The following is a 922746-nucleotide window of genomic DNA, read 5'->3' as shown; positions in this document are numbered from 1 at the left end:
TCGGGAGGCATGCTGCTGGTGCCCCCGACGGACGTCCCCGACGGTCCGCGGGTCGCGGTGATCCGGGATCCCCAGGGGGGCTCCTTCGGGATCCACCGCGCCGGTGCCGAGGGCTGACCGGCGTCGACTCGGGTCCGGACGCGCGCCGATGACGCCTCGTCACCCGGCGACCCTTGCACTGTCACACGATTGGCTGCCTGTTCGTCGTTTCACCACATTCCGGGGATGAAGTGCGCGTAATGTCCGGCTGTGCACCAATGGGTGGCATTGCGTGTCAAGAACAGGAGACCCCCTATGTCCACGACCGAAAACCTCGTGGCCCGAGGTAAAGAGCTCGCGGCCGGCGCGGGCGCACTGGCCGCAGCCGTCGCCGTCGGTGCGACGCTGTTCGCGGCCCCGGCCCAGGCGGCGCCCGGACCCCTCAAGCCCTATGGCGTCGTCACCGCCAAGGCGGGTCTGAGTCAGCGTCAGTACCCCAGCACGGACTCCTCCGTGCGGGGTTACCTCCGTCACCGCGCGCAGGTCGGCCTGGTGTGCAAGGTGCGCACCCAGAACGTCCGCGGCAACTCCGTCTGGTATCTGACGCGCAGCGAGCGGCCGGCCTGGGTCTCGGCGAAGTACGTGACCAACAGCGGATTCGTCAAGTACTGCAAGGACGTGCAGCACCATCGGCTGCAGCCGAGCAACCCGGCGAAGCACGCCGTGGGCTGATGGAGCCCGGGGAAGGCCCGGTCCGGTGCCGCGGAGGTGCCGGGCCGGGCCTTCGTGTGTCCGCGGCCGGTCCGCGCACCCTTCCGTATTTCTGGAACAAGTTCTACTGTGCCCCTCGATCCGGCAGCCGACGACCCGTCAGCTTCCCGGGCCGCCCCCGGGCCGGACGACCGGAGCGGACGAACTGGAGGGGCCGTGCACCTCGAATACACCCCCGAGCAGCAGCAGTTGCGCACCGAACTGCGCACGTACTTCGCCCGGCTGGTGCCGGAGGACGCCGCGGCACGGTATGCCGCCCCCGCCGCCCAGAAGCGCTTCTACCGTGAGACCGTGCGAAGGCTGGGGGCCGACGGCTGGCTCGGCGTCGGCTGGCCCAAGGAGTTCGGCGGCCGCGGGATGTCCCCGATGGAGCAGTTCCTCTTCTTCGACGAGGCCGCCCAGGCGGGTGTGCCGCTGCCGCTGATGGCGCTGAACACCGTCGGGCCCACGCTCATGCAGTACGGCACCGACGAACAGAAGGCGTACTTCCTTCCCCGGATCCTCTCCGGGGAGCTCGACTTCGCCATCGGCTACAGCGAACCGGACGCCGGCACCGACCTGGCCGCCCTCAAGACCCGCGCCGTCCGCGAAGGCGACGAGGCGAGCGGCCACTACGTCGTCGACGGGCAGAAGATCTGGACGACCAACGGCGACACCGCGGACTGGGTGTGGCTCGCCGTACGCACCGACCCTGACGCCCCGCCCCACAAGGGCATCACCATGCTGCTGGTCCCCACCAGCGACCCCGGCTACTCCTGCACCTTGATCAACACCCTCGCCTCGCACGACACCACCGCCAGCTACTACGAGCACATCACCGTCCCGGCCTCCCGCCGCGTCGGCGAGGAGAACAAGGGCTGGCGGATCATCACCAACCAGCTCAACCACGAGCGGGTCACCCTCGCCGCCCACGGCACCATGGCCATCCGCGCCCTGCACAACGTCCAGCGCTGGGCCGCCGGCACCAAGCTCAGCGACGGCCGCCGGGTGATCGACCTGGGCTGGGTGCGTGGACGGCTGGCCCGTACCCACACCAGACTGGATGCCATGAAGCTGCTGAACTGGCAGATGGTCGACGCGCTCCAGCACGGCACCCTGACCCCGCAGGACGCCTCCGCGGTCAAGGTCTACGGCTCCGAGGCCCGGCGGGACGCCTACGCCTGGCTGATGGAGGTCGTCGGGTCCGCGGGCCCGCTCAAGGAGGGCTCGGCCGGGGCGGTGCTCCACGGCGAGCTGGAACGTGGCTACCGCTCCGCCGTGATCTTCACCTTCGGCGGCGGCAACAACGAGATCCAGCGCGAGATCATCTCGTGGCTCGGCCTCGGGATGCCCCGCGTACGGCGCTGATCCGGCAACGGGAGGTGAGCTGAGGTGTCCACGGACGACCCGGGGCTGTTCGGGCCCCGCTCGGTGACCTGGCAGCTGCACGGCGACCCGATGATGTGGATCGCCGGCGTCCGCGCGCTGTACCTCCAGGCGCTGCACCCCCGCGCGGTCCGCGGCGTGCTGCAGAACTCGGACTTCCGCCGCGACGCCTGGGGCCGGCTGCTGCGGACCGCCGATTTCGTCGGCACCGTCACCTACGGCACCACCGAGGACGCCGAACGGGCCGGCGCCCGGGTCCGCCGGATCCACCGCCGGCTGACCGCCGCCGATCCGGCCGGCGGCGCACGCTACCGCGTCGACGAGCCGGAACTGCTGCTGTGGGTGCACTGTGCGGAGGTCGACTCCTATCTCCACGTCCTGCGCCGCTCCGGCTGCCCGGTCGGCGACGACGCAGCCGACGCCTACCTCACCGAACAACGCGAGAGCGCCCGGCTCGTCGGCCTCGACCCGGCCGCCGTACCGGGCGACCGGGCCGCACTCGCCGCCTACTTCGCCCGCGTACGGCCCGAGTTGGCGCTCACCCCGGAGGCCCGCGAGGTGGCCGCCTTTCTGCGCCGGCCGCCGACCCCGGCGGTGCTTTGGCCGGCCCGCGCACTGCTGTGGCAGCGGGTGGCCCGCCTCGCCTACGGCGCACTCCCGGCGTACGCACACGACCTCTACGGGCTCCCCGCACCCCCGCCCGCCGCCGTCACCCGCCGGCTGTGCGCCACCGGCCGCCTGCTGCGCGCTCTTCCCGCAAGGCTCCGCTGGCAGCTCCCGCCCCGGCACATCCTGCGCGCCGTCCGGCGACTCGGCCCCGACACCCGCCCAGCGCCCTACAAGCTCCGCCGTTCCCCCGCCATACTGGACGGGCAGCGGGGCACGCAGGGGGAGCTGCGCGGCTGACCGCGGAACGGGGACGGGGGCGGCGATTCACGGTGGCAGAAAACAGACTGATCCAACGGCGGTACCGACTGCTCGACACCATCGGACGCGGCGGCATGGGGGAGGTGTGGCGCGCCCGCGACGAGTCGCTGGGCCGGCAGGTCGCTGTCAAATGCCTCAAACCCCTGGGCCCGGAGCACGAACCCGCGTTCCTGCAGGTACTGCGCGAACGTTTCCGCCGTGAGGCCCGGGTCGCGGCCGCGCTCCAGCACCGCGGCATCACCGTCGTCCATGACTTCGGGGAGGACGACGGCACCCTCTTCATCGTCATGGAGCTGCTCAGCGGCCGTAATCTCAGCCAGCTGCTGGACGACAACCGGCGCCAGCCGCTGCCCATCCCGGACTTCATCGAGATCGCCGAACAGGTCACCGCCGCGCTCGCCTACACGCACGAACAGGCCATCGTGCACCGCGATCTCAAGCCGGCGAACATCGTCCGGACCGCCGACGGCACGGTCAAGATCTGCGACTTCGGCATCGCCCGGCTCGGCCACGACATCGGGTTCACCGCCCGGCTGACCGGCACCGGCATCGCCATGGGCAGTCCGCACTACATGTCGCCCGAGCAGATCGGTGCCCACGGCGTCGACCACCGCAGCGATCTCTACTCGCTCGGCTGTGTGCTGTACGAGATCGCCACCGGCGTGCCGCCGTTCGACCTGGGCGACACCTGGGCGGTGCTCGTCGGCCACCGCGACCGGGCGCCCGAGCCGCCGCGTACGCTCCGCCCCGACCTGCCGGAGAGCTACGAGCGGATCATGCTCGAACTCCTCGCCAAGGATCCCGACGACCGGCCGCGTGACGCCGATGAGCTGGGCAAACGCCTCGCCGATGCCCGTGCGCCGCAGCTCGCGCACCGCGCCGTGGCCGACCCGGACGAGGTGACCGTCCCGGCCCGCCCGCTGCCCTCCTGGACCCACGGCATGACCCCCGGCTCCGCGGCACACCTCGCCCGGCGGTCGTACCGCCCGGCACCGGACCGGGCCGCCACGGTCCTCACCGACGCCTGGACCGGCGGGAGCGACACGCGGCGGGACGATGCCTCCCCGGCGGCCGGCGTCACCGGCCCGCCGCTGCCCGACGACCGCCGCACCGCCCTCGCCGCGCTGGCCGGTCGGCACACCGCCGCGCTGGACCTCGGCCGGCTGGGCCGATGGGCGGAGTCGGGCGAGGCACATCGCGCGCTCGCCGCGGAGCGGGCCCGGCTCCTGGGCCCCGACCACCCCGACACCCTCACCAGCCGGCTGGAGGCCGGCCATGCGCTGGGCCGCCTCGGCCGGCACTTCGAGGCGCACCAGCTCTACGCCGAGGTGCTCGGCGGACGCGACCGTGCGCTGGGCCCCGACCACCCCGACTCGCTGAGCTGCCGCCACCATGTCGCGCTCAACCTCGGCCGGCTGGGGCGGCTGGAGGACTGCCACACCATGACGCGGGACGTGGCCGAGGCCCGCGCCCGGGTGCTGGGTCCGCTCCACCCCGACACCCTCACCACCCGCACTGAACTCGCCTTCGTGCTGGGCAAGTTGGGCATGTGGGCGGCGGCGCTGCAGGTCTACCAGGAGGTCGCGGTGGCCCGCTCGGCCGTGCTCGGCCCCGACCACCCCGAGACCCTGGCCGCCCGCTACGAGGTCGGTATCGGCCTCGGCCGGCTCGGCCGCAGCGCGGAGGCGCTGGCCCTCTACCGGGAGCTGGTCGCGGCCCGCAGCCGGTCCCAGGGCGCCGACGACCCGGAGACCCTGCGCGCCCGGCACGGCCTGGTCGTCAACCTCGGCCGGCAGCACCGCTGGCAGGAGGCGCTGGTGGAGGCCCGCGAAGTGGCCGCGGCCCGCGCCCGGGTGCTGGGTGAGGACCACCCCGACACCCTGGTCAGCCGCCGGGAGACCGCCGTGGCACTGGGCTGGCTCGGCCGCTGGGGCGAGGCACTGGACCACTACCGCCGGGTCGCCGACGCCCGCGAGCGGGTCCTGGGCGCCGGCCATCTCGACGCACTGGCCAGCCAGAGCGACCTCGCCCAGTGCCTGGAACAGCTGGGCCGCACGGACGAGGCCGCCGCCGTCCACCGCCGGCTCGCGGCACGGCGCCAGGAGCGCGCCGTACGCCGACGGCAGTGAACGGGCGACCTGCGGCGGGTCCGCCGGCCCGCCGGCTCAGCCCGGGGTGACCCGGTAGAGCACCGTGCTGTGCGGCGGCACGTCCCGCGCCACGATGGTCCCGTCGCTGTGCGTCCGGCGGCCGGTGACCAGATCGTGCAGCCGGTAGGACCCGGCATCCGGCAGACCGGCCGCGGCGGCCGTGACGGACAGGGTGCGCGGCGTGTCGCCCGAGTTGAACAGCGCGATCGCCCCGTCGCGGTTCTTCAGTGGCTTGGCCAGCACCGTCGAGCCGCCGTCCTGTTGCACGACACGCCCCTGGACGCCGAGCGCGTCCTGGTCGACGGCGATGACCTTCTTGTTCCCGAGCACCTCTCGCGCCTGCGGGGACAGCCGGGCGATGTCCGTGCTGGAGATCAGCGGCGCGGCCATCATCGCCCACAGCGACATCTGGCTCTGGATCTCCTCGCGCGTCAGGCCCGTGTCGCCGGCCAGCAGGAAGTCCGGGTCGTTCCATCGGCCCGGCTTCTGGAGGTCGGCCAGCTTCGCGTTGTAGCGGAAGTTGTAGAGGATGGAGGACCACTTCGCGGCCGGGGTGTGCTGCTGGAGCGCCACATCCCGCCCCTCGCGCCACAGGTTGCCGACCTCGGCCGACCAGCCGATGACCCGGTGCCAGACGCTGTCCCCGTCGTACTGGAAATAGGCCGGTGCCGACACCGAGAAGGTCATCGGCCGGCCGGAGTCCCTGAGTGCCCGGCTCATCTGCCCGTACAGATCCCGGTAGGTCTCCTCCTTGGTGTGCCCCGCCGCCACCGGCACGTTGCAGCCGTCCGCCTTGACGTAGTCCACCTTCCACTGGGCGAACTGCCGTGCGTCCTGGGAGAAATGGCCGAGACTGCCCGGGAACTTCTCACACGTGAGGGTGCCGACGTCCGTATAGATTCCGAACTTCAGTCCCATACGGTGCAGCTTCCGCCCCAGATACGCCATCCCGTGCGGGAACTTCTGCGGGTCCGCCACCAGCTCGCCCCGGGAGCCGCGCGCTTTGCTCATCCAGCAGTCGTCGACGGTGACGGTGCGGTAGCCCCTGTCCGCCAGCCCCGTACGGACCAGCGCCCGCGCATTGTCCAGGACCGTCTTCTCGTCGATCCGGCACATGTAGTAGGACCAGTCGTTCCAGCCCATCGGGGGTCTCGGGGCCAGATTCGGGTACGTCCCGGTGGCCTGCGCGGCGCCCGGCGCGCGGGCCGGATCGGGGGCGGCCGAGGCCGGCGCGGGAGCCGCGAGCAGCCCGGCGGAGCAGGCGGCGACGGCGGTCAGTCCGGCGAGGGTACGGCTGGTGCGGGGTACCGGGGAACGGGACACGGGTCACCTCACGGGTGGGCGGGACAGCTGAGGGGAGGACGGCCGCGGGCGGTGCCGGGGCGGAGCACGGCCGGACGCTAGGAGCACCCCCCAGCCCGGTCAAGAAGCCGCACCGACCGGGGAGAAGGTTTCAGCCGCGTGCACCTGGCGACCCTGATCGGCGCGTGCTACCAAGAGGCATGCCGGATAGGACTTCGTATGACGCGGTCATCGTCGGCGGCGGGCACAACGGACTCGTCGCCGCCGCCTACCTCGCACGCGCCGGGCGCAGCGTGCTGGTGCTGGAGCGGCTGGACCACACCGGTGGTGCCGCCGTGTCGACCCGGGCGTTCACCGGGGTCGACGCCCGGCTGTCCCGCTACTCCTACCTCGTCAGCCTGCTGCCACCGAAGATCGTGCGGGACCTCGGGCTGCGCTTCGCGGTCCGCAAACGCACCGTCTCCTCCTACACCCCCGCCGTGCGCGACGGCCGCCCCACCGGACTCCTCGTCGGCAAGGGCGAGGCCCACACCCGTCGGGCCTTCGCCGAACTCACCGGATCCGACCGGGAGTTCACCGCCTGGCAGAGCTTCTACGGCGCCACCCGGCGGCTCGCCGGGCGGGTCTTCCCCACGCTGACCGAGCCGCTCCCCACCCGCGAGGCGCTCCGCGCCGTCATCGACGACGACGCCCTCTGGCACGCCCTGTTCGAACGCCCCCTGGGAGAGCTGGTCGAGGAGACCTTCACCGACGACCTGATCCGCGGTGTGGTGCTCACCGACGCCCTCATCGGCACCTTCGCCGGCGCCCATGACCCGTCGCTGCGGCAGAACCGCTGCTTCCTCTACCACGTCATCGGCGGCGGCACCGGCGACTGGGACGTCCCCATCGGCGGCATGGGCGCCCTCACCGATGCCCTGGCCGACGCCGCCCGCCGGGCCGGCGCGGAGATCGTCACCGACTGCGAGGTGACCGGTATCGCGACGGACGGCCGGACCGCGGAGGTCAGCTCCGCGGCGGGTACGATCGGCGCCCGCCGGGTCCTGGTCAACGCCGCCCCGCGGGAGCTGGCCCGCCTCCTGGGCGAGGCCCCGCCGCCACCCGCCGAGGGCGCCCAGCTCAAGGTCAATATGCTGCTCACCCGGCTGCCGCGGCTCCGGGACACCCGGGTGGACCCCCGCGAGGCGTTCTCCGGCACCTTCCACATCGCCGAGGGCTACCGCCAGCTGGAGGACGCCTACCGGCAGGCCGCGTCCGGCGCGCTGCCCGCCGCCCCGCCCTCGGAGATCTACTGCCACTCGCTGACCGACCCCTCCATCCTCGGCGCCGACCTGGTCCGCCAGGGCTACCAGACGCTCACCCTGTTCGGGCTGCACACCCCCGCGCGCCTGTTCACCGCCGACACCGCCGAGAAAGCCCCCACCCGCGACCGCCTCCTGGCCGCCACCCTCGCCGAACTGGACACCCATCTCGCCGAACCGCTCGCCGACTGCCTGGCGTACGACGCCGAGGGCCGCCCCTGCATCGAGGCCAGGTCCCCGCTCGACCTGGACCGCGAACTGGGCCTGCCGGGCGGCAACATCTTCCACCGCGACCTGGCCTTCCCGTACGCGGATCCGGAGGGCGAGCAGGCCGTCGGCGCACCGGCCCGCTGGGGCGTCGCCACCACGCACCCCACCGTCCTGCTCTGCGGCGCGGGCGCGGTGCGCGGCGGGGGAGTGAGCGGGATCCCGGGGCACAATGCGGCGATGGCGGTGCTGGAGGAGGGGTGATCCCCGGGAATACCACCAGCCTCCACCCCGTTGTGGCCCCGCAGGGGGCCCTCGTGACCCTTACGGGATCTGTTCCCCCAAGCCCTAGAGGACGCCCTTCGGGCACCCCCTGGCCGGCTCCCACCACTTTCTGACGCTGCATCAGGAAATCTCTTCCCTCACACGGCCCGCTGCGGCATTCTTCGCGCATGCAGACGGAGCTGAGCAACACGCTGGGGATCGAGCACGCCGTCTTCGGGTTCACGCCCTTTCCCGCCGTCGCCGCCGCGATCACCCGGGCCGGCGGGTTCGGGGTGCTCGGCGCGGTCCGCTACACCGCCCCGGACGCGCTGGCCCGCGACCTCGACTGGATGCAGGACCACACCGAGGGGCTGCCGTACGGGCTCGATGTGGTGATGCCCGCCAAGAAGGTGGCCGGCGTCAGCGAGGCCGAGGTCGAGGCGATGATTCCGGAAGGGCACCGCCGCTTCGTCACCGAACTCCTCGACACCCACGGGGTACCGCCGCTCGCGGAGGGCGAGGCGTCCGGCTGGCGGATCACCGGGTGGATGGAGGAAGTCGCCCGCACCCAGCTCGATGTGGCCTTCGACTATCCGATCAAGCTGCTCGCCAACGCCCTCGGCTCCCCGCCCCCCGACGTCGTCCGGCGCGCGCACGACCACGGCATCCTGGTCGCCGCGCTGGCCGGCAGCCCCCGGCACGCCCGGCACCACAAGGACGCCGGCATCGACCTCGTCGTCGCCCAGGGATACGAGGCGGGCGGCCACACCGGCGAGATCGCCACCATGGTCCTCACCCCGGAGGTCGTCGCCGCCGTCGACCCGCTGCCGGTGCTCGCGGCCGGCGGCATCGGCACCGGCGAGCAGATCGCCGCCGGGCTCGCCCTCGGCGCGCAGGGCGTCTGGCTCGGCTCGGTCTGGCTGACCTGCCAGGAGGCCGAGCTGCATTCCCGGCGGCTGACCGCCAAACTGCTCGCCGCCGGGCCCGGTGACACCGTCCGCTCCCGCGCCCTGACCGGCAAACCCGCCCGCCAGCTGCGCACCGCATGGACCGACGCCTGGGACGACCCGAACGGCCCCGGCCCCCTCCCGATGCCGCTCCAGGGCCTGCTGGTCGCCGAGGCCAACTCCCGTATCCAACGGCACGAGGTCGAGCCGCTGCTGGGCACCCCGGTCGGCCAGATCGTCGGCCGGATGAACAGCGAACGCAGCGTGCAGGCGGTCTTCGACGACCTCACCCGCGGCTTCGAGCGGGCCATCGACCGCATCAACCGCATCGCCGGACGCGCATGAACCCGAGGAGGACAGCGGAATGACCCCAGGCTCCCCACCGCCCAACGGCTTCTGGGCGCAGGCCACCGCCGCCCCGGACCGCACGGTCCTGATCACCCCGGACGGCGAGGAATGGACCGCGGGCCGGCTGCACGCCGCGAGCAACCAACTGGTCCACGGGCTGCGTGCGGCGGGCCTGGAGCGCGGCGACGCCTTCGCCGTGGTCCTCCCCAACGGCGTCGAACTCTTCACCGCCTACCTCGCCGCGTCCCAGGCCGGTTTCTACCTCGTCCCCGTCAACCACCATCTGGTCGGCCCGGAGATCGCCTGGATCGTCGCCGACTCCGGGGCGAAGGTGCTGATGGCGCACGAGCGGTTCGCGACGGCGGCGCGGCAGGCCGCCGACGAGGCGGACCTGCCGGCCGGACAGCGCTATGCCGTCGGCGACATCGACGGCTTTTGCCCCTACGCCGAACTCCTCGACGGACAGCCGGAGTCCGCGCCCGCCGACCGCACCCTGGGCTGGGTGATGAACTACACCTCCGGCACCACCGGACGCCCCCGCGGCATCCGCCGCCCGCTGCCCGGCATCCCGCCCGAGGAGACCTACCTCGGCGGTTTCCTCGCCATCTTCGGCATCGAACCGTTCGGCGACAATGTCCATCTGGTCTGCTCGCCGCTCTACCACACCGCCGTTCTGCAATTCGCCGGTGCCTCCCTGCACATCGGCCACCGCATCGTCCTGATGGACAAGTGGACGCCGCAGCGGATGCTCGCCCTGATGGACGCGCACCGCTGCACCCACACCCACATGGTCCCCACCCAGTTCCACCGGCTGCTCGCGCTGCCCGCCGAGACCCGGGCGGCGTACGACGTGAGCGCCATGCGGCACGCGATTCATGGCGCCGCGCCCTGCCCCGACCACGTCAAACGCGCCATGATCGACTGGTGGGGCGGCTGCGTCGAGGAGTACTACGCGGCGAGCGAGGGCGGGGGCGCCTTCGCGACCGCCGAGGACTGGCTCAAGAAGCCCGGAACGGTCGGCAAGGCCTGGCCGATCAGCGAGCTGGCCATCTTCGACGACGACGGCAACCGGCTGCCCGCGGGCGAACTCGGCACCGTCTACATGAAGATGAGCACCGGCGGCTTCCGCTACCACAAGGACGAGGACAAGACGCAGCAGAACCGGATCGGGGACTTCTTCACCGTCGGCGACCTCGGCCACCTCGACGAGGACGGCTTCCTCTTCCTCCGCGACCGCAAGATCGACATGATCATCTCGGGCGGCGTGAACATCTACCCCGCCGAGATCGAATCCGCCCTGCTCGGCCACCCCGCGGTCGCCGACGCGGCCGCCTTCGGCATCCCGCACGACGACTGGGGCGAGGAGGTCAAGGCCGTCATCGAACCCGCCGAGGGCCACCGGCCGGGCCCCGAGCTGGCCGCCGACATCCTGGCCCACTGCGCGCGCCGGCTCGCCGGCTACAAGCGTCCCCAGTCCGTCGACTTCATCACCGTCATGCCGCGCGACCCCAACGGCAAGCTGTACAAGCGCCGGCTGCGTGATCCGTATTGGGAGGGACGCGAGCGCGCCGTCTAGTGGTGGCGGGACGCGAACGCGCCCTCCAGCGGCGCTCGCCGGCGGCCGGGTGCCTTGACCCCGGGTGGGACGCGGTCGAGGATCGCGCCATGATGCGAGCGCGGAGCAATACGGTCGACGGAGTCCTGCGGCGCAGCGCCCGCCGAGTGCCCGGGCGGACCGCGGTGCGTTACGGGGCGCGCGCCTGGACGTACCGGGAGCTCGACGACGCCGTGACCGCCGCGGCCCGGGTGCTGCTGGCGGACGGCCTGCGGCCCGGCGACCGGGTCGCGTCCTACGGGCACAACTCCGATGCGTATCTGATCGGCTTTCTGGCCTGTGCCCGCGCCGGCCTGGTACACGTGCCGGTCAACCACGGCCTCACGGGCGAGGATCTGCACTACATCCTGGACCAGTCGGGCAGCGCGCTGGTGCTCACCGACGCCGCACTGGCGGACCGGCTGCCGGACTCCGTACGCCGCATGCCGCTGTACGGGAGCCCCGACGGGCTGCTGGAGCGGCTCGCGGCCGACGGGGCGGCCGAGGACGCCGGCCCGTTGCCGCCGGCCGAGGTGCCCGACGACGCCCTGGTCCAACTCCTCTACACCTCGGGGACCACCGCCCTCCCCAAGGGCGCGATGATGACGCACCGTGCGCTGGTGCACGAGTACACCAGCGCCGTCGTCGCCCTCGACCTGAAGGAGACGGACCGGCCGCTGCACTCGCTGCCGCTCTACCACTCCGCGCAGATGCATGTGTTCCTGCTGCCGTATCTGGCCGTCGGAGCGGAGAACACCATCCTGGACGGCCCCGACCCGGACCGGATCTTCGACCTGGTGGAAGCGGGCCTGGCCGACAGCCTGTTCGCGCCGCCGACCGTATGGATCGCGCTGGCGAACCACCCCGGCTTCACCACTCGTGAGCTGAGCGGACTGCGCAAGGCCTACTACGGCGCCTCGATCATGCCGGTCCCCGTACTGGAGCGGTTGCGCGCCCGGCTGCCCCAACTCGCCTTCTACAACTGCTTCGGGCAGAGCGAGATCGGGCCGCTGGCCACCGTCCTCGGCCCGGACGAACACGAGGGCCGGATGGATTCCTGCGGGCGGCCGGTGCTGTTCGTCGAAGCACGGGTGGTCGACGAGGCGGGCCGGGAGGTGCCGGACGGCACCCGGGGCGAGGTCGTCTACCGCTCCCCGCAACTGTGCACCGGCTACTGGGACAAGCCGGAGGAGACCGCGGAGGCGTTCCGGGACGGCTGGTTCCACTCCGGGGACCTCGCCGTCCGCGACCCGGAGGGCTATTTCACGGTCGTCGACCGGGTCAAGGACGTCATCAACTCCGGCGGCGTCCTGGTCGCCTCGCGCCAGGTGGAGGACGTGCTCTACGAGCATCCACAGGTGGCCGAGGTCGCGGTGATCGGACTGCCGGACGAGCGCTGGATCGAGGCGGTGACCGCGGTGGTGGTACGGCGTCCGCACGGCGCGGGCGGCGCCGGGAGCGCGGACGGCGGCACCGGGGTGGTGGGGGAACAGGAGCTGATCGAGGCGGTCCGCGCCCGCCTCGCGCCGTTCAAGGCCCCCAAACGGGTGATGTTCGTGGACGCGCTGCCGCGCAACGCCAGCGGCAAGGTCCTCAAGCGCGAGCTGCGCGCACGGTTCGGCGCCCCCTGAGCCGACCGGGCGCGGCCGGCGTGAAGGGCGATTGTCAGTGCCCCCTGCCATGCTGAAAAACGGCGGGAACCAGCCCTGCACGTCACCATCGCGCAACGGAGGACCACCCATGCTGACCACCAACTACGTCCCGGGCACACCGAACTGGCTCGACCTCGGGGCCCCCGACATCGACGCCGCCGTCTCCTTCTACTCCGCCGTGTTCGGCTGGACCTTCCAGTCCGCCGGCCCGGATGCCGGCGGATACGGCTTCTTCCAGCTGGGCGGCAAGACCGTCGGTGCTGTCGGCCCGCTGATGGAGGAGGGCGCCTCCTCCGCCTGGACCGTCTACTTCCAGACCCCCGACGCCGACGCCACGGCCAAGGCGGTCGAGCAGGCCGGCGGCGCGGTGCGGGTGGCGCCGATGGACGTCTTCACCTCGGGCCGGCTGGCGGCCTTCACCGACCCGACGGGCGCCGACTTCGCCGTATGGCAGCCCGGCGACGTCCAGGGCCTCGACACGGTCATGGAACCGAACACGCTGTGCTGGACGGAGCTGTACACCACCGATGCGGCCAAGGCGAAGGACTTCTACGGCTCGGTCTTCTCCTGGGCGTACCAGGACATGCCCATGGGCAGCGACGCGGTCTACTCCCTCGTCTCCGCACCGGGTGGAGGCAAGGCCGACGACACCGGACACGGCGGCATCATGCAGCTCCAGCAGGAGAATCTGCAGGCCGGTTCGACGTCGGAGTGGCACCCCTACTTCGCGGTCACCGACTGCGACGCCACCTTCGCCGCGGCCACCGAGCACGGCGCCACGGCCATGATCTCGCCCACCGATGCCCCGGGCGTCGGCCGGCTGGCCATGCTCATGGACCCGGCAGGCGCCCCGTTCGCCCTGATCAAGGGGGAGCCGACGACCTGACCTGAACCGAACCGCAGTCCGTCGCACGCCGCCGGTCGCACGCCGCCGGTCGCGGGCCGCCGAGGGCGACCCGTCCGCCCTGCGGGGAAAATGCCACGCCCCCAGTGGTCCTCACGGCCTACCGTCGTGCCCCGGGGCAGCGGAATGCACGACGGAGAGAGCGGACGCGGTGGGTGCACAACACCAGGAACGGTGGACGGCGTCGGGAGTCAGGCTGCGCCAGGTCACCTCGGGTGCCGGGCGTGGCAACTGGCTGTTCGTGCCCGGCGGGCCGGGGCTGGGATCCGAGTTCCTGCTCGGCCTGGTGGAGGCGGCTCAGGTGCCCGGAGCCGCCTGGCTGGTCGATCTGCCCGGCGACGGCTCCAACCGTGGCGTTCCCGCGCTTCCCGCCGAGCCGTACGCCCACTGGCCCGGATCCCTTGCGGAGGCCGCACAGGCCCTGGACGAGGTGATCATGGCCGGCCACTCCACCGGAGGCATGTTCATGCTCTCCGTCCCGGAACTCGAAGGCCTGCTGACCGGCATGGTGCTGATCAGCAGCGCCCCGCATGCCGGCTGGCGTCCCGGCTTCGCCCGCTACGCCGAGGATCACCCGCTCCCCGATGTCACCACCGCCGCCGAGCGCTACGCCCGGCAGCCGGACGATCACCACCTCCGTGCCCTGACACTCGCCGCCGCGCCATGGAACTTCCGCCCCTCCGCGCTGGCCGACGGCCGGGCGCTGCTGGCGGACCTCGCCTACTGCCATGACGCGGTGGCCTGGGCCGATGCCCACTTCGACGACGGCTACCGGGCCCGCTGGCAACCGGAGACCCTCCCCACCCTGATCCTCGGCGGTGCCCAGGACCACGTCGTCGACCAGCGGATCTGGCAGGACCAACCCTGCTTCCACGGCCCGCACATCCTGCACCGCCGGATCGCGGACGCCGGCCACTTCCCCTGGGTCGAGAACCCCGGCGCGGTCCGCACGGCCTTCGCCGACCTCGCCGCCCGCCTGGACCTCCCGGGCTGAACGCCCGCCCGATGGAGCCGTGCGTACAACTGGGGCGTGTCGTTCGGATCATGGCGGGCTCGCCCTGATCCAAACGGCATCCCCTAGCCCCGGTCCCGCGGCCGGGCGTCCACGATGCGCTTGATCTTGCCGACCGAGCGCTCCAGAGTCTCCGGATCGACGATCTCGACCGCGACCGAGACGCCGATTCCGTCCTTGACGGCGCGGGCGATCAGGCCGGCGGCTGCCGTGCGCTCCTGGAGGGTGGCGTCCGGCCGGGCCTCGGCGCGCACGGTCAGCTGGTCCAGCCGCCCCTCGCGGGTCAGCTTCAGCTGGAAGTGCGGGGCGACGCCCGGAGTGCGCAGCACGACCTCCTCCACCTGCGCCGGGAAGAGATTGACCCCACGCAGAATGATCATGTCGTCGCAGCGGCCGGTGACCTTCTCCATCCGGCGGAAGGCGGGGCGCGCGGTGCCGGGCAGCAGCCGCGTCAGATCACGGGTGCGGTAGCGGATGACCGGCATTGCCTCCTTGGTGAGCGAGGTGAACACCAGCTCGCCGTGCGTCCCGTCCGGCAGCACCTCGCCGGTGATCGGGTCGACGACCTCCGGGTAGAAGTGGTCCTCCCAGATGTGCAGCCCGTCCTTGGTCTCCACGCACTCCTGGGCGACGCCGGGCCCCATGACCTCCGACAGGCCGTATATGTCCACGGCGTCGATGGCGAACCGCTCCTCGATCTCGCGGCGCATCTCCTGTGTCCACGGCTCGGCGCCGAAGATGCCCACCCTGAGCGAGGTCGTACGGGGATCGATGCCCTGCCGCTCGAACTCGTCCAGCAGGGTGAGCATGTAGGACGGGGTGACCATGATGATCTCGGGGCGGAAGTCCTGGATGATCTGCACCTGCCGGCTGGTCATCCCGCCGGACGCCGGTACGACCGTGCAGCCGAGCCGCTCCGCGCCGTAGTGCGCGCCCAGACCGCCGGTGAACAGGCCGTAGCCGTAGGCGATGTGGACGGTGTGCCCCGGCCGTCCGCCGGCCGCGTACAGGGAGCGGGCGACGACATCCGCCCAGCGGGAGAGGTCACCTTCGGTGTAGCCGACGACGGTGGGGCGGCCGGTGGTGCCGCTGGAGGCATGGAGACGGCGTACCTCCGCCCTGGGGACGGCGAACATTCCGAAGGGGTACTGGGAGCGCAGATCGTCCTTGACGGTGAAGGGGAAGCGGGCGAGATCGTCGAGCGAGTGGCAGTCCTGCGGGTGCAGCCCGGCGCGTTCGAAGGACTCCCGGTAGAACGGGACGTGGTCATAGGCATGCTGCAACGAGGCGCGCAGCCGGGTCAGTTGCCGCTCGCGCAACGCGTCCAGGGAGAGCCGTTCCGCCTCGTCGAACGTCTCACTGCCCTCAGCCGCTGCCGGCATGGAGTTCACCGCCTCATATCCCTACCGATCATTCGGTAGTCGCGTGCTGATCCAAGTAATCAGCGCGCGGCGAACACGTCAAGGGGCGTGGCGCGGCCGGTGCGCGGGTAGCGTCCGCGCATGAGTGACGTCCGGAAGGTGCAGGTCGGTGAGGTCCAGCTGGCATATCGGGTGTGGGGTGAGGAGGACGCCCCGCCCGCCGTGCTGCTGCACTGTCTCGGGGAGGACGGCGAGGACTGGCGCGGTGTCGTCGGCCGGCTCGCCGGCACCCATCGTGTCTTCGCCCTCGATCAGCGCGGCCACGGCCACAGCGACTGGCCCGGGGAGTACGGCTTCGCGCGGTGGCGGGACGACGCCATCGGGTTTCTGCAGGCGCTCGGCCTGGAGCGGGTGATCCTCATCGGGCACTCGCTGGGCGCGGTGGCCGCACTGCTGGTGGCCGCGGACCGGCCCGAGCTGGTGGACCGGCTGGTCCTGGAGGAGGCCGTCCCGCCGCGGCCCGCCGACCCGCCCCAGGAGGTGCCCGAGCAGCCGGAGGGCCCGGAGCCGTTCGACTGGCAGGCCAAGCTGGCGGTGGCGGCGGAGCGCAATGGGCCCGATTCCGCGTGGTGGGAGGCGGTGGCACGGGTCACCGCGCCGACCCTGGTCATCGCCGGCGGCGAGACCGGCCAGGCCCCGCAGGGACACCTCGCCGAGCTGGCCGAGCGGCTGCCCGATGGCCGCCTGGTGACGGTGGAGGGCGCCGGTCACCTCGTCCACGAGGAGCGCCCCGGGGAATTCCTCGCCGCGGTCAACTCGTTCCTCGCGCCGCAGTCTTAGGGAGGGGGCGGGGCGTACCGCCAGGGAGGGGTCGGACCGTTCCGCCGGGGAGGTGTGCACCGTTCCGCTGGGGAGCAACGCACCGTTCCGCCGGGGAAGGTCCGCACCGCTACACCTGGCCCTGCCGGGCGGACGACGGGCCCCGCGTCCACACGTACCGGCCGTGCCGCACGGAAAACGTACCGGCCGTGCCGCACGGAAATGCCCCTCGGCGCGACGATTGCCCGGTCTTGCCGGCGGCGCGGCCATACGCTGACCGGGACTTCCCCCGGAGTCCCGGAGGCCCGGGGATCGCGAGAAAGGCCCATCGTGCAGCTGACCCCCTCGATACGGAGCGCCCTGGCAGCCGGCGCCGCCGTGACCGTCCTGTTCGCCGGAGCCGGGGCGGCCGCCGCGGCCCCAGCCGCCCCGAAGGCCCCGGCGACCGCCCCGGCCGCCGCCACCGCACACTCCCCGTACGCCCAGCTCCGGCCGCTCGCCACGTTCTCGGCGGAGCGGCTGGCCACCGCCGATCTGGTGGCCGCGGCGAAGTGGGGTACCGGCAGTCCGATCGACGACCCGGCCCGTGAGCAGGAGGTGCTGAAGAGCGTGGCGGAGCAGGCCCGGCAGCTGGGCGCCGATCCCGCGGCGACGACGCGGATCTTCCGGGACCAGATCGAGGCCAACAAGGTCGTACAGCGCGGGCTGTACCGCCAGTGGGACGCGAACCCGGCGCAGGCGCCGACCGAGCGGCCCGATCTCCAAGAGGTGCGTAAGGAGATCAACCGCGTCAACGGCGAGCTGGTGCGGGCCATCGCCGCCTCCCCGCACGCCCGCTCGGCGCCGTCCTGCACCCCGCTGCTGACCGTCGCCGCCGCACAGGTCCGCGCGGAGCGGCAGCTGGACGGGCTGCACACGGTGGCGCTGGCCCGTTCGCTGCCGTCGGTCTGCGCCGGAGCCTGAGCCCCGCGGCAGCCCGCCCGGCGGCGGACGGCCCGGCAGGCGGCGGACGGCCCGGCAGGCGGCGGGCGGACCGGCAGGCTCAGGCCGTCCGTTCGCCCGCTGCCACCGCCTTCGCCCAGCGGTAGTCCGCCTTGCCGCTGGGGGAGCGCCGGATGTGGTCGGTGAAGACGACGGCGCGCGGAATCTTGTAGCCCGCCAGCCGGGCCCGGCAGTGGAGCTGTATCGCCGCGAGGTCCAACGGTGCGGCTCCCGGCCGTAGTTGGACCACGGCCGCGACCCGGTTGCCCCACCGTTCGTCCGGCACGCCCGCCACCAGCGCGTCGTAGACGTCCGGGTGGGCCTTCAGGGCCTGCTCGACCTCCTCCGGATAGATCTTCTCCCCGCCGGAGTTGATGCACTGCGAGCCGCGGCCGAGCACGGTGACGATGCCCGCCTCGTCGACGGTGGCCATGTCGCCGAGCAGCACCCAGCGCTCACCGTGCGCCTCGAAGAAGGTCTCGGCGGTCTTCTTCGGGTCGTTGTAGTAGCCCAGCGGCACGTGCCCGCGCTGGGCGAGCCGTCCCACCTCGCCGACCGGAACCGGCTCGTTGGTCGCCGGGTCCACCACCGCCGTACGGGCGTTGACCTGAAGCCGGAATCCCTTGTCGGGGCCGGAGTCGGCGGTGGCGGTGCCGTTGAAGCCGGATTCGGAGGAGCCGAAGTTGTTGAGCAGCAGGGCGCCCGGGACCAGCGCGCTGAACTGGGCGCGGACGGTCTCCGAGAGGATCGCGCCGGAGCTGCTGACGGCGAACAGCGAGGAGCAGTCGGTGCCCGATAACGGCCCGGCGAGCGCGTCGACCAGCGGGCGCAGCATGGCGTCACCGACCAGGGAGACGCTGGTGACCCGCTCCCGCTCGATGGTCCGCAGCACCTCCTCGGGCACGTACTTGCGGTGCAGGACGACCTTCTGCCCGAAGTGGAAGGCGATGAACGCGGTGAGGGTCGAGGTGCCGTGCATCAGCGGGGGAGTGGGGAAGAAGACGAGACCGGCGCCGCCCTCGCCGCCGGCCGCGACCCGCTCGGCCAGTTCCTGCGGCCGCCGAACCGGCTCACCGGTCGGAGCCCCGCCGCCCATCCCGGAGAAGAACAGGTCCTCGTGGCGCCACATCACGCCCTTGGGCATGCCGGTGGTGCCGCCGGTGTAGATGACCATCCGGTCGTCGGCGGAGCGCGGCCCGAAGCCGCGCGCGGGGGAGCCGCCGGCCTCGGCGTCCGCCAGCGCGACGGGTGTGATCGACGGTTGCCGAGCGCCCTCGGGCGGGGTGCCGACCCGGACCAGATGCCGCAGCCGGGGCGCCCGCGGAAGGGCGGCGGCCACCCGCGCGGTGAACTCCGCGTCGAAGACCAGGGCCGCCAGGTCGGCGTCCCGGTAGAGGTAGACCAACTCCTCTTCCACATAGCGGTAGTTGACGTTGACCGGGACGGCGCGGATCTTCAGACAGGCGTAGAGGGCCTGGAGGTAGCCGACGCCGTTGTACAGGTGCAGTCCGACGTGCTGACCGGGTCCGATGCCGTGGTCGGCGAGGTGGTGCGCGAGACGGTTGGCGGCGCGGTCCAGTTCGGCGTAGGTCAGCCGTCGTTCGGCGCCGGAGCCCGGATGGTCGACGTACACCAGCGCCTCGCGGTCCGGCACCGTGTCGACGATCGACTCGAAGAGGTCGGCAAGGTTGAACTCCACGTCTCCTCCAGACCGGGCGGCGTCGGCTTGGCGGTCATTAGAGCGCCGGCCGGAGGAGCTGGGAAGGGCCGCAGCCAAGAAATCTGACTGCCTGTCAGAAAAGCCTTGAAGTCGCCGTGCGGCTCCTGCACCCTGTTCTGCGTCGTGAGACGGGAGGCCCTCATGGGCGGGACGGAACATCTGACTGTGGCGCGCACCGGCGCGACCCTGGTGCTCACCCTCAACCGGCCGGAGGCGAAGAATGCCCTCTCGCTGCCGATGCTGGTGGGCCTGTACGACGGCTGGGTCGCCGCCGACGAGGACGACGCGATCCGCTCCGTCGTCCTCACCGGCGCCGGCGGCACCTTCTGCGCCGGAATGGACCTCAAGGCCCTGGCCGGTGACGGCATGGCCGGTGAGCAGTACCGCGACCGGCTGCGCGCCGACCCCGATCTGCACTGGAAGGCGATGCTGCGCCACCACCGCCCCCGCAAACCCGTGATCGCCGCCGTCGAGGGCCACTGCGTCGCCGGCGGCACGGAGATCCTCCAGGGCACCGACATCCGCGTCGCCGGCGAGAGCGCCACCTTCGGGCTCTTCGAGGTCCGGCGCGGGCTGTTCCCGATCGGCGGCTCCACCGTCCGCCTCGCCCGCCAGATCCCCCGCACGCACGCCCTGGAGATGCTGCTCACCGGCCGGCCCTACCCCGCCCACGAGGCCGCCCGCATCGGCCTGATCGGCCAGGTGGTGCCCGACGGGACCGCGCTGGACAAGGCCCTGGAGATCGCCGCACTCATCAACGGCTGCGGCCCGCTGGCCGTCGAAGCCGTGAAGGCATCCGTCTACGAGACCGCCGAGATGACCGAGGCCGACGGACTCGAGGCCGAACTCGCCCGCGGCTGGCCGGTCTTCGACACCGCCGACGCCAAGGAGGGCTCACGGGCCTTCGCCGAGAAGCGCCCACCCGTCTTCCGGCGCGCCTGACCCAAGGAGAACCGCATGCCACAGGTGCCAGAGGTCCTCACGGCGCCCCTCGTCGTGGAATTCCCCTTCACCCGCTCGCTCGGCCCCGTCCTGAGCGCCTTCCTCACCGGACTGCGCGAGCGCACCGTCCTCGGTGTGCGGGCGGGCGACGGGCGGGTGGTGGTCCCGCCGACCGAATACGACCCGGTGACCGCCGAGGAGCTCCGTGAGCTGGTCGAGGTCGGCAGCAGCGGCACCGTCACCACCTGGGCCTGGAACCCCTCCCCGCGCCGCGGCCAGCCGCTGGCCACCCCCTTCGCCTGGGTCCTGGTCCGGCTCGACGGCGCCGACACCGCACTCCTGCACGCACTGGACGCCCCCGGCCCCGACGCCGTACGCACCGGGATGCGGGTCCGCGTCCGCTGGGCCGCCGAGCGCACCGGCGCGATCACCGACCTCGCCTGCTTCGAACCGGACGACGGCCCCGCCCGCGACGCCCGGCCGGCCGGGCACAGCGGGGAGTTCGCGGACCCCGTCGCCACCCTCACCGCCCCCGCCCGGCTCGACTACACCTACGCGCCCGGCCGCGCCCAGTCCCGCTACCTCCAGGCGCTCGCCGGCCACCGGACCGTCGGCGAACGCTGCCCCTCCTGCCGCAAGGTCTACGTTCCACCCCGCGGCGCCTGCCCCACCTGCGGCGTCGCCACCGGCACCCAGGTCGAGGTCGGCCCCCGCGGCACCGTCACCACCTTCTGCATCGTCAACATCAAGGCCAAGAACCTGGACATCGAGGTCCCCTACGTCTACGCCCACATCGCCCTGGACGGCGCCGACCTGGCCCTGCACGCGCGCATCGGCGGCATCCCGTACGACCAGGTCCGCATGGGCCTGCGGGTGGAACCCGTGTGGACCGAGGGCGGCCGCTTCCCCGACCACTACCGCCCCACCGGCGAACCCGACGCCGACTACGACAGCTACAAGGAGCTGATCTGATGCGCGAGGTCGCCATCGTCGCCTTCGGTCAGAGTGTGCACGTCCGCGACAGCGCGGAGACCTCCGAGGTCGAGATGCTGATGCCGGTGCTCCACGACGTCCTGGCACAGACCGGCCTGGCGGCCCGGGACATCGACTTCACCTGCTCCGGCTCCTGTGACTACCTCGCCGGCCGTGCCTTCTCCTTCACCATGGCCCTGGACGGCGTCGGCGCCTGGCCGCCGATCTCCGAATCCCATGTCGAGATGGACGGCGCCTGGGCGCTGTACGAGGCCTGGGTGAAGATCCTCACCGGCGAGGCGGACACCGCACTGGTCTACGCGTACGGCAAGTCCTCGCCCGGCGACCTCCGCGAGGTCCTCACCCGCCAGCTCGACCCCTACTGCGTGGCCCCGCTGTGGCCCGACTCCGTCGCGCTCGCCGCCCTCCAGGCCCAGGCGCTGATCGACGCGGGGCTGACCGACGAGCGGGCGCTGGCCGGTATCGCGGCCCGCAGCCGTACGGCCGCCGAGTCCAACCCCCACGCCCAGCTGCGCGGCGCCGGGCCCGCCGGGGAGCCGCTCGTCGCCCCGCTGCGGACCGGCGACTGCCCGCCCATCGGCGACGGCGCCGCCGCCGTCGTCCTCGCCGCCGGCGACGCCGCGCGCCGGCTTACCGCCCGCCCCGCCTGGATCCGCGGCCTCGACCACCGCATCGAGGCGCACAGCCTGGGGGTGCGCGACCTCACCGACTCCCCGTCCACCCGGCTCGCCGCCGAGCGCGCCGGCGCCTTCGAACGTCCCCTGGACACCGTCGAGTTGCACGCCCCCTTCACCTCCCAGGAAGTCGTGCTGCGCCGCGCCCTGGACCTCGACGCGGCGGACGGCACGGTCCGGATCAACCCCTCCGGCGGCGCGCTGGCCGCCAACCCCGTCATGGCCGCCGGCCTGATCCGGCTTGGCGAGGCCGCCGCCCGTATCCACCGGGGCGCATCCGACCGCGCCCTCGCGCACGCCACCTCGGGGCCGTGCCTGCAGCAGAATCTGGTCGCCGTCCTGGAGGGTGAGTGATGAGCAAGGAGCCCGTGGCCGTCACCGGCATCGGCCAGACCGCACACGTCGCCGCACGGCGCGATGTCTCCCTCGCCGGACTCGTCCGGGAAGCGGCCCGACGCGCCCTGGACGACGCCGAGTTGACCTGGGCGGACATCGACGCCGTGGTGATCGGCAAGGCCCCCGACTTCTTCGAGGGCGTCATGATGCCCGAGCTGTACCTCGCCGACGCCCTGGGCGCGGTCGGCAAACCGATGCTGCGGGTGCACACCGCCGGTTCGGTCGGCGGCTCCACCGCCCTGGTCGCCGCCAACCTCGTCGCGGCCCGGGTCCACCGCACCGTCCTCACCCTCGCCTTCGAGAAGCAGTCCGAGTCCAACGCCATGTGGGGACTGTCCCTCCCCATCCCCTTCCAGCAGCCCCTGCTGGCCGGCGCCGGCGGCTTCTTCGCCCCGCACGTCCGCGCGTACATGCGGCGCACCGGCGCGCCGGACGCCATCGGCTCCCTCGTCGCCTACAAGGACCGCCGCAACGCCCTCAAGAACCCCTACGCCCACCTCCACGAGGAGGACATCACCCTGGAGAAGGTCCAGGCCTCGCCGATGCTCTGGGACCCGATCCGCTACTCCGAGACCTGCCCGTCCTCCGACGGCGCCTGCGCCATGATCCTCACCGACCGCGCCGGAGCCGCCCGCGCACCGCACCCGGCGGCCTGGGTGCACGGCGGGGCGATGCGCAGCGAACCCACCCTCTTCGCCGGCAAGGACTTCGTCTCCCCGCAGGCCGGCAAGGACTGCGCCGCCGACGTCTACCGGCAGGCCGGCATCACCGACCCGCGCCGGCAGCTCGACGCGGTGGAGATGTACGTCCCCTTCAGCTGGTACGAGCCGATGTGGCTGGAGAACCTGGGCTTCGCCGAGGAGGGCGAGGGCTGGAAACTCACCGAGTCCGGCGTCACCGAACTCGACGGCGATCTCCCCGTCAACCCCTCCGGCGGGGTGCTGTCCACCAACCCGATCGGCGCCTCCGGGATGCTGCGCTTCGCGGAGGCCGCCCTCCAGGTACGCGGCCGGGCCGGCGACCACCAAGTCGACGGCGCTCGGCGGGCGTTGGGCCATGCCTACGGCGGCGGCTCCCAGTTCTTCGCGATGTGGCTGGTCGGCGCCGACGCACCGGCCACCTGACACCCCCGGGGGAGGAGCGCACCGGCCCCGCTGCGCCCCTCCCCGGACCACCACTCCACCGCCGCGCCACGTGCCCTGTCCGTCCCCGGACACACTGGCTAGGCTGACCGCGGACGACGAACCGGGAGGAGCGGGAATCGTGGCCGACAGCATCACCGAGCAGCGGCTCGCGGGCGGGCCCAGGCCCGACCTCGACCTTGCGCAGGCCGAATGGCAGTCGAGCACCCAGGGCGTGGGCGATGTACAGATCGCCTTCGTCGAGGGCTATATCGCGATGCGCAACCGCCGCAGTCCGGAGATCCCGGCACTGATCTTCACCCCCGCCGAATGGCGCGCCTTCGTCCTCGACGCCCGCGAGGGCGCATTCGATCTGACCTGACCTGGCGCCGTCGTGCCGCGTGCCCCTGCTCAGGCGTGACCGCCGGCAGCCGGCATCAGGGCGCAGCGCTGTCGATCGAATCGAGAAGTCCGACTTCTTCCGCTGTCAGATCGAGTGCGCCTGCCGCCAGGTTGTCGATGAGGTGGTCCGGGTTGCCAGTGCCCGGGATGGCCAGGACGTGTTTGCCCTGCCGCAGCGTCCAGGCCAGGCGCACCTGCGACGGCGACACCCCGTGCGCCCGGGCGACGGTGCGGACCTGTGCGTGCTCGGCGCGGACGGCGCCTGCCTCACGCCCCTCCCCGGCGAGGGAGAAGAAGGGCACGAACGCGATGCCGTGTGCGGCGCACGCCCGGAGCATCTCTGCGCCGGCCCGCGCGTCGACGCCGTAGCGGTTCTGTACGCAGACCACGGGGGCGACCGCCCGGGCCTGGGCCAGGTGGGCGGGGCGGGCATTCGAGATGCCGAGATGGCGGATGAGCCCGGCCGCACGCAGCTCGGCGAGGGCCCCGAAGTCCTCACTGATCGAATCCTGACCCATGACACGCAGGTTGACCACGTCGAGGTGGTCGCGGCCGAGCTGGCGCAGGTTCTCCTCGACCTGGCCGCGCAGCTGATCGGGACGCGCCGGGGCGGTCCACTCGCCGGACGCGTCCCGTACGGGGCCGACCTTGGTGGCGATGACCAGGTCGTCCGGGTAGGGGGCCAGCGCCGAGTTGATCAGCTCGTTGGCGGACCGCAGCCGGGAGAAGTAGAACGCCGCGGTGTCGAGGTGATTGACGCCGAGGTCGACCGCCCGGCGTAGTACCCGGATCGACTGGCCGCGCTCGCGCGGGGTGCCCTGGTGGAAGGCGGCGCTGCCGGTCAGGCGCATGGCACCGAAACCGATCCGGTTGACCGTGCGGTCTCCGAGCACCCAGGTGCCCGCGGCCCCCGCACAGACTGTCTCCGACGTCATCTCCACCCTCAGCTCCTTCGGAACGGCCCCGCGCCCGGTGGCGGTTCGGGGCGCGGCAGGCGTGGAGTATGCCCAGGTGAGAGCGGTGACGAGAAGGCACCTGGCGGCGGAGGAATGTCACAGCGAAACCGGGAATCCGTGCCCGGCCCAGCACGTTCTCACTGGTGACGCGTTCCCGTACCGCCCCGGGCCCAAGGCTGCGACTATGGAACCTGCAAGCGCGCTGAAGCCTTGCGGCTGCGGCGCCGGAACATCGGACGGACGGGCACCCTCCACATCGGGTCGAACGGGACGAGTTCACAGCCCCGTTGAGGGTGGCGCTCTGTGCATCGTCCGATATGTGTGCAGCGGGGGAGGACGGCAAATGACCACAGGAGCGCCGGCGGCTGCGGGGCCGGATGACGAAGGGCGCGATCCAGAACCACGTCAGCTGAATGATGCCGAAGGCGATGCGGGCGCATTACGCGACGCCGCAGCAGCATCTCCCTCAGCAGCACATGAGAATGAGGAACCGTCACCGGACCTGGACGGGGCTTTTGGGGCTTCCGGAACTTCCAGGGCTGCCACCAACACCACCACAGAGCCCGGGAACGATGAGGAATCATCCTCCCGACCCACCATGGGCCGGCGCTTTCGACGGTGGCTGGGCACGGTGCCAGGGCTGGCCGCGTCCACGGTGGTCACGACGGCATGCGCGGCAGCCACGACCGCTGCGTTCACCGGCGGGGTCCATCTGTGGTCGGAGCCGGCGTCCGTCTCCACCACCGTGGAGACCGATCCCTTGCGCATCGACGCCGAAAAGACTCTCGTACAGCTCATTCCCGCTGACCGATTCGATCGCACGAGACCCGACAAAGGGTGCGCGGGATTCTGGGACTGGGCACGGAAACGGGGCGCGGTGGACGACGGAAGCACGATGCTGCAACTCACCGTGACCAACAGCGGGTCCAATGCGGCACTGATCACCGGAATGCGGGCCGAGGTGCTCTCCCGGACCCCTGTTTCCCACATGGTCGAGGCCACGTGTCCGACACAGGGTGAAGCCCAGGTGTACGCCGTGAACATGAATCTCGACGAACCGCAGCCGGTCGGCGTCTATCAAAAAGAGGGAAAGCATCATCCACTGGACTTCACCGTCGCGGCAGGAGAGCTGGAGACCTTTCTGGTGACGGCCGACATCACGCACGGCGCATCGAAGTGGAAACTCGCTGTCGATGTGGTGGAGGACGGCCACAAGCGGACTCTCGTGGTGGACAACGACGGCAAGCCCTTCGCTACAGCGGCACGCCCGAAGGGAATTGAGTCCTGGACGCTGGATCCTCACGCCAACGGTGACTGGCACGCAGCGGGGCATGTGGAAAGCGCCTCGGGTCGTCCGCAGGGCCGGACATCGTGAACGGACCGTTGCGCTCTGCATCGGGGGCCGACCCCGGGCAGCAGGTCGGCAAGCGGGCCCTGAGCAGGCCGGCAATCATTGCCGTGCTGGCGCTGGCGGCGACGGTCGGCATCCTGCTTGCCCTGCTGGTCTTCCCCGCTGAATCCGGCACGGGCGCCGGCGGTGCGGGACACCTGGGAAAGACCCCTGCGCAGTTCATCGCTCCCCATCCCGCGCCACTCCGCACGGTCGTAGCGGGGCAGCCCGTCACCCGGGTGGCCGCGGGCCTCCATTCGCTGGCCTATGGCACCAACACCGGCGGGGTCTATCTCGAGTCGGGGCGCTCGGGGTTACGGCGGATTGCCGTACTCACCCGGCCCGTGGAAGTGCTTTCCTTTGACTCCACCGGCCGCTGGCTCGCCGCTGCCGACACCGCTATGCAGCTCGCCGTGGCAGACACCCGCCACCCCCAGGCCCCGGTCCTCAGACAGCGATTGCAGGTGGCGTCCCGCTATTACAGCGGTCTGCCTCCGCGGATGCTCGCGATCGATACCACCGGCAGCCACGTCGCGGTGCAGACGGACATGATCGCCGTTTACAGTCTGCGGGACCACCGCCCCCCGCACTGGCTGGACTTCAGCAACCCGTGCGATTCCCCCGATGACCTCGCCTTTGTCAAAGGCGATCTCATCGCGGCAACTCAGGGTTGCGTCAACGTGTGGAATTCCTCAACTCTGCGACTGTATCGCCGGGCTTACCCGCCCACCACCGGCAAAGCACGCATCGGTCACGGACGCGTCCTGTACGGCACCTTCAGCCACGTCTTTCTGCTGAACTACCGCGCGACCGACCCGCTGCCCCACCCGCCCGTCCCGGGCCCCGAAAACCCCAAGCCCGAACTGGGCCGTGTCATCGCCGACAAGACCATCAGCAGCCGGCGAAGTCCGGTACAGCCCCTCGCTGACGACGGCCGGATCGCTGCCGCCGAACAGGATTTCCGCCTGACATTCTGGGATACCGTTTCCCACCGAATCCTGGGCCACACACCTCTGCCCGTCTCGCCCTCGTGCGCAGCGGACAAAAAGCAGGCTACCGCGCAGTTCTACTCCTCCCTCTCACCGGACAACAAAACATTGACGGTAACCGCCGTTTGTGGTCCGGCACGCACGGGATTGGCCCCTGAAGAAGAACAACGCCGCACCACCTACCATCACTGGGAAATCGCCTATCCGACACCGTGATCGGATCGGGAGCGTACGGCGCTGCATGTCCGTTGCCACTGCCCGGCCGGCTCGACCCCACCCGTGCGGTCGAGCCCGTCAGGTCAGGTGAGGACCACACACCCCTTCTCCCGTAGTGCCAGGACCGGTTCCGCCGTGTCCTCCACCGCGTTCCAGCGCAGATCCAACTTCTCCAGCGACGGGAGCAGCGCCATCCAGGGCGGCACCGCCTCGATCCGGTTGCCGCGCAGGTCGATCCAGCGCAGCAACGGCAGCCCGCACAGCGCTTCGGGGACGGCGGGCAGGGCGTTGTTGCGAGGCCGTCGAGCGGCCCGCTGGCGGTCACGGTCGGGCGGTATCGGCACCGTACCCCCCTCCTGCGACCCCCCCGCCCCGGCCGCCCACCACCACGAGACGCCGCACACGCCGCACCGCCCCGTAGGCTGGCCGACATGACCGGCGAACGTGATCTGAGGACCTTGCTGAGCGGAATGCGGCCCGAGCTCAACGCCGGCCGCTACGTCTTCACCACCGTGCCCGGCGCGGTCCCCGAAGGGCTGACACCGGTGGTCACCGTCACCGAGCCCGAGGGCCGCACCCTGGTCGTCCACCAGGAAGAGGCCGACCGGGCGGGCCTGGCCTACGACTATGTCGCCGCCTGGATCACCCTGCGGGTGCACTCCGCACTGGACGCCGTCGGACTCACCGCCGCCGTCGCCACCGCACTCGCCCAGGCCGGTTTCAGCTGCAATGTCGTCGCCGGTTTCCACCACGATCACCTCTTTGTGCCGTATGCCGCGGCCGACGAGGCGCTGCGCCGGCTCCGCGCGCTGGCCGACCAGGCCTGACCAGCGGCAGTACGGCGGCCGACGGCGCTGCGACGGGGCGTCGCCCGCCCCCGACGTCGGCGCGGCGCGCCCGCCCGGGCCACGTACGATGGCGGCATGTCCTTCCTCCGCCGCCGCAGCTCAGCCACGCCCGCCGGGCCTGACTTCGACGTCCTCGCCATGGACCCCGGGGACTGGCCGGGCAACCTCGGAGCCGGGCTGCTGCCCGCGCCCGACGGCACCTGCCAGGGCGTCTTCCTCCGTTACGACCTGTTCGGCGGCCGCGGCCCCGCGATGATCATCGGCAATCTGCCGGAGGGCTCCCCGGCCCGCGAGCTGGCGGACGACCAGGTGCCCTTCGAGGTGGCACAGCTGCTGGCGGCGCTCGGCAACGACGAGCCGGTGACGGTCGTCGAGAGCGAGGACACCCCCGTGATGCACGAGGACAACCTGCTGATCGTCAAGCGCATCAAGTGCTCCGAGAGCCGGATCTCCTGCGCCCAGTTCGACCGCAGCGACGGTGTGCTGGTCACCATCGCCAGCTGGGACCGGCCGATCACCGACGACCTCTACGCCCTGCTCAAGCCGCTGCCGGCGGAGCTCTTCCAGCAGGGCTGACCTCCCGGCGCAGTACGGAGCGGACACGATCGCGCCCGGTGGACGGATTCCGTCCACCGGGCGCGAGGCGTTCACCCGACCGGTACCCGGTCGTCGCAGCCCCAGTTGCACCCCTGGGTGTCCTGCCCTAGGAGCCCGAGCGCCGCACCTCGACATCGGCCGCCCGCACATAGCCGACCCGGTGCCCGAGCTGGATCTCGTAGTAGACGTCCTCGCCGCGCACGATCGCGTGCTTGGACAGGTCGAAGGTAGGGGCGTAGAAGTAGTCGCCCCGCATCCGGCCCCCGACGGCGTACTCCTGGCCGGCGGCGATCTTGTACGGCAGCGGGGCGACCGACTGGTACGGCACCCCGGCCGGATAGGCCTCCTTCTCCGGGTACGCGCGGCCGTAGACCGGGATCTCCGAGCGGCCGTCCTTCGGCGTCGCGACCAGCCCCTTCGCGTTCACCGCCACCCGGTGGCCGTGCGGATTGCGGAACCACGCCCGCTGCCCGAGGTACCAGATCGCCGTCCAGTCGCCGTCCCGGTCCGCCACCGCGAACTGCTGGCCCGTCGTGGCCCGGGCACCGGTGTCGTTCACCCCGGTCGTCGAGTCGCTGCCGTCCGGATGCAGCCCGATGTCCCTGACCAGGGGCGCGCTCTCGCTGGGCGCGGTGTACAGCCGGACCGCCGTGGAGCCGTGCGGCGCACAGGCCTCTCCGGGCTTCTCACAGCCGGTGTACGCGGGCTGGTTCCGGTCGTAGTCGGGGCGGATGGTGACCAGCCCGCCCCGCGCGCCCGCGGTGGCCCGGAACGGCTTGCCCAGCAGGGTGAAGTAGTGCGCCCAGTCCCAGTACGGCCCGGGGTCGGTGTGCATGCCCGGGATCGTGGCCGGGGTCGTGCCGGGCACGTTGTCGTGGCCCAGGATGTGCTGGCGGTCGAGCGGTACGTCGTACTTGCGGCTCAGATACTTCACCAGACGGGCCGAGGCACGGTACATCGCCTCCGTGTACCAGGCGTCCGGCGCGGCGAGGAACCCCTCGTGCTCGATACCGACGGAGTGCGAGTTGATGTACCAGTTGCCCGCGTGCCAGGCGACGTCCTTGGTGGGCACATGCTGGGCGATCAGCCCGTCCGAGGAGCGGATCGTGTAGTTCCAGGACACATAGGTCGGGTCCTTGATCAGCTTCAGCGTGGTCTCCCACGATCCCTCGGTGTCATGGATGACGATGGCGCGCACCCGCTGGTCCTCGGGCCGGTCCGCCTTGTCGTGGTTGCCGTAGTCCCCGTCGCCGAACTCCTCGTACGGCGCCGGCACCGACTCGCAGGCGACGGTCCACGGGCACTCCAGCTTGCGCGCTGCGGCCCGGTCGGACGGCGTGCCGAGACGTTTCTGCTGCGCGGCATCGGGGGCCAGCCGCGGCGATGCGGCCAGCGTGACCCGCTGCCCCGCGTCGGTGGTGCGCGACTGGCCGCGGCGCATCACCTCGTACACCTCGTCCGCGAAGGCCTGGCCGGCGCGGGCATCGTTCTGGCCGCCGTAGCGCGCCACGGCCGTGTACCACCGGGCCGGATCACCGGACGCGGACCGCCCCAGCTTGTGCTGCTCCGCAGCGAGCAGCGCGGCGCCGCCGAGCACGTTCGCCCCGGGGTCGGTCCGCAGCTTCTCGGCCGGCAGTCCGGTCAGCTCGGCGGCCGTCGCCAAGGTACGCAGCCGGGCGGGGAGTTCGGCGGGCAGCGCGGCCCGCTTCGCCGGGGCGGCCGGCCTCTTCAGCGGCCGGGAGTCGTCACCGCGGGCGTCCTCGTCCCCCGTGCTGAACTCCGGCGTCCGGGCCAGGGCCGTACGGGCGTCGGTCAGATGCATCGGGCCGTAGCCCCCGGAGACGCTGGGCGCGCCGCCGTGGCCGTCCCAGCGGGACTCCAGGTAGGAGACGCCGAGCAGCACACTGCGCGGCACATGGAAGTGGGCGGCGGCATCCGTGAACGCCTGCTGGAGCCGGTCCGTCCGGGGCTGCCCGGCAGTGGCGGACGGCGTTCCCGAGAGCGGCAGCAGCAGTACCGCCGCCGCGACGGCGGTGACGGATCTGCGCAGGGCGGGGCGGTGGAATCTCTTCTCGTCTTCCGGGGCGGATCCTCGCAAAGCAACCTCCTCGAGCCGGCCCGAGCCGGGGCGGTGTGACGGTGGGTGCGCAAACGGCCGCACGGGCGGGACCCGAGACTAGAGCCCCCGTCGACCCAGAGCTATATCTGTGCCGACGGTCCGTCAATCACCATGCCAGGTCGGGATGTCGCATGTCGGGGCGTCTCACGAGGAGTCTTCCCGGACCCGTGCCGGGCCTGCGCGGCGTCAGTGGAATGGACCAATGACCGGGCGCGGGGAGGGCCGAAAAGAGCGCCGACCGGACCGGCGCACATGGCTGAGCGGCGCGTCCCGTGCCCGGACGCGCCGCTCACCATCCCCCGAGGGGGTGCCGGCACAGCCCCGTTCATCCGCTCGCAGAGCGAGCAGGGCGGGGCTGTGCCGGCACCCCCTCGACGGTCAGCGGGTGCCGACCGCCGCCCGTACCGCACGGCGTGCCATCTGGCAGTCGTCGTGCAGCCGGCGCAGGAGCAGCCGCTGCTCCTCGCCCGCCGCGGGCATACCGGGTTGTCCCGGGCCCGGTGTCCCCGTCGGCGCGGGTTCGTGCATGGTCCGCTGGACCGCGGTCTCATAGCGCCGGATCTCGCGGGTGAGCACCAGCATCAGATTCACCAGGAAGGCGTCCCGCGAGGCCGGGCCGGCGTTCTGCGCGAGCTGGCTGATGTGGCGGCGGGCCACCGGCGCGTCACCGAGCACCGACCAGAGCGTCGCCAGGTCGTAGCCCGGCAGATACCAGCCCGCGTGGTCCCAGTCGAGCAGCACCGGGCCGGCGGGGGACAGCAGCACGTTGTTGAGCAGCGCATCGCCGTGACAGAACTGGCCCTGGGTGTGCGAGAGACCGTGCAGCAGCTTCTGCAGATCGCCCAGGTCCCGGTCGGTGAGCAGCCCGAGGTCGTGGTAGCGGCCGATCCGGCCCGCGTAGTCCAGCGGGGCGTCGAACAGCCCGGCCGGCGGACGCCACAGGTTGATCCGGCAGATCGCACCGAGCGCGGCGCGGACGTCCGCGCGGGGAGGCGCTTCGGACGGGTGCCGGGTCAGGGCGGCGACCCGGCCGGGCATCCGCTCCACGATCAGGGTGCAGTTGTCGGGGTCGGCCGCCACAAGCCGCGGCACCCGAACCGGCGGACGATGCCGGACGAATGCGCGGTATGCACTTATTTCCTGCCGGAAGCGTTCCGCCCATGCGGGGGACTGGTCCAGTAAACACTTGGCGACTGCGGTCATCCGGCCCGTGGTGCCCACCAGCAGGACGGATTTGCCGCTCCGGCGCAGCACCTGCACCGGATTGAACTCCGGGCAGATGCGGTGCACCGAGGCGACGGCGGCGCGCAGCTGGGCGCCCTGGGGGCCGGACAGATCGAGCCTCCCGCTGAGCGGCTGGGTCCCCGTTCCGTACGCCCGCCGGGTCCGGCCGCCGGGGAGGCCGGTGACCGTCCCCGCGGAAGGGGCGGGGTCGAGATACGGCCCGCTTCCGGTGGGGTGCGGACGGTGCGGCCGGGTGGGGGCGGTCACGGCGGACGATGCTGCATACATGGGTGAAACAGATCCCTTCGTGCGCCGGCGAGTTGCGTGCGCTCCCCGGCCCGGTGGTGGGAACCCGTGAACGGGCCCCGTGCAGGAGGCCGATCCAGGGTCCCTGTGCAGGGCGCGCACCCTGGGGAATGCGGTCCCGCCACCAGGCCGGGGGCGGCACGTCTACAGAACACGTGGCGGCGGGTGGCAGACCATCTGGCGCACCCTGGCGAACCCTGGCGAATGCCCACAGCCCCTGTCACCGGCCGTTACTGTCAACTCAGTCGAGGAACCTGGGGGCTTGACGTGGACAGGCAGCCGAACACCCGTCTCGCGGACCTTTTCGGTCTGGCCGGCTGGTCCAAAGGCGAGCTGGCGAGACTGGTCAACCGGCAGGCGGCGGCCATGGGCCATCCGCAGCTGGCGACCGACACCTCGCGAGTGCGGCGCTGGATCGACATGGGGGAGACCCCGCGCGATCCGGTGCCCAAGGTTCTGGCTTCCCTGTTCACCGAGCGCCTCGGCCGTGTCGTAACCATCGAGGACCTCGGGTTCGCAAGAACCGGTCGCTCGGGGAAGCGGCAGGCCCTGGACGGTCTGCCGTGGGCTCCCGAACGGACCGCTGCGGTCCTCACGGAATTCACGGGAATGGACCTCATGCTCAACCGACGCGGCTTGGTGGGTGCGGGCGCCGCACTCGCCGCGGGCTCCGCACTCACCGGCGCCATGTACGACTGGCTGCACACCGACCCGGCCCCGGCCGGTGCCCCCCGCCCCACCCACCCGTTCGCCACCGAATCCGCCGACGAATTCGACCAGATCGGCCTCGACCGCTACGAGGCGGCCCCCGTGGGGTCCCAGGAGATCGATGCGCTGGAGCGCTCGGTCGAGGTGTTCCGCGCCTGGGACGCGGCCCGCGGTGGCGGGCTGCAGCGCAAGGCCGTGGTGGGCCAGCTCAACGAGGTCGGCGGGATGCTCGCCTACCGCCACCCCGACCATCTGCAGCGCCGGTTGTGGGGGGTGGCCGCCAACCTCGCAGTACTGGCCGGCTGGATGTCCCACGACGTGGGCCTGGAGCCCACCGCCCAGAAGTACTTCATCATCGCGGCGCATGCGGCGCGCGAGGGCGGCGACCGCCCACGCGCCGGTGAGGCACTCTCCCGCGCCGCCCGTCAGATGGTCCATCTGGGCCGCCCCGACGATGCGCTGGACCTGATGAAGCTGGCCAAGTCCGGCTCCGGCGAAGAGAACCTGCCTCGCACCCGCGCCATGCTGCACACCATCGAGGCCTGGGCGCAGGCGTCCAAGGGCCACGGCCAGGCGATGCGCCGCACCCTGGGCGAGGCGGAGGAGCTGTTCGTCTCGGACAAGGGCGATGTGCCGCCGCCGTGCTGGATGCAGATGTTCGACGAGGCGGATCTGCACGGCATGCAGGCGCTGGCGTTCCGTACCCTCGCCGACCACGATCCTGCCGCCGCCAGGATCGCCCAGCACCACGCCAAGCAGGCGCTGCGGCTGCGGGAGAACGGCCGTCAGCGGTCCCAGATCTTCGACTACATCTCGATGGCATCGGCCTGCTTCATCGGCGACGACCCCGAGCAGGCCGACCGCTACGCCCGGCTGGCGCTGGTCTCCATCGGGGAGAACTCTTCCCATCGCACCTGGGACCGGCTGCGGGAGATGTTCCGGCTCACGGGCCAGTATGCGAATTTCGCCAAAATCCAGGACCTGCGTGAGGAGCTCCAGCATGTCCTGCCGAAGGCGAAGCCGAAGACCAAGGGATCGGGTCTGGGCCCCGGCATCGGAACGGGCCTCAGCGGGAACTTCTCGGCCTGAGACGGCAGGTGCCCGCGAGGGTGCCGCTGCGTCATCCGTGCGCCAGGAGGACGGGAGAGAGGACGGAGCGTGCTACGCCCCGCCGTCTCATCCGTCGCCGCCCCATCCGTCCACCGAGGGTCCGCCCGCCGAGGCTTCCGGGGCGGCCGGCGAAGGATCCGCCGGGCCGTCCTCAGCCGGTGGGGTGTGGGTCAGTCGCCGACCCGGGCGATCAGCACACAGGCGTCGTCCTCGCGCTCGGCGCTGCCGAACTCCTCGACGACGATGCGGACACTGTCCTGCGCACTGCGGGCGGCGGCGAACCGAGGCGCCAGGGCGAGCAGCCGCTCGGCACCCTCATGGGCGGCCTCCCCGCCCGGTGCACGGCGCGGCACGAGACCGTCGGTGTGCAGGACGAGCAGGTCGCCGGGCTCCAGTTGCTCGGTGTGCTGGGTGTAGGCCGCACCCGAGGTCGCCCCGAGGAGTACGCCCTCGGGTGGGTCCAGCGCGCGCCCCGTGCCGCGGCGGAACAGCAGCGGTGCGGGGTGTCCGGCCTGGGCCCACTCCAGCGTGCGCGTCTCGGGGTCGAACCAGCCGCACACCGCGCTGCCGAGGGCCGGCTGGGCGGCGGTGTCCAGCAGTTGATTGAGGAGAGCCATCAGGGGCCCCGGCCGGTGACCGGCGACCGCCATCCCGCGCAGCGCGCCGAGCACCATCGCCATTCCGGACGTGGCGGTGACGCCATGCCCGGTGAGATCGCCGACGCTTAACAGCGTCTGGCCGTCGGGGAGTTGCAGTGCGTCGTACCAGCCGCCGCCGATCAGGGCGGGGGTGCCGGACGGCAGATAGCGCCCGGCGAGGTCGAGGGCGACCGGACCGCCTTGCGGGAACCGCAGGGAGCCGCGCCATGGCGGTAGCACGGCCTCCTGCAGCTCGACCGCAAGCCGGTGCTCGGTCTGCGCGATCTGCCGCTGGCGGTGGAGCGAGTCACGGGTCTCGCGTACCGCCTGCTGGCTTCGGCGCAGCTCGCTGACGTCCCGCAGCACGGCCCACATGCATGCGGTACAGCCGTCGGCGTCGAGCACCGGCTCGCCCACCATGTGCACCGTGCGCCGGCTGCCGTCCGGCCGCACGATGCGGAATTCGCCGTCGATCGGCCGGCCGTCCACCAGACAGTCGGTGACCATGGCGGCCAGCCTCTCCTGGTCCTCGGAGTGCACCAGGGACGGCAGCTCGTCGAGGGTGAGCGGGCCGTCGGACGGGGCCCGGCCGAACATCGCGAACAGTTCGTCGGACCAGCTGACCTCGTCGGTGAGCAGATTCCACTCGGCGCTGCCGACCCGGCGCAGCAGCGCGCCGCGCTCGTGGGGCGCAGGCTCCGGTGGGGCGGCCGGCAGCTCGGCCTCCGGGGTGCCGTCGTCGTCACTCTCGGTGGGCAGGCCCTCTCTCAGCTGGTCGAGATGGCCCCCGAGGTCGTCGAGGTGGTGCGCGGCGAGATCGCACAGCGCCCGCTGCCAGCGCAGCTGCGGGTCGGGGGCGAGGCCGGTGTCCACCGCGGACTCCCGGCGCACCGCGTCGAGACCACCGCGCAGGCGGCGGGCCTGCGTGATGAGTGCCTCGACCGCGTCGCGCTCGGGGGGCCGGTCTGCTGAGTGATCCGCGAAGAGAGGGGACGGCATAACGTACTCCGTGATCAGGCGGCGCCGGGCTGAAGGCCGGTAACGACTGTTGCACAGGCAGCGACCGTCCGTAAGGGATTTGGCACTACCCGATACGGTGGTGCACCCGGCATATGCCCCCGGCGTTTCGGGGTATCTCCGGCTCGAATCGGCGGAATGACGGCTTCCAGGCTAGGCTTCGGCCGCCGTACGCCAGGTGTTCTCCCCGATCCATGGTGGGAACGAGGCATACGGCCCGTGGTCACCGGCAAGAATGCCGGTCAGCGGAAATCCCGTTGCCAGCCCGCCCCCCGCACCGGATGCTGACCTCATGTTCGATCCAGACATAGCGCCCAGTGGCACCCTGCTCGGCCTCCTGCAGCGAGGCCGCGGCGACGGGACCCTGCATGCCCTCGCGGCGCCGCGGGCCGAGGCGCTCGCGGCACTCAACGACAGCGTGCTGCGCGACCCCCGCCGTGACTGGCAGGTCGAGAACCGCTCGCTCTACTACGCGCGCCTCTACATGCAGCTCGACGGCGGGCTCGAGGAGATCGAACGCCACCTCTTCCACCCCGACGACCTCGTCGACACGGGCGAGGAGCGCACCGGTCTGGCCCTCGCCGTCCTCGGCCACCTCGCCGCGTACGGCCGGGACGCCGCCCGTCTGCTGCTGCGCAGCTACGCCGCGGCCGGCAGCAACTGGCGCTGGGCCCTGGACGAGCTTGCGCTGCGTGACGACGACGCCGGGCTGATGACCCTCGCCCCCGCCGTCCTCGCCCGCTTCCCCGAGACCGAGGAGGGCGAGGCCGAGCTGGCCGCCGCGGTCCGCGACGCCTTCGAGCCTCGGCCCTGGCGGCTGTGGGCCGAGGATCCCCGTTACGGTGCGCGACTGGCCGCCGCCGGGGAACAGGGGTCCTTCGACCGCTGGCAGCGGCAGCTGCGGCCCCGCGGGCCGCGCCCCGGCTGGAGCGTGTCCGAGATCCTCCAGTGGGCCCAGGAGGGGCTGGAGCTGGAGCCCGAGGAGCACCGGTACCGCGCCGCCGCCCGTTGCCTGGGCGCCGTCGCCGGGCCCGAGGACCGGCCCGACCTGCTGCGTGCCGCCCGTACTGCACCGGACGCGGCGCGCGCCGCCGCGCTCCACCACCTCGCCGCGTGCGGCGAGGTGGAGGCGCTCGATCTGATCGAGGCCGCGGTCGGCTGCCCCCTCTCCAGTGAGCTGCTGGTCTCCGCCGCCCTCGCCTCGTTCGCGCGGATGCGCAGCGTGGCCGTGGTCGAGCGGGCCCGCGGCTGGGCGGCGCGCGGGGACCGGCTGGGTGCGTCCGCCGCCGCGATGCTCGCCCGCCGCGGCGGGCTCCACGACACCGAACTCGTCCTGGCCGCCTTGCGCCGTACCGTGCGCGAGGAGGGCCCGGACGCGGACGGCCTGTGGGAGCTGGTCGACGGCACCGGACGGCTCGGCGTCGGCTGCGCCGCCCCCGTCCTGCGGCACATCTACCGCGAAACGTCCTCCTCCCACCTCCGCGGCCGGGCCGCCGCCGCGCTCGCCGCCACCGATCCCGGGTTCGCGGCCGGCTTCGCCGTCGAGTGCCTGTGGGACTGCGAGGAGACCACCCGCGAACTGGCCGCCCGGCACGCTGCCACGGGCGACGACCGGGTCGTCGAACAACTCCGCCGCCTTGCCGCCGACCCGGCGGAGGAGGCCGAGGTACAGACGGCCGTCCGCAGCCGAATCGGACCAGAGTCCTAGGGTCCTCCCACGTTGTCGGCTTTCCCGCCGTGGGTGTTGCTCGCCGTTGCGCTTTGCGGCGCCGCCGCACGTTGTCGGCTGTCCCGCCGTGTTTCGTCTCGCCGTTGCGCCTGCGGCGGGCTGGGTGGGTGTCGGGTGCGGTGACGGGCCTCCGGGGCCGGTGTGTGGGACTGCTTCGCTTTACGTCCCACACACCGGCCCCTCCGGCCCGTCCCCTCCCGTGGATGGAGTGAGTGACGGTGGGTGGGGGCTGGCCACTCGTAGCCAGTTCGCTGCGACCGACGAGGCGCACCAGACCACCTACAAGCACCCCCACCGGCCTGTTTCCTCCCACTCACGGGAGGGGCCGTGCCGCAGGACGAAGTCCGGAGGAGCGGCACCGCACCCGACCACCCACGCCCGCCGCCAGGCGCAACGGCGAGCCACACCCACGGCGGGACAGCCGAAAACGTGCGGGCGCGCCGCAAAGCGCAACGGCGACAAACCACCACGGCGGGAAAGCCGACAACGTGCGGCGGCGCCGCAAAGCGCAACGGCCGCCAGGCGACAACGTGCACGGGACGTTCCCCGGCTGGAAAGATCCCCTTGGTCCCCTCCACGCACGGCACGCCGAGAACAGCCGTATGCGTGTCGCCCTCGTCACCGAATCCTTCCCGCCCGATGTCAACGGCGTAGCCCACTGCGCCCTGGAAACCGCCCGGCACCTCGTCCGGCGCGGTCATGATCCGCTCGTCATCGCACCGCTCGGCGGCGCCGCGCCGACCTCCGCTACCCAGGAGAGCCCCTGCCCCGTGGTCCGCGTGCCCTCGGTGCCGCTGCCCGGCTATCCGCAGGTGCGGATCGCGCTCCCCGGACGGCGGCTGTCCGCCGCGCTCGCCGAGCACCGCCCCGACGTGGTGCACCTCGCCAGTCCCTTCGTCCTCGGTGCCCGCGCGATGGCCGCCGCCACCCGGCAGCGGGTGCCCGCGATCGCCGTGTACCAGACCGACCTGGGCCGTTATGCCCGTACCTACCTCGGCGGCGGTGCGGCCACGGCCTGGCGGCGCATCAAGGCGGTGCATGCCGCCGCCGACCGCACCCTGGCGCCGTCCAGCGCCGCCCTGCTGGACCTGACCGAGCACGGTGTGCCGCGGGTGCATCTGTGGCCGCGCGGTGTCGACTCCGAACGGTTCCACCCCGGGCGGCGCGACGCGGTGCTGCGCAGCTCGCTGGCCGCGGGGCGGGAGCTGCTGGTGGGCTACGTGGGACGGCTGGCGCCGGAGAAGGACGTCCGGCTGCTGGCCGAGACCTCGCGGCTGCCGGGCGTCCGTACCGTCGTCATCGGCGACGGCCCCAGCGCCGCCGGGCTGCGGGCCGCGCTGCCGGAGGTCCGCTTCATGGGCCGCCGCACCGGCGACGAACTCGCCCGCCTTTACGCCTCGTTGGACGTTTTCGTGCACACCGGGCCGTATGAGACCTTCTGCCAGACCGTGCAGGAGGCGATGGCCTCGGGTGTGCCGGTGGTGGCGCCGCGCGCGGGCGGCCCGCTCGACCTGGTGGACCACGGCCGTACGGGGCTGCTGGTGACACCGGGCGACGGCGCGGCCTTCCGGGACGCGGTGCGCTTCCTGGGGGGCAGCGCCGAGCTGCGCGCCCGGTACGGTGTCGCGGCCCGCAGCGCTGTCGCGCAGCGCACCTGGGAGGCGGTGGGCGACCAGTTGCTGGCCCACTACGAGGCCGTGCTCAGCGACCGGACGGCGGTGGCGGCATGACCGCGCGGCACGGCTCCGGCCTGCGCATCGTCCGGATCGCCAACTTCGTCACCCCGGCCTCCGGCGGGCTGCGCACGGCACTGCGCGAACTCGGCGCGGGTTACCGGGCCGCCGGCCACGAGCCGGTGCTCATCGTGCCCGGACCGCCGCGGCCGGACGGGACGGGCACGACGGCCCGGATCCACGACGAGGACACCGCACAGGGGCGGGTGATCACCCTGCCCGGGCCGGAACTGCCGGGCAGCGGCGGCTACCGCATGCTCACCGACCGCCCCCGGCTGCAGCGGCTGCTGCACGCGCTGGCCCCCGACCGGCTGGAGGTCTCCGACCGTACGACGCTGCGCTGGACGGGGGAGTGGGCGCGCCGGGCCCGGGTGCCCGCGATGATGGTCTCGCACGAGAGCGTGGATGGGGTGCTGCGGACCTGGGGCGTCCCGCAGCCGCTCGCCCGGGCCGCCGCGGACCGGCTCAACACCCGTACGGCGCACGCCTACAGCCGGGTCGTGTGCACCACCGAGTGGGCGGCGGCGGAGTTCACCCGGGTCGGCGCGCGCAACGTGGTGCGCGCACCGCTCGGGGTCGATCTCGACGCCTGGCACCCGGACTGCCGCAGCGCCGCGCTGCGCCGGCGCAGCGCGGGCCGGGCGGAGGTCCTGCTGCTGCTCTGCTCCCGGCTGTCGCAGGAGAAGCGGCCGGGGCGGGCCCTGGACGCCCTGGCCCAGCTCCGCCGGCGTGGGGTCGACGCGGCCCTGGTGGTGGTCGGTGACGGGCCGCTGCGCACCCGTCTGGAGGCCCGGGCCCGGGACGAGCGGCTGCCCGCGGCGTTCCTCGGGCACCTCGCCGATCGGCCCCGCCTCGCCGCGCTGCAGGCCGCCGCCGATGTCGCGCTGGCGCCCGGACCGGCCGAGACGTTCGGGCTGGCCGCCCTGGAGGCGCTCGCCTGCGGCACGCCGGTGGTCGCCAGCGCGGCCTCGGCGCTCGCCGGTCTCGTCGGCAGCGGCGGCGACACGGCCCTCGACGACGGGCCCTCGTACGCCGATGCCGTCCAGCGGGTGCTGGCCCGGCCCGAGCCCGCCCGGCGCGCGGCCGCCCGCCGGCGGGCCGAGGGCTACGGCTGGCAGCCCGCCGTCGACGCCTTCCTCGCGGCGCACGATGCGCCCGCACCGCTGGCGCGTCCGCTCGCCGCCGCGGCCGCGCCGTACCCGGCCGGTCCGAGGGGCGGGTGGCGACGGTGAGGTGGGAGGGGCCGGCGGCCGGCGACCGCTCCCCGGCCCCGGCCCGTTTCGTCGCGCTCGGTGACTCGCTGACCGAAGGGCTCGGCGACCCCCTGGCGGACGGCGGCTGGCGCGGCTGGGCCGCCCTGCTCGCCGGGGCGCTGGGGGAGCGGCCGGGCGGTGTGGAGCTGGTGAACCTGGCGTGCAGCGGCGCACAGACGGCGGACGTGGCCGAGCGGCAGCTGCCGCTGGCACGCGAGCTGCGTCCGCGGTTCGCCTCACTGATCGTCGGGGCGAACGACACCCTGCGCGCCGCCTTCGCCATCGAGCGGGTCACGGCCGCGCTGGACCGGGCCCATGGCGCGCTGAGCGCCGACGGAGCCGTGGTGCTGACGGCCTGTCTGCCCGACCCCGGCCGGATGCTGGGGCTACCCGGGCCGCTGGCCCGTCCGCTCGCCCGCCGGATGCATGCGGTCAACACCGTGGTCCATGCGGTGTCCGCCCGCTACCAGGGCGTGCATCTGCACCTCGCCGACCACCGCTGGGTCGCCGAGCGGGCCTCGTGGAGCGTGGACCGGCTGCACCCCAGCGAGCGCGGCCACCGGCTGCTGGCCCGCGGCTTCCATGCGGCGCTCGCCGCCGCCGGCCTGCCCGTCGGCCCGCCGCCCCCGCTCACCCTCGACGGCCCGCCGCCGACCCGCGCCGGATCGGCCGTGTGGATGGCGACCCGCGGCACCCGCTGGGTCGCCGACCGGTGCACGGACCTGCTGCCCGGCCTGCTCGCCCTGGCCCTGAAGGAGTGCCGGCACGGGGTGGCCGGCTCCGGCCGGCTGCTGGACGCCGCGGCCGAGCGCGCCACCCGTACCGCGCTGGCCGCCCTGACCGAGCCGGGCGGCGCGGCGCTGGGGAAAACCGCCGGGACCGTGAAGGGCGCTGCGACAATGGCAGGATGACCGGGCGCTGGGAGTTCTGGATCGACCGCGGCGGCACGTTCACGGACGTCGTCGGCAGGCGGCCGGACGGGCGGCTGGTCACCGGCAAGCTGCTCTCGCACCACCCCGAGCGCTATCGGGACGCCGCGGTGGCCGGCATCCGGATGATGCTGGGGCTCGGCCCGGACGAACCGGTGCCCGCCGAGCGGGTCTCCGTCGTCAAGATGGGCACCACCGTCGCCACCAACGCCCTGCTGGAGCGCAAGGGCGAGCCGACCGTCCTGCTGACCACCGAAGGCTTCCGGGACGCCCTGCGGATCGCCTACCAGAACCGGCCGCGGATCTTCGACCGGCACATCGTGCTGCCCGAGGCGCTCTACGACCGGGTGATCGAGGTACCGGAGCGGATCGGCGCACACGGCGAACTCGTGCGGCCGCTGGACGCCGCCCCCGTCCGCCGGGCGCTGATCCGGGCCCGTGCGGACGGCCTGCGCAGCGCCGCCGTCGTGCTGCTGCACGGCTACCGCCACACCGACCACGAGCGGGCCGTCGCCGAGCTGGCCAGGCGCGCCGGCTTTGCGCAGGTCAGCTGCTCGCACGAGGTCAGTCCGCTGATGAAGCTGGTGCCCCGCGGGGACACCACCGTCGTCGACGCCTACCTCTCCCCGATCCTGGGCCGGTACGTCGACGAGATCGCCGCCGAACTCCCCGGTATCCGGCTGATGTTCCTGCAGTCCAATGGCGGGCTGCGGCAGGCCGCGCACTTCCGCGGCAAGGACGCGGTGCTGTCCGGCCCGGCCGGCGGTGTCGTCGGCATGGCCCGCAGCGCCGCCGAGGCCGGCGGCCACGACCGGGTGATCGGCTTCGACATGGGCGGCACCTCCACCGATGTCTCGCACTACGCGGGCGAGTTCGAGCGGGTCTTCGGCAATGAGGTCGCGGGCGTGCGGATGCGCGCCCCGATGATGAACATCCACACCGTCGCGGCCGGCGGCGGCTCCGTACTCCACTTCGACGGCCGCCGCTACCGGGTCGGCCCCGACTCGGCCGGCGCGGACCCGGGGCCGGCCTGCTACCGCCGCGGCGGACCGCTCACCGTCACCGACGCCCAGGTGATGCTCGGCCGCATCCAGCCCGCCCACTTCCCCGCGGTCTTCGGACCGGACGGCGACCAGCCGCTGGACGCCGAGGTGGTCCGCGCCCGCTTCGCCGAGCTCGCCGCGCGGGCCGCCGCCGAGACCGGGGACGACCGCGGCCCCGAGCAGGTCGCGGCCGGCTTCCTCGACATCGCCGTGCTCAACATGGCCAACGCCGTCAAGAAGATCTCCGTCCAGCGCGGCCGCGACATCACCCGCTACGCCCTCACCAGCTTCGGCGGCGCCGGCGGGCAGCACGCCTGCGCGGTCGCGGACGCGCTGGGCATCGGCACGGTGCTCATCCCCCCGCTGGCCGGGGTGCTCTCCGCGTACGGCATCGGCGTCGCCGACGCCACCGCGATGCGCGAACAGGCCGTCGAGGCGGAGTTCACCGACCCCGACGCGCTGAGCCGGGTGCGCGAGGTCTGCGACGCGCTCGCCGGACAGACCCGGCGCGAACTCCTCGACGACGGGGTCCCGGACGAGTCGGTCACCACGCGGGCCCGGGTGCTGATCCGCTATGCCGGGACCGACTCCACCATCGGCGTCCCGCTGGCCGACGCCGACACCATGACCGCCGACTTCGTCCGGGCACACCGCACGCGCTACGCCTTCACCATGGACAAGCCGCTGGTGGCCGAGGCGGTCTCGGTCGAGGCGCGCGGCACGGCCGGCGGCGCACGCGGGTACGAGGCCGGATCCGGCGGCCGGGAGGGGGAGCTGCGGCCCGCCGCGACGGTCCGGATGTACACCGCCGGAGGGTGGCAGGACACCGGCCTCTACCGGCGCCCTGACCTGCGCCCGGGCGATGTCCTCACCGGCCCGGCGATCATCGCCGAGCAGGACGCGACCACGGTCCTCGACCCCGACTGGCAGGCCGAGACGGGCGAGGCGGGCCACCTCCTGCTGACCCGGACCCGGCCGCGTGCCGACCGGGTCGCGGCCGGCACGGAAGTCGACCCGGTGATGCTGGAGGTCTTCAACAGCCTCTTCATGGCCATCGCGGAGCAGATGGGCGTCCGCCTGGAGAACACCGCACACTCCGTCAACATCAAGGAGCGGCTCGACTTCTCCTGTGCCCTCTTCGACGCCGACGGCAATCTGATCGCCAATGCCCCGCACATTCCGGTGCATCTGGGCTCGATGGGGGAGTCCATCAAGGAGGTGCTCAGGCGTCGTCGCGGGGAGATGCGGCCGGGCGACGTGTATGCGGTCAACGACCCGTACCACGGGGGCACCCACCTCCCGGACATCACCGTCGTCACCCCCGTGTTCGACCAGGACGCGCCGGACGGTCCCGCCGGCACCCCTCCCGAGCTGCTCTTCCTGGTGGCCTCCCGCGGCCATCACGCCGAGATCGGCGGCATCACCCCCGGCTCGATGCCCGCCTTCAGCAGCACCATCCAGGAGGAGGGCGTCCTCTTCGACAACTGGCTGCTGGTCCGCGACGGCGCATTGCGCGAACGCGCCACCCGCGACCTGCTCACCGCCGGCCGGTACCCCTCCCGCGCCCCGGACGCCAACCTCGCCGATCTGCGGGCCCAGATCGCCGCCAACGAGAAGGGCATCGAGGAACTGCGCCGGATGACCGAGCAGTTCGGTCTGGACGTCGTCCAGGCCTATATGGGGCACGTCCAGGACAACGCCGAGGAATCGGTACGGCGGATCATCGCGGGGCTGTCGGACGGCAGCTGCCGCTACGAAACCGACAGCGGGGCCGAGATCCATGTCGCGCTGAGAGTCGACCGCGCCGCCCGCAGCGCCGTACTCGACTTCGCCGGGACCTCACCCCAGCTGCCCGGCAATGCCAACGCGCCCACCTCGGTGGTGATGGCGGCCGTCCTGTACGTCTTCCGCACCCTGGTCGCCGACGACATCCCGCTCAACAGCGGCTGCCTCAAGCCCGTACGGGTGCGCATCCCGGAGGGCTCGATGCTCGCCCCCGTCTTCCCGGCGGCCACCGTCGCGGGAAACGTGGAGACCTCCCAGGCGGTCACGGGCGCCCTCTACGCCGCTCTCGGCGTCCAGGCCGAGGGCTCGGGCACCATGAACAACCTGACCTTCGGCAACGACCGGGTGCAGTACTACGAGACCGTCGCCAGCGGCTCGGGCGCGGGCGACGGCTTCCACGGCGCGGACGCCGTCCAGACCCATATGACCAACTCCCGGCTGACCGACCCCGAAGTGCTGGAATGGCGCTACCCCGTCCGGGTCGACGCCTTCACCCTGCGCGCCGGCAGCGGCGGCAGGGGCCGCTGGCACGGCGGCTGCGGCGTCGAGCGCCGGCTGCGCTTCCTGGAGCCGATGACCGTCGCCCTGCTGACCAACCACCGCCGGGTCGCGCCGTACGGCATGGCGGGCGGCGCCCCGGGGGCGCTGGGTGTCAACTCCCTTGAGCGGGCGGACGGTTCGCGAGAGGACCTGGCGGGCTGTGACGCGGCGGACGTCGGGGTGGACGACGTACTGGTGATGCGTACACCGGGCGGCGGGGGATACGGGACGCCGGACGAGGGCTGACGGGCGGCCCGGCAGGGACCTGAGCGCGCCCGGACGGCACCCCTAGGGGGTGTCTCTTCGATCTCCGTGGATCAGCCTGCGGTGCCAGCCGTCGCAGGCTCACGGAGATCGGAGACCCCCTAGCGCATCCGGAGGAACCGGACCGGTGTCCCGGGTGCCGCCTGTGCCGCGGGGGCCAGGAAGCGTTCGGGGACCACGCCGATGACCGGGTAGCCGCCGGTGGTCGGGTGATCGTGGAGGAAGAGGACCGGCAGGCCGTTCGGCGGGACCTGGAGGGCGCCCAGCGCCATGCCCTCGCTGGGGAGTTCACCGGCCCGGGCGCGCTCCAGGGGCGGGCCCTCGGTGTGCAGCCCGATGCGGTTCCCGGCCGGGGAAACCCGGAAACGGCCGGTGACCAGGGTGCGCCGACCGGCGTCGGTGAACCAGTCGTCGCGCGGGCCGGGCAGGAACGGCAGCAGCAGCTCGGCCACCGGGCCCGGGTGCGGGACGGCGTCCGCGGTGGCCGGCGGGCCGTGCGGATCGCCCAGGGGGAGCACCGCGCCCTCGGTGAGCGGGTCGGGACCCAGACCGGAGAGCAGATCGGCGGCGCGGCTGCCGAGGACCGGCTCGGTGGCGATGCCGCCGGCGAAGGCGAGGTAGGAGCGCAGCCCGTGGGTGGCCGGGCCCGCGTCCAGCACGGCGCCCGCCGGGACGCGTACCGGGGCACCCCAGGGGGCGGGGCGGCCGTCGACGGTCACCGGGCAGGGGGCGCCGGTGACGGCCACGGTGGTGGCCGTACGGACCCGCAGCGCACAGCCGGTGAGCGTGGTCTCCAGGGTGGCGGCGGACTCGGGGTTGCCGGCCAGGCGGTTGGCGAGGCGGTGTGCGGGGGCGTCCAGGGCGCCGGCGCGCGGCACCCCGAGGTGGGCATGGCCGGGCCTGCCGAGGTCCTGGACGGTGGTGAGCGCTCCGGCCCGGACGACCGAGAAGGCGCGATCGGTCATCAGGCGGTCTCCTGCGGGACGAAGCGGACGCGGGTGCCGGGGACGAGCAGCGCCGCCGGCTCCCGGCGCGGGTCCCACAGGACGGTGTCGGTGGTGCCGATCAGCTGCCAGCCGCCGGGGGAGGAGCGGGGATAGACCCCGGTGTACGGGCCGGCGAGGGCGACCGAGCCGACCGGGACCTTGGTGCGGGGGGTGTCCCGGCGCGGCACGTGCAGCGGCTCGGGCAGCCCGGTCAGATAGCCGAAGCCGGGGGCGAAGCCGCAGAAGGCGACATGGAACTCCGTGGCGGAGTGCAGCCGTACGACCTCCTCGGGGGTGACGTCCCACAGGGCGGCGACATCGGCGAGGTCGGGGCCGTCGTAGCGGACCGGGATCCGCACGGTCGGGCGGTCGCCCGCGGTGAGCGGCGGAATGTCCCAGGCGGCCAGTTCGGCGAGCAGCCCGCGGGGGTCGGCGAGGCCGTCGAGGAAGACCGTACGGGCGGCCGGCACGATCTCGCGCAGCGGCGGCAGCGCACCGTCGGCGGCCCGCCGCAGCAGTTCGGCGTGCAGGGCCTCGACCTCCTCCGCGCTGTCCAGCTCGATCAGCAGCCCGTGTTCCCCGACGGGCAGCGGTTTCATACGAAGCTCCGGATGTGGACGCCGGACGCGGTGAGTTCGGACCGGACCCGCCGGGCGAGGTCGGCGGCGCCGGGGGTGTCGCCGTGCAGGCACAGGGAGCGGGCCGTCAGGGCGACGCGGGTGCCGTCGCGGGAGGTGACGGCGTGGTCGCGGGCCATGCCGAGGGCGCGCTTGACGACCTCGTCCGGGTCGTGGATCACCGCGTCCGGCTCGCGGCGGGGCACGAGGGTGCCCTCGGGGGTGTAGGCACGGTCGGCGAACGCCTCGCCGACGACTGGGAGTTGGGCCGCGCGGGCGGCCTCGTGCAGCCGGGAGCCGGGCAGTCCGAGGACCGGCAGGGCGCCGCCCGCGGCGCGGATACCGGCGATGACGGCGTGGGCCTGCTCCTCGTCGTGGACACAGCGGTTGTAGAGCGCGCCGTGCGGCTTGACGTAGCCGACGCGGGCGCCGGCGGCGCGGGCGAAGACCTCCAGCGCGCCGATCTGGTAGGTGATCTCGTCGGCGAGTTCGTCCGGCGGGACGTCCATCGCGCGGCGGCCGAAGCCGGCCAGATCGCGGTAGGAGACCTGGGCGCCGATCACGACGCCGTGCCCGGCGGCCAGGTCGCACACCCGGCGCATCGTGGACGGATCGCCGGCGTGGAAGCCGCAGGCGACATTGGCGCTGGTGACGACGGCGAGCAGGGCCTCGTCATCGGTGAGCTGCCAGCGGCCGAAGCCTTCCCCGAGGTCGGCGTTGAGATCGATGACGCAAGGAGCCGCTGGGTCGCTCATGTCTGTCCGTTCCGGGGTGCTCGGTGCCGGTGGGATGCGGGCGCGGGCGGCCCGTGGGCGGGTGGGGGCGCGCGGTTCGTCCCGGCCGGCCCGGTATCCGCAGTGGTGCTCCCCCGAGGGCACGCGAGTCGACCGTCGTCGGGGACAACGTAGGGGATCGTTGAACGATCCGACAAGGGGTGGGCTGCATCCGGCGGCGGATGCGTTGTTTCGTCCTCCTGTCTGGGATTGACTTCCGCTCATACGACGCCGGGGTGCCGCGCAGGCCGCCCCGGTACGGCACGAGAGCGGGGAGCGGCATGACCGGCGGCGCGGCGAAGAACGATCAGGGGCGGCTCACCGAGGTCGCCGGCTTGGAGCAGGACCGCGCCCAGCTGGGGCGCTCCAGTACGGCCGAGCGGGTCGCCGACATCCTGCGCGACCGGATCACCGAGGGCTACTTCCCGCCCGGCGCCCGGCTCTCGGAGGAGAGCATCGGTGGTGCGCTGGGCGTCTCGCGCAACACCCTGCGGGAGGCCTTCCGGCTGCTGACCCATGAGCGGCTGCTGGTGCACGAGCTCAACCGCGGGGTGTTCGTACGGGTGGTGACGGTCGAGGACCTGGACGACATCTACCGGGTGCGCACCCTCGTGGAGTGCGCGGCGGTACGGAGCCTGGGGGAGGGGCCCTACGGCGCCGCGGCGACCGAGGCCATCGCGGCGATCGAGGCCGCCGTACAGGCCGGTGAGGCCGCCTCCGAGGCCCGGGAGTGGCAGGACCTTTCCACGGCAAATATCCGCTTTCATCAGGGAATCGTGGCCCTGGCCGGCAGCCCGCGCACGGATGAGCTGATGCGGGGGGTGCTGGCCGAGCTCCGGCTCGTCTTCCACGTCATGGCGGACCCCCGGCGCTTCTACGCGCCCTACCTGACCCGCAACCGCCAGATCGTCGAAGTCCTGCAGTCGGGCGACGCCCCCGAGGCCGAACGGCTGCTGCGCGCCTATCTGGAGGACGCGCGCCGCCAGCTGTCGGGCGCCTACGCCGAGCGCATCGCGGAGGGATGAGGCCCGCGGTGTGCGCCGCCGCGCGGGGTGTCCCGGAGATCCGCCGGACATCCGTTCCCGCAGACCCCTTGTCGGATCGTTGAACAATCGCCTAGCCTCCGCTGCAATCTTCTCCCTCTCCTCACGGACTCCTCGAGTCCCCGTACGCGGAAGGCGGACCCATGATCGTGCTCCTCGGCGTGCTCCTGGTCGTGATCGGCTTCGCCACGAAACGCAACCCCCTCCTGGTCGTGGGGGTGGCCGGCATTGCCACCGGCCTTCTTGGCGGACTGTCACCGGGCAAGGTCCTCGCCGCGTTCGGTACGGGCTTCGCCGGCAGCCGGGCCGTGACCATCTTCGCGATCGCCCTCCCGGTCATCGGCCTCCTGGAGCGCTACGGCCTCCAGGAACAGGCCCGCAACCTCATCGCCCGCTTCGCCCGGCTCACCACCGGCCGCTTCCTCGCGCTCTACCTGGGCCTGCGGCAGATCGGTGCCGCGGTCGGGCTCACCAACGTCTTCGGCCACGCCCAGACCGTCCGTCCGCTGGCCGTCCCGATGGCCGAGGGCGCGGCGGAGCGCAGGTTCGGTGAACTCCCGGACCGGACACGGGAGAAGGTCAGGTCCTTCTCCGCCAGTGCGGACAACGTCGGCCTGTTCTTCGGGGAGGACGTCTTCCTCGCCGTCGGCTCGATCCTGCTGATCACCGGCTTCGTCAACACCACCTACGGCACCCACCTCGAACCGCTGCAGCTCGCGCTGTGGGCGATCCCCACCGCGGTGTGCGCCTTCGTGGTCCACGGCTGGCGGCTGCTGCGCCTGGACCGCCACCTGGAACGCGAACTGCTCACCGCCAACGTCCCGGACCATGCCGTAGTGGAGGCCGCCAAGTGATCAAGGCAGAGTGGTTCTACTGGCTGGTGGGCCTCAGCTTCCTGGTGATGGCGGCCCGGATGGTCACCGACCGCAGCAACCCCAAGCGCCTGGGCACCGGCGCCTTCTGGGGCCTGATCGGCGCCGGCTTCATCTACAGCAGCTGGGTCCTCACCAAGCAGGCGCCGGCCGAGCCGCTGGGCGTCGCCGTTCTCCTGATGGCCGCGCTGGCCGGCTTCGGCTTCACCGGGCGCGGCATCCCGCGCACCACCACCCCCGAGGAGCGCACCGCCAGCGCCGCCCGCCTCGGCAACAAGCTGTTCGTGCCCGCGCTCACCATCCCCGTGGTGGCCATGGCCTGCGCCATCGGCGTCAAGCACCTCTCCTTCGGGGGGCAGCCGGTCCTCCAGGAGGGCAGCGAGACCATTCTGGGCCTGGGCATCGGAGCCGTCGTGGCCCTCGCCGTCGGCATGATCATGCTCCGTGAGAAGCGGATCTCCGTGCCCGTGGAGTCCGGCCGCTCGATGCTGGAGACCATGGGCTGGGCCATGCTGCTGCCGCAGATGCTGGCCACGCTGGGCGCCATCTTCCAGGTCTCCGGCGTCGGCGACCAGGTCGGCAAGCTCACCACCTCCGTGCTGCCCAAGGACTCGCTCTACATCGCGGTCGTCGTCTACTGCGTGGGCATGTTCGCCTTCACCCTCATCATGGGCAACGCCTTCGCCGCCTTCCCCGTGATGACCGCGGCCGTCGGCTGGCCCGTGCTGATCGGCCACTTCGACGGCAACCCCGCCGCCGTCCTGGCCATCGGCATGCTCGCCGGATTCTGCGGCACGCTCGTGACGCCGATGGCCGCCAACTTCAACATCGTGCCGGCGGCCCTGCTGGAACTGAAGGACCAGTACGGACCCATCAAGGCGCAGCTGCCCACCGCGGGTGTGCTGCTCGGCTGCAACATCGTGCTCATGGCGCTGTTCGCCTTCTGAGCCGGCGCGCCGCCGCCGCACCCTCCCGCACGGTGGCCCCGGCCACCGTGCCCCGCCTCCGCCCCCGGACGACCGCACCGAGGATGACCGAATGACCCGGGTACTGCTGACCGGATTTGCACCGTTCGAGGGCGAATCCACCAACCCCTCCTGGCAGGCGGTTCGGGCCGCCGCGGCCGATCCGCCGGCCGGCCTCGCGGTGTCCGCCGTCGAGCTGCCGTGCGTCTACGGAGCCTCGATCGCGGTGCTGCGCGCCGCGATCGAGGAGACCCGGCCCGACATAGTGGTGTGTGCCGGACAGGCGGGCGGCCGTCCGGACATCACGGTCGAACGCCTCGCCATCAACCTCGACGACGCCCGTATCCCCGACGCCGCCGGCGCCGAGCCCATCGACGAGCCGATCGTGCCCGGCGGCCCCGCCGCGTACTTCTCCACCCTGCCGGTCAAGGCCTGCGTGGCCGCGGTCCGTGCCGCCGGGCTGCCCGCCTCCGTCTCGCACACCGCCGGCACCTTCGTCTGCAACCACGTCTTCTACGGCCTCGCCCATCTCATCGCCACCGAACTGCCGGGCCTGCGCGGCGGTTTCGTGCACGTCCCCTACGCACCGGAACAGGTCGTCGACCGCGCCCAGCCGTCGCTCCCGGTCACCGCCGTCACCCGGGCCCTGTGCGAGATCGCCGTCACCGCCGCACACACCCGCACCGATATCCGCGCGGCCGGAGGCACCACCCACTGACCTGGCAGCCGGCCGCGCCGAGCCGCGTCGTAAACTGGTGCGTCGGCCGGCGGGCGGCCCGTCAACGGATCCACCAGCGGTTCCACCCATGCACGGATCCGCGCCGTTTCGTCCGTTGTCAGTGCGAGCGCCTACTCTGTGCGACGTGACTTTTCCCGCCCCGGGGGCCGCTGCGCCCCAGCTCAACGGCCCTCAGCGGCCCGCGCCGGGCCCGGCCGCCGACGAAGGCCTGGCCCGCCGGCTGCGCGCCCTCGCGTGCACCGCGCCGCTGCACGACCTCGACGTGCGCAAGGCCAACCTCGCGGGCGAATACGGCGGCTACGCCATGGCGGAGGTGGCGCTCGCCGTCATCGATCTGGTCACCCTCAACATGGACTTCGACACCGGCGCCGACCACGAGGAAATAGTGGCGAAGGTGCTCCCGAGGGTCGCCGCCCAGGCCCCCCGCCGCCCCGTGGGTGAGCACGAGCGGGTGGCCCGCTGGGTGCTGGAGAATCTGATCAACGTCGGCAGCGTGGACCGCGGCTTCCGCGCCGTCTACGGCACCTTCACCACCGACGGCGCATACGTCCGCCGCGACTACGACTTCAAGCTCATCGAGGAGGTCCCCGGCAGCGGCGGCAGCGTCTATCTGCGGGCCACCGACGAAGCGGTCAACGTCCTGGTCGGCGCGCTCGACACGGACGTCACCAGCGCCCAGATCGCCGCCGAGGTCAAGCTGGAGGTGCTGATCAACCGCGGCCGGCTGGCCGACGCCCAGCTCGCCGCCGAACAGGCCCGCTACCGCACCGTGCAGTACGCCGAGACCCTGCGCCGGACCCTGGACGCCACCCGCCGCAACGTCCGCGCCGTGGACTGGCTGGAAACCGTCCCCGACATGATCAACGAAGCGCTGGACCACGTCGCGGACCGCTACCGCCACGAGAACGCCATCCTCACCAACATCCGCAAGGCCCGCGACGAGACCGAGGAGCCCGAGCACAAGCGCCGCGCCGCCGAGCTCGTCGACATCGTCAAGGACTGCATCCGCCGCCACACCCAGCTCCAGTCCCGGCTGCTGGAGGCCGGCCCGCTCTTCCGCGCCGAGCAGGACCGGCAGGCCTTCGCCACCCCCGTCGCCCGCTCCGGACTCGATCTGTACGGCCAGCTCGTCGCCCCCCTGCTGCCGCTCCCCGCCGAGCAGGCCATCCGGGTCACCGACGCCTTCTTCAGCCACGGCACGGGCCTGCGCACGCCCTCCGCCGTCCGCGTCGGCGACCTCGTCGAGGTGCTGCTCACCCCGCCCGTGGAGCGCGAGCACCTCGGCGCCGAGATGCCCGAGCCCGACCTGGTGACGACCCCCGACGACAGCCGCTTCAGCGAGGCCCAGCTCGACGCGGCGATGGCGCTGCTCACGCTGCCCGCCGACGCCCCGCGACGGCTCTCCGGCCTGCTCGCCGAGGCCCGCCGCGGCGATCCCGAACTCCCCTACCTCGTCGCCCTGCTGGCGGTGCACGCCGCCAGTCCGCCGGTCGGTACGGCCTACCGCCAGGGCGAGCAGCAGCTGCTCTTCGCCGTCGACGACGGCACGGAGCTGATAGACCCCGAATTCGGCGGCGCCGACCTCATCGTCGGCACGGCTCTGCTGGACGCCGCCGGCATGGCCGCGGACCGTTCGGAGGTGGCCTGATGGCCCGCGACCGGGGCGACCGGCCGACCGGCGGCACCACCCGCCCGGCCCGGCCCGGCCGGACCGGAGCGCGCCGGGCCGCCGCCCGGCGTCGCGCCGGCCAGAGATGTCCCAGACCGTCCCCCGCAAGGAGCTTGTTCCGTGACCCCGTACGACGACGCGCCGCAGCCGGACCCGGTGTCCGGGGCCGGTGAGCCGGGCTGGGGCGCGCCCACCGCCGACGCCGGTCCGGCCGCCGCGGCGGGGCCCGCGCCCGTCACCCCCGCCGATGCCGCGGACGCCGCCCGGCTGGTCTCCTTCGGCCTCCAGCCCAAGCTGCTGCCCGCTCGCGACGCCGAATACGGCGAACTCCTGCGCCGCTACCGCGACGAGCCCGCCTTCGCCCGGCTCGCCGACGCCGTCGCCACCGGTCTCGGCCTGGTCGTCCTGGAGGTCTCCACCCGCGCCGGGATGGCCGTCACCGCCGCCGAGGACTCCGTCTTCGCCGTACGCATGGGGGAGTACGCCCGCCGTGCCTCGGCCGACTCCGCCGACCGCTTCCTGCACGGCCTGGCCCATCTCGCCGTCGCCGCGCTGGCCTTCCCGCGCCCCGAGGACCTCGCCGACGACGGCTATATCGGCCGGATCACGGTCAACGGCGTGGACGCCTTCGTCCGGCAGGCCTGCCGCCGGCTGGAGGAGCGGGCCGAGCAGGAGGGCGAGAACACCGACCCGGCCACCGATGCCCCCGGCCTGGAATCCGCCTGGCGCATCTACGCCCGGCGCAGCGCGACCGGTGCCACCAAGGACGCCAGACGGCTGGCCGGTTCGACCACCGGGATCATCGCCAAGGCCGTCACCTTCCTCGTCGACTCCGGCTTCCTCCAGCGCACCGGCGACGATGCCGGCGGCGCCTACCGCACCACCGCCCGCTACCAGCTCCAGGTCCGCGACATGGCCGGCAGCGCCGCCATGGCCGAACTCCTGGAGTTGGGCATCGTCCCCGTCGCCGACGGCAGCGCCGCACTGCTGCCGGGCGAGGACACCGACGACCTCGACCTGGTCTCGGACGCCGGCCTGCCCTTCCACTCGGGCTGAGGGGAGCGGCGCCCCTGCCCGACCTCCCCGCCCCCAACCCCTCCCCACACGACAACGAGAGTCCGCCATGTACGAGCTGTCCCGGGTCCGCCTCTACTCCATCGGGCCCGCCGGTGCGCGCTATGCCGACACCGTGCTGGACCTGCGCGGAGTCGGCGCCCCCGTACCCCACCCGGCCCCGGCGCAGGCGGACTTCTTCGAGGACGAACCGGTCGGCCCGCCGCGCCGCCCGGCCCCCGCGGGCGTCCTGTTCCTGGAGAACGGCGGCGGCAAGTCCGTCCTGCTCAAGCTGATCTTCTCGGTGATGCTGCCCGGCCACCGCAACACCCTCGGCGGTGCCAGCTCCGGCGTGCTGCGCAAGTTCCTGCTCGCCGACGACTGCGGCCATGTCGCCCTGGAATGGCAGCACGTCCTCACCGGCGAGAGCGTGGTCGTCGGCAAGGTCAGCGAATGGCGCGGCCGACAGGTCTCCAACGACCCCCGGAAGTTCGCCGAGGCCTGGTACAGCTTCCGGCCCGGCCCCGGAATGAGCCTGGACTCGCTCCCCGTCGCCGAGGCCACCGTCATCCGCCCCCGGCAGGGGGACGGTGAGGGCAGCTCCGGCGCCCAGGGCCGCCGCCGCACGATGAAGGGCTTCCGCGACGTCCTCACCGAGGCCCAGAAGAACTACCCCAACCTCGACGTCGTCTGGGAAGAGATCCACGAGCGCTGGAACGAACACCTCGGCGAGCTCGGCCTGGACCCGGAACTCTTCCGCTACCAGCGGGAGATGAACGCCGACGAGGGCGAGGCGGCCGGCCTGTTCGCGGTCAAGAACGACTCGGACTTCACCGATCTGCTGCTGCGCGCCGTCACGGACACCCGTGACACCGACGGCCTCGCCGACCTGGTGCACGGCTTCGCCCACAAGCTCGGCCGGCGCGCCGAGCTCACCGCCGAGCGGGACTTCACCGCCGGGTCGCTCGATCTGCTGTCGCGCATCGCGGACGCCGCCGAGCAGCGGGAACGCGCCCGCGAGGTGCATGCCGGCGCCGAGCGCCGCACCCGCGCCCTGGCCCAGCGGCTGCACGCCCGCGGCACCGAGGAGCGCGGGCGCGCCGCCGAACTGGCCGAGCAGGTCGCCACCGCGGCGCATCGCGTCACCGACGCCGAGCGGATCCGCGAGCGCCGCTCCCTGGTCTCCGCCGAACTCGCCTACCGGCACGCCTCGCTGGCGCTGGCCGCCGCGGAGAAGGGCGCCGCCGCCCAGCGCCGCGAGCTCAACGACGCCCGTACGCTGCACAGCGCCTGGCAGGCCGCCGAGACCGCGCTGCGGCACCGCGCCGCCGCCGACCGCTCCGCGCGGGTCGCCGCCGCCATCCGCGAGGCCGAGCGGGACGCCGCCCCGGCACTCGCCGCCCGCGCCACCGCCGCCGCCGACCTCGTGCGCGCCCTGCATGCGGCGGCGGAGGCCGGGGAGAGCATCGCCAACGAGGAGGAGGAACGCTCCGCCGCCCTCCAGGAGGCCGGCGAGTCCGCACACCGCGACGCCACCTCGGCCGCCACCCACGCCCAGCGCGCCCGCAGCGAGGCCGATCACCTCAAGCAGCGGCTGGCCGAGGTCGCCGAGGAGACCGCCGAGGCCGTCCGGGCCGGCTGGCTGGACGACAGTGCCCCCGACGCCGACCCGGCCCGCGCCGCGCTCGCCGCCTCGGACGCCGAGAAGACCGCCGTCGAGGCCTGGGACGCGGCCCGGGAGACGGCTCGGCAGGCCACCGACCGCGCCCGCGAGGCGACCTCCCGGCACTCCGCCGCCGAGCTCGCCGCGGCCCGCGCCGAGGACGCCGCCGAGGCCGCCGGGCGGGCGTACGACGCCGAGCGCCGGGCGGCCGAGTCGATCGGCGCCGAGCAGCGGCTCGCCGACCTCCTCGGACTCCCGCAGTCCGAGGCGAAGTCCGTCGGCGTGCCCGCGCCCCGCACGGCCGCACCCGGTACGTCCGGGGCGGACCAGAGTGTCCCGCGCCGTCCCGTCGCCGGCCCGCTGACCGCCGAGGAGCTGGACCGTAACGCCGACGGGCTGCACGAACTCCTGGAGGAGGGCGTCGCGGCCGCCGAACGGCAGCTGTTCGACCTGCGGACGGCCGCCGCCGACGATGCCCGCATCCTGGGCGCGCTGGGTGACGGCGGCCTGCTGCCGCCGGGGCCCGATGTGCTGGCGGCGGTGGAGTATCTCGGCGAGCACGGCGTGCCCGCGCTGCCCGGCTGGCGCTATCTCGCCCAGTCCGTCGACCCCGCCGACCACACCCGGGTGCTCGCCGCCCGCCCCGAGCTCGTCGACGGCGTGATCATCACGGACCCGGAGACCCATGCCCGGGCCCGCGAGGTGCTCGCCCAGGCCGCCCTGCTCCCGCGTTCGGCCGTCGCGGTCGGTACCGCGGCCGCGCTGCTCGCGCCCACACCCGCCTCTGACGAGCGGGAATCCGGCGTCTTCCTCGTACCGCCGAACCCGGCGATGCACGACGAGTCCGCCGCGGACGAGGAGCGGCAGGCGCTGCGGGCGCGCGCCATAGAGCGCGACGAGGAGATCCGGGCGCTGGCCGCCCGGCTCGCCGGGGACCGGGCACTGGCCGCCCGGCTCGGCTCGTGGCGTACGGGCTGCCCGGCCGGCCGCCTGGCCGAACTCGCCGCCGCGGCGGACGGGACGCGGGCGGCCGCCGAGGAGGCCGCCGCCGAGCTGACCGAGGCCCGTGCGGCCCGGGACGCAACCGACGAGGCCGCAGCCGAGGCCACCCGGGTGCGCGACGAGCGGCAGGAGACCGCCCAGCGTGCCCGCCGCGCCGCCGATCTGCTGGCCGGGCTCGCCCACCGGCTGCGCGAGCGTGCTTCCTGGCAGTCCCGGATGCGGGAACTCGCCGACGAGGCAGCCGAGTTCGAGGCCCGCGCCGAGGAGTGCGTGGACCGCGCGCGGGCCGCCGACGAGGACCGCAGGGCCGCCCAGCGCGCCGCCGACGACGCCCGCCGCACCGCCCGCGCGCTGCGTGCCGAGCGCGCCGAGATCGCCGGCGTCCCGGACGACCTGGGGGAGGCCCCCGAAGGGGCGAGCGCCTCGCTGCCGGCGCTGCGCGAGGCCTACCGCGCCGCCTCCCAGCTCTACGAGAAGGTCGGCGTCGGCGCCGATCTGCGCGCCGAACAGGCCCGCGCCGAGGGTGACGAGAGCGCTGCCCTGGCCGAGCTCAACCGCCTGACCAACAAGGTCCGCACCCGTGCGGAAGCCCTCCTGGAGAGCCCGGACGCCGCCGACGGCCCGTCCCGGCAGGCCGCCGCGTCCCGCGCCGAATCCCTGGTGCACATGCTGGAGACGCGCGCCTCGGCCGCCAGTGAGCAGCTCGGCCGGCTGCGCGGCGAGGCCGAACGCCTCGCCCCCACCGACGGCGAGGCGCACACCGAGCTGCCGGACGAGCTGGTGCCCGCCGACGCGGAGCGCGCCAAGGAGCTGCTGCGCACCGCCGCCGGTGAACTCGCCACCGCCACCGAGGCGTTGGAGGGCGCCCGGGTGCAGCACGAGGAGCTGCTGCGCGCCCACCGCGGAGCCGAGGACGCGGCCGGCGGCTTCGACGAGACCGCCGCCCTGCTGCGCGATCTGCTGCGCGACAACAACGACGCCGAGGACGCGGCGGACGAGCCGATCGAGCCGTACGCCGGCGCGCTGCCGCAGGCCCGGCAGGCCGCCGCCGAATCCCGCCGCTCCCTGCGCGGCTGCGCCGCCGACCTGTCCACCGCCGAGTCCGCGGTGCGCGAGGCGAGCGACATCCTCGTCCGGCACGCCAACTCCACCCGGTACGAACAGGTCCGGACCCCGGCCCGCCAGCAGATCCGCGAGCTGCCCGCCTCGGCCCTCCCGGACCACGCCGTCAAGTGGGCGGACGCCTTCGCCCCCCGGCTGCGGGTGCTGACCGACGAGCTGGAGCAGTTGGAGCGCAATCGCGACTCCATCGTCGACCGGCTCCGCGGGCTGGTCGAGTCGTCGCTGACGACGCTGCGCTCCGCCCAGCGGCTGTCCCGGCTGCCGGAGGGGCTGGGCGAGTGGTCCGGGCAGGAGTTCCTGCGGATCCGCTTCGAGGACCCCGACCAGGCCACGCTCACCGAGCGGCTGGGCGACGTCATCGACGAGGCGACCCGCGCGGCCGTGAAGAAGAACAGCGATCTGCGGCGGGACGGGATGTCCCTGCTGCTGCGCGGGGTCAGCGCGGCGCTCCAGCCCCGCGGGGTGGCCGTGGAGATCCTCAAGCCGGACGCGGTGCTGCGCGCCGAGCGGGTACCGGTCGGGCAGATGGGCGATGTGTTCTCCGGCGGCCAGCTGCTGACCGCCGCCATCGCGCTGTACTGCACGATGGCGGCGCTGCGCAGCAACGACCGGGGCCGCGACAAGCAGCGGCACGCCGGCACGCTGTTCCTGGACAACCCCATCGGCCGCGCCAACGCGACCTATCTGCTGGAGCTGCAGCGCGCGGTCGCCGATGCGCTCGGCGTCCAGCTGCTCTACACCACCGGCCTCTTCGACACCACCGCGCTCGCGGAGTTCCCGCTGGTCATCCGGCTGCGCAACGATGCCGACCTGCGGGCCGGCCTGAAGTACATCAGCGTCGAGGAGCACCTGCGGCCGGGCCTGCCGCAGCCGGACCCGTCCGGCGAGGCGGTGCACGGCCAGATCACGGCGACACGGATGTACCGCCGTCCGGAAGAGTCCGCGCCCGAGGAGCCGGCGGACGAGACCGCCGGGTGAGCCGAGGCGCGGGGGCCCTGCGGACGGTCAGACCACGACGACCGACCGCAGGACCTCCCCGCGCTGCATCTTCGCGAAGGCCGTTTCGAGGTCGTCGAGCGCGATGGTTTCGCTGATGAACCGCTCCAGATCGAGCTTGCCGCTCAGGAACAGATCGATCAGTACGGGGAAGTCGCGGCTGGGCAGACAGTCGCCGTACCAGGACGACTTCAGGGCGCCGCCGTGCGAGAAGAGATCGAGGAGCGGCAGGTCGATGCGCATGTCCGGGGCGGGCACCCCGACCTGGACCAGCGTGCCCGCCAGATCGCGCATGTAGAACGCCTGCCGGTAGGTCTCCGGGCGGCCGACCGCGTCGATCACCACGTCGGCGCCGTGCCCGCCGGTGAGCGCACGGACCGCCTCGACCGGGTCCGTGCCGCGGGAGTTGACGGTGTCGGTGGCCCCGAACCGCTCGGCGGCGTCCAGCTTTCCGTCGTCGAGATCGACGGCGATGACGCGTCGTGCGCCGGCCCGGGAGGCGCCCGCGATGGCGGCGTTGCCGACCCCGCCGCAGCCGATGACCGCGACGGTGTCCCCGCTGCCCACCCCGCCGGTGTGCACGGCGGCGCCGTAGCCGGCCATCACCCCGCAGCCGATCAGGCCCGCCGCCTCCGGGCGTGCCGACGGATCGACCTTCACCGCCTGCCCGGCGGCCACCAGGGTCTTCTCGGCGAAGGCGCCGATGCCCAGGGCCGCGGTCAGCTCCGTACCGTCCATCAGGGTCATGGCCCGGTCGGCGTTGCGCGAGGCGAAGCAGTACCAGGGGCGGGCGCGGCGGCAGGAGCGGCACTGTCCGCAGGGCGCCCGCCAGGCGAGCACCACATAGTCGCCGGGCGCCAGGTCCGTGACGCCGGGGCCGACCTCCTCGATCACCCCGGCCGCCTCATGGCCGAGCAGATAGGGGAAGTCGTCGCCGATCGCGCCGTCGCGATAGTGCAGATCGGTGTGGCACACCCCGCAGGCCTGGACCGCCACGAGCACTTCGCCCGGGCCGGGATTGGGTACGAGGATCGGCAGCACCTCGACGGGGGCGCCCTTCTTGAGGGCGACGACGGCGCGGGCTTCGTGCGGCATGTCTCACTCCTAAAACAGCGCCTGCGGTGGCGGCAGGGGCGGGTAGCACGCGTGAGGTGGCACGGATGCCTGTGAGGGGTTGGAGTGGTGCGCGGTGAGCGGTGGGGACAGCGGCGGCGGGCGGCCCACCCCTGTCTCCGTGTTGCCTATAGCGCGATTGGTTGCGCTATAGGAGACATGCTGGAAGTCCGCAAGGGATCCGTCAAGGGGGGATTTTCCGCAAGCCGCCTCAACCCGCGTACCCCATGCGGCGGGAGAGTTCGGCGGCCGCCTTCGCGGACCGCTCCGCCAGCTCGGGCAGCAGCTCCCGCTCCATGCGGTACGCCGGCCCCGAGAGGCCGATCGCCCCGATCACCGCACCGTCGTGTGCCCACACCGGTGCCGCCACCGCGTTGAGCCCGATCTCCAACTCCTCGCTGGTGCAGGCGAATCCGTCCGCGAGCGCGGCGGTCAGCTGCTCGCGCAGGCCGGCCGCCGTGGTCAGGGTGTGCTCGGTGAACCGCGGCAGCTTGCGGGTCACCAGGGCCTCCCGGCGCTGCGCCGGCAGATGCGCCAGCAGCACCTTGCCGCTGGCGGTGGCGTGCAGCGGGGTGCGGCGGCCCAGCCAGTTGTACGCGGTGACCGCCGCGGAGCCCCTGGCCTGCATGATGTTGACCGCCGCATCGCCGTCCAGCACCGCGATGTTGGCGGTCTCCCCGGTGTCCTCGGCGAGCGCCCGGCAGACCGGCTGGCCCTCCTGCGAGATGTCCAGCCGGATGGCCGCGGCGCCGGCCAGCCGCAGCACCCCGGCGCCCAGGTAGTACTTGCCGCGCTCCTTCTCCTGCTCCACCAGACCGCGGTTCTCCAGCACCCCGAGGATCCGGAACGCGGTCGATTTGTGGACGCCCAGCTCCTCCGAGATCTCGGTCACCCCGGCCTCGCCCAGCTTGGCCAGGATCTCCAGCACGCTCACCGCGCGGTCCACGGACTGGACGGATCCCGCCCCGGCGCGCCGTTCCTCGGACCGGTCGTCTGCCGCATCGTTCGTGTTCGACATGGGTCTTTGTGTCACCACCCGGTGGCCCCTGCGGGGCACGTCTGAAGGCATCTGCCGGGAAGCCCTTGACGGCTCGCTCCCCGGCTTGGATTCTGTTGCGCATCGCGCTCTGCGATGCGTTATTCAGAACACATGATACCGATCAGCGAGAGGGGGGCCAGATGATTCCCGTCTGCCGTATCGAGGACCTGCCCGAGGGTGAGTCCGTACGGATCGAGATCGACGACACGACACCGGCCATCGCGGTCTTCCACGCCGAGGGCGGTTTCTACGCCGTCGACGACACCTGCAGCCACCAGGACGCCTCGCTCTCCGAGGGCTGGGTCGAGGGTTGCTTCGTGGAATGCCCGCTGCATGCGGCCCTGTTCGACCTGCGGACCGGAGCCGCGGCCTGTCTGCCCGCCCGCCGGCCGGTGCGCACCCACGACGTCAGCGTCCTGGACGGCATGATTCATGTACGGCCCGCCGTACGGGAAGAGGCCGTCGTCGCGTAGATCCCGGGCCCGCCGCCCGGCCGTTTCACGCCGCCGTGCGCGGGGCCCGCGACGGGCCCTCCCGTGACTCCCGGCGCTGCTGCCGCCGCGCGCGGCGCCGCTCACGGCGCAGTTCCCGGGCCGTCGAGCTCGGCTGCGACTGCACGCCGTTGCGCTGCACCCACACCTGCCGGGTGACCCAGACGTCCAGCACCGCCCAGGTGGCGACCACGGTGCTGGCGACCGTGCTGAGCACCGCGGGGAACGCGAACCAGGAGCCCGCCAGGGTGCACAGGAACGCCACCATGGCCTGAATCAGGGTGAGGGCCACGATGATGACGGCACGCACCGCGGCGGTGCGCACCGGATCCGCCATCCGGTGCCGGGTCGCCGGCTCCTCCTGCCACAACGGCCGTCTGCCGGTGTCCATGAACGCGTCACCCTCCCCGCGCGTGCCCCGTGTCCGACTCCTTGGGGACTGCCCGCATTTCGCCCGGTACATGCCCCTGGTGTCGTACCCCGTACCCCTCCATGGTCACGCACCGGAGCCGCACAGGGTTACCCGGGGTAGAGAAAAACCGGCCAACCGTCCGGCAGGTCGTCGGACACCGAGGTGCGGACCAGGTCGCCGCACGCGGGGCGGGTTGTCCGGGAATCGGGGGACAACTCATGACGATCCCGCGCGGCCCGGCTCCCCGGGGTCACGAGAGGCCTTCGGCTAGGTCACCCGAGAGTAGTAGGCTCGCGCCGTTTGTTGACGGAACACCACCCCCGTGCGCCGGGGTTGACGTAGGGGAGGCCATGCGCTTTCGCGGAAAGTCGGTCCGCCGGAAGATCGTGGCGTTGCTGCTCGTACCACTGTTGTCCCTGACGTCCTTGTGGGCGTTCACGACCTACCTCACCGGTCGTGAGGCCAACCAGCTGCTGGACGTCGGCAACGTCGTACAGCATCTCGGCTATCCGGTGGAGAACGTCATCCTGACCCTCCAGGACGAGCGCCGGCAGAGTCTGCTGTACCTCGCCGACCGGCGCGACGCCGACGCACTGGACGCACTCCGCCGGCGGACCCGGGCCACCGACGAGGCCGTCACCGCGCTGCGGGCCGACACCGACACCCGAGACGCCCGCGAGGACCTCTCCGGCGAGGCCGGCGACCGGATGCACGGCATCCTCAAGGGCCTGTCCTCGCTCGGCTCGCTGCGCACCCAGGTCCAGGACAACACCGTCACCCGCGACGAGGCCCTGGAGAGCTACAACTCCCTTGTCGATCCCGGCTATGACTTCCTTTCCGCACTCCACGCGCTGGAGAATGTGGAGATGGACAAACAGGCCCGGGCACTGGTCGCCCTCGCCCGTGCCCGGGAGACCCTCTCCCGTGAGGACGCCCTGATGTCCGCGGTGCTGGCCTCCGGCAGCATGAGCGCGCGCGATCTGCGGTCGGTGTCCGACCGGGTCGCCGAGCGCCGGCTCCTCTACCGCACCGGCCTGCCCGTCCTGCCCGCCCGGGACCGCGGCGGCTACCAGGACTACTGGCACTCGGCGAAGGCGCGCGAGCTGACCTCGTACGAGGACCGGGTGATCGCCGCCGGCGCGAAGGACGGACCGCACGCGGTCAACGCCGAGCGGTGGAACGCCGCGGCGCAGCGGGTGCTCGGCGACCTCCACCGGATGGACAAGGACGCCGCCGACCGCTACCAGGACCGGGTGGCCCCGGTCGCCACGCACATCCTGCTCAAGGCGGCCATCGCGGGCGTCCTCGGCTTCGTCGCGCTGCTGGTCTCGGTCGTCGTCTCCTTCCGCGTCGGCCGCCGCCACGTCCGGGACCTGGTCCGGCTGCGCAAGACCGCCCACGAGGTGTCCGGCGTGCGGCTGCCGAGCGTGATGCGCCGGCTGGCGGCCGGCGAGCAGGTCGATGTGGAGACCGAGGCGCCCCGGCTCGAATTCGGTCCGGACGAGACCGGCCAGGTCGGCCAGGCGCTGCACACCCTTCAGCGGGCCGCGATCGAGGCCGCCGTCAAGCAGGCCGAGATGCGCCGCGGCGTCTCCGAGGTCTTCGTCAACCTCGCCCGCCGCAGCCAGGTTCTGCTGCACCGCCAGCTGACCCTGCTGGACGCCATGGAACGGCGCACCGAGGACACCGACGAACTCGCCGACCTCTTCCGGATCGACCATCTGACCACCCGTATGCGGCGGCACGCGGAGGGTCTGGTCATCCTCTCCGGCGCGGCCCCCTCCCGGCAGTGGCGCAAACCGATCCAGCTGATGGACGTGGTGCGCGCGGCGGTCGCCGAGGTGGAGGACTACGAGCGGATCGAGGTGCGCCGGCTGCCCCGGCTCGCGGTGGACGGTCCCGCGGTGTCCGACCTCACGCACCTGATAGCCGAACTCCTGGAGAACGCCACGGTCTTCTCCCCGCCGCACACCGCCGTGCAGGTGCTGGGCGAGCGGGTCGCCAACGGCTTCACCCTGGAGATCCACGACCGCGGCCTGGGCATGGCCCCCGATCTGCTGCTGGAGGCCAACCTCCGGCTCGCCGAGACCCCCGAGTTCGAGCTGTCCGACACCGACCGGCTCGGGCTGTTCGTGGTCAGCCGGCTCGCCCGGCGGCAGGACGTACGGGTCTCCCTGCAGCCCTCGCCGTACGGCGGCACCACCGCCGTCGTCTTCCTCCCCGGGACGCTGCTCACCGAGGGCGGCCGGGCCGACGACGAGGGCGCCTCCGACGGTCTGTCCGGCGGCCCCGTCGGCAATGAACTGGAGCATGCGGCGGGCAAGCTGGCCGCGCTCTCCCAGGCGCCGGGCCCGCTGCCCGTACGGCAGCGGCGCGAGCCGGCCGTCATCGACGGACCGGTCGAACTGGAGGCGCCACTCGACCGGGACGAGCCGGCTCCCGCCGATGACGCGGACGGCCCCTTCAGGAAGCGGGAGCGCGGCCGCGACCGCAAGGGACCGTCCTCCGCACCGCGCAGCATCGCCCCGGTGCCGCCCGTGCCCGACGGCGAGCAGCACCAGCAGACCCAGGACCAGGCGCCCGGTGGCGGGCTGGCGCCCCTGCCGCGCCGCCACCGCCCGCCGGTGCTGGTCTCCGACCACGGCAGAACGGTCGACGACCGTGACGCGGCGGGCAAGCGGGGCGCCGAGCGCGCCCGCTCCGGGGAAGGTGACGCGAGCGGCTCCGAGTCCGGCCCACCGTCGTCCACCGCGCCGCAGGACCCGCCGCCCCCGGCCGGCCCGCGGCCCGTCGCGGACCACGACCCGTCCGGGCCGACCACGGCCCAGGGCCTGCCCCGCCGGGTACGGCAGGCCAGCCTCGCGCCGCAGCTGAAGAAGGACCCGGCGGCGGAGGCGGAGCAGGCACCGGCGCAGCATCCGGCCGCGGACGACCGCGACGCCGAGGCGGTCCGCGCCCGGATGGCCTCGCTCCAGCGCGGCTGGCAGCGCGGCCGCCGCGACAACGGAGAGAACCCGCGCGAAAGCGCACCAGCACCGGGCGAGGACCCGGCCACCACCGGCCCGGAGGACACCACAGTCTCCGGCGACCGTGCCGCCGCCAGGCACGACGGCGACGCCACGGGCACCACCGCACCACCAGGAACCACATCGGGAGGGGACGGTCCATGACCGCACCGAAGGCAGCAGCTTCCACCGCACCGGTCTCGGCGAAGGGATCCGGTGAGCTGAACTGGCTCCTGGACGAACTGGTCGAGCGGGTCGGCTCCATCCGCAAGGCACTCGTGCTGTCCAGCGACGGGCTGGCCACCGGGGCGTCGAAGGACCTGACCCGCGAGGACGGTGAGCATCTGGCCGCCGTCGCCTCCGGCTTCCACAGCCTGGCCAAGGGCGTCGGCCGGCACTTCGACGCCGGCCACGTCCGGCAGACCATGGTCGAGCTCGACGAGGCGTTCCTGTTCGTCAGCGCGGCCGGCGACGGCAGCTGCCTGGCCGTGCTGGCCGACGCGGACTCCGATGTCGGGCTGATCGCCTACGAGATGACGCTGCTGGTCAAGCGCGTGGGCACGCACCTGGGCACCGCGCCCCGGTCCGGCCCGGCCAGCTGAGCGCGACGATGGTGACGCCATGAGCGAGCGCAGCGAGCTCATCGTCCAGAGGTGCGCGCCTCGCGGGTGCGAGGGCGAGGGCGAGGTTCAGGCATGAGCGAGCAGGACGGCCGGGCGCCGCGGGACGAGACGGCCCGCTGGTTCGACGACGACGCGGGCCCGGTCGTCCGCCCGTACGCGATGACCCGCGGCCGTACCCGTACGGCCGCCGAGGGACGCCTCGATCTGATCGCGCTGGTGATCGCCGAGAGCCGCGCGGACGAGGCGGTCGACGATCAGATGCTGTCGCCCGAGCATGTGGAGATCGTGGAGCGGTGCCGGCAGGAGCCGCTGTCGGTCGCCGAGGTGGCGGCCGGACTCGACCTGCCGGTCGGCGTCGTACGGGTCCTGATCGGGGATCTGCTGGATGCGGACCTGGTCCACGTCAGCCGGCCGGTACCGCCGGCCGAGCTGCCGGACGAGAAGGTGCTGCGCGAGGTGATCGACGGCCTGCGCGCGCTGTGAACTCCCCGCGGTCCGGTGGCCGCCGCCCGCCGGCTCGTTCGGTCGGGGCGGCGGCCCTTTGAACTCCCGCAGGGCCGGGGCGGATACCGGTTCCCGTCGTGCCGTCCGCGGGCAGGGGCTTCGTCGAGCACGACGCAAACGCCGGGGTACGGTGCCTGTTGAGCAGCTGTCAACAGGAGGAGACGCGTCGCCATGGCCACGGACGAGACCCCGGAACCCTTCGAACGCCTGGAGATCCAGGCCGGCCCGCACACCTACGACGCACTGGCCTGCGGGCCCGCCGACGGGGAGTTCGTGCTGCTGCTGCACGGCTGGCCCGAGTTCGCCGATTCCTGGAGCGAGGTGCTCCCCGCCCTGGGCACGGCCGGCTACCGCGCCGTCGCCGTCGACCAGCGAGGCTACTCCCCGCGCGCCCGCCCGCCGCGGATCGCCGACTACGCCGTACCCGAACTCGTCGCCGACGCCCTGGCCTTCGCCGATTCCCAGGGCGCCGACCGCTTCCACCTCGTCTCGCACGACTGGGGCGGCATGGTCGCCTGGGCGCTGGCCGGCGCCCACCCCGAGCGGCTGAAGTCCCTGACCGTGCTGGCCACCCCGCACCCGGACGCGCTCAACCGCGCCGCCGCCACGGATGCCACCCAGCACGACCGGCTCGACTACGTCCGCTTCTTCCGCCGCGACGACGGCGCCGCGGAGTCCGCGCTGCTCGCCGACGACGCCGCCCGGCTGCGCGCCGCCTATGCCGGCAAGGTTCCCGACGCCCTCGTGGACGGCAATGTCCGCCGGCTCTCCGCACCGGGCGCGCTCACCGCCACCCTGAACTGGTACCGCGCCCCCGAGTCGGTCATCTCGATCCCGGCCGGCCGGATCAGCGTCCCCACCCTCTTCCTGTGGGGCAGCGAGGACACCGCCCTGGGCCGCGGCGCAGCCGAGTCGACGGGGGAGTGGGTGGACGGCCCCTACCGCTTCGAGGCCCTGGACGGCGCCAGCCACTGGCTGCCCGAAGAGGTCCCCCACGTGGTCGCGCCCAAGATCCTGGACCATCTGGGGCAGTACGCCTGAGCCCGGGACGGGCCGGGACCCCTCGGCGGCCCCGGCCCGCCGCCGTACACTGCGCGCATGTCGGGCAGACGCACCACCCGACTCACCTCCGATCAGCGCAGGGAGCAACTGGTCGGCATCGGGCTGGAGATGCTCGCCGACCGCTCCCTGGACGAGCTGTCCACCGATGAGGTCGCCCGGCGGGCCGGGATCTCCCGCGGACTGCTCTTCCACTACTTCGACTCCAAGCGCGACTTCTACCGCGCGGTGGTCCGCGCCGAGTGCGACCGCTTCACCGCCGCGACGGAACCGGACGGCTCCCTGGAACCGGTCGCCTGGATGCGGGCCTTCATCGCGGGCTTCGTGGCGTACGTCCTGGAGCACCGGCAGGCGTACCTCGCCCTGGTACGGGGCGCCGCCGGCAGCCACCCCGCGGTCGCCGACATCGTCGGCGTCACCCGGGAGACCGTCGCCCGCCGGGTGCACGACGGCAGACGGCGCCTCGGTATGCCGGACGCCCCGCAGGCCGAACTCGCCACCCGCGCCTGGATGGCGTTCGCCGAGGAGGCGGCCACCACCTGGCCGGCGGAGCAGCCCGGCGCCCGGGACGAGCTGTGCGCCTTCATCGAGTCCAGCCTGGTGCAGCTGCTGGGGCTGCTCGACCGGCCCCAGGTCCTCACCCCGCGCTGAGCGCCCGCCGGAGCCCGGTCCACCCGCGCCAACGACCGTGCATGGCGCCCTTTTGGGCAGGTTGGCGGCCTTGGACCCCTGGTGTAACCGGGGCGTGATGCATCTCAAGTGGGACCCGTGCTGAGCACGTTGTACCGTTCCCTTGCACGTGCCGCCTCGTGCGCCGACGCCCGGGGAGCAAGCGTGAGCTCCACCCGCACACCCGGCAATTCAGGAGAAGAATCCCATGGCCTTTGGGCGTTCCGATCGTCGCCGCCGGTCCGCCGCCGCCGAGCCGGTGACGCTGAAAATCCTGGTCGCGGGCGGCTTCGGGGTCGGCAAGACCACCCTGGTCGGTGCCGTCAGCGAGATCCAACCGCTGCGCACCGAGGAGCGGCTGACCGAGGCGGGCCGGCCGGTCGACGACCTCGACGGTGTGGAGGCCAAGACGACCACCACCGTCGCGATGGACTTCGGCCGGATCACCGTCAACGAGGGGCTGGTGCTCTATCTGTTCGGCACCCCCGGCCAGGACCGCTTCTGGTTCCTCTGGGACGAACTGGCGCGCGGTGCGCTCGGCGCCGTGGTGCTCGCCGACACCCGCCGGCTCGCCGACAGCTTCTCCGCCATCGACTACTTCGAGCGCCGCGGGCTGCCCTTCACGGTCGCCGTCAACTGCTTCGACGGCGCCGACCGCTATCCGCCGCAGGCCGTGCGCGAAGCCCTGGATCTGGCCCCCGAGATCCCGGTGATGCTGTGTGACGCCCGGCTGAAGAACGACGCCCGCGATGTGCTCATCTCCGTCGTCGAGCACGCGAGGGAGGCCGGCGCCGGCCGGCGGGAGCCCGCGCTTCCCTGACGGGGCGCAAAAGCACGGCCCGTACCCCGCCGTCCGGGGTACGGGCCGTACGTCTCTCCTGTGACGAGCCCTAGGACTCCGCCGAACCGTCCGGTGCCAGCCAGCCGAAGCTGCGCTCCACCGCCTTGCGCCACTGGGCGAACTCGCGGTCGCGGGTCGGCCCGTCCATCCGCGGAGCCCACTCCTCGTCGCGCTGCCAGTGGGTCCGCAGCTCGTCCAGGTCCTGCCAGACACCGGTCGCCAGCCCGGCTGCGTACGCCGCCCCCAGACAGGTGGTCTCCGAAATCACCGGGCGGATCACCGGTACGCCCAGCACATCCGCCTGATGCTGCATCAGCAGGCTGTTGGCGGTCATCCCGCCGTCGACCTTGAGCCGGGTGATCCGCACCCCCGAGTCCTGGAACATGGCGTCCACCACCTCACGGGTCTGCCAGCTGGTCGCCTCCAGTACGGCGCGCGCCAGATGCGCCTTGGTGACGAAACCGGTCAGACCGGTGATCACCCCGCGGGCGTCGGAGCGCCAATAGGGCGCGAAGAGCCCGGAGAACGCCGGGACCACATACGCCCCGCCGTTGTCGGGGACGCTCGCCGCCAGCGGCTCGATCTCCTCGGCCGAGGCGATGATGCCGAGCTGATCGCGGAACCACTGCACCAGGGCGCCTGTGATGGCGATCGACCCCTCCAGGCAGTAGACCGGTGCCTCGCCGCCGAGCTGGTAGCCCATGGTCGTCAGCAGCCCGCTCTTGGACGGGACCGGGCGGTTGCCGGTGTTCAGCAGCAGGAACGAGCCGGTGCCGTAGGTGTTCTTGGCCTCGCCGACGCCGTAACAGGTCTGGCCGAAGACGGCCGCCTGCTGGTCGCCGAGCGCGGCGGCCACCGGCACCCCGTGCAGCTGCCCGACCGCCGTGCCGTACACCTCGGCCGACGACCGGATCTCCGGCAGCATCGCGGCCGGCACGTTCATCGCCGACAGGATCGCCGGATCCCACTGCAGGGTGGAGAGGTTCATCAGCATCGTGCGGCCCGCGTTGGTCACATCGGTGACATGCACCCCGCCGTCGGTGCCGCCGGTCAGATTCCAGATCAGCCAGGAGTCGATGGTGCCGAACGCGATCTCGCCGCGCTCGGCCCGGGCCCGCAGCCCCGGCACCTCGTCCAGCAGCCAAGCCGCCTTCGGCCCGGAGAAGTAGCTCGCCAGGGGCAGCCCGGTGGCCTCCCGGAAACGGTCCTGGCCGTCCGCGCCGCCCAGTTCCGCGCACAGCTGGGAGGTCCGGGTGTCCTGCCAGACGATCGCATGGTGCACCGGCCGGCCGGTGGCGCGGTCCCACAGGACCGTGGTCTCCCGCTGGTTGGTGATGCCCAGCGCACTGAGCTGGTCCGCGCGCAGCCCCGCCTTGGTCAGCGCACCCGCCACCACGGCCTGCACCTTCGACCAGATCTCGGTGGCATCGTGCTCCACCCAGCCCGGCTTGGGGAAGATCTGGCGGTGCTCGCGCTGGTCGACGGCGACGATCGCCCCGCCGTGGTCGAAGATGATGCAGCGGCTGGAGGTGGTGCCCTGGTCGATCGCGGCTACATATTTCTCGGTCTTCCCGGTGTGCTCCGTCATGCCGTCACGCCTCCTGGCGTCCTGGTGAGTGGGTGCAGCGGGGCTGGGGCCGTCCGTGCGACACGCCGGGGTCAGAACGCCAGCCGGAAGACCAGGCCGGACAGCACCGCGCCGATCAGCGGTCCGGCCACCGGTATCCAGGCGTAACCCCAGTCGGAGGAGCCCTTGTTGGGTATCGGCAGCACGGCGTGCACCAGGCGCGGACCGAGGTCCCGCGCCGGGTTGATGGCATAGCCGGTGGGCCCGCCCAGCGACAGCCCGATACCGACCACCAGCAGCGCGACCAGCAGCACATTGATCCCCGAGCCGTAGACCCCCGCCTGGGCGCCGGGGACCTGGCCGATGCCGATGCCCTTGTTCTGCCCGAAGCACAGCAGCGGCAGCACCAGCCCGGCGGTGGCGATGACCTCGGTGACGAGATTGGCGGCCGGCTTGCGTATCTCCGGGCCGGTGGAGAAGATCCCCAGCGTCGGCTGGGCCGTGGCCCGCTCCGCGTTGGCGGCGAACTGCGCGTAGTACAGCGCCCAGGCGAGGACGGCTCCGACCGCCGCGCCGATCATCTGCGCCAGGACGTACAGCGGCACCTTCGACCACGGGGTGCCGCCCGCGATCGCGGAGCCGACCGTCACCGCGGGGTTGAGATGCCCGCCGGACAGCGGTGCCGCGGTGTAGGCGCCGGCCAGCACGCCCATGCCCCAGCCGAAGGCGATCACGACCCAGCCGGCGCCCTTCGCCTTGGAGTGGTGCAGGGTGACGGCGGCGCACACACCGGCGCCGAAGAGAATGAGTATCGCGGTACCGATCACTTCACCGACGAAGATGTCCCCATTGGTATACATGGCGGCTCCTAGGCCCTCGCCCGGGGGACGTCCCCCGGTCCTGCGTGCAGGGTGCGTGCCACCGGCGGGCAGCGGGCAGCGCTGCCACCGGGCCGGGGTGCCTGAGTACGGCAGTGCCGACTGGCATCCGGAAGTGTTCACCGGTGCTGAGGGGGCGTCAAGGTCGCGTGCGGCAGAGGTTGTTGATGTCTGGGGACGGCGACGCGACGGGCCCGGGCGCACCCGTCAGCCGCCCGCTCCCGCACCCTCCTGGACCGCACTCACCGCACTCACCGCACCGCCACTACCGCCGACCCGTGCCCGAACAGCCCCTGATTGGCGGTCATGCCCACCCGGGCGCCGGGCACCTGACGGCCGCCCGCCGCTCCCCGCAGCTGCCAGGTCAGCTCACAGACCTGGGCGATCGCCTGGGCCGGCACCGCCTCGCCGAACGAGCTCAGACCGCCGCTGGCATTCACCGGCAGCCGCCCGCCCAGCGCCGTCACCCCGTCCCGCAGCAGCCCGGCACCCTCACCCGCGCCGCACAGCCCCAGATCCTCGTACCACTCCAGCTCCAGCGCGGTGGACAGGTCGTAGACCTCGGCCAGCGAGAGGTCCTCGGGGCCGATCCCGGCCTCCTCGTAGGCGGTGCGCGCGATCGAGGCCCGGAAGCCGGTTGCGGGCTCCGGTACGGCGGCCGCGGAGTCGGTGGCGATGTCCGGCAGGTCCAGCACGGTCCGCGGGTACTGCGGGGTGGCCGTGGAGACCGCGCGGATCCGCACCGGATCGGCCGCGCCGTGCCGCTGTGCGAAGTCCATGCTGGTCAGGACGAGGGCGGCGGCGCCGTCGGAGGTGGCGCAGATGTCCAGCAGCCGCAGCGGATCGGCGACCACCGCCGAGGCCGCGACCTCCTGTGCGGTGACCGGCTTGCGGTAGCGGGCGTACGGATTGACCGCGCCGGCCGCCGCGTTCTTCACCTTCACCTGTGCGAAGTCGTCGGCCGTATCGCCGTACAGCGCCATCCGGCGGCGTGCGTACAGTCCGAAGTACGCCGGGTTGGTGGCGCCCAGCAGCCGGAACCGCAGCCAGTCCGGATCGTCGGGCCGGTCACCGCCCGCCGGGGCGAAGAAGCCCTTGGGCGCGGCGTCGGCGCCGACCACCAGGACCACGTCCGCCAGGCCCGAGAGGATCTGCGCCCGCGCGGTGCCGATGGCCTGGGCGCCGGAGGCACAGGCCGCGTAGACGCTGGTCACCCGGGCGCCCTGCCAGCCCAGGGCCTTGGCGAAGGTCGCGCCCGCCACATAGCCGGGGTAGCCGCCGCGCACCGTGTCCGCCCCGACCACGCTCTGCACGGCACACCAGTCGAGCCCGGCGTCCGCGAGCGCCGCCCTGGCCGCCTTGGTGCCGTACTCGATGAAGCTGCGGCCCCACTTGCCCCAGGGGTGCATTGCGGCGCCCAGTACGGCTATGTCGTGGGGTGGGGGGACTGGGGGGCTCGGGGGGGTTTGGGGGCGCCTTCTGGCTTGGGGTTGGGTTGCGCCGGAGGTTTTTTCCCCGGAGGTTTTTTCCCCGCCGCCCACCCCCCTTCGGGGGGTGGGCGGGTGTAGCGGTGAGGTTTTCGCGCCAACGCCTCCGCCCCCCACCCCCCGCCCCACCCCCACCGGCCGCCACCGCCACGTGATCCAGCTGTGCGCGTCATCCTCGTCGAGCACCCCGGGCACCAGCTCCACCCGGGTGCCCACGGCCAGGTCCGCGACACCGACGCCCGGCGCGGCCTGCCCGAGGACCACCATCCGCTCCGCCGCCAGCTCCACGGCGACCAGGGCGTACGGCTGCCACTCGGTGTCCGGGTCGGAGACATACGGGGCGGGCGGTCGATAGCGCGCATCGGTGTACGACCAGACGGTGCCGTGCCGGGACAGTGGCACCTCCTCCAGCTCATCGCCGCCGCACGCGGGATTGCGGCAGAAGGTGTCCTCGCGGGGGAAGAACACCGCGCCGCAGGCCCGGCACCGGGTACCCAGCAGCCGGAAGTCCGCCGCGTCCTGATCGAACCACCCCGGCACCGCCGGCTTCCGCGTACGTGTCACGGACCCTCCCCAAGTGCGGACCGGGACGGCGGGCCGGCAACGGCGAGCCGGACGGCAGTGGACCGGCGGCCGGCCCTCCCGGAACCCCAGAACTGACGGGACGTCAGGAGTGTGGCACGGTGCCGCCCGGCACGGAACCCCGGTACAGTCCGGGCGATCACGTCGTTCACGAGGGGGAGCGCCCGTGGCTGAAGCCGCCCGCCCTGACGTCCGCACCGACGACCGGCCCGTCCGCACGGCCGCCGCACCCGCCGTACGGCTCACCGCCGTGCGCAAGGAGTTCGGCTCGGTGTGCGCCGTCGACCACGCCGAACTCGCCATCCACCAGGGGGAGTTCTTCTCCCTCCTGGGCCCCTCCGGCTCCGGCAAGACCACTCTGCTGCGGCTGATCGCCGGCTTCGAGCGGCCCACCTCGGGCCGTATCGAACTCACCGGCCGCGAGGTCACCGCACTCCCGGCCGCCCGGCGCGACGTGCACACCGTCTTCCAGGACTATGCGCTCTTCCCGCACATGACCGTCGAACAGAACGTCGCCTACGCGCTGACCGTCGCCGGGGTGCGCAAGTCCGAACGCCTCGCCCGCGCCCGCGAGGCCCTGCGCACCGTACGGCTCGACGACCACGGCCCGCGCCGCCCGGCCGAGCTCTCCGGCGGCCAGCGCCAGCGCGTCGCCCTGGCCCGCGCGCTGATCGACGGTCCGGGCCTGCTGCTGCTCGACGAGCCCCTCGGCGCGCTCGATCTCCAGCTGCGCCAGGAGATGCAGCGCGAACTGGTGCGCATCCAGCGCGCCACCGGCGTCACTTTCCTCCTCGTCACCCACGACCAGGAGGAGGCGCTGACCCTCAGCGACCGCCTTGCCGTCCTCGACCGCGGCCGGATCGCGCAGACCGGCCCGCCGCTGGAGATCTACGAACGCCCGGCCACCGCGTTCGTCGCGGGATTCGTCGGCACCACCAACCTGCTGAGCGGCCCGGCCGCGATCCGCGTCGTCGGCGCCCCGGGCACCTTCAGCATCCGCCCCGAGCGGATCCGGATCGCCGCTCCCGACGGCCCGGACGGCACCCCGGGGCCGGGGGAGCGGAGCGTGCCCGGCCGGATCACCGAGATCGTGCACGCCGGCGCCCACCTCCGCTGCGTGGTCCACCTCGACGGCGGCGACGACCGGCTCACCGCACTGCGGCTGAACTCCGGGCCCCTGCCGCCGGCCGTCCGTCCGGGCGCCGCCGTGCACCTGATCTGGCGCGCCGAGGACGCGTCCGCGGTGCCCGGCTGACCCCCCGTCGGGCACCGCACCGGTGGGCCCGCCGGCGAGGCGCTCTGGTGGCAGATGGTCAACTTCCGGATACTGACGGTGCTCGACAGCCGTGTGCGACAGCGGGAGTTCACCATGCGCAACGCGAATCCGTGGAAGGCCGCTCTGGCGGCCGGAGTACTGCTGCTGGCCGTGGCCTGCGGCTCCGGCGGGGGGAGGGGCGGCGGGGGAGCCGCCGAGCAGAAGAGCGTCGGCAAGGGCGAGGGCCGGGTCGACCTCATCGCCTGGGCCGGATACGCCGAGGACGGCTCCAACGATCCCAAGGCCGACTGGGTGCACCCGTTCGAGAAACAGACCGGCTGCAAGGTCAACACGAAGATCGCCGGGACCTCCGACGAGATGGTCTCGCTGATGAAGACGGGGCAGTACGACACCGTGTCCGCATCCGGCGACGCCACCCTGCGGCTGATCGCCGCGGGGGACGTGGCGCCGGTCAACACCCGTCTGGTCCCGAACTACCGCGACATCTTCAGCGGCCTCAAGATGCGCCCGTTCAACTCCAAGAACGGGAAGATGTACGGCATCCCGCACGGTCGCGGCGCGAATCTGCTGATGTACCGCACCGACAAGGTCTCCCCGGCCCCCGACTCCTGGAAGGCCGTCTTCGACGGCGCCGCCAAATACTCGGGCAAGGTCACCGCCTACGACTCCCCGATCTACATCGCCGACGCCGCCCTCTACCTCATGAAGACCCGCCCCGCCCTCGGCATCAAGGACCCCTACGCCCTGGACCGCACCCAACTCGACGCCGCCGTGACCCTGCTGAAGAAGCAGCGGCACAACATCGGCGAATACTGGAGCGACTACCAGAAGGAAGTCACGGCCTTCAAGGGCGGCGACAGCGTCATCGGCACCACCTGGCAGGTCATCGCCAACACCGCCACCGCGCAGAAGGCCCCCGTCAAGGCCGTCCTCCCCAAGGAGGGGGCGACCGGCTGGTCCGACACCTGGATGGTCTCCGCCAAGGCCGCCCACCCCAACTGCGCCTACAAGTGGCTCAACTGGATCGTCTCCCCGAAGGTGAACGCCCAGGTGGCCGAGTACTTCGGCGAGGCACCCGCCAACGCCAAGGCCTGCCGGGAGACCGCCGACCCCCACCACTGCGCCGTCTACCACGCCGACGACGAGGCCTACTACCGCCGGGTCCACTTCTGGACCACCCCCGTCCCGCAGTGCCTCGACGGCCGCAAGAACGTCAAGTGCACCGACTACGCGCAATGGACCCGCGCCTGGACGGAGATCAAGGGCTGAGCCGGGGCACGCCGGTGTCCGTCACCGCACGCGAGCCGGGCGCCCGGGCCCGGCTCGCCGCACTCCTCGCCCCGCCCCTCCTCTGGCTGATCCTCGCCTACCTCGGCTCCCTCGCCGTCCTCCTCCTCTCGGCCTTCTGGACCACCGACCCCTTCACCTCGGACGTCGTGCACTCCTTCACCGCCGACAACTTCCGGGAGATCCTCACCGACCCCGTGTACCGCACCGTCGCCCTGCGCACGCTCGGCATCGCCGTCGTCGTCACGCTCCTCGACGCCCTGCTCGCGCTACCCATGGCCTTCTTCATGGCGTGGGTGGCGACCGGCCGACTGCGCCGTGCCCTCCTGGTGGCCGTGCTCACCCCGCTGTGGGCCGGCTATCTGGTCAAGGCGTATGCCTGGCGGGTGATGCTCGGCGAGCACGGCATCGTCAATGCGGTACTCGCTCCGCTGGGCCTGCGCGGACCCGGATACGGCACGACCGCCGTCGTGATCGTGCTGGCCTACCTCTGGCTGCCGTACATGATCCTGCCGCTCCACGCCGCCCTGGAGCGGCTGCCCGCCCACCATCTGGAGGCGTCCGCCGACCTCGGTGCGGGCACCCTGCGCACGCTGCGCTCCGTGGTCGCCCCCGCCGTCCGCCCGGCGCTCCTGGCCGGCTCCGTCTTCACCTTCTCGCTCAGCCTCGGCGACTACCTCACCGTGCAGATCGTCGGCGGCCGCACCCAGCTGCTGGGCAATGTCATCGCCTCGCAGGTCACCCTCGATCTGCCGCTCGCCGCGGCGCTCTCCGCGGTCCCCGTCGTCCTCGTCGTCTGCTACCTCGCCGCGGTCCGCCGGGCCGGCGCGCTCGACTCGCTCTGACCGGTCCCGCAGGAGGCAGCCGGATGCATCTGACCCGCACCGCCCGCATCGTCCTCGGCTGCATCACGGCCGCCGGCCTGGCCCTGATCTACGTCCCGCTGCTCCTGGTCCTGCTCAACTCCCTCAACGCCGACCCCTCGTTCGCCTGGCCGCCCGGCGCGCTGACCGGTGAGTGGTGGCGGCGCGCCCTGCACAGCGCGGGCGCCCGCGATGCGCTGTGGACCTCGCTGCAGGCGGGCCTGTGGGCCACCGCCCTCGCCCTGGTCCTGGGCTCGCTCGCCGCCTTCGCCGTGCACCGCCACCGCTTCTTCGGCCGGCAGACCGTCTCGTTCCTGATCGTGCTGCCGCTCGCGCTGCCCGGCATCGTCACCGGCATCGCCCTCAACGCGGCGTTCCGCACCGTCCTGACGCCGCTGGGTATCGGCTTCGGCCTGTTCACGGTCGTCGTCGGCCATGCGACCTTCTGCGTCGTGATCGTCTTCAACAACGTCGCCGCGCGGCTCCGCCGGATCGGCCCGTCGCCGGCCGAGGCCTCCGCCGACCTGGGCGCCCGCCCCTGGCAGACCCTGCGCCACGTCACCTTCCCGGCGCTGCGGCCCGCGCTGTTCGCCGGGGCGCTGCTGGCCTTCGCGCTCTCCTTCGACGAGGTCGTGGTGACCACCTTCACGGCGGGCGCGGGCACCCGGACCCTCCCGATCTGGATCTACGAGAACCTGGCCCGCCCGCACCAGGCGCCGGTCGTCAATGTGGTGGCCGCGCTGCTCATCGCCCTGTCCGTCCTCCCCGTCCGGGCGGCCCAGCGGCTCTCGTCGGACCCGGCCGGCGGCCGCCTCTGAGGGCACCGGCGAGACAGGGGCATCAGCCGAAGGGACGACTTCGCAGTCCGGTGTCAACCGGACGCGGCCGGCCCGCGTCCCTCACAGCAGGGTTCGGGGCACGGGATCCACGGGGGTGGTTCCGTGTCCCCGGACCATCACACCCGGTAACGAGCACGCGGGGTTGCCCGACCACCACAGGCCCGACCACCACAGGCCCGACCACCACAGGCCCGACCACCACAGGCCCGCCCGACCAGGCCCGCCGACCGGCCTCCCCGACAAGGGGCCCCGGTCACTGCACCGGAAAGTCGAAGTAGGTGTCCGGAAAGGTCTCCGGCGTGAAGGTGAAGTGCCACCACTCCTCGGGGAGATTCACGAAGCCGGCCCGCTCCAGCCCGTGCTTGAGCAGCAGCCGGTTCGCCCGCTGCCGCCCGTGGATGCGCGGATCGAGGGTGTGCGCAAGCGTGTCGAAGCAGTCGAAGCCGGTCCCCATGTCGAGCGAGTTGTCCGGGAACCGTCCGGCCCGCGGCCCGTAGCAGGACGTCAGCGGCTCGCCCGGCACATACGGGCGGGTCGGCACGGCCGGCAGCCGCACCAGCGTCACATCGAGCGTACTGCCCCTGCTGTGCCCGGACTTGGCCGCGATATATCCGTCGTCGAACAGCTTCGCCTTGTCCTCGCGCGGATAGAACTCGGCCTTCATCCGCTGGTCGCCGAGGTCCTTGGCCCACCGTACGAAGTGATCCACGGCGCGCTGCGGCCGGTAGCAGTCGTACACCTTGAGCGACAGCCCGCGCCGGAGGAAGGAGCGCTGGGCCCGGTGCAGCGCCCGTGCGGCGTCCCGCGTCAGCAGGCACACCGGCCTGCGGTAGCCGTCCACCGGTAACCCCATGAAGTTGTGCGGGGTGGGGTAGCGCATCTCCTGGATGATCGTGGGGTCCACCTCGCGCAGCGCGACGAACTCCTTCGGCATCCCGGACGACGGCACCGGCCGGCGGGCGGCCTCCGCGGCGGACGACGGCACCACGGTGACGGTCAACAGGGCGGCGGCAGCGACGGCCAGGCCGCGCAGTGCGGCAGCAAGTCTCGGCATGGCCCTCCGTTTACCAGGCGCGGCACCCGGAGCGGAAGCCCCTACGCATGCCCGGCCACTACCCGTCCGTCAGTCCCCGCACCCGCACCGGATACCCCACCGCGCCCCCGTCCCGCCGTTCCACGACCACCCGGTCGCCCTCCCGCCGCGAGGTGAAGCGCTCCACCGTCGGCCGCTGCCAGCCGTCCCCGGCATCCGGCACCACCAGCCCGCTGCCGCCGCGCCCGGCCGCCGGTGCCCACACCTCCAGCTCCGTCCCACCGTCCGACCCGGCCACCGGCACCACCGCACCGGCCCGTGCCAGCACCGGAATCCGCGACAGCGGCGCCTCCACCCACACCTGCCCGGGCCCGTCGTAGGCCCGCCCGGTCGCGGTGTCGTACCACCGGCCGCGCGGCAGCCGCACCGGCCGCCGGGTCACCCCCGCCGCCAGCGCCGGCGCCACCAGCAGCGCGTCCCCCAGCAGAAAGGCGTCCTCGCAGTCCCGCAGCGCCCGGTCCCGCGGCGTGCTCCACCACACCGGCCGCACATACGGCGCCCCGGTCAGCCGCGCCAACTGGCCCAGCGTCTCGAAATAGGGCAGCAGCCGCTGCCGTTGCCCCAGCGCCGTACGGGCATGCTCCAGCACCTCGGCCCCGAACTCCCACGGCTCCCGCCGCCCCGCCCCCAGCGCCGAGTGCGTACGGAACAGCGGTAGGAAGGCGCCCAGTTGGAACCACCGCAGATACAGCTCCGGGGACGGCCGTGCGGTGAACCCGCCGATATCGGGACCGCTGTACGGCACCCCGCACAGCCCCAGCCCCAGCACCAGCGACAGCGAGGCCCGCAGCCCCGGCCAGTCCGTCGCCACATCGCCCGACCAGGTGCCGCCGTAGCGCTGCATCCCCGCCCACCCCGAGCGGGAGAAGAGGAACGGCCGCTCGTCCGGGCGCAGTTCGCACAGCCCGTCGAAGCCGGCCCGCGCCATCGCCAGGCCGTAGACGTTGTGCGCCTCCCGGTGGTCGCCGCCCCGCCCCTCCAGCGCATGCCGCGCCGAGCGGGGCAGCGTCCGCTCCCCGAACGCGGCAAACGAGACCGGCTCGTTCATGTCGTGCCAGAACCCCCCGAAGCCCTGCGCCAGCCGCTCCGCGTACAGCCCGCCCCACCACTTGCGCACCCGTGCCTCGGTGAAGTCCGGGTACATCGACTCACCCGGCCACGCCAGCCCGCGCACCTCCCGCCCCCGCGCGTCCCGTACGAAGGCGTCCGCCGCGGCCCCGCCCTCGTACACCGCGTCCCCCGGCTCCGCCTTCACCGCGGGATCGACGATCGACACCAGCCGCACACCCTCCGCACGCAACTCCCGTGCCAGACCCGGCAGATCGGGATAGCGCTCCGGATCGACGGTGAAGACCCGGTGCCGGTCGTGGTGATCGATGTCCAGATGGACGGCGGACAGCGGAAGCCCGCGCTCCGCGTAGCCGGCGACCACGCTGCGCACCTCGTCCTGGCCGGCGAATCCCCACCGGGCGTGCTGATGCCCCAGCGCCCACAGCGGCGGCAGCGCGGGCGCCCCGGTCAGCGCCGTCCAGCCCTGCAGCACCCGGGCCGGGGTGCCGGCCAGCACCCAGTAGCGCAGCGGCCCGCCGTCCATCCGCAGCTCACAGGTGCCCGGCCGGTCATGACCCGAGCCCGCCCCCTCCGCGCCCTCGCGCAGCGTCACCCGGCCGTCCCAGGAGTTGTCGTGGAAGACCAGATGGGTACCGGCGTCCGCCACCACCAGCTGAACCGGCATGGTCAGCGACAGCGGATCGTCACCCGGCGCGAAGGCACCGCCCGGGTCCGTGTTCCACAGCCGGTACACCCCGTCCCGCAGCCGCGGCCCGTGCGCCCGGCCGCCCAGCCCGAAGAACCGGGCGTCGGCCGCGACCTCCGCGCGCTGCACCCAGCGCGCGGCGCCGGCACCCTCGGGCGGTCCGGCGCGCCCCTCCGAGCCGTCCTCGCTCGCCCTCTCCCACCAGCGCGGCGGCAACTCCCGCCGCAGCACCGCCCCGCCGGGCGTCCGCACCTCCACCGCACCGTGCCGGGAGACCACCACCAGCACCCGCTCGGAGACCACCCGCCAGCCGCCCTCCGTATCGGGTTCCAGCACCACCCGCGCATCCACCTCGGGACACGCCCCCGCCAGCGCATACGACGGCTCCGGCGCGGCGCCGTCCCAGCCGCAGAACACCGCACCGCCCGCCGCCACCCGAACCCGCAGCGACGACCGCGCGAAATGGATCACCCCGCCGCCCGGCTGGGGCTCGGCGCCGCGCGCCGCCCCCGGCACCCGCGCCCGCTCCGCCACCCGCCGCGGCAGCGCCAGGGCGTCCGCCCGCCGCGACCGCCACGCCGCGCGCACGGACCGCAGCCCCTGCGCCGGCCCGACCGCCTTGATCATCCGTACCGACCGCACCAGATCCCGCCCGTCCATGCCGGTCAGCCTGCCATTGACGACCGGGTGCGCGGGCACCGTTCAACTGCCGTTCACCTGCACTGGGTCACGCTCGGCCACCTTCGGGCCCGCGGATCGCCCCGCCATGGCCGGATTCCGCCGCGTCCCGGCACCCGTTGGCCGGACCACCTCCGCCACACCCCGAATGTGGCCGGCCCACCCTGGTGCAGGAGTCGATCACATGGCATCGTCCAGGCGAACCGTGTCACGCGCACACGACAGGGCGGGGGACCCCCACCGTCGTGTGCGCCCGACGCACACGACGCGTACCGTCCGGGAGCCCATCATGACCACCGCACCGCAGTCCGCCCCACAGCCGGAACCCCTCTGGCAGCCCGGCCCGGACCGCATCGCCGGCGCACAGGTCACCCGCTTCCACACCTGGGCGGCCGCCCACCACGGCGCTCCCGCCCCCACGTCCGGCGACCCCGCAACGAGCTACGCCGACCTGCACCGCTGGTCCGTCGACGACCTCCCCGCCTTCTGGCAGGCCACCGCCGAGTGGTTCGACGTCCGCTTCGCCACGCCCTACGAGGCCGTGCTCGCCGACCGCACGATGCCCGGCGCCCGCTGGTTCCCCGGCGCCACCCTCAACTACGCCGAGCACGCCCTGCGCGCCGCCGAGGACCCGGCCCGCGCCGACGCCCCCGCGCTGCTCCATGTCGAGGAAACCCATGAGCCCACGCCCGTCACCTGGACGGAGCTGCGTGCCCAGGTCGGCTCGCTGGCCGCCGAGCTCCGCCGCCTCGGCGTCCGCCCCGGCGACCGCGTCAGCGCCTACGTCCCCAACATCCCGCAGGCCGTCGTCGCGCTGCTGGCCACCGCCGCGGTCGGCGGGGTGTGGACCTCCTGCGCCCCCGACTTCGGCGCCCGCAGCGTGCTGGACCGCTTCCAGCAGATCGAACCGGTCGTCCTCTTCACCGTCGATGGTTACCGCTACGGCGGCAAGGAGCACGACCGCCGCGACACCGTCGCCGAACTCCGAGCCGAACTCCCCACCCTCCGGGCCGTCGTCCACATCCCGCTGCTCGGCACCCCCGCCCCCGAAGGCGCCCTGAACTGGTCGGACCTGACCACCCAGGACACCGAACCGGTCTTCGAACAGGTCGACTTCGACCACCCCCTCTGGGTCCTGTACTCCTCCGGCACCACCGGACTGCCCAAGGCCATCGTCCAGTCCCAGGGCGGCATCCTGCTCGAACACCTCAAGCAGACCGGCCTGCACTGCGACCTCGGCCCCGACGACCGGTTCTTCTGGTACACCTCCACCGGCTGGATGATGTGGAACTTCCTCGTCGCCGGCCTCCTGGTGGGCTCGACGATCGTGCTCTACGACGGCAGCCCCGGCCACCCCGACATCTCCGCCCAGTGGCGGGTCGCCGAAGCCACCCGCGCCACCGTCTTCGGCACCTCCGCCGCCTACGTCATGGCCTGCCGCAAGGCCGGTATCCACCCGGCCCGCGACCTCGACCTCTCCGCCATCACCTGCGTCGCCACCACCGGCTCCCCGCTCCCGCCGGACGGCTTCCGCTGGCTGCACGACTGCTTCGCGGAGAGCGGCGCCGACCTCTGGACGGCCTCGGTCAGCGGCGGCACCGACGTCTGCAGCTGCTTCGCCGGCGCCGTCCCCACCCTCCCGGTCCACATCGGCGAACTCCAGGCCCCTTGCCTCGGCACCGACCTGCAGGCCTGGGACCCCCAGGGCAAGCCCGTCATCGACGAGGTCGGCGAACTCGTCGTCACCAACCCCATGCCGTCCATGCCCACCCGCTTCTGGAACGACCCCGACGGCACCCGCTACCACGACAGCTACTTCGACATGTACCCCGGCGTCTGGCGGCACGGCGACTGGATCACCGTCACCTCCCGCGGCAGCGTCGTCATCCACGGCCGCTCCGACTCCACCCTCAACCGCCAGGGCGTCCGGATGGGCTCCGCCGATATCTACGAGGCGGTCGAACGGCTCCCCGAGATCCGCGAATCCCTCGTCATCGGCCTGGAACTCCCCGACGGCGGCTACTGGATGCCGCTCTTCGTCCACCTCGCCCCCGGTGCCACCCTCGACGACGCCCTCCGCGACCGCATCAAGCGCACCATCCGCGAAGAGCTCTCGCCGCGGCACGTCCCCGACGACATCATCGAAGCCCCCGGCGTCCCGCACACCCTTACCGGCAAGCGCATCGAGGTCCCCATCAAACGCCTCCTGCAGGGCACCCCGCTCGACAAGGCCGTCAACCCCGGCTCCGTCGACAACCTCGAACTGCTCCGCTTCTACGAGCGGGTGGCCCGCGACCGCGCCGCAGACGGCGCATCGTAGGTCGGCGGGAAGGCGGGAAGGCGGGAAGGCGGGAAGGCGGGAAGGCGGGAAGGCGGGAAGGCGGGAAGGCGGGAGGGACCGGTCCGGGCGCCGGACTCCAGGCACCCCAACGTTCCCGGCGCCGGAGACCCATTGTCAGACCCCCCGATTACTCTCGGTGACGAGTGGAGTGCGACCGGCGCACCCACTCGGAGCACACCCAGGGGGAATCATGACCTTCACATCCCGGCCCACCGACCGGTCCGCCGCCCGCCGCACCCTCCGCCGCGAGGTTCCCAGCACCGCCGCCATCCTGGCCGACGAGCAGGACTTCACGGCCATGCGCCGCTACCGCACCTTCCCCTTCGACGACCACAGCAGCTACCTCCGGCAGATGGAGACCCTGCTGCGCTCCCTCACCTCCCAGGGAGTGGTCACGACCGTCGGCCTCTTCGACCCGGTCGCCTACGAGAAATACTGCGCCCACCTCGCCCTGGACCCGGATCGTCCCGACAGCCGCAGCCGCTATACGGCCGAAGCTGCCCGCACCGGCACCACCCTGCTCTACGAAGGCGGGCCGCTGAGCCGGCTGCTCCCGCTCCTGGTCGAAGAGGCCGACCGCCGGGCGCACTGGGACCACGCCTCCGCCCTGCTGGCCCGCGCCGGCACCTGCGAGGAGTGCGGCGAAGACCTCTCCCGTGCCGCCTTCAGCCGCGCCACCCACGCCGTCCGCCAGCTCCTGACCTCCCTCGGCGAGGGCACCCACCACCTCGTCTGCTCCCTCGCCGCAGGCGAGCCGTCCCTCCTGGCGGTGCTGCACACCACCGCCCGCGACGGCGCCCGCCCCCAGCTCGCCGAGCACGAGACCGTCGTCTTCTGCACGGTCCTCGCCGCCGGCCTCGCCCTGCGCACCCCCGGCGGCATCGTCTCCCGCACCACCAGCGGCCCCACCGGCCGGAACACCACCGAGGATGCCGCCCGTGAGACGGTCCGCGGCTGGTCCCTGCGCGACTCCTGGCCCCGCCCCCTGAGCGCCGCCGAGGTCTTCACCGCCTACTGCACCGACGCCGACACCGGCGAACCGATCCCGCCCGAGCCCGGCGTCGACTACGCCTCCGGCCTCCCCCTGACCCCGCCACCCGACCCCCACGACCACCGTTGACCGCCTCACCGCAGCCGCCCGTGCATGCACGACGGCCGCCCCGCCAGAAGGGCGGGACGGCCGTCAAAGCTCCTGCGGCGCCCAGCGCCGCGCGGGATCACTCCCCGGAGAGCACCGCCTGCGCGGCGGCCCGCGCATCCTCGGCGGTGTCCGCGGCGCGCGCCGCGGCCGCCGCACGCTCACACTGCGCCAGCGTGTGCTTGGACAGCGCCGCCCGCACATAGGGAATCGACGCCGCACCCATCGACAGGCTGGTGACCCCGAGCCCCGTCAGCACGCACGCCAACAGCGGATCGGAGGCCGCCTCACCACAGACACCACAGCTCTTGCCCTCGGCCTTCGCGGCCTCGGTCGACAGCGCCACGAGGTCCAGCAGCGCCGGCTGCCAGGGGTCCTGCAGCCGGGAAACGGCCCCCACCTGACGGTCCGCCGCGAAGGTGTACTGAGCCAGGTCATTGGTCCCCAGCGAAAGGAACTCCACCTCCTGCAGAATCGACCGCGCCCGGAGCGCCGCGGAGGGGATCTCCACCATCGCGCCGAACTTCGCCCGCAGCCCGGCCTCCCGGCAGGCATCCGCAAACGCCTTGGCGTCCGTCCGGTCCGCCACCATCGGCGCCATGACCTCGAGGTAGACCGGCAGCCCCTCGGCCGCCGTCGCCAGCGCCGAGAGCTGAGTCCGCAGCACCTCGGGGTGATCGAGCAGCGTCCGCAGCCCCCGTACACCGAGCGCGGGGTTCGGCTCATCGGCCGGCGTCAGGAACTCCAGCGGCTTGTCGGCACCGGCGTCGAGCACCCGCACCACGACACGCCCCTCGGGGAACGCCGCCAGCACCGTGCGGTAGGCCTCCACCTGCTTCTCCGCGGACGGTGCCTTCTTGCTGTCGTCCAGGAACAGGAACTCCGTCCGGAACAGGCCGACACCCTCCGCCCCGGCCCCGACCGCCGCGGCCACATCGCCGGGCCCGCCGACGTTCGCCAGCAGCGGCACCTTGTGCCCGTCGGAGGTGGCACCCGGACCGGACGATGCGGCCAGCGCCGCCTTCCGCTCCGCGGCCGCCCGCTCCATCTCCGCACGCTTCTCGGCGCTCGGCTCGACGAAGATCTCCCCGGTGCTGCCGTCGACGGCGATGACCGTGCCCTCGACCAGCTCACCGGCGCCCGGCAGCGCGACGACCGCCGGCACCCCCAGCGCACGCGCAAGAATCGCGCTGTGGCTGGTCGGCCCGCCCTCCTCGGTCACAAACCCGAGCACCAGCGTCGGGTCCAGCAGCGCGGTGTCGGCCGGCGCCAGATCCCGCGCGATCAGCACATACGGCTCGTCACTGTCCGGCACACCCGGCATCGGCACACCCAGCAGCCGCGCGACGATCCGGTTGCGCACATCGTCGAGGTCGGCCACCCGGCCCGCGAGGTACTCACCGGCACCGGCCAGCAGCGCCCGGTAGGCCGCGAACGCGTCGTACACAGCGCGCTCGGCGGTACTCCCGACGGCGATCCGCCGGTCGACATCGGCCATCAGCTCAGGGTCCTGAGCCATCAGGGCCTGTGCCTCCAGCACGGCCTGCGCCTCACCACCCGCCAGATTCCCCCGCGCTATCAGGTCCGCAGCAACAGCCTCCACGGCCTGGCGGGCACGCCCCTGTTCGCGCTCCGCCTCATCCGCCGGAATCTGCTTGGCCGGCGGCTCCAGGACCGCCGTCCCCATGTGCCGCACCTCGCCGATCGCCACACCGTGACTCACGCCGACGCCTCGCAGCGTTGTCTCCATTGCACCCGCTCCCGATGATGCGACGGCCTGGCCGCCGCGATGGATGTCGTACCTGCCGTACGGGACGGCGCCCGGCTACTGCCAGGAGAAGAGCTGGTCGCCGGCCTTGACGTCGCCGTCTTCGCGGACCTCACCGAGCGAGTCCGCCGTGGCCTCCAGCGCGACAACCGGGCACACCGGCGACTTCCCGGCCTCCTCGACCGCCGCCGGGTTCCAGCGCACGACCTCCTGACCACGGGTGACGGTGTCGCCCTTGTTCACGAGCAGCTCAAACCCCTCACCGTTGAGCTGAACGGTGTCGATCCCCAGGTGGGTGAGTACGCCGTGCCCCTCGGCATCGACGACCACGAACGCATGCGGGTGCAGCGAGACCAGCACACCGTCCACGGGCGAAACCGCAGCAGACGGCTCACGAATCGGGTCGATGGCGGTACCGGGACCCACCATCGCTCCGGAGAACACCGGGTCGGGCACGGCCGCGAGTCCGATGGCGCGTCCGGCAAGAGGGGACGTCACGGTGGTCATGGGAAGCCTCCCAGGGGTGAAGATTCATCAGGCCGCCGTCACTACCTGTCCGGGACGGCGCACCGTTCAGAAGCGTAAGTCATAAGAACTGACTGTTCCGCATGAGAGACGCCAGAGTCGACCGCGAGTCCTGCCGAATCGATTTGCCTCGCCCACGGCAGAGCTGTACTGTCTGACATCTGCCCCGGACAGCCAGGACGCCATCAACCGCGTCCGGTTGAGGTGGGTGGCACTCCCAGCGTCTTGATCGCGACTCAAGAATTGCGCGCTTCTGCATGTCTGCAGAAAAGCAGCGGTTCGAAAGCCGGAAAAGGCCTGATAGAGTGTGAAACACCGAAGGGAAGCGCCCGGAGAAAACCCGAGAGGGAATCCAAAGGAAGCGTCCGTTCCTTGAGAACTCAACAGCGTGCCAAAAGTCAACGCCAGATATGTTGATACCCCGTCCACCTCGGTGGATGAGGTTCCTTTGAAAGTCCATCCCGCCCATGTGGTGCGGATGGCACACACAGCGAGGACGCTGTGAACGACCGGACCTATTCCGTCTGGTCGTTCCACTCTTCTCGTGTGTGTTTCACCCGATTACGGGTAAACATTCACGGAGAGTTTGATCCTGGCTCAGGACGAACGCTGGCGGCGTGCTTAACACATGCAAGTCGAACGATGAAGCCCTTCGGGGTGGATTAGTGGCGAACGGGTGAGTAACACGTGGGCAATCTGCCCTTCACTCTGGGACAAGCCCTGGAAACGGGGTCTAATACCGGATATGACACACGACCGCATGGTCTGTGTGTGGAAAGCTCCGGCGGTGAAGGATGAGCCCGCGGCCTATCAGCTTGTTGGTGGGGTGATGGCCTACCAAGGCGACGACGGGTAGCCGGCCTGAGAGGGCGACCGGCCACACTGGGACTGAGACACGGCCCAGACTCCTACGGGAGGCAGCAGTGGGGAATATTGCACAATGGGCGAAAGCCTGATGCAGCGACGCCGCGTGAGGGATGACGGCCTTCGGGTTGTAAACCTCTTTCAGCAGGGAAGAAGCGAAAGTGACGGTACCTGCAGAAGAAGCGCCGGCTAACTACGTGCCAGCAGCCGCGGTAATACGTAGGGCGCAAGCGTTGTCCGGAATTATTGGGCGTAAAGAGCTCGTAGGCGGCTTGTCACGTCGGATGTGAAAGCCCGGGGCTTAACCCCGGGTCTGCATTCGATACGGGCAGGCTAGAGTTCGGTAGGGGAGATCGGAATTCCTGGTGTAGCGGTGAAATGCGCAGATATCAGGAGGAACACCGGTGGCGAAGGCGGATCTCTGGGCCGATACTGACGCTGAGGAGCGAAAGCGTGGGGAGCGAACAGGATTAGATACCCTGGTAGTCCACGCCGTAAACGTTGGGAACTAGGTGTGGGCGACATTCCACGTCGTCCGTGCCGCAGCTAACGCATTAAGTTCCCCGCCTGGGGAGTACGGCCGCAAGGCTAAAACTCAAAGGAATTGACGGGGGCCCGCACAAGCAGCGGAGCATGTGGCTTAATTCGACGCAACGCGAAGAACCTTACCAAGGCTTGACATACACCGGAAAACCCTGGAGACAGGGTCCCCCTTGTGGTCGGTGTACAGGTGGTGCATGGCTGTCGTCAGCTCGTGTCGTGAGATGTTGGGTTAAGTCCCGCAACGAGCGCAACCCTTGTTCTGTGTTGCCAGCATGCCCTTCGGGGTGATGGGGACTCACAGGAGACTGCCGGGGTCAACTCGGAGGAAGGTGGGGACGACGTCAAGTCATCATGCCCCTTATGTCTTGGGCTGCACACGTGCTACAATGGCCGGTACAATGAGCTGCGATACCGCGAGGTGGAGCGAATCTCAAAAAGCCGGTCTCAGTTCGGATTGGGGTCTGCAACTCGACCCCATGAAGTCGGAGTTGCTAGTAATCGCAGATCAGCATTGCTGCGGTGAATACGTTCCCGGGCCTTGTACACACCGCCCGTCACGTCACGAAAGTCGGTAACACCCGAAGCCGGTGGCCCAACCCCTTGTGGGAGGGAATCGTCGAAGGTGGGACTGGCGATTGGGACGAAGTCGTAACAAGGTAGCCGTACCGGAAGGTGCGGCTGGATCACCTCCTTTCTAAGGAGCACTTCTTACCAACCTCTGGTTGGTCAGAGGCCAGTACATCGGCGAATGTCTGATGCTGGTTGCTCATGGGTGGAACGTTGACTATTCGGCGCACTTGGTTGGTTGTCACTAGTACTGCTTCGGCGTGGAACGTGGTGATGGATCGGGTGGGCCGGGCGCGCTGTTGGGTATCTGAGGGTACGGACTGTGGTCTGGACCTTCGTGATGCCGGCCCCAGTGAACTCAGCCTTCGGGTTGGGGTGGTGGGTGGCTGGTCGTTGCTTGAGAACTGCACAGTGGACGCGAGCATCTGTGGCCAAGTTTTTAAGGGCGCACGGTGGATGCCTTGGCACCAGGAACCGATGAAGGACGTGGGAGGCCACGATAGGCCCCGGGGAGCTGTCAACCAAGCTTTGATCCGGGGGTGTCCGAATGGGGAAACCCGGCAGTCGTCATGGGCTGTCACCCGCTGCTGAACACATAGGCAGTGTGGAGGGAACGCGGGGAAGTGAAACATCTCAGTACCCGCAGGAAGAGAAAACAACCGTGATTCCGGGAGTAGTGGCGAGCGAAACCGGATGAGGCCAAACCAGTCACGTGTGATACCCGGCAGGGGTTGCGTGGTTGGGGTTGTGGGATCTCTCTTCTGTTGTCTGCCGGCAACAGGACGAGTCAGAAACCGTTGATGTAGGCGAAGGACATGCGAAAGGTCCGGCGTAGAGGGTAAGACCCCCGTAGCTGAAACATTAGCGGCTCGTTTGAGAGACACCCAAGTAGCACGGGGCCCGAGAAATCCCGTGTGAATCTGGCGGGACCACCCGTTAAGCCTAAATATTCCCTGGTGACCGATAGCGGATAGTACCGTGAGGGAATGGTGAAAAGTACCGCGGGAGCGGAGTGAAATAGTACCTGAAACCGTGTGCCTACAAGCCGTGGGAGCGTCGCTGTGTGTGCTTGCACATGCAGTCGTGACTGCGTGCCTTTTGAAGAATGAGCCTGCGAGTTTGCGGTATGTTGCGAGGTTAACCCGTGTGGGGAAGCCGTAGCGAAAGCGAGTCCGAATAGGGCGTTGAGTAGCGTGCCCAAGACCCGAAGCGGAGTGATCTAGCCATGGGCAGGTTGAAGCGGAGGTAAGACTTCGTGGAGGACCGAACCCACCAGGGTTGAAAACCTGGGGGATGACCTGTGGTTAGGGGTGAAAGGCCAATCAAACTCCGTGATAGCTGGTTCTCCCCGAAATGCATTTAGGTGCAGCGTCGTGTGTTTCTTGCCGGAGGTAGAGCACTGGATAGGCGATGGGCCCTACCGGGTTACTGACCTTAGCCAAACTCCGAATGCCGGTAAGTGAGAGCGCGGCAGTGAGACTGTGGGGGATAAGCTCCATGGTCGAGAGGGAAACAGCCCAGAGCATCGACTAAGGCCCCTAAGCGTGTGCTAAGTGGGAAAGGATGTGGAGTCGCAGAGACAACCAGGAGGTTGGCTTAGAAGCAGCCACCCTTGAAAGAGTGCGTAATAGCTCACTGGTCAAGTGATTCCGCGCCGACAATGTAGCGGGGCTCAAGCACACCGCCGAAGTCGTGTCATTGCGATATTACCCCCAACGGGGATCGTGATGGGTAGGGGAGCGTCGTGTGCCGGGTGAAGCAGCCGCGGAAGCGAGTTGTGGACGGTTCACGAGTGAGAATGCAGGCATGAGTAGCGATACACACGTGGGAAACGTGTGCGCCGATTGACTAAGGGTTCCTGGGTCAAGCTGATCTGCCCAGGGTAAGTCGGGACCTAAGGCGAGGCCGACAGGCGTAGTCGATGGACAACCGGTTGATATTCCGGTACCCGCTTTGAAACGCCCAGTATCGAATCCATTAATGCTAAGGCCGTGAAGCCGGCCTGGAGTCTTCGGACAAAGGGACGTGGTGGAGCCGCCGATCCAAGGTGGTAGTAGGTAAGCGATGGGGTGACGCAGGAAGGTAGTCCAGCCCGGGCGGTGGTTGTCCCGGGGTAAGGGTGTAGGCCGTGTGGTAGGTAAATCCGTCACACGTTAAGGCTGAGACCTGATGCCGAGCCGATTGTGGTGAAGTGGATGATCCTATGCTGTCGAGAAAAGCCTCTAGCGAGTTTCATGGCGGCCCGTACCCTAAACCGACTCAGGTGGTCAGGTAGAGAATACCGAGGCGTTCGGGTGAACTATGGTTAAGGAACTCGGCAAAATGCCCCCGTAACTTCGGGAGAAGGGGGGCCATTTCCGGTGATGAGACTTGCTCTCTGAGCTGGGGGTGGCCGCAGAGACCAGCGAGAAGCGACTGTTTACTAAAAACACAGGTCCGTGCGAAGCCGTAAGGCGATGTATACGGACTGACGCCTGCCCGGTGCTGGAACGTTAAGGGGACCGGTTAGTCATGATTCGTCATGGCGAAGCTGAGAACTTAAGCGCCAGTAAACGGCGGTGGTAACTATAACCATCCTAAGGTAGCGAAATTCCTTGTCGGGTAAGTTCCGACCTGCACGAATGGCGTAACGACTTCTCGACTGTCTCAACCATAGGCCCGGTGAAATTGCATTACGAGTAAAGATGCTCGTTTCGCGCAGCAGGACGGAAAGACCCCGGGACCTTTACTATAGCTTGATATTGGTGTTCGGTTCGGCTTGTGTAGGATAGGTGGGAGACTTTGAAGCGGCCACGCCAGTGGTTGTGGAGTCATTGTTGAAATACCACTCTGGTCGTGCTGGATGTCTAACCTGGGTCCGTGATCCGGATCAGGGACAGTGTCTGGTGGGTAGTTTAACTGGGGCGGTTGCCTCCTAAAGAGTAACGGAGGCGCCCAAAGGTTCCCTCAGCCTGGTTGGCAATCAGGTGTTGAGTGTAAGTGCACAAGGGAGCTTGACTGTGAGACTGACGGGTCGAGCAGGTACGAAAGTAGGGACTAGTGATCCGGCGGTGGCTTGTGGAAGCGCCGTCGCTCAACGGATAAAAGGTACCCCGGGGATAACAGGCTGATCTTCCCCAAGAGTCCATATCGACGGGATGGTTTGGCACCTCGATGTCGGCTCGTCGCATCCTGGGGCTGGAGTCGGTCCCAAGGGTTGGGCTGTTCGCCCATTAAAGCGGTACGCGAGCTGGGTTTAGAACGTCGTGAGACAGTTCGGTCCCTATCCGCTGTGCGCGTAGGAGTCTTGAGAAGGGCTGTCCCTAGTACGAGAGGACCGGGACGGACGAACCTCTGGTGTGCCAGTTGTCCTGCCAAGGGCATGGCTGGTTGGCTACGTTCGGAAAGGATAACCGCTGAAAGCATCTAAGCGGGAAGCCTGCTTCGAGATGAGGACTCCCACCCCCTTGAGGGGTTAAGGCTCCCAGTAGACGACTGGGTTGATAGGCCAGATATGGAAGCGCCGTAAGGTGTGGAGTTGACTGGTACTAATAGGCCGAGGGCTTGTCCTCAGTTGCTCGCGTCCACTGTGTAGGTTCTGAAGTAACGACCTGTGTCATTGCCGGGTTGGTTAACTTCATAGTGTTTCGGTGGTCATAGCGTTAGGGAAACGCCCGGTTACATTCCGAACCCGGAAGCTAAGCCTTTCCGCGCCGATGGTACTGCAGGGGGGACCCTGTGGGAGAGTAGGACGCCGCCGAACAATTTTTGAAAAGCCCCGTGGGAACTTCGGTTACCACGGGGCTTTTTGTGTTTCCGTGATCTTGGGGACCCGCGGTACGGTGCGGCCGGCGAGGCAGGTAGGGTCAAGGGGCATCGTTGGTACATTTCCCCACAGGAGGCCTCGCGTGGAGGTCCAGGAGACGCGGGTCCAGACGGATCGTGTCCTCACCATCCCGAATATTCTGAGCATGGCTCGCCTCCTCGGCGTGCCGCTGTTCCTGTGGTTGGTCCTGTGGCCGGAATTCGGGGGTCCGAAGGTCGACGGCTGGGCGCTGCTGGTCCTGGCGCTGAGCGGCGTCAGTGACTACCTGGACGGCATGCTCGCCCGGCGCTGGAACCAGATCAGCAGCCTGGGCCGGATCCTCGACCCCGCCGCCGACCGCCTGTACATCCTTTCCACCCTGGTCGGTCTGACCTGGCGCGAGATCCTGCCGCTCTGGCTCACCGCGGCCCTGCTGGCACGGGAACTGATGCTGCTGATCGCGGTCGGATTCCTCGGACGCCACGGCTACGGGCCTCCCCAGGTGAACTTCCTGGGCAAAGCGGCTACGTTCAACTTGATGTACGCCTTCCCGTTGCTCCTGCTGAGCGACGGAAGCGGCTGGCTTCACACACTTGCTGCTGTTTTCGGATGGGCGTTCGCAGGATGGGGTACGGCGCTCTACTGGTGGGCAGGGATCCTCTACGTGGTCCAGGTCCGCCGACTCATCCGGGCGGACGCCACCGCCGACTGACCTCTCCGAAATGGCAGCTTGTGCCAAGAGCCGGCGCCCGTACGTGAAAGCAGCAACAGTGGGCGCTCTGGACAAGTGAAGTCGGCAAGACCGTCGTCTCTTAGAGGAGGACGCTTCCCACATGAAGGCCGTTGTGATGGCCGGCGGCGAAGGAACACGACTTCGCCCTATGACGTCCAGCATGCCCAAGCCCCTGCTTCCGGTCGCGAACCGGCCGATCATGGAGCATGTACTCAGGCTGCTGAAACGGCATGGTCTCAATGAGACCGTCGTGACCGTGCAATTCCTTGCCTCGCTCGTCAAGAACTATTTCGGCGACGGAGAAGAGCTCGGAATGGAGCTCACCTACGCGAATGAGGAAAAGCCGCTCGGCACCGCAGGCAGTGTGAAGAACGCCGAGGAAGCGCTCAAGGACGATGCCTTCCTCGTCATCTCCGGCGACGCCCTCACCGACTTCGATCTCACCGATCTGATCCGGTTCCACAAGGAAAAGGGCGCCCTCGTCACCGTCTGTCTCACTCGGGTCCCCAATCCGCTCGAGTTCGGCATCACCATCGTCGACGAGGCCGGCAAGGTCGAGCGTTTCCTGGAGAAACCCACCTGGGGCCAGGTCTTCTCGGACACCGTCAACACCGGCATCTACGTCATGGAGCCGGAGGTCTTCGACTACTTCGAACCCGATGTGCCGGTCGACTGGTCCGGAGATGTCTTTCCACAGCTCATGAAGGAAGGCAAGCCGATCTACGGCTATATCGCCGAGGGCTATTGGGAGGATGTCGGCACGCACGAGAGCTATGTGAAGGCTCAGGCCGATGTGCTCGAAGGCAAGGTCGACGTCGAAATCGACGGCTTCGAGATCTCGCCGGGCGTATGGGTCGCGGAGGGCGCGGAAGTGCACCCCGACGCGGTGCTGCGCGGTCCGCTCTACATCGGCGACTACGCCAAGATCGAGGCGGATGTGGAGCTTCGTGAGCACACCGTGGTCGGTTCCAATGTCGTCGTGAAAAGCGGCGCGTTCCTGCACCGCGCCGTCGTGCACGACAACGTCTACATCGGTCAGCAGAGCAATCTGCGCGGCTGTGTGATCGGCAAGAACACCGACATCATGCGGGCCTCCCGCATCGAGGACGGTGCCGTCATCGGCGACGAATGCCTGATCGGTGAAGAATCGATCGTGCAGGGGAACGTGCGGGTCTATCCGTTCAAGACCATCGAGGCCGGTGCGTTCGTCAACACCTCGGTGATCTGGGAATCCCGTGGCCAGGCGCATCTGTTCGGCGCCCGGGGGGTGTCCGGGATCCTCAACGTCGAGATCACGCCGGAGCTCGCCGTACGGCTCGCGGGCGCGTATGCCACCACGCTCAAGAAGGGCTCCACGGTCACCACCGCGCGTGACCACTCCCGAGGCGCCCGGGCACTCAAGCGTGCCGTGATTTCCGCGCTCCAGGCCAGCGCCATCGACGTACGTGACCTGGAGAACGTCCCGCTGCCGGTCGCCCGCCAGCAGACGGCCCGCGGCAGCGCCGGCGGCATCATGGTCCGTACGACGCCCGGCGTACCGGACTCCGTCGACATCATGTTCTTCGACGAGCGGGGCGCGGACCTCTCACAGGCCGGCCAGCGCAAGCTCGACCGGGTCTTCGCCCGCCAGGAGTACCGGCGAGCGTTCCCGGGCGAGATCGGTGACCTGATCTTCCCCGCCAGCGTCTTCGACTCCTATACCGGCTCCCTGCTGCGGGCCGTGGACACCACAGGCATCACCGACTCCGGGCTGAAGGTCGTCGTGGACGCCTCGAACGGCAGCGCCGGCCTGGTCCTGCCCAGCCTGCTGGGACGGCTCGGCGTCGACTCGCTGACGATCAACCCAGGGCTCGACGAATCCCGGCCGACCGAGACCGCCGACGCCCGGCGGGCCGGGCTCGTCCGGCTCGGCGAGATCGTGGCCTCGGCGCGGGCCGCCTTCGGAGTGCGCTTCGACCCCGTGGGCGAGCGGCTGTCCCTCGTGGACGAACGCGGCCGGATCATCGAGGACGACCGTGCCCTGCTGGTCATGCTGGATCTGATCGCGGCAGAACGGCGCACCGGCCGGGTGGCGCTGCCGGTGACCACGACCCGTATCGCCGAGCAGGTGGCGGCGTACCACGGGACGCAGGTGGAGTGGACGACGACCTCGCCCGACGATCTGACCCGTGTGGGGCGTGACGACGGCACGGTCTTCGGCGGGGACGGCATGGGCGGCTTCCTCATCCCCGAGTTCAGCAGCGTCTTCGACGGCGCGGCCGCGTTCGTCCGGCTGATCGGCCTGGTGGCCCGCACCCAGCTCACCCTGAGCCAGATCGACGCACGGATCCCGCGGGCGCACGTCCAGCGCCGTGACCTGGCCACCCCGTGGGCGGTCAAGGGACTGGTCATGCGGCACGTCGTCGAGGCGGCCGGCGACCGGGATGTGGACACCACCGACGGCGTCCGTGTCGTGGAGAGCGACGGCCGCTGGGTTCTGGTGCTGCCCGACCCCGCCGAGGCGGTCACCCACCTGTGGGCAGAGGGGCCGGATGACGCCTCCGCCCAGCAGCTGCTGGACGACTGGTCCGCAGTGGTGGACAGCGCAGGACGCTGACCCGGGCCCCACCGGCGCGCCGTGAACCGGCACGCCGGTGGGGCCATTGGGAGACTGTCCGACCGACGTGCGACGATGTGCGTCATGTCGCAGCAGCGCCCCGATCGGAGCAGCCCGAACGCGTCGTCCGCGCGCCCCGATGCGTCCATGTCGCTGCTGACCAACGTGATGGATCACAGCCTCGACGAGGGATATGCCGAGGCGGCCGCGCGGAAGTCGGAAACCGGAGTGCGTGGTCTGCCGCGTACCCTGCGCGCGAAGCTGGGTCTCGCCGCCGGTCTGGTGCTCGCCGCGGTCGTGGTGACGGTCGGGGCGGCGCAGGCGCAGATATCGGCACCGACGCTCGCCAAGGAGCGCGAAGAGCTGATCCACCGCATCCAGAAGGGCACCGGCGAGGCGGACCGGCAGCAGCACCGGGTCGACGCGCTGCGCGACGACGTCAGCAGGATGCAGCGCGAGGCGCTGAAGCAGCACGGCGCCGGCAAGGCCGAGCTGCTGGCGCTGCTGTCCGGTTCGACGCAGGTCACCGGGCCGGGGGTGAAGCTCGTCGTGGACGATGCCAAGGGCGCGGAGTCCAGCGGCGGCGGACCGCGCGAGAGCAGTGGTTTCTCGGACACCGGCCGGGTACGCGACAGGGATATGCAACGCGTGGTCAACGGCCTGTGGGCGTCCGGTGCGGAAGCCATCTCCGTCAACGGACAGCGGCTTACGTCACTCTCGGCGATCAGAGCCGCAGGAGACGCCATACTGGTCGACAACAAGCCGCTGGTGCCGCCGTACACGGTGCTGGCGGTGGGGGACGGGCAGCGGCTGAGCACCGCGTTCCAGGACAGCGCCGACGGTCAGTACCTGCATGTGCTGCAGGAGAACTACGGCGTGCGCACCAGGATTTCCGCGGAGAACGAGGTCACCCTGCCGCCCGCGCCCAGCTTGATCGTACGTACCGCAAAGCCGCAGGCCGGTGCCGCCAAGACGGACGGCGCCGACACAGGGAAGGGCACATCGTGATCGCCGTACTGGGCCTCATCGTGGGAGTCGTGGTCGGACTTGTCGTCCGCCCCGTGGTGCCGACGGTGGTCGAGCCCTACTTGCCGATCGCTGTCGTCGCGGCGCTGGATGCCGTGTTCGGCGGCCTGCGCGCGATGCTGGACGGCATCTTCGACGACAAGGTCTTCGTGGTCTCGTTCCTGTCGAACGTGGTCGTCGCCGCGCTGATCGTCTTCCTCGGCGACAAGTTGGGCGTCGGCGCCCAACTCTCCACGGGCGTCGTCGTGGTGCTGGGCATCCGGATCTTCTCCAACGCCGCCGCGATCCGTCGGCACGTCTTCAGGGCGTGAGACGGATGGCGACGGACGAGACCCCGCAGCCGGAGAAGAAGCCGGAGCAGCCGGAGACGGAGCAGGACCAGGGCCAGGACGAGAGCCAGGGTCAGAGCGAGGACCAGGGCCGGAGCCAGGAGCATGGCCAGGACCACGGCCGGAGTCAGGACCAGGGCCCGCCCGGCCGGCGGCCGATGCCGCCCGAGAGTCCGGGCGCCCCCGAGCGGGCGGAAGCCGATGAGGCGACCGAGGCTCAGGAACCGGACAGTACTGGACACAAGACGGACAAAGGGGCAGACTCCTCGACTCCGGAAGCGGTTGCGGAGGACGGGAGTGCAGCACGCCCGAAATCCGGTCGGGAGCGGCTCGTTGCGAGTCTGTGGCCGCCCCGCCTGACCCGGGCTCAACTGATCGTTGCGCTGCTGCTGTTCATTCTCGGCCTCGGCCTGGCGATTCAGGTACGTTCCACGAGTGACAGCAGTGCGCTGCGAGGTGCGCGCCAGGAGGACTTGGTGCGCATTCTGGACGAGCTGGACAACCGTTCCCAGCGGTTGACCGACGAACAGCGGCGACTGGAAGGGCAGAAGACCGAGCTGGCGAACAGCTCGGACCAGGCCGAGGAGGCCCGTAAACAGACCGTGGAGAAGGAACAGCAGCTGGGCGTGCTGGCCGGGACCGTCGCGGCGCAAGGGCCCGGCATCAACCTGACCATCGACGACCCGGCGCACTCCGTCGAGGCGGACAAGCTGCTGGACACCATCCAGGAGCTGCGGGCGGCCGGCGCCGAAGCCATCCAGGTCAACGATGTCCGGGTCGTCGCGAACACCTCTCTGTCGGACGTCCGCGGTGGCGTGGGGATCGACGGCAAGCGTGTCACCCAGCCGTACCGCTTCAAGGTGATCGGTAAGCCGGAGGATCTGGAACCGGCGCTGAACATCCCCGGCGGAGTGGTCCAGACTCTGGAAAAGGAGCAGGCCAAGGTGTCTGTGACCCGTGAAAAGAAGATCATTGTGGACGCCTTGCGAGAGGCGAAGCGGCCTGACTACGCTCGGTCGTCATCGCAGTGAGGCGTACAGGGATGTCGAGTGCCCGGCGAGGGCATGAGGTAGCGGGGGGTCGACGCACCGTGCGTGTGGTGTGTGGTGGAAACTGTCTGAAGGCCACGGACGTTCACAGGATGTCCGGATGGGCCGGTGTGTGCATCGAGGGTTCGTCCTGCCCCACGGGCGGGTCTGTTTCGTTCAAGGGGAATCGCCCGTGAAGTTGTTTGGAAAGCTGTTCGGCAAGAGCGCGCGCCAGGAGGGCGGCAGCGGCTCCGCGCGCCACCGCGCTCCGCGCCAACCCGACGAGAGCGGCGCTTCCGAGGACCGTCCGCTCTTCCGCGACGAGGTCAGCGGGCCGTCCGGGGGGCACGGCGCGGATTCTGTTGACCCCTCCGTGCCCGGCCGCATAGGTTCCCAGGAACCATCGGCCGCACGCACGGGTGGAGGGTCAGCCTTGCCGGTTTGTACGAGGTGTGGCAGCCGGAACGCTGAGGCGAGCCGGTTCTGCTCCAACTGTGGTGCGCCGCTGCGCGCGGGCGCTCAGCCCGAGCGGGCGTCCGAGACGACGTCGACCATCTCCATTTCGGGGCTGGAGGCCTACGACTCGGAGACGACGGGCCAGAACCTGTCGCCGTCGCTGTCCCCCGAGGCCCAGGCGGCCGTCGACGCCCTTCCTCTGGGATCGGCGCTGCTGGTCGTCCGCCGGGGTCCGAATTCGGGCAGCCGCTTCCTGCTGGACGGTGAGCTGACGACGGCGGGCCGGCATCCGCAGGGCGACATCTTCCTCGACGACGTGACGGTCTCGCGCCGGCATGTGGAATTCCGCCGGGGCCCGGACGGTCTCTTCACGGTCGCCGACGTCGGCAGCCTGAACGGCACCTACGTCAACCGTGAGCGGATCGACTCCGTCGTCCTCGCCAATGGCGACGAGGTCCAGATCGGCAAGTTCCGCCTGGTCTTCTACGCAAGCCAGCGAGGCGCCGGTATCTGACCGGCCGGGGAAGGCATATGCGCCATACACCGAAAGGCGGTGCCGGCCCGTCCGGCACCGCCTCCTCGGACGGTAAGCCGGTGAGCATCGGCACGGTGCTCACCCTGCTGCGCGAGGAGTTTCCCGAGGTCACCATCTCCAAGATTCGCTTCCTGGAGGCCGAGGGGCTGGTCGAGCCGAAGCGCACGCCTTCCGGATACCGCAAATTCACGCCGGCGGACGTGGAGCGGCTGGCGAACGTCCTGCGGATGCAGCGGGACCACTATCTGCCCCTGAAGGTCATCCGGGAGCATCTGGACGCCCTGGAGCGCGGCGAGCAGGTGCAGCTGCCGGCTCCGGCCACACCCTCGCGGGATCTCGTCGAGGGTGTCCACGACGCGGGCGCGGAGCGCCCTACGGCTGCCCGGATCGGCCGCGCCGAGCTGCTGGCCGCCGCGGAGGTGGACGAGGCGACGCTCGCCGACTGGGAGTCGTACGGACTCATCGTCTCCCATGCGGAGGGCGGATACGACATCGAGGCCGTCACGGTGGCCAAACTTGTCGCGGACCTGGGCCGTTTCGGTCTCGAACCGCGGCATCTGCGTGCGGTGAAGGCGGCTGCCGAGCGTGAGGCGGGCCTGGTCGAACAGGTCGTTGCACCCCTTCGGCGGCACCGTAACCCACAGACCAGAGCGCATGCCGAGGCGACCGCCAGGGAGCTGGCGACGCTGTCCGTACGGCTGCATGCAGCCCTCCTGCAGAGCGCCCTGCGGGTCCGGCTGTAGTGAGCAAACGAGTGCCCGACTACCCAAACCTGCCGGGCACGTCCTAGGGTTGCTGTGTGAACGAGCTCGACGTCGTGGGTGTCCGGGTGGAAATGCCTTCCAGCCAACCGATCGTGCTCCTGCGGGAGGTGGGAGGCGATCGTTACTTGCCCATTTGGATCGGGCCAGGGGAGGCCACCGCCATCGCTTTTGCCCAGCAGGGCATGGTCCCTGCCAGGCCGCTGACGCACGACCTTTTCAAGGACGTGCTCGAAGCGGTGGGCCAGGAACTGACGCAGGTCCGCATCACGGATCTGCGCGAGGGGGTTTTCTATGCCGAACTCGTCTTCGCGAGCGGAGTCGAGGTCAGCGCGCGTCCGTCCGACGCCATAGCGCTGGCGCTGCGCACCGGAACGCCGATCTTCGGTACCGACGGTGTGCTGGACGACGCGGGGATCGCCATCCCGGACGAGCAGGAGGACGAGGTGGAGAAGTTCCGCGAGTTCCTCGACCAGATCTCTCCCGAGGACTTCGGCACCAACAGCCAGTGATTTCGGCCGGTCGAACCGCCTGTTTCCGGCCAAACAATTAGCCGTTCCCCGTGCGGGGTCACGAGAAACCACTCGTAGGGTGATTATCACTCGGCGTGGCGAGCGCGGCGATCGTTGACGCACCCCGAGTGACTGCATACCGTCGATATGGCAGGTCCCGTCCGGGACGTGGAGGACGGAGGGCGGCGTGGCAATCACCGGCGACGGTATGGCGGCGGAAGGGGCGTTGCCGCTCCACTCGGGCGCGGCAGCGAACCATGCCCCGGCACCGGCCGCGGCGGTGTCGGGGGACTGCGAGGCGCAGAACATCGGCTATCGCGGCCCGACCGCCTGTGCGGCAGCGGGCATCACCTATCGGCAGCTCGACTACTGGGCGCGTACCGGCCTGGTGGAGCCGAGCATCCGGCCGGCGTACGGCTCCGGCACCCAGCGGCTCTACAGCTTCCGGGACGTCGTGGTTCTCAAGATCGTCAAGCGGCTGCTGGACACCGGGGTGTCGCTGCAGAACATCCGGACCGCCGTGCAGCATCTGCGGGCGCGGGGACTGGCGGATCTGACGCGGATGACGCTGATGAGCGATGGGGCGACCGTCTACGAGTGCACCTCGCCCGACCAGGTCGTGGATCTGCTCCAGGGCGGCCAGGGCGTCTTCGGGATCGCGGTGGGCGTGGTGTGGCGGGACGTGGAGGGTGCGCTGTCACAGCTCCACGGGGAGCGTGTGGACACCGGCGAGACGCTGGTCGGGAAGAACCCGCACGACGAGCTGGCGCGACGGCGCAACCGGGCCGGCTGAGCCCCCGGCGGTGAGCGCGGCCCGGCATCGGGCCGATTGTCAGTGGCATGGGGCAGCATCGGAGATGTGAGACCTGCGCCGACGATCCTGCATCTGGACATGGATGCGTTCTTCGCGGCCGCCGAACAGGCGGCCAAGCCGAGTCTGCGGGGAAAGCCCGTGGTCGTCGGCGGGATCGGGGCGCGCGGAGTGGTCTCCACGGCCTCCTACGAAGCCCGGGTGTTCGGCGTCCGCTCGGCGATGCCCACGGCCCAGGCGCGCCGGCTGTGCCCCAATGCCGCCTATCTGGCCCCTCGCTTCACGCTGTACCGCCAGGTGAGTGAGGCGGTGATGGAGCTGCTGCATGCGCTGTCACCGCTGGTGGAGCCGCTCAGCCTGGATGAGGCGTTCGTCGATCTGGAGGCCGGTGGGGTGCCGCCCCGGACCGAGGCCGTACGGGCCGTGGGGGAGCGGCTGCGGCGCGATATCCGGGTCACCACGGGGCTGACCGGCTCGGTGGGGCTCGCCGGGGCCAAGATGCTGGCGAAGATCGCGTCCGAGGCGGCCAAGCCGGACGGGCTGGTGGTCATCGAGCCCGGCACCGAGCGGGAGCTGCTGGGCCCGATGACGGTGCGGACGCTGCCCGGGGTGGGCCCGGCGACGGCCGAGACGCTGCGCCGGGCCGGGATCCACACCGTCGCGGAGACCGCGGAGGCCGGCGAGGCCGAGCTGGTGCGGCTGCTGGGCAGGGCGCACGGCGCCGGGCTCTACGCCATGGCGCTGGGCCGGGACGACCGCCCGGTGGTGGCCGAGCGGGACGCGAAGTCCATCTCGGTCGAGGACACCTTCGAGGTCGACCTGACCGACCGTGCGCGGGTGCGCAGCGAGGTGCTGCGGCTGGCCGACCGCTGCGTACAGCGGCTGCGGGCGGCAGGGCGCTCCGGGCGGACGGTGGTGATCAAGGTGCGGAACTACGACTTCTCGACGCTGACCCGCTCCGACACGCTCCGGGGGCCCACCGACGACCCTGCGGTGATCCGGGAGGCCGCCGTACGGCTGCTGGAGACGGTGGACACCACCGGCGGCGTCCGACTGCTGGGTGTGGGGGTCAGCGGGCTGGCGGACTTCACGCAGGAAGACCTGTTCGCCCAGGTGGCGACGGAGCGGGAGGCGGCGGAGACCGCGAAGGCGGCGGAGGCGGACGGTGGCGGGGCGCAGGTGCCGGAAGCCGGGGAGGAGCTGCCGAGGCGCTGGCACCCGGGCCTGGACGTCGTGCACGACGAGTACGGTGCCGGCTGGGTGCAGGGGAGCGGGGTGGGGAGAGTGACCATCCGCTTCGAAACGCCGTGGTCCGCACCGGGAAGGGTGCGGACCTTTGCTGTCGAGGACCCGGCGCTGCGGCCGGGGGAGCCCCTGCCGCTGGTGGGCGGGGGGCCGGCGGATGCTCAGTCGTCCGAGCCGGCGATCTTGCCGAAGTCGCTGTCGCCGGAACCGGGCGAGGACACCGGATCGGTGGGGGAGGAGATATCCAAGCGGTAGTGGTGGTAGAGCTGGAGCTCTTGCTCGGGGGAGAGATGGCGGCCCACGCCGAAGTCCGGCGCGTCCTTGATCAGCTTGCGGTCGTAGGGAATGTGCAGGCCCTCACCGACCATTTTGCTGGGCTCGAGGGGGACGAACGCGTCCCGGCTGAAAAGTCCGGTGCGCACGGCCGCCCACTCCGGTTCCCCCGTCGCGTCGTCGAGATAGACCTCGTCGATCGTGCCTATTTTCGCGCCGTTCCGGTCGAACGCTTTGCGGCCGATCAGGCTCCGGGGATCGATATCGGTTTGCACGGCCCCTCCAATTGGTCGCAACTGCCCTGTGACAACTACCAAACGGCACATTTCATGCCCCGGCCACTCGAAGGATCCCTCGAGTGCTGCGCTGGTAGGCTGGCGAATGGCCGTAGACCCCGTGCGGGAGAGTCCTTGTCGTTCGCGACCAGGGCGCCGAAGGAGCAAATCCTCCCCGGAATCTCTCAGGCACACGTACCGCATGGACGAGGTCACTCTGGAAAGTAGGGCGGGCCGCGGAAGGCACAGCTCCGGGACCCCTCCTCACCGACGGTGAAAGCCGGGCCGCCTCGCGCGGGCCGGTGAAGCTCTCAGGTTGAGATGACAGAGGGGGAGGCCGTCCGGGCACCCGCGCCGTGGTGCCCCTCGTAGGTCGCACCGACCAGGAGGCCCCCGCAGATGACCACCAATCGCATCTCCTTGACCGAGCTGGAAAGCGGCACCCCCTTCGCGCGCCGGCACATCGGTCCCGACCACGAGGCGCAGGCGAAGATGCTCGCGCAGGTCGGTTTCGGTTCGCTGGACGAACTGACCGCCACCGCCGTACCCGACGTGATCAAGAGCGCGGAGGCGCTCGGCCTGCCGCAGGCCCGTACCGAGGCCGAGGTCCTGGCGGAGCTGCGCGGCCTCGCGGACCGTAACCAAGTGCTGTCGTCCATGATCGGACTCGGCTACTACGGCACGTTCACCCCGACGGTGATCCTGCGGAACGTCATGGAGAACCCGGCCTGGTACACCGCGTACACGCCCTACCAGCCGGAGATCTCGCAGGGCCGCCTGGAGGCGCTGCTGAACTTCCAGACCATGGTCGCCGAGCTGACCGGGCTGCCCACCTCCGGAGCCTCCCTCCTGGACGAGGGCACCGCCGCGGCCGAGGCCATGGCGCTGTCCCGCCGGGTCGGCAAGGTCAAGCAGGGCGTCTTCCTGGTCGACGCCGACTGTCTGCCGCAGACCATCGCCGTGATCGAGACCCGCGCCGAGCCGACCGGCGTGGAGGTCGTCGTCGCCGACCTGAGCGCGGGGATTCCCGCCGAGGTCGCCGAGCGCGGCGTCTTCGGCGTGCTGCTGCAGTACCCGGGCGCCTCCGGCGCGGTCCGCGACCCGCGTGCCGTCATCGAGCAGGCTCACGAGCTGGGCGCGATCGTCACCGTCGCCGCCGATCTGCTGGCCCTGACGCTGCTGGCCTCGCCCGGCGAGCTCGGCGCGGACATCGCGGTCGGCACCACCCAGCGCTTCGGCGTCCCGATGGGCTTCGGCGGCCCGCACGCCGGCTTCATGGCCGTACGTGACCAGTTCGCCCGCAGCCTGCCCGGCCGCCTGGTGGGCGTCTCCGTCGACGCCGACGGCAGCAAGGCCTACCGCCTCGCGCTGCAGACCCGTGAGCAGCACATCCGCCGCGAGAAGGCCACCAGCAACATCTGCACCGCGCAGGTGCTGCTCGCCGTCATGGCCGGGATGTACGCCGTCTACCACGGCCCCGAGGGCCTGCGGACCATCGCCCGGCGCACCCACCGCTACGCGGCGATCCTCGCCGAGGGCCTGCGGGCCGGCGGCGTGGAGATCGTGCACGGTGCGTACTTCGACACGCTGACCGCGCGGGTGCCCGGCCGGGCGGCCGAGGTCGTCGCCGCCGCCCGGGAGGCCGGTGTCAACCTCCGGCAGGTCGACGCCGACCTGGTCGGTATCGCCTGCGACGAGACCACCGGACGCGCCGAGCTGGCCGGTGTCTGGGCTGCCTTCGGCGTGCAGGGCGACATCGAGCAGCTGGACGCGGCCGTCGCCGAAGCGCTGCCGCAGACGCTGCTGCGCGGCGACGACTACCTCAGCCACCCGGTGTTCCACCAGTACCGCTCCGAGACGGCGATGCTGCGCTATCTGCGCACCCTCGCCGACAAGGACTACGCGCTGGACCGCGGCATGATCCCGCTCGGCTCCTGCACGATGAAGCTGAACGCCACCACGGAGATGGAGCCGGTCACCTGGCCCGCCTTCGGCCAGCTGCACCCGTTCGCGCCCGCCGACCAGGCCGAGGGCTACCTCACGCTCATCCAGGAGCTGGAGGAGCGGCTGGCCGTCGTCACCGGCTACGACAAGGTCTCCCTCCAGCCGAATGCCGGATCGCAGGGCGAGCTGGCGGGCCTGCTGGCCGTCCGTGCCTACCACCGCGCCAACGGCGACGAGCAGCGCACGGTCTGCCTGATCCCGTCCTCGGCGCACGGCACCAACGCCGCCAGCGCGGTGATGGCCGGTATGAAGGTCGTCGTCGTCAAGACCGGTGAGGACGGCGAGGTCGACGCCGACGATCTGCACGCCAAGATCGACAAGCACCGGGACGAGCTCGCGGTGCTGATGGTGACCTACCCCTCCACGCACGGTGTTTTCGAGGAGCACATCACCCAGATCTGTGCGACGGTGCACGACGCCGGCGGCCAGGTCTACGTCGACGGCGCCAACCTCAATGCGCTGGTCGGCCTCGCCGAGCCCGGAAAGTTCGGCGGCGACGTCTCGCACCTCAACCTGCACAAGACCTTCTGCATCCCGCACGGCGGCGGTGGCCCCGGCGTCGGCCCGGTCGGCGTCCGCGCCCACCTGGCGCCGTATCTGCCCAACCACCCGCTGCAGCCCGCCGCGGGCCCCGAGACGGGCGTCGGGCCGATCTCCGCGGCTCCCTGGGGCTCGGCCGGCATCCTGCCGATCTCCTGGGCGTACGTGCGGCTGATGGGCGGCGAGGGCCTCAAGCGCGCCACCCAGGTCGCGGTCCTGAGCGCCAACTACATCGCCAAGCGGCTGGAGGCGCACTACCCGGTGCTCTACACCGGCCCCGGCGGCCTGGTCGCCCACGAGTGCATCATCGACGTCCGGCCGCTGACCAAGGCGACCGGCGTGAGCATCGACGACGTCGCCAAGCGGCTGATCGACTACGGCTTCCACGCGCCGACGATGTCGTTCCCCGTGGCCGGCACGCTGATGATCGAGCCGACCGAGAGCGAGGACCTCGACGAGCTGGACCGCTTCTGCGACGCGATGATCGCCATCCGGGCGGAGATCGAGAAGGTCGGCTCGGGGGAGTGGGACAAGGACGACAACCCGCTGCGCAATGCCCCGCACACCGCGGCCGCGCTCGGTGGCGACTGGGCGCACCCGTACACCCGCGAGGAGGCCGTCTTCCCGGCCGGCGTCGACGCCGCGGAGAAGTACTGGCCGCCGGTGCGCCGCATCGACGGTGCCTTCGGTGACCGGAACCTCGTCTGCTCCTGCCCGCCGCTGGACGAGTACGACAGCTGATATCGGCGAACAGCATCAAGGGCCCTCGGCAGGTGTGCCGGGGGCCCTGGTGTTTCGCGTTCCGGGCGGCCGCAGGTCAGGCGGCGGCGGTGGCCCGGGCCCGGTGCGGGGCGATGACCTGCCCGTTCGGTAGCAGTTCACCGGTGTCCTCGAAGAGCAGGACGCCATTGCAGAGCAGGCTCCAGCCCTGCTCCGGGTGGTGCGCCACGAGATGTGCGGCCTCCCGGTCGGTGGAATCTGCTGACGGGCAGGGCGGTTGGTGCTGACACATGGAAGTTGTCTTTCGCTGCGGTGTGGTGAACGTCGTCGTGCGGCGCGATGAGGTGTTCATGGCCGCTCCCCCGTTTCCTTCGGTCGGTCCCAGTGTTGCCCCACGGAGGGGATTCCGCAGGGATTTCGCAGCAGCGGTACTCACTCGATACTGACGCGTCACCCGTGCGGGCGGTTGCTCTCAATTGCACTCCTTCCCAAGAGGATTGGGAGTGGCATCCCTGGGCTAGTCCGCGTGGGTGAGCGCGACAGCGTGCCCCGTGGCCGGAAGGGGCCACGGGGCATGGACCGGCGGGACGGCGGGCGCCGGTTTTCCGCGTGCGGGCGGGGCCAGTGCGGTGTATCAGGCGGGTTCGCGCAGGAGCGGGGCCGGGGCGAGCCGCAGGGCGAGCCGGGGGAGCAGATCGGCGAGGCGCTGCGGGCGGTGCGCGGCGATCCCCGGCGGGGCGGGCGCCAGCGGCACCAGCAGGTCACCGGCCGCGGGCAGTCCCTCGGCGCCGTCGGAGGCGGTGTCGTGATGCAGCCACAGGGTGAGCATGTACAGCTCGGGGACGGACAGCAGCCGCGGCTGGAGGGGCGTGGTGAGCGCCTCGGCCTGGGCGAGGGCCTGCTCGGTCGCGGCGACGTAGGGGCCGCCGCAGAAGCGCGCGAAGGTCCAGCCGTCGGCAGTGAGCCGGGCCTCGGCGGTCGCCACGGCACGCTCTCCGCCGCGGACCAGGAACCGCCAGCCCACCAAATGGGTGTGCGGGGTGCCGCCGGGTCGGCTGATGTCGTCCCAGACGTGCACCGGCAGCGGGTGATCGGGGCTGAGCGGCCCCTGATGGGTGCGGAGTGCGGAGACCGGGGCCTCGCGGACCGCGCCGGGAGAGCCGAGGGCGGCGAGGACGCTGCGCAGGGCGGGCGCAGGGGCAGGGGCAAGGAGCAGCGGCATGATGGGTCGCCTCTCACTTCGAGACACGGTGCGGCGCGGCGGGTGCAGACGGCGCTGTCTGCGGGCGGGGTCAGAGCGTGGACGGCCGGGGCTGCGGCGCGGCGGGGTCAACCGCTGGGCCCCCGTGGCGGTGGAAACACCGGGACACTGGGCGCCAAGTCTCTGCCTCGTAAGCGGAGTTTATACGACGTATGTTCTGAAAGAGTTTCGGCTACCGGCCTTGCGGATTTTCGGCAAGGTGAAATCCAGACCCCTGCGCGAGGTGTTTTCCGCCGCTTTGTGCAGCGGATTTCTGAGGCCACCTCGTATTCCCTGACCGACGCGGTAGGCCGGATCTCGCCGGTGATTCTCACCGGAGAAATGCGGGGGGCGAGGACCGCCGAGATATGCCTGTGGGGCATGCCGGAGGCTGCACCACTTCGAGCCTATCGGCAGCCGCCCGTCCCCGACGCGTTATCGATCAGATTGCCGGGGCATCATCGACCGTAGCGCGAGCCCCGACGGTGTCGGGGACGGCCCCAAGCAGCCCGTGGTAGCGGGCCGTTCACTCGAGGAAGGACCCTTCGATGGGGGAGAAGGTCGCCGCGGACGGGATCGACCTGGCGGACCGGGAGCGTTATCGAAGAAAGCTTCACGAGTGCCTTGAGGGATTGCAGAGGCTCCTGCGCGAGAAGCGATTCGACCGTCCCAGGAATCTCATGGGGCTGGAGATCGAACTCAATCTCGCCGGCGCCGACGGGCTGCCCCGCATGATGAACTCTCAAGTTCTTGAACGCATCGCCAGCGGTGATTTCCAGACGGAACTCGCCCAGTGCAACCTTGAGGTCAACATCCTCCCGCACCGTTTGAGCGGCCGGGTGCTGGACCAGCTCGCCGAGGAACTCCGTACGGGTCTCGGCTATGCGGAACGAAAGGCCCGCGAGGTCGCCGCCAGGATCGTGATGATCGGTATTCTGCCGACCCTGCACGCCAATGACCTGACGGCCGCCAGCCTCTCCGAGAACGACCGCTACGTCCTGCTCAACGACCAGATGCGGGCGGCCCGGGGGGAGGATTTTGCGCTCGACATCCGGGGCGTGGAGCATCTGGTCTCCCGCTCGCCCTCGATCGCGCCGGAAGCCGCCTGTACGTCGGTCCAGTTGCACCTCCAGGTGACGCCGGGCCGCTTCGCCGCCGTCTGGAACGCGGCGCAGGCCATCGCCGCGGTGCAGGTGGCGGTCGGTGCGAACTCGCCGTTCCTCTTCGGCCGGGAGCTGTGGCGGGAGTCCCGGCCGCCGGTGTTCCAGCAGGCCACCGATACCCGCTCGCCGGAGTTGCAGGCCCAGGGGGTGCGCCCCCGTACCTGGTTCGGCGAGCGCTGGGTCGACTCCGCGTACGACCTCTTCGAGGAGAACGTGCGCTACTTCCCGCCGCTGCTGCCGGTGTGTGCGCCGCAGGAACCGTTGCGGGTCCTCGATGAGGGCGGGGTGCCCGACCTCGCGGAACTGACGCTGCACAACGGCACCGTCTACCGCTGGAACCGCCCCGTCTACGCGGTCGCCGACGGCGTCGCGCACCTCAGGGTCGAGAACCGGGTGCTGCCGGCCGGTCCCACCGTCGACGATGTCATCGCCAACACCGCCTTCTACTACGGCCTGGTGCGGGCCCTGGCCGAGGCGCCGCGCCCGGTGTGGAGCCGGCTTCCGTTCGCCGCCGCGGCCCGCAACTTCGACGCCGCCTGCCGGTACGGAATCGACGCCACCCTGGCCTGGCCGCGTCCCGGGCGGTCCGGCGGACTCGCCGACGTCCCGGCCGTACGGCTGGTACGCAAGGAGCTGCTGCCGCTGGCGGCCCGGGGACTGGACGCCTGGGGGGTGGAGCCGGCCGACCGTGACCACTATCTCGGCATCATCGAGGAGCGCTGCCGGCGACGGGTGAACGGGGCGTCGTGGCAGGCCGCGGCCTTCCATCATGCCCGGCGTCAGGGACTGGACCGGGATGCCGCGCTCGCCGCGATGACCCGGCGCTACGGCGAGCTGATGCACGCCGGGGCACCGGTGCACACCTGGCCGGTCGCCTGGGCGGTCGGCGGGCGGTCCGCCGTACCGGGGCAGCGGCAGGCGGCGACCGAGGCGGCGACCGAGGGGGCGTAGCGGAGCGCCGTAGTGGAGCGGGGGGAGCGCGGGGTGCTCAGCGGGGGCCCTTGCCGCCCGCTGTGATGATGGCCTTGAGGAGCACCCGGTGGAGCTGCGACGGGTCGTCGACCCGGTGTGCCGAGCCGCCGGTCGGTGCCACGATGCGGTCCAGCGCGGAGGTGTCGGCGTCCGGGCCGAGCGCGAGGGCGATGAGCGGCACCGGCCGCTTGGGGTCGGCCAGTTCCGTCAGCCGGGCGACCAGGCCGTCGAGACCGACGCTGCCGGCGTCCTCGTTGGCGCTGTCGGTGACGAGGACCAGCGCGTTGAACTTCCCGCTCGCATACGTCGTGCGGGCCTTCTCGTACGCGGCGAGCGTGGTGTCGTAGAGGCCGGCGCCGCTGCGGGCCTCCGGGGTCAGTGCGTCGAGCGCGGCGGTGAGCGCGTCCCGGTGGGTGGCGCCGTCCGTGTCCCGGTCGCCCAGGCGGGCGGTGGGCGCCACCTCGGCATAGTCCCGGGGGCCGTCCAGGAAGGTGGCGAACTTCCACAGCCCGAACTCGTCGTCGGGCGTGCAGGTGGCCAGCGCCTGGAACAGGGAATTCTTGGCGAGTTGCATCCGGGTCCGCCCGCCTTGGCTCGCTACCGGGGTGCCCATCGACGCCGAGGCGTCCACGACCGTGGTGAGCCGGGTGCTCTGCACGGTGATCGTCCACATGCCCATGAGCGCCTGGAGTTCCCGGACCGTCGGCGGATCGGCGGGGCCGGCGGCAAAGGGCTGGGGCGCGCGGCCGCCGGCGGTGCGGATCACCCTGGCGTCTGCCCGTCCGTTGCCGTCCCGGAAGCCGTGGGCGCGCAGGATGCGCTGTCCGGCGGCCTCGCCCAGCAGCGTCATGAAGCGGTTGGCGGCGCGGGTCTGCTCGGGTCTCATCTCCTCGTCGTCGACCAGGACGTACGGGTAGTCGAGGCGGGCCGCACCGTCCTGCGGATAGAAGAGGTCGAGGGAGGGCCCGCTGCCCGACTCGATGTTGTGGGCGTACGCCGCCTGCTCGGACAGCAGCAGCGCCCGGTTGCGGCTCGGATTGTCCCGGGCCGCACCGGAGTCGTCCTTCGGCAGGGTGGCCGTCACGCCTCTGTCGCCGTCCGCGACCCGCTGGTGGAGGAGCTTTGCCGCCGCGGCGGTGCGGGTCTCGGCATCGTCGCCCTCCTTGCCGCCGGTGGCGCTGGTGCGGGCCAGCGCGAGCAGCCCGGTGGCGCTGCGGGCCGGGTCGGCCATGCCCAGCCGCAGCGCGCCGGACGAGGTCGCGGCGCGGGTCAGCTCCGCCCAGCGGTACGTCTTGGCCGGCCAGCCCAGCGACGTGGCGGCCGTGGGGACGGCGCCCAGCACGATCGGGGACGAGGCGATGGTGCCGGCGGTGGTCAGGGGGGTGCCGCGCTCGGCGCCGACGCGATCCGTCCACAGGCTGGAATCCGGTATCCAGACCTGGAATTCGGGGTCGGCCGGCCGCTGTCCGAAGGCGTCGGCGAGGTCAGCGGCGGCGCGCGCGGTGATCCGGACGTCCAGACATTTGCCGTCGGTGCGTATCGCACCGTCGCGGGCCGTCCGGGCGACCGCTTCGAGCGCCGGGGCGATATCGGGCGCGGCGGCCACATCGAGCCGCGTCGAGTTGCCGTCGCACGGCCCCCCGAACGGGAGCAGACCGCTGCGCAGTGCCACGACCGAGCCCGCCACTACGGCGAGCGCGAGACCGGTGGCGAGGACGAGAGTGCGCCGGCGGGCCGGGGGACGGGACCCCGTGATCGCCGGTGCGGAGCCGTCGGGCAAGCTGTGTCGTCCCATTGCGGTAGCGCCTCTCCTGCTCGGGGCTCGATCGGCATTCGATGGGGAGAGGGCGGAGCGCGCCATGCGGAGGGCGCGCTTCCCCGGCCTGTCGCGCGCGATCTTCGTACCTGCTGTCGAGACCCTAGCGGGGCGGTGGAGACGAAGAGGCGGTAATGCGGAAGTGGAGGAAGCGTGCAGTCGGATACAAGTCCCGTGGCCGATGCGGACGTTCCGGGCCAAGGCTCCGGTACGGGGACGGAGGGAGCGCTGTCCCGGAGCATCCTGCGGAGCGAAACGCTGATCGTGCTGGCGCTTTCGCTGGGTGCCAGTGCGCTGTCGGCGCTGATCAGCTTCGTCGGCTCGGTGACCAAGCCGGGCGGCCTCAAGCACCAGGCGGCGACGCTCAACGCCTCCCATGCGCCCGGCCGGCCGTGGCTGGATCTGGCCTGGCAGCTGTTCGGGATCGCGACGGCGCTGGTGCCCGTGGCGCTGGTGGCGCATCTGTTGCTGCGGGAGCGGGCCGGCGGGCTGCGGGCGATCGGCTTCGACCGCCGGCGGCCCGGCTTCGACCTGAGCCGCGGGGTCGGGATCGCGGCCGTCATCGGCGGCAGCGGTCTGCTGCTGTACCTGGGCGCGCGGGCGGCCGGAGCCAATCTGACGGTGGTGCCCGAGGCGTTGCCCGAGGTGTGGTGGAAGATTCCGGTGCTGATCGCCTCCGCGGTGCAGAACGCCGTCCTGGAGGAGGTCGTGGTCGTCGGATATCTGCTGCGCAGACTGGGCCAGTTGGGCTGGTCGCCGATGGCGGCGCTCGCGGCCAGCTCGCTGCTGCGCGGTTCGTACCACCTCTACCAGGGCATCGGCGGCTTCTTCGGCAACATGGTGATGGGGGTGTTCTTCGTCCTGCTCTACCGGCGGTGGGGGCGGGCCGGGCCGCTGGTCGCCGCGCACGCCCTGATCGACATCGTGGCGTTCGTGGGCTACGCGGTGCTCGCGGGCCGGGTGGGGTGGCTGCCGACGAGGTGAGACGGGCGCGGCGCGGGGGGCACCTCCCGCGCCTCCCGCGCCGGCCGCGCCGCCCTGAAACTGCTGTTGCGGGCGCCGGATCAGCCGGTGACCAGCAGCTCGCCGTCGATGACCGTGACCGCCGAGCCGGTCAGCAGCGTCCGGTCGCCGCGCAGCTCGGTCCGTACGTATCCGGTGCGGGCGGCGCCCTGCAGACCGACCAGTGCGGCACGGCCCAGGCGCGCCGACCAGAACGGAGCGAGCGCGGTGTGCGCGCTGCCGGTGACCGGGTCCTCGTCGATGCCCACCGCGGGGAAGAAACAGCGCGAGACGAAGTCATGGCCGCCGGCGGGGTCGTCGGCGCGCGCGGTGGCGATCACGCCGCGGCCGCCGTGTCCGGCCAGCGCCTTGAGGTCGGGCGACAGCGCGCGGACGGCCTTCTCATCGGGGAGTTCGACCAGGAGGTCCCCGACATCGGGACCGGTGTCGTGCGCGGAGCGGATCTCGCAGCCCAGTGCCTCCGCGACGACCGGCGGCACCTCGACGGGGGTGAGCGGGGCGGTCGGGAAGTCCATCGTGATCGCGCCACCGGTGTCGGCAGTGGTGGTCAGCACCCCGCTGCGGGTGCGGAAGCGGACCGTACCGGTGGCCGTGCCGGTGGTGTGCAGGACATGCGCGGTGGCCAGCGTGGCGTGCCCGCACATGTTCACCTCGGCGGCGGGGGTGAGCCAGCGCAGCGCCCAGTCGGCGTCGCCGCCCTCGGGCAGCGGGTGGGCGAAGGCGGTCTCGGAGAGATTGACCTCGGTGGCGACCTGCTGGAGCCAGGCCGTATCGGGAAAGGCGTCGGAGTCGAGGAGTACGACTCCCGCGGGGTTGCCGGTGAAGGGACGCGCGCTGAAGGCGTCGACGATACGAATCCTCATGGCGGCGAGCGTAGAGGTGCCGCGAAGCCGCAGGCCAAGGCCAATTCGAGGGAATTGGACGGGGTGGGGTGGGGGCCGTCTTCGGCACCCGCCGGTTTGCCGCACGCCCACCGTCCCGTCTCGCCGAAGGCCGACCGGCCTCATCTGACCTTGGAGGCATGAGCCGGACGGACACCGCGCGCCGGGTCCCTCACTCCTGCGACGGTCTCGCGATCCGCTTCTCGAACCAGTGGTGGGCGTACGGCTCGTCGTTGAAGGCGGCGACCTCGCTGAAGCCGCAGGAGTGGTACAGGGCGATCGCGTCCGTGAGCGCCCGGTTGGTGTCCAGGCGCACGACGTCGTGGCCATGCTGGGCGGCCCGTGCTTCCAGCTCGGCCAGGATCCGGCGGGCGACGCCGAGGCCCCGGACGTGGGGTGCGACCCACATGCGTTTGATCTCGGCCGGGGCGCCGGGCGGCAGCTTGAGACCGGCGCAGCCGACGGGCTCGCCGTGCAACCGGGCGACCAGGAACAAGCCGTGCGGCGAACGGAGTTCACCTGCGTCGGGCAGCAGGCTCTGCGCGGGGTCGAAGCCTGTTTTGAAGCGCTCCTGCAGTTCGCTGAAGTAGCACCGCAGGCAGTGCTGGGCGTCGGGGTGGTCCGGGTCGAGGGCGTCCAGCGTGACCGTCGCGGCGGTCAGCAGCCGGTCGACCTCGGCCATGGCGGCGACCAGCCGGGCGCGCTGGGCGGTGTTCAGCGGCTCCAGCAGCGAGCCGGCCAGCTCGTCACTGCGGCCGTCGAGCACGGCGCGCTCCGTGCGGCCCGCGTCGGTGAGTCGGACGGTGCGCACCCGTTTGTCCCGCGGTTGCGGTTCCACCGTCACCAGGCCGTCGGCCTCCAGGGAGCGCAGCATCCGGCTGACGTACCCCGAGTCGAGCCCGAGGCGCTCGCGCAGCCGCCGCACGTCCTGACCCTGCTCGCCGATTTCCCAGAGGAGCCGGGCCTCACCGATCGGCCGGTCGAGCCCCAGGTAGTGGTCGTGGAGCACGCCCACGCGTTCGGTGACGGTGCGGTTGAACCGCCGCACCTGGTTGATCTGTGTCGCATCCATTCTCTGACTTTAGTCAGGGAATGGATGTAGGGCCAGAGGTGAGTGGTCAGCCGTCGATGAGACGTCGGTCAGGGTGCGAGGAGGCGGCACGCCCACTGGTATCGCGGCCCGCCCTCATGCTGCACGTCAGTCTTCGTCCGAGCTGGACAGCGCCTCGGTGATCAGGCGGGTGGCGAAGTCGTGGTCGTCGGCGATCCGGTTGACGTGCTCCGCGAGCAGGACGGTCGTGGCTTCCAGGGGATTCATCTCGGCCTCGGTCCAGCGTCCGTACTGCGCGCGCCACAAGTTGGGGCTCAGGTCGGTGGCCGCGGCGACGAGCAGGCCGGTCATGGTGGGGATGACCTCGGGGCGGAAGGTCTTGGGCATCATGCGCATCGTGGCCACAAGGGGCGGCACCGAGTACTCGATGACGTCCTTGCCGTGATCCTCGCAGGCCAACCGGAGCCACCTCATGAGCATGAAAATGAGCGTGCACGCGCCGTCCAGCAGCGCATCGATGCCCGTAGGGCCCAAGGACGCGGCGAACTGGTCGACCATTTGCTGCTGTTCGGGGTCGGTCTCGGTCTTGTTGTCGTAGACGGCCTTGAGTCGAGAGTCGATCATCATGAGCGCTGCGCCCACATCGCCGACGGGAGCGTACTTGGGGTCACAGGGCGATGGCACGGGACTCCTCCTCGTATGACTGCAGCGGGTAACGCGGCATGTTCGTACGGTAGACCGCCGATGGGGCGGGGGTCTGGCAAATCCCGATGGAGGGCTCTCTCGGCGGCGCAAACCCGTGCCGCTCACACTCCGGTGACGCGGCCTCGTATCCGTCAAAGGTCGGTGGTGCGCGGTCAGGGTTCGCTCGCACCGGACACCCCCTGGAATCGCTCAAGGGCTTGCTTCGGTGAATAGTCCCGATATATCGTTGAGGCATCGCGACCGATCAAAGAAGGAAATGGAGGACGTCATCATGCGTTCCCAAGGACATGAACACGGACATGAGCACAGGCATGAACACTGCGGACCCGGCCGGCACGGCGGCCGTGGGGACTTCCCGGGCGGCTGGGAGCGGCGGCGCTCCGCCTTCGGCCCGTTCGGGCCGCCTTTCGGGGGGCCGCCCTTCGGTGGCGGCCGGGGGCGCGGAGGGCCGCGCGGCCGGGCGCGGCGCGGCGATGTGCGCGCCTCGATCCTGGCGCTGCTCAAGGACCGTCCGATGCACGGCTACGAAATGATCCAGGAGATCGCCGAGCGCAGTGGCGGGGCGTGGAAGCCCAGTCCCGGCTCGGTCTATCCGACGCTGCAGCTCCTGGAGGACGAGGGGCTGATCGCCAGCGCCAGTGAGGGCGGCAAGAAGCTGTTCTCGCTGACCGAGGCCGGGCGCACCGAGGCCGACAGCGGTTCGGACGCCCCGTGGGAGGACGCCGGCCGGGGCGTCGACTGGGAGGCGATGAACGAGATCCGCAAGGCGGGCGGCGGCCTGGTCGAGGCGTTCCGGCAGGTGTGGGCCACCGGCAGTCCCGAACAGCGGGAGAAGGCCATGGCGGTGGTCAACAAGGCGCGCAAGGAGCTGTATCTGATCCTCGCCGAAGAGGACTGAGTGCGGGGTGAAAGGCCTGGTGGACGGCCTTCGGGGGGCAGAAGGAAAGCGTGGCCCCCGAAGGCTCAGGCCACCAGGGCGGCGAGGCCGCGCAGTGACTCGTGCAGCGCGGCGCCCGCCGAGTCCTTGAGTTTGCCGGCCATCAGGGAGACCGCGGCGCCGGTGAACGTCCCGTCTATCCGCACCGCCGTCGCCGGGCCGTCCGGGGTGAGTGCGTAGCGCATCGTGAGGGTGACGCCCATCGGGCCCTTGCCCTCGATGCCGAGCAGCCGCCCCGGCTCCAGCTCCCGCACGGTCCAGGTGACCTCCGCGGGGAAGCCCATCAGCTTCATGTGTTCCTCGTAGCCCGCGCCCACTTCGAGCGAAGAGGGGCCGCCCTGGGGGAAGGCGGTGTGCGTGGCGTTCCACTCGCCGTACGCATCGAAGTCGGTGAGCCGGTCCCAGACCGTGTCGGCCGGCGCTTCGATGCGGGCCTGTGCGGTGACTTCGGCCATGCGATCACCCCTTCGGTGACGGTCCCTGGCTGCTGCCGCGGAACGTAGCGGGGCGGGGGTGAAGGTTCAATACTGGCGCGGTCTCTTTCTGATGGCCCGTCAGTTAAGTGAGTCCGGGGTGCCCCGTCCTTCGTGTCCGACCTTCACCTTTCCTCCTCGTCTCCTCCGTGAGGATGAGCCGGGGACCGGCACGCCCAACCAGCGTGGGAGGTGCAAATGCTTCCCGCCGGGGATGCTTCGGCGTTTCGGGGCTGGTGGGGTGGATGCTGTGCAAAACCGTACTGCGTACAGCGCCGGTGACGGCTCCGCTCCGGAGGACCTCGGCGATCGGCTCACCGTAGAGCTCGCGTCGGTCGTCTCCGCTGCCCGCAGGAGGGCCTCCCGCGACGGCGACCGGCAGGTCGACACCGCACATCTGCTGCACGGCCTCCTGGAATCGGACCCCGCCGTGCGCGCGGCCTTCGACGGCGGACCGCAGGTCGCCCGGCTGCTCGGCTATCTCGTCCAGCGCAGCATCGGCTACGGACTCCGGTGGCACGGCGCCGTCGAGGACTCCGGCGCGGTCCCCGTCGTCGTCGAGGGCGGTGTCCCCGGCTGGTCACCGGCCGCGGCCGCCGCCTTGGACGGCGCCCTGGACCGGGCGCATGCGCGCTATGCCACCCGCGCGGGCTGTCTGGATCTGCTCGCCGCCCTGGTGGACGACCCCGAATCCCGGGCCGTCGAAGTGCTGCGGCGCGCCGGTGTCGACACCGGCGCGCTGGCCGCCCGTCTGGACGGAGAAACCCCCGGCCAGGAATGACAGGGGCATCGGGGGTGGCGCTGCTGACGCGGGCTGGTCATGATGACCCGATGCACGTGTCTTCGGGGAGCCCGGCAGGTCCATCGACCGGACCGGGCCAGTCCACTCCAGCGGCCCGGGGGGCCGGCCAGCCGTCGTCCGCCCTCAGGGCAAGCCGCCGCAGTGGTGCGACGGGCGGGCGCGGTGCCGGCCTCGGCATCGCCCTGCTGTCCGCCCTGGCCTTCGGAGGGTCGGGCGTCGCCGCCAAACCCCTGATATCCGCCGGCCTGGAACCGTTGCAGGTCACCTGGCTGCGGGTGGCCGGCGCCGCGCTGGTCATGCTGCCGATCGCCTGGCGCCACCGCGCACTGCCGCGCCGCCGCCCCGCCCTGCTCGTGGGGTTCGGGCTGCTGGCCGTCGCCGGTGTTCAGGCCTGCTACTTCGCCGCGCTCTCCCGCATCCCCGTCGGCGTCGCCCTGCTCATCGAATATCTGGCTCCCGCGCTGGTGCTGGGCTGGGTCCGGTTCGTGCAGAAGCGGCCGGTGACCCGTGCCGCGGCGGTCGGGGTGGTGCTGGCCGTCGGCGGACTGGCGTGTGTGGTCGAGGTCTGGTCGGGGCTGAGCTTCGATGCCGTCGGCCTGGCCCTGGCGCTCGGCGCGGCCTGCTGCCAGGTCGGTTACTTCGTCCTCTCCGATCACGGCTCCGACGGCGACGACGCGGCGGACCCGCTGGGTGTGATCGCGTACGGGCTGCTGCTCGGCGCCGCCGTCCTCACCCCGATCGCCCGGCCCTGGAGCATGCACTGGCAACTGCTCGGCGGCGGTGCGGACATGAACGGCACCCGGGTGCCCGCTGTCCTGCTGCTGGCCTGGATCGTGCTGGTCGCGACGGTGGCCGCCTACCTCACCGGGGTGGTGTCGATCCGCCGGCTCTCGCCCCAGGTGGCCGGCGTGGTCGCCTGTCTGGAGGCGGTCATCGCGACCGTCCTGGCCTGGTTCCTGCTCGGTGAGCACCTTTCCGCCCCGCAGCTCGTGGGCGGGCTGGTGGTGCTCACCGGCGCCTTCATCGCGCAGTCGGCCAAGCCGCAGACGACGGAGACGGTGCGGGTGGCCGGAGCCGGCGGGGCCGTCGGGGCCGGAGCCGGCGGGGCCGAGGACGGTGTGGGCGGGGGCGCCCCCGGTGGTGCCGTGTCCCCGGCGCTCTCCACCGCCCCGGCGTCCGGGGACCGCTCCGGGGACGGCTTGTCGGCCGGATCCCGGGCGACGTAGGGTGTCGATCATGCATTCGACTGTGCTGCCCCCTCCCGCCGCGTAACGCGGGCGGCGGCCTCCGAGGAAACCCGGCTCGGGCTGGTTCCCGAGCCGATTGTCGCTGCCTGCACACGGGATCACGCGACCATTCCACGGCGCCTTGCGCCGTCCTGGATTTCCCGGAGCAGCACTTCCATGCATGCCACTGTGTCCTCCGCCCTGCCCGTGGGCCGGGGGCTGTTGTACGTGACACTCGCCGCGACCGCCTGGGGCACCGCCGGTGCGGCGGCCGCCCTCCTCTACCGGGGCAGCGGACTGGGCCCCGTCGCCCTCACCTTCTGGCGCACCTTGGGCGGCCTGCTCCTTCTGCTCGCCGTCCGGGCGCTGCTGCGCCGCCGCTCCGGACCGGCCGCCGCACCCGCTCCGTACGAGCCGCTGCGCCGGCGCCTGACCCGGGTCGTGGTGACCGGCGTCGCCCTCGCCGTCTTCCAGGCCGCCTACTTCGCGGCCGTCGAAGCCACCGGGCTGGCGGTGGGTACCGTCGTCACCATGGGGGCGGGCCCCGTCCTCATCGCCATCGGGGCGCGCATGACGATGGGGGAACGACTCGGGCTGGGCGGGGTCCTGGCGGTCGCCGGGGCGCTGGCCGGGCTCACGATCCTGGTCCTCGGCGGCGACGGCGGGGCGAGAGTCCGTCCGGCCGGTGTCGGCTGGGCCCTGCTGTCGGCGGCCGGCTGCGCCGCGATGACGCTGGCCACCCGGCGGCTGGGCAAGGCCGGGGGCGGCGATCCCTACGCCTCGACGATCGGGGCCTTCGCGGTCGCTGCAGTGTGTCTGCTGCCGCTCGCGGCGGCGGAGGGGCTGTGGCCGGCGGCGCACGACCTGGGCCGCAGTCTCCTGCTGCTGGGCTATATCGCGGCGGTGCCGACGGCGCTGGCCTACGGGCTGTACTTCGCGGGGCTGGCGGCCGTCCGCGCCGCGACCGCGTCCGTGCTCTCGCTGATCGAGCCGGTGTCGGCGGCGGCCCTCGCGGTGGCGTTTCTGGGGGAGCGGCTCACGGTGGCGACGGCGACCGGAACCGGGGTGCTGCTGACGGCTGTTGCCGCCCTGGCGGTGACGGAGGCACGCGGAGCGGTGGCGGCCGCACGGTCGGCGGCGCAGGTGGTCGGCTGAGGACGGGGCCCGCCTGAGGACGGGGCCCGCCTGAGGACGGGGCCCGGCCGGCAGCGTCGGCCGGGCTCCCCGGGGCGGGTCGATCTGTGGCGCCGCCGGCCATGGGGCGCCTGTTCAGGAGCCGGGTGTCCGCAGGGGCCCCTCGGCCGTTGCCAGACGCCGCTGCTGATGGGCGCGGGCCGCCGCGTCCCCGGGACCGTCCCGTTCGGCGAGCCGCGCCGAGACACGGTGCTGGACGGCCTCGCTCCGCTTGCCCCCGTATTTGAACTTGGCGCGGACGTCCCGCACTTCGAGGCGCAGGCCACGGATGCCGGACAGCAGCCGCCCGTACGGCGCCTCGCCCGCGGCCACCGGGGCCGAGTCGCCGGCCGGCTGGAAGTGGCGCATCTGCCGTTGCAGCAGTGCCGCCTTCGCCGCCGGATCGTCCACGATGTGGGCCGTGCAGATCAGCTGGACCGCGGCGTAGAAGCTGGTGGGGACGCCGTGCTCGGGCGGCTGGTCCTCGTCCGCCTGCCAGGGGCCGGGGATGAAGGTGTAGTCGTCCACCACGCTCAGCACCACCGTGGGCCGGTGGTCCAGCGCGCTCCAGAGGGGATTGGGGCGGGCCAGGTGGGTGACGGCCTCGCGGCGGGCCGGGTCGTAGGCGAAGTGCAGCGGCTGGACCAGCGGCGGCTCGTCGGGCGGTCCGTTGGCCGCCAGCTGACCGAAGTCGTGCGCCGCGAGCCACTGTTGCCACTCGGCGTCCTCCGTGGGCGCGTCCCAGGGGTGGATCAGCACAGCGGCTCCTCAGCGGGCGGTCAGATAGGCCGGCTCGGGAGTGCCGGGCGCGAGATCGTCGGCGGGTATGGGGGCGCCGTACACCGGGGCCACGGGGAGCACGCCGCTCCAGTACGGCAGGGCGAGATCCTCCGGCTCGTCGTCCGGGCCGCCGGCCCGGATCTTGGCGGAGACCTCGCGCAGGTCGAGGCGGATCACGGAGGTGGCGGCCAGCTCCTTGGCGTTCCCCGGCCGGGAGTCCGCGGCGCGCCCCGGCACCACATGATCGACCAGCGCGTCCAGCGCGGAGGTCTTCTCCTCCGGGTCCGTGACCTGGTGGGCAGTGCCGTGCACCACCACACAGCGGTAGTTGATCGAGTGGTGGAACGCGGACCGGGCCAGCACCAGCCCGTCGACGTGCGTGACCGTGACGCACACGTCGAGGCCCGGGTCCGGCGCCGCACCGGCCATCCGCAGCGGGCGGGCTCCCGTCGAACCGTGCAGATAGAGGCGGTCGCCGACCCGGCCGTAGAGCGTCGGCAGGACGACCGGGGAACCGTCGCGGACGAAGCCCAGATGGCAGACGTAGCCCTCGTCGAGGATCGCGTGCACCGTCTCCTGGTCGTAGGTGGCGCGTTGGCGGGCGCGGGTGGGGGTCGTGCGCTCGGTCGGTTCGTACGACGCGGTTCGGGACGAGGCGGCCTGGGACATTGCGAACTCCATTGCACTAGTGCATAATCATGTTTGTGCTAGGAGAGTATCGGATCGAAGGGCGGCGCGCATCGGAGATTGCCGCAAGTGTCGAGCGAGCCGTCGGTGCGGGCGAGCTCCAACCGGGCGAAGTCCTGCCCCCGCTCAGGGAGTTGGCGGTCTATCTGGAGGTGAATCCCAATACGGTCGCGGCGGCATACCGCACACTCCGCGACCGCGGGGTGATCGAAACCGCGGGCCGGCGCGGCAGCCGGGTGCGCCCCCGCCCCGCGAGCACCCCGCGCGAGGCCCTGCGGGTGGAGGCGCCGCCCGGTGTCCGTGACGCCTCCGACGGCAACCCCGATCCCTCGCTGCTGCCCCCGCTCGAACGGGCGCTGGCCGAGGCCGCGGCGCACAGTGCGCGCCGCCCCGCGCTCTACGGCACGCCGGCCGTGGACGAGGAGCTGGCGGCGCTGGCCCGCGCGGCCTTCGCCGCTGACGGCGTGCCGGCCGGGCCGATCGCGGTCACCAGCGGCTCGCTGGACGCCATCGAGCGAGTGCTCGCCGCCCATCTGCGGTCCGGTGACACCGTGGCGGTGGAGGACCCCGGGTGGGGCAGCCTGCTGGATCTCATTCCGGCGCTCGGACTGCGCCCCGCGCCGGTCGAGGTGGACGACGAGGGCCCGCTGCCAGGGCAGTTGACGCGCGCCCTTCAGGACGGCGCCCGCGCGGTCGTCCTCACCGACCGGGCGCAGAACCCCACGGGCGCCGCCGTCAGCCGCGCCCGCGCCACCGAACTCCGCGCCCTCCTGGCCGGGCACCCCGAGGTCCTCCTCATCGAGGACGACCATGGCCATGGCATCGTCGACCTCCCGCTCCATCCGCTCTCCGGCGTCACCGACCACTGGGTTCTGGTCCGGTCGACGGCCAAGGCGTACGGCCCGGACCTCCGCCTGGCGGTGCTCACCGGGGACGCCCTGACCATCGACCGCGTGGCCGGCCGGCAACGTCTCGGCCCGGGCTGGATCAGTCATCTCCTCCAGGACACGGTCGCCCACCTGTGGCGGACGTCCGCGATCGATCCCGCCGCGGTGGCCGGAGCGTACGGCCGGCGGCGGGAGGCGCTGATACGCGCGCTGGCGGAGCGCGGAGTCGCCGCACGGGGCCGCAGCGGGATGAACGTCTGGGTACCGGTCCCGGACGAGACCGGCGCGGTGGCCCGGCTCCTGCACTCCGGCTGGGCGGTGGCCCCCGGCGCGCGCTTCCGCCTGCACTCCCCGCCCGGCATCCGTATCACCGTCTCCGGCCTCTCCGATGACGACATCGCTCCCGTGGCGGATGCCGTGGCCGCAGCAACGGGGCGGGGGGAGGCGCGACGGTACGAGTGAGCAGCGGGTGGCGGGGGCGGAGCGGGTGGCTGGCGGAGTCGGCGGCGGGGGGGAGCCGGCGGAACCGCCCACCGTCGTCCTCCGCAACGGCGTCGACGTCACCCGCAACCTCAGCCGCGGGGTGTGACGTTGGGCGGTCCGCTGAGCCGCGTCGCCCTCAGCAGCTGACCCTCTTGAGGTAGTAGTGCTCGTAGTGGCGCACCTGCACCCGGGGGCTGTGCAGGAGCCCCCGAGACCGGCTCGGGGGCTGGCGGACCTGTCGTGTGCCTGTCCGGGCGGGGTGTCAGTCGGCCGTGGAGCCGGGCCGTGGGCCGGACGTGTGGCGCGCGCGGGGCTTGCTCTGGGTGAGTGCGGCGCCGGCCAGCACGATGAGGGCGCCGACCGGGGTGTTCCAGCTCAGCCGCTCGTGCAGGAGCACCACTCCGGCCGCGGTGGCGATCAGTGGGACGAAGTAGGTGACCATCTGCGCGGTGGTGGGCCCGACCTCGTCCACCAGGCCGTACTGGAGGAGGAAGGCGAAGCCGGTGCCCAGCGCGCCGAGTGCGAAGACGGCGAGCAGCGGGATGAGGGGGAGGTGTGCCGGTGCGGTCGTGAACAAGGGTGTCACGATGGCCAGTTGGGCGGCTGCCAGGAGCAACTGGGCGCTGGACATGGAGAGGTGGGAGTGTCCGCCGCCCCCCAGGGTGCGGCGGACGTAGATCCAGCCGATGGGGTAGCAGAGCGAGGCGCCCAGGGCCATCGCGGTGCCCGTCAGATCCGTGCCGGCGAAGCCCTGCCAGGCGCCGAGCACGGTGAGCACGCCCAGGAAGCCGATGCCCAGACCCGCGCCCCGGCGCCGGGTGGGGCGGTCCTCGGAGAGCGCGACCACCGAGAGCGCCATGCCCCACAGCGGGGAGGTGGCATTGCAGATCCCGGCCAGCGTGGAGGGGATGGTCAGTTCGGAGTAGGCGAAGAGGGAGAACGGCAGCACGTTCAGGAAGAGCGCGGCGACGGCGAGATGGGCCCAGGTGCGCACGGAGCGGGGGAGCCCCTCGCGCTTGATCGCGAGCATGGTCAGCAGCACCAGCGCACCGAACGCCACCCGGCCCAGGGTGACTTGCAGCGGCGCGAAGCCCTGGGTGCCCACCTTGATGAAGAGGAAGCTGAAGCCCCAGATCAGGGAGAGGACGGCGAACCGGAACTGCCAGCCGCGGGCCCGGCCGGCGGGCTTCGCGGCCGCCATGGACGCAGCCGCCGCGGCGATCTGGCCGGCAGCAGGTTCGGCGGACGGGGGCTGGGAGGTCGCGGCATGGGCGGAGGCGGTGGACGCGCCGGCGGTGGTGCTCATGACGTACACGATGCGGGCTACAACTTCGTAGCACAAGCGAGATTTCTTGCCGGGTATCACTTAGCATTGCTTATATGTTGAACCTTGATCGCCTCCGGACGCTGAGTGCCGTCGCCCGCCATGGCTCGGTGAGTGCGGCCGCCGACGGACTCCATGTGACGACCTCGGCCGTCTCGCAGCAGATCGCCAAGCTGGAGCGGGAGACCGGCCAGCAGCTGCTGGCGAAGAACGGACGCGGGGTGCGGCTGACCGACGCCGGGCGGCTGCTCGCCGAACATGCCACCCGCATCCTGTCCCAAGTCGAGCTGGCCCAGGCCGAGTTGGAGGCACATCGCGGCCAGGCGGTGGGTGAGCTGCGGCTGGGCGCCTTTCCCACCGCCGCGCGGGGGCTCTTCCCGGCCGCGCTGGTCACGCTCGCCGCCGAGCACCCCCAGCTGCGCGCGCGGCTGACGGAGATGGAGCCGGATGAATCGGTACGCGGGGTGGTGCGCGGCGATATCGATCTGGCGGTCGTCCTGGACTGGTACAACCGGCCGCTGTCCCTGCCCGAGGGGCTGGCCAAGGCGCCGCTGCTGGACGATCCGGCCGACGTGGCGATGCCGTCCACCCACCCGCTGGCCGGGCGGCCGTCCGTGGAGCTGGAGGAATTCGCGGACGATGAGTGGATCTCCTGGCCGCAGGGGGAGTTCTGCCACGACTGGCTGATGTTCACGCTGCGCAGCAAGGGGATGGAGCCGCGGATCGCGCACATGGCCGAGGAGCATCACACCCAGCTCGCCCTGATCGCGGCCGGGCTGGGGATCGCGGTGGCTCCGCGGCTCGGCCGCGGGCCGGTGCCGGAGGGGGTGAGCGTGGTGCCCGTACCCCACACGATGCGCCGCCATGTCTATGCCATCTGGCGGGAGGATGCCGACCGCAGGCCCTCGATCCGGGCGGCGGTGGAGGCGCTCCGTGCGGCTGGAAGGAGCGTGGAGGGCTGCTGAGGCGGGGGTGGCCGGCCGCCTCACTCCCTTCAGGCCGGTGGGGCGATACCGCGGATGACGCCGAGGTCGAGGAGATCCTGCGGGCGGATGCGGAGTTGGTCGGCGGTGTCATGGAGCTGTGCCGGCTCGCGCTTGAGGATGGCCACGGCCAGCTCCGGGGCGATCACGGAGAAGTAGCTGTCCGGTGTGGCCCAGAGCCGGTCAGGCGCGGCCAGCGCCAGCGCGCCGCCCGAACCGCCTTCCCCGATGAGCAGGGACGTGACGGGCACCCGGGCGGTGGCCAGCGCTCCGAAGGTGTCGGCGATCGCCGCTCCGGCCCCGGCGCGCTCAGCCGCCGCGTCATTGGCGGCCCCCGGGGTGCCGATGAGCGTGAGGACCGGTATGCCGAACCGGTCGGCGAGCCGGATGAGGCGGGCGGCGGTACGGAAGCCGGCCGGGCGGGTGGCCGTGCCGCACTGGGCGGCGAAGGCGATCGTGCGCCCGTCTCGACGGCCGAAGCCGCACCGCATCCCGGGGTCGACGCCGCCACAGCGGTCGCCGCTGAGCTCCTCCCGGTCGTCGAAGTACGCCCGCAGATAGGCCTCGGCGCGCGGCCGCCGCGGCTCGCGGGCGCGGGCCACCGCGCCCCAGCCGGTCTCCGGCAGCCCCGGCACGCCGAGTGCGTACGGCAACGGGGCCGGCTCTACAATGTCGCCGCCCAACTCGCCTGATCCACCCAGGAGTTGCAACCAGTGCTGGAGCGTGGCGCGCAGCCGGTCGGCCGGGACGACGGCGTCGATATGGCCGGATGCCAGCTGTCCCTCGGCGGAGTAGGCGTACGGGTTGGCGTCCGCGGGGCGTACCCGTGAGCCCGCGAAGCCGACCTGGGCCCCGGGGAGCGCGAGGATGACATCGGCGGCCGCACCGAGGGTGGCCCAGCCGCCGCCGGTCGTCGGATCGCGCAGCACGGCGATCTGCGGCAGGCCCGCGGCGCGGGTGTGCGCCGACTGTGCGGCCACCCGCTGGAGTTGGGTGAGCGCGCGCATCCCTTCCTGCATCCGGCTGCCGCCCGTAGCGATCAGCGAGACGACCGGCAGGCCGCGCTCGCGCGCCAGACGGTAGGCGGCCTCCAGCCGGTCGCCGGTGCGCTCGCCCAGGGAGCCGCCTAGATAGCGGAACTCGAAGGAGAGCACGACCGTTTCCATGCCGCCCATCATGGCCAGGGCGGTGACCACCGACTCGTGCTCGCCGGTCCGGGCGTGGGCGCGGGCCCGCATATCGTCGTAGCCGCGCCAGCCGAGCGGGCCGTCCGGCGCGAAGGGTGCCGCGGCCGGCGCGCCGCTTCCCCCGGGCGTGGTCAGCTCGGTGTACGTCTCCGCGACCGCGGCAATTGCCTGACGGGCCGTCAGTCGCGCGCACGGCATCGCCTCTGCGGGAGGGCCGGCTCGGTCCCCGGCCTCGCCGCGCCCTTCGTCACGCACGGAGTTCACGCTTCAGCACCTTGCCCATGTCATTGCGCGGCAGGGCGTCCAGGAAGTGCACGGTGCGTGGCCGTTTGTGCGGCGCCAGCTGACGGGCGACATGATCCGCGAGCTCCTGGCCGGACGGCGCCGGGGCCGCGTCCGGACCGGTCCGCACCACGATCCAGGCGACGATCCGCTCGCCGAGGTCCTCGTCCGGGGCGCCGGTGACGGCGGCCTCGGCGACCCCGGGGTGCGTCAGGAGCGCATTCTCGATCTCCCCTGCGCCGATCTTGTAGCCGCCGCTCTTGATCAGGTCGGTGGCCTTGCGGCCCACGATGCGGTAGTTCCCGGCGGCGTCGCGGGTCGCCATGTCGCCGGTACGGAACCATCCGCCGTCGAAGGCGGCGGCGGTGGCATCGGGGCGGTTGAGGTACTCGACGAAGAGGTTCGGGCCGCGGACCTGGATCTCGCCGACCGTCTCCGCGTCGTCCGCCTCGACGGCCTGGCCCGCGTCGTCGACGAGCCGGACGTAGACCCCCGGCAGGGGCACCCCGACCGTGCCCACGGCATCCGGGCCGTCCGCCCGCACGCTGGTGTTCATGAGGGTTTCCGTCATGCCGTAGCGCTCGATCACCCGCCGGCCGCAGGCGGCCGCGATCCGCTCATGATCGGTCTGCGGCAGCGCGGCCGAGCCGGAGACCAGCAGCCGCGCCCGGGAGAGCGCCTTGGCGAGGACGGGATCCTGGCCGGCCTCCGCGGCCAGGCGGTGGTACATCGTCGGGACGCCGAACAGCATCGTCCCGTCCGCGGACAGCTCCCGCGCCACCGCCTCGGTGCTGAAGCGCCCCAGGTGGTGGACGCTGCCGCCGCGGCGCAGCGGGCCGAGGATGCCGAGGATCAGGCCGTGGACATGGAAGAGGGGCAGGGCGTGGACGAGGACGTCGTCGGCGGTCCACTGCCAGGCGTCCTGCAGGGCGTCCAGGGTGTGCGCGAGGGCGCGCCGGGGGAGGACGACGCCCTTGGGCGGCCCGGTCGTGCCGGAGGTGTAGACGATCAGGGCCGGCGCCTCGTCGCCCGGTTCGGCCGGCAGCAGGGCGGGTCCGGCGCCCTCGGAAGGCTCCGTGGCCTCGATGTCGACACGGGCGAGCGCGGCGAGCGGCCCCGGCAGATCGGCGCCCGGCTCGGCCAGGACGAGCGACGGCGCGCTGTCCGCCACGATGTGCGCCAGCTCGCTCTCGCCGATCTTCGGATTGACGGGCACCGCGGCCACCCCCGCGAGCAGCGCGGCCACCGCCCCGACCGAGGTTTCGAGCGTCGGCGTCGCCCAGAGGGCGATTCGGCTCTCGCCGGCGATCCGCTCGGCGAGCGCGCCCGCCACCGACGCCAACTGCTGATAGCTCAGCGCACGGTCGCCGAAGCGCAGCGCGGGGGCGGGCGAAGCATCCCGCAGCGCGGGGAAGAGCACGTTCACCGGATCTCCTTCGTCCTCGTCGGCGCCCGGCCCGTCACGGCCGGGCCGTCCGCTTCCGCACCCCTGCCGGCGCGAAACGGGCTGACCGACACCACTCTCGCAGAGACCACTGACAACGCGATCTCCCCACGGAGATCAACTTCAGCCGGTACGACTTTTCGAGAGAGGTGACATCTGATCTTGGTGGTTGACACCACCCTGAAGCCGTGCCGGATTTCTGCCGTGCCCGTGCCCGTGCCCGTGCCCGTTCCCGCGGCCCGCACAGCGCTAGCGTTGGGGCCCATGATCGTATGGCTCAACGGCACCCACGGCGCAGGCAAGACGACGACCAGCGCACTCGTGCAGCAGCTGATCCCGGATTCACGGGTGTTCGACGCCGAGAAGGTCGGCGAGACACTCATGGACATCACGCCAGGGCTGCCCGGGACGGACAACTTCCAGCACTGGCCGCCGTGGCGGCCGCTCGTAGTCGAGACCGCCCGCCGCGTACTCGACTACACCGGCGGCACTCTGGTGATGCCCATGACTGTCCTGGTCGAGGAGTACTGGCGCGAGATCAGCACGGGCCTCGCCCAACATGCCATTCCAGTACGGCACTTCGTCCTCCACGCTGACCAAGACACCCTCCGTGGACGCATCGAGGGGGACACTCTTCTTGGCCCCTCCCCATTCCGTCTCAAATATCTTGAGCCCTACGCCGAGGCGGCCCGCACGTGGCTGCACGGCGAGGCCGAGGTCGTCGACACCACGCACCTCACGCCCGCCCAGGCCGCCCTGCAGATCGCAGAGGCCGTCAAGAGTTGAGGTCCGCCCGCCACGCTCACCCAGGGATCTTGCGGAAGTCCCATGACGCGACGGACCGGGGTGTCAGACGCAGCCACGCGTGGCGGCCGTCGTGCGGCATCCGGGGCATTCCGAAGTACTTCTCGGCGAAGAGCCGCTCAGGGGCGTCCAGCTCAGGGCAGGGCTCGCCGGTGCGCGGGGACTCCCCGACGAAGTCCACCCGGCCGGTCAGCTCGGCGCCGCGCAGCTCGCCGTACTCGTGTCCGTCGTCGACGACCACCGCGATCCGCGGATCCTTGCCCAGCTGTGCCCACCGCCTGCTGCGAGTGATCGAATACAGCCACAGCGCCGTACCGTCCCAGACGAACCACAGCGCGCCGGCGTGCGGTGCGCCGTCGCCGCCGACCGTCGCGACCCGGCAGGTGCGCTGCGTCCCGAGGAACGCATCGAGCTCGCCGCGCGTCATCATGATCCGGCGCCCGCGCCGCTGTGTGTCGGCCATCCGTCCCCGCCCTCCGCCGTGTGGCAGCCCCTACTGCGGGCACCGCCCCGCTCACCCGATACTCATCCCACACACATCCATCAACTGACTGCGTGTCAGAAAGCATGCGGGCCCTTCCTGGCGTACGCAATGGCCGCTACTCTCACCCGTCGTGAACCGGCCCGTCAGGGAATCGGACCGCCAGAGGGGAATGCGATGCCTTCGCACGCCGCGCGGCTCGGCGCGCCACTGGACCCGGCCTCGACGGTGCTGCTGACCGTCGAGTGCCAGCGCGGTGTGGTCGGCCCGGACAGCGCTTTGCCCGAACTGGCCGAGGCGGCCCGCACGTCGGGCGCGCTGGTCAACGTCGCACGGCTGGTGGCAGCGGCCCACGACACCGGCGTCCAGGTGCTGCACGCGATCGCCGAACGCCGTCCCGACGGCCGCGGCGCCAGCCACAACGCCCGCCTCTTCAAGGCGGCCGAGCGGCTGCCCGTCCAGCAGTTCGCCGGGTCCACGGCGGTACGTGTCGCCGATCCGATTCCCGTGACGGAGGACGACCTGGTCGTGCGCCGGCTGCACGGCCTCTCGCCGATCGCCGGCACCGAGGTGGACGCGCTGCTGCGCAACCTCGGATGCCGCACGCTCGTCGTCACCGGGGTGTCGGCGAACGTGGCGGTCCCCAACGCCGTGTTCGACGCGGTCAACCTGGGCTACACGGCAGTGGTGCCCGCGGACGCCATCGCGGGGGTGCCCGCCGAGTACACCCCCGCGATGGTCCGCAACACCCTCGCCCTGGTCGCCACCATCACCACCACGGAGGAGGTCCTGGCCGGCTGGCGACAACTGCGCGGCGGCCGCTGACCTGGATGACGGGGGACCGGGCGGCGGCGCCCGTTGCTTCAGCCGAGGGCGACCGAACCGCCCTTGTCGTCCACCTTCGCGGGCGCCGGCCCCTTGGTGGCGGGGCCCTTCTCCACGCTGCCGTCGTTGATGTCGATCAGCAGCTCGGCGTGGGAGGGGTGGGTGTGCAGGACACAAGGGGACCGGGAACAGCTGAACGTGCAGGGGCACGGCCCAGTCGGATGCTGGACGTGGTTCCTCTTCGGTTTCCATCGGCACCGGGTTTGGGGCGCCCTCCTTGCGCTGGACGTCCACCTTCACCAGCGAGAAGAAGCGCATGCCGGCGGCGCGAATCGTCGGAATGTCCTTGGCACGCCCCGAGTGTCGGGGATGTCCCCAGGGGTTCGAATCAGAGGGCGCGGGCGTTGTGGGCAGCCGGGCGGTCACAGGCCCTGGCGAGGTGCGCTTCTGGCGGAGGGAGGAGTGACCGCGCTGGTGGCTGCCCTGGTAGCCGAGCGGGGCGATTCTTCCCGCTGCTTCCAGGCGTTGGTGCAGCCCACCAGGTCCGCCCCGACTCGGTTTGTCGTCCCACAGGTCGGGCAGGCTTTGACAACCATGTCCGAGATCTGTCTAACTTACGCCGCAGATCGGTCATGAGTGTCAGCGACAAGCCCTGGCTTGCTGACCGGCAACCCTCGCGCCGCGGTGGGGTGCCCCAGGTGACGACCGGACCGGAAGCCCTTCGGTAAGCGCGAGCCCCCATGGGGCCGGAACAGTGACGGTGACGGAATGTACGCAGCTTTCGAGACGGCCGCATGGCGGCGTCGCGGCTGCCTGCTGCTGTGCGCGAACCGGTCGGTCGATCTGCTCCGCGTCAGCAGCGCACTGTGTACCGGCACCTGCGCCTGCCGTGCCTGCTGCCAAGGCTGACGGTTTTCTGAATCTTTGATGCCACCGCTCTCGCGGTGTGCTCCCTTCCTGCCCAGCCCCCGTTCCGCGCATCCCCGCGCGCATCGTCACGCAGAGCCCTGCCGGCTCGGCCGTGCCGTTGCCGCGTCCGCGGTCCGGGGTGTCCGAATTCGCTGGAGCCCTCCATGAGTGAACCCCCTGGCGCTGTCGCATTCCTCGCCTCAGCGCCTCCTGCCGAGGAGACCCCCGAACCCTCCTCCGAGCCTCGTACCGTGGGTCCTGCCGAGGCCGAACGGCCCGGCGACGACACCGCACCGCGGCCACCGGCGGCACAGCGGGTGCTGCCGCTGCGCAGACCAGGTCGCTGGATCGCCACGGCGATCGTGCTGGTGCTGGTCGCCCAGTTCGCCCACGGACTGGTGACCAACCCCTTCTATCAGTGGGACCGGTTCTCGTACTGGTTCCTGCGTCCGACGATCCTCGACGGTCTGCTCGTCACCCTCGAAGTGACGGCGTACAGCGCCGTGTTCGGTCTGCTCGGCGGCATCCTGATCGCCCTGGGCAGGCTCTCCCGGAGCCCGATGCTGCGGGCGGTCAGCTGGACCTACACATGGCTGTTCCGATCGGTTCCGCTGATCGTGGTGCTGCTGTTCCTCTACAACTTCAGCGCGCTGTACAAGACACTGAGCCTCGGGGTTCCGTTCGGGCCCGCCTTCTTCACCTTCGACGAGTCCCGGCTCGCCACCGACGTCGTCGTCGCGGTCGTCGGACTCAGTCTGAACGAGGCGGCGTACGCGTCCGAGGTGGTGCGGAGCGGCATCCTCGCGGTCGACCAGGGGCAGCACGAGGCGGCATGGGCACTCGGCCTGCCGAAGAGCTATCAGTTCACGAAGATCGTCTTCCCGCAGGCTCTGCGGTCCATCACCCCGAACTACGTCAATCTGCTGATCAATCTGATCAAGAGCACCTCGCTCGTCTTCTACGTGTCGCTGCTCGATCTTTTCGGCTCCGCGCAGAGCATGGGCAGCACCTACCCGGGTGACATCGTCCCGCTGTTGCTGGTCGCCACCGTCTGGTACTTGATCCTCACGAGTGGGGTCTCCGTCGTGCAGTTCTACGTCGAGCGGCACTTCTCCCGGGGCGCGACGCGCACCCTTCCGCCGACGCCATTGCAGAAGGTGCGGACGGGACTGCGTGATCTGCGGGCCCGAGCCCAAAGGGAGGCGGCGATATGACCACCGAGACCGCTGAGAGCACCGAGCTGACTGAGATCACCGACACCACCGAGATACGACCTGCTGCGGTCGAGGTGCACGGCGTGCGCAAGTGGTACGGCGCCCACCGGGTGCTGGACGGCGTCGAGTTGACCGTGTCGCCCGGCGAGGTCACCGTGATTCTCGGGCCGTCCGGGTCCGGCAAATCCACCCTGCTTCGGGTGATCAACCACCTGGAGAAGCCCGAGGTCGGGTACGTCAGCGTGAACGGTGAGCTGATCGGCGTCCGCCGGCACGGCGAGCGCGGCGAGGCGGGGGTCCCCCCGTCCGCAGGCCGGGGGAGGCTCAAGGAGCTGAGCGAACGGGTCATCCTGGGCCAGCGCAGCCGGATCGGCTTCGTCTTCCAGCACTTCAACCTCTTCCCGCATCTGACGGCGCTGGACAACGTGGCCGCCGCTCCCGTGGCGACCGGGAAGCTGACCAAGCCCGAGGCGCAGGAGCTGGCCCGCGAACTGCTCGGCCGGGTGGGCCTGGCCGACAAGGTCGGCGCCTATCCGCGGCAGCTGTCCGGCGGCCAGCAGCAGCGGGTGGCCATCGCCCGCGCCCTCGCCCTCCGGCCGGGGGTCATCCTCTTCGACGAACCGACCTCCGCGCTCGATCCCGAACTTGTCGGTGAGGTGCTGGCCGTCATCAAGGACCTGGCCACCAGCGGCACCACTCTCATCATCGTCACCCACGAGATCGGCTTCGCCCGTGAGGTCGCCGACCAGGTCGTCTTCCTCGACGAGGGCCGGATCGTCGAACAGGGCCCGCCCTCCGAGGTGCTGGACCACCCGAAACACGAGCGGACCAGGGACTTCCTGAGCAAGGTGCTCTGACCTCCGCCGTACGTCCCACTGCCCGCGCCCCGCCCGGGCTCGTGCACCCCCACACCACCGCAGCCCCCCACACACGTCACCGAAGAACAAGCAGCACGTCACCGCAACCGTTCACCGAACCAAGGACCGCCATGCGCACCCTCAGCCTCCGCAGCAGACTCCTCCGCGGCCTCACCGCGGGCACCGCCGTCGCCACCCTCGTCACCGGCCTCGCCGCCTGCGGGGGCAACAGCGACGCGGCCGGCACGTCCGACAGCAAGCCGTCCGGGACGGTCACCGTGGGGGCCCTTTCCAACGGTGCCGCCAAGGAGACCGAGCTCAAGGTCTCCGAGGTCAAGTCCATCAGCGCCAAGCTGCCCAAGTCGATCGCCAAGAAGGGCAAGCTGGTCGTCGGCGTCGGCGCCCTGCCCACCGGCTCCGTTCCGCTGAACTTCGTCGGCGACGACCAGAAGACGCTCACCGGATCCGAGCCCGACTTCGGCCGACTGGTGGCCGCGGTCCTCGGCCTCAAGCCCGAGCTGAAGAACTCGACCTGGGAGAACCTGTTCGTCGGCATCGACAGCGGCAAGGTCGACGCGGCCTTCTCCAACGTCACCGACACCGAGGAGCGCAAGAAGAAGTACGAGTTCGCCACCTACCGGCAGGACAACCTGGGGTTCGAGGTACGTAAGGAAAGCACCTGGAACTTCGACGGCGACTACAAGAACCTGGCCGGCAAGACGGTCTCGGTGAGCCGGGGCACCAACCAGGAGAAGGTCCTGCTGGAGTGGAAGGCGAAGCTGAAGAAGGAGGGCAAGGACCTCACCGTCAAGTACTACCCGGACAACAACAGTGTCTACCTGGCGCTGAACAGCGGGAAGATAGATGCCCACTTCGGCCCCAACCCCAGCATCGCTTACCACACCACCCACACGGCGAATACCCCCAACGCGACCCGTAGCGCCGGCAAGTTCTCCGGCGCGGGCGCGAAGCTCCAGGGTCTGATCGCCGCGACGTCGAAGAAGGACAGCGGGCTGGCCAAGCCGGTCGCCGAGGCCATCAACTACCTGATCAAGCACGGCCAGTACGCCAAGTGGCTGGACGCCTGGAACCTCTCCAACGAGGCCGTCAAGACCTCCCAGGTCAACCCGCCCGGCCTGCCGCTCGACAACTCCTGATCAACGCTCGCACGGGCGTCTGCCGCCCGGGACTCCGGCGTCCCGCCGAGTCCCGGGCGCACCGGCCCACCATGTCCGCCACGGACGACACCGATGCCATGGATGCCACGGATGACACGGAGCCTGCTCACCGCTATGTCCACCAGCGTCTCTCCTTCCCCTGCGCAGAGCCCGGCCGAACCGCACGTCCTGGACAACGCCGTCTGGGCCGCGCTGACCGGCCCGCACGCCCGGATCGCCGAGCGCGTCGGCCGCGCCGCCCGCTACCCCCTGGACGTGTGCCCCTTCACCGCCCTCGCCGACCCGGCCGACCCGGGGGCCTGGGACGACCTGGCCGCGCTGGTCGGCCCGGACACCGAAACCGCCGTCACGGGAGCGCGGGCCGTCCCCGACGGATGGGAGATCGTGGAGACAGGGCAGGGTGTCCAATTGGTCGACACCGGGCTGCGCGCCGAACCAGCCCCCGAAGGGGTGCGGCTCGGGCTCGACGACATCCCCGAGATCCTGGACCTGATCGCCCTGACCAAGCCGGGCCCCTTCCGGCCCCGCACCGTCGAACTCGGCACCTACCTCGGCATCCGGCACCGTGGACAGCTCATCGCCATGGCGGGGGAACGCGTGCATCCGCCGGGCTGGACGGAGATCAGCGCCGTCTGCACCCACCCGGCACACCGTGGCCAGGGCCTGGCCACGCGACTGGTCCGGGCGGTGGCGGCCGGGATCAGGGAACGCGGGGAGACCCCCTTCCTCCACACACTCGCGAGCAACACCACGGCCATCCGTCTCTACGAGTCGATCGGCTTCACCCTGCGCCGCCGTACGAACTTCCTGCTGGTGCGTACCCCGGGCTGTCATCCGGCACCGGCGCCCTGAACAGGCGGCCGCCGTGCCCGACCACGCCGTGCCCGACCACGCCCAGACGCCGAAGGGAACCGACATGAGCACCCCCGAGAACCGCCCCGGCCGATCCTCAACGGCCGTTGCCGCCAAGAACGTTGCCGCCGACGACATACTCCGCCGCACCCTGCGGCGCCACGCAGCCGGAGTCACGGTGATCACCGTCCCGGGCCCGGCCGGCTTCACGGCCACCTCCTTCACCTCCGTATCGCTGCGGCCACCTCTCGTGTCCTTCTGCCTGGGCCTCGGCGCATCGACCGCGCCGGCCGTACGGGAAGCCGACCGGTTCGCCGTCCACCTCCTTGGCACCCAGAACGCGGAAGTGGCAGGGCAATTCGCGCGCAGTGGCGTCGACCGGTTCCAGAGCATCGCCTGGACCGAGCACGAGGACGGCCTGCCCGTACTCGACGACGTACCCGCCTGGCTCACCGCACGTGTGACGCTGCGTCAGTCCGTCGGCGACCACCTGCTGGTCGTCGGCGAGGTCGAGACCGGCGCGGTGCGTCAGGACGCGACGGCGTTGGTGCATCACGACGGAGCCTTCGCCGCGGCCCGTCGACTGCTCCCACAACCGATCCGCTGCGCTTCGTGAGCTGAACCCATTCCCTCCCGGTACGTATGTCCCCTCAGGAAGGACCCTCCACCGTGCCCTCATCATCCGCTCCGCTGCACCTGGCCGTCGCGCTCGACGGCGCCGGCTGGCACCCTGCCGCCTGGCGCGAGCCGGTGGCCCGCCCCCGGGACCTGCTCACCGCCGGCTATTGGGCCGATCTCGTCGCCGAGGCCGAGCGCGGCCTGCTCGACTTCGTGACGATCGAGGACTCGCTCGGATTCCAGTCCTCGCACCGCCTGGAACCGGACGGGCGTACCGACCAGGTGCGCGGACGGCTGGACGCCGTCCTCGTCGCCGCCCGCGTCGCACCGCTGACCAGGCACATAGGGCTCGTGCCGACCGTGGTGGCCACCCACACCGAGCCGTTCCACATCTCCAAGGCGATCGCCACGCTCGACTACGTGAGCACCGGTCGCGCGGGTCTGCGCGTGCAGGTGACGGCGCGCCCGAACGAGGCCGCGCACTTCGGACGCCGCACGTTCCCCAGGTTCGGCCTCGGGGACCTCGACAGCCCGGCGGTGCGGGAACTGACGGCCGACCTCCTGGACGAGGCCGCCGACTACGTCGAAGCGGTACGCCGGCTGTGGGACAGCTGGGAGGACGACGCGGAGATCCGGGACGTCGCCACCGGCCGCTTCATCGACCGCGACAAGCTGCACTACATCGACTTCGAGGGGAAGCACTTCAGCGTCAAGGGGCCCTCGATCACGCCCCGGCCGCCGCAGGGCCAGCCCTTGGTGAGCGCACTCGCACACGAGAGCGCGACCGGTGCCCCGTTCCGGCTGGTCGCCCGCTCCGCCGACGTCGGGTACGTCACGCCGCACGATCCCGAGCAGGCGCGCGCCGTCGTCGCCGCGGTGCGGGCCGAGCAGGACGCGGCAGGGCGTGCGGAGGAGCCGCTGCACCTCTTCGGCGACCTGGTGGTGTTCCTGGACGACGACCCCCACGCAGCGGAAGCCCGCCGGGAGCGCCTCGACGCCCTCGCGGGATACACGTACACCAGCGACGCCCGCATCTTCACCGGCACGCCCGCCCAACTCGCCGAACAGCTACTGGAGTTCCAGCAGGCCGGGCTGTCCGGCTTCCGGCTGCGCCCCGCCGTCCTCGGACACGACCTCCCCGCGATCACCCGGGGCCTGGTCCCCGAACTCCAGCGCCGAGGCGCTTTCCGGAGCTCCTACGAGGCCGACACCCTGCGCGGGCTGCTCGGCCTCGCCCGCCCCGCCAACCGCTACGCCACCGCCACCGCCACCGCCTGAGACGGAGGAACCCACTCATGAGCACGTCGTCAACGGACAAGCCGCTCAAGCAGATCCACCTCGCGGCGCACTTCCCGGGCGTCAACAACACCACCGTGTGGAGCGCCCCCGAGGCCGGCAGCCACATCGAGTTCAGCTCCTTCGCGCACCTGGCGCGGACCGCCGAGCGAGCCAAGTTCGACTTCCTGTTCCTCGCCGAGGGGCTCCGGCTTCGCGAACAGGGCGGACACATCTATGACTTGGACGTCGTCGGCCGCCCCGACACCTTCACCGTCCTCACCGCGCTCGCCGCCGTCACCGAACACCTCGGCCTGACCGGCACCATCAACTCCACCTTCAACGAGCCCTACGACGTCGCCCGCCAGTTCGCCAGCCTCGACCACCTGTCGGGTGGGCGCGCCGCCTGGAACGTGGTCACCTCCTGGGATGCCTTCACGGGCGAGAACTTCCGCCGCGGCGGTTTCCTGCCGCAGGAGGAGCGCTACTCCCGGGCCAAGGAGTTCCTGACCACGGCCCATGAACTGTTCGACTCCTGGCGCGGCGACGAGATCATCGCCGACCAGGCGACCGGCACCTTCCTGCGCGATGCCAGGGCCGGAGCCTTCATCCACCGGGGTGAGCAGTTCGACATCAGCGGACAGTTCAACGTCCCGCGCAGCCCCCAGGGACGCCCGGTGATCTTCCAGGCCGGTGATTCCGACGAGGGGCGCGAGTTCGCGGCCTCCAGCTCCGACGCGATCTTCAGCCGATACAGCAAGATCGAGGAAGGTCAGGCGTTCTACCAGGACGTCAAAGGCCGCCTCGCCCGCTACGGGCGCAGGCACGACCAGTTGCTGATCCTGCCCGCCGCGACGTTCGTCCTCGGCGACACGGACGCCGAGGCGCAGGAACTCGCCCACGAGGTACGGCGCCAGCAGGTCAGCGGCGCGACCGCGATCAAGTACCTGGAGCACATCTGGAACCGGGACCTGTCCGCGTACGACCCGGACGGCCCGCTGCCCGATGTCGACCCGATCCCCGGCGAAAACACCATCGCCCTCGGCCGGGCCAGCGTACGGCAGTTCCGTGACCCGCTCGCCGTCGCCGAGGAGTGGCGCGAGCGCGCCGAGGCGAAGCACCTCTCCATCCGTGAGCTGGTCATCGAGACCACCACCCGGCAGTCGTTCATCGGCTCCCCGGCCACCGTCGCCGAGACCATCAACGAGTTCGTCCAGGCCGACGCCTCCGACGGCTTCATCCTCGTCCCGCACATCACCCCCGGCGGCCTCGACGCCTTCGCCGACACCGTGGTTCCGCTGCTCCAGGAGCGCGGAGTGTTCCGTACGGAGTACGAGGGCACCACCCTGCGCGACCACCTCGGCCTGGACCACCCGGACGCCGAGGCGCAGGCCCGTCGGGTGGCCTCATGAACGCGCCCCTCGGCGTCCTCGACCTGGTCCCGATCTCGTCCGGCTCCACGGCCACCGAGGCACTCCGCAACTCCATCGACCTGGCCCGGCAGGCCGAGCGCTTCGGTTACGCCCGCTACTGGTTCGCCGAACACCACCTCAATCCGGGCGTGGCGGGCACCTCACCCGCCGTCGTCCTCGCCCTGACCGCCTCCGCGACATCGACGATCCGGCTCGGCTCCGGCGCCGTACAGCTCGGGCACCGCACCGCGCTGTCCACGGTCGAGGAGTTCGGCCTGATCGATGCGCTGCATCCCGGGCGACTCGATCTGGGCCTCGGACGCTCCGGCGGTCGCCCGCCGGGACCGCCCGCCGCCCCGCTGCCGACCGCGCCCCCCGTCGTCGACGGCCGCGCCCCCAACGGGCTGCGGATCCCGCCGCGCTTCTCCTTCGCGCACCTGCTCGGCTCACCGAGGGTCGCCCTCCAGCGCAAGCTGCTCCAGCAACCGGGCGCCGAGTCGCAGGACTACGGCGAGCAGATCGACGACATCCTCGCGCTGCTGGCCGGCACGTACCGGTCCGCGGACGGCATCGAGGCACACGCGGTCCCGGGGGAGGGCGCCGACGTACAGGTGTGGATCCTGGGCAGCAGCGGTGGGCAGAGCGCCGAGGTCGCCGGCCGCAACGGTCTGCGGTTCGCGGCGAACTACCACGTCAGCCCGGCCACCGTGCTGGAGGCGGCGGAAGGCTACCGAGCCGCGTTCGAGCCCTCCGACGTGCTCGACAAGCCGTACGTGAGCGTATCGGCCGATGTCGTGGTCGCCGAGGACGACGAGCGCGCGCGAGAACTCGCCACCGGCTACGGGCTGTGGGTCCGCAGCATCCGCACCGCCGAGGGCGCGATCGAATTCCCCACGCCCCAACAGGCCCGCTCCCAGGTGTGGACCGACGCGGACCGGGAACTGGTCGCCGACCGCGTCGAGACCCAGTTCGTCGGCTCACCGGGCCGTGTGGCCGACCAATTGGAGCAGCTCCAGGAGGCCACCGGCGCCGACGAACTGCTCATCACGACCATCACGCACGGCCATGCCGACCGGGTGCGCTCCTACGAACTGCTGGCCGAGGAGTGGCGGCGCAGATGAGCCGGGGGTCCGTGCGCGGCGGCGAGGCCGCCCACCGCGCACGGACATTCTCCGGCGCGATGCTCTGCGAGGCGCTCCTCAGGGGCTGTCTGCGGCTCCGATTGTGAACGGAATGCTGCGCCCGCATGGCGGGCGAACCAGAGAGTGAGACAAGGGCTGTCGTGTCATTGACGTGGCTGATTTTCGCTGCCAGCCTCCCCAGTGTGAACCACTCGGAGGATTTCACCGCACGCCTGCACGTCGATCTTCGACGCCAGGCCAGTGCCCTCTGTGCCGCTGGCTGCTAGAGCCGACCAGCGTCAGCTCCTGAGCAACCCTTGATTCCGGGGCACTTACTGGCCCGGGATTTCCCCGTCGCCTGGTGAATCTCGCCGCATACCCGCCTGGAATCTGCCGGGTTCGGTGCGCGTGCCGGTTTGTTTCACCGCACCATTCGCATTTCCTTTCCGTTTTCGCGCCTTGGGTTGTCTTCACGCCCCGGAAGAGAAAATGCGGCTCTTTCAGGCCACGGAGGGCTCCGCTCGGGCATCGGCCACCACGCACCGGTCATCGCAACCGCCCCGTAACCCCCGGTTCCTCCTACCCCTTTCACCTCGCGTCCGTAGCAGACGCGCCATACGCGTACCGCCGTGCTCCACCCACCGAGTCGAACAGGACCCCTTCCATGAGCTCCATAAGCAAGCTGACGACCCCATCGAGCCGACGACAGTTCCTCACCCTGCTGGGCCTCTCGGCGGTCGCGGTCAGCTGCGGCACCGGGGGTGGCGGCGCGGCCAAGGAACAGACCAAGACCCTGCGGTACCAGGGTTGGGCGGGGTCCGTCATCCTGCCCGAACTGGCCGAGGACCTCGGCTTCCTGGAGGACGTGAAGCTGAAGTGGGTCGGCAACACGATCAGCGGGCCGCAGGACATCCAGTCGGCAGCCACCGGGCAGGTCGACTTCGGCGGCGCGTTCAACGGAGCCGTCGTCAAACTCGCTGCGAGAAAGGCTCCCATTACGGCGGTCATCAGCTACTACGGCGTTGACAAGGCCGCCTACAACGGCTTCTACGTCCTGAAGGGCAGCCCGATCCACTCGGCCCGCGACCTGATCGGCAAGAAGGTCGGGATGAACACCCTCGGCGCGCACTCCGAGGCGATGCTCGATATCTACCTGCAACGCCACGGCCTGTCGCAGGCGGACATCAAGAAGGTCGAGCCGTTGGTGGTGCCCCCGGTCAACATCGAGCAGTCGCTGCGGCAGAAGCAGATCCAGGTGGGCGTCCTCGGCGACATCCTGCGCGACAAGGCCCTGGCGACCGGCGGCATTGAACCGCTGTTCACCGACTACCAGCTGCTCGGCAATTTTTCCGCCGGCACGTATGTCGTGAACGACCGGTTCCTGAAGGAGAACCCCGACACCGCGCGCACCTTCGTCACGGGCGTCGCGCGCGCCATCGAGTGGGCCCGCGCCACACCACGCGAAAAGGTCATCGAGCGGCAGATCGAGATCGTCAAGAAGCGTGGCCGCAACGAGGACACCACTCCGCTGAAGTACTGGAAGTCCTTCGGCGTCGCCGAGACCGCCGGGCGCATCGCCGACAAGGACCTCCAGCTGTGGATCGACTGGCTCGCCAAACGCGGTGACATCGAGAAGGGCCAGGTCAAGGCGTCGGATCTCTACACCAACGAGTTCAACGCGTATGGCCGGAAGGGCAATTCGTCCGCGGCCGAGCCGACCTCCAAGAGCGGGAGCTGACCCATGCCGGGATCCACCACAGCCAAGATCGAGTTCGAGCAGGTGCGCAAGACCTTTCCGGCCAAGAGGGGGAGGGCCCAGGGCCGTGGCTCGGCGCACGGGGACGGCGAGTTCAGCGCCCTCGACGGTGTCGACCTGCGGATCGACGCGGGGGAGTTCGTCGTCGTGGTCGGCCCCAGCGGATGCGGCAAATCCACGCTGCTGGACCTGCTGGGCGGGCTCGCCCGGCCGACCGGCGGACGGATCCTGCTGGACGGGGAACCGGTGACCGGGCCCGGCCTGGACCGCGGCATCGTCTTCCAGCAGTACGCCCTGCTGCCCTGGCGCACCGCCCTGGGCAACGTCGAATTCGGCCTGGAGGCGACCGGCGTGCCGCGGCGTGAGCGCGTCACGCGTGCCCGTGAGTACCTGGACCTGGTCGGGCTCTCCGGATTCGAGAACCGTCATCCGCACGAGCTGTCGGGCGGCATGCGCCAGCGCGTGGCCATCGCCCGCTCTCTTGCCTACGACCCCGACGTCCTGCTGATGGACGAGCCGTTCGCCGCGCTGGACGCCCAGACCAGGGAGTCGCTGCAGGACGAGCTGCTGCGCATCTGGCAGCGCACCGGAAAGACCGTCGTCTTCATCACCCATGGCATCGAGGAGGCCGTCTACCTGGGGCAGCGGGTAGCCGTCATGACCTCCAGGCCCGGTCGTATCAAGCAGGTCGTGCCGATCGGTTTCGACTCCCGCACGGCGACGGACGACCTGCGGTCCAGCCCCGAGTTCGCACGGTACCGACACGAGATCTGGACGCTTCTGCACGACGAGGTGACCAGGACCCAACTGCTGGAGAAGGAGGAGGTCTCCGTATGAGCCTCGCAAGCGGTTCGAGCACTCGGCGCAAGACGGCGGAGGAACTCAAGGCGGCGGAGGAACTCAAGGCGGCGGAGGAACTCAGGACGGCGGAGGAACTCAGGACGGCGGAGGAATTCAGGACGGCGGAGGAATTCGAGACCACGGAGGAACTCTCCGCGCCGGCCACCGGCACGCCGTCGTCGTCCGCCGAGGAGCCCGCGGCCGTCCTGCCCGTCGCGCTGAGCAGGCCGCCGCTCCACCGTGCTTCCGTGCTTCCCCGCATCCTGCGCGCGGCACTGACCGGCGTCACCAGGTCGGCGGCGATCGTCGCCCTGCTGCTCGCGTGGGAGCTGGCGCCCCGCTTCGGCCTGGTGGACCGGACTTTCCTGCCGCCGTTCAGCGAGGTCGCCCAGGCGTGGTGGGGACTCGTGGCCAACGGCCAGCTCGCCGACAACGCACAGGCGAGCCTGGTGCGTTCGTTCAGCGGATTCGGCATAGCCGTCGCCGTGTCCGTGCCGCTGGGCCTGCTCATCGGCTGGTACCGGCCCGTCGCCGATCTCCTCAACCCGTTGCTGCAGGTCTTCCTCAACACCGCCGCCCTGGCCCTGCTGCCGGTGTTCGTGCTGCTCCTCGGCATCGGCGAGACGTCGAAGATCTCCATCGTGGTGTACGCGTGCGCCTGGCCGATCCTGTTCAACACCATCAGCGCGGTACGCACCGTCGACCCCACCCTGCTGCGACTGGCGAAGTCCATGGACCTGTCCGCCCCGCGGCTGTTCCAGAAGGTGATCCTGCCCGCCTCGGTGCCGACGATCTTCACCGGAATCCGGCTGGCCGGGGCGGTGTCCATCGTCGTCCTGGTCGCCGCCGAGATGATCGGCGCCAAGGCCGGTCTCGGCTATCTCATCAACGCGTCCCAGTACAACTTCGCCATTCCGCAGATGTACGCGGGCATCGTCACGATCTCCGTCATCGGTGTGGCCTTCAACCAGCTGCTGGTGGCCGTGGAGAAGCGGCTCAGCTCGTGGCGCGTCCCCGCGACGAGCTGACGCCCGTACCCGCCCTGCGCAAGGACCCCAAAGGAACTCGGAGGAACCTTCCATGCCCGCAGCCGGCCCCCGCCGCCTTCATCTCAACGCCTTCCTGATGAACGCCGGCCACCATGACGCCGCCTGGCGCCATCCGCGTACCCAGCCCGAACGCGTCACCGACCGGCGCTACTTCCAGCACCTGGCCCAGACCGCCGAACGCGGAAAGCTCGACTCCCTCTTCTTCGCCGACGGCCTGGCCCTGTGGGGCAAGGTCAAACACAACGCGCTCGGCGGTTTCGAACCGCTCACGCTGCTGTCCGCCCTGGCGACGGTGACCGAGCACATCGGCCTGATCGCCACCGTCTCCACCACCTTCAACGACCCCTTCCACACCGCCCGGAAGTTCGCCTCCCTCGACCACCTCAGCGGCGGGCGCGCCGGCTGGAACATCGTCACCTCCGGCACGGTCGACGAGGCCCGCAACTTCGGGCAGGACGAACACCTCGAACACGGCCTGCGCTACGACCGGGCGCGGGAATTCGTGGAGGTCGCCACCAAGCTGTGGGACAGCTGGGAGGACGACGCCGTCCTGCTCGATCGCGTGCGCGGGATCTACGTGGACGCCGGCAAGGTGCAGCCCATCGACCACCGGGGGGAGCACTTCGCCGTACAGGGCCCGCTCAACGTGCCGCGCAGCCCGCAGGGTTACCCGCTGCTGGTGCAGGCCGGTTCGTCCGAGGACGGCAAGGAGTTCGCCGCCCAGTACGCCGAGGCCGTGTTCACCGCACAGCAGACCCTCGCGGACGGGCAGGCCTTCTACAAGGACGTGAAGAACCGCCTCGCCCGCTACGGACGTTCCGAGGACGACCTGAAGATCCTTCCCGGGATCTGCCCGGTCATCGGCTCGACGGAGGCGGAGGCCCGCGCTCTTGAGCAGGAGCTGACGGACCTTCAGGTGCCGGAGTACGGGCTCGCCCAGTTGTCGGGGATGCTCGGCACCGACCTGACCGGGCTGCCGCTGGACGGTCCGCTGCCCGCGCTTCCCGAGGAGCGGGACATCAACGGCAACAAGAGCCGATTCACGCTCGTCGCCGAACTGGCCCGGCGCGACGGCCTCACCCTGCGCGAGCTCATCGCGCGCCTCGGCGGTGGGCGCGGCCACCGGGTCTTCGCCGGGACGCCGGAGCAGATAGCCGACCAGCTCGAAGAGTGGTTCACGCAGGGAGCCGCCGACGGCTTCAACGTCATGCCGCCGCATCTGCCGGGCGGCCTGGAGGACTTCGTCGACCACGTCGTGCCGCTCCTCCAGGACCGGGGCCTGTTCCGCACCGAGTACACCGGACGCACCCTGCGCGAGCACTACGGCCTGCCTCGCCCCGCAGGCCGGCTCGCTCCCTCCGTCACCGCCGCCGAGGGACAGCCGGCATGACCGGGCCCGACCGCACCGCGGACGTCCCGGCGGTGGGCGGCGGCCCCGCCGCTCTCACCTCCTGAAACGGCCGAAACACCCGAGACTGCCGAACTCCTGAACTGCCGAAACTCCTGAAAGGAACCTGCACATGAGCACCAGCACCGGCTTCGACATCCGCCGGATCGGCGGACGCATCGGCGCCGAGATCGTCGGCGTCGACCTCTCCGCCGACCTCGACCCGGCCATCGTCACCGAGATCAACGCGGCTCTGCTGGATCACAAGGCGCTCGTCTTCCGCGGCCAGCAGCTGGACGACGCCGGGCAGCTGCGCTTCGCCTCCCTCTTCGGCGCACTCACCGCCGCCCACCCCACCGTCCCGTCCGTGGACGGGCAGCCCAACATCCTTCCCGTCGACGGGGACGAGGGCATCCGCGCCAACCACTGGCACACCGACGTCACCTTCGTCCGCACACCCCCGAAGGCGTCGACCCTGCGCAGCATCGTCGTCCCGCCCTACGGCGGCAACACGCTGATCGCCAACTCGGCCGGGGCCTACCAGGACCTGCCCGAGCCGCTGCGCGAGCTGGCGGACAAGCTGTGGGCCGTCCACACCAACGACTACGATTACGCCGCCCCGAAGAACGACAAGGCGGCCGAGCACCGCAAGCAGTTCGTCTCGCGCAAGTACCGCACCGCCCACCCGGTGGTACGCGTGCACCCGGAGACGGGGGAGCGCGGCCTGTTCATCGGCGGCTTCGCGCAGACCATCGAGGGCCTGGGCCCCTCCGAGTCCCGAGACCTGCTGCGCATCTTCCAGTCGTACGTGACGCGACCGGAGAACATCCTCCGGGTGGCCTGGACGCCAGGTGACCTCGTCCTGTTCGACAACCGCATCACCCAGCACTACGCCCCCGACGACTACGGCGACCTGCCGCGCCTGCTGCACCGGGTGACCGTCGCCGGGGACGCTCCGGTAGGTATCGATGGCACCTCCAGCCGCGCCATCGAAGGCGGTGACGCCGGCCATTACACCCCCGCCGTGGCCTGACGCCCACGGGCCGGTCGGGCGCCGCGGTCCATGCGGAGCACCTCCTGGGGGCGCCCCCAGGAGGTGCTTGGAGTACGCGGCTGAGCTGTACGCGCCACCGAGATCGATGACGACGTCGCCGAGGCGACGTTCCGTTCTGGGAGTTCGTCTCCGGACCGGGGGTGGCCCGGCACGCCCCCGTGATCAGTGCTGCGGGTGTGGGCGGACGTGGAACATGGGCCGGCGCCGCTTGGTGGTGGTGCCCTGGGTGAGGCGGCCGACTTCGATGCGCATCTTGATGGCCTGGAAGACCTCAGCCACGCCCAGGACGATGGCCATGATGCCCACCACCAGGGTCAGCGCGGCGATCGAGCTGAACGGCGACACGATCAGCACGATGCCTGCCAGAGTGGTGATGATCCCCAAGAACAGCTGCCAGCCGCGCGCCGGGGTGCCCTCGGCGGAGATCGCCGTGGCGGTCACCATGATGCCGCGCAGCAGCCAGCCGAAGCCGATCCACAGCGCGAGCAGCAGAATCGATTCCAGGGTGCCCCGGAAGCAGACCAGGCCCAGCAGGATGAAGAGTGCGCCCGCGACGAAATGCAACACCCGCAGATGCCGAGGGACGTGTGTGCCAAAGGCAGCGGCCAGCTGGAAGACACCGGTGGCCAGCAGGTAGATGCCGAAGAGCACACCGACGACCCGCAGGGTCTGGCTGGGCCAGGCCAGGACAAGCACACCCAGAGCGATCGCGGTCACGCCCATGGTGAGCAGGAATTGCCAGCCCATGTTCGCCAGGGCACTCAGGCCCTCGCCTGTGGAGACATCGCGTTGCTCGGTGCCGTGCGGAGGGCCGGTGCCTGAGGAATCGGAGGGGATTGTCATGCCGTCTGCCTCCTCCAGGAAAGAGCACGGTCAGATGGGTTCCAGTCCCATCGTCACCCGCCTGGCCCCGTCCCGCCTGGCAGGCGCTCTCAGGTCCCGTCGCCGACCGCAGAAGTCAAGCCTGAGTCGAAAGGGGGGGCGGGCGGCCCGGGACGCCCTTCTGGCAGCTATCGGCAGATAGCCGCACCCCATGTTGCCTGCGACAGCGGACGGCTGCTCGAAGGGCAGCGGGCTTGATTCTCCCCGGATTCTCCCCAGGGGCTTGAGCGGCGCCGACGACACCCGCCCGCCGGGACTTGAGCCCGGCGGGCGGCTGGGCGGCCGTGCCGTCAGCCGAGGGTGACCGAGCCGCCCTTGACGTCCACCTTGGCGGGGGCCAGCGCCTTGGTGGCGGGGCCCTTCTTCACGCTGCCGTCGTTGATGTCGAACTTGCTGCCGTGGCACATGCAGTTGATGGTGCCGCCGGAGACCTCGCCGACGACGCAGCCCGCGTGGGTGCAGATGGCGGAGAACGCCTTGATCTCGCCGTCCTGCGGCTGGGTGACGACCACCTTCTCGGCCTTGAAGATCTTGCCGCCGCCCTTGGGGATCTCCGAGGTCTTGGCGAGGGTGCTGCCGCTGCCCCCACCGCTGCCGCTGCCCCCGCCGCTCGCCCCTGAGGACGACTGCTCGCCGGCCGCGCTCTTGGAGTCGCCGCTGCCCGCGTCCATCTTGCTGCCGCCGCAGGCCGCGAGCGCCGCCGTCAGTCCGGCCGCGCCGACCGCCGCGACGACGGCCCGCCGTCCCGCCCCGCGCTCCGTCGCCGGGCCGGTCTCGTCCTCCGATGGGCCGGCCTCCTCCGTCGCCGTCACCGCTTCGGTCTCCGTCCGCTCCGACGCTGCCTGTCGAGCCATGGTGTGCCTCCGGTTCTTGGTGGTGCCTTCGGTGCGCGCTCTGCTCCATGGGCGTTGCACAGGGTCCATACGGAGGGACGGCCCGGGGTGTTCAACGCGGACGCGTTCCTTTCGCTGAGGTACAAATCCAGGCGCGAACGGGGCGGGAGGGCCCCGAAGGGAACGCCCCTCAATCCTCCTCGGTGCGCCCCTTCAGCGCCTCCCGCAGAAAATCCCGTTGGAAGAACAGCAGCTGCTCGTTGACCGCGTCATCGGCCGGCAGATGGGTGGCGCCGGGCAGCGGGAGGACGCTGTGCGGCTTGCCCGCGGCGAGCAGCTCCGCCGAGAAGCGCAGGGTGTGCGCGGCCGCCACATTGTCGTCCGCGAGCCCGTGGACCAGCAGCAGCGGGCGGCTCAGCAGATGGCCGTGGCCGATGAGGGAGCAGCGCGCGTAGTTCTCCGGCTGCTCGTCGGGGTGGCCCAGGAACCGCTCCTTCCAGTGGGTGTCGTACAGCCGCATGTCGGTGGGCGGCGCACCGGCGACCGCCGCATGGAAGACCTCGGGGTGGTGCAGCACCGCGCCCGCGGCCAGGAACCCGCCGAACGACCAGCCGCGGATCGCCACCCGCGCCAGGTCCAGGTCACCGCAGTGCCCCGCGGCCGCCCGCAGCGCATCGATCTGGTCCTCCAAGGCGGGCGTGAGCTGGTCGCCGTGGATGGTCTTCTCCCAGGCCGGGCCCCGGTTCGGGGTCCCGCGGCCGTCGACGACCAGCACCGCGAACCCCTGCTCGGCGAACCACTGCGACACACAGGTGAACCATCCGCGGGCGCGCCCCACCAGCTGCATTCCCGGCCCCCCGTACGGGTCGAGCAGCACCGGCAGTTTCCCTGTGCCCTCCTCGTGCCAGGACGGCAGGAAGAGAGCGCCGCGCAACTGCCGTTCGCCGAGGGTGAGATGGCGGGGCCGCGGGGTGACCGACGGCTCCTCGGCGAGCGAGCGGATGACCTCGTACGGCGCGTCCTGGTCCGTCTCCGAGCCGGCCGCCGGCTCCCGTAGGACGCGGGCTTCGGCGCCCCGTGGCGTCACCCCGGCCAGGACGACCGTGCCGCCCCGCCCCACGCCGGTGAAGCGGCCGGGCCCGCGGCTCAGCCGCCGGTTGCCGCGGCCCGGTTCATGGCGCCACACATGCGTCTCCAGCGGATCGTCGCTCGCCGTGAACAGCACCTGCTCGCCCTCCACCCCGAGGACCTCGCACAGCTGCAGCCCCCTGGGGGTGACCCGCCGGCCGCCGACGGTCAGATACCGGGTGTCGCCGTCGTCCTCGGAGAGCACCAGGTCGCCCGACGCCGTACGGGCGGGGGTGCCGTGGACGATCTCCACCCAGGCGGGATCGGTCCGCTCGTGCCGCAGCTCGGTGGCCCCGGTCGCCGGATCGACCGTGAGCGTCCGCAGTATGCGCTGGTCACGGCTCTGTACGGTGAGGAACGGGCCCTGTGCGTCCCAGCCGGCGGTGACGAGGTACTCATAGGCCTTGCGGTCCCACCGCACGTCGATCCGCCCGCCCTCCAGGGAGCGGAGCTGAACGGTGACCTCCGCATTGGGGGTGCCGGCCGCCGGGTAGGGAACCGCCCGCGGCGGCTTCGTCGGATCGGCCGGGTCCGAGGTGTAACGCCGTTCCACGGGGCCGGTGTCGACCCTGGCCACCAGGAGGTGGCGGCTGTCCGGCGCCCACCAGTAGCCGCGCATCCGGTTCATGGACTCCGCGGCGACATATTCGGCGAGCCCGTAGGAGACGTCCGGGCCCTCGGCGCGGGCCAGCTGCCGGTCGGCACCGGCCAGATCGACGACGTGCAGGCAGCGGCGGCTCACGTAGGCGACGTGCCGGCCGTCGGGGGAGGGGCGGGGGTCGACCACCGGCCCCGCCGCGGGGACGGAGAACGGCGCGCCACCGTCGGTCCGCACCGCCCACAGGGCTCCGGACAGGGCGAACGCCACCACCCGGGCCGCGTCGTCCGTCGCGTACGACACCACGCCCACCGAGCGCTCCCGGGCGCGCTCCCGGCGCAGCCGCTCCTCCTCGGGGACCTCCCCGGAACCGTTTCCCACCAGGAGCGCCGGATCGGCCAGCAGCTGTTCCTTGCCGTCCTCGAACTGCCACAGCCGGCCCACGGGATCGGTGCCCGAGCCCGTACGGACGAAGAGCACCCGGGAGCCGTCGGGGGAGACGGTGAATTGCCGGGGCACCCCGAGGGAGAAGCGACGGGTGCGGGCGAACTGGCGGGGAAATGCAGCAGAGTTCACGGTGTGCTCGACGTTCCGGGCACTGCTGTCCAAGGTGCTGTCCTCCGGGGGTGCGGGCGGCCCGGACGGCGCCGGTCCGGGATGACGATCTCTGTAGAGAAACTAGGCAGATCGAAGACGTCTGCGGAAGACCCGCCCGCGACGTGCTGCTTCGCGACGCCCGGCGGCCACGACGGAGAGCGGGGTCGGCGCCGGGGCGCATGTCGGCCGTTCCTGCCGACATGGGCTTTCCGTCAATTGCCCGCAGAGGCATCCGGCATCCGGCACCTTGCATCCGGTATCGCGTCCCGCCGAAATCCGGAAAGTGTTCTGCTGCAAATGAAGTCGGGCCGATTCGTACGTCGGCGTTCCCGTTTCGTCGATGACCCGGCCGCCCAGGCCACTTTTCCCCCGCCATACGCGCTGCCATTGCCCTGCGCGTGGCCATTGCCCTGCACGTGGCCATCGTTTCCGCATCCCTTTGCGGTGGGAACCGGAAGTTTCTCGCGGAGCTCCACGGGGCGGCGGTGGCCCTTGCGGAATCCCTTCCCGAGCCCTCCCCGCGCCCTCCCTCATGATCCACTCCAACCGAATGGCGCGCCGCACAGAATGCGGCAGGGGGGACGGCGATGACTCAAAGTCATTGAAGGGTCACATTGCGAAGTCATTACCGTGCCGTATCGCGTCATGAAATGGTCCGTCTGCCGGACCGGACGGAACTGCCCTACAATCTCCGGACACCTCCGCCGGCCGTCTGGTTATTCCCGTGACCCTTGAGAAAAGCTCCGCACCGCTCACCGAAACCACGGAGAAGTCACCTTCCCATTCCGTGATTTCCGGTGAGGCGTCCGCGCGGAACGGCCTGCGGAGCCGGGTGCGGACGCTGTGCCGGATGCGTCCGTGGTACACCGTGGTCCTCGATGCCGCGATCGCGCTGGGCTGCGCCCTGCTGGACCCCACCATCCGGGAAGGCTTCGCGCCGGGAGAGATCTACAGTCCGCTGTCGCCGTCCCTGTCCGGCTGGCTGACGGCAGCGGCGGGCCTGCTTCTGCTGTTCCGGCGCCGCTTTCCGGTCGCGGTGGCCGCCGTGGTGACCGGCGGTCTGCTGCTGGGAACCGGGTCCGTCCTGACGGTCACCGTCGCGTACTACTCGCTCGCTCGCTATACCCGGCCGATCCGCACCGTGGGCATCGCCGCACCCCTCGGGCTGGTCACCGTCCTCGCCGTCGCCGTGGTGCACCTTCAGCGTCTCGGCCCCCGCCATGGGATGGCCGGCCCGTACCGGGGGGTGCTGCTGACCGTGGTGCTGCTGGCCGCCGTCATCCTGCCGGTGCTCGTCGGGCTCCGCCCCCTGGGCCGGCACCCGGGCTGGTGGGAGAACCGGCGGGCGATGCTGTTCGACGTCTGTCTGGTGGTGCTGTTCCCGCTGGCCAACCCGGTGGTGGTGCTCACCTCGAATGAGGTCAACAACGACGTACTGCTGCTGCCGGTGCCGGTGTTCGCCGCTCTGGTGCCCCTGGCGGGCCTGACCCTCGTCCTGCGGCGCCGCTACCCCGCGGGGGTGGCCCTGGCCGCCGTCGTCCTGCTGCCGCTCGTCCTGCCGCCGCTCAGCACGCTGCCGGTCGCTCTGTACACGGTGGCCAAATACGGGCGCTCCCGCCGCCAATTGCTGATGATCTCCGGGGCGGCCGCGGCCATGCTCCTCGGCTGGGCGTACTTCACGAACCTGCAGGTGGTCACCCCCCTGGTGATGGTCCTGCTGGTGTCCATGGTCGGGGTGCCGGTCCTGCTCGGCATGTACCGGGGCGCCAAGCAGAGTCTGCTGGTGAACCTGCGGGAACGGGCGGAGCGCCTGGAACGCGAGCAGCACCTCAAGGAAGCGCAGGCCCGGATGCAGGAACGGGCCCGGATCGCCCGCGAGATGCACGATGTGGTCTCGCACCGGGTGAGCCTGATGGTGGTGCACGCCGGCGCGCTGGAAGCCGGGGCCGGCGGGGACAACGAGGTCGCCCGGAAGACGGGCGCACTGATCGGCCAGATGGGCCGCCAGGCCCTCAACGAACTGCGCGACGTGCTGAATGTGCTGCGGATGGACGGCGCGGACGACCAGGACCCGGCACCGTCGCTGCCGACGCTCGACGACGTCACCACCCTGGTCGAGGAGTCGCGCAGCACCGGGGCCCCGATCGCCCTCGACGTCACCGGCGACCCCCGTACGCTGCCCGCCGACCTCAGCGGCGCCCTGTACCGCCTCGTCCAGGAGGGCCTGACCAACGCCGCCAAGCATGCCTCCGGTGCCCCGGTCCGCGTCGGGGTGCGCTACCTCACCGACGCGGTGCGGGTACGGGTGGAGAACGACGCCCCGCACGGCCCGTCCGGCACGGAACTGCCCAGCGGCGGCCGCGGACTCGTCGGCCTGGGCGAACGCGTCACCGCCTTCGGCGGCACCTTCACGTCCGGGGGCCGGCCGGACGGCGGCTTCGCCATCGAGGCGACGGTTCCGCTCGACGGCCGTTGAGCGGCCGACAGCCGGGCGGCGTCAGCGGCCACGGCGGAGCCGTAGTCGCCGACAGGACCTCCAGGAAGCGCTGAGGGGGTGGGCGCCGGACGGTGCCGGCTGTTCGTGCTCGAACGCTGTCTGGCGTGGCGAGGCATTCGACACCGTCGGAGTCATGGCCCGTCATCTTCTCCGATCCGGCGGGGTTGCTGGAAAGCGGCGGCTGCGGTGTCGTCGTAGACGAGCAGGCCATCGGGGCGTAGCCGTAGTCCCGGCGTCGGTGGGTGGGGCACCAGCCGTTTGTCGTGCATCAGGTGCTGCACGGTGGCGTTCCTGGCCACGGTGGCGAAGTCGGCGATCAGGCGCCGGTGACAGCGCCACCAGACCGCCTCGCCGCACATCACCGTCGTGCGGGAACGAGAGGCTTCGTCGAGCAGTCGGTCCATCGCTGCCACGAACGCAGGCTCGCGCATATAGGCGGCATAGCCCCGGAATGAGGAGTTGCGCCAGACGACGTCCGGGGAGTCGGCGGGTGCTTTGCGAAAGCCACCCAGGTCCGGTTCCCATCGGTAGGCGATGCCGGCCTGCGGCAACCAGTGGGCGAGGCTGCTGCGGAACAGGTGAGGGCTGCGACGGCTGCCCGGCCCGATCCGTACGTCGACCACCGCCCGCACGTCCGCTCCGCGCAGCAGTTCGATCAACTGCGGTCGCTCCGCCGTGCTGTGACCGAATGTGACCAGCTCTGTGTTACGCATCCCGCCGCGGCTCGTTGCCGAGCTGCCTGGTCCACATGTCCGGTCCGCCGCCCTCCCGCTCGATCAGGCTGGGGGGACTCAGGGAAACGCGCTTGTCGTCGCCGTCGCTACCGGTTCGGCGCGGAAGCTGCATGAGAGCGGTCTCCTTCGCATCACGGGCTGGGACGCCGCCCAAGACGGTGCGCGACAGATCAGTACTTCAAGGGCGCACGTCTCGCTTACGCCCTCATCGGCCCCGCGCCTGCGGTCGCGGGGCTGAGGGACTGACCGTAGCCAGGAGGTATGAGCGAACGGACGCGGACGTGCCGGCCGGGCGGGACGGGGACCGTGGGGTGCGGTTACTGGCCGCGGCCGGTGACGTAGTCGCGGGCGCGGTCGACCAGGCCGAGCCCGGGTGCGAGGAGCTTGTTGGCCGGGGGCGTACTCGGTGCGGCGGGGTGCGGGCGGGTAGGGGCGGTCTTTTTCGCCGCGCGGACCTTTTCTCCCAGACTTTCGAGGACGTAGGAGTGCACGTGGTCGCGCAGTTGCGGGAAGAGGTGGTTCTCCTCGTCGTCGACATGCGAGGTGACCTCTGTCCTGAGCTTGACCACAAGGCGGTCGAAGTCGAGGTCGTCCGGCTCGCGCCCTTCGAGGTCCTTGAGGAGTTCTTCGACGCGGGCGTGGTCGGCGAGCTCCTTGTCCGCCAGCGCGTCGCCCTCCTCCAGGTGCTCACGCACGGCCGGGTAGAGGTGCATCTCCTCGGCGACCGCATGCCGCACCAGCTCGATGGTGAGGGCGTCGACCAGCCGCTTGCGGTCCGGGCTGCCCGGCATGGTGTCCTCGAACTGCCCGAACAGGTCGTCGACCTCACGATGGTCGGTGGTCAACTCCTCGATGACATCGCCGCCATGACCCACGATCTTCGCCTCCGCTCGCTGCGCACCTCGGTCGGTACCGGGTGCATGAGAGCACGGGTTCCCGACGAAGGGCGCGGTTAACGCAATGCGGACGAATTACCCCGGACGCTCGGCGGTGCCCTGGCTCGCCGGGCCGCGCTGCTGTCGCGGTCCGGCCTGCGCATTCTCGGCATCAGTCGCATGGTGGTAGCGGGGGCGGTCCGGAACAGCAGACCTCGTAGGGAGTGACGATGAGAGCTCTGACCTGGCACGGAAAGCGCGATGTACGCGTGGAGACCGTCCCGGATCCAACGATTCAGGAACCGACCGACATCATCGTGCGCATCACGTCCACCGGCATCTGCGGCTCGGACCTGCACCTCTACGAAGTCTTCGGCCCCTACCTCGACGCGGGCGACATTCTCGGCCATGAGCCCATGGGCATCGTTGCGGAGACCGGCAGCGACGTCACCGAGGTATCGGTGGGCGACCGGGTGGTGATTCCGTTCAATGTCGCCTGCGGCACGTGCTGGATGTGCCGGCGCGGTCTGCACTCCCAATGCGAGACCACTCAGGTCACCGACCGCGGCATGGGAGGCTCCCTCTTCGGGTTCACCAAGCTCTACGGGCACATCCCCGGCGGCCAGGCGGAGTTCCTTCGCGTGCCGTTCGGGAACACGCTCCCCATCAAGGTCCCCGACGGGCCGCCGGACCAGCGTTTCGTCTACCTTTCCGACGTCCTGCCCACGGCCCGGCAGGCCGTCGTCTACGCGGCCGTCCCGCCGGGCGGAAGCGTCACCGTACTGGGGCTGGGCCCGATCGGTGACATGGCTGCCCGCATCGCCCTCCACCAGGGCGCAAGCAAAGTCATCGGCGTCGACCTGGTCCCCGAACGCCTCGCCCGGGCCCGGGAGCGTGGTGTGCACACCCTTGACCTCAACGAATACGGCAAGGACGTAGCCGAGGAGATCCGGCGGCTCACCGACGGGCGCGGCACGGATTCCGTCATCGAGGCGGTCGGCATGGAGGCCCACGGCGCCCCGGTCACCCGAGCCGCCCAGAACTTGGCAGGGCTGCTGCCCGATGCCCTGGGCGAAAGGCTCATGGCACACGCGGGTGTGGACAGCATGACGGCCTTCAACACGGCCGTGGACGCTGTTCGTCGAGGTGGCACGATCTCCCTGGTCGGGGTCTATGGCGGTGCGGTCGATCCGGTCCCCATGCTGACCCTGTTCGACAAGCAGATTCAGCTGAGGATGGGCCAGGCCAACGTCAAACGCTGGATCGACGACATTCTTCCTCTCCTGAACGACGCGGACCCCCTGGGAGTCGACCACTTCGCCACCCACACCCTCCCTCTGGAAGACGGGCCCCAGGCCTACAAGGCGTTCCAGGCCAAGGACGACGGAATGATCAAGACGGTCCTCACCCCCTAGGACCAGCTCAGGCAACGACTTCTGACGGGAGTGCCAACGGCCGCCGCGGCCGTCGGCACTCCCACCAACGGCCGCCGCGGCGTCACAGGGCCGTCCGGGTCAGGGGGCGCGGATGGGGTCCTATGAGGATCACTGTGGTGGGTTCTCCGTACGGCGTCGGCCTCCCTTCCGTACGTGCCGGAAGCGATGTGCAGGGGGCGTGCGCCCGTGCTCGGTGCGCTTCTGGAGCCGGGCCCCGGCCGGGTACGGCGTAGACATATTCATGGGGGCGAAGTGGTCACGCTCGGTTATGATGCCCACTTTATGCCGGAGGCCGGATTCGAGGCGCGCGCGGCCACCGACGGGCTGCGCGGAAGAGAGGGGGAGCGGGATGCCAGTCGGAACTCCCCAGAGTCTCCCCGGGGTTGAGCGCGACGCTGACCTGGGGTGCACCTGTAGGGGATTGGCCGTGGATTGCAACGTAGATGAGTCGTGGAGACTGGGATCATGCTGACCGAAGTCGTGGCGACCCGCTATGTCACGCCCTTGCGTGAGGGCGGCTCGCTTCCGGGAATCGTCGAGGCCGACGATCTCGGTACCTACATCATGAAGTTCACCGGCGCCGGGCAGGGGCGCAAGACACTCGTCGCCGAGATCATCTGCGGGCAGCTGGGCCGCCGGCTCGGGCTGCGGGTGCCGGACCTGGTGCGGATGCAGCTCGACCCCGTCATCGGGCTGGGCGAGCCCGACCAGGAGGTCCAGGAGCTGCTGAAGGCCAGCGGCGGGCTCAATCTGGGCATGGACTACCTCCCCGGATCACTGGGCTTCGATCCGCTGGCCTTCGAGGTGACGCCCCGCGAGGCGGGCCGCGTGGTGTGGTTCGACGCACTGATCAACAACGTCGACCGGTCCTGGCGCAACCCCAATCTGCTGGTCTGGCACGGCGAACTGTGGCTGATCGACCACGGTGCGGCGATGATCTGGCACCACAACTGGCCCAGTGCGCAGAAGGCTTCGGCCCGGCCGTACAACGCCTCCGACCATGTGCTGGCCACGTTCGGTCCCGATCTCGCCGCGGCGGCCGAGGAGTTCGCCCCGCAGATCACGGAGGAGCTGCTGACCGGCATCGCGGCCGAGGTTCCGGACGAATGGCTGGCCGACGAGCCCGGTTTCGACTCCCCGGAGGCGCTGCGCCAGGCGTACGTGACCACGCTGCTGGCCCGCGCCCGGACCATCAGCGACCACATCACCCTGGGGGAACCGACCAAGGACAAGCCCTCGCAGGCACCGGAATGGCTGGCCGCACGGCTGGCACGGAGGGCAGTGAAGTGACCGGTCTGCACAACGGACGCGACGTCTTCGAATACGCCCTGCTGAGGGTCGTGCCCCGGGTCGAGCGCGGCGAGATGATCAATGCCGGGGTGGTCGTGTACTGCCACGCCCGGCGCTTCGTCGAGGCCCGGACCCATCTGGACGAGGCCCGGCTGCTGGCCCTGGACCCCACCACCGACGTGGCCGGGGTACGCGCCGCGCTCGGCGCCGTCGAGGGCATCTGCGCGGGCGGCGAGCGGGCCGGGCAGGCGGCGGGGGACGACGCGGGGCGCCGGTTCCGGTGGCTGGTGGCGCCGCGCAGCACCATCGTCCAGCCGGGACCGGTGCACACCGGACTGACCGCCGATCCCACCACCGAGGCCGCGCGGCTGCTGGAACTGCTGGTGCGCTGAGGACCGCGGATGCGCCGAGGGCGCCCGGTTCCGCCGTCGGGCGGGCCGGGCGCTCTGTCGTGCGGCGCGATGCCGCCGGTTCCCGGGCCGCCGCGCGGTGAGGTGGGCAACGGCGCAGTGGTGGGGCGTTGACAGCGCCCTGCCGGGCTTCTAGCGTCAGCCCTGCTCAGGCTACTAAGCGGTTGCTCACCCCGGAATCGGTGGGGCGGGCCGCTTGTCGAGGTTTCTAGGGTGAGGAGAACCCGCATGTCCACCACCGAGCAGCGCGTCGCCATCGTGACGGGCGCGGCCCGCGGCATCGGCGCGGCCACCGCCGTACGCCTGGCCGCCGAGGGCCGTGCCGTCGCCGTACTCGACCTCGACGAGGCGGCGTGCAAGGACACCGTCGAGAAGATCACCGCGGCCGGCGGCAAGGCCATCGCGGTCGGCTGCGACGTCTCCGACGCGGAGCAGGTCGACGCGGCGGTCGCGCGGGTCGCCTCCGAGCTCGGTGCGCCGACCGTCCTCGTCAACAACGCCGGCGTGCTGCGCGACAACCTGCTGTTCAAGATGAGCGAGATCGACTGGGACACCGTCATGAACGTGCATCTGCGCGGTGCGTTCCTGATGGCTCGCGCCTGTCAGAAGCACATGGTGGACGCCAAGTTCGGCCGGATCGTCAACCTCTCCTCCAGCTCGGCGCTCGGCAACCGCGGCCAGGCCAACTACTCGGCGGCGAAGGCCGGTCTGCAGGGCTTCACCAAGACCCTCGCCATCGAGCTCGGCAAGTTCGGGGTCACCGCCAACGCCGTCGCCCCCGGATTCATCGTCACCGACATGACCGCCGCCACCGCCGAGCGCGTGGGGATGGGCTTCGAGGAGTTCCAGGCCGCGGCCGCCACGCAGATCCCCGTGCAGCGCGTCGGCCGGCCCGAGGACATCGCGAACGCCATCGCCTTCTTCACCGGCGAGGCGGCCGGCTTCGTCTCCGGCCAGGTCATGTACGTCGCCGGTGGCCCGCTCAACTGACCGCCCCACCGACTTCAGGAGTACTGGACATGACCGAGCAGAACAGCGGCTTGCCCGAGCCTTCCGGCAAGGTGGCGCTGGTCACCGGCGCCAGCCGCGGCATCGGCTACGGCATCGCGGAGGCCCTGGTCGCCCGCGGTGACCGGGTCGTCATCACCGGCCGCAACGAGGACGCCCTCAAGGAGGCCGCCGAGAAGCTGGGCGCCGACCGGGTGCTCGGCGTCGCCGGTAAGGCGCATGACGAGGCCCATCAGGCCGTGGCCGTCGAGCGCGCCATGGAGACCTTCGGCCGCGTCGACTACCTCGTCAACAACGCCGGGACGAACCCGGTGTTCGGCCCCATCGCCGACCTCGACCTGGGCGTCGCCCGCAAGGTGTTCGAGACCAACGTCGTCTCGGCGCTCGGCTTCGCGCAGCGCACCTGGCACGCCTGGCAGAAGGACAACGGCGGCGCGATCGTCAACATCGCCTCGATCGCCGGCCTCTCCGCCTCGCCGTTCGTCGGCGCGTACGGGATCAGCAAGGCCGCGATGGTGAACCTGACGCTGCAGCTCGCCCACGAATTCGCGCCGGGGGTGCGGGTCAACTCCATCGCGCCCGCGGTGGTCAAGACCAAGTTCGCCGCCGCGCTGTACGAGAACCGTGAGGAGGAGGCCGCGGCCGGCTACCCCATGGCGCGGCTGGGCGTCCCGGAGGACATCGGCGGGGCCGCGGCCTTCCTGCTGTCCGACGCCGCGGGCTGGATCACTGGCCAGAACCTGGTCGTCGATGGCGGCCTGTCCCTCAACACCGGGGTCTGAACGCAGGGCTCTCTACGCAGGGCTCTCTACGCCGGGGTCCGACGGCATCGGGCCGGGCCCCGGGGAGGCCTCGCACCGGTGTGCGCTCCGAGGAGAATCCGTGGTGCCGGCCCCTCGCGGGGGCCGGCACCACGCGCGTCGGCGAACCCGCCGGGAAGGCATGGGATCCTGACAAGGCGGGTCGGCGCGGCCCGGCACCGCCCGCTGCCCGGCCACCGCCGCGGGAGGCCCGATCGGCCCGCAGACCGCGTTGTCAGTGGCCGCCGGTAGGTTCTGATGCTGAGAACGCAACGCACACCGGAGGTTGTTGACGTGGTGACCGACATGCTGCCCGAGTCCTGGCGCGAGGCCCTCGGCGAGGAGTGGGAGAAGCCCTATCTCAAGGAGCTCTCCGACTTCGTCGAGCAGGAGCGGGCCAACGGTCCGGTCTACCCGCCCCGCGAGCAGGTCTTCGCGGCGCTGGAGGCGACCCCTTACGACCAGGTGAAGGTGCTCATCCTGGGCCAGGACCCGTACCACGGCGCGGGCCAGGGCCACGGTCTGTGCTTCTCCGTGCAGCCCGGCGTCAAGACACCGCCGTCGCTGCGGAACATCTACAAGGAGATGAAGGAGGAGCTGGGCCACCCCATTCCGGACAACGGCTATCTGATGCCGTGGGCCCAGCAGGGGGTGCTGCTGCTGAACGCCGTCCTCACGGTCCGCGAGGCCGAAGCCAATTCGCACAAGGGCAAGGGCTGGGAGAAGGTCACCGACGCGGTGATCCGCGCGGTCGCCGCCCGGCCCGAGCCGGCGGTCTTCGTGCTGTGGGGGAATTACGCCAAGAAGAAGCTGCCGCTGATCGACGAGGAGCGGCATGCCGTGGTGCAGGGCGCGCACCCCTCCCCGCTGTCGGCGAAGAAGTTCTTCGGCTCCCGGCCCTTCACCCAGATCAATGCGGCGGTCGCCGCCCAGGGCCATGCGCCGATCGACTGGCGCATCCCCGACCTGGGCTGAGCCACCGGGCAGGTCCGGCGGCGCGGCGCGGTCAGGCCCGCCGCCCGGGCGCGTCGCGCACACCGCGCGCAGGTCCCGTCCGGCGGTTAGCGTCGAGGCAACGACGTTGGCGGTGGTGAACGATCCGGGAGTGCGCGGTGATGGAGAAGCGGCGGCAGGCGACGCCCGAGGACGGCGTGCTGACCCGGATCGGCCAGGCGATCATGTTGCACCGCGCCGGCGACCGGGAAGAGGCACGCAACCGCCTCTCGGCGCTGTGGCACGAGATCGGGCCGCAGGGCGACGCCTTCCACCGCTGCACCCTCGCCCACTACATGGCCGACACCCAGGACGACCCCCGGGACGAACTCGACTGGGACCTCAGGGCCCTGGAGGCGGCCGAAGGCTTCGTCACCGAGCGGCCCGCGGGCACCGCCGCCGCGCCCGTGGAGCCGAAGGTCGCCGACGGCCCCGGCCCCCGCCACCCCCTCATCGCGCTCCGGGCGTTCTTCCCCTCCCTCCATCTCAATATCGCGGCCGACTACGCCGCCCTCGACCGTCCGGCCGATGCCCGTGCCCAGCTGCGGCGGGCGAGGGCGTCGGCCAACGCCCTCGCCGACGGCGAATACCGCCAGGGCCTGCGGGACGCGATCGACCGGCTCCAGCTGCGGATCGACCGGGCGGCGGGGCATACGCCGTAGGGCGTCCGCGTCCGGGACGGCGGGTCTTCAGCCGACGAGATCGCCGGCCGGCGGCCGCCGGCCGGCACGTATGCTTCCGGCACGCCAGGCGCCAGGAACGCGGTACAACCCAGGGAGCATGAGTGAAGGTCGGCTGCATCGGACTCGGCGACATCGCCCAGAAGGCGTACCTCCCGGTCCTGGGCACACAACCGGGTCTCGAACTGCACCTGCACACCCGTACCCCGGCCACCCTCCAACGCGTCGGCGACACCCTCCGGCTGCCCGGCGCACAGCTCCACACCGACCTGGACGCACTGCTCGCCACCGGCCTGGACGCGGCCTTCGTGCATGCCGCCACCGCCGCGCACCCCGAGCTCGTGACCCGGCTGCTCGAAGCCGGCGTGCCGACATATGTCGACAAGCCGCTCTCCTACGACTTCGCCGTCTCCCAGCGCCTGGTCGCGCTCGCCGAGGACCGCGGCGTGGGCCTCACCGTCGGCTTCAACCGCCGCTTCGCGCCCGCCTACACCCAGTGCCGCGAGCACGCCCGCGAGCTGATCCTGATGCAGAAGAACCGCATCGGCCTGCCCGAGGACCCGCGCACGCTGGTGCTGGACGACTTCATCCATGTCGTCGACACCCTGCGGTTCCTGGTCCCCGGCGAGGTCGACCACATCGATGTGCGCGCCAGGATCCGGGAGGGGCTGATGCAGCATGTGGTGCTCCAGCTGTCCGGCGACGGCTTCACCGCCCTGGGCCTCATGAACCGCCTCAGCGGTTCGGCGGAGGAGGTCCTCGAGGTCTCCGGGCAGGACACCAGGCGTCAGGTCGTCAATCTCTCCGAGGTCATCGACCACAAGGGACAGCCGAGCATCCGGCGCCGCGGCGACTGGGTGCCGGTCGCCCGCCAGCGCGGCATCGAGCAGATCGTGCTGGCGTTCCTGGACGACGTACGGGCCGGCCGGCAGCCGTCCGCCCGGGACGCGCTGCGCACCCACGAACTGTGCGAACGGGTGATCACCGACGCCCTGGCGCAGGCCGCCTGCTGAGCGCCCGCAGCCCCGCGTACCCGCCGGCGAGCACCAGCGCGCCCACCGCCCCGTACACCGCCCAGTCACCGAACCGGGTGTACGGGCTGGTGCCCTCGGCCAGCGGCAGGTCGTAGACGGCCGCCGCGCTGCGGTCGGTGCCCAGCCGCGCGCCGATCTGCTCGCCGCGCGGGCCGTACACCGCGCTGATGCCGGTGAGCGTGGCATGCACCATCGGCCGCCAGTTCTCCGCGGCGCGCAGCGCGGCCAGTGAGGAGTGCTGTGCGGGCGCCCAGCTGTGCTGGAAGGTCGAGGTCGAGGACTGGGCGACCAGCACCCGCGCACCCTCCCGCGCCAGATGACGGCTCATGTCGGGGAAGGCGGACTCGAAGCACACCAGCGGCCCGATGCGCAGCCCGCCCGCGGTGGCCACCGGCAGCAGCACCTGACGGGTACCGCGCAGCCGGTCGGTGGTGGCCGCCTTGCCCACCCGGGTCGCCCAGCCCAGTACGGGCCGGAAGGGTATGTACTCGCCGAAGGGCACCAGCCGCATCTTGGCGTAGCGGTCACCGGTCGGCCCGTCCGGTCCGATCAGCACCGCGCTCTTGTAGATACCGGCCCGGCCGGCCTTGGGCGAGTCGGCGTTGACCAACAGCTCGGCGCCGGTCTGCCGGGAGAGGGCGGCGAGGCGGGCGGCGAGCGCCGGGCGGTCCGCCGGGTCCTCGTAAAGGCTGCTCTCCCCCCAGACGATCAGCCGTACCCCGCGGCCCGCCAGCGACCGGGTGAGCGCTTCGCTCCGGGCCAGCCGCGCCGACGGGGGCCCGGTCGGGCCGGGCTGGACGACCGCGAACCGCACCGTGCCGGCGGTGCGGGGGACCGGCGCCCAGAGCCACGCCGCGGTGCCCGCCAGCGCGCACACCAGCAGCCCCGAGACGGCCGGCAGCCAGGCCGCGGGACGGGCGATCAGCTCGGCCACCGCGGTGTTCACCGCCACGATCAGCAGGCTCAGCAGCCACACCCCGCCGACCGACGCCAGCCGCAGCGCGGGCGTCACCTGCCACTGTCCGGCGCCCAGCAGTCCCCAGGGCCCGCCCAAGTACTCCCAGGAGCGGACCAGTTCGACCATCAGCCAGCCCGAGGGCACCAGCACCAGCGCGGCGGCGTACCGCCGGCCCGTCGCCGGCCGCCTCGCGCCGCCCGCCGTTCCGTCCGGTCCGGGCGCGCCGCCCAGCAGCGCGCGCACCAGCAGCCCCCACGGCGCCCACAGCGCCCCGAGCAGCAGGGCGAGCAGGAGGATGAAGACGTGCAGGCTCGGCAGCAGCCATTGGTGGACGGCGAGCATGAAGCCGGTGCCGCCCAGCCAGCCGTCCAGCGCGGCCTGCCGGTACGTCGGCGCCGACCGCACCAGCAGCAGCCAGGGGACCAGCGCGACATACGCCAGCCACCACCACGACGGCGCGGGAAAGGTGAGGGCAGGCACCGCGCCGGCGAGGGCGGCGGCCACGCCCCGTACCCAGGGGGAGCCGAGCCACCGCGGCCGGTGGCCGAGCGCTCCGTCCATGCCGCCTCCCTCGTCCCGGTGTCCGCGGGCCGGACGGCCAGTCTGCGCGGGCCGGCGGATCAAGGAAAGGGGGTGTCGCCGCAACGGCCGATTCCGGACCGGGAGGGGAGCGGGACGGTCAGTCGCCGAGGGGACGCACCTGCCGCCACTTCTCGTGGACCACGACCCCGGTCAGCCGCCAGCCGTCGGGGGTACGGCGGGCGGTGAAGTCGTAGCGGCCGCCGCAGGTGTAATTGGGGGCGGTCGGGTCGTCGTCGCCGGCGTCCGCGGCGGGGCGGGCGAGCCGCATCGGGTTGAGGTAGTCGGCCTGGATGGTGGCGGTGTCGCCGGGTGCACCGTCGCGCCGGTTGAGCTCGATTCGGCGGTTGACGATCAGATGCTGCCGCATCGCGAACTGCCGCAGCATCTCGGCCAGCCAGGCCGCGATGTCCTCGGTGCCGGCTTCGATGCCGCCGGCCGAGCGGTAGTCGGCCCGTCCGTCAGGGGTGAACAGGGCCAGATAGCCGGGCCAGTCGCCGTCGTCCACGGCGCGGGCATAGCCGTTGATCAGATCGTCGAGGGCCAGGCGGTCCATGACCGTGGAGTGTTCCGCGCGCTGCGTCATCGCCTCAGTTTTCGGCATGGCACGGGCCCCCGCCAAGAGGCGGGGGCCCAGGGCGTGTCCGCAGAGTCCCGCCTGGCCCGCGACGCCTGGCACGCGCGCTCGCTGCGTTGTCGGATCGTCCACGTAGACCCACTACGAGGACGACCCTCCGCCTTGCGATCGCACGCACCAGACGCCGCGGGCCCCGCCCTGCGGGCGGACGACGGGACCCTGCGGACACGCCCTGGGGCGTGTCCGCCTCAGTTCGCCAGCGCCGACTCCGGCAGCAGATCCGGCCCCGCGTCCGGGCGGCCGGCTTCCTCCCCGGCGGCCTTCCGGCGGTCCTCCGAGTCGGCGAACTGGGTCCGGTACAGCTCCGCGTACCGCCCGTCGTCCGCCAGCAGGGTCTCGTGCGTCCCGCGCTCGACGATCCGCCCGTCCTCGACGACGAGGATCACGTCCGCGGCCCGTACGGTCGACAGCCGGTGGGCGATGACCAGGGCGGTACGGCCGTCGAGCGCCTCGGTGAGGGCTTCCTGCACGGCCGCCTCGGAGGTGTTGTCCAGATGGGCCGTGGCCTCGTCCAGGATCACCACCCGGGGGTGGGCGAGCAGCAGCCGGGCGATGGTCAGCCGCTGCCGTTCGCCCCCGGAGAGACGGTAGCCGCGCTCGCCGACGACGGTGTCCAGACCATCGGGAAGCCCGGCGATCAGCTCCTCCAGACGGGCTCGGCGCAATGCGTCCCACAGCTCGGCCTCGGTCGCCTCCGGCCTGGCCAGCAGCAGGTTCTCGCGGATCGAGTCATGGAAGAGGTGCCCGTCCTGGGTGACCATCCCCAGGACGTCGCGCAGCGAGGCCGCCGTCAGATCGCGGACGTCCACCCCGGACAGCCGGACCGCACCGGCATCGGCGTCGTACAGCCGTGGCAGCAGCTGCGCCACGGTCGACTTGCCGGCGCCCGAGGAGCCGACCAGGGCGACCATCTGGCCCGGTTCGGCGCGGAAGGAGATGCCGTGCAGGACCTCTTCGCCGCCACGGGTGTCGAGGACGGCGACCTCCTCCAGGGAGGCCAGCGAGACCTTGTCCGCGGACGGGTAGCCGAAGCGGACGGCGTCGAACTCCACCGACACCGGGCCGTCGGGCACCGCGCGGGCGTCCGGCTTCTCGGTGATCAGCGGTTTCAGGTCGAGCACCTCGAAGACCCGCTCGAAGCTGACCAGCGCGCTCATCACCTCGATATGGGCGCCGGACAGCGCGGTCAGCGGGGCGTAGAGCCGGGTGAGCAGCAGAGCGAGCGAGACGATCGCACCGGGCTCCAGCTGTCCGTGCAGGGCGAGGAATCCGCCCAGCCCGTAGACCACGGCCAGCGCCAGGGCGGAGACCAGGGTGAGGGCCGTGACGAAGTACGTCTGGACCATCGCCGAACGGACCCCGATGTCGCGCACCCGGCGGGCCCGGGTGGCGAATTCGGCGGACTCGCGCGCCGGCCGGCCCATCAGCTTGACGAGGGTGGCGCCGGGCGCGGAGAACCGCTCGGTCATCTGGGTGCCCATTGCCGCGTTGTGGTCGGCCCCCTCCCGGCGCAGGTCCGCCAGCCGCCGGCCGACCCGGCGGGCGGGCAGCACGAACACCGGCAGCAGCACCAGCGCGATCAGGGTGATCTGCCAGGACAGGCCGAGCATCACCACGAGGGTGAGCAGCAGCGTCACGATATTGCTGACGACCCCGGAGAGGGTGTCGCTGAACGCCCGCTGGGCGCCGATCACATCGTTGTTCAGACGGCTGACCAGCGCGCCGGTGCGGGTGCGGGTGAAGAACGCGATCGGCATCCGCTGGACGTGGTCGTACACGGTCGTCCGCAGATCGAGGATCAGCCCCTCACCGATGCTCGCCGACAGCCAGCGGGTCAGCAGCCCCAGTCCCGCCTCCGCGACCGCGATCACGGCGATCAGCCCGGACAGGCCGATGACCACGCCCGACGGGTCGCCGTTCACGATCGCGTCCACCACCCGGCCGGCGAGCAGCGGGGTGGCCACCGCGAGCATCGCGGTCACCGTGCTCAGGACGAGGAACCACAGCAGCCGGCGGCGGTGCGGGCGGGCGAACGCCGCGATGCGGCGCAGCGTGCCGCGGGAGAAGCGGCGCCGGCCCTGCTGCGCGGTCATCGTGCTGTGCAGCGCATGCCAGGCGGTGACTTCCATGTCCATCGTGGCCTCCAAGCCGTCGGGGTCGTCACGGGATCGCCGTGCGTGACCGGCGACATAAGAGCAACCTAGGACCTCAAGCAATGTTGAGGTCAATTGATTCCTCCACGCTCACTCACAAGGATCGCCGTTGGCCACCCGAGCCGCGGAAACCGCCTCGTGGGGAGCCCATCGACGAGGGCGCGGGCTCGTCAGAGCGGGCGTTCCCAGACCGTGAGGGCCTCGGTGTCGGCCGGGACGCTGACGGTCAGGCGTACCGCGGGGCGGCCGTCGGGGAGTGTGGCGAGGGTGTCCACGACGACCTCGGTGCGGACCGGGTAGGCCGCGGCGGAGACCGACGGGGCTGCCTCGGCCAGCGCCTTGGCCAGCGCCGCCAGCAGTTCCCGGCCGGCCTCGTCGTCGAGGCGCGCCTCGACCGGGCCGAGGAACTGCACCGACGGCCGGGTGCCGAGCACGGGGGTGGCGGCCGCGGCCTCCCGCAGTACGCGGGTACGGAGTCCGGGCACCGCGGCCGGCCCCTGCTGCAGCGCGATGATCGCCGACCTGATCTCCTGGATCGTCGCGTCCAGCTCGTCGACCGCCTGGCCGACCCCCTCCGCCACCTCCGGCAGCTGCGCCTTGCGCCGGGCGGTCTCCAGCAGCATCCCGGTGGCGAACAGCCGCTGGATGACCAGATCGTGCAGATCGCGGGCGATGCGGTCGCGGTCCTCGAAGACGGCGAGCTGTTCGCGGTCGCGGTGCCGGTCGGCGAGGACGAGCGCCACCGCGGCCTGGGCGGCGAACTGCGTCCCCAGGGTCCGCTCGGTGTGGCTGAAGCGGCGCTCGCCGGGCCTGCGGCACAGCGCGAGGGCGCCCAGCACCCGCCCGCTGCTGCGCAGTGGCAGCAGCATCATCGGGCCGTAGTGGCGCGAGAGCGGGGAGATCGAGCGGGGGTCGCCGCCGAAGTTGTCGGAGAACACCGCGAGCCCGGCGCGTATCTGATGGACGGCCGGGCTCTGCGGCGGGATCCTGGCGCGCTCGGACTCGACCCGTACCGCCTCGGGCAGCACGGTGGAGATCGCCACGATCTCCATACCGCCCTCGGGGTGCGGCAGCAGCACCGCGCCGGTGGCCGCCTCGGCCAGGTCCCGGCCCTGCTCCGCGACGACGGTCAGGGCGTTGGGTGTCGTCGAGCGGGTGTCGGGCTCGGTCAGCAGCGCCGTGGTCACGGAGGCCGTCCCGTCGATCCAGCGTCTGCGCTGCCGGGCGGCCGCGTGCGTCCGGGCATTGCTCACGGCGATGCCGGCTTGGGTGGCCAGCACCCGCACCAGGTGCAGATCCGCGTCGCCGAACCCCCCGCAACCGTCCTTCCCCGCCACGCACAGCGTGCCGAACAGCTCGCCCTGCACCTGTATGGGCACCTCCAGAAATGTTCCGGCGGGCTGCTCGGAGGCGGGGGAGGGGCCGTGGGTGATCAGCTCGCCGGGGCCGTCGCCGTCCTCGTCGAGGAGGCTGACAGCGGCGTGACGCGCTCCGGTCAGCGCGGCGGCGTTCTCGGCGATACGGTCCAGCGCACGGCGCAGATCATGATCGGAACCGACCGTCACCATCGCTTCCAGGAGCTGCGGGAGACGGGAGATCGGCCCGCCCGCCAGCGCGCGCAAGCTCCGCGCGGTGCGGTCGGGAAAATCTCCCGCGGGGTCCGACGGCTTCAGGGCACACCTCTCACTTCCGGCCGTTCGGACAGTCTAATTCGGTCGAAAGCGTGTTATCCGCGCCAAACGGACGGTATCTCCGGTTCGGCCGGGACATGGCCTGACCTGCGCGTGATCCATGCCGTCCAGGTCTACGGGAGCAGGTCGGTGGCGCGGGCGGGCGAGCAGGCCACCTTGGTCGGCGGGGTACGGGGCGCAGTAGGAGCAGCGGGCCTTGGTCGCCTATCCCGGCCACACCCGCCAGGGGCGACTTTGAGACAACCTGGAGCTGAGTCGTGCGCCGGGACTTGAGGCCCCCGAGCTGCGGGTAAGCCGTAGTCAACTACGGGCACAGCTGCAGAAACGCAAGGGCACAGCAGACACACCACCACACCACCAACGACCCGGAAACGGGCCGACCCGCCCGGATTGCGCCGGGCGCCCCCCACACGTTCCGAACATCTCCGCCGCAGACGCGTGGCCATATCTCGCGCCTCGGCATGAAAGTGGGCCGGGCCGATGGATGAAGGTCAGTACTACCCGAGACTCGTGGGACCCAGCCGTGCGGCGGGCGGCACCACCCTTCTCGAAATCCGCGGTGAGCTGGACATCCTCGCCGTGTCGGTGCTGTCCGACCGGCTGGACGACATCACCGGCGCCCAGGGCGTCGATCTCGTGCTGGACGTGCGCGCGGTGACGTTCATCGACTGCGCCGGACTGTCCCTGCTCAGCCGCGCCCGCCAGCGCATCCGGCAGCGGGGCGGCAGGCTACGGCTGAGCGGGGCCACCGGCGACGGGAGCGTCGCGCGGCTGCTGCGCATGACTGGGCTGACCGGCAGCTTCGACCTCGTCCCCGACGACGAGGGCGCCATGGACGCCCGGGCCGAGGCCACCGGGCCGGCCGGGGTCACGGACAGCGCCGGCAGCGCCGTCGCCTGACGGGCCCGGACGCCGCCGGCCCCACTCCTCGCCGGCCCGGTCCCGGACTCAGGCCGGCAGGGCCGCCTCGATGGCGCCGACCAGCTCCTCGGCCTCCGGGTCGGTGCGCGGCCGGAAGCGGCCCGCGACCTCGCCCCCGGCATCGATCAGGAACTTCTCGAAGTTCCACTGGATGTCACCGGCCGCGCCCTCGGCATCCTCGGTGGCGGTCAGCGCCGCATACAGCGGGTGCCGGTCCGCGCCGTTGACGTCGGTCTTCTCGAACAGCGGGAAACTCACGCCGTACGTCGCCGAGCAGAACGTGGCGATCTCCTCCGCGGTGCCCGGCTCCTGGCCCGCGAACTGGTTGCTGGGGAAGCCCAGCACAGCGAAACCACGGTCCCCGTAGCGCTGCTGCAGCCGCTCCAGGCCCGCATACTGCGGGGTCAGTCCGCATTTGGACGCCACATTCACCACCAGCAGGGCCTTGCCCCGGTAGTCGGCGAGGGAAGCGGGCTCACCGGTCAGGGTGCGCAGGGGGATGTCGTACAGGCTCACGGTCATGCTCCTCGTTACGGGTCCGCGGACAGGGACGTCCATCCTCCGTCCCAACAGCGGCGCCCGCCCTGATCTTCCCCGGATCGTCGACCGGCCAGGACACGACCGGCCGGAGCTCCCCCGAGCGCCACTCCTTGAGCAGCTGGTCGAAGATCGGCGTCTCCCCCTCGGCCGGGCGCCGTGCCTGGGGGTCGGGGGGCGGCAGCGGCGGCGGCCGGCGGGGGAGGGAGATGCGCTGGAAGGGGTGCGAGGCGGGCTTCTCGGCGTCCATGTCCGGACTCAACCGGAATTCGGCCCCCGAGTTGCGGGACGCGGCCGGGACGGCTCTCAGAAGCCCCTGCGGTGGTGACGGGCAGAAGATACGTTCGCGCCGCGAAGGGACCGGGGGACGTTCGGTCGGTCGCTTGTTGCTCGGCAGCCTCGTGCGCCCCGGGGTCCGGCCGCTGTGCGTCCCGCGCCGATGGGGGACGCTTCGTGTCGGCCCGGGGCGCCGGTGAGGAGGAACCGGTCGGCCGGGTACCGCTGAGCGGCCTGTCCGGCGGCATGTCATGGAGCCTCGTCCGGGACCTCAACGTCCGGGCCCAGTGCGGCCGTTGCAGGGGAGAGGAGACCGGTGCCGTGGCCCACCGGTGAAGTCCGCCGGGTCTCGCCCCGGCCCGGGCCCGGGCTGCGGGGCGGACCCGGCGCTGCCGGTGGCCCACCGGCGGCCGGACGCCGTCGGCCCGAGGACCGCGGTGACGCTCCGCGCATCCGGTGCGGAGGAGCACGACTGCGGCGGAGAGCGGCAGCCACTCCTGGTTGCCGCCGGTGCGTGAACGGGCCTGCCGGCCCCCGTGGTTGTCGGCCCGGGCCGAGGCGGCCCCGCGGAGCCGCTGTTCGGACCGGCCTCCCCGAACAGTCCCCCGTGCGGACGTCGTTCCCCGTCACCCACGCGGGCGGGAGGTGCCCGGCCTCCCCGACCGGCGGCTGACGGACGCCCGGAGGTCCCGGGAACGGCGGGGCGAGGCGCCGACCTGCGGCCCGACCACGACGGGTACCGGGATCCGTTCCCGGCGGGGTGGTTCCTCGCGTGCTCCAGCGGCACGGATGCGTACGGCAGATGGAGCACGGGTCCGCGGCCCCGGCTCTGTTCGATCACCGTTCACCTGCATGGCTCACAGATCTCGCGCCGCCCGTGGGTCCCGGCCACGATCGAATCCGGGACGCCCCCCGGACACCGGGCAGGCCGCCCCACCATCCGGCTCAGTCACCGGATCGCACCGGAACTGACGACGCACCACTGGGGCCACCGGGCCCCGAAGGAGATGCGTAGACGATGACAACGCTGTCGGAACGAATATCCCAGTCAGCCTTCGACGGCTCGCGGCTTCGGGTCGTGCTGCTTCTGGATCTCCACGAGGGAGCCCAGCAGCGCTTCATGGAAGCCTATGAGCACCTGCGCAATCAGGTCGCGTCCGTCCCCGGGCACATCAACGACCAACTGTGCCAGTCCATCGAGAACCCCTCGCAGTGGCTCATCACCAGTGAGTGGGAGAGCGCACCGCCCTTCCTCGCCTGGGTCAACAGCGAGGAACACGTCAAGATGGTCCAGCCGCTGCACAGCTGTGTGCGCGACACCCGGTCGCTGCGCTTCAGCGTCCTGCGCGAGACCTCGAACATCGCCAGCCTCGCCCCCGAGCCCCCCAAGGGCCGGCTGCAGGCCAACCCCCGCGTCGGCGACGGCGTCGTCCGGCACGCACTGACCTTCACCGTGAAGCCGGGCAGCGAATCGATGGTCGCGGAGATCCTCGCCGGCTACACCTCTCCGGAGGCCCGGGTCGACGACACCACGCGGCTGCGCCGCACCTCCCTGTTCATGCACGGCAACCGCGTCGTGCGCACGGTGGAGGTGCAGGGCGACCTGGTCGCGGCGCTGCGGCACATCTCCCAGCAGCCCGAGATCCGGGCCGTCGAGGAGGCCGTCAACCCGTATCTGGAGCAGGACCGCGACCTCAGCGACCCGAACTCCGCCCGGGTGTTCTTCACCCGCGCCGCCCTGCCCGCGGTGCACCACGTCGCGGCGAGCGGACAGCAGCCCGACGGCATCCGCCGGCACGCGCTGTTCTACCCCGCCAAAGAGGGGTGCGGGATGGCCCTGGCCAGGATGCTGGCCCACCAGGACGAGCTGGCCGCGGACGACCCGCAGTGCCCCATCACCGGCAGCACCGTCTTCCAGCGCGACGACGTGGTGGTCCGGCTCATCGATCTGCGGATTCCCCTCGACAGCGATCCCATGCTGGCGCTGGGTGTCCGCGGTCCCCGCAAGACGGCGGTGCTGCGGCGCCTCCTCGACACCGATGTGGCCGGCGGTCTGTCGAACGACCGCGAGGTGGCGCACTTCCTCGAGCGCTCCGACATGGCCCTCATCACCGACCGCCGGGCGCCGGACGCCTGAGCGCACCCGCCCGCAGCAGGTCCCGTCCCCCCTCAACCGCCGGCCCCACGCCCCTGGAGGAATCAGCCATGACCACGCACCGCCCACGCATCGTGGACCTCAGCGAGACCCAGCCCAACCGCCGGCGCGGAGGTGACCTGCGCGCCATGCTGACACCTACTGCGGTGGGCGCCACGAGCGGCTTCATGGGCATGGCACTCGTCCAGCCCGGCGAGCGCATCGGCGAGCACTACCACCCGTACTCCGAGGAGTTCGTGTACGTCGTCCAGGGCGCCCTCGAAGTGGACCTCGACGGGGAGGCGCACCCGCTGCGCCCGGACCAGGGTCTGCTGATTCCCCCTTATATGCGGCACCGCTTCCGCAACGTGGGGGACGTGGAGGCCCGGATGGTCTTCCACCTCGGTCCGCTGGCCCCGCGCCCCGAGCTCGGGCACGTCGACACCGAGGGCACGGAGGAGAGCACCCCCGCCGCACCGCCCGAACGCACGGAGCCGGTGTCATGACCCGCCGCGTGGCGGTCACCGGCGTCGGTATCGTCGCGCCCGGCGGTGTGGGGGTGCCCGCCTTCTGGGACCTGCTGTCCGCCGGACGTACGGCGACCCGTGGGATCACCCTCTTCGATCCGGAGGGGTTCCGCTCGCGTATCGCCGCCGAGTGCGACTTCGATCCCGCGGCCCACGGTCTGAGCAGCGAGCAGGTGGCCCGCTCGGACCGGTACGTCCAGTTCGCCATGGTCGCCGCGAGCGAGGCGCTGCGCGACGCCGGGCTGGACGCCGGGGCGGAGGATCCCTGGCGCATCGGGGTGTCCCTGGGCACCGCCGTCGGCGGCACCACGCGGCTGGAACACGACTACGTCGCCGTCAGCGGCCACGGGCAACGGTGGGATGTCGACCACCGTCCGGCCGGCCGCTATCTGGAGCGGGCGTTCTCCCCGAGTTCGCTCGCCTCCGCGGTGGCCGAGCAGGTCGGTGCGCACGGGCCGGTGCAGACCGTCTCCACGGGCTGCACCTCCGGCCTCGACGCCATCGGCTACGCCTTCCACTCCATCGAGGAGGGCAAGGCCGATGTGTGCATCGCCGGTGCGTCGGACTCACCGATCTCCCCGATCACGGTCGCCTGCTTCGACGCCATCAAGGCGACCTCCCCCAACAACGACGACCCCGCCCATGCCTCACGGCCGTTCGATGCCCACCGCGACGGGTTCGTGATGGGTGAGGGCGGCGCCGTCCTCGTGCTGGAAGAGCTGGAACACGCCCGCGCCCGCGGTGCGCACATCCACTGCGAGATCCGTGGCTATGCCACCTTCGGCAACGCCTACCACATGACCGGCCTGACCCAGGAAGGCCTGGAGATGGCCGAGGCGATCAACCGGGCCCTGGCCCACGCCAGGCTCGACGCCACTCAGGTGGACTACGTCAACGCCCACGGCTCGGGCACCCAGCAGAACGACCGGCACGAAACGGCCGCGGTCAAGCGGTCGCTGGGCGAACACGCCCGCAAGATCCCGATGAGTTCCATCAAATCCATGGTCGGCCACTCACTGGGCGCCATCGGCGCGATCGAGATCGTGGCCTGTGTGCTGGCACTCACGCACCAGGTGGTGCCGCCGACGGCCAACTACGAGACTCCGGACCCGGAGTGCGACCTCGACTACGTGCCCAAGACGGCACGGGAGCTGCCGCTGCGTTCGGTGCTCTCGGTCGGCAGCGGGTTCGGTGGTTTCCAGTCAGCGGTGGTACTGACCCAACAGGGTGGGAGGGCACGATGAGCTCCCCGAAGGAACGTCGCTCCGTCGTCACCGGCATCGGCGTCATCGCCCCCAACGGGGTGAGCACCGAGACCTTCTGGAAGGCGACCGTCGAGGGCATCAGCGTCCTCGACCACGTCACCCGCGACGGGTGCGAACATCTGCCGCTCAAGGTCGCGGGCGAGGTCCGCGGCTTCGACCCGGGGGATCTGATCGAGGAGCGCTACCTCGTCCAGACCGACCGGTTCACGCACTTCGCCATGGCGGCGGCCAACCTCGCGCTGGACGACGCCCGGATGGGCCGCGCCGACTACAACGACTCACCGTTCGCGGTGGGAGTCGTCACGGCCGCCGGATCGGGCGGCGGTGAGTTCGGCCAGCGGGAGCTGCAACGGCTCTGGGGCCAGGGCTCCCGTTACGTCGGTCCGTACCAGTCCATCGCCTGGTTCTACGCGGCGAGCACCGGCCAGATCTCCATCCGCGGCGGCTTCAAGGGGCCGTGCGGAGTGGTGGCCAGCGACGAGGCCGGCGGCCTGGACGCGCTGGCGCATGCCGCCCGCACCATACGGCGCGGCACCGATGCCGTCGTCGTGGGCGCCGCGGAGGCACCGCTGGCCCCCTACTCGGTCGTCTGCCAGCTCGGCTACGACGATCTGAGCCGGCTCGACGATCCGGCCCGCGCCTACCGCCCGTTCACCAGCGGTGCGTGCGGATTCGTGCCCGCCGAGGGCGGCGCGATGCTGATCGTCGAGGAGGAGGCGGCCGCCGTCGACCGCGGGGCGACCGTCCGGGCCGTGCTGGCCGGGCATGCCGCGACCTTCACCGGGGCCTCCCTGTGGGAGGAGTCCCGGGAGGGGCTGGCGCATGCGATCCGCGGCGCACTGCAGGACGCGCGGTGCGCCCCGGAGGAGATAGACGTGGTGTTCGCCGACGCGCTCGGTGTCCCTGCGGCCGACCGGGCCGAGGCGCTGGCGCTCGCGGATGCCCTGGGGCGGCACGCCGCGCAGGTCCCGGTGACGGCACCCAAGACCGGTACCGGCCGGGCGTACTGCGGTGCCCCCGTACTGGACGCCGCGGCCGCGGTGCTCGCCATGGAGCACGGCGTCGTGCCGCCCACCCCCAACGTCGTCGACGTCTGCCATGACCTCGACGTGGTGACCGGCCGGGCCCGCCCCGGCGAGTTGCGGACGGCGTTGGTGCTGAGCCGGGGACTGATGGGCTCGAACGCGGCGATGGTGCTGCGGCAGGGCTCCGGGTCCCCCTCGTGAGAAGGAGAACCCCGCATGAACGCTCAACTGACGCTCAATGAGCTGGCCGCGCTGATGAAGTCCGCTGCCGGCCTCACCGTCGATCCGAAGGAGCTGGCGAACCGGCCCGACGCGACCTTCGCCGAGTTCGGCCTGGACTCGCTCGGCCTCCTCGGCATCGTGGGCGAGCTGGAGAACCGGCAGGGCCGGCCGATGCCGACCGACGCCGAGCGCTGCAAGACGCCGCGCGACTTCCTCGACCTCGTCAACACCGCACCCGAATCCGTTCCTACGACAGGAGCCTGACATGTCCGGCCACACCGAGAACGACATCACCATCGCGGCGCCCCTCGACCTCGTCTGGGACATCACCAACGACATCGAGAACTGGCCGCAGCTGTTCAGCGAGTACGCCTCGGTCGAGGTGCTCTCCAGGGAGGGCGACAAGACCACCTTCCGGCTGACGATGCACCCGGACGACAACGGCACCGTCTGGAGCTGGGTCTCCGAGCGGACCGTCGACCGCAAGGGCCGCACGGTGCGCGCCCGCCGCGTGGAGACCGGTCCCTTCGCGCACATGGACATCCACTGGAAGTACGCCGAGATCCCGGGCGGCACGTCGATGCACTGGACCCAGGACTTCGCCATGAAGCCCGATGCGCCGGTCGACGACAAGGGCATGACCGAGCTCATCAACCGCAACTCCCGGATCCAGCTGGAGCTCATCCGGGACAAGATCGAACAGCGGGACCGCGAGCGTCGCTCCGCCACCGTCAGCTGACGGCCCGCCAGGCCGCGTCCGGACCGCCACCCGGCGGCAATGAAGGGACCCCCCTGATGCATCACGCTCTGATCGTCGCCCGCATGGCCCCCGGCTCCGCCCCGGACATCGCCGAGGTCTTCCGGGCCTCCGACCGTACGGAGCTGCCCCACCTGGTCGGGGTCAAGCGGCGGACGCTCTTCCAGTTCGGTGACGTGTATCTGCACCTCATCGAATCCGACCGGCCGCCCGGCCCGGAGATCGCCAAGGTGGCGGAGCACCCCGAGTTCCGCAACGTCAGCGAGCGGCTCTCCGCCTTCGTCAGCGCCTACGACCCGGAGACCTGGCGAAGCCCCAAGGACGCACAGGCCCAGCAGTTCTACAGCTGGCAGTGCGAGGGCAGCGGCTGACGCGTACGCGGAGCCGGGGTGATCCCCCGGCGTCCGCGCCGGCCCGGGCAGGGGCGAGGTCGCCTGGCGAGGAGCAGTCTCCTCGCCGGGCGACCTGCCGTGTATGCCCGGGCTCATTCGGGGACGGTGCACTCGAAGGCGTGCAGATACGGGTTGACGACGCGGAGCTCGCCGACCTTCAGTCCGGCGTCCGTCATCCGGCTCACCAGGCTGCCCCTGGTGTGCTTGGCGCCGCCGACGTTGAGGAGCAGCAGCAGGTCCATCGCCGTGGTGAACTTCATCGAGGGGCTGTCGTCGACGAGGTTCTCGATGATCACGACGCGGGCGCCGGGGCGGGCGGCCCCGACGACGTTGTGCAGCGTGCGGCGGGTGCTCTCGTCGTCCCACTCCAGGATGTTCTTGATGATGTAGACATCGGCCTGGACGGGGATCTCCTTCCGGCAGTCACCGGGCACGATCCGTACCCGCGAGGCGAGCGGGCCGCCGTCCCGCAGCCGGGGGTCCGGGTTCGCCACGACCGTGGGCAGATCGAGCAGGGTGCCCTGCATCGCGGGGTACTTCTCCAGCAGACTCGCCAGGACGTGCCCCTGGCCACCGCCGATGTCCGCCACCGACGACGCCCCGGTCAGGTCGAGCAGCTGGGCGATGTCCTGCGCCGACTGCTTGCTGGAGGTCGTCATCGCCCGGTCGAAGACCTCGGCGGACTCCGGTGCGTCCTGGTGCAGGTACTCGAAGAACCCCTTGCCGTAGAGGCCGTCGAAGACGTTGCGGCCGGAGCGCACCGCCTCGTCGAGCCGCGGCCAGGCGTCCCAGGTCCACGGCTCGGTGCACCACAGGGAGATGTAGCGCAGGCTGTGGGGGTTGTCCTCGCGCAGCAGCCGGGACATGTCCGTGTGGACGTACTTCCCGTCGTCGGTCTCCGCGAAGATTCCGTAGCAGGACAGGGTGCGCAGCAGCCGCTCCAGCGGCCGCGGCTCGGCCCGTACCGCGGTGGCCAGCTCCTCGGCGGTGGTGGGCCGGTCGCCGAGCGCGTCGGCGACGCCGAGGCGCGCCGCCGCCCGTACGGCCGCCGCACACGCGGCGCCGAAGATCAGCTCACGCAGCTGCATGGCCGGCTGGGGGGTGGGACTTACGGTGGTCATTCCGCCTCTATTCTCCCGTTGACGACGGGTGCATCCTGTGCTCCCGGTGCGGCCGTGGGCACAGTCCGGCCGGCTGCGAGGTACGGCACACATTCCGGAGGAACCGGTTGTGCCGGCCGGCGCGGTCCCGGTTGGCCAGGTCCACGGGCTTGTTGCGCAGCACGATGTTGTCGCTGATGACATTGCGCTCGTTGAGCGACTTCACGAAGCTGGGGAAGAGCACGACGCCGCCGGAGAACGGGGAGGCGCCGCGGTTCTCGCGGATCAGGTTGTGCCGCACCAGCGCCTGCTCGGTGCCGGTGAGCAGGACGCCGACCCCCTGGATGAACGGCAGGCGGCCATTGGCGGGGCAGTGCTTGTTGTTCTTGACGATGGTGTTGTCCCGTACCGTCAGCGCGCCCGCCCGGGGCCGGGACTCGTCGCCGACGATGAAGATGCCGCCGCAGTTCCCGGCGATGCTGTTGTGGGCGACCGTCAGGTTCCGGACGCGCTGGAGGGTGATGCCGATCCGGTTGTGGGACAGCCGATTCCCGGTGATCGTGGCGCCCCGGTTGTCGGTGGCGCCGCCCTCTTCCCCGACGACGTTCGCCAGGTAGATGCCGGAGTCGCCGTTGCCGGTGACGGTGTTGTCCCGGATCGCCGCCCGGGTGGACTTCTCCTGCGCGATGCCCCACACGCCGTTGTGCCGCGCGGTCACCTCGTGCACCGTCAGCCAGTCGGTGCGGGAGGCCCAGATGCCGGTCTTCCGGAAGCCCTGGACGGTCAGCCCGTGGAGCGTGACGTCATGCAGCCGCCTGCCCCGCTCACCGATGATGCAGATGCCGTTGCCCTCGCGTCCGCAAGCGTTCTGGGCCCGCTTGCCGGACGGGCCGAGCACCGTCCTGCGGCCCGCGCCGATCAGGCGCAGCCGCGGCTTGGTGATCAGCACGCTCCCCCGGTAGTGACCGGGCCGGATGAAAATGGTGTCGCCCGGCCGCGCCCTGTTCACCGCCTGCTGGATCGATTCGCCGGGGTGGACGACGTGGTGTCCGGCCGGTTCGCTCGGTGCGGCCGCGCCCAGTCCGCCGACCAGCATCGCGGCGACGCAGCTCAGGTATTTCATCTGTCGTAGCGCCATGAGGCGAAGCTATGGGCGATCATGCTCGCTCGCCACATGTGGTGAGCCGTTGATGACGGTGGGTACGGCGGCCGGTGTGCGACACGCCGTCAGGTCCGGTGCCCGGGCAGGCACCGGACCGCCCATCAGGGCCGGTCAGCGGGGTCCCGCACGCCCTCGTCGCCGGTGGGGGAGGCCTCGCCGCACGGCGCGGAGCCGGCGGACGGGGAATCAGCTGACCGGGTATCGGGCCGGGTGCCGGACGGAGCGTCGGGGCGGGCATCGGGGCCGGTGTCCGACGGGGCGTCAGCCGGCCCGTCCGGCCACACCTCGGTCAGGAATGCCGCGAGGCTGGTCGGCAGAAACCACGGTCGGGCGCGGAAAACGGTCACGGAGGAACAACGCGCCAGGCCCGGCCGACGACACCGGCCCGGGGGCAGCGGGGCTGCTTGATCACCCCAACGGCCGCGGGGGAGGCGGCCGCGGCGCGCCCCGAACGGACCGGAGGGCCCGGCCGGCCGCGGACGCCGGGTCCGCTGCCACCTGGTCCCCGCAGCGTCAGCCCGCCCGCTCCGCCGCGCTGCGCTCCACGCAGAACTCATTGCCCTCGATGTCGGCCAGGATCGCCCACCCGGTCCCGTCGGCCCGGCGGTGGTCGGCCACCAGGGTCGCGCCGAGCGCCAGCAGCCGCTCGACCTCCTCGTCCCGGCTCCGGTCCTGCGGCTGCAGATCCAGATGCACCCGGTTCTTCACGGTTTTGCCCTCGGGCACCGTGAGGAACAGCAGCGCACCGCCCGCGGCCGTGACCGTGGCCTCCGGATCGCCCGGCAGATCGTCCTCGGCCAGCGATCCACCCAGCACCTGTGCCCAGAAGCAGGCCAGACCGTAGGCGTCGGTGCAGTCGAACGTGGTGTGCCGTACCCATGAAGTCATGGACGTCACTATGTGGTTGAGGGGCGGAACTGTCCATCGGGAATCATCCGGCACGGAACGCGGTCCGCGCGGTTCCGGCGTCCGCCTTCGGCAATTACCATGAGGGAAGCAGCCGTTGAGCCGGACCGTGGCCGGCGGCGACCCGGCGGGGGCGCACCCGGGCGCCGGGAACATCCCGGGCAGGAGGTGTGTCCGGCACACCCCTGCAAGCCGCCCGTCCCCGTCGTCTACAGTTGCAGAATTCCGCAATTCAACAGATGACGCGACGGCCGGTCGGCCTGAACGCGGAGGACATGCGTGGGCGGTTTCGCCGAATCGGTAAGGGAACGAGTGCGCGTGACGCGGTCCGCGCCCCGTCCCGGGGACGGGGCGCAGCGGTGAACGGTGCCTGGGTTCCGCCGTGTCCGGCCGAGGCCGGCGCACTGCCCGCGGCCGACGGCGTGGGGGCGGCCTCGTGATCCGCCCGCTCCGTTCCCGGCACGGTGACCGGACCGGAACCCTCCGCTCGTCCTGCGACGGAAAAGGGTGAGCGCTGATGTCCGGCGCAGCAAGGCGTAAGGGGCCACCGCCGTGGCGGGCGGTCCGCTCCCGTACCTGCATACCCACGCCCTCCGGGCACGGCACCGTACGCCCCTGCCGCGGGCAGCCGCCCGGCCGGGGACCGCTGCGCACGGCACCCGGCCACGGCCGGGCCTGCCCGGAGAGCGCCGTACCTCGCGCCACCTCGCCGCGCTGCGGCATCCACCACTCCAGTACGGCCGCGGTCCGGCCCGGAACCCAGCTGGCGCGGCTGCCCGGCGCGGTGCTGCCCACCCACCGGGCCCCCCGGCACGGCCTGTGGCGACGGGTGTTGCTCCACATCGTCGTCACCCAGCTCCTGCTGCTCTTCCTGGCGATGGTCATCTATCTGGGGCGGCACGCCGGGACGTGACGGACCACGCGGGAACCTGCCGCGCACGGAGAGCCGGCAAGGCCGCCGCGCCCGCCTGCTCCCTGACCCGCCACAGCCACGCGACATCACGCCCGAACGACCACACCAGGAGCGCCAGCGCCATTGCCACCGCCGCGGCCGCCGAGGCCCTGGGCAGGATCCCGGCCCCGGCCACCACCAGCACGACGCCCTGCAGCGCCGCCACGGTCTTACGGGCCATGCTGTGCGGCAGCGCCCCGCGCAGCCACGGCAGCGCCCAGGAGGCCGCGACGAAGGCGTACCGCATGAGGCCGATGGCCAGTACCCAGGCGCCCAGCGGCAGCGCGAGGTGGATGCAGAGCACCAGGATCAGGAAGGCGTCGACCTCCATGTCGAAGCGCGCCCCGAGCGGGGTCGCCGTTCCGGTGTGCCGCGCCACCTTCCCGTCCACGCCGTCCAGGACCAGCGCCACGGCGGCGAACGCGATCAGCACGGCGACCGGTACGTGCCGGCCGAAGGAGTCCGCGACCATCGCCGTCACGCCGCCGACCAGGATGGTGCGGGCCAGCGTGACACGGTTGGCCGGGCCGAACGTCAGGGTCCACGACCGGCGCACCGCGACGGTGAGGACGGCCCAGGTGGCCACCGCGAAGACCAGACCCGTCAGCCAGCCCACCATGCTCAGGCCGACCGCGCGGCACAGCACCTCCAGCAGCAACAGCTGCAGGCCCATTCCTGCCGTAATGTCCGGTCCGAACGGCCTTGTGTCGTAGCGCTCTTGTACGGCCACCATGCCTCCCGTGACGTGTGGCGGAGTCGAAGGGTGTTGCGTATCGTGACGGCGTCCCCATGATCCCCAGCATTGTTGAACCATCCGCGTAGCGTCCAGGAGGATCCCTATGCCGCGCGTCGCTTGTGCCTTTTGGCTAAGCGTTTCAGGCCAGGGCGAAATCCGGACGGTGCCGGTCCCGGAGCCCCGGGACGACGAAGTCCTGGTGCGCACGGTCTGCTCCGGTGTGAGCCGTGGCACAGAGACCCTGGTCTTCCGCGGCGGTGTTCCGGAGAGCCAGCACACCGTGATGCGGGCGCCGTTCCAGGAAGGCGACTTCCCCGCGCCGGTCAAGTACGGCTATCTCAACGTCGGAGTCGTCGAGCAGGGGCCGTCCGCCCTGCTGGGCCGCACGGTCTTCTGCCTCTATCCGCACCAGACGCACTACGTCGTCCCGGCGAGTGCGGTCACCCCGGTACCGGACTCCGTGCCCGCCTCGCGTGCCGTCCTGGCGGGCACGGTCGAGACCGCGGTGAACGCGCTGTGGGACGCCGCGCCGCTGGTCGGCGACCGGATCGCGGTGGTCGGTGCGGGCATGGTCGGCTGCAGTGTGGCCGCGGTCCTCGCCCGCTTCCCCGGCGTCCGGGTGCAGCTGGTCGACGCCGACCCCGCACGGGCGGCCACCGCCGAGGCGCTGGGGGTGGACTTCGCGCTGCCGCAGGACGCCTTGGGCGACTGCGACCTGGTCGTCCATGCCAGCGCCAGCGAGCAGGGGCTGGCCCGCTCGCTCGAACTCCTCGCCCCGGAAGGCACCGTCATCGAGCTGAGCTGGTACGGCGACCGGCAGGTCAGCCTGCCGCTGGGGGAGGCCTTCCACTCCCGCCGGCTGGTCGTCCGCAGCAGTCAGGTGGGCGCGGTCTCCCCGGCCCGGCGCGCCCGCCGTACCTTCGCCGACCGCCTGGCGCTCGCCCTCGACCTGCTCGCCGACCCCGCTTTCGATGCGCTGATCACCGGCGAATCCGCCTTCGAGGACCTGCCGCGGGTGATGCCCCGGCTCGCCTCCGGCGACCTCCCCGCGCTGTGCCACCGCATCCGGTACACCCCGGCGGACGGCTAGGCGGGGTCCGCAGCGGCCCCCGTGGACCGCCTGAATTCGCCCTCTCGCGACACCGTCACTGAGACCGACATCACACCGGAGGAACGGCCTTGTTCAGCATCACCGTCCGCGATCACCTGATGGTCGCCCACAGCTTCCGTGGCGAGGTCTTCGGCCCCGCACAGCGTCTGCACGGCGCGACCTTCCTCGTGGACGCCACCTTCCGCCGGCCGGAGCTCGACGACGACAACATCGTCGTCGACATCGGCCTGGCCACCCGGGAACTCGGTGCCGTGGTCGGGGAATTGAACTACCGCAACCTCGACGACGAGCCCGCCTTCGCCGGCATCAACACCTCGACGGAGGCACTGGCCAAGGTGATTGCCGACCGGCTCGCCGACCGCATCCAGGCGGGCAACCTCGGCGAGGGCGCCCGTGAGCTGACCGGGATATCGGTCACCCTGCATGAATCCCACATCGCCTGGGCGACCTACGAGCGCACTCTGTGACCCGCACCGGCACCACGGCGACGGCGGAGCGCGTGGTGCATGTGGTCCTGCCCGGCGACGTCGATGATCCGGCGGCGCCCAGCGGCGGCAACACCTACGACCGTCGGGTGTGCCGCGATCTCCCGGCGGCGGGCTGGCGGGTGCACCCGTACGCCGCGCACGGAAGCTGGCCGCGGCCGGACGCCGCCGCCTGCGTGGGGCTGGCGCAGCATCTGGCGCAGCTGCCGGACGACGCCGTGGTCCTGCTCGACGGACTGGTCGCCTGTGGTGTCCCGGAGGTACTCCTGCCCGAGGCGGACCGGCTGCGGCTCGCCGTCCTGGTCCATCTGCCGCTGGCCGACGAGACCGGGCTCGATGCCGCGGTGGCGGCGGAGCTGGACGCCCGCGAACGCCGCACGCTGCACGCCGCGGGGGCCGTGGTGGCCACCAGCGACTGGGCTGCCCGCCGGCTCGTCGCGCACCACGGACTGCCGGCCGCGCGCGTCCATGTCGCCAGGCCGGGGGCCGACCCGGCGCCCGCCGCGTCCGGCACCGACGGGGCCACCGGACTGCTGTGCGTCGCGTCGGTCACCCCGCGCAAGGGCCAGCACCTCCTGGTGGAGGCGCTGGCGGAGGTCGCCGAGCTGCCCTGGAGCTGCACCTTCGTCGGCGGGCCCGGCCGCGACACCGGGTACGCCGACCAACTGCGCCGCCGGGTGACGGAGTGGGGCCTCGACGACCGGATCACCTTCACCGGGCCGCGGGCCGGTGCCGAGTTGGACGCGCGCTATGCCGCCGCCGATCTTTTGTTGCTCGCCTCGTACGCCGAGACCTACGGCATGGTCGTCACCGAGGCGCTGGGGCGCGGGATTCCGGTCCTGGCCACGGACGTGGACGGCGTACCGGAGGCGGTCGGCCGGGCTCCGGACGGCAGTGTGCCCGGTCTCCTGGTACCGCCCGGACGGCCGGCGGCGCTCGCCGGCGCGCTGCGTGACTGGCTCGGCGATCCGCAACTGCGCGGCCGGCTGAGGGAAGCGGCACGCGGGCGGCGTGCCATGCTGGAGGGGTGGGAGATGACGTCGCACAGTCTGGCCGGGACGCTCGAACGGCTTCGGCACGAGCCCCGGAGCGCCCGATGAACGCCCCTGACCGGCCCCGATTCGCCCCTGACTGGCTGGAGTTGCGCGAGCGCGCCGATGCCGCAGCGCGGGCTCCGGAGCTGCTGCGTCCGCTGCGCGAACGGCTCTCCGCGCAGCCGGCTGAGGCCGGCCCGGACGGCAGCACCCGGGGGCTGGTGATCCGTGACCTCGGCTGCGGCACCGGCTCGATGGGGCGCTGGCTCGCCGTCCGGCTGCCCGGGCCGCAGCACTGGATCCTGCACGACCATGACCCCCTGCTGCTAGAGCACGCCGGTGCGCGAATGCCGGTAACCGCCGCCGACGGCACGCCCGTTGAGGCCACGACCGCGCGCGGCGATCTGGCCGACCTCAGCGCCGCCGACCTCGCCGGCACCTCGCTGGTGACCGCCTCCGCGCTGCTCGACCTGCTCACCCGCGAGGAGGTGGAGGACCTCGCCGAGGCCTGTGTCGGCGCCGGCTGCCCGGTGCTGCTGGCCCTCTCCGTCGCCGGACGGGTCGAACTGACCCCGTCCGATCCCCTCGATGCCGAGATCGCCGAGGCCTTCAACGACCATCAGCGTCGTACGGACCAGGGCCGCGCGCTGCTCGGTCCGGATGCGATCGCGGCGGCGGTCGCGGCGTTCGAGCGGCGCGGTGCGACGGTCCTGGTGCGGTCCAGTCCCTGGCGGCTCGGCTGCGTCGAGTCGGCGCTGATCGCCGAATGGCTGCGCGGCTGGGTCGGCGCCGCGCACGCCCAGCGCCCGGAGCTGGCACCCGAGGCCGTCGCCTATCTGCGCCGCCGGCTGGAGGAGTGCGCGGCGGGCGACCTGAACGTCGAGGTGTACCACACCGATCTGCTGGCGCTGCCCCGGCCCGTGTCCGGGAGCGCGTGATGGACCGGTCCCGCTGGGCAGCGTGGCTCAGGATGCTCGCGGGGCTGGGCATCCTGGTGGCGCTGGTGTGGCATCTGGGATCCGACGCCTTCGTGTCGGGCCTGCGCCGGATCGACGCCGCCACGCTGCTGGCCGGGCTCGCCATCGGCCTGCTGACCACGGTGTGCAGCGCCTGGCGCTGGTCGTTGGTGGCCCGCGGTCTCGGACTGCGGCTGCCGCTGGGCCGGGCCGTCGCGGACTACTACCGGGCCCTGTTCCTCAACGCGGCCCTGCCCGGCGGCGTGCTGGGCGATGTGCACCGCGCGGTACGCCACGGCCGCACCTCCGGTGACCTGGGCCGCGGCGTGCGTGCGGTGGTCCTGGAACGCACCGCGGGCCAGCTCGTCCTGCTCGTCGCGGGGGCGGCGGTGCTGCTCGTGCGGCCCTCCCCGGTGCTGGCGCCGGTCGTCCGCTTCCTCACCTCGCCCGCCGTCGCGCTGTCCGTGGCCGCGGTGGCCGTGCTGCTGACGGCGGCCGCCCTCCGGCTGCGGGCGCGGCGGGGTGCCTCGCGGGCCGAACGCGCCGTCCGCGGCATGCTGGCCGAGGTACGGCAGGGCCTGCTCGGCCGTGGGGTGTGGCCCGGGGTCGCGCTCTCGTCCGTGGCGGTCCTGACGGGGTATCTCGGGATGTTCGTGCTGGCCGCCCGGGTGGCCGGAGCCACCGCGCCGATCGCCGAACTGGTGCCGCTGGTGGTGCTGGCGCTGCTGGCGATGGCGCTGCCGCTGAACGTCGGCGGCTGGGGCCCACGCGAAGGCGTCGCCGCGTGGGCCTTCGGCGCCGCCGGACTAGGCGCGGCGCAGGGGCTCACCACCGCCGTGATCTACGGCGTGCTGGCTTTCGTGGCGAGCCTGCCCGGCGCCGCGGTCCTGCTCGTCCGCCGCTCCGTCACCCGGCGCGGCGAGCGGCCGCAGGTCGAGCTCGAAGAGCGTGTCCTCGCCGAGCAGGGCGCGCCGCAGCGGCGGGCGTAGCGCCTCCCGCATCACCGGCGTTCCCGGAAAGCGCAGCCCGGGGACGCCGTCGCCGAGCAGCACCGGCGCGACCGTCACGTACAGCCGGTGCAGAGCCCGGTCCTGCAGGAACCGCGACACGGTGACCCCGCCGCCCTCGATCAGCACCCGGCCCAGCCCGCGCGCCGCCAGCGCGGCCAGCACACCCTCCGGAGCGAAGGCCGCCGCATCCGGCAGCACCAGCACATCGACCCCGACGGGCCGGGAGGCGGGGGTGACATCCGGCCCCACCACCCAGAGCGTCGGCGCGGCCCCATCGGTGAACACCCCGCTGTGCAGCGGCACCCGGCCCCGCGGGTCGAGCACCACCCGCACCGGATTGGTCCCCGGACAGGCGCGCACGGTCAGCCGCGGATCGTCCGCCACCGCGGTGCCCGCGCCGACGAGCACCGCATCGGCGAGCGCACGCAGCCGGTGCAGATGGCAGCGGTCCTCCGGGCCGGTGACGAAGTCGGCATCGCCCGTACGCGTCGCGATGAAGCCGTCCAGGCTCTGTCCGAGCTGGGCGAACGCGACCCGGGGGCCGGCCAGGCACAGCGGCAGATAGCGGGCGGTGAGCTCCACCGCCTCAGGGGTGGCGGGCCGTCCCCACCGCAGCCCGCCGTCGCCGTCGGCCACCATCCCGGCGGCGTGCGCCCCGGCCGTCGTACGGATGTCCCGCAGCCGGTCCCAGGCGGCCGCCGCGTCGAGTTCCTCAGTCATGGGCCGGTGTCCCCGCCCCGAAGAGTGCGGCATATTCGCCGAATGTCTCGGTCAGTCCGGCCAGCAATTCCCGCCCCTTCCGGGCGGATGCCAGTGACGGCCGTCCGATGACTCCGGATTCGGTATAGGCCGACATGCCCAGGGTCAGGAGGTGCTTCCGGTCATCGGCGACGCAATCCGCCGATTCATAGCCTTCCTTGACCAATTCGGGATGGGCGTGCAGCAGAATGGACGTCTCGGCCTCTCCCGCATGCATATCGGTGTGCCCGGACGTCTGCACCCCGGCCCGGGCGCGTGCCCGGTCCCAGTCGGCCGATCCGGGGAACAACGCCATCCGCACACCGCGCCCGGCGGATTCCTGAACGACATTGCGCAGCACGTAATTTCCGCCGTGCCCGTTGACGAGAATGAGGGTGTCGATACCGGACCGGCTCAGCGAATCGGCGATGTCCGTGACGACCGCATGCAGGGTGCGCGCCGAAATGCTGACGGTCCCCGGCCAGGCGGCGTGTTCGTGGGAACAGGACACGGTCAGCGGCGGCAGCAGCTGGACCCGATGGGCGGCCGCCAGCTCTCTGGCGATGGTGCAGGCAATCACCGTGTCGGTGGCCAGCGGCAGAAAGGCGCCGTGCTGTTCGAAGCTGCCGATGGGCAGCACGGCCATCGCCGGCTGCCGCGCCCGTACGTCCTCGGTGGTGTCGGCCGGCCACGGGCCGGGGGGCGAAGTCGGGTGTCCCGAAGCGGTCATGGTGTGCTGCGGCCTTTCGTCGCTGACTCACCGAGTCATGGACTTCGCAGCATACTTGTTGTGTTCTGAGTGAGTCCTGACGATCATTTCCTCACGCGGGTACGATCCACGCCATGATGGACCCCGACGACGATGCCGTGCGCAACCTCCGTGTCGCTTTCGACGATGCCCTGGGCCAAAAACCGGGCGTGGAACGGGTGGTGGAGGTCCGGCTGCCCACCACATACGGCGAATTCCGCGCCGTCGGTTATCTCGACCACCGCAGCGGCATCGAGCAAGTGGCGCTGGTCCACGGCGATGTAGCCGGCGAGCTGACGCTGGCCCGGATGCATTCGGAATGCCTGACCGGCGATGCCTTTGCGTCCACCCACTGCGAATGCGGCGACCAATTGTCCGCGGCACTGCGCGCGATCGTGGCGGAAGGACGCGGCATTCTGGTCTATCTCCAGGGTCACGAGGGCCGCGGGATAGGCCTGTTGGCCAAGCTCCAGGCGATGAAGCTGCAGGAGGGCGGGCTGGACACGGTGGAGGCGAATATCGCGCTCGGGCTGCCCGTCGATGCCCGCGACTACGGCGCCGCGGCCGAGATACTGCAGGACCTGGGCGTGCGGTCGGTGCGGCTGATGTCGAACAATCCGCGCAAGCGCGAGGCGCTGGTGCGGCACGGTATCCCGGTCGCCGAACAAGTCCCGCTGCTGATGCCGCCCCGTGCGGAGAACATCCGCTACCTCCGCGCCAAACGGGAGCGCCTCGACCACGATCTGCCGCATCTGGACGGCATCACCGGGCTGTCCTGAGCGACAGGACGGGCCGGGCAGGTCGCCACGCATGCCACGAGGGAGGGCCACGACCGTGTGGTCGCGGGCCCTCCCTCGGTGATCCGGCCGGCCGAGGCCGCCGGATCAGGAGACGGCGGCTGCCGCCTTCTCGGCCGCGGATGCGTCCTGCCCGGCCGGCAGGACGCGCTCCGCGAGATGACCGAAGACCAGCCCGAAGGCCGCCCACAGCACCAGTTGGATGGCGATCGCCGACAGCCGGAACTGCCAGAGCAGGGTGGCGGAGAAGTCGGCGGGCACCTCGTTGACGGCCGGCAGGAACGCGTACGCGAGGCCGACGGCCACCGCGAACGCGGCGCCGGCCGCGACCGTGGCGTTCCAGTTGCCCAGAGTCGGAGCCAGCCGCCGCCCGAGGATCGTGGCGGCGACGGCCAGCAGGACGCTGAGCAGCATCATCAGGAAATACAGGGTGGTGCGGGTGCCGATGGTGTCGGGGTCACCGACGGACGGCGGGTTGGCCGGGTACTTCAGGAACGGGACGAGGTAGACGGCCAGCAGCGCCGCTCCGGAGAGCAGCACTGCCGTGGCCCGGGCACCGAACCGGCCGATCCGCCCCAGCGCGAAGCAGAAGGCCAGCGCGGCGATCCCGCCCAGTGCCACGCCGTAGACCAGCACGCCGGTCGCCAGCCCCGCAGTGGACTGCAGACCGCGGCCGACGACCTCCATCTCGTGTTCGTGGCTGTGTGCTTCCTCGAACGCGATGGCGGCGTCCACCTGCGGTTCGCCCAGCAGAAAGGCGACAACCAGGGCCAGGACACCGGCTGCCAGACCGGCGAGCATCCCGCGCACCAGAAGGGCTCTGATGGTGACGGAGTTCATGGATGCTGCGTCCGATCAGTGGCAGGGGAAACCGAGGAGATGGCGCCCGTCATGGACCCACTCGTGGACTTCGGTACCGGAGAGCAGTGAGGTCGCGCCCTGCTCCGCGCCGATGAAGTACAGCAGCACGAGCATCAGGACGCCGAAGAACAGCGCCCAGGGGGCAAGGGCCTTGAGGGGGAGCGGGGCGGGGGTGACGGCGCCGGTGGCCGGGGGTGCGATGGTCTGAGCCATGGCAGAACCTCCTGTGCGGGGAACTCGCGTCCCTTGTCGGTGGAGTGCTGACGACATGCCGGGTCTGGCTCGCCCGGTCCCGGCCCTGCTGGGCTGGTGAAGACCGGACATACAGTGGCGCGACCGCGCCGGGATCCCACCGGCTTCCGTCATGTCGTCGTCAATATCATCGGGAAGGTACCGCGGACCGACCGCCGGGCCAAGGCCCCCGAGGGGGCGGAGAGGCGCAGGACAGGGCGCGCCGGACCGTCAACTCCCTTGTGGTGTCGAGAGGTTGCCGTCGCGGGCAGCAAGCGAAAGAAGAGGTCATGACAACTCGGGTGATGTTGGTCTCAGCGGCCGCGGGTCAGGCTCAGCATGAGGTGCGCTTCGACGACGACGGCCCGCTGAGCGAGGCCGGGCGGCGCCGGGCCCGGGTCGCCGCCGGAGCGCTGCCGCCCGTCGAGCGGAGCATGGTCTCGCCCTCCCTCCGGTGCCGGCACACCGCCGAGGAGCTCGGGCTGCCGGTCCGGTCCGCGCCGGAGCTGGCGGGCTGTGCGATGGGCGCCTGGCGCGGCCGGACCCTGGCCGAGGTCGCCGACGGCGATCCGGCCGCGGTGGCCGCCTGGCTCTCGGACCCGGACTTCGCGGCGCACGGCGGGGAGTCGCTGCGGCAGCTGTGCGCGCGGATCGCGGGCTGGCTGGCGCGGACGGCCCGGGACGGGGGCCGGGTGCTGGCCGTCGTCGAGCCGGACGTCGTCCGTGCCGCTGCGGTGTGCGCCCTCCGCGTCCCCGAGGAGGCCTTCTGGCGGCTGGACGTTCCGCCGCTGACCGTGACCGAGCTGAGCGGCCGTGACGGCCGCTGGAATCTGGGGCTGGGGAAGACGCTCGACCGCAGGTGAGGGCGGTTCGGCGGCACTGGTTCACAATTCACCTGTCCCCTCATCTACACATAAAGGCGACATAAGCGCAGAATAAAAAGTGCGTGGTTCCATGCCGCGCGGAAACGGCCAGCTTGCGAACGAAGGAGGCGAGTCGCATGGCCGACGTCTCACACCACAGGGGAGATCTCGCCGGTCACCCCGATGCATCGGAGATGCAGGCCCGGTACGACCGGGTACTCGGCGGGCGGGACGTGGTACTCGTCGACGGACCGGTGTTCCTGGTCGGCCTGTACTGTGCGGTCTCGCCGTGGATCCTCCACTTCACGGCCGCACAGCCGGCGCTCGTGACGCACAACCTCATCCTCGGTATCGCGATCGCCCTGCTGGCGGTCGGGTTCACCGTGACACCGGAGCGGATGTACGGCCTGAGCGGCGCGATGTGCGCGATCGGTGTGTGGATGATCATCTCGCCCTGGATCGTCGGCAGCGCTCCGGACGCCGGTGTCATCTGGAACAACATCGTCGTCGGCGCCCTGACGTTCCTGTTGGGTGCGATGTGCGTCGCCGCGGCGTCGAAGAGCCGCCGCGCCACCTGAGACGCGCTCCCCACGGGGGCGTGTGACCAAGCCGCCGACCGTACGCCCCTCGGGGCGAGCCGGCCGGCGGCTGTGCGTGCGGGCGCGCCGGGCCCCGGAGGCCGGCCGCCGCAGCGTCATCGAGGCCGCGTCCGGGCGCGGTGAACGGTGCGGTGAGGGGGTGCGCCCCGCGCCGGGTCCGCCCGCCCGCACGCATGCGGTAACCGGGTAAATTCGGTTAAATCGGTTGCATGGGTCCTCCGACTGTGGCCCCTCGCCCCGGAGAGGTGGCGTCCGTGACCGCTGTGCCCGTGGATGATCACGAAGACTTCGCCGACGCCGACCGCGGCTTCATCGCGGCGCTCGACCCGCCCGAGATCACCATGGACGACGGCCGGGTGGTCTGGAACGCCGAGGCCTACGCCTTCCTGGCCGGCAACTGCCCCGACACCGCGCACGAGAGCCTGTGGCGGCAGGGCCGGCTGGTCAGCCGGCAGGGTCTGTACGAGGTCACCGACGGCATCTACCAGGCGCGCGGTCTGGACCTGGCCAATATGACGCTGGTCGAGGGCGACCACGGCGTCATCGTCATCGACCCGCTCCGCTCCGCCGAGACCGCCGCCGCGGCCCTGGAGCTCTACCGCAAGTACCGCGGCGACCGGCCGGTCACCGGCCTGATCTACACCCACTCGCACGTCAACCACTTCTGCGGGGCCCGCGGCGTGCTGCCGCACGGCCACCACCCCGTGCCCGTCCTCGCGCCGGCCGGCTTTCTCGCGCACGCGGTCAGCGAGAACATCGACGCCGGCGTCGCGATGGCCCGGCGCGCCGTCTACCTGTACGGAACCGGGCTCCCCAAGGGGCCGGACGGCCAGATCGGCTGCGGCCTGGGCACCGCGCCCTCCACCGGCACCATGACCCTCATCCCGCCGACCGTGGACATCACCAGCACCGGCCAGGAGGAGATCGTCGACGGTATCCGTACCGTCTTCCAGCTCACCCCCGGCACCGAGGCCCCCGCCGAGATGAACTTCAGCCTCCCGGCGCATCAGGCGCTCTGCCTGGCCGAGAACGCCACCCACACCCTGCACACCGTCCTGTCGCTGCGCGGCGGCGCCGTCCGCGACACCCGGGCCTGGGCCCGCTACCTGGGCGAGGCGCTGGCCCTGTTCGGCGACGAGGCGGAGGTCGCCTTCGCGTCCCACCACTGGCCGACCTGGGGCAAGGAACGCGTGGCGGCCCTGCTGGCCGGGCAGCGCGACCTGTACGCCTATCTGCACGACCAGACGCTGCGGCTGCTCAACGAGGGGCTCACCGGCACCGAGATCGCCGAGGAGCTGCGGCTGCCGCCGGAGCTGGAGCGGGCCTGGGCCCACCACGGCTACTTCGGCTCGCTCAGCCACCACGTCCGGGCGATCTACCAGCGCCATCTGGGCTGGTTCGACGGCAACCCCGCCCATCTGTGGGAGCACCCGCCGGCCGAGCAGGCCCGACGCTACGTGGAGACCATGGGCGGCATCGAGGCCACGGTGGACGCGGGCAAGCGGTACGCCGCCGACGGCGATCTCCGGTTCGCCGCCACCCTGCTCAACCACGCCGTCTTCGCCGACCCCCACAACCTCCGTGCCCGGCGCGCACTCGCCCTCGTCTACGAACGGCTGGGCCACGGCTGCGAGAACGGCGCCTGGCGCAACTTCTACCTCACCGGTGCGAGCGAACTGCGCGGCACCCTCGCCGAGGCCCCGCCGGAGACCGCCGACCCCGAGCTGGCCCGGGCCCTGACCGTCGATCAGCTCCTCGACTCGCTCGCGATCCGCATCGACGGCCCCCGCGCCTGGTCCACCGCGCTCACCCTCGACCTCTACCTCCCCGACGAGGACCGGACCTGGCATCTGACGCTCTCCCACGGCGCCCTCACCCACCTCAGCTCGCCCGGCGCGCCCACCCCGGCCAAGGAGCGCACCCCGGACCTCACGCTGACCCTCACCAAGCCGCAACTGCTCGGCCTGCTCGCCGGCCACGAACCGGGCGAGCGCGCACAGGACGGCGAGACCGGCGCACTGCACGAACTCCTCGGCCTCCTCAGCACCCCGCGCCCCACCTTCCCCGTCGTCACCCCCTGACGGACCCGTCCGCGGGGCGGCCCGTCAACCTCGTGCCCCGGCGCGCTGACACCACCGGACTCCTCGGTACGCCGCGGCTGGGGCAAACTGGGCCGGTGGTGAGCAACATTCCCGAGGAGTCGACCACCTTCATCGGTCGACGAGCTGAACTGCACCGGATCGGCAACGACTTGACGGAGCACCGGCTGGTCACCCTGACCGGCCCCGGTGGTGTGGGCAAGACCCGGATCGCGATGCGGGCCGCGCGCGCGGCGGCGCCCCGATTCCGCGACGGGGTCTGCTGGGCCGACCTGTGGCCCCTGCAGGGTGACGGCCGGCTGGTGGCCGGCGTCTGCGATGCCGTGGGGCTGGCCGACCACTCGGCGCGGACCCCGGTGGCGGCGCTGTGCGAGTGGCTCGCGGACAGACGGCTGCTGCTGGTGCTGGACTCCTGTGAGCATCTCGTCGAGGCCTGCCGCGACCTCTTGGGCGATCTGCTGACCGCCGCCCCGGGCGTGACCGTCCTGGTCACCAGCAGACAGCCGCTGGACATCGTCGGCGAGTGGACCACCGAGATCGGGCCGCTGTCCTGCACCGGCGACAACGACGCGCTGGCCCTGTTCACCGAACGGGCCGGCACCGCGGCCCCCGGCCGGCGGCTCACCGCCCCGCGCAGCGTCGCGGCCGCCGCCGCCATCTGCCGGCGCCTCGAAGGCATCCCGCTGGCCCTGGAACTGGCCGGCGCCCAGCTGGCGCACAGCTCCGTCGAGCGCATCGCCGCCCGCCTCACCTCCCGCTTCGACGCCCTCGACGGTGACGGCCCGGTGCAGCCGCCGCGGCACCGGACCCTGCGCTGCGCCATCGGCTGGAGCCATGAGCTGTGCGCCCCGCTGGAGCGGCTGCTGTGGGCCCGGCTGTCCGTCTTCCGGGGCACCTTCGACGAGGAGTCCGCGAGCGCCGTGTGCGCCGGCGGGCCGCTCACCGGGCCGGGGGTACGCACCGCGCTGGCCGGGCTGGCCGCCAAGTCGGTCCTCAGCCGCGAGGGCACCCGCTTCCGCATGCTCGACACCCTGCGCGAGTACGGCCGGATGTGGCTGGCCGAACTCGCCGAGTCGAGGACCCTCGCCGACCGGCACGCCGCCCACTTCGCCGCCCTCGGCCGCCGGGCCGAGCAGGGCTGGCTGGGCCCCGAACAGCTCGCCTGGTACGGCCGGATCGCCGACGCCCATGTCGACCTGTGCACGGCACTGGACCACTTCCTGGCCACCGATCCGGAACAGGCCCAGGAACTCGGCGCCTCGATCGGGTTCTTCTGGAGCTGCTGCGGCCATCTGCACGAGGCCCGCGACTATGTGGCCCGGGCCCTCGCCGCCCACCCCGGCCCGGGCCCGGCCCGCACCAGGGCGCTGTGGACGCTGGGCGTCGCCGTGCTGCTGCAAGGGGAGTTGGCCTCCGCCGAGGCCCTGGGCCGGGAGTGCGCACGCGCCGCGCGGGAGTCCCGGGACACGGAGGCGGTGCTCCAGGCGGGCTATCTCATCGGCCTCACCCATCTGATGGCCGGCCGCCCGATGTCCGCGCACACCGTCGTGGCCCAGGTGCTCGGCCCGCCGCCGCACGCCCCGTTCGACTCTCCCGGGCGGCTGCGCTGTCACCTCGTACAGATCTTCGCGCTCACCGGTCTGGGCCGGCTCAGCGAGGCGCGCGCCGAGGCGACCGCGCTGCGCCGCGGCTGTGAGCAGCGCGGCGAGTACTGGACCCGCTCCTATACCGACTACCAGCTCTCGCTGATCTCGCTGTTCCAGGACCGGCCCGAGGAGTCGGCGGAGCACGCCCGGGCGATGCTCGCGGCCAAGCAGGGCATCGGCGACAAATTCGGGATCGCGCTCGGCCTGGACCTGCTCGCGGCCGCGGTGGCGGCTCAGGGCGACGGCGCGGCCGCCGCCCGCGTCTCCGGAAGCGGCCAGGCCGTCTGGCGCACCGTCGGGCACCCCCAGCGCGGCACCCCGGAACTGCGTGCGGTGCGCGCGCAGTGCGAACAGCGGGCCCGCGCCGCGATCGGCGACGAGGCGTATGCGGACGCCTTCCACCAGGCCAGCGAGGAGGGCCCGGGCACCGCCCTGCCCCGGATCCTGGCGGGCGACCTGTAAGGACCGGCGGCGGCCCCCGGCTCAGTCCGGGGACTCGCCGGCCAACGCGTACAGCAGGTCGTAGGCGGTGCCGGTCATCCGGCAGGTGCGGCCACGGCGGGTGGCCAGCGCGAGCACGCCGGTGTGCGACGCCCGGTGGTAGCCGAGGAACGCCTGCTGGCCGAAGGTCGCACCGACATGGAAGAGCAACGGTCCGCGCGGCGACGGGTGCTGATACCACGTCAGGGTGTGGGTGTGGCGCTTGCGCAAGCCGCGCCGCAGCAGCGGCACCTGGACGTCGCGCAGCGCCCCGGCCAGGGGAGTGCCGTCGGGGGCGAGGAGCGCCTCCAGGTAGGTGAGCAGATCGCCGGGGGTGGCGCGGACCGAGCCGGCGGCGACGAAGGCGCCCATCTCGGTGCTGCGCACCGGCGTCACGCCGTTCGCGCGGTGGCCGATGGCATCGGTGCCCGTGGTGCCGGGCCCCAGCGTCGTGCCGGTCAGTCCGAGGGGGCGCAGCACCCGGTCGGTGAGCAGGGTGGCGTAGCCGTCGCCCGCGGCGCGGGACATGGCCGGGCCGAGCAGCGCCAGCCCGAAGTTGGAGTAGCGCCAGCGGGTGCCGGGCCGGTTCCGCGGCCGGGTCCGGGCGAAGGCGCGCAGCAGCCGCTCGGTGTCGTAGCGGGCGTAGCCGTTGTCGTACGGCTTCACCAGCGCGCCGGGGATCAGATCGGCGGGGATGCGCGGCAGCCCGGAGGTGTGGGTGGCCAGATGCCGCAGGGTGATCCGGCGCGAGTGCGGATGCGCCAGCGGCAGCTGGGGCAGATGCACGGCGAGCCGGTCGTCCAGGGACAGCGCGCCGGCCCGGGCCAGGTCGGCCAGCAGCAGCACGGTGAACGTCTTGGACAGTGAGCCCAGTTCGTAGCGCAGCGCATGCCGTGGGGTGGGCGGCGCGAGGGCCGAGCCGCCGGTCATCACGGTCCGCCGGCCGTGCCGGGTGACGGCCACCACGACGTCGGGGGCGTCGATCAGGGTGACGGCGTCCGCCAGGCGGTCACCGAGCGCCGGTTCCACGAGGTCGGAGCCCATCAGACCGCGGACATGGCCCGGGAGGTGGCCATCGCGGAGGCGAACGCGGCGACCAGGGTGGGGTGGTGCACCTGATCGAAGACCTGGGCCGCGTCGCCCTGCGGCATCTGCTGGTGGATGGGCATCGCACCCTCGGGCGACTGTGCGGCGGCGTACCGCTCCCACAGCTCCGCGTCCAGGGCGGGCCGCGGCAGACAGGCGTCGACGACGAGCAGCTCGCCGAGCAGATCCCAGTGTTCGAGGTCCGCCCAGTCCTCCAGCCAGGCCGGCAGATACCGCGACAGGTAGTCGGCGACGGCCGGCGGGATGCGCTCGGGGAACTCGCCCCAGTTGGTGAGGTGGAAGACGGTGTGGGTGAGGTCGTAGGCGATGTGCAGCTGCACCGTCCACGGTTCGGCCAGCTGCCCCAGCCACGTACGGGCCATGGCCTGGTCGAAGTCGCTGCTGGGCGGCAGCCCCAGCTTGCGTTCGGCGTTGAGCACACCGAGCCGCCGGTTGGGCACCATCTCCAGCGTCGTCCAGGTGGTGGTACGCCGGCAGACCTCCAGCGTCGCCTCCAGCCCCGGGTGGCGGTGGCCCAGTTCGTGGAAGGTCGCATAGACCTCCACCGGCACGGGGGAGAGCGGCTCGTCGTGCTGGAGCCGGGCCAGCACATTGCCACCGTCCAGCAGCTCCCGCCAGGCGAAGTCCAGCAGCTGTCCGGCGCGGGCCTTCTGCCGGGAGCCGGCCACCCCTTCCCGGAACAGCACCTGCATATTGAGCGCCAGCTCCCCGATGGGCTTGAGCCGCTCGGTGACCGCGGTGTTGTCCGCGAAGTCGGCGGCGGTCAGCCGGAAGTGCTCACGGTGGTTGTCGAGCCAGGTCAGGGCCCGGTCGCCGACAGCGTGCAGCAGGGCGGGGGACGCGGCCGTCACGGTCACGGGGCATTCTCGCTTTCGCAGGGGGTCCGCCCGCCCACCAGCGCCGGATCCCCGGCCACCGGACCGGCCTCGGCCTCGTCGCAGGCGATCCGGGCGAGGGTGGCGGCGAACGCGGTCACCAGGGTGGAGTGGTAGCAGGCCAAGAAGGCCTCGGCCGGGTCACCCGAGGACGGCGCGGCGCCGATCTCGGGCACACTTCCGTCGGCCGCCTGGGCGGTGGCCAGCCGCTGCCAGGCCACCGGGTCGAAGGGGGCGGCGGGCAGGCAGGCCGTCACGGCCAGCAGCTCGCCCACCAGGTCCCACATCTCCTCCTCCAGCCAGGTGTCCAGCCAGGAGGGGAGCCACAGCCGCAGATAGCCGGCGAATTCGGGGGACAGCCGCTGCCGGTTGCGCCCCCAGTCGGTGAGGTGGAAGACGTCATGGGTCACGCCGTAGACCGACTTGCGGTCCAGCGTCCAGGGCTCCGGCAGCCGGCCGAGGCCGGTCAGCGCCAGTACGGAGGCGAAGTCGGCGTGCTGGCGGAGTCCGAGCCGCCGCTCCGCGTTGAGCACGTTGAGGGTACGGGTGTGATCCTCGCGGGCCACCCGCCAGCCGCGCAGCCGGGTCGTGGTCTGCACCAGCGCGTCCGCGTCCGCGTGCCGCAGCCCGGCCTGCGCGAAGGTCCCGTAGAGCTCCACGGGATAGGTGGCGAACGGCTCGCCGTGGATCAGCTCGGCGAACAGCTCACCGTCCCGGGTCTCGTTCCAGGCGAACGCGAACAGCCCGCGGGCTGCCTGACGGATCTCGTCCCGCGGGTGCAGTACCCCGATGAGCTGGGTCAGCTCGGCGAGCTCGCCGAGCGGTTTGAGGGTCAGATTCGGGTCGGCGTCCGTCGTCACGTTCGGGGGCAGCCGGAAGAAGCCGCGTGCTTCGTCCAGCCACCCCAGGCTGCTCCGGACCATCCGGTCCAGCAGCCCGGGGTCGCCCCGGCCGCCGGTCACCAACCCCGTCCGTAGAAGCGCTGAGCGGCCACGATGTGCAGCGCCACCCGGGGGTCCGCACCACCCATTTGGCGGACGAACGCCAGCCCGCTGTCGAGCCCCAGCGTCGGCGCCACGTCGGGCAGCCGGGACAGCCAGCGCCCCAGACCGGCCGCCTGCAGCCAGTCCCGGCGGCGGACCGCCCGGACGAAACCGCGGGACAGATCGTCGGTGCGCTCCGTCAGCTGCTCGGCGAGGCCGGGCGCCAGTCCGGGCAGCGCGAGCGCCGCGAGCTGGGACACGCGGTGGGAGAGCTTCGGCCAGGGCGAGCTGTCGACCCAGCCGGTCGCGGCCTCGGGCGGCGGCGGCCAGGGCTGGGCGCCCGCGGGCAGAAACGCGTGCGAGGCCTCGACCAGGCCCCGGTAGGTCCACCTCGATACCTCCGAGGCATCCGCCCCCGGTGGATAGGCCGCCAACGCCTGCCGGACCACCGCTTCGTCCTCGGGGCCGACGGGCGCCCCGCGGTGCTCCATGGCGTACGGCGCGAGCGCATCGGCGCCGAGCACCCGGACCGCCGCCGGGGTCAGCGCGTCGTTGTGCCGCAGAATGCCGGACAACGCATAAGGGCCGCCCTCACCCCGCAGGGCGAGGGCGACCCCGGTTGCGGCATCGGCAATCACAGCGCTGAGCGGGACTGCTCCCTGCGTCTGTTCAGCCAACGCTTTCCCCTCAGCCTTATCGGTTGTCAGTCTTGGGCCGGGGGGTGGGCGGCGAGATCAGCAGCAGTCCCAAGAACAGCAGTGCTGAGGTGCACTCGCGCGTATCGCGGTAAACGCCGTCGGCCTCGGCGGGTTCAAGCAGTCCCTCGACCTCGGCGGCCAGGGTGGCCGTCTCGACCGGCGCTGTGCGATCCGTAACCATGCGATCAACTCCTTCGACGAATGGGATACCAGATTCACATCGTCATTTATCGGATGCAATGGGAGAAATCGGACGAGTGCTCATCTTTCGGGCGACGGTGATGGCGTCTCAGCCCGCTGCCATGTCTCAACTCCCTTGTGGAAAAGGGGAGATAGTGATCATGGGGCCCGGTATCGATGGAGTAGAGCGGTGTGGTGCTCCGGGTGAGATTGTTGCCCCGATGGCGGAGCGAGCTGCTCTGTTCGGATGCATCCACGTGGCGGCGGCGCCTGCCGGGAGGGGAGTCGCGGCGGCTCCGGGGGGCGCCCTCACCGGCGGCATGACCGGCCGGTAGGTCTCCGACGGCCGGTGCCGTACGGAGCCCGTACGCCCCCGGCCCTACGAGCTTCCCCCGAGGCCGGGCTCAGCCGGTGGCGAGCGCGACCTCCGTCGACTTGATCAGTGCGGTGACCTCGGAGCCGGCCGTCAGGCCCAGGTCGTCGACCGCGTCCTTGGTGATGGCGGCGGTCAGCTCACCGCCCGCGACGGCCACCTTGACGCCGGCCATCGCGCCGCCGGCCGTGACCTCGGTGACGGTGCCGGGGATCCGGTTGCGGATGCTGACGCCGCCGAGCGTGCTGGTGGCGAGCGCGACCTCGGTGGATTTGATCAGGGTGCGCACCGCGGAGCCCGGTTCGAGGGCCAGTTCCCGCACGGCTTCCAGGGTGATCGCGGCGGTGATCTCCTGGCCGCCGTCCAGACGGACCTTGACGGTTGCCATGACCTCGCCGGGGGTGACGGAGAGAACGGTGCCGGGAATCTGGTTGCGGATGCTCAGGTTCATGGACAGTGCCTCACCGGGAGGGGAGCAGGGGGCTCTTGGCTTTTGTGGCGTATGTGCTGTTCTGTCCGCTGCACTCTAGCCGTCTTCCGTGCCGCCGACCGGGCGCGCGGTGCAGGCGGCAGGGGATATCCGAAGGGGGCGGGTACCGAGGAGGGCGGCGGAGTTCGTCCCGGCATTCGGGGCGGCCGGCGGCCGGACGCCGAGGTGTCGTCGGTTCCTCCGAGGGGCCTGACATCTGCCCTGGAGAATCGCCTCATGGCATTGCAAATGCGAGCCCGTGCTGCCTATCTTGCTGCACATGCAGTCCTACACGATCGGGCAGGCGGCGCGGCTCCTGGGCGTCAGCCCGGACACCGCCCGCCGCTGGGCGGACGCGGGAAAGGTCGCGACCCACCGCGACGAAGGAGGCCGCCGCCTCATCGACGGCCGTGATCTGGCCGCCTTCTCCATCGAGTTGGCGCAGAACGGCACCGGCGAGGACGACACCTCGTACACCTCCGCGCGCAACGCCTTCCCGGGCATCGTCACCGCCGTCAAGCTCGGCGATGTCGCCGCCCAGGTCGAGATCCAGGCGGGTCCGCACCGCCTGGTGTCGCTGCTCACCCGGGAAGCGGTGGAGGAACTCGGACTGGAGGTCGGCATGCAGGCGACCGCCCGCGTGAAGTCCACCAGCGTGCACATCGAGCGCACCTGACCCGCCACGGGCTGCACCCCAGCCGGACCACCGTCCCCCACCGGCAGGCTGCCTCACCTCAGCGGCGTCGCCCGTCCACGGCGCGGCTTTCCCAACCACCCGGACGACACCCGTCGTCCGCGTCCCAAGGAGTCCCGCCTCATGTCCCAGCTCTTCTCCGGGCGCCGCGCCGCCGCCGCGCTCGTGACCGCCGCCCTCCTCGTCCCGCTCACCGCCTGTGGTGGCAAGGACGATGCCAAGAAGGACGAGGGCGCCACGAAGTCCGGCAGCGCCGCCAAGGCGGACCTCACGGTGCTCGCCGCCTCGTCGCTGACCGACGTCTTCAAGAAGGCCGGTGCGGTCTACGAGAAGGAGCACCCTGGCACCAAGGTGAACTTCTCCTTCGCCGGCTCCCAGGAACTGGCCGCCCAGGTCAGGAACGGCGCTCCCGCCGACGCCCTGGTCACCGCCGACACCAAGACGATGGACGGGCTGAAGGCCGACGCCGGCAAGCCCACCGTGATCGCCAAGAACCGGCTGGTGATTGTGACCGGGGCGGGCAACCCGAAGAAGATCGCGCACCTCAAGGACCTCGCCGACAGCAAGCTGAAGGTCGTCCTGGCCGCCTCCCAGGTGCCCGTCGGCCGTTACAGCAAGCAGGTCCTGGACGCGCAGAAGCTGACGGTCAAGCCGGTCTCGCAGGAGCCCAACGTCCGTGCGGTGCTCAGCAAGGTCGAGCTCGGCGAGGCCGACGCCGGCCTCGTCTACAAGACGGACGCCGCCACCGCACCGGACAAGGTCGCCGCCGTCGCCATCCCCGACGCCCAGAACGCCGTCGCCTCCTACCCGGCCGCGACCCTCAAGTCCTCCCACCACAGCGCCGCCGCGGCCGCCTTCGTGACGTGGCTGAGCACGCCCGAGGCGCAGAAGATTCTGCACCGGGCGGGCTTCCAGAAGCCGTAACCGGCGGGGCGCGCACGGGAGTCCGGCCCAGCGGCGGACCCGTGCGCGCCCCCGGTCCGTCCCGATCCCAGGAACCCCGATGAGACGCCTCCGCATCACCGCCCCGGCCCCGGCAGGCGGGCCGCGCGCCCCCGGCAGCCGTGCCCCGCTCGCGCTGGCCGTGCCCGCGCTGATCGCCGTCGCGTTCCTGCTGCTGCCGCTCGTCGGCATCCTCGCCCGCACGACGTGGAGCGAGCTCGGCACCCATCTGAGCTCTCCCGGCGTCCTCGAAGCGCTCCGGCTGTCGCTGCTGGTGTCCTTCTGCGCGCTGGGGCTCGCCCTGCTGCTGGGCGTCCCGCTGGCCTGGCTGCTGGCGCGGGTCAACTTCCCCGGCAAGGCGCTGGTCCGCTCGCTGGTGCTGCTGCCGATGGTGCTGCCGCCGACCGTCGGCGGTGTCGCGCTGCTGCTCGGCTTCGGCCGCCGCGGACTGCTCGGCCCCTGGCTGGAGGACACCTTCGGCATCGTGCTGCCGTTCCACACCTCGGGCGCCGTGGTGGCGGCCACCTTCGTGTCGATGCCGTTCCTCGTCATCAGCCTGGAGGGCACGCTCGCCGGGCTGCGCACGAGCTACGAGGAGACCGCGGCCTCCCTGGGCGCCTCACCCGTTCGGGTCTTCTGCACCGTCACCCTCCCCCTGGTCGCTCCCGGCCTCGCCGCGGGCGCCGCCCTGACCTGGGCCCGTGCGCTCGGCGAATTCGGCGCCACGATCACCTTCGCCGGCAATCTGCCCGGCACCACCCAGACCCTGCCGCTGGAGGTCTATCTGCTGCTCCAGGACGCCCCGGAAGCAGCCACCTCGGTCTCCCTGCTGCTGCTCGTCATCGCCATGGCCGTGCTGATCTGTCTGCGGGGCCGCTGGACAGGCGCCACCGCCGACCGCCCGGCCCGCACCGTACGGCCGGCCGACGACACCGTCCTCCCGGCGCCGCCCGCCACCGGCCCTGCGGAGCCCGACACCGGGTCCGCGGCGCCCGGCGAACGCTGGCCGCTGCACGCCGAGGTCACCGGCTTCAACCAGCTCACCCTGGACGCGGATCCGGGCACCACCATCGCCGTCGTCGGCCCCAACGGCGCCGGCAAGACCACCCTGCTGCGCGCCCTGCTCGGCCTCACCCCGCGCGCCCGCGCCGCGCTGCGCCTCGGCGACACCGACGTCAGCGCGCTGCCACCGCACCGCCGCGGGGTCGCCTGGGTTCCCCAGGACGGTGCGCTGTTCCCCCATCTGACGGCGCTGACCAACACCGCCTACGGGCTGCGCGCCCACGGCACCCCGCGCGCCGAGGCCCGCCGCACCGCGCAGCAGTGGCTCGACCGGCTCGGCGTCGGCCCGCTCGCGCACCGCAAGCTCGCCCAGCTCTCCGGCGGCCAGGCCCAACGCGTCGCACTGGCAAGGGCGTTGGCCGCCCGGCCCCGGCTGCTGCTGCTCGACGAACCGCTCGCCGCGCTCGACCAGACCACCCGCGCCCACGTCCGGCACACCCTGCGCGCCCATCTCGCGGCCTTCGGCGGCGTCTGTCTGCTCGTCACCCACGACCCCGTCGAGGCGGTCTCGCTCGCCGACCGCGTGCTCGTCCTGGACGACGGCCGCGCACTCCAGGACGCGCCGCCCGCCGAGGTCACCCGGCATCCGCGCTCGCCCTGGGTCGCCCGGATGCTCGGCCGGAACGCCTGGCCGGGGACCGCCGACGGCGACGGCCTCGCGCTCACCGAGGGCGGCCGGCTGGTCCTCGCCGACCGCCTCCCCGAAGGCGTCCGGGCGCTGGCGATCATCGCCCCGGAGGCGGTGTCCGTCCACCTCGACAAGCCGGCGGGCAGCCCCCGCAATGTCTGGCCGGGCACCGTCCGCGAGATCACCTCCGCGGGCAGCCGGCTGCGGGTCCTGGTCACCTCCGACCGGGCCCCCGATCTGGTGGCCGAAATCACCCCCTCGGCCGCCCTCGAACTCGGCCTCGCCGACGGGGTGTCCGTATGGACCAGCGTCAAGGCCACCGAGGTCTCCGTCGTCACGCTCTGAGTGCCGACGGCGGTCCGGTCAGTGCGGGGCGGCCGCCGGCTCCAGCACGAACACCGGGATCTGGCGCTCGGTCTTCTCCTGGTAGTCGGCGTAGTCCGGGTAGGCCTCGACCGCGCGCGCCCACCACAGGGCCTTCTCCTCGCCAGTGACCTCACGGGCCGTCATGTCCTGGCGTACCGGGCCGTCCTGGAGTTCCACCCGGGGATCGGCCACCACGTTGTGGTACCAGACGGGGTGGCTGGGCGCGCCGCCCAGGGAGGCCACCACGGCGTACGTCCCCTCGTGCTCCACCCGCATCAGCGGGCTCTTGCGGATCTTGCCGCTCTTGGCACCACGGGTGGTGAGGACGACGACCGGCATCCCGCGCATCGTCGTGCCCTGGGTGCCACCGGAGCTCTCGTACAGCTCGACCTGGTCGCGCACCCACTGCGTCGGGCTGGGCTCGTACTCACCGAGGAGAGGCATGCTGTCCGTCCCTTCTACGAGGACCGGCGGGGCACCGGCCGCGGCCGGCGGGCCCGGCCTTGATCGTCCTGACCCTCCCTCAACCACCGGACCGGTGCCATCATTCCGGCCCGGCGCGCCGTCGCGGGTGTCCCGCTCCGGGCACGCCTGCCCGCCGCTCCGCGCGGCGGGCAGGCGCCCTGGTCAGGACACCAGCTCCACCGTCTGCCGGCTCCGGCGGTGCTGCTCGGCCCAGTTCGTCAGCGCGGCACCACAGGCGTGGTCGAGATGGCGCAGCCCGCTGATGTCGAGCTCCACATCCCGGTCCGCGGGCAGCGTCTCCAACTGGTCGAGGAGCTTGGGCAGCCGCAGGAACGTGGCGTTGCCGACGGCGCGTACCTGTACCGGCTCGTCCTCGTCGTCCGGGGTGTGGATCTCCAGGTGGACGTGGGAGGTCTCCCAGGCCGTCTTCGCGACGGCCAGCAGCAGACCGATGAGGACGCCCTCGAACATGTTGACCGTCACGATCGCGAGGGCCGTGACCATCAGGACGAGCGCCTCGCCGCGGTGCTCCCGCCACAGCGGACCCAGCTCCCGCACCGGGATCAGCTTCCAGCCGGCATGCACCAGTACGCCTGCCAGCGCGGCCACCGGCACCACGCCCAGCGCGGCCGGGAAGGCCGCGGCGAACACCAGCAGCCAGACCCCGTGCAGCACCCGCGACAGCTTGGTCTTCGCACCCGCCTGCACATTGGCGGCGCTGCGGACGATGACCGCGGTCATCGGCAGCGCACCGAGCAGACCGCACACGGTGTTGCCCGCGCCCTGCGCCATCAGCTCCTTGTCGTAGTCCGTACGAGGCCCGTCGTGCAAACGGTCGACCGCGGCGGCGCTGAAGAGCGACTCCGCGGAGGCGATCAGCGCAAAGGCGAGGACCGTACCGAGCACCCCCACGTCGGTGAGCTTGCCGAAGTCGCCGAGGCCCGGTGGCTGGATCGCGTCGAGCAGCCCGCTGACCTCGACCCGTGCGACGGGCAGAGCCAGCGCCCACACCGTGAGGGTGGAGAGGGCCACCGCGGCCAGCGGTGCGGGGAGGACCCGGGCGGCGCGCCGCCAGCGCGGCCACAGCACCAGGATGGCGATGGTGCCCGCACCTATGGCGAACGCGGACAGCGCGGTCCCCGAGCCCAGGGTGTCGCCCACCAGGCCGGGCAGCCCGGCGAGATTGCTCAGGCCGGTGCCCGGTGCCTTGGCGTCCGTGAGGGCGTAGAGCTGCCCGGCGATCAGGACCAGGCCGATACCGGCCAGCATGCCCTGGACGACGGCGACCGAGATCGCCCGGAACCAACGGCCCAACTTCAGTGCGCCCATGGCCAGTTGCAGGACACCGGCCGCCAGCACCAGCGCGCCGAGGGCGCCGAGCCCGTACTCCTTGACGGCCTCGAAGACCAGCACCGTCAGCCCGGCGGCGGGGCCGCTGACCTGAAGGCTGCTGCCGGGGAGCAGACCGGTGAGCAGTCCGCCGACCACACCGGTCACCAGCCCCAGTTCGGCCGGGACGCCGGAGGCGACCGCCACCCCGACACACAGCGGGACGGCCACGAGGAAGACGACGAGAGAGGCGGTGAAATCCGCCCCGAACGAGGGGAATCGCTTCATGAGAGGTACCCGCGCCTTCACAGCGGGAGGAACAGGTCGGTGGCCGGGTGATGTGCCGCCACCAGGCCGGTGTGCACTTCGTAGAACCAGCCGTGCAGCGAGACTTCACCGGCGGACAGCCGCTCCTGGACACAGGGGTAGCCGCGCAGTCGGTCGAGCTGTTCGCGCACATGCTGCTGCACCGCGGCGGAGACGGTGGAGTCCGCGTCCTGCGGCAGCCGGTCGGACACCTGCTGGGTCAGCCAGTCCCGGACGGCGGGCGCGCCGTTCAGGTCCTCGCCGCGGACCCGGGCGCCGACCGCACCGCAGTGCGAGTGCCCGCACACGATGATGTCGGCCACCCCCAGGACGCGCATCGCGTACTCGATGGTGGCGGCTTCCGCACAGGCCGCCATGTCCTCCTGGTAGACGGGAACGGCGTTGCCGGCGGTGCGGAGTTCGAAGAGTTCGCCGGGCCGTGCCCCGGTGATCAGGGACGGCACGACGCGGGAGTCGGAACAGGTGATGAACAGGGCGAGGGGCGACTGGCCGGCGGCGAGCCGGCCGTAGGTCTCCCGTTCGTCCTGCCGGTCGGCAATGCGGGCCGTCAGGTCCCGGGCATGCTGGATGAAGGTCTCCACGAGAAGGTCTCCTGCTGATGAGGGGGTGCCACCGTGGGGGAGCGGCGGGAACGTACGAGGCGTGACGGGTGGGGCGGTGCACCACCGGTCGTGCTCAGCAGAGGAAGGCGCAGTGCAGGACGGGGAGCTGGACCGTTCTGCCGACGGCCTTGGTGGAGTTGCCGGCCGCGGCGGTCCCGGACGGGAGTTCGAGAGGCGACGCCGTGGGCCCGCCCTGACCGGGCGGCAGCTGCCGGCCGGTGAGATGGGGGGCGCCGCCGGAGGCCCGGGCGGTGCGCCGGGGCTGGCCGCGCTCGGTCTCGTATTTGGTCTTCTTCTCGGTGTGGCCGTAGCCGGGCTTGAGGGCCGGCCGGGCTCCCGCGGACGTCGTGGCGAAGGGTCCGGCCGGTTCGTGCGCTACGGCGCCGGGCGCCGTGGCCAGGGTGCCCAACAGGAAGGTCAGGATCACCATCAGGGCGGTCAAGGGCAGGCGGCGCGGGCGCAGCGACGGTGCGCTGCCCGGTATGCCGGTGTCCGTCCGCATCATGGTCCCCCGTGTTTCGGCCATACGGTTACACCCTGCCCTGATAGTGCATCATCCAGGTTTCCTCCGTGATAACGAGAAATGACGCCAAGTTTCATGATCTGCCGAATTCGCCACCGGGAACCTCCGCGGGCCGCACGGCCGTTCACGTCCGTTCTGCTTCCGTACGGGGCGCCGCCGGGGCAGTGCGGGCGGGTGCCGGCCGGCGGGCCGCCCACCCGAGGACGGGTATCACCGCCAGCGCCAGCAGCCCGCCGGCCAGCGCCAGCGTCCGGTAGCCGCCCAGGACGACGACCAGCCCCGAGGACATGCCCCCGACCGCACCCGCGAGGGCGATCCCGACGTCCACCAGCCCCTGGCCCGAGGCGCGTCGGGCGGGCGGCAGTGCGTCGATGACCAGGGCGGTACCGCTGACCAGTCCGAAGTTCCAGCCGAGGCCGAGCAGTACCAGCGCCGCGGCGAGCGCGGGAACCGAGTGCGGCGGCGTCAGGGCGGCGAGCGCCCCGGCGGCCGCCAGCGTCACCCCGGAAGCGCCGGCGATCCACCGTCGGCCGAGCCGGTCGACGAGCAGACCGGTGAGCGGGGAGGGCAGGAACATCGCACCGACATGGAGCGCGATGACCAGCCCCGCCGCCTGGGTGCCGTGGCCGTGTGCCTGCATGTGGACGGGCGTCATCGTCATGATCGCGATCATCACGAGCTGGGTGAGGACCATGACCGTAGTGCCCACGGCCACCCCGAGCCGGTGCCCGGACGCGTCCGTCCGGCCGGTGTCCCCGTCCGCGGGGCCCTCGGCCGCGCCGTCGTCCCGTGCCGCCGCGGCCAACTGCTCGGCCAGCCGCAGCGGATCTGGTCGCAGCAGCGCGGCCAGGGCCACCGCGGCCGCCCCGAACGCGGCGAGGGCCAGCAGGAACGGCCCGGCGAGCCGGGGGATGCCCCAGGAGTGGGCCACCTCGCCCGTCAGCGCCACCAGGTTGGGGCCGACCACCGCGCCGAGCGTGGTGGCGAAGAGCACCGTGCTCACCGCCCGCCCGCGCCGCGCGGGCGTCGCCAGGTCGGCCCCCGCGTAGCGGGCCATCAGATTGGTGGCGGTGCCCGCCCCGTAGACCAGCAGGGCCACGAACAGCAGCAGCGCGCTGCCGAGGGCGGCGGCCACCACGACCCCGAGGCTGCCGAGCGCCCCGACGGCGTAACCGAGCGCGAGCCCGGGGCGCCGGCCGTGGCTCCGGCAGAGCCGGCCGATGCCGACGGCGCCGAGCGCGGCCCCGGCGGTGAACAGCGCACTGGGCACGCCCGCCAGACCGGTCGAGCCGAGCATCTCCTCGGCGAGCAGCGCGCCGACGGTGATGCCGGCGGCGAGACCCGCGCCGCTGAGGATCTGGGAGAAGACCAGGACCGCCAGGATCCGGCGCTGTTCCGGCACCTCGCGGGGGGCCGGGACACCGTGGGGAGCCCTCATGATTCCTTTCGGTTCGAGTCGGCGCCGGCCGGGCCGGCAGCGAGTGTCAGGCCGGCGCCGCCAGGGGTTCCAGCGCGGCGATCTCATCGAGGGACAGCCCCATCTGCTCATGGAGGAAGCGCACGATCGTCCAGTGCGGCAGCGCACCCTCGTCGAAGGGGCCGAATTCCCGGCAGTACAAGGGGATCCAGCGCAGGGCCTCTTCGAGCGCCTGCTCCCGGCCCGGTTCCTGCTGGTAGTCCTCGTAGGCGATGCTGCGGTGTTCGATGAAGAAGTGCCCCGGCAGCCGTTGCCCGCACAGCTCCCGGTATTCACGGGTCTGCAGAATGAGGTAGTGCCAGATCTCGTCGATGTCCTGCTCGACCGGCAGGAACAGGCCGCCGAGTTGGTCATGGTGCCGGGAGACGAGATACAGATAGCGCAGGCACTCGGTGACCTGGCGCTCCACGTATTCCCGAGGGGCGTCGCTCTTGTCCGCGAAATGCGTCACCACTTCGGTGTGCAGCGCCTCACCGAGCAGTTGCTTGAGATCGCCGGCGGATATCCACGGCTGGCTGGTCATGCTTCTCCTGTCCGGGAGGGGGCGTCGTCCGGGTCGGTGGCGGTCGTGAGCCAGGCGTACTTTCCCGACTTCCCGATGGGCAGGTGCCCGCGGTGCTCGGTGCGGCAGCGGCGGCCGGTCAGTGCGCCGATCGCTGCCGCCAGCGCCGCGGCCCGGTCGGGGTCGAGGGGCGTGCCCTGGAAGGTCGTGTACGCCAGGCGTCCTTCCGCAGCGCCGGTCAGCTGCAATTGGTAGACGAAGACGTGCGGTGATACCTCGGCGATGCACCGGTCGAGGTCGCCCTGTGCGACGGGTCCGTCCGGCGTGCTCAGCAATTCCTTCTGCCGGCCGCTGAATTGGGAGATCTTTCCCGGGTCCGGGGTGCCGTCCAGGGTGCGCACACAGTCGCCCGAGCGGTACCGGATCAGCGGCATATAGGGGTTGCGGACACTGGAGACGATGAGCTCGTAGAGGGTGCTGTCGGGCGCCACCGGGTGGAGTTCGACGGTCATCTTGTCGAGGTGTGGCCAATAGGTGCCACGGCGGTCGCTGAAGTAGAGATAGCCGAGTTCGGTGCTGCCGAACAGGTCGATGACCGGGCAGGTGAAGTGCTGGTGCAGAAAACGCCGGACGTTCGCCGGGGTGTATTCATAGGCGTGGATGATGCTGGCGGGCGGCGGGAAATCGTCCCACAGCCCCCATTCTCCGACCTTCCGCAGCAGATGCGCCAGGTGATACCCGGAGCAGTCGAGGTGGTACCAGCCGCGCGGATGCGCCTGCCGGGCGTCCTCGATCTCCTTGAGCATCCGCACCACCTCCGCGCGCTCCCACAGCGCCGGGTCGAGCTGCAGATTGAGATAGCAGGTCCGCTCGTCCAGCCACCGGTCGTCGAGGGCGGGCACCGGCTCCGGGTCGGCGCCGCGCCGTGCGGCATTGACCCGGGCCACGTGTTCCGTGGCCAGCACCGTGGTCAGCGAGACCCGCCGGCAGCCCGACTCCCAGGTGTCGCCGATATCGGGATGCGCGCGCCACAGCTGGTAATAGGAGTGCAGCAGGAAATACGGGGGCCGGATGATCTGCATCCGGGCGTGATGGGTGCCGGTGGAGAGGACGAACTCCGCGTCTCCGGATTCCAGCGCCGCGGCCAGCCGGGGCGTCATCCAGTTGTCGGGGAAGCCCCGCGCGATTTCCGGTTTGTCGAGCACGGGGAAGTGGCCCTTCGCCAGCGACTCGCGGTAGATCGGTATGTCGCGGATCTGCTCGATGACCTCGGGGGTCGGCTGCCCGTCCATGGAATCCTCGTCACTTTTCGGAATGCGATGCCCCACAGGGGGGTTCGGGCGGGGCCCGGAAGGGGCGGTGCCCGGGAGCGGCCGTTTGGCCGGCGGCAGGAGGTTCTCGCCGGCCCGCTCCCGGGCACCTCGGTGGCGCAGGGTCAGGAAATACAGCCGGCCTTGGGTGCGGCGCTGATGCAGCCGGACTTCGGCGTCGCGCTGATGCAGCCGTTCTTCGCCGCCTGCTGTGCGGAGTTGGCGGCGAGCCAGTTCTGCCAGACGCCGTCCTGGGCCATCTTCTTGATGAGCTGCTCCACGGGAACCTCCGATGAGTGCGGTAGACGGGTGGTACAGGTGCTGACCTGCACCGATGCCGGCACCACCGAAGGTAAAAGTATGACCAAGTAAATGTCAATGAAGGGCAATGCCTCTGAGGCGGGGAGGGGTGCCCGGCGCGCCAACTTTGGCGGGATTCCGTCGAGATGATCAACAGTGGAACTAAATGACGGCCCGTCAGCCCGTACCCGGGTCGCTGCCCGTCGGACCCGCATTGCGCCGCACGGCGGCCGTCGATCGGGTGACCCGGACGCACAGCCGGCGCCCCGCGGCCGCGGGCGGGGAACGCTCACGATCAGCCACCCGCCCATCGGTTCCAGCTCCAGGGGAGTCTGCCGTGCGCATTCTGCTCATCGCCGGCGCGTTCAACAGCCTGACGCAGCGCGTGTACGCCGAACTCGGCGATCGCGGACACCAGGTGAGCGTGGAGCTGGTGACCCGGGAGACGCCACTCGCCGAGGTCGTCCGCCGCCGTGCCCCCGACCTGATCGTGGCGCCGATGCTCAAGACGGCCGTCCCCCGGGAGGTGTGGTCCGCCCTGCCCTGCCTGATCGTGCACCCCGGCCCCGTCGGCGACCGGGGCCCGTCCTCGGTGGACTGGGCGGTGCAGCTGGGCGCGGACCGGTGGGGCGTCACCGTCCTGCAGGCCAATGACGAGATGGACGCCGGTGACATCTGGGCCGCGGTCGAGTGCCCCGTCCCCGGTGTGGGCAAGAGCGATCTGTACCGCAACGAGATCGCCGATGCCGCGGTCGAGGCGGTCCTGACGGCCGTCGCCCGGGTGGCGTCCGGCACCCATCGCCCGCAGCCACAGGGCGCCCTGCCCGCCGCCGCGAAAACCGGCCGCCCCCGGCCGCCGCTCCGCCAGGAAGCGCGCCGCGTCGACTGGCACCGCGACCCGACCGACACCGTCGTCCGCACACTGCGCGCCGCCGACTCACAACCCGGCGTGCGGGACGAACTGCTCGGCGACATCTGGTATCTGCACGGTGGTCACCCCGAGGACACCCTGACCGGCCGGCCGGGCGAACTGCTCGCCACCCGGTGCGGCGCGATCTGCCGGGCGACGGCCGACGGCGCGGTGTGGATCCCGGAACTGCGCCCGCCCCGCACCCCGGGGGAGCCCGGCACCGTCAAGCTGCCCGCCACACTGGCGCTGGGCGACCGCCTCCCGCCGCTCCCCGAGGTCCCCGCACCGCTCGACCCCGGCGACGGCCCCCGCACCTGGACCGACATCCGCTACCGCGAGGACGGCCCGGCCGGTTTCCTGGAGTTCTCCTTCCCCGGCGGCGCGATGAGCACCGACCACTGCCGGCGCCTGCTCGCCGCCTACCGCCACGCCTGCTCCCGGCCGACGTCCGTCCTGGTCCTCGGCGGTCGCCGGGACTTCTTCTCCAACGGCATCCATCTGAACGTCATCGAGGCCGCCGACGATCCCGCCGGGGAATCCTGGGCCAACCTCAACGCCATGGACGACCTGGTGCAGGCCGTCCTGACCACCACCGACCGGCTGGTGGTCGCCGCGCTCGGCGGCAACGCCGCGGCCGGCGGGGCGATGCTGGCCCTCGCCGCGGATGAGGTGTGGTGCCGCTCCTCCGTGGTGCTCAACCCCCACTACCGGCTGATGGGGCTCTACGGCTCGGAGTACTGGACCTACACCCTGCCTCGCCGTACGGGCCCCGAGGTCGCCGAGCAGCTCACCACCCGCGCCCTGCCGCTCACCGCGGCGACCGGGGCGCGGCTCGGCCTGGTCGACCGGATCCTCGACTGTGCCGCGCAGGACTTCGCCGCGCAGACCGCCCGCCTCGCCGTCCGGCTGGCGTCGGCGGCCTCGACCCAGGCCCGGATCGCCGCGAAGAAGGCCGACCGGGAGCGCGACGAGGCGGACCGGCCGCTCGCTGCCTACCGGGAGGATGAACTGGCGCGTATGCACCGCATCTTCTTCGACCCGGAGCAGCCCTACCACGCGCTGCGCCGGGCCTTCGTACGCAAGGAGCCGGCCGGCACCCCCGCCCATCTGAACTCCGCCGCGCCTGCCGGGACATGAGTCACGCCTGCCCGGACATGAGGCGGGCCTGCCGGGACATGAGGTGATATGCCCCGACCTTTTCGGCGAGCACCGAAATGCCTCGCCGCAGGGGCCGGTCCCCGCCATGGTGGAGCCCGAGCGCGGGCAGTCGTCCGGGCTCGGACCACACGGAACATCTCCGGGGGAAGGACTCCACATGATCCGCAGGATCTCCGCCGTCGTCGTGATGGGGGCCGCGGCCGCGGCACTCGCCCTGTCCGGTACGTCCGTTGCCGCCACCCGGGCCGACGGCCCGCCGGCCCCGGCGGCTCACGGACCGGTCAAGGCCCGCCCCGCCGCCGGCGCCCACCACGCCACGCACGGCCTGGCCAACGCCTGCTGGTACAGCGGCAGTCACTGGTGGTGCAACAACAGGCGCGGGGCGCCCGTCTACAAGCCCGGCAGCACGACGGTCGTCGGCTACATGAACTCCAACCCGTCCTGGTTCGTCTGCCGCAGCGACAACGGCGGTCACGTCGGCGGCCCGCACCCGAACCGGTGGGAGTGGACCCAGGCCGACAACGGGGCGTGGGGCTGGATGAAGGACACCGACATCTCCAGCGAGACCGACCCGCTGCCGGTCTGCTGAGGTGCACCCGGGGCCGGTGGCCGACACCCGTCGGCCACCGGCCCTTTGCTGTGCCGCCGGTGCGGCAGCGGTCCTACGGGGTGGGCTGGTACTTGTAGCCGATGCCGAACACCGTGGTGATGGCGTCGCGCGGGCCGGGCCCCAGCCGCCGGCGCACCCGCGCGATATGGACATCGACCGTACGGTTGCTGGACTGGCAGCTGGGCCAGACGGCGGCCATCAGCTGCTCCCGGGTGAAGGTGCGCTGGGGATGCCGCACCAGGTGGGCCAGCAGATCGAATTCCAGCCGGGGCAGCTCCAGCTGGCGCCCTCTGGCGAAGACGGTGCGGGCCGCGGTGTCGATCCGGATCGGCTCCGGCCGGGGCCGGCCGGCAGGTGCGGCATCGGGGGTCGGTTCCTCGCGCGGTGGCGCCAGGATGATGTGGACCTCGTCCGACGGCAGCCGGTGCACCGAGACCGGTTCCAGGTCGTGCAGGGTCAGTTGCCACGTGCCGTCGGGGAGCCGGTCGACCGCCAGCGGCGGCTCGTCGCCCGGCCCGGCCATGGGCGGCTGCCCGGGGCCGGCGTCCTGTCGTAACGCAAGCGGGGTCGTCGAGGAGTTCATAAACATGATCTGGGCCCATTCCTCTTGCAAAGCAGGCGTGTACGGACAGACATGGCGGTGCTCGACGTTCAGGGTGCTGAGGCGACGCAGCGATCGCGACGCGGTCCGGCGGTGCGGCGACCGGGCGCGTCTGCTGCAGGTGCGCCCAGCGGGGACGATCGCTCCGTTCGTACCGCGAGAACGCTCGCGCCCATGCCCGTACCCAGCCATGACGTGGTGCGAAGTCACGGCCTCCGGTCCGGATGAACGCTACATGTGATCGAGCGGTTCCGGAAAGTAGCTTCCGCGAATTCGGTTGCTCTTGAGCCGACTTTGTGATTCGTGGCGCCAACTCGGATGGCGGCCCGGCTCGTTGGGCGCGGCGGCCCGTCACGCCGCCCCGTCCGGCGTGGTGGGGAGGCATGTACGGACCCGCCGGGCGCGACGGGGGACGCCAAGCCCCTTCCGCTCGCCGCTGCCTCCGCGGCGTTCCCCGGCGCGCTCCGGGCCCGCAGGGGGTGGAGTCCCGGCCCCGGCGGGGCCGAACTGCGCGGGGCCCCCTTGCCATGCGCGATACGGAGGAGTAATAAGCGTCGATGCTCAGTTGTGGAGATGCCGTGAACGTGTGAATATGCCAAATAAATGCACTGTGACTAACGGTGCGTCAAAGTGGAGAGGTCCTGGAGGCCCTCCCGAAAAGTTGTTTCCTTTTCAATTTCATCGATAGACTAAAAGGTGCGGAACCAGATATTCCAGGCGGCTTGTTTTCGCGGGGAGTTGAGGGTGAGTAGGGTGTGGCCGCTGTCACTTGACCCGTGGCGGCGATCCAGCTGAATTCGGCACGGCTGGAATGCGATGGGGGATGACGCCTTCGTGACCGGGAGGGGACCATGGCGGCCGGCTCATTCGAGGGACAGTACGTGTGGAGTCCAGCAGCCAATGACCGGGCGCTGGCGCACGCGTGTATGGACGTCAGAACTGGACGGTACTTGAGCGCGCACGAGGTGCTGCGGGAAGCCCGGGAGGATTTCGAGGTACGGGCCCACCGGTCGCTGGTGCTGGCGTCCGTGGCGGCCGACTCCGACCTGGCGGAACGCTGGCTGGCCGAAGAGCCCGGCCCGGAGGCGGCGTTGCTCTGGGCTCGGGTGGCGATGCTCCGCGCCCTGCGCATGGCCGACGCCGGCGACCGGCGCCAGGGCGCCCTGGCGCGGATAGCGCAGACGGCGTGCGAGCGGGCCGCGAAGCTGCTCCCCGACGACCCCACCCCGTGGGTCGCCCAGCTCGCGCTGGCCCGCCTGGACCGCCCGCTGGACCCGGCGCCGCAGGGGCTGCTGACCGCGCCGCCCGGCCCCTGGTACCTCTTCGCCCATATCCTCCGGCTGGCTCCCTGGCACCGGGAGGCACACCATCGCTTCCTGTCGTTCTTCTTCACCCGCTACGGCGGTTCGTCCAGCGCGAGCTGGGACGTTGCCGCGTTCCTGAGCCAGCGGGCCCCGGCCGACTCGCCGCTGCGGCTGCTGCCGCTGGTGGCGCTGGTCGAGGACTACAACCCGTCCGCGCTGCTCGCGGACCGCACCTGGGAGCAGCCCCAGTGGATCACCACCGCAATGGGCATCTACCGCAACTGGTTCCCGCGGGTTGCCGATTACCGTTACACACCGGTGCTGGATCTGGCGTATCTGGCACATGCACTGTTCATGGCGAATCGCGAATTCGAGGCGCGGGAAGTCTTCACGGCAATGGGGCCGTATGCCTCGCGTATGCCCTGGAGTGCATTCGGTGATCCCGAGGATCAATTGACCAAGGCCAGACGTTCCTGCGGGCTTCCCGTGCCGCACGACGGCTGACGCACAAAAAGTGTCCGGTCGCGCCGGATTCATCGTCGCGCGGGACCGTTCATTCCCCCCAACCGTTCAATCAGCTCACCCCGACCCATTCCCCCGGTTTTTCAGAAAGGTTCGGTTGTGTCCGAGCGTACGTCGCCACCTCGCTCGAAATCCCCCCACGCGGCAGATTCCGTCACTCTCGACGATGACGCCACGCTCCACGCCATGGGCTATCCGCGGAAACTCACTCGCAGGTTCCGCGCGTTCGACAATTTCGCCATCTCCTTCACCATCATCAACATCATTTCCGGAATCTTCTCTTCCTTCGGCTTCGGGATGAACGCCGGCGGGCCGCTGGTCCTGATCTTCGGCTGGGTCGGCGTCTCGGTCATGGTGCTGTTCGTCGGCGCCGCGATGGGCGAGATCGCCTCCGCCTATCCGACCAGCGGCGCGCTCTACTTCTCGGCCGGCAAGCTGGCCAAACGCCACCAGGGCGCCTGGTCCTGGTACACCGGCTGGCTGAACTTCGTCGGCCAGGTCGGCGGCACCGCCGCCACCAACTTCGCCGCCGCCACGTTCATCCAGGCATTCCTCGCCATGCAGTGGCCGGACTACCAACCGACGCCACAGGAAACGGTCGGCATCACCGCGGCCATCCTTCTTCTCCAGGCGCTGGCCAACGCCTATACCGTGCAGCTGGTTGCGGTGGTGAACCGCATTTCCGTGTGGTGGCTGCTGATCGGCATGGTGGTGATCGTCGGCGCACTGACCGTGATCCCCGCCGACCATCGGTCGCCTTCGTTCGCGCTGCACTTCGTCAACAACACCGGCTTCACGCATGCGGTGTACGGCGGAATGCTGGGCCTGCTCGTCACCAGCTGGACCTTCACGGGATTCGACGGCAGTTTCCACATGTCCGAAGAAACCGTGAAGGCAACGGTCAACGCGCCCAGGGGCATCATGCGGGCGATCAGCTACTCCGCGCTCACCGGACTGCTCCTCATGCTCGCCCTCGTGTACGCGATCCGTGACTACGGGCATGCCGCGAGTGCCGACGCACCGCCGGTGCAGATTCTGGTCGACGCGCTGGGCCAGGGCACCGCGAAGTTCCTGCTGTTGATCGTTATCGGGGCCATGCTGTTCTGCGGTCTGGCCAACATGACCAGCAATACCCGGCAGATCTTCGCTTTCTCCCGGGACGGAGCGATGCCCGGTTCCCGCTGGTGGCATTCGGTGTCCGCGCGGACCCGCACCCCCGTCAAGGCCGTCTGGCTCGCCGCGGCCTGCCCCCTGGTGCTGGTGCTGCCCGGCTGGTGGTCCCACACCGCCTTCACCGCCGTGGTGAGCGTCAATGTCGTCGGGCTGTTCCTCGCCTACGCCGTGCCCATCTTCCTGCGGCTGCGGCTCGACGACTTCCAGGCCGGACCGTGGAACCTCGGCCGCTACGGCAAGCCCGTCGCGGCGATCGCGGTGGTCTGGATCCTGGTCAGCAACGTGCTGTTCATGCTGCCGCAGGCGTACCCGATCACCCCCGCCTCGTTCAACTACGCGCCCGTCGCGCTGGCCGTGGTGCTGATCATCGCCACCGTGTGGTGGTTCGCCACCGCCCGAGGGCGCTTCCAGGGTCCGGTCAGCTACGGCCGTCCCGACGAGGTCGCCGCCATGGACCTGATCTAGGGCCTTGGCTCGCGGGGCGGGCCGCGGCCTTGGCCTCGGCCCGCCCCGCGCACCGTCACCGGCCCTGCACCGCCCCCCCGTTCGCTCGCCCCCTGACCCCACCAGAAGGGACGAACTCCCGGTATGCCCACGCTCGGAAACGCACCGGACCCCCAGTCCGTCACCGGCGAACTCGCCGTCACCACCGCCACGTTGGACGACTGGCACCAGGTGGCCCAATGGGCCGCCGACGAGGAGTGGAACCCCGGACGCGGCGACACCGCCTGCTTCCACCCCATCGACCCCGCGGGCTTCTTCGTGGGCCGCCGCGCGGGCCGGACCGTCTCCGCCGTGTCGGTCGTCAACTACTCCGACGCCTATGCGTTTCTCGGCTACTACCTCGTCCACCCCGACCACCGCGGGCAGGGCCTGGGGCTCGCCACCTGGCGCGCCGCCGTCCCGCACGCCGGTGCCCGGACCGTGGGCCTCGACGCCGTCCCCGCCCAGCAACACACCTACGAGCGGGCCGGGTTCACCCCCGCGTACGAGACCGTCCGCTACGGCGGACGCCCCACCGGACCCGGCACACCGCCGCCGGAGGCCGTCCCGGTCACCGGGGCGCACCTCGACGCGGTGGCCGACTACGACCGGCGCTGCTTCCCCGCCGACCGCCGTGGCTTCGTCACCCGCTGGCTGAGCGCCCCCGGTCACACCGCCCGCGTGTATCTGCGCGACGGGGCGGTCGCGGGCTACGGGGTGATCCGTCCGGCCCGCACCGGCCATCGCATCGGCCCGCTCTTCGCCGACACCACCGAGGTCGCGGTGGCCCTCTTCGACGCCCTCGCCGCGACCGCCGGCCCGGCCGCCGAGGTCTTCCTCGACATCCCCGGGCCCCGGCACGCCGCCCACACCCTGGCCACCGCCCGCGGCCTGACCCCGCAGTCGCACACCGTCCGGATGTACACCGGCCCCCTCCCGCCGGCGGATCAGGAGCGCACCTTCGCGGTCACCAGCTTGGAGCTCGGCTAGGGCCGATCCACCGGATTGGCCCCGGGGCGCGCCCCGTTAGCCTTCCCCACCCGACACACCGGCCCGGGGGTGGGGAAGATGACGGCCCGTCAGGCGCCCACCGTCCCGTCGATGGCCTCCCGCAGGAAGTCCGCATGGCCGTTGTGGCGGGCGTACTCGTGGATCAGATGCAGCATCACCAGCCGGAGCGAGACATGCTCGTCCCAGCGGGGCTGGTAGCCCGTGACGTCGAGCGAGGCGGCCGCCTGCTCGATCCGGCGGGCGTGTGCCACCTCGGTCTGCCAGGCGTCGAACGCCTCCGCGCCGGTGGCCGTGCTCGCGTCGTACGCCACCTGGTAGTCGCCCTCGGCCGACCAGACCAGCGGGAGGTCCTCGCCGTTGATCACCCGACGGAACCAGCTGCGTTCCACCTCGGCCATGTGCCGCACCAGACCGAGCAGGGAGAGCGTGGACGGCGGGCTCGACCGGCGCCTGAGGTCCTCGTCGGACAGGCCGTCGGTCTTCATGGCGAGGGTGGCCCGGTGGAAGTCCAGAAAGGAGCGCAGGGTCTCCCGCTCGCCGGCGCGTACGGGCGGGGCGATGCGTTCGGTGGTCACGGTGGGGTCCTTTCCGCGGCGCGTACCCGGGCAGGGCACGGCCGGTGGGGTGTCAAGGTGCTGAGGGGGCAACGGTGCTGTGTGCCGTCTGCGGGGGGCCAGGACCTGGAGGAAGCGCAGTGGCCAGGGCGGCGGGACGAGCGTCCCGGGCGCGGGCAGGCGGCGGTCGAGAGGATCTTTGCGGGTGCCGCGGGCCGCCGCAAGGTGTTTACGGGATCCGGCGGGACGGTGGGCGGTGCTCAGCAGGTCGCGCCCCCGGGGGACGGCTGATCACTCGTACCGCCGGGTCCATGACGGCCCCGGGCCGGGTCCATGACGGCCCCGGAAAGGGCGGGCGGCCCGTTCCGCGGACGGTGCGCCCATGGCACACCGCACCGCGGAACGGGCCGCCCGGCGTTCCCGCCGCTCTCAGCCGCCGGCCGTCACGGCAGATACCGCTCGATGGCGCCGGGGCCTTCCTCGGCGATCAGGCGCCTGGCCCATTCCAGGCTCGCGGGGGTGGGTTCGCGCCCGGACACCTTCACCAGATCCTCCGGGTCGTAGGGCCGCTCGCTACCGGTGTACAGCTCGGCCGGCCGCCGATCGGCCGACTTCTCCCTGCCATTGGTCGTCACAGGTCCTCCTCTGTCCGCGCCCGCCGGGTCGCCGGGACCTCGCTTGGTTCCATCATGGGACCGCCTCCGAACACCCGCACGATGTGCGCCGGGCCGGTGCGGGCCCCGGACCGCCGCGGCCGGTCAGCCGTCCGGCCGCGGAGCCCCCGGATACCGCGGCGGAAACGCCTGCTCGGTCCAGATCGTCTTGCCGTACGGCGTGTAGCGCGTGCCCCAGCGCTGCACCAGCTGCGCGACGATGAACAGGCCCCGCCCGCCCTCGTCGTCACTGGCGCTGTACCGCAGGTGGGGCGAGGTGTGGCCGGTGTCCGACACCTCGGTCAGCAGGGTCTGATCGCGCAGCAGCCGCAGATGCAGCGGCCCGGATGCATGCCGTACGGCGTTGGTGACCAGCTCGCTGACCACGAGTTCGGTGGTGTAGGACAGCTCCTCCAGGCCCCACTCCGCGAGCTGCCGGGTGGCCAGCTCGCGGGCCCGGCCCGCGGCCGCGGGCTCCGTGGGCAGCTCCCAGGCCGCCACCTGCCGGGCGTCCAGCTCGCGGGTGCGCACCAGCAGCAGCGCCGAGTCGTCGGCGGCCGGCCCGTCCGGCAGCAGCTCGTCCAGCGCATGGTCGCAGAGCTCGTCCAGCGGCCGGTCGTGCTCGCTCAGCACCCGGCCCAGGGTCTCCAGCCCCTCGTCGACGTCCCGGTCGCGGGCCTCGACCAGCCCGTCCGTGAACAGCGCGATCAGGCTGCCGGCCGGCAGCTCGATCTCCAGGGACTCGAACGGCAGGCCTCCCAGACCCAGCGGCGGGCCTTCCGGCAGAGCAGGGAAGGACAGGCCGCTGTCCGGGGCGACGACGGCCGGCGGCAGATGGCCGGCCCGCGCCATGGTGCACCGCCGCGACACCGGGTCATAGACGGCATACAGGCAGGTCACACCGATGGTCACATCGTCCGGCGGGCCGCTGTCCCCGGCGGCCGTGGCGGGCCGGCCCTCCGTGGTCGGCCCCACCAGGTCGTCCAGCCGGCTCAGCAGCTCGTCGGGGGACAGGTCGAGCCGGGCCAGGGCGCGGACGGTCGTCCGCAGCCGCCCCATGGTCGCCGCGGCCTGGAGACCATGGCCGACCACGTCCCCGACGACCAGCCCGACCCGGGTACCCGACAGGCCGATCACATCGAACCAGTCGCCGCCGACCCCGGCCCGGTCGTCGCTGGGCAGATAGCGGTAGGCCAGCTCGACGGCGGACTGGGCCGGCAGATGCTGCGGCAGCAGATTGCGCTGCAGGGTCAGCGCGGCCTTGTGCTCCCGGGCGAAGCGGCGGGCGTTGTCCAGGCACACCGCCGTGCGGATGACCAGCTCCTCGGCGAGTTCGGTCTCCTCCTTGTCGAAGAGCGACGGATGGGAGTCACGGATGAAGGTGACCAGCCCCATCGGGGTGCCGCCGGTCCGCAGCGGCACGACCAGGGTGCCCTCGTCCCGCACCATCCCGCCCGAGGACAGGCTGCGGTACTGGAGCGAGCCGGGCGGGTACTCGACGCGGTGCGGCCCCGCCGGCGGGGCGTCCGAGGCGCCGTGGAGCGAGCGGGCCGCGACCCGCATCAGGGTGGGCACGCCGCCGTCGGCCTTCCCCGGCTCCTCGCCGTCCAGGACGGACCCGACCAGATCGACGGTGACCATGGAGGCGAAGTCCGGGACCGCCACCTCGGTGATCTCCCGCGCGGTGACGGTCATGTCGAGCGTGGTGCCGATCCGGGCACCGGCCTCCACCAGGAGGTTCAGCCGGCGCTGGGCCTGGTAGCGGCCGGTGATGTCGAAGGCGTCCTCGCACACCCCGAGCACCTGACCGCGGGCGTTCTGCAGCCGGTAGTAGGCGCAGGACCAGACGTGATCGACACCCGGGTCGGAGGGCAGCTGGCCGACGAGGTGCAGATCGAGGATCGGTTCGCCGGTGTCGATGACCTGGTGCATCACCGCGTCGAGGGTGCGCGGATAGCCGTCGGTCATGAACTCGGCGTCCGGGTACAGCTCGTCGGCCCGGGCGCCGAGGAACTCCCGCAGCGGCAGCCCGACCTCTCGGATGTACGCGGTGTTCGCCCAGGTCAGCCGCAACTCTGTGTCGTAGATGCCCAGGCTCACCGGGGACTGGGTGGCCAGACCGTGCAGCATCGCCTGGCGGGACTCCCACATCCGGTGTGCGCCCAGATCGGCCGCCACCAGCACCCGGGCCGGCACGGTAGCGGCGCCGTCGGGCACCTTGGCGAGCGCGCAGATGGCCACGGCCATCCGTAGCAGCCGGCCGTCGCGGTGCCGCACCGCACGTGACTGGGTGCTGCTCAGCGAGGCGTCCGGCGACTGTTCGGCCCAGGCGTCACCGGCCGGAACCAGCGTCTCCAGATGGCGTCCGATGATCTCCTCGGGGCGGTAGCCGAGCAGATCCTGGGCGGCCGGGCTCCACCCGACGACCGTGTCCTGGGCATCCAGAACCGCTGTGGCCGCCCTGGTGACGTCGAGGGGACCACGGAAGTCGGCACTCTCCGCCGCGTTCCATGCGTTCATGGCATCAACCCAGCCCGGTTCAGTACCTACAGCATCGAGCCGGATCAAGACCGGCACAACTGCGCTGCACCGGGACGCGCCCTTGGTGCGGCGGTGCCCCGTCGCTGGCAGAGTGGGAAGGGGTGGTGAGCGACAGGAGGCAGATGTGAGGTCGGCCCGTGGCCCCGTCACCGCGGTACGTGGCGCTCCGTGCTGGGTCAGCCTGATGGCTCATGATCTGGAAGCCGCCCAGAAGTTCTACTCCGCGGTCCTCGGCTGGCGGTTCCGCCCGGCCAGTCTCGGCGAGGAGTTCTGCGTCGCGGTGGCCGACGGGGAGCCGGTGGCCGGCATCGGTGCCCTCGCCCAGAGCTTCCAGGTCGCGGTGGCCTGGACGTCCTATTTCGCGGTGGAGAACGCCGATGAGACCGCGGACCGGATCCGCGAGCGCGGGGCGACGGTCGCCGTCGGCCCGCTCAAGCTCGGCCCCGGTCGCGCCGCCCTCGCCGCCGACCGCGACGGTGCCACCTTCGGCTTCTGGGAGGGGCAGACGCTGGCCTGGTCGGTGGGGCAGGGCAATGCGCCCGCCTGTCTGGAGCTTCGCACCCGCGATGCCTTCGCCGCCGCCATCTTCTACGCGGAGGTCTTCGGCTGGGCCTCCGGGAAGCCGGGTGGCTGCGACGTGACCTATGAACACGACCAGGTGATCGTCCGCGACGGCACCCACACCGTGGCCACCCTGCGCGGCGGTGGGGTGGAGTCCGCCCCGGACCCGCGGGTGCGCCCCCGCTGGCATGTCCACTTCCCGGTCAGTGATGTCGAGAAGGTGGCGGCCGCCGCGGTCGAGGCCGGCGGGACGGTCACTCCCGTCACACCGACCGAGGGCGGGGGCTGGCAGGCCGTCGTCCGCGATCCCGACGGCGGCCTCTTCACCATCACGTCGCCCTGAGGCCCCGGTCGCGCCGCAGCGCGTCAAAGACCCCGCGCCGCGCATCGGCCCCGCGCCCGTGCACGGTGGAAGGGGGCGGGGCCGAGGACACGGTGGGGTCTGGAGAGGTCAGTTCAGGGAATCACCGCTGCCCGCACCGGCGTCACCGCTGCCGCCGGCTCCCGGGTCCTGGGCACCCGTACCGGGGTCCTGCGCACCGGCTCCCGGGTCGTCCGCTCCGGTACCGGGGTCCTGGGCACCGCCGGCGGCTCCCGGGTCCTGCGAGCCCGCGCCGGCGCTGCCGGCCCCCGCGTTGCCGGCACCGGCGTTTCCCGCGCCCGCGTCGCCGCCGCCGGCGCCGTTGGCACCGCCCGCGCCCTTCGCACCGCCGGCGCCCTTGTCGCCTCCGGCGCCGTTGTCACCGCCGCCCGCGGCACCGCCCCCGGCGCCGATCTCCGCTCCGGTGGCCTTGAGCGCGTCGGTCACCGGCTGGAAGAAGGTCTCGCCGCCCTGGGTGCAGTCGCCGCTGCCGCCCGAGGTGAGGCCCACCGCCGAGTCATCGGCGAACATCGAGCCGCCGCTGTCGCCGGGCTCCGCGCAGACGTCCGTCTGTATCAGGCCGTTGACGATGTCGCCGTTGCCGTAATTCACCGTCGCGTCAAGGCCGGTGACGGTGCCGTCGTGGACGCCGGTGGTGCTGCCCGAGCGCTGCACCTTCATGCCCACGGCGGCCTCGGCGGCCTTGGTGATCTTCTGGGTGCTGCCGTTCCCCAGGTCGACCGAGCTCTCCGGCTTGGCAGCGGCGTCGTCGTACTTCACCAGTGCGAAGTCGGTCTTCGGGAACTTGGAGTCGGCGACCGTGCCCAGCGGCTGGCTGCCGCCCTGGTCGGCCGTCCAGGTCTTGGAGTCGTTGCCGCAGTGACCCGCCGTCAGGAAGGCGGGTGCGCCCTTGACCGTGACGTTGAAGCCCAGCGAGCAGCGTGCGTTGCCGCCGAAGATGGCACTGCCGCCGACCGGCCCCGCGGCCTGTCCGCCTCCGCCGCCGGCCCCACCGGCGTCGCCGGCACCGCCCGCCGCCTGCCCGCCTCCGCCGGAGTTGGCACCGCCGGAGTTGGCCGCGCCGCCGGACGCCGCGTTGCCCGCGCCGCCGGCCGCCGCGGCCCCGCCGGAGTCCCCGGCACCGCCCGCCGCCTGCCCGGCACTGCCGCCGGCCGCGCCTCCCGCCTCCCCACCGTCGTACCGCTTGAACTCGCCCTGGGACCGCTTGACGGTGACCATGCCGGCGCCCATGCCGCCCGTGGTCTTGGACAGCGTGGCCATCTTCGCGCCGGTGACCGTTCTGTCGGCGACCACCACGATCTTGTTGGTCTTCGGGTCGATCGACCAAGCGGTGCCGGGGATCGAGGCGTTGTCGCGCAGCGTCTTCGCACCGGCCTTCAGCGCGGTCAGGCTGTTCTGCACGACCTTGGCGACGGCGCCCTTGGCCGTGACGCTCGCGGCGTCGTCCTTCGACAGGACGTTCATGACCAGGTGGCCGTTGCCGCTGTCCAGGTACCACCCGGCGGACTGGTCCCCGAGATCGGCCTTCAGGGACGCCGCCAGCTGGGTGGCCGAGTGGGCGCTGAGCGTCTTCGGGGCCGCCGGCTGGTCCTGGCTCGCATTGGCGTTGGGGAGCAGGATCGCTGCGCCCGCGATGGCGACCGCAGCGGCGCCGGCGATGGCACCGGTCCGCTTGTTCACATGTCGGTGGCTCAATTCACTGACCTCCAGGGACGCACGGGAACGAGGCACACAGGAGGCGGCGGTGCGTCGCGTCGGCTCCCGTGTGGTTGCACTCAGTCCTACGTAGCCCCGTGCACCCGGGTCTCACGGCCACTCAAGCTGTGATGAATTCCGACGCTTGCGGTGGCGAACGTTTACACTCCCGGGCCCGCCTCGGCCGTCCGGAGCAGCCCGATGCCCACGCGCGAGTGGTTCCGCAGACCGGCAGGAACGTCTCGGGTCCGCCCGGCGAACGGCTCCGCCGGGCGGCCCGCTGACCTGGGCCTGATCAGTCCGGTGGCTGATTTCCTGCGGTTTCCGTGGTCCGTGTGAGGCCTGTGACCCCTGGAAACAGCGGGGCGTAAAGGGCAGCTGTGACCGCGCTTAAGAAAACCTCGATGGACCCGGGGGCCGAGGTAGGGAAGATTTCCTGGCGAAGATCGGGCGGCCGGCGCGTGCCCCCGGCAGGTCACGTACGTACGGGAGCCGTTGCGGTGAAGGCACTGGTCAAGCAGAAAGCAGAGCCGGGGCTCTGGCTCATGGACGTGCCGGAACCGGCCATCGGCCCGGGCGATGTCTTGATAAAGGTGCTGCGCACCGGCATCTGCGGCACGGATCTGCACATCCGCGCCTGGGACGGCTGGGCCCAGCAGTCGATCGCCACCCCGCTGACGATCGGCCATGAGTTCGTCGGCGAGGTGGTGGAGACCGGCCGCGACGTGGCCGACATCGAGGCCGGCGATCTGGTCAGCGGCGAGGGCCATCTGGTCTGCGGGAAGTGCCGCAACTGTCTGGCCGGTCGCCGCCATCTGTGCCGCGCCACCGTCGGCCTCGGCGTCGGCCGCGACGGCGCCTTCGCCGAGTACGTGGCGCTGCCCGCCACCAATGTCTGGGTGCACCGCGTCCCGGTCGACCTCGATATCGCCGCCGTCTTCGATCCGTTCGGCAACGCCGTGCACACCGCGCTGTCGTTCCCGCTGGTCGGCGAGGACGTGCTGATCACCGGCGCCGGGCCGATCGGCATCATGGCCGCGGCCGTCGCCCGGCACGCCGGCGCCCGCAACGTCATGATCACGGACGTCAGCGAGGCGCGCCTCGCGCTGGCCCGCAAGGTCGGCGTCAGCCTGGCCGTCAACGTCGCCGAGACCCCGATCGCCGAGGGCCAGCGCGCACTCGGCCTGCGCGAGGGCTTCGACGTCGGACTGGAGATGTCCGGCCGGCCCGAGGCGATGCGCGACATGATCGCCAACATGACGCACGGCGGCCGGATCGCCGTCCTCGGCCTGCCCGCCGAGGAGTTCCCGGTCGACTGGTCCCGGATCGTCACCTCCATGATCACCATCAAGGGCATCTACGGCCGGGAGATGTTCGAGACCTGGTACGCGATGTCCGTGCTGCTCGAAGGCGGTCTCGACCTCGCGCCCGTGATCACCGGCCGTTATCCGTACCAGGACTTCGACGCCGCTTTCGACGACGCCGCCAGCGGCCAGAGCGGCAAGATCATCCTCGACTGGACCGTCTGACGCACCTCTCCCGGCCCGCTCCGTCCACCCCAACTCCTGGAGAAAATCCTGATGTTCGACTCCGTACGCGAGGAACTGCGCGGCACCCTCGAAGAGATCCGCGCCGCCGGACTGCACAAGCCCGAGCGGGTCATCGGCTCCCCGCAGTCCGCCACCGTGGCGGTCACGGCGGGAGGCAATCCCGGCGAGGTGCTCAACTTCTGTGCCAACAACTACCTGGGCCTCGCCGACCACCCCGAGGTCGTCGCGGCCGCGCATGAGGCGCTGGACCGCTGGGGCTACGGCCTGGCCTCGGTGCGCTTCATCTGCGGCACCCAGGAGGTCCACAAGGAGCTGGAGCAGCGGATCTCCGGCTTCCTCGGCCAGGAGGACACGATCCTCTACTCCTCCTGCTTCGACGCCAACGGCGGGGTGTTCGAGACCCTGCTCGGCCCGGACGACGCGGTCATCTCCGACGCCCTCAACCACGCCTCGATCATCGACGGCATCCGCCTGTCCAAGGCCCGCCGCTTCCGCTACGCCAACCGCGACCTGGCAGATCTGGAGCGCCAGCTGAAGGAGGCCGGGAACGCCGGCCGCAAGCTGGTCGTCACCGACGGCGTCTTCTCCATGGACGGCTATGTGGCACCGCTGCGGGAGATCTGCGACCTGGCCGAGCAGCACGGCGCCATGGTGATGGTCGACGACTCGCACGCCGTCGGCTTCGTCGGCCCCGGCGGCCGCGGCACCCCCGAACTCCACGACGTCATGGACCGCGTCGACATCATCACCGGCACCCTCGGCAAGGCCCTCGGCGGCGCCTCCGGCGGCTATGTCGCGGCCCGCGCCGAGATCGTCGCCCTGCTGCGCCAGCGCTCGCGCCCGTACCTCTTCTCCAACTCGCTCGCCCCGGTGATCGCCGCCGCCTCGCTGAAGGTGCTCGACCTGCTGGAGTCGGCCGGCGAGCCGCGCGAGCGGCTGCACGCCAACACCGCGCTGTTCCGCTCCCGGATGACCGAGGAGGGCTTCGACGTCCTCCCGGGCGACCATGCCATCGCCCCCGTCATGATCGGCGACGCGGCGGAGGCGGCCCGGATGGCGGAGCTGCTCCTGGAGCGCGGGGTGTACGTCATCGGCTTCTCCTACCCGGTGGTCCCGCAGGGCCAGGCACGGATCCGGGTGCAGCTGTCCGCCGCGCACTCCACCGAGGACGTCAACCGCGCGGTCGACGCCTTCGTCGATGCGAGGGCCGCGCTCGGCGGCTGACGCGGCCCGCGGGCCGCTCCTGCGAAACTGGAAGCATGATCGAAGCACGACGGCTGCACATCCTCCGTGCGGTGGCCGACCACCGCACGGTCACCGCCGCGGCCGCCGCGCTCTACCTCACCCCCTCGGCGGTCTCCCAGCAGCTGGCCGCCCTGGAACAGGAGACCGGCCACCGCCTGGTGGAGCGCAGCGCCCGCGGCGTGCGGCTGACCGCCGCGGGCGACATCCTGCTCACCCACGCCAACGCCGTCCTGGCACAGCTGGAGCGCGCCGAGTCCGAGCTCGCCGCCTACGGCTCGGGCGAGGCGGGCACGGTGACCGTCGCGGCCTTCGCCACCGGCATCGGCCTGGTCGTCGCGCCCGCGCTCACCGCGCTGGCCCGTACCGCCCCCGGCATCCGGGTCCGCGTCCAGGACGCCGAGGGCGACGCCAGCCTGCTGATGGTCCTCGACCGCCAGGTCGATGTGGCGGTGGCCGTGGAGTACCGGGGCGCGCCCCGCGCCGACGACCCGCGGCTGACCCGCGTCCCGCTCTACGCCGAGCCGTTCGACGCGGTCCTGCCGCCCGGCCACCGGCTCGCGGAGGCGGCCCAGGTGGCCGTGGCCGATCTCGCGGGCGACCCCTGGATCGGCCCCTACTCCGGCAACCCCTGCCATGACGTGGTCGTCCTGGCCTGCGAATACGCCGGTTTCGAGCCGCGGCTGGAGCACTCCTCCGACGACTTCCGCGCCGTCGTCTCGCTCGCCTCGGCCGCGGCGGGGGTGGCCCTCGTCCCCCGCTCGGCGCTGCGCGACATGGACCTCACGGGCGTGGTGGTCCGTCCCGTCGACGGCGTGGCCCCCACCCGACGGGTCTTCGCCGCGGTACGCCGCGGAGCCGAGGACCACCCCCTGCTCCGCCCGGTCCTGGCCGCCCTGCGGGAGGCGGCGGCGCCGCAGGGGTGAGGGGGCGGTCACCGCGCCGCGCGGCCGTCCGGGCGGCACCTGCCCGGCCGCGCCGGACATGCCGACCCGGACCGCCCGTGGCAGGCTCGTCACGGCGGCGGCCCGGGCGGGCGCCGGGGCAACCCCGGTTCTCAGGGTCTGTCCGGTGGATCAGGGTCGGAAGGCCGTGGCGTCTGGTGTACTGCACTCGCTGCGCTCGCTCCGTCTCGGCTCCTTGATTCATCCTCCGGATGCCGAGCTGCATCGCAAGGCGCCGGAGCGTCCTCATAGCGGAGCTATGCGGACGTTTCGGCAACGCCGCGTGGGGGTCCCCCCAGCGTTAGCTGGGGGAGTGCCGCGCCAGGCGTCGCGGACCCGGCCATGATCCACCGGACAGACCCTAGGAGGCGAGGCGGATGTCGGTCGGTCCGGCCGGCTCGGTCGGCCCAGCGCAGGCCGGCGTGCCGCAGGATCCGTACGCGCCGGTGCGCGGCCGCGGATATCTCAAGCTCCTGCTGGTGGCGGCGGCGGTCGGCTTCCCGGTCTGCGCCCTCGCCTTCGGCTTCCTCGCGCTGGTCCACGTACTGGAACCGCTGCTCTACCGCGACCTGCCGCGGGCGCTCGGCTTCACCGGCACACCGATCTGGTGGCCGGTCCCGCTGCTCGTGGTGGCCGGCCTCCTGGTCGGGCTGACCGTCCGTCATCTGCCGGGCCACGGCGGCCACGAACCGGCCGACGGGCTGTCGCTCAGCGGCGCGCCCGCGCTCTCCGCGCTCCCCGGTGTCGTGCTCGCGGCCCTGGCCTCCCTCAGCTTCGGTGTGGTGCTCGGCCCCGAGGCGCCGCTGATCGCCCTCGGCGGCGGCCTGGCCGCGGGCGCCCTACGGCTGCTGCGCCGGGGAGTGCCCGACCAGGCGGCCGCCGCGGTGGGCGCCGCCGGCAGCTTCGCCGCGATCAGCGCACTGCTCGGCTCGCCGCTCCTGGGCGCGTTCCTCCTGATGGAGGTGTCGGGGCTGGGCGGCCCGATGCTGGGGATCGTGCTGGTGCCCGGCCTGCTCGCGGCCGGGATCGGTGCGCTCATCTTCACCGGGCTGGGGGACTGGACCGGCCTGGGGACGTACTCGCTCGCGCTGCACGACATCCCCAAGGCCGCGGGGCCGACGGTCCCGGAGTTCGGCTGGGCGCTGGTCATCGGGGTGCTCGCGGCGTTGGCTGCGACCGGTGTACGGCGGCTCGCGGTGTTCCTCAAGGGCCATGTCGTGCGCCATCGTGTTCCGGCGACGACGCTGATGGGACTGGTCGTGGGCGCCCTGGCGGTGGCCTTCGCCGCGGCCACCGGCAAGTCCGCCACGGAGATGCTCTATTCGGGCCAGTCGGCGCTGGGCTCGCTGTTCCATGACAGCGCCGGCTACACGGTGACGGCGCTGCTGATGCTGATTCTCTGCAAGGGCCTGGCGTACTGCGCGTCGCTGAGTGCCTTCCGGGGCGGCCCGATCTTTCCCGCGCTGTTCCTCGGTGCGGCGGGCGGTGTCGTGCTGTCCCATCTGCCCGGCCTGTCGCTCACCGCGGCCTTCGCGATGGGCGTCGGCGCGATGTGTGTCGCGATGCTCAAGCTCCCGATGACCTCGGTGCTGCTGGCCACACTGCTGCTGGGGCGCCCCGGTCTGACCGTGATGCCGCTGGTCATCGTCGCCGTGGTCGTCTCCTATGTCGTGGCGCTGCGGCTCACCCCGGCCCCCGCGGAAAGCGCCCCCGCGCCCGTACACCCGGCACCGCCCGACCCCGCACCCGGCACCGCCTGATCCCCCGTTCGCTCAGCGGCGCGGGGTGCGGCCCGTCCCGGTCCAGGTGGCCAACTGGCGCTCCGTCCAGGTGGTGATGATCCGGTCCGCCGGTACGCCGCACTCCTCGGCGCGGGCACAGCCGTAGATCTGCCAGTCCAGCTGGCCGGGGGCGTGGGCGTCGCTGTCGACGGAGAACAGGCAGCCGGCCGTCAGCGCCTGGCGGAGCAGCCGGCGCGGGGGATCGAGACGGTCGGGGCGGCAGTTGATCTCCACCGCGGTGTGCTGCTCGGCGCAGGCCGCGAACACCTCCCCGGCGTCGAAGCGGGACTCCGGGCGCGGTTTGCCGGTGATCTGCCGTCCGGTGCAGTGGCCGAGGACGTCCACGAGGGGATTGCGGACCGCGGCGAGCAGGCGCCGGGTCATCGGGCCTTCGTCCATCCGGAGTTTGGAGTGCACCGAGGCGACCACCACGTCGAGCTGCTCCAGCAACTCCGGCTCCTGGTCGAGCGAGCCGTCGTCGAGGATGTCGCACTCGATCCCGGTCAGCAGCCGGAACGGCGCCAGCTGCTCGTTCACCTCCGCCACCAACGACAGCTGCCGGCGCAGCCGTTCGGCGGTCAGCCCGCGGGCGACGGTGAGCCGGGGGGAGTGGTCGGTCAGCACACACCACTCATGGCCGAGGTCGCGGGCGGCACGGGCCATCGTCTCGACCGGACTGCCCCCGTCCGACCAGTCCGAGTGCAGATGGCAGTCCCCGCGCAGCGCCCGCCGCAGCCGCTGCCCCTGCTCCCCGTCGACCAGCGGGCCGCCCGCCTCCTCCTCCAGGTGCGCCAGATACACGGGCCGCACGCCCGCGAGCGCCTCCTCGACCACCCGGGTGGTCTTGGGGCCCAGCCCCTTGAGCCGTCCCAGAGAACCGTTGTGGGCGCGTTGGTGCAGCTCGTCGCGGGGCAGCGCGCCGATGACGGTGGCGGCCGTACGGAATGCCTGGACGCGGTAGGGCACCGCCCCCTGCCGCTCCAGCAGAAAGGCGATCCGCTCCAGCGCCTCGACGGGTTCCACGCGCGGCTCCTTCCCGGGGCGCCGGCCCCGCAGCGTTCTTTCACGGTGCCGCACGCGGTGGGCGACGGCCACCGGGGTGCCGGTGTTGTCGGCGGTAGCCGCGTATTACCGCCGAGTCCGAAGCCCCGCTGTTATGCGGTTATGTCCGTTCTCCGGTCACTCGATCCATTTCCATGCGAATAGCATGAGGAGGGTGCTGATGATTCCCTTCCATGCTTTCTGCGTATGCAATTGGGTCCAATAAGTCCGGGCGAATCGGTCACAGTTCATGATCGTGCAACATTCATGGCGGTGCGCCGGAAGCGTGTGCCGGAGTTCCCCGGCGCTGTCGCGGCCGGGTGCCGGAAAAACTGAAGGTCTTCAAAGGATCTGCACAGCGATCGCGCAGTCGGCACAGCCTCTCCGGTGTCGCGTCACCCCGCTGACCTGCGCATAAGCGGTTTGATGCGGGAATGTCCTGTTCGTCGAACGAGGCATTGCCGGGGTGTACGAAAGGAAACCGAAGAGGATGTGAAGAAGCTGCCACCAAGTCATGGATGCGCGTGCACGTCAGGTATTTCGACGGGGCGTTGGCGTCCGGATCAGCGGCCGTCCGATTAGCAGCGCAACCCGCCCGCATGCTTTGATCCTTCGAACTGCGGGAGTCACACCATCGGTTCCCGATTTCGGGTACCCGACTGCCGCTGCGCGCCCGGACCACCCCACCGGACGGTGCGGACGCAGTTGTTAGAGATATTCATCCGAAGGGAAACATCATGAACTCCACCCCCCAGGTCCAGACCCAGGAAATCTCCGACAGCGACCTGGACAACGTGTCCGGTGGCCTCCTCGGCAACGCGGTCGGCACCGCCGCCAGCACCGTTGACAGCATCGCCCCGGTCTCGGGCGCCGTCGGCACCGCGACCGGCCTGGTCGACGGCGCCACCGGCGTCAACACCTCCGGCGTTGTGGGCACCGCGACCGGCCTGGTCTCGGGTCTCTGAGCCCCTTCTGTGCCGCTAGCGGCACAGTCGGCTCAAGGTGACAACGGCAGGTCGGCGTCCCCTCCTTGCCGACATGCCGCGCCGGGTGCCCCGGACCGGCCAGGCCTTGCCCGGCCCCGGGGTACCCGGCAGCCACCGTCTGAACAGACCATTGCAGTTGAGGGAAGAGTGTCGTGCAGTTCCGCCAACAAGCCCTTTCCAAGCTGCAGTCGCCCGAAGAAATCGATCTGCCGGTGCGGTTCGCCCGGCCCCAGGGCTGGCTGGTGCTGACGGTCACGGTCCTCTTCGTGCTCGCCGCCTCCGTATGGGCGGTGACCGGCACCGTGTCGTCCACCCTGAACGCACCCGGAATCCTCACCCACGGCCAGGGCAGCTACGTCCTGCAGAGCCCGGTCGCGGGCCAGGTGACCGCCGTACTTGCCGAAGAAGGCAAACGGGTGGCCGCCAACACCCCCATTTTGAAGGTCCGTACCCCGCGGGGCAGCATCGTCGTCCGCGCCCTTGCCGCCGGCCGGCTGACCACCATGTCCGCCACGATCGGCACCGTCGTCACGACCGGCGCGGAGGTGGCCTCCGTGGAGCGCGTCGCCCATGACCGCGACCCCCTGACGGCGATGCTGTACGTACCGGCCGAGAGCGGCGCAACGGTGCCCGTCGGCGCCTCCGTCGACCTCACCGTCCAGTCCGTGCCGAGCCAGCAGTACGGCGTGCTGCGCGGCCGGGTCAAGGCGGTCGGCCGGACCGCGCAGAACCGCCAGCGGATCAGCACCTTCCTGGGCAGCAGCCAGCTCGGCGAGCAGTTCTCCCGGCACGGCCAGCCGGTGGCGGTCCTCGTCCAGCTCGACCGCGCCCCGCACAACAGGTCCGGCTACGCCTGGTCCACCTCCGACGGCCCGCCGTACGCCGTCGACTCCATGACCCTGGCCGACGGCGCCGTCCACCTGGCCGCGCAGCACCCGATCGATTGGCTGCTGCCGTGACCGCACCGCACGACTCCGCCGCCCCGCAGCCGCAGCTGCCGCCGCCCGGCCGCGGCCGCCACCGCCCGGAGGCCGGCCCCGGCGCGCGCCGTACCCGCCGCGCGGCACCGCCCGCCCCCAAGCCCAAGAAGACCCGGGCCGTCCGCACCCCCACCGTCCTCCAGATGGAGGCCGTGGAGTGCGGCGCCGCGTCCCTGGCCATGGTGCTGGCCCACTACGGACGGCATGTGCCGCTGGAGGAGCTGCGGATCGCCTGCGGTGTCTCCCGTGACGGCTCGCGCGCCAGCAACCTGCTCAAGGCCGCCCGCAGCTACGGCCTGCAGGCCAAGGGCATGCAGATGGAACCGGCCGCGCTCGCCGAAGTCCAGGCGCCGGCCATCCTGTTCTGGGAGTTCAACCACTACGTCGTCTACGACGGCACGGCCCGCCGCCTCGGACGCCGCGGTGTCCACATCAACGACCCCGACAAGGGCCGCCGATTCGTGCCGACGGAGGACTTCGACACCAGCTTCACCGGTGTCGCCCTGGTCTTCGAGCCCGGCGAGGACTTCCGCAAGGGCGGCCGCAAGCCCGGCATCCTCAGCGCCGTCCCCGCCCGGATGCGCGGAACGACCGGCACCCTGCTGGCCGCACTCCTCGCCAGCCTGCTGCTGGTCGCGGTCGGTGCCGCGGTGCCCGCGCTGAGCCGTACGTACATCGACATGTTCCTGATCGGCAACCAGACCTCGCTGCTGGGGCCGCTCTTCGCGTCGATGGCCGCGATGGTGGCGCTGACCGCCGTGCTGACCGGCCTGCAACAGGCGAACCTGCTGCGCGGCCGGATCATCTCCTCCACCCTCACCAGCGCCCGCTTCCTGCGCCATCTGCTCAGACTCCCGGTCACCTTCTTCGCCCAGCGCAGCCCGGCCGACCTGGTCCAGCGGCTGCAGTCGAACGACGCGGTGGCCGAGACCCTGGCGCGCGACCTCGCCGCCGCCGCGGTGGACGGCGTCGTCGTCATCCTCTACGCCTTCCTGCTGTGGACCTACGACCCCCAACTGACCGTCATCGGGGTGGGGATCGCGCTGCTCAACGTCGTCGCCATGCGCATCGTGGTCCGGCTGCGGGCCACCCACACCCAGAAACTGCGCGCCGACACCGCCCGGCTGACCAACACCGCCTACACCGGTCTGCAGCTCATCGAGACGATGAAGGCCACCGGCGGCGAGAACGGCTACTTCCGCCGCTGGGCCGGCCAGCACGCCGCCACGCTGGAGGAACAGCAGCGCCTCGGGGTGCCGAGCGCCTGGCTGGCCGTGGTCGCCCCGACCCTCGCCACGCTCAACAGCGCGCTGATCCTGTGGATCGGCGGTCTCCGGGCGGTCGAGGGCCATATCTCCATCGGTCTGCTGGTCGCCTTCCAGGCGCTGGTGACCCGCTTCACCGCGCCGATCACCCGGCTCAACGGAGTGGCCGGCCGTATCCAGGACTTCGCCGCCGACGTGGCCCGGCTCAAGGACGTCGAGAGCTTCCCCGCCGACACCCTCTACTCCCGCCCCGGCCCGGATGCCGACACCCGGCGCCTCAAGGGCCATGTGACGCTCGAAGACATCACCTTCGGCTACAGCCCGCTGGACAAACCGCTGCTCACCGGCTTCTCGCTGGCCGTCGGCCCCGGCCGGCAGGTCGCCCTCGTCGGCGGCTCCGGCAGCGGCAAGTCCACCGTCTCCCGGCTGATCTCCGGCCTCTACAGCCCCTGGGAAGGCGCCATCCGGATCGACGGGCAGCGGCTGGAGGACCTCTCCCGCAGCGCGCTCGCCGCTTCCGTCTCCTTCGTCGACCAGGACATCTTCCTCTTCGAGGGCACGGTCCGCGACAACGTGGCGCTGTGGGACCCCTCGATCCCCGACGACGCGGTCCTCACCGCCCTCAAGGACGCCGCGCTCTACGACGACGTCATCGCCCGGCGCCCCGACGGCATCCACAGCCGCGTCGAGCAGGACGGCCGCAACTTCTCCGGCGGGCAGCGGCAGCGGCTGGAGATCGCCCGCGCCCTGGTCCGGCGCCCCAGCATCCTGGTCCTCGACGAGGTCACCAGCGCCCTGGACGCCCGGACCGAGCAGCTCATCATGGACAACCTGCGGCGCCGCGGCTGCGCCTGCGTCATCATCGCCCACCGGCTGAGCACGGTCCGCGACAGCGACGAGATCGTGGTCCTCGACCACGGCGTGGTCGTCGAACGTGGCCGGCACGAGGACCTCGTCGCCGCCGGGGGCCCGTACGCCGAGCTGGTCAAGGAGCACTGACGTGTCATCCATGCCCCCGCCCGCGGTCGTGGGACCGGGCGACACCGACGCGGTGACCCAGGCGCTGGGCACTCTGGGCACGCCCGTCGACTGCACCGGGCTGCGCAGCGTTGCCCTGGAGGGCCCGCATGTGCTGTGGCTCGTCACGGGCGGCGCGCTGGACCTCTTCGCCGTCGACGCCGCCCAGGAGGGGCACTGGCACTTCCTCGGCCGGCTCGAAGCGGGCGCCCTGCTGCTCGGCCCGGTCGTGGGCCCGCAGCACACCCTGCTCGGCCGCCCGTCGCAGAACTGTCAGCTGCGCCGAATCCCGCTGCGCGAACTGGCCCGCCCCGAGTGGGAGACGGGGCAGTATGCGACCGTGGGGCAGTACGGCGAGCAGAGCCCGTACGGCTACGGGTACGCCGGCCACGGCGAGCCGGCGCCCTCCCCCCTGGAGCACGCCTTCGCCCTGGGCACCGCCCGCAGCCTGGGCGTGCTGTTCGAGGCCCCGCTCGACGGCCGGCCCGGCGACGAGGCGGTGGCCGACGACGACGTCCTGTGGATGCCGGTCCCGCCCGGCAGCGTGCAGTACGGCGCCTCCTACAGCGCGGAGGCGGCCGGCGATCTGCTGGTCGACCCCGGTCTGTGGCAGCAGATGGTCAATCAGCAATACCGGCTGCTGTCCGCCGTCGACCGGTGGATCGAGCAGCTGGAGCGCGCCCACGAGGACCGCACGGCGGCCGGCATCAAGGCCGGCGAGGCGGTCCGCGAGCGGGCCGACCAGGCGCTGCTGGCCTCCATCGGCCGCCCGGACCGGTCCGGGCGGGGGAGCGACGGGCCGGGCCGGGCCGGCGACGACGCCACCTTCGCGGTCTGCCGTACGGTCGCGGAGGCGGCCGGGATCACCCTCACCGAACCGCCGAAGGGCTCTGCCGTCAACGACCGCATCACCCCGGTCGAACGGATCGCGGTCAGCTCGCGGATCCGGACCCGCGCGGTCCGGCTCCAGGGCCGCTGGTGGCGGACCAACACCGGCCCGCTGGTGGGCCGGCGCGCCAAGTCCGGCGCCCCGGTGGCCCTGCTGTGGCGGCGCGGCCGCTACGAAGCGGTCAATCCGGCCTCCGGGATGCGGATGCGGATCGGCAAGGACAACGCCGAGGAGCTCGAACCGCGGGCCGTGATGTTCTACCGCCCGCTGCCGGAGCGGCCCATGAGCCTGTGGCGGCTGATGCGCTTCAGCCTGCGCGGCACCCGGATGGACGTCCGGAACCTGGCCCTCAGCGGGCTGGTGACGGTCGCCCTCGGCGCGCTCGTCCCGCTCGCGACCGGCAGGGTGCTCGGGGTGTACGTGCCCAGCGCCCAGAAGAGCCTGATCGTCCAGGTCGCGCTGGCCGTCATCGTCACCAGCATCGTCTCGGCCGCCTTCATGCTGATGCAGAACCTCACCGTCCTGCGGATGGAGGGCCGGATCGAGAGTGCGCTGCAGCCGGCCGTGTGGGACCGGCTGCTGCGGCTGCCGGCGAAGTTCTTCACCGAACGCTCCACCGGCGAGCTGGCCAGCGCCGCGATGGGCATCAGCAGCATCCGGCGGGTGCTGTCCGGGGTCGGCCCGGTGGCCGTGCAGTCCCTGACCATCGGCGCGATGAACCTCGTCATGCTGCTGTGCTTCAGCGTGCCGCTGGCACTGGCGGCGATCGGCATGCTGGTCGTCATCGGCGCGGTGTTCCTCGCCATGGGCCTGTGGGAGCTGCGCTGGCAGCGACGGCTGGTCAAGCTCGGCAACAAGCTCAACAACCAGGCGTTCCAGACCCTGCGGGGCCTGCCCAAGCTGCGGGTCGCCGCGGCCGAGAGCTTCGCCTACGCGGCCTGGGCCCGGGAGTTCGCCCGCACCCGCGAACTCCAGCAGAAGGCCGGCCGGATCAAGAATCTGACCACCGTCCTCAACGCGGTCTATCTGCCGCTCTGCTCGCTCATCATGTTCATGCTGCTGGCCGGACCCGCCCGCGGCAGCATGTCGGCCGGGTCGTTCCTCACCTTCAACACCTCGGTGACCATGCTGCTGACCTCGGTCACGCAGATCACCGGCGCCTTCGTCACGGCGGCCGCCGCACTGCCGATGTTCGAGCAGGTCAAGCCGGTGCTGGACGAGAAGCCGGAGGTGCGCGGCGCCAGCGCCCAGCCCGGTGCGCTCTCCGGCGCCATCGAGGCCAAGAAGCTCTCCTTCCGCTACACCGACGACGGCCCGCTCGTCCTCGACGATGTCTCGCTGCGGGTCCGGCCGGGTGAGTTCGTGGCCGTCGTCGGCCCGAGCGGCTGCGGCAAGTCGACCCTGCTGCGGCTCCTGATCGGCTTCGACAAGCCCACCGCCGGCAGCGTGCTCTACGACGGCCAGGACCTGGCGGCCCTGGACCAGGCGGCGGTGCGCCGCCAGTGCGGCGTCGTCCTGCAGAACGCCCAGCCGCTGACCGGCTCGATCCTGGACTGCATCTGCGGCGCGGAGGCCTTCACCCAGGAGGAGGCCTGGGCGGCCGCCGAGATGGCGGGCCTGGCCGAGGACATCAAGCGGATGCCGATGGGCCTGCACACCATGATCTCCGGCGGTTCCGCGATCTCCGGCGGCCAGCGGCAGCGCCTGATGATCGCTCAGGCGCTGGTCCGCCGCCCGCGGATGCTGTTCTTCGACGAGGCCACCAGCGCCCTGGACAACGAGACCCAGCGGATCGTCAGCGACAGCACCCGCAAGCTCAGCGCCAGCCGGCTGGTGATCGCGCACCGGCTGTCCACGGTCATGGACGCCGACCGCGTGATCGTCATGGCGGAGGGCCGGATCGTCGAGCAGGGCCCGCCGGCCGAGCTGCTCGCCGACACCGGCGGCGCGCTGCACGACCTGGTGCGGCGTCAGCTGACCTGACCGGCCGGGGCCCCGCCCGCCAGACGTCCCGCCCGCCGGGGGACGCCCGCCCCGCCCGCCAGGACGCCCGCACGCCGGGGACGCCGCCCCGCCCGCCCGGCCATTCCCCGTATCCCCGCAGCGCACCGCTTATCTTGCAAAGCAGTCAGCGGACGGAGAATGAGATGGCCAGAGCGAAAGACCTGTTCGACGCCATGCCACCCGACCGGCGCCGGCGGCTGACGGACATCGCCCGCCAGGTGTCGCTGCCACGCGCCACCCGCCTCTTCGAGGAGGGCCGGCGCGCGGACCGGTTCTGGATCATCCGCAGCGGACAGGTCGTGCTCGACCAGCGCGTCCCCGGCCGCCAGGCCGCGGTCGTGGAAACCCTCGGCCGCGATGAACTGCTCGGCTGGTCCTGGCTGTTCCCGCCCTACCTGTGGCATCTGGGCGCCCAGACCGTCGGCCCGGTCGACGCGGTCGAGTTCGACGCGGCGGCGGTCCGGGACCTGTGCGAGTCGGACCCTGTCCTCGGCCGGGCGATGTACCGCTATGTGGCCGAAACGGTGGCCGACCGCCTGCACGGCACCCGGGTCCGCCTGCTGGATCTGTACGGGCCCCAGGGGAGCGGGCTGGACCCGTGAGCTGCGCCGGCCCGTCCGGCTTGTGACCCGTGACAGCCCGCTCTGTGCCGCAGCACCATGAACCCGGGCCGGTGGCCGTCCGAGAATCGCCTCCATGAGCCTTCTCGCCTGGGACGACGAACAGGACTTCGCCGACGCCGACCGCGGGTTCCTCGCCCGCCTCGACCCCTGCCTCATCCGGGACGCCGACGGCCGCGTCGTCTGGGACAACGACGCCTATGCCTTCCTGGACGACGACTGCCCGCCCACCGCGCACCCCTCGCTGTGGCGGCAGAGCCGGCTCGTCGCCCGGCAGGGGCTCTATGAGGTCGTACCTGGGATCTACCAGGTGCGCGGCCTGGACATCTCGCACGTCACCTTCGTCGAGGGGGACCGCGGCGTCCTCGTCGTCGACCCGCTGATCAGTACCGAGGTGGCGGCTGCCGCGCTGGCGCTGTACCGCGCGCACCGTGGGCCGCGGCCGGTCACCGCCGTCCTCTACAGCCATTCGCACCTCGACCACTTCGGCGGGGTGCGCGGCGTGGTCGACGAGGCGGACGTGGCCGCCGGGCGGGTACCGGTGATCGCCCCGTCCGGCTTCCTGGCCCACGCGGTCAGTGAGAACGTCTTCACCGGTCCCGCGATGGTGCGCCGGGCCGGCTACATGTACGGCACCGCGCTGCCCAAGGGACCGGCCGGCCAGATCGGCTGCGGCCTGGGCCAGACGACCTCGACCGGCTCCGTCGGACTGATCGCCCCGACCCTGGACATCACGGAGACCGGCCAGGAAGAGGTGATCGACGGTATCCGGATGGTCTTCCAGCTGACGCCCGGCACCGAGGCGCCGGCCGAGATGAACTGTCACTTCCCCGAGCTGCGGGCGCTGTGTGTGGCCGAGAACGCCTGCCACACCCTGCACAACGTCCTCACCCTGCGCGGCGCGCTGGTCCGGGACCCCAGCGCCTGGGCCCGCTATCTCACCGAGACCCTGCGGATGTTCGCCGATTCCAGCGACGTCGTCTTCGCCTCCCATCACTGGCCCACCTGGGGAGCGGATCGTGCCGTCCGCTTCCTGGAGGAGCAGCGTGACGCGTATGCCTACCTGCACGACCAGTCCGTCCGGCTGATCAACGCCGGGCTCACCGGCGCCGAGATAGCCGAGGAGCTGCGCTTCCCGCCCGCACTGGAGCGTGCCTGGCACACCCGCGGCTACTACGGCACCCTCAGCCACAACGCCAAGGCCGTGTACCAGCGTTACATGGGCTGGTTCGACGGCAACCCGGCCCATCTGTGGCAGCATCCGCCGGTGGCCGCGGCCCGGCGCTATGTGGAGTTCATGGGCGGCGCCGACGCCGTGCTGGCCAAGGCCCGTCAGGCGTACGAGGACGGCGATCTGCGCTGGGTGGCCGAAGTGGTCAACCACGTCGTCTTCGCCGCACCGGATCACGCCGAGGCGCGTGCGCTCCAGGCCGACGCCTTCGAAAAGCTGGGCCGGGCCGCCGAGTCCGGCCCCTGGCGGAACTTCTACCTGATGGGCGCCGCCGAGCTGCGCGGCCCCGTCGCCGCCACCCCCGCGCACCCCGCGCCCGACCTTCTCGCCGCCCTCACCGCCGAGCAGATCTTCCAGTCCATGGCCGTCCGCCTCAACGGCCCCCGGGCCGGCGACCGGCGCCTCCTCCTGCGGTGGGAAATCGCGTCCGAGCCCGACGGCAGCGACCCGGTCGCCGTCCCTGAGATCTGGACCCTGCTGCTGTCCAACGGAGCGCTCACCCCCATGCCCGGCGACGCACCCCGCGACGAACGCCCGCACGCCACCCTGCGCCTGGCCCGCACCACCTTGAACGCGGTCCTCAGCGGCGCCACCACCTTCCTCGACGAGATCACCGCCGGCACCGTCTCCCTCGACGGCGACCCCGAGGCTCTTCTCACCTTCAGCACCCTGCTGGACAAGCCCGACTGGAACTTCCCGATCGTGACTCCTTAGGTGAGCTTCTTTACCCGGACCCGGGTTCGAGGAGGGCGTGACGGTCGGCCGCCGCGACCGCCGCCTCTTGTGAAGCGACGGTCGCGGCGCGGTGACTGCCACCGGCCGGCCGGCAGGTCACCCTGCCGGACCGAGTGAAGGACGGCCCGTCAGCCGTGGGTGCTGGGGACGTAGTCGTAGCAGTCGTGTCGCCATGTGCTGTCACCCTGAAGGTTGGCCAGCACGCTGTTGCCGGTCTGCTGGCCCACGACGCCGTCGGCGGAGACGCCGGAGGCGGACTGGAACTTCTTGACCCAGGTCCGGGTCCCGGACCCGAAGCCGCCGTCCACCGACAGCGGCCAGCCACGGCCGGTCCGCCACGCCCAGTCGTTGACGGCCTCCTGCACGCACTTCACGCCGTAGCCCTGGCTCCCGTACTGGAGTGTGGCCGCGGCGGGCGAGGCGTCCGCCGTCGTGGACAGACCGCCGGTGAGCACAGCTACGGCAGCGGCCAGCAGGCCGAGCCTCGTAGTCATTTTCCGAGTGGACATCTGCTTTCCGTTCGTTCGTCGGGTGGGAAGCAGTGGCTCGTGACAGCGGGGCCCGCGGCTGCGCCGGCTGGTCCCGCTCGTGCCACCGAACCCTGTCTAGCCCGATGTGGTTGTCCGGTGTCGGCGAGCCGGCACCGGACAACATCGTTCGGACAATGACGACGGAGCCCCGCAGGTCAGACGGGTGGGGCCGGTGCGCTCACCGCTGCCGGCCGCGTCAGGAACACGGCTGGTTCAGGGCCAGTTCGGGCACGTACTGATGCCACTGCCGTGCGGTGACACCGCCGATTGCGGCGCACAGCCGTCGGATCGCCCGGTCGGGGTCGAGGGTCCACAGTCGTACGGTGCGATCGTCGCTCGCGCTCGCCAGGGTATGGCCGTCGGGGCTGAAGGCCACGTCGTCGATCGGTCCGGTGTGGCCGACGAGAGCGGTACCCAGCTGGGACGGGTGGTCCGGGTCGGTGACGTTCCACAGGTCCACGGTGTGGTCGTCGCTGCTGCTGGCCAGGGTGTGACCGTCCGGGCTGAAGGCGACCGCGTACACGAAGCTGGTGTGGCTGGTCAGGGGCTCGGCCAGGGCCAGCGGCCGTGCGGGGTGGGTGACGTTCCACAGCCGTACCGTGTGGTCGACGTTGGCCGTGGCCAGGGTCCGGCCGTCGGGGCTGAACGCCACCCCGTACACACCGCCGCTCCGGGCGGCGAGGGGGTGGCCCAGCGGGACGGGCCTCGCCGGACGGGTCACGTCCCAGAGCCGGGTGGTGTCGTCCGCGGAGGCCGTGGCCAGTACGTGCCCTCGTGGGCTGAACGCCACGGCGGTGACGGGTCCGCGGTGGACGGTGATCGGCTCACCCAGGCCGGTGGCGTGCGCCGGCCGCGAGACGTTCCACAGGCGGACCTGCCCGTCGTGCAGGCCCGCGCTCGCCAGCGTCCGGCCGTCCGGGCTGAAGGAGACCGAGTTGACCTCACCCCGGTGGCCGGTGAGCGGCTGCCCCACGAGCGCGGCCCGCCCGGGGTTCCGGACGTCCCACAGCCGGATGGTGCCGTCCCGGCTGGCGCTGGCCAGGAGCCTGCCGTCGGGGCTGAACGCCAGTTTTCGTACGGCGTTGTGATGGCCGGTGAGAGGACGGCCGAGGGGGGTGGGCCGTGACGGGTCGGCGACGTTCCACAAGCGGACGGTGCTGTCGGTGCTGCCGCTGGCCAGGATGTGCCGTACGGGGCTGAACGCCACGGTGTTGACGTAGCTTCGGTCCGGCAGAACGGTGCTCGGGAGGTGCCAGATTCTGACGGTGTGGTCGGCCCCGGCCGACGCCAGGCTGCGCCCGTCGGGGCTGAAGGCCAGCCAGTAGACGTATTCGGTGTGACCGGTGAGGGGCTGCCCGATCGGGACGGGCGCGGAGGGGTCCATTACGTTCCACAGGCGGACGGTGTGGTCCGCTCCGGCGGTGGCCATGACTCGTCCGTCGGGGCTGAAGGCGACCGCGTACACCGTGTCGTGGTGAGCGGTCAGCGGCGCCCCGAGCGGCACCGGGGCGTCCGGGTCCGCGATGTTCCACAGACGGACGGTGCGGTCGTTGCCCACGCCCGCCAGGAGGCGGCTGTCGGGGCTGAAGGCGACGGCGTACACGGTGTCCTTGAAACCGGTGAGCCGTCCCAGACGCCGTGGGCCGGCGGGGTGGGTGACGTCCCACAGCCGAATGGTGTGATCGTGCCCCGCGCTGGCGAGGGTGCGGCCGTCGGGGCTGAACGCGGCCGAGGCCACGGCACCGTGGTCGTGGCCCTTCAGTGGTTGTCCGAGCCGCTGCGGGTGGGCCGGATCGGCGACGTTCCACAGCCGGACCGTACCGTCGTCGCTCGCGCTGGCGAGCGTGCGTCCGTCCCGGTTGAAGGAGACGGAGAAGACATAACTCCCGTGGCCGGTCAGCGGCTGCCCCCAGGGCGCGGGGTGTGCCGGGCGGGTGACGTTCCACAGCCGGACCGTGCGGTCGCGTCCGGCGGAGGCCAGGGTGCGGCCGTCGGGGCTGAAGGCGAGCCAGTAGACCCACTGGCTGTGGCTGGCGACGGGGCGGCCGAGTGGCACCGGGTCGGTCGGGTCCGCGACGTTCCACAGGCGGATCATGCCGTCCGCTCCCGCCGCGGCCAGGGTGCGGCGGTCGGGGCTGTAGGCCACCGCGTACACGGTGCCGCTGCCGGCGGCCAGGCGCCTGGACACCGGGGCGCCGGCGGCGCTGATCAGGTCGGTACGCAGCTCCGGCTGCGGGCGGATGCGGTAGGCGACGATGTCGAGTTGGGCGGCGAGCGAAGGATCGGTCTCCCGCAGCTGGCCGGCCTCGACCTGCACCTCTCCCGCGATGGCGTTGTTGCGCTCGGCCTGGGCGGTCGCGCTCTTCTTGAACGCCACGACGGCGGCCACGGACGCGACGAGCGCGAGCGCGCACACGGCGGCGATTCCGGCGCGGCGCAGCCGGGCCGCGCGGCCCGCGTGCCGGACGGATGCGGCGAGGAACTCCTCGACGCGGGGCCCGGGGACCAGCGCGTCGCCGCGGGTGGCGGCCCACTGACGCGCCGCGGCCAGGACACCGCCCCGGTACAGGGCGCCTGGATCGCGCCCCTGCCGTTGCCAGACGGCGGCCGCCTCGGTGATCTGCTGGTGCATGAGCAGACCGGCCCGGTCCTCGTCGATCCAACGGCGCAGCCTGGGCCAGGCGTGCAGCAGCGCCTCGTGGGTGATCTCGGCGCCGTCCCTGTCCAGGGTGACCAGCCGCGCCCGGGCGAGCAGTTCCAGCACGGCGTCGGCGTCCGGGCCGAGGTCCGCACGCGGTACGGGCCGTTTGGTGTCGTCGGTGCCCTCGCCGAGGGCCACCATCCGCAGCAGGACGGACCGGGTGAGCCGCTGCTGCTCGGCGGTCAACTCCTGGTAGAGGGACTCGGCGGTGTTGGCCAGGGCGTGCGCGATTCCCCCCGCGGCCTCGTAGCCGCTCAGGGCCAGGGTGTTGCCGCGGCGGCGTAGCCAGGTTTCCCGCATGGCGTGGGAGACCAGCGGCAGGACGTTGGTCTGTCCGGTGGCCTCCGCCACGACGCGGGCCAGCAGGGCTGTCTCCACGGCGCATTCGGAGCGGACGGCCGGCCGGCTGACGGCACGGCGAAGTTCCTCCGTCGACATGGGGCCGACGAGCAACTGGGCGTCCTGCAGGGCCGCGACGAGTTCGGGGTGTTCCGAGCAACTCGCGTAGAAGTCGGCCCGGACGCCGATGACCACGCGGGTACGGCTGTTGGCGGCCTGAGCCGCAGTGAGTAACGCGGTGACGAAGTGGTCGCGTTCGTCCTTGCTCCGGCAGAGGGTGAAGACCTCTTCGAACTGGTCGACGACCAGCAGCAGATCCGTGCCGTCGGGGCAGTCCCTTGTGGCCAGCGCCTGGAGCACCGCCTGGTGCAGGGCCCGGGGGTCGCCGCTCAGCTCCCGGTGCAGTGCCGGGGCCGTGCCTCCGGCGAAGGCCGCGAGACGGGCCGCGCACTCCTCCAGTGGATGGGCTCCCGGGCTGAACAGCAGGGCCGGCCACCCCGGGTCGCCGTCCGGGCCGCCCCCGCTCAGGCGCGGGACCAGACCGGCGCGCAGCAGTGAGGACTTGCCGGATCCCGACGCCCCGAACACCGCGACGAACCGGTCGGCGCGGACCCGGGTGACCAGGTCGTCCGTGAGCCTTTCGCGCCCGAAGAACCAGGAGGCGTCCTCCGGCTGGAAGGCGGCAAGGCCCACATAGGGGCATGGCCGGTCCTGTTCCGGGCCCGCGTGGTCCCGCCCGTTCGGCGACGCGGGGGCGAGGCCCGCGGCGACCTCGTGCCAGCGCGCCCGCCATTCCTCCTCGTCGCCCCCGCAGGCCCGGACGAAGGCGAGCGTGACCTCCAGACTGGGCAGCTTCCGGCCCCCGGCCGCGTCCGCGAGCGTTGTCGACGAGTAATGCGCCTTCGTCGCGAGCTGGCGGTAGGTGGGCTTCCCCGCTTTGTCCCGCAACAGGCGCAGCCCCGCGGCGAAGTCGGTCAGTGCGCTGCCGTCGTCCTCCAACGGCGTTTCTTTCCTCGGCACTTGTACTGCCCCCGAATCCGTGAGGTGTCGCGGCGAGCCTATTGTCCGGAGCCGGTTGTCCGGAGCTTCTTCGCCGACACCGGACAACGCGGCCTGCCGTAGAACCGACTTGGCGACGGCGGACGCGGGGGAGTCGCCGACGCCGACCCGGGGGAGCGGTCGTACGGCCGAAGCGAATGCCGTGTGAACGCTCTTCCCGGGTCTCGCCTTCTCTTCTCCCTGAACGTGAGGAGTTCCGAAAATGCTGACGAACGCTCCTGCAACCCGGCGTCCGATGCGACGCTCCCGGCGGGCTGCTGTCGGTCTGCTGACGGCCGCGGTCGCGGCCGGTGCCCTGGCGGTCGTGCCGGGCCAGGCTTCCGCGGCCATCTCGTCGACGGTCCGGCCGGCCGCCGCCTCGTCGCAGATCAAGCTGGCCCAGCGCGACCTGAACGGCCTGGCCTACAACGCCGGTGGCGTGGACGGTGTCGGCGGCCCCAAGACCAAGGCGGCGACGCAGTCCTTCCAGAGCGACCGGTGCCTCGGTGTCGACGGCGTCATCGGCCCGCAGACGCTTGCCGGCCTCACGTCCGTGGTCAAGCAGGTGCAGGCCAAGGCCGGAGCGCCGGCCAACGGCGACTACGGGACGCCCACGACCAGCGCGGTGAAGAGCTACCAGGCCGCCCACCACCTCTCGGCGGACGGCATCGCCGGAGAGCAGACGATGAAGGCCATGGGCATCGAGCGGCTCGTCAAAAGCTGCCACGCCACGACCGGGCTCCGGGCCAGGATCGTGAAGACCGCCAAGAGCCAGATCGGGGTCACGGCTGACTCCCACAAGTGCGTTCCCGGCAAGCCGTACAGCGTGTGCGACGAGTGGTGTGCGGCCTTCGCCACCTGGGTCTGGCGGCAGTCCGGTGCCGACATCCCCTTCCTGTCCTACGTGCCCCGCGTCTACGACTGGGCCGTCGCGCACCACAGGTGGGTCGGCACCAGCGGCCTCGGTACCGCGAAGCCCGGAGACCTCATCATCTTCGGCAGCGCGCACAACCGGTACCACATCGGCGTCGTCGACCAGGTCAGCGGTGGGACCGTGCGCGTCATCTCGGGCAACACGTCCAATCCCGCCCGTCCCGGCCAGCACGGCGTCTACGACAAGAGCTACCCGCTGTCCGGATCCGTCTTCTACGGCCTGGTGCGCCCGTAGCGGGCCACGCCCAGCCGTCCCGTCGGTCCCTGCCGGCGCCTCCGGTGCCGCAGGGGCCGGTGCACGGCGCCGCAGGTCCTGGAGGGCCCGCGGCGCCGGCCATGACCGACCACGGAACCAGAACGGAGAGACAGCGATGAGATATCCCCATGCCCGTGGCGGCGCGGTGCGCAGGGCCGGGTGGCGGGTCCGCGGTGCGGCGGTGCTCGCCGCCGGACTCGCGGCCCTGTGCATCGACGTCCACGGCGTGGCCCATGCGGACACCACCGAGGCCACCGGGGCGGCCCGGTCCGCGGCCCAGGTGCGCGGGCTCGATGTGAGCGGCCACAACCCCCATGTCGATTGGAAAGCGACGGCCGCCAAGGGCGCCGCCTTCGCCTACGTGAAGGCGACCGAAGGGGTCAGCTACACCAACAGCTACTTCTCACAGCAGTACAACGGGGCGGCCGGCGCCGGCCTGATCCGCGGCGCCTACCACTTCGCCCACCCGGACGCCTCCGGCGGACGTGCGCAGGCCGACTACTTCCTGGCCCACGGCGGCAAGTGGAAGCGCGACGGCAAGACCCTCCCCGGCGCCCTGGACATCGAGGCCAACGCGCACGGTGACACCTGCTGGGGGCTCAGCCGTAGCGCGATGACCAGTTGGATCGCGGCATTCGTGAACGAGTACCACGCCCGGACGGGTCGCCATCCGGCGATCTACACCGCCGGCAGTTGGTGGGCGACCTGCACCGGGAACTACCGGGGTTTCGGCAGGACCGACCCGCTGTGGATCGTCAACCAGTCCGGCACGCCCACCCCTCTGCCCGCCGGCTGGAACACCTACACCGTCTGGCAGACCGCCGCCTCGGGCGCCTTTCCGGGAGACCAGGACGTCTTCAACGGCAGCCTGAAGGACCTGAAGACGTTCGCCCTGGGTGACTACACGCCTCCGCTGCCGGCTCCCAGCTGGCCTCTGGTGCAGCAGGGGCAGGCAGGCCGGCAGGTGACCACCGTGCAGTACCTGCTCGGCGCCCACGGGGCGTCCCTCACGGTGGATGGCCGGTTCGGGGCGGGAACCCGGGATGCCGTGGTCTCGTTCCAGAGGGCCCAGGGGCTGACCCCCGACGGCGTCGTGGGGCCGAAGACCTGGCAGCACCTGATCGTCACCGTGCGGCACGGCGACACCGGCGCGGCCGTGCGGGCAGTCCAGGACGAGTTGAAGGCCCATGGCACCACTGTCACGGTGGACGGCCGGTTCGGGGCCGGAACCCGGGACGCAGTGATCACCTTCCAGAAGTCCAGGGGGCTGCCCCCGGACGGCGTCGTCGGCCCGAACACGTGGATGAACCTGGTGAGTTGATACGGCGTCCGAGTCGCTCAGTCCACCGACCCGATCCGCCCGGCCGGCGCCGACGCCTGGTCGTGGCGGATCGGGGCGTGGGAACAGACCGGGAGACGACGCTGGAAGGGCTCGACACCGCGGCCCGCAAGGGCAAGCACGGCGGCCGGCCACCGGGCATCACCAACGACATGGTCCACACCGTGCTCCGCAGGCGGGCGCTCGGCGAATCCGTCGAGCAATCCAGCCCCACCTGTGCATTCGCACCGGCAAGCGCACGGGCCAGAACACGTTGGCAGCAGCACAGCGCGGGCCGAGCCCGAAGCCTGGCCGGTCTTCGGCCGACCGTCACATGCGGGCGTGGTGCTCGATGTCCTCCCGGAAGGCGGTGAGTGCCTCGTCGGTGAGCGTGGGGCGGGTATCGGCGATGGCAGCCAGGTAGTCCTCGGTGCTGGCAGGCGCGCCGTGGGGGTCGGCGACCTCGCGTTCGAATGCGGTGTGGGCGCCCTTGCGGCCGGCGAACTCGATGTCGGCGGGGGTGAACATCTCGCTGGCCGCCACCAGCCGACGGAGCTCGACGCCCTTGGCGGCGGGGCCGAGGTAGCGCTGCCAGATCGCCGCTCGGGCGGCCTGGTCGGGCGGGCCGACGGGGATGACGTAGTCGAACCGGCCAGGGCGCAGGAACGCCGGATCGATGGAGCGCACGGAGTTGGTGGCGCAGATCAGCAGACGGTCGTCGTGGTCGCGGAAGCCCGGAATCAGCTTGAGCAGTTCATTGGTGACTCCGTGGCTGGGGTCGATGGCCAGGCCGGACCGGACACCGGCGATCTCCTCGACTTCGTCGATGAACAGCAAAACGGTGTCCAGCTCGGCCAGATCGGCGAATGTGTCCCGCAGTGCGGCGGCCAGGCCCCCCTCTTCAGTCGCCGCGAGCCGGGATGGGAAGAGTTCCACGAACGGCCACTCCAGCCGGGAGGCGACGGCTTTGGCGAAGCTGGTCTTGCCGGTGCCCGGGGGGCCGAAGAGGATGACCGCCTTTGGCGGCGTGACCCCGTGCTTCTCGGCCAGAGCGGGCTCGGCCAACGGCAGCACAACCCGCCGCTCGATGGCATCCTTCTCCTGCTCCATGCCCGAGAGGGCACTCCACAGACCCTGTGGCAGTACCCGCCCGCCGAGTTCCGCAAGCAGACCCGCGTCGCCGGCGCCGAGATGGTCTGCCTTCTCGTAGAAGACCAGTCCCTCCTGGGCCCGGTAGCCGGAGTTCTCCAGGGCTGTGGTTCCGGTGGCTCCAGGAGCGAGCAGCGCACTGATCCGGTATACGCCCCGTGCCCGCAGGCGTCGCTCGAGCTCGGCGATCAAGGCACTGCCGATCCCGCGGTTTCGCCACGCGCCGGCCAGCGCCACCAGCAGGATCCAGGCGCGCTCACCCCGGACCTGCGCCACCGCCATCCCCACGAGTTCCTCGCCGATCACCGCGACCACGGCGGGCCCGCCGGACCGGGCCACGGCCACTACCTCGGAGATGGGGAACGCGGGAGGAGACTTGTCCTCCCGTCGGTCGTCATCCCAGATCCGGATGGCACGGTCCAGATCATCGTCGTGGTAGTCCCGCAATCGCCACGTCGCCATCGTCACCACCTTGCCGGCCGGTCGGCGAACGCCCCACCGCGCCCGGCCAGGGCCGGCCAGGCGGCTGCCTGCCCTCTTCATTGTCCGCGCCGATCGCGCACTCGTCGAACCGGCGGCACCGGTTGCCGGGCGGCAGGGTGTGGTCATGGCGAGTGGGCGATGGCCGCATGGGACGGGCCGTCCCGCGCGACCAGCTACGAGCTGGCCTGGACAGGTCGTGGGCCTCAGCAGTCCGTACGCACGGAGTCCGGTGCGTAGTCCGCACCGGCTCCGCAGGACCGGTCCTCTTCCCCTTCCCCGGCGTCGCGCAGCAGCAGCGCCGCCAGTGCCAGGGTCGCGCCCCGGGGCGTCGAGAGGTCGAGCCCGGTCAGTGCGGAGATCCGGGCCAGCCGGTTGTCGACGGTGTTGGGGTGGAGGGTCAGCAGCCGGGCGGTGGCGCGGCGGTCCTGTGCCTGTTCCAGATGTGTGCGGAGGGTTTCGAGGAGTTCGGGCCGGCCGGCGACCGGGTCGAGCAGCGCGGCGATCCGGTCGCTGCCGGCGCTGGGGCGGGACAGCTGGTATTCCAACAGGACGTCATCGAGCCGGTGCAGCCCGGCCGGATGGCCACAGGCCCGGGCCACCCGGACGATCCGCGCGGCGGTCCGCGCCGCCTCCGGGATCTGCCCGCTCTGCTCCGCGGGCACGGCGGCGAGCCGTACGCCCGGACCGCCGGCCTCGGCGAGCCGCTCGGCGAGGCCGGCCGGAGGCTGTGCCCGGCCGGGCACGATCGCCTGGCCTCCGGCGCCGTCGAACAGGGTGAGCACCTCCCTGCCGAAGGCCCGGTCCAGCGCTGTCTGCAGCCGCCGTGCCACCCGCCGTACGGCGACCGGCGCCCGCGGGCCGTCCGGCAGCTGTACGGCCAGGACCAGCGACGGGCCGTCGAGTCCGCTGCCGGCCGGCGGGGCCGCGGTGCCCGCCAGCAGCCCGCGGACCTGGGCGCGGCGCTCCGCGCGCCGTTCGGCGGCGAGCGCCGCCTGCTCGTCGAGGTAGGTCTCGGTGACCGCGCCCACCACCCGCTGTTCGGCGCCGAGCAGATAGCCGGCCAGCTCGACCAGTGCGGCCTCCTCACCGGGCCGGGCGGCCTCCCGCAGCGCCTGCCACAGCACCCGGACGCCCGCACAGTGGGTGGTCAGCAGCAACTCCAGCGGCATGCCCTCCTCGGCCCGCTGGGCGGCGCGCTCGCGGAAGAACCCGGTGTCGTCAGGGCCGGTCCGCGGATCGTGCACCACCCGTTCCAGGAACAGCCGCAGCCCGTGCCGCGCGGTCGCCGCGATCTCCACATCCCTGACGTCGGCGGGGAGTTCGGCATAGCCGTGCAGCTGCGCGAAGGTGTCCTGGGACATCAGCCGCGCGAGCTCGTTCACCCGGGGCACACAGCGCGCGGCGAGCGACCGTACGGCTTCGGGCACCTCGGGGGCCGGCGCCCGCGGGTCCGTCGTGGCGGAAAGGTGTGCCGCGCCCGCCGCGTCCGCTGTCATCGACCGCCTCCCGGTGCCGGTGGTGACGCGTCACATTGTAGGGTCGGCGCTACTATCCTTGTTTCTTCCAGATTCCTCGTTTCATCCAGTTTCCTCGTAGGTCGTCGGTTTGCCCGTTGGCGGAGGTCTCGGCGGGCCCGCTGCCGGTGGAGGTGCTCTTCCCGGTGACGGCTTCGAACCAGGCCCGGGGGATGGTTGCAGGAGGTGCAGACCATGGTTCGGCGTTCGCGACTGCGGCCGGTGGGGGATGTGGCGGCGGCCGACTGGGTGGTGGCGAGGGTCGGGCCGTTCGGGTCCGGCGTGGGTGCTTTCGTGCCGCACGGGTTCGAGGCGTACGCGCGGATTCTGCATCCGGCGTCGGCGTCCGACGAAAGCCCCGTGACGTGGGCGGAGGTGGCCGCATGGTCGGGCCGGGTGGTGCATCCGCGGGTACAGTTCCGGGCGCTCGCCACTCCTGCGTCGGAGGTGCAGGCGGCGAAGCCTTGGGAGGAGGATCCCGACCCGGGCACGCTGCCTCCCGCCACGTTGGCGGCGCTGTGCGACGTCCTGGCCCGGCACACCACGTCGGGTGACCGCTGCTGGTTCTGCGCCTGGGACGGGTACGAGTCCACGTCGGACGGCCGCGCGACCCTCACTTTCACGTCGAAGGAGGGGGACGGGCCGCCGGAGCCGGGTCTGCTTCCACCGGAGTTTCCGTCGGGCATCGTCAAGGGCCCCCGAGTGGAGCTGCCGGAACGCAGCTATCTCCTGCTCGAGGGCCCGCTCGACGCTGCAGGGGAACTGGCGATGTCACTCTCTCCGCAGTCGCCCAACCTGTTCTGGCCCGACGACCGGTCCTGGTGTGTCGCGACCGAGATCGACCTCGACTCCACCTACCTCGGTGGCACGGCGGCGCTCGTCGCCGACGTGCTGGCGGATGAGCGACTGGAGGCCGTACCGGTCGAGGTGACCGATCCCGTGTGGGCGGACAGCGATGAGATCAATCGCTGATTCCCGGGGTCAGCACCGCGTGAGGTGCACCTTGGAGGTCTTGGCGGCCATGTTCGCGGTGTGCGGGTGGTAGCCGGGGGGCGCGGTGATCTGGGCGGCCGACTCGCCCTGGTAGTAGCCGGTCCGGCAGACGAGCGCCGCGTTGCCCCTGGCGGCGGCCCGCCCGACGCTCCCGTAGGCGTTGATCTTCGATCCGTGGTTGCTGAAGAGGCCGATCTTTGCGCGGATCATCCTCACCGGCTTGGTGCAGGTCACGCGGACCCGGACGTTGACCGTACCCGGCACGTGGCCGGAGTGGTGAGGCGCACCGTGGTTGGCCCCGATGAACACCATCTCGCAGTGGATGACCCTTGAGCTGGCGGCGGCTCCGCCAGGGTGCGAGGGGTAGAAGGCGAGTTCGGACTTGCCGAGGACCCGGCCCGAGCCCAGGTCGGGAGTCGCCGCTCCCGCCGTGGACACGGTGCCGACGACAGCGAGGGCTGCCGCGGCCCCCACGGCTCCCACTCGCTGCACGAGGCGAGACTTGGCGTCCCATCGACGTAACTTCATACTTTTGTCTCCTTCCGCTAGTACCGGTGCTCGGTCAGCACGTCAAACCCGCAAGTGATGTGGCCGACCGTTCCACCCGAGACGGCGTGGACCGTCCATCGCAGCATTCCGGTGCTCCGCAGCCCCCCGTCAGGAACTTCGAAAGCCTCTAATGGATGGACATGTCTGTCAACGGCCTGAACAGAGCCCGTAGTTGGAGCTTTTCTACGTAGCGTGGAGACATCGCCTTCAAGGAGAAGATCCTCCCGGACGGAAAACGGCGCCTCCGCCCCGGAACCGCCCCCGCCCTCGGGCCGACTACCTGTGCCGGGCCGTGACCGCGGCCCGCCGACCGCGGCCGCGGCGGTGAGACGGCCGGTGCACCGGCCGGTGAGCGTAGGGGAGAAGCACCATGCATGCTGGGAAGTTGTGCGGGATCGCGGTGGTCGTCGCGCTGGCCGCCACGGCGTGCGGCGGCAGCGGCGGCGGGGGAGCGGGCACGGACAAGGCCGCCTCCGGGGCCGGTTTTCCGGTGAAGGTTGCCGACTGCAAGGGCTCGCTCACCTTCTCGTCCGCACCCCGCAAGATCGTCACCAGCAATGCCGCCGCCCTGGAGATGCTGTTGCGGCTGGGCGCGGGTGACCGGGTCATCGGGACCGGGTTCCCGCCCGGCAAGGGGACGCTGCCGGGTGCGATGGACGGCGCGGCCCAGAAGGTGCCGGTGCTGGGCAAGTCCGTGATTCCCAAGGAGAAGCTGCTCGGTTCGGGCGCCGATCTGTACGTCGACACCTTCGCCTCGATGGACGCCATGGGCGGGGCCGGGGACGCGCCGACCGAGGAGGAGTACGCGGCGGCCGGCATCAAGCACCTCCATCTGACCTCCACCGCCTGCGCGCCGACGGCAGGCAAGGCGCAGGAGGATCTGTCCGGTGTGGAGAAGGACATCAGACGGCTGGGCGCGGTGACCGGTACCGGCAAGCGGGCCGACGGCCTGGTGGCGGGGATGCGGGCGAAGGTCGGCGCGGTGCACAAGGCAGTGGGTGACCTCGCCCCCGGCAAGCGGCCGACGTACTTCTTCTTCGACTACGACGCGGGCACCAAGCAGCCGGTGGCCGTCTGCCGCAAGCAGGTCGCCAACGCCGTGATCGGCCAGGCCGGGGCGCGCAACGTTTTCGACGGCTGCGACGGCGACTTCAAGCCGGTCTCCTGGGAGGACGTGGTCGCCAAGAACCCGGACTGGATCCAGCTCGGGGTGCGCGACCGGGGCAGTGCGGCGGCCAACGCCAAGGCCTTCGACGAGGCCGCGGCGTTCCTGAGGACCTTCCCCGCCACCAAGGACCTCGCGGCGGTGCGGAACGGGAAGTTCCTGCGGATCGGCTCGGAGCGTACGACGATCGCCGGGGTCGGCAATGCGGACACCGTCGAGGAGATCGCGCACACCGTCCATGCGGACCGGTTCAAGGCGGCTCGGAAGTGACGCAGACGGCTGTGGAGCCGGGCGTCCGGGCGGCGGACGACGGGCGGTCCGGGCGCCGCACCCCGCGCGCCGGACTGCTCGCCGCCGGGCTCGGGATCGCGCTGCTGGCGGCGCTGACCGCGGCGGTCTGCCTGGGCTCCACCGACATCGCGCCCGGGCATGTCTGGTCGGTGGTGCTCCGGCGGCTGGGCGGAGCGCCGCCCCGGCCGGGCACCGACGACCTGATCGTGTGGCAACTACGCGTGCCGCGTGCGCTGTTGGCGGCCCTGGCCGGTGCGGGGCTCGGGCTGGTGGGGACGGCGACCCAGGCGATGGTGCGCAATCCGCTGGCCGACCCCTACCTGCTGGGCATCTCCAACGGCGCCTCGCTCGGCGCCGTCGCCGCCATCGTGCTGGGCGCCTCGGCCGGCGACCTGCTGGGGCTGGGGCTCTCGGCGGCCGCGTTCGCCGGTGCGTTGGCCTCGTTCGCGCTGGTGTGGTGCATCGCCCGGCGGGGCGGCGGCTTCTCGCCGCTGCGGCTGGTGCTGGCCGGGGTCGGCATCGGCCAGTTCCTCTCCGGCTTCACCAGCTATCTGGTGTTGCAGGCCGGCGATGAACAACAGACCCGCAGCGTGCTGTTCTGGCTGATGGGCAGCCTGGGCGGGGCCACCTGGAGCGTCCTGGGGCTGCCGGCGGCCGCGGTCGCCGCCGGGCTGCCGGCGCTCCAGGCGCGGGCCCGTGCCATGAACGCGCTGCTCATGGGCGACGAGACCGCGGCCGGCGTGGGCGTGGACGTCACCCGGCTGCGCAGGGAGCTGTTCGTGGTGACCGGACTGCTGACCGGCGTCCTGGTCGCGGTCTCCGGTGCCATCGGCTTCGTGGGCCTGATGGTGCCGCATCTGTGCCGGCTGGTCATCGGCGGCGACCACCGCCGGCTGCTGCCGCTGTCCGCGCTGACCGGCGCGTTGCTGCTGGTGGTGGTGGACCTGGTGTGCCGTACGGCCATGGACTCCCAGGAGCTGCCGGTGGGCGTCGTCACCGCGATGATCGGGGCGCCCGTTCTGCTGTTCCTGCTGGACCGGCGGATGGAGGCGGGCCGATGACCGTCGAGATCGAGGATCTGCACGTCGGCTATGCGGGCCGCGACGTCGTCGCCGGAGTGCGGCTGATGGCGGCGGCCGGCGAGATCGCGGGGCTCGTCGGGCCCAACGGCAGCGGCAAGTCCACCGTGCTGCGGACCGTCTACCGGCATCTGCGGCCCACCGCCGGCCGGGTGCTGCTGGCGGGGACCGACCTGCGCACGCTGACACCGGGACAGACCGCACGGCAGGTCGCCGCGCTGCCGCAGGAGCGCGGCAGCGACTTCGAGCTGACCGTGCGCGAAGTGGTGGCGATGGGCCGTACGCCCTACAAGCGGGCCTTCGCGGGCGAGGACCGCGCCGACCGGGAGAGCGTGGCCGGCGCCCTGGCCGCCGTCGGCATGGCCGGGCAGGGCGCCCGCCGGTTCTCCGCGCTGTCCGGGGGTGAGCGGCAACGGGTGCTGCTGGCTCGTGCGTTCGCCCAGGACCCGGAGGTGCTGGTGCTGGACGAGCCCACCAACCACCTCGATGTCCGGCATCAGGTGGAGCTGCTCGCGCTGCTGCGGGCCCAGCGCCGTACGACGCTGATCTCCCTGCACGACCTGAACGCCGCGGCCTCCCTGTGCGACCGGCTGCATGTGCTGCACGCCGGGCGGGTGGTGGCGTCCGGCGACCCGCGGACGGTGCTCACGCCGCAGCTGCTGGCCGAGGTGTTCGGGGTGCGCGCCGCGGTCACCGCCCACCCGCTCACCGGTGATCCGCTGATCGCCTTCGACCATCGCGAGCCGTTGCCCGCCGGCGACGGCTGACGGGCCCGCCCGCCGCCTCAGCCGGCCGCGAAGTGGCTCGGCCGCCCCTGCCGCAGCACCGGGCGGCCGAGCCGCTCGGCGTCCGCGCGGTGCAGCAACTCGCGGCGCCCGTCGGCGTGTTCGAGCACGCACGAGTGCCAGGGCGTCATCCACACATCGGGTGCGTCCAGCAGCCGGATGCCGAACTTGGCCGAGCCCCGCGGCTGCGGATGGATGGACAGCCGGAACGCCCCCGGGTGGTGTGCCGCGATCAGCTCGCCCCAGGCGCGGCTGCGCTGCATCACCCCGTAGGCCCGGCGCCGGGAGCTGCGCTGCCGGGCCGACCGGGTCCCCGCGAACGAGCCGGAGTCCTCGAAGAGGAACCTGGTGATGCCCTGGTACAGCCGTCGGGTCGGCTCGTCGGTGCGCGTCAGGGACCGCAGGGTCTCCAGGGCCGGGGCGTAGCGCTCGTGGACCAGGGTCCGCTTGGCGTCGTGCGACAGCTCCCGCCCGTACACGTCCCGCAGGTCGAAGACGTCCAGCTGGGTCAGGCCCTCGTCGTGGAGCAGGGTGCGCAGGGCGTCGGCATAGGCATCGATGTCACGGTCCGGCACCTGGATGAGATCGCTGAAGACATGGCCGTCGGAGCAGATGATCATCCGCGCCCCGGGCGGATGGACGGCGGCGATCCGGGCGCACAGCCCGTCCAGGAAGCGCAGCGCCAGCCGTTCGCCCTCGTCGGGCAGGTGACCGAGCACCTTGGCCGGGTTGGGGGACTTGCACGGGAAGCCCGGCAGGGTGAAGACGATCGGCTCGCCCGCCGCCACCGGCCCGGCCAGCTGCCGCAGTTGGATGGGGAAGGCGCCGGGGGTGTCGCCGTGGCCGGCGTCCAGGGTGCGCCGGTGGGGCAGCAGGATGCCGAGCACCGCCGCACACACGGCCTGGACATCGACGCGCGCGCCGGGAGGCGCCGGTACGGTCAGCACGCGGCATCGGGCCCACTCGTGACGGGAGCGCGGCCCGCGCTGCCGTAGGCCACCGGCAGCCGGTCGACCCCGCGCGCCAGGACGGCCGGGATCCAGCTCAGCTCGCTCTCCGGGGCGGCCGGCCGCAGGCCCGGCAGTCGTCGCAGCAGGGTGCCCAGGGCGATCTGGAGTTCGATACGGGCGAGCGCGGCGCCGGGGCAGAAGTGGATGCCGTGGCCGAAGGCGAGGTGCGGGTTGGGGGAGCGGTCGAAGTCGAGGGTGTCCGGGTCGGGGAACCGCCGGGCATCGCGGTTCGCCGCGCACAGCGACACGATGACCGAGTCGCCCGCCGGGACCCGGGTCCCGTGCAGATCGGCGTCCTCGGCGAAGAACCGCCAGGTCGTCAGCTCGAAGGCGCTGTCGTACCGCAGGAGTTCCTCGACCGCGCGGGGCAGCAGCTCCGGATTGCCGGCCAGTGCCGCGAGGTGCGCGGGATGCCGCAGCAGGGTGACCAGGGCCGTGGTGATCTGGTTGGTGACCGGCTCCTGCCCCGCCACCAGCAGCTGGAAGATCATGGAATCCAGCTCCTCCGGACCGAGCGCACCGGCGTCGCGGGCGGCCACCAGCCGGGAGAGCAGATCCTCACCGCCCACCGCACGCTGGTGGCGGACCAGATCGGCGATGTACTGCTGCAGGCCGCGCAGCCGCGCCTCGTACGCCGGGCGGCCCGGGTCGGTGGGCCCCACGGGCTGGACCACCTTGCCCCAGTCCCGGTCGAAGCGGGCCTCGAACTCCTCGGGCAGACCGATGACCTCGGCGAGCACCCGGAAGGGGAAGCGGGCCGCGAAGGCCTCGACCAGATCGGCCTCGCCGCTCTCCGGGAGGCCGTCGAGCAGGGCATCGGCCATCGCCTGGAAGCGCGGCCGGAGCCCCTCGACGCGCTGCGGCGCGAAGGCGTCACCGAGCAGCCGGCGCAATTCGGTGTGCCGGGGCGGGTCCTGATGCAGCAGATGCACCTGGAGCTGGGAGTGCTGGGGCTCGGGCATGATCGAGGCGCGGGCCCGCCAGGCCGCGTTGCCCCGCGAGTGGTGCTTGCCCAGCCGGGTGTCCGTCAGCGCCCGGTGGGCGGCCTCGTAGCCGGTGACCAGCCAGGCGCACACCCCGCTGGGGAAACGCACCCGGTGGACGGGGCCGCGCTCGCGCAGCTCGGCGTACAGGGGATAGGGGTCGCGCTTGTACTCCGGCCCGTAGAGCTCCACGGGATCGGGATCGTACGGTCTGGACACGGCATCCTCCTCGGGTGACGGCGAACCGCGCCCGGACGGCACGGTGTTGGAGAGGTCGGGCACGGCGCGCGCCGAGTTCCCGTGGGTGGGGAGAAAATCGGCCGGAAGCGGGGGAGCGGGCCGGCGAAGCGGGCAGTGCAAACCCAGTTAGTCGGCTCCGGGGGCCGCACGGTTCCGGCGACGGAACGGGACAAACCTCACGTGCCAACGGGGCCCCGATCGCCCGCACCGCACCCTTTGCAGCTGCCACCATGACGCGATGCCCAGCTCTTCCGCCGACCCCGGTCGGCCCCCTCGTCGCCAGGCCGTCACCCGGCTGCTGCCCGCACGGTCGGTCCTCGGTTTCCTCGCGCTGCTGGTGGTGCTCGGCACCCTCGCGTACGCCGCCGGTAGCGCGGTCGGCCCGGTGGCCCCGGGGCTGCATCCGGCCGGCGGCAGCCGTACGGGAGGCGATGCGCCCGACGGCGGCGGGGACATGGGCGGGATGCACGGCATGGGCGCTGCGGCCCCCCGCCCGGTGGGAGCGTCCCGATGACGCCGCAGCCCCGCCCCGCCCCCGCGCCGCAGCAGGCCGACGAGCGCACCACCACCCTCACGGTCGGCGGCATGACCTGCGCCGCCTGTGTGGGCCGGGTCGAGAAGAAGCTCGGCCGGCTGGACGGCGTCGCCGCCTCGGTCAACCTCGCCACCGGCCGGGCCACGGTCAGCCACCCCGCGGCGGTGTCCGTCACCGACCTCATCGCCACCGTCGAGGCCGCCGGATTCACCGCCCAACTCCCCGAGCCCGACCCGGAGCCGGAAGCGGACGAGCGCCCGGCATCGGCCGGCCCGGACGACGCCGCCCGCGCCGAGCGCCACCGGCTGCTGGTGACCGCGCTGCTCTCGCTGCCCGTCCTGGTGCTGTCGATGGTGCCCGGCTGGCAGTTCCGCAACTGGCAGTGGCTGTGCTTCGTCCTGGCCGCACCGGTCGCCCTGTGGGGCGCCGCCCCCTTCCACGCCCGTGCGCTGCGCGGTCTGCGGCACGGCGCCGCGACCATGGACACCCTGGTCTCCCTCGGCGTCGCCGCCTCCTTCAGCTGGTCCGCCTATGCGCTGTTCCTCGGCGGGGCCGGTACGCCCGGGATGACCATGCCGTTCAGCCTGCTGCCCACGGCCGGCGACGGCGTCGCGCACCTCTACCTCGAAGCCGCCGTCGGCGTCCCGCTGTTCGTCCTGGCCGGGCGCCGCATGGAGGCCAGGGCCCGGCGCGGCACCGGCGCCGCGCTGCGCGCCCTGGCCGAACTCGCCGCCAAGGACGTCGCCGTACCGACGCCCGACGGCGAGCAGCGCATCCCGGTGAGCCGGCTGCGGGTCGGTGACCGCTTCCTGGTCCGGCCCGGGGAACGGGTCGCCACCGACGGCACCGTCGTCGAGGGCAGCTCCGCCCTCGACCTGTCCCTGATCACCGGCGAGAGCCGGCCGGTCGAGGTCGGCCCGGGCGCGGCGGCCGTCGGCGGCGCGGTCAACTCCGGCGGTCTGCTGGAGGTACGGGCCGGCGCGGTGGGCGCCGACACCCAACTCGCCCGGATCACCCGGCTCGTCGAGGACGCGCAGACCGGCAAGACCAAGGTCCAGCGGCTGGCCGACGCGGTGGCGGCGGTCTTCGTCCCCGCCGTACTGACCGTCTCGGTCACCGTCCTGGGCTTCTGGCTCGGCGCCGGAGCCGACCCGCAGGCCGCGGTGACCGCCGCGGTGGCCGTCCTGGTCGTCGCCTGTCCCTGCGCGCTGGGACTGGCCACCCCGACCGCGCTGCTGGCCGCCACCGGCCGGGGCGCCCAGCTGGGGATCCTGGTCCGCGGCCCGGAGGCGCTGGAGCGGCTGCGCCATGTCGACACCGTCGTGCTCGACAAGACCGGCACCCTCACCACGGGGCAGATGGGCGTCACCGCCCTCACCGCACGCCCCGGCGGCCTCGGCCCCACCGCGGTGCTGCGGCTGGCCGCCCTCGTCGAGCAGGGCTCCGAGCATCCGCTGGCCCGCGCGCTCACGGCCCACGCCCGCGAGCGGCACCCGGACCCGAAGCAACTCCTGCTTCCCGTACGGGACTTCACCGCGACGCCGGGCCACGGCGTCGAGGGCACGGCGGACGGGCACCGGGTGGCGGTCACCCGCCCCGGCGACCTCGACGGGCTCCCGGCTCCGCTCCCGGAGGCGGTGCGGTCCGCGGAGGCCGACGGCCACACCGCCGTCCTGGTCACCGTCGACGGCACCCCGGAGGCGGTGTTCGCGGTCGGCGACGCGCTGCGCCCCGACAGCTATCGTGCCGTCGACCATCTGCGGCGTCTGGGGCTGCGGCCGGTCCTGGCGACCGGTGACCGCGCCGCCACCGCCCGGGCGGTGGCCGGCCATCTCGCCGTCACCGAGGTCCACGCCGAGGCCCGCCCCGAGGACAAGGCCGACCTGGTCCGCACCCTGCAGGAGCAGGGCCGCCGCGTCGCCGTGGTCGGAGACGGGGTCAACGACGCGGCGGCGCTGGCGCTCGCCGACCTCGGTATCGCCATGGGCAGCGGCACCGACGCCGCGATCGGCGCCGCCGACGTCACCCTGGTCCGCGAGGACCTCCAGGCCATCGCCGACGCGGTACGGCTGGCCCGGCGCACCCTGGGCACCATCCGCACCAATCTCGGCTGGGCCTTCGGCTACAACCTGATCACCGTGCCGCTGGCCGCCGTCGGCCTGCTCAACCCGATGCTCGCGGCCGCCGCGATGTCCGCCAGCTCCCTGCTCGTCGTGGGCAACAGCCTCCGGCTGCGCGCCTGGCGCCCGCGCCGGGCCACCACCACCGCCCGCCGCCCCCACGGCCGACGGGCCCCGACCCGTTGGGAGACCACATGACGCGGCCGCCCGTCCAGGCCCTCGCCGTTCCGCTGCTCACCTGCCTGGTGACCCTCGGCATGCTCACCCTCTGGACCGCCGCCGGCAACGCGGGCACCCCCGCGCAATTGAGCGTCGCCGAGGGCCGGGTACTGATTCCCGCGGGGTCCGACGCCACCGCCGCCTTCTTCACCATCCGCAACACCGGCGGCTCCGACGACGTCCTGACGGGGGTCACTGGGCCCGCCGGCCACCGCGCGATGCTCAGCCGCACCGTCGACATCGGCGACAACGCCCGCAGCATGGCGATGGCCAAGGACGCCACCGTCCCGGCCGGCGACGCCCTGACGATGACCGCGACCACCCTGGACATCATGGTCAGCCCACCGCCCCGGCTCGCGCCCGGCGACCGGCTCACCTTCACCCTGCACTTCCGCCACAGCCCACCGCGCACCGTACGGGCCCTGGCCGTGGCGCCCGGCCGGTGAACCACCGCGACGGGGCCCATGGCCGTGTCCGCCCATGAGCCCCGTCGCCCCGCCGGTTCCGGCCCGTCAGGCCACCGCGCCCGCGAGATCCCGCGGCCGGCCGGCCGACTCGGGCCGCTCGGCCTCCGTCAGCAGCCCGACGAGCGTCTCGCGGGCCCGGGCCACCCGGGACCGCACGGTCCCCACCGGGCAGCCGATCACCCCGGCCGTCGCCGCGTACGGCAGCCCCAGCAGCTGCGTGAGGACGAACGCCTCCCGCCGCTCCGGCGTCAGCGCCGCCAGCAGTTCGGCCAGCGCGACGCCCTCGTCGAAGCCGGGCACCCCACGCGGCTGTACCCGCTCCGCGGCCGTCTGCCAGTCGTCCGTGGCGGCCAGCCGGGGCCGGACCGCATGGGACCGGATGCGGTCCGCCACCACCCGCCGGGCGATGGTCAACAGCCAGGTACGGGCCGAGGACCGGCCCTCGAACCGGGGCAGACTGCGCAGCGCCCGCACGTAGGTGTCCTGCACCAGGTCGTCGGTCGCCTGCGGATCGCCGCTGAGATGGGTCACATAGCGCCGCACATCGAGCTGGGTGGCCCGGACGAACTGCTCGACGGCCCGCTCGTCACCGCTGCGGGCGGCCAGCGCCCAGCCCGTCACGCTCTCGTCATCGCGCATCCCGGCACCGCCCCTCGCCGCCCGGCCGCGCTTCGGGGAGGATGGCCGCATGCTCTGCACGCGCATCCGTACGGCACTCTCCGCCCGCCTCGACGGCGAGGAACTGCCCCCCGGTCTCACCGCCCGCCGGCTCGAAACGCACCTCGCGGACTGCCGGGACTGCCGGCGCTGGGAGGCGCAGAGCCGCGCGCTGACGGCCGGTCTGCGCCGCGCCGCGGGGCACCCCGAGGACGACGTCGACGACCCGGCGGCCGCCGATGCCCTGCTCGCCCGGCTGCGGCCGGCTTCCGTACGGCCGGGGCCGGTATCTCCCGGCGGGGTGGACAGCGGCGGAAATCGGGCCGGTTGAGCCGGCCGGGGCGGTGGCGTACGGGCGCCCGCCGGCGCCGGCCGGGGTGCCCGAAGCGGACGCGGGCGGCAGCGCCACCGGCATCCGGACAGGATTCATCATCTGGAGTCCTTCGCATGACCCGGTCGCCGCACAGGGCGGGGACCGGTGAAGTCGGAGCCGGGCAGGGGCGCGAGCCCTCGGCGCCCGTGTGCCGGCTCGGGAATTCGACCGTGCTGTCAGCCGACAGCCGGCTCATACGGCGGACCCCGCAACGACCTCGCGTGGGCCAGCAGAAGTTGGTGCACCGCACGCCGCGGCTCCTGCCGGGCGGCCCGCACGGCAGGCGGTGCCGGGGGGAGGACGATCCGCAGGACCAGCACCAAGGGCGCGAACAGCCAGGCCGACACGCACCGCAGGAGCCGGAACGCGGCCCGCTCGCCGCCCCACAGCCACCCGGCGCTGAGCAGCGCGACCAGCAGATGGGCCGCGAGCATGCCGGTCGCACTGCCGTGCATCCCTGCCATGCCGGACGCACCGTCGTGCATCCCCGCCATCCCGTCCGTGCCGGCCATCCGGCTCATGTGGTCCATGCCGGGCATGGAGCCGGTGTACTCCCCCGGGGACCCGGCCGCCATCTGCCGGTGCATCAGCCGAATGAGCTGCGTGGCCCGGTCGTCCGGGAGCGGCGTTCCGTCGGCACCGCACAGCCAGGTGTCCGCCCACCGCTTCGCGAGCAGGCGCGGTGCGCCGCCCGCGGGCCCGGCGAGCGCCTGGCCGAAGGAGAACGCGGTGTGCAGCGCCGCTTGGGTGCCGACGGTCAGCAACCCCACCAGGAGCGGGCCGCGTTCCCGGCCCGCGCAGCACCAGGCGCCGGCCGCGGTCACCGCTCCGGCCGCGAGCAGCATCCACGCGGGCACCGCGGCATCCGACATCACCACGTGTCCCAGCGCGGCGAGCAGCACACACACCACCGCGAACACCGCGGCGCGTAGCCCCCTGAGAACCTGCCCCGCATCCATGACAGGCCCATCGTCGCACCCCGCTTCCGGGACGCGACGAGAGGGGCCCCGACCTGCGACGTCCGCCGTCGCCGCGGGACGCCCGCCCTCGTGGTCCGGGCGGGCGGTCGGCGGTGGCATACGGAACGGGGGGCACGGGCCGGCGCCGTCGGCCGCGGCATACGGAACGGGGCGCGGCCCCCGGCCACGCCCCGTCGGCTCCGTTCTGCGTCTCTGCGTACGGCCCCTACGGCCGGGGGCCGATGACCTTGGCACCGTCCCGCACCGTGAGGGCGAGCACCGGGCAGCAATCGGCGGCATCCAGCGCGCGTTCGTCCTCGTCGATCCGGTCGTGCAGCGGACGGGCATGGCTGCCGTCGAGCGCGAAGAGGTCCGGTGCGATGGCGGCGCAGGATCCCGAGGCGATGCACTGCCGGGGGTCGATCTCCACGTTCCAGGTCATCGGCTCACCACCCCACCGGCATCACCCGGGGCCCGCGCACCAACATCTGGCTCTTCCACTCCACATCGCCGGCCAGCTGCAGCCCCGGGAACCGGGTGAGCAGCGCGCCGAGCGCCTCCTGGAGCTCCAGACGGGCCAGTGGCGCCCCCAGACAGTGATGGACGCCGTGACCGAAGCCGAGATGCTGGTTCGCGGGCCGGGAGATGTCCAGCGTCCCGGGCGCCTCGAAGCGCAGCGCGTCCCGGTTGGCCGCGCCCATCGCGATCAGGACCGGGGTGCCGGCCCGCACCAGCGTCCCGCCGACCTCGACGTCCTCGGTCGCATAGCGGGGCTGCCCCGCGCCGCTGCCCAGCGGAACGAAGCGCAGCAGCTCCTCCACGGCATTGCCGATCAGCTGCGGCTGCTCGCGCAGCAGGGCGAGCTGGCCCGGGTGATCCAGCAGCGCCAGGACGAAGTTGGGGATCTGGGTGGCGGTGGTCTCGTGCCCGGCGACCAGGATCCCGACGCACAGGTCGACGAGTTCGAGCTCGGACAGCCGGTCGCCGACGTCCCGGGCATCGATCAGCGCCGTCATCAGATCGTCCTGCGGGGCCTGCCGGTGCTCCTCGATCAACTGCCCCATATAGGCGCGGAGTTCTTCGAGATTGGCGTCGAACTCCGCCGCCGTCAGGGAACTTGTCGACAATGCGGCATCGCTCCACACCCGGAAGCGCGGCCGGTCCTCGGCCGGCACGCCGAGCATCCGGCAGATCACGGCGACGGGGATGGGCAGCGCATAGCGGTCCACCAGATCGGCGGGCGGCCCGGCCGCCTCCAGCTCGTCGAGCAGCTCCCGTGTCAACTGCCGTACTTGCGGGCGGAGTTTCTCGACCTGGCGGACGGTGAAGGCCTTGGCCACCAGCGTCCGCAGCCGGGTGTGATCGGGTGGGTCCATGCCCAGGATGCCACTGTCGCGGCGCCCTTCGGACTGCCGGGGCTCGTCGTGCACGGCTCCCAGGGCGCGGCTGAAGCGCTGGTCCCCGAGGACGAACCGAGCCTCGGCGTAACGGGTCACCAGCCAGGCCGGCTCTCCGTAGGCCATCTGTACCTTCAGCAGTCCCGGGCGGTTGCGGGCCTGCTCGTACTCCTCGGCGAGCGCAAGGCTCTCGGCGAGATTGAACGGGTAGGAGAGGGGTGCTGTATCGATCGTGGTCATGGCGACCTCCCTTGTGTAAGCACCTGCTTACAAACGGTAGGCCGCTCCCTCGGGGCGGTCAACGACGCATTGTGGCCGTCCTGGTGACGGTCCGACGGAAAGGAAGCGTGGCGATGGCCAAGCCCCCGCAGTACGGCGCGGCGAGCGCGCACCGGCGGGACGCACAGGGCACGCGGCTGCGGCTGCTGGACGCCGCGTCGGAGCTGTTCGCCGAGCGCGGCTACGAACGCGCGACGGTGCGGGACATCGCGGCCCGGGCCGGGGCCAATCAGGCCCTGCTGTTCCGGTACTTCGGCTCGAAGAAGGCCCTGTTCGGCGAGGTCATGGCGCGTGGCGGGCAGGAGCAGCTGCGCACCACTCCCGCCGAGCGGCTGTTCGAGGTCGCGCTGCGCGGCATGCTGGCCGGCGGCAGGGACGGCGGCGACCGTTCGCTGGAGGTGTGTCTGCGCTCCATAGGCGGCAGCGACGAGATCGCCGATGCGCTGCGCGGACTGGGGGAGGAGTACGCGGAGGTCCTCGCGACGCTCTCGGAGTCCGACACCGGGGGGCTGCGCGGCGATCTGGCGCTGTCGTGGCTGCTGGGAATTGGCTTGATGCGAGTGGTGGTCGCCAAGGAGCCGCTGGCGAGCGCGGACCCGGACACGGTGTGCTCGCTCGTTCTGGGGGCCTTGGGAGGGCTGCTGGAGAGTCTGCCGAAGGATGGCCGGGGCGACGGGGAAGATGGCGGAGCCGGTGACGGCGGGGAAGCCGGTGAAGGCGCCGAAAAGGACGGGAATCCGGAGTGAACGGGCGGGAGCTCGGTGGGCCGCCGTGTCTCCTGCTGCGTTCCAGTGACTCTCCGGCGGGTCGCAAGTCGGGGAACATATGCCCCTTTATTGTCATGTTTGCAGAGAATATTCTTTTTCTGCGCAGTCGAGTGAAGGTGGAAACATGCTCCGTTCGATTCCTCGCGGCCTTGCCTTGGCCGGCCTGACCGCAGCTGCCCTGGTGGTGCCGACGGCTGGTGCCGCCACCGCCGCCGCAACCCCGCCCCCCAGCAGCTCGCAGCAGAGCACGATGTGCCTTCGCTGCGACCGGGGCCACCACCACTTCGGGCACCGCTACTGCAAGTGCCGCCACGACCGCCGCCACGGCCACCACGGCCGTTTCGGACACGGCGGCCATGACGGCTACGACGGCTTCGGCCGTGACGGCGGCCGTCGCGACGGCTACGGCTACGGCCGCGACAGCGGTTACGACCGCGACGATTACGGGCGTGACGATTACGGCCGCGACGGCTACGCACGCGATGGTTACGCACGCGACAGCCGTGACGGCCAGCGCCGGGACCGGGACCGGGACGGCCTGCTCGGCCTCGGACTGCTCGGCATCCTCTGACCCCTGTCGGTCGGTCATGCGGCGGGCCCGGGACATCCCTCCCGGGCCCGCTGCATGCTGTGCCGCCCCCGCCGCGGCAAGGGCCGCGCCCGGACGGGCCCGTCAAGAGGCCCAACGCCCTTCCGGCCAACGTGCGTTGCCATGACGGCGAGCGCTCCGGTGGCGGCCCTCGGGCCCCTGCCTCGACGGAATGCTCGCCTCCTGTTTTGGGATTCCAGGCAAACATTGTCATTGGCCTTGCTTGATGGCAGGATTAACCCGTCACATCGCGAATGGGGGATTTGCGGTCAATGGGGGACGGGGGAAGAGTCCCTTCTGCGTAGCGCACGCCTGACCCGTGTGCGCGGCCAACAAGCCCGTGGGATCTCGCTTCGGCGAGCACAGCTGCCTTGCGCTGCCCACTTTCAACGGTTTGGATTCTGGTGATAGCGGAAGAAGTGTATGATCTCGTGCTGGATGATCTCTTCATTCAGCTGGACCAACTGGTTCCGGGGAGTTCCGTTTTCCTGAAACTGGAAGGTCTCAATCCAGCTGGTTCGGTAAAGCTCAAGACGGCTGTCGCGCTGGTCGCGGCGGCCGAGAATGCCGGGCTCCGTTTTCCGCGGACCCGGCTGATCGAGTCGACGTCGGGAAACCTCGGCGTCGCCCTGGCGATGGTGTGCGCGGCGAAGGGCTATTCGCTGACCTGTGTCACGGACCCCAACGCCACCGTGCGCTCACGGCGCCTGATGGCCGTTCTCGGTGCCGAGGTCGTGGTGATCGAGGCCAGGGACGCCCACGGCGGCTTTCTGCAATCAAGGATCGACTACATCTCCGAGCGCCTGCGCCGCGAGCCCGACCTGTACTGGCTGAACCAGTACGCCAACCCGGCCGGGCCGCAGGCACACCGCGACCGTACGGGCCGCGCCCTCGTCGAGGGGCTCGGCCACATCGACTACGCCTTCATCGGGGCCGGCACCACGGGGACGCTGATGGGCTGCGCGGAGTACCTCCGCCGGCACAGCCCCGCCACCCGGATCATCGCGGTGGACGCCGTCGGCTCGGTGACCTTCGGCGGCCCGGCGGCCCGCCGCCACATTCCCGGACTGGGCACGAGCAGACGTCCGGAAATACTCGATACGAAGAACCTCGACGACATCGTGCTCATCTCTGAGGCGGATGCCGTCGAGATGTGCAGAACTCTCGCCCGGGAGCGGGGGCTGCTCCTGGGCGGCTCGACCGGCACGGTGCTGTGCGCCGTACAGGACGCCGCCAAGAATATCCCGGAAGGGAGTGTGGTGGTGGCGATTTCGCCGGACCTCGGGGACCGCTATCTGGAGACCATCTACGACGACGCATGGGTGGCCGAACGCTGGCCCGAGATAGTCGGCCACTAGTTTTCTCGGGCACCGGCCCGAGAGGGGGGAATTATTGTGTTCAATTTTGAGATAGTCGCCGGTGAAACGGTGCGCAATGTCCTGCACGGAAAACGGGGAGACGTGCTGGGCATTGTCAGCAGTGCCTATCGGGCACATGAGGCCGGGGATTCCGTCAACCCGGACAGCTACTTCCTCCGCTTCCCGGAGAAGCCGGATTCCCGGATCATTGCGCTGCCCGCCTACCTGGGCGCCGACGTCCAGCTCGCCGGCATCAAGTGGATCGCGAGCTTCCCGGGCAACACCCGGATCGGCGCCCCGCGCGCCTCGGCCGTCCTCGTGCTCAACGACTACGAGACCGGGTATCCGATCGCCTGCCTCGAAGCCGCGAGCATCAGCTCGGCACGCACCGCCGCCTCCGCGGCCGTAGCGGCCACCGCGCTCCGCCCGGACGGCTTCGAGGGGACCCGGATCGCCGTGGTGGGCGGCGGAGTCATCGCACGCAACATCTGCGACTACCTGAACGTCGCCGGCTGCGCCCCGGACGCCTACCTCGTCCACGATCTCGACGAGTCCTCCGGCCAGGCCCTCGCCGGCCATATCCGCACCACCCAGGACCGTCCGGCGTCCTTCACCGCCGACCTCGACGCCGCGCTCGCGGCCGACACCGTCGTCTTCGCCACCACCGCGCTAGAGCCCTATGTCACCGCGCCGTTCAGGCCCGGTCAGCTCGTTCTCAACATCTCCCTGCGCGATCTCGCGCCCGAAGTGGTCCTGGCGGCGGACAACATCCTCGACGACGTCGAACACTGCCTCAAGGCCAACACGTCACCGCATCTGGCCGAACAGCGCTCCGGTTCCCGCGAGTTCGTGACCGGCACCCTCGCCGGAGTGCTGAACGGTGAGGTGAAGCTCGCGCCGGAACGCCCGGTGATCTTCTCGCCGTTCGGCCTGGGCGTGCTGGATCTGGCCGTGGGAGCCTTCGTCCTCGGCGAGGCGCGCAAGGACGGCAGCACGATCGAGGTGCCCAACTTCTTCGGGGAGACGCGCCGGTGGTGAGCCACATACCCCTCTCCGTCGCTGTTGTCGGTGCCGGATCGCGGGGGCTGGGCGTCGTCGAGCGGCTGGTCGCGCACTGCCTGGAACGGCCGACTCCGCTCACCGTCCACCTCATCGATCCACGGCCCTTCGGCGCCGGATTCCATCTGTCCGACCAGCCGGACCACCTTCTGCTCAACACCGTCTGCGGCCAGCTCTCCGCCTTCGCCGACGCGCAGATGGTGGACGGCCCCGTACCGGTCCCCGGACCGTCGCTCCACGAATGGTGCCGGCGCCGGGATCTGCGGCTGGCCGACGACGGCTACACCGTGCGCGCCGGCGAGGGGCGGGAGATCCAGCCGAACGACTTCCTGCCGCGCCGGCTGCTGAGCGAGTATCTCGCCTGGGCCGCGGGGGAGATCACCGGCGCGGCCCCCGAGAGCCTCACCCTGATCCGGCACCGTACGACCGCCGTGGACATCCTCCCCGCAGGCTCCGGGAGCGAGACGGTCGTCCTCGCCGACGGCAGCCGCGTCGAGGCCGATGCCGTGTTCGTCACCGTCGGCCACCACTCGCTGTATCTGCCCGCGGCGCCGGCCCCCGATCCCCGACTGGTCACCCGCCCCTATCCGTTGCCCACGGCGCTCGACGGCATCGGACCGGGCGAGCGGGTGGCCGTCCTCGGCATGGGGCTGACCGCCATGGACGTCCTCGCCACCCTGACCCTCGGCCGGGGCGGCAAGCACCTCACGGACGAGGCGGGGATGCGCTATCTGCCCAGCGGACGGGAGCCGTCGATCGTCCTGACCAACCGCTCCGGGATGCCCTCGCGCAGCCGCCCCCGTCTCCGGCCGGGACGGGTGCGCTTCGCACCGCTGGCACTGACCACCGACCGCCTCGACGAGATCCGGGCCGGCACGCCGGACGGCCGCCTCGGCTTCACCCGCGACGTCCTGCCGCTGATCGAGGCCGAGATGGAACTCGCCTACTACCGCACCCTGCTGGCCCGCGAGTACGGCGACGCCACCGGCGCCGGACTGGAACTGGCCCGGCGCTGCGCACGCGACGGCCACGAGGCGCTGCTCGGCGAACTGCGGGCGCGGTTCGGCCCCTGCCCGGTGAGCGGCATCCTGTCCGCGGACCTCACCGACCGGCAGTGGACGGGGTACGACGCCTACCGCGACTGGTTCACCGCGGAGGTCGCCGCCGACCTGGCCGAGGCTCGGGAAGGCCTCGGCGCCGCCCCGCTGAAGGAAGCCCTGGAAGTGCTCCGTGACCACCGCGATGTGCTGCGCGCGGTCATCGATCCGCCCGGCGTCGACGACGCGTCGCTGGCCACGTTCTTCGGGGAGTTCGCCCCCACGGTGAACCGGCTGGTGATCGGTCCGCAGCTGGACCGGTCGGCGGAGCTGCTCTCGCTGCTCGACGCCGGGATCGTCCGGCTCGGCCCCGGCCCGCGGCCCAAGATCGTCGCACCGGCCGGTCAGGGACCCTGGCGGCTGGAATCCACCTGCCTGGACCGGCCGTTGCGGATCGAGGTCGACCACGTCGTGCAGGCGCACGTGAACGAGCCCGGCGCGGACCGGGTGGCCGGGTCCCTGCTGGGCACGCTCGTCGCCGCGGGCCGCGTCCGCACCCTCGCGCACCGCGGAACGGCCGTGCAGGGGCTGGACGTCACGCGGCAGGGCCAGGGCATCGACCGCACCGGCACCCCGCAGCCGCGGCTGTTCTTCCTCGGACCGCACACCGAAGGATCCAGCTACTACAACCACTACGTCCCCTCGCCCGGCGTGCCCTCCCGCGCACTGCTGGACGCCGAACTCGCCCTGCGTACCGCCCTGCCGTCTCTGATCACGAGGAAGCGATGAACACCAGCGACACCTACACACCGTGGACCCAGGAGTACCGGCCCGAGACCCGTGCCGCACAGGGCGACGGCTGGCGCTCTCCGACCACCGGCGCCGTGCCGCCCCCGATCAGTCTGGGCGCCACCTACGCCCGGGACGCCGACTACCGGGCACCGGCCGGGCTCGCGTACCTGCGCGACCAGGGCACACCGGGGTACGAGCAGGCCGAGCAGGTCGTGGCGGGCCTGGAGGGCGGCTCGGACGCGCTGCTCTTCTCGTCCGGCATGGCCGCCGCCACCGCCGTCTTCCAGGTACTGCCGGCCGGGGCGCGGGTCGTGGTCCCGCAGACCATGTACTTCGGTCTCACCAAGTGGCTGCGGGAATTCGGCCCGCAGCGCGGCCTGGAGGTCGTTCAGGTGCCGATGAACGACCTGGACGCGGTGGCGGCCGCCGTGGACGCGGCCCCGACCGCACTGGTCTGGGCGGAGTCCCCGGCCAACCCCACCTGGCTGGTGACCGACCTCGCCGGCTGCGCCGAGATCGCCCACCGGGCCGGCGCGCTGTTCGGCGTCGACAACACCGTCCCCACTCCGGTGCACGCCCGGCCGTTCGACCTCGGCGCCGATCTGATCATGCATTCGGGCACCAAGTACCTCAACGGCCATACGGATGTCGTCGCCGGACTGCTCGTCAAGGCGCCGCAGCGCACCGAGGCCCGGGACGCCATATGGGAGCGGCTGCAGCTGCACCGCCGGCTGACCGGCCCGATCCTCGGCCCGCTGGAGACCTACCTCCTGGTGCGGGGCATACGGACGCTCTTCCCCCGCATGCGCCAGATCTCCGCCACGGCGATGGCCGTGGCCGAGCACTTCGCCGCCCATCCGCTGATCCGGCGGGTCGCCTACCCGGGACTGCCCACCGACCCCGGACACGAGATCGCCGCCCGGCAGATGACCGGCGGATTCAGCGGCATGCTCTCCCTGCATGTCGACGGCCCGTGGCAGCAGTCCCTGCGCACCGCCAACCACTGCGAACTCTTCATTCGCGCCACGTCGTTGGGAGGTGTGGAGAGTCTGGTCGAACACCGCTATACCTTCGAGGGGCCGGACAGCACCTCGCCGAAGGACATGCTGCGCCTGTCCATAGGTCTGGAGAGCCCCGCAGACCTCGTCGCCGACCTCGAACAGGCCCTGGAAAAGGCCGTGAAGGAAGACCGTTGAGCGCACAGACCCCCACCCCCCACCCCGACGCCGCACCGCCGGACGCCACGAGCCCGCAGGGCGCAGCGGACGTGCCCCCGGACGGCGGACCCCGGCGCGGCTTCGTGCACGACGTCTCGCTGTCCGCGGTACTGGCCGGCTTCGTCGCCGTCGTCGTGTCCTACTCGGGCCCGCTGGTCATCGTGCTCGCGGCGGCCTCCGCCGGGCATCTGACCACCGCACAGACCAGCTCCTGGGTGTGGGCCATCTCCATCGGCAGCGGTCTGACCTGTATCGCGCTGAGCCTGCGCACCAAGATGCCGGTGATCACCGCCTGGTCGACACCGGGCGCGGCCCTGCTGGTGACGAGTCTGGGGGCGTACTCCTACGCGGAGGCCATCGGGGCCTTCCTCGTCACCGGACTGGTGATCACCCTGGTCGGTCTGACCGGGGTGTTCGGCTGGCTGATGCGGCAGGTGCCCACGCCCGTCGTCTCCGCGATGCTCGCCGGCATCCTGTTCTCCTTCGGCACCGGGGTGTTCACCTCGCTCAAGACCGCACCGCTCCTCGCCGGTTCGGTGCTGCTCGCCTACCTCCTGGCGAAGCGGTGGCTGCCCCGGTACGCCGTCCTGGTCGCCCTGGCGGTGGGTGTCGTGGCCAGTGCGGCCGGCTCCCGGCTGGACATCCATCTGGACCGGATCGAGCTCGCCAAGCCGGTCCTGACGACCCCGGACTTCTCGGTCGCCTCGCTCATCGGCATCGCCGTGCCGATGATCCTGGCGACGCTCGCCTCGCAGAACGCACCGGGCATGGCCGTGCTCACCGCGTCCGGCTACCGGCCCAAGGACCGCCTGCTGATCGGCTCCACGGGGCTGGTCTCCACGGCGCTGGCGCCCTTCGGCTCGCACGCCATCAACCTCGCGGCGATCACCGCGGCCATCTGCACCGGCCCCGAGTCCCACCGCGACCCGCAGCGGCGCTATGTGGCCGGGGTCTCCTGCGGAGCGTTCTACCTCCTCATCGGGGCGTTCGGCTCCACTCTCGTGGTGCTGTTCGCCGGGCTCCCCAAGGAACTCGTGGCGGCGGTCGCCGGCGTGGCCCTGCTCGGTGCCCTGGCCGGCGGTCTGACCGGGGCGGTGAAGGAGGAGAAGGACCGCGAGGCGGCCCTGATCACCTTCCTCGCCACCGCCTCCGGCGTCACCCTCTTCGGCATCGGATCCGCCTTCTGGGGGCTGCTCTTCGGCGTCCTCGCACACCTCGTCCTGACCCGCTGGCGCCGTACGCCCACGGCCGCCGCGGCCTGAGCCGAGCGGGCCGTTCGCCGGCGGCGCGGCACGCCGTGACCGGGTCCGCGCGGCCCGCCGGACACCTCCGGGTGCCCGGCGGGCCGCGCCGGACACCCGGGAGGCCGGACGGAACCGCCCGTGCGCTCAGGCGGAGCCGGACCCCGTCCCGTCCTGCTGCAGTTTCGTCACCTTCTGCGGCAGCGATCCCGCACCGTCGGCGAGCGGGGAGACGGTGCCGGAGGCGCTGGTCGCCTTCTTGAGGCTGTCGAGGATGGCGATTCCCTGGCCGACGATGCCGGAGACGATCTCGTTCATGCCGTCGGTGCCGTTGAGCACGGTCAGCCGGGAGCCGGCGATGCCCTCGGCGGCCGCCTGGGCGAGGGCCGGGAGGTTCTCGACGGTGCGGTTGGCGGCGATCAGCTCCTGGTTGCCGTCCCGGAGCGAGGCCGCGAGCGCCGTGTTCGCATCGGCCCGTGCCTGGGTCACGGCCCGTTCGGTGTAGGCGCGGGCGTCCGCCTCGAATCGGACCTGGTCCCGCCGTGCCTCCGCCAGGGTGCGCAGCCGGTAGGCCTCGGCGTCCGCCGGGCGGCGCACCTCGCCCTCCAGCCGCTGCGCGGCGAGCGAGGCCTGCCGCTGGGCCAGCGCGGTCTGCTCCTCGATGACCTCCTGCGAGGCCCTGGCCTGCGACAGCGGGCCGGCCTGCGCGGCGCGGGCGTTGTACTGCTCGGTCTCGGCGTGGAACCCGGCCCGTTTGATCGCGGTGTCCCGCTCGTACTCGGCCTTGAGCGCCGCCGCCTGCTGCTCCCGCTGGGTGGCCTCCTGGTCGGCCTTGGCCTGCGCGATCCGGGCCGCGCTGGCGACCGCCGCGGCGTGCGGGGCGGCGAGGTTGGTGATGTATCCGGAGGTGTCGGCGATCTCCTGGATCTGCAGGGCGTCGACGACGATGCCGAGCTTCTCCATCTCGGAGTGGCTGCCGTCCTTGACCTCCTGGGCGACGCGGTCCCGCTCCCGGATGATCTGCTCGACGGTCAGCCCGCCCACGATCGAGCGCAGATGACCGGCGAAGATCCGGCCCACCAGCTCCTCCATGGTGGCCTGCTCGTCCAGGAACCGGCGCGCCGCATTGGCGATCGACGTCGGGTCGTCCCCGACCTTGAAGACGGCGACCGCCCGGACCCCGATCCGGATGCCCTGCTGGGTGACGCAGTCCTCGGAGATCTCCGCCTCCCGCAGCGACAGCGACAGCAGGCTCGCCTTCTGCTTGACGGGCAGGACCCAGCTGCCGTGGCCCGTGACGATACGGAATTGCGCGTCCCCGGCCCGGCGCTTCGAGCCGGAGATCAACAGCGCCTCGTTCGGCGCCGGAACATGCCAGAACAACATTGCGGGACTCCCGGTCCGATGCGGCCGGCTCATCGTGCGTGTGCGGGCACGGCCGCGGGGGAAAGCCGGCTGACGGCCGGCCATGATCACCGGCCCGGCCAGGTCATGCGGGCAGCGGCGCGACGATCACCGACCGCGCCGAGGTGTGGTCCACCACGATGACCTGGGTATGCCGGTCGATGGGCACACGGGACCAGGCGGCGAAGGCCTCGGTGCCGCCGCGCACGGGCAGCAGCACCTCGCCCGGTCCGTCGGCCGGGATCGACACGGTCACCCGCCCGATCACCCCGATCGGGCTGAAGTCCGTGTCATCCGTCGCGCTCACCCGGGTTCCGTCGCTGGTCAAAGCCGCTGCCGGCGCGGTGGCCGGGCAGCGGGAACTCCTCGACAACTCAACGGTACTCCGGCCCCGGCGCCGCTTCAGCGCGCCGGTCCGGCAGCCGGTGGACGACGGCTTCAGGCGTCCAGACGGGCGGGACGCGCGGCGGGCACCGCCTTTCTCGGCGGCAGCACATCGGGCGCGCGGTGCGGCCGCAGGGCCGTGAGGGCGATCTCGGTCTCCTCCATCAGCGCGCGATAGGAGACCAGCCGCTGCCACTCCGGATCGGCGACCCCGGGCACGGTGCGCGCACGCTCCGTCCACAGCTTCGCCAGCCCTGCGTACACGGGGGTCTGTCGGACGATCTCCGCGGTGAGCCATCGCGGGACGGAGCCGGGGCGGGGGAGGGACGTCTGTCCGTGACCTGCGACGGTGCCGGAAGAGGGGACGCTCATGGCCGTAGAAACGATTCTTCCGGCATGTGGTCACGACGTATTTTTGCAGCCGCCGCAGTTTCCACCGCGGAGGCAGGGACGTCTGTCTCTCGAATCACCTTATGCAGTGATCTATAGCTGGGAAGCGGTCCAATACGGACGACGGGACGTTGTCGCAGTCATGGAACCCAGGGAGTTGTGGGAGCGCCACGCGGTCCTCGCACAGGCGTTTTGCAGCAGCGATGACGAGGTCCGCCGTACGCAGGGACTCCTCGACGAGGCCGAGGCCCGTCGTTCGCGGACCCTGGCCGCCTTCGCCGTGACGGTGGGCAGCGATGCGGTGGTGGCGGACCTGCTCGGCCTGGACGAGCGCGAAGTGCGCCTGGCCCGGCGCACGGTGGGCAAGGACGACGCCCGCGCGGTCGCCAAGAGCCTGCTGTCCCAGCCCGCGTGCGAGCCGGCCCCTGCGCAGCCGGCCGCCGCACCCCCTGCGGGCCCGTCCACCGCGAGCCAGCCCAGCGTGAGCCCACCGACCGCGGGTCCACCGGTCGCGGTTCCGCCCGCCCCGGCCCCGGCCCCTGCTCCGGTCCCCCCACCCCAGCCCGGCGCGCCCCAGCCCAACGAGCCGGCCTGGGCGCCGGCCCTGGACGCGGTCCTGATGAGCAGCTGGCAGGCCGGAGTCGACCTCACCGCCCTGGCCGCCGAACTCGGGCTGGATGTCCGGATCCTGGTGGCACGCGCCCAACAGCTGTCCGCCGAAAGCCGTCCCGCGCCGCCGGCGGACCGCATCGGCCGGCATCGCCGCCTCGTCAACGTCCCGCCACCCTCCCCGCAGACCGAGACTCCCCATACGGCCTGGCACGAGCGGCCGCCGCAGCCGCCACGGGAGCACTACGAGCAGGAACCCTGGAAGCAACACCCGTACCAGAACTACCCGGAGCAGCAGGAGTATCAGGAGTACCGGGTATACGAGCAGCACCCACAGCAACACCACTACCAGCAGCCCACCCAGGGCACCTGGGACGCCAACGCCATCACGGCCGCCCAGCACGACTGGGACGGCATCCTCAGCCAGTGGGAAGCCACCACCTCCACCACCCCACCCATCTCACCCGGCCACGGAGGCACCTGAGGGCGCGGACCGCGTCCGGTCGCGGACCGCGGCCGGAAACCCCCGCCCGTCCGGTGCTCCTCCGTATGATCGCCGAGGCAGTGGGCGACCCATACGGGAGGCGTGAACGACCATGGTGGAAGAGCGAGTTGTCCTCGTGACGGGCGGCGGTACGGGCATCGGTGCGGCCACCGCCCGACTGCTGCGGGCCGCCGGGCACCAGGTGGTGGTCTCCGGTCGCCGGCCCGAACCTCTGCACCGCCTCGCCGAGGAGACCGGCGCGCTGGCCCACCCGGCCGACACCGCCGACCCCGGGGCGGTGCAGGGCCTCGTCGAGGCGACCGTGTCCGCGTACGGACGGCTCGACGGGCTGGTGCTCAACGCCGGTATCGCCCGCAGCGGCGCGGTCGGTGATTTGTCCATGGAGGACTGGGAGGCCGTCATGGCCACCAATGTCACCGGCCCCTTCCTCCTGCAACGCGCCGCACTCCCGCACCTGTTGGCGAGCCGTGGCGCGGTCGTCGCCGTGGCCTCGGTCTCCGCGCTGCGCAACGGCAACGGCAACGCCGCCTACGCGACGTCCAAGGCGGCCCTGCTCCAGCTCTGCCGCTCGCTCGCCGTCGACTACGGGCGGGACGGGCTGCGCGCCAACATCGTCTGCCCCAGCTGGGTGCGGACCGAGATGGCCGACGGGCGGATGGTGCGCTTCGCCAAGGAGGCCGGGCTGGCGGGCGGGGTCGACGCCGCGTACGAGGAGGCCACCCGGCTGCTGCCGGTGGGCCGCCCCGGGGACCCGCACGAGGTCGCGGAGGCGATCGGCTGGCTGCTCTCGCCGGCCGCCTCCTTCGTCAACGGTGCGGTGCTGACCGTCGACGGAGGAGCGACGGCATGCGACCCGGGCGGTGCCGCGTTCCAGTACCGCATCGAGGCACGCGACGGCGCGGAGAGTTGAGGCACCGGATGAGCGGCAGCCTCTACCGGGACCGTTGGATCGAGTGCTCCGGCGACGCCCTCCGCATTCGTGGCTACTACTTCCCGTGGGGGACGAAGACCGTCCCGTACCCGTCCATTCGCGCGTTCCGGCGCGTGGAGATGGGGGTCTTCGGCGGGCAGCTCCGGATCTGGGGGACGGCGCACCCGCGGTACTGGGCGAGCCTGGACCCGGGGCGGCCCGCGAAGAGGGACGCGCTGATCCTCGATCTCGGCCGTTTCGTCCGCCCGTTCCTCACGCCGGACGACACCGATGCCGTGGAGGCCGTCCTGCGGGCGCATGTCCCCACTACGGACGACTGACGCTCGGGCGGCCCTCGCGGACGGATGGGCGGCGGTGCTGCCGGCTCCGGCGCGGAAGCCGGACGAGCTGCGCCGGGGCGGCGGCCGGGCGGGTCAGGCGGTGGCCGGCTGGGCGGCGCGGGCGAGTGCGCGGCGGTGCCGCATGAAGGGGCGCGGGCGGTTGAGGGCGAGGACCGCGGTGGGCTGCCCGTCGCGTTCGTAGCAGGCGAGGAAACTGCGGTCGTCGGCGGAGCCTTCGATGATGCGCGGGGTGTCGCCGGGCAGCCGCCGGCCGGCGAACTGGATGCGGACGCCGTACTGGTCGGACCAGAAGTACGGCAGGTTCCGGTGGGTCGCGACGGTACTGCCGGCCAGGAGGTTCTCCACCGCGGTGGCGGCCTGTTCGGTGGCGCTGGTCCAGTGTTCGGCGCGGGTGCCGGCCGCCCGGGCGACATCGCCGACGGCCACGACCTGCGGCAGCGGGGTGACGCCTCCCGCGTCGCAGCGGACCCCGTCGTCGAGCGGGAGTCCGGAGCCCGCCAGCCAGGCGGTGCGGGGCCGGACGCCGATGCCGGTGACGACCACGTCGGCGGGGAGCAGCCGGCCGTCGGCCAGCTCGACCCCGGTGACGTGGTTCCCGGCGCCGCCGCTGTGCAGACGGGCGACGCCGGTGCCGGTGAGCAGGGTGACGCCGTGGTCCGCATGGAGGGCGGAGCAGATTCCGGCCATGGTGTCGCCGAGTTGGGGGACGAGGGGGAGCGGGGCGGCCTCCACCACGGTGACGTGATGCCCGAGGGCCGTGCAGGACGAGGCGACCTCGGCGCCGATGAAGCCGCCGCCGATCACCACGACCCGGACCGGGCCGCGCGTCAGGTCCGCGCGCAGCGCCTGCGCGTCGTCGAGGGTGCGCAGGGTGTGCGAGCCGGCGGGCGGCGGGCCGGGGAGGCGGCGCGGGGCGGCGCCGGTGGCGATGACCACACCGTCGGCGGTCAGGGACCGGCCGCCGTCGAGGAGCACCGTGCGGCCGCCGGTGTCGAGGCCGGTGGCCGCGGTGCCCAGTAGCCATTCGGCGTCGAGTTCGGCGATCTCCTCGGCGTCGGCCAGGGCCAGTTGGTCCTGGCCGGTGTTGCCGGTGAGGAAGTCCTTGGACAGCGGCGGGCGGTCGTAGGGGCGGTGGTGCTCGTCCCCGACGATCACCAGCCGGCCGTCGAACCCCTGGGCGCGCAGGGCCCGGGCGGCGTACAGGCCGGCCAGCGAGGCTCCGATGACAGCGACCGACTTCATGCGGCGGTGCCCTCCTCGGCGGCGTGCTGGACGTAGATCATGCCGTCCTCGACGGTCACGGGGTGGGTGCGCACCGCCCGGCGGGCGGGCAGACAGGTGGGCGCTCCGGTGCGGAGATCGAAGGCCGCGGCGTGCAGCGGGCATTCGACCAGACACCCCTCCAGCCAGCCGTCCGCGAGCGAGGCGTCCTGGTGGGTGCAGGTGTCGTCGATCGCGTAGAGCTGCCCCTCGGCGTGGAAGACGGCGATCGGAGGCGCGGTGTCGAGGCGTACGGATTCGCCGGTGGGCAGATCGGCGAGACGGCAGACCGGAATCACAGGACCCCCTGGATCATCGAGTTTCGCGGTGCGCACGATGGAGCGCTATGCGCAACAGAATCCAATCGCTGGGCCCATGCGTCAAGCGGTCCGGAGAAATGCCCGCCACTGCGTGAAGAGCTCGCCCACACCCCCTTGACGGTGTCGATCGGCGTTCCCACTATGTCTCTCATCGCGCAACCAGTCGTGCAGTGCGCAACACTGAGGGGTAGGGCATGCCACACGAAGTCCATGCCGTCGTCGCGGCGAAACAAGGCGCGCCGGTCGAGCTGCAGACGATCCTGGTGCCGGATCCCGGCCCGGGAGAGGTCCTCGTCGCCGTCCAGGCCTGCGGGGTCTGCCACACCGACCTGCACTACCGGGACGGCGCGATCAACGACGAATTCCCCTTTCTGCTCGGCCATGAGGCGGCCGGCGTGATCGAGGCAGTCGGACCCGGGGTCACCGATCTCGCGCCCGGTGACTTCGTCGTCCTCGCCTGGCGGGCCCCCTGCGGCAGCTGCCGCTCCTGCCGCCGCGGACGGCCCTGGTACTGCTTCGACTCCCGTAACGCCGCCCAGTCGATGACCCTGCTTGGGGGCACCTCCCGGACGAAGTCTGGGGGAGGCACCCCGCTCAGCCCCGCGCTGGGCATCGGGGCCTTCGCCGAGAAGACCCTGGTCGCCGCCGGACAGGCGGTCAAGGTCGACCCCCATGCCCGCCCCGAGGCCGCCGGTCTCATCGGCTGCGGAGTGATGGCGGGATACGGGGCGGCCGTGCACACCGGCGCCGTCGGCAGCGGGGACACCGTCGCCGTCATCGGCTGCGGCGGGGTCGGCAACGCGGCGATCGCCGGCGCCTCGGTCGCCGGGGCGCGCCGGATCATCGCGGTCGACATCGACGACCGCAAGCTGGACGGCGCCACCCGCTTCGGCGCCACCCATACGGTCAACTCCCGCGGCACGGACCCCGTCGAGGCGGTCCGCGGCCTCACCGGCGGCCATGGCGCGGATGTGGTGATCGACGCGGTGGGCCGCCCCGAGACCTACACCCAGGGCTTCTACATGCGCGACCTGGCCGGGACTCTGGTCCAGGTCGGCGTCCCCGCACCGGACATGCGCATCGAGCTGCCGCTGATCGATCTCTTCTCGCGCGGCGGCGCACTGAAGTCCTCCTGGTACGGCGACTGTCTGCCCAGCCGGGACTTCCCGGTCCTCATCGACCGCTACCTCAGCGGACGGCTCGACCTCGACGGATTCGTCACCGAGACGATCGCCCTGGACGAGGTGGAGTCCGCCTTCGACAAGATGCGCGACGGCACGGTCCTGCGCTCCGTCGTGGTCCTGTGACGGCGTGCCAGGACCCCTGATCCGCCACGGCCGCACCCACCCGCTCGACCACCCCGACCAGCAACAGGAGGAGGGGCATGTCCCACACGCCCGCAAACCGTTCCCGTGTGGTTGTCATCGGTGCCGGCATCGTCGGCTGCTCCCTCGCCGACGAGCTGACCGCCCGCGGCTGGAGTGATGTCACCGTCCTCGAACAGGGCCCGCTGCCGGCCCCCGGCGGCTCCACGTCGCACGCGCCCGGCCTGGTCTTCCAGACCGGCCCGTCCAAGACCATGACCGAGTTCGCCGCCTACACGGTGCGGAAGTTCGCCTCCCTCGACGTCGACGGGCTGCCCTGCTTCCACCCCGTCGGCGGACTGGAGGTCGCCACCACCGCGGCCCGCTGGGCCGATCTGCACCGCAAGGCCGGACTCGCCGCCTCCTGGGGCGTACGCGGTGAACTCCTCACCCCGAACCAGTGCAAGCAGCTGTGGCCGATGCTGGACGAGACCCGGCTGCACGGCGGCTTCCACACCCCCGACGACGGCCTGGCCCGGGCGTTGCTCGCCTGCCGCGCCCAGATCGCCCGGGCCGCGCGGCGCGGCGCACGCTTCCTGGAGCGGCACACCGTCACCGGAATCGAGCGGGCGGACGGCCACGTCACCGGCGTGGTCACCGACCGGGGCACCTTCCCCGCCGACCATGTCGTCTCGGCCGCCGGCTTCTGGGGCCCGGTGATCGGCGCGATGGCCGGGGTGGACGTCCCGCTCCTCCCGCTGGCGCACCAGTACGCCACCACCGCACCGCTGCCCGAACTCGCCGGCGTCAACGACCCCGGCACAGAGGCGAGCAAGCCGATCCTGCGCTTCCAGGACCGCGACCTCTACTTCCGCGAACACACCGACCGGCTCGGCATCGGCTCCTACGCCCACCGCCCGATGCCCGTCGACCCCTTCACCGTCCCCGCCTACGACGACGCCCCCACCATGCCCTCGTCACTGCCCTTCACCCCGGACGATTTCGCCCCGAGCTGGCAGGACAGCATCGGACTGCTGCCCGCGCTGGCGGACTCCCGGGTGGCCGAGGGCTTCAACGGCGTCTTCTCCTTCACCCCCGACGGCATGCCGGTCCTCGGCGAATCCCGTGAACTGCGCGGATTCTGGCTCGCCGAGGCGGTCTGGGTCACCCACTCCGCGGGCGTCGCCAAGGCCGTCGCAGAGTGGATGACGGACGGCCGGCCCGCCATCGACATCCATGAGTGCGACCTCTACCGCTTCGAGGACGCCCAGCGCTCGCCCGCGTACATCGCCGACCGCGGGGCACAGAGCTTCATCGAGGTCTATGACGTCCTCCATCCGCTGCAACCCATGGACCAGCCGCGCCCGCTGCGCACCAGCCCCTTCTTCCCCCGGCAGCAGGAACTCGGCGCGTACTTCCTGGAGGGCGGCGGCTGGGAACGCCCGCACTGGTACGAGGCCAACGCCCCGCTCGCCGAGGGGCTCGAACTCCCCGCGCGCGACGCCTGGTCGGCGCGCTACTGGTCGCCGATCGCCGCCGCCGAGGCGAAGGCGACCCGCGAAAAGGTGGCCCTGTACGACATGACCCCGCTGCGCCGACTGGAGGTCACCGGCCCCGGCGCCCTCGCCTTCCTCCAGCGCATGACCAGCAACAACCTCGCGAAGAAGCCGGGCGCGGTCACCTACACCCTGCTCCTGGACGAGGCCGGCGGCATCCGCTCCGACCTCACCGTCGCCCGGCTCGCCCCGGACCGCTTCCAGGTCGGCGCCAACAGCGGATCCGACCTCGACTGGCTGCTGCGGCACGCCCCCGACGATGGGGGCCCCTCCCGCTCGAGCGAAGCCGAGAGTGGGGGAGTCCAGGTCCGCGACATCACCTCCGGCACCTGCTGTATCGGCGTCTGGGGCCCGCTGGCCCGCGACCTCGTCCAGCCGCTCACCCGCGACGACTTCTCCCACCAGGCCTTCGGCTACTTCAAGGCCCGGCACACCCACCTGGGCCACGTCCCGGTCACGGCGATGCGGCTCAGCTACGTCGGCGAGCTCGGATGGGAGCTGTACACCACCGCCGACCTGGGGCTCCGCCTGTGGGACACGCTCTGGGAGGCCGGGCAGGAGCACGGGGTGATCGCCGCCGGGCGCAGCGCCTTCAACAGCCTCCGCCTGGAGAAGGGGTACCGCGCCTGGGGCCATGACATGACCTGCGAACACACCCCGTACGAGGCCGGCGTCGGCTTCGCGGTCCGCCCCGCCAAGGGCGACTTCATCGGGCGGGCCGCGCTGGAGGGCAAGAGCGAGGACACCGCGCCGCGCAAGCTCAGCTGTCTCACCCTCGACGACCCCTCGGCCGTCGTGCTCGGCAAGGAACCGGTCCATGTCGACGGCGCCCCGGTCGGTTATGTCACCTCCGCCGCCTACGGCTACACCCTCGGCCGCGGGATCGCCTACGCCTGGCTGCCGGCCGGTGCGTCGGTCCCCGGCACCGCCGTCCACATCGAGTACTTCGGTGAGAAGATCCCCGCCACCGTCGCCCGGGAGCCGCTCTTCGACCCGCAGATGGAGCGCATCCGCAGGTAGGAACGGCCGGGGGAGTGCCGGCTATCCGCCCGCACTCCCCGAACGCAGGCACCCGCACCCCCGTACGCAGAAGCAACCGCATGGCTCCCAGCTACGACGTCATCGTCCTCGGCCTCGGTGGCGTGGAGGACGTCGAGCTGTTCGACCCCCGCCGGCCCGCCGCCGCGGCCGCCGCCTGAGGAGACCGGATATGACGACCACACCCATCGAGTCCGCGCCGGCCGCGGCCACCGCCCCCGCGGCCACACCCAGCCTGCTCGCCACCCTCGCCGGCCACCACTACACCGACCCGGAGATCTTCCGCCAGGAACAGGAGAAGATCTTCGAGCGCCTGTGGTTCTGCGCGGTCCGCAGCGCCGACCTGGACAAGCCCGGCGCCTTCCGCACGGTCCGGGTCGGCCGGGAGAGCGTACTGATCACCCGCAACCGCTCCGGCGCCCTGCGCGCCTTCCTCAACATCTGCCGGCACCGCGGCGCGCGGCTGTGCACCGAGGAGTCCGGCGAGGTCCGCCGCAACCTCCAGTGCCCGTACCACGCCTGGACCTACGACCTCGACGGCCGCCTGGTGGCCGCCCCCAACCTGCAGAAGATGCCGGACGTCGACCGCACCGAGCGCGGTCTGGTCACCGTCCCGCTGCGGGAGTGGCTCGGCTACGCCTGGGTGTGCCTGGCCGACGAACCCCCGTCCTTCGAGGACACCGTGGTCGGTGCGGCCATCGAGCGGCTGGGGGACACCGCCTCCCTCGACCGCTACCGCACCGAAGGCCTCGCCCTCGGCAAGCGCCTCACCTATGACGTGCACGCCAACTGGAAGCTCATCATCGAGAACTTCATGGAGTGCTACCACTGCGCCACCATCCATCCCGAACTCACCGAGGTGCTCCCGGAGTTCGCCGACGGCTTCGCCGCCCAGTACTACGTCGGACACGGTGCGGCGTTCGCCGAGGCGGCCACCGGATTCACCGTGGACGGCACCGAGGGCTTCGGCCGGCTCCCCGGCATCGAGGACACCCAGGACCGCCGGTACTACGCGATCACCGTCCGGCCCCAGGTCTTCGTCAACCTCGTCCCGGACCATGTCATCGTCCACCGGATGTTCCCGATGGCGCCCGACCGCACCGTCGTCGAATGCGACTGGCTGTATCTGCCCGAGGTGGTCGACTCCGGTGCCGATGTCTCGAAGTCCGTCGAGCTCTTCCACCGGGTCAACGCCCAGGACTTCGATGCCTGCGAGCGCACCCAGCCGGCCATGAGCTCCCGTGCGTACCGCGCCGGCGGGGTGCTGGTGCCCAGCGAGCACCACATCGGCGCCTTCCACCGGTGGGTGACCGACCGGCTGGCGGGGGAGGGCGCCTGACCCCCGGCCGCCGGCGGTCCGGGTTTCCCACCTCGCTCCCGGGGGACCCGGGGCCGCCGGTCCCGGGCGGTGACCCCTACCGCGGGGCCGCCGCCCGGCGCCAGGTCGCGGCGCGCAGCAGCCGCAGCCCGTTGAGGCCGACGAGGACGGTGGAGCCCTCATGGCCGAGGACGCCCAGGGGCAGCGGGAGTTCACCGGCCAGGTCCCACACCACCAGACCCGAGAGGAACACCGAGGCGAGGAACAGGTTCTGGACCACCAGCCGGCGGGCCTCCCGCGACAGCGCGATCACGGCCGGTACGGCGGCGAGTTCGTCCCGGACCACGACCGCGTCCGCGGTGTCCACGGCGAGGTCGGAGCCCGCCCGGCCCATGGCGATCCCGGTGTGCGCGGCGGCCAGCGCCGGGGCGTCGTTCACCCCGTCCCCCACCACCAGCACCCGCCGCCCGGCCGCTTCCTGCGCGCGGACGGCGGCCGCCTTGTCCTGGGGCAGCAGCCCGGCACGGACGTCCGTGATGCCGACGGCCGCGGCGAGACGGGCCGCGGCCCGCGGGTTGTCCCCGGTGACCAGCATCGGCGTCCGGCCGGTGAGCGTTTCGAGCAGGGCGACGGTGGCGGCCGCGTCCGGGCGCTGCCGGTCGGCGATGCCCAGCACCCCGGCCGGCACCCCGGCAGCCAGCACGAGGACCGCGGTGTGCCCGGCCTCCTCCAACTCCGCGACCAGGGCGCCCGCCCGGGTCGCGGCCGGATGGCCGGCGGGCAGCAGCCGGGCCGGGGCGCCGACCGCGATCCGGGTGCCGTCGACGGTGGCCCGTACGCCGGTGCCGGGAGTGGCGGCGAACTCCTCGGCGGCCGGCAGGGACAGCCCACGAGCGCGGGCGGCGGCCACGATGGCGCGGGCCAGGGGGTGTTCGCTGCCGTGTTCCGCCGCGGCCGCCAAGGTCAGCAGGGTCTCCTCGGTCCACCCCGGGCCGGGCAGCGGCCGCACGGCGGTCAGGTGCGGGGTGCCCGCGGTCAGGGTTCCCGTCTTGTCCAGGGCGACGGCGTCCACCTGGCCGAGGCGTTCCATCACGACGGCCGACTTGACCAGCACACCGTGCCGCCCGGCGGTGGCGATGGCCGACAGCAGCGGCGGCATGGTGGCCAGCACCACCGCGCACGGTGAGGCGACGATCATGAAGGTCATGGCCCGCAGCAGGGCTCGCTCAAGGTCCGCGCCACAGAGCAGCGGGAGGACGAACACCGCCAGGGTGAGCGCCACCATGCCGATCGCATAGCGCTGTTCGACCTTCTCGATGAACAGCTGGGTGGGCGCCTTGGTCCCGGAGGCCTCGGCGACCATGGCCACGATCCGGGCGATGACGAAGGCGCCGGCATCGCGCTCGACCTCGATGCGCAGCGCGCCGGTGCCGTTGCGGGTGCCGGCGAACACCTCGTCGCCGCACTCCTTGACCACCGGCAGCGGCTCACCGGTGATGGTGGCCTGGTCGACCTCGCTGGTCCCGTGCCGTACCCGGCCGTCCGCGCCGATCCGTTCGCCGGGGCGGACCAGGACGAGGTCGCCCACGACCAGGTCCGCGGTGGCCACCGTCTCCTCGCTGTCGTCCTCGGCCAGCCGGGTCGCGGTGCCCGGGGCGAGGTCGAGCAGACCGCGCACCGAGTCCTGGGTACGGGCGGTGGCCAGCGCTTCCAGGGCGCCGGAGCCGGCGAAGATGACGATCAGCAGCGCCCCGTCCCGCACCTGACCGATCGCCGCGGCACCGAGGGCGGCGACGACCATCAGCAGATCGACGTCCAGGGTTTTCTCCCGCAGCGCCCGCAGCCCCGACCACGCCGGCTCCCACCCGCCCGTCACGTAAGTGAGGACATAGAGCGGCCCCCAGAACCCGGCGGGTGCGCCGGTGAGTTGCAGCGGCAGCGCGACCAGGAACGCGACGGTGGCCGCGGCCGCCCAGCGGGCCTCGGCCAGGGCGAGGACCCGGGTGCGCCGCGGGGCGCCGGGGCGGGCGGCGGGCGCCCGGGGCGGACGCTGGAGGACGGCAGCAGGCATGGCAGAACAACCCTTCACGGGCGGGGAACCAGCAGGGTCACCACCGTACCGGAACAAATGAAGAGGTCTTCATCTATCATCGTTAAGATGGCTCCCATGGGCCACGGAATGGATGACAACCGCACCACCACCCGCGAGCGACTGGACGCCGTGGGAGCCGATGACGTCGCCGCGACCCTCCAGGCCCTGTCGACCCCCTCCCGACTGCGCATCCTCGCCCGCCTCCAGGAGGGCCCCTGCGCGGTCGGTGATCTCGCCGCCGCGGTCGGGATGGAGCAGTCCGCCTGCTCCCATCAGCTCCGGCTGCTGCGCAATCTCGGCCTGGTCACCGGCGAACGCAACGGCCGCTCGATCGTCTACGCGCTCTACGACCACCACGTCGCCGAACTCCTCGACCAGGCGCTCTTCCACGTCGAGCATCTGCGGCTCGGCCTCCATGACGCACCATCAGGGAGGGTGGACACCGCGGGTCGTTGATCCCCGCCCACCGTGTAGCCTTCGCATACAGGCGGTATGCGGTATCCCGTGGCGGGATGTCACGAGTGGGGAGAGCGGGCGATGCAGTCGGGGCGCGAGAAGGCCTACGCCTATCTCAAGGAAAGTGTGCTGACCGACCCGGCCATGCAGGACCGCTTCCTGTCCGAGCAGGAGATCGCGGACCGGATCGGCGTCTCCCGCACCCCGATCCGGGAAGCCCTGCTGCTGCTCGCCGCCGAGGATCTGGTGCGGCTGGTGCCCAAGCGCGGGGCGTACATCGCCCCGCTGTCCGGCCGCGAGATCGGCGAACTGATGGAGATGCGCGGTCTGATCGAGCGCTTCGCCGCACAGTGCACGACAGAGCGGGGCACCGCACCCGTCGAGGAGATGGCCGGCATCCTGGACCGGCAGGAGGCGCTGCGCGGCGAGGCCGGCGCCACGGAGTTCCTCGCCGCCGACCACCATTTCCACGCCACCCTCGTCGCCGCCGTCGGCAACACCCTGATGAGCCGTCAGCACGACGCGCTGCGCAGCCGTCAGACCAGGGCCGGCGTGCGGGCCCACTACCGCTCCGGCCACCGCCACGACGAGGTGCTCGCCGAACACCGGAAGATCCTCGACGGGTTGGCGGCCGGAGACGCCGCGGCCGCCTGCGCGGCCATCGACAGCCACCTCCAGGCGACCCGGCGCAGCCTCCTCGCCGCGTGACGGCCGGGTCCTACAGCCGCCGGTTGTCCAGCACCGCCACGGCCCGCCGTACCCGGAGCGCCTCCTCGGCGTCCACCTCCCCGACGAGCAGGTCCGGCGCGGCGCCGAGTTGAGCGCGCACGGTCCCGTCGGGACCGATCAGCGCGCTGTGTCCGACCCCGCTCGGCGTCTTGGTCGGCGCCTCCGGATCGGCCTCGGGGTCCGGGGCGGACTGGTCGACGGCCGCGACCCAGACCGTCGCGTCCAGGGCGCGGGCCCGCACCAGCAGGTCCCACTGCGCACGCTTGCCCGGCCCCGCGGCCCACGCGGCGGGCAGTACGGACACCGTCGCCCCGGCGTCCGCGTGCGCCCGGAACAGCTCGGGGAAGCGCAGGTCGTAACACGTCGCCAGGCCCACCCGGACCCCGTCGACGTCGATGGTCACCACCCGGCTGCCCGCCGCGATCGTGTCGGACTCCCGGAAACCGAAGGCGTCGTACAGATGGATCTTGTCGTAGGACTCCTCGACCCCGGGTCCGGTCGCCAGCAGGGTGTTCGCCACCCGCCCGCCGTCAGCCGGGGTGAACATGCCCGCCACCACCGTCACCCCCGACTCCCGGGCGACCGCGCGCACCCCCTCGGCCCAGGGCCCGTCCAGCGGCTCGGCCACCGCGCCGAGCGAAGCCCCGAACCGCACCATGGCCGCCTCGGGAAGGACCGCCAGCCGGGCCCCCTCGCGCGCCGCTCGGCGGACGTGGTCCTGCACCTCCGCGAGGTTCTGCTTCGGATCGGTCGATGCCGTCATCTGGCACAGCGCGATACGCATCCGGCTCTCTCTCCTTCGTGCCGATCGGTTTCCTGGCGACGGTCCGGATTCAGCCCCCGGACCCGGCCCACCCCACGCGCCGGACGGGCCCGGACGGGACGCCCGCCACCACGTGCCGGGACGACCCACCCAGGCCATCCTGCCTCCAGACAGCCCGGCACGGGCCGCCGGGCGCCCCGTAAAACAGTCCTGGTCACGCCGGGGACATCGCGGGTGCCCCGACGCGGCCGGACGAAGCAGCCACCCTCCCTTCCGGATCTGTAACGGTACTGACTCAAAGAGTGACTCTGACGTTTTCTCAGGTGCCTTTGTGGTGCACTTTTCGGACGTGAGGTCGTCTCATGTACGGGGGGAGCACATGACGCATTCGACAGCGTGCGCCGGCTGCGGTAAGGGCCTGGTCTCGGGGGCCGCATTCTGCGCCCACTGCGGTGCAGCCGTGGAAGCCGGCGATACCGCCCCGACGATTCCGGTGCTCTCCCGCTCTTTGCCGACTGCACCGACCGTGTCCATGGAACGGCTCAACCCAAGCGCCGCCCAGCGCCGCACCGCCGTACCGCGGTGGGGCAACGGCCGGGACGTGACCAGGTACATCTGCGCGGCCGCCTACCTGGACCGTGAGTACGCCAAGTCGCTCATCAAACAGCTCGCAGCCGAACCCCATCTGGGGGTGGTGGCCGCCCCGGCGTGCGACATTCCGGTGGCCCTCCGGCACGCCTACCTCGCCAACACTCGCCGCCACGGCCGGGACCTCGTACTCACCGTCCTGTTCCTGCTGGCTTTCGTCTTCACCTTCTGGGTCGGCGACGGCGGCATCACCTTGCTGGTGCTGTTCCTTTCCTGGGTGACCCTGTTCTCCTTCGAGCTCTCGACCAAGTACGGCCGCCATCTGCAAAGCCTGCGCCCGGACCGGTTCGACCCCGCGGCCGCGCCCACGCCGCTCAATGACGACATCGCGAGGCGCCTCCGCCAGATCGGCACCTACGCCGAGGGCAACGTCACCACCTACAGCGGCTATTCGCCGTTCATCGGGTACGGCTTCGAACGCAACCAGTGGTCCCTGACCTTCGACGTCACCACATCGGACCAGCCGGGGAGCAAGCCGCAGGAGTTCGACGTGGCGGATCTCTACGCCCACATCGCCGAGCGGGTCGGCTCCCTGGCTCTGCCCTGTCTGGAGATCGAGGAGCGTCTCTTCGTCGACGGCTCGACCATCCTGGAGGACCGGCGTTTCCTGTCCGATCCGCTCGGCCGGCCCGTCGCCCGGGTTCCGAACGAACAGCTGGATGCGCTGAAGCGGACACCCGAGGAGGGGGCCCGCCCCTACCTGGCCGTGCACTCCACCGGCTGGGGCGGCGAGGTGGTCACCTCACTCTTCCTGCGCTTCGTCCGCTCGGACTCCAACCTCTTCGTGGAGGCGGTCCCGACGGTGTTGTACCCCCTGCTCGACCGCTATCGGGTCATCGACACCCTCATGCCCCGCCCGCCCGTGCGCGAGGTCTTCAGCCTCCTGTCCGGGACCCTGATCAGCACCGTGTTCGTGCTGCTGGCCGCACCCGTGCGGGCGGTCGCGGGATTCGCCCCCGACTACGGGATGTCCTGGCGCATGCGGCGGCAGGACAAGCAGATCACCAGGCTGCGCAGATTCGACTACGGGGCGCGGCTGAGCGTGCGCCGGCATGCCGCGTCCGCGGGTCACCACCGCCACTTCCAGAATGCCGACAGCGGCATGGTCCTGAAGACGGTCGAAAAGCGGGTCCTGGACGCACTGGTCGAATTCGCGGTGGAGCGCGGCATCGATGTGGGCGAGCTGGTGCAGCGTCAGCAGATGATCATCAACAACGGCATCATCGCGGCCGGGGGAGCGCGGGTGGACTCCAGCTCGGTCGCCTCCGGCGAGAGGTCCCGTGTCTCCACGGTGCTCAACAAGATCCCGGGTCTCAACCTGGACTGAGAACCGAGAAGGCCGGGATGAGAGCCGCGAAGGCTGGACCGAGAGCCGAGAAGGCTGGACAGAGAGCCGAAAAGGCTGGACCGAGAGCTGAGAAGGCTGGACTGAGACCGAGAAGGGATGACGAATCGGAATGCAGAAGAACAACGGAATCATCGCGAACGGCGGCTCGAACGTCGTCGGCAGCGCCGTCGCCAGCGGCCGGAATGCGAGCGCCGAGGTCGGGGACAGTCAGCTGAACCAGACCGGCGGCGGGCAGTCGCACTCTCCCCAGGAGATCGGCGACCTGCTCTCCCGGCTGATCGAGGAGCTCGGCCGGTCCGACCACCCCGACCGCGCGGACCTGATCGAGGTCGCGGAGGATGCGCGCGAGGAAGTCGTCTCGCCGGCACCGCGCATGGGCAAGCTGAGGACGTACGCCAAGTGGCTCGTGGCCGCGGTGCCGGGGTTCACTGCTCTGACCGGCCTGGCGAAGACGATCGAAGAGGCGGTCCGCGGGCTGTAGGCGGGCGCCACACGAAGGCCAAGATCCGAAGAACGCGAAGAACCTCGGGGGGAGTTGACCATGCCATCCTGCATCTACTGCGGCGCGCGCTGTGAGGACCCCGCCGTGACCTCCTGCCCGAGCTGCGGAATGCCGCACGAGGGCAGCGCGCCACAGGACACGGACCGGCCCGCCGGGGCCGCCACCCGGTACGGCTACGTCCGCGTGGGGGCCACCGTCCTCCCGCTGTGGCTGCTGTGGCTGGTGGCGGCTCTGATCGTAGTGGGCGGCGTGACGGCGTACCTGCTGCCGGGCTCGTCCACTCAGACCGCGTACTCGGCGGTCGATACCGGTCCGTCGACCGAACCGCCTTCGGAGCCTGGCCCCGGCGTCGGCTCCGAGCCGCCGACCGACGAGTACTCTCCCACCGAGCCGGCGACCTGGCCGCCGACCGTCACCGATACTCCCACCGTGGCGGAGACCTCGCCCTCTCCCGAGGACGCGAGCGAGGTCGTGAAGGAGTTCTATCAGGACATCAACACCCGGAACTTCTCGGCTGCTTGGGACCTCGGTGGCAAGAACATCGGCGGCTCCTCGTTCTCGCGGTGGAAGTCGGGCTACGACACCACGGCGTACATCTCGCTCAGCGCGGTGAACACCGAGGACGCCGGGAAGGTCCGCGCCATTTTGAACGCGACCCAGAACAACGGTTCGGTGAAGGTGTTCCACGGGACCTACACGGTGTCGGACGGCGCCATCGTCAGCGCCGATATCACCGAGGACTGACTCTCTGCCGGCGGCCTCCGCACCGTTCGGCCGACCTCGTCGGTGGTGCGGCCGGCCGGGGGCCGGAAATGGGATTCTTCAAGCGTACTTGTGCAGATGCGCCTGCCAGGACGGCTCCGCGACCAGGGCGTCTGCCGCAGCTTTGGGCAGGCTGAGGTGAATCTCGCGGGAACCTTCCTTGGCAGTCGCAGTCCGCGTCGCCGCATCGGTACGTCAACGCCCGGTCAGTCGACGCAGGGCACGCCGTCCCCGCCCAGCGTTTTCGTGTCACCCGCGCTGCCGTCACCCGAGCCCGGGCGTGGTGAGGGGGGCGTGGGGGCTTCGCGTCCGCTGTGCGTGGACGGAGGGTTCGGTGAGGGGGCCGGACGCAGCAATTGCTGCACTTGCCGGCGCACCGTCGCGGGGTCGACGACATTCACGGATTCGCCCCGGTACGTGGCGAAGCCGTTGATCTTCAGCGTATGGAAGGCCACATTGCCGCCCGCCAGCTTCTTCATTTGGCCGGCCGCGTCCGTGAGGCCCCAGCCCTTGTCGATCACGATGTCGCGCTTGGCGGCTTCGAGCAGGGAGTAGGCGCGCCCGATCTTGTCGAGCGTGCCGCTGGCCTCCAATTTGTGGACGGCGGACAGCAGGAAGGCCTGCTGCCGGCGGGTGCGGTCGAGATCCCCGCTGGGCAGATTGTGCCGCTGGCGCACGAAGGCCAGGGACTGCCGTGCGTCGAGCGTCTGGCGGCCCGCAGGGAAGTCGGCTCCGGAATTCTTGTCCTTGGTCGGGTGTTTGAGGCACACGTCGACGCCGTTCAACGCTCCGGCCAGATCGTAGAAACCGGCCAGATTGACTTCCGCGAAGTGATCGATGGGCACGCCCAGGAAGTTGCGCACGGCCTGTATCTCCGTACGGCGGCCGGCTTCCCTGCCCTTGTTTTCCCGTTCGGTGCGGTCCTTCACCCCCTGCGCCACGAGCCTGTCCTCCTCGCGCGCCTTGGCAAGGCCGTACGCTTCCTTGATCTTCTGCTTTCCGAAGCCGGGGACATCGACGAGATCGTCGCGCGGCACGGACAGTCCCGTGGCCCGGCTTCCGTCGGCGGGCAGATGCAGCAAGATCAGGGTGTTGGTGTTGTAGCCGCCGACATCGCTGCTGGCTCCGGCGTGCAACTGCTCCAGGAGGTTCTTCGGCAGCGGATCGCCGTTGAGGTCCTTACGGCTGTCCAGGCCCATCAGCAGGATGTTCTGGTCGCCATGGGACGAGCCGGGGCCCTTGTCACCCAGCGCGTCCGAGGTCCGCACCCCATCGACGACCTGGGCGTAGACCCAGTACCCCACGGCGGCACCCACAACAAGCAGGCAGGCGACCGCCACGCCTATCAGCCGCGCCCACCGGACACGCCGCCGGCCCGTGGCTGCCCTCGTACGCCTTCGCCGCCCTGCCATCACTCCTGCACTCCTCCTCGCTCCGACCTCCGGGTGTGGACCGGAGATCTGCATGTGCACAGGAAGAGAAGGAATGCGGATCGGCAGTTCGGGTATTAGCCATGAATTAGGGCGATTGCTCGTATGTAAAGTTTTATGCCCATTTGGCCCTTGTGATCAGCGAATTCTTATCACTCGGTGCTCCCCGCCCGGACCGGGCGCCGGCGTCCCGGGCGGGGGCGCTGCGGCGCACGTGCTAGGGGGTGTCTCTTCGATCTCCGTGGATCAGCCTGCGGTGCCAGGCGTCGCAGGCCCACGGAGATCGGCACCCCCTAGTGCCCTGCCCCGTAGATGGGCCGCGGTGGGCGCTCTCGGACGGCGTGGTCACCCAGGGCGGGTTCGAGCTGGTCGAAGACCTGGGGGGCTTCGGCGGCGAGGGGCGCGGCGATGTGGTCGTGGTCGTGCCCGGCGAGCCCGACGTAAAAATGTGCGCGGGGCCCTGGCACGGCGTACGCTGCCTGCCCCAACTGCCCACCTGCCGTACCGTATTGAGGAGAACCCATCAACATCACCGCCTCCACCGTCTCCCTGACCGTCGACGATGTCGCCGCCTCCCGCGACTTTCTGCTCACCCACTTCGGCTATACGCAGGTCACGGCAGCGGAGGGCTTCGCCTCGCTGACGCGCGACGACGCCGCGGTCGATATCGTCCTGCTGGAGCGCGGCATCGAGGTCCTGCCTCCGGAACAGCGCGACCAACGGGCGTCCGGTCTGATCCTGGCCTTCACGGTCACCGACATCGCCGACCACGAGGAGCGCCTCCGCAAGGCGGGCGCACCCGTCACCATGCCCCTGCGCGAAGAGCCGTGGGGCGAGCGGCTGTTCCAGGTCACCGACCCCAACGGCATCGTGCTGCAGCTCGTCGAGTGGGCCTGATGGGGGGCCGGGGGGGCGCGGGGCATCACCAGGATTCTCCGTCACCCCTGAACCGGAGCCCCAACAGCCGGGGGCTGCGGCCCGCCGCCCCCGTGGCCCGGCACTCCGTGCGGGGTAGGCCCGACGCCTAAAATGTGAAGGGCAGGAGCGAAGGGGAGTACGGCCACCCTGAGAAGGTGCTATGCCACCCAGCGGTTCGGAGTCGAGTGCACCACCGGTCGGCACGGTGCGCACCGGCGGGACGTCGGAGCGTGACGAGGCTCTGCTCAGCGCCGTGGTCCGAGCCGTCGAGGTGACCGGGGCGCATGCGGGCAGCGTGTTCCTGGTGTCGCGCGACCGGCGCTCGCTCGTGCTCAGCGCGGTGTCCGGGACGCCGCCCTCGCTGCTCGGTGGCTGGCAGCGGATTCCGGTGAACAGTGCCATCCCGGTGGCGGTGGCGTACCGATCCGGGCGGACGGTTCATCTGGCCGGAGCCGACGAGACCATGCGGCGGTTTCCGCAGCTCGCCATGGCGTTGCCCTACGCGTTCGGATCCGCTTCCGTGCAGGTGAAAGCGGGGGATGCGGTCTTCGGAGCGATGGCCGTGGTGTGGGCTGCCGAACCGGAGGGGGAAGGGCTGTCGAAGGCGCAGCGACGACGGTTGCGCGCCACGGCCGATCGCCTCGGTGCGTCGCTCGCCGAGCTGAACGCACGCGGCGCACTGGGGGAGAGCGACGCGGGAGCCACCCCGGCGGTGGTCCCGGCGCGAGGGGCCCCCGCGGTACGGGTGGGGCTGTTCGACTGGGACCTCGACAACGGAACCCTCGTGGCGGACGACGAGCTCTGCGCGATCTTCGGGATCGCCCCCGCCGAGTTCGACGGGCAGGCGGCCACGCTGGCCGCCAAGATCGACGACGCCGGCCTTCCCGGCCTTCGGTCCGCCGCCCGCACCGCGGTGGAGGAGGGCCGTGTACTCGCGCATGCCCTGCACCTACGGGACGGCGGTGACCACCGCACCGTCGAATTGTGGGGCCGGGTACCGGGCGCTCCCGAAGACCGGCAGGCGCGCTCCCACCTGGTGGGCGCCGTCCTCGACGCCGGAACCGGAATGGCCGCCGTGGAGGCGATCGAACGGCTCGCGGACGGCTTCTTCGCACTCGCCCCGGACGGGCGGGTCACCTACGCCAACCACGGCCTCGAGCGCCTGCTGCAGGTCCGCCAGGACGAGCTGCTGGGCCACCGCCCCTGGGACGTGCTGCCGTGGCTGGCCGATCCCGCCTACGAGGACCGGTACCGGGCCACCGTGGTCTCCCAGCAGCCCGTTTCCTTCCTCGCCCGCCGGCCACCCGACCAATGGCTGGTGTTCTCCCTCCATCCGGGCTCGCACGGCATGACGGGCTGGGCGGCCCGTGTCCGGGGGCCGCTGCCGGCCGATGCCGCACCGGGCACACCGGTCGCGGAAGAAGTGGCGCTCGGCACGACGTCGCCCCGCACCCCTCGCCTGGGCACTCTCTACCGTGTGCTCCAGCTCGGCAGCGCGCTGACCGAGGCGGTCACGTCCCAGGAGGTGTGCGATGTGGTCGACGAGCTGCTTCTGCCCGCTTTCGACGGCCGGCGGATGGCGCTGTACCTCGTGACCGAGGGCCGCTTGCAGCTGCTCTCGCAGCGCGGCTACCGCAAGGGCTTTCTCGACCGGTTCGAGGGCGTGCCGCTCCGCCCCGGCCTGCCCGTGTCGGACGCGCTGATCTCCGGAGCTCCGCTGTTCATCGAGTCCCGGCAGGAGTTCGCGCGGGCCTATCCCGGAATCCACCCGAGCGAGTCCGGTTCCTGGGCGTTCCTTCCGCTCATCGCCTCCAGCCGCCCCGTGGGCGCCTGCGTGCTCGGCTTCGACGACGCTCGCCGCTTTCTGGGCGACGACCGCGATCTGCTGACCGCGTTGGGCGGGGTGATCGCCCATGCGCTGCAACGGGCCAGGCTCTACGACGCCGAATTCGCCGTGGCCCACGGTCTGCAGGACGCCCTGCTCCCGCACCGGCTGCCCGCGCTGTCCGACGTCCGCGTCACCGGCCGGTATCTCCCGGGAACGCGCGGTATGGACATCGGCGGCGACTGGTACGACGTCATACCCACCCGGGAGGGTGTCGCGCTCATCGTCGGAGACGTCGAGGGGCACAACGTCGCCGCCGCGGCCGTCATGGGCCAACTGCGCAGTGCGGTACGGGCGTTCGCCACCGCCGGCCACCGGCCGGGCGACGTCATCTCCAGTACCAACCGGCTGCTCCTCGACCTGGACCCAGGGCCCCTCGCCAGCTGCTGCTACGTCCGCCTCGACCCCGGCTCGGGCGTCGCGCGAGTGGTCCTCGCGGGCCACTGTCCGCCGTTGCTGCGCCGGCCCGGCGGACAGACGGAGGCGCTGGATCTGCCGTGCGGTCCGCTGCTCGGCGTCACGGGAGCGGCCAACTACCCGGAATCCGACCTGCACTTCCTGCCCGGATCGATCCTGGCGCTGTATACGGACGGGCTGGTGGAGCGACGCGGGTCGGACGTCGTCACGGGTATCGATCGGCTGCGGACCTCGTTGGCCCATGCGCGCGCGGCTTCCCTGGAGGAGCTGGCCGACGAGCTTCTGATGGATGCCCGTGGGTCCCCGAGCCGTACGGATGACATCGCGCTGCTGCTCAGCGAGTACGCGCCTGCTGCTCCGGTCCGCTGACCGGGAGGACGGGCGCCGCGGCGTGTTGTGGCGTCGAGGGCGGTACAGGCGGGCGGCCCGCCACCGTCGCCCGCCACCGCATCGCCCGCGGCGGCCAGGCCGACGCCGCTGGGTGCCCGGCCTCCGTCGACCACCACCGACTCGCCCAGCAGAACGCCGCCTTCACTGCGTGTCAGCTCGTTCACCATGTGTGCGCAAAGCGTCCGAATAGCGGGCGTTCACCTCCTGCGGGCATATGCCCCTTCACACTCTTGGGGCTCACCGAACGTCTCACGTAATGAACAGGCACGACCATGAGTCGGACAATCATCCGGTCCCCCCAGGATTCCCCGCAGGCAGCGCAGCACGGCGAGGCCGTGTTGTCGCACGGCCTCAAGCAGCGCCATCTGTCGATGATCGCGCTCGGCGGGGTCATCGGCGCAGGGCTCTTCGTAGGCTCCGGGGTCGGCATCGCCGCGGCCGGGCCGGCCATCGTCCTCCTCTTCGTGGCTACCGGCGCGCTGGTCATGCTGATCATGCGGATGCTCGGCGAGATGTCCGCGGCCCGGCCCTCCACCGGCTCGTTCTCGGTGCATGCCGAGGAGGAACTCGGCTCGTGGGCAGGCGCCACCTCGGGCTGGATGTACTGGCTGATGCTCTGCGCCGGCGTGGCCGCCGAGGCCACCGCGGCGGGCACGATCATGCACACCTGGGTGCCGTTCATCCCGGCCTACGGCTGGGTGGCGATCTTCATGGTGTTCTTCTGCGCCAGCAATCTGACCGCGGTCAAGAACTTCGGCGAGTTCGAATTCTGGTTCGCCGCCATCAAGGTCACCACGATCGTCGCCTTCCTGGTGCTGGGCGTGCTCGGCATCCTCGGGGTGTTCGGCGACGCGCCCGGCGCAAGCCATCTCACCGGCCACGGCGGCTTCTTCCCGACCGGCGCCGCCGGACTCGCCGCCGGCCTGCTGACCACCATTTCCGGGTTCGCCGGTCTGGAGACCGTCACCATCGCGGCGGCAGAGTCCGACGACCCGAGCCGGAATGTGGCCCGTGCCGTCCGTACCGCCGTCTGGCGCATCGCCGTCTTCTACATCGGCTCCATGGCCGTGGTCGTCACCCTGGTGCCGTGGAACAACCCGAAGGTCGCTACCGAGGGCCCGTACGTCACCGTCCTCGACCAGATCGGCATCCCGGCAGCCGGCACGATCATGCAGATCGTGGTGCTGCTCGCGCTGCTCTCGGCGATGAACGCCAACATCTACGGCTCGTCGCGCATGGCGTACTCCCTCGTCCATCGAGGCCAGGGCCCGCGTTTCCTGGGCAGGGTCACCCGGGGCGTGCCGGCGGCGGCCGTGGTGGCGTCCTGCCTGTTCGGCTTCGCCGCCGTGATCGCCGGGATCGTCTGGCCGACCACCGTGTTCGCCTGGCTGCTGAACATCGCGGGCTGCTCGGTGCTGGTCGTCTGGTCCATCGTCTGCCTCACCCAGCTGAAGATGCGCCGCCGTCTGGAGCGCGAGGCACCCGAGCTGCTCTCGGTGCGGATGTGGGGCTTCCCCTATCTGACCTGGGTGGCGTTCGCCGCCATCCTCGGCGTCTTCGCCGTCATGGCCGCAAGCGCAGACGGCCGTCAGCAGCTCGCCGGCACGGCCGCCGTGGTAGCGGTGCTGGCCGGCGCAGGACACCTCAAGCAGCGCCGCGACCGGCGGGCCGCCGTCACCGACTGAGCGGCAGTCATCCGGCAGCAGGTCCGGGGCCTCGACCGTGCGCGCGCACGGCCGAGGCCCCGCCCTTTCCCGTCACACCTGCTTCCCGTCACACCCGCCTGCTCAGCTCACGGCAGCGCCGAACCACTTCGGCAGGTGGCTGAGCAGTTCCTGCTGCTCCTCACCGACCCACGCCACGTGCCCGTCCGGCCGCAGCAGCACCGCGGGCACGTCCAGTTCCTCGCTGACGTCGACGACGTGGTCGACCCGGTCCGCCCAGCCCGCCACCGAGAGCCGGCCGGTCTGGTCGAGCAGCAGCCCACGGCCGCCGTGCATCAGCTCGTAGAGGCGACCGCGCTTCAGCCCCACGTCCCGCATCCGCCGGCCGAGCAGTGCGTGGCCCTCGCCGAAGTCGTAATGGACCCCGACCGCGGTGATCATCTCGGTCACGTACCGGTTCACCTCCTCGAAGTCCAACAGCTCCGAGAACAACTCCCGCAGCGCGGTCGTACCCGGATCGGTCCCCATCAGCGTGATCTGCGCGCGGGTGTTGTTCAGCACGGCGGCGCCCACCGGGTGGCGTTCGGCGTGATAGCTGTCCAGCAGCCCCTCCGGCGCCCAGCCGTCGACCTCGGCGGCCAGCTTCCAGCCGAGGTTGAACGCGTCCTGGACCCCGAGGTTGAGCCCCTGCCCGCCGGTCGGCGGGTGGATGTGCGCCGCATCGCCGGCCAACAGCACCCGGCCGACTCGGTAGTGCTCGGCCTGTCGGGTGGCGTCGCCGAACCGGGACAGCCAGCGCGGCGAGTGCGCGCCGAAGTCGGTGCCCGCGACGGCCCGCAGCTGCTGCTTGAACTCCTCAAGGGTCGGCGCGGTCGTCCGGTCCTCGGCCACTTTGTCGGCGGGCACGACGATGCGGTAGACCCCCTCGCTCCCGTCCACGTCGGGAATGGCGCCGAACCGCAGTTGGGTCTTGCGGACTTCCTCGACGACGGCGGCAATCGTCGCCCGGTCCTCGGTCACCTCCATGTCACCCAGCATCGTCTCGACCTTGGCGGGCTCACCGGGGAAGCCGATGCCGACCAACTTGCGCACCGCACTGCGGCCGCCGTCACAGCCGACGAGGTAGCGCGAGCGCAGCCGCGTGCTGCCCTCTCCCTCGGCGGCTACGCCCCGATGGGCCACCTCGACGGTCACCCCGTGCTCGTCCTGGCTCAGCCCGACCACTTCGCAGCCGCGCCGGATCTCGGCGCCGAGTTCGAGGGCGCGCTCGGTGAGCAGCCGTTCGGTGACGGTCTGCGGAGTGGCCAGGCCGTACGGGTGCGCGGTGTCCAAGCGGTCCGGCCACGGCTTCATCAAGCCCGCGAAGAGACTGCCGACCTTGAACTGCTCGCTGACCGCCTGGAACCGGTCGAGCAGGCCGCGTTGGTCCATCATCTCGACGCTGCGCGTGTGCAGGCCACGCCCGCGGGACTGCCGGGTCGGCTCGGTCAATTTCTCCAGCACGACCGTGCGCACCCCGGCCAGCCGCAGCTCGCAGGCGAGCATTAAGCCGGTCGGTCCACCACCGGCAATGATCACGTCGAACATCCCAATCCCCCTGTGTTTGTGCAGGTTATGGCTTCGGCGGGTGATTCTGCGGCACGACCGGGGCCTTGCCGCAAGCCCCCCTGTGCGCTATACCTTGAGAGTGGCAAGGAGTGGTTTTGACCTCCTTGCCTTTGTTTTTGCCGCGGCCGTTGCCGATGCGTTTGCCTCTGCCCTTTGTCGGCCGCTGTGCCTGCGCGGGGAGTTCGCCGTAACTCAGGAAGACGTCCGGTCGTCGGCACGTGGGACGGCGGCGAGGACTGCGGCGAGTGCGACGCCGGCGTCGAGGAGGGCACGGGAGCGAGCCGTGATGCTCGCGTCCCGGGCCGCGAGTACGGCTTCGACGTCTTTCGAACGGTGCCCGCGCCGCAGTTCCGGCATCAGTGCCCGGAGCGGGGCGATGCGGTACCCGGCGGTGCGCAGCTGGTGGACGATCCGGGCGTCCCGGGTGTGGGCCGGTGAGTACCGTCGCGTTCCTCGCGGGGAGAGTCGATCGGGAACCACCAGACCCTCGGCGTCCCAGTGCCGCAAGGTCGAGGGGCGCACTCCGAGCGCGGCGGCAAGTTCGGCGACGCTCATCGCATCCGAGGGGCGTACGTCGCCGATCGGCTCGGCGGAGATCGCCGCGGTGGCCTTCTTGGCGAGGGTGAGGTCCGTACGCTCCCGGTCGAGGCGGGCGTGTGCCGCGTCGAGGAGGGCAAGTACCTCCGCGGTCGGACACTCGTGCACGGCGCGAACGATCCGCTTGGCCTCCACCGGACCCGTGGCGGCCGCGAGGGTGCGGTAGGCCAGCGCGGAGTGGACGTGAAGCTCGCCGTAGCGCCGGTAGCCCGTGGCCGTGCGCGTCGCCGGCGGCAGTACACCGTCGCGTTCGAGATTGCGGACCTGTTGGACGGAGTACCCGGCGCGTCGCGCGACATCGACCGTACGCAGGGCCGACGACTTGAGAGTTGACACCCGCAGCTCCTCCGTCTTCCGGCGAAAGTCTCCACGAGCACCTTAATGAAACGCTTGAGCACATGACCATGGACGAGATCATCAGCTTTGTGGCAGGCCTCGACGGGGTCCTGGCCGTCAGGCCGGGACCGGACGACGGCTCACCGGAGATCAGCTGGGGGGATGCCTACTTCTTCTACTCTCCTGACGGCGTCGTACCGCCGGCGACCCAACCCTTCGCGACGATCGTGACCAAGGACTACCCGGGCGACGAGAGTTCGCGGCTGGACCGCCCGGATACGTTCCGCGTCAATATCGCCGCCGGGAAGGAATCCTTCCGCCACTGGACCGGCCACGCGCCGCGCGAACCAGCGGGCAACGAAGACCCCGGCGCCGCGGACGCCGTGCGGGCACACCCTGTCTACGGCTCCCTCGGCTGGCTCGCGGTGGTGAATCCGGGCCGCCGGACCGATACGGCGGTCCGCGAGCTGCTCCGCACGGCCCATCGCCTCGCACGCACGCGCGCTGAGCGGCGAAAGGGGGCAACGACGACGAGTTCGGAGGGGGAGGGCTGAGGCGGACTCAGTGCTGACGGACACATTCTGACGGCCCATCAGCTACTGGCCCGGGGGCCGTGGTGCGGGCCGGAAAGGGTGCCCCAAGGACGCCCGGAAGCCCGCCCGCGCTCACCCGTACACCATCCCCCGGGCATCGGCGTAGGCCTCCCGGATCCTGCGCCCGGGCGAATCATCGGCCGGTGCCGGCACCTCTCGGGCCGCGGCGAGCCGCCAGTGCGGCGGCTCGGGAGTGCCGGCGAGGGCCCAGGCGGCCTGGCGGGCCGCGCCCAGGGCGACGTACTCCTCGGGTTGGGGCACGGTGACCGGGGTCCCGAAGATTTCGGCGGCGATCTCGCCGACCACGGGGGCCTTGGCCGCTCCTCCGATGATGAGGACGCGCCGGGCGCTGACGTCCTGGGCGCGCAGCCGGTCGAGGGCGTCGGCCATGTTGCAGAGCATGCCTTCGACGGCTGCCCGGGCGAAGTTCGGGGGGTGCATGTTCGCCTTGCGCATGCCCATCAGACTGCCCGCGGCCTCGGGGAGGTTGGGGGTGCGCTCGCCGCCCAGATAGGGGAGCAGGACGAGGCCGCCGGCGCCGGGCCCGGCCTCGCGGGCGAGCGGGCCGAGGTCGTCGAGGGCGATGCCGAGCATGCGGGCGGTGGAGCTGAGGACCCGTGCGGCGTTGAGGGTGCACACCAGCGGCAGGAAGCGGCCGGTGGCGTCCGCGAAGCCGGCGACGGCGCCGGTGGGGTCGGCCGCGCAGCGGTCGGAGAGGGCGAAGGCGGTGCCGCTGGTGCCCAGCGAGATCACGACGTCGCCGGGCTCGATGCCCAGGCCCAGCGCCGCGCCCATGTTGTCGCCGGTCCCCGGTGCCACCAGGGCTCTGTGCGGGGTGCGGCCGGCCGCCTCGTACGGGCCGAGCACGCGGGGCAGTTCGGGGGTCCGGTCGCCGAAGGCGAGGGCGAGGAGGTCGCGGCGGTAGGCGCCCTCGGCCGGTGACCAGTAGCCGGTTCCGGAGGCGTCCCCGCGGTCGGTGACCGGCTCGGCGCGCGTGCCGGGGCCGCCGCACAACTGCCAGGTCAGCCAGTCGTGCGGCAGCAGCACCCGGTCGGTCCGGTTCGCGAGGTGCGGTTCGTGCTCGGCCAGCCAGCGCAGCTTGGCGACGGTGATGGCCGCGACGGGTACGGTGCCGACCGCCTCGGCCCATTTCTCCGGCCCGCCGAGGTCGGCGACGAGATCCGTCGCGGCCTGTGCGGAGCGGGTGTCGTTCCACAGCAGCGCGTCGCGCACCGGCCGCCCGGCCGCGTCGAGGGCCACCAGACCGTGCTGCTGCCCGGCCACCGCGAGGGCATCCACGTGTTCCAGCAGGCCGTTGCCCGCGTCAAGGAGCGCCTGCCACCACGCCTCGGGGGCGACCTCGGTGCCCTCGGGATGGGCGGCGCGGCCCCGGTGCAGTACCTCCCCGGTGTCGGCGTCGCAGACGACGACCTTGCAGGACTGGGTGGAGGAGTCCACCCCGGCAACTGTGGGCATGACGTCGTTCGCTTTCGCTTCCGTACAACGAGAGGAGATGGGAGGGGAGTTCAGGCCTGGGGGCGGAGCTGGATCTTGCGGCCGGAGCCGTCCCGGAAGGTCTGGAGGGCGGCGCCGAAGTCGTCCAGTCCGAAGCTGTGGGTGATCATCGTGTCGGCGTCGATGACCCCCTTCGCCATGAGGTCCACGGCCCGCCCGAAGCTGTGCAGGACGGCCATCGATCCGACGATGGTGATCTCGTCGTTGTACACGCGGAACGGGGAGAAGGAGGCCTTGGCGGCGGACGGTGCGACGCCGAACTGCTGGAAGGTGCCGCCGCGGCGCACCCGGGTCAGGCCGTCCTCGATGACGGGGATGACGCCGGTGCAGTCGATGACGGTCTCCCAGCCCTGCGGCCGGTCCAGGTCCGACGCGCTCGCCGCGGTGGCGTCCGCGCCGAGGCGTTCGGCGATCTCCAGTCGGTCCTTGTTGATGTCGACGACCGAGAGGGAGGCCGCGCCCGCGGCCTTGGCGAGCTGGAGCATCATCAGTCCCATGGTGCCCGCGCCGTAGATGAGGTAGTGGTCGCCGAGGCGGCGTGGCAGGACGTCGAAGCCGCGTACCGCGCACGACAGCGGCTCGATCAGCGTGCCCTGCGCGACGTCGACGCTCTCCGGCAGCCGGTAGCAGTTGGCGGCCGGCACCTTGACGTACTCGGCCATCGCGCCGTCCACGGTGTCGCCGATGGCGCCCCAGTTCTCGCACAGGTTGCCGTGCCCGATGGAGCAGTAGTGGCAGGCGCCGCAGAACAGGGACGGGTCGACGGCGACCTGTTCACCGGTGCGCAGACCGCTCACTCCGGCCCCCAGCGCGACGATCTCGCCGGTGAACTCGTGGCCGGGAATGATCGGGTACGGGGTGGGTGCGAACTCCCCCTGGACGATGTGCACATCGGTGCCGCAGATGCCCACCGCGGCGGGCGCCACGAGGACCTCACCGGGGCCCGGGGTGGGGTCGTCGACGGTGGTGACCTCGTAGTGCCCGGGGGTGTGGATGACGACAGCACGCATGGATCGGGGCCTTTCTCGGGGGTGCGCCGGGGGGTGCGTTCGGGGGCGGGGAGCCTCGGCTCGGGCCGGTTCAGCTCTGGGGTTCGACGGTGCGGACCTCGACGCCGAGGTCCCGGACGGGCTTCAGTTCGCGCTCCGGTGTTCCGGTGTCGGTGACCAGCAGGTCGTAGCCGCTGACATCGCCGTAGGCGTAGGTGGCGGTGCGGCCGAACTTGCTGTGGTCGACGGCGAGGACGGCGCGGTCGGCGGCCTGCAGATACGCCTGCTTGGACTCCGCGTAGGCGCGCACCGGATGGAAGAGCCGGCCGTCGCGGACCGAGGTGGCGGTGACGAAGGCGACGGTGGCGTGGATGTCCTCCAGCTGACGCCGGGTCTGGGGGCCCGCGCAGGACTCGAAGTCCTCGTAGAAGCGGTCGCCGAGCAGCGTCACCTCGGCCGGCGAGGCCGCCAGGAGGTAGGTGATGCGCAGCGAGTTGGTGATCACGCGGATCCCGTCGACGGTGGCCAGCCGGCGGGCGAGCGGGAAGAGGGTGGAGCCGCAGTCGATCAGCACCGTGTCACCGGGGGAGACCTCGTCCACGAGCGCGTCCGCGATGGCGTTCTTCACCGCGACATTGGTGTTCTCCCGGAACCGCAGCGCGCTCTCCATGGCGACGTTGGAGAAGGCCGTCGCCACTCCGCGGCCCTTGCGCAGCAGCTGCCGCTCGTGGAGGTTGTCCAGGTCCCGGTGCATGGTCATCACGCTGACGTGCATGCGCGCGGCGAGGTCGGCGATGCGGATCTCCCCTTCCTGGGCGACATGGCGCAGCACCGCCTGCCGGCGCTCCTCCACCTCGGCCTCGGAGCCGCGACTCGCTCTCATCGTGGGCATCCCCCGTTCGTTTTCCGCGACGGTCTTCCGCCGTGTTCTCACCCTAGAACATCACACACTTTATGTGAAGCTCTTGAAATTCTCTGTGAGGTTGTTCAGTCTGATGGCCATCAACGGGCGAACGCCCGGCCCCTCAGGAGGTCCCCGCTGTGCTGCGCACACCCCAAGAGCGCGATCCGTCGCTGCCCCGCCCCGCCGTCCTCGGGATCCCCCGAGCCCTCATATGGGGCTATATCGGCGTCCTGCTCTTCATGATCGGCGACGGGGTGGAGACCAGCTATCTCCCCACGTACTTCAAGACCGACCTCGGCTTCGCGGAGGCGGGCGTCGGCATCATCTTCACGGTGTACGGCGTCACCGCCGCGGTGGGTGCCTTCCTGGCGGGCGGGCTCTGTGACCTGTGGGGGCCGCGCCGGGTGATGATGACCGGCGCCCTGTGCTGGGCGGTCTGCCACACCCTGCTGCTCGCGGTCGCCATCCCCGCCCACTCCTACTGGCTGATCCTGTTCACCTACGGTCTGCGCGGCTTCGGATATCCGTTGTTCGCCTACGGATTCATGGTCTGGATCATGGCCGGCGCCCCGGAGCGTCAGCTCGGCAAGGCGCTCGGCTGGTTCTGGTTCTGCTTCACCATGGGCTACCCCGTCATCGGCTCCGCCCTGGTCTCCGCCCTCAAGCCCACCATCGGCTTCTACCGCACGCTGTGGGTGTCCCTCGCGATGATCGTCGCCGGCGCCCTGGTCGTCCTGCTCCTGCTGCGTGAACGCACCGGATTCCAGGGCCTGTCCAAGGGGCCGGAGCGGGTCGGCCTGCCGCGTACCTTCCTGGGCTGTTTCACCATCATGTTCGCCGAGCCGCGCGTCGGCATGGGCGCGGTGGTCCGGCTCATCAACACCACCTCGCAGTTCGGTGTGTGGGTCTTCCTCCCGCTCTTCCTCGTCGATCAGGTCGGCTTCCGCCCGCAGGAGTGGGCCTCCCTGCTGATCGTCATGATGGTCAGCAACCTCGCCTGCGTCGTCACCTTCGGTGCGCTCGGTGACCGGTGGAGCCGGCGCAAGACCGTCGCCTGGCTCGGTGGCGTGGTCTCGGCGCTCGCCTGTCTGGCGCTGTATTACGTGCCCGAGGCCGCCGGGCACCACTACCTCCTCGTCGCGATCGCGGCCGGCGCGCTGGGCGTCGGCATGGCCGGGTACGTCCCGCTGCCGCCGCTGATGACCTCGCAGGATCCGGAACGCAAGGGCCAGAGCATGTCGGCGTACACGCTGGGGGCCGGCGCCAGCATGGCCTTCGGGCCGCTCATCGGCACGGTCTTCATCGGCGTGATCGGCATCGGGGGCGTCATGTGGATCTATGCCGCCCTGCATCTGCTCAGCACCGTCCTCGTGCTGGGCATGAAGACGCCGTCCGAGCCGCAGCCGGAGCCCGGTGAGCAGGCCGATGCGCACCGGGCGGAGCGGCAGCCGGTGGGCGCGTTGACAGCCCCCTCCAGGGGACTTTAATGGAGAAAAGGTGCATGTGAGGCGTGCGCGCTCATGCGAGCACTGACGGCGCAGCGTCCAGAAAGGCCAGGCCTGCCATGCGTACCCACCACACCGGCCCGGAGTACCTGGTCCAGACGGCTGCGATGGCTCGGAGGTTCTACCTCGAAGGCAAATCCAAGATGGAGATCGCCGAGGAATTCGGCATCAGCCGGTTCAAGGTGGCCCGGACCCTGGAGACCGCCCTCCGCGACGGCCTGATCCGGCTGGAGATCCGGCTGCCCGCCGAACTCGACGCCGACCTCTCCGACGCCCTGCGCACGCGATTCGGCCTGCGGCACGCCATCGTCATCGACTCGCGGCAGGAGGTCCCGGACGACACCGTGGAGGCCACCCGCCGCCTCGGCGCGGTCGCGGCCGACCTGCTCGCCGAGATCGTCACCGAGAACGATGTCCTCGGGCTGGTCTGGGGTCCGGAGATCGAGGCCCTCGGTCTCGGGCTGACCACGCTCGCCCGGTGCACGGTCGTCCAGCTGTGCGGGGTGACCCCGCTGCGGCCCGTGAACAAGACGGCGGTGGAGGCGGTACGCCGGGCCGCCACCATCTCGCGCGGCGTCGTCCACCCCATTTACGCACCGCTGCTGCTGCCCGATGCGACGGTGGCCCGGATGCTGCGTGAGCAGCCCGGCGTGGTCGACGCGATCCGCCACTTCAGCCGGCTGACCAAGGCCGTGGTCACCGTCGGCGGATGGGGCCCGGGGCTCTCCACCGTGTTCGACGCGCTCAGTGACGCCGAACGTGAGGAGTACCGCAGCCGCGGCGTGTGCGCCGAGGTCGCCGGCCATTTGCTCGATGCGGAAGGACGCCTCATCGTCCCCGAACTCACCGAACGGGTCATTGCCATCAGCTTCGACGAATTGCGCAAGGTGCCCGAGGTGATTCTGCTGGCCGACGGCATCGAACGGGCAGTCGCTGCCTCGGCGGCGGTGAAGACCGGACTCTTCAACGGCGTGGTCACCGACGCCAGGGTGGCCGAAAGCTTGCTCTGAACGCGGGAACCGTGCGCTTGTCGTCCGCCGGCAGGGGCACGTTCGCGCCCCGAGGCGATAGACCTGGTGCGGCAGCAGCGGGCGGGGTGAAAGGTGCCAGCCGTGAGAGCACGACGCCGTGGTCGGGCCGGACGAGGCCGCCCCGGTCGCTTCGTCCGGCAGACCGCCGTGACGCTGGCCGTGGTGCTGGCGGCAGGCGGCTGCTATCGGGGCGCCGGCGATGTCGGCAACAGCGGCAAGAACACTCTCAACGTGCTGATGGTGAACAACCCGCAGATGGTGGATCTGCAGCGGCTCACGGCCGAGCACTTCACCAAGGAGACCGGCATCAAGGTGAATTACACCGTGCTGCCGGAGGACGATCTGCGCGACAAGATGAGCCAGGACTTCTCCAGCCAGGCCGGGCAGTACGACGTGGCCAGCCTGAGCAATTACGAGACGCCGATCTATGCCCGCAACGGCTGGCTGACCGATCTGGGGGCGCGGGCCGCCAAGGACCGCGCCTTCGACCAGGGCGACATCCTTCCGCCGGTCCGCGCCTCGCTGACCGCCGCCGACGGCAAGGCCTACGCGGAGCCGTTCTACGGCGAGTCGTCGTTCCTGATGTACCGCAAGGACCTGTTCAAGGCCGCCGGTCTGACCATGCCGGCCAAGCCCACCTGGCGCCAAGTTGCCACGATGGCGGCCAAGTTGGACGGCATCCGCAAGGGCGTCAAGGGGATCTGTCTGCGCGGGCAGCCCGGCTGGGGACAGCTGATCGCCCCCCTGACGACCGTGGTGAACACCTTCGGGGGGACGTGGTTCACCAAGGACTGGCGGGCGCAGGTCGACAGCCCCGCCTTCACCGCGGCCACCCGGTTCTATGTCGATCTGGTGCGCAAGCACGGCGAGCCGGGCGCCCCGCAGGCCGGCTACACGGAGTGCCTCAATGACATGCAGCAGGGCAAGGTGGCGATGTGGTACGACGCGACGGCCGGCGCCGGTTCGCTGGAGAGCGGCGAGTCCAAGGTCGCGGGCAAGGTCGGCTATGCCCCGGCGCCGGTGGAGAGGACGGCCGTCTCGGGCTGGCTCTACACCTGGGCGTGGGGTCTGCAGAAGGCCAGTAAGCACCAGGACGCGGCGTGGAAATTCATCTCCTGGGCCTCCAGCAAGAAGTACGAACAGCTGGTGGGCCGGGAGCTGGGCTGGTCGAAGGTGCCGGGCGGCAAGCGGGCGTCGCTCTACCGCAACCCGCACTACATCGCGTCCGCCCGGGCCTTCGCCGGCCCGACCGAGCGGGCGATCAGTACGGCCCGGCCCGACGACCCGGGGGTCCAGCCCCGCCCCGTGCCCGGCATTCAGTTCGTGGACATCCCCGAGTTCGCCAACCTGGGTACGAAGACCAGCCAGGAGATCAGTTCGGCCATTGCCGGCAAGCAGAGCGTGGCCGCCGCACTCCGTCACGGCCAGCGACTGGCAGCGGAGGTGGCTCTTGTCTACGCAGGCCACTGACGCCTCGGCGCCCGGCCCGCGCGGTGCCGTGGACGCCCGCGGTCGCGCGGCGATGGACCGGGCCACGGTCCGGGCCCGCCGGGCGCCCCTCCTCCCCGCCCTGGTCTTCCTCATCATCGTCACCCAACTCCCGTTCGTGACGACCGCGGTGATCTCCTTCCTCCGCTGGAACGCACTCGCCCCCCAGAACCGCGGCTTCGCCGGCTTCGACAACTACCGGGCCGTCTTCACCGACCCCGCGCTGCGCAGTGCGGTAGGGACCACGATCCTGCTGACGGTGACCGTGGTCCTGGTCAGTCTGCTGCTCGGGCTGGGCCTCGCGCTGCTGCTCGACCGGCGCTTCCACGGCCGCGGCCTCGTCCGCACCCTGCTCATCACGCCGTTTCTGATCGTGCCGGTCGCCGCGGCCCTGCTGTGGAAGCACGCCCTGTTCAACACCTCCTACGGCCTCCTCAACGGCGCCCTGACCTGGCTGTGGGGCCTGTTCGGCAGCGACAGCCCGCCGCAGCCGGACTGGATGACGAGTGCCCCGCTCGCCGCGGTGGAAGTGACGCTGATCTGGCAGTGGACGCCGTTCATGATGCTGATCCTGCTCGCCGGGCTGCAGAGCCGGCCCGCCGACGCCGTGGAGGCCGCCCTGGTGGACGGCGCCTCCGCGTTCGACATCTTCCGCTATCTGACGCTGCCGCATCTGCGCCGCTATCTGGAACTCGCCGCCCTGCTCGGGACGATCTACCTCGTGCAGAACTTCGACGCGGTCTTCACCCTCACCTCCGGCGGCCTCGGCACCGCCAACCTCCCCTACACGATCTACCAGACCTTCTACCAGGCCCACGACTACGGGCTGGCGTCCGCACAGGGCGTCGTCGTGGTGATCTGCTCCCTGATCGTGGCCGCCTTCGCGCTGCGCACCGTCTCGTCCCTGCTGCGCGAGGAGGGCATCCGATGACCGGCCTGCTGCGCGCCGTCCACCGGCTGCCGGCCGCCGCCCGGCGCCGGCGTCGCCGGCACACGTATCTGGTCCTGCTGGCCTGGCTGTGCGGACTGCTCTTCTTCGTGCCCGTCGCCTGGATGGTGCTCACCTCCCTGCACAGCGAGACGGATGCGGCGACCAACCCGCCCAGCCTCGGCGCGCCGCTCACCCTGCACGGCTACCGCGAATTCTTCGGCGCGGGCAGCGGCGTCAGCCCCTGGCCCCCGCTCCTCAACTCGCTGACCGCCTCGGTGGTTTCCACGCTCCTGGTCCTCGCCCTTGCCGTCCCCGCGGCCTACGCCCTGTCCATCAAACCGGTGCGCAAATGGCGCGACGTCCTCTTCTTCTTCCTCTCCACGAAGATGCTGCCGCTGGTGGCCGCACTGCTCCCGCTCTATCTCGTCGCACAGCACACCGGAATGCTCGACAACATCTGGCTGCTGGTCCTCCTCTACACCGCGATGAACCTGCCGATCGCGGTATGGATGATGCGCTCGTTCCTCGCCGAGATTCCGGTGGAAATGCTGGAGGCCGCCGCGATCGACGGCGCGGGCCTGGCCACGACGCTGACCCGGATCGTCGCGCCGGTCGCCCTCCCCGGCCTGGCCGCAACGGCCCTGATCTCCTTCATCTTCAGCTGGAACGAACTGCTCTTCGCCCGGGTCCTGACCGGCGTCGTCGCCGGCACCGCGCCGGTGTTTCTGACCGGCTTCGTCACCAGCCAGGGCCTCTTTCTGGCGAAGGTGTGCGCCGCCGCCACGTTCATCTCCCTTCCCGTGCTCCTCGCGGGGTTCGCCGCCCAGGACAAGCTCGTCCAGGGCCTCTCGCTCGGCGCCGTGAAATGACGTGGCGCGGCTCACCGGGCAGCGTCGAGCTGCTGCGCACCGTCACGAATTCCGGTCGGAATTGCTCGTCTGAGCATGACTTGCTCATGTTTCAAAAGAGGCCTCGAAAACCATTGACATCACCCTTTGCGGATCTTTAATGGGAGGTAATTGCATATATGAGCTGTGGATGCTCATCTGAGCAAAACGGAATGCTGCACACGCGGCCGGGTGGATCGCGCGCTTGCTTGTTTGAAGGGTTAAGGAAATGACTGCAGTGGCTGAATTCGCCATCCCACGGGATGTCGAACTTCCTTCTGTCTCGCTCACGTTGCCGGCAGTCCTGTCCTCCGCCAGGCAAGCCCGGAACTTCACCGCGGAGTCTCTGCGGTTCTGGGGTGAGAGCGAAGAACTCATCGATTCCGCCGTGCTGATCGTCTGCGAGCTGGCCACGAACGCCATTCGCCACGGAGCGCGGCTGCCGGCCCCCTACGGGTGCGAACGGGGGACGGATGCCGTGATCACTCTCCGGCTCGCCCTGCAGGCCGATGTGCTGCACATCGAGGTGCATGACGGGTCCATGATCCTGCCGGTCCAGCGCGCCGCCGGCCGTGACGAGGACTGCGGACGCGGCATGCAGATCATCGCGGCGCTCGCCGAGTCCTGGACCTGCGGCCGCGACCCCGAGGGCGGCAAGTGGGTCCGCGCGACCCTCTCGCGCGGGGGCGGGGCTGCCGGCGGGTGAGCCGGACGGCCTTTCAACTGCCCACGGTTCCGGACCGGCCCGCCCTCCGGCCCCCACCCGATATCAGACGTAAAATGCCCGTATGGGGATGCTTGGTGTGGCCGGTGCGGCGGGTCGTTGCCAGAGTTGGTCGGCCGGCTGATGCGCCGGGCGGTGGCGGTGGACCGGCAGGTCGGGACGAGTTGGGCGCAGATCGATGCCGTCCTGGAGATCGCTGCCGAGGCGGCGCGCAGTCGTTTCGGACGCGTACGGGCCGCCACCTTTCACGCCGGCGGGGGCGGGTGACGGCGGTGCAGGGTCTCTTCGGGGGCGCCGCAGCCGGGGGCTCCGACATGCTGCTGGAGGCTCCCTTGGTGCAGGCCGTGCAGGAGTCGGACGCCTCGGCGGGTCTGCTCTACCTGTTGCCCCCGGGCGCCGATCATCTGCAACTGACGGTGCTGACCGGGATCTCCCGGCGGATCGTCGCCCCCTGGGAGCAGGTGTGGCTGTCGGCCCGGGCTCCGGTGGCCGATGCCGTACGGGAGCGGCGCCTGCTCTGGCTGCACGACTACGAGGAGGTGGCGCGCCGGTATCCGCGGACCGCGCTGCTGCTGCCTGAAGCGTTTGCGCTGGCCATCGCGCCGATCACCACGGATGCGGCCGTTTGGGGCGGGCTGGCGTTGATGTGGCCCGGCGCGCACCCGCCGGAGCTGGCCCAGCAGGAGGCCGACGCGCTCCAATCCTGTTGCCGGCGCCTGGGGTTGCTGCTGGAGCGGGCCGCCGACAGTGACCACCCGGTACTGCCCGGCCGGGAGCCACGGTTGATCCCGACGCTCCGGGCCCGCGCTCCCGCGGCGGCCGAGGCGCTGGCCGCGTTCGACTTCGCCGAACGGCTCCCCGAGGGCTGCTGCGCGCTGGATCTGGACGGCCGGATCACCTTCGTCACCGCTGTCGCTGCCGAGCTGGTCGGCGCCGAGATCCCCGATCTGCTGGGCGCTCTGCCCTGGGAGGCCCTGCCCTGGCTGGACGATCCGGGCTTCGAAGACCACTACCGGGCCGCCGTGATCAGCCGTCGGTCCCTCTCCTTCACCGCGCTGCGCCCGCCGGACCGGCGGCTGACCTTCCAGCTCCATCCGGACGCCGGCGGTCTCAGCGTCCTGATCACCCCGGCCGCCGTGTCCGACTCCGCCGGCACCCCACCACCGCGTCATCCGCCCGAGCCCGCGGCCCCGGGCCGGGCGAACGTGCTGTACCACCTGCTGCACCTGGCCGCCACGCTCGCCGAAGCGGTCGGGGTCCGGGACGTGATGGAGCGGGTCGCCAGCCAGCTCATGTCGGCCTTCGACATCCAGGGCCTGGCATTGCTGACGGCAGAGGAGGGCCGGCTGCGCGTCATCGGCCAACGCGGCTTCACGGCAACGCTCATGGCCCGCTTCGACGCCACCCTCCTGACCGACGAGACCCCCGGTGCCCAGGCCCTGACCAGTGGCGTTCCCAGCTTCTTCGCGACCACGGAGGACCTCGTACGGGCCTACCCGCACGTGGTGGTCCTCGAGGACATCGCCGCGTGCGCCTTCTTCCCCCTGATCGCCTCCGGCTCCCCGGTCGGGCTGCTGGTGCTCGGCTACGACCGGCCCTTCCCCTGGACGCCGCAGGAACGGGCCGTGCTCACCTCTCTCGCCGGTCTCATAGCGCAGGCCCTGGACCGCGCCATCCTCTACGACGCCCAACACCACCTCGCCCGCAGCCTGCAAGCGGGCCTGTTGCCGGCCGTCCTTCCCGCCGTCCCGGGCCTGGACGTGGCCGCCCGCTATCTTCCCGCCGGCCGCACGATCGATGTCGGCGGCGATTTCTACGATCTGGTCCGCCTCGATGCCCACACCGCTGCCGCAGCCATCGGCGATGTCCAGGGCCACAACGTCAACGCCGCCGCCCTGATGGGCCAGGTACGCACCGCCGTCCACGCCACCGCCGGCGCACCCCCCGGCGAAGTTCTCGCCCGTACCAACCGACTGCTCACCGACATGGACGCCAGCCTGTTGACCAGCTGCCTCTACGTCCACCTCGATCTGGCGCAGCACCGCGCCCGCCTGGCCACCGCCGGCCACCTGCCGCCGATTTGCCGCCACCCCGACGGCCGCACCGAAGTCCTCACCCTGCCGCCCGGCCTGCTGCTCGGCGTCGACCCCGACGCCGACTACCCGACGATCGAAGTGCCCTTCCACCCCGGCAGCACGCTCGCCCTGTACACCGACGGACTCGTGGAAGCCCCGGGCTGCGACATCGAGGAGGCGATGAGCAGCCTTGCCGACCGCCTCGCGCAGTCGCCACCGGGGCCGATGAGTGCCCTCGCCGAGAACCTCGTCCAGCGGACCGAACCGTGCGCACCGCACACCGACGACATCGCCTTGCTCCTCATCCACCACACCCCGCACGAGACACGCCGGCCCGACAAGTGAGCTTCACGCGTCGCCGTTTGCGGCTCTTCTCGCTCACTCGCTCACTCGATCCCCAGGGGCCCGATGCCCAGGTCCGCACGCATGAGGTGACGCATCTGCGCCATGGCCGCGCGCCGTTGCGCTATCAGGGCCGCTGCCTCGGCGGAGCCGACCGCCACCCCCCGGGCGTAGGCGTCGCGCAGCGTGCGCAGGCAGTGAAACGCCTCGTTGCCCGCCGCCACGACCTGCGGCGGGCCCACGAGCCAGAGGCGTTCGCTCGCCGTGTAGATGCCGGTGCCACGGACGGCTTCGCGTACGGCCGCGTCCCGCGCCGACTCGGACAGGTGATCTCCCAAGGCGACGGCCCGGATTTCTTCCCCGGCGGCTTTGAGGGCGGACACGTACTCGGAGTACACCTCGCGCCGTACTTCCAGCGCGTGCCTGGCCTCCTCCCGCTGCCACCGGTTGCGATCGGCGAGCAGAGTGGCCGCGATGCCGATGACGGCACCGGTCAGTGTGGAGAGCAGGGGCATCCAGTCCATGTGCCGCAGCTTGTCCGAGTCATGGCGCCGGCACCAGTGGTCCGAGTCGGCGCACCGGACCACTGGCTCCTGCTGCGGAGGTGGATTACCTGGCGCCCCCGGTGCCCGCGATTTCCTCCGGCCGGAGCAGGGCCGCGAGGCGGTCGGCCGGCAACAGGCCCTGTTCCAAAACCAGTTCGGCGACGCCGCGGCCGGTGGCGAGGGCCTCCTTGGCGATCGCCGTGGCGGCGGTGTAGCCGATGTGCGGGTTGAGCGCGGTGACCAGGCCGATGGAGTTCTGCACGCTCGCGCGCAGGGTCTCGGTGTTGGCGGTGATCCCCGCCACGCAGCGCTCGGCGAGGGTGCGGCAGGCGGCGCCGAGGTGGGTGATGCTCTCCGAGAGGGAGTGCAGGATGACCGGCTCGAACGCATTGAGCTGGAGCTGGCCCGCCTCGGCGGCCATGGTGATGGTGACGTCGTTGCCGATGACCTCGAAGGCGACCTGGTTGACGACTTCCGGGATCACCGGGTTGACCTTGCCGGGCATGATGCTCGAACCGGCCTGTACCGGCGGCAGGTTGATCTCCGCGAGGCCGGCGCGCGGGCCGGAGGAGAGCAGCCGCAGATCGTTGCAGCTCTTGGAGAGCTTGACGGCGATGCGCTTGAGCACTCCGGAGAGATGGACGAAGGCGCCGCAGTCCTGGGTGGCCTCGACGAGGTTGGCGGCGGTGACCAGCGGCAGGCCGGTCAGGGTGGCCAGGTGGTCACGGGCCGCCTCGGCGTAGCCCTTGGGGGCGTTGAGGCCGGTGCCGATGGCGGTGGCGCCGAGGTTGATCTCGTGGATGAGCAGGACGGCCTCCGCCAGCCGGCTCTGGTCCTCCTCCAGCATCACCGCGTACGCCGAGAATTCCTGGCCCAGCGTCATCGGCACCGCGTCCTGGAGCTGGGTGCGCCCCATCTTGAGGATGTCGCGGAACTCCTCGGCCTTGGCTGCGAAGGCCTCGCGCAGGACGGTCATCGAGTCGAGCAGTTCCCGCACGGCGATGATCGTGGCGACGTTCACGGCCGTCGGGTAGACGTCGTTGGTCGACTGGCTGAGGTTGACGTGCTCGTTGGGGTGCAGATGGCGGTAGTCGCCCTTGTCGTGGCCGAGGATCTCCAGCGCCCGGTTGGCGATCACCTCGTTGGCGTTCATGTTCGTCGAGGTACCGGCACCGCCCTGGATGACGTCGACGATGAACTGGTCGTGCAGCCGGCCGCCGTCCCGGATCTCCCGGCAGGCGGCGGCGATGGCGTCGGCCCGCTCCCGGTCCAGCAGCCCGAGGTCCTCGTTGGCCCGGGCCGCGGCTTCCTTGACGGCGGCGAGCGCATTGATCAGGTGCGGGTAGGTGGCGATCGGCGTACCGGTGATGGGGAAGTTCTCCCTGGCGCGCAGGGTGTGCACGCCCCAGTACGCCTCGGCCGGTATCTCGCGGTCGCCGAGCAGATCGTGTTCGCGGCGGTGGCCGGCGGCAGTCATGGTGCTGAGGGTCCTTTGTGAAGGGGGAGGGGTGCGGAGGTGAGGTGATGGGGTGTCAGGAGAGCTGTGGTGCCGTGGTGTGCACGGCCCGGAGCGTGCCGACCGGTGCGCCGCCCCCGAGGACGGGGGCGGTGGCGAAGGGGGCGAGGACCTCGGGGTCGACGCCGCAGCGCGCCAGGGCCGCCGCCGTCACCGGCATCCGGGCGCGGTCGGCGCCGTCGGCTATCTTCACGCCGACGGCCCGGCCGTCCGGCAGCGCCGCGATCTGCACCCCCTCGAAGCCGTCCTTGGCGAGCAGACCGGGCACCGCCCGCACCAGCCGGGCGACGTCCCGGCTGCTGCCGGAGACCATCTCCGGGTGGGCGCGCATCGCCTCGGCGACCCGGCCCTCGTCGGTGCCGGGTGCCGCCGTCGCCAGCCGGGCGGCGGCCCGGGTCAGCCCGTGCAGCGAGACCGAGAACAGCGGGGCGCCACAGCCGTCGACGGTGACCCGGGCGATGCGCTGGCCGGTGAGGTCCTCCACGGTCGCGGCGAGCTCCTGCTGCAAGGGGTGCCCGGGATCGAGGTAGTCCTCCAGCCGCCAGCCCCGGGTGCGGGCCGTCAGCAGCATGGCGGCGTGCTTGCCCGAGCAGTTCTGCGCGAGGCGGGAGGGGGCGAGGCCGCGCCGGATCCACTCGTCGCGGACGGCCGGGTCGTACGGCAGGTCGGGGACGTTGCGCAGGTCGTCCTCGGCCAGCTCCGCGGCGGCCAGGATGCGCCGGGCGCCGGCCAGATGCCGTTCCTCACCGGAGTGGCTGGCCGCGACCAGGGCCAGCAACTCGTCGTCCAGCGGCGGCAGCCCCGCCCGCAGCAGCCCGACCGCCTGGAGGGGCTTCAGCGCCGAGCGCGGGTAGCACGCGACCTCGATGTCGCCCGCCTGGAACGCCACGCTCCCGTCGGCCGCCAGTACCACCACCGACCCGTGGTGGATGCCCTCGATCATTCCTCCGCGTACCACGTGGGCGACGGGTACGTGTGCCGGTTCGCGGACCGCGGGTGCTTCGCCCGGGGTGCGGTGCGGCCGGGTCATGCTCTGACTCATCATCAACTCTCGTTTGATTCACTGCTGTTGGGGCCTTCGCCAGGCCGGGGGTGGGGAATGGGGCCGGCGGCCACCGGTGCCCCGCTTTCGCGCGCCGCCGCGTCCCGCAGGGTGCCGACCCGGCCGCGTACCAGGAACCAGCCGCCGACCAGTGCCGCCACGATCACCGGGAGCGAGAGCACGGTGGTCCGGCCCGCTCCGCCGTCGGCCCACATCAGCACCAGGACGAGGGCGAGGAAGGCCAGCGTCACGCTCTCGGTCCACGGCGAGCCGGGCAGCCGGTAGCTGGGGCGTTCGAGCTCCCCGGCCCGGGTCATCCGCCAGAAGAGCAGATGACAGATCATGATCATCGCCCAGGTGCTGAGGATGCCGATCGCCGCGAAGTTCAGCACGATCTCGAACGCGTCGCTCGGCACGACGTAGTTGAGGCCCACGCCCAGGACACAGACTCCCGAGGTGAGCAGGATGCCGCCGTACGGGACCTGGCTGCGGCTCATCACGCCGGTGAACTTCGGCGCGGAGCCGGACATCGCCATCGACCGCAGGATGCGGCCGGTGGAGTAGAGGCCGGAGTTGAGGCTGGACATCGCGGCGGTGAGCACGACGAGGTTCATCACGCCGCCCGCGGCCGGCACGCCGACTCGGGACAGCACGGTGACGAAGGGGCTCTCGTCGGCGGAGTACGAGTTCCAGGGCAGCAGCATCGACAGCAGGACCACCGAGCCGACGTAGAAGATGCCCACCCGCCACATGATCGAGTTGATCGCCTTGGGCATGATCTTCTCCGGCTCGGCGGTCTCGCCCGCCGTGACGCCGACCAGTTCGACCGAGGCATAGGCGAACACCACGCCCTGGATGACCAGCAGCATCGCCAGCGTTCCGGTCGGGAAGACCCCGCCGTGGTCGGCGATCAGCGCGGGGCCGGGGGAGTGGCCGCCGACCGGGTGCTGGGTGACCAGCAGGAAGATGCCGATCAGCATGAAGACGACCAGCGCACTGACCTTGACGATCGCGAACCAGAACTCCATCTCGCCGAAGATCTTCACGGAGATGAGGTTCACGGTCAGCACGACCGCGAGGGCTATCAGCGCGATCACCCACTGCGGCACATCGGAGAACATGCCCCAGTAGTGCGTATAGGTCGCCACCGCCGTGATGTCGGCGATTCCGGTGGTCGCCCAGTTCAGGAAGTACATCCAGCCCGCGACGAACGCCCCCTTCTCGCCGAGGAATTCCCGGGCGTAGGACACGAACGCCCCGGAGGACGGCCGGTGCAGCACCAGCTCGCCCAGGGCGCGCACCACGAGGAAGGCGAACAGTCCGCAGAGCGCGTACGCCACGAACAGTGACGGCCCGGCGTCGGCGAGCCGGCCGCCCGCGCCCAGGAAGAGGCCGGTGCCGATGGCCCCGCCGATCGCGATCATGTTGACGTGCCGGGACTTGAGGGACTTTTGATAACCGGCGTCGCCGGCGTCCACATGCCCGCCCGCCGGCCGCCCTGCGGCGTCCTGTGGTGATTGTTGTTGCTGCCGTTCCGCCTGCCGGAGGGATTGCTCGCTCACGCGTGATCCTCGTCTTCCGTGGAGGGGGCCGTGCGGTGTTGGGGCCGCACGATGGTGGTCAGCGTCGTCTCGACGCGTGCGAGGTGGTGCGCCATGGCGTCCACGGCGTCCTGTTCGGAGCTGTCGACGAGGGCCTCGACGATCGCCCGGTGTTCCCGGTTGGACTGCTCGCGCCGTCCGCCGAGCTCATTGAGGAATGCCGACTGGCGGGCCAGTGCATCGCGGATCTCCTCGATGACCCGGCGGAAGACCGGATTGCGGGCCGCCTGGGCGACGGCGAGATGGAACAACGTGTCCATCGCCACCCACGCGGTGGTGTCGGTCTCCTGCTCCATCCGCTCCAGCAGATGGGTCAGGTGATCGAGGTCCTCCGGCGTACGGCGTACGGCCGCGTACCCGGCCACCGGGATCTCCACATGACGACGGACCTCCAGGAGGTCGCTCGCCGTGTAGTCGCCGAAGGTCGGATCGGCCGCCGCACCGTCGGAGACGACGAAGGTGCCCTTGCCGGTACGTGAGACCGTCAGCCCCATCGTCTGGAGCGCGCGCAGCGCCTCGCGGAGCACGGGGCGGCTCACTTCCAGCCGGCGGCAGAGCTCTGCCTCCGACGGGAGCTTGTCGCCGACCGCGTAGTCGCCCCGCTCGATGGCGTCGCGCAAATGGTGCAGCACCGCTTCCATGGCACTGATGCGCCGAGGGGTGCCGCCAGCTGTCTGGCTGTCTGACAGGTTCACTCGGGGATCGTCGGATCCGGCCGGGGGAGCTGTCAAGGGGTTGGGCCAGATCGTTTCCCCTGACGGGTCACGCAGGGAGCGGGCCGGGGGAGCCGGCCGGGGAACGGCCGTGCCCCGGTCAGTGGGCGCGTGTCCAGCGGTAGCGGTGTTCGGGGCGTCCGGTGTCGCCGTATTTGAGGGTCAGGGTGATGTGGCCGCTGCGTTCGAGGTGCTTGAGGTAGCGCTGGGCGGTGGAGCGGCTGACGCCGGAGCGTTCGGCGACCTCGTGGGCGGACAGCGGGTGCCCGGCCTGGTCCAGGACCTGGCGGATCAGGTCGACGGTCGCCGCCGAGTGGCCCTTGGGGAGCTCGGTGTGCGGGGAGTCGGCCGCCCGGAAGGCGCCGAAGATCCGGTCCACCTGCTCCTGGCCGGCCTCGCCGCGGCCCCCCACCCCCGCCACGGTCCGGCGCAGCGCCGCATAGCCCTCCAGCTTCGCCCGCAGCCCGGAGAAGCCGAACGGCTTGACGAGATACTGCAGCGCGCCGCTGCGCATCGCGTCCTGGACGGTGGCGACGTCCCGCGCCGCCGTCACCATGATCACGTCGGTGCGATGGCCGAGCTGCCGCAGCCGCCGCACCAGCGCCAGCCCCGTCTCGTCGGGCAGATAGTGGTCGAGCAGCACCAGATCGATCCGGGTGCGCTCCAATGTGGCCAGGGCCTGGGCGGCGGTGTGGGCGCGGCCGGCGACCCGGAAGCCGGGCACCTGGGACACGTAGGCGGCATTGATCTCGGCGACGTGGAAGTCGTCGTCCACCACAAGGACATCGATCATCGTGACGCTCCGCTCACCTGGTACTCCGCTGCTGTGATTCCGCGCTCGGCGCTCGCCCGGCCGACCCCGCTCGTTCCTGGCGCTCCCGGCGCCGCGACACCCCGCTCACCTGGGCTCTCCCGCGGTCGTGAGGGCACGTCCGGGGGAGTCGGCCGGCGGGGCGAGTGCCTCGGGCAGGACCACGGTGAAGACCGCGCCGCCGCCCGCGCGAGCGGTCACCCGGGCCATTCCGCCGTAGCGCTCGGCGAGCCGGCGCACCAGCGCGAGGCCGATGCCCCGGCCGCGGTGGAAGGCCACCGAGCGCCCGGACAGCCCGTCCGCGGGGGCCGGTGGGACGGCCTTGGTGGACCAGCCCTCGGCGAAGATCCGCTCCCGTAGCTCCGGCGGCACCCCCGCTCCGGTGTCCGAGACCCGCAGCACGGCCGTGCTGCCCTCGCCCTGCAGCTCCACCTCGACGAAGGGCTCGGACCGGCGGTGCCCGGCGGCGGCGTCCAGCGCGTTGTCGATGAGATTGCCCAGGACGGTCACCAGATCGCGCGGGTCGACCACCGCATCGGGCAGCAGCGTCGCGGGCGACACCCGCAGCGGTACGCCGCGTTCGGCCGCGATGGCCGCCTTGCCGACGAGCAGCGCGGAGAGCAGCGGGTCGTGCACCCGCTCCGCGATCTGTTCCGCGGAGGCCCGCTGGGCGCTGGTCACTTCGGTGACGAAGGCGACCGCCGTGTCGTGCCGGCCGAGTTCCAGCAGTCCGCGCAGGGTGTGCAGCTGATTGGCGTGCTCGTGGTCCTGGGCCCGCAGTGCGTCCAACAGCCCCTGGGTGCTGTCCAGTTCCCGCCCGAGCAGCTCCAGTTCGGTGCGGTCGCGCAGCGTCACCACCGCCCCGCCGTCCGGCGTCGGCATCCGGTTCGCGACCAGCACCCGCCCGCCGCTCACGGCCAGCAGATCCGCGCCCGCCACCCGCCCGGCCAGCACATCCGTCGTCCGGCCCGGCGCCAGCACCTCGTCCAGCGCCCGCCCCGCGGCCTGTCCGTCCAGGCCCAGCAGCCGTTCGGCCTCGTCATTGACCAGCCGGATCCGGCCGCGCCGGTCGAAGGCGACCACCCCCTCACGGATGCCGTGCAGCATCGCCTCCCGCTCGTCGAGGAGTGCGGAGATGTCGGCGAACGCCACCCCGTGGGTACGGCGCCGCAGCCCGCGGGCGAGGACGAGCGCGGCCAGGACGCCGACGGCCAGTGCCGCGCCCGCGTACCGCAGCACCGCGGGGATGGTGCCCAGCAGCCGGCTGTGGACGCTGTCGTAGGCGATGCCGACCGATACCGCGCCGACGATCCGGCCGTGGTCGTCGCGCAGCGGCACCTTGGCGCGGGCCGAACGCCCCAGCGTCCCGGTGTCGATCTGCCGGACCTGCCGTCCGGCCAGGGTCCGGCTGGGGTCGGTGGAGACGTGCCGGCCGATCTCGGCGGGGTTCGTGTGCGACCAGCGCACTCCGCGGGTGTCCATCACCACGACGTACAGCGCCCCGGTCGCCTTGCGGATCCGCTCGGCGTCGGCCTGCACCGGTCCGTGGGCGTCCGGCGCGGTGGCGGCCAGTTCCCGGGCGAGGTCCGGTTCGGCGGCGGTGGTCTGGGCGATGGACAGCGCACGGCGCATCGCCTGATCGTCCAGCTGGGAGCTGAGCGGGGCCAGGAACAGGCCGGTGGCCAGCACCATGACGCCGGTGGTGAGGGTCACTTGCGCGGTCAGCACCTGCGCAAAGACACGTCGGGGCCGGCGGATGCGCATGGGGCCTCCCTCGTCTCCGGCCCTCCGCTCGCTTGCGGAACCGAAACTTCCAGTTATCTCGCGGTGCACGCACGGTAAGCCGTGCGTGAGCAATTGCGCACCCCTTGATAAAGACTTAGCTGTTCTAGCGCGAGCAAAATGAGCACAACAGGGTTTGCGCGCAGAAAGCCGGCTTGCGCCCACAAGGCTGCCGCTGTGGCCCCGCTCACTCCTAGCCTCCCGGCCATGAACAGGCACACGAGCCCCGCTATCGAACTGCGGGGTACGAGCAAGGCATTCCGCACTCCCTCGGGGGCGCTGCACACCGCCGTCCGGGATCTGGATCTGGTCGTCGAACGCGGTGAGTTCGTCGCCGTCGTCGGCCCCACCGGCTGCGGCAAGTCCACCACGCTGACCCTGGTCAGCGGGCTGGAGGAGCCGACCGAAGGTGACGTGCTGGTCGCCGGCGAGCCGGTCCGGGGCATCGGGGACAAGATCGGGTTCGTCTTCCAGCAGGATGCGGTCTTCCCCTGGCGCACCGTGCTGTCGAACGTGATGGCCGGCCCGCGGTTCCGCGGCGTACCGAAGACGGAAGCCCGGCAGCGGGCTCGGGAATGGCTTGCCCGGGTCGGACTGGCGGCCTTCGAGGACCGCTATCCGCATCAGCTCTCCGGCGGGCAGCGCAAGCGCGTCGCCCTCGCCGCGACCTTCGTCAACGACCCCGAAATCCTCCTCATGGACGAGCCGTTCTCCGCCCTCGACGTGCAGACCCGGGCGCTGATGTCGGACGAACTGCTGGAGCTGTGGTCGGGCACCGGCGCCTCCGTCGTCTTCGTCACCCACGACCTGGAGGAATCCATCGCGCTCGCCGACAAGGTGGTGGTCATGACCGCCGGTCCGGCGACCGTCAAGGAGGTCTTCGCGGTCGATCTGCCGCGTCCGCGCAAGGTCGAATCGATCCGGCTGGAGCCGCGGTTCCTGGAGATCTACCGGGAGATCTGGTCCTCCCTCGGCGAAGAGGTCCGGATCACCCGCGAGAGGGGTGCCGCACATGTCGCCTGAAACCGTCACCCCCGTCACGTCCCGCACGGCAGCGGGCCGCACCGACCGCTCGCAGGCCAGGGCGCGAGCCGCCCGCAATCACAAGCTCCTGGTGTACGGCACCCGGGTACTGCTGCTGGTCGGGCTGCTCGTGCTGTGGGAGTGGCTGGCCCGCGCCGCCGTCATCGACCCCTTCAACTTCTCGATGCCCTCGAAGATCTGGGACCAGACGGTCCAGTGGGCGCTGCACGGCACTCCGCAGGGCACGCTGTGGGAGCAGGTCTGGTACACGCTCTACGAAGCGCTCTTCGGCTGGGTCATCGGCGTCATCGGCGGTGTGGTGCTGGGCATCACGCTGGGCCGGATCCGCTTCCTCGCCGATGTGCTCGGCCCGTACATCAAGGTGCTCAACGCCCTCCCGCGGATCGTCCTGGCCCCCATCTTCCTCATCTGGTTCGGCCTCGGACCGGCCTCCAAGGTCGCCTCGGCCGTGGTCCTGGTCTTCTTCCCGGTCTTCTTCAACGCCTTCCAGGGCGCACGGGAGGTCGACCGCAACCTGGTCGCCAACTCCCGGATCCTCGGCGCCAGCAACCGCCAGGTCACCTTGCAGGTGGTGATCCCCTCCGCCACCTCATGGATCTTCACCAGCCTGCACGTCAGCTTCGGCTTCGCGCTGATCGGCGCGATCGTCGGCGAGTACATCGGCGCGACCAAGGGGCTGGGCCTGCTGGTCGCGGCGTCCCAGGGCACCTTCAACGCGGCCGGTGTGTACGCCGCGATGGTGATCCTCGCCGTGGTCGCCCTGCTCGCCGAGGGGCTGCTGGCCTTCCTCGAACGGCGGCTCTTCCGCTGGAAGCCGGCCGACGCCGGCGACGGCCGCTGAGCCCCCTCCTGCCCCCACCCCCTCCTTTCCCCTGCCACCTCACAAGGACATGACCATGCGCACCCCACTGAAGATCTCGGCCGCCGTGGCCGCCGCCACCCTCGCCCTGACCACGCTCACCGCCTGCGGCGGCGGCTCCGCGGCCGCCGGCTCCGACGACAAGAACGGCAAGATCAAGATCATGGTGGGCGGCCTCGACAAGGTCATCTACCTGCCGGCCAGACTCACCCAGCAGCTCGGCTACTTCAAGGACGAGGGCCTGGACGTCACCCTGCTCACCGAACCGGCCGGTGTGCAGGCCACCACCTCGCTCGTCTCCGGCGACGTCCAGGGCGTCGTCGGTTTCTACGACCACACCCTCGATCTGCAGGTCAAGGGCAAGCAGGTGGAGTCGGTGGTGCAGCTCGCGCACGCCCCCGGTGAGGTCGAGGTGGTGTCCAACAAGGCGGCCGGTGACCTCACCTCGCCCAAGGACTTCAAGGGCAAGAAGCTCGGTGTCACCGGCCTCGGCTCGTCCACCGACTTCCTGACCAAGTACCTCGCGGTGAAGAACGGGGTGCAGACCAACGAGTTCACTCCGGTGGCGGTCGGCGCCGGCCAGACGTTCCTCTCGGCCCTCCAGCAGGGCTCGATCCAGGGCGGGATGACGACGGACCCGACGGTCGCGCAGATCGTGGACAAGAACCTCGGCAAGGTCCTCCTGGACATGCGCACCCCGGAGGGCTCGCAGAAGGCGCTCGGCGGGCCCTACCCCTCCTCCAGCCTCTACATGAACACCGACTGGGTGAACAGCCACAAGGAGACCGTGCACAAGCTGGCCGACGCCTTCGTGAAGACGCTCAAGTGGATGTCCACCCACACCGCCGAGCAGATCGCCGCCAAGATGCCGGCCGACTACGCCCAGGGCGGCAAGAAGCTGTACGCCCAGGCGATCAAGGACACCCTGCCGATGTTCACCAAGGACGGGGTGATGCCGGCCGACGGCCCGGCGACCGTCGAGCGGGTGCTGAAGTCCTTCAACCCCAACCTGAAGAACGCCACGGTGGATTTGAAGAAGACCTACACCACCGAATTCGTCAAGAAGTAGCAGGGCCGACCCGCCGGGAGTCCCCGGCGGGTCAGAACACAGCGGAGGGAATACGGCGGACGGGACGCGGCCCGAGGGCGCGTCCCGTCCGTGGTGTTTCCCGCTTCCCGTGAGGACGTGCGGCGGCCTCACTCCGAGGGGTAGATGTCTCCGCTGGCCATTCCGCTTTCCTGCTCGCTCTGGGACTGCAGCCTGCGGGCCTTCTCCTGGAGCCGCTTGCGCTCCTCGGGGTCGCCGGCGCGTTCCGCGGCCGCCTGCAATTCCTGGGCCTTGTCGCGCATCTGCTGGATTCGTCCGCGAGATTCTCCGGTAGCGCTCATGATCTCTCCTTGGGCGGTATGGGGGGAGAGCTGTGTTACCAGCGAATCAGGCCCGGCAGCGCCCAGCAACCCCCGCAAAGTCACACTCCGTGAGGAGGGATGTCCCGCTGTCGGTCCCGCTGTCAGGAGCACCGGGGAGGGGCGGGGCGCACCCGTGTCGCAGGGAGGGCCGGGCCGGGCCGGCGGGGTCCGGCCGAGTCCGCCGGTCCGCGGCCGCGGGGCGCGGCACGCCCGGGCGTCACGGCGTGTTTCCACCGGATGGCCTTCCTGAATGGCGAGGGCGGCCCGTAGGGACGTTGGCTGAAGCACAGCACGCTCACAGTCCGCCGAGTGTCAGCGCTTCTGGTGTTTGACGCTCCCCTCGTTCAGTGGAGTCCCTCCATGTCATCCGAACCAGCTCTTTGTGGGGGCGACGCCGAACTGTCCTCGACAGGAACCGGCGAGCACTTTCCGCCCATGACCCCTGAGAAAAACTCCGCCCGCACCCTTTTGTGGGAGGCAGTCACCAATCGGCCCTTGGAGGAAGTCGCCGCCCTTGTGGAGCTGCTCAAGCGCAGCGGCGACGTTCCCAACCCCGGCGATGAAGCGCTGCGTATGGCGGTCATTTCCCGTCCGGTGAGCGAGGTCGCTGCGCTCTTCGACATGCTCAGAGCCGCTCCGCACACCGCGGAGTCGAGCAATGACGCACTGCGCGCGGTGGCCGTCGACAGATCCGTCGAGGAGGTCGCCCAGCTGATCGAGCTGTTCGACCGTACGAAGGCCGGCGGCGGCGCGGACTACCCCATGGCCGACCCCTTCCCGCCCGGCCGCGGCGGACCTGGCGGCCCCGGCGGCCCCGGCGGACCCGGCGGGCCGGGGGGACCCTTCGAACCGGAGCCCACCGCGAACATGCACGTCCTCGACCCCGATGTCCGACCCCTGGGCCGCGACGGTCAGCCGCTCGCCCCCGGGCAGCGCGAGAACCCGGTCAACCAGCCGCCGAGCCGCCCGCCGTGGGCCCAGCGGACGGCCGGTATGCCGCAGAGCGGGCCGTGGTCCACGCCGGACGATGCGTCCCGCCAGCCGGGCTACGCGCATCCCGGCGTGCTGCGGTCCGTACTGCGCTGGCCGGCGGCCTTGGCCCTGGCGCTGTGCGGGCTGGGTCATCTGCCGGTGAACGCCGCGCATCTCCAGGGCGCGCCCGCGGTCGCCGGGCTCTCGATGGCCATCACCGTCATCTATCTGATGCTGGCCGGGCTGCTCGCGATGCGCGACACCGCCCTGGTCTGGACGGCGAGTGCCGCCGGGGCAATGATCATCATCGCTTTGCACGCCTTGTCCCGGGCCGGGGTCTTCGCCCCGCTGGGCAGCGGGCTGGGAGACACCGGCATGTGGCCCGAGATGCTCGCCGTGGCACTGGCGATCGTCACCGCCGGACTCGCGGGTGCCGCGCTGCTGACCCGTCCGCGCCGCGCCGGCACGGCCACCGCGGGGGCGTGACCGCGCACGCCTCAACGGCCGCCGAGGGCGCGGGCCGGGACCCCGACCAGGGAGCCGGCCCGCGCCCTTGGCGGCCTCGTCCCGTGTACGGCCGCCGGTGGGGCCGGTACGAGCCGGTGGCCCACGGTGTCCCGGCGCGGCGGGCATAGGCCCCTGCCGCCCGCTCACCGGATTCCTCCGAGGACGCACCGGCGTTTACGCCGGTGTGGGGGCACCTCCCGCTTGCGGGGGAGAATCGGACTCCTGCGGAGCAGGGCAGGAAAAGCCGAATCGCTGTCAGGGCGATTCGGTGTCCACCATCCCCGCAGGTGAGGGGCACTACGAAGGTCAATAGGGCTCAACTGTCAGTCCTGCCCGGTAGGTTGATGTGCATGGCTGCGGAAGCGAGGACGGAGGGTGCCGGGTGCGTCCGCTACACCTACCGTCTGCGTCTTTCCGCATCGGCCCGGCGTGCGCTGGAAAGCGAGTCGGACCGGTGCCGCTGGCTGTGGAATGAGTGCGTCGCGAAGTCCAAGGCCGTCCACCAGGCAGCGCAGGCGACCGGCGAGAAGATGACCTGTGGGCCGGCCCGGCTCGACAGGATGCTGACCGAGGCCCGCAGGGTGACGCCCTGGCTCGCCCAGGGCGCGAGCGTCCCGCAGCAGCAGCTCGTACGCGACTTCGGCAAGTCCCGCGCCAAGGCGTTGAAGGATATGAGGGACCGGTTGCCGATGCGGCAGCGGGCCGGGATGCCCCGCTGGAAGAAGAAGCGGGAGGCGGCGCCGACGCTGAACTACACGAAGCGGGGTTTCCGGCTCAAGGACGGCCGTCTGCATCTGGCGGGTGGGATCGTCGTACGGCCGGTGTGGTCGCGGCAGCTGCCCGAGGCGCCCAGCTCGGTGCGCGTGTACCGGGACAGCGTGGGCCGCTGGTGGGCGTCGTTCGTCGTCCCCGCGGTGGCCGAGGCGCTGGCGACCACCGGCCGCGTGATCGGCATCGACTGGGGCGTCAAGGAGACCGCGACCACCACCTCCGACGAGTACGACCTTCCCCACGCGCAGCACGGGAGGAAGGCGCAGGCGAAGGTGGGGCGGTACGACCGCATGATGGCTCGGCGCAAGCCGAAGAAAGGCCACGCCGCTTCGAAGGGCTACCGCGAGGCGAAGAAGCTGCGCGCCAAGACCTACAAGAAGGTCGCCCGCCAGCGGGAGGACACCGGTCGCAAGTGGGCCAAGTCCGTTGTGCGTGATCATGATGCTGTGGCGGTGGAGGACTTCCGTCCGAAGTTCCTCGCCAAGTCGACCATGGCGCGCAAGGCAGCGGACGCGGCGATCAGCGCCACGAAGAAGGTCCTGATCGAGATGGGCCGCAAGCACGGGCGGGACATCCGCCTCGTGCACCCCGCGCACACCACCATGGACTGCGCACAGTGCGGAGCGAGAACCAAGCACGCACTACCTCTCTCCGAACGAACATACGCCTGCACCGCGTGCGGAGCCGTCTCGCCCAGAGACAAGAACTCCGCGCGCGTGATGCTGGTCCGGGCTGGTCTTCAACCCGGCTAGTGCTGATCGTGTAAGACCTGTGCGCCCGCCGGGCCGCAGGCGACGTGAGCTAGGAATCCCCCTCGTTTACCAGGGGGAGGAGTCAATCCCTGGACGAGTACCGGTGCAGTACCCAGGCCGGCAGCGCGAACCAGCAGAGCATGAACCAGCCGACGAGACCCGCGACGACCCAGGGGACGGCGGAGTTGTTCATCGCGATGCGCAGGATCAGCAGCAGCGCGGAGGTGACCGTCGCCAGGAGGAGGACGATCCCCACCAGGGACAGGCGGGAGGCCCAGAGCACCGTCTCGGGCTTCAGCCGGTGGCCGGCGACCAGCCGGTGGAAGGTCACCGTGCCGACCAGTGCGCCGGTGGTGGCCGCGCCGAGCAGGACCGTCACCACGTAGATGGTCTTGTCGGTCTGTTGGAGGGTGGCGAAGCGCGGGGTGAACACGACGGTCAGCAGAAAGCCGAAGAGGATCTGCACACCGGTCTGGATGACCCGCACCTCCTGCAGCAGCTCGGCCCACCGCCGGTCGGCTCGCTCCTCCGGCGACTCATGGCGGCCCGGCGCGGTGTCCCGCGGCCCCAGCCCTCCCACCGGGCCTCCTACTTCTTCACGCCGGTGCTGAAGGCCAGCTCGTTGTCCTTGACCTCCACGCGCACCTGGTCCCCGGCCGACAGCGCACCGTCGAGCAGCAGCCGGGAGAGCGTGTTGTCGACCTCGCGCTGGATGGTGCGGCGCAGCGGCCGGGCCCCGTATTCGGGCTGGTGGCCGCGGTGGGTGAGCCAGTCCACGGCGCCGGGCGTGAACTCGATGGAGATGTCCTGGGCGCGCAGCCTGCGGCTGGTGCCGTCGAGCAGCAGACCGGTGATCTGCCGCAGCTGGTCGTCGGTGAGCCGGCGGAAGACGATGATCTCGTCGAGCCGGTTGAGGAACTCCGGGCGGAAGTGGTCGCGCAGGGAGCTCAGCGCACGTTCCCGCGCGCCGTCGCCGGCCTCCGCCCCGGAGATGTCCGGGCCGAAGCCGAGCACGCCGCGGCCGCCGCTGAGCGCCTCGGAGCCGAGGTTGCTGGTCATCACGATGACGGTGTTCTTGAAGTCGACCGTGCGGCCCTGCGCGTCGGTCAGATGCCCGTCGTCGAGGACCTGCAGCAGCATGTTGAAGACATCGGGGTGGGCCTTTTCCACCTCGTCGAGCAGCAGCAGCGAATAGGGGTGGTGGCGCACCGCCTCGGTCAGCTGGCCCGCGTCCTCATGGCCGACGTATCCGGGGGGCGCACCGACCAGCCGGCTGACGGCGTGCCGCTCCTGATACTCGCTCATGTCCAGCCGCACCATGCGCTCCTCGCTGCCGAACAGCGCCTCGGCGAGCGCGCGGGCCAGCTCGGTCTTGCCCACGCCGGTCGGGCCGAGGAAGAGGAAGCTGCCGATCGGACGGTTCGGGTCGGCCAGGCCGGCCCGCGACCGCAGAATCGCCTCGGAGACGGCCGTGACGGCGTCGTCCTGCCCGATCACCCGGGTATGCAGCTGCCCCTCCAGCCCCAGCAGCAGCTCCTTCTCCTGCTGGGTCAGGCTGCTCACGGGCACCCCGGTCTGCCGTGACACGATCTCGGCGATGTCCTCGGCGCTGACCCTGACGATCCGGCAGTCGCTCGGCGGCTCCCCCCGCTCGGCCTCGATCCGCGCGGTGACCTCGGCGAGCCGGTCGCGCAGCTCGGTGGCCCGTTCGTACTGCTCGGCGGCCACCGCCTGGTCCTTGTCCCGGGCCAGCTGCTCCACTTCGCGTTCCAGTTCGCGTACATCGGTGGCAGTGGCACCCGAACGGAGCCGCACCCGGGCGCCGGCCTGGTCGATCAGGTCGATGGCCTTGTCGGGAAGGAACCGGTGGGCGATGTAGCGGTCGGCGAGCTCGACCGCGGCGAGCAGCGCCTCGTTGGTGTAGCGGACCTGGTGGTGTGCTTCGTAGCGGTCCTGGAGGCCACGCAGGATCTCCACCGTGTCGGAGACGCTCGGCTCGGGCACCAGGATGGGCTGGAAGCGCCGGGCGAGCGCGGCGTCCTTCTCGATGTGCCGCCGGTACTCCTCCAGGGTGGTGGCCCCGATGACGTGCAGCTCCCCGCGGGCCAGGGCGGGCTTGAGCATGTTGCTCGCCTCCAGGGAACCGCCGTCCCCGCTGCCCCCGCCGGCGCCGACGACCGTGTGCAGCTCGTCGATGAAGACGATCAGCGAGCCGGGGTGGGCGCGGACCTCCTCGATGATGGCGTTCATCCGCTCCTCGAAGTCACCGCGGTAGCGGGTGCCGGCGACGACGGCCGTCAGATCCAGGGCGACGACGCGCCGGCCCGCCAGGGTCTCGGGGACGTCCCCGTCGGCGAGGCGCTGGGCCAGGCCCTCGACGATCGCGGTCTTGCCGACGCCCGCGTCGCCGACCAGCACGGGGTTGTTCTTCCCGCGCCGGGAGAGCACCTCGATGGTCTGCTCGATCTGCTCCGAGCGGCCGATGACCGGGTCGATCCGGCCCGCCCGGGCCAGGTCGGTCAGATCGCGGCTGTACTTGTCGAGGGTCGGCGTGTCGTGCTTCGGAGCGGCGCCGTGCTCGCCCCCCGGGTGCTGCGGCCCGTGACTGCCCTGCGGCGCGGCCGACGGTTCGAAGTGGGCGAGGTTGAGAATGCGCCCCGCCGCCGAGTCCAGGTTCGCGGCCAGGGCGTCCAGCACATGCTCCGGGCCGATGTAGGAGGCGCCGTTGTCCCGCGCCATCTCGTGCGCGCTCAGCAGCGCCCGCTTGACCGCGGGGGTGACCGCCACGCTGCGCTGCTTGGGCCCCGTACCGGCGCTGCGGTCGATCTCGGCCGCCAGCGTGTCGGGGTCGGTGCCGGCGTGCTGGAGCATGCTGCGGGTCGGTTCGGCGGCCAGGGCGGCGCGCAGCAGATGCTCGGTGCCGAGCTCCGGGCTGCCGTGCTCGGCGGCGTAGGCGGCCGCGGAGGTCACCAGGTCCCGGGCGGGGCCGCTCATCATGCGGGCGATGTCGGCCTGCGGGTGCGTGGGTTTGCCCGCCTTGCCGTTCGCGGACTGTGCGGCACCGAAGAAGCGCGCGAGGAAGTCACCGAAAGAGTCCGGGCCGTAACCCTCCGGACCCATGAATCCATTGCTCATGTGCGTCCGTTCCGCTGCCACGGCGCTACCGCGGCATGCTGCCTTACCGGGTTCCTTGTGCTGTTGGCTCGTGCCCTGGCGGTTGCCCGGGAGACGCGACGCCACACGTGACACACGGCTCCACTGCTTCAGGATCAGGGGCAACACCCCCGTCCGCACCCGGGCGGACCGGAGCCGGGGCACCCGGCAGCCGTCCCGCGGCGCCCGGCAGCCGTCCCGCGGCGCCCGGCACCGGCCCCGCGGCGCACCGCACCGGCCCCGCGGCGCACCGCACCGGCCCCGCGGCGCACCACACCGGCCTCACATCTCCTGGTGGATGCGGCTCAGATCGTCGGTGAGCGCGTCGAGCCAGATCACCGAGTCGAGGAGGAGGGCGGCGGAGACCGCGCGGCGCTCCCGGTCCGGGCCGTGGTGCGGCACGGGCGGGGTGAGGGCCAACAGGCCGCGGATGTCGAGCGGTTGGGGGCGTTCGTGCGGCATGCCGCGGTCGGCGCAGAGACGGTCGGCGAGGGCGCGGTAGTCGGCCGCGGTGCAGTCGGCCGCCCGGCGCAGCCAGGCTCCGACCTCGTGCGGCGCGATCCGGCCGGGGCGGCCGGGCAGCAGCCGCCCGCCGCGCCGCGCGTCCGCCCCGGCGACCAGCACCGTGGGCCAGTCCGGCTGCCCGGCGGCATTCTCCCGCGCCTCGCACTGGTACTGGGCCAGGCTCTCCCGCGCGAGGATCAGGGCGCGGTTGAGGGCGAAGATGTCGGTGCTGCCGGCGCGTTCGACGACCTGGGCGGTGGTCTGGCCGATGGTGTCGGCGATGGCGGAACACAGCCCCGCCATGCTCTTGCGCACCTCGCTGCCCGCGCCCCGCGGCCAGGCCACCAGACCACAGGCCAGCCCGATGACGCTGCCGACCAGCACATCCACCAGCCGTACCGGGGCCAGCTGCCAGGTCGACGGGGTGACCTGCGCGAACAGCGTGGCCACCACCAGCGTGAACCCGCCCTGGGCCCAGGCCAGCCCGCGCAGCGGCCCCGCGATGAACGCCGTCAGCATCACCAGCGGCAGGATCACCGCGTACACCGTGTCCCGGTCCTGGACCACCACCAGCAGCCCGGCGGCCACCACCGCGCCGACCAGGGTGCCCAGCAGTGCCTGCCGCACCGCGGACCAGGTCTCCAGGGTGGTGGTGCGGGTGAGCGTCAGCGTCGCCAGCAGCACCCAGAAGCCGTGCTGCAGGTCGAGGACCCCGGCGATGGCCCGCGCCGCGGCCAGGCCCAGCGCGAACCGGCAGGCGTTCTGGAAGATCACCGAGCGGGGGGTGAGGTGGAGGGTCAGCCGCTGCCACCACAGCCGCGGGGTGTGCACCCGCGCATAGGCGAAGCTGTGCCCGACCGGGTTCCGGTCGACGGTACGGTCGCCGAGCAGCAGCCGGGTGGCCAGCACGAGGACCACGGCGCAGTCGGCGGCCTGCACCACCTGCGACCGGCGGCGCAGATAGACCAGCCGGTCGTCGGCGCCCAGCCGGTCCAGGGTGGCCACCGCCCGGTGGGCGCGGACGGGGGTCAGCTCCTCCTGCAGGGGCGCGGCGGAGGGCCCCTCGCCGGGCCGCAGCCGCTTTCCCCGCCGCAGTGCGTCCGCCGTATCGCGCGCGGCGGCGCTGATGCCCTGGAGCAGCGCGACCGTCTCCGGGTGGTACGTGTGGTGCGGCCCGGTCGCCAGGGTGTGCAGCGTGTCCAGCCGGGCCAGCAGGGTGCGGACGGCCTCCGCGGCGTGCGCCATGGCCTTGTGGGTGAGGGTGGGGGAGGCGGGCAGGTCCGCGGGCGGGACAGCGGTCGGCCGGAGCGCCTCCCCGGCCCGGTGCGCCCGGGCCAGCGCCTGCACGGGAGTGGGCCCGCCGTGGTGGTCGGCCAGGTCCGCGGCGGCCTCGGCGGCGTCGGCCAGCAGCCGGCCGAAGGACGGGGTCTTCGGTTCGGGCATCAGGAACCGCTGCGCCAGCGCGAGCAGGAGGGCACCCAGCAGGAAGCCGGTCAACCGCTGGACCAGGTCCTGTGGGGCGTACGGCGGGAAGCACGGCAGGATGTAGAGCAGCTGCATGCCGGGCGCCGCCCCGGCGATCCGCGGCCCGGTGGTGCCCGCGTACGCCACCATGAAGCCGATGACGAGCATGCCGAGGACGGCCGCCCAGGTCTGCACGGCGAGCAGGGTGCCCAGCGTGATGAGCACGAGCCCGGCGGGGATCGCCATGACGGTGGTCTCGGCGCGCTGCCGCCCCGAGCCCGGGATCCGGGCGAGCGCGCCGAGCGACACCACGGTGAAGGTGGCGTAGACGGACATCACGGGCAGGTCGAGCGCATAGCGGCAGAGGTAGAAGGCGAGGCAGGAGGCGGCCGTCACCCGGACCGCATTGCCGACCACCGAGCGGTGTCCGCGCAGGCCGGGTACGCCGTGCACCCGCCGGTAGCGCAGTCTGCGCAGCAGCGCCCCGACGGGCCCGTCGGCCGAACGCCGCGGCCCGTACGGCGGGGAGGTTCCCTGCTGCTCACTCACCTTTCCACTATTGGGCAGGGGGTCCGGGTCCGCAGCGTACGGCCGGGGCGGGATGGGGCGGGCCGGAGCGGGCCGGGGGTGCCGGGCGTCCGGAGCCGCCGCCCCGGCCGCCCGGTTCCTCCGCCCGTGCCGCACCCGTCGTCGCGCGCGGTGGCCGGACGGCGCGTGGGGCACCGGCTCAGATGCCGGCGCCCGGCGCCCGGGACGCGGTCGCGGGCGCCGAGGGCCGGTCAGGCGTACGCGAGGGAAGGGGAGTTGGCGAAGTTGCCCCAGGTGCGGGACGGGCCCGGAACCGTAGACTGCCGCCCGTGACGGAGAAGCAGGCGCGTGCGGTGAACACCGGCGAGGCGCAGCGACCGGCGCTGCCGGCGACCGGCTGGGCGGTGCTGGGACTGCTCTCCTTCGGTGACGAGTTGTCCGGCTACGACCTCAAGAAATGGTCGGACCGGTCGCTGCGCTTCTTCTACTGGAGCCCGTCCTTCAGCCAGATATACGGCGAGCTGAAGCGCCTGGAGAAGGCCGGCTACGTCAGTGCGCGCAGGGTCGCCCAGGAGACCGGCGACCGCGACAAACGGGTCTATGTGATCACCGATGAGGGGATGGCGGCGGTCCGTCACTGGGCGCGCGAGGCGCCCGTGGAACCTCCCGTCCTCAAGCACGGGGTGATGCTGCGGCTGTGGCTCGGCCATCTGCTGGAGGCCGACCGGATGCGTGAAGTGCTGGGCCGGCACCGGGAGTACGCGGAATCCATGCGGCAGCGTGCCGAGGTGGACGGCGCCCGCGCCGAGGAGGCCTGGGCCTACCCCTCCCTCGTCCTGAAGTGGTCGCAGCGGTACTACGCCGCGGAGCGGGATCTGGCCGACGCCATGCTCGCCGATCTGGACGAGCGGGACCGCCGCCGCCGGTAGCCGCCCGGCCGCGGTGCGGCGGCCGGGGGCCCGAGGCGCCGGGCCGGTCAGGCGGCCAGCACCCGCCGGCGGCAGTCGGCCGGCGTGCCCCAGGCGTCCCGCAGCGGGCGGGCCTTGCGGATCCACAGCGAGAGGTCGAGCTCCTGCGTATACCCGAGGGCGCCGTGCAACTGCAGCGCCGTCCGCGCCGCCGCGTAACCGGCCTCGCCCGCCGCGACCTTCGCCGCAGCCACCTCCCGGCCGGCCGACGGCGCGCCCGCCGCCAGTGCCAGCGCCGCCCCGTGGACCAGCGGCTGGGCGAACTCCAGCCCGATGAGGGCGTCGGCCAGCCGGTGCTTGACCGCCTGGAAGGAGCCGATCGGCACCTGGAACTGGGTGCGCCGCGTGACGTGGGAGACCGTCGCCGCCAGCAGCGCGCGGCCCAGGCCGAGGGACTGGGCGGCGGTGGTGAGCCGCGCGAGGTCGAGGGCGTGTGCGGCGGCCGCGGCCACCGCCGGGCCACGGGCGAGCACCGCCCCGCCGAGCGGACGGAACAGCCGCCGGGCCGGATCGAGGGACGCCTGCAGGGGGCCATGGCCGTCCGCACGGCGCACCGTGTCGCCCTGGACGACCAGGACGGCGTCGGCGGCATCCGCGTCCAGGGCGTACGGGTCCCCGGCACACAGGCTGACCACGGCCTCGCCCGCGGCGATCCGCGGCAGCCACTCCCCGGCCGCGGCGCCGGCACCGAGGCGCTCCAGGAACGCGGCCGCCGCCACCGTCTCCACCAGTGGCCCCGGTACGGCATGACGCCCCAACTCATGGAAGGCGACGGCGAGTTCGGCGGGCAGCTGCCCCATCCCGCCGTGCCGCGCGGACACCGCGAGGCCGAACACCCCCGCCTCGGCGATCCGCGTCCACAGGTCGCGGCCCGGCCCGTGCTCCCCGGCCGCCCAGGCCCGCGCCACGGCCGGGGTGCCGGACGCCCGCAGCATGCCGTCCAGCGACCGGGCGAACTCCCGCTGCTCATCGCTCAGGAGGAACCGCATCACCGGCGTCCCTTCGGCAGGCCGAGCAGCCGCTCGGCGATGATGTCGCGCTGGATCTCATTGGTGCCGGCGTAGATCGGCCCGGCGAGGGCGAAGGTGTAGCCCTCGGCCCACAGCCCGTGTGCGGGCGCCTCCCCGGCGCCCTCGGTGAGCGCGCCGGACGGGCCGAGCAGGTCCAGGGCGGTCTCGTGCAGGGCGATGTCCAGCTCGGACCAGAAGACCTTGGTCAGGCTCGACGCGGCGCCGAGGTCGCCCGCTCCCGGCTCGGTACGGATGGGGGTGTGGCCTTCCCCGGCGGCGAGCCGGGAGGCGTGGGCGTAGGCGAACAGCTGGTAGGCGCGGGCGCCGATCACCGCATCGGCGACCCGGTCGGTGAGCGGCCCCGAAACCGCCTCGGGGGCCTCGCGCCACAGCGCGGCCAGCCGCTCCGCGGCCGCGGAGAAGCGCCCCGGACTGCGCAGCGTCAGGCCGCGCTCGTTGCCCGCGGTGCTCATCGCGACCCGCCAGCCCTGCCCCGGCTCGCCGATGACATCCGCGTCGGGCACGAAGACCTGGTCGAGGAAGAGTTCGGCGAAGGCGGGCTTGCCGTCCAGCCGGCCGATCGGGCGTACCGTCACGCCCGGGGCGTCCAGCGGGAACATCAGATAGGTCAGGCCCTGGTGCGGGCGGGCGGTGTGCGGATCGCTGCGGAACAGCCCGAAGGCGCGGTCGGCGAAGGCGGCCCGGGATGACCAGGTCTTCTGCCCGCTCAAGCGCCAGCCGCCGGCGGTCCGTACGGCGGTCGAGCGCAGCGATGCCAGATCCGACCCGGCCTCCGGCTCCGACCAGGCCTGGGCCCAGATGACCTCGCCGCGGGCCATGGGGCCGAGGATGCGGGCGCGTTGCTCGTCGGTGCCGTGCGCGAAGAGCGTCGGGGCGAGGAGGTGGATGCCGTTCTGGCTGACCCGTCCCGGTGCGCCGGCCGCGTAGTACTCCTCCTCGAAGATCAGCCACTGGAGGAGCGAGGCACCGCGGCCGCCGTGTTCCTCGGGCCAGGAGACGACCGACCAGCGGCCCGCGGAGAGCCGGCGCTCCCACTCCCGGTGGGCGGCGAACCCCTCGGCGGTCTCCAGCGACGGCAGCGGCGTGGTGGGGACATGGCCGGCCAGCCAGTTCCGCGCCTCGGTCCGGAACTCCCGCTCCGCGGCGGTGAATTCGAGGTCCATCACGCCGCCGCCGGTCGGCCGGACGGTCGCCGTCCGGTGCGGCCGTCCGGCCTGTGGAGCGACCGGACGGTGCGTGGTGCGTGCCGTTCGCCGGGCAGGGCCTCGTCGTCTCGGGCAGCGGGCATCCACACTCCTTCCCTAACAAGTGTTTGGTAGATTAACGTACCGTCAGGAACAGCGTCGAGGCCCCCGCCGCCGCGCTCCCGCGCCGAGGGCCGCCCCGTCGGCTCCCCGAGCGCCGGCGGCACGCCCGCGCCGGGCCCGCACCCGGCCCGTCCCAGGAGGCCCGCGCATGACCTCGCCCCCCTATGTGCCCGGCCACCGGCTGCTCGACGGCCGGACCGCCGTCATCACCGCGGCCGCCGGCGCCGGCATCGGCGGCGCCACCGCCCGCCGCTTCCTGGAAGAGGGCGCCCGGATCGTCATCGGCGACAGCCATGCGCGCCGTCTGACGGAGAGCACCGCGGCGCTCGCCGCGGAGTTCGGCGCCGGCCAGGTGGCGTCCCTGCCGTGCGACGTCACCGACGAGGACCAGGTGGGCGCCCTGCTGACACTGGCCGAGGAGCGCCACGGCCGCCTCGACATCGTGGTCAACAACGCCGGGCTCGGGGGCACCGCCGACCTCGTCGAGATGACCGACGAGCAGTGGGCCGCGGTCCTCGACACCACCTTGAACGGCACCTTCCGCTGCACCCGGGGCGCCCTGCGCCGGATGAAGGCGGCCGGTCGCGGCGGCGTGATCGTCAACAACGCCTCCGTCGTCGGCTGGCGCGCCCAGCGCGGCCAGGCCCACTACGCCGCGGCCAAGGCCGGCGTGATGGCGCTGACCCGCTGCGCCGCCGTGGAAGCCGCCGCATACGGCGTCCGCGTCAACGCGGTCGCGCCCAGCCTCGCCATGCACCCGCATCTGGTGAAGGTGACCACCCCCGAGTTGCTGGCGGAGCTCACCGAGCGGGAGGCCTTCGGCCGCTACGCCGAGCCCTGGGAGGTCGCCAATGTCATCGTCTTCCTGGCCTGCGACTACGCCTCGTACCTGACCGGGGAAACGGTGTCCGTCAGCTCCCAGCGCGCCTGAGACGGGGAGCGCCGGCCGGCCGTGCCTTGCGCGGCCGGCCGCCGGCTCCGCAGAATCTGAACCAGGAGACCACCATGTCCGAGGCCTTTGTCGTCGAAGCGGTCCGTACCCCGGTCGGGAAGCGGGGCGGCGGTCTGTCGGCCGTCCACCCCGCCGATCTGGGCGCCCATGTGCTGACCGCGCTGATGGCGCGCAGCGGCGCCGATCCGGCCGCCGTCGAGGACGTCGTCTTCGGCTGTCTGGACGCGGTGGGACCGCAGGCCGGCGACATCGCCCGTACGTGCTGGCTGGCCGCCGGGCTGCCCGAGCACGTGCCCGGCGTCACCGTCGACCGCCAGTGCGGCTCCTCCCAGCAGGCCGTGCACTTCGCGGCCCAGGCCGTGCTCGCCGGCACCCAGGACCTGGTCGTCGCGGGCGGGGTGCAGAACATGTCACAGATCCCGATCGCCTTCGCGAGCCGGCGAGCCGCCGAACCGCTGGGGCTGACCGACGGCCCGTTCGCCGGCTCCACGGGCTGGCGGGCCCGCTACGGGGACGCGCCCGTCGACCAGTTCCACGGCGCCGAACTCATCGCCGAGAAGTGGCGCCTCTCCCGCGCGGACATGGAGGAGTTCGCGCTGCGCTCACACCAGCGCGCCGTCCGCGCCCTCGACGAAGGCCGTTTCGACCGGGAGACCGTCGCCTACGGGGAGGTCACCGCCGACGAGGGACCGCGCCGTCACACCTCCCTGGAGAAGATGGCCGCCCTGCCGCCGGTCGTCCCGGGCGGCCGGCTGACCGCGGCGGTCTCCTCCCAGGTCTCCGACGGCGCGGCCGCCCTGCTCCTCGCCTCCGGGCGGGCAGTGGCCGAGCACGGTCTGAGCCCGCGGGCCCGCATCCACCATCTGTCGGTGCGCGGCGAGGACCCGATCCGGATGCTGTCCGCACCGATCCCGGCGACCGCGTACGCGCTGAAGAAGGCGGGCATGTCGATCGACGACATCGATCTGGTCGAGATCAACGAGGCCTTCGCACCCGTCGTCCTGGCCTGGCTGAAGGAGACCGGCGCCGACCCGGAGCGGGTCAACGTCAACGGCGGTGCCATCGCCCTGGGCCATCCGCTCGGCGCGACCGGTGTCCGGCTGATGACGACGCTGCTGCACGAACTGGAGCGCACCGGCGGCCGGTTCGGGCTGCAGACCATGTGCGAGGGCGGCGGTCAGGCCAACGTCACCATCATCGAACGACTCTGACGCAACGTCATGTCTGCTCCCGGCCCGGCAGGACGGCCAGCGTCGCGCGCGCCTCCGCCATGATCCGGTCGACGAGTTCCGCGCAGGACGGCAGATCCCCGATCACCCCCGCGACCTGTCCGGAGGCCATCACCCCGAGGTCGGTACGGCCCTCGACCATCGACGCCCGCAGCAGCATCGGGGTGTTGGCCGCGAGCAGGACCTGGCTCCAGGTCAGGTCCCGGCCGTGCTTCATCGCCAGACCGTCCCGGATCAGCTGCGCCCAGCTCAGACCGGACAGCTTCCGGAACGAGGCGGCGCGGCGCACCGCGTGCAACAGCGCGGCGGTGCGCCCGGAGCGCTCCAGCGCCTCGACCAGCTCGCTGCGCAGCATCCGGTGCGGCAGCCCGTCCACCTTCGTGGTGACCGTGATGTCACTGACGGCGGCCGCCAGATAGCGGGCCTGTACGGCCGGTGGCACGGTGCTGTCCGACGTCAGCAGGAAGCGGGTTCCCATGGCGATCCCGGCCGCTCCGTAGGCCAGCGCCGCGACCAGTCCCCGGCCGTCGAAGAAGCCGCCCGCGGCGATCACCGGGATGCCCACCGCGTCCACCACCTGCGGCAGCAGCACGCTCGTGGCGACGCTCCCGGTGTGCCCGCCGCCCTCGCCGCCCTGCACGATGACCGCGTCCGCGCCCCAGGCCGCGACCTTCTCGGCATGACGGCGGGCCCCGACCGAGGGGATGACGACGACGCCCGCGTCCTTGAGCCGGGCGATCAGCTCACGGGAGGGAGCCAGGGCGAACGAGGCGACCCGTACCCCCTCCTCCACGATGATCCGCACCCGCTCACCCGCATCGGCCGCGTCCGCCCGCAGATTGACCCCGAAGGGCGCCCGGGTACGGGACGCGACCTCGCGGACCGCCGCCCGCAGTTGCCCGACGGTCATGGTGGCCGAGGCCAGGATTCCCAGGGCACCCGACTCGGCCGCGGCCGCCACCAGCCGGGGCCCGGCCACCCACCCCATGCCGGTCTGCACGAGGGGATGACGCACCCCGACGAGCCGGGTCAGCGCGGTCTCGATCCGGGTCTCGGCCCGGGGCTCGATCCGGTCGTCCGTCATGCCGACGGCACCTCGCGCTCCCGCAGCCGCTCCGGATCGAGCTCCGTACGGATCAGCCGGAGCTCCTCGGCGGTGGGCTCGCGGGTGTACGGCACCTCGTCGGGCCGCGCGAGCGGGAAGCCGGTGGCCTCCTGGACCTGTCCGGCCGTCACTCCCGGGTGCACGGAGACCAGCCGCATGGTGTGGTCCGGGGTCGCGAAGTCGAAGACCCCGAGGTGGGAGACGACCCGCGGGATGCGGTGATAGCGGGTCGCGGACGGGCCGGCGGCGCTCGCGCTGTCGTAGCCGACCCCGCAGATCATGTCGACCCGCTCGACGAAGACCCGCGCCGAATGCTTCGGCACCCAGTAACTCACCGGATTGTTGAGGGTGTTGACGGGCGCGCCGCGGACGCCGAGGAGCTGGCGGGCGGGCCGGTGCCAGTCGCCGATGCAGGAGATGTTCTGGTTGCCGAAACGGTCGAGCTGGCTCGCGCCCATCATCACGTGCCGCTTCCCGCCGGTCACCATGGCCAGATGCCGGCGGTAGGGCAGCCAGCCCTCCGCGGTACCGTCCGGGCCCACGAGCAGCGCCTCCCCGTCGGTCAGCAGCAGATCGGGGGAGAAGGTACGCCGGGCGAGCCGGGCGCCGAGCGACGGGATCAGGCCCATCGGGCTGGCGAGCACCTCCCCGTTGTCGCGCCAGGCCTCGGCACAGGCGATCACGCAGTACTCGGCGCGGGTGGCCGTGCTGGTCGGGCTCACTGCTGCTCCTCGTGCCAGGTCTGGACCGCCGACTGATACGCCTTCTCGTCCCCGGACAGGAACCGCTCGGCGAACCGCGGCCAGGGCGTGGTCGCGTACATCTTCTGGAAGGCCTCGTCGCGGCCGTGATCGGGGACGCAGGAGGTGAAGTGCGCCCCGTTCGGGGTCTCGACGACTCCGGACACGTCGTGCCGCGGGACCAGCAGCGTCTGCGGGAGGGCCGTGCCGAAGTCGTCCACGAGCCGCTCGCAGGAGACATAGGCCTCCTCCGCGGCCGCGCAGAACAGATCGTCGAAGTACGGGTCGGGGCCCAGGTACTGGCCGTTTCCCCGCCGGTCGGCACGGTTGAGATGGACCAGCGCCGCGTCCATCCGCAGCGCCGGCGCGGCGACGAAGGTCTCCCCGTCCTCGTACGGCGAGGTCACCGTCCGCAGGCCCGGGTTGACCCGCATGACGTCCGAGCCGAGACCGGCCCGTACGGGGAGGAACGGCAGCCGGTGGGCGGCGGCGGTCAGGCCCCACAGGAACATCGCCTCGTCGATCTCCCGCAGCTCGAACGCGCCACGCTGGCGCGCCGCGCGGAAGTGCGGCTCCAGGGGGATCGAGTCGAGGGTCACGAACGCCGCGACCAGCGTGCGGATCCGGCCCGCGGCGGCGAGCAGCCCGACATCGGGACCGCCGTACGAGATCACGGTCAGATCGGTGATGTCGGAGCGCAGCAGCGCCCGTACCAGCGCCATCGGCTTGCGGCGCGCACCCCAGCCGCCGATGCCGAGGGTCATCCCGCTGCGCAGCCGGGAGACCACGTCCTCGGGCGTCATGGTCTTGTCGGTCACGGTCAGTCTTCCTTCATCGTTGAGCCGGCCGTTGAGCCGGCCGGTGCGCCGAAGGTGTCGCGGACGCGGTCGGCGACACCGCTGAGGTTCGCCTCGAAGGTGAAGCCCTGCTCGAAGCGGTAACTGCGGTGGACGTCCACGGGATCGATACCGTTGATCGCGGCCTTGGCCAACCGGAGGAGAGCGCCGTCCTTCCGGGCGATCTCCCGCGCCAGATCCAGTGCGGCGCGGCGCAGTCCGGCGCGCGGGACGACCTTCCACACCGAGCCGTGCGCCTGGAGTTCGGCGGCGGTGGCGGTGCGCGAGGTGTAGTAGAGCGCGCGCATCAGATGCTGGGGGACCAGCCGGGCCAGATGGGTGGCCGCGCCGAGCGCACCGCGGTCCAGCTCGGGCAGGCCGAAGGTGGCGTCCTCGCTGGCCACGATCGCATCCGCGTTCCCGGCCAGCCCGATGCCGCCGCCCAGACAGAAGCCGTGCACCGCCGCGACGACCGGCACCTCGCACGCGTAGACCGCCGAAAACGCCTCGGCGCAGCCGCGGTTGACACCGATCAGGGCGTCATGACCGCCGGCGGCGGTGTCGCGCTGCAACTCCTTGATGTCGACACCGGCGTTGAAGCCGCGGCCTTCGGCGGCGAGCACGACGCAGCGCAGGTCCGGGTCGTGCCCGGCGGCCCGTACGGCGTCGGCGAGGTCGTACCAGCCCTGTACGGGAAGGGCGTTGACCGGCGGGAAGTCGACGGTGACCAGGGCGATGCCGTGGTCCGGCCTGGAGGTGGAGACACCCATGAGCGGATCAGCTACCTTTCCACCAAGCGTTTGTTAGGTAGCGAAGTTAGCAGCGGACCGCGCGCTGCGGGAGGGGTGCCGTGTGAGCCTGACCCTCGATCTGTCCGGACAGCTCGCCGTGGTCACCGGCGGCACCCGGGGCGTCGGCGCCGGCATCGCCCGCGCCTTCCTGCGGGCCGGCGCCGAGGTGGTGATCTGCGCCCGCCGGCCGCCGGAGCGCCCCGTCGCCGCGGCCGGCCGCAGCGCCCGTTTCCACCCTCTCGACCTGCGCGAACCCGACGCCGTACGGGCATTCTTCGATCGGCTCGCGGCGACGCACGGCCGGCTGGACTGCCTGGTGAACAACGCCGGCGGCACGCCGTACCGGCTGCTCGGACAGACCGGCGCCGACCGGCACGCCCGGGTGGTCGCCCTCAACCTCCTCGCGCCGCTGACCGCCTCGCTCGCCGCCTACGAGGTGATGCGGCAGCAGCCGGCCGGCGGTTCGGTCCTCATGATCGGCAGCGTCAGCGGCACCCGCCCGTCGCCCGGCACCGCCGCCTACGGCGCGGCCAAGGCGGGCCTGGAGAACCTCGCCCGCTCCATGGCCGTCGAATGGGCTCCTCTGGTCCGCGTCAACACCCTCGTCCTCGGCATGGTGCGCACCGAACTCTCCGCCCTGCACTACGGAGACGAGGCGGGCATCGCCGCCGTCGGCGCCACCGTCCCGGCCGGCCGGCTCGCCGAACCCGCCGAGATCGGCGACGCCTGCGTGTTCCTCGCCTCCGACCGCGCGGCGTACGTCACCGGCGCCAGCCTGCTCGTCCACGGCGGCGGCGAGCGCCCCGCCTTCCTGGACGCCGCCACCGTCAACCAGCCCACGTTCCACGACCCCACCGCCAACGACCCCACCGCCAACCACTCCACCGCCTTCCGTGAAGCCGCTGCCGAGACCCCGTCGATCGCCGATCCCGAAGCCCCCAAGGAGAATTGACATGACCGGAATCTGCGCCGGACGGGTCGCCGCCGTCACGGGAGCCGGCCGGGGCCTCGGCCGGGCCCATGCGCTGGCCCTCGCCGCCGAGGGAGCCGAGGTCGTGGTGAACGACCTCGGGGTGGCTGCCGACGGCGCCGGCGCCTCGGCCGGCCCGGCCCAGCAGGTCGCCGACGAGATCCGCGCACACGGCGGCCAAGCCGTCGCCCACAGCGGCGACATCACCACCACCGAAGGCGCCGCCTCCCTCGTCGCCACCGCCCTGGACAGCTTCGGCCGGCTCGATACCCTCGTCAACAACGCCGGATTCCTGCGCGACCGGATGCTCGTCAACCTCGACGAGGACGACTGGGACGCCGTCATCCGCGTCCACCTCAAGGGCCACTTCCTCCCGCTGCGGCACGCCGCGGCCCACTGGCGGGCCGCGGCCAAGTCCGGCCGCACTCCCGACGCCCGCGTCATCAACACCACTTCGGGCGCCGGGCTGCTCGGCAGCGTCGGACAGGGCAACTACTCCGCCGCCAAGGCCGGCATCATCGGCCTCACCCTCGTCGCCGCCGCCGAAATGGCCCGCTACGGCGTCCAGATCAACGCCATCGCGCCGGCCGCCCGCACCCGGATGACCGAGCGGACCTTCGCCGCGACGATGGCGGCGCCGGCCGACGGGGAGTTCGACGCGATGGCCCCGGAGAACGTCTCCCCGCTGGTGGTCTGGCTGTCCTCCGCCGACAGCGCCGGGGTCAGCGGCCGGGTCTTCGAGGCCGAGGCGGGCCGGATCACGGTGATGGAGGGCTGGCGTCCCGGCCCCACCGCGGACAAGGGGAGCCGCTGGACCCCGGCCGAGGCGGGCGGGGCCGCCCGCCGGCTGCTGGCCGCCGCCGAGGAGCCGGGACCGGTGTACGGCGCCCGGTGACGGGCCGGGGCCGGGGACCCGAGCGGGCGCGCACCACCCTCGTCAGCCGGTGGCCCCACGGTGCCCCGGGCCAGGTGCTTTCAGCCGCCCGGATGTCCCAGCCCCGCGAGCTCGGCGGCGCGCGCCAGCAGCTCGACGAGCATGTCGAAGGTGAGCCGACCGGTGAACGTATTGCGCTGGCTGGGGTGGTAGCTCCCGAGGACCTGCAGTTCCCGCCGGTGGGCTGCGGCCGGCAGGGTCAGTTGGACGCCGTGACCGAACGCGGGCCGGGGCCGGGGGAGCGGCCACCCCGCCTCGCCGAGCACGGGCAGCAGCGCCTGCCAGCCGAAGGCGCCCAGCGCCACGACCGTCCGCAGGTGGGGGCTGAGGAGTTCCAGCTCCGCCGACAACCACGGCCGGCAGGTGCGGCGCTCGGTGGGCGTCGGCTTGTTCTCCGGCGGAGCGCAGTGGACCGGCGCGGTGACCCGTACCCCGTACAGTTCCAGGCCGTCGCCCCGGTGCGTCGCGGTCGGCTGGGACGCGAGGCCGACCGCATGCAGCGCCCTGTACAGGAAGTCGCCGGAGGCGTCCCCGGTGAACATCCGGCCGGTGCGGTTGCCGCCGTGCGCGGCCGGCGCCAGCCCGACGACGGCCAGTGCCGCGTCCGGCGGCCCGAACCCCGGTACGGGGCGCGCCCAGTACTCCCAGTCCCGGAACGCCGCACGCGGGTGCGCGCCGGTCCGCTCCCGCCATTCCACCAGCCGGGGACAGGCCCGGCACCCGATCAACTGCGCGTCGAGCTCGGCGAGCCCGTCGCACCGCGCCGCGTGATAGGCCGGGAAGGCCTCCTCATCGCTGCCCGGCGGTGTCTGCGCCGCCCCGGTCTCGTCCATTCCTCCACGCTAGGGGGTGTCTCTTCGATCTCCGTGGATCAGCCTGCGGTGCCAGGCGTCGCAGGCGAACGGAGATCGGAGAGACGCCCCCAGGCCGTGTCCGCAAAGTCCCGCCCTGACACGGACGGGCGGGTCAGACATCAGACAGCGGCGCCCGGTCCGGGGCGGCCGGCCGGGGACGCGGCACGGTCGGCGAGATGCGCGGGAGGGGCGAGGTCCGCGGGGAGCGCAGGGTCCGGTTCGAGGGAGCCCCAGGCGGTGTGCAGGGGAAGTACACCGGCCCACAGGCCGAGTTCGGCGTCCGCACCGTCCCCGTCGTCCGGCGGACCCGTCCGGATCTTCACGGCTGCCTCGTCGAGGGGGAGGGCGAGCAGGGCGGTGGCGGCGAGTTCCTTGCGGCTCGGGCGCCGGGCGTAGTCCCACTGGCCCGGCGCCGCCTGTTCGGTCAGACAGCGCAGACCGGCGAGCTTCTCCTCCGGGTCGGTGACCTGGCGGGGAGTGCCGAACACCATCGCGCTGCGGTAGTTGACGCCGTGCTCGAACACCGAGCGGGCCAGCACCAGCCCGTCGACATGCGTCACGGTGACACAGACGCTCGCGCCGGGCGAGGCGATCAGGCTGCGGCTTGCGACCGACCCGTGGAAGTACAGCGTGCTGCCGTCCGCGCCATAGACGGTGGGCACCACCATCGGTGAGCCGTCCACGAGCACACCGAGGTGGCACAGAAAGCCGGCGGCCAGCACGGCATCGAGTGCGGCCCGGTCGAGGCTGCCCTGCTCACGCAGCCGACGATGCCGGGTGCGCTCGGTCTCCGGCAGCGTCCGGCCGGGCGAGGGGGAGGTCATCACGGCCCTTCCGAAGGGTGCGGGTGAGGGGACGGGGCGGGCGGCCGGCCCTTTTTCGGGATTCTACTGATCCCGTGGCTCACTCGCTAGATGGAGCGGTAATTCGTCGCTATGGACCCACAAGTCAACGAATTCCGCACATCGACCCTCCGGTTCCGGCTTCGGCTCCGGCTACGTCCCTCGCTCCGGGCTCCTGGCCGGGTCGGCCCCTGTCGCCCCCGGGGTGCCGTACGCGCCGAACTCACCCTCGTGGGGTCTGCCGCTGCGAGGGGGTCACGGCCGGCCGTCACGCTGGGCGAACTCGCGCGAGAGTAATGCCGGTTCGGATCTGTGGTCTTGGCAATCCGCCACAGGTCAGTAAAATGTCACACCTCATAGAAGGAGACTGCACATGGTCATCCGTACCCGCCCGTGGCACGGCATCATGGTCGCCACCACCCTCCCCTTCCGCGACGATCTCTCCGTCGACCACGACGCGTACGCCGCCCAGGTCGCCCGGCTGCTCGCCGCCGGCTGCGACGGCGTCGTTCCCAACGGCTCCCTCGGGGAGTACCAGACGCTGACCGACGACGAGCGCGCCCAGGTCGTCCGGACCGCAGTGGCGGCCGCCGGCGCGGGGGACAGGGTGATGCCCGGCGTCTCCGCGTACGACAGTGCCGCCGCCTGCCGCTGGGCCGAGCAGGCCGCCGAGGCGGGAGCCGGATCCGTCCTGCTGCTGCCGCCCAACGCCTTCCGCGCCGACCCGGCAGCGGTCCGCGCCCACTTCGCCGAGGTGGCCGCGGTCGGGCTGCCCGTCGTCGCCTACAACAACCCCTTCGACACCAAGGTCGACCTCACCCCGGGCCTCCTCGCCGACCTGCATGCCGACGGCAGCATCGTCGCCGTCAAGGAATTCAGCGGCGATGTCCGCAGGGCCTATGAGATCGCCGAAGTCGCCCCGGAGCTCGACCTGTTGATCGGCGCCGACGACGTCCTCCTCGAACTCGCCCTGGCCGGCGCGGTCGGCTGGATCGCGGGCTACCCGAACGCGCTGCCCGAGGCCTGCGGCTCCCTCTACCGGGCCGCCGTCGCCGGGGACCTGGACGCCGCGCTGCCGCTCTACCGGGCCCTGCACCCGCTGCTGCGCTGGGACTCCAAGCCCGAATTCGTGCAGGCGATCAAGCTCTCGATGGACCTCGCCGGACACCGCGGCGGCCCGACCCGCCCGCCCCGCTTCCCGCTCCCCGCCGCGCAGTCGGCCCAGCTCCGCGCCGCCACCGAGAAGCTCCTCGCCGACGGCCACCACTGAGAGGAAACCCATGCGCACCCGCCACGTCTTCCATGCCGTCGACTCCCACACAGAGGGCATGCCCACCCGCGTCATCACCGGCGGCATCGGCACCCTCCCCGGCGCCACCATGGCCGAGCGCCGGCTGTACATGGCCGAACACCGCGACGACATCCGCACGCTGCTGATGTACGAGCCGCGCGGCCATGCCGCCATGAGCGGGGCGATCCTCCAGGCGCCGACCCGCCCCGACGCCGACTGGGGCGTCCTGTTCATCGAGGTCTCCGGCTATCTGCCGATGTGCGGGCACGGGACGATCGGGGTGGCCACCGTCCTCGTGGAGACCGGCATGGTGCCGGTCGTCGAACCGGTGACCACGGTGCGCCTCGACACCCCGGCCGGGCTGGTCACCGCCGAGGTGCAGGTCACGGACGGGGCGGCGACGGCGGTCACCCTCACCAACGTGCCCGCGTTCTGCGCCGGACTCGACCGCAAGGTCACCGTCCCCGGATACGGCACGCTCAGCTACGACCTCGCCTACGGCGGCAATTTCTACGCCATCCTGCCGCTGGACAGCGTCGGGCTGCCCTTCGACCGGGACCGCAAGAACGACATCCTGGCCGCCGGACTCGCCCTGATGGACGCCGTGAACGCCACCGACCGGCCGGTCCATCCCGAGGACGAGCGGATCGGCGGCCTCAAGCACGTCTATTTCGCCGCACCGGGATCGAACGCCACCCGCTCCCGGCACGCGATGGCCATCCATCCCGGCTGGTTCGACCGCTCACCCTGCGGTACGGGCACCTCCGCGCGGATGGCGCAGCTGCATGCCCGCGGGGAACTCTTCCTGGGGCAGGACTTCGTCAACGAGTCCTTCATCGGGACCGAGTTCACCGGCCGGCTCGTGGGCCGGACCACGGTCGGCGGGCGGCCGGCCGTCGTCCCCACCGTCACCGGGCGGGCCTGGGTGACCGGTACCGCGCAGTACTTCCTCGATCCGGCCGACCCGTTCCCCGCGGGGTTCCTGCTCTGAACGCCGGACGGGGGCGGCGGCTTGGCCGCTGCCGCCACCAGGCCATTCACGCAACGTGACATTGTACGCTGGCACTCCGCAGCAACTCGGAGGACCACGATGGGTGAACTCAAGCACCGCAGCCTGATCACCGCGCAGGAGCGACTCCGCGATCAGGTCGCCCATCAGCTGCGCGCGGCCCTGATAGCGGGCGAACTCCGCCCGGGGTCGGTCTACTCGGCCCCGGGCCTCGCCGCGGACTTCGGTGTCTCCGCCACCCCGGTGCGCGAGGCGATGCTCGATCTGGCCCGGGAGGGGCTGGTCGAACCGGTACGCAACAAGGGCTTCCGGATCACCGAGGTGAGCGAGCGCGACCTCGATCAGTACACCGAAATCCGGGCACTGATCGAGGTCCCGGTCATCGGCCGGGTCACCCGCACCGCCGGCCGGCAACAGCTCGAAGCCCTCCGCCCGGCCGCCCTGGAGATCGTCGCCGCCGCCCGCGCGCACGACCTGATCGGATATCTGGAGGCCGACCGCCGCTTCCACCTCGCGCTGCTCGGCCTCAGCGGCAACGACCGCCTCGTCGAAACGGTCGGCGAACTGCGCAAGCGCTCCCGTCTCTACGGCCTCACCCGCCTCGACGAGCGCAACCAGCTGCTGCCCTCCGCCGAGGAACACGTGGAACTCCTGGACGTGATGCTGACCGGCGATGCCGAGGCGGCCGAGGCCTGTATGGCCCGCCACCTCGGCCATGTCCGCTCGCTGTGGGCCCAGGCGCGGGCGGAACCACCCGTGCCGGAACTGCGCGACCGCCAGGGCTGAACCGAACCCGGGGCGGCCGAGCCCGGGGACGGCCGCCCCGGGTCAGACGTTCCCGGCCAGCAGCCCGTCCATCCACTCCTCCACCCCGTCGACGGTGCGCGGCAGCCCGCCCGACATCAGCCGGGCACCGTCCGCGGTGATCACCAGGTCGTCCTCGATACGGACCCCGATGCCGCGCAGCTCGCGCGGCAGGGTCTCGTCGTCGGGCTGGAGATAGAGCCCCGGCTCGACCGTCAGTACCTGCCCCTCGGTCAGGACGCCGTCCAGATACTGCTCGGCGCGGGCCCGGCCGCAGTCATGGACATCGAGGCCGAGCATATGGCCGGAACTGCACAGCGTGTAGCGCCGGTGGAGACCGCTGTCGGCGGCGAGTGCCTGGGCGGCCGGGATGCGCAGCACGCCCCAGTCGGCCAGGCCCTCGGCCAGGACGCCCGAGCAGGCCCGGTGGAAGTCGCGGAAGCTGGCGCCCGGCTTGAGCGCGGCGATCCCCGCGTCCTGGGCGGCGAGCACCAGCTCGTACACCCGGCGCTGCACGGGGGAGAAGCGCCCGGACAGCGGCAGGGTGCGGGTGATGTCGGCGGTGTACAGCGAGTCGGTCTCCACCCCCGCGTCGAGCAGCAGCAACTGGTCCGGGTCGAGCGGGCCGTCGTTGCGGATCCAGTGCAGGACACAGGCGTGCGCGCCGGCGGCGGCGATGGTCTCGTACCCCGTGCCGTTGCCCTCGGCGCGGGCGCGCAGCTGGAAGACCCCCTCGATCCAGCGCTCGCCGCGCGGGTGGCGCAGGGCGGCGGGCAGGGACCGTACGACATCCTCGAAGCCGGTGACGGTGTGATCGACGGCCTGCTGTAGCTCCGCCACCTCCCAGGCGTCCTTCACCAGCCGCAACTCGCTGAGGACGGTGGCGAGTTCGGCGTCGTGGGCGGCATTCCGGTCGGACGGGTGGGGCGCCAGGCCGTCCAGATGCGCACAGCGCACGCCGGTGAGCCGCTCGGCCTCGACCAGGTCGGGGCGGCGGCCCACCCAGAACTCGCCGTACTTGCGGTCCCGGTAGAACGCGCCGTCGGCGTCCCGCGGCGACCGCGGCCGCAGATACAGCACCGCCTCGCCGTCCGGTTCCAGCACCAGGACATGGCCCGGCTGGTCCTCGCCGGTCAGCCCGGTCAGCCAGGCGTACGCACTGTGCGGCCGGAAGCGGTGGTCGCAGTCGTGGGAGCGGACCCGCAACTCCCCGGCGGGGACGAGCAACCGCTCGCCGGGGAAGCGTGCGGCGAGGCGGGCCCGGCGGCCGGCGAAGTGCGCGAAGCCGGGGACGCGGGTGCCGGCCGGGAGCGGGGGCGTGGCCCATCCGCCGGTCATGAAGTCCGCGAGGGCGCTCGACACCGGCAAGTCGTGGCTCCCGGTGTGGAGTTGGGCGGGGCGCAAGGTCATGTGTGTACACCTCCGGGAAAGAAAGTTCCTGAAGCCTTGTCAGTGCAATTTCACATTACTATGTTATGGGTCACACCTCGTGGAGTGAAGGCCCCTCGCCTCGCTCTCACTCAACCCCCCACCCCCTTCCGGAGGTTCAGGTGCCCCCTTCGCGTTTGCCGCGCAGCATCCTGCTGGTCGCGAGCCTCGCGGCGAGCCTCGCCCTGCCCAGCGTTCAGCCGGCCCGGGCCGCCGTGTCCCACCCGTCCGTCCTCCCCGCGCGACCGCACCAGGCGCAACCGTCCGCCACCCGGCCGTCGGTTCCGACCGACAACCCCTTCGACCAGGTCCAACGCCTCGCCAGAGCACCCAAGTTCGCCGCAGCTCCCGTGCCCGCGCCCCGCTCCCTCGTCGGAAGGGACGGCATCCCGGGCCCGCAGACCAGACCGCCCACCGCGCCGCACCAGGGGAGATCCGCCGTCGCGCCCTGCACCCTCGACGGCATCACCGGCCTGAGCCCCGAGCAGTTCGCGGACTTCCTCGCCGACCCGGCCGTCACCGCCGACGTCTGTCTGCGCAGCCTCCTGTGGACCTGGGACCCCCGGCTGATCCCGGTCATGTCCGACGCGCACGTCCAGGCCGTGGCGCGCCGCATCACCGGCCTGGCCGCCGCCCACGACGGCAAGAACGCCGGCCACCTGTACGAGATGTTCACGTACCTGCACGCGGTGGCCTACCAGGACTTCTCGCACGACGAGATCGACACCACCGACGCCCCGACCGTCGACGCCGTACGGCGCGCGGTCGACGCCTTCGGCACCGCGGCCCGCACCTTCGACGTCACCCGCACCAACGCCGACACCCTGCGCGAGGCCCTCTACGCCGCCAGCGCCCCGGGGCTGCGGCAGCATCAACTCGACCTGATCGAGCGGGTCCTGGCCACCATGGACCCCGCGCACACCGCCACCCACAAGGACCCGGCCTGGGGCAACGCCGCCCTCGCCGCGCTCTCCGTGAACTACCTGGGTGTCTACCCCGGCAACAAGGACACCGCCTTCCAGTACGCGGCCGCCACCGACCCCGGCTACCGCGCCGTCTTCCAGGCCTTCGCCAAGTACACCCACCTCAAGGACACGCCCAACGCCTGGGTCGTCCGCGATGCGCTCGGGGAGTACGGCCGCTTCGGTGAGATCGCCTCCCTCAAGCGGGCCATCATCGCCGACCTCGGCGCCCTGCTCGGCCCCGTCGTGCAGAACTTCGGCGACGGCAGCGAGCCCTGGGCCAAGGTCGCGAGCTGGCTCAACTACTTCGACGCCTGCAAGCCCTACGCCGTGTGCAAGGAGGACATCGAAAAGCGGATCTTCCCGCACACGTACTCCTACGACAACGGCGGCATCAAGGTCCGCACCGCCCTCGACCGCGCCGTCGTCGACCAGCTCTACTATGCGTCCAAGCAGGTCAGGGCCCAGTTCCACCGTGTGATCGGCACCGAGACGCCGCTGGCCGGCGACCCCAACACCACGCTCACCATCGTCCTGTACGCCTCGCGCCGCGACTACGAGGTCTACCACCCGCTGCTCACCGGCATGGGCACGAACAACGGCGGCGTCTACATAGAGCAGGGCGCCACCTTCTACACCTACCAGCGCCGCGTCCCCCAGGACTCCAGCCTCACCCTCGAAGAGCTCTTCCGGCACGAGTACACGCACTACCTCAACGGCCGCTTCGCCGTACCCGGCTTCTTCGGCGAGGGCCCCTGGTACCAGGGCGACCGCACCACCGCCATGGACGAGGGCAGCGCCGAGTTCTTCGACGGCTCGACCCGCGACCACGGCATCGCCGTACGCAAGTCCCTCGTCCGCGACATCATCGCGGACACCGCCGGCGGCAAACCCCGCATGACCATCAATCAGTTGCTGCACGCGACCTACGACGGGGACGGCTTCCGGTTCTACTCCTACGCCGGGACGTTCTTCGAGTTCCTGTGGCGTCAGTACCCGGCGAAACTCCAGGAGATGTACCGGCATCTGCGGGACGACGACCCGGCCGCGTTCGACGACTGGCGCAACCGCATGGGGTCCGACGTGGGGCTCCAGCAGCAGTACGACGCGTTCCTCGACACCCAGATCGCCCACCTCGACGATCTCTATGTGCCGAACACGGCGTTCACCCCCAACGGTTCGCTGAAGTTCGCCACCCCCGACGAGGTCCGCAGCGCCTTCGCCGCCGCCACCGCCAACACGCCCACCTGCAAGGACGAGGGCGACCCGGGCATGGGCCGCTTCCTGTGCACCGGCCGGATCACCGCCAACCTCGGCAACTCCGGCAGCCCCGACCAGATCTTCAAGGACATGTCCGACACCGTCGACTACTTCATCCTGGAGCGCACCAAGCCCGCCGGGAACAACTTCAACGACATGAACTGCTCCTTCGGGCCCACCGACGTCTGGTCCTCGGGCCGGGCCGGCACCGCGGACTTCAGCTGTGAGGGTCCGCTGCGACGCTGACGGAGCCCTGCGACCGGCGGTGGCCCGGCTCGTCCACGGGACGGGCCGGGCCACCGCCCCGCCCTCAGCGTTCCTCGGGCAGGTCGAGCCGGAGGGACGTACCGGGGGCCAGCGCGAACGAGCGGTCGCGCAGCCTCACCCGCACCGGGGGGTTCTCGGAGGCCGGTACCGCGATCCGTACCTGCTCGGGACGGATGCGCAGATCGATGTCCCAGTGGCGGCGGTAGCGGAAGCGCACCCCGAACTTCGACAGCTCGCGCAGCGGCGCCGGATCGAGCCAGAGGGCCTCGTCACGGGTCTCCAGGCCGGTCATGCCGCGCTGCACGAAATCCAGGGTGCCGGCCATCGCGCCCAGGTGGATGCCCTCCGCGGTGGTGCCGCCCTGGACGTCCGCCACGTCCCCGGTCAGCGCCTCCTCGCAGTACGTCCAGGCGTCGGGACGGTGTACCCGGGCCAGGACCCAGGCGTGGACCAGGGCGCTGAGCGTGGAGCCGTGCGTGGTGCGGTGCAGGTAGTAATCGACGGTGGCGCGCCAGATGTCGTCGTCGAGCGGACAGCCCAACAGGCGGAACACCGAGGCGAGTTCCGCCGGCGAGAAGAGATAGCCCAGCATCAGCACATCGGCCTGTTTGGAGGCCTGATAGCGGTTGACCGTGTCGCCCTCCGCCTCCAGGATCCGGTCCAGCCGGCGGATGTCCCCGTAACGCTGCCGGTAGCCGTCCCAGTCCAGCTCGGCGAGCTTCTCGTACCCGGCGAACTGGCTGATCACGCCCTGGTGGTAGGGCACATGGAGCCGGTGCGCGATGTCGTCCCAGCGCTCGGGCTCCTCCGGGTCGAGCTGGAGGCGTTCGGACAGCTGCCGCTGATGGGCCTCGGGGAGCGTGCCGCACAGATCGAGGGCGCGCAGCAGCACCCAGGCCGCGGTGACATTGGTGTAGGCGTTGTCGTCCACCCCCGGCTCGGCGGCGTCCGGATAACCGTCGTGGTACTCGTCGGGACCGACCACCCCGCGGATCCGGTACCGGCCGAGGGCGGCGTCCCAGTCCGCGGCCGACGCCCAGAAGCGGGCGATCTGCACGAGCATCTCCGCGCCCCTGGTGTGCAGGAACTCCGTGTCGCCGCTGGCCTGTCCGTACTGCCACACGTTGTAGGCGATCGCCGATCCGACGTGGTGCTGGAGCCGGGAGTGATCGGGCAGCCAGCGCCCCGACCGCGGGTTGAGATGGAGCTGCTGGGTCTCCTCGCGGCCGTCACCGGCGCTCTGCCACGGGTACATCGCCCCGGCACGGCCGGCTTCCCGTGCCGCATGGCAGGCGGCGGGCAGCCGCCGGTAGCGGTAGTCGAGCAGGGCCCGGGAGACCTGCGGGAGGTGCAGGTTCAAGAACGGCAGCACGAACAGCTCGTCCCAGAAGACATGCCCGCGGTAGGCCTCACCGTGCAGCCCCCGGGCCGGCACCCCGACATCCAGCTCCGCGGTGTGCGGCGAGAGGGTCTGCAGCAGATGGAAGAGGTGCAGCCGCAGGATGCCGCCGGCCTCCCCGGGGACCTCCAGCTTGGCCTGCCGCCACAGGTTCTCCCAGGCACGGCGGTGCGAAGCGCGCAGCTGCCGGAAGTGCGGCGCCAGGACCACACCGTCCACCGCCGCGTGCAGCGGGCTGTCGATCGCCGGGTCGCGGGAGGTGTACAGCGTCACCGTCTTCTCCACCACCGAGGGGACGTCGGCGGTGACGGGCAGCACCAGCGAGTGGAAGGCCTGCAGGGCGGAGAGCTGCGGGTGGGGCATCCCGCCGCGGCCGGCGGAGGCGCGGGTCCGGGCGGCCAGCGCGATCCGGATGTCGGAGTCGAGGGTCCGGCAGCTCAGCCACACGATGTCCGGCCGCTCGTCACCGGTGTCCCAGCCCGTCAGATGCTGGTCCGCCAGACCGTGGTAGCGCGCGATGCCGGCGTTGCGGACCGCGCCGTCGATCCCGGACTCCACCTCTACGGCCCCCGACCAGCCGTGCGCGGTGAAACAGGTGCGCAGCGCGGCCAGATGGGGATCTCCCATGTGCACCAGCCGGCACTGTTCCACGCTCAGGCGCCGGCCGGCCTCGTCCTCGTAGCACGACCAGCGGGTCAGGGTGCCGTGCCGCAGGTCCAGGGTCTGCCGGTGCTCCGTCAGAAGGGCGTGGTCGGGGGAGAGCCAGGGGCCGGGAGCGGTGTCGGCGGGGCAGATCCGGTAGCGCAGCGGGAGCCAGTTGGGCAGATTGACCATGTCCTCGTTCTCGACGGTCTGGCCGTCCACGGTCGAGGTGAGCCGGTTGTAGCAGCCGGCGGCATAGGTGCCCGGGTAGTGCGCCGGGCCGAAGAGCACCTCGGAGGCCGCGCCGCGGGTGACGAAGTAGCCGTTGCCGAGCGCACAGAGCGATTCCCGCAGCCGTTCCGTGTCCGCGTCGTACCCCTCGTACGACCAGGTCCACGCGCGCGTCATCCGCCCTCCCCGGAGCGCAGCAGCTCGCCGGGGTCGGACACCACCACATCGGCGCCGCGCCGACGCAGGGCCGCGGCGCTGTGCGGTGCGCCCGTCCGGTCCACGCCCACCACCAGGCCGAATCCGCCGCGGCGGCCGGCCTCGACACCGGCCAGGGCGTCCTCCACCACGGCGGTGTCATGAGCCGGGACCCCCAGCCGTCGTGCCGCCTCCACGAAGAGCGCCGGGTCGGGTTTGCCCGGCAGCCCCAGCCGGTGCGCCTCATTGCCGTCCACCACGGCCTCGAAGAGCGGCAGCACCTCGGCCGCGGAGAGCAGCTCGGTCGCATGGCGGGACGCGGAGACCGCGGCGCACGGCACCCCCTGGTCCCGCAGCGCGTGCAGCAGGCGCACGGTGCCGGGCCAGGTGGCGATGGCACGGGTGCGCAGCCGCGCGGTGAACAGCTCGTCCTTGCGGGCCGCGACGGCGCGGACGGTGGCCGTGCCCGGGACGTCGTCCACCTCGCCGAGCGGCAGCTCAAGGCCCCGGGAGCGCAGGAACGCGGTCGCCCCGTCCTCCCGCGCGCGGCCGTCGACGTACCGCAGATAGTCGTCCACCGGATCGAAGGGGCGCTGCCCGCCCGCGGCCGACAGACACGCGTCGAAGGCGTCCTTCCAGGCCGCGGCGTGCACGGCGGCGGAGTCGGTGATGACCCCGTCGGTGTCGAAGACCACGGCCCGCAGCGAGCGCAGCGGCGCTGCCAGGGACGGCGCACCGGTCATGGTGACGGTTCCGTTCGTCGGAGTGTCCCTTCCATGGCACCACGGCTACGGGCCGGGGGCGCGCCGCACGGACGGCCCGCAACCCTCTCCGGTGGGCCCCGCCGTGCGTCACGCCGCCGGCCGCCCCCACCGGGGGTCCTCGGCCGCCCACTCCCGCTCCCACCGGTCATAGCGCCGGCGGTTCAGCAGGGCCTGGCCGGCGCGCTCGGCGCCGAAGAGCAGCAGACCGGCCGAGGTCGCGGTCACGGTGCCGACCGCGATGCTCTCGCTCCTGGCCCGGCCGGGTGTGACGGGGTCGCGGAGCAGGCTCCCGTGGCGGTCGAGCCAGGCGGACGTCCGGTCGCCGGCCCGCAGGTCCGGTGCCACCGTCGTCATTCCCGTCCTGGTCCGGCCGTCGGCGGCCGTCCAGCGCACCGTGGCGTGGGTGCGGGTGCCGAGGCCCCCGGAGGTGTCCACCCCGATGCGGGCCGGCGGGTCCTCGGTCAGCACGGCCGAGACGGTGTGCCGGCCCGGTGGCCGCCGTGCGGCACCGTCGTCCACCGCGTGGGCGGCCGCCAGCCCGGCGGCCGGTGCGCCCACCACGATCAGCACGCCGGTGACCAGCGCCAGCCAGGTCTCCGCCACATCCGAACGCCGGCGCAGTGGACCACGCCGCCACGGCCGGAGCGTGCCCAGAGCCATCACGCACCACCCCCTGCCTCTGCCCCGACCGTGGCACGCCGTGCGGGACGGGAAGGAGGGGCCGAACGGCCCTGTCGGGTGGCTGTTCGGGGCGCGGGCCGCGGGCCGCGGGGGGCCGGGGCACGGGCCGCGTGGTGCGTACGGCGGTGCGTACGGGGGCGGCCCGACGGTGCAGGCCGGCCGGCGCGGCAGGGCTCGCGGGCGGCCCCGGCAGCCGCCCCTGCGGATCGTGCACACCGCAGCGCACGGTGCGACCGTGGCAGTACGCACCACCTCGTCGCCGATGCCCGGAAGGAAGTGGCGGTGATGGAGCATCCGCTGGTCGTGGGGACCGACAGGTCGGACTCCGCCGTCCGGTCACTGGACTGGGCGGTGGACGAGGCGGCCCGCCACGGGCTCCCGCTGCGGATCGTGCACGCCTCCAGCTGGGAGCACTACGAGGCAGCGGCGCTCGCCGAGGGCGCGGAACGCCCCGGCGAGCAGGTGCTGGAGGAGGCCGTGGTGACTTCCGCCGCCGCCCACGCCCGCCGGCGGAACGCGGAGGTCACGATCACGGCGGAGGTGCTGCCCGGCGATGCGGTCACCACCCTGCTCAACGAGGGACTCCACGCCTCGGCGCTGGTCCTGGGGTCACGGGGGCACGGCGAGATCGCCGGTCTGCTGCTGGGATCGGTCGGCCTGACGGTGGCGGCCCGCGCCAAGTGCCCGGTGATCGTGGTGCGCGGCGACGCCGCCGGACTGGCGGGCACGCACGGGCGCATCCTCCTCGGGATCGACGACCCGGCCACGGCCGCGACGGCCGCCCGCTTCGCCTTCCGCGAGGCCGAGGCCCGCCAGTGCCTGCTGGTGGCCGTCTGCGCCTGGCCGCTCCCCGCCCACGGGACCGACGAGGCCCCGCCGCCCGCCGGGGGCTCCCGGAACGTCCGGGAGGAGCGGGCGGCGGAGCTGCTGGACGAGGCGCTGGCGCAGGCGGCCGGGGAGCACCCGGCGGTGCGGGTGCGCCGCGCCACCGTCGAGGGGCCGGCCCACAAGGTGCTGGTGCACCGCGCGGCCGCCGCGGATCTGCTGGTGGTGGGGGTACAGCGGCGCCACGGCCACTTCGGGCTCCAGCCCGGCCGGGTGGCGCACCACGCGCTGTGCCATGCCGCCTGCCCCGTGGCGGTCGTACCGCGGCACCTCTGACGCCCGTGCCTCACTGCTCCAGCCGGGCCGCATGATCGGGCACATACGTCTGGAGGTCCCGGGGCGGCCGCTGGTAGCCGGTGGCCGCCGGCCGCGGCGGAAACTCCAGCGCCGGCGGGGCGATCTCGTGGTAGGGCACGGTCGACAGCAGATGGGCGATCATGTTCAGCCGGGCCCGCCGCTTGTCGTCGCTCTCGACGACGTACCAGGGGGACTCCGCGATGTCCGTGTGGACGAACATCTCGTCCTTGGCCCGCGAATACTCCTCCCAGCGGGTCAGCGACTCAAGATCCATGGGGGAGAGCTTCCAGCGCCGGGCCGGGTCCTCCGCGCGGCGCCGGAAACGCTGCTCCTGGATCTCGTCACTCACCGAGAACCAGTACTTGCGCAGCAGGATCCCGTCCTCCACCAGCATCCGCTCGAAGACCGGGCACTGGCGCAGAAACCGCTGGTGCTCGGCCGGTGTGCAGAACCCCATGACCCGCTCGACACCGGCCCGGTTGTACCAACTGCGGTCGAACAGCACCATCTCGCCCGACGCCGGAAGGTGTTCCGCATAGCGCTGGAAGTACCACTGGGTGCGTTCCCGCTCGGTGGGCCGCGGCAGCGCCACGATCCGCGCCACCCGGGGGTTGAGGTACTGCGTGACCCGCTTGATCGTGCTTCCCTTGCCGGCCGCGTCCCGCCCCTCGAAGACCACGACCAGCCGGGCCCCCTCGCTGCGTACCCACTCCTGGAGCTTGACCAGCTCCGTCTGCAGCCGGTAGAGCTCCTGCTCGTACCGCGACCGGGACAGCTTCCGGGGCCCGTTGCCGCGCTGCTTCTCCGCCATGCCACGACGGTACGGACAAATGTCCCCGCGGGCTCAGGCGTGTGTGCCGAACGGGGCCAGTACCTCCCGCTCGATCCGCCGCCGGACGCGTTCGGTCAGGGTGGAGAGCCGCCGCGACATCTTCGGCCGCACGGCGCGCGGCGACCGGATGGAGCGGGCCGTGGCGGGCAGCTCCGCGACATCGGCCACGACCCGCCGCCGGGCGTCGTCGAGCCGGCCGCGCGCCGTGCTGCGCCGGCCGTCGCGCATCAGCGTCTCCAGCAGCGGGGTGCTGCCCGCGGGGAGCGGCTCGTCGGCCAGGCTGAGCACATCGTGGCAGCCGGGCCGGCGGAAGACCTGCTTACGGCCCGGGGCGGTCAGCTTCGCCGCCGACAGCTTCATCACCGGGCGGCCGTCGTAGGCCACCAGCTTGTACGCCGAGTCCAGCGCGGGCGCGTCCGCGCTGACCCCGACGCGGGTGCCCACCGCGTAGACATCGATCGGCGCCCGCGCGCGCCTCAGGTCGTGCACGGCGTATTCGTCCAGCCCGCCGCTGGCGACGATGCGCACCTGGGGAAGCCCCGCGTTGTCGAGGATCGCGCGGGCCCGGCGGGCGAGTTCCGCGAGGTCACCGCTGTCCAGACGGATGGCCGATCCGTCGCCGCGCCCCAGCCCGTTGAGCACCCGCGCCGCCGCCGCGACGCCGGACTCGGTGTCGTAGGTGTCCACCAGGAACGTCACCGGACCGGGATGGCACAGCGCGAACGCGGTGAAGGCCGCTTCCTCGTCCTCGAACGCCTCGATGTACGAGTGCGCCATCGTGCCCACCGCCGTCAGATCCTCGGCGTGCGCCGCCGCCACATTGCTGGTGCCCGCGAAACCGGTCATGGCTCCCAGCCGGGCCACCTGGTGGGCGGCCGCGGGCCCGTGGGTACGCCGCAGCGAGAAGTCCACCAGGTCGCATCCCTGCGCGGCGATCACACAGCGGATGCACTTCGAGGCGATGGCCGTCTGGTGGCTGAGGTGGTTGAGTACGAAGGTCTCCACGAGCTGCGCCTGCGGCAGCGGGGCGGTGATCTCCAGCAGCGGCTCACCCGCCAGCACCACACGCCCCTCCGGCACGGCCCGGACCTCGCCGGTGAAGCGCAGGTCCAGCAGCGACGCCAGCTCCTCGGCCGGCCGGTGCAGCGCCTCGGCGAACACCTCGACGTCCTCGTGTCCGAGATGGAAGCCGGAGAGGTAGTCGAGGACCGTCTCGGCCCCGGCGGCGATCAGAAAGCCCCGGTCCGGCGGCAGCGCCCGCACGAAGCAGCTGAAGGTCGCCGGCTGCGTCATGCCCTCGCGGAGGTACGACAGGGCCATGGTCACTTCGTACAGGTCGGTCGTCGTCGCATCCGACATGGCCGACTCCCTTCCGCGGGCGGGCCCCGGCCGGGCGGTGGCCGGCCCGCACCGGGCTCACGCCATCGCACTCGTCCAGCCGTAGGCGACGCGCTGCTCACGCCGGGGCGGTGCGGCGCCGACGCCTTCGAGGTCCTTGTCGGCCACCTGCAGCAGTTGTCCGGCGAGGTCCCGCATCGCGCGGCCGGCCGCGATCTCGTCCCCGATCTCCGGTACGTCCTGGTCGTCGGGGCTGCACCGGGCCGTGCCCTGCCCGGTGAGCGTGGTGGTTCCGGTGTGCAGCGCCACCCGCGCCGTGGTCCGCCCGTCCTCCTCGACGAGGTACAGCCGGACGGGCCACTCGACTGTGTGTCCCATGGATTGCCTCCGCTTCCTTTCCCGGGGCGCCGCCGCCGGAGCCCGCGGACGGGCGCGACCGGGCCGCCCGCCGCCCCCCGCCGGCAGCCGGTCCCGGGCGTCAGCCCTCACCGCCATCATCCGCCTTCCGGGGCGGGGCGTCCTCCGGCGGCCGCGGGCCGTCTCAGCCCCTGGACGGCGTCTCTTCGTGCGGCACCACGGCCACCGGACACGGCGCGCGGTGGACGACCGACTGGACGACACGGCCGATCCGCGGGCCCGGCAGCCGGTACCGGTACCGGTGCCGGCGGCCGACGACGAGCAGCTCGGCGTCCGCGGCGTGGTGCACCAGCGCAGGAGCCGGGCTCTCCATCGCCACCCGGTGGTCCACCGGCAGGTCCGGGTACTTCTCCCGCCACGGATCCAGCGCCGCGGACAGCTCCTGGCGGGCATGGTGCGCCGCTTCCCGGGCGGCGCTCGCCTCCACCCCACCGCCGCGGTTGTACGCGTACGAGGGCAGGTGCCTGCCGTGCAGGACCCGCAGGGTGGTTCGCCGCCGGGAGGCCGCGGCGAAGGCGAAATCGAGCAGCGACACACACGGGTCGTGCAGGCTCAGCCCCACCAGTACGGCTCGGTCCCGCTCGGCGGTGTCCTCCTGCCGGGCGTGCACCAGAACCGTGGGGGCGTTGGTGCACGGCACCAGCTTCAGCCCCAGCTCGCTGAGGGCGTAGCGGGACACCGGGCCCAGGTCCTGGGCGCCGAGGACCAGCAGGTCCGAGACCTCCGCGGCCTCCCGGAGGGCGTCCAGCGGGTCCTTGGGCACCAGCATCATCTCCACCGGGAGGTCCGGGAAGCGGGTGCGCACCTCCGCGGCCGTCTCGTGCATCATCCGGTGCGGCCAGTAGTTCTGGTCCTGGTCGGGAGGCGGGCGGTGCTTCGGCTCCGGTGCCAGCAGCACCCACGCGTGCAGCAGCCGCAGTTGTGCCTGCCGCAGCTGGGCCTCGCGTGCCGCCCACAGGACCGCCGACAGGGATTCGGGTGTACCGTCCACCCCTGCCGTGACGACATCCTTCATGGTTTCGTTCCATCCCGGCGCGCTAGAGAGATCCGCGCCTACACCCCACGGTGCGCGGCCCGGTCCGCCGGGGCATCAGACTTTCGTCCTTTGACCGACCGACCTTCGTCAGTGCGGGCCGCGACCGCCGCCGGGCGCGGGGTGCGTCCCCCGGCCGTCGGGCGGGGCGCCGCCCATCATGCGGAGCATGGCCCTGCCCCCGGTGCGCAGGAAGCGGTGGACCAGGGCGGCGGCGAGGAGGAGGAAGGCGATGTTCAGCCAGGTGGTGTAGTCCCAGGAGACGCCGGACATCGGGATCGTGGCGTCGGCCTGGCGGGGGATCAGACCCAGTGCGCCGAAGGTGAATTCCACGAAATAGCCCGCCACCACCATGGCCGGGTAGAAGGTGGCCAGCAGGAAGAGGGACATTCCGGCGCCGTAGTACTTCCGGTAGATGTTCAGGATCGGCAGGATCAGCAGGTCGGCGAAGATGAAGGCGACCACCCCGCCGAAGCTGATACCGCCCTTCCACAGCACCACCGCCAGCGGCACATTGCCGATGGAGCAGACGAACGAGGCGATCGCGACCAGCGGGCCGATCAGCGGCCCCCACAGCTTCGCGGCCAGCGGGTGCCCCTCGAAGAAGAAGGCGCGCCAGAAGCTGTCCGGGACCCAGGCGGCGATGGCGCCGGCGATCAGCAGGCCGATCACCAGGTCCTTGAGGATCGCGGCCCACTCCATGACGAAGACGTGCGAGGTCGAGGTGTAGCCCTCGGCGGAGAACAGCCGCCGGGCGAAGGACCCGCCGCGGCGTACGGACATGTCCATGGCGGCATGCCCCTCCATCGATCCGGCCAGCCCCCGTTCGGCCTGCCGGCGGGCCGTGCGCAGCAGGGCGTCCCGCAGGAAGAGGCGGAACAGCAGGGCCAGCAGCACGATCATGACCGGTCCGCCGATGAACTCGGCGGCCGTGAACTGCCACCCCATCAACAGCGCCAGGATCACGCCGAGTTCGATCACCAGGTTCGTGGAGGCGATCTCGAACGCCATCGCGGCCGTGAAGTTCGCCCCCTTGAGGAAGAGCGAGCGGGCCAGGGCGACCGCGGCGTACGAGCAGGACGAGGACGCGGCGCCCAGCGCGGCGGCCATCGTCAGGGTGCGGGGACGGTCGTCGCCGAGCAGGCCGACCACGGTGGAGCGGTGCACCACGGCCTGGACGACCGCGGACAGCGCGAAACCCAGGATCAGCGCCCAGGTGATTTCCCAGGTCATGGATCCGGTGATGAAGAGGGCATGCAGGATCGCGGACATCGGCTGAGGTGTTCCGTGACCGGCCGGGGCGCAAACTCCCGCCGCCCCGGCGCGTCACACCCGCCCGTGCGCCCGTTGTGCCCGCCGGGAGAGCGAGTCGATGACCACGGCGACGAGCAGCACCCCGCCCGTGATCATGAACTGCACGGCGGTCTGGATGCCCATCAGGGCCACCCCGGAGGCGATCGACTGGATGACCAGGACGCCGAGCAGCGCCGACCAGGTCCGGCCCCGGCCGCCGAAGAGGCTGGTGCCACCGATGACCGCGGCGGCGATGGCGTCCATCAGCAGATTGCCCCCGCCGGACGTCTGGCTCGCCGAGGTGACGCGCGAGGCCAGGAACAGGCCGCCGATCGCGGCCATCGTCCCGGAGACCATGAAGACCGAGATCCGCACCAGGCTCACATTGAGGCCGGTGCGCCGGGACGCCTCGACGCTGCCCCCGAGCGCGAAGATCATGCGGCCGTAGGGCGTGCGGCGCAGGACGTAGTCGAGCCCCACGAGCATCACGAGGAAGATCAGCAGGGCGAGCGGGAGCCCCAGGAACTGGTTGAGCACCCAGGCCGCCGCCAGGGAGATCACCGCCAGCACGCCCGTGCGCAGCACGATCTCGCTCAGCGGCCGGCAGGGCACACCGGCCGCCCGGCGGCGGCGCACACCGTGGTAGGAGGTGAGGAAGAAGGCGGCCGTGCCGAGCGCCGCCAGGCCGTACGCGGCGGCCACATTGGTGAAGTAGTAGCTGGTCAGCTTCGCGACCAGCCCGTTTTCGTCGATATTGATCGTGCCGCTGGCGCCCAGGATGTAGAGCATCAGGCCGTTCCAGCCCAGCAGGCCCGCAAGGGTGACCACGAACGCCGGCACCCCGACCTTGGCGAGGAAGAATCCCTGGACGGCCCCGATCACCGTGCCGCCGAGCACCGCGAGGAGCAGCGCCGGTGCCTCCGGCATGCCCTGGTTGACGCTCAGCACCGCGAAAACGGCCGCCGCCAGGCCGCTCACCGAGCCGACCGAAAGGTCGATCTCGCCGAGCAGCAGCACGAAGACGACGCCGACCGAGATCATGCCGGGGCCGACGATGTCCACGCTCAGATTGGACAGATTGCGCGGCGAGAGGAAGTTCTCGTTGAGGCTCTCGAAGATGATCCACACCACGACCAGGCCGAGGGCGACCGGCACCGAGCCGAGCTCACCGCTGTGGAACCGGCGCTTGAGGATCTCCAGGGGGTTCTGGCCGCCGGCCCCGGCCGCGAGCTGCCGCCGGTCGGCGGCGGTGACGGCTCCGGCCCCGCCGCTCTGTGCACCGGCCTGCTTCTGCTTCCGCAGCGTCCATGTCCGGCTCACGGCTACGCCCCCCACCCTTGGGAGGCGCGGCGCGTCACGGCGTTGTCGGTGGCTCCGGTGATCGAGGAGATGATCTGCTCGTGGGACGTGGTCGTCACATCGAAGAACCCGTTGTTGCGGCCCAGCCGCAGCACCGCGATCCAGTCCGCGACGGCCTTGACGTCCCCCATGTTGTGGCTGATGAGGAGCACGCCGAGGCCACGTTCGCGCAGCTGCTCCACGAGGTCGAGGACCTGGGCGGTCTGCTCGATGCCCAGGGCCGCGGTGGGCTCGTCGAGCAGCACCAGCCGCGGTTCGCCGAGCAGTGAGCGGGAGATCGCGACGGTCTGCCGCTGGCCTCCGGAGAGCGAGGCCACCGGGAGGCGCACATCGGGCATCCGGATGGCGAGGGTGTCGAGCAGGTCCAGGGTCAGGCGCTCCATCTCCACCTCGTCGAGCACACCGACCCGGTGGATCTCACGGCCGAGGAAGAGATTGCCGACCACATCGAGGTTGTCGCACAGCGCGAGGTCCTGGTAGACGGTGGCGATCCCCAGGGCCTGGGCCTCGTGGGGCCGGGTGATCTGGACGGGCCGGCCGTCCCACTCGACCACCCCCTCGTCGGCGGGGTCCACCCCCGCGATCACCTTGATCAGCGTGGATTTGCCCGCGCCGTTGTCGCCCACCAGCGCGACGACCTGACCGGCACGGACCTCCAGATCGACATCGGCCAGCGCCTGGACGGCGCCGAATCGCTTGAAGACGCCGCGCAGCGCCAGCAGCGGCGGCGACGGCGGTCGCCGGACGGATGCGCCGGAGTCCATGGGTACCTGCCTTACCTGGTGAGCCCCGCCTTCAGACAGGCGGCCGCGAACTTGGGGGTGCAGATCTGCTCGATGGTGTACATCCCGTCCCTGACCACGGTGTCCTTGATGTGGTGCACGGTCACCGGGATCGGGGTGAGCAGCACGGCCGGAATGCCCTGGGTGGTGGGGCTGTTGACCTTGTGTGTGGTGATGGTGCCGAGGCTCTTGCCGCGTCCCAGCGCGACGGCCATCGCGGCGGCGGTATCCGCCTCGGGCGTGAAGGGCTTGTAGACGGTCATCAGCTGATCGCCCTTGACGATGCGCTGAATCGCGGCGAGTTCGGCGTCCTGGCCGGTGACCGGCGGCAGCGGATCGATCTTGGCAGCCCGCAGGGCGGAGATGATGCCGGCGGCGAGTCCGTCATTGGCGGAGTAGACGCCGATGATGGTGTCGGCGCCGAGCGCCGAGATGGCGGCGGACATATTGAGGTTGGCGTTCTCCGGCCGCCAGCCGGCGGTGTCGTAGGCCTTGCCGATCTTCACCTTGCCCTGGAGCGCGGCCAGCGCACCCCGCTTGAACCAGGCGGAGTTGGGGTCCGTCGAAGCGCCGTTCATCATGACGATCTGGCCGTTGTGCGCCTTGCTGCCGAGCGCCTTGAGCAGCGCCTCGCCCTGCAACTTGCCGACCTTCGCACCGTCGAAGGAGACGTACGCCGAGACCGGCCCCTCCGCGAGGCGGTCGTAGGCGACGACGGGGATGCCCGCCTTGTGCGCGTCGTCGACCGAGGAGCGCAGCGACTTGGAGTCGACGGCGTCGAGCACCAGCACCTCGACCCGCTTGGTGATCATTGCGTCCATCTGCTGCTGCTGGGTGGCCACATCGTGCTGTGCGCTGACCGTCTCCACCGTGCATTCGCGGCACAGCCGGTGGATCTCCTTCTCGATCAGCGGCCGGTCGAACTTGTAGAAGCGCGAGGTGTTGTCCGGGAGCAGCACACCGATCCGCACGGGCCCGCCGGACGGCCTGCCGGGCTCGTGCACTCCGCCGGCCTCCCCGCACGCGACCGGGCCCGCGATCAGGCACAGCCCGGCCAGGATCACGCCGGCTCCGCGCAGCCGTGCACGCACCTCAGCGCACCTCCTCGCCGTTCCAGTGGACGTCCGGAGCGTCCGGAGCGTCCGGAGCGTCCGCCGCGACCAGCCGCTCTCCCGGCTGGAGGGGGATCTCGCTCCACACCTGCTTGCCGCCGCTCAGCGGCACCGAACCCCAGGACGCCGACATCGCCTCGACGAGCAGCAGCCCGCGGCCGCCGGTCGCCTCCCAGTCCACGCTCGCCGGCTTGGCCGGGGCGCGCGGCGAGGCGTCGTTCACCGCGACCCGCAGCCGGTCCGCGGTCAGCGTCAGATCCAGCCGGACCTCGCCCTGGGTGTGCGCAATGGCGTTGGTGACCAGCTCGGACACCACCAGCAGGGCCACGTCCATCTCTTCCGTCACGCCCCAGGTGCGCAGGGTGCGGGCAGTGAAGCGACGGGCGTGCATCACCGCGTCGGGCAGGCGCCACACCGCCCAGCGCACGCGGGTGGGGCGGACCCGCATCCCGTCGTAGCGCAGCACCAGCAGCGCCACGTCGTCGTCGCGCCGCTTGGCGCTGCCGAGCAGGTCATCGGCGAGCCGCCCGGCATCGGCCGGATCGGCGGCGGTGAGTGCCTCACACACCCGGCCGATGCCGTCGTCGAGGGGGACGGTGGCCGACTCGGCCAGGCCGTCCGTGAGCAGCACCAGCACGGTGCCCGGGGCCAGCCCGACCTCGGTCAGCGGGAACTCCCCGTCCCCGGCCACGCCCAGCGGCGGCCCGCCCTCGACCGGCAGTACCTCGGTGTTGCCGTCGGGCAGCCGCAGCAGCGGCGGCAGATGTCCGGCCCGGACGAACCAGGCGATGCCCTCCTCCATGTCCAGGTCCACATAGCAGCAGGTGGCGAACAGATCGGTCTCCATGCCCAGGAGCAGCCGGTTGGCGTGCGAGACCACCACATCCGGCGGGTGGCCCTCCACCGCGTAGGCCCGGATGGCGGTGCGCATCTGGCCCATGATCGTGGCGGCGCCAGCGCTGTGGCCCTCCACGTCGCCGATGACGAGCGCGACATGGCCGTCGGAGAGCGGGATGACGTCGTACCAGTCACCGCCCACTTCGAGCCCCATCGTGGCGGGCAGATAGCGGGCGACGGCCACCCCGCCGGGCAGCGACGGCAGCTTGCGGGGCAGCAGACTGCGCTGGAGCATCGTGGCGAGCTCGTGCCCCGCGTCCATCGCATGGGCGCGGACCAGGGCCTGCCCCACCAGACCGGCGGTCGCGGTCAGCAGGGACCGCTCCTCCGGCCCGAACGCATGCTCCTTGTCCCACCCCAGCAGGCACACCCCGACGATCCGGCCGTCGGCCGGCAGCGGCAGCACGGCGAGGCCGCCGGGCCCGATGTCCGCCAGGCCGGGTTCGAGGGCGGCCCCCCGCGGCCACAGGGCCACATGGCCGGCCCGCAGCACGCTCTCCAGCGTGGGCATCGACTGGCACGACGTATCGGGCCACTCGGACCGCCACTCCGACTGCCAGTAGGCGGGCCAGTCCGCGGGTTCCGGGGGATCGAGGACGGACACCACCAGCCGGTCCGCCTCCAGCTCGGCCACCGCGACCCGGCTTGCCGCCAGCGGCAGCCGCAGCGCGGCGACCACCACCCGGCTGACGTCCCGGACGGTCGTGGCACCGCCCAGTGCGGCGGACAGCCGCTGCACGATGGAGACCTCGTCGGCGGTGGGGCGCAGATACGAGGCGTCGGCGACCACCCCGAGCATCCGTTCCGGGGCGCCGTCGGCGTCCACCAGCACCCGGCTGCGCAGCGTCAGCCAGCGCAGCTCGCCATTGGTCCGGCGGATACGGATCGACAGCTGCTGGCCGGGGACGGGCTGCCGGCCCGGCTCCACGATCGACATCAGGGCGGGTACATCGTCCGGTGCGGTGTGCGCCAGCAGGGTCTCCACCCGCCGGTCGAACTGCTCGGGAGGGATACCGAACAGCTCCAGCACCTGCCGGTCCGCCTCCATCCGTCCGGTGCGCAGCATCAGGGTGAAGGCGCCGCCACGGAGGGTGTCCAGCCCCGGCCCCAGCAGCGACCGCCGCTCGGTCCGTGCCATGACCCGGGCGCCCACGGCCTCCAGCCCCGCGGCCACCTGGTCGGCGTGCAGCTCCAGAAGATGCCGGCGGTCGTCGTCGAAGGCCTCCGCGGCCTGCTCCACGACCACCAGGCACCCCAGCCGCTTGGTCTCCCCGCCCAGCGGCAGCACGGCCAGTGAGACATCTGCGGGGGGTGTGCCGGACTCGTTCCAGGCGTCCGCGCCGGAGGTCTCCGGGGGACCGACGGTGCCGTACTCCGCGAGTTCGGCCGGGCTCAGCCAGAGGGGGACGCCGGTGCGGAACACCGTGGCGACCGGCGAGGTGCCGGACAGCGTGTAGCGCGTCGGCAGTCCGTACGGGACACCGGAGCCGCCGACCATCTCGGCCAGCTGAAGTTCGCCGTCCGCTTCGGCCGGCACGTAGACGGCGGTCAGCTCGGCCCCGGTAGACCCAAGGACTCGTGCGGTCACTGCCTGCACCGCCTCCGTACGCCGGAAGCCGTCGTCGTAAGCCACGGTCGCCGTATCCGCCCTCGGGGGCCAGGGCGTCCGCCCCGCCACCGCCTCATCGGATAAGTCGGAAATTACCGCCTTGTCTCCATGGTGCGGCACGCAGGGAGGCGGGAGCTAGTCGACAGGCGGAACACGACGGGTGACCGGGGAGGGGCTTGATGCGTCCGCGGCGGGCGGGGTGGCGCGGACGGACCGGCCCGGCGGCCGCCGGTCCCCGGATCAGTCCGGCGTCAGCACGGCGGCCCCCTGCACCCGGTCGGCGGCCAGGTCCGCGAGTGCCTGCGGGGCGCGGCGCAGCGGATACGGGCTGACGGTGACCCGGATGCCGATCCGCGCCGCGGCCGCCAGGAACTCCCGGCCGTCCTGGCGGGTGTTGGCGGTCACGCTGCACAGGTTGCGCTCGTAGAAGAGATGGCGCTGATACGTGAGCGGGGGAATGTCGCTGAGGTGGATCCCGGCCACGGCGAGGGTTCCCGCCCGGTCCAGCGCCGCCAGCGCCACCGGCACGAGATCGCCCACCGGCGCGAAGAGGATCGCCGAGTCCAGCGGTTCGGGCGGGCTGTCGTAGGCGCCGCTCGCCGAGGACGCGCCCAGTTCGAGGGCGAGTTCACGGGCCTGCGGGGACCGGGTCAGCACATGGACGGTGGCGCCCTCGGCGAGGGCGACCTGCGCGGCCAGATGCGCCGAGCCGCCGAAGCCGTAGAGGCCGAGCCGGCCGCCGTGGGGCAGCGCGCTGCGGCGCAGCGCGCGGTAGCCGATGATCCCGGCGCAGAGCAGCGGCGCCAGCAGCGTGGCGTCCTGGTCGTCCGGCAGCGGGTAGGCGTAGTCCGCGGGCACGAGCGCGGCCTCGGCGAAGCCGCCATCGGCATCCCAGCCGGTGTAGCGGGAGTCCGGGCAGAGGTTCTCGTGTCCCGCACGGCAATACCGGCAGACCCCGCAGGTGCCGCGCAGCCATGCCCCGCCGGCCCGGTCGCCGACCCGGAACTGCGTCACCGCCTCGCCGGTGGCGGCCACCCGGCCGACGATCTCGTGGCCCGGCACGGTAGCCGTTCGGTGCGGGGCCAGATCGCCCTCCGCCAGATGCAGATCCGTACGGCAGACACCGCAGGCCTCCACCCTGAGCAGCAGGTCGCCGGGGCCCGGCTCGGGGGTGGGGCGGCGGACGAAGGCCAGTGGCCCGGAGGTGACCGGGCCAGGGCGGTGGACGGCCCAGCCGGACACCGTGTCCGAGCCTGCGACGGTGGCCATGACCCCAGGATCGCGCCTACCGCGGGCACGGACAAACGGTGCCGGGCGGCGAGCCGGCCGCGGCCCCACCGGGCGACGCGGCCGACGCCCCCCCGCCCGGCCGAGCGGCCCGGTGCCCGTGCGGCCGCCCCGCAGCCCGGAGAGACACCCCCTAGCGGAAGAGCGCCGCCAGCCTCTGCAGCATCCGGGACAGCAGGCACCTGCGGGCCGGGGGAGTGGCGCCAGGGGCGGCGGCCGGCGGGCCGTCCGGCGGGGGAGCCGGGCTGGCCGGGGGCCGGGGCAGGGTCTCGTCGGCGGGTGCGGTCCTGGGATCCGGTGCGGTGCGCCTGGCCTCGGCACGGACGAGCGCGCCGAGCGCGGCAAAGACGTCGAGGGGCATGCCACATCTCCTGCGGTGGAAGTCCAAAGCGCTGACGACGGCAGGCCGCACTCACCACAAGTCCCGTGGGAACAGGGGGAGTTGAGTGCGACCGGGCCGGCTCAGCAGCGCAGGACGGCCGCTCGCTTCGGCGCGGCGGGAGCGGCGGCCGTCATGACCACCGCGGAGGAGGCATCTCCAGGGGCTGGGCTGCTCTCCGTTACGGGAGAGTCCCCGAGCGTCTTGCCGCCGGCCCCGGTGGGGAGGTGCGGGCGCAGATGACAGAGCGTCGCCTCGCACAGGCGACGGACGCCGCTGCCCGGATGCTTGGCGGCACCGTCGTTCGACGCCAGCACCGGTCCCGCGGGCAGGCACGGGCCTTCGGCCGGGGCGGCTGCGGCAGGGGCCCCGGACCGGGGCGGGCAGCCGGTGGGATCGAGGGCCGGGGCGTGCACACCGCAGGGCGTCAGCGTGGCGAACACCAGGGCCAGCAGCGCCAGGAACAGCAGCATGCGCCGGCCGTCACGTGCCGCCGGGCGGCCGGTGCTGACACTGTCGCGCATGCGGATCTCCCAACCCTCTTCCGTGAGGGGATCCCCTGGAAGAGAGCCGGACACTCCCGATACGTCGCAAGAGTCGACAAAACCACCCGTTCCGGGTAGGCGCTCGCACATATGCTCCGCGCCCCGGTACGCGCCTTTCAGCGGGGCCGAGTTGTCGGCAGCCTCTTGCGCTCGCCGGTCGTGCCGTCAGCGCCGCCGGCCCCCGCGCCCCGCGGAACCTGCGTCGGGGTCATCGCTCGCATACCGCCCGTGGTAGTGCGCGTACCGCTCCACGGGGTCGCCCTCCAGGCTCCACGGCCAGGGAGCCACCACGCCTCCGGTGGCGCGCAGCACGGCCCCGGCCTCGCCGGTCCGGGAGGACTTGAGCAGCGCATAGGCCAGCAGATTGAGGTCCGCCAGGGCGGCCGCGTGGCCGAGGAACCCCGGGCTGGTCCAGTAGTGCGCGGCATGGTCGAGTGCCCTGGCGGCGTCGGGGCGGCGCCAGATCTCGCCGGCACCCACGGCCGCCAGCCCGCCTTCGGCGACCGCCCGCTGGTGGCTGCGGACGTAGGCGGTGAGCTCCAGTCCGGCGGCCGGGGCATCGGACGGCATGGCGGAGCGGACGCCGTCGAGCAGATCCAGCACCAGGGCGCTGGAGCCGCACTCGTCCGGCGACAGATAGCCCAGGGCCTGCAGATGTGCCTCACGGTTCCACGGATCGCGGGCCTTGATCTCGCGCCAGATCGCCGACAGCTCCGAGGACGGGCGCCGCTCCAGGCGGAGGAGGGCCAGCTGCAGGGTCCACGGCGTGGGGTCGGCGGGGACCAGTTCGGCCGCGAGCCGGCAGGTCTCCCAAGTGGCGTCCAGATCGACGGCGGCATCCTGCTGCCGGGCGTGCAGCAGATCCGACCAGGCGTGGAGCAGCAGGGCGCCGTGGTGCTCCGGGCGGTGCTGGCGCCAGATGCCGGGCAGCGACCGTCCCGCGGACCCCGCGAGCACCGCCAGCCGGTGGGCCTTGCGGTCCCAGTCCTCGCCGGCGTCGTCGATCACGTTCGCCATCAGGGCCATGACCGCGGTGTCCAGCGAACCGCGGGACCAGCAGGTCTCGACGCGTCGCCGTACCTGGCCCAGAGGGGCATCGTCGAACTCGGGGACCAGGCGGGGAAGGCTGCCTTTGCGGCGTCTGAACACAGGCATGTCTGCGGCGGTCTTCCCTGGTGCGTCGGGGTGTCGGTGCGGTCGAGAGTAGTGGGTCCGGTGTGGAGGTGTCCGAGGTGTCTGAGGTGTGGACGTGAGGAGGTGCGGACGTGCCGACGTGTGGACGTGAGGAGGCGCGGACGTGTGGACGTGAGGAGGCGCGGACGTGCGGACGTGCCGTACGGGCAGAGGTGCGGGGGAGGGCACCTCTGCCCGTACGGCACGTTTCCCGGCTAGCGGGTGGTGACGGCTGCCTTCTCGGCGGAGCCGCGGCCGAGCCGGTCGCGGACCAGCGAGATCGCGACCACCAGCGCGGCGACGAGCACCGACAGCAGCACCTGGATCCGGCCACCGCCGTCGCTGTCGTCGGTGAGCATGTAGACCAGCACGAACGAGATCATGGCGATCGTCGCCCACGTCAGGTACGGGAACAGCCACATCCGGACGAGCAGCTTCTCGGGGTTCTCGCGCTGGATGATGCCGCGCATCCGCAGCTGCGAGAAGCAGATGACCAGCCAGACGAAGAGCGCGACCGCGCCCGAGGAGTTCAGCAGGAACTGGAAGACCGTGGTCGGCCACAGGTAGTTGAAGCCCACCGCGATGAAGCCGAAGAGGACCGAGGCCACGATCGCGGCCTGCGGGACGCCACGGGAGTTCGTCCGGGCGAAGGCCTTCGGGGCGTCGCCGCGCTGGCCGAGGGAGAAGGCCATCCGGGAGGCGGTGTAGAGACCGGAGTTGAGGCAGGACAGCACGGCGGTCAGCACGATGACGTTCATGATCTGGCCGGCGTGCGGGATGCCGATCGAGTCCAGGGCCGCTACGTAGGAGCCGTGCTTGGCGATCGCGGGGGAGTTCCACGGCAGCAGGGAGACGACCACGAGGATCGAGCCGAGGTAGAAGATGCCGACTCGCCAGATCACGCTCTTGGTGGCCTTGGTGACCGCACGCTCCGGGTCCTCGGACTCACCGGCGGCGAGGGTGACGATCTCGCTGCCCATGAAGGAGAAGACGACCATCAGCACACCGGTGAGGATCGCGCTGGGTCCGTGTGGGAGGAAGCCGCCGTGGGAGGTGAGGTTCCCGAATCCGGTGGCCGCGTGGTGGGTGCCGGGCAGCACACCGAATATCGCCAGGCCGCCGATGATGATGAAGGCCGTGATGGCGACGACCTTGATACCCGCGAACCAGAACTCGAACTCACCGAACGAGGAGACCGAGGCGAGGTTGCTGGTGGTCAGGACGATCATCACGATCAGCGCCCAGGCCCACTGCGGGACGGCCGGGACCCAACTGGTCAGGATCGCGGCGCCGGCGGTCGCCTCGACCGCGAGGACCACGACCCAGAAGAACCAGTACAGCCAGCCGATGGAGAAACCGGCCCAGCGGCCGAGCGCCCGGTCCGCGTACGCCGAGAAGGAGCCGGAGGTCGGGTTGGCGGCCGCCATCTCGCCGAGCATCCGCATCACGAAGACGACCAGCGCGCCGACCAGGGCGTACGACAGCAGGATGCCGGGGCCGGCGGCGGCGATGCCGGAGGCGGAGCCGACGAACAGGCCGGCGCCGATGACTCCACCGACGGCGATCATGGACAGATGGCGGTTCTTGAGGCCCGACTGCAGACCGGACTGCTCTGGAGCCTGCCCGTTCCCCGGCGGGGCGGGCGGGGCAGCCACAGAGCTGGAGGGAGAAGTTGACATCTGAACATCCAATGAGGGTTGGAGGGTCCTGCATGTGGTGACTGCTGATCGCCTCGATGACCGGACGCACGACAGGGCCGGGTGCTGGCAGGTGGCGATCATGGCCCTGTCGGAGTTCCAAGGCGCGACGCACATCGGCCGCGGCCCACGGATGCCTGCGTGGATGGGGGAGCGCTTGTTTGGCGCCGCCACGCTATTCGCCCGTCCTCCTCATGAGAGGTGAGCCGCATCACGTCCGGATTGGATTTGCGCAAGCGTATGTGGCGGTGCGCCGCGAAATATTTGTGAGAACGGACAAATTAGTTCTCGATGGCTGTCCGAACGACCAATGTGCCGGAGCGAAGAAGGCAGCTCACGCTATCGGGAAGCGCCGTTCCGCCCAGTAGGGAAGCGGCCAACCAGGCCTGCCTCGGCGGGCTTTGAGCGGCGGCTGGTGCGCTCGGACAATGCCGCGCGCGAACCCTTGGTCAGCAGCACAGATGCCCCGCACCTCGCGCGCTCTAGCGTGAGTTCGGTCATACCGCCGGCCGACGCGCAAGGGGACTCCATGGCCGCCCTTCCCCCCGCCCGACAGACTCCTACCGCTGTGACCACCGCTTCTTCCCCCACCCCACCGGGGCTGGGCGACGGCGGTGGGTCCGCTGGCGGAACGCCGGATGAAGGCAGTGCGGCATCTCCGAAGGCGCCTGCGACGACGCCTCCGAGCGAGCGGTTCGTGGTGATCGGGGCGACCACGCTGGCCCGCCGGGTCTGCGCCTCGCTGGACGGCAGCGGCCACCGGGTCGACCACCTCGCCGCACCCGACGACCGGGACCTGCGCCGTGCGCTCGCCGCACGGCCCGACGGCGTCGCCGTCCTGGTGGGCGACGATCTGTCCGCGCTGCGCTACGCCCTCGCGGTACGCCATGTCTGCGACCGCGTCCGGATCGTCGTCACGGTCTTCGACCGCACCGTGGCGCAGCAGCTGCGGCTGCTCCTGCACGACTGCGTACCCGTCTCGCCCGCCGATCTCCTGGCGCCGACGCTGGCCGGTCTGTGCGTCGACCCCGACGCGCTCGCCGTACGGGACGACGGGCACGGGGCGGTGGCGGTCCGCCGGCAGCGGGGACGGCTGGTGGAGACGCCGTGGCGGGCGAGCGCGGCGGCCCGGCGGCGGTCGCTGCTCGGACGGCTGCGCGGACAGCTGCAACCCCATGACGCGGACGCCCGGCTGCTGCTCATCGGGCTGCTGGGCATCGTGGCCGTCCTGGCGCTGGACTGGGCGTGGTTGGTGAGCGTGTTCCACCGGCCGGTCAGCACCGCCTTCCTGGAAGCCGCCCGGGTCGTCGCCGGGGTGGGGCCGGCCGCACCGCACGACGGCCACCCCGGCTACGAGGTGGTGTCCGGGGTGGCGATGCTGGTGACGGTGGGCTTCACCGCGCTGCTGACCGCGGGCATCGTCGACCGGCTCTTCGGCCCGCGGCTGGTCGGGGTCCTGGGGCCGCGGGTGCTGCCCCGTTCCGGTCACGTCATCGTGGTGGGGCTGGGGCAGGTGGGGCTGCGGCTGTGCCAGACGCTGCGTCAGCTGGGGGTGCCGGTGATCGGCGTGGAGCGCGAGCCCGCCGCCCCGAACCTCCGCCTCGCGCGGTCGATGGGGATACCCGTGGTGCTGGCGCACGGTGAGGACCGCGAGGTGCTGGCGCGGCTCGGGCTGGGGCGGGCGTGCGCCCTCGCGGCCGTCGGCTCCCACGAGCTCGACAACATCGCCGTCGCGGTCGCCGCCCATGCGGTGGCGCCCGAGGTGCGGGTGGTGCTGCGGGCCGGCGAGGACGAGGCGATCGCCGAGACCCGCTCGCTGCTCCCCCTGGGGCTGACCCGCGACATCGTCCGGACGAGCGCGGCCTATGTGACCGCCCATCTGACGTCCCGGCCGGCCGGTGGGCCGCCGCGGCAGGTCGTGGCCGATACCGACTGCGACTATGTCGACCTGCCCGTACACGGTCTCGTCGGCTGGCCCGTGTCGGCCGGGGACGACTGCGGGCATGTGCCCGCGGCGGCGGCCGGGGACGGGCTGGACACGGCCCGTGCCGCTCCCGGAGCCGGCTGAGCGGGGCAGCCTCCGGAAGACCGGCCGGGCGAGCGGGGCTCAGAACGGTTCATCGGAGGTATCGGGTCCGGCCGGCATGCTCTGCTCGGTCCAGATGATCTTGCCGGTCGGGGTGTAGCGGGTGCCCCATTGCCGGGCGAGCTGCGCGACGATGAACAGCCCGCGTCCGCCCTCGTCGGTGGTCCGGGCGTGCCGCAGCCGCGGCGAGGTGCTGCTGGTGTCGAAGACCTCGCAGATCAGGGCGTCCTGCCGGATCAGCCGCAGGGTGATCGGTCCGGCGGCATGGCGGATGGCGTTGGTGACCAGTTCGCTGACGATCAGCTCCGTGGTGAACAGCAGCTCGTCCATTCCCCACTCCGACAGCTGCTCGCCGGCGAGGGTACGGGCGCGGGCGACCACCGCCGGGTCGGCGGGCAGCTCCCAGGAGGCGACCTGGTGCGTGTCCAGGGCGTGGGTCCGGGCCAGCAGCAGCGCGGCGTCGTCCGACGGCGGGCCGGTCATCAGGGCGTTGACCACGTTCTCGCCGATGTCCTGCAACGCCGGTCCGGGGACCGCGAGGGCGGTGCCCAGCCGGGACAGCCCGACGCCGATGTCCCGGTCGCAGGTCGTGATCAGCCCGTTGGTGTAGAGCGCGATCAGGCTGCCCTCGGCCAGTTCCTGCTCGAAGGCCTCGAAGGGCAGCGTCCCGAGACCGAGCGGTGGCCCGGCCGGCAGGTCGGGGGAGTCGACGGTGCCGTCGGGACGGACGATCAGCGGCGGCAGATGCCCCGCGCGCGCCATGCTGCACCGCCGGCTGACCGGGTCGTACACGGCGTACAGACAGGTGGCTCCCATGAAGGTCGAGGCCATGCTCGGACTCCCGGCGTCCGTCGCCGGCTCGCTGCCGTGCGTCTTCACCAGGCCGATGACCAAGTCGTCCAGCCGGGCCAGCAGTTCGTCGGGCGGCAGGTCCAGGTTGGCCAGCGTGCGTACGGCGGTGCGCAGCCGCCCCATGGTGGCCGCGGCGTTGAGGCCGTGTCCGACCACGTCCCCCACGACCAGGGCGACCCGCGCCCCGGACAGCGGAATCACATCGAACCAGTCGCCGCCCACCCCGCTCGGGGCGTCCGCCGGGAAGTACCACGACGCGACCTCCAGGGCGGAGCCGCCGGTCAGTTCGTGCGGCAGCAGGTTCTGCTGCATCACCCGCGCCGCGGTGCGTTCCCGGGTGAAGCGGCGCGCGTTGTCGACACACACGGCAGCCCGGGCGACCAACTCCTCGGCCAGCCGTACGTCGTCCGCGACGAAGGGCCCCAGACGGCGGGACCGGAAGAACGTCGCCGCGCCCAGGGTGATGCCACGGGCCTGCACCGGCGCCACCATCACCGAGCGGAAGCCGAACTCCTGGATCACCCCGGCCCGCGCCGCGTCCTCGGTGACCCAGGCGCTGGTGGCGACGTCCAGCACCGGCTCCACCAGCGACTCGCCGGTGAGCAGACAGCGGGCGATGGGTGACGTGGGGGAGCGCCGGACGGCTTCCCCCACGGCCAGGGCGGCCTCCGGGCAGCCCTCGTGGACCGACTGCTGACCCGAGCGGCGCATGACGGGGGTGCTGTCGACCGGCCCGGGAACCGGTTCCCCGCCTCTGAGGACCGAATCCAGCAGATCGACGGCGACGAAGTCGGCGAGCGCCGGGACGGCGACATCGGCCAGTTCCTGTGCGGTCCGGGTGACGTCCAGCGTGCTGCCGATACGGACGCTGGCGTCGTTCAGCAGGGCCAGGCGTTCCTGGGCCCGCCAGCGATCGGTGACGTCGATGACCATGTACCAGATGCCGATGCGCCGGCCCCGGGAGTCCGACAGCCCGAAGAAGGACGCCGAGTAGGAGCGCTCCTGGGCGGGGTCCGCGTAGGTGGGGCTGCGGAATTCGTAGTCCATCACCGGCTTCCCGGTCGTCAGCACCTGCCGCATCCGCTCGTCGAAGGCCTCGGCCTCCAGCGGCGGCAGCACCTCCGCCACCCTCCTCCCCAGCCGCCGGTCCAGGGGGATCAGCCGCTCCAGGGCGTCGTTCACCCAGACGTAGCGCAGCGCGGTGTCCAGCACGGCCATCCCGACCGGCGCATGCGCCAGGAACGGTTCGAGCACCAGCCGGTTCACCCCGCCGCCCGGCAGCCGCCACTCCTCCAGGGCGAGGACCGACCACCGCTCGCCGCCGGCACCGTCGAGGACCGGGGTGGCCTGGACCGCCAGCTGGAGACTCCGGCCGTCGCGGTGGCGTGCCGCCACCGATCCGCCCCAGCCGTCCGCGGCACGGCACCACCGGGCCATGGCGGCCACCTTCGCCGCATCGCCGGGTATCGCCAGCAACTGGGTCGCGGGCCGGTGGAGGATCTCCTCGGCCCGGTAGCCCAGCAGCCGCTCCGCCGCCCGGGTCCAGGCGATGACCCGCCCCTGCCCGTCGAGTTCGGCGGTGGCTGCCTGTGCGAGGTCGCTTGCGCGATCCGGCCCACCTGGCGGGGCATTCTCCGAGGTCATCATGGCGAACCTGTCTGCTCAATGGAGCAATATCGCCCATTTTAGGAGAATCGTGGACCAGTGGGCGGGTGCGCGGCCACCGGGCCGGACCCGGTGCCGCCGGCCGGCGCCGGTGGGGCGCCCGCGCCGGGCTCCGGCTCAGCCGGCGGGCGGCAGCCGCAGCTGGAGCATCGCCAGCAGCCGCTGGTCCGGCCGGTTGAGGTCGAGGCCGGTCAGCTCCTCCGCCCGGCGGATCCGGTAGCGCAGCGTGTTGGGGTGCACATGCAGCTCCGCGGCGGCGGCCCGGACATCGCCGAAGGCGTTCAGATAGGTGAGGACGGTTTCCGCCAACTGCCCCTGGTTCCGGCTGTCATGGGCGATCAGGGCGGTCAGCCGGGGGTCACGCATCTCGGGGTGCGCACTGAGCAGCGCGAGCACCTCGCTGACGAGCACCTCCGCCTGGATGTCCGGCAGTGCGGCGACCGTGGTGGTGACGCCGACGGTCACCATGGCGTCGAGGATCCGGTCCGCCTCCCGGCGCGAGTCGGGGACCTCGCCGAGCCCCGGAACGATACAGCCGACGGAGCCGCACAACGACAGGCCCAGGTGGAGGCGGGCGGCCTCGGTGATCGCCTGCGCCCAGCCGCGCAGGGTGCCGGTGTCGATGCTGCGCGGCAGCTGCGGCAGCAGCACATAGATCCGCGCATCGACCTGGGTGACCAGGGCACTGCGGTGCCGGGCCGCGGTGTGCACCGAGATCAGATTGCTGACCTCGGCGCGGGTCAGCTCCGGTGCGGCGGACTCGGCGGCCCCGCACGAGAAGCCGAGGACGGCGGCCGGGCGGGCCGCGTCCAGGGCCAGATGGCTCGCCAGCGGCTGGGGGCCGGTGCTGCCCTCCAGGAGGCCGGCCGCAAGCGTACGGGTCAGCGTCAGATCGGCGGAGAGCTCCCGGCGGCGGCGCACCAGATGCAGCGCGGCGACCCGGGCGGCGCCCAGCAGCGCCTGGTCCGACTGCTCGGTCAACGGCGTCGAGCCCTCCTGCACCCAGATCGTGCCCAGCTGGCGCTCGCCGGACCGGATGGCCACCGCGAGCCGGCGGCGGATCCCCAGCTCGGGGTGGCTGTCGATACAGATCACCTCGTCGGAGGCGCGCAGCCGCTGGAACACCCCCCACTTCCGCAGCCGCGTCAGATACGCCTCCGGGCCCTGCCAGCCGAGGATGGACAGCCGCCGCAGATCGTCGACCTCGTCGGAGTCGGTGGAGCGGGAGTAGGCCAGCACACGGTTGGTGGTGTCCTCGATGCTGACGATGCCGCCGGTGAGTATCGCCGTGGTCTGGGCGAGCGCGAACAGGTCGCCCTCCTCCGGCGCCTCGCCGGGGAGCCCCTGCGGCGCGCTTTCGAGGGCCGCCCGGGCCAGCGCGTCCACCTGCTCCCAGCGGGCCTCGCCCCGTACGGACAGCAGTGCCACGCCCGCTTCGACGGCGGTCTCGGTGAGCGAAGCGGCCTGGCCGGGAGCGTCCAGCTTCACCGCGACGGCGGCGGCGCCGTCCCGCCCGCCGACCCGCAGCGCGGGGAACGCGGCGCGGCCCCGGGCGCCTATCGCGAGGATCAGCTCACCGGGGTGCGCCCGCGGCGGGTCCTCGGGGTCGAGCAGTGCCACGCTGCGGATCTCGACGTCCAGCCCGGCGGGCGCGGCCTGCAGCTCCACCAGGGGTTCGCCGAGCGACATCAGCAACTGGCGCAGGCTGATGCCCGTACGGGGTGGTGATGCCGCGGCAGCTGGATCCATGAGTGGTGCCTCTGCTGGTTCGGGTGGCCTGGGCTCATCGGGCGGACGGCCAGCTCGCAGACGGATCCGGTCCCGTCGGTGTCAAGCAGCCGGCCGGCCCGAAAAAGAGCCGCCATCGCACGTATGAGCCACGCCAACAGTACTGATGCTATCCGGCGCGGCGATCAGGGAGCCGCGGGGCGCCGGCGGCGGCTGCCGGCCGGGGTGCCCCGGAGGATCCCCTCGCAGCCGCGGGAGGGGCACGGCCCTGAGCCGGTCAGGCAGCGTTCAGGTGCCCCCTGACACCGTCCGGCACCATGAGCACCGAAACGGATACCCACCTGCACCCCGCCACCCCGCCCGCCCGGCACCGACCGCCGATGCTGAACAAGGTCCCCGAGGTCACCGCCTTCTTCTGGGTGATCAAGGTCTTGTGCACCACGGTCGGTGAGACCGCTGCCGACCTGCTCAACGAGAACCTCGGCATGGGCCTGACCAACACCTCGTACCTGATGGCCGGCCTGCTGGCCGTCACCCTGGTCTTCCAGTTCCGGGCGCGCGCCTACCGCGCCGGGCTGTACTGGCTCGCCGTGGTCCTGATCAGCGTGGTCGGCACGCTGATCAGCGACAACCTGACCGACAACCTCGGGGTGCCGCTGGAGACGACGACGGCGGTGTTCGCCGTCCTCCTCGCCCTGACCTTCATCGCCTGGTACCTGAGCGAGCGGACGCTGTCGATCCACACCATTCGCACCCCGCGCCGGGAGGCCTTCTACTGGCTGGCGATCCTGTTCACCTTCGCGCTCGGCACCTCGGCCGGCGATCTGACCGCCGAGCGGCTGGACCTGGGGTACTGGTTCTCCGCCGTCGTCTTCGCCGCGCTGATCGCCGCCGTGGCGCTGGCCCGCTTCACCCTGGACTTCCACACCATCTGGGCGTTCTGGATCGCGTACGTGCTGACCCGGCCGCTCGGCGCCTCGATGGGTGACTACCTCTCCCAGCCGCACAAGGACGGCGGCCTGGGACTGGGCACCGTCGGCACCAGCGTGCTGTTCCTGGCCGTCATCCTCGGGCTCGTCGTCCACCTCATCCGCACCAAGCGGGACGTGGCCGTGGCCGGGGAGGTCAGCCCGCAGGAAGCGTGACGGCGAAGCGTGCGCCGGGGCCGGCGGCGGTCAGCGTGAGGTCACCGCCGGCCGCGCGGGCCAGCCGCCGCGCCAGCGCCAGGCCGAGGCCCGCGCCGTCGTGCCCGTCCCCGGGATCGGCGCGCCGGCCCGGTTCGAAGAGCGCGCCGCGGAACTCCTCGGGCACGCCGGGACCGTCGTCGCTGATATACAGCGTGACCTGGCCGGCGCCGGCCGTGCAGTGGACGGCGATGGTGCGTACGGCGTACCGGCGGGCGTTGTCCAGCAGCGGCACCAGGATCCGCTCGGCCACCGCCGCCGGTACGCCCGCGGTCACCGGCTCGCCGGTCACCGCCACGGCGGGTGCGGCGGGGTGGTCGGCCGCGATGCGCCGGGCGATTTCCTCCGCGAGAGCGGGGAAGCGGCAGCTGCCGGGGGTCTGCGCACCGCGGGTACGGGCCTCGGAGAGCAGGGAGTCGCAGATCTGCCGCATCGTCGCGGCGGCGTGCGCGATGGCCTCGTGCGAGGTGTCCTGCTCGGCCGCGGTCCTCGGGCGCCGGGCCAGCCATTCGGTCTCCGCGGTGATCCGGGCCAGCGGGGTACGCAGCTCGTGGGAGAGCGCCGCGGCCTGGTGCTGCTCATGGCGCAGCACCGCGGCCAGCCGGTCCAGCAGGGCGTCGAGGCTGGTGGCGAACGAGGCGAGTTCGGCGGGCCGGCCGGCCGCGCCGAACCGTTCCGGGGCGCCGGCCTCGCTCCACCGGGTGGCCTGGTCGCTCATCTCGGCGACCGGCCGCAGGGCGCGCCCCACCACGAGCCGGGTGAGGAGGTAGACGGTGCCGAGCAGCAGCACCGCCAGCGCCAGGGAACCGGCCAGTGCGGCGTCCGCCGTGCTGCGGTAGGCGTCCAGGCTCACCGAGGCGACCACGGTGCCGGCCTGCCCGGGGCCGGAGGTGGCGGGCACCGGGAGGGCGTAGAGCCGCGTCGCGCCGGACCCGCCGTCGGCGCCGACCGCGACGTCGCTGAACACCTCGTGGCCGCCGGCCAGTTGTTCCGCCCGCCGTTGCAGTGCGGCGGGTGCGCCGGGCGGCCGTTCCTTGATCCGCCGGCCCTGGTAGATCCACACTCCGGAGTCCAGCGCCTGGTCCTGGGCGGGCTCATGGACCACCAGCCGCCCGTCCGGCCGGGCCTCCACGGTGCTCGCCACGGCCTCCGCCCGGGTGCGCAGCACGTCGTCCGCCTGCTCGTGCAGCCGCTTTTCCAGCGCCAGGTTGAAGGCCGTCGTCAGGACGGCGACCCACACCGCGCCGGTGATCAGGGCCATCAGGGCGAGCCGGCCGCGCAGGGTGCGCTGGGGGCGCCTCATGCGAAGCGGTAGCCGATGCCGCGGACCGTACCGATGCCCCGCGGGCTGTCCGCCTCGCGCAGCTTGCGGCGCAACCGCCACAGATACTGGTCCAGCGTGTTGTCGCTGACCTGGGCGCCCTCCGGCCAGCCCGCGCGCAGCAGGGCCCGGCGGCGGACGACGGCCCCGGGGTCCGCCATGAGGCAGGCCAGCAGCCGGAATTCGGTGGGCGTCAGGGCGACCGCCTCCCCGTGCACGGTCAGGTGGTACCGCACCGGGTCCAGCCGCAGCGCACCGTCGGCGCCGACGATGCTGCCGTCGGCGGCCGCGCGGCGCAGCACCGCCCGGACGCGGGCCACCAGCTCGCTGAGGTGAAACGGCTTGGCGAGGTAGTCATCGCCTCCGGAGGCGAAACCGGCGAGCCGGTCGGTGAGATTGCCGTGCGCGGTAAGGAAGATCACCGGGACGGTGACGCCCGCCCCCCGCATCGCCTGGCAGACGTCCCGCCCGTCGGAATCCGGCAGCCCGACATCGAGCACCACCGCGTCCACCGACGCGTCGACGGTGCGCAGCGCCGCCGCACCGTCGGCGGCGGTCACCACGTCGAACTCCTCGTCGCGCAGTCCGCGGGCCAGTACGTCACGCAGGCCGTGGTCGTCCTCGACGACCAGGATGCGGGGAGCGGTCCTCGTCATGCAGCTCTGCCTTTCTGCCGGGTCATGTCCTACGCCCCGGTGCCGCGCCGAGCCGGGGCTCGGCTCTGAACGCCCAGCGCATCTTCGGCTCCATGGCGAAACGGAAGATCCGCTGCACCGGTGGGGTGCACAGCAGGGTCACCACCGCGCCGGCGAGCAGGGTGACGACGACGGCGCCCCAGGGCGTGTGGATCCAGTCGGCGTCGTACCAGTCCCACCAGCGGGAGCCCTTGGCGAGGAAGCCGTGCAGCAGATAGCCGTAGAGGGTGCCGGCGCCCAGTGCGGTGCACCACGCCCGGCGGCCCGGCACCCAGGCCAGGAAGCAGGCGGTGAGCACCAGCGAGCAGCCGAACATGGCCAGTTGCATCAGGACGCCGCACCACCACGGAACGCCCAGGTTCTGTGCGCTGTCGGTGTGGTAGAACCACGCGTCGTTCATCCGCGGCACGGCCCAGTACGCGAAGATCAGCGCCCCCGCGATGACGGGCAGCGCGGCGAGGCGCGCCGGCCAGCAGCGCAGGCGGTTGAAGTGCTCTGCCTTCAGGCACATGCCGAGGACGAAGAACGGCAGGAACTGCAGGACCCGCTGGAGATCCAGATCGCTGCCCAGATCCGAGACGGAGGCCGTCGCGGCGATCGCCAGGGCCAGCGGCACCGGCCACCGCACGATCCGCCACAGCGGCGCGGTGAGCCGCCAGATGAACAGGGCGACCAGGAACCAGGTGAGGAACCAGGGGTCGGCCAGGCTGACCGAGAAACTCGGGGTGTCGCCGGCCGCGTAACGGAACAGCGCATAGGCCGTCTGAAAGAGGAGATAGGGGACGACGACGCCGGTGACCAGCCGTTGCAGCCGGTCGCGGCGCATATCGAAACTGCGCGAGAAATAGCCGGAGACAACGGTGAACGCGGGCATGTGGAAGGCGTACACGAAGATGTACAGCGCGGCCGCGCTCCGGCTGGTGGCGTAGAGCGGCTCCCAGGCATGGCCGAGGGCCACCAGCACGATGGCCAGATACTTCGCATTGTCGAAAAACGCGTCCCGCGGCTTTTCGGGGGCGGGCCGCGTCTTGTCGCCCGGGGCGACGGCGGGCGCGGGGATGGCGGGCCGTTCGGGCGCGGCACGGCCGGCGCCCCGGGGGTGAACGGAGTGGGAGGCGAGGGTCACGAAACGGCCTCCCAGCGATCAGTGGGCCGTCGCGGCCTTCTTGCCGTGGTGGTGGGGGCGATGGCCGTACTGATCATGGTGAGCGGCATCCTGGCTCCTCTTTGTGGGCTGAGGGGAATGGTGCGGCACCCTACGAGGCGTTGCTGTGAAGTACTCCGGATGTGAGCGTGCGGGGGCCGGTGGCCCACAATGCTGGGTGGCTCCCCGCCTCCGACGGGCCCGCGGAGCATGAGGAGCCCGTGCCCGGCCAGGGCGGGGTGCGCCGCTGGTCGTCTACAGTGTTGTAGACCATTGGGTGGCACTGTAGACGTCCGGGGACGCGGAACGCACCCCGGCTCCCTACGGGAGGGACTGACCGCATGGCCGTGTGCCCCGCTGCGCGTCCCCGGCTCGCCGCCGGTCAGAGCCACCGCGCAGCCGCCCCGGACCCCGGCGGCCGGCCGTCGCCCCGGCCCGCCGTGGTGACCCTTCTCTCCCCGCCGCTCGCCGCCCCAGGGCCCCGCTCCCTCCTGCCCGCCGCACAGGCCCCGCGGCGGCCCCTGGAGCCGCTCTTTTCGGCCGGACGGCGCAACCCCCAGTACAGTCACCTCACCGATCTGTATGCCGGGACACACCTGTGTGCAGGCGACGCCGGAGTCACCCCTGGGGCCCGCCCCGGCCGAGCCGAGAACGTCGCCGATGACGCCGATGCCACCGGGTTCCCGGCGCACACCCGGCCGCACCGCCCCACGCCCAGCCCACCGCGGCGCACCCGCGCCCGCCGTCCGCACCGTTCCCAGAAATGGATCCCATGAGCGCCATCAGCATCGGCCAGGCCGTCGTCCTCGGAGCCGTCGAGGGGGTGACGGAATTCCTCCCGGTCTCCTCCACGGGTCACCTCAAGATCGCCGAGGGCCTGATGGGAATCCGCGTCGACGACACGGCCGTCGTCGGCTTCTCCGCCGTCATCCAGGTCGGCGCGATCGCCGCGGCACTCGTCTACTTCTTCAAGGACATCGTGCGCATCGTGGGCGCGTGGTTCCGGGGCCTGCGCAACCGCGAGGAGCGCTACCACCACGACTACAAGTTCGCCTGGTGGGTGATCTACGCCACCATCCCGATCGTCGTCGTCGGCCTGGCCGCCAAGCCCCTGATCGAGGGCCCGCTCGCCTCCCTCTGGGTGGTGGCCGGCTCACTGATCGTCGGCAGCGCGGTGATGTGGGCGGCGGACCAGATGGGCCGGCACAAGCGCGGTGAGGACGACACCTCGCTGAAGGACGCCATGTGGGTCGGCTGCTCGCAGATCCTCGCCCTCCTCTTCCCCGGCTTCTCCCGCTCCGGCGCGACCATGTCCACCGCGCTCATCCTCGACCTCGAACGTGTCGCGGCCACCCGGCTGTCGTTCTTCCTCGGCATCCCGGCCCTGACCGGTGCCGGCATCTACGAGCTCAAGGACGCCATCGGCAGCGGCGCCGCCGTCGCACCGCTGGCCATCGGCACCGTCGTCTCCTTCGCCGTCGCCTACGCCTCGATCTCCTGGCTGCTGAAGTTCGTGGCCAAGCACTCCTTCAACTCCTTCGTCATCTACCGGATCCTGGTCGGCGCCCTCCTCTTCGGCCTGCTGGGCATGGGCATCCTCAGCTGACGACCGCCCGGGGCCCGGCGGGCCGGCACCCCGGCTTCGACGGATCGGGAATCCGGTTGAACACTCCCGCGGCACGCTCCGTACTCAAGGGTGCGCCGAGGGATTTTCCCCGATTCCCGGCCCGGCCCGGCCTGCCTGTGGACCAGGGCCCCGCGGTTGCTCCGCCCTCGCCCTCCCCTGGCGGGGCGGAGCGGCCGCGGCACTTCTGTACTGAGCCCGGCTCCCCGGTCGCACCGCCCGCCCGGCCTCGGTGATTTGACGGCCCGTCAGTCCCGTCCGAGCACCCGCACCAGGGGTGTGTGTCCAGGTCAATGGCCCACTCGCTACGCTTTTGCGTGGTCGGCCAGGCCTGCCACACCGGCTCAGGCCGTGCCCTGCCGACGTCTTACGGGGGTTTCCACGTGTTCGGAATCGTCAGGCCCTGCACCCATCGGCTGTCCCAAGGGCTCAAGGCCGAGTGGATGGCGCACCTGTGCGGACTCTGTCTCGCCCTGCGCGGCGACCACGGGCAGTTCGCCCGGGTCGTCACGAACTATGACGGGCTGATCGTCTCCGTGCTGACGGATGCCCAGTCCGGCGCCGCTCAGGCGCCGCGCCGCACCGCCGGGCCCTGCCCGCTGCGCGGGATGCGGACCGCTTCGGTGGCGAAGGGGGAGGGCGCACGCCTGGCGGCGTCGGTGTCCCTGGTGCTCGCCTCGGCGAAGATACGCGACCATGTCGCCGACCGGAACGGACTGCTGCGCCGCCGGCCGGTGGCCGCCGCCGCCCGCAAGGTCGCCGCGGGCTGGGACCGGGCCGGGGCGCGCACCGGCGCCGCCCTCGGCTTCGACACCGCGCTGCTCGTCGATGCGGTCGACCGGCAGCTGGGCATCGAGGAACTGGCTGGCCCCGGCACCCCGTTGACGGTCATCACCGAACCGACCGAGACGGCGACGGCCGCGGCCTTCGCCCACACCGCGGTGCTGGCGGGCCGGCCGGACAACGCCGCGCCACTGGCCGAGGCGGGCCGGTTCTTCGGACGGCTGGCCCACCTCCTCGACGCCGTGGAGGACCGCGCGGCGGACGCCGCCGAGGGAGCCTGGAACCCGCTCACCGCCACCGGCGCCACCCCCGCACAGGCCCGCCGGCTGTGTGACGACGCACTGCACGGCATCCGACTCGCGCTGCGCGAGGTGGAGTTCAGCGACTCCAGGCTGGTGCATGTGCTGCTGGTGCATGAGCTGCGCCGGTCGGTGGACCGCGCCTTCGGGACGGCCGCCTGCGCCCACCAGGGGCACGGTGCGCCGGGTCCGTACGACGGCCAGGGCCCGGGCCCGTACGGGAGCGGATACGGCGGGCCGTCCCCCTACGGCGGGCAGTCCCCGTACGGCCAGGCACCGGCCGCCGGTGGCCCGTACGTCCAGGGCCAGCAGCTGAACGGCCCGCAGCACGCGCACGGCGGCGGCCCGGTGCCGCCCGGCGGTCCGGGCGGCGGCTATGGAGGAGGGCCGGGCGGCGGAGGCGGCGGAATGCCGCACTTTCCGCAGCAGCCGAAGAAGCCGCGGGGCTTCTTCGCCGGCTGTGCGGTCGCCATCGGACTGTGCTGCACCTGCAAGCTCTGCTGTGCGGAGGAGTACGAGGGCCCGTGGTCGCGGAAGAAGCGCGAGGGGTGCTGCGATGACTGCGACTGCTGCGACTGCAACTGCGATTGCTGTGACTGCTGCAATTGCTGCGACTGCTGAGCCCTGACCCATCGGACAGACCCTGGCCCTGACGGGGTATCGCCGCCGCCCGGTTGACCCCGTGGAAGGCCGGTGACCGTGACCCCGGCCGAGGCGCGGCCAGGTGCCCCCGTCCGTGGGGCGGCCATGACCCTGCCATGGCCGCCCCGTTCGGTCAGGCGCCCGGCGGGATCCGTGCCGGGCGGCCGGAGCCCCGGGTCAGCTGATACCCGGCGATACCGGCGAGGGCCGCGAGCAGCCCGCCCACCGCCGTCCAGATCCAGCGGTCGGACCACCAGCCGGACGACCAGCCGCCGTCCGGCTCGCTCATGGCCGCGGGCTGCGCCGCCGGGCTCTCCTTGTCCTGCGGCGTTGCGGTGGAGGCGCCGGGCACCAGCGGCGCGGCGAGCGTGCCGTCCACCGCCCGGGCGCCACCGGTGTCGGCCGTGGTGGCGTCGACCTCGGCGTGTACCGGAAGACCGAGGTCGTCCTTGGGCAGATCGACGACCGTCAGCCGTATGTAGTAGCTGCCCGGCAGCGGGTCGTTGGCCCAGGGTTCTGCCCAGGCGCGGACCGTGCGCAGCGTGCAGGACAGCTCGACGGAGCCGGTGTCCTTGTCGGCCGCCCTGGTCTGGGCGCCGTAGGTGCAGGCCTGGCGTCGGCGCAGCCCGTCGTAGACATCGAGCTGCCAGGTGGCCGCGCCGTGCCGGGCGGCCTGCGGCAGGGTCACCTTGGCCTTGACGGTGGCGCGCTGTCCGGCATCCACGGGCAGCACCCAGTAGAGGTAGTCGCCGGTGGAGGCGCTGGCCGTGGCCGGCTGGTCCGGCCTGATGGCGGTCGCCGTGCGGAAGGAGGTGCCGGCCTCGGTCGGCGCGGCCGCCTCCGCCCCGGCACTGCCGCTCGGCGAGGGGGACGGGCTGTCGGCGAGGGCGGTGCCCGCCATGCCGAGGAGGCCGGCGCTCGCCAGCACAGCGGTGATCAGCGTGCGTACGGTACGCATCAGTTGGTCCTCCAGACGGTGACGCGCCAACGGGAGATCCAGCCCCACAGCAGACCGGCCACCAGCCCGGACAGGGCCAGCGTGAGCAGCAGCCACCAGCCGTGGCCGAGGCCGAAGAAGGCGGCGTCGGAGGCGTCGGAGGGGCCGTCCACCAGGTCGACGGTCAGCTCGACCGGCATTCCGGGGTCGGTCTTGACCGAGGCGGGTGCCGAGAAGGAGTTGCTGACCTGCAGACAGACGGTCTCCGCCGCCGGCGCGTCCTCGTCCGAGGCAGCGCTGGGCGCCTTCGGATAGCGCAGCCCGGAGGAGATCACATCCGTACGGCCGTCGCCCGCCTCAGCGCCGCGGACGATCTCCCGGCCGTGCACGGTCGAGGCTCGCAGCAGGACCCCGTAGTCGTTGTTGACCGCCCGGTCGGCGGCGACGCTGACCGACGCCCGCAGCTCCTGGCCGGGCCGGACGTCGACCCGGTACCAGCGGTGCTCGGCGAACTTCTCGCGGTCGCTGTAGAGACCGGGCTTGAGCTTGGGCGCACCGGTGCAGTCCGCCGCCCCCTGGGTCGCCACGGGAGTGACCACCGGACGGGCCGCCCGGTCCACCAACTGGTGTACGCGGTCCCGGAGTTGCTTGGTGTGCTCCACCGAGGTGTAGGTACCGCCGGTGGCCTCGGCGATACAGCTCAGCTGGTTGCGCGTCTTGGCGTCCGGCAGCAGCCCGAGCGTGTCGACGGTGAGATGGATGCCCTTGGCGGCGATGTCCCGCGCGACCTGGCAGGGATCGAGCGGGGCGCAGGTGTCCTCGCCGTCCGTGATGAGGACGATCCGGCGGCTGGCGTCGCCGCCCTTGAGGTCGTCGGCCGCGCCCAGCAGGGCGGGCCCGATGGGCGTCCAGCCGGTCGGGGTGAGCGTCGCCACCGCGGTCTTCGCCTCGGTCCGGTCGAGCGGCCCGACCGGGTAGAGCTGCCGGGTGTCCTTGCAGCCGACCTTCCGGTCCTCGCCGCGGTAGTTCGCGCCGAGCGTGCGGATGCCCAACTGGACGTCGTCCGGCACGGCGTCCAGCACCTCGTTGAAGGCCTGCTTGGCCGCGGCCATCCGGCTCTGCCCGTCGATGTCGCGGGCCCGCATCGAGCCGCTGACGTCGAGGGTCAACTCGACCTTGGGAGAAGCGTCCGCATCCGGTTCACCGGCGGCGAGGGCGGGTGTGGGGAGAAGCGCGACGGTCATCGCGGCGAGCAGGCCGCACACCCCGGCCGCCAGCCGTTTTCTTGTGATCATCGACGGATCGTATGGAGAAACGCCCCGCAGTCCAAAACGGTGCGCGGGCCGAGGGGCGGTAACAACCGGGCGGCCGCGGGGCGGTGGCCGGACCGGCGCGCCCGGCCGGCCGGGGACGCACCCTCGGCCGGCTCCCTCCCGGGCGGCGCGCCCGCCTTCCATGCGACTCGCGGCCGCCGAAAGCGCATCGGCCATTGCGGTCGGCGCACGGTCTCGCTTACCGTCGGGCAGACCACCTCCCACCGATTGCTCGCACGTCCCAACCAGTGGGACCCCATGCGGTGTTGAAGGAGGGGACGATGGCAAGGAAGGTCACGCGGCGGGAGCCGGCATGACGGACCGGGCGGCGTCCGTCCCCGAGGACGGAAGGCCCGTGGACCGGGGCGCTCTCCCGCCCCTCGCGACCGGTGCGGCGGCTGCTTTCCCGGCCGGCCGCGGAGAGATTGCCCGGCGGTGCGCGCCGCATCCGCCCCGGGGCCTGGTGCCCCGTTGTCCGGTACTCCATCCCCCTGAGCAGACCGCCCCGCCGTGCCCGCGGGGGGCGCCGCATCGCCCTGGAGCTCACCCATGCATCTGGCCACCCTCACCCACCAGGGGCGCCGCAGGCTCGTCGGCCGGCTCGCGCCGCAGCACCCATGGCGGCTGGCGCCGCCCTCCGTCACTCTTGCGGAGGTCATCGCCGGCGGCACCCTGCCCTGGTCGTGGAGCGAACTGCCCATCGGCACCGACCCGGTGCCGGCCCTGCCCTACCGGCCGGGCGCGCTCTACGGCGTCGGCCCGAACTACCCGGAGTCCCTCACCGAGATGGGCTGGGAGTGGCCCACCGAGCCCGTCCTCTTCCCCAAGCTCTCCTCCAGCGTCATCGGCAGCGGCGAGGCGATCGTCTTCGACCCGGATCTCACCCAACGCGTCGACTGGGAAACCGAGTTGGCCGTCGTCATCGGCAGCGAGGCCCACCGGGTGCCCGAGGCGGACGCGTTGCAGTACGTCTTCGGCTACACCGTCGCCAACGACATCTCGGCCCGTGATCTGGGGGAGCGCGACGGGCAGTGGATGCGGGGCAAGGGCCTGGACACCTTCTGCCCCTTGGGGCCCGTGGTCGTCACCGCCGACGAGATCCCCGACCCGCACCGGCTGCGGATCCGTACCCGGGTCAACGGCGAGACGGTGCAGGACGGTACGACGGCCGACATGGTCTTCCGTATCCCCGCGTTGATCGCCTACCTCAGCCGGTTCTTCACCCTGCGGGCGGGCGACGTGGTGCTGACCGGAACCCCGGCCGGCTGCGGCGACTTCATGCGGCCGCCGCGCGCCCTGCGGCCGGGCGATGTGCTGGAGTCGGAAGTGGAGGGGATCGGGTGCCTGGTCAACCCGGTGCGGGGCGGTGTGCGCGACGGCACCGGGGCCGGGGCCGGCTGCCCGGGATATCAGGAAGCGGGCGGCAGATAGCCGAGATCGTAGGAGAGTTCCCGGCACACCTGGGCCACCAGCGGCCCGTACGCCGGAATCAGCGGCCCCATGCGCTCGGCCACACCGGCCACGCTGATGCAGGCGACCGGCATCCCGGTGTGGTCATGGACGGCGGCGCCGCAGCAGCAGCTCGACTCGTCGAAGTCCCGCAGGTCCTGGGACCAGCCGCGCTCCCGGGTGCGCTCGATCTCGGCATGCAGATCCGAGACCGTGGCCGCGGTCACCGGTGACAGCGGGTCGCGGACCAGCTCTATCAGGGTGTCCTCCAGCTTCTGCTGCGGCAGCGCCGCCAGATAGGCGCGGCCCAGCGAGGTGGAGTGCAGCGGGCGGGCCGCGCCCAGCTCCGCGGTCACCGTGGCCGGCCGGGTACCGCGCTCCCGGTGGACGAACACCATGGTCAGGCCGTTGGGCACACCGAGGCTGACGGTTTCCTGGGTGACTTCACCGAGCTTGCGCAGCGCGGGCGCGGCCGCATCCCGCAGCGTGGTCGAGGCCACCGCCGCGGACGCCAGGCGTACCGCCGCCGGTCCCAACTGCCACCGGGCCGTGGCCGGGGCCTGCGCCAGCCAGCCCTGCTCCTGCAGCCGGTCGACCAGCCGGTACGCCGTACTGCGGGTCAGCCCCAGCGCCTGGGCGATGTCCGCGGTGGAGATGCCGCGGTGGCGCGCCACATGGGTCAGGATCGCCAGCCCCCGGTCGAGTGCGCCCGCTGCCCGCTCGCCCGCGCCCCCGCCGCCGGATGCCCGCCCGGACTCCGGCGTCACTGCCTTGCTCATTGTCGCCTTCGGCCCTTCCCGGTTCCTGCTGTGCACCCGACTCGCCGGTGACACTAGCCAGCCGATTCAGACGTTGTCACTGGGACTTGCGCCGCACTTACGGCAATTACGGCGTTCAACTAACCCAGTGAACGAGACTCTGTCCCAATGGGTGGGACTGTCAAGTGGTGCGGCGGCAAGGGGAATTCTGTGCTGGAGGAGGGGAGCACGGGCAGGGAGGCGCCCTGCATGGCGAGGCCGGACGCGCGCGCCATCGGCCGGGGACGGAATCCGCAGCCGCGCGGTCGCGGTGTCAGGCGACCGCCACCGTCATCCGCCGGACGGCCTCGGTGAGCAGTTCGGGAGAGGTCGCCAGGTTGAGCCGCAGATGACCGGCGCCGCCGGTGCCGAAGAGCGGACCGGAGCTGAAGGCCACTCTGCCGCGGTCGAGAAAGACCGCGGCGGGGTCGTCGCCGAGGCCGAGCGGGCGGCAGTCGAGCCAGGCGAGGAACGTCCCCTCGGCCGGCCGGTAGCGGACCTTGGGCAGCCGCTCGGCCAGCAAGTCGGCGAGCAGCCGCCGGTTGTCGTCGAGACCGCCGCGCAGCGCGTCGAGCCAGTCGCCGCCGTCTTGCAGCGCGGCGGTGTGGGCAAGGATGCCGACGTGGCTGGGGCCGTGGCTGACCTCTTCCGGAAGGCGGGCCAGGTCGTCGGCCGCGGCGGGTCCGGCGACGGCGAGCGCGGCCTTGAGACCGGCCAGGTTCCACGCCTTGGACGCCGACATCAGCGAGAGACCGCGCTCGCCCCCGGGCACGCTCAGATAGGGCACGAAGGTGGTGTCGAGAGCCACCACCGGCGCATGGATCTCGTCGGCGACGACCCGTACGCCGTACCGGTCCGCCAGCGTCGCCACCGCCGCCAGTTCCTCCGCACTGTGCACCGTGCCCGTGGGATTGTGCGGACTGCACAGCAGATACGCGGCCCGGCCCCCGCCCGCGGCGGCGTGCCGGAAGGCCCCCTCCAGCACGGTGAAGTCGATCCGCAGGTCCTCGCCCAGCGGCGCCTCCACCACGCGCCGGTCCATATGCGTCACGAACTGGTAGAACGGCGGATAGACGGGGCAGTTGACCACCACCGGGTCGCCCGGGCCGGTGACCAGCTTGAGCATCTCGACGACGCCCAGCATCACATCGGGCACGATCGCCGTCCGCTCCACGGCGAGCCCGGTCCAGCCCCAGCGCGCCCGGGCGAAGTCGGCCAGGGCGCGGGCGTACGCCGTCCCGGACGGGTAGCCGGTGTCGCCACGGGCCACCGCCTCCGTGATCGCCCGTACGACCGGGGCGGCGAGCGGCACATCCATCTCCGCCACCCACAGGGGCAGCACGTCGTCCGGGTAGGTGCGCCACTTCATGCTCGTGCGCAGCCGCAGCTCGTCGAGGGTGAGCCGGCGCAGCGGGTCGGCGTGGTCGAAGGCGTCGCGGGGCGCTTGGTCCATGAGGCCAAAATAAGCACGATCCGTCCGCCGCGGCAGGGGAGCGGCAGGGGCGGTCTCCGTCGGCCCGGTCGGCAGCGGGGCGGGGCTCAGACGGCGGTGAGGACCAGAGCGGCCTGGTCATCGGGGGTGGAGGGCCCCGCGAAGGCGGTCACCGCGGCATTGACCGCTGCGATGAGGCCGGCGGCACAGGGGGAGCCGGAACTCAGGAGGGCACCGGTCAGCCGGTGCTCGTCGAAGAAATCGCCGTCGGGCGAGCGCGCCTCGGTGATGCCGTCGGTGACCAGGACCAGGCTGTCGCCCGGATGCAGCTCGACCCGGCACGGGGAGCCGTCGAATTCCGGGCCGATCCCCAGGAGCAGGCCCGACTGGGCGAGTTGTTCGACGGTGCCGTCGGTGCGGCGGACGAGCGGGGGGACATGGCCGGCGCGCAGCAGCTCCAGCGCGAGTGGGGAGGTGCCGGGCAGCAGTTCTCCGTAGACGAGCGAGACGAAGTGGTCCGCGCCGACCGAGCTGCCGGTCAGCGCGTCGTTGATGGCGCGGACCACGGCCGCCGGGTCGTCCAGCAGCCGCGCGGCGGCGCGTGCGGTGTGGCGGACCATGCCGGTGGTGGTGGCGGCGGACGCGCCGCGGCCGCACACATCGCCGATCATCACCGCCCAGCGGTCACCGGGGAGCGGGAAGACGTCGTAGAAGTCGCCGCCGACATCGAGCCCTTCGCCGGCCGGGTGGTAGGACGCCGCCAGCTCGACACCGGGAATCGTGGGCAGCTCCGGAGGGAGCAGGCCGGCCTGCAGCTCACGGGCGAGCTGGACGCGGTCGGAGAACTGGTGGGCGTTGTCGGCACTGACGGCGGCCCGGCTGGCCAGCTCCTCGGCGAGGGCGACGATGTGGCCGTCCAGCGGCCGGCCGGTGGCCAGCAGGGTCAGCACGCCGAAGGTGCGGCCGCGGGTGGCCAGCGGGACGCAGACGTAACCGGTGGTGCCCGGTATTTCGGCGCCGGCGCCCCGTGCGGCGCCGGCGCGGTCCGTCTCCGTGCCGCCGGAGGCCAGGACACGCGCCACCGCCTCGTCGACCCGGTCGCCTACGGCCGGGAAGGCGAGGAGGTCCTCGTCGGAGCGGGTGGTGGCGGCGACGGCGATCCGCCGGGTCCGGCCGTCCTCCAGCACATGGACGGTGCACAGCGGCGCCAGGGTCGGCACGGTCAGCCGGGCCAGGCGCTGGAGGCAGTCGGTGAAATGCGGCTCGCGGGTGATGGCGGTGCTGGCGTCCAGCACGAAGGCCAGGTCCTCCCGGGCCTCCTTCTCCCGGTCCTGGGCGGCGCGGCCCGCCTCCTTGGCCTGGTGGCGCTCGATGGCCAGGGAGGCGATACGGGCGAACGCCGAGCTGAGGGTCACGTCCTTGTCGTCGGGGGCCTTGGGGGTGCGGTGGTACATCGCGAAGGTGCCCAGCAGCCGGCCGCTCGCACCCATGATCGGGGTGGACCAGCACGCCGCGACCCCGGCCTGCTCGGCCAGTTCGCGGTAGTCCTCCCACAGCGGGTCGGTGGCGATATCGGTGACGATCACCGGGGCGCGCAGATAGGCGGCCGTACCGCACGAGCCCACGCGCGGACCGATGGCGACGCCGTCGATCGCCGCGTTGTAGAAGCTGGGCAGGCTCGGGCCGGTGCCGTGCCGAAGATGCCGGCCGTCGGCATCGGCGAGCAGCACCGAGACGATCATGTCCGGTGACAGCTCCTCGATCGCCAGCGCCATACCGGTCAGGATCTCGCTCAGCGGGGCGTCCCGCGCGATCCGTTCCAGCAGGACGCGCTGCTCGGCGGCGAGAAGCTGGGCGTGGTGGTACGAGGTGGTCTCCACCGCGATCACGATCACCCCGTCGACCCGGCCGACCGCGTCCCGGCGCGGCTCGTAGGTGAAGTCGAAGAACCCCTCCCGCTGCGCCCCCGGCGCACCGAGCACCAGCCGTCCGGCGCGGGCGCGGTGCGCGGTGCCGGTCCGGTACACCGTGTCGAGCCGGTCGAGAACGCCCTGCTCGGCCAGCTCCGGTATCAGCTCACCGAGCGGCACTCCGGTGCGGCCGCGGTCGCCTCCGAGCGCCTCGAAGAACGCCGGATTGGCCGCCTCCAGCAGATGCTGCGGGCCGCTCAGCGCGGCGAAGATCACCGGCGCCTGATCGAAGAGGCCCTCGTACTCCTCGCTCCGCAGAGGAGCGGACCTGGGGCGCGCGGTGACCGCGTCGAGGCGGTCCGAATCCAGGGACATGGCATGCCCTCTCTTGCACACACCGACAGCGCGGTCGAGTCACCTCCCACTGTGTCACACCGCTCCGCGGAGTCCAGGCTGCATCCGCGCTGGTCACCGTGTGGATCCGGGCGGCGACACATGGCGCAGGGGGCCGCGCTGGGGGCGTACGCGGCGCCGGGAGGCGACCGGAGCTGCGCGGGCTCTGGGCGGTGGGGTCCGTTCGGAGGAGCCACCTCCCCCTCGACAGGGATCGCGCCTGAAATCTCCCGATCCTCCCGTACTGTCCTGGTGGCCGGTGCCGGTTCCGGTGCGCATGCCACCGCCTCCGAGGTCGCCCGGCAGCCCACCGTGCGGCGAGGAGGCTCCGTCCGGGCCGCTCCGCGACACCCGAGGAACCCCTGTGATCGAACTCGCCCCGGACCAACTCCCCGCCCTCACCCGCTGGTTCGCCGCCGGAGCCCCGGGGACGGCCGCGCTGGCCGAGCATGTGCGGGCCACCGGAACCGGCCGCTGGTGGGCCGACCGCGCGGTCGGGCCCCGCGCCGTGGCCGTGGCCTGCGCCGGCCATGTGCTGCTCCGCGGCGATCCGGGCGCCCTGGCCCCCGAGGCCCTCGCGGTCTTCGATGCGCACTACGTACGGGCGGCCGGCTGCTTCCTGCCGGCGCTGGGCAGCGCCTTCGGTCTGATCGTGCCGTGGGAGCGGATGCTCTTCGTGCACCGGGTGCCGGCAGCGGTGCCGCGCCCACCGCACGGTGTGACGGTGCGCAGACTGGTTCCCGAGGATGCGCCGGCGCTGACCGCCCTCGCCGCGGACGCGGCGTGGATCCACGCCAGCTGGGGCGGCCCGGCCGGGCTCGCCGCCTCCGGGCTCGGCTGGGCGGCCCTCGACCGGGACCGGATGCTCGCCGTCGCCTGCACCTACGTCCACGGCACGGCGTACGAGGACGTCGCCTGCTTCACCGACCCCGCGCACCGGCGCCGGGGCCTGGCCCTGGCCTGTGTGTCCGCCCTGTGCCGGGACATCGCTGCCCGCGGCCGCACCCCCAGCTGGACCTGCTCCCGCGATCACCGCCCCAGCCGGCTCCTCGCCTGGACCGCCGGCTTCCGGCTGCGGCACGAGTACGTGCACTACTTCACCGGCCAGCCGGCCCCTCAGGGTGCCGGGCTCCCCGTCTGACCACGGCCGGTACGCCGCTCCCGGAGCCGGGGCGCCGGGAGCCCGCCGGTCCGCCGAGAAACCCCGGCCGTCCGGACCTAACCTGGGGGAATGGGCGGTGACTTGCTCACGCTGTTCCTCTGCGGTGACGTCATGCTCGGCCGTGGCGTCGACCAGATCCTGCCGCATCCCGGAGACCCGGCGCTGCGCGAGGGCTACTCCCGGGACGCCCGCGACTACGTGGCGCTGGCGGAGGCGGCGAACGGCCCCGTTCCCCGTCCGGCCGCCTTCTCCTGGCCGTGGGGCGAGGCGCTGACGGCGCTCGACGAGGCGGCGCCCGCCGTCCGGGTGCTCAATCTGGAGACCAGCGTCACCCGGTACTCCGACTTCGCGCCCGACAAGGCGATCCACTACCGGATGAACCCGGCGAACCTGCCGTGCCTGGCCGCCGCCCGCCCGGACGTCTGCGTACTCGCCAACAACCACGTCCTCGACTTCGGCCGCCGCGGCCTGGCGGAGACCCTCGCCACGCTGGCGGAGGCGGGGCTGCGGACGGCCGGTGCCGGTGCGGACGCCGCCGCCGCGAGCCGCCCGGCGATCGTCCCCGTCGCGGGCGGCCGCCGGGTCCTGGTCTTCTCGTTCGGGATGCCGTCCAGCGGCATCCCCGGCACCTGGGCCGCGACCGGGGACCGGTCCGGGGTCGCCTTCGTGGCCGAGCCGTCACGGGCCGCCGCATCCGGCATCGCCGACCGGATACGGCAGCTGAAGCAGCCGGGCGATATCGCGGTGGCCTCCGTGCACTGGGGTTCCAACTGGGGCTATCACGTGCCCCGCGACCAGGCCGCCTTCGCGCATGTCCTCCTCGACGGCGGGGTGGATGTCGTCCACGGGCACTCCTCGCACCACCCCCGGGCCCTGGAGGCGTACCGCGGCAAGCTGGTGATCCACGGGTGCGGCGACCTGATCGACGACTACGAGGGCATCACCGGCTATGAGCATTACCGGGACGATCTGCGGCTGCTCTACCTCGTCTCGGTGGACCCGGACACCGGCCGGCTCCACGAGCTGCGGATCGTCCCGCTGCAGTCCCGGCAGATGCGGCTGCGGCCCGCCTCCGCGGACGACTCCCGGTGGCTGCGCACGCTCCTGGACTCGATCGGCTCCGGCTTCGCCCCGTGTACGACCGCCGGGCCCAGGGGCGCGCTCACCCTCCGCCCTTCTTCCTAGAGGGAGGCGGGCGCGTCTTCCTGGAGGGGAAGCGGGCGCGCGCCGCCTCTCAGGGCAGCAAGGTGTCCAGAAAGGCATTGGAGAACACCCGCGCCGGGTCGTAGGAGTTCAGTTTCTCCCGGGCCGTGTGCCAGTCGCCGAAGGCGGCCGGAACGGTGCCGCCCAGTACGGCGGGGTCCGTCCACGGCCCGCCGTCCGTATAGGCCCAGCCCTTGGACCACTCGGGCCGCACGGTCGCGTAGGAACCGGTGTAGTTCTGCCAGATCCACTGTTCCAGTTCACGGAAGAAGGGGCCGGCGCCGGGCGTGCCGGGATAGGTGGCGAAGTCGAGCCACACCACGGTGTCCCACTCGGGACGGTCCGGGCGGGCCCGCGCCGGGGACAGGAGCGGACCGTCGACCGGGTCCGTAGCGGTGATCCGCAGCTCGATCGGGCCGTTGACGGGGTAGGAGCCGCGGCTCTGGTACGCGGTGAGCACGCTCTGGTAGCGGGCGTAGAACTCATGCACCACCCGCTGCACATTCGCCCGGGACGTCAGCACCGCCCAGCCCGCTTCGACGATCCGCAGCGTCGTGGGCTCGACGTACAGCAGGCTGTTCTTCGACCAGCCCCAGACGTCCCAGGTGCCGGTGACGATCAGCCCGGAGCCGACGATGGACATGGCGAGCTTGGTGAACGCGGGTGTCTTGTCGCCCCCGCCCGCGGCGATCTCACCGAGCAGCTTCGACATGTCCTCGGTGACGCGGTTGGCGAAGGTGTAGGCGTAGGGGCCGTCGAGCTGCTTGGCGAACGGCGGTTTGGCCGGTGCCACGCTCCACACCTTCAGCCACGGCACATCGGTGAACGGGAACCAGATCGCCTCGATCCGTCCGGTGCGGTCCACGTAGGAGGCGAGGGTGCGCCCGCCGGTGCCGGGTGGTCCGAAGACGGTCGCCACGTTCACGTCGTACCAATTCTGGCAGCGGATCCGGGTGTTGGCCGCTGCGGTCATCGTCACCTCGGTGACGAAGGCGCGCCCCAGGTGCACGAGGAAGGCACGGATGTCCGGGTCGCTGCGGGTGAAGGTCTTGAGGACGTAGCGGCCTTCCGGCGCGCTCCACACCACGGCGGTGAGCGAGGTGACCTGGGAACTCAGCGTGCCGAAGCCGGAGCCGGCGGGCGGATTCTCGGTGGCGGTGGGCACCCCGGTGCCGTGCCCGCCGATGGCGAGCACCCCGCCGATGGTGAGGTCGCCCGGAGCGGTGGTGGTGGCCAGGCCCAGGCCCGACTCCTCCAGGCGGGCGAGGATGGTGTCGAGCGTCGCCCCCGCCTGTGCGGTGACGCTCCCCGGGCTGCCCGGCCGCACGCTGACCGCCGTGAGGTGGGCGGTGGTGTCGATGAGGACGGTACGGCCGGTGTCGGCCCCGGCCGGAAGCACCAGCGGTGACCAGGTGTGCCCCTTGCCGCGGGCGCGGAGCCGGTAGCCGTGCTGACGGGCCCAGTTCGCGAGGGTGACGACGTCGTCGGGGGTCCGGGCCGACGCGGTCCAGACGTTCTCGATCACGATCTCCAGCGACCAGTTCCGGAATGCCTGCTGGGAGAGCGGAATGCCGGCCGGAAAGTCCGGCGGAGGGGAGAGGGTGGCCGCGGCGCTGCCCGCGGGGATGCGGTAGGCGGGGCGTAACCCCGCTGCCGCGGCGAACCCCGCGGCGGCCCCGCCCAGCAGCGTACGGCGGGTGAGGGAGTTCCTTCGAGCGCTGTCGTCGGACATGGCTGTCCTCCCGGCACGCGGCTCGCGGCGTGCCGCCCCGCTGCACCGCGTACGCGTCGTAGGGATGAGACCGAACGAGCGCCCCGGTGCGGTGGGGGTGTGACGGAAGAGTAAGGTGACGGGCCGTCAGTTGCAATGCCCGTGCGGTGACGGGCGGTTGTCTCCCGTGCGCGCGGTGACAGGCGGTTATCCCCCTGCTATCCCGCCTGCGGCGGGCGCTCTAGTCCGCCGGGGGCTGCCCGGCGACGGCCACCTGTGCGGGGCGCAGCAGATGGTCGCCGACCAGGTAGCCCTGACGGAGGATCTCGGTACACACGGCACGATCGAGCCGCTCGTCGGGGGTGAAGGTGAGGGCCTCGTGGATCTGCGGGTCGAAGGGGGCGCCCGCCGTGCCGACCGGCTGGAGGCCCAGCGCCGCCAGTTCGGTGTGCAGCGCCTCGGCGATGCGCTGGAAGCCGCCGGTCACCTCGCCGCGCTCGGTGGCCTCGGCCAGCGAGTCGAGCACCGGAAGCAACCGGCTCAGCACATTGGCGACGGCGATCTCGCCCACCGCCAGACGGTCGCGGTGCACCCGCTTGCGGTAATTGTCGAACTCGGCCTTCAGCCGCTGCAGATCGGCCGTCCGCTCCCGGAGTTCGGCGTGGAGCGCCGCCTCCGGCGGAACCGGCCGCTCGGCGCCCCGGGCCTCGCCGGACGGGCTGCCGGTGTCCCGCTCGGCCGGCTCCTTCCCGTCGGTGGCACGGTGCGGGACCGGCCCGGGGCTATCCTCCGGCCCGTGTCCGACGAGCGCCAGCGGAGGGTGGGGGAGGCCACGGACATGGGGCGGGCGGTTCATCGTGCGCTTCCCTCCTGCTTGTCGTCATCCACGATCTCCGCGTCGACGACGTCGTCCTGCTCGCCGCCGGCGGCTCCCGAACCGCCCTCGCCGGAGCCCTCGGCGGTCGGCCCGGAGCCCTGGGACTGCGCCTGGGCGTCGGCGTACATCGCCTGGCCCAGCTTCTGGGAGACGGCCGCGAGCTTCTCGGTGGCGGTGCGGATCTCGGCGGTGTTGTCGCCGTCGGCGGGCGCGTTCTTGAGCTTCTCCTTCAGCTCGCCGACCGCGGTCTCGACCTCGGTCTTGATCTCGCCGGGGACCTTGCCCTCGTTGTCCTTGAGGAACTTCTCGGTCTGGTAGACGAGCTGCTCGCCCTGGTTGCGGGTCTCCGCGGTCTCCCGCTTGCGGCGGTCCTCCTCGGCGTGGTGCTCGGCGTCGCGGACCATCCGGTCGATGTCGTCCTTCGGCAGCGAGGAGCCGCCGGTGACGGTCATCTTCTGCTCCTTGCCGGTGCCGAGGTCCTTGGCCGTGACGTGCATGATGCCGTTGGCGTCGATGTCGAAGGAGACCTCGATCTGCGGGACCCCGCGCGGGGCCGGGGGCAGACCCGTCAGCTGGAACATCCCGAGCTTCTTGTTGTACGCCGCGATCTCGCGCTCGCCCTGGTAGACCTGGATCTGCACGGACGGCTGGTTGTCCTCGGCCGTCGTGAAGATCTCGGAGCGCTTGGTCGGGATCGTGGTGTTGCGTTCCAGGAGCTTGGTCATGATGCCGCCCTTGGTCTCGATGCCGAGGGACAGCGGGGTGACGTCCAGCAGGAGGACGTCCTTGACCTCACCCTTGAGGACACCGGCCTGGAGGGTGGCGCCGATGGCGACGACCTCGTCCGGGTTGACGCCCTTGTGCGGGTCCTTGCCGGTCAGCTCCTTGACCAGCTCGGTCACCGCGGGCATCCGGGTCGAGCCGCCGACCAGGATCACGTGATTGACGTCGCCGATCTTGATCCCGGCGTCCTTCACGGCATTGTGGAACGGCGTCTTGCAGCGCTCCAGCAGGTCGCTGGTCAGCTGCTCGAACTGGGAGCGGGTGAGCTTCTCGTCGAGGTGCAGCGGGCCGTCGGCCGTCGCGCTCAGATACGGCAGATTGATCGTGGTCTCGGTCGCCGCCGACAGCTCGATCTTCGCCTTCTCGGCGGCCTCCCGCAGCCGCTGGGTGGCCATCTTGTCCTGGGACAGGTCGATGCCGTACGCGTTCTTGAACTGCTTGGTCAGGTGATCGACGATCCGCTGGTCCCAGTCGTCGCCGCCCAGGTGGGTGTCGCCGTTGGTGGCCTTCACCTCGACGACGCCGTCGCCGATCTCCAGCAGCGAGACGTCGAAGGTACCGCCACCGAGGTCGAAGACCAGGATGGTCTGGTCGTTCTCCTTGTCGAGGCCGTAGGCCAGGGCGGCGGCGGTCGGCTCGTTGACGATCCGCAGCACCTTCAGGCCCGCGATCTCCCCGGCCTCCTTGGTGGCGGTGCGCTGGGCGTCGTTGAAGTACGCCGGAACGGTCACGACGGCATCGGTCACGTCCTCGCCCAGGTACTCCTCGGCATCGCGCTTGAGCTTCTGCAGCACCCGCGCGGAGATCTCCTGTGCGGTGTAGCGCTTGCCGTCGATGTCGCCGCTGTCCGGGAAGCGCCACTCCGCCTCGCCCATGTGGCGCTTGACCGAGCGCGCGGTGCGGTCCACGTTGGTCACGGCCTGCCGCTTGGCGACCTCGCCCACCAGCACATCCCCGCCCTTGGCGAAGCCCACCACCGACGGGGTGGTCCGGGCGCCCTCGGCGTTGGTGATCACCGTGGGCTCGCCGCCCTCCAGCACACTGACCACCGAGTTCGTCGTACCGAGGTCAATACCCACTGCACGTGCCATGGTCTTCTTCTCCTCGCGTTGCGGCCCACTCCCGGAGCGGCCCGTGATTGCCCGGAAATTGCCTCGCAGGCCCTCTCACCTGCCGTGATGGAGGCAAGCCGCCTTCTTCTTCTGCATAAAGCGTGCCGACATATCTGTAAAGATATTCCCATTCAACGCAAAAGAGACGTATGTGCCAATTGCTGGCACGCTCCCGCCCGCCGCCACCGGGGCCCGCGCCCGCGGCCCCGGGGCCCGCACCCGCTCCCGGGGCGTCCGGCCGCAGCGGAAGCGGACCGCCCGGTGCGCCCGGCGGGTCACCGGGCGCACCGAGCACACGCGCTCACCTGGCCGTCGCCGGGGCCGAGGTCCACGTGCCCAGGGCGATCTCGGCGGTGATGCCGGGCCCGAAGCCCGCCAGCAGACCGCGCTGCCCGTCGAGCGCCGAGGCTTCGTCGAACATCCGGCCAAGGGCGTCGAGGATCACCGCGCTGGCGATGTTGCCGTACTCGGTGAGCGTCGCACGGCTGAAACGGAAGGCCTCCGGCGGTACGTCGAGGAAGTGGCACAGGTCGTCCAGAATGCGCGGGCCGCCCGCATGGACGATGTAGAAGTCCAGGTCGCCCGCGTTCCATTCGTGCTGCTCCGCCACGGTGCGCAGGGCGGGGGCGAGCGGCTTCATGGTGCCGGGCACCCGCTTGTCCAACTGGAAGTGGAATCCCGTGGAGCGCACCGCGTAGGAGATCCAGTCCTCGGTGTTCGGGATCAGGTACGAGCTGTTGCGCTCCAGGTTGACGCCGGTGCCCCCGTTCCCCCGCACCACGGCGGCGGCGACCGCGTCCCCGAACAAGCCGTTCGACAGCAGCGAGCCCACTCCCAGGTCCGTGGGCTGGTAGCACAGCGAGCAGAACTCGCACGCCACGATCAGCACGTTGGCGTCGGGGTACGCCGTGCAGAAGTCATGGGCCCGGTTGATTGCGGCGCCGCCCGCGGCACAGCCGAGCTGGGCGATCGGTATCTGCCGGGTCTCCGGCCGGAAGCCCAGGGTGTTGATGAGCCATGCGCTCAGCGCCGGCATCATGAAGCCGGTGCAGGACACATAGACGATCAGGTCGATCTGTTGCGGCTCCAGTTGGGCCTGGTCGAGTGCCGTGCGCACCACCGCGGGGACACGGGCCTTGGACTCCTCCTCGTACACCGCGTTGCGGGCATCGAGGCCCGGGTGCTTGAGCACCTTGTCGATCGGCTGGATCAAATGCCGTTTGAGGACACCGGTGTGCTCGATCAGCCGGAGCACCAGTTTCAGCTGCGAGTGGTCCTTGTGCAGCCGTCGTGCGAGTTCGAGGGTGTCCTCTTGGGTGATGACGTATTCAGGGACCGCTATTGCAGGTTTGCACAGAACCGCCATGGGATGCACTCCTTGCAGACCAGGGACCGCCGTTGTGCAATTCCCCTCGCAGAATGCGAGTCGAATTCGGCCGGTGGGACCCGCCGCGGGACGGTGCCTGGTCGAACGGGCAAAGGAACCGTTGGCGGGCCCAAAGGCCCGGGGTTGACGACTCTTGTAGAGAATTGGCGGGCCAGTCGAAGAATGACCTCTCCCCGTGCAGATGGATCATCTTTCCGACTAGTAACCGTACGCCAGCCGGGTGGGATCCGCATTTCGCTGCGCCGGCCACCCTCACCAGGCGACCGGCAACTCCAGTGGATAGCGCCAGATCGAGGTCGTGTTCCAGCGCACGTCCTCGGGCGCCTTAGCGAGCCGCAGCTCCGGGAAGCGCTCCAGCAGCGACCCGAGGGCGACTTCGAGCTCCGTGAACGCGAGCGGGGCGCCGAGGCAGTGGTGCCCGCCCCAGCCGAAGGTCATGTGGGACGGCTTGTCACGGTCCAGATCCAACTCGTCGGGCCGGTCGAACTTCCGGGGGTCCCGGTTGGCCGTCAGGTAGGAGACGTGCACGATGTCCCCGGCGCGGATCGTCACCCCGCTCAGCTCCACGTCCTCGGTGGCGACCCGGGGGATGCCGACGCCCTTGCGGAACGGAATGAACCGCAGCATCTCTTCCATCGCCTGCGGCAGCATCTCGGGGCGGGAGCGCAGCATGGCCAGTTCGTCGGGCCGCGTCAGCAGCGTGTACGCGAGGTTGCCGATTTCGTAGGTGGTGGTGTCCTGGCCGGTGATGAGCAGCACCATGGCCATGACGGTGAGTTCCTGGTCGCCCAGGACCTCGTCGCCGTCGCGCGCGGTGGCCAGCGCGCTGATCAGGTCGTCTCCCGGGTGCTGACGACGCTTCGCGGTCAGCGTCTTGAAGTAGCCGCGCATCTCCGCCTTGGCCCGCACGGCCTTGTCCCGGTTGTCGAGGCTGACGTTCATCATCGTCCGGGCGTGCGCGCGCAACTGGGCGCGGTCGCCCTCGGGGATGTCGAGCACCTCGCAGATCGTGGTCAGCGGCAGCGGGGAGGCCAGGCTCTCCATCAGGTCCGCGGGCGAGCCGTGCTTGGCCATCCGGTCCAGCAGCTCGTCCACGACATGCCGGGTGCGGGCCCGCATGCGCTCCACTTGACGCGGCGCGAAGGCCTTGGAGACCAGGCTCCGCAAGCGGCTGCTGGCGGGCGGGTCCATCACATTGATCGCCTCGTCCTGGACGATCGGTTCGGGCGTCATACGGGGGAAGTCCCGCCCGATGATGGCACTGCGGCTGAAGCGCCGGTCGGTGGTCACCGTGCGGACGTCCTCGTACCGGGTGACGAGCCACGCCTCGCCCTCCCCGTACGGCAGCCGGATGCGGGCGACCGGTTCCTCGGTCAGCAGGCGCTTGAGGGTGGGGTCGAATTCAAGAGCCTCGGCATAGTCGAATGGGCAGTTCCAGACGTTGGCGCCGGATTCCATATCGCACTCCCGAAGTGAGAAGGGCGCGAGCGGATTCACCGCCTGCGAAGACAGCAAGGCGCCTGTGCACGGCAGCAACGGGGCCGCGGGCAGAAAAGCGCCTATTTCCTCCCAAGGATCGAAACACAGGAAGGCCCCGAATGGCCTTTCCGCCCGGTCGGGGAAGGGGCCCGACGAGTGCACCGTGTCCCGCCATTCCCGGCGGCTCCCGGCCCCGCCCGGGCACATGGAGCATTGGGCCAATCGGGTGGTCCGGCGTCTGGCGTCGTCGTACGTGCCCTCCTCCCGGTCCCGCAGGTCCAGGTTCGGCGTGGTGTCGATGCTCTTCGCCTGAGGGCTGCGGCGGTGGCGGTGCCGAGGCGCCGAGGACGCTCGTGGGCGGTCTCTCACGGTCCGCATCGTTCAGGCAGGTCAAGGGGTGTCCAGCGGAACGGACGGATGCACCGCCGTGCCCCGCCGGACGACGGCCTACGGCGACGCCCCGGTGAACCACGCGGGAAGTTCTGGCATCTCTTCGGGGGAATGGGCGTTCGGGCGGCGTGCGCTGCTTAGCATGTGCAGCGTTGCCGTCGGGCACGGCAGGTGGACGCGCCGGGACCGAGGCCCTGTTCTGCCCGCACCAGGTACGCGCGCGCGTGCTGTGAACAAGCCCCGGGAGGCCGGTAGTGCCACGATCCGGCCCCCCATGGCTGCGGTCCGCCCGTGTGCGGGGCATCGGGGGTGCGCTCCTGGTCGCCGGCGTGCTGGTGACGCTGGTCCTGGCCGACGGCCCGGGGGACGCGGCGGGGGACGGCCGGGCCGCGGCGGACGGGCTGCCGCACACCACCGTCGAGGTCTCGCCGAGCGGTTGCGGCCGGGGCTGGGCACACCCCCGCCCCGGGACGCAGGTCTTCGAGCTGCACAACACCTCCGACACCGCGGCCGAGGTCTACCTCAAGTCCCCGCGGAACGGGGCGGTTTACGGCGAGGTGGAGGGGGTCGGCCCCGGGACCACCCGTCAGCTGCGGGTCCGGCTGGGCCAGGGGTCCTACGCGTTCATGTGCCTGCCGGACGATGCCGACGCGGTCACCGGGCCCACGGTCCGGATCGACGGCGGCGGCCCCGCGGGCCCGGCGGCGGCCCCGCTCACCCAGCACGACCTGATTCCCCCGGCCCTGGACTACCAGAAGTGGGTCGGGCGCGGCCTGGACGACCTCGTCGGCCGGACCGGGACGCTACGGGACGCCGTCGCCCGCGGGGACCTCGCGGGCGCCCGGAACGCCTGGCTGCCCGCCCACCTCGCCTATGAACGGCTGGGCGCGGCGTACGGCACCTTCGGCGACGCGGACCAGAAGATCAACGGCACCGGCGCCGGTCTGCCGAAGGGCGACCGGGACCCCGCGTTCACCGGCTTCCACCGCATCGAATACGGGCTGTGGCACGGGCAGTCGGCCGCCACCCTGCGCGCACCGGCCGCCGCGCTCGTCGCCTCCGTGGGCAAGCTCCGGGACGACTGGGCGCAGGAGCGGATGGACCCGGCGGACCTCGGCCTGCGGGCGCACGAAATCCTGGAGAACACCATCGAGTTCGAGCTGACCGGGCGGACCGACTACGGCAGCGGCAGCAACCTCGCCACCGCACGCGCCAACCTCGACGGAACCCGCGCCGTCCTCAGCCGGCTGCGCCCCCTGCTGGTCACCCGCTACCCCGGTCTGCGGCAGCTGGAGGACGAACTGGACCGCACGCAGCGGCTGCTCGACGGCTTCCGGCGCGGCGGCCGGTGGACCTCGCCGGCCCAGCTGGACCGGGCCCGGCGGGAGCGTGTCGACGCGGCGCTCGGAGATCTGGTGGAACGACTGGCGTCGGTGGCGACGCTGTGCGATGCGCGGAGAACGGTGTGAGGGGCATGAACGGTGTCGGGCGACGGGGATTCCTGCGGGGTGCCGCGCTGGCCGGGGCCGGTCTCGCGGCCGGCGGCGCGGCGGCCGGCGACGGCCTGCCGGCGGCCGGCGCGACGGTGCCGGTGCCGGGCCCGGGACTGCTGGCGGAAGCCGCGCTCCCGGTTCCGTTCCACGGCCCCCGTCAGGCGTCGGTGCTCGCGCCGCCCCGCCGGGTCACCGCGTTCACCGCGTTCGACGTGACCGCCGGGGACCGCCGCGAACTGGCCGACCTGCTGCGCACCGTCACGGACCGGGCCCGCTTCCTGACCGGCGGCGGACTGCCGGCACCGGTCGGCGTCACCGGCCCGCCCGCCGACTCGGGCCTCCTGGGGCCGCAGGTCCCCGCCGGCGCGCTGTCGGTGACGGTCGGCGTGGGCGCGGCCCTCTTCGACGAAAGGTTCGGGCTGCACGGCCGGGCGCCGCGCCACCTGACCACCATGCCCTCCTTCCCCGACGACGACCTCCGGGCCGAGTGGTGCCACGGCGACCTGAGCATCCAGCTGTGCGCGGACGATACGGACACCGTGCTGCACGCCCTGCGCGACCTCGCCCGGCACACCCGGGGCGGTATGCAGGTGCGCTGGCGGCTGGACGGCTTCACCAGCCCGCCCCGGCCGTCCGGGACGCCCCGCAATCTCCTGGGGTTCAAGGACGGTACGGCGAACCCGGACGCCCGCTCCGCCCGCGAGATGGACCGCCTGGTGTGGGTGCGGCGGGGCGCGGGCGAGCCGGACTGGGCGGTCGGCGGAAGCTACCAAGTGGTGCGTCTGATCCGCATGCTGGTGGAGTTCTGGGACCGGGTGTCGCTGACCGAACAGGAGCGGATGTTCGGCCGCGCCCGGGAGACCGGGGCACCGCTGGACGGCGACGCCGAACACGACACACCGCACTATCCCGGCGACCCCAAGGGCGAGGTGATCCCCCTGGACAGCCATATCCGGCTGGCCAATCCACGGACCGCGGCCACTGACGACCAGCGCCTCCTGCGCCGTGCCTACAACTACGACAGCGGGACGGACAGCAACGGCAACCTCGACATGGGCCTGCTGTTCTGCTGCTACCAGCAGGACCTTGCCCGCCAGTTCGAGACCGTGCAACGCAGGCTGGCCGGCGAGCCGCTGACGGACTACATCAGGCCCTTCGGGGGCGGATACTTCTTCGCGCTGCCCGGCGTCCGCGGCGAAGCGGACTGGTACGGCCGGGCCTTGCTGGCATGACCGGCGGCCGCCTCCGCGCCCGAAGGGTCAACACGCGGTCAAGGTTTGGCCTGGGATACCTGACCGAGTGTTCACTCTCAGGCCATCATGGCTCTGCCGTACCGCCGTCCGACCGGCAGAGCATCCCGGCCGTACGGCACCGACACGTCCCTGCCCGGAGGGTGAACCAGCATGGCCAGTAGGGGAAGACGAGCAACGATACGGAGTCTGGGGGCCCTCACGGGTGCCGCGGCCCTCGCGGCCCTGGGCGGCGGCGCGCCCGCATGGGCGGCGGCCGGAGCGCCCGACTCCTCCCACACGGCCACGCCCATCAAGCACGTGGTCGTGCTCTTCGACGAGAACATCTCGTTCGACCACTACTTCGCGACGTACCCGAAGGCCGCCAACACCGACGGCACCAAGTTCACCCCCTCGCCGCGCACTCCCCGGGACATCGACAACCTGCGCACCGCGGGGCTGCTCAAGCACAACCCCAACCAGTACGCACCCAAGCGGCTCACCCCTGAGCAGGCCCTGACCTGCGACCAGACCCACGACTACGGGCCCGAGCAGTATGCGTACAACGGCGGCAAGGCCGACAAGTTCGTCGAGAACACCGACTCCGGCAAGTGCTCCGGCGGGCTCTACGGCGAGCCCGGACTGGTGATGGACTACTACGACGGCAACACCGTCACCGGCATGTGGAACTACGCCCAGCACTACTCCCTCAACGACCGCTCCTTCAGCTCGGTCTACGGCCCCTCGTCACCGGGCGCGATCAACCTGATCTCCGGGCAGACGCACGGGGTCGTCTCCATGGACCCGGCCTCCGGCACGGAGCACCCCCAGCAGACCGACAAGCCCGATCCGCACACCGTGCAGTCGCCGGACGCCAAGGGCGTCGGCACCATGGTCGAGGACCCGGATCCGGCCTACGACGACTGCTCCAACAAGGACCACACCGGCAAGGACGCGCTCGCCGCGATGCAGGGGCGCAACATCGGTGACGTGCTCAACTCCCGTCATGTCAGCTGGGGTTGGTTCCAGGGCGGCTTCCGGCCCAGCACCGCGTGGGACGGCCAGGCGGGGCACTACGCCAAGTGCCGCGGAACCACCCACGCCAACATCGGGGGAGCGGCGGTCGTCGACTACAGCCCGCACCACTCGCCGTTCGAGTACTACAAGTCGACGTCCAACCCGCACCACCTGCCGCCGAAGAGCGTCGACGAGGTCGGCCACGCCGGGCAGGCTAACCACAACTACGACCTGAGCGACTTCGACGCCGTGCTCAAGGCGGGCAAGCTGCCGGCCGTCAGCTTCCTCAAGGCCCCCGCGTACCAGGACGCGCACGCCGCTTACTCCGACCCGATCGACGAACAGCACTTCCTGGTCCAGCAGATCAACCGCATCCAGCAGTCGCCGCAGTGGAAGGACACCGCCGTCGTCCTCGCCTATGACGACTCCGACGGCTGGTACGACCACACCTTCGTCAAGCCGCGCAACGGCTCCAAGGACACCAGCACCGGCTCCAACGGCAAGGCCACCGACAGCCCGGCCTGCCAGGCGGGCCCCGCGGCCGCCGGCGGCTACCAGGACCGCTGCGGTCCCGGCACCCGGCAGCCGCTGCTGGTGATCTCCCCGTACAGCAAGGTCAACAAGATCGACCACACCCGGACCGAGCAGACCTCGATCATCAAGTTCATCGAGCACAACTGGCACACCGGGCAGATCGGCGATGCGTCCTTCGACGCCCGGGCGGGCTCGCTGAACGGCATGTTCGACTTCCGGCACCCGAACAACAAGCAGGTGCTCCTCAACACCGACGGCTCGGTCAAGTCGGTCGGCCCGGTGCGGAGTGTCGCACCGGTCGCCACGACCATCGACCCGGGCCCGGCGATGCAGAACACCGCCGCGGCCGGTGACTCCGCCGGCTCTGCCGTACTCCCGGTCGCCCTCGGCGCGGCCGTGGTGGCGGGCGGCGTGACCGGCACGTTCCTGGTGCTGCGCCGCCGCAAGGAGCAGCGCGCCGCCGTCTGACGGGACGGCCCCGGAGAACGGCGCCCGGCCCGGAGAGCGGCGCCCGGCCCGGATAACGGCACACGGCCCGGCGGATCATCCGAAACGGTGATCCGCCGGGCCGTTGCCGATGCGGGGACGTGCTTCTCCCGCCGTCCCCGGCTGTTCCGGTCCGCCGCCGGTCGAGGGCTCGTTCAGTTCGCCTGCCCCAGCGCGTGCCCCTCGCTCGCGGCGAGGACGAAGGGGTGGCCCGCGGGATCCGCATAGCGGCGGGCGTCGTAGGGCCCGTGGTTCTCGCGGGTCTCCAGCGGCCGAGCGCCGAGCGCGACGGCTTCGCGCTCGGCCTCGTCCATGTTGTCCTCAGGGACGAGGAAGTGCAGATGAGCCTGTTGTGAGTCGTCAGGGCGGGGCCAACTGGGCGGTGCCGCGCCCGGGTCCCGCCGAATCGCGAGGTGGATCCGGCCGCCCTCCACGACCTCGATGTAGTCCGGGCTGCTCCCGATCCGCGCTTCTCCGCCGAGGAATTGCGCATAGAAGTCCGCCAGTGGCGCGGGCTCCGTGCAATCCAGTACCAGGATGCCGGTCTTGGCGATGGCCATGCGGTTCCCCTCCTGCCGACGGCGACGGGCCCCCGCCCGCCTCTCCGAACCGGGTACCCCGTCGCGGGGCCGGCACTCCGTGCACCGGGAAGGCGCCCGCCCCTCCGCGCACCGGGAAGGTGCCGCCCCTCCGCCCGTGCGCGCACCGGATGCGGCACCTCTTGCGCCGCCCCGGTGTGCCTTGCGTGGTGGCCGAACCCGGCCCGCGACCGGGTGGCCTGGCACGCCCCTGCACGAGGGGCCACGATGGGGACAGGGGCCGGACGTCGTACCTCTGGAGGCGTCATGACCGAGGCGGAGAGGTGCACACCGCGGCCGGTGCGGCCCGAGGGGCATGAGGTCGTCCGGCCCGACGGTCCTGACGTCGTCCGGCGCGGCATGGCAGAGCGGGTACGGCTCGTCCGGTCAAGGGCCATATGGCAGGCCGTCGGCGGGCCGTTCGGTCTGCTTGCAGCGCCCATCGACTCCTTGGTGCCGGGCCGGGGCATCCAGCAGGCTCGGTAGTCGGGGTGGGCACGTCGCCCGGCCCCGCGGGCACCCGCCGAGGAGGAGCACCGATGGGCGATCCACTGCCCCGTCGCACCCGTACGCCGCCTTTCCGTGGGGCAGGCAGCTACCTCCCACCGGACCGCCGCGGTCGCCCGGACGGGCCGGTGCGGTCGGACCTCGGAGCGCGAAAGAAGGACAGCCATGGAGCCGGAAATCATCACCGCCGGGCTCGACGGCTCGCCGGAGAGCCTGGCGGCCGCGCACTGGGCGGCTGACGAAGCGGACCGGCGGCAGTCGGTCCTGCGGCTGCTCCATGCCTGGATACTGCTGGCCGCCGAGGCGCCGGACACCCCCGCGGACCGTGACCAGAACGCCGGCGCCCGGCAGATCGTGCGCCGGGCCCGGGACGAGGTACGTACGCGCCACCCGGGGCTGCAGATCATCGAGGATCTGGTGGGGTCCGAGGCCGAGGCGGCGCTGCTGCAGGCGGCCGCCGAGTCGCAGATGCTCGTGCTCGGTTCGCGGGCCCTAGGGGTCTGGGAGAGCTATGTGCTCGGGGACGTCAGTTTGGACGTGGTGGGCCGGGCGAAGGGACCGGTCATCCTCGTCCGGGCCGGCGACCGGGCGAAACCGCCAGGTCAGGAACGCGCGGACGACAGCACGCCGGCTCCCGACGCCCGGGTGGTCGTCGGCCTCGGCCTCCGCGGGCCCTGCGAGCGGCTGCTCGCCTTCGCCTTCGACGCCGCGGCGAGCCGTGGCCTTCCCCTGCAGGCCGTCCACGGGCGCCCGCTGCCCGTGCATGCCTACACCCCCTGGGGCATCGACCCCGATGCCGAGAAGGAACTCACCAAAGAGGCGGACATCGAGCTGCGGGACGCCATCCGCCCGTGGCGTGAGCGGTTTCCCGAGGTGCTGGTCCAGCAGACCGTCCTCCCGGAGAGTCCGACCCGCGCCCTGGTCCAGACGGTCTTCGGGGCCGAGCTCCTGGCCGTCGGCCGCCGGCTGCACCGTCCGCTCCTCGCACCGCGCGTCGGACCGGTGGCGCACGCCGCCATCCACCACGTGGCCTGCCCGGTCGCCGTGGTTCCCCATGACTGAGCGCGGCGAGCATGACTGAGCACGGCGCGCATGACTGAGCGCGGCGAGCACGGCACCGGACCGCCGGCCTCCGGCCCCCGACGCCGGAGGGGCCGCACGCGGGACGGAACGGGCTTCGGCCCTCACGGCCCGTGCCTCTCGCGCTGCACACCGTGCCGTTGCCCGGCCGCCGGGGTCGGCTGACAACGGCCCCGCGATCACCCCGGGCCCGGGACGGTTCCGCCTCCCCGGGCCCCTTCACCCCACTTCATGTTGCACCGGTGCGCGGCAGGCCCGCCCCTCGCGAGGCAGGCTTGGCAGTACCGGATGACCCGCCCGTGGCGTCACCAGAGACGGCCCGGGCAGACCCGGAGGGACTGGCCGAAAATGAGGCACCGCTGTGTGGCAGACCTGATGACTCCCCATGCCGTCGTCGTCCAACGGGGCACGACGTTCAAGGAGATTGCCCGTCTGCTCGACGAATACGAGATCACCGCTGTCCCCGTCGTCGACGAGGACGAGCAGGTGGTGGGGGTGGTATCCGAGGCCGATCTGCTGCGCCGGCAGATCGCGAAGCTCGGGTCGACCACCGCCGAAGCGATCATGACGAGCCCCGCCGTGGTGGCCCGGCCCGGATGGAGCGTCGTGGAGGCGGCCAAGCTCATGGAGCGGAAGAAGGTCAAGCGGCTGCCCGTGATCGATGACGCCGGCCGGCTGATCGGCGTGATCAGCCGCAGCGACCTCGTGCGGCTGTTCCTGCGCCGCGACCGCGCCATCCAGGAAGAAGTGCTGGAGGAGGTGCTCACGCGCACGCTCGGGGTGCCACCGTCCACGGTCACGGTCGATGTCTCCAATGGCACGGTGACCCTCACCGGCACCTTGGACCGCACCAGCCTGGTCCCCATCGCCGTGCGGATGTGCGAAAGCGTGGACGGGGTGGTCGAGGTGATCGACCGGCTCACCGCCGAATGGGACGACATCCCGCTGTCGCAGCAGAAGGCGCCGGAGTAGGCGCCGGAGTAGGGCGTGCGCCCCGGCTCCGCCGCCAGGAGGGGCAGACGCGTACGGCCGCGGGCCCTGGGGACCCGCGAAGCCGTGCCGCCACCGCGACTGCGCACCGCCGCCGCGCCCGCTCACCAGCCGGTCAGCAGCAGATGGTTGACCAACAGGGCGAGGACGGCCTGCGCGGCCAGCCAGCAGCGGTGGGTGCGGGCCGGCAGCAGGGCACACGCAGGCAGCAGCCACACCGCGAAGGGCAGCCAGATCCGTTCGGTCTCCGCCTTGCTCATGCCGGACACATCCGCGAGCAGCACCATGCCCAGCCCCGCCGCGACCAGGACGGCAAGGGCGCCCCGACCGGCCGGCGCCGCGCGCCGCGTCCCGCGCACCGCCGGCCACACCGCACCGGCGGCCCGGCGCAGACCGGCGACGGTCGCCGAACCCACGCTCGCCACCTGGGCCGCGAGGTTCGCCCACAGGAAGTAGCCGTACGGGCGTACCTTCGCGGCACCTTGGTAGTACCGCTCGACCAGCGTCGTATAGCCGTCCGGCCACCAGAACCCGCCCCAGGTGAAGGCCACCACCCACACCAGGACGCCCGCACCCAGATAAGGCAGCGGGCGGGCCGAGCGCGCGAGCAGCAGCACCGCGGCCGCGAGCACGACGAGCACCGTCAGGCCGTAGGAGAGGTACCAGGCCCAGCCGAGCAGCAGCCCCGCGCCCAGCGCGGCCAGCCGGGGCGTCCGGGTACGGCGGGTGGCCGCCAGGGCCAGCAGGGCGACGGCCCAGGCGGCGACGCCCGCGAAGTAGCCGTCGGCGCTGACCCCGATCCATACCGCGGCCGGCGCGAGGACGAGGAACGGGGCGGCCCGGCGCGCCAGTGCCTCACCGCACAGCACGCGGACGGTCACCATGACGGCCGCGGTGAGCGAGGACCCCACGGTGATGCACCAGGCGGCGGCCCAGGCGCCGCCGCCCAGCCCGATCCGGTCCAGCCCGACGAACGTCAGCAGCGCCCCCGGCGGATGACCGGCCACATGCGCCGGCCAGAGGTCCGGCGAGCCGACCAGGATGTGGTGGGTGAAGTCGCGCAGAAAAGCGCCCAGGTGACGGACCCGGTCCACCGACTGCAGATACTCCAGGCTGGTGGTCAGCCGCTCGGCGACGCCCCGGCCCCATCCGTCGACCAGCGCGAGCGACCAGGTCCAGGCCATCGCCGCGCCCCATACGGCCGCCACCAGCACCCGCCACGGCAGCCGTCGCGCGGCCGCCGGCCCCTGCACCACCACCAGCGCGGCCACGGCCACCGCCGCCGGAGTGCCGGGGCCGACGTGCGGCAGCCACCAGGCGTACAGCGGTGGCCACTCCAGCCGCAGAATTCCCTCGGCCCCGTAAACGGTCCGGTTGAGGACCCGCCCGACCACTGCTGCCAGCACGAACAGAGCGACCGCACCCGCAACCGCCCACAGATCGCGACGGCACTCCCGCTTCTGTGCACTCCCTGTCACCGGGCCACCGTAGACCGGCCCCGCGGCCGGACCGCCGACCGCCACCCGGCCCGCCCCGGCGGCACCGGACACCCTCGGGCCGGGTCGCTTCCGGCTCCCGCCCGGAGCACCCTGGAGTGGTAGCCGTGAACCGAGCTGAGAGGTGCGCGATGAGCACTCTCGAAGAACACATCGACATCAGCGTTCCCCTCGAAACGGCCTGGGACTGCCTCCACCGCGCGGAGACCTATCCGCAGTGCGTCGACGGTGTCCGCGAGGCCCGGTCGCAGGGGACGGACCGGACGCATCTGGACCTCGACGCGGGCGGCCAGGCGAAGGAGTGCGACGTCCAGATCACCGACGACAGCACGGAAAACGTCATGAGGTGGCACACCACCAGCGGACCCGAACTGGCGGGTACCTTCTCGCTGCTGCCCCTCGACCAGGAGCACACCCGGCTCCAGGCCCGGTTCGAGTACGACCCGGGCACGGTCAAGGAGGCCTTCGGCGGACCCCAGGGGTTCGCCCAGGCAGCCGCGATCGAACGGGGCCTGCGGACCGACCTCCAGCAGCTGAAGCGATTGGTGGAACAGGAGCGGTGACTCCCGCGCTCCCGGGCGGTGGGCATCCGGCTTGGCCTCAACTGCCGTAATTGCGTGTGCAGTTCACGCCGGATAGGGGCTACAGCCGGACGATGACAAGGGCGATGTCGTCGGGGGCGCCCGCACTGACGCCGAGGCGGGCCAGCAGCGCGTCGGCGAGGCGTTCCGGGCTGAGCCTGCTGATCGGGGCGAGGGCGTCGGTCAGGCGGGTCAGGCTGACGTCGATGTCCTCGTCGCGGCGTTCGATCAGCCCGTCGGTGTAGAGGACGAGGGTGTCGCCGGGCGTGTACGGCACATGGGCCTGCACGCGGGGCACATGTTCGGGGTGGGCGCCCAGGGGCGGGTCGGTGGCCTGGTCCAGGAGGTCGTGGCTGCCGTCGGGGTGCAGCAGGACGGGCGGGGGGTGACCGGCGCTGCTGTAGGTGAGTTGGCGGCCGGCGACATCGATCAGCGCCTGGACGACGGTGGTGGCCAGGGCCTTGTCGACGGACCGGGCGTACAGTCCCAGCACCTTCAGGGCCTGGGCGGGGCCGACGACCGAGCGGTCGGCAGCGCTGAGGGCGCTGCGGAGCATGCCCATGACGGCGGCGGCTTCCAGCCCGTGACCGACGACGTCGCCGACCGCGACCGCGAATCCGCCGCCGGGGAGGTCGACGATGTCGTACCAGTCACCGCAGATGTTCAGCGACCCGATGGCGGGGAGATAGCGCACGGCGATGTCGCGGTGCCGGGCGAGGTCCGGGGAGTGGAGCATCGCCTCCTGCAGGGTGAGGGCCACCTGGCGTTCGCGGGCGTGGGCCCGGCGCAGCTCCTCGTTGAGGTGTTGCAGCGCCCGTGCTCGGACGTACAGCTCGGCCTCCATCGCCTCCTCGCGCTCGCTCAGCCGCCCGCCGGGCAGCCGGCGCGAACGGCGGGAGAGGACGAAGGCGGTCACGTCCTCCACCCGGTGGATGATCCACGCCACCCTGCCGTCCGCTCCGGGGACCGGGGTGTTGATCGTGGACCACCAGCGCTCCTCGAAGTCCCCCGGCCGGTCGGCAAGGGGGATGTCGTACCGCTGGACCGCCATCGTGTCCGGCTCCCCGGTGGCCAGTACGCGGCGCAGCGAGGGATACAGGTTCTGCACCCCCTCGGCATCGGGGTCCGCGGGGTTGTCCGGAAAGGCGTCGAAGACGAACTGTCCCAGCAGATCGTCCCGGGTCCGGCCGGTCGCCTGGAGGTACGCCTCATTGACGTCCACGATCACCAGATCCGGATCGAGGACCAGGCACGCGCTGGGGGTCGCGGCGAACAGCGCCGCATGGTCGAGCTCCGGTCTCCGCACGCGCTCCTGCCCCATCTCCGCCCGCTCACGGCCCCCACCCGGCCAATCTATGAGAGGCCCGGCGCCTTCGCCCGCCAGGAGACCGCCGCGCGACCGCGGGCCCCTAGCGCCCGCGCCGCTCCCGGGGCGGCACCCGCGCGGCAGCGGCCGGGGTTCCGCTCGGCCCGCACCGCTCACCCGAACGGCGGGCAGGCCCGGCCGGGGCGGTCAGGTGCGGAGCACGCACCCGGCCGGGGCACCGCAGGGCCGCTCAGGGAGCGATGCGTACCACGGCCTCGATCTCGACCGCGATGCCGAACGGCAGGCTCATCATGCCGACGGCCGAACGGGCGTGAGAGCCGCACTCGGGCCCGAAGACCTCAATGAGCAGATCCGAGGCGCCCTCCGCGACCACATGCTGTTCCTGGAAATCGGGCGCCGACTGCACCATGACCAGAAGCTTGACGAACTCCCGGATGCGGTCGAGGTCACCGAGCTCGGCCTGGAGGGCGGAGAGGATGTTCATCGTGACGAGCCGGGCGGCTTCCTTGCCGTCGTCCACCGTGAAGTCCGCGCCCAGCCGGCCCCGGTACTTCACCGAACCGTCGGGGTTGAGCGGACCGTGGCCGGAGACGAAGACCAGCTCGCCGACCGTCTTCGCCGGCACATAATTCGCCAGCTTCGGCAGCAGCGGAGGCAACGTCAGCCCGAGTTCTTCCAGCCGGCGAGAGACCTGACCCATCGGTGTTTCTCCTCAGTCTTCGTTCGGGGTTGCGGAGGTCACGGGCGCGGCAGGTGCCTCCTGGACCGCGCCGGACCCGGTGGTGGGGCGGGCGGAAAAGGCCCGCAGGGAGTGGAAGGCGATCAGGCCCGTGAAGGCGAAGACCGCCACCAGAATCGAGAAGGAGCGGACATCCGGCGGAATCCTGCTCACGAGAAGTGACGCGAAGCTGCCGCCGGCCATCTGCACCGCCCCCAGCAGACCGGAGGCCGCGCCCGCCATGGCGGAGAACGAGGTCACCCCGCCCGCCACGGACATCGGGAACAGGAAGCCGTTGCCGATGGTCACCGCCGTCATCAGGACCAGCAGCGGCCACGGCGTCTGCGGATCGGTCAGCCCCAGCGCCAGCAGCACCAACGCACCGCTGGAGAAGATCAGATGGCCCCGGACGAGCAGCCGGTCGATCGAGTGCCGCGCGACCAGACGACGGGACAGCAGGTTTCCCGCGATGTAGGCGGCAGCGATGCTGATGTAGCAGTAGCCGTTGATCTCGGTGCTCATGCCCAGGCGCTGGAAGATCACCGGGGAGGCGACCAGATAGCCGGTGTACACCGCGTACCCCATGCCCAGGTTGAGGCCGAAGCCCCAGAACTTGGCGCTCACCAGCAGATGCCGGTAGTTCCCCACCGTCGTCCGCAGCCGCCGCGCCCGGCGCTCCGGCGGCAGCGACTCCGGCACCCGGAGGACGACGGCGAGCACGGTGGCCAACGCGATCAGGGCCGTCAGGAAGAAGGGGGAGCGCCACGACAGAAGGGTGGTCAGATAGCCGCCCATCAGCGGGGAAATGGCTGGTGAGGCGCCGACCACCGGCATGATCGTGGTGAAGACGCGGGCCGCGGTCTGCTGGCCGTACAGATCGCCGACGATGGCGCGGGCCAGGACGAGTCCCGCACCCGCGCCGAGCGCCTGGAGCAGCCGCGCCGCGGCGAAGACGGCGATGTTCGGCGACAGCGCGCAGGCCAGCGAGGCCACCGCGTAGAGCGAGAAGCCGCCGATGACCAGGCGCCGTCGGCCGAGGGCGTCGGACCAGGGTCCGTACAGCAGTTGCGCCACGAGCAGTCCCACGAGGTAGGGGCTGAACGTCGCCTGCACCGCCGAAACGGACGTGCCCAGGGCGTGGGCGGTCTGCGCCAGCCCCGGAAGGTTGATGTCCGAGGACATCAGCCCGCCCACGCTCAGCGAGATGAGCACCGCGAGGAGCAACGGCGGGACCTTGGCCTCAGTGCTGTCCATCCCTGCCCTTCCGGACGCCGGTGCGCCCTGGGACCGCCGCCTGGACGAGGCGGGGCCGGTTGCTGTCCTGTACAACGATCGGTGATGAATCCTAATGATCGCGAGGGCGGCGGACACCCTCCTCTCGGACCGTTGCCCCTGCCCCGTTGGGCTCCGGGATGCGGTCCGAAGAGCGCCAACCGGTACCCGTTTCCCTCGGGACGGCCCGCCGACAGTAGCGTCGGAGGTATGCGTGCCTTCATCGTCGATGCCTTCACCGACCGGCCGTTCGCCGGGAACCCCGCCGGCGTCTGTCTGCTGGACGAACCGGCCGACGCCGCCTGGATGCAGCGGGTCGCCGCCGAACTCAACCTGTCGGAAACGGCCTTTGTCCATCCCGCAGGGGAAAATACCTACGGACTGCGGTGGTTCACCCCGACCGTGGAGGTCGATCTGTGCGGCCATGCCACGCTGGCCACCGCCCACATCCTCTACGGGATCCAGCACGCGGCCCCTGACACGGATCTGCATTTCGAGACCCTCAGTGGAGTGCTGACCGCCCGCCGACACCACCAGGGCGCCCTCACCCTGGACTTCCCCGCGGACCCGCCGACCGCCACCCCCGTGCCGTCCCGGCTCGCCGAGGTCCTCGGGGCCGAGCCGGTGTGGACGGGCCGGGCCCGGCACGATCTGCTCGTGGAGCTGCCGAAGGCGGACGCGGTGCGCGATCTGGCCCCGGACATCGCCGCGCTGGCCGGGTTCAGCGGACGGGCGGTGATCGTGACCGCCGGTGCCCCGGAGGGCGACGACCACGACTTCGTCTCCCGGGTCTTCGCCCCCGCCGCCGGCATCCCCGAGGACCCGGTCACCGGTGCCGCCCACTGCGTCCTCGCACCGCACTGGGCCGGCCGGCTGGGGCGTACCGCGCTGACCGGTGTGCAACTGTCGGCGCGCGGCGGGCGGGTGGGCGTCGAGCTGAGCGACGACCGGGTCACGCTGCTGGGCCACGCGGTGACCGTGTTCGACGGAGAGCTCTCGTCCTGACATCTGGGGCGTGCGCTGCGGCCCCACGAGCTCGTGAGCCCCGCTTCCCGGTACGGCAAGGGAAGCGGGGCTCACGAGCGCCCGGGCACTCAGGGACGGATGAGCACCTTCAGCGCCTCACGCGCGGCCATCGCTTTGTAGCCGTCCGGAACCCCGTCCAGCCCGACGGTGCGGTCGAAGACGGCAGCGGCGTCGAGCCGCCCGGACAGCACATCGGGCAGGAGCTCGGGGATATAGGCACGGGCCGGGGTGACCCCGCCGGAGAGCGTGATGTTGCGGCGGTAGAACCGCCGTACGTCGACGCCCTCGCCGTCCTGCGGCACGCCCACATAGCCCACGGCGCCACCGGGACGCGTCATGTCGAGGGCGTCCCGCAGCGCCGCGCCGGTCCCGACGCACTCCAGCACCGCGTCCGCGCCATGACCGCCGGTGAGCTCCTTGACCCGCTCGACGGCCGCCGCGCCGCGCTCCGCCACCACCTCGACGGCGCCGTACTGGCGGGCCAGATCGGTACGCCGCGGATGCCGACCCAGCACGATGATGCGCGGCGCGCCCAGCCGGGCGGCGGCCAGTACCGCACACAGTCCGACCGCGCCGTCACCGATCACGGCGACGGTGCTGTCCGGACCCACCCGCGCGGAAAGGGCGGCGTGATGCCCCGTGCACAGCACATCGGCCAGCGCCAGGACCGCCGGTACCCGTGGGTCGTCCGGCTCCATCGGCAGCGGGACGAGCGTGCCGTCCGCCTGCGGCACCCGCACCCGCTCGCCCTGGCCGCCGTCCAGTGCCCCGCCCCAGAACCCGCCGTTCAGGCACGAGTTGTGCAGCCCCGCACGGCAGAACTCGCAGCTGCCGTCGGACCACTTGAAGGGGGCGAGTACCAGGTCGCCGGGGCGTACGGAGGTGACCTCCGCGCCGGTTTCCTCGACCACCCCGAGGAATTCGTGCCCGAGCCGGACGCCGTCCGGCGTCGGCGCGAGCTTCTGGTAGCGCCAGAGGTCGCTTCCGCAGATCGCGGCATGGGTGACCTTCACCAACGCGTCGGTCGGCCGGTCGAGCCGGGCGTCGGGCACCTCCCTCACCTGGACGTCCCCTGCCCCGAACATCACTGCTGCCCGCACAGTCGCACTCCTGGATTCGCTCGCCAAGGCCCGTTCGGCCCGCCGTCGTTCGGATGCCGTGTACCGCTAGGGGGTGTCGTTCGGATCATGGCGGGCTCGCGGGGTCTGGCACGCACGCTCGCCGCGTTGTCGTCACTCGCCGACGCTCCGCGTCGACTCCCTCCTCCGCCTTGCGATCGCACGCACCAGACCCCGCTCCCTGATCCGCCCTGATCCAAACGACACCCCCTAGACGTGGACGGTCCACTCGCGGCGCGTGAGATCGGCCGCGAGCCGGCCGGCCGACTCGCCTGCCACGAGGAGTTCCACCAGGCCCGCGTCCTTGTTGGTCGCGTGCTCAAGGCGGATGTCCTCGATGTTCGCCCCCGTCAGCGAAGCGTCGGCCAGCAGCCGGGCCAGCTCGTTCGCCCGGTCCCGCAGGACGACCCGAACTGATGAGTATGGTAGGGCAGTTCCGCCGTGTTTGCCGGGGATCCTGGCATGCCCCGTGTTGCCCCGACGCAGCAGAGCGGTCAGTTCCGCGGCGGGGCGGGACCGCGCCGGACCGGCGGGAGCCACGGCCAGTGTGCGCAGCGCCCCCAGCACCGCGTCGAGGTCCTTGGCGACCTCGCCCAGGATTTCCGCCACGGCCTCCGCATTGGTCGCGAGGATGTCCGTCCACAGACCGGCGTCGCCCGCGGCGATCCGGGTGACATCGCGCAGTCCCTGGCCGGCGAGCCGTACCGCGAAGTCCTCGCCGTCGCACAGCCGGGCCGCCATCAGCGTGGCGAGAAGATGCGGCACATGGGAGACCAGCGCGACGGCGCGGTCATGCGCCTCCGGACCCAGCACGACGGGCACCGCGCCGCACAGCCGGACCAGCTCCAGTCCACGGCGCAGCACCGCGGTCCGGGTCGCCGGATGCGGCGTGAGCACCCAGGGCCGCCCGTCGAAGAGGTCCGCCCGGCTCGCCCGCGGGCCCGAGCGCTCCCGTCCCGCCATGGGATGGCCGCCGACGAACGAGGTCGGATCGCACCCGCGGGCCGTCAAGTCGGCCTGGGGGCGGCCCTTCACGCTGGCCACATCGGTGTACGCCTGCGCCAGACCGTCCTTCTGGTGCTCCTCCAGCACCTCCGCCACCTTCGCCGGCGGCACCGCGAGCACCGCGAGGTCCACCGGCGCCGGGGGAGCGCCGAACGTGCCGGCCCCCAGTGCGGCGGCGGTGCGGGCCGCGGCCTCGTCCCGGTCGATGAGGTAGGTGGTCACGCCCCGTGCCGTGAGGGCGAGGGCGACGGAGGTGCCGATGAGGCCGGTGCCGACGACCGCGGCGGTGCGCAGCTCTGGGAGGGCCACGGGCTACCCCTGGCCCATCCGGTGGGTGAGGTGCGAGGCGAGCCGCCGCACCCCTTCCTCGATCTGGTCCGGCGTCAAATAGCTTGCCGACAGCCGGATCTGACGCTCGCCCCCGTCGCCCAGATAGAAGTAGCTCATCGGGGTCCAGATCACCCCGTAGTCGCGCGCCGCCTCCTCCAGGAACGCGTTGTCGGCGGCGAAGGGCAGGGTCAGTACGAGGAAGAACCCGCCGTCCGGCACGTTCCAGCGCACCTGCCACCGGTCCTGGGGCAGCTGCCGCTCGAGCGCGCCCAGCAGCGCCTCCATGTTCCCGCGGTAGAAGTCGATGAGGTCCTTGTTGGCGTCCCGCAGCCGGCAGTCATGGGCGACGAGCATGCCGCCGATCACGGCCTGGGCGAGCGCCGGGGTGTTGACCGTGACCATGCTCTTGATCTTCGACAGCTCGTCCGCGAGGAGGGTGCGCCTCCCGTCGTCGCCGGTGACCGGCTGGTCGGCGAGGACATAGCCGACCCGCGCACCCGGGAAGCACGTCTTGGCGAAGGAACCGAAGTAGATCACCTGATGCCGGGTGTCGAGCGATTTCAGAGTGGGCCGGCGCTCCCCGGTGCGGCTGAAGAACCCGTAGGGGTTGTCCTCCAGCAGCAGCAGATCCTCTTCGGCGGCGAGGTCGAGCAGTTGGTGCCGCTTAGGGGTGGGCATCGACGTCCCGGAGGGGTTCGAGAAGTCCGGGATCACATAGAGGGCGCGCGGCCGCTTCCCTCGGGCGCGCACCGCGGCGAGTGTGGTCCGCAGCGCGGCGAGGTCCAGCCCGGCCCCGTCCTCGGGGACCGGCACCGTCTCGGCCCCCAGCAGCCGCGCCGCGCCCGTGATCCCCACGTAACCGGGGTCGGTGACCAGCAGTACGTCGTCCGGGTCGGCGAGCAGTGCCCTGAGCACCAGGACCATCGCCTCCTGGCAGCCCACGGTGATCACGATGCCCGACGGATCGGTGTGGATCCCCTCGTCCTGGGCGATCGTCCGGGCGACCAGCTCGTGGATCTGGCCGTTGGTCCGTCCGTACTGGAAGAGCGCGGTGCGGACCTCCTCGGGGGTGCGTCCGAGGTCCTCTTCCAGGTACCGCGTATAGGTGTCGAGGTAAGTGCTGATCCGGTCCACCTCGAAGAACCCGTCATAGGGACGGCCCGGACCGAACGAGACCGCGTCGGGGTACCGCAGCGTCACCTCGTTGAGGAAGTTCATCACGTCGAGCAGCGGGTCCGAGAGCGACGAATGGAGATCGGCCGCCCGCAGCCCGGTGTCCGGTCCGGGCCGCCGCATTACGCCTGCTCCTGCCAGAGCACCGGGCAGAAGTCCGGGTCCGTGTAGTCGGGGTGGCCGTCGGGCGTCTGCCGGACCAGGACGTCGTTGTTGTAGACGACCTTCTCGCCCGTGGAGATCTGGAACGGCCGGTACTGGTTCGTCCGGTCCTGCAGGTGGAAGGAGACCGCCCGGCGGGGACGGTCGCTGCGGTTGACGCCGCTGCCGTGGTACGTACGGCAGTGGTGGAAGCTGATGTGCCCCTTCGGGATGACGACGGGGATCTTGCGCACCGTCTCGTTGTTGAAGGCGGCGTTCTCCTCCAGCATCTCGTCCAGCTCCGACCGGTCCCGCTCGGCGAAGTGCCGGGTGGTCGCGTCGTTCCCGCCGACCTCCTTCCAGCGGTGGCTGCCGTCGACCATCGTGATGGTGCCCATCTCCTCGTCACAGTCGTGGAAGGGGATGAAGGCGGTCAGCATCTCGTCGGAGGTGCAGGTCTGCCAGTAGTGCCGGTCGAAGTGCCAGGGCACGATGGTGCCCTCGTCCTCGGGGCGCGGGGGCTTGTAGATGAGGGTGCTGTTCCACAGCCGTATCTGGCTGGTCCGGGCGATCCGCGCGGCGACCGCAGCGATGACCGGCTTGGACAGGATGCGGCGGACGGTGTCGTCCTCGTAGAAGATGTAGTCGTTGTGTCGGTGGACATCGCCCCGGGACGGTTCCCAGTACGCCAGCCGCGGCGGGCGGACCGGAAGGGTCCGGTCGCGGTGGCCGCCGTAGAACCGCTCGCTCGCCTCCACCAGGGTGTCGACCTCGTCGTCGGTGAGCAGCTTGCGCGACAGGTACCAGCCGTGCTCCTGGTAGAACTCCACCTCCTCGTCGGAGGGCAGCAGCTTCCGGTCGTCGGGGCTGAGCTGGAATGCGTCAGTGGTCATCGTTCATCCTTCCGCCGGGCCGTGGAATCCGTCATGCGCTGCCGTGGCCGGCCCGCGGGCCAGCAGCGTCGGGTCGAGGTCCTTGAGGGACGGACAGCCGGACAGCGCCATGGCGTCCTCCAGTTCGTCCCGCAGCGTGCTGAGCACCTGGCGGGCACCCGCCTCTCCGTCGGCGGCCAGGCCCCACAGCACCGGACGGCCGACGAAGACCGCCTGCGCGCCCAGGGCCAGCGCCTTGAGTACGTCGGTCCCGTGCCGGACGCCGCCGTCGAGGAACACCGGACAGCGGCCGCCGACCGCCCGCACCACCTCCGGCAGGGCGTCCAAGGTGGCCGTGGCGCCGTCGAGTTGGCGCCCGCCGTGGTTGGACACCACCAGCCCGTCGACGCCGAGTTCGGCGGCGTGCGCCGCGTCCTCGGCGGTGAGCACGCCCTTGAGGACGAGCGGCAGCCGGGTCTGCGACCGCAGCCAGTCGAGGTCCGACCAGTTCAGCGACGGGTCGATGAAGGCGTCGGCATGCCGGGACAGGGCCGAGCTGCCCTCGCGCCGGTCGTGCAGAAATCCGGTGACCTCGCCGTCCAGATTGCGGGCCGCGATGTGCGGGGGCAGGTGGAAGCCGTGGCGCGCCTCGCGCAGCCGCCTGCCGAGCCGGGGGGTGTCCACGGTGAGCACCAGCGCGCGGAACCCGGCGGCCTCCGCACGCCGTACCACCTTCTGCAGGACATCGCGCCGGTGCAGCCAGTAGAGCTGCAGCCACAGCGGGCCGGCGGCCGCCGCGGCGATGTCCTCGAAGGTCCGGCTGGCGAAGATGCTGACCACGGTGGGCGCCGACAGGCTCCCGGCGGCCCGTACCGTCGCCAACTCGCCCTCTTCACAGGCGAGTTCGTGGTACGCCATGGGGGCCACGCCGAGCGGTACCCCGACCGGGTCGCCCAGGACCGTGGCCGACAGCTCGCACTGGGCGACGTCGACCAGTACCCGGGGCCGGATCCGGAACCGGCCGAACGCGGCGCGGTTGGCCGCAACGGTGCTCTCCGTGCCGGCGCCGCCCTCGACGTAGTGCCAGGTCGCCGCGGGCAGTTGGGCCTGCGCGAGCGGAGCGTACTCGTCGACCGTCAGCGGCCGGTCCGGCGTGCCGCCGGTCATCGAGCACCGGCGCCGGCCTGGGCCCGCTCGACCGCCTCGTACAGCCCCTTGATGTTGCCGCTGCCGAACGTCTGCGCCCCGCGCCGCTCGATGAGTTCGAGGAAGAACGTCCCCCGGGCGTGCGGGGAGCGGGTGAAGATCTGGTACAGCAGGCCCCAGTCATCACGGTCGGCGAGCACGGACAGCTCCCGCAGGACGTCCAGATCGCCGCCGAGGGAACCCACCCGGCCTTCCACCGCCTCGTAATACGTGGCAGGGGTGTACAGGAACTCGACGCCATCGGACGAGAGTTTCTTCACCGCGGTGGCAATGTCCGAGGTGCCGAAAGCCAGATGCTGGACGCCGGCTCCGCCGTGGGCATCGAGGAATGCGTCGATCTGGCCGGGCTTACGCCGCACATCGGGTTCGAGAAAGGTGAAGGTGATCGCGCCGGAAGCGCTGCGCACCACCTTGGATTCCATCGCCTGGTCGCCGACCTCGATGAACTCCTCGAATGCCTCGGTGAATCCCAGTCCGTGCTGGTAGAAGGAAATGGTGCGGGCGAGTTCACCGGCCGGAAGGCAGACGGCGAAATGGTCGAGAGTATGCAGCTGCTCGCCGCTCTCCACCTTCCCGGTGGTCTCCAGGGCACGCAGATGCGGGCCGGGCAACTGCCCCTCGTGCGTGTACTGCACAAAGGAATGGACGATGTCGCCGAACGCCATGACCGCGGCCGTGGTGACCGCGCCGTCCGGCTGCTCCACGACGGACGGCGCGGCCACCGGCTCGGCACCGTGCCCGACCGCCTGCCGGAACGCGCCCTCGGCGTCCCCGGTCCGCAGCGCGATGTTCGCCACCCCGTCCCCGTGGCGGGCCACGTACCGCGCGACCGTCCCGTCGGAGGTCAGGTCGGAGGTCATGAGGAGACGGATGTCCCCCTGGGCGAGCAGAATCGATCTGCGGTCCGTGAGACCGGTTTCCGGACCGCCCTCGGCGATCGCCTCGAATCCGAATGCGGTGCGGTAGTAAAAGGCGGCTTGCCGGGCGTCCCCGACATAGAATTCCACATGGCTGACGCTTAAGTCACTCAACGAAACCCCCGCTGGGTAGGGCGAGACATGGCTCGCCACCCATCGGGTAATGGCGAGCAAGCCGTACGAAAGAGTGCAGCCAAATTAACCGCTGGCCGGCATCCGGCAGAACACACCTTCGGAGGCTTGCACTTCGTCGTTGGTCACCCCGGGATACTCCAATGGTCGCCCGTTGGATACCCCGCTCAACTATCCGAAGATGCCATGTTGGTAGGCGTACAGACCGGCCCGCAGCCGGTCGGGCTGGCAGATTTTCCGCATGGCCTGGGTCAGATGCTTCTTCACGGTGGCCTCGGCCAGGAACAGTTCGGAGGCGATTTCGGAGTTGCTCAGTCCGCGGGCGAGCTTGCCCAGTACGGCGCGTTCACGCTCGGTCAGACGGGCCTCGGCGGGGGAGGGCCCGTCGATCGCCAGTGTCACCTCCACCGGCTGGACCGTGGGCGCCGGCAGGAACACCGCCCCGCCCAGCGCGACCGTGGTCACGGCCCGGATGATCTGGTCCTCGTCCATCGCGGGATCGATACAGCCGTGCACACCGCCCGTGAGCACCTGGGAGACCTCCATGCTCGTGGCGGCGGGGTGCAGCAGAATCGCCTTCGCTCCCGGTGCGGCATGCACCGACAGCAGCTTGTGTGCGGCGGCCGCGTCCGAGGCCAGCCCCTCACGCGTGCCGACGAGGATGACATCCGGCGCTTCCTCGCGGAAGGCGTCCGCGGCCTGCTCCGGATCGCCGAAGCTGCTGACCACGCGCAACTCCGGTGCCGAAGCCAGTATCGAACGAAGCCCGGCCCGGGTCACCGACTGCTCCGCCACCAGCATCACCCGCACCGCGGGGTGTGCGGGCGGCTCCCCGGACGCGCCCCCACCGGCCTGTGGGTCCCACCCCGCGACGCTCCCGTTCCTCCGGGTGCCCCACTGCTCTAAGTGCGTTTCCTCCAGCACCGCAACCCCCGTTCATCCATAGAACTTCTCTAACCCGAGCACATGTTGTTGGTCGGCGAGCAGAGCGGTCAGGCCTCCGGCCCCTTGGGACGTCGGCTCTCCCTGCTCACCCAAGAGCACAGCGACGGGCCGGCCGGCGCGCTCGCACGGCAGCTGCCCGAGTCCGGTGCGCACCTGCCGGCACTGCGATACGACGACGACCGGGCGCGGCACGCTCAACTTCCCTGTCCCCTCGGCGAGTCGGCGGCGTACAGTGTCCCGGCGCCGCTTCCCTCGCCGACTTCCTCCTCCCAGCGGCGCGCCGCCCCCCCTCAACCCCAACCCATGGGCCGGCGGCCTTGTTCCGCGACGAACGTCGCCGCTGCGCGGTCCATGTGTGTCACCTTCTTCCGTGCGGGGCCGGAGGCCGGTCAGCGCGAGCGGGCCCGGGGGTGACCGGAACGGATCGACGGACCGAACGGATTCAGACAGCCTACTGCCCCAACCGGTCACCGAGCCGCTTGAATTCGCCGTGGTACCACCCCCGTTGAGCCCGCACCGCCCCGCACCGGCCCTCCATCGCCGCAACGGCTGTTGGGGCCCCGCGTCGTCCGTCGAACGCTGTCGCCGATAGCTTCAGAGTGCATGACCCCACGGCGTGGATCGCGGCAGAACAGCCGTCATGTCGGTCCTTGCCCAGCCTTTATCGCGCTCTTGCCTAAATTTTGCCCGGTGCTTGGTCAACCTGGCGGCCGGGACACGGCGAGGGCGCCTCAGCCGACTCCTGGCCAGAAGCGGATCCGAGCGCTCCAGGTCCGGGTTCCTCAGCGGTCTGCCCGCACTCCGCCCCTCCCAACGCGCGGCGTATTGTCCTGACATGGATTTCACTGGGAGGGTTTGGGGCGCGACCGCCGCCGAGCGGGAGGCGCACTATCCGTGCGACGGACTTCTGACGGTCCCCTATGAAGGCTGGACCCGGGCCGTCGACGTGGCAGCGCCGTGCGCCACGGTGTTCCGCTGGGTCCGCCAGCTGACCATCGCGCCGTACAGCTACGACTGGATCGATTTCCGCGGCCGGAAGAGCCCCGACCGTCTCACGCCGGACCCGGCCCCCCTGGCCGTCGGACAGCGCTTCCTGGTCTTCGACCTCGTGGACTTCGCCACGGACAAGCACCTCACCGGGGTGCTTCCCGAGGCACCGGCACGAAGGTATGGGCAGATGGCCGTCAGCTATGTCGTCATCCCGCACGGTGACGGCTGTCGGCTCCTGGTGAAGGTCGTCAGCGAATCGCGACGCCCGCTGATCCGGCGCCTCCAGCAAAGACTCCTCGCCTGCGGGGATCTGGTCATGATGCGCAAGCAACTACTGACACTGAAGAAGTACGCCGAGCGGGACGCGGCGGCGGGGGGCTAGAGGCACTGAGTGACAGGTAATTCGTGGTTCTCCGGCGGGCATCCTCCGATGACCGGCACCATGCGGGCGCACCGCCGGGAACTGCCTACCGGATCACCCGCCAACGGCATTGTGGCGAGCCGGGATTGAGGCTTTCGGCGGGTCGGATGGTGGGGGCGTCCTGGTTCTGTGGAAGCAGCCGGGAGGCCGTTCGAAGTCTGAGCCGCACTGTTGCCGGCGACTTCCGGCGGACGGCTGCGTGCGGATGCCGGAAGGCGGGAAAGGCGGGCACACATGCGGCATCCCGGGCTGCTTAGGCGTCCATTCTTGTGAACGGGCCATGACATCGGACGAAACATGGGGGATACGGCAGGTAAACGGCGGCGACGTCGAGTGTGCCCTGGTCCCGGGGACTTGCTCAACGTCCCCTCCTGGCCTGCTGACGGGGCGGGGCGGACCATGCTGCGCTGCCGCGAGGCCCGGTGCACCCCGGTGTTACGGACCTGACAGGGCATCATGATCGCCGGCGGGTTGCTCGTGCGGGCAGGTCAGGCGGGCGATCGGCCCCGGCGCGCGAGCGCGCGGAGCCGTGCGAGAGCGTCCGGTCGACGACTTCGCCTCCATGGTCAGGAAATCCTCCCGTAACAGCCCGTCAATGCCGGTTCGTCGCGGTGCCGGGAGGAAGTCAGTTGATCACTGCTGCCGATATTGCGGTATCCGGGAGAAGGTGAAGGAGCTGTCGGTGCAAGCATTCCGGCCATGATCGGTGGCGGTCATCAAAGGGAATGGCGGCCGGGTATCCATCCGTGGCCGTTCTCAACCGTAAACGGGCATGGCAATTTCGACGGACGGATAATTGCGCGCGATATGGCCGGCCTGTCTCACGCCTTTTCGCTTGCTTTCGGCGGTGGGGGTGCAGGGTGGCGCAGGGGTGCGGCGGGCCAGGATATCTCCGGGTATTTCCGCGGTATCTCATCATTCGGCGGAATCACGGGACTTGGGCGCCGCTCCAGCTGCTGGGCCCGGGCTCCCGGTGGCGTAGTGCGGCGATGCCAAAGCGCCTGATGCGGGGGTGTGCCGGGGGTCGCGCGCGGTGCCCGGGCGGTGGCGGGTGCGGGGCCGCGGCGCCCATGGGGGAGGCCGGGCGGCGATGCGGAACCGGCCTGCACAAGCGGCTCGTTACCGGTCAGTCAGGCGCAAAACGAACATGGCGCGCAGTAAGCAGTTCAATTACTTCACGCTATCGCCACTCGGCGTGAGTTACTTCACAGTATGAGTTGGCCGGGGTGCGGTTGCCGGGCCCCGCGGGGGCACCGATCCGGCTCGCTGTGAACCATCGACGCGCGTGAATAGGTATGTTGACGAGTGAGATCATAAGGGGGAGCTGGAGTCCCGGCTCGTCCGGCGGCCTTTGCCACCGTCATCGGAGGGCGGAAGAGGCTGGCTGACCTTGCCTATTCTCATTCGCGGTTAACTGGTTACACTCACGCTCCATGCGAACCGCTACCCCCCACAGCAGTCGCCCCGGTAAGCAAGGGAATCGTCCCGTATTTGTCGACAACTCAGGTCGGCGCAGACGCTTCCTGGGGCATGCAGCGTTGACCGTAGGGTGCATGTGCACCGGATATCTCGTCCTCCTCGCCGTGGTGTTCGGCGGCCTCCTGCAGCCGGCCGCAAAGCCGGCGCCGGGAAAGGCCGATCCGCTCCCGGACCACACGTCGCGCCCGGCGCACAGAGCGCCGCGCGGCCCCAGTCCCTCGGCGACTCCGGACACCTCCGGACGGGCTGCTCCCGCCGGTCACCCCGCCTCCAGGGCCCCTTCCCGCACCACCCCTGCCCCGTGACCACAGCCGGACCGGTGCGCTTCCGCCCTCGGGCGTGAAGCCTCCCCGGCACTGACCTGAGGCGTGTTCGTCCGCGCAGGCGCCATGGCTGCCTGCGCGGACGCACGCCTGAGATGTGGCACGTCCGCTCGACAGAAAGGGCCCATTGTGGCGTTGTCAGGGCAGGGGCGGCATGCGTTGCGCCGCCCCCCACGCTGGCACTGGTTATTGCTGCTGCTGATCCTCCCCATCGTCGCCGCTTCACTGCTGTTCGAGGGCTGGACGACCCATGAGGTCGACGGAGCCCGGCACAGACGCGCCTGCACCAGCCCCATACCGAGGTCCGCGGACAACGGGGACCCGGTGCTGCGGGTCACGGGCAAGGGAGCCGAGACCGCGCAGATGCCGTTCCGTACCGCCGCGCTCACCTTCGACGGCGGGCCCGACCCGGTGTGGACCCCGCGCCTGCTCGACCTGCTGCGGGCCCGGCACGCGCGGGCGACCTTCTTCCTCTACGGCAATCAGGCGGCCCGCCATCCGGAACTGGTGCGGCGGATCCGCGACGAGGGCCATGAGATCGGCTCGTACACCTATACCGGCGGTGACTTGGGCAGCGCCTCGCACCTGCGCTCGCACTGGGAACTCGCCCTCACCCAGACCGCGTTGGCGGGAGCCGCGGACGTCAACACCCGGCTGCTGCGCCTGCCGCACACCACCACCGCCGACACGCTGTGCGGCGCCGAATGGCCGGCCGCACGGCGCGCCACCGACCAGGGGTACGTCGTGGTCGCCGCCACCGCCCACTCGCGTAAGCCCCCACTGGGGGTGGTGCGGCAGTACAGCCACACCGCCCTGGGATACCAGGAGGCGAAGCAGCTGCTCGCCGACCCGAACGTAGGACAGTTCACCACCGTCACGGGCGGACTCGGACGGCCCTCGCTGACCTCGACGGCCTCCTTGGCGGAGCGGGCACAGGGCGAGGCACTGATGTGGACGCAGTCCGTCGGGCACACCTTTGCCCGCTCCATGACCTGGGCGCTGGGCATCGCGGGCGGACTGGGCATGCTCCGGCTGGTGTTGCTCGCCCTCCTCGCCCGGGTGCATGTGCGGCGCCGGCGCCGGCACCGTTCCGGTGCGCCCTGGCTGCGCGAGGTGAACGACCCGGTGACGGTGCTGGTGCCCGCGTTCAACGAAGAGGCGGGCATCGAGGCCACGGTGCGTTCTTTGCTCGCCTCCACCCACCGCGACCTGCAGATCATCGTCATCGACGACGGGTCGACGGACCGGACCGTGGAGATCGCCCGCGGTATCACCGATCCGCGGGTGACCGTGGTGCAACAGCCCAACTCCGGTAAGCCCGGGGCGCTCAGCACGGGCCTGGGCTACGCGCGTTGCGAGATCATCGTGATGATCGATGCGGACACGGTCTTCGAGCCGGAGGCCCTGCACCGCCTCATCCAGCCGCTCGCCGACCCGACGATCGGCGCGGTCAGCGGAAACACCAAGGTGGGCAACAGGCGGCGGCTGCTGGGCAGATGGCAGCATCTGGAGTACGTCCTCGGGTTCAACCTGGACCGGCGCATGTTCGAGGTGCTGGAGTGCATGCCCACGGTCCCCGGCGCCATCGGTGCCTTCCGGCGGGACGCGCTGCTGGCCATCGGCGGTATCAGCGACGACACCCTCGCCGAGGACACCGATCTCACGATGGCCCTGTGGCGGATGGGCCGGCGGGTGGTCTACGAGGAGTCGGCCATCGCCTGGACCGAAGTGCCCAGCAGCCTGAGCCAGTTGTGGCGGCAGCGCTATCGCTGGTGCTACGGCACCCTGCAGTCCATGTGGAAGCACCGCCACGCCGTGGTGGAAGTCGGCCCGGCCGGACGCTTCGGCCGCCGGGGGCTCGCCTATCTCGCCCTGTTCCAGATCGTGTTGCCGCTCTTCGCGCCGGTCGTCGATGTCTTCGCCCTGTATGGCCTGTGCTTCGGCGACACCGCGCAGGCGGTCGGGGTCTGGCTCGGCTTCCTGGTCATCCAGCTGATCACCGCCGCTTACGCCCTGCGGCTGGACCACGAGCGGCTCCGGTCGCTGTGGGCCCTGCCGCTCCAGCTGTTCTTCTACCGGCAGTTGCTGTATCTCGTCGTCATCCAGTCCGTGGTCACCGCCCTGCTGGGCACCCGGCTGAAGTGGCATCGCATGCAGCGCGCCGGCACCGCCAATCAGCACTTGCTCAAGGAGCCCGACCCGCAGCCGAGCAGTCTGTCGTCGAAGTGACCGAGGAGAGTGCACACATGAGCAACTCGCGGGGCCCTTGGGCCGGCAGCGATGTATTCGGAGGAGGCCCGTACGGTCCGGACGGGCACCCGTCGTACGGGGCGGGCGCCCGCCCGGACCTGACGCAGGACGCCGATCTGGAGGACGTGTGGGAAGCGGGCGGATCCTGGAACGGCCGGCGCATCGTGGCGGGGGAGGTGGTGGACGTGACCGACCCCCTGTGGCGCGAGGACCCGCCCCGGAATCCGCACCCGGCAGAACCCTTCGCGGACGAGTACGCCACCCCGCCGGGCCCGGCCTCGTCGTGGCAGGACGACGGCCGTCCGGACGGCGGAGGCGGCCGTACGGACCGCGGAGACACCCGTACACCACAGGAACGGGCCGGTGCCGGGCGGCGGTCGCATCGCTCCCGGCGCAGGAGGCCGGTACGGCGCGTCGTCATCGGTGTGCTCGTGGTGCTCCTGGCCGTCCCGGCCGGCACCCTCGCCTGGGCCGACACCAAGCTCAACACCGAGGTCGACCTCGGTACACCCGGGCCGGGGCAGCAGGCCGGCAAGGGCACCAACTACCTCATCGTGGGCTCCGACAGCCGCGAGGGCCTCACCGACCAGGAGAAGCGGGATCTGCACACCGGATCGGCCGGCGGCCGGCGCACCGACTCGATGATTCTGCTGCACACCGGCGCGGGCGGCACCACCATGGTGAGCCTGCCACGTGACTCCTGGCTGACCGTGCCGGGCTACACCAGCCCCATGACCGGCAAGCACTACGGCCCGGTCAAGAACAAGCTGAACGCGGCGTTCGCCGTCGGGGGCCCCAAGATGCTCGTCCGCACCATCGAGCGCAACACCGGCGTGACGATCCACCACTACGTGGAAGTCGGCTTCGCGGGCTTCGTGAACCTCGTCGACGCGGTCGGCGGCGTCCCGATCTGCCTGGACCGGGATCTGAAGGACAAGAAGTCCGGGGCCGACTTCACCAAGGGCTGTCACACCCTCGACGGCAGGGCGGCGCTGGCCTTCGTCCGCCAGCGCCACCAGGAGGCCCAGGGCGACCTGGGGCGCAGCAAGAACCAGCGGAAGTTCCTGTCCGCGCTCGCCCACCGGGCGGGCAGGCCGGGCACCGTGCTCAACCCGTTCTCGCTCTACGGCGCGCTGGACGCCGGGCTGGACACGCTCATCGTCGACCGGGACACGGGCCTGGTGGACCTCGCGAAGATGTTCCGGGCGGTCCAGGGCGTCACGGGCGGCCACGGCAGGCAGATCAACGTTCCGGTGGCCAGCCTGGGCTTCCACACCCGTAAGGGCAGCGCCGTGCTCTGGGACAAGGCACAGGCGCACAAGCTCTTCGGCGAGCTGAACGACGACCGGCCGGTGGACGTCAAGGACAAGGCGCGGTGAGAGGAGGAGCGGGGTGGGCGGCTTCGCGTACGTCCCCGGATGACGCGGCCGTCCGCCACCGCTCGGCGCGGCCGCCTGCCGCCGCTCAGTGCAGGATCTGTTCGGCCCAGATGATCTTGCCGTCGGGGGTGTACCGGGTGCCCCATCGCTCGGCCAGCTGCGCGACGAGGAAGAGCCCGCGGCCGCCCTCGTCCTCCTCGGCCGCATAGCGCAGGTGCGGGGAGGTGCTGCTGGTGTCGGAGACCTCGCAGATCAGGGTGCGGTCGTGGAGGAGCCGTACCCGCAGCGGACCGGTGGCGTAGAGGATGGCGTTGGTGATGAGCTCGCTGAGAATGAGCTCGGTGGCGAACGCCATCTCGTCCAGATCCCACTGCGCCAGCTGCCGTGTGATGTTCGCGCGTGCCTCGGCCACCGCCGCGGGGTCGGACGGTACCTCCCACTCCGCGATGCGGTCGGGGTCCAGCAGATGGGTACGCGCCGCGAGCAGGGCGATGTCATCGCGCTGCCGGGCCGGGGGCAGCGCGCTCAGTACGGCTTCGCAGATCTCGTCCGGGGTCCGGCCGCGCTGCGCCAGTGTCGTGGCGAGGTTCTGCATGCCGGTGTCGATGTCGTGGTTGCGGCCCTCCACCAGGCCGTCGGTGTAGAGGACGAGGCTGCTGCCCTCGGGCAGGTGCAGATCCAGCGCCTCGAAGGGGAGGCTGCCGACGCCGAGCGGCGGCCCCGCGGGGAGATCCGGGTACTCCACGGTGCCGTCGGGGTGGACGAGCGCCGGCGGGAGGTGGCCGGCGCGGGCCATCGTGCAGCGGCCGGCGGCCGGATCGTAGATCGCGTACAGACAGGTGGCGCCCGCGACCGTGGCCTCGTCGTCCGCCCCGGTCACCTCGTGGTCGATGCGGTGGACCAACTCGTCCAGGTGGCTGAGGAGCTCGTCGGGCGGCAGGTCGAGGCTGGAGAAATTCTGCACCGCGGTACGCAGCCGGCCCATGGTGGCGGCGGCATGCAGCCCGTGACCGACCACATCACCGACGACCAGGGCGACCCGGGCGCCCGGCAGCGGGATGACATCGAACCAGTCGCCGCCCACCCCGGTCTGCGCGGGCAGATAGCGGTGGGCCAGGTCGAGGGCGTCCTGCTCGGGCAGGCCGCGGGGGAGCAGGCTCTCCTGCAGGGTGACGGCCATGGCGTGCTCGCGGGTGAAGCGGCGCGCGTTGTCGATGCACACGGCGGCCCGCGCCGCCATCTCGTCGGCCAGGGACAGATCACCCTCCTCGAAGGGGGTGCTGTCGCGGGAACGCCAGAAGTTGGCGACTCCCATGAGCACACCGCGGGCCCGCAGCGGAACGGTGATGAGGGACCGGCAGCCGTGCTCCAGAGCCCGTTCGAAGCGCTCCGGTTCCTGGGCGCGCCACTCTTCGGCGTCCCGCAGATCGGGGACGAGCACGGACCGGCCGGTGATGAACCCGGTGGCCATCGGATTGGGCACGGTGTACCGGTGGAGCTCGCCCACCCGGTAGAGGGGATGGTCCTCGGGGAGACCGGACAGTGCCACCCGGCGCAGCTCCGGCGCCTCGCTGTACGCGCCCGCCGGCGGCTCCTCGCCGGCCAGGACGGGCTCGGCGAGGTCGACCGTGGCGTAGTCGGCGAACCTGTCGGCCGCGACCCGGGTCAGTTCCTCGGCGGTCTGCCGCACATCGAGCGTGGTGCCGATGGCGACGGTCGCCTCGTACAGCAGCCGCAGCCGGCTCTGGGCGACCTCCGCCTTTCCCGCGAGGGCGAGCAGCTCGGTGGAGTCCCGCAGCGTGGCCACCGTGCCGGACGGTCCACCGCGGGGATCCGTGAGCCGGATGTTCACCGCCAGCAGCAGGTCTCCGACCTGGAGCACCTCGTCGGTGACCACGCGCCCGGAGACCAGGAGTTCGGCGGTGCGGGGCGCGAGCCCGAGGTCGGTGACGCGGTGCCCTTCCACGTCGGGGGACAGACCGAGCAGCCGGCGCGCCTCGTCGTTCGCCAGCAGCACGCGCCCGTCCGCGTCGACGATGAGCACGCCCTCGCGCACCGCGTGCAACACCGCGTCGTGGTGCTCGTACATCCGGGTCATCTCCACGGGGCCCAGCCCGTGGGTCTGGCGCCGCAGCCGGCGGGTCACCAGCGCCGTGCCGGCCGTGGTCAGCGCGAGTGCGGCGGCTCCGGCGCCGAGTACGACCGGCAGTTGCCGGTCGACCGCGCTGCTCACCCGGCTGACCCGCATCCCGGCCGACACCAGGCCCACCACCGTGCCCCGGGCGTCCCGCACGGGGACGACCGCCTGTACTTCGTGGCCGAGCGGGCCGACGACGCTCTCGATGGTGACGCGGCCGGCGAGCGAGGGCCCGATGGTGCCGATGAAGTGCTTGCCGATCAGCTCCGGCTTGGGATGCGTATAGCGGATCCCGGCGCGGTTCATGACGACGATGAAGTCGACGCCGGCCCGCTTGCGGGCCGCCTCGGTCAGCGGCTGGAGCACCGCGGACGGGTCGGGGCCGCGCAGCGCGGCCACCAGACCCGGGCTGTGGGCGAAGGCCTCGGCCGCGGCGACCGAACGGTCCCGTGCCCCCTGGAACCTGTCGCTGCGGGACTGGAGCAGCAACGCGGTCACCGACGCCACGATGAGCAGCAGCACGATCAGGACCTGGAGGAGGAACATCTGACCGGCGACGCTGCGGGGACTCGCCCACGCGGGCAGGCGGCCCGCCGATGCCGTCGGCGAGCCGCCACGTCGCTCACGCCGACCGTCGTCGTCCGGGTGCCGACCGGTGAACCTGCGCTCCGAGGTTAGCCACGGGAAGCGGCCGGAGATTCGGGCCATGCTCCATGTGTACCTTGCGTACTCCTGCACCTGACAACACCACGCCGGGATATCGCATGGCTGTGCGAGGCTCATTTTCGCCACCACGGCCGCCCCTGCCGGGCGCCAGGATGGTGCCGCGGACCCCGTGCCCGGATATCGAACAGGGGTTCACGTAATGCGTAACGAACCCGGGGCCCGGCCGAGTTGATACGCCTCTGGGGTCCGTGGCGGGCGCGTCCGTCAAGTGACGTACGTGGGTGCCCAGTTGTGCCCCCTGCGGCCTCATGGCCGCCCGGACGCCCGACCGTGCGCCGGTCGGGGTCCCGGGCGGGTGCCGTAGGTGGTCCGGAACTCCCCATCTCCCCGGCGGATGTTGAGGGCGAGCCGTTTGCGCAAGGAGCGTCTTGATGGCCCATACATCGTTTATCCGCCCGCCGTCGAAGAGTATGTCGGCTTCTTCGATCAGAACTCCGAAACCTTCTTTGGGCTCCAGGGAGTCGGTAGGTGCGGAAAATTTCAGATCCGGTCGGGAGTGCTCGCCACGGGTGTCGTCCGGTCAAAGTCGCCGCTTCTTCGGTGTCCTTCCCCCCTATTGCGCTCCTCATCCTCCTATTTGCCCCGAGGGGTGACGCGGCGGCCGCGGGGGAGCGGGTTCACGGAGTGGGCCCGGAGGCTGTGAGCCCGGCGCTCGGGCGGGCCGGCCGCCGCCTGACCACCCGGTATGCCGAGGTGGGGAGCGCCCTGACTCGCCCGGTCCACGCACTGCCGCGGGGTGAGGGGCGTGGCGCGGCGAAGATCCATTGCGGAAATACCGGCCGCGGGAGCAGGGCTTTCTCCGGTCATGACAATGCCCCGCCGAGAAACCTCAAGATTTCCTCAAGTGGACGCAGCGGCGACATACGGATGAGTGACCGGATTGTTGCTGAGTGCTACCTCGGCCACCCGTAGAACCCTTCCCTGCCTATCTTCCGCCGAATGTCCACAGTAACGAGTCGAGAGTTAGGTAATGACTTTCTAAAGGAAGGTCACGGAATATAACTATTCAGCCAATGGCTCTTTGCAGGGCTCTGAATGCTCCCTAATCTGAGGCAAATTTTGAGCCAGTCCTGTCTTGAAAGGCCTCTTATGGCAAGCGTTGACGAGATCGCTCCCGTCAAGCCACGTGCATCCGGCTCTCTTCGCCGGGATGTAGGACTCATCGGTCTGATGTGGGCCTCCGTCGGTTCCATCATCGGGTCCGGTTGGCTGTACGGAGCACAGAAGGCCGTAGTGGTCGCGGGCCCGGCGGCGCTGATCTCCTGGTGTATCGGCGCGGTCGCGATCGTCCTGCTGGCACTGGTGCACGCCGAGCTCGGCGGCCTCTTCCCGGTGGCCGGCGGTACGGCGCGCTACCCGCACTACGCCTTCGGCGGCCTGGCCGGCATGTCGTTCGGCTGGTTCTCCTGGCTCCAAGCGGCAACGGTGGCTCCGATCGAGGTCGAGGCCATGATCGGTTACGCCGGTCACTGGTCCTGGGCCCAGGGCTTCCTGCACGCGAACGGGACTCTCACCACGAGCGGCTTCATCGTCGCCGTCTTCCTGATGGCGATCTTCGTCGCGGTGAACTTCCTCGGTGTGAAGGTGCTGGCGCACACCAACAGCGCGGCGACCTGGTGGAAGATCGCCGTCCCGCTCGGGGCGATCTTCGTGATCGCGGCCACCAACTTCCACCCGCACAACTTCACGTCGCACGGCTTCGCACCGTTCGGCGCCAAGGGCGTGCTCAGCGCCATCAGCACCAGCGGCATCATCTTCGCGCTGCTCGGCTTCGAGCAGGCCATCCAGCTCGCGGGCGAGAGCCGCAACCCCAAGCGCGACCTGCCGCGCGCCACGATCGGGTCGGTCCTGATCGGCGCGGTCATCTACGTCGCGCTCCAGGTGGTCTACATCGGTGCACTGCCGGTGGCCTCCTTCATGCACGGCTGGGCCAAGCTGGACTACGCCGGCATCAGCGGCCCGTGGGCCGGTCTGGCCACCGTCATCGGTCTGGGCTGGCTGGGCTGGGTCCTGTACGCGGACGCGATCATCTCTCCCGGTGGCACCGGCCTGATCTACGCCACCTCGACCTCGCGTATCTCCTACGGCCTGAGCAAGAACGGCTATGCGCCCCGGCTCTTCGAGAAGACCAACGGCCGCGGCGTGCCGTGGTTCGGCCTGATCATCTCGTTCGTGACCGGCGTGATCTGCTTCCTGCCCTTCCCCAGCTGGCAGGAGCTGGTCTCCTTCATCACCTCGGCGAGCGTGCTGATGTACGCCGGCGCCCCGCTGGCCTTCGGGGTGTTCCGTGACCGGCTGCCGAACCACGAGCGTCCGTACCGGCTGCCCGGCGGCAAGGTGATCTCGCCGCTGTCCTTCGTCGTCGCGAGCCTGATCATCTACTGGGCCGGCTGGGAGACCCTCCAGCGGCTCGGCTGGGCGATCATCATCGGGTATGTGCTGCTCGGCAGCTATGCCTGGTACGCGACGAAGAAGCAGCTGCCGAACGCCCCGCGCCTGGACTGGAAGGCCGCGCAGTGGCTTCCGGTGTACCTGATCGGCATGGGCCTGATCTCCTGGCAGGGCGGCTTCGGCGGCCAGAGCCACATCCCGATGTGGTGGGACATGGCGCTCGTCACGGCGTTCGCCGTGGTGATCTACTTCTGGGCCCGCAGCACCGCGGTGTCGGGTGCGGAGATCGAGCAGAACATCGAGGAGGTCGCCGTCGTCGACGAGGGCGGTCACTGATCCCGCTGCGTGATCTGAACTGACGCACACAAGCCGATGGGTTCGGCCGGGCAACCGGCCGGGCCCATCGGCTTGTGTGCGCCCCGGCCCGTGGGCAGGGGGCGGGACGGCCGGTGCAGTGGTCGGCTGCCGCCGCACGGCGAGGCTCGGCAGGCCCAGTCCGTTACTTACTGTAACGTCACGTGTCCGGAATGTGCGTTTCTGGACTGGAGGTCTCGGTGGGCGACGTCTCGCTCCTGCTCGTTGCGGTGATCGTCACGGCACTCGCCTTCGACTTCACCAACGGGTTCCACGACACGGCCAACTCGATGGCCACCTCCATCGCCACCGGGGCCCTGGCTCCACGGGCCGCCGTGCTGATCGCGGGGGTCCTCAATCTGGCGGGCGCATTCCTGTCCACGACGGTCGCCAAGACGATCTCCGGCGGGATCGTGAACGACAACAAGGTCAGCCTCACGATGATCTTCGCCGGGCTGCTCGGGGCGATCCTGTGGAACATGCTCACCTGGCTCGCGGGCCTGCCGTCGAGCTCGTCGCACGCGCTGTTCGGCGGGCTGATCGGGGCGGTCTGGGTCGCGGCGGGCACCAGCGCGGTCCGGTTCGGGCAGGTGGTGGAGAAGATCGTGCTCCCCGCCGTGATCTCGCCGGCCGTGGCGTGTGCGGCGGCCCTGCTGGCGACGTACCTCGCCTACGTGATCACCCGTCATGCGCCGCGCGGGCCCGTCAACCGTGCGTACCGGACAGGGCAGATCGGTTCCGCCTCCCTGGTCGCGCTGGCCCACGGGACGAACGACGCCCAGAAGACCATGGGCGTGATCACGCTGGCCCTGATCTCCGCCGGTGTGCTGGGCCAGGGCGCGGAACCGCCGTGGTGGGTGATCCTCAGCGCGGGGCTGGCGATCTCGCTGGGTACGTATGCGGGCGGATGGCGGATCATCAGGACCATGGGCAGGGGGCTGACCGACATCCAGTCGCCCCAGGGGTTCACCGCGGAGACCACGGCCACCACCGTCATCCTGACGTCCTCGCACATGGGGTTCCCGCTGTCGACCACGCAGGTCTGTGCGGGCGGGATCCTCGGCGCGGGCCTCGGCCGGAAGCTGGCCGAGATCCGGTGGGGGATCGCCGGCCGGATCGCGGTGTCCTGGGTGCTCACGCTCCCGGCCGCCGCCGCGGTCGGTGGCAGTTCGGCCTGGCTGGCGGGGCACGGCACCGGCGGTCTCGTGCTGGCGGCGGGGGCCGCGCTGGTCGCGGTCGGCGGGATGTACGCGCTGTCCCGGCGTCATCCCGTGCACGCCAAGAACGTCAATGAAGTCCCCGACGAGGCGCAGCAGGACCAACCCGACGACCTCATGGCGTGACCGTGGCGCCGGCGGCCGGCCCGCCCGTTGGAGAGCATGCGTACGGCCCCGTCGGGGCGTCACAGAAAGAGGCGTGAGACATGCACATCGACTGGCACGGTCTCGTCGTGGTCTGCGTCGTCAGCCTGACCCTGGTCACCCTGCTCGTGGTGGTCTTCTCGCTCGGGATCATCGCGCTGGCCCGCTCCCACAGACTGCGGATGAACGGGACGGGGCGCGGCAGCGTGGCGGATCCGCTGGCACGGGCCACCGCGTTTCTCTGCTTTGCGCTCTGCGCCGCCCTCGGCGGCTACGGGATCCATCTGATCGTTTCTCAGTCGCCGTAGCCGCGCAAAGCGCGGGCGCCGCCTCACGCCACCAGCGGCCGGTCCTTGGCGGAGACGGGGGACGGGAGTTCGGTTGAGCCGGTGAGATAGCGGTCGGTGGCCGCCGCGGCGGAGCGTCCTTCCGCGATCGCCCACACCACCAGCGACTGGCCGCGTCCCGCGTCGCCCGCGACGAACACCCCGTCCGTCCCGCGGCGGACCGGCCACGCGTCCTGCTGCGCCCCCTCGGCCGCGAAGCCGGCGTCCCGGGCGAAATTCCCCCGGTCGTCCAGCGCGAGCCCGAGCTGCTCCATGAGTCCACCCCGTTCCGGACCGGAGAAGCCGAGGGCGAGCAGCACCAGCTCCGCCGGGATCTCGCGCTCGGTGTCCGGCCGCGGCTTCCTGGCCGTGGGCTCCACCTCCGTCAGGTGCAGTGCGCGGACCCGGCCGGACGTGTCCCCCTCGAAGCGGAGCGTGGCGGAGGAGAAGAGCCGGGGATCCGTGCCCTCCCGGCCCCGGGCCTCTTCGTGCGCATGGGAGATCCGGAACACCTTCGGATAGACGGGCCAGGGCTGGGCCTCCGGCCGGACGTCGCCCGGCTCCGGGTTGATGTCGAGCTGCACCACGGAGGCCGCGCCCTGCCGCAGGGCGGTGCCCAGGCAGTCCGAGCCGGTGTCCCCGCCACCGACGATCACCACATGCTTGCCCTCGGCGGTGAGCGGCGGCGAGCCGTAGTCGCCCTCCGTGACGCGGTTGGCGAGCGTCAGATAGTCCATGGCCTGATGGATGCCGGACAGCTCGCGGCCCGGGACGGCGAGCTCGCGCCGCTCCATGGCGCCGACGGCGACCACCACCGCATCGTGCCGCCGGGTGAGCTCGGTGGCGTCGAGGTCGCGGCCGATGTCCACCCCCGTACGGAACTTGGTGCCCTCCGCCGCCATCTGCGCGATACGGCGCTCCAGGTGCCACTTCTCGAGCTTGAACTCGGGGATGCCGTAGCGCAGCAGCCCGCCGATGCGGTCGGCGCGCTCGTAGACCGCGACGGTGTGCCCGATACGGGTGAGCTGCTGTGCCGCCGCCAGTCCCGCGGGTCCCGAGCCGATGACGGCCACGCTCTTTCCGCTGAGCCGCTGCGGTGGATGCGGCGCGGTGTACCCGCGCTCCCAGCTCTGGTCGGCGATGGCCTGCTCGACGTTCTTGATCGTCACCGGATCGGCATTGAGGGCCAGGACGCAGGCGTCCTCGCAGGGTGCCGGGCACAGCCGCCCGGTGAACTCGGGGAAGTTGTTCGTCGCATGCAGCCGCTCGGCCGCGGCCCGCCAGTCGCCCCGCCGTGCGTACGCGTTCCACTCGGGGATGAGGTTTCCCAGCGGGCAGCCGCTGTGGCAGAACGGTATGCCGCAGTCCATGCAGCGCCCCGCCTGCTCCGAGATGAGCGGCAGCAGCGCCTGCCCGGCGTAGACCTCGTGCCAGTCGTGCAGCCGCTCCTCGACGGGGCGCGCCGCCACGGGCCGTCGGGGGGTCTTGAGGAAGCCGTAAGGGTCGGTCATACGACGCCTCCATCGCTCGCTCGCGGTGCAATACGGCGTCCTGGTCAGCCTACGCCCGCTTTGTACGGCTTTATAGGCCTTCGCGTGATTTTGTCGTCGGTAGTGCCGAGTCGGTGAGCGGCGTCCCCGGCCCCGCGGCGGTCCGAGGTGTCCGTACGTGCGTGACGAGCGCAGAATTGAGAGAGCCGCTCCGCCGCGCCGGGCGGAGCAGCCGGCCCGCGCGACGGCCGGAAGGGAAAGCCGGTGTCATCAGATCGGCCGAGCGATGCGAGGGCCCGGGGTCCGCTCTGGTCCGAGCCCGGGTCGCTGCTGGAGCACGTGGCGGTGGCCGTGTGCGGCATCGATGACGACAACCGGATCTGCTACTGGGGCCCGGGCGCCCAGGACCTCTTCGGCTACCGCGCCGCCGAGGCGCTCTCGCGGCCCGGCGCATTCCTCTTCCGCGGAACCGCCGGCGGCGGCGCCGAAGAGGACGTATGCGCCCGCATGGCCGACCGCGGCCGTACCGAGGGCTACTGGCGCGGCCGCCGGCGCGTCAGACATCGGGACGGCACGGACTTCGACTGCGGATTCCGGGTCTTCCCGGTGACCGGCGAGGCGGGGCACACGGTGGTGATGGCCCTGGCGAGCCGCAGCGATGAGCTGGACCGGGTCAAGACCAACCTCGCCTTCCTCGACGCCCTCTTCGCGACCTGCCCCATCGGCCTGGTCATGCTCGACGAGGAACTGCGCTACCGCCACCTCAACCAGGCCCTCGCCGATATGAACGGGCTGCCCATCGAGGAACACCTCGGGCGCCACCTCGCCGACATCATGATCACCTCGGACGACGGTGAGTACGAGCGCCTGCTGCGCTCCGTCGCCACCGAGGGCAGGACCGTCAAGGGGGTGCGGGTGGGGATGCGTACCCGCGGCCACCCGGACCGGGACAGGGTGCTGTCGGTGAGCTTCTTCCCGCTCACCCAGGCCGTCGGCAGCCGGCCCGGCGTCGGCGGGCTGCTGGTCGACGTCACCGACCAGGAGCAGGCCATCGTGGAGGCCACCGCCAGCCGTCAGCGGCTGGCGCTGCTGGACCGGGCCTCGGCCCGCATCGGCACCACCCTGGACGTGGAGGTCACGGCCCAGGAACTGGTCGACGCCGCGGTGCCGGACTTCTGTGACGGATCCGTCGTGGAGCTCGTGGACTGGCGGAACGAGAGCGAGGCGTTCGACCCGGCGCTGCCCGTGGACACCCGGCGGATCGCCTCCGGCACCGTGTTGCCCGCTCCCGCGACGGAGCTGGTCAGCGGGCTGAAAGTGGTGCACTACCCGCCGGGCTCCGCCATCCACCAGATGCTGCGGTCCGGCCGTCCGATCTGTGTGCCGGTGAACGACGACTTCCTGGCGCGGACGGTGCTCGACGCCTCGCGGGCCCGGCTGATGGCCGACAGCGGGCTGGTCGCCCTCCTCCTCGCCCCGCTCATCGCCCGGGGAACGGTCCAGGGACTCGCCATCTTCGGCCGGTCCGCCCGCCGGGCGGACTTCACCGAGCAGGACCTCAGCCTGGCCGGAGAGCTCGCCTCGCGTGCCGCGCTGTGCCTGGACAACGCGCGGCTGTACAGCCGGGAGAGGAACATCGGGCTCACCCTCCAACGGGCCCTGCTGCCCAGCTATCTGGCGCCCAGCCCGTATCTGCACCTCGCGCACCGCTATCTGCCCGGCAGTCGCGTCACCGAGGTCGGCGGCGACTGGTACGACGTGATCGCGCTGCCCGATCACCGGGTCGCCCTGGTCGTCGGTGACGTCATGGGGCACGGGGTCTCGGCCGCCGCGTCGATGGGCCGGCTGCGGATCACGGCCAAGGCGCTGGCCCGGCACGACCAGGAACCGGCCGAGCTGCTCGGCGAACTCGACCAGTGTGCGCAGGAGGCCGGTATCGAGCTGGCGACCTGCCTCTACATCCGCTACGACCCCCTCACCGGACGCACCCGGCTCGCCAGCGCCGGTCATCCGCCGCCCCTGGTCCGGCACCCCGACGGCCGGATCGAGATCATCGACGAGGTGCTGGGAGTCCCCCTCGGGATCGGCGGCGCCACCTTCCGCACGGCGGAGATCGGCCTGCCCGACGACGCCGTCCTCGCCCTGTACACCGACGGCCTCATCGAGGCGCGGGGCCGCGACATCGACGAGGGTCTGCACCAGCTCCAGGAGGAACTGGCCCGGATTCCCGGCTCGTTGGAGGTCGCGGCCGACCGCATCCTCTCCCGTCTCGTGGCGAGCTCGCCGGCCGATGACACCGTTCTGCTCCTCGCCCGCGTACACCGCCGGCAGTAGCGGGCGCCTGCGGGGAGGGGGACGGCGGGTGGCGCGCGACGGCGGGCTCGCCGGCCCCGGCAGGCGGTCGGCTCACCCGTCCCGGCCGGCGGTCGGCTCGCCCGCCCCGGCCGGTGTCTGCGGACCGCTCCGGGTGGGCGACATGCCGCCCGAAGGTGTTCATGGACCGACATCTTGTGGCCTGCGTCACTGTCTGGTTAAGCTCCGGCACGCTTCGGACACATTTCCTCCGCAAGTTGACCTTTTGGTGACGTCGATCTTCATGGTCGACCCACGGATACGGGGTGGCTTCGCATGGAACGGCGCACATCGGCACCCCCGGCGGATGCCTCACCGCACGGCTTACGCCTGACGTCACCGGCGAGACCAGCCCCGGGCCGTACCCGGTGACCGGTTCCGCCCCGGCGACGGCATCCGCCGTTCCACCGGCCCAAGTGCGGCGCGACATGCGGCTGTTCTGGTGCGCGGGCACCTGTGACGCGCTGGGCAGCCAGCTGTCCGGGCTCGTCCTGCCGCTGTTGCTGCTGAGCCTGGGCCGGACACCCGCCGAGGTCGGGGCCGTCGCCGGGGTCTGCGCGGCCGCCACGCTGCTCCTCGGCCCCTTCGCCGCGGTACCCGCCGACCGTGGGGCGCGAAAGAAGGTGATGGTGGGCGCCGCGCTGGTGTCCGCCGCCGCGATGACCGGCGTCGCGCTGGCCGTCCGGTCCGGCGCGGTCCCGATGGCCGTACTCATCGGCGCCGTACTCCTCGAGCGGTCCGCGACCTCCTGCTATGAGGCGGCGTCGCTCGGCACCGTCGCCCTGGTGTGTCCGCCGGCGGAACACCGGCGGGTGCTGTCCCGATTACAGGCGGGGGAGCGGGGCGCCCTGGTCCTCGGGCCCGCCCTGGGCGGGGTGCTCTTCCAGGCCGGACGCTGGCTGCCGTTCCTCGCCGACGCCCTCTCGTATGTCGTCGCGGCGGGCTGCATCCGTGCCCTGCGTACCGAGTTGTCCCCGCCCCGGGAGCAGCGGCCGCCGGCCGGCAGCCCGCGCCGGACCTGGCGCGCGGCGGCCGCGGAAGCCGGGGCCGGGGTGGCGCTGATCCGTTGCGAGCCCCTCCTACGGCTGGCCCTGGGGTGGCTCTCGGCCGTCAACGCGCTGCTCGCCGCGCTGTATTACACGACGGTCTTCGCCCTGCAGGACCAGGGCCGCGGCGCGGCGGGGCCGGGTCTCGTCCTCGCGCTCGCCGGGGCGGCCGGGCTGGCCGGCGCGCTGCTCGCGCCCCGACTGGCCGGCCGGCGCTCCCCGACGCGCGTGCTGGTGGCGGTGTCCTGGCTGATGGTGCCGCCCGCCGCGGCCCTGGCGGCGGCCCGCGACGCCTGGCAATTCGGCCTGCTCTTCGGCCTGTTGTGTCTGCTCACGCCGCTGGCCACCGTGGCATTGCAGGCCCGCATCATCCAGGTCGTACCGCCCGGACTCCAGGCCCGCACCGGCACCGTGCTGGCCACCGCGTCCGGCGCGGCCGCGGCCCTGGCACCGGCCCTCGCCGGGCTGGCCGCCGACCGGGTCGGGCCCGGGACCACCCTCGTGGGCTGCGCCGTCCTACTGACCGCGGTCGCGCTCCATGCGACCTGGGCGGCACCGGCCCTCACCCGCGGCACGGGGGAGGAGCCCGCATGAGCCCGAACACGGCACGTCCCGCCGAAGCCCCGCCCCACGGCACCGGCTTCCGGGTCTACCGGCCGGCGCTCCCCGAGGTCTGCCCGCGCGACCCGGCCCGCATGGCCCTGGCCGCGGACGCCGGCGGCCGCTGCGAGATCTTCACCTGGCACGCCGCCACCGGCACCGCACGCCAGGTCACCGACAGCCCGGACGGCACCCTGCACTGCGCCCTCGATGCCGACGCCCGGGTGTGGTGGTTCGCCGAGGACCGGCGCGGCGCCGGGCGCTGGTACTTCCAGGAGTTCGACGGCGGACCAAGGCTGCCCGGCCTGACCGGTCTGCCCGCGGGCCTGCCGCACGGACTCGCCGTCAGCCACGCCGGGACGGTGGCCATCGGCCTCGGCGACGGCCACGGCATGACCGTGCACCTCGGCATGCCGGGCGGTCCGGCCCGGGCGGTGCACACCGTCGACGGCCATGCGCTGCTGGCGGGCATCTCGCCGTCCGGCGGGCTGCTGGCCCTGTCGGGCGCGGCCGGCTCCGACCGGGCGGTCACCCTCCTGACCTGCTCCGGGGCCCTGCTCGACCAGCTCTCCGGACGTACCGGCCGGCTGTGGGCGCTCGGCTTCGCGCCGTCCCCGGCCGGCACCGAACTGCTGCTGGTCCAGGAGGCCGACGGCCACTACCGGCTGGCCACCTGGCGGCCCGGCGCGGGGCTGCGGGCCCAGGACTGGTGCCGGTTCGACACCGAGATCACCGCGCGCTGGTACCCCGAAGGGCGCCGGGTCCTCGTCCGCCAGGACTGCCACGGCCGCTCCACCCTCGCGGCCGCCGACCTCGACCGGCGCACCCTGACCCCGGTGCCCTCCCCGCCCGGCACCCTGCTCGATGCCGCCCCGCACCCGGGCGACGACGTGCACTACCTCTGGACCGATGCGGCCACCCCGCCGCAGATGCGCTCGACCGCCGGCACCCGCCTCCCGGCGCTCGCCACCCTGCCGGCCCGGGTACCCGGCCGGCACCGCGAGCTGTGGACCCCCGGCCCGGACGGGCCCGTGCACACCCTGCTCAGCGAACCGGACTCGGCCCCCGGCCGGCGTCCCCCGCTGGTGTTCCTGGTGCACGGCGGCCCCGCCGACCACGACCGCGACGCCTACGACCCGGAGGTGCACTCCCTGGTCGCCTCCGGGTTCGCGGTCGCCCGGGTCAACTACCGCGGCTCCACCGGCTACGGGCCTCGCTGGCGCACCGCGTTCGGTGCGGGCGTCGGGCTCACCCAGGTCGCCGACCTCGTCGCGGTCCGCACCGATCTGCTGCGCCGCGGCCTGGCCCGCGAGGACGCGATCGGTCTGTGGGGCACCTCCTGGGGCGGCTACCTGGCGCTGCTGGCGCTCGGCACCCGCCCGGACCTGTGGCAGGCGGGGGTCGCCGTCAAACCGGTCGCCGACTGCGTGGCGGCCCACCGTACGGGCACCCCCGCGCTGCGGGCCCTGGACGAGCGGCTGTTCGGCGGCACCCCCGACGACGTACCCGATCGCTACGCGCGCAGCTCACCGCTCCACTACGCCGCCGAGGTCCGCGCCCCGCTGCTGGTGATCGCCGCCACCCTCGACGCCAAATGCCCGCCCGGCCAGGTACGCGGCTACCTCACCGCCCTGCGGGAGGCCGGTGTGCCGCATGAGTCCCTGTGGCTGGAGACCGGCCACGACGGATACACCGGCGCACACCACGTGGCCGTACTGCGGCGCGCCATGGGCTTCCTGGACCGGCATCTGCGCCGCGCCCCCGCGGCCCCTCGAACTCCCCGTTCCGCAGCGGACGGGGTCTTCGGAGGCACCGGCCCATCCGGTGCCGCCGAGTGCACGACGCACGTTCCATAACTCGCCAGGACAGGAGAACAGCCATGCAGAAGGACATCATCCACAACGACCCGCTCGCGGGTGACGAAGAGAACCGCCGGCCGAGCATCGGCGTCACGGTGACCGTACCGTTCCGCAACGCCGAGGACACCGAGGAGGACTGACCCTCCCCGGCCGGCCCGGTGCCACCGGGCCGGCCGGACCCGTGCACCGCACCGGCCGGCCGCCGGCCGCCCGCCACCCCACCCGCTGCCGCACGTGGAGCCGATATGCGCGTCCTGCTGGTCAATATGCCCTGGTCCCCGATCGATCTGCCCTCGCTGGCCCTCGGAATCCTCAGACGAAGCGTCGACGAGCGCACCTCCGGGCACGCCGATGTCCTGCACGCCAACCTGGAGTTCACCGACTGGATCACCCGGCGTACCGCCTTCACCGGGGACGACTACCAGTTCTATGCGCTCTCCTCGTACTTCATGGGATGCGGCGACTGGGTGTTCTCCTCCGCGCTCTACGACGATCCCGAGTGGCGCGCCGAGGAGTTCAGCGCCTCGATGCGCGGCAAACTGCGCGCGGAACGGTTGCAGATGTCGCATGAACTGCACCGCGTGGTACCGGAGTTCGTCCAGGAGATCGCCGGGCGGATCGTCGCCGCCGGCCCCGACGTCGTCGGCTTCACCTCCACCTTCCAGCAGAACACCGCGGCGCTGGCCGCCGCCAAATACGTCAAGCGCCTCGCCCCGCACATCAAGACCGTCATGGGCGGCGCCAACTGCGACGCCGAGCAGGGCGCCGCCGCCCACCGCAACTTCGGCTTCCTGGACTTCGTGGTCCGCGGCGAGGGCGAGGCCGCCTTCCCGCAGCTCCTCACCGCCCTGGACGAGGGCACCGAGCCGTCCGCCGTCCACGGGCTGTGCCACCGGCAGGCCGACGGCACCAGCATCGCCAACCCGATGAGCACCAGCCCGCTGCCGCCCGCCACCATCCTCCCGCCCGACTACAGCGGCTACTTCGAGCGGCTGGCGTCCTCCGTGGCGCGCAACTGGGTGGAGCCCAAGCTCGTCGTCGAGGGGGCCCGCGGCTGCTGGTGGGGCGAGAAGCACCACTGCACGTTCTGCGGCCTCAACGGCTCCTTCATGCAGTTCCGCAGCAAGAGCCCCGACACCTTCCTCGAAGAGATCATGGACCTGGCCCGCCGCCACCGGGTGCTGGACATGTACCTCGTCGACAACATCCTCGACATGGGCTACCTCACCACAGTCCTGCCCCGCATCATCGACAGTGGCCACGACCTGCGGATGCACATCGAGATCAAGGCGAACATGCGCCGGGCCCAGCTGCGCACCCTCGCCGAGGCCGGAATGATCTACGTCCAGCCGGGCATCGAGAGCCTGAACAGCCGGGTGCTCGACCTGATGGACAAGGGCGTGAGCGGCTGTCAGAACGTCCGGATGCTGCGCGACGGAGCCGAGACCGGACTCTCCGTCTCCTGGAACTACCTCCACGGCTTCCCCGGCGAGACCGCCGCCGACTACGAGCCCGTGATCGCCCAGATACCGGCCCTGGAACACCTCAACCCGCCGGTCGACCTGTCCGCCCGCATCGCGATCGAACGCTTCAGCCCGTACTTCAACCGGCCCGAACTCGGCTTCACCGGCCTGCGCCCCGAGGAGCACTACCGCTTCACCTACGACCTGCCCGAGTCCGAACTGCTCGATCTGGCCTATGTCTTCGAGGCACCGGAACGCGGCATCACCGCGCCCACCGTCACCGCGCTCAACGACGCCCTCGGCGCCTGGAAGAAGCACCACGCGGACAGCCGGCTCACCCACGCCGACCTCGGCGACCGCATCGTGCTCGTCAGCCGCCGGCGCGCCTTCGACTGGGGCGCCATGGAACTCACCGAGCCGCTGGAGACCGCGGCCTTCCGGCTCCTCGACCAGCCGCACGCCCCCGCCGCCCTGATCCGCAAGCTCGCCGCGCGGCTGCCTGCCCACCCCATCGACGCGGCAGCGGTCCACGCCCTCCTCCAGCACTGGGTGACGCTCGGCCTGGTCTTCACCGACGGCGGCCAGTACGTCCATCTGGCACCGGCGGCCGTCAACGAGGACCTGCTGCGGCTCGACTTCATGCGCCACACCCATGCCGCCCCCGCCCCGCAGGAACAGCCGGACGCCGCCGCCCGCGCCGTCGCCCACGTCTGACGCCGGTCCACGAGGAGACACCATGCCCAGCACCGCCACCCCCACCGGGCCGACGCTCAGCGCCTGGCGGGACTACGACGAAGCCGCCTGCGCACTGCCCGGCATGAGCCTGGGCGCCCTCGTTCCGGCCGGCCCGCCGACGGAACAGGCCGACCGGCTGTGGGAACTCGGGGTACGCCGGGTGCGGTTCGCCGAGGAGATCGACCTGACCGCGGTCAACGAACCCGGCGCCGCCGCTCGCGCGGTCCAACGGCTGTGCCTCATACGCGACTTGACGGCGCGCGCGGTCCTGGTGGAGTGGCAGCTGCACCTGCCCGCGGAGCCCGACGACGGCTGGCGCGACCTCAGCCACCTCCAGCCGCCCGGTACCCTCACCGGCCTCGCCGACCCGGCGGCCGCGCTCACCCAGTGGCGCAACGAGCACTACCTCTGCAAATGCCTGTGGCGCCAGGGCCCGGGTTTCGTCCAGATCCGCGACCGCCGGTGGGGCGACCTGCGCCGCTTCACCGCGGACGAGCCCGCATACCGGGAGGCGATCGACAAGCTGGCCTACGGCGCCCCGCCGTCGGCCGTGCCCGAGGCCATCACCGCCGACTTCCTGGCGGAACGGCTGATCGCCCGCACCGGACCGCTGCTGTGGTGGCTGCCGTACCGGGTGAACCGGTGGATCCAGGAGGCGATGGCCATCTGACCCCGGGCCGGGCGCGGACCGGGGTCAGGGTGCGCTGGGCGTCTTCCGGCGGCGCTCCTCGGGCATCTGCTGCTCGAACCAGACGACCTTGCCCGTGCTCAACCGCGTCGCTCCCCAGCGCTGGGCCAGCCGGTCGACCAGGAACAGGCCGCGCCCGCCCTCGTCACCCGCCTGCGCGCGCCGCATCCGGGGCACCTGCGGGGAATCGTCGCCCACCTCGCACCGCAGCACATCGGTGCGCAGCAGCCGCAGCGCGATCGGCCGGGAGGCATAGCGCACCGCGTTCGTCACCACCTCGCTGACCATGAGCTCGGTCGCATCGAGCATCGAGTCCAGCCCCCAGCGGTGCAGTGCCCGGCGGGTCAACTTCCGGGCCCGGCCCGCCGTTTGGGGCTGCGGGCTGAGGAACCAGTAGGCGACATTGAGCGGCGGGAACCCGTCGAACCGGGCGGCGAGCAGCGCGACATCGTCGTCCAGGCTCTCCGGTTCCAGGATGTTCAGCACCGCGTCGCAGAGCATGTCCAGCGGCGGGGACCCGAACGCGTCGGCGGCGGCCTGCAGACGGGCGCGCAGCAGCTCCACCCCTGCCCAGACATCCCGCTCCCGGGACTCGACCAGGCCGTCGGTGTACAGCAGCAGGGTCGCTCCGGTGGGCGCGGGCATCTCCACCGATTCGAAGGGCACGCCGCCCACCCCGATCGGCGCGCCGGGCGGGATCTGCAGCACCTCTCCGAAGCCGTCCGGGTGCAGCAGCACCGGGGGCGGATGTCCCGCGTCGGCGATCAGCAGCCGCTGGGCTATCGGGTCGTAGATGGCGTAGAGGCAGGTCGCCAGGTGCTCGCTGCCCAGACGCTGGGCCTGCTCGTCGAGGTGATGCAGTACCTCCTCCGGCGGCAGATCGAGCCCGGCGAGGGTCTGCACGGTGGTACGCAGCTGCCCCATGATCGCGGCGGAGGTCATGGAGTGGCCCAGGACGTCGCCGACGACCAGCGCGACGCGGTTGCCGGGCAGCGGAATCGCGTCGTACCAGTCGCCGCCCACCTGGGCGGTGTCGGCAGCCGGCAGATACCGGCTCGCCAGCCGGACGCCCGTGGTCCGGGGCAGCGACGAGGGCAGCATCGTGAGCTGGAGCGCGTCCGCCATGGAGGCCTCGTGGCCGGACACCCTCGCCTTGTCGATGCCGAGCGCGGCATGGGTGGCCAGCTGCGAGGCGACGAGCAGATCGTCCTTGGTGAAGGCGGGCCGGCCGGCCCCGCGCAGCAGGGCGACGGTGCCCAGGACGTGCCGGCGGCCGTACAGCGGGGCGACGATCAGCCGCCGGCCCGGTGACGTGGTCGCCGGCAGGCTCGCCACCGGCTCCAGCAGGGCGGTCACCGTGGGCACGAGCCCGGGGGCGTCGCCGAACACGGGCCGCCCGGCCAGCAGCATCCCGACGAACCGTCCGCTCACCGTCAGCGGTGCGAACTCGGCGGCCCCCGCAGGCGCCTCGGTGACCGAAGCCTCCGGCCCCTGGGCCATGCTGTGCAGCCGCAGGACGCTCGGCTCGGCCGGCTCCGCCTCCCCGCTCGGCAGCGGATCCCGCAGATGGACGAGGATCGCGTCGGCGAACGCGGGGATCGCCGCCCGGCACAGTTCCCCCAGCGTCTCGTCCCGGTCGCTGCCCCATGCGATCCGCCGCGTCGCGCTTTCCAGGTACCGCAGACGGTCGGTCTGTGCCTCGGCGCCACGCTCCGCTTCCCCCCGGGCACCCTCCGCAGGGCGCCCCCCGGATCCGGCGGGGAGCCTGCCGGGTCCGTGGTGGGGGGTGCGGGGCTCCATCACTCGTGCGTGTCCGTCACTCGTGGGTGTCCGTCCGGTGGGTGCCAGGACGTACCGGGCGGCCTCAGTCGCGCCGTCGGCAGCGCAGAAAGAGCTGCTCCTCGGGCGGTACGTCCGAGACCGACGGGGCGTAGGTGTACGAGGTCTCCTCGACGACCCCGAAGTCCGCCGCCTCGATGACCTTGCGCAGGTCCTCCCGCAGATAGCCGGACACCCGGATGGTGTTGCCGAGGAACGGCATCGTGAAGTAGTCGACGTCGGCCTCCACCATCGCGAGCGCGAACAGGCCACCGGGGACCAGCAGGTCGTGGATCGTGTGCAGCGCGAGGGGGATCTCGGCACGCGGCAGCATCAGCAGGGAGAAGAACGCCGCGACCGCGTCGAAGCGGCCCAGGTCGTGGGGGCCGCCGGGCGCCAGGTCGGCGATGTCCAGCCGGTGGAACGTTGCATCGGGCACATATTTACGGGCGAGCTCGACCATCCCATGGGACAGATCGACGCCGACCACCTCGCACCCCGCGTCCACCAGCTGCCGAGCGGTCGGAAGGCCGGTTCCGCAGCCGAGGTCGAGTACGCGGGAGCCGCCCGGCAGCGAGCGGATCAGCCACTCGCCGGCCGCGAGCTGTCCCTCTTTGAACGGGAACGCCTCGTCATAGCGGTCACCGATCGCATCGAACGCCTCGGCCTGCCCCTCGCGGTCGGGCCGTACGTCCTCGCCACCGGTCTCGTCGCTCCCGTAACCGGTCTCCAGGAATCCGTCGCTCACGAATTACGCCTCTTCACGTGCGTCTATTCGATTACTTCCATCATGCACCCCACCCCGGCCCACGGCCCGTACGGAGGGCGTACGACGCTACGGTCCCGGGGCGGGCGCCCCAACGACCGCGGGCGGGCACCCGGCCTGCACGGCCGGAGCCCGCCCGACGGGAACGGTCCCGGTCAGCGGTCGCTGAGCATGCCGGCGCGCAGCTTGGTCAGGGTGCGGGTGAGCAGACGGGAGACGTGCATCTGGGAGACGCCGAGCTCGGCGCCGATCTGGGACTGGGTCATCTCCTGCCCGAAGCGCAGCTCGATCAGCTGGCGCTCCCGCTCGTCGAGCTCCTGCAGCAGCGGTGCGAGGGCGTGCAGGTCCTCGACGGTCCCCATGGCCGGATCCTCTTCGCCCAGGACATCGGCGAGGGCACGACGCTGGTGGGAGGGGTCGGGATCGGTGGGGGTGTCCAGCGAGCCGGCGCAGTAGCCGTTGGCCGCGACGATCCCCTCGATCACCTCGTCCTCCGACAGGTCCAGATGGGCGGCGAGTTCCTGGACCGTGGGGTCGCGGTCGAGCTGGACATGGAGCTCTTCCTTGGCCTTCGCCAGATCGCTGCGCAGCTCCTGCAGCCGGCGCGGGACGTGCACCGCCCAGCCGGTGTCGCGGAAGAAGCGCTTGATCTCGCCCAGGATGTAGGGCACGGCGAAGGTGGAGAACTCGACCTCACGGGAGAGGTCGAAGCGGTCGATGGCCTTGATCAGTCCGATCGTGCCGACCTGGATGATGTCTTCCATGTCGTCGCCACGATTGCGGTAGCGACGCGCGACGTAGCGCACCATCGACATGTTCATCTCGATGAGCGTGTTCCGCGCGTACTGGTACTCGTGCGTGCCCTCGTCGAGGAACCGCAGCCGGTCGAAGAACTGCTTCGACAGCTCCCTCGCGTCCCTCGGGGCCACCGCGCTGGGGCACTCCACCTCCGGCAGTTCTGCGGCCAGGTCGGAGTGCTGCTCGGTTGTGGTGTCGTTCACGACGGTGGTCATCATGCCTCCCTGCGCGTCCGGCACACGCGAACGCACAGCGGCCGCCTACCCAGCAAGAACACTCCTATGCGGGTGACTTGCCAGTTCAACGCACTCGGACGCTCGGACATCGAGAAGCGGCCCGTCTCAGACACCGAAGTGATCGGGGTCGGCCGCCGCCCGGTCCGCGGCCCAGTCCGGCGGCGGGTCCGCCGGCAACTCGCCGGGGCGCAGCCAGTCGTAGAGCTCCTCGTACGACCGGACGGTGAGCGGATCGATCCGCCGGTGCAGCATCCAGGGCCGCAGGCCGTCCGGATTCCGGACGCCCATGGAGCCCATGATCTGCAGGGCGCTGTGCACCGTTGCCTTCTGGAACCTGTGCACGCGCGCGGACTTGTCACCGACGTCCAGGGCTCGGCCCCGGCGCGGATCCTGGGTCGCCACTCCGACCGGGCAGGTACCGGTGTGGCGGCGCTGGGTCAGATCGGCCGGGTCAGATCGGCCACCCCGAGCACGCCGAGCGCCAGGCCCTTACGTCGAGGGGAAGTTGTGGATAACTCCGGGCGGACGGCAGGGAAGCGGGCCGGCTGTGGTCCGCGCGCCGTCGTTCAGCCCACGTGGACATGAGGGCGGCGGGCCCGGTCGGGTTCGGCCTCGCGGAGGACCTCGCGGGTGACGGGGGCGACCTCGCCCTGGCCGAACAGGAAGAAGCGCAGGAACTGGGCGAAGGGGTTGCCTTCGGTCCACTCGAAGTAGATGTGCGGCCGATGCCCGGTGGCATCGCGTACGTGCAGCAGCAGAGCGGCCAGGGCGTTGGAGACGGCGGGGCTCTCCAGGCAGAGCACGCGGTAGCGGTTGTGCAGCACCTCGCCGCGTACCCGCAGTTCGCTCTCGAACTCGGACGGGTCGCCGATGGTGACCTCGACGAAGATGAAGTCCTCGGACGTGGGGATGTCGTTGTCCGAGCGGATCTGCTGGAGCTTGTCGCGGTACTCGGCGACATCGCGCTGGTCGGGCTCGTTCGCGATGAGGCGGATCTTGCGCTGGGCGATATCGCGGATGAACCGCTGGGCGATGTCGTCGAGCACCACGCTGGTCACCCGCAGCTCGAAGGAGCGGGCGAGGCGGGAGAGGAACGACAGCAGGATGATGCCGGTGATGAAGCAGGCGCCGATCTTGACGCCGTCGGGGCGCTCGATGATGTTCGCGATCGTGGTGTAGACGAACACCACGGCGATCACGGCGAAGGCGATCCACCAGCCGTGCTCACGGGCGCGCCGGGCGGCGAGGGTCACCGCGATCGCGGCGGAGCTGATCAGGACCAGGACGCCGGTGGCATAAGCGCCGCCCTGGGCGTCCACGTTGGCGTCGAAGAGCCAGGTCACGAGGAACGCGATCAGGGTGAAGATCAGCACCATCGGACGCACCGCCCGGGCCCAGTGGGGCGCCATGCCGTAGCGCGGCAGATACTGGGGCATGAGGTTGAGCAGGCCGGCCATGGCCGAGGCGCCGGCGAACCACAGGATGGCGATGGTGGACACGTCGTAGACGGTGCCGAAGGCGGAGCCCAGATACTCATGGGCCAGATAGGCCAGCGCGCGCCCATTGGCCGAACCCCCGGGCTGGAACGCTTCCTTGGGGATGAGCAGGGTCGTCACGAAGCTGGTGATGATGAGGAAGACGCTCATGATGACGGCCGCGGTGGTGAGCAGCTTCTTCGCCCCGCGGATTCGCCCCACCGGCCGTTCCTCGGTGTCAGCTGCGTCGCCCTCGATATGGGGCATGACCGCCACGCCGGTCTCGAAGCCGGACAGGCCCAGCGCCAGCTTCGGGAAGACCAGCAGCGCCACTCCGATCATCGCCAGGACGTTGCCGTGCTCGGCGGTCAGCGCCTGGGACCAGTCGGGGATGACCTGCGCGGCGGTGACCACATGCCACAGCGCGACGACGACCACGACCGCGTTGAGTCCCAGATAGAGGGCCACGAGGACGACCGCCACCCCGATCGCCTCCAGGAAGCCCTTGAGGAACACCGCACCGAGCAGGGCGATCAGGACGAGTGTGATGACCAGTTGCTGGTGCTGGAGGACGTTGCTGACGTGCGGGTTCTCCACCAGGTGGGTGGCGGCGTCGGCCGCCGACAGGGTGATGGTGATGAGGAAGTCGGTGGCGGCGAAACCCAGCAGGGTCAGGACGAACAGCTTGCCCTTCCAGAAGGTCAGCAGCCGCTCCAGCATCGCGATCGACCCCTGGCCGTGCGGACTCTCCTCGGCCACCCGCCGGTAGACCGGCAGCGCCCCGGCGAGCGTCACCACGACCAGCACGACGGTGGCCACCGGCGACAGCAGTCCCGCAGCCAGAGCGGCGATGCCCGGCTGATAGCCGAGGGTGGAGAAGTAGTCCACACCGGTCAGACACATCACCCGCCACCACCGCTGCCCCCGTACGACCCCCTGGGGGGCGGCGTGCGGACCGGGGTGGTGCTTGGCCATGTCGGCCAGCCCCTCCAGCATCCACGCCCGGAAGCGATGCCGCACTGCGGTCCCGGACGAACCGGCAGGGGCGGAGGCGGCCATCGTGTGCTCCTGTCGTACCGCGAAAGGATCCAGCCATCTACGCGACGGCCAGGTCAGGGTACGCATTGACACCATGCCGACCATGGTGTTCGCCGACGTGGCGGCCGCGTGTCCACCGGAGTGGTGGCACGGACTCCGGAGCGACGCCGGGCGCGGCGGGGCGGGCCGCCGTGGTGGCCGGGCCCCGCTCAGGTCCCCGGGGCGCTCGGGGGTGCTCGGGGTGGACGGCAGCATGCTTCCCGCCCTCGGGGCGCGCGTCCCCCTGGCCTCGGGTGCCGACTCACCTGCAAAAGCGTCAACGGGCCGGGGGAAAGGGGGAGTTGCTTCCCTGCGCCTACGCCGCGCCCGCGGCTCCGAAGCGGACCACCGCATCCCCCCACCCCTCTGAGGTTACCGAGGGGAAACCTCAGATCTCACGCAAACCTTGCAGCTCAGCGTTGATCCGCCACTCGAACGGTGCCAGGGTTTCGGGAATTCCCTGCACACCACAGCGAAATCCTGGAGGCCGTATGGCTGTCCGTCGTGCCGCTGTCGCCGCCGCGTCCGCGGCAGCGCTCAGTCTTTCCCTGCTGGCCACGTCCTGCAGTGCCGGCGGGACCGCGTCCGCCGCCGAGGCCACGCCGCCGGCCCCCGCGAAGAAGGCGGTCGCCACCGGCAGCGGCGGCGCGGTGTCCAGCGTCAACCCGTATGCCTCCCGCGCGGGGCTGGAGGTGCTGCGCAAGGGGGGCAACGCCGTGGACGCGGCGGTGGCAACCGCTGCCGCGCTCGGCGTGGTCGAGCCCTACTCCGCGGGAGTGGGGGGCGGCGGCTACATGGTCTACTACGACGCCAAGGCCAAGAAGGTGCGCACCATCGACGGCCGGGAGACCGCGCCGGCCGCCATGCGCGCGGACTCGTTCCTCGACCCCAAGACCGGCAAGCCGCTGCCCAGCGAGGACGCGATCAACTCGGGGCTGTCGGTCGGTGTCCCGGGCACGCCGGCCACCTGGGACAAGGCGCTCAAGAGCTGGGGCACGGTCTCCTTGGCGAAGGCCCTGCACCCGGCCACCCGGATCGCCGACGACGGCTTCGTGGTCAACAAGGAGTTCCGGGCCCAGACGGCCATGAACGAGAAGCGCTTCCGTGACATCAAGTCCACCTCGGACCTGTTCCTGCCCAAGGGCGAGCTCCCGGTGGTCGGCTCCCGCTTCCGCAACCCCGACCTCGCCCGGACCTACCGCCAGCTCGCCGGGGAAGGCGTGGACGCGCTCTACCACGGCAGCATAGGCCGCGATGTGGCGCGGACCGTCCAGAAGCCGCCCATGGCACCCGGCGCCCACCACCAGGCCCGGCCCGGCCTGATGAAGCCGGGCGACCTCGCCCGCTACACGACCGAACGCCGGGACCCGACCCGGATCAAGTACCACGGGCTGGACGTCTACTCCATGGCGCCGTCCTCCTCGGGCGGCACCACGGTCGGCGAGGCGCTGAACATCCTGGACGACTTCCACCTCTCGAAGGCCGACAAGACGCAGGCCCTGCACCACTACCTGGAAGCCAGCCGGATCTCCTTCGCGGACCGCAACCGCTGGGTGGGCGACCCGGCGTTCTCGGATGTGCCCACCAAGCCCCTCCTCTCCAAGGAGTTCGCCAAGAGCCGGTCCTGCCTGATCCGTTCCGACAAGGCACTGACCAGCCCGCTGGCCCCGGCGGACCCCCGCCACCCGGACTCGGGCTGCCAGGGCAAGACCGGGAGCAAGCAACCGCACGAGGGGCCCTCGACCACGCATCTGGTCGCCGCGGACCGCTGGGGCAACGTCGTCTCCTACACCCTGACGATCGAGCAGACCGGTGGCTCGGCCATCACCGTGCCCGGCCGCGGATTCCTGCTCAACAACGAGCTGACCGACTTCGACTTCGCGCCCCTCACCAAGGGGACGCCGGACCCGAACCTGCCGGGCCCGGGCAAGCGCCCGCGGAGCAGCATGTCCCCGACGATCGTCCTGCGGGACGGCAAGCCGATGATGGCCGTCGGTTCGCCGGGCGGCGCCACGATCATCACCACCGTGCTGCAGACCCTGGTCAACCGACTGGACCTCGGCATGTCGCTACCGGCGGCGGTCGCCGCACCACGTATCTCGCAGCGGAACGCGACGCAGACGGAAGCCGAACCGGCCTTCCTCGACTCGCCCGAACGCAAGAAGCTGGAGGCGCTGGGGCACCGGTTCGTCCTGGCTCCGAAGGCCTTCACCCCCTCACCGGAGATCGGGGCGGTGGCCGCGCTGGAATTCCTGCCCGGCGGCAAGATCACGGCGGTGGCCGAACCCAAGCGCCGTGGCGGCGGCTCGGCCATGGTGCTCCACGAATCCCGCTGACACCCGGCCGTCCCCCTCTGCGCCATGCCGCGGAGGGGGACGGCGCCGCGTTCCGAGGCGTCGGACCAGCCCTTCCGGCCGTCAGGCACCGGCCGGCCGCCCGGGCGCGACCCTCGGGCCGTCCGGGCGGCGCATCGGCGCACCGGGAGGTTCTGCGTCCCCACGCCGATCGCCAGGCGTGCGCATCCGTCCGCCGTCGGCGGAACAGCCGGTGACGGGCATGACGGGCTGTCAGCATGTCCGGATGGGGAATGACACGGCAGTACGCCGACTGGACCTGGGATACATCGTCCGGCCCGCGTCGGAGACCGGCGGCCCGCTACCGCGGGTGGAGCCCGTGCTGGCCTACTTGGTCCGGCATGACCAGGGACTGCTCCTCTTCGACACGGGTATCGGGCACGCGGACCCCGAGACCGAAGCGCACTACCGGCCCCGGCGCCGGGCGTTGCAGGACGCCCTGTCGGCGGCCGGAGTCACGCTCGCCGACATCTCGCTGGTGGTGAACTGCCATCTCCACTTCGACCACTGCGGAGGTAATCCCTTGCTGGGCGGCAAGCCGATTCTGGTGCAGGAAGTCGAGCTGGCCACCGCTCGCCGGGGCGGCTACACGGTCGACGAGCTCATCGACTTCCCCGGCGCCTGCTACGAGGAACTCCCCGGCGAGGCCGAGGTCCGGCCGGGCATCTGGATCCTCCCGACGCCCGGACACACCGACGGGCACCAATCCCTGGTGGTCCGGCGAGGCGACGGCACCGTGATCCTGGCCGGCCAGGCGTACGACCGCGCATCCGAGTTCACCGCGGACCACCTCGCCCGCCACGCCGCACCGCACGCTCCGGACGTACCGCTGCCCACCCCCCGATGGTGGGACCGCCTCGCAGCCCTCGACCCACGACGCGTGCTTTTCGCCCATGACTGCGCGGTCTGGGAACCGCCTGCCGGCCGATAGCCGCCGACAGGCGCGCAGGCGCCCCGAAGCACGGCTCGATCCGCTTGCTTGGGTACGCTGCTCCTCAGGAGGTCCGGCAGCGGTGAAGGTAAACACGAGACGGTGTGTACGAGCAGGTGGCGCCATGGCGCATCTCCTGCTGGTCGTGGTGCTCGCGCTCGGCGTCTTCGTGATGCACACCGTCGGGCATCCCGATGGGACCGCAGGCTCCGGTGGCCACGCCGCGGCAGGCCACACCACCGGCATGGCCGCGATGTCCCGGACCCCGGCCGCCGCCGACACCCCGACGCGCCAGGCACCGCCCGCGCGCTCCGCCCACTCGGGGACCTCCCCATATTCGGGGACTTCTCCATACTCGGGGACTTCCGCCCACTCCGGGACTGCCACCGACGACCCGTCCTCGCACTACGCTCCCGGACCCGGCACGGGCATGAACATGGCCTCGCTGTGCAGCGCCGTGCTCGGCACCTGGGCGCTCGCGATACTGCTGGGCGCGGCCCTCACCCGGACGCCCGGATGGCCGGCGGACCTCCTCGCGAAGGCCGTCGCGCTGCTGCGGCCCAACCCTCCACCTCGTCCACCCGACCTCACCCGGTTGTCCGTCCTGCGGATCTAGGCCGACCCGCCCTCGCGGCCGCGCGCTACGCGCGGCCCGCGAAGCCGCGTACGCGCCCTCCATCTGCACGACCGACAACATGAGGTGTATCGACATGAGTTCCGTCCAGCGCGCCGTCCGACGTCCCCTGAACCGCCGTCTCGCGGCCGTGGGGGTCCTCGCTTCGGGAGTCCTGCTGCTTGCCGCGTGCGGCAGCAACGAGGGGACGAGCGGCACGGATCACGGGAGCACGAGTGCGCCGTCCGCCGCGAAGAAGTCCGGGGCGAACCCTGCCCCGGGGGCGTCCAACGACGCGGACGTCACCTTCGCGCAGAGCATGATCCCGCACCACCAGCAGGCCGTCGAGATGGCCCGACTGGCCGATGGCCGGGCCTCCGACACGGAGATCAAGACCCTGGCGGCGGCGATCGAGAAGGCCCAGGGCCCCGAGATCACGACCATGCGGGGATGGCTCAAGGCGTGGGGCGCCCCGGCGTCGTCCGCGCACAGCATGCCCGGAATGGATCACGGCTCCGGCGGCATGGACCACGGCTCCGGCGGCATGTCCGGGATGATGTCCGCGAAGGACATGACGGACCTCAAGGCCGCCAAGGGCACCGGCTTCGACAGGAAGTTCGCGCAGATGATGATCGGCCATCACAACGGCGCGATCACCATGGCCAAGGCCGAGCAGCGCAACGGCCGTAATGCGACCGCCAAGAAGCTCGCCGGCGACGTCATCAAGAACCAGACCGCCGAGGTCGCGAAGATGAAGAAGATCCTCGACCGGCTCTGATCGCCGCACCTGCGCACGCCGTTGCGGGCCTGTCACCGGCAGGCCCGCAACGGCCCCGCATCCGGCCGCCCGCTGTCGCCCGCTGTCTGCACGCTCGGCCCTCGCCGGGGAAAATCCCTCGCGCCCGTGCCGCCGCATCGGCTACACAGACGCCGTGCCCGCATCCTTTCCGCTTCGCCCCGTCACCGATGCCGAGTTCGAGACCTGGGCCCGCGTCATCGCCAACACCTACGGCGATGACCGGTCCGACGAAGAAATCGCCCGGGAACGCGCAACCGTCGAGCTGGACCGCACCCTTGCGGCATTCGACGGTGACCTCCCCGTTGCCGGGACCGCGGCCTACACCCGCTCGCTGACGGTTCCCGGGGCCGTGCTTCCGGTGGCGGGGGTCACCTGGGTCGGGGTGGCCCCCACCCACCGCCGTCGCGGCATCCTCACCGCGATGATGCGCAGACAGCTCACCGACCTGCACGAGTGCGGCCGCGAGCCGATTGCCGCACTGCGTCCCGCCGAGGCCGGCATCTACGGCCGGTACGGCTACGGCCCGTCCACGCGTGGGGCTCAAATGCGTGCCGAAAAGCGCGCCATGGACTTCCGCCCCGGCACGGATTTCGGGGCGGGAAGCATCCGGCTGCTGGGCCGCGAGGAGGCCCGTCCGCAGATCGAGACGGTGTATGAGCGGGTGCGCCTCCGCACGGTCGGCTGGCCCGGCCGCGCCGAACGCGCCTGGGACAGCCGCCTCGACGACGCGCCGCAGGCCCGCGGCGGCGCCGGCGCTCTGCGGTACGCCGTGCACCGGGAACCGGACGGCCGGGCAACCGGCTACGCGCTCTACCGGCTCAAGAGCGCACGGGACATCGTCGGCGCGAACGCGAGCGCCGTGCAGGTCATGGAGCTGGCGGCGGTCTCCCGGCCGGCGTACGCCGCACTGTGGCGCTTCCTCGCCGGGATCGACCTGATGCCGTGGATCGAGTACGAGGCCGCGGTGGACGAGCCCCTCCCGCATCTGCTGACCGACCCCCGGGCAGTGCGCACCACCGAAGTGGACCGCCTGTGGGTACGGCTCGTCGACGTCGACCGCGCTCTGGCGGGGCGTCGGTACACCACGGCGCTGGACGTCGTCCTGGACGTTCAGGACAGCTTCTGCCCGTGGAACGCCGGGCGCTACCGGTTGCAGGCGGACGGCGACACAGCCGGCTGCGCGCGCACGGCTGCCGCCCCCGACCTGCGGCTGACCTCGGCCGAGCTCGGGGCGGCCTTCCTCGGCGGCACCACCCTCACCGCACTCGCGGCCGCCGGACTCGTACAAGAACTCCGGCCGGGCGCACTGGCACACGCCTCCACTGCCTTCCGCGGCGACCGGGAGCCCTGCTACCCCGGGGGCTGGGCCTTCCCCGCCTACTGAGACCCGTGCGCTGTACGGCATGCCCGACGTCAACTCATCCTGCATCAGGCGAAGTTCACCAGTTGCTTGTGACCCGCCGCCCTGACGGCGCGGGCCGCTACGCCTCGGGGGCGATGAGGCTGCGGAGCAGGGGAGCCGCGAGCCGCACGATGTCCTCCACGTCGGCCTCGGCCAGGTCGGGCAGGTGCAGCAGATGGCGCTGGCTGGCGATGCCCATCATCATCGCGCCGAACAGTGCAGCGCGCAGCCGGGCATCGGGGGTGTCGATGGTGGCGGCGAGATGGTCGGTCACCTCCGCGGTCAGATGCCGGCGCAGCAGCTCCGCGGCGTCCTCACTCGTCATGCTGGTCCGCAAGAGCACGGCCATGGGGCTGTCCTGATCCGCCGCCCAGTAGCCCAGCATGCGGCGCAGACGGTTCTCCACCGCGTGGCCGGGGTCGTCGGTGGTGAGTTCGTCGTGCGGGATGTGCCAGCGGACGGCCTCGCGGAACAGCTCCTGTTTGCTGCCGAAGTACTGAATGACGGACGACTTGTCCACGTCGGCTTCGGCCGCGATGGCACGGATGGTGGCGCGCTCGTAGCCGACTTCTGCGAACTTGCGCCGCGCGGCTGCCAGGATGCGCCGACGTGTGCGCTCGCCCTTACGCTCCGGAAGCGCGGCCTCCACGGCCGGGCCGCGCGCCCCGGTCTCCCGTGGCGCGGCCCGTCCGGGCGCATTCGTCACTGCATCGGCGCAGGTCACAGTCGGTCCCCTTTCCGGTGCCGGGACCCGATGCTACAAGCACCGCCCCGTGGCACCAGGGCCTTGCACCGTGGCTTTCGCCGGCGCGGCCGCCCCCGACCGGCCGTCGCGTACGGCGCCGGGGCGCGCACGGGGCCGCCGAGTGCCGGCTCCACGGCCGCCGTGCGCGCTCCCCACCACCGACCCCGATCCGGCCGGGCCGGTGGCGGGCGGCAGCCGCCCGGCTCAGGAGACCAGCGCCGCCGCGTCCTCCACCAGCCGGTCGAGATCCGGCAGCGCATGGGCCCGGCGCTGGAGTCCCTGGGCGCGGGACCGGTACGAGCGGTCCTCCAACACGGTGCGCAGGGCCGCGGACAGCGCCTCGCGGGTGACGTCCTGGGCCTTGAGCCGGGTCCCGACGCCCAACTCCTGGAGCCGGCCGGCGTTCTGGGACTGCTCGGCGAACAACGGCACAGCCACCATGGGCACTCCGGCCGTCAGCGCCTCCCGGGTCCCGTTGAAGCCCGCGTGCGTCAGGAACAGATCGCTGGACTGGAGAAGGAGTTCCTGCTGGACGAACGACGTCAGATGGACGTTGTCGGCGCGCGGCCCCTCCCACAGCTGCGGATCGCGGTCCGCTCCCAGCGCCACGACACCGGTGACCGGCAGCTCCCCGAGCGTTTCGATGATGGTCTGGAGCAGAGCGGTGGCACCGTCGGAAAACCGGGGAACGTTCGAGCCGAGGGTGGCGAGGACGAGCGGCCGGTCCGTGGGGAGTCGGGCGATGTCCGGGTCGAGGGTGCCGCGCGTCTTCTGCGCCGGAACCCGGTAGTGGCGGGCGCCGGGCAGTCGGCTGTCCGTCGGGTAGAAGTCCTCCGGAACGACTCCGGCGCGGAAGGCGCGGAAGGGGTGCCAGGGGTCGGAAACCGGCTCCAGACCGAATTCCGCACGCTGCCGGTTGAGCTCCTCCGTGACGACCGGATGGGCGTAGGGCGCCATCGGAGCGATGTCCAGCGCGCCGTGCGGTATGCCGAGGCGTTCAGCGGCCAGATAGCCGCCGTACTCGGTCGACTCATGGAGGATCAGATCCGGCTGCCACTCCCGCGCCAGGTCGAGGAGGTCGCGTGCGCAGGGGGCGGCCAACAGCCCGACGAAGGCCGCCGCGAAGAACTCCGGCTGCAGTTCTATGGTCACGGAACCGACCTGTTCCATACCGATCGGGCGCTGGAGTGCTCCCCCTTGAAGTACCTCCCCCAGGCCCTTGACGGCCGGCAGCGTGAACGCGGTGAGTCCCCGCTTCTCGATGTGCTCGACCACGTCGGGGCCGGTGGCGACGGCTACCTCATGACCTGCCCGTTGTGCCGCTTCCGCCACCGGTAGCACCAGAGGGGCGAGGTGGGAATAACTCGCCTGTGCAGTGATGAGAATGCGCATGATGCTCCCTCTCCACGCTGCGGTGCGGACGCCACGAGGTGCCCCCCAACCGCAGGCTTCACGGCCGACTTCAAGAAAATAAACACGTGTTGAGAATCTATCACCCGCGTTAGCGCGACGACGCCAAGACCCCTGCGGGGAAGGCCTCTTGGCGTGTGGGCCACCGCGTGCCGTTCCCCCCGCGGGCGGTCCGGCTCGCCGTCCCCGTGGTCTCAGCGGCGCCGAGGTACGTGCTGACGCGGCACCGGGCGCCCCTCAGGGTGAGGCCCGAACATTGGGAGGCCGGCGCGGCTCAGCGCGAGGTCTCACCGCTGCTGATCACGCCTCAGTAGGCTTGCGCCTCGGACGAAGGAGCACTGCGCATGAGCTATCACCTGAAGGCGATCACCCGCGAGGAGCATCTGGCCTTCGTCACGGCCCGGCCCTCGGTGAGCCACATGCAGGTTCCCGCGTGGGGGGAGGTGAAGCCGGACTGGCGGGCGGAGAGCCTGGGTTGGTTCGACGAGGGTGGCCACCTCGTCGGGACTGGACTGGTGCTGTTGCGGCCACTGCCGAAGCTGAAGCGCTACCTCGCCTATCTGCCCGAAGGCCCGGTCATCGAGTGGGCCGCACCAGATCTGGAGCAGTGGCTGGAGCCGATGCTCGCCTACCTCAAGTCGCAGCGTGTGTTCTCGGTGAAGATGGGGCCGCCCGTGGTGACCCGCCGCTGGAGCGCCGAGGCGGTCAAGGCTGCGATCGCCGACCCGCAGGTACGGCGGCTGCGGGAGGTGGAGGCGACTGCGCGCGAGCCGCGGGCCTCGGGCATCGCCGACCGGCTGCGCCAGATGGGCTGGCAGCAGGCCGAGCCCGACGGCGAGGACGGCTTCGCCGCGGGCCAACCGCGCTACGTGTTCCAGGTCCCCTTCGCCGGGCGGTCACTGGAGGAGGTCCAGGGCGACCTCAACCAGCAGTGGCGCCGCAACATCAAGAAGGCGGAGAAGGCCGGCGTCAAGATTGTCCAGGGTGGTTACGAGGATTTGCTCGCGTTCCATCGGTTGTATGTCGAGACCGCCGAGCGGGACCGGTTCATCCCGCGTCCGCTGGCCTACTTCCAGCGCATGTGGACCGTGTTGCGGGCCGAGGACGCGGACCGTATGCGCCTGTACCTCGCTCACCACGAAGGGGAGATGCTCGCGGCGGCCACGATGCTTACCGTCGGCGAACATGCCTGGTACTCCTACGGCGCCTCCACCAGCCGCAAGCGCGAGGTCCAGCCGAACAACGCTCTTCAGTGGCGGATGATGTCCGACGCCTACGGACTCGGCGCCGGCCGCTACGACTTCCGCGGCATCACCGACACCCTCGAAGAGGGAAACCACCTGCTGGGGCTGCTCCGTTTCAAGGTCGGCACCGGCGGCGAGGCCGTCGAATACCTCGGCGAGTGGGACTACCCGCTGAGCAAGGTCCTGCACAAGGCCCTCGGCCTCTACATGTCCCGGCGCTGAGGGCAGCCTCGGCCGATGGTCGAGGCCACGACGGTGTTCGACGAGGTGGTCGAAAGCGCCTACTCGAACCGCGTCGTGTCGCCTGCTCCTCGGCGTACGATGTCGAGTTCGCCGCCGGAGAAGTCGATGACCGTGGTCGGCTCGGTGCCGCAGTCGCCCGAGTCGAGTACCGCGTCCACGACGTGGTCGAGCCGTTCCTTGATCTCCCAGCCCTGGGTCATCGGCTCCTCCTCGTCGGGCAGGAGCAGGGTGCTGGAGAGCAGCGGTTCCCCGAGCTCGGCGAGCAGGGCCTGGGCGACGGCGTGGTCGGGGATCCGGACGCCGACCGTCTTCTTCTTCGGGTGCAGCAGCTGGCGGGGCACCTCCTTCGTCGCCGGGAGGATGAAGGTGTAACTGCCGGGCGTCGCTGCCTTGATCGTGCGGAACACATCGTTGTCGATGTGCACGAACTGCCCCAGCTGCGAGAAGTTCTGGCACACGAGGGTGAAGTGATGACGGTCGTCGAGGTTGCGGATCGACCGGATCCGGCCGATGCCGTCCCGGCTGCCCAGCTGGCAGCCCAGCGCGAAACAGGAGTCGGTCGGGTACACGACGAGCGCGCCGGAGCGGATACTGTCCGCCACATTGCCGATGGTGCGTCGCTGGGGATTCTCCGGGTGCACGTCGAAATACTTCGCCATCCGCCGAGTGTAGGTGATCAGGGCGTCCCTGCTCTCTCGGCGACCGGGGCCACCCGGACGGGGGGCGACGCCCGCCCGTCCGGGTGGCCCCGCCCGTGCGGGGAATTCACCCCCGCCGTCATCCGGCCGCGCTCAGGATGCGCAGGTCGGGATTGCGACGAGACTGGGGTGCATGGCAGAGCAATCCCGAACGCGGACTCGGTCATCGTCGACGGCTGCCCGAAAGCGGACCAAGGAGTCCGGGAGCGCGCCCGGGGCGATGGCTCGCCGGGCAGCTGAATTGCTGCAGGACCTGATCAGCCATCGGGCCGAGGGCGTATCGGCGGTGCGCCGGACCGATCACGGCTGGTGCGTCGAGGTGGACGTGCTGGAGCTGCTCCGCATCCCCGATACCACCAGCCTCCTCGCGACGTACGAGGTGCGGCTCGACGCCGACGGCGAGCTGCTGGAGTACTACCGGACCCGCCGCTATCGGCGCGGTGCGGCAGATGAGTGAGCGCACCGCCGCCACCTGCTGAAAGGACACCCCAGATGGGCACCACGACGTATACCGGACTGTCCGGTGAGGTGGTTCCCTGCCCGCCCAGGGCAGGCACGTTGTACGACGTGATGGAGCTCATCCTGGACCGGGGCATGGTCATCGACGTCTTCATACGGGTGTCCCTGGTGGGGATCGAGATCCTCAAGATCGATGCCCGCATCGTGGTCGCCAGCGTCGATACGTATCTGCGGTTCGCGGAGGCGTGCAATCGACTGGATCTGGAGCGGGATTCGGGCAGCGTCACCGTGCCCGAGCTGTTCAGCGGCCAGGCCGCCAAGAGCATCGGAAAGAGCAAGGTCAAGGACGCCGCCCAATCCGTCGGCGAAACCGTCCGCTCCGCGGTGGGCGCGGGCGGCGACTCGGACGAGGAATCCGAGGAGGAGTCGAAGCCGCAGCGGCGTCGGCGCAGTGCCGCCCGGACGGGTGCCGCTTCCCGCCGGCGTAAAGAGGAGGACTGAACGCAGTGACAGTGACGGACGAGGGCATCTACGTCTATGGCATCGTCCGGGCCGGTCATCCGTTGCCGCCCGCACTGGGCGGAGTCGGGGACCCTCCGGGGACCGTGGGACGGGTCGAAGAGGGTCGGCTGGCCGCGGTCATCAGTCAGGCACCGCCGCGGCTCCGGGCCCGGCGCCGCGATCTGCTCGCGCACCAGGAACTGTTGCTGGCACTGGCGGAGGACGGGCCGGTCCTCCCGATGCGCTTCGGCATGGTGGCACCGGACGAGTCGGTGATCCGCCGCCAGCTCAGCGAGGCCGAGGACCGTCAGCTGGCCGCGCTGGACGGCGTCGCGGGCCGCGTCGAGATCAACGTCAAAGCGCTGCCGGCCGACGAGGCACTGCCCGCGCTCGTCAAGGGCGACGCCACGATCCGCGGACTGCGCGAGGCGGCCCGCCGGCGGCCGAGCTACGAGGCGAACGTCCGCCTGGGCGAGGCGGTGGCGACCGCACTGGCGCGCCGGTCGGCCGAGGCGGGCCGCGACATCGTGCGGGAACTGTCGTCCTCGGCCCATGCCGTCTGCGCCGGGCCGCAGGTCACCGGCTGCCAGGTCAATGTGTCGTTCCTGGTGGACCGTGGCGATGGCGCCGGCTTTGTCGCGGAGGCCGAGCGGCTGGCCCGTCAGCGGGAAGACCGCGTCGTACTGCGGGTGGCCGGCCCCCTGCCGTGTTACAGCTTTCTGGAGCCGCTTCCCTCCGCCGCCCCTCTCGGGGCCTGACATGGGGCTGATCAGCGCGGTGCTCACGCTGCCGCTCGCGCCCGTGCGCGGAGTGGTCTGGGTGGCCGATCAACTCGCGCAGGCGGCCGACAACGAGCTGCACGACCCGTCGCTGGTCCGGGCCCGGCTCGCCGCACTGAACCACGAATTCGAAGCCGGCCACCTCAGCGCCGAGGCGTTCGAACGCGAAGAGGAGCAGCTGCTCGACCTGTTGCACGGGTGCTGACCGGCTGCGTGCCGAAGGAGAGGTGACAGACCGTGAGGCCGACCGAGGTCCCCCTCGCCGCTGCCCCGGACAGTGGCCGCGCGCCGGGAAGCGTGACCCGATGACCGACGTCGACTACCGGCCGGGCGCTCCGCCCGCCAACGGCCCGGGCACCACCAACCTCGCCGACATCCTCGAACGCGTCCTGGACAAGGGCATCGTTATCGCCGGCGACATCAAGATCGACCTCCTCGACATCGAGCTCCTCACGATCAGACTGCGGCTGTTCGTGTCCTCGGTGGAGACGGCCAGGAAAGCCGGCATCGACTGGTGGGAGACGGATCCCGCGCTCAGCTCCAAGGCCGCGGACAGTGAACTGCGCGCGGAGAACCGGCAGTTGCGCGAACGGGTGGAGGCACTGGAGTCCGCGGAAGGCAACGGCTCGGCGGACTCCTCCAGGACGAAGGACACGGCAGGGACATGACGACGCAGCAGCAGGCCGGAACGCCGGCGAACGGGACGACTGCCGCCGAGACCGCCACCTATGTCTACGCCGTGTGCCGGCAGCTCACGCCGTCCGCGCTGACCGGGCTGCCCGGGCTCGCCGAAGGATTTCCGGTACGGGCACTGCGGTGCGGGGCTCTCACGGCGGTCGTGCAGCACGTGCCCGCGGCGGAATTCACCCAGGAAGCATGGGAGCAGCGGCTGTCGGACCGTACGCAGCTCGAACGGTGTGCACGCGCCCACCACGAGGTGGTGGTCGCGGCCGCCGCCTGCGGCCCCACGGCACCGCTGGCGCTCGCCACCCTCTACCGGAGCGACGAGCGCGCACGTCAGGCCCTCGGGGAGGACGCGGCCCGTTTCACCGCGGTGCTGGACCGCATCGAGGGACAGGCCGAGTGGGGGGTGAAGGTCTCGCTTCCCGCCGGCGCTCCCCGGCCGCCCGCCGAGACGCCTCCGGACGGTCCGCACGGCAGCGGGAAGGCCGGCGCGGGCCGTGCCTATCTGGAACGTAAGCGAGGACTCCACCAGGCACGGGAGCAGCGCCATGATCGTGCGCTGCAGACCGCCGAGGATGTCGACGCCGCGCTGAGCCGGCTGGCCACCGCGGCCCGCCGGCTCCGTCCGCACGGCCAGGAGATGACCGGGGCCGCGTCCCGGCGGCAGATCCTCAACGCCGCGTACCTGCTTCCGCACGACCGCGCGGAGGAACTGGCCGAGGCGGTGGAGACCTGGCGCACGCGGACCGGAGCGCAGATCGAGCTGTCCGGCCCCTGGGTGCCGTACTCCTTCGTCGGGGAGGTGTGAGCGTGTCCGCGCACGCGCACGCGCCCGTGCCCTGGGATACGCCCGGCCCGCTCGCCGGGCCCCTCGGTGTCCCGCTCGTCGACCTGCTGGACCGGGTGCTCTCCACGGGGGTCGTGGTGAGCGGGGACCTGGTCATCGCCATTGCGGATGTGCCTCTGGTGCGGCTCTCCCTGCACGCGCTGCTGTCGTCGGTCAGTGAGCGGATGCCCGCGCCGTGGGCGGACGGGGGACCGCTGTGACCGAGCGGACGGACCGCGCGCCGAGCAGGTTCGACATCGACCGGGACCAAGTCGGCCGCGATCTGGCCTCGTTGGTGCTCACCGTCGTCGAACTCCTGCGGCAGCTGATGGAACGGCAGGCGATCCGCCGGGTGGAACAGGGCGATCTCAGCGACGAGCAGGTGGAGCGGATCGGGGAGACGCTGATGCATCTCGAAGCGCGGATGACCGAGCTGTGCGACCAGCACGGTCTGCGCCTGGAGGACCTCAACCTCGATCTCGGACCGCTCGGCTCACTGCTGCCCCACGATTGAGCCGGGCCGATCCGACGACCCGCCCTACCCGACGGGGCGGCGGTCGATCGGGGTGCGCGGGGCGTAGACGGCCATCTCCGTGCGGCGTGCCCCGGACCATGGGGCCGGGACCGCCTCGATGTCGCGCGCCAGGCGGTAGACGAGCGGCTCATAGTTGACCCGCCAGCCACGGAATTGGGGCCACGCCTCCTGCGGTGTGCGTTCCATGGGATAACCCTGGGACCTCATCCGCTCCACGCCCCGCAGGAAGTCCTCGTAGGTCAACTGCAGCACGTCGTCCGGGTGGGGGTCACGGTCGTAGGGGATGCCCTCGGTATCGGCGATGTCGCGCAGACACACGAAGCCCGCCCGCAGCGCCATCCGCACCTCGGCCTGCCGCCGGGAGGGGTTGAAAGCCAGTTGCAGGGCCGCGGCGTCCAATACGGCCAGCAGGGCGATCAGCCAGTTGCGGGAGACCCTCGGGGAGCGGAAGTGGATCAGGATCGGGTAGGTGGTGTGGCTCTCGCTCACCCCGGCGCTCCACCGCTCCCAGTTCCGGAACAGCTCGGAGAGGTCGTCCAGCAGGTCGACCTGCGCATAGCGGGCGAGGATCTCCGGCCCCCACGGCGGGCTGCCGGCCCGGGCCTGCAACAGGGTCACTTCGGTCTCCCTGCGCTGATAGGCGCCGTAGAGCGCGGGCAGATAGCCCACCTGCAGACCGATCACGATCGGGCCGGTGGCGGCGGCACAGAAGTCGATGACGTTCAGGGACACGCGGTTGCCGCTGGCGAAGCCGAGTGTGAAGAGCGAGGAGCCCGCCTCGATCAGCGCCTCCCTGAGGCCGAGCCGGCTCACCGACGCCTCCAGCAGCGCATATCCGATCAGGAAGGCCACCAGCCAGCTGATCAGGGTGACGACGACGGCCAGTGGTGCCATGGGAGCGAGTACCCGGTCCCTGGCCTCGACGCTCGGCAGACGGTCGGCCACCAGCCGGAACGGCCACTGCACCAGGCGCTGGACGTACCGGCTGAAGCCCTGCCGCGTCGGCCGGGGGATCACCAACGAGTGCAGCACCGAGGAAAAGATCCCGAGCACGATCACGGCACCGGCGATGCCCAGCAGTACACGCACCGCGGTCCGCCCCTTCCTCGTACGCGACTCTGACGAGGGAAGCGTACGGGGCGGCGTCGGCGAGGCGTGGTCAACGCGACGGCGGTCACGGTCTCGGGCACCGGGGCTCCGCTGCGCTACAGGCGGGAAAGCCTGTCGACCTCGTGTGCGTACCGCTGACGCCGCCCGATGTGGTGAGCGGCCTTTCCCACGGCCGCCGCGCACGCATAACCGGCTATGCAGCCCAAGGTATTGGAGAGGAGGTCGTTGATGTCCGCGGTGCGTCCGGATGCGGTCAGATACTGCGTGACCTCAATGGCGAGGGAACCGGCGAAGGCGAGTGCACCGGCCGGCCACACACCCGTGCGCAGTACGGCCAGGAGAATGCCACCGGGGGCGAACATCGCCATGTTCAGCAGAAAATCGATGAGGTCCGCGGGATTGGCCGTATCGAGCAACGCCAGATTGACGGCCTGCCCGCCGCCGGACCGGGTGCCGAAGGTGAAGCCGATGACGCAGGCGACCCATAGCCATCCGAGAGCCAGCACCACGCGGTGAGCGATACGCCGGGGACGATCGGCCAGCGTGGCTCCCACCGCGATCAGCACGCTGCCGAGGACGCCGGCGCCGAAGGCGAGGGAAAGTGACACGTGAAGACCGTCCTTCTGGGTTTCCGTCTCCCGGTAATCACTCGCGACAGCCGCCATGGCAAGCCGGATCCGCGGGAGGTTTTCGGTCGCAGCAATAGAGGTGTACATAGAGGGACGTAAGGCGCGCGCGGCTCGTTCTTTCGGCTGCCGTGAGGTATGTCACCGGGCGCGCGTCATGGGGGTGCGGCAGTCCGACCGCGAAGTTGCTGCCGTCCACTCCGCCGTGCACACAGCGCGCCTGTGCATGACCCGGAGCCTTGAGTGTGATGGACACAACAGGAAGGCCGCGCAGCCCAGGCGCAACCTGTCCGCTCTTTCGGCTGTCACACTCACAGTCACAAGAATTCAGGCCTGCGCCGTGCGGCCGACATCTTCTAGGAGTAAACCCGCCATGCCCGAAACGGGCCTCAGCTCCGCCCCACGCTTCAGCATCGTCGTTCCCGTGTACAACGTGCAGGGCTACCTTCGCGCCTGCCTGAACTCGCTGCTGGAGCAGGACTTCGCCGACTTCGAGGTCATCGCGGTCGACGACCGCTCGCCGGACCGGAGTGGTGAAATCCTGGCGGAGTACGCCGCCCGCGACCCGCGGGTGATCGCCGTGCGCCACGAGGAGAACCGTGGCATCGGTGCGGCCCGGAACACCGGGGTGGCACGGGCGAGCGGGGACTATCTGCTGTTCCTCGACAGTGACGACACCCTCACTCCGGGCGCGCTGCGTGCCATGGCCGACCGCCTGGCCGACTCCGATGACCCGGACCTGCTGCTCTTCGACCATGTGCGCAGCTATTGGTGGCATGCGGTCAAGCCGAGTGCCGCCCGTGAACTCCTCGCCGAGGCCGGGGCGGAGGTGTTCCGGCCCGCCGAGCGCACCGAGTTCTTCCAGATGTTCGCCGTGGTGTGGAACAGGGCCTTCCGGCGCCGCTTCTTCGTCGACAACGGCTTTCGCTACACCGACGGGCTCTACGAGGACGCCCTCATGGTGTACACCACCATGCTCACCGCTGAGCGTGCCGTGTGCCTGGACCACGCCTGTGTCGACTACCGGCAGCGCCGCCACGGCAATTCCATGAAGACGCCGGGCCGCAAGCACTTCACGATATTCGAGCAGTACCAGCGGCTCTTCGAGTTTCTCGACGGCCGGCCGGACCTCACTCCGCTACGGCCGCTGTTCTTCGAGAGAATGATCAGCCATTTCCTGTTCACCGGCGCACGCGAAAGCCGGGTCCTCGTCCAGGACCGGCCGGAGTTCTTCCGTCATGCCGCAGCGATGTACCGGCGCCACAAGCCCGCCGGATTCACGCCGCCCGCCGAGGTCGACGCCCTTCAGTTCCAGGCGCTGGAACGCGGTTCGTACCGCGCTTTCCAGGCGGTGAATCTGATGAGCCGTACCCGGAAGAACGGGCAGCAGCGCCTGCGCAAGGCCCAGCGCGCAGTGAGCAAGCGGGCCACCTCCGGTTTCTACCGGATGCAGCTGAAGCGGCCCCTCGACCCCCACCTGGCCGTCTTCAGCGCCTATTGGAACCGCACCCCGTCCTGCAATCCGCTGGCGGTCTACGAAAAGGCCAAGGAGCTGGCACCGCACCTCAAGGGGGTGTGGGTGGTACGCGAGGACCTCGTGGACACCGTGCCGGACGGCATGGACCATGTCGTCCCCGATTCGCGGCGCTACTGGGAAGTGATGGCGCGCGCGACGTACTTCGTCAACAACGTCAACTTCGCGGACACGGTGGTCAAGCGCCCGGGCCAGATCCACCTCCAGACCCACCACGGCACCCCGCTCAAGCGGATGGGGATCGACCAGCAGCAGTACCCGGCCGCCGTCAAGGGCATGAGCATGCGCAAGCTGCTCGAACGCGCCGACCGCTGGGACCTGTCGGTCTCCGCCAACCAGCACACCAGCGAGCAGTGGGAGCGGGTCTACCCCTGTGGTTTCGAGTCGATCGATGCCGGCTATCCGCGCAACGACGTCTTCTTCCGGGCCGGTGCCCAGGACGTCCTCGACATCCGGGCCCGGCTGGGCATCGCACCCGGCAGGACCGCGGTCCTCTACGCCCCGACCGTGCGCGACTACCAAGTCGGCTATGTGCCGCAACTCGACCTGGAGAAGATCACCCGGGAGCTCGGCCCGGACTTCGTCCTCCTCGTCCGCACCCACTACTTCTACGGGCAGGACCCGCACCTCCAGGACCTCCAGGAGCGCGGTGCGCTGATCGACGTCTCCCGGCACCCCTCGGTCGAGGAGCTGTGCCTCGCCGCGGACGCACTGATCACGGACTACTCGTCGATCATGTTCGACTACGCGAACCTCGACCGGCCGATCATCACTTACGCGGACGACTGGGAGACGTACGTCCGCTCCCGCGGCGTCACCTTCGACCTGCTCTCCGGCGAGCCGGGAGACACCCCGGGCACGATCGCCACCAGCGAGGACGAGCTGATCGAGGCGTTTCGCACCGGCCGCTGGGACGACGAGCGGGCCAGGGAGCTGCGTGCCGCGTTCCGGGCGCGCTTTTGCATGTGGGACGACGGGCACGCCGCCGAGCGGGTGGTCAACCGGGCCTTCCTCGGCATCCAGGCCCCGGCCCCCGCCCCTCTTCCGCTCTCCGAGCGCACCGTCGCGCCCTCCCCGCGGGAAGCCGCCCGCACCGTGGCGGGCGTCGTCCTCGCGCCTGCCGGGGACGGCTCGCCCGACCAGCCCGACGTCGAGCTGACCAGCTGACCGATGACGCGGCGCCGGCCCGGGACGTCCCGGGCCGGCGCCGCAGCACATCCGCGCTGACGATCAGTTGGCCATTGCGGGGACGAGGTTGTGCTCCCGGGCCAGGGACGTGGCCGTGGTGTCGGCGTACAGGCTCAGCTTGCCCTTGGGCCACAGTGCGACGAGGTCGTCCTGGCCCGAACCGCCGCCGAACGCGCCGGCCGTGACCAGCAGGCCACTGCGCCATGCGGACTTCGCGGGGCGCAGCTGGTGCTCCTTGTTGAGTCCGGCCGCCGCGATGTCCTCGTAGACGGTGACTTCGCCATCGTCCCAGCGGACGAACAGATCCTGGTCGCCCGAGGGGCCGCTGAAGTCCCCGGCGGCGAGGTCCGCAGTGTGCGGCCAGGTCGTGTTGCTCGTGGCCAGCTGCTTCTCGGCGTGCAGCCCGGCGGCGTCGACGTTGGTGTAGAGCGTCACCCCGCCACCGTCCCAGCGCACGACGAGATCGTCCTTGGCCGTGTTGCCGCCGCCGAAGCGGCCGGCCGTGATGTTCGCGGCGTGCGTCCAGGTGCTGTCGGGGCCGCGGAGCTGGATCGCGTCGGTGAGTTTGTTGGTTTCGTTGACGTCCTTGTAGAGGGTCATCCTGCCGTTGGCCCAGCGGACGAAGAGGTCGTCGGTGTCGTCGCCGGTGAAGTCGCCGGCGGTGATGACCTGCGCCTGCTCCCAGTCCTTGTTCTTCTTGAGGAGCTGGACGTCCTTGCGGAAGCCGAACTTGCCGTCACCCGGGTAGAGCGAGACCTCACCGTCGGACCAGCGCACGATCAGGTCGCTGCGGTCGTCGCGTACCGAGGCGGTGTGGAAGCTGCCGGCCGCCAGGACGGTGGCGTGCTGCCAGGTGCCGGCGCTGCCCATGAGGTTGGGCTCGTCCGGCTCCGCGTCACCGACCGCCTGGTCGTAGAGCCGGACGACGTCGTCGTCGAACTGTGAGGAGTAGGAGACGTCGTCGGAGAGCCCACCGGTGTTGTAGCCGCCGATGACCCCGACGAGCTTGCCGCGGCTGCCGTCGAAGCCGTCGAGGAACGGGCCGCCGCTGACGCCCGAGCGGAATCGGGCGCACTTGATTTCCATGAACCGGTTCTTGACGGCGCTGGTGTCATTCGTGCACTGCAGCGGCGTCTTCTGGCCGCCGGGATAACCGATGAGGGTCACGTTCTTGCGCGCGAGGTTCGCGGACGAGGTGGTGGTCAGCGTGTTGCCGGTGCCGGTCGCGTCTTCCAGGAGCTGGCCGCGGGAGTTCGGTCCGACACGGAGGAAGGCGAAGTCCACATCGTCATAGGGAGAGGGGGAGAGGTACCGCCCGTCGATCCAGACCTTTCCCTCCTGCATCGGGAAGATGCCGTACGGCGTCTCCCCGGCCTGGCCGGGCGTCGAGGCACCGGCGCGGTAGCCGGGAACGAAGGCGACCTTGCTGTAGGACTTGTTGCCCTTGAGGCAGTGTGCCGCCGTGATGACCAGACTCTTGGTCGGCGAGGTCACGGAGTTGGCCGTACAGAACTGGTTGGGAGTCGGCGATCCGTCAGTGCTCCGGATCAGGAACACACCGACCGTGGCGATGCCCGCGCCGACCTCATGACTCGGTTCCCGCAGCGAGGGCTTGCCCCGCACCGCCGGAGCACGCTGCTCGTCCGGATTCTTCCCGCCGGTCTCCGGGACCTCGACGGGGACGGCGCTGCGGATGCGCTCGGGCGTCCAATACCGCTCCGCCTCCTGCGCCTTACGGATCTCGTCCGGCGTCACGCCCTTCGAGGGCTTCACCGGCGCGCCCGGCGGAGGCGGCGTGGTCGGCGCGGCCGGGGGCGCGGGGGGTGTGGGGTGCGACAGCGGCGCCGCCACGCTCCGAGTGGCGGAGGCGGGTGCCCGGCCGGGGAGGTCCGGGACCGCGGTCGCCGGAGCGGCCAGGGCGAGCGACGCTATCGAGGCGCACACGCCCAGGGTGGCGGTGCGCGTCCAAGGTATTCGTCTCATGAACTCTTCTGTTGTAGTCGTGACGTCAGCCGGACCCGGCCGACGTCAGGTGGATGAGGAAAGCGGAAGGGGGCGATGCGGGGTGAGGGTGTGGCCGTGGACCGCTCGCGGCGGGGCCGGGCGGGCCCTCGGCGGGCAGGGACGGCTCAGCCGACGAGTGTGCCGGCGTCGTGCACCGTTGCCCGGCGCTTCGCCCGGGGACACATAAGCTATATCTAAGCACGCCTCAGTCGCACGTATGCGCCAATTTCGGCCTTCGGGGAGCGGGCGCCGCGCGTGCGTGCGCCCGGCCGTCGGCCCCGCAACTGGACGCACCGCACTCCTTGTCGGTCCGAGAAGGGCTCTGCCGACCGCCCGACAGGTGCCTGGCTCTTCGCACCCGCACATGCCGGGGTGCCCTGCAGGCGGGCTGGAAGAAACCGTGATCGGCCGGGCCGGTGAGCCGCGCCGGGATGCCGTCGACAGGCAAAGCCACGGCCTATTGGGACGCATGGCCGCTCTTTTCCCCCTATTCGGCGGAGGGTTGAATACCGTGGTGCGCGCGTTGCCCGCAAGGCATCAAATCCAGCCAATGATTCGGCCGTCGAATGTCGGACATCGAGTGGGGCGTCTTCCTGGCTGACCGGACGCCACCGAATCGTCCCGGGCCGCCATTCCGGACCCGCCCGGACCCCTTGGTCGCCGGGGTGGCCCGGCCTGAGCGACGTCGAGGCATCCGTCTCCTGGCTGTGAGGTGTCAAGCAAGTTCGTTAAGGAGTCCTTTAATTGACGCTCCATCAGGGAGCTGGGCCGGGTCTGGACAGCGCCGTTGTCGCGGTGGTGGGGGCGTTGCCCTGCGGCGGTGACGGGTGTCCCGGGAGGGGTTTTGCGGCTTTCCGGGGGCGGTGGCATCCAATTCGCCGCAGGTTGTTCGAACGGGAAGTCGAATCCCGAGCCTCAGGAGTAACAGGAGACCCTCGGTAACTTACGTGCGAGTTAAGGAGACTGGGGATTGAAGTCACCCTCCGTGAAGCCTTGGGGGGTTGCTATCGTATGACCGGGAGTGAAGACTGTGGCCACGTCGAACTGGCGCGAAAGCTTCCAAGGGTACGAATCACTGACAACACCAAGCGATACCTGCCAGTAATGCGTACTCTTCTCTCGTTCTCTTTTTCGGCAGCGGTGGTTGGCGTGTGGGATCAGCCGCCATTTGCCCGGGGCGGGACGTCGCATTCGCGTCGTGCGCGAGGGTCTTCAGTGGGGGATCAGTGATATCGGGAAGGTCGACTGTGCGGTCGCTACCGTTTGTCCGTGGAGTGACGGATGGTGGGGGAGGGTGCTCGCGGACTTGTGCACCGAGTGGGAAGGCGAAGCCGGCTGCATTTCCCCGGTGGGGTGCGCCGAGGGACGGAAGGGTCGGGCCGGTGACATTGCGGCCCGCACGCTGTCCGTGAACGGCCCGCGGTACGGCCCCGGTGGGGACCCGGCCGACCGCCGAGGCAGCCTCCGCGCCGCTGTCCGCCGCAGGTCGCGGTGGGGTGCCGCCCGTGTCGCTCGCCGTGCAGTGGCGCTCGGCGCCGCCCGCGTCCGTGACGACCCGGAGCGCGAATGCGGCTGCACAGGCTGTCGCTTTGTCGTGCGACCCGGTATTCGCGCGCTGCTGCCTGCCGTGCGCCGGAATTCACGTGCGCACGTCCCCTTGAGCGACCGTGCGGTCGCGGAACTCGGTGTGCCTCGCCCCCCGGGGTGACCGCGACACCACCGCGCACGGAGTTCCGGAGCGGCGATTTCGTCCGCACCGGAAACCATCAAGAAAGTAACCAAGGTCAGGAAAAGGCGGTGACGTGAGTCCGTTGTGCCGTATCGCAATCCACCGTTCCGGGGCACATGACCGCCTACCGGTCGTTTGCACCACTGCCGGCGAGGAGCGAATCCTCCCGGACCCGCTCGCCAGGGAGAACCGGTGACCAGCAACGAACTGATACAGGCCCCCTTCGCCTTCGACGCGCTCGTCGACGGGTGGAGAACCGCGCGGCAGGCCGGCCCCGTCCGCTACGACGAGCAGCAGAAGCTGTGGCAGGTGCTGGACCACGAGAGCGTGGCCGCCGTGCTCGCCGATCCGGCCGCGTACTCCTCGGACTTCTCCGGGCTGGCCCCCACCCAGCCGGACTTCGAGACCTTCCGCCAGGGCAACTTCGTCGGCATGGACCCGCCGGCGCACCGCAAGCTGCGCACCCTGGTCAGCCAGGCCTTCACCCCGCGCGTGGTGGCCGGACTCGAACCGCGGATTCACGCCGTCACCACGGAGCTGCTCGACGCCGTCGAGGACCGCGACCGGTTCGACGTGGTCGACGCGCTGGCCTACCCGCTGCCCCTCATCGTCATCGCCGAACTGCTGGGGATCCCGGCGGGCGACCGGGCGTTGTTCCAGGAGTGGGCGGCCACCCTCTTCGGCGGGGACGAGATCGGCTCGTCGCTGGACATGGCCGACGTCGAGCGCGCGCTGGACTCCATCGCGCCCACCGTGCGCGAGATGAACGGCTACCTCCTCGACCACATCCGCCACCACCGGAAGAATCCGGGCGAGGGGCTGACCAGCCGGCTGGTGCGGGCCGAGGTGGACGGGGTGCGTCTGACGGACCAGGAGATCGTCGGCTTCGTGGCGCTGCTGCTGGTCGCCGGGCACATCACCACCACCGCCCTGCTGGGCAATGCCCTGCTCTGCCTCGACCAATACCCCGACGAGGCCGCTTGGTTGCGCGCCGATCCCGGGCGGCTGCCGGACGTCATCGAAGAGGTGCTGCGCTGGCTGCCGCCCTTCCCCGAGCTGGGCCGCCGGACCACCCGTGAAGTGCAGCTCGCCGGGCGGACCCTGCCCGCCGACTCGGTGGTGATGGCCAACTTGGCCGCCGCCAACCGCGATCCGGCCCGGTTCGCCCGCCCCGACGACTTCGATGTGACCCGCAGCCCCAACCCGCACCTCACCTTCGGCCACGGCATCCACTTCTGCTTCGGTGCGCCGCTGGCCCGGCTGGAGGCCCGGATCGCCCTGCGGCTGGTGCTGGAACGTTTCCCTGAGATCGCCGTGGCCCGTCGCAGCGAGGTCGAGATCCAGAATCCCGCCGTCATCGTCAGCGTGCGCCGACTGCCGCTGGAGGTACGGAGGTCATAGCGCCGTTCCCGGCGCGTTCGGCCGCAGGGGCCGCGGGCGCGGGGAGTCCAGCCGTCGAGCACGCCTCGGCGACCAGGCCCGGAGGCCGGTGCGCCGACACCGCGACCGGGACCGGTTCACGGTGAGCCGGCACATCAACGCCTCGTGAATTTCGAGATCCGGGAGTAGCTTTCTCATGCCGTATGCCACGAGCGCTCCGGTCGCAAGCCGGCAGCAGACGCAGATACGACGCCTGTTACAAGAGCGTCTGCACACGCTCGCCCGCGCCCATCAGGTGCCGGGAGCCCAGCTCGCCGTGCACACCGACTCGGTCACGTACAGCGTCCACACCGGCGACGCGGACGTCTCCACGGGCCGGCCGTTCACCGCGGACACCGCGGTGCCGCTCGGATCCGTCACCAAGTGCTACACCGCCGCGGTCGTCATGCTGCTCGCCGCCGACGGCGACCTCGCGCCGGCCGACCGGGTCGCCCTGTACGTGCCGGAGCTGCGGACGCCGCAGGTGACCGTGCGGCAGCTGCTCAGCCACACGGCGGGGCTCCCGACCGGGCCCGACTCGGACGACGTCGCGGCCCTGACGCCGTCCCGCTATCTGTCCGCGCACTGCGCCGACCGGGACACCGTGTGCGCGCCCGGGACCGGATTCTCCTACTCCAACGCCGGGTTCGTCGCCGCCGGCCGGCTGATCGAATCGGTGACGGGCATGCCCTGGCAGGACGCGGTACGGGCCTTCCTCCTGGAACCCCTGGGCACCCGGCCCGCCTTCCTCGGCGACCGTGCGCCGGAGCGACCGGTGGCGAGCGGACACTCCGCCAACCCGCTCTCCGGCCGCGTCCGGCCGGTGCAGCAGACCCTCGCGCCGGTGGAGGCGCCGGCGGGTGGCCTGCTGGCGAGCGCGCTCGACCTGGTCGCACTGGGCCGGGACCTGATCGGACACGGCCCCCGCCCGGTGCTGCCGCAGGACGCCGCCGAGGAGATGCGCCGCCCGGTCCCCGGCGCCGTGCCGGGTGTCCTGGCGGACGCCTGGGGGCTGGGCCTCGCGCTTTTCCAGCAGGGCGCGGCACAGTGGTGCGGCCATGACGGCAACGCGCAGGGCACCTCCTGCCATCTGCGGGCCGAACCGGACAGCGGCACCGTGGTCGCCTTCACCAGCAACGCCAACAGCGGCACCGCCCTGTGGCACGAACTGGCCGACGACCTCGCCGGGATCACCGGGGTGAGCGTGCCCGCGGCACCGCGCCCGCGGGAGGCCGGCGCTCCCCTCGCACTTCCCCAGTGCGCCGGGACCTACCACAACGGAACCGTCGAATACCGCGTCACCGCCGACGCGGAGGGCTCCCTGGCGCTGTCCGTGAGCGGCGACACTCCGGCACCCCTCGTCTGCTACGCGGATCTGAGCTGCGATCTGGTGGACCCCGCGTCCGGCCGCCGGGTGCCCGGCGGATGTTTCGTGCGTGATCCGGACACCGGCACGATCGACCGGCTGCAGATCTCCGGACGCACGGCCCGCCGTACCGCCGCCGCCTGAGCCGAGCCCGCCGCCGGCGGCCCGCGCGCCTCCCCGCTCTTTGCGCCGGGCCCGGCCGGACCTCGGCCCTGCCCCCTGTCCGGGACCGCTCTCCCGGGCTGCTCGACGTCCTTTTGCCCTGCCCCGTCCCCGCCCCGAAGGACTGACTTCCATGTCGGACCCGCACGAAAACTCCGCACCCGCGTCCGCATTGGCGCAGACCCGGACCGGTTCGCCGGTCGTCGGGCCCGGCGCGGTCCGTCCGGTGCCCCCGTGTTCGCTCGGTGACCTGTTCGCCGCGTGGGTGGCGCGCACCCCGCAGGCACCCGCCGTCACGGACGGCCGGCGGACCTGGTCCTACCGCGAACTCGACACCTGGGCCAACCGCCTGGCGCACGACCTCATCGGACGCGGCGTGGGGCCGGAGCGCACGGTGGCGCTGGTGCTGCCCCGCTCGGTCGAACTGGTCGTGGCGGAACTGGCCGTGGCCAAAGCCGGCGGCGCGTTCCTGCCCGTCGACCCGGCCTACCCCGCCGAACGCCGGGAGCTGATGCTCGCCGACGCCGATCCGGCCGTGGTCCTCGACGATCCGGCCCGGCTCCGGCTCGCCACCGGACCGGACCACACCCCGCAGGACGCGGACCGGTGCGCGCCGCTGTACGCCGCGCACCCGGCCTACGTCATCTACACCTCGGGGTCGACCGGTGTCCCCAAGGGGGTGACGGTCGCCCACACCGGACTGGCCGGCTTCGCCGCGGCGGCGGCCGACCGGTACGCCGTCGAACCCGGTGACCGCGTCCTGCAGTTCTCGTCCCCGAGCTTCGACGCCGCGGTCCTGGAGCTGTGCAGCTCCCTGCTGTCCGGCGCCACCCTCGTGGTGCCGCCGGACGGCCCGTGGCTGGGCGACGACCTCACCGACGTCCTGACCGAGCACCGCATCACCCATGCGCTCATCCCGCCGGCCGCGCTCGCCACGCTGCCCGCCCCGGCCGGTGACCGGACCCTGCCCGACCTGCGGACACTGATCGTGGGAGCCGAGGCCTGCCCGGCCGATCTGGTCGACCGCTGGGCCGCAGGGCGCCGGCTGATCAACTCCTACGGTCCCACCGAGGCCACGGTGGTCGCCTCCTGGACCGGACCGCTGGCCGTCGGCGGCGGCACCCCGCCGATCGGCGGGCCGCTGCCGTACACCCGGCTGCATGTACTGGACGCGACGATGCGTCCGGTGGCAGCCGGGACCAGCGGTGAACTGTACGTGGGGGGCGAGGGGGTGGCCCGCGGCTACCTCAACCGCCCGGGCCTGACCGCCGCGCGCTTCGTGGCCGACCCGTACGGACCGCCCGGAACCCGGCTCTACCGCACCGGAGACCTGGCGCGCTGGAACGCGGACGGCGAGCTGGAGTACCTCGGTCGGCTCGACCGGCAGGTCAAGATACGCGGCTTCCGGGTCGAACCCGGCGAGATCGAGGCGGTGTTGGCGGGCCACGCCGACGTCGGTGAAGCGGTCGTCCTGGTGCGCGAGGACGAGCCCGGACGGCAGCGGCTCGTCGGCTATGTGACGCCGGGGGACGACGACCGGCCGCCGCAGCCGGCGGCGCTGCGGGCGGCGGTCGCCCGCAGCCTGCCGGCGCACATGGTGCCGTCGGCCGTCGTGGTCCTGGACGCGTTCCCGCTCACCGCACACCACAAGATCGACCGGACGGCCCTGCCCGAGCCCGGCCCGGCCCACACCGCGAGCCACCTCGCGCCCCGGACGCCCGCCGAGCGGACCGTGGCCGGCATCTGGTCGGACGTCCTGGACGTGCACCCCGTCGGCGCCGACGACGACTTCTTCGCCCTCGGCGGCGACTCCGTCCTCGCGGTGCGGGTGCTCTCCCGGATCAGGGAGGAGCGGCGGGTCCGGCTGACCGTCCGGGACCTGTTCACCGCCCGGACGGTCGCCGAAGTGGCCGCCCTTCTCGACGGAGTCGACGGCACGGATCCCGCGACACCGATCCCGTCGGCCCCGCGCGAGCGCCCGCTGCCGCTCTCCGCCGCCCAGCAGCGGCTGTGGTTCCTCGACGACCTCACGGCCGGCGGCAGCGAGTACAACACCGGGGTCGGGGTGCGGCTGCGCGGACGGCTGGACCAGGGCGCGCTCGGCCGTGCCCTGGACCGGCTCGCCGCGCGCCACGACGCGCTGCGCACCACCTTCACCACGGTGGACGGACGCGGTGTGCAACGGGTCGACGACGCGGCCGCTCTGCCGATGCGCACCGCCGACCTGCGCACCCTGTCGGCCGGCGAGCACACCGCAGCGGCCGAGCGGCTGCTGACCGAGGAGCTGGAGCGCCGCTACGACCTGCGCGAGGGCCCGCTGACCCGTGCGCTGCTGATCCGGCTCGCCGACGAGGAGCACCTGCTGCTGCTCGCCCAGCACCACCTCGTCACCGACGGCTGGTCGGTCGGCATCCTGGTCCGGGAACTGGCCGCGCTGTACGCCGCCGAGGCCGACGGGAAGCCGGACGACCTGCCACGACCGGCCCTGCAGTACCCGGACTTCGCCGTGTGGGAGCACGGTCGCCCGGCGCCCTCCCGGCACGCGGCGGACCTCGCGTACTGGAAGCGGCAGCTGTCCGGGACGCCGCAGCTGGACCTGCCCACGGACCGGCCCCGGCCGCCGGTGCGCACCACGGCCGGCGCGGCACACCGCCACGAGCTGCCCGCGGACCTCGTCGCCCGTCTCGGCAGACTCGCCCGGGCCAAGGGCACGACCCCCTTCACCCTGTTCTCCGGGGCGGCCGCGGTGCTGTTCTCCCGCTACAGCGGCCAGCGGGACATCGCGTTCGGCACCGTCACCAACGGCCGCCACCGCCGCGAACTGGAGGACGTGGCGGGCTTCTTCGTCAACACCGTGGTCCTGCGGAGCGACGTCGACGGCGCGGTCACCGTCGACCGGTTCCTGGACACGATGCGGACCACGCTGATGGACGCCTTCAGCCATGACGGCGTGCCGTTCGACCGGGTCGTCGAGGAGCTGGCCCCGCCGCGGGACCCCAGCCGCACGCCCCTCGTGCAGGTCCTCGTGGTCCAGCAGACCGCCATGGTGCACCCCCAGGAGGCCGGCGGCGTACGGATCGAGGAGCATCCGCTGCCGCGCCCGGCCGCACGGTTCGACCTGGTGCTGGAGTTCCTGCCGCGCAGCGACGGCTCCTTCGGACTGACCGTCGAGTACAACACCGACCTGTTCGACGCCCGGACCGTGGCCCGGATGAGCCGTCATCTGCACCTCCTGCTGGCGGGCATGGTGGACGGCCCGCACCGGACCGTGGCCGAACTGCCGCTGCTCACGGACGACGAGCGGCGCACCATGCTCGACGCCTGGAACGCGCCGCAGCAGGAGGCTCCGGAGACGACGCTGCCCGCCCTCTTCGAGGCGCAGACCGCCCGTACGCCCGACCGGACCGCCGTGGTCTGCGGCGGGACGCAGCTCACCTACGACGAGGTGAACCGGCGCGCCAACCGCCTCGCCCGGCTGCTGGCCGGCCGGGGGGTCGGTCCGGAGTCCCTGGTGGCCCTGGCGCTGCCGCGCTCCGCCGACCTGGTCGCGGTCCTGTGGGCGGTGCTCAAGGCGGGTGCCGGATATCTGCCGGTGGACCCCGGCTATCCGGCCGAGCGCATCCGGTTCATGCTCGCCGACGCCGCTCCGGCCGTCGTCCTGACCACGCGGGACACGGCCGGCTGCCTGCCCGAGGGCACCGAGCCGCTGGTGCTGGACGACCCGGGGACCCTGGCCGCGCTGCCCGGGTCCCCGGAGGACGACCTCACCGACGCCGAACGGGCGCGCCCGCTCGATCCCCGCCACCCCGCCTACGTCATCTACACCTCCGGCTCGACGGGACGGCCCAAGGGTGTGGTGGTTTCGCACGCCAGCGTGGCCGACCTGGCGGTGTGGGCGGGGGAGACGTTCGGGCGGCAGCGGCTGACCGATGTCGTGGCCTCCACCTCGCTCAACTTCGATGTGTCCGTCTTCGAGCTGCTGTGCCCCCTGCTGTCCGGCGGCAGCATCGAGGTGGTGGCCGACCTGCCGGCCCTCGCCGACCGGGCGGGCGGCGCCCCGCGGCAGGCCGGTCTCCTCAGCGGGGTGCCGTCGGTGGTTTCCCGGATGCTCACCCGGAACGCCGCCGCCGTCCGGGCCGACACGGTGGTGCTGGCGGGCGAGGCGCTGCCCGCGCAGACCGTGCGCGACATCCGCCGGACCATGCCCGCCGCCCAGGTCGCCAACATCTACGGGCCGACCGAGGCCACCGTGTACGCCACCGCGTGGTTCGCCGGCGACGGCATCCCCGAGCAGTCCCCGCCGATCGGCCGGCCCGTCGCCCGCACCCGCGCCTACGTCCTGGACGGCCTGCTGCGGCCCCAACCACCGGGCGTGACGGGGGAGTTGTACCTCGGCGGCGGGGGCCTGGCCCGCGGGTACCTCGGGCGGCCCGGTCTGACCGCCACCCGGTTCGTCGCCGACCCCTTCGCCGGGCCGGGCAGCCGGATGTACCGCACCGGCGACCTGGTGCGGTGGACCGCCGAGGGCGAGCTGGAGTACGTCGGCCGGGCCGACCAGCAGGTCAAGGTGCGGGGCTTCCGCATCGAGCTGGGCGAGGTCGAGGCGGCGCTGCTGCGCTGTGCGGGGGTGGCCCAGGCGGCCGCCGCCACCCGGGAGAGCGACGGCCACAAGCGCCTGATCGGCTATGTCGTGCCGGCCCCCGGGGCGGAGCTCGACCCGGGCGCGCTGTGCCGCGAACTCGGCCGCAGCGTGCCCGACTACATGGTGCCGGCCTCGGTCGTCGTCCTGCCGGTGCTGCCGCTCAACCCCAACGGCAAACTCGACCGGGACCGGCTGCCCGCCCCCGACCGGACGGCCGCGGGGACGGCGGAGTACGTGGCGCCGCGCACCGCCACCGAACGGGCGCTGGCCGCCGTGTGGGCCGACGTCCTGCGGGTGGCACGGGTCGGCGTGGAGGACAACTTCTTCACGCTGGGCGGCGACTCGATCCTCAGCATCCAGGTGGTCGCCCAGGCACGGCAGGCGGGGCTGGCCGTCACCTCGCGCGACGTCTACCGGCACCAGACGGTCGGCGCCCTCGCCCAGTGCGTGGACGCCGCCGCCGAGCGGCCGGCTGCCGGCCCGGCCCCCGAGGCGGTGGCCACCGGTACCGCTCCCCTGACACCCCTTCAGCACTGGCTGTTCGAGAGCGATGCCGACCGGGCCGGCCACTTCGGCCAGACGCTGTCCGTCGAGCTGTCCGACGACCTCGACACCGCGGCGCTGGAGGCCGCTCTGCGCGAGGTGGTCGCCCACCACGACGCGCTGCGCTCGCGCTTCACGCGCGAGGGCGACGGCCGGTGGCTCCAGCACATCGAGGCCGAGGCGCCCGCGGCCGTGCTGCACCACCACCGTGGCCCCGACGCCACCGCCGTGCACCTCGGCCCGTTCGACCTGGCCTGCGGTCCGCTGTGGCGCGCCGTACTCCACGACCGGGGCGCCGGGCTGCCCCGGGTGCTGCATCTGACCGTCCACCACCTGGTGGTCGACGGCGTCTCCTGGCGCATCCTGCTGGCGGACCTGGACCGGGCCTACCGCGCACGGCAGCGCGGCGAGCAGGCCGCCGCGCTGCCGGCGAAGTCCTCCCCGCTGCGCCACTGGGCCCGCCGGCTCACCGAACACGCCGGCACCGGCGGCTTCCAGGACGAGACGGCGTACTGGACCGCGCTGGCCCGCTCCTGTGACCCGGAGCTGCCGACCGACCTCGACGGCGCCAACACCTATGCGTCGGCCCGCTCGGTGACCGTGCGCCTCACCCCGCAGGACACCTCCGTCCTGCTGCACACCCTGCCCAGTGCCTACCGCACCCAGGTCAACGACGTGCTGCTGAGCGCGCTGGGCCGGACGCTGCACGGGTGGACCGGCCGGGACCGGGTCCCGGTGGACCTGGAGGGCCACGGCCGGGAGGAGCTCTTCGGCGACCTGGACCTGAGCCGCACGGTCGGCTGGTTCACCACCCGCTACCCGGTCGCCCTCACCGTGGCACCGGACGCGGACTGGGGCACCGTGCTGAAGTCGGTCAAGGAGCAGCTGCGCGCCGTGCCCCGCCGCGGTCTGGGCTACGGCGTCCAGCGCCACCTGATCCGGCCGGAGGACCTGCCCACCACGCCGACCGCCGGCATCAGCTTCAACTACCTCGGCCAGTTCGGCCTGCCCGGCGGCGACGGCTGCCTCTACCGCGGCCCGCACCGCGAGCTGTCGCTGGACGCCGACCCGGCGGCGGCGCGGCCGCACGCGCTGGAGGTCGTCGGCCGGCTCGACGGCGACGCCCTGGAATTCACCTGGTTCTACTCGGCGAACCTCCACCACGAGGAGACCGTCACCGCGCTGGCCGGTGCCTTCGCGCGGGCGCTGGGCGACATCGCCCGGCACGGCGCCCGGCCGGGGGCCGGCGGCCGCACCCCGTCCGACTTCCCGCTGGCCGCGCTCGACCAGCCGGCCGTGGACCGGGTGGTGGGCGAGGACGCCGCCGCCGTCGAGGACATCCACCCGCTCACCCCCACCCAGGCCGGCATGCTCTTCCACCGGCTGTCCCAGGACGACCGACGCGTCTACTTCCAGCAGCTCGCCTTCGTGCTGGACGGTGTGCCCGACCCCCAGGTCCTCGCCGCGGCCTGGCAGCGGGTGACCGACCGCACGCCGGTGCTGCGGGGCCGGGTGGTGTGGCAGGACGTACCCGATCCGCTGCTCGTGGTCGAGCGCGACGCCACGGTGCCGGTGCGCCGGCTCGACTGGCGCGCCCTGACGGACGAGGAGCGGCGGGCGCGGCTGCAAGAGCTGCTCGACGACGACCGGCGGCGCGGGATCGACCTCGAAACCGCCCCGCTCCAGCGGCTCACCCTCGCCCGGCTGTCGGACACCGAGGTACAGGTGGTGTGGTCCTTCCACCATCTGGTGCTCGACGGCTGGAGCCTGTTCCAGGTGCTGTCCGACGTCTTCCGGTGCCATGCGCTGCTGTCCGAGGGGGACACCGCGGCGGAGAGCGGCCTGCCGGTCCGCCGGCCCTTCCGTGACTATGTGGCCTGGCTGCGCGAGCGCGACTGGGCATCGGCCGAACGGCACTGGCGGGCCCGCCTCGACGGCCTGGCCGAGCCCACCGCCCTGCCCTACGACCGCGAGCCCCGGGAGACCCATCGCGCCGAGTCCACCGCAGCGGTGCGCCGCACCCTGTCTGCCGGCACCACCCGCGCCCTGGACGAGCTGGCCAAGCGCACCGGGGTGACCGTGAACACCCTGGTGCAGAGTGCCTGGGCGCTGCTGTTGGCCCGTCAGACCGGCCGTCGCGAGGTCGTCTTCGGTACCACCGTCTCCGGGCGGCCGCCCGAGCTGCCCGGCGTCGAGGCGATGAACGGGCTGTTCATCGCGACCGTGCCGACCCGGCTGACCGTCCCGGCCGACGGCACCCTGGGGGACTGGCTGCGCCGGGTGCAGGAGATCCAGACCGACGACCGGCGCTTCGACTTCGTGCCGCTCACCCGGCTGACGGCCTTTTGCGACCTGCCCGAGCGGGTCGCGCTGTTCGACAGCATCGTGGTCTTCGAGAACTACCCGGTCGGCGACGACCTCGCCGCCGCGCACGGCCTCCGGCTCAGCGGCCTCGACGGCATCGAGACCACCAACTACCCCCTGAGCCTGGTCGCCTACCCGGGCGCGGAGCTGGCGCTGCGGCTCGGCTACGACCCGGAGCTGTTCGACGCCGCCACCGTCGAGCGGATGGGGGAGTACCTCACGGTGCTGCTGGCGGGCATGGCCGCCGACGCCGGGGGCCCGCCCGCGCGGCTGCCGGTGCTCGGTGCCGCGCACCGCCGCCAGGTCGTCGAGGAGTGGAACGACACCGCCGCCGCACTGCCCGAGGGCACGGTGGCCGAGCTGTTCGCCGCCCAGGCCCGGCGCACCCCCGACGCCATGGCCCTGGACGCCGGGGAGCTGAGATTGACGTACCGTCAACTAGAGGCGAGAGCCGATGCATTGGCCCATCGGCTGATCGGGATCGGCGTCGGACCGGAGCGTCCGGTCGGGGTCCTCATGGACCGCTCGGCCGCGCTGGTCGTCGCCCAGCTGGCGCTCGCCAAGGCCGGCGGCGTGTACGTCCCGCTGGACGGCCGCGCCCCGCGGGAGCGGCTGCGGCAGGTCCTGGCGGAGAGCGCGGCGGACCTCGTCCTCACCGATGCCTCCTGGGAGGAGACCGCCCGGGAGGCGGCTCCCGACGGGCGCACCCTGCTGCTCACCGGTGACGGAGCGGCCGCGGTGCCGCCCGGAGCCGCGGACACCCCCGCCCCGGCCGGTGCGCCGCTGCCCGCCGTCCACCCCGACAACGTGCTGTACCTGATGTTCACCTCCGGCTCCACCGGGCGCCCCAAGGGTGTCGCGGTGCGCCACCGGGACGTCGTCGCGCTCGCCTTCGACCGCGCCTTCGCCGCACACGACCGGGTCCTGGTGCACTCCCCGCAGGCCTTCGACGCCGCCACCTACGAACTGTGGGTACCGCTGCTGCGCGGCGGTACGGCCGTGCTGGCCCCGCCGGCGGACATCGACGCCGCCACGGTGCGCCGGGCGATCACGGAACAGGGCGTCAGCTGCCTGTGGTTGACCGCCGGACTGTTCCGCCTGCTCGCCCAGGAGGACCCCGGGTGCCTGCGCGGTGCCCGGGAAGTGTGGACCGGCGGCGAGGCCGTACCGGGTGCCGCGGTCCGCCGCCTGCTCGACGCCTGCCCGGACCTCACCGTGGTCGACGGCTACGGCCCCACCGAGACGACCACCTTCGCGACCCGGCGGGTCTTCCGCGCCGGCGACCCGCTGCCCGCCGCCCTGCCCATCGGGCGCCCCCTGGACAACACCCGGGTCTATGTGCTGGACGACGCGCTCCAGCCGCAGCCGCCCGGCATCCCGGGAGAGCTCTACATCGCCGGTGCCGGACTGGCCCGCGGCTACGGCGGCCGCCCCGGCGCGACCGCCGAACGCTACCTCGCCGACCCGTTCGGCCCGGCCGGCACCCGGATGTACCGCACCGGCGACATCGTGCGCTGGAGCGCGGACGGTGAACTCCACTTCGTGGGGCGCGCCGACGACCAGATCAAGATCCGGGGCTTCCGCGTCGAACCGGCCGAGATCGAGGCCGCGCTCACCCGCCACGACAGCGTGGGCGAAGCGGTGCTGACCGTCCTCGCCGACGGCGGCCGCAAGCGCCTGGTCGCCCACCTCGTGGCCGCCCCGGGAACGACCGTGCCGCCGGCGGCCGAGCTGCGCGCCTTCCTCGCCGAGGTGTTGCCCGACTACATGCTCCCGGCCGCGTTCGTCACCCTGGAGGCGCTGCCCCTGACCGGCAACGGAAAGGTCGACCGGCGACGGCTGCCCGCCCCCGACCCGTCGGCCGCCACCGCGGGTGAGCACCGCGCCCCGCGCACCGAGGCGGAGCGGATCCTCGCGGAGATCTGGTGCGCCCTGCTGGGCATCGACCGGGTGGGCGTGGACGACAACTTCTTCATGCTGGGCGGCGATTCGATCCTCAGCATCCAGGTCGTCTCGCGCGCCCGCCGGGCGGGCCTGTCCCTCACCCCCCGGGACCTGTTCCGCCACCCCACCATCGCCGCGCTGACCGCCGCCACCGGCGCCACCGCGCAGGTCACCGGCACCGGCCCGGTGACCGGGGACGTCGACCTCACCCCGATCCAGCACTGGTTCCTCGACGCCCGGCCCGAGCGCCCCGGCTACTTCAACCAGTCCGTCGTCATCGAGCTGGCCGAGGACCCCGACCCGCGGGCCCTGGAAGCGGCCCTGCGTGCGCTGTGGTCCCACCATGACGCCCTGCGCGGCCGCTTCACCGAGGGGGCGGACGGGACCTGGCGCCAGCACTGCCCGGCACCGGACGCGACGGACCCGCAGCTGCTGCGGGCGCACGACCTGACCGGGCTGACCGGCAAGGAGTGCGACGCCGCGGTGGACGCCGCCCGCGCCGAGGCGGACACGGGCTTCCGGCTGGAGTCCGGCCCGCTGCTCGCAGGCCGGCTCTTCACCGGCGCGCAGGACCGGCCGCCCCAGCTCTACCTGACGGTGCATCACCTCGTGGTCGACGGCGTCTCCTGGCGGGTGCTGCTGGAGGACCTGGAGAGCGCCTACCGGCAGGCCCGCGCCGGGGAGCCGGTGCGCCTGCCCGCCCGGACCACCTCCGTACAGGAATGGGCCCGGCGGTTGCACGCCCACACCGAGGCCGGCGGCTTCACCGGGGAGCTCGCCCACTGGAGCGCGGTGGGCGCGCGCTGCGCGGCCGCGCTGCCCGTCGACTCCGCGGGGACCAACACGATCGCCGACCTCCGCTCGGTCACCGTCCGTCTGGACCGGCGACGCACCGACGACCTGTTGCAGAAGGTGCCCGGCGTCTACCGCACGCAGATCAACGACGTACTGCTCACGGCGCTCGGCCGGGTGCTGGCCGACTGGACCGGTGAGCGCACCGTCGCCGTCGGCCTGGAGGGGCACGGCCGCGAGGACCAGCTCTTCGACGACGTCGACCTGTCCCGTACGGTCGGCTGGTTCACCACCCTGTTCCCCGTCGCCCTCGACGTGCCGGCCGGCGACTGGGCCACGGCGCTCACCTCCGTCAAGGAGCAACTGCGCGCCGTGCCCGGCCGGGGGCTCGGCCACGGGGCGCTGCGCCATCTCGCGGGGGCCCCGGAGCTCGCCGGCGCACCCCGGCCCGGGATCAGCTTCAACTACCTGGGCCGCTTCGACTGGTCCGCCGAGGGCGGCGGCCTGATCCGCGGGGTGCGCGGCGGACTGGACGGCGCCGCCGCGCCCGAGTCGGTCCGCCCGCACCTGCTGGACGTGGTGGGCCGGGTCGAGGACCGCCGGCTGGAACTCACCTGGTACTACAGCAGCGGGGTGCACCGCGAGGAGACGGTCTCCGCCCTGGCCACGGGCATGCTCTCGGCGCTGGAGGACATCGTCGCCCACTGCGCCGGCCCGGGCGCCGGCGGCCGCACCCCCTCCGACTTCCCGCTGGCCCGCCTCGACCAGGCGGCCGTGGACCGGATCGCGGCGGACGGGAGTGCGGTCGAGGACATCTATCCGCTGACCCCGATGCAGGCCGGCATGCTCTTCCACGGCCTGATGGATCCGTCGTCCGGCGCCTACTTCAACCAGGTCCAGCTGGTGCTCTCCGGCGTCACCGACCCCGCCGCCCTCGCCGAGGCCTGGCAGCAGGCGTCCGACGCCAATCCGATGCTCCGCACCCGACTGGTGTGGGAGGAGACCGCCGAGCCGCTGCAGATCGTCCGGACCCGCGCCACCGTCCCGATCACCCATCACGACTGGTCGGGATGGGCCCCCGAACGGTGCGAGCGCGCCCTGGAGACCCTGCTCGCCGAGGACCGGGCGGCCGGTCTCGACCTGACCTGCGCCCCGCTGATGCGGCTCGCCCTGATCAGGCTCTCCACGGACCGGGTCCGGCTCGTGTGGACCTTCCACCACGTCCTGCTCGACGGCTGGAGCGCGGCCCAGGTCTTCGACGAGATCTGCGAGCGGTACGCGGCGCTCACCGCGGGCCGCCGCCCCGAGGTCCCCTCGCGTGCCCCCTTCAGCAGCTATCTGCGCTGGCTGGCGGAGCAGGACAGCACGCAGGCCGAGCGGCACTGGCGCACCGCGCTGGCCGGATTCACCTCCCCGACCGAACTGCCGCGGGACCGGCGTCCCCTGGAGGCCCACCGCACCGCCTCGTCGGGCTCGGTCGGCGTCACGCTCGGCGCCGAGGAGTCCGCCCGGCTGCGGGAGACGGCGCAGCGGGCCGGCCTGACCATGAACACCGTCCTCCAGGGCGCCTGGGGCCTGCTGCTCTCGCGCTACGGCCACAGCGACGACGTGGTCTTCGGCACCACCGTCTCCGGCCGGCCCGCCGCCCTGCCGGGCGTCGAGTCCATGGTCGGCGTGTTCATCAACACCCTGCCCACCCGGGTGCGGGTCGACGGGGAGCGGGCGTTGCTGGACTGGCTGCGCGAACTCCAGACGTCCCAGTCGGAGTCCCGCCGGTTCGACTTCGTCTCCCTGGCCCAGCTCCAGACCTGGAGCGAACTCCCCGGCGGAACTGGCCTGTTCGACAGCATCGTGGTCTTCGAGAACTACCCCTTCGACAGCGCGGCCCTCGCCCGGCACGGCCTGGGCATCCAGCAGGAACGCGACCTGGAGCCGACCAACTACGCGCTCGGCGTGGTCGTCGCCCCCGGCGAGCGCCTCGCCATCACCCTGGACTACGACCCGGCGGCCTTCGACGCCGGCACCGTCGAGCGGCTGGGGGAGTGCCTGCGCGTCCTGCTGACGGAGATGTCGGCGGACCCGGACCGCCGGTTGGCCGATCTGCCCCTGTTCAGCGGGGCGGAACGCGGGCGCCTCCTGGAGCAGTTCGGCGGACCGGCCGTCCGCAGACCGCGGCGGGTGCTGCCCGCGGTCTTCGAGGAGCAGGCGGCCCGCACCCCCGGCGCCCCGGCCGTGGTGGCCGGCGCCGACCGGCTGACCTACCGGGAGCTGAACGAGCGCGCCAACCGGCTGGCCCGGCTGCTGATCGCCGCCGGCGCCGGCCCGGAGCGGTTCGTGGCGCTCGCGCTGCCGCGCACGGCCGACCTGATGGTGGCCCTGCTCGCGGTGCTCAAGAGCGGCGCGGCATACCTGCCGGTCGACCCCACGTACCCGGCCGAGCGGATCGCCTTCCTCTTCGACGACATCGGGCCGGACATCGTGCTCACCACCACCGACCTGGCCGGCCGGCTGCCCGAGGGGCCCGCCACCCGGTTCGTGCTGGACGACGCCGGGACCGCCGAGCAGCTCGCGCAGCGGTCCGCCGCCGACCTCGGCGACGCCGAGCGGGCCGGTGCGCTGCTGCCCGCCCACCCCGCGTACGTCATCCACACCTCGGGGTCGACGGGCCTGCCCAAGGGCGTGGTGGTCACCCACGATTCGGTGGTGGCACTGGCCGACTGGGCGGCCGCCGAGTTCGGCGACCGCGGCCTGTCCCACGTCGTGGCCTCCACCTCGCTCAACTTCGACGTCTCGGTCTTCGAGATGGTCTGCCCGCTGCTGTCCGGCGGCTGCGTCGAGCTGGTCGGTGACCTGCTCGCGCTGGCCGAACGCCGCGGCCCCTGGAACGCGGGCCTGCTCAGCGCCGTCCCCTCGGCCCTGGGGCGGCTCCTCGCCGAGGACACCGTCCAGGTCACCGCCGAGACCGTGGTGCTGGCCGGTGAGGGGCTCGCCGCCCGCACCGTGGCGGAGGTCCGCGCCGCCGTCCCCGGCTGCCGGGTCGTGAACATCTACGGCCCCACCGAGGCCACCGTGTACGCCACCGCCTGGCACTGCGACCCCGGCGACCCCGACCGCACCCCGCCGATCGGCAGCCCCGTCACCGGCGCCCGCGCCTATGTCCTCGATCCGCGTCTGAAGCCGGTGCCCGTCGGGGTGCCCGGCGAGCTCTACCTCGCCGGTACGGGCGTGGCGCGCGGGTACTTCGCCCGCCCCGGACTGACCGCCCGGCGCTTCCTCGCCGACCCGTTCGGCCCCGCGGGCGAGCGGATGTACCGCACCGGCGACCTCGTGCGCTGGGACGCCCAGGGGGAGCTGGAGTACCTCGGCCGCACCGACGACCAGGTCAAGGTGCGCGGCTTCCGGATCGAACTGGGCGAGGTGGAGGCCGCGCTGGCCCGCCACCCGGAGGTGGCCGAGGCCGCCGCCCGGGTGGTCGAGACCGACGGCCACAAGCGGCTGGTGGGCTATGTCGTCGGGCGGGGCGCGGTGCGCCCCGACCCCGCCGCGCTGCGCGCCTTCCTCGCGCAGAGCCTGCCCGACCATCTGGTTCCTGCGGTCGTCGTCCCGCTGGAACGGCTGCCGTTGGGAACGACCGGGAAACTCGACCGGCGCGCCCTGCCGGCGCCCGACTGGGCGGCTCCGGCCGGCGGCCATCGCCCGCCGCGCACGGACACCGAGAAGACGCTCGCCGCCATCTGGGCCCAGGTGCTGGGCGTGGACCGGGTGGGCGCCGAGGACAACTACTTCGCCCTGGGCGGCGACTCGATCCTCAGCATCCAGATCGTCTCCGCGGCCCGCCGCGCGGGCATCGAACTGACGCCGCGGCAGCTGTTCGTCCACCAGACCGTCGCCGCCCTGGCCGCGGCCGCCGAAGGCCTGCCCGCCGCGTTGACCAGCGCCGAACAGGGCCCGGTGGTCGGCGAGGTCCCGCTCACCCCCGTCCAGCACTGGCTGTTCGACACCGTCCCCGACAGCCCCTGGCACTTCACCCAGTCGCTGTCCTTCCGGCTGACCGCCGAGGCCGACGAGGACGCGCTGCGTGCCGCCCTGGCCGCCGTACTGGAGCACCACGACGCCCTGCGGATGCGGTACGAGCCCACCGGCGAGGGCCGTTGGCGCCAGTTCGGCGTGGCACCCGGCGCGGCGCCCGCGCTGGAGGTGCGCGACCTGTCGCACTGGGCACCGGGTGACCGCCCCGGAGCGCTGGGCGCGCTGGCCCGGGACCTGAGCGCCGGCTTCGACCTGGCCGGTGGGCCGCTGCTGCGGTCCGTGCTGTGCCGGCTCGGTGCCGAGGAGCGTCCGGTCCTGCTGCTGGCGGCCCACCACCTGGTCGTGGACGCGGTGTCCTGGCGCATCCTCCTGGAGGATCTGGACACCGCCTACCGCGCGGTGCGCGCCGGGGGCCGGGCCGAGCTCGGCCCCAAGACGACCTCCTTCCGCACCTGGGCCGAGCGGCTGTCCGCGCACACCGCCGCCGGCGGCTTCGACGACGAACTCCCCTACTGGAGCGGGCCGCAGGGCCACGCCGAGCTGCCCACCGACGGCGTGGGCCGCAACACCGCGGATTCCGAGGACACGGTGACCGTCCGCCTGGAGGCCGAGGAGACCCGCCGGCTCCTCCAGGACGTGCCGGACACCTACCGCACCCGGGTCAACGACGTTCTGCTGTGTGCCCTGGGCCGGGTGCTGGCCCGCTGGACCGGGCACGACCGGGTGTTGATCGGGCTGGAGGGCCACGGCCGCGAGGAGATCTTCGACGACGTCGATCTCTCCCGTACCGTCGGCTGGTTCACCACCATGTTCCCGGTCGCACTGGACCTGCCGCCGCGGGCGGACCTCGCGGCGGCGCTGAAGTCCGCGAAGGAGGGGCTGCGGAGAGTGCCCCGGCACGGCCTGGGGCACGGTGCGCTGCGTCATCTGCGCACCCCGGCGGCCGACGGGCTCCCGCCCGCACCGCAGATCGGCTTCAACTACCTCGGCCAGCAGGACTGGAGCGCCTCGGCCGGCGACGGCCTGCTGCACGCACCGTACGGCGCACTGGAGGGCGGCATGGACCCGGCGGCCGACCGGCCGCAGCTGATCGATGTCGTCGGCCTGGTCGCGGACAAGCGGCTGGAGTTCACCTGGTCGTTCTCGAAGAACCTGCACCGGCGGGCCACCGTCGCCCGGCTGGCCGAGGAGATGGCCGCCGAACTGCGCGAGATCGTCCGGCACTGCGCGCAGCCGGACGCCGGCGGCCGAACCCCCTCCGACTTCCCGCTGGTCCGTCTGGACCAGGAGACCGTCGACCGGCTCGCCGGCAACGGCCGGGACGTCACGGACATCTATCCGCTGACCCCGACCCAGACGGGCCTGGTCTTCCACGGCCTGGACGAGCCCGACCAGGGGCTCTACGTGGAGCAGGCCACCTTCGTCGTGGACGGCGTGCACGATCTGCGGCTGCTGGCCGCCGCCTGGCAGCAGGTCGTGGACCGCACCCCCGTGCTGCGCAGCGCGGTGGTGCTGCGCGACGTGCCGGTGCCGCTCCAGACCGTGCACCACTGCGTCACCCTGCCCGTGACGGAGTACGACTGGAGCGCCCTGCCGCCGGACGAGCGGGACGCCGCGCTGGAGCGGCTGCTCGCCGAGGACCGGGCCCGCGGCATCGCCCTGGACCGGGCGCCGCTGCTACGGGTCGCCCTCATCCGGCTCTCCCCGGCCGAGGCGCGGGTCGTGTGGACCTTCCACCATGTGCTGCTCGACGGGTGGAGCGTCTTCCAGGTCCTCTCGGACGTCTTCGCCTGCCACGCGGCGCTCGCCGCGGGCACCGAGCCCCCTCTGCCGGACCGCAGGCCGTTCGCGGACTACGCCGCCTGGCTCGCCGCCCACGACACCGCCCCGGCCGAAGCGCACTGGCGCCGGGAGCTGGCGGGGCTGTCCGCCGCCACCCCGCTGCCCTACGACCGGCGCCCCGCCCAGGGCGCCGCCACCCGCGCCGGCACCTGGCACTCCCAGCGGCTCGATGCGGAACGGACCACCGCGCTGACGGACTTCGCCCGGCGCCACCACCTCACCCTCAACACCGTCGTCCAGGGGGTCTGGGGCCTGCTGCTGTCGCGCTGGAGCGGGGAGCGCGAGGTGTGCTTCGGCAGCACGGTCTCCGGCCGGCCCGCGGACCTGCCCGGCGCCGACGCCATCACCGGCCTGTTCATCAACACCCTGCCGGTGCGGGTCGACGTGGACGGCACCGCCGCCCCGGCGGACTGGCTGCGGGCGTTGCAGTCCGCACAGGCCGATGCCCGCGGGTTCGACCACGTCCCGCTGTCGGACCTGCGCGACTGGAGCGCACTGGACGCCGGGGAGCCGCTGTTCGAGAGCCTGGTGGTCTTCGAGAACTACCCGATCAACAACACCGCGGCCACCGCGCACGGCCTGCGGGTCCGCGATCTGCACGCCCTGGAGGCGACCAACTACCCGCTCACCGTGGTGATCTCGCCCGGCTCCGAACTGTGCGTCGAACTCGGCTACGACCCGCGGTACTTCGAGGAGTCCACCGCGCGGTCGCTGGCCGGGCAGCTGGTGCACACCCTCGCCGCCCTGGCGGCGCCCGATGCGGCCGGGTCCGTGGACGGGATCGACGTGCTGCCGCCGGACGAGCGCGCCCGGCTCACCGGCCGCCCGGCGGCGGACGCCGACACGGTCGCGCCGGCCACCCTCGCCGCACTCGTCGAGGCGGCGGTGGACCGCTGGCCCGAGGCACCCGCCGTGCGCGGGCCGGCAGGGACGCTGTCCTTCGCCCAGTTGGAGGCGCGGGCCAACCGCCTCGCGCACCGTCTCCTCGCCCGCGGGACGGGCCCCGGTGACCTCGTCGCCCTGGTCCTGCCGAGATCGGCCGAGATGGTCGTCGCCCAGCTCGCGACCGCCAAGGCGGGCGCCGCGTACCTGCCGGTCGACCCCGGCTACCCGCAAGAGCGGATCGCGCTGATGCTGCGCGACGCCGCCCCGGCCGTCACCCTGGACGCCGCGGAGATCAGGGAACTCCTGGACGTCGAAGACGACGTGGCACCCGGCCACCGGCCCACCGACCGGGACCGCGTCCGCCCGCTCGACCTCGACGACCCGGCCTATGTGATCTACACGTCCGGTTCCACCGGCATCCCCAAGGGCGTGGTCGTCACCCACCGCGGCCTCGCGGGCTTCGCCGCCGCCGAGGCCGACCACTACCAGGTCCGCCCGGGAGACCGGGTCCTGGCCTTCGCCACCCCCAGCTTCGACGCCTCGGTGCTGGAGCTGTGCATGTCCCTGCCGGCCGGTGCCTGCCTGGTGGTGCCGCCGCCCGGCCCGCTGCTCGGTGCGCAACTGGCCGCGGTGCTGCGCGAGGAGCGCATCACCCACACCCTGCTGCCACCGGCCGCGCTCGGCACGGTGCCGCCCGACACCGCGGGCACCCTGCCGGACCTGCGCACGCTGATCGTCGGCGCGGACGCCTGCGGCGCCGAACTCGTCGCCCGCTGGGCCCCGCACCACCGGATGATCAACTCGTACGGGCCCACCGAGACCACGGTGGTCGCCACCTGGTCCGGCCCGCTGTGCCCCGACGGCAGCGCGCCCCCCATCGGCCGCCCGCTGCCCGCGACCGGGGTGTACGTGCTCGACGAGCGGCTGCGCCCGGTAGCCGACGGCGTCCCGGGTGAACTCTGGATCAGCGGGGCCTCGCTGGCCCGCGGGTATCTGAACCGGCCGGGCCTGACCGCCACCCGCTTCACCGCCGACCCGTACGGCCCGCCGGGCACCCGGATGTACCGCACCGGCGACCGGGTCCGGCGCGACGCCCGCGGCGAGCTCCACCACCTCGGCCGGACCGACCACCAGATCAAGCTGCGCGGCCACCGCATCGAGGCGGGCGAGGTCGAGGCCGCCCTGACCCGGCACCCGGCCGTCCTGGACGCGGTGGTGACCGTACGGGAGGACGAGCCCAGGCTGCCGCGGCTGGTGGCCCATCTGCTCGCGGCACCCGGCGCCGCGGCTCCGGCCGGCCCGGAGCTGCGCGCCTTCGCCGCCCGCACGCTGCCCGGCCCCATGGTGCCCTCGGCCTTCGTCGTCCTGGAGCGCTTCCCGCTCACCGAGAACGGCAAGACCGACCGCGCCGCCCTGCCCGCACCCGGGCGGGACGCGGGGGAGCCGGCCCGGCACGTCGCCCCGCGCACCCCCACCGAGGAACTCCTCGCGGACATCTGGTCCACGGCCCTGGAGACGACCGTGGGCGTCGAGGACGACTTCTTCGCACGGGGCGGCGACTCGCTGCGCAGCCTGCTCATTGCCTCCCGGGCCAACGAGACCTTCGGGGTGTCCCTCACACCCCGCGATGTGCTGGTCTCCCGCACCGTCGCCGCCTTGGCGGACCTGGTGGAGGAGCACATCCTGCGCGAACTCGAAGACGCCGTACACGGCGACAGCGACCACGACGAACGGTGAGGAACGACCCCATGACGTCTTCGAAGAAGGGCCGCGCCGCGGCGCTGCCGCAGGAGCTGCAGGAAGCACTGCGCCGCCGCCTGGCGGGGCAGACCGGCGGACCGGCCGCAAAGGCCCGCGAGACCATCCCCCGGGCGGACCGGTCCGAGCCGCTGCCGCTCTCCTTCGCCCAGCAGAGCCTGTGGTTCCTCGACCAGCTCCGGCCCGGCGACTGCCGCTACAACAGCGCGGTCGCGCTGCGGCTGACCGGCGGCCTGGACCGGGCCGCGCTGTCCGGGGCGCTGGACGCCGCGCTGGAGCGCCACGAGGCGCTGCGGACCACGTTCGACGACATCGACGGCCGGCCCGTGCAGACCGTGCACCCGGCCGCTCCGGTGCCGCTATCGGTCAGCGATCTGACGCACAATCAGGATCATGAAGGCGATCCGGGCGCGGACGAGCCCGGCCGGCGCCACGCGGCGCTGGACGAGCTGCTGCTGACGGAGTACTCCCGCCCGTTCGACCTGCGCACCGGGCCGCTGCTGCGAGCCCTGCTGGTGCGCCTGGCCGCCGACGAGCACGTCCTGCTGCTCACCGCGCACCACATCGTCACCGACGGCTGGTCCATGGGCGTCCTGCTGGACGAACTGTGCACGCTCTACGACGCCCTGGCCCACGGTGAGACGCCCGCGCTCGCACCCGTGGCGACCCAGTACCCGGACTACGCCGTCTGGCAGCGCGGCCGGCTGACCGGCGCCCTGCTCGCCGAGCAACTCTCCTACTGGACCAAGCAGCTGGACCGGGCCGCGCCGCTGGAGCTGCCGCTCGACCGTCCCCGCAGCGGCGCGGAGTCCGGAGGCGGCGCGGTCCACGAGTTCCGCGTCCCGCCGCGGACCACGGCCGGTCTGCGCCAGCTGGCGGCCGAGCAGCACACCACCCTGTTCACCGCGCTGATCGCGGCCTGCCAGGCGCTCTTCGCCCGCTGGTCGGGGCAGGACGACATCAGCGTCGGCTCGCTGACGCCCGGGCGCGGCCGCACCGAACTGGAGCGCGCGGTCGGCTTCTTCGTCAACACCGTCGTGCTGCGCTGCCCGGTCGACACCGCCCGCCCCTACCGCGACCTGCTGGACACCGCGGCCGGCACCGTCCTCGACGCCTTCGCCCATGACGACACCCCCTTCGAGCGGCTGGTGGAGGCCGTGGGGGCGGAACGCCAGGCGGGCCGCAACCCGCTCTTCGACGTCATGGTGCTGCTGCACCCCGCCCCGCCCGAGGCCCCCGGCCTGCGCGGGCTGACCGCCGAGAACGTCACCGTGCCCCGCCAGGCCGCCACCTTCGATCTGAGCGTCGAGTTCGTCCCCGACGGCGAGGGGCTGACCGGCCTCCTGGAGTACCGCACCGATCTGTTCGAGGCCTCGACGGTGGCGCGGATGGCCGAGCAACTGCTGCTCCTGCTCGACGGCGTGACCGCCGAACCGGACCGCCCGCTGGGCGAGCTGTCCCTGCTCTCGGCGCGCGAGCGGCGGCGACTGACCACCGAGTGGAACGACACCGCGCTCCCCGTCACCCCCGCCACCTACCCCGAGGTGTTCCAGGCGCAGACGGCCCGCACCCCGCACGCCACGGCCCTGGTCGCCGGCGACACCACGCTCGACTACGCCGCGCTCAACGCCCGCGCCAACCGGCTGGCCCACCACCTCATCGACCGCGGCGCGGGCCCCGAACAGCTCGTCGCGCTGCGGCTGCCGCGCACCGCCGACATGGTCGTGGCGATCCTCGCCGTCCTCAAGTCCGGCGCCGGATACCTGCCCCTCGACCCCGAACTTCCCGCCGAGCGGCTGGACTTCCTGCTGGCGGACGCCCGGCCGCTGCTGGTGCTCGACGAGGCGGCGCTGCGCGAGGTGCCCGCGTCGGCGCGCGCGAGCGACCCCACCGACGCCGACCGCCGCACCCCGCTGCTCCCCGGCCACCCCGCCTACGTCATCTACACCTCCGGCTCCACCGGCCGCCCCAAGGGGGTGGCCGTGGCCCACCGGTGCCTGACGAACCTGCTCGCCGGCCACCGCTACGGCTTCGTCGCCGCGGCCGGCGGCGGCCCGCTGCGGGTGGCCCTGACCGCGTCGTTCTCCTTCGACACGTCGTTGGAGGGCGTGCTGCTGATGGCCGACGGCCACCGGCTGCACCTGGTCGACGAGGCGACCCGGCTCGACCCGGCCGCCCTGGTCGAGTACGTCGTCGCCCACCGCATCGACTTCCTCGACCTGACCCCCTCCTACCTGCGCCAGCTGCTGCCCGCCGGACTGCTCACCGACCCCCGCCACCACCCCCGGCTGCTGATGCTGGGCGGCGAGGCGGTCGGCCCCGACCTGTGGCGGGAGCTGTCGGCGCTGCCCGACGTCGCCGCGTACAACTTCTACGGCCCCACCGAGTGCACCGTCGACGCGCTGGCCTGCCGCATCGAGGGCACCGGGCGGCCCGTGGTGGGGCGGCCGCTGGCCAACGTCCGCGCCCATGTCCTCGACCACCGGCTCCAGCCGGTGCCGCCCGGCGTCGGCGGCGAGCTCTACCTGGCGGGCGACCAGGTCGCGCGCGGCTATCTGCACCGGCCCGGACTGACAGCCGCCCGGTTCGTGGCGGACCCGTTCGGTCCGCCCGGCAGCCGGATGTACCGCACCGGCGACCTCGCCCGCTGGACGGCCGACGGACGGCTCGACTACCTCGGCCGCGCCGACGACCAGGTCAAGATCCGCGGCCACCGCATCGAACCGGGCGAGATCGAGGCGGCCCTGCGGGCGCTGCCGGCCGTCGCCGAGGCGGCCGTCGTCGCCGTCGACGACGTGCACGGCCACGCCCGGCTCGCCGCCTACGTGACGCCCGCCACCCAGGCCGGGCCGCCCGCCGCCGCCGAGCTGCGGGCCGCGCTCCAGCGCACCCTGCCCGGCCCCATGGTGCCCGCCGCCTTCGTCGTCCTCGACGTCCTGCCGCTGAACAGCAGCGGCAAGCTGGACCGCCGCGCGCTGCCCGCCCCCGACCTCGACACGGCCGCGCGCGAGCGGGAGTTCGTGGCGCCGCGCACCCCTGCCGAGCGGACGCTGGCCGGGATCTGGTCCGCGGTGCTCGGCGTCGCGCAGGTGGGCGCCGACGACAACTTCTTCGAGCTGGGCGGCGATTCGATCCTCAGCATCCAGGCGGTCTCCCGGGCCCGCGCCGCCGGCCTGCACCTGACCTCCCGGGACGTCTTCCAGCACCAGACCGTCGCCGAACTGGCCGCCGCCGTGGACCAGCGCAGCGCCCCGGCCCCCGTGCCCCGGCAGCCGGAGGCGACCGGCCCGGCCCCGCTCACCCCCATCCAGGAGTGGTTCTTCGCCACCCACGGGCCGCTGCGGCACTTCACCATGTCGATGCTGCTCGACCTGCCCCGCGACCTCGACCAGGACGCCCTGGAGCGGGCCCTGCACGCCGTGGCCGCCCACCATCCGGCGCTGCGCACCCGGTTCGTCCGTACCGGCGACACCTGGCGCCAGCACCCCGGTGCTCCCGTCGCCCCCGGCCTGCTGACCCGGCACGCCCCGTCCGGGACCACCGGCGCCGCACGGGACGCCGCCCGCACCGCGGCGGCCGACGCCGCCCGCGCGGCCCTCGACCTGACCACCGGCACCCTGCTGCGCGCCGTCCTGTTCCCCCCGAACTCCGGCGACCGGCCCCAGCTGTTCCTGACGGCCCATCACCTCGCGGTGGACAGCGTCTCCTGGCGCATCCTGCTCGCCGACCTGGAGCGCGCCTACCACCAGGCCGCCGCCGACGAGCCGGTCCAACTGGAGCCCGCCACCACACCGTTCACCACCTGGGCCACCGTCCTCTCCCGCCACGTACGGGACGGCGGCCTGGACGACGACCTGGCCTACTGGCGCACCGAGAGCGAGGCGCCGCGCACCCCGCTGCCGGCCGACCGCCCCGGCACCCCGCTCGCCGGGTCCGCCCGCACCGTCCGCGCGCGCCTGGACCGCGACACCACCGAGGCCCTGCTGCGCCGGGTCCCCGGCGTGTACCGGACCCAGATCAACGATGTGCTGCTCAGCGCGGTCGGCCGGGTGCTCGCCGACTGGGCGGGCACGGACCGGGTGACGGTGGCCCTGGAGGGGCACGGCCGTGAGGAGCTCCACGAGGCGGCAGGCGACGGCGCCGATCTGTCCCGGACCGTCGGCTGGTTCACCACCCAGTACCCCGTGACGCTCACCCTGGCCGGCCCACCGCACGAGCCGGACTGGGGCGGCACGCTCAAGGCGGTCAAGGAGCGGCTGCGCGCCGTCCCCCGGCGCGGTCTCGGCTACGAGGCGCTCGCCCGCCTGGGCTCACCCGACCCGGCCGCCGGCGCCCTGCGCGCACTGCCCCTGCCCCAGGTCTGCTTCAACTACCACGGCCAGTGGGAGAGCGCGCACGACGGCGACTTCACCCCCGCCGGTGCGGCCCCCGGCCGCGACCTGGCCGCCGATGAGGTGCTCGACCACCTGCTGGACATCTCGGCCGTGGTGGCCGACGGCGTCCTGGAAATCACCTGGCACTACAGCGACCAGGTGCACGACGAGAGCACCGTCCGGAACCTGGCGGACGGCACGGTCCGCGCGCTGACCGCCCTCGCCGCCCACTGCGCCCGGCCGGACAACGGCGGCCGCACCCCCTCCGACTTCCCGCTGGCCCGCCTCGACCAGGCCGGCGTGGACCGGCTGGCCGGCGACGGCCGCGCCGTCGAGGACATCTATCCGCTGACCCCGCTCCAGGAGGGCATGCTCTTCCACCGCCTGGTGGGCGGCGCGGACGACGTGTACCTCGACCAGGCCACCCTGCTGCTCGAAGGGGTCGCCGACCCGCGGGCGTTCGCCCGGGCCTGGCAGCGGGTGGCCGACCGGACACCGGTGCTGCGCACCTCGGTCGTCTGGGAGGGCGTGCCCGTACCGCTCCAGCTCGTGCACCGCCGGGCGACCGTGCCCGTCGTCCACCTCGACTGGCGCGCACTCGACGAGGACCAGCGCACGGCCGAACTCGCCCGGCTCCAGGCCGAGGACCTGGAGCGCGGCCTGGACCTGGGCACCCCACCGCTGATGCGGCTCACCCTGATCCAGCTGCCCGGCGGAGTCCTGCGGCTGCTGTGGACCTCGCACCATCTGATCCTGGACGGCTGGAGCCTGGCCCAGGTGCTGACCGAGGTCTGCGAGGAGTACGCCGCGCTCGTCGCCGGCCACGAACCGGCGCCGCCCGCCCGCCGTCCCTTCGGCGACTACGTCCGCTGGCTGTCGGGCCGGGACGGCCGCGCGGCCGAGGAGCACTGGCGCGCCGTCCTCGCCGGTTTCGCCACCCCGACGCCGCTGCCCTGCGACCGCCCGCCCCGGGAGGCCCACCGGGCCCGCTCCGCCGAGGTGCTGACGGTGAGCCTGCCCGTCGAGCGCTCCGCGGAGCTGCTGGGCACCGCCCGGCGCGCCGGACTGACCCTCAACACGGTGGTGCAGGGCGCCTGGGCACTGCTGCTGGCCCGCTACAGCGGAGAGCCGGACGTGGTGTTCGGCACCACCGTCTCCGGCCGCCCGGACACCCTGCACGGCGTCGAGTCGATGGTCGGGATGTTCATCAACACCCTGCCCACCCGGGTACGGGTCGACGGGCACCGCACCGCCGTCGGCTGGCTGCGAGAGCTCCAGGACGCCCAGTCCGAGTCCCGGCGCTTCGAGGCCGTCTCGCTGGCGCAGCTCGCCGCGTTCAGCGACGTACCGGCCGGCACCGCACTGTTCGACAGCATGGTCGCCTTCGAGAACTACCCCTTCGACGAGGCCCGGACCTCCGGCGCCGGGGTGCGCCTCGCGCAGGTCACCTCCCGGGACGCAACCAACTTCCCGCTGGTGCTGCGCGCCCACCACAGCGACCGCCTCGGCTTCGACCTCGCCTACGACCCCGACCTCTTCGATCCCGCCACCGTCCGCGCGCTCGCCGACCGGCTGTGCCTGCTGCTCGCGGAGCTCGCCGCCGACATGGACCGCCCGCTGCGCGAGCTGGCGTGGACGACCGCCGAGGAACGCCGCCGGATGCTGGTCGACTGGAACGGCACCGAGCACGGCCGTCCCGAGGCGACCCTGGTCGACCTCTTCGCGTCGCAGGCCGCCCGTACCCCCGACGCCACCGCCGTGACCTGCGCCGGCGTCACTCTCTCGTACGCCGAACTCGACGCGCGGGCGGGCCGGCTGGCCCACCGGCTGGCCGAGTACGGCGCCGGTCCCGAGCGCTTCGTGGCGCTCGCCCTGCCCCGCTCGGCGGACCTGATCGTGGCGATCGTGGCGGTGCTGAAGACCGGCGCCGCCTACCTCCCCGTCGACCCCGAGCTCCCCGGCGGCCGCATCGCCCACCTGCTCACCGACGCCACCCCGGCCCTGCTGGTGACCACCACCGCCGTCGCCGGGCGGCTCCCCGAGGCGGACGTCCCCCGGCTGCTGCTCGACGATCCCGCGGTCCGCGACGACCTGGCCGAACGCCCCGCCACCGGCCCGGAAACCGCCCGCCGCCCGCTGCCGGAGTCGCCCGCCTACACCATCTACACCTCGGGCTCCACCGGCCTGCCCAAGGGCGTGGTCGTCCCGCACGCCAACGTGGTGCGGCTGTTCTCCCGCACCCGCCACTGGTTCGGCTTCGACGAGCACGACGTGTGGACGCTCTTCCACTCCTACGCCTTCGACTTCTCCGTCTGGGAGATCTGGGGCGCGCTGCTGCACGGCGGCCGGCTCGTCGTCGTCCCGCACGACACCGCCCGCGCCCCCGAGGAGTTCCTGCGCCTGCTGGCGGACGAACGGGTCACCGTGCTCAACCAGACGCCCTCCGCGTTCTACCCCCTGATGCGCGCGGACGCCGAACACCCCGACCTCAGCGCCCGCCTGAGCCTGCGCACGGTGATCTTCGGCGGCGAGGCGCTGGACCTGGCACGGCTGGCCGACTGGTACGAGCGGCACCCCGACACCGCACCCGCCCTGGTCAACATGTACGGCATCACCGAGACCACCGTGCACGTCTCCTACGCCCCGCTCGACCGCGCCACCGTGACCGGAGCCACCGCCAGCGCCATCGGCTCCGGCCTCCCCGACCTGCGCGTCCATGTCCTCGACGGCGACCTCGCCCCGGTGCCGCACGGCGCCGTCGGCGAGCTGTACGTGGCGGGGGAGGGCCTGGCCCGCGGCTATCTGCACCGCCCCGGCCTGACCGCCACGCGGTTCGTCGCCCACCCCTTCGGCCCGCCCGGCACCCGGATGTACCGGACCGGCGACCGGGCCCGGTGGCGGGCCGACGGCACCCTGGAGTACCTCGGCCGCGCCGACCAGCAGGTCAAGATCCGCGGGTTCCGCATCGAACTCGGCGAGATCGAGGCCGCGTTGCACGCCCACCCCGGCATCGGCGCGGCCGTGGTGGACGTCCGCGAGGACACCCCCGGCGTGCGGCGGCTGGTCGCCCACGTCGTGGGCGCGGGCCAGGACGCCCCGCCGCCCGCCGCCGTACTGCGTGCCCACCTGGAGCAGACCCTGCCCGCACACATGGTGCCGGCCGCCTATGTCGCCCTGGACGCGCTGCCACTGACCGTCAACGGCAAGCTCGACCGCCGGGCGCTGCCCGCCCCCGGCCCGGACGGCTACGCCGCCGGCGCGGACCGCACCGCCCCGCGCACCGAGGCGGAGCGCCTCGTGGCCCGGGTGTGGGCCGAGGTGCTGGACGCCGGGGACGTGGGCGCGGAGGACAACTTCTTCGCGCTGGGCGGCGACTCGATCCTCGCCATCCGCGTCACCTCCCGGCTGCGCGCCGCCCTCGGTGCCGAGGTCTCGCCCCGGCTGCTGTTCACCCGGCCGACGGTGGCCGCGCTGGCAGCCGCCCTGCCCGGTCCGGCTGAGGTCCGCCCGGCGGCGGCCGACGCGATACCGGTGGCCGACCGCGCCGCCGCGGTGCCGCTGTCCTTCGCCCAGCAGCGCCTGTGGTTCCTGGACCGCTTCGAGCCGGACAGCACCGAGTACCTGACCTTCTTCGTCCTGCGGCTCGGCGGCCCCCTCGACCAGGCCGCCCTGCGCACCGCCCTGGACGCCCTGGTGGCCCGGCACGAACCGCTGCGTACCACCTTCGCCGAACAGGACGGCCACGCCCACCAGCACGTGCACGCCCCCGCTCCGGTGGACCTGCCGCTGCACGACCTGTCGGCCCTCGCGCCGCAGGCCCGCCGCGGCGCGCTCGACGACCTGCTGGCACGCGACGGCGCCACCCCCTTCGACCTGGGCACCGGACCGCTGCTGCGCACCCGGCTGATCCGCCTCGCCGCCGACGAGCACATGCTGACCCTGGCCATGCACCACATCGTCACCGACGGCTGGTCCACCGCCGTGCTCGGCCGGGATCTGGGCGAGCTGTACGCGGCGGCCCGGCACGACCGCCGCCCGGACCTGCCCCCGCTGCCCGTCCAGTACGCCGACTACGCGGTCTGGCAGCGCGCGCGGACCCACCAGGCAGACGAGCAACTCGCCTACTGGAAGACCCAGTTGGACGGTGTCGCCCCGCTGGAGCTGCCGACCGACCGGCCGCGGCCGGCCGTCCGGACCAAGAACGGCGCCCTGCTGGAGTTCGCGCTGCCCGCCGGGCTGACCGAGCGGCTGCGGGAGACCGGCCGCGGCGCCGACGCCACCCTCTACATGACGCTGCTCGCGGCCTGCCAGGTCCTCCTCGCCCGCTGGGCCGACCAGGAGGACATCGCGGTCGGCACCGTCGCCTCCGGACGCGAACGCCCCGAACTGGAGCACCTGGTCGGGATGTTCGTGAACACCCTGGTGCTGCGCAGCCGGGTGTCCGCGGACCGCCCGTTCAGCGCCCTGCTGGCGGAGGTGCGCTCCACCGTGCTGGACGCCTTCGCCCACCAGGACGTGCCCTTCGAACGGCTCGTGGACGTCCTCCAGCCGGAGCGGGACACCAGCCGCACCCCCCTGTTCCAGGTCATGGTCGCGCTGCACAACCTGGGCGGCGAGGCCCCGCGGCTGGAGGGCCTGGACGTCGAGACCGTCCAGCCGCCGGTCCGCCACGCCTCCTTCGACCTCGGCTTCGACTTCGTCGAGCGCGACGGCGGCCTCACCGCGTTCGTGGAGTACAACACCGACCTCTTCGACGCGGCCACCGTGCGGCGGATGACCGGCCGGCTGCGGCTGCTGCTGGAGGCGGTCGCGGAGGACCCCGGACGGGCGGTGGGCGAACTGCCGCTGCTGTCCGCCCCGGAGCGCCGGCAGGTGCTGGAGGAGTGGCAGGGCGAGCCGCTGCCCGTACCGGACACCACCTTCCCCGAGCTCTTCGAGGCCCAGGCCGCCCGCACCCCGCACGCCACCGCCCTGGTGGCCCGGGACGCCACCCTGGACTTCGCCACCCTGAACACCCGCGCCAACCGGCTGGCCCACCACCTCATCGGCCTCGGCGCCGGCCCGGAGCGGGTGGTCGCCGTCCGGCTGCCGCGCACCTCGGACATGGTGGTGGCGCTGCTCGCCGTCCTCAAGGCGGGCGGCACCCAGCTCTCCCTGGACCCGGACCTGCCCGAGGACCGCATCGCGTTCCTGCTCGCGGACGCCGCGCCGCAGACCGTCGTGACCGCCGACACGCTGCGCGACGCCCCGCTGGACGGGCTGCCCACCCACAACCCCACCGACGCCGACCGGATCGCGCCGCTGTGCGGTGCCCACACCGCGTACCTCAACTACACCTCGGGCTCCACCGGCCGGCCCAAGGGCGTCGCCGTCGAACACCGCCAGCTGGTCAACCTCTGCCACGACCATCGGGCCGGGCTCGTCGCCCCGCACACCACCGGGGGAGAGCAACTGCGCTTCGCGCTCAGCGCCGCCTTCTCCTTCGACACCTCGTGGGAAGGCCCGTTGCTGCTGGCGCTGGGCCAGCAGGTCCACCTCATCGACGAGGACGTCCGCCTGGACCCGGCCGCGTTCGTCGGGCAGATCGCCGCACAGCGCCTGGACGTCGTCGATGTGACACCGACCTTCCTGCACGAGCTGCTGGCCGCCGGTCTGTTCACCGGCGAGGGCCACCGTCCACGCCTCCTCATGGTGGGCGGCGAGGCCATCGGCACGCCGCTGTGGCGGGAGCTGCGGGAGACCGACGGCCTCACCGCGTACAACGTCTACGGCCCCACCGAGTGCACCGTCGACGCCGTCTACGGCCGCTTCACCGACCACGCCGAGCGGCCCGTCATCGGCCGGCCGGGCCACAACCTGCGCGCCTATGTGCTCGACGGGCGGCTGCAGCCGGTGCCGGCCGGGGTACCGGGCGAGCTGTATCTGGCCGGTGCCCAGGTGGCCCGCGGCTACCGGGGGCGGCCCGGGCTCACCGCCGAGCGCTTCGTCGCCGACCCGTTCGGCCCGCCCGGCACCCGCATGTACCGCACCGGCGACCGCGCGCGCCACGACGCGCAGGGGCTGCTGGAGTTCCTGGGGCGCACCGACGACCAGGTCAAGATCCGCGGCTTCCGTATCGAGCCAGGCGAGATCGAGGCGGCCCTCCTGGCCCACCCCGAGGTCGCGGACACCGTGGTGGTGGCGCGGGAAGACGACGGCCGGGCGCGGCTGGTGGCCTATGTGGTCCCCACCGGGGAGCGGACACCCCCGGCCGAGGAACTGCGGGTCCGGCTGCGCCGCACGCTGCCGGACTACATGGTCCCCGCGGCGTTCGTCGCGCTGGAGCGGGTGCCGCGGACCAGCAGCGGCAAGACCGACCGGCGCGCCCTGCCCGCGCCCCCGGCGCAGCCGGACACCGCGACGCACCACGTGGCGCCGCGCAACGACACCGAGACCCGCCTCGCCGGCATCTGGGCGGAGGTGCTCGGCATCACCCGCGTCGGCGTCGAGGACAACTTCTTCGCCCTCGGCGGCGACTCGATCCTCAGCATCCAGATCGTCTCCCGGGCTCGCCGGGCCGGCCTCGCCCTCACCTCCAAGGACGTCTTCCGCCACCAGACGATCGCGGAACTCGCCCTGCGCACCGACGCCGTGACCCCGCCGCCCGCCGACGCCGTCCCGGCCCCGGCCGGACCGGCACCGCTCACCCCCATCCAGCACTGGTACCTGGACGACCGGCGGCCCGGCGACGCGCTGCGCTTCACCATGACCCAGCGGCTGGAACTGGCCCCGGACAGCGCGGAAGAGGCGCTGCGGCAGGCGGCCGGTGCCCTGGTCGCCCAGCATGAGGCGCTGCGCACCCGCTTCCGCCGCACCGACGGCACCTGGCACCAGGAAGTGCTGCCCACCGCCCCCGGCGAGGTCTTCACCCGGCACGACCTGACCGGACTCGACGAGCCGGCCCAGGAGGCGGCCGTCCAGCGCGCGGCCACCGCCGCACAGAGCGCCCTCGACCCCACCGAGGGCCGGGTCGTACAGGTCCTGTACTTCGACCGCGGGCCCGGCCTCCCCGCCCAACTCCTGCTCACCGTCCACCACTTGGCGATCGACGGGGTGTCCTGGCGCATCCTGCTCGGCGACCTGGAAACCGCCTACGGCCACGCCGCCGCCGGGCGGCCGGCCTGCCTGCCCCAGGCGAGCAGCGGCTACGGTCACTGGGCGGCCCGCCTGGCACAGCACACCCGCTCCGGCGCCCTCGACGGCGACCTGGCGTACTGGACCCGCACCTGTGCGGCCCCCGCCGGCCTCCCCACCGACCGGGAGGGCAGCAACACCCACGGCGAGGCCGCCACCCTCACCGTCCGCCTGGGCCGCACCGAGACACACGCCCTGCTGCGCCAGGTCCCCGACGTCTACCGCACCCAGGTCAACGACGTCCTGCTGAGCGCCCTCGGCCGCACCCTGGCCCGCTGGAGCGGCCAGGACACCGTGCTCCTCGGCGTCGAGGGACACGGCCGCGAGGACCTCTTCGACGACCTGGACCTGTCGCGCACCGTCGGCTGGTTCACGGCCGAATTCCCGCTCGCCCTGACCGTCGCCCCCGACGCGGACTGGCGCGAGACCGTACGGTCCGTCAAGGAGCAGCTGCGCGCCGTCCCGCTGCGCGGCCTGAGCTACGGCGCCCTGCGCCACCTCGGCCGGCCGGGCCCGCTGCACGGAGCCCCGGCGCCGCAGATCGGCTTCAACTACCACGGCCAGTGGGACCTCGCGTCCGGCACCGAGTCGGACGGCGGCGGACTCTACCGCGCCGCCCTGCCGCCGGCCGGCGCGGACACCGACCCCGACGAGGAGCGCACCTACCTGCTCGACGTGACGGGCGTCGTCCAGGACGGCCGGCTCGAACTCGGCTGGACCTACTCGCCCGCGCGCTACGACGAGTCCACCGTGCGCCGCCTCGCCGAGGACACCGCCGCGGCGCTGGGCGAGATCGTCGCGCACTGCGCCCGGCCGGACACCGGCGGCCGCACCCCGTCCGACTTCCCGCTCGCCGGGCTCGACCAGCGCCAGGTGGACCTGGTCGCGGGCGACGGACAGCACGTCGCGGACATCCACCCGCTCACCCCGCTCCAGGCCGGCATGCTCTTCCACGGGCTGGTCGACGAGGCGGGCGCCTACTTCGACCAGATGGCCCTGCGGATCTCCGGGGTCGCCGATCCGCAGGCGTTCGCCGCGGCCTGGCAGACCGTCGCCGACCACACGCCGGCGCTGCGCAGCAGCGTCCACTGGCAGGGCCTGCCCCACCCGGTGCAGGTCGTGCACCGCCACGCCGTCCTGCCCGTCGTCCACCACGACTGGCGGACCCTGACCCCCGACGAGCGCGAGCGCGCGCTCGCGGAACTGCTCGCCGCGGACCGGGCGGCCGGCCTGGACGTGACCCGTGCACCGCTGAGCCGGATCGCGGTGGCGGCGCTGCCCGGCGACGAGATCGTGCTGGTGTGGTCCTCGCACCACCTGATGCTCGACGGCTGGAGCACCGGAGCGCTCTTCGCCGACGTGTGCGCGCAGTACGCGGCGGCCGTCGAGGGCACTACCGTCCGGCCGCCGGCCCGCCGCCCGTTCCGGGAGTTCCTGCACTGGCTGGCCGAGCAGGACGAGGAGGAGGCCGAGCGGCACTGGAGGGACACCCTCGCCGGGTTCACCGCCCGCACCCCGCTGCCTTACGACCGGCCACCCGTCGAGGCGCACCGCGCCCGCTCGGGCGCCCTGGTGCACCTGGAGCTCACCCCCGAGACCTCCGAGCGGCTGCGCTGCACGGCCCGGCGGAGCGGACTGACCGTCAACACCGTGGTTCAGGGTGCCTGGGCGCTGTTGCTGGCCCGCTACAGCGGCCGCCAGGACGTGGTGTTCGGCACCACGGTCTCCGGCCGCCCGGCCGAACTGCCGGGGGTGGAGGCCATGGTCGGCATGTTCATCAACACCGTCCCGACGCGCGCCGTGATCGACCCTTCCCAGGGCGTGCTGCCGTGGCTGCGCGGCCTCCAGGAGCAGCAGAGCGACTCCCGCCGCTTCGACTTCGTCTCGCTCGCCCGCATCCAGTCCCTCAGCGAACTCCCCTCGGGCGAGGCGCTGTTCGACAGCATGGTGGTCTTCGAGAACTACCCCTTCGACGAGGCCGCCGCCACCGGTGCGGGCATCCGCATCCAGGACGTGCGCGCCGAGGACGCCACCACCTTCCCGCTGTGCCTGCGCGCCTACCTGGACGACCGCCTCGGCTTCGACCTCGCCTACGACGGGACGCTGTTCGACCGGGAGACGGTGCAGCGAGCCGCGGACCGCCTGGAGACCCTGCTGACCGCGGTCGCCGACGGCACCGACCGGCGCCTGGACGACCTCGGCCTGCTCACCGACGCCGACCGCGCGGTACTGCGCCGGTGGAACACCCCCGCCCGCCACGCCCGGGCCGGCTCGCCGGTGTACCGGTTCGCCGCACAGGTGCGCCGTACCCCGGACGCGATCGCGCTCACCGACGACGGCCTGGACGTGACGTACCGTCAGCTCGCCGACTGGTCGGACCGGGTGGCCCACCGGCTGCTGGCCGGCGGCCTGGCCCCCGAGGACCGGGTCGCCCTGCTCATGGACCGCTCGGCCGCGCTCGTGGTCGCCCAGCTGGCGGTGCTCAAAGCGGGCGGCGCCTATCTGCCCGTGGACGGCCGGGCCCCCGCGGAACGCCGCCGGATGCTGCTCGACCAGGCGGGAGCGACGGCCCGGCTGACCGCCGAGGAGGTCACCGCCGCGCGGACCGCCGGCCCCGCCGCGGCGCAGGCGCTGCTGCCGCCCGCCGACCCGGACCGGCTGGCGTACGTGATGTTCACCTCCGGGTCGACCGGCACCCCCAAGGCCGTCGGGGTGCGCCACCGGGACGTGGCGGCGCTCGCCACCGACAGCCGGTTCGCCGGCCCCGACTTCGCCCGGGTGCTGCTGCACTCGCCGGTGGCCTTCGACGCCGCCACCTTCGAGGTCTGGGCGCCGCTGCTGAACGGCGGCCGGATCGTGGTCGCCCCGCCCGGCACGGTGGACGCGGCCCTCCTGCGGCGGCTGGCCGCCGGGGGAGAGCTGACGGCGCTGTGGCTGACGGCCGGGCTGTTCCGGTTGCTGTCCCAGGACGCGCCGGACTGCTTCGCGGGGCTGCGCCAGGTGTGGACCGGCGGCGACGTCGTACCGGCCGCCGCCGTGCGCAGGGCGCTGTCCGCCTGCCCGGACCTGTCCGTCGTGGACGGCTACGGCCCGACCGAGACCACGACCTTCGCGACGTCCTTCGCCATGACCGACGCCGCCGCAGTCCCCGCCGCGGTGCCGATCGGCCACCCGCTGGACGACATGCGCGTCCACATCCTCGACTCCCGGATGCGCCCCGTGCCGCCGGGCACCGCGGGCGAACTCTGCCTGGCCGGCGAGGGGGTGGCCCGCGGCTACCTCGGCCGCCCCGGGGCCACCGCGGAGCGCTTCGTCGCGGATCCGTCCGGCCCGCCCGGCGCCCGGATGTACCGCACCGGGGACCTCGCCCGCCGACGGCCCGACGGCACCGTGGAGTTCCTCGGCCGCGCCGACGACCAGGTCAAGATCCGGGGCTTCCGCGTCGAACCCGGCGAGGTGGAGGCGGCACTGGCCGCCCACCCGGCCGTCGCGGACGTGGCCGTGGTGGCCCGCGAACACCGGCCCGGAGCCAAGCGCCTGGTCGCCTACGTGGTCGGCCACGACGGGCTCGACACCGAGGAGCTGCGCGGATACGCCCGCGACACGCTGCCCGACTACCTCGTCCCGACGGCGTTCGTCCCCCTGGCGGCGCTGCCGCTGAGCGGCAACGGCAAGGTGGACCGCGCGGCACTGCCCGCGCCGGCCGCCGGAACGGACCGGCCGGAGCCGGTCGCCCCGCGCACCGAGGCCGAACGCCGCACCGCTCAGGTCTGGGCCGAGGTGCTCGGTGTGGCACGGGTCGGGAGGGCGGACGACTTCTTCGAGCTGGGCGGCGACTCGATCCTGAGCATCCGGCTCGCCTCCCGGCTGGCGGAGGCGTTCGGCACCGAGCTGACCCCGCGGGCCGTGTTCACCCACCCGACCCCGGCCGCCCTCGCCGCGCTGCTCACGGCGGCGGAGGAGCCCGCCGAGGAGGGCGGCGCCCTCACCCCGGTGGACCGGGACACCCCGCTGCCGCTGTCCTTCGCCCAGCAACGCCTCTGGTTCCTCGACGCGTTCACGCCGGAGAGCACCGAGTACGTCACCCCGCTCGCCCTGCGGCTGCGCGGCCGGCTCGACACCGCCGCGCTCGCCGCGGCCCTGACGGCGCTGGTGGCCCGGCACGAGTCGCTGCGGACCACCTTCGACAGCGTGGACGGCCGGGGCGTCCAGATCGTCCACCAGCCGCGGGAGGTCCCGCTGCCGCTGCGAGACCTGTCGTCCCTGCCCGCCGCCGACCGCACGGCCGCGCTGGACCGGTTGCTGGCCGAGGAGCGCACCCGCCCCTTCGACCTGCGCCGCGGCCCGCTGCTGCGCGCCGGACTGGTCCGGCTCGCGGACGACCACCACGTACTGACTCTGACGCTGCATCACATCATCACCGACGGCTGGTCGACCGGCGTACTCACCGGCGACCTGTCGCACCTCTACCGGGCCGCGCTGCACGGCACGACGGCCGAGCTGCCCCCGCTCCCGGTGCAGTACGCCGATGTCGCCCACTGGCAGCGGACGGCACGTACCGGCCCGGCCGCCGAGGACCAACTGCGCTACTGGAAGGAGCGGTTGACCGGAGTCGAGCCGCTTCAGCTGCCCGCCGACCGGCCGCGCCCGCCCGTGCAGACCAGAAACGGCGCGACCACCGGCCTCGTCCTGCCCCCGGAGACGGCCCACCGCTTGAAGGAGTTCGGCCGGACCCGGCAGACCACCCTGTTCATGACGCTGGTCGCCGCGGCCCAGGCCCTCTTCGCGCGGCTGTCCGGCCAGCAGGACATCGCGGTCGGCACCGTCACCTCGGGCCGCGACCGCGCCGAGACCCAGCGGCTGATCGGCTTCTTCGTCAACACCCTGGTCCTGCGGTCGACGGTCGACCCCGCACAGGACTTCCCCGCGTTCCTGGCGGACGTCCGCGACACCGTGCTGGATGCCTTCGCGCACCAGGACGTGCCGTTCGAGCAGGTGGTGGACGAGGTCCAGCCCGCCCGTGACACCAGCCGCACCCCGCTCTTCCAGGCCATGGTGGTGCTCCAGAACGCGCCCGGCGAGGCGATGGAGCTGCCCGGCCTCCAGGTGAGCGACATCGAATCGGACCGCGACGACGCCGCCTTCGACCTCACCCTGGAATTCGCCGAGACGGACTCCGGCGCCCTGCACGGCCTGCTCACCTACAACACCGACCTCTTCGACACCGCCACCGCCCGGCGGATGGCCGACCAGCTCACCACCCTGCTGACCGGTATCGCCGACGACCCCCACCGTCCGCTCGGCGCCCTGCCCCTGGCACCCGCCGACGCACTGCGGCGGATGCTCACCGACCGGCAGGGCGCCGTTCGCCCGGTGCCCCCGGCCACCCTGCCCGAGCTGTTCCAGCGGCAGGCCGACCGGACAGCCGGCGCGGTGGCTCTCGTACAGGGCACCCGCGAGCTGACCTTCGCCGAGCTGGACACCGCGGCCAACCGGCTGGCGCACCGGCTCATCGCCCAAGGCGTCGGCCCCGAGCGCCTGGTGGCCCTGGCACTGCCCCGCTCGGCCGAGATGGTGGTGGCACAGCTGGCCGTGGCGAAGGCCGGCGGCGCGTTCCTGCCCGTCGACCCCGCCTACCCGGCCGAGCGGCGGGACTTCATGGTGCGCGACTCCGCGGCAGCCGTGCTCCTCGACGACCCGGAGTCCGTCTGGTGTGCGGACGGCCCGGCCTCCGCACCCACCGACCAGGACCGCCGCGCGCCGCTGCGGACCGGCCACCCCGCCTACGTCATCTACACCTCCGGCTCGACCGGCACCCCCAAGGCGGTGGTCGTCACCCACGCCGGCCTGGCCGGCTTCGCCTCGGCCGCCGCGGCCCGGTACGACGTCCAACCCGGCGACCGGGTCCTCCAGTTCGCCTCGCCCAGCTTCGACGCCTCCGTCCTGGAGCTGAGCATCTCGCTGCTCGCGGGAGCGACGCTGATCGCGGGGGAGGAGGGGCCGCTGCTCGGCGAACGCCTCGCCCAGGTGCTCGCCGAGCGCCGGATCACCCACACCCTGATCCCGCCCGCGGCACTGGCCACCGTGCCGCCCGAGGCGGCCGGCACCCTGCCGGACCTGCGCACCCTGATCGTCGGCGCCGAGGCCTGCCCCGCCGATCTCGTGGCACGCTGGGCCCCCGGCCGCCGCATGATCAACTCCTATGGCCCCACCGAGGCCACCGTGGTCGCCACCTGGACCGATCCGCTGGTCCCGGAGGCGGTCGCGCCGCCCATCGGCCGCCCCGTCGACAACACCCGGGCCTACGTCCTGGACGCCGCCCTGCGCCCCGTACCGGTCGGTGTCACCGGCGAGCTGTACGTGGCCGGTGCCGGACTCGCCCGCGGCTACCTGGCCCGCCCGGGACTGACCGCGGCCCGCTTCGTCGCCGACCCGTTCGCCACTCCGGGCAGCCGGATGTATCGCACCGGCGACCTGGTGCGCTGGGGCGCCGACGGCGCACTCCGCTACGCCGGACGCGCCGACGACCAGGTCAAGGTGCGCGGCTTCCGCATCGAGCCCGGCGAGATCGAGAGCGCGCTGCGCCGCAGCCCCCAGGTACGCGACGCCGTGGTCGTCGTCCGCGCCACCGGCCCGGCCGGCCGGGCGGACACCGGCCCCGGGCGCCTGGTCGCTTACGTCGTCCCGGCTGGCGGGACGGCGCAGCCACTGCCCGTCCCGGCACTGCGCGACTTCCTGGCCGCAAGCCTCCCGCCGCACATGGTGCCGTCGGTGTTCGTCCCGCTGGCCGAACTGCCGCTGACCCCCAACGGCAAGACCGACCGCCGCGCCCTCCCCGACCCCGAGCCGGCGTCCGCCGCCACCGCCGGCCAGGTCGCGCCGCGCACCGACACCGAACGCCGGATCGCCCGGATCTGGGCCGATGTCCTCGGCCTCGACACGGTCGGGGCCGACGACAACTTCTTCGACCTGGGCGGCGACTCGATCCTCAGCATGCAGGTGGTCTCCCGGCTGCGCCGGGCCGGACTGCACCTGGCCACCAAGGACCTGTTCACCCACCAGACGGTGGCCGCACTGGCGGGCGTCGTCACCACCGAACCCGAGCGGTCCGACAACGGCCCGGTGACCGGCGACCTGCCCCTCACCCCCATCCAGGACTGGTTCTTCGCCACCCCCCGGGCCAACCCGCACCACTTCAACCAGTCGGCGCTGCTCGAACTGGACGGCGAGCCCGACCCCACGGCTCTGGAGGCGGCCCTGGCCGCGCTCCTGACCCACCATGACGCGCTCCGCATGCGGTTCACCGAGGACAGTGGCCGTCGGCGCCAGCACAACCCACCGCCGTCCCCCGACCCGCGCGTGCTGACCCGGCACGACCTGACCGGTCTGCCGTCCGACGAGGCCGACGCGGCCATGGAGAAGGCCGCCGACGACCTCCACTCGGGCTTCGACATCGGCCAGGGCCCGCTGCTGAAGGCGGCGCTGTTCACCGGCGGCACGGACCGCCCCACCTTCCTCTTCCTGGTGGCCCACCACCTGGTCGTCGACGGCGTGTCCTGGCGCATCCTCCTGGACGACCTGGAGACCGCCTACCAGCAGGCCGCACAGGGCCGGCCGGTGACCCTGGGCGAGCGGACCACAGCCTTCCGGGACTGGTCCCGCGCCCTGGCCGCGCACGTCGCCGAAGGGGGGCTGGACCACGAACTGCCGTACTGGGAGGACGCCGTGGCCCCCGCCCCGCTACCGGTCGACCACGACGGTGCCGCGCCGACCCGGCCGGCCCGCACGGTGACCGTGACGCTGGACGAGGCGGACACCACGGCGCTGCTTCGCGCGGCCCCCACCGCCTACCGCACCCGCATCAACGACGTCCTGCTGGCCGCACTCGCCCTGGCGCTGGCGCGCTGGACCGGCCGCGACCGCGTCTGCGTGGATCTGGAAGGACACGGCCGGGAGGACATCCTGGACGGGGTCGACCTCTCCCGTACGGTCGGCTGGTTCACCACCGTCTACCCGGTCGGCCTCCAGGTGCCCGACCCCGCGGACCTCGGCCCGTCACGGGACTGGCGCACCCTGGTCAAGTCGGTCCGGCGGCAACTGCGCGCCGTGCCCGGCAACGGGCTCGGCTTCGGTGCCCTGCGCACCCACGGCCCCGCCGAGGTGCGCGCCCGTCTGGAGCGCACCGGCCGCGGGCAGATCGTCTTCAACTACCTGGGCCAGTGGGACGCCCGGCCGGGCGGATCCGGCGGCGGACTCGTCCGCGCCGAGCACGGCTCCTTCGGCCAGGACCACGACCCGCGCGACGGCGGCTCCCATCTGCTGGAAGCGGTCGGCGCCGTGCAGAACGGGCGGCTCGCCTTCACCTGGCACTACCGCCCCGGCATCCACGAGGAAGCGACGGTACGAGCGGTCGCCGAGGACTTCGCCGAAGCACTGCGCCGGATCGCCCAGCACGCCCGGGACAGCGTATGAGCCCGGGGGAGACCGGCGGGACCACCCGTCACGCTCCCGGCCCCGGCGGTACACACCGCACACCCACTGCTGCGTTCCGCCGCACCCGTCTCCGTGCACCGGCTGCCGGAGACCCCTGAACGTCGTCGACTGCCCGCCCGGCGCACCGGACCGGACCTCCCGGCCGCCCCGGCCTGCGCAGCCGCACGATGAACCGCTCAGCGAAGCAACCAACGAAGCAACCAACGAAGTGAAGCAACCAACGATGGGAGAGCACGACATGGACGAGAACGCCCGCTACCAGGTGCTGCGCAACGACGAGGACCAGTACTCGCTGTGGCTGGCCGACCTGGAGATCCCGGCCGGATGGCAGGCCGTGGGCAAGGAGGGCACCCAGGACGAGTGCGCGGCTTACGTCGACGAGGTCTGGACCGACATGCGGCCGCGCAGCCTGCGCGAGCGCATGGAGAACGCCGGCTCCTGAACCGCCCCGCGGGGCGCGGCCACGCGCCGCGCCCCGCGCGTTCCCCCATGGCTCTGGAAGTGCCGCGAAACTCCGCTCCCCGGCCCCCAACGCGTAGGGTCCCGGGTCGAGTAGCCCATCGAGCCCGCGCCGCTACCGCCGAAACATCGGCGACCGCTGCCGCACGGCTCGGGCAACATTCCCCGAAGTACCCACAGACGTAGGCGACTTCGCCCCTCGCGGCATCCGTCCTTCCCCCCGAGAGGCCCTGCGGCGCCCCGTCGCTCCTTTATCACATCCCCCTCCCGGGCATTCCTCCTTGCCGAAAAATGAGGGGAAGAGTTCCGCGGAATACCTCCCCGTCACGCATCCCCTACCGGTGCCGACGTACGTCCAAATTGACGGTCATTCCGCTTAGGTGCCGGGTAGTGACGAAAGATGGCTTCTTGCGCTATACCAGTGGGGTGCATCACGCGCAGGGCACGTGCCTGAGTGCTGAATTCAGGACGTTGACGGGGTGAGGGGGCCGCGGTGATCGCGCGGAGCATTTCTCCCGCCGGCCGGCGAAGGACTCGCGCAGCCACGTTCGTCCCTGGTGAACGGCGCATGTGGCCGCCCCGGAACGGTGCACACCCCTGACCTTCCGCCGGCTCCCCATCGGCCCGGCCCCGTTTCTCACGCCACCGAGATCTCCCGGTTCTCACGAATGAGAAGGACTCTGGAATGACCCCTACCCTGCACACCGACCGACTGGTGTTCTCGCCCTACCGGCCCGAGGACGAGGACGTCTTCGTGGCCCTGCTCAGGGATGAAGTCGTCTGCCGCTGGATGGGCCAGGAAAGATCACCGGAGAAAGAGATCCGATCGATATTCCAGTCCATCCTTACCGACGTCTACCCGAAGAACCTGTTCGACATATGGGCCGTGTGGTCCGACGGCGCGTACGTGGGTCACGCGGAGCTCAAGAAGACGGGCAATGTCGACGGTTACGAGGCCGTCGCCGCACTCGTCAGGGAACACTGGGGCAAGGGCCTGGGAACCGAACTCGTGCAAGGCCTGCTGCACTACGCCGCCGACACGTTGAAGCTCACCGAGGTCTACGGCATGGTGGGCGCCGAAAACACCCCCTGCCTGGGCCTGGCCGGCAAATTGGGCTCCCAGCACATCCGCGATGTCGTCGGGGACGACGGCACGGTGACGAAGATGGTGGTGATACCGCTCGGCGTCCGCGCCTGACGCCCGGTCTGCCGGACCACGTGGCCGGGCGGGCCGTTGCGAGTTCGCCCCTCAGCCTCTTCGGTGGGCGGGCTGCACAGCCGTTACGAGCAGCCCGCCCACCAACTCCCTCCCGACGCCGCCCGGACGTCAGCGCAGCTGGCTGGGATCCAGGAAGACGGGCAGTTCGACCAGGCCACGGAACGCGGGGAAGGGCACCGTGAGCCATCGCACGTCGTCCGACGGTACGGCCATGGCGACGTCGGGATACCTGCGGAACAGCGTGGTGAGCGCGATCTGCATCTCAAGCCGCGCCAACGGAGCCCCCACGCAATAGTGCGGACCGTGTCCGAACGCGATGTGTGTGCTTTGGACGCCCTCGCGCAGCAGGTTGAGCCGGTCCGGCTCATCGAATGCCTCCGGGTCCCGGTTCGCGGACGCGATGGCGATCTGCACGAGCGCGCCCTTGGGGATGAGGACATCGCGGATCTTCACGTCTTCGGTGGCATAGCGGAACGTCGAGTTTTCGACGGACCCTTCGTAGCGCAGCAATTCCTCAATGGCCTGCGGGAAAAGGGACGGGTCCTGCTTCACCGTGCGGAGCTGCTCCGGGTGGGTGAGCAGATGGTAGACGGCGTTCCCGATCAGGTAGGCCGTGGTCTTGTGGCCGGCGAAGAGCAGGACCCAGGCGGTCGAGACCAATTCGCTGTCGGTCAGCGCTCCGTCCTGATCCTGAGCCGTGATCAGCGCGCTCATCAGATCCTCACCGGGGCTGCGCCGCTTGCGCGCGATGAGATCCACCAGATAGTTGCGCAGATTCCCCTCGGCTTCTTCGAGCGCCTTTTTCGCCTCGGGCCCGAATCCCGTCTTGGCCACCGTGACGGACCAGGTGTGGGCTTGCTCGCGTTCGTCCTCCGGCACGCCGAGCAGCTCACAGATCACATTGAGCGGAAGCGGGAAGGCGAAGGAGGGCAGCAGGTCCACCGGTTCGCGGGTCGAGCACCGGTCGAGCAGTCCGTCCGCGATTTCCTGGACCCGCGGGCGAAGGGCGTCCACACGGCGCGGGGTGAGCGCGCCGTTGACGACCCGGCGGAGCCGAGTGTGCTTGGGCGGGTCGGAGAAGAGCATGTTGTCGTCCAGCGCCACCGAGGAGTCCCCGAAGATCCGCTGGTAGGCGTCCATGGCCCCGTACATGTCCTTGCTGAACCGGGGATCGGCGAGCGCAGTCCGCGCATCGTCGTACCGGGTGATCAGGTACGTTTCCACGCCGTGCGGCGGGAGCAGGGGGCAGACCGGAGAGTCTTTCCGCAACTGGGCATAGACGGGGTGCGGGTTCGTGCGGAACTCCGGGGTGCATGCGGAAGCGGCAGCTGCGGGGTCTGAAGACTCATATACGTCTGTCACGGCTCATCCTGAAGTGAGGGCTGCCGCTGGAACTGCAGCCGAGATGAATGCTGCATGGAGGGGGGAGCCCTGCCTTCGGGCTGAAATGAATACGGAGGGCCGATCGAGAACTTCCCGATGGCAGTAAGCGCGAAACTTCCGCGCTAGCCCATTCGGGGGGCCGCCATTGCCTCCGTAGGGCCGCCATATTCGGTCCTGCGTCGGAAAAAACTGGCCCCGCCACTCCCGCCTCCCGATCGGAGCAACAGGACTCGCGCATCGGAAGACCACCGGTCGAGAGTTGTTCCCAGGATCCGCACTCCGTTCAGCCCCGGCCTTTCGCATCCATCAGCCCTGGCCTTCAGGACGCCGACAAGAGGAACAAACATGAGTGACAGCGCTGCAGAATCCGTGCCGGTACTCATTGCAGGTGGATCCTTGGTCGGTCTATCCGCCTCGGTTTTCCTCGGCCGCCTGGGGGTGAAACACCTCCTGGTGGAGCGTCACGCCGAGACATCCATGCACCCGCGAGGCCGCGGAAACAATATCCGTACCATGGAGCTGTTCCGCACCGCAGGCGTCGAGCCGGCCATCCGCGAGGCGGCCTCCGCGCTCTCGGGGAACGACGGGGTGCTGCAGACGGAAAGGCTCTCCAGCGACGAGCAGCGATGGATCATTCCGCGCATCGATCCGGATTCCACGCTGTCCAGCATCACCCCGTCCGGATGGTGTCTGTGCAGCCAGAACGACCTGGAGCCGGTGCTGTTGAAGTACGCCCGCGAGCTGGGCGGCGATGTGCGCTTCGGTACGGAGCTCATCTCGTACACCCAGGATGACAGCGGCGTCCATGCCGAATTGCGCAACCGGGAAACCGGCGAGTCACGAGCGGTGCATGCGGAATACCTCATTGCCGCCGACGGCCCCAGGAGCCCGGTCCGCAAGAGCCTGGATATCGGACACTCCGGCCCGGGAACCCTGTTCCACAACGTCAGCGTCACGTTCCGCAGCAAAAACCTCAAGAACGTGGTGGGCGACCGCCGGTTCGTCGTCTGCTACATCACGAATCCCGACGGCGAGGGAGCCTTGCTGCCGGTGGACAACGAGGAGAAGTGGGTCTTCCACGTCCCCTGGGCATACGACCGCGGCGAGACACTGGACGCCTTCACCGACATGCGCCTCACCGCGCACATCCGCGCGGCAGCCGGTGACCCCGACATCGATGTGGAGATCACCGGCAAGGCCCCCTGGCATGCGGCCAACAGAGTGGCCGACAGTTACGGCCGGGACCGGGTATTCCTGGCCGGAGACTCGGCACACGAAATGCCGCCGACGGGCGCATTCGGCTCGAACACCGGGATCCAGGACGCACACAACCTGGCCTGGAAAATCACTGCCGTGCTGCGCGGCTGGGCCGGCCGCCGGCTGCTGGACAGTTATCAGGCGGAACGGAGGTCGGTTGCCCTGGCCACCACCCTCCGCGCTTCACAGCAAGCGGTGGAGGAACAGCACCCCGGATACACCGCGGCCGCTTCCCGCAACAACGATCCTGCCGACCTGCTCACAGTCGCGTTGTGCTACCGCTACGCCTCGGACGCAATCCTGGGCGGCGATCCGGACGGCGACGTCGTTCCCCGCCAATTCGAACTGGGCGGAGCACCCGGCAGCCGGGCTCCCCATTTGTGGGTCGAGCGGGACGGCAAGAGGATGTCCACCCTCGATCTGTACGAGAAATCCTTCACCCTCCTCAGCGGTCCCGGGGGCAGCCCCTGGCGGGCAGCGGCGCGCGCCGTGGCAGAGGAGTGGGACGTACCTCTTGCCGGCTACCTCATCGGCAATACAGCCGAGTGCGACCTGCTTCCGGAACCCGACGTGGACTGGGCGCAGTTGCACGGAACACATGACGACGGTGCGGTATTGGTACGCCCGGACGGATTCGTGGCATGGAAGTCGGGCAACGGCGAAGCCGGGGACCCGCACAAGGTCCTGGCGGACGTCCTCAAAAAGCTCTTGCACCGCCCGTAGCGAACCGCTCCGGCACGCCCCGCCGGCACCAACGGACCCCAACCAGCCGGTCAGATCAGGGAGATCCCCGTGACATCACCCGAGCAGCGCCCCAGCAATTCTCCCGGCACTGACAAGCGACGGGCAGCGAAGACCGCCCGAGGGGACCAGACCGCCGAGAACGGCCGCGTGGATGTACACCATCACTTCACCGCCCCGGCCTGGATCGACTGGGCCGAAAGCAAAGGCCTGACGCGACGCGAAAAGCTGCCCTGGTGGACTCATTGGGACGAGGAAACCACGCTTGACGTCATGAGCAAGGCCGGGATCAGCACCAGCATTCTGACCGCTGCCATGCCGGGCAGCCCCGCGCAGGACCCCCAGCAGCGTAAGGAAGGCCTGCACCTCTCCCTGCAGGCGATGTCCGATCTCGCCCAGGCCCACCCCCGACGCTTCGCCTTCTTCACCCCGGTCTTCCTTGACGACCTGGAGACGTCAAGTTGGTCCATTCGCAAGGGACTTGACGACTACGGTGCCGTCGGCGTGAGCACCCGCACCAGCACGCGAGGCGAATACCTCGGCGACCCGGCACACGCATCACTGCTCGCAGAACTCAACGAGCGATCAGCGGTCATCAGCACCCACCCCATGGAGATGCCCTCAGGTCCTGTCATGGCAGGGCTGCCGCCCTTCATGTGCGACTTCCTGCTGGACACCACGCGCGCCGCCATCAACCTGATTCTCCACGGCACCCTGGACCGGTACCCGAATCTCTCGTTCATCCTTCCCCACGGCGGTGGATTCCTGCCCTACATGGCCACGCGCCTGGAACTCTTCACGCACATGCTCACCCCGAAAATCGAGCCCGCGCGCGTCCGTGATTACCTGCACCGCTTCTACTACGACACCGCGGCACCGATGTCCCCCTCCGCCACCCCGACTCTGATCTCCACCGTCGACCCCGGCCGGATCCTCTACGGGACCGACTGGCCCCCCACATCGGCCGAGATCATCACCGATGTCGTGGCTCCGGCCCTCGACCGGGATCCGGCCCTCTCCGACAGTCAGCGGCGCGGCATCAACCGGGACAACGCATTGCACCTCATGCCGGCCCTCGCGCGACTCTGAGTGCGGGGTGCGGCGGTTGGCACACCACGTCGTCCGGCGCAGTGGTCGAAGATGGATGCATGACTGGGCAAGCGAGCGAGATCGTTCTGAGTAAGCAGGACCTTCGTGAGGTCACCGCGTTCGCTGCGGCGTGCGCGGAGGTGGTGCTTGAGATATTCGAGGCCGATCAGCCGGACGACTCGCGGCCTCGAGACGCTCTCGGTGCCGCGTGGGAGTTCGCCCGGGGTGGTGAGCGCGGCAAAGCTCTGCGCGACACAGCGTGGGCGGCCCTCAAGGCAGCCAAGAGTACGGACACTGCGGCTGCGCGCGAGGCAGCCTTGGCAGCGATGTCTGCGGCAGGCGCCGCCTACCTGCATCCGCTGGCCAAGGCCACACAGGTCAAGCACATTCTCGGAGCAGGCGCCTACGCGGCCCGAGCGGCCGAACTCGCCGCCGGCGACGATCGGAACGTGGGTGCCGGACATCTTGAGCGAGCGGCGCATCGTGCGACACCGGTCGTCGTTGACGTGCTCACCCGCTTCCCAGCGGCACCGGGTGGCGGCGGACGGGTGGGTGAGTTGATCCGCACACTGGACGCCGGCCTTCGTTCACCCACCCTCCCTGAGTGACGTTCAGCGTCAGCTCTGACCAGCGAGGTCACACATCACTTCAGGCGTCTCTGCGCAGCCAGGTGTTGCCTGTGCGGAGCCAGAGGGAGCCGTCGCGGCCTGGGCCGCAGTACCTCACCGGCCCTTGACCAGTCCGACTCCCGTGGCAATCGTCCAACGGCCCGCCGTGCCCCACGGGACGGCCTTACGCCCCTGCCCTTTCTCGGCCGACCGCGTCGAGCAGCAGATGCGCGGCCACCGTCACTCCGTCCGTGCGGATCATGCCGGCCACGGCGGTCGCGCGTGCGCGGGTCTCGGGGGTCAGGGCCGTCCTGAGCGCGGCCGACAGGGAGTCGAAGGTCGGAGTCGGGCCGTCGTGTGCCACGCCGATGCCCAGGTCGGCCACCCGGCGCGCCCAGTACGGCTGGTCCGCGGCCTGGGGGACGACCACCTGAGACGCGCCGGCCCGGGTGGCCGTCGTCGTGGTGCCCGCGCCGCCGTGGTGGACGACGGCGGCCACCCGGGCGAACAGGGCGTGCTGGTTGACCTCGCCGACGACGAAGCAGTCATCTTGGCCGTCGATCAGTGCCAGGTCGGCCCAGCCGCGGGCCACGATCGCGCGACGGCCCTGCGCGCGGATCGCCTCGATGGCCACCTGGGCGACGTCCGTCGAGGTGTGCATGGGCATACTGCCGAAGCCCACGTACACCGGTGGGGTGCCGGTGTCCAGGAACGCCAGCAGCTCGGCCGGGAGCGGATACACATCGTGCAGGAGCCACGCGCCGGTCTGGACGACGTCGAGGTCCGGCGTCTCCTGCCACGGGTCCAGGATCGGGTCCGTCGCCAGCCACGGCCGGTCGCCGAGCACGTAGTTGCGGACGTCGTCCACCGGTGGCAGGCCGTTCGCCGTCCGGTGGGTGTTGAGCGCCGCACCGAACAACGCGTTGATGCTCTGGGCGTCGAACTCCCACAGCACCCGGTTGTCGGTGACCTCCGGCGGGAGCGGCCGGCCCGGATACGCCAGCGGCGGGCGGTGCGGCGACGGCAGGGTGAGCTGCTGGAAGGTCACGGACACGGAGCGGATACCCAACTTCTCGGCCACCGACAGCGCGCCGGCCGCGGCCGGCAGCATGCCGGTCGCCACCAGCAGATCGCACCCCTCGGCCGCCGCGGTGACCGCGTCGAATTGGCCGGCGATCACCTGGGCCGCGCGCTCGGGCAGGGACGACGGCGGCGGCGCCGCTTTCGTCAGCGCACGCGCCGACGGGCCGACCGGCACCAGCGGCACGCCGACACCGGCCAACCGCTGCGCGAAGTCCTCGTCCGGCGGCGCGCACACCCGCACCTCCGCGCCGAGTGCCCGCAACCGCACCGCGAGTCCCGCCATCGGTTCGACGTCCCCGCGTGATCCATACGTCGACAACAACACACGCACTGCGCGACTCCATGTGCTCAACTTCGGGCTTCAGACCGGCGATTCTGCGGCATGCCCTGGGCCTTGCCGCAAGCCCCCTGGTGCGCTATACGTTGAGAGTGGCAAGGAGCGGGTGACCTCCTTGCCTTTGTCTTTGTCTCTGTCCTTGCCTTGTTGGTAGTTCACAGGCGAGCACGGAGTCGGCGGCGAGGGCCCACGCGGCCAGTGCGGACCCGCCGGGCGAAGCCCGCATCGAACACCGAGCGCAGTTAGGCGCGTTGGGGCACCAGCCGGTCCGGCTCCAGGACGCTGCCGGTCAGTGCGGCCCGTACGGTGCCGGCCGCCCGGATCGCCGGCGAGGTCGCGCAGGCCACCACGATTGAAGCCGAGAAAGGAGTGCACCAGGGGGTAGAGGCGGAAGCGCACGGCCTCGGTCACATGCAGCATGCCGGGTTCCAGTGGGCCAAGGAGGACTGTTTGGCGCACGTGGAACGGGTATGGACCGACATGCGGCCGCTGAGTCTGCGCGGCTGACCGGCCTGCCGTCGTTGGAACGAGGACTCGCGATGTTCGGCATCACACGTTCCCTGGCCGCTCACTGGTGGACGGGGGAGCCCGCTCCGCTCGCCGAGCGGACGTTGCTCTGCCTCCCGTACGCCGGCGGAGGACCCCAGACCTACCGCCGCTGGGGGGAGTTGCTCGGACCGTCGGTCGAGGTGCTCGCCATGACCCCGCCGGGCCGCGGCCGCCGCTACGGCGAGGAACCCTGCCGTGATCTGCCGTCACTGCTGAATCCGCTCGCGGACGCGCTCCCCGGGGTACTGCACAGGCCGTACGTGCTCTTCGGCCACAGCCTCGGGGCGACCGTCGCCTTCGAACTGTGCCTGGAGATCAGGCGACGCGGCCTTCCCATGCCGCAGGGCCTCGTGGTGTCCGGCCGCCAGGCACCGGACCTGCCGTGGCGGTTCCGGCAGGTCAGCGGGCTGCCTGCGGACGAGTTCACCGAGGCCCTGCGCGACCTGGGCGGTACGCCCGAAGCGGTGCTCGCCCAGCCGGAACTGATGAGCCTGCTGATGCCGGCCCTCCGTGCCGACTTCGCGATCGTGGAGTCGTACCGCCACCGCGCCGAGCCGCCGCTCGACGTGCCGATCCTCGCGCTCGCGGGCACCGAGGACGACCGTGCCTCCGCGGACCACATGGCGGGCTGGGCCGCCCGGACCACCGCGTCGTTCGCCCTGCACCCGGTCCCTGGCGACCACTTCTTCGTGGACACCCAGGCCGTCGCCGTGACCAAGCTCGTCTCGGCCTTCCTGTAACCACCGCGGCCCCGCCCCACCCCCGTGGAGCGAGCGCCGGCGGACGCACGTCGTTCGGGGCGGGGTTTTGGTTCCGGAGGCTCACCCAGTGTCCTCAGTGATCAACGTCATGCGCCATGTCAGGTCATCCGGTCAGATCACGGGATACGGTGAGTGTCAACGCCGCTCCAGAGAGGCAGGATCGGAAGGTCCGCCTCCGGCTGCGGCAACGCGGGGTGCGCCGCTGACGCCGCCTCCGTAGGAAATCAGCAAGCCTCCTGCCGTGAACGGGGCCATGTCCCCTGGCAGGGCCTCCATGGGGAATCGCCGCGCCACCGGCCGGTGCGGACCGTCCGACGGCCCGCACCCCGCTTCGCGCTGCCTCGGTGGAGGTGCGGGACGAACATCCCGCCGTACGGCCTCGTGCGGTGCGTGCCGGCTCAGCCGCCGGTACCCGCGAGCGGGGCCAGGAAAAGGAGTGAGGACGATGACCAGCAGGAGCAGCCGGTTAGAGGCGCTCGGCGCCTATCTGCCGCCCACCGTGCAGACGACTGCGGAGTTGGTGGCCCAGGTGTCCGGGACGCAGGAATTCGACCTGCAACGGATCACGGGGGTGGCGGAGCGGAGGGTCCATGACCCCCGGCCGGAGGCGGGCGAGGACTCCTACGGTCTGGCGCTGCGGGCGGCCCGGGACTGCCTGGGCAATTCCCGCTACGAGGCGGCCGATCTGGACGTGGTGATCTCCGCGTCCATCACCCGCTTCCAGGACGGCGGCCGCTTCGCCTTCGAGCCCTCCTTTGCCCGGCAGCTGGCCGCTGAGCTGGGTGCGCGGCGCGCGATCCACTTCGATGTGTCCAACGCCTGCGCCGGGATGCTCACCGGCGTGTATCTGCTGGACCGGCTCATCCGGGCCGGCGTGGTGAAGAACGGCCTGGTGGTCAGCGGCGAGCAGGCCACCAAGGTGGCCGAGACCGCGGCCGCCGAGATCACCGACTCCTACGATCCGCAGTTCGCCTCGCTCTCGGTGGGCGACTCGGCGGCGGCCGTCCTCCTCGACGAGTCCGTGGACGAGGCCGACCGCATCCACTACGTGGAGATGATGACCTGCGCGGAGTACTCCCACCTGTGCCTGGGCATGCCCAGCGACCGGACCGAGGGCATCGCCCTCTACACGGACAACAAGCAGATGCACAAGCGGGACCGGCTCCGGCTCTGGCCCACCTTTCACGGGGACGTACTGGCCAAACAGGGCCGCAGCTTCGCCGACGAGGAGTTCGACTACATCGTGCAGCACCAGGTCGGCACCCGCTTCGTCGAGTTCGTGAACCGGACCGGGGAGGAGGTGTTCGGTACCGGGATGCCGCAGTCGCTGTCGGTGGTCGAGCGGTTCGGCAATACCGCCACCACCTCCCACTTCCTGGTACTGCGAGAGCACTTGAAGGCCGGGACGGCCCGGCCGGGCGGCAAATTCCTGCTGGTGCCCGCCGCCTCGGGCGTGGTCGCCGGGGCTCTGTCCGCCACGATCTCCACGATGGGGGTGTGAGTCATGGGTGCCGTCATCGCCGCTGCCTCCCTCGCGCTGCCGCGTCCCACCGATGTCTTTGCCACCACCGTGCAGCTCGCCGGGCGGGCCGCCCGTGACTGCCTGTCCGGGACGGGGCTGTCACCGGACTCCGTCGGCGTGCTCATCAACGTCGGCGTCTACCGCGAGTCCAACACCTTCGAACCCGCCCTCGCGGCCATGGTGCAGAAGGAAGCGGGCATCAACCTGGACTATCTCGCCGACGCCGTGCCGAGCGCCGGCTTCTCCTTCGACCTGATGAACGGCGCCTGCGGCGTGCTCAACGCCGTACAGGTGGCGCAGGCCCTGCTGGACACCGGCAGCACCGACCGGGTGCTGGTGACCGCGGCGGACGTCCACCCCGGCGGGCGGGCCGCCGACGACCCGGCGTACCCGTACGAGGACCTGGGCGGGGCGCTGCTGCTGGAGCGCTCCACCGACCCCGGTGCCGGATTCGGGCCGGTGCACCTGCGGAGCGGTCCGGGGCCGACCGGCACCTCCGGCTACCTGGACACGGCCGCGATGGGGGCCGGAGGCCGGCAGCTGATCACCGTCGAGCAGGACTCGGACCGGGCCGGGAAGCTGCTCGACCTCGCCGCCGCCACCGTGGCGGAGTACGTCGAGGAGCACGGTCTGGATCCGGAGCGCACGATGGTCGTCTGCTCCCGTCCCGCCCCCGACTTCGCGGCGCGGCTCGCCGGGCGGCTGGGCCTCGGCCCGGCCTCCGTCCTGGCCGCCGGCCTGCCGGGAAGCAACCCGGAGCGGTCCGGGGAACCGCACACCGCCGCGCCGGTCCTCGGCTATCTGACGGCCCTTGAGGGCGGACTGCCGCACACCTATGAAGAGTTGCTCTTCCTCAGCGTGGGCGCCGGGCCGAGCGCCGCGTGCGCGAGCTACCGTCTGACGGGAAGGTGAGGGCGGCATCATGCGTACGCTGACGGAGCGTCAGGAACATGACGTGCAGCCGAACCTCGCCCGGCACCTGGAACACCACGCCCGGGCCTTCCCCGACAAGCCCGCGATCATCCACCCGGACGGCACCGAGGCCGGCGGCGGAATCCGGTATCGCACGCTCACCTACGGCGCACTCCAGGAGCAGGTCGAGGCCCTGGCGGCCGGCTTCCTGCGCAGCGGCATCGGGCGGGGCACCAAAACCGTCCTGATGGCGCCCCCGGGGCCGGACCTGTTCGCGCTCGCGTTCGCGCTGTTCCGGGTCGGTGCCGTGCCCGTCGTGGTCGACCCCGGCATGGGCGTGCGGCGGATGCTGCACTGCTACCGCACCGTGGGCGCCGAGGCGTTCATCGGGCCGCCGGCCGCGCACGCCGTCCGCGTGCTCAGCCGCCGCACCTTCGCGAGCGCCCGGATACGGGTGACCGTGGGCCGCCGGTGGTTCTGGGGCGGCCACACCCTCGACGGGCTGCGCCACCCGGCCCCTTCGGCGGACGGTGCGGCCACCGCTAGGGCCCAGGAGAGCCGGCCGGCGAGCGGCGACGACCTGCTGATGATCGGGTTCACCACCGGCAGCACCGGTCCGGCCAAGGGTGTGGAGTACACGCACCGGATGGCCGCCGCGACGGCCCGCGGCATCGCGTCCGCCCACCGGCGCAGCCGTGAGGAGGTCTCGCTGGTCACGCTGCCGCTCTACGGCATCCTCGATCTGGTCTTCGGCTCCACCCTGGTGGTGGCCCCGGTGGCCCCCGCAAAGGTGGCCGGCGCCGAACCCGGCCCGGTGGTGGCGGCGTTGGCCCGGTTCGAGGTCAACACCATGTTCGCCTCCCCGGCGCTGCTGCGGGTGCTCGGCGACCACCTCCGCCGGCAGCCCACCGCACTCCCGGCGCTGCGCTGCGTCGTCTCCGGTGGCGCTCCGGTGCCCGCGGACGTCGTCGCCGTGCTGCGCGAGGTGCTGGACGAGGCGGCCGAGATCCATACGACCTACGGTGCCACCGAGGCGTTGCCGATCTCCTCCCTGGAGTCCGCCGACGTACTGGGAGAAACGGCGGCGCGCGCGGCACGGGGCGACGGCACCTGTGTGGGCCGGCCGGTGACCGGGGTCGACGTCCGGATCGTGCGGACCACCGACGGGCCGCTGCCGTCCTGGGAGCCCGCGCTCACCGTCCCGCCGGGCGAGGTCGGCGAGATCGCCGTGGCCGGTGAGACGGTCAGCCGCCGCTACCACGCGGACCCGGCGGCGGATGCCCAGCACAAGATCCAGGAGCATCCGCCGGACGGCGGCCCGGGCCGGCTCTGGCACCGCACGGGTGACCTGGGCAGCCTGGACGACGCGGGCCGGCTGTGGTTCGCCGGGCGACGCACCCAGCGGGTCACCACCGCCGAGGGCGACCTGCACACCGTCCGCTGCGAGGGCGTGTTCAACGCCCACCCGCTCGTCCGGCGCACCGCGCTGGTCGGCGTCGGAGCGGCCGGCGCACAACGGCCGGTGCTCTGCGTGGAGACCGAGCCGGGCACCGGCCGCGAGCAGTGGCACACCCTCGTCACCGAACTGCGGCAGCTGGCCGAGGGGCACCCGCAGACCCGGCGCGTGCAGGACTTCCTCCGGCACCCGGCCTTCCCCGTCGACCCCCGGCACAACGCGAAGATCGGCCGCGAACGGCTGGCCCGCTGGGCCGGCCGGCAGCTGGGCCGCAGGGCACGACGGCGGCAGACCGCCCTGCGCGCGATCCCGCTGGCGGGCTGGGCGTACCTGCTGCTCGGCGCCGTACGGCCGTTCCGCTCCCCGGTGTTGACGGCCCTGTGGTGGATCGATGCCTTTCTGAGCGTCGTGGTGCACGCCGCCCAGCTTCCGGCGGCGCTGCCGCGCGGCCGGGCCGCCGGCCGGAGCACCGCGGCGACGGTGGGCCGCACCATGCTCTACGGGGCGACGTGGTGGCGGACGCTGCCGCCGATCACCCCCGCCCATCGCAGCGCGGGCACGGGGGAGGGGCCGGCATGAAGGTCCTGGTGACCGGTGCGTCCGGATTCCTCGGCGGACACCTCGTGGACCGCTGCCTCGCCGAGGGCCATCACGTACGGGCCCTCGTCCGCGGCAACAGCGACCTCACCCGGCTGCGGACCCTGGAGGGCGTCGAGCTGGTCCACGGCGCGCTGGAGGACGCCGATTCCCTGCGCCGCGCCGTGGCGGGCGTGGACGTCGTGCACCACAGCGCGGCGCGGGTGGTGGACTTCGGCACCCGCGCCCAGTTCTGGCAGGCCAACGTGGCCGGTACCGAGCAGCTGCTGCGCGCCGCCCGCCGGGCCGGTGCCCACCGCTTCGTGTTCGTCGGCAGTCCCAGCGCGCTGATGCCGGTCAAGGACGGCGACCGGTTCGACATCGACGAGAGCATTCCCTACCCCGACCGGTTCCTCAATCTGTACTCGGAGACCAAGGCCGCGGCGGAACGGCGGGTGCTGGCCGCGGACGGGCCGGACTTCACCACGGTCGCGCTGCGCCCGCGCGGCATCTGGGGGCCGCGCGACCACTCCGGCTTCCTGCCGCGCCTGGTCGGCGCGATGCGGGCGGGCCGGCTGCCCGACCTCGCCGCGGGCAAGCGCGTCGAGGTGTCCCTGTGCCACTGCGACAACGCGGTGACGGCATGCCTGCGGGCGGCCGCCGCCCCGGCGGAACGGGTCGGCGGCAAGGCGTACTTCATCGCGGACCGGGAGCGGACGGACCTGTGGGCCTTCCTGGCCCGTCTGGCGGGGCTGTTCGGCGCGCTGCCGCCCACCCGCCCGATCCCACCGCTGGTCAGGGACGCCCTGGCGGGAGCCGTCGACCGCCTCTGGTCACTTCCCCCGCTGCGGGCACGGGTGGCCCCACCGCTGAGCCGGTACACCGTCGCCCTGCTCACCCGCTCCACGACCTACGACACGAGCGCCGCGGCACGGGACTTCGGATACACCGCGGACACGGACCAGGAGTCGGGACTGCGGCAGCTGACCGCCTGGGTCGAGTCGGCCGGCGGTGCCGAGGCCTTCGTACGCGCCGTCCGGTGAGCCGGGAGCGGCACCCGGCACAGCTCCCCGACTCCCGCGCACGGGCCGCCGCCCGGCTCGTCCGTGGCAGCCGAGCACAACGAAACGGATCGTCATGACCCACGTCCAGCAGGCCCGCACCGGCAGGGAGCCGCTGCCCGCACCGGGCCGCCCGCCCGAAAGCAGCCGCTTCGAGCGGCCGGTGTCACCCACCGAATGGCTCTACCTGGCCGGCGGCCGGCTCGCCCCGCCGTTCGCCGTCCAGATCGTGGTCGAGGGCACCGGCACGATCGCTCCCGACGCGTTGCGCCGGGCGGTCGACGAGGCGTCCGAGGCCTGCCCCGGGGCACGCCTGCGCCGCCGGGGCAGGATCTGGACGGACTCCGGGCGGCCCCCCGCCGTACGGACCGTGGACCGGCTCGGTGCGGCGCTGCGAGCCCCGCTCGCCCCCGGCGACGGCCGCAGCTGCGAGGTGGCCGTCCGCACCGAGGGCGCCACCACCACGCTGGTCTTCCGCGTGCACCACGCGGTCATGGACGCGCGGGGCGCACTCGCCTGGACGGCGGACGTGTTCCGGGCGTTGCGGGGAGAGGCACCCGTCGGGGCCCCGTCCCCGCTGTACGACCTCGCCCTGCTCGACGCCCTCGGCGGCGCCCACCGTGAGCCGGCCGCGCCACGGTGGCGGTCCCCGCTCGCGGGCGTCCGCCACGGCCGGGCCCCGCGCTGGCAGCGGCGGACCCTGCACGGCACCCACCCCGGCCTGGTCGCGAAGACCGCCGCCGCCCTCGCGGACCTCGCCCCGGGCGCCACCCGGGTGATGGTGCCGGTGGACCTCCGCCGGCACCGCCCGCAGCTGCGCTCCACCGCCAATCTCAGCCTCCCCGTCTTCCTCGACGGCAGCGCGGGCGCCCCCTGGGAACAGTGGCACGAGCAGCTGCTGCGGGCCCTGGCCGAACGGCGCGAACTGGCCGTCGGCGAGGAGGAGTCGGCGGCCCGGCTGCCGCTCGCTCCGCTCGCCGCACTGCTGACGGCCGCGCACACGGCGACTTCGGCGGCGCCGCTACCCCTGCTCGGCCCTGGTCACCACCCTCGGACGCATCGGCCCGGACGAGGTGTCCGCCCCGGGCTTCGAGGCCCGCACCGTCTACTCGCTGCCGGTGCAAGCGCCGTTCGTCCCGCTGTCGTTCACCGCCGTGGAGTGCGCGGGCCGTACCGAACTGGCCATGTCCCACCCCGGCGGCCCCCGCGCGGACACCCGGGCGGCGGCGCTGCTGGACGCGGTGTGCGAAGCGCTGTCCCCCCGCGCACGACGCCGCCCGGTGGCCGCCGGCCCGCGGCGTTCCGTTCCCCCGCTGACGCTGACGGCGCTGCTGCGGCAGCAGGTGGACCGTGCCCCGGACGCGGTGGCGCTCACCGGGCCGGACGGCACGGTGACGTACGGGGAGTTGGACCGCCACTCCGACGTGGTGGCGGCGGAGTTGCGCCGCCGGGGTGTGGGGCGCGGCGCGGTCGTGGGGCTGCTCGGCGACCGCACCGCGGAGGCCGTGGCGGGCCTGTGGGGCGTACTCAAGGCAGGCGCCGCGTATCTGCCGCTCGACCCGGCGCATCCGCCGGCCCGGATCGCCACGGTCCTCGCCGACGCCGGCGCCTCCCACTGCCTGACCGGCAGCACGTACCGGGCGCTGCCGGGACCGGACTGCCCCGCGATCGTCCTGGACGAGCTGCCGGTGAGCGGTGCGCAGCCGCACCCCGGGACGGCGGGACCGGACGACGCCGCGTACGTCATCTACACCTCCGGCTCGACGGGCCGCCCGAAAGGCGTCGTGGTCGAGCACCGGGCGCTGGTCAACTACACCCACTGGGCCACCGACCGGTACCGGATCGATGCCACCACCCGCTTCGCGCTGTTCACCTCCCTGGCCTTCGACCTCACCGGCACCACGCTCTTCGCGCCGCTGGCCGCCGGCGGCAGCATCGCCCTGGTCCCGGACGAGCCGGACCACCGCACGCTGCGCCACCTGCTGACCCGCTCGGGCGCCAACGCCCTCAAACTCACCCCCGCCCACCTCGACTTGCTCACCACACTCGGCATCGAGCCGCGCTCGTTCCGGGTGCTCGTGGTGGGCGGCGAGCAGCTGCGCGGCCCGGTGGCCGCACGGGCACAGCGGATGTTCGGCCCGGACTGCCGGATCGTCAACGAGTACGGCCCCACCGAGGCGACCATCGGCTGCATCGTGCACACCTTCGACCCCGAGCGTGACGGGGAGCTCCCGGCCGTGCCGATCGGCCTCCCGGTGGACAACACCGAGGCGTACCTGCTGGACGCCGACGGGCGGTTCACCGGGGCGGGGGAGGTGGGCGAGATCCATCTGGCCGGCGCGCAGTTGGCGCGCGGTTACCTCGGCCGACCGGACCTCGACCGGGAGCGCTTCGGGCACCTCGCCGACGGCACCCGGGTGTACCGCACCGGCGACCTGGCGCAGCTGACGGACGCCGGGGTGCTGCGCTGCCTCGGCCGGACCGACGACCAGTTGTCGGTCCGGGGCCACCGGATCGAGCCGGGCGAGGTGGCGGCCGCACTCGAACGGCATCCGGGCGTGCGCCGCGCGGTGGTCACCGCCCGCCCGCCACGCCCGGGCGCCGAACCCGTGCTCTGCGCCTACGTCACCGGCACCGCCGCCCCGGACGAGCTACGGACGCACGCGGCCCGGCAACTGCCCGCCTACCTGGTCCCGGCGGCCGTCCACGTGCTGGACGCCTTCCCGTGGACGGTCAACGGGAAGGTCGACGTCCGGGCGCTCCCGGACCCGTTCGCTCGCCCACGTCCGGCCGCAGATGTGCGAGCGGCGGCCGCGCCGGCCGACGATGCCAAGGACGGGCACCGGCCGCCCGACTCCGGGCGCGATCCGGTGGCAGCGGCCGTCGCCGCGATCTGGGCTCGCGTCCTGGACGACCCGGACCTGCACCTCGCACCACAGGACGACTTCCACCGGCTCGGCGGCGACTCCCTGACCTTGCTGCGCATGCTCGCCGCGGTCGCCACCGACGTGGTCGGCGCGGCCGCCGAGCCCGCCTTCGACGCCCGGCTGCGCGACCTGATCCGCCAACCCACCCTCGACAACGTCTGCGCCGCAGCGCGCCAGGCGCTCGCCACCCGACCCACGGAGCACCCATGAACACCCCCCTGCCCGTCGAGTTCCGCACCGCCCGCCCGACGGACGCCGACCAAGTCGTACCCCTGATGTGGGAGTCCTCCCGCACCCTCCTCGACAGCACGATGGGCGGCGTCCCGGGCGGACCGGCGGCGCTGCTGAGGCGGGACTTCCTCCGCGGACGGGGGATCTTCGGGCACGCCCAGCAGATCCTCGCGGTCGCACCCCACGGCGAGGTACTGGCGACCATGACGCTGTACCCGGGAAAGCGCTACCAGGCGCTGAGCCTCCAGACGCTGCTGTCCGCCGCCCGGTTCGGGCCGCGCTGCCTGCTGTCGGTGCTGCGCCGGTCGGCGGCCGTCTCCAAGCTGTTCGCCCCGCCGAGCCCGAACGCCCTCTTCATGGCGAACCTGTCGGTACGGCCGGCCCACCGCTCCCAGGGCTACGGCTCGTTGATGGTGCAGCAGGCGGAACGGATGGCCCGCACCGCCGGCCTGACCGCTCTCGAAGGAGACGTCTCCTGCTCCAACACCCGGGCCTGGGCGCTGTACCAGCGCCTCGGCTTCCTGTCGCAGGGCGAACGGCACGACCGCCGCGGAACGGGACTCGACGGCTTCCGGCGGATGCACCGCGCCGTGGGCGAATGACGCACGAGGTCCGGTGACCCCGTGTGCACCGGTCGTCACGCTGTGGGCCGTGTCGCCCGCGCACCACCCATATCCGGCCGCAGGTGCAGCAACGGGACAAGTACCGCACGATGGAATCACGAACCCACCGTCACCTGCCTACGTGCCCCACCTACGTCTCCACCGAGGTGAGGCACACAGGTAAGCAGGTGACCAGGTGGCCCACACACTCTCGAATACGCGGGATGTCCGATGATGACGGAGCTTCCAGGATGTGACACCTCCGTGGTGAAGGCCGTGCGGATGACGCTCGTGCGGGCGGCGGTCGTGGTGGCCCTCGCCGGTGCCGGCGCCTTGTTCGGCGTCGTCCAGCCCGGCGGGGCCGCGGCACCGGCGGTCACCGCCACGGCACCGGCGGCCCACCGTGCGGCCGCGCCGGCCCAGCAACCACAGCCCGCTCCCGTGGACGTGGTCAAGGCATACTTCACGGCCATCAACAACGATGAATTCGAGGCGGCTTGGGCGCTGGGCGGGAAGAACACCTCAGGGCGGCCGTACGACTCCTTCGTGACGGCCAACCAGGGCACCGACCAGGACGTCGTCACCGTCGACTCCGTGGCCGGCGACAAGGTCACGGTGACCTTCGACATGACGCTGATCAACGGCTCCCACCAGCGGTTCACCGGTACGTACACCGTTCAGGACGGTGTGATCGTCACGGCCGACGTCCATCGCGTCTGACGGACTCCTCACTCATCGCCGGGGAACCCGGTGGTCCGCCAGACCCGGCCGTCCCGGAGAACGGCGAACGCCTCATAGCTGTCGAGGTGTTCCAGCCAGTCGGCGGCCCGCCCTCCCATGGCGAAGGCCGCCGTCGCGTAGGCGTCGGTCAGGGTCAGCCGGCGGCCGACCACCGTCACGGACGCGGGGCCGTCGGCGGGCGTGCCGGTGTGCGGGTCGAGGATGTGCGCGCCGCGTTCCGCGGTGCCCGAGGTGGCGATGGCCAGGTCGTGACCCGTGACGACGGTGCACAAAGCGCCGGGGCGCAGGGGGTGGGCGATGCCGATGCGCCAGGGCACGCCGGGGGCGGACTCCCCGCTGAGCTGGAGGTCGCCACCGCCGTTCACACAGAGGTTGTGTGCGCCCGCCGTGTGCAGGATCCGCCAGGCGCGTTCCACGGCCCACCCCTTGACCAGGCCGGACGGGTCGAGGGTGCCGTCCGGTGTGTGGCTGAACCAGCCGTCGGTGGCGCGGCGGACCCGTGTGCAGAGGCCGAGGACCTCCCGTACCTCGGGTGAGCAGTCGGCGGGGGAGAGTTCACCCCGCGCGAGGCGGCTGATGGCGCTGTCGGGACGGTAGGGGGAGAAGACCTCATCGACGTGGTGGAGCCAGGCGACGGCATCGCGCAGGGCGGAGCCGATGGCGGCGGTGGGGGTGTCGCGGATGTCGAACGAGAACACGGTGCCCATCGCCTGCTCGACATGGCGCAGGCCGCGCCGTTGCTCAGACACCGGCTTCGTCCAGTGCGCTCTGGAGGGACCGGACATATCCCGCGCTGGTGTAGCTGGCACCGGACACCGCGTCGATGTGGGCGCTGTGGGCGTTCAGGGCCTCCTGGGTCAGACGTGGCAGGGCACTGGCGGCGATCTCGCGGCTGTGGGCGTCCTCGGAGGGCGCCTTCAGCACCTTGACGGTCGACAGCCGCCCGGCCTTGACGCCGATGGCGACCTGTACGGTGCCGTACTTGGTGGTGACCGGGGCACCGGTGTACGTGCCGTTGCCCTGTCCGGCGCTCCCGTGTGCGCTGCCGGTCGTAGCCGGTGCCGAAGGCCTGGCCCGGTGTGCGCTGCCGGTGGGCGCCGGTGCCGAAGGCTTGCCCCGGTGTGTACTGCCGGTGGGCGCCGGTGCCGAAGCGGCGCCCGTCTGCGGTGTCCCACCGATCGGGTCGGCGCTGTGGTGGGGCTTGAGGGTGAGCAGCAGGACGACCAGAGCGCTGGTCGACGCGGTGGTGAGGACGGCTCGGCGCACGCGGTGGCTCCTTCAGAACTCGAACGACTCGTGGTGGATGTGACGGCGCGGTATCCCGGCGCCCCGCAGGGCGCGCCGGGCCGCCTCGGTCATGCCGGGCGGGCCGCACAGGTACACCTCGTGCGCGGCCAGGTCCGGTATCAGGCGGTGCAGGGCGCGGGCCGTCAACGGGGAGAAATGAACGGCCGGTTCGTCGACGACGTAGTGCACGGTCGCACCGCGGGCGGCGGCGATGGCGTCGAGTTCGGAGCGCAACGCGAGGTCCTCGGGCCGCCGCGCCCGATAGATGAGGGTGACCTCGCCGGGGAGCGTCTCGAACAGGGCGCGCAGGGGGGTGATGCCGACGCCTCCCGCAAGCAGCAGCACCTTTTCGGCCCTGCGGCGCCTTGCGGTGAAGGAGCCGTAGGGGCCTTCGGCCCAGACCCGGGTTCCGGGCCGCAGGCCCGCCAGGGCCGCGCTGTGCCCGCCGGCCTCCTTCACCGTGATGCGCAGGTGGTGGGGGAGCGGCGGTGCGGAGAGGGAGTACGGGTTGGCGGTCCACCACAGCCCCGGTGTCAGGAACCGCCAGCGGAAGAACTGGCCGGACCGTGCGCCCAGTTCGGTCAGGTGCCGGCCGGTGAGGTGGACCGAGACCACCCCCGGTGCCTCCCGGTGGACGTCGGCGACACGGAGGCGGTGACGCAGCGCCCGGCGTACGGGGAGCAGAAAGCGGTACCAGGCGAGGAGTGCCGCCACGCCGAGGTAGAGGGCGTACCAGGCGAGTTGGACGGGCCGGTGGCCGACGAAGTCGGCGCCGTTGGAGAGCTGGTGGCCGAAGGCGAGGAAGAGGGCCAGATAGGTGGCGAAGTGGAGGTAGTGCCAGGTCTCGTAGCTCATCCTGCGGCGGGCGGCCCGCGCCGAGACGACGGCGGTGGCCATCAGGAGCAGGAAGGCCGCGGTGGCCTTGAGCATGTCGGGGTAGTGAAGGACGAGCGTGGTCGTCTGGTGCACCACGCCGCTGTGCGAGGCGAGCGCATACCCCCAGATGATCAGCAGGACGTGGGCGAGGATGAGGGAGAGGGTGTAGCGGCCGCCCATGGCGTGCCACCGGGCCAGCCGGTCCGTGCCCACGCGGTGGTCCAGCAGCGGCACCCGGGCCATCAGCGCCACCAGCACCGCGCAGCCGTATCCGGCCAGCAGCCCGGTGATCCGGCCGGCGCCGGTCAGCCAGTCCGCCGGGCTCACCACGGACGGGGTGCCGGTCCACCACAGGCCGAGCACACCGGCGGCCCCCGCCCAGACGGCGGCCTGTGCCAGGAGCGGCACGAAGGAGGGCGGCCGGCCCGGGCGCAGGGCTCCTCCGCGGCGGGGGTGCGGGAGGGTGGTCATGGGGCTCCGTTTCCGTGGGGAGGGCTACCGTGGCAGCGCAACCTTTGAAGACCCTCTGAGCGGCCCCGCCGGGAGAGCCGGCACGCCGGATTCAGAGGAAACTCAGAGCAGGGGCGTGCCCGGGCACGCCCTGGCGCGGGGGATCCTGGAGTGACCATGGACGACCACCTCACCACCGGCCACCTGCACGGCGACGACGGATCAGCGGTCCGCGTCCTCGTGATCGACGACGAACCGGACCTGACCGAAGTGCTGTCCGGAGCGCTGGCCGGCGAGGGCTGGGCGGTCCGCACCGCGGCCGACGGCGCCGGCGCGCTCGCGGTGGCACGGACGTTCCGGCCGCACGCCGTCGTCCTGGACTGGATGCTCCCCGACATCGACGGCCTGCGGGTGCTGCACCTGCTGCGCCAGGAGCTGGAAACCGTCTGTGTCCTCTTCCTGACCGCACGTGACTCCGTCGAGGACCGCATCGCGGGGATCACCGCGGGCGGCGACGACTACGTGACCAAGCCGTTCAGCCTCGAAGAGGTGCTGGCGCGGCTGCGCGGACTGCTGCGCCGGGCCGGCATGGCGCAGGCGCCGGAGGGCGACCGCCTCGTGGTCGGCGACCTGGTGATGGACGAGGAGGCGCGGGAGGTCCTCCGCGGCGGCGACCTCGTCGACCTGTCCCGCACCGAATTCGAGCTGCTGCGCTTCTTGATGCGCAACCCGCGGCGGGTGCTGTCCAAGACGCAGATCCTCGACCGGGTCTGGTCCTACGACTTCGGCGGCAAGTCGCACGTCGTCGAGCTCTACATCAGCTATCTGCGCAAGAAGATCGACGCCGGCCGGGCACCGATGATCCACACGGTCCGGGGCGTCGGCTACGTCCTCAAGCCGGAGGCGGCATGAGACGGCTGCTTCCGCGCACCCTGCGCAGCCAGCTCACCGCGGGCCTGGTCACCCTGCTCGCCCTCGCCTGCCTGGCCGTGGGCGTGACCACGGTCTTCGCGCTCGAAGGCTTTCTCGTGCGCCGCCTGGACCAGCAGCTGTCCGCGTCGGGCGGCCGGTTCGCGGTGAGCCTGGAACACGAGGCACGGCCGGACGCCGACAACCGGCCCGACACCCGTGGCCAGTCGGAGGGCACCTTCGGCGCCCGGCTGCTGCGCGGCACCACGACACAGGCGGCCGTGGTCCGTGCGGCGGCAGATGCCAAGGTGCCGCTCACCGGCGACGACCGCCGGTCGCTGGCCGCTCTTCGCCCGGACGGTATGGGCCACAGCATCCGGCTGTCCGCGCTGGGGCGCTACCGCGTCAACGCGGTGTCCGGAGACGACGGCGATGTCCTCGTCACGGGGCTGCCGCTGCACCCGGTCGAGGAGACCGTGCACCGGCTGGAGGCGGTGGAGGCGGCGGTCTTCGGCGGGGCCCTGCTGGTCACCGGCGTGATGGGGGCGATGTGGGTACGGCTGTCCCTGCGCCCCCTGCGACGGGTGACCACCACGGCCGCGAGCGTGGCGGAGCTCCCCCTGGCCAGCGGCGAGGTGGCCATGCCCGCACCGGTTCCGGTGGCGGACCCGCACACCGAGGTCGGGCAGGTGGGCACCGCCCTGAACCGGATGCTCGGCCACGTCGGCAACGCCCTGGAACGCCGTCAGGCCGGCGAGGAGCGGCTGCGCCACTTCGCCGCCGACGCCAGCCACGAGCTGCGCACTCCCGTGGCCCATGTCCGCGGCCACGCCGAACTCGCCCTGCGGCACCACGGGCCCGTCCCCGCCGAGGTGCGGCGCGCCCTGGACCGTATCCAGTCGGAGTCGGAGCGGATGAGCCGTCTGGTGGACGACCTGCTGCTGCTCGCCCGTCTCGACGCGGGCCGCGCACTGGAACGCGCCCCGGTGGACCTGACCCGCCTGGTGCTCGATGCGACGGACGACGCGCGGGCGGCCGGTCCCGACCACCGGTGGCGGCTGGAGTTGCCCGAGACGGCGGTGACCCTCACCGGCGACGAACACCGGCTGCATCAGGTGATCGGCAATCTGCTCGCCAACGCCCGCAGCCACACGCCCGCAGGAACCGCCGTCACGGTGCGGCTCACGGCCGATGAGCTGGGCACGCGGCTGACCGTGGCGGACGACGGCCCGGGAATCCCGGACGAGGTCCGCCCCGAGATCTTCGGCCGCTTCGTCCGGGCGGACCACAGCCGTTCGCGGGCCGCCGGTGGCACCGGGCTCGGGCTCGCCATCGTGCACGCGGTGGTGACCGCGCACGGCGGCTCGGTCGCCATGACGAGCCGCCCCGGGCACACGGCGTTCACCGTGACGTTCCCCCCGGCCGCGGACGAAGAAGCCGGGCGCTGAGGGGCCGACCGGACGACGGCGAAAGGGACCGGACGGCCCTGTCAGGGCCCCGGCCGCCCCGCTCACGCTGGAGGTGTCACCACGGCCGTTCCGCGACGGCCGGCACCGAGGAGGCATGGCGCCATGCTGAACACCCCGCACATCGTCAGGGACGTGATGACCACGACCGTGGCCGCGGTCGATCGTGCGGCGCGGTTCAAGGAGATCATCGAGACCATGGAGCGCTGGCAGGTCAGTGCGCTGCCGGTGCTGGCGGCGGAGGGCCGGGTGGTGGGGGTGGTCTCCGAGGCCGATCTGCTGCCCAAGGAGGAGTTCCGGGAGTCGGACCCCGACCGGCTGGAGCAGCTGCGGCGGGTCGACGACGTCCGCCGGGCGGAAGCGGTGACGGCGGGGGAGCTGATGACCAGTCCCGCGCTGACCGTACGCGCCGATGCCACGCTCTCCCAGGCGGCTCGGGTGATGGCGCGGGAGTCCGTCAAGCGGCTCCCGGTGGTGGACGCGCACGGGGTGCTGGGCGGCATCGTCAGCCGGGCCGACCTGCTGAAGGTCTTTCTGCGCTCGGACGACGACCTGGCCGAGGAGGTCCGCCGGGACATCGTCGGCGCACTGTTCCCGACGCCGGCCAAGGATCTGCAGGTCACCGTGGCCGACGGCGTCGTCACGCTCCGCGGACGCGTCCGGGACACCTCGCTCATCCCGGTGGCCGCCCGCCTGGTCCGCGCGGTCGAGGGCGTGGTGGACGTGGAGTTCGATGTGACCGGACCGGATGCCGCCCGCACGGGGCCCACGGCGACGGGCGGGCCGGGCGGAGTGCGGTGAGGAGGGCGGAGCGCCACCGGCCGACCGGTGGCCCCGCACGGGGGCGTCATGCCGATCGGCGGACTCCGCGGCCGGGCCCCTGCCCGGCGCCGGCCGGCAAGCGCACGCTGGAAGTGTCGCAAGGCCCGTGCGACGGTCGTACCGAGGAGGAGCCATGGCGCACACTCCGCGCACCGTCCGCGATGTCATGACGCAGGCGGTGGTCGCGATCGGTCAGGAGGCGCGCTTCAAGGAGATCGTCGAGACGATGCAGCGGTGGAAGGTCAGCGCGCTGCCCGTGCTCGCGGGGGAGGGGCGGGTGATCGGGGTGGTCTCCGAGGCCGATCTGCTGCTCAAGGAGGAGTTCCGGGAGTCGGACCCCGACCGGATGGAACAGCTGCGGCGGTCGGACGCGGTGCGCAAGGCCGGCGGCGTGACGGCGGGGGAGTTGATGAGCTCGCCGGCCCTCACGGTGCACGCCGGTGACACCCTGGCGCAGGCGGCGCGGACGATGGCGTACAAGTCCGTGAAGCGGCTTCCCGTGGTCGACGGCGCAGGGCTGCTCCAGGGCATCGTCAGCCGCTCGGACCTGCTGAAGGTCTTCCTCCGCTCCGACGAGGACCTGGCGGCGGAGGTGCGGACGGAGGTCGTGGGCCGGCTGTTCGGCGCCTCCGCACCGGAGCTGTCGGTCGGTGTCACCGACGGGGTGGTCACCCTCCGCGGCCGGCTCCGCAACGCCGCGCTGCTCCCCGTCGCGGCACGGCTGGTGCGGGCGGTCGAGGGCGTCGTGGACGTGACGTTCGACCTCGAAGGGCCGGCTCCCGAGCAGGGGGAACCGCCGGTGGCGGGCCGCGGTTCCGGGCGCCCTTAGGTGAGTGAGTGCCCCGTACAGCAGGCGACGGGGACCGCTCCGCCATGGCACGCCGATGCGCCAGGGGCCACGATGGGAAAGCGGGGTGGAAGCGGACGTCGTACCCGCCGGAGGGCGTGATGGGCAAGCCGGACACCTTCTCACCGGAGCGGCCGATCCGGGTGTTCCTCGTCGACGATCATGAGGTCGTCCGGCGGGGTGTGCAGGACCTGCTCGATGCCGAACCCGACATCGAGGTGGTGGGGGACGCCGGCACGGCCGACCACGCGCTCGCCCGCGGTCCGGCGCTGCGGCCGGACGTGGCGGTGCTGGACGTGCGGCTGCCGGACGGGGACGGCGTCTCCGTGTGCCGGGAGTTGCGCTCGCGCATGCCGGGGCTGGGCTGTCTGATGCTCACCTCGTTCGACGACGACGAGGCGCTGCTCGATGCGATCATGGCCGGCGCGGCCGGTTATGTGCTGAAGGAGATCAAGGGGGCGGATCTCGTCACCGCGGTGCGGACGATCGCCTCCGGTCGCTCGATGCTGGATCCGGCGACCACGACACGGCTGATGAGCAGTCTGCGGGGCGAGGACGCCGAGGCGGCGCCCGAGGAGGATGCGCTGGCCGGGCTCTCCCCGCGGGAACGGGAGATCCTCGGCCTGATCGGCGAAGGTTTGACGAACCGTCAGATCGGCAAGCGGCTCTACCTGTCCGAGAAGACCGTCAAGAACCACATCTCCCGACTGCTCGCCAAACTCGGTGTGGAACGGCGCATCCAGGCAGCCGTCCTCGCCACCCAGGCCGCAACACCCCCGGACCCGGCCGCCGGGCCGCACTGAGCCCGGTCTCGTGCGGGCGGAGCCCGAAGATGGTGGACCGGATGATCTTGATCGTCTCGTCCAGATCGTCCACCGCCCGCAACAGCCGTTCACCAGCCTCCGGATGATCGACGAAGCGCAGCGTGCTCTGCAGCGTCATACCCGTGGCGAAGAGCCGCTGGATGGCCAGGTCGTGCAGGTCACGGGCGATGCGCTCATGGTCCTTGAGCAGCGCCAGCTGCTCGGCGCACTGCCGCTGATCGGCCATCTCCATGGCGAGGGCGGCCTGGCCCGCGAACGTCGGCAGCGGCGCGGTCTCCGGCTCGGTGAACGGCACACGGCCGTGGAGCCTGGCCAGCAGCAGCACACCGCGCACCCGCTCGCCGGTGATCATGGAACGGCGACCGCGGGGCCGAGCCCCGCCCACCGCGGTGGACCGGCGGTGATGCGGGGATCGTGCTCGATATCCAGGCTGCTCAAGGGAGTTCGGGCGGTGAGCGCCGCGCCGACGAACGAGCCGCGGCCGGGCAGCACCAGACCTCGGTGCACCTCGGCATCCACGCCGAAAGCGAGCGCGACCCGCAAGTTGTCGTCGTCCTCCGGCAGCGCCAGCACACCGAGGTCGGCGGAGAGGATGCGCACCGCGTGGTCACGATCGTCCCCAGGACGTCGGCCCCGCCCGCTCCGGTCAGCATGGGAGATGCGGGAGTCGTCACCGAGCACGCCGAGCGCCCCGTATTCGGCGTCCACGAGCACGACCGCGGCCTCGACGATGCGGCGCAGCACCTGCGGCAGCTCCAGCCCCCTGCCCACGGACAGCACCGCTTCGAGCAGCAGATGCGGCGGTCCGCCCCCGCTCCGCTCCACGGCCCGGAGGCGTTCGTGCAGCTCTTCGGGCAGCGCACCCAGCTGCAACGCGTCTTCGGCTCGGCCAGGCTTCTCGTCACCCACGGCGCCTCCGGTGCGGCCGCCCAGGGTGCGGTCACACCTTCCACGGCAGTGATCGCGGGCGGCTGCCTCACCTGGAACGAGGCGAGGTGCGAGAGCACCGCTCGGCGCGCGGTGTGGTTGTCCCGCGGTCCCGGCCGCCCCTCCCCACGGCGCTCAGAGCCGCGGCACCACCGCGACGGGGCACGGGGAATGATGCAGAACGGCGAGGACGAGGGGGCCGAGCGGCATCGGGGTGCGCTGCACCCGACGGCCGACGACCAGGAGACCGGCCTGCGCACAGGCCTCCAGTAGCACCGCGGCCACTCTGCCCCGCCGTATGTGGGCGATGACGCCGACGCCGGGGAACCTCGCCCGCCACGGCGCCAGGATGCCGGTGAGCATCTCCTCCTCCGCGGCCGCGGGCCCCTCGTCGTCCGGCGCGGAGGCGGGTGCGGTGGGGACGGGCTCCCCGCCCGCGGGAGGCTGCCACGCCCGCACGGCGCGTACCGCCATGTGATGGGCCTCGGCAGCGGCGAACGCGAATTCCAGCACGCCCTCGCCCTTCGTCCCGGGCTCCTGGACGCCGACCACGATCTCCGGCCGCCCGTAGACGGCGGTCTCCTCCTCCCGCACGAGGATCACGGGGCACTGCGCGCGCCCCAGCACGTGCAGGCTGACCGAGCCGAGCAGGAAGCCGGCGATGGCGCCGTGCCCGCGCGATCCGAGCACCATCATCATGGCCTGCCCACCGCGCTCCACCAGGGCGTCCACCGCCTGCTCCGCGACCTGTTCGGTCGTCACCGACAGGCCGGGATGGGCCCTGAGCGCCATCGCTTCGGCCGTGCCCAGCACCTCGGCCCCGAAGCGCTGCTTGTTCGTGGCCTCCGGGGCGAGGGGGAGGTTCAGGGGCTGGGACGTCCAGGCATGCAGCAGGTGCAGCGGGAGGCCCCGGGCCGCGGCTTCCTCGGCGCCCCAGCGCACGGCCGGCACGCTGTTCCCGAGTCCGTCCAGACCTACGACAACCGAGCCGCCCATGACCTACCTCCACACCGTCGGGGCTGCGGATACAACCGTCCTCCTTGCCGGCACCGGGCCGGACCCTGCGCCCTCGGCAGACCGTGTCTCCCGGGGCCCGGCATTGACTCGACCCGTCCTCCTCACGACGTCGCTTTCGACGAGACGTGGGTGCCCATGACCCGGATCCGGCGCCCGGTGATCCGGGTCGGACGGATCGCGATCCACTGCTGGCGCCCGTCTCCGACCCAGGGGCCGGTGTGTGCGTGATCCGCCAGCCGGCGGGCCTCGTGGGCGTCGGTGACGAGGTGCGCGGGCCCCACGACCAGGACGCTCCAACCCTGGCTGAAGGCGTCATCGAGGTGGTCGACCTCCAGCGCGACCTCATGGCCGGCCGCCGCGGCCGGCCCGGCTCCGGGATCGGTGCGGTAGGCGACCAGCTCGTCGGCGACGGTGTAGTTCACGGGGAAGACGGCGGGTGCGTCGTCGACGGTCACCGCCACTCGGCCGACGCCGTGGGTGGAGAGCTTCTCGCGGCACTCGTCGGGGCTGAGCACCAGCACCTCGGGATGCGCCGCGGCCGCACCGAAGCCCGCCGGCAGCTCCGCCGTCCCTCCCACCAGTTCGTCCACCGTGGTGTCGAGCGCACCGGCCAGGCGCAGCAGGAAGCCGATGCCCGGCTCGGCAGCGCCTTCCTCCACGTACCGCAGATACCCCGGCGAGGCGGCGGCCCGGGCCGCGACATGCGCGCGGGTCAGCCCCAGCTGCTCCCTGCGGAGCGCGGCCCGCCGCCCCAAGTCGCTGCCGGTCCGGGCGGCCTCCGAGCCGGAGCCCTTCTCGCGTTTCGTCATCGTGTCCAGATCCCTTCGTCCTCCCTCGTCATCCCTTCGTCGAGTGGCGACGTGGTGCCGGGACGCCGCTCAGGCATGAACCCGTCGGTGAGGACGGCGCATTGCCGCCCGGATTCATGAGTGCGGGACGATCGCCACGGGACACGGGGCATGGTGGACGGCTGCCTGTACGACGTGGCCGATGCGAGGGGGCAGCACCCGCCCCCGGTGCCGACGGCCGACGACCAGGAGGTCCGCGTGCGCACTGCGGTGCAGGAGGGCGGACACCGGATTCTCCATCACCACCTCCTCGTCCACCGCAACGGCCGGGAACTTCTCCCGCCATGGACGCAACGAGGCGGCCAGCTCGCCCTGCGCATCGCGCACCGCATCTTCCGCGGCGCTCCGCTCCACACCGCCACCGCGGTTGTAGGCGTACGAGGGCAGGTGCCTGCCGTGCACGGCATGCAGCGGGATCGCCCGCCGTGCCGCGGTTTCGAAGGCGAACGTGAGCATCTCTTCGCAGGCGGCATGCAGACCGACACCAACGGTCACCTTGCCCATCGCGCCGTCGGCGGGCGCGTCCTGCTGGGCGCGCACCAGAACCGTCGGGGTCTCGGTGTGGGTCACCAGCTCCAGGGCGGTTTCCCCCAGGGTGAAGCGCGCCGCGGCCCCCAGCCCGCGCGAGCCCAGCACGAGCAGATCCGATTCCTCGACGGCATCGGTCAGGGCCTCGAACGGGTCCTTGCGCACCAGACTCACGTCCACGGGGAGATCCGGGCAGGCCGACCGCACCGCCGCCTGTGCGTCCTCGACGATGCGGCGCGGCCAGTAGTTCTGCTCCGCCTTCTCGGACGGAGTGCCGTCCGGCTCCAGAGCGAGCAGGACCCAGGCGTGCAGCAGCCGCAGCCGGCCCTTGCGCAGCGTCGCCTCCCGCGCGGCCCACACGGCCGCGGAGAGCGACTGCGGGGTGCCGTCCAGACCGACCGTGATGAGGTTCGTCATGACGCGCTCCAGCCTCCTCCGACGGATGCGGCAGGTAGGGCATCCTGGCCGGCGTCAGGCCCTCGGCGACCGAGACGCCCCTCTCCGGCTCCGTTCGCCGTGGCGGCCGGCGCACTGCCCGCATCTCCAGGGTGCTCGGAGCGGCCGCCGTACGGCATGAGCCACTCGGCCCCATCGGGCCACCGGCAGGCCCGGAGGGGGGCCGACCGGCCCTGACCCATCGGACAGGCCCTGAAGGCCCCCGCCGCGGGAAAGTCAAAAATTTTCGGACGCCGATGTCGAGAACCCGTGGCCGGCTCCGTCCCTGCTATGAACGCGACCACAATGGGTCGCACCAGCACCGAGGAGAACCACGATGGCAAAGTACCTGCTGCTCAAGCACTACCGCGGCGCCCCGGCTGCGGTGAACGACGTGCCCATGGACCGGTGGACGCCGGAGGAGATCTCGGCGCACGTGCAGTACATGAACGACTTCGCGGCCCGGCTGGAGAAGACCGGCGAGTTCGTCGACGGTCAGGCGCTCGCCCCCGAGGGCACGTGGGTCCGGTACGACGGTGAGGGGCGCCCGCCGGTCACCGACGGCCCGTTCGCCGAGACCAAGGACCTCGTCGCCGGCTGGATGGTGATCGACGTCGACACCTACGAGCGCGCCGTCGAGCTGGCCGGGGAACTGTCGGCCGCCCCCGGGGCGGGCGGGAAGCCGATCCACGAGTGGCTGGAGGTGCGCCCGTTCCTGGCCGCGTCACCCACCGTAACGGATTGCACCTTCAAGTGACCTGGAGCGACGAGGCTCTGCTGCGAAGCCTCACGCCGAGCGTGCTCGCCATCCTCGTCCGCCGCGGAGCCGACTTCGCGGCGGCCGAGGACGCCGTGCAGGACGCGCTGGTCGAGGCGGTCCGCGTCTGGCCGGCCGACCCTCCGCGGGACCCGAAGGGCTGGCTGGTCACCGTGGCCTGGCGCCGGTTCCTCGACGCGACCCGGTCGGACGCCGCCCGGCGCCGGCGTGAGGACCTCGTCGACGAGGAGCCGGCGCCCGGGCCCGCGCCCGCGGTGGACGACACGCTCCAGCTCTACTTCCTGTGCGCCCACCCGTCGCTGACGCCGTCATCCGCGGTCGCGCTCACGCTGCGCGCCGTCGGCGGGCTGACGACCCGCCAGATCGCGCAGGCCTACCTGGTGCCCGAGGCGACCATGGCGCAGCGCATCAGCCGGGCCAAGCGCACCGTCTGTGATGTGCGCTTCGACCAACCCGGCGACGTCGCCACCGTGTTGCGCGTCCTCTACCTGGTCTTCAACGAGGGCTACGCCGGCGACGTCGACCTCGCCGCCGAGGCCGTCCGGCTCACCCGGCAGCTCGCGGCCGCCATCGACCACCCCGAAGTGGCCGGGCTGCTCGCCCTCATGCTGCTCCACCACGCCCGGCGCGCCGCCCGGACCGCGCCCGACGGCAGCCTGGTGCCGCTCGCCGAACAGGACCGTGGCCGGTGGGACACCGAGTTGATCGCCGAGGGCGTGGAGATCCTGCAGGCGGCCCTCGCCCGCGACCGGCTGGGCGAGTTCCAGGCCCAGGCCGCCATCGCAGCCCTCCACGCCGACGCGCCCACCGCCGAGGAGACCGACTGGGTGCAGATCGTCGAGTGGTACGACGAGCTCGCGCGCCTGACCGACAGTCCGGTCGTCCGGCTCAACCGCGCAGTGGCCGTCGGCGAGGCCGACGGACCGCGCGCCGGCCTGGCGGCGCTCGCCGCGCTGAACGACTCCCTGCCCCGCCACGCCGCAGTGGCGGCGTACCTCCACGAGCGCGACGGCGACCTGGCGGCCGCGGCCCGGCTTTATGCCGAGGCGGCCCAGAAGGCACCCAACCTCGCCGAGCGCGATCACCTGACGCGCCAGGCCGCCCGGCTCAACGCCCGCCGGGGCCGCTGACGGGTGCCATGTGGGCGTGCTGGTGGCGCGGAGGACGGCCGCCGCCTCCGGGCGGTAAGTCGCCTCGCCCGTCGGCCGGTTCGCCCGGATGGCTGGCCCAGGCGCTCACGACCCACCGGGTACTCCTGCTCGACCAGCGGGGCACCGGTCGCTCCACCCCGGTCACCGCGCGGACGGCCGCCCGCTCCGCCTCTCCGGAGCAGCTCGCCGCGTATCTCGGTCACTTCTGCGCCGACTCGATCGTCGCCGATGCGGAGCTGATACACCGTCAATTATGTGGTGACGCCACGCCGTGGGAGACGCTCGGCCAGAGCTACGGCGGCTTCCTCACGCTCACCTACCTCTCCCGGGACGCCGGCCGGCTGCACCGCCTTCGACCTGGCGGCGTACGCACCCGGCCAGAGCTTCACCGACCCCACCACCGGGGCGCGGATCGACGTCCGGTCGGGCGGTGGCTCCGGGGACGTGGTGCGGCTGACCAAGTCCTGACGCGCCATGGGCATGAGGCTCCTGACAGGGCCGCCCGGCCGCCGCCGAACGGATTGCGTCAGGAGCCTCATGCCTCATGCTCGGTGTTTCATTCCGTGTGCTTCATGCCTTGTGCGGTGCGGTACTCCGTACGTCACTGGGCCTTGCAGGCGCCGGCCGCGCACGCGGTGAGCCAGGCGTCGAAGTCGGCGTCGTAGTTCGTACCGATGTTGTGGTAGACGGCGTAGCCGCCCTGGTAGTCGCCCGTCCGGAAGTGGCCGAGCATGGTGGTGATGTCCTCCGGGTGCTTCTCGAACATGTAGCGGACCGCGAGGTAGCCCCACGGGTAGGTGCGGGTGGTGTTGCTGTTCTCGTAGGTGGTCTGGAACAGCGTGCTCAGCTTGTAGGTGTGCTTGCCGGCCTCGCTGACCGCCTCGTCGTCGGTGATCTTGCGGTAGCCGTACGAGATGTACTCGCCGAGCCCCTCGATCCACCAGACGTCCGCGACCGATGTCTGCTGGGTGAAGTCGCCCTTCATGTCGTCTCGGGCGTCGAGGTAGTGCGTGTACTCGTGGTTGAGGTTCCAGATCCGGGCCGGGAAGCCGTTGTCGTCGTCCCTCTGGTACATGATGGACATCGGCTTGTTGTCGGGCTTGGTCGGGTCCCCGATCATGGTGATGCCGCCGTTGTTCGTGTCCACGCCGTAGATCGCCCCGGCGTAGGTCTGGTAGTCGCTGCGACTGCCGAACACGGAGAGCTGGATGGTCGACAGGTACTGGTCCGGAATCGGGCCGTTGTCCTTCACCTTGTCGTGGAAGTAGGCGTCCTGCTTCAGGATGCTGTCGCAGGCGGCACCGAGTTCGGCGTCGGTCAGCTTCTGCGCCTTGATGACGTGCTTCTCGTCGCAGTTGTGGCTGACCGGGAGGGCCGCCTTGGTGAGCTGCTCGGCCAGGTCGCAGACGCCGTAGTACGAGCACTTGCCCTTGTCGTAGGAGTCGGCCTGGGCGGCGACCGTGACCCACATCGGTGCGGTCTTGCCGGTGATCTTCGAGGCGTCCAGCAGGCCCTTCATCAGCGGCCGGACCTTCTCCTGGAGAGCCTGGTGCTCGACGTAACGCGCCACGTTCATCCCGGCGTTGGAATCCAGGTACGAGTTCTCGCTGCCCAGCATGTCCAGGTGGTCATGCGCGAACTTGTCGAGCGTGTCGATGATGCTCGGGTCGGCCGTCACCGCCTTCACGTACTCCGGGTTCCAGTTTCCGCGCCAGAGCGGGGTGTAGACGTTGTTGACGGCCGCCAGCATGCTGGGGATGTCGTTGTAGGAGCTGTTGTACCCGCTCAGCACCTCCTTGTAGACCTTCAGATAGCGGCCCTGCTCGTTGGAGCTGTCGGAGAGGGTCATGACCTCGCTGAGGACGTCGCCGTTCTCCGCGGTGACCTTCTTGGAGCTGGGGTTGGCGAAGAAGGCGTCCAGGGCGCCCTCCATGGGCGTCGCCAGGTTCTGACCGTAGTCGCCGACGTCGTCAGGGTGGTTGTCCTGCACGTAGTAGCCGGCCCGCAGGAACATCACGAGCTGCAACGTGTTCTTCGAGTTGTCGCCGGAGTACGCCCCCGCCGCGTCCTTGAAGGCCCCGGCTATGGTGACCATCTGCTCCTCGCGGAACACGTCATGGGCATCCGTGCCGGTGATCGAGAAGAGGGTGTTCACGCACTCCACGGTCGCGGCCTGGACGGCCTTGACCAGCTCGGGTCCGGTCCGGCTTCCGAAGTCACCAGGGCTGCACTCGGCCTTCTTCGGGGACTTCGGTTTCGTCGCCGCGGTCGGAGAAGTTGGGGGCTTCTTCGCGCGGAGCGGGGGGAGTTGGGTGGGGGAGAGTGGCCGACCTTGCACATCCGGCCGTTCGCCTGTGCTGACGGTCGGGCCGACGGGCGGCGGTGCGGGGTGAGAGGTGGTGGGGGGTACGGGCACGGCTTTGGCGACGGCCATCGCGTGGGGCGTGGCCGCCGCGGGCGTCGCCAGGCAGGCGATCGTCGTGCAGACGGCCAGGCTGTCGACCACACATCTGGGCCAGGTGAAGCGGTAGCGCATCCCTGCTCCTTCGTGGGGGGAAACAGATGCGCCTCGGGAAACCGTATGAGGCGTGTGCGGCACCATCTCAGCGCACCTCACCCGCCGACAATGAGGTGTGACATAGCACATTGGGCTGACCCGACATAACGTCCCACGAGGCGTCGACTTCACGGGCGCATTCTGCGCGCGAGGGCTCAACGCCCCGGCGTTTCCTCGCCGTTGGCCGAACCCGGGCGGTGCCGCAACGGCCGGTCGGGCCGGACCGCGACCTGCGGACCGGTCACACTCCAGGTCCGCGAGGCCCACCTCCGCAGGTGCGGCGACTGCGCGATGAGCGCGCGGTACGCCGCGGTGGCGCAGCCGGCGAGCGTATCCGCGATCTCGTCCGCGAGGCTCGCACGCCGCCAGGCCAGGACGTAACGGCACCACAGCGGTGTGCCGGTCAGCGGTTTGATGAGGACGCCGGGGACCGGACGAAGCGTGGCCTGCACGATGGAGACCCCGAGACCCTCTGCGATCATGTTCTGCAACTGGAGTTGGTCGCCGAGGAATTCGTGCACCGCCGCCGGGGTGAAACCGGCCGACTCGCAGGCCGCGTAGAACACCCCCGGCCAGCCCGCCCCGTCGTCCGGGGTGACGAACCATGCATCGTCGGCCAGATCCGCGAGCCCGATCTCCAGGCAGTGTTTGAGCCGGTGATTCGACGGCAGGGCGACGAAGGACGGCTCGGTGACGATCCCGCGGTGCGCGACGGCGGCCGAGTGCCATAGCTCCAGCCCGGGATAGTCGGCGGCGATCGCGGCATCCACCTCGCCGTCCTCCAGGAGTTGGACGATCTCCGAGGACGGATACACACTGCTCACCGTGAGCGCGAGGTCAGGCAGTCGGCTGCGGAGCCGGACGACCATGCCGGACAGGACCGGAGAATTGGTCGCGGCCAGACGGAGGGGCCGGCGCGTGCGCGAAACACTCTCGGCCGGACCGCGCCCTATGGCATCCGCGCGGGCCAGGACGTCACGGGCCTGCGCCAGGACCCCTACGCCGTACTGCGTCAGCTCGACCCCCGATATCTTCCGCTCGAACAACGCCTTCCCGAAGTGGCGCTCGATGCGCCGGAGTTGGGTGCTCATCGCCGGCTGCGAGTAGCCCAGCTCCGATGCGGCCCGTCCCACACTCCCGGCGTCGGCGATTGCACACAGCACCCTCAGATGCCGAAGCTCAAGCTCCATGTGCCCACTCCTCCGGGAGGTGGTCGTGCTCCTGGGCGGCCTGACAGGATGGCTGAGCTTCATGACGACGAGAAGGGACCGAAACGACCGTGGCCCGTGCCATCACTTTGATTCGCTCCGATTCCCTGTCCGACGTCGCTGAGTATGCCTACGCAGCCACGGCGCCCGCCGAATCTCGGCTCATTTTCCTCGCCGGTGCCTGTCCGCTCAACGAGGACGGTTCCACGGCAGCGATCGGGGACTACGCGGGCCAAGCGGCGAAGGCCGTCGAGAACCTGCGAGCCGCACTCGACGCCGCCGGCGCGTCGCTGCAGGACGTCATCCATACGAGGGTGCTCGTCGCCTCCACCAGGCGGGAAGACCTTGTGACCGCGTGGCAGGTGGTCCGCGACTCCTTCGGCGATCACGATGTCCCCAGCACCTTGATGGGCGTCACCGTGCTCGGCTACTCCGACCAGCTCGTGGAGATCGAAGCCGTCGCCGCGGTCCTTGATTCCTAGGGGGACACCCCCTAGCCACTCAGCAGCCGCTCAGGGTTGGAGCCCGCAGGCCGTGCAGGCACGCCTGGCGGCTCAACACGTGCAACGGGCCAATCAGACTATTCCGGGGCAGGTGATCCTAGAGTGGCGTGGTGAACGGTGGCCGGAGAGTGCGGGACGACGAGGGGAGTGCAGCTCGACTCCTCGCGTTGTCCGACGGGGTGTTCGCCATCGCGATGACGCTGCTGGCGCTGGACATCGCGCTGCCCGACGGGCTGGACGCCGACGGTTTCGCGCGGGCGCTGAGCAATGTGCTGCCCAAAGTGTGGGCGTACGCCCTCAGCGTGCTGGTCATCGCGGCCTTCTGGCGGGGCCATTACCAGCTCTTCCAGTCCGTGCGGGACGTGGACGGGACGGTCATCAGGCTCGTGCTGCTGGGCCTGGGGCTGGTCGCCCTGATGCCGTTCCCCACCACCCTGCTGGCCGAGTACGCGGACCTGCCGCAGTCCGTGGCCATCTACTCCGGCGCGGTCGCGGCCATGGGGGCCACGCAGCTCGCGCTGACGGTGGTGCTGTGGAAGCGCCCATGGCTGGGGAGTGCGCCACTGCCCGACCCCATCGTGCGCAACGACGTGGCCGACCTTGCGTCGACGGTGCTGGTCTTCGTCGTCGCCGTACCGCTCGCCTTCGTCTCACCGACGGGCGCGATGCTGTGGTGGGCGGTGCTGATCCCGGTCCGGGTGGTGATCGGCAAGCGGGGCAGGCGTTTGCGTGCGACCGCACGGCGGTTCAGTGGCTAGGGGTGTCCGCCCCCTAGGTGTGTTGTTCAGGGAGACCCAGGTCACGTTCGTTCATGTCACATCGTGCCGAGGGGTGTCGTCCTCTCGGTGTAGGCATCGACAACGATGGAGGAGTTCACCATGGGTGCCCGTTTGAACCTGTTCGAGAGCCCGCTCGCAGGCAAGCTCTGGAAGCACATCATCGCGGCGAATCAGGTGCTCGTCGACTCGTCGCTGCCGGCCGCGACGCAGGAGCTGGTGAAGATCCGCGCGAGTCAGATCAATGGCTGCGGCGGCTGCCTCGACATGCACACCAAGGACGCGACTGCCGCCGGTGAGACGTCGCTGCGCCTCAACCTGGTCGCGGCGTGGCGGGAAGCCACGGTCTACACCGAGGCCGAGCGCGCGGCGCTGGAGCTGACGGAGCAGGGCACCCGCCTTGCCGACGCGGCCGGTGGCGTCACGGACGAGGCCTGGGCGAACGCCGCCAAGCACTACGACGAGGAGCAGCTCGCCGCCCTGGTGTCCCTCATCGCCATCATCAACGCCTTCAACCGCGCGAACGTCATCGTCCAGCAGCCCGCAGGCGACTACCAGCCGGGCCAGTTCGGATAACTCGTTGCGCCCGCCCACCCGGCTCCGTACGACGCAGCCGGGCAAGGAGTGAAGTGCCGTTCGGGGGAACGGCGGGTGTCGGAGCGAGGTGCCCAGGGGCGTGGCTCGTACGTTCACTTGGTATGACCCACGCCTCGGGCGCTCCCGCATCCGGCCCCACCCGCCGCACCACGATGGCCGGGCTCATCGGTGGGGCGGGGGCCGTGCTGACTGCCGGGTGCACCGCGTCGGGCGCCTCGTCCGCGGCGGATCCCACCCCCACGCGCACGGCATGGGCGTCCGGACCCGTGAGCGGTCCCACGCCCGGCGTGATGACGCTCTTCAAGGACCCCGGTTTCAACTTCAACGGGCTCCTCGCGCTCGGCTCGGCCGGTTACGGCGCCGCTGAGGTGGGCGAAGTACTCACCGCCGTGAACACCATCAACAAGGCCGGCCTCTCCGCGCAGACGTACACGGAGACCTTCAAGAGACTCGGTGACGAGCTGAGGGAGCCGCCCCGGAGCGGCAAGCCCGGAACGCAGACCACACGGTTCCGTGCGCTGCGGGCGGCGCAGTACTACGGCCAGGGGCTGTTCTTCGTCCTCGGCTCCGACACCCCCGGCAGCGAGGAGCAGCTGTACAAGGCAGGGCGGGACGCCTGGGACACGTTCTGCGGGCTGTGCGACCCGGCACCGGTGACGGCCCACATCCCGTACGGGAAGACCCCGCTGCCCGTGTGGTTCTTCCGTCCGGACGACTCCCGCGAGCGGCGCCCCACCGTGATCCTCACGAACGGCAGCGACGGGCAGAACGTCGACATGTGGACCTATGGCGTCCAGGCCGCTCTGCAGCGCGGCTGGAACGCCCTGGTGTACGACGGGCCCGGCCAGGGCCAGCTGCTCTTCGTCGACCAGGTGGTCTTCACGCCACGCTGGGAGAGCGTCGTCACCCCGCTCGTCGACTGGCTGTCCGCCCGCTCGGACGTGGACAGCAGGAAGATCGCCCTGACCGGGCTGAGCATGGGCGGGAATCTGGCCCCCCGGGCCGCGGCCTTCGAGACCCGGATCGCCGCTCTGGTGGCGATGCCCGGCGTGCTCTCGCCCTGGCTCGGCTTTCCTCCGGAGATCCGGCAGATCCTCACCCCGGACAAGGAGAAGACCAACACCATCTGGAACAAGGAGGTCGTCCCCGAGCTGCCGCCGTCCGCGGCCGCCACGATGATGAAGCGCATCGAGCCCTTCTCCGTGCCGGCGATGCTCGCGGCCCGCGAGGGCAAGATGTTCACCGACTTCTACACCCCCGCCACCCTCATCACCTCGCTGGACATCACGGATGTCGTGGGCCGCATCAAGATGCCCACGCTGGTCCTCGACTATGACGACGAGCAGTTCTATCCGGGGCAGCCACGCCAGATGTACGCCAAACTCACGGCTCCCAAGGACTACGTGAAGCTCACCGCGGCCACCGGTGCGCAACTGCACTGCTCCCCGATGGCCCCACAGCAGCACTGCGAGGTCGTTTTCGACTGGCTGCAGGAGAAGCTGTCAGGCAGCTGACTTCCGCGGCGGTCTCAGCGACCCATGAGCCCGAACAGCGCGTCACGTCACGACGGCTCAAAGGTTCTCTGATGCGGCACCAGGTCATGCCGGTCCTGCTGTGGTGGCCGAGCCTGCGGGGTGCCGTGATGCAGGTGCCAGGTGTGGTCGAGGTGCATGGTGGCCTGCTGGTCGGTGTCGTAGGGCTGCCAGCCGGGGTCGCCGTGGGTGGCGAAGGCGACCCAGGCGGCGTGCGTGCGGGCGGCCAGGTCCGCGATACCGCGATCCGGCAGACCGGGGCCGAGGAGGGCATGTGCGCCGTACAGCGCGGGGAGGTCCGTGCGGTCGAAGACGAAGGGCAGCTCGACGCAGTGGCAGGCACCGAGCCGGCCGTCGAATGCGGTGGACCGCCAGGCGAAGGCGTAGGCGAAGGTCCGGGTGCCCGGGAGTGTGCTGTGGGCGGTCGCGAGTGCGCGGCTGCCGGCGAGGTACAGATCGGTCATCAGACGGGTCGCCCACTCGCCCGGCCCGGCATCGGGGAGCCGGGCGCGGTAGTGGGCCAGCAGCGCTTCCGGCCGGGCGGAGCGCCGTGCCGCGATGGCGGCCAGTGTGCGGGGGGTCATCGAGCCGATCGCGCCGCCGGGGACGGTGTAGAGAGCGGCCTCGTCCGCGTTGGTGCCGATCAGGAGTTCGCGTGCCGACACCGGGCCCGTGCCGCCACGGCCCGCCGCGCGAAGGGCAACTGCGGGCTGACGTTCCAGCAGGACGCCGTCCATCACGGGCTTGAAGGGGCTGTTGCCCAGGGACGGGTCGAGGTGGCCGGAGAGGGCAGGACCGGCGGGCGGAATTTCTTGCAGGACGGCGGTCAGACGAGCGTCGTCCACACCGTGGAACGCCTCGGCGCGGGGCGGCAGTCCGAGTGTCCCGCACACCTGGCGGGTGATCGCGAGGCTGTGCTCGGCCGGTACGGCGCACAGGCCGTTGCCGCTCTGACTGATGGCCCGGCGGAAGAGCCCGGCGGCCGGGGGAGCGGCCAGGAGAGCGGCCACGATCATCGCGCCGGCGGACTGGCCCGCCACCGTCACCCGGTGCGGGTCGCCCCCGAAGGCCGCGGCGTTGTCGGCCACCCAGCGCAGCGCGGCGATCACGTCGAGCAGGCCACGGTTGTCGGGAGCGCCGGGCAGGGAGAGCCAACCCGCAATGCCCAGGCGGTAGTTGAGGGTGACGAGGACCACTCCGTCGCGCGCGAACGATCCTCCGTCGTAGAGGGCTGCCTGGCCGGTGCCGGAGAGGAAACCGCCGCCGTGCACGAAGACCAGCACGGGCAGTTGGCCCGCGCCCGGGTCCGGTGTGGTCACGGTGACGGTGAGGTAGGCGTCGCCCGGTATCGGTGGTGGGCCGGTGACCGGGCTGAGGTCCATGCCGCCGAATCCCTGGCGGACCGGGGCCGGTGCGGTGGGGCCGGGCCGGGTGGCGTCCCGGACACCGTGCCAGGCGGGGGCGGGGGACGGGGCCGCGAAGCGGGCCGCACCGACGGGTGCGGCGGCATACGGGATTCCGTGGAATACCTGCACGCCGTCTTTGTGCAGGCCACGCACCCGGCCGCCCGTTGTACGGACGACGGGACCGGGCCGTGCGTCGCGCGATTGCGCGGCACTCCCGCGTGTGATGTCCGGATGGTCGCCACCGCGGCGGGCGCCGGTCATGCCGTGGCCGCAAGCGACGCCCAGGAGCGGATGGCGAACCGGCTGCCGGACCGTTCGACCCGCATCCCCGGCCGCTCACCGCGCAGATGGGCCGGGAAGACGATGCGCCCCGCGTCGGCCGCCTCGCCGAGGACCCGGTGCCGCGAGTCGCGGGCCCCGGCGGGGTCCTCGCAGAAGCAGCTGTTGCAGTCGGGCTCCACCACCTGCACGGGATTGTGCAGCAGGTCTCCCACGAAGACGGCCCGGTCCTGGCCGGAGGAGAGGAGCACGACACAGGAGCCCGGGGTGTGGCCGGGCGCCGGGGCCAGGGTCAGGTTCTCGTCGATGACGTACGAGTCCTCCCACAGTGTCGCCAACCCGGCGCGGACGACCGGCTCGACGCTGTCCTCGAAGACATTGCGGTTGGCTGCTTCCATGCGGCGGGTGTGGTGGTGGGCCGGATTCCAGAAGTCGTAATCGGCCCGCGGGAAGAGGTACTGGGCATTCGGGAAGGTCGGCACCCACTCCCCGTCCACCAGGCGGGTGTTCCAGCCGACGTGGTCGGCATGGAGGTGCGTGTTGACCACGACGTCGACATCCTCCGGCCGTACCCCGGCGGCCGCGAGGCGCGCGAGGTATCCCGTGTGCAGCTGATGGAAGGCCGGCATGGCGGGGCGTTCCTTGGCGTCGCCCACCCCGGTGTCGATCAGGATCGTCCGGCCGGCGCTGCGCAGCACCCAGGTCTGCACGCACGACCTCAGCAGTCCCGTCCGCAGGTCCCAGAAGTCGGGGGCGAGCCAGGGCCGGTGGGCGTTCCAGACCTCGCCCGGGAGGTCGCCGAACATCTCCTCCGGGGGCCGGGTCGTGCCCTCGTACTCCACCGTCCGCAGCACCGAGACGTCTCCAAGGGTGATCGAATTCATGAACTTTCCTCACGGGCGGGGCGGTGGCAAAAGCGGGACGCACGGCCGCACTTGCGGCAGGCGCGGTGCCTGCGGGCGGCGGAGGCGTGCCTTTTTCCTGCACGCAACTTGCTCTCTGCGCCGAATTTCTGCACCCTAGCACGCGTCATGCTGGATTCCGATGGGTTGGTGTCGTGATCGGGCATTGCTTGGCAGGTCAATGCCGTATCCCATCGCTAGACTGCTCCTGATGACCGATTCCGGCAGACGCTCGGCTAGGCTCGGCAGTCGACGAGGGCCACGGACGAGGAGACGCCAGCAGTCATGGAGGACACCGTGATCGACGACATCGATCTCGACCTGATCGCCGCACTGCAGACAGCTCCCCGCGCGTCCTTCGACGTACTGGCCCGCGTCCTCGACAGCTCCGCCCGCACCGTCGCCCGCCGCTACGCACGCCTCGTCGACGCGGGCGCGATGCGGGTGATCTGCGAAATCGAGTGGTCGCTGATGACCGAAGGGCTGCCCGCCACCGTATGGATCGGCACCGAACCCGGGCGGGCGCCCGAGGTGGCACAAGCCCTCGCTGCGCGGGCCGACACCCCCTTCGTGTCGCTCACGTCCGGGGCTGCGGACGTCTTCTGCATGCTGCACGGCGCCACCCGGGCCGACACGACCCGGGCCGTCACCACCGAACTGCCCGCGGTGCCGGGAATCCGCACCCTGCGTACCGAGTGGATTCTGCGCCTGCTCACCAGCACGGCGTCCTGGCGCCTCCCTCGCCTGACGTCCGGTCAAATCTCCGCGCTCACGGGGCAGAGCGCCGGCCGGCCCGCCGCCGCCCACCCGCGTGACACACCGCTGAGCGGCCTGGAACGCGACACCGTCGCCGTACTGCGCAACGACGCCCGGATGCCCTTCTCCACCCTTGCCCGCACCCTCGGCATCACCGAGTCCCGCGCCCGCCGTACCGTCGCCGCCCTGCTCGAATCCGGCCTGTTGCGTCCGCGCGTCGAGGTCGATCCACGGGACATCGGCTACGCGGTCGAGGCGGTGTTGAGCATCGGCTGCCGCCCGGGCGCCGTGAAGCGCCTCGCCGCCTCCCTCACCGACCACCCCACGACACGATTCCTCGCCCTCACGGCAGCCGCTTCGGTCTTCACCTACGGAGGGGCCTTTCGCGACGAGGAACACCTCGCCGACTTCCTCACCGGCGGGTTCGAGGGCAGCGAGGAAGTCACCTCCCTGGAATGCTCCCTCCAGCTGGAGGTGCTCAAGCGGTACTGGACGGCCCGCCCCTGAGCGCCCCGCGCCGTCGACAGCATGTGGCAACAGAACCGCCGAGGAGGGCCGTTGGGCTTGTCCGGACGTCCGGTCGGCGGCCGGGCGGATCGGTGCGAACATGATCCTCACGTACTGGGCGACGCAGACCACCGGGGACCCACGCGGTCACCGGCTGATCGGCCATCCGGAGAATCCGGGAGGTGGCGGGGGCATCGGCGTCGTCGGGGCGGTGGGAGCGGATGTGTTCGGCGGACTGCATGAGTGCGGTGCGCGCGGGCGGGGAGGGAGTGACATGGGGGCGGCTGAGGAAGCGGCTGGGGTCGCGGCGCTGCTGAAGGAGTGGAAGGACCGCTCCGGGTACAGCTACGGAGTGCTCGCGAAACGGTTGCACATGAGCACCTCGACGCTGCACCGCTACTGCAACGGCGACGCGGTACCGACGGAGTACGCACCGCTTGAGCGTCTCGCACGGCTGTGCCGGGCGACGCCGGATGAGCTGGTGGAGCTGCACCGCCGCTGGATCCTGGCGGACGAGGCACGTCGGCGGGAGCGGGACCGCAGGCAAGGGGGCGGTGCCGCGGCGGTCGCCGGTGCGGGTGGGGAGCGGGCGGCCGAGTCCGAGCCTGACACAGGGTCAGGTCTCGCCACCGTGCCGCCGACGGCCCCTGTCGCCGAGCTCGCCACCTCGGTTTCCGCCTCCCCAGCCACTCCCATCTCCACTTCCATCTCCCCTCCCCTCTCCGCTTCCGGCCCCGGTCAGGACGCCGAGCAGGCCGCCGAGGGGCAGTCCGTGCCCCGGGTGACGCCCGCCGGCAGCCGGCGGCGTATCGCGCTGGCCGCCGGGATCGCCGCGGCCGCCGTGGCTGCGTCCGCCGCGCTGGTCGCCGGACTGGCTTCCTCCGGTGGCGGCGACGGCCGTGAGACGGCAGCCGGGGCGGCCACGACCACGAAGAGCGGCAGCAAGCCGACCAAGACCGGGGGCGGCCGGTCGGCGTCGGCGTCCGCGAAGCCGCCCGCTGAGGACGGCGCGAGTCCGTCCCCGTCCCCGTCCTCGTCCCCGTCCCGTACGCCCGGCGGCAAGGCGTCCGGTGGAGCCGGCGACCGGTCGACCGGTCCCGGCACGGTCGACCGGGCCGGGCTCCCGGTGAGCGTGGACGTCCGCCCGTACAGCTGGGAGGACCCGTGCAGCCAGCGCTACTTGGTCGACCGGGACCCGGACGAGATGCCCCCGCCGCCCGCCGAACAGGTCGCCCGGGGCTGGATCTCGGCGCTGGGCGCGGTCTCGGCGGACAGCCAGCTGGTTCAGTTATCGGTACAGGGCGCGGGTGACGAGACAGTGGTACTGCACGCCCTGAGGGTGCGAGTGGTGGGAAGCTCGGCGCCACCCGCCTGGAACGCCTACAGCATGGGCGTGGGCTGTGGCGGCGGCATCACGCCCAAGGTGTTCGGGGTCTCCCTGGACGCGGCGCAGCCACGGATCGCTCCGCAGAACGGACAACGGGACTTCCCCTACAAGGTCAGCGAGCGGGACCCCGAGGTCTTCAAGGTCATTGCCCGGGCCGGAGCCCGCGACGTGCGCTGGTACATGGAGCTGGAGTGGTCCAGCGGGAACCGGCACGGCACGCTCCGGATCGACGACAACGGGGAGCCGTTCCACACCAGTGGGATGGCCGGCCGGCCTCAGTACGACTACCCGCTGGGCGGCAGCAAGTGGATTCCCGCCCCGAAGGAGAACGGCTGAGCCCGGGCCTGACGCATACGCCGGTCCCGGGCCCGACCGAGATCAGTGACGCCAGTTCACCAGGTCAGCGCCTCCTCGGCGGTGGACTGCCAATACGTGACCCACGCCGAACTGTCGGTGGTGATATCGCCCTTGGGCAGCGGGAGCCGCACGGCCGGGCCGGTGGAACCGTTCCCCGCCCGGTTGGCGAACAGGACGCCCAGGGTGCGGGCGGTGTAGCCGCCGCTGCCGGAGCCGTCCGCGGACTGGTACATGATCCCCGCGTACGCCGACTCGCCCGGTGCGAGCGTGATCACGGCCTGCGGCTTGGACTTGTCCAGGAACGTGGTGGCGGCCTGGGCGTCGTCCCAGCGGAGGTACGGGGCGTTGTAGGCGTGACAGGGCACGGAGCCGGTGTTGGTGGCGGTCAGGAGCATGTGGTTGACGGGGCGATTGACCTTGGTCGCGGTGACCTTGACCTGCGCGCCGGTACAGGCGGCGGTCGCTTTCTGGCCGCCGGAGCCCTTGCCGGCGGCCTGACCGGAGCCGTTCTTTCCGCCGGCTCCGCTGCCGGAGGCACCTGACGCGGCCTTCGACGAGCCACTGTCCTTGGCCGGGCCGTTCGCATCCGATGAGGACGGGGTGCCCTGGCCGCCCGACTCGGGCTGGGAGGACGCGGCCGGCGCCTGGCTGCCGGTCTTCTTGATGTCGTTCTCACAGGCGGTCAGCGAGAGGGCGGCCGCCAGCACGGCGGCGGAGGCGACGAGGCGGGTGGTGTGACGGGCGATGCGCATAGTGAGTGGGTGCTTTCTCTTTCGGTGTGGTCAGGTCGGCATACGTGACGTCAAAGACGGCTGACGACCAGGAGGAAGACGGTCGCTGCCGATGCGGCGAGCACCGTCAGGGCCACTGCGTCAGCGACATCGGCGCGGCGGAACCGGCGGCGCCGGAAGCGGGTCCGCATGGTGTCTCCCTTCGTCATGAGGCTTCGTCATGAGGTCGTCATGAGTCGTCGGTGCTTGCCGTCCTGAGCTTGCGGCGCCCTCCGTGCCGGCCGCCACAACCACCGCGGAACACGGGACGCCGGAACGCTCGTACCACCTCTGACCTGCGGGAACGCCCCCTCCCTGGAACGCCGCGCCGGGACGCGGACGGCATCGGCAGACGGGAAGGAACGCGCGGGGCACCGGATCGCACGGGCGAGGTCGCCTGCACGCCGACTGCCGTGGGCGAACTGAACGAGGCCTACCAGGCCCTGACTCATATGAATCCGGCCGATTTGGCAGCTTTCATGCTCCAATATCCGGATCATGCGTGGGAGCCTCACTCGGCAGGGAATGGCCATCCGCGTTCCCCACCGTCAGATCTGGCCCCACCCGACCGTCGGCCCTCACCAGCGAAAGGATCTGCAGGATGTCGAATCACTTCACCGGTCTCAGCCTTGGCGCACCGCTCGGGGACCAAAGGCTCGACCTCTGTGACCTCTACGCGTTTCAGTCCCCCACTGACTCGGCGAGGACGGTGCTCATCCTCAACGCGAACCCGAACGCGGATGCGTTGCACCCCGATGCCATCTACCGGCTCAACCTCGACAACGACGGGGACTGTCTCGCCAACATGGCGATCAGCTACGTCTTTTCGCCCCCGCAAGACGGCCGTCAGACCTTCAGCGTCTTCGTGGCAACGGGTGATGAGGCCCGCTCGGCCGAAGCCGTCGGACAGAAGGTCGTCACCGACGCCGAGGTGTCGTTCGGCACCATGGCGAACCGCGTCACCGCTGGCGCGTACGCGTTCTTCGCGGGCAGCCGCAGCGACGCCTTCTTCTTCGACTTCGACGGAATCAAGAATCTCTTCGACACCACCGGCGGCCGAAACTTCACCGCGCCCCATCTCGGCGGCAAGTCACCGTGGACCGGTGTGGACTCGAACACGGAGGCCAACGTGTTCTCGATGGTGGTGGAACTGCCGACGAGCGAGCTCCGCGCCCACCCCGAGATCCGCATCTGGGGCCGTTGCAGTCTGCGGAAAGACGGCCGGCTCGTCCATGCCGACCGCGCAGGCCACCCTTCGGTCAGCAGTTTCTTCAACACCGACGACACAAAGGAGGAGTACAACGCCAGTGAGCCGGTGAACGATCGTGACCGTTGGACCGATCAGTTCGTCCACCTCATGGGGCACACCGGCAACTACACGCGGGAAGAGGCGATCGCGGCAATCGACGCCGACCGCATCCTGCCCGACATGCTGGTCTTCGATCCCTCGAAGCCCGCGCAGTATCCCAACGGCCGAGTCTTCACCGACGACGTCATCAACTACCGGCTCGCTTTCCTCTCAGCGGGCGACATCCCTCCCACCGGGCTCGAGCCACACACCGACCTGCTGAACGAGTTTCCCTACCTCGGCAACCCACACCCCCGGACGAACTGACCCCTGCATTTCATCGATGGCGGCCCCCGGACCTTGAGCGGGACCGTAAAAGCGCCTTCTCGGCTGAGAGCGGCCGGACGGCCCCGGCCGTGAACGAGCCGAGCAAAAGGCGCCTGACGGGCAAAGCCCGGATCAGGCGCCTTTTCGCGGGCCTCTGGAAGAAACCCGGCTTCTGCTGGTGGCACAAGAACTACGCCGCTGAGGGGAGGTGTCCGGGGCCGGGCCGTCTCCTCCGGTGAAGGTGGAAGGGCTGACGGTGCAAACGACCCGGCCCGGGGGGTGTTACGGGGTCTCAGCGGCCGTCCCGGGCAACGCCGTGACCACCGGCCACCACACCCGGCACGGTTCCCGTCCTAGCCGGCCATGCCGCCGCCCCCGGTGTGCACGCCGCCGGCCGGCCGGTGGTGGCGGTGCTTCCTGTGGTGCTTCTTGGTGTGCCGGGCGTGGTGGTGCTCGACGCGGTGGTGATGGTGGTGGACGACCACCCGACGCTCGATCGAGCCGTTGATGCAGGTGTTGCCGAAGGCCGGGTTCAGCAGGCCCACGATATTGACGGTGTTTCCGCACACGTTGATCGGAATGTGGATCGGGACCTGAATCGCATTGCCCGACACCACTCCTGGTGAACCGGCCGCGCCGCCGGCCGCGCCAGCGTCTGCGAACGCCGCCGAAATGCCCCCGAGGGCGGTGCCCGCCGCAATAGCGGCGATGGCAGTGACCCGCGTGATCCGTGACATAACAATCTCCTGGTCGATCCAAGCGGCCCACGCCGCCTTCCTGACACTCCCTTCGACGCGGAAGGCCTCGCCATAAAGGAATTTGCAAACTTTTCACTCTTTCAGGATCTAAGCGCGGCGTGGCGTTGGCATCTTGCCGGGAAATCCGCTCCGAGTCATCGGCTCGCGTGGCCAGTGACCGGTCGCGCAGACTCCGCGCGTCGCGTTGGCGAGCAGGTAGTCGATCTGATAGCCCGTCAACACAGCCGTACGGTCGCCGAAGAGCTCCGGGGAGGCTCTCCAGCACCACGGCGTCGTCCAGCCGCGGTACGGGTCAGCGCTCGCGACGCAGGAATGCGCGGGCGCCGCGCAGCGTGGTGCGCAATGTGCGTTGCGTCCGGGAACTTTCCAAGCGGACGTCCAGAGCCCCTGGAGCACCGGTGCGGCCTGGGCGAGGTCGGCGACATGCACAGGGCGTGATACCGCGGCGCTCTCGTCGTCGACGGCGGTCCGGGTACGGGCAAGACCGTCGTCGTTCCGCACCGTGCCGCTCACCTCCTCTACTCCGACCCTCGCCTCGGCCGCCGTCGGGGCGGTGTGCCGTTCGTCGGTCCGAGCGCTCGTTCACGCCTTGGCTCACCGTGTTCAGTCACGAACCCTTGTGCTCGTTTCTGTTCTGCACAACACTCTCAATGCACAGAAACGCGCACTACTGAACATGTTCGAGCCGTGGGTGACGATCGGTCGAGACGAGGAGTGCAGGCATGACGCCATTCAGCCGACGTGGATTCCTGAGCGCAGCCGTGGTGGGGGCCGCGTCCGTGGGTGTCACCGTGGGGAACAGCCGGACAGTCCTCGCGCAGGGCGAAGGCACGAGGGGACTGACCATCCGCGGGAAGGAATTCCTGCTGGACGGCGAGCCGTTCCGGATCCTCTCGGGGGCCTTCCACTACTTCCGGACGCACCCCAAGGATTGGCGCGACCGGTTGATGCGGATGCGGGCCATGGGCCTGAACACGGTGGAAACCTACGTCGCCTGGAACTTCCACCAACCGTACGAGAGGAAAGCCGACTTCACCGGATGGCGGGACGTCGCCGCCTTCGTGCGGACCGCGGACGAGGTCGGGCTGAAGGTGATCGTGCGACCGGGCCCGTACATCTGCGCGGAATGGGACTTCGGTGGCCTGCCCGCCTGGCTCCTCAAGGACAAGGACGCGCCGCTACGCCGTTCCGACCCCGCATTCGAGCGAGCGGTCGACGCCTGGTTCACCGAACTCCTGCCCCGGTTCGTCGATCTGCAGGCCACCCGCGGCGGGCCCGTCATCGCCATGCAGGTCGAGAACGAGTACGGCAGTTACGGCGACGACCACGCGTACCTGGAACATCTGCGGGACACCATGCGCGCACAGGGCATCGACGGCCTGCTGTTCTGCTCCAACGGAGCCACTCAGGAAGCGCTGAAGGCCGGCAGCCTTCCCGACCTCCTGTCCACCGTCAACTTCGGCGGGGATCCCACCGGACCCTTCGCGGAATTGCGCGCATTCCAGCCGGACAAGCCCCTGTTCTGCACGGAGTTCTGGGACGGCTGGTTCGACCACTGGGGAGAGCGGCACCACACCACCGACCCGGCGCAGACCGCCGCCGACGTGGAGAAGATGCTGGAAGCGGGAGCGTCGATCAACTTCTATATGGCGGTGGGCGGAACGAACTTCGGCTGGTCCGCGGGTGCCAATCTCAGCGGTAGCGCCTATCAGCCCACCGTCACCAGCTACGACTACGACTCCCCGATCAGTGAATCCGGCGAACTCACCGAGAAATTCCACAAGGTGCGCGACGTGCTCGGCAAATACACCACGCTGCCGAACACGCCCCTGCCGGCCACGCCACGTCGCATGCCGGCTCAGCGGGTCGCCGTCCGCGAGTCGGTGTCGCTGATGGAGTCGCTCGACGTGCTGAGCGCGCCGGTACGGCGCACCGCCCCCGTCCACATGGAGGCCCTCGGGCAGGCACACGGACTGATCCACTATCGCACTCGGGTGCGCGGGCAGCAGGGGACCAAGGGGCTGCGGCTCACCGGGCTGGGCGACCGTGCGCTGGTGTTCAGCGACGGCAAGCGGATCGGCACCTTCGACCGCAACCAGCCGGACCACTCCGTCGATGTCACCCTGGCCGGTGAGTCCAGCACCCTCGACCTCCTGGTGGACCCCACCGGGCGGATCAACTTCGGCGACGGCCTCAACGACCCCAAGGGAATCAGCGGCAAGGTACTCCTCGACGAACAAGAACTGCACGACTGGGAGATCCGCCGGCTGCCGCTGGACAACCTCTCGGCGCTGAAGTTCACCAGCGAAGACACGCCGACCGGCCCCGCGTTCCACCGGGCCCGGGTTCATGTGGACACCCCGGCGGACGGCTTCCTCGCCTTTCCCGGCTGGGACAAGGGCATGGTCTGGCTCAATGGATTCGCGCTCGGCCGGTACTGGTCCCTCGGGCCGCAGATCACCCTGTACGCGCCGAGCCATCTGTGGCGAAAGGGGCAGAACGAGCTCGTCGTGCTGGAGATGGAGCGGACGGGGGACGGGATCGACGTACGGTCTGCGCCCGATGTCGGATAGGGAGGGTCGCGAGACTCCGGGGGGTGTAGCACCTGATGGCCGTTGTGTTCGAGCGCTCTGACAAGAACGGCCGCCGCGCTCACCCGGCCGCCACCGCCGCCGCGGCCCCACGGCCCAGAAGGTCGTGGAGGAGGCGGGTGGCGGGGAGTTCCGGGTGAAGGTAGACGGGTTCGTCGCCCTGGCCGACGGCTGCGAGGAGGGCGTGGAAGGTGGTCTTCGCGTCCTCCGTCCGTCCGGTCCGGTGCTGGGCCTGGCCGAGGAGGCCCAGGTGGAGGGGGCGGCGCAAGTGGGATCTGGAGTTGCGGAGTTCGGCGAGGGAGGAGTGCATCAGGGTGAGGCCGTCCTCCTGTCCGGAGTGGGTGCGGCCCCAGCCCTCCAGCACGCCGAGCATGGCCTTCCAGTAGAGCAGTCCGTGTTCGTCCGCCAGGCGGACTCCCTCGGCGCCGGAGGAGCGGGCCGTGCGGGCGTCGCCTTCCCAGGCCGCCACGACCGCATCCACGTAGAGAGCGAAGGAGCGGTCGGAGGGCCTGCTGTCGTACTCGGTGAGGCGCAGCAATTCGCGGCGGCGTGTCGTGGCGGTCTTGCGGTCGCCCATGAGCCAGTGGGTGAAGGTGTCGTAGGAGCGGCAGGAGACGCGTGGGTCGTGCTGGAAAGTGCGGGCCAGGGAGTGGCCCTCGCCGGCGTACTCGTCCGCCATGGCGACGCCGTGCTCCAGTTCGGTGAGTGCCTGCCGTAACTGGCCGCGGATGTGGAGGACGATGCCCTCGCCGTAGGCCGCGCCGAGCACCGCCACGGGGTGGCCGGTCCGGTCGGCGAGGTTCCGGAGCAGGCCGGAGAACTGGCGTGAGGCGTCGTAGCGGCCGGTGACGATGTACGCCGCGCACAGGGCCCAGAGCACCGAGGGGTCCTCGGGGGAGTGGGTGGCCGCGCTCATGGCCCGTCCGCGGGTGAGTGCCGTCTGGGCCTCGGCGTGGCCATAGCCCCGGGTGATGGCCAGCACCTGGCCGAGTTGAATGTGCAGCCGCTGGTTCAGGGACACGGCCGAGGGGTCGCCGGGCGGCAGCAGGCCGACCAGGTGCACCGCGCGGCGCAGCCAGGTCTCCACCTGTTCGTAGGCGAGTTGCTGCTCGGCCTGCTCGGCGGCGCGCAGCAGCAGAGGAAGCGTTTCTTCAGTGGGCAGAGCGCTCTTGGCGTGCCAGGCGTGGTGGGCGATCCGCTCGATCTCCTCGTCCGCCACCTGACCGAGCGTGCGGGTCGATATCCCCTCGGCGACTCTCGCGTGCAGCCGCTGTCGGTCCTCGCGGGTGAGCTCGTCGATGAGCGTCTCCATGACCAGGGCGTGGGTGAAGTGGAGCCGTTCCGGGTGGTGGGGGTCCTCGCCGAGCAGACCGGCGCGGATCGCCGACTCCAGTGCCGCGGTGACCGGTTCGTCCTCGGTGGCGGTGCGTTCCAGCAGATCGGTGTCGATCTCGGTGCCGATGACGGCGCACAGCCGCAGCACGCGCAGCACCGTCTCGGGCAGTGCGGTGAACCGCTGGTTCAGGGCCTCGCGGACGCCCGTCGGGACCCGGGTCAGGAGCACGTCCACCGCGTCGGGCCGCCGCAGGCTGCGCGCGTCCCCCAGGAGGGAGAGGAGCTGCATGACGAAGTACGGATTGCCCTCGCTGCGCCGGTGCAGCACCTCGACGACTCTCGCGTCGATGCCGGGTCCGGCCTGGGCGACGACGAGGGCGGCGACAGCGCGGCGGGACAGGCCGCCGAGCCGCAGGGTCTCGGTCCTGGGGCCGCGCAGGACCTCGGAGAGCATGCGGCGCAGCATCGCGTCGGACTCGATCTCGTGCTCACGGGCGGTCAGGACGATGCCGAGCGGGTGGCCCTGGCTGCGGGTGCTCAGCAGTCTGAGGAGGTCCAGGGAGGCGGGGTCGGCCCAATGCAGGTCCTCCATGAGCAGGACGAGTGGGCGTTGGGCGGCGAGGGCGAGCAGGACTTCGCAGACCGCGTCGTGGGTGAGGAACCGGGCCTGGCCCCAGTCGGATTCGGAGGCGAGCCCGCCGGGCCGGGCCGCGCGCTCGGGCATCAGCGGGGCGAGCAGGGCGCCGAACGGTTTTGCCGCCTCACGGAAGGCGTCCGTGCGGGTCGTGGACAGCCGCCGGAGGATCTGGGTCCACACCCAGTAGGGCGGCACGCCCTCGTCCAGGAAGCAGTGGCTCCAGATCACCTCCAGGCCGGCAGACTCCTGACCGGTGGTGTCCGCGCCGGCAGGGGCGGCTTCCAACTGGGGGACGAGTTCGAGGAGCAGACGGGTCTTGCCGACGCCGGCGGGGCCGAGGACGCCCGCAACGTGCCCGTGACCGGTGAGCGCGCTCGCCGCCGCGGCGGTCAGGCGCTGTAATTCCTCGCTGCGGCCGGTGAACGGCGACTGGGCGCCCGGACCGCCGCGCACCGGCCCGGAGGCCTCGGTGCCCGTGTCGTACTCCCGGGCCTTCGCATCCTGCGTCGGACGCGCGCGCTCGGATGAATCCGAGGTGGCCGACGGTGCATCGGCGGTGGCCGCCCACGAGTGCGCGGCGATCGTCACCGGCCGGCGCGCGGGTCCCGGGGCGGTGGTGGGCTCGTGCGCCTGCGCTCCGTCCGCGGCAGCGCTTTTGGCCCCTCCCGATCCCGCGGACAGCGTGCCGTTCCGGGGAGCGTCGGCACCGCGGTCTGCTGCGAAGGGCCCGTCCGGAGCCGCCGCTGCCCGGCCGGTCCCACCGGACGCCTCGGCCGCTGTGGCCCGCTCGGGCTCCTGCGCCGCGCGCGGCGGGTGCGCTTCCGGCCCTCGTGCACCGTCGTCGTCGTGCGCCGTGGCCACCCCGATCACCGGAGCCCCCAGCGCGGGCCCGGCAGGTTCGGGGCGACCGGGTCGTGGGCCCGTGGGGGGACCGCCCGCGCCCGGCTCCTGGCGCAGGATCGCGGTCCTGACCCGGCGGAGTTCGGCGGCCGTGCCCACGCCGAACTCCTCGTTCAGGTGGACGCGGGTCCGTTCGTACACTTCGAGCGCCTCGGCCTGCCGCCCGAGCCGGGACAGGGCCGTCATCAAGTGGCCGACCAGGCGTTCCCGCGCCGGGTGGCGGCGCACCTCGCGGTCGAGGCCCGCGGCCACTTCCTGGGCCTCGCCGAGGGCGAGTCGGGCCTCCGCGCAGGACTCCACGGCGGTGAGCCGGACGTGTTCGAGCCGCGCACTCTCGTCGCTGAGCGGAGGATGGCCGTCGAACTCCGCATAGGGCGAGCTCCGCCACAGCGTCAGGGCTGTGGCGAACCGGTCCCGCGCGGCGTGCGGGTCGCGTTGTTCCAGCAGCCGCCGCCCTTCGGCGACCAGGCGCTCGAAGCGGCAGGCGTCGAGCTGTTCGGCGGCGAGTTCCAGGACGTAGCCGGGTGCGCGGTGGCGCAGCACGGTGGGGCGGTCGAGCCCGGACGCCGGCTGCAGTGCGCGGCGCAGGTGGGATACGTGGCTCTGGAGCGTGGCGACGGCCTGACGCGGGGGCTCCTCGCCCCACAGCTCCTCGATGAGCAGCTCCGTGGGCACCACACGCCCCAGGCGTATGAGGAGCAGGGCGAGCAGGGCTCTGCGGCGTGGCGGACCGAGTGGGAGGTCGCGGCCGTCGTGGCGCGCCGACATGGGGCCCAGAACGCTCAGTTGGAGGGGAGTCCCGTGCGGCCCGTCCTCGGAGGCCGGAGTGATAGGGAGCTGATTCGGCGTCAGGGATGAAGACATATCGGTCCCAATCGTTCTCGCACGCGCGATCGTGCTGACGGGCGGGTGGCGCAGTGCGGCCGGTGCCCTTCCAAACCGGAGCTTTGCATAGAGAACGGGGACGTTCCAAGATCACCCCGGCTGTCGGCAAGCGAACGGCAAGGTCTCGGCAGGGAGTTCGGCAAGGTTGGCGGAAAACCGCTACAGCGAACGGCAGGAATTCGCCAGTGTGAAGGCCAGGCCGCTGCAAGGGGGGTGCTGCAGGATGCCCGTCATCGGAAACCACCGCTGAAGGGGGAGGTCATGAACCCGCCGGACGACTGCCCTGCCGTCACCCGAGAACACTGTGCTGCGGGCCCGGGATGAGGGCTTCCGCAGCGGGAATGCCCGCCGTGCTCTTCCCCGGCCAGGGGTCCCAGACCCGCGGCATGGGAAGCGAACTCTTCGACCGATACCCCGAACTGACCGCGCTGGCCGGCGATGTACTCGGCTACGACCTGCCGCGGCTGTGCCTGGAGGACCCGGACGGGCGGCTCGACGACACGCGCTACACCCAGCCCGCGCTCTACGTCGTCAACGCCCTCTCCTACCAAGACTCGCTGGAGCGCGGCGAACCCGAGGGCGCGTACCTGCTGGGCCACAGCCTCGGGGAGTACAACGCCCTGCACGCCGCTGGAGCCTTCGACTTCGAGACCGGCCTGAAGCTCGTCCTCAAGCGGGGCGAGCTCATGGCCCGCGCTCCGGACGGGGCCATGCTCGCCGTCGTGGGGCCGGACGCGGGTGAGGTGCGGGCCTTCCTCTCGGAGGAGGGCCTGTCGCAGCTCGACGTCGCCAACATCAACACCCCCGTCCAGACCGTGCTGTCCGGGGCCCGGGACGAGATCGAGCGCGCGCACAAGACGCTCGACGCGCGCGGGACCCGGGTCGCCCGGCTGAAGGTCTCGGCCGCCTTCCACTCGCGGTTCATGGCCGCTGCCCGCGACGAGTTCGCCGCCTTCCTCAAGGGCTTCCGGTTCGCGCCCCTGCGGGCCACGGTGATCGCCAACCTCACCGCACGGCCGTACTCGGACCAGGACGTCGCGGCGACGCTGAGCGAGCAGATCTGCGGATCGGTGCAGTGGCTGGACAGCGTCCGCTACCTGCTGGAGCGCACGAGTGCCGGCCACTGCCGTGAGGTGGGCGGGGGAGGGGTCCTGACCCGCATGATCCGGCAGATCGACGCGGCCCCCGCCCACGGGATTCCGCAGCCGAAGCCGCAGCCGCCGCCACGGCCACGCCTGTTCTGCATCGCCTACGCCGGAGGCGACGAGCGCGCCTACGCAGGACTTGCCGAACACTGCCCGGATGTCGACGTCGTGACGCTGGAACGCCCCGGACGCGGCCGGCGCGCCTCCGAGCCGCTGCTGCGCGAACCCGCCGCGATCGTCGACGATCTGCTCCGGCAGCTGCGGGACCGGCTCGACGCCCCGTACGCGCTCTACGGCCACAGCCTCGGAGCCCGGCTGGCGTTCCTGCTCTGTCGCCGGCTGCGCGCCGAGCGGTTGCCCGCGCCGGCCCACCTGTTCGTCTCCGGGGAGAGCGGACCGGCGGTCCCGAGCCGGGAACGCCACACCTGGGAGCTGCCGGCCGACGCCTTCTGGGACCACCTCAAGGAGCTCGGCGGAATCCCGGCGGAGCTGTGGGAGCACCCCGACCTGATGGCGTATTACGAGCCGGTCATACGGGCCGACTTCACCGCGTTGGGCGCCTACCGGCACGAGGACGCCCCGCCGCTGGACGTGCCGGTCACCGCCATGGCCGGCGAGGACGAGTGGTTCACCCGGGCCGACCTGGAGGCCTGGCAACGGGAGAGCACCCGGCCCCTGACCACACACCGGTTCCCCGGTGACCACTTCTTCATCCGGGCCCAGTGGCCCGCGCTGGCCCGGATCGTCGCTGCCGGGCTCGCGGCCCCCTGACGCCGCGCCGGAACAGCGAAGAGTTCACGCGCGCCGGCCACTGGCACGCGTCCCGAATCGACCATCCCGAGGGTGACGGACAGCCATGAAGCAGGAACTCAAGAAGCACATGGAAGAGCGGTTCATGTTCGAGTTCGACTCGGACATCACCGAGGACACCGACCTGTTCAAGGCGGGCATCCTCGACTCGTTCGGCTACATCTCGCTGATGACGCACATCGAGGAGGAGTACGGCGTGCCGCTCGGCGACGAGATCCTCGGCAACGTCGCGGTCTCGCTGTCCGGCATCGTCGCGTTCGTCGACGCCGCCCGCCTGCGGGCCGCCGGGAGCCGGTGACCCCATGTGCGGCATCGCCGGCTTCTACGGAAGCCCCCTGCCCCCGCAGGAGTACGAGACCCTGATCCACGGCATGCTCGCCCAGATCGAGCACCGCGGCCCGGACGAGGCGGGCTGCTTCCTCGACGACCGGCTGGCCATGGGCACGGTACGGCTGAGCATCATCGACCTGTCCACCGGCTCGCAGCCGGTCGGCAGCGCCGACGGCCGCTACTGGCTCTGCTACAACGGCGAGCTGTACAACTACCGGGAGCTGCGCGAGCAGCTGACGGCCCGCGGCTTCGTCTTCCGCACCGAGTCCGATACCGAGGTCGTGCTCGGCGCCTGGGTCGCCTGGGGCCTCGACTGCCTGCCCCGCTTCAACGGCGCCTTCGCCTTCGCCCTTTACGACAGTGCCACCGGCGAACTGCACCTGGTGCGCGACCGGTTCGGCAAGCGGCCGCTGTACGTGGCGCGCCACCGCGGCGCGTGGCTGTTCGCCTCCGAGATGAAGGCGTTCCTGGCCTACCCCGACTTCAGGTTCGCCTTCGACGAGGCACAGCTGGCGTCGGTCTTCGCCACCTGGACCCCGCTGCCCGGCCAGAGCGGATACCGCGGGATCGAGCAGATCCCCATGGGCGAGTATCTGTCCGTACGCGGCGACGAGGTCCGGCGCGGCCGCTGGGCCACGCTCGACCTGGCCCCAGGCCCGGCTCCGGAGAGCGAGGAGGAGGCCGTCGAGCTCGTCCGCGCGGACCTCGAAGCCGCGGTCGACGTGCGCCTGCGCAGCGATGTCGAGGTCGGCGTCTATGCCTCCGGCGGCCTGGACTCCTCGATCATCGCGCACCTCGCCGCGCAGCGGACCGGCCGCCCGCTGCGGACGTTCTCGATCGAGTTCGAGGACGCAGAGTTCGACGAGTCGGCCGAACAGGCCGAGCTGGCCGCACACCTGGGCACGCGCCACTCCACCGTGCGCGTGACCGACGAGGACGTCGTCGACGCCTTCCCCGAAGCCGTCCGGCACGCCGAGGTGCCCGTCTTCCGCACCGCCTTCGTCCCCATGTACCTGCTGGCCGGCCACGTCCGGAGCGAAGGGATCAAGGTCGTGCTCAGCGGCGAGGGCGCCGACGAGGCCTTCCTCGGCTACGGCATCTTCAAGGACACGCTGCTGCTCTCGACCTGGCACGAGTTGGACGACGACACCCGCCTGCGCCGCATGAGCCAGCTCCACCCCTACCTGCGCCACTTCAGCGGCGAGGACGGCCACCGCCGGATGCTCGGCCTCTACCGGCAGTTCACCGAGGAGACCCTGCCCGGCCTCTTCTCCCATCAGATGCGGTTCCAGAACGGCCGCTTCGCCGCACGCCTGCTCAAGAACGCGGGCGACCCCTTCGCGGCCCTCGGGGAACTCGTCGCCGGTGAGCCCGGCTACGCACAGCTCACCCCCGTGCAGAAGGCCCAGTGGCTGGAGTTCCGCACACTCCTGAGCGGCTACCTGCTCTCGACCCAGGGCGAGCGCATGGCGCTGGCCCACGGCGTGGAGAACCGCTGCCCCTTCCTCGACCCCGCCGTGGTCCGCCGCGCCGCATCGGTCAACCTGCGGTTCGGCGACCCCTACGACGAGAAGTACCTGCTCAAGCGCGCCTACGCCGATGTGCTGCCGGAACGGATCGTCAAGAAGGGGAAGTTCCCCTACCGCGCCCCGGACAGCGCCGCGTTCGTCCGGTCCCGCCCGGACTACCGCGAGCTGCTGACCGACCCCGGCACCCTCGACGAGATCGGCGTCCTCGATGCGCGCTTCGTGCAGCGGTTCACCGACCGCGTCTTCGACAGCCCGCCCGAGCAGATCGGCACGAAGGAGAACCAGGCCTTCGTCTCCTTGGCGTCGACGGTCTGGCTGCACCACTGGTACGTGCGCGGCAACGCCCGCCGCCGGGCTCCGCTCGGGGTCCCCCTGTACGTCGTCGACCGGCGCAGCGGCGCCCTGTCGGCCTAGGACGGAGAACGCGCCATGAAGAAGGAGAACGGCGTCCTCGCCGACGACCGGGACATCGCCGTCATCGGCCTGTCCCTGCGGTTGCCCGGCTCGCGCACGCCCGAGGAGTTCTGGAGCCACCTGGCCGAGGGCCGCTCGCTCATCCGCGAAGTCCCGGAGCGCCGATGGCGAAAGGAGGACCACCTCGGTCACCCGCGCCGCGAATTCAACAAGACCAACAGCGTCTGGGGCGGTTTCGTCGACGACGCCGACTGCTTCGACGCCGAGTTCTTCCAGATCTCCCCGCGCGAGGCGCAGTCCATGGACCCGCAGCAGCGGATGGCCCTGGAGATGAGCTGGCACGCCCTGGAGGACGCCGGTTACCGGGCCGACCGTGTGGCGGGCTCCCGTACCGGTGTCTTCATGGGCGTCTGCCACTGGGACTACGCCGAGCTGATGGAGCAGGAAGTCGAGGAGATCGACGCCTACTACCCGACCGGCGCCGCGTACGCGATCATCGCCAACCGGGTCTCCCACCACTTCGACTTCCGCGGGCCGAGCGTCGTCAACGACACGGCCTGCGCGGGCTCGCTCGTGGCCGTGCAGCAGGCGGTGCAGGCCCTGCAGGCCGGCGACTGCGACCTCGCGCTCGCCGGCGGCGTCAATCTGACCTGGTCGCCGCGGCACTTCATCGCCTTCGCCAAGGCGGGCATGCTCTCGCCGGACGGCCTGTGCCGGGCGTTCGACGCGAATGCCAACGGCTATGTGCGCGGCGAGGGCGGCGGCATCGTGCTGCTGAAGCGGGCCGCGGACGCCCGCCGCGACGGCGACGCCGTGCACGCCGTGATCAAGGGCATCGGCAGCAACCACGGCGGGCGCACCAGTTCGCTGACCGTTACCAACCCGGCCGCGCAGGCCGAACTGATCGCGGGTGTCTACCGCAAGGCCGGCATCGCACCCGAGACCGTCACCTACGTGGAGACCCACGGCCCCGGCACACCGGTCGGGGACCCCATCGAGATCCGCGGCCTCAAGCAGGCCTTCGCCGACCTGGGCGCGGACCGGCCCGGGGAGGCTCCGGACCACCGGTGCGGCATCGGCTCCGTGAAGACCAACATCGGCCACCTGGAAGGGGCCGCCGGCATCGCGGGCATGCTCAAGGTCATCCTCGCCATGCGCCACCGCAAGCTGCCCGCGACGGTCAACTTCCGCAAGCTCAACCCCCTCATCGACCTGGACGGCAGCCCGCTGTACGTCCTCGACCGCCTCACCGACTGGAACGCCGAAGGGTCCGCACCGCTGCGCGCGGGCGTCAGCTCCTTCGGATTCGGCGGGACCAACGCCCACGTCCTGCTGGAATCCGCGGAGCCGGTGGCCGGCACCGAGGACGCCGGCGAACAGTGGCTGCCGGTGTCCGCCATGGACGAGGACCGGCTTCGCGAGACGTGCGCCCGGCTCGCCCGCTGGGTCCGGACCCGGATGGCGCAGAACGATGCTCCGTCCCTGACCGATGCCGCCCGCACGCTGCGCGAAGGCCGGGTGTCCATGCGCGAGCGCGTGGTGTTCCGTGCGAGCGGCATCGAGGAGTGGGCGGCACAGCTGGAGAGCGTCGCCGCGGGGGACGGCCCGCCCGCGGACTGCCCGCGCGGCCGGGCCGGGACCGAAGCCCCCGACGGCCTGGACGCCGACGACCTGACGGCCCTGGCCGAGCGCTGGCTGGGGCAGGGCCGGTGGGACAAGTTCGCGGCCGCCTGGGCCCAGGGCCTGGCCGTGGACTGGACAGCGTGGCCCGAGCGCGGCCGCCGCGTGCATGTGCCCGGTTACGCGTTCGCCCGCACGCCGCACTGGTTCCGGACGGACCGGAACGAGACGACGGGAAGGCCGGAGCGCGGCGCGACGCACGCCGCTCCCGCCCCGCTCGGCGAAGGCACGCCGGAAGGCGACGGCTGGACCTTCCCCCTGCACTTCGACGCCACACAGGGATTCGTCCGCGACCACCTCGTCAACGGTGCACGGATCGTCCCGGGCGTGATGGCCCTGGAACTCGTCACCGTGGCAGCCGAACGGGCCGCCGCCGCAGGCGCCCGGGCCGGGCTGACGCCCCGCATCCGCAACGCGGTGTGGATCCGCCCGCTGCTCGTCGGCGACACCGTGCTCTCCCCGCAGCTCCGCCTGACCCCCGCTGCCGACGGCTACGACTACGCGCTCACCGACGAGCACGGCACGCCGTACACCAGCGGCCGGGTCGAGTACGGCGAGGCCGCCGCGGCCGAGAAGACGGACCTGGGCGCGCTGCGCGAGCGCTTCCCCCAGCCTGTCGATGCCGCCGAGGGTTACGCCGCGCTGCGGTCCAGCGGCATCGAGCACGGCCCCGCCCTGCGCGGCCTCCACGCCCTGCACCGCGGTCCGGACGGCGTGCTGGCGGAGCTGCGGCTCCCCGCGGGTGCCCCGGACGGCATGGCGCTGCAGCCCGCCATCCTCGACAGCGCCCTCCTCGCGGCCCTGGCCCTCGGCTCGGCCGACGGCGGCTGGCGCAGGCCCGCCGCCCCCGTGGTGCCGTTCGCGCTGGACCGGCTCACCGTGCACGCGGCGACGACCGCGACGATGTGGGCGTGGCTGCGGCCGGCCGGCAGCGGCACGGCAGGCGGCATGGCCAGAGCCGACATCGATCTGTACGACGGCAACGGCCGGCTGTGCGTGCGCCTGGCCGGCTACACGTCGAGGGAACTGCCCGCCGCAGAACCGGCAGCAGTCCAAGCCCCGGAAGGGGAGCTCCTGGAGGTCACCGGTGTGTGGGAGGAGGCCCCTGCCCCGGCCCCCGCGGCCGGTCGGGCCGCCCCGGCCGGCCCGGTGACGGTGCTCAACGCCGCACTGGACGGCGACCTCGCTGCGGCGAGCGCAGCGCGGCTGGGCATGGACATCCGGCAGCTGGCCGTTCCCGCGGAAGCCACCGATGCCGTCGCCATGAAGGCGGCGTTCGAGGCCTGCTACCCGCAGGTCCGGCAACTGCTCGGCCAGGGACGGCACGTGCTCGTCGTCGCCCCGGGCGCCCCGGACTCGCCGGTCTACGCCCCGCTGGCGGCGCTGCTGAAGACCGCACAGCAGGAGAATCCTTCGTTCAGGGGGAGGCTGGTGCTCCTCGACGGCTGCAACCCCCGCGACGCCGATCGCTTCGAGCGGGTCGTCAGCGCGGAGGCGGGCGCCGGAGACGACACCGAAGTCGCCTACGACGCCCAGGACCGCCGACTGCGGCACGGCTTCGTGGAACTTCCCCGGGGCGAGGCGGGGGAGAGCCTGCTGCGCGACGGTGGCGTCTACTGGATCACCGGGGGCGCCGGCGGACTCGGCCTGCTGCTCGCCGAGCGGCTCTGCGAGCGCCGCCGCGCCACGGTCGTCGTCAGCGGCCGCTCGGCGGACAGCCGGGCCGTCGAGGCACTGCGGGCCCGGCTGTCCCACGGCGAGGTGGCGTACCGCCGCACGGACGTCACGGACGCGGACGCCGTACGGGACGCGGTCGCGGACATCCGCGCGCTGTACGGACGGCTCGACGGCGTGTTCCACGCGGCCGGCGTCCTCGACGACGGCTACCTCGCGAGCAAGCCCCTCGCGGGCACCGCCGCCGTACTCGCGCCCAAGGTGGACGGCGCCGCGTACATCGACGACGCGACGCGCGCCCACGGCCTGGACTTCCTCCTGCTGTTCGGCTCCGTGGCGGGCGCCTTCGGCAACGCCGCGCAGGCCGACTACGCCGCCGCCAACGCCTTCCTCGACGCGTTTGCCGCACGACGGCAGGCCGCCGGCAGCGTGACCCGCTCCGTCGACTGGCCGCTGTGGGCCGACGGCGGTATGCGCGTGGACGACGCCAGCCTCGCCTACCTGCGCAAGCGCACCGGGACCGTGCCACTGCCGAGCGAGACCGGCCTGGAGGCACTGGAGCGCGCACTGCACTCCGCCGCGCCGGTCCGCCGCGTGGTGCTCTTCGGGGAGCGGTCCAAGCTGCGCGGATACGCGGGCCTGGACCGCGTCGCGAAGCCGGAGCCGCGCACGTCCGAGGTGCAGCGGAACACGGCCGCGCCGGCCGTCCTGGAGGAGAGCGAACTCGTCGCCCGTACACAGGACCTGCTGCGGAACCTGTTCGCCGAGGTGACCCTGCAGGACGCGGAGCACATCCTGGCCGAGGAGAAGCTGGAGACCTACGGAATCGAGTCGATCTCCATCGTCGAGCTGACCAGCAAGCTGGAGGACACCTTCGGGTCGCTGCCCAAGACGCTCTTCTTTGAGCACGTCGATCTGCGGGGCGTGGCCGGCTACTTCGTCGCCGAGCACCGTGACCGGCTCCTCGAACTCTTCGCCCCCGAAGCACCCGCGCCCGAGGAGCCCGCCCCGGAGGGTCCTGCCGTCGAGGAGCCGCCCGCGGCCGCGCCCACCCCGGTCGTCCGGCCGTCCGTGCAGGCCGCCGCCGGGCGCGCCCGCCCGGCCTGGGCCGATCCGGAGCGCCACGACATCGCGGTCATCGGTATGGCAGGCCGGTACCCGGGCGCCGACACCCTGGAGGAGTTCTGGGAGCTGCTCAGCGAGGGCCGGCACAGTTTCGAGCCCGTCCCGGAATCGCGGTGGCGGCACAGCGACATCTACTTCGACGAGCGTGACGTCGACGGCAAGACCGTCGTCAAGACCGGCACCTTCCTGCGGGACGTCGAGGCGTTCGATCCGCGCTACTTCAACATCTCCCAGCGCGACGCCGAGCTGCTGTCCCCGGAGGTCCGGCTGTTCCTGCAGGCGGGCGTGGTGGCCCTGGAGGACGCGGGCTACTCACGTGAGACGCTGCGGCGCCGTTACGACGGCGACGTCGGCGTGCTCGTCGGCTCGATGAACAACAGCTACTCGCTCTACGGCTTCCAGAACATGCTGATGCGCGGCACCGCGACCAGTGGCAGCGAGCTCGGCGTGATGGCGAACATGCTGTCCTACCACTACGGCTTCACCGGGCCGTCGGTGTTCCTCGACACCATGTGCTCCTCGGCGTCGGCGTGTGTGCACCAGGCGGTGCGGATGCTGCGCAGCGGCGAGTGCCGCATGACCGTCGTCGGCGGCATCAATCTGATGCTGCACCCGTTCGACCTCATCGCGACCTCGCAGGCGCACTTCACCACCAAGTCGGCCGAAGTCGTGCGCAGTTACGGCCTCGGCGCCGACGGCACGATCCTGGGCGAAGGCGTGGGCACGCTCGTGCTCAAGCCGCTGACCGAAGCCGTCGCCGACGGCGACCACATCTACGGCGTGATCAAGGGCAGCGGCATGACCAACGCCGGGGTCCGCAACGGCTTCACGGTGCCGAGCCCGCAGCAGCAGGCCCGCGCCATCGAGAAGGCGCTCGACGACGCGGCCGTGGACGCGCGCACGATCAGCTACCTGGAGGGTCACGGCTCGGCGACCTCCCTCGGCGACCCCATCGAGATCAAGGGCGCCGCCCTCGCGTTCGGCCGGGACACCCAGGACCTGGGGTTCTGCGCGCTGGGCTCGGTCAAGTCCAACGTGGCGCACCTGCTGTCGGGATCCGGCATGGCCGGCCTGACCAAGGTGCTGCTGCAGCTCAAGCACCGCACGCTGGCGCCCTCGCTGCACGCCGGGACGCTCAGCTCGGCGATCGACTTCGAGAAGACCCCGTTCGTGGTGCAGCGCCACCGCGACACGTGGCGGCGCCCCGTGGTCGGCGGCGAGGAGGCGCCGCGCCGGGCAGGCGTCACGTCCATCGGCGCGGGCGGCATCAACGTGCACATCGTCGTCGAGGAGTACGACGGCCGGGTCGTCGCCGCACCGGACAGCGGCCGCCCGCGGCTGCTGGTGTTCTCCGCCATGACGCCCCAGGCACTGCAGACGGTGCTGCGCGCCCTGCACGAGCACGTACGGGAGACCGCACCGGGCCTGGACGCCCTGGCGTACACCCTGCAGACCGGCAAGAACGAACTGCCGTGCCGGCTGGCCTTCGTCGCGGACGACATCGCGGACGCGGAGGTCCGCCTGGCCCGGCTGTCCGCGGTGGACTGGACGGCGGAGTCACCCGACGTCCCCGCAGGCGTGCACTTCACGGCGAGCACGCTGCGGCGCCGGCGCACCGCCGACGCGGCGACCGTCGAACAGGCCCTGCGCGCCGGGAACCAGGCGGAGCTGGCCCAGCACTGGGCGGACGGCGCGAGCGTCGACTGGGACCTGCTGTGGCCGGCGGGAAGCCGCCCGGCCAAGCCGTCGCTGCCCGCCTACCCCTTCGACAAGGTGCGCTGCTGGTACCCCGAGGACGACGACGCGCCCAGCGTGCTGCGGCCGCTCGCCTTCGCCCGGCGCGCGCACCCCTGGGTCGGCGTCAACACCTCGGACCTGGGCGGTGTGCGCTACACCCTCCGGCTGCGCGGCGACGAACTCCTCGACTACGTCTACACCGTGGGACGCAAGCGCCGTTACGCCACCGTGGCGCTGCTGGACGCGGCACTGGCGTTCGCGCGGCTCGCCGGGCTGGAAGGGCCGCTGCGGTTGCGCAACGCGCAGTGGGCCGCACTCCCCTCACCCGCGGACACCCCCGAGACGTTCACCTGGCGGCTCGGCACGTCCGGCGACGGCACGCATCGCGTCGAGCTGTGGCACGCCGATGAGGCCACTCTCCGGTTCGCCGCCGACGTCGTCCCGTCCGCGCCCGCCGAAGACGCATCGATGCCGCAGATGCGCAGCGCGCCCGCGACCCTCGACCGGGACGGCTTCTACGCCGCGCTCGGCACCGCGGGCCTCGACGCCCGGCCGTACGCGCGCAGCGTCGAAGGGGTCACCGAACTCGACGCCCACCGGCTGCTCGTACGGGTCGCCGAACCGGCCATGTGCCAGGACCCGCACAAGCAGCACGTGCAGCTCCCGGCCTGGGCGCTCGCCGGGCTGGTCCAGGGTGTTCAGCACGCCTGGGGCCGGGCCGACGCCGCCGTGGTGCGGGTCGGATCCGTGCAGGGCGAGCAGTGGGAGCGCACCCGGGCGATCGTGCTGGCGCGGACGTCCGACGCCGTCTTCCATGCGGCTTTCCTCGACGAGGACGGCCGCGTGCTGGGCCGGGTCGAGGACGCCGAGTTCACCGCGGGCGACCTTGGGCCGGCACTCCCCGGCGAGGCCGGAGCAGCACTCGTGGCACTGCCGCAGGCGTCGCGTCCGGTGCTGCGGACGCCGGTCGGTACGGGGGAGCGGCAGCAGTCGGAGGCCGTGCGGCCGGAGTCCGAGCCGTCCGTGACCGTTCCGGCGGTCGCGGACGGGCCGGCGGCGCTCGTCGCGTCGCTGCGCGAGACCGTCGCCGACCTGCTCAAGTTCGACCTGGCCGACATCGACCTCGACACGCACTTCCACGCGTACGGCTTCGAGTCCATCGCGCTGGCCAAACTGGCCTCGGAACTCAACGGCATCTTCGGCACGGACCTCACCCCCGCCGTCTTCTTCGAGTGCGCCGACATCCGCAGCCTCGCCGAGTACCTGCTCGACCGCTACGGCCCCGAGCTGAGCCTCCCCACGAGCGGCGACGCACCCACGAGTGGCGACGCACCCACGATCGCCGACGCACCCACGATCGCCCACGCACCCGCGCCGGTCGCCGCCACCCGGCCGTCCCCGGTGCCGATGCCGGCACCCGGGCCGGACGACGACGCGGTGGCCATCGTCGGCGCCGCCGGACGGTTCCCCGGCGCGGACGACCTGGACACCTTCTGGCAGCAACTGCGCGCGGGCGAGGACCTGATCGCCGACTACCCCGGCGACCGCTTCGACGGCGGCCCCTACGCGGAGGTCGTCGCGCGGGCGGACTTCCCGAAGTTCGCCGGCCGGATCGAGGGCGTGGACCGCTTCGACGCGGACTTCTTCCACCTGTCGCGGCTCGAGGCGGAGCTGATGGACCCGCAGCACCGGCTGGCCCTGGAGACCGTGTGGGCCGCGCTGGAGAACGGCGGCTACGCCCCGGCACGCCTCCCCGGGAACACCGGGGTCTACTTCGGCGTCTCCGGCAGCGACTACCACCACCTGCTCAACGCCAGTGGCGTGGCACCCGACGGCTTCACCGCCACCGGCAACGCCCACTCGATGCTGGCCAACCGGATCTCCTACGTCCTGGACGTGCACGGGCCGAGCGAACCCGTCGACACGGCCTGCTCCAGCTCGCTCGTCGCGCTGCACCGCGCCGTCGAGGACATCCGGTCGGGCCGATGCGAGATGGCCCTCGCGGGCGGTGTCAACCTGCTGCTGAGCGTGGACACCTTCGCCGCGACGCACATGGCGGGCATGCTCAGCCCCGACGGCCGCTGCAAGACCTTCTCCGCCGGCGCGGACGGCTACGTCCGCTCCGAGGGCGTCGCCGCGGTGCTGCTCAAGCCGCTCGTCCAGGCGCGGCGGGACGGCGACGCCATCTGGGGCGTCGTGCGAGGCAGCGCCGAGAACCACGGCGGCCGCGCCGGATCGCTGACCGCCCCCAACGGCAAGGCGCAGGCCGCCCTGATCCAGGACGCCATGCGCGGCACCGACCCGGACAGCATCGGCTACGTCGAGGCGCACGGCACGGGCACCGGCCTGGGCGACCCGGTCGAGGTCAACGCCCTCGACAGCGCCTACCGCGCCCTGCGCACCGCCGAGGGCAGGCCGCCGCACGCGGCCCGGCCGTGCGCGCTCGGCTCGGTGAAGACCAACATCGGCCACGCGGAGTCGGCCGCAGGCCTGGCCGGAGTGCTGAAGGTGCTGCTCGCCATGCGTCACCGCGAGCTGCCGCCGACCTTGCACTGCGACCGGCTCAACCCGCACCTGCCGCTCGACGGCGGATTCGAGGTCGTACGCGAACTGCGCCGCTGGGAACCGCGCACCGACGCCACCGGGCGGCCGTGGCCCCTGCGGGCCGGAGTGAGCAGCTTCGGCTTCGGCGGCGCCAATGCCCATGTCGTCCTCGAAGCACCGCCCGTACCTCCCGCACCGGCGGAGCCGGCCCGCCCGACCGCCCCCCAGGCCATCGTGCTGTCCGCCCGCGACGGCGACCGGCTGCGTGCCACGGCCGGACGACTGCGGGACTTCCTCGACCGGGCGCGCCGCGACGGACACGCCCCGGACCTGGCAGACCTGGCGTTCACCCTCCAGGTGGGCCGGGAGGCCATGGAACGGCGCCTGGGCTTCGTCGTCGGAAGCATGGACGACGTGCTCGGCATGCTGGACCGGTTCCTCGCGGGCGACGAGCCCTCCGGCTGGCACACCGGCGGCATCGGGCGGTCGCGGGGCGCCGGAGTGCGGCGCACGCCGGAGCAGGCCCCCGAGGTGACCCGGGCCCTCCACGACGGACGGCTCGACCGGGTGACGGCCCTGTGGTGCGACGGAGCCCCGGTCGACTGGCAGGCGTTGCATCCCGCAGGCGAGCGCAGCACCGTGCGGCTGCCCGCGTACCCCTTCGCCCGCGACCGCTACTGGGTGCCCGCCGGCGACCCAGCCCCCGTCCTGCCGCCCGCGGCACCCGTCCCGCCCCCCGCGGCCGAGCCCGCGTTCGAGACCGATGCCCGTGCGGCGCTGCTCGACGCGGTCCTCGACGGCCGTGCCGGCCCGGACGCCCTGAGCAGGATCTGACGCTTCCCCCTGCCTCCTCCCTGGACCGGGCGGCCCGGCCGCCCCGTGACCTGGAACGGAATGAACGTGAGCAGAAACATCCTTCGTGTGCCGCAATGGCGTGACGAACCGGCGCGAGAGCGCACCGCGCCCCCCGGAACCCGGCGGCTGGTCGTGCTGTGCGACACCCCCGACGCGGACGTGACCGACCTGCGCCGGCACCTGCCCGGCGTGTCCGTCGCGCGCGTGGAAAGCGGTGACGACGGGCCCGCTGCCGCCTACGAGCACGCGGCGACCCTGCTGCTCGGCGAGCTCCAGCGGCTGCTGAACCAGCCGGCCGGCGGCCCCCGTTCCGTGCAGGTCGTGTGCCGCGAGGGGACTCCGTACGGCTACGCCGGTCTGATCGGCATGCTGCGCACCGCCGCGCAGGAGGACCCGGCGCTGCACTGCCGGCTGATCGAATTCACGCAGCGGCCGTCGGGCGAGGAACTCGCCGGTGTGCTGCGGGCGGAGTCCGGGCAGGCGGCGGACCACGTGCGCTACACCGGCGGCCGCCGCCAGGTCCGCGCCTGGGCAGCGGCCCCGCGTGCGGCGGCACCCCCGCCGGTGTGGAAGGCCGACGGCGTCTACCTGATCAGCGGGGGAGCGGGCGGCGTCGGCCGGCTGGTCGCCGCCGACATCGCTCGGCACGCCCCCGGCGCCCGGGTCGTCCTGTGCGGACGCTCGCCGGCGGGCCGCGGGCCCGGTCAGCCGGGCCCGGGGACCGAGTACCGGCGGGTGGACGTCGCCGACGCCGCCGCCGTGGCCCAGCTCGTCAACTCCCTTGTGCGCACGTACGGCAGGCTCGACGGGGTCGTGCACGCGGCGGGCCTGCTCCGCGACGACTACGTGATCCGCAAGTCCCACCAGGACGCCCAGCAGGTCCTGGCGCCGAAAGCCGCCGGGCTGGTGAACCTCGACGAGGCCACCCGCCGCCTGCCGTTGGACTTCCTCGCGGCGTTCTCCTCCGGCGCGGGAACGCTGGGCAACCCCGGGCAGGCCGACTACGCCGCCGCGAACGGATTCCTCGACGCCTACCTGACCCACCGCGCCGGTCTGGCCGCCGCGGGCGAGCGCCACGGCGCGAGCGTCTCGATCGGCTGGCCGCTGTGGCAGGACGGCGGGATGAGCGTCCCGGCCGAGGACGTGCCCGCGCTCACCGCCCGCTTCGGGCGCCCCCTGGAAACGGACACGGCACTGCGGGCCCTGCACGGCGCACTGGCGCTCGGCACACCACACCTACTGGTCATGGACGAGGAGAGCGGAGTGGACGAGGAAGGTCCGCAGGAGGCGGAGACGCAGGAGGCGCAGACGCAGCAGACGCAGCAGACGCAGATGCAGCAGATGCAGCAGACGGGGCCGGCGGAACTGCGGGCACGCGTGCTGCCCCTGCTGAAGGAGCTGATCGCCGAGACGGTGCGGCTCGACCCCGCCCGGCTGGACGCCGCCGCTCCGCTCGACGGCTTCGGCATCGACTCGCTGGCCGTGACCCGGCTCAACCGCCGGTTCGCGCAGTGGTTCGGCGCCCTGCCCAAGACGGTGCTCTACCAGTACCCGACGCTGAACGACCTGGCCGGTCACCTGGCGGAGCAGCACGCGGACGGCTGCCGCCGCTGGCTCGGCGACGTCCCGGACGTGGCCGCCGCCCCGGCCGGGACTCCTGCGACGGCGGCCGCGCCGCGGACGGCGCGGCCCCGTCCGGCCGGCGCGGACGAGCCGATCGCCATCATCGGCCTGAGCGGGCGCTACCCGGACGCCCCGACCCTGGAGGCGTTCTGGGAGAACCTGCGCGCGGGACGCGAGAGCGTCCGCGAGGTGCCCGCCGAGCGCTGGCCGCTGGACGCCTTCTACGAACCGGACCCGCAGCGAGCCGTGCAGCAGGGTGCCAGTTACAGCAAGTGGGGCGCGTTCCTCGACGACTTCGCCCGCTTCGACGCCGCGTTCTTCGGGATCGCGCCGCGCGACGCCGCCGACATGGACCCGCAGGAGAGGCTGTTCGTGGAGAGCGCGTGGTCGGTGCTGGAGGACGCCGGCTATACGCGGCAGCGCCTCGCCGAGCAGCACGCCTCGTCGGTCGGCGTCTTCGCCGGGATCACCAAGACTGGCTTCGACCGCCACCGCCCGCCGGCGACCGACGGATTGCCGCCCGCGCCGCGCACGTCCTTCGGCTCGCTGGCCAACCGGGTGTCGTACCTGCTGGACCTGCACGGCCCGAGCATGCCGATCGACACCATGTGCTCGTCGTCGCTGACCGCGATCCACGAGGCCTGCGAGCACCTGCGCCACGGCGCGTGCGAGCTGGCCATCGCCGGCGGTGTCAACCTCTACCTGCACCCCTCCTCGTACGTCGAGTTGTGCCGCTCCCGGATGCTCGCCACCGACGGGCACTGCCGCAGCTTCGGCGCGGGCGGCGACGGGTTCCTGCCCGGCGAGGGCGTCGGCGCGGTGCTGTTGAAGCCGCTGTCCGCGGCCGAGGCCGACGGCGACCCCATCCACGCGGTGATCGTCGGCTCCGCGATCAACCACGGTGGGCGCACCAACGGTTACACCGTGCCCAACCCGCGCGCACAGGCCGCGCTGATCCGCGACGCGCTGGACCGCGCCGGCGTGTCCGCGGCCGGCATCGGCTACGTCGAGGCGCACGGCACCGGCACCCGGCTCGGCGACCCCGTCGAGATCGACGGTCTGACCCAGGCCTTCGCTCCTGACGCCGGCGGGAGCGGTGCGTGCGCCCTCGGCTCTGTCAAGTCGAACATCGGCCACCTGGAGGCCGCCGCGGGTATCGCGGGCCTGACCAAGGCCGTACTGCAGCTGCGGCACGGCGAGTTCGCGCCCACCCTGCATGCCGAGCAGACCAACCCCGACATCGACTTCGCGGCCACCCCGTTCACCTTGCAGACCGGCGGGGCCCCCTGGCCGCGGCCCGCGGACGGCGGCCCGCGGAGGGCCGGCATCTCCTCGTTCGGCGCGGGCGGCGCCAACGCCCATGTCATCGTCGCCGAGTACCGGAGCACGACGACCGAACCCGCCACGCCCGCCCCGTCCGCCCGGCCGGTGCTGCTGCCGCTGTCCGCCCGGACCACCGAGGACCTGCACGCACGGGCCGGTCAACTGTCCGACCTGCTCCGCAGCGGCGCCCCCGTGGACCTGCCCGCCGTCGCGGCCACCCTCCAGACCGGCCGCGAGGAGATGGACGAGCGGGTGTGCTTCGTCGCGAGCACACCCGGGGAATGGCTCGACCAGCTCGGCGCCTTCCTCGCCGACTCCGACTCCGGCTCAGACGCCACGGCCGAGGGCCCGTGGTCCCGCGGCCGCGTCAGGGCCACCCGCGAGACCCTGGCAGCCCTGGCGGAGAAGGACGAACTCCGCGCACTCGTCACCCGCTGGATCAACCGCGGCGACTGGCACGACCTGGCCGCCTTCTGGGCCAAGGGCATGCCGCTCGACTGGACCCGCCTGCACGACGGTGCGGAGACGCCCGCACGCGTCCACCTGCCCGCCTACCCCTTCGCCGGACGGCAGTTCTGGTTCGGCCCGGTCGGCACCGAGCACCCGGCAACGACGCCGGTGGCCGCCCCGTCCCGCTCGACGGCAGCCGGTGCCGCCGACGTCGAGCGCATCCTGCTCGACGCACTGGCAGCGGCCCTGCAGATGCCGGTCGCCGAGATCGAGCGCCGCCGCCCCTTCGCCGACTACGGCCTGGACTCCATCCTCGGCGTGAACCTGGTCCACACGCTCAACACGGCCCTCGGCACCGCGCTGGAGACCACCGATCTGTTCGACCACGGCACCGTCGAGCGCCTGCACGCGTTCCTCGTCGGTACCTACGGTGACGCGCTGCACGCACCGGCCTCCCCGGCAGCCGCCGCCCCGGCGCCGGACGACGACGCCATCGCCGTCGTCGGGATGGCCGCCCGCTACGCCGACGCCGAGGACCCGCGCGCGCTGTGGGACCACCTGATGGCCGGCCACGACCTCGTCGAACCGGTGACCCGCTGGCCGCTCGGCCAGGAGGTGAGCTGCCGCTCCGGCAGCTTCGTCCGCGGCATCGACCAGTTCGACCCGGTGTTCTTCGCGATCTCCGGCGTCGAGGCCACCACCATGGACCCCCAGCAGCGCATCTTCCTCGAACAGTGCTGGAACGCCCTGGAGGACGCCGGCTACACCGGCGAACGCCTGACCAACCGCAACTGCGGCGTCTACGCCGGCTGCTACGCCGGCGACTACCACGACCAGCTGGACGCCCGGCCGCCGGCGCAGGCCCTGTGGGGCACCATGGGCTCGGTCGTCGCCTCCCGGATCGCCTACCACCTCGACCTCAAGGGCCCTGCCCTCACCACCGACACCTCCTGCTCCAGCTCACTCGTCTCTCTGCACCTGGCCTGCCGCGACCTGCTCTCCGGCGACGCCGACATGGCGATCGCGGGCGGGGTGTTCCTCCAGACCACGCCGCGGCTGTACGAGTCGGCCTCGCGCGCGGGCATGCTCTCGCCCAGCGGCCGCTGCCACAGCTTCGACGCCCGCGCCGACGGCTTCGTCCCGGGCGAGGGCGCGGGCGCGGTCGTCCTCAAACGGCTCGCCGACGCCCGGCGCGACGGCGACCACATCTACGGCGTCGTCCGCGGCTCCGGCATCAACCAGGACGGCACCACCAACGGCATCACCGCCCCGAGCGCGGCCTCGCAGGAACAGCTCCTGCGCGACGTCCACGCCCGCAGCGGCATCGAGCCGGGCGGCATCCAGCTCGTCGAGGCGCACGGCACGGGTACCCAGCTCGGCGACCCGATCGAATTCCGCGCGCTCACCCGCGCGTTCGAGGACGCCCCGGCCGGGAGCGCCGTCCTGGGATCGATCAAGACCAACATCGGGCACACCCAGTTCGCCGCCGGTATCGCGGGCGTCATCAAGGCGCTGCTGGCCCTGGAGCACCGGCAGATCCCGCCGTCGCTCCACTTCCTGGAGGCCAACCGGGCCGTCGTGCTCGACGGCAGCCCGTTCACCGTCACCACCGCCCCGCAGCCCTGGACGGCTCCTGCCCGCGGCCCGCGCCGGGCGGCCGTGAGTTCCTTCGGGGCCAGCGGCACCAACGCACACGTCGTGCTGGAGGAGCACCCGGCCCCCCGGACGACCGGCGCGGGCGGGGAACACGCCTTTCTGCTGTCGGCCCGCACACCGGCCGCCCTCCGTGCCGTCGCCGAACGGCTGCTCGCCCACCTCGACCGCGAACCCGGTCTGCCCGCCGACGCCGTCGCCTTCAGCCTGGCCGCGGGGCGCAGCCACTTCGCGCACCGGCTGGCCGTCGTCGCCGCCGGCCTGCCCGACCTGGCGGCACGCCTGCGCTCCTGGCTGTCCGGCACCGCCGGTGACACCGTGCTGCAGGGGGAGACCGCCGCGGACCCCCGCCCCGTCGGCGGTGTGCGCGCGCTGGCCCCGGCCGCGCTGGCCGCGGCGTACGTACGGGGCGAGGTCGACCGGTTCGCCGACAGCTTCGCGTCCTCCTCGCGCCGCCAAGTGCCGTTGCCGACCTACCCGTTCGAGCGGCAGCGCTACTGGAGCGACACGACCGACACCGGGGAGAGCCAGGGGCGCAGGGACACGGACGAGGCCGCGTACCGCCTCCGGCTCGGCGGTGAGGAGTTCTTCCTGGCCGACCACCACGTGGGCGGCCGGGCCGTGCTGCCCGGCGTGCTCTCGCTGGAGGTCGCACGCCGTGCCGTGACCGGCAGTTCCTTCGCGCCGGTCGGCCTGCGCGATGTCGTATGGCCGGAGCCGTTCCCCGTCGGGGACGGCGGCGCCGAACTACGAGTCGATCGGGACGGCGACGCCTTCCGCGTCCTGCGCGACGACTCGGCCGTGCACGCCCAGGGCCGGCTCGCCACGCCCGGCTCGCCCGTGGCCACGCCGTTGGACGCCTTGCGGGCCCGCTGCGGCCGTCGCACCCTGTCGCGGAGCCAGTGCCGTGCGGCCCTCGACGCCGTCGGCATCCGCCACGGAGACCGCCTGCGCGCCATCGACACCCTGGCCGTCGGTGACGGCGAGGTCCTGGCCCGGCTCGTCCTGCCCGACGGCGCCCGCGACGGCGCGTTCGCGCTGCACCCCGCGATGCTCGACAGCGCCGTCCAGGCCGTCGTCGGCCTCTACGGCGACGCCACCGGCACGCTCGAAGATCAACGCGGCGCGCCCGCACTGCCCTTCGCCCTGGACGCCGCCGACTTCTTCGCCCCCACCACCGAACGCATGTGGGCCCACCTGCGCCACACCGAGGGCTACGCCCCCTCGGCCGACCGGGACGTGACGAAAGTGGACATCGACGTGTACGACGACGACGGACAGCTCTCCGCGAGCCTGCGCGGCTACGCCTTCCGCCGCATGACCGCCCCGTCCGGCGCGGCCCCGCGTGCCACGCTGCTGGCACCGGTGTGGGACGCCCTGCCCGTCGCGCCCGCCGCGCCCTGGCCCCACCCGCAGACCCGCGTCGTGCTGCTGGGCGGCACCACCGAGGAACGGGACGGGCTCCGCCGCCGCTACCCGGACGCCACCGTCCTGGACGCCCGCGCCGACGAACCGGTCGACCAGCTGGCCGCGCGCCTGCCCGCCGGTGCCGAGCACGTCTTCTGGCTCGCCCCGGACGGCGCCACCGGCGCCCCGGACGCCGCGCGGTACGACGGCACCATCGCCGTGTTCCGTCTGGTCAAGGCGCTCCTGGCCGACGGCGCGGACGCCCGTGAAATGGGCCTGACCCTGGTCACCCGGCAGGCGCGCAGGCTACCGGGCGACACCGGTGCCGACCCCGCCCACGCCGGTGTGCACGGCCTCGCCGGCACCCTGGCCAAGGAGTACCCGCACTGGCGGATCCGCGTCGCCGACATCGAGGCGGACGCCGCCGTGCCCTGGCCGGCTCTGCTGGCTCTGCCCACCGACCCCCGCGGCGAGACCCTGGCCCACCGGCACGGCGAGTGGTACCGCCTGCGCCTGCTGGAGACGCACGGGCTCGGGGCCGCGGCCGCCCCGCGCGAGCCCGGCGGCGTGCTCGTGGCCATCGGCGGCGCCGGCGGCATCGGCACCGTGTGGACCGAGCACATGATGCGCCGTCACGGCGCCCGGGTCGTCTGGATCGGACGCCGCCCGCTGGACGCCGACATCGCCGCTCAGCAGGAAGCCCTGGCGGCCCACGGCCCCAAGCCGGACTACGTGCAGGCCGATGCGACCGACCGCGACGACTTGCGCCGCGCCCGCGACGAGATCGTGCGGCGGCACGGCCCCGTGCGCGGCGTCCTGCACACCGCGATCGTCCTCGGCGACCAGACCCTCGCCCGGATGGACGAGGACCGGTTCCGCACGACCTACGCCGCCAAGGCCGACATCGCCGTGAACCTCGCCGACGCCTTCGCCGGCCAGCCGCTGGACTTCGTCGCGTTCTTCTCCTCCATGCAGGCCTTCTTCAAGGCTCCCGGCCAGGCCAACTACGCGGCGGGCTGCACCTTCGCCGACGCCTATGCCGAGCACCTCGCCACCCGGCTCGACTGCCCGGTCAAGGTCATGAACTGGGGTTACTGGGCCGGCGTCGGCGTCGTCACCGCCGACGGCTACCGGCAGCGCATGGCACAGCTGGGCCTGGGCTCGATCGAACCGGACGAGGGCATGGCCGCCTTCGACACCCTGCTGGCCTCCCCGTACCCGCAGCTCGCACTCCTCAAGGCCACGGACACCCGCAGTATCGACGGCCTCCACGACGACGACGCCCTCACGCACCCGGCCGTCACCACCCCGTCCCTGATCGGCGCCCTGGGCGAGGACCGCCCCGACCGCCGCGCCGAGATCGCGCAGCTGCGTGAGAAGGCGGGCGGACACGCCGGAGCCATGCAGGACGCGCTCGTCCGCATCACCTGGGCGCTGCTGCAGTCCCTGGGCCTGTTCCGCGACGGCCGCGCGGCCACCGCCGCCGAGTGGCGCGCCGTCGGCGGCATCGAGGACCGCTACCAGCGCTGGACCGAGCACACCCTCGCCGTACTCGCCGACGCAGGCCGCCTGCGCCGCGAGGGCGAAGACACGTACGCGGCCCTCGACACCCGTACCGGATCCCTCGACGACGCCTGGGCCGACTGGGACCGCGCGCGACAGCAGTGGCTGGCCGACGACGCCAAACGTCCCCAGGCGGTCCTCGTCGACACGACGCTGCGCGCCATGACCGGCATCCTCACCGGCCGCCGCCCGGCCACCGATGTGATGTTCCCGAACGCCTCGCTCGACCTCGTCGAGGCCGTGTACAAGAACAACCCCGTCGCCGACTACTTCAACGACGTGCTCGCCGACACCCTCGTGGCCTACCTCGAACGGCGGCTGGCGGACGACCCGTCCGCCCGCCTGCGCATCCTGGAGATCGGCGCCGGCACCGGCGGCACCAGCGCCACGGTCCTCCGCAGGCTGCGGCCGTGGGCCCGGCACATCGAGAAGTACAGCTACACCGACATCTCCAAGGCGTTCTTGCTGTACGGGCAGCGGGAGTACGGCGAGATCGCCCCGTACCTGGACGCACGGCTCTTCAACGCCGAGAAGCCGCTGGCGGGCCAGGAGGTGGACCCCGGCGAGTACGACGTCGTGATCGCCACCAACGTGCTGCACGCGACGGGCAACATCCGCAGGACGCTGCGCAACGCCAAGGCCGCCGCGCGCCCGAACGCCCTGCTGCTGCTCAACGAGCTCAGCGACAACATCCTCTTCAGCCACCTCACGTTCGGCCTCCTGGACGGCTGGTGGCTCTACGACGACCCGGCGCCGCGTATCCCCGGTTCTCCGGGCCTGGCGCCGGAGAGCTGGCGGCGGGTCCTCGGCGAGGTCGGCTTCCGCGCGGCGTTCGTCGCCGCCGAGGGCGCCGACGACCTCGGCCAGCAGGTGATCGTCGCCGAGAGCGACGGCGCGATCCGCCAGCCGCGCCCGGACGGGGAGTCCGCCTTCCGCGGCACCCTCCCCGAGGCCGGGCCGCGGGCCGCCGAGCCTCAACTGCCCGCACCGGCACCGGTTCCGGTCGCGGCTGACGGCGCAGGTGACGACGAGCTCCTGGCGGACCTGGCCCGTGACCACTTCCGCACCCTGGTCGCGGACACCTTGCAACTGCCGGTCGCCGACATCCGCGCCGATGTGCCCTTCGACCGCTACGGCATCGACTCGATCCTGGTCGTCCAGCTGACGGAAGCGGTCCGCAAGGGGCTCTGCAACGTCGGCAGCACGCTGTTCTTCGAAGTACGGACGGTCGACGGGCTCGTCCAGCACTTCCTGCGCACCCAGCCCGACGCGCTCGCGGCACTGGTCGGCCTGAGCGGCGCGAGGGCAGCGCGCACCGACGAGCAGCTCGCGCCGGCCGCCGGGCCGGAGCCGGCCCCCGTCAGCGCCGCACCGCCCCGCGCCGAGCAGGGCATGGCCATCGCGATCGTCGGCATGGCAGGCCGCTACCCCGGCGCACCCGACCTGGACACCTTCTGGGAGAACCTGCTCGCCGGCCGGGACAGCATCACCGAGATCCCGGCCGGGCGCTGGGACCACAGCCGCTACTACGACGCGCGTCGCGGCGTGCCCGGCAGGACGTACAGCAAGTGGGGCGGCTTCCTCGACGGGATCGACGAGTTCGACCCGCTGTTCTTCGGGATCTCGCCGAAGGCGGCGTCCACGATGGACCCGCAGGAGCGGCTGTTCCTGCAGTGCGCCCACACCACGCTGGAGGACGCCGGCTACACACGTGACGCCCTGCGCGCCGCCGCCCGCGCCCGGGTGGCCGAGGACGCCGGCGACATCGGGGTGTTCGCCGGCGCGATGTACTCCGAGTACCAGCTCCACGGCGCCGAGTACAGCGTGCGCGGTGAGCCGGTCGTGGTGCCGGGGAGCCTGGCGTCCATCGCCAACCGCGTCTCGTACTTCCTGGACGCGAGCGGCCCCAGCGTCACCGTCGACACCATGTGCGCCTCGGCGCTGTCCGCGATCCACCTCGCCTGCGCCGCCCTCCAACGAGGGGAGTGCGGAGTCGCCCTGGCCGGCGGGGTCAACCTGTCGGTGCACCCGGGCAAGTACCTGATGATCGGGGAGGGCCAGTTCGCCTCCAGCGACGGCCGCTGCCGCAGCTTCGGTGCGGGCGGCGACGGCTACGTGCCCGGCGAGGGCGTCGGCGCGGTGCTGCTGCGCCCGCTCGCCGACGCCGTCGCCGACGGCGACCGCATCCTCGGCGTGATCCGTGGCACCGCCGTGAACCACGGCGGCCACACGCACGGATTCACCGTGCCGAACCCGCTTGCGCAGGCGGCGGTCATCCGCAGCGCCTGGCGCCGGGCTGGAGTGGACCCCTGGGACATCGGCTGCATCGAGGCGCACGGCACCGGCACCTCGCTGGGCGACCCGATCGAAATCGCCGGGCTGAACGCGGCCTTCGCCGAATTCACCGACGCACGGAACTTCTGCGCCATCGGCTCGGCGAAGTCGAACATCGGCCACCTGGAGTCCGCGGCGGGCATCGCGGGCCTCGCCAAGCTGCTGCTGCAGATGCGGCACGGCACGCTCGTGCCCTCCCTGCACGCCGAACGCGTCAACCCGGACATCGACTTCGCCGACAGCCCCTTCGTCCTGCAGCGCGAAGCCGCGCCCTGGCCGAGGACCGGCACCCGCCCGCGCCTGGGCGGCCTCTCCTCGTTCGGCGCGGGCGGCTCCAACGCCCACCTCGTGGTCGAGGAACACGTCGAGGAGCACGCCGGGAAGGACCTCGCGCCCGAGGCACCCGCGCACCGTGGCGAAACCGTCGTCGTGGTGCTGTCCGCCTTCGACGAGGAGCGCCTGCGCGAGTCGGCCGGCCGGCTGCGCGACGCGCTGCGCAAGGAGCGGTGGAGCAGCGCGGACCTGCCCGACATCGCCTACACGCTGCAGGTCGGCCGCGAGGCGATGACCGCACGGTTCGCCGTGGCCGTCAGCACACTTCCGGCCCTGGTCGACGCACTGGACGCCTGCGCGCTCGGCGGCACGCTGCCCGCGGGCGCATACCTCAACCCCGGCGGCGACCGGGGCGGGGCGGTCAAGGACTTCCTCACCGACGAGGACTTCCAGGAGACGGCCGTGCGCTGGGCACGGCGCGGAAAGCCGGCGCCGCTGGCCGAGGCCTGGACCAGCGGCCTGGCCGTCGACTGGGCCCGCCTCCACACCGAGGGACCGAAGCCGCGCAAGGTCGCACTGCCCGGCTACCCGTTCGCCCGGGAGCGCTACTGGTACACCGACGGACTTCCGGAACTCGACGAAACCCCCGCCACGTTCGGCAACGCCGCACGGCAGCCCGCCGCCCCGCCCCCTGCCGTGGAGGATGCGCCGCCTGCGACGACGTCCGCCGTGCCCGCCCCGCCCGCGCAGCCGGCCAACTCCTACGAGCTTCCCGCGGGCGACCTCACCCTGCACCCCGTCTGGGAGCCCGTCCGGCTGCTGCGCGGCAGCCCTTACCCGTCCGCGGCCTCCCGTGTGGTGGCGATCGGCCTCGCACCGGACGCCCTCGCGGAGCTGACCGCCCGCCGCCCGCAGACCGTGGTGCTGGACTCCACCGCGTCATCCGCCGAAGAGGTGCGTGACGAACTCGCCGTCCTGGGCGACTTTGACCATGTCGTCATGCGGTTTCCGACCGCGGCCGCCGCCCACGGCGCCGAGGCGCGGATCAGCACGCAGCGCGCGGCGATCCGGCGCATGTTCCGGATCCTCAAGGCGCTGGCCCTCACCCGGGACGAGCAGCGGCTCGGACTCACCCTCCTGACCAGCGGCGCGTTCGACGCAGGCGGCTCCGGGACCGCCGACCCGGCGCAGGCGAGCCTGCACGGTCTGCTCGGCGGCCTGGCCAAGGAGCAGCCGCACTGGCGCATCCGCGCGGTCGACCTGGCCGACGGCGAACCGTTCGTCGCCGACGAGGTCTTCGCCCTGCCCGCCGACCGCCGCGCGCATCCGCTCGTCCGCCGCGGCGGCCAGTGGCTGCGCCGCCAGCTCCTGCCGGTGGACGCCACCGAGCCGCCCGCGGAGCCCGTGCTGCGCCGCGACGGCGTCTATGTGCTCATCGGCGGCGCGGGCGACCTCGGCGTGCTGCTCAGCGAGTACCTCGTACGGCAACACGACGCACACGTCGTATGGGTCGGCCGCCGCGCCGAGGACGAGGACATCCGGGCCAGGGCGGACCGGGCCGCAGCGGGCGGGCGGACCCCCGTCTACCTGTCCGCCGATGCCTCCGACCCGGGCGCGCTCGCCGGCATGCGGGACGAGGTCGTCCGCCGCTACGGTCGCATCGACGGCGTGGTGCACCTGGCGATGGTGTTCAGTCACACGCCGCTCGCCCGGATGACCGAGCACGAACTGGAGGCCACCCTCGCGGCCAAGGTCGACCCGTGCGTGCACTTCGCCGACGTCTTCGCCGGGCACGGCCTGGACTTCGTGCTGCTGATCTCCTCGCTGGTGAGCTTCATCCGCAACTCCCACCAGGCGCACTACTCGGCGGCCTGCGCCTTCGAGGACGCGCACGCCGCCGCCCTGCGCGAGGCGCTGGACTGCCGGGTGAAGGTCGTCAACTGGGGCTACTGGGGCAACGTCCCCGACGAGCTCCTGCGCGACGTGACGTCCATGGGACTGGCCCCGATCGTCCCGGCCACGGCGATGGGCGCACTGGAGCGCCTGCTGGCCGGCCCGCTCCACCAGATCGGCTTCATGCGCCTCGGCCGCCCGCTGCCCGTCGAAGGGGTGCTCACCGCGGAGACGCTGACCCCGCAGGTGCACGGTGCGGCGGCCCGCGACGGCGCCGCGGCCCTCGCGCTGCCCACCGGCCTGGCCGCGTACCACGAGGGCCCGGTCCCGGGCGAGATCGACGCGTTCCTGCTCCGCCGCCTCGCCGCCGAGCTGCGCCGCGCGGGTCTGGAGGAGCCGGGCCACGGCCTGCGCGAGTGGAAGGAGCGGCAGGGCGTCGACGCACGGTTCGACGGCTGGCTCTCGGCCACCCTGCACGCGCTCGCCGAGCATGAACTCATCGATGTCCAGGGCCGCTGGAGCACCGGCGCGCCGACCGCCCGGGACGCCGACGCCTGCCGCGCCGACTGGGCCGCGCAGACACCCCGGTGGGCCGCCGCCAACCCCGATCTGCGCGCACCGCTGAACCTGCTGGACGAGACCCTGCCCGCGCTCGCCGACATCCTGTGCGGTCGGGTCCGCGCCACCGATGTGCTCTTTCCCCAGGGACGTTTCTCCCTCGTCGAAGGCGTCTACCGCGACAACCGCGTGGCCGCGCACTTCAACGCCGTCCTCGCCGAACACGTGGCGGCCTTCCTGCGCGCACGCCGGGACGCCGATCCCGGCGCCCGCCTGCGCGTGCTGGAGATCGGCGCAGGCACCGGCGGTACCACCGGCCCCGTGCTCGAACGCCTCGCCCGCGAAGGGCTCGACCTGGCCGAGTACTGCTTCACCGACCTGTCCCCGGCATTCCTGCAGAACGCCCAGGACACCTTCGGGCCGGGCCGCGACCACCTCACCTACCGCATCTTCGACGCGGCCAGGCCCCCGCACACCCAAGGGCTCGACACCGGCGCCTTCGACGTCGTCATCGCGGCCAACGTGCTGCACGCCACCGACAACATCCGCCCGGCCCTGCGGCACGCCAAGGCGCTCCTGCGCGGCAACGGCCTGCTGGCCCTCAACGAGATCAGCGGCTTCTACCTCGTCAACCACCTCACCTTCGGCCTGCTCGACGGCTGGTGGCTCCACGACGACGCCGAACTGCGGGTGCCCGGCAGCCCCGCGCTGTCGCCGGCGGCCTGGCGGCTCGTACTGGAGCAGGAAGGCTTCACCGGCATCCGCCATCCGGCGCGGGACGCCCTGGCACTCGGGCAGCAGGTCGTCGTGGCCCACAGCGACGGTCTCGCCCGCAGCCCGCGCCCGCTCTCCGGAACGCCCGAGAGGAGCAGCCCGCCCTCCCAGCCGCCGGCGGAGACCGCGGCTCCGGCCGCCGCCTCCGCTTCGGCCCGGGCCGTCACGGACGTGGTGCTGGCCGCGCTCGCCGACGCGCTGCGCATGCCCGCCGACCGGATCGGCCCGGACCGGGCGTTCGCCGACTACGGCCTCGACTCCATCGTCGGCGTCCGGTTCGTCCAGCGCCTCAACGAGGAGCTGGGCACCGACCTGCCGACCACGGTCGTCTTCGACTACCGCAGCGTGGCGCAGCTCGCCGCCCACATCGCCGAGAGCCACCGGCCGCGACCGGCCCCCGCCGCGGCGGCACCGGTGCCCGCACCGGACGCCGCCGGAGCACCGAACCGTCCCGAAGGACGCGAGCCCATCGCCATCGTCGGGATCAGCGGCCGCTTCGCGCAGTCGGACGACACCGACGCCCTCTGGCAGCACCTCGCCGCCGGCCGCGACCTCGTGGGCCCGGTCGAACGGTGGGACCTCTCCGGCTACAGCCAGGACCAACTGTCCTGCCGCGCGGGCAGCTTCCTCGACGGCATCGACCGGTTCGACGCCCGCTTCTTCCACCTGACCGGCCTCGAAGCCACCTACACCGACCCCCAGCAGCGGCTGTTCCTCGAACAGGCGTGGACGGCCATCGAGGATGCCGGCTACGCGGGCTCCGCGCTGGACGGCCGCCGGTGCGGCGTCTATGTCGGCTGCACCGGCGGCGACTACCCGCAGTGGTTCGAGGACGCGCCGCCCGCCCAGGCGGCATGGGGCAACGCGCCCTCGGTCGTACCGGCGCGCATCGCCTACCACCTGAACCTCCAGGGTCCCGCCCTCGCGGTCGACACGGCCTGCTCCAGCTCACTGGTCGCCGTCCACCTCGCCTGCCAGGGCTTGTGGAGCGGCGAGACCGACATGGCCCTCGCAGGAGGCGTCAGCGTCCAGACCACGCCGGACACCTACCTGGCGGCCGGCCGCGGCGGGATGCTCTCGCCCACCGGCAAGTGCCACACCTTCGACGCCGCCGCCGACGGATTCGTCCCCGGCGAGGGCGTGGGCGTCGTGGTGCTCCGCCGCCTGTCCGATGCACTGGCCGACGGCGACCACATCCACGCCGTGATCCGCGGCTCCGCCGTCAACCAGGACGGGGCGACCAACGGCATCACCGCACCCAGCGCCCTGTCGCAGGAACGCCTCATCCGCCAGGTGCACACCGAATTCGGCATCGACCCGGCCGAGATCGGCATGGTCGAGGCGCACGGCACCGGCACCCAGCTCGGCGACCCCATCGAATGCCAGGCCCTGGCCGGCGCGTTCGGCACGGCCGGCGGCAGCGACACCTGCGCACTCGGCTCGATCAAGACGAACCTCGGTCACACCACCTCCGCCGCGGGCGTCGCGAGCCTGCTCAAGGTCGTGCTCTCGCTGCGCCACGGCCAGATCCCGCCGTCCCTCCACTACCACGACCCCAACCCCGCGATCCGACTCACCGAAAGCCCCTTCCACGTGAACACCACGCTGCGGCCGTGGCAGCCCAACGGCCAGGGCAAGCGCGTCGCCGCCCTGAGCGCGTTCGGCTTCAGCGGCACCAACGGCCATATGGTCGTGGAGAACGCCCCGGCCCGTGACGGGCGCCGGCAGGCGGCGGGCGAGCTCCTGTTCGTCCTGTCCGCCCAGCAGCCCGAGGCGCTGCGCCACCGCGCCGAGGACCTCTTGGCGTACCTGCGCCGCACACCCGACGCCGCGCTGGGCGACGTCAGCTACACGCTGGCGGCCGGCCGGGACCACTTCACCCACCGCGCGGCCTTCGTCGCCGCCGACCGCGACACGCTCGCACAGCGGCTGGAGGCCTGGCTGACCGACGGACCGAGCGACACCGCCGGCCGGCCCGGCGACACCGCGCCGGAGCGCGCCCGGGCCCGGTACCTGAACGGCGAAGAGGTCGACTTCGCGCCGCTGTTCTCCGGTCTCGACGTACGCCGCACGCCGCTGCCCACCTACCCGTTCCAGCGCAAGAGCTACTGGCCGACGGCCGCTGCTCCGAGCCGGCGCCACCGGGTCCCGGAGGCCGCGAACGGCGCTGCCGCCCCGTCGCCCGAGCCCGCCCGGCCGGCACCCGCGCAGCCGGCACCGGACACGGACGAGGCGACCGTGCGGTACCTGGCCGGCGAACTCCTGCTGGCCGAGCTTTCCCGCGTGCTCATGATGGAGCCCGACGAGATCGACCCGCAGGCGTCCTTCTCCGACTACGGCGTGGACTCGATCCTCACCGTCCGGCTCGTCGCAGCGGTGAACAACGCCCTCGCCGTCGACCTGCCGAGCACCGCACTGTTCGAACACAGCTCGCTCGACCGGCTGACGCACCATCTGGTCACCCGGTACGGGGCGCAGTTGCGGTCCTCGGGCGTACTGCGCGAACCGGCAGCCGAGGCCGGAGGGGCTCCGGCGCAGGACGACCACGGGCACGCCGCCGAGGCTCGGTCCGCCGCTCCTGCTCCTCCTGCCGTCTCCGTCGGAACTCCCGCCGTCCCCGCCGAAGCCCCCGCGGCACCCGCCGGCCCTGCGGACGACCCGGCCGACGACGGCATCGCCGTGGTGGGCATCGCCGCCCGGTTCGCGCAGTCGCCCGACGCCGCCGCCCTGTGGGCACACCTCGCCGCGGGCGACGACCTGGTCGGCGAGGTCACCCGCTGGGACATGGACCAGGAGCTGGGCGCGGGCGCCCCGCGCCAGTACGGAAGCTTCGTCGACGACATCGAGCGCTTCGACGCCTGGTTCTTCCGGATGTCCGGTAAAGAGGCCACCTACACCGACCCGCAACAGCGCATCTTCCTGGAGGAGTGCTGGCACGCCCTGGAGGACGCGGGCTACGCCGGTGAACGGCTCGACGGCCGCGGGTGCGGCGTCTACGTCGGCGGCTCACCGAGCGACTACCAGCAGCTGATCGGCGACGACGCGCCACCGCAGACACTGTGGGGCAACATCTCCTCGGTCATCGCTTCGCGGATCTCCTACTTCCTCGACCTGCAGGGTGCCGCGCTGGCCGTCGACACGGCCTGCTCCAGTTCGCTGGTGGCCATTCACCAGGCCTGCCAGGACCTCCGCCTGGGCAACACGTCCATGGCGCTGGCGGGCGGAGTCTTCGTCCAGTCCACGCCGATCTTCTACCGGTCCGCCGTGCGGGCGAACATGCTGTCCGCCCGCGGGCGCTGCCACACCTTCGACGAGCGCGCCGACGGCTTCGTGCCGGGGGAGGGCGCCGGCGTGGTCGTGCTCAAGCGGCTCGCCGACGCGCTGCGCGACGGCGACCAGGTCTACGGCGTGATCCGCGGCTCCGGCATGAACCAGGACGGCACCACCAACGGGCTCACCGCGCCCAGCGCCGGATCGCAGGAACGCCTCCTGCGCAGCGTCCACGAGCGCGCCGGCGTCGACCCCGCCGGCATCCAGCTGATCGAGGCGCACGGTACCGGCACGCCGCTGGGCGACCCCATCGAGTTCGAGGCCCTGCGTGCCGCGTTCGGCGACGCGCCCGAGAAAGGCTGCGCCCTGGGGTCCGTCAAGACCAGCCTCGGGCACACCCAGTTCGCCGCCGGCGTGGCCGGCGTCATCAAGGTGCTGCTGGCGCTCAGGAACGAGCAGCTGCCCCCGTCGCTGCACTTCCGCCGGGCCAACCCGGCGATCACGCTGGAGGGCAGCCCGTTCTACGTCAACACGGAACTGCGCCCGTGGCCCGCGCCCGCCGACGGTCCGCGCCGCGCCGGCGTCAGCTCGTTCGGCGCCGCGGGCACCAACGCGCACGCGCTGATCGAACAGGCCCCCGCCGTGCAGACCGCCGGGCACGCCCCCCGGCATGCCTGGCTGATCGTCCTGTCGGCACAGGACGACGCCGGCCGCCGGGCCCAGGCCGAGCGCCTGCTGGACCACGCCCTCGCCCACGAGGACCTGGACCTGGGCGACGTGGCGTACACCCTGGCCACCGGACGCCGCCACTGCAGCCACCGCTGGGCGGGCGTGGCCACGGACCGCGAGCAGCTCGTCGCCGCCCTGCGGACCTGGCTGTGCGACGGCCGGGCGGAGGGCGTGGTCACCGGTGAGGCGCCCGACGGGCACCGCCGCCAGGACCCCGCCGAGGACGCCCGCGCCGGCCGCCTGATGGCCGAGCCCGACCGTCACGACAGCCTCACCGAGCTGGCCGGGCTCTTCGCCCAGGGGCAAGATCTGGGCTTCGCCCCGCTCTTCGGCGACGGCGGCTTCCGTATCGTGTCCCTCCCGGCCTACCCGTTCGCGGGCGAGCGCTACTGGGTCGGAGCACGTCCGGCGGCCCCCGATACGACCCCGGCCTCCGCTCCGGTACGCGCCCCTGCCCCCGCTGCGGCCCCGTCGCCGCTGGAAGGCCGCCGGCTGACCGGTGACCCCGGCTCGCCGTCCTTCGCCGTCGAGCTGACCGGCCGCGAGTTCTTCCTCGACGACCACCGGGTGCGCGACGTGCCGGTGCTCCCCGGCGTGGCCTATCTGGAGCTGGCGTACGCGGCGGCCCGGGCCGAGGGCGTCGACCCCGCCCACGCCCGCCTGCGCAACGTCGTCTGGTCCCGCCCCGCACGGATCACCGGGCCGACCGCGGTCGAGATCGCGCTGCGGCCGAGCGAGGACGACGCCTTCACCTACGAGATCACCACGGCGGCCGACGGCGAACAGCCCGTGGTCCACGGGCAAGGGCGCATCGAGCGGTGCGAGACGTCGGCACCCGCGCGACTCGACATCGCCGCGCTGCGCGCCCGGTGCGACCTGCGCACGCTGGAACACGACGACTGCTACCGGCTCTTCGACCGCATGGGCATCGGCTACGGCCCGGCCATGCGAGGCATCCAGCGGATCCACGTCGGAGCCGGGCTCGCCGTCGCACGCCTGAGCCTGCCGCAGTCCGCCCGGGACGGCGCCGACTGGGACCTGCACCCGTCGATGCTCGACGCCGCCGTGCAGGCCACCTTGGGCCTGTCACTGGCCGAGGACACCGACACCGTGGCGCCGGCACTGCCCTTCGTCCTGGAGGAGGTGCAGCTGCTCGCGCCCGGCCCGGCCGACGGGTGGGCCGTGGTGCGGCCCGCAGCGGGCGACGGCGGCGGAGCCGTACGCCGCATCGACATCGAACTGTGCGACGACGACGGCCACGTGTGCGTACGCCTCCTCGGGTTCACCGCACGCGTCCTGTCCGCCGGTGACGAACCCGCCGGTGACGAACCCGCCGGCGGCGAGGACACCGGGGGCGAGGACACCGGGGGCGCGACGCTCACCCTCATGCGTGCCGGCTGGCGCCCGGCCGAGCCCACCCGGGCATCGCGTCCGCCGATGCACCACGAGGTGCTGCTCGGCGGACTCGTGGGGACCGACCCCGCGGCGGTCCGGGACGGGCTCGGTGTGCCCTGCACCGCCTTGCCCGCCGACGACGATCCGGCCCGGTGTTTCACCCGCCAGGCCGAGACGGTGCTGGCCCGCCTGCAGCAGTTCGTCCCACGCACCCGCGACGGCGAGGTCCTGCTGCAGGTGGTCGTGCCCGCCGACGGCGAGAACCGGGTCCTCGCGGGCCTGGGCGGCCTGCTGCGCACGGCCCGCATGGAGCACCCCAAGCTGCTGACCCAGCTCGTCGAGGTGGAGACGCCCGTCGACGCCGCGACGCTGAGCGAGCGCCTGCGCCGGGACGCGGCGAGCCCCGACGACGTGGCCGTGCGGTACTCCGACGGGCAGCGCCGGGTCCCGCAGTGGACCGCCGTCGAGGACGCCCCACCGGCCCGCCCGTGGAAAGCCGGCGGCGTCTACCTCCTGACCGGGGGAGCCGGCGGGCTCGGCGCACACTTCGCCCGTGAGATCGCCCGGCAGGCGCCCGGCGCCGCCCTCGTGCTCTGCGGGCGCTCGCCGGAGGGCCCAGCCCAGCGTGAACTCCTGTGTGAGCTGGGCGAGTTGGGTGCGTCCGCCGCCTACCGGGTGCTGGACGTCGCCCGGCGCGACGCCGTGACCGCCTGTGTGAACACCGTCGTCGCCGAGCACGGCCGCCTCGACGGCGTCGTCCACACCGCCGGTGTGGTGCGCGACGGATACCTGGCCCGCAAGAGCGCCGAAGAGCTGCGGGAAGTCCTCGCCGCCAAGGTCGCCGGCTTCGTCCACCTCGACGAAGCCACCGCCGCTCTCGACCTGGACTGCTTCATCGGATTCTCCTCACTGTCGGCGTACGGCAACCAGGGCCAGGGCGACTACGCGGCGGCCAACGCCTTCATGGACGCCTACGCCGGCCTCCGCCACGAGCGGGTGGCCAAGGGCCAGCGCCGCGGCCGCACACTGGTGGTCGGCTGGCCCCTGTGGGCCGACGGCGGGATGAGGGTGGACGTCGCCACCGAACGCCGCCTGCACGACAGCGTCGGCATGGTGCCGCTACGCGCCCCGCACGGTGTGGAGGCGCTGCTGCGCGCCTACGGCACCGGCGACCCGCACGTCCTGGCCGTCTTCGGCGACCGCGCCCGCATCGACGCCACCCTCCTGGCCGCCCCGGAGGCCACGGGCGCCGCACCGGCGGTGACCGCACCCGACCGCGCCGCCCTGCACGCGAAGGTCCTCGGCCGCGCGATCAGCCACGCCTGCGCCGTGCTGGGCGTGCCGGCACAGGAGCTCGACGGCGCGGTGGAGCTGAGCGAGTACGGGTTCGACCCCGTCTCGCTCATCGGGTTCGCCGCCCGCCTCACCACGGAGTTCGGGCTTCCGCCCGTGCCCAAGCCCTTCCCCGAACACCTCACCCTGGGAGAGGTCGTGGACCACCTGCTCGACACCCACCCCCATCGCTTCGGGACTCTCCCGCCGGCTCCCGCGCCCGAGCGCTCCGCCGGGCCCGAAAGCGCCGCCGCGCCCGTCGCGACGGCCGGCCGGGAGCAGCAGCACAAGGCGCTGCTGAAGAAGCTGATCGCCCGCGTGTCCGACCTGCTGGACGTGCCCGCCGAGCGGATCACCGGCACGGCCGAGATGACCCGCTACGGCTTCGACTCCCTCTCGTTCATCGGCTTCGCCAACGACCTCAACGCCGAGTTCGGGCTCTCGCTGGCACCGACCCTGTTCTTCGAGAACCCCACCCTGGGCGGGGTCGTCGACCACCTCCTCGACCACCACGCCGACCGCGTCGCCACCACCGCGGCACAGCAGCAGGAACCGCGCGCGGCGGCCCCCGCCGCCCTGGAGTCCGTCACCGCCGACACCACCGCGTCCCGTACGGATGCGCCCGGGAACGAGCCGATCGCCGTCATCGGCATCAGCGGCCGCTTCCCGATGGCCGACGATCTCGACGCGTTCTGGGAGAACCTCAGCGAAGGCCGCGACTGCACCCGTGAGGTCCCCGTGGACCGCTGGGACTGGCGCGCCCACTACGGCGACCCCGTCAAGGAGCCCAACACCTCGAACGTGACGTCCGGCGGCTTCATGGACGGCGTCGGCGACTTCGACCCGCTGTTCTTCGACATCTCCCCGAAGGAAGCGGAGTTGATGGATCCGCAGCAGCGGCTCCTGCTGATGTACGTATGGAAGGCGCTGGAGGATGCCGGGTACTCGGCACAGGCCCTCGCGGGCACGAACACGGCCCTCATCGCCGGCACCACCAGCACCGGCTACAGCACCCTCGTCACCCGGTACTCGCCGATGATCGAGGGATACGACATCACCGGCGCGGCCCCCTCGATGGGCCCGAACCGGATGAGCTACTTCCTCGACCTGCACGGTCCGAGCGAACCCGTCGACACGGCCTGTTCGAGCGCGCTCGTCGCCCTGCACCGGGCCGTCCAGGCCATCCGCGACGGTCAGTCGGACCTGGCCATCGCCGGCGGCGTCAACACCATGGTCAGCGTCGACGGGCACATCAGCATCTCCAAGGCGGGCATGCTCAGCCCCGAAGGCCGGTGCAAGACCTTCTCCGACCGCGCGGACGGCTATGCCCGCGGTGAGGGCGTGGGCATGCTGGTGCTCAAGAGGCTGTCGGCGGCCGAGCGCGACGGTGACCACATCTACGGCGTCATCCGCGCGACGGCCGAGAACCACGGCGGCCGGGGCAGCTCCCTGACCGCGCCCAACCCCAAGGCCCAGGCCGCCCTCCTGCGGGAGGCCTACGGGAAGGCCGGGATCGACCCTCGGACGGTGGGCTACATCGAGGCCCACGGCACCGGCACCAGGCTCGGCGACCCGGTCGAGATCAACGGGCTGAAAGCGGCCTTCCGCGAGATGTACGAGGAGCACGGCGCGGTGGTCGAGGAGGCCCACTGCGGGATCGGCTCGGTGAAGACCAACATCGGTCATCTCGAACTGGCCGCGGGCGTCGCCGGCGTGATCAAGGTGCTGCTGCAGATGCGGCACCGCACCCTGGTCAAGAGCCTGCACTGCGACACCGTCAACCCCTACATCGACCTCGACGGCAGCCCGTTCCACCTCGTACGCGAACGGCAGCCCTGGCCCGCCCTGCGCGATGCCGAAGGCCGTGAGCTGCCGCGCCGGGCCGGGGTGAGCTCCTTCGGCTTCGGCGGCGTCAACGCCCATGTGGTTCTTGAGGAGTACCAGCCGCGCACCGCACCCGAGCCGGACCCGGCGCCCACCGCACCGGTCCCCGTCGTCCTGTCGGCGAGCCACCCCGACGTGCTGTGCGAACTCGCCGAGCGCTGGGTGGACGCATTGCGCCGCGGCGACTACGACGACACCGACATGGCGTCGATCGCCTACACCACGCAGACCGGACGCACGCCCATGACCGAGCGCCTCGCCTGCCTGGCCCGCACGGCCGGCGAACTGCGGGAGGCACTGGAGTCCTGGCTGCGCGGCGAGCCCGCGGCCGACGTCTTCCGCGGCAAGGTCCCGCGCGGCGTCGACCTGCCGGACGCACCAGCCGGGTTCGGCCCGCACGACGACCACGACAGCGCGGGCCGGCACGACTGGGCCCGCCTGCTCCAGGCATGGGTGAACGGCGCCCCCTTCGACTGGCACCGCCTCCACACCGGGCGCCGCCCGCGCCGGATCGCCCTGCCGACCTACCCGTTCCGCCTCCGGCGCTACTGGGTCGACACCTCGCGCCCCGCGAACGGCACACAGACGCAGGCACTGCACCCGCTGGTGCACACGAACACGTCGGACCTGAACGAGCACCGCTACACCTCGCACTTCACCGGCCGCGAGTTCTTCCTCGCCGACCACCGCGTACGCGCCCAGGTGATGGAGACGGTCTCCGGCTGGCGGCCCGGCCACCGGCCCACCGCCTACGACGTCCGCGCGGACGCCGTGCCGGTGCTGCCGGCGGTGGCCTACCTGGAGATGGCGCGCGCCGCCGCGGTCCAGGCGGCCGGCGGCGACGAGCGCGCCTGGTCGCTGAAGTTGGCCTCCTGGCTGCGCCCGCTCACCGTCGAGAAGGCGACCGACGTGCACACCACGCTGACCACCCGGGCCGGCGGCGGACTGAGCTACGAGGTGTACGCGGTGGACGAGGACGGCGAACGCGTCACCTTCGGCCGCGGCCAGCTGCGGCGCGCAACCGCCGTGCCCGCCGAGCGGCTCGACCTCGCGGCCCTGCGCGCGCAGTGCGACGGCCCCGTGCTCGACGCCGAGACCTGCTACGCACGCTTCACCGGCATCGGCATGACCTACGGCCCGGCACTGCGCGGCATCGAGCGCCTGCACACCGGCTCGCGGCAGTCGGTGGCGCGGTTGAAGCTGCCCGCCGCCGCGTCCCGCGAGAGCGGCTGGGCACTCAACCCGGGCATGCTCGACGCCGCCCTTCAGGCCACGGTCGGCCTCTTCGACGACGACCCCGGCACGCCGCGCACGGCACTGCCGTTCGCCCTGGGCGAGCTGGAGGTGCTGCGGGCGGTCCCGGGCACCGGCTGGGTCGTCGTCCGCTTCGCCGAGGACGACCACGTGGGCGCCGTGCGCCGTCTCGACCTCGACCTCTGCGACGACGACGGCGAGGTGTGCGTACGCCTGCGCGGCTTCAGCGTCCGCACGCTCGGCGGCAGCGAGCCCACCGGTGACAGCGAGCCCACCCGGCCCGCCGAACAGGCACCCGAGCCCCCGTCCGGGTCCGACGACGCCTACCTGCTGGACCTGATCGAAGCCATTGGCCGACGCGAGATGAGCGCGGACGAATTCAAGAGGAGCCTGGCATGAGCACCACCCGCATCGCATCCCTGGACGACCTGCACCGGCTCATTCGCGAGGGACAGGTGGGACAGGACGAAGCGCTCCGCCTGATCCGCGACTGGAAGCAGGAGCAGGAGCAGGAGCAGGAGCAGGGGCAGGAGCAGGAGCAGGAGCAGTCGCAAGCACCGACGCAGACCGCACGGCCGGCCGACGTCGTCGACACCGAGGCCCTGACGGAGCGGGTCTGCGCCGTCGTGGTGGAGAAGGTCTGCGAGCTGCTCAAGGTCACCACGGACGACCTGGACGTGCATGTCGACCTCAGCGAATACGGGCTCGACTCCCTCGTCATCACCCAGCTGGTGAACATGGTGAACGACGCGCTGGGCCTGGAGCTCGTGCCCACCGTGCTGTTCGAGCACGCGACGATCCAGGCCTTCGGCGCCCACCTGACCGACGAGTACGGCCCTGCGCTGGCCGCCCGCCTGGGGCTGCAGTCGCCCGGCGCCGCCGCGGAGCCCCCGGCCGTGGAGCCCGTCGGTACGCCTGTGCCGGCCGTCCCCGTCCCCGCACCGGCCGTCCCCGTCCCCGCACCGGCCGTCCCCGTCCCCGCACCGGCCGTCCCCGTCCCCCCGCCCGCCGACCGGCACGACGACCCGATCGCGGTGGTCGGCATGAGCGGCCGGTTCCCCCAGGCCGAGGACCTCGACGCCTTCTGGCGGAACCTGCGCGACGGCCGCGACTGCATCGCGGAAATCCCCGCCGACCGGTGGGACTGGCGCGCCCTCTTCGGCGACCCCCTCCAGGAACCGGGCCGCACCAACGTGAAGTGGGGCGGCTTCATAGACGGCGTCGCCGACTTCGATCCGCTGTTCTTCGGCATCGCTCCGAAGGACGCCGTCCACATGGACCCGCAGCAGCGTCTGCTGATGCTGTACGTGTGGAAGGCGCTGGAGGACGCCGGCTACGCCGCCGACGCCCTGGCCGGGAGCAGCCTCGGCCTGTTCGTCGGCACCAGCGACACCGGCTACGGCCTGCTCTCCGACCGCAGCAGCGGCAGGGGCGACAGCGTCACGCCCACGGGCAGCGTCCCCTCCGTCGGCCCGAACCGGATGAGCTACTTCCTCGACGTCCACGGGCCGAGCGAGCCGATCGAGACGGCCTGTTCGAGTTCCCTGGTCGCCATGCACCGCGGCGTCATCTCGATCGAACGCGGCGAATGCGACATGGCGGTCGTCGGCGGGATCAACACCATGGTGATCCCCGATGGCCACGTCAGCTTCAGCAAGTCCGGGATGCTCAGCGTCGAGGGACGCTGCAAGACCTTCTCCGACCGCGCGGACGGCTATGCCCGTGGTGAGGGCGTGGGCATGCTGGTGCTCAAGAGGCTGTCGGCGGCCGAGCGCGACGGCGACCACGTCTACGGCGTGATCCGCTCGACGGCCGAGAACCACGGCGGGCGCTCCAACTCCCTGACCGCGCCCAACCCCAAGGCCCAGGCCGCCCTGATCCGGCGCGCCTACAGCGCCGCGGGCATCGACCCTCGGACGGTGGGCTACATCGAGGCCCACGGCACCGGCACCAAGCTCGGCGACCCGGTCGAGATCAACGGGCTCAAGGCCGCGTTCCGGGAACTGTACGAGGAGCACGGCGCGGTGGTCGAGAACGCCCACTGCGGTGTCGGCACGGTGAAGACCAACATCGGCCACCTCGAACTCGCGGCGGGCGTCGCCGGCGTGATCAAGGTGCTGCTGCAGATGCGGCACCGCACGCTCGCCAAGAGCCTGCACTGCGACACCGTCAACCCCTACATCGACCTCGACGGCAGCCCGTTCCACCTCGTACGCGAACAGCAGCCCTGGCCCGCCCTGCGCGACGCCGAAGGCCGTGAGCTGCCGCGCCGGGCCGGGGTGAGCTCCTTCGGCTTCGGCGGCGTCAACGCCCATGTGGTTCTTGAGGAGTACGTGCCGCGCCCCGTACCGCCGGTGAGCACACCGGACCCCGTGGCCGTCGTCCTGTCGGCCCCGGAGCCCGAGATGCTGCGCGCCCGGGCCCGGCAGCTGGCCGACCGGATCGACTCGGGCGGGCTCGGCGAGGCCGACCTGCCGCACCTCGCCCACACGCTGCAGGTGGGCCGCGTCGCGATGGACGAGCGCCTCGCCTTCCTGACCCCCTCGCTCGCCGACCTGCGCGAGCGGCTGGGCGCCTTCCTCGACGGCGGCACCGCACAGGGCCTCCACACCGGACGGGCACAGCGCCCGGGGCCGTGGAACGAGCTCGCCGGAGACGACGACATCGCCCTCGCCATCGACAGCTGGATAGCCAAGGGCAAGCTCGGACGCCTGCTCAAACTCTGGGTCACCGGCTTCGACGTGGACTGGCGGCGCCTGTACGCCGGCCGGCCGATGCGCCGCATCCCGCTGCCCGTCTACCCGTTCCAGCTGAAGCGCTACTGGATCACCGACGCGAAGAGCACGCCCCGGCCCCCGGCACCGGTGGCCGCGGCGCCGGACGCACCACCGTCGCCCTACCGCCGCGACCTGACCGGGCACGAGTTCTACGTGAGCGACCACCGCGTGGGGGACACACCCGTCCTGCCCGGCACCGCCTACCTCGAGTTCGTGCGCGACGCGCTCGTCCGGGCCACGTCCGCAGGCACCGCCACGGGCGTGCGCCTGCGCGACGTGACCTGGCTGCGTCCCCTGGAGGTGACGGCACTGCGCACCCTCGCCGTCGACGTGGACCCGGCCGATGGGGCATTCGAGGTGTACGACCACGGCTCCGGCGACCGCGTCCTGCACGCGAACGGCACCGCACACGCCGACCCCGCACTCCTCGCCGCCGACGACACCCACGACATCGACGCACTGCGCGCGAACCTTCCGTTCCAGCGTGACGGCGCCGAGTGCTACGCGCTGTTCGCGCGCAGGGGCATGGGATACGGCCCCGCGTTCCGTGCCGTGCAGGAGCTGTACCACGGTGCGGACACCGCCCTGGCCCGCCTCGTCCTCCCCGAGGCGGCGGCATCCTCGCTGACGCTCAACCCGGTCATGCTCGACGCCGCCCTGCAGGCGACCCTGGGACTGGCGCTCGGCGAGCACGCCGACGCCCCGCAGGGGACGGCACTTCCGTTCACCGTGCGCGAGGTACAGGTCCTGGCCCCCACCCCGGCCGAGGGCTGGGCGCTGGTGCGCCGTGCCGCGGACGACCGCCGCGACTCCGGCGTACGCCGCCTGGACATCGACCTCTGTGACACGCAGGGCAACGTCTGCGTGCGTCTGCTGGGCTTTTCCACCCGTATGAAGCCGAGCCCGGCGCCCCGCGCCGCCGAGCCGACCACCACGCCCGCACTGCTGATCCAGGCGGACTGGCGCGAGAGCGCGGCATCGGAGCACCACGCCGACGACGTCGAGCGGCACGTCGTCCTGTGCGAACTCCCGGCCGCGGACGCCACCGCGCTCGGCGCAGCGCTGGGCGGCGCCACCTGCGAAACCTGGCAGGCCCGCGGCGAGACCGGCACCCGCTACACCGAGTACGCCGAGCGGTTGCTGAAGCTGCTGCGCGACAAGGCGCCGGAGGCCGCCCGGGAGCCGCGCCTGATCCAGGTCGTCACCCCCGCGCACGCGCCCTGGCTGGGCGGGCTGAGCGGCATGCTCCGCACGGCGCGCATGGAGCACCCCAAGCTGCTGACGCAGTGGATCGCACTGGACGGTGACGGCGCCCTGGCCCCGGCCGAGCTGGCCGGACGGCTGCGGCGCGACGGCGCCGACACGGCCGAGGAGGCCGTGCGCTACCGCGGAGGACGCCGGCAGGTGTCCCAGTGGCGCGAAGTCGCACCGGCCGCACCCGAACTGCCCTGGCGCGACGGCGGTGTCTACCTGCTGACCGGCGGCGCCGGAGGACTCGGCGCCCTGTTCGCGCAGGACATCGCCCGGCGCGTCGAGACGCCCGCCCTGGTCCTGTGCGGTCGCAGCCCGGCCGGCCCGGCGCAGCAGGAACTGCTCACCGCGCTGCGCGCGTTGGGCGCCCGTGCCGACTACCGCGTGCTCGATGTCGCCGACCGCGCCGACGTGACCCGGGTCGTGCGCGAGGTCCAGGCCGAGTACGGCGCGCTGCACGGCATCGTGCACGCCGCCGGAGTGCTGCGCGACGGCTTCGTGGCCAGGAAGACCGCGGACGACCTCCGCGAGGTGTTCGCGGCCAAGGTGGCCGGGCTGTGCCACCTCGACGAGGCGACCGCCGCCGTCCCGCTCGACTGCTTCATCGGCTTCTCCTCCATGGCCGCCTTCGGCAACGTCGGACAGGCCGACTACGCCGCCGCCAACGCCTTCATGGACGGATACGCCGCCCACCGCGAAGCCCTGGTGGACCGGGGCAGCCGGTCCGGCCGCACCCTGATGGTGAACTGGCCCCTGTGGGAGAAGGGCGGCATGGGCGCCGACCCGTCGACCGTCCAGCTCCTGGAGTCCGTGGGCATGCGGCCGATGCGCGCATCCGTGGGCGTCGACGCCCTCGACCGCGTCTGGGCGACCGGCCTGCCCAGCGCCATCGCCCTCGACGGCGACCACGCCCGGATGCGGGAGCGCTTCCTGCCGGCGCACCCCGAGCCGGAGGCTGGTGCCGAACCCGCGCCGGCCGTCGCGACGATGCCGACCACCGCACCGGCCGTCGCGACGACGCCGACCACCGCACCGGCCGTCGAGCCGGCCGAGCCGACCCAGCCGGCCGAGCCGACCCAGCCGACCCAGCCGACCGAGCCGTCGAGCGTGGGAACCGTCGTCGCGGACCTCATGGCGACGCTGCTGGAGGTCGACGTCGAGACCCTGCGGTGGGACAAGTCCCTGGGTGACTACGGCTTCGACTCCATCTTCATGATGCAGTTCCTCGCCCAGGCGCAGACACACCTCGACGCGTCCCTCACCCTCGACGTCATCGCCGGCTGCGAAACGCTGCAGGACGTCGTCGACGCGATCACCGGCACGGCCTCCGACACCGACACGGCCGCTGACACGGGCACGGCCGCCCCAAATCCCGCTCCGGCGGCTCCCGTTGAACAGGCCCCGGCGGCCGCCGCACCGGCAAAGGCCCCGGCACGGCGCGCCGCGCCCGCATCGCCGAACGACTTCCCCGAACTGGTCCGCATGAACGGCGTCACCTCCGGCCGGCCCGTGTTCTGGGTCCACCACGGCAACGGCGGCGTGGAGTCCTACGCCCCGCTGGCCGCACGCTGCCCGCGCCCCTTCTACGGCATCCAGCCGAAGGGCTGGATCGACTCCACCGACATCCTCACCGGTCAGTACGCCATGGCCGAGCACTACGCGTCCCTCATCCTCGCCGTACAGCCGGAAGGCCCGTACGACATCGGCGGGTTCTCCCTGGGCGGCCTGTTCGCGTACGAGACCGTGCGGCAGCTCCAGTTGAAGGGCGCCGACGTGAGCACGCTGGTCATGCTGGACACGCTGGACGCCGAATCCACCAATAAGGCCAACGCCCTCATCGTCGGCGGGAACTTCGACGCCGACGTGGTCACCAAGGTGAGCGACTTCCGCGCCGTCAACCTGATCCTCGGCAACAACCGCTTCGACTCGCACGGCGGCACCACCCCGATCCTGCGCCGCGACGAGGTCGACACCACCCTGGAACCCAAGGAGTTCCTCGGCTCCCTGATCGACGCCGCCCTCGCCCGCGGCGTCAGCAAGACCGAGACGCAGCTGCGCTCCCGCGTCCGGCAGCTGTCCCGCTACTTCGAGGCCACGCAGGGCGAGACGTACACGGTGGACCCGCTGCCGAAGCGCGACGGACTGCGCTGCTACTACCTGCGCAACCGGGGCGGCAAGTTCTTCGGCTCCTTCGAGGAGCACATGGTGCTCTTCCCGAACCCCGAGCTCCCCACCGTGGACGACATCGCGTACTGGCAGGAGTGGGCCGACCAGATCGACGACTTCTTCACCATCGACGTCGACACCTCGATGCATGCCGAGGTCATGACGGCCCCGCAGGCGCTCGACAAGCTGATGCGCCTCTGCGACCGGCTCTACGCCGCCGAGGCCGCCGCCGCCCCGGCGACCTCCGCGCAGGGAGGCCGCTGACATGAAGGCAGTGGTCTTTCCCGGCCAGGGCGCCCAGCGGCGCGGCATGGGACGCGAGCTGTTCGACGCGTATCCCGAACTCGCCGACGAAGCCTCCGAAGTCCTCGGCTACTCCCTCCGCACGCTGTGCCTGGACGATCCGCACCGGCAACTGGGCCGCACCGAGTACACGCAGCCCGCGCTGTTCGTGGTCGGGGCGCTCGCCCACCGGCAGTGGCGCGAGAACACCGGCGACGAGCCGGCCTTCTTCGCCGGGCACAGCCTGGGGGAGTACTGCGCCCTGCACGCCGCCGGCGCCTTCGACTTCGCGACCGGACTGCGCCTCGTCCAGCGGCGCGGTGCACTGATGGCGCAGGCACGGGGCGGTGGCATGGCGGCCGTGGTCGGGGTCGACGCGGCACGGCTGCGCGAACTCCTCGACGAAGGCGGCTTCCGCGGCCTGACCGTCGCCAACGACAACGCACCGCAGCAGAAGGTCGTGTCCGGCGACACCGCGACCGTCGACGCGCTGGTGGCACACCTCGAGGCGCGCGACGTCCGCTGCGTGCGACTGAACGTGTCCGGTGCCTTCCACTCGCCCCTGATGCGGCAGGCGCAGCAGGACTTCGCCCGCTTCGCCGACGGATTCGCCCTCGGGGACCCGGCGACGCCCGTGATCGCCAACGCCACGGCGCGCCCGTATGTCCCCGGCCGGACCGCGCGCACGCTCGTCGACCAGATCGTGCAGCCCGTGCGCTGGACCGAGAGCGTGCACCACCTCCTCGACGAGGGCGTCACCGACTTCGTCGAACTCGGGGGCCGCGTGCTCGGCAGGCTGATCGACCAGATCCGCTCCGCCCCGCGGCCGGTCGCCCGGCCCGACGCACCGGCTGCCCGGCCCGACACACCGGCCGCCGCGCTCGGCAGCCCCTTGTTCCGCCGGCGCATGGGCGTGCGCCACGCCTACGCCGTGGGCGGCATGTACCGGGGAATCGCCTCGGCCGAGATGGTCGTCAGGCTCGGCCGGCACCGCATTCTCGGCTTCCTGGGAACCGGCGGCCTGCCGCTCCCGGAGATCGAGCAGGGGGTGAAGGAGGTCCAGCACGGCCTGGCCGACGGGCACCCCTACGGCGTCAACGTACTGGCCGACCACGACGACCCCGCGGCCGAGCGCGCGCTGGTCGACCTGCTGATGCGCCACAGCGTCCCCGTCATCGAGGCGTCGGCCTTCCTGCAGATGACCCCCGCACTCGTCCTCTACCGGGCACGGGGACTTAGCCGCGGTGCCGACGGCCGGACGGTGTGCGACCACCGCATCGTGGCCAAGGTCTCCCGGCCGGAGGTCGCCGAGCAGTTCATGGCACCCGCCCCCGGGCCGGTCCTGGACCGGCTCCGCCGGGAGAACGCCCTCACCGACGAACAGGTGGAGCTCGCCCGGACGGTGCCGATGAGCCACGACATCACGGTCGAGGCGGACTCCGGCGGGCACACGGACGGCGGCGTCGCCACGGTCATGATGCCCGCCATGCTCAAGCTCCGGCAGCAGGCCCAGGACCGGTACGGCTACGACGAACCGCTCTGCGTGGGGCTCGCCGGCGGCCTCGGCACCCCCGCGGCGGTCGCGGCGGCCTTCATGCTGGGCGCCGACTACGTACTCACCGGATCCATCAACCAGTGCACGGTGGAATCCGGCATGAGCACCGAGGTCAAGGACATGCTGCAGGACGTCGGCATCGCCGACACCGCCTACGCCCCCGCAGGCGACATGTTCGAATTCGGTGCCAAGGTGCAGGTGCTCCGCAAAGGCGTCTTCTTCCCCACGCGGGCCAACAGACTGTTCTCCCTCTACTCCCACTACGACGGCCTCGACGATATTCCGGAGAAAACGCGCTCCCTCCTGGAGAGAACCTACTTCGGAAAGAGCATCGAAGAGGTCTGGGACGAAGTGCGTGCCTATCTCCGGTCGCAGGGGCGCGACGCCGACATCGACCGGGCCGATGCCGAGCCCAAACAGAAGATGGCGCTGGTATTCCGCTGGTACTTCTTCCACACCACGCGCCTGGCCATGAACGGCGACGGCTCCGGAAAAGTGAACTACCAGGTCCAGACCGGCCCGGCGCTGGGGGCCTTCAACCAGTGGGTCGAAGGTACCGAACTCGCCTCATGGCGGCACCGCCACGTAGAGCGGATCGGCCTCATGCTGCTCGACGGCGCCGCCGAACACATCGCCACCGCATGCCGGCACTGGCGCGACACCCTCGGTGTGCCCAGTGCGTGACGGACATCCCACCGCAGTCGAGGAGAACGTGATGACCGTTCCGTCCACGGGCACCGAAGTCCGGCTCGCCGCCCGCCCCGAGGGGTGGCCGACCGCTGAGAACTTCTCGGTCGTGCAGGCGGAACCGCCCGCCGTCAGGACCGGCCAGGTACTGATCCGCAACCTGGTGATGAGCGTCGACCCGTATATGCGCGGGCGGATGAACAAAACCAGGTCCTACGTCCCGCCGTTCGCCGTCGGCAAGGCGCTCGACGGGGGCGCCGTCGGCGAGGTCGTCGTCTCGAAGTCCTCGCACCTCGCCGTCGGTGACCTGGTCCTGCACGGCCTCGGCTGGCGGGAGTACGCCGTCGTGGGCGCTGCCGGCGCGGTCAGGATCGACCCGGCACTCGCGCCGCCCGGCGCGTATCTCGGAGTGCTCGGCATGCCGGGGCACGCCGCCTACACGGGGTTGCTCAAGGTCGCCGAATTCCGGCCCGGCGACACCGTGTTCGTCTCCGCGGCCGCGGGCGCGGTGGGCTCCCTCGTCGGTCAGATCGCCCGGCTCTGCGGCGCGGAACGCGTGATCGGATCGGCGGGCAGCGCCGAGAAAGTCGCCTATCTGACCGGGGAGCTCGGCTTCGACGCGGCATTCGACTACAAGGACGGGCCGGTTCTCGAACAACTGGCGAAGGCCGCACCGGCGGGCATCGACGTCTACTTCGACAACGTGGGCGGCGACCACCTGGACGCCGCCCTGGTCCTGGCCAGGATGGGCGCGCGGTTCGCCCTCTGCGGCAGCATCTCGCAGGCCAACGAGCAGGCCCCGCCGGCCGGCCCACGGAACCTGACGCAGGCCATCGCCAAGGGCCTCACCCTGCGCGGCTTCCTCGTCGGAGGCCACGCCGACCTCCCGGACGAGTTCACCACCCGCATGGGCGGCTGGCTGGCAGACGGGAGAATCACCTACCGCGAGACCGTCGTCAGGGGACTGGAGAACGCGCCCACCGCATTCATCGACATGCTGCGCGGCGCCAACACCGGCAAAATGCTCGTGAGAATCGCCGAATGAAAACACCACCCCCTGCGGAAGAAAAGGGTGAACTCCCTGGCGTTTCCGGTCTCCACGGAATTTCCGGTGAAATTGTTCCCCATCTCCTTCCCGGCCGGTATGGTGATCTCCAGGCCCGGACGCCGCACAGCCGGCGGGCCGCACACCGTGGCAGTGAATTCTCCACCTGCCCCATTTTCCCTCGGCATTCAGCCTGCGGCGAGTAGACGCTTCCGGCGCTTCCGGCCGAACCCACGCGCCCACCGCGCACGTTCCACCCCTCACCGATTCACCAGACAGAAAACGGAGGACCTTCATGTCCAGCACGTCCACGTCCACGACCGCCCCCGTCGCCGCCCCCGTCCCCGAAGAGGTCGGGCACCTCTACGACCGCCTCACCGCACTGGACACCGAAGCGGCCGGCGGCAGCCTCCACCTCGGCTACTGGGACGTCGACGACAACGAGACCCCGCTCGTGGAAGCGGCCGACCGGCTCACCGACACGATGACCGACCGCCTGCGGATCGACCGGGGACAGCGGGTCCTCGACGTCGGCTGCGGAGTCGGCCAGCCGGCCATGCGGATTGCCCGGCGCACCGGCGCCCACGTCACGGGCATCGCGATCAGCAAGGACCAGATCGCCCGCGCCACCGCCCTCGCCGAGGGCGCCGGCCTGAGCGACCGCGTGGAGTTCCGGCACGCCGACGCCATGGAACTGCCCTTCCCCGACAACTCCTTCGACGCCGCCATCGCCATCGAGTCGATCTTCCACATGCCCGACCGCGGACGGGTCCTCGCCGAGATCCGCCGCGTACTGCGCCCCGGCGGCCGCCTGGTCCTCACCGACTTCTTCGAGCGCGGCCCCATCCCCGCCGAGAAGCAGCCCGCGGTGGACCGGCTCCTGCGCGACTTCATCATGACGCTGGCCCGGCCCGAGGACTACGTCCCCATGCTGCGCGACGCAGGCCTGCGCTTCGTCGAGCTCCTCGACATCACCGAGCAGAGCGTGCGGCAGACCTTCGAGCAGATGAGCAAGGGCTCCCAGGAGATGCAGACCGTCTTCGACGACGAGGCAGAGGAAAAGTTCAGCCCCGCCTCCATGATCGACGTCGACGAATTCGGCTCCGTCCTGCTGACCGCCCAGAAGCCCCGCTGACCGGGGAGGTTCGAACGAGGTGGCGCCGGAGGAGCGCCGGCCCAACCCCCGGGCGACGGCGCGGCGCACCTCCGGCGCCACCGCGCACCCACCACCGATGAGGAGCGATATCCCGTGACCGGACCGACCGACGGCGGCCTCCCGCCCGCCTTCCCCTTCCCCCGCACCTGCCCCTACCGGCTGCCCGCCGAGTACGACGGCCTCCGCGAGAGCGGGCCCGTGTCGGAGGTGACCCTGCCGACCGGTAAGCCGGCGTGGATCCTGACCCGCTACGACGACGTGCGCAAGGCGCTGCTCGACCCGCATCTCAGCTCCGACCGGGCCGATCCGAACTTCCCGATGCTGGTCGAACTCGCCCGGAGCGACAAGGACTCCACACTGTCCCTGGCGGGTATGGACGCGCCCGAACACACCCGGGCGCGGCGCGCCGTGGTCGGCGAGTTCACCTTCCGCCGGATGGAAGCCCTGCGCCCGCGCGTCCAGGAGATCGTCGACGAGTGCGTCGACGCGATGCTCGCCGGCCCCAACCCGGCCGACCTGGTGAAGACGATGTCCTTCCCGGTGCCCTCCCTGGTCATCTGCGAGCTGCTCGGCGTGTCCGTCGCCGACCGCGACTTCTTCGAGGACCGCACCTCCCGGATGCTCAGCATGACCCTCCCGCCGCTGACCCGGCAGCAGGCGTTCTTCGACCTGCAGACCTACTTGGACGAGCTCGTGACGGCCAAGGAGAAGGTCCCGGGGGACGACCTGCTCAGCCGCCAGATCGCCAAGGGCCGAAAGGACAGCGCGTACGACCACGACGCACTCGTCGACCTGGCGTTCCTGCTGCTGACCGCCGGGCACGACACGACCGGAAACATGATCTCGCTGGGCATGCTCGCCCTGATGGAGACACCCGAGCTGCGGGCGCGCCTCACCGGCGACCCCGGCTCCATGCCGCAGGTCGTCGAGGAACTGCTGCGCTACTTCACCATCACCGACATCATCACCACGCGCGTGGCCAAGGAGGACGTAGAGATCGGCGGGCAGACCATCCGCGCCGGCGAAGGCGTCTTCGCACTGGGCGGCTCGGCCAACCACGACCCGGACGTCTTCGAGAACCCCGGAAAGCTGGACGTCGACCGCGGCGCCCGCCAGCACCTCGCCTTCGGCCACGGACCGCACCAGTGCCTCGGGCAGAGCCTCGCCCGCATGGAACTGGAGATCGTCTACGACACCCTGCTCCGCCGCATCCCCGGACTCCGGCCGGCCGTCCCCGCCGAAGACCTGCCGCTGAAGAACGACGCGGCCATCTTCGGCCTGCACGAGCTCCCGGTCACCTGGTAGGCGGAGGCGGTGCGCGCCAGGCGGTCATGCCCTGGCTGTTCGTGCGGTGACGCGGGCCGGGGCGCCGCGCTCGGAGGGGCACCGAGGGCGCAGGTTGGCCCGCTCGCTGAGGAGCGCGCAGGAGGCCGCGGCACCCGGCGCGCAGGGCACTCTCCGCCGAACTCAGGGGTGTGGTGGTGATGCGGATCAGCTGTGGGAGTCGCGGCCGCCGATGTGGGTACTGACCGCGACGGTGGTGCCCCGGCCCATCGCCTGGGTGTCGACCATGTCGGCAGACGGAACGCACAGGGTGCGCAGGGTGGTGAGGCAGTCCGCGGCCCGGCGGTGCGGGTCGGTGTCGGTGCTGGCCCAGGCGATCCGGGCGTCCGGCCGGATGAGGACGGCGGTGACGTCCCGCCAGATCGGGTGCGCCGCCTCGGCGTTGATGGTTCCTGCCTGCTGCTCCAGGCCGTCTGTGGGGCACGGTGTCCGCGTTCCGCCGAGGTCCAGCAGTAGTGGTCGGCCGTGGTGCATCAACGGGTGGGCGGTGGGTATGCCGGCTGTGCCCAGGGCGAGGCCGGCCAGTCGGGTGCCGTTCAGCGGGTGCGCGCCGGGTTCGGTGTCGGCGGGGAGCGGGTCGTCGAAGCCGGCGATCCGGCGGGCCCACTGGCGGTTGGTCTGCGGTTCGGCGAGCGCGGCGGACCAGACCTCGCGCAGCGCGATCTGCTCCGGGCTCGCCGCCGCGAACAGGGCGAGCTGCGCACGGGTGTTGTCGATGACCGCGCGGGCGGCCGGCCGGCGCTCCGTGTCGTAGCTGTCGAGTAGTCCGTCGGGCGCCCGGCCCTGGAGGGTGGCGGCCAGCTTCCAGCCCAGATTGGTGGCGTCCTGGATGCCGAGGTTCATGCCCTGCCCACCGGCCGGGAAGAACATGTGCGCCGCGTCCCCGGCCACCAGCACCCGTCCGGCCCGGTACCGCGCGGCCTGGCGGGTGGCATTGCCGTAGCGCGAGAGCCACCGGGGGTGGCGGATGCCCAGGTCCCGTCCCAGCAACGCGCGGGTCTGCTCGCGCACCTCCTCCAGGGTCAGCGGTTCGCCGGTGCCGTGGTGCATGGTGGCCGTGGAGAGGCCCGCCAGCCGGTGGACGCCGTCGCCGATCGGGGCCGCCAGGAACGAACCGGCCGGCCCGGTGGCGGCGAGCGGCGCGGCGGGCGGATCGTCGAGTTCGACGTCGGCGAGCCACCCGGTCAGGGTGGTGTCCTGACCGGGGAATTCGATGCCGGCCGCCTGTCGCACCGCGCTGCGGGTGCCGTCGCAGCCCACCACCCAGCGGGCCGGCACGGTCCGATGGGTGCCGCCGGCCCGGATCACCACCTCGACGGCGTCCGGCCCCTGGGTGAGCGAGACGACCTCCTCCCCGCGCAGCACTCGGGCGCCCACGGCGACTGCGTGCTCCTCCAGGAGCTGTTCGGTGACGGACTGACCGAGCGCCAGCATGAAGGGGTGCACCGCCCCGACTGTGGAGAAGTCCAGCCGGGTGGTCGCCGCGCCGAAGTGGCCGGTCGGTACCGGGGTGCCGCGTTCGATGAACCGCTCCGCGAGGCCGCGGGTGGCGAAGGTGTCCAGCGTGCCGGCCTGCATGCCGACCGCGCGCGACCGTCCGTCCGGTGCCGCCCGGCGTTCCACGACGGTCACCTCCACCCCGTGCAGGCGCAACTCCGCGGCGAGCCAGAGCCCTACTGGGCCGGCCCCGGCGATGAGCACGTCGAGCATGACAAGCACTTCCTCTCACTCTTGGGACGATGCGCCATGACGGCGGCCCCCGCCGATGCGCCGGGACGGGGGCGGCCTCGTGGCGTCAGGTGGGCAATGTGGCTCAGCGGGCGCTGCCGAGGTTCCGGTCGGCGTCGGCGCCTTCGAGCATGAGGGTGGTCTCCTCGATGCGGCGGAAGCGGCCGTCGGGGGCGAACTCGGCGAAGAGGTAAACCTCCATGCGGACGGTGGAGCCGTCGGTCTTGACGACCTCCATCGTGTGGCGGTCGGCGTAGCGGTCGCCGGACGAGAGTTCGTCGTGCACCTCGACCGAGCCGCCCGCGACGACCGTGCGCAGGTGGGCGATGTGGTCGAGGAACTCGGTGCGGTTCGCCCAGCTTCCGTCGGTGCGCTGGCGGTAGTCGGGCGCGAAGTGCCGGTCGGCGGCCTCGTCGAGGTCGAGGCCCGGGGTGAGGAGCAGGTCGGTGAGGGCGGCGTGGGCGTCGGTGCGGTTCATGGGGATTCCTTCGGTTGGGTGCGGGAGTGGCCCGCCGTGCGTCGGTGGAGATGCGTGCGTCGAGCACGCTTATTACCGTACAGGAAAAGCGTGCGCTGCGCACGCTAATCTGGAGGGGTGCGGAACTCGACGGGACATGACATCGCCGATGCACTGGGCCTGCTCCTGCGGCGGAGCACTCGCGCCCGCCGCTACACCCAGCTGACCGAGGGGCTGGGGGAAGCGGTCGACGACCTCACTTACCCGGTCCTCAGCGGCCTGGCCCGGGCCGGGGCGTGCAGCGCCGCCGACCTGGGCCGTGAGATCGGACTGGACCGCACCACCGTGACCCGCCGCGCCGACCGACTGGAGCAGGCCGGCCTGCTCCAGCGCCGGCCCGACCCGGCCGACGGCCGCGCGACTCTCCTCGCGCTCACCGAGCAGGGGCACAACATCGTGTCGGTCACCAGACAGCGACTGGCGGCCGGCATCGAGTCCTCGCTCGCCACCTGGCCCCAGGCGGACGCCCAAGCCTTCGCACGCCGGCTGCGCCGCTTCGTCGACGAGGGCTCGTTCGCCGCCGAACGCCACTGACGGCCACCGGCGCACTGATCACGACTCCGGACAGGCCCTGGTTGTCCGAGCACCCGCATCGCCAATTCCCGGACTTGTTCTGGCCGTTGTCTGGTCGGTGACAGGACCCCGAAGTCGTTGCAGTGCCTCACCAGCACTCCCAGCCGGCGTCCTTCGCCCTTCCGCAGCGCGCTGAGCATCTCGACCGGCGCGTCGGCTGGCATCTGCAGTACGGTCGAGGCCGACTCCGTCGGGGCGGGCCGCGGGCTCCAGCCGGCTCTGCTGCCCGCAACCGTCCGTTTGTTGCCAGTCATCGCTCAGCCAGTGTTCACACGGGGTTGGTGTCGGCTGGTTTACCTGAACGGCTCTAGTACCCGTGCCTAACCATCTGTTCCCTCGTGAGGAGCACCCATGGCCCCCGATCCGACCGCCCCGACGCCCGAGTCCGAGTTCGACGACAGACACGAGACGACGACCGGCACCACCCGCCGTCGGTTCCTCCAGGGCGCGGGAGTGGCCACCGGGACGCTGGTGCTCGGCGCGACCGCCGGGGCGGGCGGCGCGTATGCCGCTCCGAAGCCCGGGTACGTCTTGCCGAAGGGCTTCAAGGGCGACATGTCCGACCTGAAGCATGTCGTGGTCCTGATGCAGGAGAACCGGTCCCTCGACCACTACTTCGGCACGCTCCCCGGCATACGCGGCTTCAAGGACAAGCAGGCGCTGCGGTTTCAGGACGGCACCACCGTCTTCCAGCAGAAGGACGGCAACGGCAAAATCGTCACCCCGCAGGTCGACGACGGCACCTGGGGCAACGACCACGGAGCCTGGGGCGACGTCGAGCACCGCAAGTGGGACCTGTGGGTGCAGCACAGCGGAGCCAGCTGTATGAACTACCACAGCGACGCCTACATGGGCTTCTACCACTCGGTCGCCGCCCAGTACACCATCGCCGACCAGAACTTCTGCTCCGAGTTCGGGCCGACCGACCCCAACCGAAAGTACCTGTGGAGCGGTACCGCCAACAGTGAGACGGGTAATGCCGATGAGTCCAACTACTCCCGTCCCTGGATCACGGTGGCCGAGCAGCTCCAGCAGAGTGGCATCGACTGGCGGCTCTACTCCGACAACAGCGGCAACGGGCGACAGGGTTACGTCAGCACCTGGGTCGGCGATTACGGCGACAACGAGCTGAAGTACTTCAGGGGGTTCGACCCGGAGGGGCTGAGCGCCGACGACCCGAAGCTGCAGCCCGGCACAGGGCTGATCTGGCGCGGCAACGCCACGTACTACTCCGGCATGACCTCGCCGAACGACGACTCGGACGAGAACCTCGACGCCGTTCTCAAAGGCCTCCATGACGCCTGCCGGCCGGGCGCGGAACACCCGTTGCCGGCAGTCTCCTGGATCGTGGCGCCGTACGGCTGGTCCGAGCACCCGGACGCGGACAGCCTGCACGGCGAGCGCTACGTCAAGAAGGTGCTCGACATCCTCCAGAGCAACCCCGATATCTGGAACCACACCCTCTTCATCCTCAACTATGACGAGAACGACGGGAAGTTCGACCACGTGCTGCCGCCGTGGCCTGAGCCGGGCACGGCGCGTGAGTACGCCGGCGACTACCCGCTCGGCTTCGGTGCGCGGGTGCCGATGCTGCTGGTCTCACCGTGGACCCGCGGCGGGTACGTCGCCTCGGAGGTCTTCGACCACACCTCGACGATCAAGTTCCTGGAGAACTGGGCGGCCCACCTCGGCAAGCCGTTCCGCTGCCCCAACATCAGCGACTGGCGGCGCTCGATCGCGGGCGACCTGACCAGCGCGATCGACTTCGCCCACCCGCAACCGGGGCCCGCCACCTTCCCGGACCCGCTCGCCGAGCAGCCGGTGTCGATCGCCGCCGACCACATGAAGCCGCGCCCGCTGAGCTTCCATCCGCACGCGACGATCTCGGAAGACCGCGCGGCGGGGAAGGTCACCGCCACGATGACCCTGACCGGCGGCGCAACGGACAAGGCCGTGAGTTTCCAGGTCTTCCCCGACAAGTACCAGCCGTTCTCCAGCACGCCGTTCACCGTCACCGCGAGCAAGCCGCGCAAGTACACCTGGGGCACCAAGGCCACCGACGGCAAGTACGCGTTCTCGATCTACTCCAACGACGGCTTTGTGCGCTCCTTCGCCGGCCAGGTCGCGCCCGCTGGAAAGACAGACGGTGGCCTCCCGCGCGTGGAGGTCGCCCTGCTGAAGGCTGCGGGGACCGATCAGGAGGCTCAGGTGAAGCTCACGCTGCACAACGACGGCACCAAGCCGGTGCGTTACACACTCACCGCCCACGACTACCTCGGCAGCACCCGGAACGTCACGGTGGACGGCGGCAAGACGAACGCCGTGATGTGGCCGACCCAGCAGGGCTACTACGACGTGGTCATCACCGTCGACACCGACACCACCTGGACGCAGCGGTACGCCGGCCGGATCGCCACGACCGAAGAGAGCTGATCGGCCAGTTGGCACGCGACGTGCGCGACATTGCTTCGTCGCCTGGGTGGCCCGGCACCCCCCGTGATCAGTGCTGCGGGTGTGGGCGGACGTGGAACATGGGCCGGCGCCGCTTGGTGGTGGTGCCCTGGGTGAGGCGGCCGACTTCGATGCGCATCTTGATGGCCTGGAAGACCTCAGCCACGCCCAGGACGATGGCCATGATGCCCACCACCAGGGTCAGCGCGGCGATCGAGCTGAACGGCGACACGATCAGCACGACGCCTGCCAGAGTGGTGATGATCCCCAAGAACAGCTGCCAGCCGCGCGCCGGGGTGCCCTCGGCGGAGATCGCCGTGGCGGTCACCATGATGCCGCGCAGCAGCCAGCCGAAGCCGATCCACAGCGCGAGCAGCAGAATCGATTCCAGGGTGCCCCGGAAGCAGACCAGGCCCAGCAGGATGAAGAGTGCGCCCGCGACGAAATGCAACACCCGCAGATGCCGAGGGACGTGTGTGCCAAAGGCAGCGGCCAGCTGGAAGACACCGGTGGCCAGCAGGTAGATGCCGAAGAGCACACCGACGACCCGCAGGGTCTGGCTGGGCCAGGCCAGGACAAGCACACCCAGAGCGATCGCAGCCACGCCCATGGTGAGCAGGAATTGCCAGCCCATGTTCGCCAGGGCACTCAGGCCCTCGCCTGTGGAGACATCGCGTTGCTCGGTGCCGTGCGGAGGGCCGGTGCCTGAGGAATCGGAGGGGATTGTCATGCCGTCTGCCTCCTCCAGGAAAGAGCACGGTCAGATGCCAATCCCATCGTCACCCGCCTGGCGCCGTCCCGCCTGGCAGGCGCTCTCAGGTCCCCGTCGCCGACCGCAGAAGCCGGTGGCGCGGCGATGTGGCTGCGGCGCAGGGCGAGCACCGGCACGGCGCCGCGCGGCCGGAGCCGGCGTCTCCGGCAGCTGTCGGGAGACAGCCGCACTCCTGATCTCGGCACTCCTGATCTTGCGAAGCAAAGCAAGATGGTCACCCATAAAATGGGCATTACTGGCGCACTGGCGTGCCAGACAGGCAGGCACGCGAAGTCGGTGCGGAAGGGCGATCGACTCGGGTTCGGGATGCCTATGGATCAGGCCGCCGGTCCGGCGCGGACCGTCATCCTGACAGTGGACGACGACCCGGGCGTGTCGCGTGCTGTCGCCCGTGATCTGCGGCGACACTACGGCGGGTCGTACCGGGTCGTACGCGCAGAGTCCGGCGAGTCCGCCCTTGCCGCCCTGCGCGAGCTGAAGCTGCGCGGCGGCACCGTCGCGGTGATCGTGGCCGACTACCGGATGCCGAAGATGAACGGCATCGAGTTCGCCGCGATCATGCGCGAGTGGTTTCCCATGGCCGTGCACCTGCTGGAAGGCCTCTTCTTCGGCACCAAGAGCGCCCAGGAAGCCGTCGGCCAGCGAGAACGGCTGCTGGCTCTCGGCTCGCTGTCCGCAGGGCTGACCCACGAGCTGAACAACCCCGCCGCCGCGGCCGTGCGCGCCACGTCCGCGCTGCGCGAGCGTGTTGCCGGGATGCGCCACAAGCTCGGCATCATCGCGGCCCGCCCGTACCAGCGGGACAGCCTGGAGACACCCATCGACGTCCAGGAACGCACGGCCGAGCGCGTCGCCAAGGCCACCACCCTGAGCCCGCTGGAAGCCTCGGACCGGGAGGACACCCTCTCCGACTGGCTGGACGACCACGGCATCGGGGACGGCTGGCAGCTCGCGCCGACCTTCGTACAGGCGGGCCTTGACACCGACTGGCTGGACCAGATCGCCGCAGCGGTGGACAGCGACCCCCTCGAAGGTGCCGTGCGGTGGCTCAACTACACCGTCGAAACCGAGCTGTTGATGAACGAGATCGAGGAGTCGACCAACCGCGTCTCCGCCCTCGTCACCGCGGCCAAGCAGTACTCGCAACTCGACCGCGCGCCCTACCAGGTCGCAGACGTGCATGAACTGCTGGACAGCACCCTGTTGATGGTCTCCGCGAAGATCGGCCCCCACCTCACCGTCGTCAAGGACTACGACCGCAGCCTGCCGAAGATCCCGGCCTACCCCAGCGAGCTCAACCAGGTATGGACGAATCTGATCGACAACGCCGTCTCGGCGATGAACAGCACCGGGACCGACGGCACGTTGACCGTACGCACCGCTCGCGAGGGAGAGCATCTGCTCGTCGAGTTCTGCGACACCGGTCCCGGAGTCCCCACGGAGATCCGCGACCGCATCTTCGACCTGTCCCTTCACCACCAAACCGGTGGTGAAGGGACAGGTCTCGGCTTGGACATCACTTGGCGCATCGTCGTCAACAAGCACAAGGGGGACCTGCGGTTCCACTCCGTCCCCGCGACACCCGTTTCCAGGTACGCCTCCCACTGACCTCCGCCGACCCCCATCCTCCATAGGAGCCGTCATGAGTTCCCCGAACGGAATCGACCCCTCGGCCACACCCAGCGGAACCGGCTGCGCCGAGTGCGACGCCAGCGGCGGCTGGTGGTTCCACCTGCGACGCTGCGCACAGTGCGGCCAGATCGGCTGTTGCGACGACTCGCCCGCCAAGCACGCGACGGCGCACGCACGGGCCTCCGGGCACCCGGTGATCCGCAGCTTCGAACCGGGCGAGACCTGGTTCTACAACTACGAGACCTCGCAGGTGTACGCCTCGGGCCCGCACCTGGCTCCCCCCGAGAGCCACCCGGCCGATCAGCCCACCCCCGGCCCCGCGGGACGAGTCCCGGAGGACTGGGCCGATCGTCTGGGGTAGGTAGGAGGGCTCCACCGGGGCTCGCCTTCACAGCGGCTCAGGGAGCCGACTTCTGCTTCCGCGAAGCGGATTGTCCCGCCCGTACCCCGCACATTGCCGATGAGCAGCCGCACCCCGTACTTCGTGTCGACCACCTCGTAGAAGTCGCCGCCGATACTGGCCTCCGCCGCGGCCCCCCGCGACCGGCCCGGACCGCCGGGCCGGTGAGGGCTCACCGGACTTGCTCGGCTGTCCGGAGCAGGTTCCCGGCGTCGCAGCAGGCGTGGCTGAAGCGCAGGTCATCGGCCGCGGCGTCGCCGACGGGTGCCTTTGTGAGCGGGCGAAAATTCAGGTGAGATCGGCGCGACGATGCGAAAGACTCGGGCCGACCGATGAGCTTTACCAGGCGTGCCGGTCTCTCCTTACCATCACCGCCCACGTTCGTGCCGATAGCCCTTGGCTGCGGGCGACTGCGACCAGGAACCCCAGCGAGGTGCTGCCATGTCAGCTGCGATCCAAGAACGACCGGCCGTGCGGGCCGGCCGAATACCGACCGTGGTGCGGCTGCTGGTGCTGGCCACATTCGTGGTGATCCTGAACGAGACGATCTTGATCAACGCCATCCCGCGGCTGATGGACTCGTTGCGCATCACCCAGCAGTCGGCGCAGTGGGTATCCACCGCGTTCATGCTGACCATGGCCGCCGTGATTCCGATAACCGGCTGGTTTCTGCAGCGGGTCACCACCCGGCAGGCTTACGCCATCGCGATGGGCGTGTTCCTCGCGGGAACCGCTCTGTCAGCCGTCGCACCGTCCTTCGAGGTGCTGCTGCTGGGCCGGATCGTGCAGGCCGCAGGTACAGCGGTGATGATGCCCCTGCTGATGACCACGTTGATGATCGTGGTGCCCGAGCACGACCGCGGGCGGGTGATGGGCAACGTCACCCTGGCGATCTCGGTGGCGCCCGCGCTCGGACCTGCCGTGTCCGGGCTGATCCTGCAGCTCGGTTCGTGGCGACTGCTGTTCGTGGTCGTCCTGCCGATCGCGGTTCTGGTGACCCTGTTCGGGCTGCGCAAGATGGACAACATCGGCGAGCCGCAGGTGAGCACCATCGACTGGCTCAGCGTCACCGTGGCGGCGCTCGGCTTCGGCGGCCTGGTGTACGGCCTGAGCCTCTTCGGCGAAACCGACGGCAGCGTCGGGCTCGGCATCGGCATCGTCCTCGCCGGGGTCGCGGCCATCGCGGTTTTCGTGATCCGCCAGCTCAAGCTGCAACGCACCGGTGTGCCGCTGATGGACCTGCGCACCCTCGGGCACCGCACCTACGGCCTGTCCTTGGCCCTCATGTCCATCGGGTTCCTGGCGATGCTCGGGTCGATGATCCTGCTGCCGCTGTACCTGCAGAACATGCGCGGGCTCAGCCCCCTGGAGACCGGCCTGCTGGTCATGCCGGGCGGTCTGGCCATGGGACTGCTGGGACCGACCGTGGGAAAGGTGTTCGACCGGTTCGGCAGTCGGCCGCTGGTGCTGCCCGGTTCGATCGGCATGGTGCTTGCGCTCGGCGGATTCACCCAGGTCTCGCTGACGATGCCGTTCTGGCAGGTGCTGGGACTGCACGCGCTGCTGATGGTGAGCCTGGCGGCGACGTTCACCCCTGTCTTCACCCTCGGCATGGGCGCGCTTCCCCCACATCTGTACTCGCACGGCAGCTCGATGCTCGGGACATTGCAGCAGGTCGCCGCAGCGTTCGGGACCGCGCTTGTAGTGACCGTGATGACGGCGCGCACCGGGCACCTGGTCGCCGACGGCGTCGCCGCCGTGCCCGCAGAGCTGAGCGGGATGAGGCTGGCCTTTGGCGTCGCCGCCGCTCTCACCGTGGTGACGATCGTCGTTGCCGCGAAACTGCCGCGCCGGATCGCTGCCGCTGACGCGCAAGACCACGACAGCGCCGTGGACCAGCCCACGGGATCGTGAGGGGCGGGTGGAGCGAACCACCTCCGCCATGAGCATGCGCGCGGTCCCTGCAGCCGGGCCCCCACGCCTTCTCCGCCGAGAAGACGCCTCCCGTCCTGCGGCAGGGCCCTCGTCGGGGTGAGACGTCGACAGGTGCCGAGGGATCCGTGCCGAGTTCTTCGAGCACGGGGTGTTGATTGAGGTCCTGCTGAGCCACCCGGACGGCTGAGCATGGTGGACCCGCAGGAGAGCGCCGAGCAGGTGCGGCCCGCCGGGCCGTAGGCGGCCCGGCCGGAGCCACGACCGCCCGTTGTGCGCGCCACGCGCGCAGTTCACCGGTGGCCGGGTGATGTGGGAGGCCCGTCCTGGGCGCCGTCAAGGCGTGGAGCGCCTCAGCCGGCGGCTCAGGAGAACTGCTCCTGCGCCCGCGACCAACGAGGCGGCGGCGATGCCGGTGAGCGCGGCCTCGGTCCGGGCGTCGTGGGTAGACCCCGTGGCGGGCAGCGCGGGCGGGTCGGAATCGGCCGCGGTGGCGGCTTGGAGGACGAGGTCGGTGACTGCTTGGGGGTGGGAGGTCATGGCCACGTGGGAGGAATCGATCTCCACCGTGTGGGAACCCGCACGCTTCGCCTCGAAGCGTTCCTGGTCGGGGTTGATGGCCTTGTCCTGCTTCGCGACGAGGAACCACGACGGGAGATGTCTCCAGGCCGCCGCCCTGGCCTTCTCCGAGAACGCGGTCGTGGCCGCGGGCCGTTGGGTCACCGCCATGAGCCTCGTGGTGCTCTCCGGCAGGTCGGCGGCGAATACCTGATGGAGCCTGTCGGGCTTGAGGTACAGGTCGGTCCCGCTGACGCCGCCGGCCCGGTAGGGAACGGACTTCGTGGCAGTGCCGAGTTCGCTGGGGAATCTGGCGGCCAGGGACATGCCGTTCTCGCCCACGTCGGGCATGAGTGCTGCGACGTACACCAGGGACTTCACCCTGGGGTTGCCCGCTGCGGCCGAGCTGATCAGGGAGCCGCCGTACGAGTGGCCCACCAGCACGATGGGACCCTTGATGCTGTCCAGCACGGAGGCGATGTAGGCGGAGTCGTTGTACAGCCCGCGTAGCGGGTTGGCGGGGGCCATGACGGTGTAACCACGACGTTCGAGCCGCTCGACGACCCCGTTCCAGCTGGAGGCGTCCGCGAACGCCCCGTGCACCAGCACGATGGTGGGTTTGGTCGTGGTCGTGCCCCCGTCCGCGACGGCAGGGACCGCCACGGCGGTGCACAGGGTCATGACGCACCCGGCCGCGATGACGTGTGCGCGACGTATTCGGCGCCGTGAGCGGGTATGAGGAAATGCTGCCATGGTGTTCACGCCTTCCGTGAGACCTACGGCATCTGAGTGTTCAGCCCTCCGCACCGGCAGGCATGGCCACGCACTCCAGCCGGGTCACAGAAGTGGGCTGTGCAAGTGAATGCCGGAATCAACGGGTTTCTGGAACCTACGTCGTGAGCTGCCTGTACGGCCGTCCAGCGCCGCGCGCAGAGCACTGGCGCGAAGGCGGGCCGGGGAAACCCACTGGCGAGGGAGCGGCGTCTGGACAGGGACGGGAGCGCCCCGTCGGCTGCCGTACCTCCCGCGCGGTCATCCCGAAGCGACCGCCGGGAGCGGCCGCCTGCGCAACTCGACAAAATGCCAGGGATCTCTCTGGGTACGGGCGCAATGCGCAAATGAGCGGATGATGGACGTCGATGGCCGTCGCAGGTGCGTCGCCGAGCCAGGACACACCCTGCTGGGTGGTTGAGCCGTACCCGCCGAGCGCTGATTGAATCGAGGGGCCGCGGTGCCAGGAATGCACGTGATCGTCCTCCCGGGCGGCGGATATGCCGAACATGCGGCACACGAGGCCGAGCCGATCGTCGACTGGCTCAGCGGACCCGGGATAGCGGCGAGCGTCTTCCGGTATCCGCTCAACGTCAGGCACCCGGTACCGCTTCATGCTCTCCGTGCCGAGATCCGGCGCATGCCGTGCATGTATTCGCCCACGGGCCGCACAGTCTTGGTCTGGCCGAAGGCGCGGGGGACGCTTCGATGTGGACGGCTTTGGCCGCGTCGTGGCTTCGCGAACGTGCAGAAGCCTGAGGGCGGATGTCGGCCGGCTCTCAGGGACAGAGGTGAGGTTCGCCAACCGCTGAGCGAACCACAAGACGCGCCTGAGCCGCTCGTACCGGATGGCTGCTTTGCTGCTCGGTGTTGTGCATGAAACCGCATGCCTATGCCCGCGCAAGTGCACACCCCGCAGCTGGGGTGGCTTCGGCGGCGAGTCACCATCAAGGGGACGGTGTTTGGAGCTCTCGCGGGGGACATGCCCTACCGGGCGGCCGCCGTCACGCGGAGTCGAAGCGTTCGCGAGCCGTCTCGATGGCGCCGAGGTAGCGGTGGGTCCAGTCGCACATGCCGTCGACTGTCGCGCGCAAGGCCCGGCCCGGTTCCGTGAGGGCGTACTCGACGCGCGGCGGCACGGTCGGGTGGACCGTCCGCTCGACCAGGCCGTTGCGCTCCAGCAGACGTAGGTTCTGGGTGAGCATCTTGTGGCTGATGCCCTCGATCTCGTTGCGCAGTTCGGTGAAGCGCAGCGTGCTGTCGCCCACCGCTTCGATGATCAGCAGCGCCCATTTGTTGGCGATGTCCGAGAAGATCTCCCGCGCCAAGGAGTCCGCCCGCGTCACATCCGCCTCGTCCTTGGCCGAGCCTTTGAGCTGCTTGGTCACCATGAGGTGCCCCCGTCACCGAAAAGTGCGTTCTTCCACATCAGCGGCCACTCTCCTACGGTTTCCGAGTAACCACAAGAGAGCACGAGGAGACCGGCAGCATGGCTATCACCCTGGTTAACCCCGACGGACTGCCCAAGATCGACGTCTACCGGCAGGTGGCGGTCACATCCGGTTCGAAGACGGTCTTCGTTGCCGGGCAGGTCGCCTGGGACGCCGACGGAGTCACGGTCGGCGAGGGCGATCTCGCCGCGCAGGTCGAGCAGTGCTACCTCAACGTCGGCACCGCCCTGGCCGGGGCCGGCGGGTCCTTCGACGACGTGGCGAAACTGACCGTCTACGTCGTCGACTGGACGCCCGAGAAGATGCCCCTGCTCCTGGACGGGATTTCCCGGGCAGGAGCGAAACTTGGGGTCATTCCGGTGCCGCCGGCCACGCTGATCGGCGTAGCGGCACTGGACGTCCCCGAGCATCTTGTCGAGATCGAGGCCACCGCGATCCTCGACTGATCAGTCCGGGCGGGAAGCCGTCCGGGGAGTGGCCACGAATCTGCCGGCGGAGCTGGCCGGTCGAGCCCGGGCTTTTCGGCCCGGAGTCGTAGGTGATAACTCCGGGCCGAACCTCGTCCCCGTGGGCCGAAGGTGCATCGGCGGTCTGGCCACGGTGCCCGACACACCCGGACACGCATCCGCTGACGGCGATCGTCCGCACGGACACGGCGGTGTGGGTATGTCCGAAGAGGGGAACGACGGTGGCCCGGATCGGGGAAGTGGAGACCCAATAGAGCGGGCGGGGCCTGCGGCCTCGTACCACGCCTCCGCGCCACCTGGTCCGGGGCCGCCGCAGCGCTGCCGATGATGCCGGGGGAGGCTGCCTGCGCGGATCGAGGGGCGCGAGTGCTTCTGGCACGCAGTGCATGGGAACGGTGGTGTACTCCGCTGCGGCGCCAGGTCGTGACGGTGCGGCCGCTGTCGGCGGAGCCCCCGGCGAACGCGCTGGCCGCTTCGGCCGGCGCGGGCAGCCGCCGGATCTTGATGTCGTCAGGCCGGGCCGCCGGTGTCTGCGGCTGTTGCGCGGCGCTCTTCAGGTCGCGTGGAAGTCGAGGAGGGGCCTGGTCGCGATGTCGCTCGTCGGCATCAGGACGTCGGCGGTCGCTGGAGTCCCTGGAGGAGGAGGGCGATCAGGCGTCGGGGGTCGTATCGGGGGTCGTTGTCGCGTCCGATGCACAGGTTGCCGATGCCGCGCATCAGCTCGTAGGGCTGTGTGCCGGGCTTGATGTCGCCGGCCTCGACCGCGGCGTCGAGCAGTTGGGCGCAGACGGGCAGCAGGCGGTCGAGGAAGTACGCGTGCAGCGCGGCGAAGCGGTCGTTGTCGGACTGCAGAGCATCGGCGAGGCCATGCTTGGTGACGAGGAAGTCGACGAAGAGGTCGACCCATTGGTGCAGTGCGTCGAGCGGGGAGTCTGCGTTGGCCAGCAGGTTCGGGCCGGCTTCGGCGCATGCCTCGATCTGGTGCTGGTACACGGCGGAGACGAGGTCCGCCCTGGTCGGGAAGTGGCGGTAGATCGTGGCCATCCCGACACCCGCCTGGGCCGCGATCTGGCGGATCGGCGCGTCGACGCCGGAGGTGACGAACACGCCGGCTGCGGCACTGAGCACCGTCTCCCGGTTGCGCTGAGCGTCAGCCCGCTTGCTTCGGGACGGCGCATCCCCTGCAGGACCCTCGGCGGCCATCACGTTCCCCTTCGATACCGATTGACAAAACGGAGCAGCGCTCCAGATACTAAATGGAGCAGCGTTCCGTTTCAGGATAGCCGAAGTGGAACGCCCCTGACTGCCTTGTCTGCCCGCCGGTCGCAGGAGACCGGCGGTGGCAGGCGCCACCGAAAGGGAACCCATACCGTGAGCACACCCACTGCCACCGACGCCTTCGGCGCGTCCGTGCCGGTCCTGTCCTTCAGTCCCGTCATCCTGCCCGTGCCCGGACGTCCCGTGGATCTCCAGGTACGCGTCTCCGCACCCGCGACCGGAACCAGCCTCCCCGTCATCCTCCTCTCCCACGGCCACGGCCCCTCGAACAACCTCTCCTCACTCAACGGCTACGCGCCGCTCGCCAACTTCTGGGCGGCACACGGATTCGTCGTCGTCCAGCCCACCCACCTGACCTCCAGAACACTGGCCCACCTGGTCGCCGACGCCCCCGGCGCACCCGACTTCTGGCGTTCCCGCGCCGAGGACATGACCCACATCCTCGACCGGCTCGACGTGATCGAGAACGCCGTGCCGCAGCTCGCCGGACGGATCGACCACACCAAGATCGCCCTCGCCGGACACTCGCTCGGCGGCTTCACCGCCGCCCTCCTGCTGGGTGCCGGGCTCACCGACCCCGCCACCGGGAACGTGGTGCACCTCGTCGAGCCCCGAATCAAGGCGGGCGTACTGCTCGCCGCGCCCGGCAGGGGCGGCGACGTCCTCAACGGGCCCATGGCCGAGCTGTGGCCGATCATCGGAGCCGTCGACTTCTCCACCATGACCGCACCCGCACTGGTCGTCGCCGGCGACAAGGACGACTCCCGGCACTTCACGGACATGGGGCCGGACTGGCACGCCGACCCCTACACCCTCGCCCCAAGCCCCAAAACCCTGCTCACCCTGTTCGACGCGGAACACGGACTCGGCGGGATCGCCGGATACGACGCCGCCGAGACCACCGACGAGAACCCCGAGCGAGTCGCCGCCCTTGCCCAGCTCACCGCGGCCTACCTCCACACCCAACTTCACCCCGGCGCCCCTACCTGGCAGACCACCTGCGAGGCACTGACGACCGGATCCGACCCGGTAGGACACGTCGAATCGAAGTAACCGCAGCCACGTCCCGCATCGGTCGGCCCGCGCCGAGCAGCGGCGCCGGTACCTGGAGGCGCTCAACGAAGTGGCCCGCGCCACCGCCGGACAGCCCCGCGGCACCGCATCGGTCACATGGAGCGGCACCTGGGTGAACACCCCCTCGTCGAGGGCGCGTAGAACACCGACAACGCATGCGTCGAGGTGCGCAGGGGCTCCAGGCCGATCCGTTTTCGGCACAGCTCGTCGAGCCGCAGCGCCCGGTCGGCGCCGGTACCGTCCGCGACATGAATCACCGCCCCGACCTGACCGACACGCCGCTCCAACTCACCTTCTTGGTAAGGGATATGACTGCACCATGCACCGGACGGCACAGAGTCAATCATCCAGAGGCGGTAGCCCGGCCAGCACCTTCTCGATCGTGATGGGGAAGTCGCGCACCCGCAGTCCCGTGGCGTTGAACACCGCGTTCGCGACCGCCCCGCCGGCCCCGCAGATGCCCAGCTCACCGACGCCCTTCGCACCGAGGAGGTTGGCCTTGTCGTCGTACCCGTCGAGTATGACGGCGTCGACGTCGGGGATGTCCGCATGGACGGGAACCAGATATTGCGCGAGGTCCCGGTTGACGAAGGCGCCGGATCGCGAGTCGACGACGGCCTCTTCCTCAAGGGCCGCGCCGGCTCCCCAGATCATGCCGCCGATCAACTGTGATCGCGCCGTCTTCGCATTGAGCACGCGGCCCACCGAGAACACGCCCAGCATGCGCCGCAGACGGATCTCGGCGGTGTCCGCATCGACCCCCACTTCGGCGAAATGGGCGCCGTAGGTGTGGATCGAGTAGGCCGCGTAGTTCGGATCGTCGCCCATGAAGCGGATCTCGCCCTCCGCAGCCATACCTTCGGGATGGCTGCGTGCGACGATCTCGCTCAGCGCCTGGGACGCGCCACCGATGCGCACGCTGCCGTCGGCGAACCGGGCGTCTGCCGGGTCCAGGCCGTACAGCGGAGAGCGCGTGTCCCCGCGTGCCGCGACCAGCAGCTTCTCCCGCAGGGCCGTGCACGCCCGATGTGCCGCGGCGGTCGAGTTGGCGGCGCCCCACGAGCCACCGGACCCCCAGCTGGAGGGAAGCCCGGAACGCCCGAGCTCCACCCGCACCCGGTCGGCCGGCAGTCCGAGCCCGTCGGCCGTGACCTGGGTCAGGATGGTGTAAGTACCCGTGCCGATGTCGGTCATGTCCGTCTGGACGACGGCGGTACCGTCCGCCTCCAGCCGCACCCGCACCGCTGTCGGCCCTTGGAAATGCCCGCGGATGGCGGCGGCCACGCCGTAGCCGACCAGCCATCGTCCCTCGCGCAGACTCGCCGGTGTGGTGGGCCGGCGCTCCCAGCCGAACCGGCGCGCGCCGTCGCGCAGGCAGTCGACCAGGTGACGGTCGCTGTACGGCACATCCCGCTCCGGATCGACGGTGGGCTCGTTGCGGATCCGCAGCTCGACCGGGTCCATCCCGAGCGCATGGGCCAGCTCGTCCACCGCCGACTCGACCGCCAGCAGGCCCGGCGCCTCACCCGGCGCGCGGACGTCCGACCCGCGCGGCAGATCGAGCGGCGTGAGCCGGTGGCTGGTCAACCGGTGGGGTGCGGCGTAGAGGCTGCGGGTGGTGGCGGCGGTCTGCTCGGCGAACTCCAGGTCGGGGTTGGTGTGCATGGTGACGTCATGGGCGATGGCTGCCAGCCGTCCGTCGCGCCCCGCTCCCAGTCGCACCCGCTGGCTTGTCGTGGGGCGCATGCCGACGAGCTGGAAAATCTGCTGCCGGGTCAGCGCGACCTTGACCGGTTGGCCCAACACACGCGCGGCCAGCGCTGCCAGGATCGTCTCGGCGTGGATGCCCAGCTTGGAGCCGAAGCCCCCGCCGACGAAGGGGGTGACGATGTGCACCCGCTCAGGGGCGATCCGCAGCGTGGCGGCGACCGAGGCCCGTGCCGCGTCGACGATCTGGGAGGCGACGTAGACGGTCAGGTCCTCGCCGCGCGGTTCCACCAGACACGCGTGCGGTTCCATCGGCATCGAGAACTCGTACGGCGTCGTGTAGCGCTGGTCGACGCGCACGTCAGCGGCGTTGAATCCGGCGTCGAAATCGCCGACCGCGGTATCGGTGGGGAACCCGGCATTGACCACTTTCGGGATGTACGTCTCGTCGTCGTCCGCGGCGAAGTCGAAACGCCCCCGCCCGACGGCGTATTCCACCTCAAGGAGATCGGCCGCCGCTCGGGCCTGCTCGAAGGTCGCGGCGACGACGAGTGCCACCGGCTCGCCGTAATAGTGAATGTCCGGGCCGGTCAGCGCCGGCTGGGCGCGCCAGTATTCGAACTGAACGGACTCATCACGGACACCTTGCACCGGGGCATTGTGATGCGTCATCACCAGATGTACGCCCTGCGCGCGTTCGGCCTTCTCGGTGTCGATACGGGTGATGCGGCCTTTGCCGATCGTCGCCCCGACGATGACACCGTAGAGCGGTTGGCCGGCCTCCCAGTACTCGTAGGCATAGGTGGCCCGGCCGGACACCTTCAAAGGGCCGTCAACGCGGTTCAAAGGCTGCCCGATCATCTTGCCTCCTCAGCTCGACCGGGCCGCTTGTGCCAGCGTGCGGCACAGCGTGCGCCGAGCCAGCTCTATCTTGAAGTCGTTGTGCCCCTGCCCCACTGCGTCGCGCATCGCGGCCTGGGCGGCAGCGCGATAGGCAGCCATCGTGGCGGGACGGCCCACCAGCGCGGCCTCCGCCTCGAAGGACCGCCACGGCTTGTGCGCCACACCACCGAATGCCACCCGCACGTCGCTGACCATGCCTCGATCGGTCGACACGACAGCCGCCACGGACACCAGCGCGAACTCGTACGACGCCCGGTCGCGCACCTTGCGGTAAAGCTGTCGGCCCGGCGGGGGAGGGGGCAGGATCACGCCCGTGATCATCTCGCCGGACCGCAGTACGGTCTCGATGTGCGGGGTGTCGCCGGGCAGCCGGTAGAAGTCCGTGATGACGACGCGGCGTACCGAGCCATCGGCGTCGAGCAGCTCGATCTCCGCCTCCAGCGCGGTCATCGCCACGGCCATGTCCGAGGGGTGGGTGGCGATACAGGAGTCGCCGGCGCCGAGAATCGCATGGATCCGGTTGAAACCGCCGATCGCCGAACAACCAGATCCGGGACTCCGCTTGTTGCAGCCCGCAGCCGTGTCGTAGAAGTAGGGGCAGCGAGTGCGCTGCAACAGATTTCCGCCGGTGGACGCCTTGTTGCGCAACTGGCCCGAGGCGCCGGACACCAGCGCCTGCGACAGCACCGGATAGCGGGTGCGTACCCGGGCATCGGCGGCCACATCGGAGTTCACCGCCTGGGCGCCGATGCGCAGTCCGCCGGCCGGCAACTCCTCGATGGCCCGCATCGGAAGCCTGCTGATGTCGACCAGATGGCTGGGATGCTCGATGTCGAGCTTCATCAGGTCGAGCAGATTGGTGCCGCCACTGATGAACTTCGCGCCGGCGGTGGACACCGCGGTGACGGCAGCCTGTGCGTCCGTCGGTCGCTCGTAGGTGAAGGGCCTCATACAGGGCCTCCCTGCGCCATGCCGCGGATGGCCGCGACGATGTTGGGATAGGCAGCGCACCGGCAGATGTTGCCGCTCATCCGCTCGCGGATCTCCTCGTCGGTCAACGCGATCTGCGGCGAGGCGACCTCAGCGGTGGCGTGGCTGGGCCAGCCCGCCTCCACCTCGGCGAGCATGCCGACAGCAGAACAGATCTGGCCAGGAGTGCAGTAGCCACATTGGAAGCCGTCACACTCGACGAAGGCGCGTTGCATGGGATGCAGGTCACCGGGCTCGCCCAGACCTTCGATCGTCACCACCTCGTCGCCCTCGTGCATGACGGCCAGCGTCAAACAGGAGTTGACGCGCCGGTCGTTGATCAGCACGGTGCAGGCGCCGCACTGCCCATGGTCACACCCCTTTTTGGTTCCGCTCAGGCGCAGATGTTCACGCAACGCGTCGAGCAGCGAGGTCCGCGGATCCACCGCAAGCCGCTGCACCTGACCATTCACCCGCAATTCGATCGCCGAGAGCGGAGCCGTCCCGCTCTGCCCAGGCCCCTCGGCGCCCGTATCCGCCTGGCTCATCACAGCCCGCCCTTCTCACTGGGTGCGGTGTCACGCTGGGTATGTGTTTCCGCGGTCGGGCGCGCTCCCTGGCTCCCAGGGTCTCGCAAAAAGGCCACCCTCGCACCGCGACGGTTCCTTCGGTGTCCGTGCTACCGCCGAGGTGTAGGACTTTCGCCAGCAGGCGGACCGTGCGAACGGGCACCCACACGATCGGCAGCCCCGGCTTCGCACCACCTTCGAGGCCGGCCCTCACAAGTGCGGACCAGCCTCGAATCTGAATGCGTAGGTCGCTGGAAACGGCCTCCGCGACCGAAACCACGTCCTCGACCAAAGCCGCGTCCACGGCCTCGATCACTCAAACGGGAAAAGGCTGAAAGGGAAGGCGAATTTTCCGTTGCTTTCGCCTACTCAACGTGTCCGCTGGTTGCTCTCTGGATTCCCGCTTTTCCGCCCAGAGTAATAGGGTTCAGAACCGTGATCTCGACGCCCCGCCGGCATGTATGAGCGTGCTACGGCTCGTTCGACCGCAGCTCCCGACCGGTCTCCGACTGCGAGTTCTACCGGCTGCTGACCGCCGCGTTCACAGATCTGGATGCTTCGTCGCCACCTGGTAGTACCCCGAGTGGAACACCAGAGGGGTCCCGCCGTCGGCGTCGTACTGTTCGACCTCGCCGAGGAAGATGATGTGGTCGCCGGCGTCGAGGCGTTGGACGGTGCGGCATTGGAAGCGGGCGACCGTGCCGTCCAGGAGGGGGGTGCCGGCGATGCCGGGGGTGGTGGGGGTACCGCGGAACTTGTCGTCGGCCGGGGTGGCGAACTGGCGGGAGAGGTGGTGCTGGTCGGCGGCCAGTATGTGGACGGCGAAGTGCGAGGCGTCGGTGAAGTCCGGGAGGCTCGGGCTGTCTTTGCCGGGGCACCACAGAACGAGGGGCGGGTTCAACGAGACGGAGGTGAAGGAGTTCGCGGTCATGCCGACGTCGCGGCCGTCGGGGGCGCGGGCCGTCACCACGGTCACGCCGGTGGCGTACTGACCCAGCGCGCGGCGAAGTTCGCGGCCGTCGAAGCGGGCGGCGTGCTGGGCGCGCTTCTCGGCGAGGAAGCGGTGTGCCTCGGCCTCCTCGAACCACCAGCGGTAGAGGGTGCGCGGGTCGTCGAATCCGGCGGCGAGGGCGCCGGCGACAGCGGGGATTTCGGCCGCCGCTGTCAGAAGGTCGCGGTGGTGGGGACTCAGTTCGGTCAGGAGGGAGTTGGTCCAGCCGACGGCCCATTGAGCCCAGCCGCGCCAGAAGTTGTCGAAGGTGCGCTGCATCCACTGCGGGGTGAATTCGGCGGTGCCGTGGCGGAGGATGCTGTCGAGATAGTGGGTCGCGGCCTGGGCCGCGTTGTTCGAACCCTGGCCGGTGATCGGATCGTTGAGGACGACGGCGTCGGCCATGCCGAGGACGTGCCGGCCGGAGGCCAGGCGGGCGACGGGGTGCCGGACGGTCGGAGTGAACCTGCCGCGCAACACGCCGCCGCTGTCGGTGAGCCGGGCGTGCCGGTAGCGCTCGTATTCGTCGGGGAAGAACCGGTGGAGGATTTCCAGTGAGCGGGTGAGGTGGCTTTCAGGCGTGCGGATGTCGTCCCAGCAGTCCATCGGACCGCCGGGGACGCCCTCGAAGACCATGATGTCGCAGGGGCCGGTGGTGGTGAGGGCGGGGAAGGAGAAGTACTCGCCGACGCCGGGGACCATGCGGTAATGGATGGCGGCCTCCCCCTCCCGTGGTCCCGTTCCCGTGACGTACGTCAGGGCAAGCGCACGGCGCGGCCGGTCGTACGGGGAGAGTTCGGTGTTGCGCGGGAAGAGTTGGCTCAGCTCGCCCTTGCCCGTGGAGACCACGACGAGATCGTGCGTACGGGCGTACCATTCGACGTCGTTGACGCCCGCCTCGTGCCGCACGATCTCGCCGCGACCGCCGTCCGCGAACTGCTCGATCCAGGCGGCACACTTGACCCGTTGGTCGACGGAATGGGCAGGGCCCTCCAGCGGCGCCCGCCAGGACACGTCCGGAGTCCCGTGCGGACCGATGAGAGAGAGCGCGATGCCGGTGATGTCCGGGGCCTGGCCCTCCCAGTGGTGCAGGCCGAGTTCGCGCTCGCTCTGGAGCGCGGTGTCGAACATGCACTGGCTGGACATGACCGGGCCGCGACGTATCTCGTCGGGGTTGCGGTCGGTGACCAAGGTGACGTCATAGCCGTGCGCCTGGAGTCCCAGGGCGAGTTGGGCACCGGCCTGCCCGGCGCCGATCACCGCGATCCTTCTCATGGTCCTGCTGTCCTGCTCTCGTTACGTACGTACCACTGACGTGCCGTCAGTTTGTTGCCGACTGTTCCTGCCCTCAGGCACTGACCGCAGTCAGGTAGTTCTTCGCGGCGACCGGGTCCATGAGCCAGTGGAAGAGGTCGCGCGGGTCGTCGAAGCCGTTGACGAAGCGGGCGGCGATACGGGAGTTGGTGCTCGCCGCGCCGAAGATCTCCAGGACGTGCTGCGGCGGGGCGCCGAGCATCGCGTTGGTCCAGGCTGTGGCGGACTGCGCGTTGTCCCAGAAGCGGCCGAAGGTCAGCTCCATGAACGCGGCGTCGTACGGGCGCTCGCCGTGGTCCAGGATGGTGGCGAGGTAGGAGGCCGCGCACTTCGAGGCGTTGTTGGACCCCTGGCCGGTGATCGGGTCGTTGAGGACGACGACGTCGGCGAGGCCGAGTACCTGCGCGCCGGAGGGGAGCGTGGCGACGGGCTTGCGGACGGTCGGCGCGAAGCGGCCCGCGAGGGTGCCGTTCCCGTCGGTGAGCGTGACATCGGTGCAGCGCTCGGCTTCCCACGGAACGTACGTCCGCAGCAGCTCCTGGAACTTCGCCAGCTGCTGGTGGGGGGTGAGCCCGTCGAAGCAGTCGAGCGGGCCGCCCGGGATGCCCTCGAAGAACATGATGTCGCAGGGGCCGCTGGTGGTGAGGCTGGGCATGGTGAAGTACTCACCCACACCGGGGATGACGTTGAAGCTGACGCCGGGGCGGTCGGGCAGCGCTGCCATGCCGGTGACGTACGCCAGGGCCAGCGCGCGCTGCGGAGCGTCGTAGGGGGAACGCATGGCGTCCCGCTCGAACAGCCCGGCGATCTCCCCCTTGCCGGCCGCGACGATTACCAGGTCGGACTCGGCGGCGTAGCGCTCCAGGTCCTCGATGCCGGCCTCGCAGAGCTCCAGACGGCCGCCGCGGCGCGCGAACTCGCCCATCCAGAGTGGCATTTTGACGCGCTGGTCGATGGAGCGGGCGGTGGCATCGAGGCGGGCGTCGAAGGAGAGCGCCCGGCCGCCCTGGCCGTCGGCGATGCTCACGCCGAGACCGTCGATCGACGGGCAGGCGTCGCCCCAGAAGTCGAGGCCGTGGTTGCGCTCGTGGGCCAGCGCGGTGCCGAACATGGCCTGGCTGGACATGACCCGGCCCTCGCGGATCTGGTCTCCGGTGCGGTTGGACACGAGCGTGACGTCAAAACCGTGGTCGATCAGGCCGATGCCGAGCTGGAGGCCGGCCTGGCCGGCTCCGACGATGGTGATCTTGCGCATGAGGGGGTTCTCCGGGGGTTGGGGTGTGCGGTTTTCAGCAGTGCCGTGCGGTGCCGTGCGCTGTGCAGCGTTCCGGCACGTGGTGGCGACAACCGGGGGACGGCGGTTGTGTGGCATGCGGCTGCCCGCCTGAGGGGGCTGGCGGGCAGCCGCGGAAGGCCGGGTCGCCCGTAGGGCCGGGGGATGGGCCCCGGGCAACCCGGCCGGCTGGAGGGGCCCGGCCGAATCGGCGAGCCGGGGCAGCAGAGGCAAGGGTGCCGCGACGTGCGGGGTGCGGCCTTGGCGGCCCTCGCCGCGTCGGTCGCGCGTAACGCGCGCAGCGCGCATGCGACGGATTGTCCGCTGGGCGTGACTCCGCCTCTGACGAGCGCAGTCCGGCCCGGCACTCCCTGCATTGCTGATTCCCAGGATTCTCTCGGGTCCGCGGTGGCCAGGCGGCAATCTTGGTATGACAAGATCACCTCCGCTATCCGGATCACGCGGGTCGCTGTCCCGATCGCGCAACTCGGCGGTGGAGGTTTACATGCCCGCTGAAAAGTCCCCCCTCGCAAATCACCAGCGGTTTCATACAGCGGACATTTGGGAGGCGCGGGCCGAGGTCGGCCGCGCCTTCTGTCCGCATGAGCTGCGCATCGTGCGGCGCTCGGCGACGCTCGACGCCCGGCTGCACGGTGCACCCTTCGACCGGACAGGTCTCTATTACCTCGATTACGGAACGGAAGTCCGGATCACACCGGGCGACCTGGAGAGCTTTTTCCTCGTCCAGATCCCGCTCGCCGGTCACGCCGAAATCACCTGCGGCCGCGAGGAGATCATTTCCTCCCCAGAACTCGCTTCAGTCCCCTCTCCGACCGGAAAGTTGGATATGCGCTGGGGTGACGGCAATCCGCAGCTGATCGTGTGGTTCGACCGATCGTCGCTGGAATCGCACCTGGGCAGTCTGCTCGGCCGCGCCGTGCGCCGCCCGATCTTCTTCTCGCTCGGCATGAACCTCACCACGCCGGGCTCCCGATCCTGGCTCAACATCGTCGACCTGATGCGCCGGGAGGCGGAGGGGCCTGGTGGGATGACAAGCCAGCCCCTCGTCACAAAACAGCTTGAATCACTCCTCATGACCCAGCTGTTGATGGCTCAGCCCAACAACTACACGTCGGCGTTGCTCGGCGAGCAGCCGCGCGTCGCACCGCCCGCGGTCCGCCGCGCCATGGAGGTCATCGAGGGACACGCCGCCGAACCGCTCACGGTCGCGGAGATCGCGGAATGCGTCGGCGTCGGCGTACGGGCCCTTCAGGAGGGCTTCCGCCGGCACCTCGACACGACACCGCTCGCGTACCTGCGCGAGGTCCGTCTGGACCGTGTACGCAAGGAACTCCTGGCTTCCGACCCGGGTGCCGCGACCGTCACCGCCGTCGCCTCCCGCTGGGGCTTCCTGCACCCGGGCCGTTTCTCCCTCGCGTACCGCCAACAGTTCGGGGAGTCGCCTTCGGAGACGTTGCGGGCATAGGAGAAATTCGGTGGGAGCCGGGCGAACGCCGGCTCGCTCCTGCGAGACATACCTGCCCGCTCGGCGATTTCGCTGATGTTCACCGCTTGCCTCCCGGGCCGGCGGGCACTCGACCCCATCGTCGAACCATTCGACAACCGGTTCGCGAACCGCTTCGGCAAGCATTACGGGCCCCCTATCGGCAATGTCAAGGCATTCTCTGCATTCTCGCGACAGGCATATGAAACTGGCTCTCCGTCAGGCCTGTGAACCGCAGGCGATCACGCGATCGTCCGGCTCTTCTTCAGCAAGCGGTGAACGTTTCCCAGGCCGGTGGCGGCGATGCCCGAAAGGCGGTCCGGGCCACGTGCTGGCCGATCGGCCGGCCGGCCGGTGCCGGCAGGGCGATCACGACCAAGGTCACACCCATCTCCACCGCCGAGGTGCGCCACGGCGCACCTCGGCGGTGGCTTGGGCGGCGACGCGGGCGTCAGGCCGTGTACTGATAGGCCGGATAGGTGAGGTAGCCGGCGTTGCCGCCCTGGTAGTACGTGTTCTCGTCGACGGGGGCGATCGGCAGGCCGGTGCGGAGGCGTTCGACGAGGTCGGGGTTGGCCAGGAAGCCGCGGCCGAAACTGATCAGGTCGGCGCCCAGGGTCAGCCAGTGGTCGGCTTCCGCGCGGTCGGTCTGCTTGGGGCCCATCGGGAGGACCGGATTGACGATCAGGGTGCTGGGCCAGGCGCGGCGCAGGCCGGTGAGCACCTCCTCGTCCGTGGTCGCCTCCAAGTGGACGTAGGCGAGTCGGAGCCGGGTCAGCTCCGTCAGCAACGCGGTGTTGAGGGCGAGCGCGTCGGTCTCCTCGACGCCCCAGAAGCCGCCTCCCGGGGAGAGGCGGATGCCCGTCCTGGCCGCGCCGATGGCGTCCACCGTGGCGGCTACGGCCTCCAGGGCGAACCGGATTCGGCCCGCGATCGTGCCGCCGTAGCGGTCCGTGCGGAGGTTGGCGTTGGAGGAGAGGAACTGGGAGATCAAGTAGCCGTTGGCGCCGTGGAGTTCGACTCCGTCGAAGCCCGCGTCGATCGCGTGGCGGGCCGCCTCGGCGTAGGCGTGGGCATGCTCGGGCACCTCGGCGGTGTCCAGTGCGCGGGGCACGGGTGCGGGCTGCGGTCCGGACGGGGTGAAGACATTGCCCACCGCGGCGATCGCCGAGGGACCGACGGGCTGGTGGCCGGTCGTGTCGGGGTGCGAGACCCGGCCGCCGTGCATGAGCTGAGCGAAGATCCGTCCGCCGTTGATGTGCACGGCGTCGGTCACGGCACGCCATGAGGCGACCTGCTCCTCGGTGTGCAGTCCGGGCGTGCCCGGGTTGGACTGCCCGACGAGGCTGGGCTGCACGCCCTCGGACACGATCAGTCCGGCCGTCGCGCGCTGCGCGTAGTACGTCGCCATGGACGGTGTGGCAAGGCCGCCGGCCGCGGCCCTGACACGGGTCATCGGGGCCATCACCATCCGGTTGGGCAGGGTCAGGTCGCCGAGTCGGTAGCTGCTGAACAAGGTCGTCACGTCGGGCTCCTCCGTACATCGCGTACCCGAACCCCGGGCACGGCGCTACGCTAAAACCTGACATCAATGTCAGAGGCAAGCGTTGTGGCGTGGTTCACCAGGGGAGGCAGTCGTGCGGATCGGTGAGCTCGCGGCGCGCACCGACGTCAGCGTCCGGTCGCTGCGCTACTACGAGGAGCAGGGGCTGCTGACCAGCAGCCGCAGCGCCAGTGGTCAGCGGCATTACACGGAGGCCGAGGTGGAGCGGGTGCGGTTCATCCAGCGGATGTACGCGGCCGGCCTGTCCAGTCGCACGATTTCCGAGCTGCTGCCCTGCGTCGACACGCCCAGCGAGGGCAACTCCGACGCTGCTCTCGCGCGGATGGCGCAGGAGCACGCCCGGCTCTCCGAGCACATCGACGAACTAGTGCGGACCCGGGCCGCATTGGCCGGCCTGATGGCCACGGCCCGGGCCCATCGCGAGAGCCTGCACACATCGGCCGGTCCGGGCCCGAGGAGTTGAACGCGCACGGTGGTCCCCGCCCGAGTTTCGTATCGCAGGCGGAGAAAGCTGTGAGGCAGGCATTTTCCTCCGACGGGCGGGGTGTTGAAGTTGAGGTGTTGTGGGTGAAGACGTTCACCGGGCTGCCGATGCGGCTCCGGCGGAGCGATGGCTCGGCTCGTCCGCGGGTGTCGTCACCGACTCAGTAGCAGGTCCCGGACCGCTGAGGGTTGGGAAAGGAAGGGGTGGTGGCCGGCGTCGAGTTCGATGACGCTGCCGGCCCGGCGGGCGAACTCGCGCTGCAGCCGCGGCGGGGTGCCCCGGTCCTGAGCGCACACGAGGTACGTCGAGGGCGACTGCTGCCATGCGGCCGCTCCGACTCGCTGCCCGGTCACCTGCAGGTTCTGCCGGGCGAGGTGGTCCGCCGCCTGCGCCTGGATCTCGGGGTCGCAGTCCTGCAGGAACGTGTCAACGAGCAGCTCGGGGCGGACCCCGAACGTGCCGGCGTCGGGGTCGACGTCGAGGAACGGGGCGGGGCTGCCGTCCCCGAACTCCGACAGGCTCTGCCCGACCTCGGGCAGGTAGCTGGAGACCAGCAGCAGGTGGCGTACCGCCCCGATGCCCGCAGCGGCCTCCGCGGTGACGATCCCGCCGTAGCTGTGGGCGACCACGATGGTCGGCTCGTCGCCGGCCTGCAGCACCTGCCGCACCGCGGCCACGTCATCGGGCAGCCCCGGACCGCCGACGCCGCCTGGCAGGCCCGCCTCGCCGCAGCTCGGCAGCGCCGGGGCCACGCTCGGCACCCCCCGCTCCCGCAGCAGCTCGGCGGTGCGGTGCCACCACCACGACCCGTCCCGCACGCACGCCCCGTGCACGAACACGACTCTCATCGCCACCTCCAAGTCGGCTGCTTTCGTCGTCACCCTGCCGGTTTCACGTGGCATGCCTGCGTGAACGTCGCCTGGGCCCAGGGCAGTTAGCAGCCCACGTTCCTCGCCCAGCGCTCGCCGGAGCGCGGGTCTCTCAGCGCCCGACGAACTCGGCGGGCGTGTTGAACATGAGCCATGCCGTGGCGGCATCCTCGTAGAGGCACCGGACCTTTCTTTCACGACGGAGCAGGCCCCCGCGCAGAGCGTCATCGGCGTCAGATCTTCTCCGGCCCGGGTCGTTTGGATCCTCGCGGGGCCGTTCCACCGGCAGCGTCACCTCGCCGCGTGGTCGGCAGAAACCACTCTTTCGCACGCTCTTTTAGGTCTGGGTCGTTCCAAGGGCGTTGCGCAGGAACGCCGTTGCCTGGTCGATGGCTCCGCGGGCGGCTTCGGAGTGACTCAGTGAGTTGAGCATCATGAAGTCGTGGACCGTGCCGTCGTAGCGCACCGTGGTCACCGGGACGCCGGCTGCTCGGAGTTTGGCGGCGTAGGCCTCGCCCTCGTCGCGCAGCACGTCGGCCTCGTCGACGATCAGCAGGGCGGGCGGCAGGCCGGAGAGCTGCTCGACGGTGGCGTGGTTGGGGGACGCGGTGATCTCCGCGCGTTGGTTCGGGTCGGTCGTGTAGGCGTCCCAGAACCATTCCATCAGCTTGCGGCTCAGGTAGTAGCCGGTGGCGAATTGGTCGTAGGAACCGGTGTTCATGGCCGCATCAGTGACCGGGTAGTACATCGACTGCTGTACGAACTTGACGTCACCGCGCTCCTTGGCCATGAGGGCGAGTGCGGCGGTCATGTTCCCACCGACCGATTCCCCGGCCACTGCCATGCGCTGTGCATCCAGCCCCTTGTGCGCCCCCTCGCGGACGATCCACTGCGCGGTGGCGTAGCCCTGCTCGATGGCCACGGGGTAGTGCGCCTCGGGTGACGGCGTGTACTCCACGAAGGCCACTGCCGCACGTGCGCCGACCGCCAACTCACGCACCAGGCGGTCGTGGGTACCGGCATTGCCCAACACCCAGCCTCCGCCGTGCATGTACAACACCACGGGCAGCGTTCCGGTGACGCCCTGCGGCTTGACGATGCGTACCCCTACATCGCCCACCGCCGCCGGAACCGAAACCCACTCCTCGTCGACCGGCAGCTTGTCGACCGGCGCGGCCTGGAGGTCGTCGAGCACCTTGCGCGCCGCGGTCGGATCCAGCTCGTAGAGGAACGGATGCTGCGAGGTCGCGTCGGCGAGCTCCTGTGCCTCGGGCTCAAGGACGACGGAGGCGGTTTGACCAGCCATGGGAATGCTCCCTGGGAAATCTGCGAAGCGCATGACGGAGAGCGCGGGGCGCTGAAGAGCGCCGCGCTCGGCCCGGGCTGCGGGGCGGTCGGCAGAGCCGCCGCCCTTGTGCAAGCCCCTGATAAGCCCCTGATGGGGGTATTTGTCCATTGTAATTGCCCGTCCTCCGCAGACGCATTCCAAGGAACCGCCTAATCCGCCCGCCGGGTGCTCGGCTCGGTGCCGACATGGCTTCCTCGGCGACAGGCTCACCGACGAGCGGATATGCCGACCAACGGCCACTGGCGCGGATCGCCTGTGACGGAAGGGGCGAATGCTTCAAAGCCGCGGCTCGTCCATCACCGGGGGGCGTACCGGCGCTGGGCCAGCTCTTCGTCAGGTGAGCCAGTCGGTGTAGCGGGTGGGGGCGATGCGTGCGTCGCCCTTGGTGGTGAGCACATCGCCGTCGACGGCGGCGAACATGCCGGCGGTGTCGTCGGTGACGACCGTGCGGCCGTCGGGTCGGGCGTTCAGGGTGATCCGGCCGAGTTCGTCGAGGGGATGGACCTCGGGTCCGCCGACCTTCAAGGTTCCGTTCAGAGGGCTACCGGCGGCGACTTCGGCGACGGTGTCGGAGACGTCCTGGGCGGCGATCGGCTGGATGGGGGTGGTGGGCAGGCGGACGGTGTCACCCTCGGTGGACATGGACATGACGGCGTCGATGAACTCCATGAACTGGGTGGCGCGGACGATCGAATAGGGGATCGGCCCGGCCTTGAGGATGTCTTCCTGCAAGACCTTGGCGCGGTAATAGACGAGGTCGGGCACCTGGTCCGCGCCGACGATCGAGAGGATGACGAAGTGCCCCACCCCGCCCTTGTGGCCGGCGGCCAGGAGGTGGTCCATCGAGGCCTGGAAGAAGGCGGGAGAGGCATCGTCGAAGGTCGGGGAATTCGTCAGATTGACGATGACGTCTGCTCCGGCCACCGCCTCTTCCACGCCCTGGCCGGTGAGCGCGTCGACACCTGTGGACGGTGAGTGCGGCACGGCCTCGTGCCCGGCGGCGTTCAGCTTCTTCACGACCTGCGACCCGATCAGACCGGTACCGCCGATGACTGCGAACTTCATGGGTCACCTCTCGTCGCGCGTCAATAGGTCATGCGTCCAGATTGCGGCGATCCAGTGCGCGACGCACTCCGGCCGGTGCCCTCCTGGGCACGCTGGTGACGCTGCGCGCTTGACAGGCGGACCTGCCGTGCAGGCTGAGACCGGCTCCGGTACCGAAGACGTGGCTGCCGTCACCGGTCGGCACGTTCAGCACATCGCCGCCTGAGAGAAGGTGAGGGCTGCTGTGGGCACGGTGTCGGCTCCTGGTGCTCGGTGGTTCCGATACCGTGCACCTTCCGTCGGACTCAGGGGTTTGGTGCTGCCGTGGATCCGCTGTACGGTCCGCGGCCACACACCTGGATACTGATCACCATGCGCACTGACTTTGATCCCGCTGCCATGTCCCGCAACGAGTTCTACAAGCTGCTGACCGCCACCGTGGTGCCGCGGCCCATCGCCTGGGTGTCCACCACATCGGCAGACGGAACGCACAATCTCGCACCGCACTCCTTCTTCTCGATCGCCAGCGTCACGCCGCCCGTCGTGCAGTTCAGCTCCGTCGGGCGCAAGGACACTTTGCACAACGTCGAAGCGACCGGTCAGTTCGTGGTGAACTTTGCGCCGGAGGGGCTCTTCGAGCAGATCAATGACACGGGTACCGACTTTCCGCACGGGGTGAGCGAGTTCGAGGCGGCCGGGATCGCTACCGAGCCGAGTCTGCGGGTCAAGCCGCCGCGCGTGGCGGCCTCGCCGGTGGCGTTGGAGTGCGAGGTGCACAGCACGCTGAGGATCGGCGATGGCACCGTCGTCTTCGGGCGCGTGGTGCATGCGGCCGTCTCAGAGGACGTACTGGTCGACGGGCACCCCGAGATTTCCCGGCTGAAGCCCCTGTCGCGCCTGGGGAAGGACGAGTGGGCCGCGGTCTCCGGGGTACGCGAGATCTCCCGCATTCGGCATGCGGACTGGCGGGGGCCGGCGGGCGACCGGTAGAGGGCGTCGACAGCGGACCGCGGACCACGGCCGAGGGAAGACAGGCGAACGTCCGCCCCCTTGGCCCCTCGCCCCCTTCCCCAGCGTTTCAAGTCACTTGGTCCGCGGGCCACTTGGGGAATGTGGCGAGGTTCGGGACTGGGCCGTCATGGTGGTCGTTGCAATGGTGTCAGTGGTGTAGGTGCCTGCCCGCGCAATGGATGACTGGAGTCGCTGTGACTGCTCTTCCTCCCGCGTTCCACGCTTCACCTGATTCCTCCGGCTCGGGCTCGGGCTCCGGCTCCGGGGGCGGCTCCTCGCAGGTCAGCCGGCGGAGTGCGGTCCGGGCGGTGGCCGCCACTGCGGTTGCCGGGGCGATGGCGGCAGCCGCGTACGAGCCGGCGCCCGCGTACGCGGCCGGCAGCGGGCCGGCGCTGCGGGCCATGACCTTCAATCTGCGGTACGCCTCGGACGCCCGGCCGCACTCCTGGGCAGAACGCCGCCCCGTGATGCGGGCCCTGCTCCGCCGGGAGGCCCCGCACGTGCTCGGGACGCAGGAGGGGCTGTACGGGCAGTTACGCGATATCGCCGAGGACCTCGGGCCGCACTACGCCTGGGTGGGAATGGGACGCGGCGGCGGAAGCAAGGACGAATTCGCGGCCGTCTTCTATGACGTGCGAAGGCTCGAACCGGTGGAATACGACTATTTCTGGCTGTCCGACACGCCGTATCTGATCGGGTCGGCGACCTGGGGAAATACCGTCATTCGGATGGCGACCTGGGTGCGATTCCGGGAGCTGCGGACGGAGCGCGCATTCTATGTGCTCAATACGCATCTCGATCATGCGCATCAGTACGCGCGAGAGCGGTCCGCCGCTCTGATCACCGAACGGCTGGCTGGGCTGGACCCCACGCTGCCCCGGATCGTCACGGGCGACTTCAATGTCGCCGCGCACAAGAATTCCGTGTACGACGCGATGCTCGGTGGCGGGTCCCTAGTCGACAGCTGGGACGCGGCCGATGAGCGCAGCCCGCAGTACGCCACCTTTCACGGCTACCGGCCGCTGGTACCGGACGGGGACCGGGTCGACTGGATCCTCACCTCGCCGGGGGTGCGCTGTCGGCGCGCCACGATCAATACGTATTCCGCGCACGGTCAGTATCCGAGCGATCACCTGCCGGTTCAGGCGCTGCTCGAATGGTGAGGACGCCGGCCCTGCCATAGGGCCTGTCCGATGGGTCATGGCCGGGCCCGCGGCCCTGACCCGTCGGACAGGCTCTAAGCGGTTTCCGAGTGCGGACTGCGGCGGGCCGCGGAGCCACGGATCTGCAGGCCATCGAGGAGTTCCCGGGTCGCGGCCGTCACGGCGTCCACGGCCTGGTCGAACACCTCGCGGTTGTGAGCCGCCGGGGCGTGGAATCCGGAGACCTTGCGGACGTACTGCAAGGCCGCCGCCCGGATGTCCTCGTCATGGACCTCGGGGGTGGCGGGCGGACGGAGCGTCTTGATGCTGCGGCACATGAGTCCAGTGTGCCGTGTGAGCCCGGGGATGTGGGGTGGGTGCGGTCTGCCGTGTGGGCCGGCGCTGTCCGGTGGGTCCGGCGGTGTGCCGCGTGAGCCCGGCGATAAGGGGCGGGACCGGTCTGCCGTCGAGGGCCGGGCGCTATCCGTCGAGGCCGGTCACCCGCATCGTGATGTTGAGGCGGCCGCCGGACAGGCCGGACGCCGGATCGCCGGTGCCCGGTCGGACCTTGGTCACCCCGTGATAGGCGAAGCGGGACGGCCCGCCGAAGACGAAGAGATCACCGGAGGCCAGCTCGATGTCGGTGTAGGGCTTGGTGCGCGTCTCGGTGTTGCCGAAACGGAAGACACACGTGTCGCCGATGCTGAGCGAGACGACCGGTGCGGGGGAGCGCTCTTCCTTGTCCTGATGCATGCCGAGCTTCGCCTGGCCGTCATAGAAGTTGATCAGCGCGGTGTCCGGCGTGTAGCCGTCGCCGGCGGTGGCGTCCCGGTAGGCCTCGACCAGTGCGCGACGCCCCAACTCGACCATCCAGTCGGGGAACGCGGCCACCCGCGCCCCGTTCACATCGTCGGCGGTGCGGGTGTACGCGTACGGCTGCCAGTGCCAGCCGATGCACACGGTCTGGACGGACATCACGCCGCCGCGCGGGAGCTTGGTGTGACGGATCGGGGCCGGACCACGCGCCCAGCCCCGGCAGGCGGTGACGAGCGCGCGCTGCTGGGCCAGGGGCAGCCAGCCGGGGACGTGAACGGCGCCGGGGGCGACTTCCCGGCGGAGTGCACGGGCCGCGGCGGTCTCCCCGAAGCCCCCGACGTCCTCGAAGCCGGGAAGTGGGCTGCTCATGTGCTCCTGCCTCATCGCTGACTTCTTACAGCGTGCCACGGCGATGCGTCGTCGCCCGAGGAGCCGGTGGGCCGCTGGACGACCCAGCCGCGGTCGACGGTCCAGGTGCCGCCGTCCGCGTCGGCGCCCCGCATGCCCTGGAGCGTCGCCCGGCCCGCGAGGGCGGGTACGCGGGAGTCGCCGAGCGCCGCGAAGCCGTATGTACGTGCCGGGTCCCATCCGGTGCTGTGCCGCAGCCGGCGGCTCATCTGGGCCCAGCCGAGCGGCGCGGCCGCCACCACCCAGGCATCCGGTTCCCCGGCGGTGAAGCGGCCGGCCGCCCGGAGCCAGGACGCGGCGGACTCCGGCCAGTCGACCACGGCCAGCACCGGCAGCCGGCCGAGCGCCCGCCACCCTTCGATGAATGCCGCCGCGGTCGAACGCGACGCGTCGTCCCGGCTGTGCCCGACCACCACGGTGGAGATACGGGCTCCGGGCGAGACCATGAGGTCCAGCAGGGCGGCGAGTTCGGCGTCGGTGTGCGCAGCGGGGGAGGGGAGGGGCCCGTACGCGGCCGCCTCCGCCCGGGAGAGGAGGGGAGAGGTCATCGGCTGACCAGCAGCAGCCCACCAGCGTCGCCGCCGGAAGCGATGTCGTTCGTGGTGGCGGCGGTATCCGTCCCGGGAGTGGTCATGGCGCGTCCGTCCTCGGTCGTGTGCGTTGCTCTCACGCTTCGAGTCTGCGGGTACGGGCGCCGCTTCGGCTGGCGGAAATCGGACGGCTTGGTCTGGTGGGCCGGTTGCCCGGCCCGGTTGCGGTCACCGGCGTGTGTGTCGTCCCCTGGCGCAGGTGGTGGACGCCCTCCGCCGCTGGCTCACCACTGAGCGCGCAGACCGGGGCCGGGCGCGGCACCCTGCTCGGGGCTCAGGGGTGGTAGTGCTCGGCGATCCGGGTTGCCACGCCGCCCTCAACGGTGACCCGGACCTCGACGGAGTCCATCTTGGCCGCCTTCTCCAGCTGCTGCTCGGTGCACGGGGAGGTGCCGTAACCGCTGCTGTCCACGGTGACGTTGCCGTTTGACGCGCAGATCGTGGCTGCGCCAAGGGTCTTGGTCCCGGAGCCGACGAAGAAAGCCTGCTCGGTCCCGGACGCCGGTGTCACGGTGAGCTTGCCGGGAGCCAGATACTTGAGGACGCCGGTCCAGGTGCCGTTCCCCCCATTGCCGTGGGACGCCGGTCCGGAACCGTCCGCAGCACCGGAACCCGACGCCGATCCGGTGTCCGTACCGGCCCCGCTCGTGGGGCTGCCGCCACCTGCCTTGTTGCCGCTTGCCCCGGCGCTCTGCCCGCCGCCCTTCTCTGCCTGGCGCGCCTTCCGGTCCGTTTCCGCGTCTTCGTTGGCTGCGGCGTTGCCGAGGGCGGCCGCCTCCTTGGACCGGTTCACGGAGTCCGGGCTCGTCGAGACCTTGGTGCTGGGCTTGGGACTGCTCTGGCCGGAGCCGCAGGCGGTCAACGAGAGGGCGGCGACGGCGATCAGCGAAGCGGCAACGACCGTGCGTCCACGGCGAAGGGCGGGAGGTAAGGCGGTGTGGGTGGCGCCGGTGGCGGTTGCGGTGAAGTCGATGTCGGTCTCGGGGTCCTTCTTCCAGGACATGAGAATCCCCCCTTGCGTGCACGCTGCCGCTCCGCCTTCAGGATTCCGGTGGAATCGTGGCGTCGCTGCGCTGGCTTCGGTGTTGGCTGTGCCGATGGTCGTCGGCGTGCGTACCGCTTCGGCGAGCGGGACATGCATCAGCTTGGTGCCGATGGCTGCCGATCCACTAACGCACCACTAACGCGCCTGCCACATACACCCATCCACGCTGACCTTGGGCTACGCCGCCTCGACGACCTCCGCGCGCACCGCCAACGTCCAGATCTCCAGCAACACCGCATACTCCGCCATGTCCTGCGCCGACCACGCCAGTCCGCGCCGGGCGCGGACGAATCGCCGAATCGATTCGTTCGCCTCGGCGGCGGGAACGGGGACATCCGTGTGGGCAGAAGGAGTTGGGGACATATAAGCCATGCTAGGGGCAGACACTGACAACGCGATCCCCCGCGCATCGGCCCGCCGCCCGCATTCGCCGCCCGCACCCCCGCCCTTACGCCGCCTCAACTTCCTGACCAGCCAGGATCGTCGGCCGCTCGATGCGCCCTCGCTACCTGCATGTGTCCATTCCCACACGCTCCGCGATCATCGAGGGCGAAGGGCGGATCCCGGCGACGGCAGCTGCCGCCCCTCGACGCCCAGCCGCCGATGCCCCGCTCTCAGCTCCCGCCCCAGCCGTCAACACCGCGCCCTCAACACCCCACCCCTCAATGGAGAAAGAGACACAACGGGTGTCCCGCCGGATCGAGCAACACCCGGACATCGTCCTGGGGCTGGAAAGCGGCGCGCGTGGCCCCCGCCGCGACCGCATACGCCTCGGCCTCATCAAGGTCATCGACCCGGATGTCGAGATGCAGCATCTTCTGCTGTGCTCCGGGTCGTTCCGGCCACACCGGCGCCTGATACCCGGGCTCGGACTGGAACGAGAGCCCGGTACCCCCGTCCGGGCGCCTGACGAGTACCCAGTCCGGCTCGCTGTAGGTCACCTCCCACCCGAGCAGCCGCCGGTAGAAGTCCGCAAGCACATGCGCCTCCGGGCAGTCCAGGACCACCGTCGCAAGCGAGAACCGAGGTCTCGCGGCCACCTTCACTCCTTTCGCCTCGATGCCGTGCCGACGGATCCTTCCCTCGCCGCCGCATCCGCAGCATGCGAGGGATCTCGTCTGCCCGCACGGCCGCGAGGAGCGCGATGACCGCACCGGCGCACCGGCCGGTCTGCCGGTCTGTCGGTCCGCCGGTCCGCCGGTCCGCCGTTGTCAGTGGTGCCCCGTACCGTGGCTCTCGTAACTATCCGAGCTGCTGGCGCTTCTCGGACCCGCCCCGCTCCCGTGACAGTGCACGGGGGCGGGGCACCTCCGAAGCCACGGCGGGGCACGCCTCTGGAGCCACCATGGAGGTGGGTGTGGATGTGCCCGCCGCCTCTCCTCCTTCATGAGGCGAGGCGGGCGGGAGTGCGTGAGGATGGAAGGGCCGAGGTGCAGCGGCGCGCGTACAGCGGCGTGGGGAGCGCCGCCCACAGCACCTGCCGAGTCGTATTCGGGAGGCCACGATGGAGGATTACCCGGAAAGCTATGAGCTGGTATTTCAAGCTCCCGCTGTGGAGGACGACGTGGTGATCGTCCGTCGTACCGAGCGGGCAGGAGCCGGCGGGTATCCGGTCTACGAGGATGAATCGGGGATCGTACGCGCAGAGATCAGCGACCGGGGCGAGGTCCGCATGCTGGCCAGCGGCGGACACCAGATGCTCAAGACACCGATGCTGGCGCGGCCACTCACTCCGTGAGCCGCGGGCTTCTCGGCGGCTCCTCGGCGGTTGTACGACCTCTGTCGACCCTTCACGCTGCGTGGATGGTCGATAGCGGCATGTTCCGAGTGTGGAGCCGTGTGGCGTGGCCGGCATACGCGGCCCGGGGCGTTGCTCGGCGGTGGTGGCTGCCCGGCGTCCATGACTCTCTGCATGACACCCGCGACTCTTCGTGAGTCGCTGCTTCTCTCTCCTGGAGCATCGTTTCTCTTGAGGGGTACGACTTGCCGTCGCGACTTGCCGTCGCGCCGGACTGGCTCAGAGGCTGCGGAGATGACCTCGCCGCTGAGGTGTTCGTCCCTCGTCCCGCCGCGCGGCGTTGTCCTTGCCGTCGCTGCCGTCGCTGCCGTCGCTGGCCTCGTTGGGCGCGTCGGCCTCATTGACCTCGCTGTTTCCGGTGTCTTCGGTCGCGGCGTCGGGCTCGGATTTCGGCTCGGGGGTGCCGGCGTGTCCTTCGAGTACGGCCATGGCGCGTTCCAGCGTCTCACCGGTGACTTGCATCCGGATCCTGGCCAGTCGTTCCAACTCGGTACTCGACACCACGTCAGCGTACCTGTCGCGGCTTCAAACCTGCTCACAGCTCAAGAATCTGTGTGCAGAGGGGAGTTGATGGTCGTGGCACCTTCCACTTGGTCGGTCGCGAACTGCTGGATCTATCGGACCCACCGGACTCGCCACTACGGGGAGCCGGCGAGCGCGTGGGCGACGGCGGCTTCGGCATGCAGCCGTGTGGTCGGAAATACCGGGACCGGGCTGTGCTCCGGTTTGATGAGCAGCTCGATCTCGGTGCAGCCCAGCACGATGCCCTCGGCCCCGGCGGTGACGAGGTCCCTGATGATGGCCATAAATGACTGCCGGGACTCTTCACGGACGATGCCCTGGCACAGCTCCTCGTAGATCGTGCGATGGACGATGCTTCGTCCGACGGCATCCGGGACCCGTACCTCCAGCCCATGACTTTCGAGCCGGTTGCGGTAGAAATCCTGCTCCATGGTGAAGGCGGTGCCCAGCAGCCCGATACGGCGCAGGCCGCTGTCACGTACGGCATCCGCGGTGGTGTCGGCGAGGTGTAGTAGCGGGACGGTGACGGCGGCGGCCACCTGGCCGGCGACCTTGTGCATGGTGTTGGTGCAGAGCAGCAGTATGTCGGCGCCGGCTGCTTCCAGCGCCCTGGCGGCTTCGGCGAGTACCTCGGCTGCCTTCTCCCAGCGTCCTTCGGTCTGTAGTCGTTCGATCTCCGCGAAGTCCACGGAGTAGAGCACACAGCGCGAGGAGTGCAGGCCGCCCAGACGCTCCCGCGTCAATTCGTTGAGCAGCCGGTAGTACTCCGCCGTCGACTCCCAGCTCATGCCTCCGAGCAGCCCGATCGTCTTCATGCGGGCACTATGGCACGGGGCCGGAGCCGAAGCCGGGGCTGTGCTGGGGCCGCTATGCCATGTCCCGCTCCCGGTTGTGCCCGCTCGGTCCGGCTATGGCTGGAAGGTCCGCCGGACGTGGCCGAAGAGGGCCGGCTGGACGGCGGTAGCGGACCCGGTAGTCGATGGGGTGAAGAAATGGATGGCAGGCGGTTGACCGCGGATCACTGCACCAGGAGTGCGTCGGGGCGAGGCGGGTCTGAAGGATGCCTCGACGACGTCCTGCCGCCGCGGGGGTCTGACAACGGTCCGGCGTCAAGGTTGGTGGGCGCGGTGGCCCTCACCGGCGCGGGCGCCGGTGAATCGGTGAATCGATGCATTGGTATGGACATGTTCAAGAGGCGCACCATAGCCTGGAGTTGGTCTAGACCGCGGGCCGGATCGCCGCCCCTGATGGATGCACTCGTAGCCGCCCCTACCGCAGTTGCCCGTGGCCGTGCCGCCTGATCGACCTGCGCTCCAACGCCGTTAGCGCCGTGCTCCCGCTCCGTACGTACAGCAGGTGCTGCGACTACCCGTAACGCCGCTCCAAGTGCCGGTACTTGCACGCCCGTTGCTCCACCCGCCCGGCCTCCCCCCCGTAACGCGTCGCCCCATCGAGTTCGGCGGCGCGCCACCCCCCACACACTGCGGGCCCTCCCCACCCGAGGCGCACCGCGTGAAGGAGACACCGCTATGCGATCACGTATTGCCGCCCTGCTGAGCGCCGCCACCGTCACCCTGGGCGTGGCACTCGCCGTACCGACGTCGACCGCGGTCGCCACGGTGCGCTGCTCCGGTTGTGCAGTGGATCCGGCGCGCGCTGATACGCGAGCCGAGGGGTTCGTCGTCAGCGAGGCGCAGTTCAACCAGATGTTCCCGAACCGGAATTCGTTCTACACCTACAGCGGTCTGACGGCGGCACTCAGCGCGTATCCCGAGTTTGCGAACACCGGGAGCGACACCGTGCGGCGCCAGGAGGCCGCGGCCTTCCTCGCGAACGTCAGCCATGAGACCGGTGGCCTGGTGTATGTGGTGGAGCAGAACACCGCGAACTATCCCCACTACTGCGACGCCACTCAACCGTATGGGTGCCCGGCAGGTCAGGCCGCGTACTACGGGCGGGGGCCGCTGCAGCTCAGCTGGAACTTCAACTACAAGGCGGCGGGCGACGCGCTCGGCATCGATCTGCTGCACAACCCCTCTCTGGTGGAGCAGGACGCCGCCGTCGCCTGGAAGACCGCCCTCTGGTACTGGAACACGCAAACCGGACCGGGCACCATGACGCCGCACCAAGCGATGGTCACTGGCGCCGGATTCGGTGAGACCATCCGCAGCATCAACGGCTCGCTCGAATGCAACGGCGGCAACCCCGGCCAGGTGCAGAGCCGGATCAACAGCTATCAGAGCTTTGTGCAGATCCTGGGGACCGCACCTGGCGGCAACTTGAGCTGCTGACACCGTGTGCGGGCGGAACGGAGCGGTCGAGGAACGAGCCGACGGTCCGGGCGAACTGTACGGGGTCGTCGAGCCATGGGTAGTGGCCGCCACCTGCCTGGACGCATAGTTCGGCGCCGGGGAGCAGCTGCGCCGTGGCAGCGGCAACGTGGGGACGCGGACCGCCGTCCAGTTCGCCGGCCAGCACCAGCACCGGCGCACTCAGGGAGGCGAGCGCGGAGCGAGTGGCGGCAGGGTCGAAAGCGCCGGCAGCCGCATAGATCTCTGCCGCCTCCTCGTTGGTCTGCTCCACTTCGGATGCGGCGTGCGCCTGCGCGGCCGCGTCCCAACGGCCGTAGAAGAACGGGGCGCCGGCGTCCCACTCGGCGTCGGTCGCGGTGCCGGCCCAGATGGCTTGATAGGCCTGGTGTGCGGAGTCGAACCACGGCTCGGCCGCGCGCAGGGCGGCCGCCTCCATGCGGTGCTCATGGGTGTAGTCGAGACCGAGGGCGCGGGCCCGGGAAGTGACCAGGGTGAGCGTCCGTAGGTGCTCGGGATGTCGGGCCGCGTAGAGGAGGGCGAGATCGCCGGCCGCAGAGTGAGCGAGCACGTCGATACGGTCCCTGCCGAGGTGCCGGCGCAGCGCTTCGACATCGGCGACCTGCCGGTCGCAGCGGTAGCCGGCCGGGTCCGCGGGGACGCCGGAGTCACCGGTGCCCCGCAGATCGAGCAGGACCAACTGCCGGTGTGCAGACAGTCCACCGAGGTCACCGAGGTAGGCGGAGGCGCGCATGGGACCGCCGGGCAGACAGAGGAGCGGCTCGCCCTCACCCATGACATGAAAGGCGAGCTCGGTCCCGTCGAGTGCGGAGAAGGCAGGCATGGCGTCATCCTCATGACTGCTGGACGATCGCGGCAAGGGGGTTACGTCCATTGCGAGGCGCGGGGTACCCGGAGGCGGTCACTTCGGTGCCCCCCGCCACCCCGCACCAGCGCCCCCGCCATCAGCAGCGCGCGTGGGCCGTGATGTCCGCATCGAATTCGTCGAGCATCGCCGGTGTGACCGTGGGCCGGCACCGGGCGAGGGCGGCGAGGTAGTCCTCGGTGCTTGCCCCGAGCCGCCCACGCGCCCCCGCGCCCACGCCGATCGCCTCCAGGTCCCGTTCGAAGGAAGCCTGCGCGGCCACCCGGGCGGCGTGCTCGATATCGGCCGGGGTGAACAGCTCGCTGGCCGCCACCAGCGCCGCGATGTCCACATCGGCCCGGCCGTCCGTGTACCGGGACCAGATCGCCGACCGCGCCGCCGGGTCCGGCGTGCCGATCGGGATCACGTAGTCGAACCGGCCGGGGCGCAGGAACGCCGGGTCGAGCGAGCGAAGGGAATTGGTCGCGCACACCAGCAGCCGCTCGTCCCGCTCGCGGAATCCCGGTATCAGCTTGAGCAGCTCATTGGTCACGCCGTGCAGCCCGCCCGGCTGCGCGGGTTCGCCGCGGACCGGGGCGATCTCCTCGACCTCGTCGATGAAGACCAGAACCCGCTCCAGTTCCGAGATCCGGGCGAAGGCGCTGCGCAGGGCCGCCGCCAGATTTCCCCCATCGGCCAGCCGGGACGGAAGCAGCTCGACGAACGGCCAGCCGAGGCGGGCGGCGATGCCCCGGGCGAAGGTGGTCTTCCCGGTGCCCGGCGGGCCGAAGAGGGCGATCGCCCGCGGCGGCCGTACGCCGTGCCGGGCAGCTCGCTCCGGCTCCGCCAGCGGCAGCACGACCCGTCGCTCGATGAGATCCTTCTCCGCTTCCATGCCGGCCACCTTGGCCCACAGGTCGGCGGGCAGAAACCGCCCGCCGAGGTCCTCCAGGAGGCCGGCCGCGGGCCCGTGATGCGGCTCCACCTTCTCGAAGTAGGCCACCGCGGGCTGCCGGGTGTAGCCCGCATTGAGCAGTCCCTCCCCGAGGAGGTCTTCCTCCGGGAGCACATAGGCGATCCGGCTCACCCGGGCGGCGATCAGCCGCCGCTCCAGCTCCACCAGCAGCGCACTCGCCAGCCCCCGGCCGCGCCAGGACGAGGAGATCGCGATCCGCATCACCCAGCCCCGCTCACCCGCCACACACGCGAGCGCCGCCCCGATGGGAGCGCCCTGGTGGACGGCCACCACGGCGGGCTGCCGAGAGGTCAGCGCACTGATGCACTCCGCGAGGGAGAAGACGGACTCCTGGCCGAGGCCGGCCGTGGAGTCGATCAGATGGACCACCTCGGCGAGATCGCTCTCGCGGTAGTCGTGGATGAGCCAGTTCACCGGTACCGCCCCTCATTGGTGATGGTGATGGTGGTGTGGTGGCAGTGAGGCTAGGGGCGGCGGGGGAGCGGGGCCTGCTCCACCGTGCACAATCTGGGGCGCGGACCGCTACGGTCCGTACGTAGCCAGATCCGTCGCGGCTGCGATCGAGCCGGAGTGCCGGTGGCTCGCCCCTCCGGGCGCCGACCGCCGGGAATCCGCTGGCCGGGCCGGCCCGGCCGATGACATGCTGTCCGGCGTGAACGGTCCTGAGATCCCCTTCGTCTTCGCCCCTGAGCTGCACCTTTTCGTGGGGGCGGCGCACTCCACCGCCGCCGGTGCGCCCGTGGTGACCGACGGTTCCTCGACGCTCGGCCATGTCGTCGAATCGCTCGGCGTCCCGCTCACCGAGGTCGGCCGGCTGGTCGTGAACGGCGCCGAGGTTCCCGTATCCCATGTCCCGCGGGCGGGCGAGAGCGTCGAGGTGTACGCCGTCGAGCGCCCCCAGCGGATCCCCGGGGCGCCGCTGCGGTTCCTGCTCGACGTTCACCTCGGCACCCTGGCGCGCAGGCTGCGGCTGCTCGGCGTCGACGCTGCGTACACGAATGAGGACCCCGGCGACGCCGCACTGGCGGCGCTCTCGGCGAAGGAGCAACGCGTCCTGCTCTCCCGGGACCGGGGGCTGCTGCGACGGCGGGAGATCTGGGCGGGCGCGTTCATCTACAGCGACCGGCCCGATGACCAACTCCGGGACGTACTGGACCGGTTCGCGCCCGAGCTCGCACCCTGGACGCGTTGCACCGCATGCAACGGCCCGCTCACGGACGCCGACAAGGACTCGGTCCGTGAGCACCTTGAACACGGCACCCAGCGGACGTACGACGTCTTCGCCCAGTGCACGGCATGCGGGCGCGTCTACTGGCGAGGGGCGCACCACTCCCGGCTGGAAGCGATCGTCGAAAAGGCCCTCCGGGACAGTGCCACCTGAGCCGGCGCGACCTTCCATCGATGTTTCATGTGAAACACAGGACCGCCTGTCGGAGCGGCTCTTCGGGTGTATGAATCGCTCCATCCGAGTGAGCGTGGCCGGCCTTTCGTGTACCCGTGGCCCGGTCACCATCCCGGCATCACCCGGCACGGACGGCAGAGGAGACGGCCGCCGGCCTTGCCGACGCGCGCCTGTGTGTCGAGTCCGACGGCATCGTCCAGCGGTTCATCGAGTGCCCGCCGAATCGTGTTCCCGCCGAGAGGAGAGGCGCATCCGTCCTCGCGTGAAGAGGACGGGGATGGATGCGCCTCCCGTTGAATGCATGACGAGGACCTGGGTCGCCATCGTCTGCCGAACGGCGCGCCCGTGGAGGGGTGTTACGCCATCACGCTGCGGAATTGCCCTTCGTGTCATTGCTGTGCCCGCGGTGCGTCCTCGCCGGCCGGGTCGCCGGCCCCACCACGCGACAGCCCCGCCGGCGCCCCACCACGCGACAGCCCCGCCGCGTACCCCGGAACTGACGGAGCCTCCTGCGAAGCCGCCCGCCCCGAGCCGTCGCAGGGCCATCGGGGGCGTCGGTGCGTCACGGGCGACCCCGCTCGCGACGCTCGTTCCGTACCGAATGACTCCGCTCTGACGGGCCGTCGAGCCCCTTTAGCCCACTCGTTACGCGACACGCCGACGACGCGCGCCGTCCAACGGGTGAATCCGCAGCCTTCCGCCACCCGAAGAGCCCAGGGGGTACCTCGAATGCGACGTTCTCCGGTGGTGCGAGGCCGCAATCCGGCTGACGGTGATCACGTCGCCACTGCGATCCGATGAGCCGACAAAGAGTCAGCCTTCGCAGTCGCGCCGAAAGGAACATGTCCCCATGCGCACTGCTCGCACCCTGTTCGCTTCAGCCGCCATTACGGCGGTGCTCGCAATCTCTGCCCCTGCTGCGAACGCCATGATCACGGAGGACATTGCCGCGGACAGTGGTTCTTCCTCCAGCAACCACGACCACGACCGGAACGGCGACCGCGACCGCGGCCGGGGCGACCGTGACCGCGACCGCGGCCGCGGCGACCGCGACCGTGACCACTGCCGTGACGGCCGCGGCGGCGACCGTGACCGCGGCCGTGGCGGCGACCGTGACCGGGACCGTGGCCGTGACGGCCGCGGCGACCGTGACCGGGACCGTGGCCGCGATGGCCGCGACGGCCGGGACCGTGACCGGGACCGTGGCCGCGGCGACCGTGACCGCGACCGCGGCCGCGACGGCCGCTGTGACCGCATGCCCAGCGGTGGCGTGCACACCGGTGGTGGCGCCATGGCCAAGGTCATCGTCGCTGACTGGGACCAGGGCAGCGGCTACGGCGACGACCACGGCCGCGGCGGCCGCGACGGTGGCCGTGACGGTGGCCGTGACGGTGGCCGTGACGGCGGCCGTGGTCGCGGCGGCGACCATGACCACGGCCGCGGTGGCTACGGCGACCGTGACCGCGACCACGGACGTGGTGGCTACGGCGACCACGACGGTGGCTACGGCGACCATCAGCGGCCGCACGGTGGCATCCACACCGGTGGCGGTGGCATGGCGACCGGTGGCGGTCTGGCTGCCGGCTCCGTGCTGATGCTGGGTGGTCTCGGCGCCGGCGCCTACATGCTGCGCCGTCGCAACACCTCGGGCGCCTCTGCGGCCTGATTCGGCTGCTCCGTTACGGAGGCCGCTCTGCTGTCGCGGCCACCGCTCCTCGTGGACGGTGGCCGCGGCGCTTTCGTTACCGCCGTTGCACAGCCCTCGCCGCCGTCCCGTTCATGAAAGGCTCCGTCACATGACCGCCCCGCAGTCGCCCCAGCCGAATTCCCGTCCACCCCGGATCGCCTCCGCGTCCCGCCCCGTCGGCCGCGGCCTGCTGTGGTCTGCGGGCACGTTTCTGCTGGGTTCTCTCCTCGTCTACAACTCCGTGGACACCTCGGCAGACCCCAAGCCGCTGTCCCGCCCCGCCGTGGCCTCCTCCGCCACGCCGGGAAGCCGTACGGCCGCCTCCCCGCGGGTCCCTGATCTGGCCCTGCCCCGTTCCGCGCCGAAGCGGGTGTCGATTCCGGACATCGCCGTCGACGCGCCCTTCACCACGCTGACCCTCGGTCCGACCGGCCAGCTCAATGCGCCGCCCGGGAATGACAGAAACCTCGTCGGCTGGTTCAAGGACGGTGCGTCACCGGGTGAGCGCGGCTCCGCGATCATCGCCGGTCACGTGGACACCAAGACCGGACCGGCGGTGTTCCTGCAACTCGAGTCGCTCAAGCAGGGCGCCTCGATCAACATCACTCGCGAGGACGGTGTCGTCGCGACCTTCAAGGTCGACTCCGTGGAGACCTTCAGCAAGGCGAACTTCCCCAACGACCGGGTCTACGCCGACGCTTCCACCGCGCAGCTCCGCGTGATCACCTGCGGCGGCGCCTATGACAGGAAGGTCAAGGACTACGTCGACAACATTGTGGTGTTCGCCCACCTCGCCTCGTACCGACGTGCCTGAGCGGGCTCTCCTCGCACTCCGGAGACCACCCGGGCACCGCACGGCAGGCCCAGGCCGACCTCGTCGTCGGCCTGGGCTTCGTCATGGCCACTGCCGGGAGGGGCGCTGCCGTGCTCGGTGACCGGGCCCTAGCCCCGGACCCGGACGCTCCCGTCCCAGCGCCAACCCGTGCGGCGGGGGTGGCCCGGCAGTACGGCGCGCCCGGTGGCCCACAGTAGGGTCGCCCACGGATCGTGGCCCTCCGGGACGTCGGGGAACAGCCGGGCGAGTACCCGCAGGCACAGCTCCGCGGGCGGGTTCCATTCGAGGCCCAGCCCCTGTGCCAGATCGTAGGTGTGCACCAGGGTCTCTACGGTGCCCATCGCGGCGAAGCCCTCGGGGTCCGACACACCGAAAACATGGTGCGCCCGCACCTGCGGCGACGCCGTCCGCACCATGGCCACCAGCAGCGCTCCGGTCGCCTCCAGCACCTGCAGCAGCCCGGCGGGCCCCGCCGCACGGTCGGCGTGCACGGCATTGGCGGGCCCACCGGCTCGCCGGCTCTCCCACACGAAGGGCACATTGCCCTCCAACGGCGGTTTCCTGGGGCCCAGTTGGACGGCATAGGCGAAGAGGTCGTCGCTGAGGTGCTCGACCGTCTCCCAGCAGTCCCATTCCAGCGCACCGGCCTTGCCGTCCCAGGCGGTCGGGGGCGCCTCGCGCAGTGCCGCCACGGCGAGCTGTACGGCACGGTCCAGGGCGTCCGCGGGGCCGGCGGACGGCCGCGGAGCTCGGGCTTCGGTTGCTCGGGACATGGTGGGACCGTACCGCGGGGCTGGAGAACGGGTGGAGCCGGGCCTGCTGGTGCCGTCGCATGGTTTCTGACGGTCTATCGTGAGCACATGTCCGCCCCTGAACTGATCCGTATCGTCTCGCGCGATTCGCCCATGGCTCTGGCCCAGGTGGAGCGCGTCCGCGCCGAACTCGGTGCGCTGCACCCCGGCATCGCCACGGAGGTCATCCCGGTCAAGACGACCGGCGACCGCTGGATGGGCGCGCTCTCCCAGGTCGAGGGGAAGGGTGCGTTCACCAAGGAGGTGGACGCCGCCCTGCTGGCCGGCGACGCGGACCTCGCGGTGCACTGCGTCAAGGACATCCCGGGTGACCGCCCGCTGCCGGCCGGTACGACGTTCGCCGCCTTCCTGGAGCGCGATGACGTCCGTGACGCGCTGATCCACCCCGGCGGGCTCACCCTCGACGAGCTGCCCGACGGCACCCGGATCGGTACCTCCTCGGTCCGCCGGATCGCCCAGCTCGCGGCCTCCCATCCGCATCTGAGGTGTGTGCCGATGCGCGGCAACGCCAACCGCCGCATGGAGAAGCTCGCGGCCGGGGAGGCAGACGCCCTGCTGCTGGCCGTCTCCGGTCTCGAACGCATCGGCCGTACGGATGTGATCACCCAGATCCTGTCGGTGGACGAGCTGTGTCCGCCCGTCGGAGCGGGTGTCCTGGCCCTCCAGTGCCGCCAGGACGACACCGAGACCATCGACGCCGTCAGCGGTCTCGGCCACCCCCGCACGTTCCAGGAGACCACCGCCGAACGCATGCTGCTGCACGTCCTGCAGGGCCACTGCAACAGCCCGATCGCCGGCTACGCCAAGACCGACCGCCGCGGCGAACTGTCCCTGCGCGCCTGTGTCTTCACCCCGGACGGCAAGACGGTCCTCAACGCACACGAATGGGCCGGCCCGCTCACCCCCGAGACGCTCGGTACGTCCGTGGCCGTCGCCCTGCTGCGTCAGGGCGCCCGCGAGCTGATCGACGGCATCGCGCACTGAAGGCCGACGTGCACGGCTGCTCGTGCACGGCTGCCTCGTCGGCACGGCTTCCGTCGTGCCCGAGGGCAGCGGCGAGACCGAGGGCGATCAGCCCGGTCCGTCGATGAGGTCGACCCGGAACGTCAGTAGCTGGGTACCGACCGCACGTACGGCAGCACTGTTGAGGCGCGGCAAGGTCTTGAGCCGGGCACGGGCATCGTCGTGCGGAACGGGGTGCGCCGTGCCGGCATACCACCGCCCCTTGATCCGGACCCGGACCTGCGGATGCGCCCGGATGTTCCGCACGTACTGCGACCTGTCGCCGTACTCCGAGACGAACCAGAACTCACGCCCGGTGCGGCGGCCACCGATCGGAGTCCGCCGGGGCAGTCCGGACTTGCGCCCCTTCGTCTCCAGCAGGGTCTGGCGCGGCAGCCGGGAGAGGAGGGGGTTGCCGATCCTCCTCTGGAACGAGGTGACGGCCCGATACTTGATCTCTTGGTAGCGCGACATGGTGGCTGGCCTCCCGTTCCTGCGGACACCTTTCATGATCCCCCGTCAGGCGGGACGTGTCTCCTCGGGGCCGTCCGGCTGCGTGGCCGTGCCGCGCGGGCTGTCGCTCCGCCATGGCACGACAACGACCTGCTCGTCGTCCTCGTAAATGATCTTTCCGGGGTCGGCGGACTCCACCCGTTCGCAGGCCACGTCATGTGCGGCGAGAAGCTCCAAGTAGCCGTCCACCCGCTCGATGAGCCGCACGGCGGAGGTCTTGAACCATGCCACCGCCCCGGGGTTCAGGTCGCGGTCGTAGACGGTGGGATCGACGTGGGTGGGGTTGGTGTAGTGGGCGTCGTACCAGTCGTTCCCGGCGCGCCAGAAGCGGTACTGCTCCTCGCTCAGCCTGCCGTCCCGCGCCAGGCCGTTGGCGAGGGCGAAGATTCCGGGGAAGTGGCCCCGGGGGCTGCGACGGGTCCCCTGAAACCTTACGTACAGCGTCTCACCCATGAGACCCCCCTCACTCACGAGATGCCCTCTGACCTACGAGACCGACTCCGGTGGCTCCCGATGACTCTCACGGTTCGCGGCATGGACTCATCTTCACCGAAGAAGCCCTGATGGGGCATGGTTCTCGCCAATCCGTGCGCACCTGGGGCTCGAAGACGGGAAGGGGATGCATCGGGGCACTCAGCCGGCCACTGTTATCTGCTTCACTTGCCGTACCGGCTGGACCCGCCATGGCGCCGCCATACCCGCTCTGTGCAGGGACGATGCCTGTCATCGCCACCGGTCTCAGGGGCCGAGCTGATCTTTGCGTGCTCGCCGCGGTCATGACACGATGTCCAGCGCCGCACGGGGGAGCGGCGCATGTGGGGAAACCTCCCTTTGCGCACCGCATATTCACCGTGGTGCTCCCTTGTTCTCAGGGCGGCAAGAACCTACCGAGCCGCAGCCGAAGAATCACAAGGGAATGGGATTACCGAGATGACTACTTCCACGCACCCCGCCAGCCACACCCCTATCTACGAAGAGCTCGTCGAGGAGCACGGCGATATTCTCGCCGAAGCCCGTGCGGCCGCGGAGCATTCGCAGCTGACGGCGTCCCAGGCACTGGACTGGAGCGATCTCCGCCGTCGCGAGTGACGCCTCGCCCGCCCTCCGTTGCCGGCTGCTGCCTGGGGCCTGTCCGATGGGTCAAGGTCGGAAAGGCCCTAGCCATTTCCGGGGAAGGCATCCAAGAGCCGCGTCGGAGCCGCTTGCTTCCATGAGTCCACGAGGATGTCTCGCAGTTCGTCCATGTCTTCCAGCGCGGACAGCCGTACCCGCACCCAATGGGAACCGGCCTCGTGGGGCGGCACCCAGAACTTTTCCGGTTCCGCCGCGATCAATTCCTGCCGCTCATGAATGGGGCATCGCACGGCGACCGATGTCTCGTCGTCGGGGACGGTGAGGAACATCTTCCCGGCGACCCGGAAGGTGGGCATCTCCCAGGCTTCTTTCTCCACCGTCTCGGGCAGGGAAAGGGCGATACGGCGGACATCAGCGGAATCGATCACGCCACCACTTTAGGCGGCGGCACCATTCATGGGCAGCTCTCGGTGGGGCCGTTCATCGGGACGCCCATGAGGGAGTGCGCGGCGCGGCGGGTTCGGACCGGCGCGCCGGACGGCCCTGCGGAGGGCCCCGGCCGCTACGGCCTAGGGAGGGCCCCGAGCTTACGGCCTGCGCAGCAGGGTGATCCCGTCCTCCTCCGCCAGCTGGACGTAGCCGTGCGCGCGATAGAGACGCAGCATGTGCTGGGTCTGCGCCACCGGGCAGGGGGTCTTGACGGTCGGATCGTGACGGTCCGATACCACCCAGCGTGGGGGATCGGCCGGGAGGGCGGTCGGTGCCGCGGGATCGGAGCCGGTGCCGAAGCAGACCAGGCTGACGGTGGTGCGTCCCGTCAGCATCGGGGCCAGCCGGTTCGACGAGGCGACCGTGTCACCGTCGGGGATGCGCGCCAGCAGCCGCTCCGCCGTACGGACATGGGCCGGGGTGCGCCATGCCCAGGGGAGCACCAGGTCGTGGAGCGGGTACACCGCCGCGGTGACCGCGGTGAAAGCGGCGGAGAAGGTGAGGAGCCTGCGGCGCCGGGGAGGCGGCACCAGATCCGTCCGACGGTGGAGTACATCGACGAAACCGGCGAACACCAGGGGCATCAGAATCGCGTTGTAGTGGAAATTCGGCTGCCAGTAGTGCTCGTTGCCGGCCAGCAGTCGCCAGGCGAGCGTGGGCACACACAGCAGTGTCAGGGGCGAGCGCAGGCCGACGAATGCGGTGGGCGCGGCGAGCATGAACAGCAGCAGCCATTTCATGGGCGGCCAGAACAGATGCAGCCCGAGAGCCGCGACACCGACGGCACTGCCGGCCGAAGAGGCCTCTCCCGGCATCTGATGCCAGTAGTCGAAACCGCCGCGGGGATTCATGGCAGGCAGCAGAACGAGAATTTCGACCGCCGTCCCCGCTGCACCGATGCATACGACGGCCAGGCCGAGCAGAAGCGGGGAGCCCCGCCGCGTCGTTTCCTGCGTACGGCGTTCGCGCAGTCCCTGCCAGGCGATATAGCCACCGATGGCGGCGAGCGTGAGTCCGAGGTCTTCCTTCACCAAGAGGAGCGGCAGCGCCCAGGCTGCCGCTGCCCGCCAACGCCGGTGCCCGAGCGCGGTCACACTGAAAGCGAGCAGGGGCACCGCGAAGCAGATTTCGTGGAAGTCCTTGGTGACTCCCGTGACCAGGCCCCAGGAGGCGCCCAGTCCGCAGCCCACGGCCAGACCGGTGACCGGTCCGACGGCGCGGTGCGCCCAGCGGGTGAGGGGATAGCAGGCCGACGCCATCAGGGCGGCCTGCACCACGAGCAGCGTGACCGAGCTGGGGAAGAGCCGGTACAGCGGGGCGACGAGCACCAGGATGGGATGGAAGTGATCGCCGAGAAGATTGAAGTCCGGGCCCTTGAGTTCCACGATCGGGGCCTGACCGTGCGCATAGGCGCGGATGGCCTGCTCGAATATCCCCAGGTCGTAACCGGCGTTGAGCATGCGATCGTTCCGCAGCAGCGCCACCAGGGTGTAGACAGCAAAAAACACCGCGGTCACGGTCCAGCCCATTGCCCGTGGGCCGGGCAGACGTCTTCCGAGTGCGGTGCCGAAGTCCGAGAGTTTCCGGTCCGAGGATATTCGCTCGGCCCACGGGCCCCTGAGCCGCTCCACCGTCTCCACCATCGCACCCACCGTCATCGACTCGGAAAAGAACGCGGTGTGCTCGCCCCGGCGGAGCGACATAGTGAGGTGAACCAGGTCCGTCCGGACGGCGGTACGACCGCCGGAACGCACCGCACGTGAGTGTAACCCCGCGTCCCACCGGGCCAGTTCGACGAGGTAGGGAAAGGGAGCGGGGAATTGCGGCGGAAAGACTGGAGAGGGTCTGGAGAGGGCGGAGGAGACGGGGCGGTTGGTGGTGGTGGGCCGTGCCGATTCGGCTCAGGTGGTGGAGTGCGGGCCTCTGTCCCGGATCAGATTCTCGACGTGGTCGAAGCGCGCATGCAGGGTGTGCAGCTCCGAGCGGAGTGCCTCCGCGTCCTCGCGTGCATGGCTTCCCACGGTCTTTCCCAGACGGACCAGGTCCTGCTCCGCGCGGCCGACGAACCAGGTCGCCAGGGCAGCCGTGATGACACCGAAGGCCGTAATGGCGCTGAGCATCAGCAGGGAAGCGATGATGCGGCCCCACAACGTGACCGGATAGAAATCCCCATAGCCCACGGTCGTGGCCGTCTCGATCGACCACCACAATCCCGTGGGAAAGGACGTGATATTGGCGTGCGGCGCGCCGGATTCGGCAACCACGACCAGAGCGGCGCCCCCGAGCAGCACCGCGGTCATGACCAGCGTGACCCAGAGCGCCGCCTGTGCATGAAGCCGGCGCCACGCCTCATTACCGAAGAGGCGATTCAGTACGGACAAGAGAAACGACGGCACCAACGGGCGTCACCTTCCACTGCGGCCTGGTGGAAACCGGCTTTCGGCCATCGCTGACATTAACAGGAGCCGTCTTCATACCCGGATATGTCGCTTTCGGTTCCCGTGTTGGTCAGGAACCGCGCTCACTTCGTTTCACGGCTTTGCCGGGGAGTGGCAGGCGGATCGCCGCGCACGGCGTGCACATAAAGCGCCAGCGCGTCGACCGTGAAGTACGAGCTGTACGAGACATCCGGGAAGTCACCACCGGTGTGGTAGCCGCCGATGACACCGATCAGGGCGTATCCGCTGAAGTCCCGTACCAGGAAGGGGCCGCCGGACGTGCCGCCGATATAGCCCGCGCAGGCAATTTCCAGGAAGTCGCCGGGGGCGGCCGGGTCCGTGCTGGTGTACCGGTGGGTGGAGGAGTTGCAGTCCAGTGGTTTGGGGTGGGTGGTGTCGCTGTTTCCGGGATAGCCGATGAGGCGCACGTTCCGGTGGTCGTACCCCGGGTACGGGAGGAGGTCGAAGCCGCCGGTGACGTCCTGGACCTCGGCGCCGTCCTCCCGTGCCGTGAGCCGCACGACGGCATAGTCCCAGCGGGCTCCGCCGTTCGTGCCGAGGTCGTAGTACCGCTGGTCGAGGTAGATGCGGTCGACCGGGTAGATCCCGTGCGGCTTCAGCCCGTCGTGATACTGCGGCACGAACGACAGATGGCGCTTCGGGTCGGGCGAGCGCAGACAGTGTGCGGCACTGACTACGAGGTCGCGGTGCGGACTGCGGACGACGGTTCCGCCGCAGAACCGGCCGGTGTTGCTCCCGTCCGTCCAGAAGAAGGTCCCCACCTGGGGGAGGCCGTCGAACGGGTGGCTCGGCGGGGGCGGGTCCGCCGCCGGGCGCGCGGCCCCTGACGTCCGGGTGACGACGGCCGGTTGAGCCGCCCTCATCCGCTGGGCCGTCCAGTAGGTGTCGTCGGCAGCAGCGGGTCCGGGGCCGCCCGCCCTACCCGCCGCGTGCGCAGGCGTTCCGGGCGGGAGGGCGAGCGACAGTCCGAGAAGCAGGGTGGTGAGCAGCGGGGCGAAGCGGCCGCGTACAGCAATCGGTCTGCTCATGGTCCGAGTCCTCCAGAGGGCACGGCGTACGGCACGAGGGACGTGCGCGAGCGGGCGTGCCATGGTCCTACGGCGGGGAGGCGCCTGGCGAGAGACGGGGCCGGACTACGTGCGGTGAGGTGCCGAGTGCCGAGTGCCGATTGTGGTCAGTGCGACGGGAGATGCCGGGCGAAGAAGGAGTGCACCTCGCTGCGCACCATGCGCACCGACACCGCCGGATCGATCGCGCCGACCAGGGAGTTCCGCCCGGCTGCCGTCATCAGCCCGGCGGCCTGCAACTGGGGGGCGAAGACGGCGTAGTCGGTGAACACCCCGTGTGTGGCATTGCCGAGCTGCCGTCGGCGGGTGTGACCCCTCGGATGGGCGAGCATCGCCGACCAGGATGGCTCCAGCGCCTGCTTTTCGGGGAATCCCTCGGTGCCCACGAGGAGCAGCGGCCGGTCCACTCCGTAGTGGGCGACCGGGAGGAGCTTCCCTTCCTGGCCCGGCTTCTCCGGCGCGTAGTCCAGGAAGCCCTCCAGGTCGATCGCCGCGCTGATCCGCCGGTCCTCGTACATGGTCTGGGCCGCGGTGGTGCCGCCGGCCGAGTGACCGTACATGCCGACCCGCCGCAGATCCAGTGCGCGACCGAGGGCCTCCGGCAACGGGCGCCCCAGTGCGTCGGGGTTCCGGCCGGCTGCCAGCACCGCCAGCTGGTCCAGCACGAACCGGGTGTCCGCGATCCGGGTGCCGACCACGGTGCGGAACATCTTCGGGTCCGTCCGGGGGTTGCCCCGGAACACGGTGCAGCGGACCCGCTTTCTTCCCGTCCTCGCGTTTGGGAACTCGACCTCGCTGCCATCGCCGGGGTGGTCGATGGTCACCACCACGTAGCCGCGGCTCGCCAGCTCCTCGGCGAGCCCGGTGCCCAGGGTCCGCGGGTCACCCCCTCCCGGGCTGTACAGCAGCACCGGTCGTCGTACGGGCTGTGCGGGCGCTCCCGTGTGCGCGTGGGTGCGGGTGGCCGCCCAGTTCACCCCGGTCGTCGGCAACTCCCGGTGGAAGAGCGGGTCGATGTGGGGGAGAGCCGCGGCGGCGCCCGCGGTCATCTGCGCCGCGATCGGACGGCCGCGGACGGTGCGGGCCGGATAGAACACCGAGACCATGACCTCCCGCACGGGGAGGGGCTCCCATGGATCGTGCCGGGAGCGGTCGACCAGATACAGCGTGGTGACCCCGATGCGGTGCGGGCCGCTCGGCGCCGGCAGTCGCAGGGTGACGTCGTCCGTGGTGTGTGCGGGCCCTGTCGCCTTCGCGGACTGTGCGCGGGCGAAGCCACCGCCGATGAGCAGGAGAGCGGCCGCTGCGGCCGTCGAGGTGACGGTTCGTCGGCCCACCTCGGCCACGCCCGTGCTCCCCGGGACGACAGCGTGGCCCCGCTCAACTGCCGAGGCGCGGCTTGCCTGTTCACGATTGCTCGCCTTGCCTGATTTCGTGCGGAACATGACTCTCCCCTTGTGTCCGTGACGTCGTACTCGTGGTGCCTGTGACGTCGTACTTGCGCCGTGCGGCGGCCCCCTGAGTGAATGACGGAAGGGGGCATGACCTGGAGGTTGGCATGCGGCGGGGAGGCCGACCATCGTTTAGGCCCTGCCCTGAACGCTGGCGCAGTGCCGCGAGGGGGAGTAGTGATCCGGATCCATTTCACGGCGGCCGACTTCGCCCAGGTCCGGTTCGCCCCCCGGCCGGCTCCGTTGCTGGAGCTGAATGCGGCCCTGATGAAGATGACCCTTCCGGATGACGAGGTGCTCTTCGGCCGCTGGCGACGGCGGCTGCTCCGGTCCTTGCCGCCCGCCGTCCTGCCCCTCAAGGATGTGGTTCCCGGGACGGTGCCACCCCTCTTCCTCGACATCTTCGACGGCACACTGACGGAGGGGTGGGAGACCATGCGGGCCACCCCACCGGACGTGGTCCGCGCCGAGCTCCGGCGGGCCTACGCCGGGCAGCCGTCCCCGGCTCCGTCCTGGATCCGCGCGCTCTACCGGGGCGAGGGCGGAGCCTGGGAACCCCTACGGCGAGCCCAGCACGCGGCCTTCGAGACGGCACTGCGTCCCGTGTGGCCGCTGGTGCAGGACCTGCACCGGACGGAGTTCACCCGCCATGCGCTGGCCGTGGCCGAGCACGGTATCGGCGCCGCGCTCACCACACTCGTTCCCGGCACCCGACTGCACCGGGACGTCTGGGAGTTGGCGGCGCCCGTCGAGCGGGACATCAGGCTGGGCGGGCGCGGCGTGGTCCTGATGCCCACCTTCCACTGGACCGACCACCCCCTCCTCTCCGACCTGCCCGACCGCCCCGTGACCGTGACCTATCCGGCCGGCCCGGGGCTGCCGCTCCCGGCGGACGAGGCGGAAGGGGCGGACCAGGCGCTCGCCGCCGTGCTCGGGCGGACCCGCGTCGAGATGCTGCTTCTGCTCGCCGAGGAACACACCACCAGTGGCCTCGCCCGGCGGCTGGCCGTCAGCAATGCCACCGCTTCCGCCCACGCCACTGCGCTGCGCGGGGCCGGTCTGATCACCACGGTCCGCGCGGGCCGGTCGGTCCTGCACCGGAGGACCGCCTTGGGGAGCCTGCTGGTGCAGCGCCACAGCGGAGGGCGGAGCGCGTACGACTGACCGTGCGCGACGACCCATCACTCACCGTATCTCTTGCGCAGCTGCGGTCGATGCCGATGCCGATGGCGCAGCCCGCGAGCGGCAGGCGCTGCCGATACCGGTGGCGAAGCCCATGCACGGCGGGCGCCGCCGAACGCCCCCCGTATCCACCCGGCACCCGCTCGCTCGCCGTCCGCAACCGCCGGGAGGTAACCTGAATCCACTGGTTGATCCACTGTGATCCGCTGTTTCTGCTCCTCAGTGCCGGGGGAGGTCAGATGACCGCCGGTGTGAGTCTCCGCCCCAGCAAGGCCGACGCACTGCGCTATACGCCCATCGCCGAACACGGTCTGATCGGCGATATGCGGACCGCTGCGCTCGTCGGCACCAACGGCACCATCGACTGGTATTGCTGTGCTCGATTCGATGCACCCAGTGTTTTCGCCGCGATCCTGGACGCCGACCGTGGCGGGGCCTTCGAGCTGGCCCCGGACGTGCCCGCGCGGACGAAGCAGTTCTACTTCCCCGACACCAATATCCTGATCACGCGATTCTTCGCGGACAACGGTGTGGGTGAGGTCCAGGATTTCATGCCGATCGTCGATGACTCCCGTGAGGCGGACCGGCACCGGCTGATCCGGCGGGTGCTGTGCGTCCGCGGATCGCTGCCGTTCAGCGCCCGGGTCGCGCCCCGCTTCGATTACGGGCGCAGTGCCCACACCGTGCAGGCCCGGCAGGGCCAGACGGTGTTCGACTCCCCGAGTCTCTCCCTTGCGCTGACGTCCAGCGTTCCGGTCGAGATCGACGGGCCGGACGCGCGTTCCTCGTTCACGCTGAGCGAGGGGGACACCGCGGTGTTCGCGCTCGACCGGATCGGTGACGGCGTGGAGCTGCGAGCCTGCCCGCTCATGGAGGCGGAGGAACTGTTCGGCGCCACGGTGCACTATTGGCGCCGCTGGCTGTCGAAGTCCCGCTACCGGGGACGCTGGCGGGAGATGGTGCACCGCTCCGCGCTCACCCTCAAGCTCCTCACGTACGCGCCGACCGGCGCCATTGTGGCCGCTCCCACGACCAGCCTGCCCGAACAGGTCGGCGGCGAGCGCAATTGGGACTACCGCTATGCGTGGGTGCGCGACGCCGCCTTCTGCATCTACGCACTGCTCAGACTGGGCTTCACCGACGAGGCCAAATCCTTTGTGCACTTCCTGTCCGAGAACATCTCCCCCCGAGGCGGCCCCGACGCCCCATTGCAGATCATGTACGGCATCGACGGTCGCAGCGATCTGCCGGAGAGCGAACTCCGCCATCTGGAGGGCCATTTGGGCTCGTTCCCCGTACGGATCGGCAACAGCGCCGTCAACCAGCTGCAGCTGGATATCTACGGGGCCCTTATCGATTCCCTCTACCTCTACGACAAATGGGGAGAGCCGCTGTCCAGCGAGCACTGGGACACCGTCGGCACTCTGGTCAACTGGGTCTGTGACAACTGGGACCAGCCGGACGAAGGCATCTGGGAGACCCGCGGCAAAATCCAGAACTTCCTCTACTCGCAGCTGATGTGCTGGGTCGCCATCGAACGCGCGATACGGATCGCCACCCACCGGGGCCTGCCCGCGGACATGCTCCGCTGGGCACAGGCCCGCGACGCGATCTACCGGCGCATCATGGAGCGTGGCTGGTCGCCCGAGCGGAAGGCGTTTGTGCAGCACGAGGGCGACGATGTCCTCGACGCCTCGGTGCTGATGATGCCGCTGGCCAAGTTCATCTCTCCCACGGATCCGAAATGGCTCTCCACTCTGGACGCCTTGGGCGAGGAACTGGTCTCCGATTCCCTCGTCTACCGCTACGACCCACGCAACAGTCCGGACGGGCTGCGGGGCGAGGAAGGCACCTTCTCGATCTGCTCGTTCTGGTACGTCGAAGCGCTCTCCCGCGCCGGCCGGGTCGACGAGGCCCGCCTCGCCTTCGAGAAGATGCTCACCTACGGCAATCACCTCGGGCTGTACGCCGAGGAAATCGGCCACACCGGCGAACAGATCGGCAACTTCCCGCAGGCCTTTACCCATTTGGCCCTCATCAGCGCCGCCTTCAATCTCGACCGTGCCCTGGGCTGATGCGTCAGGCGAGGAAACCTCCCGCCCACGCCACCAGGGCAACGGCACCGTCCAGCACGGCTAGCACGACACCGGCGACGGACACCATCGCCAGCAGCTCGGCCACGCTGTCACGCCATGACCTGACGGTGCGCCGCTGATCCTTCGGGGAGTTGAAGGCCTGGAACAGGCAGAAGGCCAGCACGCTCAGGGCCAGGCCCAGCTTCCAGATCAAGGACAGCGCCGGCCCCAGACCGGTGGCCTGGTACGTCGCCGCGTCCGCGCTTCGGCGCATGGCGATGGCCGCGCCGTCCGCGTAATCGTCATCGGCGTCGTCCAGTTGCTGAGGAGACACCTCGGCGGGGTCGTCGTCCGCGGTGAAGGTGCCGTTGCACACGTACCGGGACTTGCGGCGACTGTCGTCCGCGTCGTAGCAGTGCGCCACCTTGTAGCTGCCCGGGGTGCCGGAGAGGCCGGTGGCAAGCGCCAGGTCCCCGGTGAACGTGACGCCCCAGAAGGCCGCCTCGACGGCCACGAAGAGACCGAGCGCCCAACCGAGGATCCGCCAGGTGCGCTTGCGCTCCGGCTGCCGTGTCGCCCGGCCCTTGGTGCGCTCCGTGCTCTTACGCTGTGCGGTCTGCTTCTGCTCGTGCATGTGCTGCTGGCGCTCCGTCGTCCTCTGGGTGGGGCCCGGCGCCCCCGGTCATGATCGCAGTGCTGGGGCCGCGACCCATGTCCGGGCGGCCGATCTGGCCGGGTTCGCGTCGGGCGGTGGGGGGTGAGCGTGCGTCCTCGCCCCCGTCCTGCCGACATCCGGTGAACGCACCGCCTGCTGCAGAAGCACCGTGATATCGGGAGCAACTGCCCTGCGTTGTTGGTTAATTGAGGTGAAGTCAGGTTCCGGCGTCGATTCTCCGTCAGAACTCTTGACGCCCCCGTCACACAGGATGAACATGCATCGGGCAAGAGAGCGCTCCCATGAACGTCGACCGTTCACTTCCTGAATCAGGAGAGCTGCCATGCCCACACCCCCCACACCCCCCGCGGACGCCACCGCTCCCCGTACGCCGAGGCCCGCACGCCGCAGTGTGCTGGCCGCGATGGCAGCCGCGCTCCCCGCCGCAGGTCTGCCCCTCCTGCCCGCCCGTGCCTCCGCGGCGCCGGCCGCCGGCGCGCTGCCGGGCGGCGGCGACCTCGGCCCGAATGTGCTGGTCTTCGATCCCGGTACGCCCGGTATCCAGGGCAAGCTCGACGAGATCTTCAAGCGGCAGGAGAGCGCCCAGTTCGGCGACGGGCGGTACGCGCTGCTCTTCAAGCCGGGCACGTACAGCGGCCTGAACGCCCAGCTCGGCTTCTACACCTCGATCGCGGGACTCGGACTCTCGCCCGACGACACGACGATCCTCGGCGATGTGACCGTCGACGCCGGGTGGTTCCACGGCAATGCCACCCAGAACTTCTGGCGTTCGGCAGAGAACCTCGCGCTCCGCCCGGTCAATGGCACCAACCGGTGGGCCGTGGCGCAGGCTGCACCCTTCCGGCGGATGCACGTCAAGGGCGGACTGAACCTGGCGCCCGACGGCTACGGCTGGGCCAGTGGCGGCTATATCGCCGACAGCCGGATCGACGGCACGGTGAGCCCCTACTCGCAGCAGCAGTGGTACACCCGCGACAGCTCGGTGGGCGGCTGGGCCGGCGCCGTCTGGAACATGGTGTTCTCAGGAGTCGAGGGAGCCCCCGCGCAGAGCTTCCCCGACCCGCCGTACACCACGCTCGACACCACCCCGGTCTCCCGCGAAAAGCCCTTCCTCTATCTCGACGGGGCCGATTACCAGGTCTTCCTTCCCGAGAAGCGCGCCCACGCCCGCGGCACCACCTGGGGCAACGGCACACCGAGGGGCGAGTCCCTCCCCCTCGACCGGTTCTACGTCGCCAAGCCCGGCGTCGACGCCGCGACGCTCAATGCCGCGCTGGCCCAGGGCCTCCACCTGTTGCTCACACCCGGGATCTACCACGTCGACCGGCCCCTCGCGGTGCAGCGCGCGAACACCGTGGTCCTGGGCCTGGGGTACGCGACCCTCGTCCCGGACAACGGTGTGACGGCCATGAAGGTCGCCGACGTCGACGGTGTGCGGCTCGCCGGGTTCCTCATCGATGCCGGCCCGGTCAACTCGGCCACGCTGCTGGAGATCGGCCCCGAGGCGGCATCCGCCGATCACGCCGGCAATCCGACGACGGTGCAGGACGTGTTCCTCCGGATCGGCGGGGCGGGCCCCGGCAAGGCCACGACCAGCATGGTGATCAACAGCAACCACACCATCGTCGATCACACCTGGGTCTGGCGGGCCGACCACGGGGACGGCGTGGGCTGGGAGACCAACCGGGCCGACTACGGGGTCCGGGTCAACGGCAACGACGTACTGATGACCGGTCTCTTCGTCGAGCACTTCAACAAGTACGACGTGGAGTGGCGCGGCGAGCGGGGGCGGACGGTCTTCTTCCAGAACGAGAAGGCGTATGACGCGCCCAACCAGGCCGCGGTGCAGAACGGCAGCACCAAGGGCTACGCCGCGTACAAGATCGCCGACGAGGTGGCCACGCACGAAGCGTGGGGCCTGGGCAGCTACTGCTACTACAACGTGGATCCCACCATCCGCCAGGACCACGGCTTCGAGGCACCGGGCACGCCGGGTGTGCGGCTCCACGACCTGCTGGTGGTCTCCCTCGGAGGCAAGGGGCAGTACGAGCACGTCATCAACGGCATCGGCGCTCCCACCTCCGGCACCTCGACGGTGCCGTCCACGGTGAGCTCCTATCCGTGAGCCCTGACCACCCGCCCTCTGGTCCCTGACCCCCGACTCCGCTCTGACCAGGGGCGTACGGCCGGTGGGTCGAAGGATGTAGTCCGTGATCGCGGTAGATCATGCTGCGGGACGGTTTGCCGAGCGGTTCGTCCCGTGCGTGCCGGGGCGCGGTTTCCCTAGCGGATGCTGGAAGCACACGAAGGTCTTGACGGCCTTGCGGGGGGCGGTGGTGCGGGGGTCTCCCGGTGCTGCCGGCGGCGGGCGACAGGGCCCCGTCGGGCCGGGTTCGGTGGAGACGGACGGTGTCGGCGGCAGGGGCCGCGGCGCGCCGCACCCGTACGCCCTTCCGCTGATGGGAAGGGGGAGCTGATGTCCACGACCTCCGGCAGGGGAGCGCCGGCCCGGGGATCCGCGGTGCGAGCCTGCGGGCGGGCGCTGCTCGGTGGTGCGGTGATGGCGGGTGCGCTGGGAGCGGGGAACGCCCTGGGCGAGGCGCTCGCCCGGACGGTCGGTGCCGAGGGGTATCTGCGGCAGCTACTGCCCGCCGTACTGGTGAGCACGCTGGCCGTCCCCGTCGTGCTGCTGTGGTGGGCCGGACGGCCGGCAGGGCTGCGTCCCCTCGGGCTCGGCCCGTGGTCCTTTGCGCCGCGTGCGTTCCTCTGCGGCGTGGCCGTCACCGTTTCCTGCGCCGCCGGCGTCCTCGGTGCCGGTACCGCGCTCGGATGGGTGCGCTGGTCCGAGCCGGACCCGGCAGCGCTCGCGACGTTCCTGGCCCGCAATGCCGTGGTGGCCGTGCTGCTGGAGGCGCTGCCGGAGGAGACGACGCTGCGCGGCCATGCCTGGGCCTCGTTGCGCGACCGGTTCGGCGGGGTGCTCTCGGCGCTGGGAACGACGGCGGTCTTCCTGCTGGTGCCGGCGGCCTCCACGGTGGTGCAGGCCGGAGTGTCCCGTGCCGTGGGCGTGCCCGCTCCGCCGATGGGCCTGGCTCCCGCGGGCCAGGACCCGGTCGCGTATCTGGTGCTGCTCGGCGTCTTCGGTCTGACGCTGGTGGCCGCACGGAAGGCACCGGGCCCCGCCCCGCTGTGGACGGCGATCGGCACCCATGTGGCCTTCCTGAGCGTCAATCGCGTCCTGTTCGAGGGCGCGGCGCGTGGCGCGGGCTGGTCGGCAGAGGTCGGGCCGGACCACGCCGCGGTCCTGGGCCTCGGATATCTGGCGGTCACGGCGACCGTCTTCGTCGGGGCGCGGGTGGTGTCGTCCCGGGGGAGAGGGGCGGATGCAGCGGTGGCCTACCGGGGTACGGGCAATCCCGGACAATGAGACATCGCAGATATTTGCGGTGATGTACGTTTCTTCCGAATTCGGCGCCCGTCCGTAGTGGGGGACGGTGTGCTTCCGGAGCAGGTGGGGCGCTGCGCAGTCGCCCTGACTGCGGTCGCGGGACGACGGGAAGGGGCGCTCTCTTACCCCTCTGTCCGTGAAGCAAACCAGGGGATTTCCCGATTGCTTACGGCGGATATGGGCAAGCGGTTATCCGGAGGATGATGGCAGTGGTTCCCCTCTTCCGTGCTGTCTGAGGCGCTCATCTCTTTCGGCGCCCGCATCACAAGCAAGGAATGGGGTCGGGTCGGTGAGTTGATTTGCCGTACGGCTGCCGGGCCCTCAGGGTGTTCCGCAGCGCCATGGCTGTCCTGGCCCGCAAGGGCAGGACCGGGTTCGAGCTGATCTTTCCGAACCTTCGCGACGAGCACGCCATTTCGTCCGACATGGAAAATATGTGGTTGATACCCCGGGAAGAGGGCACGCTTTCCGGCCTGAAGGCAAGTCGACGCGAACGAGGTGAGCTTTATCATGAGCACCGCCGAGGCTCCACGCACGGTCACCGCGTCGCCGGTGCTGGAGCTTCAACTGGACTGCCGCTCCGAAGCCGTCGGACCCGCACGGCACCTCGCGGGCACGTACATGGCGCGCCTGGAGCCCTCCGTGGAACGGGACACACGGGAAGCGGTGATCCTGGTCCTCTCCGAACTGGTCACCAATGCCGTACGGCACGCGGGCGGTAAGAGCTGCACGCTGCGGCTGCTGGCAGATCCGGCATCGATCGTGGTGTCCGTGGGCGATGCCAGCCCCGTGCTGCCCCGCCCGCGTACTCCTGACGTCACCGGAGAAGGCGGCGGATTCGGCTGGTCGATGGTCTGTCGCATCGCGACCACCGTGGAGGTCAGCAGGGGGCCGCAGGGGAAGACCGTGACCGCGACCATCCCTCGCCAGGAACGGCGGACGGGGCCCGGTCAGGACGCGGCCGCTGCGCCGCGGCCTGCGAGCACCGCCGTCCTGCGCGGCGGCCACCCGGGCTGACCGGCTGATCGCCGCCATCCGGCGAGGTCGCCCCCGGCCGAGGTTTCCTGAGTGGAGAAGTCGGCATGGACGACGGCGGTGTCCAGCCCCCCGAATTCCTGCCGGTGAATTCGACGCCGAGCGAGCGGTGTCGTAGGTGCCGAATCCCGGGAGTGGCCAACAGCTCGGCGGGGTCGCCCAGTGCCCTTCGCCCAGTTCCCCGGAGCAGCTGCCACAATGCGGCATCGACGTCGCGACCTGTGAATTCCGTGCCTGAGCGGGCGTCAGTTTATTCCGCCGGACCGGCCTGCGAACGCACCCCTTTCCCGTTCCTCTCCTGACCGTGCCGCACCGGGAACACAGCGCCCTCGCCGTGACGGGGCGTCCCGGATTCCCGCATGGACGAGGACTCCATTCCGCCCGGCGGGGGATACCGACGAGGAAACCGTGGGCAGGGACTCGTACGAGGTCAGGCAGTGGCCTCCGGCCAGGGGACCTGGGTGGCCGTCGGGGCGGTGTAGTCGATGCCGGGCACCGCGAAGCCGTAGAGCCGCTGGACCTCGGCATGGAACCAGTCGAGGTCGGCGAGATGGCTGATGGTCTCGGTGGTGGCCGTGTCCCACCGCTCCGTGACGGCGGCCTGGACCGCGCTGTTGAGCTCCCAGGCATCGAGCCGCACCCGGCCGTCCTCGTCGACCTCCAGCGGCCGGGCGCCCGTGAGCTGGTCCCACAGATCGGCCAGCTGGGCGATCGGCGGAACCATGGCCTCGCCGAGGGCGCCGCGCAGCAGGCCCACATAGAGCGCGATACCCGGGATGGCGGTGGAGGACTGGGTGACCGCGGCCCCGTTGACGGAGGTCACCGCACGGCCGCCGACCAGCTTGTCCAGGCGCTCGTTGAGCGTACGGGCGGTCGCCTCCAGGTGGGACTTGGCGGCCCCGATGGTGCCCTGTCGGTAGATGCCGTCCGTCAGAGGGGATCCGATGTAGGACAGGGCGGCCGTGGTGAAACCGTCGGCGAGCAGACCGCGGTCGGCGAGATGGTCGACCCACCGCTCCCAGTCCGCACCGCCCATCACCGCGACCGTCTGCGCGATCTCGTCCCCCTCGGCCGGTGGGGTCTCCACCACCTTGACCTCCGGCGTGCCCTCCCCGTCGAAGACGAGCGTCTTGGTGCGGTAGGCCTCGCCGATGGGCTTGAGGACGGAGGTGTGGACGGCGCCGGTGTCCGGGTCGGTGCGCCGCGGTGCGGCTACCGAGTAGACCAGATGGTCCAGGCGGCCGAAGCGCTCCCGGAGGAGGTCGGCGACCTGGTCTTTCATCCCGTCGGAGAACGCGTCGCCGTTGAGGAACACCATCTCGTGACCGTGCCGGCGGGCGAGTTCCGCGGTGGCGGCGGTGCGGTACCAGCCGGCGGTGGCGGTGCGCCGCTCGGTGGGGGCCTTCTCGAAGCAGACACCGATGCCGCGGATCCCCGCCCGGGCGAGGCCGGCGATCGTCGCGGCCAGCCCGTAGCCGGCCGAGGAGCCCACGACGAGCGCCACCGGAGCGCCGTCCGGGGCGCGCTCGGGTGCGGGGGCGGCCTGCCACATCTCCTCCACCAGGCGTGCGCAGCCGGCCGGGTGGGAGTCGAGGAACAGGAAGCCGCGGCTGCGCGGGGTGATGACACGTTCGCTCATGACACGTCCTTCGGGTCGTCGCGGAGGAAGCGGCGGCCGCCGCCGGAGCACGTACCGCGCCCTGCCAGTGTGCGACCCGGCAGCCATGCGTGATCGTTTTGGCGGGCACAGTAATGCGGGGGCGGTTTTGGAGGTTTTCCCCGCGCGGCGACGGGCGGCCCGTCGTGCCACGCGTGCCTGCCCCGGGACGGCGGACCCCGGACCGTCGTCGAAGCGGATGCCGCGCCTCCGCACACTCCGTTCATGATCACGCGACGGACGTGTGGTGGTGGCGCAACAAGACGGAGCACGCGGTCCTCCCGTGCGTGGCGGGCGTATCCGACCGGCGCCACCGCATCGGCATCCCGGTGTTCGCCACCCGCCACTACGACAGCGCGCTGATCGAGGCCGCCCGCTCGCGCGCCGCGGCGCGCTGGTTCGGCGAACACGAGCGGTCCTGACATCCCCTCGGTCGGCAGCACCGCGCGCCCCGCCCCGTTGACCGCCGCGCCGTCGCGGCCACCCGGTTGCGGAACCGACCGCACCAGCCAACTGGCCCATCGCGCAAGGGTCCTTCCTGCGGGGAAGGAGATTTCCCCGCAGGAAGCGGAGCGTAATAAAACCGATAGCAAGCAATTCGTGGAGGGTATGTGAGAGTTGGTGTGGTGCGTGGCACACTCCCTTCACCGGTCGCGAGCGACGAGGGGGGCGGGCGGGGTGCAGCGTATTCCTGTGGGGTTCGGGGCGGAGTTACGGCGGCGAAGGATCGAAGCGGGGCTGTCTCTGGGGAAACTGGCAACCCTGATTTGCTTTTCCAAAGGGCACTTGAGCAAGATCGAGCGCGGCGTCAAGGCACCCAGTCACGATCTTGCCCAGTTATGCGACAGCGCCCTCAACGCGGGAGGGCAACTCAGCAGCCTGATTTCCGCACCCGAGCGCAGTGTTGACCAGGCGCCCCGCACCGACGCGGATGTTGCTGTGCCCTGGACATTGCGTATGCAGGCCGGCGGCGAGAGCGACTTCGTGGCATTCGACCATGCGTCGCCCGGCGGCGGGTCCGTGCCCGCCAGCATTGTGAGCTGGTCGCTCGCGCCCCCGCTCCTCGAAAGCGGGGAGACGAATTCGGCATTGCCCTACTTCCGTAATGTCTTTGACGAGTTCCGTCGGCTGGGCCAGCTCTTCGGGCCTGCGGTGGTCGCACAGCTCTGCATCGCGGCCACCAGCGCGCTGCGGGGCATGGCGCACCAGGCTCAGCCCGCACACCGTGGCGTGGTGCTCCGGCTCGCCTCCCGGTTCGCCGAGTACACCGGGTGGATGGCGCAGGAGGCGGGCAGCGACGCGGCCTCGCTGTGGTGGACCGAGCAGGCGGTGCAGCTGGCCGCGGACGGCGGTGATGACGAACTCGCCGCCTACGCCCTGGTCCGCCGGGCCGAACTCGCCCTGTACACAGGCGATTCGATGGCCACCGTCCAGCTGGCACGGCTGGCCGGGCAGCAGGCCCGCAGCGCACGCATCCGGGGACTGGCCGCACAGCGCGAAGCACAGGGACACGCTCTGGTGGGGGACCGCGATGCCTGCCGCCGGGCTCTCGACCGCGGTGCGGAGCTGACCTCCGGCGCGGCCCCGCCGGGCGATGCGGACCCGGTCCTCGGCAGTATCCATCTGCCGGATCTGACGGCCTTCGTCGCCGGCTGGTGCATGCACGACCTCGGCTCTCCGGCGGAGGCCGTCACCCTGCTCGGGGACGGACTGGACGCCATTCCCGCGGAATCCCGTCGGGCCAGGGCACGATATGGCGCCCGGCTGGCGCTTGCGCTGGCGAACGTCGGGGAAATCGAACCGGCCTGCGCGATCGCCGAATTGGTCGCCTCCCATGTTGCCCTCATCGACTCGGCGACCATCCGCGCCGATCTTCTGCGGCTGAGCCGCGTACTCAATCGTTGGCCAAAGAATCCCACTGTTCGCCGGACCCTTCCGCACCTCGCCATCGGTCTGCACGCCCACCGGATCGGCCCCGGAACTCCGGGCTGACTTCTGCGCCACCGGCCCGCCCCCACAGAAGGCCGCCCGAAGAACCGCGCTTCTGCGTACCCGTGGTGTTCCGTTGCCCGGCCAAAAGGCCGAAGGCAACGCGTTGACCACGCCTGAAACCCCTGTGAATCTCGGCTTCATCCCCCTATAGCGCGACAGCCCTACTGGCCCCTGCCCTACCGGCTGCCGCAATCCACTCCGTCCCGGTGAGGAAAGGCAGAACATCATGGCCGGCATTTTCATCAACTACCGGACAGGCGACGGCACCGAAGCGGCCGTCCTGCTCGATGAGCAATTGAAGGGCGTATTCGGGCCGGAGAATGTGTTCCGGGACCGCCGCGGAACCGCACCGGGCGAGCACTTTCCGCCCCACCTGTGGCGCACCCTCGAAAGCTGCCCGGTCCTCCTCGTGCTCATCGGCCGGAACTGGCTCACGCTGTGCGACGACACCGGCCGGCGCCGGATCGACGTCCCGGGCGACTACGTCCACGACGAGATCTGCGCGGCGCTCACGTGGCGCCGGACGGTCATCCCCGTGCTGATCGACGGCGCCGCGCTCCCCACGAAGAAGGAACTGCCCGAAGACATCGCGGAATTGACCGAGCGGCAGTTCATGCACCTGCGGGTGCCGTACGCCCACCTCGACCTCCCCGTCATCACGGACGAACTGCGCAAGCACGTACCGGTGAGCCCGCCGCCGGTGAGCTCGCCGCCGGCGACGCCCGCCGCCGGCGGATCTCCCCAGATGAGCGGGTTCACCTTCGGCGACGGGAACGCCGTGAACTTCGGCAGCGGGGCCGCCACCAGCTACACGAACAGCGCCGTCAGCCACGGCGGCACCGCCATCTACAACGAAAACGCGGACTCAAAGAGCGACGGAAAGAGCGACGGAAAGCGCGACGGTACGAACGGAGGAACGTCGTGAGTGACACCGGACAGGCCGGCGCGGAGGGGGCCGCGCCGGAGGACGTACCGGGCGGGGATCCGTCGCCCGGAGCCGCGGACGAACCGGCACCGAGCGCGGCCGAACCGGCGGAGCCGGCCTCCGCCGCGGCGACGGACCGGGCGGACGCGCCCGCCACCGCCCCGGCCGACGACGCACCGCCCAAGAACGGGGACAGCAAGGTCTCTCCCCAGGAGAAGGAACGGACGGCTCCCCGCCGGGAAACCGACGAGGGCGGCTCCTTCTCCCGCTACCAGGAGGCCCGGCAGCAGATCTCCCTGAACCGGCTCAACCGCAGTGCGGTCGCCCAGGGCGGCGGTAACGCCTTCTACGCCGAGCAGTTGTCCATCGGCGGGGACAACCGGGTCGAGGTCCAGGCGCTGAGCGTGCCCTCGCTGCAGGTCGCGCAGCAGCTGGACTGCCATCTGGACGTCGACCAGCAGGCACAGATGGCCGCCCGGCTCGCGGCACAGCACGTACTGCTGCTCGCCGGGAAGCCGGGCAGCGGCCGGCAGTCCACGGCACTGACGCTGCTCGCCGGCTGCTGCCCCGACGACCGCATCAAGATTCTGCACAGCGAAGCCCCGGGCATCCTCCAGGAGATCTCCCGGCGCGCGGACGAACTGCTCACCCCCGACGGCTTCGTGATCGACCTCGACGACCGGGAGGTGAAGCTGTCGACGCTGGAGACGCTCGCCCATCTCGCCCGCAAACAGGGCGCCTTCGTCGTCGTCCTCGGCGTCCTGGGGCGGGTGGACCCGGACCAGTTGGGGCCGCACGCCTTCGAGCACCGGCGCCCGGTCCTCGGCGAGATCCTCGCGGTACATCTGCGCCGGCTGCTCGCAGGGCACCCCGGAGCGTGCACCGACCCGGACTGCGGCGCCGAGCACACCGCGGCGTTCACCGCCCGGATGCTGGAGTCACCGCAGGTGCAACGCACCCTCGACGGCGCGGTGTCGGTCCGCAGCGTCGTGGAGTTCGCCGAGGTTCTGGCACAGAGCGTGCACACCGAGGACACCAGCCTCACCGAGGTCATCGGGCAGTGGCGCGACCGGCTGCGCCGGCTGGCGAAGCAGCTGCTGCGCGTCCCCACCGAGACCCCACAGGGCTCGGTCCTGGACCCGCACCGCCAGGCATTCCGCATCGCCTATGCGTTCTTCCACGGCCTGCCGCTCGCCGATGTCTTCGAGGCGGGCCAGCTGCTCAGCGCGAGCGTGCTGCCGCGCTACGAGACCCGTGAACTGGCGCCCGCCAACCACGTCTTCGAGCGGGAACTCGACCAGCTGATCCCGCCGGAGATGCTGGCCTCCGCGGACGCCGCGTCCGACGGCCGCGCCGACGACAACCCCCGGTGCGCCCGGCTGGTGGACGAAGAGCTGATGCACGCCGTCATCGAGGTCGTCTGGCACGACTACGACAGTCTGCGTCATCCCCTGCTGGAGTGGCTGACGGCGCTGGTCGCCGGGCCCCTGGAACGGATCCGGGTACGGGCCGCCCAGATCGCCGGGATCCTGCTCTGCCACGACTTCGACAGCGTCTACCGGGACCTGATCCGGAACTGGGCCGGGGGGAAGAACACCGCCTACCGGCAGTCCGCCGCGCTGGCCCTGGAGATGGCGGCCCACGACCCCCGGCTGATGCAGCGGGTACGGGGCCAGATCAGAAGCTGGCTGGGCAGCCCCCGGTGGCAGTTCCAGGACAGCGCGGCCCGGGCGTACGGAACCCTGGTCGGCGCGCAGGACGTCCCGGACACCCTCTGGGCGCTGCGCGAACTGGGCACCCGGCCGGAGTTGGCATTCAGCAGCTCGGTGGCCTTCTCGATGGCCTGGCTCTACCTCTCCGCCGCCCCGGGCCCGGCCTCCGACGCCCTGGACCACTGGATCACCTCGGACAACGACCATCTGACCCAGCACGCGATCCGCACCCTGCTGATCCTCAGCCGCTACAGCGCCGGCCCGGACCGCCGCGACCGGCCCGTGCTGGCCGACACCGCCATGAGCGACCCGGACCGGGCGGACGCCCTGGTCCGCCTCTGGCGCCATGCCCTGATGGGACAGCACAGCTCGACCCGCGCCTGGGACCAGCTGCGGCGCTGGCTGCTGGCAGGGGACGCGGACAAGGAGCTGGCCGCCTTCCTGGACGCGCTCGTGCCCCGTATCTGCGCCCGGCCGCTGTCCCTCCGTGCCGGGTTCTACCTCGGTATGTGGGCCGGCCGACACCCCGACTCCCGCACCGTCCGCCAGCTCCGGCACCAGCTGGCCAAGGGCACTTTCGCCACCCCCTCCGCGTCCTGACGACGCCCGTACGAAGAGGAGATGCACCATGACGGAACGCAAGCGACTGCGTACCAGGCTGCGCGACTGGTGGCGCCGGGTCACCGGGAGGGGCGGCACGCAGACCGACGGCGGCCCGGAGCGCGTCGACGAGCCGGACGACACCGGCACCACGACGGGCGGCCAGGCGGCACAGGCCGAGGTGGGGGTGGAGCTGTCGCCGGCCGAGGAGGCGCTGTGGGTGGCGGCCCGCGGCGATGTGTTCACCTTCGAACTCGTCCCGCACTTCCGCTGGAGCAGCCGGGAGATGACGCTGGACGTGCTGCGCGAGCGCGCGGCGGTGCACGAGGAGGCGGCCCGCGGCAAACTGCTGCGACGTGCCTGGTCCATCGCCCGCAGCTGCGATCCGGGTGACCCGGTGGCCGCGGAGAAGGCCGTCAACAAGGAGCTGCGCAGCGGCTGGTGCTACAACGACGACAAGGGCCTGATCCGCTGCCGGCCGTCGGTGCGGATCCGGATCGATCCGGCCCTGCGCGAACACGTCCTGCCGTTCCACCTCGCCGAAATCCGGCTGAAGGAGGAACACCGCCTCGGTGAGCTCAAGGCGGACCAGGTGCAGGCGCGCACCGAGCGCTGGCTCCAGGTCATGAGCGAACTGGAACTTCTGGACACCCTGGGCCCGGCCGAGCGCCGGCTGCTGGTGCCCTTCGCGGCGGCCCTCGCCGACGAGGACTTCTGCAAGGTCATGCACGCCCTCAAGAACACCCGCCGCAACGGGGCCGAGGCGCTCGCCGAGGTCCTCACGGCCGCGGCCAAGCACCACGAGCAGGTGGGCCTCTTCGAGTACGCCAACGCCTACGACAAGGCGCTGAGCGAGTTCTGCCGGCAGATGGGGCTCAGCCCCTTCTCCTGGGTGGACACCGTGACCGACGTCGAGGAGCTGGCGCCGTGAACCCCACCGACACCGCAGCGGTCCGGGCACCCGGGCACCGCCGGGCACCGGGGCGGCGCGGGGGAGCGCCCCTGCTCGCCGGAGCCCTGATGGTGGTGCTGATAGCCGGTCTGACCAGCGCATGCGGCGGTGGTTCGGCACCTTTGGACGCCTGCGGCTGGATGAAGGAGCCCGTGGAGGCGGGCGCCGACACCGGCCACACCGTGGTCCTCGTCGACGCCTCCAACTCCGTACGCGGCACCACCGCTGGACGCGACTACGCCGGCGGCATCGGCGCGCTGCTGGCGGCGCTGGTCGAGCGCAAGGACACCGTCTCGGTGGGCAGTTTCAGCGGCGACTCGGCGCAGATCACCTGGACCGTCAAGGACCGCTCCGCCGACTGGGTCACCCGCAACGACAACGCCATCAACCAGAAGAAGCGGAAGCAGCAGGCGGCCGAATGCCTCAGCGGCTTCGTCACCAAGGCCCAGGGGGCCGCGCCGCGCAGCAGCGGCAGCAATGTGCTCGCGGCCCTCACGGCGGGAGTCGCCGCGCTGGACTCCGTACGCGGCCCACACCGCCTCCTGGTACTGACCGACGGGCTCTCCACCGCGGGCTGCGCCGATCTGCGTGCGGCCGCCTTCCGGGACAAGAGCGAGATCAACGCCATCGCCCGGGTCTGCGCCGCCCGGGATGAGACACCGGACCTGAAGGGCGTGGACCTCACCCTCGCCGGCCTGGGTCAGCCGGCCGCCGACCAGCCCGCTCCGACGGCGGCCCAGCGCACCTGGCTGAGCAGTCTGTGGCGCACGCTGTGCGGCGCCGGCAAGACGGCCTCCGGCACCTCCTGCACCGTCGCCCCGACGGCCATCGGCACCGTGGAGCATCCGCGTCCGCACCAGCAGCCCCCGCCGGACCCGGTGGTCCGCTACGCGAACGACCGGCCCGAGACCTACCAGCTCCCCGGCGCGGCGCTCTTCGACACCAGCTCCTCGACGGTACGGCGACAGGCACTGCCGCTGCTCAACGACGTCGCGGTCAGCGCCCGTACCACGCTCGGCAGTCGGGTCGCCGTCTACGGCTACGTCGACCCGCGCGGCCGCCCGGACAACAACCAGCAGCTGTCACAGGCCCGGGCGGACGCGGTGCAGAAGATCCTGACCGGACTCGGGCTGACGCGGGTGACGGCGTACGGCCGCGGCCTGCCGAAGGGGTGCGCCACGCCGCAGCGCGCCGCGGGGAGCCGGATGTCCGCCGCGGAACGGCTCCAGTGCGACCGGCGCGTCGACATCGAAATCATCAGAAAGTGAGGGCGGCGCCCCGCGATGAACACCACCAACGGAAAGCACCGCACCGGGCCGGCCGCCCGTTATCAGTCGGCGGCGATGGACTGCCCCGGCAGCGACCCCACCTTCGTCGGACTGGACGTCACGGCGCGACCGGCCTCCAGACCGGCGGACCAGACCGACAACCGGGAACAGGCCGCCCTGATGCGCGCCTTCACGGATGCCAACACCGCATTGACCGCCGCACAGCCGGGGCTCGGCCACGCCGCCACGGCCCTCGCCCGCACCTATCAGGAGGCTCGGACCACCATCGAAGCGGCCGAGCGGTTCGCCACCGCCCGGTCGTCCCAGCGGGCCCAGGAACACATCGGGGAACTGCGCGCCCGCCACGCCGACGACGGGCCCGAAAGCCTCCGCCGTCCACCGGTGCTCTGGCGGCGCCTGCTGTGGCCCACCCTGATCGCCGGGGTGGCGTTCGACACGATGTTCATCGGCACCCTGATGCAGCGGTTCTTCGGGCTGGCCTCGGGAGAAGTCCCCTACTACCTGGCCTACTTGCCGGGGTTCGGGATCGCCGTCTGTCTGCTGGCCGCCGGCAGCCTGCTCGCCGAGTCCCTCTTCCGGCGGCGTACCCGCACCGCCCGCGCGCTGGAGCGGACGCGCCGGGGGCCGATCGCGGCGCTGCGTGCGGCGATATGGCCCAGCAGCCCGCGTACGGAGCGGCGCGAGCCCGGCGAACTGCCCTGGCCGAACGCGGCCGGCCCGGTGCTCTTCACGCTGGCGATCCTGGCGATGGTCGGTATCTGGGCGAGCATGCGCGCGGCCGACGCGGTACGCGAGCAGGTGGATCTGGCGCCGGACCAGAACGCCGTCATCATCCTCACCCTGGTGCTCAGCACCGCCGCGATCGTGGTCAAGGTGCTCGCCCACAACCCCTGTGCCGACAGCGACCGGGAGGCCCAGCGGTCCGTCGCCGCCGCGGAAAAGCGCGGGAGGGCGTTGGTGTCGGAGGCGCGGCGCAGTCTGGTGGGGCACACCGAGACCTGGTGGCGGCTGCGGTCCGCCGTGGAGGCCGCGGCAACCGACGCCCGCCGTACGCTCGACGAGGCATGCATCCGCATCGTCGAGGAGCGTGCCCGCACCGGCCTGGCCGGCAGCTTCGACCTTCCGCTGACCACGCCGGCCTGGCCGTACGCCAGGCCCGCACGCAATGGGTCCGGCGACCGTCCGGCCGGCTCGGAGCGGGGGGCCGTGCGCCCCGCCCCGCCCCGGGCGCGTCTCGAACTCCTCGACTGTGCCGAGGCGTTGCTCGTCCGCTACGGCCCCGAGCCGCTCGAAGACCGCCTTACCGGCGTCGCCGATGACCTGAACTCCCAGTTCCGTGACGCACCCGGGCGGGCTGCGGGGCACACCGCGGCGGACTCGTCGGACCCCTCCGGCGCGTCCCCGGCACCTGACGGGCAGCAGAGGCACGGCGGGACGCCGGAGCACGGGGAGCCGCCGGAAGCCGGCGAGGTGCGGAAACGCGACGAGCCGCAGGGGGCCGTGGAGCCCGGGGAGTCCGGTGAGCCCGGACCGGCTCCCGCGGGGAAGCCCCGCACCGCCGACGCAAAGAGCCCGCCGCCCGAGGAGGGAGGAACCACACCATGACCGTGCAGCCGCCCTTCTGCCCGGAGGAAGTCAAACACCTGGAATTCCTTCAGGCGGTGATCGCCCGCCATGCCAACACCTCCTTCCTCGTCAAGAGCTGGGCCATGACCGTCAGCGGGGCCTTCATCGCGGTCGCGACCCGTGGACCGAGCTGGAAGACGGCCGCGGTCGCCGTGGGACTGGCAGCGGGCTTCTGGTTGCTGGACAGCTTTTACCTCCGGCAGGAGCGGCGGTTCCGCACCCTCTACGAGAGGGTCGCCGACCGCGGGGCCGCGCAGGTGCCGCCCTTCACCATGGACGCCGAGCAGCACGGCGCCCCGGTGCCCTGGCGCGCGGTCGCACTGTCCAGGACGATGCTGCTCTCCTACGGAGTCCTGGTCGCCCTCGACACCATGACGGTCCTCTTCCTCGCCTGACCGCCGACTGCGGGCCCGTAGACACCCCCTAGCGGGCCCGCGCAGCGGTCATCCCCCCGCTGGAGCGTCGGTCCACGGCAGCAGCAGACCGTCGCCGTCGGTGCGCGGGACGAGGTGGAGATGGAGATGGCGGACGGTCTGGGTGGCCGAGGTGCCGCGCGAGGTGATCACGTTGCAGTCCCCGGCCTCCGCCGCGAGTTCGGCGGCGCGCAGCATGGTGGTCGCGGACACCACCGGGTCCTCTGCCACATCGGCTACATGCACCCGAGGGATGACCAGCGCATGTCCGGCGGTGACCCCTCCATGGTGCGGCCGGATGGCGATGGTCTCCGGCCACTCGCGCAGCACCGTGGCCGGTGCCTGGCCGCCCACGATCAGACAGAAGGGGCAGCCGGGCCGCCGAGCGGCCCGGGGAGTCCGCGGACGCTGCGGACGGGCGCCCGGCAGGCCGCAACCCGCCTCGCGGAACTCCCCGTCACAGACCATGAATCCTCCGCATCGCAGTCGTCGGGGCGGCCGGCCCGCGTCGAGCCACCGTCATCGGGCCACAGTCATCGAGCCCGGAGCCATCGCGCCGCAGTCATCGCCCGGGTCTCACCGGGCCGCTGGCTCTCCGGAATCCATCATCCGCAATGGAGACCGCTCATGCGGCACTTAGCCAGATTTCGGGTTGTTTGAACGCAATGTTCCCCACTTGGGTGGACCTCACTCGGGCGGGCCCTCTCAGGCGGCCCACGGCCGGCCAGACCCTCCTCACCACAGCCTGTCGATCTCCCCCGGATACAACTCGATGCGCGAGTGCGGGAAGGACGAACGGTGACGCAGCCCTACGGCCGAGAAAAAGCCGGCCATGGTGACCTTGGCGAAGCCGGGCCGGTCGCTGGGGAAGGGATCCGACGGCGTACCGCCGATCAGCACCGCGCCGGGCAACTGCTGCCAGCCCGCGCTCTCGTAGAAGGGCTGCAGCGGCCGGTCGCAGGTGAACAGGCCGAGGTCCAGCTCCATGGCGGCCATCTCCGTACGGGCGGCCGTCACCAGTCGGCGGCCGTGGCCCTGGCCGCGCGCGGCCCGGCGGGTCACCACCGTGCTCAGGCCCGCGGCCCGGAACCGCCGTCCGTCGTGGACGATCTCCTTGCGGAGGATGTCGAGCGCGGCGAGCACCGAGGAGCCCTCGACGAGCAGCATCGACACCGGCCGCAACGCCGGGTCGTGGGCGAAGGTACGGGGCGCCGACGCGGAGTCCGGGGGCCAGGCCTCGTCCCTGAGCTCCGACACCTGGGTACGCAGCGCGGGCGGGACATCGGCTTCAGGACATGTCATGATCGGCACACGGCCATTGTGACCGCCCGTACAACGGAGACCAAGGCTTTTCCGGTTCCCGCCCGCCCGGTCTACGCCCGCCGTGCCGGTCACGCCCGCCGTGCCCGAGGTGATCGCGGACGGGCATTACTGCATGTCAATGGCGCCCATCGGGCAGGCGGCCGTCATGGGATTGCTGAGGCGTTTGGAATGTGCGGTGGAGGACTGCGAGAGCGCGCTGCTGGCCAGGATCTTCCACACCGACCCGGTCCAGTTGTGCGATGACCTGCGGCGGGAGTGCGATGAGCACGCCGTCGTGTGCAGCCAGCACCGAGTCCTGGTACCCAACGACTACACCGTCGAACTCGCGAAGGAAGTGCATGACGAACTCGCCGCACGCGGCGGCGAGGTGGGGCGGCAGCTGACCGATGTGCTGGCCCGGCACGCCGTCGAGCGCGGCTACGAATGGGCGGGCCCGCTCACCGTCCACGTCACCGCCGCCGAGGTGCCGAACGGCCGGTACCGCGTGTCGAGCGCCGCCCTCGCGCACGTCCCCGCCGATGCCGCCGGCCCCCAACACACGTCACCAGCGGTGGGATTCACCTGATCGTCCGGCGCTGCCGAGGCAGACTGGGTGTCCCGAATATCCTGTGGAGGCCTGAATGGACCGGACCGCACGCCCTCAGTTCGAGGAGATCACCCTGCAGCCCATCGGCCAGGTGGTGAGCCTGCGGGGTGAGCTGACCGACGACCACTGGGGAGAGGTGCCCGCCGTGATCCGGCTGGACGGTGCGGTCTACGGCGAGGAGTCGCTGTCCGGGCTGGCGGACTTCTCCCACCTGGAGGTGGTCTTCCACTTCCACCGGGTGCCCGAGGACGAGATCGAGACCGGCGCCCGGCATCCGCGCGGCAACCCCGACTGGCCGATGGTCGGCATCTTCGCGCAGCGGAGCAAGGACCGTCCCAACCGGCTGGGCGTCTCGCGGTGCACGCTGGTGAAGGTCGACGGCATGGACCTGCACGTCCTCGGCCTGGACGCGGTGGACGGCACCCCGGTACTCGACATCAAGCCCTATCTCCACGAGTTCGGCCCCCGCGGAGAGCTCCGGCAGCCGCAGTGGGCGACGGAACTGGTGGCTCAGTACTACTGACGGCCCGGGGCCGCGCCGTGGGTTGCCTGCGCCACGGCCCGGCCCCGTCGGCCGTCCGCCGGGCTCACTCCATCGAGTCGGCGATCTCGGCGATCACCTGGGCATGGCACGGCTCCGGAAGGCACCAGCAGCCGAGCCGGCGGCCACGCAGGCCGGGCAGCAGAGCGAGCAGATCGGGACGCGCCAGCAGATGGGTGCGGTACTTCGCCAGGACCTCCTCGCGCGTCCCGTCCGGGCCCGGACGGAAGGGGCTGGCCAGTGGTGAGGCCTTGAGGTGCCAGCCGCCCCGGTTCATCGCCCGCCCGACGTAGACCACGTCGGCGTACTCGGGATCGTCCCGATGGCCCTTGAGATTGACGACTGTCGTGCGCTTCATACCGTCATTCTCTCGCCGTCCGCGGCATCCGGCAGCGCGCCCCCCCCCGCGAAGGTCGACGGCAGGTGCCCCGTCGAGACCGCACCCTAGAGAGACGGCGGACCGCCCCCGCGTGTTCGGGGTCACGCGGGGGCGGTGCCGGCACCCGGTGACTACCGGTGTGCTGCCGGGCGGTCCCGGCGGCTTAGAGCGGGCGGGCCCACAGGTCCCACTGGAGGCCTCCGCCGTCGCAGAACGGATCGGCCCACTTGCCGCTGCTGACCAGGTCGGTGCCGGCGGCCTGGCAGCCGCTGAGGGTCCAGAACTTCTTGCCGGTCCACACGGTTCCGGGCGGGCCGTCCATCGGCTTGGCCGGGTGCTGCGCGTGGGCCACCGGTGCGGCGGCCGCGGTGGCGGAGCTCGCATGGGCCTGAGCGGCGCCGCCCAGTCCGAGGACCGTGAGGGTGGCCGCAGCGAGTGCGGTGCTGAGAATTCGCCTGTTACGCACGTGATTTCCTTCCCCGTTGTTTCCGGACCCCTTGCGGGCCCGTCACCCTGCACACGGATGCGGCCCCTTCGGCGTATGACACCTCGCGACGTGATGTGGGTCACATGGGGAGTTCGGCGTCGGCCGGGCGGCTCGCGCTGCCTGGATGTGGTGAAAACCCGTGCACAAAAAGGGATTTGACGAAGCGTCAATCCGGAGCGGGCCGACTTGGGCGTTCGCCGGTTCTTCTCAGGGTGTTAGTCGGAGACGCTTGCCTTGGAAGTGGGTCGATGGATAGCGTAACCAGCACCTAAAGCTTTCTGAACAGCTTTAGTGAAAGCTAAAACACTGGATCGTCCCGGGTGGGGGAGAAGTATGCAGATCAAGGTTGCCGTGGCGTACCACAGCGGCTACGGCCACACCGCAAAGCAGGCGGCGGCCGTCGCGGCCGGCGCCGAGAAGGTTCCCGACACCCAGGTACGCCTGGTCTCCCTTGCCGAGCTGAACGACGAACTGTGGGAGGTGCTGCAGGAGTCCGACGCGTTGATCTTCGGCACGCCGACCTACATGGGCGGCAGCAGCGCCGTCTTCCGTGCCTTCGTCGAAGCCACCAGTGCGGTCTGGGGCGACAACATGCGCTGGAAGAACAAGATCGCCGGCGGCTTCACCAACAGCGGCAACATGGCGGGTGACAAGCTCAACGCGCTGATCGACATCGCGCTGTTCGCCGCCCAGCACGGCATGATCTGGGTCGGCCTCGCGGAGTACGGCGGCTGGAACACCTCCACCGGAAGCCCCGAGGACCTCAACCGGCTCGGCAGCTGGCTGGGTGCCATGTCCCAGTCGAACAACGACGAGGGGGCCGACGCCACCCCCTGCGCCAGCGACCTGCGCACCGCCGAGGCCCTCGGCCGCCGGATCGCCGAGACCGCCCACATCCACCGGGCCGGCCGCGCGGCCGTCGCGTTCGACGAGGTGTCCGGCTGACGCCTGGCGGACCGTACTGAGGCAGCTGCGACGGGAGGGGGACCCGATGAACAGCGGTCAGAGGCAGGTGCGCCCTGCGGACGTCACCACGGAGGTGGTCCGCAGCGGCGCGCCCTGCCGCCGGGTGCGTCATGCGGCAACTGCCCAGGGGGGCGGGGCAGCTCATGCCTTTCCGGTGCGGGCGCCGGGGCCCGGTCGCCCCGGCCTGTGGCGCGGACGGCGCGCTCCGTGCCTCCGCCTCCCGCTGCGGAATCCTGCGGGCCGAGCCCGCCCTCCTTCGCACCCACCCCGTCCCGGGGAACGGCAGGATGAGCGCACACCGTCAGCCGCTCGCCGCGGCAACGGGTGTGGTCCCGCGTGCTCCTGCCGGGCCGTCGTGGACGCCCGCGGCCTGCGCCCGCCGCCCCGGACCCGTAGGGGCCGAAGCCGTGACCTCGCCGCCGCACCGGCTCCGTCATACCGCTGCCACCGGCCTCGACCGAACCACTCCTTACCGACCGCACAGCGGCCGAGGACACGGCTGCCCGGCTGCGCAGCGGCTTCGTACGCCACGCCGGAGAGGAAGCGCCGGGGCCATGCGGCCGCAGGTGCCGCGACGTCCGGGCGGCCGCGTTCTCCCGTGCGGTTACGGGGCGAGGCACCGGCGCCGGGCAGCGCGCACACCACCACCAGCTGAACACCGCCCGGCGGGCTCTCCCCGCCGGGTGACGCACCACGGCTCCACAGTGCGGAACACCCTCCGCTGCGCCTTCCGGGCGCGGCCGGAGCCGGCCCGCCCCGGGGCGTACCCGTTCCCTCCGGTCCCGGCCGGCTGAAGCTCGTCCCCGTACGGCGGTCCCACCACCTTCACCGTGCCCGCGGGCCTCCGCGAGCACGGCATGCCCTGCCGCGCACCGTCTGCGCGGTGCTCCCCTGCCATCCCGAGGAGATCAGCCATGTTCAAGACCACCACCGACGCCGAGCTGGCCGGCAACCCGATCGATGAGGTGATCGGGTCCACCATCCGCTATGCGGCCCTCACCTCCGCCGCCAAACTCGGTATCTTCACGGCCCTGGAGGAGGGCCCCAAGACCCTCGACGAGCTGGCCGCGGCGATCGGCGCGAGCACGGACGGCACCCGCGCGGTGGCCGATGTCGCCGCCGTCCTGGGCTGGCTCGCCCTGGAGGACGGGCGCTACCGCAACGGCCCGCTCGCCGAACGCTGGCTGGGCAAGGACGCCGAGTACGACTTCACCCCGGCGCTGCTGTGGGCGTACGAACTCACCAACGTCATGTGGGAGCTGCCGCAGGCCGTACGCGACGGCAAGCCCGCCCAGTCCCTGTGGGAGCGCTGGGCCGACAACCCCGAGGCCGGGCGGGACTTCTCCGCCTACATGCGGATCAAGTCGCGGCTGACCGTCCAGCCCATCGTCGACGCCGTCCCGCTGCCCGAAGGGGCCCGGCGCCTCCTGGACCTGGGGGGCTCGCACGGACTGCACTCCATGGCCATGTGCGAGCGGCACCCCGAGCTCTCCGCGACCATCCTCGACCTGCCCGAGGCGCTCGCCGACACCGGCGCCGCGATAGCGAAGGCGGGCCTGGCCGACCGGATCACCCTGCAGCGCGGCAGCTTCCTCAGCGGCGACCTCGGCACCGGCTACGACGTGGTCTTCCTCTTCGAGATCGTGCACAACCACACCGACGAGGAGAACCGGGACCTGATCGCCCGCGCCGCCAAGGCGCTGCGGCCCGGCGGCCGGATCGTGGTCCTCGAAGACGTCCGCGGTGAGCAGCTGGACGAGCACAACGCCGCCTTCTCCCTGGCGATGTACGCCTGCTCCGGCGACCGCACGTACAGCCTGCCGGAGATCTCCGGCTGGCTGACCGACGCGGGCCTGTCGGGCGTCGAGCGGATCGCGCTGCCCTCTTCCGTCTCTCTGGTCGTCGGTACCAAGTAGAGCCGGCAGCCGGGGAAGGGGGGAGCACCGTGCAGATCGATCTGGCACACCGGTCGACCAGCTCATGGCTGGACGCCGCGGACCTCGCTCGTGAGGTCTACGCCCAGGCATACGGCGCCGATGTGGCGCCCCGGCCCGACTCATTCATCGTCGCCCGCCCGGCCGGCGGCGCGACCGAGGAGCCCGCGGCACCACTGGCCTGCGCGGGGCTCACCTTCGGCAGCGACCGGGAGCTGTTCTCCGAGCGGTACCTCGACACCGGCGTCGAGGACGCCGCACTGGCCCGTCTCGGGGTCTCGGTGGACCGCAGGCGGGTGGTGGAAGTGGGGGCGCTGGCCACCCGCCGCTCCTCGGTCGGCCGCGAACTGATCAGAGCCACCCCGATCATCGCCTGGTGCCTGGGCATGGAGTACATCCTGTGCACCGTCACCCGGAGCCTGATCACCACGCTGGGCCGGACCGGCATCTGCTTCGTGCCGTTCGGCCCCGCCGACCCCCGCCGGCTGTCTCCCGAGGAGGCGGCCCGCTGGGGCTCGTACTACGACCACGAACCCCAGGTCGGTGTCATCGCACTGAACGCCCTGGACCGGCTCTTCTCCGACGCCACCGGGCGCTACTCCGTCACCGATCTCCAACTGAGCATCAGCGCCATGGAGGTGGCCGGCCATGCTGGGCATTGAGCAGAGCCTGGTCGGAGGCGGCGAATCGACGCGTCCGCTGATCGAGGTGCTGGGGGCGGACGGTGCGGTGGCGCGCACCCTCACCTACCGGGAAGTGACGCGCCGGGCCGCGGACCTCGTCGAACGGATCGGCCCCGGGGACGGCCGGCCGCCACGGGTCGGCGTGGTCTGCGGCAACACCCCCGAATTCGTCATCGCCGACCTCGCCCTGATCGCCGCGCACGCGATCGAGGTCCCGGTCCCGCTCGCCTTCTCCGCCGAGCAGGCCGCCGGTCTGCTGGCGGAGACCGACCTGTGTGTGGTGGACGCCGCCGGTCAGGAACGCCTCACCCAGTGGGGGAGGGAGCGGGTCCTGCGCCCGGACTGTACGGTGCTGCCGCTGACCACCGACGGGCCGGTGCCGTCCGCGCCGCTGGTGCTGCGCGGGGCCGGGGCCGGCGGTGCCGACTGGGAGTGCAAGGTCATTCACACCTCCGGGACGACCTCGCGTCCCAAGGGGGTACGCATCCGGGCGGCGGCCCTGAACGAACTGCTGGGCTCACTGCGGTCGGTGATGCCCCGCGGGGCCTTCGCCCGCTATCTCTCCGTCGTGCCGTTCAGCCTGCTCATCGAGCAGGTCACCGGCCTGTACATGGTGCTGCTCGACGGCGGGACGCTCGTCCTGACTCCGCCCGGCAAGGCCCTGGTCGGCACCGCCGCGGCGGCCGCCGCCGACATGCTGCCGTATGTGGCGGCGGCCCGGCCGACCGCGATGGTCGCCACGCCCGCGCTGGTCGACGCCTTCGCCACCGCCGCGGACGAGGCCGCGAAGAGCGGACAGGAGGTGTCGAAGGCCCTGTTCGGCAGCGATGTCGCGCCGCTGCTCTGCTGCGGCGGGGCGCCCGTCCACCCCGAGCTGCTGCGCCGGCTGGAGGACCACGGCCTCCCCGTCCACGAGGGGTACGGACTGTCCGAGAACAGCTCCGTGGTCAGCTGGAACACCCCGGCCGCGCGCCGCCCCGGAACCGTCGGCCGACCGCTGCCGCACGTCCGCGTCCGGATCGCCGACGACGGTGAACTCCTCATCAACAGCACCTCGTTGTTCGCCGGCTACACCCGCGACGACCCCTCCAGTCTGATCCTCGACGCCGACGGCTGGCTCCGTACCGGCGACCTGGCCCGGATCGACGAGGACGGATTCATCAGCATCACCGGACGCAAGAAGAACGTCATCATCACCGCGGCCGGCCGCAATGTGGCACCCGAGTGGGTCGAGGCGCAGTACGCCCAACTCCCCTTCGTCCGCGCGGTCGCGGTGTTCGGCGACGGACTCGACGCCCTCCACGGGCTCTTCCTCGTCGAGGAGTCCACCGACCTCGCCGCGGCCGGGGAGGCCGTCCGGGAGTTCGGCGCGGCGCAGCTGTCCGAGGTGGAACGGGTCGCCGTACCGCACCTCGCCGTCGCCGACGAGCGGCTCTACCGCAGGTTCTTCACCGTCACCGGACGGCCCATGCGGGCGGCCATCCGCGCCGCCCTGTCCAACGGAACGCTGTACGACCACCAAGGAGCAGACGCATGACCACGATCGCTGACGTCCGGCCCTACGGCGGTGCCACCGGCCGGCTCGTCCTGCCCGCCGGGGACCGGTCGCTCGGTGCACTGGACCCCGCATGGGTCACCGGGCTGCTCGCCGACGCCGGGTTTCTGCTCTTCCGGGGCTTCGACACCGACCTGGAGGCGTTCACCTCGTTCGTGAAGGCGCACTCCAGCCGGATCACCCTCGATCCGGCGCGCTCCTTCCACGGCGGGTCCGTCGCCCAGAAGGTGGACGCGGGCACCGGAGCCGTCGGCCTCCATCTGGAGAACGGCAACAGCCCCTTCGGCCCCGACCTCACCTGGTTCCTGTGCGAGAAGGCCGCGGCCAGCGGCTCGCAGACCACCGTCTGCGACGGCTACCGCGTCTGGGACGAGGCGAGCGACACGGCCCGCGCGGTCTTCGGCGTCAAGGACATCATGTACAGCCGCCGGGTGGAGGAGCCCAAGTGGAAGGCGTTCGTCTGCCACCAGTCGGAAGGCCGTAAGGACCCCGACCAGGTCACCTTCGACGACATGAAGGAGCTGGTGGGCGGCAATGTGTCCACCACCCTCCAGCTCAACGACGACGGCTCCATCCACTACGCCTACCGCACCGGCGCCGCCCACCCCACCCTCTTCGGCAGCCGGCTCTCCTGGGCCAACAGCGTCTTCGGCCCGTCGTACAACTACGAAGCGCCGCGGATCACCTTCGCCGACGGCACCGAGATCCCCGAGGAACTCCTCGCCGAATTCCGCCGCCTGACCGACTCGCTGACCGAGGAACTCGACTGGCAGGACGGCGATGTGGCGCTGATCGACAACACCCGGGTGATGCACGGCCGGCGCGAGATCCTCGACACCGACCGGACCATCTACAACGCCCAGAGCTACCTCCAACCGGCGCTGCTGACCGCCGCGCGGGACGGGAGGGCACAGGCATGACCGCCGCACCCGCCGGACTCGACGACCCGCGCGTCGCAGCCGTCCTGGACGAGATCGCCCGGACTGCCGAGAAGAGCGACCGGGAGGTGATGGAGCGCGCCTACGCCACCGCGGCCGACTGGCCGCAGCCACCGACCGCCCAGGAGGCCGCCGAGCTGTGCGCCCAGGCCGCGCTGCCGGTGCACCCGCAGGTCGGCACCTTCCTCTACCAGCTCGTACGGAGCCTGCGCCCGGCCCTGGTCGTGGAGTTCGGCACCTCCTTCGGCGCCTCGACGATCTACGCGGCGGCGGCCCTGCGCGACAACCGGCACGGCCGCATCATCGGATCGGAGCTGCATCCCGGGAAGGCGGCCCGCGCCCATGACCACCTGGCGCGCGCGGGGCTGGACGCCTGGACCGAGATCAGGATCGGCGACGCCCGCGAACAGCTCGCCGACCTCCCCGGAAGCATCGACCTGCTGCTGCTCGACGGATGGAAGGAGCTCTACCTCCCCGTCCTCAAGGTGCTCGAACCCGCCCTGCGGGCCGGCACCCTGATCGTCTCCGACAACCTGCCGATGCTGCCGCCCGAGTTCACCGACCATGTCCGTACCGCCGGCAACGGCTACCTCTCCCAGCAGCTGCCGCTCGGAGACGGTGTCGAACTCTCCCTCCGCCTGTAGTAAGCGGGACACTGCTCCCGGGCCGGAGCGCGCGCACCCGCCGGCCTCCGCGCCACCGTCGTCCACACGGAAAGGCACCGAACACCTGTGAACCCCCGCACCCAGCGCCGCACCCTGCTCCGGGCCGGCCTCGCCGCGCTGCCCCTGGCGGCCGTGGCGCCGGCCGCCCACGCCGCCGAGCCGTCCGGCCATCTGACCGTCGCCGATGTCTCCTGCTGGACCGACGCCTATCTGGAGGCCTGGCGGACGAAGAACGACACCGCCGCGGTCCGGCTGTTCACCCCCGACGCCGTGTACGAGGCGGTGCCGGGCGTGGCCGCGCAGACCTTCCGCGGCCGCGACGCCATCGGCCGCTACTGGCGCGACATCACCGCCGGCCAGAGCGAGATGACCGGCCGCCACGGCACCCCGGTCGTCACCGGCAACCGGGCGGCCGTCGAACTCTGGGTCACCCTGCGGGCGCCCGCCATCAACCCCGACGGCGAGCACTGGGTCACCTTCCTGGAGACCAACATCCTGCTCTTCGCCCCCGACGGCCGCTGCCGGCGCAACACCGAGTACTGGAACCTCCAGATGGGCCGACTCGACCCGCCTCAGGGGTGGGGAGCCGCGTGACCACTGCACGTACGCTGATCACCGGTGGCCGGGTCCTCACCATGGACCCGGCCACCGGTGAACTGCCCTCCGCCGACATCCTGGTGGAGGACGACCGGATCACCGCCCTCCGCCCGGACCTCGACGCCACGGGGGTGAGCGAGCGGATCGACGCCCGCGGATGCCTGGTGCTCCCCGGCTTCGTCGACACCCACCGGCACATGTGGCAGGCGGCGCTGCGCGGCAGCGGCGCCGACCAGACCCTCGACCAGTATTTCGCGACGGTCCTGCACACCCTGGCACCGCAGCTCACCGCCGACGACCTCCATCTGGGAAATCTCCTGAGCGCCCTCGGCGCCCTGGACGCGGGGGTGACCACCGTCCAGGACATCTCCAACGTCGCCAAGCCCACCGAGGAACACACCGACGCCCTCCTCGACGCGCTCACCTCATCCGGCCTGCGCAGCATCTTCGCCTACGGACACGGCACGGCGGACGACGCCCGACGGGTGCGTGACCGGCTGCACCACAAGGACAGCCTGGTGACCATGGCGCTCAACGCCGAGGCCGGCAGCGACGAGAGCACCCGGCGCGGCTGGGCGCTGGCACGGGAACTCGACGTGCCGACCGCCCTGCACGTCCGCGGCGGCAGCCCGGTCTCCCGGCTGCGCCGTCTCGGCGTACTGCGCCCCGGCACGGTCTTCATCCACGGCACCGGCATGGAGCAGGGCGAACTGCGCCTCATCCACGACAGCGGTGGGGCGCTGTCGGTCGCGCCGGCCATCGAAATGACGATGGGCCACGGGCTGCCGCCGTTCGCCGCGGCGGCAGCCGCCGGATTGCGGCCCAGCCTCAGCGTGGACGTCGAAGTCGCCGCGCCGAGCGATATGTTCACGCAGATGCGGGCGGCCTTCCAGATCGGCCGCTTCGCCGCGCTGCACGGCCATGCGGGCCCCGAGGCGCCCTTGCTCACGGCGCGCGACGTCCTGGAGTTCGCCACCCTCGGCGGCGCCGAGGCGCTCGGCATGGCGGACCGGATCGGCTCCATCGCCCCGGGCAAGCAGGCCGATCTGCTGGTGCTGCGGGCCGACCGCCCCGGTGTGGCGCCGGTGCACGACGCCGTCGCGGCCGTCGTGTCGTCGATGGACCGCGCCGACGTCGATACCGTCCTGGTCGCCGGGCGGATCGTCAAGCGGGCGGGGGCGCTGCGCTACCCCGGGCTGCCTCGGCTGCTGGCACAGGCGGAAGGCGTGCGCGACCGGCTGGCCGCCCGCTGAGCCCTCCGCCGCCGGCGGCCCGGCGTCAGCGGCGGATCAGCACGCCTTCCTCGATGGCGGCGAGCGCGATGCGCAGCTGTTCGCTGAGCGCCTTCGCGGTGCGCTCCGGAATCCGCTCGACGAGCCGGGCGTGCACGGCGGTGGTGGCGCGCACCGCCGCCTCGGCGGTCTCCACCCCGCTCGGCGTCAGCTGCACCCAGCTGCTGCGCGCATCGTCCTCGGCCGCCGCGCGGGTGACATAGCCGGCCGCCACCAGGCGCTTGATGACATTGCTGGTGCCACCGGAGGACAGCAGCAGGGCGTGCGTCAGGTCGGTCGGCTTGAGGCGGTACGGGGCGCCGATGCGCCGAAGGGTGGCGAGCACGCCGTACTCGGCCTGGGTGAGCCCCAGCTTCTCCAGCTCGGCGCCCGCGGCGATGTCGAAGGCCGACACCAGGAGCGCGGTGCGTTTGGCCAGTTCCAGCGGGAGACCGGCGATTTCGGGCAGCTCGTGTCCCCAAGCCGAGATGATCTCGTCTACGTGGTCAGGCTCCATCGTGAGCCGCCTTCCCTCTGCCCGATTGCTCCATACAAAGGTATCTCACCCTCCGCGCAGGCATGTTCTGACCTGGGGAGACTGTGTGCGCAGCAGATGTGGACACCGTGAAAAGCTTTCCATCTACCTTTCAATATAGCTTTTCACAATGCTTTCTCTCTATGCTTCTCGCATGTCCCTACGTGAGTCGAGGCGTGCCCTGGCCCTGGCGGCGATCCTGGCCATGGCTCTGACCTGTGCCTCTGCCTGTTCCGGCCACGCCCCGGACACGGCCGCACAGGGGAGCGCGATGGCGGAAAACCGCCGCTCCGCCGAGGAAGGAACCGTCGGAATGCCAGAGTTCACCGCCGCACCCGCCCAGCTGCCGAAGTGCTTCCACGACGTCCGGCGGGCCGGCGCGTACCGCCTGCCCGGCTCCCGGGGCAGCGGCCGGCTGGTCAGCCTGGGCGCCGGCCCGCGCGGCGTGGTCTTCGCCCCCATCTCCTGGGGCGACGCCTGCGAATGGGCGGCCGAGGCCAAGCGCCTCGCCGCCGACGGCTACCACGTCGTCACCTTCGACTGGGGAACGGACCGCCGCCGGACCATCTCCGATGCGACCCGCCTGCTGCGCGCGCACGGCGCCACCGGCGTGGCCTGGGTGGGCGGTTGTATGGGCGGCACGCTGATGCTCGGCATGCTGACGGACCGCGCCGAGCGTCCGGCCGGCGTCGCGGGCATCAGCCCGCTCGCCTCACTCGGCGGCTACACCGCCGGGAACGGCTCGTCCTACGACGGTGAACTGCTGCTCCTGGGGACCGCCGACGATCCGCTCGCCGACGAAGGGCGGCTGCGCGAGGTCGCCCGCGGATTCCCCGACGCCGAGGTCGAGGTCCTGCCCGGCACCCTGCACGCCGCCGAGATCTTCGCCGGCCCGCATGGCGACGCCGCCCGCCGCAGTCTGGACGGCTTCCTCGGCCGTACCTTCGCCCCGGCGGGCGGCTGACCCGTGCGAGGCCGCGGGGCCCCGGCGGACCGGATCGGCTCCGGTCCGGTCCGCCGGGTGCACCGCGGCGGCGAGGTCAGGAGTGGGTGGCGAAGTCCTGCGTCCACCACGGGCCGTTGGCGCTGAGGTTGACGCCCACTCCGGTGGACTTGTAGGAGCAGTTGAGGATGTTGTCGCGGTGGCCCGGGCTCTTCATCCAGCCGTCCATCGCGGTGGCCGGGTCCTTGGGGCTCTTGAAGATGTTCTCGGCCCAACTGCTCCACGGGAAACCGGCGTTGGTCATACGGGTGCCGGGGTCGACGCCCTCGGGTGTGTTGTGCTCGTAGTAGTTGCGGGCGGCCATGTCGTCGGAGTGCTTCTGCGCGGCGGTCTGCAGATGCGAGTCCACGGTGAGCGGACCGCAACCGTGCTGCGCCCGCTGGGCGTTGACCAGCTGCACGATCTTCTGCGCGAACCGTGCGGCGGTCCCCGTCGCGGTCTGCGTGCCGCCGGGGGCGCCGCCCCCCGTTCCGGACTCGACACGGGGCGTTCCCGACGTACCCCCGGAGCCGCCCGTGCCGTGGCTGGAGCGGCTGGGGTGCGGCCGGGGCGAGGCGGGTCGCTTGCTGTGCCGTACGGACTTGGACGGCGAGGCGGAGGGCTTGTGGGTCTTGGGGGAGTGCGAGGTGCTCGGCGCCTTGGACGGGGAGGCGGCCGCCGTGGGCACCTCCGGCGCGGACTGATTCGCGGCGAGCGCCTGGTCGGCCCCGGAGCCGGGCCGTATCAGCAGCACACAGGACCCGCCCACGACGATCACGGCCGCCACGGCCACCAGCGTGGTGTTCCGCCGGGCGTGGCTGCCGCCGCGGTGCAGACCGCTGCGGCGCCCGTGCCGCCCGCCCGGGCGGCCGGCATCGGAACGCCGGCGCGCGGCGGACTCTGTCGCCCGGCGGCCGCCCTCGGTCGGGGCGTGATCGTGGAACTCCGGCTGACGGTGGTCGTTGTTCATGGTTCCGTTTCCTGTGGGGGTCAGGTTCGGCCGGGCCGCGGGGCCGGCCGGATCCGTGGGCCGGTTGGCCCGGTGAGATCCGTCGTCCCTGTGGTCCGACACATGGGAGAGCACGGGTGCGGACCCCGATAACGGAAACTGCGAAAAGTTTTTTCGGGAGCGCGTGCGGGATGCCGCTGCGGGCCGGTCCGGGCCGGGCCCGGGGCCGGGATCGGGGCCGGCGTCGCGTCCGAGGTGGCGCGGCCGGGCGATCGCCGTGTGGACCGAGTCGCCGGGGTGGGCGGGCGCACGCGGATTTCCGGATCCACGTAGGTTTTTCTGTTATCAGGGTGCGCCCACCGGGTCACCTGGGTGCGGGGGCCATGGGTACGCACGGATGAACAGGAACGAAAAGGCGTGAAGCAGGACAACGGGACGGCGGCCGTCGAGGCCGCCCAGGCCGGGGACGAACAGGCCCGGGAGCAGCTGGTCGCCGCGCACCTGCCGCTGATCTACAACGTCGTGGGGCGGGCGCTGGACGGCCATGCGGACGTGGACGATGTGGTGCAGGAGACCATGCTGCGCGTCCTGGAGTCGCTGACGGATCTGCGGGAACCGGCGTCGTTCCGCTCCTGGCTGGTGGCGATCGCCATGAACCAGGTCCGCCGCCGGTGGACCAGCGCCCAGAAGGCACCCGTCGTCGGCCTCGACCAGGCCCCGGAACGGGCCGACCGTTCCGCCGACTTCGTGGATCTGACGATTCTGCAATTGGGACTGTCCGGCCAGCGCCGTGAAGTGGCCGCGGCCACCCGGTGGCTGGACGAGGCGGACCGCTCGCTGCTCTCCCTGTGGTGGCTGGAGGCCGCCGGAGAGATCACCAGACCGGAGCTGGTGGCCGCTGTAGGGATGGACTCACGTCATGCGGCCGTCCGTGTGCAGCGCATGAAACAGCAGCTGGAGGCCGGACGCGTGGTGGTCCGCGCCCTCTCGGCGGATCCCCCCTGCCCCGATCTGGCTCAGCTGACCGCCACCTGGGACAACGAACCCTGCGCCCTGTGGCGCAAGCGAATAGCCCGCCATGCCCGCCAGTGCGCCGCCTGCTCCGGTCACTGGAGGGACCTGCTGCCCGCCGAGGGCCTGCTGGCCGGTCTCGCCATGCTGCCGCTGCCCGCCCATCTCACCCCGCCCTCGGGCCTGTCGGCCCCCACGGCCGCGACGACGCAGGCGACCGCGGCACCCGCACACCACGGGGCCGCCGGAGGGGGCGCGCACCCTTCGCCCACGCGGCCGCCGGGCCTGCGCCGGGTGACCAAGGGCACGGCCGTCACGGGCACCGCCACCCTCACGGCGGCAGTCCTCGCCGCCGTGTGGTGGTCCGGCGGTACGCCCCAGGACGTACGGAAGGACAAGCCGAAGGCGCAACGGACCGTGGCCGCCCACAGCCCGTCGCCGAGCCCCACGCCCACACCGACCCCTTCGCCGTCGCGCTCGGCGACCCCGTCCCCCACTCCGACCGCCCCGCACACCCCCACCCCGTCCGCCACACCGCCCGACCTGGAGGAACAGGTCACCGCACTCGTCAACGCCCGGCGGGCCCGGGCCGGCTGCGGGCCGCTGCGCATCGACCGCCGACTCCACACCGCCGCCCAGCGGCACTCCGCCGACATGGCGGCTCGCCAGTACTACGAGCACGACACCCCGGAGGGCAAGGGCCCGGACGACCGGATCACCGCCGCCGGATTCCGCTGGAGCAGCTGGGGCGAGAACCTCGACCGCGGCCCGCGCACCGCGGCCGCGGCGGTGAACGACTGGATGGGCGACAGCATGCACCGCGACAACCTGCTCAACTGCACCTACACCGCGGTCGGGGTCGGTGTCGTCGAGGGCGCGGGCGGGCCGTGGTGGACCCAGGACCTCGCCGCACCGCGCTGACCGCCGGCCCGCCCCCGGACCGCTCGTGAACCGGCAGGCTCACACCCCAGCTTTCACGCCGCACGGGGCAGGCCACTCACAGCGGCCTGCCCCGCGCCCCGCAGCCGCCCTAATACGTGGCGACCCGCCAAGTCAGCGAGCGGGACAGCAGCTTGCGCACCGCCGGGTCGCGGACCGCGCCCGTACGGTCGATGGCCCGGGCGGTGACCGTGTGGGGTCGGCCGTCGGCCGGGACGCCGAGGGCCCGCGGGACGACCGTGTGCCGGCCGCGGGCGGCCTTGCGCTCGCGGCCGTCGACGTACCATCTCACCCGCGCGGAAGCGGGCAACGAGACGCGGATACGAGCGCCGCGGGGCACCGCCCGATCGGTGGGCACCGGACTGCTCAGCACGCTCGCATAGCGGTAGAAGCCCGCGATCATCGCCTCGCGGCCGGGGAGGTTGAACTGCCGGCCGAGCGACCGCATGATCGAGTTGTCGGTGGGGCGGTTGAGGCCGTGCTCGTAGTAGCCGCCGCCCTCGAATGCCCCGACCGCGCCGCCGTCCGGCGACTCCTGGCCCATCCAGCGGTACCACTTCTGCCGCTGGGCGGTCATCTGGTCCGCGGAGAGCGTGCTGAGGTTGGCCTGGGCGGGCTCGGGGCCGGAGTAGGTTCCGGACTCGCCGTATGCGTACTCGTCGGCGAGCTTGCCGAGCGAATGACCGGTCTCGTGCACCGCGATCTGGTCGGACCGGTCGTTGTCGGAGGACGCGGTGGCGATCCCGTCGTAACCGACCTGCGAGGAGATGTCGTTGTAGCCCGCACCGCCGTACTTGGTGGAGTTGGAGAGCTCCACGACGAGGTCGGCGGCCGGGGCCTTGGCGGCGTACGACTCGACCTTGTCGGTGTCCACGCACAGCAGCCGCTCGGTGCCTTCGCAGAAGAAGGCGGAATTCAGGGCGGTGTCCCGCACCACGTCCTTGGTCGGGTCCCCGGAGACTCCGGAGTCGTGCGAGACGGCGTCGACGGCCCAGACGTTGAAGAGGCCGGTGTACGAGGCGTACGGCTCGACGGCGGTCATCTTGGCCCATTTGGCGCGGACGTCCGCGTGGAAGTCCTCCTGCTGGGCGGCGGTGTAGCCGTCGCCGATGAAGACGACATCGAGCTTGCTGCCGACGGGGCCGTTGTTGACGATCGGGGTGACGTCGCCGTCCCCGGCGGCGATCGCGGTCCGTTCGGACGGGGAGAGGGGCTTGGAGACCGGGACGCGGGTGTGCCGGGGGTGCCCGGAGTCGCCGGTGAAGTACTCGACCTGCTGGGTCCGTTGTGCGTGTTGGGGCGGTGCCGGAGTGGCGCCCTGGGCGGTGGCCGCGGCGGCTGTCGCAGCGGCCACCGCCACCGCGACGATTCCGGCGGACACCGTGGTGCGTATGGGACTGCGTCTGGAGGCACATCTGTGCATGGGGGGTTCCTCCCGGATCCCGCCGCACCGGCGGCGGGTTGAAGCCGAATTCAGGCGCGCTCAACGTAGAGGCTCCGGTGGCGCGGAGCAACGGATGGTGCGCAAGTGGCGTTCTGAAGGGAGGAGTTCCGGAAGGGCACGCGTAGGTAAGGCACGGGGCGGGAGGCCGAGCGGCGAACTCGCCGTCGGGTGTGGGTGACCGGCTGCGGGGAGAGGACGGTGCCGTCGACCGCGTCCGATGGATTCAGCAGCTCTACGCCGCGGGGCTACCCAGCAGGACTATTGGCAGGTGGCCTACACAGCAGGCCCACCGCCCGAAGCCCGAAGCCCGAAGCCTGGCGCCGGCCTCCCGCTCAGCTGCCCCGCGCACGGCTGCGGAACGCAGTCGGAGTCTCCCCGGCCCGCTGCCGGAAGAACTTGGTGAAGACCGTGGCATCGGGGAAGCCGAGCCGGTCGCCGATGGCGGTGGCGGTGCGGTCGGTGTGCACCAGCAGCCGCTTGGCCTCCAGGAGGACCCGGTCGTCGATGAAGCGCTTGGCGCCGCACCCGGCGGCCTCGCGGGTCGCGCGGGTGAGGGTACGGACGCTGTACCCCAGCTGCCGGGCGTAGTCCTCGACCCGGTGTGTGCGGGCGAAATCGCGCTCCACCGCCTGCTGGAAGCGCCGGAACGGCTCGCTGCCCGCCTCGTCGCCGGCCTGCGCCCCGTGCAGATGGGCCAGCCGCAGTACGAGTACGGCCAGCAGATGGCGGACCACGTCGATGTGCACCTCCAGCGGCAGCGCGGCCGGCCGCCGGTGCTCGCTCTCCAGCAGCTCCAGGACGTGGCGTACGGCATCGCCTTCCGCGCCCCCGGGGGTCAGCGGCAGCCGCCAATTGCGCTGGTCGACACGGGCGGCGTCCACGGTGGCGGGAGTCAGGAAGCCCGGCAGGAAGAGGACGACGGTGCCCTCGGCCTCGGTGAGGACGGAGCGGTACTGGCTGATCTGGCCGGGGCGCACCCACAGCCAGCTGCCCGGGGTCAGCTCGTGTTCGGTGAAGTCCACGGAACAGCGCAGGGTGCCCGCGCGCACCGAGATCAGCTCATGGAAAGCCAGGCGCTTGGGTGCGTACGGGACGATGCCGTGCCCGCGGGCGCGGGCGAGCAACTCGGTGAAGTCGAGGACTTCCGCGCCCGGCGGGGCTCCCGCCGAAGACCGGAAGGGGACCTCGGTGACCTCAGCGTGTCCGTTTGTGTCCATGATCTGTCCTCAGCGTGCCGCTCCGAAGGGGTGTCACGCGCCTAGCGTGAGAGCTGACGAAACCGGTCGGACCACGTACGGGCGGACGCCACACAAACCCGTTGTGACGATGCGGTGAGGGGACGGGTGACCGAAACGTCCACGGGCCCCCGACGGGCCGCGCCCCCTGCTGGGAGTTCGGGCTCAACTCATCGCGGATTTTGGACATCCACCACGCCCCCGAAGCCCCCGCCGTCCCGCCACTGCGGACCACGACCCCCATCGGCCCACAGGGCAGGTCCGCAGGCTGTTGCATGCTGGAGGGCGAGAAGATCCAGAAGGAGGTCTGATGAAGGGCGGTGACCACCCCCCTGCCGGTGTCCTCCTCGTAGGGCAGGAAGGTCCGTTCCCGGTTTTTGCCTTCTCGTGACAGGTATTGAACGGCATCGGGTGTGCCTCCGTATCTTTCGATATCCGTGCCTCAGCGGCACTGGTCCACGACGCGAGGAGGACACCATGACTCACCCCGGTATCCCGCCGATCCAGGCATTGCCGGACGGAGACGCCGAGCTCTCCTTGGTGGTTCGCCTGCAGTGGGAGGACGTCGCCGCGCTCGGTCAGGACGCCGCCCGGCTCGCTGCGCGTTGGAAGCGCCCGGTGACCCTGGACGAGGCCGCCGGTCAGCGGCTGCGCATACGTCCGCCGGCCGCTCAGCCCACTCATGCCAAGACGGTCGCACAGGAGCGGGCGCAGCCCGCCGTGGCGACCACGACGGTGTCGCCCCTGCCCACCCGTTCCCCACAGGAGCAGGCCCGGCAGGCGATCGAGAAGATCAACGGAACCGCCGCGCACGAGACGGCATAGCGCCGGGAAGGGTTGAGGGACACCAGGGGAGCGCCGGCTCTGCTGGGCAGGGGCGGCAGTCAGGGACTGCCGCCCCCGTCGACTTCCCGTGCGGTGGGCCCGCGGTGTGGCGACCGGCGATGGTCCCGAACCGCCCCTCCGCACAGCGGAGCCACCGCCCCTCCGCACAGCGGAGCCGTGCACTTCGGGTTCGGCTTCCGGGCCGGAGCCTCAGCCGTTGGCCAGGGTGCGGCCGAGGAGGGGGAGCAGGCGGTCCCAGTGAAGCTGCAGTGCGGCGGGGTTGAAGGCGTCGGTGTCGGACAGGGTGAAGCCGTGGACGGTGCCGGGGTAGATCTCGGAGGTGTAGTCGATACCCGCGGCGTCCAAGGCCTGGTTGAGCTCGCCGAGGGCCTCGGGCGTCATATCGGTTTCGGCGTGGCCGAGGTGGACCTGGGCGGTGAGCTCGGAGAGGCTGTCGGGCCCGTCGGCGCCCACGGGGCCGTGGAATCCGGCGACGGCGGCCACCTGGCCGGGGTGGGCCGCGGCGGTGCGCATCGCCAGGAGGCCGCCTATGCAGTAGCCGGTCACCGCGACCGGTCCGGCGCCGACCTCGGGCTGGGTGGTGAGGAACCTCAGGTAGGCGTCGGCGTCGCTCAGGACACGTTCGGCGGTGTGCGCCTCGATCAAGGGCATCACCTGGGCGACGACCGCGGGCCGGACGTCTTCTCCGATGTGCTCGGGAAGCTCGATCAGCGGTGCCGGACCGTGCCGGTAGAAGAAGTTTGGGACGAGCACGTAGTACCCGTGCTCTGCCAGTTCGCGGGCCATCCCGCGCAGCACGGGGCGGATGCCGAAGGCGTCCGCGTACATCAGCACCCCTGGGTGCCGCTCGCCGTGGTCGGGGAAGGCGGCAAAGGCGTCGGCCTGGCCGTCCGTGGTGGGAATCTGCACCATCTTGCTGGGAATAGCGGTCTTCCTTCCTTGGCGTTCACCGAATGAACGTTTACATCACTAACGTTTTCGGCTGAGTGACCGTACATCGTTAGTCGAACTAACGCAATGAGTAAGATGGGCGCCATGACCAGAGCCGAAGCCGCGGACATGCCCGACGACGGCGCGCGTAAGACGCCCGACAGGCTGCGTCGACAGGCGAGCCGACTGTTGTCGCAGCTGACCGCGCGGTCCGACCGGCTGATCAACGAGGGGCTGGCCCAGGTCGACGCCCGCAAGTGGCACTACGCCGTGCTCGCCTCACTGCAGGAGTACGGGCCGGGCAGCCAAGCGACGCTGAGCCGGCGCACCGGCATCTACCGCAGCGACATGGTCGGCGTGCTCAACGAACTGGCCGAGCGTGACCTCGTCGAGCGGGTGCCGGACCCCGACGACCGGCGCCGCAACATCATCACGATCTCCGCCCGGGGCCGCCGTCGCCTACCCCGCCTCGACAAGGTCCTGGACGGCCTCCAAGACGAACTGCTCGCGCCGCTGAGCCTGGCCGAACGCGACCAGCTCGTGCAGTTGCTCACCCGCTTGCTGGACCACCACACCCGAACTTCCTGACCCCGCGTCACCTCCGCAACCCGCAGGGCCACCTGTCGGGAGCTCCCCCCGAGGACTATGCGCCGTAGCCCTTTGAGTCCGGGAACCTGCTCCGCCGCCCGAGGGAAGATCATCGGCCCAACGGCCCAACGTGCGCCCTCGGTACGTGCGCTCCCGCGCCCGCCGGTGATGCTGTGACCAGCCGGCGGCACGGGCGGCCACGCCGGGGCCGGCCCTTCCCCGGCCTCCCGGGCAGCACAGGCATGGAGGCATGCACACGCGATGGTCCCACTGCTGGCGGACGCTCCGGCTCAACTGCTCCCGGCCAGGGAGCTGATGGCCTTCACGCTGGCCTGCCACATCATCCTGGTGCCGTTCGGTGTGGCACTGCCGCTGATCACCCTGGTGATGCACCACCGCGGTCTGCGCCGTCACGACCCCGCCGCGCTGCTCCTCGCCCGACGCTGGTCGGCGGTCATGGCCGTGCAGTTCGCCGTCGGTGTCGTCACCGGCACCGTGCTGTCCTTCGAGTTCGGGCTGCTCTGGCCGGGCCTGATGGGCAAGTGGGGCGGCGTCTTCGGCATCGGATTCGGGGTCGAGGCATGGGCCTTCTTCCTCGAAGCGGTGCTGATCGCCATCTATCTCTACGGCTGGCGGCGGCTGAAACCCCGCACCCACTTCCTGCTCGGCCTGCCCTTGCCGGTGGTCGCCCTGCTCGGCGCCTTCGGCATCCTGGCGGCCAACTCGTGGATGAACACCCCCCAGGGCTTCACCCTCGACGCCGCCGGAAAGCCGGTGCACGTCCAGGTCTGGTCGGCGATCTTCACCCCGATGTTCGGGCCGCAGTACTGGCACTTCGTCGTGGCGATACTGATCACTGCCGGGTACACCGTCGCCGGGGTCTATGCCGTCGGCTGGCTGCGCGGCCGCCGCGACCGCTACCACCGACTCGGCTTCACCGTCCCCTTCACCCTCGCCGCGGTGTTCACCCCCGTGCAGTTCCTCCTGGGTGACTCCCTGGCCCGGTCGGTCTTCCACAAGCAGCCGGTGAAGTTCGCCGCGACCGAGATCGTCTGGCGGACCGACACCCGGGTACCGGAATACATCTTCGGCCGTCTGCACCCGGACGGCAGCATCTCCGGCGGCATCAAGATCCCCCAATTCGACTCCATCCTGGCCGGGTTCACCCCCGATACCAAGGTGACCGGACTGACCTCCGTCCCGGCGAGCGACCGGCCGACGGCCACCCAGGCGACCATCGTCCACTGGGCCTTCGACCTCATGGTCGTCCTCGGCTCGCTGCTGATCCTGCTCGCGCTCTGGTACGGCTGGTGCCGGCTGCGGCGGCGCCGGCTGCCCGCCTCACCGTGGTTCTTCCGCGGCGCGGCCTGCGCGGGCGTCGCCTCCGTCGTCGCCGTCGAATGCGGATGGATCACCGCCGAAGTGGGGCGCCAGCCCTGGATCGTCTACCAGCACATGCGGATCGGCGAGGCGGTGACGGCCACCCGCTCCAGCAGTCTGTGGATCATGCTGGGCCTGGTGGTCGTGGTGTACGTGTTCATTTTCGGCTCGCTGCTCGCCGTGCTGCTCAAAATGCGCGCGGGCTGGCGGCTCGCCGACGGGCACCGGCCGGCGGGGGAGCGGCGCGAGGCACCGGAGACCGACACCCCCTACGGCCCCCGCGCCGGCGTAGCGGCCGGCCCGCCGCAGTCCGGTGACACCGGGTCAGGACCCACCGAGGACGGCCGGCGATGATGCCCGCGGTCATCGCCGTGGTGCTGCTGCTCGCCGTGGCCGCCTACGCCTGCGCCGGCGGCACCGATTACGGAGCCGGGTTCTGGGACCTGACGGCCGGCGGCGCGGAGCGTGGCAAGCGCCCCCGATGGCTGATCGACCACGCCATGGCCCCCGTATGGGAGGTCAACAACGTCTGGCTCGTCTTCATCTTCGTCCTCATGTGGACCGGCTTTCCGGTCTTCTTCCAGACGGTGTTCTCCGCGATGTGGCTGCCGCTGGCCCTGGCCGCCATCGGCCTGGTGCTGCGCGGCGCCGGCTTCGCACTGCGCAAGCCCCTCCGTCGGATCGCCGGGCGACGCCTCTACGGTGCCGTCTTCGCCATCTCCTCGCTGCTCACCCCGTTCTTCCTCGGCGCGGCCGTCGGCGGAATCGCCTCGGGCCGGGCGGTACCCGGAACGGAGGCCTCGGCCCACGCCTGGTCCAACCCGACCTCCATCCTCTTCGGGCTGATCGCCATCGTGTCGACCGCCTTCCTCGGTGCCGTGTTCCTGGCGGGTGACGCCGTCCGCTTCGGAGCCCCCGATCTGGTCGGCTACTTCCGGTGGCGGGCCCTGGGCAGTCTGGTCGCGCTCGCCGTCCTGGCGGCGATCATGCTGACCGTCACCCGGAGCGACGCCCCGCACGTATGGCACGGACTCACCCACGGCGTCGGCCTCGGCCTCGTCATCCTGGCCGGAGTCTGCTCCCTCGCCACCGGATGGCTCCTGCTGCGACGGTCCGGCGCCTGGCCCCGGATCACCGCCGTCGGCGTCGTCGCGGCGGCGGTCCTCGCCTGGGGTGCCGCCCAGCGCCCCTACCTCATCCCCACCTCCCTGACCGTGGCCGACGGCGCCGCGGCCGCCAGCAGCCTGCGCTGGCTCGGCCTGGTCACCCTGGTGGCCGCGTTGGTCGTGGGCCCGGCCCTGGCCCTGCTGTACTGGCTGGACACCCACGGCGAACTGGAACCGCTCTCCGACGCCGACCTGCGCACCGAACCGGACCACGAGGACCCGACCGGATAGGACCCGACCGGATAGGACCCGACCGGGCGCCACTGACCAGGCGGCACAGCGCGCAGTCATCAGGAGCGGGCGGCCGTCATACAGGAATGTGCCTCCCGGCCCATGGGGCGCCGGGAGGCACTGCGGCCGGCGGAGCGATCGCGGCGCCCCTGCCGGATGCGTGAAGTCGCGCGTCCGTTCAGCCGCACTCCTGCACTGTGGTCAGCGCTTCACCACGAACGCCCGCCCCTTCTTCGCGCCCGCCGAGCAGGACTTCTTCTCCGCAGTGGTCATCTTGCGGGTCTTGACGGTCACGGCGTTGCTCTGACCGTCCGTCCCGTTGGCCGCGGGGCCGGTGACCTTGTCCGGCACGAACCAGAAGTAGTGGCCCCACTTCGGGCTGTCGTAGTGCGTCTGCCAGGTGCCGGAGACGGTCTGCATGACCTGGGCCCGGGAGATCCAGCCCACCTCGCCGGGCTTGACCGTCATGTTCAGCGAGCTGTTCTCGGTGTGCGAGCTCGACCAGGTGTGGCTGTAGGTCGCGGTGACGCTCAGATCGATCAGACCGGCGATCTTTCCGCCGGCCGTGACGGACACCCCGGCGGAATCCGTGGAGCCCACGGTGTCCGACCAGCCCATCGACTGCGTGGCATCCGAAGTGCTGCAGTTGTAGAGCGAGTTGGAGACCTGACGGAAGTCTCCGAGATACGCCTTGCCGAGCGTCGGCTCGTTGAAGCTGCACTTGCCTTCGCCGGAAGCACAGTCAGCTATGAGCTGCTCCCGGGCGGGCCCGTCGTCCGCGGCGGCGGCCGGCACGGCCATCGCTGCAACCAGCCCCAGTGACGCCGTGGTCAGCGCCATCAGCCGGCGTCCGCGACGGGTCACTCTGTTGTTCGTCATCTTGCTGTTGCCTCTCGCCCAGCCTCGTGGAAGCGACGAGTCCGGTGTGGAGTTCGCCGCTGTTGAGTTTGAGCCTGGAGTGAAATCTCCGTCAACTACACCAATAATTGGCAAAGTTGTAGTTGATGATCGAACAGGTGCCGTACAAGGGCGTACCGGAGGTAACGTCAGGTACGCTGACGCCCTTGGGCGGGTGGTGCGTCAGGCCTCAACCAGCGGCGCGTGCGCCCTCCAGGACGGTGCGCACGGTGCGCGACACGAAGTCCTTCTCCAGCGGGAGTTGGCGGAGTACGACACGGATCCAGGCGGCCCCGGCCAGCAGGTCCACCAGGAGCATCGGGTCCGCGTCCGGCGGGAGTTCGCCGCGTGCCGCGGCCCGGGTGAAGACGGGTTCCTCGCGGGCGATCCGGTCGGCGAAGAAGTCCTTGACGTGGGCGGCGAGTTCGGCGCTGTGGGTGGCGGCGCCCAGTACGGCGACGGCGATGTCGGAGGCCGGCGGCGTGGTGAGCAGGGTCGCGATGGTGTGCAGCAGGGCCTCCAGGTCTCCTTGGAGGCTTCCGGTGTCGGGCGGTGCGAGGTCGAGTTGGCGGGCGCCGATGAGTGCCGCGCCCAGGAGTGCGCCCTTGGACGGCCACCAACGGTAGATCGTGGTCTTGTTGACGCCGGAGTGCTGGGCCACCCCCTCGATGGTCAGGCCCTCGTAGCCCTTCTCCGCGAGCAGATCCAGGGTGGCGTCGAAGATCTCCTGCGCCTTCCGTGGGCCGCCGCTCCGTCGTGTTCCGTGCCGCTCCTCGCTCATGGGGGAGAGACTAGCATAGAAAAACAACGCAACGTTGCGTTGCATTTCAGGTAGCGTGCCGCACATGGAGTCCCAAGAAGCCGGGGTGCCCCTCGTGTTCGTGCACGGTCTGCGTGTGAGCGGCGCGATGTGGCAACCCGTGATCCAAGCCATCGGGAAAGACCACCCCACCGCGGCACCCGACCTGCCCGGCCACGGCAGCCGGCGAGGTGAACCCTTCACTGTCGCCGGCGCCGTGGCGGCGGTTGCCGACGCCATCGACGAACTCGGCGGCCGGGCCCTGCTCGTGGGGCTGTCCCTGGGCGGCTTCGTCGCCACGGCCACCGCCGGAGCCCACCCGGACCGGGTCCTCGGCCTGGTCGCGATGGGCTGTTCCACGCAGCCGAGCGGTCTGTTCGCCGCCACCTACAAGGCAGCAGGCCGGCTGGCAGTCAGATATCCCCGACGAGCCGATCGGCTCAGCGCATTCGCCTTCCGCCAGGCCCTCCCCGGGCCCGCGGGAGAGGCCCTGGTCGCCGGGGGCCTGAGCTCCGGGACCGCGTCGAGCGTCATCAAGGCCGTGTGCGAGACGGACACCCTCGCATCGCTCGCCGCGTATCCGGGCCCGGTCTGGCTGGTCAACGGCGAGCACGACCACTTCCGCCGCGACGAACGGGACTTCCTCACGGCCTGCCGCGACGGCCGGCTGTTCCTGCTGCCCGGGTGCGGGCACCTCACCAGCCTCGCCGATACGGGGGCCGTCGCCGGTCTCGTCCGCGATGCCGCGGCGGTCGTCACGGCCCGGACGCACGGCTCGCCGACATGGGCGGGCCGCCGGTGACCGCCCGGGTGTGGAGCGTGCAGGAGTCCCTGGAGGTTCCCTTCCCGCCGCAGACCGTCTACGCGGCCCTCGCGGACGTCCGGCGGATGACGGAGTGGAGCACGGAGGTCATCGGGGTGTGGCCGCGCGGGGAGCGCTTCGTCGGGATCAACCGCAAGGCCTGCTGGGTCTGGTTCACCACGTGCCGGATCGTCGTCGCCGACCCCGGCCGGGAGTTCGCCTTCGACGTCACCACCTTCGGCCTGCCCGTGGCGCGCTGGGGCTACCGTCTGACCCCGGCGGGGGAGGGGACCCACGTCACCGAATACTGGGTCGACCAGCGTCGCCGCGGATGGCGTCGCCGGGTTGCCGAGACGCTGGGACTGCTCTTCACCGGAACCCCGCCCGCCCGGCGCGCCGCACGCAATCGCGCCGCCATGCGCGTGACCCTCCAGCGGCTCGCTGCCGGGCTCCGGGCGGCAGCCTGAACCGTACGGGCGCCCCGCCATGGGCCGGTGGCGGGGCGTCCGGACCGACACGGGCGCAGGGAGGCCGGACACGTCGAACCTCCGGACCTTCTGACCTGCTATATCTCCATAAAGCGCCTCGCCTCGCGGGTTCGATCGCCGGGCCGGGAGAGACGTTCCGTACGCAAAGCACAAGGTCCGCCCGCCCTTCCGCTTTCGGTCCCCCGAGGGGTAGTCCTGAGGTCGGCGCGCATCAGCCGCTCACTCATGCCCACCCCGACCAGAAGGACGGACCGTCATGACGAACGACCTGTTAGCCGAAACGGCACCGGACGAGGGGGCCGGCGAGGGCTGGTACGTCGACGAACGCTGCACCAACTGCGATGTCGCCCGGCAACTCGCCCCCGATGTGATCAGCGAGAAGAACGGGCGCGCGGAAGTGACCCGGCAGCCGCAGAGCGACGCGGAGGCCCGGCAACTGCATGCGGCCGCCTTCGCCTGCCACACCCGGTCGATCCGGCATTCCGGCCAGCGCCTCAGCCCCGAACTCGACCCGTTTCCCCTCGCCCTGGACGACGCCGTCCACCTCTGCGGCCACAATTCCCGCCATACGGCAGGCGCCAACGCCTATCTGCTGCACCGCGTCGACGGAACCACGATGATGATCGACACTCCCCGTTGGAGCGAGCAACTGGCCAGCCGGTACGAGGCGTTGGGCCCCGTCACCGACGTCCTGCTCACCCACCAGGACCACGCCGCACACGGCCGCCGCTACGCCGACCGGTTCGGGGCCCGGCTCTGGATCCACGAGGGCGATCTCGATGCCGCACCGGACGCGGACCGCGTCATACGGGGCACCGAGCCGGTCGAGATCGGCGCCGGGGTCCTGGCGTATCCGCTTCCCGGCCATACGCGCGGCAGCGTGCTCTACCTTGCCGATGAGCGGTACTGCTTCAGCGGCGACAGCTTCTACTGGTCGCGCACCACCGCCGACCTGGAGGTGGCCGCCTCCGTCACCTGGTACTCGATCGTGGAACTGGCCGCCTCCCTGGCGCGGACCGCCCCGCGGCTGCGCTTCGAGTGGGTGCTGCCCGGCCACGGCGACCGCAAGCGGCTCCCCGCGGCGGAGATGGCCCGCCGCCTCGCCCGGTTGGCGGCCCGTACCGCGAAGCTGCAGCCGCAGCCCGTCGACTTCACCGGGGTGCGCTGGTGACGGTACGGGCCCTCGCCGGGGCCCGCGGGCGGGAGGCGCCGCGGTACGGTCACCGGGCCCGGGTGGCCACCACCAGGCGGCACCGCGGGCTGCCGTCGGGGCGCCGGCCGAGTTCCGGCAGCGCCTGCAGCTCCACATCGAATCCGGTCCGGGTCAGCTCCGCACGCACGTCGGCGAGCCGGAACGTCCGGTAGTACATGACGAAGCTCGGGTGCCACAGCGCATTGCGGACCCGCATCGCCGCGTCGAAAGCCAGCAGCGTCCAGTAGCCCAACGACCCCGGCCGGGCGGGAGCCGCGATAGGGAAGACGAACCGGCCGCCGGGGCGCAACACGGAGTGGACCTGCGCGAACAGCTCCGGCCGCTCGCGGGGCAGGAAATGCCCGAACGCGCCGAAGCTCACCGCGAGGTCGAAGACCGGTCCGAAGGGGAGGGCCCGGGCATCCGCGCGTACCCACTCGACCCGCGGTGCGGTCGCCGTCACCCCTGCACGGGCTCGGCCCGCGGCGAGCATTCCCGCGCTGATGTCGACACCGGTGACCCGCTCCCGGCAGACCTGCCGCAGGACGCCCATGCCCGCGCCGGTCCCGCAGCACAGGTCGAGACCGCTGTCGAACGGCTCGAGCTCGCGCAGTGCCCGCGAAACCGGGGCCAGCACCGCATCCGGGGTCCGGAACGGAGTGCGGTCGAACTTCGGGGCGAGCAGGTCGTATCCGCGCTCGACGGAGGACAGCGCCTGGACGGCGAGTTCACGGAGGGTGGGGCCCTGAGGTGCAAACATTGTCTTCAGCATAGAGCCGGACCTCCCTGGTCGCGTCGGCCGCGTGGGGTGAGCCCGCCGCGCACCGTATTTCCGGGCAGTGACTCCGGCCCCGCATGACGTGGCCCCCGGTGACATCACCGGGGGCCATCGGCACTTCGGTCGGCACGGTGCCGAGGTCGGCTGATGCCTCGGCCGACACCTGTCCGCCGGGCGTCAGCCGCCGAAGCAGGGCGTACCGAAAGCGGGGTTGAGCGCTCCGATGACGCTGATGGTGTTGTTGCAGAGGTTGACCGGAACATGGACGGGCACTTGGACGGAATTTCCGGAAACGATGCCGGGTGAGTCGAGTGCTGCCCCCGAGGCACCGCTGTCGGCGGTGGCCAGACCGGCGCCGCCGAGGACGAGGGCGCAGGTGCCGGCGGTGACGAGGGCGCTCTTGATCCGGTGAGCCATCGATCCGTCTCCTTACTGGTGGAGGAACGGCGGCCCCTGGCGTCGCACCCCTGAAGGCACCGGCGCCACGGCTGGGAGCCGCCCGTACAGGGGCTGTCGTTCCCCGCCGGGCCGTCCTCCAGAGACGCCACGCCCGAAGAGCAGACTTTTAGGTGATATGGCCGCCGGTGTTGACGGCCGGGCGGGCAAGCGGACAACCGGTGTGATGGGCGGTACGAGTCGGGCCGCGCCGTCCCGCCGGAGTCAGCACCCGGGAGCGCTCCCCGCGTCAGGCCGGGGCCGCGGGCAGTACATGGGCGCCGGTCCGGTCGGTGCTCAGGCACAGCGAGCAGACCACCCCGTCATGACTGGGGCAGGCGGCGAGGTCCGGGCGCTCGAATTCCTGCCGGCACACATGGCATGCGTACGTGGCCGAGCTGGGGTTGCCCTCCGCGTCCAGCAGCGGGGCGTCGATCCCGTCCGTGGTGCGCCGCAGGTAGAACCGGCCCTTGGTCAGGACGGCCAGCACCGGGGTGAGGACGAAGGCGATCAGGGCGGCCGCGACGGGGGAGTACGGCTGGAGCGCGTCCCCGAGCGCATGGAAGTACAGGGCGATCGACAGGCCGGACGCGGCGACGAAGGACACCACGCCGACGGGGTTGACCGCGTAGAGCATGCCGCGGCGGAACTCGGGGGCCTGCGGGGAGAGCTTCAGCAGGTACTTGTTGACCATGATGTCGGTGGCGACGGTGACGATCCAGGCGATGGCGCAGTTGGCATAGAACCCGAGGATGTTGTTGAGGAAGCTGAACATGTCCCCTTCCATCAGCAGGAGCGCACAGGCCAGGTTGGCGAGGACGAACACCAGCCGGCCCGGATAGTGCTTGGTGACCCGGGTGAACGAGTTCGTCCAGGCCAGCGAACCGGAGTAGGCGTTGGTCACGTTGATTTTGATCTGGCTGATCACGACCAGGACCACCGCCAGCGGGATGACCAGCCAGGTCGGCATCATGGCCGCGAAGGCGCCGGTGAATTGGTGGATCGGCTCGGTCGCCGAGGCCGGTCCCGCTTTTGCGAGGACGTAGACGGCGAGGAAGACCCCGATGGCCTGCTTGAGTGCGCCGAGCACCACCCACCCGGGGCCGGCCAGTACCACGGCCGTCCACCATGTGCGCCGGTTCTGCTCCGTCTTGGGCGGCATGAAGCGCAGGTAGTCGACCTGTTCGCCGATCTGCGCGATCAGGGACAGGCACACGCCCGCGCCCAGCAGGACCGAGGCGGCGTCGATGCCGCTGCCGCCGTGGGAGCCCGTATACGACAGGAAGGTGTGCACCGTGCCGGGATCGGTGCTGACCAGATACAGCAGCGGCCCCACCATCAGCAGCAACCAGAGGGGCGTCGTCCAGACCTGGAGCTTGCTCAGGGCCTTCATCCCGTAGATGACCAGCGGGATCACCATGCAGGTCGAGACCACATACCCCAGCCACAACGGCAGGCCGAGGCCCAGCTTCAGTCCCTGCGCCATGATCGAGCCTTCGAGGGCGAAGAAGATGAAGGTGAAGCTGGCGAAGATGACACTGGTCAGGACCGAACCGTAGTAACCGAAGCCCGAGCCCCGGGTGATGAGGTCCAGGTCGATGTTGTAGCGCGCCGCGTAGTAGGCGAGCGGGAAGCCGGTGACGAAGATGACCACGGCGGCGACGAGGATCGCGGTCAGCGCGTTCGCGGTGCCATGGGTGAGCCCGATGCCCGCACCGATCGAGAAGTCGGCCATGTACGCGATGCCGCCCAGCGCCGTGGTCGCCACCACCATCGGTGTCCAACGGCGGTAACTGCGCGGCGCGAACCGGAGGGTGTAATCCTCCAGCGTTTCGTTGACCGCTCCGTCGGCGGATGCCTCGGTCTGCGGGGGCTGTCGGCCGCTGTCGGGAACTGTCAACGCTTCCGGTCCTGAGTTCATGGCCGGGACAGTAGGCAGGGCGTGTTTCCCGCGCGGTCCTCGCAGATGAAGCGGGTGTTTCCGCCGGGGCGCGGAGCTCGGCAGCACCCGAGGTGCAGGCCGTGCCCGGTGTCTGTCGGCAGGCGCCGGGGACCGGAATCGGCTCCGGCCGGCCCTCGCCTCCGTACGCAAACGAAAGGCGTCCTGCGTGCCCTGGCTCCGTCTCTCCTGCCGCGGAGTGGGTAACCATAGGGACCCAGCGGCAGCCGGCAACCGGGTGCACCGGCCGGCATCCCGGATCCCCCGTACTCTCCCCGCAGGAGTCACCGTGACAGCGGACCGACACGGACACCCGATGAGCGACACCGGCACCGAGGCCGTGGTCCAGTACGAACAGGCCCTGGACGACCTGATGTTCTTCCGGCCCCGGGTCGCGGAGACGGCACGGTCGGTCCTGGCCGCCTCGCCGCGGTCGGCGATGGGGCAGGTGCTGGCCGCGTATCTGGGCGTGCTGGGAACCGAGCAGAAGGACGCGGCCGCGGCACGGGACGCCTTCCTGCGCTTCCGTTCCGGCCTGGACACCGAGCGGCTCACGACCCGGGAGCGGATGCATCTCGCCGCCGCGACGGCATGGCTGGACGGCGATCTGTACGGCGCCGGCCGCACTCTCGGCGAGCTCAGCATCGCCTTCCCGCGCGATGCGCTGGCGCTCTTCGCGGGCCACCAGCACGACTTCCTCACCGGGGACGCCCAGCGCCTCCGCGACCGCATCGGCGGAGCGCTCGACGCCTGGCCGGACGACGATCCGCACCACGGGCCGCTGCTCGGCATGTACGCGTTCGGCCTGGAGGAGTCCGGCCACTACGCACGCGCCGAGGAGGTCGGCCTCGCGGCTCTCGCGCAGCATCCGGGCGACGTGTGGGGGATCCACAGCGTGGTGCACACCTATGAGATGCGGGGACGCTTCACGGACGGTATCCGCTTCCTCGACGCCCGTACGGAGGACTGGGCGAAGGGCAGCCTGCTCACCGTCCACAACTGGTGGCACTACGCCCTGTTCACCCTGGAGTCCGGCGACACCGCCCGGGTGCTGGAGATCTACGACGCCGCCCTCCACCACGACCGGTCGGAGGGGGTGGCGATGGAACTGCTGGACGCCGCGGCCCTGTTGTGGCGCCTGTATCTGGCCGAGGAAGAACAGAGCGCCCGATGGGCCCGGCTCGCGGACGCCTGGGAGAGCCGTGATGACGGCCCCCACTACGCCTTCAACGACGCCCATGCGGTCATGGCCTATGTGGGGGCGGGTCGTATCGCGCGGGCAGAGCGCCTGGTTCAGGAACGGGAAGACTGGCTGGCGGGGGAGTCCGGCGGTGCCAACCGTGCGATGACGGCCGGGATCGGGCTGCCCGTGTGCCGCGCACTGATCGCCTACGGACGGCAGGAGTACGACCGGGCCACCGATCTGCTGCTGCCCGTCCGTCACCGGCTGAACGACTTCGGCGGCAGCCACGCCCAGCGGGACGCGATCCAGCGGACCCTGGTCGAGGCCTCCCTGCGCGCAGGCCGCACCGCACTTGCCGGGACCCTGCTCAGCGAACGGAGCCGGCTGCGCCCGGTCTGCCCGTACAACTGGTTTGCCAAGGCCCGGCTGGCGGACCAACTCGGCGACCCGGCGCGGGCCGCGGCCGCCCGCCGGCGTGCCGCGGCGCAGGCATCGGCCTGAGCCCGAGGGGACCCGCCGGGGGAGGAGTGGGCCGAGGGTCGGCAGACGTGCGTGGTGCTGCGCAGGAGCCCTCCGAGGCCGGGTCGGGAGAAGGAGGGGCACGCAGGTGTCGGCCTACGGGGAGTCGGCGCAAGTCTTCTCGCATTTTGTGCGAAGTAAAGGCTTCACTGATAGCAAAAGAAGGGGTAGCGTGCGGAAGCCCAGGGGGCCGGTGCCGGCCCGCCGGTCCGGCACCGGCCCCCACGACACCCCTGTCCTCCACACCCCCAGGGAGCCGTGAGCCCGCCATGACCGTCACCTCCGCGATTCCCGCCACCATGCGTGCCGTCGTACTGCACGGGCCCGGGCAGCTGAGCATCGAGGAACGCCCCGTCCCGGTCCCCGGCCCCGGAGAGGTCCTGGTACGCGTCGAGGCGGTCGGGACCTGCGGCTCGGACGTGCACTACTACCGGCACGGACGGATCGGCGACTTCGTCGTGCGCGAGCCGCTCGTCCTGGGGCACGAAGCGGCCGGCACGGTGGTCGCCTGCGGTCCGGGCGCCGATGCGGACCGGAAGGGCCGGCGCGTCTCCATCGAGCCCGGCACTCCCTGTGGCAGCTGCGCACAATGCCGTGCGGGCCGCTACAACCTGTGCCCCGGTATGCGCTTCCTCGCCACCCCGCCGGTCGACGGCGCCTTCTGCGAATACCTGGCCGTGCAGCAGGACTTCGCCCATGAGGTCCCCGACTCCCTCACCGTCGAGGAGGCCGCCCTGCTGGAACCGCTGTCCGTGGCCGTCTGGGCCTGCCGCAAGGCTCGGGTGGCCCCCGGCGACCGCGTACTGATCACCGGCGCGGGCCCGATCGGCCTGGTCGCCGCCCAGACGGCACGGGCCTTCGGCGCGGGGGAGGTGCTGGTCACCGATGTCCTCCCGCACCGTCTCGCACTCGCCCGGGCCGCCGGCGCCACCGCCCTCGATGTCTCCCGGAACCCGCTGCACGAGGCGGAGTTCACGCCCACCGTCCTGCTGGAGTGCTCCGGCGTCCCCGCGGTCAGCAGCGAGGCGATCCGTACGGTGGGCCGGGCCGGCCGGGTGGTGCTGATCGGCATGGGCGGTGACGAGGTGCCGCTGCCGGTGAGCCGGGTGCAGCACCACGAACTGGAGGTGACCGGCGTGTTCCGCTACGCCCACACCTGGCCTGCCGCGACGGCCCTGGTGCAGTCGGGAGCGGTCCGGCTCGACTCCCTCGTCTCCCACAGCTACGGTCTTGCCGAGGCCGAGAGCGCACTGACCGTCGCCACCCACGACGCGACCGCGGTGAAGGCCGTAGTGCACCCGCAGCGGTAGCCGCGCTGCCGCTGTCCGACCGGAAAGGGGCGGCCCCGATGGCTTCCACACGGTCGTCGCTGGCCGAGGTCGACCGGCGACGGCAGGACGTGCTGGCCCATGTCGTCGAGCACGGCGAAGTGCGCATCGACGAACTGGCCCGACGCTTCGGGGTCAGTCTGGCGACCATGCACCGGGATCTGGACCAGCTCGCCGAACGCCGGCTGCTGCGCAAGGAACGCGGGCGGGCCGCGCCGTTCCCGACCCTCACCATGGAGACCGCCACCCGCTTCCGTCTCGGGGTGAACCTCCCGGTGAAGGAGGCGCTGTGCGCCGCCGTCGCCGAGGAGATCCGGCCCGGCAGCACCCTCGTGCTCGACGACTCCACCACGGTCTTCCCGCTCGCGGCGCGGATCGCCCGAACCGAGGCGGTCACCGTCGTCACCAACTCCCTCGGCGTGGCCCGGCTGTTCGACGACACACCCGGCGCCGATGTCACCCTCCTCGGCGGCCGCTACCGCGGGGAATTCGGCTCCTGCGTCGGCCCCGAGGTGCTGCGCGCCCTCGGCCGTCTGCGGGCCGATCTCGCGGTGATGTCGGCCGTGTCCGTGCTCGGCGGCCGGCTCTTCCACCCGATGCGCGACTACGCCGAGATCAAGGAAGCCATGCTGGACAGTGCCCAGCGGTCGCTGCTGCTGGTGGACCACACCAAGTTCGGCAAGTCCGCCACCCATGCCTACGGCGACATCGGCCAGTACGACCGGGTCGTCACGGACCGCGGTACGCCGGCCGGGGAGTTGGCCGAATTCGAGCGCAGGGGCGTGAGCGTCGAAGTGGTCGATGTCTGACTGTCGTGCCCCACAGGCCCGGCGACGACTGGGCAGCGAGTAGTCGGCTCCGCCACCCACACCTCCGCTTTCGCGACACCGTGGCTCTTCTCGGCCAAAAGCAGGCCGGCGCACAACTCCGTCACCCCTCCGCGCGTCCTACCGCACGCAATTGTGCTCAGATTTCTCTGGAGGTAAGACATGCGACGGTGGGGGACAGTGGCGGCGGCGTTCGTGCTCGCGGGCGCCGGGGTGGCGGGGACGGCCGGTGTGGCCGGCGCCGCGACCGGGCCGGCGGGCAAGGCCGCGCCGTCCGCGGCCTGTTCGACCGTCTGGGGCAGCGGCAACAAGTCCGCCACGGACGCGAACGCCGCACCGCTTACGAACATCAGGACCGGACGCAACGCGTGCTACGACCGCATGGTCTTCGACATCGGCGGTGCCACCGGCAAGCTCGGCTACCACGTCGGCTACGTCGACGCGTTCCACCAGGACGGCTCGGGCGAGAAGATACCGGTCAAGGGCGGCGCCATTCTGGAGATCTATGTGTCCGCACCCAGTTATGACCCGGCGACGGGCAAGCAGACCTACCGCGGGTCGGCCGGCAAGTCGCTGCCGGGAGTGAACATCAGCGGATACAAGACGTTCCGGGACACCAAGTTCGGGGCGAGCTTCGAAGGGCAGACCCAGGTCGGCCTGGGCGTCCGCGCCAAGCTCCCGTTCCGGGTGCTCCGGTCCGGTCACCAGCTGATCGTGGACGTCGCGCACGCCCGCTGACCCGCTGGATCACCCTGGGCCACCCGGCCTTGCGCCGCCTTAGCCGGCACCCCGAGCTCCTCGGGGTGCCGGCGCCCTCAGGCGAGTGCCCCGGAACCCGGCGGCGCGCCCTGCTCGGATACGGATAGAGAAATACCCCGGACTGAATTGACAGCCGGGGTATTTCTCTGCGTATATTGAGGGCTTCTGTGTCTGCGTAGATTCACAACCTGAAGCCCAACTTCTATCCGAACTTTATCCGAGCGGAGCCGAATTGTCAAACGAGGAATTGCGGCGCGAGCAGGAATTCATCGATCTGCTCTATGAACGCCTCGCGGAAATGCGGACCGGGGCGGCGGCGACGGTGTCCGAAGCCCTGCCGCGGGAAGGGAACAACGCCCAGGCACGGCTGGAGCGCGATGTGCTGGTGGCCGAACAGTCCGGGCTGCTCGCCGCCTTCGACGCCGGCGAACACGGCCTGTGCTTCGGCCGGCTGGCCTTCCGCGACGGCCGGGACCACCACATCGGCCGCATCGGAATCCGGCGCGACGACCCGGAGCGCACTCCGCTGGTCATCGACTGGCGGGCCGAGGTCGCCCGGCCGTTCTACCTCGCCACCGGGCACACCCCCATGGGGCTGCGCCGCAGGCGTCACCTCACCACCGAGGGCCGGAGGGTCACCGCCCTGCACGACGAGATCCTCGACCTCGCCGACGCCGTACGCACCGGCCATGAAGGCAGCGACGCGGACGCCGTGTTGCTGGCCGCGCTCGACGCCGCGCGGAGCGGACGGATGCACGACATCGTGCAGACCATCCAGGCGGAGCAGGACGCCATCATCCGTGCCCCGCACGACGGCATCCTCGTCGTGGAGGGCGGGCCCGGCACCGGCAAGACCGTCGTCGCGCTGCACCGCGCCGCGTATCTGCTCTATGCGCACCGGGAACAACTGGCCCGCCGCGCCGTGCTGATCGTCGGGCCGAACCCGGCCTTCCTCAGCTACATCGGGGAGGTGCTGCCCGCGCTCGGTGAGACGGGCGTGCTGCTCGCCACGCCCGACGAGCTCTTCCCGGGCGTGACCGCCACCGGCACCGACACCGCCGAGGCCGCCGAGATCAAGGGCCGGGCGGCGATGGCGGATGCGCTGGCGCACTTCGTACGGGACCGTCAGACCCTGCCCGACCCGGTGATCGTGATCGACCACGAGGACGGCGAACTCCGGCTGGACGCGGACCTCGCGCGCGCGGCACGCCGACATGCCCGCGCCTCCGGCCTGCCGCACAACCTCGCCCGCCCGCACTTCGCCTTCCACGTCATCGACGCGCTCACCACGCAGCTCACCGAACGGATCGGCGCGGACCCCTACGGCGGGCCGAACCTCCTCGGCCCCGACGACGTCGCCCAGCTCGGCAAGGCGATCGCCGTCAGCTCCGAAGTGCACGGCGCCATCGAGGAGTTGTGGCCGGCGCTCACTCCTCAGCAGCTGGTCGCCGACTTCCTCGCCGAGCCCGTCCATCTCCCCGACGCCGACGCGGACACCATCCGCCGCACGTCCGGCGGCTGGACCCCCGCGGACATCCCCCTGCTGGACGAGGCCGCCGAGCTCCTCGGCGACGACGACTCGGCCGCCCGCGCCGCCGCCGAGGCACGACGCCAGGAGGAGATCGCCTACGCCCAGGGCGTGCTCGACCTCACCTACGGCTCCCGTACCCAGGAGTTCGAGGACCGCGACGACGACGATTCGGAGGTGCTGGCCGCGCACGACCTGGTGGACGCCGAAGCGCTCGCCGACCGGCAGGAGGAGGCCGACCACCGCACCGCCGCCGAACGTGCCGCGGCCGACCGCACCTGGGCCTTCGGCCACGTCATCGTCGACGAGGCGCAGGAGCTGTCCGCGATGGCCTGGCGGCTGTTGATGCGGCGCTGCCCGATCCGCTCGATGACCCTGGTCGGTGACCCGGCGCAGACCGCCGAACCGGGTGGCTGCGGCGCGTGGGAGTCGATCCTCGCGCCGTACGTCGGCGACCGCTGGCACCATGTCAGGCTCGGCGTCAACTACCGTACGCCGACCGAGATCATGGACGTCGCGGCACAGGTGCCCCGGTCCGCGGACCCCTCCTTCGCACCGCCGCGGTCGATCCGGTCCACCGGCGTGCGTCCGTGGGCGCGGTGCACCGATGACCTGGTCCGCGCGGTGGCCGAGACGGTGGCACGGGAGATGCCCGGGGAGGGGCGGCTCGCGGTGATCGCGCCCGATTCCCGCTGTGCGGCCCTGTCCGCCGCGCTCCCGGACGCATCCGGCGGGACCTCCCCGGATCTGACCCGCCCGGTGGTGGTGCTCGGCCCACGGCAGGCCAAGGGCCTGGAGTTCGACACCGTCATAGTGGTGGAACCCGTGGAGTTCGGGGCCAGCGACCTGTACGTCGCGCTCACCCGGGCGACACAACGGCTGGGCGTGCTCCACACGGAGCCGTTGCCGGCAGCGCTGGCGGAGCTGGCGACGGCGGAGGCGGCCGCGGCGACCGTCCGGTGACCGCGGACCGAGGGGCGCCGCATGACGGCATGCGGCGCCCCTCAGGTCACTCTCGTTCTCCCGCTTGCTCCCGTGCCAGGCTCCGGTGGACCGCGGCGGAGATCCGGTACACCACGCACGGGCGCAGCGGGCCGTCGGCCAGATCGGGATCGTCGAAGTCATCGGCCGGATCGCGGGTCATCCCGAGGCGCCGCATCACCGCCTGGGAGCGGAGGTTGGTGGCGGTGGTGACGGCGAGGATCTCCGGCAGCCGGAGGGTCTCGAACCCGACGGCCAGCGCGGCGCGGCCGGCCTCGGTGGCGTAACCGTGTCCCCAGGCCGAACGGGTCAGCCGCCAGCCGGCCTCCACACCCGTGAACGGCATGTCGTCCTCCACCGGATCCAGTCCGGTGAAGCCGATGAACTCTCCGGTCGCGCGCACCTCGACCGCCCACCACCCCCAGCCGCGCCGTTCGAGATCGGCCTGGAAGGCGGCGGCACGCACCTCGCTCTGCTCGCGGGTGAGCACCTCGGGGAAGTGTGCCCGGACTTCGGGATCGGCGTTCATCGCCGCCCAGGGGGCGAGGTCGGACGCCCGCCACTCCCGGAGTATCAGCCGCTCGGTGCGCAGTTCAGACATCGCGCCAACGTAACCGGCTCCCGCCCGCGGGGCGAGCGGATATCCGGCGGCCCCCGCACGGGCGCTCCTCGACGCCGTCCGAGCACGGCGTCGAGGCTGCCCCGTACGCAACGGCGGCCGGGCCCGCTATTTGACCGAACCGGCCATGATGCCCTGCACGAAGTGCCGTTGGAAGGCGAAGAACACGATCAGCGGCACGATCAGGGACAGGAAGGCGCCGGGCGCCAGCACCCCGATGTTGCTGCCGAACTGCCTCATCTGCGACTGCAGGGCCACCGTCAGCGGCTGCGATTCGTTGTCGGCGAAGAGCAGGGCGACCAGCATGTCGTTCCAGACCCACAGGAACTGGAAGATGGCCAGGCTGGCGATGGCGGGGCGGCCCAGCGGCAGGATCAGCTGGGAGAAGATCCGCCACTCCCCGCCGCCGTCCATCCGGGCGGCCTCCAGCATCTCCTTGGGGATCTCCGCGAAGTAGTTGCGCAGCAGGAAGATGGCGAACGGCAGCCCGTAGGCGGTGTGGAACAGCACGACGCCGGGGATGGAGCCGAACAGCCCGAGTGCGCCGAACAGCTTGGCCACCGGCAGCAGACCGATCTGCACCGGCACCACCAGCATGGCGACCACCACGAGGAAGATCCAGTCGCGGCCCGGGAAATCCATCCAGGCGAAGGCGTATCCGGCCAGCGCGGCGATCACCACGACGGCGAGGGTGGTGGGCACCGAGATCAGCACGGTGTTCCAGAACGCCTGGACGATGCCCGAGTCCTTCAGCAGCGTCGTGTAGTTGTCCAGCGAGAGCTGGCTGGGTGCGGTGAGCGCGGTCCACCAGCCGCTGCCGGCGTTCGCCTCCTCCGTACGGAGGGAGGAGAGGAACAGCCCGGCGGCGGGGGTGAGCCAGACCAGACCGATGACGAGCAGGAACAGTTGGATCGCGCCGCGGCTGAGCCACTTCGCCGGCCCTGCGGCCGCCCGCTTGCGGGGCGCGGCGGTTCCCTGAGCGGTGGTCATGACTGGCTCCTGCGGAAACGTCGGATGTTGAGGGCCATGGCCGGGACCACCAGGAGGAGCAGCAGCACGCCGAGGGCGCTGCCGAGCCCCTGGTTGTTGCCGCCGCCGAAGGAGACCAGCCACATCTGCAGGGCCAGGACGTTGGCGTCCTGCTGTACGGGACCGGGGGCGATGATGTAGACGAGGTCGAAGACCTTCATCACGTTGATCACCATCGTCACGAACACCACGCCCAGGACCGGGCCGAGCAGCGGAACGGTGATCCTGCGGAAGACCTGCCACTCGTTGGCGCCGTCCATCCGGGCGGCCTCCAGCACGTCCCGCGGCATCGAGGAGAGCCCCGCGCCGATGAGGACGAGCGCGAAGCCGGTCCAGATCCACATGTAGGCGCCGATGATGGCGGGTGTGATGAGGGCCGGGCCGAGCCAGGGGACGCCCCCGTACGGGGCGGCGAAATCCTTGGCGGGGAGCTGCACGGCGTAGGACCCCGGAGCCAGATGCGGCAGACGGTAGGAGCCGTCCGGGCCGGTGGTGGCCGTGGCCGCCACCTTGCCGTGGGAGTCGACCGCCTCGACGGTGAGCTTCGGCAGCCCGCGTTCACCGCGGTCCACGGCGCCGGTGGTCCCGCCACCGCCGGGAGTGAAGTCGAGGTAGACCACACCGCGCACCTCGCCGCTGCCGGCGGGGGACTTGGCGGCCGGTGCGGCGGGGCGTGCCGTCGGCGGCATGTCCTTGGGTGCGACACCGACCAGGCCGAGGTTGGCGATGTGGCCCGGGCCGGTGCGGTGCGCCGTGCGGTAGGAGCCGTCATGCCCCTTGGTCAGCTGCTTGTCGCCGAGGCGTGCCTTGGCGGTCGGGAAGGAGGCGGACTGCCCCTCGAACTGGTCATGGATGCCGACGGCGACCGCGTTGAGCACGCCGCGCTGCGGATCCTGCTCGTAGGTGAGCCGGAAGATGATGCCCGCGGCGAGGAAGGAGATCGCCATCGGCATGAACATCAGCAGCTTGAACGCCGTCTTCCAGCGGATCTTCTCGGTCAGTACGGCGAGCACCAGGCCGAGTCCGGTCAGCAGCGCGGGGGCGAAGACGACCCAGATCGCGCTGTTACGGATGGCCCGGAGCGTGGCCGGGTCCTGGAACATCGCGGTGTAGTTGCCGGCCCCGACGAAGGTGTTGCCGGAGGCGTCGTACATGCTCCGGACGACCGAGAACACGATGGGGTACGCCACGAGGGCGCCCAGCAGCAACAGCGCGGGCAGCAGGAATATCGCGGCGATCCGCCGGCGGCGCCGGACGGAGCGCCGCACGGCGGCGGCACCGGCGCTGCCGGGTGTGCCGCGAGGCGGGTGGGGCGCGGTGCCGCGCGCCTGGGCGGGCGGCACCGCGGGAGAGGTGACAGGCATGGATCGGGCCTTGGTCCTTACTTTCCGTACGCCTTGGCCGCGGCGGCCTCAAGCTTGCTGGCGGTTGCCGCGGGGTCCGAGGGGTCGCGCAGGAAGTCCTGCAGCAGCTTCCATTCGCCGGCTCCCTGGGTGCCGCCGAAGGCCGCGGGCGCCTGGTCCGACATGTCGAAGCGGACGGAGTTCCCGGCGTCGGTCAGCGACTGGGCGGCGTTGCGGGTGACCTCGTCGTGGTAAGCGTCCGCCGGGACCTTCTTGTTGGGCGAGATGTAGCCGCCGGCCTTGGCCCAGACGCTGGCTGCCTCCGGGCTCGCCAGGTACTTCACCAGCTCCATCCCGGCCTTCTTGTTCTTGCCGGCCTTGAGCACCACGGCGGCGTCACCGCCGCTGACCACCGGCGCCTTGCCGCCGTCGACGGCCGGGAACGGGTAGAACTTGGCGTCCTTGCCGACCTGCTTGTGGAGCTCGTCGGTGACCAGGGCGCTGACGAAGTCACCCTCGTACACCGAGGCCGCCTTCGGGTTCGGGCCGAAGACCTGCTGGACGGACTCGGGGAAGTCGGTGCGCAGCGCGCCCGATCCGCCGCCGGCCACCAGGTTCTTGTCGCTGAACAGCTTGCCGAGCGCGGTGAGCGCCTTGACCACGCTGGGGTCCGTCCACGGGATCTTGTGGGCGGCGAGCTTGTCGTACTTCTCCTGGCCGGCCTGGGAGAGATAGATGTTCTCGAACCAGTCGGTGAGCGGCCAGCCGGCCTCGCCCGCGACGGCGAACGCCGGCAGGCCCGAGTCGGAGAGCGTCCGGCCCGACTTCAGCATCTCGTCGTAGGTCTTCGCGGGCTTGACCCCGGCCTGGGAGTAGGCCTCCGGGCTGTACCAGACCGTCGACTTGTGCGAGGCCTTGAAGTACAGGCCGTAGTAGGTCTTGCCGACCGTGCCGTAGTCCTTCCACACCTTGGCGTAGTTCTGGTCGGCCGCGGCGGAGACCGCCGGCGACAGGGGCGCCAGCCAGCCCTTCTTGGCGAACTGCTGGAGCACGCCGACCTGGGGGACCATCACCACGTCGGGGGCGTTGCCGCCCTCGACCTGGCTGCCGATGACAGTGGAGACGTTGTCGCCGGTGGAGGTGAAGCTGACCTTCGCGCCGGTCTTCTGGGAGAACGCGTCCAGGACCTTCTTGAAGTTCTGCTGCTCCACACCGGTCCAGACGCCGGCCACGGTCACGTTCTGGCCGTTGAGCTCCTGCTTGCCGCCCCCGGCGGATGCTCCGCCGCCGCATGCGGTCGCGGAGAGCGCCAGGCCGAGCACGGCCGCGCCGGAGACGGCGATGCGGGTGTGTCGTACTGCGGGTCGTCTCATGGTGGGTTCCCTTCGGGAGGACTGCGGAGGACGGGGGGTGGTGGGGCTATGGGGCGTCGGGAGCGTGCATCCACCAGGCGGCGGTGGAGCCGGGGAGCGTGCCGGCCGGGCAGTCGCCGCTCGCGAGAAGGGGGCGCCCCGGTACGGGGGCGGATACCGGCTCGGTGCCGAAGTTGACGGCGCAGACCAGGCCGTCGCCGCGGACGAACGCCAGCACCTGGGGCGGGGAATCCAGCCAGCGCAGCGTGCCTTCGCCGAGTTGGGGGAGACTGCGGCGCAGCTGCAGCCCCTCGCGGTACAGGTGCCAGAACGAGCGGGTGTCGGCCAGCGCCCGGTCCGTGGCGTGCTCGGCGAACCAGGCGGGCTGCGGCAGCCAGGGCCGGGCCGCGTCGGTCCCGTTGGTGAAGCCGAACGGTGAGGCGTGGCCCGACCAGGGCAGCGGCACCCGGCAGCCGTCGCGGATGTGCTCCCGGCTGCCCGTGCGGTGGTAGATCGGGTCGGTGAGGACCTCGTCCGGCAGGTCGACGACCTCCGGCAGGCCCAGCTCCTCGCCCTGATAGACGTACGCCGCGCCGGGCAGCGCGAGCATCAGCAGGGCGGCGGCCCTGGCGCGCTCCGGGCCCAACCCGCCGCCGGGCCCGGCGGCGCTCCCCTCCGTGCCGCCGCCGGGCTCGGTCGCATAGCGGGTGACGGTGCGGACCTGGTCGTGGTTGTTGAGCACCCAGGTGACCGTGGAGCCGGTGCCCGCGATATCGGTCAGCGCCTCGGTGATCACCCGGCGGAAGGTGTCGATGTCCCAGCGCGCGGTCAGCAGATGGAAGAAGAACGCCTGGTGGAGTTCGTCGGGCCGGACGTACGCGGCCTGCTCGCTCGGCGTCCGGACGGAGACCTCGCCGACCAGCAGCCGGTCGCGGCCGTCGCGGGCCGTATACGACTCGCACAGTGCGCGCCACTCGCGCCACACCTGGTGCACCTCGGGCTGGTTCCAGGCCAGCGGGTTGACCGAGTCGCGGGTGCGCTCATCGGCCGCCGGGTCGGGGGAGTCGGGAAGCTCGGGGTGCTTGAAGAGCCCCGCGGCCACATCGATCCGGAAGCCGTCGACCCCGCGGTCCAGCCAGAAGCGCAGCACGTCCTCGAAGTCGGCGGCCACGGCAGGGTTGCGCCAGTTCAGATCGGGCTGCTCGGGCGTGAACATGTGGAGGTACCACTGGCCCGTCGCGGCCTCGGATGCGGAACCGGCCTCCTTGACGCGGGACCAGGCGGGGCCGCCGAACATCGCGCGCCAGTTGTTGGGCGGCAGCTCACCGTCCGGGCCGCGCCCGTCGGCGAAGTGGAACAGCGACCGTGCCGCGCTGCCGGGGCCGTCCGCCAGGGCGGCGCGGAACCACGGGTGCTCGCTGGAGCAGTGGTTGGGGACGATGTCCAGCAGCACCTTCAGACCCAGCCGGTGGGCGTCGGCCACCAGGAGGTCGAATTCGGCGAGGTCGCCGTAGACCGGGTCGACATCGCGGTAGTCGGCGACGTCATAGCCGTGGTCGTGCTGCGGCGAGGGGTAGAAGGGGCTGAGCCAGATGCCGTCCACCCCGAGCTTCTTGAGGTACGGCAGTCCGGTGCGGACGCCGGCCAGATCGCCGATCCCGTCGCCGGTGGTGTCGAGGAAGCTGCGGACGTAGACCTGGTAGATCACCGCATCGCGCCACCAGTGCTGGGCGGTGTCCCCGGACCCGGCCGCGGGGACGGCCGAGGGTGCGGCAGAAGCCGGACCGTGGAGCGAGGGGGAGGGCGTGGAGTCGGCCGAGGAGCCGTTCCCTGCCGTGGCTATGAGCATCTGCCGTGATCCCGTTCTTGCCTGGGCATGCCGTGCGGCTGCGTTTCGCTGTTATGCATGCATGTTAAGTAGGCATGACTTTTCGATGTCAACGAAATAGACGAAACTCGCTGCGAGATGCCCGAATTTGTGGGGAATTGAGATGTCAGCCTGTACCTAACAAGTACGTACAAGCGGAGGCGGTGACTCCGAGAGGTCAGCCGCGGTCGACGATCGCGCCCAGCTCGCGCGTCAGCCGCGCGACGGTGGCCGAGGTGCTCCGCCGATGGAGCAGCGCATCATGCATGACCGCCTGCACCGCCAGGCTCACCTGGTCGTACTGCGGGCTCTTCAGACGCGGCTTGGCCGCCAGCACCGCACGCTGGAGCGTCGGGAGATACGGGAAGCGCCGCACCAGCTCCGGATCCCTGTACAGGTCGGCCCACACCGGAGGCAGCGCGCCCTTGGTCAGCACTTGGCGCTGGACGGGCTCGGACGTCAGATAGGAGATCAGCTCGGCGGCCGTCTTCTGATGCCGGGAGTGCGCATTGACCGCCAGATTGGAGCCGCCCAGCGCGCTGGAACCCGGCCCGTCGGGCCCCGGCAGCGGCACCGCGCCGAACTTCCCCGCCACCTTGGAGGAGGGGGCGTTGCCCAGCGCATACGCGTACGGCCAGTTGCGCAGGAACAACAGCCGGCCGTCCTGGAAGGCCTTGCGGGACTCCTCCTCCTTGTAGGACAGCGCCCGCTGCGGGATCCAGCCCTCGCGCACCCCGTCCAGCAGGAACGACAGACCCCGGCGGGCCGCGGGGGAGTCCACCGTCACGCGCCTGCCTTCGCCCGCGAGCACCGTGCCGCCCGCCGACTGCACGGCCTCGACGACATTGGCGGTCAGCCCCTCGTACGGCAGGAACTGGCCCGCATAGCCGTCCAGCCCGTACTTGGGCGCGACCGTCTTCGCCAGACGTGCCAACTCGGCCCAGGTGCGCGGCGGCCGCGCCCCCTCCCGGTCGAGCACGTCCTTGCGGTAGTAGAGCAGTCCGGCATTGGTCACGTACGGGACCGCATAGAGCCGACCGCGGAAGGTGGCGGTGTCCACCACGGGAGGCAGGAAATGCCGGAGCGGGAACTGCGCGCCGTCCATCGGCTTGATCCAGCCCGCGGCCGCGAACTCCGACGTCCAGGCCACATCGATGTTGAGCACATCGAAGCGGTCGCTGTGCGAGCGCAGCTCGGTGACCATCTGGGCCCGCACCTCGTCGGCCGCGTCCGGAAGTTCGACCAGGGTCACCTTCTCGCGCGGGTGCCGGTCGTTCCAGCCGTCGAGGACGCCTCGCAGATAGCCCGTGAGATCGCCGCCCGTCACCAGAGTGAGGGGGCCGCGCCCGTCCGAGTCGCCCGCCGGCTCACCGGCCCGGGCTCCGTGACTGCCCGCGAACAACAGGCAGCAGATGAGCAGGGCCCGTCCCGCGGCATGCTTCCACCGCATGGGCTCCTCCTCACACCAGGCGTCGAGGGGACACGGACCGACAGCCCGCCCCATGTATACCTGTTAGCCATGCGGGATACTAGATGCTGCAGGAAGATGCGAAAGCGACCCGGCTCACAGTGGGACGAGCCCAGATGACAGGCATGTAGGGCGGAGAGGGAGAGGGAGAGCGTGCGGCTGCCACTCCTGGCTCTGCTGGTCGGCGGACCCGCGCACGGCTATGAACTCAAACAAGCCCTTGAGAACCTTCTGGGCGCGGCATACCCTCAGCCAAATGTCGGCCAGATTTACGTCACCCTGGGCAGGCTGGAGAAGGCGGGCCTGATCGAGGGAGAGGACGTCGAGCAGTCGGACCGCCCGAACAAGCGCATCTACCGGATCACCGCGGCGGGCCGCGAGACCGTGGACGCCTGGTTCGAGGAGTCCACCGCCGAACCCCGGGTTCGGGACGAGTTCTTCATGAAGCTCGCCCTGGCCCCCCTCACCGGGACCGCCAACCAGATCTCCCTGATCAACAAGCAGCGCCGCCACTACCTCAACACCATGCGTGACCTGTCGAAACTCGCCGCGGGCGAGGACCGGGAGAACCGGGTCGCGCAGCTGTTGATAGAGGGCGCGATGCTGCATCTACAGGCGGATCTCGACTGGCTGGAGCGCTGTCAAGAGGAGTTGGAATGAACCCGGACGAGCCGTCCGGCCCGATAGTCCGGGCAGCCGGCCTGGTCAAGACCTACCGGCCGGAGGGCGCCGCCCCCGTGCACGCCGTACGGGGCGTCGACCTGACCGTCGCACGCGGGGAATTCGTCGCCGTCACCGGCCCCTCGGGCGCCGGCAAATCCACTCTCCTGCATCTCCTCGGCGGCCTGGACCGCCCCGACAGCGGCTCGCTCTGGCTCGACGGCCGCCAGGTCGACGGCTACCGCGAGGCGCGCTGGGCCGAGCTGCGCCGCAACCACATCGGCATCGTCTTCCAGTTCTTCAACCTGGTCTCCAACCTCTCCGTCGCCGACAACGTGGAGCTCCCCGCGCTGCTGGCCGGCCGGTCCCCCCGGCAGGCCCGGGCCGCCCGCGGCGAGCTGCTCGACGAGCTGGGCCTGACCGGCAAGGAGAACAGCGCACCGGGCGAGCTGTCCGGCGGCGAACAGCAGCGGGTCGCCCTGGCCCGCGCCCTGGTCAACACCCCCACCCTGCTGCTGGCCGACGAGCCCGCCGGCAGCCTCGACAGCAAGGGCACCAGGGAGGTGCTGCGGCTGCTCGCCCGCTTCCACCAGCGCGGACAGACCATCCTGCTGGTCACCCATGACGCCAGGATGGCCAGCGCCGCGGACCGGGTGATCAGCTTCTTCGACGGCCAGGTGGTCGACGACGCGCACCTCGGCGGCGGCCGGCACCGCCCCGAGGCCGGGGTCGCCGACGTCCTCAAGCTCAAGGGCTGACCGGCGTGCGAGCAGCGGCCCGCTGGACCCAGGCGCATCTGCGGGCACACCGCCCCGCGGCGGTGCTCATCGTGCTGGCCACCGCCGGCATCACCATGTCGCTGCTGCTGGCCACCACCCTCTTCGCGTACGCGACCGACCCCTGGCAGCGGGTCTTCACCCAGTCCTCCGGCGCCCACGTCTGGATCCACACCCAGGCCGGCGCCCCCGCCGGCTCGCTCGCCGGCCTGGACGAGGTACGTGCCACCTCCGGCCCCTTCCGTACGGTGCGCACCTCCGCGAGTCTTCAGCCCGGCGGGGCCAAGGCGACGCTGGAGCTGCGCGGCACCGACCGGCGCCCCGCCACCGCGGCGCCCCGGGTCGTCGCCGGCCGCTGGCTCGACCCGGCGTCCGACGCGGGCGCCGCCAAGGGCATTGTCCTGGACAGCTCGGTGGCCCGGGCGATGTGGGCCAAGCCCGGGGACTCCCTCGTATTGAGCGGCTTCCGGGCACATCTGCGCGTGGTGGGCGTCGCGGACACCGCCGAGGTCAGCTTCCGGGCCGGTGAGTCCCCGGGGGTGGCCTGGGTGCTCCCCGGGACTCTCGCGGCCTCGACGGCGGGCCAGGATCAGCGCGGCCGCACCATCGGGCTCCGGCTGGCCGACCCCGCGGACACCGATTACGTGGTCCAGCGGGCCGTCACCCAGCTCGGCGCCGACCAGATCACCGATGTCTCCACCTGGCGGCAGGCCAGAGCCGAAGCCGAAGGCGACAACCAGCTCCTCGGCCGGCTGCTCGGCGGATTCGGACTCGGCGCGCTGCTCGCCGCCGCCCTGGCGGTGGGCGGCGCCATCAGCACCCGGATCCGCGGGCACCTCCGGGACATCTCGATCCTCAAGGCCATCGGGTTCACACCCGGCCAGGTGGTCCGGATGTTCCTCGCCCTGCACCTCCTCTTCGCCCTGCTGGGCGTCGCCCTCGGGGCACTGGGCACCCAGGTGCTCGGCGGTCTGATGCCCGGCCGGATCGGGGAGGCGCGGGCCGTGTGGCAGCAGCTTCCCGGGCACACCTGGCTGTCCTTCGTGATCTCCGGCGGTGTGGTGGTCTTCATCGGCTCGGCGACCTGTCTGGCCGCATGGCGGGCCGGGCGGGTGCCGCCGGTGCCCGTCGCCCGCGCCGCCGCGGTCACCGGAAGCCGGGGTCCCGGCCTCACCCGGCGGGCGCTCGGCCTGCGCGTCCCCCCGGCCCTGGTGCTCGGCTGGCGGAGCGCCTTCCACCATCCGCTGCGCTCGTCGGCGGCCGTGGCACGGCTGGCCGTCCCGCTGCTGCTCATCACCGTGGCGCTGGGCGCCTGGACCACCCTGGACCGCTTCTCCTCGCACCCCGAGCACGTCGGTCTGCCCGCGGCCCTCACCGCGCGCTCCGACAGCCTCGGCGACCAGGAGCTGCACCGACTCCTCTCCTCCCGGCCACAGCTGACCGCCTACCCCGGTGCCGAGGTCCAGGCCCTCGTACCAGGGCAGACCGGGACCATCACCCTGCGGGGGCTCGGTACGGATACCCGGCCCTACCCCTTCGCCGTCGTGGAGGGGCGCGCCGCCCACGGCCCCGACGAAGCGGTCGCCGGACAGGGACTGCTGGATCTCCTGGACGCCCATGTCGGCGACTGGGTCCGGATGACCGTCGCCGGCCGCCCGTACGTCCTGCACATCGTCGGCCGCAACATCGAAACGGCCGACGGCGGCCGGGTCGTCTCCACGTCCCTGGACACCTTGCGCGACGGTGCGACCGGCGACGGCGCGCCCCCGGCGGGCCCGTCCCACCCGGACTTCTACAACCTGGTCCTGCACCACGGCGCCGACGCCGGCGCCGTGCGGGACGCCCTGACCAAGGCGTCCGCCGGCCGGCTCGAAGTACGGGAGGCACCCAACCCCGCCGACCAGCTGTCGGTGGTCCGCGCCGTCGCCGTCGGCTTGATCGCCGTCCTGATCCTGATCGGACTGGCGGAACTGGCGACCACGGTCGGTGCCGGCGTCCGTGACCGCAGCCGCGATCTGCTCGCCCTCCGGGCCGTCGGCCTGACTCCCCGTCAGATCACCGCCGTCATCGTCTCCGCCACCGCCTTCGTCACCCTGGCCGCCGCACTGGCCGGTACGGGACTGGGCGTCCTCGTCTCCCAGTGGCTCATCAATCTCCAGGGCAGCACCAGCGGTTGGGGGACCGGTATCGCCCAGCGCCCCGCCGTCGCTGTTCTACTGCTGGTCATCGCCGTCGCGGTGGTGATCGCCGGAGCGGCCGCGGCTCTGCCGGCGGCCCGTGCGGCGCGACGGCGCCTGGCGGACTCGGCTGCTGATCTGCTCTAGGGCGACACGCCCTGGCTCCGGGAGCAGCGGCCGCAGGTGCGGGCGCCTGATCCTGGATGCCCGGCCGCCGTAGCCAATTCCTGCGACCGACGAGGCACACCGGACCACCTACAAGCACCCCCACCGGCCTGTTTCCTCCCCCACCCACGGGAGGGGCCGCGCCGCAGGACGAAGTCCGGAGGAGCGGCACCGCTCCCGACAAACCACGCCCGCCGCTGGGGGTACCTCCCAGCGTTAGCTGGGGGAGCAACGGCGAAAAACCACCACGGCGGGACGGCAAAAACGTGGGAAAACTACGCCGGCTCACGTCGGCTCTGCGCCCCCGAGCACGGCAGAGACCCCCGGCCGGAATCCGGTCGGGGGTCTCTCGTGCACCGTGCGGGTTCAGCGGACGGACCGCGGCGGGGGACGAGGCCGGGGAGTGCCGGCCGGATTCCCCGAGCCCGTTACTGGGCCGCGCCGAAGTCCTGCGTCCAGTAGTCGCCGGGCTGGGCGTGGCCGACGCCGATCTCCTTGAAGGAGCAGTCGAGGATGTTGCGCTTGTGGCCGGGGCTGGTCATCCAGCCCTGCATCACGCTCTCGGGGGAGCTGTAGCCGTAGGCGACGTTCTCGCCGTAGGCGCTCCACTGGTAACCGGCCTTGGTGATCCGGTCGCCCGGAGACGAGCCGTCGGAACCCGTGTGGGACATGTTCTTGTGGTCGGCCATGTCCTGGCTGTGGTCCTGAGCGGCCTTGGTCAGCTTTGCGTTCACGGTCAGCGGGGAGCATCCGGCCTTGCTGCGCTCGGCATTGACGAGTTTCACCACCTGGGCCGTGGCTCCGGACGCCGGGGCGCTGGATGCCGAAGCGCTCGGGGAGGGGGCGGCCGCCTTCGAGGCGCCCGCGGTCGGCTTGCCGCTCCAGTCGTGCTTCCCCGACCAGTGATGGTGGTAGCCCGCACTCTGCCAGTGACCGTGGTGCCGGCCGCCCGCTTGCCCGGGCTCGTTCCAACAGGCCATGGCCGCGGAGGGCACAGCCACGGCGCCGATGGCGAATGCGGCGACGGTTATCTTCCGGTAGCGCCGCGTTCTGCGATGTTTCGTCATGCGTGACCTCACTCGGTAATTGCGGGGCGCCCTCCTGACGCGGGCGAGCTCGGCGCAATCCCGCGCCTGAACTGCGGAGACGCCGTGCGGTTCGCATTCTTGGGAAGCCGTGTACGCAAGGCAACAAAGGGCACGTACTACCGCGCTTCGTAGTGCCTGACGACTCTTGCCACAGGTATGCGGGCGTGCTGGTCCGGCCCCCGGCGCCACCGGGAATTCCTGTTGTCCCGTCAGAAGTCGTTATGGATGCGATACGCGGGCGCATATCCCGCGCGGGTCGAATGCCGTCGCACCCGGTGCGAGATATGCATAGGCCAAGACGGACAAATCTCTTATGTCGTCAGGGGCTTTCTACTACTCGGCTTAGTAAGGGTGTGAACGCGCTATGACGGATGTCACGGAACCGTGGAATTCGGGTCGGCGTCAGTGGCGCTTGTGCGGGTGACGCAATGTCGGAACTGCGGGCAATTCGCCGTCGGCGCCGTTTCTCTTGCTGTTTATGGTGTCGGTTCCGGTGTGGACCTCATTGCGGCTTCCGGCCACTGGGGTCGCGTCGTCCGGGCAGGAGCGGGTGCGGCCGCTCCTGCCCGGGATCCGTTCGGTCAGCCCGCGGAGCCGGAGCAGCCGGCCGGGGTCGTCGCCGCACGCTGGGAGTACTTCCACTCCGGGTCGAGCAGCTCGGTCTTGAGCTGCTGCGCCGCGGCCGGGCTCTCGACGATGTAGCCGAAGTCCTGCAGCCAGGCCGGGTAGAGGTTCTTGGAACCGATGTAGAACGCCGAGTCGTCCACCGAGACCAGCTTGTGGTGCAGCGCGTACGGCTTGCCGTCGCCCCAGGTGCGACTGTCGGAGCTGCGGAACGAGGCGAGTTGCAGATTGCTGCACATCGCCCGCGACGCCTTCTCGTTGTCGCCGGTGCGCGCCAGGAGACGCTTGCGGAGGGTGTCGCTGATCTCGTCCAGGGACTTGATCTGCGAGTAGCCCCCGCTGCCGACGGCGCCGCGGTTGGCGGGATCGCTGACGACGATGCGGACCTTCACCCCGGCGGCCAGCTTGGCCGCGAGCGTGTCATAGGTCCGGATGTCATAGCGCGGCAACGGCGGGCAGGTGGCGTTCAGGTCCTGCTGCGAGATCTCGACGTGGCTGCGCGCGCTCGCAATGAGTGAACGCAGCGCGTTCTCCTCGGGGTTGACCGTGTCGTAGTCGCGGTCGGCGTTGGTGTTGTCGTGCAGCCCCACGGTGCACTTGGTGTCCGGGGCCGTGGGCAAGTCCGGGTGGTACCCCGAGGAGGGGTCGGATTCCTTGATGCCCACGCCGAGACCGCCGACCGCGAGGACCGGCACGTCGCCGGCGGGCGCGGCGGGGGCGGAGTCCTCGTCCTTCTCCAGCGACGGCATGCAGGACGCGCCGTTCGACGTGGCGAGCCAGACCTTGGCCGGGTGGGACGAATTCTGGCAGGTCCAGCCCCACAGCGTGTCGAGGCACTTCCCCGCGGAGCGGGCGGCCGGCCCGGTGAGCGCCATGTCCACATCCGACACCGGGTGGGCGGTGTCGAGGTAGTCGTCCTTCCAGCCGTTGATCCCGCCCGTGACGGCCGTCGTCCCGTCGACCACCAAGAGCTTGGAGTGGTTCCAGGAGAGGGACGTCTTCGACGTGGTCATCGACGCGACGTTCAGCGTGACGTTCTTGGCCGCCGCGCCGAGCTTGCCGATCAGTTCGTCCCGGTAGCGGGAGGGGACCACATTGAGGTGATAGAGCGGTGCGGCGCCGACCAGGATGCGCACCCGGGGAGAGTGCCCCGCCGCGACGGACGCCTTGAGGCCGGCGACGATGGCGTCCTCGAACCCGCCGTTGGGAAAGGGCGCCAGCGAGGAGATGTCCACGGTGCGCTGCGCGGCGGCGATGTTGCGGGTCATCTTGTCGAGCAGCCGCCGGGATCCCGTGCGGTCCTTGCAGGCCGGGTCGCCCCAGCAGCCAGGGGTCTGCAGCAGCCAGCCGGAGGGGTCGTCCCCCGGGGCGTCCAGCCGGTTGCCGTTGGTGCGTTGCCACACCGAACCCTCGAGGCCGGGCGAGGTTTCGCGCAGCGACCGCTCGATGGAGTCCAGGTGAGGGGTGGGCGGGGTGTCCGCCGCGTACGCCGATGAGGCCGGTAGCGCCGCGCACACGGTCGTCAGGGCGACGGACGCCGGTATCAGGCGTCGGAGACGGTGAGGAGCCAAGAGCTTTCCTTCTTACGGTGACGGGGGGAGCCGGGCGCTGACCAGCCGCCCGGCTCCGGTTGTTACCAGACGGTAGCGGCTGCTTCCTTATCTCCCCCGTACAGAAGACGATCTCCGCTACACCTTCTGTGGACGCACCGTCAGCTGCGGGGCCTCATGGCGGGAAAGCCGTGCGGCGGGTGACGGGCGGCCTCCCGAACCGTGTCGGCAGCCGAGCATGACGAGGCGGAAGCCGGGTACCGGGCCAGGACACCGGATCCACCCATCGAGGAGGCACGGCGACTGATGCCCCGCAACGACCCGACCGGCGAAGACAACTCCCCGCTGCCGCACGATCTGCCGAGCCAGCAGGCCGATGCCGACAGCTCGGTCCCCGACCCGTGGGACCCCGAACTGTCGGAGCACGAGACCGACGGCCCCGACGAAACGATCCCCGACACCGACCAGGCCGGCACCGGGCGAGCCGGCGGCCCCCAGGGCGCGGGCGTCCACCCCGACCAGCCCATCCCGCATGAGCCGGTGGACTGACGGCGCCCTGCCTGTCTGGCTGTCCCGTTTCCCCTTCCGTCTCCGGCTGCCCTGAGCTAGCTGCTCAGGGCAGCTCGGCGTCTGGCACCCCGTCACCGGGCCGGCCGACCCGTGTTCTTCTCGTCAGCCGTCTCGTCAGCCCGTCTCGTCAGCCGTCCCCTGACTCGACCCCTGAGGCTTCTCGTGACCTGTCTCCCGAGTCGTCCGCCGACTCGTGTCCTGAGCGTCTCGTGGGACGTCCTTCTTGGGGCGGCCAGGTGAGTCCGCCCGACCCGGCACCGTTCTTCCCGCTCCCGTCCTGCACCGCGACGTACATTGCGGCTGGGGCCCGCGCCGGCCCATCCCACGAGATCGGAATGTGTCATGAACTGCTATGACTGTGTGCCGGACGCAGACGCCGCCGCGGTGGCGATCTGCCGGAACTGCGGTGCCGCCCTGTGCGAGCAGCATGCCGTCTCCGCCCCGCAGACCGTGGTGCGGGTGCACGGTGTCGGTAAGACCACCGCGCCGGCGATGGCCCGCCGCATCGTGTGCACGGTCTGCCGGGGGGCGACCCAGGACGAATGAGTCCGGCGCAGGTCCGACGGGTGGCAGGGTGCGTGCGGTGACGACCTTTGCGTTGATCCCGGGCGGCGCCTGTGACTCATGGCACGGGCATCTGCTGGACGGGGAGTTGCGGGCCCGCGGCCACGACGTGGTGAACCGGCGGCCCCGCTCGGCTGTCTGACGGACCGAACGGGGCCGCGGGGCTCAATGCTCCCTGGCAGAGCCCGCGTTCGGGTAGGGCAGATGAGCCAGTGCGGCGATCAACCGCACCGGCAGGTACGCCGGCCAGTGGGGTCGGGCCGCCTGGTAGGCGAGGTACCCGACGGACCTGCCGACCTGGATCTCGTCCGGCGTCTCCGCCTGGTACACCACCCGGCAGCGGCCCGCGGCTTTTTTGGCGCGTTCCCACAGCGCGGGCGCGGGCTTTCGCTCCGCCTCGGTCCGCGGGGTGAAGATCCGGTCCCCGAAGTCGGACCAGGCGAACGGGCGGGTGTCGGCCCAGTCCTTGTCGATCACTTCCTTCAGCTTCGCCGCACGCGCCGCGTCCGTGGCGCCCCACGAGGGCGGCACGTTGGTGATCAGGCCGACCGGAATGCGGCGGGCACGCAGCGCACGCAGATGCTCGGCGGCTCCCGGCATGTACCGCACGCTCTCGTCCTCGGCCGTGTGCACCAGCGTCTCGCCGAGGTCGAAGTACACCATGACGCATCCTCGTGCGCGTCCTGCGTCCTCGGAGGTGCGCGGTATGCGCGTGGCTGCACTCGCGGTCGGCACGCTTAACGCCGCCAGGCCGCCCAGGGCGAGCAGCAGGAGCCAGCTGGTTCTGCGACCGGATGTCTTCTTCATGGGGGATGGCCTTCCCGTAGGGGGACATCCGATCGTATATGCGCCATGTGCACGTCACTCGGCAGACTGGCATGGTCCAGCCAGAGTTTCCGGCCGGTGTGACAGCTGGGCAGGTTCGGGGTAGGGCGAGCGCTAAGGCTACGGGTCCACGGGGGCTCCGCAGGGCGTCAGGATTCCAGGAGCTTCCGCTTCTCCGCCTCGAATTCGGCGTCGGTGAGCGCTCCTTGAGCCTTCAGCTCGGTCAGCTTCTTCAGCTGGGCGATCTTGAGGCTCATGTCGTCGGGGGGATCCGTGTCAGGCGGTCCGGCATCGGTCCCGCCGCCTTGCCTCTCCTGCTCGTAGTCCTGATCACTCACGGGGACACCTCGCTCACTCTCCGGCTCGCGCCCTGCCCTGGGGTACGGCTTTGGGCGCATCGGGCCAGATCCGCGGCCCACGGTCTCCATTGCACCGCCCCGCGCAGCCGCCCGCATTTTGGTGGAGGGGCGGACCTGGGGAAAGGGCCTCTGGGCCCGGAGAACCGGGACACTCGGCGAGAGTGACGGGTCCCCCGAACGGCCGGATGGCCGTATGCCGATTTCCCGGAGCCGGCCGGGGCGGGACAGCGCGGCCTTCTCTATTGCGCGGCCTTCTCTGCTCCGGTGCGGTCAAATGGTCGGACCCGGCGGTGGGATGCGCCGGGAACATACCCGTGGAACCTTGGAGGGGTTCAGCGCACCCCGGCAGGTGGCCGGTCAGTAGCTACTCTTCCGCAACGAGGCGAGCCATGACCAAAAGTAAATCCGTCACCGGGTGGACGAGGTTTGCCGCGGTGCTGCTGGTATTCGGTGGCGCCATGACGATTCTCGCGGGCATTTCCGCCATCGCCAACGACCGGATTTTCTTCACCACCCGGCACTATCTCTTCAGCTTCGACGTCATCGGCTGGGGATGGGCCCATCTGATCCTGGGCATCGTCATCCTGCTGGCCGGCCTCTCGCTCTTCAAGGGCGCGACCTGGGCACGTATCGTCGCGGTGATCCTGGCGGGCCTCGGCGCGGTCGCGAATTTCCTCTGGATCCCGCACTACCCGTTCTGGGCCCTCACGCTTCTGGCCATCGACATCGTCATCATCTGGGCGCTGTGTGTGGGCGACCGGCGCGCCCACACCTGACGCCGCTGACGCCGGGCTCGGGGGCGCGTCGCGGCGACCGTCACAAGGCCCTCGACCCTGCCTGACGGGCCTCTGACCAGGTGTTTCTCCGACCGTCAGCTCGCCCGCTGCGGTATCGTGCGGGCGCAGAGCGCCTGACTGCCCGGTCGCCGGCGGCCTACCCGGCGCGGCGGGAGCCTCCGCCGGCCGGGCCCCGCCTCGGCCCGGCCGCTCGTCGGAGAGAGCCGTCGCGCTCAGGCCCGGGCGGAGAACGGGCAGGCCCAGTCGGCCGGCTTGGGACGGCCCGAGTAGCGGCGGGCCTCGGAGAGCTTCTCGTACTCCAGGAGGTTGGGGTTGATGTCGCCCTGCAGAAGGATGTCCTGCTTGCGTATCTTCTCCTGCAGCCGGTCCCACAGGCCGGCGGCCTTTATCCGGTTGAACTGGTCGTGCGAGTTGAAGGCCAGCATCGGGAAGGGCGGGCGGCGGCCGATGCGGCGGTGGGTTTCGTGCAGCCCGATCACGAAGAACGGGTGCCCGGCGACGCTGTACGCGAACGCACCCGACGACGGGTCGGGGTCGTACCCCTCGGCCCAGGCGTGCGAGCGGCTGTCATGGTCGTGCACCGCCTGCAGGTGCTGCCACAGCAGCTGCTCGAACTCGGTCTCCTCCAGTTGCAGCGGACCCGAGAAGGTGGCCACGAAGCTGGTGAAGGGCTTCGCGTCCCAGTCCACCGCCTCCACATACGTCTGCAGATCGGCCGCCATCTGCTCGGCCGCCGCATCATCCCCGAACCAGGTGTAATGGCGGTGCGTGATGCCCCCCTGTCGCCAGGCCGAACGGCCCGCGAGACAGGCAAAGGAATCGCCGAGCAGGAACTGCTCGACTTCGGTGGCGGCGGTGGCGGCCGAGGTGGCGATGGCGTCAACCGTCATGTTCGTGACCTTCGGTGAGGGGGGCATTACCCGAGGTGGGGCCCGGTTGGGAGTAGGACCCTGGCAGTCAAGATCGGTCGAGGCCGGTTCGTCAAGATACTCCCGGAGAGCCCCTTCGAAGTACCCCCGCCGACAGCGTCAGGACCGCGGCTGCGGCGGTCCGATCGCTGCCGGTTTCGCCGCGCTCCGTGCCCGCCCACGCGGCTGCCGGGGCCCGCACGCCCCGGACACCGGTCGGCCGGTCCGAGCCCTGCGCCGGCGGCTCGGACGGGCGGCTGATCCGTCCCGTCCGCCTGCTGCGGCGGCCGGGGGCGGCCGCGGGGCGACTGTGTGGCAGACGGGATCGAGGAAGGCGGGTCAGGCCGAGGCGGGCGCGGCTTCCTCAGTGGACTCCACGGCATCCTTCGCCTTGGTCCCGGTACCGGCCTGGGCGGCGGGGGCGGGGCGGGAGTAGAAGACGCTCCGTCCCTGCTTGCTGCGGTGCGCCAGGCCCTTGGCGACGAGCGAGGTCTCCAGAGTGTTGCGCACGGCGGTCTCCGGCGCGCCGTGGTCCGGGTGCTCCTGCGTCAACAGCTTCGTCATTTCCGCCACTGTGCGCGGCTGCTCGTCGAGCAGCGCGAGCACGCGGTCGGCGCGAGTGGAGTTCTTCTGCCGTGCCTTGACCCGGGCCGTCGTGGCCTTCCGGGTCTTCTTCGTGCCTCCCGCAACCTTGGCCGGGGGCTTCTTCGCGCTCCGCGCCGCCTTTGCGGGGGCCTTCTTCGCCGACTTCTTCGCCGGCTTCGCCTTCGGCGCAGTGGCGTCCGACCGTCGCGCCGCGGGTACCGTCACCGGAGGCGCCGCCTCGGCGTCGGCCTCCGCGGGCTGCGGCGCCACGGGTTCCTCCGATGCCTGAGTTCCGAGGTGCAGCTGGATGTCCTCCAGCTTCGACTTGAGCTTCTGCAGCTCGTCGATTTCGAGTGTGATGCGCTCCAGCTTGGCAGCCACCTGTGCAGCGAACTCCGAGTCTGACATGACAACAGCCTGCTCTCTCTCGCCTGATCGATCTGCGGTTGGCTGGATGTTACTCATCTCTCTCCGCAATTAACCCAAGGTCTCTTGTTCTTGCCCTGGGGGTGCTTGGTCGATGAGAGTAATGTCGTCGCCGAACCTGCCTTTCTGTGCGAGGAGTTGGGCTCTTCTCCAGGCCGCCTGAGCAGGGAAGAAAAGAGTCCGTAATGAGCCATCCGAGAGATGGTCGGTGCCCCGCGGCCGTCGCGCCGCGGAACTGAACTGCACCCGTTTTTCACTCCTTTGAGGCTTTTGATCGAAGGCTCGGCATGGTCTTGTTCGGTGTCGGTGTCGGTGTCGGTGTCGGTGTCGGTGTCGGTGTCGGCGTCGGCGTGGGGCGTTGGCGACGGTGTGGGTGTGGGTGTGGGTGTCGGCGCGGGGAGGGGGTCGCGGGAGCGGACCAGCGTGTGGGGCTTGTGTGTGCTGCGCGGTATGACGTCCGCCTGCGGAGACAGCGCTACTTCCGTTCCTCGAAATGACCGGGCCCACAGCCCTCGTGCCACCTCCGTCGAGCACCCTGTGCAACCCCCCGAATGGCCCAGCATCACCTGCGCCGTACCGGGATCGGCAGTAGACAGAGGCGACGGGTATGACGAGGCACCGGCAGCGGGAGGAGCGGCTCGGGATGCATGTCGTCGTCGATCTCAATCGCTGTCAGGGCTATGCGCAGTGCGCGTTCCTCGCCCCCCGCGTCTTCACGATGCACGGCGAGGAGAGCCTGCTGTACACCCCGGTCGCTCCGGACGACCAGCAGGAACGGGTGCAGCGGGCCGTGGCCGCATGTCCGGTGCAGGCGATCCTCGTGGGCGAGGAGGCGGGCGCCGGTGCTCGGTGAACCAGGCGACGGCCGGATCGTCGTCGTCGGCGCGTCGCTCACCGGTCTGCGGGCGGCCGAGACGCTGCGTGCGGAGGGTTTCACCGGCTCGCTGACCCTGATCGGGGAGGAGGAACATCCCCCGTACGACAGGCCGCCGTTGTCCAAACAGGTCTTGCTCGGGAAGGTACCCGCGGTCCAGACCGGGCTGCCGCAGCGCCGTCGACTCGACGCACATTGGAAGCTCGGTGTGCGTGCCGCCGGGCTCGACCCGGTCGGGAAACGGGTGCTCCTCGCCGATGGTGCCAACGTGCCCTTCGACCGGCTGCTGATCGCCACCGGAACCCGTGCCCGGCCCTGGCCGAACCCGGACGAGGCCGCCATGGACGGGGTGTTCACCCTGCGGACCAGGGAGGATGCCGCCGGACTCGCCGAGCGTCTGGACGCCGGGCCGCGCCGGGTGCTGGTCGTCGGTGCCGGGTTCACGGGCTCGGAGATCGCGTCCGCCTGCCGGGAGCGCGGACTTGAGGTGACGGTTGCGGAGCGGGGGCCCGCACCGCTGGTCGGCGCGCTCGGCGGGACGTTGGGCGAGCTGGCGGCGAAGCTCCAGCGTGCGCACGGGGTCGACCTGCGCTGCGGGGTGACGGTCACCGCCCTGGAGGGCAACGGACGGCTCACCGGCGCTCAGTTCTCCGACGGGACGAGGATCGACGCCGACATCGCCGTGATCGCACTCGGCGCGGTCCGCAACACCGAGTGGCTCGCCGAATCGGGGCTCGCCGCCGGCCCTCGGGGCGTGACCTGCGATGCGGGGTGCCGCGCCTTCGACATGTACGGAATCGTCACCGACGACATCTTCGCCGCCGGTGATGTGGCCCGGTTCCCGCACCCGCTCTTCGAGTATCAGCTGCTGTCCCTGGAGCACTGGGGCAACGCCGTGGCGCAAGCGGAGGTGGCGGCCCACAACATGGTCAACCCCGGGCCGCGCAGGCGTCCGCACCTGACGGTACCGGCGTTCTGGTCCAGCCAGTTCGGCCTCAACATCAAGTCTGTCGGGGTGCCTACCTTCTCCGACCAGGTGGTCATCGCCCAGGGGTCGCTCAAGGACGCCCGGCTGGTCGCCGTCTACGGCTACCGGGGGCGGGTCACCGCGGCCGTGAGCGTGAACCAGGCGCGGTCGCTGGAGTATTACCAGCACCTGATCGAGACGGCGGCGCCGTTCCCGCCCGCGCCGGGTGCCGCCGACCAGAGGGAGACCCCGGTGCCCATCCCCTCCGACGTACCGGACCCCAAGGTGCTCTCGCACGGTCCGACCGTCGCCCTGACCGGCCACCTGCCGGACCGGCGCCTGACCGTGGTGCAGCCGGCCCGCTGAGACCACCGCCACTCCCTAGCGATGAGGAGCCCCCGCCCATGGCTGCGGACACTCTGTTCCAGCGGATCACCGACTACGCACATCGTGCCGACCCCTATCCGCTCTACGCCGAACTCCGCGAGAACGGGGTGGCGCGACAGGACGACGGCAGCTATCTGGTCGGGACGTACCACGAGATCGCAGCCCTGCTCCACGACCCTCGGATCAGTTCGGACCGGCGGCACCGCACCGCACCGGACGAGACCGCGGGCGCGGAGGAGCAGCTGCCGCCGTCCTTCATCGGACTCGACGACCCCGAGCACCATCGGCTGCGCAGCCTGGCGATGCGCTCCTTCGGCCCGCCCCACACACCGGACCGGGTCGACGGCATGCACGGGGAGATCACCCGCATCGTGCAGGACCTCATCGCAGGTTTCCAGGGCAAGGAACGGATCGATGTCGTCGACGATTTCGCCTATCCGCTTCCCGTCACCGTGATCTGCCGGCTGCTGGGCGTACCGACCGAGGACGAGCCGCGGTTCCGTCTGTGGTCGGACGCGATCGTCGCCGGCTTCGACCCCACCCCCGGGGAGGACCCCGTGGAGCGGCAGCGCGCCGGCACGGAGGCCCGGAAGGCGATGGCGCTGTATCTGGGCGAGCTCGCGGAGCGGCGCCGCGGCCACCCCTCCGACGACATGCTCTCCGCCTTCGTCAACGACGCGGGCCCGGGCGGGCAGCTCACCCCGCTGGAGACCATGACCACCGCCGTCCTGCTGCTCATCGCCGGCCACGAGACGACCGTCAACCTCATCACCAATGGCATGCTCACCCTGCTGCGCCACCCCGAGGCGCTGGAGCGTCTGCGCAGCGAACCCGCGTTGATGCCCAGGGCGGTGGAGGAGCTGCTGCGCTTCGAGCCCCCGGTCCAGATGCTGCCGCAGCGCACTCCGCTGGCCGACATCGAGGTCGCGGGCGTCACGGTTCCGCGGGGTTCCCCCCTCATCCTCATGCTCGCCTCCGGCAATCGTGACCCCCGGCGGTTCTCCGACCCCGACCGCTTCGACCCTGCGCGCGAGGACAACCAGCACCTCGGCTTCGGCAGCGGGGTGCACAGCTGCTTCGGCGCGCCGCTGGCCCGTCTGGAGACGCAGATCGCGCTGCACGAACTCCTCCGGCACCTCGACACTCCCCGCCTGGTCGAGGACCCGCCTGAGTACCGGCGCAGCCCGGTACTCCGCGGCCCGCGGCATCTGTTCATCGAGCGCGGCGGGGTGTGAGAGGGCGGTAACCGGAGTTCTGCGGGCTCCGGTACGGGGCCGGTGTTCCTCGGCGTGGTTCTTCGCAGGCGGCCCGCGGGGCCGTCCCCGTTCCCCACTCGCCGCGCAGTCCGGTGGATTCGACCGGAGCCTCGGGGCCTACCGCTGACTCGTGCCGGGAGGGCCAGCATCGACGACCTGGAGGCGGCGGCGCCCGGCCGGTGAGGCGCGGATGTGGGGCGGCACCCCTGGCGCGAGCCGGCGCCGGGGGTCAGGGCGTGGGCAGCCCCGGCCCCGCGCAGTGCACATCCGTGCGCGGCACGCTGCCGTCGACCAGATAGGCTGCGGCCGCACCGTCCACACAGCTGTTGCCCCGGCTGGCGAACACCCCGTGGGAGTAGTCGTCGTGCAGGGTGACGAGGCGTGAACCCGGGAGCCGCCGCTGGAGTGCCCGGGCCCCTTCGACGGGGGTGACGGGGTCGTGCGCGGAGGCGATCAGCAGGACGGGTGGGGCCTGGGGGCTGCCGAGCGGTGTGGGGTGTGCGGACCGGTGGTGCCAGTACGCGCACACCGAGGCCTCCATCCCGGTGAGCACCGGCTGCGGGTCGAGCCGCCGCATCCGCCGGATGTCGGCCAGGACGCGGGACGGCGCGGGCGCCGGTCCGTCAGCGCACTTGACGGTGCGGTTGGCGGCTTCATACGTCCGTGACGCGGCGCTGTCGAAGGGCTCTGCCGGGCGCAGCGGCCCGACGGTGCCGTCGCGCAGGTAGCTGCGCAGGCCGTCGGCGAGGCCCGCCCAGCGCTCGGTGCGGCCCAGTGCCCGGTACACGGTGCGGTCGAACTCCGCCGCGCCGAAGCCGTTCACGGGGTGCCGCGCAAGCCCGTCACGCACCCGCTGGTACGCGCCGCGCACCGCCGCCCCGTCGGTGCCCAGCCCGAAACGCTGCGCGGAGCGGGCGGCCCATGCGAAGAAGACTGCCCGCTGGCGCACCAGCGCCCGGCTCTGGCGGAGATCGAAGTCGTACCACTCCCAGGGTCCGACGACGCTGTCCAGCACCATCCGGCCGACCCGGTGCGGATACCGGGCGGCGTACGCGGCCCCGAGGTAGCTGCCGTACGAGACGCCCAGGAAGCCGATGCGGCGCTCGTCGAGCGCGGCCCGTATGGCGTCCATGTCGCGGGCGGTCTCCGTGGTCGACAGATGCGGCAGGGCGTACTTGACGCCCCGGGCGCAGTCGTCCGCGGTCCCCCGCAGCCCGTCGAGATACGCCTTCTCGGCCGGCCGTCCCACCGGCACCGGATCCGGCCCCGGGCTGCTGAACAGACCACCCATCGCCCCGCAGTCCGCGGGTGCGCTGTGGCCGGTACCGCGTGGATCGAAGCCGATCACGTCGTACGAACGGCGCACCCGCTCGGGCAGTTTGGCGCGCTTGGTCACGGCGTAGGCCAGGCCCGGGCCGCCGGGCCCGCCCGGGTTGACCAGCAGGACGCCGCGCCGTTCGGACGCCGGTCCGGAGGCGCGGACGCGGGATATGGCGAGGCGGAGCTGCTTGCCGTCCGGGTGACTGCGGTCCAACGGGACGTGCAGAGAGGCGCATTCGACGCGGTCGGGGGCGGGCGGGGCCGGTACGGAGTCCGGGCAGGCACCGAAGTGGAGGGCGGGGGCCGGGGGAGCGGCGTGCACCGGGGCGGCCGGGAGGGCGGCGATGGTGAGCGCAAGGGCGCACAGCAGGACCGTGCGGTGTGGGGCGGACATTACGGATCTCGCAATCGGAGGGAGGAGGGAGAAGAGCGGAGGGCGGCTGTGGGAGTTGGTGTTGAAAATGATTATCGTTTACAGTGTGGCTCGGTCAAGCCCGACGGTCCTCACCGGGGCTCCGCCGCCCCCTGGGGGCGTGCCACCACCACGCCTCAACACCGCCCGCGACGAAGGGAAACCGTGGCTCATCTGCTGATGGTCGAAAGCTGGGTCGGCGCAATGAGCAGGCTGCTCCCGCGCGCGATCCGGGAAGCCGGACACGAGTTCACCTTCCTCACCCGCGATCTGCACCACTACCTGCGCACCGCGCCCGAGGGCGCCGCCCACCCGCTGCTGGGCGCCCGCCATGTGCTGACCGCCGACACCAACGACCCCGAAACTCTGTTGCCGTACATCGAGGGGCTGCACCCCACGCTCGGCTTCGACGGGGTGCTCACGTCCTGCGACTACTACCTCCCGACGGCCGCGCGGATCGCCGGCCGCCTCCACCTGCCCGGCCCGGCGCCCGCAGCGGTCGAGAACGCCTGCCGCAAGGACGCGACCCGGCGGCTGCTCGCCGCGGCAGGACTGCCCGGCCCCCGCTTCGCGGTCTGCGCGGACCGGTCCGCGGCCACCGTCGCGGCGGCGGAGATCGGCTATCCGCTGGTGCTCAAGCCCGTCGACCTGTGCGCGGGCATGTTCGTCCGGCGCATCGACGACGAAGCGGAGCTGGTCGCCGCCTGCCGCGCGCTCGACGACTTCCCCGTCAATGCGCGCGGTCAGCGCCGGGCACCCGTGCTCCTCCTCGAAGAGCTGCTGCACGGCCCCGAAGTCAGCGTCGAGACCGTGACGTTCGACGGCACCACCCAGGTGGTCGGGGTGACCGACAAGAGCGTCGGCGGGGCACCGGCCTTCGTCGAGACCGGCCATATGTTCCCCGCCGAGATCCCGGCGGACGACGCGGCGGCGGCCGGGGAGACCGCCCGCCGGGCGATCGCGGCGCTCGGGCTCGACGGCGTCGTGGCCCACACCGAGATCAAGCTGACGCCCGACGGGCCGCGCCTGGTCGAGGTCAACCCGCGGCCGGCCGGCAACCGCATCACCGAACTCGTCCGCCATGTCACCGGCATCGACCTCGCCGCCGCCGCGGTCGACGTGGCGCTGGGCCAGCGGCCCGATCTGCGGACCCGGGACACCGGGCTGCGCAGCGCCGCGATCGGCTTCCTCGTGCCGCGGACCGCGGGTGTGCTGGCGGGGATCGACGGCGGCGACCTCGTGCGCCAAGAGCAGGACGTGCTCGAAGTCCACCTCGCCGAGCCCGGCCAGGCCGTCAAGGAGACCGGCAGCAACAACGCGTACCTGGGACACGTCATGGCCGGCGATGCCGACGGCCCGGCCGCCCGCCGCCGGGTCGAGGCGCTGCTGTCCGGGCTGCGCCCGCGGGTGGTGAACCGATGAACAGGGCACTCACCCGCACCCCCGCCGTCACCACCCCGGCGCCGGCCGCCTCCTACGACGACCTGGTGACCCGGGTCCTCGACGGCGAGTTCGGGCCCGACCCGCGTACCCGGCACATCGCCGTGGCCTTCAGCACCCGGCAGGCCGTACGCCACGAGGGCCGCAGCGGTGGCTACCGCAACGAAGTGCTGAGCCTGCGGCTGGACGCGGCGGTCGGCTCCTGCGCCGTGGAGCCCGGCGCGCTGCCGGACGCCGCGGTCGAGGACTGTGTGGGCGCCGACATCGCCCGTCTCCTGCAACACCCGTTGCGCCCGGTGCGGGTGGCCGCGCTGGACGCGTATCTGATGGAGGTGCTGCCGCACACCCCGGCGCACGGGGCGCGGCCCTGGTCGCTGCCGGCCGGATCGTCGCTGCGGAAGTCGCGGGCCAGGGCACGGGCCGTCACCGGGCTGCTCGACACCCCGCCCGGCACGCGGGTGCTGGTCGTCGGAGTGGTCAACTCGCTGCTGGAGGCGCTGCGTACCCGCGGCCTGTCGTACGTGCCCTGCGACCTCAAGGGCGGCACGACCGAGTGGGGCGAGACCGTACGCACCGATGCGCCGGCCGAGCTGGAGCGCTGCGACGCGGTGCTCGCCTCCGGGATGACCCTGGGCAACGGCAGCTTCGAGCCGCTGCGGGAACACGCACGGCGGCACGGCAAGCCCCTGGTGATGTTTGCGCAGACCGGGAGCGCGGTGCTGCCGCGCTTCCTCGGATCCGGGGTCAGCGCGGTATGTGCCGAGCCCTACCCGTTCTTCTGGCTCGACGGCGGGCCGGGCAGCATCCACCGGTACCGCACCCAGGCACCCGGAGCCGTCCGGTGACCACTGCCCTCCTTCGCCCCACCGGCAACCGGGAGCTCCTCGGCCTGCTCGGCCGCACCCCGCTCGCCCGGGTCACCACCGACCTGCCCTGCCCGCACCCCGGCTTCTGGGCCAAGCTCGAAGGGCTCGGCGCGGGCGGCATGAAGGCGCGCGCCGCGGTGTCCATGCTGCTCGGCGCCAGGGAACGCGGCGAACTGCCGCCCGGCGCCCCCGTCGTGGAGTCCACCTCCGGCACCCTCGGCATCGGACTGGCCTTCGCGGGCCAGGCGCTGGGCCATCCGGTCGTGCTGGTCGGCGACACCGAGCTGGAGCCGTCGATGCGCCGCCTGCTGCGGACCTACGGCGTCCGCCTCGAACTGGTCGACCGGCCGGCGGCCGAGGGCGGCTGGCAGGCGGCGCGGCTGGCCCGGCTGCGCCGGCTGCTCGCCGAGCTGCCCGGCGCGTACTGGCCCGACCAGTACAACAACCCCGACAACGTGGCCGGTTACGCCTCCCTCGCCGCCGAGCTGGCCGCCGCCCTGGACCACCTCGACATCCTGGTGTGCAGCGTCGGCACCGGCGGCCACAGCGCGGGCGTCATCGGCCCGCTGCGCCGGCACTGGCCGCATCTGCGGCTGATCGGCGTGGACGCCACCGGCTCGACCATCTTCGGCCAGCCCGCCAGGGCCCGGCTGATGCGGGGCCTGGGCAGCAGCATCCACCCGCGCAATGTCGCCTACGACGCCTTCGACGAGGTGCACTGGGTCGGCCCCGCCGAATCCGCGGACGCCTGCCGCAGGCTGGCCACCGGCAACTTCGTCAGCGGCGGCTGGAGCACCGGCGCGGCCGCCCTCGTCGCCGCATGGGCCGCGCGCGTCCACCCCGGAGCCATGGTCGCCACGGTCTTCCCCGACGGGCCGCAGCGCTACCTCCACAGCGTCTACGACGACGACTTCGCCGCCGCCCATGGCCTGGACCTGACCCGCGCCGCCACCCGCCCCGTCGAGATCCCGCACCCGCGGGCCGCGGAGGCGACGGGGTGGACCCGGTGCCGGACCGTCGCCGACCCGCTCGCACCGGGGGACCCGCTCGCCCCGGGAGACGACGGCCCACCCGACCACACCGGCCGGCGCCCGCTCCGCGCGCCCACCGCCGCCGCGCCGCCCCGCCCCGACCGCCGAACCCCCCGGGAAGAGACACCGTGAAGGTCCGCCACCGCACCGTACGACTCCAACTGGCCGAGCCACTACGGATCTCCCGCTCCACGATGGCCGCCCGCGACGCCGTCTGGCTCGCCGTCGAACACCAGGGACAGCGCGGCTACGGAGAGGCCGTCACCAGTACGTACTACGGCCTGGACGCCGGCACCATCGGCCGGTGGCTGCGGGACACCGCGGCGGACCTCGCCCGCTGCGCCGGCCCCGAGACCGCACTCGACGCCCTGCGGGACGGCGAACTGCCCGCGCCCGGTACGCCGCCGGCGGTGACCGCGGCGGTGGAGTCCGCGCTGCTCGACCTCGTCGGCAAGCGCGCCGGCCGCCCCGTCCACCAGCTGCTCGGCACCTCCGAGGCGCCGTGCGCCACCACCGCCCGCACCCTCGGCATCACCTCGCCCCGCGCGGCCGCCGAGCAGGCGGCCCGGCTGGCCCGGCAGGGCTTCTCCGTCCTCAAGATCAAGGCCGGTGTCCCGGACCCCGACGACGACCTCGACCGCGTCCTGGCGGTCCGCAACGCCGCCCCGCACGCCCGGCTGCTGCTCGACCCCAACGGCGCCTGGACCCCGGCCCTGGCCGAGGTCCTGCTGCCCCGTTATGCCGCACTCGGGGTCGAGGCCGTCGAGCAGCCGCTCGCCCCCGGCGACCCCGAGGCGCTGGCCCGGCTCGCCGAACGGTCACCGCTGCCGGTCATCGCCGACGAGGACGCGGTCGGCGAGGAGGACGCCCGGCGGCTGGCCGGCCGGGTGCAGGGCATCAACGTCAAGCTCGCCAAGTGCGGCGGGGTCGCCGCGGCGCTGCGCATCGCCGACCTGCTCGCCGGCAGCGGCACCGCGCTGATGCTCGGCTGCCTGACCGCCAGCACGCTCGGCCTCGCACCGGCCGTCCACCTCGCCGACCGTGCCCGCTGGACCGACCTCGACGGCCATCTGCTGCTCGCCCACGACCCCTGGACCGGCATCGGCGGCGCGGACGGCACCGTACGCGCCGGCCGGCGCCCGGGCCTCGGCGTCCGCCCGGTCCGCCACCACCGGCCGACGGGCGCCCCGGCCCACGGACAGGAGACACCCCAGTGAAGACCTGGCACGAGCTGCGCCGCTTCCCGCTCGCCATCCGCCTGCTGCTGGTCAACCAGTTCGGCGTCAACACCGGCTTCTATCTGCTCATTCCCTACCTCGCGGTGCACCTGGGGGAGGACCTGGGGATGTCCGCCGCGGTCGTCGGCATCGTGCTCGGCGTGCGCAACCTGAGCCAGCAGGGGCTGTTCCTCATCGGCGGTTCGGCGTCCGACCGGCTGGGCGCCCGCGGCGTCATCATCGCCGGCTGCGCGCTGCGGACCGTCGGCTTCGGGCTGTTCGCGCTCGGCGACGGCCTGGCCGTCCTGCTCGCCGCGTCCGTCCTCAGCGGGCTGGCCGGCGCGCTGTTCAACCCCGCCGTGCGCGCCTTCCTCGCGCAGCAGGCGGGCAGCCGGCAGGCCGAGGCGTTCGCCCTCTTCAACGTCTTCGCCACCACGGGTGCTCTGGTCGGGCCGCTGCTCGGCAGCGCCCTGCTGCTCGTCGACTTCCGCGTCGCCGCAGTCACCGCCGCCGCGCTCTTCGCCCTGCTCACCATTGCCCAGGCCCTGGTGCTGCCTGCCGGCGAGGTCAGCCCGGCGGCCGGCGGTGTCCTCTCCGACTGGCGCGAGGTGCTCGGCAACCGCGTCTTCCTGGCCTTCGCGCTGGCCATGGTCGGCATGTTCACCCTGCAGAACCAGCTGTACCTGCTGCTGCCCGACGGCGCGCGGCGGGCCACCGGCTGGGACGGCGCGGCCGGCCTGGTCTTCCTCGTCGGCACCCTCGCCAACCTCGCGCTCCAGATGCGCCTCACCCGGGCGCTCAAGGAGCGCGGGGAGCGGGCGCGGTGGATCGGCGCCGGGCTCGTCCTGATGGGCCTGGCCTTCGTCCCGCCGATGGCCGTCGCGGGCCTGGACGCCCCGCCCGGCGGCCCCGGTGACGCCGTGCTGCGGTCCCTTCCGGTACTGGCCGGCGCGCTGCTGCTCTATCTGGGCGTCATGATCGCCCAGCCGTTCGTGATGGAGCTGATCCCCGCCTTCGGCCGCGCCGAACTCACCGGCACCTACTTCGGATTGTTCTACGTCGTCTCCGGCGTCGCCGCGGCGGTGGGCAACACCGTCGTCGGCTGGGCCATGGACACCGGGTCGCGGATGCGGACGCCCTGGCTGCCGTGGGCGTGCTGTCTGGCCTTCGGACTGCTCTCGGCGGCCGGAGTCGCCTGGCTGCACCGGCTGCGGGGGCTGCCGGGGCGGACGACGGGGGAGGCGGAGCCGCCCGCGCCGGACGGGGCAGTGGCGGTGGCCGCGCCGGCCGAAGTGCCCGCAGCCACCGCGCCGGACGAGGCGACGACGGCCGAGCCGGCTCGGGCGACGGAAAGAGCGTGACCATGACCAGCGCCAATCTGCTGACCGACAACCCGGAGCTGTACGAGGCACGCTTCCCCGACGCCGAGCGGCTGGCCGGCCGCTGGGCCGAGGACTGTCTGCGACGGCACCGTGCGGGCCGACACGTCCTGGACCTCGGCTGCGGCACCGGCCGCGACGCCGCGCAGCTGCACCGGGCCGGCCGCCGCGTGGTCGGCGCCGACCTCTCCGCCGCGATGCTGGCGTACGCCCGTACCCACCACCCGGGGCCGGAGTACGTACGGGCCGACCTGCGCGGGTTCGACCTCCCGGCCGGTCCCTTCGACGCCGTCGTCTGCCTGGACAGCGCCCTGCTCTACTGCCACACCCACGCCGAACTCGACGGCTTCCTCGCCTCCTGCCGACGCGGACTGGCGCCCGGCGGACTGCTCGTCGCCGAAATGCGCAACGGCGCCTTCTTCCTCGGCCGGACGGAGCTGCTCGACGCCCCGGCCGTGCACCACTTCACCTGGCAGGGCACCTCCTACACCTCCACCACCACGCTGTCCGTCGACCGCACGGCCCAGCTTCTGCGCCGCACCCGCGTCTGGACCGCCGACGACGGCTCCCCGCCGCACGAGCAGCGCTCCGCATGGCGGTTGCTCTTCCCGCAGGAACTCCACCAGGTGCTCGCCGCGCACGGTTTCCAGGTCCTCGAACTGCACGACGGGCCGGGGCCGCGGACGGTGCCCGCCTGGCAGGAGGGCACCGTGCCGGGCACGTCCGCCGACGGGGACCGGCTCCACCTCGTCGCCCGGCTGACCGGCAGCACCTGACGCCCCGCCTCCGCTCCGACCTTCCCTCCGCCCGCCCACACCAAGGAAACCGCCATGTACGACGGTCCCGTTCCCGACTCCCGCTTCCCCGGCCTGCGCCGCCGCGGCTTCCTCGCCGCCGGTGGCGCCGCCGGACTCGGCGCCCTCGCCCTCACCGGATGCACCGGCCCCGCCGCCTCCGATGACGCCGCGGGCGGCGGCCGGCCCCGGCGCGGCGGCAGGCTGCGCGCCGCGTTCGCCGGCGGCGGCGCCAACGAGACCCTCGACCCGCACCAGGCAAGCCTCTTCGCCGATGTCGCCCGCGCGAAGGCGCTGTTCGACAAACTCGCCGACTTCGGCGCCGACCTCTCCGCCCGGCCCCGGCTCGCCGTGTCCTGGGAGCCGAACGCCGGTCTCGACCGCTGGACGGTGAAACTGCGCAAGGCGTCCTTCCACAACGGCAAGCCGGTCACCGCCCGGGACGTCCTCTACAGCTACCGGCGCATCGCCGACCCCGACAAGGCCTTCCGCGCCAAGGCCTCGCTGGAGCCCCTCGACCTCACCGCCAGCCGGGCCGTCGACGCGCGCACCGCCGAATTCGTCCTGAAGCGGCCCACCGCCGAATTCCCCAACCTGCTCGCCGCGTTCGGCGCCTACATCGTCCCCGACGGCACCAAGGACTTCACCGCACCGGTCGGCAGCGGCCCCTTCCGCTTCGTGTCCTTCGCACCCGGACGGTCCGCCGTCTTCCGGCGCCACGACGACTACTGGGACGGCCCGCCCCACCTGGAGCACCTGGAATTCCTGGTCGCCAACGAGGAGTCCGCGCGGCTCAACGCGCTCCTGGGCGGCCAGGTCGAATACGCCCATGAGCTCACTCCCACGACCGCCCGCGCACACGAGGGCAAAGGGCAGATCGAGATCATCCGGCTGCGCAACAGCGCGATGCAGGCGTTCGCGATGAAGACCGACCGGCCGCCGTTCGACGACCGGCGGGTGCGCGAGGCGTTCTTCCTCCTCGCCGACCGCAAGGAACTCGTCCAGGGCGCGCTCTCCGGAGCCGGCGAGATCGGCAACGACCTGTTCGGGAAGGGATACGAGTACTACGCGGACGGCCTGCCGCAACGCGCACCCGACCTCGACCGGGCCCGCCATCTGCTGAAGCAGGCGGGCGCCGACGGGCTCCGGGTCACCCTGGACACCTCGCCCGTCGCCGCCGGCTTCACCGAGTCCGCCGCCATCTTCCGCGACCAGGCCGCCAAGGCCGGAGTGCGGGTGAAGGTGGCGATGGGCAGCAAGGACAGCTACTGGCAGGACACCCTCGACTCCGGGACCCTGTGCTGCTACCGCTCCGGCGCGATGCCCCTCGAATCGCACTTCTCCCAGCGGCTGCTGACCGCCTCCACCACCAATGCCACCCACTGGCGGCACAAGGACTTCGACGCGCTCTACCAGCAGGCCCAGTCCACCCGGAACACCAAGGACCGGGCCGCCGTGTACGCCCGCATGCAGCGCCGGCTGTACGCCGAGGGCGGCTTCCTGGTCTGGGGCTTCGCCGACTGGATCCTGGGCACCGCCCGTACCGTCCGCGGGGTGGACCGCCGGGCCCCCGCCAACACGCTCGACTGGGCCCGCTTCGACAAGGTGTGGCTCGCGTGACCGGTCTGCGCTCCTGGCTGATCCGCCGGCTGCTGCTCGGTGCCGGGCAGACCGCCGCCGTCGTGCTGCTCGTCTTCGCCCTCACCGAGGCGCTGCCCGGCGACGCCGCGGTGGCGCTCGCCGGCGACCAGCCCGACCCCGCACGGATCGCCGCCATCCGTGCGGCCATGCACCTGGACCGGCCCGCCGTCGAACGCCTCGGCGCGTGGGCGGCCGGGCTGCTGCACGGCGACCTCGGCAGCTCACTGGTCTCCGGCCGGCCGGTCAGCTCCTACCTCGCCGACGGCTTCGGCCCGACCCTGTTGCTCGCCGCGCTCACCCTGCTGCTGCTCGTCCCCCTCGCCGGCGGCCTCGGTGTCCTGGCCGCCCGGTACGAGGGACGGTTCGTGGACCGCCTCATCAGCGCCGTGACCCTCGGCGTGTACGCGGTACCGGAGTTCGCCTTCGGGGTGCTGCTGGTCACCGTCGTCGCGCTGCACCTGGGGTGGCTGCCGCCGACCGCCGTCGGCTACGGCGGCGAGCTGCTCGCCCACCCCGCGGTGCTGGTGCTGCCCGTGCTGGTGCTGCTGTCCCGGCCGGTGTGCTCCCTGGCGCGGCTGGTCCGGGCCGGCATGATCGACGCCTTGGCCGCGCCCTACATCGCGCACGCCCGCCGCTACGGCATCCCCGGGGCCCGCATCCGCTACGCCCATGCCCTGCCCAATGCCCTGGCACCCGCCGCCCAGCAGCTCGCCCGCACGGTCGACTGGCTGCTGTGCGGAGTCATCGTCGTGGAGGCCCTCTTCGTGATCCCCGGACTCGGCACGGTCCTGATGAACGCCGTGGCGGAACGCGATGTCCCCGTCCTCCAGGGCCTGGCCGTCGTCTTCGCCGGCACCGCCGTCGTCCTCAACCTCGCCGCGGACACGGTCGTGTTCCGCTGTACGCCCCGAGCCGGGGTGGCGGCGTGAGGCGCCCGTGGACCGGCCGCGCCGGCCGCTGGGCCGGTGCCCTCCTCATCCTCGCCGTACCCCTGCTGCTCGCCCTGCTCGGCCCGCTGTTCGCGGGGGAGCCCGGACCGCGCGCCGCCTCCTTCACCGCCGGCGGCGGGCACTGGGCCGGCACCGACTTCGTCGGCCGGGACGTCTGGCGGCAGGTGCTGCTCGGTGGACGCCCGGTGGTCGTGGCCGCGCTCGCCGCGACGATGCTGGCCTACGCGGTGGCCCTGCCGCTGGGCCTGTTCAGCGCGCTGACCCATCGCCGGTGGCTGGACGAGCTGTTGATGCGGCCTTTGGACGTCCTGCTCGCGGTGCCGTCGCTGCTGCTCATCCTGCTGGTGGCGGCGGTCATGAGGCCCGGCGCCGCGGGCATCGCGCTGCTGGTGGCCCTGGTCAACATCCCGGACGCCGCCCGGGCCGTCCGGGCCGCCGCCGCCGAGGCGGCCTCGCGTCCCGTGGTCGAGGCGCTGCGCATGCAGGGCGAGTCCTGGGTGCGCACGGCCCTGGGCTATGTGGGCCGTTCGGCGCTGCGCACCCTGGCGGCCGACGCCGGGGTGCGGCTGACCGGCGTGCTGTACCTGGTGGCCACGGCCGCCTTCCTCGGCGTCGGCGCCGCACCGGACGCCGCCGACTGGGCGGTGATGGTCGACCGCAACCGCACCGGCATGTTCGTCCAGCCCTGGGCCGTCGCGCTGCCCGCCGTGCTGATCGTGGCGCTGACCATGGGCACCAACCTGCTCTTCGACGCCGCCCTCACCGGCCGCGGCCGCAGCGCCGGACCGGCACGGGAACCACAGCCCGGCCACACCCCTGCCGACGGCGACGGCACGGACCCCGGCCCGAGCCGAATGGAGAAGCCCAACCCGTGACCGTGAACACCGTGCACGAGGCCGCCCGGATCCAGGACCTGCGGGTCGAAGTCGACGGCCGCGCCCTCGTCGACGGCGTGAGCCTGCGGCTGGCACCCGGCCGGATCACCGCACTGATCGGTGCCTCCGGCAGCGGCAAGTCCACCACCGGACGCGCCCTGCTCCACGAGTACCCGCCCGGCGCCAGGGTGACCGGCGAGGTGCGGGTCCCCGACGCCCTCGTCGGCTATGTCCCACAGGACCCCGCCACCGTCCTCAACCCCGCCCGGCCGGTCGCCGCCCTCCTCCAGGACATCGCCCGCACCCAGGTACGTCATCTGCCGCGCTGCGCCCGCCGCCCCGCCATCCGGGAGCGGGTGCTGCGCGCGCTCGCCCGGGCCCGGATACCCGACGGCGAAACCCTGCTGCACCGCTACCCCCACCAGCTCTCCGGCGGCCAGCAGCAGCGGATGGTCCTCGCCCAGGCCCTGCTGACCGGCGCCAGGACCCTCGTCGCGGACGAACCGACCACCGGCCAGGACGCCCTGACGAAGCAGGAGATCGCCCGCCAACTGGCCGCCGTGGCCGGGCAGGGCATCGCGGTCCTGCTGCTGAGCCACGACCTGGACGTCGTACGGTCCCTGGCCGACGAGGTCCATGTCCTGCGCGCCGGCCGCATCGTGGAATCCGGCCGGCCGGAACAGCTCTGGCGCTCCCCGCAGCACTCCTGGACCCGCGCCCTCCTCACCCGGGCCGCCCCCACCGGGCCACCCGAATGCGGGCTCGCCGCCCACGGCGAGACCATCACGGAGCGCGCCGACGACGAGCGGCGCGACGCGTCCGTGGCCGAGACCGCCGGGGCCGCCGTCCTCCCCGTCCCGGACACCGTCCTCCAGGTGCGCGGCCTCACCGCCCGCCACGGCACGTCCCCCGTCCTGCACGTCCCCGAACTCCGGCTCCCACCGGGCTGCACGGCCGTCGTGGGCCGCTCGGGCAGCGGCAAGACCACCCTCGCCCGCTGCCTGGCCGGACTCCACCGGACCCACGACGGACGGGTCCTGCTCGACGGTGCCGTCCTGCCCCGCAGCCTCCGCGACCGGACCCGTGCGCAACTGGCCGCGGTCCAGTACGTCTTCCAGGACGCCCGGGCCGCCTTCGACGCCCACCGCCCGGTCCTCGACCAGGTGGCCCGCAGCGCCATCCGACTGCGCCGGCGCCCCCGTCCGGACGCCACGGCCGAGGCCGAGCGGACCCTGCGCTCCCTCGGCCTCGCCGGTGACCTCGTACGCCGCACACCGGCGGAGCTCTCCGGCGGCGAACTGCAACGCGCCGCGCTCGCCCGCGCCCTGCTGGCCCGCCCCCGGGTCCTGATCTGCGACGAAATCACCTCCGGCCTGGACACCGTCACCCGGCGGAGCCTGCTCACCCTCCTGGAAGGCCTGCTGCGGGCCGATCCGGACCTGTCCCTGGTCCTCATCACCCACGACCGCGACACCGCGGCCCTCGCCACCGCCCTCGCCGTGCTCGACGCGGGCCGGATCGTCGAACAGGGCCCGGCGAGCCGGCTGCGTACCGCTCCCCAACACGCCCTCACCGCCGCCCTGTTGCAGACGGCCGCCGACCGCAGCAGCGGCGAGGCTGATGTCGAGTGGGCTCATCAGTAAGAAGACGCCCCGTCCACCAGCCGCAACGGCAGGGACTTCAGCCCATGGATGAAGTTCGACACCAGCCGCCGTGGTGGTGCGGCAACCTCCAGAGCGGGCAGCAGGCGGCAGGTCTCCTCGTACAGCACCCGCAACTGCAGCCGGGCGAGGTGCGCGCCCAGGCAGACGTGCGGGCCGTCGCCGAACGAGACATGCGGATTGGGGGAGCGGGTCAGATCCAGTCGGTGCGGGGCGGCGAAGACCCGCTCGTCGTAGTTCGCCGCAGCGTGAAAGACGACCACCTTGTCCCCGGCGCGCACCGAACGGCCGGCCAACTCGGTGTCGTACGCCGCGGTCCGGCGGAAGCTGAGCACCGGCGGATGCCAGCGCAGTAGCTCCTCCACCGCTGCCGACATGCCCACGGCTCCGGTGCGCAGCCCGCGGTACGCCTCCGGGTGCCGGGCCAGGGCCAGCAGCCCGCCGGGAGCCGCGCTGCGGACGGTGTCGTTGCCCGCGATGGTCAGCAGGAAGAAGAACATCTCCAGCTCGGGAACGGCCAGTTCCGCATCCGAGGCGAGCGTGGTCATGACGTCATCGCCCGGATGCCGCCGCTTGTGCGCGGCCAGCTCGCGCGCGAAGGCGAACATGTCCTGGAGCATCGCGGGCGAGCGGGGATCGGCCGGCCGCCCGTCCGGGCCCGCTTGGGCCGGGGCCGCCTCGTCCGGGTCCTGGTAGCCGATGACGCGTCGGGTCCAGTCCAGCAGCAGCCCGCGCTCACCGGGCGGTACGCCCAGCAGATCGGCGAGGTTGAGCAGCGCGAAGTCGTCGGTGACGGCATCGACGAGGTCGCACACCCCGTTCTCCCCGCGTGCCGTATCGACCGCCGAAGTCAGCAGATCTCGCGCCCGTTGGCGCACCACCGCTTCGAAACCGTCGATCCGGCCGCGGGTGAACGCACGGCTGACCGCGCGCCGCAGCCGGCCGTGGTCCGGGGGGTCCTGGTTGAGCATCATGCGGCGGATGAACGGCAGATCGGCCGGGTCGGGGTCCCGGATCTGGGTGGCGCCCAGCCAGGAGGAGAAGGTGCGGGCGTCCTTCAGGACCCGTACGACGTCCGCATGGCGGGTGACCGCCCAGAAGCCGGGACCGGCGGGCCAGCCGAGCACCTCGTGCTCCTCCTGCCAGGCCACCGGATGCCAGTCGCGCAGGAACTGGTACGCCGTATGCGGCAGACCGTCCACATAACCGCGCGGGTCGAATACGTCCGGCAGCTGCGGCTCCCCGGCACCGGCGGCGGGCCCCGTCATCCCGCGTCCGGCCCGTCGCCACCGCCGGTGCCGTCCCCACCGCCGTTGCCGCCCCCATCGCCGTCTCCGTTGGCGTCGCCGTCGGCACGCAGGAAGTCCTCCACGACCCGGATCAGCTCCAGCGGTGTTTCGTCCATCGCATAGTGCCCCGCCGACACCAGCTCGATCAGCTCGCTGTTGGCGTACCAGCGCATCCAGGTCCGGCGCGTCAGTTCGGCGGTCAGCGCCGGATCCAGGGTCCCGGTCACCGCCAGCGCCGGCACCGCCGAGCCGTCGACCTCGGCCGCGAACCCCTCCCCGGACCAGGAATCCAACCAGGCCCGGACCGCCGTGGGATCGCTGCACGCCACCGAATGCCGCACCATCCGGTCCAGCCAGGCATCCGGGCGGCACCCGCCGGACGTGAAGTCGATGATGGCCCGGCGGTTCTCCGGGGTATGGGCGGCGGACGAGAACAGCTCCCACTGCTCCGGCGGCAGGGGCAGCCCGGAGGCCGGGACCGGTGAGATGCCGACCAGCCGTCGCACCCGCCGCGGTGCCGCGGCCAGCACCCGTTGGGCGACGCCGGCGCCCATCGAGTGGCCGACCACCGAGAACCGGTGCCAGCCCAGCCGGTCGGCGAGCGCCAGCACATCGCCCGCCCCCTCGCCGGTGGTGTACGCGCCGGCCGCGCCCCGTGCTTCGCCGTAGCCCCGCAGATCGACCACTGCGTACTGGAACGCGTCCCGGTCGAGATCCGGCAGGACCGGGTCGAAGGCCGACCTGTCGCTGAACCACCCGTGCACGGCGATGACCTTGTGCGATCCGGTGCCGTGCAGGGCATGAGGCAGAACGAAAGAAGCCACGCTCACTCCAGATTTGGTGCTACGCGCCGACGGCCGAGGGCCACGTCCGTCCACAGTGACCATCACCTCCCCGCCCTGCAAGAGCGCCACGGCCCGGCCCCTGCCGTGAGCCTGACGCCATCTCAGCCGCCGGGACGATCCCCGTGTGCTCTTGACCAGCCCAGGCACTCAGCGTGACAGTGCGCTGATGACCAGTGACGCAACATCAGCACAGACGCCGGCAGAGAGATCGGCGAAGCCACCGGCAGAGATGTCGACGGAGAACTTATCGGGGCCGGAGCCGGACCCGACGAGCGCGGGCGGTGCGGCGGGTGGGGAGAGCATGCGGCGGGTGGCCGTGGCCTCCTTCATCGGGACGGCGATCGAGTTCTACGACTTCTACTGCTACGGCACGGCCGCCGCGCTCGTCCTCAACCAGGCGTTCTTCCCGACGCTCCACCCGGTCAACGCCACCCTCGCGTCGTTCTCGACCTACGCCGTGGCCTTCGCCGCACGGCCACTCGGCTCGGTGCTCTTCGGCCACTTCGGCGACCGGGTGGGCCGTAAATCCGTCCTGGTGGTCTCCCTCCTGCTGATGGGGCTGTCGACCGCCTGCGTCGGACTGCTCCCGGGCTATGACACCTGGGGGATCTGGGCACCGGTGGTGCTGACGCTGCTGCGCTTCCTCCAGGGCATCGGACTGGGCGGCGAATGGGGCGGGGCCGCGCTGCTCGCGGTCGAGCATGCGCCGCGCTCCCGGCGCGGGCTGTACGCCGCCTTCCCGCAACTCGGCCCGTCCGTGGGGTTCTTCGCGGCCACCGGGGTGTTCTGGCTGCTGTCGTCGGTACTCGACGATCAGGCGTTCCGCTCGTGGGGCTGGCGGGTGCCGTTCCTGTTGTCGTTCCTGCTGGTCGGCGTCGGACTGTTCGTCCGTCTGAAGATCAGTGAGACACCGGTGTTCGCCAAGGTGCGGGAGGCGCAGGGAGCCGCCAGGGTGCCCGCCGTCGAGGTGCTGCGCAGCCACCCGCGCGAACTGCTGCTGGCCGCGGGCGGCATGATCGTCGCCTACGGCCTCTTCTACACCGCCACGACCTACTGCCTCGCCTACGCCACCGGCACCCTCGGCATCGCCCGCAGCACCATGCTGGCCCTCTCCCTCGTCGCCTGCCTCTTCCTGGCAGCCGGGACCTGGCTCGCCGCCACCCGCTCCGACGCCGCCGGCCGCCGCCGGCTGGTCCTCGCCGGCAGCGTCCTCTCGGCCGGCTGGGGGCTGGTCCTCTTCCCTCTGCTGGATACCGCACAGCCGGTGCTGATCGCCCTCGGCATCGGGGGCGCGCTGTTCTGCATGGGCGTGGTGTACGGCCCGATGGGGGCGTACCTGCCGGAGCTGTTCAGCGCGAGGGTGCGCTACTCGGGCGCCTCGCTCGCCTACAACCTGGGCGGTGTCCTGGGCGGCGCGGTCGCTCCGCTGGTCGCCACCCGGCTCCAGTCGGCGTTCGGTTCCGCGTCGGTCGGCTGGTACCTCAGCGCCATGGCGGTCCTCTCGCTGCTGTGCGTCCTGGCGCTGCCGGAGACCCGCGAACGGGAGCTGACCTGAGCGGCTCGCAGCCGGGACGGCCCGCCAAGGCAGGCGCGGATCCGGCCCGCTCCCTCCGGGCCCGCGCAGGTCATTCCTGGTGCGGCGGAGGCAGCGCCTGACGGCGGCGCTGCAGGAAGTGGCGTTCGGCCGCATTCCCGGTGCGGTCGAGCGCCCGCTCGTACGCCTCGGCCGCCTCGGCGGTGCGGCCAAGACGCCGGAGCAGATCGGCGCGGACGGCATGGAAGAGGTGATAGCGGTCGAGGGCGAGGTCGTCGACGAACGCGAGCGCCGCCTGTGGTCCCTCGATCTCCGCCACCGCGACCGCACGGTGGAGGGCGACGACCGGGCTGGGGGCGAGCGCGAGCAACTGGTCGTAGAGCTGAAGGATCTGCGCCCAGTCGGTGGCCGCCGCGGTCGGCGCGTCACTGTGCACGGCGTTGATCGCCGCCTGGATCTGATACGGGCCGGGCTGATTGCGTCGCAGGCACCGCCGGACGAGGGCCTGGCCCTCCTCGATGAGGGCGCGGTCCCAGCGGCTGCGGTCCTGGTCGGCCAGGAGCACGAGGTCGCCCTGCGGTCCGGTGCGGGTGGCCCGCCGCGACTCGGTCAGCAGCATGAGTGCCAGCAGGCCCAGCACCTCGGGCTCGTCGGGCATGAGCTCTGCCAGCAGCCGGCCGAGGCGGATCGCCTCCCGGCAGAGGTCCTCGCGGACCAGGGCCGCACCCGAACCGGCCGCATAGCCCTCGTTGAAGATGAGGTAGACCACGGCCAGGACGGCCCGCAGCCGGTCCGGCAGGTCGGCATCGGTCGGAATCCGAAAGGGAATCCGCGCATCGCGGATCTTGCCCTTGGCCCGGACCAGCCGCTGCGCCATGGTCGGCTCGGCCACCAGGAAGGCACGGGCGATCTCCGCGGTGGTCAGCCCGCCCAGCAGCCGCAGGGTCAGGGCGACCCGGGCGGCGGGAGCGAGCGAAGGATGGCAGCAGGTGAACATCAGGCGGAGCCGGTCGTCGCGCACGGGTCCCTCCTCGGCCGGTTCCCCGGCAGCGTGCAGCAGAGCGGCTTGCGCCTGCCGGTTCGCGCGGGACCGCTCCCGGCGCAGGCGGTCGAGGGCCCGACGGCGGGCCGTGGTGATGATCCATCCCGCCGGGCTCGGGGGCAGCCCGGCGGACGGCCACCGTTCGATGGCCGTGGTGAAGGCGTCCTGGACCGCCTCCTCGGCGACGTCGATGTCACCGAAGACGCGGACCAGGACCGCGACCGCACGGCCGTACTCCTCGCGGAACACCCGCTCCACGTCCGCTGCGGTCGCCTTCGCCATGCCGGATGTCACTCGAAGGATCCGTGCTGAAACGGCCTGACCTCGATGGGGAGGGTGGTGGCGCGGGCGAGCTTGCGGCCCCATTCGAGGGCGGCGTCGAGGTCGGGTGCCTGGATGACGGTGAAGCCGCCGATGTGCTCCTTGCCCTCGACGTACGGGCCGTCCGTCATCAGCATCTCGTCGTCCTTCTGCCGCACCACGGTGGCCGTGCTCGGCGGGTGCAGCCCCCCGGCGAAGACCCAGGCGCCGGCGGCCCTGAGCTCGGCGTTCACGGCCTCCACGTCCCGCATGATCGGCGCCAGGAACTCCGCCGACGGCGGGGGCCCGTCGGGCTGGTAGATGCTGAGCAGGTAGTGCGTCATGGTGTGCCTCCTTGGCCGATCGCTCCGCCGGCGCCTCGCCGGCCTCTCACCCTCTATACGAACGGCCTCGGCCCGGATCGACACGGTGACGCGACCGGCCGGAAAATCTTCCGCCGCCCGAGCGCGGCGCGGCGCAGCCGTCCCGCCCGGCCGCCCGCCGTCCTCCCGCTGCCGCATGCCTTCGGGGGAATGCGCGCCCGCGCACGTTCGAAGTCCACCCCAAGGTGATACCCGTCTGGTACGCGCGGAGGCGGATGCCTGCCTCTCCGGGCAGTCGTCCCCCGTCCGGCCCTGGGCAGGGGGGTGGGAGGCGGTGGCGGCCAGGTGCAGAACCCATCCGGCAGGGAGCGTGCGCGCTCCTCCGCCGCCCACGGGGGCAGGACCGGTGCACGTACCGCCCGCGGCGCGTGGGCGGCAGGCGCGCGCCGGTCACTCGGCGGTGCCCCGGACCGCAGCTCGTGGGAGGCCGCACACATCTCTCCGACGCTCCGACTGGCGGCCGCGTACGGCTGGCGCCTGATCGTCGTCGGGGTGGCCGTCTACCTGGTCTTCGCGGCGCTGGGACGGTTCCACCTGGTCACGCTGGCGGTGTTCCTGGGCCTGGTGATGACGGCCCTGCTGGAGCCGCTGGTCAGTGTGCTGCACCGCTGGATGCCGCGGTCGGCGGCCGTCGTGGTCGGCCTGCTGCTGGCCATCCTCGTCCTCTTCACCGTCCTGAGTCTGATCGGGGCGAATGTCGCCGGCGAGTGGGAGGGGCTGCGCCGGGAGTTCGACGGCGGTGTGGCCAGGATCGGACGGTGGCTCGAAGGCCCGCCCTTCCACCTGCGGCCGGGGACCCTCTCCGATGTGCAGGCGCAGGTATCGCGGTTCGTGGCGCGCCATCGGGCCACGCTCATCAACACGGCGCTCAGCGGGGTGGGCCGGCTGGTGGCGGTGCTGACGGTGGGGGTGCTGGCGCTGTTCTGCTCGGTCTTCTTCCTGTACTCGGGCGACCGGATGTGGGCGTGGTTCGGCGGCCAGCTGCCGGTGCGCGGCCGCCGTCCCGTGCACCTCGCGGGGCGCGCCGCATGGGTCACCTTCACCGGGTACACCCGCGGAATCGTGGTGGTGGCCGCAACCAATGCGGTGCTCGTGGGAGTGGCGCTGTTCGTGCTGCGGGTGCCGCTCGCCGTCCCGCTGGCCGTCCTGGAGTTCTTCGCCGCCTTCGTCCCGCTGGTCGGCTCGCCCGTCGCGCTGGCCGTGGCCGCCGTGGTGGCGCTGGCCACGAGGGGCCCGCTGGTGGCCGCGGTCGTGGTGCTGCTGATCGTGCTCATCGGGCAGCTCGAAGGCCATGTGCTGCACCCGCTCGTGATGAGCCGGGCCGTGCGTCTGCACCCGATGGTGGTGGCGCTCTCCGTCATCTGCGGCAGTGTCGCGGCGGGAGTGGCCGGAGCGGTCGTCGCCGTCCCGCTGGTCTCGGTGGTCTGGTCGGTCTACGGCGTCCTGCGCGCACCCCGGCCCGCCGTGTCCCAGGGGAGCTGAGCGCGTCCGGCCGTCCCCTTCCGACGCCCGTCAGAGGCCCACCGTGGTCAGCAGCGACAGCAGGCTTCCCTTGCCCAGCGCGCCCACGCCGCCCCGGATTCCCGGGTCGGCCACCGCGGTACCGGCCAGTGCGGCGGAGAGCGGCAGCAGAATGCAGAGCACCATCGCCGTGCGCATCGATCTCTTCATTGCAGTCTCCTTTCGTCGTCTCGTCGTCGACACCATCGGCACGACCACGGCCGCACTTGAATCCCCGACGTGATGCCCGAAGTGGCAGCCGCCGGAAGCCCAGTTCCGCCCCTGTGGGACGATTCCGGGTGCTGCGCACGGGCGGAAACCGCACCGTGCGGCAGGAACGTCGTCCTACGGGTGCACTGCGGGGGGAACCGGGTGTTTGCGATATCGCTGGGTGCGGACGGTGCCGAGCTGCGGCCGCTGGAGCCCTGGCACGCCGAGGAGTACCTCGCGCACATCGACCGGGGCCGTGAGTACATCGGCCGGTACATCGCGCTGGCCGAGCGCGCCACCGATCTCGCCTCCGCCAGGGCGTTCCTGCAGTCCTACGCGGACAAGGCGGCGGCCGACAGCGGTCGCCTCTACGGCATCTGGCAGGACGGTGTGCTCGTCGGCGGCGTGCTGTTCCGGACCTTCGACGCCGCGTCGGGCACCTGCGAGGTCGGCTGCTGGCTGGAGGGGGCGGCCGCCGGTCGTGGGCTGATCACCCGCGCGATCCGGCTGCTCATCGACTGGGCGGTGGACGAGCGCGGCATCCACCGCGTGGAGTGGATCGCGGCCGCCTCCAACACCGCGAGCATCAACGTCGCCAAGCGGCTCGGCATGGTCCGGGACGGAGTGCTGCGCGAAAGCAATCTGTACCGAGGCGTCCGCCACGACATGGAGATCTGGTCGGTCCTGGCCCCGCAGTGGCGCGAGCTGCGCGCATCGGGCCGGCCCCGGCCGCCCCTTGCTCAGCAGTAGCAGCCGGTCCGCGGCAACCACCTGACGCTCAGCCGTCCGCGGTGCCCCGCTCCGCGAGCCGTTCCACCGCGGTCAGGACGCGGCCGGCCCCGTCCTCGGCGTCGAGCAACGCCGCGAGCTGCTGGGCGCGATGACGGTAGCGGGGTTCCTCCACGGCCTTCCGGATGGCCGCCGCGAGACGCTCCGCGGACAGCTGCCGGAACGGCACCCGTCCCGGACTGACCCCGAGCGCGGTGAGGCGCGACGCCCAGAACGACTGGTCGAGCATCATCGGCACCGGGACCGCCGGCACCCCCGCGCGCATACCGGCCGCCGTGGTGCCCGCGCCCGCGTGGTGGACGACGGCCGCCATCTGCGGAAACAGCTGTGCGTGCGGGACCTCGCCCACGGTCAGGACGTCATCGCCGTCGACCGACAGACCGGCCCACGCCGTCTGGACCACGCCACGCACTCCGGCCAGCCGCAGGGCCCGGCCCACGAGGCGTCCCAAGCGCTCCGGCTCGTCGAGGGACATGCTGCCGAAGCCCACATAGACCGGCGGCGGGCCGGCTTGCAGGAAGTCCGCCAGCCGGGAATCCGGTGTCCAGTCAGGCGCCTCCCACGGCCACCAGTAGCCCGTCACCTCCATTCCCGGCCGCCAGTCCGTGGGCCGCGGCACCACCACGGGGCTGAAACCGTGCTGCACCGGCCAGGTAGCCCGGCGCCGGGCGAGTGCGCCGGCCGTCACACTCAGCTGTCGCTTGAGGTGCTTGACCCCGGTGGCGAACGCCAGGTCCAGAAGGGACTGGGCGCAGCGTCCCGCGGCCCGGTTGCCGAGCGGTCCCAGCGACGGCAGGTCGGCGATGACCGGCGGGAACTCCCGGGTGGGGGCGAGCGGCTGCAAGAACACACCGGCGCTGGGCAGTCGCAGCCCCGCCGCGGCCACCAAACCCAACGGCGCCACGCTGCTGGAGAACAGCAGGACATCGACGCCGGACGTACCGGCCTCGATCAGCGCGTCGGCCATCTTGGGAGCCAAGTCCCTTGCCAACTGCACCTGTTGGACCTTGGAGAGCCGATACCCAGGGCCCTTTCCGCCGGGCCAGCCGGGCTTCTCGTGCCCGGCTCCCGAGGTGGCGTACGGGTCGAGCGGAAGCGGGTGGAAGCCCAGCCCGCTGCGGCGGACGTGTGCGGCCGAGCGGGTGTGGGTGGCCATCACCACCGTGTGGCCGGCTGCCTGCAGCCGGCTCCCGAGGCCGGTGTAGGGAGCCACGTCTCCGTGTGAACCTGCGGTGGCGATCAGGATGTGCATGGTCGGAAGTGTCCCGTCTCTTGGGGGAGGAGGAGGGCGAGTGCGCAGCCCGTCACCCGGGCGGACTAATCTGCGCAACCCCGCACCACCTCGCGCCGCGTGGTCAGTCTCGTCGGGCGACCACCCGGTACGCGTTGGACAGCCGGGTGCGCCGGGTGAGGGGCGCCAGCAGAAGGTCGAGCGCGATCAGGACGAGCAGCGCGGGTGCGGCGGCCAGCAGGGACAGCGCGCGGATTCCCCGGCCGAGCGGGCTCGGCTTCTTCGGGAGCCACGGCAGGTCTTCGCCCGGCAGGACGGAGTTGAGTACATTCACCGCCGCGGACGTCAGATCGGTGGGGATGTGCGGCTCCTTCCGGTCGGTGGCCACGATGGTGAAGCCCTGCTCGGTCAGTGCGCTGCGGAGGTTGTCCAGCGGAATGAGGTGCAGGTGCTGGGGCTGGAGCCACGGGCCCCACCACCGGCCGAGCAACCGGGCGGCGGCGGACTGCGGGTCGGGGACTTCGACCAGGAGGTGGCCGCCGGGCCGGAGCACCGTCCGGGCGGCGGTCAGTTCACGCCGGGGCGCCAGGGTGTGCTCCAGGTAGTGATACATGCTCACCACGTCGTAGTGGCCGGCGAGCTGCCCGGCCAGGCCGGTGAAGGAACCGCGGTAGGCCCGGGCGATGCGGCCCGTGCGGGCGGCGATCTCGACGCCCTCGCCCCAGTCCAGCCCGTGGAATTCGGTGCTCGGGTGCAGGCGCCGGGCCTCGGCGCAGAAGTGGCCGTGGCCGGTGCCCACATCCAGCCAGCGGCCCGGCCGGCCGAAGGGGAGCATCGCGCGGGCGCGGGTCCGGTAGAGCTTGACGGCGAGGGGCGAGGAGGCCATCCGCGCCATCGTGGCTTCACCGAGGCCGTCGTAACAGTCGCGGTAGTAGAAGTCCAGGCCCTCCGGGCTCAGTCGGGGGTTCTGGAAGACGTGGCCGCAGTTGTGGCAGGTGTCGAGCACGAAGCTGCCCGGTTTGCGCTGGGGATGATTGGTGGTGCGCAGGCGCTCGCGCAGTCGGGGGGAGGTGCACCAGGGGCACGTACTGCGCGGCGGCTCGAAGAATTGCGCCAGCCCGCGTGCCAGCTCGTCCTGGTAGTGGGGCCGGTGGGCGGCGACTTGCTCGCTTCGCGACGTCATCAGGAGCCTCTTTCAGCTGTCGTCCTGCGGGGGGAGCGGTGCTGCGGGTGGGGGAGGCGCGGGGCGACACGCACGGTCGGCTGTTTCGTTCACGGGGCTGCCGCCAGCCGGGGACGCTCACGACGACGGGCGCGCGGCGAGGAGAAGCGCCGCATGCACGGGCGCTCCACTCCCGCGTACACCAGCCAGGAGAGCAGAAAGATCACGGGGAGTGCGGCCAGGATCGCGGCGAGTCTGCTCCAGCCCAGGTGCGTCAGACCCATGAACATCAGCCCCAGCACCAGCAGGTGCACCAGATACATGGCGTAGGAGATCTCACCGAGGAACACCAGCGGTGCAGTGCGCAGCAGCGATGCTCTGCCGCGCAGATCCAGTTCCGCGGTGGCATGGACCAGCACGGCGAGCGAGCCCACGGTCGAGGCCGCGTACAGGAAGGTGTGCGGCAGAAGGGACGCGTTCACGATGACGGCGCTGATGACCCCGAACGCGGCAGGCAGCACGCCGATGCGGGGAAGCCGGATTCGCTCCGCGGAGATACGAGCCACGATCATGCCGAGCACGAACTCGGGCAGCCGGGTGACCGGGAGCATGTACAAGAACCAGTATCCGGGGAAGAACCGCCCCTCAGGGTTGAGGACCAGCGCACAGAACACCGGCCAGGCCCAGACGAGGGCAATCGCCGACACCGCGCCGATCAGCAGTCCGCGCCGCGACAGCCGCTTGATCCAGGGCAGCAGCACCGGGAAGAGAAGGTAGAAGAACATCTCGGCGGCCAGGGACCAGGAAACAGGATTACCCGCGGAGAGAAAGCGCTGGCTGGGTACCCAGGTGTTCACGAGGAAGAGACTGGTGAGGTGGGCCACTATTCCCGAACCGCCCTTGGCGGTCGCCGTACCTGCGAAGGCGAGGGCGCCTACGACCACACACCAGGTCAGCACGTGATTGGGCAGAATCTTGGCGGCCCGCCGGCGCCAGAAGGAGCGCGCGGTGTCCGTTGGGCGGGCGGAATGGGTGAGGACGAATCCGCTGAGGATGAAGAAGAGCGACACCGAACTCGCGCCGACCCACACTTCGGGCCCGAGCGTCCTGGCGAGGTGCGGGTTGAGCAGCAGGACGCTGTGCGTGTAGACGACCCCGCCCGCGGCGGCAAAACGCAGACCGGTCAGCGAGGGCAACCGTCCGCGGCTGGAACTCCCGCCGTCTCCCGTTGGCGGCCCCGCATCCGTACGGCCGGCCGGGGCGCTGCCCGCCGTGGCCGTGGGGCGGGATGACGACCTGGAGAGATGGCGCATAAGAGGCCTCCTGCGAGAGCACGCCCAAGCCCATGACCACCACGTACATGGAGGGGAGGTGCATGGGGCGGAGCCCGCCTGGGATCGGATGGCATGGCTGATCCTGGCCCGTGCAAAGGAGTGGGCGGCCCGTCGCGCGGCTGGCTTGATTGACCCATTTCCGGACGCCCCGGCAATAGGGGGGTGGGCCGATTTCACTCGTACGGCCCAGCTCCTCCCGAGCCCACCAGGGAGGGCCACAGGGGCACCGCCGGTGTGCTGTAACGGGGCCGATGCGCGCTCTGCCGATCGGGTGACATGGCGTCAAGGCACTTGCCGGTGCGCCCACCCAGGTGGATTACTGGCTCCGTTCCAGTCCGGTGGGCCCGCCCGTCCCTCTCGGGGAGCGGCAACTGGCCTGCCCTCACTGACCACTTGAGCGCGCGGGGAATCGGTGCAGCCCTGGCGCCGTGGTGGTGCGCGCTCCCGAGGGGGCGCATGCACCAACCCGTGCGGTGCGTTGGCGTCGGGGCCCGGCGGCGCACGCCATCTCTCTCCGGGGGCGTCATGCCAACCGTCCGCACTCTGCGATCCCTCCTCGGTGTCGGTGTCCTTGCCGTGGGGCTGGCCGTGATACCGGCCCCGGCACACGCCCAGACCTCTGTGCTGTGCAGCGAAGCCGCCCTGGTGAACGCGATCACGGCGGCGAACGCAGCCGGCGGCGACACCTTGGCGCTGTTTCCGTTCTGCACCTACCGGATCACCAGTGCCCACGGCACCAGCCCGGTGGGACCGGTGGGGCTTCCGCCCCTCACCGCTCCGATCAGGCTGACGGGCCTGGGCAACATCATCGAGCGCGATCCGGGCGCCCCGCCCTTCCGCGTCCTTCAGGTCGAGGGGTCCGCCAACGTACCCGGAACGAACGGCCAGTTGGACGCGGTCGGGATCACCTTCCGAGGCGGCAGCGCGGTGTTCCCCTATCCGGGAGGCGGTATCTCGAACCTGGGCGGCACGGTCTCCCTGCGCCTCAGTTCCGTCACCGGCAACACCGCCGTGGCCGGGGGCGGCCTCTACAACGACAACGGTGTCCTCACGCTGAACGGCAGCTCCGTCGCCGGTAACACAGCCGCCTTCGCAGGCGGCGGGATCTACGTCAACTCCGGCGCCGTGACGCTGTCGGGCTCCACGGTCAGTGGCAACACCCCGGACAACTGTGCCCCGTCAGGCAGCGTCACCGGCTGCTCATGACGGCCGGCCGAGGCCCCGGCCGAATGCTCCACCACGCAGTCCCCACCGCAGCCGGCGGCGAACGCAGCCTGTCGGCCGCGGTTCCTCACCCCCTTCACACACCTCGCTCAAGGAGGCCATGCCATGCCCCTCTCCCCGAACCAGGGCTCGACCGGAGGCGGGACCACGGTCACCATCACAGGAACCAACCTCGGCGGTGCCACGGCGGTGCACTTCGGCTCCAAGACAGCCACCATCACCGCCAACACCGACACCTCGGTCACCGTCACGTCCCCGTCCGGCACCGGGACGGTCCCGGTGACCGTGACCACCCCCGGCGGCACCAGCAACCCGCTGTCGTTCTTCTATATCGGTGCGCCGTTCAAATCCAGCCTCAGCCCCCTCACCGGCGTCACGGCGGGCGGCAACACCGTCACCATCAACGGCACCGGACTGACCACCGCCAGCGCGGTGCACTTCGGGGCCGCCACCGCGACCCCGGTCGTGGTCAACGACGGCCAGCTGACCGTCACCGTACCGCCGGGTGCGGCGCCCGGGCCGGTGAGTGTCAGCGTCACCACCGCCGGCGGCACCAACAACGGCCTGACCTACACCTATGTCGACGCACCCACCATCGGCACCCTCAACCCCAACTCCGGTCCGCCGACCGGCGGGACGGTGGTGACCCTCACCGGCACCAACCTCAGCACCGCCCAGGGCGTCACCTTCGGCGGCGTGTCCGCGGCGTTCTCCGTCATCAACGACACCAGCCTGTCCGTCGTCTCCCCGCCCAGTGCGGGCGGCGCGTCCGGCCCCGTCGACGTCGTCGTGACCACCAACGGGGGCAGCGCCACCGCCGCCGGTGCGTTCACCTACGTGGCCGGACCCGGTATCTGACCTGCCGCCCGGTCCGCCGACCGCCTCGGCTTCGCCACCAGGCGCCCGGACAGCCTGCCCGGACAGGGTGCGCCCTGCCCTGCCCGGGCCCCGCTCTTCTCCCTTGACGAGCCTTGGCCTGGCACCATTTCGCCGGTGCCGGGCCCGGGCGCCCGCCCTCGAAGGACCATGGCTGTGCATCCCTCTGAAAACCTGCCGTCCGCTTCCGCCCCGCGGCCGCTGGCCGCCGCCCCGCCCACGGTCACGTCCGTCTCACCCACCTCGGGTTCCACCGCGGGCGGCACCAGTGTGACGGTGACCGGCACCGGCTTCACCGGCGCCACCGCCGTGCGCTTCGGCGCCACGCAGGCGCCCTCGTTCACCGTCGACTCCGACACCCAGATCACCGCCGTCACTCCGCAGGGCACCGGAACGGTGCAGGTCACCGTCACCACCCCGGCCGGCACCAGCAACCAGTTCGTCACCTACGGCTACACCTCCCTCTCCGCGCCCGTGCTCTCCGCGCTGAGTCCGAGTTCGGGTCCGGGGGCCGGCGGGACGGTGGTGACGCTGTCGGGGTCCGGGTTCACGGGGGCGACCGCGGTGCGGTTCGGTGCGGTCCCGGCGTCGTTCACGGTGGTGTCGCCCACGCAGATCTCGGCCACGGCGCCGGCGGGCTCCGGCACTGCCCAGGTGACGGTGACGACCCCGGGAGGGACGAGCAACGGGGTGGCGTTCACGTACACCTCGGCTTCCGTTCCCGTGCTGTCGTCGGTGAGTCCGAACTCGGGCACCACGGCCGGCGGGACGACGGTCACCCTCACCGGCACGGGCCTGGCCGCCACCAGCGCGGTACGTTTCGGCGCCACCGCGGCGACCTCCCTCACCGTCGTCTCCGACACCGTCCTCACCGCCGTCGCCCCGCCCGGGAACGGCACCGTGCAGGTCACCGTCACCACCCCGGGCGGCTCCAGCAACGGGGTCTCCTACACCTACTCCGTGACCCCCACCCTGAGCAGCGTCAGCCCGAACCAGGGGCCCACCTCGGGTGGGAACACCGTCACCCTGACCGGCGCCCACCTCACCGGAACCACCGAGGTCGACTTCGGTGCCACCCCGGCGACGTCCTTCACGGTGCTCTCCCCGACCCAGATCACCGCCGTGGCTCCGGCGGCGGTTGCGGGGGCGGTCGATATCACCGTGACGGCTCCGGGCGGGACCGGCACCCTCCGGAGTTCGTACTTCTTCGTCAACGCCCCGGTTCTCACCGCCGTCGCACCGCTCTCGGGCCCGCTCGCGGGCGGCAACACCGTCACCCTGCTCGGCACCCACCTCGTCGAGGCCACGGCGGTCCGCTTCGCGAACACCGCCGCCAGTTCGTTCACCGTGGTCTCGGATTCCCAGATCACCGCGGTGGTCCCCGCGGGGGTCGCCGGAGCGGCAGACGTCACCGTCAGCACCGCCGGCGGCACCAGCAACCCGGTGACCTACACCTACGTCGCGGCTCCCGTCCTCACGACACTGGCCCCGACCCAGGGGCCCACCTCCGGCGGGAACACCGTCACCCTCACCGGGACCCACTTGTCCCAGGTGACCAAGGTGCTAGTCGGCACCCTGCCCGTGGGCTTCGTCATCGTCTCCGACAGCCACCTCGTCGCCGATGTCCCCGCGGGAGCCGTCGGGCCGGTGGACGTCACCGTGGTCGGCCCCGGCGGCACCAGTGCCCCGCAGAGCTACACCCGGGTGTCCGCACCCGGCATCTGACGCGGCGGCCGGTGGCCGGGTTACGGCGTCCGGTCCAATCGACAAGAGAGAGCTCTACCAGCGCATCCGGCACGACGCTCAAGCGGAGGATCTCTGGGCGATCACGCGCATGCCGTCTGCGCGGTCGGCAGCCGCGTCGCGCCGCGGCCCTGGGCAGGGGCCGAACGGGTGCATCCTGAGCCGGTCTGCGGGGGTGGGCCATTGTGATCGCGATCTTGCCTCGGGCGCCGGGTTATGGTCCCGCGTGGAAACGCTCCCCCTGGGGCAGTTCCCGCTGCTCCCGCTGGTGTTCTTGGAGGCTCGCCGGGTATGCCCCATTCGTACGGCGGGCCGGCGGACGGCCGACGTGGCTTCCCGGCCGGGCTCCGGTCGCGAGCGGGCGCCCTGCTCGCAGCCGTCGCTGCGGTGCTGAGCACGCTGATCATCGCCACGCCCGCCGCTGCGGCCGTGCCCAGTTGCACGGTCGGGGCTTACGTCACCGACCTCTACGAGGTGGATCCGGTCAGGCGCACCGTGGACGCGGACCTGTGGCTGTGGAGCCTGTGCCCACGCAAGGATCTCGCCGCTCTCCAGCGTCTCGAGTTCATCAACGCGACGAAGGTGTCGCTGACCGAGCCTTCCAGCGAGAAGGTGGGCAACGAGTACTGGACGCAGGTCAAAGTGTCCGGGACCTTTCGGCAGAACTTCGACCTGACGGACTTTCCGTTCGACAAACAGGTCGTCCGGATCCGGATCGAGGAAAGCGCGCTGGACGAGTCTCGGTTCGTCTACCGGGCGGATGCGAAGAACACCGAGTACAACCCCAGGATCCATCTCGAGGACTTCAAGATCACTAAATTCCGGATCGGTGTCGTGTCCGCGCCCTACCGGACGAACTTCGGCGATCCCCGGCTCAAGCAAGGAGGCAGCAGCCGCTACTCCCAGCTGGTGATCGAGTTCCATCTCGCCCGAGAGGACCTCACAAGCTTCGGCAAGTATGTCCTGCCGGTATATGTGGCTTTCCTGGTCGCCATGATCTCGTTTCTGATCTGGTCGAAGGACGACGAGGTCGCCATGATCACACGGCTCGGGATTCTCGGTACCGCGCTCTTCACGATCATGCTCAACTTGCGGACGGTCGACGAGGCGCTGGGCACCCTCCTGAACGTGACGCTCGTCGAAGAGATCCACTTCATAAGCCTGGTCTACGTACTGATCGGTGTCGCCAACACCACCTACATCATGAGGCTGTTGACCGATCCCATGGGCCGACCGGCGGCGCGGCGCGTCAACAACCGCATTTTCGCCATCGCTACGGGCCTCTACCTCATCGCCAACATCGTCGCCATCTCCCTCACCGTGTCGTTCTGAGTCCGTACACCGCTCGGCGCCGAGGCGACCGCCGGCTCCGCAGCTGCCGGGCTCCTGACCCGAGCGATCTCCCTGAACGAAGCCACGCCGGGGTGCGCCGTCGCTGATTGCCAGCGACGTGTCGGACAAGGCACCCTTGCGTCATGTCGCACGTGAGACTCGAAGCCTGGATCGGCGGAGAGTGGCTGGAAGTGGATGCCGTGAGCGTCTCCGTACTGGAGTCCGCGCTGACCCTCTCCTTCGAACGCCAAAGGACCGAGTCCGGATACCGGAGCCTCATCTGGGAGCCCTTGGAGAAGTTTCTCCGGGAGTACCGCGAGGAGCCGGTCGTCGTGGTGCCGCTCGGGCGCAACTTGCCCGTGATGTTCGGCCCCGGTGCCGCGGGGCCCTTCCGGCTGTCGGAGATTGCGGACGGCTGACCTGCGCGCGAGGACCGGACGGGCCTGCTGAGCTCCGCCCCCGCCCTCCCTGTGACATGTCCCTCGACACGGTCGCGGGGAGGACGGACGGCCGTGCAGCCGGTCTATGCCGTGCGGCGGATGAGGTCGGCGGCCTTCTCCGCGATCATGATCGTCGCGGGGTTCGTGTTGACCGAGACGATCGTGGGCATCACCGACGCGTCCGCCACCCGCAGGCCCGTCAGCCCGTGCACGGTCAGATCCGGCGCGACCACCGCCTCCGCGCCCGTCCCCATCGCGCAGCTGCCCACGGGGTGGAAGTACGTGCCGGTGGCGCGCGCCAGGAAGGCGCGCAGCTCCGTCTCTCCGGTGACGTGGTCGCCGGGAAGCACCTCGCGTGCGCGCCACCGGCGGAGCGGACCCGCCGCCGTGATTTCCCGGGCCACCTCGAAGCCGTGCAGCATGCGCCGGACGTCCGACTCCGTCCCGAGGTAGTTCGGGTCGATCAGCGGCGGGGTGTCCGGGTCGGCGGTGGCCAGGCGCACCGAGCCCCGGCTCTGCGGCACGGTCGCCACCCCGAGGGTGAAGCTGTTCGCCGGTGCCTGCATCGTCGGCGGGTGGTAGGGGATATGAGCGAACATCAGCTGCATATCAGGGCCTGGCAGCGACGGATCGCTGCGCCACAGCAACGACGTCTCCGCCAGGTTGGTGCGCCCCGCGGGGATCGGACGGCTCGCCTCGAAGACGAGCGGGCACAGCGGGTGGTCGTGCAGGTTGTGTCCCACACCGGGCAGCTCGTGGTGGACCTCGACCCCGGTCCGTCGCAGTTCCTCGGCGGGGCCGATGCCCGAGAGCAGGAGCAGGCGCGGGGAATCGATGGCGCCGGAGCTGACGATCACCTCGGCGTGCGCATACGCGGTGACCGTCTCCGCGCCCCGGCGGAACTCCACCCCCGTGCACCGGTCGCCGTCGAGGAGCAGGCGGTGCGCGCGGGAGTCGGTCGAGACGGTCAGGTTCGGCCGTCGGGTGCGGACCGGGTGCAGATAGGCCTCCGCGGTGCTCTGGCGTCTGCCGTCCGCGATGGTCAGGTCGTGCCAGCCGGCGCCCTCCTGGCCGGCGCCGTTGAAGTCGTCGGTTGCCGGGTGGCCCGCCGTGACCGCGGCGTCGACGAAGGCCTGGGAGACCGGGTTTGCCTCCTCCGGGCGGGCCGGCGCGGGGCGCATCGGGCCGCTGTCGCCCCGGAACTTCGGATCCTTTCCGGTGACCGTCTCCATCCGCCGGAAGTAGGGGAGGAGCGCCTCGAAATCCCACCCCGCGCACCCGTCGGCGGCCCAGCGGTCGAAGTCGTTGCGGTGTCCGCGAAGGAAGACCATCGCGTTGATCGCGCTGCTCCCGCCCAGCGTTCTGCCCCTCGGGTACGGATGGGCCAGTCCGCCGGTGCCGTCCTGCGGCACCGTGGTGTAGGCGTGGTCGACCTCGGTGCCGAATAACGTGGGCCACGCCGGCGGTACGGCGATCTCCGCCCGGGTGTCCGCAGGTCCGGCCTCCAGCAGCAGCACCGTTCTGTCCGCGTCCTCGGACAGCCGCGCGGCCAGCACACAGCCCGCCGACCCCGCCCCGACAACGATGTAGTCGAACTCCTCCGACACCACTGTGTCCTCCCCTTCGTCGGCAGGCCGCGCTGACGGCCTCCTGCGGGTCGGATCGTACCGTCGGTGGTGCGGGAGGCGAGGTCAACTTCCGCCGTACGCAGGGGATATGGCGGAGAAGGAGTGGGTTCCGGCTCCTCCGCCCTCCGGTCAGGCGGCGGCGATCCGGGCGGACACGCAGGGGTCCTCGTTGCGGAAGCCGAGGCGGGTGTAGAGCCGCTCGGCGGGGGCGTTGTCGGCGAGCTGCCACAGCGTGCAGAACCCGTACCGGCGTACGGCATACCGGGTCAGCCACGAGGTCAGCGCCGCGCCGAGGCCCTGGCCGCGCTGGGAGGCGTCGGTCGCGACGGACGCCATCAGCGGGGCGCCGCTGTCCCGCAGACTGCTCATGGCGCCGCAGGCCACCAGCCGCCCGTCGGGGTCACGGATGCCGGCCCACACGCTGACGTCGGCGGAACCGGGGCCGGTCGAGTGGGCCGGGCTGTGGATGTTGAGGAAGGCGAGCAGCTCGTCGTGGTGGGACTCGTCGAGTACCACGACCCGCTCCTCCGCCCGCTGGACCGGCGGTTCCTCCAGCGTCCAGCGGAAGACCCACTCGACGACATCGCTCACCGGCAGCAGGCGGCCGGTCAGGGCCTCGGTACCGCGCGGACCGGTGAACTCCCGCACCTCGTCGGGACGGCCCAGCGCGGCGCGCAGGACGAGTCCGGCGGCGGCATCCGGTTCGCCGACGCTCCACATGTGTCCGCGGACACCGTCGAGCCAGGCGACGGCACCGTGGCCGGTCCAGCTGATCCGGTCGGCCGGGTGCTGCCGCGCGGCGCCGAAGCGCAGCAGGGCAGCACCGGTCTTGCGTTCCAGGCCCTGGTTGAACAGGTCCGCGGTCCGGGGAACAAGAGTCGTTGCCTGCATCGCTCTCTGGGGAAGGCCGTAGGGGAGGGGCTCGGCCCGGACGCGCGCAGGACGCGACCGGAACCGTCTGTCTGAGTATGGGGATCCCGGCAGCGGCTGCGCACGCGCGCGCCCGGCCGACCGGGACGGCCCACTGTCGCACACTGCCCCTGGCCCGGGGCAAATCCCGGCGGAACCCGGAAGTGAACACCCGGTGGCGGTCCGGGGCAGAGACGGTCGGCCGGGCCGGGCCGCGGCGTGAATCAGCAGGTCGGGGAAGGGGCGGAGATGGGCGGCGGGCCGCAGCGCTCGGCCCTCGCACCGGGCCCGGCCGCGGTGCGTGGCCCGGGCGCCGGCTCCCGGAGCGGTCCCGCACCACGTCTCCGGAACGCTTTCCGACGGCGGCGGGAACCAGGCAGCCCCGCGGGCCGACTAGTGGGCTGTGGAATGGCGCACGAAGAGGCCGCGGCCCGCTGAGGCCCGGCACGGGAGTGGTGGGGCCGGCCTGGCGGTACGGCTGCGGGACGTGGTGTGCCGGCATGGCCGGCTGGAGGCCGTGCAGGGGGTCGATCTCGATGTGGCGGCCGGTGAGCGGATCGCGCTGACCGGGACCAACGGCTCGGGGAAGACGACCCTGTTGCGCGCGGTGCTCGGGCTGCACCGGCGGGTCGACGGGGAGATCCTGGTCGGCGGGCGGGGCACGCGCACCGCCGCCGAATGGGCATGGCGGCGGCGGGCCTGCGCATGGATTCCGCAGCGGCCGGCGGCCGGGCGGTTCCCGCTGCTCGCCGGTGAGCTGCTGGCGAGCAGCGGATCCCCGGCCGAGGCGGCGGAGGCGGCCGGGCGGCTGGGCGTCGGAATGATGGCGGACCGGCCGCTGAGCAGTCTGTCGGGCGGCCAGTTGCAGCGGATGCACCTGGCGCGTGCGGTGGGCTGTGTCGCGGCCGGCGCCGGGGTGCTGCTCGCGGACGAGCCGACCGCGGCGCTGGACTTCGCGGGGCAGGAGGAGGCCGCCGAGGTCCTCACCGGCCTGCCGGTGACGCTGCTCGTGGTCACCCACGACCGGGCGATGGCCGCCCGCTGCGACCGGACGTGGGAGATGGCCGCCGGGCGTCTGCGGGAGGTGTCATGAGCGCGCTCGGACAGATCGGTGAGCTGTGGCAACTGGTGCCGGTGCAGCGGGCCGGCGGCGGGTTGCTGCTCGCGGCCTTGGGACTGCCGATCGTCGGGGTGGTGATCGTCGGTCTCGACATCGTGCCGGTGCGCTTCGCCATGATGCACGTCGCGCTGCTCGGGATCGCCGTGGGGCAACTGCTGGGTCTCGACCCGGTGCTGTGCGCGCTGGTGGCGTGTGCGCTGGCCGGCGCGGGGGTGGCGCCGCTGGCGCGGACCGCGGACGGCCTGTCGGGGGCGATGGGGCTGCTGATGAGCCTGGCCATCGCCGCCGCGCTGTTGCTGCTGGCGCTCTCCGGGGTCAACGCCAACGGCGCCTTCGCGCTGCTGTGGGGCTCGATCCTGGCGGTGCGTCCGGCCGATCTGGCCGTGCTGGGGGCGCTGGCGGTGGCGGTCCCGGCGCTCTTCGTCCGGCGCCGCCGCGACCTGGCGCTGCTGCTGCACGACCGGGAGCTGGCGCAGTGCTCCGGGGTGGCGGTGCAGCGGCTGACCGTGCTGCTGCTGGTCCTGGTGGCGGTCGCGGTGGCAGGCGCCATCCGGCTGACGGGCGCGCTGCTGGTGGACGCGCTGACCCTGCTCCCGGCCCTCGCCGCCCGTCGCCTCGGCCGCTCCCTGGTGTCGATCACGGTGTGGGCGGTCGGCATCGGCGTCGTCGTCAACGTCGTCGGATTTCTGCTGTCGCTGGCCTGGGACCTGCCGCCCGGCCCGGTACTCGTCCTCGCCGCGGGGGCCGTCGCCCTCGTCGCGCATCTCATCCCCGAACGGAGAACTCGCTCATGGCGCCTGCCCGCCGCTTCTTCCGCCCCGTCACCGCACTGAGTGCGGGGCTGCTCCTGCTGACCGGCCTGACCGGCTGTGGAGCCGGGTCCGACAGGGACGCCGCAAAGGGGTCGTCCGGCCCGGTCGTCGTCGCGACCTCCAGTTGGGAGGCGGCGCTGGCCAAGGCGGCCGGTGCCAAGAACGTCAAGTCCCTCGTCCCCGCGTCGATCCGGCATGCGCCCGACTACGACCTCAAGCCGTCCGACCTGGCGGCGGTTTCCGGCGCCGACTACGTCCTGTACGCCTCCTTCGAGCCGTTCGCGGGACGGATCAAGGAGGCGGCGGGCTCCAAGGCGAAGCTGGTCGAGCTCACCCTGGACAACGCGCCGGCAACGACGAAGGCCCAGGTCACCAAGTTGGGCAAGAAGTTCGGCACCGAACCGGCCGCCGCCAAGTGGAACTCCACCTTCACCGCGCGCTGGCAATCCCTCGGCTGGCAGGTGAAGGCCAGTTGGCACGGCGGCAAGGCCCCCACGGTGGCGGCGCAGAAGTTCACGACCTGGGCGGCCGATCTGGCCGGCGCACGGGTGGTCGGCACGTACGGACCGGAGGCGGTCACCCCCGGCCAACTGTCCGCGCTGACAGCGAAGAAGCCCGCGTTCGTGCTGGAGAACGAGAACATGTCGACCGGGACCGTACTGCCCGGCTCGGGCGCCGAGCAGCTGAACATCATCAACTACCCGGGTAAGGACCTCGACTTGCTGGCCGTGTACGGCAAGGCCGCCGCGCAGATGAAGAAGGCGTTCGCGCGGGGCTGAGCAGAGTGCTCCGGCACTCCGGCCGTGGGGGCAGCTGCCTGGATCAGCTGGATTGCGGTATCGGACGTTTAGGGTGGATCGGGATGAGTAGGGGTCCCGTCCGTCGTGGCGGGGTGCCCCGATCCGCTGTCCGAGACTGAGGAAGGGCGCCGTGCCGCGTACCACGCTCCAGCCGCAAGAACTGTTCTCCAGCCGGCCGTGGGGATTCTCCCAGGTCGCGGTCTCCCCGCCGGGAAGGATCGTCAACATCGCGGGGCAGGTCGCCTGGGACAGGAATCATGAAGTGACCGCTGTGGGGCGGGAGGCGCAGCTTCGCCAGGCGCTGCAGCATGTGTTCATCGCTCTCGACGCCGTCGGCGGCACCCCGGACGATATCCAGATCCTGCGGCTCTACCTTCCGGACTTCGAGTCCGGCCCCGAGGCAGATCTGATCGGCCGCGTCCTCGTGGAGACGTTCGGAACCAAGAACCCGCCGCCGTCCTCATGGATCGGAGTGCAGGCTCTGGCGCAGCCGGAGTACCTCGTGGAAGTCGAGGCCATGGCGGTCGTTCCGGAGGAGGCGCACAGCGCGGGGTAGTGACGCCGTCCGTCGGTGCAGCGGACCGGCTCATGACGCGCCGGCGCCAACGGCCCGGACCGGCCTTGACGACAGCGGGGGGCAGGACCGCCGGGCGCGGCTCTGCCCCTCCTCCCCGGTGTCAGCCGGCCTGCGTCCGGTCGGTGGGGAACGCCTCGGCGGCCCGGTCCCGCAGTGCCGCCCGGTCGGGCTTGCCGGCCGGGGTGAGCGGCAGGTCGCCGGCGATCAGCAGCAGATGCTCCGGGTGCTTACGGCGTTCCAGCCCGAGCCGGTCCAGGTGCGCACACAGGCTCTCCAGCGCCGGCTGCCGACCGGGCCTGGGCACGACGCAGGCCGCGAGGCGTTCCCCCATCAGCGGATCGGGGACGCCGACGCACAGCACGTCCCGTACGTCCGGATGGGACGAGAGTTCTCCTTCGACCTCGGCGGGGCTGACGTTCGCGCCGCCGCGGATCACGATGTCCTTGAGGCGGCCGACCACGCGCAGGGTGCCGTCGTCGGTGAACCGGCCGAGATCTCCGGTACGGACCCAGCCGTCCGCCGTGCGGTAGCGCATGTTCAGCTCGGGCGCGCCGACGTAGCACATCGGGGTCATCGGGCCGCGGGCGAGGATCTCTCCCGCGTCACCGGAAGCGCCGCCCTGGAGGGGGGCGATCCGGATCTCGCAGACACCGGGGTCGGGCCGGCCCACCACGATCCCGGGACCGGTCTCCGGTCCGGCCGGCCCGGCCAGACCGCCGTGGCAGTGGACGCCGTCGGCGGAACCGTAGAGGTTGACGACGGCGCAGCCGAAGGCCCGGCGGGCCTCTTCGCGGGTGGCCGCGTCGAGCGCGGAACCGCCGAGCACCAAGGCGGTGGGGGCGGCGGGCCGTTCGTGCTCGGCCGCCGGCCGGTCGAGCATCATGCGCACCATGGTGGGCACGGCCATGACATGGGTGGGCCGGTGGGCGCGGATCGCCTCCAGGGCGGCGTCCGGCGTGAACCGGTCGAGCAGGACGAGGCAGCCGCCGTGCCGGGCGAGGGTCACCGCCGTGCCGCTGCTGCCGAAGGCCGAGGCCAGCGGCACCAGGAACAGACAGCGCGGTGGTGTGCCGTCCCGCAGCAGTGACGCCAGCGAGTTGCCGCGGCCGCCGGCGAGCGCATTGTGGGAGTACGCCACCATCTTGGGCTCGGCCTCGGAGCCGGAGGACACCAGGATGCGGGCGGCCGCATCCGGGTCGGGACGCGCGGGCACGAAGTCCTCCGCCTCGGTGTCCAGCAGCGCGTCCAGCGACAGACAGCCCTCGGGGACCGGACCGGGTCCGGCCGCGATCACCGTGTGCAGCGCGGCGAGTTCCACGCTGACTCCGGACGGACGGCTGAGTTCGGCCAGCTCCCGTGCGTGCGCGAGGCCGCGGTACTCGGTGGCCGCGAGCACGGCCCGCGCACCGGAGCGGCCGAGCAGGGACAGCGCCTCCCGCCCGCCGCGCCCGACGGGAAACGGCAGGGCGACGGCCCCCAGCGCGGCAATCGCCAGGTCGGCCGCCACCGCCTCTCTGGTGTTGGGGAGTTGGACGCCCACCGCGTCGCCCGGACCGATGCCCGTTCGGGCAAGTCCCGCGGCCAGACATCGGGCCCGGCGGTCCAGATCCGCGTAACTGATCTCGCCCTGCGCGTCGATCACGGCGGTGTCGTGGGGGCGGGCGATCCGCCGGGCGCGGAACAGGCTGTACAGATCCAGGTCGGGGCAGTGTCCTTCGGCGGCCCAGGTGCGGCGCAGGGCGGCCGGGACGAGGTCGTGGAACCGGGGTGTCATAGGAACCTCCAGGGCGAAGGGACGACCAGGGAGCCGCGGGTGTCGCGGGTCAGGGCCGCGCCCACCCGCGGGTCGGCCGGCAGCGTGGCAAGGTCGGTGGTGACGGCGGTGGCGGCGTGGCCCCGTGCACGCAGGGCGGCAACCGCCTGATCCGTGGGCAGCTCGCGCAACGTCGGGAAGGCGGCGGCCGCCGTACGGGAGGCGGCATCGGACGGGGCGAGCCAGCCGTCGGCGGTCGGCAGCGGACGGCGGAACCCGGCCGGGCGGCGCGGCGCCCGGCCGCCCGCGGCCCGGTGCACGGCGGGTGCGGTGAGCAGCTCCGCGGCGCCCAGCAGCGAGGACTCCACCCGTACGCCGCGGCCGGCGCGCTCGCGCAGCAGCAGACCGGCCAGCACCGCTCCGGCGCCGAGCAGCCCGCCGAGCACATCGAGCAGGGTCATCAGGGAGGGGGCGGGCGGCTCGTCGACGGGACGGGCCGCTTCGCCGACGCCGGTACGGGCCTGCACCATGAAGTCGGTGCCCATCGGGGCGTCGGGGAGCGGGCGGTCCGCCCAGCCGCTGGTGTACGCATACACCAGGCCCGGGTTGACCGATGCGAGGCGCTCGGCGTCCAGCCCGAACCGTTCCGCCCTGCCCGGCGCCCAGTTGTGCAGGAAGACCGACGCGCCGGCGGCCAGCTCCCGCAACTCCCCTTGCCCGGCAGGGGACTTGATGTCGATCTCGATGGCGCGCTTGCCCCGGTTGAGGGCGAGCCAGCGGGCGGAGACCTCCGTACAGCAGGGTGGCATGCCGCGCAGTGGGTCCCCGCCCGGCGGTTCGATCCGCAGCACGTCCGCGCCGAGCAGGCCGAGCAGATGGGCGGCGAGCGGCGCCTGGACCCGGCGGCCCGCTTCCAGCACGGTCAGGCCGGCGAGGGGGAGCGCCGCCGGGGGAGTGGCGCTCTCGGCCGACGCGCTCACCGGCTCGTCCCGCGGGGTCACGGTCCATGGCCCGCCGGAACGTGCCGCCGGGTGCCCCGCCAGCGGATACACGGCACACACCTCGGCCCCCGAGGACGCGGCGGCCTGCCGGACCCGCACCCAGGAGGCGGCGCGCGCCGTCGCGTGCAGCGGCTCGGGCAGTGGCGCGCAGGCGGTGGCGTACCGGAACTGGAACGGCCGCCATCCGGCGCGTATCGCCTCCTCGGGTGCACCGAGTGCGCGCCAGAACCGCGCCCAGGGGCCGGGCTCCAGCGCCTCCAGTTCGAAAGCCGTGCCGCAGGAGGAGGTGAACGGCGGGCCGCCGGGGGCCGACGGGACCGCCTCCGCCTCCGGCGCGTTCGCCGCGGCGAGGTACTGGGAGAGCGTCAGCAACGCGGCCCGGTCGGCCCCCGTGCCCAGCTCCACGGCGCCGCTGACGCCACGGGCCCGGCCCAGCAGCCCGGCGAGCAGGCCCTGCACCGAGAGCACCGACGCACAGGTGGCGGCGTAGTCGACGGCGAGCCCCCGCGGGGCCCCGTCGCGTCTGCCGTGCACATGCATCATTCCGGTGGCGGCCTGGACGGTCGCCTCGTCGGCGGCATCGTCGTCCGGCAGCACGTCGGCCCAGGCGGTGTACGCGGTGACCTCGCCCAGCCGGAGGCCGGTGGCCGCGAATCGGGCGGGGCCCGGCGGCGCGGCCGGGGAGACGCCGGCCGGTGTCGCGTCGAGGCGCGCACCGAGCGCCCGCAGCGTGCCCAGCGACGGTGCGGTGAGCGCGGCCGGTCCCGAGACCTGAATGTCCACCTCCTCCAGTGGTCGCATCGCACCGATGACAGTGGGGTGTGCCACGGCATTCCTCTCCGGCGGCGGCAGTGCGCCGCACATCTCGCACGGACCTGAACGGACGTGGACGGACGGATGTGGACGGACGGATGTAGACGATCGGCGTGTGGACGATCGGCATGTGGACGGGCGGGAACCGGACGACTCCTCGGGCCGACCAACTCCACGGCCAGTAAGTCGGACTGTCGGTTCACCGAGTTCCCGGTGAATGCGGAGGAAAGCCGTGAACCTCATGAATTCCGAGCAGGGCACGTCGTGCGCCCCGGCCCCCGCGCAGGCGGACCGGCAGCCCGCGGGCCCCGCGTCCGGGCGGCCGGACTGCCCGCCCGGGGCAATTCAACTGCGCGACCGGGTGGCCGAGTTCGTACGGGAACGGGTGATGCCCTGCGAGCCGGTCCTCGACGGCGGCGGCCCGGCCGCCCGGACCGCGCTGCGCACCCTCCAGGACGAGGCGAAGGCCGCCGGGCTCTGGGCGCTGCCGCTGCCCGTCGAATTCGGCGGCCAGGGGCTGCCGTTGACCCACTACGCGCACCTTGCCGAGGCCGAGGGGGCCAGCGACCACGGCCCCGCGGCCCTCGGCTCGGCGCCCCTGCTGGACGTGCTGATGCTCGAAAGGCATGCGAGTGCCCCGGTCCGGGAGCGACTTGTCCGGCGCATCGTGGCCGGCGAGCTGCGCAGCTGCTACGCCATGACCGAACCCGACACCCCCGGCACCGACCCGGCACAGACCGCGACCCGCGCCGTGGCCGGCCCCGACGGAACCTGGACCCTGCACGGCCGGAAGTGGTTCATCTCGGGCGCCGGCGAGGCCGACCTGGTCACCGTACTGGCTCGCACCGGCGGGACGGGCGGTGACGAGGAACTGTCCCTGCTGCTGGTGCCCACAACCGCCCCCGGCTTCCGGGTGCTGCGGGAACTGCCGGTCCTCGGCGCGGGCGGCCAGTGGGAGATCGCCCTCGATGGTGTCACCGTGCCCGCGGACCATCTCCTCGGCGCGCGCGGCCGGGCCCTGCGGATCGCCGGGGAACGCCTGGGCCTGGGCCGCACCCTGCGCTGTCTGCGCTGGCTCGGACAGGCCGAGCGGGCCTTCGACCTGATGTGTGCCCGAGCCCGTACGCGCACCCAGCGGTCCGGCCCGCTGGCCGACCGTCAGCTCGTCCAACAGCTGGTGTTCGACTCCCTGCTGGCCATCCGCACCACCCGGCCACTGGTCCACGAGGCGGTGGCCGGACTGGCCGCGGGCGGCTCCGCCCGGCTGGAGACGGGCCTCGCCAAGGTCGCCGCGGCCCGGATGCTGCAGCAGGTCACCGATGCCGCGATCCAGGTGTACGGCGCGGCCGGCCTCGGGCCGGACACCGCACTGCCCGGCCTGTTCCGAACGGGCCGCGCGGCCCGGCTGCTCGACGGGCCCGACGAGCTGCACATCGCGTCGGTGGCCCGCCGGGTACTGCGCGACCACCCGGCGGCACCCGGCGTCACATCGTGAACGGCCCCACCAGCCCGGTGAGCAGTGCCAGCCCCCACGCGAAGAAGAAGTCCCCCCAGACCAGTTCATGGCGGGGGGCGAGGCCGCGGGCGGCGTCGTAACAGCCGTCGCGCAGCGCGCCCGTGGGGGACAGATGCGCCACGCTCAACCGGTGCAGAATCTGCTCTCCCCACCGCATCAGAGGGCCGCCCTCGGACCCGCGGCCGGCCGCCCGCGCGAGCGCGGCCAGCTTCAGTGCGGCCACCGCCTCGATCGCGGCGGCGGAGGTGTCCGGCGGGCCCGGCGGGTGCCCCGCGCCCGCGGGAGGACCGTCCTGAGCCGGCGGGACGAGCGCCGCTCCCGGCGCCGTACGCAGCGCCACCAGCCGTCCGGCGGCCTCCCACAGCCCGCTCTCCCCGAGGTGCCGGAGCCCGTCCGCGACCCCCAGCAACAGCCATGCCGCCGTACGGCTCCAGCCGGGCGCCGGCTCGGCGCACGCCGCCCAGGTGCCGTCCGGCCGGGCCCGCCAGGCCGGACGCGGCGGATCCTCGGCGAGGCACAACGCCAGATGCCGGGTCAGGTGCCGGTAGGCGGCGGCCCGACCGCCGCCCGGAGCACCGGCCAGCAGCGGCACCAGCCCCGGAACGCCGTCCGCGCGCGCCAGCAGCCGCGGACCGCCGAACGCGGCACCCCACGGCACCACACCAAACTCCGGCTCGTACGCCGCCAGACAGGCCCGTGCCGCCCGGTCCCGCAGCGCGGCCGCCGCCTCGTCACCGCCCGGCCCGGCGGCCAACGCGGTGCCGTACCAGAGCACCAGCCCCCGGGTGGCGGTGTCCTGGTCGGCCCAGTACCCGAGCCGCTCGGTGCAGCGGGCCGCCGCCGTCCGGTCCTCCGGAGCACCCGAGGACAGCGCACGCAACCACAGCAGCCCGGCCCAGCAGCCCCCCGTCCACGAACCCCGCCCGGTGGTCGTCCACTCACCGGTCTCCGGATCCGCGTACAACGGGAACCGCGCCCCGACCTCGTCCGCCGTCCGCGCGACCCGCTGCAGAACGGCCGCCAGCGCCGGCCCGGCCCAGTCGGCCGCTCCGTTCGCCGTGTCTGCCGCCGCCCGCACCGTGCCGTCCGCCTTCCTCATCACGCCTCCCCGTGGTCACGCGACCTCAGCGGTACGGCCACCGCCGCGGCCGCCGCGAACTCCACCGCCACCAGCAGCCAGCCCGGCCCGTACCCGCACGCCGACACCAGCGCGCCGAACAGCGGCGGACCCACCGCGAAGCCGGCGAAGAAGCCCGCCGACACCAGCGCCGAATCCGCTCCCGCACGTCCCGGTGCGGCGCTCTGCAACACCAGCACCATCGACACCGCATTCGCCGACACCGCGAACGACCCGACCGCGACCGCGGCCGGCCACACCAGCAACGGCAGCACGAGCGCCAGCGCCAGCAGCAGCGCCGCGCCCACCGCCCCGGCGGCCAGCAGACCGGGCAGCGCCCGCGCCCGCCCCGGCCGCCCGGCGATCCGGGACCAGCCCACCCGGCCGCCGATGCCCGCCAGCCCGAGGACGGCCACCAGCGCGGCGGCCGCGACCGGCGTCAGGCCCAGCCGCTGGGAACCGAACAGCGCCAGATAGGTGTTGACGGAGGCGATGCCGCACCCGAGCAGCACCGAGAACCCCGCCAACCGCCCGACCGCACCATGGGTGAGCGACGCGGAGCGCGGACCGGCGGCGACCCGCGGCGGGTCGGGCGGCAGGACGCGGGCCGCCCACCCCGCGGCCAGCGCCGCCGCACCGGCCGCCGTCCACACCGCGCCACGCCAGCCCACCCCCGCGGCCAGCACCGACAGCGGCAGCCCCGCCACGAAGGCACCGACCTGGACGCCCGACTGCTTGAGCCCGGTGACCGCCCCGCGCCGCTCGGCCGGAAAGGCCGCAAGGATCACCTTGTTGGTCGCCGGGTTGGCCAGCGCCTGCGCCAGACCGCCCAACGTGACGGCCGACAGCAGCACAACCGCCCCTGGAGCGGCCCCGATCAGCGCCAGCGAGGCCGCCGCGAGCAGCAACAGCGCGACCAGACACCGCCGTGGCCCGACCCGGTCCACCAGGCGCCCCGCCACCGGCGACAGCAGCGCCGCCGCGCCGAACCCCGCCGTCGTGGTCAGGCCCAGCACCGTACGGGATAGGCCCAACTCGCCGACCAGCCACGGCCCGAGCGCACCGATCAGAAAGAGCTGCATCATCGAGAAGGCCATGGCGGATGTCAGCAACGCCGTCACCCCCGGCCCCGCGCCCCGCGGCCGGGGTATGCCCCCCTCCGGCCCGGCGTCCTCCGCTTCGCCGCCCCGCTGCACCTGCACCACACGCCTCCTGACCCTCCGGCCCCGCCGCGGGACCCGGTCCAGTCAGTCGTACGGGCCCGGTTGTCAGTTCCCGACGCCGCACTCGGCCCGGCGCCACCCTGCGTACGAAGGCCGCACCGCCGCACCGCCGCACCGACCCACGCCCCCGGCAGCCCTCCCTCAAGACGCCCGGGGCAGAAGCGAACCGATCCGGCCGATATCGGACCGCTGCTCGCCCCGCGGGCCCCGGCGCAGGTCAGGACCAATAACCAGCCTGTCGATCGGCTGCGACAGATCTTGTACGCACATGAGCAACCCTGCCCGGACAACAGGCCGGAATGGCAGCATGATTGCCATGACAACCGGGCCGGTCTCACGCGCTGTACGCGCCGCGGCTTTCGCGGCCGTCTGCGTGACGACAACGGCCCTCGGGCATGCGCTGATGGCCGCGGAACCACTCCCGTGGTGGGCCGTGCTCGCCGCATTCGCCGCGACGGGCCCGGTGGGATGGTGGCTGACCGGACGGGAACGGGGCGGCCTGACCATCACCGGCGCCACGGTTCTCGCCCAGCTCGGGCTGCACGCACTGTTCGACCTCTCGCCCTCCTGCGCCGGCGCCAAGGGCGTCGACGCCATGCCCGAACGGCACTGGGCGGCACGGCTGTTCCGCCACGCAACAACGGCCCCCGACCCGTCCTCCCTCCCCGCACCGTCCTCGGCACTCCGCCTCCTGCCCCCCACAGAACTCGGCCCCACGGTCACCCGCCCGCCGCTGCCCACCCCGATGGGTGCCATGCGCGGGATGGCCGACATGGCAGGGGCCACGATGCCCGGTACGGGGCACCTCGGTGCCACCGCCGGCACCATGGGACACCCCGGCCACCTGGACCTGACGCCCTCTGGCCATGGCTCACTCGGCATGCTGCTCGCCCATACGCTGGCCGCGGTCCTCTGCGGCCTGTGGCTCTGGCGCGGCGAGGCAGCCGCGTTCCGGCTCGCCCGCAGCTTCGCGGCGGCGCTGTTCGCCCCCCTGCTGCTGGTCCTGCGGACGATCGACCGAACCGGCCTGCGGCCGCTCGCGCGCCGGGTCCCGGCCGACACACCCGCCGTGCGCCCGCACGGCGCGCTCCTGCACCACGTCGTCGTCCGCAGAGGCCCACCAGGGCTCCCGGTCTGCTGCTGACCGTACGCACCGCACCCCCGGCGCCGCCCTCCGCTATCCCTCAACCCCTTTGATTCCCGGCGGCGTTGACCGGTCGGTGACGTGCGAAGCGCCGGCATACCCGCACGGCCGGCTTCCCGGCCGGCCACCCGCCCGCGACCTGCCGGCCCCTGCCCTTCGGCCCTCCGGCCCGCGCACGGGCGTGCTCCTGGACTGGACGACGCGACCCCATCGCCTCGCTCGTCTCGCGCCTCGCCCGTCGCACCTCGCCCGTCGTCGTAGACCTCGGTGAAACCGGAGGGCCCCGCACCCCGACCGGGACCCCGGGCGCTGCTCTGCCATGCCCTGGTGCACTCCCGCTGCCTCCGAAGGATGTTCTCGCATGATTGCTGCCCTGACCGGGCCGTCCCCCTACAAGCGGACCGCCGCGGACGACGAGCAGGTGACCGGCCTGGCCCTGGCCGCCAGGAACGGCGACCCCGACGCCGTCGAGCGCTTCGTCCACGCCACTCACCGGGACATATGGCGGTTCGTGGCTCACCTGAGCGGGGACACGAACGCGGCCGACGATCTGGCTCAGGAGACCTTTCTGCGTGCCCTCACCGGTCTGCCGAAGTTCGCCGGCCGTTCCTGCGCACGTACCTGGCTGTTGTCCATCGCCCGCCGGGTGGTGATCGACCGCTACCGCTCCGCCGCGGCCCGTCCGCGGATCGCCGATATCAACGACTGGCAGGCGGTGGCCGAACACCACCAGCCGAGCGGACTGCCCGGATTCGACGACGGCCTGGCCCTGAGCGAACTCCTCGACACCCTCGACCGCGAGCGCCGCGAGGCCTTCGTCCTCACCCAACTGGTCGGCCTGCCCTACGCGGACGCCGCGGCCGTCGTCGGCTGCCCGATCGGCACCGTACGCTCCCGGGTGTCCCGGGCCCGCGCCGACCTCGCCGGATGGCTCAGGTCAGCCGAGAAGTGCGCACGAGTCCCCCGCCCGGCGATGGCCCGATGAATGCGCCGGCCACGCAGGGCACACATAGGGCGGCTGCCCCTAGGTGAGCCCGGTCTCCGCCTTGCTGAACAGCACTCCCTCGGAGTAGAAGAACACCGCATTGCTGCTGCCGTCGGCGCCGTAGCACGTCCAGGTGACGGGGTAGCGATCGCCCGGTTCGGATTCTCCGTCCTGCTGGCAGGTATTGGCGTAAGCGCGGAGGAGTTTCTCGCTGCTGCCGGCCTTGATCTTCTGGTATTCGGCGAGCGTCAACGGGTCACTGCTGACGGCGAACCCTTGATAGGCGCCGGCGATGACGAGGAGGCCGAGGAGGGAGCCGCCGGCTATCGCGCTCTTCTTCACAGTGGGGTGTGTTCCTTCGCGGGTGTGGTGGGGCGGACCGGGGAGAGCCGGGCTTCGCCCCGGAGCCGCGGCAGGTCGCCTCAGGGATTGTAGAGGGCGACGAACCGGTGGTCAGGGCACCCACGAGCAGGGCGGTGGCCCGGCGGAACCTCCGCCGGGCCACCGCCTCGATCTCTGCACACGCGACCGTGTCTGCCGAAGGGGCTGCGGGCAGCCTTCATCGCTTCACGGCGTCCTGGGCCTGCTGCCCGGCCTCGCGCAGATCCCCACCGGCGCGCTCGGCGCGACCCTCGGCCATCATCCGCTCAAAACTCAGCCACCCATCCGACTGGCCCGCGCCCAGGAATGACAGTCACAAGAACGCTGGGTGCCGGAAGGGATTCGAGCGGTCTGCTGTCGGCGCCGCCCGGGTGTCGCTACGCTGATTCGCATGGATGCCAGGGACTCGGACCCCGCGGACCCAGTTGACCCCGCTGAGAAGTGGCCACTGCCTCCGTCGTGGATGTGGAGCTGCCAAGAGTGCACCGATCTCTACAAGGCGATGAAACAGGCTCCCGAAGTGGTGGATGCCGCGCGGGCGGCGAGCGAGCCGGGGGTGGACTGTGACCCCTTCGACACCATCGTCTCCTCGCAGATCCACCTCGCCCGGCATATCGCCACCCACCACACCTCGGAAGTCCCCGCCATGGACCAGGGCTGCGACCGGTGCAAGTCCGACATGACGCGGCAGATGCCCGTCGTCCTCGTTCTGGAACACCGCGCTCGCCACGTCTTCGCCCCGCCCAGCATCGCCGGCCTGTTGTAAGGGAAGCGGGCGGGGAAACCGGGAGTACGGCCGGGAAAGCGGAGAGCCGTCAGGGGAGCGGCTGACTTCGGCCGATCCCTCTTTCCTCGTCGGCACGCTTCTCGGCGATCTGGTGAATCAGACCAACTGGCCCAGAAAAACCATCAGAAGCAGCAGCGCCACGAGCACGCCCAGGCCGATGGCGCCCGCCCGGCCACCGCCTCGGGGGAGGAAGACGGCCACCACCGTCCCCAGCGTCGTCAGCGGCACCACGTACCACGCGAGGGCGATCAGCACGTCGATGGAGTGCGGATTGCGCACGCCGTCCCGGCACGTATCACAGGCGATGGCGAACAGCGGCCCAAGCCCTCCCACAAAGAAGCCCACGGCCAGCACACCCATGGCGAGAACGGTCAGCCGGCCCCAGTCGGCCACGGAACGCCGAGGACGGCGGCCGGAGTCGTCAAGGAAGGGCGAACCGGAATCGAAAGGGGCGTCGGTGTTCTCCATGTGACGGATGCTATGGAGCGCATTGCCCGCGGATATCCGTTGTCGTACTCAGCTGCCGGATGGTCATGGTCTGAGTATCGCCGGGGTGGTGGTTTCGCGGCGGTTGCTGCGGTGCGGCGAATTCCGTGGAGTGGGGCGATGCGGGCCATGGGTGCCGACCGGGGAGCCGTTGCCGGGAGCTCTACGAGGCGGTCGGCGGTCGTCGGTCGGTAGTCGTGAGGAGGGCCGAAGCCGGGCCCCGCCCGCTGTAGGCGGGGCGCCGGCGTCAGGGCGCGGGCGTGAACAGGTCTTGGCTCACTGCCGCGTCCCTGACCTCCTGATAGAGGGCGGTGAGGGTTTCGCTCACTTGGACGCGCGGCAGTTGGAGCCGGTCCAGGGCCTCCGCGTCCGCGCCCACGTCCTGCCAACCCTGGCCGGTCAGAAGGCGCATGAGTGCCGGGTTGAGCCGGTCCACCCCTCGTACGATGCGGGCTTCGGGCGTGACCCCTTCCTCGTACTCGTGCCACAGGCTCAGGAACTCGGTGCCGAGCCCGTCGGGCAGTGGTGCGAAGCGGCGTTGGGCGACCTCCTCCTCCACCCGGGCCTTGTCATCGCCGTTCCGGGTGCTCCAGGCTGACGGGTCGCCCGCCTCGATTTCCACGAGGTCGTGCATCAGGCACATCTTGAGCATCTTTTCCAGGTCGAGCGACCGGCCGCTTTCCCGCTCGAACTCGCGGTGCAGGATCCAGCTGATGAGCGCCAGATGCCATGAGTGTTCAGCCACGCTTTCCTTGCGGCTGGGCGTGGCATTGTTATGCCGCTCAACTTCCCGTAGCCGGGCGGTGAAAGAAATGAAGTCGAATACTTCCCGAAGGTTACCGTCCATGCCGTATGTCCGTTCTCTCATTCGTATCGCCGTTGTGCCCCGGAACTTCTGCGGACTTTAACACCGGCGATATCGGAGCATGTGTGATCAGGCCAGACCAACGACGCGACCGCTGCCCTGGGCTGCGCCTCTGACCTGCCCTGGCTGTCTTAAAGCGATCGTTGACCGGCGCCCTGACTGGTCATAGATTCCTCCTGCACGTAACATGCCGTCAACAAGAGGAAATCCCATGGCAAAGTTCTATGCGGAGTCTGAACTCGACGGAAAGTTGACCGGATTTCGGTCACGTGGACCGGCAACCCTGACGGAATGCCTGGCGCCCGGAACCCTCTGGCAGCCGGTGTTTCAGATGACGGTTATGGCGAACACCAAGAATGGCCGAAGTGTATTGACAGGTACGCGTCGGGCGGACAGTAACCCGACCCACCCCAATGTCATCAGCACGCCCACCAGCATGCTGCCACTGGAATTCGCGCGATGTTACTTCGACAGCATCGCCGCCTCGGCCACCGACCTCGTGCCCGTCCATCTGACGGAGCTGCGGGCCGACGATCTGAGGACCGTGGTCCGGTTACCCGAGTCCGCCGCGCGCGGCGTGGTCCCCGACCCGTCCTCGGCACTCTCGTTCCTGGCGGGAGATCTGCTCGCCCGCAAGCTCGGCTGCGAGGGCGCCATGGAGGCGGCCTCCCGCGAGAAGCCCCTGGGCACCTGCCGGTTCTCCATGGTCGGGGCCGGCTTCAGCTATGTCGCCGACCGGCCCACCGAGGACCCCGAGAGCCCGGAACCGCTGTATGAACCGCTGCTGATGTTCGGAGCGATCCTGGAACTCCACGACCCCACGGTCATCCCGGAGCAGACCGCTTCGTACAAGGACCTCTGCTGGACCTCGCCCGAGGACTACGCCGAGGGCGTCCGTACCAAGCGCATCGAGAGCTTCAACCCCAAGTTCCTCGACCACGCGGACGAGGCGGACAGCGACTCCGTGACCGTGTGCGCCCGGGGCCTGTGCCTGCAGACCACCCACAAGGTGCTCACCGACCTCGCCTCCGGCCCCACCACCGGCGCGTCCATATGACCGCCATGACCCGCACCCTGGACCCCCGGCAGATCCGCGCCGACTTCCCGATCCTGCACCGCACGGTGGGCGGCGGAGAGCGTCTCGTCTATCTGGATTCCGGTGCGACGTCCCAGAAGCCCGTACAGGTCCTCGACGCCGAACGGACCTTCGCCGAGACGTCGAACGCGGCGGTGCACCGCGGAGCGCACCAGCTCGCCGAAGAGGCAACCGAGGCCTACGAACAGGCCCGTGGACAGATCGCGGCCTTCATCGGCGTACATCCCGGAGAAGTGGTCTTCACCAAGAACGCCACCGAAGGCATCAACCTCGTCGCCTACGCCCTGAGCAACGCCGCCACCTCCGGCGACGCGGCCGCGCGCTTCCGCCTCGGCCCCGGCGACGAGATCGTGGTGACCGAGATGGAACACCACGCCAACCTGGTGCCCTGGCAGGAGCTGTGCCGGCGCACCGGCGCCACCCTGCGCTGGCTCGGTGTGACCGACGAAGGGCGCCTCGATCTCTCCCGCCTCGACGAGGTGATCACGCCGCGCACCCGGCTGGTGGCCTTCGCCCACCAGTCCAATGTGCTCGGCACGATCAACCCGGTCCGGCAGATCGTTGCCAGAGCCGCCGAGGTCGGCGCGCTCACCCTGCTGGACGCCTGCCAGTCGGTTCCGCACGCCGAGGTCGATTTCCACGCCTACGGAGTGGACTTCGCGGTCTTCAGCGGCCACAAGATGCTCGGCCCCTCCGGGGTGGGTGTCCTCTACGGACGGCGCGAGCTGCTGGAGGTCATGCCGCCCTTTCTCACCGGCGGTTCGATGATCGAGGTCGTCAGGATGACGGAGTCGACCTTCGCCGCGCCGCCCCAGCGGTTCGAGGCCGGGGTGCCCATGGTGTCCCAGGCGGTCGGACTGGCCGCGGCCGTACGCTATCTGACCTCCGTCGGCATGGAGCGCATCACCGCTCATGAGCGGCTGCTGACCGAGGCCGCGCTCGGCGCCCTGTCCGCGCTCGACGGCGTACGGGTCCTCGGTCCCACCACGACCGCCGCCCGTGGCAGCGCGGTGTCCTTCGTTGTCGACGGGGTGCATCCGCACGATGTCAGTCAGGTCCTGGACGCGCACGGGGTGGCGGTCCGGGTCGGGCACCACTGCGCCTGGCCCCTCCACCGCCGGCTGGGCGTGCCGGCCAGCGTGCGCGCCAGCTTCTATCTCTACAACGAGCTCGCGGACATCGAACCGCTGACCTCGGGAATCCTGGAGGCACAAGCGCTCTTCGGTGCCACGGCGCCGGGGCCGGAGCGGAGCGGGGGGACCGTGGCGTGCGCCTGACGGCAGAACACCAGGAGATCATCCTTGCCCACTACCGGGCCCCGCACCACAGCGGACTCCGGGAGCCGTACGACGCCGAGGTCCAGCGGTTCAACCCCACCTGCGGGGACGAGCTGACCCTGCGCGTACGCCGGAAGGGAGAAGGGGAACAGGCGGCCATCGAGGACGTCTCGTACCAGGTCCAGGGCTGCTCGATCAGCCAAGCGTCCGTATCGGTGATGACCGATCTGGTCATCGGCCGTACCGCCCGGGAGGCCGAGGAGCTGCACACGGAGATCGCCGCACTGTTGCGGGAACGCGCATCGGAGTCCGGCGCCTGGCCGTCCCATCTGGGAGACGCCGCGGCGTTCCGCGATGTGTCACACCACCCCGCGCGGATCAAATGCGCCTTGCTCTGCTGGACCGCACTGCGCGAGGCACTCTCATGAACCATGCGCCAGGCACTCTCATGACCCAACGGACCTCTCCAGGAGGCGACTTCGGAATCGACGGCACCCTGACTCTGCTCGCCCGGACGGTCACAGCAAGCGGAGATCCTCGCCGCCGGGGCCGGTGTGCCCGGCAGCACGGGAGCCGCCCGGGCCACTGACCGCGCCTTTGTTTCCTACACGTCCTCATTGATGTCCGGTACCGGCCCGCTTCGGGCCGGCCTGCCGGAGGGCCGGTGGCCGTCGCGTATGTGACGGCCACCGGCCACTTTGTCAGGCGTCGATCCCGCGGTGTAGGTGGCGAAGGAGATCAGCAGCCGGAATACCGCCCTCCACCCGCACCCGGAGACTGAGCCGGGGTGCGACCTGAGGCGTATGTGGAACGAGACGCCGGGCGGACGCCGGAGCCGGAATACCGTCCCGGACGGAGGGGACGGGTTTCGGCCGCCGGAAAGCGGCAACCTGTGTGTCATGTCCAGACGCACGCATGACAGCAACAACGGAGCTGCGAAAGCCATCGTCATCATCGCGGACTGCACCGCGCTGATTCTGGGGCTGTGGATACTCTTCGCCCTGCTCGACGCCAACCGGGCCAATGACCTGGTCAGCGCCGTGCACGAGGCATCGCTCTGGCTGGCAGGCTGGTCGCACGACCTGTTCACCATGGACACGGCCTGGTTGCGGACCGTACTGAACTTCGGGCTGCCGGCCGTGGTCTACGTCCTCATCGGACACTTTCTCGCCGCCCGGATCCGCCGGCTCTGATTCCCGGGGCAGGGCCCGGCAAGGAAGCCGCCCGCATCAGCACCCCGACAAGGAGGCAGCGTGTACGAGGCCCCCGCAAGGACGGCCGCCCGCACGAAGCCCCGGCTCGGCGAGGGGCCCACCGGCGGGGCACCACGGACGGCCCTCCCGTGCTTCAGGACCGGGTGATCTTCGCGGCGGTGTCGAGGAAGAAGGCGTCGATGCTGTGCACGGCGCGGACGAAGTCGTCGAGGTTGACGGGCTTGGTCACATAGGCATTGGCGTGCTGCCGGTAGGCGTCCTCGATGTCGTCGGGCGCGGCGGAGGTGGTCAGTACGACGGCGGGGATGCTGCAGAGGTCGGAGTCGTCCTTGAGGGCGGCGAGAAGCTCCCTGCCGTTCATGCGCGGCATGTTGAGGTCAAGGACGATCAGATCGGGGCGTTCGTTGGCCGGATCGCGCAGGTACTCCAGCGCGGCCACCCCGTCGACGGCCTGGTTGAGGGAACGGGTCATGTCCCGTGCGATGAGGGCGTCTTCGATGAGCATCGCGTCGGCGGGGTCGTCCTCCACGAGCAGGACGCGGTAAGGGCGGTCGGTCGTCAACGCGTTCATGGTGGCGCTCCCGTGATCGGGGGTGGGTAGGGGACGTGAAACAGGGCGGGAGACGAAGACCAGACCGGGCCAACGGCGCCGGGCTCCCTGCCGGCTGATGCCCCATGCCTGCCCGAGCTGAGGGTAGTTGGCGCCGTTCCCGGCGGCCTCCCGCGCCAGTTGCCGGGCGCAGCGGGCGACGGCACGGTCCAGGTAGGCGAGGGCGTGCAGCCGGGCCAGGGCGGGATTGCCGTCCGCGGCCGGCCCCGGCTCCGTCGTCCCGTCCTCGTGCTCCGTTGCGGGTGCGGGGGGAAAGCCGTGTCTGGCCAGTTCGTCCGCGAGCTGGTGGACTGCTCTTTCGGCGAGCTCTGTCATCCGTTCGGGTTCAAGCGGGGCGGGGGGCTGCTCGCGGGCCATGGCGCGACCCTACGGCGGCTCCTGCGGTCTCGACAACCACTGTTGTCAACCCTCTGTACTCTATGGCTGCTTGTGCCTACACACCTTCGCCTCCTCCGAGGCGGTAGAGCAGAGAGCAGGCGTGATGAGTCAGCAACTCCCGCACGGCGTAGGCCCCGAAGGAGCCGACGAGCCCGCCGCCCCGGCCGCCGCCGATCCGCCGCGGCGGCGACCCCGCGCGGGAATGCCGTGGACCACGCGCCGGGCGCTGAACGTCAGCGTGGCGGTGGCGACGGTGCTGCTGCTGGTCCTCGGCGGCAGTGGTGTGTGGGTCCATGCGCGCGCCGCGGACGCCACCGACCGCCTCGTCGAGCGCTCCAGCCCCGCTCTGATCGCCGCGGGCAGCCTGGAGAACGCGCTGATCAACCAGGAGACCGGCATCCGCGGATACGGGCTGACCGGCCGGCGGGAGTTCCTGCAGCCTTACCACGACGGGCTCTCCCACGAGAAGGCCGCGGCCGGCCGACTGCGTGTACTCCTCGGGCACGACGGGCCGGGCGCGCAGGACCTGGCGCGCGTGCTGGACCGGACCGAGGCCTGGCAAAAGCAGGTCGCCCGGCCCGTCGCCGCCGCACCGAGCGGCAGCCCCGTCCGCCTCGCCGCCCAGCGCACTGGCGCGGGCCTGCGCACCTTCGACGCCGTGCGTGCCGCACTCGGCTCCCAGCAGCGTCATCTGGAGCACGAGCGGGCCCAGGCCCGGGCCGAACTTCACGACGTGGGGGCACTCCAGAACGGCATCTTCTCGGCTCTCGCCGCGGTGGGATTCGTGCTGCTCGTACTCGCCGTGATCGGCCTCCGGCGCGCCGTGACCGACCCGCTGGGCAAGCTGTCCGCGGATGTCCGCGCCGTGGCGCGGGGCGACTTCCGACGGCCTGTGCAGGGGAGCGGACCGGCCGATCTGCGCGCCCTCGCCTCCGACATCGACGGTATGCGGCAACGCCTCGTGGACGAGCTGGCCTTCCGTGACGAGGCCCGGGCGCAGCTGGACGCGCAGGCCACCGAGCTGCAGCGCTCCAACAACGAACTGGAACAGTTCGCCTACGTCGCCTCGCACGACCTGCAGGAACCCCTGCGCAAGGTGGCCAGCTTCTGCCAGCTGCTAGAGCGCCGCAACGCCGCACAACTCGACGACCGGGCACAGCAGTACATCGCCTTCGCGGTGGACGGTGCCAATCGCATGCAGGCGCTCATCAACGACCTGCTCGCCTTCTCCCGCGTCGGGCGGGTACACGCCGAGCACACGGACGTCGATCTGGAGGCGCTCCTCGGCCAGGTGCTGGAGTCCCTCAGCATCGCCATCGAGGAGTCGGCCGCCACCGTCACCCACGATCCGTTGCCCACGGTCCCCGGTGACACCACGCAGCTCGGGATGCTGCTGCAGAACCTCCTGAGCAACGCCCTCAAGTTCCGCTCTCCCGACAAGCCCCCGTCCGTCCATCTCTCGGCTCACCGGACGGACGGGTACTGGCAGTTCTCGGTGGACGACAACGGCATCGGCATCGACCCCGCCTACAGCGAGAAGATCTTCGTCATCTTCCAGCGGCTCCACACCCGGGAGAGCTACCCCGGTACGGGCATCGGCCTGGCCCTGTGCAAGAAGGTCGTCGAGTACCACGGCGGCACCATCGCCGTCGACCACGACCACGCTCCCGGCACCCGCATCACCTTCACCCTGGCCGACCACGCCCCCGTGATCCCGGCTCCGACGACCACCGAGCCCGCCCTCCAGGGAGAAGCGACCGCCTCATGACCACACCCTCCGCCGGGCCGCTCCCCGCCATCCCGACGCAGACCGCGGACGGATCCAGTGTCCTCCTGCTGGTCGAGGACGACGCCGGCGATGCCCTGCTCGTCGAGGAGTACCTCAACGACACCGAACTGTCCGTCAGCCTCACCTGGGTGCAGACCTTGGGCGAGGCACGCACCTACCTCTCCGGGCGGACCCCCGACTGCGTACTGCTCGACCTTCATCTGCCGGACGCCTCGGGGACCAGCGCGGTCCAGAGCATGCAGAGCCTGTGCCCCGACGCGGCCGTCATCGTCCTCACCGGCCTCGACGAGACCCGCGCAGGCCTCGAAGCCGTGGCCGCCGGCGCCCAGGACTACCTGCCCAAGGGCCGCGTCACCCCCGAGCTCCTCGAACGCGCCATCCGCTATGCCCTGCACCGCAAGCACACCGCACGCGCCACCGCCCGGCTGCGGGAGAACGAACTGCGCGCCCAGGAGAACGCCCGTCTGGAGCGCGGCCTGCTGCCCGCCCCACTCCTGCGCTCCACGGACGTGCTCGCCAGCACCTGCTACCTGCCCGGCCGCAAGAACGCCCTGCTCGGCGGCGACTTCCTGGACATCGTCCAGACCCCGGACGGTCTGCTGCACGCCGTCATAGGGGACGTCAGCGGACACGGTCCGGATGCCGTGGCGCTCGGCGTCTGTCTGCGCATCACCTGGCGCTCCCTCACCCTCGGAGGACACCGCGACACCGAGCTGCTGGGGCTCATGCAACAGGTGCTGGTCGCCGAACGCAGCTCCCCGGTGATGTTCGCGACCTGCGCCATCCTCACCCTCGACCCCATCCACCACCGGGCCACGGTGACCCTCGCCGGCCACGACGAACCGTTGCTGATCCCGCCCGTCGAGGCCGCCCGGCCCGTCGAGGCCCGGCACGGCATCGCCCTGGGCATGCTCCCGGGGGAGGGCTCCTGGCACCCCACCCACTGCACCCTGCCGCCGCGCGCCGCTCTGCTCATGCACACCGACGGGCTCGTCGAAGGCCACACCACCGACAGCAGCCAACGCCTGGGCACGGATGGTTTGCTCCGCATCATCGAGGACGGCCGGCATCTGCCGCCGCCGGCACTGATCGACCATCTCACCGGCACCGCCCGGTCCCTCGACGCCGGACGGCACACGGACGACCTGGCCGTCCTCGTGCTCAGCTGGAACGGCTGAACGCTGGCGACGGGCGCGCGCTGGACACCGACCACAACGCACCGGAATCGGCTGCGGCCCGCCCGGCTCCGTCGCCTCCAAGGGCCGGCCGGGCCATCAGCGGCCCCGCTCCGTGCCCGTCAGCCCTTCCTCTCCTGCGGGATCCGCTCCAACAGACCCCGCAGGTCATCGGCGTGCTCCTCCTCCTGAGCAAGGAGCTCCTCGAACACGCGCCGGGTGGTCGGATCGCCGTCGCCGAGCCACTTCGCAATCTCCGTGTAGGAGGCGATCGCCACCCGTTCGGCGACCAGGTCTTCCTTGATCATCTCGATCAGGTCGGTGCTGGCGTCGTACCCCGCGTGCGCCCGCCGCGTCAGGGTGTCCGGATTGAAGTCGGGCTTCCCGCCGAGCTGGACGATGCGCTGCGCCACCTTGTCGGCGTGCTGCTGCTCCTCCGCGGCGTGTTCCAGGAACTCGGCCGCGACCGGCTCCGAATAGAGCCCGGACGCCGTGTAGTAGTGCCGCTTGTACCGCAGCGTGCACACGATTTCCGTCGCCAGCGCCTCGTTCAGCACCTGCAGGACACGCTCCAGGTCAGCGCCGTAGGCATCGGTGACCGGCCCCTTCTCGATCTCGCGACGGGCTCGCTCCCTCAGGGTTTCGACGTCGGTCAGGAATTCAGCCATGAGTCTCTTCCGTTTCCACTCGACCGGCTTTCACGAGGGCACTGTCCCCGGCCGCCGTCCGGTGACGGACACAGGCGCGCGGTCGCGTCCCGGTGCACCACCCCGCCGGACGTAAGGACGGCAGCGGAATCCGGCTGCCGGATGGCCAGTCTGGCCCTGTCCTGTCCTCTGCCCCGGCCCGGCCCGGCCGCGTCCTGCCTGACGAATACGGCTCGCCGGCCGGGACCGTACGGCTGCGGTGGGATGCCACCGAGGAATGTCGCCCGTATCGAGGGGCATCCGTCTGGGGGAGGTCGTTCCGGCCCGGAGGGAGAGGTCGGCGATGAGCGAGGACTCGGGACGGGACCCGTCAGAGGCGACGCCCGGACGAGAGCCGTCAGGGCCGAGGTCCGGACGGGAACCGTCAGGGGCGGCGCCCGGTGACCGCGACGGGGAGACCAGGAAGACGGTGTGGGTCGCCCTCGCGGCCAACGTCGGGATCGCGGTGGCCAAAGCAATCGGGGGAGCGCTGGCCGGATCGCCCGCTCTGCTGTCCGAAGCGGCGCATTCGGTCGCGGACAGCCTCAATGAGCTCTTCCTGCTGGCCGCTCTGAAGCGCAGCGAGCGTCCCGCGGATCATCTGCACCCTTTCGGATACGGCAAGGAACGGTTCTTCTGGTCCCTGCTCGCGGCCGTCGGAATTTTCGTTACCGGGGGCTGTTTCTCCTTCTTCCAGGGCATCGAGGCCTTCCACGCCGGAGAGTCGGAATCCCGCGAGGGATATCTCATCGGCCTCATCGTCCTGGCCCTCGCGATGCTCGCCGAGGGGACGTCACTGATAAGGGCCCTGTCCCAGGTGCGCGCACAAGCCAAATCCCACCACCGCAGCACGCTCGGCGAGATCAGAAACACCCAGGACCCCACCCTGCGCACCGTCCTGGCCGAGGACAGCACCGCATGCCTCGGAGTCCTGCTCGCCCTCCTGGGCATGGCACTCCACATGACCACCGGCAACGGTGCCTACGAGGCATGGGCCGCCCTGCTGATCGGCGCCCTTTTGGTCTATGTCGCCTTCATGCTCGGCAAGAGCGCCCGGGCACAATTGATCGGCGAGGCAGCCGCTCCCGAATTGCAGCAGCAGGTCATCACATTCCTGGACGACCAGCCCGAGATCGATACCGTCACGGCAGCCATGACGATGCAACTCGGCCCGGATTCGGTGATGCTGGCGGCGCGTATCGACCTGGTGGCCGGCCTCGACAGCGAACAGGTCGAAGAGGCCCTGATGCGGACGAAGGCGGAACTCCGCGCCCGCTGGCCACAACTCGACCAGCTGTTCCTCGATGTCACCGACGCCTCCACCGCCGACCGGGCGCGCGCCGTCCGCGCACGTCACCGGCTGGACGACGTGGTGGAGCGGCGCAGGCAGGTGGACGGTATCTAGGGGCTGACGGCGCGTCGGCGCGACGTCCTGTTCGGCCCGTGAGGCGCAGCACGCCGGCACATCCGACACAGAACAAGCCGTTACGGATGCCCCGCCCCTCGCATAAGAAACACCTGAATTGAAAGGTATGGCAAGGGAGGGCGCGGGCACACGGTGGTGCGGAGGTTGATAACTATGGTCCCCCTGCTTCTCGTTCTTCTTCTCGCACTGCTTCTCTTCGGTGCGGGATTCGCGCTCAAGGCGTTGTGGGTCGCGGCCGTGTTGGTGCTTGCCGTGTGGCTGCTGGGCTTCGTCCTGCGCTCGGCAGGAGCCGGTGGCAAGCGAGGCCGCTGGTATCGCTGGTGACGATCGATGCACTCACCCCATACCGGTGAGGGGCTATTCGATGTCGAGCCCACGAAAAGAGGAAATACGTTGCTGACGCCCCATTCGGCGATATTACGAGACCTTGTGAAGCAGTACGAGAAGCTGCACGCCCGGCTCTCGGAGCGAAGCTCCGCGGAGACGCAGCGGCACTTCGACGACACCTGCTACACGCTCTGCGTCTCCACCGGCACCCGGAACGTCGAAGCGGCCCTGACCTTCGCGGCTGGGCAACTCGACGCCGATCTGGCAGAGGTGGCCTACGCCTCGCCCACGGCGTCGTCACTTCAGCTCGCCAACTGAACAATGCGGGGCCGGCCCCCGGGGTTCCCCGCCTCCTCCTCAACCATCCGCTCCCGCAAAGAACCGACGAAGGGATTCGCTATGAGCGCCGAAGAAAAGGCCAAGGCCAAGACCGAGCAGGCCGCCGGAAAGGCAGAGAAGGCGGTCGGTCGCGCCGTGGGAAATGAACGGATGGAGGCCGAAGGTTCGTCCAAGGAATCCAAGGGTGATCTGCGCAGCGCCAAGGAAAAGTCCAAGGACGCCTTCAAGGACTGATGGCTGTCACGTTTGTGGTGTGCGAGGCCGACCTCCCCGGCCCCGCACACCACATGCGTGTCAGGCATCACCAAAGGCGAGCCCTGGTGACCAGGCGGTTCTCAGGAAACCTCCGTCAGGACCTCGTCCCGTGGCGCGGTGTTCCTGCGCTCCTGTACGTGGGCGTAGCCCATGAGGCCGATCAGGATGGCGAGGAGGACGGCCGACGAGCCCGCTGTGCCGAGGTCGAGACCGCCCTTGGCGAGCGGCTTGGTGAGGAAGTCGCCGGCCGTGGCCCCGAGGGGGCGGGTGAGCACGAAGGCCACCCAGAACAGCAGCACGTTCGGCACGGCAGGCACCCGCATGAGGCCGACGAGGACTGCGAGCACGCCTGCGACCAGCAGTGCACCACCCGCGTACCCGAGTCCGGAGCTGTCGGACAGGAAGTCACCCATTGACGTGCCCAGTGTGTTCGACACGAGGATCGCCGACCAGAAGAGGGCCTCCGCCCGGAAAGTGACGATATCGCGGATGGAAAACGTCAGCCCGGTGCACTTCCAGGCGATGAAGATGGCGATCAGCAGCGAGATCAGGATCGCGGCACCGGTCGGGTATCCCATCCCCAGGCCCTGCGGCCCCCAGCCCAGCGAAGTGGCTCCGCCGGTGAGGTACTTGCCGCTCGCGTCCCGGTTCATGAAGTCGGACATCGTCGTACCGGCCATGCTGGTCGACAGGATGACGGTCCAGTAGAAGAAGGGGTTGTAGCGCTTGGACCGGAGCTGTACGACCAGCGTGACCACGAAGACCACGAACAGGGCGATCGTGGTGAGGAAGTAGCCGAGCTTGAGGGTCTGCGCGAAGAGGTCACCGGCTGTCTCGCCAAGCGTGGTCGCGGCGATCTTCATGATCCAGAAGGCCAGGGTCACCTCTGGCAGCTTCTTCATCACGTACTTGTTGGTGCCGGCGACATCCAGGTCGGTGAGGATTTCTGGCTTGTCCAATTCCGTCTCTCCGGGTGGGGGTTCGGCGTGGGCGGCGTACGCGACGTCACCCGCGGCGTGAGGTCACACGCCGTCCGACCCTCCCAGCTCGAACCTGTACACAACCTGAACGCTGACGGCCACACCCACGAAGTCGCCCGTACGCGGGAACGGCAGGCCCGGCCTGATGCGGTTTCATGGTCGGTCGCCCGCCAGGCTGATTGAGCGTTTCGGCTCGGCTGAGCAGCGGGAGTTCCAGACGGCGGCTGGGGCAGGGGACGCCGGAGGCGACAACTCCGCAACGCAACCGTGGTCGCCAACCCTTTGGGAAATCAGGCGTGTCGGGCGGCTTCTCGTCACCGAGCAGGCCTGTCGGAAGAGCGGGAGGGGCCTGCAGTGGCGCGGCCGAAGTCAGTGGTCAGCCAGTGTTCGATGGACGCATCAGGGAATTCGTGGGGCTGATAGGTACCCGCCACTGGGGAGAGGTCAGTGAGCCGGTCGAGACGGAAGGTGCGCCAGTCGTCCCGGTCGAGATCGAACGCCACGAGGTACCAGTGGCCGGCGCGCAGGAAGTGGCGGTACGGCTCGACCAGGCGGGTGGACGGTCGGCCGTGCTGGTCGACGTAGCGGAACCGAAGTCTGGGCCCCTCTGCCACCGCGTCGGCGATCACGCCGACCGTTGCCGCCGCGACCACGGCGCCGGGCTGCTGGAGCACCTCGGTTGCGAGGTCGGTGGCCGTCCACTCGCCCCCCGACTGCAGCAGAGTGAGCAAGGTCAAGGTCCTGATCGTCGGGTCGAGGTCCATACCCTCAGCCTTCCAGGAGAGGCGGACAGGTTCAGGCCGCCTCTGCTCCTAGCCTGCATTCGGAGTCACCGAAGGAGAGGAAACCATGCAGATCGCTGTCACTACCCCGACCGGCAACGTCGGTCGCCACGTCGTCGCCACGCTGGTCCGCGCCGGGGTCCGGCCGCGCGTCTTGCTGCGCGAGCCCGCCCGCCTGACCCCCGAGGTACAAGACGAGGTGGATGCTGTGCAGGTCGACCAGTACGATGCCGACACGGTGGTGGCCGCCACGGAAGACATTGACGCACTGTTCTGGGTGGACCCGACCACCGGCAGCGAGGATCCTCTCGCCGACTACGTCCGCGCCACCAGCAGCGTGGTCCGTGCCGTCACCGAGAACCGGATCGGCCGCGTCGTCTTCCAAAGCAGCGTCGGCGCCGAGAAACGTCACGGCGCCGGAGAGATCGACGGCCTGGCACACACCGAAACTGCTTTGGATGGCACGGGCGTCGACGTCACCCACCTACGCTGCGGCTACTTCTTCACCAACCTCGAACTTCAACTCAATGCCCTGCGCGCCGGCACCCTCCAGGTGATCCTTCCACTCGACCACCCCATGGCCTGGGTGGCGCCTCGCGACATCGCCGAGGTCGCCGCCACCCGTCTGCTGTCGCCCGCCTGGTCCGGACGCTGCGTACAGGCAGTTCACGGACCCGCCGACCTCACCTGGCGACAGGTCGCCCACATCCTTACCGCCGCCACCGGCCGGCAGATCAACGTCGAACAGATCCCCGACGACGCCATGCGCACCCAACTCCACCAGGCCGGGATGACCCACGGATTGGTCGAGGCCGTGCTCGGAATGTCGACCGGCCTGCGCAAGAACTTCGTCCCCGAACAGCGCCGCACCCTCCGGACCACTACTCCCACCACCCTCGCCGCCTGGGCCTACGACCATCTCCGACACCAGATCGTCGACGCGGCGTAAGTAATCCGGTCAGCTAACAGCGGCTCCCGGGCCTACCGCATCCGTGGCGTGTTCCCCTCGGTGACTGTGAACGTCAGGGTCAGAACGGCGGAATCTGCGCCGGAACGAGCCCGGCCTGACGAAGGAGCCCGTGCAGGTCCGTCTCGCCCCAGAACTCGACGATCCGTCCTTCCCGGAGGCGATAGGACTTCACGCCCGTCATGGTCAGGTCGCGCCCGGTACGGTCGTGGTGATAGGTCAAGGTGAAGGCCACGGTGACGCGCTCACCGGCGGCGAAGAGGTCGTCCACCCGCACGCGGCAGTTGGACAGACCTGGAGTCAGGACCGACTCCTCCGGATAGCGCCGCCCCCGCACGTGCTGGCCGGCTCCATGGACAAGTACGTCCTCGGCGACGAGTTCTGCGAGCTCATCAACGTCCTGTGTCTCGAACACTCGAAGGTAGCGGCGGACCACATCGGCATTGCGCTCGCCGATGGCATCGGGTGAGTCAGACATGGTAGGAGCGTATCCAGCAATGACTGCTGTGCCACCAGACAGGCGCCAGCTACCTCGACCTCACGACTTGGTGATGGCTCTGAGGAGGCCGCCCGAAGCCGCTGTCCACCGCTCCAGCCGTCGCCCCGCGGTCGGCGGGGTTCAGCCCAGGCTCAGCAGCGCCGGTTCGGTGGCCAGTTCCCGGAGGGCCGCCCGCGGGTCCGGGAGCAGCTTGCGCTGGTCGAGGTCGAGCAGGCCGCCCACGGCGCTCAGTTCGGCGGCCACCATGCCGTCCGCCGTGGTGACGGTCTGCTCGATGACGAATGTCTTGCCCTCGCCCCACAGGAACGCACAGCTGACCTGGGTCTCGTCGCCGGCCCTCAGCTCTCGCTTGTAGCGGATGGTCGTCTCGATCGTCACCGGGCCGATCCGCCGCTCCACCATGGCACTCTGCCGGATGCCGGCAGCCTGCAGCAGCGACCAGCGGGCATGCTCGGCGTACTGGAGGTAGACCGCCTGGTTGAGATGGCCTTGGGTGTCCGTCTCATAGCCGCGAACGGTGATCTCCACGACGAAGGGCCTGCCGCTGCCCAGTTCCTCTGCTGTTTCTGCCACGTTGTCGTCCCCCGGCTCCTTGTAGGCGCCGACCTTCCGGCCGGACGCGTCGGACCTCATAGGTCACTCGCGTCACATGAAGGTACCGGGCAACGCCCGTCAGGTACCAGGCTGTCTCAACCATTGGCAAAAGGCCCTGCGCCAGAAGCCGTCTGACAACTCCTGCTACATCAACGGCGACATGTGCGGCCGAGCCGGATTCCCACTCCTCCGGAAGCGGGTCCTCCTGTCGTGACGGAAAGCGACGACTCCACAGTTGTTGAGCCAGAACCAGTTCCGACGTGGCGGCGTGACAGCGATCGAGCCCGGTGCGAGGGAATGTCCATATCCCGGGGAATCCCGGGGAAGGGGAATACCGGGGGGAGGGCATCCGGGCTCAGGTGACTACCGCTACTCCTCGATGGCGCCGCCGATGCTGCGCAAATGCCGCCGGAAGGTATAGGCGGGGTCGGCGCTGCGCTGTGCCAGGTAGTCGTCGAAGGCGGTTTGCCGGCGCAGCGTCCGTCCCGCTCGGATGCGGCGGGCTTGTTCGCGTTCCGTCTGCCGGATTTGGTGTGCGGTGGCCAGCACGTCCTCGGCATGCGTGGCGGCGAGGAACAGGACGCCGTCCTCGTCTGCGAAGGTCAGGTCGTCGCCGGTGACCAGGTGCGAGCCGAACCGCGCCGTCATGAGCGCTTCGGGTTCCTGCCCGTCCAGTCGTACCGGGCCGAGCGGGTAGGCACCGTAGCTGAACACCGGAAGTCCGATTTCCGTCAACTCCGGGGTGTCCCGGTGCAGTCCCCACACGACCAGGCCCGCCACCCCTGCCGCCTCGGCCTCCAGCACCACCAGGTCGCCGATGCATGCTTCGTCCGTCCGCCCGCCGTTGTCGATGACCAGGACATCACCTGCTTCGGCCCGGCCGAGCACCTCCAGGAACACGTCCACGCTGCCGTAATGCCGTACCGGCAACGCACGTCCGGCGAGTCGGTGTCCGGGGAGGACGGCCTTGACGCCGGGCGGCGCCGCGCGCAGCGGTACGCCGTGGCGCATACAGGCGTCGGCGACCAGCGGCGTGGACAGGTCAGCAAAGGATTCCCACACGCGTTCTCCCTGGCTTGGGTTGGCGCGGCCGGTGATGCCCGGTGCAGCAGGCCGTGGCGGGATTTTACGGGGAGCCCTTCCACGCGTCGACGCTCAGCGCGCCGCGGAGATGCGCGGTGGGCGGTGGGGCGACGCGCCCGGTCAACCATGCGGCGCGCCCCCTGGTCCGGCGCACAACGACGACCGGTGCGTCGTCGCTGAGAGGTGGATCAGGCGCGGCCGAGCGGCCACCCGGCCGGCGGCCACGTGGCCGCGAAGGAATGGGCTACGTCGTCGGCCGGCCTGTGCGGCGTCGAGGTGAGGGCACCGCATCGCGGGGTCGGTCCTCGTGGGTGAGACCTGCGTGAGACCGGCGGTAACCCTTGGGGCGTCTGAGTGGATGTAGGGGGCGTTGCGTTTGTGCTGGTAGGCGCGGGGGAGTGTGCACCTGGCGCGGTGTGGTTGTGCATATGTCCATGTTTTGTAACACCAAACCGGATTTCTTCTGCCAAGGGGTGACGAGGCGTCACTGTGTGGGGGCCCGGTCAAACCGGCCGGGTATCCGGTTTCCGGCGACACCGTCATGGGCGCCGTATCCAGGGGGTTTTCGTGCTCCGTAACGCTTCACGCATCGCCGCTGCGGTCCTCGGCTCCGTAGCTCTTGCCGCCACCGCTGCTCTCCCGGCCGCCGCGGCCGGCCACAGTCACCACGCTCCGGCCCGGCACCACTACCGCCACGGAGTTGTTCTCGGTGCGATCCAGTACGACAGCCCCGGGCGTGACGACCGCTCCAACCGGAGCCTGAACGCCGAGTACGTGACGGTGCGGAACACCAGCCACCGGCCGGTCAACCTTCGCGGCTGGACTCTGTCGGACCGCTCCGGCAACACCTACCGCTTCGGCAACCTCTGGCTGAACGGGCACGGTCAGGTTCGCGTGCACACCGGTATCGGTCGCGACACCCGCTGGGACGTCTACCAGGACCGCCGCAACTACGTCTGGGACGACAACGACACCGCCACCCTGCGCAACGACCACCGTCGCATCGTCGACATCGAAAGCTGGGGACGCTGGGGAGGCCACGGCGGTCACCACGGTCACCACGGTCACGGCCACTGACCGGCCTTGACAGGCCGGTGAGCTGATACCGCCGCACCGGCCACCCACCACGGTGCGCCGCAAGGTTCCTGCCCTGCGGCGCACTGCCATGTTCCGGCCCGTCGGTGTTGCCCGCCGGTGCCTGCCGGTGCCCGCCGAGATGATCCGAATCATCTGGCCTTGATCGTCGAGGCCACCGTAGCTCGGTGCACGGCGGGGTGAAGGAGCGGTGGTCGGCGAGATACCTCCCGTCGTTCCCGCCGGCCGGATGGGCCAGATCCAGCAACCTGCTAGAACGGCGGCAGAAGGGCCACACCGTGCACCGTTCGGGCGCACGGACTGTTGTGCCGGGTCCCATCGGGGTACCTCGCCATGGGCCGCGAAACCGCACACCCGGAACCGAAGGAGTCACTGTGAAGTTCGGTGTATCCACCTTCCTCACCGACCAGGGCATCGCGCCGACCGCGCTCGGCCGTGCCATCGAGGAGCGCGGGCTCGACTCCTTGTTCATCGCCGAGCACACACATATCCCGGTGTCTCGCCGTACGCCGTACCCGGGCGGCGGCGAGCTGCCGGACATCTACTACCGGACCCTCGACCCGTTCGTCGCGCTCAGCGCGGCCGCCGCGGTGACCGAGCGCCTCCTGCTGGGTACCGGCATCGCTCTGGTGGCCCAGCGGGACCCCCTCACCACGGCCAAGGAGGTGGCATCCCTGGATCTGGTCTCCGGCGGGCGGGCAATCTTCGGGGTCGGTGTCGGCTGGAACAGGGAGGAGATGGAGAACCACGGCACGGATCCGCGCACCAGGGGCCGTCTCGTGGACGAGCGGCTGCGGGCCATGCGGGAGCTGTGGACGGCGGAAAAGGCCGAGTTCCACGGGGAGTTCGTCGACTTCGACGCCGTCTACTCCTGGCCGAAGCCGCTCCAGCGGCCCCACCCGCCCATCTATGTGGGCGGCGGCGAGGGAGCGTTCCCGCGAGTCGCCGCACTCGGCGACGCCTGGCTGGCCATCAGCGGCCCGCCCGAAGAATTGGGTCCGCAGATCGACCGGATGCGGAGCATCGCGGGCCGGAACGTCCCGGTGACGGTCTACGCGGTCCCGAACAACCCCGAGCTCATCGAGCAGTACACACAACTCGGCGTGGAGCGGCTGCTGTTCTACGTGCCGACGAAGCCGGAGGCCGAGACGCTTCCGTACCTCGACCAGCTCGCCGACCTCACGCGACGCTTCCAGTGAACCGCCAGGAGCCGCAGTGCCGGCAATGACAACCGGCGAGGCCCGCGAGCGCTTCGCCCGGGCCCGGGTCGCCCACCTCGCGACCATCGACGACGCCGGCCGCCCGCACCTGGTCCCCGTCGTGTTCGCGTTGACCGGTGACACCGTGGTGTTCGCCGTCGACCACAAGCCGAAGCGTTCGTCCCAGCTGAAGCGGTTGGCCAACATCCGTGCTCACCCGGAGGTTTGCCTTCTCGTCGACGTCTACGACGAGGACTGGGACCTCCTGTGGTGGGCACGGGCGGATGGCACGGCCACCGTACTGCCACCGGCCGAGACCTCGACGGCTTCCGCGGGGTACGTACGCCTCCTGGCGGAGAAGTACGGGCAGCAGTACGCCGATCGCCCGCCCGCGGGGCCAGTGGTGGAAATCGTGGTGTCCCGTTGGTCCGGCTGGCGCGCCGTATGACGGTCTTGGGGTGGGGGCATGTGGTGACTGCCGTCCTCGGTGGCCGGCGGCGGCGTCCGTAGACGTCCGGAGACGCCCGGGCACGCCAAGCAGTCTCTGGCCGATGACCGCGAAATCCGGCGGGCCTGAGTGCGACACATGGCGAGCGAGCGGCTGCGAGTGAGCGCCTCACGCGGGAGTGGGTGGCGGAACGAGTAGGCCCCCGAAGGGGCTGCTGGCGGCGCCGTGATGCGGCATCCGGCCCAGGTCACCCGTCCTGACCGGGGCGGCCCTCCTGTTGCGCCAGGAGGGTGGTGGCCCAGCCGTGTTCCAGCAGGGTGAACAGCTCGCGCATGGTCCGGGCCGGGTCTTCGCTTGCGCTGGCGATGCCGGGGGCTTCCAAGGCGAAGCGTGCCAGGCCCGTGACGGCGGGGGCGTCCGGGGCAAGCCCGGTGGCATCGGCGAGGGCGGCGGCCAGTGCCTTCTCGTGGCGCGACCACATGAGCCGGGCGTAGTCCCGCAGCGCGGGGGTGGATTCGACGAGGACGAAAAAGGGGTCGTCGGTCGGGACGGCGGTTCGGGTGTGCACCATGTGGTCGCGCAGGGCGTGCAGCACGGGCTGGCCGGGGGCTCGGTCGCGAACGGCGGCGACCAGGGCGCTCTCGATGTCCGCGTCCAGATCGAAGACGAGGGCTTCCTTGTTGGGGAAGTGCTTGAAGAGCGTGCTCAGCGAGACATCGGCCGCCTCTGCCACCTCGCGCACACCGACGTTGTCAAAGCCGCGTTCGGTGAACAGCCGCAGCGCGGCATCCGCCAGGGCCTGCCTGGTCCGGGCCTTCTTGCGCTCGCGGCGCCCTGTCGTCGTCTCGGCCATGCCCCCACCCTACCCCCTTGAGGCGATTCGATCGTAAAGGCGAACGGATGGAAAATCGGAGCAGTTGTACTTTTGGAGCGGCTGTGCTTCCGTGGAGGGCGAGTCCGGCTGACCGGCGTCACACTCCCGGAGGCCGCACCGCGTTCCCGCCTGCCGTCACCCGCGAAACGGAGCCCGACCCCATGCCCATGACCCCTCGTATCGCGATCGTCGGCGCCGGCCCAGGCGGCCTCGTCTGTGCACGCGTCCTCCAGCGGCACGGCGTGCCGGTCACGGTCTTCGAGCGGGAGGCCGACCCCCACTCCCGCCAGCAGGGCGGCACCCTCGACATCCACGAGGAGACCGGTCAGGCCGCGTTGCGCGCAGCGGGGGTGTTCGACTCCTTCCTCGCGCTCTCCCGGGCGGAGGGCCAGGAGTGGCGCCTGTACGACCGCCACGCCACCCTGATACGCCACGACCAGGCCGCCGAGGGTGATCTGAGCCGGCCCGAGATCGACCGCGGCCAGTTGCGCACCCTCCTGCTGGACTCCCTCGCCCCCGGCACGGTCCGCTGGGGCCACGGCGTAAGGGCGGTCACCCCGCTACCCCACAGCGGCGCCCGGCTGCACCACCACGACCGCACCGCCGAGGACTTCGACCTGGTCATCGGCGCGGACGGCGCCTGGTCCCAGGTACGCCCCGCGCTCTCCGACGCCCAACCTTCCTATGCCGGTGTCACGATGGTGGAAGCCCACTTCGACGACGTCGACCACCGTCACCCCGGCATCGCCCACCTGGTCGGCGCCGGCACCATGTCGGCCAAGGCGGGCCGCCGCAGCCTGGTGCTGCAGCGCAACAGCAACGGGCACGTCCGCGCCTACCTCAACTTCCGCGGCCCCCAGGACTGGCACGCCGGCCTCGACCTCGCCGACACCGAAGCCGTACGCACCCGCCTCCTCGCCCAGTACCAGGGCTGGCACGAGAGCCTGCTGGACATCGTGCGCGACAACGAGGGCGGTTTCGTCAACCGGCCCATGTTCGTCCTGCCCGTTCCTCACACCTGGCAGCGCGTCCCCGGCATCACCCTGCTCGGCGACGCCGCCCACCTGATGCCGCCCGTCGGGGTCGGCGCCAACCTCGCTCTGCTCGACGGTGCCGAACTCGCCCAAGCCGTCATCGGCCACCCCACCATCGACGAGGCCCTCGATGCCTACGAAAGCGTCATGCTGCCCCGCGCCATAGACAACGCCAAGATCGCCGAGCAGTTGCTCACGACCCTCATGCCCGACACCGACTCCGACGACGCCGTCTTCCCCGACACCCTCTGGCCGGCCGACGCCCTCCCTGACCCGAGCCCCGCTCACACCGCCTGAGCCCGGCCGACAAGGCACCGCCCCTTGATGCGCGCCGACGGGACAGCCCACCGGATGACCCGTGTACGGGACGCACGTCACTCACGGAGAGCGCCTTTACGCGCCGCCCTTGGGTACGGATGCGGTCGGCGAATGCGTCCGCCCGCGGTCGCCGTCTTGCCGTCGCGGGAACGGTGCTTCTGGGCAAGTATGGTGATTCTGCGTGATCTCTCCATTCCTGTGTGCTTGAGTCGGCTCCGTGGGCCCGAGAGCCGGTCCCATGGTGGTGCTGAGAGGAGTCGCGACAGTGCATGCCAGCAAAGGGGACCGTCTCGTGGTCCACGGCCGGGTGGTCGGGAAGCATGACCGCGTCGTAGAGATCGTCGAGGTGCTGGGCCCGGACGGAACGCCGCCATACCGCGTGCGCGCGGAGAACGGTCACGAGACGATTATGACGCCGGGACCCGACTCGGTTGTCGACCACCGCAAGGCAACGAACCTGCCTTAGCGGAAGCATGAGCGTAAGCGCGGTCGACGCTGTGCGGCAGGTCAGCCGGTGGGCCTGGGAGCATCCCGGGCTCCACCGCCCGGATTGTCGATGCCCTCAACCGAAGCGCCCATCCCTTACGGACCGTCGAACCGCAGGGCGACACCGACGAACTGCGTCCTCTCGACCGCATGATCGGCGACGCCCGGGTCGTCGGTATCGGCGAAGCCACCCACAGCTCGCACGACTTCTTCGCCCTGAAGAGCCGCATCTTCCGTCACCTCGTTGAGGAGAAGGGTTTTCGCACCCTCGCTCTGGAGGCCGGCTGGAGCACCGGCCTGCGCCTCAACGACTGTGTGCTGCACGGAACGGGCGACCCCGGCCGCATCATGAGCGACGAGTTCCAGAGTGACTACCTGTGGTGGAACAACACCGACTATCTGCGGCTCATCGAGTGGATGCGCGCGTACAACGTCCGCCACCCGCACGACCCGGTCCGCTTCATGGGCGACGACGTCGGCTGGACCGGACCGGAGGTGTACGACGCGGTCACCGGCTATGTGGCCCGCACCCGCCCGGAGCTGAACGCCCGCTTCGCCGAGCTCTACCGAGGGCTGCGTCCCACCGTCGCGACGGGGACGTACATGAAGCACTATCTAGACACGCCGTACGCCGCGCGCAAGGAGACGGCGGACCGGACCGGCCGAGCACTTCGGTTGCTGACGCGCCGGTCTCCGGGCGCGGACCGGACGGCGTTCGACCGGGCCGTGCAGAATGCGAGGGCCATCGACCGGACCGCCCGTCAGTACCCCTTCGACTTCGACGACCCTGCACAGCGCGCCGCGAGCATGCGCTACCGCGACCGGGCGATGGCGGCCAACGTGGTCTGGTGGCAGCAGCACACGGGAACCAAGATGCTGCTGGCGGCGCATAACGGCCACGTCGCCCATCAGACACCGGAGCCCGCTCAGTAGCCCCGGATGCAGGGCGCGTTCCTGCGCGACAGCTTCGGGCCGGCCTAGGTGAACGTGGGCCTGACCTTCGACCAGGGTTCGTTCAACGCCACGGGGACCGACGGCGCGATCCACCGGCGGACATTCGGCCCGGCGGGCCCCGGCAGCAACGAGCGCACCTCGGACCGCGTGCGGTACCGGAACTACGCGGCCGACCTGCGTACGGTCGGCTCACCGGCCCGCGCATGGGCTGGCCGCGGCCCGGCCGACACGCAGCATCGGCACCGCCTACCCGGCCGGCCCGTACGACATCGCGCTCGGCCGCAGCTACGACATCCTGATCCACCTGCACCACGTCACCGCAGCACGGCTGCGGGGCGACACATGAGCGGTCGGCGGGGGACCGTACCCGGGACGATGTCGACGTCCGCGTACGAGCCGCGAGCGAGGGCGGCGGACCCCTCCCGCACCCGTCCGTTTCACCCGTCGCGACGACTGCTTAGCCCAGCTGGCCCCAAGCCGTGACGACAATGACGGGGTCTCCGGCCCGCCGTGCTTCCATCGCGTCATGGAGGTGCTCACGTGACCGCTGGAGACCGAGAACGACAGCAGGACACCTACGCGCGAGCAAGTGCGCCGCGACGGCGCGTGCTGGCAGCGGCAGCCCTGGCGCCGATGCTGGCAGGCGCGCCGAGCTCCGCTCGTGCCATGGCCCCTGGCGCGACTGGGGCGGCCGGGGAGAGCAGTCCCGGGCTGGTCGAGCCGGTGCCCACCGCTCTGTCGGACTGGACGGCCGTGGCTCAGGAGCTGGGTCGCACCGGCGAAATGAAGCGAAATTTGATGTACCACACCGGTCTCCCCCGTCGGGACCTCCGGGTGGTGTCCCGCAGGATCACCATCAAACCGGCCCTCGCCCTGGGCTCGCATGTGTCCTTCGTCCGTTACGCCGACGGCGGCACGCTGTTGATGGGCGATGTGGTGGTCACCGAACGCGAACTGCAGGAGTTCACCGATATCCTGCACGAGCACGGGATCCAGCAGACTGCGATTCACAAGCATCTGCTCTCCCAGACTCCCGACATCTGGTGGATCCACGTCCATGCGCACGGCCACGACCCGGTGGCCATTGCCCGCGGCCTGCGCGCGGCATTCGACAGCACCGGCACCCCGGGCCCGCTGCCGTCCGATCCGCCGCAGTCAGTCGACCTGGATACCGCCGGCATCGATGCCGCGCTGGGCGTCAAGGGCACCATCGATGACGGAATCTACAAGTCCATCTTCGTCCGACGCGAGACCATCACCGATGGCGGCCTGGTACTCCCTCCGGGCCTGGGATCGACCAGCGCGTTCAACTTCCAGCCGCTGGGCGCCGGTTGGGCGGCGGTCAGCGGCGACTGCGCCCTGATCGCCAAGGAGGTCCAAGACGTCCTGGTGGCCCTGCGCCGTGCCGGAGCCGAGCTCGTCGAGCTGCACAACCACGGTCTGACCGACGAACCCCGCCTGTTCTTCACCCACTTCTGGGCCGTCGGCGACGGCGTCAAGCTCGCCCGGGCCCTGCGCCCCGCGGTGGCGGCCACCAACGTCGTGCCGGCCGGCGGCTGACCAGCCGCCCCCCGCGGAATGGATGACGTCCTGGGAATGACCCGATGCCTTCGGACGGCCGATACGGTCCCCCCTCGGCACCGTGCGATGTGGAGAAGGGTGCGGCGATGGGCTACGCGGAGATCAACGGGCTGTCCCTGTACTTCGAGGGTCACGGTTCCGGCCCGGGTGAACCGCTGATGTTGCTCCATGGTGGCTTCGGGGCCGGCGAGACGTTCGTGCCCGTCCTGCCCGCCCTGGCCGAGCAGCGCCGGGTCGTCCTGGTCGACCTGCAAGGGCATGGGCGCACGGCGGACATCGACCGTCCGCTGCAGCCGGAATTGATGGCGGACGACATCGCCGAGCTGATCAAGCACCTCGGACTGGGGCAGGCCGACGTGATGGGCTACTCCCTGGGCGCCGACGTAGCCCTGCGTACCGCAATCCAGCATCCCGCGCTGGTGCGCCGACTGGTGGTGGTATCCACCCCTGCCCGGCGGGACGGCTGGTTCCCGGAGGTGGTGGCCGCGATGGACCGGATGAGCGCGGAAGCCGCCGAGCCCATGGAGCAGGCCCCTGTCCATGAGCTCTACGCGCGGCTGGCGCCCCGGCCGCAGGACTGGCCGGTGCTGGTCGGCAAGATCGCCGAGTTGAAAAAGCAGGACTACGACTGGACGTCCGACGTAGCGACCATCACCGCGCCGACGATGCTGGTCTTCGCCGACGCCGACGCGGTACGGCCCGCGCATGCAGTCGAGTTCTACGCCCTCCTCGGCGGCGGCGAACATGACGCCGGCTGGGACGGATTCGATCGCCCGGCAGCTCGACTGGCCATCCTGCCGGGCGCCACGCACTACGACATCCTGCACTCTCCCCTCCTGGCCAGGATGGTCGTTCCGTTTCTGGACGCGCCGGCCTGAGGACACAACAGCCGGGTGCCGTTGGCGCGGTCGAAGCTGGTGAGGGCGCCATCGTTCAGGGCGCACCGCCGGCACACGTTCGCAGCAGGACGGCGTAACTGTACGCGCAGCAGGGCACGTTGGCGCTGTCGCACGTGAACGCCATAGGCGAGAGTGACGGCATGACGACACTGCCGCATCGCTTCCTCCGGGCACTTGACCAGTTCAATGGTGCCCACCCTTGGGACCACAACGCCCACTACCACCCCTGGATCCTGCGGCAGCTACCCCAACGCTTCGACAGCGCCCTGGACGTGGGCTCCGGCAGTGGCGACCTGGCAAGGCTCTTGGCCACGCGCGCCACCAAGGTGCACGGAATCGACACCGACTCGAAAATCATCGCCCGGGCACAGGAGCTGACCCCGCCGGCAACGCCTGTCACCTTCACGACCGCAGACGCGCTGACCGGAATTCCCGCCGACACCTACGACGTCATCACCTGCGTCGCCGTGATCCACCATCTGCCGTTCACCCGCGCTCTCACCACCTTCCGCCAGCACCTGGCGCCCGGAGGAACCCTCGTAATTCTTGGGCTGTCGCTCCCGACAACCCCAGTCGACTATCTGCTCGGAGCCGCCGCCGGCCCACTCAACGCCGCCACGGGCTGGCTCAAGAACAAGGGCCGTCCCGCACCTCGTCCGGCCTCGATGACGGCCTTGACCCGACCAGCGGACATGGGCTTTCCCGACATCCTCCGCAAGGCCCGTGCGGTCCTGCCCGGGGCACGACTGCGGCGTCGGCTGTTCTGGCGCTACACGCTGGTATGGCAGCAGCGTTGAGCGGCCTCTCCGTCTCAGTGGAGCCAGAACCACGATGTGACGCTTCGGAGAAGTGTGCGTCCTGCTCACCTGCGCGGAGGGTCAAGCGCGGGATGAGCAACCCTTGACCGAAGGTTGCCGCTTGGGTGGCGAGCCCTTGGCGGGGCGCGAACTACGTTCCCTCCATGCCTCTACGAACCTCGACCCTGCCCGTGCTCCCGTACCGCAAGCCGACCCGCGGCCGGGACTACTGGCTGCTGGACGACGTACTGCCGGACCCCGATGCCGTGCGGGAGCGTTGTCTGGCCAGGAACGACTGGACCGAGGGCTACCCCCACAAACCCGAGAGCTGGCCGGGTCTGCGCACCATGCCGGCGCTCGAACCCGGTGAACTCGCCCATGTCGAGAAGCTGGTGCGAAAGGCGACCGGCGCCCCGAAGATCTGGGCCGAACGCCCCACGGGCGGCGGCACCGTCAACCACAACTGCGTCCAGGTCGTCGGCGAGGGCGAGTGTGAGCCCCGCCCCCACACCGACTCCCGGAACCTCTGCCGGTACGCGGCCGTGCTCTATCTCAACCCCCTGGTCCCCAAGGACTGCGGCACCAGCTTCTACCGGCAGTCCCTCCCGGGCGGCACCCTCGGAGGCAACCAGGTGGCCCCTCCGCACAACAACCTGGTCGACGCCCTCGGCACCCGCTTCGTCGCGCCGGACTCCTTCACCGAGGACGTCCGCATCCCGCACCGCGCCAACCGCCTGCTGCTCTACTCCGCCAACCTGATCCACACAGCGACCCGTTACTGGGGGACCACCCTGCAGGAGAAGCGGATGACGGCGGTCTTCTTCTGGATGGCTTGACGCCGCCCGCTTTCTCTCCCCCTGCAAGGACGCGGGACGTCGTATCGGTCCGCCTCCCAGCGCCAGATCAGGCAACGCTTGCCCCGCTGGATCTCACCCGTACAACTGCTTCTGAGTGAACGTCCACGCTGTCCTGGCGCCGGGGGCGCCCCGACCTCAGCGGTCCTCGCAGGCAAGCGTCAGGCACAGCATCAGCACCTCGTAGGGGGTGCTGTCGCTCTGTGCGGTGGTCGCCTCCTCGGAGTCCGCGACGAACCGCCACTGCGACGGCTGGGCGTGCTTGGTCTCGCCTTTCTTCTCCACCTCGACGTGGAGTGTGCGGGCCTGCGGATCGTTCGTCTCGACGAGCACTTCGTCGCTGTCGACCGAGAAGTGGTCGTGTAACAGGATCAGACCGAACCGGTCCAGGTTGCCATGCTTCTCCAGCACGGCCTTGATGTCCCTGGCGAACTCCGCGTCCTGTGGGCCGAGCGGTTCTGCGTCTTCGAAGCGAGGAAGGTGGTGCGATGCGCGGCTGGTCTGCGTAGGCATGAGCATCTCCCTTCGACCGCGCTCTGCGGTCTCAAGTCACCATACGCAAAGGGTTAGTTGCGGCACAGGCGCCCGACGGAAGTGGCGCCGCCGCTAATTTCATACAGGGCCCTTTGTTTGGGGTCCAGGGGCCACACACTGCGGAGCATCCACTTCCGCCTTACGTGATTTGTCGGAACCTAAGTGGCTACGGTCAATTCCCACCCGATTATGGCTGGAACCACGGTTGTCGACGATGCAAGTGGTGCAACGGGTTGCATGTCCTTCCGACTCTGAGTGTCAGCAATCAGGTTTGCTCGGGAAGGCCGCTCCGGCACGATGGCGTGGTCGAGGATCATTGTTGAGAGTTGCGCCGCTTCACCTGGCAACTGGGAACTCCTGCTTCGCCGTTCTTCACCAAGTCGAACGCCCCGGGGCGTGATCTACCGCTGGCGCCGCGCTGGTGGCCGGTGCGCGGCGCCACTCCGGCGGCCGTCAACTCGGTGAGTTGACGGGGCTTCCGGCACGCGAATGGCACGCGGCGCGGCCCGGAGATGGTCTGGACAACAAGCAGGCTCCAGGTCGCTGACCTGAGGCTTCCGTCTGGAGCGGGTGACGGGAATCGAACCCGTGCTCATAGCCTGGGAGTCATCGGCGGCTTTAGCGGCCATTGGGCATCTGACCTGCGTAAACGCGACCCGGTGGGGCCGAGCGGGGAGTGTCGAGGGGCGCCCGTGTTGACCGTGCTTTACCGGTCGTGAGGGCACGCGGAGGGCACGGGCCTCGTCAGGACGCCACTGGTTGCCGTCAGGCTGTCCCTCGCGGGCAGGCGGAAGAGTGAAGGCGCGTGAGTAGGGCTTGGTGCTGTCCGGGCTACGAGCGTCCAGTGCCTTTCAGGGCGGGGCGGCATCGCCAGCGGATCCCTGATGCAGGTGAGGCGGAGGGCGTCGCCTGTGGGTGGCCGACTGGCCAGGCCATACAGCAGCGGGCCGCGCAAATTTGAGAAGAATCCTTCCGGCTCGCTCATACAGGCGTGGTCCGGCTACGCGGTGTTTTCCACTCCGTTCGCGTGGCCATGTTCGTCCTCACGAGGTCGGGCCGGATCGTTGAGGAGACTGTGCTGCGCGGGCGGCGTGGGAGTGAGGTCGTGGGGGCCGTCTCCTGGCTGTCGACGGCCATGCCGGGCCCCGGCATCGATGCCCAGGGCAGGAGCTCTGGGGAGGGCGAACGCAGGGTAGGGCTATGCACCTGACTCCACACGAACAAGAGCGCCTGATGATTCATGTGGCGGCGGACGTCGCCGAGAAGCGCAGGGCCCGGGGGATTCGGCTCAACTATCCCGAGACCGTCGCGCTGTTGACCGTCCACGTCCTTGAGGGCGCCCGCGAAGGGAGAACCGTCGCCGACCTCATGTCGTCGGGGCGGAAGCTGCTGACCCGGGACGAGGTCATGGAAGGCGTCCCGGAGATGATCAAGTACGTGCAGGTGGAAGCCACGTTCCCCGACGGCACGAAGCTGGTCACCATCCACGAACCCTTCCCGGAGGTGGGCGAGGACGAGGCGGGAATCGTTTCCCCGGGGAAGGTGGATTTCTCCCCGGCGGAGGACGACGAGTTCGTGCAATTCAACGAGGGGCGTGAGGTCACCCGCCTGAAGGTCAGGAATCCGACGGACCGTCCCGTCCAGGTGGGGTCCCACTACCACTTCGCCGATGCGAACGCCGGGCTGAAGTTCAACCGCAGGGAAGCCTGGGGCAAGCGCCTGAATGTCCCTGCCGGCAGCTCGGTGCGCTTCGAGCCCAACATCGAGGAACCCGTGGACCTCGTTCCCATCGAAGGCAAGCGGGTGGTCCACGGGCTGCGCGGCACGACCGACGGTCTGCCGGAAAAGATCGACGGCTCACTGGACGACACCCGCGGAGAATTCGACGAGGACTGGGAGGAGCTCGATGACTGAGTGCACGCAGGGCCCTCAGAAGCCCAAGCCCCCCAACGCCCTGACCCGCGCTGAGTACGCGGACCGCTTCGGCCCGACGACCCGCGACCGTATCCGCCTCGCGGATACGGAGCTGCGGATCGAGATCGAGGACGACTGGTCGGGCGGCCCGGGCCGCAGCGGGAACGAGATGGTCTTCGGCGGCGGCAAGGTGATCCGCGAGTCGATGGGCCAGTCCACCCGGCCACGCGGAACGGACATCGCGGACGAGCCCGGGAGCCCCGACGAGGGCAGCGACAGTGGCTCTGACGAGTCGGCTGCGTCTGACGGGCCCGCTGACGGCGACCCCGGCGAGGCCGTCGAGCTGCCGCCCGACACTGTCATCACCGGCGCCGTCATCCTCGATCACTGGGGTGTCGTCAAGGCCGATGTCGCCCTCCGCAACGGCCGCATCCTCGCGCTCGGCAAGGCGTACAACGACGAGACCATGAACCGTCTCCACGAGGGGGCCGGCATCCACAACGGCGTCGGTCCGGTGCCCGCGGATTTCGTCATCGGTCCCGACACCGAGGTCATCGCGGGCAATGGGCGGATCCTGACCGCCGGGGGCGTCGACACACACGTCCACTTCATCTGTCCCGACCAGGTCGGTGAGGCGCTGGCTGCCGGTGTCACCACCCTCATCGGCGGCGGAACCGGGCCGGCGGAGGGCAGCACCGCCACCACCGTCACGCCTGGCTCCTGGCACATCGCCCGCACCTTCGAGGCGCTGGATGCCTTCCCGGTCAATATCGGTCTGCTCGGCAAGGGCGCCACCATGTCCGAGCGGTCCATGTACGACCAAGTGGACGCGGGCGTCATCGGCTTCAAGATCCACGAAGACTGGGGTGCCACCCCTGCCGTCCTCAAGAAGTGCCTGGAGGTCTGCGAGGAGACCGGCGTCCAACTCGCTCTGCACGCGGACTCGTTGAACGAGGCGGGCTTCGTCGATGACACCATTACGGCGATCGGCGGCCGCTCCCTCCACGTCTTCCATGTCGAGGGGGCCGGCGGTGGCCACGCCCCCGACATGATCAAGATGGTGAGCGAGCCGAACGTCCTGCCCGCCTCCACCAATCCCACCCGGCCGCTGACCGTCAACACGGTCAAGGAGCACTTCGACATGGTGATGGTCTGCCATCACCTCAACCCGGAAATCCCGGAGGATCTCGCTTTCGCGGACTCCCGGATCCGCCCTTCCACGATGGCCGCCGAGGACATCCTGCACGACCTCGGTGCCATCTCGATCATGTCCTCCGACGCCCAGGCCATGGGCCGCATTGGTGAGATGATCACGCGCACCTGGCAGACCGCGCACGTCATGAAGGTGCGCCGGGGTTTCCTGGAAGGTGACAGGCTGCCGGAGGGCGAGCGGCCGACTGGCGGCAAGGGAGCCGACAACAGGCGTGCCCGCAGGTACGTCGCGAAGTACACCATCAACCCGGCGATCGCCCAGGGCATCGATGCGGTGGTCGGATCGGTGGAACCCGGCAAGCTGGCCGATCTGGTGCTGTGGGAGCCGAAGTTCTTCGGGGTCAAACCGCACCAGGTCATCAAGGGCGGACAGATCGCGTATGCGCAGGTCGGCGACGCCAACGCGTCCATCCCCACCCCGCAGCCGGTCCTGCCCCGCCCCATGTGGGCCGCCACCGGCCAGGCGCCTGGCTCCACGTCCTTCAACTTCGTCACCCAACGCGCCATCGACGACGGACTGCCCGAGCGCCTCGCACTGGGCAAGCGATTCAAGGCGATCAGCTGCACGCGTGGTGTCCGCAAGGCGGACATGAAGGAGAACGACGCCACCCCCGACGTCCGGATCGACCCCGACACCTTCGATGTGATCGCCGGCGGAGCGAGGGTGGAGGACGTGACGACATCCGTCGAAGGCAAGATCGTCGAGCGGAACTACCCCCGTGAACTCCCCATGGCTCAGCGCTACTTCCTCTTCTGAGCTCTTTCCGGGCAAGGGAAGGCATCGACACTGCGGCCGGCTACGTGTGGCCGGATGAGGGAAGGTGAACTGCGAAAGATGAGCCGCGCCGCACTGCTCGTCCTGGCCGATGGCCGGTTCCCCGCCGGAGGGCACGCGCATTCCGGCGGGGCCGAACCCGCCGTGGCAGCGGGCCTTGTCAAGGACGCGCACTCGCTGGAGGAATTCTGCCGCGGGCGGCTGCACACCGCAGGCTTGGTGGCTGCGGCGCTGGCCGCCGCGGCCGCTGCGGGCCATGATCCGGTGGCGATCGACGAGGCCGCTGACGCCCGTACCCCCGTCCTGGCGCTACGGACCACCGCCCGCAAGCTGGGGCGGCAGATGATGCGGGCCGCCCGCGCAACCTGGCCATCGGCCGAGCTCGACGCACTGGCCGCGGCCCGGCCGCGGGGCGCGCATCAGCCGGTGGTGCTGGGGCTGGCCGCACGGTCCGCCGGGCTGACCCCGCTGGATGCCGCGTACGCAGTGGCGTATGAAGCCGTCAGCGGTCCGGCCACGGCGACGGTCCGGCTCCTGAGCCTGGACCCCTTCGATGCCGTCGCGGTCCTCGCCCGCCTCACCCCCGACCTCGACCGGACCGCCGCCGCAGCTGCGGCAGCCGCTGCACGCATCCCCGACGAGGGTCTCGACGCGCTGCCCGCCGCCTCCGCACCGCTACTCGACATCACCGCACAGCAGCACGCCGCCTGGCCGACACGACTCTTCGCCTCCTGAGCACCAAGAACCCCCGGAACCCGAGAACGCCATACACCTCACGCAGGACTGGAGCCCGTATGCACCGCGACCATGGCGAGACGTTTCCTGAGCGCCACACCTTCAGCGCCGCCGACCCGGTACGGCCCGGCTCGACATCCAAGGACCGGAAGGGGAGCCGAGGCGGAGCGCAGCGGAGCGGGCGCCGGCGCGCCCTGCGCATCGGCCTCGGCGGACCGGTCGGCTCAGGCAAGACCGCCACCGTCGCCGCACTGTGCCGTGCGCTGCGCGACGAACTGTCCATCGCCGTGGTCACCAACGACATCTACACCCGCGAGGACGCCGAATTCCTGCTCCGCGAGGCCGTACTGCCCGCCGAGCGGATCACTGCGGTGGAGACCGGCGCCTGCCCGCACACCGCCATCCGCGACGACATCTCCGCCAACCTGGAGGCTGTGGAGGACCTGGAGGAGACAGTGGGACCACTCGACCTGGTGCTGGTGGAGTCGGGCGGCGACAACCTCACCGCCACCTTCTCCAAGGGCCTGGCCGACGCGCAGATCTTCGTCATCGACACCGCCGGCGGCGATGACATCCCCCGCAAGGGCGGCCCCGGCGTCACCACCGCCGACCTCCTGGTGATCAACAAAACCGACCTCGCGCCCTACGTCGGCTCCGACCTGGAGGGCATGGCCCGCGACGCCAAGGCCCAGCGCGGCGAACTGCCCGTCGCCTTCACCTCCCTCAAGACCGACTACGGCATCAAGCCGGTCGCCGACTGGGTCCGCGAACGCCTCGCCGACTGGAGCGCGGGTCCCGCATGACCCTCACGCATCCGCACGCCGCGTCGGCACCCGACCGCACCGCCGTAGGGGTACGCGCCACCGCTCGCATCCTGGCCGCCGCCAGGGGCGGCACCACCGCACTCCCCATCCTCGACGGCGACGGCCCCTTCGAACTGCGCCGCCTGCGCTCACACGGGCTCCAGGCACGGGTCTGCATCGTCGGCGCCATGACCGCCCCCCTCGGCGGCGACCGGCTGCGGATCGAAGCCACCGCCCAACACGGAGCGGCGCTCCACGTTACCTCCGCCGCCGCGACCCTCGCCCTGCGCGGCCCGACCCCCGAACACGCCACCTACGACGTGCACCTGACCGTAGGAGAACACGCACAGCTCCACTGGCTCCCCAAGCCCTTGATCTGCGCGGCCGGCAGTGACCTGCGCCAGACCTGCACCATCGATCTCGCCCCCACCGCACGGCTCGTACTGCGCGAGGAACAAGTCCTCGGACGCACCGGCGAACCCCCCGGCCACGTGACCACACGCCTCACCGTCCGATGCGACGAGCGCACGCTGCTGGACCAACAGGCCGCCTACGGGCCGGGCGAACCCGGCTGGGACGGCCCGGCAGTTCTCGCCGGCAACCGCGCAACCGGGCAACTCCTGGTCGTCGACCCGGCCTTCGAGGAAAGCTCCCCCGAAGTCCGCCTGTTCGGCGGCGCCCCGGAAGACGGCCAGGCAGTGCTGACACCGCTCGCAGGCCCCGCGGTCCTCGTCAGCGCCGTAGCCACGGACGGCTTCCACCTGCGCCACCTCCTCAGCGCTGCACAGAACGCTTCCCACCGGCCCGCCACAAGCAGCAACGCGCTCTGAAGGACAGGTGGCAGAGGGCGGTTCGTGAGTGGACGTGCTTGGCTTGGTCATCGCCGTCACCGTCCTCGCCGCGAACACCCACGACAACACCGCGGGCATCGCTCTGCCGGACCAGGTCGCCGACCACACCGGCGGCACCGTCCGCAAGGCCCTGGCCTGGTCGACCGGGGCTTCAAGCAGGTCGCCCGGCACGGCAACCGCCTCGACATCAGTGTCGATACCGTCGAACGCAACCCGCAGGACAAGGGGTTCGTCCCGCAACCGGAGCGGTGGAGGGTCGAGCAGACCTACGGGATCCTGATACTGCACCGGCGCCTGGTCCGCGACCACGAACACCGCCCGTCGTCGTCCGCCTCCCGTGTCTACTGGGCGATGACCCACGTCACGGTCCGCCGTCTCACCGACGCGAACACCGCCACCTGGCGCGACCTGCAGTCGGTGGCCACGTGAACATCCAGCCCCTGCTCGAAGCACTGGACGTCCAGGAAGACGCGGCCCAGGCGCAGCCCCGCCCCAACCTCACCGGGGAACGGACCTCAACTCATGAACCGCCCGCTCAGAGGTCTCCGGGCATCTGAGGTGGTATCTCGCTCATCTCCGGGTATGGCGTACGGGCTGTCCGTATGTGGCTGATCCGCTGGAGAAGTCCCGTGCCGGCTCAACGCCGGTGCCGAGGCGCAGCCAGGGCTGTCAGGCGGCGACGAGCGGGTCATCGGACCGGCGGGCGCGCTGGATGCGGGTTTCGAGCCGCTCGACCGGACGTACACTCTGCCCATGGGTCGTACAAATGCCGTGAGGGAGTGCCTGCAGCAGGCCTCCTGTGCGCTGCGCCCAGCCGTTGCGAGTTCGGCGGTCATGGGCCCGGCGACCGCAGCTGATGCCGACGCGCCGGAGACCGGCCGCGGCGCTTTGCACGGCCACGGCTAGCGATCCTCAGCTGCCCTGCCCGGGTCCATGTCCCGGCCCGCCGCACTTCCACGAACACCGCAGGACTTCGCCCGCCGGGCTGAGCTTTCGCTTCCGGCTCTCATCGGGCATGTCCCGCCACCTGCTCCACGGCATCACCGCAGCTTCCGGCGCTCCGCCGGTGCTGCCGCCTGGCGACGGCCGCACAACCGGTCCGAGCCACCTTCGAAAGGGATTTTTGTGAGGCTGAGCGAGCTGCTTGCCGGGCACGACCACCACGTTCTCCATGGCGACCCGGAGACGACGTGGATCACGGCGGGAACGACCTTCGACGCCGACCGGGTGACACCTGGTGCGCTGTTCATCGCGGTGCCCCGCCACCGTGAAGGCGGTCCCGGCTCCGTCGGGCCGGCCCTTGCACGCGGCGCGGCGGCGGTACTCGTCGACGGCGGGGAAGCGGACCTTCCGGCGTCGGTGTGGGCGTCGGCGGCGGGTGTGTGTGCCGTGCGGGTGCCGGATACCCGGACGGCGGCCGCGGTCGTCGCCTCCCGCTATTTTGGCGAGCCGGGGCGGCAGATGGACATGGTGGCGATCACCGGCACCAACGGGAAAACGTCGGTGTCGTACATGATCGAGTCGGTGCTGCGGCTCTCCGAGGGCGCGAAAGTGGGGGTCATCGGGACAGCCGGCAGCCGGATCGGCGACGAGCTGATCCCGATGCCACCCTCGGTGCTGACCACGCCGGAGTCGCCGGACCTGCAGTACCTGCTGGGGTGCATGCGCGACCGCGGGGCCGGCAGCGTGGTGCTGGAGGCTACGTCAATGGCCCTGCTGACGCACCGGGTGGACCGCTCATTCATCGACGTCGGGGTCTTCACCAACCTGACACAGGATCATCTGGACGATCACGGAACGATGGCGAACTACCGGGACGCCAAGCTGCGCCTGTTCCAGGGCCAGTGCCGGCGCGCGGTGGTCAACGCCGACGACCCTGTGGGCGCTCGGATCCAGACGTTGATGCCCGGCGCGGTGACCACGTATGCCCTCGACGCCGAGGCGGACTACCGGGCCACCGACCTCACCGTGGACGCCTGCGGCACGCGGTTCACCCTGCACCACGACGGCCGCAAGTATCCGGCGGCGATCCCCGTCCCGGGCCGGTTCTCGGTGGCCAACGCGCTGGCAACGGTGGCGGCCTGCCACCTTCTGGGGCACGACGTGGGCGGGCTGATCGCCGCGCTCGAGCGGATGCCTCCTGTCCCGGGCCGGTTCGAACGCTTTGAGACCCCGCGCGGCACATCGGTGATCGTGGATTACGCCCACTCACCGGACTCCCTGGACAAGGTCCTGACCACCATCCGCGGCTTCGCCCGCGGCCAGGTCATCACCGTCTTCGGCTGCGGCGGGGACCGGGACACCACCAAGCGAGCCGACATGGGGAGGATCGCCGGGACCCACTCCGACCTGTGCGTTCTCACCTCCGATAACCCCCGCAACGAAGACCCCCAGGCGATCCTGGACCAGATCGCCCCAGGAATCGCGGCGACCGGCACACCGTTTGAACGCTTCACCGATCGCCGTCGGGCCGTCGCCTTCGCCCTGTCCGTCGCGGGCCCGGACGATATCGTCCTGATCGCCGGCAAAGGCAGCGAGCCGCACCAGATCGTCGGTGAAAAACTGCTGCCCTTCAGCGATATGGCAACAGTGCGCGAACTCGCCGGGGCATAGCGGCCCTCCCGCCTCAGGCGCGCCCCAGCCCGCACTGCGGCACGACTGAGCCTGTGCGACAGATCCCCCGCCTCACGTCGACGGGAGCGATCTCGTCATGAGGAGGTCACACGACTTATCTCGGTGTCATCGCCAGGAGTGCCCTTCATGTCGGACGGCTCTGAAGATCTCAGTACCGCACGAAAGGTTTCCGTGCGACCACTGAGAGTAACTAGCGTACCGACGCTCCGGACTCGACTCTGCTGAAGGTTGCGCCGCCGCGCTCGCTGGAAAATCTCGGCCCTCCAGCCGGCGCACAGGAAGATCGCTTCGATGCGGTGGGTGTTGGCTTCGCTCACCGGGTGGTCGTGGTGGGCGCCGATGCATTCGCGGAGCCACAGCATGCGGTCGACGGTGACGGTCAGGCCGGTTTCCTCGTGGACTTCGCGGCGGACGGCCGCCGGGCCGTGGGGAAACACCCCCGCGATCCGGCGTCGTCGTTAATGGTGTGGACGGATCACCATCACGGCGCCTAGTCTCCGACGCGAACCGTGATGCAGCCCGAGGAGGTGAGACCCATGAACGTTGTACGCATGTGGGTGCTCCCCTCATCGTCACGGTCGGGCGATTGACATAGGTCGCCGGGAGCGCCTGGACCAGGCACTCCCGAAAGGCAGAGACCTATGAAACCCAAGAAATCTTTGAGTCCGACCGTGATCGCGCGCGTCGCCGACCACCAATGGCACGCGCTGGAGGACGACCAGGTCGTCGGCCGCGGCGAGGCATGGCGCCGCCACGACGGCCGGCTCTTCGTCAGTGTCGACGCGTGGCACGACGCGGTGTTCGACCAGCTGGCCGGTGCCATGCTGGCGGACGCGGACCTGCCGAGGCCGCTGTACACGATGGTCGACGAGTCCGATCTCGGCCTGAAGTCCCACTGGGAGCGCCTCGGTTTCACGACCCGGCGCCGCGAGTGGGTGTGCCTCGTACCCACCGACCCGCGGACCACGGGCCTCGGCGCGGCGCGGCCGCCGTCGGGCGTGACGATCCTCCCCCTCGGCACGGCGGAGAAGGACCCCCTGCGCGAGCTGGACCGCACGATCCGGGCCGAGGTCGAATCCTCCGTCGGATGGCAGGAGATGCCTGCCGAAGTCCTGCCACGCCTTGACGACGCCACCGTGGTGGACCCGACGAAGTACGCGGTCGCGAGGGAGGCGGAGTCCGGCGCGTACGTGGGACTGCTCCGGGTGGCACCGGTGCCCCGGCAGCCGCGGATCGGCCTCGTCGCGGTCCGGGCCGACTGGCAGCGCCGCGGCATCGCGCGGGCCCTCCTGGCCGAGGTCCTGGGTTCCCTGCACCGTTCCGGAGTCCGGGCGGCATCGGCCGAAGTCGCCGAACGCAACGCGGGGGCCACGGCCCTGTTCGACAACATCGGCGCCGAGCGCGCCGGCAGCAACCTGGAGGTCGTACTTCACTGATGCCGAAGACAAACCCTGGTATCGAGATCGAGGGCACCGTCGTCGAGTGCCTGCGCAACGCCACGTTCCAGGTGGAACTGGAGAGCGGGCACAAGGTGCTCGCGCACATCAGCGGGAAGATCCGGAAGAACTACATCAAGATCCTGCCCTTTGACCGCGTGCTCGTGGAGCTCAGCCCCTACGACCTCACGCGCGGCCGGATCCTCTACCGGTACCGCAACTAGGACCGGAACCGGCTGACGGCGGGCGCCTCCACCAGGGGGCGCCATGCCCGCGCCGTCCGCTGCCGCGTCGAGGTTGACGGCCAGCGAGCTAGAGCCAGCAGCCGGAGACGGCCGGCGGCTCGCCGGCCGTCTGCTTCCTCGCGTACTCCATCAACTCGCTGACGGCGGGCCGCTTCTTCGGGTCCCTGGCGAGGCACCGCTTGACGGCGGTGCGCAGCGTGGGCGGACAATCGTCCAGCTCCGGGGGCTCGTGAGAATCCGGTAGAACAGGGCGTCCGGGTTGCCCTCGCCGAAGGCGGTGCGTCCGGTGGCGGCGAACACGGCGAGGTTACCGAGCGCGAACACGTCCGTGGCCGGAGTGGCGGAGCGCCCGCGGATCTGCTCGGGGGCACATACGGGGTGGCCGGCCAGGGCAGCTTCGCCTCGCTGTCGGCGTCGACGACCGGTGCGGTGTAGAGGCCCTGGACGCGCAGGGCGGCCTCGATCTCCTTCCGGAAGCGGCGCCGGAACTCCTCGTCCTGGGCGTAGTCGGGTCGTACGACCTTCACCGCGAGGGCGCGCCCGCCGGGGCTGAACGCGAGATACCCGCGACCCCCGCCGCCCGCGCCGATCCGCGCGCGTAAATCAGTGTTCCGAACCACCGGAGCTGGACTCCCTGAGCCGGAGAACGTCTCGGGAGCGGCACGAGCGGAGGGCTGTCGTGAGGGCCCGCGCAGCATCGTTGTTGCGCCCTGTAGGCGGGGCGACTCCGGCGATCTGGCATGAATCGTGTGAAATGACGCCATAGAGCCTTGAGTGCGCACAAGGAGAGCCGTGCATCTTGCCGTCCCAAGCCGCCAGACGAGGAAGCCGACCCCTTCCGGGGCTTCGCGCGACGTACCGGCAGCGGTGCTGCTGGCGCTGACCGGGTTGCTCTACAACGACTGGTTGCTGGCGTTCGTGCTGCCCACAGGCCTGGACGCCAGGCACTCGTACGTCAGCGAGCTCTACGCCACCGATCAGCCCTGCCATGCGTTGTTCGCCCTTATCGAGATCACTGCTGCTGTCAGCGTCATTTCCGGTGCCCTGTGGGCACTGCGCCGAGCGTCGGGGCGGTGGTCCAGCGCCGGCTGGTGGTCGTTGATCGCCTTCGGTGTGTTCTCTGTGACGGATGTACTGTTCCCGATGCGTTGCGCGGCTTCGGTGGAGCGAAGGTGCGAGGTGGTCAATCCGATGCACACGACGACCAGCGCCCTCGTGCATACGGCCATTTTCGCCTCGATGTTTCTGCTCACCGTCGCTGCGCGCCGCGAGGCCGCCCCCCTGCCTGCGATCCGCCGCTGGGGCCCCGTCATCCTGCCGTGCGCCCTGGTTTCCGCGGTCGCCACCGTCGGCCCCTTGTTCGGATACCCGGGCTGGCACGGGGTGGCGCAACGGGTGCACCTTCTCCTCGTCGGCGCATGGCTGCTCGTGGTGGCCCATGCCTTGCGCACGCGGCACCGCCGAGAGCAGCGCATCGGTTGATCGCAGCTGTGCCGGAAAATATGTGGACCGTTCCGGCGAAGGCTGGTGCAGGGGTGCTGACGGCCTCGCGCAGGTGAAGGCCATGCGCGCCGAACGACGAAGCCGGCCGTCGCAGGTGCTTTGGCGGCGGCCATGCCGGCTGACGTAGCCCCGTCGTGCCCATGTGGATGGACGCACGGCTCCCGGCTGAAATGCGCAGGGCCTCAGGAGCCTCAGGGCCTCAGGAGCCTCAGGGTGGAGGAGTCGCCGTGCGAGCCCTGCTCAGACGGGCGCGTACGCGGGTTCCACGGAACGGCGGCCCCATGCGGAGAGAGTGAACTGCGGGATGTCGATGAACGCTGGGTCCTTCAGCAGGGTGGCGAACTCTGCCAGGTCGGCTTCGGTGACGAGCCCGTCGGCGAGAAGGGCGGGGGCTGCCTGGGTGATGAGGGGGAGCCAGCGGTCCTTGTCGAGTCCGCCCATGCAGCCGGGGTTTGCGGCGTAGGCCACCTCGGTCAGGGCGTTGCGGGCGAGGAGAGCGGGAAGGCCGCGGGCCCAGGTCATGTCGGCGCCGTGCTCGCGGTAGGTGCGCTGATAGGCGTCGAGGATGCGCCGGACCAGGGGAAAGGGTGAGGTTTCGGCCGGCAGGTGGTAAGGCTCTTCGATGAGGAGCCAGCCACCGGGGGAGAGCCAGCGGGTGGCCCGCGCGATCATCTCGTCGCGCTCTGCGAGGTGGCAGAACAGATAGCGGGCGTGGATGAGGTCGAAGCTGCCGGGGGCGAAGTCCGTGTGTGTGATGTCGGCTTCCTGGATCTCCAGGTTCGCGGCCCGGCCCGCATCGAGATGGCGGGTGTCGAGGTCGACGGCGACCACGCGTCCGTGCGGGCAGCGGTTGGCGAGCCAGTAGGCGATGGAGCCGGCGCCCGCGCCCAGTTCCAGGCAGTTCCAGGAGGCTTCGATGGAAAGGCCATCGAGGAGGGTGGTGGTGAACGCGTCGACGCTGCGTTGGATGGAATCCAAGCGATCACGCTCGCGGTGGGCGTCATTGCTCAACATGCCCGTGGAGTAGGGGGTGTTGGCAGTCTGCTGTGTCATGGGCTTCATGGGCATCGCCTATTTCGTGGTGGTGGCGGAGGCATGGTGAGTACGCGCGTCCGGCGGTAGCTCGAAGGAGCGTACGACGGGGAGTGTGCGGGCCCGGAGGACGGCGAGCAGGAAGTCGGTTTCGCTGCGGAGGTCGTCGTGTGTGGGCCGTTCGGTGGCGAGCGGATTTGGCTGGGGTGTGGCTGCGGCTGTCTTGGCCAAGAGGGCGGCACGCAGCCAACACGCGGTGATCGCCGGCTCGATCTGTTCTTCGGGCAGGTCCTGGGAGGTGACGTGGCGGCGGGCGTGTTCCATCACCTCGGGCGTCACATAGTCCTTCAGGATGAGCAGGACGTCGCGGATCTCGATGACCTGGCGGTAGAGCCGGAGGTGGATCGCCTGTGGGCCGCCGAGCACCGCGCGGACCCGGGTGTGCGGTCTCTCCAGGGTGACGTGCGGGACGGCCTCGGTAAGGTCGCGCCACAGGGGGTGCAAGCGCCACAGGGCGCTCGTGTTGCGGGCCGTCCGGCGGATGGTGAGGGCCAGCGGCATGCAGACCCCGGCGGTCATCAGCCAGGCCGTGACACCGATATTGAGCGGGAACAGTGCGCCCAGCCAGGGAGGGCGGGCGAGGAGGAAGGCCAGGACGACGGCCCAGAACACGGAGGACGAGGTGAAGCCGGCGGCGAGCAGCAAGAGGCCGGTGCGCAGGGGCCGGTCGTCGCGGGCCTGGCGGCCGTAGCGCATACACAGTACGGCGCACGGGATCGTGCCGACGAGGTGGGCTGCGACGAGTAGCCACCAGAAGGGGCTGTACCACGGGACGGCCTCAGTGGTGACGCAGCCGGCGTGCGGCGCGATGGTGTCGTTGAGCACGATCAGGGCGCCGATGGTGAGGACCATCGGGCCGTAGATCAGCCAGGGGTGGCGCCGGGACATGGCCGCGAGGACGAAGTCGAGGATGAGGGCCGAGCTGAGAACGCCCCACGCGTTCATGAACAGGCCGCAGCTCTCGGCGAAGGTGAAGGTGCTGTTCAGGACCGCGGTCACGGGGTCGAGATAGACGGTGATCGACCCGGCGATCCCGATGACGGCGATCAGCAGCATCTTCTGCTGGTGAGAGCGGCGTGCCGTGGGCCAGCGGAGGATGATGACCAACCACAGTGCCAGTGCGCCCAGGAGCTCGACGCGTTCGCCCAGTACATAGAGGGAAGGTGGGTGCATGGCTCCTACTCGCGGATCCCGAGGGCGGCTTCGAGCGCGCCGCGCACACCTGTCGACGGCGAGGGCGTGAGTATCCCTGCGGCGGCGTGGATCAGGCTGGCAACGAGTTCGGCTTCCTGTTCTTGCTCGGTGGTGTAGTTGGTACGAGCCAGCAGCCGGCTGATCAACTCGGGGCTGATGCTGGGCAGCAGTGTGCTCAGGGCGCCTTGGTTCTCCTGGTCAGTGATGCTGTGATCGCACAGGATGTGCCCGATCTCATGGAGAATGATGTGTTCCTGGTGGAACTTGGTGGTCTTCTCCTCGACATAGATGTTGTCGCTGCCCTCGGTGGCGATCCACAGCCCGCAGGCGTTGAGGGAGGAGCCGAGCGAGACGGTGTGGATCAGGATGGGTCGGCCCCGCCGCACCGACAGCTCGTGGATGAGAGCCTCGACGGAGAACGGCCTGGGGAGGTCGAGCGCGCTGACGAGCGCCTGGCACCGTTTGCGGACCTGCCGTGTTGTCATGGTGCCGCCTCGCTCCTCGCTCGGACACCGATGGAAGTAGACGTCCTGTACGTCATACATAGCCAACCTTCTTGGCTGTCTATTGATCTGCTCCGGGCATCGGCCGCCGGACGCTGCCGGGCCGGCCCGTGCTGGGTAATGTGGGGCGCACCATGGGGTGTTGAGGTCACCTGGAGTCTGTCGATGGCTCGGGGCCGGATAACACGCTGGTCCTGGACGAAGTACGCACTGCAGAGGACGCCGAGACCGCGCGCGACCTTCATCAGGGTCCCGATGGTGAGGTTGGCGCCTCGGCACGAGCAGCCGACGTCAGGTTGCGTGGGGAGAGACCGGAGAGGTGGGCGAGCCTGGCCGGGTTGAGCGGCTCCTCGGTGTGGTGCTTGCGGCCTGTGTGGCGCCGGCAGACGTAGCGGAGTCGTACGGCGATTTCAGCCGTCGTCGCGTGGACATGGACCTCTGAGGCCCGTGGTGCGGCCCTGCCGGTACCGCGTTGCTTCTTCATCGCCCACCTCCTGATCGCCATACTGCTCGAAGGCGCAGGGTGTGGCAACTGGGCCTGAAGGGGCGTCTGATCCTGGGGGCAGCGGACTCACTACTCACCCGTAAGCCATTTACTGACGCGCTATCAGTAACCCGTAGCGAAGGTAGGGCACTTGACCTACTGATACTGCTCGCCTCGATGTGGCAGGTGCCGCCGAAAGCCTCTTGCCCCCTCTGGCCGCCCTTTGGTTACGCCGTTCACCCGCGGTGTACGACCTTCTGCTCGTAGCTCCTTCGCCACACCCGCCATCGATCAGGGAGGAACCATGCGCATCGGGGTCTACCTCGCGCACCCGTGTCCGGGCAGCTTCAACCACGCCGTCGCCGATGTCCGCCGAATCGTCTTCCGTACGGTCACCGACTCGGCCGACGACTTGCGCGCATCCTGGCTGCGCCAGGCACGTCAGCAGGCCGCTGCGCTGATGGTCTGACACCGCCATCCATTCCGCAGGTACCCGGAGTTGCTCACGCCGTCCGTCACGCCAGATGTGGTTGCAGTATTACGACGTGTCCGACGATCCTCTCAGGCCGCGCCAGGCAGGACATGGGCTGCTTTCCCGGCGGTGCTGACCAGTCTCGCGGTCACCGGCGGCCTCGTCGTCCTCGCGGCGCTGAGCCCGGTCGGCCGATGCCGCGTTCTGGGTGGGGTCAGCGCGTACGTACGGCGTGGTGGTGGCCAGCGGTACGAACCCGAGGCGTCGCAGGATCGGACGGCTCTGATCGGACGCGTCGACCTGGAGGTGGCGGTAGCCGTGTTCGGCTGCGATGCGGGTGCGGAAGGCGACCAAGGCCCGGTAGACGCCCCGGCCGCGCCACTCTGGCACGGTGCCCCCGCCCCACAGGCTCGCGAAGGACGTACCCGGGTGCAGCTCCATCCGTGCGGCGCTCACCGGCACGTCACCGGCCATGGCGACGACCGCGGGAGGCAAGCCGGCGGCCAACTGGTCGAGCAACAGCTGCCGGTGGTACGGCCGCGCTTCGCCGAACGCCCGCTCCTGCGCGGCCACCGCGAGCTCGACCCCGGCAGCATCGGTCACCGGGAGCAGGCGAACACCCTCGGGTAGTTCAACGCTCGTGGGCAGATCTTTGATGTCGGCGACCATCAGCGTCTCCTCGGGCTCGGGTACGAAACCCGCTGCCCGCAGCCGTCCGGGTAGGTCGGCCGGCCGGTCGTGCCCGTACAGCTTCCACTCGAACCCGCGCCCGAGTGAGGTGAAGTACTCGACCTGTTCCGCGACCGCGGCGTCTGCAGTGGCTTCGTCCAGATCCGACCAGACGATTCCGTTCCAGCTGTCGGCGTCTGCGCCGACATGGCGAACGACGCCGCCCACCCGCTCTACCCGGGCTCCGGGCCCATCGGCCCGGATGCCCTGTCGCATCTCGCGATCGAAGACCGCAAGCATGGTTTCCTGATCCATCCGCTCACTCCAGCATCACCAGGCGCACGAGGCAACGAAAATTGAGCGGGCGGCCCCTACCCGAAGCGGGCCCAAGCCACGGCCTCGCGGTAACCGCCCTTGGCCTGCGCGGACTTGAGGCGACGACGGCAAGAGTGCGCACAACGCCGACGCCCTCACCGCTGTAAGTCCGCTAAGGACTGCCCAGCAGGTCATGAACGACGCCAGAGCCGAATGGCTGCAAGGGTCACGGTGCCGTGGGAAATGTACGCCCTCTCGTCGAAGCGGGTGGCTACGGCACGGAAGCCCTTGAGCAGGGCCCGCTCCGTCCACAATAGCTTGCTAGTATGCTAGCATCGCCTCGTGGGTGATAAGGAAGTCAAACAGTTCAATGTGTACCTGCCGATCGAGCTGATCAAGCAGGTCAAGTACCGCGCCATCGAGTCGGGCATGTCGTTGTCGGCGTTGGTCGCTGACGCGCTGCGCACCTACCTCGACGACGCCCATGAGCACACACAGCAATCGACTGAGAAGGAGACCTGACATGGCGACCGAAGGAATCGAGGCCGTGTTCCTGACGACCCACAACTGGGGTAAGGCGGCGAAGTTCTTCCAGACACTGGGTTACGAGTTGGAGTTCTCGACCGACCACAACTCCGGCCAGCTCCGCAACGGCGACGGGCCGCGCATCTTCATCGCCGAGATCCCTGAGGACCGAGAGCCCCAGACGCAGATCGTGCTGAAGGTGCCGGACGCAGACACGTTCCCTCCCGATCCTGCCGTCGAGGTGGTCACGCCGTTCGAGGACACCCATTACGGGACCAAGGAGATGACCGTTCGCGACCCCGACGGGCGCCTGTGGAGCCTCCAAGCTCCCGCCAAGAACTGACCACAACGAAAGGGGAACACCATGGCAGACGAGCAGACCGAGGCACCGGACAACACCGCGGTGCGGACCGCCCTCTGGCGGGCCATGCACGTCCAGGTCGACCCGCCGCCGCACGTGCTCGAGGACGAGATCGGCCTGCAACTGGCGGCCCCCGGCGATGACTGGCGCCGCCGCCCCGACATGGACCCGCGCACCACCAGCGCGTTCCGGGCGGCCATGGTGGCCCGCTCGCGCTTCATCGAGGATCTGATCGCTGAACAGGCCGACCAGAGCGTCACCCAGTACGTGATCCTGGGAGCCGGCCTGGACACCTTCGCCCAACGCAGGCCGGAGGTCGCCTCCCTCCTACGGGTCTTCGAGGTCGACCAGCCCGGCCCGCAGGCCTGGAAGCGCCGTCGCCTGGTCGAACTCGGCTACGGCATCCCCGACTGGCTGCACCTGGTGCCGGTCGACTTCGAGGCGAGCGAAGACTGGCTGACGCAGCTGGCCGCTGCCGGCTTCGATTCCACCCGGCCGGCGGCCATCGTCTCCACCGGCGTCTCCATGTACCTCACCAAGGACGCCACAGCGGCCACCCTGCGTCAGATCGCCGGGCTCGCCCCCGGCTCGACGCTCGCCATGACCTTCCTCCTGCCGACCGAACTCCTCGACGACGCCGACCGCCCCGGCCTCCGAGCGAGCAAGGAAGGCGCGCAGGCATCCGGAACGCCGTTCATCAGCTTCTACACCCCGCCCGAGATGCTGGAACTGGCCCGCGAAGCCGGCTTCAAAGACGCCCGACACCTGTCGGGAGCTTCGCTCGCCCACCGCTACTTCGCCGATCGCACCGACGGACTCCGCCCGTCAAGCGGCGAGGACATCCTGCTGGCCACCACCTGACCCTCGTCACGCGGCATCACCCGCCCGCACCACCTCAACCTCGCCGGATAGGTAAGCGCGGGCCCGCGCCCGACTTTGGAGACCGCGTACGCCCGACGCGGCTGGTGCCGGCCGCGGTACGACAGCCTTCGCCGCCCCCCTCCGAACCCCTCGGGGTGGCTGGGCGAGGTGAACCGCATCTCCGCCATTTTCGTCTGCTTCGGCTTGTCCTTGGGGAAGTGGTGGATCGTTTGGCACTGGTTGAGCCCGCGGTCGACGGCCTTGTCCTCCCTGCCGTGGACGATGTCCGGGTCGATGCCGGTCAGTGCGCGGATGTATCCAAGCTTCGTGGCGACATTCGGCTGGGGAGGAGTGCCTGCGGTGGCTTCGCCGTCCGAAATGGCCTTGGAGGGGGCACTCGGCGTCGTGGTGTTTGCCTTCTAGGCGGTGGCGGCGGTGCGCTTTCCGGGTCGGCGACCGGGCCGCGGCCGGCAACGTCGAGTTCGCCGACACCCGACCAATAGCTCGTGGCCGAACCGCATCGAGGCCAGGCCCAGTTCACAGCCCTCCGCTACTTCACGTCGGACGGCATCCGGCCACGCCGGCCACAAGGAACAGCGCAGCTTGTCCGCCGCTACATCATGTGGCGGAACAAGCACACCACCACCGATATTCGCTTGCACACCCTCGTCACTCGGGTCAACGTCGCCTGACACCTGATGAAGGCAGAGAAGATGACCACGCAGACCCACCACGTCGACCACGAACTCATCCGGGCCGCGGCGCACGTCGCTCGCACTCGCTGCCGGGGCGACAACCACACCATGGCGGCCGCGGCCCGCGCTCAGGACGGCCGGATCGTCACGGCGGTGAACGCCTACCACTTCACGGGAGGCCCCTGCGCCGAGTTGGTCCTCATCGGCGCGGCAGCCGCCCAGGGCGCCTACGAGCTGGACACGATCGTCGCCGTGGGCGACCGCGACCGGGGTGTCGTTCCGCCGTGCGGCCGGTGCCGTCAGGTCCTTTTCGACTACTTCCCCGCGCTGAAGGTCATCGTCGGCGAGGGCGACCACGTCCGAACCGTCCCTGTCACCGACTTGCTCCCCGAAACCTACGTCTGGGCCGACCACCAGCTCGATGCCGAGTAAACCGCCCCTCAGCCGAGCTGGCACCGCCGGCCAACAACAGGGCGAAGGATGCCTGATGCGGCACTGGTGAGGGGCGGTGGAGCTGGGGGAGGGGAGGTTCTGCGCCGGCTGTCGCGCGTCGTAACCCGAACCTGGCGAGGTGCCCTCAGACGGAGGCCATCGGGCGTGCGTCGTCGGGGGTGGCGGTGGGTGCCGGGGCGGCTTCGGCGGGGGACGGGGCGCTGGTCAGGCCCCGTTCGTGGGCCTTGACTCCGGACCGCACCGCCCAGAAGTAGAAGACCGGGGCGGTGACCGCGATCAGGGCGGTGCCGAGCACGCCGGGGAGGACGTCCCGGCCGCCGAACTCCTCGCCGCCCAGGGCGGACACCGCGGCCGTCCACACCAGGAAGGCGATCATCCACCAGGCCGGCGCGAACTGCCGCAGAAGCCGCCGCTCGCCCCGGCGCCACAGCACCAGCGCCGCGACCGGTGCGGCCACCAGCGTCAGCACGGTGATCTTTCCGGTCTCCGGCCACTTCGACCAGTACAGCGCGCAGGCGGCGAAGGCGAAGGTGACCGGGCACAGCACCCCGGCGGCCGGCAGCCGGAAGGGACGGGGCAGCTCCGGGCGGGTCCGCCGCAGCACCCCCACCGCGATCGGGCCGATCAGATACGAGATGACCATGGCCGCCGACACCACGCCGGCCAGCGCCTGCCAGCTGCGGCCGACGGTGAGCAGCAGCACGACGGAGAAGCCGAGGTTGAGCCACATCGCGGGGCGGGCGGTGCCGTAGCGGGGGTGCACGGCCGCCAGCTTCCGGGGGAAGAACCCGGTCTCGGCGAGGTTGGTGACCATGTACGCGGCCGAGGCGACATTGGCGATGTTGGACCCGGCCGGCGAGATGAACGCGCCGAACTGCAGCATGGTGACCACCCAGTGGAGCATCAGCAGCCCCGCCAGGTCGGCGAACGGCGAATTGAGGTTCACGCCCTGCCACCCGCCGGACCGCGCCAGCAGCTCGGGCGGCACCGACCCCAGGTACGCGGCCTGCAGCGCCAGGTAGATCACCAGGCCGAGTGCGAGCGCACCGACCAGGGCGACCGGGATGGCCCGGCCCGGGTTCTTCGCGGCCCCGCCGAGGTTGACCACGGCCTGGAAGCCGTTGAAGGCGAAGACCACACCGCAGGTGGTGACGGCGGTGAGCACGGCCGACCAGCCGTACGGGGCGAAGCCGCCCTGGGCGGTGAAGTTCGAGGTGTGGAAGCCGGACCCGACCAGGGCGAGCACCGCCAGCACCGGGATGGCGAACTTGACCAGGGTGAGCACGGTGTTGGCGCGGGCCAGCAACTGGACGGACCAGAAGCAGGTCAGCCAGAGCGCGAGGGTCAGGACCAGCGACATCGCCGTGCCGGAGAGGGTCAGCTGGTGGGTGGCCGGATCGACCAGGCCCTTCGCCCAGCCGAAGCTCCAGGACGTCATGTACTGGGTGGCCGCGATCGACTCGATCGGGACCAGTGAGGCGGTCGCGATCCACACTGCCCAGCCGGTGAGGAAGCCGAGGACCGGGCCGTGCGAGAGGTGCCCGTAGCGGGCCATGCCGCCGGGTATCGGGTAGGCCGAACCGACCTCCGCGTACGACATCGCGATCAGGCCGATGAAGACGACGCCGATCACCCAGGCGACCAGCGCCGCAGGGCCCGCCACCTGGGCGGCGGAGCCGGCCCCGAAGAGCCAGCCGGAGCCGAAGATCGAACCGATGCCGATCATGATGAGGGCGAAGAGGCTGAGCCCCTTGCGCTCGCCGGCGCTCATGTCCATGGGGAAGTGTCGTCCGTCCTGGTGTCGCGCATGCCCCGCGCTGTAGGAGGGGCCGCTGTCGTCTGCCGCCGACCACTTTATTTCCGGCCACCTAGCGGGAACGCCACTGAGCTGCACGAACACCACGCAAGACCGACCCCGGCAGACCACGAGCCCAGGGCCAACTTCCCCGGGATCACGGCCCGTTCGGTCCCCGGCCATCGCACGTCGGCGGCCCGGGAGATCACTGCATGAGACGCGTCACAGCGAGGGGTAAGCGGGTGCTTGTGCGCGAGGGATATGACGCGAGCCTTCAGGGCCTCGGCCCTCCTCGCCAGAGGGCCTCGCGGCGGGGGAGCGGCACGAGGTCACGGGTGGTGACGCGGCGGTTCCTGCCGCCGCGTTACGGGGCCGGAACGTAGGAGAAGGCTCGCTGCCTGCGCTACGGGTAGCGGCCGCGGGGGGCAACGAGGTGGGCATGCGGGCTCTTGCCGTAGGCCGCGGTGCCGGTCACGGCGACGTGCTCAGCGGGCTGCAGCCGCGGGCCGGTGGACCGATCGCGGAGATTCGTCGGTACCACGTCGGCGCTGGTACGAGTCGCGGTCATCCGGAAGTGGCATCGCCCCAGCTCTGGGCGATGACGGTCTTGGCATTGCTCTGCTGGGTCTCGGTCGGGAAGCTCGGCGTGCCGGAGACCTTCGGCAGCTTCGCGGCCGCGGTCTTGTCGAGCGTGCCGGCCTTCTTCATGGCGGTCATCAGGGCCGGGCGGGCGTATCCCTTGAGCCTGAGGTTCTGGCCCTCGGCGCTGTAGAGGTACTCCTGCCACAGGCGCGCGGCCGCGGGGTGCGGTGCGTCCTTGTTGATGGCCTGCGAGTAGTACTGGGAGAACTTGCCGTCCGAGGGGACCGCGACGGTCCAGTCGAGGCCCTTGGACTTGAATTCATTGGTGTACCCGGCGTTGAGGTAGTCCCAGTCGATGCTGATCGGCGTCTTGCCCTTCTCGACGGTGGCCGGGGTGGATTCGACGGACGTGAAATTGCCGCATTTCTTCAGCTTGGCGAAGAAGTCCACGCCGGGCTGGATGTCTTCGAAGGAGCCCCCGTTGGCGAGGGCGGCCGCGTACACGGCGGCGAAGGCCGAACCCGACTTGGTGGGGTTGCCGTTGAGCGCGACCTGCCCCTTGTACTGCGGCTGGAGCAGCTCCTTGAAGCTGGTCGGGCAGGTGTGCACACGCTTGGCGTTGCAGCCGAAGGAGATATAGCCGCCGTAGTCGTTCGCCCAGCGGCCGATCGAGTCCCTCTGCACATCGGGGATGTCAGCGAAACCGGCGACCATGTACGGCGCGAGCAGCCCGTCCTGAGCGGCACTCTGCGCGAAGGAGCTGCCGAGGTCGAGGACGTCGGGCGCGTTGTCCTGGCCCGTGCGCGAGGTGACCGCGCTGATCTCGTCCTGGCTGGCGCCACTCGGGTTCTCGACCTCGACCTTGATGCCGTACTTCTTCTTGAAGCCGTCGATCAGGGCGCCGTAGTTGGCCCAGTCGCGGGGGAGCGCGATCGCGTGCAGCGTGCCCTCCTGCTTGGCCGCCGCGGCCAGGGCGTTGATGCCACCGAAGGCCTCGGCCGTGGTCGCGGTGGCCGCGTTCTCTCCGCCGCCGGTCGAGGCGTCGGGGCCCGCGCTACAGGCGCTGAGGGCGAATGCGGCGGCGACGGCGAGGACGCCGGTGAGGACGGCGGTCCTCGGCAGGAACACGATCACGGACTCTCCAGGGGTACGCAAGAGGTTTGAGGGGATTCATGCGGGGCCACACAGGGGATGTACGTGGGGGTGAGCACTTGTCCGACGACGTGTCCGAACAAGTGGGGCCTCATTAGGCCCAACTATGGTGTCCGTCCGGTAAACATGGGTAAAAGTAGTGACTCCGATTCGCTCACAATGGCAGCTCGCACGGGTCATCACGGCGCCTCCTCCAGGCTGACCGCGCTCCACACTTTGCGCACAACTCCGCGCGCGAGAGGAAGATTGGCGGCACGACACGAGGAGATCGCCGAAGAGCTGAGGCGGGCGATCGACCGAGAGGACTGCAGCGCGGGCAGTCTGCTCCCGCGGAGACCGAACTCGCGGCTCACTACGGCGTTTCGCGCGGCACGGTCCGCCAGCCGTCGCGGCCCTGACCGCCGAGGGACTCATCGGGTCACACCAGGGCGCCCGCCGTGGGGAAGGCAGCGCGGCATTGTCGTCTTCGGCGCCTCGGCCGAGGGCGGCTTGGGTGCGGGTAGAGCAGCTGGAGGGGTGCCGTGGGTGAGCGGGAGACGTGGATGACGGAGGAGTTCGGCTCTTCCCACGAGGGTGCGGTCGGTGTGCTCCTGGCCGACGGTTCCGTTCCGGCCCCCGTCTTCTTCGGGGCGAGCTCCAGTGCGGGCGGACAATCGGTGTCGCAATGGAGCGTCTATGACGGCGGGTCCGCGCACGGACCGCGGGCGGCCGCACTGCGCGCGGTGTGCTCCTGCGGCTGGAATGGCCCGGAGCACCGACTGGACTGGGACGCGATCGGCGAGCGGAAGCTGACCGAGGCGGCTGACGGGACGGCGGACATCTGCCTGGAGGGCTGGGACCCGCACGCCGCCGAGGTGGAGCAGTCGGCCATTCCCTTGTCGGAGGCGGTCACTTCCTTGCTGGCCCAGCTGCAGGAGGAGATCGAGAAGCTGGCGAAGACCTCACCGCTGGCGGCCGTGCGGGCAGCCCGCGGGCTGGAGGTGACCGCCGTACAGGTCGGGTACTGGCCGGCCCACGAGGCCCGGCGGGATACGACAGCCGAGCGGGCCGCCGCCGCCCTCGGTCTGGATGAGGACGCGGCCCGGAAGCTGATGGCCCGCTTCGGCGGCTGGAGCCCCTACCGCTGAGCGCCGGCCGGGCGCCTGAGCAGGAAGGCCAGCGCTCGTCGCTCGGCCCGTTGCCGTAGTGGGGGCAGGCCGTTCCTTCCTGCTCGGCCTGCTCGGCCTGCTCGCTGTTCTCGCTCACGCCGCACCTGTCGATCTCGTCAAGGATGTGCGTTCGGCGGGAGTCGTCGAGCAGCGCAGCGCGGGCCGCCCCTCGGGCCGGCGCACGCAGGGCATCGACGGACAGGTCGCAGCGCCCAGCGGCGACGAGGTATTCGTTCGTCAGGCGACATCGACCGGCCCGCGGCGCGTGATGTCACGTTGGCTCTCCTAAGACATCGTCCTATTTGGTGAGCGGCGGTGGCGGATCAGGTCACTGCCGTTGCCGTGGACGGATGGGTTCAACTGGCTTGGGAAGCCTGGTCCGCCAACACCCGCACTTCGCTGGCGACGGCGATGTGCCGCTCGCGTGGGATGTCATGGCCTACGCCCGGTTGGAGGACCAAGCGTGCGTCTCGGATCGCTGCGGCCGTGGCGCGGGCTGCGGAGGGCTTGAGCAGGGGATCGTCGGTGCCGTGCAGCACCAGCGTCGGGACGCGCAGCTCTGCCAGGGACGGGCCGTGCCACTTCGCGCCGATTTGGCGGGACTGGGCCTTCGCGTCGGTAATGCCGGTATCCACGTCGGCGGTGATCCGCTCCAACGCCTCCGCCTCGTCGAAGGGATAGCCGGGCGACGCGCAGAGGCGCGCGACCGCGAGCCCGGTCGCGATCCTTTCCTGCCGATTGTGTGCGGGCTTGACCCGGGCGAACTTGGTGAGGGTGCCCAAGCGGAGATGGCGGAACGCGCCCAGGCCACCGACGTCGCTGGGCAGTGCTGCGGACGAGGTGAGGGTGCGGACCCGGTCCGGGTGGCGTAGCGCGATGCGCTGAGCCGCGACGCCGCCGAGCGAGTGCCCGAAGAGGTGGGCCGACTTCCAGCCGAGCGCATCCATGACCGCGATGGCGTCGTCGGCCATGTCCTCGGCGGTGTAGGCCGCGCTGCGGCGGCCGGCCAGCGAGGCGAAGGGGTTGCTCGGAGAAGCGTTCCCCGCCAGACGCGTGGAGTCACCCGCGTCGCGCTGGTCGTAACGCGCGACGGCGAAGCCGGCGTGGGCGAAAGCCGCGCACAGCTCCCGGGGCCACCAGTGCCGAGACACCGCGAGGCCCATCACCAGAAGCAGCGGCTCGCCCCCCGCGCCCTCCTGGAGCCGATCGTAGGCGAGCTCGACAGTGTCATTGCGGGCAAAACGGCGTTCGGTCCAGGTCATGCCGACTCCCTCGATGGGTCAAATTACTGCGATCAGCGTTCGCAGTATTAGGCTACAGCCAGTCCAGGACTCCGTGGCAAGGAAAGGTGGCGGGCAGTGTGAGCGAACCTGAGCCCCGACGCACTGTGTGGTCGCGCCCCGAGCGCGGCGCGCGCGGACCCGCGCCCGAGCGGAGCCGTCGTCAGATCACCACCGCCGCCGTCGCCCTGGCCGATGCCGAGGGCCTGGCCGCCGTTTCGATGCGCGCTCTCGCACAGAGTCTGGGCACCGGGCCCGCTTCGCTCTACCGGTATGTGGCCAGCCGTCACGACCTGCTGGACCTGATGGCAGACGCGGTCGCGGGAGAGATCGACCTTACCGCCGCGCCCAGCGGCGACTGGATCGATGACCTCGTCGGCCTCGCCCTCCAGACCAAAGCCGCCTACGTGCGCCACCCTTGGCTGCTCGACCTGAACGCCCAGCGGGGCAATGCGATCGGACCGCACGCGGTCGACTACCTCGACCATGCCCTCGCGGTACTGGCCCAGGCGCCCGGCTCCAGCCAGCAGAAGCTGGAGACGATCGGCCTCGTCGGCGGCCTCGCCACACTCTTCGCCCGCCAACAGATCACCGCCACGGCGCCGCCCGCGCAGGCGGCCTACCTCGCCGACGTCGCCGCCGAGGGACGCCATCCGCACCTGCTCGCCGCACTGGCCACCGCCGGGCCGCCCCCGTCAGGCAGCCCCGCCGAGCGGGACGCCCTCTTCGCCCGACTGCTGGGCCGCCTCCTTCCGGGGCTGCTCAGCTAGTACTTTGGTGGACTGAGAGCGATATCTGTCCGAGTCCTGGACCGTGCCGGGCGGCGAAGGTCCCTGAGAGTCGGGGGTTCGCGACCAATGCGAGCTGGTCCGCCGTACTGGTCGAGGTCCAGGCCGGACTTGCCCGCGAGGCTCGCGTCGCCGCTGGCAACGCAGCCGGCGCAGGCGGCGAGCTGCATGCGAAGAGCCCCGCCGGTCGGACCGGCGGGGCTTCTAAGGCGTCAGATCATAAGCAGTAGCCGCGTGTGCGGGACCAGCTTCCGGTTCACGCTGGTGCTCTGCACAAAGATTGTGAAGTCGTCGTTGTGGTCCGGCTTGACGCGAACTTCCATGGCCGGCAGGCCGAGCAGGGCTCGGGCCTCCGGCCCCGTGTACACCCGGTCTGTCTTCTTCTCCAGCACTGCAATCTGCTTTCGCGCCTGGACCTTCTCCGACTTACTCAGCTGATAGAACGCACAACCGGTACGGTAAGTGTGCCCGCATTCAATGACCCAGTCCCGGATCGCCGCTTCTCGAGCCACCGGAATCAGCTGGTACTCGGACGGATCCACAGGAGTGAGCCCGGCTGCCTTTATGGTGTCCTTGTTGACGGCTTCGGCGCCCGTGGAGAACACCGCCCGTGATCCCCGGATGCCCTGGGCGCGGCCCACCATAAAGTTCTCGGTTGCCTGCTGGATGACCTGACCGGCCTCCTCCAGACCCTGTGTGCTCGTGGCATCCCAGATGGCGATGTTGTCCTTCGGGAAACCGCCTTGCATGGCCTCGCGCTTGCCCATCTGGTCCGGCACAAGGACGGCCAGCGTCCAGTTGTCCTCCTGCGTCTTCATCATCTCGGCCACGGCCTGCACCAGTTCACGTGGATCCCTGGTGGGGGCATCCAGGCAGCGATGGCTTGCGTTCTCCTGTCCATCCGTCAGGACGAACGTCAGGAAGCTGTGGTCGCCGTAAAGTTGAGCCGTCTGCGCCAGCTCCCGCTGCGACTTCAGCGTGGCCGCCAGTAGAGCCGTCATTCCACCGACCCGGTACAGCTGCTTCAGGGACGGCATGCGCAGCACGTCCTTGTCGTAGATGACGCACTCCACCTTGTCTGCGAAGACGTACACCGTAACGCGGGTTTCCTGGTCGAGTTCTTTCGATCGGCGGGCCAGATATGCAATCTGCTGGTCGGCGACTTCGACGACCTTGCGGCTCAGGTGTGACATGGACGAACTGGCATCCAACACAAGAGCAACGTGATTGATGTAGTTCTGGTTTCCGGACATAACTGCTCCCCCTTTTTCCGACTCGATGCTCCTACCTTCTCACCCACCACTGACAATCGATCTTGGAGTCCAGGTGGGGTGCGGTCACGGAGGCCTGCCGGTGGGTCAGCTGACCAGATGTCGTCGGGGGAGAGTCGGCGTACGAGGCGTCGGCCCGCGTCACTGACCGGGCTTGACCCGGACGCATCGGCACCTGGCACCCGAATCCGTCGGCGAGTGACTGCACGAGCGTGGCGCCGACGCCGTGGCAGCGGTAGGTGTCCGCCACCCGGATCAGGCGAAGTGAAGCTGGCGGGAATCGAGCGGGCGTTGCGCCGGCCTTCTACAGGTGGCCCTCCGCCGTCGCCGACCGAGGCGCGCTCCGCACAGATGGGGTGCCAGCGGCCGAGCCTCGCTGGTGAAGAGCGAGAGTGGGTCTGTCACGGCCGGATTCCACGCACCGTGCGATCCGGTGCTGTTCATCTGCTGCCGAGTCCGGTGGGCAGCCTGCTCGGTGGCTGTGAGCTCTCGACCGACCCGGGCCCGTGGGTCGGGGACTGGCTCACCGCCGGTGATGCCGACTGGGGTTTGTACGTCCCCGTGCGCCGCGAGCCCGTGACCGGCGTCGTCCTTGCGAAGGTCCGGCCCACCGTGCCGCTGGCAGCCGCCGACGGCCTACCGGTCCGCACGGCTCCGCTCCTGGCCCTTGCAGTCCTTCTCAGGCCGGAGACCTTGCCGGAACACGGGCGTGGCCTCGTTCTGAGTCGGCCACGATCCACGCGATGGCGGAATGGCCACACCACCTGCGGCACGTTCACGTGCCGGACCCTGCAGCGTCAGCCCTTCATGGCCGCCCAGAACTCCTCGAAGGACATCTGGCCATCGCCGTTCGTGTCGAGCGAGTCGATCAGGCCTTGGGCTTCCGACTCGGTGATCTCCGAGCCCTCCAACTCCGCCACGACCTTCCGGTATTCGTCTGCGGTGACCAGGCCATCCCCGTCGATGTCGTAGCGGTCGAAGACCTTCCGCGCCGCCGTCTCCATGATGTCTGCCATGTGCTCCGCCCTTGTGCGATCTTCGCTGACGGGCCCAGACTATCCGGCCGCGGAAGACCCACAGGACCCGGCCCGCCGCCCTGTTCCTCCATCCTCCGGAGCCACACGGCGTGCCCGACGGCCCTGCTGGAGACGGGCATGCTCCTGCTGGACAGCCCGGCGCTTACAGCTATCCCGAGTGGCGGGACGTAGCGGCTCTGGTCCACTTCTTGTGGTCGCCTACACAGGGTGGCTGTGGCTGTTCGATCCACGGGCCCGACCCGATGCCGCACGAACCAGCCTGGTCCGCTGTACGAGGGACGTAGCGGCCCTCTCCCACTCGGGATGCGCGAAGGCGAACCCGGCCGCGCGCAACCGCCCTGGCACTACCCGACGGCTCTTGAGCAGCAGCTCCGTGTCCGAGCGCAGCGCGAACGCCCCCAACTCGGCCATCCAGCGCGTCGCTGGCAGTCCTACCGGGACGCCCCAGGCCGTGCGCAGTGCCCGCATGAAGTCGCGGTGTGGAAGGGGGCCGGGCGAGGCGAGGTTCACCGGCCCCTCGATGTCGTCCCGGGCGATCAGGAACTCCACCGCTCGCACGAAGTCCTCGTCATGGATCCAGGAGACGTACTGCGCGCCGCCGGCCACCGGACCGCCCAGTCCGAGTCGCGTCAGCCGAGACAGGACGTCGAACACACCGCCCCGATCCGGGCTCATGACCATCGCCGAACGCAGCGCCACCTTGCGGGTCGCGGGCGTCGGGGCCTCGGCCTGCGCTCGCTCCCAGTTCTGCGCGATGTCGACGCTGTACGCCCAGTAGTCCGGCACCCCGGCCTCCGAGCCGCCGATCACCCCGGTCGCCTCGTCGTGTGCCGCGTCGAAGCGGTGCGCGTAGACCGTCGCCGTACTCATCTGCAGCCAGACGCGCGGTGGCCGCGCGGCGGCGGCGATCGCCTCGCCGACCACCCGCGCCGAATCCACCCGGGAGTCCATCATGGCTTGCAGGTTCTCGGCGGTGTAACGGCAGGAGACGCTGCGCCCGGCCAGGTTGATCACGACATCGCAGCCGTCGATCGCCGCAGCCCAGCGGCCGAGCGTGAGCCCGTCCCAGCCGATGTCGTGCGCCCGCACGGGACTTCGGGTCACTACCGTGACCTCGTGTCCGGCCGCCGTCATCGCGCGGGCGAGAATCGTGCCTACCTGTCCGGTTCCCCCGGGCAGCACTACCTTCATCGAACCCCCTCGGCTTCGCTCGGCATCAGCGTAGTCCTGCTTTTTGAACGCGTTCAACTGGGGGTCGGTGCGAACCTATGGAAGAGCCGGTGCAGGCCGGCGGCTGATCCCTGCCCGGAATCGGCGGCTCTCGCCGAATTACCTCACACACCGTCAGCTCACACCGCCAGATCGTCAGCCGGTGATTCGGGCGCAGAGCCAGCCGCGTTCACCGATTAGCGGCCAGCACTGCCGCGAGGCCTTCTTGCAGGTCCTTGACGAAATACTCGGGAACCTCCAGCGAAGGGAAATGACCCCCGCTTTCGGGCGACCTCCATCGGACGATCTGTCGGTACCGCTCCTGTGCCCAGGGACGCGGACACTTCTCGATGTCGCGGGGATACATACTGATTGCTGACGGGACGTCGACCCGAAGTTCCGGGTCCAGCGAGTTGTGGCTTTCGTAGTAAATGCGGGCCGCCGACGCGCCGGTCCGCGTCAGCCAATACAGGGTGACGTCGTCAAGAATCCTGTCTCTGGAAATCGTCTCGAACGGGCTATCTTCGGTATCTGACCACTCGGCGAACTTGTCAAGGATCCAGGCAAGAAGCCCGACCGGTGAGTCGACGAGCGAGTAGCCGATGGTCTGCGGTCGGGTCGCCTGCTGCTTCGCGTACGCCGCGCGGTGGCGCCAGAAATCGCGGGTTTCCTCGGTCCACTTGCGCTCGACCGCTGTCAGCCCGTCCGTTGTCAACCCGGGCGGCGCCTCCGCGAACAATGTGTGGATGCCGAGAACGTGCGCCGGGAACCTGCCGCCGAGAACTGTGGTGATATTTCCTCCCCAGTCGCCGCCGTGGGCTACGAACTTGCTGTAGCCGAGCCTTCCCATCAGTTCCACCCATGCGGCCGCGATCTTTTCGGTTCCCCACCCGATGGTGGCCGGCTTGTCGCTGTAACCAAAGCCTGGTAGTGACGGGACCACGACGTGGAAAGCTGGCGCGTCTGCATCTTTCGGATCTGCCAGCTCGTCTACTACATCGATGAACTCAGCAATGCTGCCCGGCCAGCCGTGCGTCAAGACCAGAGGAGTGGCATCTGCACGCGCGGATCGGCGGTGCAGGAAGTGGATTCCCAGATCGTCAATGGTCGTGCGGAACTGGCCGATCTTGTTAAGGCGCTCTTCGAACGAGCGCCAGTTGTACTCGGTGCGCCAGTAGTTCACGACATCGACGAGGTCGGCGAGAGGAACGCCCTGTTCCCATCGACCAGGGTCGGGCCCGGCGCGATGGACCGTCTCGGCCTCCGGTAGCCGCGCCGTGGCCAGTCGCGCGCGCAGATCGTCGAGGTCAGCGTCAGTTGCGTGGGCTTCAAATGCTTGCACGTCGCTGGGCATGAGACCTCCTGGTCCTCGTGGAACCGGCCTGGACCGTCGCGAACCGGCTAAGACGGTTCTAGCGTGTCTCGAGGCCGGTGCGCAACCCGCTAAGGTGGTTCCATGCGTGCTCGGTTCCCTGACTTCCGTCTCGGCAAGGTGCTGGCGACCAGCTTCACGGCGACCTTGACGGAGCGTCGTGGCAACGCCGTGGAACGCATTCCCACGCCGCAGCGATTCGTCGACTGGCTGGCAGTGAACGGCCTCGCCGTGGAGTCCTGCACTACCGCCCAGCTCGAACTCGCTTGGGAACTGAGGGAATCAATTCACGCCGCCTTGACAGCGGCCGCGAGCCAAGACGCTCTCCCTGCGTCTGCTGTGCTAGTCATCAATGACTGCAGCATTCAGGGTCGGGCCGCGGCTGTCCTGACGCCTGAGAGCAATCGGCGATGGCGACTCAGCTCGGCTTCCTGCGTAGAAGATGCCCTAGGCGTGATCGCCGCCGACGCGATCAGCATCATCGCGGGCGAACGAGACGGAAAATTGGCCTTGTGCGCATCGCCAACCTGCCAAGCCGCCTTCTTCGACACCAGTCAAAGTCGCACCCGCAGATGGTGTGACATGAACACGTGCGGGAATCGTCGGAAGAAAGCGCGCTTCAATGCCAACCAGCGCAAAAACCCCGGATCGGCAAAGTAATCGTTAGCCTCGGTGCACATCCAGATGGGCCCCACGCCTGCGACATATCTGTCGCGTTGGGTGCACCCCAGCGGCACCACTAAGAGCCGATCCGTCGCCTTCGATCAATGTGCTGAAACAGTACGTCTACGTGTACTGAGGGCCTGGCTGACCCTGTGAGCCATGAGCCGCAACCTGCTGCGCGCCGACGGCGCCCTGGCCGGCGCCGTGCACGCCAAGGCGATGACCGCCACCATCCGCGCGCATCTGGTGCACGTTCCGGCCCGGCTGTGGACTCACTGGCTGCGCAGCCCCGCTTTCAACTGATTCCGAAGTTCAACGCCGTTGCGGCGGGACGGCCGAACAAGCGTGATATCGGAATTGCCTTGGCGGAGCGACCGTACGGATTCCGTAGTACGCCGGATCGGCTCTGGCGGGTCTTTGCTGTCTAGGCATTCGTAAATCGTGACAGATGTGGCCTCGGATACCCAAAGGGGAGTGTCTTAAGGAGGTGTGGCTGCAATGCCAACCCCCTTGACGGTTCCGCGTGTTGACCTTAAGGATCGTGATTGATCAGGATCGTGATCACGGCCACCGGGTGCGCGGCCGCTCCGTCTCTTTTCTTCGGCATCCGGGGAGAAAGGGAGAATGGACCCCTCCGGCTTCACCGCAAGATCGCCCTTGGAGTTGAATTGCATCGCTTACGGCCTTATGGGGCCTTGATTGCCGCTGCGGGAAGCTGGGGTGTGGCTACCGCTGTAGCGAAATATGCCGTGGACGGGATCGGCGCATTCACCACCCTCTTCATCGAGGTCGGCACTGCTGCGGCCGCACTGTGGATCGCCATGCTGCGCATGCGTCCCCGCAGGACCGTACCGCTGCGCCACTGTCTTTTTCTCGGGTTGCTGGAGCCGGTGGTGGCTTACGGCGCGCTCGATCTCGGACTGCAGCGCACCGGTGCGGCGGATGCCGCACTCCTGGACGGGCTGCAATCCGCAATGGTGCTGGTGATGGGCGTCGTCTTCATCAAGGAAGCCGTCACCCGCCGCAGCGTGGCGGGTGTACTTGTCGCCACCGTCGGCGCCGCGTTGCTGACCGGTGCGCACTTCACGCTCAGCGGCAGCATCGGTGATGCCCTGGTGCTTCTAGGGGCTATGGGGGCGTCGGTGATCGTGGTCAGCCGTCTCGCCGCGGAGGCGTCGGCACTGGAAGGACGGAGGATCAGGGCCTCGGTAGATGTTCACGAGAAACGACAGCACCAGTGGCTGAGGAGTCTTGACGTACCGGCAGGCGATAATGCGTTGTCGGCCTCGGCTGGACCGCGAGACCATCCGGTGCATGGAGAAGCCTGCCGAGAGTCTCAGTTCTGACCAGGTTGGATTGCACCGATGGCGCATGGGCGATCTTGATGCCTTGGAGCGAGCGATCTACGAGTCTTTGGACCACCTGGTGCCGTGGATGCCCTGGGCAGCCGACCCGGGTAGACAACAGACCGCTGACTTCCTCACGCGGAAACAGGAAGAGTGGGAGACCAAGCAGGCCTTTGACTACGCGATCACATCAGGTGCTGTGCTGATCGGTGCGTGCGGCCTCATGCGACGCATCGGTGCGGGCGGACTCGACATCGGTTACTGGCTTCACCCTCGTTGGACCGGGCGGGGTCTGGCCACGATGGCCACGGCGGCGCTCGTCGGCCAAGGATTCCAGCTGGCGGGCATCGACCGCATAGAGATCCATCACGATGCCGCCAACCCTGCCAGCGGAGCCGTCGCCCGCCGCTTGGGATTCGCTGAGGTGGAACGCAGGCAAGCACCTGAAGGGCCCTCCGCTCCTGGCGGAGTGGGGATCGACGTCATCTGGCGGATGACTGCAGTCCAGTGGAGGGCGAGTACGGCTGGGCACGCTGAAGGCGCGAGCTGAGCAGGTGTTGTTCGTGTGTCTTCTGTTGGCGACCCCTCCGCCCCTGAGAGTGGAGGGTCGCCAAGAGAGCGGGCCGCCAGGCGTCTCAGGGCTGCGACACAGTGGTCCGGTTCCAGGCAGGAACCGCCCTTCGGCATCAACAGCGGTCGCTCTATGGCGAGTTTGCGTCGACGGTCCGCAGACTCGACCCGATCGTGGCTTCGCCGACCTGAAGAACCGGCGGATACTCACCGAACTCCGCACCGCCCCTGCTCGCGCCCCCCAGCTCCTGTGCGCCCTGCTCGTCCTGACGAAACTCGAAGTCGCCCGCTGACAGACGATCTGCACGGAAGACGGCCCCCACCACCAGCAGCAGCAGGAGCCCCCGATGAAGTCCGTGTGCGTGCTGAAGAGGGTAGAGAGGTGGTTGTCGTTGAGTGAGAGGACGAGAAGACGTGGATGTGTATGAAGCGGTGGACAGTCGCCGGTCTGTGCGGGCGTTCAGCGATGAGCCGGTGTCCAAAGAGGTACTTGAGCGAGTGCTGGCGACAGCGGCGCGGGCTCCGTCGAGTGGGAACCTCCAGCCGTGGCATGTGTATGTCGTGACCGGCGAGCCCTTGGCCGAGCTGAAGAGGCGCGCGACGGCCAGGGCGCTGGCGGGAGACCCGGGTGATGAGCGGGAGTATCCGATGTACCCGGCCGAGCTGACTTCGCCGTATTTGGATCGTCGTTCCGCCGCGGCTGTCCAGTGGTACAAGGCGATGGGAGTCGAGCGCGAAGATCCCGACAGGTCCACGAAGATCGCCGCCTTGAACTCGGAGGCGTTCGGGGCGCCGGTCGTGCTGTTTTGCTACCTCGACCGGACGATGGGGCCCGGGCAGTGGGGGGACGCTGGGATGTACTTACAGACGGTCATGCTGTTGCTGAGGGCGGAAGGGCTGCACAGCTGCTCCCAGGTGATGTGGACGATGTATCGCAAGACCGTCAGCCAGATAGTCGGAGCCGATGACGGGCTCGCACTGTTCTGCGGTGTCGCGGTGGGATTCGAGAAGGAAGGCGCGCCACGGCTGCGTACCGGGCGCGCGGCCATGACAGAAACGGTGAGCTTCATCGGAGTGTGACCGCTAGGCGGTTCCGGCCCGTCCGCGCGGACGGGCCGGAACCGACGACCTGCGGAATCACTCATGGGCGCCGCTACGAAGCCCTGGGCACCACCGCCTGCTTACGACTCCGGCTGCCCTGACTTCGCGGACACGACCTGGCCCACGGGTATCTCCTTACCGGTCAGCTGCGCCCGAATGCCGTTCTTCGTCACGGAGATGTCGCGCAGCCGAATGTCGCCCGGCAGGTTGTCCGGAAGCTGCGCGGAGAACTCCATCTGCTGCGCGACCTTCGGCTCCCGGAGTTTCTGTAGGCCTTGGACGAGTGAGGGATCGATGCCGGTGGGCCTGAGCAGCGACGGATGGTCCACGAGCGTGTCCAGCACGCGGCCCTTCATCATCTGCTGCGGAACGACGTGCTTCCCGGTCGCCTGCTGCAGCTCGCCCTCGTCCATCTTGTCGGCGACGGGTGCAGTCAGCTGCAAGCCACCGCCCTTGCCCGGTACGTACGTGAGCAGGCCGGGCACCACCACGCGCGTGTCCTGCACGGTCATGCGCAGGCCGCGGTCCCCGGTGCGCTGCAACTGCGCACGCCCCCGGATCTGGGCCTGCTTGTCGCCCACCGGCACGTCGCCGCCGGCCAGCACCGTGTTCTTCTCGGGGCCGGGCATCAAGTGGACCTGCGACGCGCCGACTTCGCGGTTCAGGTCCTTGAAGTCCAGGAGGATGTCACCGCGCACCCGGTTCAGCACCGCACCCTTGACCGAGGACGGCAGGCTGCCGACGATCCGGATGTCGTCCACCGTCCCCTTCACCTGGGCGACGGAGACCGGCCCGGCGTCGACATCGGGGACGTTGACCTCGACGTGGTCGACGTTGCCCGCGAGCACCTGCCCGATGAACGGGAAGCTGTCGATGTGCACTTCGGGCTCGGCGCGTAGCTTCAGCGCCTTCTGCACCTGCTGCGCTGCCAGGTTCTCCGCGTAGAGCACGGCCCACCGGTCACCGAGCGCAAGAATCGCAAGAACGACGGCCAGCGCGACGGCCACCTTCGCGGTCCTCCGCACGATCCGACGCGGCTTGCGCCCGGCCCGCGGGTGCTCCTTGTCGTCGCCGTTGATCGAGTGGTCAGTGCCTGCGTCGGCTGCGGTGGCAGTAGCGGTGGTACTGGTGCCGACGTCAGCGCCGGGGCCCGAGTCGGTGCCGTTGTCGGTGACGGCGGTAATGGCGGTGTTGGCGGTGTCGGCGACCGTGGCGCTGCTGGTGTCTGTACCGGAGCCGACGCCGACGGTGTTGCCCTGAGGCGACGAGGCGTCCGGCTCTTCGCCGCCCTGGGCCGACGACTCGTCCGGGCCCTGGTTGTCCGAGGCCGGACTGTCCTGGCCGGCACGGCTCGCCGGTACCCGCGCCTTGAAGTCTGCGGAAGGTTCGTTGGAGAGCATCGCCACCATGCGAACACAGGCCAGGCACTCCAACCAAGTTGTGGAGTACGAGCAGCTCATGCAATCCGTCGGTCCTTCAACTCGCGGCCATGCGGTGCGCAAGCCCCCTGATGCGGCCTGATCCGCCGGACGGGCCCTAGTCGGCGTCCTCGGGGCGCGCGGCCAGGACACGGGTGAGCAGGTCGGTGAGGGTGGCCCGTTCCTCGGCGTCGAGGGTGGCGAACCACTGCTGCTCGCGGCGGGTCTGCTCGGCGAACGCCTCCCGGACGGCTTTCTCGCCCATGGCGGTGAGGCCGGCGGCGACCGCGCGCCGGTCGTCGGGGACTGGCCGGCGTTCGACCAGGCCTTCCCGTTCGAGGGTGTTGATGGCGTTGGTGACCGCGGAGCGGGACATCGCCGAGATCTCGGCGAGCCTGGCGGGCTGGGTGGGGCCCAGCAGCCAGAGCTTGAACATCAGCCGGAAGCCGGGGAGCGTCCAGCCGCGCGGGCGGTGGATGTGGCTCTCCAGGTCGGCGACGACCAGGTAGGACAGGTGGAGCAGGTGGTAGGCGAGCGCGAATGCCTCCGGGTCGGCCGGTGAGGGCATGCCCGCCAGTCGGTCGCGAGCGTAGGCGGCGTATCTGAGATCTGGTCGGTCCACGGACAGAGTCTTGCGCATGGAGGCTCGCCGCGAGATTGTTACGGCCATAACAATCGTCGCGGGAGGGGTGCTGTGCGGATCACGATCGCAGGAGGAGGTATCGGCGGGCTCGCCACCGCACTCAGCCTGCATGCGGCCGGACTCGACGAGATCGTCATACACGAAGCGGCCCAGGAGATCCGTCCGCTCGGCGTCGGGATCAACCTCCTCCCGCACGCGGTAAGAGAGTTGACCGAGCTCGGCCTGGGCGACCGGCTGGCCGCGATCGGTGTCCCCACCGCCGAGCTGGCGTACTTCAACCGGTACGGGCAGGCGATCTGGTCCGAACCGCGCGGGCTCGGCGCCGGCTACCGGTGGCCGCAGTACTCGGTGCACCGGGGTAGGCTGCAACTGCTGCTGCTGGACGCCGTTCGCGAGCGCCTGGGTGCACACTCCGTCCGAACCGGGAGCCGGATCACCGGCCTGCGCCACGACTCCGACCTGCTCGTCGGCGCCGACGGCATCCACTCGGCCGTCAGAGCCGCGCTCTTCCCCGGTGAAGGGGCACCGCCATGGAACGGGCTCATGCTGTGGCGCGGCACGACCTACGGCGAACCGTTCCTGACCGGCCGGTCCATGATCATGGCCGGAGACGGCACACAGAAATTCGTCGCCTACCCGATCGGGGACGGACGGCTGATCAACTGGATCGCCGAGCGGCCGCTGGACGGCGAACCGCCTGAGCGCGGAAAGTGGAACCGCCCCGCCGACCTGGCCACAGTCGTGGAGCACTTCTGCGACTGGACGTTCGACTGGCTGGACGTGCCGGGAATCATCGCGGGAGCCGGGGCAGCCTTCGAGTACCCGATGGTGGACCGCGATCCCTTGCCGTACTGGACAAGGGATGACGTCGTCCTCCTGGGCGACGCCGCGCATGCCATGTACCCCGTCGGCTCCAACGGAGCGTCCCAAGCGATCATCGACGCCCGGGTACTCGCCCACTCGCTCGCCACGACCGGCACCGCCACCGCGTACGAGGACATCCGCAGACCCGCCACCACCGCGCTCCAACTCGCCAACCGGCGCCAGGGGCCCGACGTCGTCCTGAGGCTCGCCCAAGAGCGGGCTCCCGAGGGCTTCAAGGACATCGAGCAGGTCGTCCCGCTCGCGGAGCGCGCGGAGATCGCCGCTTCGTACAAGCGCACCGCAGGTTTCGACCCGAGCCTGCTCAACGAGCGCGCGTCGTGGAGCGTGCGGTGAACCTGCGGAGCCTCGCCGTCTTCGAGGTGAGACTGGACCCGATCCTCGACCTCGGCGACTCGCACTGGGGCCGCCGCCGAGTGATCAACATCGTCGGCGGGACATTCGAAGGGCCCCGACTGTCCGGGGTGATCCTGCCGGGCGGCGCGGACTGGCAGGTGCTGCACCCCGACGACGGCATGGCCAGCATCGATACCCGCTCCACGCTGCGCACTCACGACGGCGCACATCTCTACCTCTCCACCAGCGGCGTACGCCACGGCAAACCCGAGGTTCTCCGGAGGTTGGCCGCCGGAGAGGCGGTGGACCCTGCCGATTACTACTTCCGGCTCTTCTGCCGCTTCGAGACCGGGGACGAGCGCTACCGGTGGCTGAACCGCACCCTGGCCGTAGCCTCGGGCGCCCGTACCCCCGAGGCCGTCCGCTACGAGGCGTACACCCTTGACTGAGTGCTGGTGACACCACGGGTGTTAGTGAGGCGTTATTGGTTCGCTAGCGATCTCCGTGAGAGTCAGGTGCGTCCAAGGGTGTGGGTTGAGGGCCGCTGAGGTCTTCAGCCTTCTGCCCCGCACGTCGAACGGGGGAGCACGAAATGCAGAACATGACGTCGGGCACCGACGGTCGCGCCAGGAGGGCCGCGAAAACGGGAATGGGGCGGGGGCTGCGGGGCCCGTTCCTGGAGGCAGGGGTGCCGCCGGCAGTCTGCGGAGCGCCGACCACAAACATCGTGGCATGCGTTCCCGGAACGGCTTCCGGCGGGGGAAAGCTCCCGGGGACCCTCCAATGACTTCGGAGCGTACGCGACCCGCGTCCCTCCGTTGAGACTTCTCCTTCTCGGGGCCGAATCGGAACCCCAGTATCCGGCTCCCACTCTTATCGGGTGTCCCACCTCTCTGGGCGCCCCATTTACCAGAACGTCGAATGAATGCGATGGCACCGTTATGCGTGAATTCAGCCGCCGGGGGATATGTGGACTCGGGATAGGAGCGGCGGCCGCGCTCTCCGTCGCCGGCTGCTCATCCTCCGGATCGTCGGCCTCCGGCAAGGTCGGAACCGAGCCGGGAAAGACGGCGAAGAGCAAGCCGATTGGTGACGGCTCGACCAGCTACACCGGCAAGCAGCCGAAGCAGCCGCCCAAGCCGGAGCGGCTGGAGCCGGGACAGAAGCCGCCCCAGTTCGTGGTCTTCTCCTGGGACGGGGCGGGCGAGGTGGGCAACGGCCTCTTCCCGCGGTTCCGCAAGCTCGCCCGCGACCACAACGCCTCGATGACCTTCTTCCTCTCCGGGTTGTATCTGCTGCCCGAGTCGAAGAAGCGCCTGTATCGGCCGCCGAACAACCCCGTCGGCGCCTCCGCCATCCCCTACCTCACCGACGAGCACATCAAGATGACGCTGAAGAACGTGCGCGCGGCGTGGCTGGAGGGCCATGAGATAGGCACGCACTTCAACGGCCACTTCTGCGGCGACACGCCGGCCGACCGGGGGTCGGTCAAGTTCTGGACCCCCGCCCAGTGGGACTCCGAGATCGAGCAGGCCATGGACTTCGTCACCAAATGGCGGACCAACACCGGCTTCACCGACCTCGAACCGCTCCCGTTCGACTACACCAAGGAACTGGTCGGCGGCCGTACACCGTGCCTGCTGGGCCAGGAAAACCTGCTGCCGACAGCGAAGAAGCGCGGCTGGCGGTACGACGCCAGCTCCCCCGGCGGCCTCCAGGTCTGGCCCACCAAGAAGCAGGGCTTGTGGGACTTCCCGCTCCAGACGATCCCGTTCGCCGGACGCCCGCTCGGAGTCCTCTCGATGGACTACAACATGATGTTCAACCAGTCCCAGAACTCCACCAAGGGCCCGCCGGCCAACTACCCGGGCTGGCGCAAGCAGGCGACCGACGCCTACGTCGCCGGCTTCCAGCGGGCCTACGAGACCAACCGGGCGCCCTTCTTCGTCGGCAACCACTTCGAGCAGTGGAACGGTGGCATCTACATGGACGCCGTCGAGGAGACGATCAAGCACATCGGAGGCGGAAGGTACAAGGACGTCCGGATGGTCTCCTTCCGCCAGCTGTGCGACTGGCTCGATGCGCAGGACCCGCAGGTCCTCGCCAACCTGCGTCGGCTCAACGTCGGAGAGAAGTTCACCGGACGCGGCTGACAACCCGTATCGGGGTGCGGAACCTCCACGTAGTGGAGGGAAGCAGCTTTCGCCGGCTCGGCCGCAATGCCGGCTTTCGCCTGTGATCCCTCCTGCCGGTATCGCGCCCCGCCGCAGGGCTTGCCGTGCGTCTGCGGGTGACAGCACGAACGGCGTACGACGTACTCACGGTGCTTGGCAGCCTGTGAGCTCTTCAGGCACGGGGCGCTCCTGATCAGAGCGCTTGGAGGGTTGAGCGGCGCCTACGGACCAGGGTGTGGCAGTCTTCGCTTGAGGTGGCGGTGAGATGCGCACCTGCAGCCCCGGATCGTGGTTCCGTCGCGGCGGCCGACGGTTGCGCTGCGAATGGCTGTGACCAGCTCGGCCCTCTCACGCGAAGTGGGGCGTCTCAGCCTTCGTCCAGCACCGTCCGGATCACATGCCGGGCATTGCGCGTCATCACCGGGTTCGTCCTCCGGTAGTACGGCAGCGCGATCAGTGCCTGCGAAAGCGTCCGCCCCCGGCCGCGGATCCAGGTCGCGTCGTCCACACCCAGCGCCTCCCGGAAGACGTCCCTCGCCCCGGCCGGCAGCAGATTCCACGCCGGGAACAGATCGCACGCCGGATCACCCGCCCCCAGGCACCCGAAGTCGATCACCGAGGTCAGCCTGCCACCTTCCACCAGCACATTGCCCGGCATGAGATCGGCATGCAGCCACACCGGCGGGCCGTCCCAGCCCGGGGCCCGCAGCGTCTCCTCCCACACAGCGGCAGCGGCAGCACAGTCGACGCCCTCCTGGGGGAGCCCGCGCAGTTCCTCGATCGCTGCCCGGGTCGCCGCATCGAGCGAGGCAACCGGCCCGCCACGGTGGGCTTGCGGCGCCCCGGGCAGGCTGATGCTCCGCATCGCCGCCACGAATTCGGCCAGATCCTCGGCCAGCACGACCGGGTCGCTCAGCGCACCCGCCTCGGGATTCTCTCCCGCGAGCCACCGGTACACCGACCACGGCCACGGATAACCCTCGGCGGGCCGCCCGGCTCCGAGCACCTCAGGAATGGGGTGGGGCAGGTGGGGCGCGAGTCGGGGCAGCCACGTTCGTTCCATCGATACGTCGTTGGCCCCGCCCTTCACCAGCGGAAGCCGTACGACCATGTCGTCGCCCAGCCGGTACATGGCGTTGACCGTGCCGCCGGACGGAAGCCGCTCCAACGCCAGCGCCGCCCACTGCGGAAACTGCCCAGTGATCAGCCGCCGTACAAGGTCCTCGTCGACGGGATGCATCCCGGGATGCATGTGCCCTGTGCTCATGGCACGTCATCCGACCGCCGGACGCCGACTAGCGTCAAACGCTTTTCCGGCAGGCCCACTTTCGCAAGACGCCCCAGGGCGCGTCGTTCGGATCATGGTGTCCCGGGCCCTCCGGACGGCAGCGTCTACGCGAGCGGCCGGGCGCTCTCCTCCTGCTCGTCGGACGCTCGTGCGAATCCGTCTGTCAGCCTTCCCGGATGAAGCCCTCCCGCACCAGCCAGTCCTTCGCCACCTCGTGCGGGTCCTCCCCGTCCACGTCCACCCGCGCGTTCAGCCGCTGGGCCTCCGCCCCCGTGAGCCGCTTGGTGATCGGGGTGAGGAGGTCGGCGATGGCGGGGTACTTCCTCATTGTGGCGCTGTTCATCTCGGGTGCCGCGTTGTAGTTGGGGAAGAAGTGCCGGTCGTCCTCCAGCACCTTCAGCTTGAGTTCGGGAATGCGGCCGTCGGTGGTGGCCGCCACTCCGAGGGCGCAGGCCGCGCCCTCGGCGACCTGGGTGTAGACGACGCCGTCGTCCATCTTTTTGAAGTTCCCGCGCCGGAGGGCAAATCCGTACGTCTTCGCCACGCCCGGCAGGCCGTCCTCGCGCACCGAGAACTCGCTTCCGCCGCAGATCGTCGCCGCGCCCGGGTCTTTCTTCGTCAGACGTGCCACGTCGGAGAGTGTGCGCAGCCGGTACTTCTGCGCATTCGCCTGGTTCGCGACCAGCGCGTAGGTGTTGTTGAGCGGGGCGGCGGACAGCCAGGTGATGCCGTTGCGGCGGTCCTCCTCGCGTACGGCCTCCCACTGCTCGTACGGGTCGACGACCCGCTTGGTGTGACCGAGGTAGGTGATCCAGGCCGTGCCGGTGTACTCGTACATCCCGTCCGCCGCACCGGACTTGACCGCCTCGCGGGCACCGATCGAGCCCTGGATGTTCGTCCGGTCCACGACTTCCGCGCCGGCCGCTTTGAAGACCAGCCCCATGATCTGACCCAGGATGATCTGCTCGGTGAACTCCTTTGATGTCACGGTCAGTTGGGCGCCCTTCAGCGGTCGCCCCTTCCCGATGGAGCCGGGCTGCACCGAGTCGGCCAGCGGGCTTCCGCTGGTCAGTCCGCAGCCGCTCAGGCCTGCGGCGGCGAGCAGCAGGGCGCCCGCGCCCGCGACGGCCGTCCGTAACTGGGCCAGGCGCATCAGTCCACCTCCAGTCCGCGTGGGCGTAGCAGCAACCCGACGAGTGTCCTCAGCCAGTCCATGATCAGTGCCATGGCGACCGTCAGTACGAAGCCGAGCACCAGCACAGGCATGCGCTGGTTGGTGATGCCGGAGGAGCCCGGGTCGCCGAGTCCTCCTCCTACGCCGAAGGCGGCCGGCGTCGCGGTGCCGACGTTGAGCACGAGCGCGGTCCATACGCCCGCCAGGATCAGCGGGACGACCAGGGGCAGTTCGGCCCGGAACAGCATCAGCAGCGGCGACATCCCTCTGCCCTTGGCGGCCTCGACGGGAGCCGGGTCGACTCCGCGCAACCCGACGACCGCGTTACGGACCACCGGCAGCAGTCCGTACAGCGTCAGCGCGATGACGGCCGGCGCGACGCCGAGGCCGACGACCGGGACGGGCAGGCCGAGGAGAGTCAGGGAGGGGACGGTGAGGATGCTTGCGGTCATGGTGATCGCGAGGTTTCCCGCCCACTCGGTGCGGTAGGTGAGGAGGCCGGTCAAGCCCCCGAGCACCGTGGCGACGACCCTGCACGGGAAGACGGCGCCGGCGTGCTGATAGGCGTCCACCAGTAGCTGCTGGCAGCGGGTGCCCACGTACTCCCAGAAGGTCACTTCTCGGTCCCTCCCTCAGGGCCGGTCCTCCAGCGGTCCATACGGCGCCTGCCGCGACGCCTGGCGCACCAGTGGAGTGTTCCGGAGCGGCACCGGATTCTCCAACGTGATCGCCGTCGAGGCCCGCACGATGCCATCGATTCCCACCATCCGGTCGATCACGCGCTGCAAGTCGGCACTCGAGCGTGCCACCGAACGGCACAGCATGTCACCACCCCGTCCGCGGCGAGGAGTACTTGGGCCGCGCCCGACGGGAGCCGCATCACCGGTTCAGCAAACTCGCACCTCGCCAACCGCTGACCCACCCGGGAGTCCGACATGACTCCCCCCGGTGGTGAGGGGACGGTACCGGGTCGGAGGGGTTCCCGGTGTCCGTGGCAGGTCGTTTGACACGGATGACGGCGTCGCCGGCACGCGGGGGCGTACGAAACGGCTGGCCCGGGAACGTAGGCGGCCGGGATCGGGATCACCGTCCGGATGCCGCGTTTGCGCAGGTGGTCGCGGATGGCGCGGGAGGAGTACGCCTTGTCCGCCAGGACCACGTCCGGCCGGCTCCGCGGCCTTCCGCGGCGGCGGGGAACGCGCAAGCGGGCCATCACGTCCGTGAAAGCGGGTACGTCACCGGCTGGCCCGGTCGTCGTCTGCGGTTCTACCTGTCCGCGACCGCCGCTTCCCGGAGGACCCTGCCCGGTTCCGGCGCCGCCCCCAACGCCCGGTCGAGGTCGGCCCACAGGTCCTCCACGTCCTCCAACCCCACCGAGAGCCGCAGCAGCCGGTCGCTGACTCCCGCGCCGCGGCGGTCGTCGGCGTCCACGATGCGGTGGCTGATGGACGCGGGGTGCTGGATGAGGGTGTCGACGCTGCCGAGGCTCACGGCCGGGGTGATCAGTCGGACGCCCGCGATGACGTCGTGGGGGTCGCCGGCTACCTCGAAGGCGACCATGGCGCCTCCGATGCGCGGGTAGTGGACGCGGGTGACGCGGGGGTCGGCGGCGAGCCGGCCGGCCAGCTCCGCCGCGGTCGAGGACGCGGCTCGGACCCGTACGGGCAGCGTCGACAGACCACGGAGCAGCAGATAGCCCGCGAGCGGATGCAGCACTCCGCCCGTGGCGAACCGCACCTGGCGTAGCCGCCCGGCGAACTCCTCGTCGCAGGCCACCACGCCGCCCATGACGTCTCCGTGGCCGCCCAGGTACTTGGTGGCGCTGTGCAGGACGAGACGGGCTCCCTGCTCGGCGGGGCGTTGCAGCACGGGGGTGGCGAAGGTGTTGTCGGCGAGCAGCGGGATGGAACCGCAGGCGTGCGCGACGGCTCTCAGATCGAGTTCGGCGAGGGTCGGGTTGGCCGGGCTTTCGACCATCACCAGGCCGGTGTCGGGGCGCAGCGCGTCCGCGATGCCCGCCGGGTCGACCCAGGTCACCTCGGAGCCCAGCAGCCCTGCGGTGAGCAGGTGATCGCTGCATCCGTACAGCGGTCGTACGGCGACGACATGGCGCAGGCCCATTGCGCTGCGTACGAGCAGCACGGCGCTCAGCGCGGCCATCCCGGTGGCGAACGCAACCGCGCTCTCGGTGCCCTCAAGACGCGCGAGGGCGGTCTCGAAGCGGGCGACGGTCGGGTTGCCGAGGCGGCCGTAGACGGGCGGGCCCTCCGGTTCGCCACCGTCGGTCGCGAAGGCGTCTATCCGGGCGGCCTCGCCCCGGCTGTCGTACGAGGGGTAGGTCGTGGACAGGTCGATCGGCGGGGCGTGCACCCCTTGCCGCGCGAGGTCGTCCCGCCCGGCGTGCACCGCCTCGGTGGCGAGCGCCCGGGATGCGGGCACGCCCGGGACACGACGACCGGTGCCGTCGGGAGATTGGCCGGTTCCCTGCGGGTCGGCCGGTACGTCATATGCGTCAAAGCTGCCGGAGTCCATGCCCAGGAGTCTGAACACCGAGCGGGGTCGGATGGCCGGAGCTCGTGTTACGTTCGGCACATGGCCGATTCTGTCGTACTCGATCCGGTGGATCTCCATCTGCTACGGCTGCTGCAGAACGACGCACGGATGACGTACCGCGATCTCGCCGCGCAGGTCGGTGTCGCGCCTTCGACCTGCCTGGACCGGGTGACCAGGCTGCGCCGCTCGGGAGTGATTCTCGGCCATCAGCTGCGGCTGGACCCGGCGAAGCTGGGCCGGGGCCTGCAGGCACTGCTGTCCGTGCAGGTCAGGCCGCATCGGCGGGAGTTGGTGGGGCCGTTCGTGGAGCGGATCCGGGCGCTACCGGAGTCCATTACTGTCTTCCATCTGACCGGGCCCGACGACTATCTCGTCCATGTCGCGGTCGCGGACATGGCGGATCTTCAGCGGCTGGTCCTCGACGGGTTCACCTCGCGGTCCGAAGTGGCGCGCGTCGAGACCCGGTTGATCTTCCAGCAGTGGGACTGCGGCCCGCTGCTGCCACCCCGGCCCGAGGGTGCTCCCGCCTCCACGACCACCTCCGACCATCAGGCCCCCGGGAACCCCGGGGCCTGAGGCGTACACCGGTCCAAGTCGGAGCCACAGGCTCGGCTTCAGGGGCGGCCGCCCGCCGAAGGGCGACAAGGGCGAGATCGCGGCGAGTTCTTGCGCCCGGCCGTGTACGCACGTCCTCGACCGCGACCGCCGGGCGCGCCGGTGCGGCGCCGCCTGCCGGTGGGCGGTGGCGCACCGGCGCCATTCCGGAACAGCCTCCCGACCTCGCTGTGGTCACAGTTCGGTAACGCACGGGTCATCACGCCCAAGTATGACATTGTACATGTCACATACTTCCTCCATGAGAAGAGTCACGGCCTTGATAGCGGCCGTCGCCGCAATCGGCGGGATGACAGCGGGTGTTACGCCTGCCTCTACCTCCCGGTCAGCACCCGAGGGCGTCGGTGAAAGGAAGCTCGCGTGGAGCTCCTGCCACGACACGACCACCCCCGCGTTGCAGTGCGCCATGCTCGAAGTGCCGCTGAACTATGCGCACCCAAACGGAACCAAGATCAAGATCAAGGTGAACCGGCTCCCGGCCACCGCCCCCAAGGGCAAGCGGCAGGGCCCGATCCTGCTGAACCCCGGCGGTCCCGGCGACTCGGGCCTGTGGATGCCCGGCTACATCTCCGGAAAGATCCCGCACGACGTCGCCTCGACCTACGACTGGATCGGCTTCGACCCGCGCGGCACCAACGCCAGCGCCCCACACGTCACCTGCGACCCGCACTACTTCGACGGCGAGCGGCCGGACTATCAAGTCGCCCAAGGCACCTCGAAGGTGTGGCTGGAGAAGGCGGCCAAGTACGCCGCCGACTGCGCCGCGAACTGGAGCTGGTTCCTGCCGCACATGACCACCGTCGACAACGCGCGCGACATGGACAGCATTCGGCGGGCGCTTGGTGTCCAGAAGATCAACTTCTACGGTGGCTCGTGGGGTACCTCGCTGGGCTCGACATACGGCCAGCTCTTCCCCTCGCACGTGCGCCGGATGGTGCTGGACAGCATCGTCGGCCCGACCATCGACTGGTACGACCACAACATCCTGCAGGACAAGGAGCACCAGCGCCGGTTCGACGCCTTCGCGGCGTGGACCGCCAAGGCCGACTCCGTCTACCACCTGGGCACCGACGCGGCCGCCGTCGAGAAGGCATACCTCCGGGTCGAAGCCGCGCTGCGGACCGATCCGGTGGATGCCGCCCCGGCCCCTGGCAAGATCGGCCCCGCTGAGTTCGAGGACACCTTCTACGGTGGCGGCTACAACTTCCTGCGCTGGCCGCGGATGGCGACCGTGCTGTCGGCCTACCTCGCCAAGAACGACACCCGCCCGCTGAACATCGCCTACAACCGCTACACGGCCCCGGGCGCCGACGACGGAACGTTCCCGGCGTACAACGCGGTCCAGTGCACCGAGAACAACTGGCCGCGCGACTGGGAGTTCTGGAAGAGGGACCAGGCCAAGGTCAACGCCATCGCGCCCTTCTACACCTATAACAACATGTGGTACAACGCTGCCTGCATGTTCTGGCCCTACCAGGGCGACCAGGCCGGCCGGCTGAAGATCACCGGTAAGGGCTTGCCGCCCGTCCTGCTCTTCCAGGCCACGGAGGACGCCGCCACCCCCTACCCGGGCGCTGTCGCGATGCACAAGGCGTTGCCCGGCTCCAAGTTGGTCGTCCAGAACGGCGGCAGCTTCCACGAGATCCTCTTCCACGGCAACGCCTGCCTGGACGACACCTTCACCGCCTACCTGCGGGACGGCAGCCTCCCAACCGGCAAGGGCTTCATCGCCAAGACCTGCGCCCCCGAACCCGACCCCACCCCGGTCTATGTGACCCCGTCCTCCTCCGCCACGAAGGCCGGGCCTGCTCTTCGGGCCACCGACCCCCAAGCGATCCACGGCACGCGGTAACGGATTCAGCGCTCAGCACCGCAACTGCGTTGTGTGGTGTCGAGGCCGCAGCTCCATCGGCTGCGGCCTCGGCGCTCGTAGTGGCTGCCGGAGACGGAGCAGCATCACCACCCTGCGCGGTACGGGCTACCGCCTGGAGACCCGGCAGTGACACCCCTCGTCGGCGAGGACGAACCCGGCCGCCGCCTCGGGAGCCCGCGGTTCCTTCGCCGGCTGCCCATCGTGCTGCGCCTGGTCATCGCCCTCGCCGCCGCCATGTCGCTGGTCCTCGGCGGGGCCGCCGCGCTGGTGTACTGGCGCGTCGAGAGCGCCCTGGACCAGCAGCTCGATGCGGACCTTGCCACCTACCACCACACCCTGGTCCGCGACCTGCGCGCCGGCCGCTCTCGCCGAACGGCCCTGACGGCAGCGCCTACCAGATCCTGGACACCCACGGATACGTCATCGAGGCCAGTGCCCTCGTACGCACACAACACCTGCTCACCGTCGACGAGATCACCGCCGCCGACGACGGCACTACCGTCCAGTACCAAGCACCTCACCCGAGCACCGGTGGACCTGGCCGACCTGGTCGACGCCGCCGTCTCCCCACTACGGGCTGCCGAAGGCGATGACCGTTCGATCACCGTCGAAGTCACTCCCGCCACCGTCACCATCGATGCGCGGTGGCTCCGACCGGCCATCGGCAACCTGATCAGCAACGCCCTGCGCCACGGGCACGGGGATATCCACCTCACGGCAACTGCCGGCGAGGACAGGCTGCGGCTGACCCTCACCGACGAAGGGCCCGGCTTCCCACCCGACTTCCTGCCCCGCGCGTTCGACCGCTTCACCCGCGCCGAAGCCAGCCGTACCAGCGAAGGATCTGGTCTTGGGCTTGCCTTCGTCGTAGCCGTTGCCACCGCCCACGGGGGCGCCGCACACGCCGAGAACAGCGGGTGCGGCGCCGCTGTCATTCTCGACATCTCATGCTGAGCCGTGCGCATGGGCTGGGGGCCAGTCGGTGTGATTTCCCTTTGCCGGAGCATGTCCTCGGTCTGCTCCTGCCCGGAGGTCTTCGTGGCGTGCGGCCACTCATTTTTCGAGTTGGCGCAGATCCCAGACCACGTGGCTCTCTACGAGCTTGTCACCGTCGAATGTGTAGATGTTGATGCCCTCAAGCGACACCGTCCGGTCGCTCGGCTCGATACCCAAGAACTCGCCCGTGTGTCTTCCCGTTGCCGTCCAACGAGTTACCACCTTGTCTCCCTCCGCGATCTGGTCGTGGATCTCATGGCGCAGATCGGCGAACGCTGCGTACATCTGCTGGTAGAACTGCTTGGTCTCTTCCAGGGAGAATGCTTCACGGCCGGGAAAGTTGAGCTTGTAGTTCGGAGAGAAGAGTTCGTCCAAGACGCCGAAGTTCCCCGCATCAAGCTCGGCGAACCGTCGTCTCACGATTTCCTTGGCGTAGTCGGTACTCAGTCGTGTGCCCATGAAATTTCCAGTCGGTCGGCTGTGTTCGGCGAGTTTTCTCGTGTCCGAGCCGCTCAGGGTAGTTTCAGCCGTCCGGGCAACTGGGAGCCACGAGGATCACCGCCGTCAATTCGCCCCATCGGCTGCGCACACGTCTAGGCGGCCCGGGACGCGACGGGTGACGGGCGGATCCGCCTGGGGAAATGAGAGGCACGGTCCCCCCGGTACGCGGTACGGTGCGCCGATGTCAGCGATCAAGAAGTTCCAAGTCACCTTTGACTGCGCAGAACCTGAGCGTCTCGCTCGCTTCTGGTGTGAAGTGTTGGGGTACGTCCTACCGCCGCCACCGGAAGGGTTCACCACCTGGGACGATTTCAACCGCACGCTGCCTCCTGAGCAGCAGGGCTCATGGTTCGCGTGCAGTGATCCCTCAGGCGTGGGCCCGCGCCTGTACTTCCAGCGCGTCCCCGAAGGAAAGATCGTTAAGAATCGGGTGCATCTCGACGTCCGGGCCGGCACCGGACTCGTGGGGGACGAGCGCCTCGCCGCGCTCGAAGCCGAGTGCGCACGACTGGTCGCGCTCGGTGCGACCCACGTGCGCACGCTGTATGCCGATGAGGAAAATGAGTCGTGCATCCCGATGCTGGACATCGAGGGCAACGAGTTCTGTATCGACTGAGCACTCTCCGATCCGGGGAGGTGGAGAGCCGCATCCCTTGGCCCCTCCGATCCCCGTCACCCGCTCCAAAGACGAAGGCCCAGCTCAGGGGTACACCCCCCAGGCTGGGCCGCTGTGTTGTCTAGACCGATTCAGGCACCTGCATCACCTCCACACCACCTGCCCCTGGTTCGGCCGGTCAGAGCCCTTCCACCGTGCGGCTCGGACCATCCTGTCCGAGCCTCCCGCTAGCGGAGGCCACCCAGTCGGGTGCCGATCGCTGCGGCCAGTTCCGCAATCCCCTGTTCCTTCAGGACGCTGTAGTGGTCACCGGTCAGCTCGACGATCGTCGGCGGGGTGGTGGAGTAGTCGGAGTGGGCCTCGATGAACGAGTAGTCGTCGCCGGCGGCCTTGAAGACGGTCACCGGGGTGTTCAGGCGGCGCTCGGTGAGTTCACGGAAGGTGTACTCGAACTCGTAGGTCTCCGCGACGATGCGGATGATGCGTCGGATCAACTGCTGGTCGAGGTCGGGCAACCGGTCGTGGACGAAGCTCACGAAGCTGTCCTCGTCCCGCGTGGCCGCCAGGCAGGCATCCACGTCGGGTCCGCTGACGGTGCCGGTGAAGACCGAGTACAGGATCGCGACATAGACGGGGTTGCGGTAGGAAGACTCGCGGCCGAAGCGGTCGGCGCCCTCCGCGCGGACCTTGGGGTTGCCGGGGCAGATCAGCAGGAGGTGGTCGACCCGGTGGTTGGACTGCTCCAGCTGCCAGGCGGCCTCGAAGGCGACCCGGGCGCCGAAGGAGTAGCCCCACAGGCCGTAGGGACCTTCGGGCTGGGTGCGCAGGATCTCGGCCACGTCGGCGGCGGCCATCTCGCGGATCGTCGGGTACGGCGTTTCCAGCACGTTGATGCCGTGCGCCTGGATGCCGAAGAACGGCCGCCCGGCGCCGGCCTCGCGGGCCAGCAGGCGCAGGTTCATCGGATAGCCGCCGAGGCCCGGCCAGCAGAACACCGGACGGCCGGAGGCCTCGGCGTGCAGCGGGACGAGCCGCGAGGAGGGGGTGGCGCCATCGGCCTCGATGTGGGCGGCGAGGTCGGCGAGCTTCGGGTGTGCGAAGACCACCTGGAGCGGCAGGCGGAGGCCGAACTCGCGGTTGATGCGGTTGACGAGCGCCACCGCGATCAGCGAGTTGCCGCCGGAGGCGAAGAAGTCGTCCTCCACGGACACCTCGTCGTACTTCAGTGCCTTCGCCCACGCGTCGGCCAGCCACTGCTCCGCCAGGGTGGCGGGGGCGACGTAGGGCCTGCCGGTGTCGGCGGACCGCACCTGCTCGCCGTCGGTCAGGGCCTTGACATCGACCTTTCCGTTGGCGGTGAGCGGCAGCCGGTCGAGCACCAGGACGCGGTTGGGAATCATGTAGTCCGGCAGTCGCTCGGACAGGTCGTCCCGGATCAGCTCGGCCGGGCCCTTCATGTGCACGGCGTCCTCGTTCATGCCCTCACTGCGGATCTGCTCCTGGCTGACCTTGCCGCCGAGGAAGAAGTAGGACGGGCCGGTGGGTATGGCGCAGGAGGCGAGGATGTCGTCCACGCGTCGTGCGGCCGGCAGCGGGTGGCCGGTCTTGGAGCTGTAACCGGAGGACATGAAGCCCAGGGAAAGGGCGTTGCGCTGGAGATGGTGCAGCCTGGTGCCCATCGCAATGTAATGCAGCCACTCTTCGGCCGCGCGGCTCACGGCGGTGATCCCGAAGCTCGCCCGCTCGTACACCTGCTGGTTGATGGCGATCACGTGCTTGGGCTGGACGAGGGCGTCGGAGAGGGGCTCCAGGTCGCTGCCGGTCCACCGGTACTGGCCGACCGGCAGCCCGTCCACGCCGCCCGGGTGGGCCTGTACGTAGATCTCGGTGGGGTCGTGCGGGGGCTTGCCGTCGTTGCGGTCGACGGTGAAAGTGCCCAGGTAGTAGTCCTCGGCGGCGACATCCAGGATGTCCTTGACGGCGGGCCGGTGGGCGGCCGGACGGATCGTGAGGCCGTACTCGGGCAGGATCTCCTCGAAGACGCCGAGCATGTGGCCGGTTTCGAACTCCAGCACCTCGCGGATGTTGTTCTTGTAGACGGGCTCGATGGCCCGCTTCTTGCCGATGAAGTGCACGCGCAGGCGTGCGTCGGCGTCCTTCGGCGCGTCGGCGATACGTACCAGGGTGTGGTCGGCGGGGTGGTGGTAGTACACGCCGGCGTCCACACCGTTCAGCCCGCTGGTCTCCAGGTACAGCTGCGTGGCGTACAGGGCGCCGGGGGAGGCGTAGGAGTACTTCGGCAGCAGGCGTTCCTCGCTGTGGAACTGGGCGAACCAGCGCAGGAGTTCGCCGAGTTCAGGGAGGGTGAGGTCCGCGAGATCCCGGGAGTGGGCGTCCGCCGGGCGCGGGGCCAGCAGGGCGAGGATGTCGTCGCGGGTGACCTGTCCGCCGTCGAAGAAGCGGTAGGTCTTGCGGGCGAACGTCTCGCGCCGCTGCCGCGCGGTCTCCTGCCGGCCCGGCAGGGGCACGACCTGCCTGCCGTCGAGTTCGTGCGCGTCGCGCAGGCCCGGGTTCGACAGCTGCGCCTTCACCTGGACCTTGCTGGCCTTGGACTGGTGGTGCGAACCGGCGTTGCCCTGGTCCATCAGGGCGGCTTCCTTCGGGTTCAGCTCGATGCAGGCCAGGAGGTTGGTGGAGCCGGTGCGCGGGTCTTCGGCGGTGATTGCGGCGGCGCGGCGCACCCAGGTGTGCTCCTCGATGGCCAGGGCGATCTCGTCCAGTTCGACGCGGTAGCCGCGCAGCTTGATCTGGTTGTCGGTGCGGCCGGCGAACTGGATCGTGCCGTCGGGGTTCCAGTACGCCAGGTCTCCGGTCCGGTACAGCCGCTCGGTCGGCACGAACGGGGAGGGGACGAACCGCTCCTCGGTCTGCTCGGGCCGGCCCAGGTAGCCGCGGGCCACCTGGACGCCGCCGATGTAGAGCTCGCCGGTCTCCCCGATGTCCACCGGCGCCCGGTTCTCGTCGAGGATGTAGCACGGGGTGTTGTCGACCGGCACGCCGATGGACACCGAGCCCGGCCCCTCGGGCAGCGCCTCCGGGTCGACCAGGTGGGCAGTGGCGTTGATGGTGCACTCGGTCGGCCCGTACAGGTTGACGAGCGATGCCCAGGGCACCTCGTCGAGGAAGGTGCGGGCCAGCTGCCGGGACAGGGCCTCGCCGCCGGAGAACACCCGGCGCAGCACGGTGCACGAGGTGAGCCGCTCGGTGTCCAGCAGCGCCTGCAGCAGCGTCGGCACGCACTGCAGCGTGGTCACCTCGTGCCGGATGACGGCGTCGATCAGCGCCTCCGGGTCGCGGTAGCTGCCCGGCGCGGCCATCACCACGCGGGCGCCGACGGCCGGGGCGAGGATCTCCCACTGCGCGGCGTCGAAACTCATCGGCGTCTTCTGCAGCACGGTGGTGCGCGGGGAGAGGTGCCCGCACATCTGCATCCACTGCATCTGGGACAGGATGCTGCGGTGCTCGATCAGCACGCCCTTGGGCCGGCCGGTGCTGCCGGAGGTGTAGATGACGTAGGCGAGATCGCCAGGTGCGGGCGCCGGAGGTCCGGCGGGCGGGCACTGCGCGGTGTCGGTGAGGGGGATGATGCGGGTGCCCCGCGGGGCCAGGGCCTGCAGCCGGGCAGCGAGGTGGTCCTGGGTGACGATGACGCGGGTTCCGCTGTCCTCGATCATGTAGCGCAGCCGCTCCTCGGGGTACTCCGGGGACAGCGGCAGGTAGGCGGCGCCTGCGAAGAGGATGCCCCAGGCGCCGGTCATCAGGTCGAGGGACGGTTCGGTGTACAGGCCGACGCAGTGGTCGCGGGCCGCGCCCAGCGCGTTCAGCCGGCCGGCCAGCCGGGCGGCGGCGGCTTCCAGCTCCCGGTAGGTGAGGCTGTCGGTGCCGCTGGTGACTGCGGTGGCATCGGGCCGCGCGGCGGCCTGCCCCCGCAACAGATCGGGCAGGCATCCGCCCAGGCGGAGGCCGTGGACGCGGGCCGTGGAACGTGTGGTGGGCTGTGCTGTGTTCACGGTTTCCCCTTGACTGCTGCGTAGTGGTGAGTCGACGCCGGTGACGGGCCGTCGGCCCGCTTCCCGGCGCGTGGCGGCTGCGAGTTCTGGGCCAGCGCGACGGCGGCGATCACCGTTGCGGCGCCTGCGAGTTGGAGGGGTGTGAGTTCCTGGCCGAGGAAGAGGTAGCCGAGGACCGTCGCGGCGAGCGGACTGGCGAAACCCAGGATCGACACCACGAGTGCCGGCAGCCGTCCGATGCCGCGGAACCAGACGGCGTAGGCGAGCAGCGCCCCGATCAGGCTCAGGTAGGCGAAGCCCGCGAGGTTGGGGGCGGTGACGCCGGTGGGCAGTCCTTCGGCGGCCAGCGTGACGGGGGCGAGCAGCAGCCCACCCGCGGTGAGCTGCCAGCCGGTGAACGTCAGCACGCCCACGCCCTCGGGCCGCCCCCAGCGTTTGGTGAGCACGATGCCGGCGGCCATGCTGACCGCGGCGGCCAGCCCGGCGGCGATGCCGACGAGGTCGATGCCGGCCTGTGGGGTGAGCGCGAGGAGCGCCACGCCTGCCACGCCGAGCAGGCAGGCGGCGAGCCGGGCCGGGCGGATCGGCTCCTTCAACAGCACGGCACCGAGCAGCAGTACGAGCGTGGGCTGGACGGCGACCACCAGCGCCGCCACTCCGCCGGGCAGATGGTAGGCGGTCACGAACAGCAGGTAGAAGAAGATGCCGATGTTCAGTGCGCCCAGGACCAGGGCGCGCCACCACCACGCGGCACGCGGCAGCTCGCGGCCGATCGCGAGCAGCACCAGCCCGGCGGGCAGCGCCCGCACCGTGGAGGCCAGCAGCGGTCTGCCGGGCGGCAGCAGTTCCGTCGTCACCAGGTAGGTGCTCCCCCACACAGCCGGAGCCAGCGCCGTGAGCGCGGCGTCGAGAGTCCGTGTCAGTCCGGGAGCCGGTGGGGATGTGCGCAGGGCAGAGGGCATGCGTGGACCGCCTGTCCGTTCGGGGAATGGGTCGTGCCTGGGCCTGCTGGGTGGCGTGTCAGTGGAGCGCGGAGTGCAGGAGAGCGTCCTGTGGCGTGAGCATCAGGTCGCGGAGGGGCTCGACGTAGACCGAGCCTTCGTACCGGACGGTCCCGCGCCGGACGCCGGCGCGGGTGAGGGTGTCGTGCAAGGTGGTGCCGGACACCGCGGTTCGTACGACCGTGGTGCCGCCCGGGGTGTCGACGACCAGCTCGTCCAGCCGGCTCCAGCCCCGCTCCGCCAGCCGGTGCGGGATCGTGCCGCCGATCACCGCGGCGGCGGCGACGGTGATGGCATCGGCCGGCGGCAACTGCCCTGACCTGACCGGCGTCGGATAGGGCAGCACCGCCAGGCGCCGGTACTCGTACTGGCCGACCGCGGCGACCCTGGGAAACACACTGTCCTCCGGCAGGTCCAGGCGGCGGGCGGCGGCGCGGCGGATGCCGGCGAGCCGCCCACGCACGGATGCGTCGGCTGCGAACAGCTCCTCCTGGTCCGTCAGGCCGAGGTCGGCGGCATCGACGAAGACATGGGGGTTGCCGGCGGACACCAAGGACACCGGTATGCCGTCGAGTTCGTCGCACGGCGTCCCCGTCGGCAGCAAGTCACCCAGGCGCCGGGGAGGTTGATAGCCGAACTCAACCGAGAACGTCAGACTGCGGCTCGCCTCGCTGACCTCACACGCAACGCGGTCACCGGTGTTGAGGACGTTGACGCGCAGCCGGGATGCGGCGGTGAAGGACGGGAGCCAGGCAAGGCGATGAGCCACGACGACGGAGGACAGGATCGAGTGCCCGCAGGCGCCGCGCAGTTCGAAACGCGGCGGTGTGCCGGGCAGGTACTGGGCGAACAGGTAGTCCAGGTCGAACGAGGGGTCCGCCGACGGCTCGATCATGGCAATCGCCGTGACGTCGGCGCCGTGGCGATCGGCGAGCCAGTCACGTGCCACCATCAGCGTGTTGGTGAGTTGCCCCTTGTCGGCGGGCAACACCCTGCGGTCCAGTACCAGCGTGGGATCGCTCTTTTCCGCCGCGTGACACAAATGCCCGATCATCCCGTTCCTCCATAGCTGTGTGTGCCATGGCCCTCGGACAATGCCGTCGGCACTGAAAACCCGCCAGTGGCGGTTGCCCGAGTGGGGGGGCCTGTTGCAGCTTGATCGGGGCTGGATCGGCTCACAACACCCCCTTGGTTAACGGGCGAGGAACCACGCGTTCGACCAGGTCAGGCCGTAGTAGTGATCGTTATCACAGCCTGGCCCGCAACGCCGGCGAGGTGCCGGAACGCCCTCGCGGACCGCTCTGAGCTGGTCTGCTCCCAGCGTTGGTCGACTGTTCTCCAGAGGGCTATCCCCGTGCACGCGGCGTCCATGTAGCGTCCGGGACCGCCAGGCGGGTGCCGCTCTTCGTGGCCGAAAACTGCCGTCACTTCTCCTCCCCCCGTACAGCGCATCCGCTACGGCAGTTCCCCATCTCCCTGCATTGTGAAGGGCTGAGGCTCATGTACCGCTCTGTCGCGTCTCCCGGGTCCAAGGTTGCCGGTCCCGTGCACTCATTGGTCCGCATCGTCGTCGGGTTCCTCTTCTCCTGCCATGGCGCCGCGTCGCTGTTCGGGGTGCTGGGCGGAGCCGTCGGAACGCACGGTGGGACGGTCCCGGTCGGCGCCTGGCCGGGGTGGTGGGCAGCCGCCATCCAGCTGATCGGCGGGGTAGTGGTGGCGCTCGGCCTGTTCACCCGGTCGGCGGCACTGATCTGCTCCGGTTCGATGGCGTACGCCTACTTCGCCGTGCACCAGCCGACCGGCCTGCTGCCGATCGAGAACAACGGTGAGCCTGCTGCTCTGTACGCCTGGATATTCCTGCTGCTCGCCACCTTCGGCCCCGGTCCGTGGGCGCTCGAACGACTCCTGCCGACGACCCAACGGGAGCCGCAGCCTTCGGCCTTGGCCGACCAGGCCACGGCGGACGTGTAGCGGGGGTGGCCCGTTGCCGTGCGCCGGCAGCTGCTGCGGGCGCACGGCACCGTCCACTCTCGGAGGGACACGCCCTAGTCCCGGGCATCGCACCACCGGTACTGCTCACATCAGTTGGGCGGTGCCGGAGTGCTAAGCGAGGTGCACCAGGAGGAGCAAACCTCCCACGAGGATGAGGGGGAGACCCATTGCCCGGAGGAACCCGGGGCGTGCCAATGGTCCCGGCACATAGGACGTCTCAAGGCGTCCGTTCCGCCACAGCATTTCGCGGTGCCGGTCGGCCGCCTTCTTCTGGACCCGCTCGCACCTGTGCCGGATGAAGGCGCCGACATCGAACAGCACGATGACGCCCACCACTATGTACAAGATCGCAAGCCCGAGCCCCATACCGGCCAGCCTACAATGCGATCTTGCGCGCACATCGTGAGCCGCACAGTTGGGTTCAGGGTGACAAGGCCGCATCCGCCGTGGTGTCACACTGCCTACGAGTCAATGCCATACAAGGATGCCGCGTTGGCCGACGAGAACTGCTCGCGTTCCGCGTCTGACGAGAAGTGGTTTAGGAAGGAATCGATTTCGTCCCTGGTCGGCCGTTGGAACGGGTAGTCGGTCGAGAAGATCAACCGGTCGACGGTGGTGACGGACAGGGCGTGCTGCAGGAGCGCCGGATTGAGCATGCCGGAGGTGGTGATATAGAAGTTGGACCGGATGTAGTCCGATACGGATCGCTCCAATCCGGCGATACGGGCAAGGCTGTCGGCTCGGTCGAGCCAGAAGAGCAGCATCTCTCCCCAGTGCCCGAGCACGACTTGCAGGTCGGGATGACGGTCGAACGTCCCTCGCAGTACCAGCCGGAGCGCCGCGATCGCGGCGTCCAGGTGCCACCCCCACCCGAAAGTGGCGAGGGCCAGGTCCGTCATGGGGTCGAATCCGCGATAGGAGGCGTCGCGCACTGCGGTCGAGGGCAGCTGCGGATGAATGAACACGGGCTGGCCGAGTTCTGATGCGGCGGAGAAGAAGTCGTCATAGGCGGGGTCGTCGAGGAACAGGTCGCCCGATCGGCCATAGACCATGGTGCCTACATGCCCCATGCCCGCAGCTCTTTCCAACTCGTACGCGACGTCCTTTGGTGACGACATGGGGAGAGTGGACAGCGAGCGGAAACGGGCCGGGTGCCGGGCAACGGCCGCCGCGGCCATATCGTTCGCGGCGCGGCTCAGAGCCAGTGCCTTGCCGGGCGGCAGCGGCTGGACTCCCGGCGGTGTCAGGGCGAGGACGGACACGTCGATTCCCTGAGCGTCCATGGCCGCGATGCGGCCGGCCCCCAGGTCCTCCAGACGTTCCTGGTTGTCGCCCATCTCATTGAAGGCAAGGCTTTCGTCAGGCAGTGGCACAGCTCGGAGGGCGGATGTCACGTTCGGCGTGATCCAGTGTTCTTCGACAGCAATGAGAGGCATGGTCGTCCTCCTCAGCGGTTTCCTGCAGCGGCCACGTCAGCCGCGGGTGATGGGGCGTTTCGAATGACGGGACCGCTTACGGTGCCTACTGGTCGTCAGACTTGTCCGCAAGGGTCGCTCTGCGGGGCTTACCAGGGCACTGTCCGACCCGAGCGGTCCAGATACGCCAGACCCGGCGTGCCCAGTTTGGACAGCAGAACGTCCACCAGCAGCGGGACGCTCTCCTCGACGGTGAACGGCGCGTCCGGCCCTCCGAGCGCGGTGCGGATCCAGCCCGGTGCCAGGAGGGCGAAGCCGCGCTGCGTCTCGGCCTGGCGGGCCGCGAAACTGCGCATGAACATGTTCAAGGCCGCTTTGCTTCCCCGGTAGACCTCGCGGCCTGCGGTCGTGTTGTTCGTGATGCTGCCCTGCCCGGACGACATCGCTCCGATGAGGCCGGTGGGGGACACCAGGTCTTCGAGCGCCTCGATGACGCGCATGGGGCCGAGAGCGTTGGTGATCATCACCTCGACAAAATCGTCTGTCGCCACTTTGCCGATCGGTGTCTGCTCATTGTTCGTGGTCCCGGCGTTGACGAAGAGCAAGTCGAGCCGACGTTCCGCAAGACGCTCGTGCAGGGGCGCAAGGTGGTCGGGCTCGTTGACGTCGAGATGCTCGATGGTGACGCGGCCCTCGGTCCGGTCGGCGAGATCGTGCAGGGGAGTTGGCGCGGAGGTATCGCGGACCGTGCCGATGACGTTCCAGCCTCGGCCGAGGAGTTCAGCCGCCATCGCGTGTCCGAGGCCGCGGGAGGCTCCGACGATGAGGGCGGTCGGCGTGCGCTGCCCTGTGACAGTCGATGACATACAGCGTCATCTCCGTTCCTTTGCGTTGCGAGTTCACTTCGTGCGTCCTTGACTCAGACCGTCTCGGGGCGACACCGGGGTACGCACCGTTGTGCCCCTTCATCGGCAGGGAACAAGTCTGCTTGCCGTGCTGCCGCAGATGCGATCCAGGAAGTTCAATTTGTAGGATTCCTTCTATGGCAGGTGCATCGACGTCTCAATCCCTCGCGATCCAGCCCGATGATGTGCGAATAATTCGTGCACTGCAGGTCGCCCCGAGAGCCTCCTTCGCCTCCATAGCAGCCGCGCTCGGCCTCACCGAAGGCACCATCAACCGCCGATATCGGCGCTTGCACGCCGAGGGCGTCATCCGCGTCGCCGGTGTGGTCAACCCGGGGGCGTTGGGACAAAGCAGATGGCTGGTACGACTACGCTGCCGGCCCGGCAGCGTCACGGCGATCGCGGGCGCGCTCGCCAAGCGAGACGATGTCAACTGGGTAGCCCTTGGCGCAGCCGGCTCCGAAGTCACGTGCGCGACTCAGTCACGAGATCAAGCGCAGCGAGAAGAGCTGCTCGGCCAACGGCTTCCGCGCACCGCGGCGGTGCTCGACATCAGCGCCTTCGCCATGCTCCGCCAGTTCATGGGAGGCCGCGGCCACTACTGGGCCGCACTCCACGGCACGCTGTCCCCGGAGCAGGAAGCCATGCTCGGGAGCGACGGCCCCCCCTTCGCGGAGTCTCCGGTCGTCACCGACGACCCTGTACATCTCAGCGCCGAAGACGAGAGGATTCTCGGCGCGCTCGCCGCCGACGGTCGGGCCAGTCTCGTCGACCTCGCCAGAGCGGCGGATTCCACACCCGGCCGCGTATCCCGCCGGCTGGGCGTCCTGCTCCAACGACGCGTCGTCCACATCGACGTCGAGATCGCCCCAGCAGCCTTGGGCTATCACGCGCGGGCCAACCTGTGGCTGCGAGTGCATCCGTCAGAGGTGAAGAACGTCGGACGCTCGCTGGCACGAGAACCGGAGATCGCCTTCGCCGCGGCCATCTCCGGCCCCTACAACATCCACGCCGTCGCCCACTGCCGAGACCTCGACGAACTCTTCGAATTCACGTCGGAACGCATCGGGGCCCTGCCCGGCCTGCAGAGCATGGAAGTCTCACCTGTCCTACGGCACGTCAAGCAAGCCGGCACGCTACTGTCCGGCGATCGCCTCGTCGGGCCCACCACTCAAGCGTGAGGTAAGCAGGCCCGCGGCGTCGCGACGCGTGACGGCAAGCCCGTCGTCCGCTACGAGGCGCGTCCAACTCACCTTCGTACGACAGTGCCTGTGACCTCCTCGCCACCACACAAGCGGTGCAACCACCCGCAGTACGCCGGAGAGCGAAGATCACTCCTGCCGGTGCCGTTCCACAGCTTGTTCGCGGTAGTACGTGCGCCAGATCAACCGGTGCACTCGCGTCCAGCGCGGTACGGATCGCACTCCGGGGATGAAAGGCACGAGCATCAGGCCCACGCTGAGCAGGGCCATCAGGCCCCAGATCAGGGCGTCGGCGTTGCCGGAGGACTTGAAGGGCTCGATCTGATACCAGAAGGTGTAGAGCCACAGCCACGCCTGGCCCGGGTAGTTCCCGGTCTCGTTCATCATCCCCCACTGGTCGCCGCCGAGGTGCTCGGCACGGGCACGGGACTCCAGGTAGGAACCATCGGAGAGGAAGAGCAGCGGACGGGTGTAGTCGGTCTGGTAGAACTTGCCCTCCGCCTGGAGTTCGCCATCCAGCGCGCCGCTGCGGGCCAGACCGAGAAGGCGTGCGATGAGGACAGGGACCGGGCCGTAATCGCCCTTCGCGGGGGCGCCGCCGTCGGCCTTGGCCAGGGCGTCGGAGTAGGCCGAGGTCCATGCCTGGCGCCGGGCCGCCGGAGCGGCGGCCCAGGCGGCGAGGCCCGCGCTGACGGCGGGTGGTTCCGGGGCATTGCGCAGTGGACGCAGCACGAAGTCGTTTGCCGTGTCCACCGGGACGCGGACCCCCGCGGCGCTCTGCAGCCCGACGGGCCCGAGTTTCTGCGCGGCGCCCGGCGTGTGAGTGTACGGCGGCCCGTACTCGGCCGTGCCGCTGGTGCCGCCGAGCTCGGACACGGCGGTCGTCGTGAAGTCGGCGCCGTCGGCCCTCGACCAGGAGGCCAGCGTCACCGGCTTGACGTCGGGCGAGGAGAAGACGGCGGCCAGGGCCGCGGTGAGCAGCGCGACCACCACCAGTGCGATCGTGAACTCCTTGACCAGGTCGTAGGGCCTGGTGGGGAAAGCGGCCGGGTCCGGTACGGCGCGCTTGACGGCGCGTCGGGTCATTGCGCTGCCTCCTGCGTGGGCCCGTCCGCGGGATCCGGCGCGGCGTCGATCGGCGGCACGATCCCGCGCAGCCGGACCAGCAGGACGTGCCAGACCGTCAGCAGGCCGAGGGCGAAAGGCAGCAGGACGATGTGCCACATCAGCATCTGGCCGAAGTCCAGCACGTTGAAGAACGCGCCGATGCCCACCGAGTTGAGCCCGTCCTTGGCCTGCCCGGCGATCCACTGGGAGTCGAAGTTCTGCTGGACCAGGTAGCCGGTGAAGGCCGTGCCGATCGAGGCGAAGAAACACACCGCACCGGTGACCCAGGTCAGCGCCCGCCGACCGCGCCAGGCGGCCATGAAGAACTTGCCCCACAGGTGGATCACCATGAAGAACATGAACAGCTCGACGCTCCACAGGTGCAGGCCGTTCACGTACGTGCCGGTCCCCGAGACATGCCACCATGCGGGCCCCTTCAGGGCCAGCACCCCGCCGGTGACCAGGACGACGATCAGCGCGGCCACGGTGAGCACACCGAAGACGTAGATCCATGAGGCCATGTACGCGGGCTGGGTGTCCGGCAGCAGCTTGTCCGGGGGCAGTGCCCGCACCGCCCGCCGTCGGACCGCTCCGGTCCAGCCTCCTCCTACCTCGCTCATCGTCGGCCTCGCCCTCGGGGGAAGGGCAGGAGCAGGGCCGCCACGAAGACGACCAGCATCACCCCGATGACCACGAGGTTGGCGACGGACAGCTGCACCACTCCCCAGTGCACGTAGTGACCGGTCCCGTTGAGATCGATGGGCGCGGAAAGCACGCGCTCGACGGAGGGCGGATGTCCTGTCATGGGTCGGCTCCCCTCGAAGTTCGAGAGCAAGTAGAGCGCCTTGTAAGACCCTCGGGCTGCTGACCCGGCCGGGCCATCGGCCGAACGGCTCAATCGCGCAAGAGCTGCCCGGTCCGCGGCGTATCCCTTCCTTGCTCGTCCCGGTGGGATCTGCGCCAACAGCTCATCTCGTTTGGCGAGTCGTCGGTAGCAGATGAGGGTGCAGGCTATGTCTCGTCGGGCACGTGGCCGACTTGTGCGCCGGCGATCCCGCCGTGCAGGAGGCGGCCGTGGTGGTCGAGATCTTCGCCGCCGGGCACCGCGCCGTGACCTCCGCCGGCGACCTGCCGGTGACGCGACGAGGTGCGTCGGGCTGTCGGAAGGGTTAGCGTCGAAGCTGGGTCGGGGCCAGTGACACGCACCATCGGCCGTCCCGTTCATGGCAGGTGAGCCGACCGCGATCGGCCGCGACCGAGGCCCCGGGGGTCGGACCGCTTCGTCAGCAGTTCGGCCAAGAACGTGGGGAGCGAACCATGGCCGCCCGGATTGCCGTCAACGGGCTCGGCTGCATCGGCCGCTCGGCGCCGACCGAGTATGCCTTCGACGTGGCCGGCATCGTCTGCGTGACCGCACGGAAGACGACCGAAGCGGAGGGGGCCAACGAGATCTTCCGGCAAAAGGCCGCACGTGGCCGCTACCAGGACGGCCTGGGTGCCGTGGCCAAATTCCTGGTACCCAGCGGCATCGTGGCGTGTCCGCGAGCATCCGCCGTCGGGTTCACGCTGACCACCGTTGCCGACGACCTGCCGGCGGTCACAGCCGGGTACGACAATGAGCGGGCCCGCGTTCAGCAGATGGTCCGCCAGGCAGTGGCCATACCGGGCGAGGCGGCAGCTCCGCGATGAGCACGGCAGCACCGGATCCCGCCACGGCCGGGCCAGTTCTCACCCTGACGATGAACCCCACCGTCGACATCTGCTGGGATGTCGACCACCTTGCCGACATCGGCAAGAACCGCGCTCGGGTCAGGTCTGTGGCCGGCGGGGGCGGGGGAATCAACGTCGCCCGCGGTGTGGCGCGATGCGGAGGACGGGCAACCGCCGTCCACACCGCCGGCCGCGAGGTCGGCTGCCGCCTGAACAGGTTGCTGGACGAAGAGGGCATCGACCACATCGCCGTCGACATCGATGGTGAGACCCGCGAAGCACTCGTGCTGTTCGAGACCGGGTCGCGCCGCAGTCATCACATCGTCCCGCCCGGCCCGCACCTCGACGACCAGGAGGGACGACGCTGCCTGGACGTGCTGGGGCAGGCGATCGGCACCAGCAGGTACGTCGTAGCCAGCGGCAGCCTGCCCAGCGGCCTGCCTGACGACTTCTATACGGCCGTCGCCCGCCGGGTCAAAGCGGCCGGATCCCGGCTGGTGCTGGACACGTCGGGTCCGGCGCTGCGGCAGGCGCTGTCAGAAGGCGTCTTTCTGCTCAGGTGCAACCGCACAGAGGCCGCCGATCTCCTCGGCCGGACCGTACGCAGCTTCGACGATGCCGTGGCCGTCAACGAACAACTGCTCACCACGGGGGCCGCCGAGATCGCCATCACCACGATCGGGGACCTGGGCGCGCTCTGCTCGACCCGTCACGGCCACACCGAACTGCATGCACCGCCGATGCCCGGGGAGCTGCTCAGCGACGCCGGTGCCGGAGACAGCATGGTGGCCGCGCTCACCGTACGGCTGACCGCAGGGGACGATCCGGTCAGTGCCTGCGCGCTGGGGGTGGCCGTGGCCGCCGCGTCGGTGCTCACCCCCGGCACCGAGCCCTTCGACCGTGGGCTGGCCGAGTCCCTCTGCCCCGACGTAGGGATCACGTTCCGAACCAGCTCGTGAATGACAACGCCCGACGCCTTTCCGCCGTACCGATCCACCTCCCGTCGCTACGTGAGACGACCTGCGCATCGGCCGCAGAACATCTGCAGGCCACTGTCAGCAACGGCGTCATCACGCTGCATGGGCGGGTTCGGGACACTCCATGCATCCCGGTGGCTGCGTGCCTGGTGCGAGCTGTCGAGGGCGTGGTGGACGTGGAATTCGATGTGACCGGCCCGGATGCCGCACGGGCGGGGCCCACGGCGGCGGACTGGTCGGGAGAAGCGCGGTGAGGAGGATGGCACATCCCCTGGCCTCAGGATGGAGGGTTCGGCTCTGCCCTCCGGGGTGCTGGAGTGGGCGATCGTCCTGGTCGGCACCGGCATCTCGATGCCGTGGCGTCGAGCCTGCGCCTCCAGTGGGTACCCGAGCCGCTCGGTGGCCTGCTGCCATTCAGTCACTCCGGTATCACGCGGGGTGTTCCGGACGCTCCGCGTGCACAAAACGCTGGGGTGACCACTCCAGGGACCACGCGGCGGGAGCGTCGGGTCTGAGTCGCCGAGTAACGTCCGCGCGCGCACCATGGAACGCATCCGAGCGCACTCGATTCGCGGAGGTGACCGCGATGAACATGCCCGTTCGACACCGGCCCGGTAGCCTGCTGGAAGGTGCTGTGCCCTCCCTGAGCTGGGGTGGTCCCCTCACCTCGGAGATCGATGAACTGTTCCAGCGAATGGAGCACCTGCTGGAGTCCGCCGGTGCCGCGCCCTCGTTGGGCGCAGGGACACACTTGGCGCCACTGGCGGATATGCACGAGACGGATGACGCCTACATCATCGAGGCGGAGCTGCCCGGTGTGCAGCGTGACGACATCGATGTCGAGGTCAGCGGCCAGGGGTTGCACATCTCCGGCGAGTACAAGCAAAGCGAGCGCGAAGGCGTATTGCGCCGCTCCACCCGCCGGACAGGCAGCTTCGAATACCGGGCCCTCCTACCCGCCGATGTGAAAGCCGAGGAGGTCACGGCGAGCCTGGCGGACGGTGTACTGACCGTCACAGTCCCCAAAACACAGGCCACAACGCCACGGCACATCGACATCACGACCTGAGACTGCCGACGAAACACCGTATGGGGCGGGCGCCTTGGGGCGTCCGCCCCGTAACGCGAAGGACCGTCCGCGTGTGACCATCCTCGATCCGTGCGGAGGGACGATGCCAGGGCCGACAGGCCCGCATCGAGGCAACAGGCAGGCCGGGCCCCGCGGCAGCACCCTCTCGCACCACACGGCGCGGTGTGCCGAGCATGCGGCCCGCACCATCTGCGAGCTGCCGCGAAGTCGGCGCGGTCACCGAGCGTCTCACCACGGCGACTTGTTGCCGCCCGTCGCGGTGGCGTCGTCATCAGCGGTTGGCTGCTGTCGTAGTACGTCCAGGACGATGGAACCGGCGATGGTTTCATGGATGATGAGCCGGTTTGCGAGGTCGTCGAGTGCCGTGCGGTGTTGGCGCAGCAGGGCCACGGCGCGTTCCTCGGCCTGCCGGACGAGGCGGGTGGTTTCCTCATCGACGATGCGCTGGGTGTGCTCGGAGTACGGCCGCTGCAGGGCTGCTTCGGGGGGCTCTTCGCCGAGGCGTTGAGGGGTGCCTGAGGCGTAGCCGACCGGGCCGAGGGCGGGGGACAGGCCGAAATCGCGGACCATGCGGCCGGCGATCTGGGTGGCGCCGGCCAGGTCGTCGGCGGCGCCGGTCGAGCCCTCGCCGAAGGCGACGAGTTCGGCGGCCCGGCCGCCGAGCCGGACGGTCAGCAGATCGTTCAGATAGCCCTCACTGTAGAGGTGGCGTTCGGCTTCGGGGAGCTGCTCGGTGGCGCCCAGGGTCGGTCCGGAGGGCAGGATGGTCACCTTCGCGACCGGGTCGGCGTGCTCGCACAGAGCCGCGACGAGGGCATGCCCGGACTCGTGGACGGCGACCGCATGGCGTTCTTCGGGAAGCAGGGCGTTGGAGGTTTCCCGCCGACCGAGCAGCACCCGGTCGCGGGCGGAGTCCAGATCCTGGGCGGAGATGACGGTGCCGCCCGCGCGGACTGCGTGGATGGCTGCCTCGTTGACGAGGTTCGCGAGATCGGCTCCGGAGAAGCCGGGCGTGGCTCGCGCCACGACGTCCCAGTCGACGTCGGGTGCAAGTGTCTTGCCGTGGGCGTGGACGATCAGGATCGCCGCTCGCTCGGCCTGGTTCGGCAGCGGGACGGTCACATGCCGGTCGAAGCGTCCGGGCCTCAGGAGCGCCGTGTCGAGGGCTTCGGGCCGGTTGGTCGCGGCGAGCACCACGATGCCGCTGCTCTGGTCGAAGCCGTCCATCTCGGCCAGGAGCTGGTTGAGGGTCTGCTCGCGTTCGTCGTTACCGCCCAGGCGCACCCCGCCGCGGCGGCTGCCGACGGCGTCGATCTCGTCGATGAAGATGATCGAGGGAGCACGTTTGCGTGCGTCGGCGAAGAGGTCGCGGACCCGGGAGGCGCCGACCCCGACGAACATCTCCACAAACGCCGATCCGGTCACTGACAGAAAGGGGACCTCGGCCTCGCCGGCGACGGCGCGTGCGAGCAGCGTCTTGCCGGTGCCCGGTGGCCCGACCATGAGCACTCCGCGTGGTCCCTTGGCTCCGGCCGCCGCGTACCGCTCCGGGTGGCGCAGGAAGTCGACGACCTCGCTGATCTCCTGCTTGGCGCCCTCGTATCCGGCGATGTCGACGAAGCGGGTGGTCGGCCGCTCGGCCTCGATGATCTTGGCCCGGGATCGTCCGATACCGCTCAGTCCCCCGGACAGCGTGCGGGCGGCCTTCCGCCCGGTCCACAGGAACAGCGCACCGAGAAGGACCAGCGGCAGGACGAATGCCAGCAGCGTCCCCAGGCCGCTCCCGCCGCCGCTGTGGGAGGCGGTGATATCCACTTTCTCGGATCGCAATTGTTGCTCAAGGCTACTGTTATCCAGTGCGGTGGGGATCTGGGTGGTGAATTTCCGTCCGTCTTTGAGGGTTCCGTCGACAGCTCCCTTGTCGTCGATGTCGACCGTCTTGACCTGGCCCGTGTTCACCTTGCCGAGGAATTGGCTGTACGAAACGGACACCCCTGGCGAGGGCTGGGAGCGCATCAGGAGGACCAGGAACACGATCACCAGAATGACGGGCAGCAGCCACGGCCGCCAAGTGGGGCTCGGTTGCGAAGCCGGCGGCTTGGGCGGCTCGCGTGGCGGCCCCGGTTTGACCGATCGCGTCGGATGCCGACCCGGTAGGCGGACTGCTGTGATCATTGGATGGCTCCTAGACGAGACCTCCCACGACGCGGCTCTTCCGCCGGACGGCCGATGCCGGCCACCGCGGGCGTCTCCCTTCCACGCTATTCCCGTGACCTGCAGCGCGAAATGCGGCAGCACGGGTCCGGCACCGCTCGCCCCGCGGGCGAGGCCGGACATATCGCAGTCAAGGGGACGCCGCAGCCGCCCGACCGAAGCCGGCCCATTCGACCCATTTCCTGCACGGTCCGCACTCCGCAGACTGATTCCAGGCCCCACGGGGCGGCGCATGAGGGCACATAGCCCGTGCCCGCCCCCACCGGACGAACTTGAGGGAGTCACCGCCATGACCACCGCACGCGACATCATGCACAGGGGTGCCACCTGTGTTCAGGAGACCGAGACCCTGGTGGACGCGGCACGTCGGATGCGCGAGCTCGATGTGGGCGCACTGCCCCTCTGCGGCCCCGACGACCGTCTGCACGGGATCATCACCGACCGCGACATCGTCCTCAAATGCCTCGCCAAGGGCAAGGACCCGCACACGATGACCGCTGGTGAACTCGCTCAGGGCAAACCCGTCACCATCGGTGCCGACGCCGGGGCGGAACAGGTCCTGAAAGCCATGGAGGAACACCGGATCCGGCGGCTGCCGGTCATCGACGACCACCGGCTGGTCGGCATGATCAGCGAAGCCGACCTTGCGCGGCACCTGGGAGAAAAGAAGGTCGGGCACTTCGTCGAAACCATCTGTGCGACCGCTTGACCGCTTGAACGCGTGACGGCCGGTCACTCGCCGTGGTAGAGCCTGTCGACGTCGACCAGGAGAACCTCGCCCCGGGCTTCCGCAGCCCGCAGTACCGCTACGTCCACATCGAGCCGGCTGGACCCCACAGGGCCGGAGGACAGCGCCGCGCACGGCCGACTCGGGGTCCCCTTCGAAGGTGCCAGGACCGGCGTATGCGGTGGCCCAGCCCCGGCAGATCTGGGCAAAGCGGGGGGCTGCCACGGCGGAGTCGAACGTGGCGCAGGCGTGTTGCCACACGGTGGCCGTGTCGCCCTGCTCGATCGCGGCGCGATGGGGCCAGGCGACGGCATGCTCGAAGGCCAGCAGCGGCTCGGCGATGCGGTAGCGGGTCAGTGCGGGCCGGAACGCGTCCGGCTCTGCGTGCAACAGCCCACGGTTCTGCAGTACGGCCAGGACGTGGGAGACGTCGGTCAGCTGGGCTCCGAAGCGTTCGGCGATCTCACCGGGCGTGGAGCGGCCTGCTGCGATCGCGACCAGCGCGGAATGGGACAGCGCCCGGTCCGGGGGTTGAGGACGGTTCTGCACACCCATGCGTCGAAGTCACGCGGGCCGGTAGGGGCGTCGTCGCACACAAGGTCCCCCCGATAGGCGGGAGTGCCGCCCACGACGGCATGTACCTGCACGGCAAGCCGTGGGGATCGAATGCCCCAGAAGCGCGCCGCTTCGCGGAAGTCGAACGGCCGCACCAGGAGTTCCAGCGAGGCGAGCCGGTGCAGCGACGACGGGCCGGAGAAGAGCCTCCGCTCGGGGTACCCGAGGAACTGTCGGTACGTCACCGGGGCGAGCCGGGCGATGAGTCCGGAGCGGTATCGGATCAGGTCGGGGCTGGCGAGTTCGTCGTTCCCGAACCGTCGCATTTCGGGCTGGGCGATGTGCTCTTCACGGCATGCCCGGCGCGTTGCAGTTGCCTGGCCGGGCCTGTGGGAAGTCCTCGTCGGCCGCTGTCTTGATGAGCTCCTTGAAGTGGTCGACGACGAGGGGGAGTTCGCGGGCATCCGGACGGCGTGCCAATTCCGTCCTGAGCTGCGCCTCCCGCGCTCCCCAGTCGGCGGCGGCCAGGCCCGCAGGTGATCCGTCCACACCGACGGTCACGGGGCGCGTCATCGCGTACCTCCGGGGGAGCGGAAGCATCCTTGCCTCTCCACGCTGCGCGGAGTGCGCGGCCGAGGGGATGGGCCGCAGGGCCTCATCACGGGCCGACCGGCCCAACGGGTGGCGCGGACGGAGTGCGCGTGGGATGGCGTACTGCGTCGAACCCAACGTTGACGATCAGCAGACGAAGGGGCCGGACGGCCCCTGCCCGGCACGGACGGCCACGCGCAAGCTGAAGGTGTCGTAGCGGCCGCGCGACGGCAGTCCGTACCGAGGAGGCGTCATGGAGCACACCCCGTGCACGGTCAGCGATGTGATGACTCAGACGGTGGTGGCTATCGGTCAGGAGGCGCGTTTCAAGGAGATCGTCGAGACGATGGAGCAGTGGAAAGTCAGCGCCCTGCCTGTGCTTGTGGGGGAGGGGCGGGTGGTCGGCGTGGTCTCGGAGGCCGATTTGCTGCTCAAGGAGGAGTTCCGGGAAGCGAACCCCGACCGGATGGAACAGCTGCGGCGGTCGGACGAGGTGCGCAAGGCCGGCGCCCTGACGGCGGGGGAGCTGATGACTGCGCCCGCCCTCACGGTGCAAGCCGGCGACTCCCTCGCGCAGGCGGCGCGGACCATGGCGTACAAGTCCGTGAAGCGGCTTCCCGTCGTCGACAGCGAGGGAATGCTGCAGGGGATCGTCAGTCGCTCGGACCTGCTGAAGGTCTTTCTCCGGTCCGACGAGGACCTGGCAGCGGAGGTACGTGCGGAGGTCGTGAACCGGCTGTTCTCCGATTCCGCAGAGGAGATGTCGGTCAGCGTCACCGATGGGGTGGTCACGCTCAGCGGCCAGATCCGCAACAAGTCGCTCCTCTCCGTGGCGGCACGGCTGGTGCGGGCGGTCGAGGGGGTCGTGGATGTGACGTTCGACCTCAAAGGAGCGGATCCCGAACGGACAGGGCCGGTGGTGGGCCGCCACTTCGAGCATCCGTAGGGGCCCGTCACGGGGGGAGGAGGAGCTGCACGACGCGCGGCCGGCACACAGAGTCGTCGGGAGAGCGTCGGTCCCTCAGGGCGGCACCGGACGGCACCGGACGGTCCTCGGGCCGATGGCCCACGAGGACGGATCGTAAGAGGGAGAGGCCGTGAGGAGTGGAACCGCCATGACGGACACAGCCTCCGGTGCGCGAGAGGTCTGTGCACTGCTGTCCGACGGAAGTACGGTCCGGCTCCGTCCGGCGCGCCCGGACGACCGTGGACCGGTGCTTCGGCTCTACGGTGACATGTCCGCGGACAGTCTGCGCAGCCGATTCTTCGTGGTGAGCCGCCGCTCCGGCGAGCAGGCCGCCGACCGGCTCTGCGCGCCCCCAGAAGCCGGCCACCGCACGCTGGTGGCGATACAGGGGGACCGGCTCATCGGCGTCGCCGAGTACGAGCTCGGCGACGACGCCACCTCCGCCGAGATCGCCCTGGCGGTCGCCGACGACTTCCACCGCCGAGGCGTCGGCACTCTGCTGCTGGAGCACCTCGTCCACATCGCCCGCGAGAACGGCGTTTCCGCCTTCACCGCCGATGTGCTCGCCGACAACCACCTCATCCATAAGGTCTTCGCCGACCTCGGCCTGCGCGTCACACGTCAGTACGACGGACCCACGGTACGCGAGGTCATCCGGCTCGAACCGGACGAACGTTATCTGGCAGCGGTGGACAACCGGGGCCGCACCGCCGGCACCGCGAGCTTGCAGCCACTTCTGCGTCCCCGCTCCCTCGCGGTGATCGGAGCCGGAACCCGATCGGGTTCGGCCGGCCGGGCCGTACTGCACAACCTGCGTGAGGCCCACTTCAACGGGTCGCTCTACGCAGTGAACCCGCACGCGCACGCCGTGCTGCGCATCCCCGCCCACGCATCCGTCACCGACCTTCCTCACCCGCCCGACCTCGCCGTCATCGCGACACCGGCTGCCGCTGTCTGCGACACGGTGGTCCAGTGCGGCAAGGCCGGAGTCAGAGCGCTGGTGGTCCTGGCATCCGGTCTGGACGACGGCGCGATCGCGGAGCTGACCGAGGCATGCCGCCACTGGGGTATGCGGATGGTCGGCCCCAACTGTCTGGGCATTGCCAACACGGAGAAGTCCGTTCGCATGGACGCGACCTTCGCCGTGACGAAGCCGGTGCCGGGTACCGCGGGGGTCGCGGTGCAGTCCGGCGGAGTGGGCATCGCGCTTCTCGACGGGCTCTCCCGCCTGGGTATCGGCATTTCCAGCTTCGTCTCGCTCGGTGACAAACGCGATGTCAGCAGCAATGATCTTCTGCAGTGGTGGGAGGGCGACGGCAGGACCGAACTGGCGCTGCTGCACCTGGAGTCGTTCGGGAACCCTCGGGCCTTCTCCCGTACGGCGCGGCGTGTTGCCCGCCGTATGCCGGTGCTCACGGTCGATGCCGGGCGCTCGGAAGCAGGCCGTCGTGCTGCCGCCTCGCACACGGCAGCAGCGGCAACCCCCACCATGACCCGCCGGGCACTGTTCACCCAGGCCGGCCTGACCGCCACCCGCACCCTTGGTGAGCTGCTGGACACCGTGGCGCTGCTGCACTCCCAGCCGCTTCCTGCGGGCGGGCGGGTCGCCGTGGTCTCGAACGCCGGGGGCGCCGGAGTGCTGGCCGCGGATGCCTGCGTGGATGCGGGACTGACCGTCCCCGAGTTGCCGTCGGACCTCGGGGGGAAGCTGCTGGCCCTGTTGCCGGCAGGTGCCAGTGCCGGAAATCCGGTCGACACCACACCGGAAGTGAGCGCGCAGGAATTGAGCGAGTGCGTAGGCCGGCTTGCGCGCTCCGGAGCGGCGGACGCCGTCCTGGTTGCACTGGTGCCGACCGCTTTGAACGCGGCTGTCGGTGCCGATCTCGTCACTGCGGCGACATCAGCGCCGAAGGGGCGTGCCGGCGTACCGCTTGTTGCGGCGCTGCTCGATCAGCCGGAGCGCGTCCGCTTGCTGCGCACGGAAGACGGGCCGGCGGTGCCCTCATACAGCGAACCGCAGTCGGCGGCCCAGGCCCTGTTCCATGCCGCTGAACGGGCACGCTGGCTGGCCAGGCCACCGGGCAGGTGCGTGGAGCCGGCAGGCATCGACGGGCCGGGTGCACATGCCCTCGTGGAAGCATTTCTCGCGCGGGATCCGGCCGGCGGCTGGCTGGATGTGCGAGAGACCGCACGGCTCCTCGGCTGCTACGGCATCCCCCGGCTGCCGCAGGCATGCGTCACCACTGAGCGGGAGGCTGTCGATGCTGCCGCACGCCTGGCGGGGCCCGATGGTGCGGCGGTGCTCAAGGCACAGGGACCCGGGCTCCTTCACAAGAGCGAGCAGGGCGCCGTCCTCCTGGAACTGCGCGGGGAGTCTCAAGTGCTGGCCGCCTACCGTGATCTGACCCGCCGCCTCGGCACCGCGATGACCGAAGTTCTGGTCCAGCCGATGGCTGCCCGTGGTGCGGAGTTGCTGGCCGGCGTCGTCCAGGACGAAGTATTCGGAGCGCTGCTCCTCTTCGGCCTCGGCGGGACCATCAGCGAGCTGCTCGCCGACCACGCCGCGCGCCTTGCCCCGCTCACCGACACCGATGTCCACGAACTCATCACCGCACCCCGGTACGCGCCCCTGCTGTTCGGCTACCGGGGCAGCGGCCCAGCCGACATCGCGGCCTTGGAGGACCTGCTGGCACGCCTCTCCCGGATGGCGGACGACCTGCCCGAGCTTGCCGAGGCGGAATGCAACCCGGTGATCGCCAGGCCGGATGGCATCACTGTCGTCGACGCCCGGGTGCGCCTGCTGCCGCGCCATGCGCGTGACCCCTACCTGCGCCGGCTTCCGTGAGGCCGGGCACGAGCCGAGAGAGGGCAGGAGATGAAGCGCCGACAGGTGGGAAGCGTCATGACCGGGGATGTCGTCCGCGTGCGCAGCGGGACATCCGCCCAAGAAATGGTGCGATTGCTGGCGGAGTACGACATCAGCGGCCTGCCCGTGGTGGATGGCGATGACAAAGTGATCGGCGTGGTCTCCGCGACGGACCTGGAGCCCGAGGGGCGCAGGACCGGCAGTGGCGCCAATCCCGATGCCGGCCAGTTGATGTCGGTTCCGGCTCGCACGGTCCGTGCCGATGACTCCGTTGTCCGTGCGGCCCGCCTCATGAGCACGAGCGGAATCGAGCGGCTCCCCGTGGTGGATGAGGAGGCACGGCTCGTCGGCATGATCACACGGCGCGATGTGCTGCAGATCTTCGCCCGTCCGGACTCCGCAATCCGCGACGAAGTGATGGACGAGATCGTGGTGCGGGCGTTGTGGCTGAGCCCGCGGAGCGTAGAAGTGTCGGTCCACGACGGTCTGGTGACCGTTGCGGGGAGTTTGGAGAGCAGCGGCCAGGTGGCCGTCGCCATACGGATGATGCGACAGGTGGACGGCGTCACTGCCGTGGTCAATCGCCTCACCTACCGGCGTGAGGCTCCTTACCAAAGGCCGGTGTAGCCCGTCGGCCGCCTCGCGGTCCCGCGACGCGGTGTGTCGCACCCTTCGCGCGACGCGGCAGCTCGTGGCAGCTCACCTCTGGGGGTGGTGCCACTGTGAGTCCGCCTCCGCCCATTCCTTCTCCCACTGCGCGTAGCGTCGGCGGTTCAGCAGGTGCGCGCCGGCCCGCTCCGCGCCGAGGAGCACCACTCCGGTGCCGGACGCCGCAACGGTTCCGATCGCGATGCTTTCGGCGAGGGAACCTTCCGGACTGACGGGGTTCCGCACCACGGAGCCGTGCCGGTCGAGCCGGACGGTGATCCGGTCGCCTGCCTTCACGCCCGGTGCCACGGCCGTCTCTCCGGTCCGGACCGTGCCGTCCGGGGCCGTCCATCGCACCGTGGTATGAGGTCTGCCACCCGCGCCGCCCAAGGGCTCTACACCGATGCTCGCGGGAGGATCTTTCGTCACCACCGCGGAGACGGTGTGCCACTGGCGGCTCTGCTGCTGTGATGCGTCGTCCACTGCGCTCCCGGCCACCGCGCCTGCAGCCGGAGCCAGCACGGCAATGAGTACCCCCGTGGTCACAATCATCCAGGATTCCGCCACGTCGGTGCTGCGTTTGAGGGGGCTGCGCTGCCAAGGCCAGCGGATCTTCGAGGGAGGCATCATGCACCTCTTTCTCCTGCTGTAGTCCGACCGTCGCATGCCCGGCGAAAAGAGGAGAGGGGCCGAACGGGCCCACCCGGAGGCTGTGCGGGTGCCACTGCGCGGCAGGTGTGGGGCCGTTCAGCCCCGGCACGGCGGCTGCATCAGAGCTGAGCAGTGCGGTACGGCGAGCGTCACCCCGAAGGAATGCGCAGCGGTACTCGCCACACCAGTCTTGTACCGCCCTCGGACGGTGACTCCAGGGTCATCTCACCGCCCAGGCTCTCCGCCCGCCTCGTGAGGTTGCGCAATCCGCTGTGCCGGCCGTCGCCCGCCGTGCCCACACCGTTGTCCTTCACCGTCAGTGTCAGGCCTCCGTCACGAACGACCAGTGCGACGTCCGCGGCGCTGGCGTGTGCATGCCGTGCGATGTTGCTCAACGCCTCGCCGAGCACGGCAGGTACATGCTCGGCGATCTCGGCCGACACATCTGTGTCGATGAGTCCCTCCATGTGGAGCGCCGGGGTGAAGCCCAGCGTGCGGGTTGCCTGCTCCACCACTGTGACTGTCCGGACCCGCAGGCCGTGGGCGGCCCGGCGGGTGTCGTGAGTGCGGAGCCCGAAGATGGTGGACCGGATGATCTTGATCGTCTCATCCAGATCATCTACGGCCCGCAACAGGCGTTCGCTGGCTTCCGGATGATCGACGAAACGAAGCGCACTTTGGAGCGTCATTCCTGTGGCGAAGAGACGTTGGATAGCCAGATCATGCAGGTCACGCGCAATGCGTTCGTGGTCCTTGAGCAGGGTCAGCTGCTCGGCGCCCTGGCGTTGATCAGCCATCTCCATGGCAAGGGCCGCCTGACCGGCAAAGGTCAGCAGCGGCTTGGCCTCCGGTTCGGTGAAGGGATCACGACCGCGGAGACGGGCCAGCAACAGCACGCCGCGCACCCGCTCGCCGGCGGCCATCGGAACGGCGACCGCGGGGCCGAGCCCGGCCCACCGGGGCGGGCCGGCGGTGATCCTGGGATCGTGCTCGACGTCGAGGCTGATCAAGGAGCTTCCGGCAGTGAGTGCCGCGCCGACGAATGATCCATGGCGGGGGAGGAGCAGACCGCGGTGTGCCTCGGCATCCACACCGATGGCGAGCGCCACCCGCAAGGTGTCGTCGTCCTCGGGCAGCGCCAGCACACCGAGGTCGGCGGAGAGGATGCGCACCGCGTGGTCCACGATCGTCTCCAGGACGTCGGCCACGCCCGCTCCGGTCAGCAGCCCCGCGACGATCTCGCCGTTGGCCGCCAGCCACCGCTGGCGGTAGCGGGCTTCCTCGTACAGTCGGGCATTCTCGATGGCCACACCGGCTGCCACCGCCAGCGTCGACAGCACGGTCTCGTCCTCGGCGTCGAATTCCCTGCCCCCGCGCTTCTCGGTGAGGTAGAGATTTCCGAAGACTTTGTCGCGCACCTTGACAGGTACCCCGAGAAACGACCGCATCGGTGGGTGATTCGGCGGGAATCCGTACGACGAGGGGTGTTCGCCCAGTTCGGCAAGGCGCAGCGGCACGGGATGGCGGATCAGCTCGCCCAGAATCCCGTGGCCCGCCGGCAGCTCGCCGATGGACTCGGCCTCCTCCTCGGTGATTCCTACCGTCAGGAACTGGGAGATGCGGGAGTCGTCGCCGAGCACGCCGAGCGCCCCGTATTCGGCGTCCACGAGCGCGGCCGCGGCCTCGACGATGCGGCGCAGCACCTGCGGCAGCTCCAGTCCCTTGCCCACGGACAGCACCGCTTCGAGGAGCGGACAGGGCAGTCCGCCCCCGCTCCGTTCCACCGTCTGGAGGCGTTCTTGCAACTCCTCCGGAAGCGCCACGACCTGCCTCTCCGTGGCTCCGAATCGGCCAGGCATCTCTTCACCCACCACGCCCTCCATGTGGCCGCCCAGGCAGTGCGGTCACACCACCCACGGTAGTGACCGCGGACGGATGAGCACCCTGAACGGTGGACTGTTCGGTCCCCTCGTAGCGCCCATCGGCTCATTGGCCGGAAGGCGGACCATGGAGCAATCTCGATCACACGGCATGTACGTGCCGCTCGCCGCCGGCGAACGTGGTACGTCTTCCCTCCGGTGCCCCGGCGTCAGGACCCGGTCAGGACGGTTTTCTCCGTCCGTTCCCGAAGGAAGGGCAGTCATGGAGCCGGAAATCATCACTGTCGGACTCGACGGCTCACCAGAAAGTCTGGCAGCTGCACAGTGGGCAGCCGACGAAGCCGACCGGCGGCACTTCGTGCTGCGGCTTCTCCATGCCTGGATACTGCTCGCCGCCGAAGCGGCGGACACACCGCCCGATCGCGATCAGAACGCCGGTGCACGACGGATCGTGCGCCAGGCCCTGGAAGTGGTGCGCGAACGCCATCCGCATCTGCAGATCATTGAGGATCTGGTGGGCTCCGAGGCCGAGCCCGCACTGCTGCGCGCTGCGGAGGAGTCGCGGATGGTCGTGCTGGGTTCGCGGGCTCTCGGCGTGTGGGAGAGCTTTGCGCTCGGCGATGTCAGCCTGGACGTCATGGGCCGGGCCGACGGGCCGGTCGTCCTGGTCCGGGCGAGCGACCGTGCACAACCGGATGCTGCTGAGTCCACGGGTACCCCCCATGGCGCAGCATCACGGATCGTCGTCGGCGTGAGCCTGAATGGACCCTGCGAACCGCTCCTCGCATTTGCTTTCGACGCCGCGGCGAGCCGTGGAATTCCGCTACAGGTGGTACACGGGCGTCCGCTCCCTGTGCAGGCCTATGCGCCCTGGGGTGTGGACCCGGAGGCCGCGGCGGAAGTCGCCAGGCAGGCGGACGGTGAGCTGCGGGACGTCATCCGTCCGTGGCGTGCCCGCTTCCCCGACGTTCCGGTGGAGCTGACCGTGCTGCCGGAGAGCGCGACCCGGGCCATTGTCCAGACGGCCCCGGAGGCCGGACTCCTGGCCGTCGGCCGTCGACGGCACCGACCGTTTCTCGCGCCGCGCGTCGGCCCGGTCGCGCACGCCGCCATCCACCACGTGACCTGCCCCGTGGCCATGGTCCCCCACGACTGAGTACGGCGTGCAGCAGTCCCGCGGCAGCACGGCAGGAAGGGGTTGGCCCCCCCCCGGGGAGGGCCCGACCGGCCCCGTTGAGGAGCCTGAGGCCAGGGCTTCCGGCCGCCAGACCCTCCGATCACTGTCCGGCAACAGCGCGGTGCATGATGTCCTCCTCAATGCGTTGGACGAGCGGTCCGACAGCGGCTGCGACCTGCGGTGACAGTCCAGAGCCAAGACTGATGTCGGCAACTTCGACGACGTAGACGAGCAGTTCTCCGGGCAGCCGGTCCAATGCCTGGGCGAGCCGGACGGTGGCGTCGAGCGCGAAGCCGTGCGAGCCCGTCTTCCCCCGGGATGTGCGTGGGATATCGCCCCCGAGCCGTAGCCTCTGCACGCGGCCGGGCCGGGCCGGGCGAGCGCGCGCGGCGTCCACGACGATGGCCAGGCGGACGTCTTCCCAGGCGCTGATCAGCCGCGTCGGATCGCCGTCGGTGCAGGTGAATCTGATGCCGTGCGGGAGCGGGTTTTGCTTCCTGCGTTGCGCGAGGTCGGCCACCACGGTCCAGCCCACGCCGTCGTCGCGACGGTAGGCATTGCCGACACCGATGACGGCGATCCGCGCAGCGGCGGCAGAAGTATCCATGGCGTGATCACTTCCCCGCCTTGGCCTGGCAGCTCCGGTGCAGCGGTGACGGGCTGCTGTCCGGGCCCGTCCGGGTGGTCGACGGGGGCCGTATGGGCCACAGGAAGGCCCGGCGGCCCTGCGCTGGATCAGTGCGGACACACACTGACCGGGTTGGCGTGATTCAAGCCGGAAGGCGGGCGATGGCGGGCGACGGAACCACCGCGGTGATCGGCAAGGACGGGCTGGATGCGCTGATCAGGGCCTTGGCCGCGCGTGGTCGTACGGTCATCGGGCCGACCGTGCGGGACGGGGCGATCGTGCTGGCCGAGATCGCCGGCGGCGCGGAGCTTCCGTACGGCTGGGGCGTCGAGCTGGAAGCCGGGCACTACCGGCTGCGCCCGCGCGAGGACGGCGCGGCGTTCGCGCACAGTGCGGGACCGCAGTCGTGGAAGACGTATCTGCACCCGCAGCGAGAGCGGGAGTGGACGGCCGACCGCGGGGCCGACGGCGGGCTGACGGTGGTCGAGGACGACGCCCCACCGCCGTCGTACGCGTTCCTCGGGGTGCGGCCCTGCGATCTGCGGGCCATCGCCGTGCAGGACCGTGTGCTGGCCGGCGGTCCGCACACCGACAGCCGCTACCGAGCTCGCCGGGAACGGGTCTTCCTGGTGGCCGTGGAGTGCACCGAGCCGGGCGCCACCTGTTTCTGCACCTCCATGGGCTCCGGGCCGGGCGTCGATGCCGGCTACGACCTGGCCCTGACGGAGGTGGTGGACGGCAGCGGCCACCGGTTCTGGGCACGGGCCGGAACCGACGAAGGCGCATCCGTGCTGGCCGGACTTCCACGCCGGCCCACCGACAGTGCGACCGAGTCCGCGGCTCGGGAGACGGTCGCGGAGGCGGCCGGCCGCATGGGACGCAGCATGCCGCCCGTGAACCTGCAGATGCTGATGCGCGACACCCTGCACGCCGACCGCTGGAACGATGTCGCCTCGCGCTGTCTGACCTGCGGCAACTGCACCATGGCGTGCCCGACGTGCTTCTGCACCACCGCCGAGGACGTGACCGACCTCAGCGGGGACCACGCCGAGCGGTGGCGACGCTGGGAGTCCTGCTTCGACCTGGAGTTCTCGCATCTGCCGGGCGGACCGGTACGGGCGTCCGGGCACAGCCGCTACCGGCAGTGGGCCACGCACAAACTCGGTACCTGGTACGACCAGTTCGGAAGTTCGGGCTGTGTCGGCTGCGGGAGGTGCATCGTGTGGTGCCCGGTCGGCATCGACATCACCGAGGAGGCCCATGCCCTGCACCAGGAGCGCCAGGCCGCCGGCGGACCGGAGGGGGCCGCTCCATGACGGCCGGCGGGCACGGCTTCCTGAGTGCACTGCCCCCCGGCCCTCGTGACCAACTGCTCGGCTTCGCCCACGACGTGTCCTTCCCGGTGGGCCGGCGCATCTTCGACGAGGGCGGAGCGGCCGATCGGTTCTGGATCATCCGCTCCGGGCGCATCGCCCTCGACGTGCGGGAACCGGGCCGCGGCGAGACGGTCGTCGAGACCCTGGGCGAGGGGGAACTGCTGGGCTGGTCCTGGCTTTTCGATCCCTATCGCTGGCACCTGGGCGCACAGACCCGGAGTGCGGTCGAGGCGTACGAGTTCGACGCGCAGCAGGTCCGGGACGAGATCGACGAGGATCCCGTCTTCGGTCTTGCGATCACGCGGTGCGTGGCCGCGGTGGCCATCGGCCGACGGCTGCGTGCCGCCCGTACCCGCCTTCTGGATCTGTACGGCCCGCCCGGCGGCAGAGTCGTGTCGGCCGGCGGGGAAGCGCCATGATGGCCGCCCGCCCGGACTTGGTGCCGCTGCCGTACCGGGTGGTAGGACGCACGGAGGAGACTCCTGACACCGCCGAGATCGTCCTGGAACCCGTGGCATCGGCACTGCCGCCGTTCGTGCCGGGGCAGTTCGCGATGGTGTACGCCTTCGGCGTCGGCGACATCCCGCTGTCGCTGAGCGGCATCGACGGGCACCGGCTGACCCACACCGTCCGAGCGGTCGGCGCGGTCTCCCGAGCCCTGTACAACCTTCGGCCAGGGCGGACCGCCGGGGTGCGAGGCCCGCTGGGGGCCGGCTGGGACCTGCTCGCAGAATCCGGACGTGACCTGTTGGTCGTCGCCGGTGGCCTCGGACTCGCGCCGCTGCGGCCGCTGGTGCGTGACGCGCTCGCCGCACCGCAGCGATTCGGGCGTCTGAACGTCCTGATCGGTGCCCGAACCCCCGGCGACCTGGTCTGCGCCCGCGACATCGACGACTGGCGGAAGGCCGGAGCCCGCATCCAGGTCACGGTCGACCGCCCCGACGACACCTGGCAAGGGGACGTGGGCGTGGTGACCGCCCTCCTCGACCGGGCCGATTTCGACCCGGGCAACGCGAGCGCGTTCGTCTGCGGGCCCGAGGTGATGATCCGGGCCACCGCCCGCGAACTGGCCCATCGTGGCCTCGACACGGACCGGATCCGGATCTCCCTGGAACGCACCATGCACTGCGGCACCGGCCACTGCGGCCACTGTCAGCTCGGCCCGCTGCTCTTGTGCCTCGACGGACCGGTGGTCACCTGGACCCGAGCTGAACCCCTCCTTGCCGTACGGGAGTTGTGACATGACAGCGGTGCAGGAGAGAAGTCCTCAGCTGGCAGTGTGGAAGTTTGCCTCCTGTGACGGCTGCCAGCTCACCCTGCTGGACTGCGAGGACGAACTCCTCGGCATCGCCGAGCGGGTGGAGATCACCCACTTCCTGGAGGCCTCCAGTGCGCCCGGCCCGGGACCGTACGATCTGTCACTGGTCGAAGGATCGGTCACGACCACCCAGGACGCCGAGCGGATCCGGCGGATCCGCGCAGCGTCCCGCCGTCTGGTCACCATCGGCGCCTGCGCCACCGCGGGCGGCGTTCAGGCGCTGCGCAACTACGCCGACGTCGCAGAGTTCCAAGCCACCGTCTATGCCCGGCCGGACTACATCGAGACCCTCGCCACTTCCACCCCCATCAGCGCACACGTCCCGGTCGATTTCGAACTGCGCGGCTGCCCCATCGACCGGGGGCAGCTCATCGAGGTCATCACCGCTTATCTGGCCGACCGGACGCCCGACGTGCCCGCCCACAGCGTGTGCTTCGAGTGCAAGCGGCGAGGCACCGTCTGCGTGACGGTCGCGCACGGCACCCCCTGTCTGGGGCCGGTCACCCACGCCGGCTGCGGCGCACTGTGCCCCACGTACAACCGGGGCTGCTACGGCTGTTTCGGCCCGTCGAACTCGACCAACTTCCCCTCCTTCATCCCGCTGTTGCGACGTGATGGCGTAGAGACCCCGGACGTGGTGCGGGTGCTGCGCACGTTCAACACCGCCGCGCCGGAGTTCGAGGCGGCCGTGCGAAAGGAACTCCCGGAGTGACCCGCCGCGAATCGAAGGTGCTGCGGGTGGAATCGCTCGCCCGTGTCGAAGGGGAGGGGGCGCTGCACCTGCGCCTCGTCGACGGGGAAGTCGCCGCGGCGCAGCTGAACATCTACGAACCCCCGCGCTTCTTCGAGGCTTTCTTGCGCGGACGCTCCTACACTGAGCCGCCCGACATCACCTCGCGGGTGTGCGGCATCTGCCCGGTCGCCTACCAGATGAGCGCCTGCCGCGCGGTCGAGGACGCCTGCGGCATCGTCGTGGAGGGGCAACTGGCAGCGCTGCGCCGACTTCTCTACTGCGGTGAGTGGATCGAAAGCCAGACCCTGCACATCTACCTGCTGCACGCCCCGGACTTCCTCGGTGGCGACAGCGTCATCGACCTCGCGCGTACCCACCGCACCGACGTGGAGCGGGGCCTCGGTCTCAAGCAGACCGGCAACGCCCTCATGGAACTGCTCGGCGGCCGCGCCATCCATCCGGTCAACGTACGTCTCGGCGGCTTCCACCGAGTACCGACGAAGTCGGAACTGCGGCCCCTCGCAGAACGGTTGAAGCGTGCCCGGGATGACGCGGAGGCGACCGTGCGATGGGTGGCCGGCTTCGACTTCCCCGATGCCGGCATCGACACCGAGTTGCTCGCGCTCGCCGAACCCGGCACCTACGCCATCGAATCCGGGGTCCCTACGGCGATGGCCGCCCCGGGCTCCGCCGGCCTGCCCGCGGACACGGACCGTGCGCTGCCCACCCGCACCTTCCCACTCCACACGTTCATCGATCACGTCGTCGAGACCCAGGTGCCGCACTCCACCGCCCTGCACTCCCTGCTCGACGGGCGCCGCCACCTCACCGGATCGCTCGCCCGCTACGCCATCAGCGGCCGCTGGCTGCCGCCCGAGGTACGCCAGGTCGCACGGGAGGCCGGACTGGGCGACCCAGACGAGGGAACGGTGTGCCGCAATCCGTTCCGCAGCATCGTCGTACGTGCCATCGAGGTGTTGTACGCGGTCGGCGAGGCCCTGCGCCTGATCGACGCCTACGAACCCCCGCCCGGCCCGTATGTCGAGGTACCCGCACGGCGGGGCACCGGACACGGCGCGACGGAAGCCCCCCGTGGCCTCCTCTACCACCGTTACGCACTCGACCTCGACGGAACCGTCACCGAGGCCGCCCTCGTCCCGCCGACCGCCCAGAACCAGGCAGCGATCGAACACGATCTGCGCCGCACAGTGCAAGAGCGACTCCGTGCCGGTGACCGTCCCACCGATGACGAGCTGACCGCCCTGTGCGAACGAGTGATCCGCAACCACGATCCGTGCATCTCCTGCTCCACACACTTCCTCGACCTGACCGTCGAGCGCGAGGTCTGACAGGGCAGCCGGTTTCGTGCAGCACCCTCGCGGGGGAGCCCCTCGTGGGCTGGGTGGGTTCGCCGGGATGCTCGGCGGTTCGGCGAGTCAGAGCGGCCAGCACCACGCACAGTGCCCGATCGTTGCCGGTCCGCGCCCGGACGGGCGTCCCTGGGCGTCTGGACGTCGGAACTCACATCCGCGGTACGACCGCGACGGGGCAGGGCGAATGGTGCAGAACGGCGAGGACGACGGGGCCGAGAAGCATCGGCGTGCGCTGCATTCGACGCCCGACGACCAGCAGACTCGCCTGCGAGCAGGCCCCCAGCAGCACCGCTGCCACTCTGCCCCGTTGCACGTGTTCGATGACGTGAACAGCGGGGAACTGCGCCCTCCACGGCGCCAGGATGTCAGCAAGCTTCTTCTCCTCGGCGGCTGCGGGCTCATCCTCCACTGGTGACGGGGTGCGGGCACTGGGCGCAATACCGAAGAGTGCAGGGGGTTCCCACGCCCGCACGGCGCGCACGCTGAGGTGATGGGCCTCGGCGGCGGCGAACGCAAAATCCAGCACTGCCTCCCCCTGTGTCCCGGCCTCCTGGACGCCGACCACGATCTCGGGCTTCGCGTAGGCGGCGCCCTCCTCCCGCACGGTGACGACCGGGCACCGTGCGCGCCCCAGAACGTGCAGGCTGACAGAGCCGAGCAGGAAGCCGGAGATTGCACCGTGCCCACGCGATCCGAGCACCACCATCGCGACCCGCCCACTGCGGTCCACCAACGCGTCCACCGCCCGCTCAGAGACCTGTTCGGTCGTCACCGGGATCCCCGGATGCAGCTCAAGCGCCATGGCTTCGGCTGAGCCGAGCACCTCGGCTCCGTAACGCTGCTTGTTCGCGGCCTCCTGAGCGATGGGGATGTTCAGGGGCTGGGAGACCCAGGAATGCAAGAGGTGGAGCGAGAAGCCCCGGGCTGCTG

General features: G+C 71.3%; 737 protein-coding genes, 3 rRNA genes, 14 pseudogenes and 2 riboswitches (2 of these 756 cut by a window edge). Of the genes and pseudogenes, 429 read left to right on the top strand and 325 right to left on the bottom strand.

Translation table 11 applies throughout. The features are described from left to right. From BKA18_RS04495 to BKA18_RS04475, 5 genes are all read left to right on the top strand, one after another. A protein-coding gene (locus BKA18_RS04495; RefSeq protein ID WP_366047451.1) for a VOC family protein crosses the window boundary here: on the top strand, positions 1–117 show its end. Its footprint begins 648 nt before the window's first position; the window shows 117 of its 765 coding nt (coding positions 649–765); its start codon lies off the left edge, out of view; it ends in the stop codon at positions 115–117. A 177-nt stretch (positions 118–294) separates the two neighbouring features. Next, positions 295–711 carry a hypothetical protein gene (locus tag BKA18_RS04490; protein WP_006607210.1) on the top strand — a complete coding sequence of 139 codons (417 nt, stop codon included), beginning with the start codon at positions 295–297 and terminating at the stop codon, positions 709–711. Between the two features lie 195 nt (positions 712–906). Then, the gene (locus BKA18_RS04485; RefSeq protein WP_366047450.1) at positions 907–2097 is read left to right on the top strand and encodes an acyl-CoA dehydrogenase family protein; all 1191 of its coding nucleotides are present in this window, start codon (positions 907–909) and stop codon (positions 2095–2097) included. 24 nt (positions 2098–2121) lie between these two features. Further along, positions 2122–3021, top strand: coding sequence for an oxygenase MpaB family protein (locus tag BKA18_RS04480; protein WP_366047449.1), 900 nt, complete (start codon positions 2122–2124; stop codon positions 3019–3021). Positions 3022–3053: 32 nt separating this feature from the next. Further along, positions 3054–5171, top strand: a complete 2118-nt coding sequence (locus BKA18_RS04475; protein WP_366047448.1) for a serine/threonine-protein kinase — start codon at positions 3054–3056, stop codon at positions 5169–5171. A gap of 36 nt (positions 5172–5207) precedes the next feature. Here the strand turns inward: BKA18_RS04475 and BKA18_RS04470 are convergent, their stop codons facing one another. Then, entirely contained in the window at positions 5208–6515 is a 1308-nt protein-coding gene (locus BKA18_RS04470) for a glycoside hydrolase family 27 protein (protein WP_366047447.1), read from the bottom strand. A 179-nt stretch (positions 6516–6694) separates the two neighbouring features. Here BKA18_RS04470 and BKA18_RS04465 point away from each other — a divergent pair, with 179 nt between their 5' ends. From BKA18_RS04465 to BKA18_RS04440, 6 genes are all read left to right on the top strand, one after another. Beyond that, positions 6695–8266 carry a phytoene desaturase family protein gene (locus BKA18_RS04465; protein WP_366047446.1) on the top strand — a complete coding sequence of 524 codons (1572 nt, stop codon included), beginning with the start codon at positions 6695–6697 and terminating at the stop codon, positions 8264–8266. A gap of 188 nt (positions 8267–8454) precedes the next feature. Further along, positions 8455–9558, top strand: a complete 1104-nt coding sequence (locus BKA18_RS04460; protein ID WP_366047445.1) for an NAD(P)H-dependent flavin oxidoreductase — start codon at positions 8455–8457, stop codon at positions 9556–9558. Between the two features lie 19 nt (positions 9559–9577). Further along, entirely contained in the window at positions 9578–11137 is a 1560-nt protein-coding gene (locus BKA18_RS04455) for an acyl-CoA synthetase (RefSeq protein WP_366047444.1), read from the top strand. 89 nt (positions 11138–11226) lie between these two features. Next, positions 11227–12786, top strand: coding sequence for an acyl-CoA synthetase (locus BKA18_RS04450; RefSeq protein ID WP_366047443.1), 1560 nt, complete (start codon positions 11227–11229; stop codon positions 12784–12786). A 109-nt stretch (positions 12787–12895) separates the two neighbouring features. Then, positions 12896–13693 carry a VOC family protein gene (locus tag BKA18_RS04445; protein ID WP_366047442.1) on the top strand — a complete coding sequence of 266 codons (798 nt, stop codon included), beginning with the start codon at positions 12896–12898 and terminating at the stop codon, positions 13691–13693. Positions 13694–13862: 169 nt separating this feature from the next. Continuing rightward, on the top strand, positions 13863–14705 hold the full coding sequence (locus BKA18_RS04440) for an alpha/beta fold hydrolase (protein WP_366047441.1): 843 nt from the start codon (positions 13863–13865) through the stop codon (positions 14703–14705). Between the two features lie 83 nt (positions 14706–14788). Here BKA18_RS04440 and paaK read toward each other — a convergent pair whose 3' ends face one another. Continuing rightward, a complete protein-coding gene (gene paaK / locus BKA18_RS04435) occupies positions 14789–16105 on the bottom strand; it encodes a phenylacetate--CoA ligase PaaK (RefSeq protein WP_366047440.1) in 1317 nt (438 codons plus the stop codon). Positions 16106–16225: 120 nt separating this feature from the next. Here paaK and BKA18_RS04430 point away from each other — a divergent pair, with 120 nt between their 5' ends. Both BKA18_RS04430 and BKA18_RS04425 read left to right on the top strand, forming a co-directional pair. Continuing rightward, the gene (locus BKA18_RS04430; protein ID WP_366047439.1) at positions 16226–16924 is read left to right on the top strand and encodes an alpha/beta fold hydrolase; all 699 of its coding nucleotides are present in this window, start codon (positions 16226–16228) and stop codon (positions 16922–16924) included. Positions 16925–17233: 309 nt separating this feature from the next. Continuing rightward, positions 17234–17866, top strand: coding sequence for a chorismate mutase (locus BKA18_RS04425; RefSeq protein ID WP_366047438.1), 633 nt, complete (start codon positions 17234–17236; stop codon positions 17864–17866). 79 nt (positions 17867–17945) lie between these two features. Here BKA18_RS04425 and BKA18_RS04420 read toward each other — a convergent pair whose 3' ends face one another. Beyond that, a complete protein-coding gene (locus tag BKA18_RS04420; RefSeq protein ID WP_366047437.1) occupies positions 17946–19583 on the bottom strand; it encodes an acyl-CoA synthetase in 1638 nt (545 codons plus the stop codon). A gap of 162 nt (positions 19584–19745) precedes the next feature. Here BKA18_RS04420 and BKA18_RS04415 point away from each other — a divergent pair, with 162 nt between their 5' ends. The 5 genes from BKA18_RS04415 (at position 19746) to BKA18_RS04395 (ending at position 24112) form a co-directional block, all read left to right on the top strand. Continuing rightward, complete coding sequence (locus BKA18_RS04415) at positions 19746–20546, top strand: crotonase/enoyl-CoA hydratase family protein (protein WP_366047435.1); 801 nt, start codon at positions 19746–19748, stop codon at positions 20544–20546. A gap of 24 nt (positions 20547–20570) precedes the next feature. Continuing rightward, positions 20571–21518, top strand: a complete 948-nt coding sequence (locus BKA18_RS04410; RefSeq protein WP_366047544.1) for a Zn-ribbon domain-containing OB-fold protein — start codon at positions 20571–20573, stop codon at positions 21516–21518. Beyond that, positions 21518–22567, top strand: coding sequence for a thiolase domain-containing protein (locus tag BKA18_RS04405; RefSeq protein ID WP_366047434.1), 1050 nt, complete (start codon positions 21518–21520; stop codon positions 22565–22567). Before BKA18_RS04410 ends, BKA18_RS04405 begins: the two co-directional genes overlap by 1 nt. After that, positions 22567–23733 (top strand): thiolase domain-containing protein, encoded by a 1167-nt coding sequence (locus BKA18_RS04400; RefSeq protein WP_366047433.1) that lies wholly within the window; start codon positions 22567–22569, stop codon positions 23731–23733. The genes BKA18_RS04405 and BKA18_RS04400 overlap by 1 nt, the downstream gene beginning before the upstream one ends. A 139-nt stretch (positions 23734–23872) precedes the next feature. Further along, on the top strand, positions 23873–24112 hold the full coding sequence (locus tag BKA18_RS04395; protein WP_093481976.1) for a DUF397 domain-containing protein: 240 nt from the start codon (positions 23873–23875) through the stop codon (positions 24110–24112). Positions 24113–24167: 55 nt separating this feature from the next. On the opposite strand, the gene BKA18_RS04390 is transcribed toward BKA18_RS04395, so the two are convergent. Then, positions 24168–25067 carry an oxidoreductase gene (locus BKA18_RS04390; protein WP_366047432.1) on the bottom strand — a complete coding sequence of 300 codons (900 nt, stop codon included), beginning with the start codon at positions 25065–25067 and terminating at the stop codon, positions 24168–24170. Between the two features lie 364 nt (positions 25068–25431). On the opposite strand from BKA18_RS04390, the gene BKA18_RS04385 reads away from it, so the two are divergent. Further along, the gene (locus tag BKA18_RS04385; protein WP_366047431.1) at positions 25432–26463 is read left to right on the top strand and encodes a hypothetical protein; all 1032 of its coding nucleotides are present in this window, start codon (positions 25432–25434) and stop codon (positions 26461–26463) included. Next, positions 26460–27683: a hypothetical protein gene (locus BKA18_RS04380; protein WP_366047430.1), complete on the top strand. Its 1224-nt coding sequence runs from the start codon at positions 26460–26462 to the stop codon at positions 27681–27683. The genes BKA18_RS04385 and BKA18_RS04380 overlap by 4 nt, the downstream gene beginning before the upstream one ends. Positions 27684–27766: 83 nt before the next feature. On the opposite strand, the pseudogene BKA18_RS04375 reads toward BKA18_RS04380, so the two are convergent. Next, positions 27767–27979, bottom strand: a pseudogene (locus BKA18_RS04375) (leucine-rich repeat domain-containing protein); the annotation flags it as partial. 135 nt (positions 27980–28114) lie between these two features. On the opposite strand from BKA18_RS04375, the gene BKA18_RS04370 reads away from it, so the two are divergent. Both BKA18_RS04370 and BKA18_RS04365 read left to right on the top strand, forming a co-directional pair. Further along, a complete protein-coding gene (locus BKA18_RS04370) occupies positions 28115–28510 on the top strand; it encodes an ACT domain-containing protein (protein WP_366047429.1) in 396 nt (131 codons plus the stop codon). 96 nt (positions 28511–28606) lie between these two features. After that, positions 28607–29107: a hypothetical protein gene (locus BKA18_RS04365; protein ID WP_006607186.1), complete on the top strand. Its 501-nt coding sequence runs from the start codon at positions 28607–28609 to the stop codon at positions 29105–29107. A gap of 127 nt (positions 29108–29234) precedes the next feature. On the opposite strand, the gene BKA18_RS04360 is transcribed toward BKA18_RS04365, so the two are convergent. Beyond that, positions 29235–31226: an N-acetylmuramoyl-L-alanine amidase gene (locus BKA18_RS04360; protein WP_366047428.1), complete on the bottom strand. Its 1992-nt coding sequence runs from the start codon at positions 31224–31226 to the stop codon at positions 29235–29237. A gap of 399 nt (positions 31227–31625) precedes the next feature. Further along, on the bottom strand, positions 31626–32759 hold the full coding sequence (locus BKA18_RS04355; protein ID WP_006607184.1) for an aminoglycoside phosphotransferase family protein: 1134 nt from the start codon (positions 32757–32759) through the stop codon (positions 31626–31628). A gap of 285 nt (positions 32760–33044) precedes the next feature. Between BKA18_RS04355 and BKA18_RS04350 the strand changes: the two genes are divergently transcribed. Beyond that, entirely contained in the window at positions 33045–34574 is a 1530-nt protein-coding gene (locus tag BKA18_RS04350; RefSeq protein ID WP_366047427.1) for a DNA-binding protein NsdB, read from the top strand. Between the two features lie 191 nt (positions 34575–34765). Here BKA18_RS04350 and BKA18_RS04345 read toward each other — a convergent pair whose 3' ends face one another. After that, positions 34766–36232 (bottom strand): PP2C family protein-serine/threonine phosphatase, encoded by a 1467-nt coding sequence (locus tag BKA18_RS04345; RefSeq protein WP_366047426.1) that lies wholly within the window; start codon positions 36230–36232, stop codon positions 34766–34768. A 310-nt stretch (positions 36233–36542) separates the two neighbouring features. Here BKA18_RS04345 and BKA18_RS04340 point away from each other — a divergent pair, with 310 nt between their 5' ends. The 5 genes from BKA18_RS04340 (at position 36543) to BKA18_RS04320 (ending at position 45508) form a co-directional block, all read left to right on the top strand. Next, entirely contained in the window at positions 36543–37958 is a 1416-nt protein-coding gene (locus BKA18_RS04340; protein ID WP_366047425.1) for a HEAT repeat domain-containing protein, read from the top strand. A 623-nt stretch (positions 37959–38581) separates the two neighbouring features. Next, complete coding sequence (locus tag BKA18_RS04335; RefSeq protein WP_366048479.1) at positions 38582–39709, top strand: glycosyltransferase family 4 protein; 1128 nt, start codon at positions 38582–38584, stop codon at positions 39707–39709. Further along, positions 39706–40944, top strand: coding sequence for a glycosyltransferase (locus BKA18_RS04330; RefSeq protein WP_366048478.1), 1239 nt, complete (start codon positions 39706–39708; stop codon positions 40942–40944). Before BKA18_RS04335 ends, BKA18_RS04330 begins: the two co-directional genes overlap by 4 nt. Beyond that, on the top strand, positions 40932–41876 hold the full coding sequence (locus BKA18_RS04325) for an SGNH/GDSL hydrolase family protein (RefSeq protein ID WP_366048477.1): 945 nt from the start codon (positions 40932–40934) through the stop codon (positions 41874–41876). The genes BKA18_RS04330 and BKA18_RS04325 overlap by 13 nt, the downstream gene beginning before the upstream one ends. After that, entirely contained in the window at positions 41873–45508 is a 3636-nt protein-coding gene (locus BKA18_RS04320) for a hydantoinase B/oxoprolinase family protein (RefSeq protein WP_366048476.1), read from the top strand. The genes BKA18_RS04325 and BKA18_RS04320 overlap by 4 nt, the downstream gene beginning before the upstream one ends. Positions 45509–45627: 119 nt before the next feature. On the opposite strand, the gene BKA18_RS04315 is transcribed toward BKA18_RS04320, so the two are convergent. From BKA18_RS04315 to BKA18_RS04305, 3 genes are read right to left on the bottom strand one after another with little or no spacing between them, the layout of a single operon-like run. Further along, positions 45628–46491, bottom strand: coding sequence for a 5-oxoprolinase subunit C family protein (locus BKA18_RS04315; RefSeq protein WP_006607176.1), 864 nt, complete (start codon positions 46489–46491; stop codon positions 45628–45630). After that, the gene (pxpB, locus tag BKA18_RS04310; RefSeq protein WP_006607175.1) at positions 46491–47111 is read right to left on the bottom strand and encodes a 5-oxoprolinase subunit PxpB; all 621 of its coding nucleotides are present in this window, start codon (positions 47109–47111) and stop codon (positions 46491–46493) included. The genes BKA18_RS04315 and pxpB overlap by 1 nt, the downstream gene beginning before the upstream one ends. Continuing rightward, on the bottom strand, positions 47108–47884 hold the full coding sequence (locus BKA18_RS04305) for a LamB/YcsF family protein (RefSeq protein WP_366048475.1): 777 nt from the start codon (positions 47882–47884) through the stop codon (positions 47108–47110). Before BKA18_RS04305 ends, pxpB begins: the two co-directional genes overlap by 4 nt. Before the next feature lie 299 nt (positions 47885–48183). Here BKA18_RS04305 and BKA18_RS04300 point away from each other — a divergent pair, with 299 nt between their 5' ends. The 7 genes from BKA18_RS04300 to BKA18_RS04270 all read left to right on the top strand — a co-directional run bounded on the left by BKA18_RS04300 (position 48184) and on the right by BKA18_RS04270 (position 59008). Further along, positions 48184–48927 carry a GntR family transcriptional regulator gene (locus BKA18_RS04300; protein ID WP_366048474.1) on the top strand — a complete coding sequence of 248 codons (744 nt, stop codon included), beginning with the start codon at positions 48184–48186 and terminating at the stop codon, positions 48925–48927. A 161-nt stretch (positions 48928–49088) separates the two neighbouring features. After that, entirely contained in the window at positions 49089–49799 is a 711-nt protein-coding gene (locus BKA18_RS04295) for a DUF969 domain-containing protein (protein ID WP_366048473.1), read from the top strand. Further along, on the top strand, positions 49796–50764 hold the full coding sequence (locus tag BKA18_RS04290) for a DUF979 domain-containing protein (protein ID WP_366048472.1): 969 nt from the start codon (positions 49796–49798) through the stop codon (positions 50762–50764). The genes BKA18_RS04295 and BKA18_RS04290 overlap by 4 nt, the downstream gene beginning before the upstream one ends. 91 nt (positions 50765–50855) lie before the next feature. Then, positions 50856–51500 carry a pyroglutamyl-peptidase I gene (gene pcp, locus BKA18_RS04285; RefSeq protein WP_366048471.1) on the top strand — a complete coding sequence of 215 codons (645 nt, stop codon included), beginning with the start codon at positions 50856–50858 and terminating at the stop codon, positions 51498–51500. 145 nt (positions 51501–51645) lie between these two features. Next, positions 51646–53169, top strand: a complete 1524-nt coding sequence (locus BKA18_RS04280; protein WP_366048470.1) for a hypothetical protein — start codon at positions 51646–51648, stop codon at positions 53167–53169. A 141-nt stretch (positions 53170–53310) separates the two neighbouring features. After that, positions 53311–54246: a hypothetical protein gene (locus tag BKA18_RS04275; RefSeq protein ID WP_173909914.1), complete on the top strand. Its 936-nt coding sequence runs from the start codon at positions 53311–53313 to the stop codon at positions 54244–54246. 67 nt (positions 54247–54313) lie between these two features. Next, positions 54314–59008: a coiled-coil domain-containing protein gene (locus tag BKA18_RS04270; protein ID WP_366048469.1), complete on the top strand. Its 4695-nt coding sequence runs from the start codon at positions 54314–54316 to the stop codon at positions 59006–59008. A 27-nt stretch (positions 59009–59035) separates the two neighbouring features. Here the strand turns inward: BKA18_RS04270 and BKA18_RS04265 are convergent, their stop codons facing one another. After that, complete coding sequence (locus BKA18_RS04265; protein WP_366048468.1) at positions 59036–60121, bottom strand: S-(hydroxymethyl)mycothiol dehydrogenase; 1086 nt, start codon at positions 60119–60121, stop codon at positions 59036–59038. A 229-nt stretch (positions 60122–60350) separates the two neighbouring features. After that, positions 60351–61157: an IclR family transcriptional regulator gene (locus tag BKA18_RS04260; RefSeq protein ID WP_006607163.1), complete on the bottom strand. Its 807-nt coding sequence runs from the start codon at positions 61155–61157 to the stop codon at positions 60351–60353. Positions 61158–61318: 161 nt separating this feature from the next. Between BKA18_RS04260 and BKA18_RS04255 the strand changes: the two genes are divergently transcribed. Next, positions 61319–61651 (top strand): bifunctional 3-phenylpropionate/cinnamic acid dioxygenase ferredoxin subunit, encoded by a 333-nt coding sequence (locus BKA18_RS04255; RefSeq protein WP_366048467.1) that lies wholly within the window; start codon positions 61319–61321, stop codon positions 61649–61651. A gap of 25 nt (positions 61652–61676) precedes the next feature. Here the strand turns inward: BKA18_RS04255 and BKA18_RS04250 are convergent, their stop codons facing one another. Then, entirely contained in the window at positions 61677–62060 is a 384-nt protein-coding gene (locus tag BKA18_RS04250; RefSeq protein ID WP_093481952.1) for a hypothetical protein, read from the bottom strand. Positions 62061–62431: 371 nt separating this feature from the next. Between BKA18_RS04250 and BKA18_RS04245 the strand changes: the two genes are divergently transcribed. The 6 genes from BKA18_RS04245 (at position 62432) to BKA18_RS04220 (ending at position 68761) form a co-directional block, all read left to right on the top strand. Next, complete coding sequence (locus tag BKA18_RS04245; protein WP_366048466.1) at positions 62432–65251, top strand: nitrate- and nitrite sensing domain-containing protein; 2820 nt, start codon at positions 62432–62434, stop codon at positions 65249–65251. Continuing rightward, entirely contained in the window at positions 65248–65688 is a 441-nt protein-coding gene (locus BKA18_RS04240) for a roadblock/LC7 domain-containing protein (RefSeq protein WP_366048465.1), read from the top strand. The genes BKA18_RS04245 and BKA18_RS04240 overlap by 4 nt, the downstream gene beginning before the upstream one ends. A gap of 93 nt (positions 65689–65781) precedes the next feature. Continuing rightward, positions 65782–66192 (top strand): DUF742 domain-containing protein, encoded by a 411-nt coding sequence (locus BKA18_RS04235; protein ID WP_366048463.1) that lies wholly within the window; start codon positions 65782–65784, stop codon positions 66190–66192. Between the two features lie 192 nt (positions 66193–66384). Continuing rightward, positions 66385–67254 carry an alpha/beta fold hydrolase gene (locus tag BKA18_RS04230; RefSeq protein WP_366048462.1) on the top strand — a complete coding sequence of 290 codons (870 nt, stop codon included), beginning with the start codon at positions 66385–66387 and terminating at the stop codon, positions 67252–67254. A 57-nt stretch (positions 67255–67311) separates the two neighbouring features. Continuing rightward, positions 67312–67923 carry a TetR/AcrR family transcriptional regulator gene (locus BKA18_RS04225; RefSeq protein WP_366048461.1) on the top strand — a complete coding sequence of 204 codons (612 nt, stop codon included), beginning with the start codon at positions 67312–67314 and terminating at the stop codon, positions 67921–67923. A gap of 226 nt (positions 67924–68149) precedes the next feature. Further along, positions 68150–68761, top strand: coding sequence for a GTP-binding protein (locus BKA18_RS04220; protein WP_006607155.1), 612 nt, complete (start codon positions 68150–68152; stop codon positions 68759–68761). A 70-nt stretch (positions 68762–68831) separates the two neighbouring features. Here the strand turns inward: BKA18_RS04220 and glpK are convergent, their stop codons facing one another. The 4 genes and pseudogenes from glpK to BKA18_RS04200 all read right to left on the bottom strand — a co-directional run. Next, on the bottom strand, positions 68832–70370 hold the full coding sequence (gene glpK / locus BKA18_RS04215; RefSeq protein ID WP_366048460.1) for a glycerol kinase GlpK: 1539 nt from the start codon (positions 70368–70370) through the stop codon (positions 68832–68834). Positions 70371–70441: 71 nt separating this feature from the next. After that, a complete protein-coding gene (locus BKA18_RS04210; RefSeq protein WP_006607153.1) occupies positions 70442–71209 on the bottom strand; it encodes an MIP/aquaporin family protein in 768 nt (255 codons plus the stop codon). Between the two features lie 269 nt (positions 71210–71478). Then, a complete protein-coding gene (locus BKA18_RS04205; RefSeq protein WP_366048481.1) occupies positions 71479–72657 on the bottom strand; it encodes a lipid-transfer protein in 1179 nt (392 codons plus the stop codon). Between the two features lie 180 nt (positions 72658–72837). Then, positions 72838–73278, bottom strand: a pseudogene (locus tag BKA18_RS04200) (Zn-ribbon domain-containing OB-fold protein); the annotation flags it as partial. 184 nt (positions 73279–73462) lie between these two features. Here BKA18_RS04200 and BKA18_RS04195 point away from each other — a divergent pair. The 4 genes from BKA18_RS04195 to BKA18_RS04180 all read left to right on the top strand — a co-directional run bounded on the left by BKA18_RS04195 (position 73463) and on the right by BKA18_RS04180 (position 77540). After that, positions 73463–74551 carry an ABC transporter ATP-binding protein gene (locus tag BKA18_RS04195; RefSeq protein ID WP_366048459.1) on the top strand — a complete coding sequence of 363 codons (1089 nt, stop codon included), beginning with the start codon at positions 73463–73465 and terminating at the stop codon, positions 74549–74551. Between the two features lie 114 nt (positions 74552–74665). Then, positions 74666–75841: an ABC transporter substrate-binding protein gene (locus BKA18_RS04190; RefSeq protein WP_366048458.1), complete on the top strand. Its 1176-nt coding sequence runs from the start codon at positions 74666–74668 to the stop codon at positions 75839–75841. Then, positions 75808–76704: an ABC transporter permease gene (locus BKA18_RS04185; protein WP_366048457.1), complete on the top strand. Its 897-nt coding sequence runs from the start codon at positions 75808–75810 to the stop codon at positions 76702–76704. The genes BKA18_RS04190 and BKA18_RS04185 overlap by 34 nt, the downstream gene beginning before the upstream one ends. A 23-nt stretch (positions 76705–76727) precedes the next feature. Next, a complete protein-coding gene (locus BKA18_RS04180; RefSeq protein WP_366048456.1) occupies positions 76728–77540 on the top strand; it encodes an ABC transporter permease in 813 nt (270 codons plus the stop codon). Positions 77541–77814: 274 nt separating this feature from the next. Here BKA18_RS04180 and BKA18_RS04175 read toward each other — a convergent pair whose 3' ends face one another. Beyond that, positions 77815–78615, bottom strand: a complete 801-nt coding sequence (locus BKA18_RS04175) for a M15 family metallopeptidase (protein ID WP_366048455.1) — start codon at positions 78613–78615, stop codon at positions 77815–77817. Between the two features lie 58 nt (positions 78616–78673). After that, positions 78674–81070 (bottom strand): glycoside hydrolase family 31 protein, encoded by a 2397-nt coding sequence (locus BKA18_RS04170; RefSeq protein WP_366048480.1) that lies wholly within the window; start codon positions 81068–81070, stop codon positions 78674–78676. A 307-nt stretch (positions 81071–81377) separates the two neighbouring features. On the opposite strand from BKA18_RS04170, the gene BKA18_RS04165 reads away from it, so the two are divergent. Both BKA18_RS04165 and BKA18_RS04160 read left to right on the top strand, forming a co-directional pair. Further along, positions 81378–83408: an acetoacetate--CoA ligase gene (locus BKA18_RS04165; protein WP_366048453.1), complete on the top strand. Its 2031-nt coding sequence runs from the start codon at positions 81378–81380 to the stop codon at positions 83406–83408. A 211-nt stretch (positions 83409–83619) separates the two neighbouring features. After that, the gene (locus tag BKA18_RS04160; protein ID WP_366048452.1) at positions 83620–84549 is read left to right on the top strand and encodes a hypothetical protein; all 930 of its coding nucleotides are present in this window, start codon (positions 83620–83622) and stop codon (positions 84547–84549) included. Between the two features lie 97 nt (positions 84550–84646). Here BKA18_RS04160 and ptsP read toward each other — a convergent pair whose 3' ends face one another. Further along, positions 84647–86317: a phosphoenolpyruvate--protein phosphotransferase gene (gene ptsP / locus BKA18_RS04155; RefSeq protein WP_366048451.1), complete on the bottom strand. Its 1671-nt coding sequence runs from the start codon at positions 86315–86317 to the stop codon at positions 84647–84649. Positions 86318–86392: 75 nt separating this feature from the next. After that, a complete protein-coding gene (locus tag BKA18_RS04150) occupies positions 86393–86842 on the bottom strand; it encodes a PTS sugar transporter subunit IIA (RefSeq protein ID WP_235450888.1) in 450 nt (149 codons plus the stop codon). 592 nt (positions 86843–87434) lie between these two features. On the opposite strand from BKA18_RS04150, the gene BKA18_RS04145 reads away from it, so the two are divergent. The 13 genes from BKA18_RS04145 (at position 87435) to BKA18_RS04085 (ending at position 102905) form a co-directional block, all read left to right on the top strand. Next, a 16S ribosomal RNA gene (locus BKA18_RS04145) occupies positions 87435–88961 on the top strand. Between the two features lie 302 nt (positions 88962–89263). After that, a 23S ribosomal RNA gene (locus BKA18_RS04140) occupies positions 89264–92385 on the top strand. Between the two features lie 74 nt (positions 92386–92459). Then, positions 92460–92576: ribosomal RNA gene (rrf, locus tag BKA18_RS04135) — 5S ribosomal RNA — on the top strand. The 16S, 23S and 5S rRNA genes sit together here, the layout of an rRNA operon. Before the next feature lie 145 nt (positions 92577–92721). Next, positions 92722–93330, top strand: coding sequence for a cardiolipin synthase ClsA (gene clsA / locus BKA18_RS04130; RefSeq protein WP_093481936.1), 609 nt, complete (start codon positions 92722–92724; stop codon positions 93328–93330). Positions 93331–93451: 121 nt separating this feature from the next. After that, positions 93452–95947 (top strand): mannose-1-phosphate guanyltransferase, encoded by a 2496-nt coding sequence (locus tag BKA18_RS04125; RefSeq protein WP_006606434.1) that lies wholly within the window; start codon positions 93452–93454, stop codon positions 95945–95947. A gap of 75 nt (positions 95948–96022) precedes the next feature. After that, complete coding sequence (locus BKA18_RS04120; protein WP_366048372.1) at positions 96023–96955, top strand: DUF881 domain-containing protein; 933 nt, start codon at positions 96023–96025, stop codon at positions 96953–96955. Further along, positions 96952–97284 carry a small basic family protein gene (locus BKA18_RS04115; RefSeq protein ID WP_003984969.1) on the top strand — a complete coding sequence of 111 codons (333 nt, stop codon included), beginning with the start codon at positions 96952–96954 and terminating at the stop codon, positions 97282–97284. The genes BKA18_RS04120 and BKA18_RS04115 overlap by 4 nt, the downstream gene beginning before the upstream one ends. Positions 97285–97289: 5 nt before the next feature. Beyond that, the gene (locus BKA18_RS04110; protein WP_366048371.1) at positions 97290–98333 is read left to right on the top strand and encodes a DUF881 domain-containing protein; all 1044 of its coding nucleotides are present in this window, start codon (positions 97290–97292) and stop codon (positions 98331–98333) included. A 118-nt stretch (positions 98334–98451) separates the two neighbouring features. Further along, positions 98452–99300: an FHA domain-containing protein gene (locus BKA18_RS04105; RefSeq protein WP_078568841.1), complete on the top strand. Its 849-nt coding sequence runs from the start codon at positions 98452–98454 to the stop codon at positions 99298–99300. 17 nt (positions 99301–99317) lie between these two features. After that, entirely contained in the window at positions 99318–100064 is a 747-nt protein-coding gene (gene ftsR / locus BKA18_RS04100) for a transcriptional regulator FtsR (protein WP_093481931.1), read from the top strand. 56 nt (positions 100065–100120) lie between these two features. Further along, positions 100121–100594, top strand: coding sequence for a bifunctional nuclease family protein (locus BKA18_RS04095; protein ID WP_006606439.1), 474 nt, complete (start codon positions 100121–100123; stop codon positions 100592–100594). 187 nt (positions 100595–100781) lie between these two features. Beyond that, positions 100782–101387 carry a MerR family transcriptional regulator gene (locus tag BKA18_RS04090; RefSeq protein ID WP_006606440.1) on the top strand — a complete coding sequence of 202 codons (606 nt, stop codon included), beginning with the start codon at positions 100782–100784 and terminating at the stop codon, positions 101385–101387. A gap of 66 nt (positions 101388–101453) precedes the next feature. Then, entirely contained in the window at positions 101454–102905 is a 1452-nt protein-coding gene (locus BKA18_RS04085) for a DNA polymerase IV (protein ID WP_366048370.1), read from the top strand. Here BKA18_RS04085 and BKA18_RS04080 read toward each other — a convergent pair. Next, positions 102812–103198: a PRC-barrel domain-containing protein gene (locus BKA18_RS04080; protein ID WP_173909917.1), complete on the bottom strand. Its 387-nt coding sequence runs from the start codon at positions 103196–103198 to the stop codon at positions 102812–102814. The genes BKA18_RS04085 and BKA18_RS04080 overlap by 94 nt on opposite strands. A gap of 114 nt (positions 103199–103312) precedes the next feature. Then, positions 103313–103409: riboswitch (glycine riboswitch) on the top strand. 188 nt (positions 103410–103597) lie between these two features. Here BKA18_RS04080 and gcvP point away from each other — a divergent pair. Further along, entirely contained in the window at positions 103598–106483 is a 2886-nt protein-coding gene (gcvP, locus tag BKA18_RS04075; RefSeq protein WP_366048369.1) for an aminomethyl-transferring glycine dehydrogenase, read from the top strand. Between the two features lie 76 nt (positions 106484–106559). On the opposite strand, the gene BKA18_RS04070 is transcribed toward gcvP, so the two are convergent. Then, positions 106560–106754, bottom strand: a complete 195-nt coding sequence (locus BKA18_RS04070; protein ID WP_040901098.1) for a DUF5999 family protein — start codon at positions 106752–106754, stop codon at positions 106560–106562. Between the two features lie 342 nt (positions 106755–107096). Then, positions 107097–107684: a hypothetical protein gene (locus BKA18_RS04065; RefSeq protein ID WP_366048368.1), complete on the bottom strand. Its 588-nt coding sequence runs from the start codon at positions 107682–107684 to the stop codon at positions 107097–107099. Positions 107685–108250: 566 nt separating this feature from the next. Here BKA18_RS04065 and BKA18_RS04060 point away from each other — a divergent pair. Beyond that, on the top strand, positions 108251–109816 hold the full coding sequence (locus BKA18_RS04060; protein WP_366048367.1) for a glutamate-cysteine ligase family protein: 1566 nt from the start codon (positions 108251–108253) through the stop codon (positions 109814–109816). Positions 109817–109853: 37 nt separating this feature from the next. Here BKA18_RS04060 and BKA18_RS04055 read toward each other — a convergent pair whose 3' ends face one another. Further along, positions 109854–111632, bottom strand: a complete 1779-nt coding sequence (locus tag BKA18_RS04055; RefSeq protein ID WP_366048366.1) for a substrate-binding domain-containing protein — start codon at positions 111630–111632, stop codon at positions 109854–109856. Between the two features lie 195 nt (positions 111633–111827). Here BKA18_RS04055 and BKA18_RS04050 point away from each other — a divergent pair, with 195 nt between their 5' ends. Further along, a complete protein-coding gene (locus BKA18_RS04050) occupies positions 111828–112637 on the top strand; it encodes a CPBP family intramembrane glutamic endopeptidase (protein ID WP_366048365.1) in 810 nt (269 codons plus the stop codon). A gap of 80 nt (positions 112638–112717) precedes the next feature. Here BKA18_RS04050 and BKA18_RS04045 read toward each other — a convergent pair whose 3' ends face one another. The 3 genes from BKA18_RS04045 to BKA18_RS04035 form a co-directional block, all read right to left on the bottom strand. After that, complete coding sequence (locus BKA18_RS04045; RefSeq protein WP_366048364.1) at positions 112718–113539, bottom strand: PhzF family phenazine biosynthesis protein; 822 nt, start codon at positions 113537–113539, stop codon at positions 112718–112720. Between the two features lie 190 nt (positions 113540–113729). Then, positions 113730–114629: a bifunctional helix-turn-helix transcriptional regulator/GNAT family N-acetyltransferase gene (locus BKA18_RS04040; protein WP_366048363.1), complete on the bottom strand. Its 900-nt coding sequence runs from the start codon at positions 114627–114629 to the stop codon at positions 113730–113732. A 126-nt stretch (positions 114630–114755) separates the two neighbouring features. Next, entirely contained in the window at positions 114756–115292 is a 537-nt protein-coding gene (locus BKA18_RS04035; RefSeq protein WP_366048362.1) for a hypothetical protein, read from the bottom strand. A gap of 292 nt (positions 115293–115584) precedes the next feature. Between BKA18_RS04035 and BKA18_RS04030 the strand changes: the two genes are divergently transcribed. Then, positions 115585–116211, top strand: coding sequence for a PadR family transcriptional regulator (locus tag BKA18_RS04030; protein ID WP_366048361.1), 627 nt, complete (start codon positions 115585–115587; stop codon positions 116209–116211). A gap of 65 nt (positions 116212–116276) precedes the next feature. On the opposite strand, the gene BKA18_RS04025 is transcribed toward BKA18_RS04030, so the two are convergent. Next, complete coding sequence (locus BKA18_RS04025) at positions 116277–116705, bottom strand: type II toxin-antitoxin system Rv0910 family toxin (protein WP_006606453.1); 429 nt, start codon at positions 116703–116705, stop codon at positions 116277–116279. A 268-nt stretch (positions 116706–116973) separates the two neighbouring features. Between BKA18_RS04025 and BKA18_RS04020 the strand changes: the two genes are divergently transcribed. From BKA18_RS04020 to BKA18_RS04010, 3 genes are all read left to right on the top strand, one after another. Next, complete coding sequence (locus tag BKA18_RS04020; RefSeq protein WP_366048360.1) at positions 116974–117504, top strand: Clp protease N-terminal domain-containing protein; 531 nt, start codon at positions 116974–116976, stop codon at positions 117502–117504. Between the two features lie 50 nt (positions 117505–117554). After that, positions 117555–118751: an EamA family transporter gene (locus BKA18_RS04015; protein WP_366048359.1), complete on the top strand. Its 1197-nt coding sequence runs from the start codon at positions 117555–117557 to the stop codon at positions 118749–118751. Positions 118752–118928: 177 nt separating this feature from the next. After that, complete coding sequence (locus BKA18_RS04010) at positions 118929–119906, top strand: DMT family transporter (protein WP_366048358.1); 978 nt, start codon at positions 118929–118931, stop codon at positions 119904–119906. Positions 119907–120020: 114 nt separating this feature from the next. On the opposite strand, the gene BKA18_RS04005 is transcribed toward BKA18_RS04010, so the two are convergent. Both BKA18_RS04005 and BKA18_RS04000 read right to left on the bottom strand, forming a co-directional pair. Beyond that, the gene (locus BKA18_RS04005; protein ID WP_366048357.1) at positions 120021–120683 is read right to left on the bottom strand and encodes an FMN-binding negative transcriptional regulator; all 663 of its coding nucleotides are present in this window, start codon (positions 120681–120683) and stop codon (positions 120021–120023) included. 9 nt (positions 120684–120692) lie between these two features. Next, on the bottom strand, positions 120693–121385 hold the full coding sequence (locus tag BKA18_RS04000) for a pyridoxamine 5'-phosphate oxidase family protein (protein ID WP_366048356.1): 693 nt from the start codon (positions 121383–121385) through the stop codon (positions 120693–120695). A 23-nt stretch (positions 121386–121408) separates the two neighbouring features. Here BKA18_RS04000 and BKA18_RS03995 point away from each other — a divergent pair, with 23 nt between their 5' ends. Continuing rightward, the gene (locus BKA18_RS03995) at positions 121409–122740 is read left to right on the top strand and encodes an aminotransferase class I/II-fold pyridoxal phosphate-dependent enzyme (protein ID WP_366048355.1); all 1332 of its coding nucleotides are present in this window, start codon (positions 121409–121411) and stop codon (positions 122738–122740) included. Between the two features lie 283 nt (positions 122741–123023). On the opposite strand, the gene BKA18_RS03990 is transcribed toward BKA18_RS03995, so the two are convergent. Continuing rightward, entirely contained in the window at positions 123024–124067 is a 1044-nt protein-coding gene (locus BKA18_RS03990) for a DMT family transporter (protein WP_366048354.1), read from the bottom strand. Positions 124068–124141: 74 nt separating this feature from the next. Between BKA18_RS03990 and BKA18_RS03985 the strand changes: the two genes are divergently transcribed. Next, positions 124142–125050 carry a LysR family transcriptional regulator gene (locus BKA18_RS03985; protein WP_040901109.1) on the top strand — a complete coding sequence of 303 codons (909 nt, stop codon included), beginning with the start codon at positions 124142–124144 and terminating at the stop codon, positions 125048–125050. A 29-nt stretch (positions 125051–125079) separates the two neighbouring features. On the opposite strand, the gene BKA18_RS03980 is transcribed toward BKA18_RS03985, so the two are convergent. Further along, positions 125080–126453, bottom strand: coding sequence for a carboxyl transferase domain-containing protein (locus BKA18_RS03980; RefSeq protein ID WP_366048374.1), 1374 nt, complete (start codon positions 126451–126453; stop codon positions 125080–125082). A 49-nt stretch (positions 126454–126502) separates the two neighbouring features. After that, positions 126503–127963: an acyl-CoA synthetase gene (locus tag BKA18_RS03975; RefSeq protein ID WP_366048353.1), complete on the bottom strand. Its 1461-nt coding sequence runs from the start codon at positions 127961–127963 to the stop codon at positions 126503–126505. Positions 127964–128245: 282 nt separating this feature from the next. On the opposite strand from BKA18_RS03975, the gene BKA18_RS03970 reads away from it, so the two are divergent. Continuing rightward, complete coding sequence (locus tag BKA18_RS03970) at positions 128246–128767, top strand: P-loop nucleotide/nucleoside kinase family protein (protein ID WP_366048352.1); 522 nt, start codon at positions 128246–128248, stop codon at positions 128765–128767. Positions 128768–128783: 16 nt separating this feature from the next. On the opposite strand, the gene BKA18_RS03965 is transcribed toward BKA18_RS03970, so the two are convergent. Beyond that, positions 128784–129248, bottom strand: a complete 465-nt coding sequence (locus BKA18_RS03965) for a pyridoxamine 5'-phosphate oxidase family protein (RefSeq protein ID WP_366048351.1) — start codon at positions 129246–129248, stop codon at positions 128784–128786. 195 nt (positions 129249–129443) lie between these two features. Between BKA18_RS03965 and BKA18_RS03960 the strand changes: the two genes are divergently transcribed. From BKA18_RS03960 to BKA18_RS03890, 15 genes are all read left to right on the top strand, one after another. Further along, entirely contained in the window at positions 129444–130091 is a 648-nt protein-coding gene (locus BKA18_RS03960; protein ID WP_366048350.1) for a cysteine hydrolase family protein, read from the top strand. Between the two features lie 628 nt (positions 130092–130719). Next, a riboswitch (SAM riboswitch) is annotated at positions 130720–130828 on the top strand. Positions 130829–131164: 336 nt separating this feature from the next. Then, complete coding sequence (locus BKA18_RS03955) at positions 131165–132214, top strand: amino acid ABC transporter permease (RefSeq protein WP_366048349.1); 1050 nt, start codon at positions 131165–131167, stop codon at positions 132212–132214. Next, positions 132211–133071 carry an amino acid ABC transporter ATP-binding protein gene (locus BKA18_RS03950; protein WP_366048348.1) on the top strand — a complete coding sequence of 287 codons (861 nt, stop codon included), beginning with the start codon at positions 132211–132213 and terminating at the stop codon, positions 133069–133071. Before BKA18_RS03955 ends, BKA18_RS03950 begins: the two co-directional genes overlap by 4 nt. A gap of 131 nt (positions 133072–133202) precedes the next feature. After that, positions 133203–134228, top strand: coding sequence for an ABC transporter substrate-binding protein (locus BKA18_RS03945; RefSeq protein WP_366048347.1), 1026 nt, complete (start codon positions 133203–133205; stop codon positions 134226–134228). A gap of 135 nt (positions 134229–134363) precedes the next feature. After that, positions 134364–135101, top strand: coding sequence for a GNAT family N-acetyltransferase (locus BKA18_RS03940; RefSeq protein ID WP_366048373.1), 738 nt, complete (start codon positions 134364–134366; stop codon positions 135099–135101). Between the two features lie 64 nt (positions 135102–135165). Continuing rightward, positions 135166–135717, top strand: a complete 552-nt coding sequence (locus BKA18_RS03935; protein ID WP_366048345.1) for a flavin reductase family protein — start codon at positions 135166–135168, stop codon at positions 135715–135717. A gap of 26 nt (positions 135718–135743) precedes the next feature. Continuing rightward, the gene (locus BKA18_RS03930) at positions 135744–136997 is read left to right on the top strand and encodes an LLM class flavin-dependent oxidoreductase (RefSeq protein WP_366048344.1); all 1254 of its coding nucleotides are present in this window, start codon (positions 135744–135746) and stop codon (positions 136995–136997) included. A 17-nt stretch (positions 136998–137014) separates the two neighbouring features. Continuing rightward, a complete protein-coding gene (locus BKA18_RS03925) occupies positions 137015–138406 on the top strand; it encodes an NtaA/DmoA family FMN-dependent monooxygenase (RefSeq protein ID WP_366048343.1) in 1392 nt (463 codons plus the stop codon). Further along, positions 138403–139527 (top strand): MsnO8 family LLM class oxidoreductase, encoded by a 1125-nt coding sequence (locus BKA18_RS03920; protein ID WP_366048342.1) that lies wholly within the window; start codon positions 138403–138405, stop codon positions 139525–139527. Before BKA18_RS03925 ends, BKA18_RS03920 begins: the two co-directional genes overlap by 4 nt. A 125-nt stretch (positions 139528–139652) precedes the next feature. Then, positions 139653–139814, top strand: coding sequence for a putative leader peptide (locus BKA18_RS03915; protein ID WP_366048341.1), 162 nt, complete (start codon positions 139653–139655; stop codon positions 139812–139814). Positions 139815–140191: 377 nt separating this feature from the next. Continuing rightward, positions 140192–141265 carry an ABC transporter substrate-binding protein gene (locus tag BKA18_RS03910; protein ID WP_366048340.1) on the top strand — a complete coding sequence of 358 codons (1074 nt, stop codon included), beginning with the start codon at positions 140192–140194 and terminating at the stop codon, positions 141263–141265. A gap of 3 nt (positions 141266–141268) precedes the next feature. Continuing rightward, entirely contained in the window at positions 141269–142120 is an 852-nt protein-coding gene (locus BKA18_RS03905; RefSeq protein WP_366048339.1) for an ABC transporter ATP-binding protein, read from the top strand. Next, the gene (locus BKA18_RS03900) at positions 142117–143151 is read left to right on the top strand and encodes an ABC transporter permease (RefSeq protein ID WP_366048338.1); all 1035 of its coding nucleotides are present in this window, start codon (positions 142117–142119) and stop codon (positions 143149–143151) included. The genes BKA18_RS03905 and BKA18_RS03900 overlap by 4 nt, the downstream gene beginning before the upstream one ends. Before the next feature lie 52 nt (positions 143152–143203). Continuing rightward, positions 143204–144562 (top strand): LLM class flavin-dependent oxidoreductase, encoded by a 1359-nt coding sequence (locus BKA18_RS03895; protein WP_366048337.1) that lies wholly within the window; start codon positions 143204–143206, stop codon positions 144560–144562. A gap of 130 nt (positions 144563–144692) precedes the next feature. Next, positions 144693–145592: a TauD/TfdA dioxygenase family protein gene (locus tag BKA18_RS03890; RefSeq protein WP_006606482.1), complete on the top strand. Its 900-nt coding sequence runs from the start codon at positions 144693–144695 to the stop codon at positions 145590–145592. 183 nt (positions 145593–145775) lie between these two features. On the opposite strand, the gene BKA18_RS03885 is transcribed toward BKA18_RS03890, so the two are convergent. From BKA18_RS03885 to BKA18_RS03875, 3 genes are all read right to left on the bottom strand, one after another. Continuing rightward, complete coding sequence (locus BKA18_RS03885) at positions 145776–146456, bottom strand: HdeD family acid-resistance protein (protein WP_429638144.1); 681 nt, start codon at positions 146454–146456, stop codon at positions 145776–145778. 329 nt (positions 146457–146785) lie between these two features. Then, entirely contained in the window at positions 146786–147349 is a 564-nt protein-coding gene (locus BKA18_RS03880; protein WP_366046113.1) for a Rieske (2Fe-2S) protein, read from the bottom strand. A gap of 169 nt (positions 147350–147518) precedes the next feature. Then, positions 147519–149663 (bottom strand): S9 family peptidase, encoded by a 2145-nt coding sequence (locus BKA18_RS03875; protein WP_366046112.1) that lies wholly within the window; start codon positions 149661–149663, stop codon positions 147519–147521. Positions 149664–150501: 838 nt separating this feature from the next. Between BKA18_RS03875 and BKA18_RS03870 the strand changes: the two genes are divergently transcribed. Then, entirely contained in the window at positions 150502–152127 is a 1626-nt protein-coding gene (locus tag BKA18_RS03870) for a sensor histidine kinase (RefSeq protein ID WP_366046110.1), read from the top strand. Positions 152128–152279: 152 nt separating this feature from the next. Here the strand turns inward: BKA18_RS03870 and BKA18_RS03865 are convergent, their stop codons facing one another. Beyond that, complete coding sequence (locus tag BKA18_RS03865) at positions 152280–152861, bottom strand: DUF488 domain-containing protein (RefSeq protein WP_366046109.1); 582 nt, start codon at positions 152859–152861, stop codon at positions 152280–152282. Positions 152862–153199: 338 nt separating this feature from the next. Further along, entirely contained in the window at positions 153200–153757 is a 558-nt protein-coding gene (locus BKA18_RS03860; RefSeq protein ID WP_366046108.1) for a hemerythrin domain-containing protein, read from the bottom strand. 230 nt (positions 153758–153987) lie between these two features. Between BKA18_RS03860 and BKA18_RS03855 the strand changes: the two genes are divergently transcribed. The 8 genes from BKA18_RS03855 (at position 153988) to BKA18_RS03820 (ending at position 161387) form a co-directional block, all read left to right on the top strand. Continuing rightward, positions 153988–155172: a zinc-dependent alcohol dehydrogenase gene (locus tag BKA18_RS03855; RefSeq protein ID WP_366046107.1), complete on the top strand. Its 1185-nt coding sequence runs from the start codon at positions 153988–153990 to the stop codon at positions 155170–155172. A gap of 486 nt (positions 155173–155658) precedes the next feature. After that, a complete protein-coding gene (locus tag BKA18_RS03850; RefSeq protein ID WP_366046106.1) occupies positions 155659–156483 on the top strand; it encodes a HipA family kinase in 825 nt (274 codons plus the stop codon). Then, positions 156444–156875, top strand: a complete 432-nt coding sequence (locus BKA18_RS03845) for a DUF3037 domain-containing protein (RefSeq protein ID WP_051007040.1) — start codon at positions 156444–156446, stop codon at positions 156873–156875. Before BKA18_RS03850 ends, BKA18_RS03845 begins: the two co-directional genes overlap by 40 nt. Before the next feature lie 246 nt (positions 156876–157121). Then, the gene (fabG, locus tag BKA18_RS03840; RefSeq protein ID WP_366046105.1) at positions 157122–157883 is read left to right on the top strand and encodes a 3-oxoacyl-ACP reductase FabG; all 762 of its coding nucleotides are present in this window, start codon (positions 157122–157124) and stop codon (positions 157881–157883) included. A 29-nt stretch (positions 157884–157912) separates the two neighbouring features. Continuing rightward, positions 157913–158683, top strand: coding sequence for an SDR family oxidoreductase (locus tag BKA18_RS03835; RefSeq protein WP_366046104.1), 771 nt, complete (start codon positions 157913–157915; stop codon positions 158681–158683). A gap of 324 nt (positions 158684–159007) precedes the next feature. Continuing rightward, positions 159008–159676 (top strand): uracil-DNA glycosylase, encoded by a 669-nt coding sequence (locus BKA18_RS03830; protein ID WP_429638374.1) that lies wholly within the window; start codon positions 159008–159010, stop codon positions 159674–159676. A 140-nt stretch (positions 159677–159816) separates the two neighbouring features. Next, positions 159817–160356 (top strand): hypothetical protein, encoded by a 540-nt coding sequence (locus tag BKA18_RS03825; protein WP_366046102.1) that lies wholly within the window; start codon positions 159817–159819, stop codon positions 160354–160356. Between the two features lie 122 nt (positions 160357–160478). After that, positions 160479–161387 carry a Gfo/Idh/MocA family protein gene (locus BKA18_RS03820; protein WP_366046101.1) on the top strand — a complete coding sequence of 303 codons (909 nt, stop codon included), beginning with the start codon at positions 160479–160481 and terminating at the stop codon, positions 161385–161387. On the opposite strand, the gene lnt is transcribed toward BKA18_RS03820, so the two are convergent. From lnt to BKA18_RS03800, 4 genes are all read right to left on the bottom strand, one after another. After that, positions 161356–162927, bottom strand: coding sequence for an apolipoprotein N-acyltransferase (gene lnt / locus BKA18_RS03815; protein WP_366046100.1), 1572 nt, complete (start codon positions 162925–162927; stop codon positions 161356–161358). The two genes, BKA18_RS03820 and lnt, sit on opposite strands and share 32 nt — an antisense overlap. Before the next feature lie 118 nt (positions 162928–163045). Continuing rightward, entirely contained in the window at positions 163046–163531 is a 486-nt protein-coding gene (locus BKA18_RS03810) for a nuclear transport factor 2 family protein (protein ID WP_006606499.1), read from the bottom strand. Positions 163532–163770: 239 nt separating this feature from the next. Then, positions 163771–165717 (bottom strand): ABC transporter ATP-binding protein, encoded by a 1947-nt coding sequence (locus BKA18_RS03805; RefSeq protein WP_366046099.1) that lies wholly within the window; start codon positions 165715–165717, stop codon positions 163771–163773. Positions 165718–165905: 188 nt separating this feature from the next. Further along, positions 165906–167357 carry a GAF domain-containing protein gene (locus BKA18_RS03800; protein WP_366046098.1) on the bottom strand — a complete coding sequence of 484 codons (1452 nt, stop codon included), beginning with the start codon at positions 167355–167357 and terminating at the stop codon, positions 165906–165908. A 579-nt stretch (positions 167358–167936) separates the two neighbouring features. Here BKA18_RS03800 and BKA18_RS03795 point away from each other — a divergent pair. After that, on the top strand, positions 167937–168326 hold the full coding sequence (locus BKA18_RS03795; RefSeq protein ID WP_366046097.1) for an STAS domain-containing protein: 390 nt from the start codon (positions 167937–167939) through the stop codon (positions 168324–168326). A 48-nt stretch (positions 168327–168374) separates the two neighbouring features. Here BKA18_RS03795 and BKA18_RS03790 read toward each other — a convergent pair whose 3' ends face one another. Next, positions 168375–168863, bottom strand: a complete 489-nt coding sequence (locus BKA18_RS03790) for a glutathione peroxidase (RefSeq protein ID WP_366046129.1) — start codon at positions 168861–168863, stop codon at positions 168375–168377. Positions 168864–170178: 1315 nt separating this feature from the next. Between BKA18_RS03790 and BKA18_RS03785 the strand changes: the two genes are divergently transcribed. From BKA18_RS03785 to BKA18_RS03755, 7 genes are all read left to right on the top strand, one after another. Continuing rightward, a complete protein-coding gene (locus BKA18_RS03785; protein ID WP_006606504.1) occupies positions 170179–171297 on the top strand; it encodes a SchA/CurD-like domain-containing protein in 1119 nt (372 codons plus the stop codon). A gap of 68 nt (positions 171298–171365) precedes the next feature. Beyond that, positions 171366–171800, top strand: a complete 435-nt coding sequence (locus tag BKA18_RS03780; RefSeq protein WP_006606505.1) for a cupin domain-containing protein — start codon at positions 171366–171368, stop codon at positions 171798–171800. Then, entirely contained in the window at positions 171797–173065 is a 1269-nt protein-coding gene (locus BKA18_RS03775) for a beta-ketoacyl-[acyl-carrier-protein] synthase family protein (RefSeq protein WP_006606506.1), read from the top strand. The genes BKA18_RS03780 and BKA18_RS03775 overlap by 4 nt, the downstream gene beginning before the upstream one ends. Beyond that, positions 173062–174312 carry a beta-ketoacyl synthase N-terminal-like domain-containing protein gene (locus tag BKA18_RS03770; RefSeq protein ID WP_006606507.1) on the top strand — a complete coding sequence of 417 codons (1251 nt, stop codon included), beginning with the start codon at positions 173062–173064 and terminating at the stop codon, positions 174310–174312. Before BKA18_RS03775 ends, BKA18_RS03770 begins: the two co-directional genes overlap by 4 nt. A gap of 15 nt (positions 174313–174327) precedes the next feature. Next, positions 174328–174597, top strand: coding sequence for an acyl carrier protein (locus BKA18_RS03765; protein ID WP_006606508.1), 270 nt, complete (start codon positions 174328–174330; stop codon positions 174595–174597). Between the two features lies 1 nt (position 174598). After that, positions 174599–175072, top strand: coding sequence for an SRPBCC family protein (locus BKA18_RS03760; RefSeq protein ID WP_006606509.1), 474 nt, complete (start codon positions 174599–174601; stop codon positions 175070–175072). Positions 175073–175128: 56 nt separating this feature from the next. Further along, entirely contained in the window at positions 175129–175461 is a 333-nt protein-coding gene (locus BKA18_RS03755) for a TcmI family type II polyketide cyclase (protein WP_093481888.1), read from the top strand. Positions 175462–175574: 113 nt separating this feature from the next. Here the strand turns inward: BKA18_RS03755 and BKA18_RS03750 are convergent, their stop codons facing one another. The 3 genes from BKA18_RS03750 to BKA18_RS03740 all read right to left on the bottom strand — a co-directional run bounded on the left by BKA18_RS03750 (position 175575) and on the right by BKA18_RS03740 (position 178632). Beyond that, entirely contained in the window at positions 175575–176603 is a 1029-nt protein-coding gene (locus BKA18_RS03750; protein ID WP_147245381.1) for a methyltransferase, read from the bottom strand. A gap of 7 nt (positions 176604–176610) precedes the next feature. Then, complete coding sequence (locus BKA18_RS03745) at positions 176611–177720, bottom strand: right-handed parallel beta-helix repeat-containing protein (RefSeq protein WP_366046096.1); 1110 nt, start codon at positions 177718–177720, stop codon at positions 176611–176613. Positions 177721–178257: 537 nt separating this feature from the next. Further along, positions 178258–178632, bottom strand: a complete 375-nt coding sequence (locus BKA18_RS03740) for a VOC family protein (RefSeq protein WP_366046095.1) — start codon at positions 178630–178632, stop codon at positions 178258–178260. Positions 178633–179167: 535 nt separating this feature from the next. Between BKA18_RS03740 and BKA18_RS03735 the strand changes: the two genes are divergently transcribed. Beyond that, the gene (locus BKA18_RS03735; protein ID WP_366046094.1) at positions 179168–179563 is read left to right on the top strand and encodes a hypothetical protein; all 396 of its coding nucleotides are present in this window, start codon (positions 179168–179170) and stop codon (positions 179561–179563) included. Here BKA18_RS03735 and BKA18_RS03730 read toward each other — a convergent pair. After that, positions 179532–180275, bottom strand: a complete 744-nt coding sequence (locus tag BKA18_RS03730; protein ID WP_366046093.1) for a CDP-alcohol phosphatidyltransferase family protein — start codon at positions 180273–180275, stop codon at positions 179532–179534. The genes BKA18_RS03735 and BKA18_RS03730 overlap by 32 nt on opposite strands. A gap of 166 nt (positions 180276–180441) precedes the next feature. Between BKA18_RS03730 and BKA18_RS03725 the strand changes: the two genes are divergently transcribed. The 5 genes from BKA18_RS03725 to BKA18_RS03705 all read left to right on the top strand — a co-directional run bounded on the left by BKA18_RS03725 (position 180442) and on the right by BKA18_RS03705 (position 184913). Continuing rightward, the gene (locus tag BKA18_RS03725) at positions 180442–181428 is read left to right on the top strand and encodes a zinc-dependent alcohol dehydrogenase (RefSeq protein ID WP_366046092.1); all 987 of its coding nucleotides are present in this window, start codon (positions 180442–180444) and stop codon (positions 181426–181428) included. 89 nt (positions 181429–181517) lie between these two features. Further along, complete coding sequence (locus tag BKA18_RS03720; RefSeq protein ID WP_093481881.1) at positions 181518–181916, top strand: 6-pyruvoyl trahydropterin synthase family protein; 399 nt, start codon at positions 181518–181520, stop codon at positions 181914–181916. Further along, a complete protein-coding gene (locus tag BKA18_RS03715) occupies positions 181913–183034 on the top strand; it encodes a glycosyltransferase family 4 protein (protein ID WP_366046091.1) in 1122 nt (373 codons plus the stop codon). The genes BKA18_RS03720 and BKA18_RS03715 overlap by 4 nt, the downstream gene beginning before the upstream one ends. Then, positions 183031–183906 (top strand): class I SAM-dependent methyltransferase, encoded by an 876-nt coding sequence (locus BKA18_RS03710; RefSeq protein ID WP_366046090.1) that lies wholly within the window; start codon positions 183031–183033, stop codon positions 183904–183906. The genes BKA18_RS03715 and BKA18_RS03710 overlap by 4 nt, the downstream gene beginning before the upstream one ends. Then, positions 183906–184913, top strand: a complete 1008-nt coding sequence (locus tag BKA18_RS03705; RefSeq protein ID WP_235448895.1) for a lysylphosphatidylglycerol synthase transmembrane domain-containing protein — start codon at positions 183906–183908, stop codon at positions 184911–184913. Before BKA18_RS03710 ends, BKA18_RS03705 begins: the two co-directional genes overlap by 1 nt. Before the next feature lie 102 nt (positions 184914–185015). Here the strand turns inward: BKA18_RS03705 and BKA18_RS03700 are convergent. Together BKA18_RS03700 and BKA18_RS03695 are read right to left on the bottom strand one after the other, a co-directional pair. After that, positions 185016–185573, bottom strand: a pseudogene (locus tag BKA18_RS03700) (RibD family protein); the annotation flags it as partial. 73 nt (positions 185574–185646) lie between these two features. Further along, positions 185647–186402: a creatininase family protein gene (locus BKA18_RS03695; protein WP_366046089.1), complete on the bottom strand. Its 756-nt coding sequence runs from the start codon at positions 186400–186402 to the stop codon at positions 185647–185649. A gap of 116 nt (positions 186403–186518) precedes the next feature. On the opposite strand from BKA18_RS03695, the gene ribA reads away from it, so the two are divergent. After that, positions 186519–187199 (top strand): GTP cyclohydrolase II, encoded by a 681-nt coding sequence (ribA, locus tag BKA18_RS03690; protein ID WP_093488411.1) that lies wholly within the window; start codon positions 186519–186521, stop codon positions 187197–187199. A 105-nt stretch (positions 187200–187304) separates the two neighbouring features. On the opposite strand, the gene BKA18_RS03685 is transcribed toward ribA, so the two are convergent. Continuing rightward, on the bottom strand, positions 187305–188057 hold the full coding sequence (locus BKA18_RS03685) for a CbtA family protein (RefSeq protein WP_366046088.1): 753 nt from the start codon (positions 188055–188057) through the stop codon (positions 187305–187307). Positions 188058–188072: 15 nt separating this feature from the next. Next, positions 188073–188291 carry a CbtB domain-containing protein gene (locus tag BKA18_RS03680; RefSeq protein ID WP_006606524.1) on the bottom strand — a complete coding sequence of 73 codons (219 nt, stop codon included), beginning with the start codon at positions 188289–188291 and terminating at the stop codon, positions 188073–188075. Between the two features lie 308 nt (positions 188292–188599). On the opposite strand from BKA18_RS03680, the gene BKA18_RS03675 reads away from it, so the two are divergent. From BKA18_RS03675 to BKA18_RS03660, 4 genes are all read left to right on the top strand, one after another. Next, the gene (locus tag BKA18_RS03675) at positions 188600–189172 is read left to right on the top strand and encodes a histidine phosphatase family protein (protein ID WP_366046087.1); all 573 of its coding nucleotides are present in this window, start codon (positions 188600–188602) and stop codon (positions 189170–189172) included. Between the two features lie 137 nt (positions 189173–189309). Further along, complete coding sequence (locus BKA18_RS03670) at positions 189310–189750, top strand: SPW repeat protein (RefSeq protein ID WP_006606526.1); 441 nt, start codon at positions 189310–189312, stop codon at positions 189748–189750. A 275-nt stretch (positions 189751–190025) separates the two neighbouring features. Continuing rightward, positions 190026–191852: an alkyl/aryl-sulfatase gene (locus BKA18_RS03665; RefSeq protein ID WP_366046086.1), complete on the top strand. Its 1827-nt coding sequence runs from the start codon at positions 190026–190028 to the stop codon at positions 191850–191852. Between the two features lie 95 nt (positions 191853–191947). Further along, positions 191948–193978, top strand: coding sequence for an ATP-binding protein (locus BKA18_RS03660; protein ID WP_366046085.1), 2031 nt, complete (start codon positions 191948–191950; stop codon positions 193976–193978). 21 nt (positions 193979–193999) lie between these two features. On the opposite strand, the gene BKA18_RS03655 is transcribed toward BKA18_RS03660, so the two are convergent. The 6 genes from BKA18_RS03655 to BKA18_RS03630 form a co-directional block, all read right to left on the bottom strand. Next, positions 194000–195040 carry a serine hydrolase domain-containing protein gene (locus BKA18_RS03655; RefSeq protein WP_366046084.1) on the bottom strand — a complete coding sequence of 347 codons (1041 nt, stop codon included), beginning with the start codon at positions 195038–195040 and terminating at the stop codon, positions 194000–194002. Then, positions 195040–195960, bottom strand: coding sequence for a DUF6895 family protein (locus BKA18_RS03650; protein WP_006606530.1), 921 nt, complete (start codon positions 195958–195960; stop codon positions 195040–195042). Before BKA18_RS03650 ends, BKA18_RS03655 begins: the two co-directional genes overlap by 1 nt. Continuing rightward, positions 195957–196940, bottom strand: a complete 984-nt coding sequence (locus BKA18_RS03645) for a DUF6895 family protein (protein WP_006606531.1) — start codon at positions 196938–196940, stop codon at positions 195957–195959. The genes BKA18_RS03650 and BKA18_RS03645 overlap by 4 nt, the downstream gene beginning before the upstream one ends. Next, positions 196937–197638, bottom strand: a complete 702-nt coding sequence (locus tag BKA18_RS03640; protein ID WP_366046083.1) for a hypothetical protein — start codon at positions 197636–197638, stop codon at positions 196937–196939. Before BKA18_RS03640 ends, BKA18_RS03645 begins: the two co-directional genes overlap by 4 nt. 16 nt (positions 197639–197654) lie before the next feature. Beyond that, complete coding sequence (locus tag BKA18_RS03635; RefSeq protein ID WP_006606533.1) at positions 197655–197840, bottom strand: hypothetical protein; 186 nt, start codon at positions 197838–197840, stop codon at positions 197655–197657. A 403-nt stretch (positions 197841–198243) separates the two neighbouring features. Beyond that, positions 198244–198663 carry a TOBE domain-containing protein gene (locus tag BKA18_RS03630; RefSeq protein WP_366046082.1) on the bottom strand — a complete coding sequence of 140 codons (420 nt, stop codon included), beginning with the start codon at positions 198661–198663 and terminating at the stop codon, positions 198244–198246. A gap of 298 nt (positions 198664–198961) precedes the next feature. Here BKA18_RS03630 and BKA18_RS03625 point away from each other — a divergent pair, with 298 nt between their 5' ends. The 3 genes from BKA18_RS03625 (at position 198962) to BKA18_RS03615 (ending at position 202352) form a co-directional block, all read left to right on the top strand. Beyond that, on the top strand, positions 198962–199357 hold the full coding sequence (locus BKA18_RS03625; RefSeq protein ID WP_006606535.1) for a TOBE domain-containing protein: 396 nt from the start codon (positions 198962–198964) through the stop codon (positions 199355–199357). 141 nt (positions 199358–199498) lie between these two features. Next, on the top strand, positions 199499–200299 hold the full coding sequence (gene modA / locus BKA18_RS03620) for a molybdate ABC transporter substrate-binding protein (RefSeq protein WP_366046081.1): 801 nt from the start codon (positions 199499–199501) through the stop codon (positions 200297–200299). Between the two features lie 79 nt (positions 200300–200378). Continuing rightward, the gene (locus BKA18_RS03615; RefSeq protein ID WP_366046080.1) at positions 200379–202352 is read left to right on the top strand and encodes an ABC transporter permease; all 1974 of its coding nucleotides are present in this window, start codon (positions 200379–200381) and stop codon (positions 202350–202352) included. Positions 202353–202370: 18 nt separating this feature from the next. Here BKA18_RS03615 and BKA18_RS03610 read toward each other — a convergent pair whose 3' ends face one another. From BKA18_RS03610 to BKA18_RS03575, 8 genes are all read right to left on the bottom strand, one after another. Next, positions 202371–202817 (bottom strand): nitroreductase family deazaflavin-dependent oxidoreductase, encoded by a 447-nt coding sequence (locus BKA18_RS03610; RefSeq protein WP_366046079.1) that lies wholly within the window; start codon positions 202815–202817, stop codon positions 202371–202373. Between the two features lie 183 nt (positions 202818–203000). Next, positions 203001–204455 carry a SulP family inorganic anion transporter gene (locus BKA18_RS03605; RefSeq protein ID WP_366046077.1) on the bottom strand — a complete coding sequence of 485 codons (1455 nt, stop codon included), beginning with the start codon at positions 204453–204455 and terminating at the stop codon, positions 203001–203003. Positions 204456–204472: 17 nt separating this feature from the next. Then, positions 204473–205075: a carbonic anhydrase gene (locus BKA18_RS03600; protein WP_147245399.1), complete on the bottom strand. Its 603-nt coding sequence runs from the start codon at positions 205073–205075 to the stop codon at positions 204473–204475. Between the two features lie 94 nt (positions 205076–205169). Further along, the gene (locus BKA18_RS03595) at positions 205170–205622 is read right to left on the bottom strand and encodes a hypothetical protein (protein ID WP_366046076.1); all 453 of its coding nucleotides are present in this window, start codon (positions 205620–205622) and stop codon (positions 205170–205172) included. Positions 205623–205743: 121 nt separating this feature from the next. After that, positions 205744–207057 carry an MFS transporter gene (locus BKA18_RS03590; RefSeq protein ID WP_366046075.1) on the bottom strand — a complete coding sequence of 438 codons (1314 nt, stop codon included), beginning with the start codon at positions 207055–207057 and terminating at the stop codon, positions 205744–205746. 46 nt (positions 207058–207103) lie between these two features. Beyond that, entirely contained in the window at positions 207104–207619 is a 516-nt protein-coding gene (locus BKA18_RS03585; RefSeq protein ID WP_366046074.1) for a glycine-rich domain-containing protein, read from the bottom strand. Further along, positions 207616–208890 (bottom strand): phenylacetate--CoA ligase family protein, encoded by a 1275-nt coding sequence (locus BKA18_RS03580; protein ID WP_366046073.1) that lies wholly within the window; start codon positions 208888–208890, stop codon positions 207616–207618. The genes BKA18_RS03585 and BKA18_RS03580 overlap by 4 nt, the downstream gene beginning before the upstream one ends. Positions 208891–209033: 143 nt before the next feature. Next, a complete protein-coding gene (locus BKA18_RS03575) occupies positions 209034–209189 on the bottom strand; it encodes a hypothetical protein (protein WP_366046072.1) in 156 nt (51 codons plus the stop codon). Positions 209190–209545: 356 nt separating this feature from the next. On the opposite strand from BKA18_RS03575, the gene BKA18_RS03570 reads away from it, so the two are divergent. Further along, on the top strand, positions 209546–211255 hold the full coding sequence (locus BKA18_RS03570) for a hydrogenase maturation protein (protein ID WP_366046071.1): 1710 nt from the start codon (positions 209546–209548) through the stop codon (positions 211253–211255). Positions 211256–211433: 178 nt separating this feature from the next. Continuing rightward, complete coding sequence (locus tag BKA18_RS03565; protein ID WP_366046070.1) at positions 211434–211865, top strand: hypothetical protein; 432 nt, start codon at positions 211434–211436, stop codon at positions 211863–211865. A 73-nt stretch (positions 211866–211938) separates the two neighbouring features. Here BKA18_RS03565 and BKA18_RS03560 read toward each other — a convergent pair whose 3' ends face one another. Further along, positions 211939–212475, bottom strand: coding sequence for a winged helix-turn-helix domain-containing protein (locus BKA18_RS03560; protein WP_366046069.1), 537 nt, complete (start codon positions 212473–212475; stop codon positions 211939–211941). A gap of 863 nt (positions 212476–213338) precedes the next feature. Here BKA18_RS03560 and BKA18_RS03555 point away from each other — a divergent pair. From BKA18_RS03555 to BKA18_RS03545, 3 genes are all read left to right on the top strand, one after another. Then, positions 213339–214295 carry a hypothetical protein gene (locus BKA18_RS03555; protein ID WP_366046068.1) on the top strand — a complete coding sequence of 319 codons (957 nt, stop codon included), beginning with the start codon at positions 213339–213341 and terminating at the stop codon, positions 214293–214295. Positions 214296–214499: 204 nt separating this feature from the next. After that, positions 214500–215951 carry an amino acid permease gene (locus BKA18_RS03550; RefSeq protein WP_366046067.1) on the top strand — a complete coding sequence of 484 codons (1452 nt, stop codon included), beginning with the start codon at positions 214500–214502 and terminating at the stop codon, positions 215949–215951. 123 nt (positions 215952–216074) lie between these two features. Further along, the gene (locus tag BKA18_RS03545) at positions 216075–216959 is read left to right on the top strand and encodes a GNAT family N-acetyltransferase (protein ID WP_366046066.1); all 885 of its coding nucleotides are present in this window, start codon (positions 216075–216077) and stop codon (positions 216957–216959) included. A gap of 89 nt (positions 216960–217048) precedes the next feature. On the opposite strand, the gene BKA18_RS03540 is transcribed toward BKA18_RS03545, so the two are convergent. From BKA18_RS03540 to BKA18_RS03530, 3 genes are all read right to left on the bottom strand, one after another. Then, positions 217049–217555: a DinB family protein gene (locus BKA18_RS03540; RefSeq protein ID WP_366046065.1), complete on the bottom strand. Its 507-nt coding sequence runs from the start codon at positions 217553–217555 to the stop codon at positions 217049–217051. Positions 217556–217977: 422 nt separating this feature from the next. After that, positions 217978–218169, bottom strand: a complete 192-nt coding sequence (locus tag BKA18_RS03535) for a hypothetical protein (protein ID WP_366046064.1) — start codon at positions 218167–218169, stop codon at positions 217978–217980. A gap of 123 nt (positions 218170–218292) precedes the next feature. After that, the gene (locus BKA18_RS03530) at positions 218293–220707 is read right to left on the bottom strand and encodes a SpoIIE family protein phosphatase (protein WP_366046063.1); all 2415 of its coding nucleotides are present in this window, start codon (positions 220705–220707) and stop codon (positions 218293–218295) included. A 205-nt stretch (positions 220708–220912) separates the two neighbouring features. On the opposite strand from BKA18_RS03530, the gene BKA18_RS03525 reads away from it, so the two are divergent. Beyond that, positions 220913–221632 (top strand): VOC family protein, encoded by a 720-nt coding sequence (locus BKA18_RS03525; RefSeq protein ID WP_006606556.1) that lies wholly within the window; start codon positions 220913–220915, stop codon positions 221630–221632. Positions 221633–221740: 108 nt separating this feature from the next. Here the strand turns inward: BKA18_RS03525 and BKA18_RS03520 are convergent, their stop codons facing one another. Next, the gene (locus tag BKA18_RS03520; RefSeq protein WP_366046062.1) at positions 221741–223351 is read right to left on the bottom strand and encodes a S1 family peptidase; all 1611 of its coding nucleotides are present in this window, start codon (positions 223349–223351) and stop codon (positions 221741–221743) included. Positions 223352–223866: 515 nt separating this feature from the next. Here BKA18_RS03520 and tdh point away from each other — a divergent pair. The 4 genes from tdh (at position 223867) to BKA18_RS03500 (ending at position 228862) form a co-directional block, all read left to right on the top strand. Continuing rightward, positions 223867–224895 carry an L-threonine 3-dehydrogenase gene (tdh, locus tag BKA18_RS03515; protein WP_366046061.1) on the top strand — a complete coding sequence of 343 codons (1029 nt, stop codon included), beginning with the start codon at positions 223867–223869 and terminating at the stop codon, positions 224893–224895. Positions 224896–224946: 51 nt separating this feature from the next. After that, on the top strand, positions 224947–226140 hold the full coding sequence (locus BKA18_RS03510) for a glycine C-acetyltransferase (protein WP_366046060.1): 1194 nt from the start codon (positions 224947–224949) through the stop codon (positions 226138–226140). Between the two features lie 35 nt (positions 226141–226175). Further along, entirely contained in the window at positions 226176–227084 is a 909-nt protein-coding gene (locus BKA18_RS03505) for a LysR family transcriptional regulator (RefSeq protein WP_366046059.1), read from the top strand. Between the two features lie 395 nt (positions 227085–227479). Beyond that, complete coding sequence (locus BKA18_RS03500) at positions 227480–228862, top strand: chloride channel protein (RefSeq protein WP_366046058.1); 1383 nt, start codon at positions 227480–227482, stop codon at positions 228860–228862. Between the two features lie 12 nt (positions 228863–228874). Here the strand turns inward: BKA18_RS03500 and BKA18_RS03495 are convergent, their stop codons facing one another. Next, complete coding sequence (locus tag BKA18_RS03495) at positions 228875–229906, bottom strand: PHP domain-containing protein (protein WP_366046057.1); 1032 nt, start codon at positions 229904–229906, stop codon at positions 228875–228877. A 755-nt stretch (positions 229907–230661) separates the two neighbouring features. Here BKA18_RS03495 and BKA18_RS03490 point away from each other — a divergent pair. From BKA18_RS03490 to BKA18_RS03465, 6 genes are all read left to right on the top strand, one after another. Further along, positions 230662–230889 (top strand): type A2 lantipeptide, encoded by a 228-nt coding sequence (locus tag BKA18_RS03490; RefSeq protein ID WP_093481848.1) that lies wholly within the window; start codon positions 230662–230664, stop codon positions 230887–230889. Positions 230890–231062: 173 nt separating this feature from the next. Beyond that, positions 231063–231869, top strand: coding sequence for an HlyD family efflux transporter periplasmic adaptor subunit (locus BKA18_RS03485; protein WP_366046056.1), 807 nt, complete (start codon positions 231063–231065; stop codon positions 231867–231869). Beyond that, positions 231866–234154 carry an NHLP family bacteriocin export ABC transporter peptidase/permease/ATPase subunit gene (locus BKA18_RS03480; RefSeq protein WP_366046055.1) on the top strand — a complete coding sequence of 763 codons (2289 nt, stop codon included), beginning with the start codon at positions 231866–231868 and terminating at the stop codon, positions 234152–234154. Before BKA18_RS03485 ends, BKA18_RS03480 begins: the two co-directional genes overlap by 4 nt. Positions 234155–234164: 10 nt before the next feature. Continuing rightward, a complete protein-coding gene (locus tag BKA18_RS03475; RefSeq protein WP_366046128.1) occupies positions 234165–237044 on the top strand; it encodes an NHLP bacteriocin export ABC transporter permease/ATPase subunit in 2880 nt (959 codons plus the stop codon). Between the two features lie 164 nt (positions 237045–237208). Next, on the top strand, positions 237209–237667 hold the full coding sequence (locus BKA18_RS03470; protein ID WP_366046054.1) for a cyclic nucleotide-binding domain-containing protein: 459 nt from the start codon (positions 237209–237211) through the stop codon (positions 237665–237667). A gap of 94 nt (positions 237668–237761) precedes the next feature. Next, positions 237762–239630, top strand: coding sequence for an alkyl/aryl-sulfatase (locus tag BKA18_RS03465; protein ID WP_366046053.1), 1869 nt, complete (start codon positions 237762–237764; stop codon positions 239628–239630). Between the two features lie 149 nt (positions 239631–239779). On the opposite strand, the gene BKA18_RS03460 is transcribed toward BKA18_RS03465, so the two are convergent. Continuing rightward, positions 239780–240145 (bottom strand): peptidoglycan-binding domain-containing protein, encoded by a 366-nt coding sequence (locus BKA18_RS03460; RefSeq protein ID WP_366046052.1) that lies wholly within the window; start codon positions 240143–240145, stop codon positions 239780–239782. A gap of 232 nt (positions 240146–240377) precedes the next feature. Continuing rightward, positions 240378–244220: an nSTAND1 domain-containing NTPase gene (locus BKA18_RS03455; RefSeq protein WP_366046051.1), complete on the bottom strand. Its 3843-nt coding sequence runs from the start codon at positions 244218–244220 to the stop codon at positions 240378–240380. A gap of 262 nt (positions 244221–244482) precedes the next feature. On the opposite strand from BKA18_RS03455, the gene BKA18_RS03450 reads away from it, so the two are divergent. Next, positions 244483–245427, top strand: coding sequence for a peptidoglycan-binding protein (locus BKA18_RS03450; RefSeq protein WP_366046050.1), 945 nt, complete (start codon positions 244483–244485; stop codon positions 245425–245427). A 136-nt stretch (positions 245428–245563) separates the two neighbouring features. After that, on the top strand, positions 245564–246769 hold the full coding sequence (locus BKA18_RS03445; RefSeq protein ID WP_366046049.1) for a GH25 family lysozyme: 1206 nt from the start codon (positions 245564–245566) through the stop codon (positions 246767–246769). Positions 246770–247096: 327 nt separating this feature from the next. Here the strand turns inward: BKA18_RS03445 and BKA18_RS03440 are convergent, their stop codons facing one another. Continuing rightward, a complete protein-coding gene (locus tag BKA18_RS03440) occupies positions 247097–248377 on the bottom strand; it encodes an ATP-binding protein (RefSeq protein WP_366046048.1) in 1281 nt (426 codons plus the stop codon). A gap of 224 nt (positions 248378–248601) precedes the next feature. Then, positions 248602–249894 carry a PucR family transcriptional regulator gene (locus BKA18_RS03435; RefSeq protein WP_366046047.1) on the bottom strand — a complete coding sequence of 431 codons (1293 nt, stop codon included), beginning with the start codon at positions 249892–249894 and terminating at the stop codon, positions 248602–248604. 204 nt (positions 249895–250098) lie between these two features. On the opposite strand from BKA18_RS03435, the gene BKA18_RS03430 reads away from it, so the two are divergent. Then, positions 250099–250884 (top strand): hypothetical protein, encoded by a 786-nt coding sequence (locus BKA18_RS03430; RefSeq protein WP_366046127.1) that lies wholly within the window; start codon positions 250099–250101, stop codon positions 250882–250884. Positions 250885–250893: 9 nt separating this feature from the next. Here the strand turns inward: BKA18_RS03430 and BKA18_RS03425 are convergent, their stop codons facing one another. Further along, positions 250894–251433 (bottom strand): hypothetical protein, encoded by a 540-nt coding sequence (locus tag BKA18_RS03425; protein ID WP_366046046.1) that lies wholly within the window; start codon positions 251431–251433, stop codon positions 250894–250896. Between the two features lie 391 nt (positions 251434–251824). On the opposite strand from BKA18_RS03425, the gene BKA18_RS03420 reads away from it, so the two are divergent. From BKA18_RS03420 to BKA18_RS03410, 3 genes are read left to right on the top strand one after another with little or no spacing between them, the layout of a single operon-like run. Then, positions 251825–252889: an ABC transporter substrate-binding protein gene (locus BKA18_RS03420; RefSeq protein ID WP_366046045.1), complete on the top strand. Its 1065-nt coding sequence runs from the start codon at positions 251825–251827 to the stop codon at positions 252887–252889. Between the two features lie 11 nt (positions 252890–252900). Next, the gene (locus BKA18_RS03415) at positions 252901–253971 is read left to right on the top strand and encodes a FecCD family ABC transporter permease (RefSeq protein ID WP_366046126.1); all 1071 of its coding nucleotides are present in this window, start codon (positions 252901–252903) and stop codon (positions 253969–253971) included. After that, the gene (locus tag BKA18_RS03410; protein ID WP_366046044.1) at positions 253968–254756 is read left to right on the top strand and encodes an ABC transporter ATP-binding protein; all 789 of its coding nucleotides are present in this window, start codon (positions 253968–253970) and stop codon (positions 254754–254756) included. Before BKA18_RS03415 ends, BKA18_RS03410 begins: the two co-directional genes overlap by 4 nt. A gap of 17 nt (positions 254757–254773) precedes the next feature. Here BKA18_RS03410 and BKA18_RS03405 read toward each other — a convergent pair whose 3' ends face one another. Beyond that, the gene (locus BKA18_RS03405; protein ID WP_429638372.1) at positions 254774–255718 is read right to left on the bottom strand and encodes an L-tyrosine/L-tryptophan isonitrile synthase family protein; all 945 of its coding nucleotides are present in this window, start codon (positions 255716–255718) and stop codon (positions 254774–254776) included. Beyond that, complete coding sequence (locus tag BKA18_RS03400) at positions 255715–256986, bottom strand: cytochrome P450 family protein (protein WP_366046042.1); 1272 nt, start codon at positions 256984–256986, stop codon at positions 255715–255717. Before BKA18_RS03400 ends, BKA18_RS03405 begins: the two co-directional genes overlap by 4 nt. Positions 256987–257245: 259 nt before the next feature. Here BKA18_RS03400 and BKA18_RS03395 point away from each other — a divergent pair, with 259 nt between their 5' ends. Genes BKA18_RS03395 through BKA18_RS03385 form a run of 3 tightly spaced genes read left to right on the top strand, consistent with a single transcriptional unit; the run spans position 257246 to position 260327 of the window. Continuing rightward, positions 257246–257521: a hypothetical protein gene (locus BKA18_RS03395; RefSeq protein WP_366046041.1), complete on the top strand. Its 276-nt coding sequence runs from the start codon at positions 257246–257248 to the stop codon at positions 257519–257521. Further along, positions 257518–259860, top strand: coding sequence for a heavy metal translocating P-type ATPase (locus tag BKA18_RS03390; RefSeq protein WP_366046040.1), 2343 nt, complete (start codon positions 257518–257520; stop codon positions 259858–259860). The genes BKA18_RS03395 and BKA18_RS03390 overlap by 4 nt, the downstream gene beginning before the upstream one ends. After that, positions 259857–260327 (top strand): copper chaperone PCu(A)C, encoded by a 471-nt coding sequence (locus tag BKA18_RS03385; protein WP_358915864.1) that lies wholly within the window; start codon positions 259857–259859, stop codon positions 260325–260327. Before BKA18_RS03390 ends, BKA18_RS03385 begins: the two co-directional genes overlap by 4 nt. Positions 260328–260393: 66 nt before the next feature. Here the strand turns inward: BKA18_RS03385 and BKA18_RS03380 are convergent, their stop codons facing one another. Beyond that, a complete protein-coding gene (locus tag BKA18_RS03380; RefSeq protein ID WP_006606592.1) occupies positions 260394–260987 on the bottom strand; it encodes a sigma-70 family RNA polymerase sigma factor in 594 nt (197 codons plus the stop codon). 49 nt (positions 260988–261036) lie between these two features. Here BKA18_RS03380 and BKA18_RS03375 point away from each other — a divergent pair, with 49 nt between their 5' ends. After that, on the top strand, positions 261037–261336 hold the full coding sequence (locus BKA18_RS03375; RefSeq protein ID WP_366046039.1) for a zf-HC2 domain-containing protein: 300 nt from the start codon (positions 261037–261039) through the stop codon (positions 261334–261336). Positions 261337–261554: 218 nt separating this feature from the next. Here the strand turns inward: BKA18_RS03375 and BKA18_RS03370 are convergent, their stop codons facing one another. The 3 genes from BKA18_RS03370 to BKA18_RS03360 all read right to left on the bottom strand — a co-directional run bounded on the left by BKA18_RS03370 (position 261555) and on the right by BKA18_RS03360 (position 263974). Beyond that, positions 261555–262337, bottom strand: coding sequence for a PE-PGRS family protein (locus BKA18_RS03370; protein WP_366046038.1), 783 nt, complete (start codon positions 262335–262337; stop codon positions 261555–261557). 226 nt (positions 262338–262563) lie between these two features. Beyond that, positions 262564–262779: a ferredoxin gene (locus BKA18_RS03365; RefSeq protein ID WP_366046037.1), complete on the bottom strand. Its 216-nt coding sequence runs from the start codon at positions 262777–262779 to the stop codon at positions 262564–262566. Between the two features lie 4 nt (positions 262780–262783). Next, positions 262784–263974 carry a cytochrome P450 gene (locus tag BKA18_RS03360; protein ID WP_366046036.1) on the bottom strand — a complete coding sequence of 397 codons (1191 nt, stop codon included), beginning with the start codon at positions 263972–263974 and terminating at the stop codon, positions 262784–262786. A 113-nt stretch (positions 263975–264087) separates the two neighbouring features. On the opposite strand from BKA18_RS03360, the gene BKA18_RS03355 reads away from it, so the two are divergent. The 7 genes from BKA18_RS03355 (at position 264088) to BKA18_RS03325 (ending at position 272094) form a co-directional block, all read left to right on the top strand. Further along, positions 264088–264759: a TetR/AcrR family transcriptional regulator gene (locus BKA18_RS03355; RefSeq protein ID WP_366046035.1), complete on the top strand. Its 672-nt coding sequence runs from the start codon at positions 264088–264090 to the stop codon at positions 264757–264759. A 145-nt stretch (positions 264760–264904) separates the two neighbouring features. After that, entirely contained in the window at positions 264905–265351 is a 447-nt protein-coding gene (locus BKA18_RS03350) for a hypothetical protein (RefSeq protein ID WP_235446391.1), read from the top strand. Between the two features lie 449 nt (positions 265352–265800). Continuing rightward, positions 265801–266727 carry a 2,3-diaminopropionate biosynthesis protein SbnA gene (sbnA, locus tag BKA18_RS03345; RefSeq protein ID WP_366046034.1) on the top strand — a complete coding sequence of 309 codons (927 nt, stop codon included), beginning with the start codon at positions 265801–265803 and terminating at the stop codon, positions 266725–266727. A 36-nt stretch (positions 266728–266763) separates the two neighbouring features. Beyond that, positions 266764–267765 (top strand): 2,3-diaminopropionate biosynthesis protein SbnB, encoded by a 1002-nt coding sequence (sbnB, locus tag BKA18_RS03340; RefSeq protein WP_366046033.1) that lies wholly within the window; start codon positions 266764–266766, stop codon positions 267763–267765. Continuing rightward, positions 267762–269612 carry an FAD/NAD(P)-binding protein gene (locus BKA18_RS03335; protein ID WP_366046032.1) on the top strand — a complete coding sequence of 617 codons (1851 nt, stop codon included), beginning with the start codon at positions 267762–267764 and terminating at the stop codon, positions 269610–269612. The genes sbnB and BKA18_RS03335 overlap by 4 nt, the downstream gene beginning before the upstream one ends. Continuing rightward, positions 269609–270811 carry a trans-sulfuration enzyme family protein gene (locus BKA18_RS03330; protein WP_366046031.1) on the top strand — a complete coding sequence of 401 codons (1203 nt, stop codon included), beginning with the start codon at positions 269609–269611 and terminating at the stop codon, positions 270809–270811. The genes BKA18_RS03335 and BKA18_RS03330 overlap by 4 nt, the downstream gene beginning before the upstream one ends. Further along, complete coding sequence (locus BKA18_RS03325; protein WP_366046030.1) at positions 270808–272094, top strand: benzoate/H(+) symporter BenE family transporter; 1287 nt, start codon at positions 270808–270810, stop codon at positions 272092–272094. The genes BKA18_RS03330 and BKA18_RS03325 overlap by 4 nt, the downstream gene beginning before the upstream one ends. 126 nt (positions 272095–272220) lie before the next feature. Here the strand turns inward: BKA18_RS03325 and BKA18_RS03320 are convergent, their stop codons facing one another. From BKA18_RS03320 to BKA18_RS03310, 3 genes are all read right to left on the bottom strand, one after another. Continuing rightward, on the bottom strand, positions 272221–273459 hold the full coding sequence (locus BKA18_RS03320) for an SPFH domain-containing protein (RefSeq protein WP_366046029.1): 1239 nt from the start codon (positions 273457–273459) through the stop codon (positions 272221–272223). Positions 273460–273562: 103 nt separating this feature from the next. After that, positions 273563–273784, bottom strand: a complete 222-nt coding sequence (locus BKA18_RS03315) for a hypothetical protein (RefSeq protein ID WP_006606605.1) — start codon at positions 273782–273784, stop codon at positions 273563–273565. Between the two features lie 131 nt (positions 273785–273915). Continuing rightward, positions 273916–274233, bottom strand: a complete 318-nt coding sequence (locus BKA18_RS03310) for a hypothetical protein (protein WP_093481822.1) — start codon at positions 274231–274233, stop codon at positions 273916–273918. A 160-nt stretch (positions 274234–274393) separates the two neighbouring features. Here BKA18_RS03310 and BKA18_RS03305 point away from each other — a divergent pair, with 160 nt between their 5' ends. The 3 genes from BKA18_RS03305 (at position 274394) to BKA18_RS03295 (ending at position 276616) form a co-directional block, all read left to right on the top strand. Beyond that, positions 274394–275344 (top strand): hypothetical protein, encoded by a 951-nt coding sequence (locus BKA18_RS03305; RefSeq protein WP_366046028.1) that lies wholly within the window; start codon positions 274394–274396, stop codon positions 275342–275344. Between the two features lie 112 nt (positions 275345–275456). Further along, positions 275457–276275: an SDR family NAD(P)-dependent oxidoreductase gene (locus BKA18_RS03300; protein WP_366046027.1), complete on the top strand. Its 819-nt coding sequence runs from the start codon at positions 275457–275459 to the stop codon at positions 276273–276275. Between the two features lie 8 nt (positions 276276–276283). Beyond that, positions 276284–276616 (top strand): PH domain-containing protein, encoded by a 333-nt coding sequence (locus tag BKA18_RS03295; protein ID WP_366046026.1) that lies wholly within the window; start codon positions 276284–276286, stop codon positions 276614–276616. Positions 276617–276709: 93 nt separating this feature from the next. On the opposite strand, the gene BKA18_RS03290 is transcribed toward BKA18_RS03295, so the two are convergent. Both BKA18_RS03290 and BKA18_RS03285 read right to left on the bottom strand, forming a co-directional pair. Next, the gene (locus BKA18_RS03290; RefSeq protein WP_366046025.1) at positions 276710–277879 is read right to left on the bottom strand and encodes an NAD(P)/FAD-dependent oxidoreductase; all 1170 of its coding nucleotides are present in this window, start codon (positions 277877–277879) and stop codon (positions 276710–276712) included. Beyond that, positions 277876–278196, bottom strand: a complete 321-nt coding sequence (locus BKA18_RS03285) for a bifunctional 3-phenylpropionate/cinnamic acid dioxygenase ferredoxin subunit (RefSeq protein WP_006606611.1) — start codon at positions 278194–278196, stop codon at positions 277876–277878. Before BKA18_RS03285 ends, BKA18_RS03290 begins: the two co-directional genes overlap by 4 nt. A 215-nt stretch (positions 278197–278411) precedes the next feature. Here BKA18_RS03285 and BKA18_RS03280 point away from each other — a divergent pair, with 215 nt between their 5' ends. The 3 genes from BKA18_RS03280 to BKA18_RS03270 all read left to right on the top strand — a co-directional run bounded on the left by BKA18_RS03280 (position 278412) and on the right by BKA18_RS03270 (position 283454). After that, positions 278412–279524 (top strand): S-(hydroxymethyl)mycothiol dehydrogenase, encoded by a 1113-nt coding sequence (locus tag BKA18_RS03280; RefSeq protein ID WP_366046024.1) that lies wholly within the window; start codon positions 278412–278414, stop codon positions 279522–279524. Between the two features lie 77 nt (positions 279525–279601). Then, positions 279602–282097, top strand: a complete 2496-nt coding sequence (locus BKA18_RS03275) for a GcvT family protein (RefSeq protein WP_366046023.1) — start codon at positions 279602–279604, stop codon at positions 282095–282097. A gap of 190 nt (positions 282098–282287) precedes the next feature. After that, positions 282288–283454, top strand: coding sequence for an aromatic ring-hydroxylating oxygenase subunit alpha (locus BKA18_RS03270; protein ID WP_366046022.1), 1167 nt, complete (start codon positions 282288–282290; stop codon positions 283452–283454). A gap of 76 nt (positions 283455–283530) precedes the next feature. On the opposite strand, the gene BKA18_RS03265 is transcribed toward BKA18_RS03270, so the two are convergent. Continuing rightward, a complete protein-coding gene (locus BKA18_RS03265; protein ID WP_366046021.1) occupies positions 283531–285504 on the bottom strand; it encodes a heavy metal translocating P-type ATPase in 1974 nt (657 codons plus the stop codon). A gap of 96 nt (positions 285505–285600) precedes the next feature. Here BKA18_RS03265 and BKA18_RS03260 point away from each other — a divergent pair, with 96 nt between their 5' ends. Then, positions 285601–285981, top strand: coding sequence for an ArsR/SmtB family transcription factor (locus BKA18_RS03260; protein ID WP_006606616.1), 381 nt, complete (start codon positions 285601–285603; stop codon positions 285979–285981). 81 nt (positions 285982–286062) lie between these two features. Next, positions 286063–286689: a GntR family transcriptional regulator gene (locus BKA18_RS03255; RefSeq protein WP_366046020.1), complete on the top strand. Its 627-nt coding sequence runs from the start codon at positions 286063–286065 to the stop codon at positions 286687–286689. Positions 286690–286699: 10 nt separating this feature from the next. On the opposite strand, the gene BKA18_RS03250 is transcribed toward BKA18_RS03255, so the two are convergent. Continuing rightward, entirely contained in the window at positions 286700–287494 is a 795-nt protein-coding gene (locus BKA18_RS03250; protein ID WP_366046019.1) for a carbon-nitrogen hydrolase family protein, read from the bottom strand. Positions 287495–287852: 358 nt separating this feature from the next. Between BKA18_RS03250 and BKA18_RS03245 the strand changes: the two genes are divergently transcribed. The 3 genes from BKA18_RS03245 to BKA18_RS03235 all read left to right on the top strand — a co-directional run bounded on the left by BKA18_RS03245 (position 287853) and on the right by BKA18_RS03235 (position 290715). Continuing rightward, positions 287853–289448: a C1 domain-containing protein gene (locus BKA18_RS03245; protein ID WP_366046018.1), complete on the top strand. Its 1596-nt coding sequence runs from the start codon at positions 287853–287855 to the stop codon at positions 289446–289448. A 130-nt stretch (positions 289449–289578) separates the two neighbouring features. Continuing rightward, positions 289579–289950: a hypothetical protein gene (locus BKA18_RS03240; protein WP_366046017.1), complete on the top strand. Its 372-nt coding sequence runs from the start codon at positions 289579–289581 to the stop codon at positions 289948–289950. A gap of 60 nt (positions 289951–290010) precedes the next feature. Then, positions 290011–290715 (top strand): hypothetical protein, encoded by a 705-nt coding sequence (locus tag BKA18_RS03235; RefSeq protein WP_366046016.1) that lies wholly within the window; start codon positions 290011–290013, stop codon positions 290713–290715. A gap of 224 nt (positions 290716–290939) precedes the next feature. On the opposite strand, the gene BKA18_RS03230 is transcribed toward BKA18_RS03235, so the two are convergent. Beyond that, positions 290940–292073 carry an LCP family protein gene (locus tag BKA18_RS03230; protein ID WP_366046015.1) on the bottom strand — a complete coding sequence of 378 codons (1134 nt, stop codon included), beginning with the start codon at positions 292071–292073 and terminating at the stop codon, positions 290940–290942. Positions 292074–292456: 383 nt separating this feature from the next. Next, positions 292457–292651 carry a hypothetical protein gene (locus BKA18_RS03225; protein ID WP_366046014.1) on the bottom strand — a complete coding sequence of 65 codons (195 nt, stop codon included), beginning with the start codon at positions 292649–292651 and terminating at the stop codon, positions 292457–292459. Positions 292652–292685: 34 nt separating this feature from the next. Here BKA18_RS03225 and BKA18_RS03220 point away from each other — a divergent pair, with 34 nt between their 5' ends. From BKA18_RS03220 to BKA18_RS03210, 3 genes are all read left to right on the top strand, one after another. Continuing rightward, positions 292686–293060 (top strand): VOC family protein, encoded by a 375-nt coding sequence (locus tag BKA18_RS03220; RefSeq protein ID WP_366046125.1) that lies wholly within the window; start codon positions 292686–292688, stop codon positions 293058–293060. Between the two features lie 181 nt (positions 293061–293241). Beyond that, complete coding sequence (locus tag BKA18_RS03215; protein WP_366046013.1) at positions 293242–295752, top strand: SpoIIE family protein phosphatase; 2511 nt, start codon at positions 293242–293244, stop codon at positions 295750–295752. A gap of 293 nt (positions 295753–296045) precedes the next feature. Beyond that, positions 296046–297458 (top strand): amino acid permease, encoded by a 1413-nt coding sequence (locus BKA18_RS03210; protein WP_366046012.1) that lies wholly within the window; start codon positions 296046–296048, stop codon positions 297456–297458. Between the two features lie 102 nt (positions 297459–297560). Here BKA18_RS03210 and rox read toward each other — a convergent pair whose 3' ends face one another. Next, positions 297561–299024, bottom strand: a complete 1464-nt coding sequence (rox, locus tag BKA18_RS03205) for a rifampin monooxygenase (RefSeq protein ID WP_366046011.1) — start codon at positions 299022–299024, stop codon at positions 297561–297563. Between the two features lie 213 nt (positions 299025–299237). Beyond that, positions 299238–299978: a MerR family transcriptional regulator gene (locus tag BKA18_RS03200; RefSeq protein ID WP_366046010.1), complete on the bottom strand. Its 741-nt coding sequence runs from the start codon at positions 299976–299978 to the stop codon at positions 299238–299240. Positions 299979–300040: 62 nt separating this feature from the next. On the opposite strand from BKA18_RS03200, the gene BKA18_RS03195 reads away from it, so the two are divergent. After that, positions 300041–300532, top strand: coding sequence for a DUF6194 family protein (locus BKA18_RS03195; RefSeq protein WP_366046009.1), 492 nt, complete (start codon positions 300041–300043; stop codon positions 300530–300532). A gap of 111 nt (positions 300533–300643) precedes the next feature. Here the strand turns inward: BKA18_RS03195 and xylB are convergent, their stop codons facing one another. From xylB to BKA18_RS03180, 3 genes are all read right to left on the bottom strand, one after another. Continuing rightward, positions 300644–302047, bottom strand: coding sequence for a xylulokinase (gene xylB, locus BKA18_RS03190; RefSeq protein WP_366046008.1), 1404 nt, complete (start codon positions 302045–302047; stop codon positions 300644–300646). 50 nt (positions 302048–302097) lie between these two features. Then, entirely contained in the window at positions 302098–303096 is a 999-nt protein-coding gene (locus tag BKA18_RS03185) for a zinc-dependent alcohol dehydrogenase family protein (protein WP_366046007.1), read from the bottom strand. 70 nt (positions 303097–303166) lie between these two features. Next, a complete protein-coding gene (locus BKA18_RS03180) occupies positions 303167–303958 on the bottom strand; it encodes a DeoR/GlpR family DNA-binding transcription regulator (RefSeq protein WP_366046006.1) in 792 nt (263 codons plus the stop codon). Between the two features lie 158 nt (positions 303959–304116). Between BKA18_RS03180 and BKA18_RS03175 the strand changes: the two genes are divergently transcribed. The 8 genes from BKA18_RS03175 to BKA18_RS03140 all read left to right on the top strand — a co-directional run bounded on the left by BKA18_RS03175 (position 304117) and on the right by BKA18_RS03140 (position 312965). Further along, complete coding sequence (locus BKA18_RS03175) at positions 304117–305466, top strand: MFS transporter (RefSeq protein WP_366046005.1); 1350 nt, start codon at positions 304117–304119, stop codon at positions 305464–305466. Positions 305467–305543: 77 nt separating this feature from the next. Beyond that, complete coding sequence (locus BKA18_RS03170; protein WP_366046004.1) at positions 305544–306494, top strand: sugar-binding transcriptional regulator; 951 nt, start codon at positions 305544–305546, stop codon at positions 306492–306494. 102 nt (positions 306495–306596) lie between these two features. Then, positions 306597–307985 carry an ABC transporter substrate-binding protein gene (locus BKA18_RS03165; RefSeq protein ID WP_429638139.1) on the top strand — a complete coding sequence of 463 codons (1389 nt, stop codon included), beginning with the start codon at positions 306597–306599 and terminating at the stop codon, positions 307983–307985. A gap of 52 nt (positions 307986–308037) precedes the next feature. Further along, positions 308038–308934: a carbohydrate ABC transporter permease gene (locus BKA18_RS03160; protein ID WP_366046123.1), complete on the top strand. Its 897-nt coding sequence runs from the start codon at positions 308038–308040 to the stop codon at positions 308932–308934. After that, the gene (locus BKA18_RS03155; protein ID WP_366046003.1) at positions 308931–309803 is read left to right on the top strand and encodes a carbohydrate ABC transporter permease; all 873 of its coding nucleotides are present in this window, start codon (positions 308931–308933) and stop codon (positions 309801–309803) included. Before BKA18_RS03160 ends, BKA18_RS03155 begins: the two co-directional genes overlap by 4 nt. A 256-nt stretch (positions 309804–310059) precedes the next feature. Then, positions 310060–310527, top strand: a complete 468-nt coding sequence (locus BKA18_RS03150) for an ATP-binding protein (RefSeq protein ID WP_366046002.1) — start codon at positions 310060–310062, stop codon at positions 310525–310527. A gap of 117 nt (positions 310528–310644) precedes the next feature. Continuing rightward, on the top strand, positions 310645–310812 hold the full coding sequence (locus BKA18_RS03145; protein ID WP_366046001.1) for a hypothetical protein: 168 nt from the start codon (positions 310645–310647) through the stop codon (positions 310810–310812). A 47-nt stretch (positions 310813–310859) separates the two neighbouring features. Beyond that, positions 310860–312965 carry a SpoIIE family protein phosphatase gene (locus tag BKA18_RS03140; RefSeq protein WP_366046000.1) on the top strand — a complete coding sequence of 702 codons (2106 nt, stop codon included), beginning with the start codon at positions 310860–310862 and terminating at the stop codon, positions 312963–312965. Between the two features lie 41 nt (positions 312966–313006). On the opposite strand, the gene BKA18_RS03135 is transcribed toward BKA18_RS03140, so the two are convergent. From BKA18_RS03135 to BKA18_RS03105, 7 genes are all read right to left on the bottom strand, one after another. After that, positions 313007–313486: a hypothetical protein gene (locus BKA18_RS03135; RefSeq protein ID WP_366045999.1), complete on the bottom strand. Its 480-nt coding sequence runs from the start codon at positions 313484–313486 to the stop codon at positions 313007–313009. A gap of 85 nt (positions 313487–313571) precedes the next feature. Beyond that, complete coding sequence (gene aspA, locus BKA18_RS03130) at positions 313572–314984, bottom strand: aspartate ammonia-lyase (protein ID WP_006606641.1); 1413 nt, start codon at positions 314982–314984, stop codon at positions 313572–313574. Between the two features lie 55 nt (positions 314985–315039). Beyond that, the gene (locus BKA18_RS03125; protein WP_366045998.1) at positions 315040–316053 is read right to left on the bottom strand and encodes an asparaginase; all 1014 of its coding nucleotides are present in this window, start codon (positions 316051–316053) and stop codon (positions 315040–315042) included. Positions 316054–316067: 14 nt separating this feature from the next. Next, positions 316068–317627: an amino acid permease gene (locus BKA18_RS03120; protein ID WP_429638138.1), complete on the bottom strand. Its 1560-nt coding sequence runs from the start codon at positions 317625–317627 to the stop codon at positions 316068–316070. Continuing rightward, positions 317624–318361 carry a FadR/GntR family transcriptional regulator gene (locus BKA18_RS03115; protein WP_366045997.1) on the bottom strand — a complete coding sequence of 246 codons (738 nt, stop codon included), beginning with the start codon at positions 318359–318361 and terminating at the stop codon, positions 317624–317626. Before BKA18_RS03115 ends, BKA18_RS03120 begins: the two co-directional genes overlap by 4 nt. 118 nt (positions 318362–318479) lie before the next feature. Further along, positions 318480–319172: a response regulator gene (locus BKA18_RS03110; RefSeq protein ID WP_366045996.1), complete on the bottom strand. Its 693-nt coding sequence runs from the start codon at positions 319170–319172 to the stop codon at positions 318480–318482. Between the two features lie 105 nt (positions 319173–319277). Further along, entirely contained in the window at positions 319278–320954 is a 1677-nt protein-coding gene (locus BKA18_RS03105; RefSeq protein WP_366045995.1) for a sensor histidine kinase, read from the bottom strand. Positions 320955–321179: 225 nt separating this feature from the next. Between BKA18_RS03105 and BKA18_RS03100 the strand changes: the two genes are divergently transcribed. Genes BKA18_RS03100 through BKA18_RS03090 form a run of 3 tightly spaced genes read left to right on the top strand, consistent with a single transcriptional unit; the run spans position 321180 to position 323944 of the window. Next, complete coding sequence (locus BKA18_RS03100; protein WP_006606647.1) at positions 321180–321995, top strand: ABC transporter ATP-binding protein; 816 nt, start codon at positions 321180–321182, stop codon at positions 321993–321995. Then, positions 321985–322857, top strand: a complete 873-nt coding sequence (locus tag BKA18_RS03095) for an ABC transporter permease (protein ID WP_366045994.1) — start codon at positions 321985–321987, stop codon at positions 322855–322857. The genes BKA18_RS03100 and BKA18_RS03095 overlap by 11 nt, the downstream gene beginning before the upstream one ends. A gap of 55 nt (positions 322858–322912) precedes the next feature. Then, complete coding sequence (locus BKA18_RS03090) at positions 322913–323944, top strand: ABC transporter substrate-binding protein (protein WP_366045993.1); 1032 nt, start codon at positions 322913–322915, stop codon at positions 323942–323944. 128 nt (positions 323945–324072) lie between these two features. On the opposite strand, the gene BKA18_RS03085 is transcribed toward BKA18_RS03090, so the two are convergent. Further along, positions 324073–324264, bottom strand: a complete 192-nt coding sequence (locus tag BKA18_RS03085) for a DUF6381 family protein (protein ID WP_040901172.1) — start codon at positions 324262–324264, stop codon at positions 324073–324075. A 456-nt stretch (positions 324265–324720) separates the two neighbouring features. On the opposite strand from BKA18_RS03085, the gene BKA18_RS03080 reads away from it, so the two are divergent. Next, on the top strand, positions 324721–325743 hold the full coding sequence (locus BKA18_RS03080) for a hypothetical protein (RefSeq protein ID WP_366045992.1): 1023 nt from the start codon (positions 324721–324723) through the stop codon (positions 325741–325743). 371 nt (positions 325744–326114) lie between these two features. Further along, a pseudogene (locus tag BKA18_RS03075) lies at positions 326115–327318 on the top strand (RNA-guided endonuclease InsQ/TnpB family protein); the annotation flags it as partial. A gap of 51 nt (positions 327319–327369) precedes the next feature. On the opposite strand, the gene BKA18_RS03070 reads toward BKA18_RS03075, so the two are convergent. From BKA18_RS03070 to BKA18_RS03060, 3 genes are all read right to left on the bottom strand, one after another. Then, complete coding sequence (locus tag BKA18_RS03070) at positions 327370–327867, bottom strand: DUF6328 family protein (RefSeq protein ID WP_366045991.1); 498 nt, start codon at positions 327865–327867, stop codon at positions 327370–327372. An 8-nt stretch (positions 327868–327875) separates the two neighbouring features. After that, the gene (locus BKA18_RS03065; RefSeq protein ID WP_051007050.1) at positions 327876–330422 is read right to left on the bottom strand and encodes an ATP-dependent Clp protease ATP-binding subunit; all 2547 of its coding nucleotides are present in this window, start codon (positions 330420–330422) and stop codon (positions 327876–327878) included. A 300-nt stretch (positions 330423–330722) separates the two neighbouring features. Beyond that, positions 330723–332957: an FUSC family protein gene (locus BKA18_RS03060; RefSeq protein WP_366045990.1), complete on the bottom strand. Its 2235-nt coding sequence runs from the start codon at positions 332955–332957 to the stop codon at positions 330723–330725. Positions 332958–333265: 308 nt separating this feature from the next. On the opposite strand from BKA18_RS03060, the gene BKA18_RS03055 reads away from it, so the two are divergent. Next, positions 333266–333865: a PadR family transcriptional regulator gene (locus BKA18_RS03055; RefSeq protein ID WP_106430541.1), complete on the top strand. Its 600-nt coding sequence runs from the start codon at positions 333266–333268 to the stop codon at positions 333863–333865. A 47-nt stretch (positions 333866–333912) separates the two neighbouring features. Here BKA18_RS03055 and BKA18_RS03050 read toward each other — a convergent pair whose 3' ends face one another. Genes BKA18_RS03050 through BKA18_RS03040 form a run of 3 tightly spaced genes read right to left on the bottom strand, consistent with a single transcriptional unit; the run spans position 333913 to position 336223 of the window. After that, positions 333913–334893, bottom strand: coding sequence for an acyl-CoA dehydrogenase family protein (locus tag BKA18_RS03050; protein ID WP_366045989.1), 981 nt, complete (start codon positions 334891–334893; stop codon positions 333913–333915). Continuing rightward, positions 334893–336098 carry an acyl-CoA dehydrogenase family protein gene (locus BKA18_RS03045; protein WP_366045988.1) on the bottom strand — a complete coding sequence of 402 codons (1206 nt, stop codon included), beginning with the start codon at positions 336096–336098 and terminating at the stop codon, positions 334893–334895. The genes BKA18_RS03050 and BKA18_RS03045 overlap by 1 nt, the downstream gene beginning before the upstream one ends. Next, positions 336098–336223 (bottom strand): hypothetical protein, encoded by a 126-nt coding sequence (locus BKA18_RS03040; protein WP_366045987.1) that lies wholly within the window; start codon positions 336221–336223, stop codon positions 336098–336100. The genes BKA18_RS03045 and BKA18_RS03040 overlap by 1 nt, the downstream gene beginning before the upstream one ends. A gap of 167 nt (positions 336224–336390) precedes the next feature. On the opposite strand from BKA18_RS03040, the gene BKA18_RS03035 reads away from it, so the two are divergent. Continuing rightward, positions 336391–337173 (top strand): SDR family oxidoreductase, encoded by a 783-nt coding sequence (locus BKA18_RS03035; RefSeq protein ID WP_366045986.1) that lies wholly within the window; start codon positions 336391–336393, stop codon positions 337171–337173. A 74-nt stretch (positions 337174–337247) separates the two neighbouring features. Continuing rightward, positions 337248–338405: an acetyl-CoA C-acetyltransferase gene (locus BKA18_RS03030; RefSeq protein ID WP_366045985.1), complete on the top strand. Its 1158-nt coding sequence runs from the start codon at positions 337248–337250 to the stop codon at positions 338403–338405. A gap of 7 nt (positions 338406–338412) precedes the next feature. Here BKA18_RS03030 and BKA18_RS03025 read toward each other — a convergent pair whose 3' ends face one another. The 4 genes from BKA18_RS03025 to BKA18_RS03010 are packed head-to-tail and all read right to left on the bottom strand — an operon-like array spanning position 338413 to position 341874. After that, the gene (locus tag BKA18_RS03025; protein ID WP_366045984.1) at positions 338413–339507 is read right to left on the bottom strand and encodes an NAD(P)H-dependent flavin oxidoreductase; all 1095 of its coding nucleotides are present in this window, start codon (positions 339505–339507) and stop codon (positions 338413–338415) included. Further along, entirely contained in the window at positions 339504–340250 is a 747-nt protein-coding gene (locus BKA18_RS03020) for a CoA-transferase subunit beta (RefSeq protein ID WP_366045983.1), read from the bottom strand. Before BKA18_RS03020 ends, BKA18_RS03025 begins: the two co-directional genes overlap by 4 nt. Beyond that, positions 340247–341086 carry a CoA transferase subunit A gene (locus BKA18_RS03015; RefSeq protein WP_366045982.1) on the bottom strand — a complete coding sequence of 280 codons (840 nt, stop codon included), beginning with the start codon at positions 341084–341086 and terminating at the stop codon, positions 340247–340249. Before BKA18_RS03015 ends, BKA18_RS03020 begins: the two co-directional genes overlap by 4 nt. Before the next feature lie 2 nt (positions 341087–341088). Further along, positions 341089–341874 carry an enoyl-CoA hydratase family protein gene (locus BKA18_RS03010; protein ID WP_366045981.1) on the bottom strand — a complete coding sequence of 262 codons (786 nt, stop codon included), beginning with the start codon at positions 341872–341874 and terminating at the stop codon, positions 341089–341091. Between the two features lie 82 nt (positions 341875–341956). Here BKA18_RS03010 and BKA18_RS03005 point away from each other — a divergent pair, with 82 nt between their 5' ends. Continuing rightward, complete coding sequence (locus BKA18_RS03005) at positions 341957–342847, top strand: SDR family oxidoreductase (RefSeq protein ID WP_366045980.1); 891 nt, start codon at positions 341957–341959, stop codon at positions 342845–342847. Between the two features lies 1 nt (position 342848). Continuing rightward, complete coding sequence (locus BKA18_RS03000) at positions 342849–343760, top strand: SDR family oxidoreductase (RefSeq protein ID WP_366045979.1); 912 nt, start codon at positions 342849–342851, stop codon at positions 343758–343760. An 80-nt stretch (positions 343761–343840) separates the two neighbouring features. Here BKA18_RS03000 and BKA18_RS02995 read toward each other — a convergent pair whose 3' ends face one another. Both BKA18_RS02995 and BKA18_RS02990 read right to left on the bottom strand, forming a co-directional pair. Then, positions 343841–344632: a uracil-DNA glycosylase gene (locus BKA18_RS02995; protein ID WP_366045978.1), complete on the bottom strand. Its 792-nt coding sequence runs from the start codon at positions 344630–344632 to the stop codon at positions 343841–343843. 140 nt (positions 344633–344772) lie between these two features. Continuing rightward, on the bottom strand, positions 344773–345477 hold the full coding sequence (locus BKA18_RS02990) for a pyridoxamine 5'-phosphate oxidase family protein (protein ID WP_366045977.1): 705 nt from the start codon (positions 345475–345477) through the stop codon (positions 344773–344775). 391 nt (positions 345478–345868) lie between these two features. Here BKA18_RS02990 and BKA18_RS02985 point away from each other — a divergent pair, with 391 nt between their 5' ends. From BKA18_RS02985 to BKA18_RS02975, 3 genes are all read left to right on the top strand, one after another. Beyond that, positions 345869–346765 (top strand): dihydrodipicolinate synthase family protein, encoded by an 897-nt coding sequence (locus BKA18_RS02985; RefSeq protein WP_366045976.1) that lies wholly within the window; start codon positions 345869–345871, stop codon positions 346763–346765. A 10-nt stretch (positions 346766–346775) separates the two neighbouring features. Beyond that, positions 346776–347777: a proline racemase family protein gene (locus BKA18_RS02980; RefSeq protein ID WP_366045975.1), complete on the top strand. Its 1002-nt coding sequence runs from the start codon at positions 346776–346778 to the stop codon at positions 347775–347777. 99 nt (positions 347778–347876) lie between these two features. Continuing rightward, complete coding sequence (locus BKA18_RS02975) at positions 347877–348581, top strand: GntR family transcriptional regulator (protein WP_366045974.1); 705 nt, start codon at positions 347877–347879, stop codon at positions 348579–348581. Positions 348582–348623: 42 nt separating this feature from the next. Here BKA18_RS02975 and BKA18_RS02970 read toward each other — a convergent pair whose 3' ends face one another. Further along, a complete protein-coding gene (locus BKA18_RS02970) occupies positions 348624–350009 on the bottom strand; it encodes an aminopeptidase P family protein (protein WP_366045973.1) in 1386 nt (461 codons plus the stop codon). Between the two features lie 155 nt (positions 350010–350164). On the opposite strand from BKA18_RS02970, the gene BKA18_RS02965 reads away from it, so the two are divergent. Next, a complete protein-coding gene (locus BKA18_RS02965; RefSeq protein ID WP_366045972.1) occupies positions 350165–352495 on the top strand; it encodes a collagenase in 2331 nt (776 codons plus the stop codon). A gap of 64 nt (positions 352496–352559) precedes the next feature. On the opposite strand, the gene BKA18_RS02960 is transcribed toward BKA18_RS02965, so the two are convergent. The 3 genes from BKA18_RS02960 to BKA18_RS02950 form a co-directional block, all read right to left on the bottom strand. Further along, a complete protein-coding gene (locus BKA18_RS02960; protein WP_366045971.1) occupies positions 352560–354965 on the bottom strand; it encodes a glycoside hydrolase family 65 protein in 2406 nt (801 codons plus the stop codon). Beyond that, positions 354962–355726 (bottom strand): HAD family hydrolase, encoded by a 765-nt coding sequence (locus tag BKA18_RS02955; RefSeq protein ID WP_366045970.1) that lies wholly within the window; start codon positions 355724–355726, stop codon positions 354962–354964. The genes BKA18_RS02960 and BKA18_RS02955 overlap by 4 nt, the downstream gene beginning before the upstream one ends. A 108-nt stretch (positions 355727–355834) precedes the next feature. Further along, a complete protein-coding gene (locus BKA18_RS02950; RefSeq protein ID WP_366045969.1) occupies positions 355835–356407 on the bottom strand; it encodes an Rv1733c family protein in 573 nt (190 codons plus the stop codon). A 306-nt stretch (positions 356408–356713) separates the two neighbouring features. Between BKA18_RS02950 and BKA18_RS02945 the strand changes: the two genes are divergently transcribed. Further along, entirely contained in the window at positions 356714–357589 is an 876-nt protein-coding gene (locus BKA18_RS02945) for a universal stress protein (protein ID WP_366045968.1), read from the top strand. A 10-nt stretch (positions 357590–357599) separates the two neighbouring features. Here the strand turns inward: BKA18_RS02945 and ppk2 are convergent, their stop codons facing one another. The 14 genes from ppk2 to BKA18_RS02875 form a co-directional block, all read right to left on the bottom strand. Continuing rightward, positions 357600–358421, bottom strand: coding sequence for a polyphosphate kinase 2 (gene ppk2 / locus BKA18_RS02940; protein WP_366045967.1), 822 nt, complete (start codon positions 358419–358421; stop codon positions 357600–357602). A gap of 33 nt (positions 358422–358454) precedes the next feature. After that, complete coding sequence (locus BKA18_RS02935) at positions 358455–359801, bottom strand: nicotinate phosphoribosyltransferase (RefSeq protein WP_366045965.1); 1347 nt, start codon at positions 359799–359801, stop codon at positions 358455–358457. A 57-nt stretch (positions 359802–359858) separates the two neighbouring features. Further along, positions 359859–360158, bottom strand: coding sequence for a dsRBD fold-containing protein (locus BKA18_RS02930; RefSeq protein WP_235446135.1), 300 nt, complete (start codon positions 360156–360158; stop codon positions 359859–359861). A gap of 163 nt (positions 360159–360321) precedes the next feature. Then, on the bottom strand, positions 360322–361212 hold the full coding sequence (locus BKA18_RS02925) for a universal stress protein (protein WP_366045963.1): 891 nt from the start codon (positions 361210–361212) through the stop codon (positions 360322–360324). A gap of 108 nt (positions 361213–361320) precedes the next feature. Next, on the bottom strand, positions 361321–362502 hold the full coding sequence (locus tag BKA18_RS02920) for a permease (RefSeq protein ID WP_366045961.1): 1182 nt from the start codon (positions 362500–362502) through the stop codon (positions 361321–361323). Between the two features lie 54 nt (positions 362503–362556). Then, positions 362557–363843, bottom strand: coding sequence for a sugar ABC transporter permease (locus BKA18_RS02915; RefSeq protein ID WP_429638135.1), 1287 nt, complete (start codon positions 363841–363843; stop codon positions 362557–362559). Positions 363844–363845: 2 nt separating this feature from the next. Further along, positions 363846–364646 (bottom strand): ATP-binding cassette domain-containing protein, encoded by an 801-nt coding sequence (locus BKA18_RS02910; protein WP_006606688.1) that lies wholly within the window; start codon positions 364644–364646, stop codon positions 363846–363848. An 11-nt stretch (positions 364647–364657) separates the two neighbouring features. Further along, on the bottom strand, positions 364658–365755 hold the full coding sequence (locus tag BKA18_RS02905; RefSeq protein WP_366045960.1) for a substrate-binding domain-containing protein: 1098 nt from the start codon (positions 365753–365755) through the stop codon (positions 364658–364660). A 1-nt stretch (position 365756) separates the two neighbouring features. Continuing rightward, a complete protein-coding gene (locus BKA18_RS02900; protein ID WP_429638133.1) occupies positions 365757–368306 on the bottom strand; it encodes a SpoIIE family protein phosphatase in 2550 nt (849 codons plus the stop codon). A 216-nt stretch (positions 368307–368522) separates the two neighbouring features. Continuing rightward, positions 368523–369551, bottom strand: a complete 1029-nt coding sequence (locus BKA18_RS02895) for a zinc-dependent alcohol dehydrogenase family protein (RefSeq protein ID WP_366045959.1) — start codon at positions 369549–369551, stop codon at positions 368523–368525. Positions 369552–369702: 151 nt separating this feature from the next. After that, positions 369703–369930: a hypothetical protein gene (locus BKA18_RS02890; RefSeq protein WP_366045958.1), complete on the bottom strand. Its 228-nt coding sequence runs from the start codon at positions 369928–369930 to the stop codon at positions 369703–369705. A gap of 101 nt (positions 369931–370031) precedes the next feature. Beyond that, positions 370032–370472, bottom strand: coding sequence for a hypothetical protein (locus BKA18_RS02885; RefSeq protein WP_366045957.1), 441 nt, complete (start codon positions 370470–370472; stop codon positions 370032–370034). A 186-nt stretch (positions 370473–370658) separates the two neighbouring features. Further along, a complete protein-coding gene (locus tag BKA18_RS02880) occupies positions 370659–371648 on the bottom strand; it encodes a hypothetical protein (RefSeq protein WP_366045956.1) in 990 nt (329 codons plus the stop codon). A 233-nt stretch (positions 371649–371881) separates the two neighbouring features. Further along, positions 371882–373345 (bottom strand): amino acid permease, encoded by a 1464-nt coding sequence (locus BKA18_RS02875; protein WP_040901182.1) that lies wholly within the window; start codon positions 373343–373345, stop codon positions 371882–371884. Positions 373346–374060: 715 nt separating this feature from the next. On the opposite strand from BKA18_RS02875, the gene BKA18_RS02870 reads away from it, so the two are divergent. After that, entirely contained in the window at positions 374061–375431 is a 1371-nt protein-coding gene (locus tag BKA18_RS02870) for an NAD-binding protein (RefSeq protein ID WP_366045955.1), read from the top strand. A gap of 39 nt (positions 375432–375470) precedes the next feature. On the opposite strand, the gene BKA18_RS02865 is transcribed toward BKA18_RS02870, so the two are convergent. Together BKA18_RS02865 and BKA18_RS02860 are read right to left on the bottom strand one after the other, a co-directional pair. Beyond that, positions 375471–377948, bottom strand: a complete 2478-nt coding sequence (locus tag BKA18_RS02865; RefSeq protein ID WP_366045954.1) for a SpoIIE family protein phosphatase — start codon at positions 377946–377948, stop codon at positions 375471–375473. Positions 377949–378083: 135 nt separating this feature from the next. Beyond that, positions 378084–379715 (bottom strand): helix-turn-helix domain-containing protein, encoded by a 1632-nt coding sequence (locus BKA18_RS02860; RefSeq protein WP_366045953.1) that lies wholly within the window; start codon positions 379713–379715, stop codon positions 378084–378086. A 296-nt stretch (positions 379716–380011) separates the two neighbouring features. On the opposite strand from BKA18_RS02860, the gene BKA18_RS02855 reads away from it, so the two are divergent. Then, on the top strand, positions 380012–380839 hold the full coding sequence (locus tag BKA18_RS02855; RefSeq protein ID WP_429638131.1) for a COG4705 family protein: 828 nt from the start codon (positions 380012–380014) through the stop codon (positions 380837–380839). On the opposite strand, the gene BKA18_RS02850 is transcribed toward BKA18_RS02855, so the two are convergent. Genes BKA18_RS02850 through BKA18_RS02840 form a run of 3 tightly spaced genes read right to left on the bottom strand, consistent with a single transcriptional unit; the run spans position 380820 to position 384020 of the window. Then, positions 380820–382181: an ATP-binding protein gene (locus BKA18_RS02850; RefSeq protein ID WP_366045952.1), complete on the bottom strand. Its 1362-nt coding sequence runs from the start codon at positions 382179–382181 to the stop codon at positions 380820–380822. The genes BKA18_RS02855 and BKA18_RS02850 overlap by 20 nt on opposite strands. After that, the gene (locus BKA18_RS02845; protein ID WP_006606702.1) at positions 382178–382855 is read right to left on the bottom strand and encodes a response regulator transcription factor; all 678 of its coding nucleotides are present in this window, start codon (positions 382853–382855) and stop codon (positions 382178–382180) included. Before BKA18_RS02845 ends, BKA18_RS02850 begins: the two co-directional genes overlap by 4 nt. A gap of 22 nt (positions 382856–382877) precedes the next feature. Then, positions 382878–384020, bottom strand: coding sequence for an acyltransferase family protein (locus BKA18_RS02840; RefSeq protein WP_429638129.1), 1143 nt, complete (start codon positions 384018–384020; stop codon positions 382878–382880). Between the two features lie 790 nt (positions 384021–384810). Between BKA18_RS02840 and BKA18_RS02835 the strand changes: the two genes are divergently transcribed. Together BKA18_RS02835 and BKA18_RS02830 are read left to right on the top strand one after the other, a co-directional pair. Then, positions 384811–385644: an undecaprenyl-diphosphate phosphatase gene (locus tag BKA18_RS02835; protein ID WP_006606704.1), complete on the top strand. Its 834-nt coding sequence runs from the start codon at positions 384811–384813 to the stop codon at positions 385642–385644. A gap of 401 nt (positions 385645–386045) precedes the next feature. Continuing rightward, positions 386046–387365 (top strand): DUF5685 family protein, encoded by a 1320-nt coding sequence (locus tag BKA18_RS02830; RefSeq protein ID WP_366045951.1) that lies wholly within the window; start codon positions 386046–386048, stop codon positions 387363–387365. 154 nt (positions 387366–387519) lie between these two features. Here the strand turns inward: BKA18_RS02830 and BKA18_RS02825 are convergent, their stop codons facing one another. Both BKA18_RS02825 and BKA18_RS02820 read right to left on the bottom strand, forming a co-directional pair. Continuing rightward, the gene (locus tag BKA18_RS02825; protein ID WP_366045950.1) at positions 387520–388344 is read right to left on the bottom strand and encodes a hypothetical protein; all 825 of its coding nucleotides are present in this window, start codon (positions 388342–388344) and stop codon (positions 387520–387522) included. After that, on the bottom strand, positions 388344–389618 hold the full coding sequence (locus BKA18_RS02820) for a VWA domain-containing protein (RefSeq protein ID WP_366045949.1): 1275 nt from the start codon (positions 389616–389618) through the stop codon (positions 388344–388346). The genes BKA18_RS02825 and BKA18_RS02820 overlap by 1 nt, the downstream gene beginning before the upstream one ends. A gap of 567 nt (positions 389619–390185) precedes the next feature. Between BKA18_RS02820 and BKA18_RS02815 the strand changes: the two genes are divergently transcribed. Further along, positions 390186–391067 carry a fumarylacetoacetate hydrolase family protein gene (locus BKA18_RS02815; RefSeq protein ID WP_366045948.1) on the top strand — a complete coding sequence of 294 codons (882 nt, stop codon included), beginning with the start codon at positions 390186–390188 and terminating at the stop codon, positions 391065–391067. Here the strand turns inward: BKA18_RS02815 and BKA18_RS02810 are convergent. The 3 genes from BKA18_RS02810 to BKA18_RS02800 form a co-directional block, all read right to left on the bottom strand. Further along, the gene (locus BKA18_RS02810; protein ID WP_093481733.1) at positions 391046–391864 is read right to left on the bottom strand and encodes an IclR family transcriptional regulator; all 819 of its coding nucleotides are present in this window, start codon (positions 391862–391864) and stop codon (positions 391046–391048) included. The two genes, BKA18_RS02815 and BKA18_RS02810, sit on opposite strands and share 22 nt — an antisense overlap. 292 nt (positions 391865–392156) lie before the next feature. After that, the gene (locus BKA18_RS02805) at positions 392157–393335 is read right to left on the bottom strand and encodes a MalY/PatB family protein (RefSeq protein WP_366045947.1); all 1179 of its coding nucleotides are present in this window, start codon (positions 393333–393335) and stop codon (positions 392157–392159) included. Between the two features lie 86 nt (positions 393336–393421). Further along, positions 393422–395599, bottom strand: coding sequence for a SpoIIE family protein phosphatase (locus BKA18_RS02800; protein ID WP_366045946.1), 2178 nt, complete (start codon positions 395597–395599; stop codon positions 393422–393424). Positions 395600–395981: 382 nt separating this feature from the next. Between BKA18_RS02800 and BKA18_RS02795 the strand changes: the two genes are divergently transcribed. Then, the gene (locus BKA18_RS02795; RefSeq protein ID WP_366045945.1) at positions 395982–396758 is read left to right on the top strand and encodes a GNAT family N-acetyltransferase; all 777 of its coding nucleotides are present in this window, start codon (positions 395982–395984) and stop codon (positions 396756–396758) included. Between the two features lie 90 nt (positions 396759–396848). Next, a complete protein-coding gene (locus tag BKA18_RS02790; protein ID WP_006606713.1) occupies positions 396849–397964 on the top strand; it encodes a CapA family protein in 1116 nt (371 codons plus the stop codon). 49 nt (positions 397965–398013) lie between these two features. Here the strand turns inward: BKA18_RS02790 and BKA18_RS02785 are convergent, their stop codons facing one another. From BKA18_RS02785 to BKA18_RS02765, 5 genes are all read right to left on the bottom strand, one after another. Further along, positions 398014–399714: a cholesterol oxidase substrate-binding domain-containing protein gene (locus BKA18_RS02785; RefSeq protein WP_366045944.1), complete on the bottom strand. Its 1701-nt coding sequence runs from the start codon at positions 399712–399714 to the stop codon at positions 398014–398016. A 220-nt stretch (positions 399715–399934) separates the two neighbouring features. Beyond that, complete coding sequence (gene grpE, locus BKA18_RS02780; protein WP_366045943.1) at positions 399935–400549, bottom strand: nucleotide exchange factor GrpE; 615 nt, start codon at positions 400547–400549, stop codon at positions 399935–399937. Continuing rightward, positions 400546–402444 carry a molecular chaperone DnaK gene (dnaK, locus tag BKA18_RS02775; RefSeq protein WP_366045942.1) on the bottom strand — a complete coding sequence of 633 codons (1899 nt, stop codon included), beginning with the start codon at positions 402442–402444 and terminating at the stop codon, positions 400546–400548. The genes grpE and dnaK overlap by 4 nt, the downstream gene beginning before the upstream one ends. Positions 402445–402766: 322 nt before the next feature. Next, a complete protein-coding gene (locus tag BKA18_RS02770) occupies positions 402767–403831 on the bottom strand; it encodes a type III polyketide synthase (RefSeq protein ID WP_366045941.1) in 1065 nt (354 codons plus the stop codon). Positions 403832–404104: 273 nt separating this feature from the next. Beyond that, a complete protein-coding gene (locus tag BKA18_RS02765; RefSeq protein WP_366045940.1) occupies positions 404105–405310 on the bottom strand; it encodes a cytochrome P450 in 1206 nt (401 codons plus the stop codon). Positions 405311–406014: 704 nt separating this feature from the next. On the opposite strand from BKA18_RS02765, the gene BKA18_RS02760 reads away from it, so the two are divergent. The 3 genes from BKA18_RS02760 to BKA18_RS02750 all read left to right on the top strand — a co-directional run bounded on the left by BKA18_RS02760 (position 406015) and on the right by BKA18_RS02750 (position 410462). Continuing rightward, positions 406015–407190: an EfeM/EfeO family lipoprotein gene (locus BKA18_RS02760; protein WP_366045939.1), complete on the top strand. Its 1176-nt coding sequence runs from the start codon at positions 406015–406017 to the stop codon at positions 407188–407190. Positions 407191–407195: 5 nt separating this feature from the next. Further along, positions 407196–408446 carry an iron uptake transporter deferrochelatase/peroxidase subunit gene (gene efeB / locus BKA18_RS02755; protein ID WP_366045938.1) on the top strand — a complete coding sequence of 417 codons (1251 nt, stop codon included), beginning with the start codon at positions 407196–407198 and terminating at the stop codon, positions 408444–408446. A 171-nt stretch (positions 408447–408617) separates the two neighbouring features. Then, positions 408618–410462, top strand: a complete 1845-nt coding sequence (locus BKA18_RS02750; RefSeq protein ID WP_366045937.1) for a phospholipase C — start codon at positions 408618–408620, stop codon at positions 410460–410462. Positions 410463–410635: 173 nt separating this feature from the next. On the opposite strand, the gene BKA18_RS02745 is transcribed toward BKA18_RS02750, so the two are convergent. After that, entirely contained in the window at positions 410636–411040 is a 405-nt protein-coding gene (locus BKA18_RS02745; protein WP_366045936.1) for a VOC family protein, read from the bottom strand. Positions 411041–411730: 690 nt separating this feature from the next. Here BKA18_RS02745 and BKA18_RS02740 point away from each other — a divergent pair. Then, on the top strand, positions 411731–412627 hold the full coding sequence (locus tag BKA18_RS02740) for a universal stress protein (protein ID WP_366045935.1): 897 nt from the start codon (positions 411731–411733) through the stop codon (positions 412625–412627). A 366-nt stretch (positions 412628–412993) separates the two neighbouring features. Continuing rightward, complete coding sequence (locus BKA18_RS02735) at positions 412994–413617, top strand: CBS domain-containing protein (protein ID WP_366045934.1); 624 nt, start codon at positions 412994–412996, stop codon at positions 413615–413617. 122 nt (positions 413618–413739) lie between these two features. Here the strand turns inward: BKA18_RS02735 and BKA18_RS02730 are convergent, their stop codons facing one another. Continuing rightward, a complete protein-coding gene (locus tag BKA18_RS02730; protein WP_429638126.1) occupies positions 413740–415185 on the bottom strand; it encodes a hypothetical protein in 1446 nt (481 codons plus the stop codon). A gap of 77 nt (positions 415186–415262) precedes the next feature. Between BKA18_RS02730 and BKA18_RS02725 the strand changes: the two genes are divergently transcribed. Next, positions 415263–415694 carry an SRPBCC family protein gene (locus tag BKA18_RS02725; RefSeq protein ID WP_366045933.1) on the top strand — a complete coding sequence of 144 codons (432 nt, stop codon included), beginning with the start codon at positions 415263–415265 and terminating at the stop codon, positions 415692–415694. Positions 415695–415773: 79 nt separating this feature from the next. Here BKA18_RS02725 and BKA18_RS02720 read toward each other — a convergent pair whose 3' ends face one another. The 3 genes from BKA18_RS02720 to BKA18_RS02710 form a co-directional block, all read right to left on the bottom strand. Next, complete coding sequence (locus tag BKA18_RS02720; protein WP_366045932.1) at positions 415774–417033, bottom strand: PP2C family protein-serine/threonine phosphatase; 1260 nt, start codon at positions 417031–417033, stop codon at positions 415774–415776. A gap of 235 nt (positions 417034–417268) precedes the next feature. Further along, the gene (locus BKA18_RS02715) at positions 417269–417739 is read right to left on the bottom strand and encodes a RidA family protein (protein ID WP_366045931.1); all 471 of its coding nucleotides are present in this window, start codon (positions 417737–417739) and stop codon (positions 417269–417271) included. 12 nt (positions 417740–417751) lie between these two features. Continuing rightward, positions 417752–419011, bottom strand: a complete 1260-nt coding sequence (locus BKA18_RS02710; protein ID WP_366045930.1) for a multidrug effflux MFS transporter — start codon at positions 419009–419011, stop codon at positions 417752–417754. Positions 419012–419239: 228 nt separating this feature from the next. Here BKA18_RS02710 and BKA18_RS02705 point away from each other — a divergent pair, with 228 nt between their 5' ends. Continuing rightward, positions 419240–420034 (top strand): PhzF family phenazine biosynthesis protein, encoded by a 795-nt coding sequence (locus BKA18_RS02705; RefSeq protein ID WP_366045929.1) that lies wholly within the window; start codon positions 419240–419242, stop codon positions 420032–420034. 89 nt (positions 420035–420123) lie between these two features. On the opposite strand, the gene BKA18_RS02700 is transcribed toward BKA18_RS02705, so the two are convergent. The 7 genes from BKA18_RS02700 to BKA18_RS02670 all read right to left on the bottom strand — a co-directional run bounded on the left by BKA18_RS02700 (position 420124) and on the right by BKA18_RS02670 (position 427873). Continuing rightward, positions 420124–421155, bottom strand: coding sequence for a zinc-binding dehydrogenase (locus BKA18_RS02700; protein WP_429638124.1), 1032 nt, complete (start codon positions 421153–421155; stop codon positions 420124–420126). Positions 421156–421383: 228 nt separating this feature from the next. After that, entirely contained in the window at positions 421384–422472 is a 1089-nt protein-coding gene (locus BKA18_RS02695; RefSeq protein WP_429638370.1) for a prephenate dehydrogenase, read from the bottom strand. An 18-nt stretch (positions 422473–422490) separates the two neighbouring features. Beyond that, positions 422491–423804, bottom strand: coding sequence for an aminotransferase-like domain-containing protein (locus tag BKA18_RS02690; protein ID WP_366045927.1), 1314 nt, complete (start codon positions 423802–423804; stop codon positions 422491–422493). Next, positions 423804–424715 carry a phytanoyl-CoA dioxygenase family protein gene (locus BKA18_RS02685; RefSeq protein WP_366045926.1) on the bottom strand — a complete coding sequence of 304 codons (912 nt, stop codon included), beginning with the start codon at positions 424713–424715 and terminating at the stop codon, positions 423804–423806. Before BKA18_RS02685 ends, BKA18_RS02690 begins: the two co-directional genes overlap by 1 nt. A gap of 3 nt (positions 424716–424718) precedes the next feature. Beyond that, positions 424719–425861 carry an alpha-hydroxy acid oxidase gene (locus tag BKA18_RS02680; protein ID WP_366045925.1) on the bottom strand — a complete coding sequence of 381 codons (1143 nt, stop codon included), beginning with the start codon at positions 425859–425861 and terminating at the stop codon, positions 424719–424721. Beyond that, positions 425858–426907: a 4-hydroxyphenylpyruvate dioxygenase gene (gene hppD / locus BKA18_RS02675; protein WP_366045924.1), complete on the bottom strand. Its 1050-nt coding sequence runs from the start codon at positions 426905–426907 to the stop codon at positions 425858–425860. Before hppD ends, BKA18_RS02680 begins: the two co-directional genes overlap by 4 nt. A gap of 213 nt (positions 426908–427120) precedes the next feature. Then, positions 427121–427873, bottom strand: a complete 753-nt coding sequence (locus tag BKA18_RS02670) for a response regulator transcription factor (RefSeq protein ID WP_366045923.1) — start codon at positions 427871–427873, stop codon at positions 427121–427123. 856 nt (positions 427874–428729) lie between these two features. Between BKA18_RS02670 and BKA18_RS02665 the strand changes: the two genes are divergently transcribed. From BKA18_RS02665 to BKA18_RS02655, 3 genes are all read left to right on the top strand, one after another. Further along, positions 428730–429266, top strand: a complete 537-nt coding sequence (locus BKA18_RS02665; RefSeq protein ID WP_366045922.1) for a hypothetical protein — start codon at positions 428730–428732, stop codon at positions 429264–429266. Between the two features lie 1970 nt (positions 429267–431236). After that, complete coding sequence (locus tag BKA18_RS02660; RefSeq protein WP_366045921.1) at positions 431237–433336, top strand: bifunctional polysaccharide deacetylase/glycosyltransferase family 2 protein; 2100 nt, start codon at positions 431237–431239, stop codon at positions 433334–433336. Positions 433337–433353: 17 nt separating this feature from the next. After that, positions 433354–434736 (top strand): LCP family protein, encoded by a 1383-nt coding sequence (locus BKA18_RS02655; protein WP_366045920.1) that lies wholly within the window; start codon positions 433354–433356, stop codon positions 434734–434736. 85 nt (positions 434737–434821) lie between these two features. Here BKA18_RS02655 and BKA18_RS02650 read toward each other — a convergent pair whose 3' ends face one another. Beyond that, positions 434822–437419, bottom strand: coding sequence for a SpoIIE family protein phosphatase (locus BKA18_RS02650; RefSeq protein WP_366045919.1), 2598 nt, complete (start codon positions 437417–437419; stop codon positions 434822–434824). A 1269-nt stretch (positions 437420–438688) separates the two neighbouring features. On the opposite strand from BKA18_RS02650, the gene BKA18_RS02645 reads away from it, so the two are divergent. From BKA18_RS02645 to BKA18_RS02635, 3 genes are all read left to right on the top strand, one after another. Then, on the top strand, positions 438689–440326 hold the full coding sequence (locus BKA18_RS02645) for an APC family permease (RefSeq protein ID WP_366045918.1): 1638 nt from the start codon (positions 438689–438691) through the stop codon (positions 440324–440326). 191 nt (positions 440327–440517) lie between these two features. Then, positions 440518–441687 (top strand): inorganic phosphate transporter, encoded by a 1170-nt coding sequence (locus BKA18_RS02640; protein WP_429638123.1) that lies wholly within the window; start codon positions 440518–440520, stop codon positions 441685–441687. A gap of 80 nt (positions 441688–441767) precedes the next feature. Next, positions 441768–442013 carry a hypothetical protein gene (locus BKA18_RS02635; RefSeq protein WP_093481688.1) on the top strand — a complete coding sequence of 82 codons (246 nt, stop codon included), beginning with the start codon at positions 441768–441770 and terminating at the stop codon, positions 442011–442013. A 23-nt stretch (positions 442014–442036) separates the two neighbouring features. Here the strand turns inward: BKA18_RS02635 and BKA18_RS02630 are convergent, their stop codons facing one another. Beyond that, positions 442037–443542, bottom strand: a complete 1506-nt coding sequence (locus tag BKA18_RS02630; protein WP_366045917.1) for a glutamate synthase subunit beta — start codon at positions 443540–443542, stop codon at positions 442037–442039. Positions 443543–443785: 243 nt separating this feature from the next. Here BKA18_RS02630 and BKA18_RS02625 point away from each other — a divergent pair, with 243 nt between their 5' ends. The 5 genes from BKA18_RS02625 to BKA18_RS02605 all read left to right on the top strand — a co-directional run bounded on the left by BKA18_RS02625 (position 443786) and on the right by BKA18_RS02605 (position 452246). Next, positions 443786–445855, top strand: coding sequence for a SpoIIE family protein phosphatase (locus tag BKA18_RS02625; protein WP_366045916.1), 2070 nt, complete (start codon positions 443786–443788; stop codon positions 445853–445855). A gap of 284 nt (positions 445856–446139) precedes the next feature. Then, a complete protein-coding gene (locus tag BKA18_RS02620; protein ID WP_366045915.1) occupies positions 446140–447513 on the top strand; it encodes an MFS transporter in 1374 nt (457 codons plus the stop codon). After that, complete coding sequence (locus BKA18_RS02615; RefSeq protein ID WP_366045914.1) at positions 447510–449375, top strand: S9 family peptidase; 1866 nt, start codon at positions 447510–447512, stop codon at positions 449373–449375. Before BKA18_RS02620 ends, BKA18_RS02615 begins: the two co-directional genes overlap by 4 nt. Before the next feature lie 248 nt (positions 449376–449623). Next, positions 449624–451555, top strand: coding sequence for a RiPP maturation radical SAM C-methyltransferase (locus tag BKA18_RS02610; RefSeq protein ID WP_366045913.1), 1932 nt, complete (start codon positions 449624–449626; stop codon positions 451553–451555). Positions 451556–451577: 22 nt separating this feature from the next. Beyond that, positions 451578–452246, top strand: coding sequence for a DUF5825 family protein (locus BKA18_RS02605; RefSeq protein WP_366045912.1), 669 nt, complete (start codon positions 451578–451580; stop codon positions 452244–452246). A gap of 24 nt (positions 452247–452270) precedes the next feature. Here the strand turns inward: BKA18_RS02605 and BKA18_RS02600 are convergent, their stop codons facing one another. From BKA18_RS02600 to BKA18_RS02580, 5 genes and pseudogenes are all read right to left on the bottom strand, one after another. Further along, positions 452271–454064, bottom strand: coding sequence for an ATP-binding SpoIIE family protein phosphatase (locus BKA18_RS02600; protein ID WP_366045911.1), 1794 nt, complete (start codon positions 454062–454064; stop codon positions 452271–452273). A gap of 64 nt (positions 454065–454128) precedes the next feature. Next, positions 454129–454830, bottom strand: coding sequence for a class I SAM-dependent DNA methyltransferase (locus BKA18_RS02595; protein ID WP_366045910.1), 702 nt, complete (start codon positions 454828–454830; stop codon positions 454129–454131). Positions 454831–455003: 173 nt separating this feature from the next. Beyond that, on the bottom strand, positions 455004–455861 hold the full coding sequence (locus BKA18_RS02590; protein ID WP_366045909.1) for an RNA polymerase sigma factor SigF: 858 nt from the start codon (positions 455859–455861) through the stop codon (positions 455004–455006). 126 nt (positions 455862–455987) lie between these two features. Then, positions 455988–456317, bottom strand: a pseudogene (locus BKA18_RS02585) (glutamate synthase-related protein); the annotation flags it as partial. Between the two features lie 131 nt (positions 456318–456448). Continuing rightward, entirely contained in the window at positions 456449–458416 is a 1968-nt protein-coding gene (locus BKA18_RS02580; RefSeq protein ID WP_366045908.1) for an APC family permease, read from the bottom strand. A 509-nt stretch (positions 458417–458925) separates the two neighbouring features. Between BKA18_RS02580 and ggt the strand changes: the two genes are divergently transcribed. The 5 genes from ggt to BKA18_RS02555 all read left to right on the top strand — a co-directional run bounded on the left by ggt (position 458926) and on the right by BKA18_RS02555 (position 464515). Beyond that, positions 458926–460770, top strand: a complete 1845-nt coding sequence (gene ggt, locus BKA18_RS02575) for a gamma-glutamyltransferase (protein WP_366045907.1) — start codon at positions 458926–458928, stop codon at positions 460768–460770. 244 nt (positions 460771–461014) lie between these two features. Continuing rightward, entirely contained in the window at positions 461015–461719 is a 705-nt protein-coding gene (locus tag BKA18_RS02570) for an N-acyl homoserine lactonase family protein (RefSeq protein WP_366045906.1), read from the top strand. Positions 461720–461843: 124 nt separating this feature from the next. Next, positions 461844–462335 (top strand): hypothetical protein, encoded by a 492-nt coding sequence (locus tag BKA18_RS02565; protein ID WP_366045905.1) that lies wholly within the window; start codon positions 461844–461846, stop codon positions 462333–462335. Between the two features lie 94 nt (positions 462336–462429). Further along, positions 462430–463110 (top strand): DUF305 domain-containing protein, encoded by a 681-nt coding sequence (locus tag BKA18_RS02560; RefSeq protein ID WP_366045904.1) that lies wholly within the window; start codon positions 462430–462432, stop codon positions 463108–463110. Between the two features lie 154 nt (positions 463111–463264). Beyond that, on the top strand, positions 463265–464515 hold the full coding sequence (locus BKA18_RS02555; protein WP_366045903.1) for a GNAT family N-acetyltransferase: 1251 nt from the start codon (positions 463265–463267) through the stop codon (positions 464513–464515). A gap of 97 nt (positions 464516–464612) precedes the next feature. Here BKA18_RS02555 and BKA18_RS02550 read toward each other — a convergent pair whose 3' ends face one another. Together BKA18_RS02550 and BKA18_RS02545 are read right to left on the bottom strand one after the other, a co-directional pair. After that, entirely contained in the window at positions 464613–465257 is a 645-nt protein-coding gene (locus tag BKA18_RS02550) for a TetR/AcrR family transcriptional regulator (protein WP_366045901.1), read from the bottom strand. 225 nt (positions 465258–465482) lie between these two features. Beyond that, on the bottom strand, positions 465483–466670 hold the full coding sequence (locus BKA18_RS02545; protein ID WP_366045900.1) for a glycosyltransferase: 1188 nt from the start codon (positions 466668–466670) through the stop codon (positions 465483–465485). Positions 466671–467032: 362 nt separating this feature from the next. Here BKA18_RS02545 and BKA18_RS02540 point away from each other — a divergent pair, with 362 nt between their 5' ends. Then, complete coding sequence (locus BKA18_RS02540; protein WP_366045899.1) at positions 467033–468154, top strand: lipid II:glycine glycyltransferase FemX; 1122 nt, start codon at positions 467033–467035, stop codon at positions 468152–468154. 59 nt (positions 468155–468213) lie between these two features. On the opposite strand, the gene BKA18_RS02535 is transcribed toward BKA18_RS02540, so the two are convergent. Continuing rightward, positions 468214–468834, bottom strand: coding sequence for an L-threonylcarbamoyladenylate synthase (locus BKA18_RS02535; RefSeq protein WP_093481665.1), 621 nt, complete (start codon positions 468832–468834; stop codon positions 468214–468216). Positions 468835–469006: 172 nt separating this feature from the next. On the opposite strand from BKA18_RS02535, the gene BKA18_RS02530 reads away from it, so the two are divergent. The 8 genes from BKA18_RS02530 to BKA18_RS02495 all read left to right on the top strand — a co-directional run bounded on the left by BKA18_RS02530 (position 469007) and on the right by BKA18_RS02495 (position 472636). Next, positions 469007–469330 carry a gas vesicle protein GvpO gene (locus BKA18_RS02530; protein WP_040901215.1) on the top strand — a complete coding sequence of 108 codons (324 nt, stop codon included), beginning with the start codon at positions 469007–469009 and terminating at the stop codon, positions 469328–469330. Between the two features lie 35 nt (positions 469331–469365). After that, positions 469366–469833, top strand: a complete 468-nt coding sequence (gene gvpJ / locus BKA18_RS02525) for a gas vesicle protein GvpJ (protein ID WP_006606766.1) — start codon at positions 469366–469368, stop codon at positions 469831–469833. Between the two features lie 11 nt (positions 469834–469844). Beyond that, positions 469845–470591, top strand: coding sequence for a GvpL/GvpF family gas vesicle protein (locus BKA18_RS02520; protein ID WP_366046114.1), 747 nt, complete (start codon positions 469845–469847; stop codon positions 470589–470591). Position 470592: 1 nt separating this feature from the next. Then, the gene (locus BKA18_RS02515) at positions 470593–470817 is read left to right on the top strand and encodes a gas vesicle protein GvpG (protein WP_006606768.1); all 225 of its coding nucleotides are present in this window, start codon (positions 470593–470595) and stop codon (positions 470815–470817) included. A gap of 100 nt (positions 470818–470917) precedes the next feature. Further along, positions 470918–471280: a gas vesicle protein gene (locus tag BKA18_RS02510; protein ID WP_366045898.1), complete on the top strand. Its 363-nt coding sequence runs from the start codon at positions 470918–470920 to the stop codon at positions 471278–471280. Beyond that, entirely contained in the window at positions 471277–472104 is an 828-nt protein-coding gene (locus tag BKA18_RS02505) for a GvpL/GvpF family gas vesicle protein (RefSeq protein ID WP_366045897.1), read from the top strand. The genes BKA18_RS02510 and BKA18_RS02505 overlap by 4 nt, the downstream gene beginning before the upstream one ends. 2 nt (positions 472105–472106) lie before the next feature. Then, positions 472107–472343 (top strand): gas vesicle protein, encoded by a 237-nt coding sequence (locus BKA18_RS02500; RefSeq protein WP_173909927.1) that lies wholly within the window; start codon positions 472107–472109, stop codon positions 472341–472343. Beyond that, a complete protein-coding gene (locus BKA18_RS02495) occupies positions 472340–472636 on the top strand; it encodes a gas vesicle protein K (RefSeq protein ID WP_366045896.1) in 297 nt (98 codons plus the stop codon). The genes BKA18_RS02500 and BKA18_RS02495 overlap by 4 nt, the downstream gene beginning before the upstream one ends. A 24-nt stretch (positions 472637–472660) precedes the next feature. Here BKA18_RS02495 and BKA18_RS02490 read toward each other — a convergent pair whose 3' ends face one another. Continuing rightward, positions 472661–473746 (bottom strand): hypothetical protein, encoded by a 1086-nt coding sequence (locus BKA18_RS02490; protein ID WP_366045895.1) that lies wholly within the window; start codon positions 473744–473746, stop codon positions 472661–472663. A gap of 116 nt (positions 473747–473862) precedes the next feature. Next, positions 473863–474483, bottom strand: coding sequence for a VanZ family protein (locus BKA18_RS02485; RefSeq protein WP_366045894.1), 621 nt, complete (start codon positions 474481–474483; stop codon positions 473863–473865). Between BKA18_RS02485 and BKA18_RS02480 the strand changes: the two genes are divergently transcribed. After that, complete coding sequence (locus tag BKA18_RS02480) at positions 474431–477094, top strand: bifunctional glycosyltransferase/CDP-glycerol:glycerophosphate glycerophosphotransferase (protein ID WP_488169134.1); 2664 nt, start codon at positions 474431–474433, stop codon at positions 477092–477094. The two genes, BKA18_RS02485 and BKA18_RS02480, sit on opposite strands and share 53 nt — an antisense overlap. A 63-nt stretch (positions 477095–477157) precedes the next feature. Here BKA18_RS02480 and BKA18_RS02475 read toward each other — a convergent pair whose 3' ends face one another. Next, entirely contained in the window at positions 477158–479098 is a 1941-nt protein-coding gene (locus tag BKA18_RS02475) for a trypsin-like serine peptidase (RefSeq protein ID WP_366047741.1), read from the bottom strand. 1942 nt (positions 479099–481040) lie between these two features. Between BKA18_RS02475 and BKA18_RS02470 the strand changes: the two genes are divergently transcribed. The 6 genes from BKA18_RS02470 to BKA18_RS02445 all read left to right on the top strand — a co-directional run bounded on the left by BKA18_RS02470 (position 481041) and on the right by BKA18_RS02445 (position 524290). Further along, on the top strand, positions 481041–482249 hold the full coding sequence (locus BKA18_RS02470; RefSeq protein WP_366047742.1) for a cytochrome P450: 1209 nt from the start codon (positions 481041–481043) through the stop codon (positions 482247–482249). A gap of 175 nt (positions 482250–482424) precedes the next feature. Beyond that, on the top strand, positions 482425–483777 hold the full coding sequence (locus BKA18_RS02465; protein WP_366047743.1) for a serine hydrolase domain-containing protein: 1353 nt from the start codon (positions 482425–482427) through the stop codon (positions 483775–483777). 151 nt (positions 483778–483928) lie between these two features. After that, positions 483929–502573, top strand: coding sequence for a non-ribosomal peptide synthetase (locus BKA18_RS02460; RefSeq protein ID WP_366047744.1), 18645 nt, complete (start codon positions 483929–483931; stop codon positions 502571–502573). 11 nt (positions 502574–502584) lie between these two features. After that, a complete protein-coding gene (locus BKA18_RS02455) occupies positions 502585–522612 on the top strand; it encodes a non-ribosomal peptide synthase/polyketide synthase (protein ID WP_366047745.1) in 20028 nt (6675 codons plus the stop codon). Between the two features lie 259 nt (positions 522613–522871). Then, positions 522872–523075, top strand: coding sequence for an MbtH family protein (locus BKA18_RS02450; RefSeq protein WP_040901222.1), 204 nt, complete (start codon positions 522872–522874; stop codon positions 523073–523075). A gap of 702 nt (positions 523076–523777) precedes the next feature. After that, the gene (locus BKA18_RS02445) at positions 523778–524290 is read left to right on the top strand and encodes a GNAT family N-acetyltransferase (RefSeq protein WP_366047746.1); all 513 of its coding nucleotides are present in this window, start codon (positions 523778–523780) and stop codon (positions 524288–524290) included. A 129-nt stretch (positions 524291–524419) separates the two neighbouring features. Here BKA18_RS02445 and BKA18_RS02440 read toward each other — a convergent pair whose 3' ends face one another. After that, a complete protein-coding gene (locus tag BKA18_RS02440) occupies positions 524420–525673 on the bottom strand; it encodes a cytochrome P450 family protein (protein WP_366047747.1) in 1254 nt (417 codons plus the stop codon). Between the two features lie 366 nt (positions 525674–526039). On the opposite strand from BKA18_RS02440, the gene BKA18_RS02435 reads away from it, so the two are divergent. From BKA18_RS02435 to BKA18_RS02425, 3 genes are all read left to right on the top strand, one after another. Continuing rightward, complete coding sequence (locus BKA18_RS02435) at positions 526040–527674, top strand: FAD-dependent oxidoreductase (RefSeq protein WP_366047748.1); 1635 nt, start codon at positions 526040–526042, stop codon at positions 527672–527674. 168 nt (positions 527675–527842) lie between these two features. Further along, positions 527843–528781, top strand: coding sequence for an amidohydrolase family protein (locus BKA18_RS02430; protein WP_429638368.1), 939 nt, complete (start codon positions 527843–527845; stop codon positions 528779–528781). 59 nt (positions 528782–528840) lie between these two features. Then, positions 528841–529389: a putative immunity protein gene (locus BKA18_RS02425; RefSeq protein WP_366047750.1), complete on the top strand. Its 549-nt coding sequence runs from the start codon at positions 528841–528843 to the stop codon at positions 529387–529389. A 184-nt stretch (positions 529390–529573) separates the two neighbouring features. Here BKA18_RS02425 and BKA18_RS02420 read toward each other — a convergent pair whose 3' ends face one another. Continuing rightward, on the bottom strand, positions 529574–530797 hold the full coding sequence (locus tag BKA18_RS02420; RefSeq protein ID WP_366047802.1) for a glycosyltransferase: 1224 nt from the start codon (positions 530795–530797) through the stop codon (positions 529574–529576). 423 nt (positions 530798–531220) lie between these two features. Here BKA18_RS02420 and BKA18_RS36585 point away from each other — a divergent pair, with 423 nt between their 5' ends. From BKA18_RS36585 to BKA18_RS02395, 6 genes are all read left to right on the top strand, one after another. Further along, positions 531221–531316 carry an MbtH family NRPS accessory protein gene (locus BKA18_RS36585; RefSeq protein WP_488169133.1) on the top strand — a complete coding sequence of 32 codons (96 nt, stop codon included), beginning with the start codon at positions 531221–531223 and terminating at the stop codon, positions 531314–531316. A gap of 32 nt (positions 531317–531348) precedes the next feature. After that, positions 531349–532098 carry a thioesterase II family protein gene (locus tag BKA18_RS02415; RefSeq protein WP_366047751.1) on the top strand — a complete coding sequence of 250 codons (750 nt, stop codon included), beginning with the start codon at positions 531349–531351 and terminating at the stop codon, positions 532096–532098. Positions 532099–532564: 466 nt separating this feature from the next. After that, a complete protein-coding gene (locus BKA18_RS02410) occupies positions 532565–533620 on the top strand; it encodes a 3-oxoacyl-ACP synthase III family protein (RefSeq protein WP_366047752.1) in 1056 nt (351 codons plus the stop codon). A gap of 3 nt (positions 533621–533623) precedes the next feature. Next, a complete protein-coding gene (locus tag BKA18_RS02405; RefSeq protein WP_366047753.1) occupies positions 533624–534553 on the top strand; it encodes a hypothetical protein in 930 nt (309 codons plus the stop codon). Positions 534554–534563: 10 nt separating this feature from the next. Continuing rightward, positions 534564–536588, top strand: coding sequence for a fatty acid CoA ligase family protein (locus tag BKA18_RS02400; protein WP_366047754.1), 2025 nt, complete (start codon positions 534564–534566; stop codon positions 536586–536588). Then, the gene (locus tag BKA18_RS02395) at positions 536585–537628 is read left to right on the top strand and encodes an NAD-dependent epimerase/dehydratase family protein (protein WP_366047755.1); all 1044 of its coding nucleotides are present in this window, start codon (positions 536585–536587) and stop codon (positions 537626–537628) included. The genes BKA18_RS02400 and BKA18_RS02395 overlap by 4 nt, the downstream gene beginning before the upstream one ends. A 184-nt stretch (positions 537629–537812) precedes the next feature. On the opposite strand, the gene BKA18_RS02390 is transcribed toward BKA18_RS02395, so the two are convergent. Next, positions 537813–538646, bottom strand: a complete 834-nt coding sequence (locus BKA18_RS02390) for a hypothetical protein (protein WP_366047756.1) — start codon at positions 538644–538646, stop codon at positions 537813–537815. A gap of 73 nt (positions 538647–538719) precedes the next feature. Here BKA18_RS02390 and BKA18_RS02385 point away from each other — a divergent pair, with 73 nt between their 5' ends. The 3 genes from BKA18_RS02385 to BKA18_RS02375 all read left to right on the top strand — a co-directional run bounded on the left by BKA18_RS02385 (position 538720) and on the right by BKA18_RS02375 (position 542126). Next, positions 538720–540783 carry a non-ribosomal peptide synthetase gene (locus tag BKA18_RS02385; protein ID WP_366047757.1) on the top strand — a complete coding sequence of 688 codons (2064 nt, stop codon included), beginning with the start codon at positions 538720–538722 and terminating at the stop codon, positions 540781–540783. After that, positions 540780–541406: a GNAT family N-acetyltransferase gene (locus BKA18_RS02380; protein ID WP_366047758.1), complete on the top strand. Its 627-nt coding sequence runs from the start codon at positions 540780–540782 to the stop codon at positions 541404–541406. The genes BKA18_RS02385 and BKA18_RS02380 overlap by 4 nt, the downstream gene beginning before the upstream one ends. Before the next feature lie 264 nt (positions 541407–541670). Next, positions 541671–542126 (top strand): hypothetical protein, encoded by a 456-nt coding sequence (locus BKA18_RS02375; protein ID WP_366047759.1) that lies wholly within the window; start codon positions 541671–541673, stop codon positions 542124–542126. Positions 542127–542134: 8 nt separating this feature from the next. On the opposite strand, the gene BKA18_RS02370 is transcribed toward BKA18_RS02375, so the two are convergent. The 3 genes from BKA18_RS02370 to BKA18_RS02360 are packed head-to-tail and all read right to left on the bottom strand — an operon-like array spanning position 542135 to position 544781. Next, a complete protein-coding gene (locus tag BKA18_RS02370; RefSeq protein ID WP_429638367.1) occupies positions 542135–542854 on the bottom strand; it encodes an FAD:protein FMN transferase in 720 nt (239 codons plus the stop codon). 34 nt (positions 542855–542888) lie between these two features. Further along, positions 542889–543413 carry an FMN-binding protein gene (locus BKA18_RS02365; protein ID WP_366047761.1) on the bottom strand — a complete coding sequence of 175 codons (525 nt, stop codon included), beginning with the start codon at positions 543411–543413 and terminating at the stop codon, positions 542889–542891. Positions 543414–543425: 12 nt separating this feature from the next. Next, the gene (locus BKA18_RS02360) at positions 543426–544781 is read right to left on the bottom strand and encodes a ferredoxin reductase family protein (protein WP_366047762.1); all 1356 of its coding nucleotides are present in this window, start codon (positions 544779–544781) and stop codon (positions 543426–543428) included. 156 nt (positions 544782–544937) lie between these two features. Between BKA18_RS02360 and BKA18_RS02355 the strand changes: the two genes are divergently transcribed. The 5 genes from BKA18_RS02355 to BKA18_RS02335 all read left to right on the top strand — a co-directional run bounded on the left by BKA18_RS02355 (position 544938) and on the right by BKA18_RS02335 (position 549607). Then, positions 544938–545672 carry a response regulator transcription factor gene (locus BKA18_RS02355; protein ID WP_366047763.1) on the top strand — a complete coding sequence of 245 codons (735 nt, stop codon included), beginning with the start codon at positions 544938–544940 and terminating at the stop codon, positions 545670–545672. Then, positions 545669–547117 carry a sensor histidine kinase gene (locus tag BKA18_RS02350; protein WP_366047764.1) on the top strand — a complete coding sequence of 483 codons (1449 nt, stop codon included), beginning with the start codon at positions 545669–545671 and terminating at the stop codon, positions 547115–547117. Before BKA18_RS02355 ends, BKA18_RS02350 begins: the two co-directional genes overlap by 4 nt. Before the next feature lie 123 nt (positions 547118–547240). After that, positions 547241–547936 carry a CBS domain-containing protein gene (locus tag BKA18_RS02345; protein ID WP_366047765.1) on the top strand — a complete coding sequence of 232 codons (696 nt, stop codon included), beginning with the start codon at positions 547241–547243 and terminating at the stop codon, positions 547934–547936. A gap of 154 nt (positions 547937–548090) precedes the next feature. Next, a complete protein-coding gene (locus BKA18_RS02340) occupies positions 548091–548786 on the top strand; it encodes a CBS domain-containing protein (RefSeq protein WP_366047766.1) in 696 nt (231 codons plus the stop codon). Between the two features lie 119 nt (positions 548787–548905). Beyond that, positions 548906–549607, top strand: coding sequence for a response regulator (locus BKA18_RS02335; RefSeq protein ID WP_366047767.1), 702 nt, complete (start codon positions 548906–548908; stop codon positions 549605–549607). Position 549608: 1 nt separating this feature from the next. Here the strand turns inward: BKA18_RS02335 and BKA18_RS02330 are convergent. From BKA18_RS02330 to BKA18_RS02315, 4 genes and pseudogenes are all read right to left on the bottom strand, one after another. After that, positions 549609–550537: pseudogene (locus BKA18_RS02330) on the bottom strand (sensor histidine kinase); the annotation flags it as partial. Between the two features lie 153 nt (positions 550538–550690). Then, positions 550691–551551: a universal stress protein gene (locus tag BKA18_RS02325; RefSeq protein WP_366047768.1), complete on the bottom strand. Its 861-nt coding sequence runs from the start codon at positions 551549–551551 to the stop codon at positions 550691–550693. Between the two features lie 122 nt (positions 551552–551673). Then, a complete protein-coding gene (locus tag BKA18_RS02320; protein WP_366047769.1) occupies positions 551674–552381 on the bottom strand; it encodes a helix-turn-helix domain-containing protein in 708 nt (235 codons plus the stop codon). Between the two features lie 114 nt (positions 552382–552495). Next, positions 552496–553365 (bottom strand): universal stress protein, encoded by an 870-nt coding sequence (locus BKA18_RS02315; RefSeq protein ID WP_366047770.1) that lies wholly within the window; start codon positions 553363–553365, stop codon positions 552496–552498. A gap of 355 nt (positions 553366–553720) precedes the next feature. On the opposite strand from BKA18_RS02315, the gene BKA18_RS02310 reads away from it, so the two are divergent. From BKA18_RS02310 to BKA18_RS02300, 3 genes and pseudogenes are all read left to right on the top strand, one after another. Continuing rightward, positions 553721–554140: a YciI family protein gene (locus BKA18_RS02310; RefSeq protein WP_366047771.1), complete on the top strand. Its 420-nt coding sequence runs from the start codon at positions 553721–553723 to the stop codon at positions 554138–554140. After that, positions 554137–555291 (top strand): RNA polymerase sigma factor, encoded by a 1155-nt coding sequence (locus tag BKA18_RS02305; protein ID WP_366047772.1) that lies wholly within the window; start codon positions 554137–554139, stop codon positions 555289–555291. The genes BKA18_RS02310 and BKA18_RS02305 overlap by 4 nt, the downstream gene beginning before the upstream one ends. A gap of 47 nt (positions 555292–555338) precedes the next feature. Then, a pseudogene (locus BKA18_RS02300) lies at positions 555339–555641 on the top strand (alpha/beta fold hydrolase); the annotation flags it as partial. Here the strand turns inward: BKA18_RS02300 and BKA18_RS02295 are convergent. From BKA18_RS02295 to BKA18_RS02285, 3 genes are all read right to left on the bottom strand, one after another. Then, positions 555564–555788, bottom strand: a complete 225-nt coding sequence (locus tag BKA18_RS02295; RefSeq protein WP_366047804.1) for a hypothetical protein — start codon at positions 555786–555788, stop codon at positions 555564–555566. The pseudogene BKA18_RS02300 and the gene BKA18_RS02295 sit on opposite strands and share 78 nt — an antisense overlap. A gap of 125 nt (positions 555789–555913) precedes the next feature. After that, positions 555914–557848: a collagenase gene (locus tag BKA18_RS02290; protein WP_366047773.1), complete on the bottom strand. Its 1935-nt coding sequence runs from the start codon at positions 557846–557848 to the stop codon at positions 555914–555916. Positions 557849–558024: 176 nt separating this feature from the next. Next, positions 558025–559059, bottom strand: a complete 1035-nt coding sequence (locus BKA18_RS02285) for a LysR family transcriptional regulator (RefSeq protein ID WP_366047774.1) — start codon at positions 559057–559059, stop codon at positions 558025–558027. 89 nt (positions 559060–559148) lie between these two features. Here BKA18_RS02285 and BKA18_RS02280 point away from each other — a divergent pair, with 89 nt between their 5' ends. From BKA18_RS02280 to BKA18_RS02265, 4 genes are all read left to right on the top strand, one after another. Beyond that, the gene (locus BKA18_RS02280) at positions 559149–559559 is read left to right on the top strand and encodes a RidA family protein (RefSeq protein WP_366047775.1); all 411 of its coding nucleotides are present in this window, start codon (positions 559149–559151) and stop codon (positions 559557–559559) included. 128 nt (positions 559560–559687) lie between these two features. Further along, positions 559688–560338: a TMEM175 family protein gene (locus tag BKA18_RS02275; protein WP_366047776.1), complete on the top strand. Its 651-nt coding sequence runs from the start codon at positions 559688–559690 to the stop codon at positions 560336–560338. Between the two features lie 120 nt (positions 560339–560458). After that, positions 560459–560932, top strand: a complete 474-nt coding sequence (locus BKA18_RS02270; RefSeq protein ID WP_366047777.1) for a carboxymuconolactone decarboxylase family protein — start codon at positions 560459–560461, stop codon at positions 560930–560932. 122 nt (positions 560933–561054) lie between these two features. Then, on the top strand, positions 561055–562467 hold the full coding sequence (locus tag BKA18_RS02265; RefSeq protein WP_366047778.1) for an alpha/beta hydrolase family protein: 1413 nt from the start codon (positions 561055–561057) through the stop codon (positions 562465–562467). 47 nt (positions 562468–562514) lie between these two features. Here BKA18_RS02265 and BKA18_RS02260 read toward each other — a convergent pair whose 3' ends face one another. After that, positions 562515–564116 (bottom strand): carboxylesterase/lipase family protein, encoded by a 1602-nt coding sequence (locus tag BKA18_RS02260; protein WP_366047803.1) that lies wholly within the window; start codon positions 564114–564116, stop codon positions 562515–562517. A 32-nt stretch (positions 564117–564148) separates the two neighbouring features. Continuing rightward, the gene (locus BKA18_RS02255) at positions 564149–565054 is read right to left on the bottom strand and encodes an MBL fold metallo-hydrolase (protein ID WP_366047779.1); all 906 of its coding nucleotides are present in this window, start codon (positions 565052–565054) and stop codon (positions 564149–564151) included. Between the two features lie 303 nt (positions 565055–565357). On the opposite strand from BKA18_RS02255, the gene BKA18_RS02250 reads away from it, so the two are divergent. After that, positions 565358–566335 (top strand): Lrp/AsnC family transcriptional regulator, encoded by a 978-nt coding sequence (locus BKA18_RS02250; protein ID WP_366047780.1) that lies wholly within the window; start codon positions 565358–565360, stop codon positions 566333–566335. Positions 566336–566609: 274 nt separating this feature from the next. Next, on the top strand, positions 566610–568058 hold the full coding sequence (locus BKA18_RS02245; protein ID WP_366047781.1) for a helix-turn-helix domain-containing protein: 1449 nt from the start codon (positions 566610–566612) through the stop codon (positions 568056–568058). Between the two features lie 56 nt (positions 568059–568114). Here the strand turns inward: BKA18_RS02245 and BKA18_RS02240 are convergent, their stop codons facing one another. After that, entirely contained in the window at positions 568115–568831 is a 717-nt protein-coding gene (locus tag BKA18_RS02240) for a DUF4232 domain-containing protein (protein WP_366047782.1), read from the bottom strand. A 50-nt stretch (positions 568832–568881) separates the two neighbouring features. Beyond that, a complete protein-coding gene (locus tag BKA18_RS02235) occupies positions 568882–569019 on the bottom strand; it encodes a hypothetical protein (protein ID WP_366047783.1) in 138 nt (45 codons plus the stop codon). A gap of 431 nt (positions 569020–569450) precedes the next feature. Here BKA18_RS02235 and BKA18_RS02230 point away from each other — a divergent pair, with 431 nt between their 5' ends. Further along, positions 569451–570464, top strand: a complete 1014-nt coding sequence (locus BKA18_RS02230) for a DUF4331 family protein (RefSeq protein ID WP_366047784.1) — start codon at positions 569451–569453, stop codon at positions 570462–570464. 353 nt (positions 570465–570817) lie between these two features. Here the strand turns inward: BKA18_RS02230 and BKA18_RS02225 are convergent, their stop codons facing one another. Beyond that, positions 570818–571201, bottom strand: a complete 384-nt coding sequence (locus BKA18_RS02225; RefSeq protein ID WP_366047785.1) for a chaplin — start codon at positions 571199–571201, stop codon at positions 570818–570820. Between the two features lie 743 nt (positions 571202–571944). Here BKA18_RS02225 and BKA18_RS02220 point away from each other — a divergent pair. Further along, complete coding sequence (locus tag BKA18_RS02220; protein ID WP_366047786.1) at positions 571945–573795, top strand: glycoside hydrolase family 35 protein; 1851 nt, start codon at positions 571945–571947, stop codon at positions 573793–573795. Between the two features lie 79 nt (positions 573796–573874). On the opposite strand, the gene BKA18_RS02215 is transcribed toward BKA18_RS02220, so the two are convergent. Next, positions 573875–577453, bottom strand: coding sequence for an ATP-binding protein (locus tag BKA18_RS02215; RefSeq protein WP_366047787.1), 3579 nt, complete (start codon positions 577451–577453; stop codon positions 573875–573877). Between the two features lie 437 nt (positions 577454–577890). Between BKA18_RS02215 and fabD (BKA18_RS02210) the strand changes: the two genes are divergently transcribed. From fabD (BKA18_RS02210) to BKA18_RS02165, 10 genes are all read left to right on the top strand, one after another. Further along, positions 577891–579486, top strand: a complete 1596-nt coding sequence (gene fabD, locus BKA18_RS02210; RefSeq protein WP_429638118.1) for an ACP S-malonyltransferase — start codon at positions 577891–577893, stop codon at positions 579484–579486. An 85-nt stretch (positions 579487–579571) separates the two neighbouring features. Then, positions 579572–579823 carry an acyl carrier protein gene (locus tag BKA18_RS02205; protein WP_006606838.1) on the top strand — a complete coding sequence of 84 codons (252 nt, stop codon included), beginning with the start codon at positions 579572–579574 and terminating at the stop codon, positions 579821–579823. A gap of 4 nt (positions 579824–579827) precedes the next feature. Beyond that, positions 579828–581798 carry an asparagine synthase (glutamine-hydrolyzing) gene (gene asnB, locus BKA18_RS02200; protein WP_366047789.1) on the top strand — a complete coding sequence of 657 codons (1971 nt, stop codon included), beginning with the start codon at positions 579828–579830 and terminating at the stop codon, positions 581796–581798. Between the two features lie 15 nt (positions 581799–581813). After that, positions 581814–591392: an SDR family NAD(P)-dependent oxidoreductase gene (locus tag BKA18_RS02195; protein WP_366047790.1), complete on the top strand. Its 9579-nt coding sequence runs from the start codon at positions 581814–581816 to the stop codon at positions 591390–591392. 87 nt (positions 591393–591479) lie between these two features. Further along, positions 591480–615527, top strand: coding sequence for an SDR family NAD(P)-dependent oxidoreductase (locus BKA18_RS02190; protein ID WP_366047791.1), 24048 nt, complete (start codon positions 591480–591482; stop codon positions 615525–615527). Then, on the top strand, positions 615524–621586 hold the full coding sequence (locus tag BKA18_RS02185) for an SDR family NAD(P)-dependent oxidoreductase (protein ID WP_366047792.1): 6063 nt from the start codon (positions 615524–615526) through the stop codon (positions 621584–621586). The genes BKA18_RS02190 and BKA18_RS02185 overlap by 4 nt, the downstream gene beginning before the upstream one ends. A 1-nt stretch (position 621587) precedes the next feature. Further along, positions 621588–623843, top strand: a complete 2256-nt coding sequence (fabD, locus tag BKA18_RS02180; RefSeq protein ID WP_366047793.1) for an ACP S-malonyltransferase — start codon at positions 621588–621590, stop codon at positions 623841–623843. 31 nt (positions 623844–623874) lie between these two features. Beyond that, positions 623875–624891: an NADP-dependent oxidoreductase gene (locus BKA18_RS02175; protein ID WP_366047794.1), complete on the top strand. Its 1017-nt coding sequence runs from the start codon at positions 623875–623877 to the stop codon at positions 624889–624891. A gap of 295 nt (positions 624892–625186) precedes the next feature. Then, positions 625187–626026 (top strand): SAM-dependent methyltransferase, encoded by an 840-nt coding sequence (locus BKA18_RS02170; protein WP_366047795.1) that lies wholly within the window; start codon positions 625187–625189, stop codon positions 626024–626026. 114 nt (positions 626027–626140) lie between these two features. Then, positions 626141–627352 carry a cytochrome P450 gene (locus tag BKA18_RS02165; protein ID WP_366047796.1) on the top strand — a complete coding sequence of 404 codons (1212 nt, stop codon included), beginning with the start codon at positions 626141–626143 and terminating at the stop codon, positions 627350–627352. A 186-nt stretch (positions 627353–627538) separates the two neighbouring features. Here the strand turns inward: BKA18_RS02165 and BKA18_RS02160 are convergent, their stop codons facing one another. Both BKA18_RS02160 and BKA18_RS02155 read right to left on the bottom strand, forming a co-directional pair. Next, positions 627539–629101, bottom strand: a complete 1563-nt coding sequence (locus BKA18_RS02160) for an FAD-dependent monooxygenase (RefSeq protein ID WP_366047797.1) — start codon at positions 629099–629101, stop codon at positions 627539–627541. A gap of 103 nt (positions 629102–629204) precedes the next feature. Next, positions 629205–629597 carry a nuclear transport factor 2 family protein gene (locus tag BKA18_RS02155; RefSeq protein WP_366047798.1) on the bottom strand — a complete coding sequence of 131 codons (393 nt, stop codon included), beginning with the start codon at positions 629595–629597 and terminating at the stop codon, positions 629205–629207. A gap of 117 nt (positions 629598–629714) precedes the next feature. Here BKA18_RS02155 and BKA18_RS02150 point away from each other — a divergent pair, with 117 nt between their 5' ends. Together BKA18_RS02150 and BKA18_RS02145 are read left to right on the top strand one after the other, a co-directional pair. Next, positions 629715–630170 (top strand): MarR family winged helix-turn-helix transcriptional regulator, encoded by a 456-nt coding sequence (locus BKA18_RS02150; protein WP_366047799.1) that lies wholly within the window; start codon positions 629715–629717, stop codon positions 630168–630170. A gap of 390 nt (positions 630171–630560) precedes the next feature. After that, positions 630561–632642 carry an alkaline phosphatase family protein gene (locus BKA18_RS02145; RefSeq protein ID WP_366047800.1) on the top strand — a complete coding sequence of 694 codons (2082 nt, stop codon included), beginning with the start codon at positions 630561–630563 and terminating at the stop codon, positions 632640–632642. 67 nt (positions 632643–632709) lie between these two features. Here the strand turns inward: BKA18_RS02145 and BKA18_RS02140 are convergent, their stop codons facing one another. Continuing rightward, positions 632710–633390 (bottom strand): HdeD family acid-resistance protein, encoded by a 681-nt coding sequence (locus tag BKA18_RS02140; RefSeq protein WP_429638117.1) that lies wholly within the window; start codon positions 633388–633390, stop codon positions 632710–632712. 354 nt (positions 633391–633744) lie between these two features. On the opposite strand from BKA18_RS02140, the gene BKA18_RS02135 reads away from it, so the two are divergent. From BKA18_RS02135 to BKA18_RS02125, 3 genes are all read left to right on the top strand, one after another. Further along, positions 633745–635040 (top strand): hybrid sensor histidine kinase/response regulator, encoded by a 1296-nt coding sequence (locus BKA18_RS02135; RefSeq protein ID WP_366043900.1) that lies wholly within the window; start codon positions 633745–633747, stop codon positions 635038–635040. Positions 635041–635074: 34 nt separating this feature from the next. Beyond that, complete coding sequence (locus tag BKA18_RS02130; protein WP_366043873.1) at positions 635075–635425, top strand: UBP-type zinc finger domain-containing protein; 351 nt, start codon at positions 635075–635077, stop codon at positions 635423–635425. Positions 635426–635905: 480 nt separating this feature from the next. Further along, on the top strand, positions 635906–637378 hold the full coding sequence (locus tag BKA18_RS02125) for an MDR family MFS transporter (RefSeq protein WP_366043871.1): 1473 nt from the start codon (positions 635906–635908) through the stop codon (positions 637376–637378). Between the two features lie 354 nt (positions 637379–637732). On the opposite strand, the gene BKA18_RS02120 is transcribed toward BKA18_RS02125, so the two are convergent. Continuing rightward, positions 637733–638635: an alpha/beta fold hydrolase gene (locus tag BKA18_RS02120; protein ID WP_366043869.1), complete on the bottom strand. Its 903-nt coding sequence runs from the start codon at positions 638633–638635 to the stop codon at positions 637733–637735. Between the two features lie 1094 nt (positions 638636–639729). Then, positions 639730–640116, bottom strand: coding sequence for a winged helix-turn-helix transcriptional regulator (locus BKA18_RS02115; RefSeq protein WP_366043867.1), 387 nt, complete (start codon positions 640114–640116; stop codon positions 639730–639732). Positions 640117–640214: 98 nt separating this feature from the next. Here BKA18_RS02115 and BKA18_RS02110 point away from each other — a divergent pair, with 98 nt between their 5' ends. Further along, positions 640215–640622 carry a RidA family protein gene (locus tag BKA18_RS02110; RefSeq protein WP_366043866.1) on the top strand — a complete coding sequence of 136 codons (408 nt, stop codon included), beginning with the start codon at positions 640215–640217 and terminating at the stop codon, positions 640620–640622. A gap of 627 nt (positions 640623–641249) precedes the next feature. On the opposite strand, the gene BKA18_RS02105 is transcribed toward BKA18_RS02110, so the two are convergent. Next, positions 641250–641846, bottom strand: a complete 597-nt coding sequence (locus tag BKA18_RS02105; protein WP_366043865.1) for a TetR/AcrR family transcriptional regulator — start codon at positions 641844–641846, stop codon at positions 641250–641252. Positions 641847–642014: 168 nt separating this feature from the next. Between BKA18_RS02105 and BKA18_RS02100 the strand changes: the two genes are divergently transcribed. Next, positions 642015–642974, top strand: a complete 960-nt coding sequence (locus BKA18_RS02100; RefSeq protein WP_366043864.1) for an alpha/beta hydrolase family protein — start codon at positions 642015–642017, stop codon at positions 642972–642974. A 360-nt stretch (positions 642975–643334) separates the two neighbouring features. On the opposite strand, the gene BKA18_RS02095 is transcribed toward BKA18_RS02100, so the two are convergent. The 5 genes from BKA18_RS02095 to BKA18_RS02075 all read right to left on the bottom strand — a co-directional run bounded on the left by BKA18_RS02095 (position 643335) and on the right by BKA18_RS02075 (position 650703). Then, positions 643335–645563: a molybdopterin cofactor-binding domain-containing protein gene (locus BKA18_RS02095; protein WP_366043863.1), complete on the bottom strand. Its 2229-nt coding sequence runs from the start codon at positions 645561–645563 to the stop codon at positions 643335–643337. A 9-nt stretch (positions 645564–645572) separates the two neighbouring features. Next, positions 645573–646556, bottom strand: coding sequence for an FAD binding domain-containing protein (locus tag BKA18_RS02090; RefSeq protein WP_366043862.1), 984 nt, complete (start codon positions 646554–646556; stop codon positions 645573–645575). Beyond that, positions 646553–647122 carry a 2Fe-2S iron-sulfur cluster-binding protein gene (locus BKA18_RS02085; protein WP_366043861.1) on the bottom strand — a complete coding sequence of 190 codons (570 nt, stop codon included), beginning with the start codon at positions 647120–647122 and terminating at the stop codon, positions 646553–646555. The genes BKA18_RS02090 and BKA18_RS02085 overlap by 4 nt, the downstream gene beginning before the upstream one ends. A gap of 562 nt (positions 647123–647684) precedes the next feature. Further along, a complete protein-coding gene (locus BKA18_RS02080; protein ID WP_366043860.1) occupies positions 647685–649409 on the bottom strand; it encodes a styrene monooxygenase/indole monooxygenase family protein in 1725 nt (574 codons plus the stop codon). 73 nt (positions 649410–649482) lie between these two features. Further along, positions 649483–650703, bottom strand: coding sequence for a styrene monooxygenase/indole monooxygenase family protein (locus BKA18_RS02075; protein ID WP_366043859.1), 1221 nt, complete (start codon positions 650701–650703; stop codon positions 649483–649485). 523 nt (positions 650704–651226) lie between these two features. On the opposite strand from BKA18_RS02075, the gene BKA18_RS02070 reads away from it, so the two are divergent. Next, positions 651227–652207, top strand: a complete 981-nt coding sequence (locus tag BKA18_RS02070; protein ID WP_366043858.1) for an AraC family transcriptional regulator — start codon at positions 651227–651229, stop codon at positions 652205–652207. A 469-nt stretch (positions 652208–652676) separates the two neighbouring features. Here the strand turns inward: BKA18_RS02070 and BKA18_RS02065 are convergent, their stop codons facing one another. Continuing rightward, the gene (locus BKA18_RS02065) at positions 652677–653750 is read right to left on the bottom strand and encodes an alkene reductase (RefSeq protein ID WP_366043857.1); all 1074 of its coding nucleotides are present in this window, start codon (positions 653748–653750) and stop codon (positions 652677–652679) included. 112 nt (positions 653751–653862) lie between these two features. Here BKA18_RS02065 and BKA18_RS02060 point away from each other — a divergent pair, with 112 nt between their 5' ends. Further along, positions 653863–654252: a MerR family transcriptional regulator gene (locus BKA18_RS02060; protein ID WP_366043856.1), complete on the top strand. Its 390-nt coding sequence runs from the start codon at positions 653863–653865 to the stop codon at positions 654250–654252. A 173-nt stretch (positions 654253–654425) separates the two neighbouring features. Here BKA18_RS02060 and BKA18_RS02055 read toward each other — a convergent pair whose 3' ends face one another. From BKA18_RS02055 to BKA18_RS02045, 3 genes are all read right to left on the bottom strand, one after another. Then, positions 654426–655121 carry an alpha/beta hydrolase gene (locus BKA18_RS02055; protein WP_366043855.1) on the bottom strand — a complete coding sequence of 232 codons (696 nt, stop codon included), beginning with the start codon at positions 655119–655121 and terminating at the stop codon, positions 654426–654428. Between the two features lie 358 nt (positions 655122–655479). Further along, complete coding sequence (locus tag BKA18_RS02050) at positions 655480–656448, bottom strand: alpha/beta hydrolase (RefSeq protein ID WP_366043854.1); 969 nt, start codon at positions 656446–656448, stop codon at positions 655480–655482. A 375-nt stretch (positions 656449–656823) separates the two neighbouring features. Beyond that, the gene (locus BKA18_RS02045; RefSeq protein ID WP_366043853.1) at positions 656824–657555 is read right to left on the bottom strand and encodes an SDR family oxidoreductase; all 732 of its coding nucleotides are present in this window, start codon (positions 657553–657555) and stop codon (positions 656824–656826) included. Between the two features lie 351 nt (positions 657556–657906). Here BKA18_RS02045 and BKA18_RS02040 point away from each other — a divergent pair, with 351 nt between their 5' ends. Both BKA18_RS02040 and BKA18_RS02035 read left to right on the top strand, forming a co-directional pair. Beyond that, positions 657907–658524: a flavin reductase family protein gene (locus BKA18_RS02040; protein WP_366043898.1), complete on the top strand. Its 618-nt coding sequence runs from the start codon at positions 657907–657909 to the stop codon at positions 658522–658524. A gap of 329 nt (positions 658525–658853) precedes the next feature. Next, positions 658854–659708 (top strand): endonuclease/exonuclease/phosphatase family protein, encoded by an 855-nt coding sequence (locus tag BKA18_RS02035; protein ID WP_366043852.1) that lies wholly within the window; start codon positions 658854–658856, stop codon positions 659706–659708. A gap of 74 nt (positions 659709–659782) precedes the next feature. On the opposite strand, the gene BKA18_RS02030 is transcribed toward BKA18_RS02035, so the two are convergent. The 7 genes from BKA18_RS02030 to BKA18_RS02000 form a co-directional block, all read right to left on the bottom strand. After that, a complete protein-coding gene (locus BKA18_RS02030) occupies positions 659783–660025 on the bottom strand; it encodes a DUF2277 domain-containing protein (RefSeq protein WP_147245772.1) in 243 nt (80 codons plus the stop codon). Positions 660026–660167: 142 nt separating this feature from the next. Further along, positions 660168–660872 (bottom strand): alpha-ketoglutarate-dependent dioxygenase AlkB family protein, encoded by a 705-nt coding sequence (locus tag BKA18_RS02025; RefSeq protein WP_366043851.1) that lies wholly within the window; start codon positions 660870–660872, stop codon positions 660168–660170. 11 nt (positions 660873–660883) lie between these two features. Then, on the bottom strand, positions 660884–661459 hold the full coding sequence (locus BKA18_RS02020; protein ID WP_366043850.1) for a hypothetical protein: 576 nt from the start codon (positions 661457–661459) through the stop codon (positions 660884–660886). Further along, a complete protein-coding gene (locus tag BKA18_RS02015) occupies positions 661456–661581 on the bottom strand; it encodes a hypothetical protein (RefSeq protein WP_366043849.1) in 126 nt (41 codons plus the stop codon). The genes BKA18_RS02020 and BKA18_RS02015 overlap by 4 nt, the downstream gene beginning before the upstream one ends. Positions 661582–661775: 194 nt before the next feature. Further along, positions 661776–662504 carry a hypothetical protein gene (locus BKA18_RS02010; protein ID WP_366043848.1) on the bottom strand — a complete coding sequence of 243 codons (729 nt, stop codon included), beginning with the start codon at positions 662502–662504 and terminating at the stop codon, positions 661776–661778. Positions 662505–662723: 219 nt separating this feature from the next. After that, positions 662724–662909, bottom strand: coding sequence for a hypothetical protein (locus BKA18_RS02005; RefSeq protein WP_106430567.1), 186 nt, complete (start codon positions 662907–662909; stop codon positions 662724–662726). A 299-nt stretch (positions 662910–663208) separates the two neighbouring features. Further along, a complete protein-coding gene (locus tag BKA18_RS02000; RefSeq protein WP_366043846.1) occupies positions 663209–663586 on the bottom strand; it encodes a VOC family protein in 378 nt (125 codons plus the stop codon). A gap of 464 nt (positions 663587–664050) precedes the next feature. Between BKA18_RS02000 and BKA18_RS01995 the strand changes: the two genes are divergently transcribed. Beyond that, on the top strand, positions 664051–664284 hold the full coding sequence (locus tag BKA18_RS01995; RefSeq protein WP_040901270.1) for a DUF6296 family protein: 234 nt from the start codon (positions 664051–664053) through the stop codon (positions 664282–664284). A 279-nt stretch (positions 664285–664563) separates the two neighbouring features. Here the strand turns inward: BKA18_RS01995 and BKA18_RS01990 are convergent, their stop codons facing one another. Together BKA18_RS01990 and BKA18_RS01985 are read right to left on the bottom strand one after the other, a co-directional pair. Then, entirely contained in the window at positions 664564–664845 is a 282-nt protein-coding gene (locus BKA18_RS01990; RefSeq protein ID WP_366043844.1) for a hypothetical protein, read from the bottom strand. A gap of 137 nt (positions 664846–664982) precedes the next feature. Beyond that, complete coding sequence (locus BKA18_RS01985; RefSeq protein ID WP_366043842.1) at positions 664983–665681, bottom strand: aspartate/glutamate racemase family protein; 699 nt, start codon at positions 665679–665681, stop codon at positions 664983–664985. A 714-nt stretch (positions 665682–666395) separates the two neighbouring features. Here BKA18_RS01985 and BKA18_RS01980 point away from each other — a divergent pair. Next, positions 666396–667157, top strand: coding sequence for a chitinase (locus BKA18_RS01980; protein WP_366043840.1), 762 nt, complete (start codon positions 666396–666398; stop codon positions 667155–667157). Here the strand turns inward: BKA18_RS01980 and BKA18_RS01975 are convergent. Beyond that, the gene (locus tag BKA18_RS01975) at positions 667093–668019 is read right to left on the bottom strand and encodes an alpha/beta fold hydrolase (RefSeq protein WP_366043839.1); all 927 of its coding nucleotides are present in this window, start codon (positions 668017–668019) and stop codon (positions 667093–667095) included. The genes BKA18_RS01980 and BKA18_RS01975 overlap by 65 nt on opposite strands. Positions 668020–668140: 121 nt before the next feature. Then, entirely contained in the window at positions 668141–669430 is a 1290-nt protein-coding gene (locus BKA18_RS01970) for an ATP-binding protein (protein WP_366043838.1), read from the bottom strand. Positions 669431–669668: 238 nt separating this feature from the next. Between BKA18_RS01970 and BKA18_RS01965 the strand changes: the two genes are divergently transcribed. Next, on the top strand, positions 669669–670397 hold the full coding sequence (locus BKA18_RS01965) for a Mut7-C ubiquitin/RNAse domain-containing protein (RefSeq protein WP_235445214.1): 729 nt from the start codon (positions 669669–669671) through the stop codon (positions 670395–670397). 898 nt (positions 670398–671295) lie between these two features. Here BKA18_RS01965 and BKA18_RS01960 read toward each other — a convergent pair. Then, entirely contained in the window at positions 671296–671958 is a 663-nt protein-coding gene (locus BKA18_RS01960) for a hypothetical protein (RefSeq protein ID WP_366043837.1), read from the bottom strand. Between the two features lie 256 nt (positions 671959–672214). On the opposite strand from BKA18_RS01960, the gene BKA18_RS01955 reads away from it, so the two are divergent. Then, entirely contained in the window at positions 672215–672919 is a 705-nt protein-coding gene (locus tag BKA18_RS01955) for a class F sortase (protein ID WP_006606912.1), read from the top strand. 128 nt (positions 672920–673047) lie between these two features. Here the strand turns inward: BKA18_RS01955 and BKA18_RS01950 are convergent, their stop codons facing one another. Further along, positions 673048–673713, bottom strand: a complete 666-nt coding sequence (locus tag BKA18_RS01950) for a maleylpyruvate isomerase mycothiol-dependent enzyme family protein (protein WP_366043836.1) — start codon at positions 673711–673713, stop codon at positions 673048–673050. An 87-nt stretch (positions 673714–673800) separates the two neighbouring features. On the opposite strand from BKA18_RS01950, the gene hemC reads away from it, so the two are divergent. Further along, positions 673801–674736 (top strand): hydroxymethylbilane synthase, encoded by a 936-nt coding sequence (gene hemC / locus BKA18_RS01945; protein ID WP_366043835.1) that lies wholly within the window; start codon positions 673801–673803, stop codon positions 674734–674736. A gap of 87 nt (positions 674737–674823) precedes the next feature. Here hemC and BKA18_RS01940 read toward each other — a convergent pair whose 3' ends face one another. Both BKA18_RS01940 and BKA18_RS01935 read right to left on the bottom strand, forming a co-directional pair. Further along, on the bottom strand, positions 674824–675228 hold the full coding sequence (locus BKA18_RS01940; RefSeq protein ID WP_366043834.1) for a nitroreductase/quinone reductase family protein: 405 nt from the start codon (positions 675226–675228) through the stop codon (positions 674824–674826). 45 nt (positions 675229–675273) lie between these two features. After that, entirely contained in the window at positions 675274–675720 is a 447-nt protein-coding gene (locus BKA18_RS01935; RefSeq protein WP_366043833.1) for a hypothetical protein, read from the bottom strand. Between the two features lie 477 nt (positions 675721–676197). Here BKA18_RS01935 and BKA18_RS01930 point away from each other — a divergent pair, with 477 nt between their 5' ends. Then, positions 676198–676356: a hypothetical protein gene (locus tag BKA18_RS01930; protein WP_006606916.1), complete on the top strand. Its 159-nt coding sequence runs from the start codon at positions 676198–676200 to the stop codon at positions 676354–676356. A gap of 68 nt (positions 676357–676424) precedes the next feature. Here BKA18_RS01930 and BKA18_RS01925 read toward each other — a convergent pair whose 3' ends face one another. The 5 genes from BKA18_RS01925 to BKA18_RS01905 form a co-directional block, all read right to left on the bottom strand. After that, positions 676425–676769, bottom strand: a complete 345-nt coding sequence (locus BKA18_RS01925; RefSeq protein ID WP_006606917.1) for an MmcQ/YjbR family DNA-binding protein — start codon at positions 676767–676769, stop codon at positions 676425–676427. A 159-nt stretch (positions 676770–676928) separates the two neighbouring features. Then, positions 676929–678533, bottom strand: coding sequence for a DUF2079 domain-containing protein (locus BKA18_RS01920; protein ID WP_429638112.1), 1605 nt, complete (start codon positions 678531–678533; stop codon positions 676929–676931). 198 nt (positions 678534–678731) lie between these two features. Next, positions 678732–679229: a potassium channel family protein gene (locus tag BKA18_RS01915; RefSeq protein WP_393115943.1), complete on the bottom strand. Its 498-nt coding sequence runs from the start codon at positions 679227–679229 to the stop codon at positions 678732–678734. Positions 679230–679351: 122 nt separating this feature from the next. After that, positions 679352–680317, bottom strand: a complete 966-nt coding sequence (locus tag BKA18_RS01910; RefSeq protein ID WP_366043829.1) for a trypsin-like serine peptidase — start codon at positions 680315–680317, stop codon at positions 679352–679354. Between the two features lie 146 nt (positions 680318–680463). After that, positions 680464–681702, bottom strand: coding sequence for an alpha/beta hydrolase family protein (locus tag BKA18_RS01905; protein ID WP_366043827.1), 1239 nt, complete (start codon positions 681700–681702; stop codon positions 680464–680466). Positions 681703–681984: 282 nt separating this feature from the next. Here BKA18_RS01905 and BKA18_RS01900 point away from each other — a divergent pair, with 282 nt between their 5' ends. Together BKA18_RS01900 and BKA18_RS01895 are read left to right on the top strand one after the other, a co-directional pair. Further along, positions 681985–682971, top strand: a complete 987-nt coding sequence (locus BKA18_RS01900) for an ArsR/SmtB family transcription factor (RefSeq protein ID WP_366043826.1) — start codon at positions 681985–681987, stop codon at positions 682969–682971. 257 nt (positions 682972–683228) lie between these two features. Continuing rightward, positions 683229–685064 (top strand): glycoside hydrolase family 15 protein, encoded by a 1836-nt coding sequence (locus tag BKA18_RS01895; RefSeq protein WP_366043825.1) that lies wholly within the window; start codon positions 683229–683231, stop codon positions 685062–685064. Positions 685065–685068: 4 nt separating this feature from the next. Here BKA18_RS01895 and BKA18_RS01890 read toward each other — a convergent pair whose 3' ends face one another. Next, positions 685069–685698, bottom strand: a complete 630-nt coding sequence (locus BKA18_RS01890; RefSeq protein WP_366043824.1) for a hypothetical protein — start codon at positions 685696–685698, stop codon at positions 685069–685071. A 364-nt stretch (positions 685699–686062) separates the two neighbouring features. Between BKA18_RS01890 and BKA18_RS01885 the strand changes: the two genes are divergently transcribed. The 3 genes from BKA18_RS01885 (at position 686063) to BKA18_RS01875 (ending at position 690205) form a co-directional block, all read left to right on the top strand. Continuing rightward, a complete protein-coding gene (locus BKA18_RS01885; protein ID WP_366043823.1) occupies positions 686063–687865 on the top strand; it encodes a coagulation factor 5/8 type domain-containing protein in 1803 nt (600 codons plus the stop codon). Positions 687866–688216: 351 nt separating this feature from the next. Continuing rightward, positions 688217–689167, top strand: coding sequence for a CPBP family glutamic-type intramembrane protease (locus BKA18_RS01880; protein WP_366043822.1), 951 nt, complete (start codon positions 688217–688219; stop codon positions 689165–689167). A 531-nt stretch (positions 689168–689698) separates the two neighbouring features. Next, positions 689699–690205 (top strand): ATP-binding protein, encoded by a 507-nt coding sequence (locus BKA18_RS01875; protein ID WP_366043821.1) that lies wholly within the window; start codon positions 689699–689701, stop codon positions 690203–690205. Positions 690206–690653: 448 nt separating this feature from the next. Here the strand turns inward: BKA18_RS01875 and fabV are convergent, their stop codons facing one another. Beyond that, on the bottom strand, positions 690654–691862 hold the full coding sequence (gene fabV, locus BKA18_RS01870; protein ID WP_366043819.1) for an enoyl-[acyl-carrier-protein] reductase FabV: 1209 nt from the start codon (positions 691860–691862) through the stop codon (positions 690654–690656). A gap of 305 nt (positions 691863–692167) precedes the next feature. Between fabV and BKA18_RS01865 the strand changes: the two genes are divergently transcribed. From BKA18_RS01865 to BKA18_RS01830, 8 genes are all read left to right on the top strand, one after another. After that, positions 692168–692302: a hypothetical protein gene (locus BKA18_RS01865; protein ID WP_366043818.1), complete on the top strand. Its 135-nt coding sequence runs from the start codon at positions 692168–692170 to the stop codon at positions 692300–692302. A gap of 256 nt (positions 692303–692558) precedes the next feature. Next, complete coding sequence (locus BKA18_RS01860) at positions 692559–693872, top strand: helix-turn-helix domain-containing protein (protein ID WP_366043817.1); 1314 nt, start codon at positions 692559–692561, stop codon at positions 693870–693872. Between the two features lie 226 nt (positions 693873–694098). After that, the gene (locus tag BKA18_RS01855) at positions 694099–694797 is read left to right on the top strand and encodes a toll/interleukin-1 receptor domain-containing protein (RefSeq protein ID WP_366043816.1); all 699 of its coding nucleotides are present in this window, start codon (positions 694099–694101) and stop codon (positions 694795–694797) included. Continuing rightward, positions 694794–697109: a hypothetical protein gene (locus BKA18_RS01850; protein ID WP_366043815.1), complete on the top strand. Its 2316-nt coding sequence runs from the start codon at positions 694794–694796 to the stop codon at positions 697107–697109. Before BKA18_RS01855 ends, BKA18_RS01850 begins: the two co-directional genes overlap by 4 nt. A gap of 28 nt (positions 697110–697137) precedes the next feature. Beyond that, positions 697138–698040: a hypothetical protein gene (locus BKA18_RS01845; protein WP_006606931.1), complete on the top strand. Its 903-nt coding sequence runs from the start codon at positions 697138–697140 to the stop codon at positions 698038–698040. After that, entirely contained in the window at positions 698037–699329 is a 1293-nt protein-coding gene (locus tag BKA18_RS01840; protein ID WP_366043813.1) for an OmpA family protein, read from the top strand. The genes BKA18_RS01845 and BKA18_RS01840 overlap by 4 nt, the downstream gene beginning before the upstream one ends. A 15-nt stretch (positions 699330–699344) precedes the next feature. After that, complete coding sequence (locus BKA18_RS01835; RefSeq protein ID WP_366043812.1) at positions 699345–700955, top strand: hypothetical protein; 1611 nt, start codon at positions 699345–699347, stop codon at positions 700953–700955. Next, the gene (locus tag BKA18_RS01830; RefSeq protein WP_366043811.1) at positions 700952–701371 is read left to right on the top strand and encodes a hypothetical protein; all 420 of its coding nucleotides are present in this window, start codon (positions 700952–700954) and stop codon (positions 701369–701371) included. The genes BKA18_RS01835 and BKA18_RS01830 overlap by 4 nt, the downstream gene beginning before the upstream one ends. 48 nt (positions 701372–701419) lie before the next feature. Here BKA18_RS01830 and BKA18_RS01825 read toward each other — a convergent pair whose 3' ends face one another. Continuing rightward, positions 701420–701857 carry an HIT family protein gene (locus BKA18_RS01825; RefSeq protein WP_366043809.1) on the bottom strand — a complete coding sequence of 146 codons (438 nt, stop codon included), beginning with the start codon at positions 701855–701857 and terminating at the stop codon, positions 701420–701422. Between the two features lie 267 nt (positions 701858–702124). Next, on the bottom strand, positions 702125–702691 hold the full coding sequence (locus BKA18_RS01820) for a GNAT family N-acetyltransferase (protein WP_366043897.1): 567 nt from the start codon (positions 702689–702691) through the stop codon (positions 702125–702127). Between the two features lie 166 nt (positions 702692–702857). Between BKA18_RS01820 and BKA18_RS01815 the strand changes: the two genes are divergently transcribed. After that, on the top strand, positions 702858–703277 hold the full coding sequence (locus BKA18_RS01815) for a DUF3662 domain-containing protein (protein WP_366043808.1): 420 nt from the start codon (positions 702858–702860) through the stop codon (positions 703275–703277). A gap of 55 nt (positions 703278–703332) precedes the next feature. Further along, complete coding sequence (locus tag BKA18_RS01810) at positions 703333–703821, top strand: SAM-dependent methyltransferase (RefSeq protein ID WP_366043807.1); 489 nt, start codon at positions 703333–703335, stop codon at positions 703819–703821. Positions 703822–703885: 64 nt separating this feature from the next. Here BKA18_RS01810 and BKA18_RS01805 read toward each other — a convergent pair whose 3' ends face one another. Both BKA18_RS01805 and BKA18_RS01800 read right to left on the bottom strand, forming a co-directional pair. Further along, positions 703886–704197 carry a DUF4326 domain-containing protein gene (locus tag BKA18_RS01805; protein WP_366043806.1) on the bottom strand — a complete coding sequence of 104 codons (312 nt, stop codon included), beginning with the start codon at positions 704195–704197 and terminating at the stop codon, positions 703886–703888. A gap of 184 nt (positions 704198–704381) precedes the next feature. Next, a complete protein-coding gene (locus tag BKA18_RS01800) occupies positions 704382–704684 on the bottom strand; it encodes a hypothetical protein (RefSeq protein WP_366043805.1) in 303 nt (100 codons plus the stop codon). Between the two features lie 354 nt (positions 704685–705038). Between BKA18_RS01800 and BKA18_RS01795 the strand changes: the two genes are divergently transcribed. The 8 genes from BKA18_RS01795 (at position 705039) to BKA18_RS01760 (ending at position 713296) form a co-directional block, all read left to right on the top strand. After that, positions 705039–705650 carry a flavodoxin family protein gene (locus BKA18_RS01795; RefSeq protein WP_366043804.1) on the top strand — a complete coding sequence of 204 codons (612 nt, stop codon included), beginning with the start codon at positions 705039–705041 and terminating at the stop codon, positions 705648–705650. A 935-nt stretch (positions 705651–706585) separates the two neighbouring features. Then, complete coding sequence (locus BKA18_RS01790; RefSeq protein WP_366043803.1) at positions 706586–707587, top strand: methyltransferase; 1002 nt, start codon at positions 706586–706588, stop codon at positions 707585–707587. A 29-nt stretch (positions 707588–707616) separates the two neighbouring features. Then, on the top strand, positions 707617–708267 hold the full coding sequence (locus BKA18_RS01785; RefSeq protein WP_006606943.1) for a thermostable hemolysin: 651 nt from the start codon (positions 707617–707619) through the stop codon (positions 708265–708267). Next, on the top strand, positions 708254–709825 hold the full coding sequence (locus BKA18_RS01780; RefSeq protein WP_366043802.1) for an AMP-binding protein: 1572 nt from the start codon (positions 708254–708256) through the stop codon (positions 709823–709825). Before BKA18_RS01785 ends, BKA18_RS01780 begins: the two co-directional genes overlap by 14 nt. Next, complete coding sequence (locus tag BKA18_RS01775; RefSeq protein WP_366043801.1) at positions 709822–710763, top strand: TauD/TfdA family dioxygenase; 942 nt, start codon at positions 709822–709824, stop codon at positions 710761–710763. The genes BKA18_RS01780 and BKA18_RS01775 overlap by 4 nt, the downstream gene beginning before the upstream one ends. Then, positions 710760–711425, top strand: coding sequence for an O-methyltransferase (locus BKA18_RS01770; RefSeq protein WP_006606946.1), 666 nt, complete (start codon positions 710760–710762; stop codon positions 711423–711425). Before BKA18_RS01775 ends, BKA18_RS01770 begins: the two co-directional genes overlap by 4 nt. Positions 711426–711512: 87 nt before the next feature. Beyond that, positions 711513–712040 carry a nuclear transport factor 2 family protein gene (locus BKA18_RS01765; protein ID WP_366043800.1) on the top strand — a complete coding sequence of 176 codons (528 nt, stop codon included), beginning with the start codon at positions 711513–711515 and terminating at the stop codon, positions 712038–712040. Then, positions 712037–713296: an amidohydrolase family protein gene (locus BKA18_RS01760; protein WP_366043799.1), complete on the top strand. Its 1260-nt coding sequence runs from the start codon at positions 712037–712039 to the stop codon at positions 713294–713296. The genes BKA18_RS01765 and BKA18_RS01760 overlap by 4 nt, the downstream gene beginning before the upstream one ends. A gap of 25 nt (positions 713297–713321) precedes the next feature. Here the strand turns inward: BKA18_RS01760 and BKA18_RS01755 are convergent, their stop codons facing one another. Continuing rightward, positions 713322–713831 carry a MarR family winged helix-turn-helix transcriptional regulator gene (locus BKA18_RS01755; protein WP_366043798.1) on the bottom strand — a complete coding sequence of 170 codons (510 nt, stop codon included), beginning with the start codon at positions 713829–713831 and terminating at the stop codon, positions 713322–713324. 172 nt (positions 713832–714003) lie between these two features. On the opposite strand from BKA18_RS01755, the gene BKA18_RS01750 reads away from it, so the two are divergent. Beyond that, positions 714004–714813: an alpha/beta hydrolase gene (locus BKA18_RS01750; protein ID WP_366043797.1), complete on the top strand. Its 810-nt coding sequence runs from the start codon at positions 714004–714006 to the stop codon at positions 714811–714813. 76 nt (positions 714814–714889) lie between these two features. On the opposite strand, the gene BKA18_RS01745 is transcribed toward BKA18_RS01750, so the two are convergent. Then, positions 714890–715801, bottom strand: a complete 912-nt coding sequence (locus BKA18_RS01745) for a CAP domain-containing protein (protein ID WP_366043796.1) — start codon at positions 715799–715801, stop codon at positions 714890–714892. A gap of 396 nt (positions 715802–716197) precedes the next feature. Between BKA18_RS01745 and BKA18_RS01740 the strand changes: the two genes are divergently transcribed. Further along, complete coding sequence (locus tag BKA18_RS01740; protein WP_366043795.1) at positions 716198–717712, top strand: sigma-70 family RNA polymerase sigma factor; 1515 nt, start codon at positions 716198–716200, stop codon at positions 717710–717712. A 109-nt stretch (positions 717713–717821) separates the two neighbouring features. Here the strand turns inward: BKA18_RS01740 and BKA18_RS01735 are convergent, their stop codons facing one another. Next, complete coding sequence (locus tag BKA18_RS01735; RefSeq protein WP_429638107.1) at positions 717822–719153, bottom strand: M64 family metallopeptidase; 1332 nt, start codon at positions 719151–719153, stop codon at positions 717822–717824. Positions 719154–719506: 353 nt separating this feature from the next. Further along, the gene (locus BKA18_RS01730; RefSeq protein WP_366043793.1) at positions 719507–720391 is read right to left on the bottom strand and encodes an AraC family transcriptional regulator; all 885 of its coding nucleotides are present in this window, start codon (positions 720389–720391) and stop codon (positions 719507–719509) included. Positions 720392–720886: 495 nt separating this feature from the next. Between BKA18_RS01730 and BKA18_RS01725 the strand changes: the two genes are divergently transcribed. Then, on the top strand, positions 720887–721234 hold the full coding sequence (locus BKA18_RS01725; RefSeq protein WP_366043792.1) for a hypothetical protein: 348 nt from the start codon (positions 720887–720889) through the stop codon (positions 721232–721234). Positions 721235–721444: 210 nt separating this feature from the next. Here the strand turns inward: BKA18_RS01725 and BKA18_RS01720 are convergent, their stop codons facing one another. Further along, on the bottom strand, positions 721445–722167 hold the full coding sequence (locus tag BKA18_RS01720; protein WP_429638104.1) for a dienelactone hydrolase family protein: 723 nt from the start codon (positions 722165–722167) through the stop codon (positions 721445–721447). Positions 722168–722290: 123 nt separating this feature from the next. Between BKA18_RS01720 and BKA18_RS01715 the strand changes: the two genes are divergently transcribed. The 3 genes from BKA18_RS01715 (at position 722291) to BKA18_RS01705 (ending at position 725550) form a co-directional block, all read left to right on the top strand. Beyond that, entirely contained in the window at positions 722291–722773 is a 483-nt protein-coding gene (locus tag BKA18_RS01715; RefSeq protein WP_366043791.1) for a MarR family winged helix-turn-helix transcriptional regulator, read from the top strand. A 261-nt stretch (positions 722774–723034) separates the two neighbouring features. Beyond that, on the top strand, positions 723035–724507 hold the full coding sequence (locus BKA18_RS01710; protein ID WP_366043790.1) for a cytochrome ubiquinol oxidase subunit I: 1473 nt from the start codon (positions 723035–723037) through the stop codon (positions 724505–724507). Further along, positions 724504–725550, top strand: a complete 1047-nt coding sequence (locus BKA18_RS01705; protein WP_366043789.1) for a cytochrome d ubiquinol oxidase subunit II — start codon at positions 724504–724506, stop codon at positions 725548–725550. The genes BKA18_RS01710 and BKA18_RS01705 overlap by 4 nt, the downstream gene beginning before the upstream one ends. A 201-nt stretch (positions 725551–725751) precedes the next feature. On the opposite strand, the gene BKA18_RS01700 is transcribed toward BKA18_RS01705, so the two are convergent. Further along, positions 725752–726429: a hypothetical protein gene (locus BKA18_RS01700; protein ID WP_366043788.1), complete on the bottom strand. Its 678-nt coding sequence runs from the start codon at positions 726427–726429 to the stop codon at positions 725752–725754. A 208-nt stretch (positions 726430–726637) separates the two neighbouring features. Further along, complete coding sequence (locus BKA18_RS01695) at positions 726638–727228, bottom strand: TetR/AcrR family transcriptional regulator (protein ID WP_366043787.1); 591 nt, start codon at positions 727226–727228, stop codon at positions 726638–726640. 64 nt (positions 727229–727292) lie between these two features. On the opposite strand from BKA18_RS01695, the gene BKA18_RS01690 reads away from it, so the two are divergent. The 3 genes from BKA18_RS01690 (at position 727293) to BKA18_RS01680 (ending at position 729707) form a co-directional block, all read left to right on the top strand. Beyond that, positions 727293–728048, top strand: a complete 756-nt coding sequence (locus tag BKA18_RS01690) for an alpha/beta fold hydrolase (protein ID WP_366043786.1) — start codon at positions 727293–727295, stop codon at positions 728046–728048. 17 nt (positions 728049–728065) lie between these two features. Continuing rightward, positions 728066–728515 carry an SRPBCC family protein gene (locus BKA18_RS01685; protein ID WP_429638103.1) on the top strand — a complete coding sequence of 150 codons (450 nt, stop codon included), beginning with the start codon at positions 728066–728068 and terminating at the stop codon, positions 728513–728515. Between the two features lie 277 nt (positions 728516–728792). Continuing rightward, positions 728793–729707 carry an MBL fold metallo-hydrolase gene (locus tag BKA18_RS01680; RefSeq protein WP_366043785.1) on the top strand — a complete coding sequence of 305 codons (915 nt, stop codon included), beginning with the start codon at positions 728793–728795 and terminating at the stop codon, positions 729705–729707. A gap of 49 nt (positions 729708–729756) precedes the next feature. Here BKA18_RS01680 and BKA18_RS01675 read toward each other — a convergent pair whose 3' ends face one another. The 3 genes from BKA18_RS01675 to BKA18_RS01665 form a co-directional block, all read right to left on the bottom strand. After that, entirely contained in the window at positions 729757–730488 is a 732-nt protein-coding gene (locus tag BKA18_RS01675) for a class I SAM-dependent methyltransferase (RefSeq protein WP_366043784.1), read from the bottom strand. Positions 730489–730683: 195 nt separating this feature from the next. After that, on the bottom strand, positions 730684–730923 hold the full coding sequence (locus BKA18_RS01670; RefSeq protein ID WP_006606967.1) for a chaplin: 240 nt from the start codon (positions 730921–730923) through the stop codon (positions 730684–730686). A gap of 268 nt (positions 730924–731191) precedes the next feature. Continuing rightward, positions 731192–732862: a purine-cytosine permease family protein gene (locus BKA18_RS01665; protein WP_366043783.1), complete on the bottom strand. Its 1671-nt coding sequence runs from the start codon at positions 732860–732862 to the stop codon at positions 731192–731194. 307 nt (positions 732863–733169) lie between these two features. Between BKA18_RS01665 and BKA18_RS01660 the strand changes: the two genes are divergently transcribed. From BKA18_RS01660 to BKA18_RS01640, 5 genes are all read left to right on the top strand, one after another. Next, positions 733170–734564, top strand: a complete 1395-nt coding sequence (locus tag BKA18_RS01660; protein WP_429638102.1) for a tetratricopeptide repeat protein — start codon at positions 733170–733172, stop codon at positions 734562–734564. Between the two features lie 287 nt (positions 734565–734851). Beyond that, positions 734852–735892 carry an NAD(P)-dependent alcohol dehydrogenase gene (locus tag BKA18_RS01655; protein WP_366043782.1) on the top strand — a complete coding sequence of 347 codons (1041 nt, stop codon included), beginning with the start codon at positions 734852–734854 and terminating at the stop codon, positions 735890–735892. A gap of 38 nt (positions 735893–735930) precedes the next feature. Then, complete coding sequence (locus BKA18_RS01650) at positions 735931–736719, top strand: DeoR/GlpR family DNA-binding transcription regulator (protein WP_366043781.1); 789 nt, start codon at positions 735931–735933, stop codon at positions 736717–736719. Between the two features lie 180 nt (positions 736720–736899). Next, positions 736900–737475 (top strand): AMIN-like domain-containing (lipo)protein, encoded by a 576-nt coding sequence (locus tag BKA18_RS01645; RefSeq protein ID WP_366043780.1) that lies wholly within the window; start codon positions 736900–736902, stop codon positions 737473–737475. Between the two features lie 268 nt (positions 737476–737743). Continuing rightward, positions 737744–739987: a HelD family protein gene (locus BKA18_RS01640; RefSeq protein WP_366043894.1), complete on the top strand. Its 2244-nt coding sequence runs from the start codon at positions 737744–737746 to the stop codon at positions 739985–739987. Between the two features lie 46 nt (positions 739988–740033). Here the strand turns inward: BKA18_RS01640 and BKA18_RS01635 are convergent, their stop codons facing one another. From BKA18_RS01635 to BKA18_RS01610, 6 genes are all read right to left on the bottom strand, one after another. Next, positions 740034–740606: a GNAT family N-acetyltransferase gene (locus tag BKA18_RS01635; RefSeq protein WP_366043779.1), complete on the bottom strand. Its 573-nt coding sequence runs from the start codon at positions 740604–740606 to the stop codon at positions 740034–740036. A gap of 126 nt (positions 740607–740732) precedes the next feature. Further along, complete coding sequence (locus BKA18_RS01630; protein ID WP_006606975.1) at positions 740733–741614, bottom strand: carbohydrate ABC transporter permease; 882 nt, start codon at positions 741612–741614, stop codon at positions 740733–740735. Beyond that, on the bottom strand, positions 741611–743017 hold the full coding sequence (locus tag BKA18_RS01625) for an ABC transporter permease (protein ID WP_366043778.1): 1407 nt from the start codon (positions 743015–743017) through the stop codon (positions 741611–741613). Before BKA18_RS01625 ends, BKA18_RS01630 begins: the two co-directional genes overlap by 4 nt. A gap of 17 nt (positions 743018–743034) precedes the next feature. After that, positions 743035–744369 carry an ABC transporter substrate-binding protein gene (locus BKA18_RS01620; protein WP_006606977.1) on the bottom strand — a complete coding sequence of 445 codons (1335 nt, stop codon included), beginning with the start codon at positions 744367–744369 and terminating at the stop codon, positions 743035–743037. A 46-nt stretch (positions 744370–744415) separates the two neighbouring features. Then, entirely contained in the window at positions 744416–746197 is a 1782-nt protein-coding gene (locus BKA18_RS01615; protein WP_366043777.1) for a glycoside hydrolase family 13 protein, read from the bottom strand. Between the two features lie 196 nt (positions 746198–746393). Then, entirely contained in the window at positions 746394–747665 is a 1272-nt protein-coding gene (locus BKA18_RS01610) for an ABC transporter substrate-binding protein (protein WP_366043776.1), read from the bottom strand. Positions 747666–747836: 171 nt separating this feature from the next. Here BKA18_RS01610 and BKA18_RS01605 point away from each other — a divergent pair, with 171 nt between their 5' ends. From BKA18_RS01605 to BKA18_RS01595, 3 genes are read left to right on the top strand one after another with little or no spacing between them, the layout of a single operon-like run. Continuing rightward, entirely contained in the window at positions 747837–748343 is a 507-nt protein-coding gene (locus BKA18_RS01605; RefSeq protein WP_006606980.1) for a PadR family transcriptional regulator, read from the top strand. Then, positions 748340–749101: an ABC transporter ATP-binding protein gene (locus BKA18_RS01600; protein WP_366043775.1), complete on the top strand. Its 762-nt coding sequence runs from the start codon at positions 748340–748342 to the stop codon at positions 749099–749101. The genes BKA18_RS01605 and BKA18_RS01600 overlap by 4 nt, the downstream gene beginning before the upstream one ends. 5 nt (positions 749102–749106) lie before the next feature. Continuing rightward, positions 749107–751443 carry an ABC transporter permease gene (locus tag BKA18_RS01595; RefSeq protein WP_366043774.1) on the top strand — a complete coding sequence of 779 codons (2337 nt, stop codon included), beginning with the start codon at positions 749107–749109 and terminating at the stop codon, positions 751441–751443. A 446-nt stretch (positions 751444–751889) separates the two neighbouring features. On the opposite strand, the gene BKA18_RS01590 is transcribed toward BKA18_RS01595, so the two are convergent. Further along, entirely contained in the window at positions 751890–752528 is a 639-nt protein-coding gene (locus tag BKA18_RS01590; RefSeq protein WP_429638100.1) for a CAP domain-containing protein, read from the bottom strand. A gap of 602 nt (positions 752529–753130) precedes the next feature. Continuing rightward, positions 753131–754744: a phospholipase D-like domain-containing protein gene (locus tag BKA18_RS01585; protein WP_366043772.1), complete on the bottom strand. Its 1614-nt coding sequence runs from the start codon at positions 754742–754744 to the stop codon at positions 753131–753133. Positions 754745–755029: 285 nt separating this feature from the next. On the opposite strand from BKA18_RS01585, the gene BKA18_RS01580 reads away from it, so the two are divergent. The 3 genes from BKA18_RS01580 (at position 755030) to BKA18_RS01570 (ending at position 755999) form a co-directional block, all read left to right on the top strand. Then, entirely contained in the window at positions 755030–755272 is a 243-nt protein-coding gene (locus tag BKA18_RS01580) for a hypothetical protein (RefSeq protein WP_006606985.1), read from the top strand. A gap of 363 nt (positions 755273–755635) precedes the next feature. Continuing rightward, positions 755636–755839 carry a DUF2180 family protein gene (locus BKA18_RS01575; RefSeq protein WP_366043771.1) on the top strand — a complete coding sequence of 68 codons (204 nt, stop codon included), beginning with the start codon at positions 755636–755638 and terminating at the stop codon, positions 755837–755839. A 37-nt stretch (positions 755840–755876) separates the two neighbouring features. Continuing rightward, complete coding sequence (locus tag BKA18_RS01570) at positions 755877–755999, top strand: hypothetical protein (protein ID WP_366043770.1); 123 nt, start codon at positions 755877–755879, stop codon at positions 755997–755999. Positions 756000–756022: 23 nt separating this feature from the next. Here BKA18_RS01570 and BKA18_RS01565 read toward each other — a convergent pair whose 3' ends face one another. Together BKA18_RS01565 and BKA18_RS01560 are read right to left on the bottom strand one after the other, a co-directional pair. After that, positions 756023–756664 (bottom strand): HAD family hydrolase, encoded by a 642-nt coding sequence (locus tag BKA18_RS01565; RefSeq protein ID WP_366043769.1) that lies wholly within the window; start codon positions 756662–756664, stop codon positions 756023–756025. 167 nt (positions 756665–756831) lie between these two features. Then, positions 756832–757020, bottom strand: coding sequence for an SHOCT domain-containing protein (locus tag BKA18_RS01560; protein WP_006606988.1), 189 nt, complete (start codon positions 757018–757020; stop codon positions 756832–756834). Positions 757021–757430: 410 nt separating this feature from the next. Here BKA18_RS01560 and BKA18_RS01555 point away from each other — a divergent pair, with 410 nt between their 5' ends. Continuing rightward, positions 757431–757817 carry a DUF7144 family membrane protein gene (locus BKA18_RS01555; protein WP_235447527.1) on the top strand — a complete coding sequence of 129 codons (387 nt, stop codon included), beginning with the start codon at positions 757431–757433 and terminating at the stop codon, positions 757815–757817. 233 nt (positions 757818–758050) lie between these two features. On the opposite strand, the gene gntA is transcribed toward BKA18_RS01555, so the two are convergent. Then, positions 758051–758728, bottom strand: coding sequence for a guanitoxin biosynthesis heme-dependent pre-guanitoxin N-hydroxylase GntA (gene gntA, locus BKA18_RS01550; RefSeq protein ID WP_366043767.1), 678 nt, complete (start codon positions 758726–758728; stop codon positions 758051–758053). A gap of 357 nt (positions 758729–759085) precedes the next feature. Next, positions 759086–759739, bottom strand: coding sequence for a hypothetical protein (locus BKA18_RS01545; RefSeq protein ID WP_366043766.1), 654 nt, complete (start codon positions 759737–759739; stop codon positions 759086–759088). A gap of 661 nt (positions 759740–760400) precedes the next feature. Between BKA18_RS01545 and BKA18_RS01540 the strand changes: the two genes are divergently transcribed. From BKA18_RS01540 to BKA18_RS01530, 3 genes are read left to right on the top strand one after another with little or no spacing between them, the layout of a single operon-like run. Further along, entirely contained in the window at positions 760401–760610 is a 210-nt protein-coding gene (locus BKA18_RS01540; RefSeq protein WP_366043893.1) for a ferredoxin, read from the top strand. Next, positions 760600–761964: an NAD(P)/FAD-dependent oxidoreductase gene (locus BKA18_RS01535; protein ID WP_366043765.1), complete on the top strand. Its 1365-nt coding sequence runs from the start codon at positions 760600–760602 to the stop codon at positions 761962–761964. The genes BKA18_RS01540 and BKA18_RS01535 overlap by 11 nt, the downstream gene beginning before the upstream one ends. A gap of 38 nt (positions 761965–762002) precedes the next feature. After that, entirely contained in the window at positions 762003–763220 is a 1218-nt protein-coding gene (locus BKA18_RS01530; protein WP_366043764.1) for a cytochrome P450, read from the top strand. A gap of 250 nt (positions 763221–763470) precedes the next feature. Here BKA18_RS01530 and BKA18_RS01525 read toward each other — a convergent pair whose 3' ends face one another. Continuing rightward, complete coding sequence (locus tag BKA18_RS01525; protein ID WP_366043763.1) at positions 763471–764955, bottom strand: alpha/beta hydrolase; 1485 nt, start codon at positions 764953–764955, stop codon at positions 763471–763473. Between the two features lie 183 nt (positions 764956–765138). On the opposite strand from BKA18_RS01525, the gene BKA18_RS01520 reads away from it, so the two are divergent. From BKA18_RS01520 to BKA18_RS01475, 10 genes are read left to right on the top strand one after another with little or no spacing between them, the layout of a single operon-like run. Continuing rightward, positions 765139–766395, top strand: a complete 1257-nt coding sequence (locus BKA18_RS01520; protein WP_366043762.1) for an ATP-grasp domain-containing protein — start codon at positions 765139–765141, stop codon at positions 766393–766395. Continuing rightward, entirely contained in the window at positions 766392–767258 is an 867-nt protein-coding gene (locus BKA18_RS01515; protein WP_366043761.1) for a Rossmann-like domain-containing protein, read from the top strand. Before BKA18_RS01520 ends, BKA18_RS01515 begins: the two co-directional genes overlap by 4 nt. Then, positions 767255–768442, top strand: coding sequence for a PLP-dependent cysteine synthase family protein (locus BKA18_RS01510; RefSeq protein ID WP_366043760.1), 1188 nt, complete (start codon positions 767255–767257; stop codon positions 768440–768442). The genes BKA18_RS01515 and BKA18_RS01510 overlap by 4 nt, the downstream gene beginning before the upstream one ends. Further along, the gene (locus tag BKA18_RS01505; RefSeq protein WP_366043759.1) at positions 768439–769527 is read left to right on the top strand and encodes a mandelate racemase/muconate lactonizing enzyme family protein; all 1089 of its coding nucleotides are present in this window, start codon (positions 768439–768441) and stop codon (positions 769525–769527) included. Before BKA18_RS01510 ends, BKA18_RS01505 begins: the two co-directional genes overlap by 4 nt. Further along, entirely contained in the window at positions 769524–770888 is a 1365-nt protein-coding gene (locus BKA18_RS01500) for an MFS transporter (RefSeq protein WP_366043758.1), read from the top strand. The genes BKA18_RS01505 and BKA18_RS01500 overlap by 4 nt, the downstream gene beginning before the upstream one ends. 2 nt (positions 770889–770890) lie before the next feature. After that, positions 770891–771682 carry a class I SAM-dependent DNA methyltransferase gene (locus BKA18_RS01495; RefSeq protein ID WP_366043757.1) on the top strand — a complete coding sequence of 264 codons (792 nt, stop codon included), beginning with the start codon at positions 770891–770893 and terminating at the stop codon, positions 771680–771682. A gap of 54 nt (positions 771683–771736) precedes the next feature. After that, a complete protein-coding gene (locus tag BKA18_RS01490) occupies positions 771737–773320 on the top strand; it encodes an ABC transporter substrate-binding protein (protein WP_366043755.1) in 1584 nt (527 codons plus the stop codon). Then, positions 773317–774270 (top strand): ABC transporter permease, encoded by a 954-nt coding sequence (locus BKA18_RS01485; RefSeq protein WP_366043754.1) that lies wholly within the window; start codon positions 773317–773319, stop codon positions 774268–774270. The genes BKA18_RS01490 and BKA18_RS01485 overlap by 4 nt, the downstream gene beginning before the upstream one ends. Beyond that, positions 774267–775166, top strand: coding sequence for an ABC transporter permease (locus BKA18_RS01480; RefSeq protein WP_366043753.1), 900 nt, complete (start codon positions 774267–774269; stop codon positions 775164–775166). Before BKA18_RS01485 ends, BKA18_RS01480 begins: the two co-directional genes overlap by 4 nt. Then, positions 775163–776809 (top strand): ABC transporter ATP-binding protein, encoded by a 1647-nt coding sequence (locus BKA18_RS01475; protein ID WP_366043752.1) that lies wholly within the window; start codon positions 775163–775165, stop codon positions 776807–776809. The genes BKA18_RS01480 and BKA18_RS01475 overlap by 4 nt, the downstream gene beginning before the upstream one ends. On the opposite strand, the gene BKA18_RS01470 is transcribed toward BKA18_RS01475, so the two are convergent. Together BKA18_RS01470 and BKA18_RS01465 are read right to left on the bottom strand one after the other, a co-directional pair. Further along, positions 776803–778095, bottom strand: a complete 1293-nt coding sequence (locus BKA18_RS01470) for a cytochrome P450 (protein ID WP_366043751.1) — start codon at positions 778093–778095, stop codon at positions 776803–776805. The genes BKA18_RS01475 and BKA18_RS01470 overlap by 7 nt on opposite strands. Further along, positions 778092–778940 (bottom strand): alpha/beta fold hydrolase, encoded by an 849-nt coding sequence (locus BKA18_RS01465; RefSeq protein WP_366043750.1) that lies wholly within the window; start codon positions 778938–778940, stop codon positions 778092–778094. Before BKA18_RS01465 ends, BKA18_RS01470 begins: the two co-directional genes overlap by 4 nt. 322 nt (positions 778941–779262) lie before the next feature. Between BKA18_RS01465 and BKA18_RS01460 the strand changes: the two genes are divergently transcribed. Continuing rightward, a complete protein-coding gene (locus tag BKA18_RS01460) occupies positions 779263–780516 on the top strand; it encodes an MFS transporter (RefSeq protein WP_366043749.1) in 1254 nt (417 codons plus the stop codon). A gap of 70 nt (positions 780517–780586) precedes the next feature. Here the strand turns inward: BKA18_RS01460 and BKA18_RS01455 are convergent, their stop codons facing one another. After that, entirely contained in the window at positions 780587–781819 is a 1233-nt protein-coding gene (locus tag BKA18_RS01455; RefSeq protein WP_366043748.1) for an RNA polymerase sigma factor, read from the bottom strand. Between the two features lie 8 nt (positions 781820–781827). After that, positions 781828–782181 (bottom strand): YciI family protein, encoded by a 354-nt coding sequence (locus tag BKA18_RS01450; protein ID WP_006607010.1) that lies wholly within the window; start codon positions 782179–782181, stop codon positions 781828–781830. A 324-nt stretch (positions 782182–782505) separates the two neighbouring features. On the opposite strand from BKA18_RS01450, the gene BKA18_RS01445 reads away from it, so the two are divergent. Beyond that, entirely contained in the window at positions 782506–783702 is a 1197-nt protein-coding gene (locus tag BKA18_RS01445; RefSeq protein WP_429638096.1) for an AI-2E family transporter, read from the top strand. A 30-nt stretch (positions 783703–783732) separates the two neighbouring features. Here BKA18_RS01445 and BKA18_RS01440 read toward each other — a convergent pair whose 3' ends face one another. Next, on the bottom strand, positions 783733–783891 hold the full coding sequence (locus tag BKA18_RS01440) for a hypothetical protein (RefSeq protein WP_159032194.1): 159 nt from the start codon (positions 783889–783891) through the stop codon (positions 783733–783735). Positions 783892–784092: 201 nt separating this feature from the next. Here BKA18_RS01440 and BKA18_RS01435 point away from each other — a divergent pair, with 201 nt between their 5' ends. Then, entirely contained in the window at positions 784093–784680 is a 588-nt protein-coding gene (locus tag BKA18_RS01435; RefSeq protein ID WP_366043747.1) for a GNAT family N-acetyltransferase, read from the top strand. 28 nt (positions 784681–784708) lie between these two features. On the opposite strand, the gene BKA18_RS01430 is transcribed toward BKA18_RS01435, so the two are convergent. From BKA18_RS01430 to BKA18_RS01420, 3 genes are all read right to left on the bottom strand, one after another. After that, positions 784709–785971 carry a glycosyltransferase gene (locus tag BKA18_RS01430; protein WP_366043746.1) on the bottom strand — a complete coding sequence of 421 codons (1263 nt, stop codon included), beginning with the start codon at positions 785969–785971 and terminating at the stop codon, positions 784709–784711. A gap of 103 nt (positions 785972–786074) precedes the next feature. After that, a complete protein-coding gene (locus BKA18_RS01425; RefSeq protein WP_366043745.1) occupies positions 786075–787133 on the bottom strand; it encodes a class I SAM-dependent methyltransferase in 1059 nt (352 codons plus the stop codon). 89 nt (positions 787134–787222) lie between these two features. After that, positions 787223–788308 carry an acyltransferase family protein gene (locus BKA18_RS01420; protein WP_366043744.1) on the bottom strand — a complete coding sequence of 362 codons (1086 nt, stop codon included), beginning with the start codon at positions 788306–788308 and terminating at the stop codon, positions 787223–787225. Positions 788309–788971: 663 nt separating this feature from the next. Here BKA18_RS01420 and BKA18_RS01415 point away from each other — a divergent pair. The 5 genes from BKA18_RS01415 to BKA18_RS01395 all read left to right on the top strand — a co-directional run bounded on the left by BKA18_RS01415 (position 788972) and on the right by BKA18_RS01395 (position 794040). After that, positions 788972–789652, top strand: a complete 681-nt coding sequence (locus BKA18_RS01415) for a hypothetical protein (protein ID WP_366043743.1) — start codon at positions 788972–788974, stop codon at positions 789650–789652. Positions 789653–789775: 123 nt separating this feature from the next. Further along, positions 789776–790528 carry an IPT/TIG domain-containing protein gene (locus BKA18_RS01410; protein ID WP_366043742.1) on the top strand — a complete coding sequence of 251 codons (753 nt, stop codon included), beginning with the start codon at positions 789776–789778 and terminating at the stop codon, positions 790526–790528. A gap of 168 nt (positions 790529–790696) precedes the next feature. Continuing rightward, positions 790697–792271: an IPT/TIG domain-containing protein gene (locus tag BKA18_RS01405; RefSeq protein ID WP_429638094.1), complete on the top strand. Its 1575-nt coding sequence runs from the start codon at positions 790697–790699 to the stop codon at positions 792269–792271. Between the two features lie 405 nt (positions 792272–792676). After that, the gene (locus tag BKA18_RS01400; RefSeq protein WP_429638093.1) at positions 792677–793621 is read left to right on the top strand and encodes a ligand-gated ion channel; all 945 of its coding nucleotides are present in this window, start codon (positions 792677–792679) and stop codon (positions 793619–793621) included. 143 nt (positions 793622–793764) lie between these two features. After that, on the top strand, positions 793765–794040 hold the full coding sequence (locus BKA18_RS01395; protein ID WP_006607020.1) for a hypothetical protein: 276 nt from the start codon (positions 793765–793767) through the stop codon (positions 794038–794040). A gap of 104 nt (positions 794041–794144) precedes the next feature. Here BKA18_RS01395 and BKA18_RS01390 read toward each other — a convergent pair whose 3' ends face one another. Beyond that, positions 794145–795671, bottom strand: a complete 1527-nt coding sequence (locus tag BKA18_RS01390; protein ID WP_366043739.1) for a GMC family oxidoreductase — start codon at positions 795669–795671, stop codon at positions 794145–794147. A 147-nt stretch (positions 795672–795818) separates the two neighbouring features. Further along, positions 795819–796580 (bottom strand): GNAT family N-acetyltransferase, encoded by a 762-nt coding sequence (locus BKA18_RS01385; RefSeq protein ID WP_366043738.1) that lies wholly within the window; start codon positions 796578–796580, stop codon positions 795819–795821. Positions 796581–797085: 505 nt separating this feature from the next. Between BKA18_RS01385 and BKA18_RS01380 the strand changes: the two genes are divergently transcribed. The 4 genes from BKA18_RS01380 to BKA18_RS01365 all read left to right on the top strand — a co-directional run bounded on the left by BKA18_RS01380 (position 797086) and on the right by BKA18_RS01365 (position 799886). After that, on the top strand, positions 797086–797691 hold the full coding sequence (locus BKA18_RS01380) for an ATP-binding cassette domain-containing protein (protein WP_366043891.1): 606 nt from the start codon (positions 797086–797088) through the stop codon (positions 797689–797691). After that, positions 797688–798551, top strand: a complete 864-nt coding sequence (locus BKA18_RS01375) for a metal ABC transporter permease (protein WP_366043737.1) — start codon at positions 797688–797690, stop codon at positions 798549–798551. Before BKA18_RS01380 ends, BKA18_RS01375 begins: the two co-directional genes overlap by 4 nt. Further along, positions 798509–799309 carry an ABC transporter substrate-binding protein gene (locus BKA18_RS01370; protein ID WP_366043736.1) on the top strand — a complete coding sequence of 267 codons (801 nt, stop codon included), beginning with the start codon at positions 798509–798511 and terminating at the stop codon, positions 799307–799309. The genes BKA18_RS01375 and BKA18_RS01370 overlap by 43 nt, the downstream gene beginning before the upstream one ends. Positions 799310–799460: 151 nt before the next feature. After that, positions 799461–799886 (top strand): RidA family protein, encoded by a 426-nt coding sequence (locus tag BKA18_RS01365; protein WP_366043735.1) that lies wholly within the window; start codon positions 799461–799463, stop codon positions 799884–799886. 121 nt (positions 799887–800007) lie between these two features. Here BKA18_RS01365 and BKA18_RS01360 read toward each other — a convergent pair whose 3' ends face one another. Then, a complete protein-coding gene (locus BKA18_RS01360) occupies positions 800008–801681 on the bottom strand; it encodes a class I adenylate-forming enzyme family protein (RefSeq protein ID WP_366043734.1) in 1674 nt (557 codons plus the stop codon). Next, positions 801678–803462 (bottom strand): CoA transferase, encoded by a 1785-nt coding sequence (locus tag BKA18_RS01355; protein ID WP_366043890.1) that lies wholly within the window; start codon positions 803460–803462, stop codon positions 801678–801680. Before BKA18_RS01355 ends, BKA18_RS01360 begins: the two co-directional genes overlap by 4 nt. A 244-nt stretch (positions 803463–803706) precedes the next feature. Here BKA18_RS01355 and BKA18_RS01350 point away from each other — a divergent pair, with 244 nt between their 5' ends. Further along, the gene (locus tag BKA18_RS01350) at positions 803707–804969 is read left to right on the top strand and encodes an acyl-CoA dehydrogenase family protein (protein ID WP_429638092.1); all 1263 of its coding nucleotides are present in this window, start codon (positions 803707–803709) and stop codon (positions 804967–804969) included. Here the strand turns inward: BKA18_RS01350 and BKA18_RS01345 are convergent. Together BKA18_RS01345 and BKA18_RS01340 are read right to left on the bottom strand one after the other, a co-directional pair. After that, positions 804959–806089, bottom strand: a complete 1131-nt coding sequence (locus BKA18_RS01345) for a sugar ABC transporter permease (RefSeq protein ID WP_366043732.1) — start codon at positions 806087–806089, stop codon at positions 804959–804961. The two genes, BKA18_RS01350 and BKA18_RS01345, sit on opposite strands and share 11 nt — an antisense overlap. Then, positions 806089–807312: an MFS transporter gene (locus BKA18_RS01340; RefSeq protein WP_366043731.1), complete on the bottom strand. Its 1224-nt coding sequence runs from the start codon at positions 807310–807312 to the stop codon at positions 806089–806091. Before BKA18_RS01340 ends, BKA18_RS01345 begins: the two co-directional genes overlap by 1 nt. A gap of 334 nt (positions 807313–807646) precedes the next feature. Here BKA18_RS01340 and BKA18_RS01335 point away from each other — a divergent pair, with 334 nt between their 5' ends. Both BKA18_RS01335 and BKA18_RS01330 read left to right on the top strand, forming a co-directional pair. Continuing rightward, positions 807647–808474, top strand: coding sequence for a hypothetical protein (locus BKA18_RS01335; RefSeq protein ID WP_366043730.1), 828 nt, complete (start codon positions 807647–807649; stop codon positions 808472–808474). 361 nt (positions 808475–808835) lie between these two features. Further along, the gene (locus BKA18_RS01330; protein WP_366043729.1) at positions 808836–809459 is read left to right on the top strand and encodes a sigma-70 family RNA polymerase sigma factor; all 624 of its coding nucleotides are present in this window, start codon (positions 808836–808838) and stop codon (positions 809457–809459) included. A gap of 39 nt (positions 809460–809498) precedes the next feature. Here the strand turns inward: BKA18_RS01330 and BKA18_RS01325 are convergent, their stop codons facing one another. After that, positions 809499–809801 carry a hypothetical protein gene (locus BKA18_RS01325; RefSeq protein ID WP_006607038.1) on the bottom strand — a complete coding sequence of 101 codons (303 nt, stop codon included), beginning with the start codon at positions 809799–809801 and terminating at the stop codon, positions 809499–809501. Positions 809802–810231: 430 nt separating this feature from the next. On the opposite strand from BKA18_RS01325, the gene BKA18_RS01320 reads away from it, so the two are divergent. Next, on the top strand, positions 810232–810606 hold the full coding sequence (locus tag BKA18_RS01320; protein ID WP_234371527.1) for a hypothetical protein: 375 nt from the start codon (positions 810232–810234) through the stop codon (positions 810604–810606). A 117-nt stretch (positions 810607–810723) separates the two neighbouring features. Here the strand turns inward: BKA18_RS01320 and BKA18_RS01315 are convergent, their stop codons facing one another. Both BKA18_RS01315 and BKA18_RS01310 read right to left on the bottom strand, forming a co-directional pair. Then, positions 810724–811095, bottom strand: coding sequence for a hypothetical protein (locus BKA18_RS01315; protein WP_366043728.1), 372 nt, complete (start codon positions 811093–811095; stop codon positions 810724–810726). A gap of 265 nt (positions 811096–811360) precedes the next feature. Next, entirely contained in the window at positions 811361–811960 is a 600-nt protein-coding gene (locus tag BKA18_RS01310) for an HD domain-containing protein (protein ID WP_366043727.1), read from the bottom strand. 454 nt (positions 811961–812414) lie between these two features. On the opposite strand from BKA18_RS01310, the gene BKA18_RS01305 reads away from it, so the two are divergent. The 4 genes from BKA18_RS01305 (at position 812415) to BKA18_RS01290 (ending at position 815544) form a co-directional block, all read left to right on the top strand. Next, positions 812415–813035, top strand: a complete 621-nt coding sequence (locus BKA18_RS01305) for a hypothetical protein (RefSeq protein WP_366043726.1) — start codon at positions 812415–812417, stop codon at positions 813033–813035. A gap of 5 nt (positions 813036–813040) precedes the next feature. Beyond that, a complete protein-coding gene (locus BKA18_RS01300; protein WP_006607043.1) occupies positions 813041–814351 on the top strand; it encodes a cysteine desulfurase in 1311 nt (436 codons plus the stop codon). After that, complete coding sequence (sufU, locus tag BKA18_RS01295) at positions 814342–814779, top strand: Fe-S cluster assembly sulfur transfer protein SufU (RefSeq protein ID WP_006607044.1); 438 nt, start codon at positions 814342–814344, stop codon at positions 814777–814779. Before BKA18_RS01300 ends, sufU begins: the two co-directional genes overlap by 10 nt. A 471-nt stretch (positions 814780–815250) precedes the next feature. Beyond that, complete coding sequence (locus tag BKA18_RS01290) at positions 815251–815544, top strand: hypothetical protein (RefSeq protein ID WP_366043725.1); 294 nt, start codon at positions 815251–815253, stop codon at positions 815542–815544. Between the two features lie 154 nt (positions 815545–815698). Here BKA18_RS01290 and BKA18_RS01285 read toward each other — a convergent pair whose 3' ends face one another. Next, entirely contained in the window at positions 815699–816532 is an 834-nt protein-coding gene (locus tag BKA18_RS01285) for a response regulator (RefSeq protein WP_366043724.1), read from the bottom strand. A 223-nt stretch (positions 816533–816755) separates the two neighbouring features. Here BKA18_RS01285 and BKA18_RS01280 point away from each other — a divergent pair, with 223 nt between their 5' ends. Together BKA18_RS01280 and BKA18_RS01275 are read left to right on the top strand one after the other, a co-directional pair. Next, positions 816756–818321: a sensor histidine kinase gene (locus BKA18_RS01280; protein ID WP_366043889.1), complete on the top strand. Its 1566-nt coding sequence runs from the start codon at positions 816756–816758 to the stop codon at positions 818319–818321. After that, positions 818318–819520: a PP2C family protein-serine/threonine phosphatase gene (locus BKA18_RS01275; protein WP_366043723.1), complete on the top strand. Its 1203-nt coding sequence runs from the start codon at positions 818318–818320 to the stop codon at positions 819518–819520. Before BKA18_RS01280 ends, BKA18_RS01275 begins: the two co-directional genes overlap by 4 nt. Before the next feature lie 119 nt (positions 819521–819639). Here BKA18_RS01275 and BKA18_RS01270 read toward each other — a convergent pair whose 3' ends face one another. Further along, positions 819640–820185 (bottom strand): ferritin-like domain-containing protein, encoded by a 546-nt coding sequence (locus tag BKA18_RS01270; protein WP_366043722.1) that lies wholly within the window; start codon positions 820183–820185, stop codon positions 819640–819642. Between the two features lie 322 nt (positions 820186–820507). Here BKA18_RS01270 and BKA18_RS01265 point away from each other — a divergent pair, with 322 nt between their 5' ends. The 4 genes from BKA18_RS01265 to BKA18_RS01250 all read left to right on the top strand — a co-directional run bounded on the left by BKA18_RS01265 (position 820508) and on the right by BKA18_RS01250 (position 822529). Next, positions 820508–821608 carry a cation diffusion facilitator family transporter gene (locus tag BKA18_RS01265; RefSeq protein ID WP_366043721.1) on the top strand — a complete coding sequence of 367 codons (1101 nt, stop codon included), beginning with the start codon at positions 820508–820510 and terminating at the stop codon, positions 821606–821608. Positions 821609–821782: 174 nt separating this feature from the next. Beyond that, the gene (locus BKA18_RS01260; protein ID WP_366043720.1) at positions 821783–821953 is read left to right on the top strand and encodes a hydrophobic protein; all 171 of its coding nucleotides are present in this window, start codon (positions 821783–821785) and stop codon (positions 821951–821953) included. 69 nt (positions 821954–822022) lie between these two features. Further along, positions 822023–822274, top strand: a complete 252-nt coding sequence (locus tag BKA18_RS01255) for a DUF5133 domain-containing protein (protein ID WP_366043719.1) — start codon at positions 822023–822025, stop codon at positions 822272–822274. An 81-nt stretch (positions 822275–822355) separates the two neighbouring features. Next, positions 822356–822529 carry a CsbD family protein gene (locus BKA18_RS01250; RefSeq protein WP_235445040.1) on the top strand — a complete coding sequence of 58 codons (174 nt, stop codon included), beginning with the start codon at positions 822356–822358 and terminating at the stop codon, positions 822527–822529. Positions 822530–822630: 101 nt separating this feature from the next. Here the strand turns inward: BKA18_RS01250 and BKA18_RS01245 are convergent, their stop codons facing one another. Beyond that, the gene (locus BKA18_RS01245; protein WP_366043718.1) at positions 822631–823509 is read right to left on the bottom strand and encodes a COG4705 family protein; all 879 of its coding nucleotides are present in this window, start codon (positions 823507–823509) and stop codon (positions 822631–822633) included. A gap of 335 nt (positions 823510–823844) precedes the next feature. After that, positions 823845–824267, bottom strand: a complete 423-nt coding sequence (locus BKA18_RS01240; RefSeq protein ID WP_366043717.1) for a helix-turn-helix transcriptional regulator — start codon at positions 824265–824267, stop codon at positions 823845–823847. A 112-nt stretch (positions 824268–824379) separates the two neighbouring features. On the opposite strand from BKA18_RS01240, the gene BKA18_RS01235 reads away from it, so the two are divergent. Then, entirely contained in the window at positions 824380–825261 is an 882-nt protein-coding gene (locus BKA18_RS01235) for an NmrA family NAD(P)-binding protein (protein WP_366043716.1), read from the top strand. Positions 825262–825340: 79 nt separating this feature from the next. Here BKA18_RS01235 and BKA18_RS01230 read toward each other — a convergent pair whose 3' ends face one another. The 3 genes from BKA18_RS01230 to BKA18_RS01220 form a co-directional block, all read right to left on the bottom strand. Further along, the gene (locus BKA18_RS01230) at positions 825341–825757 is read right to left on the bottom strand and encodes an ester cyclase (RefSeq protein WP_366043715.1); all 417 of its coding nucleotides are present in this window, start codon (positions 825755–825757) and stop codon (positions 825341–825343) included. 141 nt (positions 825758–825898) lie between these two features. Then, positions 825899–826411, bottom strand: a complete 513-nt coding sequence (locus BKA18_RS01225) for an acyl-CoA thioesterase (protein ID WP_366043714.1) — start codon at positions 826409–826411, stop codon at positions 825899–825901. A gap of 330 nt (positions 826412–826741) precedes the next feature. Continuing rightward, entirely contained in the window at positions 826742–827383 is a 642-nt protein-coding gene (locus BKA18_RS01220) for an RraA family protein (protein ID WP_429638363.1), read from the bottom strand. 639 nt (positions 827384–828022) lie between these two features. Here BKA18_RS01220 and BKA18_RS01215 point away from each other — a divergent pair. The 3 genes from BKA18_RS01215 (at position 828023) to BKA18_RS01205 (ending at position 830197) form a co-directional block, all read left to right on the top strand. Continuing rightward, positions 828023–828532: a lamin tail domain-containing protein gene (locus BKA18_RS01215; RefSeq protein WP_366043712.1), complete on the top strand. Its 510-nt coding sequence runs from the start codon at positions 828023–828025 to the stop codon at positions 828530–828532. A 392-nt stretch (positions 828533–828924) separates the two neighbouring features. Further along, positions 828925–829749, top strand: a complete 825-nt coding sequence (locus BKA18_RS01210; RefSeq protein WP_366043711.1) for an LLM class F420-dependent oxidoreductase — start codon at positions 828925–828927, stop codon at positions 829747–829749. A gap of 16 nt (positions 829750–829765) precedes the next feature. Continuing rightward, positions 829766–830197: a TIGR03668 family PPOX class F420-dependent oxidoreductase gene (locus BKA18_RS01205; protein ID WP_366043710.1), complete on the top strand. Its 432-nt coding sequence runs from the start codon at positions 829766–829768 to the stop codon at positions 830195–830197. Positions 830198–830444: 247 nt separating this feature from the next. Here the strand turns inward: BKA18_RS01205 and BKA18_RS01200 are convergent, their stop codons facing one another. Beyond that, complete coding sequence (locus BKA18_RS01200) at positions 830445–831050, bottom strand: TetR/AcrR family transcriptional regulator (protein ID WP_366043709.1); 606 nt, start codon at positions 831048–831050, stop codon at positions 830445–830447. A gap of 182 nt (positions 831051–831232) precedes the next feature. On the opposite strand from BKA18_RS01200, the gene BKA18_RS01195 reads away from it, so the two are divergent. The 7 genes and pseudogenes from BKA18_RS01195 to BKA18_RS01165 all read left to right on the top strand — a co-directional run bounded on the left by BKA18_RS01195 (position 831233) and on the right by BKA18_RS01165 (position 837976). Next, entirely contained in the window at positions 831233–832402 is a 1170-nt protein-coding gene (locus BKA18_RS01195; protein ID WP_366043708.1) for an FAD-dependent oxidoreductase, read from the top strand. 286 nt (positions 832403–832688) lie between these two features. Next, positions 832689–832889, top strand: a complete 201-nt coding sequence (locus tag BKA18_RS01190) for a DUF1918 domain-containing protein (protein ID WP_366043707.1) — start codon at positions 832689–832691, stop codon at positions 832887–832889. 170 nt (positions 832890–833059) lie between these two features. Beyond that, positions 833060–834346 (top strand): annotated as a pseudogene (locus BKA18_RS01185) (erythromycin esterase family protein). Positions 834347–834529: 183 nt separating this feature from the next. Then, on the top strand, positions 834530–835423 hold the full coding sequence (locus BKA18_RS01180) for a DUF1259 domain-containing protein (protein WP_366043706.1): 894 nt from the start codon (positions 834530–834532) through the stop codon (positions 835421–835423). A 107-nt stretch (positions 835424–835530) separates the two neighbouring features. After that, positions 835531–836322 carry an alpha/beta fold hydrolase gene (locus BKA18_RS01175; protein ID WP_366043705.1) on the top strand — a complete coding sequence of 264 codons (792 nt, stop codon included), beginning with the start codon at positions 835531–835533 and terminating at the stop codon, positions 836320–836322. 161 nt (positions 836323–836483) lie between these two features. Further along, positions 836484–837140 carry a class I SAM-dependent methyltransferase gene (locus tag BKA18_RS01170; protein WP_366043704.1) on the top strand — a complete coding sequence of 219 codons (657 nt, stop codon included), beginning with the start codon at positions 836484–836486 and terminating at the stop codon, positions 837138–837140. A gap of 164 nt (positions 837141–837304) precedes the next feature. After that, positions 837305–837976, top strand: coding sequence for a DUF6445 family protein (locus BKA18_RS01165; protein WP_366043702.1), 672 nt, complete (start codon positions 837305–837307; stop codon positions 837974–837976). A gap of 156 nt (positions 837977–838132) precedes the next feature. Here the strand turns inward: BKA18_RS01165 and BKA18_RS01160 are convergent, their stop codons facing one another. After that, positions 838133–838507, bottom strand: a complete 375-nt coding sequence (locus BKA18_RS01160; protein WP_366043700.1) for a hypothetical protein — start codon at positions 838505–838507, stop codon at positions 838133–838135. Between the two features lie 1221 nt (positions 838508–839728). On the opposite strand from BKA18_RS01160, the gene BKA18_RS01155 reads away from it, so the two are divergent. The 7 genes and pseudogenes from BKA18_RS01155 to BKA18_RS01125 all read left to right on the top strand — a co-directional run bounded on the left by BKA18_RS01155 (position 839729) and on the right by BKA18_RS01125 (position 847431). Next, complete coding sequence (locus BKA18_RS01155) at positions 839729–840442, top strand: urease subunit gamma (RefSeq protein ID WP_366043699.1); 714 nt, start codon at positions 839729–839731, stop codon at positions 840440–840442. Further along, positions 840435–842411 carry an urease subunit alpha gene (gene ureC / locus BKA18_RS01150; RefSeq protein WP_366043698.1) on the top strand — a complete coding sequence of 659 codons (1977 nt, stop codon included), beginning with the start codon at positions 840435–840437 and terminating at the stop codon, positions 842409–842411. Before BKA18_RS01155 ends, ureC begins: the two co-directional genes overlap by 8 nt. Before the next feature lie 78 nt (positions 842412–842489). Further along, positions 842490–843164: an urease accessory protein UreF gene (locus BKA18_RS01145; protein WP_366043697.1), complete on the top strand. Its 675-nt coding sequence runs from the start codon at positions 842490–842492 to the stop codon at positions 843162–843164. 59 nt (positions 843165–843223) lie between these two features. Further along, a complete protein-coding gene (ureG, locus tag BKA18_RS01140) occupies positions 843224–843967 on the top strand; it encodes an urease accessory protein UreG (protein WP_366043696.1) in 744 nt (247 codons plus the stop codon). Then, positions 843964–844797 (top strand): urease accessory protein UreD, encoded by an 834-nt coding sequence (locus BKA18_RS01135; protein WP_366043695.1) that lies wholly within the window; start codon positions 843964–843966, stop codon positions 844795–844797. The genes ureG and BKA18_RS01135 overlap by 4 nt, the downstream gene beginning before the upstream one ends. Before the next feature lie 28 nt (positions 844798–844825). Then, positions 844826–845247 (top strand): annotated as a pseudogene (locus tag BKA18_RS01130) (transposase family protein); the annotation flags it as partial. Between the two features lie 696 nt (positions 845248–845943). Then, entirely contained in the window at positions 845944–847431 is a 1488-nt protein-coding gene (locus BKA18_RS01125; RefSeq protein ID WP_366043888.1) for a UDP-N-acetylmuramoyl-L-alanyl-D-glutamate--2,6-diaminopimelate ligase, read from the top strand. A 95-nt stretch (positions 847432–847526) separates the two neighbouring features. On the opposite strand, the gene BKA18_RS01120 is transcribed toward BKA18_RS01125, so the two are convergent. Continuing rightward, positions 847527–847889: an NUDIX hydrolase gene (locus BKA18_RS01120; RefSeq protein ID WP_366043693.1), complete on the bottom strand. Its 363-nt coding sequence runs from the start codon at positions 847887–847889 to the stop codon at positions 847527–847529. Positions 847890–848093: 204 nt separating this feature from the next. On the opposite strand from BKA18_RS01120, the gene BKA18_RS01115 reads away from it, so the two are divergent. The 3 genes from BKA18_RS01115 to BKA18_RS01105 all read left to right on the top strand — a co-directional run bounded on the left by BKA18_RS01115 (position 848094) and on the right by BKA18_RS01105 (position 850615). Next, the gene (locus BKA18_RS01115) at positions 848094–848888 is read left to right on the top strand and encodes a GNAT family N-acetyltransferase (protein ID WP_429638086.1); all 795 of its coding nucleotides are present in this window, start codon (positions 848094–848096) and stop codon (positions 848886–848888) included. Continuing rightward, positions 848888–849112, top strand: a complete 225-nt coding sequence (gene infA, locus BKA18_RS01110; protein ID WP_006607078.1) for a translation initiation factor IF-1 — start codon at positions 848888–848890, stop codon at positions 849110–849112. Before BKA18_RS01115 ends, infA begins: the two co-directional genes overlap by 1 nt. A gap of 813 nt (positions 849113–849925) precedes the next feature. Then, the gene (locus BKA18_RS01105) at positions 849926–850615 is read left to right on the top strand and encodes a DUF998 domain-containing protein (protein WP_366043691.1); all 690 of its coding nucleotides are present in this window, start codon (positions 849926–849928) and stop codon (positions 850613–850615) included. Positions 850616–850876: 261 nt separating this feature from the next. Here the strand turns inward: BKA18_RS01105 and BKA18_RS01100 are convergent, their stop codons facing one another. Genes BKA18_RS01100 through BKA18_RS01090 form a run of 3 tightly spaced genes read right to left on the bottom strand, consistent with a single transcriptional unit; the run spans position 850877 to position 853407 of the window. Next, complete coding sequence (locus BKA18_RS01100; protein WP_366043690.1) at positions 850877–851689, bottom strand: class I SAM-dependent methyltransferase; 813 nt, start codon at positions 851687–851689, stop codon at positions 850877–850879. A gap of 18 nt (positions 851690–851707) precedes the next feature. Beyond that, positions 851708–852901, bottom strand: a complete 1194-nt coding sequence (locus BKA18_RS01095; protein ID WP_366043689.1) for an MAB_1171c family putative transporter — start codon at positions 852899–852901, stop codon at positions 851708–851710. A 5-nt stretch (positions 852902–852906) separates the two neighbouring features. After that, positions 852907–853407, bottom strand: coding sequence for a hypothetical protein (locus BKA18_RS01090; protein ID WP_366043688.1), 501 nt, complete (start codon positions 853405–853407; stop codon positions 852907–852909). A gap of 806 nt (positions 853408–854213) precedes the next feature. Here BKA18_RS01090 and BKA18_RS01085 point away from each other — a divergent pair. After that, complete coding sequence (locus BKA18_RS01085; protein WP_366043686.1) at positions 854214–854378, top strand: hypothetical protein; 165 nt, start codon at positions 854214–854216, stop codon at positions 854376–854378. Positions 854379–854600: 222 nt separating this feature from the next. On the opposite strand, the pseudogene BKA18_RS01080 reads toward BKA18_RS01085, so the two are convergent. Both BKA18_RS01080 and BKA18_RS01075 read right to left on the bottom strand, forming a co-directional pair. Then, positions 854601–855365: pseudogene (locus BKA18_RS01080) on the bottom strand (GNAT family N-acetyltransferase); the annotation flags it as partial. 191 nt (positions 855366–855556) lie between these two features. Continuing rightward, positions 855557–855658: pseudogene (locus tag BKA18_RS01075) on the bottom strand (IS5/IS1182 family transposase); the annotation flags it as partial. Positions 855659–855707: 49 nt separating this feature from the next. Here BKA18_RS01075 and BKA18_RS01070 point away from each other — a divergent pair. The 4 genes from BKA18_RS01070 (at position 855708) to BKA18_RS01055 (ending at position 858239) form a co-directional block, all read left to right on the top strand. Continuing rightward, a complete protein-coding gene (locus tag BKA18_RS01070; protein WP_040901321.1) occupies positions 855708–855887 on the top strand; it encodes a ribbon-helix-helix domain-containing protein in 180 nt (59 codons plus the stop codon). Between the two features lies 1 nt (position 855888). Continuing rightward, positions 855889–856233, top strand: coding sequence for a VOC family protein (locus tag BKA18_RS01065; protein ID WP_366043684.1), 345 nt, complete (start codon positions 855889–855891; stop codon positions 856231–856233). A 21-nt stretch (positions 856234–856254) separates the two neighbouring features. Then, positions 856255–857112, top strand: a complete 858-nt coding sequence (locus tag BKA18_RS01060) for a class I SAM-dependent methyltransferase (protein WP_366043683.1) — start codon at positions 856255–856257, stop codon at positions 857110–857112. Positions 857113–857825: 713 nt separating this feature from the next. Next, entirely contained in the window at positions 857826–858239 is a 414-nt protein-coding gene (locus BKA18_RS01055; protein ID WP_366043682.1) for a cytidine deaminase family protein, read from the top strand. Between the two features lie 145 nt (positions 858240–858384). Here BKA18_RS01055 and BKA18_RS01050 read toward each other — a convergent pair whose 3' ends face one another. The 3 genes from BKA18_RS01050 to BKA18_RS01040 form a co-directional block, all read right to left on the bottom strand. Beyond that, positions 858385–860037 (bottom strand): APC family permease, encoded by a 1653-nt coding sequence (locus BKA18_RS01050; RefSeq protein WP_366043681.1) that lies wholly within the window; start codon positions 860035–860037, stop codon positions 858385–858387. A gap of 421 nt (positions 860038–860458) precedes the next feature. After that, complete coding sequence (locus BKA18_RS01045; protein ID WP_366043680.1) at positions 860459–860623, bottom strand: hypothetical protein; 165 nt, start codon at positions 860621–860623, stop codon at positions 860459–860461. Continuing rightward, positions 860620–861771, bottom strand: coding sequence for an ABC transporter substrate-binding protein (locus BKA18_RS01040; RefSeq protein ID WP_366043679.1), 1152 nt, complete (start codon positions 861769–861771; stop codon positions 860620–860622). Before BKA18_RS01040 ends, BKA18_RS01045 begins: the two co-directional genes overlap by 4 nt. Positions 861772–862035: 264 nt before the next feature. Between BKA18_RS01040 and BKA18_RS01035 the strand changes: the two are divergent. Both BKA18_RS01035 and BKA18_RS01030 read left to right on the top strand, forming a co-directional pair. Next, positions 862036–862288 (top strand): annotated as a pseudogene (locus BKA18_RS01035) (GntR family transcriptional regulator); the annotation flags it as partial. A gap of 43 nt (positions 862289–862331) precedes the next feature. Further along, on the top strand, positions 862332–862916 hold the full coding sequence (locus tag BKA18_RS01030; RefSeq protein WP_366043678.1) for a hypothetical protein: 585 nt from the start codon (positions 862332–862334) through the stop codon (positions 862914–862916). Positions 862917–863293: 377 nt separating this feature from the next. On the opposite strand, the gene BKA18_RS01025 is transcribed toward BKA18_RS01030, so the two are convergent. Next, positions 863294–864199, bottom strand: a complete 906-nt coding sequence (locus BKA18_RS01025; RefSeq protein ID WP_366043677.1) for an alpha/beta fold hydrolase — start codon at positions 864197–864199, stop codon at positions 863294–863296. Between the two features lie 98 nt (positions 864200–864297). Between BKA18_RS01025 and BKA18_RS01020 the strand changes: the two genes are divergently transcribed. Next, positions 864298–864987, top strand: a complete 690-nt coding sequence (locus BKA18_RS01020) for a TetR/AcrR family transcriptional regulator (RefSeq protein ID WP_366043676.1) — start codon at positions 864298–864300, stop codon at positions 864985–864987. 230 nt (positions 864988–865217) lie between these two features. Here the strand turns inward: BKA18_RS01020 and BKA18_RS01015 are convergent, their stop codons facing one another. The 4 genes from BKA18_RS01015 to BKA18_RS01000 all read right to left on the bottom strand — a co-directional run bounded on the left by BKA18_RS01015 (position 865218) and on the right by BKA18_RS01000 (position 869876). Beyond that, positions 865218–866258, bottom strand: coding sequence for a vWA domain-containing protein (locus BKA18_RS01015; RefSeq protein WP_366043675.1), 1041 nt, complete (start codon positions 866256–866258; stop codon positions 865218–865220). Positions 866259–867073: 815 nt separating this feature from the next. After that, complete coding sequence (locus BKA18_RS01010; RefSeq protein WP_366043674.1) at positions 867074–867292, bottom strand: EF-hand domain-containing protein; 219 nt, start codon at positions 867290–867292, stop codon at positions 867074–867076. Positions 867293–867511: 219 nt separating this feature from the next. Then, positions 867512–868504: a TIGR01777 family oxidoreductase gene (locus BKA18_RS01005; RefSeq protein ID WP_366043673.1), complete on the bottom strand. Its 993-nt coding sequence runs from the start codon at positions 868502–868504 to the stop codon at positions 867512–867514. Between the two features lie 208 nt (positions 868505–868712). Then, complete coding sequence (locus tag BKA18_RS01000; RefSeq protein ID WP_366043672.1) at positions 868713–869876, bottom strand: epoxide hydrolase family protein; 1164 nt, start codon at positions 869874–869876, stop codon at positions 868713–868715. 102 nt (positions 869877–869978) lie between these two features. Between BKA18_RS01000 and BKA18_RS00995 the strand changes: the two genes are divergently transcribed. The 5 genes from BKA18_RS00995 (at position 869979) to BKA18_RS00975 (ending at position 873553) form a co-directional block, all read left to right on the top strand. Continuing rightward, complete coding sequence (locus BKA18_RS00995) at positions 869979–870554, top strand: CGNR zinc finger domain-containing protein (protein WP_366043671.1); 576 nt, start codon at positions 869979–869981, stop codon at positions 870552–870554. 162 nt (positions 870555–870716) lie between these two features. Continuing rightward, positions 870717–870860, top strand: coding sequence for a hypothetical protein (locus tag BKA18_RS00990; RefSeq protein WP_366043670.1), 144 nt, complete (start codon positions 870717–870719; stop codon positions 870858–870860). Positions 870861–871102: 242 nt separating this feature from the next. Next, the gene (locus BKA18_RS00985) at positions 871103–871903 is read left to right on the top strand and encodes a DMT family transporter (RefSeq protein WP_366043669.1); all 801 of its coding nucleotides are present in this window, start codon (positions 871103–871105) and stop codon (positions 871901–871903) included. Then, positions 871872–872453 (top strand): GNAT family N-acetyltransferase, encoded by a 582-nt coding sequence (locus BKA18_RS00980; RefSeq protein WP_366043667.1) that lies wholly within the window; start codon positions 871872–871874, stop codon positions 872451–872453. Before BKA18_RS00985 ends, BKA18_RS00980 begins: the two co-directional genes overlap by 32 nt. A gap of 434 nt (positions 872454–872887) precedes the next feature. Beyond that, on the top strand, positions 872888–873553 hold the full coding sequence (locus BKA18_RS00975; RefSeq protein WP_006607108.1) for a nitroreductase: 666 nt from the start codon (positions 872888–872890) through the stop codon (positions 873551–873553). A 101-nt stretch (positions 873554–873654) separates the two neighbouring features. Here the strand turns inward: BKA18_RS00975 and BKA18_RS00970 are convergent, their stop codons facing one another. Both BKA18_RS00970 and BKA18_RS00965 read right to left on the bottom strand, forming a co-directional pair. Beyond that, complete coding sequence (locus BKA18_RS00970) at positions 873655–874974, bottom strand: LmeA family phospholipid-binding protein (RefSeq protein ID WP_366043666.1); 1320 nt, start codon at positions 874972–874974, stop codon at positions 873655–873657. Between the two features lie 136 nt (positions 874975–875110). Beyond that, positions 875111–875614: a MarR family winged helix-turn-helix transcriptional regulator gene (locus BKA18_RS00965; protein WP_366043665.1), complete on the bottom strand. Its 504-nt coding sequence runs from the start codon at positions 875612–875614 to the stop codon at positions 875111–875113. Positions 875615–875686: 72 nt separating this feature from the next. On the opposite strand from BKA18_RS00965, the gene BKA18_RS00960 reads away from it, so the two are divergent. The 3 genes from BKA18_RS00960 to BKA18_RS00950 all read left to right on the top strand — a co-directional run bounded on the left by BKA18_RS00960 (position 875687) and on the right by BKA18_RS00950 (position 879006). Then, a complete protein-coding gene (locus tag BKA18_RS00960; protein WP_366043664.1) occupies positions 875687–876853 on the top strand; it encodes a flavin-dependent oxidoreductase in 1167 nt (388 codons plus the stop codon). Further along, complete coding sequence (locus BKA18_RS00955) at positions 876850–877302, top strand: DUF3237 domain-containing protein (RefSeq protein WP_366043663.1); 453 nt, start codon at positions 876850–876852, stop codon at positions 877300–877302. Before BKA18_RS00960 ends, BKA18_RS00955 begins: the two co-directional genes overlap by 4 nt. A 492-nt stretch (positions 877303–877794) precedes the next feature. Continuing rightward, complete coding sequence (locus BKA18_RS00950) at positions 877795–879006, top strand: polysaccharide deacetylase family protein (protein WP_366043662.1); 1212 nt, start codon at positions 877795–877797, stop codon at positions 879004–879006. A gap of 388 nt (positions 879007–879394) precedes the next feature. Here the strand turns inward: BKA18_RS00950 and BKA18_RS00945 are convergent, their stop codons facing one another. From BKA18_RS00945 to BKA18_RS00920, 6 genes and pseudogenes are all read right to left on the bottom strand, one after another. Further along, positions 879395–880294, bottom strand: coding sequence for an aminoglycoside phosphotransferase family protein (locus BKA18_RS00945; protein ID WP_366043661.1), 900 nt, complete (start codon positions 880292–880294; stop codon positions 879395–879397). Between the two features lie 184 nt (positions 880295–880478). Further along, the gene (locus BKA18_RS00940; RefSeq protein WP_366043660.1) at positions 880479–881468 is read right to left on the bottom strand and encodes a glycine betaine ABC transporter substrate-binding protein; all 990 of its coding nucleotides are present in this window, start codon (positions 881466–881468) and stop codon (positions 880479–880481) included. Next, positions 881468–882106, bottom strand: coding sequence for an ABC transporter permease (locus BKA18_RS00935; protein WP_366043659.1), 639 nt, complete (start codon positions 882104–882106; stop codon positions 881468–881470). The genes BKA18_RS00940 and BKA18_RS00935 overlap by 1 nt, the downstream gene beginning before the upstream one ends. 15 nt (positions 882107–882121) lie before the next feature. Continuing rightward, positions 882122–882319 (bottom strand): annotated as a pseudogene (locus tag BKA18_RS00930) (Lrp/AsnC family transcriptional regulator); the annotation flags it as partial. Next, the gene (locus BKA18_RS00925) at positions 882265–882837 is read right to left on the bottom strand and encodes a transposase (RefSeq protein ID WP_429638083.1); all 573 of its coding nucleotides are present in this window, start codon (positions 882835–882837) and stop codon (positions 882265–882267) included. The pseudogene BKA18_RS00930 and the gene BKA18_RS00925, both read right to left, overlap by 55 nt. After that, the gene (locus BKA18_RS00920) at positions 882756–884021 is read right to left on the bottom strand and encodes a trans-sulfuration enzyme family protein (protein ID WP_366043658.1); all 1266 of its coding nucleotides are present in this window, start codon (positions 884019–884021) and stop codon (positions 882756–882758) included. Before BKA18_RS00920 ends, BKA18_RS00925 begins: the two co-directional genes overlap by 82 nt. Positions 884022–884081: 60 nt before the next feature. Here BKA18_RS00920 and BKA18_RS00915 point away from each other — a divergent pair, with 60 nt between their 5' ends. The 3 genes from BKA18_RS00915 to BKA18_RS00905 all read left to right on the top strand — a co-directional run bounded on the left by BKA18_RS00915 (position 884082) and on the right by BKA18_RS00905 (position 887484). Continuing rightward, entirely contained in the window at positions 884082–884618 is a 537-nt protein-coding gene (locus BKA18_RS00915) for an Lrp/AsnC family transcriptional regulator (RefSeq protein ID WP_366043657.1), read from the top strand. Between the two features lie 445 nt (positions 884619–885063). Then, the gene (locus tag BKA18_RS00910) at positions 885064–886509 is read left to right on the top strand and encodes an alpha/beta hydrolase (protein ID WP_366043656.1); all 1446 of its coding nucleotides are present in this window, start codon (positions 885064–885066) and stop codon (positions 886507–886509) included. Between the two features lie 147 nt (positions 886510–886656). After that, the gene (locus BKA18_RS00905) at positions 886657–887484 is read left to right on the top strand and encodes a sensor histidine kinase (RefSeq protein WP_366043655.1); all 828 of its coding nucleotides are present in this window, start codon (positions 886657–886659) and stop codon (positions 887482–887484) included. A gap of 99 nt (positions 887485–887583) precedes the next feature. Here BKA18_RS00905 and BKA18_RS00900 read toward each other — a convergent pair whose 3' ends face one another. Continuing rightward, the gene (locus BKA18_RS00900; protein WP_366043653.1) at positions 887584–887985 is read right to left on the bottom strand and encodes an ester cyclase; all 402 of its coding nucleotides are present in this window, start codon (positions 887983–887985) and stop codon (positions 887584–887586) included. A gap of 223 nt (positions 887986–888208) precedes the next feature. Between BKA18_RS00900 and BKA18_RS00895 the strand changes: the two genes are divergently transcribed. Next, positions 888209–888643, top strand: a complete 435-nt coding sequence (locus BKA18_RS00895; RefSeq protein WP_366043652.1) for a VOC family protein — start codon at positions 888209–888211, stop codon at positions 888641–888643. Positions 888644–888870: 227 nt separating this feature from the next. On the opposite strand, the gene BKA18_RS00890 is transcribed toward BKA18_RS00895, so the two are convergent. The 3 genes from BKA18_RS00890 to BKA18_RS00880 are packed head-to-tail and all read right to left on the bottom strand — an operon-like array spanning position 888871 to position 894768. Continuing rightward, a complete protein-coding gene (locus tag BKA18_RS00890; protein WP_429638082.1) occupies positions 888871–892713 on the bottom strand; it encodes a non-ribosomal peptide synthetase family protein in 3843 nt (1280 codons plus the stop codon). Further along, the gene (locus BKA18_RS00885) at positions 892710–893675 is read right to left on the bottom strand and encodes an EamA family transporter (RefSeq protein ID WP_366043651.1); all 966 of its coding nucleotides are present in this window, start codon (positions 893673–893675) and stop codon (positions 892710–892712) included. The genes BKA18_RS00890 and BKA18_RS00885 overlap by 4 nt, the downstream gene beginning before the upstream one ends. Positions 893676–893733: 58 nt before the next feature. Then, entirely contained in the window at positions 893734–894768 is a 1035-nt protein-coding gene (locus BKA18_RS00880) for a PrpF domain-containing protein (protein WP_366043650.1), read from the bottom strand. Between the two features lie 446 nt (positions 894769–895214). Here BKA18_RS00880 and BKA18_RS00875 point away from each other — a divergent pair, with 446 nt between their 5' ends. Beyond that, a complete protein-coding gene (locus BKA18_RS00875) occupies positions 895215–895685 on the top strand; it encodes a DoxX family protein (protein WP_366043649.1) in 471 nt (156 codons plus the stop codon). A gap of 132 nt (positions 895686–895817) precedes the next feature. Here BKA18_RS00875 and BKA18_RS00870 read toward each other — a convergent pair whose 3' ends face one another. The 3 genes from BKA18_RS00870 to BKA18_RS00860 form a co-directional block, all read right to left on the bottom strand. Further along, a complete protein-coding gene (locus BKA18_RS00870; protein ID WP_366043648.1) occupies positions 895818–896072 on the bottom strand; it encodes a hypothetical protein in 255 nt (84 codons plus the stop codon). A 95-nt stretch (positions 896073–896167) separates the two neighbouring features. Continuing rightward, positions 896168–897142, bottom strand: a complete 975-nt coding sequence (locus BKA18_RS00865; protein ID WP_366043647.1) for an amidohydrolase family protein — start codon at positions 897140–897142, stop codon at positions 896168–896170. Between the two features lie 128 nt (positions 897143–897270). Then, a complete protein-coding gene (locus tag BKA18_RS00860) occupies positions 897271–897987 on the bottom strand; it encodes an SDR family NAD(P)-dependent oxidoreductase (RefSeq protein WP_366043646.1) in 717 nt (238 codons plus the stop codon). A 176-nt stretch (positions 897988–898163) separates the two neighbouring features. On the opposite strand from BKA18_RS00860, the gene BKA18_RS00855 reads away from it, so the two are divergent. Next, on the top strand, positions 898164–899207 hold the full coding sequence (locus BKA18_RS00855; protein WP_366043645.1) for an Lrp/AsnC family transcriptional regulator: 1044 nt from the start codon (positions 898164–898166) through the stop codon (positions 899205–899207). A gap of 150 nt (positions 899208–899357) precedes the next feature. Here BKA18_RS00855 and BKA18_RS00850 read toward each other — a convergent pair whose 3' ends face one another. From BKA18_RS00850 to BKA18_RS00840, 3 genes are read right to left on the bottom strand one after another with little or no spacing between them, the layout of a single operon-like run. Then, entirely contained in the window at positions 899358–900314 is a 957-nt protein-coding gene (locus tag BKA18_RS00850) for a hypothetical protein (RefSeq protein ID WP_366043644.1), read from the bottom strand. Continuing rightward, the gene (locus BKA18_RS00845) at positions 900311–900955 is read right to left on the bottom strand and encodes a cytochrome b N-terminal domain-containing protein (protein ID WP_366043643.1); all 645 of its coding nucleotides are present in this window, start codon (positions 900953–900955) and stop codon (positions 900311–900313) included. The genes BKA18_RS00850 and BKA18_RS00845 overlap by 4 nt, the downstream gene beginning before the upstream one ends. Then, complete coding sequence (locus BKA18_RS00840; protein WP_366043642.1) at positions 900952–901140, bottom strand: hypothetical protein; 189 nt, start codon at positions 901138–901140, stop codon at positions 900952–900954. Before BKA18_RS00840 ends, BKA18_RS00845 begins: the two co-directional genes overlap by 4 nt. Positions 901141–901652: 512 nt before the next feature. Between BKA18_RS00840 and BKA18_RS00835 the strand changes: the two genes are divergently transcribed. From BKA18_RS00835 to BKA18_RS00820, 4 genes are all read left to right on the top strand, one after another. Then, positions 901653–902024: a hypothetical protein gene (locus BKA18_RS00835; protein ID WP_366043641.1), complete on the top strand. Its 372-nt coding sequence runs from the start codon at positions 901653–901655 to the stop codon at positions 902022–902024. Beyond that, positions 902021–903004 (top strand): 1-phosphofructokinase family hexose kinase, encoded by a 984-nt coding sequence (locus BKA18_RS00830; RefSeq protein WP_366043640.1) that lies wholly within the window; start codon positions 902021–902023, stop codon positions 903002–903004. Before BKA18_RS00835 ends, BKA18_RS00830 begins: the two co-directional genes overlap by 4 nt. Next, on the top strand, positions 903001–903276 hold the full coding sequence (locus BKA18_RS00825; RefSeq protein ID WP_366043639.1) for a BON domain-containing protein: 276 nt from the start codon (positions 903001–903003) through the stop codon (positions 903274–903276). Before BKA18_RS00830 ends, BKA18_RS00825 begins: the two co-directional genes overlap by 4 nt. Positions 903277–903608: 332 nt before the next feature. Next, complete coding sequence (locus tag BKA18_RS00820; RefSeq protein ID WP_366043638.1) at positions 903609–904091, top strand: Hsp20/alpha crystallin family protein; 483 nt, start codon at positions 903609–903611, stop codon at positions 904089–904091. Between the two features lie 249 nt (positions 904092–904340). On the opposite strand, the gene ftsH is transcribed toward BKA18_RS00820, so the two are convergent. After that, a complete protein-coding gene (gene ftsH, locus BKA18_RS00815) occupies positions 904341–906287 on the bottom strand; it encodes an ATP-dependent zinc metalloprotease FtsH (protein ID WP_366043637.1) in 1947 nt (648 codons plus the stop codon). Between the two features lie 328 nt (positions 906288–906615). Between ftsH and BKA18_RS00810 the strand changes: the two genes are divergently transcribed. Beyond that, positions 906616–907035: a CBS domain-containing protein gene (locus tag BKA18_RS00810; RefSeq protein ID WP_366043636.1), complete on the top strand. Its 420-nt coding sequence runs from the start codon at positions 906616–906618 to the stop codon at positions 907033–907035. A 452-nt stretch (positions 907036–907487) separates the two neighbouring features. On the opposite strand, the gene BKA18_RS00805 is transcribed toward BKA18_RS00810, so the two are convergent. Further along, a complete protein-coding gene (locus tag BKA18_RS00805; protein WP_366043635.1) occupies positions 907488–907934 on the bottom strand; it encodes an ATP-binding protein in 447 nt (148 codons plus the stop codon). A gap of 160 nt (positions 907935–908094) precedes the next feature. Next, positions 908095–908181: pseudogene (locus tag BKA18_RS00800) on the bottom strand (universal stress protein); the annotation flags it as partial. A 271-nt stretch (positions 908182–908452) separates the two neighbouring features. Between BKA18_RS00800 and BKA18_RS00795 the strand changes: the two are divergent. From BKA18_RS00795 to BKA18_RS00785, 3 genes are all read left to right on the top strand, one after another. Continuing rightward, the gene (locus BKA18_RS00795; RefSeq protein WP_366043634.1) at positions 908453–909145 is read left to right on the top strand and encodes a CBS domain-containing protein; all 693 of its coding nucleotides are present in this window, start codon (positions 908453–908455) and stop codon (positions 909143–909145) included. Between the two features lie 169 nt (positions 909146–909314). Continuing rightward, positions 909315–912011, top strand: a complete 2697-nt coding sequence (locus BKA18_RS00790) for a bifunctional acetate--CoA ligase family protein/GNAT family N-acetyltransferase (RefSeq protein ID WP_366043633.1) — start codon at positions 909315–909317, stop codon at positions 912009–912011. A gap of 57 nt (positions 912012–912068) precedes the next feature. Then, on the top strand, positions 912069–912659 hold the full coding sequence (locus BKA18_RS00785) for a CBS domain-containing protein (RefSeq protein ID WP_366043632.1): 591 nt from the start codon (positions 912069–912071) through the stop codon (positions 912657–912659). 72 nt (positions 912660–912731) lie between these two features. Here BKA18_RS00785 and BKA18_RS00780 read toward each other — a convergent pair whose 3' ends face one another. Further along, positions 912732–913307 carry an Rv1733c family protein gene (locus tag BKA18_RS00780; RefSeq protein WP_429638361.1) on the bottom strand — a complete coding sequence of 192 codons (576 nt, stop codon included), beginning with the start codon at positions 913305–913307 and terminating at the stop codon, positions 912732–912734. 173 nt (positions 913308–913480) lie between these two features. Then, positions 913481–915190, bottom strand: a complete 1710-nt coding sequence (locus BKA18_RS00775) for a sensor histidine kinase (protein WP_429638359.1) — start codon at positions 915188–915190, stop codon at positions 913481–913483. A gap of 283 nt (positions 915191–915473) precedes the next feature. Here BKA18_RS00775 and BKA18_RS00770 point away from each other — a divergent pair, with 283 nt between their 5' ends. After that, on the top strand, positions 915474–916367 hold the full coding sequence (locus tag BKA18_RS00770) for a universal stress protein (protein WP_366043629.1): 894 nt from the start codon (positions 915474–915476) through the stop codon (positions 916365–916367). A 121-nt stretch (positions 916368–916488) separates the two neighbouring features. Here BKA18_RS00770 and BKA18_RS00765 read toward each other — a convergent pair whose 3' ends face one another. Continuing rightward, positions 916489–916995 (bottom strand): hydrogenase maturation protease, encoded by a 507-nt coding sequence (locus BKA18_RS00765; RefSeq protein ID WP_366043628.1) that lies wholly within the window; start codon positions 916993–916995, stop codon positions 916489–916491. Between the two features lie 182 nt (positions 916996–917177). On the opposite strand from BKA18_RS00765, the gene BKA18_RS00760 reads away from it, so the two are divergent. From BKA18_RS00760 to BKA18_RS00740, 5 genes are read left to right on the top strand one after another with little or no spacing between them, the layout of a single operon-like run. Next, positions 917178–918332 carry a 4Fe-4S dicluster domain-containing protein gene (locus BKA18_RS00760; RefSeq protein WP_366043627.1) on the top strand — a complete coding sequence of 385 codons (1155 nt, stop codon included), beginning with the start codon at positions 917178–917180 and terminating at the stop codon, positions 918330–918332. Then, positions 918329–918811: a cyclic nucleotide-binding domain-containing protein gene (locus BKA18_RS00755; protein ID WP_366043626.1), complete on the top strand. Its 483-nt coding sequence runs from the start codon at positions 918329–918331 to the stop codon at positions 918809–918811. Before BKA18_RS00760 ends, BKA18_RS00755 begins: the two co-directional genes overlap by 4 nt. After that, complete coding sequence (locus BKA18_RS00750) at positions 918808–919632, top strand: FAD/NAD(P)-binding protein (RefSeq protein ID WP_366043625.1); 825 nt, start codon at positions 918808–918810, stop codon at positions 919630–919632. The genes BKA18_RS00755 and BKA18_RS00750 overlap by 4 nt, the downstream gene beginning before the upstream one ends. Before the next feature lies 1 nt (position 919633). Next, positions 919634–920422: an NADH-quinone oxidoreductase subunit B family protein gene (locus BKA18_RS00745; protein WP_366043624.1), complete on the top strand. Its 789-nt coding sequence runs from the start codon at positions 919634–919636 to the stop codon at positions 920420–920422. Then, entirely contained in the window at positions 920419–921792 is a 1374-nt protein-coding gene (locus BKA18_RS00740) for a Ni/Fe hydrogenase subunit alpha (RefSeq protein ID WP_366043623.1), read from the top strand. Before BKA18_RS00745 ends, BKA18_RS00740 begins: the two co-directional genes overlap by 4 nt. A 172-nt stretch (positions 921793–921964) precedes the next feature. Here BKA18_RS00740 and BKA18_RS00735 read toward each other — a convergent pair whose 3' ends face one another. Continuing rightward, a protein-coding gene (locus BKA18_RS00735) for a universal stress protein (RefSeq protein ID WP_366043622.1) crosses the window boundary here: on the bottom strand, positions 921965–922746 show its 3' portion. The gene runs 76 nt beyond the window's last position; only the last 782 of its 858 coding nucleotides appear in the window; its start codon lies off the right edge, out of view; it ends in the stop codon at positions 921965–921967.

The organism is Streptomyces auratus (assembly GCF_050433025.1).
Lineage (GTDB): Bacteria > Actinomycetota > Actinomycetes > Streptomycetales > Streptomycetaceae > Streptomyces > Streptomyces sioyaensis.
Note: the sequence above shows the minus strand (reverse complement) of the source record. Positions and strands in the feature narration are given on the sequence as shown.

Bases quoted from the DNA above. Each gene is read 5' to 3' on its own strand.
- BKA18_RS04490 (WP_006607210.1), top strand. From the start codon at position 295: ATGTCCACGACCGAAAACCTCGTGGCCCGAGGTAAAGAGCTCGCGGCC.
- BKA18_RS04465 (WP_366047446.1), top strand. From the start codon at position 6,695: ATGCCGGATAGGACTTCGTATGACGCGGTCATCGTCGGCGGCGGGCAC.
- BKA18_RS04460 (WP_366047445.1), top strand. From the start codon at position 8,455: ATGCAGACGGAGCTGAGCAACACGCTGGGGATCGAGCACGCCGTCTTC.
- BKA18_RS04455 (WP_366047444.1), top strand. From the start codon at position 9,578: ATGACCCCAGGCTCCCCACCGCCCAACGGCTTCTGGGCGCAGGCCACC.
- BKA18_RS04450 (WP_366047443.1), top strand. From the start codon at position 11,227: ATGATGCGAGCGCGGAGCAATACGGTCGACGGAGTCCTGCGGCGCAGC.
- BKA18_RS04445 (WP_366047442.1), top strand. From the start codon at position 12,896: ATGCTGACCACCAACTACGTCCCGGGCACACCGAACTGGCTCGACCTC.
- paaK (WP_366047440.1), bottom strand. From the start codon at position 16,105: ATGCCGGCAGCGGCTGAGGGCAGTGAGACGTTCGACGAGGCGGAACGG.
- BKA18_RS04430 (WP_366047439.1), top strand. From the start codon at position 16,226: ATGAGTGACGTCCGGAAGGTGCAGGTCGGTGAGGTCCAGCTGGCATAT.
- BKA18_RS04415 (WP_366047435.1), top strand. From the start codon at position 19,746: ATGGGCGGGACGGAACATCTGACTGTGGCGCGCACCGGCGCGACCCTG.
- BKA18_RS04405 (WP_366047434.1), top strand. From the start codon at position 21,518: ATGCGCGAGGTCGCCATCGTCGCCTTCGGTCAGAGTGTGCACGTCCGC.
- BKA18_RS04400 (WP_366047433.1), top strand. From the start codon at position 22,567: ATGAGCAAGGAGCCCGTGGCCGTCACCGGCATCGGCCAGACCGCACAC.
- BKA18_RS04390 (WP_366047432.1), bottom strand. From the start codon at position 25,067: ATGACGTCGGAGACAGTCTGTGCGGGGGCCGCGGGCACCTGGGTGCTC.
- BKA18_RS04385 (WP_366047431.1), top strand. From the start codon at position 25,432: ATGACCACAGGAGCGCCGGCGGCTGCGGGGCCGGATGACGAAGGGCGC.
- BKA18_RS04370 (WP_366047429.1), top strand. From the start codon at position 28,115: ATGACCGGCGAACGTGATCTGAGGACCTTGCTGAGCGGAATGCGGCCC.
- BKA18_RS04365 (WP_006607186.1), top strand. From the start codon at position 28,607: ATGTCCTTCCTCCGCCGCCGCAGCTCAGCCACGCCCGCCGGGCCTGAC.
- BKA18_RS04355 (WP_006607184.1), bottom strand. From the start codon at position 32,759: ATGTATGCAGCATCGTCCGCCGTGACCGCCCCCACCCGGCCGCACCGT.
- BKA18_RS04345 (WP_366047426.1), bottom strand. From the start codon at position 36,232: ATGCCGTCCCCTCTCTTCGCGGATCACTCAGCAGACCGGCCCCCCGAG.
- BKA18_RS04340 (WP_366047425.1), top strand. From the start codon at position 36,543: ATGTTCGATCCAGACATAGCGCCCAGTGGCACCCTGCTCGGCCTCCTG.
- BKA18_RS04335 (WP_366048479.1), top strand. From the start codon at position 38,582: ATGCGTGTCGCCCTCGTCACCGAATCCTTCCCGCCCGATGTCAACGGC.
- BKA18_RS04330 (WP_366048478.1), top strand. From the start codon at position 39,706: ATGACCGCGCGGCACGGCTCCGGCCTGCGCATCGTCCGGATCGCCAAC.
- BKA18_RS04320 (WP_366048476.1), top strand. From the start codon at position 41,873: ATGACCGGGCGCTGGGAGTTCTGGATCGACCGCGGCGGCACGTTCACG.
- BKA18_RS04315 (WP_006607176.1), bottom strand. From the start codon at position 46,491: ATGACCGATCGCGCCTTCTCGGTCGTCCGGGCCGGAGCGCTCACCACC.
- pxpB (WP_006607175.1), bottom strand. From the start codon at position 47,111: ATGAAACCGCTGCCCGTCGGGGAACACGGGCTGCTGATCGAGCTGGAC.
- BKA18_RS04305 (WP_366048475.1), bottom strand. From the start codon at position 47,884: ATGAGCGACCCAGCGGCTCCTTGCGTCATCGATCTCAACGCCGACCTC.
- BKA18_RS04300 (WP_366048474.1), top strand. From the start codon at position 48,184: ATGACCGGCGGCGCGGCGAAGAACGATCAGGGGCGGCTCACCGAGGTC.
- BKA18_RS04295 (WP_366048473.1), top strand. From the start codon at position 49,089: ATGATCGTGCTCCTCGGCGTGCTCCTGGTCGTGATCGGCTTCGCCACG.
- pcp (WP_366048471.1), top strand. From the start codon at position 50,856: ATGACCCGGGTACTGCTGACCGGATTTGCACCGTTCGAGGGCGAATCC.
- BKA18_RS04270 (WP_366048469.1), top strand. From the start codon at position 54,314: ATGTACGAGCTGTCCCGGGTCCGCCTCTACTCCATCGGGCCCGCCGGT.
- BKA18_RS04265 (WP_366048468.1), bottom strand. From the start codon at position 60,121: ATGCCGCACGAAGCCCGCGCCGTCGTCGCCCTCAAGAAGGGCGCCCCC.
- BKA18_RS04260 (WP_006607163.1), bottom strand. From the start codon at position 61,157: ATGTCGAACACGAACGATGCGGCAGACGACCGGTCCGAGGAACGGCGC.
- BKA18_RS04255 (WP_366048467.1), top strand. From the start codon at position 61,319: ATGATTCCCGTCTGCCGTATCGAGGACCTGCCCGAGGGTGAGTCCGTA.
- BKA18_RS04250 (WP_093481952.1), bottom strand. From the start codon at position 62,060: ATGGACACCGGCAGACGGCCGTTGTGGCAGGAGGAGCCGGCGACCCGG.
- BKA18_RS04245 (WP_366048466.1), top strand. From the start codon at position 62,432: ATGCGCTTTCGCGGAAAGTCGGTCCGCCGGAAGATCGTGGCGTTGCTG.
- BKA18_RS04240 (WP_366048465.1), top strand. From the start codon at position 65,248: ATGACCGCACCGAAGGCAGCAGCTTCCACCGCACCGGTCTCGGCGAAG.
- BKA18_RS04235 (WP_366048463.1), top strand. From the start codon at position 65,782: ATGAGCGAGCAGGACGGCCGGGCGCCGCGGGACGAGACGGCCCGCTGG.
- BKA18_RS04230 (WP_366048462.1), top strand. From the start codon at position 66,385: ATGGCCACGGACGAGACCCCGGAACCCTTCGAACGCCTGGAGATCCAG.
- BKA18_RS04225 (WP_366048461.1), top strand. From the start codon at position 67,312: ATGTCGGGCAGACGCACCACCCGACTCACCTCCGATCAGCGCAGGGAG.
- BKA18_RS04220 (WP_006607155.1), top strand. From the start codon at position 68,150: ATGGCCTTTGGGCGTTCCGATCGTCGCCGCCGGTCCGCCGCCGCCGAG.
- glpK (WP_366048460.1), bottom strand. From the start codon at position 70,370: ATGACGGAGCACACCGGGAAGACCGAGAAATATGTAGCCGCGATCGAC.
- BKA18_RS04210 (WP_006607153.1), bottom strand. From the start codon at position 71,209: ATGTATACCAATGGGGACATCTTCGTCGGTGAAGTGATCGGTACCGCG.
- BKA18_RS04190 (WP_366048458.1), top strand. From the start codon at position 74,666: ATGCGCAACGCGAATCCGTGGAAGGCCGCTCTGGCGGCCGGAGTACTG.
- BKA18_RS04185 (WP_366048457.1), top strand. From the start codon at position 75,808: ATGGACCCGCGCCTGGACGGAGATCAAGGGCTGAGCCGGGGCACGCCG.
- BKA18_RS04180 (WP_366048456.1), top strand. From the start codon at position 76,728: ATGCATCTGACCCGCACCGCCCGCATCGTCCTCGGCTGCATCACGGCC.
- BKA18_RS04175 (WP_366048455.1), bottom strand. From the start codon at position 78,615: ATGCCGAGACTTGCTGCCGCACTGCGCGGCCTGGCCGTCGCTGCCGCC.
- BKA18_RS04170 (WP_366048480.1), bottom strand. From the start codon at position 81,070: ATGGACGGGCGGGATCTGGTGCGGTCGGTACGGATGATCAAGGCGGTC.
- BKA18_RS04165 (WP_366048453.1), top strand. From the start codon at position 81,378: ATGACCACCGCACCGCAGTCCGCCCCACAGCCGGAACCCCTCTGGCAG.
- BKA18_RS04160 (WP_366048452.1), top strand. From the start codon at position 83,620: ATGACCTTCACATCCCGGCCCACCGACCGGTCCGCCGCCCGCCGCACC.
- ptsP (WP_366048451.1), bottom strand. From the start codon at position 86,317: ATGGAGACAACGCTGCGAGGCGTCGGCGTGAGTCACGGTGTGGCGATC.
- BKA18_RS04150 (WP_235450888.1), bottom strand. From the start codon at position 86,842: ATGACCACCGTGACGTCCCCTCTTGCCGGACGCGCCATCGGACTCGCG.
- BKA18_RS04125 (WP_006606434.1), top strand. From the start codon at position 93,452: ATGAAGGCCGTTGTGATGGCCGGCGGCGAAGGAACACGACTTCGCCCT.
- BKA18_RS04120 (WP_366048372.1), top strand. From the start codon at position 96,023: ATGTGCGTCATGTCGCAGCAGCGCCCCGATCGGAGCAGCCCGAACGCG.
- BKA18_RS04110 (WP_366048371.1), top strand. From the start codon at position 97,290: ATGGCGACGGACGAGACCCCGCAGCCGGAGAAGAAGCCGGAGCAGCCG.
- BKA18_RS04105 (WP_078568841.1), top strand. From the start codon at position 98,452: ATGGGCCGGTGTGTGCATCGAGGGTTCGTCCTGCCCCACGGGCGGGTC.
- ftsR (WP_093481931.1), top strand. From the start codon at position 99,318: ATGCGCCATACACCGAAAGGCGGTGCCGGCCCGTCCGGCACCGCCTCC.
- gcvP (WP_366048369.1), top strand. From the start codon at position 103,598: ATGACCACCAATCGCATCTCCTTGACCGAGCTGGAAAGCGGCACCCCC.
- BKA18_RS04070 (WP_040901098.1), bottom strand. From the start codon at position 106,754: ATGTGTCAGCACCAACCGCCCTGCCCGTCAGCAGATTCCACCGACCGG.
- BKA18_RS04065 (WP_366048368.1), bottom strand. From the start codon at position 107,684: ATGCCGCTGCTCCTTGCCCCTGCCCCTGCGCCCGCCCTGCGCAGCGTC.
- BKA18_RS04060 (WP_366048367.1), top strand. From the start codon at position 108,251: ATGGGGGAGAAGGTCGCCGCGGACGGGATCGACCTGGCGGACCGGGAG.
- BKA18_RS04055 (WP_366048366.1), bottom strand. From the start codon at position 111,632: ATGGGACGACACAGCTTGCCCGACGGCTCCGCACCGGCGATCACGGGG.
- BKA18_RS04045 (WP_366048364.1), bottom strand. From the start codon at position 113,539: ATGAGGATTCGTATCGTCGACGCCTTCAGCGCGCGTCCCTTCACCGGC.
- BKA18_RS04040 (WP_366048363.1), bottom strand. From the start codon at position 114,629: ATGGATGCGACACAGATCAACCAGGTGCGGCGGTTCAACCGCACCGTC.
- BKA18_RS04030 (WP_366048361.1), top strand. From the start codon at position 115,585: ATGCGTTCCCAAGGACATGAACACGGACATGAGCACAGGCATGAACAC.
- BKA18_RS04025 (WP_006606453.1), bottom strand. From the start codon at position 116,705: ATGGCCGAAGTCACCGCACAGGCCCGCATCGAAGCGCCGGCCGACACG.
- BKA18_RS04015 (WP_366048359.1), top strand. From the start codon at position 117,555: ATGCACGTGTCTTCGGGGAGCCCGGCAGGTCCATCGACCGGACCGGGC.
- BKA18_RS04010 (WP_366048358.1), top strand. From the start codon at position 118,929: ATGCATGCCACTGTGTCCTCCGCCCTGCCCGTGGGCCGGGGGCTGTTG.
- BKA18_RS04000 (WP_366048356.1), bottom strand. From the start codon at position 121,385: ATGGAGTTCGCAATGTCCCAGGCCGCCTCGTCCCGAACCGCGTCGTAC.
- BKA18_RS03990 (WP_366048354.1), bottom strand. From the start codon at position 124,067: ATGAGCACCACCGCCGGCGCGTCCACCGCCTCCGCCCATGCCGCGACC.
- BKA18_RS03985 (WP_040901109.1), top strand. From the start codon at position 124,142: ATGTTGAACCTTGATCGCCTCCGGACGCTGAGTGCCGTCGCCCGCCAT.
- BKA18_RS03980 (WP_366048374.1), bottom strand. From the start codon at position 126,453: ATGCCGTGCGCGCGACTGACGGCCCGTCAGGCAATTGCCGCGGTCGCG.
- BKA18_RS03970 (WP_366048352.1), top strand. From the start codon at position 128,246: ATGATCGTATGGCTCAACGGCACCCACGGCGCAGGCAAGACGACGACC.
- BKA18_RS03965 (WP_366048351.1), bottom strand. From the start codon at position 129,248: ATGGCCGACACACAGCGGCGCGGGCGCCGGATCATGATGACGCGCGGC.
- BKA18_RS03960 (WP_366048350.1), top strand. From the start codon at position 129,444: ATGCCTTCGCACGCCGCGCGGCTCGGCGCGCCACTGGACCCGGCCTCG.
- BKA18_RS03955 (WP_366048349.1), top strand. From the start codon at position 131,165: ATGAGTGAACCCCCTGGCGCTGTCGCATTCCTCGCCTCAGCGCCTCCT.
- BKA18_RS03950 (WP_366048348.1), top strand. From the start codon at position 132,211: ATGACCACCGAGACCGCTGAGAGCACCGAGCTGACTGAGATCACCGAC.
- BKA18_RS03945 (WP_366048347.1), top strand. From the start codon at position 133,203: ATGCGCACCCTCAGCCTCCGCAGCAGACTCCTCCGCGGCCTCACCGCG.
- BKA18_RS03940 (WP_366048373.1), top strand. From the start codon at position 134,364: ATGTCCACCAGCGTCTCTCCTTCCCCTGCGCAGAGCCCGGCCGAACCG.
- BKA18_RS03935 (WP_366048345.1), top strand. From the start codon at position 135,166: ATGAGCACCCCCGAGAACCGCCCCGGCCGATCCTCAACGGCCGTTGCC.
- BKA18_RS03930 (WP_366048344.1), top strand. From the start codon at position 135,744: ATGTCCCCTCAGGAAGGACCCTCCACCGTGCCCTCATCATCCGCTCCG.
- BKA18_RS03925 (WP_366048343.1), top strand. From the start codon at position 137,015: ATGAGCACGTCGTCAACGGACAAGCCGCTCAAGCAGATCCACCTCGCG.
- BKA18_RS03920 (WP_366048342.1), top strand. From the start codon at position 138,403: ATGAACGCGCCCCTCGGCGTCCTCGACCTGGTCCCGATCTCGTCCGGC.
- BKA18_RS03915 (WP_366048341.1), top strand. From the start codon at position 139,653: ATGGCGGGCGAACCAGAGAGTGAGACAAGGGCTGTCGTGTCATTGACG.
- BKA18_RS03910 (WP_366048340.1), top strand. From the start codon at position 140,192: ATGAGCTCCATAAGCAAGCTGACGACCCCATCGAGCCGACGACAGTTC.
- BKA18_RS03905 (WP_366048339.1), top strand. From the start codon at position 141,269: ATGCCGGGATCCACCACAGCCAAGATCGAGTTCGAGCAGGTGCGCAAG.
- BKA18_RS03900 (WP_366048338.1), top strand. From the start codon at position 142,117: ATGAGCCTCGCAAGCGGTTCGAGCACTCGGCGCAAGACGGCGGAGGAA.
- BKA18_RS03895 (WP_366048337.1), top strand. From the start codon at position 143,204: ATGCCCGCAGCCGGCCCCCGCCGCCTTCATCTCAACGCCTTCCTGATG.
- BKA18_RS03890 (WP_006606482.1), top strand. From the start codon at position 144,693: ATGAGCACCAGCACCGGCTTCGACATCCGCCGGATCGGCGGACGCATC.
- BKA18_RS03885 (WP_429638144.1), bottom strand. From the start codon at position 146,456: ATGACAATCCCCTCCGATTCCTCAGGCACCGGCCCTCCGCACGGCACC.
- BKA18_RS03880 (WP_366046113.1), bottom strand. From the start codon at position 147,349: ATGGCTCGACAGGCAGCGTCGGAGCGGACGGAGACCGAAGCGGTGACG.
- BKA18_RS03870 (WP_366046110.1), top strand. From the start codon at position 150,502: ATGCGTCCGTGGTACACCGTGGTCCTCGATGCCGCGATCGCGCTGGGC.
- BKA18_RS03865 (WP_366046109.1), bottom strand. From the start codon at position 152,861: ATGCGTAACACAGAGCTGGTCACATTCGGTCACAGCACGGCGGAGCGA.
- BKA18_RS03855 (WP_366046107.1), top strand. From the start codon at position 153,988: ATGAGAGCTCTGACCTGGCACGGAAAGCGCGATGTACGCGTGGAGACC.
- BKA18_RS03850 (WP_366046106.1), top strand. From the start codon at position 155,659: ATGCTGACCGAAGTCGTGGCGACCCGCTATGTCACGCCCTTGCGTGAG.
- BKA18_RS03845 (WP_051007040.1), top strand. From the start codon at position 156,444: ATGGCTGGCCGCACGGCTGGCACGGAGGGCAGTGAAGTGACCGGTCTG.
- fabG (WP_366046105.1), top strand. From the start codon at position 157,122: ATGTCCACCACCGAGCAGCGCGTCGCCATCGTGACGGGCGCGGCCCGC.
- BKA18_RS03835 (WP_366046104.1), top strand. From the start codon at position 157,913: ATGACCGAGCAGAACAGCGGCTTGCCCGAGCCTTCCGGCAAGGTGGCG.
- BKA18_RS03830 (WP_429638374.1), top strand. From the start codon at position 159,008: ATGCTGCCCGAGTCCTGGCGCGAGGCCCTCGGCGAGGAGTGGGAGAAG.
- BKA18_RS03825 (WP_366046102.1), top strand. From the start codon at position 159,817: ATGGAGAAGCGGCGGCAGGCGACGCCCGAGGACGGCGTGCTGACCCGG.
- lnt (WP_366046100.1), bottom strand. From the start codon at position 162,927: ATGGACGGAGCGCTCGGCCACCGGCCGCGGTGGCTCGGCTCCCCCTGG.
- BKA18_RS03810 (WP_006606499.1), bottom strand. From the start codon at position 163,531: ATGACGCAGCGCGCGGAACACTCCACGGTCATGGACCGCCTGGCCCTC.
- BKA18_RS03805 (WP_366046099.1), bottom strand. From the start codon at position 165,717: ATGGACATGGAAGTCACCGCCTGGCATGCGCTGCACAGCACGATGACC.
- BKA18_RS03785 (WP_006606504.1), top strand. From the start codon at position 170,179: ATGACAACGCTGTCGGAACGAATATCCCAGTCAGCCTTCGACGGCTCG.
- BKA18_RS03780 (WP_006606505.1), top strand. From the start codon at position 171,366: ATGACCACGCACCGCCCACGCATCGTGGACCTCAGCGAGACCCAGCCC.
- BKA18_RS03775 (WP_006606506.1), top strand. From the start codon at position 171,797: ATGACCCGCCGCGTGGCGGTCACCGGCGTCGGTATCGTCGCGCCCGGC.
- BKA18_RS03770 (WP_006606507.1), top strand. From the start codon at position 173,062: ATGAGCTCCCCGAAGGAACGTCGCTCCGTCGTCACCGGCATCGGCGTC.
- BKA18_RS03765 (WP_006606508.1), top strand. From the start codon at position 174,328: ATGAACGCTCAACTGACGCTCAATGAGCTGGCCGCGCTGATGAAGTCC.
- BKA18_RS03760 (WP_006606509.1), top strand. From the start codon at position 174,599: ATGTCCGGCCACACCGAGAACGACATCACCATCGCGGCGCCCCTCGAC.
- BKA18_RS03755 (WP_093481888.1), top strand. From the start codon at position 175,129: ATGCATCACGCTCTGATCGTCGCCCGCATGGCCCCCGGCTCCGCCCCG.
- BKA18_RS03750 (WP_147245381.1), bottom strand. From the start codon at position 176,603: ATGACCACCGTAAGTCCCACCCCCCAGCCGGCCATGCAGCTGCGTGAG.
- BKA18_RS03745 (WP_366046096.1), bottom strand. From the start codon at position 177,720: ATGGCGCTACGACAGATGAAATACCTGAGCTGCGTCGCCGCGATGCTG.
- BKA18_RS03740 (WP_366046095.1), bottom strand. From the start codon at position 178,632: ATGACTTCATGGGTACGGCACACCACGTTCGACTGCACCGACGCCTAC.
- BKA18_RS03735 (WP_366046094.1), top strand. From the start codon at position 179,168: ATGTCCGGCGCAGCAAGGCGTAAGGGGCCACCGCCGTGGCGGGCGGTC.
- BKA18_RS03730 (WP_366046093.1), bottom strand. From the start codon at position 180,275: ATGGGCCTGCAGCTGTTGCTGCTGGAGGTGCTGTGCCGCGCGGTCGGC.
- BKA18_RS03725 (WP_366046092.1), top strand. From the start codon at position 180,442: ATGCCGCGCGTCGCTTGTGCCTTTTGGCTAAGCGTTTCAGGCCAGGGC.
- BKA18_RS03710 (WP_366046090.1), top strand. From the start codon at position 183,031: ATGAACGCCCCTGACCGGCCCCGATTCGCCCCTGACTGGCTGGAGTTG.
- BKA18_RS03705 (WP_235448895.1), top strand. From the start codon at position 183,906: ATGGACCGGTCCCGCTGGGCAGCGTGGCTCAGGATGCTCGCGGGGCTG.
- BKA18_RS03695 (WP_366046089.1), bottom strand. From the start codon at position 186,402: ATGACCGCTTCGGGACACCCGACTTCGCCCCCCGGCCCGTGGCCGGCC.
- ribA (WP_093488411.1), top strand. From the start codon at position 186,519: ATGGACCCCGACGACGATGCCGTGCGCAACCTCCGTGTCGCTTTCGAC.
- BKA18_RS03685 (WP_366046088.1), bottom strand. From the start codon at position 188,057: ATGAACTCCGTCACCATCAGAGCCCTTCTGGTGCGCGGGATGCTCGCC.
- BKA18_RS03680 (WP_006606524.1), bottom strand. From the start codon at position 188,291: ATGGCTCAGACCATCGCACCCCCGGCCACCGGCGCCGTCACCCCCGCC.
- BKA18_RS03675 (WP_366046087.1), top strand. From the start codon at position 188,600: ATGACAACTCGGGTGATGTTGGTCTCAGCGGCCGCGGGTCAGGCTCAG.
- BKA18_RS03670 (WP_006606526.1), top strand. From the start codon at position 189,310: ATGGCCGACGTCTCACACCACAGGGGAGATCTCGCCGGTCACCCCGAT.
- BKA18_RS03655 (WP_366046084.1), bottom strand. From the start codon at position 195,040: ATGGGCTCCGACCTCGTGGAACCGGCGCTCGGTGACCGCCTGGCGGAC.
- BKA18_RS03635 (WP_006606533.1), bottom strand. From the start codon at position 197,840: ATGGTTACGGATCGCACAGCGCCGGTCGAGACGGCCACCCTGGCCGCC.
- BKA18_RS03630 (WP_366046082.1), bottom strand. From the start codon at position 198,663: ATGAACCTGAGCATCCGCAACCAGATTCCCGGCACCGTTCTCTCCGTC.
- BKA18_RS03625 (WP_006606535.1), top strand. From the start codon at position 198,962: ATGCAGTCCTACACGATCGGGCAGGCGGCGCGGCTCCTGGGCGTCAGC.
- modA (WP_366046081.1), top strand. From the start codon at position 199,499: ATGTCCCAGCTCTTCTCCGGGCGCCGCGCCGCCGCCGCGCTCGTGACC.
- BKA18_RS03615 (WP_366046080.1), top strand. From the start codon at position 200,379: ATGAGACGCCTCCGCATCACCGCCCCGGCCCCGGCAGGCGGGCCGCGC.
- BKA18_RS03610 (WP_366046079.1), bottom strand. From the start codon at position 202,817: ATGCCTCTCCTCGGTGAGTACGAGCCCAGCCCGACGCAGTGGGTGCGC.
- BKA18_RS03605 (WP_366046077.1), bottom strand. From the start codon at position 204,455: ATGAAGCGATTCCCCTCGTTCGGGGCGGATTTCACCGCCTCTCTCGTC.
- BKA18_RS03595 (WP_366046076.1), bottom strand. From the start codon at position 205,622: ATGGCCGAAACACGGGGGACCATGATGCGGACGGACACCGGCATACCG.
- BKA18_RS03590 (WP_366046075.1), bottom strand. From the start codon at position 207,057: ATGAGGGCTCCCCACGGTGTCCCGGCCCCCCGCGAGGTGCCGGAACAG.
- BKA18_RS03585 (WP_366046074.1), bottom strand. From the start codon at position 207,619: ATGACCAGCCAGCCGTGGATATCCGCCGGCGATCTCAAGCAACTGCTC.
- BKA18_RS03580 (WP_366046073.1), bottom strand. From the start codon at position 208,890: ATGGACGGGCAGCCGACCCCCGAGGTCATCGAGCAGATCCGCGACATA.
- BKA18_RS03565 (WP_366046070.1), top strand. From the start codon at position 211,434: ATGATCCGCAGGATCTCCGCCGTCGTCGTGATGGGGGCCGCGGCCGCG.
- BKA18_RS03560 (WP_366046069.1), bottom strand. From the start codon at position 212,475: ATGTTTATGAACTCCTCGACGACCCCGCTTGCGTTACGACAGGACGCC.
- BKA18_RS03555 (WP_366046068.1), top strand. From the start codon at position 213,339: ATGGCGGCCGGCTCATTCGAGGGACAGTACGTGTGGAGTCCAGCAGCC.
- BKA18_RS03550 (WP_366046067.1), top strand. From the start codon at position 214,500: ATGGGCTATCCGCGGAAACTCACTCGCAGGTTCCGCGCGTTCGACAAT.
- BKA18_RS03545 (WP_366046066.1), top strand. From the start codon at position 216,075: ATGCCCACGCTCGGAAACGCACCGGACCCCCAGTCCGTCACCGGCGAA.
- BKA18_RS03530 (WP_366046063.1), bottom strand. From the start codon at position 220,707: ATGAACGCATGGAACGCGGCGGAGAGTGCCGACTTCCGTGGTCCCCTC.
- BKA18_RS03525 (WP_006606556.1), top strand. From the start codon at position 220,913: ATGGCTCATGATCTGGAAGCCGCCCAGAAGTTCTACTCCGCGGTCCTC.
- BKA18_RS03510 (WP_366046060.1), top strand. From the start codon at position 224,947: ATGTTCGACTCCGTACGCGAGGAACTGCGCGGCACCCTCGAAGAGATC.
- BKA18_RS03505 (WP_366046059.1), top strand. From the start codon at position 226,176: ATGATCGAAGCACGACGGCTGCACATCCTCCGTGCGGTGGCCGACCAC.
- BKA18_RS03500 (WP_366046058.1), top strand. From the start codon at position 227,480: ATGTCGGTCGGTCCGGCCGGCTCGGTCGGCCCAGCGCAGGCCGGCGTG.
- BKA18_RS03490 (WP_093481848.1), top strand. From the start codon at position 230,662: ATGAACTCCACCCCCCAGGTCCAGACCCAGGAAATCTCCGACAGCGAC.
- BKA18_RS03475 (WP_366046128.1), top strand. From the start codon at position 234,165: ATGCCCCCGCCCGCGGTCGTGGGACCGGGCGACACCGACGCGGTGACC.
- BKA18_RS03470 (WP_366046054.1), top strand. From the start codon at position 237,209: ATGGCCAGAGCGAAAGACCTGTTCGACGCCATGCCACCCGACCGGCGC.
- BKA18_RS03465 (WP_366046053.1), top strand. From the start codon at position 237,762: ATGAGCCTTCTCGCCTGGGACGACGAACAGGACTTCGCCGACGCCGAC.
- BKA18_RS03460 (WP_366046052.1), bottom strand. From the start codon at position 240,145: ATGACTACGAGGCTCGGCCTGCTGGCCGCTGCCGTAGCTGTGCTCACC.
- BKA18_RS03450 (WP_366046050.1), top strand. From the start codon at position 244,483: ATGCTGACGAACGCTCCTGCAACCCGGCGTCCGATGCGACGCTCCCGG.
- BKA18_RS03445 (WP_366046049.1), top strand. From the start codon at position 245,564: ATGAGATATCCCCATGCCCGTGGCGGCGCGGTGCGCAGGGCCGGGTGG.
- BKA18_RS03440 (WP_366046048.1), bottom strand. From the start codon at position 248,377: ATGGCGACGTGGCGATTGCGGGACTACCACGACGATGATCTGGACCGT.
- BKA18_RS03435 (WP_366046047.1), bottom strand. From the start codon at position 249,894: ATGACAGCGGACGCGGCGGGCGCGGCACACCTTTCCGCCACGACGGAC.
- BKA18_RS03425 (WP_366046046.1), bottom strand. From the start codon at position 251,433: ATGAAGTTACGTCGATGGGACGCCAAGTCTCGCCTCGTGCAGCGAGTG.
- BKA18_RS03420 (WP_366046045.1), top strand. From the start codon at position 251,825: ATGCATGCTGGGAAGTTGTGCGGGATCGCGGTGGTCGTCGCGCTGGCC.
- BKA18_RS03410 (WP_366046044.1), top strand. From the start codon at position 253,968: ATGACCGTCGAGATCGAGGATCTGCACGTCGGCTATGCGGGCCGCGAC.
- BKA18_RS03395 (WP_366046041.1), top strand. From the start codon at position 257,246: ATGCCCAGCTCTTCCGCCGACCCCGGTCGGCCCCCTCGTCGCCAGGCC.
- BKA18_RS03390 (WP_366046040.1), top strand. From the start codon at position 257,518: ATGACGCCGCAGCCCCGCCCCGCCCCCGCGCCGCAGCAGGCCGACGAG.
- BKA18_RS03385 (WP_358915864.1), top strand. From the start codon at position 259,857: ATGACGCGGCCGCCCGTCCAGGCCCTCGCCGTTCCGCTGCTCACCTGC.
- BKA18_RS03380 (WP_006606592.1), bottom strand. From the start codon at position 260,987: ATGCGCGATGACGAGAGCGTGACGGGCTGGGCGCTGGCCGCCCGCAGC.
- BKA18_RS03375 (WP_366046039.1), top strand. From the start codon at position 261,037: ATGCTCTGCACGCGCATCCGTACGGCACTCTCCGCCCGCCTCGACGGC.
- BKA18_RS03370 (WP_366046038.1), bottom strand. From the start codon at position 262,337: ATGGATGCGGGGCAGGTTCTCAGGGGGCTACGCGCCGCGGTGTTCGCG.
- BKA18_RS03365 (WP_366046037.1), bottom strand. From the start codon at position 262,779: ATGACCTGGAACGTGGAGATCGACCCCCGGCAGTGCATCGCCTCGGGA.
- BKA18_RS03360 (WP_366046036.1), bottom strand. From the start codon at position 263,974: ATGACCACGATCGATACAGCACCCCTCTCCTACCCGTTCAATCTCGCC.
- BKA18_RS03355 (WP_366046035.1), top strand. From the start codon at position 264,088: ATGGCCAAGCCCCCGCAGTACGGCGCGGCGAGCGCGCACCGGCGGGAC.
- BKA18_RS03350 (WP_235446391.1), top strand. From the start codon at position 264,905: ATGCTCCGTTCGATTCCTCGCGGCCTTGCCTTGGCCGGCCTGACCGCA.
- BKA18_RS03330 (WP_366046031.1), top strand. From the start codon at position 269,609: ATGAACACCAGCGACACCTACACACCGTGGACCCAGGAGTACCGGCCC.
- BKA18_RS03320 (WP_366046029.1), bottom strand. From the start codon at position 273,459: ATGTTGTTCTGGCATGTTCCGGCGCCGAACGAGGCGCTGTTGATCTCC.
- BKA18_RS03310 (WP_093481822.1), bottom strand. From the start codon at position 274,233: ATGAGCGTCCCCTCTTCCGGCACCGTCGCAGGTCACGGACAGACGTCC.
- BKA18_RS03305 (WP_366046028.1), top strand. From the start codon at position 274,394: ATGGAACCCAGGGAGTTGTGGGAGCGCCACGCGGTCCTCGCACAGGCG.
- BKA18_RS03300 (WP_366046027.1), top strand. From the start codon at position 275,457: ATGGTGGAAGAGCGAGTTGTCCTCGTGACGGGCGGCGGTACGGGCATC.
- BKA18_RS03295 (WP_366046026.1), top strand. From the start codon at position 276,284: ATGAGCGGCAGCCTCTACCGGGACCGTTGGATCGAGTGCTCCGGCGAC.
- BKA18_RS03290 (WP_366046025.1), bottom strand. From the start codon at position 277,879: ATGAAGTCGGTCGCTGTCATCGGAGCCTCGCTGGCCGGCCTGTACGCC.
- BKA18_RS03280 (WP_366046024.1), top strand. From the start codon at position 278,412: ATGCCACACGAAGTCCATGCCGTCGTCGCGGCGAAACAAGGCGCGCCG.
- BKA18_RS03275 (WP_366046023.1), top strand. From the start codon at position 279,602: ATGTCCCACACGCCCGCAAACCGTTCCCGTGTGGTTGTCATCGGTGCC.
- BKA18_RS03270 (WP_366046022.1), top strand. From the start codon at position 282,288: ATGACGACCACACCCATCGAGTCCGCGCCGGCCGCGGCCACCGCCCCC.
- BKA18_RS03265 (WP_366046021.1), bottom strand. From the start codon at position 285,504: ATGCCTGCTGCCGTCCTCCAGCGTCCGCCCCGGGCGCCCGCCGCCCGC.
- BKA18_RS03260 (WP_006606616.1), top strand. From the start codon at position 285,601: ATGGGCCACGGAATGGATGACAACCGCACCACCACCCGCGAGCGACTG.
- BKA18_RS03255 (WP_366046020.1), top strand. From the start codon at position 286,063: ATGCAGTCGGGGCGCGAGAAGGCCTACGCCTATCTCAAGGAAAGTGTG.
- BKA18_RS03250 (WP_366046019.1), bottom strand. From the start codon at position 287,494: ATGCGTATCGCGCTGTGCCAGATGACGGCATCGACCGATCCGAAGCAG.
- BKA18_RS03245 (WP_366046018.1), top strand. From the start codon at position 287,853: ATGACGCATTCGACAGCGTGCGCCGGCTGCGGTAAGGGCCTGGTCTCG.
- BKA18_RS03240 (WP_366046017.1), top strand. From the start codon at position 289,579: ATGCAGAAGAACAACGGAATCATCGCGAACGGCGGCTCGAACGTCGTC.
- BKA18_RS03235 (WP_366046016.1), top strand. From the start codon at position 290,011: ATGCCATCCTGCATCTACTGCGGCGCGCGCTGTGAGGACCCCGCCGTG.
- BKA18_RS03215 (WP_366046013.1), top strand. From the start codon at position 293,242: ATGCCACCCAGCGGTTCGGAGTCGAGTGCACCACCGGTCGGCACGGTG.
- BKA18_RS03210 (WP_366046012.1), top strand. From the start codon at position 296,046: ATGAGTCGGACAATCATCCGGTCCCCCCAGGATTCCCCGCAGGCAGCG.
- rox (WP_366046011.1), bottom strand. From the start codon at position 299,024: ATGTTCGACGTGATCATTGCCGGTGGTGGACCGACCGGCTTAATGCTC.
- BKA18_RS03195 (WP_366046009.1), top strand. From the start codon at position 300,041: ATGACCATGGACGAGATCATCAGCTTTGTGGCAGGCCTCGACGGGGTC.
- xylB (WP_366046008.1), bottom strand. From the start codon at position 302,047: ATGCCCACAGTTGCCGGGGTGGACTCCTCCACCCAGTCCTGCAAGGTC.
- BKA18_RS03185 (WP_366046007.1), bottom strand. From the start codon at position 303,096: ATGCGTGCTGTCGTCATCCACACCCCCGGGCACTACGAGGTCACCACC.
- BKA18_RS03180 (WP_366046006.1), bottom strand. From the start codon at position 303,958: ATGAGAGCGAGTCGCGGCTCCGAGGCCGAGGTGGAGGAGCGCCGGCAG.
- BKA18_RS03170 (WP_366046004.1), top strand. From the start codon at position 305,544: ATGCGTACCCACCACACCGGCCCGGAGTACCTGGTCCAGACGGCTGCG.
- BKA18_RS03160 (WP_366046123.1), top strand. From the start codon at position 308,038: ATGGACCGGGCCACGGTCCGGGCCCGCCGGGCGCCCCTCCTCCCCGCC.
- BKA18_RS03155 (WP_366046003.1), top strand. From the start codon at position 308,931: ATGACCGGCCTGCTGCGCGCCGTCCACCGGCTGCCGGCCGCCGCCCGG.
- BKA18_RS03140 (WP_366046000.1), top strand. From the start codon at position 310,860: ATGCTGCTGGAGGCTCCCTTGGTGCAGGCCGTGCAGGAGTCGGACGCC.
- BKA18_RS03135 (WP_366045999.1), bottom strand. From the start codon at position 313,486: ATGGACTGGATGCCCCTGCTCTCCACACTGACCGGTGCCGTCATCGGC.
- aspA (WP_006606641.1), bottom strand. From the start codon at position 314,984: ATGACTGCCGCCGGCCACCGCCGCGAACACGATCTGCTCGGCGACCGC.
- BKA18_RS03125 (WP_366045998.1), bottom strand. From the start codon at position 316,053: ATGACCCGGCCGCACCGCACCCCGGGCGAAGCACCCGCGGTCCGCGAA.
- BKA18_RS03110 (WP_366045996.1), bottom strand. From the start codon at position 319,172: ATGATCGATGTCCTTGTGGTGGACGACGACTTCCACGTCGCCGAGATC.
- BKA18_RS03105 (WP_366045995.1), bottom strand. From the start codon at position 320,954: ATGCGCATCCGCCGGCCCCGACGTGTCTTTGCGCAGGTGCTGACCGCG.
- BKA18_RS03100 (WP_006606647.1), top strand. From the start codon at position 321,180: ATGAACAGGCACACGAGCCCCGCTATCGAACTGCGGGGTACGAGCAAG.
- BKA18_RS03095 (WP_366045994.1), top strand. From the start codon at position 321,985: ATGTCGCCTGAAACCGTCACCCCCGTCACGTCCCGCACGGCAGCGGGC.
- BKA18_RS03090 (WP_366045993.1), top strand. From the start codon at position 322,913: ATGCGCACCCCACTGAAGATCTCGGCCGCCGTGGCCGCCGCCACCCTC.
- BKA18_RS03085 (WP_040901172.1), bottom strand. From the start codon at position 324,264: ATGAGCGCTACCGGAGAATCTCGCGGACGAATCCAGCAGATGCGCGAC.
- BKA18_RS03080 (WP_366045992.1), top strand. From the start codon at position 324,721: ATGACCCCTGAGAAAAACTCCGCCCGCACCCTTTTGTGGGAGGCAGTC.
- BKA18_RS03065 (WP_051007050.1), bottom strand. From the start codon at position 330,422: ATGAGCAATGGATTCATGGGTCCGGAGGGTTACGGCCCGGACTCTTTC.
- BKA18_RS03050 (WP_366045989.1), bottom strand. From the start codon at position 334,893: ATGCGGTTCCTCCTGAGCGATGAGCAGCGGGAGTTCGCCCGGTCGCTG.
- BKA18_RS03045 (WP_366045988.1), bottom strand. From the start codon at position 336,098: ATGGACCTCGAATTCACCGCCGCGGAGCGGGAGTTCCGGACCGAGGCG.
- BKA18_RS03040 (WP_366045987.1), bottom strand. From the start codon at position 336,223: ATGCCCGCTGCCCGAGACGACGAGGCCCTGCCCGGCGAACGGCACGCA.
- BKA18_RS03035 (WP_366045986.1), top strand. From the start codon at position 336,391: ATGACCTCGCCCCCCTATGTGCCCGGCCACCGGCTGCTCGACGGCCGG.
- BKA18_RS03030 (WP_366045985.1), top strand. From the start codon at position 337,248: ATGTCCGAGGCCTTTGTCGTCGAAGCGGTCCGTACCCCGGTCGGGAAG.
- BKA18_RS03025 (WP_366045984.1), bottom strand. From the start codon at position 339,507: ATGACGGACGACCGGATCGAGCCCCGGGCCGAGACCCGGATCGAGACC.
- BKA18_RS03010 (WP_366045981.1), bottom strand. From the start codon at position 341,874: ATGGGTGTCTCCACCTCCAGGCCGGACCACGGCATCGCCCTGGTCACC.
- BKA18_RS03000 (WP_366045979.1), top strand. From the start codon at position 342,849: ATGACCGGAATCTGCGCCGGACGGGTCGCCGCCGTCACGGGAGCCGGC.
- BKA18_RS02995 (WP_366045978.1), bottom strand. From the start codon at position 344,632: ATGGACGAGACCGGGGCGGCGCAGACACCGCCGGGCAGCGATGAGGAG.
- BKA18_RS02990 (WP_366045977.1), bottom strand. From the start codon at position 345,477: ATGACCTCCCCCTCGCCCGGCCGGACGCTGCCGGAGACCGAGCGCACC.
- BKA18_RS02985 (WP_366045976.1), top strand. From the start codon at position 345,869: ATGGTCATCCGTACCCGCCCGTGGCACGGCATCATGGTCGCCACCACC.
- BKA18_RS02980 (WP_366045975.1), top strand. From the start codon at position 346,776: ATGCGCACCCGCCACGTCTTCCATGCCGTCGACTCCCACACAGAGGGC.
- BKA18_RS02975 (WP_366045974.1), top strand. From the start codon at position 347,877: ATGGGTGAACTCAAGCACCGCAGCCTGATCACCGCGCAGGAGCGACTC.
- BKA18_RS02970 (WP_366045973.1), bottom strand. From the start codon at position 350,009: ATGACCTTGCGCCCCGCCCAACTCCACACCGGGAGCCACGACTTGCCG.
- BKA18_RS02960 (WP_366045971.1), bottom strand. From the start codon at position 354,965: ATGACGCGCGCGTGGACCTGGTCGTACGAGGGGTACGACGCGGACACG.
- BKA18_RS02955 (WP_366045970.1), bottom strand. From the start codon at position 355,726: ATGACCGGTGCGCCGTCCCTGGCAGCGCCGCTGCGCTCGCTGCGGGCC.
- BKA18_RS02950 (WP_366045969.1), bottom strand. From the start codon at position 356,407: ATGGCTCTGGGCACGCTCCGGCCGTGGCGGCGTGGTCCACTGCGCCGG.
- BKA18_RS02945 (WP_366045968.1), top strand. From the start codon at position 356,714: ATGGAGCATCCGCTGGTCGTGGGGACCGACAGGTCGGACTCCGCCGTC.
- ppk2 (WP_366045967.1), bottom strand. From the start codon at position 358,421: ATGGCGGAGAAGCAGCGCGGCAACGGGCCCCGGAAGCTGTCCCGGTCG.
- BKA18_RS02935 (WP_366045965.1), bottom strand. From the start codon at position 359,801: ATGTCGGATGCGACGACGACCGACCTGTACGAAGTGACCATGGCCCTG.
- BKA18_RS02930 (WP_235446135.1), bottom strand. From the start codon at position 360,158: ATGGGACACACAGTCGAGTGGCCCGTCCGGCTGTACCTCGTCGAGGAG.
- BKA18_RS02925 (WP_366045963.1), bottom strand. From the start codon at position 361,212: ATGAAGGATGTCGTCACGGCAGGGGTGGACGGTACACCCGAATCCCTG.
- BKA18_RS02920 (WP_366045961.1), bottom strand. From the start codon at position 362,502: ATGTCCGCGATCCTGCATGCCCTCTTCATCACCGGATCCATGACCTGG.
- BKA18_RS02910 (WP_006606688.1), bottom strand. From the start codon at position 364,646: ATGGACTCCGGCGCATCCGTCCGGCGACCGCCGTCGCCGCCGCTGCTG.
- BKA18_RS02895 (WP_366045959.1), bottom strand. From the start codon at position 369,551: ATGGCCACCGTCGCAGGCTCGGACACGGTGTCCGGCTGGGCCGTCCAC.
- BKA18_RS02890 (WP_366045958.1), bottom strand. From the start codon at position 369,930: ATGCCCCTCGACGTCTTTGCCGCGCTCGGCGCGCTCGTCCGTGCCGAG.
- BKA18_RS02885 (WP_366045957.1), bottom strand. From the start codon at position 370,472: ATGCGCGACAGTGTCAGCACCGGCCGCCCGGCGGCACGTGACGGCCGG.
- BKA18_RS02880 (WP_366045956.1), bottom strand. From the start codon at position 371,648: ATGCCTGTGTTCAGACGCCGCAAAGGCAGCCTTCCCCGCCTGGTCCCC.
- BKA18_RS02875 (WP_040901182.1), bottom strand. From the start codon at position 373,345: ATGTCAACTTCTCCCTCCAGCTCTGTGGCTGCCCCGCCCGCCCCGCCG.
- BKA18_RS02865 (WP_366045954.1), bottom strand. From the start codon at position 377,948: ATGATGACCTCGGAGAATGCCCCGCCAGGTGGGCCGGATCGCGCAAGC.
- BKA18_RS02860 (WP_366045953.1), bottom strand. From the start codon at position 379,715: ATGGATCCAGCTGCCGCGGCATCACCACCCCGTACGGGCATCAGCCTG.
- BKA18_RS02855 (WP_429638131.1), top strand. From the start codon at position 380,012: ATGAGCACCGAAACGGATACCCACCTGCACCCCGCCACCCCGCCCGCC.
- BKA18_RS02850 (WP_366045952.1), bottom strand. From the start codon at position 382,181: ATGAGGCGCCCCCAGCGCACCCTGCGCGGCCGGCTCGCCCTGATGGCC.
- BKA18_RS02845 (WP_006606702.1), bottom strand. From the start codon at position 382,855: ATGACGAGGACCGCTCCCCGCATCCTGGTCGTCGAGGACGACCACGGC.
- BKA18_RS02835 (WP_006606704.1), top strand. From the start codon at position 384,811: ATGAGCGCCATCAGCATCGGCCAGGCCGTCGTCCTCGGAGCCGTCGAG.
- BKA18_RS02825 (WP_366045950.1), bottom strand. From the start codon at position 388,344: ATGCGTACCGTACGCACGCTGATCACCGCTGTGCTGGCGAGCGCCGGC.
- BKA18_RS02820 (WP_366045949.1), bottom strand. From the start codon at position 389,618: ATGATCACAAGAAAACGGCTGGCGGCCGGGGTGTGCGGCCTGCTCGCC.
- BKA18_RS02815 (WP_366045948.1), top strand. From the start codon at position 390,186: ATGCATCTGGCCACCCTCACCCACCAGGGGCGCCGCAGGCTCGTCGGC.
- BKA18_RS02810 (WP_093481733.1), bottom strand. From the start codon at position 391,864: ATGAGCAAGGCAGTGACGCCGGAGTCCGGGCGGGCATCCGGCGGCGGG.
- BKA18_RS02805 (WP_366045947.1), bottom strand. From the start codon at position 393,335: ATGGACCAAGCGCCCCGCGACGCCTTCGACCACGCCGACCCGCTGCGC.
- BKA18_RS02800 (WP_366045946.1), bottom strand. From the start codon at position 395,599: ATGTCCCTGGATTCGGACCGCCTCGACGCGGTCACCGCGCGCCCCAGG.
- BKA18_RS02790 (WP_006606713.1), top strand. From the start codon at position 396,849: ATGGGCGGTGACTTGCTCACGCTGTTCCTCTGCGGTGACGTCATGCTC.
- BKA18_RS02785 (WP_366045944.1), bottom strand. From the start codon at position 399,714: ATGTCCGACGACAGCGCTCGAAGGAACTCCCTCACCCGCCGTACGCTG.
- grpE (WP_366045943.1), bottom strand. From the start codon at position 400,549: ATGAACCGCCCGCCCCATGTCCGTGGCCTCCCCCACCCTCCGCTGGCG.
- dnaK (WP_366045942.1), bottom strand. From the start codon at position 402,444: ATGGCACGTGCAGTGGGTATTGACCTCGGTACGACGAACTCGGTGGTC.
- BKA18_RS02770 (WP_366045941.1), bottom strand. From the start codon at position 403,831: ATGGCGGTTCTGTGCAAACCTGCAATAGCGGTCCCTGAATACGTCATC.
- BKA18_RS02765 (WP_366045940.1), bottom strand. From the start codon at position 405,310: ATGGAATCCGGCGCCAACGTCTGGAACTGCCCATTCGACTATGCCGAG.
- efeB (WP_366045938.1), top strand. From the start codon at position 407,196: ATGAACGGTGTCGGGCGACGGGGATTCCTGCGGGGTGCCGCGCTGGCC.
- BKA18_RS02750 (WP_366045937.1), top strand. From the start codon at position 408,618: ATGGCCAGTAGGGGAAGACGAGCAACGATACGGAGTCTGGGGGCCCTC.
- BKA18_RS02745 (WP_366045936.1), bottom strand. From the start codon at position 411,040: ATGGCCATCGCCAAGACCGGCATCCTGGTACTGGATTGCACGGAGCCC.
- BKA18_RS02740 (WP_366045935.1), top strand. From the start codon at position 411,731: ATGGAGCCGGAAATCATCACCGCCGGGCTCGACGGCTCGCCGGAGAGC.
- BKA18_RS02735 (WP_366045934.1), top strand. From the start codon at position 412,994: ATGAGGCACCGCTGTGTGGCAGACCTGATGACTCCCCATGCCGTCGTC.
- BKA18_RS02725 (WP_366045933.1), top strand. From the start codon at position 415,263: ATGAGCACTCTCGAAGAACACATCGACATCAGCGTTCCCCTCGAAACG.
- BKA18_RS02720 (WP_366045932.1), bottom strand. From the start codon at position 417,033: ATGGGGCAGGAGCGCGTGCGGAGACCGGAGCTCGACCATGCGGCGCTG.
- BKA18_RS02715 (WP_366045931.1), bottom strand. From the start codon at position 417,739: ATGGGTCAGGTCTCTCGCCGGCTGGAAGAACTCGGGCTGACGTTGCCT.
- BKA18_RS02710 (WP_366045930.1), bottom strand. From the start codon at position 419,011: ATGGACAGCACTGAGGCCAAGGTCCCGCCGTTGCTCCTCGCGGTGCTC.
- BKA18_RS02705 (WP_366045929.1), top strand. From the start codon at position 419,240: ATGCGTGCCTTCATCGTCGATGCCTTCACCGACCGGCCGTTCGCCGGG.
- BKA18_RS02690 (WP_366045927.1), bottom strand. From the start codon at position 423,804: ATGCGGCGGCCCGGACCGGACACCGGGCTGCGGGCGGCCGATCTCCAT.
- BKA18_RS02685 (WP_366045926.1), bottom strand. From the start codon at position 424,715: ATGACCACTGACGCATTCCAGCTCAGCCCCGACGACCGGAAGCTGCTG.
- BKA18_RS02680 (WP_366045925.1), bottom strand. From the start codon at position 425,861: ATGACCGGCGGCACGCCGGACCGGCCGCTGACGGTCGACGAGTACGCT.
- BKA18_RS02665 (WP_366045922.1), top strand. From the start codon at position 428,730: ATGGATTTCACTGGGAGGGTTTGGGGCGCGACCGCCGCCGAGCGGGAG.
- BKA18_RS02655 (WP_366045920.1), top strand. From the start codon at position 433,354: ATGAGCAACTCGCGGGGCCCTTGGGCCGGCAGCGATGTATTCGGAGGA.
- BKA18_RS02650 (WP_366045919.1), bottom strand. From the start codon at position 437,419: ATGTTCCTCCTCCAGGTCCTGATCGTGCTGCTGCTCATCGTGGCGTCG.
- BKA18_RS02645 (WP_366045918.1), top strand. From the start codon at position 438,689: ATGGCAAGCGTTGACGAGATCGCTCCCGTCAAGCCACGTGCATCCGGC.
- BKA18_RS02640 (WP_429638123.1), top strand. From the start codon at position 440,518: ATGTGCGTTTCTGGACTGGAGGTCTCGGTGGGCGACGTCTCGCTCCTG.
- BKA18_RS02635 (WP_093481688.1), top strand. From the start codon at position 441,768: ATGCACATCGACTGGCACGGTCTCGTCGTGGTCTGCGTCGTCAGCCTG.
- BKA18_RS02630 (WP_366045917.1), bottom strand. From the start codon at position 443,542: ATGACCGACCCTTACGGCTTCCTCAAGACCCCCCGACGGCCCGTGGCG.
- BKA18_RS02615 (WP_366045914.1), top strand. From the start codon at position 447,510: ATGAGCCCGAACACGGCACGTCCCGCCGAAGCCCCGCCCCACGGCACC.
- BKA18_RS02610 (WP_366045913.1), top strand. From the start codon at position 449,624: ATGCGCGTCCTGCTGGTCAATATGCCCTGGTCCCCGATCGATCTGCCC.
- BKA18_RS02605 (WP_366045912.1), top strand. From the start codon at position 451,578: ATGCCCAGCACCGCCACCCCCACCGGGCCGACGCTCAGCGCCTGGCGG.
- BKA18_RS02600 (WP_366045911.1), bottom strand. From the start codon at position 454,064: ATGGAGCCCCGCACCCCCCACCACGGACCCGGCAGGCTCCCCGCCGGA.
- BKA18_RS02590 (WP_366045909.1), bottom strand. From the start codon at position 455,861: ATGACCACCGTCGTGAACGACACCACAACCGAGCAGCACTCCGACCTG.
- BKA18_RS02580 (WP_366045908.1), bottom strand. From the start codon at position 458,416: ATGGCCGCCTCCGCCCCTGCCGGTTCGTCCGGGACCGCAGTGCGGCAT.
- ggt (WP_366045907.1), top strand. From the start codon at position 458,926: ATGGCTGTCCGTCGTGCCGCTGTCGCCGCCGCGTCCGCGGCAGCGCTC.
- BKA18_RS02570 (WP_366045906.1), top strand. From the start codon at position 461,015: ATGGGGAATGACACGGCAGTACGCCGACTGGACCTGGGATACATCGTC.
- BKA18_RS02565 (WP_366045905.1), top strand. From the start codon at position 461,844: ATGGCGCATCTCCTGCTGGTCGTGGTGCTCGCGCTCGGCGTCTTCGTG.
- BKA18_RS02560 (WP_366045904.1), top strand. From the start codon at position 462,430: ATGAGTTCCGTCCAGCGCGCCGTCCGACGTCCCCTGAACCGCCGTCTC.
- BKA18_RS02545 (WP_366045900.1), bottom strand. From the start codon at position 466,670: ATGCGCATTCTCATCACTGCACAGGCGAGTTATTCCCACCTCGCCCCT.
- BKA18_RS02540 (WP_366045899.1), top strand. From the start codon at position 467,033: ATGAGCTATCACCTGAAGGCGATCACCCGCGAGGAGCATCTGGCCTTC.
- BKA18_RS02535 (WP_093481665.1), bottom strand. From the start codon at position 468,834: ATGGCGAAGTATTTCGACGTGCACCCGGAGAATCCCCAGCGACGCACC.
- BKA18_RS02530 (WP_040901215.1), top strand. From the start codon at position 469,007: ATGGCAGAGCAATCCCGAACGCGGACTCGGTCATCGTCGACGGCTGCC.
- gvpJ (WP_006606766.1), top strand. From the start codon at position 469,366: ATGGGCACCACGACGTATACCGGACTGTCCGGTGAGGTGGTTCCCTGC.
- BKA18_RS02515 (WP_006606768.1), top strand. From the start codon at position 470,593: ATGGGGCTGATCAGCGCGGTGCTCACGCTGCCGCTCGCGCCCGTGCGC.
- BKA18_RS02510 (WP_366045898.1), top strand. From the start codon at position 470,918: ATGACCGACGTCGACTACCGGCCGGGCGCTCCGCCCGCCAACGGCCCG.
- BKA18_RS02505 (WP_366045897.1), top strand. From the start codon at position 471,277: ATGACGACGCAGCAGCAGGCCGGAACGCCGGCGAACGGGACGACTGCC.
- BKA18_RS02480 (WP_488169134.1), top strand. From the start codon at position 474,431: ATGGCAAGCCGGATCCGCGGGAGGTTTTCGGTCGCAGCAATAGAGGTG.
- BKA18_RS02485 (WP_366045894.1), bottom strand. From the start codon at position 474,483: ATGTACACCTCTATTGCTGCGACCGAAAACCTCCCGCGGATCCGGCTT.
- BKA18_RS02475 (WP_366047741.1), bottom strand. From the start codon at position 479,098: ATGAGACGAATACCTTGGACGCGCACCGCCACCCTGGGCGTGTGCGCC.
- BKA18_RS02465 (WP_366047743.1), top strand. From the start codon at position 482,425: ATGCCGTATGCCACGAGCGCTCCGGTCGCAAGCCGGCAGCAGACGCAG.
- BKA18_RS02460 (WP_366047744.1), top strand. From the start codon at position 483,929: ATGTCGGACCCGCACGAAAACTCCGCACCCGCGTCCGCATTGGCGCAG.
- BKA18_RS02455 (WP_366047745.1), top strand. From the start codon at position 502,585: ATGACGTCTTCGAAGAAGGGCCGCGCCGCGGCGCTGCCGCAGGAGCTG.
- BKA18_RS02450 (WP_040901222.1), top strand. From the start codon at position 522,872: ATGGACGAGAACGCCCGCTACCAGGTGCTGCGCAACGACGAGGACCAG.
- BKA18_RS02445 (WP_366047746.1), top strand. From the start codon at position 523,778: ATGACCCCTACCCTGCACACCGACCGACTGGTGTTCTCGCCCTACCGG.
- BKA18_RS02435 (WP_366047748.1), top strand. From the start codon at position 526,040: ATGAGTGACAGCGCTGCAGAATCCGTGCCGGTACTCATTGCAGGTGGA.
- BKA18_RS02425 (WP_366047750.1), top strand. From the start codon at position 528,841: ATGACTGGGCAAGCGAGCGAGATCGTTCTGAGTAAGCAGGACCTTCGT.
- BKA18_RS36585 (WP_488169133.1), top strand. From the start codon at position 531,221: ATGCAGCATGCCGGGTTCCAGTGGGCCAAGGAGGACTGTTTGGCGCAC.
- BKA18_RS02415 (WP_366047751.1), top strand. From the start codon at position 531,349: ATGTTCGGCATCACACGTTCCCTGGCCGCTCACTGGTGGACGGGGGAG.
- BKA18_RS02410 (WP_366047752.1), top strand. From the start codon at position 532,565: ATGACCAGCAGGAGCAGCCGGTTAGAGGCGCTCGGCGCCTATCTGCCG.
- BKA18_RS02405 (WP_366047753.1), top strand. From the start codon at position 533,624: ATGGGTGCCGTCATCGCCGCTGCCTCCCTCGCGCTGCCGCGTCCCACC.
- BKA18_RS02400 (WP_366047754.1), top strand. From the start codon at position 534,564: ATGCGTACGCTGACGGAGCGTCAGGAACATGACGTGCAGCCGAACCTC.
- BKA18_RS02395 (WP_366047755.1), top strand. From the start codon at position 536,585: ATGAAGGTCCTGGTGACCGGTGCGTCCGGATTCCTCGGCGGACACCTC.
- BKA18_RS02380 (WP_366047758.1), top strand. From the start codon at position 540,780: ATGAACACCCCCCTGCCCGTCGAGTTCCGCACCGCCCGCCCGACGGAC.
- BKA18_RS02370 (WP_429638367.1), bottom strand. From the start codon at position 542,854: ATGGGCACCGTGTTCTCGTTCGACATCCGCGACACCCCCACCGCCGCC.
- BKA18_RS02360 (WP_366047762.1), bottom strand. From the start codon at position 544,781: ATGACCACCCTCCCGCACCCCCGCCGCGGAGGAGCCCTGCGCCCGGGC.
- BKA18_RS02355 (WP_366047763.1), top strand. From the start codon at position 544,938: ATGGACGACCACCTCACCACCGGCCACCTGCACGGCGACGACGGATCA.
- BKA18_RS02350 (WP_366047764.1), top strand. From the start codon at position 545,669: ATGAGACGGCTGCTTCCGCGCACCCTGCGCAGCCAGCTCACCGCGGGC.
- BKA18_RS02345 (WP_366047765.1), top strand. From the start codon at position 547,241: ATGCTGAACACCCCGCACATCGTCAGGGACGTGATGACCACGACCGTG.
- BKA18_RS02340 (WP_366047766.1), top strand. From the start codon at position 548,091: ATGGCGCACACTCCGCGCACCGTCCGCGATGTCATGACGCAGGCGGTG.
- BKA18_RS02335 (WP_366047767.1), top strand. From the start codon at position 548,906: ATGGGCAAGCCGGACACCTTCTCACCGGAGCGGCCGATCCGGGTGTTC.
- BKA18_RS02325 (WP_366047768.1), bottom strand. From the start codon at position 551,551: ATGGGCGGCTCGGTTGTCGTAGGTCTGGACGGACTCGGGAACAGCGTG.
- BKA18_RS02320 (WP_366047769.1), bottom strand. From the start codon at position 552,381: ATGACGAAACGCGAGAAGGGCTCCGGCTCGGAGGCCGCCCGGACCGGC.
- BKA18_RS02315 (WP_366047770.1), bottom strand. From the start codon at position 553,365: ATGACGAACCTCATCACGGTCGGTCTGGACGGCACCCCGCAGTCGCTC.
- BKA18_RS02310 (WP_366047771.1), top strand. From the start codon at position 553,721: ATGGCAAAGTACCTGCTGCTCAAGCACTACCGCGGCGCCCCGGCTGCG.
- BKA18_RS02295 (WP_366047804.1), bottom strand. From the start codon at position 555,788: ATGGCGCGTCAGGACTTGGTCAGCCGCACCACGTCCCCGGAGCCACCG.
- BKA18_RS02290 (WP_366047773.1), bottom strand. From the start codon at position 557,848: ATGCGCTACCGCTTCACCTGGCCCAGATGTGTGGTCGACAGCCTGGCC.
- BKA18_RS02285 (WP_366047774.1), bottom strand. From the start codon at position 559,059: ATGGAGCTTGAGCTTCGGCATCTGAGGGTGCTGTGTGCAATCGCCGAC.
- BKA18_RS02270 (WP_366047777.1), top strand. From the start codon at position 560,459: ATGGGTGCCCGTTTGAACCTGTTCGAGAGCCCGCTCGCAGGCAAGCTC.
- BKA18_RS02265 (WP_366047778.1), top strand. From the start codon at position 561,055: ATGACCCACGCCTCGGGCGCTCCCGCATCCGGCCCCACCCGCCGCACC.
- BKA18_RS02255 (WP_366047779.1), bottom strand. From the start codon at position 565,054: ATGAATTCGATCACCCTTGGAGACGTCTCGGTGCTGCGGACGGTGGAG.
- BKA18_RS02250 (WP_366047780.1), top strand. From the start codon at position 565,358: ATGGAGGACACCGTGATCGACGACATCGATCTCGACCTGATCGCCGCA.
- BKA18_RS02245 (WP_366047781.1), top strand. From the start codon at position 566,610: ATGGGGGCGGCTGAGGAAGCGGCTGGGGTCGCGGCGCTGCTGAAGGAG.
- BKA18_RS02240 (WP_366047782.1), bottom strand. From the start codon at position 568,831: ATGCGCATCGCCCGTCACACCACCCGCCTCGTCGCCTCCGCCGCCGTG.
- BKA18_RS02235 (WP_366047783.1), bottom strand. From the start codon at position 569,019: ATGACGAAGGGAGACACCATGCGGACCCGCTTCCGGCGCCGCCGGTTC.
- BKA18_RS02230 (WP_366047784.1), top strand. From the start codon at position 569,451: ATGTCGAATCACTTCACCGGTCTCAGCCTTGGCGCACCGCTCGGGGAC.
- BKA18_RS02225 (WP_366047785.1), bottom strand. From the start codon at position 571,201: ATGTCACGGATCACGCGGGTCACTGCCATCGCCGCTATTGCGGCGGGC.
- BKA18_RS02220 (WP_366047786.1), top strand. From the start codon at position 571,945: ATGACGCCATTCAGCCGACGTGGATTCCTGAGCGCAGCCGTGGTGGGG.
- BKA18_RS02215 (WP_366047787.1), bottom strand. From the start codon at position 577,453: ATGTCGGCGCGCCACGACGGCCGCGACCTCCCACTCGGTCCGCCACGC.
- fabD (WP_429638118.1), top strand. From the start codon at position 577,891: ATGAGGGCTTCCGCAGCGGGAATGCCCGCCGTGCTCTTCCCCGGCCAG.
- BKA18_RS02205 (WP_006606838.1), top strand. From the start codon at position 579,572: ATGAAGCAGGAACTCAAGAAGCACATGGAAGAGCGGTTCATGTTCGAG.
- asnB (WP_366047789.1), top strand. From the start codon at position 579,828: ATGTGCGGCATCGCCGGCTTCTACGGAAGCCCCCTGCCCCCGCAGGAG.
- BKA18_RS02195 (WP_366047790.1), top strand. From the start codon at position 581,814: ATGAAGAAGGAGAACGGCGTCCTCGCCGACGACCGGGACATCGCCGTC.
- BKA18_RS02185 (WP_366047792.1), top strand. From the start codon at position 615,524: ATGAGCACCACCCGCATCGCATCCCTGGACGACCTGCACCGGCTCATT.
- fabD (WP_366047793.1), top strand. From the start codon at position 621,588: ATGAAGGCAGTGGTCTTTCCCGGCCAGGGCGCCCAGCGGCGCGGCATG.
- BKA18_RS02175 (WP_366047794.1), top strand. From the start codon at position 623,875: ATGACCGTTCCGTCCACGGGCACCGAAGTCCGGCTCGCCGCCCGCCCC.
- BKA18_RS02170 (WP_366047795.1), top strand. From the start codon at position 625,187: ATGTCCAGCACGTCCACGTCCACGACCGCCCCCGTCGCCGCCCCCGTC.
- BKA18_RS02160 (WP_366047797.1), bottom strand. From the start codon at position 629,101: ATGCTCGACGTGCTCATCGCCGGGGCCGGCCCAGTAGGGCTCTGGCTC.
- BKA18_RS02155 (WP_366047798.1), bottom strand. From the start codon at position 629,597: ATGAACCGCACCGACGCCCACGCCGCCCTCACCGACCTGCTCCTCACC.
- BKA18_RS02145 (WP_366047800.1), top strand. From the start codon at position 630,561: ATGGCCCCCGATCCGACCGCCCCGACGCCCGAGTCCGAGTTCGACGAC.
- BKA18_RS02140 (WP_429638117.1), bottom strand. From the start codon at position 633,390: ATGACAATCCCCTCCGATTCCTCAGGCACCGGCCCTCCGCACGGCACC.
- BKA18_RS02135 (WP_366043900.1), top strand. From the start codon at position 633,745: ATGGATCAGGCCGCCGGTCCGGCGCGGACCGTCATCCTGACAGTGGAC.
- BKA18_RS02130 (WP_366043873.1), top strand. From the start codon at position 635,075: ATGAGTTCCCCGAACGGAATCGACCCCTCGGCCACACCCAGCGGAACC.
- BKA18_RS02125 (WP_366043871.1), top strand. From the start codon at position 635,906: ATGTCAGCTGCGATCCAAGAACGACCGGCCGTGCGGGCCGGCCGAATA.
- BKA18_RS02120 (WP_366043869.1), bottom strand. From the start codon at position 638,635: ATGACCCTGTGCACCGCCGTGGCGGTCCCTGCCGTCGCGGACGGGGGC.
- BKA18_RS02115 (WP_366043867.1), bottom strand. From the start codon at position 640,116: ATGGTGACCAAGCAGCTCAAAGGCTCGGCCAAGGACGAGGCGGATGTG.
- BKA18_RS02110 (WP_366043866.1), top strand. From the start codon at position 640,215: ATGGCTATCACCCTGGTTAACCCCGACGGACTGCCCAAGATCGACGTC.
- BKA18_RS02105 (WP_366043865.1), bottom strand. From the start codon at position 641,846: ATGGCCGCCGAGGGTCCTGCAGGGGATGCGCCGTCCCGAAGCAAGCGG.
- BKA18_RS02095 (WP_366043863.1), bottom strand. From the start codon at position 645,563: ATGATCGGGCAGCCTTTGAACCGCGTTGACGGCCCTTTGAAGGTGTCC.
- BKA18_RS02090 (WP_366043862.1), bottom strand. From the start codon at position 646,556: ATGAGGCCCTTCACCTACGAGCGACCGACGGACGCACAGGCTGCCGTC.
- BKA18_RS02085 (WP_366043861.1), bottom strand. From the start codon at position 647,122: ATGAGCCAGGCGGATACGGGCGCCGAGGGGCCTGGGCAGAGCGGGACG.
- BKA18_RS02080 (WP_366043860.1), bottom strand. From the start codon at position 649,409: ATGAGAAGGATCGCGGTGATCGGCGCCGGGCAGGCCGGTGCCCAACTC.
- BKA18_RS02075 (WP_366043859.1), bottom strand. From the start codon at position 650,703: ATGCGCAAGATCACCATCGTCGGAGCCGGCCAGGCCGGCCTCCAGCTC.
- BKA18_RS02070 (WP_366043858.1), top strand. From the start codon at position 651,227: ATGCCCGCTGAAAAGTCCCCCCTCGCAAATCACCAGCGGTTTCATACA.
- BKA18_RS02055 (WP_366043855.1), bottom strand. From the start codon at position 655,121: ATGAGAGTCGTGTTCGTGCACGGGGCGTGCGTGCGGGACGGGTCGTGG.
- BKA18_RS02050 (WP_366043854.1), bottom strand. From the start codon at position 656,448: ATGGCTGGTCAAACCGCCTCCGTCGTCCTTGAGCCCGAGGCACAGGAG.
- BKA18_RS02045 (WP_366043853.1), bottom strand. From the start codon at position 657,555: ATGAAGTTCGCAGTCATCGGCGGTACCGGTCTGATCGGGTCGCAGGTC.
- BKA18_RS02040 (WP_366043898.1), top strand. From the start codon at position 657,907: ATGCGCACTGACTTTGATCCCGCTGCCATGTCCCGCAACGAGTTCTAC.
- BKA18_RS02030 (WP_147245772.1), bottom strand. From the start codon at position 660,025: ATGTGCCGCAGCATCAAGACGCTCCGTCCGCCCGCCACCCCCGAGGTC.
- BKA18_RS02025 (WP_366043851.1), bottom strand. From the start codon at position 660,872: ATGAGCAGCCCACTTCCCGGCTTCGAGGACGTCGGGGGCTTCGGGGAG.
- BKA18_RS02020 (WP_366043850.1), bottom strand. From the start codon at position 661,459: ATGACCTCTCCCCTCCTCTCCCGGGCGGAGGCGGCCGCGTACGGGCCC.
- BKA18_RS02010 (WP_366043848.1), bottom strand. From the start codon at position 662,504: ATGTCCTGGAAGAAGGACCCCGAGACCGACATCGACTTCACCGCAACC.
- BKA18_RS02005 (WP_106430567.1), bottom strand. From the start codon at position 662,909: ATGTCCCCAACTCCTTCTGCCCACACGGATGTCCCCGTTCCCGCCGCC.
- BKA18_RS01995 (WP_040901270.1), top strand. From the start codon at position 664,051: ATGGAGGATTACCCGGAAAGCTATGAGCTGGTATTTCAAGCTCCCGCT.
- BKA18_RS01985 (WP_366043842.1), bottom strand. From the start codon at position 665,681: ATGAAGACGATCGGGCTGCTCGGAGGCATGAGCTGGGAGTCGACGGCG.
- BKA18_RS01980 (WP_366043840.1), top strand. From the start codon at position 666,396: ATGCGATCACGTATTGCCGCCCTGCTGAGCGCCGCCACCGTCACCCTG.
- BKA18_RS01975 (WP_366043839.1), bottom strand. From the start codon at position 668,019: ATGCCTGCCTTCTCCGCACTCGACGGGACCGAGCTCGCCTTTCATGTC.
- BKA18_RS01955 (WP_006606912.1), top strand. From the start codon at position 672,215: ATGACCGCCCCGCAGTCGCCCCAGCCGAATTCCCGTCCACCCCGGATC.
- BKA18_RS01950 (WP_366043836.1), bottom strand. From the start codon at position 673,713: ATGTCCCGAGCAACCGAAGCCCGAGCTCCGCGGCCGTCCGCCGGCCCC.
- hemC (WP_366043835.1), top strand. From the start codon at position 673,801: ATGTCCGCCCCTGAACTGATCCGTATCGTCTCGCGCGATTCGCCCATG.
- BKA18_RS01940 (WP_366043834.1), bottom strand. From the start codon at position 675,228: ATGTCGCGCTACCAAGAGATCAAGTATCGGGCCGTCACCTCGTTCCAG.
- BKA18_RS01935 (WP_366043833.1), bottom strand. From the start codon at position 675,720: ATGGGTGAGACGCTGTACGTAAGGTTTCAGGGGACCCGTCGCAGCCCC.
- BKA18_RS01930 (WP_006606916.1), top strand. From the start codon at position 676,198: ATGACTACTTCCACGCACCCCGCCAGCCACACCCCTATCTACGAAGAG.
- BKA18_RS01920 (WP_429638112.1), bottom strand. From the start codon at position 678,533: ATGTCGCTCCGCCGGGGCGAGCACACCGCGTTCTTTTCCGAGTCGATG.
- BKA18_RS01910 (WP_366043829.1), bottom strand. From the start codon at position 680,317: ATGAGCAGACCGATTGCTGTACGCGGCCGCTTCGCCCCGCTGCTCACC.
- BKA18_RS01895 (WP_366043825.1), top strand. From the start codon at position 683,229: ATGACCGCCGGTGTGAGTCTCCGCCCCAGCAAGGCCGACGCACTGCGC.
- BKA18_RS01890 (WP_366043824.1), bottom strand. From the start codon at position 685,698: ATGCACGAGCAGAAGCAGACCGCACAGCGTAAGAGCACGGAGCGCACC.
- BKA18_RS01885 (WP_366043823.1), top strand. From the start codon at position 686,063: ATGCCCACACCCCCCACACCCCCCGCGGACGCCACCGCTCCCCGTACG.
- BKA18_RS01880 (WP_366043822.1), top strand. From the start codon at position 688,217: ATGTCCACGACCTCCGGCAGGGGAGCGCCGGCCCGGGGATCCGCGGTG.
- BKA18_RS01875 (WP_366043821.1), top strand. From the start codon at position 689,699: ATGAGCACCGCCGAGGCTCCACGCACGGTCACCGCGTCGCCGGTGCTG.
- fabV (WP_366043819.1), bottom strand. From the start codon at position 691,862: ATGAGCGAACGTGTCATCACCCCGCGCAGCCGCGGCTTCCTGTTCCTC.
- BKA18_RS01855 (WP_366043816.1), top strand. From the start codon at position 694,099: ATGGCCGGCATTTTCATCAACTACCGGACAGGCGACGGCACCGAAGCG.
- BKA18_RS01845 (WP_006606931.1), top strand. From the start codon at position 697,138: ATGACGGAACGCAAGCGACTGCGTACCAGGCTGCGCGACTGGTGGCGC.
- BKA18_RS01835 (WP_366043812.1), top strand. From the start codon at position 699,345: ATGAACACCACCAACGGAAAGCACCGCACCGGGCCGGCCGCCCGTTAT.
- BKA18_RS01830 (WP_366043811.1), top strand. From the start codon at position 700,952: ATGACCGTGCAGCCGCCCTTCTGCCCGGAGGAAGTCAAACACCTGGAA.
- BKA18_RS01825 (WP_366043809.1), bottom strand. From the start codon at position 701,857: ATGGTCTGTGACGGGGAGTTCCGCGAGGCGGGTTGCGGCCTGCCGGGC.
- BKA18_RS01820 (WP_366043897.1), bottom strand. From the start codon at position 702,691: ATGACATGTCCTGAAGCCGATGTCCCGCCCGCGCTGCGTACCCAGGTG.
- BKA18_RS01815 (WP_366043808.1), top strand. From the start codon at position 702,858: ATGGGATTGCTGAGGCGTTTGGAATGTGCGGTGGAGGACTGCGAGAGC.
- BKA18_RS01810 (WP_366043807.1), top strand. From the start codon at position 703,333: ATGGACCGGACCGCACGCCCTCAGTTCGAGGAGATCACCCTGCAGCCC.
- BKA18_RS01805 (WP_366043806.1), bottom strand. From the start codon at position 704,197: ATGAAGCGCACGACAGTCGTCAATCTCAAGGGCCATCGGGACGATCCC.
- BKA18_RS01795 (WP_366043804.1), top strand. From the start codon at position 705,039: ATGCAGATCAAGGTTGCCGTGGCGTACCACAGCGGCTACGGCCACACC.
- BKA18_RS01790 (WP_366043803.1), top strand. From the start codon at position 706,586: ATGTTCAAGACCACCACCGACGCCGAGCTGGCCGGCAACCCGATCGAT.
- BKA18_RS01780 (WP_366043802.1), top strand. From the start codon at position 708,254: ATGCTGGGCATTGAGCAGAGCCTGGTCGGAGGCGGCGAATCGACGCGT.
- BKA18_RS01775 (WP_366043801.1), top strand. From the start codon at position 709,822: ATGACCACGATCGCTGACGTCCGGCCCTACGGCGGTGCCACCGGCCGG.
- BKA18_RS01770 (WP_006606946.1), top strand. From the start codon at position 710,760: ATGACCGCCGCACCCGCCGGACTCGACGACCCGCGCGTCGCAGCCGTC.
- BKA18_RS01755 (WP_366043798.1), bottom strand. From the start codon at position 713,831: ATGGAGCCTGACCACGTAGACGAGATCATCTCGGCTTGGGGACACGAG.
- BKA18_RS01750 (WP_366043797.1), top strand. From the start codon at position 714,004: ATGTCCCTACGTGAGTCGAGGCGTGCCCTGGCCCTGGCGGCGATCCTG.
- BKA18_RS01745 (WP_366043796.1), bottom strand. From the start codon at position 715,801: ATGAACAACGACCACCGTCAGCCGGAGTTCCACGATCACGCCCCGACC.
- BKA18_RS01735 (WP_429638107.1), bottom strand. From the start codon at position 719,153: ATGCACAGATGTGCCTCCAGACGCAGTCCCATACGCACCACGGTGTCC.
- BKA18_RS01730 (WP_366043793.1), bottom strand. From the start codon at position 720,391: ATGGACACAAACGGACACGCTGAGGTCACCGAGGTCCCCTTCCGGTCT.
- BKA18_RS01725 (WP_366043792.1), top strand. From the start codon at position 720,887: ATGACTCACCCCGGTATCCCGCCGATCCAGGCATTGCCGGACGGAGAC.
- BKA18_RS01720 (WP_429638104.1), bottom strand. From the start codon at position 722,167: ATGGTGCAGATTCCCACCACGGACGGCCAGGCCGACGCCTTTGCCGCC.
- BKA18_RS01715 (WP_366043791.1), top strand. From the start codon at position 722,291: ATGACCAGAGCCGAAGCCGCGGACATGCCCGACGACGGCGCGCGTAAG.
- BKA18_RS01710 (WP_366043790.1), top strand. From the start codon at position 723,035: ATGGTCCCACTGCTGGCGGACGCTCCGGCTCAACTGCTCCCGGCCAGG.
- BKA18_RS01705 (WP_366043789.1), top strand. From the start codon at position 724,504: ATGATGCCCGCGGTCATCGCCGTGGTGCTGCTGCTCGCCGTGGCCGCC.
- BKA18_RS01700 (WP_366043788.1), bottom strand. From the start codon at position 726,429: ATGACGAACAACAGAGTGACCCGTCGCGGACGCCGGCTGATGGCGCTG.
- BKA18_RS01695 (WP_366043787.1), bottom strand. From the start codon at position 727,228: ATGAGCGAGGAGCGGCACGGAACACGACGGAGCGGCGGCCCACGGAAG.
- BKA18_RS01690 (WP_366043786.1), top strand. From the start codon at position 727,293: ATGGAGTCCCAAGAAGCCGGGGTGCCCCTCGTGTTCGTGCACGGTCTG.
- BKA18_RS01680 (WP_366043785.1), top strand. From the start codon at position 728,793: ATGACGAACGACCTGTTAGCCGAAACGGCACCGGACGAGGGGGCCGGC.
- BKA18_RS01675 (WP_366043784.1), bottom strand. From the start codon at position 730,488: ATGTTTGCACCTCAGGGCCCCACCCTCCGTGAACTCGCCGTCCAGGCG.
- BKA18_RS01670 (WP_006606967.1), bottom strand. From the start codon at position 730,923: ATGGCTCACCGGATCAAGAGCGCCCTCGTCACCGCCGGCACCTGCGCC.
- BKA18_RS01665 (WP_366043783.1), bottom strand. From the start codon at position 732,862: ATGAACTCAGGACCGGAAGCGTTGACAGTTCCCGACAGCGGCCGACAG.
- BKA18_RS01655 (WP_366043782.1), top strand. From the start codon at position 734,852: ATGACCGTCACCTCCGCGATTCCCGCCACCATGCGTGCCGTCGTACTG.
- BKA18_RS01650 (WP_366043781.1), top strand. From the start codon at position 735,931: ATGGCTTCCACACGGTCGTCGCTGGCCGAGGTCGACCGGCGACGGCAG.
- BKA18_RS01645 (WP_366043780.1), top strand. From the start codon at position 736,900: ATGCGACGGTGGGGGACAGTGGCGGCGGCGTTCGTGCTCGCGGGCGCC.
- BKA18_RS01635 (WP_366043779.1), bottom strand. From the start codon at position 740,606: ATGTCTGAACTGCGCACCGAGCGGCTGATACTCCGGGAGTGGCGGGCG.
- BKA18_RS01630 (WP_006606975.1), bottom strand. From the start codon at position 741,614: ATGACCACCGCTCAGGGAACCGCCGCGCCCCGCAAGCGGGCGGCCGCA.
- BKA18_RS01625 (WP_366043778.1), bottom strand. From the start codon at position 743,017: ATGCCTGTCACCTCTCCCGCGGTGCCGCCCGCCCAGGCGCGCGGCACC.
- BKA18_RS01620 (WP_006606977.1), bottom strand. From the start codon at position 744,369: ATGAGACGACCCGCAGTACGACACACCCGCATCGCCGTCTCCGGCGCG.
- BKA18_RS01615 (WP_366043777.1), bottom strand. From the start codon at position 746,197: ATGCTCATAGCCACGGCAGGGAACGGCTCCTCGGCCGACTCCACGCCC.
- BKA18_RS01610 (WP_366043776.1), bottom strand. From the start codon at position 747,665: ATGCGGTGGAAGCATGCCGCGGGACGGGCCCTGCTCATCTGCTGCCTG.
- BKA18_RS01600 (WP_366043775.1), top strand. From the start codon at position 748,340: ATGAACCCGGACGAGCCGTCCGGCCCGATAGTCCGGGCAGCCGGCCTG.
- BKA18_RS01590 (WP_429638100.1), bottom strand. From the start codon at position 752,528: ATGACGAAACATCGCAGAACGCGGCGCTACCGGAAGATAACCGTCGCC.
- BKA18_RS01580 (WP_006606985.1), top strand. From the start codon at position 755,030: ATGCCCCGCAACGACCCGACCGGCGAAGACAACTCCCCGCTGCCGCAC.
- BKA18_RS01575 (WP_366043771.1), top strand. From the start codon at position 755,636: ATGAACTGCTATGACTGTGTGCCGGACGCAGACGCCGCCGCGGTGGCG.
- BKA18_RS01565 (WP_366043769.1), bottom strand. From the start codon at position 756,664: ATGAAGAAGACATCCGGTCGCAGAACCAGCTGGCTCCTGCTGCTCGCC.
- BKA18_RS01555 (WP_235447527.1), top strand. From the start codon at position 757,431: ATGACCAAAAGTAAATCCGTCACCGGGTGGACGAGGTTTGCCGCGGTG.
- gntA (WP_366043767.1), bottom strand. From the start codon at position 758,728: ATGACGGTTGACGCCATCGCCACCTCGGCCGCCACCGCCGCCACCGAA.
- BKA18_RS01545 (WP_366043766.1), bottom strand. From the start codon at position 759,739: ATGTCAGACTCGGAGTTCGCTGCACAGGTGGCTGCCAAGCTGGAGCGC.
- BKA18_RS01540 (WP_366043893.1), top strand. From the start codon at position 760,401: ATGCATGTCGTCGTCGATCTCAATCGCTGTCAGGGCTATGCGCAGTGC.
- BKA18_RS01530 (WP_366043764.1), top strand. From the start codon at position 762,003: ATGGCTGCGGACACTCTGTTCCAGCGGATCACCGACTACGCACATCGT.
- BKA18_RS01525 (WP_366043763.1), bottom strand. From the start codon at position 764,955: ATGTCCGCCCCACACCGCACGGTCCTGCTGTGCGCCCTTGCGCTCACC.
- BKA18_RS01515 (WP_366043761.1), top strand. From the start codon at position 766,392: ATGAACAGGGCACTCACCCGCACCCCCGCCGTCACCACCCCGGCGCCG.
- BKA18_RS01495 (WP_366043757.1), top strand. From the start codon at position 770,891: ATGACCAGCGCCAATCTGCTGACCGACAACCCGGAGCTGTACGAGGCA.
- BKA18_RS01490 (WP_366043755.1), top strand. From the start codon at position 771,737: ATGTACGACGGTCCCGTTCCCGACTCCCGCTTCCCCGGCCTGCGCCGC.
- BKA18_RS01470 (WP_366043751.1), bottom strand. From the start codon at position 778,095: ATGACGGGGCCCGCCGCCGGTGCCGGGGAGCCGCAGCTGCCGGACGTA.
- BKA18_RS01460 (WP_366043749.1), top strand. From the start codon at position 779,263: ATGCGGCGGGTGGCCGTGGCCTCCTTCATCGGGACGGCGATCGAGTTC.
- BKA18_RS01455 (WP_366043748.1), bottom strand. From the start codon at position 781,819: ATGGCGAAGGCGACCGCAGCGGACGTGGAGCGGGTGTTCCGCGAGGAG.
- BKA18_RS01450 (WP_006607010.1), bottom strand. From the start codon at position 782,181: ATGACGCACTACCTGCTCAGCATCTACCAGCCCGACGGGCCCCCGCCG.
- BKA18_RS01440 (WP_159032194.1), bottom strand. From the start codon at position 783,891: ATGAAGAGATCGATGCGCACGGCGATGGTGCTCTGCATTCTGCTGCCG.
- BKA18_RS01430 (WP_366043746.1), bottom strand. From the start codon at position 785,971: ATGCACATCCTGATCGCCACCGCAGGTTCACACGGAGACGTGGCTCCC.
- BKA18_RS01425 (WP_366043745.1), bottom strand. From the start codon at position 787,133: ATGACGTCGCGAAGCGAGCAAGTCGCCGCCCACCGGCCCCACTACCAG.
- BKA18_RS01415 (WP_366043743.1), top strand. From the start codon at position 788,972: ATGCCAACCGTCCGCACTCTGCGATCCCTCCTCGGTGTCGGTGTCCTT.
- BKA18_RS01410 (WP_366043742.1), top strand. From the start codon at position 789,776: ATGCCCCTCTCCCCGAACCAGGGCTCGACCGGAGGCGGGACCACGGTC.
- BKA18_RS01405 (WP_429638094.1), top strand. From the start codon at position 790,697: ATGGCTGTGCATCCCTCTGAAAACCTGCCGTCCGCTTCCGCCCCGCGG.
- BKA18_RS01395 (WP_006607020.1), top strand. From the start codon at position 793,765: ATGTCGCACGTGAGACTCGAAGCCTGGATCGGCGGAGAGTGGCTGGAA.
- BKA18_RS01385 (WP_366043738.1), bottom strand. From the start codon at position 796,580: ATGCAGGCAACGACTCTTGTTCCCCGGACCGCGGACCTGTTCAACCAG.
- BKA18_RS01375 (WP_366043737.1), top strand. From the start codon at position 797,688: ATGAGCGCGCTCGGACAGATCGGTGAGCTGTGGCAACTGGTGCCGGTG.
- BKA18_RS01370 (WP_366043736.1), top strand. From the start codon at position 798,509: ATGGCGCCTGCCCGCCGCTTCTTCCGCCCCGTCACCGCACTGAGTGCG.
- BKA18_RS01360 (WP_366043734.1), bottom strand. From the start codon at position 801,681: ATGACACCCCGGTTCCACGACCTCGTCCCGGCCGCCCTGCGCCGCACC.
- BKA18_RS01355 (WP_366043890.1), bottom strand. From the start codon at position 803,462: ATGCGACCACTGGAGGAGGTGGACATTCAGGTCTCGGGACCGGCCGCG.
- BKA18_RS01345 (WP_366043732.1), bottom strand. From the start codon at position 806,089: ATGAGGAAGGCGGACGGCACGGTGCGGGCGGCGGCAGACACGGCGAAC.
- BKA18_RS01335 (WP_366043730.1), top strand. From the start codon at position 807,647: ATGACAACCGGGCCGGTCTCACGCGCTGTACGCGCCGCGGCTTTCGCG.
- BKA18_RS01330 (WP_366043729.1), top strand. From the start codon at position 808,836: ATGATTGCTGCCCTGACCGGGCCGTCCCCCTACAAGCGGACCGCCGCG.
- BKA18_RS01320 (WP_234371527.1), top strand. From the start codon at position 810,232: ATGGATGCCAGGGACTCGGACCCCGCGGACCCAGTTGACCCCGCTGAG.
- BKA18_RS01315 (WP_366043728.1), bottom strand. From the start codon at position 811,095: ATGGAGAACACCGACGCCCCTTTCGATTCCGGTTCGCCCTTCCTTGAC.
- BKA18_RS01310 (WP_366043727.1), bottom strand. From the start codon at position 811,960: ATGGACGGTAACCTTCGGGAAGTATTCGACTTCATTTCTTTCACCGCC.
- BKA18_RS01305 (WP_366043726.1), top strand. From the start codon at position 812,415: ATGCTGCCACTGGAATTCGCGCGATGTTACTTCGACAGCATCGCCGCC.
- BKA18_RS01300 (WP_006607043.1), top strand. From the start codon at position 813,041: ATGACCCGCACCCTGGACCCCCGGCAGATCCGCGCCGACTTCCCGATC.
- BKA18_RS01290 (WP_366043725.1), top strand. From the start codon at position 815,251: ATGTCCAGACGCACGCATGACAGCAACAACGGAGCTGCGAAAGCCATC.
- BKA18_RS01285 (WP_366043724.1), bottom strand. From the start codon at position 816,532: ATGGCCCGCGAGCAGCCCCCCGCCCCGCTTGAACCCGAACGGATGACA.
- BKA18_RS01280 (WP_366043889.1), top strand. From the start codon at position 816,756: ATGCCGTGGACCACGCGCCGGGCGCTGAACGTCAGCGTGGCGGTGGCG.
- BKA18_RS01275 (WP_366043723.1), top strand. From the start codon at position 818,318: ATGACCACACCCTCCGCCGGGCCGCTCCCCGCCATCCCGACGCAGACC.
- BKA18_RS01270 (WP_366043722.1), bottom strand. From the start codon at position 820,185: ATGGCTGAATTCCTGACCGACGTCGAAACCCTGAGGGAGCGAGCCCGT.
- BKA18_RS01265 (WP_366043721.1), top strand. From the start codon at position 820,508: ATGAGCGAGGACTCGGGACGGGACCCGTCAGAGGCGACGCCCGGACGA.
- BKA18_RS01260 (WP_366043720.1), top strand. From the start codon at position 821,783: ATGGTCCCCCTGCTTCTCGTTCTTCTTCTCGCACTGCTTCTCTTCGGT.
- BKA18_RS01250 (WP_235445040.1), top strand. From the start codon at position 822,356: ATGAGCGCCGAAGAAAAGGCCAAGGCCAAGACCGAGCAGGCCGCCGGA.
- BKA18_RS01235 (WP_366043716.1), top strand. From the start codon at position 824,380: ATGCAGATCGCTGTCACTACCCCGACCGGCAACGTCGGTCGCCACGTC.
- BKA18_RS01230 (WP_366043715.1), bottom strand. From the start codon at position 825,757: ATGTCTGACTCACCCGATGCCATCGGCGAGCGCAATGCCGATGTGGTC.
- BKA18_RS01225 (WP_366043714.1), bottom strand. From the start codon at position 826,411: ATGAGGTCCGACGCGTCCGGCCGGAAGGTCGGCGCCTACAAGGAGCCG.
- BKA18_RS01220 (WP_429638363.1), bottom strand. From the start codon at position 827,383: ATGCGCCACGGCGTACCGCTGCGCGCGGCGCCGCCCGGCGTCAAGGCC.
- BKA18_RS01200 (WP_366043709.1), bottom strand. From the start codon at position 831,050: ATGGCCGAGACGACGACAGGGCGCCGCGAGCGCAAGAAGGCCCGGACC.
- BKA18_RS01195 (WP_366043708.1), top strand. From the start codon at position 831,233: ATGCCCATGACCCCTCGTATCGCGATCGTCGGCGCCGGCCCAGGCGGC.
- BKA18_RS01180 (WP_366043706.1), top strand. From the start codon at position 834,530: ATGGCCCCTGGCGCGACTGGGGCGGCCGGGGAGAGCAGTCCCGGGCTG.
- BKA18_RS01175 (WP_366043705.1), top strand. From the start codon at position 835,531: ATGGGCTACGCGGAGATCAACGGGCTGTCCCTGTACTTCGAGGGTCAC.
- BKA18_RS01170 (WP_366043704.1), top strand. From the start codon at position 836,484: ATGACGACACTGCCGCATCGCTTCCTCCGGGCACTTGACCAGTTCAAT.
- BKA18_RS01165 (WP_366043702.1), top strand. From the start codon at position 837,305: ATGCCTCTACGAACCTCGACCCTGCCCGTGCTCCCGTACCGCAAGCCG.
- BKA18_RS01160 (WP_366043700.1), bottom strand. From the start codon at position 838,507: ATGCCTACGCAGACCAGCCGCGCATCGCACCACCTTCCTCGCTTCGAA.
- BKA18_RS01155 (WP_366043699.1), top strand. From the start codon at position 839,729: ATGCACCTGACTCCACACGAACAAGAGCGCCTGATGATTCATGTGGCG.
- ureC (WP_366043698.1), top strand. From the start codon at position 840,435: ATGACTGAGTGCACGCAGGGCCCTCAGAAGCCCAAGCCCCCCAACGCC.
- BKA18_RS01145 (WP_366043697.1), top strand. From the start codon at position 842,490: ATGAGCCGCGCCGCACTGCTCGTCCTGGCCGATGGCCGGTTCCCCGCC.
- ureG (WP_366043696.1), top strand. From the start codon at position 843,224: ATGCACCGCGACCATGGCGAGACGTTTCCTGAGCGCCACACCTTCAGC.
- BKA18_RS01135 (WP_366043695.1), top strand. From the start codon at position 843,964: ATGACCCTCACGCATCCGCACGCCGCGTCGGCACCCGACCGCACCGCC.
- BKA18_RS01115 (WP_429638086.1), top strand. From the start codon at position 848,094: ATGAAACCCAAGAAATCTTTGAGTCCGACCGTGATCGCGCGCGTCGCC.
- infA (WP_006607078.1), top strand. From the start codon at position 848,888: ATGCCGAAGACAAACCCTGGTATCGAGATCGAGGGCACCGTCGTCGAG.
- BKA18_RS01100 (WP_366043690.1), bottom strand. From the start codon at position 851,689: ATGACACAGCAGACTGCCAACACCCCCTACTCCACGGGCATGTTGAGC.
- BKA18_RS01095 (WP_366043689.1), bottom strand. From the start codon at position 852,901: ATGCACCCACCTTCCCTCTATGTACTGGGCGAACGCGTCGAGCTCCTG.
- BKA18_RS01090 (WP_366043688.1), bottom strand. From the start codon at position 853,407: ATGACAACACGGCAGGTCCGCAAACGGTGCCAGGCGCTCGTCAGCGCG.
- BKA18_RS01085 (WP_366043686.1), top strand. From the start codon at position 854,214: ATGCGCATCGGGGTCTACCTCGCGCACCCGTGTCCGGGCAGCTTCAAC.
- BKA18_RS01065 (WP_366043684.1), top strand. From the start codon at position 855,889: ATGGCGACCGAAGGAATCGAGGCCGTGTTCCTGACGACCCACAACTGG.
- BKA18_RS01060 (WP_366043683.1), top strand. From the start codon at position 856,255: ATGGCAGACGAGCAGACCGAGGCACCGGACAACACCGCGGTGCGGACC.
- BKA18_RS01055 (WP_366043682.1), top strand. From the start codon at position 857,826: ATGACCACGCAGACCCACCACGTCGACCACGAACTCATCCGGGCCGCG.
- BKA18_RS01050 (WP_366043681.1), bottom strand. From the start codon at position 860,037: ATGGACATGAGCGCCGGCGAGCGCAAGGGGCTCAGCCTCTTCGCCCTC.
- BKA18_RS01045 (WP_366043680.1), bottom strand. From the start codon at position 860,623: ATGACCGCGACTCGTACCAGCGCCGACGTGGTACCGACGAATCTCCGC.
- BKA18_RS01030 (WP_366043678.1), top strand. From the start codon at position 862,332: ATGACGGAGGAGTTCGGCTCTTCCCACGAGGGTGCGGTCGGTGTGCTC.
- BKA18_RS01025 (WP_366043677.1), bottom strand. From the start codon at position 864,199: ATGACCTGGACCGAACGCCGTTTTGCCCGCAATGACACTGTCGAGCTC.
- BKA18_RS01015 (WP_366043675.1), bottom strand. From the start codon at position 866,258: ATGTCCGGAAACCAGAACTACATCAATCACGTTGCTCTTGTGTTGGAT.
- BKA18_RS01010 (WP_366043674.1), bottom strand. From the start codon at position 867,292: ATGGCAGACATCATGGAGACGGCGGCGCGGAAGGTCTTCGACCGCTAC.
- BKA18_RS01005 (WP_366043673.1), bottom strand. From the start codon at position 868,504: ATGAAGGTAGTGCTGCCCGGGGGAACCGGACAGGTAGGCACGATTCTC.
- BKA18_RS01000 (WP_366043672.1), bottom strand. From the start codon at position 869,876: ATGCCCAGCGACGTGCAAGCATTTGAAGCCCACGCAACTGACGCTGAC.
- BKA18_RS00995 (WP_366043671.1), top strand. From the start codon at position 869,979: ATGCGTGCTCGGTTCCCTGACTTCCGTCTCGGCAAGGTGCTGGCGACC.
- BKA18_RS00990 (WP_366043670.1), top strand. From the start codon at position 870,717: ATGAGCCGCAACCTGCTGCGCGCCGACGGCGCCCTGGCCGGCGCCGTG.
- BKA18_RS00980 (WP_366043667.1), top strand. From the start codon at position 871,872: ATGGAGAAGCCTGCCGAGAGTCTCAGTTCTGACCAGGTTGGATTGCAC.
- BKA18_RS00970 (WP_366043666.1), bottom strand. From the start codon at position 874,974: ATGCTCTCCAACGAACCTTCCGCAGACTTCAAGGCGCGGGTACCGGCG.
- BKA18_RS00950 (WP_366043662.1), top strand. From the start codon at position 877,795: ATGCGTGAATTCAGCCGCCGGGGGATATGTGGACTCGGGATAGGAGCG.
- BKA18_RS00945 (WP_366043661.1), bottom strand. From the start codon at position 880,294: ATGAGCACAGGGCACATGCATCCCGGGATGCATCCCGTCGACGAGGAC.
- BKA18_RS00940 (WP_366043660.1), bottom strand. From the start codon at position 881,468: ATGCGCCTGGCCCAGTTACGGACGGCCGTCGCGGGCGCGGGCGCCCTG.
- BKA18_RS00920 (WP_366043658.1), bottom strand. From the start codon at position 884,021: ATGGACTCCGGCAGCTTTGACGCATATGACGTACCGGCCGACCCGCAG.
- BKA18_RS00915 (WP_366043657.1), top strand. From the start codon at position 884,082: ATGGCCGATTCTGTCGTACTCGATCCGGTGGATCTCCATCTGCTACGG.
- BKA18_RS00910 (WP_366043656.1), top strand. From the start codon at position 885,064: ATGCTCGAAGTGCCGCTGAACTATGCGCACCCAAACGGAACCAAGATC.
- BKA18_RS00900 (WP_366043653.1), bottom strand. From the start codon at position 887,985: ATGGGCACACGACTGAGTACCGACTACGCCAAGGAAATCGTGAGACGA.
- BKA18_RS00895 (WP_366043652.1), top strand. From the start codon at position 888,209: ATGTCAGCGATCAAGAAGTTCCAAGTCACCTTTGACTGCGCAGAACCT.
- BKA18_RS00885 (WP_366043651.1), bottom strand. From the start codon at position 893,675: ATGCCCTCTGCCCTGCGCACATCCCCACCGGCTCCCGGACTGACACGG.
- BKA18_RS00880 (WP_366043650.1), bottom strand. From the start codon at position 894,768: ATGATCGGGCATTTGTGTCACGCGGCGGAAAAGAGCGATCCCACGCTG.
- BKA18_RS00875 (WP_366043649.1), top strand. From the start codon at position 895,215: ATGTACCGCTCTGTCGCGTCTCCCGGGTCCAAGGTTGCCGGTCCCGTG.
- BKA18_RS00870 (WP_366043648.1), bottom strand. From the start codon at position 896,072: ATGGGGCTCGGGCTTGCGATCTTGTACATAGTGGTGGGCGTCATCGTG.
- BKA18_RS00865 (WP_366043647.1), bottom strand. From the start codon at position 897,142: ATGCCTCTCATTGCTGTCGAAGAACACTGGATCACGCCGAACGTGACA.
- BKA18_RS00860 (WP_366043646.1), bottom strand. From the start codon at position 897,987: ATGTCATCGACTGTCACAGGGCAGCGCACGCCGACCGCCCTCATCGTC.
- BKA18_RS00855 (WP_366043645.1), top strand. From the start codon at position 898,164: ATGGCAGGTGCATCGACGTCTCAATCCCTCGCGATCCAGCCCGATGAT.
- BKA18_RS00850 (WP_366043644.1), bottom strand. From the start codon at position 900,314: ATGACCCGACGCGCCGTCAAGCGCGCCGTACCGGACCCGGCCGCTTTC.
- BKA18_RS00845 (WP_366043643.1), bottom strand. From the start codon at position 900,955: ATGAGCGAGGTAGGAGGAGGCTGGACCGGAGCGGTCCGACGGCGGGCG.
- BKA18_RS00840 (WP_366043642.1), bottom strand. From the start codon at position 901,140: ATGACAGGACATCCGCCCTCCGTCGAGCGCGTGCTTTCCGCGCCCATC.
- BKA18_RS00835 (WP_366043641.1), top strand. From the start codon at position 901,653: ATGGCCGCCCGGATTGCCGTCAACGGGCTCGGCTGCATCGGCCGCTCG.
- BKA18_RS00830 (WP_366043640.1), top strand. From the start codon at position 902,021: ATGAGCACGGCAGCACCGGATCCCGCCACGGCCGGGCCAGTTCTCACC.
- BKA18_RS00820 (WP_366043638.1), top strand. From the start codon at position 903,609: ATGAACATGCCCGTTCGACACCGGCCCGGTAGCCTGCTGGAAGGTGCT.
- ftsH (WP_366043637.1), bottom strand. From the start codon at position 906,287: ATGATCACAGCAGTCCGCCTACCGGGTCGGCATCCGACGCGATCGGTC.
- BKA18_RS00810 (WP_366043636.1), top strand. From the start codon at position 906,616: ATGACCACCGCACGCGACATCATGCACAGGGGTGCCACCTGTGTTCAG.
- BKA18_RS00805 (WP_366043635.1), bottom strand. From the start codon at position 907,934: ATGCGACGGTTCGGGAACGACGAACTCGCCAGCCCCGACCTGATCCGA.
- BKA18_RS00795 (WP_366043634.1), top strand. From the start codon at position 908,453: ATGGAGCACACCCCGTGCACGGTCAGCGATGTGATGACTCAGACGGTG.
- BKA18_RS00790 (WP_366043633.1), top strand. From the start codon at position 909,315: ATGACGGACACAGCCTCCGGTGCGCGAGAGGTCTGTGCACTGCTGTCC.
- BKA18_RS00785 (WP_366043632.1), top strand. From the start codon at position 912,069: ATGACCGGGGATGTCGTCCGCGTGCGCAGCGGGACATCCGCCCAAGAA.
- BKA18_RS00780 (WP_429638361.1), bottom strand. From the start codon at position 913,307: ATGCCTCCCTCGAAGATCCGCTGGCCTTGGCAGCGCAGCCCCCTCAAA.
- BKA18_RS00775 (WP_429638359.1), bottom strand. From the start codon at position 915,190: ATGCCTGGCCGATTCGGAGCCACGGAGAGGCAGGTCGTGGCGCTTCCG.
- BKA18_RS00770 (WP_366043629.1), top strand. From the start codon at position 915,474: ATGGAGCCGGAAATCATCACTGTCGGACTCGACGGCTCACCAGAAAGT.
- BKA18_RS00765 (WP_366043628.1), bottom strand. From the start codon at position 916,995: ATGGATACTTCTGCCGCCGCTGCGCGGATCGCCGTCATCGGTGTCGGC.
- BKA18_RS00760 (WP_366043627.1), top strand. From the start codon at position 917,178: ATGGCGGGCGACGGAACCACCGCGGTGATCGGCAAGGACGGGCTGGAT.
- BKA18_RS00755 (WP_366043626.1), top strand. From the start codon at position 918,329: ATGACGGCCGGCGGGCACGGCTTCCTGAGTGCACTGCCCCCCGGCCCT.
- BKA18_RS00750 (WP_366043625.1), top strand. From the start codon at position 918,808: ATGATGGCCGCCCGCCCGGACTTGGTGCCGCTGCCGTACCGGGTGGTA.
- BKA18_RS00745 (WP_366043624.1), top strand. From the start codon at position 919,634: ATGACAGCGGTGCAGGAGAGAAGTCCTCAGCTGGCAGTGTGGAAGTTT.